799 protein-coding genes, 5 tRNA genes, 1 other RNA gene, 12 pseudogenes and 4 riboswitches (2 of these 821 cut by a window edge) are annotated in these 906682 nt (G+C 63.1%); of the genes and pseudogenes, 445 read left to right on the top strand and 372 right to left on the bottom strand.

Features of this window, described 5'->3' with window-relative positions; genetic code table 11:
- From ACYQ8E_RS12375 to ACYQ8E_RS12300, 16 genes are all read right to left on the bottom strand, one after another.
- A protein-coding gene (locus ACYQ8E_RS12375; RefSeq protein ID WP_066722547.1) for an acyl-CoA dehydrogenase family protein crosses the window boundary here: on the bottom strand, positions 1 to 328 show its 5' end (the start). It extends 830 nt beyond the left edge of the window; the window shows 328 of its 1158 coding nt (coding positions 1-328); it begins with the start codon at positions 326 to 328; its stop codon lies beyond the left edge, outside the window.
- A gap of 14 nt (positions 329 to 342) precedes the next feature.
- Positions 343 to 1125, bottom strand: a complete 783-nt coding sequence (locus ACYQ8E_RS12370; protein WP_066722543.1) for an enoyl-CoA hydratase-related protein — start codon at positions 1123 to 1125, stop codon at positions 343 to 345.
- A gap of 15 nt (positions 1126 to 1140) precedes the next feature.
- On the bottom strand, positions 1141 to 1989 hold the full coding sequence (locus ACYQ8E_RS12365) for a 3-hydroxybutyryl-CoA dehydrogenase (protein WP_066722534.1): 849 nt from the start codon (positions 1987 to 1989) through the stop codon (positions 1141 to 1143).
- 151 nt (positions 1990 to 2140) lie between these two features.
- Positions 2141 to 3316: a thiolase family protein gene (locus ACYQ8E_RS12360; RefSeq protein WP_066722530.1), complete on the bottom strand. Its 1176-nt coding sequence runs from the start codon at positions 3314 to 3316 to the stop codon at positions 2141 to 2143.
- Positions 3317 to 3434: 118 nt separating this feature from the next.
- The gene (locus ACYQ8E_RS12355; RefSeq protein WP_066722527.1) at positions 3435 to 4352 is read right to left on the bottom strand and encodes an electron transfer flavoprotein subunit alpha/FixB family protein; all 918 of its coding nucleotides are present in this window, start codon (positions 4350 to 4352) and stop codon (positions 3435 to 3437) included.
- Positions 4353 to 4389: 37 nt separating this feature from the next.
- Entirely contained in the window at positions 4390 to 5151 is a 762-nt protein-coding gene (locus tag ACYQ8E_RS12350; protein ID WP_066722526.1) for an electron transfer flavoprotein subunit beta/FixA family protein, read from the bottom strand.
- Positions 5152 to 5461: 310 nt separating this feature from the next.
- Complete coding sequence (locus ACYQ8E_RS12345; RefSeq protein ID WP_066722525.1) at positions 5462 to 6277, bottom strand: enoyl-CoA hydratase-related protein; 816 nt, start codon at positions 6275 to 6277, stop codon at positions 5462 to 5464.
- Positions 6274 to 7419, bottom strand: coding sequence for a CaiB/BaiF CoA transferase family protein (locus tag ACYQ8E_RS12340; protein WP_459861054.1), 1146 nt, complete (start codon positions 7417 to 7419; stop codon positions 6274 to 6276). The genes ACYQ8E_RS12345 and ACYQ8E_RS12340 overlap by 4 nt, the downstream gene beginning before the upstream one ends.
- Positions 7409 to 8656: a phenylacetate--CoA ligase family protein gene (locus ACYQ8E_RS12335; RefSeq protein WP_066722521.1), complete on the bottom strand. Its 1248-nt coding sequence runs from the start codon at positions 8654 to 8656 to the stop codon at positions 7409 to 7411. The genes ACYQ8E_RS12340 and ACYQ8E_RS12335 overlap by 11 nt, the downstream gene beginning before the upstream one ends.
- Positions 8657 to 8819: 163 nt before the next feature.
- Entirely contained in the window at positions 8820 to 9641 is an 822-nt protein-coding gene (locus ACYQ8E_RS12330; RefSeq protein ID WP_066722519.1) for an ABC transporter ATP-binding protein, read from the bottom strand.
- A gap of 131 nt (positions 9642 to 9772) precedes the next feature.
- Positions 9773 to 11020: an ABC transporter substrate-binding protein gene (locus tag ACYQ8E_RS12325; RefSeq protein ID WP_066722517.1), complete on the bottom strand. Its 1248-nt coding sequence runs from the start codon at positions 11018 to 11020 to the stop codon at positions 9773 to 9775.
- A 110-nt stretch (positions 11021 to 11130) separates the two neighbouring features.
- A complete protein-coding gene (locus ACYQ8E_RS12320; protein WP_066722514.1) occupies positions 11131 to 12195 on the bottom strand; it encodes a branched-chain amino acid ABC transporter permease in 1065 nt (354 codons plus the stop codon).
- 4 nt (positions 12196 to 12199) lie between these two features.
- A complete protein-coding gene (locus tag ACYQ8E_RS12315; protein ID WP_066722510.1) occupies positions 12200 to 13093 on the bottom strand; it encodes a branched-chain amino acid ABC transporter permease in 894 nt (297 codons plus the stop codon).
- A 39-nt stretch (positions 13094 to 13132) separates the two neighbouring features.
- The gene (locus ACYQ8E_RS12310; RefSeq protein WP_066722501.1) at positions 13133 to 15061 is read right to left on the bottom strand and encodes a long-chain fatty acid--CoA ligase; all 1929 of its coding nucleotides are present in this window, start codon (positions 15059 to 15061) and stop codon (positions 13133 to 13135) included.
- Positions 15061 to 15876: an ABC transporter ATP-binding protein gene (locus ACYQ8E_RS12305; protein WP_066722498.1), complete on the bottom strand. Its 816-nt coding sequence runs from the start codon at positions 15874 to 15876 to the stop codon at positions 15061 to 15063. Before ACYQ8E_RS12305 ends, ACYQ8E_RS12310 begins: the two co-directional genes overlap by 1 nt.
- A gap of 276 nt (positions 15877 to 16152) precedes the next feature.
- Positions 16153 to 17886 carry a sigma-54 interaction domain-containing protein gene (locus ACYQ8E_RS12300; RefSeq protein ID WP_066722496.1) on the bottom strand — a complete coding sequence of 578 codons (1734 nt, stop codon included), beginning with the start codon at positions 17884 to 17886 and terminating at the stop codon, positions 16153 to 16155.
- Positions 17887 to 18416: 530 nt separating this feature from the next.
- On the opposite strand from ACYQ8E_RS12300, the gene icmF reads away from it, so the two are divergent.
- Positions 18417 to 21656, top strand: coding sequence for a fused isobutyryl-CoA mutase/GTPase IcmF (gene icmF, locus ACYQ8E_RS12295; RefSeq protein WP_066722494.1), 3240 nt, complete (start codon positions 18417 to 18419; stop codon positions 21654 to 21656).
- A 22-nt stretch (positions 21657 to 21678) separates the two neighbouring features.
- Positions 21679 to 22212, top strand: coding sequence for a nitroreductase family protein (locus tag ACYQ8E_RS12290; protein ID WP_066722492.1), 534 nt, complete (start codon positions 21679 to 21681; stop codon positions 22210 to 22212).
- Positions 22213 to 22247: 35 nt separating this feature from the next.
- On the opposite strand, the gene ACYQ8E_RS12285 is transcribed toward ACYQ8E_RS12290, so the two are convergent.
- The 3 genes from ACYQ8E_RS12285 to ACYQ8E_RS12275 all read right to left on the bottom strand — a co-directional run bounded on the left by ACYQ8E_RS12285 (position 22248) and on the right by ACYQ8E_RS12275 (position 23876).
- Entirely contained in the window at positions 22248 to 23138 is an 891-nt protein-coding gene (locus ACYQ8E_RS12285; protein ID WP_066722489.1) for a DMT family transporter, read from the bottom strand.
- Between the two features lie 54 nt (positions 23139 to 23192).
- Positions 23193 to 23405, bottom strand: a complete 213-nt coding sequence (locus tag ACYQ8E_RS12280; RefSeq protein ID WP_066722486.1) for a hypothetical protein — start codon at positions 23403 to 23405, stop codon at positions 23193 to 23195.
- A 66-nt stretch (positions 23406 to 23471) separates the two neighbouring features.
- Positions 23472 to 23876: a hypothetical protein gene (locus ACYQ8E_RS12275; protein ID WP_066722484.1), complete on the bottom strand. Its 405-nt coding sequence runs from the start codon at positions 23874 to 23876 to the stop codon at positions 23472 to 23474.
- A 434-nt stretch (positions 23877 to 24310) separates the two neighbouring features.
- On the opposite strand from ACYQ8E_RS12275, the gene ACYQ8E_RS12270 reads away from it, so the two are divergent.
- Both ACYQ8E_RS12270 and ACYQ8E_RS12265 read left to right on the top strand, forming a co-directional pair.
- A complete protein-coding gene (locus tag ACYQ8E_RS12270) occupies positions 24311 to 24781 on the top strand; it encodes an RT0821/Lpp0805 family surface protein (protein ID WP_066722481.1) in 471 nt (156 codons plus the stop codon).
- Between the two features lie 113 nt (positions 24782 to 24894).
- On the top strand, positions 24895 to 26631 hold the full coding sequence (locus tag ACYQ8E_RS12265) for a cation:proton antiporter domain-containing protein (RefSeq protein ID WP_459861053.1): 1737 nt from the start codon (positions 24895 to 24897) through the stop codon (positions 26629 to 26631).
- A gap of 58 nt (positions 26632 to 26689) precedes the next feature.
- Here ACYQ8E_RS12265 and ybgF (ACYQ8E_RS12260) read toward each other — a convergent pair whose 3' ends face one another.
- The 11 genes from ybgF (ACYQ8E_RS12260) to ACYQ8E_RS12210 form a co-directional block, all read right to left on the bottom strand.
- A complete protein-coding gene (ybgF, locus tag ACYQ8E_RS12260; protein WP_066722466.1) occupies positions 26690 to 27484 on the bottom strand; it encodes a tol-pal system protein YbgF in 795 nt (264 codons plus the stop codon).
- 62 nt (positions 27485 to 27546) lie between these two features.
- Positions 27547 to 28107 (bottom strand): peptidoglycan-associated lipoprotein Pal, encoded by a 561-nt coding sequence (pal, locus tag ACYQ8E_RS12255; RefSeq protein ID WP_066722463.1) that lies wholly within the window; start codon positions 28105 to 28107, stop codon positions 27547 to 27549.
- Between the two features lie 132 nt (positions 28108 to 28239).
- Positions 28240 to 29532 (bottom strand): Tol-Pal system beta propeller repeat protein TolB, encoded by a 1293-nt coding sequence (tolB, locus tag ACYQ8E_RS12250; protein ID WP_066722460.1) that lies wholly within the window; start codon positions 29530 to 29532, stop codon positions 28240 to 28242.
- A 3-nt stretch (positions 29533 to 29535) separates the two neighbouring features.
- Positions 29536 to 30369 carry a TonB C-terminal domain-containing protein gene (locus tag ACYQ8E_RS12245; RefSeq protein WP_066722456.1) on the bottom strand — a complete coding sequence of 278 codons (834 nt, stop codon included), beginning with the start codon at positions 30367 to 30369 and terminating at the stop codon, positions 29536 to 29538.
- A gap of 19 nt (positions 30370 to 30388) precedes the next feature.
- Positions 30389 to 30808: a protein TolR gene (tolR, locus tag ACYQ8E_RS12240; protein ID WP_066722453.1), complete on the bottom strand. Its 420-nt coding sequence runs from the start codon at positions 30806 to 30808 to the stop codon at positions 30389 to 30391.
- The gene (gene tolQ, locus ACYQ8E_RS12235) at positions 30808 to 31479 is read right to left on the bottom strand and encodes a protein TolQ (RefSeq protein ID WP_066722449.1); all 672 of its coding nucleotides are present in this window, start codon (positions 31477 to 31479) and stop codon (positions 30808 to 30810) included. Before tolQ ends, tolR begins: the two co-directional genes overlap by 1 nt.
- 119 nt (positions 31480 to 31598) lie before the next feature.
- A complete protein-coding gene (locus ACYQ8E_RS12230) occupies positions 31599 to 32270 on the bottom strand; it encodes a TIGR04282 family arsenosugar biosynthesis glycosyltransferase (RefSeq protein WP_459861052.1) in 672 nt (223 codons plus the stop codon).
- A gap of 59 nt (positions 32271 to 32329) precedes the next feature.
- A complete protein-coding gene (gene folE2 / locus ACYQ8E_RS12225; protein WP_066729558.1) occupies positions 32330 to 33100 on the bottom strand; it encodes a GTP cyclohydrolase FolE2 in 771 nt (256 codons plus the stop codon).
- Between the two features lie 37 nt (positions 33101 to 33137).
- Positions 33138 to 33821, bottom strand: a complete 684-nt coding sequence (queC, locus tag ACYQ8E_RS12220; RefSeq protein WP_066722443.1) for a 7-cyano-7-deazaguanine synthase QueC — start codon at positions 33819 to 33821, stop codon at positions 33138 to 33140.
- An 88-nt stretch (positions 33822 to 33909) separates the two neighbouring features.
- Positions 33910 to 35358 (bottom strand): pyruvate kinase, encoded by a 1449-nt coding sequence (pyk, locus tag ACYQ8E_RS12215; RefSeq protein ID WP_066722440.1) that lies wholly within the window; start codon positions 35356 to 35358, stop codon positions 33910 to 33912.
- 64 nt (positions 35359 to 35422) lie between these two features.
- Complete coding sequence (locus ACYQ8E_RS12210; RefSeq protein ID WP_066722437.1) at positions 35423 to 35746, bottom strand: cytochrome C; 324 nt, start codon at positions 35744 to 35746, stop codon at positions 35423 to 35425.
- 178 nt (positions 35747 to 35924) lie between these two features.
- On the opposite strand from ACYQ8E_RS12210, the gene ACYQ8E_RS12205 reads away from it, so the two are divergent.
- Positions 35925 to 38330, top strand: coding sequence for a penicillin-binding protein 1A (locus tag ACYQ8E_RS12205; protein WP_066722433.1), 2406 nt, complete (start codon positions 35925 to 35927; stop codon positions 38328 to 38330).
- Positions 38331 to 38404: 74 nt separating this feature from the next.
- Here ACYQ8E_RS12205 and ltrA (ACYQ8E_RS12200) read toward each other — a convergent pair whose 3' ends face one another.
- The 11 genes from ltrA (ACYQ8E_RS12200) to dnaA all read right to left on the bottom strand — a co-directional run bounded on the left by ltrA (ACYQ8E_RS12200) (position 38405) and on the right by dnaA (position 53162).
- Entirely contained in the window at positions 38405 to 39808 is a 1404-nt protein-coding gene (ltrA, locus tag ACYQ8E_RS12200; RefSeq protein ID WP_066724184.1) for a group II intron reverse transcriptase/maturase, read from the bottom strand.
- A 518-nt stretch (positions 39809 to 40326) separates the two neighbouring features.
- Positions 40327 to 40980: an endonuclease III gene (gene nth, locus ACYQ8E_RS12195; RefSeq protein ID WP_066722430.1), complete on the bottom strand. Its 654-nt coding sequence runs from the start codon at positions 40978 to 40980 to the stop codon at positions 40327 to 40329.
- Between the two features lie 61 nt (positions 40981 to 41041).
- Complete coding sequence (locus tag ACYQ8E_RS12190) at positions 41042 to 41773, bottom strand: endonuclease/exonuclease/phosphatase family protein (RefSeq protein WP_066722427.1); 732 nt, start codon at positions 41771 to 41773, stop codon at positions 41042 to 41044.
- A gap of 47 nt (positions 41774 to 41820) precedes the next feature.
- Complete coding sequence (locus tag ACYQ8E_RS12185; RefSeq protein WP_066722425.1) at positions 41821 to 42384, bottom strand: peptidylprolyl isomerase; 564 nt, start codon at positions 42382 to 42384, stop codon at positions 41821 to 41823.
- A 40-nt stretch (positions 42385 to 42424) separates the two neighbouring features.
- On the bottom strand, positions 42425 to 43426 hold the full coding sequence (locus ACYQ8E_RS12180) for an NAD(P)H-dependent glycerol-3-phosphate dehydrogenase (protein WP_066729556.1): 1002 nt from the start codon (positions 43424 to 43426) through the stop codon (positions 42425 to 42427).
- 47 nt (positions 43427 to 43473) lie between these two features.
- A complete protein-coding gene (locus ACYQ8E_RS12175) occupies positions 43474 to 44355 on the bottom strand; it encodes a tol-pal system YbgF family protein (RefSeq protein WP_066722423.1) in 882 nt (293 codons plus the stop codon).
- Positions 44288 to 46792 (bottom strand): DNA gyrase subunit A, encoded by a 2505-nt coding sequence (gene gyrA / locus ACYQ8E_RS12170; protein ID WP_066722421.1) that lies wholly within the window; start codon positions 46790 to 46792, stop codon positions 44288 to 44290. Before gyrA ends, ACYQ8E_RS12175 begins: the two co-directional genes overlap by 68 nt.
- A gap of 102 nt (positions 46793 to 46894) precedes the next feature.
- A complete protein-coding gene (gene gyrB, locus ACYQ8E_RS12165) occupies positions 46895 to 49282 on the bottom strand; it encodes a DNA topoisomerase (ATP-hydrolyzing) subunit B (protein ID WP_066722418.1) in 2388 nt (795 codons plus the stop codon).
- Positions 49283 to 49298: 16 nt separating this feature from the next.
- Entirely contained in the window at positions 49299 to 50387 is a 1089-nt protein-coding gene (recF, locus tag ACYQ8E_RS12160) for a DNA replication/repair protein RecF (RefSeq protein WP_082820080.1), read from the bottom strand.
- A gap of 69 nt (positions 50388 to 50456) precedes the next feature.
- On the bottom strand, positions 50457 to 51575 hold the full coding sequence (gene dnaN / locus ACYQ8E_RS12155; protein ID WP_459861051.1) for a DNA polymerase III subunit beta: 1119 nt from the start codon (positions 51573 to 51575) through the stop codon (positions 50457 to 50459).
- 231 nt (positions 51576 to 51806) lie between these two features.
- Positions 51807 to 53162, bottom strand: a complete 1356-nt coding sequence (dnaA, locus tag ACYQ8E_RS12150) for a chromosomal replication initiator protein DnaA (RefSeq protein WP_066729553.1) — start codon at positions 53160 to 53162, stop codon at positions 51807 to 51809.
- A gap of 318 nt (positions 53163 to 53480) precedes the next feature.
- On the opposite strand from dnaA, the gene rpmH reads away from it, so the two are divergent.
- The 17 genes from rpmH to ACYQ8E_RS12065 all read left to right on the top strand — a co-directional run bounded on the left by rpmH (position 53481) and on the right by ACYQ8E_RS12065 (position 68325).
- Positions 53481 to 53633, top strand: a complete 153-nt coding sequence (gene rpmH, locus ACYQ8E_RS12145; RefSeq protein WP_066729552.1) for a 50S ribosomal protein L34 — start codon at positions 53481 to 53483, stop codon at positions 53631 to 53633.
- Between the two features lie 19 nt (positions 53634 to 53652).
- On the top strand, positions 53653 to 54021 hold the full coding sequence (rnpA, locus tag ACYQ8E_RS12140) for a ribonuclease P protein component (RefSeq protein WP_459861050.1): 369 nt from the start codon (positions 53653 to 53655) through the stop codon (positions 54019 to 54021).
- A complete protein-coding gene (yidD, locus tag ACYQ8E_RS12135) occupies positions 54018 to 54230 on the top strand; it encodes a membrane protein insertion efficiency factor YidD (protein WP_197463682.1) in 213 nt (70 codons plus the stop codon). The genes rnpA and yidD overlap by 4 nt, the downstream gene beginning before the upstream one ends.
- Before the next feature lie 35 nt (positions 54231 to 54265).
- Entirely contained in the window at positions 54266 to 55876 is a 1611-nt protein-coding gene (gene yidC / locus ACYQ8E_RS12130; protein ID WP_082820437.1) for a membrane protein insertase YidC, read from the top strand.
- 80 nt (positions 55877 to 55956) lie between these two features.
- A complete protein-coding gene (gene mnmE, locus ACYQ8E_RS12125) occupies positions 55957 to 57330 on the top strand; it encodes a tRNA uridine-5-carboxymethylaminomethyl(34) synthesis GTPase MnmE (protein ID WP_066729546.1) in 1374 nt (457 codons plus the stop codon).
- A gap of 63 nt (positions 57331 to 57393) precedes the next feature.
- Positions 57394 to 59244, top strand: a complete 1851-nt coding sequence (gene mnmG, locus ACYQ8E_RS12120; protein WP_066729910.1) for a tRNA uridine-5-carboxymethylaminomethyl(34) synthesis enzyme MnmG — start codon at positions 57394 to 57396, stop codon at positions 59242 to 59244.
- A gap of 2 nt (positions 59245 to 59246) precedes the next feature.
- On the top strand, positions 59247 to 59900 hold the full coding sequence (rsmG, locus tag ACYQ8E_RS12115) for a 16S rRNA (guanine(527)-N(7))-methyltransferase RsmG (RefSeq protein WP_082820436.1): 654 nt from the start codon (positions 59247 to 59249) through the stop codon (positions 59898 to 59900).
- Between the two features lie 246 nt (positions 59901 to 60146).
- On the top strand, positions 60147 to 60920 hold the full coding sequence (locus ACYQ8E_RS12110; protein ID WP_066729542.1) for a ParA family protein: 774 nt from the start codon (positions 60147 to 60149) through the stop codon (positions 60918 to 60920).
- A complete protein-coding gene (locus ACYQ8E_RS12105; RefSeq protein ID WP_459861049.1) occupies positions 60913 to 61767 on the top strand; it encodes a ParB/RepB/Spo0J family partition protein in 855 nt (284 codons plus the stop codon). The genes ACYQ8E_RS12110 and ACYQ8E_RS12105 overlap by 8 nt, the downstream gene beginning before the upstream one ends.
- 27 nt (positions 61768 to 61794) lie before the next feature.
- On the top strand, positions 61795 to 62214 hold the full coding sequence (locus tag ACYQ8E_RS12100) for a bactofilin family protein (protein WP_066729538.1): 420 nt from the start codon (positions 61795 to 61797) through the stop codon (positions 62212 to 62214).
- 179 nt (positions 62215 to 62393) lie between these two features.
- Positions 62394 to 62819, top strand: a complete 426-nt coding sequence (locus ACYQ8E_RS12095; RefSeq protein WP_066729537.1) for a F0F1 ATP synthase subunit B — start codon at positions 62394 to 62396, stop codon at positions 62817 to 62819.
- Complete coding sequence (atpF, locus tag ACYQ8E_RS12090) at positions 62816 to 63412, top strand: F0F1 ATP synthase subunit B (protein ID WP_231875359.1); 597 nt, start codon at positions 62816 to 62818, stop codon at positions 63410 to 63412. Before ACYQ8E_RS12095 ends, atpF begins: the two co-directional genes overlap by 4 nt.
- Positions 63409 to 63951 carry an ATP synthase F1 subunit delta gene (gene atpH, locus ACYQ8E_RS12085; protein WP_066729536.1) on the top strand — a complete coding sequence of 181 codons (543 nt, stop codon included), beginning with the start codon at positions 63409 to 63411 and terminating at the stop codon, positions 63949 to 63951. The genes atpF and atpH overlap by 4 nt, the downstream gene beginning before the upstream one ends.
- Before the next feature lie 9 nt (positions 63952 to 63960).
- Positions 63961 to 65469 carry a F0F1 ATP synthase subunit alpha gene (atpA, locus tag ACYQ8E_RS12080; RefSeq protein ID WP_066729534.1) on the top strand — a complete coding sequence of 503 codons (1509 nt, stop codon included), beginning with the start codon at positions 63961 to 63963 and terminating at the stop codon, positions 65467 to 65469.
- Positions 65470 to 65496: 27 nt separating this feature from the next.
- The gene (gene atpG, locus ACYQ8E_RS12075) at positions 65497 to 66363 is read left to right on the top strand and encodes an ATP synthase F1 subunit gamma (RefSeq protein ID WP_066729532.1); all 867 of its coding nucleotides are present in this window, start codon (positions 65497 to 65499) and stop codon (positions 66361 to 66363) included.
- A gap of 57 nt (positions 66364 to 66420) precedes the next feature.
- The gene (gene atpD, locus ACYQ8E_RS12070; RefSeq protein ID WP_066729530.1) at positions 66421 to 67827 is read left to right on the top strand and encodes a F0F1 ATP synthase subunit beta; all 1407 of its coding nucleotides are present in this window, start codon (positions 66421 to 66423) and stop codon (positions 67825 to 67827) included.
- An 84-nt stretch (positions 67828 to 67911) separates the two neighbouring features.
- Positions 67912 to 68325 (top strand): F0F1 ATP synthase subunit epsilon, encoded by a 414-nt coding sequence (locus tag ACYQ8E_RS12065; RefSeq protein ID WP_066729528.1) that lies wholly within the window; start codon positions 67912 to 67914, stop codon positions 68323 to 68325.
- Positions 68326 to 68396: 71 nt separating this feature from the next.
- Here ACYQ8E_RS12065 and ACYQ8E_RS12060 read toward each other — a convergent pair whose 3' ends face one another.
- A complete protein-coding gene (locus tag ACYQ8E_RS12060; RefSeq protein ID WP_066729524.1) occupies positions 68397 to 69125 on the bottom strand; it encodes a FadR/GntR family transcriptional regulator in 729 nt (242 codons plus the stop codon).
- Between the two features lie 93 nt (positions 69126 to 69218).
- On the opposite strand from ACYQ8E_RS12060, the gene dinB reads away from it, so the two are divergent.
- Positions 69219 to 70424, top strand: coding sequence for a DNA polymerase IV (gene dinB / locus ACYQ8E_RS12055; RefSeq protein ID WP_066729522.1), 1206 nt, complete (start codon positions 69219 to 69221; stop codon positions 70422 to 70424).
- Here dinB and ACYQ8E_RS12050 read toward each other — a convergent pair.
- Both ACYQ8E_RS12050 and ACYQ8E_RS12045 read right to left on the bottom strand, forming a co-directional pair.
- Entirely contained in the window at positions 70383 to 71156 is a 774-nt protein-coding gene (locus ACYQ8E_RS12050; protein WP_066729517.1) for a sugar phosphate isomerase/epimerase family protein, read from the bottom strand. The two genes, dinB and ACYQ8E_RS12050, sit on opposite strands and share 42 nt — an antisense overlap.
- Entirely contained in the window at positions 71149 to 72162 is a 1014-nt protein-coding gene (locus ACYQ8E_RS12045; protein ID WP_066729516.1) for a potassium channel family protein, read from the bottom strand. The genes ACYQ8E_RS12050 and ACYQ8E_RS12045 overlap by 8 nt, the downstream gene beginning before the upstream one ends.
- Before the next feature lie 159 nt (positions 72163 to 72321).
- On the opposite strand from ACYQ8E_RS12045, the gene ACYQ8E_RS12040 reads away from it, so the two are divergent.
- Positions 72322 to 73032 (top strand): GntR family transcriptional regulator, encoded by a 711-nt coding sequence (locus tag ACYQ8E_RS12040; protein WP_066729515.1) that lies wholly within the window; start codon positions 72322 to 72324, stop codon positions 73030 to 73032.
- A gap of 142 nt (positions 73033 to 73174) precedes the next feature.
- Positions 73175 to 73741 carry a YfaZ family outer membrane protein gene (locus ACYQ8E_RS12035; protein WP_066729514.1) on the top strand — a complete coding sequence of 189 codons (567 nt, stop codon included), beginning with the start codon at positions 73175 to 73177 and terminating at the stop codon, positions 73739 to 73741.
- A 110-nt stretch (positions 73742 to 73851) separates the two neighbouring features.
- Here the strand turns inward: ACYQ8E_RS12035 and ACYQ8E_RS12030 are convergent, their stop codons facing one another.
- Both ACYQ8E_RS12030 and ACYQ8E_RS12025 read right to left on the bottom strand, forming a co-directional pair.
- The gene (locus tag ACYQ8E_RS12030; RefSeq protein WP_066729513.1) at positions 73852 to 74634 is read right to left on the bottom strand and encodes an ABC transporter permease; all 783 of its coding nucleotides are present in this window, start codon (positions 74632 to 74634) and stop codon (positions 73852 to 73854) included.
- Positions 74634 to 75560, bottom strand: a complete 927-nt coding sequence (locus ACYQ8E_RS12025; RefSeq protein WP_066729512.1) for an ABC transporter ATP-binding protein — start codon at positions 75558 to 75560, stop codon at positions 74634 to 74636. Before ACYQ8E_RS12025 ends, ACYQ8E_RS12030 begins: the two co-directional genes overlap by 1 nt.
- A gap of 79 nt (positions 75561 to 75639) precedes the next feature.
- Here ACYQ8E_RS12025 and ACYQ8E_RS12020 point away from each other — a divergent pair, with 79 nt between their 5' ends.
- A complete protein-coding gene (locus ACYQ8E_RS12020; protein ID WP_066729511.1) occupies positions 75640 to 76245 on the top strand; it encodes a cob(I)yrinic acid a,c-diamide adenosyltransferase in 606 nt (201 codons plus the stop codon).
- 7 nt (positions 76246 to 76252) lie between these two features.
- Positions 76253 to 77134, top strand: a complete 882-nt coding sequence (locus ACYQ8E_RS12015) for a GGDEF domain-containing protein (protein WP_066729510.1) — start codon at positions 76253 to 76255, stop codon at positions 77132 to 77134.
- 28 nt (positions 77135 to 77162) lie between these two features.
- Here ACYQ8E_RS12015 and tatC read toward each other — a convergent pair whose 3' ends face one another.
- Together tatC and tatB are read right to left on the bottom strand one after the other, a co-directional pair.
- The gene (gene tatC, locus ACYQ8E_RS12010) at positions 77163 to 77927 is read right to left on the bottom strand and encodes a twin-arginine translocase subunit TatC (RefSeq protein WP_066729508.1); all 765 of its coding nucleotides are present in this window, start codon (positions 77925 to 77927) and stop codon (positions 77163 to 77165) included.
- Positions 77917 to 78255 (bottom strand): Sec-independent protein translocase protein TatB, encoded by a 339-nt coding sequence (gene tatB / locus ACYQ8E_RS12005; protein WP_066729506.1) that lies wholly within the window; start codon positions 78253 to 78255, stop codon positions 77917 to 77919. The genes tatC and tatB overlap by 11 nt, the downstream gene beginning before the upstream one ends.
- Positions 78256 to 78410: 155 nt before the next feature.
- On the opposite strand from tatB, the gene nadA reads away from it, so the two are divergent.
- The 7 genes from nadA to ACYQ8E_RS11970 all read left to right on the top strand — a co-directional run bounded on the left by nadA (position 78411) and on the right by ACYQ8E_RS11970 (position 89709).
- The gene (nadA, locus tag ACYQ8E_RS12000; protein WP_066729504.1) at positions 78411 to 79328 is read left to right on the top strand and encodes a quinolinate synthase NadA; all 918 of its coding nucleotides are present in this window, start codon (positions 78411 to 78413) and stop codon (positions 79326 to 79328) included.
- A 108-nt stretch (positions 79329 to 79436) separates the two neighbouring features.
- The gene (gene mfd / locus ACYQ8E_RS11995) at positions 79437 to 82928 is read left to right on the top strand and encodes a transcription-repair coupling factor (RefSeq protein ID WP_066729906.1); all 3492 of its coding nucleotides are present in this window, start codon (positions 79437 to 79439) and stop codon (positions 82926 to 82928) included.
- Positions 82929 to 83009: 81 nt separating this feature from the next.
- Complete coding sequence (locus ACYQ8E_RS11990; RefSeq protein ID WP_066729502.1) at positions 83010 to 83939, top strand: peptidylprolyl isomerase; 930 nt, start codon at positions 83010 to 83012, stop codon at positions 83937 to 83939.
- Positions 83940 to 83973: 34 nt separating this feature from the next.
- Positions 83974 to 84921: a SurA N-terminal domain-containing protein gene (locus ACYQ8E_RS11985; protein WP_066729500.1), complete on the top strand. Its 948-nt coding sequence runs from the start codon at positions 83974 to 83976 to the stop codon at positions 84919 to 84921.
- A 131-nt stretch (positions 84922 to 85052) separates the two neighbouring features.
- Entirely contained in the window at positions 85053 to 86054 is a 1002-nt protein-coding gene (gene pdxA, locus ACYQ8E_RS11980) for a 4-hydroxythreonine-4-phosphate dehydrogenase PdxA (protein ID WP_066729498.1), read from the top strand.
- 105 nt (positions 86055 to 86159) lie between these two features.
- Positions 86160 to 88973 (top strand): excinuclease ABC subunit UvrA, encoded by a 2814-nt coding sequence (gene uvrA / locus ACYQ8E_RS11975; RefSeq protein ID WP_066729496.1) that lies wholly within the window; start codon positions 86160 to 86162, stop codon positions 88971 to 88973.
- Between the two features lie 331 nt (positions 88974 to 89304).
- A complete protein-coding gene (locus ACYQ8E_RS11970; RefSeq protein ID WP_066729495.1) occupies positions 89305 to 89709 on the top strand; it encodes a PEGA domain-containing protein in 405 nt (134 codons plus the stop codon).
- Between the two features lie 65 nt (positions 89710 to 89774).
- Here the strand turns inward: ACYQ8E_RS11970 and ACYQ8E_RS11965 are convergent, their stop codons facing one another.
- Positions 89775 to 90224 carry a hypothetical protein gene (locus ACYQ8E_RS11965; RefSeq protein WP_459861048.1) on the bottom strand — a complete coding sequence of 150 codons (450 nt, stop codon included), beginning with the start codon at positions 90222 to 90224 and terminating at the stop codon, positions 89775 to 89777.
- Between the two features lie 167 nt (positions 90225 to 90391).
- Here ACYQ8E_RS11965 and ACYQ8E_RS11960 point away from each other — a divergent pair, with 167 nt between their 5' ends.
- The 3 genes from ACYQ8E_RS11960 to ACYQ8E_RS11950 all read left to right on the top strand — a co-directional run bounded on the left by ACYQ8E_RS11960 (position 90392) and on the right by ACYQ8E_RS11950 (position 92466).
- Positions 90392 to 90901 (top strand): rubrerythrin family protein, encoded by a 510-nt coding sequence (locus ACYQ8E_RS11960; protein WP_066729493.1) that lies wholly within the window; start codon positions 90392 to 90394, stop codon positions 90899 to 90901.
- A 117-nt stretch (positions 90902 to 91018) separates the two neighbouring features.
- Positions 91019 to 91348: a hypothetical protein gene (locus ACYQ8E_RS11955; RefSeq protein WP_066729491.1), complete on the top strand. Its 330-nt coding sequence runs from the start codon at positions 91019 to 91021 to the stop codon at positions 91346 to 91348.
- Between the two features lie 161 nt (positions 91349 to 91509).
- On the top strand, positions 91510 to 92466 hold the full coding sequence (locus ACYQ8E_RS11950) for an IS1595 family transposase (protein ID WP_066723323.1): 957 nt from the start codon (positions 91510 to 91512) through the stop codon (positions 92464 to 92466).
- A 242-nt stretch (positions 92467 to 92708) separates the two neighbouring features.
- Here ACYQ8E_RS11950 and ACYQ8E_RS11945 read toward each other — a convergent pair whose 3' ends face one another.
- The 5 genes from ACYQ8E_RS11945 to ACYQ8E_RS11925 all read right to left on the bottom strand — a co-directional run bounded on the left by ACYQ8E_RS11945 (position 92709) and on the right by ACYQ8E_RS11925 (position 97376).
- On the bottom strand, positions 92709 to 93134 hold the full coding sequence (locus ACYQ8E_RS11945; RefSeq protein WP_066729489.1) for a universal stress protein: 426 nt from the start codon (positions 93132 to 93134) through the stop codon (positions 92709 to 92711).
- A gap of 15 nt (positions 93135 to 93149) precedes the next feature.
- Positions 93150 to 94436, bottom strand: coding sequence for a TRAP transporter large permease (locus ACYQ8E_RS11940; RefSeq protein WP_066729485.1), 1287 nt, complete (start codon positions 94434 to 94436; stop codon positions 93150 to 93152).
- Positions 94433 to 94933 carry a TRAP transporter small permease gene (locus ACYQ8E_RS11935; RefSeq protein ID WP_066729904.1) on the bottom strand — a complete coding sequence of 167 codons (501 nt, stop codon included), beginning with the start codon at positions 94931 to 94933 and terminating at the stop codon, positions 94433 to 94435. The genes ACYQ8E_RS11940 and ACYQ8E_RS11935 overlap by 4 nt, the downstream gene beginning before the upstream one ends.
- Before the next feature lie 67 nt (positions 94934 to 95000).
- Complete coding sequence (locus ACYQ8E_RS11930) at positions 95001 to 96047, bottom strand: TRAP transporter substrate-binding protein (RefSeq protein ID WP_459861047.1); 1047 nt, start codon at positions 96045 to 96047, stop codon at positions 95001 to 95003.
- 219 nt (positions 96048 to 96266) lie between these two features.
- Positions 96267 to 97376, bottom strand: coding sequence for a TRAP transporter substrate-binding protein (locus tag ACYQ8E_RS11925; protein ID WP_066729483.1), 1110 nt, complete (start codon positions 97374 to 97376; stop codon positions 96267 to 96269).
- A gap of 287 nt (positions 97377 to 97663) precedes the next feature.
- Here ACYQ8E_RS11925 and ACYQ8E_RS11920 point away from each other — a divergent pair, with 287 nt between their 5' ends.
- The 6 genes from ACYQ8E_RS11920 (at position 97664) to ACYQ8E_RS11895 (ending at position 104332) form a co-directional block, all read left to right on the top strand.
- Positions 97664 to 99004: a TolC family protein gene (locus ACYQ8E_RS11920; protein WP_082820432.1), complete on the top strand. Its 1341-nt coding sequence runs from the start codon at positions 97664 to 97666 to the stop codon at positions 99002 to 99004.
- Positions 99001 to 100101, top strand: a complete 1101-nt coding sequence (locus ACYQ8E_RS11915; RefSeq protein WP_157471936.1) for an efflux RND transporter periplasmic adaptor subunit — start codon at positions 99001 to 99003, stop codon at positions 100099 to 100101. The genes ACYQ8E_RS11920 and ACYQ8E_RS11915 overlap by 4 nt, the downstream gene beginning before the upstream one ends.
- 1 nt (position 100102) lies before the next feature.
- Positions 100103 to 103321 carry an efflux RND transporter permease subunit gene (locus ACYQ8E_RS11910; RefSeq protein ID WP_066729473.1) on the top strand — a complete coding sequence of 1073 codons (3219 nt, stop codon included), beginning with the start codon at positions 100103 to 100105 and terminating at the stop codon, positions 103319 to 103321.
- Positions 103318 to 103509, top strand: coding sequence for a YgaP family membrane protein (locus ACYQ8E_RS11905; RefSeq protein WP_066729471.1), 192 nt, complete (start codon positions 103318 to 103320; stop codon positions 103507 to 103509). The genes ACYQ8E_RS11910 and ACYQ8E_RS11905 overlap by 4 nt, the downstream gene beginning before the upstream one ends.
- 24 nt (positions 103510 to 103533) lie before the next feature.
- Positions 103534 to 103989, top strand: coding sequence for a C-GCAxxG-C-C family protein (locus ACYQ8E_RS11900; RefSeq protein ID WP_066729468.1), 456 nt, complete (start codon positions 103534 to 103536; stop codon positions 103987 to 103989).
- A 124-nt stretch (positions 103990 to 104113) separates the two neighbouring features.
- Complete coding sequence (locus ACYQ8E_RS11895; protein WP_066729466.1) at positions 104114 to 104332, top strand: hypothetical protein; 219 nt, start codon at positions 104114 to 104116, stop codon at positions 104330 to 104332.
- Between the two features lie 78 nt (positions 104333 to 104410).
- On the opposite strand, the gene ACYQ8E_RS11890 is transcribed toward ACYQ8E_RS11895, so the two are convergent.
- Complete coding sequence (locus tag ACYQ8E_RS11890) at positions 104411 to 104665, bottom strand: TIGR03905 family TSCPD domain-containing protein (RefSeq protein WP_066729464.1); 255 nt, start codon at positions 104663 to 104665, stop codon at positions 104411 to 104413.
- Positions 104666 to 104809: 144 nt separating this feature from the next.
- Complete coding sequence (locus ACYQ8E_RS11885) at positions 104810 to 106501, bottom strand: methyl-accepting chemotaxis protein (RefSeq protein WP_459861046.1); 1692 nt, start codon at positions 106499 to 106501, stop codon at positions 104810 to 104812.
- A gap of 132 nt (positions 106502 to 106633) precedes the next feature.
- On the opposite strand from ACYQ8E_RS11885, the gene ACYQ8E_RS11880 reads away from it, so the two are divergent.
- From ACYQ8E_RS11880 to ACYQ8E_RS11860, 5 genes are all read left to right on the top strand, one after another.
- Entirely contained in the window at positions 106634 to 107422 is a 789-nt protein-coding gene (locus tag ACYQ8E_RS11880) for a TatD family hydrolase (RefSeq protein ID WP_082820431.1), read from the top strand.
- Positions 107423 to 107457: 35 nt separating this feature from the next.
- The gene (locus tag ACYQ8E_RS11875; RefSeq protein ID WP_066729456.1) at positions 107458 to 108219 is read left to right on the top strand and encodes a tRNA threonylcarbamoyladenosine dehydratase; all 762 of its coding nucleotides are present in this window, start codon (positions 107458 to 107460) and stop codon (positions 108217 to 108219) included.
- Entirely contained in the window at positions 108216 to 108968 is a 753-nt protein-coding gene (locus tag ACYQ8E_RS11870; protein ID WP_066729454.1) for a sulfite exporter TauE/SafE family protein, read from the top strand. Before ACYQ8E_RS11875 ends, ACYQ8E_RS11870 begins: the two co-directional genes overlap by 4 nt.
- 125 nt (positions 108969 to 109093) lie before the next feature.
- Positions 109094 to 109306, top strand: coding sequence for a hypothetical protein (locus ACYQ8E_RS11865; RefSeq protein WP_066729452.1), 213 nt, complete (start codon positions 109094 to 109096; stop codon positions 109304 to 109306).
- 2 nt (positions 109307 to 109308) lie between these two features.
- On the top strand, positions 109309 to 109878 hold the full coding sequence (locus ACYQ8E_RS11860) for a hypothetical protein (RefSeq protein ID WP_066729450.1): 570 nt from the start codon (positions 109309 to 109311) through the stop codon (positions 109876 to 109878).
- Between the two features lie 88 nt (positions 109879 to 109966).
- On the opposite strand, the gene ACYQ8E_RS11855 is transcribed toward ACYQ8E_RS11860, so the two are convergent.
- Positions 109967 to 110042: transfer RNA gene (locus ACYQ8E_RS11855), tRNA-Phe, on the bottom strand.
- A 437-nt stretch (positions 110043 to 110479) separates the two neighbouring features.
- Between ACYQ8E_RS11855 and aroF the strand changes: the two genes are divergently transcribed.
- From aroF to ACYQ8E_RS11830, 5 genes are all read left to right on the top strand, one after another.
- On the top strand, positions 110480 to 111499 hold the full coding sequence (gene aroF / locus ACYQ8E_RS11850; RefSeq protein ID WP_066729448.1) for a 3-deoxy-7-phosphoheptulonate synthase: 1020 nt from the start codon (positions 110480 to 110482) through the stop codon (positions 111497 to 111499).
- Between the two features lie 123 nt (positions 111500 to 111622).
- Entirely contained in the window at positions 111623 to 111874 is a 252-nt protein-coding gene (locus ACYQ8E_RS11845) for a hypothetical protein (RefSeq protein WP_066729446.1), read from the top strand.
- Positions 111875 to 112004: 130 nt separating this feature from the next.
- Positions 112005 to 113597 (top strand): phosphoglycerate dehydrogenase, encoded by a 1593-nt coding sequence (gene serA / locus ACYQ8E_RS11840; protein ID WP_066729440.1) that lies wholly within the window; start codon positions 112005 to 112007, stop codon positions 113595 to 113597.
- A 591-nt stretch (positions 113598 to 114188) separates the two neighbouring features.
- Complete coding sequence (locus ACYQ8E_RS11835) at positions 114189 to 115913, top strand: acyl-CoA carboxylase subunit beta (RefSeq protein WP_066729438.1); 1725 nt, start codon at positions 114189 to 114191, stop codon at positions 115911 to 115913.
- A gap of 64 nt (positions 115914 to 115977) precedes the next feature.
- Positions 115978 to 118857 carry an ATP-binding protein gene (locus tag ACYQ8E_RS11830; RefSeq protein ID WP_066729902.1) on the top strand — a complete coding sequence of 960 codons (2880 nt, stop codon included), beginning with the start codon at positions 115978 to 115980 and terminating at the stop codon, positions 118855 to 118857.
- A 162-nt stretch (positions 118858 to 119019) separates the two neighbouring features.
- Here the strand turns inward: ACYQ8E_RS11830 and ACYQ8E_RS11825 are convergent, their stop codons facing one another.
- The 4 genes from ACYQ8E_RS11825 to ACYQ8E_RS11810 form a co-directional block, all read right to left on the bottom strand.
- The gene (locus tag ACYQ8E_RS11825; RefSeq protein ID WP_066729436.1) at positions 119020 to 119235 is read right to left on the bottom strand and encodes a hypothetical protein; all 216 of its coding nucleotides are present in this window, start codon (positions 119233 to 119235) and stop codon (positions 119020 to 119022) included.
- A gap of 385 nt (positions 119236 to 119620) precedes the next feature.
- Positions 119621 to 120457, bottom strand: coding sequence for a 1,4-dihydroxy-6-naphtoate synthase (locus ACYQ8E_RS11820; RefSeq protein WP_066729434.1), 837 nt, complete (start codon positions 120455 to 120457; stop codon positions 119621 to 119623).
- On the bottom strand, positions 120454 to 121200 hold the full coding sequence (gene mqnB, locus ACYQ8E_RS11815; RefSeq protein ID WP_066729432.1) for a futalosine hydrolase: 747 nt from the start codon (positions 121198 to 121200) through the stop codon (positions 120454 to 120456). Before mqnB ends, ACYQ8E_RS11820 begins: the two co-directional genes overlap by 4 nt.
- A gap of 81 nt (positions 121201 to 121281) precedes the next feature.
- Positions 121282 to 122364 carry a hypothetical protein gene (locus tag ACYQ8E_RS11810; RefSeq protein ID WP_459861045.1) on the bottom strand — a complete coding sequence of 361 codons (1083 nt, stop codon included), beginning with the start codon at positions 122362 to 122364 and terminating at the stop codon, positions 121282 to 121284.
- Positions 122365 to 122660: 296 nt separating this feature from the next.
- On the opposite strand from ACYQ8E_RS11810, the gene ACYQ8E_RS11805 reads away from it, so the two are divergent.
- From ACYQ8E_RS11805 to ACYQ8E_RS11775, 7 genes are all read left to right on the top strand, one after another.
- Positions 122661 to 123221 (top strand): helix-turn-helix domain-containing protein, encoded by a 561-nt coding sequence (locus tag ACYQ8E_RS11805; RefSeq protein WP_066729426.1) that lies wholly within the window; start codon positions 122661 to 122663, stop codon positions 123219 to 123221.
- Positions 123222 to 123371: 150 nt separating this feature from the next.
- Positions 123372 to 125522, top strand: a complete 2151-nt coding sequence (gene scpA, locus ACYQ8E_RS11800) for a methylmalonyl-CoA mutase (protein WP_066729422.1) — start codon at positions 123372 to 123374, stop codon at positions 125520 to 125522.
- A 60-nt stretch (positions 125523 to 125582) separates the two neighbouring features.
- Complete coding sequence (meaB, locus tag ACYQ8E_RS11795) at positions 125583 to 126563, top strand: methylmalonyl Co-A mutase-associated GTPase MeaB (protein WP_066729420.1); 981 nt, start codon at positions 125583 to 125585, stop codon at positions 126561 to 126563.
- Between the two features lie 79 nt (positions 126564 to 126642).
- The gene (gene mce / locus ACYQ8E_RS11790) at positions 126643 to 127050 is read left to right on the top strand and encodes a methylmalonyl-CoA epimerase (protein WP_157471934.1); all 408 of its coding nucleotides are present in this window, start codon (positions 126643 to 126645) and stop codon (positions 127048 to 127050) included.
- Positions 127051 to 127274: 224 nt separating this feature from the next.
- Entirely contained in the window at positions 127275 to 127766 is a 492-nt protein-coding gene (locus tag ACYQ8E_RS11785; RefSeq protein WP_066729417.1) for a peroxiredoxin family protein, read from the top strand.
- 609 nt (positions 127767 to 128375) lie between these two features.
- The gene (locus ACYQ8E_RS11780) at positions 128376 to 129695 is read left to right on the top strand and encodes a hypothetical protein (protein ID WP_066729416.1); all 1320 of its coding nucleotides are present in this window, start codon (positions 128376 to 128378) and stop codon (positions 129693 to 129695) included.
- Positions 129696 to 129849: 154 nt separating this feature from the next.
- Positions 129850 to 131604: a hypothetical protein gene (locus tag ACYQ8E_RS11775; protein ID WP_066729415.1), complete on the top strand. Its 1755-nt coding sequence runs from the start codon at positions 129850 to 129852 to the stop codon at positions 131602 to 131604.
- 80 nt (positions 131605 to 131684) lie between these two features.
- Here the strand turns inward: ACYQ8E_RS11775 and ACYQ8E_RS11770 are convergent, their stop codons facing one another.
- Entirely contained in the window at positions 131685 to 132677 is a 993-nt protein-coding gene (locus tag ACYQ8E_RS11770) for a 4Fe-4S binding protein (protein ID WP_066729413.1), read from the bottom strand.
- A gap of 151 nt (positions 132678 to 132828) precedes the next feature.
- Here ACYQ8E_RS11770 and ACYQ8E_RS11765 point away from each other — a divergent pair, with 151 nt between their 5' ends.
- Positions 132829 to 134607 carry a M3 family oligoendopeptidase gene (locus tag ACYQ8E_RS11765; RefSeq protein WP_066729411.1) on the top strand — a complete coding sequence of 593 codons (1779 nt, stop codon included), beginning with the start codon at positions 132829 to 132831 and terminating at the stop codon, positions 134605 to 134607.
- Between the two features lie 74 nt (positions 134608 to 134681).
- On the opposite strand, the gene ccsB (ACYQ8E_RS11760) is transcribed toward ACYQ8E_RS11765, so the two are convergent.
- The 6 genes from ccsB (ACYQ8E_RS11760) to ACYQ8E_RS11735 form a co-directional block, all read right to left on the bottom strand.
- Entirely contained in the window at positions 134682 to 135539 is an 858-nt protein-coding gene (ccsB, locus tag ACYQ8E_RS11760; protein ID WP_066729409.1) for a c-type cytochrome biogenesis protein CcsB, read from the bottom strand.
- Positions 135540 to 135571: 32 nt separating this feature from the next.
- Positions 135572 to 136945 carry a cytochrome c biogenesis protein ResB gene (resB, locus tag ACYQ8E_RS11755; protein ID WP_066729407.1) on the bottom strand — a complete coding sequence of 458 codons (1374 nt, stop codon included), beginning with the start codon at positions 136943 to 136945 and terminating at the stop codon, positions 135572 to 135574.
- Between the two features lie 114 nt (positions 136946 to 137059).
- Positions 137060 to 137479 carry a hypothetical protein gene (locus tag ACYQ8E_RS11750; RefSeq protein WP_066729405.1) on the bottom strand — a complete coding sequence of 140 codons (420 nt, stop codon included), beginning with the start codon at positions 137477 to 137479 and terminating at the stop codon, positions 137060 to 137062.
- A 471-nt stretch (positions 137480 to 137950) separates the two neighbouring features.
- Positions 137951 to 139333 carry a glutamate--cysteine ligase gene (locus ACYQ8E_RS11745; RefSeq protein ID WP_066729403.1) on the bottom strand — a complete coding sequence of 461 codons (1383 nt, stop codon included), beginning with the start codon at positions 139331 to 139333 and terminating at the stop codon, positions 137951 to 137953.
- Positions 139334 to 139417: 84 nt separating this feature from the next.
- On the bottom strand, positions 139418 to 140722 hold the full coding sequence (locus tag ACYQ8E_RS11740; RefSeq protein WP_066729401.1) for a pyridoxal phosphate-dependent aminotransferase: 1305 nt from the start codon (positions 140720 to 140722) through the stop codon (positions 139418 to 139420).
- A gap of 306 nt (positions 140723 to 141028) precedes the next feature.
- Positions 141029 to 141790, bottom strand: coding sequence for an alpha/beta fold hydrolase (locus ACYQ8E_RS11735; RefSeq protein WP_066729399.1), 762 nt, complete (start codon positions 141788 to 141790; stop codon positions 141029 to 141031).
- Between the two features lie 523 nt (positions 141791 to 142313).
- Between ACYQ8E_RS11735 and ACYQ8E_RS11730 the strand changes: the two genes are divergently transcribed.
- On the top strand, positions 142314 to 142949 hold the full coding sequence (locus ACYQ8E_RS11730) for a hypothetical protein (protein ID WP_066729397.1): 636 nt from the start codon (positions 142314 to 142316) through the stop codon (positions 142947 to 142949).
- A gap of 27 nt (positions 142950 to 142976) precedes the next feature.
- On the opposite strand, the gene ACYQ8E_RS11725 is transcribed toward ACYQ8E_RS11730, so the two are convergent.
- From ACYQ8E_RS11725 to ACYQ8E_RS11715, 3 genes are all read right to left on the bottom strand, one after another.
- Positions 142977 to 143681, bottom strand: coding sequence for a TIGR04211 family SH3 domain-containing protein (locus ACYQ8E_RS11725; protein ID WP_066729395.1), 705 nt, complete (start codon positions 143679 to 143681; stop codon positions 142977 to 142979).
- A 388-nt stretch (positions 143682 to 144069) separates the two neighbouring features.
- On the bottom strand, positions 144070 to 145230 hold the full coding sequence (locus ACYQ8E_RS11720) for a phospholipase D-like domain-containing protein (RefSeq protein ID WP_066729393.1): 1161 nt from the start codon (positions 145228 to 145230) through the stop codon (positions 144070 to 144072).
- 14 nt (positions 145231 to 145244) lie between these two features.
- Positions 145245 to 145916 carry a flavodoxin family protein gene (locus tag ACYQ8E_RS11715; RefSeq protein ID WP_066729392.1) on the bottom strand — a complete coding sequence of 224 codons (672 nt, stop codon included), beginning with the start codon at positions 145914 to 145916 and terminating at the stop codon, positions 145245 to 145247.
- A 682-nt stretch (positions 145917 to 146598) separates the two neighbouring features.
- Between ACYQ8E_RS11715 and ACYQ8E_RS11710 the strand changes: the two genes are divergently transcribed.
- Genes ACYQ8E_RS11710 through ACYQ8E_RS11700 form a run of 3 tightly spaced genes read left to right on the top strand, consistent with a single transcriptional unit; the run spans position 146599 to position 150790 of the window.
- A complete protein-coding gene (locus tag ACYQ8E_RS11710; protein ID WP_066729391.1) occupies positions 146599 to 147411 on the top strand; it encodes an electron transfer flavoprotein subunit beta/FixA family protein in 813 nt (270 codons plus the stop codon).
- A 25-nt stretch (positions 147412 to 147436) separates the two neighbouring features.
- On the top strand, positions 147437 to 148780 hold the full coding sequence (locus ACYQ8E_RS11705; protein ID WP_066729390.1) for an electron transfer flavoprotein subunit alpha: 1344 nt from the start codon (positions 147437 to 147439) through the stop codon (positions 148778 to 148780).
- 21 nt (positions 148781 to 148801) lie between these two features.
- A complete protein-coding gene (locus ACYQ8E_RS11700) occupies positions 148802 to 150790 on the top strand; it encodes a (Fe-S)-binding protein (RefSeq protein WP_066729389.1) in 1989 nt (662 codons plus the stop codon).
- Between the two features lie 184 nt (positions 150791 to 150974).
- Here ACYQ8E_RS11700 and ACYQ8E_RS11695 read toward each other — a convergent pair whose 3' ends face one another.
- The 11 genes from ACYQ8E_RS11695 to ACYQ8E_RS11645 all read right to left on the bottom strand — a co-directional run bounded on the left by ACYQ8E_RS11695 (position 150975) and on the right by ACYQ8E_RS11645 (position 165746).
- Positions 150975 to 153149, bottom strand: a complete 2175-nt coding sequence (locus ACYQ8E_RS11695; protein WP_082820429.1) for a carboxy terminal-processing peptidase — start codon at positions 153147 to 153149, stop codon at positions 150975 to 150977.
- 395 nt (positions 153150 to 153544) lie between these two features.
- Positions 153545 to 154432: a hypothetical protein gene (locus tag ACYQ8E_RS11690; RefSeq protein WP_066729388.1), complete on the bottom strand. Its 888-nt coding sequence runs from the start codon at positions 154430 to 154432 to the stop codon at positions 153545 to 153547.
- Positions 154433 to 154544: 112 nt separating this feature from the next.
- A complete protein-coding gene (locus ACYQ8E_RS11685) occupies positions 154545 to 157079 on the bottom strand; it encodes a helicase C-terminal domain-containing protein (protein ID WP_066729387.1) in 2535 nt (844 codons plus the stop codon).
- Between the two features lie 310 nt (positions 157080 to 157389).
- Complete coding sequence (locus ACYQ8E_RS11680) at positions 157390 to 158841, bottom strand: DegQ family serine endoprotease (protein WP_066729385.1); 1452 nt, start codon at positions 158839 to 158841, stop codon at positions 157390 to 157392.
- Positions 158838 to 159278 carry a response regulator gene (locus ACYQ8E_RS11675; protein ID WP_066729383.1) on the bottom strand — a complete coding sequence of 147 codons (441 nt, stop codon included), beginning with the start codon at positions 159276 to 159278 and terminating at the stop codon, positions 158838 to 158840. Before ACYQ8E_RS11675 ends, ACYQ8E_RS11680 begins: the two co-directional genes overlap by 4 nt.
- 138 nt (positions 159279 to 159416) lie before the next feature.
- The gene (locus ACYQ8E_RS11670) at positions 159417 to 160790 is read right to left on the bottom strand and encodes a sigma-54-dependent transcriptional regulator (RefSeq protein WP_197463679.1); all 1374 of its coding nucleotides are present in this window, start codon (positions 160788 to 160790) and stop codon (positions 159417 to 159419) included.
- Positions 160783 to 162261 carry a sensor histidine kinase gene (locus ACYQ8E_RS11665; RefSeq protein WP_066729381.1) on the bottom strand — a complete coding sequence of 493 codons (1479 nt, stop codon included), beginning with the start codon at positions 162259 to 162261 and terminating at the stop codon, positions 160783 to 160785. Before ACYQ8E_RS11665 ends, ACYQ8E_RS11670 begins: the two co-directional genes overlap by 8 nt.
- A gap of 76 nt (positions 162262 to 162337) precedes the next feature.
- Complete coding sequence (locus tag ACYQ8E_RS11660) at positions 162338 to 163234, bottom strand: complex I NDUFA9 subunit family protein (RefSeq protein WP_066729378.1); 897 nt, start codon at positions 163232 to 163234, stop codon at positions 162338 to 162340.
- A gap of 66 nt (positions 163235 to 163300) precedes the next feature.
- Positions 163301 to 164743 (bottom strand): RtcB family protein, encoded by a 1443-nt coding sequence (locus ACYQ8E_RS11655; RefSeq protein WP_459861044.1) that lies wholly within the window; start codon positions 164741 to 164743, stop codon positions 163301 to 163303.
- A gap of 20 nt (positions 164744 to 164763) precedes the next feature.
- Complete coding sequence (locus tag ACYQ8E_RS11650) at positions 164764 to 165210, bottom strand: archease (RefSeq protein ID WP_066729374.1); 447 nt, start codon at positions 165208 to 165210, stop codon at positions 164764 to 164766.
- 11 nt (positions 165211 to 165221) lie between these two features.
- Entirely contained in the window at positions 165222 to 165746 is a 525-nt protein-coding gene (locus ACYQ8E_RS11645; protein WP_066729371.1) for a BCAM0308 family protein, read from the bottom strand.
- Positions 165747 to 166099: 353 nt separating this feature from the next.
- Between ACYQ8E_RS11645 and ACYQ8E_RS11640 the strand changes: the two genes are divergently transcribed.
- The 5 genes from ACYQ8E_RS11640 to ACYQ8E_RS11620 all read left to right on the top strand — a co-directional run bounded on the left by ACYQ8E_RS11640 (position 166100) and on the right by ACYQ8E_RS11620 (position 170571).
- Complete coding sequence (locus ACYQ8E_RS11640) at positions 166100 to 167218, top strand: hydrogenase small subunit (protein WP_082820428.1); 1119 nt, start codon at positions 166100 to 166102, stop codon at positions 167216 to 167218.
- Between the two features lie 3 nt (positions 167219 to 167221).
- Entirely contained in the window at positions 167222 to 168934 is a 1713-nt protein-coding gene (locus ACYQ8E_RS11635; protein WP_066729368.1) for a nickel-dependent hydrogenase large subunit, read from the top strand.
- Between the two features lie 12 nt (positions 168935 to 168946).
- Positions 168947 to 169603, top strand: a complete 657-nt coding sequence (cybH, locus tag ACYQ8E_RS11630) for a Ni/Fe-hydrogenase, b-type cytochrome subunit (RefSeq protein WP_066729366.1) — start codon at positions 168947 to 168949, stop codon at positions 169601 to 169603.
- The gene (locus ACYQ8E_RS11625; RefSeq protein ID WP_066729363.1) at positions 169600 to 170079 is read left to right on the top strand and encodes a HyaD/HybD family hydrogenase maturation endopeptidase; all 480 of its coding nucleotides are present in this window, start codon (positions 169600 to 169602) and stop codon (positions 170077 to 170079) included. Before cybH ends, ACYQ8E_RS11625 begins: the two co-directional genes overlap by 4 nt.
- A gap of 90 nt (positions 170080 to 170169) precedes the next feature.
- Positions 170170 to 170571 (top strand): c-type cytochrome, encoded by a 402-nt coding sequence (locus ACYQ8E_RS11620; protein ID WP_459861043.1) that lies wholly within the window; start codon positions 170170 to 170172, stop codon positions 170569 to 170571.
- Positions 170572 to 170674: 103 nt separating this feature from the next.
- On the opposite strand, the gene ACYQ8E_RS11615 is transcribed toward ACYQ8E_RS11620, so the two are convergent.
- Positions 170675 to 172528: a phosphoenolpyruvate carboxykinase (GTP) gene (locus tag ACYQ8E_RS11615; RefSeq protein ID WP_066729358.1), complete on the bottom strand. Its 1854-nt coding sequence runs from the start codon at positions 172526 to 172528 to the stop codon at positions 170675 to 170677.
- A gap of 372 nt (positions 172529 to 172900) precedes the next feature.
- Between ACYQ8E_RS11615 and pckA the strand changes: the two genes are divergently transcribed.
- The 20 genes from pckA to ACYQ8E_RS11515 all read left to right on the top strand — a co-directional run bounded on the left by pckA (position 172901) and on the right by ACYQ8E_RS11515 (position 194344).
- Positions 172901 to 174475: a phosphoenolpyruvate carboxykinase (ATP) gene (gene pckA / locus ACYQ8E_RS11610; protein WP_066729352.1), complete on the top strand. Its 1575-nt coding sequence runs from the start codon at positions 172901 to 172903 to the stop codon at positions 174473 to 174475.
- A gap of 318 nt (positions 174476 to 174793) precedes the next feature.
- Positions 174794 to 175570, top strand: a complete 777-nt coding sequence (locus tag ACYQ8E_RS11605; RefSeq protein WP_459861042.1) for an NRDE family protein — start codon at positions 174794 to 174796, stop codon at positions 175568 to 175570.
- 166 nt (positions 175571 to 175736) lie between these two features.
- On the top strand, positions 175737 to 178112 hold the full coding sequence (lon, locus tag ACYQ8E_RS11600; RefSeq protein ID WP_066729349.1) for an endopeptidase La: 2376 nt from the start codon (positions 175737 to 175739) through the stop codon (positions 178110 to 178112).
- Positions 178109 to 179104, top strand: a complete 996-nt coding sequence (thiL, locus tag ACYQ8E_RS11595; protein ID WP_066729347.1) for a thiamine-phosphate kinase — start codon at positions 178109 to 178111, stop codon at positions 179102 to 179104. Before lon ends, thiL begins: the two co-directional genes overlap by 4 nt.
- 78 nt (positions 179105 to 179182) lie before the next feature.
- Positions 179183 to 180037, top strand: a complete 855-nt coding sequence (locus ACYQ8E_RS11590) for a CheR family methyltransferase (protein WP_066729345.1) — start codon at positions 179183 to 179185, stop codon at positions 180035 to 180037.
- Positions 180038 to 180105: 68 nt separating this feature from the next.
- Entirely contained in the window at positions 180106 to 181377 is a 1272-nt protein-coding gene (locus ACYQ8E_RS11585) for a methyl-accepting chemotaxis protein (RefSeq protein ID WP_066729343.1), read from the top strand.
- Positions 181378 to 181384: 7 nt separating this feature from the next.
- Complete coding sequence (locus ACYQ8E_RS11580; RefSeq protein ID WP_066729341.1) at positions 181385 to 181801, top strand: chemotaxis protein CheW; 417 nt, start codon at positions 181385 to 181387, stop codon at positions 181799 to 181801.
- Between the two features lie 25 nt (positions 181802 to 181826).
- A complete protein-coding gene (locus tag ACYQ8E_RS11575) occupies positions 181827 to 182195 on the top strand; it encodes a response regulator (protein WP_066729339.1) in 369 nt (122 codons plus the stop codon).
- A 60-nt stretch (positions 182196 to 182255) separates the two neighbouring features.
- On the top strand, positions 182256 to 184151 hold the full coding sequence (locus ACYQ8E_RS11570; RefSeq protein WP_066729337.1) for a chemotaxis protein CheA: 1896 nt from the start codon (positions 182256 to 182258) through the stop codon (positions 184149 to 184151).
- Positions 184148 to 184762 (top strand): chemotaxis protein CheC, encoded by a 615-nt coding sequence (locus tag ACYQ8E_RS11565; RefSeq protein WP_066729335.1) that lies wholly within the window; start codon positions 184148 to 184150, stop codon positions 184760 to 184762. Before ACYQ8E_RS11570 ends, ACYQ8E_RS11565 begins: the two co-directional genes overlap by 4 nt.
- Positions 184763 to 184764: 2 nt before the next feature.
- Entirely contained in the window at positions 184765 to 185256 is a 492-nt protein-coding gene (locus ACYQ8E_RS11560) for a chemotaxis protein CheD (protein WP_066729332.1), read from the top strand.
- A 27-nt stretch (positions 185257 to 185283) separates the two neighbouring features.
- A complete protein-coding gene (locus ACYQ8E_RS11555) occupies positions 185284 to 186051 on the top strand; it encodes a LolA family protein (RefSeq protein WP_066729331.1) in 768 nt (255 codons plus the stop codon).
- A 129-nt stretch (positions 186052 to 186180) separates the two neighbouring features.
- On the top strand, positions 186181 to 186666 hold the full coding sequence (locus ACYQ8E_RS11550; protein ID WP_066729330.1) for a YajQ family cyclic di-GMP-binding protein: 486 nt from the start codon (positions 186181 to 186183) through the stop codon (positions 186664 to 186666).
- A gap of 88 nt (positions 186667 to 186754) precedes the next feature.
- On the top strand, positions 186755 to 188098 hold the full coding sequence (gene rimO, locus ACYQ8E_RS11545; protein ID WP_066729329.1) for a 30S ribosomal protein S12 methylthiotransferase RimO: 1344 nt from the start codon (positions 186755 to 186757) through the stop codon (positions 188096 to 188098).
- A 47-nt stretch (positions 188099 to 188145) separates the two neighbouring features.
- Positions 188146 to 189147 (top strand): FAD:protein FMN transferase, encoded by a 1002-nt coding sequence (locus ACYQ8E_RS11540; RefSeq protein WP_066729328.1) that lies wholly within the window; start codon positions 188146 to 188148, stop codon positions 189145 to 189147.
- Entirely contained in the window at positions 189138 to 189533 is a 396-nt protein-coding gene (locus ACYQ8E_RS11535) for a NusG domain II-containing protein (RefSeq protein WP_066729324.1), read from the top strand. Before ACYQ8E_RS11540 ends, ACYQ8E_RS11535 begins: the two co-directional genes overlap by 10 nt.
- The gene (locus ACYQ8E_RS11530) at positions 189514 to 190083 is read left to right on the top strand and encodes a Gx transporter family protein (protein ID WP_066729322.1); all 570 of its coding nucleotides are present in this window, start codon (positions 189514 to 189516) and stop codon (positions 190081 to 190083) included. The genes ACYQ8E_RS11535 and ACYQ8E_RS11530 overlap by 20 nt, the downstream gene beginning before the upstream one ends.
- Positions 190080 to 191810 (top strand): ABC transporter ATP-binding protein, encoded by a 1731-nt coding sequence (locus tag ACYQ8E_RS11525; protein ID WP_066729321.1) that lies wholly within the window; start codon positions 190080 to 190082, stop codon positions 191808 to 191810. The genes ACYQ8E_RS11530 and ACYQ8E_RS11525 overlap by 4 nt, the downstream gene beginning before the upstream one ends.
- On the top strand, positions 191807 to 193609 hold the full coding sequence (locus ACYQ8E_RS11520; RefSeq protein ID WP_066729319.1) for an ABC transporter ATP-binding protein: 1803 nt from the start codon (positions 191807 to 191809) through the stop codon (positions 193607 to 193609). The genes ACYQ8E_RS11525 and ACYQ8E_RS11520 overlap by 4 nt, the downstream gene beginning before the upstream one ends.
- A gap of 240 nt (positions 193610 to 193849) precedes the next feature.
- Complete coding sequence (locus ACYQ8E_RS11515) at positions 193850 to 194344, top strand: hypothetical protein (protein WP_066729317.1); 495 nt, start codon at positions 193850 to 193852, stop codon at positions 194342 to 194344.
- On the opposite strand, the gene hslO is transcribed toward ACYQ8E_RS11515, so the two are convergent.
- A complete protein-coding gene (hslO, locus tag ACYQ8E_RS11510; RefSeq protein ID WP_066729315.1) occupies positions 194299 to 195168 on the bottom strand; it encodes an Hsp33 family molecular chaperone HslO in 870 nt (289 codons plus the stop codon). The two genes, ACYQ8E_RS11515 and hslO, sit on opposite strands and share 46 nt — an antisense overlap.
- 122 nt (positions 195169 to 195290) lie before the next feature.
- On the opposite strand from hslO, the gene ACYQ8E_RS11505 reads away from it, so the two are divergent.
- On the top strand, positions 195291 to 196286 hold the full coding sequence (locus ACYQ8E_RS11505) for a sugar phosphate nucleotidyltransferase (protein WP_066729313.1): 996 nt from the start codon (positions 195291 to 195293) through the stop codon (positions 196284 to 196286).
- Positions 196287 to 196614: 328 nt separating this feature from the next.
- Here the strand turns inward: ACYQ8E_RS11505 and ACYQ8E_RS11500 are convergent, their stop codons facing one another.
- A complete protein-coding gene (locus ACYQ8E_RS11500) occupies positions 196615 to 197751 on the bottom strand; it encodes a M20 family metallopeptidase (RefSeq protein ID WP_066729311.1) in 1137 nt (378 codons plus the stop codon).
- Positions 197748 to 198269 (bottom strand): GNAT family N-acetyltransferase, encoded by a 522-nt coding sequence (locus tag ACYQ8E_RS11495; RefSeq protein WP_066729309.1) that lies wholly within the window; start codon positions 198267 to 198269, stop codon positions 197748 to 197750. The genes ACYQ8E_RS11500 and ACYQ8E_RS11495 overlap by 4 nt, the downstream gene beginning before the upstream one ends.
- 146 nt (positions 198270 to 198415) lie before the next feature.
- Between ACYQ8E_RS11495 and ACYQ8E_RS11490 the strand changes: the two genes are divergently transcribed.
- Positions 198416 to 200008 (top strand): DUF445 family protein, encoded by a 1593-nt coding sequence (locus tag ACYQ8E_RS11490; protein WP_066729307.1) that lies wholly within the window; start codon positions 198416 to 198418, stop codon positions 200006 to 200008.
- A 174-nt stretch (positions 200009 to 200182) separates the two neighbouring features.
- Here the strand turns inward: ACYQ8E_RS11490 and ACYQ8E_RS11485 are convergent, their stop codons facing one another.
- Together ACYQ8E_RS11485 and ACYQ8E_RS11480 are read right to left on the bottom strand one after the other, a co-directional pair.
- Positions 200183 to 200425 carry a DUF481 domain-containing protein gene (locus ACYQ8E_RS11485; RefSeq protein WP_442856870.1) on the bottom strand — a complete coding sequence of 81 codons (243 nt, stop codon included), beginning with the start codon at positions 200423 to 200425 and terminating at the stop codon, positions 200183 to 200185.
- A gap of 31 nt (positions 200426 to 200456) precedes the next feature.
- Positions 200457 to 200912, bottom strand: a pseudogene (locus tag ACYQ8E_RS11480) (DUF481 domain-containing protein); the annotation flags it as partial.
- 152 nt (positions 200913 to 201064) lie between these two features.
- Here ACYQ8E_RS11480 and ACYQ8E_RS11475 point away from each other — a divergent pair.
- From ACYQ8E_RS11475 to ACYQ8E_RS11465, 3 genes are all read left to right on the top strand, one after another.
- On the top strand, positions 201065 to 202438 hold the full coding sequence (locus tag ACYQ8E_RS11475) for an IS4 family transposase (RefSeq protein WP_066728011.1): 1374 nt from the start codon (positions 201065 to 201067) through the stop codon (positions 202436 to 202438).
- 237 nt (positions 202439 to 202675) lie between these two features.
- Positions 202676 to 203116 carry a MarR family winged helix-turn-helix transcriptional regulator gene (locus tag ACYQ8E_RS11470; protein ID WP_157471933.1) on the top strand — a complete coding sequence of 147 codons (441 nt, stop codon included), beginning with the start codon at positions 202676 to 202678 and terminating at the stop codon, positions 203114 to 203116.
- 62 nt (positions 203117 to 203178) lie between these two features.
- A complete protein-coding gene (locus ACYQ8E_RS11465) occupies positions 203179 to 203874 on the top strand; it encodes a pirin family protein (protein ID WP_066729305.1) in 696 nt (231 codons plus the stop codon).
- On the opposite strand, the gene ACYQ8E_RS11460 is transcribed toward ACYQ8E_RS11465, so the two are convergent.
- Entirely contained in the window at positions 203871 to 204752 is an 882-nt protein-coding gene (locus ACYQ8E_RS11460; protein WP_066729304.1) for an ATP-binding protein, read from the bottom strand. The genes ACYQ8E_RS11465 and ACYQ8E_RS11460 overlap by 4 nt on opposite strands.
- A gap of 89 nt (positions 204753 to 204841) precedes the next feature.
- A complete protein-coding gene (locus ACYQ8E_RS11455; RefSeq protein WP_066729303.1) occupies positions 204842 to 205150 on the bottom strand; it encodes a c-type cytochrome in 309 nt (102 codons plus the stop codon).
- Between the two features lie 168 nt (positions 205151 to 205318).
- Between ACYQ8E_RS11455 and ACYQ8E_RS11450 the strand changes: the two genes are divergently transcribed.
- Complete coding sequence (locus ACYQ8E_RS11450) at positions 205319 to 206149, top strand: ribonuclease H-like domain-containing protein (RefSeq protein ID WP_066729302.1); 831 nt, start codon at positions 205319 to 205321, stop codon at positions 206147 to 206149.
- Position 206150: 1 nt separating this feature from the next.
- Here the strand turns inward: ACYQ8E_RS11450 and ACYQ8E_RS11445 are convergent, their stop codons facing one another.
- Positions 206151 to 206648 carry a ferritin family protein gene (locus tag ACYQ8E_RS11445; protein WP_066729301.1) on the bottom strand — a complete coding sequence of 166 codons (498 nt, stop codon included), beginning with the start codon at positions 206646 to 206648 and terminating at the stop codon, positions 206151 to 206153.
- A 245-nt stretch (positions 206649 to 206893) separates the two neighbouring features.
- On the opposite strand from ACYQ8E_RS11445, the gene ACYQ8E_RS11440 reads away from it, so the two are divergent.
- Both ACYQ8E_RS11440 and ACYQ8E_RS11435 read left to right on the top strand, forming a co-directional pair.
- Positions 206894 to 207361 carry a hypothetical protein gene (locus ACYQ8E_RS11440; RefSeq protein WP_066729300.1) on the top strand — a complete coding sequence of 156 codons (468 nt, stop codon included), beginning with the start codon at positions 206894 to 206896 and terminating at the stop codon, positions 207359 to 207361.
- A gap of 167 nt (positions 207362 to 207528) precedes the next feature.
- Complete coding sequence (locus tag ACYQ8E_RS11435) at positions 207529 to 208206, top strand: YkgJ family cysteine cluster protein (protein WP_066729298.1); 678 nt, start codon at positions 207529 to 207531, stop codon at positions 208204 to 208206.
- A 77-nt stretch (positions 208207 to 208283) separates the two neighbouring features.
- Here ACYQ8E_RS11435 and ACYQ8E_RS11430 read toward each other — a convergent pair whose 3' ends face one another.
- From ACYQ8E_RS11430 to ACYQ8E_RS11400, 7 genes are all read right to left on the bottom strand, one after another.
- Positions 208284 to 208742, bottom strand: a complete 459-nt coding sequence (locus ACYQ8E_RS11430; RefSeq protein ID WP_459861041.1) for an FKBP-type peptidyl-prolyl cis-trans isomerase — start codon at positions 208740 to 208742, stop codon at positions 208284 to 208286.
- Positions 208743 to 208982: 240 nt separating this feature from the next.
- Positions 208983 to 209492, bottom strand: a complete 510-nt coding sequence (locus ACYQ8E_RS11425; protein WP_066729295.1) for a permease — start codon at positions 209490 to 209492, stop codon at positions 208983 to 208985.
- Positions 209489 to 209971: a hypothetical protein gene (locus tag ACYQ8E_RS11420; protein ID WP_066729294.1), complete on the bottom strand. Its 483-nt coding sequence runs from the start codon at positions 209969 to 209971 to the stop codon at positions 209489 to 209491. The genes ACYQ8E_RS11425 and ACYQ8E_RS11420 overlap by 4 nt, the downstream gene beginning before the upstream one ends.
- A gap of 37 nt (positions 209972 to 210008) precedes the next feature.
- Positions 210009 to 212384, bottom strand: a complete 2376-nt coding sequence (locus ACYQ8E_RS11415) for a peptidase U32 family protein (RefSeq protein WP_066729293.1) — start codon at positions 212382 to 212384, stop codon at positions 210009 to 210011.
- 132 nt (positions 212385 to 212516) lie between these two features.
- Complete coding sequence (radC, locus tag ACYQ8E_RS11410) at positions 212517 to 213203, bottom strand: RadC family protein (protein WP_066729288.1); 687 nt, start codon at positions 213201 to 213203, stop codon at positions 212517 to 212519.
- A 94-nt stretch (positions 213204 to 213297) separates the two neighbouring features.
- Positions 213298 to 213594 carry a hypothetical protein gene (locus tag ACYQ8E_RS11405; RefSeq protein ID WP_066729286.1) on the bottom strand — a complete coding sequence of 99 codons (297 nt, stop codon included), beginning with the start codon at positions 213592 to 213594 and terminating at the stop codon, positions 213298 to 213300.
- A 6-nt stretch (positions 213595 to 213600) separates the two neighbouring features.
- The gene (locus ACYQ8E_RS11400) at positions 213601 to 214098 is read right to left on the bottom strand and encodes a ferritin-like domain-containing protein (RefSeq protein WP_066729284.1); all 498 of its coding nucleotides are present in this window, start codon (positions 214096 to 214098) and stop codon (positions 213601 to 213603) included.
- Between the two features lie 213 nt (positions 214099 to 214311).
- Between ACYQ8E_RS11400 and ACYQ8E_RS11395 the strand changes: the two genes are divergently transcribed.
- A complete protein-coding gene (locus ACYQ8E_RS11395) occupies positions 214312 to 216024 on the top strand; it encodes a L,D-transpeptidase family protein (protein ID WP_197463678.1) in 1713 nt (570 codons plus the stop codon).
- Positions 216025 to 216122: 98 nt separating this feature from the next.
- Here the strand turns inward: ACYQ8E_RS11395 and mepK are convergent, their stop codons facing one another.
- The 6 genes from mepK to ACYQ8E_RS11365 form a co-directional block, all read right to left on the bottom strand.
- Positions 216123 to 216704 (bottom strand): peptidoglycan L,D-endopeptidase MepK, encoded by a 582-nt coding sequence (gene mepK, locus ACYQ8E_RS11390; RefSeq protein ID WP_066729281.1) that lies wholly within the window; start codon positions 216702 to 216704, stop codon positions 216123 to 216125.
- A 129-nt stretch (positions 216705 to 216833) separates the two neighbouring features.
- On the bottom strand, positions 216834 to 217952 hold the full coding sequence (locus tag ACYQ8E_RS11385; protein WP_459861040.1) for a hypothetical protein: 1119 nt from the start codon (positions 217950 to 217952) through the stop codon (positions 216834 to 216836).
- Positions 217953 to 218053: 101 nt separating this feature from the next.
- On the bottom strand, positions 218054 to 220336 hold the full coding sequence (locus ACYQ8E_RS11380) for a methyl-accepting chemotaxis protein (RefSeq protein WP_231875355.1): 2283 nt from the start codon (positions 220334 to 220336) through the stop codon (positions 218054 to 218056).
- A gap of 167 nt (positions 220337 to 220503) precedes the next feature.
- A complete protein-coding gene (gene ldhH / locus ACYQ8E_RS11375) occupies positions 220504 to 222660 on the bottom strand; it encodes an L-lactate dehydrogenase (quinone) large subunit LdhH (protein ID WP_066729277.1) in 2157 nt (718 codons plus the stop codon).
- 52 nt (positions 222661 to 222712) lie between these two features.
- Complete coding sequence (locus ACYQ8E_RS11370) at positions 222713 to 223273, bottom strand: lactate utilization protein (protein WP_066729276.1); 561 nt, start codon at positions 223271 to 223273, stop codon at positions 222713 to 222715.
- A gap of 139 nt (positions 223274 to 223412) precedes the next feature.
- On the bottom strand, positions 223413 to 224849 hold the full coding sequence (locus tag ACYQ8E_RS11365) for a sigma-54 interaction domain-containing protein (protein ID WP_157471932.1): 1437 nt from the start codon (positions 224847 to 224849) through the stop codon (positions 223413 to 223415).
- Between the two features lie 529 nt (positions 224850 to 225378).
- Here ACYQ8E_RS11365 and ACYQ8E_RS11360 point away from each other — a divergent pair.
- From ACYQ8E_RS11360 to ACYQ8E_RS11325, 8 genes are all read left to right on the top strand, one after another.
- The gene (locus ACYQ8E_RS11360) at positions 225379 to 226743 is read left to right on the top strand and encodes a 3-oxoacid CoA-transferase subunit B (protein WP_459861039.1); all 1365 of its coding nucleotides are present in this window, start codon (positions 225379 to 225381) and stop codon (positions 226741 to 226743) included.
- Between the two features lie 11 nt (positions 226744 to 226754).
- A complete protein-coding gene (locus ACYQ8E_RS11355) occupies positions 226755 to 227513 on the top strand; it encodes a 3-hydroxybutyrate dehydrogenase (RefSeq protein ID WP_066729272.1) in 759 nt (252 codons plus the stop codon).
- Between the two features lie 301 nt (positions 227514 to 227814).
- Positions 227815 to 228975, top strand: a complete 1161-nt coding sequence (locus ACYQ8E_RS11350; protein ID WP_459861038.1) for a TRAP transporter substrate-binding protein — start codon at positions 227815 to 227817, stop codon at positions 228973 to 228975.
- 79 nt (positions 228976 to 229054) lie between these two features.
- Positions 229055 to 229552: a TRAP transporter small permease subunit gene (locus tag ACYQ8E_RS11345; protein WP_459861037.1), complete on the top strand. Its 498-nt coding sequence runs from the start codon at positions 229055 to 229057 to the stop codon at positions 229550 to 229552.
- A 23-nt stretch (positions 229553 to 229575) separates the two neighbouring features.
- A complete protein-coding gene (locus ACYQ8E_RS11340) occupies positions 229576 to 230919 on the top strand; it encodes a TRAP transporter large permease (RefSeq protein WP_459861036.1) in 1344 nt (447 codons plus the stop codon).
- Positions 230920 to 230964: 45 nt separating this feature from the next.
- Positions 230965 to 231474, top strand: a complete 510-nt coding sequence (locus ACYQ8E_RS11335; protein WP_459861035.1) for a universal stress protein — start codon at positions 230965 to 230967, stop codon at positions 231472 to 231474.
- 40 nt (positions 231475 to 231514) lie between these two features.
- The gene (locus tag ACYQ8E_RS11330; RefSeq protein ID WP_459861034.1) at positions 231515 to 232948 is read left to right on the top strand and encodes an FAD-binding oxidoreductase; all 1434 of its coding nucleotides are present in this window, start codon (positions 231515 to 231517) and stop codon (positions 232946 to 232948) included.
- Positions 232935 to 234242: a (Fe-S)-binding protein gene (locus tag ACYQ8E_RS11325; RefSeq protein WP_459861033.1), complete on the top strand. Its 1308-nt coding sequence runs from the start codon at positions 232935 to 232937 to the stop codon at positions 234240 to 234242. Before ACYQ8E_RS11330 ends, ACYQ8E_RS11325 begins: the two co-directional genes overlap by 14 nt.
- 79 nt (positions 234243 to 234321) lie before the next feature.
- Here ACYQ8E_RS11325 and ACYQ8E_RS11320 read toward each other — a convergent pair whose 3' ends face one another.
- The 10 genes from ACYQ8E_RS11320 to ACYQ8E_RS11275 form a co-directional block, all read right to left on the bottom strand.
- Entirely contained in the window at positions 234322 to 237282 is a 2961-nt protein-coding gene (locus tag ACYQ8E_RS11320) for a response regulator (protein ID WP_459861032.1), read from the bottom strand.
- Positions 237283 to 237326: 44 nt separating this feature from the next.
- A complete protein-coding gene (locus ACYQ8E_RS11315) occupies positions 237327 to 238169 on the bottom strand; it encodes a substrate-binding domain-containing protein (RefSeq protein ID WP_459861031.1) in 843 nt (280 codons plus the stop codon).
- A gap of 314 nt (positions 238170 to 238483) precedes the next feature.
- Positions 238484 to 239590, bottom strand: coding sequence for an LbtU family siderophore porin (locus ACYQ8E_RS11310; RefSeq protein WP_459861030.1), 1107 nt, complete (start codon positions 239588 to 239590; stop codon positions 238484 to 238486).
- A 120-nt stretch (positions 239591 to 239710) separates the two neighbouring features.
- Positions 239711 to 240781 carry an energy-coupling factor ABC transporter permease gene (locus tag ACYQ8E_RS11305; protein WP_459861029.1) on the bottom strand — a complete coding sequence of 357 codons (1071 nt, stop codon included), beginning with the start codon at positions 240779 to 240781 and terminating at the stop codon, positions 239711 to 239713.
- A gap of 320 nt (positions 240782 to 241101) precedes the next feature.
- Positions 241102 to 241830, bottom strand: coding sequence for a FadR/GntR family transcriptional regulator (locus ACYQ8E_RS11300; RefSeq protein WP_459861027.1), 729 nt, complete (start codon positions 241828 to 241830; stop codon positions 241102 to 241104).
- Between the two features lie 99 nt (positions 241831 to 241929).
- Positions 241930 to 242682, bottom strand: coding sequence for a response regulator (locus ACYQ8E_RS11295; RefSeq protein WP_459861025.1), 753 nt, complete (start codon positions 242680 to 242682; stop codon positions 241930 to 241932).
- Between the two features lie 3 nt (positions 242683 to 242685).
- Positions 242686 to 244065 carry a sensor histidine kinase gene (locus tag ACYQ8E_RS11290; protein WP_459861023.1) on the bottom strand — a complete coding sequence of 460 codons (1380 nt, stop codon included), beginning with the start codon at positions 244063 to 244065 and terminating at the stop codon, positions 242686 to 242688.
- 272 nt (positions 244066 to 244337) lie between these two features.
- On the bottom strand, positions 244338 to 245780 hold the full coding sequence (locus ACYQ8E_RS11285; RefSeq protein WP_459861021.1) for a heavy metal sensor histidine kinase: 1443 nt from the start codon (positions 245778 to 245780) through the stop codon (positions 244338 to 244340).
- 45 nt (positions 245781 to 245825) lie between these two features.
- Entirely contained in the window at positions 245826 to 246500 is a 675-nt protein-coding gene (locus tag ACYQ8E_RS11280) for a response regulator (RefSeq protein WP_459861019.1), read from the bottom strand.
- 74 nt (positions 246501 to 246574) lie between these two features.
- Positions 246575 to 247381 carry a pyruvate, water dikinase regulatory protein gene (locus ACYQ8E_RS11275; RefSeq protein ID WP_459861017.1) on the bottom strand — a complete coding sequence of 269 codons (807 nt, stop codon included), beginning with the start codon at positions 247379 to 247381 and terminating at the stop codon, positions 246575 to 246577.
- A 250-nt stretch (positions 247382 to 247631) separates the two neighbouring features.
- On the opposite strand from ACYQ8E_RS11275, the gene prmA reads away from it, so the two are divergent.
- Genes prmA through ACYQ8E_RS11260 form a run of 3 tightly spaced genes read left to right on the top strand, consistent with a single transcriptional unit; the run spans position 247632 to position 250629 of the window.
- A complete protein-coding gene (gene prmA / locus ACYQ8E_RS11270) occupies positions 247632 to 248558 on the top strand; it encodes a 50S ribosomal protein L11 methyltransferase (protein ID WP_459861014.1) in 927 nt (308 codons plus the stop codon).
- On the top strand, positions 248558 to 249340 hold the full coding sequence (locus ACYQ8E_RS11265) for a 16S rRNA (uracil(1498)-N(3))-methyltransferase (RefSeq protein WP_459861011.1): 783 nt from the start codon (positions 248558 to 248560) through the stop codon (positions 249338 to 249340). The genes prmA and ACYQ8E_RS11265 overlap by 1 nt, the downstream gene beginning before the upstream one ends.
- Positions 249337 to 250629, top strand: coding sequence for an RDD family protein (locus ACYQ8E_RS11260; RefSeq protein ID WP_459861009.1), 1293 nt, complete (start codon positions 249337 to 249339; stop codon positions 250627 to 250629). The genes ACYQ8E_RS11265 and ACYQ8E_RS11260 overlap by 4 nt, the downstream gene beginning before the upstream one ends.
- Here the strand turns inward: ACYQ8E_RS11260 and ACYQ8E_RS11255 are convergent.
- Both ACYQ8E_RS11255 and ACYQ8E_RS11250 read right to left on the bottom strand, forming a co-directional pair.
- Positions 250626 to 251246 (bottom strand): hydroxyacylglutathione hydrolase family protein, encoded by a 621-nt coding sequence (locus tag ACYQ8E_RS11255; RefSeq protein ID WP_459861007.1) that lies wholly within the window; start codon positions 251244 to 251246, stop codon positions 250626 to 250628. The genes ACYQ8E_RS11260 and ACYQ8E_RS11255 overlap by 4 nt on opposite strands.
- The gene (locus ACYQ8E_RS11250) at positions 251243 to 251464 is read right to left on the bottom strand and encodes a hypothetical protein (protein WP_459861006.1); all 222 of its coding nucleotides are present in this window, start codon (positions 251462 to 251464) and stop codon (positions 251243 to 251245) included. The genes ACYQ8E_RS11255 and ACYQ8E_RS11250 overlap by 4 nt, the downstream gene beginning before the upstream one ends.
- Before the next feature lie 162 nt (positions 251465 to 251626).
- Here ACYQ8E_RS11250 and dapF point away from each other — a divergent pair, with 162 nt between their 5' ends.
- The 6 genes from dapF to yjgA all read left to right on the top strand — a co-directional run bounded on the left by dapF (position 251627) and on the right by yjgA (position 255589).
- The gene (gene dapF, locus ACYQ8E_RS11245; RefSeq protein ID WP_459861004.1) at positions 251627 to 252463 is read left to right on the top strand and encodes a diaminopimelate epimerase; all 837 of its coding nucleotides are present in this window, start codon (positions 251627 to 251629) and stop codon (positions 252461 to 252463) included.
- On the top strand, positions 252460 to 252879 hold the full coding sequence (locus tag ACYQ8E_RS11240; RefSeq protein WP_459861002.1) for an HIT family protein: 420 nt from the start codon (positions 252460 to 252462) through the stop codon (positions 252877 to 252879). Before dapF ends, ACYQ8E_RS11240 begins: the two co-directional genes overlap by 4 nt.
- Positions 252879 to 253514, top strand: coding sequence for a pyrimidine 5'-nucleotidase (locus tag ACYQ8E_RS11235; protein ID WP_459861001.1), 636 nt, complete (start codon positions 252879 to 252881; stop codon positions 253512 to 253514). The genes ACYQ8E_RS11240 and ACYQ8E_RS11235 overlap by 1 nt, the downstream gene beginning before the upstream one ends.
- A gap of 28 nt (positions 253515 to 253542) precedes the next feature.
- A complete protein-coding gene (locus tag ACYQ8E_RS11230) occupies positions 253543 to 254394 on the top strand; it encodes a deoxyribonuclease IV (RefSeq protein ID WP_459860999.1) in 852 nt (283 codons plus the stop codon).
- A gap of 219 nt (positions 254395 to 254613) precedes the next feature.
- Positions 254614 to 255063 carry a D-aminoacyl-tRNA deacylase gene (gene dtd, locus ACYQ8E_RS11225; protein ID WP_459860998.1) on the top strand — a complete coding sequence of 150 codons (450 nt, stop codon included), beginning with the start codon at positions 254614 to 254616 and terminating at the stop codon, positions 255061 to 255063.
- 28 nt (positions 255064 to 255091) lie between these two features.
- The gene (yjgA, locus tag ACYQ8E_RS11220) at positions 255092 to 255589 is read left to right on the top strand and encodes a ribosome biogenesis factor YjgA (RefSeq protein WP_066729201.1); all 498 of its coding nucleotides are present in this window, start codon (positions 255092 to 255094) and stop codon (positions 255587 to 255589) included.
- A gap of 148 nt (positions 255590 to 255737) precedes the next feature.
- On the opposite strand, the gene trxA is transcribed toward yjgA, so the two are convergent.
- On the bottom strand, positions 255738 to 256067 hold the full coding sequence (gene trxA, locus ACYQ8E_RS11215; protein ID WP_066729199.1) for a thioredoxin TrxA: 330 nt from the start codon (positions 256065 to 256067) through the stop codon (positions 255738 to 255740).
- A gap of 166 nt (positions 256068 to 256233) precedes the next feature.
- On the opposite strand from trxA, the gene ACYQ8E_RS11210 reads away from it, so the two are divergent.
- The 9 genes from ACYQ8E_RS11210 to ACYQ8E_RS11170 all read left to right on the top strand — a co-directional run bounded on the left by ACYQ8E_RS11210 (position 256234) and on the right by ACYQ8E_RS11170 (position 268405).
- Positions 256234 to 256809, top strand: coding sequence for an SIS domain-containing protein (locus tag ACYQ8E_RS11210; RefSeq protein ID WP_066729198.1), 576 nt, complete (start codon positions 256234 to 256236; stop codon positions 256807 to 256809).
- A 45-nt stretch (positions 256810 to 256854) separates the two neighbouring features.
- Positions 256855 to 257511, top strand: a complete 657-nt coding sequence (locus tag ACYQ8E_RS11205; RefSeq protein ID WP_066729195.1) for a precorrin-2 dehydrogenase/sirohydrochlorin ferrochelatase family protein — start codon at positions 256855 to 256857, stop codon at positions 257509 to 257511.
- Complete coding sequence (ccsB, locus tag ACYQ8E_RS11200) at positions 257508 to 258344, top strand: c-type cytochrome biogenesis protein CcsB (protein ID WP_066729193.1); 837 nt, start codon at positions 257508 to 257510, stop codon at positions 258342 to 258344. Before ACYQ8E_RS11205 ends, ccsB (ACYQ8E_RS11200) begins: the two co-directional genes overlap by 4 nt.
- 27 nt (positions 258345 to 258371) lie before the next feature.
- Positions 258372 to 259685: a glutamyl-tRNA reductase gene (hemA, locus tag ACYQ8E_RS11195; protein WP_066729192.1), complete on the top strand. Its 1314-nt coding sequence runs from the start codon at positions 258372 to 258374 to the stop codon at positions 259683 to 259685.
- Positions 259686 to 259747: 62 nt separating this feature from the next.
- Positions 259748 to 260710, top strand: coding sequence for a hydroxymethylbilane synthase (hemC, locus tag ACYQ8E_RS11190; RefSeq protein ID WP_066729190.1), 963 nt, complete (start codon positions 259748 to 259750; stop codon positions 260708 to 260710).
- A 76-nt stretch (positions 260711 to 260786) separates the two neighbouring features.
- Entirely contained in the window at positions 260787 to 262304 is a 1518-nt protein-coding gene (gene cobA, locus ACYQ8E_RS11185) for a uroporphyrinogen-III C-methyltransferase (RefSeq protein WP_082820421.1), read from the top strand.
- A gap of 194 nt (positions 262305 to 262498) precedes the next feature.
- Positions 262499 to 264133, top strand: a complete 1635-nt coding sequence (locus ACYQ8E_RS11180) for an ABC1 kinase family protein (RefSeq protein ID WP_066729185.1) — start codon at positions 262499 to 262501, stop codon at positions 264131 to 264133.
- 262 nt (positions 264134 to 264395) lie between these two features.
- A complete protein-coding gene (locus ACYQ8E_RS11175; RefSeq protein ID WP_231875354.1) occupies positions 264396 to 266441 on the top strand; it encodes a sensor domain-containing diguanylate cyclase in 2046 nt (681 codons plus the stop codon).
- A gap of 50 nt (positions 266442 to 266491) precedes the next feature.
- On the top strand, positions 266492 to 268405 hold the full coding sequence (locus tag ACYQ8E_RS11170) for an HD domain-containing phosphohydrolase (protein ID WP_066729179.1): 1914 nt from the start codon (positions 266492 to 266494) through the stop codon (positions 268403 to 268405).
- A gap of 169 nt (positions 268406 to 268574) precedes the next feature.
- On the opposite strand, the gene clsB is transcribed toward ACYQ8E_RS11170, so the two are convergent.
- The 27 genes from clsB to ACYQ8E_RS11035 form a co-directional block, all read right to left on the bottom strand.
- Complete coding sequence (gene clsB, locus ACYQ8E_RS11165; RefSeq protein WP_066729178.1) at positions 268575 to 269777, bottom strand: cardiolipin synthase ClsB; 1203 nt, start codon at positions 269775 to 269777, stop codon at positions 268575 to 268577.
- Between the two features lie 344 nt (positions 269778 to 270121).
- Positions 270122 to 271012: a F0F1 ATP synthase subunit gamma gene (locus ACYQ8E_RS11160; protein ID WP_066729176.1), complete on the bottom strand. Its 891-nt coding sequence runs from the start codon at positions 271010 to 271012 to the stop codon at positions 270122 to 270124.
- Positions 271009 to 272595, bottom strand: coding sequence for an alternate F1F0 ATPase, F1 subunit alpha (locus ACYQ8E_RS11155; RefSeq protein WP_066729174.1), 1587 nt, complete (start codon positions 272593 to 272595; stop codon positions 271009 to 271011). The genes ACYQ8E_RS11160 and ACYQ8E_RS11155 overlap by 4 nt, the downstream gene beginning before the upstream one ends.
- A complete protein-coding gene (locus tag ACYQ8E_RS11150; RefSeq protein ID WP_066729172.1) occupies positions 272585 to 273415 on the bottom strand; it encodes a F0F1 ATP synthase subunit B family protein in 831 nt (276 codons plus the stop codon). Before ACYQ8E_RS11150 ends, ACYQ8E_RS11155 begins: the two co-directional genes overlap by 11 nt.
- Positions 273416 to 273419: 4 nt before the next feature.
- Positions 273420 to 273701 carry a F0F1 ATP synthase subunit C gene (locus ACYQ8E_RS11145; protein WP_066729169.1) on the bottom strand — a complete coding sequence of 94 codons (282 nt, stop codon included), beginning with the start codon at positions 273699 to 273701 and terminating at the stop codon, positions 273420 to 273422.
- Between the two features lie 24 nt (positions 273702 to 273725).
- Positions 273726 to 274427 (bottom strand): F0F1 ATP synthase subunit A, encoded by a 702-nt coding sequence (locus ACYQ8E_RS11140; protein ID WP_066729168.1) that lies wholly within the window; start codon positions 274425 to 274427, stop codon positions 273726 to 273728.
- Positions 274411 to 274731, bottom strand: coding sequence for an ATP synthase subunit I (locus ACYQ8E_RS11135; RefSeq protein ID WP_066729167.1), 321 nt, complete (start codon positions 274729 to 274731; stop codon positions 274411 to 274413). The genes ACYQ8E_RS11140 and ACYQ8E_RS11135 overlap by 17 nt, the downstream gene beginning before the upstream one ends.
- Positions 274721 to 275059, bottom strand: a complete 339-nt coding sequence (locus ACYQ8E_RS11130; RefSeq protein ID WP_066729165.1) for an AtpZ/AtpI family protein — start codon at positions 275057 to 275059, stop codon at positions 274721 to 274723. Before ACYQ8E_RS11130 ends, ACYQ8E_RS11135 begins: the two co-directional genes overlap by 11 nt.
- Positions 275052 to 275456, bottom strand: a complete 405-nt coding sequence (locus tag ACYQ8E_RS11125; protein WP_066729164.1) for a F0F1 ATP synthase subunit epsilon — start codon at positions 275454 to 275456, stop codon at positions 275052 to 275054. Before ACYQ8E_RS11125 ends, ACYQ8E_RS11130 begins: the two co-directional genes overlap by 8 nt.
- Positions 275446 to 276984 carry a F0F1 ATP synthase subunit beta gene (atpD, locus tag ACYQ8E_RS11120; protein ID WP_459860987.1) on the bottom strand — a complete coding sequence of 513 codons (1539 nt, stop codon included), beginning with the start codon at positions 276982 to 276984 and terminating at the stop codon, positions 275446 to 275448. The genes ACYQ8E_RS11125 and atpD (ACYQ8E_RS11120) overlap by 11 nt, the downstream gene beginning before the upstream one ends.
- 269 nt (positions 276985 to 277253) lie before the next feature.
- Positions 277254 to 277496 carry a helix-hairpin-helix domain-containing protein gene (locus ACYQ8E_RS11115; RefSeq protein ID WP_066729163.1) on the bottom strand — a complete coding sequence of 81 codons (243 nt, stop codon included), beginning with the start codon at positions 277494 to 277496 and terminating at the stop codon, positions 277254 to 277256.
- A 78-nt stretch (positions 277497 to 277574) separates the two neighbouring features.
- Positions 277575 to 277862, bottom strand: a complete 288-nt coding sequence (locus ACYQ8E_RS11110) for a sll1863 family stress response protein (protein WP_066729162.1) — start codon at positions 277860 to 277862, stop codon at positions 277575 to 277577.
- A gap of 20 nt (positions 277863 to 277882) precedes the next feature.
- A complete protein-coding gene (locus ACYQ8E_RS11105) occupies positions 277883 to 278182 on the bottom strand; it encodes a sll1863 family stress response protein (RefSeq protein ID WP_066729161.1) in 300 nt (99 codons plus the stop codon).
- Between the two features lie 27 nt (positions 278183 to 278209).
- Positions 278210 to 279355, bottom strand: coding sequence for a sensor histidine kinase (locus ACYQ8E_RS11100; protein WP_197463676.1), 1146 nt, complete (start codon positions 279353 to 279355; stop codon positions 278210 to 278212).
- Between the two features lie 356 nt (positions 279356 to 279711).
- Positions 279712 to 280026 carry a BON domain-containing protein gene (locus ACYQ8E_RS11095; RefSeq protein ID WP_066729156.1) on the bottom strand — a complete coding sequence of 105 codons (315 nt, stop codon included), beginning with the start codon at positions 280024 to 280026 and terminating at the stop codon, positions 279712 to 279714.
- 71 nt (positions 280027 to 280097) lie between these two features.
- Positions 280098 to 280421 (bottom strand): putative quinol monooxygenase, encoded by a 324-nt coding sequence (locus tag ACYQ8E_RS11090; RefSeq protein WP_066729894.1) that lies wholly within the window; start codon positions 280419 to 280421, stop codon positions 280098 to 280100.
- A 37-nt stretch (positions 280422 to 280458) separates the two neighbouring features.
- The gene (locus ACYQ8E_RS11085) at positions 280459 to 280650 is read right to left on the bottom strand and encodes a Thivi_2564 family membrane protein (protein ID WP_066729154.1); all 192 of its coding nucleotides are present in this window, start codon (positions 280648 to 280650) and stop codon (positions 280459 to 280461) included.
- 48 nt (positions 280651 to 280698) lie between these two features.
- A complete protein-coding gene (locus tag ACYQ8E_RS11080) occupies positions 280699 to 280854 on the bottom strand; it encodes a DUF3309 family protein (RefSeq protein WP_082820417.1) in 156 nt (51 codons plus the stop codon).
- Between the two features lie 102 nt (positions 280855 to 280956).
- Entirely contained in the window at positions 280957 to 282180 is a 1224-nt protein-coding gene (locus ACYQ8E_RS11075) for an OmpA family protein (protein ID WP_066729149.1), read from the bottom strand.
- Positions 282181 to 282253: 73 nt separating this feature from the next.
- Positions 282254 to 282400: a lmo0937 family membrane protein gene (locus tag ACYQ8E_RS11070; protein ID WP_157471930.1), complete on the bottom strand. Its 147-nt coding sequence runs from the start codon at positions 282398 to 282400 to the stop codon at positions 282254 to 282256.
- A 14-nt stretch (positions 282401 to 282414) separates the two neighbouring features.
- A complete protein-coding gene (locus tag ACYQ8E_RS11065; RefSeq protein ID WP_197463675.1) occupies positions 282415 to 282690 on the bottom strand; it encodes a DUF3185 domain-containing protein in 276 nt (91 codons plus the stop codon).
- Positions 282691 to 282968: 278 nt separating this feature from the next.
- Complete coding sequence (locus ACYQ8E_RS11060) at positions 282969 to 284045, bottom strand: OmpA family protein (protein ID WP_066729147.1); 1077 nt, start codon at positions 284043 to 284045, stop codon at positions 282969 to 282971.
- A 181-nt stretch (positions 284046 to 284226) separates the two neighbouring features.
- A complete protein-coding gene (locus ACYQ8E_RS11055) occupies positions 284227 to 287445 on the bottom strand; it encodes an Ig-like domain-containing protein (protein WP_459860980.1) in 3219 nt (1072 codons plus the stop codon).
- A 368-nt stretch (positions 287446 to 287813) separates the two neighbouring features.
- Positions 287814 to 288035 carry a hypothetical protein gene (locus ACYQ8E_RS11050; protein WP_066729141.1) on the bottom strand — a complete coding sequence of 74 codons (222 nt, stop codon included), beginning with the start codon at positions 288033 to 288035 and terminating at the stop codon, positions 287814 to 287816.
- A 67-nt stretch (positions 288036 to 288102) separates the two neighbouring features.
- On the bottom strand, positions 288103 to 288342 hold the full coding sequence (locus tag ACYQ8E_RS11045) for a CsbD family protein (protein ID WP_335339847.1): 240 nt from the start codon (positions 288340 to 288342) through the stop codon (positions 288103 to 288105).
- A gap of 37 nt (positions 288343 to 288379) precedes the next feature.
- Positions 288380 to 289372 (bottom strand): OmpA family protein, encoded by a 993-nt coding sequence (locus ACYQ8E_RS11040; RefSeq protein ID WP_459860978.1) that lies wholly within the window; start codon positions 289370 to 289372, stop codon positions 288380 to 288382.
- 49 nt (positions 289373 to 289421) lie between these two features.
- The gene (locus ACYQ8E_RS11035) at positions 289422 to 289793 is read right to left on the bottom strand and encodes a DUF4398 domain-containing protein (RefSeq protein ID WP_066729135.1); all 372 of its coding nucleotides are present in this window, start codon (positions 289791 to 289793) and stop codon (positions 289422 to 289424) included.
- 492 nt (positions 289794 to 290285) lie between these two features.
- Here ACYQ8E_RS11035 and ACYQ8E_RS11030 point away from each other — a divergent pair, with 492 nt between their 5' ends.
- Positions 290286 to 290783, top strand: coding sequence for a hypothetical protein (locus ACYQ8E_RS11030; protein WP_066729892.1), 498 nt, complete (start codon positions 290286 to 290288; stop codon positions 290781 to 290783).
- An 88-nt stretch (positions 290784 to 290871) separates the two neighbouring features.
- On the opposite strand, the gene ACYQ8E_RS11025 is transcribed toward ACYQ8E_RS11030, so the two are convergent.
- The 5 genes from ACYQ8E_RS11025 to ACYQ8E_RS11005 form a co-directional block, all read right to left on the bottom strand.
- Positions 290872 to 291438: a phosphatase PAP2 family protein gene (locus ACYQ8E_RS11025; RefSeq protein WP_066729133.1), complete on the bottom strand. Its 567-nt coding sequence runs from the start codon at positions 291436 to 291438 to the stop codon at positions 290872 to 290874.
- Positions 291439 to 291458: 20 nt separating this feature from the next.
- Positions 291459 to 292976, bottom strand: coding sequence for a DUF3943 domain-containing protein (locus ACYQ8E_RS11020; protein ID WP_459860977.1), 1518 nt, complete (start codon positions 292974 to 292976; stop codon positions 291459 to 291461).
- Between the two features lie 542 nt (positions 292977 to 293518).
- Positions 293519 to 295234, bottom strand: coding sequence for a sigma 54-interacting transcriptional regulator (locus ACYQ8E_RS11015; RefSeq protein ID WP_459860975.1), 1716 nt, complete (start codon positions 295232 to 295234; stop codon positions 293519 to 293521).
- The gene (locus ACYQ8E_RS11010; RefSeq protein ID WP_459860973.1) at positions 295231 to 296916 is read right to left on the bottom strand and encodes a hybrid sensor histidine kinase/response regulator; all 1686 of its coding nucleotides are present in this window, start codon (positions 296914 to 296916) and stop codon (positions 295231 to 295233) included. The genes ACYQ8E_RS11015 and ACYQ8E_RS11010 overlap by 4 nt, the downstream gene beginning before the upstream one ends.
- Positions 296917 to 296936: 20 nt before the next feature.
- Positions 296937 to 299552, bottom strand: coding sequence for a chemotaxis protein CheB (locus ACYQ8E_RS11005; protein ID WP_066729129.1), 2616 nt, complete (start codon positions 299550 to 299552; stop codon positions 296937 to 296939).
- A gap of 144 nt (positions 299553 to 299696) precedes the next feature.
- Between ACYQ8E_RS11005 and ACYQ8E_RS11000 the strand changes: the two genes are divergently transcribed.
- The 4 genes from ACYQ8E_RS11000 (at position 299697) to ACYQ8E_RS10985 (ending at position 304279) form a co-directional block, all read left to right on the top strand.
- Positions 299697 to 301124, top strand: a complete 1428-nt coding sequence (locus tag ACYQ8E_RS11000) for an AsmA family protein (protein WP_066729128.1) — start codon at positions 299697 to 299699, stop codon at positions 301122 to 301124.
- A 125-nt stretch (positions 301125 to 301249) separates the two neighbouring features.
- The gene (gene hemB, locus ACYQ8E_RS10995) at positions 301250 to 302221 is read left to right on the top strand and encodes a porphobilinogen synthase (protein WP_066729127.1); all 972 of its coding nucleotides are present in this window, start codon (positions 301250 to 301252) and stop codon (positions 302219 to 302221) included.
- Between the two features lie 34 nt (positions 302222 to 302255).
- Entirely contained in the window at positions 302256 to 302963 is a 708-nt protein-coding gene (locus ACYQ8E_RS10990; protein WP_066729126.1) for a DUF2270 domain-containing protein, read from the top strand.
- Positions 302964 to 302989: 26 nt separating this feature from the next.
- Positions 302990 to 304279: a M16 family metallopeptidase gene (locus ACYQ8E_RS10985; protein WP_066729124.1), complete on the top strand. Its 1290-nt coding sequence runs from the start codon at positions 302990 to 302992 to the stop codon at positions 304277 to 304279.
- 89 nt (positions 304280 to 304368) lie between these two features.
- Here the strand turns inward: ACYQ8E_RS10985 and hflC are convergent, their stop codons facing one another.
- Positions 304369 to 305301, bottom strand: a complete 933-nt coding sequence (hflC, locus tag ACYQ8E_RS10980; protein ID WP_066729122.1) for a protease modulator HflC — start codon at positions 305299 to 305301, stop codon at positions 304369 to 304371.
- A complete protein-coding gene (gene hflK / locus ACYQ8E_RS10975) occupies positions 305298 to 306323 on the bottom strand; it encodes an FtsH protease activity modulator HflK (RefSeq protein ID WP_066729120.1) in 1026 nt (341 codons plus the stop codon). Before hflK ends, hflC begins: the two co-directional genes overlap by 4 nt.
- A gap of 591 nt (positions 306324 to 306914) precedes the next feature.
- Here hflK and ACYQ8E_RS10970 point away from each other — a divergent pair.
- Positions 306915 to 307328, top strand: a complete 414-nt coding sequence (locus ACYQ8E_RS10970) for a bacteriohemerythrin (RefSeq protein ID WP_066729118.1) — start codon at positions 306915 to 306917, stop codon at positions 307326 to 307328.
- 107 nt (positions 307329 to 307435) lie between these two features.
- On the opposite strand, the gene ACYQ8E_RS10965 is transcribed toward ACYQ8E_RS10970, so the two are convergent.
- Complete coding sequence (locus ACYQ8E_RS10965; RefSeq protein WP_066729117.1) at positions 307436 to 308305, bottom strand: transposase; 870 nt, start codon at positions 308303 to 308305, stop codon at positions 307436 to 307438.
- Positions 308306 to 308380: 75 nt separating this feature from the next.
- On the opposite strand from ACYQ8E_RS10965, the gene ACYQ8E_RS10960 reads away from it, so the two are divergent.
- From ACYQ8E_RS10960 to hisI, 3 genes are all read left to right on the top strand, one after another.
- Positions 308381 to 309133 (top strand): DUF2087 domain-containing protein, encoded by a 753-nt coding sequence (locus ACYQ8E_RS10960; protein ID WP_066729116.1) that lies wholly within the window; start codon positions 308381 to 308383, stop codon positions 309131 to 309133.
- A gap of 112 nt (positions 309134 to 309245) precedes the next feature.
- Positions 309246 to 310184 carry an ATP phosphoribosyltransferase gene (gene hisG / locus ACYQ8E_RS10955; RefSeq protein ID WP_066729115.1) on the top strand — a complete coding sequence of 313 codons (939 nt, stop codon included), beginning with the start codon at positions 309246 to 309248 and terminating at the stop codon, positions 310182 to 310184.
- 92 nt (positions 310185 to 310276) lie between these two features.
- Positions 310277 to 310675 carry a phosphoribosyl-AMP cyclohydrolase gene (gene hisI / locus ACYQ8E_RS10950; protein WP_066729114.1) on the top strand — a complete coding sequence of 133 codons (399 nt, stop codon included), beginning with the start codon at positions 310277 to 310279 and terminating at the stop codon, positions 310673 to 310675.
- An 88-nt stretch (positions 310676 to 310763) separates the two neighbouring features.
- On the opposite strand, the gene ACYQ8E_RS10945 is transcribed toward hisI, so the two are convergent.
- Positions 310764 to 313592, bottom strand: coding sequence for a GPMC system transcriptional regulator (locus ACYQ8E_RS10945; protein WP_066729113.1), 2829 nt, complete (start codon positions 313590 to 313592; stop codon positions 310764 to 310766).
- A gap of 103 nt (positions 313593 to 313695) precedes the next feature.
- On the opposite strand from ACYQ8E_RS10945, the gene ACYQ8E_RS10940 reads away from it, so the two are divergent.
- The 14 genes and pseudogenes from ACYQ8E_RS10940 to ACYQ8E_RS10875 form a co-directional block, all read left to right on the top strand.
- Positions 313696 to 315180 (top strand): potassium channel family protein, encoded by a 1485-nt coding sequence (locus ACYQ8E_RS10940; RefSeq protein ID WP_197463673.1) that lies wholly within the window; start codon positions 313696 to 313698, stop codon positions 315178 to 315180.
- 8 nt (positions 315181 to 315188) lie between these two features.
- Positions 315189 to 316364: a cation:proton antiporter gene (locus tag ACYQ8E_RS10935; RefSeq protein WP_066729110.1), complete on the top strand. Its 1176-nt coding sequence runs from the start codon at positions 315189 to 315191 to the stop codon at positions 316362 to 316364.
- Between the two features lie 139 nt (positions 316365 to 316503).
- Positions 316504 to 317078 (top strand): annotated as a pseudogene (locus ACYQ8E_RS10930) (TetR/AcrR family transcriptional regulator).
- Between the two features lie 82 nt (positions 317079 to 317160).
- Positions 317161 to 318342 carry an efflux RND transporter periplasmic adaptor subunit gene (locus ACYQ8E_RS10925; RefSeq protein ID WP_066729108.1) on the top strand — a complete coding sequence of 394 codons (1182 nt, stop codon included), beginning with the start codon at positions 317161 to 317163 and terminating at the stop codon, positions 318340 to 318342.
- A gap of 12 nt (positions 318343 to 318354) precedes the next feature.
- Entirely contained in the window at positions 318355 to 321501 is a 3147-nt protein-coding gene (locus tag ACYQ8E_RS10920; protein WP_066729105.1) for an efflux RND transporter permease subunit, read from the top strand.
- A gap of 1 nt (position 321502) precedes the next feature.
- On the top strand, positions 321503 to 322921 hold the full coding sequence (locus tag ACYQ8E_RS10915) for an efflux transporter outer membrane subunit (protein WP_066729103.1): 1419 nt from the start codon (positions 321503 to 321505) through the stop codon (positions 322919 to 322921).
- A gap of 160 nt (positions 322922 to 323081) precedes the next feature.
- Positions 323082 to 325322 carry an acyl-CoA dehydrogenase gene (locus tag ACYQ8E_RS10910; RefSeq protein ID WP_459860966.1) on the top strand — a complete coding sequence of 747 codons (2241 nt, stop codon included), beginning with the start codon at positions 323082 to 323084 and terminating at the stop codon, positions 325320 to 325322.
- 223 nt (positions 325323 to 325545) lie between these two features.
- On the top strand, positions 325546 to 326715 hold the full coding sequence (locus ACYQ8E_RS10905) for a helix-turn-helix transcriptional regulator (RefSeq protein WP_066729099.1): 1170 nt from the start codon (positions 325546 to 325548) through the stop codon (positions 326713 to 326715).
- 11 nt (positions 326716 to 326726) lie between these two features.
- Positions 326727 to 327530 carry an alpha/beta fold hydrolase gene (locus ACYQ8E_RS10900; RefSeq protein WP_231875352.1) on the top strand — a complete coding sequence of 268 codons (804 nt, stop codon included), beginning with the start codon at positions 326727 to 326729 and terminating at the stop codon, positions 327528 to 327530.
- Positions 327531 to 327996: 466 nt separating this feature from the next.
- Positions 327997 to 329136 carry a hybrid sensor histidine kinase/response regulator gene (locus tag ACYQ8E_RS10895; RefSeq protein ID WP_082820412.1) on the top strand — a complete coding sequence of 380 codons (1140 nt, stop codon included), beginning with the start codon at positions 327997 to 327999 and terminating at the stop codon, positions 329134 to 329136.
- Between the two features lie 8 nt (positions 329137 to 329144).
- Positions 329145 to 330326 carry a glycosyltransferase family 4 protein gene (locus ACYQ8E_RS10890; protein WP_066729095.1) on the top strand — a complete coding sequence of 394 codons (1182 nt, stop codon included), beginning with the start codon at positions 329145 to 329147 and terminating at the stop codon, positions 330324 to 330326.
- A complete protein-coding gene (locus ACYQ8E_RS10885; protein ID WP_066729094.1) occupies positions 330320 to 330901 on the top strand; it encodes a phosphatase PAP2 family protein in 582 nt (193 codons plus the stop codon). The genes ACYQ8E_RS10890 and ACYQ8E_RS10885 overlap by 7 nt, the downstream gene beginning before the upstream one ends.
- A 146-nt stretch (positions 330902 to 331047) precedes the next feature.
- A pseudogene (locus ACYQ8E_RS10880) lies at positions 331048 to 331116 on the top strand (PIN domain-containing protein); the annotation flags it as partial.
- A 140-nt stretch (positions 331117 to 331256) separates the two neighbouring features.
- Positions 331257 to 331513: pseudogene (locus ACYQ8E_RS10875) on the top strand (PhoH family protein); the annotation flags it as partial.
- 77 nt (positions 331514 to 331590) lie between these two features.
- Here the strand turns inward: ACYQ8E_RS10875 and ACYQ8E_RS10870 are convergent.
- The 30 genes from ACYQ8E_RS10870 to ACYQ8E_RS10725 all read right to left on the bottom strand — a co-directional run bounded on the left by ACYQ8E_RS10870 (position 331591) and on the right by ACYQ8E_RS10725 (position 363680).
- The gene (locus ACYQ8E_RS10870) at positions 331591 to 332571 is read right to left on the bottom strand and encodes an NAD(P)-dependent oxidoreductase (RefSeq protein ID WP_066729092.1); all 981 of its coding nucleotides are present in this window, start codon (positions 332569 to 332571) and stop codon (positions 331591 to 331593) included.
- Between the two features lies 1 nt (position 332572).
- Positions 332573 to 333532, bottom strand: a complete 960-nt coding sequence (locus ACYQ8E_RS10865; protein ID WP_066729091.1) for a sugar phosphate isomerase/epimerase family protein — start codon at positions 333530 to 333532, stop codon at positions 332573 to 332575.
- On the bottom strand, positions 333526 to 334683 hold the full coding sequence (locus ACYQ8E_RS10860; protein WP_066729089.1) for an alpha-D-ribose 1-methylphosphonate 5-triphosphate diphosphatase: 1158 nt from the start codon (positions 334681 to 334683) through the stop codon (positions 333526 to 333528). The genes ACYQ8E_RS10865 and ACYQ8E_RS10860 overlap by 7 nt, the downstream gene beginning before the upstream one ends.
- Positions 334676 to 335377, bottom strand: coding sequence for a phosphonate C-P lyase system protein PhnL (gene phnL / locus ACYQ8E_RS10855; protein WP_066729087.1), 702 nt, complete (start codon positions 335375 to 335377; stop codon positions 334676 to 334678). Before phnL ends, ACYQ8E_RS10860 begins: the two co-directional genes overlap by 8 nt.
- A 65-nt stretch (positions 335378 to 335442) precedes the next feature.
- Complete coding sequence (locus ACYQ8E_RS10850) at positions 335443 to 336315, bottom strand: ATP-binding cassette domain-containing protein (protein WP_066729888.1); 873 nt, start codon at positions 336313 to 336315, stop codon at positions 335443 to 335445.
- Positions 336315 to 337190: an alpha-D-ribose 1-methylphosphonate 5-phosphate C-P-lyase PhnJ gene (locus tag ACYQ8E_RS10845; protein ID WP_066729085.1), complete on the bottom strand. Its 876-nt coding sequence runs from the start codon at positions 337188 to 337190 to the stop codon at positions 336315 to 336317. The genes ACYQ8E_RS10850 and ACYQ8E_RS10845 overlap by 1 nt, the downstream gene beginning before the upstream one ends.
- Positions 337180 to 338292, bottom strand: coding sequence for a carbon-phosphorus lyase complex subunit PhnI (locus tag ACYQ8E_RS10840; RefSeq protein WP_066729083.1), 1113 nt, complete (start codon positions 338290 to 338292; stop codon positions 337180 to 337182). The genes ACYQ8E_RS10845 and ACYQ8E_RS10840 overlap by 11 nt, the downstream gene beginning before the upstream one ends.
- Position 338293: 1 nt before the next feature.
- Positions 338294 to 338860 carry a phosphonate C-P lyase system protein PhnH gene (gene phnH, locus ACYQ8E_RS10835; RefSeq protein WP_066729081.1) on the bottom strand — a complete coding sequence of 189 codons (567 nt, stop codon included), beginning with the start codon at positions 338858 to 338860 and terminating at the stop codon, positions 338294 to 338296.
- Between the two features lie 3 nt (positions 338861 to 338863).
- Positions 338864 to 339295, bottom strand: a complete 432-nt coding sequence (locus ACYQ8E_RS10830; protein ID WP_066729079.1) for a phosphonate C-P lyase system protein PhnG — start codon at positions 339293 to 339295, stop codon at positions 338864 to 338866.
- Positions 339279 to 339749: a GNAT family N-acetyltransferase gene (locus tag ACYQ8E_RS10825; RefSeq protein ID WP_066729077.1), complete on the bottom strand. Its 471-nt coding sequence runs from the start codon at positions 339747 to 339749 to the stop codon at positions 339279 to 339281. Before ACYQ8E_RS10825 ends, ACYQ8E_RS10830 begins: the two co-directional genes overlap by 17 nt.
- Positions 339750 to 339765: 16 nt before the next feature.
- Entirely contained in the window at positions 339766 to 340641 is an 876-nt protein-coding gene (gene phnE / locus ACYQ8E_RS10820; protein ID WP_082820409.1) for a phosphonate ABC transporter, permease protein PhnE, read from the bottom strand.
- A 64-nt stretch (positions 340642 to 340705) separates the two neighbouring features.
- Positions 340706 to 341578 carry a phosphonate ABC transporter substrate-binding protein gene (gene phnD / locus ACYQ8E_RS10815; RefSeq protein ID WP_066729075.1) on the bottom strand — a complete coding sequence of 291 codons (873 nt, stop codon included), beginning with the start codon at positions 341576 to 341578 and terminating at the stop codon, positions 340706 to 340708.
- A 43-nt stretch (positions 341579 to 341621) separates the two neighbouring features.
- Entirely contained in the window at positions 341622 to 342425 is an 804-nt protein-coding gene (gene phnC, locus ACYQ8E_RS10810) for a phosphonate ABC transporter ATP-binding protein (protein ID WP_459860960.1), read from the bottom strand.
- Positions 342426 to 342492: 67 nt separating this feature from the next.
- Entirely contained in the window at positions 342493 to 343221 is a 729-nt protein-coding gene (gene phnF, locus ACYQ8E_RS10805; protein ID WP_066729071.1) for a phosphonate metabolism transcriptional regulator PhnF, read from the bottom strand.
- Between the two features lie 167 nt (positions 343222 to 343388).
- Positions 343389 to 343850 (bottom strand): phosphate-starvation-inducible PsiE family protein, encoded by a 462-nt coding sequence (locus ACYQ8E_RS10800; protein WP_066729069.1) that lies wholly within the window; start codon positions 343848 to 343850, stop codon positions 343389 to 343391.
- Entirely contained in the window at positions 343847 to 344128 is a 282-nt protein-coding gene (locus ACYQ8E_RS10795) for a hypothetical protein (RefSeq protein ID WP_066729067.1), read from the bottom strand. Before ACYQ8E_RS10795 ends, ACYQ8E_RS10800 begins: the two co-directional genes overlap by 4 nt.
- Before the next feature lie 187 nt (positions 344129 to 344315).
- Positions 344316 to 344873, bottom strand: a complete 558-nt coding sequence (locus ACYQ8E_RS10790) for a hypothetical protein (RefSeq protein WP_459860957.1) — start codon at positions 344871 to 344873, stop codon at positions 344316 to 344318.
- An 80-nt stretch (positions 344874 to 344953) separates the two neighbouring features.
- Entirely contained in the window at positions 344954 to 345583 is a 630-nt protein-coding gene (locus ACYQ8E_RS10785; RefSeq protein WP_459860955.1) for a porin, read from the bottom strand.
- Positions 345584 to 345868: 285 nt separating this feature from the next.
- Positions 345869 to 346099, bottom strand: coding sequence for a hypothetical protein (locus tag ACYQ8E_RS10780; RefSeq protein ID WP_066729063.1), 231 nt, complete (start codon positions 346097 to 346099; stop codon positions 345869 to 345871).
- 96 nt (positions 346100 to 346195) lie between these two features.
- Complete coding sequence (locus ACYQ8E_RS10775; protein ID WP_066729061.1) at positions 346196 to 347722, bottom strand: Ppx/GppA phosphatase family protein; 1527 nt, start codon at positions 347720 to 347722, stop codon at positions 346196 to 346198.
- Between the two features lie 100 nt (positions 347723 to 347822).
- A complete protein-coding gene (locus ACYQ8E_RS10770) occupies positions 347823 to 348356 on the bottom strand; it encodes a helix-hairpin-helix domain-containing protein (RefSeq protein WP_066729060.1) in 534 nt (177 codons plus the stop codon).
- A gap of 61 nt (positions 348357 to 348417) precedes the next feature.
- Positions 348418 to 350586, bottom strand: coding sequence for a polyphosphate kinase 1 (ppk1, locus tag ACYQ8E_RS10765; protein WP_066729058.1), 2169 nt, complete (start codon positions 350584 to 350586; stop codon positions 348418 to 348420).
- Positions 350587 to 350835: 249 nt separating this feature from the next.
- On the bottom strand, positions 350836 to 353541 hold the full coding sequence (locus tag ACYQ8E_RS10760; protein ID WP_066729057.1) for a methyl-accepting chemotaxis protein: 2706 nt from the start codon (positions 353539 to 353541) through the stop codon (positions 350836 to 350838).
- 96 nt (positions 353542 to 353637) lie between these two features.
- A complete protein-coding gene (locus ACYQ8E_RS10755; RefSeq protein WP_066729055.1) occupies positions 353638 to 354594 on the bottom strand; it encodes a CHAD domain-containing protein in 957 nt (318 codons plus the stop codon).
- Positions 354594 to 355448 (bottom strand): polyphosphate kinase 2 family protein, encoded by an 855-nt coding sequence (locus ACYQ8E_RS10750; RefSeq protein WP_066729054.1) that lies wholly within the window; start codon positions 355446 to 355448, stop codon positions 354594 to 354596. The genes ACYQ8E_RS10755 and ACYQ8E_RS10750 overlap by 1 nt, the downstream gene beginning before the upstream one ends.
- A gap of 90 nt (positions 355449 to 355538) precedes the next feature.
- Positions 355539 to 356033 (bottom strand): SixA phosphatase family protein, encoded by a 495-nt coding sequence (locus ACYQ8E_RS10745; protein ID WP_066729053.1) that lies wholly within the window; start codon positions 356031 to 356033, stop codon positions 355539 to 355541.
- Positions 356034 to 356239: 206 nt separating this feature from the next.
- Complete coding sequence (locus tag ACYQ8E_RS10740) at positions 356240 to 358279, bottom strand: M3 family metallopeptidase (protein WP_066729049.1); 2040 nt, start codon at positions 358277 to 358279, stop codon at positions 356240 to 356242.
- Between the two features lie 154 nt (positions 358280 to 358433).
- Positions 358434 to 359939, bottom strand: coding sequence for a DUF4139 domain-containing protein (locus ACYQ8E_RS10735; RefSeq protein ID WP_066729048.1), 1506 nt, complete (start codon positions 359937 to 359939; stop codon positions 358434 to 358436).
- A 259-nt stretch (positions 359940 to 360198) separates the two neighbouring features.
- Positions 360199 to 361662 carry an alkaline phosphatase gene (locus ACYQ8E_RS10730; protein ID WP_066729046.1) on the bottom strand — a complete coding sequence of 488 codons (1464 nt, stop codon included), beginning with the start codon at positions 361660 to 361662 and terminating at the stop codon, positions 360199 to 360201.
- Positions 361663 to 361874: 212 nt separating this feature from the next.
- Positions 361875 to 363680 (bottom strand): bifunctional lysophospholipid acyltransferase family protein/GNAT family N-acetyltransferase, encoded by a 1806-nt coding sequence (locus tag ACYQ8E_RS10725; RefSeq protein ID WP_066729044.1) that lies wholly within the window; start codon positions 363678 to 363680, stop codon positions 361875 to 361877.
- Positions 363681 to 363943: 263 nt separating this feature from the next.
- On the opposite strand from ACYQ8E_RS10725, the gene ACYQ8E_RS10720 reads away from it, so the two are divergent.
- From ACYQ8E_RS10720 to ACYQ8E_RS10700, 5 genes are read left to right on the top strand one after another with little or no spacing between them, the layout of a single operon-like run.
- Positions 363944 to 366358, top strand: a complete 2415-nt coding sequence (locus tag ACYQ8E_RS10720; RefSeq protein ID WP_066729043.1) for a hypothetical protein — start codon at positions 363944 to 363946, stop codon at positions 366356 to 366358.
- Entirely contained in the window at positions 366324 to 367361 is a 1038-nt protein-coding gene (locus ACYQ8E_RS10715; protein WP_066729040.1) for a phosphatidylserine decarboxylase, read from the top strand. The genes ACYQ8E_RS10720 and ACYQ8E_RS10715 overlap by 35 nt, the downstream gene beginning before the upstream one ends.
- 2 nt (positions 367362 to 367363) lie before the next feature.
- Positions 367364 to 367525 carry a hypothetical protein gene (locus ACYQ8E_RS10710; protein ID WP_157471929.1) on the top strand — a complete coding sequence of 54 codons (162 nt, stop codon included), beginning with the start codon at positions 367364 to 367366 and terminating at the stop codon, positions 367523 to 367525.
- Complete coding sequence (locus ACYQ8E_RS10705) at positions 367522 to 368574, top strand: prolipoprotein diacylglyceryl transferase family protein (protein ID WP_066729038.1); 1053 nt, start codon at positions 367522 to 367524, stop codon at positions 368572 to 368574. The genes ACYQ8E_RS10710 and ACYQ8E_RS10705 overlap by 4 nt, the downstream gene beginning before the upstream one ends.
- Entirely contained in the window at positions 368552 to 369025 is a 474-nt protein-coding gene (locus ACYQ8E_RS10700) for a DUF2062 domain-containing protein (protein ID WP_066729036.1), read from the top strand. The genes ACYQ8E_RS10705 and ACYQ8E_RS10700 overlap by 23 nt, the downstream gene beginning before the upstream one ends.
- A gap of 88 nt (positions 369026 to 369113) precedes the next feature.
- Here the strand turns inward: ACYQ8E_RS10700 and ACYQ8E_RS10695 are convergent, their stop codons facing one another.
- Complete coding sequence (locus tag ACYQ8E_RS10695) at positions 369114 to 369995, bottom strand: DUF2971 domain-containing protein (protein WP_066729035.1); 882 nt, start codon at positions 369993 to 369995, stop codon at positions 369114 to 369116.
- 168 nt (positions 369996 to 370163) lie between these two features.
- Here ACYQ8E_RS10695 and ACYQ8E_RS10690 point away from each other — a divergent pair, with 168 nt between their 5' ends.
- From ACYQ8E_RS10690 to ACYQ8E_RS10675, 4 genes are all read left to right on the top strand, one after another.
- Positions 370164 to 370391 carry a TnpV protein gene (locus ACYQ8E_RS10690; RefSeq protein WP_066729033.1) on the top strand — a complete coding sequence of 76 codons (228 nt, stop codon included), beginning with the start codon at positions 370164 to 370166 and terminating at the stop codon, positions 370389 to 370391.
- A gap of 92 nt (positions 370392 to 370483) precedes the next feature.
- The gene (gene lexA / locus ACYQ8E_RS10685) at positions 370484 to 371086 is read left to right on the top strand and encodes a transcriptional repressor LexA (RefSeq protein ID WP_066729032.1); all 603 of its coding nucleotides are present in this window, start codon (positions 370484 to 370486) and stop codon (positions 371084 to 371086) included.
- Between the two features lie 12 nt (positions 371087 to 371098).
- On the top strand, positions 371099 to 372265 hold the full coding sequence (locus ACYQ8E_RS10680) for a DNA polymerase Y family protein (protein WP_066729031.1): 1167 nt from the start codon (positions 371099 to 371101) through the stop codon (positions 372263 to 372265).
- Between the two features lie 276 nt (positions 372266 to 372541).
- On the top strand, positions 372542 to 375547 hold the full coding sequence (locus ACYQ8E_RS10675) for a DNA polymerase III subunit alpha (RefSeq protein ID WP_459860947.1): 3006 nt from the start codon (positions 372542 to 372544) through the stop codon (positions 375545 to 375547).
- 332 nt (positions 375548 to 375879) lie between these two features.
- Here ACYQ8E_RS10675 and ACYQ8E_RS10670 read toward each other — a convergent pair whose 3' ends face one another.
- Complete coding sequence (locus tag ACYQ8E_RS10670) at positions 375880 to 376857, bottom strand: thiamine biosynthesis protein (RefSeq protein WP_066729028.1); 978 nt, start codon at positions 376855 to 376857, stop codon at positions 375880 to 375882.
- Positions 376858 to 377002: 145 nt separating this feature from the next.
- Positions 377003 to 377103, top strand: a riboswitch (cyclic di-GMP riboswitch).
- 100 nt (positions 377104 to 377203) lie between these two features.
- On the opposite strand from ACYQ8E_RS10670, the gene ACYQ8E_RS10665 reads away from it, so the two are divergent.
- Together ACYQ8E_RS10665 and moaA are read left to right on the top strand one after the other, a co-directional pair.
- Positions 377204 to 378277, top strand: a complete 1074-nt coding sequence (locus ACYQ8E_RS10665) for a type IV pilus twitching motility protein PilT (RefSeq protein ID WP_066729026.1) — start codon at positions 377204 to 377206, stop codon at positions 378275 to 378277.
- Between the two features lie 81 nt (positions 378278 to 378358).
- On the top strand, positions 378359 to 379339 hold the full coding sequence (gene moaA / locus ACYQ8E_RS10660; RefSeq protein WP_459860945.1) for a GTP 3',8-cyclase MoaA: 981 nt from the start codon (positions 378359 to 378361) through the stop codon (positions 379337 to 379339).
- A 94-nt stretch (positions 379340 to 379433) separates the two neighbouring features.
- On the opposite strand, the gene ACYQ8E_RS10655 is transcribed toward moaA, so the two are convergent.
- From ACYQ8E_RS10655 to ACYQ8E_RS10630, 6 genes are all read right to left on the bottom strand, one after another.
- On the bottom strand, positions 379434 to 379994 hold the full coding sequence (locus ACYQ8E_RS10655) for a CAP domain-containing protein (protein ID WP_066729022.1): 561 nt from the start codon (positions 379992 to 379994) through the stop codon (positions 379434 to 379436).
- Between the two features lie 61 nt (positions 379995 to 380055).
- Positions 380056 to 381312, bottom strand: a complete 1257-nt coding sequence (locus ACYQ8E_RS10650; RefSeq protein WP_066729020.1) for a (Fe-S)-binding protein — start codon at positions 381310 to 381312, stop codon at positions 380056 to 380058.
- Positions 381313 to 381420: 108 nt separating this feature from the next.
- Complete coding sequence (locus ACYQ8E_RS10645) at positions 381421 to 382803, bottom strand: FAD-binding oxidoreductase (protein WP_066729019.1); 1383 nt, start codon at positions 382801 to 382803, stop codon at positions 381421 to 381423.
- 44 nt (positions 382804 to 382847) lie between these two features.
- The gene (locus ACYQ8E_RS10640) at positions 382848 to 384122 is read right to left on the bottom strand and encodes a nickel-dependent lactate racemase family protein (protein WP_066729018.1); all 1275 of its coding nucleotides are present in this window, start codon (positions 384120 to 384122) and stop codon (positions 382848 to 382850) included.
- 148 nt (positions 384123 to 384270) lie between these two features.
- Complete coding sequence (locus ACYQ8E_RS10635) at positions 384271 to 386364, bottom strand: TRAP transporter permease (RefSeq protein ID WP_066729017.1); 2094 nt, start codon at positions 386362 to 386364, stop codon at positions 384271 to 384273.
- A 57-nt stretch (positions 386365 to 386421) separates the two neighbouring features.
- A complete protein-coding gene (locus tag ACYQ8E_RS10630; protein ID WP_231875350.1) occupies positions 386422 to 387441 on the bottom strand; it encodes a TAXI family TRAP transporter solute-binding subunit in 1020 nt (339 codons plus the stop codon).
- 361 nt (positions 387442 to 387802) lie between these two features.
- Between ACYQ8E_RS10630 and radA the strand changes: the two genes are divergently transcribed.
- From radA to ACYQ8E_RS10590, 8 genes and pseudogenes are all read left to right on the top strand, one after another.
- Positions 387803 to 389164 (top strand): DNA repair protein RadA, encoded by a 1362-nt coding sequence (gene radA / locus ACYQ8E_RS10625; protein WP_066729015.1) that lies wholly within the window; start codon positions 387803 to 387805, stop codon positions 389162 to 389164.
- Positions 389165 to 389177: 13 nt separating this feature from the next.
- Positions 389178 to 389678 carry a cyclic pyranopterin monophosphate synthase MoaC gene (moaC, locus tag ACYQ8E_RS10620; protein ID WP_066729014.1) on the top strand — a complete coding sequence of 167 codons (501 nt, stop codon included), beginning with the start codon at positions 389178 to 389180 and terminating at the stop codon, positions 389676 to 389678.
- A 192-nt stretch (positions 389679 to 389870) separates the two neighbouring features.
- Positions 389871 to 390971: pseudogene (locus ACYQ8E_RS10615) on the top strand (IS4 family transposase); the annotation flags it as partial.
- Positions 390972 to 391050: 79 nt separating this feature from the next.
- On the top strand, positions 391051 to 391563 hold the full coding sequence (locus ACYQ8E_RS10610; protein WP_066729013.1) for a hypothetical protein: 513 nt from the start codon (positions 391051 to 391053) through the stop codon (positions 391561 to 391563).
- Positions 391564 to 391643: 80 nt separating this feature from the next.
- Complete coding sequence (gene dksA, locus ACYQ8E_RS10605; protein WP_066729011.1) at positions 391644 to 392000, top strand: RNA polymerase-binding protein DksA; 357 nt, start codon at positions 391644 to 391646, stop codon at positions 391998 to 392000.
- Positions 392001 to 392047: 47 nt separating this feature from the next.
- Positions 392048 to 393880 carry a sensor histidine kinase gene (locus ACYQ8E_RS10600; RefSeq protein ID WP_066729009.1) on the top strand — a complete coding sequence of 611 codons (1833 nt, stop codon included), beginning with the start codon at positions 392048 to 392050 and terminating at the stop codon, positions 393878 to 393880.
- Positions 393881 to 393920: 40 nt separating this feature from the next.
- A tRNA-Ala gene (locus ACYQ8E_RS10595) sits at positions 393921 to 393996 on the top strand.
- A 323-nt stretch (positions 393997 to 394319) separates the two neighbouring features.
- A complete protein-coding gene (locus ACYQ8E_RS10590) occupies positions 394320 to 395324 on the top strand; it encodes a YhdH/YhfP family quinone oxidoreductase (protein WP_459860942.1) in 1005 nt (334 codons plus the stop codon).
- Positions 395325 to 395418: 94 nt separating this feature from the next.
- Here the strand turns inward: ACYQ8E_RS10590 and ACYQ8E_RS10585 are convergent, their stop codons facing one another.
- The gene (locus tag ACYQ8E_RS10585) at positions 395419 to 395883 is read right to left on the bottom strand and encodes a ferritin-like domain-containing protein (RefSeq protein ID WP_066729006.1); all 465 of its coding nucleotides are present in this window, start codon (positions 395881 to 395883) and stop codon (positions 395419 to 395421) included.
- Positions 395884 to 396123: 240 nt separating this feature from the next.
- Complete coding sequence (locus tag ACYQ8E_RS10580; RefSeq protein ID WP_459860940.1) at positions 396124 to 397032, bottom strand: class I SAM-dependent methyltransferase; 909 nt, start codon at positions 397030 to 397032, stop codon at positions 396124 to 396126.
- Between the two features lie 217 nt (positions 397033 to 397249).
- On the opposite strand from ACYQ8E_RS10580, the gene ACYQ8E_RS10575 reads away from it, so the two are divergent.
- The gene (locus ACYQ8E_RS10575; RefSeq protein ID WP_459860939.1) at positions 397250 to 397615 is read left to right on the top strand and encodes a hypothetical protein; all 366 of its coding nucleotides are present in this window, start codon (positions 397250 to 397252) and stop codon (positions 397613 to 397615) included.
- Between the two features lie 69 nt (positions 397616 to 397684).
- Here the strand turns inward: ACYQ8E_RS10575 and ACYQ8E_RS10570 are convergent, their stop codons facing one another.
- A complete protein-coding gene (locus ACYQ8E_RS10570; protein ID WP_459860937.1) occupies positions 397685 to 398230 on the bottom strand; it encodes a hypothetical protein in 546 nt (181 codons plus the stop codon).
- 317 nt (positions 398231 to 398547) lie between these two features.
- On the opposite strand from ACYQ8E_RS10570, the gene ACYQ8E_RS10565 reads away from it, so the two are divergent.
- Complete coding sequence (locus ACYQ8E_RS10565; RefSeq protein ID WP_459860934.1) at positions 398548 to 399396, top strand: hypothetical protein; 849 nt, start codon at positions 398548 to 398550, stop codon at positions 399394 to 399396.
- Positions 399397 to 399411: 15 nt separating this feature from the next.
- Here ACYQ8E_RS10565 and ACYQ8E_RS10560 read toward each other — a convergent pair whose 3' ends face one another.
- Entirely contained in the window at positions 399412 to 399591 is a 180-nt protein-coding gene (locus ACYQ8E_RS10560) for a hypothetical protein (protein ID WP_066728999.1), read from the bottom strand.
- Between the two features lie 163 nt (positions 399592 to 399754).
- Between ACYQ8E_RS10560 and ACYQ8E_RS10555 the strand changes: the two genes are divergently transcribed.
- The 3 genes from ACYQ8E_RS10555 (at position 399755) to ACYQ8E_RS10545 (ending at position 400529) form a co-directional block, all read left to right on the top strand.
- Positions 399755 to 399928 (top strand): hypothetical protein, encoded by a 174-nt coding sequence (locus tag ACYQ8E_RS10555; RefSeq protein ID WP_157471928.1) that lies wholly within the window; start codon positions 399755 to 399757, stop codon positions 399926 to 399928.
- Positions 399929 to 400042: 114 nt separating this feature from the next.
- Positions 400043 to 400198, top strand: coding sequence for a hypothetical protein (locus ACYQ8E_RS10550; RefSeq protein ID WP_157471927.1), 156 nt, complete (start codon positions 400043 to 400045; stop codon positions 400196 to 400198).
- A gap of 64 nt (positions 400199 to 400262) precedes the next feature.
- Positions 400263 to 400529: a hypothetical protein gene (locus ACYQ8E_RS10545; RefSeq protein ID WP_157471926.1), complete on the top strand. Its 267-nt coding sequence runs from the start codon at positions 400263 to 400265 to the stop codon at positions 400527 to 400529.
- A gap of 64 nt (positions 400530 to 400593) precedes the next feature.
- Here the strand turns inward: ACYQ8E_RS10545 and hypE are convergent, their stop codons facing one another.
- From hypE to hypA, 5 genes are all read right to left on the bottom strand, one after another.
- Positions 400594 to 401607: a hydrogenase expression/formation protein HypE gene (gene hypE, locus ACYQ8E_RS10540; protein WP_066728997.1), complete on the bottom strand. Its 1014-nt coding sequence runs from the start codon at positions 401605 to 401607 to the stop codon at positions 400594 to 400596.
- Between the two features lie 76 nt (positions 401608 to 401683).
- Positions 401684 to 402787, bottom strand: a complete 1104-nt coding sequence (gene hypD / locus ACYQ8E_RS10535) for a hydrogenase formation protein HypD (RefSeq protein ID WP_066728996.1) — start codon at positions 402785 to 402787, stop codon at positions 401684 to 401686.
- Entirely contained in the window at positions 402784 to 403014 is a 231-nt protein-coding gene (locus ACYQ8E_RS10530; RefSeq protein WP_066728991.1) for a HypC/HybG/HupF family hydrogenase formation chaperone, read from the bottom strand. Before ACYQ8E_RS10530 ends, hypD begins: the two co-directional genes overlap by 4 nt.
- A gap of 55 nt (positions 403015 to 403069) precedes the next feature.
- A complete protein-coding gene (gene hypB / locus ACYQ8E_RS10525) occupies positions 403070 to 403834 on the bottom strand; it encodes a hydrogenase nickel incorporation protein HypB (RefSeq protein WP_066728990.1) in 765 nt (254 codons plus the stop codon).
- 2 nt (positions 403835 to 403836) lie between these two features.
- On the bottom strand, positions 403837 to 404178 hold the full coding sequence (gene hypA, locus ACYQ8E_RS10520) for a hydrogenase maturation nickel metallochaperone HypA (protein ID WP_066728989.1): 342 nt from the start codon (positions 404176 to 404178) through the stop codon (positions 403837 to 403839).
- A gap of 219 nt (positions 404179 to 404397) precedes the next feature.
- On the opposite strand from hypA, the gene ACYQ8E_RS10515 reads away from it, so the two are divergent.
- The 11 genes from ACYQ8E_RS10515 to ACYQ8E_RS10465 all read left to right on the top strand — a co-directional run bounded on the left by ACYQ8E_RS10515 (position 404398) and on the right by ACYQ8E_RS10465 (position 417336).
- A complete protein-coding gene (locus ACYQ8E_RS10515; protein WP_066728987.1) occupies positions 404398 to 405759 on the top strand; it encodes a sigma-54-dependent transcriptional regulator in 1362 nt (453 codons plus the stop codon).
- Positions 405760 to 406073: 314 nt separating this feature from the next.
- Entirely contained in the window at positions 406074 to 407642 is a 1569-nt protein-coding gene (locus ACYQ8E_RS10510) for a nickel-dependent hydrogenase large subunit (RefSeq protein ID WP_066728985.1), read from the top strand.
- Positions 407639 to 408121 (top strand): hydrogenase maturation protease, encoded by a 483-nt coding sequence (locus ACYQ8E_RS10505; protein ID WP_066728983.1) that lies wholly within the window; start codon positions 407639 to 407641, stop codon positions 408119 to 408121. Before ACYQ8E_RS10510 ends, ACYQ8E_RS10505 begins: the two co-directional genes overlap by 4 nt.
- 153 nt (positions 408122 to 408274) lie before the next feature.
- Positions 408275 to 409378 (top strand): hydrogenase small subunit, encoded by a 1104-nt coding sequence (locus tag ACYQ8E_RS10500; protein WP_066728981.1) that lies wholly within the window; start codon positions 408275 to 408277, stop codon positions 409376 to 409378.
- Positions 409379 to 409381: 3 nt separating this feature from the next.
- Entirely contained in the window at positions 409382 to 410311 is a 930-nt protein-coding gene (hybA, locus tag ACYQ8E_RS10495; protein WP_066728980.1) for a hydrogenase 2 operon protein HybA, read from the top strand.
- Entirely contained in the window at positions 410301 to 411488 is a 1188-nt protein-coding gene (gene nrfD / locus ACYQ8E_RS10490) for an NrfD/PsrC family molybdoenzyme membrane anchor subunit (protein ID WP_066728979.1), read from the top strand. The genes hybA and nrfD overlap by 11 nt, the downstream gene beginning before the upstream one ends.
- 304 nt (positions 411489 to 411792) lie before the next feature.
- Positions 411793 to 413688, top strand: a complete 1896-nt coding sequence (locus ACYQ8E_RS10485) for a 4Fe-4S dicluster domain-containing protein (protein ID WP_066728977.1) — start codon at positions 411793 to 411795, stop codon at positions 413686 to 413688.
- Between the two features lie 244 nt (positions 413689 to 413932).
- Entirely contained in the window at positions 413933 to 414673 is a 741-nt protein-coding gene (locus ACYQ8E_RS10480; protein ID WP_066728975.1) for an NADH-quinone oxidoreductase subunit B family protein, read from the top strand.
- The gene (locus ACYQ8E_RS10475; protein ID WP_066728973.1) at positions 414670 to 415947 is read left to right on the top strand and encodes a Ni/Fe hydrogenase subunit alpha; all 1278 of its coding nucleotides are present in this window, start codon (positions 414670 to 414672) and stop codon (positions 415945 to 415947) included. Before ACYQ8E_RS10480 ends, ACYQ8E_RS10475 begins: the two co-directional genes overlap by 4 nt.
- Positions 415948 to 416119: 172 nt before the next feature.
- Positions 416120 to 416569 (top strand): hydrogenase maturation protease, encoded by a 450-nt coding sequence (locus ACYQ8E_RS10470; protein ID WP_197463668.1) that lies wholly within the window; start codon positions 416120 to 416122, stop codon positions 416567 to 416569.
- A 179-nt stretch (positions 416570 to 416748) separates the two neighbouring features.
- Positions 416749 to 417336: a sterol desaturase family protein gene (locus ACYQ8E_RS10465; RefSeq protein WP_066728969.1), complete on the top strand. Its 588-nt coding sequence runs from the start codon at positions 416749 to 416751 to the stop codon at positions 417334 to 417336.
- 61 nt (positions 417337 to 417397) lie between these two features.
- Here ACYQ8E_RS10465 and ACYQ8E_RS10460 read toward each other — a convergent pair whose 3' ends face one another.
- Complete coding sequence (locus tag ACYQ8E_RS10460) at positions 417398 to 417661, bottom strand: DUF1127 domain-containing protein (RefSeq protein ID WP_066728967.1); 264 nt, start codon at positions 417659 to 417661, stop codon at positions 417398 to 417400.
- 228 nt (positions 417662 to 417889) lie between these two features.
- Between ACYQ8E_RS10460 and ACYQ8E_RS10455 the strand changes: the two genes are divergently transcribed.
- The 7 genes from ACYQ8E_RS10455 to ACYQ8E_RS10425 all read left to right on the top strand — a co-directional run bounded on the left by ACYQ8E_RS10455 (position 417890) and on the right by ACYQ8E_RS10425 (position 423718).
- On the top strand, positions 417890 to 419332 hold the full coding sequence (locus ACYQ8E_RS10455) for an aminotransferase-like domain-containing protein (protein ID WP_066728965.1): 1443 nt from the start codon (positions 417890 to 417892) through the stop codon (positions 419330 to 419332).
- 98 nt (positions 419333 to 419430) lie between these two features.
- The gene (locus ACYQ8E_RS10450; RefSeq protein WP_442856869.1) at positions 419431 to 420120 is read left to right on the top strand and encodes a phosphorylase family protein; all 690 of its coding nucleotides are present in this window, start codon (positions 419431 to 419433) and stop codon (positions 420118 to 420120) included.
- A 53-nt stretch (positions 420121 to 420173) separates the two neighbouring features.
- Positions 420174 to 420611, top strand: a complete 438-nt coding sequence (locus ACYQ8E_RS10445; RefSeq protein ID WP_066728959.1) for a MarR family winged helix-turn-helix transcriptional regulator — start codon at positions 420174 to 420176, stop codon at positions 420609 to 420611.
- Between the two features lie 86 nt (positions 420612 to 420697).
- Positions 420698 to 421606 (top strand): VOC family protein, encoded by a 909-nt coding sequence (locus tag ACYQ8E_RS10440; protein WP_459860923.1) that lies wholly within the window; start codon positions 420698 to 420700, stop codon positions 421604 to 421606.
- Between the two features lie 353 nt (positions 421607 to 421959).
- On the top strand, positions 421960 to 422436 hold the full coding sequence (locus tag ACYQ8E_RS10435) for a VOC family protein (protein ID WP_066728956.1): 477 nt from the start codon (positions 421960 to 421962) through the stop codon (positions 422434 to 422436).
- A gap of 185 nt (positions 422437 to 422621) precedes the next feature.
- Positions 422622 to 423236 (top strand): dihydrofolate reductase family protein, encoded by a 615-nt coding sequence (locus ACYQ8E_RS10430; RefSeq protein WP_066728954.1) that lies wholly within the window; start codon positions 422622 to 422624, stop codon positions 423234 to 423236.
- 104 nt (positions 423237 to 423340) lie between these two features.
- Entirely contained in the window at positions 423341 to 423718 is a 378-nt protein-coding gene (locus ACYQ8E_RS10425) for a VOC family protein (RefSeq protein ID WP_066728950.1), read from the top strand.
- 219 nt (positions 423719 to 423937) lie between these two features.
- Here the strand turns inward: ACYQ8E_RS10425 and ACYQ8E_RS10420 are convergent, their stop codons facing one another.
- The 3 genes from ACYQ8E_RS10420 to ACYQ8E_RS10410 form a co-directional block, all read right to left on the bottom strand.
- A complete protein-coding gene (locus tag ACYQ8E_RS10420; protein ID WP_082820405.1) occupies positions 423938 to 427186 on the bottom strand; it encodes a type I restriction endonuclease subunit R, EcoR124 family in 3249 nt (1082 codons plus the stop codon).
- On the bottom strand, positions 427179 to 427598 hold the full coding sequence (locus ACYQ8E_RS10415) for a nucleotidyltransferase substrate binding protein (RefSeq protein WP_066728948.1): 420 nt from the start codon (positions 427596 to 427598) through the stop codon (positions 427179 to 427181). Before ACYQ8E_RS10415 ends, ACYQ8E_RS10420 begins: the two co-directional genes overlap by 8 nt.
- Positions 427599 to 427712: 114 nt before the next feature.
- A complete protein-coding gene (locus ACYQ8E_RS10410) occupies positions 427713 to 428096 on the bottom strand; it encodes an endonuclease domain-containing protein (protein WP_157471925.1) in 384 nt (127 codons plus the stop codon).
- A gap of 406 nt (positions 428097 to 428502) precedes the next feature.
- Between ACYQ8E_RS10410 and ACYQ8E_RS10405 the strand changes: the two are divergent.
- A pseudogene (locus ACYQ8E_RS10405) lies at positions 428503 to 429603 on the top strand (IS4 family transposase); the annotation flags it as partial.
- 62 nt (positions 429604 to 429665) lie between these two features.
- On the opposite strand, the gene ACYQ8E_RS10400 reads toward ACYQ8E_RS10405, so the two are convergent.
- From ACYQ8E_RS10400 to ACYQ8E_RS10365, 8 genes are all read right to left on the bottom strand, one after another.
- Complete coding sequence (locus tag ACYQ8E_RS10400) at positions 429666 to 430772, bottom strand: restriction endonuclease subunit S (RefSeq protein ID WP_459860920.1); 1107 nt, start codon at positions 430770 to 430772, stop codon at positions 429666 to 429668.
- Positions 430773 to 430925: 153 nt separating this feature from the next.
- Complete coding sequence (locus ACYQ8E_RS10395; RefSeq protein WP_066728939.1) at positions 430926 to 432485, bottom strand: type I restriction-modification system subunit M; 1560 nt, start codon at positions 432483 to 432485, stop codon at positions 430926 to 430928.
- 157 nt (positions 432486 to 432642) lie between these two features.
- Complete coding sequence (locus ACYQ8E_RS10390; RefSeq protein WP_066728937.1) at positions 432643 to 432882, bottom strand: DUF2461 family protein; 240 nt, start codon at positions 432880 to 432882, stop codon at positions 432643 to 432645.
- Positions 432883 to 432891: 9 nt separating this feature from the next.
- Positions 432892 to 433473, bottom strand: coding sequence for a lipid-binding SYLF domain-containing protein (locus ACYQ8E_RS10385; RefSeq protein ID WP_066728936.1), 582 nt, complete (start codon positions 433471 to 433473; stop codon positions 432892 to 432894).
- 93 nt (positions 433474 to 433566) lie between these two features.
- Positions 433567 to 434712, bottom strand: a complete 1146-nt coding sequence (locus ACYQ8E_RS10380) for a metallophosphoesterase (protein ID WP_066728932.1) — start codon at positions 434710 to 434712, stop codon at positions 433567 to 433569.
- 47 nt (positions 434713 to 434759) lie between these two features.
- Positions 434760 to 437300: a PAS domain S-box protein gene (locus tag ACYQ8E_RS10375; protein WP_066728931.1), complete on the bottom strand. Its 2541-nt coding sequence runs from the start codon at positions 437298 to 437300 to the stop codon at positions 434760 to 434762.
- Positions 437301 to 437397: 97 nt separating this feature from the next.
- Positions 437398 to 439656 (bottom strand): isocitrate lyase ICL2, encoded by a 2259-nt coding sequence (gene aceA, locus ACYQ8E_RS10370; RefSeq protein WP_066728928.1) that lies wholly within the window; start codon positions 439654 to 439656, stop codon positions 437398 to 437400.
- 15 nt (positions 439657 to 439671) lie between these two features.
- The gene (locus ACYQ8E_RS10365) at positions 439672 to 441597 is read right to left on the bottom strand and encodes an aldolase/citrate lyase/malate synthase family protein (RefSeq protein ID WP_066728925.1); all 1926 of its coding nucleotides are present in this window, start codon (positions 441595 to 441597) and stop codon (positions 439672 to 439674) included.
- A 407-nt stretch (positions 441598 to 442004) separates the two neighbouring features.
- Here ACYQ8E_RS10365 and ACYQ8E_RS10360 point away from each other — a divergent pair, with 407 nt between their 5' ends.
- Entirely contained in the window at positions 442005 to 443297 is a 1293-nt protein-coding gene (locus ACYQ8E_RS10360; protein WP_442856868.1) for an NAD-dependent malic enzyme, read from the top strand.
- Positions 443298 to 443398: 101 nt separating this feature from the next.
- Here ACYQ8E_RS10360 and ACYQ8E_RS10355 read toward each other — a convergent pair whose 3' ends face one another.
- From ACYQ8E_RS10355 to ACYQ8E_RS10340, 4 genes are all read right to left on the bottom strand, one after another.
- The gene (locus ACYQ8E_RS10355) at positions 443399 to 444253 is read right to left on the bottom strand and encodes an NAD(P)-dependent oxidoreductase (RefSeq protein WP_066728921.1); all 855 of its coding nucleotides are present in this window, start codon (positions 444251 to 444253) and stop codon (positions 443399 to 443401) included.
- 49 nt (positions 444254 to 444302) lie between these two features.
- Positions 444303 to 445706: a Si-specific NAD(P)(+) transhydrogenase gene (gene sthA, locus ACYQ8E_RS10350; RefSeq protein WP_066728919.1), complete on the bottom strand. Its 1404-nt coding sequence runs from the start codon at positions 445704 to 445706 to the stop codon at positions 444303 to 444305.
- A gap of 212 nt (positions 445707 to 445918) precedes the next feature.
- Complete coding sequence (locus ACYQ8E_RS10345; protein WP_066728916.1) at positions 445919 to 446779, bottom strand: transglutaminase family protein; 861 nt, start codon at positions 446777 to 446779, stop codon at positions 445919 to 445921.
- 18 nt (positions 446780 to 446797) lie between these two features.
- Positions 446798 to 448993, bottom strand: coding sequence for a putative bifunctional diguanylate cyclase/phosphodiesterase (locus tag ACYQ8E_RS10340; protein WP_197463667.1), 2196 nt, complete (start codon positions 448991 to 448993; stop codon positions 446798 to 446800).
- A gap of 176 nt (positions 448994 to 449169) precedes the next feature.
- Here ACYQ8E_RS10340 and ACYQ8E_RS10335 point away from each other — a divergent pair, with 176 nt between their 5' ends.
- The 5 genes from ACYQ8E_RS10335 to ACYQ8E_RS10315 all read left to right on the top strand — a co-directional run bounded on the left by ACYQ8E_RS10335 (position 449170) and on the right by ACYQ8E_RS10315 (position 452089).
- A complete protein-coding gene (locus ACYQ8E_RS10335; RefSeq protein WP_066728911.1) occupies positions 449170 to 449730 on the top strand; it encodes an ANTAR domain-containing response regulator in 561 nt (186 codons plus the stop codon).
- A 46-nt stretch (positions 449731 to 449776) separates the two neighbouring features.
- Entirely contained in the window at positions 449777 to 450685 is a 909-nt protein-coding gene (locus ACYQ8E_RS10330) for a CopD family protein (protein WP_066728908.1), read from the top strand.
- A gap of 29 nt (positions 450686 to 450714) precedes the next feature.
- Complete coding sequence (locus tag ACYQ8E_RS10325; protein WP_066729882.1) at positions 450715 to 451251, top strand: O-acetyl-ADP-ribose deacetylase; 537 nt, start codon at positions 450715 to 450717, stop codon at positions 451249 to 451251.
- Positions 451252 to 451255: 4 nt separating this feature from the next.
- Positions 451256 to 451435 (top strand): 4Fe-4S binding protein, encoded by a 180-nt coding sequence (locus ACYQ8E_RS10320; protein ID WP_066728906.1) that lies wholly within the window; start codon positions 451256 to 451258, stop codon positions 451433 to 451435.
- A gap of 189 nt (positions 451436 to 451624) precedes the next feature.
- A complete protein-coding gene (locus ACYQ8E_RS10315) occupies positions 451625 to 452089 on the top strand; it encodes a hypothetical protein (protein WP_066728904.1) in 465 nt (154 codons plus the stop codon).
- 81 nt (positions 452090 to 452170) lie between these two features.
- Here the strand turns inward: ACYQ8E_RS10315 and ACYQ8E_RS10310 are convergent, their stop codons facing one another.
- Positions 452171 to 452401: a hypothetical protein gene (locus tag ACYQ8E_RS10310; RefSeq protein WP_066728903.1), complete on the bottom strand. Its 231-nt coding sequence runs from the start codon at positions 452399 to 452401 to the stop codon at positions 452171 to 452173.
- Between the two features lie 319 nt (positions 452402 to 452720).
- On the opposite strand from ACYQ8E_RS10310, the gene ACYQ8E_RS10305 reads away from it, so the two are divergent.
- The 3 genes from ACYQ8E_RS10305 to ACYQ8E_RS10295 are packed head-to-tail and all read left to right on the top strand — an operon-like array spanning position 452721 to position 454442.
- Positions 452721 to 453659: a hypothetical protein gene (locus tag ACYQ8E_RS10305; protein WP_459860910.1), complete on the top strand. Its 939-nt coding sequence runs from the start codon at positions 452721 to 452723 to the stop codon at positions 453657 to 453659.
- A gap of 54 nt (positions 453660 to 453713) precedes the next feature.
- Positions 453714 to 454202, top strand: a complete 489-nt coding sequence (locus ACYQ8E_RS10300; RefSeq protein ID WP_066728901.1) for a PaaI family thioesterase — start codon at positions 453714 to 453716, stop codon at positions 454200 to 454202.
- Positions 454203 to 454232: 30 nt separating this feature from the next.
- Positions 454233 to 454442, top strand: coding sequence for an EamA family transporter (locus ACYQ8E_RS10295; protein WP_257722371.1), 210 nt, complete (start codon positions 454233 to 454235; stop codon positions 454440 to 454442).
- Positions 454443 to 454526: 84 nt separating this feature from the next.
- On the opposite strand, the gene ACYQ8E_RS10290 is transcribed toward ACYQ8E_RS10295, so the two are convergent.
- On the bottom strand, positions 454527 to 454706 hold the full coding sequence (locus ACYQ8E_RS10290) for a hypothetical protein (protein ID WP_066728900.1): 180 nt from the start codon (positions 454704 to 454706) through the stop codon (positions 454527 to 454529).
- A gap of 190 nt (positions 454707 to 454896) precedes the next feature.
- On the opposite strand from ACYQ8E_RS10290, the gene ACYQ8E_RS10285 reads away from it, so the two are divergent.
- A complete protein-coding gene (locus tag ACYQ8E_RS10285) occupies positions 454897 to 457080 on the top strand; it encodes a putative bifunctional diguanylate cyclase/phosphodiesterase (protein WP_459860908.1) in 2184 nt (727 codons plus the stop codon).
- 65 nt (positions 457081 to 457145) lie between these two features.
- Here the strand turns inward: ACYQ8E_RS10285 and ACYQ8E_RS10280 are convergent, their stop codons facing one another.
- Positions 457146 to 459056 (bottom strand): LTA synthase family protein, encoded by a 1911-nt coding sequence (locus ACYQ8E_RS10280; protein WP_459860906.1) that lies wholly within the window; start codon positions 459054 to 459056, stop codon positions 457146 to 457148.
- Positions 459057 to 459268: 212 nt separating this feature from the next.
- On the opposite strand from ACYQ8E_RS10280, the gene ACYQ8E_RS10275 reads away from it, so the two are divergent.
- Positions 459269 to 459931: a response regulator transcription factor gene (locus ACYQ8E_RS10275; RefSeq protein ID WP_066728893.1), complete on the top strand. Its 663-nt coding sequence runs from the start codon at positions 459269 to 459271 to the stop codon at positions 459929 to 459931.
- Positions 459928 to 461256: a sensor histidine kinase gene (locus tag ACYQ8E_RS10270; RefSeq protein WP_066728891.1), complete on the top strand. Its 1329-nt coding sequence runs from the start codon at positions 459928 to 459930 to the stop codon at positions 461254 to 461256. The genes ACYQ8E_RS10275 and ACYQ8E_RS10270 overlap by 4 nt, the downstream gene beginning before the upstream one ends.
- Here ACYQ8E_RS10270 and ACYQ8E_RS10265 read toward each other — a convergent pair.
- The 7 genes from ACYQ8E_RS10265 to ACYQ8E_RS10235 form a co-directional block, all read right to left on the bottom strand.
- On the bottom strand, positions 461246 to 462325 hold the full coding sequence (locus ACYQ8E_RS10265) for an HD domain-containing phosphohydrolase (RefSeq protein WP_066728890.1): 1080 nt from the start codon (positions 462323 to 462325) through the stop codon (positions 461246 to 461248). The genes ACYQ8E_RS10270 and ACYQ8E_RS10265 overlap by 11 nt on opposite strands.
- 46 nt (positions 462326 to 462371) lie before the next feature.
- A complete protein-coding gene (locus ACYQ8E_RS10260) occupies positions 462372 to 462575 on the bottom strand; it encodes an ATP-binding protein (RefSeq protein ID WP_442856867.1) in 204 nt (67 codons plus the stop codon).
- 146 nt (positions 462576 to 462721) lie between these two features.
- A complete protein-coding gene (locus ACYQ8E_RS10255) occupies positions 462722 to 464188 on the bottom strand; it encodes a hybrid sensor histidine kinase/response regulator (RefSeq protein WP_066728886.1) in 1467 nt (488 codons plus the stop codon).
- Between the two features lie 31 nt (positions 464189 to 464219).
- The gene (locus ACYQ8E_RS10250) at positions 464220 to 465041 is read right to left on the bottom strand and encodes a diguanylate cyclase domain-containing protein (protein ID WP_066728884.1); all 822 of its coding nucleotides are present in this window, start codon (positions 465039 to 465041) and stop codon (positions 464220 to 464222) included.
- Positions 465042 to 465116: 75 nt separating this feature from the next.
- Complete coding sequence (locus ACYQ8E_RS10245) at positions 465117 to 465557, bottom strand: response regulator (protein WP_066728882.1); 441 nt, start codon at positions 465555 to 465557, stop codon at positions 465117 to 465119.
- 3 nt (positions 465558 to 465560) lie between these two features.
- Positions 465561 to 467303, bottom strand: coding sequence for a sensor histidine kinase (locus tag ACYQ8E_RS10240; protein WP_066728880.1), 1743 nt, complete (start codon positions 467301 to 467303; stop codon positions 465561 to 465563).
- A 414-nt stretch (positions 467304 to 467717) separates the two neighbouring features.
- A tRNA-Met gene (locus ACYQ8E_RS10235) sits at positions 467718 to 467794 on the bottom strand.
- A 166-nt stretch (positions 467795 to 467960) separates the two neighbouring features.
- On the opposite strand from ACYQ8E_RS10235, the gene mnmH reads away from it, so the two are divergent.
- The 4 genes from mnmH (at position 467961) to ACYQ8E_RS10215 (ending at position 475972) form a co-directional block, all read left to right on the top strand.
- Complete coding sequence (gene mnmH / locus ACYQ8E_RS10230; protein ID WP_459860903.1) at positions 467961 to 469004, top strand: tRNA 2-selenouridine(34) synthase MnmH; 1044 nt, start codon at positions 467961 to 467963, stop codon at positions 469002 to 469004.
- Positions 469005 to 469092: 88 nt separating this feature from the next.
- Positions 469093 to 469260, top strand: coding sequence for a hypothetical protein (locus tag ACYQ8E_RS10225; RefSeq protein WP_197463666.1), 168 nt, complete (start codon positions 469093 to 469095; stop codon positions 469258 to 469260).
- A gap of 230 nt (positions 469261 to 469490) precedes the next feature.
- Positions 469491 to 472865, top strand: coding sequence for a winged helix-turn-helix domain-containing protein (locus ACYQ8E_RS10220; RefSeq protein WP_459860900.1), 3375 nt, complete (start codon positions 469491 to 469493; stop codon positions 472863 to 472865).
- A gap of 218 nt (positions 472866 to 473083) precedes the next feature.
- Positions 473084 to 475972, top strand: coding sequence for a BACON domain-containing protein (locus ACYQ8E_RS10215; protein WP_066728874.1), 2889 nt, complete (start codon positions 473084 to 473086; stop codon positions 475970 to 475972).
- Between the two features lie 733 nt (positions 475973 to 476705).
- Here ACYQ8E_RS10215 and ACYQ8E_RS10210 read toward each other — a convergent pair.
- From ACYQ8E_RS10210 to ACYQ8E_RS10170, 9 genes are all read right to left on the bottom strand, one after another.
- Positions 476706 to 477755 (bottom strand): IS110 family RNA-guided transposase, encoded by a 1050-nt coding sequence (locus ACYQ8E_RS10210; RefSeq protein ID WP_066723639.1) that lies wholly within the window; start codon positions 477753 to 477755, stop codon positions 476706 to 476708.
- Between the two features lie 223 nt (positions 477756 to 477978).
- A complete protein-coding gene (gene metX, locus ACYQ8E_RS10205) occupies positions 477979 to 479094 on the bottom strand; it encodes a homoserine O-acetyltransferase MetX (protein ID WP_066728871.1) in 1116 nt (371 codons plus the stop codon).
- Positions 479095 to 479188: 94 nt separating this feature from the next.
- Positions 479189 to 479297: riboswitch (SAM riboswitch) on the bottom strand.
- Between the two features lie 74 nt (positions 479298 to 479371).
- The gene (locus ACYQ8E_RS10200) at positions 479372 to 480517 is read right to left on the bottom strand and encodes a trans-sulfuration enzyme family protein (RefSeq protein ID WP_459860897.1); all 1146 of its coding nucleotides are present in this window, start codon (positions 480515 to 480517) and stop codon (positions 479372 to 479374) included.
- Between the two features lie 66 nt (positions 480518 to 480583).
- Positions 480584 to 481738, bottom strand: coding sequence for a trans-sulfuration enzyme family protein (locus tag ACYQ8E_RS10195; protein ID WP_459860895.1), 1155 nt, complete (start codon positions 481736 to 481738; stop codon positions 480584 to 480586).
- Positions 481739 to 481845: 107 nt separating this feature from the next.
- Positions 481846 to 481971: riboswitch (SAM riboswitch) on the bottom strand.
- 83 nt (positions 481972 to 482054) lie between these two features.
- Positions 482055 to 483008 carry a cysteine synthase A gene (cysK, locus tag ACYQ8E_RS10190; RefSeq protein WP_066728863.1) on the bottom strand — a complete coding sequence of 318 codons (954 nt, stop codon included), beginning with the start codon at positions 483006 to 483008 and terminating at the stop codon, positions 482055 to 482057.
- A 16-nt stretch (positions 483009 to 483024) separates the two neighbouring features.
- Positions 483025 to 484335, bottom strand: coding sequence for a nitrite/sulfite reductase (locus tag ACYQ8E_RS10185; RefSeq protein ID WP_459860893.1), 1311 nt, complete (start codon positions 484333 to 484335; stop codon positions 483025 to 483027).
- A gap of 86 nt (positions 484336 to 484421) precedes the next feature.
- Complete coding sequence (gene cysN / locus ACYQ8E_RS10180; protein ID WP_459860891.1) at positions 484422 to 486197, bottom strand: sulfate adenylyltransferase subunit CysN; 1776 nt, start codon at positions 486195 to 486197, stop codon at positions 484422 to 484424.
- Between the two features lie 85 nt (positions 486198 to 486282).
- Entirely contained in the window at positions 486283 to 487188 is a 906-nt protein-coding gene (cysD, locus tag ACYQ8E_RS10175; RefSeq protein WP_066728857.1) for a sulfate adenylyltransferase subunit CysD, read from the bottom strand.
- A gap of 50 nt (positions 487189 to 487238) precedes the next feature.
- Positions 487239 to 487937, bottom strand: coding sequence for a phosphoadenylyl-sulfate reductase (locus ACYQ8E_RS10170; protein ID WP_459860889.1), 699 nt, complete (start codon positions 487935 to 487937; stop codon positions 487239 to 487241).
- A 326-nt stretch (positions 487938 to 488263) separates the two neighbouring features.
- On the opposite strand from ACYQ8E_RS10170, the gene ACYQ8E_RS10165 reads away from it, so the two are divergent.
- Complete coding sequence (locus tag ACYQ8E_RS10165) at positions 488264 to 489478, top strand: ammonium transporter (RefSeq protein WP_066728847.1); 1215 nt, start codon at positions 488264 to 488266, stop codon at positions 489476 to 489478.
- 192 nt (positions 489479 to 489670) lie between these two features.
- Here ACYQ8E_RS10165 and ACYQ8E_RS10160 read toward each other — a convergent pair whose 3' ends face one another.
- Together ACYQ8E_RS10160 and ACYQ8E_RS10155 are read right to left on the bottom strand one after the other, a co-directional pair.
- Entirely contained in the window at positions 489671 to 490111 is a 441-nt protein-coding gene (locus ACYQ8E_RS10160; RefSeq protein WP_066728846.1) for an RrF2 family transcriptional regulator, read from the bottom strand.
- A gap of 99 nt (positions 490112 to 490210) precedes the next feature.
- Positions 490211 to 490585: a response regulator gene (locus ACYQ8E_RS10155; protein ID WP_066728845.1), complete on the bottom strand. Its 375-nt coding sequence runs from the start codon at positions 490583 to 490585 to the stop codon at positions 490211 to 490213.
- Positions 490586 to 490840: 255 nt separating this feature from the next.
- Here ACYQ8E_RS10155 and gluQRS point away from each other — a divergent pair, with 255 nt between their 5' ends.
- The 29 genes from gluQRS to ACYQ8E_RS10010 all read left to right on the top strand — a co-directional run bounded on the left by gluQRS (position 490841) and on the right by ACYQ8E_RS10010 (position 516736).
- The gene (gene gluQRS, locus ACYQ8E_RS10150; RefSeq protein ID WP_066728844.1) at positions 490841 to 491767 is read left to right on the top strand and encodes a tRNA glutamyl-Q(34) synthetase GluQRS; all 927 of its coding nucleotides are present in this window, start codon (positions 490841 to 490843) and stop codon (positions 491765 to 491767) included.
- A 136-nt stretch (positions 491768 to 491903) separates the two neighbouring features.
- Positions 491904 to 492722 carry a hypothetical protein gene (locus tag ACYQ8E_RS10145; protein ID WP_157471923.1) on the top strand — a complete coding sequence of 273 codons (819 nt, stop codon included), beginning with the start codon at positions 491904 to 491906 and terminating at the stop codon, positions 492720 to 492722.
- 415 nt (positions 492723 to 493137) lie between these two features.
- Positions 493138 to 494385 (top strand): transcription termination factor Rho, encoded by a 1248-nt coding sequence (gene rho, locus ACYQ8E_RS10140; protein WP_066728839.1) that lies wholly within the window; start codon positions 493138 to 493140, stop codon positions 494383 to 494385.
- Positions 494386 to 494494: 109 nt separating this feature from the next.
- Positions 494495 to 494698 carry a 50S ribosomal protein L31 gene (gene rpmE, locus ACYQ8E_RS10135; RefSeq protein WP_066728833.1) on the top strand — a complete coding sequence of 68 codons (204 nt, stop codon included), beginning with the start codon at positions 494495 to 494497 and terminating at the stop codon, positions 494696 to 494698.
- Between the two features lie 188 nt (positions 494699 to 494886).
- Positions 494887 to 495573: an FAD-dependent thymidylate synthase gene (thyX, locus tag ACYQ8E_RS10130; protein WP_066728831.1), complete on the top strand. Its 687-nt coding sequence runs from the start codon at positions 494887 to 494889 to the stop codon at positions 495571 to 495573.
- Between the two features lie 39 nt (positions 495574 to 495612).
- Positions 495613 to 496680 carry a peptide chain release factor 1 gene (gene prfA, locus ACYQ8E_RS10125; protein ID WP_066728829.1) on the top strand — a complete coding sequence of 356 codons (1068 nt, stop codon included), beginning with the start codon at positions 495613 to 495615 and terminating at the stop codon, positions 496678 to 496680.
- A 2-nt stretch (positions 496681 to 496682) separates the two neighbouring features.
- On the top strand, positions 496683 to 497531 hold the full coding sequence (prmC, locus tag ACYQ8E_RS10120) for a peptide chain release factor N(5)-glutamine methyltransferase (RefSeq protein ID WP_459860884.1): 849 nt from the start codon (positions 496683 to 496685) through the stop codon (positions 497529 to 497531).
- Between the two features lie 34 nt (positions 497532 to 497565).
- Positions 497566 to 498819, top strand: a complete 1254-nt coding sequence (gene murA / locus ACYQ8E_RS10115) for a UDP-N-acetylglucosamine 1-carboxyvinyltransferase (RefSeq protein ID WP_459860882.1) — start codon at positions 497566 to 497568, stop codon at positions 498817 to 498819.
- A gap of 28 nt (positions 498820 to 498847) precedes the next feature.
- Positions 498848 to 499510: an ATP phosphoribosyltransferase gene (gene hisG, locus ACYQ8E_RS10110; RefSeq protein WP_066728823.1), complete on the top strand. Its 663-nt coding sequence runs from the start codon at positions 498848 to 498850 to the stop codon at positions 499508 to 499510.
- A gap of 9 nt (positions 499511 to 499519) precedes the next feature.
- Complete coding sequence (gene hisD, locus ACYQ8E_RS10105; RefSeq protein WP_082820398.1) at positions 499520 to 500812, top strand: histidinol dehydrogenase; 1293 nt, start codon at positions 499520 to 499522, stop codon at positions 500810 to 500812.
- An 85-nt stretch (positions 500813 to 500897) separates the two neighbouring features.
- Entirely contained in the window at positions 500898 to 501488 is a 591-nt protein-coding gene (gene hisB / locus ACYQ8E_RS10100; protein WP_066728814.1) for an imidazoleglycerol-phosphate dehydratase HisB, read from the top strand.
- A gap of 1 nt (position 501489) precedes the next feature.
- On the top strand, positions 501490 to 502119 hold the full coding sequence (gene hisH, locus ACYQ8E_RS10095; RefSeq protein ID WP_066728812.1) for an imidazole glycerol phosphate synthase subunit HisH: 630 nt from the start codon (positions 501490 to 501492) through the stop codon (positions 502117 to 502119).
- A gap of 21 nt (positions 502120 to 502140) precedes the next feature.
- The gene (hisA, locus tag ACYQ8E_RS10090) at positions 502141 to 502869 is read left to right on the top strand and encodes a 1-(5-phosphoribosyl)-5-[(5-phosphoribosylamino)methylideneamino]imidazole-4-carboxamide isomerase (protein ID WP_066728809.1); all 729 of its coding nucleotides are present in this window, start codon (positions 502141 to 502143) and stop codon (positions 502867 to 502869) included.
- A 4-nt stretch (positions 502870 to 502873) separates the two neighbouring features.
- Complete coding sequence (gene hisF / locus ACYQ8E_RS10085; protein WP_066728806.1) at positions 502874 to 503641, top strand: imidazole glycerol phosphate synthase subunit HisF; 768 nt, start codon at positions 502874 to 502876, stop codon at positions 503639 to 503641.
- Positions 503642 to 503793: 152 nt separating this feature from the next.
- Positions 503794 to 504120, top strand: a complete 327-nt coding sequence (locus tag ACYQ8E_RS10080; RefSeq protein ID WP_066728804.1) for a phosphoribosyl-ATP diphosphatase — start codon at positions 503794 to 503796, stop codon at positions 504118 to 504120.
- Between the two features lie 24 nt (positions 504121 to 504144).
- The gene (locus ACYQ8E_RS10075) at positions 504145 to 504591 is read left to right on the top strand and encodes a GatB/YqeY domain-containing protein (protein ID WP_459860878.1); all 447 of its coding nucleotides are present in this window, start codon (positions 504145 to 504147) and stop codon (positions 504589 to 504591) included.
- A 32-nt stretch (positions 504592 to 504623) separates the two neighbouring features.
- On the top strand, positions 504624 to 505115 hold the full coding sequence (locus ACYQ8E_RS10070) for a CvpA family protein (RefSeq protein WP_066728800.1): 492 nt from the start codon (positions 504624 to 504626) through the stop codon (positions 505113 to 505115).
- Between the two features lie 25 nt (positions 505116 to 505140).
- Positions 505141 to 507510 (top strand): endonuclease MutS2, encoded by a 2370-nt coding sequence (locus tag ACYQ8E_RS10065; RefSeq protein WP_459860874.1) that lies wholly within the window; start codon positions 505141 to 505143, stop codon positions 507508 to 507510.
- The gene (gene dnaG, locus ACYQ8E_RS10060; protein ID WP_066728795.1) at positions 507507 to 509330 is read left to right on the top strand and encodes a DNA primase; all 1824 of its coding nucleotides are present in this window, start codon (positions 507507 to 507509) and stop codon (positions 509328 to 509330) included. Before ACYQ8E_RS10065 ends, dnaG begins: the two co-directional genes overlap by 4 nt.
- Positions 509331 to 509382: 52 nt before the next feature.
- Complete coding sequence (gene rpoD, locus ACYQ8E_RS10055; RefSeq protein ID WP_066728793.1) at positions 509383 to 511140, top strand: RNA polymerase sigma factor RpoD; 1758 nt, start codon at positions 509383 to 509385, stop codon at positions 511138 to 511140.
- A 59-nt stretch (positions 511141 to 511199) separates the two neighbouring features.
- Positions 511200 to 511275 (top strand) — tRNA-Ile (locus ACYQ8E_RS10050).
- A 106-nt stretch (positions 511276 to 511381) separates the two neighbouring features.
- Entirely contained in the window at positions 511382 to 512509 is a 1128-nt protein-coding gene (locus ACYQ8E_RS10045) for a Nif3-like dinuclear metal center hexameric protein (RefSeq protein WP_066728789.1), read from the top strand.
- A 46-nt stretch (positions 512510 to 512555) separates the two neighbouring features.
- Positions 512556 to 513266 (top strand): zinc ribbon domain-containing protein, encoded by a 711-nt coding sequence (locus ACYQ8E_RS10040; protein ID WP_066728787.1) that lies wholly within the window; start codon positions 512556 to 512558, stop codon positions 513264 to 513266.
- 15 nt (positions 513267 to 513281) lie between these two features.
- An RNA gene (gene rnpB, locus ACYQ8E_RS10035) (RNase P RNA component class A) lies at positions 513282 to 513666 on the top strand.
- A 68-nt stretch (positions 513667 to 513734) separates the two neighbouring features.
- On the top strand, positions 513735 to 514298 hold the full coding sequence (locus ACYQ8E_RS10030; RefSeq protein ID WP_066728785.1) for a hypothetical protein: 564 nt from the start codon (positions 513735 to 513737) through the stop codon (positions 514296 to 514298).
- Positions 514299 to 514346: 48 nt separating this feature from the next.
- A complete protein-coding gene (locus ACYQ8E_RS10025) occupies positions 514347 to 515375 on the top strand; it encodes an LOG family protein (protein ID WP_066728783.1) in 1029 nt (342 codons plus the stop codon).
- 6 nt (positions 515376 to 515381) lie between these two features.
- Positions 515382 to 515642 (top strand): hypothetical protein, encoded by a 261-nt coding sequence (locus ACYQ8E_RS10020; protein ID WP_066728781.1) that lies wholly within the window; start codon positions 515382 to 515384, stop codon positions 515640 to 515642.
- 60 nt (positions 515643 to 515702) lie between these two features.
- Positions 515703 to 516305 carry a Slp/YeaY family lipoprotein gene (locus ACYQ8E_RS10015; RefSeq protein WP_066728779.1) on the top strand — a complete coding sequence of 201 codons (603 nt, stop codon included), beginning with the start codon at positions 515703 to 515705 and terminating at the stop codon, positions 516303 to 516305.
- 170 nt (positions 516306 to 516475) lie between these two features.
- Entirely contained in the window at positions 516476 to 516736 is a 261-nt protein-coding gene (locus ACYQ8E_RS10010) for a hypothetical protein (protein WP_066728777.1), read from the top strand.
- Positions 516737 to 516809: 73 nt separating this feature from the next.
- Here ACYQ8E_RS10010 and sucB read toward each other — a convergent pair whose 3' ends face one another.
- Together sucB and ACYQ8E_RS10000 are read right to left on the bottom strand one after the other, a co-directional pair.
- The gene (sucB, locus tag ACYQ8E_RS10005) at positions 516810 to 517964 is read right to left on the bottom strand and encodes a dihydrolipoyllysine-residue succinyltransferase (protein ID WP_066728775.1); all 1155 of its coding nucleotides are present in this window, start codon (positions 517962 to 517964) and stop codon (positions 516810 to 516812) included.
- Between the two features lie 50 nt (positions 517965 to 518014).
- A complete protein-coding gene (locus ACYQ8E_RS10000; RefSeq protein ID WP_066728773.1) occupies positions 518015 to 520699 on the bottom strand; it encodes a 2-oxoglutarate dehydrogenase E1 component in 2685 nt (894 codons plus the stop codon).
- Positions 520700 to 520914: 215 nt separating this feature from the next.
- Between ACYQ8E_RS10000 and ACYQ8E_RS09995 the strand changes: the two genes are divergently transcribed.
- Positions 520915 to 521244 carry a hypothetical protein gene (locus ACYQ8E_RS09995; RefSeq protein WP_066728771.1) on the top strand — a complete coding sequence of 110 codons (330 nt, stop codon included), beginning with the start codon at positions 520915 to 520917 and terminating at the stop codon, positions 521242 to 521244.
- An 89-nt stretch (positions 521245 to 521333) separates the two neighbouring features.
- Here ACYQ8E_RS09995 and ACYQ8E_RS09990 read toward each other — a convergent pair whose 3' ends face one another.
- The 9 genes from ACYQ8E_RS09990 to rd form a co-directional block, all read right to left on the bottom strand.
- On the bottom strand, positions 521334 to 522260 hold the full coding sequence (locus tag ACYQ8E_RS09990) for a L,D-transpeptidase family protein (protein ID WP_066728770.1): 927 nt from the start codon (positions 522258 to 522260) through the stop codon (positions 521334 to 521336).
- A 5-nt stretch (positions 522261 to 522265) separates the two neighbouring features.
- Positions 522266 to 522460, bottom strand: a complete 195-nt coding sequence (locus ACYQ8E_RS09985) for a hypothetical protein (protein WP_066728769.1) — start codon at positions 522458 to 522460, stop codon at positions 522266 to 522268.
- A gap of 5 nt (positions 522461 to 522465) precedes the next feature.
- A complete protein-coding gene (locus ACYQ8E_RS09980; protein WP_066728768.1) occupies positions 522466 to 522954 on the bottom strand; it encodes a DUF3124 domain-containing protein in 489 nt (162 codons plus the stop codon).
- A gap of 82 nt (positions 522955 to 523036) precedes the next feature.
- On the bottom strand, positions 523037 to 523441 hold the full coding sequence (locus ACYQ8E_RS09975; protein ID WP_066728767.1) for an acyl-CoA thioesterase: 405 nt from the start codon (positions 523439 to 523441) through the stop codon (positions 523037 to 523039).
- Between the two features lie 17 nt (positions 523442 to 523458).
- On the bottom strand, positions 523459 to 524451 hold the full coding sequence (trxB, locus tag ACYQ8E_RS09970) for a thioredoxin-disulfide reductase (RefSeq protein ID WP_066728765.1): 993 nt from the start codon (positions 524449 to 524451) through the stop codon (positions 523459 to 523461).
- A complete protein-coding gene (gene lipA / locus ACYQ8E_RS09965) occupies positions 524451 to 525317 on the bottom strand; it encodes a lipoyl synthase (protein ID WP_066728763.1) in 867 nt (288 codons plus the stop codon). The genes trxB and lipA overlap by 1 nt, the downstream gene beginning before the upstream one ends.
- Entirely contained in the window at positions 525310 to 525990 is a 681-nt protein-coding gene (gene lipB / locus ACYQ8E_RS09960; protein ID WP_066729879.1) for a lipoyl(octanoyl) transferase LipB, read from the bottom strand. The genes lipA and lipB overlap by 8 nt, the downstream gene beginning before the upstream one ends.
- Before the next feature lie 5 nt (positions 525991 to 525995).
- The gene (locus ACYQ8E_RS09955; RefSeq protein WP_066728761.1) at positions 525996 to 526184 is read right to left on the bottom strand and encodes a ferredoxin; all 189 of its coding nucleotides are present in this window, start codon (positions 526182 to 526184) and stop codon (positions 525996 to 525998) included.
- 34 nt (positions 526185 to 526218) lie between these two features.
- Positions 526219 to 526377 carry a rubredoxin gene (rd, locus tag ACYQ8E_RS09950; protein WP_066728754.1) on the bottom strand — a complete coding sequence of 53 codons (159 nt, stop codon included), beginning with the start codon at positions 526375 to 526377 and terminating at the stop codon, positions 526219 to 526221.
- Between the two features lie 267 nt (positions 526378 to 526644).
- On the opposite strand from rd, the gene ACYQ8E_RS09945 reads away from it, so the two are divergent.
- A complete protein-coding gene (locus tag ACYQ8E_RS09945; protein ID WP_231875347.1) occupies positions 526645 to 527340 on the top strand; it encodes an AzlC family ABC transporter permease in 696 nt (231 codons plus the stop codon).
- Positions 527337 to 527663 carry an AzlD domain-containing protein gene (locus ACYQ8E_RS09940; protein WP_066728751.1) on the top strand — a complete coding sequence of 109 codons (327 nt, stop codon included), beginning with the start codon at positions 527337 to 527339 and terminating at the stop codon, positions 527661 to 527663. The genes ACYQ8E_RS09945 and ACYQ8E_RS09940 overlap by 4 nt, the downstream gene beginning before the upstream one ends.
- An 89-nt stretch (positions 527664 to 527752) precedes the next feature.
- Here ACYQ8E_RS09940 and elbB read toward each other — a convergent pair whose 3' ends face one another.
- Positions 527753 to 528415 (bottom strand): isoprenoid biosynthesis glyoxalase ElbB, encoded by a 663-nt coding sequence (elbB, locus tag ACYQ8E_RS09935; RefSeq protein ID WP_066728749.1) that lies wholly within the window; start codon positions 528413 to 528415, stop codon positions 527753 to 527755.
- 92 nt (positions 528416 to 528507) lie between these two features.
- Positions 528508 to 529101: a helix-turn-helix domain-containing protein gene (locus tag ACYQ8E_RS09930; protein WP_066728747.1), complete on the bottom strand. Its 594-nt coding sequence runs from the start codon at positions 529099 to 529101 to the stop codon at positions 528508 to 528510.
- Between the two features lie 143 nt (positions 529102 to 529244).
- Here ACYQ8E_RS09930 and ACYQ8E_RS09925 point away from each other — a divergent pair, with 143 nt between their 5' ends.
- The 6 genes from ACYQ8E_RS09925 (at position 529245) to ltrA (ACYQ8E_RS09900) (ending at position 537357) form a co-directional block, all read left to right on the top strand.
- The gene (locus ACYQ8E_RS09925) at positions 529245 to 529994 is read left to right on the top strand and encodes an HAD family hydrolase (RefSeq protein WP_066728745.1); all 750 of its coding nucleotides are present in this window, start codon (positions 529245 to 529247) and stop codon (positions 529992 to 529994) included.
- Positions 529995 to 530108: 114 nt separating this feature from the next.
- Complete coding sequence (locus ACYQ8E_RS09920; RefSeq protein ID WP_066728744.1) at positions 530109 to 530378, top strand: hypothetical protein; 270 nt, start codon at positions 530109 to 530111, stop codon at positions 530376 to 530378.
- Entirely contained in the window at positions 530379 to 531374 is a 996-nt protein-coding gene (locus ACYQ8E_RS09915; RefSeq protein WP_066728742.1) for an RluA family pseudouridine synthase, read from the top strand.
- A 15-nt stretch (positions 531375 to 531389) separates the two neighbouring features.
- Positions 531390 to 532193 (top strand): peptidoglycan editing factor PgeF, encoded by an 804-nt coding sequence (gene pgeF, locus ACYQ8E_RS09910; protein WP_066728740.1) that lies wholly within the window; start codon positions 531390 to 531392, stop codon positions 532191 to 532193.
- Positions 532194 to 532247: 54 nt separating this feature from the next.
- On the top strand, positions 532248 to 534917 hold the full coding sequence (locus tag ACYQ8E_RS09905; protein ID WP_459860862.1) for an AfsR/SARP family transcriptional regulator: 2670 nt from the start codon (positions 532248 to 532250) through the stop codon (positions 534915 to 534917).
- Between the two features lie 1036 nt (positions 534918 to 535953).
- Positions 535954 to 537357 (top strand): group II intron reverse transcriptase/maturase, encoded by a 1404-nt coding sequence (gene ltrA, locus ACYQ8E_RS09900; RefSeq protein WP_459860861.1) that lies wholly within the window; start codon positions 535954 to 535956, stop codon positions 537355 to 537357.
- 89 nt (positions 537358 to 537446) lie between these two features.
- On the opposite strand, the gene ACYQ8E_RS09895 is transcribed toward ltrA (ACYQ8E_RS09900), so the two are convergent.
- Both ACYQ8E_RS09895 and trkA read right to left on the bottom strand, forming a co-directional pair.
- Positions 537447 to 538889 (bottom strand): TrkH family potassium uptake protein, encoded by a 1443-nt coding sequence (locus tag ACYQ8E_RS09895; RefSeq protein WP_066728734.1) that lies wholly within the window; start codon positions 538887 to 538889, stop codon positions 537447 to 537449.
- The gene (gene trkA, locus ACYQ8E_RS09890) at positions 538886 to 540244 is read right to left on the bottom strand and encodes a Trk system potassium transporter TrkA (RefSeq protein WP_066728732.1); all 1359 of its coding nucleotides are present in this window, start codon (positions 540242 to 540244) and stop codon (positions 538886 to 538888) included. The genes ACYQ8E_RS09895 and trkA overlap by 4 nt, the downstream gene beginning before the upstream one ends.
- A gap of 157 nt (positions 540245 to 540401) precedes the next feature.
- On the opposite strand from trkA, the gene ACYQ8E_RS09885 reads away from it, so the two are divergent.
- Positions 540402 to 540698, top strand: a complete 297-nt coding sequence (locus ACYQ8E_RS09885; protein WP_066728730.1) for an HNH endonuclease — start codon at positions 540402 to 540404, stop codon at positions 540696 to 540698.
- An 18-nt stretch (positions 540699 to 540716) separates the two neighbouring features.
- Here the strand turns inward: ACYQ8E_RS09885 and ACYQ8E_RS09880 are convergent, their stop codons facing one another.
- The 6 genes from ACYQ8E_RS09880 to ACYQ8E_RS09855 form a co-directional block, all read right to left on the bottom strand.
- Complete coding sequence (locus ACYQ8E_RS09880; protein ID WP_066728728.1) at positions 540717 to 540935, bottom strand: hypothetical protein; 219 nt, start codon at positions 540933 to 540935, stop codon at positions 540717 to 540719.
- On the bottom strand, positions 540928 to 542382 hold the full coding sequence (gene glgA, locus ACYQ8E_RS09875; RefSeq protein ID WP_066728726.1) for a glycogen synthase GlgA: 1455 nt from the start codon (positions 542380 to 542382) through the stop codon (positions 540928 to 540930). Before glgA ends, ACYQ8E_RS09880 begins: the two co-directional genes overlap by 8 nt.
- Before the next feature lie 5 nt (positions 542383 to 542387).
- A complete protein-coding gene (locus ACYQ8E_RS09870; protein WP_157471922.1) occupies positions 542388 to 545744 on the bottom strand; it encodes an alpha-amylase family glycosyl hydrolase in 3357 nt (1118 codons plus the stop codon).
- Between the two features lie 191 nt (positions 545745 to 545935).
- Positions 545936 to 548443 carry a mannose-1-phosphate guanyltransferase gene (locus ACYQ8E_RS09865; protein ID WP_066728724.1) on the bottom strand — a complete coding sequence of 836 codons (2508 nt, stop codon included), beginning with the start codon at positions 548441 to 548443 and terminating at the stop codon, positions 545936 to 545938.
- Positions 548444 to 548528: 85 nt separating this feature from the next.
- On the bottom strand, positions 548529 to 548891 hold the full coding sequence (locus ACYQ8E_RS09860) for a response regulator (RefSeq protein WP_066728722.1): 363 nt from the start codon (positions 548889 to 548891) through the stop codon (positions 548529 to 548531).
- Complete coding sequence (locus tag ACYQ8E_RS09855) at positions 548888 to 550510, bottom strand: sensor histidine kinase (RefSeq protein ID WP_066728721.1); 1623 nt, start codon at positions 550508 to 550510, stop codon at positions 548888 to 548890. The genes ACYQ8E_RS09860 and ACYQ8E_RS09855 overlap by 4 nt, the downstream gene beginning before the upstream one ends.
- A gap of 150 nt (positions 550511 to 550660) precedes the next feature.
- Here ACYQ8E_RS09855 and mnmL point away from each other — a divergent pair, with 150 nt between their 5' ends.
- Positions 550661 to 551641 carry a tRNA modification radical SAM protein MnmL/YtqA gene (gene mnmL, locus ACYQ8E_RS09850; RefSeq protein ID WP_459860856.1) on the top strand — a complete coding sequence of 327 codons (981 nt, stop codon included), beginning with the start codon at positions 550661 to 550663 and terminating at the stop codon, positions 551639 to 551641.
- Here the strand turns inward: mnmL and ACYQ8E_RS09845 are convergent.
- Complete coding sequence (locus ACYQ8E_RS09845; RefSeq protein WP_257722361.1) at positions 551622 to 551750, bottom strand: hypothetical protein; 129 nt, start codon at positions 551748 to 551750, stop codon at positions 551622 to 551624. The two genes, mnmL and ACYQ8E_RS09845, sit on opposite strands and share 20 nt — an antisense overlap.
- Before the next feature lie 170 nt (positions 551751 to 551920).
- On the opposite strand from ACYQ8E_RS09845, the gene ACYQ8E_RS09840 reads away from it, so the two are divergent.
- From ACYQ8E_RS09840 to ACYQ8E_RS09810, 7 genes are all read left to right on the top strand, one after another.
- A complete protein-coding gene (locus ACYQ8E_RS09840) occupies positions 551921 to 553957 on the top strand; it encodes an ATP-dependent helicase (protein WP_459860854.1) in 2037 nt (678 codons plus the stop codon).
- A gap of 732 nt (positions 553958 to 554689) precedes the next feature.
- Entirely contained in the window at positions 554690 to 555904 is a 1215-nt protein-coding gene (locus ACYQ8E_RS09835) for a hypothetical protein (protein ID WP_459860852.1), read from the top strand.
- Between the two features lie 16 nt (positions 555905 to 555920).
- Complete coding sequence (locus ACYQ8E_RS09830) at positions 555921 to 556742, top strand: cytochrome c3 family protein (protein WP_459860850.1); 822 nt, start codon at positions 555921 to 555923, stop codon at positions 556740 to 556742.
- A gap of 32 nt (positions 556743 to 556774) precedes the next feature.
- Positions 556775 to 559864: a hypothetical protein gene (locus tag ACYQ8E_RS09825; RefSeq protein WP_459860848.1), complete on the top strand. Its 3090-nt coding sequence runs from the start codon at positions 556775 to 556777 to the stop codon at positions 559862 to 559864.
- Positions 559865 to 560064: 200 nt separating this feature from the next.
- Entirely contained in the window at positions 560065 to 562698 is a 2634-nt protein-coding gene (locus ACYQ8E_RS09820) for a DUF7151 family protein (RefSeq protein WP_459860846.1), read from the top strand.
- A 211-nt stretch (positions 562699 to 562909) separates the two neighbouring features.
- On the top strand, positions 562910 to 563722 hold the full coding sequence (gene proC / locus ACYQ8E_RS09815; RefSeq protein WP_459860842.1) for a pyrroline-5-carboxylate reductase: 813 nt from the start codon (positions 562910 to 562912) through the stop codon (positions 563720 to 563722).
- Between the two features lie 140 nt (positions 563723 to 563862).
- Positions 563863 to 564819 carry an IS1595 family transposase gene (locus tag ACYQ8E_RS09810; protein ID WP_459860839.1) on the top strand — a complete coding sequence of 319 codons (957 nt, stop codon included), beginning with the start codon at positions 563863 to 563865 and terminating at the stop codon, positions 564817 to 564819.
- A 25-nt stretch (positions 564820 to 564844) separates the two neighbouring features.
- On the opposite strand, the gene ACYQ8E_RS09805 is transcribed toward ACYQ8E_RS09810, so the two are convergent.
- From ACYQ8E_RS09805 to ybgF (ACYQ8E_RS09745), 13 genes are all read right to left on the bottom strand, one after another.
- Positions 564845 to 565132: a hypothetical protein gene (locus ACYQ8E_RS09805; RefSeq protein ID WP_066728708.1), complete on the bottom strand. Its 288-nt coding sequence runs from the start codon at positions 565130 to 565132 to the stop codon at positions 564845 to 564847.
- Positions 565133 to 565202: 70 nt separating this feature from the next.
- Entirely contained in the window at positions 565203 to 565364 is a 162-nt protein-coding gene (locus tag ACYQ8E_RS09800) for a hypothetical protein (protein ID WP_197463665.1), read from the bottom strand.
- A gap of 28 nt (positions 565365 to 565392) precedes the next feature.
- Positions 565393 to 566691, bottom strand: coding sequence for an MATE family efflux transporter (locus ACYQ8E_RS09795; protein ID WP_459860836.1), 1299 nt, complete (start codon positions 566689 to 566691; stop codon positions 565393 to 565395).
- Positions 566688 to 567329: an HAD-IA family hydrolase gene (locus ACYQ8E_RS09790; RefSeq protein ID WP_459860834.1), complete on the bottom strand. Its 642-nt coding sequence runs from the start codon at positions 567327 to 567329 to the stop codon at positions 566688 to 566690. Before ACYQ8E_RS09790 ends, ACYQ8E_RS09795 begins: the two co-directional genes overlap by 4 nt.
- Before the next feature lie 6 nt (positions 567330 to 567335).
- Entirely contained in the window at positions 567336 to 568025 is a 690-nt protein-coding gene (locus tag ACYQ8E_RS09785) for a YggS family pyridoxal phosphate-dependent enzyme (RefSeq protein ID WP_459860832.1), read from the bottom strand.
- Between the two features lie 24 nt (positions 568026 to 568049).
- On the bottom strand, positions 568050 to 568658 hold the full coding sequence (locus ACYQ8E_RS09780) for a Maf family nucleotide pyrophosphatase (RefSeq protein ID WP_066728700.1): 609 nt from the start codon (positions 568656 to 568658) through the stop codon (positions 568050 to 568052).
- A complete protein-coding gene (gene trmFO / locus ACYQ8E_RS09775; RefSeq protein ID WP_459860830.1) occupies positions 568651 to 569982 on the bottom strand; it encodes a methylenetetrahydrofolate--tRNA-(uracil(54)-C(5))-methyltransferase (FADH(2)-oxidizing) TrmFO in 1332 nt (443 codons plus the stop codon). Before trmFO ends, ACYQ8E_RS09780 begins: the two co-directional genes overlap by 8 nt.
- Before the next feature lie 106 nt (positions 569983 to 570088).
- On the bottom strand, positions 570089 to 572431 hold the full coding sequence (gene topA, locus ACYQ8E_RS09770) for a type I DNA topoisomerase (RefSeq protein ID WP_082820394.1): 2343 nt from the start codon (positions 572429 to 572431) through the stop codon (positions 570089 to 570091).
- A gap of 102 nt (positions 572432 to 572533) precedes the next feature.
- Complete coding sequence (locus tag ACYQ8E_RS09765) at positions 572534 to 573001, bottom strand: DUF494 family protein (RefSeq protein WP_066728693.1); 468 nt, start codon at positions 572999 to 573001, stop codon at positions 572534 to 572536.
- A 32-nt stretch (positions 573002 to 573033) separates the two neighbouring features.
- Complete coding sequence (gene dprA, locus ACYQ8E_RS09760) at positions 573034 to 574128, bottom strand: DNA-processing protein DprA (protein WP_082820497.1); 1095 nt, start codon at positions 574126 to 574128, stop codon at positions 573034 to 573036.
- 43 nt (positions 574129 to 574171) lie between these two features.
- The gene (locus ACYQ8E_RS09755) at positions 574172 to 575128 is read right to left on the bottom strand and encodes an IS1595 family transposase (protein WP_066723977.1); all 957 of its coding nucleotides are present in this window, start codon (positions 575126 to 575128) and stop codon (positions 574172 to 574174) included.
- A 155-nt stretch (positions 575129 to 575283) separates the two neighbouring features.
- The gene (locus ACYQ8E_RS09750; protein ID WP_066728691.1) at positions 575284 to 576327 is read right to left on the bottom strand and encodes a LysM peptidoglycan-binding domain-containing protein; all 1044 of its coding nucleotides are present in this window, start codon (positions 576325 to 576327) and stop codon (positions 575284 to 575286) included.
- A gap of 55 nt (positions 576328 to 576382) precedes the next feature.
- The gene (gene ybgF, locus ACYQ8E_RS09745) at positions 576383 to 577075 is read right to left on the bottom strand and encodes a tol-pal system protein YbgF (RefSeq protein WP_066728690.1); all 693 of its coding nucleotides are present in this window, start codon (positions 577073 to 577075) and stop codon (positions 576383 to 576385) included.
- A 227-nt stretch (positions 577076 to 577302) separates the two neighbouring features.
- Here ybgF (ACYQ8E_RS09745) and ACYQ8E_RS09740 point away from each other — a divergent pair, with 227 nt between their 5' ends.
- The gene (locus ACYQ8E_RS09740) at positions 577303 to 578520 is read left to right on the top strand and encodes a peptidase U32 family protein (protein ID WP_066728688.1); all 1218 of its coding nucleotides are present in this window, start codon (positions 577303 to 577305) and stop codon (positions 578518 to 578520) included.
- 23 nt (positions 578521 to 578543) lie between these two features.
- On the opposite strand, the gene ACYQ8E_RS09735 is transcribed toward ACYQ8E_RS09740, so the two are convergent.
- The gene (locus ACYQ8E_RS09735; protein WP_066728686.1) at positions 578544 to 579206 is read right to left on the bottom strand and encodes a metallophosphoesterase family protein; all 663 of its coding nucleotides are present in this window, start codon (positions 579204 to 579206) and stop codon (positions 578544 to 578546) included.
- 223 nt (positions 579207 to 579429) lie between these two features.
- Here ACYQ8E_RS09735 and ACYQ8E_RS09730 point away from each other — a divergent pair, with 223 nt between their 5' ends.
- The 7 genes from ACYQ8E_RS09730 to ACYQ8E_RS09700 all read left to right on the top strand — a co-directional run bounded on the left by ACYQ8E_RS09730 (position 579430) and on the right by ACYQ8E_RS09700 (position 584899).
- Complete coding sequence (locus tag ACYQ8E_RS09730; RefSeq protein ID WP_066728685.1) at positions 579430 to 580143, top strand: glycosyltransferase family 2 protein; 714 nt, start codon at positions 579430 to 579432, stop codon at positions 580141 to 580143.
- On the top strand, positions 580136 to 580423 hold the full coding sequence (locus tag ACYQ8E_RS09725) for a lipid-A-disaccharide synthase N-terminal domain-containing protein (protein ID WP_066728683.1): 288 nt from the start codon (positions 580136 to 580138) through the stop codon (positions 580421 to 580423). The genes ACYQ8E_RS09730 and ACYQ8E_RS09725 overlap by 8 nt, the downstream gene beginning before the upstream one ends.
- A complete protein-coding gene (locus ACYQ8E_RS09720) occupies positions 580416 to 582056 on the top strand; it encodes an ArnT family glycosyltransferase (protein WP_459860824.1) in 1641 nt (546 codons plus the stop codon). The genes ACYQ8E_RS09725 and ACYQ8E_RS09720 overlap by 8 nt, the downstream gene beginning before the upstream one ends.
- 7 nt (positions 582057 to 582063) lie before the next feature.
- Complete coding sequence (locus ACYQ8E_RS09715) at positions 582064 to 582957, top strand: diacylglycerol/lipid kinase family protein (RefSeq protein ID WP_459860822.1); 894 nt, start codon at positions 582064 to 582066, stop codon at positions 582955 to 582957.
- Positions 582954 to 583478, top strand: coding sequence for an NUDIX hydrolase (locus tag ACYQ8E_RS09710; RefSeq protein WP_066728679.1), 525 nt, complete (start codon positions 582954 to 582956; stop codon positions 583476 to 583478). The genes ACYQ8E_RS09715 and ACYQ8E_RS09710 overlap by 4 nt, the downstream gene beginning before the upstream one ends.
- A complete protein-coding gene (gene nudC / locus ACYQ8E_RS09705) occupies positions 583478 to 584350 on the top strand; it encodes an NAD(+) diphosphatase (protein WP_459860820.1) in 873 nt (290 codons plus the stop codon). Before ACYQ8E_RS09710 ends, nudC begins: the two co-directional genes overlap by 1 nt.
- A 312-nt stretch (positions 584351 to 584662) precedes the next feature.
- Positions 584663 to 584899 (top strand): DUF4911 domain-containing protein, encoded by a 237-nt coding sequence (locus ACYQ8E_RS09700; RefSeq protein WP_066728677.1) that lies wholly within the window; start codon positions 584663 to 584665, stop codon positions 584897 to 584899.
- 1 nt (position 584900) lies between these two features.
- On the opposite strand, the gene ACYQ8E_RS09695 is transcribed toward ACYQ8E_RS09700, so the two are convergent.
- Entirely contained in the window at positions 584901 to 585284 is a 384-nt protein-coding gene (locus ACYQ8E_RS09695) for an OsmC family protein (RefSeq protein WP_066728676.1), read from the bottom strand.
- Positions 585285 to 585483: 199 nt separating this feature from the next.
- On the opposite strand from ACYQ8E_RS09695, the gene ACYQ8E_RS09690 reads away from it, so the two are divergent.
- The 3 genes from ACYQ8E_RS09690 (at position 585484) to ACYQ8E_RS09680 (ending at position 590311) form a co-directional block, all read left to right on the top strand.
- Complete coding sequence (locus ACYQ8E_RS09690) at positions 585484 to 586755, top strand: cytochrome c biogenesis ResB family protein (RefSeq protein ID WP_459860817.1); 1272 nt, start codon at positions 585484 to 585486, stop codon at positions 586753 to 586755.
- Positions 586756 to 586882: 127 nt separating this feature from the next.
- On the top strand, positions 586883 to 588583 hold the full coding sequence (locus ACYQ8E_RS09685) for a sensor histidine kinase (protein WP_157471921.1): 1701 nt from the start codon (positions 586883 to 586885) through the stop codon (positions 588581 to 588583).
- Between the two features lie 390 nt (positions 588584 to 588973).
- Positions 588974 to 590311: a DEAD/DEAH box helicase gene (locus ACYQ8E_RS09680; RefSeq protein ID WP_066728667.1), complete on the top strand. Its 1338-nt coding sequence runs from the start codon at positions 588974 to 588976 to the stop codon at positions 590309 to 590311.
- A gap of 84 nt (positions 590312 to 590395) precedes the next feature.
- Here ACYQ8E_RS09680 and ACYQ8E_RS09675 read toward each other — a convergent pair whose 3' ends face one another.
- The 3 genes from ACYQ8E_RS09675 to ACYQ8E_RS09665 all read right to left on the bottom strand — a co-directional run bounded on the left by ACYQ8E_RS09675 (position 590396) and on the right by ACYQ8E_RS09665 (position 592863).
- Entirely contained in the window at positions 590396 to 591034 is a 639-nt protein-coding gene (locus ACYQ8E_RS09675; protein WP_082820391.1) for a transglutaminase-like domain-containing protein, read from the bottom strand.
- 164 nt (positions 591035 to 591198) lie between these two features.
- Positions 591199 to 591558 carry a cytochrome C gene (locus tag ACYQ8E_RS09670; RefSeq protein ID WP_066728663.1) on the bottom strand — a complete coding sequence of 120 codons (360 nt, stop codon included), beginning with the start codon at positions 591556 to 591558 and terminating at the stop codon, positions 591199 to 591201.
- 72 nt (positions 591559 to 591630) lie between these two features.
- The gene (locus ACYQ8E_RS09665; protein ID WP_066728662.1) at positions 591631 to 592863 is read right to left on the bottom strand and encodes a hypothetical protein; all 1233 of its coding nucleotides are present in this window, start codon (positions 592861 to 592863) and stop codon (positions 591631 to 591633) included.
- Positions 592864 to 593198: 335 nt separating this feature from the next.
- On the opposite strand from ACYQ8E_RS09665, the gene tnpA (ACYQ8E_RS09660) reads away from it, so the two are divergent.
- On the top strand, positions 593199 to 593654 hold the full coding sequence (gene tnpA, locus ACYQ8E_RS09660) for an IS200/IS605 family transposase (RefSeq protein WP_082820217.1): 456 nt from the start codon (positions 593199 to 593201) through the stop codon (positions 593652 to 593654).
- Positions 593655 to 593750: 96 nt separating this feature from the next.
- On the top strand, positions 593751 to 595928 hold the full coding sequence (locus ACYQ8E_RS09655) for a methyl-accepting chemotaxis protein (RefSeq protein WP_066728660.1): 2178 nt from the start codon (positions 593751 to 593753) through the stop codon (positions 595926 to 595928).
- Between the two features lie 113 nt (positions 595929 to 596041).
- On the opposite strand, the gene ACYQ8E_RS09650 is transcribed toward ACYQ8E_RS09655, so the two are convergent.
- The 3 genes from ACYQ8E_RS09650 to ACYQ8E_RS09640 form a co-directional block, all read right to left on the bottom strand.
- Positions 596042 to 596668, bottom strand: coding sequence for a LysE family translocator (locus ACYQ8E_RS09650; RefSeq protein WP_066728658.1), 627 nt, complete (start codon positions 596666 to 596668; stop codon positions 596042 to 596044).
- Between the two features lie 404 nt (positions 596669 to 597072).
- Positions 597073 to 597468, bottom strand: coding sequence for a hypothetical protein (locus ACYQ8E_RS09645; protein WP_459860812.1), 396 nt, complete (start codon positions 597466 to 597468; stop codon positions 597073 to 597075).
- Between the two features lie 427 nt (positions 597469 to 597895).
- On the bottom strand, positions 597896 to 598249 hold the full coding sequence (locus ACYQ8E_RS09640) for a hypothetical protein (protein ID WP_231875435.1): 354 nt from the start codon (positions 598247 to 598249) through the stop codon (positions 597896 to 597898).
- Between ACYQ8E_RS09640 and ACYQ8E_RS09635 the strand changes: the two genes are divergently transcribed.
- Genes ACYQ8E_RS09635 through ACYQ8E_RS09610 form a run of 6 tightly spaced genes read left to right on the top strand, consistent with a single transcriptional unit; the run spans position 598166 to position 605143 of the window.
- On the top strand, positions 598166 to 598531 hold the full coding sequence (locus tag ACYQ8E_RS09635) for a hypothetical protein (protein ID WP_231875427.1): 366 nt from the start codon (positions 598166 to 598168) through the stop codon (positions 598529 to 598531). The two genes, ACYQ8E_RS09640 and ACYQ8E_RS09635, sit on opposite strands and share 84 nt — an antisense overlap.
- Positions 598532 to 599509 (top strand): PilW family protein, encoded by a 978-nt coding sequence (locus ACYQ8E_RS09630; protein ID WP_066728653.1) that lies wholly within the window; start codon positions 598532 to 598534, stop codon positions 599507 to 599509.
- Positions 599510 to 599535: 26 nt separating this feature from the next.
- A complete protein-coding gene (locus tag ACYQ8E_RS09625) occupies positions 599536 to 600042 on the top strand; it encodes a pilus assembly PilX family protein (protein ID WP_066728652.1) in 507 nt (168 codons plus the stop codon).
- 3 nt (positions 600043 to 600045) lie between these two features.
- Positions 600046 to 603738 carry a pilus assembly protein gene (locus tag ACYQ8E_RS09620; protein WP_459860810.1) on the top strand — a complete coding sequence of 1231 codons (3693 nt, stop codon included), beginning with the start codon at positions 600046 to 600048 and terminating at the stop codon, positions 603736 to 603738.
- Positions 603739 to 603745: 7 nt separating this feature from the next.
- Positions 603746 to 604687, top strand: a complete 942-nt coding sequence (locus ACYQ8E_RS09615) for an Ig domain-containing protein (protein WP_066728649.1) — start codon at positions 603746 to 603748, stop codon at positions 604685 to 604687.
- Between the two features lie 3 nt (positions 604688 to 604690).
- Entirely contained in the window at positions 604691 to 605143 is a 453-nt protein-coding gene (locus tag ACYQ8E_RS09610; RefSeq protein ID WP_066728648.1) for a pilus assembly FimT family protein, read from the top strand.
- A 146-nt stretch (positions 605144 to 605289) separates the two neighbouring features.
- On the opposite strand, the gene ACYQ8E_RS09605 is transcribed toward ACYQ8E_RS09610, so the two are convergent.
- Positions 605290 to 606420: a DUF362 domain-containing protein gene (locus tag ACYQ8E_RS09605; protein WP_066728646.1), complete on the bottom strand. Its 1131-nt coding sequence runs from the start codon at positions 606418 to 606420 to the stop codon at positions 605290 to 605292.
- Between the two features lie 237 nt (positions 606421 to 606657).
- On the opposite strand from ACYQ8E_RS09605, the gene ACYQ8E_RS09600 reads away from it, so the two are divergent.
- Together ACYQ8E_RS09600 and ACYQ8E_RS09595 are read left to right on the top strand one after the other, a co-directional pair.
- Positions 606658 to 607668 (top strand): SPFH domain-containing protein, encoded by a 1011-nt coding sequence (locus ACYQ8E_RS09600; RefSeq protein ID WP_459860807.1) that lies wholly within the window; start codon positions 606658 to 606660, stop codon positions 607666 to 607668.
- Complete coding sequence (locus tag ACYQ8E_RS09595) at positions 607598 to 610948, top strand: AAA family ATPase (protein WP_459860805.1); 3351 nt, start codon at positions 607598 to 607600, stop codon at positions 610946 to 610948. Before ACYQ8E_RS09600 ends, ACYQ8E_RS09595 begins: the two co-directional genes overlap by 71 nt.
- Before the next feature lie 83 nt (positions 610949 to 611031).
- On the opposite strand, the gene ACYQ8E_RS09590 is transcribed toward ACYQ8E_RS09595, so the two are convergent.
- Positions 611032 to 612159 carry a diguanylate cyclase domain-containing protein gene (locus ACYQ8E_RS09590; RefSeq protein WP_459860803.1) on the bottom strand — a complete coding sequence of 376 codons (1128 nt, stop codon included), beginning with the start codon at positions 612157 to 612159 and terminating at the stop codon, positions 611032 to 611034.
- 327 nt (positions 612160 to 612486) lie between these two features.
- On the opposite strand from ACYQ8E_RS09590, the gene ACYQ8E_RS09585 reads away from it, so the two are divergent.
- Both ACYQ8E_RS09585 and ACYQ8E_RS09580 read left to right on the top strand, forming a co-directional pair.
- Positions 612487 to 612933: an Hsp20/alpha crystallin family protein gene (locus ACYQ8E_RS09585; protein WP_459860801.1), complete on the top strand. Its 447-nt coding sequence runs from the start codon at positions 612487 to 612489 to the stop codon at positions 612931 to 612933.
- A 173-nt stretch (positions 612934 to 613106) separates the two neighbouring features.
- Positions 613107 to 613280: a hypothetical protein gene (locus ACYQ8E_RS09580; RefSeq protein ID WP_459860799.1), complete on the top strand. Its 174-nt coding sequence runs from the start codon at positions 613107 to 613109 to the stop codon at positions 613278 to 613280.
- A gap of 20 nt (positions 613281 to 613300) precedes the next feature.
- On the opposite strand, the gene ACYQ8E_RS09575 is transcribed toward ACYQ8E_RS09580, so the two are convergent.
- Positions 613301 to 614431: a mechanosensitive ion channel family protein gene (locus ACYQ8E_RS09575; protein ID WP_459860797.1), complete on the bottom strand. Its 1131-nt coding sequence runs from the start codon at positions 614429 to 614431 to the stop codon at positions 613301 to 613303.
- A 136-nt stretch (positions 614432 to 614567) separates the two neighbouring features.
- On the opposite strand from ACYQ8E_RS09575, the gene acnA reads away from it, so the two are divergent.
- The 3 genes from acnA to ACYQ8E_RS09560 all read left to right on the top strand — a co-directional run bounded on the left by acnA (position 614568) and on the right by ACYQ8E_RS09560 (position 620003).
- The gene (gene acnA / locus ACYQ8E_RS09570) at positions 614568 to 617237 is read left to right on the top strand and encodes an aconitate hydratase AcnA (protein ID WP_459861581.1); all 2670 of its coding nucleotides are present in this window, start codon (positions 614568 to 614570) and stop codon (positions 617235 to 617237) included.
- Positions 617238 to 617435: 198 nt separating this feature from the next.
- A complete protein-coding gene (locus ACYQ8E_RS09565) occupies positions 617436 to 617996 on the top strand; it encodes a ferritin-like domain-containing protein (RefSeq protein WP_066728637.1) in 561 nt (186 codons plus the stop codon).
- A 63-nt stretch (positions 617997 to 618059) separates the two neighbouring features.
- Positions 618060 to 620003, top strand: coding sequence for an aconitate hydratase (locus ACYQ8E_RS09560; protein ID WP_066728635.1), 1944 nt, complete (start codon positions 618060 to 618062; stop codon positions 620001 to 620003).
- A gap of 23 nt (positions 620004 to 620026) precedes the next feature.
- Here ACYQ8E_RS09560 and ACYQ8E_RS09555 read toward each other — a convergent pair whose 3' ends face one another.
- From ACYQ8E_RS09555 to ACYQ8E_RS09540, 4 genes are read right to left on the bottom strand one after another with little or no spacing between them, the layout of a single operon-like run.
- The gene (locus ACYQ8E_RS09555; protein WP_066728633.1) at positions 620027 to 620542 is read right to left on the bottom strand and encodes a thermonuclease family protein; all 516 of its coding nucleotides are present in this window, start codon (positions 620540 to 620542) and stop codon (positions 620027 to 620029) included.
- Entirely contained in the window at positions 620539 to 620964 is a 426-nt protein-coding gene (locus tag ACYQ8E_RS09550) for a hypothetical protein (protein ID WP_066728631.1), read from the bottom strand. The genes ACYQ8E_RS09555 and ACYQ8E_RS09550 overlap by 4 nt, the downstream gene beginning before the upstream one ends.
- Positions 620965 to 620978: 14 nt before the next feature.
- Positions 620979 to 621788, bottom strand: a complete 810-nt coding sequence (gene larE, locus ACYQ8E_RS09545) for an ATP-dependent sacrificial sulfur transferase LarE (RefSeq protein ID WP_335339844.1) — start codon at positions 621786 to 621788, stop codon at positions 620979 to 620981.
- Positions 621789 to 621847: 59 nt separating this feature from the next.
- Positions 621848 to 622315: an RrF2 family transcriptional regulator gene (locus tag ACYQ8E_RS09540; RefSeq protein ID WP_066728629.1), complete on the bottom strand. Its 468-nt coding sequence runs from the start codon at positions 622313 to 622315 to the stop codon at positions 621848 to 621850.
- Between the two features lie 166 nt (positions 622316 to 622481).
- On the opposite strand from ACYQ8E_RS09540, the gene ACYQ8E_RS09535 reads away from it, so the two are divergent.
- The 4 genes from ACYQ8E_RS09535 to ACYQ8E_RS09520 all read left to right on the top strand — a co-directional run bounded on the left by ACYQ8E_RS09535 (position 622482) and on the right by ACYQ8E_RS09520 (position 625595).
- Positions 622482 to 623003, top strand: coding sequence for a hypothetical protein (locus tag ACYQ8E_RS09535; protein WP_157471918.1), 522 nt, complete (start codon positions 622482 to 622484; stop codon positions 623001 to 623003).
- A gap of 104 nt (positions 623004 to 623107) precedes the next feature.
- Positions 623108 to 623587 (top strand): Hsp20/alpha crystallin family protein, encoded by a 480-nt coding sequence (locus ACYQ8E_RS09530; RefSeq protein WP_066728623.1) that lies wholly within the window; start codon positions 623108 to 623110, stop codon positions 623585 to 623587.
- A gap of 139 nt (positions 623588 to 623726) precedes the next feature.
- Positions 623727 to 624383: a PAQR family membrane homeostasis protein TrhA gene (trhA, locus tag ACYQ8E_RS09525; protein ID WP_197463663.1), complete on the top strand. Its 657-nt coding sequence runs from the start codon at positions 623727 to 623729 to the stop codon at positions 624381 to 624383.
- Between the two features lie 120 nt (positions 624384 to 624503).
- On the top strand, positions 624504 to 625595 hold the full coding sequence (locus ACYQ8E_RS09520; RefSeq protein WP_066728621.1) for an AAA family ATPase: 1092 nt from the start codon (positions 624504 to 624506) through the stop codon (positions 625593 to 625595).
- An 84-nt stretch (positions 625596 to 625679) separates the two neighbouring features.
- On the opposite strand, the gene lysA is transcribed toward ACYQ8E_RS09520, so the two are convergent.
- Both lysA and ACYQ8E_RS09510 read right to left on the bottom strand, forming a co-directional pair.
- Entirely contained in the window at positions 625680 to 626948 is a 1269-nt protein-coding gene (gene lysA / locus ACYQ8E_RS09515) for a diaminopimelate decarboxylase (protein ID WP_066728620.1), read from the bottom strand.
- A gap of 71 nt (positions 626949 to 627019) precedes the next feature.
- Entirely contained in the window at positions 627020 to 627487 is a 468-nt protein-coding gene (locus tag ACYQ8E_RS09510; protein ID WP_066728618.1) for an Lrp/AsnC family transcriptional regulator, read from the bottom strand.
- Between the two features lie 211 nt (positions 627488 to 627698).
- Here ACYQ8E_RS09510 and ACYQ8E_RS09505 point away from each other — a divergent pair, with 211 nt between their 5' ends.
- A complete protein-coding gene (locus tag ACYQ8E_RS09505; RefSeq protein ID WP_066728617.1) occupies positions 627699 to 628007 on the top strand; it encodes a hypothetical protein in 309 nt (102 codons plus the stop codon).
- Positions 628008 to 628088: 81 nt separating this feature from the next.
- Here ACYQ8E_RS09505 and ACYQ8E_RS09500 read toward each other — a convergent pair whose 3' ends face one another.
- On the bottom strand, positions 628089 to 628514 hold the full coding sequence (locus ACYQ8E_RS09500) for a hypothetical protein (RefSeq protein ID WP_066728616.1): 426 nt from the start codon (positions 628512 to 628514) through the stop codon (positions 628089 to 628091).
- A 189-nt stretch (positions 628515 to 628703) separates the two neighbouring features.
- Here ACYQ8E_RS09500 and ACYQ8E_RS09495 point away from each other — a divergent pair, with 189 nt between their 5' ends.
- Positions 628704 to 629930, top strand: coding sequence for an MFS transporter (locus ACYQ8E_RS09495; RefSeq protein WP_459860790.1), 1227 nt, complete (start codon positions 628704 to 628706; stop codon positions 629928 to 629930).
- A gap of 217 nt (positions 629931 to 630147) precedes the next feature.
- Here ACYQ8E_RS09495 and ACYQ8E_RS09490 read toward each other — a convergent pair whose 3' ends face one another.
- Entirely contained in the window at positions 630148 to 630441 is a 294-nt protein-coding gene (locus ACYQ8E_RS09490) for a type II toxin-antitoxin system RelE/ParE family toxin (RefSeq protein WP_066728613.1), read from the bottom strand.
- Positions 630441 to 630680 carry a type II toxin-antitoxin system ParD family antitoxin gene (locus tag ACYQ8E_RS09485; RefSeq protein WP_459860788.1) on the bottom strand — a complete coding sequence of 80 codons (240 nt, stop codon included), beginning with the start codon at positions 630678 to 630680 and terminating at the stop codon, positions 630441 to 630443. Before ACYQ8E_RS09485 ends, ACYQ8E_RS09490 begins: the two co-directional genes overlap by 1 nt.
- A gap of 161 nt (positions 630681 to 630841) precedes the next feature.
- Between ACYQ8E_RS09485 and ACYQ8E_RS09480 the strand changes: the two genes are divergently transcribed.
- The gene (locus tag ACYQ8E_RS09480) at positions 630842 to 631021 is read left to right on the top strand and encodes a recombinase family protein (RefSeq protein WP_459860786.1); all 180 of its coding nucleotides are present in this window, start codon (positions 630842 to 630844) and stop codon (positions 631019 to 631021) included.
- A gap of 55 nt (positions 631022 to 631076) precedes the next feature.
- On the opposite strand, the gene ACYQ8E_RS09475 is transcribed toward ACYQ8E_RS09480, so the two are convergent.
- From ACYQ8E_RS09475 to ACYQ8E_RS09465, 3 genes are all read right to left on the bottom strand, one after another.
- Positions 631077 to 632366 carry a TRAP transporter large permease gene (locus ACYQ8E_RS09475; protein WP_459860785.1) on the bottom strand — a complete coding sequence of 430 codons (1290 nt, stop codon included), beginning with the start codon at positions 632364 to 632366 and terminating at the stop codon, positions 631077 to 631079.
- Positions 632367 to 632420: 54 nt separating this feature from the next.
- Entirely contained in the window at positions 632421 to 632960 is a 540-nt protein-coding gene (locus ACYQ8E_RS09470) for a TRAP transporter small permease subunit (RefSeq protein ID WP_459860783.1), read from the bottom strand.
- 69 nt (positions 632961 to 633029) lie between these two features.
- Positions 633030 to 634124, bottom strand: coding sequence for a TRAP transporter substrate-binding protein (locus tag ACYQ8E_RS09465; RefSeq protein WP_459860781.1), 1095 nt, complete (start codon positions 634122 to 634124; stop codon positions 633030 to 633032).
- 305 nt (positions 634125 to 634429) lie between these two features.
- Here ACYQ8E_RS09465 and ACYQ8E_RS09460 point away from each other — a divergent pair, with 305 nt between their 5' ends.
- Together ACYQ8E_RS09460 and ACYQ8E_RS09455 are read left to right on the top strand one after the other, a co-directional pair.
- A complete protein-coding gene (locus tag ACYQ8E_RS09460) occupies positions 634430 to 635404 on the top strand; it encodes a quinone oxidoreductase family protein (protein WP_459860779.1) in 975 nt (324 codons plus the stop codon).
- A 152-nt stretch (positions 635405 to 635556) separates the two neighbouring features.
- Positions 635557 to 636324 (top strand): hypothetical protein, encoded by a 768-nt coding sequence (locus ACYQ8E_RS09455; RefSeq protein WP_066728602.1) that lies wholly within the window; start codon positions 635557 to 635559, stop codon positions 636322 to 636324.
- 96 nt (positions 636325 to 636420) lie between these two features.
- Here ACYQ8E_RS09455 and ACYQ8E_RS09450 read toward each other — a convergent pair whose 3' ends face one another.
- The 5 genes from ACYQ8E_RS09450 to ACYQ8E_RS09430 all read right to left on the bottom strand — a co-directional run bounded on the left by ACYQ8E_RS09450 (position 636421) and on the right by ACYQ8E_RS09430 (position 643362).
- Positions 636421 to 639531 carry an efflux RND transporter permease subunit gene (locus ACYQ8E_RS09450; protein ID WP_066728601.1) on the bottom strand — a complete coding sequence of 1037 codons (3111 nt, stop codon included), beginning with the start codon at positions 639529 to 639531 and terminating at the stop codon, positions 636421 to 636423.
- Positions 639532 to 639540: 9 nt separating this feature from the next.
- Complete coding sequence (locus tag ACYQ8E_RS09445) at positions 639541 to 640920, bottom strand: efflux RND transporter periplasmic adaptor subunit (RefSeq protein WP_459860776.1); 1380 nt, start codon at positions 640918 to 640920, stop codon at positions 639541 to 639543.
- A gap of 10 nt (positions 640921 to 640930) precedes the next feature.
- Positions 640931 to 642238 carry a TolC family protein gene (locus ACYQ8E_RS09440; RefSeq protein ID WP_459860774.1) on the bottom strand — a complete coding sequence of 436 codons (1308 nt, stop codon included), beginning with the start codon at positions 642236 to 642238 and terminating at the stop codon, positions 640931 to 640933.
- Between the two features lie 98 nt (positions 642239 to 642336).
- Positions 642337 to 642774 (bottom strand): hypothetical protein, encoded by a 438-nt coding sequence (locus ACYQ8E_RS09435; protein ID WP_459860772.1) that lies wholly within the window; start codon positions 642772 to 642774, stop codon positions 642337 to 642339.
- 183 nt (positions 642775 to 642957) lie between these two features.
- Complete coding sequence (locus ACYQ8E_RS09430) at positions 642958 to 643362, bottom strand: hypothetical protein (RefSeq protein ID WP_459860770.1); 405 nt, start codon at positions 643360 to 643362, stop codon at positions 642958 to 642960.
- A gap of 828 nt (positions 643363 to 644190) precedes the next feature.
- Between ACYQ8E_RS09430 and ACYQ8E_RS09425 the strand changes: the two genes are divergently transcribed.
- From ACYQ8E_RS09425 to ACYQ8E_RS09395, 7 genes are all read left to right on the top strand, one after another.
- Positions 644191 to 644355: a hypothetical protein gene (locus tag ACYQ8E_RS09425; RefSeq protein ID WP_459860768.1), complete on the top strand. Its 165-nt coding sequence runs from the start codon at positions 644191 to 644193 to the stop codon at positions 644353 to 644355.
- 72 nt (positions 644356 to 644427) lie between these two features.
- On the top strand, positions 644428 to 645327 hold the full coding sequence (locus ACYQ8E_RS09420; protein WP_459860766.1) for an ethylbenzene dehydrogenase-related protein: 900 nt from the start codon (positions 644428 to 644430) through the stop codon (positions 645325 to 645327).
- A gap of 548 nt (positions 645328 to 645875) precedes the next feature.
- Positions 645876 to 646031, top strand: coding sequence for a hypothetical protein (locus tag ACYQ8E_RS09415; RefSeq protein ID WP_459860764.1), 156 nt, complete (start codon positions 645876 to 645878; stop codon positions 646029 to 646031).
- Between the two features lie 301 nt (positions 646032 to 646332).
- Positions 646333 to 649035: a restriction endonuclease gene (locus tag ACYQ8E_RS09410; RefSeq protein ID WP_459860762.1), complete on the top strand. Its 2703-nt coding sequence runs from the start codon at positions 646333 to 646335 to the stop codon at positions 649033 to 649035.
- On the top strand, positions 649028 to 650926 hold the full coding sequence (locus ACYQ8E_RS09405) for a site-specific DNA-methyltransferase (RefSeq protein WP_459860760.1): 1899 nt from the start codon (positions 649028 to 649030) through the stop codon (positions 650924 to 650926). The genes ACYQ8E_RS09410 and ACYQ8E_RS09405 overlap by 8 nt, the downstream gene beginning before the upstream one ends.
- A 71-nt stretch (positions 650927 to 650997) precedes the next feature.
- The gene (locus tag ACYQ8E_RS09400; protein ID WP_459860758.1) at positions 650998 to 652146 is read left to right on the top strand and encodes an ImmA/IrrE family metallo-endopeptidase; all 1149 of its coding nucleotides are present in this window, start codon (positions 650998 to 651000) and stop codon (positions 652144 to 652146) included.
- Positions 652147 to 652149: 3 nt separating this feature from the next.
- Complete coding sequence (locus ACYQ8E_RS09395; RefSeq protein WP_459860756.1) at positions 652150 to 652641, top strand: DUF4411 family protein; 492 nt, start codon at positions 652150 to 652152, stop codon at positions 652639 to 652641.
- 259 nt (positions 652642 to 652900) lie between these two features.
- Here ACYQ8E_RS09395 and ACYQ8E_RS09390 read toward each other — a convergent pair whose 3' ends face one another.
- On the bottom strand, positions 652901 to 653638 hold the full coding sequence (locus ACYQ8E_RS09390) for a DUF1847 domain-containing protein (protein WP_459860755.1): 738 nt from the start codon (positions 653636 to 653638) through the stop codon (positions 652901 to 652903).
- A 146-nt stretch (positions 653639 to 653784) separates the two neighbouring features.
- Here ACYQ8E_RS09390 and ACYQ8E_RS09385 point away from each other — a divergent pair, with 146 nt between their 5' ends.
- The gene (locus ACYQ8E_RS09385) at positions 653785 to 654708 is read left to right on the top strand and encodes a DMT family transporter (RefSeq protein WP_459860754.1); all 924 of its coding nucleotides are present in this window, start codon (positions 653785 to 653787) and stop codon (positions 654706 to 654708) included.
- Between the two features lie 174 nt (positions 654709 to 654882).
- On the opposite strand, the gene ACYQ8E_RS09380 is transcribed toward ACYQ8E_RS09385, so the two are convergent.
- From ACYQ8E_RS09380 to ACYQ8E_RS09370, 3 genes are all read right to left on the bottom strand, one after another.
- Positions 654883 to 655224 (bottom strand): DMT family protein, encoded by a 342-nt coding sequence (locus ACYQ8E_RS09380; protein WP_459860752.1) that lies wholly within the window; start codon positions 655222 to 655224, stop codon positions 654883 to 654885.
- Between the two features lie 103 nt (positions 655225 to 655327).
- Positions 655328 to 657052: a chorismate-binding protein gene (locus ACYQ8E_RS09375; RefSeq protein ID WP_459860751.1), complete on the bottom strand. Its 1725-nt coding sequence runs from the start codon at positions 657050 to 657052 to the stop codon at positions 655328 to 655330.
- Positions 657053 to 657179: 127 nt separating this feature from the next.
- On the bottom strand, positions 657180 to 657551 hold the full coding sequence (locus tag ACYQ8E_RS09370; RefSeq protein WP_459860750.1) for a response regulator transcription factor: 372 nt from the start codon (positions 657549 to 657551) through the stop codon (positions 657180 to 657182).
- Between the two features lie 195 nt (positions 657552 to 657746).
- Here ACYQ8E_RS09370 and ACYQ8E_RS09365 point away from each other — a divergent pair, with 195 nt between their 5' ends.
- Positions 657747 to 659381 carry an ABC-F family ATP-binding cassette domain-containing protein gene (locus ACYQ8E_RS09365; RefSeq protein ID WP_459860748.1) on the top strand — a complete coding sequence of 545 codons (1635 nt, stop codon included), beginning with the start codon at positions 657747 to 657749 and terminating at the stop codon, positions 659379 to 659381.
- 80 nt (positions 659382 to 659461) lie between these two features.
- Here ACYQ8E_RS09365 and ACYQ8E_RS09360 read toward each other — a convergent pair whose 3' ends face one another.
- On the bottom strand, positions 659462 to 660274 hold the full coding sequence (locus ACYQ8E_RS09360; RefSeq protein ID WP_066728577.1) for a PstS family phosphate ABC transporter substrate-binding protein: 813 nt from the start codon (positions 660272 to 660274) through the stop codon (positions 659462 to 659464).
- A 213-nt stretch (positions 660275 to 660487) separates the two neighbouring features.
- On the opposite strand from ACYQ8E_RS09360, the gene ACYQ8E_RS09355 reads away from it, so the two are divergent.
- From ACYQ8E_RS09355 to ACYQ8E_RS09340, 4 genes are all read left to right on the top strand, one after another.
- On the top strand, positions 660488 to 661741 hold the full coding sequence (locus tag ACYQ8E_RS09355; RefSeq protein WP_459860746.1) for an MFS transporter: 1254 nt from the start codon (positions 660488 to 660490) through the stop codon (positions 661739 to 661741).
- 1 nt (position 661742) lies between these two features.
- Positions 661743 to 662651, top strand: coding sequence for an AEC family transporter (locus ACYQ8E_RS09350; protein WP_066728573.1), 909 nt, complete (start codon positions 661743 to 661745; stop codon positions 662649 to 662651).
- Positions 662652 to 662768: 117 nt separating this feature from the next.
- Complete coding sequence (locus ACYQ8E_RS09345) at positions 662769 to 663596, top strand: CvfB family protein (RefSeq protein WP_066728571.1); 828 nt, start codon at positions 662769 to 662771, stop codon at positions 663594 to 663596.
- A gap of 53 nt (positions 663597 to 663649) precedes the next feature.
- Entirely contained in the window at positions 663650 to 664813 is a 1164-nt protein-coding gene (locus ACYQ8E_RS09340) for a GspE/PulE/PilB domain-containing protein (protein ID WP_066728566.1), read from the top strand.
- Between the two features lie 80 nt (positions 664814 to 664893).
- On the opposite strand, the gene ACYQ8E_RS09335 is transcribed toward ACYQ8E_RS09340, so the two are convergent.
- Genes ACYQ8E_RS09335 through ACYQ8E_RS09320 form a run of 4 tightly spaced genes read right to left on the bottom strand, consistent with a single transcriptional unit; the run spans position 664894 to position 672068 of the window.
- Positions 664894 to 665715 (bottom strand): SDR family oxidoreductase, encoded by an 822-nt coding sequence (locus tag ACYQ8E_RS09335; RefSeq protein WP_066728562.1) that lies wholly within the window; start codon positions 665713 to 665715, stop codon positions 664894 to 664896.
- Entirely contained in the window at positions 665712 to 666626 is a 915-nt protein-coding gene (locus tag ACYQ8E_RS09330) for a sensor domain-containing diguanylate cyclase (protein ID WP_066728561.1), read from the bottom strand. Before ACYQ8E_RS09330 ends, ACYQ8E_RS09335 begins: the two co-directional genes overlap by 4 nt.
- Before the next feature lie 4 nt (positions 666627 to 666630).
- Positions 666631 to 669408, bottom strand: a complete 2778-nt coding sequence (locus ACYQ8E_RS09325; protein ID WP_066728559.1) for an MASE3 domain-containing protein — start codon at positions 669406 to 669408, stop codon at positions 666631 to 666633.
- A complete protein-coding gene (locus ACYQ8E_RS09320; RefSeq protein WP_066728557.1) occupies positions 669405 to 672068 on the bottom strand; it encodes a PAS domain S-box protein in 2664 nt (887 codons plus the stop codon). The genes ACYQ8E_RS09325 and ACYQ8E_RS09320 overlap by 4 nt, the downstream gene beginning before the upstream one ends.
- A gap of 167 nt (positions 672069 to 672235) precedes the next feature.
- Between ACYQ8E_RS09320 and ACYQ8E_RS09315 the strand changes: the two genes are divergently transcribed.
- On the top strand, positions 672236 to 673273 hold the full coding sequence (locus ACYQ8E_RS09315; RefSeq protein ID WP_066729875.1) for a GMP reductase: 1038 nt from the start codon (positions 672236 to 672238) through the stop codon (positions 673271 to 673273).
- A 68-nt stretch (positions 673274 to 673341) separates the two neighbouring features.
- Positions 673342 to 675978, top strand: coding sequence for a cation-translocating P-type ATPase (locus ACYQ8E_RS09310; RefSeq protein WP_459860741.1), 2637 nt, complete (start codon positions 673342 to 673344; stop codon positions 675976 to 675978).
- Between the two features lie 106 nt (positions 675979 to 676084).
- On the opposite strand, the gene ACYQ8E_RS09305 is transcribed toward ACYQ8E_RS09310, so the two are convergent.
- Complete coding sequence (locus tag ACYQ8E_RS09305; protein WP_066728555.1) at positions 676085 to 676582, bottom strand: ferritin-like domain-containing protein; 498 nt, start codon at positions 676580 to 676582, stop codon at positions 676085 to 676087.
- A gap of 166 nt (positions 676583 to 676748) precedes the next feature.
- On the opposite strand from ACYQ8E_RS09305, the gene ACYQ8E_RS09300 reads away from it, so the two are divergent.
- The gene (locus ACYQ8E_RS09300; RefSeq protein ID WP_066728553.1) at positions 676749 to 677162 is read left to right on the top strand and encodes a thiol-disulfide oxidoreductase DCC family protein; all 414 of its coding nucleotides are present in this window, start codon (positions 676749 to 676751) and stop codon (positions 677160 to 677162) included.
- A gap of 95 nt (positions 677163 to 677257) precedes the next feature.
- Here the strand turns inward: ACYQ8E_RS09300 and ACYQ8E_RS09295 are convergent, their stop codons facing one another.
- Complete coding sequence (locus ACYQ8E_RS09295; RefSeq protein WP_066728551.1) at positions 677258 to 677779, bottom strand: ferritin; 522 nt, start codon at positions 677777 to 677779, stop codon at positions 677258 to 677260.
- A gap of 326 nt (positions 677780 to 678105) precedes the next feature.
- On the opposite strand from ACYQ8E_RS09295, the gene yihA reads away from it, so the two are divergent.
- The 28 genes from yihA to ACYQ8E_RS09155 all read left to right on the top strand — a co-directional run bounded on the left by yihA (position 678106) and on the right by ACYQ8E_RS09155 (position 708533).
- Entirely contained in the window at positions 678106 to 678702 is a 597-nt protein-coding gene (gene yihA / locus ACYQ8E_RS09290; protein ID WP_066728549.1) for a ribosome biogenesis GTP-binding protein YihA/YsxC, read from the top strand.
- Between the two features lie 56 nt (positions 678703 to 678758).
- A riboswitch (cobalamin riboswitch) is annotated at positions 678759 to 678958 on the top strand.
- 101 nt (positions 678959 to 679059) lie between these two features.
- A complete protein-coding gene (locus ACYQ8E_RS09285; RefSeq protein ID WP_066728547.1) occupies positions 679060 to 679584 on the top strand; it encodes a cob(I)yrinic acid a,c-diamide adenosyltransferase in 525 nt (174 codons plus the stop codon).
- Positions 679585 to 679588: 4 nt separating this feature from the next.
- Positions 679589 to 680110, top strand: a complete 522-nt coding sequence (gene cobU, locus ACYQ8E_RS09280) for a bifunctional adenosylcobinamide kinase/adenosylcobinamide-phosphate guanylyltransferase (RefSeq protein WP_066728545.1) — start codon at positions 679589 to 679591, stop codon at positions 680108 to 680110.
- 39 nt (positions 680111 to 680149) lie between these two features.
- Positions 680150 to 681202 (top strand): nicotinate-nucleotide--dimethylbenzimidazole phosphoribosyltransferase, encoded by a 1053-nt coding sequence (cobT, locus tag ACYQ8E_RS09275; protein WP_066728543.1) that lies wholly within the window; start codon positions 680150 to 680152, stop codon positions 681200 to 681202.
- Positions 681199 to 681951, top strand: a complete 753-nt coding sequence (gene cobS, locus ACYQ8E_RS09270) for an adenosylcobinamide-GDP ribazoletransferase (RefSeq protein ID WP_066728541.1) — start codon at positions 681199 to 681201, stop codon at positions 681949 to 681951. The genes cobT and cobS overlap by 4 nt, the downstream gene beginning before the upstream one ends.
- A gap of 25 nt (positions 681952 to 681976) precedes the next feature.
- Positions 681977 to 682576, top strand: a complete 600-nt coding sequence (gene cobC / locus ACYQ8E_RS09265) for an alpha-ribazole phosphatase (RefSeq protein WP_066728539.1) — start codon at positions 681977 to 681979, stop codon at positions 682574 to 682576.
- A 4-nt stretch (positions 682577 to 682580) separates the two neighbouring features.
- Entirely contained in the window at positions 682581 to 683963 is a 1383-nt protein-coding gene (locus tag ACYQ8E_RS09260; protein ID WP_066729873.1) for a cobyrinic acid a,c-diamide synthase CobB, read from the top strand.
- A 24-nt stretch (positions 683964 to 683987) separates the two neighbouring features.
- Positions 683988 to 685295, top strand: coding sequence for a phosphomethylpyrimidine synthase ThiC (thiC, locus tag ACYQ8E_RS09255; protein ID WP_066728537.1), 1308 nt, complete (start codon positions 683988 to 683990; stop codon positions 685293 to 685295).
- 279 nt (positions 685296 to 685574) lie between these two features.
- A complete protein-coding gene (locus tag ACYQ8E_RS09250) occupies positions 685575 to 685970 on the top strand; it encodes a sirohydrochlorin chelatase (protein WP_066728535.1) in 396 nt (131 codons plus the stop codon).
- 7 nt (positions 685971 to 685977) lie between these two features.
- Positions 685978 to 686616 (top strand): precorrin-8X methylmutase, encoded by a 639-nt coding sequence (locus tag ACYQ8E_RS09245; RefSeq protein ID WP_066728533.1) that lies wholly within the window; start codon positions 685978 to 685980, stop codon positions 686614 to 686616.
- A 1-nt stretch (position 686617) separates the two neighbouring features.
- A complete protein-coding gene (locus tag ACYQ8E_RS09240; protein ID WP_066728531.1) occupies positions 686618 to 687349 on the top strand; it encodes an energy-coupling factor ABC transporter permease in 732 nt (243 codons plus the stop codon).
- Positions 687346 to 687633 (top strand): energy-coupling factor ABC transporter substrate-binding protein, encoded by a 288-nt coding sequence (locus ACYQ8E_RS09235; protein ID WP_459860734.1) that lies wholly within the window; start codon positions 687346 to 687348, stop codon positions 687631 to 687633. The genes ACYQ8E_RS09240 and ACYQ8E_RS09235 overlap by 4 nt, the downstream gene beginning before the upstream one ends.
- Positions 687634 to 688404, top strand: a complete 771-nt coding sequence (cbiQ, locus tag ACYQ8E_RS09230) for a cobalt ECF transporter T component CbiQ (protein WP_459860732.1) — start codon at positions 687634 to 687636, stop codon at positions 688402 to 688404. It abuts the gene before it with no gap.
- Positions 688405 to 688459: 55 nt separating this feature from the next.
- Positions 688460 to 689308, top strand: a complete 849-nt coding sequence (locus ACYQ8E_RS09225) for an energy-coupling factor ABC transporter ATP-binding protein (RefSeq protein ID WP_066728525.1) — start codon at positions 688460 to 688462, stop codon at positions 689306 to 689308.
- A 1-nt stretch (position 689309) separates the two neighbouring features.
- Positions 689310 to 690425, top strand: coding sequence for a cobalt-precorrin-5B (C(1))-methyltransferase CbiD (cbiD, locus tag ACYQ8E_RS09220; protein WP_459860730.1), 1116 nt, complete (start codon positions 689310 to 689312; stop codon positions 690423 to 690425).
- Positions 690422 to 691633 carry a precorrin-6y C5,15-methyltransferase (decarboxylating) subunit CbiE gene (gene cbiE, locus ACYQ8E_RS09215; protein WP_459860728.1) on the top strand — a complete coding sequence of 404 codons (1212 nt, stop codon included), beginning with the start codon at positions 690422 to 690424 and terminating at the stop codon, positions 691631 to 691633. Before cbiD ends, cbiE begins: the two co-directional genes overlap by 4 nt.
- Positions 691634 to 691704: 71 nt before the next feature.
- Complete coding sequence (cobI, locus tag ACYQ8E_RS09210) at positions 691705 to 692421, top strand: precorrin-2 C(20)-methyltransferase (protein WP_066728519.1); 717 nt, start codon at positions 691705 to 691707, stop codon at positions 692419 to 692421.
- Between the two features lie 3 nt (positions 692422 to 692424).
- Positions 692425 to 694272, top strand: a complete 1848-nt coding sequence (locus ACYQ8E_RS09205; RefSeq protein ID WP_066728517.1) for a site-specific DNA-methyltransferase — start codon at positions 692425 to 692427, stop codon at positions 694270 to 694272.
- Between the two features lie 14 nt (positions 694273 to 694286).
- Entirely contained in the window at positions 694287 to 695819 is a 1533-nt protein-coding gene (locus tag ACYQ8E_RS09200; protein WP_082820387.1) for an ATP-dependent nuclease, read from the top strand.
- Between the two features lie 10 nt (positions 695820 to 695829).
- Entirely contained in the window at positions 695830 to 698448 is a 2619-nt protein-coding gene (locus ACYQ8E_RS09195; RefSeq protein WP_066728513.1) for a restriction endonuclease, read from the top strand.
- Between the two features lie 26 nt (positions 698449 to 698474).
- On the top strand, positions 698475 to 700145 hold the full coding sequence (locus ACYQ8E_RS09190; RefSeq protein WP_066728511.1) for a DNA glycosylase AlkZ-like family protein: 1671 nt from the start codon (positions 698475 to 698477) through the stop codon (positions 700143 to 700145).
- A 173-nt stretch (positions 700146 to 700318) separates the two neighbouring features.
- Positions 700319 to 701104: a precorrin-4 C(11)-methyltransferase gene (cobM, locus tag ACYQ8E_RS09185; protein WP_459860724.1), complete on the top strand. Its 786-nt coding sequence runs from the start codon at positions 700319 to 700321 to the stop codon at positions 701102 to 701104.
- 193 nt (positions 701105 to 701297) lie between these two features.
- Positions 701298 to 702353 carry a cobalt-precorrin 5A hydrolase gene (locus ACYQ8E_RS09180; RefSeq protein ID WP_459860723.1) on the top strand — a complete coding sequence of 352 codons (1056 nt, stop codon included), beginning with the start codon at positions 701298 to 701300 and terminating at the stop codon, positions 702351 to 702353.
- A 196-nt stretch (positions 702354 to 702549) separates the two neighbouring features.
- Positions 702550 to 704850, top strand: a complete 2301-nt coding sequence (locus tag ACYQ8E_RS09175) for a cobyric acid synthase (RefSeq protein ID WP_459860721.1) — start codon at positions 702550 to 702552, stop codon at positions 704848 to 704850.
- The gene (gene cbiB / locus ACYQ8E_RS09170; RefSeq protein WP_459860720.1) at positions 704847 to 705794 is read left to right on the top strand and encodes an adenosylcobinamide-phosphate synthase CbiB; all 948 of its coding nucleotides are present in this window, start codon (positions 704847 to 704849) and stop codon (positions 705792 to 705794) included. Before ACYQ8E_RS09175 ends, cbiB begins: the two co-directional genes overlap by 4 nt.
- An 86-nt stretch (positions 705795 to 705880) precedes the next feature.
- On the top strand, positions 705881 to 706432 hold the full coding sequence (locus ACYQ8E_RS09165; protein ID WP_459860718.1) for a hypothetical protein: 552 nt from the start codon (positions 705881 to 705883) through the stop codon (positions 706430 to 706432).
- Positions 706429 to 707541 carry a threonine-phosphate decarboxylase CobD gene (gene cobD / locus ACYQ8E_RS09160; RefSeq protein WP_459860716.1) on the top strand — a complete coding sequence of 371 codons (1113 nt, stop codon included), beginning with the start codon at positions 706429 to 706431 and terminating at the stop codon, positions 707539 to 707541. Before ACYQ8E_RS09165 ends, cobD begins: the two co-directional genes overlap by 4 nt.
- Positions 707538 to 708533, top strand: coding sequence for a tRNA dihydrouridine synthase (locus ACYQ8E_RS09155; RefSeq protein ID WP_459860715.1), 996 nt, complete (start codon positions 707538 to 707540; stop codon positions 708531 to 708533). The genes cobD and ACYQ8E_RS09155 overlap by 4 nt, the downstream gene beginning before the upstream one ends.
- On the opposite strand, the gene ACYQ8E_RS09150 is transcribed toward ACYQ8E_RS09155, so the two are convergent.
- Both ACYQ8E_RS09150 and ACYQ8E_RS09145 read right to left on the bottom strand, forming a co-directional pair.
- Complete coding sequence (locus ACYQ8E_RS09150; RefSeq protein WP_459860714.1) at positions 708527 to 709036, bottom strand: DsrE family protein; 510 nt, start codon at positions 709034 to 709036, stop codon at positions 708527 to 708529. The genes ACYQ8E_RS09155 and ACYQ8E_RS09150 overlap by 7 nt on opposite strands.
- A gap of 73 nt (positions 709037 to 709109) precedes the next feature.
- Positions 709110 to 709334: a hypothetical protein gene (locus ACYQ8E_RS09145; protein WP_459860713.1), complete on the bottom strand. Its 225-nt coding sequence runs from the start codon at positions 709332 to 709334 to the stop codon at positions 709110 to 709112.
- Between the two features lie 121 nt (positions 709335 to 709455).
- Here ACYQ8E_RS09145 and ACYQ8E_RS09140 point away from each other — a divergent pair, with 121 nt between their 5' ends.
- From ACYQ8E_RS09140 to ACYQ8E_RS09110, 7 genes are all read left to right on the top strand, one after another.
- Positions 709456 to 709857 (top strand): DUF423 domain-containing protein, encoded by a 402-nt coding sequence (locus tag ACYQ8E_RS09140; protein ID WP_459860712.1) that lies wholly within the window; start codon positions 709456 to 709458, stop codon positions 709855 to 709857.
- Positions 709854 to 710345 carry a hotdog fold thioesterase gene (locus tag ACYQ8E_RS09135; RefSeq protein ID WP_459860711.1) on the top strand — a complete coding sequence of 164 codons (492 nt, stop codon included), beginning with the start codon at positions 709854 to 709856 and terminating at the stop codon, positions 710343 to 710345. Before ACYQ8E_RS09140 ends, ACYQ8E_RS09135 begins: the two co-directional genes overlap by 4 nt.
- 143 nt (positions 710346 to 710488) lie before the next feature.
- Positions 710489 to 711613 (top strand): branched-chain amino acid ABC transporter substrate-binding protein, encoded by a 1125-nt coding sequence (locus tag ACYQ8E_RS09130; RefSeq protein ID WP_459861579.1) that lies wholly within the window; start codon positions 710489 to 710491, stop codon positions 711611 to 711613.
- A gap of 43 nt (positions 711614 to 711656) precedes the next feature.
- The gene (locus tag ACYQ8E_RS09125) at positions 711657 to 712559 is read left to right on the top strand and encodes a branched-chain amino acid ABC transporter permease (RefSeq protein ID WP_066728486.1); all 903 of its coding nucleotides are present in this window, start codon (positions 711657 to 711659) and stop codon (positions 712557 to 712559) included.
- Between the two features lie 29 nt (positions 712560 to 712588).
- Entirely contained in the window at positions 712589 to 713815 is a 1227-nt protein-coding gene (gene livM / locus ACYQ8E_RS09120) for a high-affinity branched-chain amino acid ABC transporter permease LivM (protein ID WP_066728484.1), read from the top strand.
- Positions 713808 to 714608 (top strand): ABC transporter ATP-binding protein, encoded by an 801-nt coding sequence (locus ACYQ8E_RS09115; protein WP_066728482.1) that lies wholly within the window; start codon positions 713808 to 713810, stop codon positions 714606 to 714608. The genes livM and ACYQ8E_RS09115 overlap by 8 nt, the downstream gene beginning before the upstream one ends.
- On the top strand, positions 714601 to 715305 hold the full coding sequence (locus tag ACYQ8E_RS09110) for an ABC transporter ATP-binding protein (RefSeq protein ID WP_066728480.1): 705 nt from the start codon (positions 714601 to 714603) through the stop codon (positions 715303 to 715305). Before ACYQ8E_RS09115 ends, ACYQ8E_RS09110 begins: the two co-directional genes overlap by 8 nt.
- A gap of 21 nt (positions 715306 to 715326) precedes the next feature.
- On the opposite strand, the gene ACYQ8E_RS09105 is transcribed toward ACYQ8E_RS09110, so the two are convergent.
- The 4 genes from ACYQ8E_RS09105 to nikR form a co-directional block, all read right to left on the bottom strand.
- The gene (locus ACYQ8E_RS09105) at positions 715327 to 715986 is read right to left on the bottom strand and encodes a hypothetical protein (RefSeq protein ID WP_459860710.1); all 660 of its coding nucleotides are present in this window, start codon (positions 715984 to 715986) and stop codon (positions 715327 to 715329) included.
- Positions 715987 to 716090: 104 nt separating this feature from the next.
- On the bottom strand, positions 716091 to 716858 hold the full coding sequence (locus ACYQ8E_RS09100) for an energy-coupling factor ABC transporter ATP-binding protein (RefSeq protein ID WP_066728475.1): 768 nt from the start codon (positions 716856 to 716858) through the stop codon (positions 716091 to 716093).
- Complete coding sequence (gene cbiQ, locus ACYQ8E_RS09095; protein ID WP_066728473.1) at positions 716855 to 717667, bottom strand: cobalt ECF transporter T component CbiQ; 813 nt, start codon at positions 717665 to 717667, stop codon at positions 716855 to 716857. Before cbiQ (ACYQ8E_RS09095) ends, ACYQ8E_RS09100 begins: the two co-directional genes overlap by 4 nt.
- Before the next feature lie 109 nt (positions 717668 to 717776).
- Entirely contained in the window at positions 717777 to 718196 is a 420-nt protein-coding gene (nikR, locus tag ACYQ8E_RS09090; RefSeq protein WP_066728467.1) for a nickel-responsive transcriptional regulator NikR, read from the bottom strand.
- A gap of 271 nt (positions 718197 to 718467) precedes the next feature.
- Here nikR and ACYQ8E_RS09085 point away from each other — a divergent pair.
- A pseudogene (locus ACYQ8E_RS09085) lies at positions 718468 to 720649 on the top strand (ribonucleoside triphosphate reductase).
- Positions 720650 to 720656: 7 nt separating this feature from the next.
- Positions 720657 to 721352, top strand: a complete 696-nt coding sequence (locus ACYQ8E_RS09080; protein ID WP_459860709.1) for an anaerobic ribonucleoside-triphosphate reductase activating protein — start codon at positions 720657 to 720659, stop codon at positions 721350 to 721352.
- Between the two features lie 187 nt (positions 721353 to 721539).
- Here ACYQ8E_RS09080 and ACYQ8E_RS09075 read toward each other — a convergent pair whose 3' ends face one another.
- On the bottom strand, positions 721540 to 721665 hold the full coding sequence (locus ACYQ8E_RS09075; RefSeq protein WP_257722360.1) for a hypothetical protein: 126 nt from the start codon (positions 721663 to 721665) through the stop codon (positions 721540 to 721542).
- 330 nt (positions 721666 to 721995) lie between these two features.
- Here ACYQ8E_RS09075 and ACYQ8E_RS09070 point away from each other — a divergent pair, with 330 nt between their 5' ends.
- Positions 721996 to 723021 carry an energy-coupling factor ABC transporter permease gene (locus ACYQ8E_RS09070; protein ID WP_459860707.1) on the top strand — a complete coding sequence of 342 codons (1026 nt, stop codon included), beginning with the start codon at positions 721996 to 721998 and terminating at the stop codon, positions 723019 to 723021.
- Between the two features lie 106 nt (positions 723022 to 723127).
- Here the strand turns inward: ACYQ8E_RS09070 and ACYQ8E_RS09065 are convergent, their stop codons facing one another.
- From ACYQ8E_RS09065 to ACYQ8E_RS09055, 3 genes are read right to left on the bottom strand one after another with little or no spacing between them, the layout of a single operon-like run.
- The gene (locus tag ACYQ8E_RS09065) at positions 723128 to 723736 is read right to left on the bottom strand and encodes a putative metallopeptidase (RefSeq protein ID WP_066728461.1); all 609 of its coding nucleotides are present in this window, start codon (positions 723734 to 723736) and stop codon (positions 723128 to 723130) included.
- Between the two features lie 13 nt (positions 723737 to 723749).
- Positions 723750 to 724016 (bottom strand): hypothetical protein, encoded by a 267-nt coding sequence (locus ACYQ8E_RS09060; protein ID WP_066728460.1) that lies wholly within the window; start codon positions 724014 to 724016, stop codon positions 723750 to 723752.
- A 40-nt stretch (positions 724017 to 724056) separates the two neighbouring features.
- Positions 724057 to 724389 carry a hypothetical protein gene (locus tag ACYQ8E_RS09055; RefSeq protein WP_066728458.1) on the bottom strand — a complete coding sequence of 111 codons (333 nt, stop codon included), beginning with the start codon at positions 724387 to 724389 and terminating at the stop codon, positions 724057 to 724059.
- Positions 724390 to 724590: 201 nt separating this feature from the next.
- Here ACYQ8E_RS09055 and murI point away from each other — a divergent pair, with 201 nt between their 5' ends.
- The 18 genes and pseudogenes from murI (at position 724591) to ACYQ8E_RS08965 (ending at position 758363) form a co-directional block, all read left to right on the top strand.
- Complete coding sequence (gene murI, locus ACYQ8E_RS09050; protein WP_459860706.1) at positions 724591 to 725388, top strand: glutamate racemase; 798 nt, start codon at positions 724591 to 724593, stop codon at positions 725386 to 725388.
- Between the two features lie 47 nt (positions 725389 to 725435).
- Positions 725436 to 726056: a GerMN domain-containing protein gene (locus ACYQ8E_RS09045; protein WP_459860705.1), complete on the top strand. Its 621-nt coding sequence runs from the start codon at positions 725436 to 725438 to the stop codon at positions 726054 to 726056.
- Between the two features lie 5 nt (positions 726057 to 726061).
- On the top strand, positions 726062 to 728470 hold the full coding sequence (locus tag ACYQ8E_RS09040) for a homocysteine S-methyltransferase family protein (protein WP_459860704.1): 2409 nt from the start codon (positions 726062 to 726064) through the stop codon (positions 728468 to 728470).
- A gap of 71 nt (positions 728471 to 728541) precedes the next feature.
- Complete coding sequence (locus ACYQ8E_RS09035) at positions 728542 to 729075, top strand: RomY N-terminal domain-containing regulatory protein (protein ID WP_066728450.1); 534 nt, start codon at positions 728542 to 728544, stop codon at positions 729073 to 729075.
- A gap of 99 nt (positions 729076 to 729174) precedes the next feature.
- A complete protein-coding gene (locus tag ACYQ8E_RS09030) occupies positions 729175 to 730002 on the top strand; it encodes a transketolase (RefSeq protein ID WP_066728449.1) in 828 nt (275 codons plus the stop codon).
- A 74-nt stretch (positions 730003 to 730076) separates the two neighbouring features.
- A complete protein-coding gene (locus ACYQ8E_RS09025; protein WP_066728447.1) occupies positions 730077 to 731018 on the top strand; it encodes a transketolase family protein in 942 nt (313 codons plus the stop codon).
- Positions 731018 to 731566: a type II secretion system protein gene (locus ACYQ8E_RS09020; protein ID WP_459860702.1), complete on the top strand. Its 549-nt coding sequence runs from the start codon at positions 731018 to 731020 to the stop codon at positions 731564 to 731566. The genes ACYQ8E_RS09025 and ACYQ8E_RS09020 overlap by 1 nt, the downstream gene beginning before the upstream one ends.
- Positions 731567 to 731575: 9 nt before the next feature.
- Positions 731576 to 733072: a sensor histidine kinase gene (locus ACYQ8E_RS09015; RefSeq protein WP_066728444.1), complete on the top strand. Its 1497-nt coding sequence runs from the start codon at positions 731576 to 731578 to the stop codon at positions 733070 to 733072.
- Positions 733065 to 734438 (top strand): sigma-54-dependent transcriptional regulator, encoded by a 1374-nt coding sequence (locus ACYQ8E_RS09010; RefSeq protein ID WP_459860700.1) that lies wholly within the window; start codon positions 733065 to 733067, stop codon positions 734436 to 734438. Before ACYQ8E_RS09015 ends, ACYQ8E_RS09010 begins: the two co-directional genes overlap by 8 nt.
- 145 nt (positions 734439 to 734583) lie before the next feature.
- Positions 734584 to 735684 (top strand): annotated as a pseudogene (locus ACYQ8E_RS09005) (IS4 family transposase); the annotation flags it as partial.
- A gap of 316 nt (positions 735685 to 736000) precedes the next feature.
- Positions 736001 to 739000 carry an FG-GAP-like repeat-containing protein gene (locus ACYQ8E_RS09000; RefSeq protein ID WP_459860697.1) on the top strand — a complete coding sequence of 1000 codons (3000 nt, stop codon included), beginning with the start codon at positions 736001 to 736003 and terminating at the stop codon, positions 738998 to 739000.
- Positions 739001 to 739219: 219 nt separating this feature from the next.
- A complete protein-coding gene (locus tag ACYQ8E_RS08995; protein WP_459860695.1) occupies positions 739220 to 739864 on the top strand; it encodes a cytochrome c3 family protein in 645 nt (214 codons plus the stop codon).
- Positions 739865 to 739934: 70 nt separating this feature from the next.
- Entirely contained in the window at positions 739935 to 747896 is a 7962-nt protein-coding gene (locus ACYQ8E_RS08990; protein WP_459860693.1) for a CxxxxCH/CxxCH domain c-type cytochrome, read from the top strand.
- A gap of 275 nt (positions 747897 to 748171) precedes the next feature.
- Entirely contained in the window at positions 748172 to 753397 is a 5226-nt protein-coding gene (locus ACYQ8E_RS08985; protein ID WP_459860692.1) for a beta strand repeat-containing protein, read from the top strand.
- A gap of 224 nt (positions 753398 to 753621) precedes the next feature.
- A complete protein-coding gene (locus tag ACYQ8E_RS08980) occupies positions 753622 to 754704 on the top strand; it encodes a tetratricopeptide repeat protein (RefSeq protein ID WP_459860690.1) in 1083 nt (360 codons plus the stop codon).
- A gap of 25 nt (positions 754705 to 754729) precedes the next feature.
- The gene (locus ACYQ8E_RS08975) at positions 754730 to 756130 is read left to right on the top strand and encodes a tetratricopeptide repeat protein (RefSeq protein WP_459860688.1); all 1401 of its coding nucleotides are present in this window, start codon (positions 754730 to 754732) and stop codon (positions 756128 to 756130) included.
- A 377-nt stretch (positions 756131 to 756507) separates the two neighbouring features.
- A pseudogene (gene tnpA, locus ACYQ8E_RS08970) lies at positions 756508 to 756870 on the top strand (IS200/IS605 family transposase); the annotation flags it as partial.
- A 119-nt stretch (positions 756871 to 756989) separates the two neighbouring features.
- A complete protein-coding gene (locus tag ACYQ8E_RS08965) occupies positions 756990 to 758363 on the top strand; it encodes an IS4 family transposase (RefSeq protein ID WP_066728011.1) in 1374 nt (457 codons plus the stop codon).
- A 461-nt stretch (positions 758364 to 758824) separates the two neighbouring features.
- On the opposite strand, the gene ACYQ8E_RS08960 is transcribed toward ACYQ8E_RS08965, so the two are convergent.
- Together ACYQ8E_RS08960 and ACYQ8E_RS08955 are read right to left on the bottom strand one after the other, a co-directional pair.
- Positions 758825 to 759229 carry a type II toxin-antitoxin system VapC family toxin gene (locus ACYQ8E_RS08960; protein ID WP_459860686.1) on the bottom strand — a complete coding sequence of 135 codons (405 nt, stop codon included), beginning with the start codon at positions 759227 to 759229 and terminating at the stop codon, positions 758825 to 758827.
- A complete protein-coding gene (locus tag ACYQ8E_RS08955; RefSeq protein WP_459860684.1) occupies positions 759217 to 759489 on the bottom strand; it encodes a type II toxin-antitoxin system Phd/YefM family antitoxin in 273 nt (90 codons plus the stop codon). Before ACYQ8E_RS08955 ends, ACYQ8E_RS08960 begins: the two co-directional genes overlap by 13 nt.
- Positions 759490 to 759625: 136 nt before the next feature.
- Here ACYQ8E_RS08955 and ACYQ8E_RS08950 point away from each other — a divergent pair, with 136 nt between their 5' ends.
- From ACYQ8E_RS08950 to ACYQ8E_RS08935, 4 genes are all read left to right on the top strand, one after another.
- Entirely contained in the window at positions 759626 to 760501 is an 876-nt protein-coding gene (locus ACYQ8E_RS08950) for an REP-associated tyrosine transposase (RefSeq protein ID WP_459860682.1), read from the top strand.
- A gap of 360 nt (positions 760502 to 760861) precedes the next feature.
- Positions 760862 to 762388: an IS21 family transposase gene (gene istA / locus ACYQ8E_RS08945; protein WP_066723643.1), complete on the top strand. Its 1527-nt coding sequence runs from the start codon at positions 760862 to 760864 to the stop codon at positions 762386 to 762388.
- A gap of 14 nt (positions 762389 to 762402) precedes the next feature.
- Positions 762403 to 763158 (top strand): IS21-like element helper ATPase IstB, encoded by a 756-nt coding sequence (gene istB / locus ACYQ8E_RS08940; RefSeq protein ID WP_066723645.1) that lies wholly within the window; start codon positions 762403 to 762405, stop codon positions 763156 to 763158.
- Between the two features lie 105 nt (positions 763159 to 763263).
- On the top strand, positions 763264 to 764259 hold the full coding sequence (locus tag ACYQ8E_RS08935) for an IS110 family RNA-guided transposase (protein ID WP_459861577.1): 996 nt from the start codon (positions 763264 to 763266) through the stop codon (positions 764257 to 764259).
- 537 nt (positions 764260 to 764796) lie between these two features.
- On the opposite strand, the gene vapC is transcribed toward ACYQ8E_RS08935, so the two are convergent.
- Positions 764797 to 765219 (bottom strand): type II toxin-antitoxin system tRNA(fMet)-specific endonuclease VapC, encoded by a 423-nt coding sequence (gene vapC / locus ACYQ8E_RS08930; protein WP_066728427.1) that lies wholly within the window; start codon positions 765217 to 765219, stop codon positions 764797 to 764799.
- Positions 765213 to 765455 (bottom strand): type II toxin-antitoxin system VapB family antitoxin, encoded by a 243-nt coding sequence (gene vapB / locus ACYQ8E_RS08925; protein ID WP_082820384.1) that lies wholly within the window; start codon positions 765453 to 765455, stop codon positions 765213 to 765215. The genes vapC and vapB overlap by 7 nt, the downstream gene beginning before the upstream one ends.
- Before the next feature lie 626 nt (positions 765456 to 766081).
- Between vapB and ACYQ8E_RS08920 the strand changes: the two are divergent.
- The 9 genes and pseudogenes from ACYQ8E_RS08920 to ACYQ8E_RS08880 all read left to right on the top strand — a co-directional run.
- A pseudogene (locus tag ACYQ8E_RS08920) lies at positions 766082 to 767182 on the top strand (IS4 family transposase); the annotation flags it as partial.
- A 365-nt stretch (positions 767183 to 767547) separates the two neighbouring features.
- Entirely contained in the window at positions 767548 to 769971 is a 2424-nt protein-coding gene (locus ACYQ8E_RS08915) for a PAS domain S-box protein (RefSeq protein ID WP_459860679.1), read from the top strand.
- Positions 769971 to 771404, top strand: a complete 1434-nt coding sequence (locus tag ACYQ8E_RS08910; protein WP_459860678.1) for a sigma-54-dependent transcriptional regulator — start codon at positions 769971 to 769973, stop codon at positions 771402 to 771404. Before ACYQ8E_RS08915 ends, ACYQ8E_RS08910 begins: the two co-directional genes overlap by 1 nt.
- 495 nt (positions 771405 to 771899) lie before the next feature.
- The gene (locus tag ACYQ8E_RS08905) at positions 771900 to 772316 is read left to right on the top strand and encodes a MarR family transcriptional regulator (RefSeq protein ID WP_066728420.1); all 417 of its coding nucleotides are present in this window, start codon (positions 771900 to 771902) and stop codon (positions 772314 to 772316) included.
- A 239-nt stretch (positions 772317 to 772555) separates the two neighbouring features.
- Positions 772556 to 778699 (top strand): CxxxxCH/CxxCH domain c-type cytochrome, encoded by a 6144-nt coding sequence (locus tag ACYQ8E_RS08900; RefSeq protein ID WP_459860676.1) that lies wholly within the window; start codon positions 772556 to 772558, stop codon positions 778697 to 778699.
- A gap of 143 nt (positions 778700 to 778842) precedes the next feature.
- Positions 778843 to 780915 carry an SGNH/GDSL hydrolase family protein gene (locus tag ACYQ8E_RS08895; protein WP_082820382.1) on the top strand — a complete coding sequence of 691 codons (2073 nt, stop codon included), beginning with the start codon at positions 778843 to 778845 and terminating at the stop codon, positions 780913 to 780915.
- Positions 780912 to 781112: a hypothetical protein gene (locus ACYQ8E_RS08890; RefSeq protein WP_066728416.1), complete on the top strand. Its 201-nt coding sequence runs from the start codon at positions 780912 to 780914 to the stop codon at positions 781110 to 781112. Before ACYQ8E_RS08895 ends, ACYQ8E_RS08890 begins: the two co-directional genes overlap by 4 nt.
- A 4-nt stretch (positions 781113 to 781116) precedes the next feature.
- On the top strand, positions 781117 to 782874 hold the full coding sequence (locus ACYQ8E_RS08885) for a carbamoyltransferase family protein (protein ID WP_066728414.1): 1758 nt from the start codon (positions 781117 to 781119) through the stop codon (positions 782872 to 782874).
- On the top strand, positions 782871 to 783029 hold the full coding sequence (locus tag ACYQ8E_RS08880; protein WP_157471911.1) for a DUF5989 family protein: 159 nt from the start codon (positions 782871 to 782873) through the stop codon (positions 783027 to 783029). The genes ACYQ8E_RS08885 and ACYQ8E_RS08880 overlap by 4 nt, the downstream gene beginning before the upstream one ends.
- A gap of 51 nt (positions 783030 to 783080) precedes the next feature.
- On the opposite strand, the gene ACYQ8E_RS08875 is transcribed toward ACYQ8E_RS08880, so the two are convergent.
- From ACYQ8E_RS08875 to tnpA (ACYQ8E_RS08865), 3 genes are all read right to left on the bottom strand, one after another.
- Positions 783081 to 784421 carry a tetratricopeptide repeat protein gene (locus tag ACYQ8E_RS08875; RefSeq protein ID WP_066728413.1) on the bottom strand — a complete coding sequence of 447 codons (1341 nt, stop codon included), beginning with the start codon at positions 784419 to 784421 and terminating at the stop codon, positions 783081 to 783083.
- 85 nt (positions 784422 to 784506) lie between these two features.
- Positions 784507 to 785346, bottom strand: coding sequence for a formylglycine-generating enzyme family protein (locus tag ACYQ8E_RS08870; protein ID WP_066728411.1), 840 nt, complete (start codon positions 785344 to 785346; stop codon positions 784507 to 784509).
- Positions 785347 to 785533: 187 nt separating this feature from the next.
- Positions 785534 to 785989, bottom strand: a complete 456-nt coding sequence (gene tnpA, locus ACYQ8E_RS08865) for an IS200/IS605 family transposase (protein WP_082820217.1) — start codon at positions 785987 to 785989, stop codon at positions 785534 to 785536.
- A 598-nt stretch (positions 785990 to 786587) separates the two neighbouring features.
- Here tnpA (ACYQ8E_RS08865) and ACYQ8E_RS08860 point away from each other — a divergent pair.
- Positions 786588 to 786872: pseudogene (locus tag ACYQ8E_RS08860) on the top strand (glycosyltransferase family 2 protein); the annotation flags it as partial.
- 100 nt (positions 786873 to 786972) lie between these two features.
- On the opposite strand, the gene ACYQ8E_RS08855 reads toward ACYQ8E_RS08860, so the two are convergent.
- The 4 genes from ACYQ8E_RS08855 to ACYQ8E_RS08840 form a co-directional block, all read right to left on the bottom strand.
- Positions 786973 to 787239, bottom strand: coding sequence for a type II toxin-antitoxin system RelE family toxin (locus ACYQ8E_RS08855; protein ID WP_082820381.1), 267 nt, complete (start codon positions 787237 to 787239; stop codon positions 786973 to 786975).
- A complete protein-coding gene (relB, locus tag ACYQ8E_RS08850) occupies positions 787223 to 787450 on the bottom strand; it encodes a type II toxin-antitoxin system RelB family antitoxin (RefSeq protein WP_066728409.1) in 228 nt (75 codons plus the stop codon). The genes ACYQ8E_RS08855 and relB overlap by 17 nt, the downstream gene beginning before the upstream one ends.
- A gap of 156 nt (positions 787451 to 787606) precedes the next feature.
- Positions 787607 to 788977 (bottom strand): MBL fold metallo-hydrolase RNA specificity domain-containing protein, encoded by a 1371-nt coding sequence (locus ACYQ8E_RS08845; protein ID WP_066728407.1) that lies wholly within the window; start codon positions 788975 to 788977, stop codon positions 787607 to 787609.
- A 45-nt stretch (positions 788978 to 789022) separates the two neighbouring features.
- The gene (locus ACYQ8E_RS08840) at positions 789023 to 789769 is read right to left on the bottom strand and encodes a hypothetical protein (protein ID WP_066728406.1); all 747 of its coding nucleotides are present in this window, start codon (positions 789767 to 789769) and stop codon (positions 789023 to 789025) included.
- Between the two features lie 130 nt (positions 789770 to 789899).
- On the opposite strand from ACYQ8E_RS08840, the gene ACYQ8E_RS08835 reads away from it, so the two are divergent.
- Both ACYQ8E_RS08835 and ACYQ8E_RS08830 read left to right on the top strand, forming a co-directional pair.
- Positions 789900 to 790667, top strand: a complete 768-nt coding sequence (locus ACYQ8E_RS08835) for an alpha/beta fold hydrolase (RefSeq protein ID WP_257722359.1) — start codon at positions 789900 to 789902, stop codon at positions 790665 to 790667.
- Between the two features lie 8 nt (positions 790668 to 790675).
- Positions 790676 to 791281, top strand: coding sequence for a DedA family protein (locus ACYQ8E_RS08830; protein WP_459860669.1), 606 nt, complete (start codon positions 790676 to 790678; stop codon positions 791279 to 791281).
- 131 nt (positions 791282 to 791412) lie between these two features.
- Here the strand turns inward: ACYQ8E_RS08830 and ACYQ8E_RS08825 are convergent, their stop codons facing one another.
- From ACYQ8E_RS08825 to corA, 4 genes are read right to left on the bottom strand one after another with little or no spacing between them, the layout of a single operon-like run.
- Positions 791413 to 792891 carry a cryptochrome/DNA photolyase family protein gene (locus tag ACYQ8E_RS08825; protein WP_459860667.1) on the bottom strand — a complete coding sequence of 493 codons (1479 nt, stop codon included), beginning with the start codon at positions 792889 to 792891 and terminating at the stop codon, positions 791413 to 791415.
- Positions 792892 to 792905: 14 nt separating this feature from the next.
- Positions 792906 to 793733, bottom strand: a complete 828-nt coding sequence (locus tag ACYQ8E_RS08820) for a mechanosensitive ion channel family protein (protein ID WP_066728398.1) — start codon at positions 793731 to 793733, stop codon at positions 792906 to 792908.
- A 12-nt stretch (positions 793734 to 793745) separates the two neighbouring features.
- Positions 793746 to 795971: an AAA family ATPase gene (locus ACYQ8E_RS08815; RefSeq protein WP_066728396.1), complete on the bottom strand. Its 2226-nt coding sequence runs from the start codon at positions 795969 to 795971 to the stop codon at positions 793746 to 793748.
- A 55-nt stretch (positions 795972 to 796026) separates the two neighbouring features.
- Entirely contained in the window at positions 796027 to 797100 is a 1074-nt protein-coding gene (gene corA, locus ACYQ8E_RS08810) for a magnesium/cobalt transporter CorA (protein ID WP_066728395.1), read from the bottom strand.
- Between the two features lie 120 nt (positions 797101 to 797220).
- Here corA and ACYQ8E_RS08805 point away from each other — a divergent pair.
- A pseudogene (locus ACYQ8E_RS08805) lies at positions 797221 to 797358 on the top strand (DUF1722 domain-containing protein); the annotation flags it as partial.
- A 1-nt stretch (position 797359) separates the two neighbouring features.
- Here the strand turns inward: ACYQ8E_RS08805 and ACYQ8E_RS08800 are convergent.
- Positions 797360 to 799771 (bottom strand): DUF3536 domain-containing protein, encoded by a 2412-nt coding sequence (locus tag ACYQ8E_RS08800; protein WP_066728393.1) that lies wholly within the window; start codon positions 799769 to 799771, stop codon positions 797360 to 797362.
- A 160-nt stretch (positions 799772 to 799931) separates the two neighbouring features.
- Between ACYQ8E_RS08800 and ACYQ8E_RS08795 the strand changes: the two genes are divergently transcribed.
- From ACYQ8E_RS08795 to ACYQ8E_RS08785, 3 genes are all read left to right on the top strand, one after another.
- Positions 799932 to 801068, top strand: a complete 1137-nt coding sequence (locus tag ACYQ8E_RS08795) for an MFS transporter (RefSeq protein WP_459860665.1) — start codon at positions 799932 to 799934, stop codon at positions 801066 to 801068.
- 93 nt (positions 801069 to 801161) lie between these two features.
- Positions 801162 to 801866: a BamJ family beta-barrel-assembly machinery protein gene (gene bamJ, locus ACYQ8E_RS08790; RefSeq protein ID WP_082820376.1), complete on the top strand. Its 705-nt coding sequence runs from the start codon at positions 801162 to 801164 to the stop codon at positions 801864 to 801866.
- Between the two features lie 228 nt (positions 801867 to 802094).
- Positions 802095 to 802817 (top strand): response regulator, encoded by a 723-nt coding sequence (locus tag ACYQ8E_RS08785; RefSeq protein ID WP_066728389.1) that lies wholly within the window; start codon positions 802095 to 802097, stop codon positions 802815 to 802817.
- A gap of 24 nt (positions 802818 to 802841) precedes the next feature.
- On the opposite strand, the gene ACYQ8E_RS08780 is transcribed toward ACYQ8E_RS08785, so the two are convergent.
- The 11 genes from ACYQ8E_RS08780 to ACYQ8E_RS08730 form a co-directional block, all read right to left on the bottom strand.
- Positions 802842 to 803273 (bottom strand): gamma-glutamylcyclotransferase family protein, encoded by a 432-nt coding sequence (locus tag ACYQ8E_RS08780; protein WP_066728388.1) that lies wholly within the window; start codon positions 803271 to 803273, stop codon positions 802842 to 802844.
- A gap of 19 nt (positions 803274 to 803292) precedes the next feature.
- Positions 803293 to 803718 (bottom strand): hypothetical protein, encoded by a 426-nt coding sequence (locus ACYQ8E_RS08775; protein ID WP_066728387.1) that lies wholly within the window; start codon positions 803716 to 803718, stop codon positions 803293 to 803295.
- Between the two features lie 101 nt (positions 803719 to 803819).
- Positions 803820 to 804008: a hypothetical protein gene (locus tag ACYQ8E_RS08770; RefSeq protein WP_066728386.1), complete on the bottom strand. Its 189-nt coding sequence runs from the start codon at positions 804006 to 804008 to the stop codon at positions 803820 to 803822.
- A gap of 262 nt (positions 804009 to 804270) precedes the next feature.
- Positions 804271 to 804654 (bottom strand): desulfoferrodoxin, encoded by a 384-nt coding sequence (locus tag ACYQ8E_RS08765; RefSeq protein WP_066728385.1) that lies wholly within the window; start codon positions 804652 to 804654, stop codon positions 804271 to 804273.
- A 43-nt stretch (positions 804655 to 804697) separates the two neighbouring features.
- A complete protein-coding gene (rbr, locus tag ACYQ8E_RS08760; RefSeq protein ID WP_066728384.1) occupies positions 804698 to 805270 on the bottom strand; it encodes a rubrerythrin in 573 nt (190 codons plus the stop codon).
- Positions 805271 to 805477: 207 nt separating this feature from the next.
- Positions 805478 to 806413, bottom strand: coding sequence for a UbiA family prenyltransferase (locus tag ACYQ8E_RS08755; protein ID WP_066728382.1), 936 nt, complete (start codon positions 806411 to 806413; stop codon positions 805478 to 805480).
- Complete coding sequence (coxB, locus tag ACYQ8E_RS08750; protein WP_066728380.1) at positions 806410 to 807627, bottom strand: cytochrome c oxidase subunit II; 1218 nt, start codon at positions 807625 to 807627, stop codon at positions 806410 to 806412. Before coxB ends, ACYQ8E_RS08755 begins: the two co-directional genes overlap by 4 nt.
- A gap of 10 nt (positions 807628 to 807637) precedes the next feature.
- Positions 807638 to 807922, bottom strand: a complete 285-nt coding sequence (locus tag ACYQ8E_RS08745) for a cytochrome C oxidase subunit IV family protein (protein WP_066728378.1) — start codon at positions 807920 to 807922, stop codon at positions 807638 to 807640.
- Between the two features lie 8 nt (positions 807923 to 807930).
- Complete coding sequence (locus ACYQ8E_RS08740) at positions 807931 to 808530, bottom strand: cytochrome c oxidase subunit 3 (protein ID WP_066728376.1); 600 nt, start codon at positions 808528 to 808530, stop codon at positions 807931 to 807933.
- Positions 808527 to 810164, bottom strand: a complete 1638-nt coding sequence (locus ACYQ8E_RS08735; protein WP_066728374.1) for a cytochrome c oxidase subunit I — start codon at positions 810162 to 810164, stop codon at positions 808527 to 808529. The genes ACYQ8E_RS08740 and ACYQ8E_RS08735 overlap by 4 nt, the downstream gene beginning before the upstream one ends.
- The gene (locus ACYQ8E_RS08730) at positions 810161 to 810970 is read right to left on the bottom strand and encodes an SCO family protein (RefSeq protein WP_066728371.1); all 810 of its coding nucleotides are present in this window, start codon (positions 810968 to 810970) and stop codon (positions 810161 to 810163) included. The genes ACYQ8E_RS08735 and ACYQ8E_RS08730 overlap by 4 nt, the downstream gene beginning before the upstream one ends.
- Before the next feature lie 242 nt (positions 810971 to 811212).
- Between ACYQ8E_RS08730 and ACYQ8E_RS08725 the strand changes: the two genes are divergently transcribed.
- The 7 genes from ACYQ8E_RS08725 (at position 811213) to recQ (ending at position 817477) form a co-directional block, all read left to right on the top strand.
- The gene (locus ACYQ8E_RS08725; protein WP_066728370.1) at positions 811213 to 811590 is read left to right on the top strand and encodes a desulfoferrodoxin family protein; all 378 of its coding nucleotides are present in this window, start codon (positions 811213 to 811215) and stop codon (positions 811588 to 811590) included.
- Between the two features lie 136 nt (positions 811591 to 811726).
- On the top strand, positions 811727 to 811918 hold the full coding sequence (locus tag ACYQ8E_RS08720) for a SlyX family protein (protein WP_197463652.1): 192 nt from the start codon (positions 811727 to 811729) through the stop codon (positions 811916 to 811918).
- 7 nt (positions 811919 to 811925) lie between these two features.
- Positions 811926 to 812417 (top strand): rhodanese-like domain-containing protein, encoded by a 492-nt coding sequence (locus tag ACYQ8E_RS08715; RefSeq protein WP_066728369.1) that lies wholly within the window; start codon positions 811926 to 811928, stop codon positions 812415 to 812417.
- Positions 812414 to 812833, top strand: a complete 420-nt coding sequence (locus ACYQ8E_RS08710; RefSeq protein WP_066728368.1) for a MauE/DoxX family redox-associated membrane protein — start codon at positions 812414 to 812416, stop codon at positions 812831 to 812833. Before ACYQ8E_RS08715 ends, ACYQ8E_RS08710 begins: the two co-directional genes overlap by 4 nt.
- A gap of 37 nt (positions 812834 to 812870) precedes the next feature.
- Positions 812871 to 814445, top strand: coding sequence for a B12-binding domain-containing radical SAM protein (locus ACYQ8E_RS08705; protein WP_066728366.1), 1575 nt, complete (start codon positions 812871 to 812873; stop codon positions 814443 to 814445).
- Between the two features lie 107 nt (positions 814446 to 814552).
- A complete protein-coding gene (locus ACYQ8E_RS08700; RefSeq protein ID WP_066728364.1) occupies positions 814553 to 815596 on the top strand; it encodes a KamA family radical SAM protein in 1044 nt (347 codons plus the stop codon).
- Positions 815597 to 815668: 72 nt separating this feature from the next.
- Complete coding sequence (recQ, locus tag ACYQ8E_RS08695) at positions 815669 to 817477, top strand: DNA helicase RecQ (RefSeq protein ID WP_066728362.1); 1809 nt, start codon at positions 815669 to 815671, stop codon at positions 817475 to 817477.
- 131 nt (positions 817478 to 817608) lie between these two features.
- Here the strand turns inward: recQ and ACYQ8E_RS08690 are convergent, their stop codons facing one another.
- The 3 genes from ACYQ8E_RS08690 to efp all read right to left on the bottom strand — a co-directional run bounded on the left by ACYQ8E_RS08690 (position 817609) and on the right by efp (position 819949).
- Positions 817609 to 818376 (bottom strand): J domain-containing protein, encoded by a 768-nt coding sequence (locus tag ACYQ8E_RS08690; protein WP_066728360.1) that lies wholly within the window; start codon positions 818374 to 818376, stop codon positions 817609 to 817611.
- A gap of 96 nt (positions 818377 to 818472) precedes the next feature.
- A complete protein-coding gene (epmA, locus tag ACYQ8E_RS08685) occupies positions 818473 to 819384 on the bottom strand; it encodes an EF-P lysine aminoacylase EpmA (RefSeq protein ID WP_459860659.1) in 912 nt (303 codons plus the stop codon).
- A gap of 1 nt (position 819385) precedes the next feature.
- The gene (gene efp / locus ACYQ8E_RS08680; RefSeq protein ID WP_066728356.1) at positions 819386 to 819949 is read right to left on the bottom strand and encodes an elongation factor P; all 564 of its coding nucleotides are present in this window, start codon (positions 819947 to 819949) and stop codon (positions 819386 to 819388) included.
- A gap of 182 nt (positions 819950 to 820131) precedes the next feature.
- On the opposite strand from efp, the gene ACYQ8E_RS08675 reads away from it, so the two are divergent.
- The gene (locus tag ACYQ8E_RS08675; protein WP_066728354.1) at positions 820132 to 820695 is read left to right on the top strand and encodes an elongation factor P; all 564 of its coding nucleotides are present in this window, start codon (positions 820132 to 820134) and stop codon (positions 820693 to 820695) included.
- A 412-nt stretch (positions 820696 to 821107) separates the two neighbouring features.
- Positions 821108 to 822772, top strand: a complete 1665-nt coding sequence (locus ACYQ8E_RS08670; protein WP_231875344.1) for an L-lactate MFS transporter — start codon at positions 821108 to 821110, stop codon at positions 822770 to 822772.
- A gap of 121 nt (positions 822773 to 822893) precedes the next feature.
- On the opposite strand, the gene ACYQ8E_RS08665 is transcribed toward ACYQ8E_RS08670, so the two are convergent.
- Positions 822894 to 822969 (bottom strand) — tRNA-Thr (locus ACYQ8E_RS08665).
- Positions 822970 to 823052: 83 nt separating this feature from the next.
- Complete coding sequence (locus ACYQ8E_RS08660) at positions 823053 to 824597, bottom strand: 3'-5' exonuclease (protein ID WP_459860657.1); 1545 nt, start codon at positions 824595 to 824597, stop codon at positions 823053 to 823055.
- A 215-nt stretch (positions 824598 to 824812) separates the two neighbouring features.
- Between ACYQ8E_RS08660 and aroC the strand changes: the two genes are divergently transcribed.
- The 6 genes from aroC (at position 824813) to ACYQ8E_RS08630 (ending at position 831437) form a co-directional block, all read left to right on the top strand.
- Positions 824813 to 825904, top strand: a complete 1092-nt coding sequence (aroC, locus tag ACYQ8E_RS08655) for a chorismate synthase (protein WP_066728350.1) — start codon at positions 824813 to 824815, stop codon at positions 825902 to 825904.
- Between the two features lie 24 nt (positions 825905 to 825928).
- Positions 825929 to 826801, top strand: a complete 873-nt coding sequence (locus tag ACYQ8E_RS08650; RefSeq protein ID WP_066728348.1) for an alpha/beta hydrolase — start codon at positions 825929 to 825931, stop codon at positions 826799 to 826801.
- Between the two features lie 97 nt (positions 826802 to 826898).
- On the top strand, positions 826899 to 828134 hold the full coding sequence (locus tag ACYQ8E_RS08645; RefSeq protein WP_066728346.1) for an efflux RND transporter periplasmic adaptor subunit: 1236 nt from the start codon (positions 826899 to 826901) through the stop codon (positions 828132 to 828134).
- Positions 828131 to 828814, top strand: a complete 684-nt coding sequence (locus tag ACYQ8E_RS08640) for an ABC transporter ATP-binding protein (protein WP_066728345.1) — start codon at positions 828131 to 828133, stop codon at positions 828812 to 828814. Before ACYQ8E_RS08645 ends, ACYQ8E_RS08640 begins: the two co-directional genes overlap by 4 nt.
- Positions 828789 to 830039, top strand: a complete 1251-nt coding sequence (locus ACYQ8E_RS08635) for an ABC transporter permease (RefSeq protein ID WP_066728343.1) — start codon at positions 828789 to 828791, stop codon at positions 830037 to 830039. Before ACYQ8E_RS08640 ends, ACYQ8E_RS08635 begins: the two co-directional genes overlap by 26 nt.
- Positions 830040 to 830216: 177 nt before the next feature.
- The gene (locus ACYQ8E_RS08630) at positions 830217 to 831437 is read left to right on the top strand and encodes an ABC transporter permease (RefSeq protein ID WP_066728341.1); all 1221 of its coding nucleotides are present in this window, start codon (positions 830217 to 830219) and stop codon (positions 831435 to 831437) included.
- Between the two features lie 43 nt (positions 831438 to 831480).
- Here the strand turns inward: ACYQ8E_RS08630 and ACYQ8E_RS08625 are convergent, their stop codons facing one another.
- The 3 genes from ACYQ8E_RS08625 to ACYQ8E_RS08615 form a co-directional block, all read right to left on the bottom strand.
- The gene (locus ACYQ8E_RS08625; protein ID WP_066728339.1) at positions 831481 to 832476 is read right to left on the bottom strand and encodes a glycosyltransferase; all 996 of its coding nucleotides are present in this window, start codon (positions 832474 to 832476) and stop codon (positions 831481 to 831483) included.
- Positions 832464 to 833294 (bottom strand): carbohydrate deacetylase, encoded by an 831-nt coding sequence (locus tag ACYQ8E_RS08620; protein WP_066728338.1) that lies wholly within the window; start codon positions 833292 to 833294, stop codon positions 832464 to 832466. Before ACYQ8E_RS08620 ends, ACYQ8E_RS08625 begins: the two co-directional genes overlap by 13 nt.
- 390 nt (positions 833295 to 833684) lie before the next feature.
- Positions 833685 to 834689, bottom strand: a complete 1005-nt coding sequence (locus tag ACYQ8E_RS08615) for a transglutaminase-like domain-containing protein (RefSeq protein WP_066728332.1) — start codon at positions 834687 to 834689, stop codon at positions 833685 to 833687.
- Positions 834690 to 834876: 187 nt separating this feature from the next.
- Between ACYQ8E_RS08615 and ACYQ8E_RS08610 the strand changes: the two genes are divergently transcribed.
- The 4 genes from ACYQ8E_RS08610 (at position 834877) to ACYQ8E_RS08595 (ending at position 837885) form a co-directional block, all read left to right on the top strand.
- On the top strand, positions 834877 to 835623 hold the full coding sequence (locus ACYQ8E_RS08610; protein ID WP_066728330.1) for a DUF3592 domain-containing protein: 747 nt from the start codon (positions 834877 to 834879) through the stop codon (positions 835621 to 835623).
- A complete protein-coding gene (locus ACYQ8E_RS08605; RefSeq protein ID WP_066728328.1) occupies positions 835620 to 836366 on the top strand; it encodes a tRNA pseudouridine(65) synthase TruC in 747 nt (248 codons plus the stop codon). Before ACYQ8E_RS08610 ends, ACYQ8E_RS08605 begins: the two co-directional genes overlap by 4 nt.
- Positions 836367 to 836685: 319 nt before the next feature.
- Entirely contained in the window at positions 836686 to 837273 is a 588-nt protein-coding gene (locus tag ACYQ8E_RS08600) for a hypothetical protein (protein ID WP_066728327.1), read from the top strand.
- Positions 837274 to 837426: 153 nt separating this feature from the next.
- A complete protein-coding gene (locus ACYQ8E_RS08595; protein WP_459860653.1) occupies positions 837427 to 837885 on the top strand; it encodes a hypothetical protein in 459 nt (152 codons plus the stop codon).
- Here ACYQ8E_RS08595 and ACYQ8E_RS08590 read toward each other — a convergent pair.
- Positions 837879 to 839093 carry an IS256 family transposase gene (locus ACYQ8E_RS08590; RefSeq protein WP_066725531.1) on the bottom strand — a complete coding sequence of 405 codons (1215 nt, stop codon included), beginning with the start codon at positions 839091 to 839093 and terminating at the stop codon, positions 837879 to 837881. The two genes, ACYQ8E_RS08595 and ACYQ8E_RS08590, sit on opposite strands and share 7 nt — an antisense overlap.
- A gap of 239 nt (positions 839094 to 839332) precedes the next feature.
- Between ACYQ8E_RS08590 and ACYQ8E_RS08585 the strand changes: the two genes are divergently transcribed.
- The 3 genes from ACYQ8E_RS08585 (at position 839333) to nhaA (ending at position 842119) form a co-directional block, all read left to right on the top strand.
- Positions 839333 to 839689, top strand: coding sequence for a hypothetical protein (locus ACYQ8E_RS08585; protein WP_066728324.1), 357 nt, complete (start codon positions 839333 to 839335; stop codon positions 839687 to 839689).
- A 114-nt stretch (positions 839690 to 839803) separates the two neighbouring features.
- The gene (locus ACYQ8E_RS08580) at positions 839804 to 840877 is read left to right on the top strand and encodes a carboxysome shell carbonic anhydrase domain-containg protein (protein ID WP_066728322.1); all 1074 of its coding nucleotides are present in this window, start codon (positions 839804 to 839806) and stop codon (positions 840875 to 840877) included.
- Between the two features lie 54 nt (positions 840878 to 840931).
- Positions 840932 to 842119: a Na+/H+ antiporter NhaA gene (nhaA, locus tag ACYQ8E_RS08575; protein WP_066728320.1), complete on the top strand. Its 1188-nt coding sequence runs from the start codon at positions 840932 to 840934 to the stop codon at positions 842117 to 842119.
- A 117-nt stretch (positions 842120 to 842236) separates the two neighbouring features.
- On the opposite strand, the gene ACYQ8E_RS08570 is transcribed toward nhaA, so the two are convergent.
- The 3 genes from ACYQ8E_RS08570 to ACYQ8E_RS08560 all read right to left on the bottom strand — a co-directional run bounded on the left by ACYQ8E_RS08570 (position 842237) and on the right by ACYQ8E_RS08560 (position 844941).
- Positions 842237 to 842827 (bottom strand): helix-turn-helix domain-containing protein, encoded by a 591-nt coding sequence (locus ACYQ8E_RS08570; RefSeq protein WP_066728318.1) that lies wholly within the window; start codon positions 842825 to 842827, stop codon positions 842237 to 842239.
- 44 nt (positions 842828 to 842871) lie between these two features.
- A complete protein-coding gene (locus tag ACYQ8E_RS08565) occupies positions 842872 to 843984 on the bottom strand; it encodes a TRAP transporter substrate-binding protein (RefSeq protein WP_082820373.1) in 1113 nt (370 codons plus the stop codon).
- 126 nt (positions 843985 to 844110) lie between these two features.
- A complete protein-coding gene (locus tag ACYQ8E_RS08560) occupies positions 844111 to 844941 on the bottom strand; it encodes a DUF3014 domain-containing protein (RefSeq protein WP_066728316.1) in 831 nt (276 codons plus the stop codon).
- A 180-nt stretch (positions 844942 to 845121) separates the two neighbouring features.
- Here ACYQ8E_RS08560 and ACYQ8E_RS08555 point away from each other — a divergent pair, with 180 nt between their 5' ends.
- Positions 845122 to 845895 (top strand): alpha/beta fold hydrolase, encoded by a 774-nt coding sequence (locus tag ACYQ8E_RS08555; RefSeq protein WP_459860649.1) that lies wholly within the window; start codon positions 845122 to 845124, stop codon positions 845893 to 845895.
- Positions 845896 to 845915: 20 nt separating this feature from the next.
- On the opposite strand, the gene ACYQ8E_RS08550 is transcribed toward ACYQ8E_RS08555, so the two are convergent.
- Both ACYQ8E_RS08550 and ACYQ8E_RS08545 read right to left on the bottom strand, forming a co-directional pair.
- The gene (locus ACYQ8E_RS08550; protein ID WP_066728309.1) at positions 845916 to 847265 is read right to left on the bottom strand and encodes an alpha/beta fold hydrolase; all 1350 of its coding nucleotides are present in this window, start codon (positions 847263 to 847265) and stop codon (positions 845916 to 845918) included.
- A complete protein-coding gene (locus ACYQ8E_RS08545; RefSeq protein ID WP_066728308.1) occupies positions 847262 to 848245 on the bottom strand; it encodes an extracellular catalytic domain type 1 short-chain-length polyhydroxyalkanoate depolymerase in 984 nt (327 codons plus the stop codon). Before ACYQ8E_RS08545 ends, ACYQ8E_RS08550 begins: the two co-directional genes overlap by 4 nt.
- 199 nt (positions 848246 to 848444) lie before the next feature.
- On the opposite strand from ACYQ8E_RS08545, the gene ACYQ8E_RS08540 reads away from it, so the two are divergent.
- The 6 genes from ACYQ8E_RS08540 to ACYQ8E_RS08515 all read left to right on the top strand — a co-directional run bounded on the left by ACYQ8E_RS08540 (position 848445) and on the right by ACYQ8E_RS08515 (position 854474).
- On the top strand, positions 848445 to 850436 hold the full coding sequence (locus ACYQ8E_RS08540; protein WP_066728306.1) for a SpoIIE family protein phosphatase: 1992 nt from the start codon (positions 848445 to 848447) through the stop codon (positions 850434 to 850436).
- A 26-nt stretch (positions 850437 to 850462) separates the two neighbouring features.
- Positions 850463 to 851008 carry a SiaB family protein kinase gene (locus tag ACYQ8E_RS08535; protein WP_066728305.1) on the top strand — a complete coding sequence of 182 codons (546 nt, stop codon included), beginning with the start codon at positions 850463 to 850465 and terminating at the stop codon, positions 851006 to 851008.
- Positions 851009 to 851018: 10 nt separating this feature from the next.
- The gene (gene siaC / locus ACYQ8E_RS08530; protein WP_066728303.1) at positions 851019 to 851405 is read left to right on the top strand and encodes a biofilm regulation phosphoprotein SiaC; all 387 of its coding nucleotides are present in this window, start codon (positions 851019 to 851021) and stop codon (positions 851403 to 851405) included.
- Positions 851402 to 852559 (top strand): diguanylate cyclase, encoded by a 1158-nt coding sequence (locus ACYQ8E_RS08525; protein ID WP_066728302.1) that lies wholly within the window; start codon positions 851402 to 851404, stop codon positions 852557 to 852559. The genes siaC and ACYQ8E_RS08525 overlap by 4 nt, the downstream gene beginning before the upstream one ends.
- A gap of 53 nt (positions 852560 to 852612) precedes the next feature.
- Positions 852613 to 853425, top strand: coding sequence for a hydroxyethylthiazole kinase (gene thiM, locus ACYQ8E_RS08520; protein WP_066728301.1), 813 nt, complete (start codon positions 852613 to 852615; stop codon positions 853423 to 853425).
- A gap of 104 nt (positions 853426 to 853529) precedes the next feature.
- Positions 853530 to 854474, top strand: coding sequence for a biosynthetic peptidoglycan transglycosylase (locus tag ACYQ8E_RS08515; protein WP_082820371.1), 945 nt, complete (start codon positions 853530 to 853532; stop codon positions 854472 to 854474).
- A 12-nt stretch (positions 854475 to 854486) separates the two neighbouring features.
- Here ACYQ8E_RS08515 and ACYQ8E_RS08510 read toward each other — a convergent pair whose 3' ends face one another.
- Together ACYQ8E_RS08510 and ACYQ8E_RS08505 are read right to left on the bottom strand one after the other, a co-directional pair.
- Positions 854487 to 854894, bottom strand: a complete 408-nt coding sequence (locus tag ACYQ8E_RS08510) for a hypothetical protein (protein WP_066728300.1) — start codon at positions 854892 to 854894, stop codon at positions 854487 to 854489.
- Positions 854895 to 855026: 132 nt separating this feature from the next.
- On the bottom strand, positions 855027 to 855806 hold the full coding sequence (locus ACYQ8E_RS08505; RefSeq protein WP_066728298.1) for a porin family protein: 780 nt from the start codon (positions 855804 to 855806) through the stop codon (positions 855027 to 855029).
- 200 nt (positions 855807 to 856006) lie between these two features.
- On the opposite strand from ACYQ8E_RS08505, the gene gltB reads away from it, so the two are divergent.
- Both gltB and ACYQ8E_RS08495 read left to right on the top strand, forming a co-directional pair.
- Entirely contained in the window at positions 856007 to 860602 is a 4596-nt protein-coding gene (gene gltB, locus ACYQ8E_RS08500) for a glutamate synthase large subunit (RefSeq protein ID WP_066729866.1), read from the top strand.
- Positions 860603 to 860698: 96 nt separating this feature from the next.
- A complete protein-coding gene (locus tag ACYQ8E_RS08495) occupies positions 860699 to 862171 on the top strand; it encodes a glutamate synthase subunit beta (protein WP_066728296.1) in 1473 nt (490 codons plus the stop codon).
- 98 nt (positions 862172 to 862269) lie between these two features.
- Here the strand turns inward: ACYQ8E_RS08495 and ACYQ8E_RS08490 are convergent, their stop codons facing one another.
- The 3 genes from ACYQ8E_RS08490 to rlmD form a co-directional block, all read right to left on the bottom strand.
- Positions 862270 to 862971 carry a DUF6901 family protein gene (locus ACYQ8E_RS08490; protein ID WP_066728295.1) on the bottom strand — a complete coding sequence of 234 codons (702 nt, stop codon included), beginning with the start codon at positions 862969 to 862971 and terminating at the stop codon, positions 862270 to 862272.
- Between the two features lie 34 nt (positions 862972 to 863005).
- Complete coding sequence (gene yedF / locus ACYQ8E_RS08485; protein WP_066728293.1) at positions 863006 to 863590, bottom strand: sulfurtransferase-like selenium metabolism protein YedF; 585 nt, start codon at positions 863588 to 863590, stop codon at positions 863006 to 863008.
- 109 nt (positions 863591 to 863699) lie between these two features.
- Positions 863700 to 865145, bottom strand: a complete 1446-nt coding sequence (gene rlmD / locus ACYQ8E_RS08480) for a 23S rRNA (uracil(1939)-C(5))-methyltransferase RlmD (protein ID WP_082820370.1) — start codon at positions 865143 to 865145, stop codon at positions 863700 to 863702.
- A 257-nt stretch (positions 865146 to 865402) separates the two neighbouring features.
- On the opposite strand from rlmD, the gene ispG reads away from it, so the two are divergent.
- The 11 genes from ispG to ACYQ8E_RS08425 all read left to right on the top strand — a co-directional run bounded on the left by ispG (position 865403) and on the right by ACYQ8E_RS08425 (position 879072).
- A complete protein-coding gene (ispG, locus tag ACYQ8E_RS08475) occupies positions 865403 to 866461 on the top strand; it encodes a flavodoxin-dependent (E)-4-hydroxy-3-methylbut-2-enyl-diphosphate synthase (RefSeq protein ID WP_066728291.1) in 1059 nt (352 codons plus the stop codon).
- Positions 866462 to 866713: 252 nt separating this feature from the next.
- Positions 866714 to 868423 carry a HEAT repeat domain-containing protein gene (locus tag ACYQ8E_RS08470; protein ID WP_459860644.1) on the top strand — a complete coding sequence of 570 codons (1710 nt, stop codon included), beginning with the start codon at positions 866714 to 866716 and terminating at the stop codon, positions 868421 to 868423.
- Positions 868420 to 869862 (top strand): HD-GYP domain-containing protein, encoded by a 1443-nt coding sequence (locus ACYQ8E_RS08465; RefSeq protein WP_066728287.1) that lies wholly within the window; start codon positions 868420 to 868422, stop codon positions 869860 to 869862. Before ACYQ8E_RS08470 ends, ACYQ8E_RS08465 begins: the two co-directional genes overlap by 4 nt.
- A gap of 181 nt (positions 869863 to 870043) precedes the next feature.
- Positions 870044 to 871408: a PAS domain-containing sensor histidine kinase gene (locus ACYQ8E_RS08460; protein ID WP_066728285.1), complete on the top strand. Its 1365-nt coding sequence runs from the start codon at positions 870044 to 870046 to the stop codon at positions 871406 to 871408.
- A complete protein-coding gene (locus ACYQ8E_RS08455; protein ID WP_066728284.1) occupies positions 871405 to 872073 on the top strand; it encodes a response regulator in 669 nt (222 codons plus the stop codon). Before ACYQ8E_RS08460 ends, ACYQ8E_RS08455 begins: the two co-directional genes overlap by 4 nt.
- 355 nt (positions 872074 to 872428) lie before the next feature.
- Entirely contained in the window at positions 872429 to 874849 is a 2421-nt protein-coding gene (locus ACYQ8E_RS08450; RefSeq protein ID WP_459860641.1) for a multicopper oxidase family protein, read from the top strand.
- 108 nt (positions 874850 to 874957) lie between these two features.
- Positions 874958 to 875638, top strand: a complete 681-nt coding sequence (locus ACYQ8E_RS08445) for an FKBP-type peptidyl-prolyl cis-trans isomerase N-terminal domain-containing protein (RefSeq protein ID WP_066728282.1) — start codon at positions 874958 to 874960, stop codon at positions 875636 to 875638.
- Positions 875639 to 875715: 77 nt separating this feature from the next.
- A complete protein-coding gene (locus ACYQ8E_RS08440; protein ID WP_066728280.1) occupies positions 875716 to 876192 on the top strand; it encodes a formylglycine-generating enzyme family protein in 477 nt (158 codons plus the stop codon).
- Positions 876193 to 876313: 121 nt separating this feature from the next.
- Positions 876314 to 877840, top strand: coding sequence for an IS21 family transposase (istA, locus tag ACYQ8E_RS08435; protein ID WP_066723643.1), 1527 nt, complete (start codon positions 876314 to 876316; stop codon positions 877838 to 877840).
- Between the two features lie 14 nt (positions 877841 to 877854).
- Complete coding sequence (gene istB / locus ACYQ8E_RS08430; protein ID WP_066723645.1) at positions 877855 to 878610, top strand: IS21-like element helper ATPase IstB; 756 nt, start codon at positions 877855 to 877857, stop codon at positions 878608 to 878610.
- Between the two features lie 240 nt (positions 878611 to 878850).
- Complete coding sequence (locus tag ACYQ8E_RS08425) at positions 878851 to 879072, top strand: hypothetical protein (protein WP_066728278.1); 222 nt, start codon at positions 878851 to 878853, stop codon at positions 879070 to 879072.
- A gap of 125 nt (positions 879073 to 879197) precedes the next feature.
- Here the strand turns inward: ACYQ8E_RS08425 and ACYQ8E_RS08420 are convergent, their stop codons facing one another.
- A complete protein-coding gene (locus ACYQ8E_RS08420; protein WP_066729862.1) occupies positions 879198 to 880184 on the bottom strand; it encodes an NAD(P)H-quinone oxidoreductase in 987 nt (328 codons plus the stop codon).
- A 167-nt stretch (positions 880185 to 880351) separates the two neighbouring features.
- On the opposite strand from ACYQ8E_RS08420, the gene ACYQ8E_RS08415 reads away from it, so the two are divergent.
- Both ACYQ8E_RS08415 and ACYQ8E_RS08410 read left to right on the top strand, forming a co-directional pair.
- Positions 880352 to 880921, top strand: coding sequence for a rubredoxin-like domain-containing protein (locus ACYQ8E_RS08415; RefSeq protein WP_066728276.1), 570 nt, complete (start codon positions 880352 to 880354; stop codon positions 880919 to 880921).
- 89 nt (positions 880922 to 881010) lie between these two features.
- Entirely contained in the window at positions 881011 to 881685 is a 675-nt protein-coding gene (locus ACYQ8E_RS08410; protein WP_066728274.1) for a nitrite/sulfite reductase domain-containing protein, read from the top strand.
- 59 nt (positions 881686 to 881744) lie between these two features.
- Here ACYQ8E_RS08410 and ACYQ8E_RS08405 read toward each other — a convergent pair whose 3' ends face one another.
- Positions 881745 to 882461: a response regulator transcription factor gene (locus ACYQ8E_RS08405; protein WP_066728272.1), complete on the bottom strand. Its 717-nt coding sequence runs from the start codon at positions 882459 to 882461 to the stop codon at positions 881745 to 881747.
- Positions 882458 to 883423, bottom strand: coding sequence for a sensor histidine kinase (locus tag ACYQ8E_RS08400; protein WP_066728270.1), 966 nt, complete (start codon positions 883421 to 883423; stop codon positions 882458 to 882460). The genes ACYQ8E_RS08405 and ACYQ8E_RS08400 overlap by 4 nt, the downstream gene beginning before the upstream one ends.
- 152 nt (positions 883424 to 883575) lie before the next feature.
- Between ACYQ8E_RS08400 and ACYQ8E_RS08395 the strand changes: the two genes are divergently transcribed.
- Positions 883576 to 884670 (top strand): NAD(P)H-dependent flavin oxidoreductase, encoded by a 1095-nt coding sequence (locus ACYQ8E_RS08395; protein WP_066728268.1) that lies wholly within the window; start codon positions 883576 to 883578, stop codon positions 884668 to 884670.
- 71 nt (positions 884671 to 884741) lie between these two features.
- On the opposite strand, the gene rsgA is transcribed toward ACYQ8E_RS08395, so the two are convergent.
- On the bottom strand, positions 884742 to 885809 hold the full coding sequence (rsgA, locus tag ACYQ8E_RS08390) for a ribosome small subunit-dependent GTPase A (protein WP_066728266.1): 1068 nt from the start codon (positions 885807 to 885809) through the stop codon (positions 884742 to 884744).
- Positions 885810 to 886085: 276 nt separating this feature from the next.
- Between rsgA and ACYQ8E_RS08385 the strand changes: the two genes are divergently transcribed.
- Positions 886086 to 886571 carry a ferritin family protein gene (locus ACYQ8E_RS08385; RefSeq protein ID WP_066728264.1) on the top strand — a complete coding sequence of 162 codons (486 nt, stop codon included), beginning with the start codon at positions 886086 to 886088 and terminating at the stop codon, positions 886569 to 886571.
- Positions 886572 to 886770: 199 nt separating this feature from the next.
- Positions 886771 to 887088, top strand: a complete 318-nt coding sequence (locus ACYQ8E_RS08380) for a hypothetical protein (RefSeq protein WP_066728262.1) — start codon at positions 886771 to 886773, stop codon at positions 887086 to 887088.
- Here the strand turns inward: ACYQ8E_RS08380 and glpK are convergent.
- Complete coding sequence (gene glpK, locus ACYQ8E_RS08375) at positions 887085 to 888575, bottom strand: glycerol kinase GlpK (RefSeq protein ID WP_066728260.1); 1491 nt, start codon at positions 888573 to 888575, stop codon at positions 887085 to 887087. The genes ACYQ8E_RS08380 and glpK overlap by 4 nt on opposite strands.
- 146 nt (positions 888576 to 888721) lie before the next feature.
- Between glpK and ACYQ8E_RS08370 the strand changes: the two genes are divergently transcribed.
- The 16 genes from ACYQ8E_RS08370 to ACYQ8E_RS08295 form a co-directional block, all read left to right on the top strand.
- A complete protein-coding gene (locus ACYQ8E_RS08370; RefSeq protein WP_197463649.1) occupies positions 888722 to 889603 on the top strand; it encodes an AAA family ATPase in 882 nt (293 codons plus the stop codon).
- 63 nt (positions 889604 to 889666) lie between these two features.
- The gene (locus ACYQ8E_RS08365) at positions 889667 to 890152 is read left to right on the top strand and encodes an FmdE family protein (RefSeq protein WP_066728256.1); all 486 of its coding nucleotides are present in this window, start codon (positions 889667 to 889669) and stop codon (positions 890150 to 890152) included.
- Positions 890152 to 891108 carry a permease gene (locus tag ACYQ8E_RS08360; protein WP_066728254.1) on the top strand — a complete coding sequence of 319 codons (957 nt, stop codon included), beginning with the start codon at positions 890152 to 890154 and terminating at the stop codon, positions 891106 to 891108. Before ACYQ8E_RS08365 ends, ACYQ8E_RS08360 begins: the two co-directional genes overlap by 1 nt.
- Positions 891109 to 891380: 272 nt before the next feature.
- Positions 891381 to 892886: a CRTAC1 family protein gene (locus ACYQ8E_RS08355; protein WP_082820367.1), complete on the top strand. Its 1506-nt coding sequence runs from the start codon at positions 891381 to 891383 to the stop codon at positions 892884 to 892886.
- A gap of 107 nt (positions 892887 to 892993) precedes the next feature.
- Complete coding sequence (locus tag ACYQ8E_RS08350; RefSeq protein ID WP_066728250.1) at positions 892994 to 894055, top strand: carboxypeptidase regulatory-like domain-containing protein; 1062 nt, start codon at positions 892994 to 892996, stop codon at positions 894053 to 894055.
- Positions 894049 to 895902: an outer membrane protein assembly factor BamB family protein gene (locus ACYQ8E_RS08345; protein WP_066728248.1), complete on the top strand. Its 1854-nt coding sequence runs from the start codon at positions 894049 to 894051 to the stop codon at positions 895900 to 895902. Before ACYQ8E_RS08350 ends, ACYQ8E_RS08345 begins: the two co-directional genes overlap by 7 nt.
- The gene (locus ACYQ8E_RS08340) at positions 895899 to 898346 is read left to right on the top strand and encodes a spermidine synthase family protein (RefSeq protein ID WP_066728246.1); all 2448 of its coding nucleotides are present in this window, start codon (positions 895899 to 895901) and stop codon (positions 898344 to 898346) included. Before ACYQ8E_RS08345 ends, ACYQ8E_RS08340 begins: the two co-directional genes overlap by 4 nt.
- The gene (locus ACYQ8E_RS08335) at positions 898343 to 899416 is read left to right on the top strand and encodes an MSCRAMM family protein (protein ID WP_066728244.1); all 1074 of its coding nucleotides are present in this window, start codon (positions 898343 to 898345) and stop codon (positions 899414 to 899416) included. The genes ACYQ8E_RS08340 and ACYQ8E_RS08335 overlap by 4 nt, the downstream gene beginning before the upstream one ends.
- Positions 899416 to 900603 (top strand): right-handed parallel beta-helix repeat-containing protein, encoded by a 1188-nt coding sequence (locus ACYQ8E_RS08330; protein WP_066728242.1) that lies wholly within the window; start codon positions 899416 to 899418, stop codon positions 900601 to 900603. Before ACYQ8E_RS08335 ends, ACYQ8E_RS08330 begins: the two co-directional genes overlap by 1 nt.
- Positions 900600 to 901637 (top strand): carboxypeptidase-like regulatory domain-containing protein, encoded by a 1038-nt coding sequence (locus ACYQ8E_RS08325; RefSeq protein ID WP_066728240.1) that lies wholly within the window; start codon positions 900600 to 900602, stop codon positions 901635 to 901637. The genes ACYQ8E_RS08330 and ACYQ8E_RS08325 overlap by 4 nt, the downstream gene beginning before the upstream one ends.
- Positions 901612 to 902982 (top strand): right-handed parallel beta-helix repeat-containing protein, encoded by a 1371-nt coding sequence (locus ACYQ8E_RS08320; RefSeq protein ID WP_197463647.1) that lies wholly within the window; start codon positions 901612 to 901614, stop codon positions 902980 to 902982. Before ACYQ8E_RS08325 ends, ACYQ8E_RS08320 begins: the two co-directional genes overlap by 26 nt.
- A complete protein-coding gene (locus ACYQ8E_RS08315; RefSeq protein ID WP_066728238.1) occupies positions 902979 to 904013 on the top strand; it encodes a hypothetical protein in 1035 nt (344 codons plus the stop codon). The genes ACYQ8E_RS08320 and ACYQ8E_RS08315 overlap by 4 nt, the downstream gene beginning before the upstream one ends.
- 15 nt (positions 904014 to 904028) lie before the next feature.
- Entirely contained in the window at positions 904029 to 904328 is a 300-nt protein-coding gene (locus tag ACYQ8E_RS08310) for a DUF3467 domain-containing protein (protein ID WP_066728237.1), read from the top strand.
- Positions 904312 to 905166, top strand: coding sequence for a right-handed parallel beta-helix repeat-containing protein (locus ACYQ8E_RS08305; protein WP_197463646.1), 855 nt, complete (start codon positions 904312 to 904314; stop codon positions 905164 to 905166). The genes ACYQ8E_RS08310 and ACYQ8E_RS08305 overlap by 17 nt, the downstream gene beginning before the upstream one ends.
- Before the next feature lie 23 nt (positions 905167 to 905189).
- On the top strand, positions 905190 to 905804 hold the full coding sequence (locus tag ACYQ8E_RS08300; RefSeq protein ID WP_066728234.1) for a glycine betaine ABC transporter substrate-binding protein: 615 nt from the start codon (positions 905190 to 905192) through the stop codon (positions 905802 to 905804).
- On the top strand, positions 905804 to 906682 hold the 5' portion of the coding sequence (locus ACYQ8E_RS08295) for a DUF362 domain-containing protein (RefSeq protein ID WP_066728232.1). The gene runs 69 nt beyond the window's last position; only the first 879 of its 948 coding nucleotides appear in the window; it begins with the start codon at positions 905804 to 905806; the stop codon falls past the right edge of the window. Before ACYQ8E_RS08300 ends, ACYQ8E_RS08295 begins: the two co-directional genes overlap by 1 nt.

Below are 906682 nucleotides of genomic sequence, written 5' to 3'. Positions count from 1 at the left end.
GCTGGCGCTGGGCCGCGCTGCCGACCTCCTGGATTACCTCGCAGACCATGTTGTTGACCGAGACCGTCACCGCCGTCGCGGCGCAGGCCCGCGCCAGCTCGGTGAGGGCGACGCTGAAGGCGATCACCCCGGCCTCGGCGCCGCCGTACTCACTGCGCACGTTGAGCCCCATGAAACCGAGCTCGGCGAGCTTCTGCAGGTTGGCGAAGAAGGCTTCCGGGTTTTCGCCGCGGTCGAGGGCCGCCGCCACCGGCTCGAGCTCGGCGCGGGCGAACTCGCGGGCGGTGTCGCGGATCAGGCTCTGTTCTTCCGTGAGGTCGAGATGCATCGCCGGGTCACCTTTCAGCGGCCGCTGAACTTGGCCTGGCGTTTTTCGAGGAAGGCGCTCATCCCTTCCTTCTGGTCGGCGCTGGCGAAGCAGAGGCCGAAGAGGTCCGCCTCGAAGCGGCCGGCCCGGTCCTGGTCCATCTCCAGGCCGCTGTCGATCGCCTCCTTGGCAAAACGCACCGCCAGCGGCCCCTTGGCAGCAATCTTCGCCGCCAGCTTCTTCGCCTCGGGGAGGAGCTGGTCGGCCGCCACCACCCGGTTGGCGAGACCGATGCGGCAGGCTTCGGCGGCGTCGATCATGTCGCCGGTGAAGATCAGCTCCTTGGCCCGCCCCTTGCCGACCAGCCGCGCCAGGCGCAGGGTGCCGCCGAAGCCGGGGATGACACCGAGGTTGACCTCGGGCTGGCCGAACCTGGCGTTGTCGCTGGCGAGGCGGATATCGCAGGCCATCGCCAGCTCGCAGCCGCCCCCAAGGGCGAAGCCGTTGACCGCGGCGATCACCGGCTTGGGAAATGTCTCGATGCGGTTCATCAGGGCGTGGCCGAGGCGGGCGAAGCTCGCGGCACTGACCGCGTCGAGGGGCTGCATCGCGGCGATGTCGGCGCCGGCGACGAAGGCCTTGGGTCCGGCGCCGGTGAGGATCACGCAGGCGACCTGGGGATCGTCGCGCAGCAGCCCGAAGGCGCTGTTCAGCTCTTCCAAAACCGCGGCGCTCAGGGCGTTGAGGGCGGCGGGGCGATTGACGGTGACGACGGCGACGCCGGCTTCGATTTCCAGCAGCAGGTTGCTAAACTCCATGTGCACTCTCCCGTTTCAGTAGGTGTAGAAGCCCTTGCCGCTCTTCTTGCCGAGCCAGCCGGCCTTGACCATCTTGCGCAGCAGCGGGCAGGGACGATACTTGCTGTCGGCGAACCCCTCGTAAAGGACCTCCATGATCGCCAGGCAGGTGTCGAGACCGATGAAGTCGGCCAGGGTGAGCGGACCCATCGGGTGATTCATCCCCAGCTTCATCACCGTGTCGATCGCCTCCACCGAGGCGACCCCCTCGTAGAGGCAGTAGATCGCCTCGTTGATCATCGGCATCAGCACCCGGTTGGAGATGAAGCCGGGGTAGTCGTTGACCTCCACCGGCACCTTGCCGAGCTGCCTGGCCAGCCCTTCGACACTCTGGTAAACGGCGTCGCTGGTGGCGATGCCGCGGATGATCTCGACCAGCTGCATCACCGGCACCGGGTTCATGAAATGCATGCCGATGACGCTTTCGGGACGGCCGGTGACGGCGGCGATTTCGGTGATCGGCAACGACGAGGTGTTGCTCGCCAGGATCACCCCGGGGCGGGCGACGCGATCGAGGCTGCGGAAGATCTCCGCCTTGATTGCCATCTGCTCGCTCGCCGCCTCGACCACGAAGTCGACGCCGGCGGCGTCTTCGAGGGCGGTCGAGGGGGTGATGCGGCCGAGGGTGGCCGCCTTCTGCTCGGCCGTCAGCTTCCCTTTTTCGATGTTGCGGTCGAGGAGCTTGCCCATGAAGGCGAGCCCCTTCTCGACATATTCGGCCTTAAGATCGTTGAGCACCACTTCGAACCCGGCCTGCGCCGCGACCTGGGCGATGCCGCCCCCCATCTGGCCGGCGCCGACCACCATGATCCGCTCGATTGCCATCTCATCTCCTCCTCGAATCGAAATCTTTTACCCTCACCACAGAGACACGGAGATACAGAGAAATTCATAATTCTTGTTTAGAGCTTATTCTTAAGTCAGCTTTGGATTTGAATTTCCCTCTGTGACCTCTGTGTCTCCGTGGCCAACAGCCTTAAAGTCGTTCGAAGATCGCCGCCACCGCCTCACCGCCGCCGATGCAGAGGGTGGCGAGGCCGTAGCGTTTTTGCCGCCGTTCGAGGCCGTTGAGCAGGGTGGCGACCAGCCGTCCGCCGCTGGCGCCGACCGGGTGGCCGATGGCGACGGCGCCGCCGTGGATGTTGACCCGCTCGCGATCGAGCTTCAGGCTGTCGATCGCCAGCAGGGCGACCGCAGCGAAAGCCTCGTTGATCTCGAACAGGTCGAGCTCGGCCGGTTTCAACCCGGCCTTGGCGCAGACCCGCTCGATGGCGCCGATCGGCGCCACCGGGAACTGGTCGGGATGCAGGCTGTTGGTGGCGTAGGCGACGAGACGGGCGCGGGGTTTGAAGCCGTGGCGCTTGACTGCCTCCTCCCCGGCGAGGAGGACGAAGGCGGCGCCGTCGTTGATGGTCGAGGCGTTACCGGCGGTAATACTCCCCTCCTTGCGGAAGACCGCCTTGAGACCGGCGAACTTGTCGAAATCGACCCGCGCCGGCTCCTCGTCGCTGTCGACCACCGTCTCCCCCTTGCGCCCCTGCTTGACCACCGGCACGATCTCGCGGGCGAAGACGCCGTCGCGCTGCGCCTTTTGCGCGCGGCGATAGGAGTCGAGGGCGTACTCGTCCTGGGCGGCGCGGCTGAGCCCCTTGGCGGCAATGACATCCTCGGTCACCTCCCCCATGTGGCGGCCAGTGTAAGGATCGCGCAGGGCGTCGTGGATCAGCAGGTCGACCGCCTCGCCATTCCCCATGCGCATGCCGTAACGGGCCGCCGGCAGGGCGTAGGGGGCGAGCGACATATTCTCCATGCCGCCGGCGATGACGACGCCGCTCTCGCCGAGGCGGATCGAATCGGCGGCAAGCATCATCGCTTTCAGGCCACTGCCGCAGACCTTGTTGATGGTCATCGCCGGGATGCCGTCGGGGAGGCCGGCGAAGCGCATCGCCTGGCGCGCCGGGGCCTGGCCGCAGCCGCCGGAGATCACCTGGCCGGCGATGAATTCCTGAACATCGGCGGGCTGGATACCGCAGCGCGCGACCAGCGCGGCGACCACGGCGGCACCGAGGCGCGGCGCCGGGACATCGGCAAGCACGCCACCGAAAGAGCCGAAGGGGGTGCGCAGGGCTTCAACTACGAAAACGTCTGACATGGCTTTGACCTTTCTTAATAGTCTTAAAGTTGGCCACGGAGACACAGAGTTCACAGAGAAAAATCTTGACTGAAGGTTTCTCTGTGTCTCCGTGCCTCTGTGGCAACGGCTCGTCGGTTTACTTCGCCAGTTTCGCCGTCAGCGCGGGGACGAACTGCTTGAGGTCGGCGACCACCAGCACGTCGGCGACTTCGCCGATCGGCGCCTCCTTGTCGGTGTTGATGGCGACGATGTAGTCCGATTTCTTCATCCCGGCCAGGTGCTGGATCGCTCCGCTGATGCCGCAGGCGACGTAGAGCTTGGGCGCCACCGTCTGCCCGGTGGAGCCGACCTGCCGGCTGTGGTCGGCCCAGCCGGCATCGACCACCGGCCGACTCGCCCCGTATTCACCGTGCAACGCTTTCGCCAGCGCTTCGATCAGCGCCAGGTTCTCCGGCTTGCCGATGCCGCGCCCGGCGCTGACGATCACCTCGGCCTTGCCGAGATCGACGCCCCCCTTCTCGGCGGCTTCGTAGCCGGTCAGGCGGATGCCGCTGTCGGCGCCGGCGACGCTGAGCTCTTCAAGCTGCGGACTGCCGGCGGGGGGGGCGGAGAGGCTGAAGGCGCCGGCCTGCAGGGTGACGATGGTGACCGGGCCCTTGGCGGCGACGGTGCGGCGCAGCTTGGCATTGCAGGCCGGCACCAGGTAGCCCCCCTCGACGATGTCGATCACCTCGGAGATCTGCGGCGCCGCCAGGGCGGCGGCGAGGCGCGGCGCGAGGTCCCAGCCGTAGGAGGAGTGGCAAAAGACGACCAGATCGGGCTGCTCTTTCGCGATCGCCTGCTGCAAGAGCGCCTTGTGCAGGTCGGGCTGGTAGTCGCCGGCGGCGCCGGCGTCGGCGAAGTAGAGGGGGCCATCAAACTGGGGCAGGCTCTGGCGGCTGCCGACCAGGAACATGGCGCTCTGGGCCCCGAGTTTCTGGGCAAAGGCGAGCGGTTCGTAGCTGGCGGCGAGGAGCTCTCCCTGGCGGGATTCGGCAACGAGCAAGGCTTTCATCGGGTCTCTCCCTGGTTGGCGGGTGGTGGTTTCGGCACTAGCGCAGCACGGCGGTCTTTTCTTTCAGCAGCGCCAGCAGCTGGTCGGCGAGGGCGCCGACCTCCCCTTCGAGCACCAGCCCGCCCCCCTTCTTCTCCGGATAAGCGGTCTTGAGGGTGGTGGTGCGCCCTTCCGGAACGCTCACCGGCAGGGCGGCGATCTCTTTCTTCTTCGCCTTCATGATGTTGGGCAGGGTCGGGTAGCGCGGGGTGTTCAGTCCCAGCTGGCAGGTGAAGAGGGCCGGCAGGGTTACTTCGACGACGGCCTTCACCCCCCCTTCGAGCTCGCGCTTGACGGTGGCGACGCTCCCCGCCAGGCTAAAGTCGACGATGGTGGTGACGGCGTTGAGGCCGAGGGCTGCGGCGAGCAGCACGCCGACCTGGGCGCTGCCGCGGTCCTGGGACTGCAGGCCGGTGAAGACGACGTCGAACTGCTCGTCCTTGGCGTAGGCGGCGATTGCCGCGGCAATCTGGGAGGGGTCCTTCGCGAAGCTGGCATCGTCCTGCAGGTGGACGCCGCGGTCGGCCCCCATCGCCAGCGCCTTTTTAAGCGCTTCGCGCACCCGCTCGGGGCCGAGGCTCAACACCACCAGTTCGCCGCCGCTCGCCTCCTTGAGCTGCACCGCCTGTTCGACGGCGTATTCGTCGTACTCGTTCATGCGCCAGGCGAGGTCCTGTTCGCTGTACCAGGTCCCGGCGGCGTTGAGCTTGAAGCGCGATTCCAAATCCGGAACCTGCTTGATGCAGACGAGGATCTTCATGGGTGGGGCCTCCTGTGGGGATCTCGGGCTCAGGGTTTCATAGGTCCCATTTGTCTCATAGGTCCTATGGGACTTATAGGACCACTGGGTCCTATGCAAAGCCTGGCGGCCTATAGAGCAAAGAAGATACCAAGCGGCGCCCCCTGCCGCCGCCACGGCCGTCCGTCCCGCGCAACCCCGCTCAACCGGGGGCCTGGGCCGGCGCACGGCATCTGCCTTGAAGGGAACAGGGGCGACCACATCCGATCACCCCTGTTGCGATGGTGACACTGGTATCACCGTCGTTTACAGCGCAGGACGGTCGCTCTGCCTAGCGCCCGCTGAAGCGGCCGGGACGTTTTTCGAGAAAAGCGTTGACCGCCTCGAGGTGATCGTCGCTCTGGTGCAGCATCCCCTGAAAGGCCGCCGAAAAGGCGAGGGTTGCGGGCAGATCATGGTTGCGGGCGAGGCCGAGCAGGCGCTTGGCGAGGCGCACCGCCTGCGGCGGCTTGGCGGCAATGGTCGCGGCCAGCTCCCGGGCCCGGCTCAGGAGGGCGTCAGGATCGCAGAGTTCCAGGAAGAGGCCGAGGGCGAACGCTTCCTCCGCCCCGATCATGCGGCCGGTCAGAGTCAGTTCGGCAGCACGCTGGTAACCGACCAGGCGCTGCAGGTACCAGGCACCGCCATCCCCCGGAATGATGCCGAGGTTGATGAAGGTTTCGCCGCAGACCGCGCCGTGACTGGCCAGGCGCAGATCGCACATGCAGGCGAGATCGAAGCCGGCGCCGACGGCGGCGCCGTTGACGGCGGCGATCAGCGGCACCTCCGCCGCCGCCATCGCCAGGGTCAGGCGCTGGATGCCGTGCCGGTAGTTCTCCTCGATGGCGAGGGCCGAGCCGGCGAAAATCCCCTCGCGTGCCTGCATCTGCTTGATATTGCCGCCGGCGGAAAAGGCGGCGCCGTTGCCGGTCAGGATCAGGACCGAGATCGCGGGGGAGGCATTGACCCAGGCGACGGCCTGCACGATATCCTCGACCAGGGCGGTACCGGTAAGGGCGTTGCGCACGTCATCGCGGTTAAAGCTGAGCAGGGCGACGGGCCCGCTCACTTCCAGAATGGCATCTTTTAGTGCGGGAAGATTTTTCATCGGACCTCCGGAGCGGGGACGAAAGGGGTGCGCCAGCGGGCGGCCACATCTTCGGCCGCCACCGTGACCAGCGGTCGCCGGGAGCGGGGCGGCTCGCCATCGACATGCAGCGGCAGGAGGATATCGGCCGGCAACGAATTGCCCACTGCGGGGGCCAGCAGATGGCGAGCGACCACCTGCGGCTGGCGCAGGACTTCCTCCGGTTCGAGCAGCGGCTCGAAACAGCAGTCGACCCGTGCCAGGCGCGCCACCCAGGCGTCGCGGTCGGCGCTGGCAAAGAACGCCCGCAGCTCGGCAATCAGGACGGTCTGCGGCAGCGGCTCCTGCTGCCGGTCAATCCAGTCGGGGCGTTCCACGGCGCAACAGAAGGCGTGCCAGAACTTGGCTTCGAGGGCGGCGAGGACGACAAAGCGGTCGTCGGCGGTCGGATAGATCTGGTAACAGGCGGCGCCGCCGGTGATCAGCCCGCGCCCGCGTCCGAGGTCCGGGCCGGCCTGTTGCGCCGCCGCCTGGCCAAAGGACTGCCAGGCAAGAACTGTTTCGAAGAGGCTGGTGTCAAGGAAACACCCGGCCCCGGTGCGCTGCCGCTTCAGCAGGGCAGCGAGGATCATCGCGGCCGCCTTCTCACCGCCGGCGTAATCGGAGACCGGCGGAAAGGGGATAACCGGAGTCTGCACGGTGCCGGTGGAATGGAGCATGCCGCTCAGCGCCATGTAGGTCAGATCGTGCCCGGCACGCTGACTCGCCGGGCCGTCCTGGCCGAAGCCGGAGAGGGCGCAATGTATCAGACGCGGGTTGAACTCGGCCAATCGTTCGCGGCCGAAGCCGAGGCGCTCCAGCACCCCGGGGCGGAACGACTCGAGCAGAACGTCGGCCGCGGTCACCAGCTCGGCGAAGGCGGCCTGGCCGCCGCCACTTTTTAGATCGAGAAAGACGACAATCTTGCCGGCGTTGACCTGCTTGTAGAGGGGAGAGATGCCATCGTCGTCGCGGCAGATAAAGGTCCGCATCGGGTCGCCGGCAGGGGGCTCGATCTTGACAACCTCGGCGCCGAGATCGGCGAGGAGGCGGGTGGCGTAGGGACCGGGGAGGTACTGGCTGAGATCGAGGACGCGGCAGCCGCGCAGGGCGTCATCCAGCATGGTCGACCGGGCGCCGGTCGTCGATCACCTTGCCGTCGTTGGCGAGGCTGCCGGGCGCGACCAGCTGGACCTCGCCGCGCAGGTTGCAGAGTTCACGGATGCTGGTGACGATCGCCGCCACGAGTCCCTCGGGAGCGGTGCAGGCAACTTCACAGTGCAGCACCATGACATCCTGATCGTCGCTGCGGTCGATGATCAGCCGCCCGCGGCCGACCTCGGGGTGGCGTTTAAGGACCTGGGCAACCTGGCCGGGGCGCACGAACATGCCACGCACCTTGGCGGTCTGGTCGGCGCGCCCGAGCCAGCCGCGGATGCGGCGGCCGGTGCGGCCGCAGGGGCTGGGGCCGGGAAGGATTGCCGAGAGGTCGCCGGTGGCGAAGCGCAGCAGCGGATATTCCGGGGCGAGGGTCGTCACCACCACTTCGCCGACCTCGCCATCGGGGAGTGGGTCGCCGCTCCCCGGCCGGACGATCTCGACGATCACCCCCTCGTCGAGGATCAACCCCTCGCGGGCCGGCGACTCGTAGGCGATGACGCCGAGATCGGCGGTGGCGTAGCACTGCAGTACCTGCAGCCCGCGCCCGGCGAACCGGTCGCGCAGGCTTGCCGGCAGCGCCTCGCCGGAGACGAGGGCGTGGCGCAGCGAACTGACGTCGCTGCCGGACTCGGCTCCTTTGTCGAGGATCATCTTCAGAAAGGACGGCGTGCCGACATAGCCGTCGGGGCGCAGGTCGGCGATGGTCTGCACTTGGCCTTCGAGCTGTCCCGGTCCGGCGGCGAAGACGGCGCAGCCGAGGGCGTGGGCGCCGGCCTCGACCATCGCCCCGGCCGGGGTGAAGTGGTAGGCGAAGCAGTTGTGCAGCAGCTGGCCGCGGCGAAAGCCGGCGGCGAAAAGGGCGCGGGCGAAGCGCCAGAAGTCGGGGCGGGCACTCCCCGGCTCGTAGATCGGTCCCGGCGAGGCAAAGATGCGGTTGAGCTCCGGCACCCGGGCCGCCGCCAGTCCGCCGAAGGGGGGCTCACGGCGCTGCAGTTCGACCAGCTCCTCCTTGCGGGTCAGCGGCAGCTTTGCGAGCACCGCGCGGCTGGTGACCGCCGCAGCTTCGACCCCGGCGAGGAGCCGGCCATAAGCCGGCGCCTGCCGCTGCGCATGGGCGATTTGGCGGGCGAGCAGAGCGAACTGCTGCTCTTCGCGCTGCTCCGGGTCACGGGTTTCCAGATCGTCGTAATATTCGCTCATAGTTTTTGCCTTCGAGTTTTCCACATTATCCTCCGCCGAGGCGGTCGATAAGGGTCCGGATGCAAGGCTTGCGCAGGGGGGAGGGGCGCAGGCGTAGCGGAGCTACGTCGAGCCCCGAGCTCCAAGCGTAACGCCGCAGCCGGGCCCTTAGCGGCCGCCGAAATCACATCCAGCGCTTGCGGCGTTTATACGACTTCAAGTTCTTGAACGACTTGCGTTCCTTGTCCCCCCCCGAAAGATAGAACTCCTTCATGTCCTCGTTGTTGAGCAGCTCCTCGCAGGTGCCGTCGAGGGCGATCTTCCCCGACTCCATGACGTAGCCGTAGGAGGCGCTGTGCAGCGCCATGTTGGCGTTCTGCTCAACCAGCAGCATGGTGATCCCCTGCTCCTTGTTGATGCTGCGGATGATGCCGAAGACCTCCTTGACCAGCAGCGGCGAAAGCCCCATCGACGGCTCGTCGAGGAGGATCATCTCCGGGCGGGCCATTACCGCGCGGCCGATCGCCAGCATCTGCTGCTCGCCGCCGGAAAGGTAGCCGGCGAGCCCGGTGCGCGCCTTGAGCCGGGGAAAGTAGTGAAAGACCTTGTCGATGTCGTCCTTGATCATGCGATCGCGGCGGGTGTAGGCGCCGAGGCGCAGGTTCTCGATGACGGTCATGTCCTCGACGATGCGCCGCCCCTCCATCACCTGGAAGATGCCACGGCGCACGATCGCGTCGGGATCGCGGTTACTGATCGACTCCCCCTTGAAGTGGATGGTGCCACGGGTGACTTCGCCGTCCTCGGTCTTGAGCAGCCCCGAGATCGCCTTTAAGGTCGTCGACTTGCCGGCGCCGTTGGGGCCGAGCAGAGTGACGATCTCCCCTTTCGGCACCTCCAGGCTGATGCCGCGCAGCACCAGGATGACGTCGTCGTAGACGACCTCGATGTTGTTGACCGAGAGGATCGATTCCTTCGGTGCGACTGCTGCCGCTGCTTCACCCATGGGCAGGCCTCCTCGTTGCGGGCTTGAGCTTCCCGGCGGCCGGTCGCCGGCATCGCGCCGACCGGCCGCCGCGAACCACGAGCCGGGGGATGGCCGGGGCGGCGCCGCGCGCCGCCCCGGCCCGGTTCTTTCTACCAGCCGAGCCAGTCGTCGCGCCGCGGCACTTCGACCGTCGCCTGCTTGTTGAACTTGAAATCACCCCCATTGTAGGTGGTGGTATAGACCGAGATCTCGGTCGTCCCGCGATGATCCTCGTTGGTCCAGGTCGACGGCGTACAAACCCCTTCGAGACCCGCCGGGACATGATCCTTCATCTGCTCCATCCCCTTCTTGATGTTCGGCCCGGTGATGCCGCCCGGCATCTTGTCGGCGGCGACCATGGCGTCCTTCATGAAGAAGACGGCGCAGACGCCGCGCATGTAGTGGAGGTTGCGGTAGGTTTCGCCGCTCGGATCGGACATCTTGGAGATCGCATGCACCATCGCCATGCCCGGGGCACTCGACTTCCAGTCCGGGGCACCGAGGGGAACCGCCACGCCGTCGCCCGACTCCTGGGCGGCCTTGATCGAGTTTTCGTCCCAGCCCCAGACGTTGGCGAGGAACTGGGGCTTGGCGCCGACAGTGCCGCAGGAGTTGAGGAGCGAGATGTTGGAGCCGGCGGTGTTCCCCATGTAGGCGTAGTTGGCGCCCGAGTCCTTCAGGGTCAGGCACTGGGCCTTGGCGTCGCCCGGCTTGAGGTCATAGACGATCGGGTTGAGGACTTCGAAGCCGAGCTCCTCGGCATAGGCAGCGCAGGCTTCCTTGGGCGCGTTGGGATAGGGGTGGTTGGCCCCCATGTGGATGAACTTCGGTTTCCCCTTGTTCCCCTTGGCTTTCCAGTCCTCGGCCGCCCACTGGACCAGGCCGCGGCAGGTGTCGGAGTAGGAGGGGCCGTAGAAGAAGTTGTAGGGGGCCGGCGCCTTGCTGCGCGGCGACTTGCCGCTCGGGTCGGTCAGATGCCCCGAGTAGGAGGCGGAGAAGTAGGGGATCTGGTCCTTGGCGACGAACTGCACCAGCGCCTCGGTGTCGGCGGTCCCCCACCCCTGGATGGCGACCGGCTTGAGACCGGAGATCCACCCCTTGTAGGTGGCGATCGCCTGCGGCGCCTTGTAGGAGTAGTCGACAGTCTCGAACTTGAGCTGCTTGCCATCGATGCCGCCGTTGGCATTGATGTAGGTCATGGCGTCGGCGACGCCATTGCCATAGGGGACACCGACATCCGAGGTCGGACCGGTGTAGCAGGCGAGATGACCGACGGGGATGGTCTCCGCCGCCATGGCCAGGTTTGAGAATCCGCACAGTGCCAGCAATACCGACCCACATAAGAGAGTCTTGCGCATGATCTGGTTCCTCCTTCTCTGCGTTGATGGCCCGCGACGGGCCGCTGGGGCGTCTTTACCCCGTGATGCAACGGATAACCCCGGGCACCCTTGCCCGGGATGAGCGTGTCTCAATAGGAGAACGGGTAGAGCTTCCAGTAGTTCTTGATCATCTTCCAGCGATGGGAGAGACCGTCCGGTTCGAAGATCAGAAAGAGGATGATCGCCAGGCCGATCGCCATCTCCTTGATGTAGGCCAGGGCCTGGGTCAGGGCGCTGTTGTTGCTGCCGACGAGATGGACGCCGAACTCCATCACCTCCGGCAGCAGCACCATGAAGATCGTCCCGAGCAGCGACCCCATCACCGAACCGAGGCCGCCGATGATCACCATGCCGAGGAACTGGATCGACAGCAGCAGGGTAAAGCCCTCGGCGGAGACGAAGCCGAGGTAGTGGCCGAAGAGGGCGCCGCCGATGCCGGCGTAGAAGGAGGAGATACCGAAGGAGAGGATCCGGTACTTGTTGAGGTTGATCCCCATGATCTCGGCCGAGAGGTAGTGATCACGCACGGCGACGAAGGCGCGGCCGTCACGACTGCGCAGCAGGTTGGTGCCGGCGAGGTACATGACCACCACGTAGGTGAGGACGACGTAGAAATAGGAGCGGTCGCTGTTGAACATGTAGCCGAAGAGGGTGAAGGGGCTCGCCATGGCGCCGGCCGAGCCGCCGGTGAACCAGTCGGCACGGGCGAAGAAGTCCTCGAGGATGTACTGGGAGGCGAGAGTGGCGATCGCCAGGTAGAGCCCCTTGATGCGGCCGGCGGGGATGCCGACCAGCAGGCCGACCGCCATCGTCGCCAGCCCGGCCAGTGGGATGCAGAAGAAGACCGGGATGCCGGTATTGTTGCTGAGCCAGGCCGAAGCGAAGGCGCCGAGGCCGAAGAAGGCGGCATGGCCGAGGGAGATCTGGCCGGTGAAGCCGACGACGATGTTGAGGCCGAGGGCGGCGATGCCGTAGTAACCGATCTGGATCAGCAGGTTGAGCTGGTAGGCGTTGAGCAGCAGCGGCGCGAAGAGAAGCCCGATCACCGCGACGATGGCGACCCGCCGCGCCAGGGGGGTCGGAAAGATCGTCATGTCCGACTGGTAGCTGGTGCGGAATTCGCCGCAGCGCATCCGCGAATGGGCAGAGGCCATAAGCTTAGATCCTCTCGATATCCTTGGTGCCGAAGAGGCCGTAGGGCTTGATCATCAGGATGATGACCAGGGCATAGAAGGGGGCGATGTTGTACATGTTGCCGAGATGGAGCCACTGGCTGTCGAAGAATTCGGCGAGGTTCTCCAGCACCCCGATCAGCAGGCCACCGACGATGGAACCGATGATCGAGTCGAGGCCGCCGAGGATGACGACCGGGAAGACCTTGATGCCGATGAAGGAGAGGGCCGAGGAGACGCCGTTGACCATGCCGATCACCACCCCGGCCAGGGCCGAGACGACGGCGGAGATCGCCCAGGCGGCGGCGAAGACATGCTTGACCGAGATGCCGAGGCTCTGCGCGATCTGCTGGTTGAAGGCGGTGGCGCGCATCGCCAGGCCCATGCGCGAGTATTTGAAGAAGATGTAGAAGCCGACCATGATGATCAACGAAACGACCATGCTCATGATGTAGGCGGTCTCGATCTGCAGCCCGGCGATATTGATCGACTCGGTGTCGAAGACCTTGGGAAAGGCCTTGGTGTAGCCGCCGAAGATCCAGGAGACGAGGGACTGGAAGAACATCGAGAGGCCGATGGTGACCATGATCACCGAGATGATCGGTTCGCCGATCATCGGCCGCAGCACCACCACCTGCAGGACGATGCCGAAGACCATCATGAAGGCGAGGGTCAGCGGGAAACCGACGTAGAAGGGGAGCTCGAACTTGACCAGCATCGCCCAGCAGGTCCAGGCGCCGATCAGCAGGAATTCCCCCTGGGCGAAGTTGACAACCCGGGTCGACTTGTAGATCAGGACGAAGCACATCGCCACCACCCCGTAGAGGGTGCCGACGATGAGGCCGTTGACGATCATCTGTGTCAGAAGTTCCAGATTCATGGTTGCCTTCCTTGTCTCCGCGGCAGCAGCGAGAGCCTATCAGCCGGCGCTGCGGCCGAGATCGACCACCCGCACGTCGGTCTGCACCCGCGACTTGTTGCCGTCCTGAAAGGTGATCACGGTGTCGATGTGGACCAGCTCCTGGTCCGAATAGATGGTGTCAATGATCTCGGCGTACTTCTCCTTGATCACCCCGCGCCGCACCTTGCGGGTCCGGGTCAGCTCGCCGTCGTCGGCGTCGAGCTGCTTGTAGAGGAGGAGGAACTTGCGAATCTGCTGCACCGCCGGCAGACTTGCGTTGACCGTCTCCACCTCCTTGCGGATCAGGGCGTAGACACTCTCCTGGGCCGAGAGGTTGATGTAGTTGGTAAAGGCGATGCCACGCTGCTCGGCCCACTTGGCGACGATCTCGAAGCGGATGCAGATGATCGCCGCGAGATAGTCGCGGCCGTCCCCCTGCACCACCGCCTCGGCAATGAAGGGGGAAAACTTGAGCTTGTTCTCGATGAACTGGGGGGAGAACTTGTCGCCGTGGGCGGTGGCGGCGAGGTCGCTGATGCGGTCGATCACCACCAGGTGGCCATTCTCCTTCTTGAAGTAGCCTGCGTCGCCGGTATGCATCCAGCCATCCTCCAGCGACTCCGCGGTCGCCTTCTCATTCTTGTAATACCCGCTGAACATGCCGCAGGTCTTCGCCACCACCTCGCCGACACCGTTGGCGTCGGGATGGTCGATGCGCACCTGGGCGTTGCGGAAGGGGACACCGACGCTGTCGAAGTCGACATCGTCTGCCGCGTGGATGGTGTAGGCGCCGGCGAGCTCGGTCTGGCCGTAGAGCTGGCGCAGCGGCACCCCCATGGCGAGGAAGAACTTGAAGGTGTCGGGGCCGAGGGCCGCGCCGCCGGTCGCCGCCGAGCGCAGGTAGGTGAAACCGAGGCGGTCCTTGAGCGGGCGGAAGAGCAGCCAGTAGGCGAGCTTTGAGCGCCGCCCCGGGGCGGCGGCGGCCGCTTTGGCCGCCAGTTGCATGCCGAAGCGGTACATCGCCTGCTTGAAGCGGGTCGCGTCCATCATCTTCGCCTTGACCTCGGCAGCGATCGATTCCCAGACCCGCGGCGCCAGCAAGACGAAGGTCGGCCCGATCTCGCGCAAATCCGACATCATCGTCTCCGGCTCCTCGACGAAGTTGACGACGATGCGGCTGATCAGCGCTTGGGCCACGGCATAGACCTGCTCCATGATCCAGGGGAGGGGGAGGACCGAGACGTAGTTGTCGCTCGGGAACTTGGGGTCGGCTTCGAGGTAGGCGAGGCAGTGTTCGAGCATCGGCCCGGCCTGAAGCATTGCCAGCTTCGGGTTGGAGGTCGTCCCCGAGGTCGGGCAGAGGATAGCGACGTCCGCCGCCTGCCCCGCCGCGACCAGCCGGGCGTAGAGGTCGGGCTGCTCGGCGTCGAGTTGGCGCCCCCTGGCCATCAGGTCGTGGTGGCTCAGCAGCCGCGGGTCGTCGTACTTGCGCATGCCGCGCGGGTCGCAGTAGATGATGTGCTCGACCCCGGGACACTCCTCGGTAATTTCCAGCACCTTGTCAACCTGCTCCTCGTCCTCGGCGAGGATGATGCGGGCGCCGGCATAGTTGATCAGGTAGGCGACCTCCTCGTTGAGCGAATCCTGGTAGATGCCGAAGATCATTGCCCGCAGGGCGTGGGCGGCGACTTCGCCGTAGACCCATTCCGGGCGGTTGTCGCCGATGATGCCGACCGCATCCTCGTGACCGATACCGAGCTGGTGCATTCCGAGGGCGAAGTATTTGACGCTCTCCTGGTAATCGGCCCAGGTAAAGGCGTTCCAGATGCCGAACTCCTTCTCCCGCAGCGCCACCTCCCGCGGCCAGTTGGCTGCATTGTAGGCGAGCAGCTTGGGAAAGGTGTCGAACTGCCGGATGTCCGGATAGTGCGCCGCAGCCCCTCCCATCAGGCCACCTCCCCGGGCGCTTCCGCCGGTCCCTCATCGACGCCGACACCGAGGTAGGCACTCTTGACCTGTTCGTTCTCCATCACTTCCTCCGGCAGCCCGGCGCAGATCTTCTTGCCGAAGTCGAGCACCATCACCCGGTGCGAGATATCCATGACCACCCCCATGTCATGCTCGATCATGATCACCGTCATTCCCCACTCCTCGTTGAGGTCGATGATGTAGCGTGCCATATCCTCCTTCTCCTCGAGGTTCATGCCGGCCATCGGCTCGTCGAGGAGGATCAGATCGGGGCGCAGCGCCACGGCACGGGCCAGCTCGACCCGCTTGCGCAGGCCGTAGGAGAGGGTTCCGGCGATCGCTTTGCGGATAGGGGCGATCTCGAGAAAGTCGATGATGTCCTCGACGTCGCGACGGTGGGCCAGCTCCTCCTGGCGCGCCCCGGAAAACCAGTAGAGCGCACCGGACAGGAAGTTGTTCTTCAGCAGGTGGTGGCGACCGACCATGATGTTGTCGAGGACCGACATGTGACTGAAGAGGGCGAGGTTCTGAAAGGTGCGGCCGATGCCGAGCTGGCAGCGGTCGTTGGGCTTGAGGCCGGTAATGTTGCGTTCCTTGAAGTAGATGGTGCCCTGGTTCGGCTGGTAGCGCCCGGAGATGCAGTTGAGCATCGAGGTTTTCCCGGCGCCGTTCGGCCCGATGATCGAGAAGATTTCCCCGCGGGTGACGGCGAAGGAGACATCGCGCAGGGCATGGACCCCGCCGAAGGAGAGAAAAATATTATTGACCTGCAGCAGTGGCGGGCTTTCGCTCATGACGCCTTCCTTCCGGGCTCGATCGCGCCTGATCCATAAAAAAGACCGGCTGGCGCAGAGGCTTCCAATGCGTAGCCGGTCAATTGCAAAACAGGTACCAAACAATGTTTTAAAAAACTCACAAACCCCCTTGGACCGGGGTAAGGAACCGAACTTTATGGACAAGATAAAGAAATTAAAAACCCCTCAGCGGTCGTCGCCCGGCCCATCCTGTCAACCAATGTAAACAGGCAGCAAGCGACTGTTAAAAGCCATGACAGGCCCAAGCTCCGGCGGCTAGATAAGGTTGTACTTCTGCAGCTTCTTGTAGAGGCCGGGGCGGGAGATGCCGAGCAGGCTGGCAGCGGCCAGCTTGTTGCCGCCGACCTTCTCCATGGCGCCGACAATCAGCTCCTTTTCGATCCCCTCGATGATTTCCTGCAGCGGCCGCCCGTCGATGGCACCGCTGACCACCGGGTGGCCTCCCCTGGCGCTCCCCGCGGCGGCCACCTCCCCTTGCGGATAGTCGGCCAGCTGGGGCGGGAGATCGTAGAGCCGGATAAAGGGGCCGTTGACCATGTTGAAGGCGCTCTCGATGGCGCTGCGCAGCTCGCGGACATTCCCCGGGAACGGGTAGGCACGCAGCGCCGCCCAGGCCCGCGAGCTGAGCCCCTGAACATTGAGCTCGAACTCGGCGTTGAACTGGTTGATGAAGTGACGGGTCAGGCAGAAAATGTCCTCGGGCCGCTGCCGCAGCGGCGGCACGACGATGGCGACGACATTGATCCGGTAGTAGAGGTCGGAGCGCAGCTTCCCTTCCTTGACCAGCGCCTGGGCGTCGCAGTTGGTGGCGGCAACGAAGCGGACATCGACCGAGCGCACCTCCTGGCTGCCAAGGGGGGAGATCTCCCGCTCCTGCAGGACGCGCAGCAGCTTCGCCTGCATCGAGAGGGGCATCTCGCTGATTTCATCGAGAAGGAGGGTCCCGCCGTGAGCCTGTTCGAATTTGCCGATCTGGCCGCCGCGCCGGGCTCCCGAGAAGGCCCCCTCGACATAACCGAAAAGTTCGGCCTCGAGCAGGCTTTCGGGAATGGCGGCACAGTTGACCCGGACGAAGGGGCCGTCCTTGCGGCGGCTCAGGGAGTGAATGGCGTGGGCGAAGAGTTCCTTGCCGGTGCCGCTCTCCCCGATCAGCAGGACCGTGGAGGAGCGTTCGGCAATGCGCACCAGGCGGTTCTTGAGGTCGAGCATCGGCTGCCCCTGGCAGACGATCTGTTCGATACCGTAAAGGGCGGTCGGCCGGTGCCGCGCAACCCCGCGGCGGTTCGCACTCCCTTCCACCGCGGGGAGCTTGCCGGCGAAGCGGGTGCCATCCGGACCTTCGCGGAGTTGGACCTTGCCATAGGCACCATAGACTGTGCCGTTGCGGATCAGCGGCCAGCGGCTGGCAATGATCTGGCGACCGTTGAGGCGATGAGCCTCGCCGATTTCCGCTTTGCCCGACGCCATCACCTTGGGGAGACGGGAGAGGGTCGCCACCGGGTACGATTCGTTGACATGGCGACCGAGCATGGCGACCGCCTGGAGGCCGAGGATAGCGGCGAACTCACGGTTAACCATGAGAATGACGCCGGCGCGGTCGACCAGCAGAATACCCCCCCCCGCTTCGAGGGAGAAAGGGTCGATCGCCTGGACAAAGTCATGCAGCGCCATGGCGGCCTCGCCCCCCTCCGCCAGGGCATCGAGGACCAGGGTGCCACCGGCCTCCTGGGGGAGATACTCGGCGAGGTACCAGCGCTCATCGAGCTGCACCGGCAGGGCCCGGAAACAGAACCCCTTGGCCAGGAGGGCGTGGAAATGCTTGAGGGCTTCCACCTGCTCCAGGCTGCGGCCAATATGGACCGCCAGATCCTGGCTGGCAAAGGGCCCCTGGTCACCGACCGCGACGATCTTCTGCTGTCGGTTGAGGGAGAGACTCCAGCGTTCGCCCCGCCCCTGGGGGGAGGCGCCCGCCTTGTTTCGTCCTGACATTGGCATCGCTTTCATCGGGTTTGCCCGCGTCCGAATAACCCGGTTGCTTCCGGGAGGTGAACTGGAGAGGGGAGACGACAGCCGACCTGCGATACGGCTGCGCGTCCCATCAACATCGTAACATTGTTCTACACTATTTCCGGGGAAACTTCCACCCTGTAGCGCTTCATTCCCTCGCTGGCGGGCAAGGCTGCGTCAGCCACGAGCTATCAATCGGGCCGTTTACACTCCGCTGGAAGCGCTGGCGCGCCCAGACCCTGCTGCTGCCGCAAAGGCCTGGAAACGTCAAGGACTGAAGGTCACCGGCGAACCTCCGGACCCAGCGCAACTGTAAACAAATGTAGACAGGGCGGGGCCGAAAACGTCACTATCCGACCCTTCCGTTGCCGGCGACGGCACCGCCGGACCGGCCAGGCGGCGCCAAGCGGGGAAAAACAGGGGGCCCCGGGTATGGCATGGCGCTTGCTAAATTGACATTAGATTAAAACAGTGTTCGCCAATTCCGAGCCGGAGAAGAAGGAGACCCGCCGATGGAAGTTGCCGCCTACCGCCCGAACCATCCGATCCGCTTCATCACCGCGACCAGTCTTTACGACGGCCACGACGTTTCGATCAACATCATGCGCCGGCTGCTGCAGGCGTCGGGGGTGGAGGTCGTCCATCTCGGCCACAACCGCTCGGTGGACGAGATCGTTACCGCTGCGATTCAGGAGGACGCCCAGGGGATCGCGGTCAGCTCCTACCAGGGCGGGCACATGGAGTTCTTCAAGTACATCATCGACCTCCTCCGGGAACGCCGGGCGGACCATATCCGGGTCTACGGTGGCGGCGGCGGGGTCATCCTCCCCGACGAAATCGAGGAGCTCCACCATTACGGGGTCAGCAGGATATTCTCTCCCGAGGACGGGCGTAAGCTCGGCTTGCAGGGGATGATCAATCACCAGCTCGCAGCCTGTGACTTCTCGACGCCGGTGCAACCCGAGGAGAACCTGCAGGGGGTCCTGAACAAGGATTACGCGGCAATCGCCCGGCTCATCACCTGGGCCGAGCTCGCCCTGCATGACCAGACCCCGGAAGTCGTGGCCCTGTTCGAACGGATTCGCGGCCACGCCCGCGATGTCCCGGTCCTCGGCATCACCGGTACCGGCGGCGCCGGCAAAAGCTCCCTCACCGACGAGCTGGTGCGCCGTTTTCTGCTCGACTTTCCGGACCAGGACATCGCCATCCTCTCCGTCGACCCGACCCGGCAGCGTACCGGCGGTGCGCTCCTCGGCGACCGCATCCGCATGAACGCCATCGACTCGCCACGGGTCTACATGCGCTCGCTGGCGACCCGTAAGTCGAAATCGGAACTCTCGGCAGCGATCCACGAGGCACTCGACATCCTCAAGGCTGCCGGCTTCTCCCTGATCATCGTCGAGACCAGCGGCATCGGCCAGGGGAACGCCGGCATCGTCGAGGTCTGCGACCTCTCCCTCTATGTCATGACCAGCGAGTTCGGCGCCCCGACCCAGCTCGAGAAGATCGACATGCTCGACTTCGCCGACTTCGTCGCCCTCAACAAGATGGAGAAGAAAGGGGCCGAGGATGCCCTCCTCAACATCCGCAAGCAGTACCGGCGCAACCGCAACCTCTTCGATGCCCCCGATGCGGCGATTCCGGTCTACGGCACCATCGCCAGCAAATTCAACGACCCCGGCACCAACATCCTCTACCGTGCCCTGATCGACGCCTTCAACGCCGAAAAGAAGCTTGGCTGGCATTCGACCCTGGAGTGCGGCACCGAGACCGGCCAGCGCCACCACATCATCCCACCGGAGCAGGCCGGCTACCTCGGCGAGATCGTGCGCACCATGCGCCGCTATCACCAGCAGGTCGAGGACCAGTCGCGCCTCGCCCGCCAGCTCTTCCAGCTCAGCGGCGCCCGTGACCTGGTTGGTGAAGGCCCGGCGGCCGCCGCGCTGCAGCAGGCGATCGCCGAACGCCAGCCGCAGCTCGCTCCGGCGGTGCAAGCTACCCTCGACGGCTGGCCGGCATTGAAGCAGGCCTACCGCGCCGACGAGATGGTTACCAAGGTGCGCGACAAGGAGATTCGCACCACCCTCTTCACCACCACCCTCTCCGGCACCCGCATCCCCAGGGTCTGCGTCCCCGACTACGAGGACTGGGGGGAGATCGTCAAGTGGACGATGAAGGAAAACCTCCCGGGCTGCTTCCCCTACACCGCCGGCCTCTTCCCCTTCAAGCGCACCGCCGAGGACCCGAAGCGTCAGTTTGCCGGCGAAGGCCCGCCGGAGCGGACCAACCGCCGCTTCCACTACCTGACCGAGAACGATCCGGCCAAGCGCCTCTCCACCGCCTTCGACAGCGTCACCCTCTACGGCGAGGATCCGGACGAGCGCCCCGACATCTACGGCAAGGTCGGCGAGAGCGGGGTTTCGATCTGCACCCAGGACGACATGGACAAGCTCTTCGCCGGCTTTGACCTCTGCGATCCGATGACCAGCGTCTCGATGACGGTCAACGGCCCGGCGCCGATCCTGCTGGCGATGTTCTTCAACACCGCGATCCGCCAGCAGCTCGCCCGCTTCCGCGATGCGCAGGGGCGGGAGCCCTCCGCCGCCGAAGCGGCAGAGATCCGCGCCTGCACCCTGCAGACGGTGCGCGGCACGGTCCAGGCCGATATCCTCAAGGAAGACCAGGGGCAGAACACCTGCATCTTCTCCACCGAGTTCGCCCTCAAGCTGATGGGGGACATCCAGCAGTATTTCATCGACCAGAAGGTGCGCAACTACTATTCGGTCTCGATCAGCGGCTACCACATCGCCGAGGCGGGCGCCAACCCGATCAGCCAGCTCGCCTTCACCCTCGCCAACGGCTTCACCTTCGTCGAGTACTACCTCTCGCGCGGCATGCAGATCGACGACTTCGCCCCCAACCTCTCCTTCTTCTTCTCCAACGGCCTCGACCCCGAGTACTCGGTGATCGGCCGGGTGGCGCGGCGCATCTGGGCGGTGGTGCTGCGCGACAAGTACGGCGCCAACCCGCGCAGCCAGATGCTCAAGTACCACATCCAGACCTCGGGGCGCTCGCTGCATGCCCAGGAGATGGACTTCAACGACATCCGCACCACCCTGCAGGCGCTCCTCGCCATCTATGACAACTGCAACTCACTGCACACCAACGCCTACGACGAGGCGATCACCACGCCGACCGAAGAGTCGGTGCGCCGGGCGATGGCGATCCAGATGATCATCAGCAAGGAGTTCGGCCTGGCGAAGAACGAGAACCCGCTGCAGGGAACCTTCATCATCGAAGAGCTGACCGATCTGGTCGAACAGGCCGTCCTCGCCGAGTTCGACCGCATCAACGAGCGCGGCGGCGTCCTTGGCGCCATGGAGACCCAGTACCAGCGCACCCGCATCCAGGAGGAATCGCTCCTCTACGAGCACCAGAAGCACACCGGCGAGCTGCCGATCGTCGGCGTCAACACCTACCTCAATCCCAGGGCCGATGCGGAGGGGTACCGGATTCCCGACACCCTGGCACGCGCCACCACTGCGGAGAAGGACCAGCGCCTCGCCGACCTGCGCGCCTTCCAGCAGCGCCACCGGCAGGCGGCGCCAGCGGCTCTGAAGCGCCTGCAGCAGGCGGCCGCCCAGGGAGAGAACGTCTTCGCCGCGCTGATGGAGACGGTCGAGGTCGCCTCCCTCGGCCAGATCAGCAAGGCGCTCTACGCCGTCGGCGGCCAGTACCGCCGCAATATGTAGGGGAAGAAAGGAGCTGACGGGGATGGATATCTTCGACGTCTTTCGGGATCGACGCAGCATCCGCAAGTACCGGGAGACGCCGATAGAGGCGGAGAAACTCGCCCAGGTGCTGGAGGCGGCGCGGCTCGCTCCCTCCTGGAAGAATTTGCAGTGCTGGCGCTTTCTGGTGATCGACGACCCGCAGCGCCGTGCCGCCCTGCTGCAGGCCTTCCCGGAAGATAATCCGGGCTACCGGGCCCTCGCCACGGCCCCGCTGGTGATCGTAGTCTGCGCCGACCCGGCCGAATCGGGAGTCGAGAACGGCATCGCCTACTATATCGCCGACGCCGCCATCGCCTTTGAGCACCTCTGCCTCGCCGCCCATGCCCTCGGCCTCGGCAGCTGCTGGATGGGATGGTTCGACGAAGGGGCGCTTCGCGCGGCGCTCGCGATTCCGGATACCATCCGCGTGATCGGCATCACCCCCCTCGGCTACCCGGACCAGGAGCCGCGCCCGCGGCCGCGCAAGGCGCTCGCCGAGATCGTCTTTCACAACCAGTGGGGAGCGAGCAGGTAGGTGGGTATGGAGCAGGGAGAAACCGACTGCCGGTACTAACGGGTGCGGGTCGCCAGATAAATCCCGGCCGCAATCAGGCCGATCCCCACCGCGTGATACAGGAAGAAGGTTTCGCCGAGAAACAGGATCGCCATCAGGCTGCCGAAGAGGGGAAGCAGGTGGATGAAGAGGCCGGCGCGGTTGGCGCCGATCTCTGCGACGCCGCGGTTGTAGCAGAGATAGGAGACGATGGAGGGGAAGACGGCGACGTAGCCGATGACCAGGGCGGCGCCGGCCTGCAGCCTGAGCGGACGCACCCAGAAGGTCTCCCAGAGGTAGAGGGGGAAAATCATGAGGGCGCCAAGCCAGAAGGTGACGGCAATAAAGGAGAGGGGGTGGACCGGCGGCCGCTTGCGCAGCAGCGTCGAATATCCGGCGTAACAGACCACCGCTGCGGCCACCAGCAGGTCGCCGCGATTGAACCGCAGCGCCGCCAGAAGCGCCGGGTCACCATGAGCGATAATGGTGATGGCGCCAGCGAGGGAGACGAGGATGCCGAGGGCCTGCAATGGCCTGACCCGTTCGCCGAAGAGCAGGAAGGAGAGGAGAACGATCAGCACCGGCATCAGCGACTGCATCAGCAGGGCATTGATTGCCTGGGTGTACTGCAAACCGCTGTAGACCAGGGTATTGAAGGCCGCGATCCCCAGCGCCGCGAGGAGCAGCACCATGCGCCAGTGGCGGCGCAGCAGCGGCCCGTCGCGGCGCAGGAACTTCAGCGCCGGTCCGCTGACCAGCAACGCCGCACCGACCCAGCGCCAGAAGGCCAGGGCAATGGGGGGGATGTCACTGTGAAAGGCGCGGCCGAGAATGAAATTGCCGGCCCAGAAGAGGACGGCCAGGGTCAGCAGGATGTAGGGATGGAGCTCCAGCCGCGAAGTTTTCATGACAAGGCATCAGGGGCAAATCGACGGGAGAAGAATGGCCGCAGGAGGCAGCAGCTATCCGCGCCACAAAGTCCAGGGCTGATCATTACGGTCGGTACTGTGGGTAAACTTGGCCTGACAGCTCAGGCACTGATAATCCTGCTCCTCGAACCCGCGCGGACTCCTGCCGCCGAAAATCCGGCAGGCATCGAGTTTGACCAGATCGTCATGGGGTTTGCCGTTGCGTGATTTTTTGCTCTGTTCTTCACATAACCCGCAAATCTTCATCGTTGCCTCATCTGCACCCGATCTGCCATGCGCCCTCCTCAACCTGTCGCCGGCCCCTGCTGCGAACTAGCGGCAACGCATCGTCTTTTTGCCATCCTCGAACAGAACCTCGATTTTCTGCGAGCCGACCACGCGCTGCACCAGCCCGAGCCCGAACAGGGGATGGTCGATCAGGGCCTTGACCCGGTAGGCGCCGTTCATGGAGTAGGCCGAAGCTTCCTCGCTTTTCATGCCGGGGCGCAGACCTTCCCACTCTTTGCGTTCGGCCTCCCGGTGATTGAGCGCCTGCCGGGCGGCGGGAGATTTTGTCACCGTTGGCGTCCGGTATTTGTGCTGACGGCCGCAGACCTTACATTCCACCTTGGCCGGCTCGGTTTCGGCCATGACCAGAATCAGGTGATTGGTATTCTTGCGACACTTGGTGCAGCGGCCCTCGATCGGATCGCCGACGGACAGGGGTGTGACTTGCATGACGTGACTCCCTTTCCTGGGAATGGCCAAGGGATGGCCGGTAAGTACCAGGGAGACGCTGGCAGTTACGGGTCAGACCTGACGTTGGATGGAACTGGTAACCCGGCACGACCGTCGGATCACTTCAGGCCACAGCAGGTATCTCCGAATGGCATGAAGGGGCGAGGGAGCAGGAGTGGAGGGATCCGTAGATGGGCGTACTTGCTTTACAGGATACACCCTTCCCTGCCGAAAAGATACCGATAGTACCAGGAAAGTTCAGGACGGCAGTCCCGGGCCCCGATTGGACATCCTGAGCACCGGTTCAGGGGCGACCGCGCCCACCCTGGTGCCTTGACACCTCCCTGGCCGTCGTTAAACTTGCGGGGTGGGGTAGATATATCCCTTGCCATCGAAAGCTTTCCACCTCGATCCCGTTACAGGGGAGGAATCCCATGAAACGCTTCTTCGTCATCCTTTCCATCGTCGCGCTCCTCGTTTCCGCCTGCTCTCCCGCCTCCGGGCCGAAAGAGGGCGCCGGGACCCTGCTCGGTGCCGGCACCGGGGCCCTCCTCGGCGCCCAGGTCGGGCACGGCCAGGGACGCCTGGTGGCCGTGGCCATCGGAACCCTCGCCGGCGCCCTGATGGGGCAGGAGATCGGCCGTTCCCTCGATCGTGCCGACCAGCTGGCGATGCAGCAGAATGCCCAGTATGCCCTCGAGTATACCCCGACCCGGACCACCACGACCTGGCGCAACCCCGACAGCGGCAATGCCGGGTCGATTACCCCGGTAGAGACCTATCAGAACCCCCAGGGGCAGTACTGCCGGGAGTACCAGCAAACCATCTACGTCGGCGGCGAGAAACAACAGGCCTACGGTACCGCCTGTCGCCAACCCGACGGCAGCTGGAAAATCATCCGCTGAACCGGGACTCCCCCGAACCGGCCCAATGCCCGCTGTGAAATAAGCGCCGCACCCTGCAGCTGAGGGCGGCAGCGCCAACCGTCCGCCGCCCGCCAGGGCCGCAGGGTGCGACCATGGCCCCAACCCTGATTCCCATCCTTCAGGCCCTGGCCTGTATCTTTCTCGGCGCCCTGGCCGGCGGCCGCCTCGCTGCCCTTTGCCATGTGCCGCGGGTCACCGGTTATCTCCTCGTTGGCCTTTTCCTCGGCCCCTCCTTCACCCGCATCGCCGGACTCCCACCACTGATCAGCCAGCAGGCGCTTATCGAACTGCGCCCCCTGGCCGATATCGGCCTCGCCCTGATCCTGATGAATATCGGCGGCCTCTTCCAGATGGAACAGCTGCGCCGCTGGCGGCACCGGATCCTGGTCTTCTCCGCCAGCGAAATTCTGCTTACCTTCTTCCTCGTCGCCACTTCGACCCTGATCACCAACCAGTTCTATCTCCAGCAAACCCTGCCGGGTCTCGACCTTTGGACGACCTCGCTCACCTTTGGCCTGCTCCTCGGTATTATCGCCGTCGCCACGGCGCCGGCAGCCACCCTGATGGTGATTCGTGAATACGATGCCGACGGTCCGGTGACCGGAACGGTGCTGACCCTGGTCGGCTTCAACAACCTGGTGTCGGTCCTCGGTTTTGCCCTGCTCACCCACCTCTTGATCCGTCCCGAGGAGGCGCTCGCCATCCTCGCGGCACGCATGATCGGACCGATCGTCATCGGCAGCCTGCTCGGCTTCCTCCTCTCGATCTGGGCCCAGCGCCTGGAGCTGGCCAGTGAACAGCGGGTACTCCTCCTCGGCGGGGTCATCGCCAGCTCCGCCCTGTGCCGCCAGCTCGGCATCGACCCGCTCCTCGCCAGCCTCACCTTCGGCATCACCTTCGCCAACAGTTCGCCGCGCTGGCATCAACTCATCGAGGCACTGCGCCAGGTCGACTACCTCCTCTATATCGCCTTTTTCGTTTTGGCCGGCGCCAATCTTCACATCGAAAGCCTGACCCACATCGGCCTGCTCGGCATGGTCTACGTCTTCTCCCGCACCCTCGGCAAGTGGCTCGGCGCGGTCATCGGCGCCCGGCTCGGTGCCTTCGGCCGGCGCGAACAGAGCTACGTCGGGCTGACACTGCTCGCCCAGGCCGGGGTGGCGATCGGCCTGGCCAACTCTCTGGTACAGGCCTGGCCGCTGGGGGGCCGCCTGATTGAAACCATCGTCCTCGGCTCGGTCGTCATCTTCGAACTGATCGGCCCGCTGGCGGTACGCCATGGCCTGGTCCGGGCCGGCGAGGTACCGATCCTCTCCCTGCTGCAGAAACGGGCGCCGCAGGGAGCGCTGGAAGGACTCCATTCGGTCGCCGCTCACTTTCGCTCCTCCCTCGGCCTGCCGGCCGGGCACCCGCTGCGTGACCCCGGCGACATCCTGGTGCGACATATCATGCGCCAGAACGTGGAGACGGTCAGCAACGCCACCCCCTTCAACGAGCTGTTGCGCTTCATCGCCCACAGCCGCTACGACCGCTTTCCGGTGGTCGACGCCGAGGGGCGCTTCCTCGGCATGATCAACTACACCGAGATTCGCAACCTTCTCTTCGAACCAGCGCTGGTCCCGCTGGTGGTTGCCGGGGACCTGCTCGCCCCCAACCCCCGGTCGATTCCCCCTGACGCACCGCTGCGCATCGCCCTCGAAACCCTGCGGCAGCATCGCGACCTCAGCTACTTCCCGGTCATCGACCCCGAGGAACCCGAGCGTCTCCTCGGCATCCTCAGCCAGAATGATCTGCTTGCCGCCTTTCGCCGCTTCGGCAGCGGCGCCTAAAGCAGAACGGGGCGGCCAACTGGCCGCCCCGTTCTGGTTGCAGATTCTCTGCCCGGACTCAACGGGCCGGCCACTGGGCGAGCCGCTCCCTGGCCTTGCCCGCCTCCTCGCTCTTGGGATAGCTGTCGATCACCTTCTGAAGAATGACCCGTGCGTTCTTGATATCACCCAGGGCGTGAAATGCGAGTCCCTGCTTGAGCAGGGCAGCCGGAGCCTTGGCATGGCCAGGATACTTCTGGATCACATCCTGAAATTGCAGGATGGCGTTTTCGTATTTCTTCTCGCCATAGAAGGCCTCGCCAATCCAGTATTGGGCATTGACGGCAAGTTCATGCTGCGGGTAACGCTGGAGGAAGCTTCGCAGAACCTCCATTCCCCGGGCGAATTCGCCCTGCTTCTGGATCAGCTGCAGACCTTCCTCGTAGAGGGCCTCCGGCGCCGGTACCGCGACTGCCGCTGGCGCCACTACCGGCGGCGCCGCGCTGGCGAGTTTGCCAACGCGCTCCTCCAGGGCCGCCACCTTCAAACCGAGATCGTCGCGCAACAGCGTCAGGTCATCGCGCAGACTCTGGTCCTGGTGGCTGAGCTCTTCCAGGCGCCCGTTACTCTTTTGGAGCTCGACACGCAGAGCATCCAGAGCGACCTGCAGGTCAGCCTGCTGCCGGGCCATGTTTCCCAGGCGACCTTCGAGGCCCTGGTCCTGCTGGCGCGCGGCGACGGCTCGCTCCAGGTCGGCGAGGCGCCGTTTCATCTCTTCCAGGTCCCGCTCGGCACGTTGCTGCTGGGGGGTGGCAACGCAACCGCCCAGCAGCAAAACCAGCACTCCGGCCCAAACCAGCTGACGTCCCTTCATGGTTCGATTCTCCAAAAAGAAAGGGGCCGCGCACCGCGCGGCCCCCGACAGTGCCTGACTTGTTAGCGGACGACCTTGAACTCGGCCCGCCGATTCTTGGACCAGGCTTCCTCGCCATGGCCCGGATCGAGCGGCATCTCCTCGCCATAGGAGATGGTGGAGAGGCGAACCTTGGCAACGCCGAGGGAGACCAGGTAGTTCATTGCCGCCAGGGCGCGCCGCTCTCCGAGGGCAAGGTTGTATTCGTCGGAACCACGCTCGTCGCAGTAACCTTCGATCCGCACCTGCAGCGTCGGATTGGCCTGAAGGTAAGCGGCATTGGCGGCCAGGATAGCGGTCGCCTGGGTGGTCAGGGTGTACTGGTCGAAATCAAAAAAGATTCGCTCCAGGCCGGCCGCTACCGCAGTCGGCGCCGCCATCTGCTCGCTGCCGGCCGCAGATTCGCTGATCGGCTGCTCACTGATGCCGCTGACATCCTGGGCCGGCATCTGGGTCGTTGCCGTCGCTGCGCCACTATCCGTGGCAGCCATCTCCTCGGTCGCCGGTTTCTTGGCACAACCGGCAGCCAGCAGCAGGACAAGGGTCAGGGTCACCAGCACATGGATCATGGTCAATCGTTTCATTTCTACAACTCCTTCTACAGATGACGGGGTTGATGGACTTTAGCCTTCAGCGGTGTTCAAACAACGCCGCAAAGTGTCAAATCAAGGTTGTGATTATACAGCAAAGGGCGTCAAACTCAACTATTTTGCATATTACCAGCGCGGCGACCAGGCCGGATGGGTGCTCTCACCGCCGGCGGGGGAGATGCGCCGGGCACCGCTGCCATCGGCGCGCATGACATAGATCGCCTTCTTGCCGTCCTGATCGGAGGAATAGACCAGGAAGCGGCCGTCGGCACTCCAGCGCGGGTGTTCCTTGTTACCGGCGCCAAAGGTCAGCCGGCGTTCGCCGCTGCCATCCGGGGCGATGGTGTAGATATCGAAAACCCCCTTTTCGAGGCGACTGAAGGCGATCAGGTCCCCCTTGGGACTCCAGGCCGGGGTCGCATTGTATTTCCCTTCACGGACCAGGCGGCGGACATTGCCCCCGTCGACATCGGCGACAAAGACCTGGGGATTCCCCTGCCGGTCGGAGACAAAGGCGAGGGAACGGCCATCCGGACTCCAGGAGGGGTCGACATCGATCCCCCAGCTTTGGGTGAGGCGCTTTTCGATCTTGCCGCCGGTATCGATCTGGTAGATCTCGGCGTTGCCGTCGCGGCTCATGGTCAGGGCGATCGCCTTGCCGTCGGGGCGAAAGCGGCCCGATGCGTTCAGCCCCTGCCGGGAGGAGATACGGGCCTCCTGCCCGGAATAGATCTCCTTGCGGTAGAGATCGGGGTTACCACCGCGGTAGGAGGTAAAGATCACCTCCTTGCCGAGGGGAGAGAAGTCGGGATTGAGGACCAGCGACCGATGGTCGGTAAGGCGCACCGCATTGCCGCCGTCCACATCCATCAGGTAAAGCTCCTTGTGACCGGAACGATTGTCGATGTAGGCGATGCGCGTGCTGAAGGGCCCCTCCTCGCCGGTGAGACTGGCGAGAATCTGGTCGGCAAAGGCATGGGCCATGCGCCGGGCGTCCTTGACCCGGCCGACATAGCGGCGGCCGGTCAGCAGGCGACGGCCGACAACATCGAAGAGCCGTGCCTCGAGAACCAGCTCCTCACCCCGCACCGAGTAGGCCCCCTTGACCACCGCCTCGGCCCCGAGCAGGCGCCACTGGCCAAAATCGACATCGATGCTGACCAGGCCGAGCTTGCGGGCATCGCCGAGAAAGGCGGCCGGATCGGTCAGGGCAAAGAGTCCCGACAGATCAAGATCACCGCTCAGGGCGGCGTTGAATTCGGCCGCCACCTCCGGCCGCGGCTGATCGAGGGGGAGAAAAAGAGTCACCGCCAGCGGGATCGCCTGCTGCCCCGGGGCGCGGATTTCGATTTCGGCCCGGGCCGGAAGGGCGGGGAAGGTAACCAGCACCAGGATGAAGAGCCAGAAAATTCGGCGCATGCGTTACTCCAAAAGGTCCTTCAGGTTGAAAACAATCTCTTCCTCGAATCTTTCAGGAGGCTTTTGGGGAAGTTGCTTTTCCTTGAGAACGGCCTTTTTTACCGAGTCATCGAAGGCGTTATCCCCAGAAGATTCCATGAGTCTAAAATCAACAAGATTTCCTTGTTTGTCATAAGCAACGAAAACCTTGGCCGCCAATTTTCGATTCGTCACCAGATAAGGCGAAAGGCTCCACTGTTTCTTGAAGAAGGCCCCGAGCCAAGTTCTCCATGCAAGCCCCGCTTCATCGCCGCGCCCTTCCGGCATGCCGACCGGGGCGACAACCGGCGCGGGCTCCTGGCGACTGTCCGTGGTGCTGAGCTGGGCGAGCTTCTGCTTGAGTTCTTCGAGCTCCTGGCGGCGGCGCATTTCATCGACCCGCGCCTGGACATCGTCATAGCTTGGCGCGGGGGCCGGTTTCGCCTTGGCGGGTGTCGACGTGGGCGGTGCCGGCTTGGGTTTGGGCGGCGCGGTCTTGAGGGGCGCGGCGACCTTCGGTTTGGCGGGAGGGGCAGGGGGAGCAGGTTTCGGTTCCGGCCGGACCACCTTCTTCTCCGGAGCCGGCTTGACAGGCTCGGGCCGGGCGTCGGGACGACCGGCCTGGGGACGAGCGACCGGCATGTTGAGGAGATCGACGAAGTAGACCGGCGGCTTGGGCCGACTGAAGCGGGGCAGGATCAGTCCGGAAAAGAGCAGAAAGACAAGGAGGTGGAGACCGAAGGAAACCAGGAACATCTGTCCCAGCTTCGGCTCGGAGCGCCCCGCCACTCCCTCTTTGAGTCTGCGGTTGCGATTCATGACCAGCGACCGTTCCCGCTCAATCCTGCGGCTGCTCGGAGACCATGCCGAGCTTTTCGACGCCGGCGCCGCGGATCGCCGCCATCACCTGGACCACCCGGCCGTAAGGGACGTCGCGGTCCGCTTCGAGCAGGACCTGGCGCTGCTGGTTCCCGGCCAGAATCTGTTTCAGCACCGGGGTCAGCTTCTGCGGGGTGTCGACCCGCGAGTGACCGACGCTGATATTGCCGTTGCGGGCGACGGTCACCACCAGTGGCTCGTTGCCGGCGCTCAGGCCCGGGGCGTTTTCGACCTCGGGCAGGTTGACGTCGAGGCCCTGCTCCATCATCGGCGCGGTGACCATGAAGATGATCAGCAGGACCAGCATGACGTCGACAAAGGGGGTGACGTTGATCTGCGAGAGGGTACGGCGATTGCCGTCCCGGCGACCGACTTCCATCAGCCCCTCCGCGCCATGCGCTGGACGATATTGAGGAACTCCTGGCTGAAGTTGTCCATTTCACCGGTCAAAACATTCACCTTGTTGACGAAGTGGTTGTAGCCCATGACCGCCGGGATGGCCGCGACCAGGCCGATGGCGGTCGCCACCAGCGCCTCGGAGATGCCCGGCGCCACCACCGCCAGCGAGGCGCTGCCGGTCTGGCCGATGCCGTGAAAGGCGTCCATGATCCCCCAGACCGTACCGAACAGGCCGATGAAGGGGGCGGTCGAACCGGTGGTGGCGAGGAAGGTGAGGAACTTCTCGAGGCGCTGGATTTCCTGGGTGGTGGCGCGGCGCAGGGCGCGGGAGACGTTTTCCGAGGTGCCGAGATCGGCACTGAAGCTCCCTTCCTCCTCGCCGTCGTGGCGCCGCTGCCCCTTGAGCAGCTCCTGGTACCCATCCCGGAAGAGAACCGTCAGCGGCGAGTGGGCATAATCCTTGAGACCGTGGAAGATGGCATCGAAGCGCTTCTTGGCCCAGAAGAAATCGAGAAACCGTTCCGAGTCCCGGGTGGCGCGGTGAATAGTGCGAAATTTGAAGAAGATGATGGCCCAGGAGACCACCGAAAAGTAGACCAGAACCAGCAGAACCAGTTTGACGACCGGTCCGGCTCCAAGTACCAGTTCCAAGAGGCTCCTCCTTGCGACGGGGGTTGTAGGGGGGATTATCGACCATCGTCCGCGGCAAGTCAACGCCGTTACCGGAGGCGGGACCGTCCCTCCCTCTGCGGCAATGGCTTCGGCCCGGGCTAGGAGCGGCCAGATCTCCCGGGCAGGTGATGGCCGAGCCGGGTGCGGACAAAAGCGGCGCTCGCCGATGCCGGGGAGCGGGTCAGCAGGGCGAGCAGGGAGGAAAAATCGTCGACATCCTCCCAGGCGGGAAGCTCCCGCCAGACCAGCCCGGATTCAACGGCGCGGCGCCGGGTGCAAGCGAGCACCTCGGCGCTGCTCCAGGGGATATCGACAAAGAGCTGCGGCAGCAGTCGTCGACCGCCGATCAGCACATAACCACCATCGCTGGCGGGCGCCACCACGACATCGGCGTCGGCCAGGGCCGTGAAGGCCGACGCAACCAGGGACAAGGGGAGGTCGGGACTGTCGGAGCCGACCATAATGGCCGGGATGCCGGGCTGCTGCAGGACGGAAAAGGCGAGCTGCAGTCGCCGGCCCAGGTCCCCCTCGCCCTGGGCAAGACGCGGCAACTGTGGAAAGCGGTCCCGGAAATATCCCTCATCACCAGCGAATACCAGAGTCACTTCCCAGGGCCCGGCGGCCAGGCGGGAGATGGTCTCCTCCTGGGCCACCCGGTAAAAGGCCGCCGCCTCGGCGGCCGTCAGCGGCGGCGAGAGCCGGGTTTTCACCTGCCCCGGTCGCGGTTCCTTGACAAAAATTCCGACCCGGCCGCTGGCCGATCCCGGCAAGGCCTCTCCCGCTGGCCATTTATCCACCATTTCCACAGCCTTATCCACAGGGGCTCAACCTAGCGCGCAGGGCTTTCCACCAGGGCATAGGCCGAGTGGTTGTGAATCGATTCGAAATTTTCACATTCGATGCGAAACCAGGTAATCGCCGGCACCGCGGCGAGCTTTTCGGTAACGGCGCGCACGATATCCTCGACGAACATCGGGTTGTCGTAAGCCTGCTCGGTCACCGCCTTTTCATCCTCCCGCTTGAGCAGGGCGTAGACCGGGGCGCTGGCGCACTCTTCGAGCCAGGTAACCAGCTCTTCGATCCAGACATGGCCTTGGTAGCGGACCTCGACGCTGAGGAGGCTGCGCTGGTTATGGGCGCCGCGGGCACTGATGTCGCGGGAGCAGGGACAGAGCGAGGTGACCGGAACCGTGACGCCGAGGACGAAGTCGGCCTCCGCGCCGAGGGTGCCGACCATCCGGCACTGGTATTCCATCAGGCTGCGGGCGCCGGAGACCGGGGCTGCCTTTTCGATGAAGTAGGGGAAGTCGAGCTCGAGATGGGCCCGGCTCGCCTCAAGGCGGCTCTTCATCTCCTTGAGAATGACATCCATGCTGTCGATGCTGATCTCGCCATGGTAGAGATTGAGGATCTCGATGAAGCGACTCATGTGCGTCCCCTTGAAGTGATGGGGGAGGTCGACATACATGTTGACCCGGGCCACGGTATGCTGCTGGACCCGGCTGCGGTCCGAGACCACAATCGGGTAGCGGATATTCTTGACCCCGACCTTGTCGATGGGGATGTTGCGATTGTCCCGGGTCTGCTGCAGATCGGGCATGGACATGGATTTTTCCCTTCCCCTGGCGCCTCGTTCCTTACTGGCCGACATAGTGAACCGGGTCGCTGACCCCCACCTCGGCAAAGCCCTTGAGCCGCAGCCGGCAGGAGTCGCAGCGCCCGCAGGCGAGACCCGCCGGTGTCGGATCGTAGCAGGAGTGGGTCAGGGCGTAATCGATTCCCAGATCCAGCCCTTTGCGGATGATCTCGGCCTTGGTCAGGTCGATAAGCGGGGTATGAATCCGGTAGCGCCCCTCCCCTTCCACCCCGGCCCGGGTCGCCAGGTTGGCCATCGCCTGGTAGGCGGCGATGTATTCGGGTCGACAGTCGGGATAGCCGGAATAGTCGAGGGCGTTGACACCGATAAAGATGTCGAAGGCGCCGAGGACTTCGGCCCAGCCAAGGGCAAAAGAGAGGAAGATGGTATTGCGGGCCGGCACATAGGTAACCGGAATCTCCCCGGCGACGACGCCGTCCTTGGGAACCTCCAGGTCGGCGGTGAGGGCGCTGCCACCGACCTGGCGCAGATCGAAATCGACCACGAGGTGAGCGGCGGCACCGATGCGCGGCGCGTATTCGCGCGCCTTCTGCAGTTCCACCGCATGCCGCTGGCCATAGGAAAAGCTGAGCGCATAGGGGATATACCCCCCACTGCGGGCGATCGCCATGCAGGTCGTCGAATCGAGCCCGCCGCTGTAGAGGACAACTGCCTTCTTTGTCATAACTCCAGTTCCTCGCGGAATTATGAATTTCGAATTCTTAATTTTGAATTAAATTCAAGATTTTAAATTCAAAATCCAAAATGGCCTGCTAGTGGACTTCGTAAAACTCGCCGGTGCCGAGGCGGTGGATCTTGAGCAGGTTGGTGGTTCCCGGTGCCGAGACCGGACTCCCCATGGTGATCACCACCACCTCCCCTTTTTTCAGCACCCCGGCCGCCAGCACCGCATCCTCGACGGAACGGATCTGGGTTTCGGTATCGCCGGCGATATCGACCCGGATCGAGCGGACTCCGCCAAACAGGGCCAGGCGCCGCCGCACCGCCTGCGACGGCGTCACGGCGTAGACCGGCATGTCCGGGCGGTACTTGGCGACCAGCGCCGCGGTGCTGCCGGTCTGGGTGAAGGCGAGGATGGCGGTGGCGCCGACACTCTCGGCGACCCGGCAGGCGGCCTGGCCGATCGCCTCCGGGAGCCGGCGGTAACCGCGGATTTCGGGAATCGGGTGAAAAACCTTCGCCTTCAGTTCGGGATCGGCCTCGACATCCTCGGCGACCCTGACCATCAGGGAGACCGCCTCGACCGGGTAGCGCCCGGAGGCGGTCTCGGCAGAAAGCATCACCGCGTCGGTGCCGTCGAGAATGGCGTTGGCGACATCGGAGGTTTCGGCCCGGGTCGGGCGTGGATGCTCGATCATGCTCTCTAGCATCTGCGTCGCCGTGATCACCGGCTTGCCGGCCTCGTTGCACTTGCGGATGATCCGTTTCTGGATCAGCGGCACCTTCTCCGGGCGCATCTCGACGCCCAGATCGCCACGGGCGACCATGATGCCGTCGGCGGCCTCGAGGATGGCGTCGAAGTCCGTCACCGCCTCCGGTTTTTCGATCTTGGCAATCACCTGGAGGGAGGACTTCTCCCGCAGCAACAATTCCTTGAGTTCCAGCACATCGCTCGCGCTGCGCACAAAGGAGAGGGCGAGGTAATCGATCTCCCGGCCGATGCAGAAGGCGAGATCCTCGCGGTCCTTGGCGGTCAGCGCCGGCGCCGAAACGGCAACGCCGGGGAGGTTGATCCCCTTGCGATCCTTGAGCAGGCCGCCGACCACGACCCGGCAGCGCACCTCGCTGCCGGTGCTGGCGAGGACCTCGAATTCGAGCAGGCCGTCATCGAGCAGAATCCGGTTCCCCGTGCGCACGTCCCCGGGCAGTTCCGCGTAGGTGGTCGGTATCAGGCCATCGGCGCCGAGGACGTCCCGGGTGGTGATCGTCACTTCCTGGCCGGCAACCAGCTCCATCCCTGGTCCGGCCATCTTCCCGGTACGGATCTTCGGGCCCTGCAGGTCGGCCAGGATCGCCACGGCCCGCCGGCGCCGCCGGGAGAGATCCCGGATCCGCCCGATCAGCAATTCCTTGGTCGCCAGGTCGCCATGGCTGAAATTGAGCCGAAAGACATCGGCGCCTGCTGCCATCAACGCCTCGAGTCCCGCCTCCGACTCACAGGCGGGGCCGACGGTGGCGACTATCTTGGTGCGACGGAACATGGGTCCTCCAAAAAACGGCCCTCCCGACGCGGGGGAGGGCGGAAATGGCTCGGGGGCAGCCGGCTCAGTGATGGTAGCGCCCCTGGTATTCGCTGTGGGCCTTGTCCGGCCCCTTGTGGCAGCGGAAACAGCGCTGTTCGGTAATCTTCTTTTCTTCCAGCGGCATGGTCTCGGGCCGGGCGACACTTTCCGGTCTTTGCCAGGCAAGACGGCCGCTTTCATCGTTGAGGGTGACCGGCTGGTAGGCGACCTGCCAGTCATAGCTGATCGCCACCGTGTGGCACTGCTCGCAACCGCCGGGCGGCGGAATCGCCGTCCAGGAACGAAACATGCCACACCCCCAAACCGCCAGAGAGAGGACCAGGAACAGGGCTGCACTGCGTTTCATGTATCCTCCTCGACTCTCGCTGTAGACCCCCGGCGTCAACCGGTTCACGCGCTGGCCCAGACACCCGAAGACCGGTGCAAACTATACCACAGCGCCGCCGCACCCGCCAATGGCAAACCTTGCCCCGGCGCCGGCCCCTGTGCTATAAATCGAGCTTTGCCTGCGAGGTCGGTCTCCCATGAAACTGCAACGCCTGTTGCGCCATACCCTGCTAGCCGGCGGCGTCTGCTTTCTGCTCGGCTGCAGCCTGCTCCTTGGCGCCTATCTCTACGTCTCCAGCTCCCTCCCCAAGGTCGACACCCTTGCCGACTACCGGCCGCCGATCATCACCCGCGTCTACAGCGACGACGGCACCGTCATCGCCGAGTTCTCCCGGGAACGGCGGATTGTCGTTCCGGTGGAACGGATGCCGCGCCAGTTGATCCAGGCCTTTGTTTCAGCGGAAGATTCGAACTTTTTCCACCATCAGGGGATCGATCTGATCTCCATCCTGCGCGCGGCGATCAAGAACGTCCTCGCTGGTGGCATTGTCCAGGGCGGGAGCACCATCACCCAGCAGGTGGCGAAGAGCCTTCTCCTCACTCCGGAGAAAAAGTTCTCCCGGAAGTTCAAGGAAGCGATCCTAGCCTGGCGGATGGAGAAAACCCTCTCCAAGGAGGACATCCTCTACCTCTACCTCAACCAGATTTACCTCGGCCACGGCGCCTACGGTGTCCAGGCGGCGGCCGAGAACTATTTTGACAAGAACGTCGAGGAGCTGAATCTGGCCGAGTGCGCCATGCTTGCCGGCCTCCCCCAGGCCCCGAGCCGCTATTCCCCCTACCAGCACTTCAGTCGCGCCAAGGAACGCCAGAAGTACGTACTCGGACGACTGGTCGCCGACGACTACATCACCCCACTTCAGGCACAGATGGCGGAGAGTCAGGAACTGACCATCCACGCCCGGGTCAACAGCCACATCAGCGAGGCCGCCTATTTCACCGAACAGGTGCGGCGCTACCTCGAAGGTCGTTACGGTGAAGAGGTGCTCTACAGCGCCGGGCTGGAGATCCACACCAGCATGAACCTGGCGATGCAGCAGGCGGCGCAGCGGGCGGTGCAGGATAACCTGCGCGACCACGACAAGCGCTATGGCTATCGGGGCCCGCTGCGGATTCTTACAGCGGAAAATGAATCCGCCTTTCTGCAAAGCGAGGCAGCGGACAAGGCCCGCAACCTGCCGGTGGTCGGCGACTACCGCGAAGCGCTGTTAACCGGCCAGCAGGGGAACCTGCTCCAGGTCGTCATCGCCGGCCGCCCGGGAGTGATCGACATCGACTCCTGCCGCTGGGCCGGACCGCCCCAGGTGGTCCCCCGCGGCCAGCCGGCCAGGGGGAATGTCGATGGTGGCCAAGCCCGGCTCCCCATCGGGTCCGTTCTCCAGGTCAAGCTCCTCGCCATCCCCGAGCAGGGTCCGTTGCAGCTTGCCCTCGACCAGGAACCACTGGCCCAGGGGGCGCTGGTGGCCCTCGACCCCCAATCCGGCCAGGTCAAGGCCATGGTTGGCGGCTACGACTTCGCCCAAAGCCAGTTCAACCGTGTCATCCAGGCTCGCCGGCTTCCCGGTTCGGCGATCAAGCCGATCATTTATGCTGCGGCCCTCGACAAGGGGTATACCCCGGCGACAGTTATTCTCGACACCCCGGTTATTTACAAGGAGAAGAATGAAAGCGGCGAGGAGACCGAGTGGAAACCGAAAAATTATGGTGAGGAGTTCACCGGGGCGATGACTTTCCGCTCGGCCCTGACCCACTCGGCCAACGTTATCACCATCAAAATCCTCGAAGATATCGGCGTTGGCTACGCCGCCAACTATGCCCGCAACCTCGGGATCACCTCGCCGATCGACCGCGACCTGACCCTGGCGCTCGGCTCTTCGGCGCTCACCCCTCTCGAACTGGCGACGGCCTATTCGGTCTTCGCCAGTGGCGGCATCCGTCACACTCCGACCTACATCACCCGGATTCTCGACCGCGACGGCAAGATCCTCGAATCGAACGATCCCGGCGACTTCCCCGGCGGCCCCGGTCCCGGTCAGGAGCTGATCCAGCAAAGTGCCGAGCGGGTGATCTCCCCGGAGACCGCCTACCTCGTCACCAACCTGATGGAGAGCGTCGTCCGCAACGGTACCGGCTGGCGCGCCAAGGCCCTCGGGCGGCCGGTCGCCGGCAAGACCGGCACCACCAACGACCTCAAGGATGCCTGGTTCGCCGGCTTTGTTCCCCAACTGGTGGCCGTTTCCTGGGTCGGCTACGATCAGGAGCGCCCCCTCGGTAAGCAGGAGACCGGCAGCAAGGCGGCGGCTCCGGCCTGGGTCGCCTTCATGGAAGAGGCGACCCGGCAATTTCCGGCCATCGATTTTCCGGTTCCCGACGACATCCAGTTCCGCCCCGTCGACCCCGCAACCGGCCTGCTCGCCATGGAAGACAACCCCGAAGCCACCATCGAGGCCTTCGCCCCCGGCACGGCACCGACCCGCTATGCCCTTGACGAAAAAAAGCCGAAAGCCCGGGATTTTTTCCGCCTCGACCTCGAAGATCGCTGACACATCGGGTAGGAGGCGGGGTCGCCCCCGCCGTCCTCCCACACCACCGTGCGTACGGTTCCGTACACGGCGGTTCACAAGGCGCTCTGAAAGCGGCGGTGCTGATCGGTCAAGCGGATCAGCCCCAAGTAGCGAAAGAAGGATGTCGGATACGCTTCATTCATGTGCGAGGCCCCTGAGTTCCACCAGGGGCCTCGCCCGTTCGTGGCCGATTTCCACGCCCGGGCTTCCGGCAATCCCCGCTGCATCAACCTCTTGGCCCGGGTATAGGGGCGCTTCCACTGTCGCCATAGAATGCAGCGCAGCTTCCGCCGCAGCCATTTGTCCAGTTCTTCGAAGATGCCTTTGACCTCCGCCAGGCGGAAGTAAGAGGCCCACCCCCGTAGCTTCGGGGTGATTTCTTTGATGACCTGAGCGAGACTGCGTCCCCTGCCCCGTCGGCAGACCTTCCTGAGTCCGGCCTTGAACCGCTTCACTCTCGACTCCGCCACTTTGAGGCGGGGTTTCTTGTGAAAGGTCATGCTGTAACCCAGAAAGACCCTTTTCCAAGGACGGTCGACGGCGCTTTTGGCGACGTTGACCTTGAGTGCCAGCCGCTCCTCCAGGAACCGGGTGAGACTGGCCATGACCCTTTGGCCGCTGCGCCTGGTCTGCACGTAAATGTTGCAGTCGTCGGCGTAGCGGCAGAAGGCGTGACCGCGCCTCTCCAGTTCCTTGTCGAACGCGTCGAGCAGGATGTTCGACAGAAGAGGTGAGAGGGGACCACCCTGCGGCGTCCCTTCCACCCTCTGCGACACAAGCCCGCCTTCGAGCACTCCGGCTTGCAGGTACCGCCGGATGAGCAGCAATACCCGCTTGTCTTCGACCTTACGGGCGACCCGCGACATGAGGATGTCGTGGTTCACCCGGTCGAAGAACTTCTCCAGGTCGATATCGACCACCCAGCGCTTGCCGTCGGCCACATGCCGACGGGCGGCTCTAACCGCCTGCCAGGCACTCCGTCCGGGACGATACCCGTAGGAGCTCTCGGAGAAGTCCGGATCGAATAGCGGCGTCAGCACCTGATGCAGCGCCTGCTGAATGAGCCGATCGCACACCGTGGGGATTCCCAGGGTGCGCACTCCCCCGTCGGGCTTCTCGATTTCCACCTTCCGCACCGGCTGGGGGCGATACGTCCCATTCAGCAACTCTTCCCTGATGGTCGGCCACTTCTCCTTGAGAAAACCGCGAAGCTCGCCCGTCGTCATCTCGTCGATGCCGGGGGCGCCCTTGTTGGCTTCCACCCGCTCTAAGGCCGCCATCATGTTCGGGCGGCTGACGACGTCTTCCATCAGCCCCCTTTCCGCTTTCGTCCAGGAAGGGTCTCTCGTTGCCGTGACGTTTGACGCACCGCTCCCATGCTCTGGCGGCTTCCGGCCGCTGCCCTCCGGGACGGCTCCCGGTATCTCGACCGGGACTTCTGCTGCTCTTGTCGTCATCGAAACGCGAGTCTCCTGAAACGACGCCTCGTGTTCGGCCCTTTGCCGGGTGGTTACTCCGGCTACTACGGCCTCTGCTGACTTCTGCCGGCCCGTCCCGACACCTTACGGTGACGGTAGCACGAGGCAGACCGACAGATCTCCCAGGGTAATGCGCGTGACCTTCCTCCCATCTACCCGCCGCATCTACAGCCCCACCCTCCCGGATGGCTATCGGGCTTTGAAGATATTGGCCTTCTCGCCCGGATGAGACTGCCTCATGCGGTTTCTGTTCGTCGGACCGGGATTTTGCCTGCGGCTTCCTTCAGATTCCACCTCGCGATGGACACCCTTGCCGTCCGGCTAGCGGTTCCCGCCATCAGGGTCCGCAGGGGACTTGCACCCCCAAGTCACTGATTCACCACCACAGTGAATCAGACAGCGCCAGTCAAGGCGCTACGCGCCATGCCTGGCGCACCAAAAAAGCCAGCCCGCGGTATTTTACCGCGGGCTGGCCGCCCTTCCCCTATCCTCCTCGACTAGCGCGACCTCTTCACCCCGCAACGGGGACAGCGGTCCTGCAGCGGACATTGACTGCAATGCGGCGTCGGCGCCTTGCATAGCGCGCGGCCGTGATGAATCAGCAGATGCGCGGCCTGGGTCCAGTCGGCCTCCGGCAGGAGATCCATCAACTCCCGTTCGACCTTCTCCGGTTCCGTTTGGCAGGTCCAGCCGAGCCGAAAGGCGATCCGCTTGACATGGGTATCAACCACCATGCCGGGAATTTCAAAGGCGTTGCCGAGGACAACATTGGCGGTTTTGCGCCCCACCCCCGGCAGGGCCGTCAGGGCCGCCAGGCTTTGCGGGACTTCCCCGCCATGCCTGGCGAGCAGGGCCGTCGCACAGCCTTGCAGGTTCTTCGCCTTGGTACGAAAAAATCCGCTGGAGCGGATCAGGTTCTCCACTTCCTCCGGTGCTGCCGCCGCCATGGCCGCCGGGGTCGGAAGGCGACGGAAGAGTTCCGGGGTCACCTGGTTGACCCGCACATCGGTGCACTGGGCCGAAAGGATCGTCGCTACCAGCAGCTCCCAGGGGGTGCGGTAGTTCAAGGCACAGGCGGCGTCCGGATAGGTCTGCGCCAGGATCTCCAAAATCTCAGCTGCCTGCCTTCGTCGCACCTTGCCGCCCGTCATCCGCTCTCCCGGCCGCGAGATCGTTTACCCCTCGCCCTTGTCGTATCCCCTGCCAATGCGGTCAGCCCGGGGCCGCCTCCATCCGTCCGGGCTTGAGCTTTTCGAGGCGCAGATAATGCCGGGGATCGACAATCTGCACCGTCAGCACCAGTGGCAGATGACTGGAAGCGAACCGCGCCGGTGGGTGGCACTGGACAGTCGCCTCCAGCACCCGGACCGCCCCCATCAGATAAGCCCGGTCCCGTCCGGCCAGGGGGAGTCGTGCCGGATAGGTGGCGCGCCAGAGGGGACGTCGCACCTGGCGCAGCATCATGTTCAGGTCGAAATTTCCGGCCCCCCACCAGAAGTCGCCGAAATCGCCCAGGACCAGGCAGGGGCAACCGAGGGAGTTGCTGGCGAGCAGTTCCGGGCCGAGCAGCCGGGTGATCTGCTGCCGGCGCAGCTCGGGAGCACTGGAGAGGCGCAGGTTGAAGAGGTGCAGGCGTTTGCCACCGAGGTCGACATCACCACGCAGGCAACGGCCACCACCAAGATCGTGGGCCCGCAAACCGGAGATGGGGTAGTAGGAAAGGAAAGCGTTTTCAGGCCAGGCCGGGTCGGCGTAGGCGCGCATTCCCAGGCGATCGGCAAGGAGTTTGAGCTGACCGGAATCGGCCGAGGCATCGATTTCCTGGAGAGCGACAATGTCCGGCGCGCCATCGGAAATCACGTCGATTACCCGCCCGGGATCGACCCGCCCGTCATTTCCGCGGCAGGAGCGGACATTATAGGTCATGATGCGGAAGGTAGCCATCCGCGCTCCCTTCGCCGGCTTGCTGCGGAATGGCATTCCGACCGGGTTCAGTTCTTCAGTCGTTCCAGGGTGAGGATGGTAACCGGTTCTACCGGCATGTTTTGAAACACGGCATTGACCGACCGGGTCGGCACCTTGGCAATCCGGTCCACCACGTCCATGCCGGCCACGACCCGGCCAAAGACGGCATAACCGAAACCCCGGGCATCTTCCCCCTTGTGATCGAGGAAGTCATTATCCTTGAGATTGATGAAGAACTGGTTGGTGGCTGAATCAACCATGGAGGTGCGCGCCATGGCGATGGTGCCCCGCTGGTTCTTCAGGCCGTTGCCGGCCTCGTTCTTGATCGGCGCCTCGGTAGGACGCCGCTGCCGTTCCGCATCGAACCCTCCCCCCTGGATCATGAAACCATCAATGACGCGATGAAAGATGGTGCCGTTATAGGCGCCGCTGTCGACATAGGCAAGGAAGTTTTTGACCGACACGGGGGCCTTGGCGGCGTCAAGCTCGAGGGTGATATCCCCGAGGTTGGTTTTCATCAGCACCTTGGGGCCGGCCCAGGCCGGGGCGGCCAGCAAGAGACAGGCAAGGATCAGCAAGAGGCGTTTCATGGTCATTATCTCCCTGGTGGCGGCCCTAGCGGGCCGAAGGTCAGAGTCCTTCCGGTTTCAGTTCCCGCAGCATTAACTCACTCACTGCCTGCCGCGGGCTCTTCCCCTGGTAGAGGATGCGGTACATCTGTGCGGTAATCGGCACTTCGACACCAAGTCTGACAGCCAACTGATAGGCGGAGAGCGTCGTCTTGACCCCTTCAGCGACCATCGTCATGCCGGCAAGAATATCTTCGAGGCTGCGGCCCCGGCCGAGTTCCATGCCGACGCTGCGGTTACGGGAGAGGTCGCCGGTACAGGTGAGGACGAGGTCACCCATTCCGGCCAGCCCGGCGAAGGTGGCAGGTTGGGCGCCAAGGGCAAGACCAAGCCGGGTCATCTCGGCAAGACCACGGGTAATCAGGGCGGCACGGGTGTTGTGACCGAAGCCGAGGCCATCGGAAACTCCGGCCGCCAGGGCGATGACGTTCTTCAGCGCACCGCCGAGCTCAATGCCGATCACATCGTCATTGGTATAGACACGAAATGCGGCCGTACTGAACACTTCCTGGGCCGCTCGGCAGATGGCCGGATTTTCAGCGGCGATCGCCACAGCGGTCGGCATCTCCGCCGCCACCTCCCGGGCGAAGGAAGGGCCGGAGAGAAAAGCGAGGCGCTCTGCCAGGGGTGCGGGAAGGGTCTCGGCGAGGACCTGCGACATCAATTGCAGGGTCTCGTTTTCAATCCCCTTCGCCGCCGAAACGATCAGGGTCCCGGGCGCGATATGGGTCGCGGCCTGCTCCACCACCCGCCGCATCACCTGGGAAGGGGGGACCAGCAACAGCAGGTCCCTGCCGGCGACGACCTCGGCCAGGTCGTTGGAAAAGGCGAGCCCGTCGGCCAGCGGGAACCCCGGGAGAAAGAGGTCATTCTCGCGGGTCTTCCGCATCCGCTCCACCAGGTCCGCTTCGAAGGCCCAGAGGGTGACGCTATAGTGTTTTTTGGCCAACAGGTTGGCGAGGGTCGTCCCCCAGCTGCCGGCCCCGACCACCCCGATCTTCAGAGTCCCCGGATTGGGTTCTGCACTCTTCACGGATCACTCCTCGATTTTCATATCGCCTTTTTCTTCTTGCGAATCCGTTCCTTTACCTGCTCGATCCGCTTCTGGAGAATTTCGGGATTCGGATAGACTCCACGCAGCTGCTCCAGGACCTTCAACGCATCGAGGAGCCGCTCACCATCCTCGAGAACGGCCGCCAGACCAAAGCGGGCTTCGATGGCAAAAGGGTCATCCGGCCACTCCCGGATCACCGCGCGATAATCCGCTTCGGCCTCCTTTAATTCCCCTTCCAGCGCAAAGGTGGTGGCGATCCGGAACCGGACCTGGGGAAGCAGGGGGCTCTGGGGCCAGGTCTTGAACAGGCTTTCAAATTCGATCCGCGCCTGTTCGAAATTATTCAGCCGAAAATAGGTGTCCCCCAGTTCGTACTGAACCCGGTCACCATCTTCCACGCCGCTATCGAGAAGCTTCTGGTAGGCAACGACCGCCCGCGAATAGTCCCGAAGGCGGTATTTATAGATCTCGGCGATCTTCCTGCGGGCGCTCGATGCCGACTCGCTGTCGGGAAAATCCTTTTCGACCAGCAAATAGGTCAGGAGGGCTTCCGGATAACGCTGCTGGTAGAGGTTGAGAACCTCGCCGGCTTCGAAGAGTGCCTGGGGGGCGAGATAAAAACTCGGGTGGTGCTGGTAGATACGCTGAAAAGCCGCTACCGCGGTCGCGTAGTCTCCCTCCTCGACCAGTTCCTGCGCCTGCTGGAAATCCTTTTCCAGCATCCCGTCGAGATTGTACAGGTAAAAGGCTGCCCCCGCAAACAGGAGGATCAGCAGGGCGAGGATTCCGGTTACCAGCAGCCGGTGGCGCTTAGAGTTCTTCCTCCGCCTCCTCAGCTCCTCCCGCAAAATCTTCTTCTGCAGCTTCCGGATCTCCATTTTCCTCATCCTTCTCGGCGAGCTTGGCGACGGCGACAATGCGCTCGCCCGATTCCAGAACCATCAACCGTACCCCCTGGGTATTGCGGCCGATGATCGAAAGATCGCCCACTGCAGTGCGCAGTACCTTGCCCCGGTCGGTAATGAACATCAGGTCCGAATCTTCATCGCACAGTTTGATGTCGACGACCTGGCCATTGCGTTCGGAGGTTTTGATGGTGATGATCCCCTTGCCGCCACGGCTTTGCACCCGGTATTCATCGAGCGCCGTACGCTTGCCATAACCATTTTCCGTCACCGTCACCAGGGTCGAGGCCGTGGCGTCGGTTACGGTCTCCATCCCGATCAGCTGCTCGTTCTCCTCCAACATCATGCCGCGCACCCCACGCGCCGTGCGTCCCATGGGACGGACATCGGTTTCGGGAAAGCGAATCGATTTCCCGCCGCGGCTGGCGAGGAGAATATCCATGTTGCCGTCGGTGAGGCGGGCGGCGATCAGGCGGTCCCCCTCGTCGATGGTCAGGGCGATAATGCCGCCGACCCGGGGGTTGGAATAGGCCATCAGCTCGGTCTTCTTGATGGTGCCGTTCTGGGTCGCGGTAATGATGAATTTGCCGTCGACGAACTCCTTGACCGGAAGGATCGTCATCACCTGCTCACCGGCCGCCAACTGCAACAGGTTGACGATCGCCTTGCCGCGGGAAGCGCGCCCCCCCTGGGGAATCTCGTGGACCTTGAGCCAGTACACCTTGCCCATGTCGGTGAAGATCAGGATATAGGAGTGGGTCGACGCGATGAAGAGGCGCTCGACGAAATCCTCTTCCTTGGGGCGCATTCCGGTCTTTCCCTTGCCGCCGCGCCGTTGGGCCCGGTAGAGGGAGACGGCGTTGCGCTTGATATAACCGCTGTGGCTGACCGTCACCACCATATCTTCTTCAACGATCAGGTCTTCCAGGGAGAGTTCGCCGGTCTTGGCAACGATCTCGGTACGGCGGGCGTCGCCGAATTTTTCCCGGATATCCTGTAATTCCTCGCGGATGATCCGGAAAATTTCCACCTCGCTGGCGAGGATTTCCTTGAGACGGGCAATCAAGGCGAGAATTTCATTGTACTCGGCCATGATCTTGTCACGTTCCAGCCCGGTCAGGCGGTGCAGGCGCATATCGAGGATCGCCTGGGCCTGCAGGTCGGAAAAACTGAAGCGCTGCATCAACCTCTCTTTGGCCTCGGGCGAATTGGCGCTGGTCTTGATGATCTGGATCACTTCATCGAGGTTCTCCAGTGCAATCTTGAGCCCTTCGAGAATGTGAGCCCGGGCCTCGGCCTTTTTCAGTTCGAAAATGCAGCGCCGGGTGACGATCTCCTTGCGATGGTCGAGGAAACGGTCGAGGACTTCCCGCAAGGTCAGCACCCGCGGCTGCCCGCCGACGATGGCAAGCATGATGATACCGAAGGAGGCCTGCATCTGGGTCATCTTGTAAAGCTGGTTGAGGATCACCTGGGGGATACAGTCCCGCTTCAGCTCGATGACGATGCGCATCCCCTCCCGGTCCGATTCGTCGCGCAGATCGGAAATTCCCTCGATCTTCTTCTCCTTGACCAGGTCGGCGATCTTCTCGATCAATCGCGCCTTGTTGACCTGGAAAGGGATTTCGGTGACGACGATCGCCTGGCGCTCGCTCTTCTTCTGGGTTTCGACCAGCGCCCGTGCCCGCATCTGGATGATGCCGCGCCCACTGGAATAGGCCTCGCGGATCCCTTCGCGGCCGAGGATGAAGCCGCCGGTGGGAAAGTCGGGCCCCGGCACCAGCCGCAACAGGTCATCGAAATCGAGGGTCGGGTTGTCGATGATGGCGACCAGGGCATCGATCACTTCCCCCAGATTGTGGGGCGGGATCTTGGTGGCCATGCCGACGGCGATACCTTCCGAACCATTGACCAGCAGGTTGGGAAACTTGCAGGGGAGGACCAGGGGTTCCTGCAGGGAGTCGTCATAGTTGGGGCCGAAGGCGACCGTCTCCTTGTCGATGTCGGCAAGCAGTTCGGCCGCCAGCTTGGCCATGCGCACCTCGGTGTAGCGCATTGCCGCTGCCGAATCGCCATCGATCGATCCGAAGTTCCCCTGGCCGTCGACCAGCTGGTAGCGCATCGAGAAGTCCTGGGCCATGCGGACGATGGTATCGTAGACCGCCGAATCGCCATGGGGGTGAAATTTACCGATCACATCACCAACGACGCGGGCGGACTTCTTGTAGGGCTTGTTCCATTCGTTGCCCAGTTCGCTCATGGCGTAGAGAACCCGGCGATGGACCGGCTTGAGACCGTCGCGAACGTCGGGCAGGGCCCGGCCGACGATAACGCTCATGGCATAGTCCATGTAGGACTTGCGCATCTCGTCTTCAATATTGACGCTGATCTTGTTTTGTTCAGAAAGCATTGATTTTCCTCCGGAAAATCAGTAACGCTGGGCAGGGATCAGGAACAGCGACAAAATATTCTGCCACCATCAGCCATTCGCCGTGCCGCACGTCCCGTCAGGTTAAATATCGAGGTTGGAAACGTTCAGGGCGTTGTTTTCGATAAACTCCCGGCGCGGCTCGACCTGGTCTCCCATCAGCACGGTAAAGATTTCATCGGCTTCCACGGCGTCTTCGATCTTGACCTGGAGCAGGACCCTCTTCTCCGGGTCCATGGTCGTCTCCCAGAGCTGTTCCGGATTCATCTCCCCCAGTCCCTTGTAACGCTGGATATATTGTCCTTTTTTGGCACGGTCAAGGAAAAATGAGAGCAGGTCCTGGCGATCGGTGATGACGGCCTCTTCCTTCCCTTCGCTCGAAACCAGGGCTCTCTCGTCGATACAGAGATCCTCGACCAGGCGATAGGCCTGGAGCAGCAACTTGTATTCGTGGGAGGAGAGATGTTCGAGAACGGTCTGGTCAATGCGGGCCCGGACGTTGCCAAGGGTGAAGAGGATGCGGGCCGGTTCTTCGAAAACCTGGAAACTGGCGCGGGGTTCGATCGCCTTCAATTTTTCCGCCAGGGGGTTGAGGTCCGCCATATCTGCAAAGCCGTTAAAGACTTTTCCTTGGACGAAAACCTTTAACACTTCGAGATTTACCCCCTTGTGGAGCATCTTTTCAAAATGGTTGTTGAAATCGATGATGTTGCGCAAGGTCGGAATAATCTGCTTACCGCGCATGACCTTGCCGCTCTTCTCCATCTGCAGGGTCATTCCCTCTACCCCTTCACCCAGCAGGTAATCGAGGAGGCCGGCTTCGTCCTTCAGGTAAATCTCCTTCTTGCCGCGCTTGGCCTTGTAAAGCGGAGGCTGGGCAATGTAAAGGTGGCCACGCTCGACCAATTCCACCATCTGCCGGAAGAAAAAGGTGAGGAGCAGGGTACGGATATGCGATCCGTCCACGTCGGCATCGGTCATGATGATGATGCGGTGGTAGCGCAGCTTGGACAGATCAAAATCATCCTTGCCGATACTGGTTCCCATTGCCGTGATCAGGGTCCGGATCTCGTTGGAGGTCAGCATCTTGTCGAACCGTGCTTTTTCGACATTAAGGATCTTCCCCTTCAGGGGCAGGATCGCCTGGTAGCGGCGGTCCCGTCCCTGCTTGGCGCTGCCGCCGGCGCTATCACCCTCGACCAGGTAAATTTCGCACAGGGACGGATCTTTTTCCTGGCAATCGGCGAGCTTTCCCGGCAGGGAGAGGCCATCGAGGGCACCCTTGCGGCGGGTCAGGTCCCGCGCCTTGCGCGCCGCCTCCCGGGCCCGCGCCGCCTCAATCCCTTTTTCAAGAATTTTTCGGGCAACCTGGGGGTTCTCTTCGAGGTAGGTGGCAAGTTTTTCGTTCAACAGCGACTCGACCTGCCCCTTGACCTCGGAGTTGCCGAGCTTGGTCTTGGTCTGGCCCTCGAACTGGGGGTCCTGGATTTTTACCGAGATGACGGCGGCCATCCCCTCGCGCAGGTCATCGCCGGAAATGGTCGCCTTCACGTTTTTGAAGAGATTGTTGGCGGTGGCGTAGGTGTTCATGGTCCGGGTCAGGGCCGCCTTGAAACCGATCAGGTGGGTGCCACCTTCGTGGGTGTTGATGTTGTTGGCAAAAGAGAAGATTTTTTCGTCGTAGCCGTCGTTGTACTGGATGGCAATCTCAATCTCCATCCCTTCCCGTTCCCCTTTGCAGAAAATCGGCTTGGCATGGAGCGGGGTTTTGGCGCGGTTGAGATACTCGACAAAGGAGGAGATCCCCCCTTCATAATGGAAATCGTGGCGCTTTTCGCTGCGCTCGTCGAGGATGTGAATCAGCACCCCACCGTTCAGAAAGGCGAGTTCACGCAGGCGCTGGGAGAGGGTTTCAAAGGAAAATTCCGTTGTTTCAAAAATCTGGGGATCGGGCCAGAAGGTGATCTTGGTCCCTCGCTTGATGGTTTCACCGTCCTCCAGCAGCGGTCCGGTCGGAACGCCCCGTTCGTAACTTTGGCGGTACACCAGGTTGTTGCGGCGGATTTCCAGATCGAGGCGAGCAGAGAGGGCGTTGACAACCGAGACACCGACCCCGTGCAAACCACCGGAAACCTTGTAACTGTCGCTATCGAACTTGCCACCGGCGTGGAGAACCGTCAAAACGACCTCGGCGGCGGGCTTCTTCTGGGTCGGATGCATCTCGACCGGAATTCCCCGCCCATTGTCCTCAACGGTCACCGAGCCATCCAAGTGAATCACCACCGAAACTTCATCACAATGTCCGGCCAGGGCTTCGTCGATGGAGTTGTCGACCACCTCGTAGACCAGGTGGTGCAAGCCAAGCGGGCCTGTCGATCCAATATACATGGCCGGACGCTTGCGTACCGCGGATAGTCCCTCAAGGACCTTGATGCTGTCCGCTCCATATTCTTTCTGTTTAATTTCGGTCATTTCATCCTCGATCTGGTTATGCGGGTTCCAGGGATCCGGCGTGAATTTGGAAGGTGCGGGCCTGGTTAAATCCTTCTTTCAGTAACGGTTGGAGATCGGTGGTGGTTATAAAAACCTGGCCTTTGCGGGCCAGCAAAAATCGGAAAAAAAATTCCTGGCGTTTATGATCAAGTTCTCCGGTCAGGTCATCCAGCAGCAGGATCGGCGATTCCCCGGTAAGGCCCTCAAGGTCCAGGATCTGAGCTGTTTTGAAGGCGAGCAGACAGGAGCGCTGCTGCCCCTGGGAGGCAAACTGGCGAACCGGTAAACCATCGACAATAAAGTGGGGGTCATCCCGATGGGGGCCTGCCAGGGTATTGCCAATACGACGCTCCAATTCAGCCTGCTGGTCGAATGAGAGGGTCAGTTCATGCTCCAGCTTTTCAAGGTTGGAATCCCCTTCGCGGTAAACCAGTTCAGCCACTTCCCGCTGCCCGCAAATCTGGTCATAAATTTCCTGGAAATGAGGGAGCAGGCGCTGGACAAACAAAAAACGCTGTCGTCTGATTAAAGCACCGCTACGAACCAGGCCGGCTGTCCAGGGTTCTATTTCAGTTTCGCCGCGCTGTTCTTTTAACAAACGGTTACGCTGGCGCAGAATTCGATCGAATTCCTGAGCCAGTGAGAGGTAAGCAGGGTCCGTCTGAAAAATTGCCCGGTCGATCAGGTTTCTGCGGCCGGCCGGAGCGCCTTTAACCAGGGCCACCTCTTCGGGTGCAAACAGAATGGGTCGCAGGCAACGAAAAAAGCTCTCCGGGTTGGTTACCCTTTTGCCGTTTAACTGGGCTTGTTTTCCCTTGGAATCGATGCCGATCAGTAGGGTATTGGAGACCCCCGCGGCGACGGTTTCCCCTCGGATCAACGCTCTTTCGTGCCCTTTTCTGATTAAATCCTCATTTTGGCTGCCGCGAAAACTTTTTAAAGTACCCAGCAGGTAAATCGCCTCCAGAAGATTGGTTTTACCCTGGGCGTTTTCTCCCCAGAAAATATTAAAAACAGGATCAGGGGCAAGATTGGTTAAATCAATATTTCTAAAATTAACAAGATGCAGACTTTTTAGGATCATGAACAGGTGCCCGTCATGAAAAAAGCCTTCTTAAAAGGCTTTTTCTTAAGCATCAGTGTCGCTACCTATTTACAGGCGCATTGGCATGACCACAGCCTGATAGGATTTGTCTTCTTCCGGTTGAAGCAAACCAGGAGAGAGATTATCCCGCAAATAAAGAACGATCCGTTGTTGAGTCTGAACCTGGAGGATGTCCATCAAATAACGGGCATTGAAGCCAATCGATATTTCAGGTCCTTGATAAACAACTTCCAATTCCTCCCTTGCATCACCAAGTTCTGGATTTGATGAAGAAATTTCTAAAATATCGTTTTTCAAAAGAAGTTTAACTCCTTTTGATTTTTCACTTGAAAGGACAGCCATTCGGCGCAATGCGTGAAAAAATAAATCACAGGAAATTGTAGCTGTGTAATCATTGTTTTTTGGAATAACTCGATTGTAATCAGGGAATTCCCCATCAACCAAACGCATTACAATAATGGTTTGGTCTTTTCTAATTACTGCATTGTTGTCCATAAAACCAAGATGAATATCACTTTCACCTTCTTCCGCCATTTTTCGTAGTTCCAATATTCCCTTTCGAGGGAATATTACTCCTTTTTTCAAATCAATAATTTCCTGATCTGAAACTTTTTTTTCTATTAAAGAAAGTCTATGTCCATCCGTTGCTACCAGACGAAGTAAATTTTCATTTTCGTTATTATTAATTTTAAAATAGATGCCATTTAAATTGTATTTACTTTCGTCCATTGAAATGGAGAAAGAAGTTTTTTCAATCATCTCTTTAATTATGGAACTTTTCAGAGATATAAATTGTTCTTTTTCAGGATAAGGAAAATACGGAAATTCATCTGGGGAGAGACCTACAATATTAAAAAGAGCTTTTCCGCATCTTATTTCTATCCAGCAGTTATCTTTTGCGAGAAAAGATACTTCCCGTTCCGGCAATTCTTTTACAATTTCAAATAATTTTTTCGCCGCCACCGTCACTTTTCCGACTTTGGAAACCCTGGCGGGATAGGTCGCACGAATCCCCACCTCCAGATCAGTCGCTGTGAGGAGAATACCCCCTTCATCAGCCTCAATGAGGACGTTGGCGAGAATCGGGATGGTATTTCTCTTTTCAACGATTCCCTGGATTCGAGCCAACCCCTTAAGAAAAACTTCCTTTTCGATAGTGAATTGCATATCGGCTCTCCTGTACACAGGACCTATAGACTAATAAAAATGATTTTAAAAAATAGCAGCAGTAGTATATGCCTGTGGATTTGTTGATGTCCAGTTCTTACACGCCTTGCGACTGGGTTTGTGCCTGTGGATAAGGTCCGGCTGTTAAACCGGCTTATCAAGGAAGAGGATAATAATTGAAAATAACGGTCATTTTATCCCCAGGTAACCCCGGCTGGGTCCACAGGTTATCTATTGGCTTAGGGTATTTTTAATGGCTGTCAAGGCACTTCGCAACTGGAGATCTTCAATCATGGCTTTTTCAATTTTTTTTATCGCATGGATTATCGTCGAGTGATCCTTGCCACCAAATTTTTCTCCGATATCGGGATAGGACATGGAGGTCATCTGGCGGGAAAGGTACATGGCCACCTGGCGAGGGAGGACCAGGGTTTTCAGTCTTTTTGGGGATTTCAAGTCGGCAATCTTAAGACCGTAATGACTGGCTACCGCTTTTTGAATTTCCTCGACCGTTAATTCCCTGTTTTTTTCTACCAGAATGTCTTTTAAAACCTCCCGGGCCATTTCCAGGGTCACCTTGGTTGAGGTCAGACTTGCAAAGGCGCCGATACGGATCAGAAAACCTTCCAGTTCGCGAACGTTGCTGCTCACCGAGTTTGCCAAAAATTGGGCTACATCTTCGGGTAAATCAATAAAATTGCTTTCAGCCTTCATTTTAAGAATTGCCAACTTTGTTTCAACATCGGGGGACTGAATATCTGCAATCAAACCCCATTCGAAACGTGATCTTAAGCGTTCTTCAAGGCCGGGAATCTCTTTCGGGAATTTATCGGAAGTGACTACAATCTGTTTATGGGACTCGTACAAAGAATTGAAAGTATGAAAAAACTCTTCCTGTGTTCTTTCTTTTCCAGCAATAAATTGAACATCGTCAATTAAAAGGACATCCATTGATCTGAATTTATTTCTGAATTCATCCATTTTTGCATAACGGAGTGAATTTATTAATTCATTCATAAATTTTTCAGAAGTATAGTAACAAACCTTCATTTCCGGGTTGCGGCTCAGAATTGCATTTCCTACCGCATTTATGAGGTGGGTTTTTCCCAGCCCAACCCCTCCATAGATAAACAGTGGATTATAAGTAGTTGCCGGGTTGTTGGCCACTGCCCGGGCGGCTGCATAGGCGAACTGATTTGAAGAACCGGAAACAAATTCATCAAAAACATATTTCGGGTTCAGATTATAGGAACCGTTCCACTCGCGTGGTAAGGTCTCCCTCACCGGTTCAACCGGTGAGGCGGGGTTAACCTTTTCATCCTTCGACTGGTGATTTCCTTTTTCTGGCAGGCTTGCAATCTGGAAGGTTATTTTATAGGAGACGGCACCAATCTGGGATACCGTTTCCTGAATCAGGCGGGCATAGTGGTCCCTTATCCAGTCAAAGAAGAAACGGTTGGGAACCTCGAGGATCAACAGGTCTTTTTTCAGGGATACAAATCGGACAGGTTTAATCCATGTCGAGAAATGCTGCGGATTAAGGGTCTTCTCAAGATGAGAGACTGTTTCTTGCCAGAGCTTGTTCATGGACATACCGAGGGAAAATTTAACGCCGGGGAATTGCGAAAAAAACCAAATAAAATAATCTTATCCACATACTTATAAACACTTGTGGATAAAAATATTTCTTGTTCTTCCCTGACCAGTTAAAAGGTAAAAAACAGCTGATTTCGTGGGGATTTCAAGCTAACAGAGGAACTTCCCGTTTGCAAGCAATTTTTGGCTCAGCGGGGTAGGTAGGGAGTCGCAGAAGCAAAACCATCTTGACTTAACGTCAAAATTATGGTTAGTAGTGCCCTTTGACAAAAAACACCGATAAAAAAAACAGAACGGGAGAATAATTTCATGAGTAAGCGTACTTATCAGCCGAGCCGGGTCAGCAGAAAACGGACCCACGGTTTTCGCAAGCGGATGCAGAGTAAAAATGGCCGTATTGTTATCAAGCGCCGGCGTGCCAAGGGGCGGAAAAACCTGGTCGTGACTATCCCCAGCAAATAATTCAAGCAGATCTTCTGTTTTGACGACGCCACGCACCTCTGGCTTCGGGCCAGGGTTAAGACTTCGCCACTCCCGTGATTTTTCAAGGTTACGACAGGGTGGTCGAAAAATTCACACCAGACATTTCGTCATTTATCTTCTGACCAGGCCAGACGGTTCATGCCGTCTTGGCCTGACGGTCAGTCGAAAAGTGGGTGGTGCCGTGCAGCGCAATGCCCTGAAGCGCTTCCTTCGGGAGTGGTTTCGACTGACAATTGGTGAACTGCCCCCCCATACCGATATTTCCGTTGTTGCCCGAAGTAATGCCGGAAATCTCGGCTTTTCCGATATTCGTGAGGAATTGAAATGCTTGGCCCATCCGGGAAGCTGCCACGGGGGCCAACCATGATAAGGTGGTGCATCGTTTTTGCGATTCGCTTCTACCAGCGATTTTTATCTCCCCTTACCGGACCGTCCTGTCGTTTTTATCCCAGTTGTTCCAGTTACACCCTTGATGCTGTGGTCAAGCATGGCTCGGGCCGTGGTCTGGTGCTCGGTTTCTGGCGAATCTGTCGTTGCCATCCCTTTCATCCCGGAGGTTACGACCCTGTTCCCTGATTGGGTTTTACCGTCCTTTCCGGAGATTGCTTCCCATGGAAAATAAAAACACGATAATTGCCGTCGTCCTGATGTTGGTCGTCTGGGTCGGTTTTTCCGTTCTTTTTCCCCAGCAGCCCCCCCAACCGGAGTCCAGTACCACTTCCGGGGTGAAATCGGTATCGACGGAGAGTGCTCCACCTTCATCCTCTGCCGAACCGGCACCCATTCCCCCTCAGCCACTCCCAATCGTTCCCGACAGCCATGATGCTGTCCGGAATTTCACCGTTGAAAGCCCCCTTTATCGGGCTGTTTTTTCGAGTCGTGGCGGTGAGTTGATTGAATATACCCTCAAGGGGTTTCAAGAGACTACGGATCCCAAATCAGCCAATGTCGCGCTGGTTGTTCCGGGGCCCGGGAATGGGACCCTGCTGATCGGCGGGAGGGAGGCCTTGTCCCTTCCACCCGGGATGAACTTTCACAGCGACAGCCCCCCTTCCCTCCATCTCGATGCTGAGGGTAAAGCTACCCTTCACTTTATCGGCCAGACCCCTTCAGGGGCGATCCTCGAAAAGATCTTTGTCTTCCATGGGAACAGTTACGGCATCGACCTCGATGTCAAGGTTACCAATGGCGGCTCCAATCCTCTTCGGGGTGATCTGGTGCTGACACTTTTTCACCCCTGGGATCCGGAACAAGCTGGTGGGCAATACGACTATGTTGGCCCGGTCTCACTTGTTGGTGACAAGGTTGAAACGGCCAAGATCAAAGATCTTGCCGAGAAGCCCCAGTCCTTTGGGGCCGATACAGTCTGGACCGGCTTTGAAAATAAATACTTCATGAACGTCGGGGTCCCTCTCGCCGGGACGCTGGAGAAGGTATCGGTCTCGAAGACCAGCTCGGGGATCGAAAACCAACTTCAGACCCCATATATGATTCTTGACCCCGGCACCGGGCGAACCTTCTCCTATCTGCTTTATTTCGGGCCCCGGGATCTCGATGTCCTCAAGGGGCTTGACCATCAGTTGGCCAAGGCGATTGATTTCGGGTTTTTCTCCATCATTGCCACTCCCCTGCTTCACGTACTGAAATTCTTTTACTCTTTTGTCGGCAACTACGGGATCGCCATCATCGCGCTCACCGTTATCATTAAACTTCTTTTCTGGCCCCTTACCCAGAAGAGCTACGGCTCGATGAAGGCGATGCAAAAACTTCAACCGGAAATGCAGAAAATCCGTGAGAAGTTCAAAAACGACAAAGAACGCCTTAATCGCGAGATGATGGAACTCTATAAGACACACCGGGTCAACCCTCTCGGTGGGTGTCTCCCGATGCTGGTCCAGATACCCGTATTCTTTGCTCTTTATAAGGTTTTACTCTCCTCTATCGAACTTCGGCATGCCGAATTCGGTTTTTGGCTGACCGATCTCTCCGCCAAGGATCCCTACTACATTACCCCGCTGATTATGGGGGTAACCATGTTTGTTCAGCAAAAGATGAGCCCCAGTACCATGGATCCGACCCAGGCCAAGATTTTCATGTTGATGCCGGTGGTTTTTACCTTCCTCTTTTTGAATTTCCCCTCGGGTCTGGTTATCTACTGGCTGGTAAACAACCTCCTCACCATTCTTCAGCAATACTTTATCAATCGTAAACCTGCGGCTTGAATCCCGTTTCGGTTTTCGAGGGTGTTCCTGGATTAACACCCGCAGTCTTCGGCTGAACGGAGTGATTCGGGCAGGGACCCATGCTTAAGCGCGGTGGAGATACGATTGTCGGTCCGGCCACCCCTCCTGGCGAGGGGGGGGTGGCTATTATTCGTCTTTCCGGTAGTGACGCTGAAACCCTTCTGCGCCGCTTCTTCGTTCCATCCGGCAACAACTGTCCCTTCTCTTCCCATCATCTCTATCATGGTCACATTTTCGATCTGGATGGAGAACCGGTCGACGAGGTCCTGGCCGTCCTGATGCGTGCTCCGCGCACCTTTACCCGGGAAGATGTGGCCGAGATCCACTGTCATGGTGGACCCATCCTGGTCGGACGGATCCTCGACCTGCTGGTGGACGGTGGCGCCCGCCTCGCCCAGCCTGGCGAGTTCACCTTTCGTGCCTTTCTCAACGGTCGCCTTGATCTGACGCGCGCCGAGGCCGTTATCGACCTCATCAAGGCGCAGTCAGCCGCTGCCGGGACCCTCGCCCTGCGACAACTGGATGGGGAACTTTCCCGGCAGCTTTTCAAATTTCGCCAAATCCTCCTCGGACTCCTCGCCGAAACGGAGACCTTGATCGATTTCCCGGAGGAAGACATTCCCCTCCCCTCCCTGCAGCGCCTTGAAGAAGGGGCGACCTCCGTGGCCAGGGAGATGGGTGAAATGTTAAAGGGATTTGCCGCCGGTCGAGCCTTAAAGGAGGGGCTTTCCCTGTTGATTCTCGGTCCTCCCAATGTCGGCAAGAGTTCCCTGCTGAACGCCCTCCTCGGGGAGAGCCGCGCCATTGTCACCGATATCCCCGGGACCACCCGGGATACGATCGAAGAACCCCTGGTCATCGGTGGGTTTCCGCTCCGGGTTATTGATACCGCCGGGATCCGGGAGAGTGAGGACCCGGTCGAGGTGGAGGGGGTCCGGCGCACCCTTGCCAAGATTCGCGGCGCCGACCTTGTGCTTGTCGTCGTTGACGGGAGCCAACCTCGGGGGGGGGATGATTTAAAGTCCCTTGAAGCGTGCTCCGGAAAGCCGGTTCTCCTGGTTGTCAACAAGGCTGACCTGGGGACCCTCCCCCTCGCTCCCCCCTGGCGCGAGCTCCCTGCCGTCGTTGTCTCTTCCCACACCGGGGCTGGACTTGATGAGCTGGGATCCCGTATTGTTGGAATAGTCGGCGGGCCACGAGGTATTGATGTCGAGGGGGGTGTGCTTCTATCCGACCGGCGCCACCGCGAGGCTCTGGTTCGGTGTCAGCGTGGGCTTGAGGCTTTTCTGGAGGGGGTATCCCACTCCCATGATCCTGAGCTCCTTGCGCTTGAACTTCGGGAGGCCCTCTCTGCGCTCGGCGAGATTACCGGGGAAACCACCCCGGAAGAGGTTCTGGCAGTTATCTTTTCCAGGTTTTGTGTCGGCAAGTAGGGTCGTGTTTCACGTGAAACAGGATCCTTTTGGGGAGATCGTTTTGTGCGCCTAGTATCCACCTTGGGTCAAGACTATCAGGTGATTGTCGTCGGTGCCGGTCATGCTGGTTGTGAGGCGGCGTTGGCGGCGGCACGTATGGGGTGTCGTACGCTGTTGCTGAATTTGGGGCTTGATGCGGTCGCGCAGATGTCCTGTAACCCAGCAATTGGTGGCCTCGCCAAGGGGCACCTGGTGCGTGAAATCGATGCTCTGGGTGGGGAGATGGCCCGGGTTATTGATGCGACGGGGATTCAGTTTCGAACCTTGAATACCCGGAAGGGGCCAGCGGTGCGCGCCTCCCGGGCCCAGGCGGACCGCCATCGGTATGCGGCCCAGATGAAGCGGGTGGTCGAATCCCAGGAAGGTCTCGACCTGAAGCAGGGAGCGGTGGTCCGGTTGCTGGTCGAGGCGGGCCGGGTAGTGGGAGTAGAGACGCGCGACGGGGTGGTGTTTGCCGGCCGGACCGTGGTTCTGACCACGGGAACCTTTATGCGCGGCCTGATTCATGTCGGCCTCAACCATTATCCCGGTGGACGCGCAGGGGAGCCTCCTTCGGAGGGGTTGTCCGATGACTTGCGGGTCTTGGGATTGACGGTCGGTCGTCTGAAGACCGGGACACCGGCACGCCTCGATCGTCACACTATCGACTTCGCGCGCCTTGAGGCCCAACCGGGAGATTCTCCCCCGCGCCCCTTTTCCGTCGACACGGAGCGGATTCAGCTCCCCCAGGTCCCCTGCCACGTTACCTGGACCAGTGCGCAGACCCATGACCTGATCCGCGCTGGGCTCGATCGTTCCCCCCTCTACAGTGGGGTCATCGAGGGGGTTGGTCCGCGCTATTGTCCTTCGATCGAGGACAAGGTCGTGCGTTTCCCTGAGAAGGAGCGGCATCAGATTTTCCTGGAGCCGGAAGGCCTCGACTGTGCTGAGGTCTACCCCAACGGCGTATCGACATCCCTGCCGGTCGATATCCAGCAGGCATTCCTGCGTTCGATTCCTGGTCTCGAGCAGGTCGAAATCATGCGCCCTGGCTACGCGATCGAGTATGATTTCGTTGACCCTGGCCAGTTGCAGCCGACCCTGGAAACGAAAGCGATCGAAAACCTTTACCATGCTGGCCAGATCAACGGGACATCGGGCTATGAGGAGGCAGCTGCACAGGGATTGCTCGCCGGTATCAACGCGGCCTTGCGGGCCCGGGGGGAAGCGCCACTGGTTATTGGCCGCGATGAGGGCTATCTGGGGGTGATGGTTGATGACCTGGTCACCCTGGGGACCAGGGAGCCCTACCGGATGTTCACCTCGCGGGCGGAGTATCGCCTGTTGTTGCGGGAAGATAACGCTGACCAGCGACTCACGCCGATCGGACGGCGCATCGGGCTGATCGGCGACCGCCGTTGGCAACGCTTTGTCGCGCGTCAGGATGCCTTGGCGGCAGGCCGGGTCCGTTTGAGCAGCCAGCGCTTGACACCGGGGGACCAGGCAGCGGCCGCACGCCTCGCCGTGGAAGGCCTGCATAATGCTCTCACCCTGGAAGAGTTGTTGCGCCGTCCCCATATCCATATCGAGGATCTGCTCTTTCTGGATGACGAACTGGCGGGCCTCGACCCGGGGCTTTTGGAGGCGCTCGAAATCGGAGTCAAGTATGCGGGTTATATTCGCAGGCAGGTTGACCAGGTGGAGCGTTTCCGGCGGACCGAGGATGTGCAGATTCCAGCCGGCTTCGCCTACCGCGGGGTTCCCGGGCTGTCCACGGAGATCCAGGAGAAACTCGAGGCGGTGCGTCCGTTGAGTCTGGGGCAGGCAGCACGGATTCAGGGGGTGACTCCGGCGGCAATAGCGATCTTGTCCGTACTGTTACGGCGGGGTTAGTCGTGGATTTGACGCAACTGCTGGAGCGATCCCTGTTGGGGGTCGGGGTGGTTTTGCCGCTTCCGGTACGGGCAGATCTGTTGCGCCTCCAGGAAGAACTGTTGCGCTGGACGGCACGGGTGAACCTTACGGCAATTACCGATCCGGAGGAGGCGCTGGAGAAGCACCTGGTTGATTCCCTGACCATCCTGGGGGATATCGACCAGACTGGCCGCCTTCTCGATCTGGGCTCGGGCGGGGGATTCCCGGGCCTGCCACTGCGTTTGGCCGCGCCAGGGTTGCGGGTCCTCTCGGTCGATGCCGTTCTGAAGAAGATAACTTTTCAGCGTCACCTGGTGCGGCAGTTGGGTCTCGACGGTTTTGTCGCCTGGCATGGTCGAGCCGAGGAAGTGCCGCAGCGGAGCGATCTGGGGGCGGGTTTCGATCGGGTCGTCTCCCGGGCCTTTACCTCCCTGGAGCAGTTTGTGCGCCTCGCCCTCCCCTGCCTTGCCCGGGATGGCAGAATAATTGCCATGAAGGGGGCCGAGGGTGAAGGTGAGTTGCGGCAGGCTGAACCGGTTCTGGCGGAGCTTGGCCTGGTTCCCATCGAATGTCGCATGTTGACCTTGCCGGTGAGTGGCGCTCGACGAACCGTGATCGTGCTTGGGCGCTTTTGACCACAAGATATGGCGTGCGGTTGAACTCCCACCCCAAAATCTGGAAATTCTCTAGAACTCCCCGATATTAGAATGTTTTTGGGGGCTTTTTGCTTTGCGGGCCAGGGGGTTTATGGTAATCTTGGGCCCCGCTGTCCAAGCGGTTCCGTCGCAAAGAAATCCCCAGATCTGAACCCGCCGGGACCTCCTGGTGGTATCCCGCGGCCTGCTTCCGAGAGAGGTTCGCGTCCGATAAGAGGTAGAGCGTTGGGCCAGATTCTTGCCATTGCGAATCAAAAAGGGGGGGTCGGAAAGACAACGACTTCGGTCAATCTGGCCGCCTCCCTGGCCGCCGCCGAAAAGCGGACGCTGTTGATTGACATGGATCCCCAGGCGAATGCCAGCAGTGGTCTCGGTGTCGATAAGCAGTCTCAGGAATTGACCATCTACAACGCCCTGCTCGGTGAGGCGAGTGCCCGCGATGTGCTGATCCATAGCAAATTGCCTTGCCTCGATATTCTGCCCGCCAACACCGACCTGATTGGCGCCGAAATCGAGCTGGTCAGCGCCCTGGCCCGGGAACAGAAACTCAAGAGTGTTCTCTCTGAAGTCCGTGATGACTACGACTACCTGATCATCGATTGTCCCCCTTCGCTGGGTCTCTTGACGGTCAATGCATTGACCGCGGCCGATGCGGTACTGATTCCGTTGCAATGCGAATTCTACGCGATGGAGGGTCTGAGTCAGTTGATGCAGACCATTCGCCTGATTCAGAAGGAGCTCAACCAGGGGCTCCAAATCCGCGGTATCGTACTGACCATGTTCGACAGCCGCAACAACCTCTCGCATCAGGTCAGCGAAGAAATCCGTCGGCACTTCGAGGATCAGGTTTTGAAAAGCGTTATCCCGCGCAATGTCCGTCTCTCCGAGGCGCCAAGCCACGGCCTGCCGGTCCTGCTTTACGATATCAGCTCCCGCGGCGCAACCGCCTATCTGGAGCTGGCGCGGGAAATTATCGAAACGGGGAAATCTCATGGCTAAACGACCGGCGCTCGGCAAAGGGATCGGCGCCCTGCTCAGCTCTGCTTCCCATGAAGGGGGGCGGAAGTACTTTCTCTGCCCGATCGAGGAACTCAAGCCGCACAGCAGGCAGCCCCGCAAGACCTTTGATGACGGCAAGATGGCCGAACTGGTTGCTTCGATCCGGGAAAAGGGGGTCATTCAGCCCCTTGTGGTTCGCCAGCTCGGCGACCATTACCAGATTATCGCCGGTGAACGCCGTTGGCGTGCTGCCCAGAAGGCCGGACTGCGGGAGATCCCGGTGGTCATCCAGGATGTTTCCGAAGACTGGGCGCTGGAAGTGGCCCTGATCGAAAATATCCAGCGGGAGGACCTCAACCCGATCGAGGAAGCCGAGGCCTACCGGAACCTGATTGAAAGTTTCGACCTCTCCCAGGAGGAGGTCGCCAAGCGGGTCGGCAAGGATCGCTCCACCGTCGCCAACGCCTTGCGCCTGTTGCGACTTCCCGACGTGGTGCGGGAAGATGTCCTCGCCAACCGCATGTCGATGGGACATGCCCGCGCCCTCCTCTCGCTGGAAGAGGAGGAGGATCTCCTTGAGGCCCGGCAGCAGGTGGTGCATAAGCACCTCTCGGTCAGGGAAACTGAGGCCCTGGTCAAGCGCATCAAGAGTATCGTTGCCGGCGAGCGCCCCAAAGCCAAGGAGACCTCTCCTGACCCGCAGCTGGTTCATCTTGCCGGCGAATTGAAGCGGGCCCTCGGAACCCAGGTGAAGATCATTCCGCGGGGAAAGGGCGGGAAGATCGAAATCAGCTATTTCAACCCGACCGACCTTGACCGCTTACTCGAAGTTCTGAAAATTTCCTGATCGGCCGTTACGGCGGGACATCTCTCCATGTGGACCAACAAGGGCAAGGGGATTATGCGTAAAGAATCGATAGAGAAGAGCGAAATTAAAGCGTTTCTTGGCCCTGGAAGTCAGTTTGAGGGCAAGCTGCTGTTCAACGAGATTGTTCGTCTCGACGGAACCTTCCGCGGCGAGATCAATTCGCGGGACACGTTGATTGTCGGCGAATCGGCCGATGTTCAGGCGGAAGTGACCGTCGGCACCCTGATACTGAGTGGCAGCTTCAAGGGGAACATCAAGGCCAGCCAGCGGGTCGAGCTCCGCTCTCCGGCGCGGGTCGAGGGGAATATAGAAACCCCGGTCCTGGTGGTGGAGGAGGGGGTCCTGCTCAATTCCACCCTGGTGATGAAGACCCCGGATGGGGGCGCAGATGGCGCAAAGGGGCAAGCGGTCGCACTCAAAAAGTGATCTGGAACCAGGTCCCCAATGGCCGGCCGTGACCCCGCTGTGGGCACAAAAGACCTTGACTTCACCCTGTTCGTATGTTAGCTATCTCCTGTTTTGCCCTTCTGGGGCATTTTTAACCCCCGGGACGGCTGTATACAGTATACCGAAGGCCGAAGGCCGGTTTGGCGAGAGGTGTCGTAGTGATCAATATTGACTGGACTATCTTACTGCAGTTCTTCAACTTTGTGGTGTTGATGTTTGTTCTGAACATCATCCTCTATCGGCCCCTGCGCGCCATCCTTGCCAAGCGCCGGGAGGCTATCGAGGGGAACCACGCCAAGGCCAAGGAACTTGCCGGGCAGATCGATGCAAAGATGGCGGCCTACCAGGAGCAGTTGCAGGAAGCCAAGCTGAAAGGGGCGCAGGAAAAGGCCCAGTTGAAGAAGCAGGCAGCAGGCCAGGAGGCCAAGATTCTCGGCGCCGCGCACGAAGAGGCCAATGCTCATCTGCAACAGATCAAGGGCCAGGTCGCGACCGAGGCGGCTGCAGCGCGTTCGGCCCTGAAAAAGGAAACCGATAGCCTGGCAGGCATGATTGCCGGCAAGGTTCTGGGGAGGGCACTGTGAAAAGTCTGCTGCCACGCAAGGGCATGATTGCCACACTCGCTGCCGTCCTGGTTGTGGCCGCCGCGAGCGTCGCCCTGGCCGCCGGGGGTGAAGGACACCACGTAGACGGTGGGGTATTGCTGAAGGATTTCCTCTATCGCTGTCTGAACTTCGCGATTACTCTCGGCCTGCTCCTCTATTTTGTCACCAAGCCGTTGCGCAAGGGGCTTGCCGGGCGCCGCGAGGGGATTGAAAAGGCCCTCGCCGAGGCCGAGCAGGCACGTCAGGAGGCCGAAGCACGCTTCGCCGAATACGACCAGAAGCTGGCCAAGGCCGCCGGCGAGGTTGATGCCATCTATGCCGAAATTCGCCGTGAAGGCGAGCTGGAGAGCAAGCGGATCGTCGCCAACGCCCAGGAGATGGCGGAAAAGATCAAGGCCGAAGCCAAGCGGAGTGCGGCCCACGAAGTCGCGCGGGCCCGGGTTGAGCTGCAGCGCGAAGCCGCGCAGATGGCCGTGGCGATCGCCGAGGACCTGTTGAAAAAAAGCTTCTCTGCGCAGGATCAGGACCGCCTGGTCAATGAATACATGCAAAAGGTAGGAGAACTCCATTGAGCGTCAGTGCGATTTCCCGCAGGTACGCCAAGGCGATGGTCCGGCTTGCCTCTGAGCAGAACCAGATCGAACGTTTTGGCGAGGAGCTGGGGCAGTTCAACGCCCTGTTGGCCCGGGAGGATCGGCTGCGGCTGATCCTTGAAAGCCCCTCCTTTCCCATGGACCGGAAGACGGCGATCCTCGAGGATCTGCTCGCGAGTCTGCAACCCACGGCAACCGTGAAAAACTTTCTCGGCCTGCTCCTGGAAAAAGACCGGCTGCAGTACCTGGCGTTGATTACCGGTGATTACCGTGCCCTGGCCGATGAATTGTCCGGCATCGTACGGGCCCGGGTGACGGCAGCAGCGAGCCTCAGCGCGGAGCAACGCCAGGCCATCGGCAAATCGCTGCAGCAGCAGACCGGCAAGCAGGTCGAGCTGACGGTGGCGGTCGACAGTTCCCTCCTCGGAGGCCTTCAGGCAGAAATCGGCGGCCGGCTCTTTGACGGCAGCCTCAGGACTCAGCTGAATCGAATTGAAGATACCTTAAAGAAGGGGTGAGAAGGTCTTATGGAAATCAGAGCCGAAGAAATCAGCGCAATTATCAAGAAGCAGATCGAGAATTTCGGTCGCGAAGTCGAAGTCAGCGAGACCGGAACGATCATTTCCGTCGGTGACGGTATTGCCCGTATCCATGGCCTCGACAAGGCGATGGCCGGCGAACTCCTCGAGTTTCCGGGCAACATCATGGGCATGGTCCTCAATCTTGAGGAGGACAATGTCGGTGCCGCGATCCTCGGTGAAGCTCACCACATCAAGGAGGGCGATACCGTCAAGCGCACCGAACGGATCGTCCAGGTCCCGGTCGGCGACGCCCTCGTCGGTCGCGTCGTCGACGGCATCGGTATTCCGATTGACGGGCTCGGCGATATCAAGAGCAATGATTTCCGCCAGGTTGAAATCAAGGCTCCCGGCATCGTTGCCCGTAAGTCGGTTCACGAACCGATGCAGACCGGACTGAAGGCAATCGATGCCATGGTGCCGATCGGCCGCGGCCAGCGCGAACTGATCATCGGCGACCGCCAGACCGGCAAGACCGCCGTTGCCGTCGATACCATCATCAACCAGAAGGGGAACGGCGTCGTCTGTATCTACGTCGCCATCGGTCAGAAGCGTTCGACCGTCGCCCAGGTCGTCGACAAGCTCAAGCAGCACGGCGCCATGGATTACACCATTGTCGTTGCCGCGACCGCTTCCGACCCGGCTCCGCTGCAGTTCATCGCTCCTTACACCGGCGTCACCATGGGCGAGTTCTTTCGCGACAACGGCAAGCACGCCCTGATCATCTACGATGACCTTTCCAAGCAGGCCGTCGCCTACCGCCAGCTCTCCCTGCTGCTGCGGCGTCCGCCGGGACGCGAGGCCTTCCCCGGCGACGTCTTTTACCTCCACAGCCGGCTTCTCGAGCGTGCCGCCAAGCTCAACGACGACCTTGGCGCCGGCTCCCTGACCGCGCTGCCGATCATCGAGACCCAGGCCGGTGACGTCTCGGCCTACATCCCGACCAACGTCATCTCGATCACCGACGGCCAGATCTTCCTCGAAACCGACCTCTTTTACTCGGGCGTGCGTCCGGCGATCAACGTCGGCCTCTCGGTCTCCCGCGTCGGCGGCAGCGCCCAGGTCAAGGCGATGAAGCAGGTCGCTGGCACCCTGCGGCTCGCCCTCGCCCAGTATCGCGAGATGGCCGCTTTCGCCCAGTTCGGTTCCGACCTTGACGCCGCCACCCAGCGCCAGCTCAACCGCGGCGCCCGCCTGGTCGAAATCCTCAAGCAGGGGCAGTACAAACCGCTGCCGGTGGAGCGCCAGGTCATGGTCATCTACGCCGCCAACAACGGCTTCATCGACCAGTACCCGATCAGCGCCATCGGTCGTTACGAGGCCGAACTGATGACCTTCATCGACAGTAAGCACGGTCAGTTGCTCAGCGACCTGAAGGCGAAGATGGCGATCGATGCCGACCTTGAAGGCCGTATCAAATCCGCCCTGGAGGAATTCAAGGGACAGTTCGCGGCTTAATCAAACGCACGCAAAGGGTTTGAACAGATGGCTAATCTGAAGGATATAAAAAAGCGCATCACCTCGGTCAAGAACACCCGGCAGATCACCAAGGCGATGAAGATGGTCTCCGCCGCCAAGTTGCGGCGGGCCCAGGAGGCGGTGGTCGCCGCCCGTCCCTACGCCAAAAAGATGCAGGATGTTCTTTCCAGCCTCGCCATGCGGGAGGATGCCGATGGGCACCCGCTGTTGATGGAGCGTGGCAAGGGACGGGCGCTGGTGCTGCTCTTGACCGCCGACCGCGGTCTCTGCGGCGGCTTCAACGGCAACGTCAGCAAGGCTGCCGAGCGTTTCATCAAGAGCAACGAGGCCGGATACGAAGGCTACGACCTGGTGATCGTCGGCCGCAAGGGGCGCGAGTACCTGAAGAGCCGGGCTGGTCTTACCATCACCAAGGTCCATGAAAACCTGACCGGCAGCATCTCCTACAGTACCGCCGCCCTGATCGGGCAGGAGATCATCGACCAGTACGTTGCCGGCAGCTACGATGCGGTCTTTTTTGTCTTCAACGCCTTCCGCAGCGCCATTTCCCAGGACGTGACCATCGACCAGCTCCTGCCGATCGTCCCCAAGGTGGTGGAGGCGAATGAGCAGGTGGTCGATTACATCTACGAGCCGAGCCGTGGCGAGGTTCTCGACCAGATTCTGCCCAAGCACATCGAGGTACAGATCTTCCGCGGCCTGCTCGAGTCGGTGGCGTCCGAGCACGGGGCGCGCATGAGCGCCATGGACAGCGCCAGCAAGAATGCCTCCGAGATGATCGGCAAGCTGACCCTGCAATACAACCGGGCGCGCCAGGCCGCAATCACCAAGGAGCTGATGGAAATCATTTCCGGTGCCGAATCGATTAAATAACTTCAGCAAATAAACGTTTTACACCTGACGCGGGTGGAAAAAGGAGGACGGTTCACCATGAATAAAGGCAAAATCACCCAGGTTATCGGACCCGTTATCGACGTGGAGTTCGAAGCCGGCAAGCTCCCCGAGATCTACTACGCCCTGAAGATCACCAACCCGGCCCTCGGTCCCGGGGAAGGCAACCTGGTGGTGGAAGTCGCCCAGCACCTGGGCGAGAATACCGTTCGCGCCATCGCCATGGATTCCACCGACGGCCTGGTTCGCGGCCAGGAGGTAATCGACACCGGCAAGCAGATCGTCATGCCGGTCGGTCGCAAGACCCTCGGCCGCATTCTTAACGTCATCGGCGAGCCGGTCGACGAGATGGGTCCGGTCGGCAACGAGCAGGAGTGGGAAATTCATCGTCCGACCCCCGAGTTTGTCGATCAGTCGACCAAGGTCGAGGCCTTCGAAACCGGCATCAAGGTGGTTGACCTCCTCGCCCCTTACGCCCGTGGCGGCAAGATCGGCCTGTTCGGCGGCGCCGGGGTCGGCAAGACCGTTCTGATCATGGAACTGATCCACAACATCGCCAAGCAGCACGGCGGCTTCTCGGTCTTCGCCGGCGTCGGCGAGCGGACCCGCGAGGGGAACGACCTCTGGCACGAGATGAAGGATTCGGGCGTTCTCGACAAGGCCGCCCTGATCTACGGCCAGATGAACGAGCCGCCGGGAGCCCGTGCCCGCGTCGCCCTTTCGGCCCTGACTGTCGCCGAATATTTCCGCGACGAGGAAGGCCAGGACGTGCTCCTCTTCGTCGACAACATCTTCCGTTTCACCCAGGCCGGTTCCGAGGTCTCGGCGCTGCTCGGCCGCATCCCCTCGGCGGTCGGTTACCAGCCGACCCTTTCCACCGAGATGGGCGAGCTGCAGGAGCGCATCACCACCACCAACAAGGGGTCGATCACCTCGGTCCAGGCGATCTACGTTCCGGCTGACGACCTCACCGACCCGGCCCCGGCGACGGCGTTTGCCCACCTCGACGCCACCACGGTGCTTTCCCGGCAGATCGCCGAGCTCGGCATCTACCCGGCCGTCGACCCCCTCGACTCGACCAGCCGCATCCTCGATCCCCAGGTTGTCGGCGAGGAGCACTACAAGGTCGCCCGTGACGTGCAGTACGTGCTGCAGCGCTACAAGGACCTCCAGGACATCATCGCGATTCTCGGTATGGACGAACTTTCCGAGGACGACAAGCTGGCTGTCGCCCGGGCGCGGAAGATTCAGCGTTTCCTCTCCCAGCCGTTCCATGTCGCCGAGGTCTTCACCGGCTCCCCCGGCAAGTACGTCGAACTCAAGGACACCATCCGCGGCTTCCAGGATATCGTGGCCGGCAAGTACGACGACATCCCCGAACAGGCGTTTTACATGGTCGGGCCGATCGAGGAAGCCCTCGAGAAGGCGAAGAAGCTGGCGGCATAATTTATATCGGGCAGCTGGCCAGGAGTGGACTCCCGGAGAACTCCGGATTCCACCCTTCTGGCCCTCAGCCGAAGGTATTCATACATGGCAGAGAAACTCAGATTGGAAATGGTCACCCCCTACAAGCAGGTCCTCTCCGAGGAGGTCGACGAGCTCACAGCGCCCGGCAGCATCGGTGAATTCGGCATCCTGCCGGGGCATACCCCGATGTTGACCACCCTCAAGATCGGTGAGCTCTCCTATCGCAAGGGGGACGAGCTGTTCCACGTGGCGGTGAACTGGGGTTACGTGGAAGTCGAAAATGATAGCGTTACGGTACTGGTGGAGACCGCTGAGCCGGCCGACCAGATCGACCTGGCCCGGGCGAAAGCCGCCCTTGGGCGGGCCGAGGAGGCGCTCAAGCAGCTCTCCTCCGAGGACAAGGATTTCCTGGTGATGCAGGCCGCGCTGGAGCGGGCGATGATCCGGATTCAGGTGGCCGGGAAAAAAGGTCACTGATCCTTTTCCAGGTAGAATTAAAAAGGGCGGCTCCAAATGGGGCCGCCCTTTTTTTTCTCTGAATTGGGAACTCAGCTGCCGAGGCCGGCGTTGAGGATCTTATCGATTTTGGTATCGACGGCGGAGAGGTGCTCAAGCATCATCAGCCGCGCCCGCTCCGGATCGTGGTCGGCAATGGCAGCGTAAATCGATTGGTGCTGGCGACAGAGGAGCTGGACATCCCCCTCCCGCTGGTTGAAGTCGACCAGAGAGAGGCGCAGGGAGGCATAAAAGAGGGAATGGATGCTGGTCAGAACGTGAATCTGGATGGTGTTATGGGATGCGGCGCTGATGGCGGAGTGAAAACGGGCATCGAGGTCCGAATCCCAGACCCCCTTCGCCGCCTTTTGGGTCATTTTGCCGACCAGCTCCTGCAGCAGCGCGAGGTCCTTGGCATCGGCCCGTTGCGCGGCGAGGCAGGCTGACCAGCTTTCGAGCCCCTTGCGAACCTCGACCAGGGCCGGTAGCAGGCGCGGGTCGGCTTCGACCATCTGCGAAAGGGGATCGGCCAGGCTGGTTTCGGCGAGGGAGCGGACATAGGTCCCACCGCCCTGGCGCGCCTCGACCAGCCCCATGGCGTCAAGAACCATGATCGCTTCCCGCACCGAAGGCCGGCTGACGCCAAGCATGGCCGACAGCTCCCGTTCCGAGGGGATGCGATCCCCGGGTTTAAGGTCCCCCTGGGAAATCATCTCGCGGATCTGCTCGACGATCTCCTCGGAGATCTTTTTGGGGCGAATCGGTTGAAAGACAACGGTCATGCCAGCACTCCACGGTAGAATGGTAAGACCGGTTTCTAGCACGCAGCGCGCCAAAGGTCAAGTTGAGCGCTGGCAAAAGGGTGAATTAGGCGCATGGCACGACAAATTCTGCACGCCGATATGGATGCTTTTTATGCCGCGGTGGAAGAGCTGGATGATCCGACCCTGCGCGGTCTTCCGATCATCGTCGGGGGGGATTTGCGGCGCGGGGTGGTCAGTGCCTGCTCCTATCCGGCGCGCCGGTTTGGGGTCCATTCCGCCCTGCCGATGGCAATCGCTCTGCAGCGCTGCCCGCAGGCCGTTGTTCGGCGGGTGAGAATGGCACGGTATCAGGCCGTTTCGCGCCAGGTCATGGAGATCTTTGGGCGCTTTACCGATCGCATCGAAGCAATCTCCATCGACGAGGCTTTCCTCGATGTCACCGGGTGCCAACGCCTGCTGGGGTCTGCTGCCGAGATTGCCACTCGGATCCGCGCCCAGGTCCGGAGCGAAATCGGCCTGGCGGTCAGTATCGGCATCGCACCGAACAAGTTTGTCGCCAAGCTCGCCTCCCAGAAAGCGAAACCGGACGGCCTGCTGGAGATCCTCCCGGAAAATCTGGACAGGTTTCTGGCGCCGCTGCCGATTGCAGAGCTCTGGGGCGTGGGGCGCGTGACCGCGGACCGCCTGCAGCAACTCGGGATCTTCAGCGTTGGAGACCTGCGCGATTACTCGGAAGCCCAGCTCGTGGCACAGCTTGGGCCGAGCGGAAAACAGTTGCAGCAGCTCGCCCGGGGTGTGGATTCACGCCCGGTGCAGCCCACTGAGGGTGTCAAGTCGGTAAGTCACGAGACGACCTTCAGTTACGACCGGCCGGATCTTGCTGGCATCGAGGAGGAACTGCACCTCCTCTGCCAAAAGGTCACCGAGCGGATGCGCCGCTACGGGTTGCGGGGGCGTCGGGTAACCCTCAAGCTGAAATACGGTGATTTTACCGCCATCACCCGCAGTCAAACCCTGCCGGAAGGGATCGATAACGGGGGAGACCTGTTGGCTGTTGGCCGCCAGCTGCTGGCAAAGACCGAGGCCGGAAAGCGGCCGGTGCGGTTGCTGGGGATTGGCCTCTCCGAATGGGAGGGGAGAGCAGCGCAGCAGGAACTCTTTGCCGGCGACGACAGGAGTAGCCGAAAACGGGAGCTGGACCGGGTGGTTGACCAGGTGAATCAACGCTTCGGGCGCGGGCGGGTTGGCCCAGCCAGCCTCCTCCATCGAGCCCGCTCAACGCCGGAGGAAGGGGGCGACTCCAGCGATGGAGCGTAGCAGAGCCTGCCGGTCGTGGGCTTCGAGGGTCATGGTCGGTGCCACCGGGAGGTTGGCGACCAGTGCGAAGAGACGGCGGAAATCGATAACCCCTTCGCCGACCGGAAGATGATCGTCGAGCGAACCATGATTGTCATGCAGGTGAAGATGGATCATGTGTGAGCCGAGGGCCGCGAACCAGATCTCCAGGGAGGTCTCCCCGAAGAGTTGCCAGTGGCCGATATCGAAGCAGTGCCCGAATTCAGGGCTGTCGATAGCATCGAGTAACGCGACCAGGGTCGCCGGCCGCACCTCGAAAATGTTTTCGAGAGCGATCCGCAGGTCGGCCTGACGGGCGATCTCCAGCAGCGGCGGCCAGAATTCGAGGGACTGCTCGAGCCAGAGATGTTCCTGTCCACCATATTTCCAGAACTCATACCCGGGGTGAAAGACGACGACGCGGGCGCGGAGCCGGGCAGCTGCTTCCAGAGTCTGCTGGTAGCGCTGGGCGGTGACAGCCCCGACCCGTGGCTCGAGCGCGCCGGGATTGAGGTCATGAAACGGCCCATGAACGGTGACGGCGAGCTTGGCAGCGGCCAACCGCTCACCGGCCAATTCGAGGGTTTTGGCCGGGATCCGGTCAAGGTCGGGACCGCGGAACGCGATCTCGGGCTGGAGCCGTTGTTCGAGAAGATAGTCCAGTTCAGCTTCCAGCAGCCGGGCCGGAAGGTGAACATGCAGCCGCTCAGGCATGAGAGCCCTCCCGGGTAGCGATCGATTCAAGATCCTGAATGGCTTTAGGTTCGCCGAGAGTAATCAGCACGTCCCCGGCCTGAATCAGGGTGGCTGGCGCCGGGTTGAAAAGCATCTGGCCGTCCCCCTTCTTGATGCCGACGATGATGATGCCGAGATCCTTGCGGACCCCGGAGTTAACCAGCGACTTCCCGACCAGGGCCGAGTCCGGCGCAACACGGATCTCTTCAAGCTGCAACTCAAGGTTGCGTCCCGCCGTAGCGATTTCAATAAAATCAACTACTGAAGGGCGCAGCACCGCCTGGGCCATTCGCGATGCGCCGATGGTATAGGGCGAGATGACCTTGCTGGCACCAGCGCGGCGCAATTTCTTTTCCGAGCCCTCTTCCCCCGAGCGGGCGAGGATAAACATATCCGGGTTGAGCCCGCGGGCGGTCAGGGTGATGTAGACGTTTTCCGTATCCGAGGTGACTGCGGTGATCAATCCTCTGGCCCGGAGGATGCCGGCGGCCATCAGCGTTTCGTCGTCGGTGGCATCGCCGCGCACGAAGAGGATCCCGTCGTCGCTCAGTTTTTCGCAGAGCAACGGGTCCTTCTCGACGACCACGAAGGGGATCGGTTTGGCCGCAAACTCGCGGCAGATCAGGGTTCCGATCCGGCCATATCCGCAAACAATGTAGTGACCGCTCAGTTTGTTGATCTGTTGTGCCAATTTTTTTCTCCCCAGGATGCGACGCAGCTGTCCTTCGACCATGATCTGGATCAGGCTGCCGATGGAATAGGCAATAATACCTGCTCCGAAGATGATCAGCAGGATGGTGAAGACTTTTCCGGGCGGCGAGAGTTCGTGGACTTCCTTGAACCCGACGGTCGCCAGGGTGATCACTGTCATGTAGAGGGCGTCGAAGCTGGACCATCCTTCGATGAGGACATAGCCGAGGGTGCCGAGGCCGATGACACCGATCAGAATGGAGAGGGAAAACCGTAGATTGCGGACTGGATCCATAAGCGCTCCGGGGGCCCAAAGTACCGGGATAATAGCTGCGTAAACGCTAAAAAGCAAGGAGTTCTGCTGATGTGCATCGCTGGATGGGGGTGAAAAATGCTTGACAACTTATGTATACTGTATACAATTTCCCAAATTCAGTGTTATGGAGCCCTGGCTGTGAAAAGAAAACCGATAGAGCGGCACCAGACCCTCCGCGAAAAAATCCTCGAAACCATCCGTGAGGCAATCCTCAAAGGGCAACTGAAACCGGGGGAAAAGGTCGCCGAACCCGAACTTGCCGAGCGGTTCGGTATCAGCCGCACCCCGATTCGCGAAGCCTTCCGCCAGCTCGAGTCGGAGGGATACCTGACGGTCATTCCGCGTAAGGGGGCCGTGGTAACCTCCCTTTCCGAACGAGCCGTCGAGGAGTTCTATGCGATCAAGAGTATTCTTGAGGGTTATGCGGCGCGGATGGCGACGGACAACCTGACCGCCAGGGATATCGAGAAGCTCGAAACAATTAACGAGCGGCTTTCGCAGCTGGCCGCTGAAGGGGACGTGAAGACCTTTTTCAAGGTTCACAACGAGTTTCACGAACTCTTCATCAAGGCCGCGGAGAACGAAAAGCTGCAGGAACTGATCAACCAGATGATGCTCAAGTTCAACCGCCTGCGTTTGGCCTCCCTCTCCCTGCCGGGACGCATGGAAACATCGGTCCAGGAGCATAAGAAGATCATCGAGGCCTTCAAGAACAAGGATGGGGAGCGGGCCGACAACCTGGTTCGCAAAACCGCCAGCTACGGCGGGCAGGTTCTGATCCAGAGCATGGCCCAGGCCGAGGGAAGGCGGGTAGAGAAGAATATCCTCTCCCGCGTTATCGATATCTAGGCCCCCACCTTTCCCCTCCCCGTCCGCACCCCCCCTGCCGATTTTCAGCCCCCTGGTGGCGCTTGAATCTATAGACTGAATGTGGCATATTCCCCTCCAGAGAAACAGTTCGTCATCCTGAAAGTCTAGCAAGGAGGAATTCATGCATAAGCAGCTCGCCGGCCTGGTCATCCTATTACTTTTGGCCGGAACCGCCCACGCCACTTCCATCGATCTTGGTTTCAACAACGACAGCGCCCAGGTCTCTTTCAGCCAGCCGCTGGTTACGGACGAGCTCGGCTCCTCCCAGGTTGGCGCCCGTTTTCTCTACAACGACGGCGAGGAGACCAAGCTTTTATCTGGCGGCTTCGAATTTGTCGGCGAACCCGGCAACATTCCGGGATTGAAGGTGGGAGTCGGGGTCCAGGCCTATGGTGGCAGCGCCGACCGCAACCAGGATATTCTCGCCTGCGGTATTGGCGGCATGGTACGCTATGCACCGCCGGCGCTCGGCGGGGTCGCCGTCAGCGGCAAACTCTATGTGGCGCCGAAGATTTTTTCCGGCCTCGACAGTGACGGCCTGCTCGAAACCGCGGTCCGGGCCGGATTCAACGTGACACCCAAGGTGGAGGTCTATCTCGGCTATCAGAATATTCGCAGCGATTTTGGTCGCTATGATGTCTGGACCATTGATGATGACCTGCGCCTCGGTTTTGAAGCCCGCTTCTGAACCGAACCAGAGATGGCAGTTGCCGGCGCGGTCCCTCTTCGGGGCCGCGCTTTTTTTGTGGCTGGTGAGGTGGGCAGCGCTGCCGCTCTCTTCACCAGCCGTCTTTGCATCTAGTTGCGGAGGCGGACCCCCCGGGCAATCAGCAGCGCTGCCCAGCAGAAGAGCGTCGCCGCCATCAGCGCACTGACGCCAAGGGCGGTCGCCAGGGAGAGGTCGCCACGGCCAAGAATGGCGTGACGAAAGCCGTCAATCAGGTAAAAAAGGGGGTTGAGATGGGAGAGCTGCGCCCAGGGCTGGGGAAGTATCGAAATCGGATAGAAAACCCCGCCGAGATAGATCAGCGGGAGGATGATAAAATTCGAGAACATTGACAAGGTGTCAAAGTTGTGGGCATAGATGGCGGCAATCATCCCGAATTGGGAAAAGAGCAGGCTGGCGATAACCGCCATGACCATGGCGAGGAAGGGATGAGCCCAGGGGAGGCTGGCGAAAAAGATGGAAATCAGCAAGGTTGCCAGGCCGACCAGCAGTCCACGCAGCATTGCCGCCAGGGTATAGGCAAGGATAAACTGGGCGGGGGTGAGTGGCGTGACCAGCAGGTCGACGATGTTGCCAAGATAACGGGCCATGAAGAGGCTGGAAGAGGTATTGGCAAAGGAGTTGTTGATTACTCCCATGAGAATCAGCCCGGGGATGACAAACTGGGCATAATTGAACCCGGGCAGGACACTGATCCGTTCGCCAAGGGTGGCGCCGAAGACGAAGAGGTAGAGGGAGGCGGTAATGATCGGTGTCAGAAGGGTTTGCGAAGCGACCCGCCAGAACCTGCGCACCTCCTTTTGCAGCAGGGTATAGAAGGGGAGCCAGTAAATATAGCTGCGTTGTTCCATCATTAACGCTCCCGGTTCGGCCCGCGGCCGGTCAGTTTGAGAAATACCTCCTCCAGGCCGGCACTGCGGGTCTCGATGTCGGCCACTGCCAGCCCGTGGTGGCAGAGGAGGGCCAGGGCCTCACCGGCACCCTGACCGTGCTGCAGGGGGATATCGAGGCACAGGCCGTTCTTGTCGAGACGGGCACCGAGGTCGGTGAGTTTGGGCGGCAGGGCCGCAAGGGGCTGTTGCAGTTGCACCCGGATTTCGCGGTTGCCGAGTCGACTGAGGAGGGAGGCGGTGCGGTCAAGAGCCACGATCTCGCCATGGTTCATGATAGCAATCCGGCCGCACATCTGCTCGGCCTCTTCCAGATAGTGGGTGGTGAGCAGGATCGTGGTACCGGTCTGGTTGATTTCGCGGACAAACTCCCAGAGGGTGTGGCGAAGTTCCACGTCGACGCCGGCGGTCGGTTCATCGAGGATGAGAAGCGGCGGGCGGTGGATCAGCGCCTTGGCGACCATGAAGCGGCGCTTCAGTCCCCCGGAGAGCTTGATCATCGTCTTGTGCAGATGGGGGCCGAGACCGAGGCGGTCGATCAACTCCCGCCGCCACGGCGGGTGGTCCGGGACGCCGTAATAGCCGCTGTGAAAGCGGAGCGCCTGGTCGATCGTAAAGAAATTGTCGATGACGATCTCCTGGTGCATGACCCCGATCAGGCGCCGGGCGATGCGGTACTCGGTGCGGTTGTCATGGCCGAAGACGGCGATGCTGCCGGCATCGATCCGGGTAATACCGGCGACCATGTTGATGGTCGTGCTCTTCCCTGCGCCGTTGGGACCGAGCAGCCCGAAAATCTCCCCCCGGGCGATCTGCAGGGAGATTCCGGCGACTGCAGGGGTGCCGGCAAAGCTTTTGCGCAAATCCTGGATGTTGAGTGCAGCTGGCATCGGCAATATGACCTGGGTTTCGAAGTGAAAGTCGCGGATTCCTAACCTGAAAACCTTTTACCTGAACCGGGAGGAGACGATGGTTCGACTTGATCGCATTACCACTGGTGGTGGCGACCGCGGCGAGACCAGCCTGGCGGATGGGAGCCGGGTCCCCAAGCATGCACCCCGGGTTGCCGCCTATGGGACCGTCGATGAAGTCAATTGCCTGCTTGGCCTGGTGCGCCTGGAGGTGCTGCCCGCGGGTTTGGCGGCCGAGGTACAACGCCTGCAGCAGGAACTTTTCGATCTCGGCGCCGACCTGGCGACTCCGCTCGGGGACCCGGAAAAGGAAGAGCATCTCCCCCGGATCGGCGCCGGCCACGTGCAACGCCTGGAGGGGCTGATTGCTGCGGCAACGGAACGCCTCGAGCCCTTGACCAGCTTCATTCTCCCCGGGGGGAGCCGTGCTGCGGCCACCCTGCACCTGGTGCGAACCGTCGCCCGCCGGGCCGAGCGTACCGTCATCGAAGCCCGGGTGAGCGAAGAGAGCGCTGGCAGGCAGACCTTCAATCCCCACGCTCTGACCTATCTCAACCGGCTCTCCGACCTTTGTTTCGTCTGGGCACGGCTCTGCAATGACGGCGGTCGCGAGGATATCCTCTGGACCCCTTACCGTGGCGATCACGATCCGGTGCCCGGGTGATCGTCCCATGACCCTTACCGATCGGATCAACCGCAAGCTGGAGCGGCTTTCGCGGCCATGGCTGGTCGTTGTGGCCCTTTCTGCCACCCTACTTCTTGGCCTGATCAATTACTGGACGGGCGAAGAGCTCTCCTTCTCGCTCTTCTACGTTGCACCGCTCCTGCTCCTGGCCTGGTACGCCCGGCGCGAGGAGACCTACAGCTGTGCCCTGCTCGCCGCCCTGGTCTGGATGGCGGCGGAGGTGGCAAACAGAAGTTATTATAATGCATGGGCGCCCTTTTGGAATGCCCTGGTGCGTTTCGGTTTCTTTCTCCTCGTCAGTCACCTCGTGCTGCGGGTCAGGGGCCTTTTGCGCCTCCAGCAGGCGCTGGCCGGGACCGATACCCTGACCGGCCTGGTCAACGGCCGCATCTTTTATCAGCGTCTGGGAGACGAGGCGCAGCGCGCCGCCCGCTATGGCCGGGCTTACACCCTCGCCTATTTCGACCTCGACAACTTCAAGCAGGTCAACGACTCGTTTGGTCATGGCGCCGGTGATCAGTTGCTCCAGGCCGTTGCCCGCAACCTGAAGCGGCAGCTCCGCAGTATCGATGTGGCGGCGCGTCTGGGCGGGGACGAGTTCGCACTGCTGTTGCCGGAGACCGGGTTCAGTGCGGGGGGCGAAGCTCTGCAAAAAATTCAGCGGGAGTTGCTGTCAGCGATGGGAGAGGGCGATTGGCCGGTCACCTTCAGTATCGGGGCGGTTACTTTCGACGGCTTTGAGGACGATCTCGACAGCCTGGTCCGGGCAGCTGACGACTTGATGTATCAGGCGAAGCGGGGCGGCAAAAACCGGCTGGTCCACCAGCTCAGGGCCGACATGGCGCCGTCACCGGTTGCCCCTGCTTGAAAGAAACCGGCCCTCCTCAGTTGCGCATTCAGCCTGCTTCTCCGGGGCCGGAATCTTTGGCTTCGCGCGCCCTTTTTTTACCAAAGAAGAAGGCGACCCAGATTCCGACTTCGTAGAGGATGATGAACGGCAGGGCCAGGGCGGTCTGGGAAAAGACATCGGGCGGGGTCAGGATGGCGCCGATGACAAAGGCGGCGATCAGTGCATACTTGCGGTTGCGGCGCAACCAGAGATGGTCGACAATGCCCATGCGGGCGAGGAAAAAGATGATGATCGGCAGCTCGAAGACGAGACCGAAGGCGAGCAGCAGCTTGCTCGACAGGGCGAGGTACTGCCCCATGGAGAGCATGGCGCTGATTTCGCCGCTGCTGGTACCATAATTGATGAGAAAAGTGAAGATGGTGGGAAAGACGAAGCGAAAGCCGAAATAGGCCCCGGCCCCGAAGCAGAGCGTACTGGCAAAGACGAAGGGGACGGCGAGCTTCTTTTCATGGGCATAGAGCCCGGGCGCGACAAAGCCCCAGAGCTGCCAGAAGATGACCGGCAGGGCAATGAGCAGGCCGGTCAGGGCCGCGATCTTCAGGTAAGTGAAGAAGGGTTCGGTGGCGTTGATGAAGACCAGCGAGCTTCCTGCCGGCAGGGCGGCCCGCACCGGCCCGGAAATGAACTGGAAGAGTTGTTCCGAGTAGCTGTAGCAGGCGATGAAGGCGACCAGCCAGGACCCGGCGGCGATGATCAGGCGGCGCCGCAACTCCTCCAGGTGCTTGGTAAAGGGGAGGCTTTCATCGCTCATTTCCGGCATCCTCGCTCGGGGCCGCCGCCCGCTCTTCCCGGGCGGTCCGATAGGGGTCGTCCGCGGGGCCCGCTTCTTCCGACCCGCCCTCCGCCTCTTTGCGGGCGGCGCCGGGGGGATGGATTTTGCCTTCCTCGAGCAGGCGCTTCTTGGTTTCGGCAGTTCGAACCTCCTCGTGGAAGGAGGTCTTCAACTCGTCGGTGGCGCGCCTGAATTCGGCGAAGCCGCGACCGAGGGCACGGGCGATATCGGGGAGTTTCTTCGGGCCGATGACGATCAGGGCAAGGGCCAGGATCAGCAGGAGCTCGGGCATGCCGATTCCGAACATAACGGGAAGTCCTTGAAAGAAAGAGGTTGTTTCAGGCCCGCTGAGAATAGCCCCAATCGAAGCCCCTGTCAAGGCCGGATTCGCCGATAAAGGTTTGACATATCAGGGGTTTTGAACTAGTATACGGCGCACATCGAACCTGTGGAAGGACCTTCATGAAGAGTCAGCAAGAGATCAAGGACGAGATCCGGCGCCTGGCCCGGGAGCGCAATGCCCTGCTGCTGGCGCATAACTATCAGCGCGACGAAATCCAGGAACTGGCGGACATCACCGGGGATTCCCTCGGGCTGTCCCTCGAGGCGGCGCGCACCGACCGCGCCGTAATCGTTTTTTGCGGCGTCCATTTCATGGCGGAAAGTGCAGCGATCCTGGCGCCGGACAAAATTGTCCTCCTCCCCAGGCCCGATGCCGGCTGCCCGATGGCCGACATGGTCACGGCCGAAGGCCTGCGGGCGATGAAAACCAGACATCCCGGGGCGACGGTCGTCACCTACGTCAATTCCAGCGCCGCCGTCAAAGCCGAGAGCGACATCTGCTGCACCAGCGCCAACGCGGTGCGGGTGGTCAATTCCCTCGACGCCGACGAGGTGCTCCTCGTCCCCGACCGCAACCTCGGGCGCTACATCGCCGGCCAGACGAGCAAGACCTGCTATTTCTGGGACGGCTACTGTCCGACCCATGAGCGGCTCCAGGTCGCCGACGTCGAGCGGGCTCTGGCCGAACACCCCGATGCGCTCTTTTTGGCCCATCCCGAGTGTGCGCCCGAAATCCTCCGGCGTGCCCACCACATCTGTTCGACCAGCGGCATGTATGATTACGTCAGGACCAGTCCGGCACAGAAGTTCATCGTCGGCACCGAGGCCGGCATCCTTTACCGGTTGCGGCGCGAGAACCCGGAGAAGAGCTTCATCCTGCCGACCTCACGCCTGATCTGTCCGAACATGAAGCTGACCTCCCTGGAGGATGTCCTCAGCTGCCTGCAGCATATGAGCCCGCAGATTACCGTTCCCGCCGATGTCGCCGCTCGCGCCCGGGGAAGCCTGGAGCGGATGCTCGCGGTGCCGCGGGACTAGTCACCAACCAACCGATCTTTTTCAGGGGCGTGCACTGGCACGCCCCGTCTCTTTGCCTGCCAGACCAGAGGAGTGCCGCGCTGCCCAACCGGGGCATGGCCCTTGACCATGGATTCGAATCCGATCGACCATCATCAGGTTGCCCACGCCACCCGCAAAGCCTTTGTCGAGGGGGTGCTCGCCACTCGGGGGCGCAGCGAGGTTCTCGGCCTGGTCGGCACCAGCGGCGCCTGGCTGCTGGCCGGGCTGCTGGCGGCCAGCAATGAAACCCTGCTGATTCTGACCGCCGGACAGAAGGAAGCGGCCCGGCTGGCGGCGGATCTTGCCTTCTGTCATGGCCGCAGCGGCGAAATCTTCCATTTCCCGCACTGGGAGGTCGGACCCTTCGAGCCGCTGGCGCCGCACCCGGAAGTCGAGGCGGAGCGCCTTGCCGCTCTCGCCGCCCTTCACGAAGGGCGGGCGCGGGCGTTGGTGGTGCCGGTGCGGAGCCTGCTGCAGCGGGTGATTCCCCGCCAGGCGCTGGCCGGACTTTGCGAACGGCTGGTGGTGGAGGAGGAATATCCCCGCCCTCCCCTGCTGCAACGGCTCCTTGAGCTCGGCTACCAGGCCGTCCCCCTGGTCGAGGATCGCGGCACCTTCTCGGTGCGGGGCGATCTGCTCGACATCTTCCCGCCGACCCGCTCCACCCCGGTGCGCATAGAGTTTTTCGGGGACTACATCGAGCGCATGCGCCCCTTTGACCCTTCCACCCAGCGTTCGGGCAACGAGGAACTCGAGGAGCTGATGCTCCTTCCGGCCCGGGAGCTGGTCCTCGCCGGCGACCATCTCGAAACCTTCGCCCGCAAACTCAAGGAGCGCTGCGACACCCTCGGCCTGCCGCGGACCGTCCGCGAGGCGGTCCTCGATGAGGCCCGGGAAGGAATCCTGGCGCCCGGACGGGCGTTTCTCCTCCCCTGCAACTATCCCGCGCTCGACTCCCTGACCGCCTATGCCCCCAGCGCCCGCTGGGTCGTCGTCGACCCGCCGGCCATTCTCCAGGAAGCCGACCGTTTCGCGACCGAGGTTGCCGAGGGGGAAGCCCGTGCCGCTCATCGCGGCGAGCCCTTTGTCGCCGCCGCCGATCTCTTCCTGACCCCCCGGGATCTGGAGCGGGAGCTGGCCGGCCGGCCGCGGATCGATTTTTCTCCCCTGGAGCTCTACCAGCTCGATGCGGAACACCCGGTCTACCGGGTGCGCGCCGAGGGGAATCTGGATCTGCGGCGCGGCCTCGGCGATGGCGCGGACGGCCTTGCTCCTTTGGCCGGCCAGCTGCGGGGCTGGCTGACGGAGGGGTGGCGGGTGCTGGTGGTCTGCCATCAGCGCGGCCAGGCCGAGCGCCTTGCCGATCTGCTGCAGGGGGAGCAGCTGCCGATCGATCTCGATCCGGCGGCCGGGCTGGCGCAGGTGCGTCCCGGACGGCTCCTGCTCACCGTCGGCGACCTTGGCGCCGGCTTCCGCCTCCCCGATGAGCGGCTGGTGGTGATCGCCGAGGAGGAGATCTTCGGTCCCCGGGTGCGGCGCCGCGATCGCGGCGCCGCGCGGGCCAAGGCGCTCCTCTCCACCCTCGCCGAACTGCGCGAAGGTGATTTTGCCGTGCATGCCGATCACGGCATCGCCCGCTTTCGCGGTCTCGTTCACCTCGTGACCGGCCAGACCGAAGGGGACTACCTCCTCCTCGAATATGCCGGGGACGATCGCCTCTACGTTCCGGTCGATCGCATCGAAAAGGTCTCCAAGTACGTCGGGGGGGAGGGGCACCAGCCCCACCTCGACAAGATGGGCGGCCAGGGCTGGGAGAAGGCGAAGCTCAAGGCGCGCGCGGCGGTCGAAGAGCTGGCGCGGGAGCTGCTGCGCATCTATGCCCGGCGGGCGATGAACCACCGCCCCCCCTACCCCCCTCCCGACCGCCACTTCCGGGAGTTCGAAGCGGGGTTTCCCTACGAGGAGACCGCCGACCAGCAGGCCGCGATCGACGACGTCCTCGCCGGGTTGCAGGCGGAACAGCCGATGGACCGGCTGATCTGCGGCGACGTCGGCTACGGCAAGACCGAAGTGGCGATCCGTGCCGCCTTCAAGGTCGCCATGGACGGCCGCCAGGTAGCGGTGCTGGTGCCGACCACGGTCCTCGCCAAGCAGCACTGGGAGACCTTCCGGAGCCGCTTTGCCGGGACCCCGGTCGAGGTCGAGATGGTCTCCCGGTTCCGCACCCCGGCGGAGCAGAAGCTGATTCTGGAGCGGACTGCCGCCGGCAAGGTCGATGTCCTGATCGGCACCCACCGGCTGCTGCAGCGGGATGTCAAATTCAGGGACCTCGGCCTGGTGATCGTCGACGAGGAGCAGCGCTTCGGGGTGGCCCACAAAGAGCGCCTGAAGAAACTGCGCGCCGAGGTCGACCTGTTGACGCTGACTGCGACGCCGATTCCGCGCACCCTGCACATGAGCCTGATGGGGATTCGCGACCTGTCGGTGATCGACACCCCGCCGGTCGACCGGCTGGCAGTGCGCACCTACGTCACCCGCTTCGACGAGGAGCTGATTCGCGAGGCGATCCTGCGGGAGCTGCGCCGCGGCGGCCAGGTCTTCTTCGTCCATAACCGGGTGCAGAGCATCAACGCCCAAGCCGATTTCCTGCGCGCCCTCGTTCCCGAGGCGAAGGTCGCCGTCGGCCACGGCCAGATGGGGGAGAAGGCTCTGGAGGAGGTGATGCTCGGCTTTATCGAGGGGACGAGCAACGTCCTGGTCTGCAGCACCATCATCGAGAACGGCATCGATATCCCGCGCGCCAACACCATCATCATCAACCGCGCCGACTGCTTCGGCCTGGCGCAGCTCTACCAGCTGCGCGGCCGGGTCGGTCGCTCGAGCCAGCGTGCCTATGCCTACCTGCTGATCCCCGGCGAAGGGAACCTGACCCGGGAAGCCCGGGAACGGCTCAAGGTCCTGCAGGAGCTGACCGAGCTCGGCGCCGGCTTCCGCATCGCCAGCCACGACCTGGAACTGCGGGGCGCCGGCGAACTCCTCGGTCCCCGTCAGGCCGGCCAGGTGGCGGCGATCGGCTTTGAGATGTACGCCGAACTCCTCGACGAGACGATCAACGAGCTGCGGGGCCTGGCCCGGGAGGAGCGCGTCGACCCGGAAATCCGGCTCGGTCTCTCCGCCTACCTGCCGGAGAGTTACGTCCCCGATCCCAACCAGCGGCTGGTCCTCTACAAGCAGCTGGCCAGTGCTAGCGACGAGGAGACGATCTACCTCGCCACCGATGAGCTGCGCGACCGCTTTGGCGAGATCCCGCCCCCCGGGCAGCTCCTTCTCGAGGTGATGAAACTGCGCGTCCTTCTCAAGCGGTTGATGATCGAGCTGGCGGAATACGACGGCCGCCAGCTGACCCTGGCGTTTCACGGGGCGACCCCGGTGGCGCCGGAAAAGATTCTCGGCCTGCTCACCGACCCCGCGGGGCGCTACCAGTTCAGCCCCGATTTCCGGCTCACCATCCGCACCGGGCGGCTCACCCCGGAGGCGCTGCTGGAGACGGCCAAAAAAGAATTGCGCGGTTTTCTTTGACTGTGCTAGCCTGACTCTCCGCGGCCCCTCGCCGCCGGCCTGACCTCCCCCGAGCATTCGCCCGCCGTGGATCGGAAGCTTATGTGCCTACTGCGCAGCAAAACCCTGCTGGTTCTGATTTTTCTCTGTATCCCCCTCTTTGCCTGCAAGGAAAAGGGTGAAGCTTCGTCGCCGGTCCTGGTCCGGGTCGACAACCGCACCGTGACCCTCGACCAGTTTCGCCGCGAGTTCGCCAAAACCCTCCCCGCCGGCCAGGAACTGAGTGCCGACGAGAAGAACGAGCTGGAACGGGCCTTCCTGGTCCAGGTCATCGACCAGGAATTGACCCTCGCCGAGGCCGAACGCCTGCAGATCAAGGTAACCCCCGCCGAGGTCGACCAGGCGATCCAGGAATACCGCGCCGAGTATCCCGACAGATCCTTCGACGAGGTCCTCAGGGAACGGGGGATTTCCTTTGCCGACTGGCGCCAGGAACTGGAGCGCGGACTGCTGGTGGAGAAGGTCATGCGCCAGGCGGTCGATGTCCGGATCGGGGTGAGCGAGGCCGAGATCGATAATTATTACCGGGAACACCAGGACGAGTTCAACCGCCCCGACCAGGTGCGTGCCCGCCAGATCGTCGTCGGCAGCCAGGAGGAAGGGGAGCGTGTCCTCGCCCTGTTACAGCAGGGACGTCCCTTTGCTGCCGTGGCCAAGGAATTTTCCCTCTCTCCGGACGCTGAACAGGGGGGAGATCTTGGCTTTTTCGCTCGCGGCGAAATGCCGCCGGAGTTTGACAAGGTGGTCTTCACCCTGGCGAAGGGGCGTATCAGCGATCTGGTGCGCAGCGAATATGGCTACCACATCTTCCTGGTCGAAGAACGCCGCCCGGCCCAGCGCCTGAGCCTCGACCAGGTTCGCGACAGGATCCGGGACGAGTTGCTGGCCGACCGCCAGGAACAGGCCTATCAATCCTGGTTGCAGGAATTGCGCAGCCGGGCAAAAATCGACATGAACTGGTCCCTGCTCTAGGGCGGGGATGGCAGCAACGCTAAAGGAAAATGTGATGAAGGCAGGCAGAATCATGGTGCTGGCCCTGCTGCTCGGGGTGTTCGCAGCGCCGGTGCGGGGCGAGGTGGTCGATGGTGTCGCCGCGGTGGTCAATGACCGGGTCGTGACAACCCATCAGCTCGATCTAGCGCTGGACGCCGCCCTGCAGGGGAAAGCCAGGCCCAGCGGGCTGGAACTCGCCAACCTGCGCAGCCAGCTCCTCTCCCGGCTGATCGAGGACTCGCTGGTCGAGCAGAAGATTGACGAGCTCAAGCTGAAGGTCAGCGACGACGAAGTGGAGGCTGCGATCCGGGACGTCCAGAAGCAGAATCGCCTCACCCGCGAGCAACTGGTGGCGGCGCTGGAAGCCCAGGGAATGAACTTCGATGTCTACAAGCAGAGTCTCGGCAAGCAGATCCTGCGTTTCAAGCTGATCGGTCGCGAGGTGCAGAGCAAGGTCGAGGTGACCAACCAGGACCTGCTCGACTATTTCAAGGAGCACATCGACGACTATCGCGAAGCCCCCTACATGCGCATCAGCCGGATCACTTTCCCGATCCCGGCCGGGGCAACCGCCGCGGAGCGCACAGCGGCCACAGCAGCAGCCACGGCGGCCCGCCAGCAGCTCCTCGCCGGCGCCGAGGTCGCGGCCGTGATCGAGGCGGAAAAAGGGGCCGGCGCCGAAGGTGGCGATATGGGGATATTCAAGGAGGGGGAGCTGGCCCCGGTCTTCGACCAGGCGATCCGCAACCTGCAGCAGGGGGAGGTCAGCGCTGTCGTACCGGGGCCGGACGGCAATCTCCATCTCTTTCGGGTCGATGTCCGCAAGCCGGGGACGATCCGCAACTTCGATAGTGTCAAGGGGGAGATCGAGCAGACCCTGCTGGAACAGAAACGCGAGGAGCGTTTCAAGGAGTGGGCCCAGGGGTTGAAAAAGGATGCCTACATCGATATCCGGATCTGAGACCCGTCACTATCTAATTCCGTTGCCCCCGCCCCTTCCGGCGGGGGTTTTCATTTTCCGGGTCGCTGGCAGCATTGTCCCGCTGGCGGCAATTGGGTTATGATACGAGCTTGTCCAAAGGAGAAGTACCCATGTCACGCCCCCTGATCATCACCATGGGCGACCCGACCGGAGTCGGCCCGGAAATCATCGTCAAGGCCCTCCTTGCCGGGGCCTTCGACCCGCTTGCCCGGCCGCTGCTGGTGGCCGGGGATCCGGGCTGCCTGCAGCGCGCGGCGCGGCTCTTCGGGGTAGCGGCGGAGCTGACGGTGGGCGACCTGGCCAGCCACCGGCTCCACCTCGGCTCGCGTCAGCTGGACATCGAGGCGCTCTCCACCCTGCCGGCCGAAAACCTGGTCTACGGCCAGCCCGATGCCGCCTGCGGCCGGGCGATGGTCGACTACATCGAATGGGCCTGCGACCGCTGCATTGCGGGGAGCGCCGCCGGCATGGTCACGGCACCGATCAGCAAGGCGGCGATCCATGCCGCCGGCTCCCCTTTCCCCGGCCATACCGAGCTTCTCGCCGACCGTTGCGGGGTCGACAAGGTGGTAATGATGCTCGCCGGCGCGCGCCTGAAGGTCTGCCTGGTCACCACCCATCTTGCCCTGAGCGCGGTGCCGGCAGCCCTCTCCCGCGCGGAGATCCTCGCCACCCTGCGCGTCACCGACGGCGACCTGCGCCGCTTCTTCGGTCTCGCCCAGCCACGGCTGGCGGTGCTGGCCCTCAACCCCCACGCCGGCGAGGGGGGGCTCTTCGGAGACGAGGAAGCGCGCCTGATCCGGCCGGCGATTGCCGCGGCGCAGGAGGCAGGGATTGCCGCCACCGGACCCCACAGCGCCGACACCCTGTTCCACTTCGCGGTGCAGCAGCAGGCCTGTGACGCGGTGATCTGCATGTATCACGATCAGGGTCTGATTCCGCTGAAGCTCCTGCACTTCGAGGACGCCGTCAACGTTACCCTCGGCCTTCCCATCGTCCGCACCAGCGTCGATCACGGCACTGCCTACGATCTGGCCGGCAGCGGCCGGGCGAGCAGAGCAAGCCTGGTGGCAGCGGTGAAGCTGGCGGCGGAAATGGCCAAAAATCTGTAGCAACAGAGACACGAAGGCACAGAGAAGTCCCAAGAACCCGAGGGCAGGACCGAAGATTTTCTCCGGGTCTCTGTGCCTCTGTGGCGAAGATCTGGATCTGAATTTATGACCAACAAGATCATTATCAAGGGCGCCTGCGAGCACAACCTCAAGTGCATCGACGTCGAAATCCCCCGTGACCAGCTGGTGGTGATCACCGGCGTCTCCGGCTCGGGCAAGTCGACGCTGGCCTTCGACACCATCTACGCCGAGGGGCAGCGCCGTTACGTCGAGTCTCTTTCCGCCTATGCCCGCCAGTTCCTGGAGCAGATGGACAAGCCCGACGTCGAGTCGATCGAGGGGTTGTCGCCGGCGATCTCCATCGAGCAGAAGACCACTTCGAAGAACCCGCGCTCGACCGTTGGCACCGTCACCGAGATCTACGACTACCTGCGGCTCCTCTTCGCCCGGGTCGGTCGCGTCCATTGCCACCAGTGCGGCAAGGAGATCGCCAGCCAGACCGTCGAGCAGATGGTCGACCACATCCTCGCCTGGCCGGAAAAGACCCGGCTGTTGCTCCTCGCGCCGATCGTGCGCGGGCGAAAGGGAGAATACCGCAAGGAGCTGAAGCAGCTGCAGGCGGACGGTTTCGTGCGGGTGCGTATCGACGGGGAAATCTACGAGCTCGCCGAGACGCCGGAACTCGACAAGAAGAAGCAGCATACGATCGAGGTGGTCGTCGACCGCCTGGTCCTCAAGGAGGAGGTCCGTACCCGCCTCGCCGATTCACTGGAGACAGCCCTGCGCCTCGCCGAGGGGCTGGTGCGGGTGGAGGTGGTCGGCGGCGAGTCGCTGGTCTTCTCCCAGCAGCACGCCTGCGTCGACTGCGGCATCTCCTACCCGGAGATCACGCCGCGGATGTTCTCCTTCAACAACCCCTTCGGCGCCTGTCCCGCCTGTGCGGGCTTAGGCACCCGGATGTACTTCGACCCGGAGCAGGTCGTCCCCAACCCGGCGCTTTCGCTGCGCGAAGGGGCGATTGCCCCCTGGGAGAGCCGCACCGGGTTTTACTACCAGCAACTGCTGGAAGCACTGGCCGATCATTACGGTTTCGATATCAATGTCCCCTTTGCCCAGCTCCCCGAAAAGCTGCAGACAGTCCTGCTGCACGGCTCGGGGAAGGAGGAGGTGCGCTTTTACTTCGACCAGGGGGGGCGGCGCCATTTCTACCACAAGGTCTTCGAAGGGGTGATCCCCAACCTCGAGCGGCGCTACCACGAGACTGACTCGGAGAATGTGCGCGAGAATCTCGAGCGCTTCATGAACGTCATGCCCTGCCCGACCTGCGAGGGGGCGCGACTGAAAAAGGAATCGCTCTTCGTGCGGATTGGCGGACGCAGCATCCGCGAAGTGACGGCGCTCTCCATCGTCGAGGCGGAGCGCTATTTCAGCGAACTGGAGCTGACCGCCAAGGAGCAGGAGATCGCCCGGCGGATCCTCAAGGAGGTCCGCGAACGCCTCTCCTTTCTCACCCACGTCGGTCTCGACTACCTGACCCTCGATCGCACCGCCGGTACCCTCTCCGGCGGCGAAGGGCAGCGCATCCGCCTCGCGACCCAGGTCGGTTCCTCCCTGGTCGGCGTCCTTTATATCCTCGACGAGCCCTCCATCGGCCTCCACCAGCGCGACAACCGGCGCCTTCTCGACACCCTGAAAAGGCTGCGCGACCTCGGCAACACCGTCCTGGTGGTCGAGCATGACGAGGAGACGATTCTCGAAGCCGACCATGTCATCGACATGGGGCCGGCGGCCGGGGTGCACGGCGGCGAGGTGGTCGCCCAGGGGACGCCGCAGGAGATCCTCGCCGATCCGCGCTCCCTCACCGGCCGCTATCTCTCCGGCGAGCTGTCGATCCCGGTTCCGGCCGGGCGGCGCAAGAGCGAGCGCTCGCTCACCATTCGCGGCGCACGGGAGAACAACCTGAAGGGGGTCGATGTTGCCATTCCCCTCGGGGTGATGACCTGCGTCACCGGGGTCTCCGGTTCCGGCAAGTCGACGCTGATTCTCGATACCCTCTACAAGGCCCTCGCCCAGCGCCTCTACCGGGCCAAGGAGAAGGCGGGCAAGGTCGACGACATCCTCGGGCTCGAATATCTCGACAAGGTGATCGACATCGATCAGTCGCCGATCGGGCGCACCCCGCGCAGCAACCCGGCCACCTACACCGGGGTCTTCACCGACATCCGCGACCTCTTCGCCCAGCTGCCGGAGGCGAAAATCCGCGGCTACAAGCCGGGCCGCTTCTCCTTCAACGTCAAGGGGGGGCGCTGCGAGGCGTGCCAGGGGGACGGCATCATCAAGATCGAGATGCACTTTCTCCCCGACATCTATGTCCAGTGCGAGGTCTGCAAGGGGGCACGTTACAACCGTGAGACCCTGGAGGTGCGCTACAAGGGGACGAACATCGCCGAGCTGCTCGATATGACGGCGAACCAGGCCGCGAAATTCCTGGAGAATATCCCGCGGATCAGGAACAAGCTGGAGACACTGCGCGATGTCGGGCTCGGCTACATCAAGCTCGGCCAGAGCGCCACCACCCTCTCCGGTGGCGAGGCACAGCGCGTCAAGCTCGCCAAGGAGCTCGGCAAGCGCGCTACCGGCCGCACAATCTATATCCTCGACGAACCGACCACCGGTCTCCACTTCGCCGATATCCAGAAACTGCTCGATGTCCTGCAGCGGTTGGTGGAGAGCGGCAACACGGTGGTGATCATCGAGCACAACCTCGATGTGATCAAGACCGCCGATCACCTCATCGATCTCGGTCCTGAGGGGGGGAGCCGGGGGGGCGAGGTGGTTGCGGTCGGGACCCCGGAGGAGGTCGCACGCTCTTCCCGCAGCCATACCGGTCGCTACCTGCGCGCCTATCTCGACCTCTGACCCGGTTCGGGTGTGGTGGCCCGGCCACAGTTTGCAACAAACCGTGGCAATCCTGCCCGTTAAATGCCCAGGTGTCAAAAAGTTGCCGGAATTCCGGTTTGACGACAGTTAAGAATCAAGGTGTGCCCTAGTCGCCGACACCGGCAATTGCGGGTGATAAGCTACTGAAAAGAGGGTGCTGATTCCTGGCCCCTTGACCTGTGACGGCGGTCGGGATTTTAACAAGGGTGAAAGTGTCGCAAAATCAATTGTTTGGCACGAAGGTTGCTAAAATAAGGGGCCGAACCGTATCCTGTTAGCATTTCCCTGAACGAGAGATGAGGTTGCCTTGATGCTGAAGAAACTGCTCGCCCTGATGGTCCTAACCTTTTTTACCAGTGCCTGTGCCAACCAGGCCCTGATCCTTTCGGAGCCGGTCGGCGCCGCAGTGACAGTCGATGGTCAGCGGATCGGGGTGACGCCCTGCAAGTACGAATATGCCAACAGCACCGGCAGCTCCTTCGCCGTGACCGTGGAGAAACCGGGCTACGAAGCGATCGAATACCAGATCAAGGCGGACGAGACCGATGTCTCGGCCCGCAACGGCTGGCTGGCGGCCGGCCTGGTCTGGAGCCCGCTCTGGCTCGGCGCCTTCTTCACCAAGAAGTTGAAGGACAGCTACAACTTCGTGATGCGCAAAGCGATGCCGCAGCTGACCGCCCAGGCGACCGTCCCCGGGGAGGAACGGCGTTTCTGACCGCAGCACAGCACTGACCGGGAACCAACCAGGCGGCAGCTCCTTCGGGGGCTGCCGTTTTTTATTCAGGCGGGAGCGATTTCGCAGATCAGCAGGGGGTTGACCAGGTAATGGGCGGGACCGCTGTCGAGCAGAAAGAAGCCGTGGTGGGTGTTGAGAAAATCCTGCAGCCGTCCCTTCCCCTCGGGGGCCTCGAGGGTGAGGGTCCCCTTGAGGACTTCGCCGCCGAGAAAGACCATGCGGACCTGCAAGCGATGGCCGAAAGTGGGAGGGGCGTCGGGATCGGGCGGGAAGCGCAGGTGGCAGATGGTCGCCTTGTTGACCAGGCTGAAGGAATCGTCGGCCTTGCGGAAGGCAAAGAAAGGCGCGTCGTCATTGAAGAGTTCGAGGGGGGTCTCGGGGCCGGAATGGGAGGCACTGCAGGGGCTGAGAAAGATGACCCCCTCGCGGACATGGCCGTCACAGAGAAAAAGGGTCACCGGACATTCCAGTTTTTCGACCTGATAGATGTTCATGAGCTGCCTCCCTGGCGTTGTGTGGCCATTCTAAACGGATTGGCCAGGTTCGGCAACCGCAAAGCCCCGGTCCGTTGCCTTTGCGTGGTTGACAAGTGCTGCGGGGCGGGTACAATCACAGCCAGCCTGGCCGAAAGTGGCCATGAATTTTTTCAAGGAGCGGACCGATGGTAGACATGAACGGAAGCAAGACCCAGAAGAATCTGCAGGAGGCTTTTGCCGGCGAGTCGCAGGCCAACCGCAAGTATCTTGCCTTTGCCAAAAAGGCCGAGCAGGAAGGGTATCTGCAGGTCGCCAAACTGTTTCGTGCTGCGGCAGAAGCGGAAACGGTGCATGCCCATGCCCACCTGCGCGTTCTTGGCGGGATCGGTTCGACGGCGGCCAACCTGCGCGAGGCGGTCTCCGGGGAGACCTTTGAATTCACCAAGATGTACCCCGAGATGATCCGTGAGGCGTCCAGTGAAGGGTTTGACACCGCTCTGCGCAGTTTCACCTATGCCAATGATGTGGAGAAGGTGCATGCGCAGCTCTACCAGCGGGCCCTCGATAACCTTGGCAAGAACACAGCGGTCGATTATTATGTCTGTCAGGTCTGCGGCAACACCATCGAGGGGGCTCCTGAAGGGCCCTGTGAGGTTTGCGCTTCGGCGCCGAGCGCCCTCCGCAAGATCGATTAAGCCCCCAAGTCCCGAATCATCCGGAAGCCGGGCTTTAAGGGCCCGGCTTTTTTCGTCTGACGGCAATGGGCTCCTCCAGTCCACTGTTGCAGCCATAAATGGGAGTCGTGAACCACCATGGAAAAATGTCCGGTTTGCAAAGAAGTGAAAAAGGGGAAATTCTGGTGCAAGGGATGTGGCACCATCTTCGTCTGCCCGAACCAGGCCTGCGGCGCGGAGATCCGTAAACGCGACGCCGAGGAGTGCCCGCGTTGTGGACTCCTCTTCGCCGAATATCGCGAGCATCAAAAGATGGTCCGGCTTTGCCCCAAGTGCAAGAAGAAACAGGGGCTCTCCGAACCCCAGTGCAAGTCCTGCAAATACTGGTTCAACTGCCCGACCTGCGGGCACAAGGTCCCTTCCACCAGTATGCTCACCTGCCCCCGGTGCGCGACCAGCCTGCGCTGAAGCTGAGTGGACAGAAATGAAAAAGGGCGATCCGTTATGTGGATCGCCCTTTTTCATTTCTTTTCCTGATTAGGTCTGATTCTCAGCTATGACACATTCTGTCGCACAGGGAGCATAGAGTTTGGCCATGGAACTCATGAATAACAAGGAGGTTAGCATCCATGGCCATCAATCGTATCCAGTTCCAACCGGGGCTGAGCTTGGCTGATTTTCTCAAAGACTATGGTACGGAGGCCCAATGCGAGGCGATCCTTGAGCACTCGCGCTGGCCCCAAGGATTTGTCTGTCCAGCATGCGGTGCAAGCCGCGCGGTCCAGTTTCGGCGAGGACGGTCGAACATCTTCCAGTGCTGTCGCTGCCGCAAACAGATCTCGCTGATCTCCGGAACGATTTTCCATGGGAGCAATCTGCCGCTGACCCAGTGGTTTCTGGCCCTCTACTTCATGACACAAGGCAAGTCCGGCCTGTCGATGCTGGAGTTGAGACGAATGCTGGGTTTGAGCTACAAAGCGGCTTGGCGGCTCAAGCACAAGCTCATGCAGGCGATGTTCGAGCGCGAAGAGACAACGGTTCTGGCCCAGCGGGTCGAGATCGACGACGCCTACTTGGGCGGGGAACGCTCCGGCGGTAAGGTTGGTCGCGGTTCGGAGAACAAAGTTCCCTTCATTGCGGCAGTGGAGACCAGTCACGAGGGCCATCCGCTGCGAGCTGTTTTTAGCCGGGTGACGACCTTCAGCAGCCATGACGTTGATCAATGGGCCAAGAATCACTTGGCACCGACGGCGCTGGTCGTTTCTGATGGCCTGAATTGCTTCCGCGCCGTCACCAAGACTGGGTGCTACCATCAGCGAAAGGTGGTTGGTGATCAACGCAGAAGTACCGACATGGGCTGCTTCCACTGGATCAACACCATCCTGGGCAATCTTAAGACGGCCATGGCCGGAACGTATCATGCGTTTGACTTCGACAAATATGCGCATCGCTATCTGGCCGAGTTTCAGTACCGGTTCAACCGGCGGTTCGATCTGCGCAGCATGCTGCCAAGACTGCTGTTCGCCTGTGTCTCAATCGGCAAGCGGCCCGAGGCCTGGCTTCGCCGAGCTGAGAATTGGACCTAATCAGGTTTCTTTTTCTGGGGGTCGACGCCTTCAGTTGTCGGGGTCTCTGGCTTCCGCACCGGAAGCTCACAGCTGGGGCTGATTCAGGTCGTGATGCCAAAGCGTGGGAGAATCCAGCGGTTGAGGGCGTACCAGCCAATCAGAATACCGAGCAGGCCAAGAATTTCCATCGCTTCCTCCAGGAAAGGTTTCCCTAGATATATTCGAATTTTTGAATAAATGCAAGTCGCCTGGCGCCGGTGCTAGAAGAGGAGGACCGGGCAGCGGACCTGGTGCAGGACATGGTTGGCGACGGAGCCGAAGAGGACGTCGCGGATCTCACCCATGCCGCGTCGGCCGATAATCAGCAGGTCAAAGGCTTCATCGTTGGCGATGCGGCAGATGTCGTTGCGCGGGCTGCCGGTTTCGACCCGGGAGATGGTCGCGATGCCACCCGCCTCCAGGCTCCGGCTCCACCTGGCGACGACCTGTTCCCCGGCTTTAAGCGCCCGCTCCCTGATCATCTCGACCTGGAAGTCGGGAATCATCCGGTAGGCGAGCTTGTCGATATCGACCACGTGCAGCAGGGTCAGCGGACCGGGAAAACGGTCGCGGCGGCCGATAATGCCGGCGATCGTCCGGGCACAGGCATCCGATTCGTTGACAGGGACGAGGACCTTGCGTTCCATAGGGGAATTCCTTGGTCAGCCGTAAACCAGGCGCGGCAGCAACAGCACCAAATCCGGCCAGAAGGTGAGAACCAGGAGAATGGCGATCTGGATGAGGAGAAAAGGGAGGACCGCCTTGGAGACGTACACCAAGTCGCGATCGACCACCGCCCCGGAGATGTAGAGACTGACCCCGAGGGGGGGGGTACAGTAACCGATCCCGAGGTTGATGGTCATCAGCAGGCCGAAATGCATGGTATTGATGCCGAACTTGTGCAGCAGCGGCAAAAAGATCGGCGTCAGGATCAGCGTCGCCGAGATGATGTCCATGAACATGCCGATCATGAGCAGCATGATGTTGACCGCCAGCAGAAAGACCCAGGGACTCTGGATGTTGGCAACTACGGCGTTGGCAATCTGATTGGGGATCTGTTCGAAAGTCAGGTACTCGCCGAAAACCGAAGCGCCGGCGACGATCACCAGCAGCGTCGCCGAGGTGATGGCGGAAGAGACGATCACCTTCTTGACGTCCCGCAGCTTCATGTCGCGATGGATAACGATCTCGACGAAGAAGGCGTAAAAGCAGGCGACCACCGCCGCCTCGTTGGCGGTGAACAGGCCCGAGTAGATGCCACCGAAGATGAGAACCGGCAAAAAGAGCGCCCAGGCACTCTCTTTCAGAACCGAAAGGATCTCCTTCAGGGAGGGGCGTTCCCGGGTCGGCAGGTTTTGGCGCTTGCAGTAGACATAGGCATAGAGGGACATCCCGGCGATGATGAGAAGCCCGGGGATGAAGCCGGTCAAAAAGAGCGCCTCGAGGGGATCGTTGGTCACCATGGCGTAGAGAATCATGGCGATGGAGGGGGGAATGACGATGCCGAGAATCGGCGCCGTCGTCATCACGCCGACGCTGAATTTCTCGTCGTAGTTGTTCTCGATCAGCGCCGGGATCATGAACCCGCCGATGGCGACCACGGTGGCGACCGTCGAGCCGGAAATGGCGCCGAAAAAACCGCAGGCGAGGATACCGGCCATCGCCAGGCCGCCGGGAAGAAACCCGACCAGCACATTGGCGGTCTTGATCAGCTTCTGTACGATGCTGCCGGTGGTCATGATGTTGCCGCAGAGGACGAAGAAGAGGACCACGATCAGGGCAAACTTGTCCATGCTGCGGTAGAGGACCTCAATGACGATCTGCGGGTCGATGCCGACGCCCCAGACCAGGCCGACCAGCCCGGTGAAAAAGAGGGCCATGAAGACCGGCACGGTGGCCGCCATGGTGCCGAGAAGGAGTGCCGCGATCATCAGGTAGTTGACGGTCATGACGGACTCCCTCCCCCACGCAGGTCTTCGATCATCACCAGCAGCGTGCGCACCACCATCATCACTCCCATCAGGGGGAGGATGGCGTAGAAGTACCATTCGGCAATGCCGAGGGTGGCGGTTCTGGCATAGGTGTCGAGGTACATCATCCGGGTCAGCTGCAGGCCGAGCCAGAAGACCGTGCCGGAAAAGACTAGCACCACCAGGTGGCTGAGGATGTTAAGCGGTTTCTTCAGGATCGGCAGCAGCTGCGGCAGGGCATCGATGCGGATCAGCGAGCGGTGGCGGATGGCGGCGACGCAGCCGATATAGGTGGAGATGAAGATGACCTTGCGCACCACCTCGTCGGACCAGTAGAGGTTGACGTCGTTGGTCAGCTTGCGCAGGATGACGTTCGCCATCGCCGAGACCAGGGCGGTAGCCACGGTAAGGAAGAGGGTCCAGTCCTCAATGAACGCCAGGCCCCGATCGATGGTGGAAAAGGTTTTCTTCAGCATGGTCATCCGTAAAAAGGGCCGGGGAGGAAATGCCTCCCCGGCCGGTGTTCAAGGGGTCGTCTGCGGCTCAGTTGCCGAGGGTAGTGCGTACCTGGTTGAGGTAATCGGCGCCGATCTTTTCACCCCAGGCCTGGTAGACCGGGGCCGCCTCCTTGATCAGCTGGGCGCGGTCGGCATCCGCCAGGGGGATGAACTCGACGCCGGCTTCCTTGGCCCTGGCGATCTGGTCGGCCTGCTGCTGACGGGTCGCCGTCCGGGTCTTGGCGCTCTCCTCGGTGATCGCCTGCATCAGGACCTGCTGCAGATCGGCGGGGAGCTTGTCGAACCAGCGCTTGTTCATCAGGTGAACGAAGAGCCCCTGGGCGTAGTTGACCTCGGTGAAGTACTTGGCGATGGTGAATTTCTTGGTGATGTTGCAGACGGTGGGGGTGTGGTCAAGGCCGTTGATGACCCCGGTCTGCAGCGCCTGGGGCACGTCGGGCCAGGGCATGACGGTGAACTTGAGGCCCCAGGCCTTGTAGATGTCGGCGTTGACCGGAGCTTCGGCGATGCGGAAATTGACGGTCTTGGCGTCGTTGAGGTTGCGCACCGGAGTGGTGGTGGCCCAGCCGTAGGTGCCGTAGCCGGTGATGTCGGGGACCATGATCCCCTGGGCGAGGGCCGCCTCACTGAAGGGCTGCCAGAGCTCCGGCGTGCTGCGGAATTTATCGAGCTTGTCGAAGGTGTCGATGACATAGGGGAGGTTGACGATACCGAGGCGGTCGGCGACGTTGGCGGCGGCGACCGAGGAGCTCAGCATCCCCTGGACCGCGCCGAGCTTGAGCTTGCTGATCACGTCCTTCTCGCCGCCGAGTTGGGCCAGCGGGCGGAAGTCGACATAAAGGCGCCCCTTGGAGAGTTCCCAGACCCGGTCGCGGATCCGGTAGCCGACCCCGACCCCTTCGATCGCCGGGTGGGAGACGTTGGAGAGGATGTAGGTGTACGCGGCGCCGGCGGGGTCAAACTTCGGTTTCCAGGCCGCCAGCGGGTCGGGCTTGTCCTCACCGAGGGCAGGGCCGGCCAGAACCAGGCCGAGGAGGACCGGAAACAGAAGCAGGGGAAACAGTCTTTTCATGGCAGGCCTCTCCTTCTTGAAGGGAATTCGCAAGGCTTTTCAGCCGGAGGAATGAGCCTGTTATACTAGTACAAACCCTGTTTGTAATCAAAGCTTTTTCCCTTGATTCATCCCGACCTGAACCGATTTTTCCCCGCGGTGTTGCGCCCCAGGGGGCAAAAATTTGCCGGCCTGAACTTTCTATTTGGGGAGATCAAATGGATGGCGGGAATTTCCCGCTCACTTCGATCCCCGGTCAAGGGTTTCCCGGACCTGCTGCAGGTAGTCACGACCGATCCGTTCTCCCCATTTCTCGTAGACCGGAAGCGAAAGTTTCCGCAACTCGTCCCGCGTTTCCGGTGCCGGGGCAAGGAAGGTGACGCCATTTGCGCTGGCAGCAGCTATTTCCTGCTCCTGCTGCTGGCGGGTCAAGTAGCGTGCCTGGGTGCTCTCTTCCGTGATCGTCTCCAGCAGGATCTGTTGCAGGTCGGCCGGCAGGCTGTCGAACCAGCGCCTGTTCACCAGGTGGATGTACAACCCCTGGGCATAATCGAGGCGGGTGAAATATTTGGCGACGTCGAACTTGTGGGTGATATTGCAGACAATGGGGGTGTGGTCCAGGCCATTGATCACTCCCGTCTGCAGGGCCTGGGGTACGTCGGGCCAGGGCATGACGGTAAATTTCAGACCCCAGGCCTTGTAGATATCGGTATTGACCGGGGCCTGGGCGACGCGAAAATTGATTTTTCTGGCATCGGCCATGCTGGCGACCGGTTCGGTGGTGGCCCAGCCATAGGTCCCGTAGCCGGTGAAGTCGACGACCATGATCCCCTGGCCGAGAGCGGCATCGCGGAATGGCGCCCACAGCTCGGGCGTGGTGCGAAACTGTTCCAGTTTGTCAAAGCTGTCGATCACAAAAGGGAGGCTGACGATACCGAGGCGGTCGGCGAGGTTGGCCGCGGCGACCGAAGAGCAGAGCATTCCCTGCACCGCGCCGAGTTTCAGTTTGCCGATGACGTCTTTTTCGCCACCGAGCTGGGCCAGCGGCCGGAAATCAACGTAGAGCCGCCCCTTGGAGCGTTCCCAGACCCGATCCCGGATCCGGTAACCGACGGCGATACCGGCGATCGCCGGATGGTCGATGTTGGAAAGGATATAGGTGAATTCGGCCTGGCTCGGATCGAAGGCCGGTTGCCAGTCGGCCAAAGGGTCCCTGGCCGGTTTTTCGGCGACCGGCGTGACCGGTGCTCCTGTGGTTGGTTTTGTCGGGGGCGGTGGGGTCTCCTGCTGGCACCCGGTCACGAGGAGGATCTGGCTCAGGAGGATCAGGACGAGACCGAGTCGCTTCATGGTGTCTCCTTGGCGGGGAATTAAGTTCGTTTTAATTGAATTTGGTGCGCAGGATAGCCAAGGGATAGGGGGCGGTCAAGGAGAAATTGGCCAGCTGTGCCCGTGGCAGGAAAGGAGGATCCGGCCGGCTGGGTGTCGTTGCGCTGGCGTAAAAGTAAGCTAGGTTTAATCTGTTGTGGGTGGTGGCAAGGCGGGTAGAACTGACACTCGGACGATGAAGGCCTTGACATTTAGCGAGAAATCAATATATATATCTTTCCGAATATAGCAACCCGAGGTGTGCTGCCATGCAAAACACGTTAATGTGCCTGATGCTGCTCCCGCTCCTGCTGGTTACGGGCCTGGGCCATGCCGAGAGTGTCGATCTGCAGGAGGCGCTTGCTGCGGCCGTGGCACAGCGGCCGCTGGCCGAGGTCGCGCGCCAGCAGGCAGCCGGCGCGCGGGCGGCGGTGACCGAGGCGCGGAGTGGCTACCTGCCCCACCTGAACCTGAAGGAATCGTATCAGGCGACCAACGAGCCGGGGGGGAGCCTCTTTATTTCCCTCAACCAGGAGCGCCTCGTCCTCAGCCCGACCGCTGATCCCTACAACCATCCGGAGACACGGCATGATTTTGAAACCCGCCTTACTCTCGAGCAGTCCCTCTACAACCCCGATGTCGGTTACGGTCTTGACCGGGCCGAGGCCGGCTATCGGGCGGCGACTGCCCTGGCCGGATGGACCGAGGAGCAGGTCGCTTTTGCCGCCTTTGCCGCCTACCTGGAGGTACAGCAGGCGCAGGCCGGGCTGGCGGCGGTCGAGAGTTCCCTGGCCGAGGTCCGCGAGACCGTGCGGCTGGCAAAAGAGCGGGAGGAGAACGGCCTCGGCCTGCGCTCGGATACGCTGCAGGCCCGGGTGCGCCTGGCGGAGGCCGAACGGCTCCGGATGAGCACTGCCAACGATCTGCAGCTGGCCCGGCGCCGCCTCGCCCTGGCGATCGGTCGGGACGGCGGCGAGGTCGGTATCGCCCGGCCCCTGGTCGTTGCCGACCTACCGGTCGCAGCTGATAGTGTGCCACAGCCCCGCGGCGACCTGCAGGCCGCGCTGGCCGAGGCTAAAGCCGCCGAGCTCGCCCGGCGCCAGTCCCGGGCTGGCTATTTGCCCCGCCTGGGGGTGACAGCGTCCTATGCCTGGCACGACCCGGAGATCCCCTTCGGCAGCGAGGCGCAGAGCTGGCAGGTCGGCGCCGGCCTGACCTGGGAACTCTTCGACGGGCTGCGCCGATCCGGGAGTATCGAGCGTACGGCGGCTCAGCAGCGGGCGGCCCGGCTCCAGGCGGAAGAATTGCGCCGCGCCGTCGCCCTGCAGACCCGCGAGGCGGAGCTGCGGGCCAACGAAGCACAGCTGCAGCGCGATTCGGCGCAGGCAGCGGTGGCCGCGGCGGAAGAGAGCCAGCGGTTGTTGCTGCAGCGCTATGAAAATGGCCTCTCGCCCCTTTCCGACCTGCTGGCGAGCCAGGCCGCCCTCGACCAGGCACGCTCTGTCCTGGTCAGGGCCAGCGGCCAGATGCTGCTGGCGCGGGGGAATGTGCAATTGCAGAAGGGTCTCTTCCTGAAAATGATGCTTCCGGGCAAGGAGGTTCAACGGTGAGAAGCTGGTGTGCAGTGGTGGTGATGCTCGGTTTGCTGACCGGTTGCGGCGAACAGATCGAACCCGGGCGGACGACGGCCCAGGCCCCGGTTATTACTGGCCTCGGCCTGGCGAGGGTGGCCAGCGAGCCCATCGCCCAGGGGGAAAGCTTTGTCGGCAGCGTCGAGAGTTTTGACCGCGGGGTGCTGGCGGCGCGTATCGCCGGCCGCGTTGCCGAGGTCAAGGTCAATGCCGGGGATCAGGTGCGTCGGGGCGAGCTGCTGCTGACCCTGGCCGACAACCAGGCAAGTGACCAGTTGCACCAGGCGACGGCGGCGCTGGCGGCGGCCGAGGGGAACCTCGCCGCGGCCAGCGCCGAACTGGAGCTGGCAGCGAAGACCCAGCAGCGGTACGCGAATCTGCTTGCCGCCCAGGCGGTCACCCGGCAGGAGATGGACAGCATCAATGCCCGGCTGGAACAGGCCCGCCAGGGCGTCAGGAGCGCGGAAGGGATGGTGCAGCAGGCAGCCGCCGGGCAGGCTGCGGCGGAAAAGGCGGTCGGCTGGAGTCGAATCCTTGCTCCCTATGACAGCCAGGTGATTGAACGCCAGGTTGAAGTGGGGAGTACGGTGCTGCCGGGTATGCCGCTGCTGACCCTCGATCGCCAGGGGGGGTGGCGGGTGCGGGCGGCGATCCCCGAGTCCCTGGCGGGACGCTTCCAGGTCGGCGAACGGCTGGTTGTGGAAATTCCGGCACGGCAGGAGAGGATAGCGGGCACTTTACGGGAAATCGTCGCCAGCGCCGACCCCCGGAGCCGTTCTTTTGAAATCAAGCTCGATCTCGATCCGGCGCCCGGGCTTTCCGCCGGCCTCTTTGCCAGGGTGCAGGCGCCGGGCGTGATGACGCCTGCCCTGCTGGTACCGGCCCGGGCGCTGGTGGAACGGGGCCAGCTGGTCGGAGTCTACCTCGTCACCGAAGGGCGCTTAAGCTTCCGCCTGGTGCGGCTCGGACGGCGGCTGGACGACCGGGTGGAGATCCTCTCCGGACTGCAGGGGGGTGAGCAGATCGTTGTCGACGGCGTGGAGCGGGCCAAAAACGGCGCGCGCGTGGAGGGCTAGCATGGCCAAAAAGCTCTCCCTCGCGACCCGGATCGTCGACAGGTTTCTCGATGGCAACCTCTCGGTCATCCTCATCCTGCTGGCGCTGCTGGCCGGTGCCGCGGCGCTGGCGCTGACGCCGCGGGAGGAGGAGCCGCAGATTGTCGTGCCGATGGCCGATATTTACGTGCATATGCCGGGTGCCAGTGCGGCGGAGGTCGAGCGCCAGGTCTCGACCCGGCTGGAGAAGCTGCTCTGGCAGGTCGATGGCGTTGAATATGTCTACTCCATGTCGAAGCCCGACCTGGCGGTGGTTACGGCCCGATTTTTCGTTGGCGAAGACCGGGTGGAATCGCTGGTCAAGCTGCACAACAAGGTGCAGACCAATATTGACGCAATTCCTGCCGGGATAACCGGTTGGGTGGTCAAACCGGTGGAGGTCGACGACGTCCCAATCGTCAATCTGAGCCTCTACAGCGACCAGGCCTCGGATTTCGAGCTCCGCCGCGTCGCCGAGGAGGTGGTCGATCGCCTGCAATCGGTCAAAAATACCTCGGTGACCACGGTCATCGGAGGACGGCCGCGGCAGCTGCGGGTGGCTCTCGATCCGCAGGCCCTGGCCGCCCGGGGCCTTGGCCTGCTCGACGTCCGGCAGGCCCTTGATGGCGCCAACCTGGAGTTGCCGGCTGGCGACTTCCAGAATGGCAACCAGAGCCTGCTGGTGCGCGGCGGAGAATTCCTGCGCTCGGCGCGGGATGTGGGGGACCTGGTCATCGGCGTGGTCGGCCAGCGCCCGGTGCAGTTGCGTGAAGTCGCCCGGATCGAGGATGGTCCGGCCGAGGCGGCCAGCTATACCCGCCTGCGCTTCGGACCGGCCGGCGATGCCGAAGCCGCCGCGGCCGGGCGCGAGTATCAGGCGGTCAACATCGCCGTGGCAAAAAAGAAGGGGACCAATGCGGTCGTTGTCGCCGCAGAGGTGATCCGGGCGGTCGATGACCTCAAGGGGACGATCATCCCCGATGAGATGCAGGTCCGGGTTACCCGCAACTACGGCGAAACCGCCAACCACAAGGTCAACGAGCTGATCACCCACCTGATCATCGCGGTGGTCACGGTCCTCGCCCTGGTCTTTTTCGCCCTCGGCTGGCGCGAGGCGCTGATCGTCGCGGTGTCGATCCCGATCATCTATTCGCTGACGCTGCTGGTGAATTACTGGTTCGGCTATACCATCAACCGCGTGACCCTCTTCGCCCTGGTCCTGGCCCTCGGCCTGCTGGTCGATGACCCGATCGTCGATGTCGAGAACATCTTCCGCCATTTCCAGATGAAGAAGGAACCGCCGCGGGATGCGGTGCTGTCGGCGGTGGACGAGGTGCGGCCGCCGGTGATCCTGGCGACCCTCGCCGTCATCCTCTCCTTCTTGCCGATGCTCTACATCACCGGCATGATGGGGCCCTACATGCGGCCGATGGCGTTCAACCTGCCGTTGACCATGATCATGTCGCTTTTGGTCGCTTTTACCGTGACCCCGTGGATGAGCTACCATCTCCTCAAGGGGCAGTATGGCAAGGGGGGGCATGAGTTTGTCCTCGAGGAGAGCCGCACCTACCGGATCTACCGGCGGATTCTCGAACCCTTCATCGATTCGCGGCGCAAGGCCTGGCTGCTGGTCGCGGCGGTGGTCCTCCTGCTGCTCGGCTCGATGGCGATGCCGGTGCTGAACCTGGTGCCGATGAAGATGCTCCCCTTCGACAACAAGAACGAGTTTCAGCTCGTCCTCGACCTGCCGGAAGGGACGACCCTGGAGACGACCGACGCCGCGGTCCGTGCCCTGGAGGATTACCTGGGGACGGTCAACGAGGTCACCGATTTCGAGGCCTATGTCGGCCTGGCGAGCGCCATGGATTTCAACGGCATGGTCCGCCACTACTACATGCGCCGCGGCGAGAATGTTGCCGATATTCGCGTCAACCTCGCCCCCAAGAGCCTTCGCGCCCAGCAGAGCCACCCCTTGACCCTGCGCCTGCGCGATGACCTGACCCGCATCGCCCGGGCCCACGGCGTCAATCTGAAGATCGTCGAAGTCCCCCCCGGACCACCGGTCATCTCGACCCTGGCTGCCGAGGTCTACGCCGATGCGGGAATCAGCTACGGCGACCAGATTGCCGCGGCAAAGCTGGTCCGGGCGCGGATGGAGAGCGAGGATCGGGTGGTCGATGTTGATGATATGGTCGAGGCGCCGCAACGCCGGCTGACCTTTCTCCCCGACAAGGAGAAGGCGTCCCTTTCGGGGATCAGCACCGCCGAGATCGCCCGGACCCTGGCCCTCGCCGTTGGCGGCGAGGTTGCCGGCACCGTGCATGTCGACAGCGAGCGCCAGCCGTTGCAGATCCTGCTCCGCCTTCCTGCCGCTGTGCGCTCTGCTGCTGCCGACCTCGGCGCTCTCGCCCTGCGCGGACAGGGCGGCAAGCTGGTCCACCTCTCCGAGCTCGGCCGGTTTGTCGAGGAGCGCCTGGAACCGACCATCTTTCACAAGAACCTCGAACGGGTCGTCTATGTCACCGGGGAGATGGCCGGCAAGAGCCCGGCCAATGCCATCCTCAATCTCTCCAGCCATTTCAAGGCCAATCCGTTGCCGACCGGCACCCGGGTGGTCTGGAATGGCGAAGGGGAGTGGCAGATCACCCTGGATGTCTTTCGTGACCTGGGGATCGCCTTCGGCGCCGCCCTGGTGCTGATCTTCATCCTGCTGCTGATCGAGACCGGCTCGATGGTTATGCCGCTGATCATCATGGCGGCGATCCCCTTGACCATGATCGGCATCATGCCCGGCTTCTGGTTGCTCAACCTGATCGCCAACCGCCCGGTGGGGGGGTATGACACCCCGGTCTTTTTCACCGCCACGGCGATGATCGGCATGATCGCGCTGGCCGGCATCGTGGTGCGCAACTCGATCATCCTCATCGACTTCATCCACCACGCCCTGAAGCGGGGGATGCCGCTGAAGGAGGCGATCATCGAAAGCGGCGCGGTCCGCCTGCGGCCGATCCTGCTGACCGCCGGAGCCGCGCTCCTCGGCAACTGGATCATCACCCTCGACCCGATCTTCTCCGGCCTCGCCTGGTCGATCATCTTCGGCGTCTTCGCGTCCACCGCCTTCACCCTGATCGTGATCCCCGTCGTCTATTGGCTCGTCTACGGCAAGAAAGCCGAACAACATGCAAGGAGATACCAGTCATGACCGTAAACCGTTACCTGCGTCTGATCGCCGGCTTCTTCGTGATGCTGAGTGTGCTGCTCGCTCATTTTCACAACCCGAACTGGCTCTGGTTCACCGCCTTCGTCGGTCTCAACCTCTTCCAGAGCGCCTTCACCAACTGGTGCCCGATGATCACCATCCTGCGCAAACTGGGGGTAAGGGAGGGTTGACCCTCACCATTGGATTGGAGGAAGATGGAGTTCGCCACGAGCGACGAGTGGAGAAGGAGAGAACGGGACGTGTTCTGGAGATGGCGGCAAAAAAAGGTTCCGCGGCCTGTCGTCGAGTCGGCAGGCGAGCGGGCCGGGCGTTTGTTTGATGGCGGAATGAATTGTGCTCTTGCCGTGCTGCAGGCGACGACCGGCAACGAGAATCCGCAGTTGATGGAAATCGCAGGTGCCTTTGGCGCCGGGATTGGCGGCAGCAAGTGTCTTTGCGGCGCGGTCTCGGGGGGAGTGATGGCGCTCGGATTGCGCGGCCAGCGCAAACGGGCCGGGGAGCTGGTGGCTGCCTTCAAGGCACGCAACCGGATCACCTGCTGCAAGGGGCTCTCGGCAGGGTACGCCTGGATGAGCCGGGAACACAGGCAGAACTGCCGCCGCATGACCATGGAGACCGCGGAGATCGTTGACCGGTTATTGAGGAGATAATGTTTTCAGGAAGTTACTGATTAATCCACGGAAAAATTCCGTGGAAAAGGCAAAAAAGATTGACAGATCAAGGCAGTTCACCCTAGATTGGCTCCCATTAACCGCCTTTGAAGGGAGTCCCACCATGGAATGTGAACTGCTCGCCAGCTGCGGATTTTTCCGCAAGTACCAAAACTCTCTCGACCTCGCCTGCCGCGGGTTTATCAAGGCCTACTGCAAGGGGGCCAAGATGGACGATTGTGAGCGTAAAAAGTACCGCAAGGCGAACGGTGCGCCACCCGAGGACGACATGATGCCGAGTGGCCAGATTATGCCCAAGGAATACCAGGGGGCCAAAGCTTAGCTTCCAATGGCGACGCAACAGACAAAAACGGCGCATCCTCTTAAGGGGATGCGCCGCTGCTTTTTCGGGTCTGCCCGGTCACATCGCCAGGCGCAGAGTCAAATTCTCCAGGGCCTGGGCGAGCTGGTCGGGACAACTGGTCCTGCCGCGACAGACGATACCTTTGGTGCGCGCGATGACCTCCTTGACCGGCATGCCGGCGGCCAGTGCGGCAACCCCCTTGGTGTTCCCGGCGCAGCCGCCGATAAAGTTCACTTCCTTGATGATCTCTCCGTCGAGCTCGATATCGATAAAGCGTGAGCAGGTCCCGGAGGTGGTGTGGGTGATTTTCATTCCTGATTCTCCCGCTAGCAGGCGCTGTCGTTCTTTTGCATCCAACGACGCGACCTATACCACAGCCGGCAGAAGAGGACAAGAATTAAATCCGCCTTTTCATATATATGGTTTCCGGTCCTTGCCTTGAATCAGGGCGGAACCTCACCTTGGCGATGATCCCTCGAAGTGCTCGGCCAGTTCCCGCAACCGTGTGGTGAGGACTTCCATGGCGGCAATTTCATCGGTGATCACGGCGGCCTTTTCCGAGTTGCTCCGCAGGCGCTGTTCAGAGGTATTGAAGTGCTGGAAGATGCGTTCCGCAGTCCCCGACTGGAAGCGGATGGCGGCATCGACGGTCTGAATCTGCCCTTCCCGGCCGGCCAGCCCCTTGTCGAATTCGCGATTGGCGCGTACCTGTTCTTCCATCCCCCGCGCAACCTGGTCGGCCGCCGATTTCATCTGCCCCACCCCCTGCTGGATCCGGTTGATCGCCAGCTGCTGTTCCTGGATCGCCCGGGCGACCGCCTTGACCGACCGCAGGCCCTGCCCGGCACCGTTGAGCAGCTCCCTGGCGCGTTCTTCCTGGGCGCCGGTCAGCTGCACGATTTCTTCTGAGGAGCTGGCCGCCTGGCGGGCGCTGTCGACGATCTTGGCCAGCGCCTCACCGGTTTCGCGGCTCAGTTCCTTGCCCCGGGCAATCCGCTGGCCGGTGGCGGCGATGGCTGCCGTCACCTCGCGAGTATCGCCTCCGATCGCCTTGACGATCTGCTGGATATCCTGGGCGCTGCTGGTGGTGCGGTCGGCGAGATCGCGGATCTCTTCGGCCACCACCGAAAAACCCTTGCCGTTCTCGCCGGCCTGGGCGGCAATGATCGCCGCGTTGAAAGCGAGCAGCTCGGTATCCGAGACCAGGTCGCGGATGACACCGATGATTTTTGCGACCTCCCCGGTCTGGTGGGAAAGACGGGCCATCGCTTCGGTCGCCTTGAGGCTCTCGGCTTCGATACGGACCATTTCATCGCGGGAAGTGCTGACGACCTGGAGGCCGTTCTCCGCGTCGTGCTGAACGGCGACGGTCGCCTTGGCGCTCGCCGAGGCGCCGCTGCGGATTTGCACGAATGCTTCGCCGATACTGTCAAGATCGCGTACCGTCATCTCGACGCTGCGGGCGATGGTGTTGGACTGGTCGGCCGCTTCCCGCAGGCTGGAGGCCATCTCGTCGACGCTGGTGGTCGTTTCCAGGAACTGGGCGTTGGAATGCTCCATGGCCCCGGCCATCTCCTCGAGAGAGGCGGAGAGTTCCCGGGAGAGCGCCGATTCGTCCTGGGTCCGCGCGGCGAGCAGCTCCATCTGCGCGGCGATATCCTGTTGCTTCTCGCCCATCGCTTCGACATCCTTGCGGGTGGCCTGGGCGGCGTTCAGACCATCCCGCGCCCGTTCCGACAGGTAGCTGCTGGATGCGGCGAGGGTACGATAATGGGGAACAAATTCATCAATCGCCGCGAGCAGGCTGCGGACAAAGGTCTCCACCGCGGTGACGGACTTTTGCAGGGCCTGGTTCAGTTCCTCAATGGTATTTCCTGTGTGGTGGATATCGCCCGTCAAGGGGCGCAACAACTCCAGCTGCTGCCGCAACTGGGACTTGAGGGTGACGCGCACGAACTGGAAGAGGCAGGCGCCGACGCCGAAGCCCATGGCGAGACAACTGAGAAGAAACGGGAGGGTGAGAGCGGATGGACCGATGATCGGGGCCACGATCAGGGGAAAGATGCCGCCGGCGACGAGACCGGTGGCGTGGGTTACGACCAGCATCTTATGCAAAAACGAAATTCGCTTGCTTGCAGTCTGGCTCATGTCGAAACCTTCGATTGGAATTTTTTGATGTAAAATCGACCCTTTAGCTCTTAACACAGTTTTCCCTGCAGCGCAAGCGGGAATCGTTGGAGTGCCTTTCCCTGGGCCGGTTTCCTGTGCTAGAGTCTCGCCATGACGGCCTCAGCCGGGTTATTCGATACCCATATCCACCTCGATCTTCTTGTGGCGCCAGCGTCTCGCAGGGACATGCTGCTGGCCGCCCGTTCTGGCGGTGTCACGGGATTCCTGGTTCCCGGTGTCGCTCCGAGCGATTGGCCGGAGCTTCTGCGAATCGTGAGCCAGGTGGAGGGTGCCTATGCCGCACCGGGACTTCATCCCCGGTGCGCCGCTTCCTGGGACGGCATGGCCCGGCAGCAACTGGAGTTGCTGCTGCGGGAACCGCAGGTGGTCGCCATCGGCGAAATCGGCCTCGACGGCAGCCCGGGAATGCCCGCCGTTGCTGACCAGGAGCGGGCCTTTCGCGACCAGTTGGCACTCGCCCGTGCCTTTGCCAAGCCGGTGTTGCTGCACAGCCGTCGTGCCATCGGTCGGCTGCTGGCGTTGCTGGAACAAGAGGAGCCTCTCCCGGCGGGCGGTATTTTGCACGGGTTCAATTCCAGTATCGAGGTCGCCCGGCGGTTTCTCGATCTCGGCCTGGTCCTCGGTTTTGGCGGTCCGCTCACCTACCCCAACGCGCGCCGGGGGCCGGAGGTGCTGCCGCATCTCCCGGCCGAGGCGATCGTCTTGGAGAGTGATGCGCCGGACCTCGCCCCCTGGCCCCACGTCGGTGAGCTCAACCGTCCTGAATGGCTCGGGTTGGTGGCGACCCGGGTTGCCGAGTTGCGGGGCTGGTCACGACGCGAGACCGCAATGATTACCTCCGCCAATGCCCGCCGGGTACTCCGGCTGGGTGACGAATAGATATTCCTTTCTGCTGACAATTTTCAGGGTACCTGATGAGCGACGAAGAGCGTTTTTCCCGCCTTGAACTGCTGATCGGCGCCGCCGGGCGTGAGCGTCTGAGCCGGGCCTCGGTCGCTGTTTTCGGCCTCGGCGGGGTCGGCAGTTTTGCCGTCGAGGCCCTGGTCCGCGGCGGCATTGGTCGCCTCACCCTGGTCGATTTCGACCGGGTGGCGCTCAGTAATCTCAATCGCCAGCTGCACGCCCTGGAGGAGACCGTCGGTCGCCCCAAGGCCATGGTGATGGCCGAGCGCTGCCGGGCCATCAATCCCGACGCTGATATCAGCGCCGTCCAGCAATTCTACGGACCGGAGAATGCCGCGGCACTCCTTGACCCGGGCTACGACTTTGTCCTGGACTGTATCGACAATATCACCGCCAAGCTCCACCTGATTCAAACCTGCGTCGAACGCGGCCTGCCGATCATCGCTTCGATGGGTGCCGCCAACAAGATCGACCCGACCCGTGTCACCCTTGCCGATCTCTCCCAGACCCGAATCTGCCGGTTGGCCCGGGTGCTGCGCAAGGAGTTGCGCCGGCGCGGCATTGACGGCGGCGTCCCGGTGGTCTATTCGAGTGAAGAGTTCCGGCCCCTCGCCGGCAATGGTGGAGGCCGTGCCCCGCGCGGCGCCGGTGCCGAGGAGTACCAGCAGCGCCGGGTGCCCCTCGGTAGTTCTTCGGTCGTCCCGCCCCTGTTCGGATTGATGATGGCCGGTGAAGTCTTGCGGCGCCTGCTTGGTGAAGGAGCGACCCCATGAGCGGACTGCCGTTTCAGATCGTGGCCCTGCTGGTGGTCGGCTTCATCTCCGGCTTCCTCAATATTCTGGCCGGCGGCGGTTCACTACTGACCCTGCCGCTGCTGATTTTCCTCGGCCTGCCGGCAGCGGTTGCCAACGGCACCAACCGGGTCGGGGTCTTGTGCCAGAATATTTTTGCCATCACCTCCTTTCGCCGCCAGGGGATTTTCCCCTGGCGCCTGGCCCTCTTCTGCTCCCTGCCGGCGATTGCCGGCAGTTATCTCGGGGCCCGGCTCGCCGTCGATATCGACGAGCGTCTGTTCCAGCGCCTGCTGGCGGGGATCATGCTCGGCGTCCTGGTCCTGACCCTGGTCGACCCGATGAAAAAACGCCGCGTCGAGGAACTGGTGATGACGCCCGGTCGCGGTGCGGTGCTGCTGGCCTCCTTCTTTTTTATCGGCATCTATGGTGGTTTTGTCCAGGCCGGAGTCGGGTTTCTGATCATCCCGGCGCTGGTCTTGCACGGCATCGATCTGGTGCGCACCAACGTGGTGAAAATCATCGTAGTGCTGATCTTCACCATCCCGGCGCTGGCGGTCTTCATGGCCCACGACCAGGTCAACTGGACGCTCGGTCTGGCGCTTGCCGCCGGGAATTCGGCGGGGGGCTGGGTGGCCTCCCGCATGGCGGTCAAAAAGGGGCATGACTGGATCAAGCAGGTGGTGGCCCTGACGGTTTTTGTCTTTGCCCTCAAGCTGCTGTTCAGTTGAGACCCTCGCGCCGGAATGGCCGAACCGGGACGAAATTTCTCTGACCGATTGCGATTTTCAGGGGCATTGCTATGCTACAGAACCGAGGGTCGCAGCGACCTACTTCTTTGGTGAAAGGAACATTCATGTATCGGTTGTCTTTCCTGATCCTCTTTCTGGTGCTGGTAGGGTGTGAGGCACGGGTTGCCCTCTATGCACCCCGGCGCATGCCGACTGCAGACCACCTCAAAGCGGCGACCCCCAGCGATTGTCGGGGCTGCCACGATACGGCCAACCTGTTGCGGCACAAGGCGGACGACGATTGCCTGAGCTGCCATAAACTCTGCAAGGGGTGTTGAGTATGAAGCGGATTCTGGTGGGACTGAGCTTGTTGCTGCTGGCCGGGTGCGGTCCGATTTTCGGACAGATGACGGCCATGACCGACGGCGTCAAGGAATTCAAGGTGGTGCAGGGTGACCTCGCCGACCTCAAGGGGGATGGGCCGCTCCTGGTCTTTGGCCCCTTTGCCAAGACCGCCGCCGCCTTTTACATCTGTCGCGGGGAAGATGCCGCCAACCTCTCCGACGCCCTGCGCGATGCCGGGCTCTTTCAGAGCGAGCTCTACCTGGAACGAAATTATGACCACGCCGCAAAGACGGCCCAGCAACTGCGCGGCAAAACCGCGGCTGAACTGCAAGCAGATCTGGGCCTGAGCCGGGCCCCGGGAAAAATTCTCTTCGGCACAATTCTTTACCGTCGCACCTACATCGCGCCGGCACGTGGGGTTGAGATGGAGGTCGGGTATCGGTTGGAGTTCTATGATGTTGCCAGCCGGCAATCGACGACGGTCGAAATTGGCGTCAAGTATCTGGCTGAGGAGACGGTCAAGGAGGTCGTCGCTGCGCTCAAACAAAAGATTCGCGGCGGCTAGACTTCGATTGGGAGCGGGGAAGGGAAACTCTCGGCAAATACGGTGGGACAAAAAAAGGGCCGTGGAAATCCACGGCCCTTTTGGCGTCTGGTGCCCAGAGACAGAATCGAACTGCCGACACGAGGATTTTCAGTCCTCTGCTCTACCGACTGAGCTATCTGGGCGAACGGAAGCATGTATATAACGAAATGCGGTCCCGCTGTCAAGAGAAATTCGGGTCGGCAGCAGGGTGCAACTGGTGCAATGCTGGGCCAATTGTGTTCCTCCCGGGGGAGCATTATCCGCTTGCCAAGGAGTACAGATTCTGCTAGTTACAGAACAGACATTTTTTAAGGATCGAGTTCAGATGCAACATGTCGGCGCCAACTTTAGCAGCTTTTCCTTCTGGTACGGCTTTTACTTTAGGCCGTCTGCCGTGGGGAAAGGTCCGCTATCGTAGGCAAACCGCGATAAAAGAGGATCAAAAACCATGGGCAGACCGACCGGCCTCCCATGGTTTTGCTGTCTCCGGGCCTCCGGAGCGAACTGCAGGCCGCCATGGGGTTCCCGGGCGGCCTGACCCATTCCATCACTCTCAACCGGAGGAAAGGGGTACAGACAGATGATCATCGTAATGAAGCAGGGTGCCAGCAAGGACGAACTGGCCGAGGTCAAAAAGCGAATTCGGGAGTTGGGTTACAAGCCCCACGTCATCCACGGGGAGACCCGGAACGTGGTCGGCGCGGTCGGCGACGAACGCGGCAAGTCGGTGCTCCAGGCCCTGGAATCGCTCCCCGGGGTCGAGAGCGTGGTGCCGATCCTCAAGCCCTACAAGCTGGCCAGTCGCGAGGTCAAACCCGAGCCGAGCACCATCGAAATCGTCCCCGGGTTGACTGTCGGCGGCGGCTCCTTCCTGGTGATGGCGGGGCCCTGTGCCGTGGAGAACGAAGCCCAGATCCTGGAATGCGCACGGGCGGTCAAGGCAGCCGGGGCCAAGGTGCTGCGCGGCGGGGCCTTCAAGCCCAGGACCAGCCCCTACTCCTTCCAGGGAATGGAAGAGGACGGCCTCAAGCTGCTGGTTCAGGCCCGGGAAGCGACCGGGTTGCCGATTATCACCGAGGTCGTCAATCCCCGCGACGTCGAACTGGTGGCCCGATATGCCGATATCATGCAGGTCGGTGCCCGCAACGTGCAGAATTTCGCCCTCCTCAAGATTCTCGGCCGCCTCGACAAGCCGATCCTGCTCAAGCGCGGCATGGCAACGACGATCCAGGAATTTCTGATGAGTGCCGAATACATCCTCGCCGAGGGGAACCGGCGGGTGATCCTCTGTGAGCGGGGGATCCGGACCTTCGAGACCGCGACCCGCAATACCCTCGATATCTCGGCGGTGCCGGTGCTCAAGGAGCTGACTCACCTGCCGGTGGTCATCGATCCCTCCCACGCAACCGGCCATGCCAGCCTGGTCCCCTCCATGTGCTACGCTGCAGTGGCCGCAGGGGCCGACGGTCTGATCGTCGAGGTCCATCCCACGCCGGAAACTGCAGCCAGCGACGGCCCGCAGTCGTTGCGGCCGGCCGAATTCGCCACCATGATGACCAAGCTCAAGGCGTTTGCCCAGGTTGCCGACAAGCGTTTGTAGCAGCGCCTGTATTGTTTTGCACCCCACCGGGCACGACCCCGTGGGGTGGCCTTCACTGCCGGCCGCTGGCCAGTGGGGCCCTGTTCCGGGTTTGTCCGACCGAGAAAAACGACAGGAGTTTTTATGTTTCTCGTCCCTTTGAGCCAGGCGGAGAGTGTCGAGCTGGTCATCCATGCCCTGCGCAGTGCCGGCGGTGCAGCCGACTGCAGCAGCTGTCCGGTTCGCAAGGTCTGCATGAAGCAGTGCCTGACAATTGCCGAAACGGTTGCGCAAATGTTCGCCGACGGGACCCTCCCCTATGCCGGCGCGCCGCAAAAGCCCCCGTCGGCTCCCGGCAGCGCCCCGGCGCAGCCCGGACTCAAGCTGGTCAAGTAGTCGGTTTTGCATGGGCTTTTGGTGCTGTCTACGGCGTTGACAGGGTCAGGTAAAAGGGCTAAAATTCTGGCTTTCCCAAAACCCAGGCGCGTTTTTGCCGGCGCGGAAAACGGCAATGGAAGGAGTTTGCATGCGAGTTCTGATTACCGACGAGATCTCCCAAGAGGGTCTGCAGCCCCTGGTTGGAGATACGCGCATCGAGTTTGATGTTCGCCTTGGCCTCTCCCGCAAGGAACTCTACCGGACCATCGGCGATTATGATGCCATCATTACCCGCAGCGGAACCCAGATCGATGCCGAACTGCTGGAGCACGCCCGGAACCTGAAAATAGTTGCCCGGGCCGGGGTTGGTATTGACAATGTCGATGTCGAGGCGGCCAGCAACAAGGGGATCATTGTTGTCAACGCTCCTTTCGGCAATGTGAATTCGGCGGCCGAGCACACCATGGCGCTTCTCCTCTCCCTCTGCCGTAACATAACCGTTGCCAATGCCAGCCTCAAAGGTGGTGAGTGGAAGCGGGCCCCCTTTACCGGTTATGAACTCAAAGGGAAGACAATCGGCATCATCGGCCTCGGCAAGGTTGGCGGGCGGGTGGCTCTGCGCTGCAAGGCCTTCGAGGCCGAGGTTATCGCCTATGATCCCTATATAGCGGAAAAGCGTGGGGAAGATCTCGGGGTCCGGCTGGTATCGCTCGAGGATATCGTTCGCTATGCTGACATCATCACGGTGCATACACCCCTCAACGACGAGACCCGGGGCATGATCGGCAACGAACATTTTCGCGCCATGAAGGACGGGGTGATCGTCGTTAACTGCGCCCGCGGTGGGATAATCGAGGAGACAGCGATGCTCGCCGCCCTGCAGTCGGGCAAATGTATCGGCGCCGCCTTTGATGTCTGGAGCTCGGAACCGCCCGACAGTGACGTTCTGCAGCAGCTGATCGCCCACCCGCGCATGGTGGTTACGCCGCACCTCGGCGCAAATACCTTCGAGGCCCAGAAAAATGTGGCGGTGGACGTCAGCCGCGAACTGGTCAATTACCTCGATGGACGCCCCTTGGAGAATGCCGTGAACATTCCCAAGTTCGACCCTGATCTGATGGAGCACATGAAGCCGTTCATGGCCCTGATCAGCCAGATGGGAGAGTTTATTTCCCAGCTGGCACCGCCCAACCCCAACAAGGTGATCTTTGCCTATAATGGCAAACTGGCCCGTTTTGACTGCGCGCCGATTACCGTCTGTGGTCTGGCGGCGCTGCTCAACCGGCAGACCGAACAGGACGTGAATATGGTCAATGCCCGGCTGGTGGCGAACTCGATGGGCATCATCGTCGAGGAGGTTCGCACGACCGAAACCGGCTCCTTTTCCAACCTGGTAACCCTCTGCCTGGAGAGCCCTGAAGGAAAACGCAGCGTTGCCGGGACCCTCTTCGAGGGAATCCCGAAAATCGTCAAGATGCGCGACTTTTTCACCGATTTCCAGCCCGAGGAGCACATGCTGGTGATGAGCTACGAGGACAAGCCGGGCCTGATCGGCAAGATCGGCACCATCCTCGGTGAGGCCGGAATCAATATCGGCTCGATGAACCTCGGCCGGCGCGCCAAGGCTGGTGAGGCGATGGTGGTTCTCTCTCTCGATACGCCTGCCAGCGACGAGGTGATTGCACGTCTCGCGGCGGCGGTTGGGACACGTTTCATCAAGGCCGTTCATATGAAGGGCTGAATGCCCCCCCCCTCCCCTGTAAACCATGCCCAGCGACAGGCCTCCTTCCCGGAGGCCTGTTTTTTTCTACCCCAGCCGTGTTCCTCGCGAAATCCATCGCCCTTAAATTTTTAGAAAATCAAAACGGAATTTTACCCTGACTAATATTTCGTCGTGATTGCAGGGCCAGGGGGGTAGCCTGCGAACAACACCGGCTGGCGCTGTGGTGGCTTGGAACAACGTCGGCGCACCGATGGCGATCTCTTTTATCTTTTTAGTTCAAATAGTTAAAGTATCTCAGGATAGGTTGTTCATTGGTCTGACCGGCATTTGCGCTGCAGTCCCAAGGCGCTACCGGCAGTAAAAATTTTCATTGATGTTAAAAGAATCGACGCTGGTTGGCGGGAGCATATTTTACCCAAAATAAAATTTTCCTTGACAATTCGCCGAGTTTTTTGTTTTGTAACGGGTGTCCGAGAAACGACGTTCTAAAGAAAAGTTTCCCGGTTTCCTGCATTTTCAAGACGTTATCATCGACAGGCAACCCCGCATCGGTGCCGGGCACCCTTGCAGGGAGTCTTTACCAATCCAACCAGCAGAGGGATGTGCGAAATGGCCAAGAGCGTGATCAAACCGTCACTGAAAAATCCATTGGCTCCGCCCGAGGAAGTCGAATTTACCATCCCCGGTGAAATTGCCGGCAAACAAGGGCCTTATGAAGAGGTCATGAAGGAAGGTCATGCGCTGATCGAGCGGCCGATCAAGTCGGTGCAGGTCAGCCAGGTCGAAAAACAGCACTTCAAAAAACGGATGACGGTTTGGGAAAGAATCAAGGTTCTCACCCAGGAAGAACCCAATATCCTCTTCCAGAACTGGGGCAAGAACCTCGACGGCGCTTCCCTCGTCACTGGCATTCTCAATATCGGTGGCCGCGATGTCGCGGTTTACGGCCATGACTTCACCGTGCGGGCCGGCTCCATCGATGCCACCAACGGCAGCAAGCTCGCCAAGCTCTTCAACATGGCGGGCGAAAAAGGGATTCCGGTCATCGGCATGAACGATTCGGCCGGCGCCTTCGTCCCGGCCGGGGTCGGCGGACTCGATGGCTATGCCGAGGCGTTCACCGCGCTGCGCAAGATCAGCGGCGTCGTTCCGTCGATCATGTGCATGTTCGGCTTCAACGCCGGCGGCGGCTCCTATCTCCCCCGCCAGGGGAGCTTTGTCATCCAGCCCAACGACACCTTCTTCGGGTTGACCGGTCCCGGCGTTGTCAAGTCGGTCCTTGGCGAGGATATCACCCCGGAGGAGCTTGGCGGCCCCAAGGTGCATGGCGCCTCAGGCGTGGCCGACTTGACCGTTTCGGACGAAGTGGCCGCGCTGCGCACCGCGGTGCGCCTGCTCAGTTACATTCCCGACAACAATTCGAGTTCGGCACCCTTCCAGGCGACCAGCGACCCTCTCGACCGGCGGACCTGGGAGATCAATACCCTGCTGAAAAAGGCCTTCAACTCGCCGACTGGGTTCAATACCCCCTTCGACGTCTCAATCGTGATCCAGCAGATCTGCGATCACGGTGACTACCTTGAAATCCAGCCGGAACGGGCCCGCGAAGCGGTCACCGCCTTCGGTCGTCTCGGTGGCCACGTGGTCGGTTTCGTCGCCAACAACTCGGCGGTCTCTTCGGGGCAGATCGACTGCGACTCGGCGGTAAAGATCGCCCGCTTCGTCCGCTTCTGCAACATCTACAATATCCCGCTGATCTTCATGGAAGACACCACCGGCTTCCTCCCCGGCCGGGACCAGGAAGCGCGCGGTATCGTGCAGGCAGGTCGCTCGATGCTCGATTCGATCGTCGATGTGCGCACGCCGCGGATTCTGCTGATCCTGCGCAACGCCTTTGGCGGCGCCTACGCTTCCTACAACAACTACCCGACCGGCGCCGACCTGGTGCTCGCCCTGCCGACCACCCGCCTCGCGGTCATGGGGCCGGCCGGCAAGGAGTTCGTCTACAAGGGAGATCTGCGCAAGGTGCGTTCCGAGGCTGCCGCCATGGTCAAGCAGGGAACGGCTGAGCGTATCACGGCCGGAATGGAGGGCGCCGAGGCCAAACGCGACGCCGAGAAGGAAGCCGCCGAATGGCTCAAGGCCCAGGAGGCGGCCCTCAACCTGCGCTACGAAAAAGAGCTGATGAACCCGAAAGAGGGCCTCGCTCTCGGTTCGATCTCCTCGATCGTGATGCCGACCGATCTGCGCAAGGTGCTGGGTGAGAACATCGCCTTTTTGATGCGGCATTACAAAGCCGGCCCGATGGTTGCCCCGCAGCGCGAGTTCCATTGATGGCGTGGCAGGAGCGTGATTGCGAATGAAAGCGAATCAAGGTTTCGATCTGGAGATAGCACCCATGGCTGAGAAAATCGACTATTACAGCAACAATCCGCTGATTCATCGTGACCGGCGCCTGAGCCTGTCGAGTTCCGAATGGGTCCGGTCCTTCGCCTGCGAGGACCTCAAGCCGCTGATCGTCTGCCGCGGCCCGATCCGGATGGAGGCGATGACGGTTTACGAAGAGATGGGGATTACCCATTACGGGATTCTCCTCTCGGAGAAGGACTCCATCATTTACCCCAATGCCCTCTCCCCCGAGCTGCGCAAGCTGACCGACACCAACCGGGTCCACCGGGTTCCCGACTATACCGGGGCGAGCAAGGAGGAGCGCGTCGAGCGCATCGGCCAGATCATCCAGACCGCCAAGGACAATGGCTACAACGCCGTCTTCGCCGGCTACGGTTTTATGGCCGAAGACGATGAATTCGTCGCCGCCATCGAGGAGGCCGGCCTCAAATTCATCGGCCCCTGTTCGGCGACCCAGCGCGGCGCCGGCAAGAAGGATGAGGCGAAGCGCACCGCCCTGTCGGTGGATGTTTCGGTCACCCCCGGGGTCAACAATGTCACCGCGCGCACCCTGGTCGCCAAGCACCCGAGCCGCAATGCGCTCCTGGCGGTGGTCAAGGCCGAAGGGCTGAAGGTTGCCAAGAAGATTCTCGACGACAAGACCCTCAGCCTCGAAGATCTGGCCGACGCGATCCTCTTCGCTTCCTACGAAAAGGGGATTGACCTCTTCTCCATGGCCGAGCTCGGTGCGCAGGTCGAAAAAGAGTGCGCCGCGATGTTTAAAAACTACCCCGGTGCCCGCATCCGTCTCAAGGCGATCGGCGGTGGCGGCGGCAAGGGGCAGCGTATCCTCGGCGCCTCGCTGCTGACTAAGAAAAACCCTACCGATGCCGATATCCAGAAGGCGGCAGCCGACGCCCCGGCTCTGGCCCGCGAGGTGTTGCTGGAGGTTAAGGCCAATGGCGTCGGCGACAACAAGAACGTTCTGATCGAGCTCAACATCGAGCAGACCCGGCACAACGAGATTCAGCTCCTGGGCAACGGCGAGTGGTGCATTGCCCTCGGCGGACGCGACTGCTCGCTGCAGATGCACGAACAGAAACTGCTCGAAATTTCGGTCACCCAGGAGATGCTGGCGCTGGAGATCGCCAAGGCGAAGAAGGCGGGCAACAAAAAGCAGGCGGCAGCGCTCGCCACCGACCTGGAAGTGCTCAAGCGCATGGAAGAGCAGTCGGAACGGTTCGGTAAGGCCGTCGGCCTCGACTCCGCCTCGACCTTCGAATGCATCGTCGACCGCGACCGCCACTATTTCATGGAAGTCAACACCCGTATCCAGGTCGAGCACCGGGTTACCGAACTGGTCTACCGTCTCAAGTTCACCAATCCCAAGAACAAGAAAGAGTTCTTCATCGTCGAGTCGCTGGTCGAGGCAATGGCTCTCCTCGCCATGCACAAGGAGCGGCTGCCGCGCCCCGAGCGCATGCCGCGCTTTGGCGCGAGCGCCGAGGCACGGCTCAATGCCACCGACTGTTCCCTCTCGCCGAGCGCCGGGGGGGTGATCCGCTACTGGTCGCCGCCAATCGATGGCGAGATTCGTGACGATCAGGGGATCTGCATCACCAACCCCGATACCGGTCTCTTCATGCGCTACACCCTTGCCGGCGCCTACGATTCCAACATCGCCCTGCTGTTGACCAAGGGGGACAACCGTCTCGACAGCTACCACCATCTCGCCAAGGTGTTGCGGAGCACGGTGCTGCGCGGCACCAATCTGGCGACCAACCTGGAATTCCACTACGGCCTGGTCAATTGGTTCCTGGGCCAGAACGTCATGGCCAAACCGACCACCCGTTTCGTCGTCCCGTACCTGACCCTGGTCGGTAAGTTAAAAGAGGAATCGAGCAAACTGGACGTGGTCCACGCCTTCCTCGCCACCAAGAAGCACTACGCCGCGGTCTATGCCGAAGATGCGGCGGCCGCCAAGGCGGTCTCCGAAATCCTCGACCGCAAAGGCACCTTGCTGACCCGGCCGATGGAGGTGCTGCTGTCTGACCCGCACCTCCTCTCCGGCTGGCTGAGCATCAACAAGCGCAATTTCGCCATCAAGGACGGGAAACTGGTCTGGCTTCGCAATCCGCTGGTGATTCTCGAAGAGACCTACGAATATCTCAACATGACCTTTGATCCGACCCGACCTGCGGCCGAGGTGATCTGGTCCCATGACAATCTCCTGCTGCAGACGGCGCTCAAGTTTTATGCCGACCTGCGTGCCACCTTCAAACTCGACAAGGACGATTTCCTCAAGCTCAACGACATTCTCGCCAAGGAAAAACCGCAAGGCGGCTTCGACAAGGAGACCTGGGCGCAGATCCGGGAAGCTCATGCCGGGTACGAAATTGGCAACGAGCTCTTCGGGATTCTCTTCCTGGTCGCCGATCGCACCAACTTCTTCGACTTCCGGGTCGAGGAAGATCTGGAGGTGACGATTCCCGATTATCTCAATGACCCCGACCTGCAAGCGGCGATGAAGAAGATTCTGGTGCCGCCGCCCTCGACCAAGGCCGATGAGATTGTCACCCCCGGCGGCGGCATGTATTATGCCCAGGAAGCTCCGGGCATGCCTCCCTTCGTCACCGAGGGGATGCACTTCGAAAAAGGCCAGCCCCTCTTCATTCTTGAGGTCATGAAGATGTTCAACAAGGTTCCGGCTCCCTTTGCCGGTACCATCGACAAAATCCTCATCGACGGCACGGAAGGGATTATCGTGCAGAAGGGACAGCCGATCTTCAAGGTCACTCCCGACGAGAAGTTTGTCGAGGTTGATGCCAAGGAGATTGAGAAGGAAAAACGCAGCCGTACCGCCGAATACCTCAAGGCGATTCTCGGCTAGCCTCAGCTACAAAGCTGTTGCTTCACAAAAACGGCCCCTGTCCAGTCTGGACAGGGGCCGTTTTTGGCTGAAAGCAAGGACACGTAGCGAGGGCGGCGCGGACGCCCGCGCCCGAATCCTCAAGCTCCCGATAAAGCAGGGTAAGGCAGAGAGGTCGTCGTCTCAGGCTACGAGCATGTAATCGTCAGCCTCTACGCATTCGGTAGTGGCCGAAAGGAAAGACCGAACCTGGGAATCCTTGACAACTTCGGTGACACCATGGTTGATGGACCAGATGCTGCCGCAGATGTCGCACTGGACAATTTCGGCGCTGAATCCATTGCTGTGGGCGTCAATCTCAATGTGGTTTTCCGTCTTGTTGCAGACCGGGCATTTCATGGCTGAACTCCTTCCGCGCGATAAAGTCTAAATTACCAATGCTGTTGTTTGGCGTAAGTATACTCCCTGATGATGAGCGTGCAAGGGAAAAATTTTAAAAACCACTGGCAAAACAATATGTTACGCGGCATTTTGTTTTGCCCATCATACCACTGGTTTGAAGTTGACATTAAGTTTATCCAATGCCCTTCCGGGTCCCATCTTGTAACTATCCGAAATTTCAAACATATAGCGGACGATGAAACGTAGATCAGGTTTATATATTTTTTCGAAAAGATAGCATTGGTAAACAAATGAGTTGAAAAAAAAGAATCACGGCCCAGTGGTCTTACCACTGCAAAACCGTGTCTCCCCCTCATGAAGTGAAAAAAGTGGCGGGCGGGGCTCAGTTACAGAAGAGGGATTGGGGGGAGGTGGGGATGATGCCGCGCGCTTCGGCGCGCCGCAACAGTTCGGTTACGGCGCGCTCGCCTTCAGGGCCGAGGGTGCGGGAAAAGTCGTTGACGTAGAGATCGATATGCTGGTCGATAACCGCATCGGCAAGTTCCTGGGAGTGGCGCTTGATATAGCTCCGCGGCTCCATAGGGTGGGCATAGGCGTAATCGATGCTGGCGGTCAGGGCCCCTTCCAGCTGCTGGATCAGTTCTGGTCCGAGCTCGCGTCGGGCCAGAATCCCTCCCAGGGGGATCGGCAGTCCGGTTTCAGCCTCCCACCAGGCGCCAAGGTCGAGAACCTGATGCAGGCCGAGTTGATGGAAGGTGAACCGGGATTCATGGATGATGACTCCAGCCGCGGCTTCACCGCGCAGGACCGCGGGCATCACCTGCTCGAAGGGGAGGATGAGAAGCTCCTCGAACCCCTCGCCATAAAGTTGCAGCAGCAGGTTGGCCGTCGTCAGGCGCCCCGGGATGGCGATTCTCCGTCCTTTGAGGTCGGCCATGGCGAGAGCCTGCGGCGCCACCACCAGCGGACCGCACCCGCGGCCGAGAGCGCCGCCGCTGCGCAACAGGAGATACTCATCGCGAAGATGGCCGAAGGCATGGTAGCTGACCTTGGTCAGATCGAGTACGCCAGCCAGGGCGAGCTGGTTGAGGGTTTCGACATCGGCCAGGCGTTCGGAGATCCGGATGCCCGGCAGAGCTATCCGCCCATGGGTCAGGGCATAAAAAATAAAGGTATCGTTCGGGCAGGGGGAATACCCCAAAGAAAGGGGAGAGCTCATGCCGGGTCCTTCTCCTGGTACCAGTGGCTGAGGAGGATGCGCAGGGCCTGTTGGGCAGCAGCGGCCCCGGCTCGCAGGTCCCAGCGCGACAGATCACGGTCCTCGGTCAGGTTGGAGATGCCGCGCAGTTCAAGAAAAGGGGTACCAAAGCGGATACAGGTCAGGGCGATCGCAGCTCCCTCCATGTTTTCGCAGATACCACCAGTCCGCCGGGAGAGCTCCTGGCCTGCCGCGGAGGTGCCGGAGCAGGTCGAAACGGTGACAAAGGGCCCGACGGCCAGTCGCTGTTTCGGCCCTGAAGGGTGAGTCTCGAGAATCCCCTTTGCCCGCTGCAGCAATTCCTGGTCGACGGGAAAACGGTTAAAGTAGCTCTGGCCGTTGCGCCGCAAAAGGGGAAGGCCGAGGGCTTCCATGTCGAGAAACGCTTCCGGAGTCACCACTCCTTCGTCCCCGAAAATCTCTTCACGGGCAATCGCCAGGTCGCCGATCCCGAGGTCACTGCCCGGGTAGGCCCCGCCGCAGCCGAGATTGAAGACCGCCCGCGGCCGCACGGTTTCGAGCAGGACCGCGGTGGCGGCGGCTGCGTTCGCCTTGCCGATGCCGCAGTGCAGAAGGCCCACCGGATGCCCATCGAGGGTCCCCCGCAACAGGTCGAGGCGGCCGCAGCTGCGAACCTCGCAGGGCGAGAGTGCGCGACGCAACTGGTCAGTTTCCAGGGGGACGGCAGCTATCAGCGCAATCATCGGCAACCAGGTCTGCAGTAAAGGAAAAAGGAAGAATCAACGGCTGCCCTGCCGCCGGTTGCTCTTGGTGTGTGGCCTGGATTAAGGCTTGAACCACCCCTGCCGGATCAGGTCCCGGCGCAGGGAGACTCCCTGGTTGCTGACCATCCCCTGGTACCAGAAACGGTCATCCAGATTCTGGCCGTCGCCGGGAGGATCGAGGCGCTTGCGCCGGTCAATAAGCAGCCGGCGGAATTTACTGTCCGCCTCGGCGACGATCCCGAGCAACTTGGCGCCCAGGCTGGGCGTCGTCCCCTCACAGACGGACTGGATCATGTCGCGAAGTTTCAGGCCGAGGCGATAATCCCAGAGGTCCCCCTGGAACCCTTCCTCGCACTCGCTGACAAAATCGTTCCAATCGAGTAGCAGGCTGCCAAAATCGTCTTCGGTAAAGTCTGCGAATTCGGCGTGGCGGGCAAGGCACTGCTCAATCTCGTCCTGTTCCCGTTTCGACAGGAAGAAGGAGAGGGTCTCTTCGACCGGATACATGTCGAGCAGTTCGACCAGTTCCCCGCAGAAGGAGACATAATCGAGCTCGTGATCGGCCATGGTAGAGAAGGGCGCCGGCAACGACTGGCGCTTGTGGCAGAGGAGGGAAAGGTGGTCATGCCCGAGATCGGTGGGAAAGATCAGCTCCGGAACATGAAGGATGTCGAGTGCGTGCAGCAGGTTGATGAAGCGGAGGTGATTGCCGGTGAAACAGGTCAGAATCTTCTCTTCGGAGTAGAAGAGTTCAACGCCGGCACGGTTGTTGGCCAGGCCAAAACCGACAAAGCCGTCGTGAACCAGACGGGGGAAAAACCGGTCGAGGGTTTCCAGCAACGGTTGCGGAGCAAAATAAGGGGAGTAGAAAACCGTTGGCTCGGGATGGTTTTCGGCGCCGGGATCGACCTCTTCCTCGTAATATTCGAGAATGAAGAAGCCCTCGTCGGGAAGGGTCCGGGCAAAGGCGTTGAAGATCGCCGCGACCCGTTCGGCGTTGCAGACAACCGTGAAGCGGTAGGAGTCGCACGAATTCTCCAGCAGGGAAAAGGTATATCCTTCCCGCAACGGGGTGGGGCACCCCTTGAGTTCGTTTTCCCAGATTCGGACACCATAGGGGAGGTGTAAAGTAGGTGACGGCAAGCGAGTGATCCTTAATGCGAAGTGGTTCGGCCGGACGGGACCGGGCTTCCCGCACATCTGGTACGCTAGCGGAGTGAACGAAAAAAGTCAATATTCCCCCCCGGGGGGGGAGGACGGCTGTGCGGTGCGATTTTTCATCCATTGCCGGGGTTGCCAGGTAGACCATTTTGTCGGCCCAACCCTTTAATTTCAGTAAAGATGTTTTATCGGTAATAAATTATTTTTGTTGACAATTTTCACCATTTCCGATATATCCTGCCAGAATAAAACTCCTTTTTATTTTGTATTGGTTGCGTATGGACTACAACATTGGCGCCAAGATTAAAAAGTTGCGCAAGGCGCGCAAGCTGACTCTGCAGGATGTCGCGCGGGAGACCGGTTTTTCCCCGGCGCTGATTTCCCAGATCGAGAACAATAATGTCTCGCCGCCGATCGCCACCCTCTCCAAAATCGCCCGCTTTTTTGATGTCAAGATGGGGATGTTTTTCGAGAGTGAGGAAGAGGAGCGCAAATACGAAGTCGTCAAGCGCGGCGAGCGGCGGGTGGTCAGCCGGGTCATTTCCAAGGCGGGCACCGGTCACGGCTACACCTACGAGGCGCTTTCCTTCCGCAAGCGCAACAAGAAGATGGAGCCGTTTCTTCTCACCGTGTCGGAACGGGCCAGCGAAGAGACCCTCTACAACCACGAGGGGGAGGAATTTCTCCTCATTATCAAGGGAAAGGCAGAGGTTATCCTGGAAGATGAGCGGCTCCTCCTCGAAGAGGGGGATGCAGTCTATTTCGACTCCTCGCTGCGCCATCGCCTCCTCTCCTACGACGGCCAGGAAGTTCAGGTCCTGGCGGTGGTGACCCGTTAAGCACTTTCCGTTGACTGCTGCCCCCTCGGTTATACCCCTGGCGTGGCGGTCGTTTGTTTTTCGAGGGAGATTTGCTGGTCGGACCGTACCCCCTGCCCGGCGCATTGCGGCCCCCGGTATTCTGACATCCCGTTGCCCAAGGATCTTGCCATGAGTGAAACCAAGCCCCGCACCACGGCCGATTGGGAAGCCGCGGTCAAGAAAGAGATCAAGAGTGAGGACCTCTCCCGGCTCGACTGGGAGACCCCGGAAGGGATCCGGGTCAAGCCGCTTTATACCCGGCGCGATACCGAGGGGATGGCGACCGCCGACACCCTCCCCGGCTTTCCCCCCTTTGTGCGCGGGCCGATGGCTTCGATGTATGCCGGTCGCCCCTGGACGGTCCGTCAATACGCCGGTTTCTCCACCGCCGAGGAATCGAATGCCTTCTACAAGCGCAACCTCGCCGCGGGCCAGCAGGGACTCTCCGTCGCCTTCGACCTGGCGACCCACCGCGGGTATGATTCGGACCATCCGCGGGTTGTCGGTGACGTCGGCAAGGCCGGGGTTGCCATCGATTCGATCCTCGATATGAAGATTCTCTTCGACTCCATCCCCCTCGACAAGGTCTCGGTCTCGATGACCATGAACGGCGCGGTGCTGCCGATCCTGGCGATGTACATCGTCGCCGCCGAGGAGCAGGGGGTCGCCCAGGACCAGCTGGCGGGGACGATCCAGAACGACATCCTCAAGGAGTTCATGGTCCGCAATACCTATATCTATCCGCCGGAACCGTCGATGCGGATCATCTCCGATATCATCGCCTACACCAGCGAGCAGATGCCGCGTTTCAATTCAATCTCCATCTCCGGCTATCATATCCAGGAGGCCGGCGCCAACAATGCCCTGGAGCTCGCCTTCACTCTCGCCGACGGCCTCGAGTATGTGCGGGCCGCGCTCGCCAGGGGCCTCGACATCGACGCCTTTGCGCCCCGCCTCTCCTTCTTCTTCGCCATCGGCATGAACTTCTTCATGGAGGCGGCCAAGCTGCGGGCCGCGCGCTACCTCTGGACCCGGCTGATCGAGCAGTTCAACCCGAAAAACCCCAAGTCGCTGATGCTGCGCACCCATTGCCAGACCTCCGGCTGGAGCCTGACCGAACAGGATCCCTACAACAACGTCATTCGTACCACCCTCGAAGCCCTGGCCGCGGTCCTCGGTGGCACCCAGTCGCTGCACACCAACGCCCTCGACGAAGCGATCGCGCTCCCCACCGATCACTCGGCGCGCATCGCCCGCAATACCCAGCTGATCATTCAGGAAGAGTCCGGGGTCACCAAGGTCGTCGACCCCCTCGGCGGTTCCTATTACGTCGAGTCGCTGACCAAGGCGCTGATCGATGAGGCGCAGAAAATCCTCGATGAAATCGAAGGCCTCGGCGGCATGACCAAGGCGATCGAGTCGGGAATGCCCAAGCTGCGCATCGAGGAGTCCGCCGCCAAGAAGCAGGCCGCCATCGATTCCGGGCGGGATGTCATTGTCGGCGTCAATAAATACCGGCTCGCCAAGGAAGATCCGATCGAAGTTCTCGACATCGACAATACCGCGGTGCGCGAGGCCCAGGTCGCCCGCCTTGCCCAGCTGCGTAAGGGGCGTGACGAGGCTGCCTGTCAAAAGGCGCTTGCTGCCATCACTGCCGCGTGTGAGAATAAGGAGGCCAACCTGCTTGGCCTTTGTATCGACGCCGCCCGCAAACGCGCCTCGGTCGGCGAAATTTCCGACGCCATGGAAAAGGTTTTTGGCCGCCACCGGGCGGAAATCAGGCTCGTATCGGGAGCATACGGATCGATTGTGGGTGAAGATCAGGATTTTGCCGCGCTGAAGCAGCGGGTCGAGGCCTTTGCCGCCAAGGATGGCCGCCGGCCGCGCATCCTCATCGCCAAGATGGGGCAGGACGGCCATGATCGCGGCGCCAAGGTGGTGGCAACCGCCTATGCTGATGTCGGCTTCGATGTCGATGTCGGCCCCCTCTTCCAGACCCCCGAAGAGGCGGCACGGATGGCGGTGGAGAATGACGTTCACGTGGTCGGCGTTTCCAGCCTGGCGGCGGGGCACAAGACCCTGGTCCCGCAGCTCGCCGCAGCCCTGAAAGCGCTGGGCGCCGAGGATATCGCCATCGTTTGCGGCGGGGTCATCCCGCGCCAGGATTACGAGGCGCTCTATGCCTCGGGGGCGGCGCGCATCTTCGGCCCGGGGACGCCGATCGTCACCTCGGCCGGGGAGACCCTCGATGCCATCGAGGAGAAACAGGCCCGCAAGTAACCGTGAATCAGAGGGGCAGGCCCGCGGGCCTGCCCCGGTTTTTTCCAGAGGTCGGTACGCGTGACCAAGCTTCACGACATCGTAGCCGGAGTCAAGGCGGGCCAACTGCGTGCCCTGGCCAAGGCGATCACCCTGATCGAGAGTCGCAACCTCGACCATTCCCTGGTGGCCACCACCCTGCTCGACGAACTGCTCCCCGCCTCCGGCGGCGCCATCCGTCTCGGCATCTCCGGCGTCCCCGGGGTTGGCAAGAGTACCTTCATCGAGGCCCTCGGCCTTCATCTGACCTGGGCCGGCCACAAGGTTGCGGTCCTGGCGGTCGATCCGACTTCCCAGCTTTCCGGTGGCAGCATCCTCGGCGACAAGACCCGCATGGAGGAACTTTCCCGCGATCCCCGCGCCTTTATCCGGCCGTCCCCTTCCGGCGATACCCTCGGCGGGGTGGCGCGCAAGACCCGGGAAACGATGCTCCTTTGCGAGGCCGCCGGCTATGACGTGATCATCGTTGAAACGGTGGGGGTCGGGCAGTCGGAGATTACCGTTGCCTCGATGGTCGACTTTTTCCTCTTGCTGCAGCTTCCGGGAGCAGGCGACGAGCTGCAGGGGATCAAGAAGGGGGTCATGGAGATTGCCGATGCCATCGTCATCAACAAGGCCGAGGGGGAGAACCGACCCCGGGCCGAACTTGCTGCCCGGCAATATCTGAATGCGCTTCACCTGCTCAAGCCGAAGAGCGCCAACTGGCAAATCCCGGTGCTCCTCTGCAGCGCTTTGCGGGGCGAGGGGATCGCGGAAGTCTGGCAGGCGGTGCTGGCTTGCCGCAAAGCCTGGGAGAAAAGCGGTGAACTGATCCGCAAACGCCAATTGCAGGCCACCGACTGGATGTGGACCCTGCTGATGAATGACCTCAAGGATCTTTTCCTGCGGGATCCCCAGGTCGAGTCCCTGGTCGGGCCGATCCAGGAAGCGGTCGCCAGTGGCGTCACCACCCCTTCGGCCGCATCCCGGCGCTTGCTGGAGGTTTTCAAGCGCGGTCGCTGAAAGGGCGGATGCGACGGGGAATTTTCTCAGGGCAGGCGCGGTAGCAACCTGCGCCAAAATTTATTAAATGGAGGCACCCTTGACCGGTAAGATCAATCACATCGGCATCGCCGTTAAAAGTCTCGAAGCCAGTCTCCCCTTTTACCGGGATATTCTCGGGATGAAATTCGAAGGGACTGAAGAAGTCGCCGAGCAGAAGGTACGGGTGGCGTTTCTGGCAGTGGGAGAGAGCCGCATTGAACTGCTGGAGCCGACCGCCGAGGATTCCCCGGTGGCCCGCTTTCTGGAAAAGAACGGCGAAGGGATTCACCACCTCGCCTACCAGGTGGAGGACCTCGCCGCGGCCCTCGCCCGCTTGAAAGAGCAGGGGGTGCGCTTGGTCGATGAGGTCCCGCGCCGCGGGGCTCACGGCACGCGCATTGCCTTTTTGCACCCGAAAGCGAGCGGTGGCGTGCTGACCGAACTCTGCGAGGCGGCCCCTCACTGATTTCTGACCCGCTACTCGTCCTTCCCTCACACTTCGGCTTACAATGTCGAGTGATGAAAAAAGGGGAAAGCATTAGTTTTTTTTGGCTTGACAGGGCGTTTTATTTTTATGTACCGTTGTTTTAAATTTTAGAACGTCCCTCTTTTTTGGTCGATTACAGCTGCAACAAGGGGGAACCGGCCAGCGCTTGCAGTCGGCAGGGTCCGGTTTCCCGGAGGTGGTTCATGATGAGACGTTTGGTGCCACTTCTGATGCTCGTTTTGGTCTGCTCGGCCCTGCCGGCGGTTGCCGTCGAAACGGGTGCCCTCGCCCCCGATTTTTCTCTCCAGACGCTGGACGGCCGGACCGTGCGGCTTTCCGAATTCAAGGGTAAACCGATTCTGCTCAAGCTGGCGACGACCTGGTGCCCGACCTGCCGCCAGCAGTCCCAGGAAATACTCGCGGTCGCTGATGACCTCAAGCAGTACCAGGTGGAGGTGGTCGAGGTCTTCATCCAGGATTCCCCCCAGATGGTGGAAGACTACCTCAAGGAACTGCCTTACCCGATCTCCCATGTGGCGCTGCTCGACGACGGTTCGGTCTATAAGGCCTACAGTGTCTTTGTCATCCCGCGCACGATTCTCATCGACCGTGACTTCAAGGTCCGCCGCGATGGCAACCTGATGCCGGCCAGCGAGCTGAAGGCGGCCCTGGCGGCGCTGCCAACCGGCAACTAGCGACAAAATGCTCTCCCCTCTTGACAGGACGCAGGGGTCGCCTAGACTTTCGGGGATGTGAAATTGCGTTTCGTAATTGTTCGCAGGTTGAAGTCGGAGTGAATTGACGTTCCCCGATTCTTTCCTCCCGAAAAAGCGTGGCGCAAAAGCAACAGTACGATGCAGGGGCGACACAGGGTAGCGACAGATATTGTGATTGCTCCTGGTTACAAATTAAAAGACATGTAATTTCGACCAGTTACATCTTAATAAAAGAATGCTGCCGGTCCGGAAGTTGGCACTATAGTTGTAATTATAAAAGGTCGTTTTGAAACAGACCAAAGACTCACTGGTTCAATAACCGACCCGTAATGTAAAGTCACTCAGGGAAAGGAGGTGAACGGATGAGGAAACTGGTCACTCTTGTTTTGATGACAATGCTGGCTCTCTCCCTCACTGCTTGCGCCGGTATGGGCAAAAAGGAGGCGACCCGTGTCAAGTGCCCCGCCTGTGGGTATGAGTTTGAAGTTCCTGCGACCAATTAAAGTATCCTGACTCCTCATTGTCGAGGCCAAAGGCGGCTCCAGCGGGAGCCAATCATCGTTCAACATTTTTATTCAGGAGGCAAACGTGAGCAAGTATCTGAAGAGTTTTCTCGTTGTACTGCTGGCCGTCGCCGTGGCGACTCCGGCGCTGGCCGAATTCAAGGTCGGCGGTTACTATCGTCTGCAGGGCATCGCCACCAACAGCGATGACTCCTCGGTCACCTTCAACGGCCAGGGTGCTGTTGACCCGGCGGCCCAGACCTTCATCGACCAGCGCATCCGCGCCAAGATCGACAACAAGCTCAACGACTATGTGACCCTGACCGTCTACACCGAGATCGACAGCTCCTTCGGCGACGCCGGCAAGGACGGCGGCCCCGGCGGCGACCGTGTCGCTGTTGAAGTCAAGAACGCCTACCTCGACTTCAAGGTCCCCAACAGCATCTTCAGTGTCCGCACCGGTCTGCAGGGCCTCGGTGGCCGTTACCAGGGCCTGATCCTGGCTGACGACTGGTCGGCGATCAACGTCGGCATGAAGTTCTCCGACGCCGTCAACCTCGCCCTGGTCTACTCCAAGCCGAGCGAAGGCGCCAAGAACGTCACCGACGACGTCGACCTTTACAATGCTCAGCTGGACGTCAATGCCGGTGTGGCTAAAATCGGCGCCGACTTCATTTATCTGAACAACAGCTCCGTTGGCGCCGCTGCCGCTGCTGGCGCTGGCGACAGCCATCTCCTTGATGGCACCTTTGCTGGCCCCTACCAGCTCTATATCCTCGGCGCCAAGGCTGATGCCAAGGTTGGCGAGGTCGGTATCAACGGTTTCCTCCTCTATGCCTTTGGCTCCCAGGATGGCAATAATGGAAGTGACCTTTCCGGTCTTGCCGCCACCGTTGCTGCCAAGGCCAAAGTTGGCGAATTTGGGCTCGGCGGCCGCGTCATCTACCTGAGCGGCGACAGCGATAAAAATGACAATGACAGCGAAGCCTGGATTCCCAACCTCGGCGGCAACTACGACTTTACTGGCGAGAACCTGATGATCTTCCTCACCGACGCCTACTACAACAACGGCACCGGTGGCCGCCTTGCAACGGAAGCTGCTACCCTGGATGGCGTTGGTCTCCTCGGCCTCACCGCCCAGGCGAATGCCAACATGGGCCCGGTTTACGCCAAACTCGGTCTCGGCTACTTCATGGCCAACGAGACCGCCGCTGGCCAGGACGACCAGATGGGCTTTGAAGCGGCCCTGCGCGTCGGTACCAAGGTTGCTGAAAAGGTCGACGTCAGCCTCAATGGCGCCTATGCCATGCTCGGCGACTACTGGCAGACCGCTTACGGTCGCAACCTCACCAGCACCCCGGACGACATCTGGAAAACCGTTTTCATGATCAACGTCGGCTACTAAGCTGATAACCGGCAGTACCCGGCCCCGGAGGCTTGCCTCCGGGGCTTTTTTCATGCAGAATACGTTGAGCCGAGAGTGGCCAGGAGAGGTCCTTTCCCCGAACGGGTTTCTCCTGACTACTGCCGGATCCAACCACCCTCCCCAAGGAGTTCCTATGCACCTCCTGCTCAGGAAAAGAAGCATACTTCTTGCTGTCCTCCTCGTCTTCGCCGTCGCACCGTCCCTCTTTGCCGCGGATGTCAGCCAGGTCACCAGGGATCTGGCCCCCCGGGCCGGAGTCGTGGTAATGCCGCTGGGGAGCGAATTCCTCATTGACCTCGATGCCAGCAAGGGGATCCGGGTCGGCGACCTGGTGAGTGTCATGCAGCCCGGGGAAAAGATCATTCATCCGGTTACCAAGGAAGTGATCGGCAGCCTCGACACTGTCAAGGCGGTGCTGCGCGTAACCCGGGTCAAGTCGGGTTATTCCTATGCGACGGCGCTCCCCGGTGGCGGCGCCCTGGTCAAGGGGGATCCGATCCGTTCTTATACCGGGATTCCGGCCACCTTCTGGGACTACACCGGGACGGGAGAGAGTCTCTACACCCAACTCAAGGCCGACCTGCCCGACCTCGAATGGCAGCCCTACGGTTTGGCGCAGCAGCAGAAACCGGAAACCCCGGGCCCGGTTCCGGACCTCAAGGGGGTCGTATTCATCCTCAATGCCCAGGGGCTGGGATTGCGGGACAGCCAGTATCAGCCGATCAATTTTTATCCCAACGCAGAGCTGAGCGGCCGGTCGATGGCTGCGCCCCGTCCCGTCCCTGCCAGCCCTGCACCGCCTGCTGTCACGGCTAACCCGGCGATCATCCAGGCGCCGCCGCCGGCACCCGATGCCGGGGTGATTCAGGCCCGGAAAACGGGAGAGGATGGTATCTGGTACGGCCCGGACATGCCCGGGTTGATGATCGGAGTCGCGGCGGGGAATTTTGACGGGAGTGGCAGTATCCAGGTCGCCACCGCCTTTACCGATAAGGTTCTCCTTGGCCAGTTTAGCAATGGCCAGTACCAGGGCGCTGGATTTCTCGATGTCGGAAAATACAGACTGTTGACCATCGATGCGGTCGACCTGGATAAGGATGGCCGCGACGAGCTGTACCTGACCGCAGCCGAGCGCGACCCCGGGAGTGACGCCGAGACGATCTCCTCCCTGTATGCCGAATTTGTTGATGGCGCCCTGCGCGTCAGGCAGACCGGAATTTCCTATATTCTCGGTGGCATCGACGTGCCGGGGGAGGGCCGTATTCTGGTGGGACAGCGCCCGGGAAAGGCGGATCGCACCTATTCCGGGGCCCTCTACCGTTTTGTTAAGAAGGATGGCAGAGTCGAGCGGGGAGCTGAATTCCCCGCACCGACCGACAAGGCGTCTGCCCAGGGTTTCGCGATTACGAATGCGGCAACCGGGCAGCCCGTCTATGTACTGCTCGATATCAACGAGAAGCTGCAGGTTTATGCGGCCGACGGCAGCCAGTTGTGGGAGAACAGCGATGTTGTCGGTGGCACCGAGTCCTACTACAAGCAGCGAAGCGCCAATCCGCGGGATATGGATCTGGTCTATGAGTACCTGAAGGCGCGGGTCGCGGCGACCCCCGATGGCCTGGTCATGGTCCCCTTCAACGAAGGCTCGACCCGAATCTTCAAGTACCGGGAATTTACCAGCAGTTTCCTGACCGCCTACCGCTGGAATGGCCGCAGTCTGCAGGAAGCATGGCACACGGCACCCCAGGGTGGTTCGCTGACCGGATTTTTTTACGCGGATGTCGACAATGACGGCAAGAACGAAGTGATCACCTCGGTGATTTTCAACCATGGCACGGCCCTCAACCCGGGGACGGCGCGTTCAACGCTCGTCATCTACGAGCTTCCCTGAAACCTGCAGATGGATACCCCAACAGCAAGAGCCCGGCAAACTATTGCCGGGCTCTTGCTGTTGGGGCTATTGAAGCAGAATTAACGGGATTGCAGCAGGCGCATGATCGTTTGTTCCGGGACCTGCCCCTCCCAATGGTTGGAGAGACGACCGAGGCCGCTGGTAGCGAGGAAGAGGCCGACGATCAGAAGCGCGAAAACCCAGGACGGGATCACCTGCCGCCTGGCGAGGCGAAAGGTGAGCGCGCCCCGATCGGGGCAGTTATGGACGCAGCGAAAGCAGGCATAGCACTCCGCCGAGCGGACCACCTTCTTCTCCCGCACCGGTAGCCAGGCCGGACAGCGGGCCGAACAGAGGCCGCAGCGGCTGCAGAGATCTTCCGACCGGTTGATTTTGCCGAGGGAGAGGAGGGAAACCAGACCGAGCAGGGCGCCGTAGGGGCAGAGGTAGCGGCACCAGGCCATCTGCACCAGCAGGCAGAGCAGAGCCAGAGCGAGGAGAACAATGATCAGCAGTTGGGACGGATGGCGGAAGAACTCAAGCATGCGGACATCGACAATGATGTGATAGCCGGAACCGAGAAAGGCACGCAGCTGGGGTAGCGGCATCTGCCCGAAGATCTGCACCAGGAAGAAGCCGAGAATGAGGTATTTAAGACTGCGCAGCGGCAGGTCGAGCCAGAAGGGGGGCGCAAAATTGCGGCCGAAGAGGCGCTGACCAAGGCGCCAGAGACCTTCCGAGAGGGGGAAGACCGGGCAGACCCAGGAGCAGAAGCCGCGCTTCAGTAGCAGCCCGGTCAGCAGGGCGGCGACCAGGATCAGCACCGCCGCCGGGTGGACCGGGAAGAGTTCGCCGCTTTGCAGCCAGTAGCGCAAGCCGGCGAGGCCGCTGATCGGCAGGAAGCCGTCGACCCCGGCCGGGCGCGGGTAGCCGGGACTGGCTCCGGCAGCGAGGCGATCGACCCAGCCGGCAAAGCGCCAGCCGAGCCAGAGGTAGAAGAGGAGAAAACCGGTCTGTACCAGATAGCGTGGTAGTTGCGCCGGCAAAGGACCGGGCGACACGTGACGTTTCATGAACTATCCTCCAGGGAGGGTAACTTCCAGCCAGCGAGGTTAACCCCGGGTGGCTGCTCCTGTCAATGGCCGGCCCCTCCTCCCGGAATTGACATCGGGTCGGGGCGGGGCTTATGGTAGCTGGCAAAATCGATTGCAGGGAGATGACCCGATGAGTGATACCCAATGGGACCTTGGCGCCCTTTATGCCTCAGCGACCGACCCGGCCTGGGCGGCGGACCTGGCGCGGGCAGCCGCCAGCGCCGAGCAATTTCGAAGCGATTTCCGCGGCAAGGTCGCCGGGGCTGATGGCGATTTCTTGGCGGCGGCCCTGGTACGTTACGAAGCTCTGCAACGAGCGATTCTGCAACCCTATGCCTACGCCCAGCTCCTGTTCGCCGCCGACAGCCGGGTACCGGCGCACGGCGCCCTGTTGGCGCGGGCCCGGGAAACCTATGCGACAGTGAGCGAGCGGACCCTCTTTTTTGAGCTGGAAGTCCTGCAGATTCCCGCCGAGAGATTTACTGCCCTGCTGCAGGAGCCGGCGATTGCTCCCTACGGCCACTTCCTCGAGCGGTTGCGAGTCGCCGCCCCCTACACCCTGAGCGAGGAGGTCGAGCAGGTCCTCAAGCGCAAGGATCTCTCCGGCCGCGAAGGGTTCGTGCAGCTCTTCGACGAGCTGAGTGCCAGTCTCGTCTTCCCCTTCCAGATGCCGGGCGAAGAGGGGGTGCGGGAGGTGACCGGGGAGGAGCTCCTCGGTCTCCTCTACCATCCGGAGGGCGGAATCCGCGAGGCGGCCTTTGCCACCTTTCTCGATGGCCATGCGCAGCAGAAACTGGTCCTGAACGCCTGTTTCAACAACATTTTGCTCGATCATGGGCGCGAGGCGGAGCTGCGCGGTTATCCCGACCTGATGACGCCGACTCTGCTCGCCAATGAAACGGAGCCGGAAGTGGTGGCGCGCCTCTCCGAGGTTACCGCGGCCAATTACGGCCTCGCCCGCGACTACTTTGACCTCAAGCGGCAATTGCTCGGTCTGGACCGATTGAAGAATAGTGACCTCTACGCGCCCCTTTCCCGGCAGAGCCGGACCATCCCCTTTGCAGAGGCCAGGGAGTTGGTCCTGGGGGCCTTCGCCCGATTCTCCCCGGAGATGGCCGAGGTGGCCGGACGCTTTTTCACCGAGCAGCGCATCGATGCGCTGCCACGGCCGGGAAAGGGGGGCGGCGCCTTCTGCATGGGGGTTGCGCCGGGGACGCCCGCCTATGTTCTGCTCAACTACACTGGGCGTCCCCGGGACGTCGCCACCCTGGCCCATGAGCTCGGGCACGGCGTACATTATGCGTTGGCCGCAAAGCAGAACCTCTTTCACTACCATGCGCCCCTCCCCTTCGCCGAGACCGCCAGCGTCTTCGGAGAAATGCTGCTGACCCGCCATCTGCTCGAACGGGATGGCGATCGCGACACCCGCATCGCCCTCCTCTGCGCCCAGCTCGAGGACATCATCGCCACCACCTTCCGCCAGGAGGTTCTGACCCGCTTCGAGCTGGCCGCCCACCGGCGTCGCGGCGAGGGGCAGCTGAGCAGTGAGGATTTGTGCACCCTGTGGTGGGAGGAGAATGCCAAACTGTTCGGTGACAGCGTTGAGATGATTCCCTCCTACCGCTGGGGCTGGAGCTACATCAGCCACTTTATCCACGCCCGCTTTTACTGCTACAGCTACGTTTTTGGTGAGCTGCTGGTGCTGGCCCTGTACCGGCGTTACCAGGAGGAGGGGGCGGCTTTTGTCCCCCGTTACCTCGACCTGCTGCGGGCCGGCGGCAGCGCCCCGCCGGCGGAGCTGCTGCGCCCCTTCGGTATCGACCTTGCCGGCCCCGGCTTCTGGCAGCAGGGTTACGACCTGGTCGCAGAACTCCTGGCCGAGCTGAAGGGGCTGGTGGCCGGGAGCTGAATCCGGGCGGCGGAAAATGCAACGGGCCGGTCTCCCAAGGGAGACCGGCCCGTTTGCGTTGGTAGAGGAGAGTCTCAGCCGCCGCCGTAGGAGTGGAGGCCGGAGAGGACGAGGTTGACGCCGAGGTAGCAGAAGATGGTGGCGGCAAAACCGATCACCGACAGCCAGGCGGCGCGCTTGCCGACCCAGCCGCGGGTGAAGCGGGCGTGCAAAAAGGCAGCGTAGATGAACCAGACGATCAGGCTCCAGGTCTCCTTCGGGTCCCAGCTCCAATAGGTCCCCCAGGCGTAGTTGGCCCAGGCTGCGCCGGTGATGATCCCCAGCGACAGGAGCGGAAAGCCGATCATGATCGCCTTGTAGTTGATGTCGTCGAGGACCTTGGCGCTCGGGAAGAGGGCGAGGATGCCCCCGGCCGGCGCATCGCCGCTCCCCCCTTCCTTGCCGACCTTGATCAGGTACATGATCGACACCCCGCAGGCGACCGCGAAGGCGGCGTAGCCGAGAAAGCAGGTGATGACGTGGTAGGTCAGCCAGTTGCTCTGCAGCGCCGGCACCAGCGGGTCGATGGCGTCGTTGAGGCCGAGCTGCGCCCAGGTCATGCCGAGAAAGGCGAAGGGGACGACAAAGGCGCCGATCGCCCGCTGCTTGTACTTCAGGTCGACGAGGATGTAGATCAGCAAGATGGTCCAGGTGAAGAAGACCACCGACTCGTAGAGGTTTGACAACGGTGCCCGGCCGGCGTCGCCGAGCAGGGCGTAGGACTCGTACCAGCGTAGCCCGATCGCCGCGGTCTGCACCGCAAAGCCGAGATAGGCGAGGATGTTGCCGAGCAGGGCGATGGTTTTGTTGTGGGTGACGAGGTAGAGCAGAAACAGAATCATCGCCGAGAAGTAGCCGATGGTGACAAGATTGAAGAGCATTGTACTGGTCATAGCGCTAGGTCCTCCTTAAGGACGTTTAAAAACTACTTGAGTTCGTCGCGAAACTGCTTCTTGAGGTCGTCAAAGAAGATCTCGAAGGCCGGCTGGTTGCGATGGGCGCTGCCGCCGATCTTGACCCCGACCTTGCCGCCGGCGAGGGGGAGCAGGGTGACCCAGATGCGCCGATGGGAGAGGAAGAAGGCGGTCATCGAGCCGAGCACCAGCATCGCGCAGCCGAGCCAGACTACCCACACCCCCGGGTCCTTGGCGACCTGCAGCCCGGTGTAGTAGCGCTGCTCCATGTCGAGCAGGCTGAAAATGTAGTCACCGCCGCGCTGGGCGTCGAACTCGGGAAACGCCTTGAGGACGACGAAGGAGCGGGCCTCGCCCTGGGGCGGAGTCACTTCGATGCGCGCCGCCGGGCCGAAATCCTGGAACGCCTCGGTCGAGTCGACGACCCGCACGCTGCCGCCGCCGGGCAACATCAGCCGCTGCCCCTGGCGCCCGGCGAGCTCCTTCACCTCGCCGCTGGCGCGGACCTTGACCCGCAGCTTGATGGTCGGCTCGCCGGTCGGCCCGTAGCTCGACTGGTAAAAGGTGATCCCCTTGTAGGTGAGCGGGTCGTTGACGATGATCGGCCGCTGGTCGACCACGGTCTTGCCGCCGTCGATGACCGTCAGCACGCTCTTGAACTCCTTGGGCCGGCCGCCCCCGCCGCCGCCGTAGAAGGAGACCGAAAAGTCGTCGCAGCGCACCTGGAAGCCGAGGTCGATCGGTTCGCTCGCCCCTCGCGCCCAGACCTTGTCGGTGGCGGTCCCTTCGACGATGTTGACGAAGGCCTTGTAGCCCCAGAGCGAGCCGATGATGGCGCCGACAAAGATGATGATGATCGAGAGGTGGGTGACGTAGACCCCGAAGCGGGCCCAGGGCATTTTTTGCGCAAAGAGGTGAACCTCCCCCTCTTCCCCGGCGGTGACCACCGGGGTGGCGAAAGCCTTGCCGAGCAGGGCGGCGGCGCGCTCGCGCAGCGCCTCGATCCCCTCTCCCTTGACCACCACCTCTTCGCTGTTGGGCAGGGTGCGGTAAAAGCTTTCGGCGGGGGCCAGGACCGGTTCGTGGACCGTCTTCCAGACCTTGGGAAAGCGCTTGATCGAGCAGGCGATGAGGTTGAGGGCAAAAATTTCGAGCAGGCCGAGGAACCACCAGGAGTGGTACATGTCGGTGAAGTTGAGCGCGCTCAGCACCCGGTAGGTGGTCTCGCTGTACTCCTGCAGATACTCCTGCGGCGATTTCCCCTGCTGCACCACGGTGCCGATGATCGAGGTGATGGCGAGCAGGATCAGGGTGGCGATGGTCAGCTTCAGGGAACAGAAAAAATCCCAGATGGCGTCAATGATGTTGGTTTTTTTGCTACTCAAGTGATGACACTCCCGAATCGTGGCTTAACGGAAAGAAAGCCGTCACCGAAGGAGTTTCCCGGCGAGGGCAAAACAGTTAACAGGGTCCGGCAACGGGGCCTGGTCCAGGAAAATTCAATTCAGGAGGACAACGGTTTCGAGGAGGGTGAGGGCAGGGTTTTCGATCGGCGCCGTATGGGGGACAAACCCCGGATTGCTGGCGGCAAAGAGGTAGTGACGGCGGCCGTGAAGGGTCGCGGAAAATTGACCGGGACTGTCCGGAAGTTGAGAGTCGGGGCGCGGGTAAGAGGTGAGCAGGCTCTCCGGCCCGAGCGGGAGGTCGCAGCAGGGTGCGCTGCCGGAGTGAACCTGGGGCTGGGTGCGGTCGCTGAAAGTCGCCACCACCCGGTGCAGGGGGGAGACCCGGCAACAATCGAAGGCAAAGAGGTTCGGTTCCTGCCAGGGGGCCGGCCCGGTCGTCAGGCTCGCCCCCACGGCCCAGACCGCGAGGAGCAGGAGGGTCAGGGTTGATTTTTTGAGGACACAATTCAACATGGCACGCCGAAAGGTAGATGGTTTTCTACCTTAGCCGAAGCAGGTGATGCAACGCAAGAGGGTAAATGAAACCCGGACCTGGAGTAACGGTCTCCATTAACCTGGGCAATGAGGTTTGCTACGCCCCCCGAACTGGGCCTGGAGGTCGATGGCCGGTCCTCTGCCATCGTCTGGCCCCATCCCATAAAAGGACGCTTGGCACCCTTGAGGCAGGTTGAGGGATATATCCCCGCGGAGAGGTAGTTTCACGAGAAAAGGGTCGGGCCGGTTCAGGGGGAGGCTGTCCCCGAACCGGCCCGGTGGTGGTCTTGCAGAGTGCGGTAAATCAAGGAGGTAGCAACGGCTCGCCTGCCACAACGAGCCGCAGCTGGAATTGAGTATACGAGCTGCCCTTGGACGTTGCTACGTGGCGATGCGTAAAAACTCAGGGGCGAATGGACGCCTGCCGACTGTGCGAAAGCACAGTCGGGTTTACATGACCGGTTCTCCGGAACAGCCGAAACCACAGTGCCGGCAAAGCGCCTGAAGCTTCTCCTCGCGGGAGCCGCGCCAGTCCGCAAGAAGACGCTCGGCAAGAGTCACGCCGCTGGCGGCGATCTCCTCGATGCCATCGAGAAAGTGCGCCTCATCCTGCCCGTGCCGGGCGGCGGCCGCCTGCCGCTGCAGGGAGCGGCGGGCAATGGCCAGTGCCTCGATGGCAATCTGCTGCAGGCTGCGGCCCTGGTGCTCGGCCTTGAGCCCGCGCCGCCAGGCATCGCGAGTCAGCTGGTCGCGGCCGGCAGCGTCAAGGGCCGAAAAGATGGACCAGATCTCCTCCCGTGCCGAACGGTCGTAGAAGAGCCCCTTGGCGAGGGCGGAAACAGCGAGGGTCAGGCGTGCCGGCAAGGTATCGGCAGAGCGCAGTTCGATCTGGGGACGCAGCCGCGCCTCGGGGAAAAGAGTTGACAGGTGCAGGTCCCAGTCGGCGAGGGTTGCCCGGTGCGGACCGAAGCCCTCGGCGAGGAAGCGGCGAAAGGTAAACCGTTCCCTGGTCAGGTCGAGAAAGCGCTCCTGACGCTGGATGAAATACATCGGAACGTCGAGGGCGTACTCGACATAGGTGTGGTAACCGGCCCCCTCGGTAAAGATCGCCGGTAGCAGCCCGGTCCGGTCGGGATCGGTGCGCGACCAGATTTCGCCGCGGGTGGAGAGCACCCCGCTCGGCCGACCATCGAGCAGGGGCGAATTGGCGAAGAGGGCATAGAAGAGGGGCGCTACGGCGAGGCCAATCCGTAACTTGGTGATGCAATCGGCTTCGTCCTGGTAGTCGAGGTTAACCTGGATCCCGGCGGTCTGCTTCATCATCCGCTGCCCCATGTCGCCAGTCCGGGCCATGTAGGGGGCCATGATGGCGTAGCGGGCCTTGGGAACCCAGGGGATCTGTGCGGTGGGAGTAAAGGGCTGCACGCCAAGGCCAAAAAAGCAGAGCCCGAGGGCCCGGGCCTTGTCGACGACGGCGGCAAGGTGGTTGGCAAAATCACCGTAGCTGCAATGGAGATCTTCACAGAGTCGGCCGGAAAGCTCCAGCTGGCCACCCGGTTCCAGGGTGATCGACGAATGAGGCCCGAAAAGGGCGATGAGATGGCCGTTTTCGCGGATCGGTCGCCAGCCCCCCTCGGCTTCCAGTGTCCCCAGCAACAGTTCGACCCGGCTGTAGTCGGCGGCTTCTCCGGTCTCGCGATCGAGGACCAGTTTTTCGACCTCGGTACCGATTCCCCAGTCGTGGGGAGGTCGCGCTCCCCGTGCGAGAAAAGCGACGAGATCGGCAACGGAGGCAACCGGCGTGTCGAGGTTGGCTTTGGCCAGGGTACTCATGGGCTTGCTGTCTCACGCGCCCCGGAGGCCGGTAGCGAAATGGGCCGCCGGCCCGCTGTCGGAACCGGCGGCGCGCAATGCGATTCAGGACTGCAGGTAGGCCTTGATGCTTGCGGCCAGGGTCGCAAAGATCTTGGCGAACTCCTTCTCGTCGCGTTCCAGCAGGGTTACGCGGAACCCCTGCTCCAGGGTGCAGAATGAAGAGAGCGGGACAACGCAGATGCCGGTCGCGGCGAGCAGGTAATAAACGAAGCGCTTGTCCAGGGAGCAGCCGGGCTGGGCGACCAGTCCTTCGACCAGGTCCCTCACCTCCTTGATCTCGATGGGGAGGGACTGCTTCTGGGTGAGGGCGCCCTCCTTGAAGGCGACCGACATGTAGAAGGCGCCGTTGGTGCGGTTGACCTTGATGCCGGGGACGTTTTTCAGCAGGTCGTAGGCGACGTTGGAGCAGCGCTCGTAGCGGGCCTTGCGCTCTTCGAGGTACTTCGGGTACTCGGGGTGACTGAGCAGGGCGGGGATCGCTTTCTGCGGCAGGGTAGTCGAGCAGACTTCGACCATCTTCGAGTTGAGAATGCTCTGGGTGTACTGCTTGAAGACCGGGTCCTTGTCAGCATTGTAGACCTCGATCCAGCCGCAGCGGGCACCCGGCCACGGGGCTTCCTTGCTGATCCCCTTCATGGCAATGGCCGGCACGTCCTCGATCAGGTCGGAAATCGGCTTGGTTGACTGGCCGTTATAAACGATATTGTGGTAGATCTCGTCGGCAATGATGAAGAGATCGAATTCTTTGGCGATGGCGATCATCTCCCGCAGAATCCGTTCCGGGTAGACCGCGCCGGTCGGATTGTCAGGGTTGATGATCAGGATGCCGGAAATCGCCGGGTTGTACTTGATCGAGAGGCGCAGGTCATCGAGGTCCGGAAACCAGTTGTTGTCGGGGTCAAGCCGGTAAGAGACCGGCTTTTGGCCAGCATGGGCGGCTTCCCCGGAGGAGTGGGTCGAGTAGGTTGGCGAAGGACCGATGACCCGAGCCTCGCGGCGCAGAAAGCCGTAGACCTTCTGGATGGCATCGCCGAGGCCGTTGAAAAAGAGGATGTCGTCAGGGGTGATCTGGGTTTTCCCCCGGGTATTGACAAGGTTTGCGAGGAACTGCCTGGTCTCCAGCACCCCCCGGGTTGGGCAGTAGCCGTAGGAGCAGTCCTTCATCGCCAGGTCGGCGACGATCTTCTTCATCCAGGCCGGGATCTTCTCCCCCTTGGCGACCGGGTCGCCGATGTTCTCCATGTTGGTCTTTATGCCGAGGGCCTTGAGCTTGTCAGCGATATCGACAATCGCCCTGATCTCGTAGGTTAGTTCGCCGGCGCCGATGTGTACGATGTTGTTGCGCATGAAAATTCTCCATCCCGGAATGCTCTGTTTTTTCTTGCCACCAAAGAGAAAGGCCATGGACTCTCTGCCATGGCCTTGATTACTTCATCATGAATCGGGTCAGATTCAGGTTACCAGGTGCCAGACAGGGTTGGTTCCTTGAGAAGCGGCGGCCGCCGCGCTCATAGCTCGAGCTGCATCTGCTGGCTTCGGGTCATTCCGGAAAATCATAACCACCACCTTCTGCTCTTTTGACGAGAAGTCTGGTTAACATACCGGGGCGGGGAATGTCAATCCATTTCCTTGGCAGCAGGGCGAAGGCCGCCGTCAGCTCTGGTCCAAAGCCGGGTCTTCCTCGTCGTCGAACAGGGCGTCGGCGGGGAGGAGGGCCTGCAGCAATCCCTGCAGTGGGGCACTCAGGGCCCGCCATGGTCGGGAGCGGCGGACCCCTGTTGAAAGAGGGTGCATCGCCGTCGGGTTGCGCTCTTCTTCGATTAGCAGCGGGGGGAGCCGGAGGGCGGCGAGCAGTGCGGCACAGTCTTTGTTGTGACCGTTCGGGGATGCGCTTCTCATTTCAATCAGGTGGTGAATCCAGGCTTGCAGCCGTGGCAGCCTGGAAGTGGGAGCCGCCACGATCTGGCGACGCAGAAAAACCTGTTTCAATGCGTCGCAGCGGCCGCGGCGCAGGGCCTTCAAGGCCTCCTTGCTGCAGGTTCTGCGGCGCAGGTCGGCGGCAAGTTCCGCCGAGACGACGAAGCTGGCCGCGGCAACGCGCCGCGAAAAGTTTTCGAGCAGGTCCAGGGTGGTATATCCACCGCGGCCGATGCCGATAAAAACAGCACGACCGATGCCAAGCGTATTGAGCAGGGAGAGCACCAAGGCGGTCCCTTCGGCAGCGGGCAGGGTCGCCCCCCCCTGACCGAGGCCGTCGGGGTTGATGATGATGACCCGACAGCCGCTCCCGGCCAGGGCCTCGAAGTGGGTTTGGCGCAGTTCCTGGTTGGAAGTCTGATCGTGGAGCACGACGACTGCCGGACCCTTGCCGAAGTCCTCGTAATGAAGTTCCGCGTTGGTTTTTTTATAAAGCATGGCATGACCTCGCTGGGAGAAAGGAGACGTTGGAGCGATCAATCAATGCAGTGGATCGCGCCTGGTATTTGGCTTCCTTTTATATATAGCAACGAGCATACCAATGTTTGAAAAATTAGTTATCCCGGAAAAAGAATAGAAAAAACGATAATTTTCCCGTTTGTCAATAAAGGGTCTCGGCAGGCCGACCGCAGATGTTCTTGCAATTTTGCAAAACCAAAAATCGCATTAATTACAATAAATTATTATTTTCGATCCGGGAACGATTGCTAAGTCATCGAAACTAAATATAAAATTTAATAGTCAACTTCCGGTTACCCGGTTTTGCGTAAATGCAAAACAGTTTTTGATTTTCAGGGAAACAGCGTAGAGGGCACCAGCCACCGACCGTGGGTGGGCCAGGTCGTCGGCGGCTGGTGCGCCGTTAAGTGGGGTTTGGCGGGGGGTGGAGAGAAATTACCATGACGCGGTAGAATGGTATGGAGGTGCCGGGTGGAGAAGGGACCGAACAAAGGAGGAGATCGTGAAGCGTTTCATGGCTGGCCTGATCGGTTGCGCTCTGGTACTGATTGGCGGCTGCGTGCCCGTGGGCGTCGTGCCGATCGCCGAAGTGCAGCCACTCCCCTATCGATTCATTCTTGCCTGGTCATCACAGGTCGCCGACCCCTACTATGTCCTTGCCGGACCGAGCGAGTCCTACCGGCGTTTTCCATTCAATGCCTGGGCAGAGTCAGCACTGGAAGAGCAGCTGGCCCTGCGCTCGTCGCGAGAAGGGGCGCCGTTGGTCAAGGTCGCGGTGAAATTGCGGGAGGTGACTACCGACTATCGCCAGGTCGGCGAAGCACCGGTCATGAATGGAATTCTCTTGGCCGGATTCGGTGGTGGGCTGGCGAGCGTTGCCGGTGATTTCGATCAGGACGGGGGGCGCTCCATTCCGGAAGAGATTTACAAGAGCGCACGCCTTGACGGCGAGCTGGAGCTCTACCTGGGCGATCGATTGCTGACCCGGCAACACGTGGCGAGCGCGGTTGAGCAGTTGGTGCGTTGGGAAGATTTTGACGCCTGGAGTTATGATTACGGCAGCGTCCTGCAGGCGCTGATTGCCGACCTTCGCACGCAGGTCGACCAGATCCTGTTGCAAGCCTTACCCGGCACCTGAGTTTTCCAAAAGCCGCGCCGGTGCTGATCAGAACCCGCGGCGTTTTTTGCGGGAAATCTTGCCGACGACCCAGCCGAGGAAAAAGACTCCCCCTCCGGCCAGGAACCACTGGATCATGCCGGTCCGCAGCAGGGTGTTATTCTCCTCACGCAACTGGTCGAGTTCGGCATTGAGCCGGTCCCGCTCCCCCTGCAGTTCTTCCCGTTGCGCGGCAATTGCGACTACATCGCGGGCATCCTGCTGCAGTGCCTCGAACCTGGCACTGACCGCGGTGAGTTGATTGCGGGTGGTGGCCAATTCCTGCTCGGTAGCGGTGAGCTTCGCCTGCAGGTCGGTGACCAGGGTTTCCTGTTGCCGGCGGGCCGCTTCCAGCTCGCTGCTGGTCGCACCCTGAGCTTCTTCGAGGCGTTTCAACTTGCGTTGCAACTGGTCCCGCTCGGCCTGCAGCTGTTCGAGCTGCAGGCTTTTGGGAAGGGCATCGGTCACGTACTGGCTGAGAACGTAACCCTCTTCGCCGTTGGGGCTGCGCACCTTGAGAAACCGCCCGCTTTCCGCGAGAACCTCAAGGGGGGTGTCGGTCCGCACGGTGGTGACGACGGGAGCGTCGGTACTCGGTTCGGTGCGCAGGGTGATTATCAGCTGGTCGCTGACATAGCGCGTCTCCGCCGCTGCCGGAAGGGTGAACAGCATCAGCAGGACGAAAATGAGGGAGATAACCAGGTCGCGTGCCATGAGCATCCTCCGTAGGCATTCAAAAGTAACAATCGGCCTGTCAATTCGTGACCTTAGACCGGGTTGGACGGATAATCAAGGGGAAATTTTCCTTCGTTGGCGTTGACGGCCGCTGCCGGGGTCGCTAGAATCGGTCCAAAACCACGACCGAGGGAACCCATGAATCAGTATGAAGTAACCTACCAGCAAGGGAGTGAAACCCGCTCCGCCCTGGTTGAAGCCTCCGGGCCCGTCGATGCTGAACGCAAATTTCTCGCCAGCCGACCGGCCGGGTCTGTCCAGGTCCTCTGTGTCGTCCGACAATAAGCCCCCCGTTCTTCCCCCCTCTCTCTAAGCGAAGCGACCCCTCCGGCCCCTCTTTGTGCAGAATCCTTATCCCAGCGGGAGATCAGTGCGGCGGGCCTGGAGGCCTCGGTTCGCTGATCCGGCGGACCAGCGCTTCCACCGTTGCCCAGACCTGTTCCAGTCTGCGCCGCCACCAGGGCCGCTCCAGCCAGCTCTGGAGGTCAATCTCCCTGCAGAGGGCAAAGTCGGCGGTGAAGAGCCGCACCAGTTCCCCGATAAGCTCCGGATCCTCCAGCTCCTGATTCGCTTCCAGGTTCCAGCGCAGGTTCCAACGGTCGAGATTGCTTGAGCCAATGCTTGCCCAGTTGTCGCAGAGCTGTACCTTGGCGTGGAGAAAGCGGGGCTGGAATTCGAAGATACGGACCCCGGCCCGCAGCAGGGATTCATAATGGCGGCGCCCGAGATGCCGCACACTCGGATGATCGGTGCGGGGACCGGGGAGGAGGAGGCGAACATCGATCCCGGCCCGGGCGCTGCGCTTGAGCGCCCGGCGCAGTTTCCAGGAGGGGAGAAAGTAGGCGGTGGCGAGCCAGACCCGGCCTTTGGCCCGTCTTACCCTTTTGAGCAGGGAGCGAATGATATCAGACTGCTGAAAGAAGCGGCCATGGGCAGCTACTCTGCCACTGCTGCCACCAGGCAGCGGCATCCCGGCTGTCGCTGGAATGGTCAGCGGTACACCGGTCGTCCGCTCCCAGGTGGTCCCGAAAAGGACGAACCAGTCACCGCCCAGCGGCCCGCGAATTTCCAGCATCAGTTCATGCCAGTAGTCGGTCGGGTGCAGGGCGGGGGAGAAGAGGTCAGTGATCCCGGCCCCCCCGGTGAAGGCGAGTTCACCGTCCACCAGGAGGAGCTTGCGATGGTTGCGTTGCAGGTTCCGGCGCCAACGATTGCGGCGCAGCGGATTGTAGAAGGCAAGCTGAACGCCCGCCTCCAGCAACTGCTGCCGGTGGTGGCGCAGCAGCAGGCGGCTGCCGAAGTCGTCCAGCAAAAGGTAGACCGGGATCCCCCGGGCAGCGGCTGCGGTAAGGGCGGCAATGAAACGCTCGCTGAGTTCCCCTGATTCGAAGAGATAGAATTCAGCCAGAACCGAGAGTCGGGCACGATCAATCGCCTCGAGCATGGCGGGGAAGAAGGCGTCTCCGTCGACGAGGAGGCGGAACTGGTTGCCGCTGCGGCGGGGATAGGTGAACTTGGCCGGGTTCATCGTCGTGGCGGGGGTCAGTCGCTGGCCCTTGACTGCCAGGACTGGTACTCGTAGGGCCACTCCTCCTTCATGGCGAAGACCAGTTCGCGCATCCGCTGGCTGAAGGCGCGAATTTCCTGCTCAACCCGGGGGTCCCGGGCCTGGGTCTGCCAGGCGGTCACCAATCGCTCGCCGAGGAGTCTCGCTTCGTGCTTGAGGCCGGCAGTAAATTGACCGTCGGGAAGGGCACCCATGGTGGCATGGACGGCGCCGACGGGATGAATTCCGGTGATGGTTAAAAAACGTTGCAGGTAGCTGGTGACCGGTTCATCGCCGCCCCCCCCGGAGGTAACGACCGCGGCCCCGTATTTCCCCTTGAAGTCGAGCAGATGGATGACCCCGCAGCAGCGATCGAGAAAAGCCTTGAGCTGGGCGCTGACGTTGAACAGGTAGTTGGGGCTTGCCAGGATCAGGCCATCGGCGGCTGCGATCCGGTCCCGCACCCTGGTGAAATCGTCCTGTTGAAGGCAGTGGCCGATCTTGTGGCAGGCATCGCAGCCATTGCATGGCCCGATCGTGAGCTCCGAGAGATAGATGGTTTCGGCTTTGGCGCCGGCGGCGCTGGCTCCGGCAAGGACTTCCTGCAGCAGTCGGGCGGTATTGCCCCGTGGTCCGTGCGGACTTCCAACGATGGCGACCAGTTGCATGGGACACCCCTCTTCATTTTGTTCGGGACCGGCCTTATGCGGTCGTGTTTACGATAGCCGGAAAATGTCGTCCCGGCAGGGGGGGGGAAGGTTTTGACGGTTGCATTGTAACACGGCGGAACCATTCGTCCGCGCAAACTTCATCCTGCTGCCAATTTAGGCAAATACCGTTGGGGCGTTTCGTCCCCTTGCCCCCCCGGGAGGAACCAGGTTCGCTGGCGCGTTTCCCAGGCAGGCAGGTATCCCAGAATAGCCGCAAAAGCTAGTGGTCAGGCCATTTTACCTCAATTTAACGGGGCTCCTTTTGGGTTGCCGGGCCAGGGAAAATAGTATACCTTGCGAAACGGCACCCACTGGAGGGGGTGCTGGTGGAGCGCTTAGCTCCCCTAATCGTAATTTGTTGCCCTTATGAAATTGCCTAAAATATTACCATTGACAGCTGAAAAAGACGGCATCCCTTCCCCGGAGGGGGGCGCTTGGGGTGCTTTGTGCGATGACAATCCCTTCTCTTCCGGGACCTTGGCCGTTGCAATTGGCCCTGGCACGATCTCTGCGATGGGGTTGGCTCCGTTACCGGTCGGCACGACGATGTGTCCGCCGTTTTCTGCAACGAAGCTCACCAGGCCTTAGCCCTGGCTGAGCTTTTTTCGTTTTCCGCCAGTTTTTTTTGAGGATACCTTCCATGCTCGTCATTTCCTGCGTCAAACAGGTGCCGGACACGACCCAGGTCCAGATCGATCCGGTCACCAATACCCTGGTCCGGGAGGGAATCCCGTTCATCATGAACCCCTACGACACCCATGCCCTGGAGGAGAGCCTGCGCCTCAAGGATCGCTACGGGGTCCGGGCGGTGACTCTGTCGATGGGGCCGCCCAACGCCGAGGCGACCCTGCGCAAGGCCTGCGCAGTTGGCGTCGATGAAGCGATCCTCCTCTCCGATAGGGTCTTTGGCGGTGCCGACACCCTGGCGACGAGCAGGGTGCTGGCGGCGGCGATCTCCCGCCTGGCGGAAGCCGAGGAGGTTGCCCTCGTCATCTGCGGCAAACAGACCATCGACGGCGACACCGCCCAGGTTGGCCCCGGCATCGCCAGTCGACTCGGCTACAGCCAACTGACCCTGGTCGATCGTATCGAACAGCTCGACCTCGCCAACAAGACGGTCCGGGTGCGGCGCAAGCTCGAGGGGCGGCACGAGATCGTCGAGGCGCCGCTGCCGGCGGTATTGACCGTGGTGCGGGAGCTCAACCGGCCCCGCTATCCGACCGTGCCGATGCGCCTGGCCGCCAGGGAGATGGAAATCAAGCTCTGGAGCAACGAGGTGTTGGGCCTCGATGTCAATGGGATCGGGCTCAAGGGGTCACCGACCTGGGTCAGCCGGATCTTCTCCCCCGAGCGGGAGAAGGGGGAAATTATCGGCGATGGAACCGCTGACCCGGTCGGGACGGCGCGCCTGCTGGTGGACAAGCTGCTGGACAAGGATTTGCTGGCGCTCTGAGCCGGCCTCTCCCCAAGGAACGATCATGACCGAAGTGAAAAAAATCAAAAAGCCGCGCGGCAAGGCACGCCTGCTCGACAACAGCTGTATCGCCTGCGGTGAACGCTGCCTCAGTTCCTGCCCGGTCGATGCCATCACCATGAACGAGGCGGGTGAACCGATCATTGATTACGCCAAATGCATCGGCTGCGTCAAGTGTGTCAAGGTCTGCCCGGCCCAGGCGATCGAGATGTTTTTCACTCCCGAAGAGCAGGCGATTCTGGACGAAATTGCCCGCCAGCAAGGGGATAGTCAAGAAGTGCCGGAGGAGGAACTCGATCCGGAAGCGCTGCGCATCCGGGACCTGCTTGCCACCTATCGCGGGGTCTGGGTCTTCATCGAGCAGACCGATGGCGAGCCGGCCAAGGTCTCCTGGGAGCTTCTCTTCACCGGCAAGGCGCTGGCCGATGCCCTGCAGGTCGAACTCTGTGCCGTGGTTATCGGAGATCAGGTGGAGCACCTCTGCGCCGAGGCCTTTGCCTATGGCGCCGACAGGGCTTACCTCCTCGATGCAACCGTCTATCGACATTATCGCACCGAAGCCTACACCCGGGCGCTCTGCCATCTGATCGACCGTCACCGGCCCGAAGTGATCCTGATGGGGGCGACTGGCGTCGGCCGGGATCTGGCCGGAGCGGTGGCGACGGTCGTCAAGACCGGACTCACCGCCGACTGTACCGGCCTGGCCATTGATGACAAGCGCAACCTGATGCAGACCCGTCCGGCCTTTGGCGGCAATATCATGGCGACCATCATGTGCGACAAGTACCGGCCGCAGATGGCGACGGTCCGGCCGCACGTGATGCAGATGCCGGAATACGTCGCCGGCCGCGGCGGCACGATTGTTCGCGATTCCTTTGCTCCTCCGGAGGAGGAGATTCTGGTCAAGGTCCTTGAGGTGATCGAGGATGGCGCCGGGCACGGCAAGGTCGATATCGCCGGCGCCAACATCATCGTCTCCGGCGGCCGCGGCCTGATGGGAAAGGAAAATTTCGCCATGCTGCAGGAACTGGCCGACGAACTCGGCGGTGTGGTCGGCGCCTCGCGCAGCGCCGTCGATGCCGGCTGGATGCCGGGGGACCGCCAGGTCGGCCAGACCGGCAAGACGGTACGCCCGACGGTCTATGTCGCCTGCGGTATCAGTGGCGCCATTCAGCACATGGTCGGCATGCAGGATTCGGATGTGATTATCGCCATTAACCGCGATCCCGAAGCGCCGATCTTCCAGATCGCCCATTACGGCATCGTCGGGGATATATTCCAAATCGTCCCGGCGATCACTGCCCGCATCCGCGAACTGCGCCAGTCCGCGCGCCGCCAGAGTGCCTGACCCCAACCGGAGAGCAGAGCGATGTCTTCCCAGCAAATGATCTTTATCCCGCTGTTTTTGACGGCCCTGGTCGCTTTTGCCTATAGCTGTTACCAGCGTTTTGCCATCCTCGCCATTGCCCAGCCCGAGGATCGTAGCTCCCAGCCGGGAAAGCGTTTCCAGGCAATGCTGCGTTATGCAATCGGTCAGCGGCGCGTGGTCAAACGCCCCTTCGGCATTAACCACCTGCTGATCTTCTGGTCGTTTCTGATCCTGCTGCTGGCCAACGGCGAATTTCTCCTCGCCGGAATTTTCCCGGCCGTGCGCCTTTCCCTGCTTCCCGCCGGCCTCTACCACCCGCTGGTGCTCAGCTTCGAACTGGTCTCGCTGCTGACCCTGGTCTGCGTGGCGCTGGCTGCTGCCCGCCGCCTCTTCTTCGCGCCGGCCTACCTCAGCAGCAGTTACGCCAGTGCCCGCAGCGGGGAAGCCTTTGTCATCCTCGCCTTTATCGCGGCCCTGATGCTGGCCTTCTTTTACCTGCATGCGGCAGAAATCGCCTCAGGTCAGGAGGCGGCCGCGGCCTGGATGCCGGTTTCCGGTGCCCTTGCCGCCACCCTTGGTGGCCTGTCGCCAGCGGGACTCGAAACGGTAGCGACGGTCGCCTGGTGGACGCATGCCCTGGTACTGCTCCTCTTCATGAACCTGCTGCCGCGCAGCAAGCACATGCATATCCTTACCGCTATCCCCAACTGCTTCTTCGGTGCCCTGGAGAAGCCCAATACCCAGCCCCGGGAAGTATTCACGCCGGATGGAGTTTTTGGGGTCGGCAGTGTCGAGCGCTTTACCTGGAAAGACATTCTCGATGGCTATACCTGCACCGAGTGTGGGCGCTGCCAGGATGTCTGTCCCGCCCGGGCCACCGAAAAACCCCTCAACCCGCGCCAGGTGGTCCACGACATAAAGGTCAATTTCCTGCACAATGCCACCCTGTTGCAGAGCGGGGCGAAGCCGCGCCTGCCTCTGATCGGCGATGGGGGGGAAGGGTCGACCAGTGAAGCGGCCCTCTGGTCCTGCACTACCTGCGGCGCCTGCCTGCAGGCGTGCCCGGTCCTTATCGAGCAGATGCCGAAGATCGTCAAGATGCGTCGCCACCTGGTCGAGCAGGAGGCAAAGTTTCCCGAGGAGCTTCTCAACCTCTTCGAGAACATGGAGCAGCGCAGCAACCCCTGGGGGATCGCCCCGAGCGAGCGCACCAAGTGGAGTACCCAGCTCGGCGACCGTTCTTTTGTCCCGGGGGAGACCGAATACCTCTTCTTCGTTGGCTGTGCCGGCGCTTTTGACACCCGCAACAAGCATGTCACCGTAGCCCTCGCCACCCTTCTTGACCAGGCGGGTGTTTCCTGGGGGATTCTCGGCAAGGATGAGCTCTGCTGCGGGGACAGTCTTCGTCGGCTCGGCAACGAGTATGTCTTCGAGCAGATGGCATTGAAAAATGTCGAGCTGCTCAAGGAACGCGGGATGAAAAAGATCATCACCCAGTGTCCGCACTGCTTTTCCACCCTTAAAAACGACTATCGCCAGTACGGGCTGGAACTGGAGGTGCTTCACCACAGCCAGCTTTTGGCCGACCTGGTCGCTTGCGGCCGGTTGCCGGCCGGAAAAGGGCGGTCGCAGGGGAAGCTGCTGTTCCACGATTCCTGCTACCTCGGCCGTCACAATGATGAATATGCGGCGCCGCGCGCCGTGGTCGCGGCGGCTTCCGGCAATGCTCCGGAAGAATTTTCCCGCCAGGGGGAAAACTCCTTCTGTTGCGGCGCCGGCGGTGGGCGGATGTGGATGGAGGAGCATCTCGGCACCCGGATCAACCTCGACCGGGTCCGTGAGGCTCTCGACCAGCAGCCCGAAACCATCTGCGTTGCCTGTCCCTACTGCATGACGATGTTTGAGGATGGCCTCAAGGATGAGGGTGCCGAGACGGTCAAGGTGCGGGATATTGCCGAGGTCCTGGCAGAGGCGATAGCCCCCGGGTAATCAGGTCACCGGTTCCCTGTTTTAATCTCAGGTGGGTCGAATTCCCCGAAGCTTGCTTCGATGAAAGCGATCAATCTAAACTTTTGATACCCCGTAGCTTGCTGCGGGGAGATTCATTGCAGCAGAACAAACGCCCCTCCGGCAGCTCCGGAAGGGCGTTTGTTCTGCTGCGGCAACGGGAGGGCTAGCGGGCGCTCGCCGCGGCGCTCCGTCCCGGCGTGTTGGCGAGGGGAGCCCGCGGCAGCTCCTGCATGTCGGTGAGGACCGCCAGGGCTTCACTGGCGTAGGGGTCGTCGAGGAGACCCTCGGCGAGCTGTTTTTCCTTTTCCTCTGCTGTCAGCACATGGTCCGGCTTGGCTGCCGGCTTTGCCCCGTGCATCGGGGCGACCTCGGTCAGCTTCTTGGCCTCTTCCCGCTCCTTACGGATCGTATCGAGATCGAGGGACTGCCGGGTCCGTTCGCTGCGCTCTTTCGCCAAGGCGGCTTCCCGGGCGATCTCCTGGAATTTTGGATCCTTAGCGGTGCGCTCCTGGCTGCGGACGCGGAGAGTATCGAGTCGTACCCCGGGACTGTTCCAGCGGGTATAACTCACCGGGGCAACGGTATCCCAGGGGAGGGAATATTCCGAGTATTTCTCGCCGGTTTTGAGGTACTGGAGGCGATCCGGCAGGATGATGTCGGGAATCACGCCCCGGTACTGGGTCGAGGCGCCGCTGACCCGGTAGAATTTCTGCACCGTGATCTTCAGGGCACCGAGGGGTTTATAGGCGTCCATGTTGCGCAGGGAGAGGCCCCGATCGAGATCGATCAGCGCCTGCACTGTTCCTTTGCCGTGGGTGTGCTCCCCGCCGATCACCACCGCGCGGCCATAGTCCTGGAGCATGCCGGCAAGAATTTCCGATGCGGAAGCGGAGAACTGGTTGACCAGCACGACCAGGGGGCCGGAATATTCGATGCTCGCATCATCGTCGTTGAGGGGTTCGATGGAACCGTCGCTCCCCCGGACCTGAACTACCGGACCGGTCTTGATAAAGAGGCCGGCAGTATCGACGGCATCGGCCAGGGAGCCGCCGCCGTCATTGCGCAGGTCGAGGATGATGCCGGCAACTCCGGCCGGCTTGAGCCGCTGCAGTTCGGCGCGCACGTCATCGGTGACATTGCGGCCCTTGGCACCATGGCCGGCACCCTGGAAATCCCGGTAGAAGGAAGGAATCTTGAGGTAGCCGAAATTTTCCCCTTCCACAGGACCGGGGATCACGGTCCCCTTGACGAAGGTATCCTCGATCTGGACCACGTCGCGGACAATCGGGATCACCCGCAGATTTCCATCCGGGTTGCGAACCGTCAGACGCACCTCGGTCCCCTTCGGCCCCCGGATCAGGCCGACCGCGTCACGAAGGCGCATGTCGGTAATGTCGACCGGCTCGGCCTCCCCCTCGGCTACCTTGAGGATGATATCTTCGGCCTGCAATTGCCCCTGGCGGAAGGCGGCACTGCCGGCCATGATCGCGACCACCTTGATGTAACCGTCCTCTTCACGCAGGGTGGCGCCGATCCCTTCCAGGGACCCCCGCATGCCAATATCGAAATCTTCCTTCTCGGTAGGGGGGAGATAGTCGGTATGCGGATCATAGGCCCGGGTGACCGAGCTGAAATAACGGTCGAAGTAATCCTGGGAGGTGTCCTGGTGGAGACGCGTGAAAAAGTCGCGATAATTCTTGGCGACCTTCTCACGGGCGACCTTGAGCAGTTCGGGGTCGATGCTGTCCGTCGCGGGCGTTTCCTTGCCGGCCGCCTTGGCTTCGGCAGCGCGATCCTCCACCAGTCCGAGGTAGCGGAGCACGACCTGGTAGGTCAGGGTTTGCCGCCAGCGTTCTTTGAGCGCGGCTTCATTGGCGCAGAAGTCGAGCTTCTCCGGGTCGGTTTCAATGGTCTCCCGGGAGTGCAGATCGAACCTCCCCTCCAGGAGTTCAGCGACCAGTTTTTCAACGACGGCAATGCGCCTCCCGAGGATCTCGGCGGCGAGAGCGGGCAGTACAATCCGCCCCTGCTTGAGCTCATCGTCGATGCGGGTAGCGAAATCCTGGAGTTGATCGACGTCGGACTGGAGCAGGAAGCGCTTCTGGCTGTCGAGTTGCTTCAGATAGAGCGCAAAGGCGGCGCGGGAGAGGTCGTCATCGATCGCCTTGTGACTGTAGTGGTGGAGCGGGAGCTGGTCACGCAGCAGATAGCTGAGAAGCCGCGCCCGATTGTAATTGAACTCGGCGGCGGTCGCAGGTGCCAGGCCAAGGCCGAGGGTGAGTGAAAACGTGATGAGAAGGGCCGCAATGGTTCGCCTTCCCCGGCAGGATCGGCTCATGATGTCTCGTCCGGCGGTAACTGGCGCCGCCCCTTTTGCAGATGGAATAAATACCTTCGCAGCCCGTTGCCACGAGGATACTCGGGGATTCTACCACGATCCGCCCATCCCCGGTCAAGTTTTGCTCGTCCCCTTGTTCCCCTGGTTTTAGCACCTTTACAAGTGCCGGTTTCGTGGTAAATTGGAATCAAACCCCAGCACACAGGAGGATGACAGTATGAACGTCTCTGAGCCGCCGGGCCGGGAAGGGTTAAACCGATAACCGTGAAGAACTGATACCCTGACTCACGTCAGGGCATGATTCCCACAGGGAATAGCAAAGCGTTGAAACAGCAAGCAGAAAGCGCCCCGGCAATCGCCGGGGCGCTTTCTGCTTGCTGCTAGCCGTCTGGACCTCACTCTTTCCAGTACTCTTGCAGGCAGTCGGGGCAGAGGCTGTGAGTGAACTCGGACTCGGACCGTTCGGTGATGAATTTTTCGAGGATTTCCCATTCATCGTGGTCGTTGCGAATTTTTTTGCAGGCTGAGCAGATCGGCAACAACCCGCTGAGAACCCGGATTTCCTGAGTCTTGGATGAGATGATTCGCGTTGCCTTGCGCATATAAAAGGTCAATACCCCGAAGACGACCAGCAGAACGGCGGTGACGACCAGGATTGCCGCGACCAGGACATCACGCAGCAATTGTCGATAGGCGGAAACGTCCATGTAGATTTCAAATGCCCCGGCGACAACCCCGGTCGGAGTTCGCAGGGGCATATAGGTTTCGACCATGTCGATCTCATATTTCTTTTCGTCGGCAAGGTCCCAGAGCTCTTCCTTCTTTTCGAGCTTGGAAGAGGCATCGCCGGCGAGGGCCGCCGCCAGGGTCTGGTTCTTGAGGTCGAGTTCACCGATGATGTTGCGATCGTTGCTGTAAACGATGGCCTGGTCGCGGGAAAAGATCTTGATCTTGAGGACATCGAAGTATTTCAGCTTGGCCTCGATATCCTGATCGAGGAGGTGGTAACTGCTGGCCGGGATGATCAGGGTCGGTGCGCCACCTGGTCCGCGGGCAATGTAATCCTTGAGGCTGTCGCCGATAATCGCATTGGAGATGGCAACCGCGTCCCGCTCCGCCTCGGCGATGATGTAGCGATTGAAAATCTGGTAAATGCCAAAGCCGACCAGCAGCAGGATGGCCAGCAGTGAGACCAGCGTCGCCAGGGTGAAGAGCTTGAGCAGGTCCTGGTGCCGTCCCCCTGTGTAAACACGCTCGGTGGCTATGCCGTTGCGCCGCCCCATCCTCGCCCTCCGGTAGGTTTTCCCGCTCTTCCGGGGTTTGTTTGGTTCAGAATGTTTGCGAAAACATGAAATATATCGATATCTTTGTCAACAGAAAAGCACAGCGGTTCCCTCATTGACCCTCTTCCGGAGAACGTTCTTCGCGATGGAAAAAGTCGTTGATAGCGGTGAATACCTCGGCGCTGGGAGCGGCAATCACCTGGACTTCCGGCAGGGAACGTAAAAAGACACGCCCATACCCCTTCTTGACCACCCGGGCATCGAGTATCAGCACCACCCCGCGGTCGTTGCGGTGCCGGATCAGGCGACCGAACCCCTGTTTGAACTTGATCACCGCCTGGGGGACCGTGAACTCCATGAACGGATCGCCGCCCCGGCCTTCGATCGCTTCGGCCCGGGCCTCAAGGATCGGTTCGGTGGGGACCTTGAAGGGGAGACGGGTGATGATCACCTGTTCCAGGGCACGGCCGGGGACATCGACCCCTTCCCAGAAGGAATCGGTCGCGAAGAGGACGCTGGTCGGATCGGCGACAAAGGCTTTCAGCAGGCGATGGCGGTTCTCTTGTCCCTGGCGCAGGCAGCGAAAACCACGGGCGGCAAGGATCGGCTCCAGCTCGCCATGAACCAGCCGCAACAGGGAGTAGGCGGTAAAGAGGACGAAACTGCGGCCGTCGGCGGCAACCACGGCGCGACCGGCGAGGTCCCGGACCATCTCCGGGTAGCCGGGACGGCCCGGTTCGGGAATGTCGGTGGGAACCGCCAGCAGGGCCTGGCGGGCAAAATCGAAAGGGGAGGCGAGCCGCAGCGTAGTGCGGCGGGCCGGGGGACAGCGGTCAAGGCCGACGCGTTGTTCCAGAAAGCTGAACGAATCACCGACCGCGAGGGTGGCGCTGGTCAGGACCACGGAGCGGAAGCGGTCGTAGAGTCCCCGTTGCAGGCTTGCGGCGACCTCGAGGGGGGCGGCGCACAGCCGGGTTACGGGCGTGCGTCCGCCCCGTGCCGGCAATACTTCCATCCAGACACAATGTCCCGGTCCGGCGGCGACGAAGAGTTCGAGGTCGCTGGCAATCGCCGCCAGGCGCAAAAAGGTTCCCGCGCAGTCGGTGAGAACGGAGGCGAGGCCGTCGGCGACCTTCTCCGGCAGGGCTTCGCACGCCTTGAGCAGATCCATCCCGGCACGGCTCAAAAGTGCCGTTGCCGCCGCCAGTTCGCGCACCCGTCCCACCGTTTCGCCCCAGACCGGCTGCTCCTGGTAGGTGGCAGTGACCCGCTGGCGCAGTTCCTCTTCCCCCCGGTTCGGAAAGGCAGCCGCCAGTTGAGCGCCGATAGTGTCGAGGTCGGCAAGCGCCCGCTCGTAAAGGCCCTGGCGTTCTCCCAGGAGTTGTTCGACACGGCCGTGCAATTCCCGGTAGAGTTCGTCGGCACTGTCGGGGAGTCGCTGCGAAAGCTGGGCGAGGAAGCGAGGGAGCAGTCCTTTCTCCGGCTTGCGCGGGTGGCGCAGCTTGCCGAGGACCCGGGCATAGGAAAAGCGGGTGACCTGGGCGGAAAAGTAGCTGGTGGCAACATCTTCGAGGTGGTGGGCCTCATCGAGGATCACCCGGTCGAAGGGGGGGAGAACCGCCGCCGCGCTGTAGTTGTCGGTCTGCTGGCGTAGCGCTAGGTCGGAGAGGAGCAGCGCGTGGTTGACGACCAGCAGGTCGGCCTGGGCCGCGAGCCGTCGTGCCCGATGGAAAAAACAGGTGGCGTAGTCGGCGCAGCGGACGCGGGCACACTGGTCCGCCTCGCAGCGCACCTCTTCCCAGACCACTTCGTGGGGGACGAAGGTCAGTTCGTCACGGGAGCCATCGCTGCTCTGTGCCGCCCAGTCGACCAGACTGTCGAGAAGGGCATGGTGCTCGGTGTCGAAGAGTTCCGGTTCGCGGTGGGCGGTCGCCAGGCGCCGGCGGCAGAGGTAGTTCCCACGTCCCTTGACGAGGACGGCGCGAAACTCCAGGCCGGTGGCCCGTTGCAGCAGGGGCAGATCCTTGCGGATCAGCTGCTCCTGGAGGTTGATGGTGTTGGTCGAAACGACGACCCGTTCTTCATTGGCGAGGGCCCAGAGCAGCGCCGGCACCAGGTAGGCGAGGCTTTTGCCGGTGCCGGTACCGGCCTCGATAACCGCCAGCTGGTCGTTGTTGAAGGCCTCGCCGACGGCAAAGGCCATGCGCAGTTGTTCCGGACGGTCTTCGTAGCCGGAGAGGGCGCTGGCAATCGAACCCGCAGGGCCTAGCAACTCGGCGATGCGGGCCGGGTCGAGCAGTTGTCGGTTGTGAGGGAGGAAGGCTTCGACCACACGGTAGACCCTGTCCACAGGGTTGTCCACAATGTGGAAACCGACTCCGAGGGCGCCGAGACGCCCGGCTATCTCCAGGTCCGCCCGGGAAGGTGAAAGGTCGCCCGAGGGGTGGTTGTGGATAACCACGTCTCCATGGCGACAGGCCTGCAGGATGGCGGGAACGGCCTCCCTGGAGCCGCGGGCAAGGACTTCAATGGCAATCACTTGCCGGGTTGCATCGGTGTGGCCGAGGAAAAAAACCTCGTTGCCGCCGGCCTCGCGGATCGCCTGACGAAGCTGGTCAATAACCGTGCTGGAGAATGAGTGTTGCATGGGGCTCCCGGGGAAATGGCCCCTCATTATAGGGAAGCCCCGGTGAAAAGGGAAGATGTCGGGAACGGGTTCCGCTCACTCGGCAGGCAGGGAGGAGACAAAAAAAGAGCCGGGGCGGGGCAACCTGTGGAGTGTGTCCACAATTTCCTCCCGCATTGGCCCCGGAGGGGGGGTGGGGCCAGCCCGGCGTCATGAATCTAACAGAGACGCTGGCAAACTGCAACTGGTCTCTGTCTCTTCCACGGGCGAAAAAATGCCCCCGGCCGGAGGCGGGCCGGGGGCGGAAACGTCGCCGTTGCGACGGGGTTGGCTATTCGGGCTTCAGGGCGACATAGCGGGTGCCGTCGCCATGGCGGATCAGCAGCAGTACCGGCTTGTCGCCTCCGGCCTGCAGCTGTTTATTTGCCGCCTCGGGGGAGGTGACCGGCTTGCGGTTGATTTCCAGGATCAAATCGCCCCGCTCGATACCTGCCGAATCGGCCGGCGAGCCATCTTCCACGGCGGATACCAGCACCCCGGTTTCATCCTGGTAGCCGAGGCGGGCGGCAAGCTCCGGAGTCAGTTTTTGCAGGGAGAGCCCGAAGGTAGAGATCTTCGCGACTGCCGTCTCCGCGCTCGTTCCTTCCCCTTCCCGCTTGCCGATGGTGACCGTGACCTGCCGGGGCTGGCCATTGCGCAGGATGTCGAGACGGATCACCGTCCCCGGTGCCGTCATGGCGATGGCATTGCGGAATTCATTGACCTTGCCGACCGGGCGTCCATCGGCTTTAAGGAGGATATCCCCCTGCTTGAGGTCGGCCTTGGCCGCCGGCGAGTCGTCGATGACCTTGGAGATCAGGATGCCGTCGGTCTCCTTGAGCCCGAAGGGCTGGGCCAGATCCTTGGTCAGGTCCTGAATGTAGACCCCGAGCTGGCCCCGGGTGACGGTGCCGGTTTCGACCAGCTGGTCGCGAATCTTGCGCGCCATGTTGATCGGGATGGCAAAGCCGATCCCCATATAGCCGCCGCTGCGGCTGAAAATCGCCGTGTTGATGCCGACCACCCGGCCGTCCAGGTCGACGAGGGGGCCGCCGGAATTGCCGGGGTTGATGGCGGCGTCGGTCTGGATGAAGTTTTCATAGTCGTTGATGCCGATGCCGCTACGCCCCTTGGCGCTGACGATCCCGGCGGTCAGGGTATGGGAGAGCCCAAAGGGGTTGCCGACGGCCAGCACCCAGTCCCCAACTTCCAGTCCGTCCGAATCTCCCAGCGCCAAAACCGGCAGATCCTGTGCGTCGATCTTGATCACCGCGACGTCGGTCGGGGGGTCGGCGCCGATGACCTTGGCCTTGAATTCACGGCCGTCGAGGAGGCGTACCGTGACCTTGTCGGCATCGCCAACGACGTGGTTGTTGGTCATGATCAGGCCGTCCGGGGAGATGATAAAGCCCGAGCCCTGGCCGCGCACCTGGCGCTTCGGCATCTTGCCGGGGGCATGCCCTTCCGGGGGAATGCCAAAGAAACGGCGCATGAAATCGTCGCCGAAGGGACTATTGAAAGGGGTACCGAAATTGGACATCTCCGGTTGGTCGGTGCTCTTTTCCACCTGAATAAAGACCACCGCCGGGGAGACCTGCTTGGCCACGCTGCGAAAGACCTGGCCGGTCTGGCGCAGACTCTCGCGGCCTTCTTCCTGGGCACGGGCCATGCCGGGAAGCGCCATCAGGGCGGCCAGAAAGAGGCCGATCAGAGAGGTGAGGCGTACCGTTGGTCGAGTCGTCATGATCTGCTCCTTGGTTGGGAATGTGGGCGCTGCGGCGGACAGATCAGCCGCGCCCGGTCAATCAGGGTATCGATGTCAAAAGGTTTGTCAAAGGTCGCCGCCGCCCGCATGCGCAGGGCGGCGCTATGGGTCCCGGGGTCGCCGAAGGCGGTCATGCAGATCACCGGCGGGCGCTGCGGCTGGTCGCAGAGACTTTCCAGCACCTCCAGGCCGGTGAGACCAGGCATGCGGATGTCGGTCACCACCAGGTCGATCGGGTCGTCCTGGCCTTCAAGGCTGTCATGGAGCCGTTCAAGCAGGCTGAGGCCGTCGCTGCAACAGGTGACCGCGTAGCCCTCGCGGAAGAAACAGAAGGCGAGCAGTTCGCGCAGAGCCGGGTCATCTTCGGCGATCAGAACATTGGCCGGGCGACCGGCGGGTAGGGATAGGGCACGCATCTGCAATCTCCAGTCGGGTTCAGTCTCGGTTATCGCAAGCGGCGTGCCAGGCTTGAATATTGTAATTTCAGCAGGTTGGGAAAGGCGAGGCGGGGCATTCTGCCCCGATGGGGCATTTTGCCCCGGGGCAGGGAAGGGTCAGGAGCGGTCATTCTCCTGCAGCTTGCGGTAGAGGGTTTTGCGGTCGATGCCGAGGATGGCGGCGGCAAGGGTACGGTTGCCGTCCACCCGGTCGAGAACCTGCTGGAGATAGCGCCGCTCCATCTCGGCCAGGGAGACCAGTTCGTCCGCCGGGAGGGGAGGCGCCACCGGCGCTGGCGGCGTGGAACCCTGGCGCAGGGCTTCGGGGAGGTCTTCCAGGGTCAGGCGCTCGTGGCGGGTCAGGGCGACCGCCCTTTCGATGATATTGCGCAGTTCCCGGACATTGCCCGGCCAGGCGTGTCCCAGCAGTCGGACGGCGGCCGGCTCGGTCAGCCCCTGGACCCCTTTATGAAAGCGCTCCGCGAATTCATCGACGAAGCGTTGCGCAAGGAGCAAAAGGTCGTTGCCACGGGCGCGCAGGGGCGGCAGGTCGATGGTCAATACGTTGAGGCGATAATAGAGGTCCTGGCGAAAGGTGCCGGCCGCGATAGCTTCCTCGAGATTGCGGTGGGTGGCGGCGATGATGCGCACGTCGCAGTCGATCTCGCGGTTGCCACCGACCGGCCTGATCCGGTGTTCTTCGAGGACCCGCAGCAGCTTCGGTTGCAGCGCCAGCGGCAACTCGCCGACTTCGTCGAGCAGCAGAGTACCGCCGGAGGCTTCCAGGAAAAGGCCGCGCCGGGCGTTGCGGGCATCGGTAAAGGCGCCCCGTTCATGGCCGAAAAGTTCGCTTTCGAGCAGTGTCTCCGGCAGCGCCGCGCAATTGATGGCGACGAAGGGGCCGCCTTTGCGGGGGCTCTGTTCATGCAGGGCGCGGGCGACCAGCTCCTTGCCGGTGCCGCTCTCGCCGCGGATCAGCACCGAACTGTCGAGCCCGGCAATGCGGCTGACCAGGTCCCGGACTTCGGCGATGGAGGGGCTTTCGCCGAGGAGGGCGCCGGCGCTGCGCTGGCGGTGGACTTCGTCCTGGAGACGATGCAGGGTCTGCTCCAGCTGCCGATGGCGCACCGCCCGGCGCACGGTGTGGGCGAGGAGGTCGAGATCGACCGGTTTGGTGACGAAATCGTAGGCACCGGCCCGCAAAGCGGCGATGGCCGTATCGAGGCTGCCGAAGGCGGTGAGGATGACGACCGGCAGTCCGGGGACCTGGTCCTGCAGCCGTGCGCAGAGGTCAAGGCCGCCGGTCCCGGGCATGTTGAGATCGGCGAGGACGGCGTCGACCTCGCCAGATTGGAGCAGGGCCAGAGCCTGACTGCCATCGCCGGCGGTGGTGACGGCATGGCCATGGCGGGTCAGAACCTCCCGCAGCAACTCCCGCAGTTCGAGGTCGTCGTCGACAACCAGGACCCGGCCGGTAATCGTTTCAGCCATCAGTTATCTCCGCGTCAGCGGCCGGCGCCGGGGGGAGGAAGACCCTGAAACAGCTCCCCGCACCGGCGCAGCTTTCGACCCCGATCCAGCCGCCATGTTCCTGGACGATGCCGTAAGCGATGGCCAGGCCGAGCCCGGTTCCCTGGCCGACCTCCTTGGTGGTGAAAAAAGGGTCGAAGAGGTGGGGCAGGATTTCGGCCGGAATGCCGCTGCCATCATCTTCCACCTCGATGACGGCCCAGGGCCCGCTGCCGGTGACACTCGCCGCCGCCGGCGGGGCGGCATCGTCGATGGCAAAACGCAGCTCGACCCTGCCGCCAGGGGCAATCGCCTGCAGCGCATTCATCACCAGGTTGGTCAAGACCTGCTGCAACTGCCCGGGGTCGGCGACGACGGCCAGCGGTTCCGCCGGAGGAGTCAGCGTCAACCGGGCCTGCTGCCGGGCCGCGGTCGGTTGCAGCATTTCGATGACCTTGGCGCCCAGGCCTTCGAGTCCAACCCGGACCTTGCGCGGGTTGCCGCGCCGGGCAAAATCGAGGAGCTGGCGCATGATTGCCGCCATGCGCCCGCTCTGTTCGCCAATGATGCGCGCCGAGCGGATCACCTCTTCGGCCGGGAGTTCCCGCGAGCTGATCAGTTTGGCGCGGCCGGAGATGACGTTGAGCGGGGTGCCAAGTTCGTGGGCCATGCCTGCCGAGAGCCGACCGAGGGTGGCGAGCCGTTCGGTGTGGCGAAGTTTTTCCAGGCTCTCCAGGCGGGCGCGGTCACTGTCCCGGGCGTGGGCGAGCTGGCCGCGCATGCGGTCGAGGGCGGCGGCGAGGGTGGCGATCTCGTCGTGACCGCGGACCTCGACGGGCGCTGAAAAGTCGCCGGCAGCCATGCGCTCGGCCTGGGCGGCGAGCCGTTGCACCGGGCGGGTAACCCAGAAGCTGCCGAGGAGGCCGATCAGCAGCAGGCTCGAGACCACCATGGCGGCCAGCAGCAGCGCCGAACGATTCATGCTCTCGCGCACGTAGCCGTGCAGGCCGGCCAGCGATTCGCCGATTTCAATCGCGCCGCGGCGGCCATCCGGAGCGTTCAGCGGCAGATAGGTAAAGAGAAAGTCACGACCGTCGCTGGTTTCAGCGATTACCGTGACCAGTTCACCACGGCGTGCCGCTGCCAGTTGATCCCCTTCGACCCGGGGATGGAAGCGGGTTTCCGGTGCTCCTTCGAGCCAGACCCAGCGCACCTGCTGGTCGCTGACGACGCCGCCGGCCTGTTGCAGAAATGCCTGGGCGGCGGCCTCGCCTTTACGCTGCCAGACTTCGAGGACCAGGGGGCGCAGTACCTGGCCGACCAGGCGTGCCTCGCGGCTCAGGTTGGAACGGAGGATGGCGGTCTCCCGCTGTACCGACTGGTAGCTGTGAATCGACAGCAGCAGGGCGATGCCAACCAGGATCGCGAGGGCGATTTTCAGGGTGAGACGCATGGCATGACTCCCGGAGGCCGGAGCGGCGGGACTTCATGATGCCGCTGTCGCCGGAGCTTGTCAACCGCGGCTCGCCTCAAGGGTGCAGGTAGCGCCGGATCCCTTCGGCAAAGGGGAGCGGCTGGATGGAAAAGCAGGAACTCCAGGCGGTTGGGTCGCAGACATTGCCTTCGGTGAGCATGGTCAGCTGGCTGCTGGTGATCGGGAAGCCGGGGACCCCTTCGAGCAGGGCAATGACCGGTTTCATCAGCAGCAGGGGCTGGTGCAACTTGACGACCTTTTCCTTCCCCAGGGCCGCTCCCACCAGGTCGAGGATCTCATCGTAGCTGAAATCTTCCGGGCCGCAGCAGTGGTAGATTTCACCGGCGCTCTGCGGCTGTTTTAGGGCGCCGACAAAGCCGGCAGCCACATCTTCGACCGCCACCGGCGACATCCGGTATTGACCGTTGCCGAGGACCGGTACCACCGGCAGGCGGCGAATCAGGGTGGCGAGCATGGTGACAAACTCGTCGCCGGGACCGAAGATCAGTGATGGTCGGAAGATCGTCCAGTCCAGGGTCGAGGTGCGTACCGCCTCTTCCGCCGCCCACTTGGTGCGGTGGTAGGGGGAAGAGGCGTCCGCCTGGGTACCATTGGCGCTCATCTGCAGAAACCGTTTCGTGCCAGCGGCGATGGCGGCGGCCACCATGTTGCTGGTGGCCAGATGGTGGAGTCTCTCGAAGGTCACGCCCCGGGCAGGGCTCTCCCGAATGATGCCAACCAGGTGAATCACCGCCTGGCAGCCGGCCAGCCCTCGCTCCAGCGAGGCGGGATCGAGAACGTCGCCATGGTGGATTTCGACCCCCTGGCGAATCGCCAGCTTGCCTTCCGAACCTTTCCGGACCAGGCAGCGGACGGTATGGCCGGCGGCTGCCAGCTGCCTCACAACCTCACTGCCAACAAAGCCGGTGCCACCGGTGACAAAAACTCGCATACACGCTCCTGTTTGCAGGTTCAGGAATCAGGTTTGATTTCGTCTGCTTTTTTGCCTGGCAAGGTTCTAACCCTTGATGACCGCCAGCGGCCGCAGCCGCGCGACGATATGGCCAATGCCGGCCCGGGCGACGATGTCGACCACCTCGGCGACGTCCTTGTAGGCTTCGGGGATCTCTTCGGCCACAGTCGCGCCTCCCGCGGCGCGGAGCAGTATCCCTTGGGACCCCAGTTCGGCCGGGATGTTGCGACCCCGGGCAAGGCGTTTGGCGGCATGGCGGGAGAGGAGACGGCCGGCGCCGTGGCAGGTCGAGCCGAAGGTCTCCGCCAGTGCTCCCGAGGTGCCGACGAGAACAAAGGAGTAGCGACCCATGTCCCCGGGGATCAGCACCGGCTGGCCGACGCTCCGGTAGGCCGCCGGGGTCTGGGGGTGGCCGGGCGGGAAGGCCCGGGTCGCCCCCTTGCGATGTACGCAGAGGCGTCGCGGTCTGCCGCTGACCTGGTGGGTCTCCCACTTGGCAATATTGTGGCAGACGTCATAGACCACCGAGAGGCGGAGCAGGGCGTCCCCTTTCCCAAGGACCTGGGCGAAGGATTCCCGCACCCAGGCGGTGATCAGCTGGCGGTTGGCGAAGGCGAAGTTGGCCGCGGCCGCCATCGCCGCCAGGTAGTCCCGCCCTTCCGGGCTGGTCAGGGGGGCGCAGCAAAGTTGCCGGTCGGGGAGATCGATCCCGTAGCGGCGGCTGGCGTCGAGCATGGTGCGAATCCAGTCGTCACACACCTGGTAGCCGAGCCCCCGACTGCCGGTGTGAATGGTGACCGTGACTTGGCCGCGAAAGAGGCCGAGGACCTCGGCGGCGGCCGGGTCGAAAATCTCGTCGACACGCTGGATTTCGAGAAAATGGTTGCCGCTGCCAAGGGTGCCGAGCTGAGCACGACCGCGCTCCAGGGCGCGGTCGGAGACGAGATCGGGATCGGCGTCGGGGAGCGCTCCCCCCTCTTCGATCTGCTCAAGGTCGTTTTTATTGCCGAACCCCTTGGCCACCGCCCAGCGGGCCCCCTGGGCCAGGACCCTGCGTTCTTCGGCGACCGTCAGCCGCAGGTCCCGGCGCTGGGAGCCGATACCGCTCGGGACGTTGCGAAAGAGTGCGTCCGCCAGCCCGGAAAGGTGCGGGGTGACCTCCTCGGCGGTGAGGGCGCTGCGCAGCAGGCGGACGCCGCAGTTGATGTCGTAGCCGACCCCGCCGGGAGAGACCACCCCGGAGTCGGCGTCAAAGGCGGCGACTCCGCCGATCGGAAAGCCGTAACCCCAGTGGATGTCGGGCATCGCCAGCGAGGTGCCGACGATTCCCGGCAGGGTGGCGACGTTGCGCACCTGTTCGAGCGCTTCCTCCTGCTGCAGGGCACCAATCATCGCCTCGCTGGCGAAGACGAGGCCTTCGGTCCGCATCGCACCCGTGCGGGGAATGCGCCAGCGGCAGTCATCAATCTGCTCAAGCGTCATGCCCATCGGCCCTCTCCTGCGCGGTTTCAGAGATCGAGGTAGATCCGTGCCCGCCAACCTCCCGGTTGGTTGATGACTTCGAGGCGGTGCCAGGTTGCCGCTTTCACCTCCCGGGAGGGGCGGGGGGAATCGGCGAGGAGGTTGCCGCCGATGCGGGCACGCAGGCAGGTGGCAGTGATCGTCTCGATGCGGAACTGCTCCGGAAAGAGGCCATCGACCTCGCGGTGGAAGAGGATGGCGTTCAGCCAGTTGACCAGCAGTTCTTCAAAATCCCGCCCCGCCACTGTGACCTCCTGCCAGTACTTACATGGCTCCTTTTGAAGGTCGCTTAAAACCGCCCGCAGCCCTTCCGCCGCGGCGGTGAAGAGATCGGCGGTTGTCTCGCCGGCCGCCTCGATCCCGATGTCGGCGGTATGTTCGAGGAGCCGGAAGTACCCCACATCTTCTCCATCGCTGGCTGCGCCCAGGACCATGCCGGTCGGGGCTAGTCCTGAACGGAACGCTCCCAGGTCACCCGGCAAATCGCATGGTCGTCGCTCCAGGAGACCTGCAGGTCGCCATGATGGGCCTTGTGCAGGGCGCGGCCGAGATGTTCGGCCAGCTTCTCCTCCGTCGTTTCGATGATCAAATCCTCCCCTTCCCGCTCCATCCGTATGATTCTCTGCAGCGGGTTTTTCGCCATCGCCCGCCCCTCTTCGTTGCGCAGGATATTGCGAATCTCCTCCTCGTGGTTCCAGAGGTAGGTGCCGCGCAAGGTCACCACCCCTTCCGGGTAGTGCTCGGCGATTTTCTGGCAGGCCGGACAGGTTACTTCGTGAACCTCAGCACTTGCCCGTAGCCGCTCCAGTTCCTGCGGGTCGAGATACCAGCGCTTGTTGCGATAAAATGCTGCGCAGCTCCGGCAAACCGCCGGTTCCTTGAGCCCTTCTCCGGGAAGGTAGGGGTCAGTGCTGGTCTTTACCCGGCCCCGCTTGTCGTTGATACCGAATTTGCGGACATCGCGCGTCATATTGAGCCCCCTTTCTTCAAGTTATCTGTACCGTTTCAGTATAACAGCAAAGACCCCGGTGCGGTCAGGCGAGCCGGTCAGGTCTCTTGCCAGGTGCGGGAAAGAGGTTAAGCTGTACCAATAAAAAGGCGTTGCGAGCCACCTTGAAACGTATACGGGACCCGCTTCGCTATCTGGTATAACGTATACATTATCTGATTAAAATGCCCTTGACACGGTTGGCGGGAGCCGATATTAACAGTGTTATATTTTTCTCCTGGGAATTCCCAGCTGCGGGATTTCCGGGTCCTGTCTGTTATAGTAAAAGCGTTTTAAAAAGTTTTTCTTCATCTCTTGAAAAGGAGGTCAGCTCGATGAAAAGCGAGGAACAGCCGGTCCCGGTTTCGATACCGGAAGAGATTCTGCAGCGGGTGGAGGCGAAAGGGATCAGCCGTCGCGACTTCATCAAGTTCTGCACGGCCACGACGGCCGCCCTGGCTCTGCCGATGAGCCTGCTGCCCAAGGTGGCAGAGGCGGTCGAGGACAAGCGGCTGCCGGTCATCTGGCTCGAATTCCAGAGCTGCAGCGGCGATTCGGAAGCCTTTCTACGGGCCAACCAGCCGACTGCCGGCGACATCATTCTCGATCTGATCTCCCTGGAATATTCGGAAGTGGTGATGGCGGCTGCCGGTCACCAGGCCGAAGCGGCGAAGAAGGCTGCGGTAGAGAAGTACAAGGGAAAATACGTCTGCATCGTCGAGGGGGCGATCCCCACCGCCGACGGTGGCGTCTACTGCACCGTCGGCGGCGAGAGTGCCATCGACTCCCTCAAGTATGTGGTCGGCAACGCCATGGCCACCATCTGCGTCGGCACCTGCGCCTCCAACGGCGGCATCCCCGCTGCCGCCCCCAACCCGACCGGGGCGATTTCGGTGATGGAGGCGCTCCCCGGGGCGGCCATCGTCAACCTGCCGGGCTGCCCGGTCAACGCCGAGAATCTCACCGCCACCCTGGTGCACGTCCTCACCTTCGGCAAGCTGCCGGCGGTCGACAGCCTGCGCCGTCCCAAGTTCGCCTATGGCAAGCGCATCCATGACAACTGCGAGCGCCGCGCCCATTTCGATGCCGGCCAGTACGCCGAGGCCTTCGGCGACCCCGGGCATCGCCAGGGGTGGTGCCTCTACAAGCTCGGCTGCAAGGGGCCGGAGACCTTCCACAACTGTCCGACGGTGCGCTATAACGAGGGGACGAGCTGGCCGGTCATGGCCGGGCACGGCTGCATCGGTTGCAGCGAGCCGCAGTTCTGGGACACCATGAGTCCCTTCTACCGGCGTCTGCCGCAGGTTCCGGGCTTCGGTGTCGAGGCGACCGCCGACAAGATCGGCCTCGGCCTGGCGGCGGCGACCGCCCTGGCTTTTGGTGCCCACGGGGTGGCGAGCGCCTTCCGCAAGGGAGATACCATGGAATCCGACAAGGTGAAAAAGGAGGACTAATTCATGTCGACAAAAATAGCAGTCGATCCGGTGACCCGCATTGAAGGGCACCTGCGGATAGAGGCCCAGATCGAGGGGGGGAAGATCACCAATGCCTGGAGCTCTTCCACCGCTTTCCGCGGCATCGAAACGATTCTGAAAGGGCGTGACCCGCGCGATGCCCATCACTTCACCCAGCGCTTCTGCGGGGTCTGCACCACCGTCCACTCCATGGCGAGCATCCGCTGCGTCGAGGATGCCCTGAAGATCCAGATTCCGGACAATGCCCGGCTGATCCGCAACCTGATCATGGGGATCCAGGCGGTGCAGGATCACGTCATCCACTTTTATCACCTGCACGCCCTCGACTGGGTCGACATCACAAGCGCCCTCAAGGCCGATCCGGCAGCGACCGCCAAGCTTGCCCAGTCGATCTCCAACTGGCCGCTGTCGAGCGTGACCTATTTCAAGGGGGTGCAGGACCGGATTGCCGCCTTCGTCGGCACCGGGCGCCTCGGCCCCTTTCAGAACGCCTACTGGGGGCACAGCGCCTACCGCCTCCCCGCCGAGGCTAACCTGATGGCCGTCGCCCACTACCTGGAGGCGCTGGAGTGGCAGAAGGACATCATCAAGATTCACGCCATCCTCGGCTCCAAGAATCCCCATCCGCAGACCTTCCTGGTCGGGGGCATGGCGATCCCGGTCGATCCCGACAGCCAGAATGCCATCAACGCCGACAAGGTTGCCTACATCGGCAAGCTCTTGAAGAAGGCGCGGATCTTCGTCGAGCAGGTCTACATCCCCGACTTGCTGGCGGTCGCCTCCTTCTACAAGGAATGGGCCGGTATCGGCGGTGGGGTCGGCAACTTCCTCACCTACGGCGATTTCCCCATGGACAACGCGGGGGGAACCGACAATCTCTACTTTCCGCGCGGCGTGATCATGGCCAAGGACCTGGCCAACGTCATGACCATGGACGAGCAGAAGATCACCGAGTATGTCACCCACTCCTGGTACAACTACTCCAAGGGGGACGACAAGGGACTCCATCCCTACGACGGCGAGACCAACCACAAGTACACCGGTCCCAAACCGCCTTACGATTTCCTCGACACCGAGGGGAAATACTCCTGGGTCAAGGCGCCGCGCTACCTCGACCAGCCGATGGAGGTCGGTCCGCTGGCCCGCATGGTGATCGCCTATGCCAAGGGGCACAAGGAGGTCACGGATACGGTCAACTTCGTCCTCGGCAAGCTCGGTGTCGGCCCGGCGGCCCTCTTTTCGACCCTTGGCCGCACCGCGGCCCGCGGCATCGAAACCCTGCTCCTCGCGCAGCAGAACGAAGGCTGGCTCAACCAGCTCGCCGACAACATGGGGCGCGGTATTCTCGAGGTCCACAATGGCGAGAAGTGGGACCCGGCCACCTGGCCGAAGGAGGCGCGCGGCTTCGGCTACCACGAGGCACCGCGCGGCGCCCTCGGCCACTGGATCCGCATCGAGAACGGGGCCATCGCCAATTTCCAGGCGGTTGTACCGTCCACCTGGAACGCCGGCCCCCGGGACCCGATGGGCCAGATGGGACCCTACGAGTCGGCCCTGATCGGCACGCCGATCGCCGATCCGGAGAAGCCGCTGGAGATCCTGCGGACCATCCACAGCTTCGACCCCTGCCTGGCCTGCGCCGTTCACGTCCTCGATGGCAAGGGAACGGAAATCATCCGGGTCAAGGCCCTGTAAAGGAGAACCGCCATGCTCGAAATACGCTACGTATGGGAATGGCCGGTCCGGCTGACCCACTGGGCTAACGTCCTCTCCATTGTCGTGCTGTCGGTGACCGGCTTTTATATCGGCGCCCCCTTCATCCAGGTTTCCGACCCTTCCCAGTACGTGATGGGCTGGATGCGCTTTATTCATTTCTCTTTTGCCTATCTCTTTACGGTCTCGATTCTGGCCCGGCTGATCTGGGCTTTCTTCGCCAATCACCACGCTTCCTGGCGCGCTTTCTTTCCGCTCCTTTTCAAGGAGGGGCGGAGCAACGCCTGGAAAATGTTCCGCTACTACACCTTCAGCGGCCGGCAGATCGCCTACGAGGTCGGGCACAACGCCCTGGCGGCGACGGCCTACTCGGGGGTGATGGTCCTCTTCCTGCTTCAGGTTGCCACCGGCTTCGCCCTCTACGGCCAGTTCGAACCGGGCGGGCTGTGGGCGTCGATCTTCGGCGGCATCAACGCCCTGATCGGGGTGCAATGGCTGCGGCTGATTCACCATCTCATCATGTGGCTGCTGATCGGCTTCGGCATCCATCACGTCTACAGCGCCTGGCTGATGGACGTCAAGGAGCGCAACGGCACCGTGGCGAGTATCTTTGGCGGCTACAAGTTCATCGAGCCGCGGGACCTCGAATGAGCCTGCTGATCCTCGGACTGGGAAACGCGGTGATGAGTGACGACGCCTTCGGTGGCCGGGTGATCGCGGCCCTGCAGCAGCGCTATCGCTTCTCCGAACGGGTAACGATCCTGGACGGTGGTACCCTCGGGCTCGATCTCCTCCCCCACTTCGAGGGGGTCGATAGGCTTCTGATCATCGATGCCCTGGAGATGGGCGCGGCGCCGGGGAGTATCTTCCGCCTGGTCGGCGAGGAGGTGCCGCGGGCCTTTGCCAGCAAGCTTTCGGTCCACCAGATGGGAGTACAGGACCTGCTGGCGGTCTGTGAGCTGCAGGGACATCTTCCCGCCGAGCTGGTGGTCTGGGGAGTGCAGCCCGGATCGATCGAGATGGCAATGGAGCTGACGCCGGCGGTGGCCGCAGCCGTCGAGGGGGTGGTCAGCGCAGTCGTCGGCGAACTGCAGCGCTGGGGCGAGCTGCCGCAGGCGGCAGCCTGAACCGAAACCAGGATAGAGTCGAAAGGGGGCGCCGTTGGCGCCCCCTTTCGACTCCCCCCGGGGATAAATCCCGGGTCGAGGGAGGCCGGGATGAAATTTTACTTCACTCTCGCAGCACTTGCGGCGCTGACCCTGGTTGCCTGTCAGAACAGCACGCCCACCTATCCGGCGCGCCAGCCGCCCCCGGGGCTTCTCGAAGCCCCTGACGCCATTGCCGCTGGCGCCCGGCTCTTTGCCAGCCGCTGCGCCAGCTGCCATGGCAAAACCTCGGAGGGGCGCAGTCCGCGTGCCGACTTTTTCCAGCCGCCAGCCCCCGATTTTTCCGACCCGGTCTACCAGCACAAGGATCCGGCCTATCTCTTCTGGCGGATCGAAGTCGGAAAAAATGCCGAGCCGTTTCGTTCGCAGGGCTCGGTCATGCCGGCCTGGCGCGGACTTTCCGATCGGGAGATCTGGCAACTGGTGGCTTACCTGAAAAAGCGCTCCGTTTAGCCGGAGGGTGGGGGGCGTCGATCTTCCCCCCTTGGCACAGCAGCAACAAGAAGGGCCGGAATAATCCGGCCCTTCTTGTTGCTGCTGGTGCTGGAGCGCGCGGTTATTCGTTCCACCCCTCCGGATGAACATCGCCGATCTGCTCCCAGCGTTCGGGGGAGCGCCAGAGGCTGGAGATGATCAGCTCACGCATGCGCAGGAATTCCTTGGGCAGCTTGTCGAACATCTTGAGGAAGAGTTCCTCGTGGGAGAGGACCTCGGCCTGCCAGACTGCGCGGTCGACGGAGGTCAGGGTCTTGAACTTCTCGCGGCTGATGTCGAGTCCGTCCCAGTCCATGTCCTCAAAGCGCGGCATCCACCCCAGCGGACTCTCCACGGCCCCGGTGCGCCCCTGGATACGTTCGATGATCCATTTCAGGACGCGCATGTTCTCACCGTAGCCGGGCCAGGCAAATTTGCCGTTTTCGTCCTTGAGGAACCAGTTGACGCTGAAGATGCGCGGCGGTTTCTGCACCGAACGGCCGACGTTGAGCCAGTGGCCGAAATAATCGGCCATGTGGTAGCCGCAGAAGGGGAGCATGGCAAAGGGATCGCGGCGGACGTTGCCGGTGGCGCCGACGGCGGCGGCGGTGGTCTCCGAGCCGAGGGTGGCAGCGAGGTAGACGCCGAAGTTCCAGTTGAAGGCCTGGTAGACGAGCGGGATGGTGTCCTTGCGGCGGCCGCCGAAGATCATGGCGCTCAAGGGGACCCCCTTCGGGTTCTCCCAGTCGGGGTCGATCGACGGGCACTGGCTGGCCGGAGAAGTGAAGCGGGCGTTGGGGTGGGCGGCCGGGCGGCCGCAACCGGGGGTCCAGGCATTCCCCTGCCAGTCGGTGAGTCGGGCCGGCGGCTCCTTGGTCATCCCCTCCCACCAGACGTCGCCATCCTCGGTGAGCGCCACGTTGGTGAAGATGGTGTTGGCGGCACAGGAGGCCATGGCGTTGGGGTTGGTGTCGACCGAGGTGCCGGGGGCGACGCCGAAGTAGCCGTACTCGGGGTTGATGGCGTGCAGGGTGCCGTCGGCGGCCGGCTTGATCCAGGCGATGTCGTCGCCAATGGTGGTGACCTTCCACCCCTTTTTCTGGAACGACGGCGGCGGGATCAGCATGGCGAAGTTGGTTTTGCCGCAGGCACTCGGGAAGGCGGCGCCGACGTAGGATTTCTGTCCGTCCGGTGACTCGACGCCGAGGATCAGCATGTGTTCGGCCAGCCACCCCTCATCGTAGCCGATCCGAGAGGCGATGCGCAGGGCCAGGCACTTCTTGCCGAGCAGGGCGTTGCCGCCGTAGCCGCTCCCAAAGGACCAGATCGACCGCTCCTCGGGGAAGTGGACGATATATTTCTCCGGGTTGCAGGGCCAGGGGACATCCTTCTCGCCGGCCGCCAGCGGGGCACCGATAGAGTGGAGGCAGGGGACGAAGTCGCCGTTGCCGAGGACATCGAGGACCGCTTTCCCCATCCTGGTCATGATGCGCATGTTGACGACGACGTAGGGGGAGTCGGAGATTTCCACACCGATCTTGGCGATCGGTGAACCGAGCGGGCCCATGCTGAAGGGGATGACGTACATGGTCCGTCCCTGCATGCACCCCTTGAAGAGGGCGTTGAGCTTCTCCTTCATCTCCTTCGGCGGCATCCAGTTGTTGGTCGGCCCGGCATCGTTCCTGGAGATGCTGCAGATGAAGGTCCGGTCCTCGACCCGGGCGACATCGATCGGATCGGACCAGGCGAGATAGCTGTTGGGCCGCTTTTCCGGATTCAATTTGCGGAAGGTGCCGCTCGCCACCAGTTGCTCGCAAAGGGTGTCGTACTCTTCCTGCGATCCGTCGCACCAGTGGATGCGGGCCGGTTGGCACAGGGACGCGACTTCCTCGACCCATTTGAGCAGCTTGGCATTTTGGGGAACGTCATAACTCATCGGAAGACCTCCTTCGGAAGAACGTTGATCTGACGGGATGCCGGGCGCACCCGCACAGAGTAGCACTATATCTTACTGTGTTTCCGCAGAACTAAATTGGTCTCCCCGAAAGAAGGCTGTGGTGAGAGAGAAAACTGTCCCTGCCGATTGTAAAACGGAAGCGTAAATAATTTTAGCGATATTTTTGAAATATTTTTCTTTTCTATTGAGGATAAATTTGTTAAGACCTTTCGGGGCCAAATCCGTGACCGGCTTCGAGAATTTTGGAATTTTTTCACATATCTGGACGACGCATCCTCCCGCGCCGTCCATGAACATCAACGAGCGGTTGCTCCCCGGCGACCCGACTCCACGCAAACAAGGGTGATGAAGATGATTCAGGCAAAAGACCTTGGGCTGAAGAGCGTTGGCACCATCCACCACAACCTCGGTTTCGACGACCTTTTTGCGCACGAAAAGCGCAACAACGAAGGGCGCGTCGCCGACAACGGCACCATGATGGTCGATACCGGCAAGTTTACCGGCCGTTCCCCCAAGGACAAGTACTTTGTCCACCAGCTCCCCTCCTTTGCGAATATCGCCTGGGGCAAGGTCAACGTCGCCATGGCACCGGAAATCTTCGACGAACTGCATGCCGAGGTCCTCGACTACCTGGCGGGGAAAGACCTCTACGTCACCGATGGCTTTTGTGGTTCCAACGAAAAGACCCGCAAGTCGGTCCGCTTCGTTACCGAATTCGCCTGGCAGGCCCACTTCGTCAAGAACATGTTTATTCGCCCCGGCCAGGAGGAGATGGCCGCCTTCGCCCCCAACTTCACCGTCTACAACGCCAGCAACCTGGTCAACAAGAACTGGGAGAAACACGGGCTTAATTCGGAAGTCTTCGTCGCCTTCAACATCGAAAAGAACGTCGCCATCATCGGTGGCACCTGGTACGGCGGGGAGATGAAGAAGGGGATCTTCACGATGATGAACTACTGGCTGCCGCTGCAGGGAATCCTCTCCATGCACTGCAGCGCCAACGTCGGCAAGGCCGGCGACGTCGCCCTCTTCTTCGGCCTCTCGGGAACCGGCAAGACGACCCTCTCTACCGATGCCGCCCGCAAGCTGATCGGTGATGACGAGCACGGCTGGGACGACGACGGTATCTTCAACTTTGAGGGGGGGTGCTACGCCAAGTGCATCAACCTCTCGGCGGAGAGCGAGCCGGAGATCTACGGTGCCATCCGCCGCAACGCCCTGCTCGAGAATGTCGTCGCCAATGACGACGGCATCATCGACTTCGACGACCGTTCCAAGACCGAAAACACCCGCGTCTCCTACCCGATCGAGCATATCGACAACCACGAGCCGACCCTCAAGGCCGGTCATCCGAAGAACATCATCTTCCTCACCTGCGACGCTTTCGGCGTGCTGCCGCCGGTCTCCAAGCTGACCAAGGAACAGGCGATGTACTACTTCCTCTCCGGCTACACCGCCAAGGTCGCCGGTACCGAGCGCGGCGTCACCGAGCCCCAGGCGACCTTCTCGGCCTGTTTCGGCGAGGCCTTCCTTCCGCTGCACCCGACCGTTTACGCCAAGCTCCTCGGCGAGAAGATGGAAAAGCACGGCGTCAATGCTTACCTGGTCAACACCGGCTGGGCCGGCGGTGGTTACGGGGTCGGCAAGCGCATGAGCATCAAGGCGACCCGCGCCTGCGTCAACGCCATTCTCGATGGTTCCATTGAAAACGCCGAGTTCGACCAGACCCGCTGGTTCCGCCTGAATATCCCCAAGGCTCTGCCCGGGGTTGACAGCAACCTGCTCAACCCCCGCAATGCCTGGGCCGACAAGGAAAGCTTCGATGCCACTGCCAACAAGCTCGCCGGGATGTTCATTCAGAACTTCAAAAAGTACATGAAAGATGGTGACGACTTCGATTTTACCCAGGCCGGCCCGAAGGTCTGAGCCGAGCGCATTCCAGTCACAGCAGATAAAAAGGGCGGTCCAGATGGGCCGCCCTTTTTATCTGGTCGATTTTCAGCGGCGAGGCAGTTGAATCATGCGAGTCAGAGATGGAGAGCTGCCATCACATGTTTTCCTCCCCACGGAAGTTGCGGGTGCTGCCCCCGCTATCAGGCGTCGGCAGGTCACGGAGCGGGAGCCAGGTCAGGAAAGTCCGCAGGGAGAGGGGAAATCCGTTCCATTGCCGGCCGAACCTCTGTTACCCTCAGGTTAGGTTCGTCTTTTTCCGGAGATAGTCCTGCCAGCGAAGGGCCCGTTGCCATGTGTCTGATCCTCTTGGCCTGGAACTGCCACCCCGAGTATCGGCTGGTCCTGGCCGCCAACCGCGATGAATTTCACCGTCGACCGACCGCACCGGCCACCTGGTGGAGCGATCCGCCGGAAATTCTGGCGGGTCGGGACCTGGTCGGCGGCGGGACCTGGTGCGGCGTCGATCGGCGTGGGCGCTGGGCGGCGGTGACCAACTTCCGCGATTTTCGCGACCCGGACCGGCATCGCAGTGATGCGCCTTCCCGGGGGTTGCTGGTGCGGGACTTTCTCTCCTCCGGCAGGGAGCCGAGGGACTGGATCGCGACGCAGGCGCCGATGGCGCAGGACTACCATGCCTTTAACCTCCTTGCCGGCAACCGCGACCAGGTTGCCTGGTTCAGCAGCCGTGGCGGCGCCGCCACGGTTTTAACTCCCGGCATCCACGGCCTGAGCAACGCCCTGCTCAATACCCCCTGGCCGAAGGTAACCAGCGGCAAGGCGGCCCTGGCGAAGCTCGTGCAGGAGAACCGGGTGAACCCAGAGTCGCTCTTCACCCTGCTCGCCGACCGCACCCCGGCGGCCGCTGCCGACCTGCCCGATACCGGGGTCGGTCTGGCCTGGGAACGGCTCCTTTCGTCGCGATTTATCTGCAGCAGCGACTATGGAACCCGCGCCTCGACCCTGCTACTGATCACGGATTCCGGTGCCGTCGAATTTTTCGAGCGCAGTTTCACTGCCGGCGGGGTTTGTCAGGGGGAGGTGCAGGAGCGCTTCCAGATCCGGCCCTGAGCAGCACAAAATGCCCCAAGTCCCCGAGACCAGAAGATAATTGCGGCTGGACATAAGCCGGTGCATCCGGTATCTTGTCCGAAACCCCAGTGCCTGTCGCTGCCGGTTGGCGGCCCCGGACAGGGCACGGAGGTAGCGGCCTGCCCCATTGCGTTATCGGTCCGGCATGCATGCCGGCAGAGAGGTCTTACGTTTGGCAACCAGTCCGGAAAAGAAAGATATCCAGATTCCTGATGAACTTCCCCTCCTCCCGGTGCGGGATGTCGTCATCTTCCCTTACATGATCCTCCCCCTCTTCGTCGGCCGCGAAAAGTCGGTTGCCGCCATCGATGCGGCACTGGCCAGCGATCGCCTGATCTTCCTCGCCACCCAGAAGGACCTCGGCGAGGAGGAGCCGGTTCCGGAGTCGATCTACACCACCGGTACGGTGGCGATGATCATGCGCATGCTCAAGCTCCCCGACGGCCGCCTCAAGGTCCTGATCCAGGGCCTTGCCAAGGGGCGCATCGAGCGCTTCAATGCCACCGAACCCCATTTTACCGTGCAGATCGAACAGCTGAAGGAGACCCCCCAGGACGAGCTCCCCCTCGAAGTCGAGGCGCTGATGCGCACCGTTCGTGACCAGCTCGGCCAGATCGTCAACCTTGGCAAGAACGTCGCACCGGAAGTGATCCTGGTGGTGGAGAATATCGAAGAGCCCGGCAGCCTCGCCGATCTGGTGGCGAGCAATATCGGCCTCAAGGTCGCCGAGGCCCAGGAACTGATCGAAATCCTCGACCCGGTGGAGCGGCTGCTGCGTATCAAGACCCTGCTCGCCAAGGAACTGGAGCTGATGACGGTGCAGAACCGCATCCAGAGCCAGGCCAAGGAGGAGATGGGGAAGAGCCAGCGCGAATATTTCCTGCGCGAGCAGCTGCGGGCGATCCAGGCCGAACTCGGCGAGGCCGATCCCCGTGCCGAAGATGTCGCAGAACTGCGCGGCAAGCTCGAACTGGCGAACCTGCCGGAAGAGACCCTGGTCGAAGCCGAAAAGCAGCTGCGGCGCCTGGAGACGATGCACCCCGAGGCCGCCGAATATTCCCTGGTCCGCACCTACCTCGACTGGCTGGTGGAGCTCCCCTGGAGCCACGCCACCCGGGACAACCTCGACCTGAAGAAGGCGCGCCGGGTTCTCGACGAGGATCACTATGATCTCGAAAAGGTCAAGGACCGCATCCTCGAATTCCTCGCGGTGCGCAAGCTGAAGAAGGATCTGAAAGGACCGGTCCTCTGCTTCGTCGGCCCGCCTGGGGTGGGCAAGACCAGTCTCGGCAAGTCGATCGCCCGCGCCCTGGGCCGCGAGTTCGTGCGCATCTCCCTCGGTGGGGTGCGCGATGAGGCGGAGATTCGCGGCCACCGCCGCACCTATGTCGGCGCCATGCCGGGACGGATCCTGCAGGGGATGAAACAGGCCGGCACCAACAACCCGGTCTTCATGCTCGATGAACTCGACAAAATCGGCGCCGATTTCCGCGGCGATCCCTCGGCGGCCCTCCTCGAACTCCTCGACCCGGAGCAGAACCACGCCTTTTCGGACCACTACATCAATCTTCCCTTCGACCTTTCCCGGGTGCTCTTTGTGGCGACCGCCAATGTCATGGACCCGATCCCCTCGGCCCTCAAGGACCGCCTCGAGGTGATCCGCCTCGCCGGCTACACCGCCGAAGAGAAGGTCTTCATCGCCAACCGCTACCTGGTCCCGCGCCAGCTCGAAGCCAACGGCCTGAAGAAGGGGGCGGTGGTCTTCTCCCGCAACGCCCTGCTGCGCCTGATTACCGGCTATACGGCGGAGGCCGGGCTGCGCAACCTCGAACGGGAAATCGGCAGCATCTGCCGCAAGGTGGCGCGCCGCTTCGCGGAAGGGAAGAAGCAGGCGATCCGGGTCAGCGAGAACACCATCGCCCGCTTTCTCGGCCAGCCCCGCTATCTTCCGGAGGAGGAACGCAGCGAGGACGAGGCGGGGCTCGCTACCGGCCTGGCCTGGACCGAAGTCGGCGGCGAAATCCTTTACGTCGAAGTCAACACCATGAAAGGGAAGGGGACCCTGACCCTGACCGGGCATCTCGGCGAGGTGATGAAGGAGAGCGCCCAGGCCGCCCTCTCCTATGCCCGTACCCATGCCGATGAGCTCGGTATCGATCCGGCGGTTTTCGAAACCCGGGATATCCATGTCCACGTTCCGGCCGGCGCGATTCCCAAGGATGGCCCGAGCGCCGGGGTGACCATGGCGACGGCGCTGATTTCAGCCCTCTCCGGCCGGCGGGTAAGCAAAGATGTGGCGATGACCGGCGAGATCACCCTGCGCGGCAAGGTGCTGCCGATCGGTGGCCTCAAGGAGAAGGTTCTGGCCGCCGCCCAGGCCCACATAAGTACCGTCATCATTCCGCACCGCAACCTCAAGGACCTGGAAGAGATCCCGCGCCCCCTGCGCAGCAAGCTGAACTTCGTCAGCGTGCGGACGATGGACGAGGTCCTGGCCGCGGCGCTGGTCGATCCGGCATGAAGCTGAAGGACCTCGGCGAGTTCGGTTTCATTGATCGCATCCGGAGCGGAGTACGGGACGGGCGCGGGGTGCTGCTGGGGATCGGCGACGACTGCGCGGCCTTGCAGCTCCCGGCCGGGGAGCTGCTGCTGACCAGCAAGGATCTGCTCATCGAGGAGGTGCATTTCCGCCGCGACTGGACCGGCATGGCCGATCTCGGCCGCAAGAGCGTTGCGGTCAATATCAGCGATATCGCGGCCATGGGCGGCACGCCCCACTTCCTCTTGCTTGGGTTGGGTATTCCCACGACCCTCCCCCTGGCCGACCTCGACGACCTGATGGAGGGATTTTGCGCCGCCTGTGACGAATACGGGGTGACCCTTGCCGGCGGCGATACCTGCCGGTCGCCGGGGCCGCTGCTGATCTCGGTCACCGCCGCGGGGAGCATTCCGCCGGGGGAGCTGGTGCGGCGCTCCGGGGCCGCTCCCGGGGATGGCATCTACGTCACCGGAACCCTCGGCGACAGTGCCCTGGCGCTCTTCGACCTGCAGCAGGGGCGACCTCCCGACCCGGAACTGCTGGCGCGGCACCATCGCCCCACGGCGCGCAGTGCCGCGGGGCGCAGCTTCGCCGCGGGCGGACTGGCGACGGCGATGATCGATCTCTCCGACGGTCTGCTCGCGGATCTCGGCCATATCCTGGCGGCGGCGAACGCGGGGGCCCTGCTGGACGCCGCCACTCTGCCGCTATCGGCCGCAACCGAAGCCCGGCTGCGGCAGGCGCCGGAACTTTTTGACCTGGTGCTCGCCGGCGGCGAGGATTATGAACTGCTGCTGACCGTCGCCCCGCACCACGAGGAACGGCTTGCCGAACTGGTGCGCGACTGGTCACTGCCGGTCAGCCGCATCGGCCAGGTTACGCCGCCAGATGGCGGCCTGCTGGTGAAAGACCGGGAGGGTGGCATCCGCCCGATGCAGCCGCGAGGATTCAATCACTTTTCCGGCCAGGGTTAGCAACCCCGGCGCCGGAAGGGCGGGTGCTACGGTCGTTGGACCGATGTTTGCTAGCTTTGAGATTGCCTGGGGGGCCTGTTGCGAGATCCGTCGTCAAATCATGTACCCTTTGTCGGCAGCGAATTCCCCGACGCCGAGTTTGATCGTCTGCGCGAGCTGCTGCTGGCCCGGCGCGGCTTCGACCTTGGTATGTACAAGGACCGCTGTGTCAAGCGCCGGATCGCGGCCAGGGTGCGGGCCTGCGGCTTCAGTGCGGCGCTCCCCTATCTGGCTTGGCTGGAGCATAATGAGAGTGAACTGGACCCGTTGCTGGCGGCCATTACCATCAACGTCTCCCAGTTCTTTCGCAACCCCTCCACCTTCCAGACCCTGCAGCAGGAGGTCCTGCCTGCCCTGGTGAAAAACGCCCGCGCCGCCGGCGAACGCCGGTTGCGGCTCTGGAGTGTCGGCTGTGCCAGTGGCGAAGAGCCTTACTCGCTGGCGCTGCTGGTCGAGGCGCTGCCGGTCCAGGACCTGGAGATCGAAATCTGGGGGAGCGACATCAGCGCTCCGGCCCTGGCCCAGGCGGCGGCCGGCTATTACGACGAGCAGCGCCTCGGTGAGGTGCCGGCGGCAATGCGGGAGCGTTGTTTCGTGGCCGAGGGGCGTGGGCTGCGCCTGCGTGAGGAGATCCGCAAGCGGGTGAAGTTCCAACAGCAGGATATCCTCGGCGAGGGGGCCTACCCCAGGGCCGCCCTGATCCTTTGCCGCAACGTGCTGATCTATTTCTCCCGGGGTGACCAGGAGCGAATCCTGCGGCGCTTCGCTGACGCCCTGGGTGCGGGAGGGTATTTGGTCCTGGGACGGGCGGAAACCCTGCTCGGCGAGATTCGGCAACGCTTTGCCGCCGAATACCCGGAGGAGCGGATCTACCGCTCTCTACCCGCCCCCTGAGCCCCGGCCCCGGTCAATGCCAATGAGAATTGCCTGCCAGTGAAGCTGTCTTGCGAAGGAGTGGATCGATGCGTGTAGAAATCAGCTACAAATTCATCATGGGATTTATCATCGTGGTGGGCTCTATCGTGCTGCTCAACCAGCTCGTCCCCCATCTCGGTATCCCCGAAGCCTGGCAGCAGCTGGTCAGCATCGGCTGCGCGATCCTGGTCGGCCTGCTGCTCGGGTGGGCCTTTTCCAAGGCGTTCACGGCCAACATCCGCCACCTCTCGGAGGCGGCCGAGCGCCTCAGCCTCGGTGACCTCTCCAAGGCGATCCGCCTGCGCGGCAGCGCCTTTCCGGATGAAACCGCCGATCTCGCCGGTTCCCTGAACCGTGTCGTGGAGAGCCTGCGCGACCTGGTCGGCACCATCCGCACCTCCGCCAACAAGGTTGCCGAGGCGGCCCAGGGTCTCTCCGCCACCTCGCAGGAGATGACCGCATCGAGCCATGAAGTCTCCAACACCGTCGAGCAGATCAGCCGCGGGGCGGAAACCCAGGCCGAAATGGTCGAACGTTCCTCGCGCCTGATCCGGGAGATGGCCGTCTCCGTCGAGCTGATCGCCGGGGCGGCGAAGAAGGTGGTCGCCGCCGCCAACGAAACCGCCCGAACCGCCCAGGGGGGGGGCGAGACCGCCCGGGTCACCACCGAAAAGCTGCGTCACATTCTCGTCGAGGTGGAGAACAACGGCCAGCAGATCGTCTCTTTCGGCCTCCAGGTCCAGAAGATCGGCAAGATCGTCGACGTCATCACCGGGGTCGCGCAGAAGACCAACCTGCTGGCTCTCAACGCGACCATCGAAGCGGCGCGGGCCGGCGAGTACGGCCGTGGCTTCGCCGTTGTCGCTGAGGAGATCCGCAAACTGGCCGATTCGACCAGCGAATCGGCCGGCGAGATCACCAGTCTGATCGAAGCGATCCGTGAGCAGGGAGGGCAGGTGCAGGCTTCGATGAAGCAGACCATGGTCGAGATGGACGCCGGCCGAACCGCCCTCGATTCGACGGTGACCGCCTTCGACCAGATTATCGAGACGGCGGCCAATACCCAGACCAAGGCGACCAGCATCGCCGAACTTTCCCAGAAGCAGACGCAAGGGGCCGGCAAGATGGTTGAGGCGATCGACGAGATTTCCAAGGTCGTGGCCGACAACGCTGCGGCGACCGAGGAGGTTTCGGCGGCGACCCAGCAGCAGACCGCCTCCATGGAAGAAATGGCCCACTCGGCCCAGGACCTCTCGGCCCTGGCCGACCAGCTGCTCGACGCGGTACGACGCTTCCAGCTTGGCAGCGAACGGGGCTGAGGCCGCCATGGACCTGACCCTGACCTTTCGTCTCGGTGAAGAGCTCTACGGCCTTGAGGTCGCCGATGTGCAGGAGATCGTCGAGGCCCCCGACTTCGATTACATCCCGCTGGCGCCGGCCGGCTACCTCGGCGCGATCAACTTTCACGGCACGATTTTGCCGGTGCTCGACCTCGCCGGGTATCTCGGTCTGGAAGCCTCGCAACGGGACCGGCGGGTCATCGTGTTGCCGGCCGCGACCTGTCCCCTCGGTCTCGGCGTGACCGCCGTCGGCAGAATCCTGGCGCTGGAGCGGGAAAAAATGCTTCCCTATCTGCAGGACCGGGAACGGGAGGCGTATATCCGCGAAGTCTTCAATCACCAGGGGGATATGATCAACATGCTCGACCTGGCACGCCTGCTGGCGAGCCTGGAAACGCATTGAGGGAAAACGTGGAGGAGATGAACCGATGGGTTTGAGAGTACTGATCGTCGATGATGCCCTGTTCATGCGCAACATGCTCAAGGATATCTTTCTCCGGGCCGGGCACCAGGTCGTCGGCGAAGCGGCCAACGGTGTCGAGGCCGTCGAATGCTACCGCGAGTTGCATCCCGACCTGGTCACGATGGATATCGTCATGCCGTTGAAGAGCGGAATCGAGGCGTTGCAGGAGATCACGGCGGGAGATCCTGCGGCCTGCGTCATCATGTGCAGTGCCCTGGGCCAGGATGCCCTGGTGGTCGAGGCGGTGCAATCGGGGGCGCGGGACTTCATCGTCAAGCCCTTCAAGGAGGAGCGGGTCCTCGATGTGGTTCGACGTGTGGCCGGCCAGGGGTGAAGATTTTTGCGGCGCCCTGTTTGCCGTTTGAAATGATTTCGTAATTCTGGATTCCTACCCATGGATATGTCCAAATACCGCGGAATGTTTCTCAGCGAAACCGCGGAACATCTCAAGAACATGAGCCGCCTGCTGCTCCAGCTCGAAAAGGCGCCGACGGACAAGGAGAGCATCGACTCCCTGTTTCGCGAGGCGCATTCGATCAAGGGGATGGCGGCCTCCATGGGGTACACGGTCACCGCCAGCCTCGCTCACCACCTTGAAGACCTGATGGATTCGATCCGCAAGGGGGGGGGGATCAGCGCCGAGGCGATCGATCGGATGCTGGCGGGCCTCGATCTGCTCGAAGGACTGGTCGAAGATATCACCGCCGAACGGGCGGAGCGGGAGATTGAGAGCTTTCTCGCCGGGGCCGCCGCAACACCTGCCGCTACGCCTCCCACGCCGGTCACCCCTGCTGCTGCCGCTCCTCCGCCGGCGGCAGCGGCGCTGCCGACTCCGACCGACAGTGAAGGGGAGGCCCTGCACATCACCGTTACCCTGGCCGAGGGCGCAGCCGCCCCGGCCGCCCGGGCGATCCTGCTGCTGCGGGAGCTGGCCAACTGCGGTTCCCTGCAGGCGAGTTTACCCAACGCCGATGAATTGAAACGCGGCGGCCCTGTCGGCAAGCTCTCTGCCTGGCTGGTGGCCGACCTGCCGCGCAATGAGATCGAGGCCCGGTTGCGCAGCATGCCTGATGTCGCCGGCGTCGAATTCGGCGCCGACCGGCGCCGGGAGAGCAGTTCCCGCCGGGAGGAAGGCCCGCGCACGGTCCGGGTCCGTACCGAGCTGCTCGATCGCTTCATCAACCTCACCGGCGAGCTGATTACCAATCGTTACATGCTGCAGGGGGCGGCCAGGAACAGCCAGTGGGGAGAGGTCAAGAACGGCATCGGCCAGCTCACCCGTCTCCTCACCGATCTCCACCATCATGTCCTCCAGGTCCGGATGATGCCGGTCGAGAGCATCACCGGGCGGTTGCCGCGCGTGGTTCGCGACCTGGCCCGGAAAACCGGCAAGGAGATCGTGCTGCAGGTCGAGGGGGACGAGGTCGAGCTCGACCGGGCGATCCTCGAGGAGCTCGCCGATCCCCTGGTGCACATGGTGCGCAACGCCGTTGACCATGGCATCGACCGCCAGGGCAAGGTGACGGTACGGGCCTGGCGCGAGAAGGACCTGGTGCTGATCGAGGTCGCCGACGACGGCCGCGGCATGGACCCGGCCCTGATCCGCCGCAAGATCCTGGAGAAGGGACTCCTTTCCCCGGCCCAGGTCAAGAGCTTGCGTGACCGCGACGTCCTGCAGTGGGTTTGTCACCCTGGTTTTTCCACCGCCCCGGTGGTGACCGAGACTTCGGGGCGCGGCGTCGGCATGGACGTCGTCAAGTCGGCGGTGGAGAATCTCGGCGGTCTCCTCGATATCCAGTCCCAGCCCGGCGCGGGAACGCGGATCATCCTCCAGCTGCCGCTCTCGGTCGCCATCATCCAGGTGCTGCTGGTCACCTGCGGCGGCCAGACCCTGGCAATCCCGATCACCCGCGTGGTGCGTACCCTCGAAGTCCCCCGCAACGAGGTGCGCTCTTCAGGCCGGCAACTGGTCATCCGCCTCGACGAGGATGTGGTCCCCCTCCTTTCGTTGCACAAGATCCTCGGTCTGCCGCCGGCTTCTCCCGGCGGCGGCGTGCAAATGGTGATCACCGAGCTGCGCGGGCGCCGCGTCGGCCTGGTGGTCGATCGCCTCGCCGGCCAACGGGAAGTCTTTGTCAAGGCGCTCGAATTTCCCCTCAACCAGATCGCCGGGCTCTCCGGAGCGGCAATACTCGGTGATGGCCATATCGTTTTCCTGCTCGACCCGCAGTCCCTGCTGGAAACCCGTCCCGGTGCCGGTCGCGGCCCGCACCCAGAAGAGGCCAAATGAGCTTTCCCCTGCTGAATGAAAACCAACTCGACGCCCTCCGGGAGATCAGTAATATCGGCATGGGGCATGCGGCGACGGCCCTGTCGCAGCTGATCGGCGAGACGGTTTACCTGCGGGTGCCGCGGGTGACGGTGACCGATATCGGCCAGGTTCCCGAACTCCTCGGTGGTGCGGAGAAGGTGGTTGCCGGCATCACCCTGCGGGTACTCGGGGACGCGCGCGGCAATATCCTGCTGATCTTCCCGCGCGACAGCGCCCAGCGCCTGCTGCAGCGTCTGCTCGGCAGCGAAGCGGAAGGGCTGCTCTTCGACGAACTGGGTGCCTCGACGATGAAGGAGGTCGGCAATATTCTCGCCTCGGCCTATCTCAGCGCAATGGGGAACCTGCTCCACCTGACGCTGATTCCGTCGATTCCGCTGCTCGCCTGCGACATGGCCGGTGCGGTAGTCGACCATGTCCTGATCGAACTCTCGGCGGCCGGCGACCTGGCGCTGATGGTGGAGACCGAGTTCCATGGCGCCAATCCGCAGCAGGAGCTGATCAAGGGGCACTTTTTTCTCCTCCCCGATGCCTCTTCCCTTTCGCTGATTCTCGATGCGGTCGGGGGGTGACCATGACCGAACGGCTCAGCGTCGGCATATCCGAATTCCGCATCGCCGTGCCGCCGGCAAAGCTGGTGACCTACGGGCTCGGCTCCTGCCTGGCGATCGCCCTCTACGACCCCGAGTTCCGCATCGGCGGCCTCGCCCATACCCTGCTGCCGTCGCCACGTCACGCCGCCGACAACGCCCGCCCCGCCAAGTTCGTCGATGCGGCAATCGAGCTGATGATCAACGATCTCCTCGCCCGCGGGGCCGCGCGGGAACGGCTCGGGGCAAAGATCTTCGGCGGCGCCAACATGTTCGAGCCGCTGCTGGGAGACCCGGACAACGCGGTCGGTCCGCGCAATATCCGCAGCGCCCGCGAGACCCTTGCCGTTCTCGGAATCCCGTTGCTGGCCGAGGATGTCGGCGGTAACTTCGGCCGCACCGTCGAGTTCGATATCGCCAGTGGCGAGGTTCGCGTCAAAGCGGTGCGCGGGCGCGAGGGGGAAATAATTTTCTGATTCGCCATCTGTCCAAGGAGATCCACCATGAAACGAACAGTCCTGCTCCTGCCGTTGCTGGTTGCCGTGCTCTTTATCTGTGCCGGAACTGTCCGGGCCGCCGGCCTTTCCGAGGTGATCAACACCCTGGAAAGTCCGTTCCAGGCCAGCGCTCCCGAGGCGACGGCGATCCATGATTTCCAGGGAGACTTTTTCCAGGAATCGAGAATCGCCTCTCTCGAACGGACCCAACGCGGTCGCGGCCGGGTCGCCGTGCGCTTCGTCCAGCGCCAGGGGCATCCCCCCCTGGCCCAATTCCGCTGGGAGTATTTCGAGCCGACCGACCAGGAGATCGTCTCCGATGGCAGGACGATGTGGGTCTATCTGCCGGAGAACCGCCAGGTGATCCAGTCCGACATCGATATCGTCAACCGCACCGATGCCAACGATCCGCTCACCTTCCTCACCGGGCTCGGCAACCTGAGCCGGGATTTCAGCATCGGCTGGGCGTCGGAGAATCGCGACCGGGAAGGGAACTGGGTACTGGAGATGACGCCGCGCCGCGCGTCGCCGCTGATCGCGCGGATGCTGATCGTGGTCGATCGCCGGGCGGTCGATGCCTTTACCCGCAGCGGCAGCACCGGCGGCTATCTGCCGCTCCTTTCCAGCACCGTCTTCGATCCGGGCGGCAACAGCACCCTGATCGAATTCAGCGATATCCGTATCAATCGTGGCCTCGGCGATCTCGATTTCCGCTTCATCATGCCCGCCGGGGTCGACGTGGTGCGTCCCAGCGGTCAGGGGATGGGTTTCTGAGTGACCTTTTGCCAGGCAAAATGGCAGCGCCCCGGGCAGGGACTTCCCTTCCGGGGCGCTTTCATGCTATAAGTCTTCGATTCCGCGGGCCTATCGGCTCGCCTGACGAATTTTTGCAGGAGGTGTGCGATGCCGAGCTTTGACATCGTGTCCAAGGTGGACATGCAGGAAGTGGACAATGCGGTCAACCAGGCGGTCAAGGAGATCACCCAGCGCTACGACTTCAAGGGGACCCACAACGAGGTCACCCTGGAGAAGGATGCCATCCTGATCCTCGCCGCCGACGACTACAAACTGCAGGCGATCATCGATATCCTGAAAGGAAAATTGGTGCGCCGCAACATCTCGCCCAAGAACCTCGATTACGGCAAGAAGGAGGCAGCTTCGGGGGGCGCGGTTCGCCAGCGGATCGGTATTGTCCAGGGGATCGACAAGGAGAAGGCGAAGGAGGTCATCAAGCGGATCAAGGAGACCAAGCTCAAGGTCCAGCCGCAGATCATGGATGACCAGGTGCGGGTCAGCGCCAAGCAGATCGACGACTTGCAGCAGGTGATCCAGACCCTCAAGGGCGAGGACCTCGAGATCGAACTGCAGTTCGTCAACATGAGAAGCTAGAAAACAATTTTGAATTTTGGATTTTGGATTTTGAATTGAATTCAACAGTCACAATTCAAAATCCATAATTTCCGAAATTGGGAGCACCATGAAACGAAAAGTAAGCCTGGTCAGCCTCGGCTGCCCAAAGAACCTGGTCGATGCCGAGGTGATGCTCGGGCATCTGCCGGTCGATCGTTACGAGATCGTCACCGACGAGGCCCAGGCCGACGTGATCATCGTCAACACCTGCGCCTTTATCGGTGACGCCAAGGAAGAATCGGTGGAAACGATCCTTGAGGTCGCCGATTACAAGAAAAACGGCCGCTGCAAGCTGCTGGTCGTCTCCGGCTGCCTCCCCCAGCGTTATCGCGATGAACTCTCGACGGAGTTGCCGGAAGTCGATCTCTTCATCGGCACCAGCGACGCCCCGCGCCTGGTCGAGCTGATCGAGTCGACCCTCCCCGGCGCTACGCCGCGCCAGGAGGTGGGTCTCCCCGAGTATCTCTACGATCACACCACGCCACGGGTCAAGTCCTCCCCCTTCTATTCGACCTACGTCAAGATCGCCGAAGGGTGCCACAACTTCTGCTCCTACTGCGTCATCCCCCAGCTGCGCGGGCCGCTGCGTTCGCGCAGCATCGAATCGGTCGTCGCCGAAGTCCGGCGCCTGGTCGCAGACGGGGTCCGCGAGGTCAACCTCATCGCCCAGGACGTCACCGCCTACGGCCAGGACCGCCACGATGGCGCCCGCCTCGAAACCCTGCTGCAGGAGCTGGTGAAGATCGAGGAGCTGACCTGGCTGCGCCTGCTCTATGCCTATCCCGACGGCATCAGCGACGAACTCCTCGACCTGATGGCCGCCGAAGAGAAGATCTGCAACTATCTCGACATCCCGCTGCAGCATGTCGACGACGAAATCCTCGCGCTGATGAACCGCCGCGTCGACGAGGAGGGAATCCGCCGCCTGCTGCAGCGCATCCGCAGCCGGATCCCCGATGCCACCCTGCGCACCTCCTTCATCGTCGGCTTCCCCGGCGAGAGCGACGCCCAGTTTGCCAAGCTCCTCGCCTTCGTCGAGGAGGGGCACTTCGAACGGGTCGGCGTCTTCCGCTATTCGCGCGAAGAAGGGACCGGCGCCGCCAAACTCCCCGGCCAGGTCCTCGAACGGGTCAAGAAGGCCCGCTACCAGAAGCTGATGAAAGCGCAGAGCCGGGTCTCCTTCCGCAAGAACCGGGCGCTGGTCGGGCGCATTGAGCCGGTCCTGGTCGAAGGGTACAGCGAGGAGACCGAGCTGCTGCTGCGCGGGCGCAGCCTGCGCCAGGCTCCCGACGTCGACGGCCTGGTCTACATCACTGCCGGCGAGGCGGAGATCGGCAGCATCGTGCCGCTCAAGGTAACCGACTCTTCGGAATATGACCTGATCGGCGAAATCGTCGCCGCCGAGCGCTGAACGGCCTCGCTTTCGGCCGCCCCCGGCACCATTCCCGCGAGGTGTTCGTGCCCCCCTCCCGCCTTCTCCATGGCCTACTGTTCCTCCTCTTCTGCGCCACCCTGACCGGCTGCCCGGACCGCTCCGGGCCTGCGGCCGAGGTGCGGCGCAGCCGCATCATCATGGGGACGGTGGTCGAAATAACCGCCTTCGGGGCGGCGCAGCCGGTGCTGGAGCAGGCCGTCGAGCGCGCCTTTGCCGAGATCTCCCGCATCGATGAGTTGATGTCCCCCTACCGTCCGGAGAGCGACGTCGCCCGTCTCTCCGCCGCCACCACGCCGCTGGCGGTAACGGCAGAGACGGCGGCGGTCATCGCCAGCGGCCTGCAGGTCGCAGCAGCGAGCGGCGGCGCCTTCGACATGGGGCTGGGGCGGCTCAAGGCGCTCTGGAATATCGAGGGGGAAACGCCGCGGGTACCAACGCCGGAGGAGCTGGCGGGGGCCCTGGCCGCTACCGGTCCCGGCGACCTGCAACTGGCGGGGCGAACGGTCAGCAAGAGTGCCCCGGACCTGCAAGTCGATCTCGGCGGCATCGCCAAGGGGTACGCCGTCGATCGCGCCGCGGCACTGTTGCAGGCGGCCGGTGTCAGCCACGCCTCGGTCAACGCTGGGGGCGACATGCGCCTGCTCGGCGACCACGGTGATCGCCCCTGGCGCATCGGCATCCAGCATCCGCGCAACGACGAAGCGATCCTCGCCACCCTGGCGCTGGCCGACACCGCGGTGGTCACCTCCGGCGACTATGAGCGTTTCTTCGAGCGCGACGGGGTACGCTATCATCACCTCTTCGATCCCGCCAGCGGCCAACCGGCGCGGCGCTGCCAGGCGGTGACGATTGTCGCCCCGACGGCGATGCTCGCCGATGCCCTGGCGACGGCGGTCTTCGTCCTCGGCCCGCAGCAGGGACTGGAACTCCTTATCCGCTTTCCGGGAGTTGAGGGACTGATCGTCGCCGCCGACGGCACCACCGTCACCAGCCCGGGGCTGGCGGGCAGGGTGACATGGCCCTGAGCGGCGCCTGGCGCCGCACCCGCCCCCTCGATCGCCTGGTGGTGGCGCTGCTCCTTCTCCTCTGCGCTCTGCTGCTGGTCTGGCTGCGCCCCGGTCCGCCGGGGCGACGGCTGCTGGTCGAACGCGACGGCAAGGTGATCTACACTGCCCCCCTCGACCAGGAGCGGAGGGTGGAACTGAACGGCCGCATTGGCATTACCCGGCTCGCGATTCACCAGGGGCGCGTCTGTATCGAGGATTCCCCCTGTCCGCGTAAGGTCTGCATCGGCATGGGACGCATCGAGCGCGCCGGGGAACTTCTGGCCTGCGTTCCTAACGGCCTGCTGGTGCGCATCGACGGCGGCGCTGCCGCGGCGGGGGAGGGCTATGACCTCCTCAGCCGTTGATCCGCTCGAACTCGAGCGCTGGCGGCGCCGGGTTTTTCTCGCCCTCTTCGCCGCCCTCGCCGTCGCCCTGCATACCGTGGAGGCGCTCCTCCCCTCGCCGGCCCCCTGGTTCCGCCTCGGTTTCGCCAATATCCTGACCCTGGTCGCCCTCTTCCTTTACGGCGGCCGCGCCGCCTGGGCGGTGGCGCTGACCCGCATCGGCGTTGGGTCGCTGCTGCTCGGCAATCTCTTCGCCCCCGGCTTCTTCCTCTCCCTCGCCGGCGGCATCGCCGCCACCGCCCTGATGACGGGGAGCCGGGCCCTCTGCGGCCGCCATCTCGGTCCGGTCGGGGTCAGCGCCCTCGGCGCCGCCGGCCATGCCACCGGCCAGCTGCTGGTCGCCTGGCTGCTGCTGGTGCGCACCCCGCAGCTCTGGAGCCTCTACCCCTACTTCCTACTCTTCGCCCTCGGCGCCGGAATCGCCAACGGCATCGCCGCCGATCTCCTCCTCGAAACCCTGCGTCGCCATCCGGTCTTTGGCAGCCGGCGCGACGCCGCCGAGCCGCGATGACCGTCCTGACCTTTCTCCTCCCCTACTGGCGCCACTACCGGCGGCTCCTCTTGGCCGGCCTGCTCTGGCTGGTGCTGACCAACCTGCTGGCGATGACCATCCCCTGGCTCCTCCAGCGCGGTATCGACGGCGCCGCCGCCGGCAACTGGCAGGCGGTGGCGGTCGCCGCCGGGCTGATGGCTGCCGCCGCCCTCGCCCGGGGAACGGCCCGGGTTTTGTCGCGGCTGCGGTTTCTCCACACCGCCCGCTACGTTGAAGTCGACCTGCGCCAGGATCTCCTCTCCCGGCTGCTCGACCAGGGGACCCCCTTTTTCGACCGCCACCGGACCGGCGACCTGCTGTCGCGCTTCACCAACGACCTCGCCAACCTGCGGATGATGGCCGGCTTCGGCCTGTTGACCCTCTGCGACGCGGCGCTCGTCTATCTCTTCTCGCTGGTCATGCTGCTGCGCCTGGCGCCGTGGCTGACCCTGATCGGTCTTCTCCCCTATCCGCTCCTGCTGCTGCTGGTCAAGCGGCTCAGCCGCTCGCTGTTGCAGCGCTCCAGCGAGGTCCAGGAGGGGCTCGGACTGGTCAGCGAAGCGGTGGAGGAGGCGGTCAGTGGCCAGGCGGTGGTGCGTGCCTACAATCTGCGCGATCACCTGGGGCGCGAGTTTGACCGCCGCAACGCCAGCTACCTGGAGCGCAACCTCGCCCTGAGCCGGCTGCGCGCGCTGGTGCTGCCGGTGATGACGGTGATCGGCCCCTTGAGCACCCTGCTCGCATTCTACTTCGGTGGCCGGTTGGTGGTCGGCGGTGAGCTCTCTCTCGGCGAGCTGGTCGCCTTCAACGCCTACCTGGTGCAGCTTGCCTGGCCCACTACCCTGCTCGGCTGGGTGCTGACCCTGCTGCAGCGGGCCCGAGCCAGCAGCGAACGGCTGCAGCCGATCCTCGCCGCCCCCCGCACCGAGGCGGCCGGTGGCGAGCCGCCGCTGGCGGGGGCGCCGTCCCTCAGCGCCCGCCAACTCAGCTTCGCCTATGGCGAGCGCCCGGTTCTGCAGGATCTCGCTTTCGACCTTCCGGCCGGCTCCCTGGTCGGCATTACCGGGCCGACCGGGTCCGGCAAAAGCAGCCTGCTGCGGCTTATCGCCGGGCTCTACCCGACGGCGGCTGGCACCCTCCTGATTGCGGGCCAGGACCTGGCCCGGCTCGATCTGCGCGCCCACCGCCGCCGGCTGGCGATGGTCCCCCAGGAGGGGCGCCTTTTCTCCGGCAGCCTGCGCCAGAACCTGCTCTACGCCGACCCGGCCGGGGACGAGCGGCTCCTTGCCGAGATTGCCGCAACCGTCGCCCTCGACAGCGATCTTACGGAGCTGCCGGCCGGTTTTGCCACGGCGGTCGGGGAGGGGGGGGTCAGCCTTTCCGGCGGGCAGCGGCAGCGGGTAGCCCTGGGCCGGGCACTGGCGCGCGACGGCAACCTCTGGCTCCTCGACGACCCCTTCAGCCACCTCGACGCCGTCACCGCGCGCCGGGTCTGGGCGCGGCTGCGACCAAAGCTGGCGGGGCGGACGGTGGTGCTGGTTTCGAGCCGGGTATCGCTCCTCGCCGGCGTCGAGCAGGTGCTGGTCCTCGACCGGGGGCGCCTGGTGGCGTGCGGCCGCCATGCCGAACTCCTCGCCGCCGACGGTCTCTATGCCCGCCTTTTCCGCCGCGAGCAGCTGCAGGATGCCCTGGAGGTGGCGCCATGACCCCCCACGGGTTCCCCGCCGGGGACGAAATCAGCGGCCGTCATTTCGACTGGCGCCTCTTCCGGCGCTACCTCGGGCTGATGCGACCCTGGCGCGGCAGCGCCCTGTTCGCCCTTTTGCTGCTGCCGCTGATCAGCGCCGCCAAGCTGGCGCAGCCGTGGCTGGTGATGCAGCTGATCGACGACGCCGTTGTCCCCGGCACCCTGAACCGGCTCCCCCACTGGGGCGGACTGCTGCTCGGCGCGGTCCTCCTCGAGAGCCTCCTCCTCTTTGTCCAGGGCTACCTGGTGCAGGCCCTTGGCCAGCGCATCATGGCGGCGCTGCGCGCCGAAGGGTTCCCGCGCCTGCTGCGGCTGCCGGCGGCCTGGTTCGATCACCACCCCTCGGGGCGGCTGGTGACCCGGTTGACCAGTGACGTCGAGAATGTCGGCGAGCTCTTCGGCTCGGGGGTGGTTGCCGCTCTCGGCGATTTGCTGACCCTCGCCCTGACCGTCGCCGCCATGCTCTGGCTCGACCTGCACCTCTCGCTGGTCGCCTTCGCGGTACTGCCGCCACTGCTCGGCATCCTGTTCCTGTTCCGGCGCAGCATGCGCGGCGCCATGCGCCTGGTGCGGGCGCGGCTGGCCGACCTCAACGCCTTCGTCGCCGAACGCATCGCCGGCATCGGCGAGGTGCGCCTCTTCGGCCAGGAGGAGCGCACCCTCAGGGAATTTGCCGGGCTGCAGGAGGTCTACCGCGCCAGCACCCTGCGCGTGATCAGCTGGGACGCCTTCCTCTATGCCGCCGTCGAGGTTCTCGGCGCGCTGGCGATTGCCGCCCTGCTCTGGCGCGGCGGCGGCGAAGTGATCGCCGGCGTCGCCAGTTTCGGTACCCTGGTTGCCTTTCTCGAATATGTGCAGAAATTCTTCGCGCCGTTGCGCGACCTCTCGGCCAAGTATTCGATCGTGCAGGCGAGTAACGCCTCCCTGGAGCGGATCTTCAATCTTGCCGACCAGCCGGCGGAGCTGAGCGGTAGCGCGCTTCCGGGCAATGATGGGGAAATCCGCCTTGAGCGCGTCAGTTTCAGCTACGACGGCGAGACCCCGGCGCTGCAGGAGATCGATCTGGTCATCGCTCCCGGGGAGCGGATCGCCCTGGTTGGCGCCACCGGCAGCGGCAAGACCACCCTCGGCCGTCTCCTGCTCGGTTTTTACCGGCCGCAGCAGGGGACGATCCAGGTTGGCGGGCAGCCTCTCGCCGCGCTCGACCTCGACGCCTGGCGCGAACGCTGCGCCTGGGTCTCCCAGGAACCCTTCCTCTTTGCCGGCAGCCTGCGCGACAACCTCGACCCGACGGGGAGCTGCGACGATCAGGGCCTGCTGCAACTCCTCGGCGACTGCGGCCTGGCGACAACTGTTGCCGAACTCGGTGGCCTTCGGGCCCGCCTCGGCGAGCGCGGCCGTAACCTCTCTTCCGGCGAGCGCCAGCTCCTCTGCCTGGTGCGCGCCCTGGTGCGGCGGCCCCGGCTGCTGATCCTCGACGAGGCGACCAGCCGTCTCGATGCCGGCACCGAGGGGCGGGTGACGACGGCGCTGCGCGCCCTTCCCGCGGAGTGCAGCATGCTGTTGATCGCCCACCGGCTGCGCAGCGCGCGCCAGGCCGGACGCATCGTCGTGCTGCACCGCGGCCGCATCTGCGAGAGTGGCAGTCATAGCGAGCTCCTTGCCCGGGACGGGCATTACGCCAAGCTCTGGCGCCTGCAGGATCTCGGCATCGATGAGGAAAAGGTGGGTGACCCGGTGGGGTTGGAAGGACGCTAGGAGCCTGTCGGACTATGCGGGGCGAAGCGAAAATTCGGATGTTTGAGACCAGATTTCGGCTCGTTTGCGGGCTCATAGCCAGAGCTTTGAGTCAAAAAGGAGCCGAAATCTGGGCCGAACAGCTGGATTTGCAGTCGGCGCATGGATAGTCCGACAGTCTCCTAGAGGCTGGTCCGGGGGACGGGCATCTGCTATACTCGGCGCCAGCCCGCCCGCGGAGACCATATGGAGGTTAGACCGATGCTGCTGCGATCGCTTGCCCTGTTGCTGCTGACCCTGACCCTGGTCGCCTGCGTGCCGTCGGCGCCGCAAGCCCCGCTGCCGGAGCGGCCCGACCTCGACAGCCTGCGCCTGAGTTTTGGCCAACTGCCCGGGGCGGTTCTCAGTACCACCGAGCCGCTGGTGGTGAGTTATCCCGGCGAAATTCTGTTCAGCGCCGGCGCCGTCCTGCCGCTGGCCGGCGGCACCGAACTCCTCGACCCGCTGGCGGCGCAGCTGGCTGCCTACCCGCAGCTCTATTTTTCCGCTAGGGTGCGCGCTGCCGCCGAGCCGGCCGCTTATGCCGTGCAGCTGGCGACCGCCCGGACCGAACTGCTGACTCGCTATTTCCGTCGCCGTGGCCTCGATGCCAGTCGCCTGCAGCTGACTCCGGAGGTGGGCGACGGTCCACCCCTGGAGCTGACGCTGCGCTACGAACCGGCGAGCTCGCCGACCTCCGCGGCCGAAAAACGGTAGGGTTCCTTGCAGAATTCACAGGTGACGGTTACCTCCTCCCCGGCCGCGGCCAGCTCCTGCAGCTCTTCCGGGTCGAGGGTGGCGAGCATGGCGCGCACCTGTTCCCGGCGGCAGGTACAGCGGTAGGCGAGTTCGGTGCGCAGCTGGACCGTGTAGGGAATCCCCGCGAAGAGCCGGGCGACGATCTGTTCCGGTGACTCCCCCCGGGCGAGCAGGGTGCTGACCGGCGGCAGGAGGCGAACGCGCTCCTCGACACGGGCCAGCAGCTCTTCGTCGCAGCCCGGCATCGCCTGGACCAGGAAACCGCCGGCGGCTTTCACCTCCGCTTCCGGGCCCAGGGTGACCCCGAGGCCGACCGAGGAGGGGACCTGCTCGGAATGGGTCAGGTACCAGGCAAGGTCCTCGGCGACTTCACTGGCGACCAGCTGGACCATGCCGCGATACGGTTCGCGCAGGCCGAGATCCTTTACCACCTGCAAAAAACCGGCGCGGCCGATCGCTCCGGCGACGTCAAAGCGGTCTTCTTTCGGCGGCAGACCGGCGACCGGCTCCTTGAGAGTGGCGCGCAGGTTGCCATGGGCATCCGATTCGGCGGAAAGCTGGCGCAGCGGCCCGTTCCCCTCGAGGATCAAAGCCAGGCGCTGCGCTCCCTTGAGGAGGCTGCCGAGGAGGGCGGCGGCGGTCACCACCCGGCCGATGGCGACGGTGGCGGTCGGGTCGGTCTGCTGGCGGTGGCGGGTCTCCTCGGCGAGGTTGGTGGTCAGGGCGGCGACCGCCCGCAGTGAACCGTCGCTGGTCAGGATGCGAATCAGGTGGTCGTTCATGGCTGCTCCTCGAAGGGTGGCAGGGGCGGTACTGGTAAGGTGAACAGGGGTGTGAGCCGGCGGCGTTACCCTAGCCGAAGCGCACCGTCCATTTCAAGCCTACATTTTAACGGAGGGTTCTTATGAAAGTCATTCTCCCGGTGGCCGGCAAGGGGACGCGGCTGCGCCCCCACACCATCAGCAAGGCCAAATCCCTGGTCCAGGTCGCCGGCAAGACCGTCCTCGAGCATATCGTCAGTCGCCTCAGCCAGGCGCCGGTGACCGAGTATATTTTCATCACCGACGAAAACGGCGGCCAGATCGAGGAGTTCATGAAGCGCAGCTTTCCGGCGCTCAACTGCCACTACATCGTGCAGAAGGAGCGTCTCGGTCCCGCCCACGCGGTCGCCCTGGCAGCTCCGCGGATCGCTCCCGGCGATGATGTCCTGGTGGTTTTCAACGACACCATCTTTGTCGCCGACCTCGGCCGGATCCCCCAGCTTTGCAGCGACTGTGACGGTCTGATCTACTCCAAAGAGGTCGAAGATTACCAGCGCTTCGGAGTCAACGTCGTCGCGGGGGAGTTCATCGTCGATATGGTCGAGAAACCGGACACCCCGGTTTCCCGGCTCGCTCAGGTCGGCCTCTACTATCTCAAGGATGGGGCCGGCTTCATGGGCTACCTCGAGCGGACCATCGCCGCCGGCGAGACGGTCAAGGGGGAGTATTACCTCCCCGCCGTCTTCATGCGAATGATCGCCGATGGCCTCAAGTTCCGGGCTCCGGAGATCGACGCCTGGCTCGACTGCGGCAAGCCCGAGACGCTGCTCGAAACCAATCGCTACCTCCTTGAAGGGCGCCATCACTGTCACGGCGAGGTCGTCGATTCGGTGCTGATCGAACCGGTCCATATCGGCTACGGGGTCACGGTTCGCAACAGCATCATCGGGCCTTACGTTTCGGTGGCGACCGGCAGCGTCGTCGAGAACAGCGTGATTTGCGATTCGATCATCAACGCCAACAGCACGGTGCGCTCCCTGGTCCTGGAGGGGAGCATCCTCGGCGATGCGGTGACCCTGGCCGGTTCGCCGCGCCGGATGAACATCGGCGACCACTCCCTGATCGAGATGGAGGGGTAGCGGGCAATAACGAGCGATGAGCGATGAGGCGGCCCCCAGTCACGGAGATTGACCGGGGGCTTTATTGTATGCAGTCACGGTGGAGTTGCGTGAATAAGATTCCTGGCTTTGCCTGATCCGAAGTTTATCCGACCTGATCAGATTTGCTCCGCGCGCAACCAGGCCTGAGCCTGGTCTTGCCCTGGTCTTCTCCCGGCCAGGCCAAACCAAGGCAAAAGCGTTTCTCGCGGATAGGTTCGAATAAAAGCTGATAAAAATCGGATTATGCCTGGGCTAGGAACCCCTCAGGGGATGCCCTATCGAAAAAATCCAAGACGGAGTCCGTTCTTCAGCCTGCTCCCTTGACGGCGAGCGCCAGGGCGGCGTAAATTTTTGCCGCCGCGACGACATCGGCGAAACTGGTCTGTTCGTCGGGGGTGTGGGCGGTCTCCAGTGCACCGGGGCCGAGGATCAGCGGTTTGACGCCGGCCGCAAAGAAGAGGTTGCCGTCCGAATGGGAACGGAAGGCGTCGCGGCGCAGGGTCAGACCGAGCCCCGGGTAGATGCTGGCGAGCGCGTCCCACAGCTGCGGCTGCGGCCCGAGGTCGTAGCCGCGTGAGGCGAAGTCGAAAGCAACCTCAAGGTCGAGTCCGGGGACCAGTTCGCGGGCACTATCGGCCTGGCGACGGATCGTCGCCGCGACCGCTTCCGGGTCCATCGCCGGCGGCAGGTGGAGGTCGATCCAGGCTTCGCAGCGGTCGGGGACGACGAAGCCGGCCCGAGACGAACTCAACTCGCGGATCGAGTAGACCACCCCTGATTCGGTGCGGTCGAAGAGAGGGTCGCGGGCGAGGTGGAGCAGGACCCGCAGCATCGATTCGACGGCGTTGTGCCCCAGTTCCGGCAGTGATGAGTGGATGCGCCGGCCGCTGGTAACGAAGCCCGCCTCGAGGTAGCCGTAGTGGGCCAGGCAGGCGGTGAGGCCGGTCGGCTCGCCGATCACAACCCAGGGAGGACATTCCCCGCCGAGAAAATGGCTGCTGCCGTCGCCGTTCTCCTCCTCGCCGACCACCAGCAGCAGGCCGACCGGCGGCCGCTCTTTTTCGGGGAGGGTCGCCAGCGCCAGCCAGGCCTCGACCATCGCCACGCACCCCCCCTTCATGTCGGCGCTGCCGAGGCCGCGGATGATCCCTTCCTCCGCCACCGCCCCGAACTCCTCCCAGTCCCAGGCCGGCACGGTGTCGACGTGGCCGACCAGCAGCAGCTGTGGCGGTCCGTCGCCCATGGTCGCCAGCAGGTTGAAGCGCTCCTCCTCGACCGTCTGGCGGATCAGCCGGCAGCCGGTCGCGAGCAGGCGTTCCTCGAAGAAGAGCTGGATATCCTCCTCCTTCCCCGAAGGAGAATAGATGTCGAGGGCTTCAATCAGGGTCTGGTGCAGGCGGGTCGCATCGATGGCGGCCCAGACCCGGTCCTGGCAATCGTTCAAGATTTTTTCTCCTTGGCCTTGGTCGTACGGCGCCGTTTGCGGCTCAGGTTAAGGGTCATGTAGACGTGCTCCTGGTCGTTGCCGAACCCCATCTTGCGAAAGAAGCGGATCGCCCCTTCGTTGTCGGCATCGGTGTCGATGAGGATCATCCGCACCCCCTGTTCGCGCATGCGCCGCTTGAGCTCGATGAAGAGGTTCTGGCCGACCTTCCCCTGCTGCCCCTCGCGCCGCACCCCGAGCCAGACCAGGTAGCCGTACTTCCAGGCGCTCTTGGCCTTTTCGACGGTGGTGCCCAGCGCGAAGCCGACGATCCGGTCGTCCCGCTCGGCGACCAGGCAGAGCTCGCTGTCGGAGTTGAAGAGGGTGGTGATCTCGTACTCGTCCCAGGTGCGGTAGAGACTCTGGGAGAATTCGGCAGTGAAGACCGCCTCGCCGATATGGAAGACTTCGGAGAGGTCGTCGATGGTCATCTCGCGGATGACCAGGCGGTCAGCTTCGCCTGGGCCGTCGTTCGTCATGGTTCTCCTCGTTGGGCAAGCGTTGACGTCAAGCTAAACTATATCAGATAGGAGCCCCTTGCCGAGCTTGTCCGGGCGTCGGAATGACGTTATATTGGGAAGCCCCGGCCGCCGCTACCAAAATTTTTTACAGAGGAGTCATCCCTTTGACCTACCAGCAGTTGCTGCCGATCCTGCTGCCGCCCCTGATCGGCGCCTTCATCGGCTATGTGACCAACTATATTGCCATTCGCATGCTCTTCCGGCCGCTGCGCCCCTGGCACCTGTTTGGGCTGCGCGTGCCGCTCACTCCCGGCATCATCCCCGCCAAACGCGGCGAGCTGGCGCAGAAGATGGGCGAGATGGTTGGCAGCCATCTGCTGACCGCCGACGATGTCGGCCGCACCCTGGAAAAGGAGACGTTCCGCCGCGAGCTCAAGGGGGCGGTCGCCGACAAGCTCGGCAGTTTTCTCGATCGCGACCTCGGCCCGGCGGTGGAGCTGATCCCGGCCGAATTCCGCGGCCGCTTCCGCGAGCTGGTCGAGTTGCTGCGCTGGAAGGCGGTGAAGGCGATCTTCGCCTACCTCGAGAGCGCCGAATTCGAAACCGCCCTGCGCGGCTATCTGCAACGCAAGGGGGACGAACTCCTCGCCCGCGACCTCGAGAGCTTCCTCACCCCGGAACGTTCTGCCGGCCTGCGCCGCCATCTTGACGGCAAGATCGGCGAGTTCCTCGGCTCCGAGCAGGTCAGCCGCGGCGTCGCCGCCTTCGTCGATGCCAAGAGCGAGGAGTGGTTCGCCTCGGAAAAGACGCTGCGCGAGCTCCTCCCCGGCGATCTCGTCGAGCTCCTGCTCGGGCAGCTGGAGAAGGAAGTCCCGCCGCTGCTGGAGAAGTTCGGCGGACTCCTCTACGATCCGCTCTTCCGCGAGCGGCTGGTGGTGAAGGGGAAGGAGGCGATCGAGGGATTCCTCGACTCCCTCGGCGGCCTCTCCGGGCTCCTCGCCGGCTTCATCAACCTCGACAAGATCTATGATCGCCTCCCCGAGTTTCTCGACAAGGCGGGGGAGGAGATCGCCCGCTGGCTGCGCGAGGAGCGCACCCAGGCCCAGGTGGCGGCGCTGCTGCGCGAGCGGGTCGATGGTCTCCTCGACCGGCCCCTGGCCAGCTACCTGGAAAAGGTCTCCTACGAGAAGGTCGCCGGGGTGCGGCGCTTCCTCCGTAACCGCGCCGTCGCCCTGGTACAGAGCCGTCGCGCCAGCGAGAGCGCCCTGGCGCTGCTGGAAAAAGGGATCGAACAGGTCAAGGACCGTTCCTTTGGCAGCCTGCTTGGTCGCGCTCTCCCCGACGGCCGGGTCGAGGCGTTGCGAGAGCTGATCGCCGAACGGTTGCTCGAAGCGCTGCGCGCCCCGGCCGCCCGCGAGGCGCTCGCCCGGCTGCTGGCCGAAAAGAGCGAGGAGTGGCTTTTTCGCCATCCCCTCGGCAAGCTCTCGGCGCGGGTACCGGCGGATGTGCGCGAGGAACTGGAGGTCGGCCTCTGCCGGCAGATCGGCGAGATCCTCAAGAAGGAGGTCCCGCCGCTGGTCGAAACCCTCAACGTCGCCCGCATGGTCGAGGAGAAGGTCAACTCCCTCGACATCCTCAAGGTCGAGGGGCTGCTGCTCGGCATTATGGAGGAGCAGTTCAAGTACATCAACCTCTTCGGGGCGCTGCTCGGGGGGATGATCGGCCTGGTCAACGTGCTGGCGCTGCGGTTTTTCTAGGCGGCAAGGTTCCGTGAGCAAGAGGACTGGAAGGAATTTGTTCCCGGATGGTTGTAACCTGAGGTGGTCGAAATCGACCTGCATGCCCTCGCCCCGCCAGAGGAGGCCAGGTTCAAAAAAGGGACGCGCTGCCTGTGATGAGGAGCGCGTCCCTTTTCCCTGGGCCGATACGGATTAAAAATTGGCGACCAGAGAAGCCGCCAGGATGGTATCCGTATGTTTGGTGCCTCCCGTCGTTTCATTGTCGTACTTGATGACATAGCTGGTTTTGATGGAAAACACGCTGTTGAGCGCGGCGGTGAAGGCCGTTTCGGAGTTGAGCAGGTAATTGCTCATCTGTTCCAGGTCGAGAAGGGCCTCTGCGGATTGAGTGAACTTGGTGCGGTCGTTGAAATGGTATTCGTACTGACCGAACAGGCGCCCCCCCCACGTATTGATCGTCGGAACTGTTTGTGAACTTCTCGGTGGTGTAGGTCAGGCCCGATTCGCCGACCAGGAAGTGCTTGGCGCCGGTCAGGAATTTGTAGCCACAACCGGCACCGACGACAGTTCGTGAGTCGATGTCGGCAAAGCTGTCTTTAAGCCAACTGGCATTGGCGTAGTAGTAAAGCCGTTCGGTGTAGGCGTAATCGCCCCGGAGTTCAGTAAAATACGATTCGGCATTGCGCTCGCCATCACTCTTGCCATTGAGAATTTCCACCCGCCACAGACCCGCGATCTGGTCAGTGAATTGGTAGGATACCCGGTTTTTGGCTGACAGGGTGGTGACTTCTGTGTTGCCGCTGGTATCAACGTAGGCCAGTTCTGCCTGATCCTTCCAGGTGCCGGGTGCATCGCCGGCCCAAACCGGTGCGGCGAGACAGACAAAGAGAAGGGAGCAGAGAAAACGGGGTAGTTGGTTCATGGAGTCCTCCTGCCAGGGTTGAAGATTATTAACTCAACTTTCGCAGGACAAAAAAATACGTAACAATATGAAATAATTAAACAAAAGCATCATCTCTTGCTGTAAAATAGGTAGTCGCCAAACAACCTAGACACATACAAGGAGATGATGCTTTGAGCCCGATTGTAGCAGAAACTGTTTCATGTCAGAACCAAATTTCGTCGTTCTTTGATAATCAGCGCATCGCACTCTTACTGAAGCAAAGCAACATCGTCAAACAGTGCGGGATCGCCCCGGTTGTGGTCATGCGGATGATCTTCAGCCTGGTCTTCACCGGCAAGAACCTCTTCCGCTATCTGCTGGCCGAATCCTCAGGAGCGGAGATCGGCAAGGATTCCGTGTACCGCTTTCTGAATTCTTCAAACGCCAACTGGCGGAAGTTTCTCCACCTGCTCTGCGCGACGGTGCTCAGCAAAACGATCCTGCCGCTGACGGCCGAAGAGACACCCAAGGTTTTCATCGTCGACGACTCACTCTACGACCGCAATCGGAGCAAGAAAGTCGAACTTCTGGCGCGTGTCCATGACCATAACGACAAGCGCTACTATCGCGGCTTCCGCCTGCTGACCCTGGGCTGGTCGGACGGTTCCAGCTATCTGCCGGTCTCGTTCAGTCTGCTCAGTTCCGCCAAGCAGAAAAACCGCCTGGCTCCCATGGCCGCAGTCGATAAGCGGACTAACGGATTCAAGCGTCGGGCCGAAAGTCTGCGCAAGGCTCCGGAGGTGCTCAAGGATCTGGTGCAGCAGGCCCGAGAGAGCGGCATCCGGGCCGATTATCTGCTGTTCGACAGCTGGTTCGCCTTTCCTGCGACGATCATCGGCCTGCTCGAACAGAAGCAGCAGGTCATCTGCATGCTCAAGGAGGCGAAGACCAGATACGGCTATAAAGGTTTCGATCTCACCCTCAAAGAATTGTACAAGAGTGTCCGCAAGCGGTGTGGCCGAGCAAAGATTCTGGCCTCGGTCCAGGTAGAGCTGGGGACGGATTCCCGCAACCGGGCTATTATGGCTAAGATCGTCTTTGTCCGCGCCCGCAACACCAAGAAGTGGCTGGCGCTGCTATCGACCGATGTCGATCTTGCCGATGAAGAGATCGTCAAGCTCTACAAGCGCCGCTGGGACATCGAAGTTTTTTTCAAGATCTCAAAGAGCTATCTGAAATTGGCCAAAGAATTTCAGAGCCGCAGTTACGATGCGCTGGTAGCCCATACAACGATTGTCTTCGCCCGCTACATCATGCTGGAACTCGCCAGGCGCTCGGCAAAGGATCCGAGAACGTTGGGGACTCTGTTTCATGCCGGCTGCGACGAGCTGCGGCAAGCCAGTTTCGCCGAGGCCGTGACTTTGCTGCTGAATTCATTCCGCCAGATGCTCAAGAAGTTCGCCGACGAAATCGCAGCACCGGTTGCCGCCGCCTTGGAGGAGTTCATGGCGCAGATTCCGGCGATAATTCGACGGCCGATGCTACTTCCGGCCTGTATTTTCTGAAAGATCCACGTGTTTTCGCTCTGTTGCAGTGTTTTGATCGGTGCGAAAGTTGAGTTATTAATAAAACGGGGTCCTGTTTAACCTTTTGCCCTGTCCTTGTCAAGCTGTGTCCTTGCGATGCGTCGCCGCCATAAGCAGGGTTTAAGCTGGCTTGACTAGGAAGGAGTTGACCTGTTTTTGCCGTTATGGTACTTTGATATCGAAATATTTAAAATCGAAACAATGATGGGACGCACCATGATGTCCAGGCTAAAAGAATCGCAAAAACAGGCCCTGGCAGTCTACGTCAAGCTGATGCGGGCGACCAACACGACGACGGCCCATATCCACCGCCACCTGCACCACGCCGGTCTGACCCACAGCCAGTTTGCCGTGCTGGAAGCGCTCCGTCATCTCGGGTCGCTCTGCCAGGGGGAGCTGAGCCAGAAGGTGCTCAAGAGCAACGCCAACCTCACCGCGGTCGTCGATGCGCTGGAGGCCAGGAAACTGGTGAACCGGGATCGCAGCGGCAGCGACCGGCGCAAGGTCAAGGTCGAGCTGACCGACGCCGGGAGGAGCCTGATCGAAGATCTCTTCCCGCGCCACGCTGAAGTGGTCGATGCGGAGTTCTCGGTCCTCACCGCCAAAGAACAGGACGAACTCGGGCGCCTGTTGAAGAAACTGGGGCGCAGGGCGTAAATTTTTTTACGGGATTATTTCGATATCGAAACAATCCAAGCCCAAGGAAAGGGAGAGCAACCATGATCACCATCCGTAAGTCGAACGAGCGTGGCAGTCACCAGGAGAGCTGGCTGGATACGAAATATTCCTTCTCCTTTCATAACTACCATGACCCCGAGCACATGGGCTTTCGCGCCCTGCGGGTCATCAACCAGGACCGGGTGGCAGCGGGACGCGGCTTTGGACTGCACCCGCACCAGGACATGGAAATATTCACTCTGGTCCTGAGCGGGGCGCTGGAGCACCGCGACAACCTCGGCAACCGCGAAGTGATCGGCCCCTATCAGCTGCAGAAGATCACCGCCGGCACCGGGGTGCGCCACAGCGAGGTCAACCCCTCGAACAGCGAGGAGGTCCACCTGCTGCAGATCTGGATCCTGCCTGACCGCGAAGGGCTCGAGCCCGGCTATGTCATGAAGGATTTTTCCGGCGCGGCGCAAAACGCCCTGACGCCCCTTCTCAACCCTGAGGGCAGCAACGGCGCGGCCCGCCTCCACCAGGATGCTTCAGTTTTCCTCGGTCGGCTTGACGCCGGGACGACTCTGGACTATGCACTGAAGAGCGGGCGGCACGCCTGGGTACAGGTGATCTTGGGGAGGGGTGAAGTCAACGGGACGAAGCTGAACGAAGGGGATGGCGCGGCACTCAGTAACGAGTCGCAGCTGCGGCTGGCAGCCGAGAACGACGCCGAACTGCTTCTCTTCGATCTGAGCTAATCGGCAAGCAGGTGACGGCCGACCCAGTAGCGGGCGAACTGCAACGCGGTTCGCCCGCAGCGCTTGGTCTTCTCGTGGGACCAGGCGATAGCGGCGCGCTCCAGTTCGGCATTCCAGGAAATGGAAGTGTTGTGCCGTGCCGCCAGCTGTTCGATGCACTGGGCGACCACGGTAAGGTAGTGGTCCTGGGAAAAGGCGTGGAAGGCGACCCAGAGGCCGAAGCGGTCGGAGAGGGAGATCTTCTCTTCGACCCCTTCGCCGTGATGAACCTCGTTGTTGACCATTTTTGCGCCGAGGTTGTCGGTTGGATACTCGGGGAGCAGGTAGCGCCGGTTGCTGGTGACGTAGATCAGGGTATTGGCGGGGGCGGCGTAGACCGAGCCGTCGAGGGCGCTCTTCAGCATCTTGTAGCTCTTCTCTCCGGGTTCGAAGGAAAGGTCGTCGCAGAAGAGGAGGAAACGGTAGGGGAGGCTGCGGATCTGGTGAAAGATGTCGGGCAGGCTTGGCAGGTCATCCTTGTCGACCTGGATGATGCGCAGCCCCTGCGGAGCGTAGGCGTTGAGGATGGCCCTTACCAGCGACGATTTGCCGGTGCCGCGGCTCCCCCAAAGGAGGATGTTGTTGGCTGGCAGCCCCTGCAGGAACTGGCGGGTGTTGGCGCAGACGATCGCCTTCTGCTTGTCGATGCCGAGGAGCTCGTCGAGCCGGATCGGGTCGAGCTCGCCGGCCGGCTCCAGGGTGCCGGCCAGGGAGTGACGGCGCCAGCTCGCCGCCCAGGTGGCCTGCCAGTCGAGGGCCGGTAGCGCCGCCGGCAGGATCTGTTCCACTGCGGCGAGGACCCGGCGCAGCTGGTCGGTCAGTTCGGGGTCGAGGGGCATGGTTGAGCCTCCGCAAGAAATAAAGCCCTCCCGCTGCGCGGGAGGGCTTTACCATACCGTTTTCGTCCCGGGGGAGGCAAGGGCGAATCTTACTTGGCGGTTCCCGCCAAGTACTCGACAGCGGCCTTCAGCTCGGCCATCGAGCAGCCGTTGCACATTCCCATCGGCGGCATGGCGCCGATCCCCTTTTTGGCATTTTCGAGCATGTGGTCCATGCCTTTCTCGAGGTGGGCCTTCCAGGCCGCCTGGTCGCCGAACTTGGGGGCGCCGGCGACGCCGCTGTCGTGGCACATGGCGCACTTGGCAGTATAGACCTCCTTACCGGTGCGGGCGGCGAAGGCGGAGGTGACGGCGAGGGCAAAGAGGAGGACGAAGAGGAGCGCGAGACTCTTTTTCATGGGGGTTTCCTTTCCGGAAGATGGGTTGGTCAGGGCCTGGCCGGTTTCTGCCGAAGGCAAAAGGCGGTACCTGATATCTTAGCGGTTGGCGACGGTTTGGCAAGGAACGAGGTCAAAGAGCGTTCTCAAGGATTGCCCCGCTCCCCCTCGCCAGTGTACTCTGCAGCCATGTTGCAGCGAACCTTCTGTCATCTGCCAGGCATCAGCCCGGGCCTGGAGCAGCAGCTCTGGGCCGCGGGCTTGCATTGCTGGGCCGACCTGGCCGCCGCCGCGCCGATCCCGGGTCTGCGTCGCCAGGCCGCCGTTGCCCTCGAAGAGTCCTGCTCGCGGTTCGGCGCCGGCGATGCCGGCTACTTCGGCCGCTTGCTGCCGGCGCGGGAGCAGTGGCGGCTACTGCCGGAATACCCGGAAGCCACCGCCTACCTCGACATTGAGACCACCGGGCTGGCCCGCGGTGTCGATGTTGTAACCACCATCGCCCTCTGGGATGGCAAAAAAGTGCGCACCTTCGTTCAGGGGGAGAACCTCGATGACTTCCCGGCCGCCGTCGCGCCCTACAAGCTGCTCGTCACCTACAACGGCAAGTGCTTCGATCTCCCCTTCCTCGAGGCTTCCTTCGGCATGCGCTTCGACCAGGCCCATCTCGACCTGCGCTACGTTCTGCACAGCCTCGGCCTGCGTGGCGGACTGAAAGGGTGCGAGCGCCAGCTCGGCATCGGCCGTAACGAGTTGGCCGGGATCGACGGCTATTTTGCTGTTCTGCTCTGGCAGGAGTACTGTCGCAGCGGCGACCACCAGGCACGGGAGACGCTCCTCGCCTACAACGTTGCCGATACCGTCAACCTGGCCACCCTCGCCGTCCATGCCTATAACCGCAAGCTGGCAGCGACCCCCTTCGCCGGCAGCGCCCGGCTGCCGCTGCCGGCGTTGCCGCCCCTCCCCCACCGGGTGGCGGAAGGGACGGTTCTCGCTCTGCGGCGCCGGCTCTGCGGCTGGTGAACTATTCCCGCACGTAGGTATCGATATCGGTCTCGTGGACCATCCCCATGGTGTGGGCATATTCCGACTCGATCACCGCATAGTGGCGGCGGGCGTCCTCGGCGACCTCAAGGAAGACGCCGCGGGCGGTCGGGTCGATGATGCGCGCGGCAGTGAGGCGAAAGGTTTTCTCCAGGTCGGCCTCTTCGCGCAGCGCCAGTTCCCGGGCCCGACGTTCGTGGATATCCTTGTCGAGGGCGCGGTCGAGTTCGACCAGCATCACCGAGTCGGGATGGGGCGGGGCAGCCAGAAAATCCCTGAGATCGCCGAGATCACCCCGGCGGTAATGGGAAAAAAATTTGCCGATATTCTCCTCGACCTCACTGGCGAGGCGGACGAAGACCTTGCGACCGGCCGGGTTTTCCGTGATCTCGGCCGCCTTGCGGTAGAAGTCACGCAGGTTTTTCTTGGCGTGGATGGCCTCCCAGAGCGCTTCCTGCAGGGTATATTCCTGTGGCATCGTCACCTCCCCGAAAAAGAGAACCCAAACCCTTTCCTCAAGCCCCTCGCCGAAAGTATGGCGGAAAAGTGTTCGCTGTCAAAGGGGGTAAAATGAATAACTATTAACATTAAAATTTCTCAACTATATGGAATTTAACGAAAAAATGGTGGAACTTGCAAAGCTGCTGTGGCAAAATCTCTCCAGCATTTATCCTTCCGATTGGCTGGGCCCCGACGGGGCTAAAACCAGAGGTGGAGAATCCCATGCTGCAGAGAATCAAACAGGCGGTTCGCCGCGACAACAAGTCGATCCTGCTCGCCGCCCTCTTCAGCGGCGGCCTTTTTGTCGGCAAGATCCCGGCGGTCGTCGCCGCCCCGAATCTGATCGCCCGGCAGAGTTTCCTTACCCTGCTCCTCTTCTGCGGTCTGTTCGCCACCTTCCGCCTCTTCTCGACGGCGGTCGCCAGCCACGTGAATCTGGAGATGACCGATGGCGAGGAGAGCAATCGCCAGTTGGTGCGGCTCTTCGTTATCTACAAGGAAGTGGTCAAGGTGGTGGTCGGTGTCAGTCTCTCTCTCGGCTGGCTCGCCGGACTCCTCTTTATCTCCGAACACTTCCGCGAGATGTTCCTGCTGGTGCCGGTCCTGCTCGGCGGCGGTCTCACTGCCCTCCTCTCGGCGCTCGCCTACGGCTTCACCAGCTTCGTCGATCACATCCACTACCCGCACTGAACCGTAATACCCATGCTGACTCCTGACCGGCAGCCAAAAACGGCTGCCGGTTTTTTATTCCGGCTATCCCGTCTGGCACCAAGTGACTGCGGGAGGGAGGCAACGCGAAGAGTATTCGCCGGTTTCGCACCTTGAAATGCCGACACTTGCCGACGTAGGATCAACCCATGGATGCCTTAAGGCCGATCATCGAGGACTATCGCCGGCTGCTGGCCGAGGTGGATGGCTGGTTTGCCGGTTGCCAGCAGGCGGTTCCCGGGCAGATTGCCTGCCGGGTCGGCTGCAGCGGATGCTGCCGCGGCCTCTTCGATATCACCCTGCTTGATGCCTTCCTGCTCAAGGAGGCCTTCGACCGGTTGCCCGTGAACCTGCGCCAGCCCGCCCTGACGGCGGCGCAGCGGCGCCTGGTCGAATTGCAACAGCAGTGGCCGGGACTGAATGCCCCCTATCTGCTCAACGGCCTGCCGGACGCCGAGTGGACCGAGATGCCGGAAGGGGACGAAACCCCCTGCCCGCTCCTCGGCGTCGATGGCCGTTGCCTGGTTTACGCCGCCCGGCCGCTGACCTGCCGCCTGCACGGCCTGCCCAACATCGACCTCTCCGGCGAGTCCTTTGCTGACAGCTGTTGTACCCTCAACTACGTCAACGCCGATCCCGTAGCTGATCCTCGATTGCGCTGGTCCTTCCGCGCCGCCTTCGGCCGCGAGATCGAGCTCTTCCGTCGCTTCGCCCGGCAGTTGACCGGTCGTGACTGGGTCGAACTCGACACCTTCATCCCCACCACTCTGCTCATCGATTTCGGCGCGATCGATTGGCGCCAGGTGGAACCGGAAGACCCGCGTTAGCCGGCAAGAGAAGGCAAGACGCAAAAAGGGCCTGCAGTCGCAGGCCCTTTTTGCGTTTCAACGGGAACGGCTGAAATTCAGACGATCTCGACCAGTTCCACCTCGAAGACCAGGTCTTCTCCCGCCAGTGGGTGGTTGGCGTCGAGAGTTACTGATTCGGGGGTGACCGCGGTGACGGTGACGGCAAAGTCCCCCTCGTCGTCGTCGGTCACTTCCAGCACATCGCCGACGGCGGGGTCGAGTTCTTCTGGCAGGTCGGAGCGGGGCACCACTATCACCAGCTCCTCGTCGCGCGGACCGTAGCCGAGGTCGCAGGGGATGTTGACGCTCTTCTTCTCGCCGGCCTGCATGCCGACCAGCGCCTGCTCGAGCCCGGGGATGACCTCCTCATCGCCGATGACGAATTCGAGGGGACCGCTGTCGCAGCCGCACCCTTCGTCCTCGCAAGTGTCTTCGGAACTGTCAACGATGGAGCCGTCGCTGAGACGACCGACGTAGTTGATGCGTACCCGGTCGCCCTGTTTTGCCTGTTTCATGATCGTTATCCTTTCCGAAATCAGATCCTGTCAATGGCCGGACTATACCATTTTCTCGCCGCAACGGGGGGAGAAATTGCCCTGCCGGCAAAATTGCCCCGGCGACGGGATCTTCCTTCCGACCCGCATGAACCGGCCTATGTTGGATTCAAATTCATTCGGCGGCACTTAATGATATTCATCCGTCTTTGCTGGAGTCCCCGCTGCTGGAGATCCCCAGGAGCGCCAGAGAAATCCTGATTATCGCCGCCGGTATTCCATCGCGAATTCGAGGAGCAGGCCGATGGGGAAGGCGAAGAGCAGGGTCAGCAGCGAGCGGGCGAGGGAAAAGCGCCAGCCGAGAAATTCCATCTCCAGGGGGAGCATCGGAATCTTGACCGCCCAGGCGGCGAGGACGATACCGAGAACGGCCCAGCGCGCCCCCTGTTCGCGCACCGTCTTCAATAGCGGGAAGATGACGTAGGATGGCCCGATCAGCAGGGTGCCGAAGAGGGCGGCGAGCAACAGGGCGCGGATTCCTCCCTCGCGGCCGAGAAGGCGGGCAACCCGTTCGCGATCGAGCCAGACCTGGATCAGACCGGCGAGGCCGAAAACGGCGACGATGATCATCGCTACCGAGGCAAAGAGAGCGGCGCTGACCCGGAGCGCCTGCCAGGTGCGCGCGGGATCGACGGTGAGGGCCCAGAGGTAGAGAATGCCAACCGTCATCGGCAGCCAGGGAATGCGGCGTTTGGGTGCCTCCGGCTTCACAGCAGCGCTCCGATCAGCAGGCCGATCGCCAGGGAGGCGGCAAAGCAGAGCGAGTTGCGGACCAGGGCGAAGCGGGGGCCGAAGACTGTCGCCTCAAAGGGAAGGGTGACGATGCCGACCAGCAGCCAGGAGACGATAAAGGCGGCCACCGCCGGCGCCCAGGCCCCGGCCTGGAGCAGCGAGCCGGCGAGGGGAAAGGCGGCGGCCGGCGGGCCGATGGCGATGGCGCCGAGGAGCCCGCCACTGAGGAGCGCGGTGCCGCCCGAGGCGGCGCCGAGCCACTGTTCGATCAACTCCCGGGGGAGGAAGACCTGGAACAGGCCGACCAGACCGAAGACGGCGATCAATAGCGGTACCAGGCTACGCAGCGAGCGACCGGCGGCCTGCAGGCTGCGCAGGGTCTTGTCCCGGTCCCGGCGCAGGGCGAAAAGGTAGGCGCCGCCGATCAGGAGCAGGTAGATGTAGCCGACAGGGTTCATGCGTCATCCTGCACCGGGTCGTACACCCCGGTGCCGGTCATTCGAGGGTTTTGAGGAAGTTGAAGGGGCTGGTTCCGGCCAGGTCGTGCCCCTTGCGCAGGGCATCGAGAACCTGGCGACCGCGGGGCGAAAAGGGGCCGAGGTGGCTGAGGTCGACGATCAGTCGATTGCATTCCAGCGCCTGCAGCGCCGGCAGCTGGCCGAGCAGGGAAAAGTCGGTCTCGGAACTGAGGACCGTGATGCCGGAGCGCTGTTCGACCCGGTAGTGCTCGCCGCGATCGGAAACCACCGGGCTGTCGCCGCGCACCCCCTTGATCGGAATGCGCGAGGTGATCAAGGGGACCGGTGCATAGACCGTTAATGCCAGCTCGAGACCGGTCTCGCGACGGCAAATCTCGGCCAGGTTCTCCTGGTCGTCTTCCAGGTAGAGGGTCGCTTCACAGGCCCCGAGTTCGCGCCAGGCGAGGAGCGCCTGACTGTTGAGGGCGAAGAGCCGGTAGCTCGTCATCAGGCGCAGGTCGCTGTATCCGGCAAAAAGCTCGAAATGGCTGAGGTTGTTGAGACGGAAATCATGGAATCCACGCTGCACCAGGCGCTGTACCGCGTCGCGATAGGAGGGCCACTGGGCATCGAGGATGATCAGTGGCAGATCCCAGACCACCTTGGAGGCCTGCCCGGTCAGGCGGCGGCCGCTGCGGTCGAGTTCCTGCAAGGCGGACGGGGTGAGGGGGATCAGGACCCGGTCGACATCGGGGTCGCCGAGGAGCTGGCCGTCCCGCGGCCCGGAGATGACCACGTCGAGATGGCGCTGGCGGGCGGCCCGCGCCGGGCCGGCCGGCAACAGCCCGGCCAGCGCCGCCTGCCGGGCCGCCTGGCGCAGTACCTGACGCTCCCTGGCGAGGCGCGCGGCGAGCTCTTCATAGAAGTCGCGCCGAATCTCTTTGAGACGGCTCGGCGGGATGACGACGGGCGGTAGCGGGCCGGTGGTGAATCCGTCCAGGCTGAACGGTGCCCCGGCGGTGCGGGTGAAGACCGCTTCGAGAGTGGCAGCGTCGAGGGGGCGATCAAGGGCGGGAAAACTCTCCACCGGGTAGTCGCGCTGCAGGGCAAACCCCGCGCAGTGGGCGCGGATGGCGAGGGTCTGCGGTGTGGGCATGGTGACCGCGAGGGTGACCGGCCGGGTTACCGCCGGGGCCTGTTCGAGGCGCCGCTTGCAGGCCGCTTCGCTAAGGGTGAAGGCCTGCTCGGAGGAGACCTTGAAGACCGTGTCGCCGACCTTGAAGATGTCGCGAAAGGGGGAGGGGACCGTGACCAGGCTCCCCGCGGCGGCGACCATCGCCGGGCGTTTGCCGAGGAGGAGCTCCTTGATGGTAAAAGCGCTGCCGGCGCGGTCGCTCTTCGGTTGTACCCGCAGACGATCGCCGACATGCAGGCGGTCGCGACTCTTGAAGGTCAGGCTGCTCCCCCGCACCTGGGAGACTTCGCCGAGGAAACGACCAGTGGCGCCGGTGAGCGCGGGGGTGGCGATGTCGGTCGGGAGCGTGCCGGGGAGAAAGCCCTTGGTCGGGGCGCGGCCGAAGGAGAGTTTGAGCAGCTCCTTGCCGGCGCGGATCGCCTCCTTGCGCTGGGCCGGGGCGGCGTCAAGGACCTTGCGGTAGGCGCCGACGACGCTGGCGACATACTCGGCGCTCTTCATTCGCCCCTCGATCTTGAAGCTGATGACGCCGGCGCTCGCCAGTTCCGGCAGCAGGTCGATGGCGGAGAGGTCGTTGGTCGAGAAGTAGTAGCCGTCCTGGTTGCGGTAGCGGTAGCGGCGCCGGCAGGGCTGGGCGCAGCGTCCACGGTTGCCGCTCTTGCCGCCGAGAAAGGAGGAAAAGTAGCACTGCCCCGAAAACGAGAAACAGAGCGCGCCATGGATGAAATGCTCCAGCTCCATCGTCGTCTGGCTGCGGATGGCGGCAATTTCCGCCAGGGAGAGCTCGCGGGCGAGGACGGCGCGGGAAAACCCCAACTTTTCCAGCATCCGCACCCCGGCGGCGTTGTGCACCGTCAACTGGGTCGAACTGTGCAGTTCCAACCCGGGGAAGTGCTGCCGCGCCAGGCGCCAGACCGCGAGATCCTGGAGGATCACCGCGTCGATGCCGATCGATTCGAGGGCCGCCAGGGTATCGACCAGCTGGGGCAGTTCGCGCTCCTTGACCAGGGTGTTGAGGGTCACGTAAATCTTGCGTCCCTGGCCGCGGGCGTAGCCGAGCATGCGTTCGAGTTCGTTTAAGGTGACATTCTTCGCCTTGGCACGGGCGGAGAACTCTTTCAGGCCGGTGTAGACGGCATCGGCGCCGGCTTCCATGGCAGCAAAGAAGGCTTCGAGACTGCCGGCGGGCGCCAGGAGTTCGGGTTTGGGCGGGGTCATTGGCAGGTTCGCGTCTGGCAAGGGGAACAAGGGTGACAGCCGCAGCTGTCAGGTTGGGTCAGACATAGCACGGGGCGCCGCAACGGCGCAATGCCAAACCGGCCTTCATCCTGAAGGTGTACCGGAAGGCGCTTAGCCGAGCAGGCCGCGGTCGACAAAACTGACATAACCGCCGCTGCCGATAATGATGTGGTCGAGGACCCTCACCCCCATCAGCGTGCCGGCCTCCTGCAATCGCGTGGTGATCTCGAGATCCTCGCGACTTGGTGTCGGGTCGCCGGAGGGATGGTTGTGAACGAAGAGGACGGCAGCAGCCGACTCCCGCACCACCGGCACAAAGACCTCGCGGGGGTGGACGATGCTCGCCGTCAGGCTCCCCTCGGAGATCTGGACTTCGCGCAGCACCCGGTTCTTGCTATCGAGGAGCAGGGCGAGAAAGACCTCTTTTTTGCGATCGCGCAGGCGTTCGTGATAGTGGCGGAAAACCTCTTCCGAACAGGTGAAGCGATCTCCCGGGGCGAGGGGGGCGCCGGCAAAACGACGGGCCAGCTCAAAAACGGCCACCAGCTCGGCCGCCTTGGCCGGCCCGATTCCCCGGGTCGCACAGAGTTCGACCGGAGTTGCCGAACCGAGCGCTCGCAGGGAGCCGAAACGGGTGAGCAGCTGGCGCGCCTGGTCGACCGCACTCTGGCCCGAAGCGGCATCGCCGGTACGCAGCACCAGACCGAGCAGTTCCGCGTCGGAGAGCCCTTCGGCGCCGCGCGCGAGCAGCTTTTCCCGCGGCCGCTCGGCCTGCGGCCAGTCCTTGATTCTCCGCATTCCCCCCTCCCGGATGAATATTGCGAATTGTCGGCAGCGCAGAGGGGACCGGCCTTGGCCGGTCCCCTCTGCGCTGCCCTTGCCACCGGCGCGCTTATTTCTTGAGCGGGTCACCCCAGAAGGTGCCGAGGACCGACTTGTCCCGCTCGCTGAGAACGGCGCCGCGTTCAATCATCTGCTCTTCGATCCGCTCCAGGTTCTCCCGATTGCGGATCGCCTTGTCAACCCGCTCCCGGGTATGGCAGATGCTGCACTTGCTGTCGATGATCTGCTGGAACTCGTCCATCCCCCGCAGGCGATGGGCGCCGAGGTTTTCGACCGCCCCGGTGGAGCCCCAGCAGAGTGCCGGGCTCATGAAAAGGACGGTAAACAGTAATAAAATCCGCTGCATCTTGGGCTACTCCCGGACGTAGGTGTCGATATCGGTCTCGTGCACCATCCCCATCAGGCGCGCATACTCGGACTCGATAATTTCGTAGTGATCGTGGGTCTCCTGCGCCATCCGCTCGAACACGGTGCGCACCGAAGGGTCGATGATGCGCGAGGCGGTCAGGCGCAGGTTTTTTTCCAGGTCCTGCTCTTCGCGCAGGGCGATCTCCATCGCCTTGCGTTCGCCGACCTGGTCATCGATTGCCTTGGCCAGTTCGTGCAGCATGACCGAGTCGGGTTGCGGCGGACGTGCCATGAATTCATCGAAGCTGCCAAGATCCTGCCCCTGGTAAAGATGAAAGAAATGCCCGGCGTGTTCCCGCTCTTCCTTGGAAAGGAGCTCGAAAACCTTCTTGCCGCGGGGGTTGCTGGTGATGGCCGCTGCCCGCTTGTAGAAGTCCATGACATTCTTTTCTGTCTGAATGGCCAGTTTGATTGCTTCCTGCATGTTGAATTCCTGGGGCATGATGAGCTCTCCTTCGCAATTTTGCATGCTGCCGCTGATGGTTTCAGAGGTGCAGTCCAAGTGCCAAAAGTATGACTGAGGGTGTCAGCTATGTCAAATTGGTAATTGCACGATTGAACGGGAGGGAACCCAGCAGCGGCCCCGGTTTTGCGTTATGCTTAAAGTGCAGGGAAGGCAGGAGACTGCAGGAAGCTGGGAAAGGTGATTATGAAGGTGGCTATAGCCTTGATCGGGAGGGGGTGCGTCGGTTTTTGGCTGATGGTGCTCTGCGCCGGCCCTGGCTGGGGAGGGGACCAGCCGCCGATCGTGAACCTGGAAACGATGGCTGTGCAGCAGCAGCTCACGGCAGCCGGTGGCCCGAACGACCTTGTGGCCGCTACCCCCTGGCATCCGCAGCTGCAGGACTTCTACCAGCGGCGTGGCTACCAGCCGGCATGGCTCGCTGCCGGACAGCCCGGGCGGATGATTGATGAGCTGCGCGAAGTGCTGAACAATGCCGCTGCGGATGGTCTCTGCCCGGAGGATTATCACCTCGACCAGATCGAATCCCTGCTCGCCTTACCCGCGCCCCCGGCCGGCCTGGAGGCGATGACGCGATCGATTCATGCCCGCCTTGACCTGTTGCTGAGTGATGCTTTCCTGCTCTATGCAACGGATCTGGTCGAAGGCCGCGTTGATCCCAACCTGGCCTTTGACGACTGGCATGTACGGTCACGCCGCGTCAATCCGTCCCGGCTGCTGGAGTTTGCCCTGCAACAGGGCCGGGTCAAATCGGTGCTGACCGAGCTGCTCCCCCCCCAGCCTGCCTACTTTGACCTGCGCCGGGTGTTGGCTGACTACCGGAGCCAGTGGCTGGCCGGGGATTGGCCCGTAGTTCCGGGCGGCCCGACCCTGCGTCCGGGGATGGAGGATCCGCGGTTGCCGCTGCTCCGTCAGCGCCTGCAGGCTGGCGGCGATCTCGCCGTCGGGGCCGGCAGCGATGCTTTTTATGATCCGGAGATGGTCGCGGCAGTAAAGCGTTTTCAGTCCCGCCATGGTCTGGGCGCCGACGGCGTGCTCGGAGAGCGGACCCGCGCCGAACTCAACGTGCCGCTTACCACCCGCATCCGCCAGCTCGAACTCAACCTGGAGCGTTGGCGCTGGCTCCCGCATAGCCTGGGCACAAACCACATTCTGGTCAATATCGCTGATTTCCGGTTGACCGTTGTCGAAGACGATCTGCCAGTTCTCAGCATGCCGGTGGTGGTCGGCACCGCCTATCGAAAAACCCCGGTCTTTTCCGGCCGGCTCAGCTATCTCGAACTCTCGCCCTACTGGTACGTTCCCCCCACCATCCTGCGCGAGGACCTTCTCCCCAAGGTCAAGGGAAACCCCGGCCTGCTCACCGCGCGGCATTTTGAAATTGTCGGCTGGGATGGGGTGACGATCATCGATCCGGCCACCATCGACTGGCGACAGGTCAAGGCGGAGAATTTCCCCGGCATGCTGCGCCAGCGACCGGGACCCTGGAACCCGCTGGGCCGGGTCAAGTTCATGTTTCCCAACCCCTACGCCGTCTATCTGCACGATACCGCCGACCCGGGGTTGTTCGGGCGCGAGATCCGTTCCTTCAGCTCCGGCTGCATCCGCATTCAACGGCCATTTGCCCTGGTGAGCTATCTGTTGCGAGGAGACCCGGCAGGGGCCGGCCTCAACCTGAGTCCGGGAGCGCTTCCTGCAGTGCCGCTCCGGGTCGATCTGGCCAACCCTCTCCCGGTTCATATTCTTTACTGGACGGCCTGGGTCGACGGGGAAGGCCGGATCAATTTTCGCGACGATATTTACCGGCGGGATTTCGATCTCAATCTGGCTCTGGAGTCCGCGCGCAGGGCGACCGGGGCCCTGCTGGTAGCGACCCCCGAAGCAGGCGTTGGTCGTGGCGGATGAACGGCCACCCGATCCGTCCCGCAGTGACTGCAGATGAAAAGGCTGCGCCGGTTGGCGCAGCCTTTTGTGCGAGAGGGCGGGATGAATTGGCCGGCAACCTACCAGGAACGGACGCGGCCGGTGTCGATGTGAACGAAGTCGGAATCGGGGTAGTAGCCGACGCCGCCGCGGTGAAGTGATATCGCGGCCTTGCGCAGGGTCTTGAGTTCGACCCCGGGGAGGCGCACGTCGGCGGCCTTCCCCTGCATGTGCAGGCTGTGGCGGGCGACGCCGCTACTGGTGGCCCGCAGCATGGCGTTGGTGGCGGGAGAACGGTAACCGGAGATGACGTGGAAGGGGTCGGTAGCGCCAAGCTTGCGCCGCAGAGCGAAAAAGAGATCGTAAAGTTGCGGCTCGATGCTGGTGACCTCGCCGGTGCGATAATCGCGCAACAGGAAGTTGATTTCGGCGAGTGTTTCGGGGATGAACTCCCCTTCCGCCCAGTAGACGGCCCTGGTGAGGGATTCTCCGGTGTGGATGTTGTAAAGGGAGACGGCCTTCTCCGGGACCAGCGGGGCGGCAAGGCTGGCCAGGGTCCGGCCCGGCAGCAACAGACCGGCAGTCGCCAGAAGCCCGGCCTTGAGCAGGGTGCGACGGCTGATGCCCGGTTCGGGGCATGGCTGGAAGGAGGAAGGGTTCATGCCTTCAAACGGCTCCCTGAGCTGGAATTGCGACTTTGATGGTACAGAGGAGGTCAGCGATCAAGCGATTAAGGGATGAAAAGCAAGAGCTGTACCAGAAAATAGGCTCTAAATCAAGCCATTATCCGTTCAAATCAGGTGGACTGCCGCGAATCCGCCACCGGCGGTGCGCAGATTTGTCACCTGCCCCTGGTAGAGACGCGCGGCGACGCCCAGGACCTGGCTGCGGTAAACATAGAGACGGTAATCGGTCTTCAGGGCGATGCCGCTACCGATTTCCGTCAGCGACGGCGGCACCAGTTGCTGGACCAGGGTCTCCGCGGGCGGCAATTCGTCGAAGCGGGTCCGGCTGATCTTGCGGCCGAGCAGCACACCGCGGCTGCCGAAGCGGGAGACCGGTTTGAAGACCAGTTCTTCCCGCTGCTGCCAGGCCTGGGCCGGATCGATGGCGGCGAGCAGGCGGCTCTGCGGGATCATGGCCAGCAACCGGTCCCGAGCGACGGCGGGGAGTGCAAGGTCGGCGAGAGCATCCCGATCCGACCAGAGGATCATGCGCCGTTTGTCGGCGAGCAGCCCATAGATGAAGGGGTTGGGGGTGAGGCAGACCTTGCCGGCCAGGTAAGCGTCGCGCAGTCCGCTCATGGCCGGGCTCTCCAGGTAGAAGTCGCAATGGCGGTTGTAGATCAGGTCGATGGGGCGGCCGGCACTAAAGACACCTTCGGTCCCGGCTACAAGACCGGCGGGATCGGTGATCAGCGCGGGAATCCCCCATTCCGTCTCGAACAGGCGGGCGAAGGACTGCATCTCGGTATAGAGAAACTGGTCGAGGGGGTTTTCGTCGATAATGGCAATCCCCCGCGGGCGTTCCCGCCGGCCGCCGCTGAAGGCCGAAATTTCGGCAGCGAAAGATGCCAGCAGCTGGCGCTTCAAGCGCGGTGGCAGGGTTGCCGTCGCCAGGGGAGTGGCGGGAGCGTGGGCAAGATAGGCCAGAAGACCGCCGCCCGCGTTGGTATTGACCTCGATCAGGCGCGGCCCGGCGGGGGAGAGGAGGAAATCATACCCCATCATCACCGCGTCGTGCCCGGGGTTGAAGCGCGCAGTCTCGGGGAGCTGGGGGAGCACCTGCTGGCGGTAGGCGGGCTGGCGGCTCAGCTGGTCGAGGGTCCGCACCAGCCGGATCATGGCGGCGAGATCCGGTCGTGGCAGCAGGGCAGGGGTTGGGCTAATCGCGTCCCGGTAGTCGGGCATGAGGCTCCTGTCGGCAAGGGGGATGCGCTGCCCATCTTGCCACAGGGACGGGGGCGTTGCCAAGGGGCGGCCAACAGGGGCGGACTGGAAGAGACGCAGCGCTAGATGGTGTAGCCGATGCGGAAAGCACCCCAGTGGCGTCCCGCGACTGTCACCGGCGCCGAGATGTCCCACATCTTCTCCCCGGTATCGCGATGATAGGTTTGAATCAGGATCTCGCCGTTGTTGCGGGCGGCAGCCAGGCCGACCGGGTCGTTAAAGAGCCGTTTGGTCCGGTTGTGAAGGCGGTCCTGCTGGAGGTCGCCGGTCAATGGCTGGGTATAGCGGCTGTTGTGGGTCGGGATATAGCCGTTGCGGTCGGCAAGGACCGCAAAGACGACCTGGGGATCGGCGAGGAAGCTATCCTCCTGGGCACGAATGTTCGCGTCAAGGAACCGGTCGTAACAGGTGTGGTATTTCTGCGGGTTGGTGTCGGGAATCGGCCGATAGTTTTCGTCAAAAAGCTCCTCGGGCGAAAAGAGACCGCGGCGCAGGGCGTCCTCGAGGACAGTCTCCATCATCCGTGCTCCGTTGGCCGCCTTGACCTTCCCCTTCTCTTGCAGACCGGCTTCAAGAGTGTTGCGCAGCTGCTCGGCGAGGGCGGTGAGGTCGCTGATTGCCAGGGACATCTCGTCGGCGCTGGCTGCAACCTGGGTCGCCACATCCCGTACCTCGGTGATGGTCTCGGCCATCTGGTCGCTGGCCGTGGTCTGCTGCTGGGTGGAGAGCTTGATCTCCCGGGCGGCACCAGTGGTCTCCTTGACCATGGCGAGAATCTTTGCCAGTTTTTCGGCAATGCGGGTCACCAGGCGACTCGCCTCATCGACGCTCGTGCTTCCGGCATGGCTCAGCCGGGTCGTCTCCCGGGTGGCCTGCTGGCTGGCCGTGACCAGCGCCTTGATCTGCCCCGTGGCGACGACGGTACGCTGGGCGAGGCGCTTGACTTCGTTGGCGACGATGGTGAAACGCTTGCCGGCTTCGCCGGCTCCGGCCGCCTCGATGGCGGCGTTGAGGGCGAGCAGGTTGGTCTGGTCGGAGATGTCGTCGATCAGATTGACAATGCCGCCGATTTTCTCCGAGTTCTCGGTCAGCTCGAGCATCGCCTCGGCGATCGATTGCACCTGTTCCTTGAGCTCGCGCATGCCGGCGACAGCACTCTCGACCGCTACCATCCCTTCATCGCCGGCCTGCCCCGATTGCACGGCAAACTCTTCGACCCGCAACGCGCTGTCCGCCACCTGACGGGCGGTGGTGGCGATTTCGGCGGCGGTCGTCGTCGCCTCCTGAACGGCAGAGGCCTGCTGGTTGGAGCCGGCCGCCTGCTGCGCGGAAATCGCCATCAGCTGGTTGGCGCTGGAGGAGAGCTGCTGGATCGTTTCCTTGACACCGACCACCAGGTGTCCGCTCTTTTCGACCTCCATTTCCAGGTCCTTGAAGATCACCTGGGTCATGCGGTTGAAGGCCTGGCCGAGCTGGCCGATCTCGTCCCGGGTTTCGATGACGATCTGCTGATCGAGCTGGCCGTTGGCGAGACGCTCGGCGACTTCGGTAAGACGCTTCAGTGGCCGCACAAAATAGGTCAGCACGAACCAGAGGGAAAAAAAGATTATGGCCTGGATTACCCCGACCGCCAGCAGCAGGGTGTTGCGCAGTTGGGTGACCTCCTGCTCCATCCGGGCGATGGAGAAGCCAACGCGAAACGCGCCCCAGTGTTGCCCCTGGACCGTGACCGGGGCGGCGAAGTCCCAGACCAGTTCGCCGGTGTCGCGGTGGTATTCCTGGCGCAACACCTGGTCGCCGTCAGCACCCTGGTAGCGGGCAGCGGCCAGCCCAACCGGATCGGCGAAGATCTGCTTGGTGCGGTTGCCGGCCCGGTCCTGCTCCGGGTCGCCGGTCAGGGCCCGGGAATAGCGGGAGTTGTGAGTGGGAAGGTAGCCGTTGCGATCGACCAGTACCGCAAAGAGAACCGACTCATCCTGTTCGAGGACGGTATCTTCCAGGGGCTGGATGCGTTCGTCGAGGAAGCTGTCGTAGGCGGTGTGGAACTTGGGCAGGGCGCTGCTGGCGAGGGGACCGCTGGTGATCGGCCGGTAGTCGGTGTCGAAAAGTTGTTCGGCGCTGAAGGTGCCGTCGCGCAGGGCCTGTTCCAGCACCACCGACATGCTGCGGGCGCCAAGCACGGTCATCGCCCTGGCGCGCAGGGTCATCTGCTGGCGCAGGGCCTCGCTGCGGTTGGTCACCAGCAAAAAGGTGGCGACCGCCATGATCAGGGAGAGGATGATGAACAGGGCGGTCGCGATCTTGAGCCCGACCAGGCTGGAAATCCAGCGGAATATGCGGTTCATCATTTGCCTCCCGAAGCTGGCGCGTCCCGCTGGCGCCCCGATGAAGGAGGCCTGCTGGTTCCGGAACCGAGCATGTTTTATTCACCAATATAGCGTTTTATTTGAATCACAAAAAGAAAAAAAATGCCCCGGCGATCAAGCCGGGGCAAGAACAGGGAGAGAGGGTGCTACTTCCGCTCGTGAAGGGTCTCCGCGAGCAGTTCGATGGTGTGGACGGCCCGGATCGGGGTGCCGCGCTTGTCGAGGCCACCACGGATCTGCAGCAGGCAGCCGGGGCAATCCATGGCGACGCAGGTGGCGCCGCTCTTTTCGATGTCGGCAAGCTTGTCTTCGAGGATGCGCCGGGCGATATCGGGATGGCTGGAGAAGGAGTAGGAGCCGCCAAAGCCGCAGCAGCGGTCGGCGTGGGCCATTTCCACCAGCTCGCGGCCGGAATCGGTCAGCAGCTGGCGCGGTTCCTTCCAGACACCGGCGCCCCGTTTGAGGTGGCAGGAGTCATGGTAGGTGACCTTTTCAGGGTCGGCGAGACCGCCGAGGGGAGGCCCGGCATCGAGCTTCTCGACGATGAAGCGGGAGACATCCATGGTGATGGCGGCGAGCCGCTCCGCCTTTTCCGCCCAGACCGGGTTGTCCCGGAGGTGGTCGACAAAATCGCGCTGCAGTGCCATGGTGCAGGTCGGGCAGGTGGTCAGGACGAAGTCGGGATCGTCTTCGAGCATGGCGGCGACATTCTGCCGCGCCAGTTCCACCGCGGTCTCCTTGTCCCCCGAATAGAGCGCCGGCACTCCGCAGCAGTTCTGCTTCTCCGGGAAGCTGACGGTAACGCCGAGACGGTTGAGGACGGTCACCAGGTCGCCGCCGAGTTCCGGGTAGACAAAATCATTGAGGCAGCCGGCGAAGAAGGCGACCCGGTAGCGAGGCTTGGCGACCTCCTGCGGAATCCTGGCCCAGAGGTCGCGCAACGGTTTGTCCGCCACTGCCGGCAAACTGCGCCACTCGGTCAGGCCGGAGAAGAAGAGGGGGAGGTGGCGGATGGTGCGCTCGCCGCGGGTGACCGGTTTTTGCAGCAGGCTGGCGGCGCGCAGCAGTGAGTGGAAGAGCCTGCGGTTGCGCAGCACGTTTTTGAAGACGATCGATTTGCCGGCGCCGATCCCCTCTTCCTCGCCGAGGGTCTCCCGCAGGTGGAGGATGATCCCTTCCAGGTCGATGTCGGCCGGACAGACGGCGACACAAGCGCGGCAGCCGATGCAGGCGCGCACCAGTTCGGCCGCATTGTCGAGGCCATGGAAGAAGGCGGTGAGGATGATGCCGATGGCGCTGATGTAAATGTGGCCGAAGACGTGGCCGCCGACGGTCTGGTAGACCGGGCAGACATTTGCGCAGGCGCCGCATTTGATGCAGCGCAGCGCGTCCCGGCAGTGGGGCGATTCGGCCAGAGCGCTGCGACCGTTGTCGAGCAGGACGATGTGCAGCTCCTTGTCGGTTTCGCCGCAGGGGACGGCGCCACGGATCCAGGTGATATAGGAGGTCAGCAGCTGGCCGGTGGCGTTTTTGGGCAGCACCCGGATGACGGTGGCCGCGTCCTCGAGGGTCGGCACCAGCTTTTCGATGCCGACCAGGGCGACGTGGATCTTGGGCAGGGTGGTGGCGAGCCTGGCGTTCCCCTCGTTGGTGACCAGAGCGATGCCGCCGGTCTCGGCGATCGCCACGTTGGCTCCGGAGATCCCCATGTCGGCGTCGAGGTAGCCCTGGCGCAGCTGTTTGCGGGCGACCTGGACCAGGTGCTCGATGTCGTCGGACTCTTTTTCGCCGGTCACCTTGGAAAAGAGTTCGGCGACCTCGTCGCGAAACATGTGAATCGCCGGCATCACCATGTGGCTCGGCCGCTGGCCGGCGAGCTGAATGATCCATTCGCCGAGGTCGGTTTCGAGCGCCTTCACCCCGGTTTCAGCCAGGGCCCGGTTGAGGTGGGTCTCCTCGCTGGCCATGCTCTTGCTCTTGACCGCCAGGCTCACACCGCGCTGGCGGGCGAGGTCGGCAACGTAGGCATTCGCATCGGCGGCGGTCTTGGCGAGAAAGACGGTGGCGCCGGCCGCCTCGGCGTTGCGGGTGAACTCGTCGAGGTAATGCTGGTGATTGCTGCGCACCTCGTCCTTGATCCGGGCGATCTCCTTGCGCAGGGCTTCAAAATCGAGGCCGGCAAAAGCTTTCTCCCGGGAGATGACATAGGCATCGCCGAAGCGGTGCAGCGCGTCCTGCAGTTTCGGTGTCGCCAGGGCCGCGTCGATGCGGGCCTTGTATTGTCTGCTGCGAGCCTTACTCATGTATAGGTTCTCCTCATAGGTCCTACGGGTCCGATACGACCTATCCTCTTTTCTAAAGCTCAAGAACGTCGCTCGACAAACCCGGCACCAGCAGGATGTGCAATTCCCGCGGGCCGTGCACACCGATGGTCAGCACTCGCTCGATATCGGCGGTGCGGCTCGGGCCGGTGATGTAGGCCAGGTAGTTGCGGGGTTGACGTCGATGAAGCTCACGCAGATGCGGTACGGCTGCGAAATCATCCGCGATGATCTTGGCGGGGTCGAGGAGGACGAAATGACGCTCCGGCAGGGTGGTGGCCAGGCGTACTTCCTCCGCAGTGCTTTCCAGGACGACGGTGCCGGTGGCCGCCAGCGCGAAGTTGGCGCCGGTCACGCCGGCGGCAGCGGCCTCTGCCGCCGTGCGTCCGCTTCCCGCCAGTTCCAGGCCCAGTCCCCGCAGCCGACCGGCCAACTGCATCCGCTCACCGGAGGGGAAGTCCGGTACGACGATGGTTCCGGCGGCCTGGGCCGCGATGAACTCCAGGGCCGGGTCGATGGTGTCGAATGCCAGGACCCGGGCCCCGACCGCTTCGGCCGCCGCAGTGAACGTCTTGCTGAGATTCGCCTTCGCCATGGTCTGCCTCGCAATTTGATTTAATGGTCTTACCAATTTACCTTATTACAGCCTCCCCTCCCGGTGCAAGTCAAAAATCGTCCAGGCCAGAACATTGTTTCCTCCAGATGGCAACCCAGCCGCGGGCGCCAGGGGGATTTCAGCGCGCCGGGATCCGGTACTTGGCCATCTTCTTGTAGAGGACGGTGCGGTGAATGCCGAGCAGCCTGGCCGCCTTGGCCTTGTTGTTCCCGGTCACCTCCAGGGCTCGGCGCAGAGCCTGTCGTTCCGCCTCGGCCAGGACTTCACCGAGACCCCAGGGGCCGCTGGCAGAGGGGAGGGGGACGGAACGATTGAGGAAGAAGGGGAGGTCGCAGGCATCGATACGGTCCCCTTCGGTAGTAAAAGCGGTTCGCTCCAGGACGTTGAGCAGCTCGCGGATGTTGCCGGGCCAGGGATAGCTGGTCAGAACCGCTTCGGCTTGGGTGGTCAATTGAAAGCGGGAGCCAGGATCGTTTTCGGCAATGCGGTCGAGCAGGTGGCGGGCCAGGGGGATGATGTCCTCGGGCCGTTCCCGCAGTGGCGGCACCTCGAGGGCGACGACATTGAGCCGGTAAAAGAGATCCTCCCGGAAGCGTTTCTGTTTGACCATTTCCTTCAAATCCCGGTTGGTCGCGGCGATGATCCGGAAATCGCTCTTGATGACCTGGGTGCCGCCGACCCGCTCGAACATCTTCTCCTCCAGGACCCGCAGCAGTTTGGGCTGCAGTTCCAGGGGCATTTCCCCGATTTCATCCAGGAAGAGGGTGCCGCCGTGCGCCAGTTCCAGTTTGCCCGGTTTCCCGCCCGGGTTGGCGCCGGTGAAGGCGCCTTTGGAATAACCGAACAGTTCGGCCTCGAAAAGTTCCCGGGGGATGGCGGCGCAGTTGAGGTGAATTGCCGGTTGCCGGCGCCGGGGGCTCGCCTGGTGAATCGCCTGGGCGAAGAGTTCTTTGCCGGTTCCCGATTCGCCGGTAATCAGGACCGGCAGGTCGGTGGCGGCGGCCTTGCGCGCCTCCTCCTTGAGGGCAACGAGCCGGGGGCTGGCCCCGTGGATATTTTCGAAACCATAGCGGGAGGCGCGCAGGGAGGTCAGCTCCTCTTCGTACAATTTCAACTTCGACTCGAGCATGCTGAGTTTGCTGGCGAGGCGGCCGACATCGCCCACCTGCTGAAACATCAATTGCCCGAAAACGGCGACGACCTTCCCCTCTTCGAAGATGGGGATCCGCTGCACCACCATGTCGCGCCCCTTGGAGGTAAAGAGTTCATTGACCTCGGCCTTGCCGGTTTCGGCGACGATATGCATGCGGCTGCTCTCCAGCACTTCAGTCACGTGCCGGCCGACCATCGCCTCAGGGTCGACACCGAGAAAGCGCGCATAGGGCCGGTTGAAGTAGAGGATGCGCCCCTTCGCGTCGGTGACAATGGCCCCCTTTTCAATATGATCGAAGACCAGCTCGGCCAGTTTCAGCCGCGCCCGAAGTGTCGCCAGCTCCTCCGCGGGCGGGGGGGAGGCTGGGCTCCCGGTCATCATCTTCTCCACGGATTTATTCATCGCCTGCTCCTGGATAGTCGTAGCTATTAACCTACATGTAGCCGTTTGGGGACACCTGGCTCAAACTGCTACGCTGCCGTGGCTTCATGGCGATCGCCGAACTCGCCGCCGATAGCTCTTGCCGCCCGGATTTGCCCTCTCTGGGGAGGGTGCCGCCCGAACAGAAAAAATGAACGACATTTGTTTCCAGTGAGAATACCTCATCGCTGCAGGTGTAGTCAAAGGGAGACACCTGTCGTCACCGAGCAACAAGGAAAAGCCCGGGCGGCGCCGGATGCATCCGCAAAAGCAGTCCCCAACTAATCGAAATTACAGTAATAAGTTTGCCAGTCGATTTCTCACCTGCCAAGTTTAGCAACCATGGCACACCCGTTGCTCTAGGCTGTCAGTATGAGTAAAACATCGTTTTTCAAATTTTTCCGATGTGCAACCCGCCGTTAGCACCCGTTGCAGGTGCGCAGACGCCGTCCCGGAAGACCAGGCATTGGGCGGAAAAAGCGGCATTCACCCGAAGGAGGCAGGACCGACCATGAAACCGATCTTTTCCGATGCGAGGGAAGCCCTGAAGGGGGTGGTTCGCGACAACCAGACGATTGCCGCCGGCGGTTTCGGCCTCTGCGGCATTCCCGAAAACCTTATTCTCGCCCTGCGCGATTCGGGGGTGAAGGGGCTGACCGTGGTCAGCAACAACGCCGGGGTCGACAACTTCGGCCTCGGCCTGTTGCTGCAGACCCGCCAGATCAGGAAGATGATCTCCTCCTACGTCGGCGAGAACGCCCTCTTCGAGAAGCAGTTTCTGAGCGGCGAGCTGGAGCTGGAGCTGACCCCGCAGGGGACCCTGGCCGAGAAACTGCGTGCCGGTGGTGCCGGCATCCCGGCATTTTTCACCCGCACCGGTTATGGCACCGTCCTCGCCGAGGGGAAAACGATCCAGAGCTTCGGCGGCAGGGAGTACGTGCTCGAAGAGAGCATCGTCGCCGACCTCGCGATCGTCAAGGCCTGGAAGGCCGACCGGGCGGGGAACCTGGTCTTTCGCTACACGGCGCGAAATTTCAATCCGGCCTGCGCCCGGGCCGGTCGGGTCTGTGTTGCCGAGGTCGAGGAACTGGTCGAGGTCGGCGAGCTCGACCCGCACCAGATCCACCTTCCCGGCAATTACGTCGATCGCATCCTGATCGGCGCCCGCTACGAGAAGCCGATCGAGCAACGCACCCTGGCGGGAAAAACCACAATCAAGGGGTTCACGCCGATTCGCGAGTGGCAGGCCAGGCGCATCAGCCAGGAGTTCAGCGACGGCATGTATGCCAACCTCGGTATCGGCATGCCGACGCTGGTCGCCAACTACATCCCGGAGCAGATCAATATCACCCTCCACGCCGAAAACGGGCTGCTCGGCGTCGGCCCCTTCCCGGTGGAAGGGCAGGAAGATCCCGATTTGATCAACGCCGGCAAGCAGACCGTCACCTGGCTCCCCGGCGCCGCCTTTTTCGACAGCGCCGAGTCCTTCGCCATGGTCCGTGGCGGCCACATCGATCTCTCGGTGCTGGGGGCGATGCAGGTCACCGCGACCGGTGACCTCGCCAACTGGATGATTCCCGGCGCCATGGTCAAGGGCCCGGGGGGAGCGATGGACCTCGTCTCGGGGGTGAAAAAGATCATCGTCATGATGGACCACTGCGCCAAGGATGGTTCTTCCAAGCTGATGACGACCTGCACCCTGCCGTTGACCGGCAAGCAGGTGGTCGACATGGTGGTGACCGATCTGGCGGTCTTCAGCATCGAACGCGGTCGCGGCATGACCCTGCTGGAACTTGCACCGGGAGCGACGCTGGAGATGGTCCGGGAAAAAACCGGCTGCCCCTTCGCCGTCACGAACAATCTCAAACAGTGGTAAGGAGAAGAGTCATGCCTGGAAAGATTGCCCTTGTGACCGGCGCCGCCAGCGGCATCGGCCTGGCGGTGGCCGAGTCGCTGGCCGCAGCTGACAACCTGGTCGTTCTGGCCGATATCAATGAGGAAAAAGGGGTGGCCGCGGCGGAAAAGCTCGGCGGACTCTTTGTCAGGACCGACCTTTCGCGGCGGGAGGACTGTAAAAAACTGGTCGAGGCGGCAATGGAGAGGTTCGGCCGTGTCGATATTGTGATCAGCAATGCCGGCATCCAGCACGTTTCACCGGTCGAAGATTTCCCTGAAGAGAAGTGGGATTTCATGATCGCCCTGATGCTCACCGCCCCTTTTCTGCTCACCCGCTATGCCTGGCCGTCGATGAAAAAGAACGGCTGGGGTCGGATCATCCATATCAATTCGGTGCACGGCCTGGTCGCCTCCCCCTTCAAGAGTGCCTACATTGCGGCCAAGCACGGCGTCTCGGGGCTGACCAAGACGACCGCGCTGGAGGGGGGGGCCTTTGGCATCACCGTCAATTCCATCTGCCCCGCCTACGTCCGAACTCCGCTGGTCGACAACCAGATCGCCGACCAGGCCAGGGTCCACAACCTCTCGCCGGAGCAGGTGGTCGAAACCATCATGCTGAAGAATGCCGCGATCAAGCGCCTGATCGAGCCCTCCGAAATCGGCGATCTGGTCCTATATCTCTGCTCCGAGAAGGCAGCCTGTTTCACCGGTTCGATGATCACCATGGACTGTGGCTGGACGGCGACCTAGCGATCCCCGGCCGGCAACCTCGATTTTTCCGCCGGCGGCGGGGCAAAGTCCTGAAAATAGCGGCCCGGAGGCTGATTGCCTAGGCCGCCGCAGGAAGGCGGGGGACAAAAAATTAAAAACGACGTTTGTTTTTCCTTGACGCCGAAAAGGACAGGCGGTAATTTTAACGCCATGGTCTTACCAATTTTAGGTTTGTCCTTTAGTTGAATTGGCCAGAAAGGCCGGGAACGATGCCGAAAGGGCAGGGTGGCCTTAGAGCTGCCGGTAGCCTTAACCCCAAGCACGATGAGGAGGAAAAATCATGAAAAAGATCAGGTTGTTGATCGGCTTGACGCTGGCGTTGACGCTGGCCTTCGCTCCGCAGGCGTTTTCAGCGGAAAAGCGTGAGAAGTTCGGCGCCGACAAGCGGCATGAGGAAGTGAAGAAAGAGCTGCGCACCATCAAGACGAGCAAGGAAGAGTTCCGCTGGAAAATGGTCATGCCCTGGAGCAAGGGGCTGCTTTTCTACGACATGGCCCAGCATTTTGCCGACTCGGTCAAGCTCGCCTCCGGCGGGCGCCTCGATATCAAACTCTTCTCGGCCGGGGAACTGGTAGGTGCCATGGAGAGTTTTGATGCCGTCTCCAAGGGGTCGGCCGAAATCGGTCACGACTGGCCCGGCTACTGGAAAGGGAAGAATGAGAACTTTGTCTCCTTCGCTTCCGTCCCCTTCGGCCTCGATACCGAGGGCTACAACATCTGGCTTTATGAGCGTGGCGGTCTCGAACAGATGCAGGAGCTCTACGGCCGTTACAACCTCTACGCCCTGCCGGGTGGCAACGGCGGCCAGGAAATGGGCTTCTTCTCCAACAAGAAAGCTAGCAAGATGGCTGACTTCAAGGGGATGCGCGTCCGCACCCCGGGGTGGTACATGGATATCATGAACTCTCTCGGCGCGTCGGTTACCCCGCTGCCGGGCGGTGAGGTCTACCTCGCCCTGGAGCGAGGGGTCATCGATGCCGCCGAATTCTCCACCCCGGCAATCAACTACCCGATGGGATTTGACGAGATCACCAAGTACGTCATCGAACCGGGCGTGCATCAGCCCTCGGTACAGTGCGCCTTTTTCATCAACAAGGACGCCTACAATAAGCTGCCCGATGACCTGAAGTGGATTATCGATATCGCGGCCAAGGAGACCCAGCTCTGGTCGAGCGCCTGGCAGGAGAACCTCAACATCGATGCAATCAAGCTGTTCAAGCAGAAGGTTGAATTCGTCAAGATGGATGATGCCGCCATCACTTCCTTCGCCAAGCGCACCAAGGAATACCTGGACGAGCTCAAAGGGAAGTACCCCGACGTCAAGAAAACCCTCGACTCTCAGGAGCAGTTCAAGAAGGATTTTGCCGACTGGCGCGAGATCCGCAGCGGCCTGACCCCCTGGCCGATCGAAGACTATATCAACGGAAAACGGACCCAGTAATTGCCGGCATCGGCGGGGGCCACCCGGCCCCTGCCGACTTCCCAGCGGGCTCCTCCCGCGATTCGGAAAGAGGCAGATTATGCAAAGTATTTCCCGGGCCATTGATGCCCTGAACGAAAAGGTCGGCGCCTACAGCGCCTACCTTATTTTGCCCCTGGTCGGGGTCGTCGTTTACGAAGTCTTCATGCGCTATGTCTTCGATGCGCCGACCTCCTGGGCCTTCGAGATGACGACCTTTATTTACGGCGTTCATTTCATGCTGGCGCTGGCCTATGCCCACAAGTATGACGGTCACGTCGCCATCGATGTCTTCGAGGCGCGGCTGTCCCAGCGGCCCCGCACCCTGCTGCGCATCGTTTCCAACCTGGTGATCTTTATCCCCACCATCGGCCTGCTGGCGATCTGGTCGGTCAAGTATGCAGCGACTTCCTGGAGCCAGTGGGAGAACGCTTCCTCCTCCTGGGCGCCGGCGATCTATCCCTACAAGACACTGATGGCCATCGGTTTCATCCTTTGGTTCCTGCAGGGGGTCGCGAAGCTCCTTCAGGATTTTCGTTCCCTGCGCACATCCGATTAACGGCCCCCCGGAGAATCGCTATTATGAGTCCCGAAATTCTGACCATCCTCATGTTTGGCACCCTGGTGCTGGCCATTGCGCTGGGGCATCCCCTGGCGGTGACGCTGGCCGGAGTCGCCACCCTCTACGGACTGATCGATAATGGGTTCAATGTTCCGGCCCTCTTCGACCTGTTCGTCAACAACGCCTGGGGGATTTTTCTCAATTACACCCTGGTGGCAGTCCCCCTCTTCATCTTCATGGCGCAAATTCTCGATCGATCCAAGGTCTCTGAAGGATTGTTCGATGCCCTCTATATCGTGCTCGGTGGATTGCGCGGCGGTCTCGGCCTGGCGGTGATCGTGGTGTCGACGGTCTTTGCCGCCACCACCGGCATCATCGGCGCCTCGGTGGTCGCCATGGGTCTGATGGCCGGCCCCGCCCTGCTGCGTCGCGGCTACGACCGCGGCATGTCCGCCGGCATCATCTGTTCTTCAGGGACCCTGGGAATCCTGATTCCACCGAGCATCATGCTGGTGGTCTATGGCGGCCTGACCGGTCTCAAGGAGACCTCGGTCGGCAATCTCTTCGCCGCGGCCATCATTCCCGGCCTGGTGATCTCCAGCCTTTACATGCTCTATGTCGGCGTGCGCTGCGCCATCAACCCCAAGCTCGGCCCGCCGATCCCCCTCGAAGAACGGACCCACACCGCCGCCCAGAAGTTCACCATGACCATGAAGAGCTTCGTCCCCCCCTTCAGCCTGATCCTGACCGTCATGGGGACGATCCTCGCCGGTGTCGCCACCCCGACCGAAGCCGCGGCCCTCGGTTGTGTCGGCGCCATGGTCCTGGCCTTCTTCAACCGCAAGCTGACCTGGGAGGTTCTGACCCAGGCCTCGATCTCCACGGCCCGCACCACGGCGATGATCATGGCGCTCTTTATCGGCGGCAAGCTCTTCAGCGTGGTCTTCCTCAGCATGGGCGGCGGCGACGTGGTCGCCGATGCCCTGCTCGGCATGGATGTCAGCCCCTACGTGGTCCTGGCAATCATGATGGCGGTCGTCTTCTTCCTCGGCATGTTCATCGATTGGGCGGCGATTCTGCTGGTGGTGGTGCCAATCTTCACCCCCATCGCCATGGATCTCAATTTCAACCCCCTCTGGTTCGCCATGCTCGTCTGTGTCAATCTGCAAACCTCCTTTTTGACACCTCCCTTCGGGTATGCTTTGTTTTACTTCAAAGGGGTGGCTCCACCCGAGTACACGATGAGTGATATCTACAAGGGGATCATCCCCTTCGTCGTTATCCAGCTGGTGGGCCTGGCCACCATGGTCACCTTTCCGGAGATCATCACCTGGCTCCCGTCGATCTTTTTTGGCGGTAACTGACCGGATCATCTTTGACGTCACCACTCATCTGCAAGGGAGGAGAGCATGCTGCCGAAAATTTCCACGATAGTGTACGCAACCGGCCTTGGCCCCGGGGCCCCCTACGTCTTTCGCTACGCCCTGAGCGTGGCGAGCCAGTATGGCGCAAGGATTATCGCGGTCAATGCCCTCGAGCCCCTCTCCAGCTTTGGCCAGAGCCTGGTCGAGCAGTACATCTCCCATGAGCAGGCCGAGCAGATGCACCGGCAGGCGCGCCAGTCGGTCAAGGACCGGCTCAAAGAGCGCATTGAACGCCTCTGTACCATGGAGTGTGATGCCCGACCCGAATGCCGTGACCTGGTCAAGGAGATCCTGATCCTGGAGGGTCAGCCGGCCCAGGTCGTCCTCGCTGCGGCCCGGGAGTGCAACGCCGACCTCATTATCATGGGCTCCCATCGCCATACGGTACTCGGTGACGCCATGCTCGGCACCACGACGCACAAGGTCCTGCACAGCGCGACGCGACCGGTGCTGGTGGTGCGGATTCCCGAGGGGTACCGGGAAGAGGGTTTCTGATGCCCGGCAGCGAAAATGGCCAACCAGCGACAGGTGAAAGATGATCTCCAAAACCGCCATTGAACATCTGCAGCAACGGCTGGGGACAGCTAATGTTGCCTTTGAGAAGGAGGACCTGCTGGTCCTCGGCTACGATTCCACCCCCGGGGTTCATCATCTTCCCGAGGTGGCGGTCTACCCCACCAGCAACGAAGGGGTGCTGGCGGCGATGGAGATCGCCTGCCGTGAAGGACTCCCCATCGTGCCGCGCGGCAGCGGGACGGGGCTTTCCGGCGGCAGCGTGCCGGTCAAGGGGGGGATGGTAATCTGCCTGAACCGGATGAACCGCATCCTCGAAATCGACGAGGAGAATCTCACCGCCACCTGCGAAGCCGGAGTGATCACCCTCGACCTCTTCAACGCGACCGCCGCCAAGGGACTCTTCTATCCTCCTGACCCGGGGTCGCAGAAGATTTCCACCCTCGGCGGCAACGTCATGGAGGATGCCGGCGGCCTGCGCGGCCTCAAGTACGGGGTGACCCGCGACTACGTCATGGCCCTGCAGTGCGTCCTTCCCGACGGCAGTCTGCTTACCACCGGCGGCAAGAGTGTCAAGGATGTCGCCGGTTACTCTTTCAAGGACCTGCTGATCGGCAGCGAGGGGACCCTCGGCATCATCACCGCGGTGACCGTCAAGCTGATCCCGCCACCGCAGGCCAAGCGCACCTTTCTCGCCTACTTCAACGATATCCGCACCGCCGGCGAAGCGGTATCGAAGATCATCGCCGCCAAGATCATCCCCTCGACCATGGAGATCATGGACCGGGCGACCATCGGCTGTGTCGAGGATTATGTCAAAATCGGCCTGCCCAGGCAGATGGCGGCGCTGCTCCTGATCGAGGTCGATGGCCACCCCGCCCAGGTCGAAGAGGAGGCAGCGGGCGTCGAGAAGATCCTCAAGGCGGTGAAGGCGGCAGAGATCCATGTCGCCAAGGACGCCGAGGAAGCCGCCAGCCTAGCGGCGGCGCGGCGCACCGCCCTGTCGGCCCTCGCCCGGGTCTCGCCGACGACCCTGCTCGAAGATGCCACCGTGCCGCGCTCGATGCTCGCCGAGACCTTTGCCGAGATCGAACGGTTGACCGCAAAATACCAGCTCAAGGTCGGCACCTTTGGTCATGCCGGCGACGGCAACCTCCATCCGACGGTTCTCTGTGACGAGCGCAACCAGGAGGAGATGGCGCGCGCCCACGCCTTCTACGATGACCTCTACACCCAGGTCCTCGCCTGGGGGGGGACCGTCTCCGGTGAGCACGGCATCGGCCTGGCGAAGAAGGAATATCTCGCCCGCCAGATCGGCGCCGGCGGGGTGAAGGTGATGCGGCGTATCAAGGATGCCTTCGATCCCGCGGGGATTCTCAATCCCGGCAAGATATTCGACGAACACGACCCCTGCACCCAGGCCCATATCGAGGAGGGGTTCCGTGTCGCGCACTGATGAGAAGCTCGGCAACTTCACTGCGGAGGACGCCCCGGAGTACGAGGATGTGCTGCAGTGCATGCGCTGCGGCTTCTGCCTGCCGACCTGTCCGACTTTCGCCCTCACCGGCCGCGAGCGTTCCAGCCCGCGGGGGCGCGTCGCCCTGGCCCGGGCGGTGGCGGAGCAGAAGCTCGAATTTACCGAAGCGGTCAAGGAAGAGGCGTTTTTCTGCCTCGACTGCCGCGCCTGTACCACCGCCTGCCCCTCCGGGGTGCGCGCCGGCGAGGTGATGGAGGTCTGCCGCAGCCAGTCCCACCAGCAGCTCCCGCCGCCGCATCTCGGCAAGAGCTTTCGCGCCTTTATCCTGCAGCGCATGCTCCCCGATCCCGACCTGCTGGAGAAGTCGATGCTGCCGGCCCGGCTCTACCAGCGCCTCGGCATCCAGTGGCTGGTGCGGCATTCGAAGGCCCTGAAGCTCGGCCCGGCCTGGATGGAGAAGGCCGAGGGGATGCTGCCGCAGCTGGAGGCTCCGCTGCGTTCGCAGCTGCCTGAATTGATCCCGGCCCGGGGGGAAAAACGCGGCAGGGTCGGCTTCTTCCTCGGCTGCGTCATGACCCTGATGTATCCCGGCGTTTCCCGCCAGACGGTGCGGGTGCTGGCGCACCAGGGGTTCGACGTCCTCACGCCGAAAGCGACCAAGTGCTGCGGCGCCCCCCACCTCTCCGAGGGGGACCGGCAGACCGCCCGGGAACTGGCGCTCTTCAATCTCGAGCTCTTCCTGCAGCAGGATGTCGATTACATCGTCACCGACTGCGCCGGTTGCGGCGCGTCGCTTAAGGAGTACGAGGAGCTCCTCGCAGGGCGGGCCGAACACGACCGCCTCGCGGCCTTCCGCGCCAAGATCCGTGATGTGAGCGAATTCCTCGCCGAGGTCGGGCTGCGCACCGAGGGACTTACGGCCGTCCCCAAATCCGTCACCTACCACGAGCCCTGCCACCTCTGTCATGCCCAGGGGATCTCGCGCCAGCCGCGGGAGCTGCTCCGGCAGATCCCCGGGGTCGAGCTGCGCGAGATGGCAGAGGCGAGCTGGTGCTGCGGCTCGGCCGCCACCTGGGGATTGAAGTTCTCCAGCGAAAGTCAGCAGGTGCTCGATCGCAAGCTGAACAACGTCAGCCAGACCGGCGTCGACATCCTGGTTACGGCCAACCCCGGTTGCCAGCTGCAGCTCGCCTGGGGTGTCCGGGAGGCCGGCCTCAAGCAGAAGGTCCTGCATCTGATGGAATTCCTCGGGGCGGCAACGCCCGAGTATTAGAAGGCAAAGCAAAAGCCCCGTCGATTCGACGGGGCTTTTGCTTTGCGCGAAGTAGCGTTCGAACCAGGGGCTTGTCTGCTTATCCGGGACCGACGCTACGCAGGGTTTCGCGGAGAACGGCGAGCCGAAACGGTTTTTGCAGGAACCCGGTCAGGCCCTTGCCGACGAAGCGCAGGGCGACCTCCTGCTCATTGTAGCCGCTGGTGATGATGACCTTGAGCTGCGGGTCGAGGCGGCGCAGCTCGCGAAAGGCATCCTCCCCTCCCATGTGCGGCATGGTCAGGTCCATCAGCACCAGGACGATCTCCTCCCGGTGAGCCTTGAACAGCTCCAGGGCTTCCCGGCCATCGGCGGCGGTGATGACCTCATAGCCGAGTTCCTGCAGCATCATCTTGCCGACCGCCCGCACGGTCTCTTCATCATCGACCAGCAGGACCTGCCCAGACCCCTGCCATTCCTCGACGGGAGTATCCTCCTGCCCGGTCTCCGGCGGCAGGGCGCAGGCCGGCAACAGGACCTTGAAGGTGGTCCCCTGTCCCGGTTCGCTGTAGACCTTGATCGCCCCTTTGTGCCCCCGGACAATGCCGAGAACCGCGGCCATCCCCAGTCCCCGGCCGGTGAACTTGGTGCTGAAAAAGGGATCGAAGATGCGCTGAATCGTCTCCTGGTCCATGCCGCAGCCGGTGTCGGCGATCTCGAAGAAGACATAGAGTCCGGCCGCGAGCCCTTCGTCGAGCCAGGTATCGCGCAGGTAGCTGTGGTCACAATCCATGGCGCCGGTCGATATGGCGATGACGCCACTGCGCTCCCCGATCGCCTCGGAGGCGTTGATGACCAGGTTCATGATCACCTGGCGCAACTGGGTCGCATCGCCTTCCACCGCCGGCAGCTGCTGGCTGAAATCGAAGCGAAGCACCGCCTTCTTGGTGATGGAGACCTCCAGCATGTGCATCATGGTTTCGATGAGACGATTGAGGTCGATAGACTCGATGACGAACTTGCCGCGCCCCGAATAGGCGAGCATCTGGCCGGCGAGGTCGGCCGCCTTGCCGGCTGCTTCACCGATCTGCTTAAGATTGTTGACCGCCGGAGATTCTGCGGGGAGTCGCATCAGTGCCAGGTCGGCATTGCCGATCACCGTCATCAGAATGTTGTTGAAGTCATGGGCGATGCCGCCGGCGAGAACGCCGAGGCTTTCCAGCTTCTGCACATGCAGCATCTGCTCTTCGATGCGACGGTTCTCATCGAGCAGGCGTTTCTCCTCGGAAATGTCCTGGCTGATGACCAGCAGATGGGGGTGCCCCTCCACCAGAAAACGGGAGAAAAAGTAGCGGGCGTCCATCGTCTTGCCAAAGGAGGTTGTCAAATTTGTTTCCCGCTGGCGCGGTACGCCGTCGCCGAGAACCGCCTCTGCTTCCCCGCTCAGGCCGGTCTCATGCCACGACTGGAGTTCCCGAAAATTCTGGGCAAGGAGGGCGTTCTCGGACCCGCCGGAGATGGCCGCCGCCACCGGGTTGACGCGGACGCAGGCGCCGGTCACTCCGTCGAAGACGCGGATGCCCAACGGCGACCGATTGAGGAGGGTCTCGACGAAGAGCAGCGCCTGGCGGCGTTCTTCTTCCGCCTGTTTGAGGGCGGAGATGTCCTTGAAGATGGCGACCAGGCCAATCTCCCGGTTGACGGCCGGATCGGGTGTCGAACAGGAGAGGAGCACCGGTACGGTTGTCCCGGAGGAAACACGCAGCCGGGTTTCCCGGTTTTGCAGGGTGCCGCGGCGCTGGATCTCGGCCAGCAGCAGCTCCCCTTCCGCCGTCGAGGCGCCGAGAAAGGTGGTAATCGGCACCCCCACCAAGGCACTTCGGTCCCGCCCCAGCAGGTGGCGGGCGGCCGCGTTCACTTCCAGGAGGGCGAATTGGTGATCGAGGATGACCAGGGGGTCGATGATGGTCTGCAGGATGTTCTGCCGTGAATCCCGCGCCGCCAGTGCCTGCCGGATGCTGCTTGACATCTGGTTGAGGGAGGTGGCGAGGGATTCGAGCTCGTCTCCCGAGTGAATCTCCAGGTTAAGGTCGAGGGTGCCGGCGGCGATCACGACGGTATGGTCGATGACCTTGCTCAGATTGCGGGCGAGGGGCCGGGCAATGGTGTGGGCCAGCAGCAGCCCGAGGGCGAGCGCCAGCAGCAGGGTGCCGAGGGTATAGCCCGCCAGGCTCAGCGAGGGAGAAATGAATTCAGCATAGGGGAGAACTGCTAAAACCGACCACCCGGTGCTCGGGACGCTGGCACGCGCCACCAGCGCGCCAGCGCCGGCAAGCTGCACCAGGCCAACGCCGGAGTGGGCGGGGGCATCCTCTCCCAGCAGGGCGAGGAGTGCAGCATTCCCCTGCAGCGGGCGGAACGGTTGCTGCGGATCGTGGGGAAAGAGAACCCTGCCGCGATCATCGACCAGAATGCCATGCCCGCTGCGACCCGGGGCAAGCTTGTGGAGCTCGGCGGTGAGGTCGGCAAGGGGAATTTCTCCCTTCAGGACCCCCTCGAACTCGTCGCCGAAGTAACTGAAATGGGCAATTGCGAGGGTGAGGCAGGGCTGGTTGAGCTCGGGGCTGTTTCCGATATGGCCGATGACCACCTCGTTCTTGCGTGCCAGCGCTCTAGCGAACCAGGGTTCCGTGGCAAAACTCAGCAGCTGGTCATTCTTGCGGCCGTGAACTACCTTGACCTCTTCCTCCCCCTGCTGGTTGAGATAACTCAGTACCGGCAGCGGGCGGGCGAACTTTGCCAAATGACTGGAGAGGGCCAGTTCCCGGAAGTTGTGAGCGAAGTCGAGAGTTTCCACCCGGTCCATGATCGCCATGCGATCCTGGAGCTTGGCTTCAATGCGATGGCTGAAATCGGCCGCCAGGATGACCAGCTTTTCCTGCTGGTTGCTGTCAATCGATTGCCGGATAAAGCCGTAACACATGCCGGCCAGGACCAGCAGGCTGACCAGGACCGGCAAGGCATAGGCGAGGAATATCTTCTTTCGCAGGGTCTGGCCCATGAGGGTCGGTGTCCTTGGTAGAGGGTCAGGTTTTGTGGGGCGAATCACTCTCCGGCCGCCGGGCGCCCCTTGCCGACTTTGGCGGGGGTCAGGCCCTTGCTGCGAATCAGGCGCTGCCCTTCCGGGCTGAAGAGGAAATCGACGAAGGGCCGGGCCGTGGCGGGGAGCTCCCCTTTCCACACCAGCCCCAGGGGGATGACCAGGGGATAGCTCCCGTTCTGCACGTTGACCGCCGTCGGCGCCTGGCCATCGAGCGCCAGTACTCTAAGGGATGTGTCGGCAAGCGCCGCCAACGGGGCATAGGCGATGGTGTGGGGGTAGCGTTGCAGGACTCCCACCGTTTCCGGAGTGGAATAGACCGTTTCCCCGGCCGGCTCGGTGATGGCCGCGAAGGCGGGGAGATAGGCATTGATGGCGCTGCGGGAGGAGTCGCCCGGTTCCCGGTTGGCGACATAGATGACATGGTCGGGGCAGGCGCCGAGCTGATTCCAGTTGCGGATGGCGCCTGAATAGATGCCGACGACTTGATCACTGCTCAGGTTTTCCACGCAGGGCTTTTCGAGGTGGGCCGCAAAGACGATGGGCGAGTAGGCAAAGGGGAGGTAGTCAAGGCCGGCCTGGCGCTCACTCTCCTTCAGGGGGCGGGCAGTCCGGGCGAGAACCGCATTGCCGGCGATAACGTTCTTTATTCCCCCCGAGCTGCCGATGCTCTCCGGAATTTCGATTTTGGCGCCGGGGTGGGATGCTTCGAAAGACCGGGCAAGCTCCTGCAGGAGTTCCTGGCTGTCTCCGGTGCCCGGAATGACCAGGCTCCCTCCCGCCAGGGCCGGCGATGCCACTGCCGCCACCAGCATCAAAACCAGCAGATTGGCGAGACGCCTGACCATGGATATTCCTCCCTGGCAGTTGCGAAGGTGGACGATGAGGTTTCCGGCCGCCGCGGTCGGCAACGTCGGCGCCGGGACCGGAACTAGTGGTCAGTATAACCGCACAGGTCGGGGGCGTCGAGGCTCAATGGCCATGGGTGCGGACAAAAGTCAACGGCGCCCCTCCCGCCGTTGGGGAAAGAGCGCCGTCAGGTGGCGTGATTGGTGGCAACGCTCGGCGATGGGGGTGATTGCCGTCAGCAATGGGGCCCTCCTTTCGTCTTCCTGCGACATTAGCAGATTTGGCAGGATAGATTGCAGCCGGGCCGGTGCGGTCAGAATTTCCAGGCCAATTGGGCCGTCACGGTATCGTTGTCCGGGTCGGTGTCCGGATTGGCATGCAGGTATTCCAGGGCCAGGGCGGTATCAGCGAAAAGGCCATAAGAGCCGGAAATGCTATAGCGTTTGACATTGTCCTGGAAATCGCGGGCTTGCTCGTAACGAGCAGCAAACTGCAGGTCGTCCGTTGCCTGCCAGGAGGCCTCAAGATTCCAGGCCAGCGGCCGGTTCCCGGTCAAATCGGAGAGCCCCACCAGGGCGGTGTCGAAATCGGCCAGGGCGCCGAGGATTTCGGCGTTGAGGCCCAGCGGCCCGGAGGTTGCGGAAACATAGGCTGCAGCGCCGGGCACACTGTCGCTGTAGAGCATGGGATCGGCGACCAACTGATTGTCGCTTTCGGCAAGGTCACTGATCCAGGAGACGCCGAAGGCCAGGTTCTCAAGCGGGGTTACCTCCAGCGCCGCGACCAGCGAATCGATGTGATCCTTGGCGCCGGCCGCATCGGTGCCACCGTTGAAGACGCCCAGGCTGAGGTTCAGCAACGCCCCTTCGAGGGCGAACACGGCGGCGCTATCGCTGCTTTCTCCCAATTCGAGGGTCAGAGGATCACTGACCATGGCGCTGTTGAACCTGCCAAAGGGGAGATAGAGTCTGCCTCCATAAAATGCGGGGGTCTGCCCCAGGAAGGACTTGGGGCAGTGCAGGCCGATGACCGCCTCGTCGACCCGTAGGGCGTCCTCGCCCGGCTCCTCTTCGTAGAGGAGGATGACATGGCCGCCGATCTGTTCGTTGACGAACACCTCGGTGGAGAATTGAAGGGTGGAAAGGGTCAGGTCGCTGCGGTCGTCGCCGCCGTCCTCCTTCGTGTAATTCCCTTCCAGTTCGAGCAGGCCGCTGAAAATCAGCTGCCTGCCGGCTGCCGCCAGAGAGAATGGCGGTTCCTCGGCCTGTTCCGTCTTCCGTCCGTTTTCAAGGGCCTCGATGCGCTGCTTGAGATTGTCAATCTCTGCTCGAGTGTCGGGATGGGCCGCCAGTGCCGGTGTGCCACTTGTCAGAACCATCAAAACTGCTGCCACCGCAAAGCTGGTAAAAATTGATTTCACGTTCGTCTACCTCCTGCAGATCATGTCGAACAAGCTCCGGTGTGACGAAAGACAAAAAAAATAGCACCGAAGCACCCAAAAGCGGGGCTTCTCCATGAAGCCCCGATGACGATACGAGGGCTAAGCCTTTGGGGGGCTGGCTATGGCAGGCGGTTGCCCGCGACGCTTCAGGATCAGGCCGATGATGGCCGCCAGGATGAGCGTGAGGGTGCCTCCGACCAGCCCGGAGACACTGGTCCCGGCATCGACCGCCGGCCAGGCTTCCCGCTCTGCCGGAGTGTCCGTCGTTTGCCCAGGCGTCTCCGGCGAGGATTTGAAGCCATAGCCAGGCAAAAAGGCGAGGCGCTCCTGCAGGCCGGCGAGCCAGCCATGAACGCCGTGCTCGGGAGAGTCCAGTTCTTCGCTGCCGGTCACCCCCTGGATCGCCCACTCCAGGCCGTCGGGATGGTCCGAGGCGAACCAGGAGAGGGCGCCGCCGGTGACGATGGCCGTGGCGAGCAGACCGACCAGGACCTTGCGGATCGGGAGGGCGCCAAAGGGATGGGCCTCCCCGGCGAGTTCGAGAATTTCCGGGCGGGATTTCCAGACGAAGAGGACGACGGCGGCGGTCACCAGTCCCTCGACGAGCCCGATGGCGAGATGCACCGGCTGCATCAAAAGGACGAAAGTAGTAAAGGGGAGCGCGGAGATGCCGGAAGCGACGGTCTCAAAGACGACGCTGAGGGCACCGAGTTGCAGCCCGACCAGGGCGGCCGCAACCGCTCCGAGCAAGATCCGTTTTTCACCGGGGCGATCACCGGCAATTTTCTGATAGATCAGGGGGTAGGCGACGAAGCAGGGGAAGAAGCCGAGATTGAAAATGTTGCAACCGAGCGCCAGCAGGCCGCCGTCGGCAAAGAAGAAGGCCTGGACGGTGAGGACCGAGGCCATGGTCAGAAAGGCGGCGTAGGGGCCAAGGAGGATGGCGAGGATCATGCCGCCGCCGAGGTGACCGCTTGATCCGGTGGCGGGGATGGTGAAGTTGATCATCTGGGCAGCGAAGATGAAGGCTCCCAGGACCCCCATCAGGGGTACTTTGCGGTCGTCCAGGTCCTGCTTGACCTTGCGGGAGCAATAGGCGATGGTGCCGGCCGTGGCGGCCCACAGCGTGCCGCCGACGGCAGGGGAGAGCAGGGCGTCTGCCATGTGCATCGGGTTTCCTCCTTGGGATATGCAGGTAGCAAGAAGAAAGAAATCGTAACACCTGCGGTCAAAATAAAAGTCCCGCTTGTCGAGACCTGTCGGGGAGAATCTCTAGCAGGAGGTGTGCCAGGATTTTCGAAGGGAAAAGGGCGGTTCGGTACAGGTGGTGACGAAAAGTTAACGCGGAAGCGATTGTGGCAGGAAAAAGTGCGACGGATTGTCGTCGCACTACCTTGCAATTCGTGCTATCGGTGGGTTGCTTTCCCTGTGGGGAGTGCCGGTACCCGGAGAGGCTGCGCCGTCCTGATGGAAAATCCGTGACCCCCGGCTCAGGGAGTGGGCGCTACCAGGAACTGGGCGAGCTTTTCTTCGACCATGGTCAGATGGACCAGCATCTTCTGGCGCGCCCGCTCCGGTTCGCGGGCGGCGATGGCATCGAGGATTTCCCGGTGCTGGGTGAGGAGCCGTTCGAGGTAACCGGATTTCCGGTAGAATTCGGTCAGGGCGACCTGGATGGTGGTGTGAAAGAGGGTGTGGATGGTGTCGAGGACGTGAACCTGGACGGTATTGTGGGTCGCCGCGGTGATCGCGTAGTGAAAGCGGGCGTCGACATCGGCATCCCAGCCACCGTTGGCCGCCTGCTCTTCCATGGTTCGGTAGATGCTGCGCAGCTGTTCAATCTCCCCCTCGTCGGCGCGCTGGGCAGCCAGGTAGGCCGACCAGCTTTCCAGGCCCATGCGGACCTCGGCGAGGGCGTGCAAAAGGCGGGGGTCCTTCTGCTCCATGAGGCGGGCAAGGGGGTTGGTGAGGGTCGTTTCGGTCAGAGTGCGGACAAAGGTCCCGCCCCCCTGGCGGGATTCGATGAAGCCCATGGCTTCGAGCACCATCAGCGCTTCGCGCACCGAGGGGCGGCTCACCCCCAACAGGGTCGCCAGTTCCCGCTCCGAGGGGATGCGTTCCCCGGGACCGAGGTCACCCCGGGCGATCAGTTGCTTGATCTGGTCGACAATCTCTTCGGAAATCTTTTTCGGACGGATCGGCTCAAATACAATGGTCATACCTTTGCTCCATTCCTCGGCTTGGTATGACCATTGTACAGAAGAATTTCTTCCCCGGCAAGAAATCTGATGGCTATTTTCAGGGGGGAAGGATCTTGCTCAAAGGCCGCCCTTGTTTCCCTTGAAGCGCTTGAGCCAGGTCTGGAATTCCTCCTCCTCGTGCTCCAGTTCGAAGGCGTTGATCAGGCCGCGGCGCAGGGCGACGGAAACCGCGCGGTTGCGCAGGTTGAAGGCGTCGCCGGCCTTCTCGCTGTGAAACTGCTCCTGGTCGAGGCCGAGCTTGCTGTAGAGGGAGTTGAGGCGACTTTGTACGCCCCGGCGGGAGAGGTAGCGGCGCTGGGCAATCAGGTTGTCGGTGAGCCCGAGGGAGATATCGACCAGCGCCTCGAACTCGATATCGGAGAGGGCGGTCTGGCTGTGGCCGGCAATCCCCTGGACCTTGCGCACCTCGGGGTCGATCCAGCACTGGTCGTCAAGCAGCACGGTACGAATCGCCGAGGCGATCCGTTCCCGGGTGTTCGACTTGAGAATATAGCCATAGACCGTCTCGGCGGGGACGATGCGGGCCAGGGCGCGCACGTACATCTCATCCTTGAACTGGCTCCAGAAAACGATGCGCGCTCCCGGTTTCTGCTGCCAGAGGGCCCGGGCAAACTCGATACCGTTGAGCTCCGGCAGCTGGATGTCGCTGATGATCAGAGGCTGTTCCTGCTTGACGGCGATCTCCAGTGCCACCATACCGTTGGGCGCGCGGTCGATCCGGGACGGCTCGCTCCATTCGGCCAAAAGCTGCTCAAGAAACTCGAAATCCTTGGGGTTGTCTTCTGCAATCAGGATCTTCAACGATTCCATCGCTCACCTCGATTCCGGGGCCGGGGGGGCCGGCAATGTCAATTCAAAACGGGTTCCGCTCGAAAAGCGTGACGGCTGCCAGCTGATGTTGGCGCCAATGGTCTTGGCACGTTCACGGATATTGTTAAGGCCGCGGTGCCCGGCAGCCAGGGGGGCCGCAGGGTCGAAACCGCGTCCATTGTCCTCCACCGAGAGGACCAGTACCCCGTCGCGCCGGTCGAGGCCAACCTCGTAGCGGGTCGCCCCGGCATGACGGATGACGTTGTGAATCGCTTCCAGGGCGACCCGGTAGAGGGTCAGCCGGGCGGTGCGGGAGAGTTCGGCGGAGTCGACCCGGGGCGAGATGTAGAGGTGGTATTCGGGGAGCTCGGGCCCGCCCAGGTGCCGTTCGAGGTGGGACTGCAGGGCAGCGCCCAATCCCAGGATGTCGAGGGTCTGCGGGTGGAGGTTGTCCATGACCTCGCGCAGGTTGGCGATGGCGCGTTGCAGATCCTCCTCCAGCGCCGTCACCTCGCCGGCCTCCCCTTTTCCTCCCTTCATGGCCTGAATGCCGCGCAGAACCGAGGAGAGGTCGGAAAGGGTCTGGTCGTGGATATCCATGGCAATGCGCCGTCGCTCCTCCTCCGCGCCCTCCAGCAGTTTTTCGGTGCCGACGACCCGGATCAGCCGTTCGGTCATGCGGTTGATCGAGACGGCGAGCTCGTCCAGTTCGTCGTGGGTCTCTGCCGGTGCCACGGGGGGGGTGAGGTCGCCGCGGGCGATGCGGCCGGCGCTGTCGGAGAGGAACTGGATGCGGTGTAGAATCCGCCGGGCGAGAGCCAGCGAGAGGAAGATACCGACCAGGATGGCGGTGCCGAGAACGATAATGGAAACGAAGGTGGTGCGCGCCACCATTTCATCCATGTCCTGGTTGTGGACATCGCGCAGATTGTCACGGCCGCGGCGGATCGCCTCGGAGAGCTGGGCAATCTCCGGCCGCAGGCGCGAAATGCTGCTGGTGATGCGGTCGAAATCGAAGCCCTGCTCCGGGTTGAGGTCGGCAACCGTCTGGCGCAGGGTCAAAACCTTCGACTCTTTCAGGGCTTCCTGCGTAAGGATCCGTTCGACCGCGTTCTGCAGATGGAAATAGAGTTCTTCCATCTCTTCCAGGGAATGCATGTCGATGGTCGGTTCATCGCGCAGGCGCTTGGCCATTGCCGCCATACGCTGGGTCGCCAGGTCGGCTTCGGCCAGGGCGATAAAGACGGTGGCAAGGCGACGGGCTTCCTGGCGCTTGACCGAAAGATCCCAGTAGTTGAACTGGAGAAAGCCGAGCAGCAGGGTCATCAGCAGCAGGACGCTGGCGGGAGCCAGGATGATCTGATATTTCAGGGCCAGGCGCATAGCGACATAACTACCACAGGCAAGTAGGAAATACACTGTGCTTTAGCACAGCCGGATACTGGACAGTGGGGCCCCAAATTCTGCGGATTTCGGCCTTGGATTGAAAATTCAGCGGCGTATATTCCGAGTCAGGGCGCCATCCGGTTGTGGCAGGCTGGACGCGCTCCCTTCCTACCTCCCCCGTGAAAGCAGGAACCCGCGTCCGGATTGCCTCCCCGGACGCGGGTTCCTGCTTTTGGTTCGGGCAGAGCGGAGCGTTTCGGCGGCGGCCGTCAGCCCTGGTCGGGATTCGAGCCGCTGCCGCCATCGAGCGGCAGCCGGACCCGGAAGGTGCTGCCGGCGCCGGGCGCCGAGGTTACCTCGATTTTCCCCTGGTGGGCTTCCACGACCGATTTGGCAATCGCCAGGCCAAGGCCGGAGCCGCCATCCTTGCGATTGCGGGCCTTGTCGATGCGGTAGAAGCGGTCGAAGATCAAGGGGAGATGGTCGGCGGCAATGCCGATCCCGGTATCCTTGACACTGACCACCGCCTCGTCTCCTTCGACATTGAGGATGATCTCGATCCGCCCCCCCGCCGGAGTATATTTGACCGCATTGGCGATCAGGTTGAGAAAGACCTGACGCAGGCGCAGTTCATCGCCAACCAGGTGGATTTCCTCGGTGACTTCCGGGTTGAGGAGAATCTCCACCCCGTTCGCCTCGCCGAGGACCCTGGTCTGCAGGTAGAGGTGCTGCAGGGTGTCGCTGAGGCTGAAGCGGTGCAGGTCGGGGGGGAGTTCCCCGGCATCGCTCTTGGCCAGGGTGAGCAGGTCCTCGATCATCCGTCCCATGCGGTCGATCTCTTCGAGGTTGGAGATGAGGATATCGTGGAATTCTTCGGGGGTCTTGGCCCAGCGCAGGGCCACCTCGGTCTCCCCCTTGAGGATCGTCAAGGGAGTACGCAGTTCATGGGAGGCATCGGCGGAGAATTGGCGGGTCTTGCGGAAGGCTTCCTCGAGCCGGGCGAGCATGGCGTTGAAGGTTTCAGCGAGGCGGGTGATTTCATCGCCATTCTTGTTGACCGGCAGCTGCTCGCTGAGGTTGCGGGCATGGATGTTCTGGGCCGCGCGGGTGATGCGGCTGACCGGCGCCAGGGCGCGGCTGGCGAGAAACCAGCCGCCGAAGGAAAGGGCGAGCAGGGCCAGTGGGCTGAAGGTCAGCAGCAGCAGGCGCAAATCATCCAGCGAGTGCCGCACCGGATCGAGGCTTTCCGCCACCTGGATCAGTTGCGGCGGCTCCCCCTCGCGACGACCGGGATGGGTCAACAGCCGCAGTTCCAGTGCCGGAGCCTCGGTGCGCACCGTCTCATAACTGTCCCGCCCCTGACGAAATAGGAGGAGGGCACTTTTGCTGATCGGCAGCGGGACCCCGGTGAGGTTGCCGGAGGAGCAGAGCCTGGTACCGTTGTCGTCCTGAATCTGGACAAAGCCCGCCCAGCTGTGGCGGCGGACGAACTTTTCCAGGGCCAGGCAGTCAAGCTGGTCGCTGCCAGCGGGCGTTTCCTGATTAAGAAAGCCGACCACGTCCTGGGCCACGCTGAGCAGGCGTTCGTCCACGTGCCCCAGCAGGCTGCGGGATAGATAGTAATACCAGAACAGACCGCTGGTCAGCAGGACGACGGCCAGCGACAAGGCATACCAGAGGGTAAGGCGAAAGCGGATCGTGCGTAAAAACAAGAGTTCAGTCCTGTTCGGGTAAATTTAGAACCGGTCTCCGGAGGCCTATTCCTCTTCCTTGAGAACATAGCCGACGCCGCGGACCGTATGGATCAGGCGCTTGTCGAAATCCTTGTCGATCTTCTTGCGCAGGTAATTGACGTAGACGTCGATGATGTTGGTGAAGGAGTCAAAGGTGTAGTCCCAGACATGCTCGGCGATCATGGTGCGGGTCAATACCTGATTCGGGTTGCGCATCAGGTATTCGAGCAGGGCATACTCCTTGGCGGTGAGTTCGACTTCCCGGCTGCCGCGCCAGACCTTGTGCGCCACCGGGTCGAGGCGCAGGTCGGCGAAATGGATTTCCGCGCCGCGGTCCTTGGTGCCCCGGCGCACCAGCGCCCGGACCCGGGCGAGCAGTTCGGCGAAGGCAAAGGGCTTGGTCAGGTAGTCGTCGCTCCCCGAATCGAGGCCGGAGACGATGTCGTCGACGGTATCCTTGGCGGTCAGGCAGAGGACCGGGGTGTGGATCCCCTTTTGCCGCAGTTCGCGGATGACGGTGAGGCCGTCCATCTTTGGCAGCATCAGGTCCATCAGGATCAGGTCGTAGGGCTTGGCCGTTCCCATTGCCAACCCTTCTTCGCCGTCCGCCGCCAGGTCGACGGTGTACTTCTCCTCTTCCAGCCCACGCTTGATGAAGCTGGCGACCTTCTTCTCATCTTCCACGACCAGAATGTGCATGTCCAATCTCCTTTGTCCGTTTGGTTGCAAGTGCGTGAGAGCAGAATTTCCGCCCGCCGGCGCCCGCCGCCGGGCTATATCAGGTTGAGTTTGACCAGCACTTCGTTGGCGGTCTCTTCCACCGCCTTGCCGGTGACGTCGATGACGACCCAGGGGTTGCGGCGGAAGATGCTGCGTGCATAGCGCAGTTCCTCTTCCACATGTTCGTAGTCCGCATAGGCGGTTCGCGGATCCTGGCCGAGATTGCGCAGCCGTGCGGCACGAAGTTCGACCAGCCGCTGGGGATCGAGAACCAGGCCGGCGACCCGCTTCGGGTCGACTTCGGCGAGTTCGGCCGGCGGCGCGATCCCCTTGACCAGCGGCACGTTGGCGACGCGGTAGCCGCGGTGCGCCAGGTACATCGAAAGGGGGGTCTTGCTGGTGCGGGAGATTCCGACCAGCACGATGTCCGCCTTGGGCAGGTTGCGGGTCTCCTGGCCGTCATCATGCTTGACGGTGAACTCGACAGCTTCGACCCGGCGGAAATAGGCCTCGTCGACCCCGTGCAGCAGCCCCGGGGTCTCCCCCGCCTCGCGGCCGAAAAACTCCGACAGCCGCATCAGCAGCGGTGTCAACAAATCGAGGGATGGCAGACCGAGAGAGCTGCACTCGGCATGAACCAGCTGGGCCAGTTCCCGGTTGACGATGGTGTAGATCACCAGTCCCTGCTCTTTCAGCGCCTCATCCAGGGCCTCGTAGATGTCCGTTTTGGTGCGGACATGGCTGATGCGGCGCTGGCGAACATTCTTCTGCCGAAACTGGGTCAGGGCGGCAGTGACCATTTTTTCTGCGGTTTCACCGGTGGCATCGGACAAAAGAAATATCTGCTGCTGGCCGGCCATGGTGCTCCTCATGAGAATACTGTCAGGAATAGTAGCAATTTATTCATTAAAATCAAGCCCCATTTCTGACGGCCAGCACCGTCAAGCCCATTTCCGCGACAATTTTTCCAAGTCGGGGCGGTCGGGGTGTCCTGTATGGTAAATAATATTACTCGTTAGTTGTTTCTTCATTAGAAATCTAACGCGGTTCCCCCGGGACTTGTCAAGGTTTTTGTTGCTTTTGGGCCGACGGCTCTGCTAAACAGTGGGCATGCCGGACTCCTGGTGCGAAATCCACATTCATCTTCCTGCCGCCGCCGTCGATCTGGTCTGTGCCGAACTCGGTGAACTCGGATCCTGCGGCATTACCGTCGAAGAACGGCGGCTCGATACCTTTGTCGCTCCGGATCCGGACGAGCCCCTGGTCGGACCGGTGCGTATCCGCGCCTACTTTGCCCTCTCCGGGGAAAGTGTCGAGGCGCTGCGGGAGACGGTTCGCGACCGGCTCCGCTGGCTGGCCCCTCTGGTGCCGGGGCTGGAGCCCGCTCTCCCGGAGGTTGCCGAGGTTCGTAATGAAGACTGGGCGGAGGGGTGGAAACAGCACTTCCCGGTGGTCCGGATCGGCCGCCGTCTGGTAATTCGCCCGAGCTGGGAGGCCTATGCACCGAGGGGCGACGAGGTTGTCGTTGTCCTTGACCCGGGGATGGCCTTCGGCACCGGCACCCATGGTACCACCCGGCTCTGCCTTGAAGCCCTCGCCTCCCGGTTTGCCGGCGCGGCCCCGCCCCGGCGAGTGCTGGACGTCGGCACCGGCTCCGGTATCCTGGCCATCGCCGCCGCGGCGCTTGGCGCCGACCGGGTGCTGGCCTGCGATATCGAGCCCGAGTCCTGCCGGGTGGCCACGGAAAACATTCGCAACAATCATCTGCAGAAGCGAGTGGAGGTGACCGACGCTCCCCTTGAGGTGCTGGAGGGAGAATTCGACCTGGTCCTGGCCAATATCCTTGCCGAGGAGAATGTCCGCCTTGCCCCTCAACTGGTGAGCCGCCTGCGCGCCGGGGCAACCCTCGTCCTTTCCGGCATCCTGATCGAAAAGGAGGAACTGGTCAGCCAGGCATTTGCGGCCTTCCCGCTGGTCGGACCGGAAATCTTCCGGCGCGAAGACTGGTCCTGCCTGGTCTATCGCCGGAGCGGCTGATGCACCGGTTCTTTGTCGACCCCGAGCAGCTTGCCGCCGACCGCGTCCTCCTCTCCGGAGATGTGCTCCATCATCTCGCCAAGGTGCTGCGAGTGCGCCCCGGGGATGAACTGGAACTGCTGGACGGCACAGGGGAAATCTGCCATTGCCGGGTCCTTGCTCTCGGGCGTCACCAGGGTGAAGCGCTGGTCCTGGCCCGACGGCGGGTCACAGAGCACCCCTTTCCGGTGCAATTGTTGCAAGCTCTGCCGAAGGGGGACAAGTTCGACCTGGTGCTGCAGAAGGGGACCGAGCTTGGCATCTCCCGTTTCGTCCCGGTCCTGACCGGCCGGTCGGTGCCGCGGCCCGGACCGTCACGGGAGGAAAACCGGTTGCTGCGCTGGCGCAAAATTGTGTGCGAGGCGGCGCGCCAGTGCCGCCGGCCCCTCATCCCCGAGGTTGCGCCGCCCGTTACCCTAGCGAACGCCCTGGCCGCGGTTGGCGATGGCCTGCGGCTCCTGCTCTGGGAGGAGGAGAGCCGGCCACTGGCGGGCTTGCTGGAAACGTTGCGGCCATCTGCGGCGACGATTCTGGTCGGGCCGGAAGGGGGGTTCGCCCCGGCAGAAGTGGACCGCGCCCTGGCGGCGGGGTTTGTCCCGGTAAAATTTGGTCCCCGGATTCTGCGCAGTGAAACGGCGGGATTTGCCGTTGCCGCGATACTGCAGTATGTTTACGGGGACCTGGGGCTAAGGAGCCCGGGAGAGGGATCCCGGGCGATGAACGCAGGAGGAGAAGCGCTATGAAATGTCCCAAATGCGGCTTTACCAGTTTTGATTATCTGGACAGCTGCAAAAAATGCGGGGGCGACCTGGCCGCCTTCAAGGCCAAGCACGGCTTGCGCAGTCTGCTCTTCCCCGGGCAGGGGCGCTCGGGGGGAGATACCCCGATCCTGCCCGAGGAGGCCGCGACGCCGGAAGAGGCGCTGATGACCGAGGCCTCTGATGCCACCGATTTCGGGTTTGGCTTCATGGACGAGGAGGTTCAGGCGCCGGCAGTCGCCGACACCACCAGCGAGGAAGCGCTCTTTCTGGACACCGAAGAGGAGTCGGTGGCCGGCGGGACGATTACCCCCCCGGAGGATTTCGACCTCGACTCCGCGGGAGAATCGGAGCTCTTCGCGGCGGACGAGGACCTCTCCAGCTTCGACGACCCGAGCGCGCTTGCTTTTGAGGAGGGTGACGACGCAACGGAACTGCTTGAAAGCGATCTGGACCTTCCGTCCTGGGATGAACTGGGGGAAGAGGAGCCGGCCGCCAAAAAGTCTGCCGGCGACAAGGAGCCCCCCGACCCTTTTGATGATCGGGAGCCCGCCCTGGCCAGGCAGGCTCCCGGAGAAACCAGCGGCCAACCCCTTGCCGAGCAGGCTGATTCCTGGTGGGAAGTGGGTGAACCCGTGGCGGTCCTGCCCGCCGCGGCAGAAGACTTGACCCTCCTCCAGCCGCTGACGGAGGGGGGTGAAACTGCTGATTCCTGGAGCCTCCAGGACGAAACCCCGGTGGTTCCGGCCGAGCCTGAGCCATTTTCCGAAGCAGATGAAACCCTGCCGCCAGCGCCCCTGGTCCAGAGACTGGGGGCGCTCCTCGCCGACCTGCTCCTGCTGGGAGGGATTGCCGCCATCTTCCTGTTGCTGGGCCAGCGCCTGCTCGGGCCCCAGCAAGCCGGTTTCTTCCCGGATCTGGAGCTGCTGCTGCGCTCCTCGACGCCCTACTTCCTCCTCCTGTTTCTCGCCTGTTTCGGGTACTTCACCGGTTTTCATCTCCTGCTCGGCCAGACCCCCGGCAAGATGCTCTTTGCCATCGGGGTGGAAAGCCTGGCCGGAACCGCTCTTTCCCCCTCCCAGGCCTTTTTGCGCAGTGCCGGTGGTTTGCTGGCCCTCTGCCTCGGTGGCCTCGGTTATGCTTCGATTCTTTTCGCTGGTGACAGCCGCGGCTGGAACGACCGTCTGGCGGGAACCCGGGTCGTCTCCCTGGGGAATCAGGCTCCGGAGATAAGGATAGAAAGGACGCCGCCGGAACGGTCTGAAGGGGGCTAGCCGCAGCGCAGGGTGAGAAAGCTCTGCAGGTCGGGGGCTTGCAGGTAGGGGTTGTGGGCGGTTTCAAAGCCGATGCTCGAGACCGGCCGCGGGCCGTAATCGTGTCCCGGGTAGACCAGGGTGGCGGCCGGGAAGGCGGCGAGCCGGCGCAGGCTTCGGTAGAGGGCCTCCGGATCGCTGCCGGCCAGATCGGCACGGCCGACGGCGGTGACGAAGAGGGTGTCCCCGGTGATCAGGGCGCCGGGCGGGTTCAGGGTCAGGGAGCCCGGGGTATGCCCCGGGGTATGCAGCACTGCGACCCGCCCCTGGCCGACGGTGAGTTCGCTCCCTTCCCCGAGGGCCAGTTCCGCCGCTGGCACATCGAGGGGATGGCCGGCGAGGCTGGCGCCGGTGGCGGCGAGGATGATGGCATTGCCGGCGCAGTGGTCCCGATGCCCGTGGGTGTTGACCAAAACTTCAAGGGTGATGCCCCGTTCCTGCGCCGCCTGCAGCATCACCTCCGGGGCAAAGGAGGGATCGACGCCGATGCCGCGGCGGCTCTGCGGGCAGTAGACCAGGTAGGAGAAGTTTTTCATCTCCCCCGCCGCCAGTTGCAGAATCTCGAGCCGGGCGCTCACAGCCACTCCGGGACGACCGGCGGCTGGTTGCCGATCTTGCGGATCTCCCCCTCGACGATGCGGAAGATATCCCCGGTCTGCTTCACGGTCCACTCATCCCCCTCCTCGGGCGGGTTGGGGAATTCGCGACTGCCGAGATAGACATCCTCGCCGTCGATGAAGCCCCACCAGTCGAGGGATCCGGTCTGCCAGAGTTTGGTCTTCAGGAAAAAAGCCATCCTTGCTGCTCCTCTTGTCGGAAATTTATCTCATGATACGTGAGCGCCGCAGGGGGGTCAATACGGCATACGGCGCAGGATGACGGTTGCCCGCAAGCGGCTGCCGGCCTATAATGAGTCCCGCGGTTAGGAATTCGCAGGTTCGGAAAGGGAAACGGCGAAATGAAGTTCGTCAAGATGCACGGCGCCGGCAACGATTACGTCTATGTCAACGGCTTCGAAACGACGGTGTCCGATCCCGCGGCCCTGGCCCGGGCGATCAGCGATCGCCACTTCGGGGTCGGCAGCGATGGCCTGATCCTGATTCTCCCCTCAAGCCACGCCGACCTGCGCATGCGCATGTTCAATGCCGACGGCAGCGAGGCTGAGATGTGCGGCAACGGTGTGCGCTGTGTCGCCAAGTTCGCCCGCGACCATGGCCTGGTGGCCAAGGATGCCATCAGCGTCGAAACCGGAGACGGCATCAAGCAGCTGCAGCTCTTCACCAATGCCGCCGGCAAGGTCGAGCGGGTGCGGGTGGCGATGGGCCGGCCGCGGCTGACCCGGGCCGAAATCCCGATGACCGGGTCGCCGCAGGCGCAGGTGATCGATGAGAGCCTCACCGTACTCGACCGCACCCTGCAGATGACCTGCGTCTCGATGGGGAACCCGCACTGCGTCATCTTCGTCGACCGGGTCGACGAATTCCCGGTGGCGGAGTATGGGCCGGCGATCGAAAAGCATCCCCTCTTCCCGCGGCGGACCAATGTCGAGTTCGTCGAGGTTCTCGCCCCCGGGGAGGTTCGTCAGCGCACCTGGGAGCGGGGGGCCGGCGAGACCCTCGCCTGCGGTACCGGCGCCGCGGCGGTGACCGTCGCCGGGGTCCTCACCGGGCGCACCGAACGCGTGGTGCGCAACCACCTGCGCGGCGGCGTCCTCGAACTGGAATGGCAGGGGGAGGAGGTCTTCATGACCGGCCCGGCCGTCGAGGTCTTTACCGGGGAGTATGCGCCCCAATGACGAACTGTCCGATGTGCGGCAAGTGGGCCGCGGAAGCCGAGCTGCGAATTGCCGAACTGGAACACTGCTACGTCACCCTCAACCGCGACCAGTTCTTTCCCGGCTACTGCTTCGTCTTCACCCGCGAGCATGTCACCGAACTCTTTCACCTCGAGCGGGCGGTCCGGCAGGGGGTGATGGAAGAGGTCAACCGGGTCGCGGCAGCCCTGTTCCGACTCTTTCAGCCGACCAAGATCAACTACGAACTGCTCGGCAACATGGTGCCGCACATGCACTGGCATCTGGTGCCGCGCTTTGCCGACGATCCCCTCTGGCCGCGGCCGATCTGGAGCGAACCCCACCAGGAGCGGCTCCTGAGCGGGCCCGAATGTCGGCGGCGCGTCGAGCAGCTGCGCGCCGCCCTGGCAGGTGTCTGATGGTGGCCGCGGTCCTCTTCGATCTCGACAATACCCTCTACGCCCCGGAGCGCGATCTCTTCGCCCTGATCGACCAGCGGATCAACCGGTACATGCTGGAGGTCGTCGCCATCCCTCGTGCCGAAGTCGATGGCCTGCGCCGCCATTACTGGAAAACCTACGGGGCGACCTTGCAGGGGCTGATCCGCCACTACGACGTCGATCCCGAAGATTACCTCGATTACGTTCACGATGTCGATGTCTCCACCCGGCTGCAACCGGACCCGCTGCTGTGCAGCAGTCTGCAGCGGCTGCCGCTGCGGCGTTTTGTCTTTACCAACGGCTCCCGCGGGCACGCCGAGCGGGTCCTCGCCGCCCTCGGCCTGGCGGAGAGCTTCGAGGAGATTTTCGATATCCGTATCGCCAACTACCAGCCGAAGCCCAACCCCGACCCCTATCATGGCGTCTTACGGCAGCTCGGCCTCGCTGCCGGGGACTGTGTGATGGTCGAGGACTCCCTCGCCAACCTCGCCACCGCCAAGCAGCTCGGCATGACCACGGTGCTGGTCGCGCAGCGCTCCGCCAACGCCGCCGTGGTCGATCACCAGGTCGCGACGGCCAGCCAGGCCGCACAACTGGTCACCTCCTGGCTGTAGTTAGCAAACCTTCACCGGGAGTGAAAAGATGCAACCACTGGGAGTCCACGTCTCGATCAGCGGCGGCGTCGAACATGCCTTCGCCCGCGGCGAGGCGATCGGCTGCCGGGCGATTCAGATCTTTACCAAGAATGCCAGCCAATGGCAGGGCAAACCGATCTCCGCCGAGAGCGCCGCGGCCTTCCGGGCCAACCGGGAACAGAGCCCGATCGGCCCGGTGATCGCCCACGACAGCTACCTGATCAACCTCGCCGCGTCGGACGAGGCGAAGTGGCAGCAGTCAAAGGCTGCCTTTCTCGATGAACTGGAGCGCTGCGCCCTGCTCGGCATCGAGGCGCTGGTAATGCACCCCGGCGCCGCCTTGCAGAGCGGTGAGGAGGCCGGCCTGCAGCGCATCACCACCGCCTTTCGCGACATCTTTGCCGCCGCCCCGGCCGGGGTGCAGGTGCTGCTGGAGACCACCGCCGGTATGGGGAGCCACCTCGGCTGGCGCTTCGAGCAGCTGGCGCGCATCATCGACCTGGTGCCGCAGCACCCCTTCGGCGTCTGTTTCGACACCTGTCATGTCTTTGCCGCCGGCTACGACCTCGCCAGCGAAGAGGGGTATGGCCAGGTGATGGCTGAATTCGACCGCGTCATCGGCTGCGAGCGGCTGCGCCTTTTCCATCTCAACGACAGCAAGAAACCCTGCGGTTCCCGGGTCGATCGTCACGAGCATGTCGGCCAGGGGTGCATCGGTGAGGAGGCCTTCGCCTGCCTGATGCGCGACCCGCGCTTTGCGACGGTGCCGAAAATCCTCGAGACGCCCCCCGGCGACAACAACGAATTCGATCTGCGCAACCTGGCGCTGCTGCGGCGGCTGGCAGGGGAAGAGGTTTGAGCAGTTCGGGCCGCGGGGATTTAAGGACAAAATCGAAGAGCGGGTTCGCGCGGATAACTTCGGATAAAGTCTGATCAGGTTCGGATTAAATCCAAGGCCTTGGACCAATCCGAATTTTATCCGAAGTGATCAGATTTGATCCGCGCGAACCGCCTTTAAGTTCTTCGCCCTGTTTTTGCAAAAGCTTTCGCCAGGGTGTTACCCGAAAGAGTCACCAGTATGCGAGCCGTTCTGCAGCGTGTCAGCCAGGCCCGGGTCCGGGTCGAAAACAAGATTGTCGGCGCGATCGGCCCCGGGCTGCTGATCCTGCTCGGGGTCGGCCAGGGGGACGCGGAAGCCGACGCCTGCTACCTGGCGGAGAAGAGCGCGGCGCTGCGCATCTTCGAGGACGGCGCGGGGAAGATGAACCTTGCCCTCGCCGAGTCGGGGGGCGCCGCCCTGGTCGTTTCCCAGTTCACCCTGTACGCCGACTGTCGCAAGGGACGCCGTCCCGGCTTCTCCGGCGCGGCGCCGCCGGACGAAGCCAACCGCCTCTACCTCTTTTTCGTCACCCAGCTGCGCGCCCTCGGGGTGACGGTGGCGACCGGGGTTTTCCAGGCCGACATGCAGGTGGAGCTGGTCAATGACGGGCCGGTGACGATGCTGCTCGACAGCCGCAAGGGTTTTTAGAGCCGAGACCCGCTTTTCAGGAGAAGAGATGGAATACGACGATTACAGCCGGCCGAGCAAGTCGGCCCTCAAGCGTGCCGCCAAGGAGATTGAGGCCCTGGCCGGCCAGCTCGCCGAGGTGACCGATGCCGTCATTGCCGGTCTGGAGCTGAGTGCCGAGCTGAGCGAAGAGGTGGCTCTCGCCCGCCGCACCAAGGGGCACGGCTCCCACAAGCGCCAGGTCAGGCACCTGGCCGTGCTGCTGCGCCAGCGTCCCGAGGAGGCCGCCGCCATCCAGGAGCACCTCGCCGGGCAGAGCGAACGCCACTGGCAGGAGCAGCAGGTCTTTCACCATGTCGAGGCCTGGCGCGACCGCCTCTGCGCTGCCGCCACCGCCGAGGCCGCCCTGGCGGAGTTGAAGACGCGCGCCCCCGAACTCGATCACCGCGAGCTGGGCAAGCTTTCCCGCGGCGCCTGCAATGGCGACAAGGCGGCGGCGCGGCAGATTTTTCGCCGTCTGCGGGAGGTCGCCGACGCGCTGGAGTAAGGGCTGGTCCAGCGGGGTGCGGGAACCCGGGGAGCAGCTCCGAAAGTGGGACGGGAGCTGGCAGGAATTCCCAACTGCATGCGATGTAAATAAAAATGCCCCGCTGGTGACCAGCGGGGCATTTTGAAGGACGCAAAAGAGACTCGATTCAGAGGGCTTTCTTGATCAACCCTTCGAGCTGGTTTTTGGGGACGGCGCCGACTACCTGGTCGACGATCTTGCCATCCTTGAACAGGATCAGGGTCGGGATGCCGCGGACGCCGTACTTGCCGGGCGTGGCCGGGTTCTCGTCGACGTTGAGCTTGGCGACCTTGACCTTGCCGTCATACTCGTCGGCGAGGCTGTCGATCACCGGGCCGATCGCTTTGCAGGGGGCGCACCAGGAGGCCCAGAAATCGACCAGGACCGGCGTGGAGGATTTCATCACGTCGCTTTCAAAACTGTCGTCGGTCAGCTGCACGACTTTATCGCTCGCCATGTGGTTCTCCTTTGGGATGGATTGGGGTGGATCAATTCGGTTTTGAGAGATCAATGATAAAACAGCCCCGGGAAAATGCAAGGCATAATTGCCCGGTTAACGCCTTGACAGCACCCGGGCAGCGCCCTATGATGCCGGAAATTCAGGGGGAGTAGGGAGAGATTCCATGGACCAGGAGAAAATCGAGCGGACCATTGCCGAGTTGGGGACCTGCCTTAAAGAAAGTTTCCTCACCAATCCCGCTGCGGTCGTCGGTCTGGCAGAGCGGATCGTCGCCACCTTCCACCGTAGCGGCCGCGTTTTTCTCTACGGCAGCGGCCCGCTGGCCGCGGTGACAGAACTGGTCGCTGACCGTTTTCTCCACCGGCTCGCCTTCGACCGCCCCCAGCTCCCGGTGCTCAACCTTGCCTCCAGTCCGACCCTGCTGCACTCCCTCGCCCGGGACGGCCTGCATCGTCAAGCGGGTGCGCGGCAGCTGCGCATGCTGGTCGGTGGCGACGATATCCTGCTCCTCTTCGGCGATGGGGGGCGGGACGAAGGGCTCACCGAACTGCTGCAGGCCGCCCGCCAGGCCGGCTGCGGCACCGTGGTCATTGCCCCGCGGGGCAACGCCCCCGAGGAGGAGCTGGTCGATCAGCAGGTTGTGATTGCCAGCGAGTCCCCGGCCCGGATTGCCGAAGCGGCACTCTTCTTCGGACAACTTCTCTGCGAACTGGTGGAAGCCGAACTCTTCGGCATCTGACGAAGGTTTCGACGCCCGCCGGGTAAGCCAAACCCCGATGCGGCCATGCCCGATTATCCCCTCCAGCTCAATCTCCAGCAGCGACTCTGCGTCGTTATCGGCGCCGGCCGCGTCGGCCTGCGCAAGGTCGAGGGGTTGCTCGCCGCCGGCGCCCGGGTGCGGCTGGTGGCGACGGTGCTGCCGGAGCTTCTGTCGCCGGCGCTGGAGCTGGTGGCGCGTCCCTACCGCAACGGCGATCTCGCCGGCGCCCTGCTCGCGTTTGCCGCCACCGACGACCCGCAGGTGAACGCGGCGGTCGTGGCCGAGGCCCGCGCGGCCCGGATCCTGGTCAACCGGGCCGACGACCCCGCCGAGGGGGACTTCGCCCTGCCGGCGGTGCTGCGGCGCGGCGCGCTGACGCTGACGGTGGCGACCGGCGGCGGTAGCCCGGCTCTGGCCGCGCTGCTAAGGGAGGAGCTCGCCGGCCAGTTCGGGGAAGAGTGGGCAGAGGTGCTGGAACTGTTGGGCGCCCTGCGGCGCAAGCGGTTGACAGTGCCGCCCAAGGGCGAATATAATCGGGAGATTTTGCGCCGCCTTCTGCGCGGCGGCCTGCCCGGGCTGCTGGCCGCCAACGACGCTGCCGGCGCCGATCGCCTCCTCGGTGAAATTGTCGGGGAGTCGCTGGAGACCTTGGGAATTCGTCTGCCGAAAGGGAAACCATGAGCGTCAACGTTCTGCTTTTCAAGATCACGCTGCTGCTCTATTTTGCCGCCACCGTTCTTTACCTGGTCGATGTCATCTGGCGCCGGGAAACGGCCGGTAAGATCGCCCGCTGGGTACTGACCGGGGGCTTCGTTCTCCACTGCGCGACCCTCGTCTCCCGTTTCGTTGCCACCGGCTATACCCCGGCGTCGAACCTCTACGAGGCGCTCTCCTTTTTTGCCTGGGCGGTGGTGGCGGTCTTCCTGGTTTTCGACCTGCGTTACCGCCTGACCGTCCTCGGCGCTTTTTCCTGCCCCCTGGCGCTGGCATTGATGATCGTCGGCAGCGCGGCGCCCAAGGCCGCCCGCGAGCTCAACCCGATGCTCGATTCCTGGTGGTTCCCGGTTCATGTCACCCTCGCCTTTCTCGGCGATGCGATCTTTGCCGTGGCGGCGGTGGCGGGCGTGCTCTACCTGTTGCAGGAACGGATGCTCAAGAGCAAGAAATTTTCCACCCTCTACCACCGCCTGCCGTCCCTGCAGACCCTCGACTCGATCAACTATAAGTGCCTGACCTTCGGCTTTCCGCTGATGACGATGGGGATCATCTCCGGGGCGATCTGGGCCAACTCGGCCTGGGGCGGCTACTGGCGCTGGGATCCGAAGGAGACCTGGGCGCTGATCACCTGGTTCTTCTACGCCGCCCTGCTGCACGGCCGGCTCACCGTCGGCTGGCGCGGCCGGCGGGCCGCCATCTTTGCCATTATCGGTTTTCTCTGTCTGCTCTTCTCCTTCCTGGGCGTCAACTGGTTTCTCTCCGCCGAACACAGCTTCAAGGCGTTGGAAGGCCGTTGACCTCCCGGTTCTGAACGGATTGGCAGTATGAATATCATCGTTGTCGGGCTCAGTCACAAGACCGCCCCCGTCGAAATCCGCGAGCGGGTCGCCTTCGCCCCGACCGCCATGGAAAAGCCGTTGCGGCAGGTCGCCGGGCTCCCCGGGATCAGCGAGGGGCTGATCGTTTCGACCTGCAACCGGGTGGAAATCTACGCCGTGAGCCGCGATGCCGAGGCCGGTGTCGGCCAGCTGCGCCGCTTCATGGCCGATTTTCATGGCCTGACCATGGAGCAACTGGAATCGCACCTTTACGACTACCAGGGGGAGGCGGCGATTCAGCACATCTTCCGGGTCGCCTCCAGCCTCGACTCGATGGTGATCGGCGAGCCGCAGATTCTCGGCCAGATCAAGACCGCCTACGGCTATGCCAGCGAGTTCAAAACCGCCGGCCTGATCCTCAACCGCCTGCTGCACAAAGCCTTCTCCGTCGCCAAGCGGGTGCGCACCGAGACCGAAATCGCCAGCAACGCGGTCTCGGTCTCCTTTGCCGCCGTCGAGCTGGCGCGCAAGATCTTCGACTCCCTCGCCGACAAGACCGTCCTGCTGATCGGCGCCGGCGAGATGTGCGAGCTGGCGGCCCGCCACTTCATCAACAACGGCGTCGCCAGCGTTCACGTTACCAACCGGACCTTCGAACGGGCGCAGAAACTCGCCGACGAGTTCGGCGGCAAGCCGATCCTGTTCGAGAACTTCGTCGAACATCTGCCGCAGGTCGACATCGTCCTCACCTCCACCGGAGCGCCCAACTTCATTCTCGGCCACAAGACGATCGAGGAGGTCATCAAACGGCGCCGCTACAAGCCGATGTTCTTCATCGACATCGCCGTGCCGCGGGACATCGATCCGCGCGTCAACGACATCGATAACGTCTACCTTTACGATGTCGATGACCTGCAGGGAGTGGTGCAGGCCAACCTCAAGGAGCGCCACAAGGAAGCGAAGAAGGCGGAAGGGATCATCGAGCAGGAGCTCGGCAGCTTCTTTAAGTGGCTCTCCACCCTCGACGTGGTGCCGACCATCGTCGCCCTGCGCAAGAAGCTCGAAGAGGTCCGCCGCGCCGAACTGGAGAAGACCTTCGGCAACCTCAAGGAGCTCGGCGAAAAGGAGCGCAAGTCGATCGAAGCGCTCACCGCGGCGATCGTCAACAAGGTCTTGCACCGGCCGATGATGCTGCTGAAACAATCCCAGAACGATCCCGCGGGCGACAGTTACGTCGATGCCGTGCGGGTCCTCTTCGACCTCGAGCTGCCGCCCCCGGAAGGGGAGATCGCCTGTCTCGACGACAAGGTCGGGGAATAAGACTCTCCAACCTTTGGACGAAATCCATCCTGATACCGTATGACAAGGAGTCATTGCTGACCATGGCCAAGAAACAGTTACGTATCGGTACCCGCGCCAGCCAGCTTGCCCTGTGGCAGGCTAACTGGGTCAAGAGTGAACTGGAAAAACACTACCCCGAGCTTGAGGTCACGCTGACCAAGATCAAGACCCAAGGGGACAAGATTCTCGACGTGCCGCTGGCGATGGTCGGTGGCAAGGGGCTCTTCACCAAGGAGCTGCAGGAGGCGATGTTGCGCGGCGAGACCGACATCTCGGTCCACTCGATGAAGGACGTACCGACCCTCTTCCCCGAAGGGCTGGCGCTGCGCTGCATCACCGAGCGCGAGGATGTGCGCGACATTGTCATCCTGCGCCCCGGCGTCAGCTCCTGGCGCGACCTGCCGCAGGGGGCGCGCATCGGCACCAGCGCCCTGCGCCGCAAGGCCCAGCTGCTGCACCTCCGTCCCGACCTGCAGATGGTCGACATCCGCGGCAACGTCGAGACCCGCATCCGCAAGCTCACCGAGGAGAACCTCGATGCGGTCATCCTCGCCGCCGCCGGCATGCACCGCCTCGGCTTCGACGGCCGGATCGGCGAGTACCTGCCGGTCGACGTCTCGATCCCGGCCATCGGCCAGGGCGCCCTCGGCATCGAAAGCCGCGTCGCCGACAGTGAAACCAACGCCCTGATCGATTTCTTCAACCATCCCGAGACCGACTGGGCGGTGCGCGGCGAGCGCGCTTTTCTGCGCCGCCTCGAAGGGGGCTGCCAGGTCCCCATCGCCTGCCATGGCACCGTCGCCGGCGGCATCCTGACCCTCACCGGCCTGGTCGCCGACTGCGACGGCGTCCAGTGCCTGAAGAAGAGTGTCAGCGGGCCGGTCGCGGAGTGCGAGCAGCTCGGCGCCTCCCTCGGCGACGACCTGCTGATCCTAGGGGCCGGCAAGATTCTCAACGAGGTCTACCAGCACGAAACCTTCAACGTCACGCGGGAAGACGTCTGACCCCCGCTCCAATGATCGCTGACTGCCGGGGGGACGCTGCGCCGTCCCCCTGTCGCTTCGCCCAGGATGGCGTGATTTGAAACCAGGCATCGTCTATCTCATCGGCGCCGGTCCCGGCGATCCGGGGCTGATCACCGTGCGCGGCCGCGATTGCCTGCGCCGCGCCGAGGTAGTGGTCTACGATTACCTCGCCAACCCGGCGCTTCTCGCCGAGGCGCCCGCCGCCGAGCACATCTATGTCGGCAAGAGTGCCGGCTGCCATCATCGCCCGCAGACGGAGATCAATCTTCTTCTCGCCGAGCTCGCCACTGCCGGCAAGGTCGTCGCCCGCCTCAAGGGGGGCGATCCCTACCTCTTTGGTCGCGGCGGCGAGGAAGCCCTCCACCTGCAGCAGCAGGGGATTCCCTTCGAAGTCGTCCCCGGCGTTACCGCCGCTTTCGCCGCCGCTGCCTATGCCGGCATCCCCTTGACCCACCGCGACTTCACCACCAGCCTCGGTCTGGTCACCGGCCACGAGGACCCGGCCAAGAAGTTCTCCAGCCTCGACTGGGAGAAGCTCGCCACCGGCGTCGGTACCCTGGTTTTCTACATGGGGATGGCCAACCTGGGGCTGATCGCCCGCGAGCTGGTGGCCCACGGCCGCGCGCCGCAGACCCCGGTGGCGGTGGTGCGCTGGGCGACCACGCCCCGTCAGGAGACCCTCACCGGCACCCTCGCCGATATTGCGCAGCGGGTTCAGGAACGCGGCTTCAGGCCGCCGGCGATCATCATTGTCGGCGCGGTGGTCAACCTGCGCCAATCGCTGCGCTGGTTCGACAACCGGCCGCTCTTCGGCAAGCGGGTGCTGGTCACGCGCAGTGCCGACCAGGCCGGCGAGTTCTCAGCCCAGCTCCAAGGCCAGGGCGCGCTGGTGGTCGAATGCCCCACCATTCAACTGGTGCCGCCCGCCGATTTTGCCGAGCTGGATGCCGCCATCGCACGGCTCGCCAGCTTTGACTGGCTGGTACTCACTTCCGTCAATGCGGTACAGTTTTTCTTCGCCCGCCTGCAGACGCTGAACCTCGATGCCCGTGTCCTGGGCGGCTGCCGGGTCTGCGCCGTCGGTCCGAAGACCGCGGCGTCGATTCGCGACCATGGCATTCGTCCTGATCTCATCCCGGCCGACTACAAGGCCGAAGGAGTGGTGAAAGCCTTTACCGACCAGCAGCTGCAAGGCCAGCGCATCCTCTTCCCCCGCGCCGACAAGGCCCGCGAGGTGATTCCTCAGGGCCTGACCGCCCTCGGCGCCGAAGTGGTGGCGCCGATCGCTTATTGCAACATCCTCCCCGCTGAACTCCCTCCCGCAGCGCTCGCCGCCCTCGCAGCCGGCGAAATCGACTGCGTCACCTTCACCGCCTCCTCCACCGTCGAGAACCTCGCCCGGATCCTCGGCGCCGAGGGTTTCGCCACCCTCCTCGCCGGCGTCCCCGTTGCCGCTATCGGTCCGATCACCGCCCGGAGCTGCCGCAAGCTCGGGCTGGAGGTCGCCATCGAACCCGCCGAGTACACTCTCACCGCTCTCACCGCCGCAATCGTCCGGTATTTCGCCGGGTAACAACCACCCGTCTAACTTCCCTCGTTTGCCCCCTTTGGGGGCCGGATCTCCTGGAAACCTCCAACCGAAAGGTGGTTTTGCCGGTCCCGCGCGCCATCGCGAACATCTTTGGCCGGTAGGCACCTGCCATCGGCAGCAGAAGGCAGCCTCTTAAATTCTCAAAGGGTGCTAGAGTGGAAGGGAAGGAGAAATTTATGCCAGTTTTGATTGCCCCGGTGAAAGGTCGCCGGACGCAGGTTGTATCGCGTCTTCTGCAAATTCTCCGGGTGCTGGCCAGGCACGGGTTTCTCGGGGCGCTGCGCGGCAAGCGTCATTGGCCCTCGCCCCAGGAGGTGAGGGAAACCTTCGAAGAGTTGGGCCTGACTTTCCTCAAACTCGGCCAGGTTCTCGCCATGCGGCGCGACCTGCTGCCGGATGCCTATATTCAGGAACTGGAGCGGCTGCACGACCAGTTGCCGGCGCTGGGGATGGAGGCAGTGCGCGTCACCGTCGAAGCCGAACTGGGCGCTCCCCTGGACAAACTCTTCGCATCGTTCAACGAAACAGCGCTTGCCGCCGCCACCATTGCCCAGGTCCATGAGGCGACTCTCCTCGATGGGCGGCGCGTCGCCGTCAAGGTGCAGCGTCCCGGCCTGGAAGCGATGATTGCCACGGATATCGCGGCGCTGACCTACCTGGTCACCCTGGCGGAGAACCTTTCCCCCCGCCTGCGCGCCCTCGATCTTCCGGTCCTGGTCGGTGAATTTGCCAACAGTTTGCGCCGGGAAACCGATTTCTACCACGAAGCGCGTTCCATCATCCTCTTTCGCACCGCGCTGGCCGATATGCCCGACCTCTGGATCCCGGATGTCGTGTCGCACTGTTCGAGCGAAAAGGTTCTCACCATGGAGTTTTCCGCCGGCGAGCGGGTGGACCTTTACGCCAGGCTGCATCCGGAGGCGATGCCGCAGGCGATCCAGACCCTGGTCAGGCTGACCCTGCAGACGATCTTCGAGGAAGGGCTGTTCCACGCCGACCCTCATCCCGGCAATGTCCTGGTTCTCCCCGACGGCCGGTTGTCCCTCCTCGACTTCGGCATGACCGGCGAGCTCGACGAACCGATGCGGGATTCCCTGACCCTGCTCCTCGAAGCGGTCCTCAAGGGGGATGCCCGGGCGGCCACCGATGCCTATCTCGAAATGGCCCCGCAAGGAAGCGAAAAGGTCAATCGGGCGGCGCTGGGGCTGGACATCAAAGCGGTGCTCTATGAAATCCGCCGCAGCGACCTGGCGGAAGTCTCCATCGGCGACTCCTTCGATTTGCTGCTGCGTGCCGGCAGTCGGCACGGAGTCCATAACCCGGCCGAATTTTTTTTGCTGACGCGGACCTTCGTGATCCTCGAAGCGATGATTCGTCAGCTCGACCCGGACCACGACTACCTGAAATCGTTTCGTGAACAGATTGACCGCCTCACCAGGCAAAATTTTTCCGTCGAGCGGGTCAAGGAAAAGACCGGCAAGCTGGCCCGGGAGCTGGAGCGGTTTATCAATGAGGCGCCCGGCGATACCCGTCGCGTCATGCGCCGGTTGGCGGAAGGGAATCTCGGCCGCCTGCAGGCGCCCGCGGTGGAGGCCCTGGGCGGTCGTATCAGTCGCAACCTCGAACGGCTCACCGCCGCCATCGCGGCGGCGGGACTGGCGATCGGTGGCGCCATGTTGCTGGAAGGACGGCACGGTGGCTGGTATCACAACCTCGGTGAATTCATGGTTGGCGGCGGAATTATCGCCATGATTGTCGTCTATGTCGGTATTTGGCGTGGCGATCGCGGACGCGGGCAGGGGCGGCGCTGAACCTCGCCGATTCCCCCGGAGTTGAAGCTCATGGCTCCCAGCGATTTGGAAAAGGGTCGTTACCAGACGAAAAATGGCTGAGAAAATGGATATGAAAAAAGGGGTCGTTATCCGGCAAAAATTATTTGCCCGGCTCAACAAAATACACCGCAGTGCCAGTGCGGCCGCGGGCTTGGCAGCGGACAAAGGTCCAGCAGAACCTTCGGAAGGCGATCTTCAGAGCCTCGTTCATACCCTGGAAGTTCACCAGCTGGAGCTGGAGATGCAAAACCAGGAGCTCCAACAGGCCCAGGCAGAGCTGCTGCTGTCGCGGGATAAATACGCGGAACTCTACGATTTTGCCCCCGTCGGCTATTTTACCCTCGATGCGCAGGGCCGGATCCTGGAAGTCAATCTTGCCGGGGCGAAGCTCCTGCGCAAAGATCGCCAGGCACTGACGGGGCTATCTCTTGCCGAATTTATTGCCGACGAAGAGGGGAAAAAGGTTTTTTCCAAACACCTTGAGGCGGTGTTGCAACGGCAGGAGGTGGCGAAATGCGAAATCAAATTCAAGGGGCGCTATGGAACGACCATCCATGGCCAGGTCCAGAGCGTAGCGGCGGAAAAAACCAAGGACGGAGCAGGGGTGATTCTCGCCTCCATTGTCGATGATACAACCGGCAAGCATCTGGAGCGGGAAGTCCAGGAGGGCCGGGAATACGCCGAGAATATCGTCGAAACCGTGCGTGAACCGCTGGTGGTGCTCAGCTCCGACCTGCAGATATTAACCGCCAATCACAGCTTCTATGAGACCTTCAAGGTTACTCCCGAGGAAACAATTAGCCATTTTATCTACGACATCGGCAACCGCCAGTGGGACATCCCCGGGCTGCGCGTCCTGGTCGAGGAGATCCTTCCCCTCGATACCGTCATCAACGACTATGAGGTCGAGCATGATTTCCCCGAAATCGGCCGCAAAACCATCCTGCTCAACGCCCGGCAGATCTTCCGCGAGGAGATCGGTTCGCACATTATCCTGCTGGCGATGGAAGACATTACCAAACGCAAGCAGCTGGAAAGGGAAATCCAGACCGCCCGGGAATATGCCGAGAACATCGTCGAAACGGTCCGCGAGCCGCTGGTGGTGCTCGGTTTTGACCTGAAAATCCTCACGGCCAATCACAGCTTCTACGCGACCTTCGGCGTGACCCCGGAGAAGACCGTCGGCCACTTCATCTACGATGTCGGCAACCGCCAGTGGGATATCCCCGGGCTGCGCGTCCTGGTCGAGGAGATCCTTCCCCTCGATACCGTCATCAACGACTATGAAGTCGAGCATGATTTCCCCGAAATCGGCCGCAAAACCATCCTGCTCAACGCCCGGCAGATCTTCCGCGAGGAGATCAGCTCCCGCATTATCCTGCTGGCGATGGAGGACATTACCGAGCGCAAGCTGGCCGAGAAACGGCTCGCTGATGTATTCCGTCAGCAGCAGGCGATTCTCGACAATATCCCCAATATTGCCTGGCTCAAGGATCGGGAGGGGTCCTATGTCGCGGTCAATGCGCCCTTTTCCAGGGCCTATGGCGTGGCGCCCCAGGAACTGTTCGGCAAGAACGATTTCGATATCTTCCCGCCGGAACTCGCCACCAACTACGCAAGGGACTTCAGGGAGGTCATGACGACCGGCAAACGCACTTCCTTTGAAGAGACCCTGGTCGATCCGGAGGGGAAGACCCGGCACGTGGAGAAGGTCAAGACGCCGATCTTCAATGACGCCGGCGAAGTGATCGGCATTATCGGCATCGTCTATGACATTACCGAAAGCAAGGAGACGGAAGCCTCCCTGCGCTATGAGAGTACCCACGATGCGTTGACCGGTCTCTATAATCGGGCGTTTTTCGACGAGGAGCTGGAACGGCTCGCTCGCGGGCGGAAATTTCCCTTGAGTATCGTCACGGCGGATGTAAACGGACTGAAAAAGATCAATGATACCCTCGGACATCCCGCGGGGGACAAGCTGATCCAGTTGGCTGCCCGGGTTATTCTGGAAGGGTTCCGGGCCGATGATATCGTGGCCCGCACCGGTGGCGATGAGTTTGTCGTCCTGCTGCCGGCAACCGATTGCGCCGTCGCGGAGACCGCCGTCGCCCGGATCAGGCATTCTCCTGAATTTCGCAACGGGCTGGTTGCCATCGCCTTCGGGATTGCCTGTGCGGGTAACGAGGAGCAGCTGGCCGAAGCCCTGAAGTTGAGTGACGGGCGGATGTACCAGGATAAGTCGAGCCAGAAGGAGTTGCCGGAGAAAGGCCCAGGTGAAGATTCATGAAATCTGGCGATAGAGCAAAAAAGCCGGCTCCCCGCCGCGACCAGAGAGCAATGCAGCAATCGCTCCGCAACTCCGAGCTGCGCTACCGGCGCCTGTTCGAAGCGGCCCAGGACGGAATTCTGATCGTGGATGCCAAGACGGGGCTGATCAAGGATGTCAACCCCTACCTGGTTAACCTGCTGGGCTATTCCCGGGACGAGTTTCTGGCGAAAAAACTCTGGGAAGTCGGTGCCTTCAGGGATCTCGAAGCCAACCACGCATCGTTCCTCGATCTGCAAAAAGAGAAGTTTGTCCGCTACGACGACCTGCCGCTTAAGAGCAAGGACGGTCGGCTGATCCAGGTTGAATTCGTCAGCAACATTTACCAGGTGGGTGCGGAAATGGTCATCCAGTGCAATATCCGGGATATCCGCGACCGCAAGGCCACTGAAGTCGCCCTGCAGGCCAAGGACGACGCCCATCTCTCCCTGCGGCACAACCAGCAGGCGCATGGACTGTTGATCGACAAACTTCCGGTGGGAGTCCTGATCCGGGCTGCCGATTCCCGGGTGATCCTGTGCAATCCCGAAGCTGCCCAATTGCTGGGGATCCCTGCGGATCAGCTGGTCGGCAAAAGGGTTGGCGAGCTCGACCTCCCTTTTGTGCGCAAAGATGGAACACCCTTGCCGCTGGCCGAATTTCCCTACAACCAGGTGCTTGCCTCCGGGCGGGTATTGAAGAATTTTATTCTCGGGATTGATCGCGGCAGCAACGGGGGGTTCAAGTGTGTGCTGGTCAATGCCTATCCCGAATTCGACAGCAACCGGCAGCTGCGGGAAGTGGTGGTGATCCTGACCGATATCAGCGAGATCAAGGACGCCGAGGAAAAAATCCGCCAGCACGTTGAACACCTGACCGCCCTGGTGGAAATTGACCGCGCCATCAATTTCAGCTTCGACCTGAACCTCAGCCTGGCCACCCTGCTCACCCATGTCATTGTTCAGCTCGGCGTTGACGCTGCGGACGTCCTGATCGCAAACCCCGTGACCCAGGTCCTGGATTATGTCGCCGGGTGCGGGTTCCATACCGGGCATAGCGAACAGACGCACCAACTCCTGGGTACGGGGTATGCCGGCACGGCTGCTCTGGAACGCTGCATTGTGGACATCCCCGACCTGGACAAGGAGCAGGACAGCTACCTGCGCAATAGGCGGCTCGCCGGGGAGGGCTTCACCAGCTATCACGGTGTGCCGCTGATTGCCAAAGGGAAGGTCCTGGGGGTGCTCGAGGTCTTTCACCGCAGCCGGGAGGTCCGCAACGGCGAATGGCTCGACTTTCTCCAGGCCCTGGCCTCCCAGGCCGCCATCGCCATCGACAATGTCACCCTCTTCGATAAACTGCACCGCTCCAACAGCGAGCTCCTGCAAGCCTACGACGCCACCATCGAGGGATGGGCCCGGGCGATGGAGCTGCGCGACAACGAAACCCAGGGGCACACCCTGCGGGTCGCGGAACTGACGGTCCAGCTGGCCCGGCTCTTCGGGTTGAGCGAAGAGGATTTGGTCCAGGTTCGCCGGGGTGCGCTGCTCCATGACATCGGCAAAATGGGGATCCCCGATGAGATCCTGCTGAAACGGGACACCTTGACCGCGGCGCAATGGAGGGTGATGAAAAAGCACCCGGTCTTTGCCTATGAGATGCTCTTGCCGATCCGTTTTCTGCGCCCGGCCCTGGACATCCCCTATGCCCACCATGAGAAATGGGACGGCAGCGGTTACCCGCTCGGTTTGCAAGGGGAACAGATCCCACTGGTGGCCCGCATCTTCGCCGTTGCCGACGTCTGGGATGCGTTGCGCTCCGATCGCTCCTACCGCGCCTCCTGGCCCGAGGAAAAGGTGCGCAAGCATCTGCAATTCCTGGCTGGAACGCACTTCGACCCGCATGTGGTCAGCGTCTGTCTCGATTCGGGTCGGCTGGTGGATTAAGTGCCTCTTGAAAAGGGCCTTGCGGGAGACAGGGCCGGTTCCGGCTGCAACAAGCTTGGGGCCTTACCGGCGGGAATGCTTCGGAGCTGGCCGGGTGATGGGAAGGGCGGCGGCGAGTAAATCGGCTGGAGAGTTGCGGTGGTGGTGCAGGCTTTTCGGGCCAGAGGGGTTATCGCTCCTGCCCCGATTTCCGTTTCTTGCTGGTCCGGCTGTTTTCAGGAACATAACCGCTGATCCCGATCATCAGGCGCAGCAAACCGTAACAGAGCCAACCGAAAAACCTGTGCCCGGCGGGTTGTTGCTGCCAGTGACCCGGCGGGACTCGCAGGCCATCCGTCTCCAGGGTCTGCTTCAGGCTTGCCGCCAGGGTCGCGGCAAAGGTTGTGTCGGCAACGACCAGATTCGCTTCCCGGGCCAGCAGCAGGCTGAAGGGATCGATATTAGACGACCCCACCGTCGCCCAATGGCCGTCAATCACCGCCACCTTGGCGTGGAGAAAGCTCTGGTGGTACTCGTATATTTCAATCCCCGCGGCGAGGAAATTGCCGAACAGCGCCCGCGAGGCATAATGCTGGAGCAGATGGTCGAACCTCCCCTGCAGCAACAGGATAACCCGTACCCCGCGCCCGGCCGCGGCGATCAGCGCCTGCCGAAAATCCCTCCCCGGCAAAAAATAGGCATTGGCGAGGATGATCTCGGTCTGTGCCTGTCTGATCGCATGCAGATAGGCCGCTTCAATGTCCCGCCGGTGATGGAAGTTGTCCCGGACCAGAAAGGCCGCATGCATATTCCCCCCGGTGGAGGGCGCCTCCGGCGGGCTCCCGCCACGGACCGTCCCCTGGCGTAGCGTACTCCAGGATACGGTTGCCCACAGCCGCTGGGCGGAAAGACGGATCACCTCCACCAGCGGTCCTTCCACCGTGACGGCGTAATCAAGGCGCGGCGGTCGGTCTCCTGCCGTTTCCCCGTCGGCGATAATATTGATCCCGCCGACAAAGGCAATCTCTCGATCCACCACTACCAGCTTGCGATGCATGCGGCGCAGGCGTTCGCGGCGCAAGGTCCAGGGAGATATCCTGGGCCGGAAGACGAGAAGTTGCACACCGTCGGCCCGCAGACGGTCCCGCAGGCTCCGCGGCAACTCCTTGGAGCCGTAACCGTCGATCAGGAGATGTACCTTTACGCCGCGTCGAACCGCCCGTTGCAGTGCAGCGGCGATCCGCTGTCCAGTGGCATCGTCCTGGTAAATATAGGTTTCCAGGAAAATCTCATGCTTCGCCCGATTGATCGCTGTTTCGATGGCGGGGAAATAGTCGCTCCCATTCTGCAGCAGCCGAACCTGGTTGCCGGCAACCAGGTCGGAGCCGAGCACCGAGCGGAAGATCCAACGCCTGCTCCTCCCTGGCTTACCCGGTCCCGACTGCAGGCCACGCCAGACAGGGCGCGGAGGGCGCTCGATAAAATTTTTCGCCGGAATCCCGACAGGTTGAGAACAATCCCTAAGCCAGAGCATTTTCGACCCTTGGACCAGCATCGCTTCTTCTGCCGTCGTTTCGGGGTGTTGAATCTGCCACCTATGGAACTCCGGGTTAAGCGGATACTCCAGATAGACCCGCCGGGAGTCTGGGTGGAGAAAGGCCTGGGCCACCCCTGCTCCGGTATCGCCGGCCTGCAGATCGATACTTTCGTATTGCAGGGAGGCGCCAAGGGCAGGGTTCATTCCCGGCCCAGCGTCTCGAAACCGGAGATGACGTCGAATAGTTCCGCATCAATGCCGCTCTGGCGCAACCGATGGAAATCCTGCGTCAGGACCTCCAACAACTCGCCGATGTTCTTTTCGGCGCGCTGCATGGCCGCCAGCCGACTGGCGTTTTCACTTGCCAGGGATTCAGCACAGGCCCGGAACAGCGATCCAAAAAGATATTCCCGGATCAGCGCCTGCAAGGTTGCCGCATGGCTCCCCAGCACCTCGGGCAAGCTGCCCGGCGGCCAGGGACGTTCCGTCACGCTGGCGCACCAGGCTTCGTCCAACGGCAGCAGGCGCTGGCTGACGGGAGTGTAGATTGCTCCGGAGGTAGGGCGGTTGTAAAAGAGCCGGAGTTCGCTGATCCCCCCGGTGTGGTGGCGGGTCTCGCTCTCCAGGAGAAGCTGCCCGACCAGTGGCGTGATCGCCTTGACGGAGTTGGGCACCGCGAAGATTCCCGCCAGCGGCAGGCCCGCGTCCGCCAGTCGCGCCTGCACCCGTTCACCGACGGCCCAGACTTCAATTTTAGGCGGTGTCAATGCCGCCAGGGTTTCAATTGCAAAATCGGTGACCAGCTCATTGAATTGCCCCACCAGCCCCTGATCCGAGCCGAACACCACGGCGCCGATCGTTCCGGCAACTCCTGTCCTCTGCGGTTCTGCAAACAAGGAGGGTGCGCCATTTTCCCGAAAACAGGCGCCCAGTCCAAGTTCCACGGAGCGATAGTAGTCGGCCAGGGCACGGACCGAATTTTCGTATTGACCGATACTCGAAGCGGCGACGGCCTTCATGGTGCGAACCACCGCCTGGAGTTCACTGGCACCCCTGATCTTGCGCCGCAAACTGACGGTGGTTTCGCTCATGGCGGTGCCGCGGGTGGTGGCGTGGCGGGGTCACGCTCCGTTGATTCCCCGGTATCGGGTTCGGCCTGGAAGGGGGCCAGCGCGGTGCGCGCGATCTGGAGAATCGTTTCGCGATCCTCGCTACTTAATTGATCGGCGGTCACCAGGCGTTCGGTCACCGCTGGCGGGAGTTTGGCCGCAGCTTCGCGCACGGCCATTTCGGCCTCCGGCATGACCTCAAGGGGCACCGGTTCGAACAGCTTCGCAGTCAATGCCAGCAGCACGGCGATTTGCGCCGGGACCGGGACCGGAGAAAATTCCGGCTGTTTCAGGCAGGCGCGGATGCGGCGGCCGTGAGCGATGACCTGACGGGTATGCTCATCCAGTCGGGCGCCGAAGCGGGAAAAGGTTTCGAGCTCCTCGAACTGCGCATAGGCGAGCTTGAGATCGCCTGCCACGCCCCGGTAGGCGGCGTGCTGCGCGGCACCGCCAACCCGCGACACCGATTTGCCGACGTCGATCGCGGGGAGCACACCCAGCTCAAACAGGGAGGGCGAGAGGTAGATCTGGCCATCGGTGATGGAAATCAGGTTGGTCGGGATATAGGCAGAAATATCCTGGGCGTCGGTTTCGATAATCGGCAGCGCGGTCAGCGAGCCGCCGCCGAGGTTCGGGCTCAGATGGGTCGCCCGTTCCAGCAGCCGCGAGTGGATATAAAAGATGTCCCCGGGAAAGGCCTCGCGTCCCGGGGGACGCCGCAGTAACAGGGAGAGTTCGCGATAGGCGCGGGCATGATGGGTGAGATCGTCATAGACAATCAGGACATCCCGGCCCGCTTCCATGAACGCCTCGGCGATGCTGGTTGCCGCGTAGGGGGCAATGTAGGCGAGGCCCGGCGGGTCGTTCCCCTCGGTCACCACGACCACGCAGTAGTCGAGCGCGCCCTGGTCGCGCAAGCTGGCCACGGTCTTGGCCACGGCGGAGGCGCGCTGGCCGATGGCACAATAGACGCACAGGACGTCCTGGCTGCGCTGATTGAGAATCGTGTCGATGGCAATGGCGGTCTTCCCGGTCTGGCGATCGCCGAGGATCAACTCGCGCTGCCCGCGGCCGATGGGAATGAGGGCATCGATAACCTTGAGGCCAGTCTGCAGGGGTGTTTGCACCGGCGCGCGATCCATGATGGCGGCGGCCGGGCGCTCGACGGGCAGGCGTTGGTCCCTGGCCAGCGGTCCCTTGCCATCGAGGGGGCGGCCGAGGGGATCGATGACACGACCAAGCAGTTCCGTGCCGACGGCGACGTCCATGACCCGGCCGGTGCGCCGAACTTCCGCGCCGGCCTGGAGATGCCAGTAGTCGCCCAGCAGCACCACGCCGATTTCCTCCGGGTCCAGGTTGAAGGCAATGCCGAGAAGGTCGCCGGGGAAGATCACCAATTCGTCAAATCCGACGCCAGGCAGGCCCACTACCTTGGCGATGCCGGTGGTGACACTGGCAATCGTGCCTACCTCCCGCGGTGTCAGTTGCGGGGTGAACGCTTCCCGTCCCTGGCGAATCCTGGAAAAGGTGGTGTCAAGAAGGTCCTGGAGCGGTTCAGGATCCATCGCTTTGGCCCCCTGTCCCAATAGCTTTTTCAGCGGCAGGCTTGGCCAGGGCTGCCGTCAGCTTCGGCACGTCGATCAGTTTTTCGACCTCTTTTTCCAGGAAGGTCAGATATTCGGCGATGCTCCAGGCCACTTTCTGCCCATTAACGCTGAGCTCAATGCCGCTGATCAATTCGGGCGCGGTCTCGAACCGAACCTCGATTGCTGCCGCGAAGGTTTCGTTAAGCGCCGTTTGCAGTGCCGCCCGCTGTGCCGTCGGCAGGTCAAAGGCGCTGCGAATCAGCATGGCAGACGAGGCATTGCCAAGGGCGGTGGAGAAGGCGCTTCGCGCCTCGTCGTCCAGTTCGCGCAAGCGAGCCAGCAACACCCCGGCCAGACGTTCTTCCAGACTGGTCGCAGCCAGTTCGCCCAGCGCCTTGCGCGCGATGGCAAAAACTTCCCGCTGCACCCTGCGCTGGAGGTCCTGCTGCACGCTATGAAGCTCGCTTCTCAGCGCTTCCAGGCGCTTGGCGCTCAAATCGTCGGCCGCCTGCCGCGCAGCGTCGAGCAGCCGCCGCCCTTCGACTTTCGCCGCCGCTATCTCCTGGTTCAAGAGCGCGGTGCGCTGTTGGGCGAACTCTTCGATTTTTTGCTGGTACTCTTCACGTTCCCGCCGGGCCTCGGCCTGCTGCCGGTCGGCGTTGGCAAGCTCGGCGGCAATCCGCTTTTCCCGCGCGTCGAGGGCATGGAGAATCGGCTGGTAAAGGAAGCGTTTCAGCAACCAGACCAGAAGGAGAAAATTGAGCACCTGCGCGCCGACCGTAAACCAATCGATCAACATCGGGTTACTTTCCCGGGGCCTGGGTGATAGCGTGGTTCCAGAACGGGTTGGCGAAGATCAGGATCATCGAGACCACGAAACAGTAAATGGCCGTCGATTCGATCATCGCCAGGCCGACGAAGAGGGTGCGGGTGATGGTCGCGGAGGCGTCAGGCTGCTGGGCCAGGGAGTTCAACGCGGTGGAAACCGACTTCCCTTCCGCCAGCGCCGGTCCCAGGCAGCCGAAACTGGTGGTGGCTCCGGCGGTGAAAATGGAGATCATCGCGATCCAGGTCAGGCTGTCCATGATTCCTCCTTTGCGGGTGGTTGTTCAGGCTTCAAGGCTCTCTCCTGGGGGAGTTCCCTCTTTTTGGACCCGGGTTGCGGCGGCAATGTAGACCGTGGCCAGGATGCTGAAAATGTAAGCCTGCACCATGCCGGTGAGCAGGCCGAGCAGGGTCATGAGGATCGGGAAGATGAAGGGGGTAATCGTCAGCAGGATCGCGATGATCATCGTTCCGCTCATCATGTTGCCGAACAGGCGGATGGCCAGCGCCAGGGTGCGGGAGATCTCGCTGATGAGGTTGAACGGCAGCATGATCACCGTCGGTTCCAGGTACGACCGGGTATAGTGGGCCACTCCCTGCTCTTCAATGCCGAACAGTGGTACGGCGATGAAAACAGACAGGGCCAGGGCCGCCGTGGTCGAAAGCGATCCCGTCGGTGGCTCAAAACCGGGGAAGACAGTGCAGAGGTTGGCGGCGGCGATATACAAAAAGAGCGTACCGATGAAGGCGAGATATTTCCGCGGTTGACTCAGGCCGACTTCCCCGATCTGCTTCTCGATGCCGGTGACGACGATTTCCAGCAGGTTCTGCCAGCGGGACCGTTCCAGTCCGGTAGCAAGCCGGCGAGTGACGAGGGCAGAACCGATGCCCAGCACCAGCATCAACGCCCAGGTGAAGAGAATGGTGGCATTGAGCTTGAAAAACCCCTGTTGCCAGAAAATAATCTCGTCAGGACTCAGGCGCATGCTGGGCTCCCTTTGTCAGACAAGGAGACTTTTCACCCCTGCCGGTGAGACGGGTCACGATCAGGCGCGCCAGGATGAAACCGAGCAGAGAGAGCAGCAGGCGCTGCCAATCCCCGGCGGCTACCAGGTAGAAGCCGATCAGCACCAGCCCGCTGCGCAGGATCAGACTGACACAGAACCAGAGCCACGGCCGGTCGGAGGACACCCCTTTCTGCACTGTCCACCAGAGGCCGCCGAAAAACAGTCCACCCAGAGCAATGCCTGCTACCAATACCAGTACCAGAAGCAGCGTTTCAGTTGTCATCGTCCTCCTGCTCCTCCCGCATGGCCCGCTCTTCTTTGGCCAGCCAATGCCAGGCGTTGAAACAGCCGAGAGTCAGGCCGCCCACCAGCAAGGCCAGGGTCCAGGAATGCCCGCCCGCATGCTGTTTATCCAACCAGAGACCGAGCGCCGCACCGAGCAGGGTCGGAATCGCCACCGACCAGCCGATCAGCCCCATCATGCCAAGTCCGAACCAGATCCCCGGGGTGCCCTGATTCCGGGCCTTAAGTTTACGGGCCGCCTTTTTGCCGACTTCCTGGCTGAATCCGGCCCGGTCCTTCGATTTCTGCTTTGCCGGAGTTTCAGTCATGCTGGAACTCCGCCAGGCGGCGGATGAACCCGCTCTCCATTTTCGCCATTACCGAACGTACGCTCTGCTCCCGTTGGTCCAGGTTGCGAAACTCCCGTTCCACCACCGCGTGCAACTGCCCGAGGTCGGTTCCCACCACGGCGTTGCGCACCGAAACGAGCACTTCCCGGCCGGTTTTGACCAGCACCCCCTCATCCACGGCCAGGAAGATCTCCCCTTCGGCGGCGGTTTCGAAGATCAGGATTCCCGGCGCCAGGGCAGCGACGCAGTCGCGCCGGCGGGGCAGCAGGCCAAAGGACCCCTCGCGGGTCTCCGCAACCATCCGCGTCACGCCGCTCTTTTCGACGAAAATCCGGAAAGGGAGCAGGACCTTGAGCTGCATGAGTTCAAGGTCCATCTCTGCGCTCCGGTTGCGGTTTTGCCGCGCGGGTCGGGGCAGCCACGGTTGTGGCATTCCCGCTGGTTGCAGCGGGGACCGCTTTCCCGCCCGATTTCGCTTCGACAATCGTTCCGATCATGTAGAGGGCGCTCTCGGGATAGTCCTTGAACTCATCGCCGAGGATCTGTTCACAACCGGTGAGCGCCTCTTCCAGGCTGACGAGCCTCCCCTTGAGACCGGTGAACTTTTCGGTGGTGAAAAAGGGTTGGGTGAGAAAGCGCTCCAGTCGGCGGGCGCGGGCCACCACCTGGCGGTCCTGGGGGGAAAGCTGCTCCAGGCCGAGCATGGCGATGATATCCTTGAGTTCCGCGTATTGGGCCAGCGTTCGCCGGATCTGCTGGGCGAGCCGGTAGTGGCGCTCCCCGATATTGCCGGGAGTCGCCATCTTGGAACTCGACTGGAGCGGGTCGATGGCCGGGTACAACCCTTCGCTCGCCCGCTTGCGGGAAAGGACGATCGACGCAGAGAGATGTGAAAAGGTGTGCACCGCCGCCGGATCGGTAAAATCATCCGCCGGGACATAGACCGCCTGGATGGAGGTGATGGCGCCGTTCTCGGTATTGGCGATGCGCTCCTCCAGGGACGCCAGTTCGGTGCCCATGGTCGGCTGATAGCCCAGCCGCGACGGCATCTGCCCCAGCATGCCCGAGACTTCCGCACCGGCCTGGATGAAGCGGAAAATATTGTCGATCAAGAGCAGAACGTCGCGATGCTCGTCATCCCGAAAGTATTCGGCCATGGTCAGCGCCGCATGTCCGACCCGGAACCGGCTACCCGGCGGCTCGTTCATCTGCCCGAAGAGCATCACCATGTTCGACAGTACCCCGGCGTCCTGCATCGCCCGGTACAGTTCCTCTCCTTCGCGACAGCGCTCGCCGATACCACAAAAAATGCTGACCCCCTCCTGGCGGCCAATCATGTTATGGATCATCTCGGTGAGCAACACCGTCTTGCCTACACCGGCGCCGCCGAACAGACCCGCCTTGCCGCCGCGCTCCAGGGGCATCAGTACATCGATCACCTTGATCCCGGTCTCGAAGATCTCGGTCCGGGTGGACCGTTGCGCCAGCGTCGGTGGCGCGCGATGGACGGTGCGCCACTGAATATCGGCCGGCGCCGGCAGGCGGTCGATGGCGTTGCCGAACACATCGAACATGCGCGAAAGAATTCCCTTGCCGACCGGTGCCAGCAGGGGGCCGCCCGTATCTGTCACCGCCATGCCGCGCGCGAGGCCCTGGGTGGGGGTCAAGGCAATTCCGCGCACGCAGTGCGCGTCGCGTTGGGCCAGCACTTCGATAACGATCCGCCCGTTTTCGCCAGCGCGCAGCACCGAATAGATCGGCGGCAGATGGTCAGCGAATCGGATATCCACCACGCTGCCGCGCACCGCAACCACCACGCCGGAGTTGGCCGGCGTGCCGGCGGGCCCGGGGTGCTCCGCCCGGCCCTCGTGCCCAGAAGTGGGTATCGAAACGTCAGATGTCATTCAGCCACCGTCGTGCCGCGGCGGCGGTGGGCTCGAAGCCGGGAACCGCCGCTGTCGTGAAGCGCTTGCCGAGGATCGCCCTGCCTTGTCGCACCACCCGCGCCATTTCCTTGGCGGCCGGGCGACTTTTCCGAACTTCGACATTAGGGGTTCATAATTGTCCCTCAACAGCTTAGCGCCGACATGCCCGATGAGCAACTGGCCGCCATTTCCTTTCTGGAGCTGAATCGGCAGGGGGGCGAGACTGTCGGGTGTGCGGCGGCGAGGCTTTACTTCCTGCTCCTGGCGTTCAGCCAGGTGTGATGACTTATCTCCGCTTCCCCCGTCAGCTTCCGGGCCTGGGTTACGATGGACTGAACCTTTTTTGGGTTCATTCCCGCTATTCTCGCCAAACCCTTTTCTTCTGCGGCCGCCACCTTGGCGATGGTGTCGTAGGACGCTTCGACCAGGCGTTGCCCCAAGACCTTCCCGATCCCGTCGAGTTGCTGCAGTTCCTTCATGGGGTTTTTCATGGAAGACTCCTCGGTCTGAATGTTGAAATCCATTGTTTGAAGGCCGGTGGGCAGGTTTTGCCGACCCACCGGAGCTGGTCATTGCGTCTTCACGATGGTCTCTCGGAAGAAGGTCTTGACCTCGCTCCAGATCTGTTCCGCGCCGTCCTTCATGTCCTTCCATTCGTCCTCGCTGGCCATCGCGATTCCCTGCAGCTTTTTCGCCGCCTGGTCCCGCTTCAACTGCAAGGCGTCGATGGTTTGGGCATAGTCAAACTTCTCCTCGGCACTTGAAGCCTCCGCTTTGTCGCGCAGCTGTTCGATCTGCACATCCCATTCGACCATCTGAGCCGAAAGTTTTTCGACGAACTCGGTTCGCTTATCCATGACACCTCCGTTGCCTGTCGCTACGATCTGGGTTGGTCTTGCCCCACATCGAGTGCTCCTAAAAGATCCCTGAGAACTCGCCAGAGTTCTTCCGCATCTGCCTTCAGCTGCTGCCAATGGGGGTTGCGGTGCACCGCCAGCGAGCCCAGTATTTCCGCCGCCCGCTCCCGTTTTTGCTGCAGGATTGTGGCGGCCAGTGAATATTCAGATTCCTCCGCCGGGGAAGCGTTCGCTGCCGCCTTCTGAAGACGGTCGATCTGCCAGTTACATTCGGTTATTTGTGCAGATAACTGTTCGACAAACTCGGTGCGTCTGTTCATACCGGTAACCTCCAGAACTTGACTGGGTTATCCCAGGGTGAAGAAAAAGGTCGCTCCCTTGCCCGGTTCACTTTCGGCCCACACCCGGCCACCATGACGCCGGATAATCCGCTCAACCGTGGAGAGGCCGACACCGCACCCCTCGACGGTGGTTCCGGGGAGCCGTTGGAAGGGGAGGAAGAGTTTGTCAGCATGGGCCATCTCGAACCCCGGACCGTTGTCGCGGACGAAACAGGCCGGATTCTCGTCTCCTCCCGTAACGCCAATTTCGATGACCGCCTCTTCCTGCCGCGCGGAGTGTTTCCAGGCATTGCCGATCAGGTTGATCAGGACCACGCGCAACAGCTCGGGATCGCCATTCACGATGATTCTCGTGGCAATTTGGAAAGTGATCCTGCGCTCCCCCCGCAATATTTCGAGCCCCGTGGCTATTTGCTCAGCCATGTGGCTCAGGTCAACTTGATTTCGCTCCATTTCGACGTGCGTGGCCCGTGACAATTCGAGCAGGGTTTTGAGGAGAATGTTCATGCCGATGGTGCCGGCGCTGATTTTTTCCAAAAAGCCCTTGGCCAATTCCGGGAGCTGCTCGCCGCACTGCGCGCGCAGGATTTGGGCGTAGCCATGAATAATTGTCAGCGGTGCGCGCAGGTCGTGGGAGATGGTGTAGTTGAAGGCATCCAGTTCGATGTTGGCTGCTACCAGCGCCCGGTGCTGTGCACTGATCTGTTCTTCCAACTCGCGGCGCCGGGTAATGTCGATAATGGCCATCCGACATTCCAGCCCGGACGCGGCGACCAGGGCCTCAATCTGAACAAAATGCGAGCGCCGGGAATAACTGAGCAGCGCCACCTCGCAGGACTGCTTGGTTCGACCGGAAAAGACCGTCTCGAGAAAGGTTTTGAAGGCAGGGCGGGCTGAGAAGGCGACCAATAGGCCCAGCCGCCGGCCTGGCAGGCGTCTGCGCTCGACGCCGAGCAGGCCGGCAATAAAGAGGTTTGCGGAACCGATGAGCCCCTCACGGTCGAGAGTCAGGTAGCCTACCGGGGCGAAATCGTAGAGGTCGGTATATTTGTCGAGAGCATTCTCCGCCTCGTCCCGCGCCTGGCGCAGCTCCTCGTTCTGCATCTCCAGTTCGATCTGATGAACTTCGAGTTCATGGACGAGCCGCTGCACTTCCTCCGCGTTGCGAAAAGGATGCGTGTTGACTGGGCGGGCCGCGTGTTGCGCTTCTGCACGGAGGCGCAGCTCGGGATTCGCTGGCGGATTCAACGCCGGGATGGATACCCGTGCAGGTTCGTCCTTTCCCTTGCGCATGGTGTCCCTTTCTCTCTCCGGTGCGTTTCCATCCCAAGGTACGCCTGTGCCAATCTGAGCTGCTGCTAGTCTGGACGGTAGAGGAACTGGCCGGCGGGAAGCGGTGCGGCTTGTAAAACAACGAGCGGGAAAGGGATGCCGCTACCCCTACCCCTTGCCCGCTCCTGACGGAGCGGGCTGATGGACACGGTGTTTCTCTTCAGGAAGTTGGGACGTTATTTGACGATCAGGTCGTTCTTCACCGAGACGACCCCTTCAACGCTGCGGGCCACATCGCCGGCCTTCTTAACACTGGCCGCAGAATCGACGAAGCCGCTCAACTGCACTTCCCCCTTGAAGGACTCGACGGTGATCTGCAGGCTTTTCAGGGTCGGCTCGTTGAAGATGGCGGCTTTCACCTTGGAGGTGATGACCGAGTTGTCGACATACTGGCCGGTGCTTTCATGCTTTGCGGTTGCAGCGCAGCCAGTGAAGGAGGCCGCCAGGATGAAACAGGCGAGGAAACTCAGAATGCGATTTTTTGTGAACATGGGGTTCTCCTTTTTGGTCAATGACCATTGTTGGTGCTCTATATCCAATCGCGGTGAAGCGAAGCCGGCCTTCAGCGCGTTCGTGCCTTGGTAATGGCCTCCACACCTGAGGTGGTGGCAATGCTGTTGAAACGGATCTCCGGCTCGATGGAGAGGAGCTTCATCACCCCGAGCAGGACTCCGAAATGGTCCGATTGGAGGTGGGTGGCCAGGTCCTCGTTGGTATTCCACTCCTGCCGGAAGATGAGGATGTGGTCAGCCTCCGTATCCACGGAGCAATAGCAGCTGGCACATCCGGGTTCGTTGCGGATCGGATCGAGCAGGGTCTGAATGGTCTGCAGAATTTCCCTGCGCTTGTCCAGGGGCATGGACATCTTGATGGTGGCATCGATCATGGCTTCCATCCCATATCATGAGGTGCTTGCAACGGGATCACCGGCCGAGGTGGAGGTCGGGAAAATGGCTGATGACGCCAAAAATGTTCAGCAGCCAGACAAGGACGACAATCACCACCACGAGATTCAGAATCGTCTTGATCGACCCCGCCATGGGAATGAAGCGGTTGATGAGCCAGAGTCCAAAGCCGATCACCACCAAAGCGATGACGACGTTAAGTAGCGACATGATCTATTCACCTCCCAACTTTGGCCGGTACCAGGCGGTCCCGGGCCGTTAAATCCTGCCGAACAGTATCAGGATGAGGAGAATCAACAGGATCGTCCCCAGTCCGCCGCTCGGCAGGTAGCCCCATTGGCGGCTATGGGGCCAGGTGGGCAAGGCTCCCAGCAACAGCAGCAGGATGACGACGATTAAAATGGTTCCGAGCATGTCTGTGCTCCTTGTTCAACGGGCGCCGGTACAATTACTCGCGCCAGGTTTTGTGGCATATCCCCGGCCCGGGGGAAGTCCCCGGGCCAGGATGGGTTACCGTTACGAGGGCGGAAGCACGGCGCAGCAGATGACCTCGACGCGGCGATTCTCGTAGCGGCCCGCATCGGTTTCGTTGCTGGCGACCTGACCGGTTTCGCCCCGGCCGATGGCGGCCAAACGCTTGCCGTCGATACCGAATTTCTCGATCAGGTACTGCCTGACCGCTGCGGCCCGGCGCTCGGAGAGTTTCTGGTTGTAGGCATCGTCACCGACCGCATCGGTGTAGCCGGCAATGGCAATGTAGGGAACATCCTGGTTCTTGAGGATGAAATCGGCCGCCTTCTGCAGCTCCCCGGCGAACTCCGGCTTGATGTCCGACTTGTCGAAGTCGAAGTTGATGTGCATGGTCAGTTTGAGGGTGCAGCCATTCTCGTCGACGATTTCACCTCTGGGGGTGTCGGGGCAGCGATCCCGGGAATCGACCACGCCGTCAGCGTCGCGATCGCCGTCAACCATAACCTTGGCTGCTGCCGGGGGTGCGGCCACGACCGCGGCCGACTTCATTTTCCGGTCGAGAAAAACGCTTTCAACAAAGGCCTCCAGTTGGTCGGGCGAGGTCAGGGAAGCTGCGGTCACCGAAAATCCGCAACCACCGGCCTTGGCGACTTCCTGCAGGTATTTTTCGCCGACAGGGTCGCCGCCGACAGCAATGGTATAGGTGCAGAGCTTGTCCCCCAGGGCCGCTCTGAGTTTGGCTGCGGCCGCCGGGGCGCCGCCCATGCTCGCCTCTTCCAGGCCGTCGCTGACGATGACGACCGCCGTTTTCCCGGCCGCGCCTTTCAGGTCGGTCGCTGCTGCTTCAAGGGCCTTGGGCAGAGGGCTGGTACCGCCGGTCTTGCTGACGCCGTCAAGGCCTTGCTGCAGGCCGCTCCGGGTGTATCTGGTCATTCCGTAGACCAGGTCGGTGGAAGCCTCCATCCGCGGAGAGTCCTGGCCGAAGGTGCGTAGCCCGGCGTTGTAGTCCAGGTCGGTCGGCAGGCTCTGGTTGATGGCGCCGATCAGATTTTTGGCGGTCAAAAAGTCGCGCTGACCATTGATGCCCATGGTCGACGAAGCATCGAGAACCAGAAGAAAGTTATCGACCTTCTGAGTGTAATCTCCCGCGGGAAAGGTGTGCGGGGTGAAGGTCAGCGGCGGCTGGCTCGAATTCATGCCGACGCAGCCGCTGAACAGGGCTGAAACTGCCAGCAGCAGGAATCCTCTTGCGAACTGTTTTTTCATCATGAACGTGTCCTCTCTGAAAGGTTTTCCCCAAGCTCGGGGAGTTGCTGATTGACGCAACGGTTTGACTTGGGCGTCAGCCCCGTCGTCCCTGCAGGAACCCGACGACCAGAACGATCAGGGCAACCACCAGCAGAATGTGGAGGTACCCACCCAGGGTGTAGCTGCTCACCAGCCCCAACGCCCACAGGATGAACAGGATTATCGCGATGGTCCACAACATGGTGTTTCTCCTTTTTATGCTGCTCTTTCGGTCGACGTTTCCCTTGGTACGGTGCAGCCATCCCGCCGTTCACGCAACCTGGACCAGCCTCTCCCCTTGACCAGCAGCCCAATGCCATTGGCCAGTGCCAGGATGCCCAAAACCGGGAGGAGTTGATGGGCACTCGTTGCCTGGGCCATCATTCTGAAATCCTCCAAGGTCTCCCTGGTTATCAGGGCGCGGCCCTGGTAGGCAAAGGCCGCCACTGCGGCAACGATCAGAAGGATGGCGGTTAACATGTAGGGTTTCATGACTTTTCCTTTTCCGGGAGAGTGACTTTGCCCTCAAGGCCACCCTGGTTTCCAGATTTCTTATGGTAAAGGTAAATCGCAACGAGCATGCCAGCCCGGTGTGTGCCTGGTTTGGCTGGCAAGTATTTGAAAATGAAGGGGAAGATTGTCTGGATTGGAGCATGTTGGGGGTGCGGCCGCCAGCCCCATCCGTCATATTTGACGTTTCTGCCAAATGCAGCGAATAGGGCTGGCCGGGTTGGTCTGGTGGCGGGAGCCTTTTAACTCCGGTTCGTTTGTTACCGGTCTTTCACGATGATCTCAAACAGGGCACGCATATTGGATTTTGCCGCCCGGGAATAGAGATCCTTGGGTGCGGCTTCATACGTCGTCGGCTGGGTTTCGCCATAGCCGATTTTCTCCAGGCGGTCAGGGGCCACAACCCCTTCCTGCACGAGGAAATCCTTGACCGCGTTGGCTCTTCTTTCACTCAGCTTCTGGTTGTAGGCGTCGCTGCCGGAGGCCGAGGTGTAGCCGGCAATGCGGATTTTGGCATGGGGGTTTTCCTGAAGGACCCGGAGATTCCTCTTCAGAATCGCCTGGGCTTGCGGGGTCAGGGTCGCCTTGTCGAAATCGAAATGGATATCTTCAAACGCCAGGACGACGACCTTGTCCGCGGCCACCGGTTCGGCGCAAACGACCGCCACCTTCTCCTCGGCCTTCGGCTCGGACACCAGGATCACCACCGGTTCCGCCGGTTTGGCGGCTGCCGTCGCAGCCCGCGCCGGCATCGGCTTTTGCGCGCCGCCGAACGCAACGGTGATGCCCAGGGTCGCGCCCAGGTTGTGGTAGGTCTCCTGGAAAATTTCGGTCACCATGGTGTCCTTGAGATCGGCTCTCAGGGCGACATGGTCTGCCAGCCAGAATTTCGCCCCCACGCCGGCATTAAGCACCGGCATGTCGCCATCGGAAATCTCCGGGCTGTAGTGGGCGCCGCCAACCCCGACCAGAATAAAGGGGTTGAACTTCCCGGTGGGGATCAGGTGATAGACCGCATCGAGATGGTAAAAAGTAAGATTGACATCACTCGTCGGGCTGCGGAACTGGCCTTCCTTGGCGCCGGTAATGCTCGCGTCGTCGACCTCCGTCCGCATATGCTCGACCACACCCTCAATACCGAAATGACGGGTAAAGTTGTAGCCGACCCGTCCGCCGAACAGGGGGTTGTTATTCAGGTTCTGGCTCTTTTCAAAGAGATTGTAGCCTCCGAACACGCCTACTTCGGTCGACCCGGGCCGAATTTCGGCGTTCGCCGAAAAGGGGAGTAAAAGGGCCAGGGCAATGACCGTCAGCGCGGTGCGACAGTGTCGATTCATGGTGCATCCTCCTCGAAATCAGTGGTTGGCGATTGTCTGTTAGCCCCTGACAACCCGTCTGCGTTGCAGGCGTCTGTTGCCAGGGAGCGAGGGAGCTTGCCAGGCAAAAAGGTGACCGGTCGATTGTCGAAATCCTGACTGTCCGCCTTTTTGCCTGTTTTCATGCGTTGTTCCCCATGCCTTAAGGGGCCGGAATAATAACCGTACTGTGATCGAGGGAGACCGCAGTCTGGGCCAGAAGTCTGCCGTTGATCGAGGAGCCGGTATTCATGGCAATGTTGGTTTGCGCCAGGATATTCCCTTCAAAGTGGGAACCGGTACCAAGGGTCACGGCATCGCTGACCTGCCAGAAAATGTTTTTGGGCAGGGCGCCGCCGGTCAACAGGACCTGCATATTGGGGCTGATATCGAGGGTCCCGGTGATCTGGAACAGCCAGGTATCGTTCGGCCCGCCGTTGAGGGTGAGGTCGGTGGTGATGGTCACATTGGAACCCCAGGTGTAGGTCCCCGGGGCCAGGGTCTGCCCGGCAACGGTTCCGCTGCCAAGGTTCAGGTTGGGACCGACCCCGGCGGGTCGTCCGGCGGCGTCGGTGTAGGCGGTTTCCAGGTTACTGACCGCCGTGGTCAGCATGACCGGGTCGATTATGGTGCAGGGCAAGGGACCGGCCGCGTCAACGGCGTAAATATTTCCGGTCACTTCGGCGCAGCTTACACCGATCGCCGCGCCACTGATCGGACTGACGCCAAGGTCGCCGATGATGATGGAGGCGGGAACATCGGTGATGGCCGCTTTGGAGAGTCCGGCAAAATTTTCGGCCAGGCCGAGAATGACCGGGGGCGGTCCAAGGGGCAGGGCTGCAACGGTGGTGAATTCCCAGATATAGTCGCTCGCCAGCGGGTTGCCGCCCAGATCGGTGGCGCCAGTGGTGATGGTGGCGGTATAGAGGGTGTTGGGCGCGAGATCGAGGGTCGGGTTGAAGTTCGCGGTGTTGCCGATGTAAGTGACCGCGCCCGCCACCGGATTGACTCCCTCTTTCAGGGTGAAGGTCAGGGTGGTGAGGGTCAGCGGGTCCATCGCCTCGCTGAAGGTCGCGGTGATGTTGCTGCTGATAGCGACCCCGGTGGCGAGATCGATCGGAACGGTGGAGGTCACGGTGGGGGGGGTGGTGTCTGCGGCGACGCCGGTGGTGAAACTCCAGACATGATTACTCGCCAGGGGATTGCCGGCCAGGTCCGTGGCCGCAGTGGTGACGGTGGCGGTGTAGGTGGTGCTGGCGGCGAGATCGACCAGGGGGTTAAAGACGGCGAGGACGCCGGAGTAAGTGACCGCGCCCGCGACCGGATTGACGCCGTCACTCAGGGTGAAGGTCAGGTTGGTGATGGACAACGGATCCATCGCCTCACTGAAGGTGGCGGTGATGTTGTTGCCGATGGCGACGCCGCTGGCTCCGTTGAGTGGGGCCGTGAGCGTAACGGTGGGTGCGAGGGTGTCGGGCGCCGCGCCGGTGGTAAAGCTCCAGACATGGTTACTCGCCAGCGGATTGCCGGCCAGGTCGGTAGCCGCCGTGGTGACGGTGGCGGTATAGGTGGTGTTGAAGGCGAGATCGGTGGCCGGGTTAAAAATTGCGGTGACGCCGGCGTAGGTCACACTCCCCGCAACGGCGGTTCCCCCGGAAGCCAGGGAAAAGCTGAGGTTGGTGAGGGTCAGCGGGTCCATCGCCTCGCTGAAGGTGGCGGAGAGGTTGTTGCCGATGGCGACGCCGGTGGCGCCATTGATCGGAACGGTGAGCGTCACGGTAGGAGCGGTGGTGTCAGGCGCTGCGCCGGTGGTAAAGCTCCAGACATGGTTACTCGCCAGCGGATTGCCGGCCAAATCCCTGGCGCCGGTGGTGATGGTGGCGGTATAGGTGGTGTTGAAGGCGAGATCGGTGGCCGGGTTAAAAATCGCGGTGACGCCGGCGTAGGTCACACTCCCCGCAACGGCGGTTCCCCCTGAGGCCAGGGAAAAGCTGAGGTTGGTGAGGGTCAGCGGGTCCATCGCCTCGCTGAAGGTGGCGGAGAGGTTGTTGCCGATGGCGACGCCGGTGGCGCCATTGATCGGAACGGTGAGGGTGACGGTAGGTGCGAGGGTGTCAGGCGCCGCGCCGGTGGTAAAGCTCCAGACATGGTTATTCGCCAGCGGATTGCCGGCCAAATCCCTGGCGCCGGTGGTGATGGTGGCGGTATAGGTGGTGTTGAAGGCGAGATCGGTGGCCGGGTTAAAAATCGCGGTGACGCCGGCGTAGGTCACACTCCCCGCAACGGCGGTTCCCCCGGAAGCCAGGGAAAAGCTGAGGTTGGTGAGGGTCAGCGGGTCCATCGCCTCGCTGAAGGTGGCGGAGAGGTTGTTGCCGATGGCGACGCCGGTGGCGCCATTGATCGGAACGGTGAGGGTGACGGTAGGTGCGAGGGTGTCAGGCGCCGCGCCGGTGGTAAAGCTCCAGACATGGTTATTCGCCAGCGGATTGCCGGCCAAATCCCTGGCGCCGGTGGTGATGGTGGCGGTATAGGTGGTGTTGAAGGCGAGATCGGTGGCCGGGTTAAAAATCGCGGTGACGCCGGCGTAGGTCACACTCCCCGCAACGGCGGTTCCCCCTGAGGCCAGGGAAAAGCTGAGGTTGGTGAGGGTCAGCGGGTCCATCGCCTCGCTGAAGGTGGCGGAGAGGTTGTTGCCGATGGCGACGCCGGTGGCGCCATTGATCGGAACGGTGAGAGTGACGGTAGGTGCGAGGGTGTCAGGCGCCGCGCCGGTGGTAAAGCTCCAGACATGGTTATTCGCCAGCGGATTGCCGGCCAAATCCCTGGCGCCGGTGGTGATGGTGGCGGTATAGGTGGTGTTGAAGGCGAGATCGGTGGCCGGGTTAAAAATCGCGGTGACGCCGGCGTAGGTCACACTCCCCGCAACGGCGGTTCCCCCTGAGGCCAGAGTAAAGCTGAGCGGAGTGATCGTCCCCGGCTCCATCGCTTCGCTGAATGTGGCGGCGAGGTTGTTGCCGATAGCGACTCCGGAGCCCCCGTTGGACGGGACGCTGGAGGTCACCGTAGGCGCCGTGGTGTCAGGGTTTGTGCCAGTGGTAAAGCTCCACACATGGGCTGCCGCCAACGGATTGCCGGTCAGGTCCCTGGCGCCGGTGGTGATGGTGGCGATATAGGTGGTGTTGTAAGCGAGTCCGGCGGTCGGGTTGAAGACCCCGGTGACGCCCGAATAGGTAACGGTCCCGGCAATGGGAACGCCGCCCTGCTGCAAAAGAAAAGTTGTACTGGTAATGGTCTCTGGCGCCATCGCTTCGCTGAAGGTCGCAGTGACGTTATTGCCGCTGGCGACCCCGATTTCCCCGTCGGCCGGGGAAGTTGAAGTCACCGTGGGTAGGTGATCCCCATCCCAATGACTGGTTTTTCCGTCTCCGCCGCACCCTGAAAACAGAAAAACGCTGACAATCAGGGTGAGCAATCGATAAATAGGTTGAAATCTGATTCTTCTCATGGCAATTGTGCCTCCTGTCCATTCATACATTTGGGGTTCTTTCCGGTGTGCCGAGAGCCAGGCAGAAAGCCGGCGCGCCCAGGGGCGCTGCCAAACCCGGATGGTCCCGGACTGATTCCAGTGTGCTGAGCTACAGACCCAACAGCCAGGGACGGGTCCGCATCAAACCACACCAACGAGTTCAATCGTGCCGGGGCAATAGGACCGTACCCCGTGCACCCTACCCAGGATTTCCCCGGTTTTTCTCAGCTCTTTTTCGCCCCCATGACCAGCAGCACGATGCCGCCAACCAGGGCGAATCCCCCGACGATCGGAGGGAGCGGCAGGGTTCGGGTCTTTTCGGCGGTCATGTGCAATGGGCCGAGATCGACCACTTTCTCCCGGGTGGTTATGCTGATCCCCTGGTAGACAAAGGCCGCGACCGCGATAACTATCAGGATGATGCCGGTCAAGGTGTAGGGTTTCATAGGGTTCCTTTCCAATGCTGATGAGGTAATGCCTGCTCTTTGGCCCGGGCATGCCACGGGAGGTCGATTACTCACCGAAAACCTTCTTGATAACGCCGACCTTCCCCTGGACCTTGCCGGCAATCTGCTCGGCCGTCCCCTCGGCTTCCAGTTTGGGATTGTCGCTGAGTTTTCCAGCCACTTCCTTGGCCTTGCCTTTTATTTCGTGCAGCACGCCTTCCGCTTTGTCTCTGGTACCTGATTTCATGACGTCCTCCCATCGATGTTGGTGGTTAACTTCGCTGCGGCTAAAAGGGTTGCGCTGCATGCGACCCGCCTCGTGACCTGCACTGGGTTGCGGTCGCTCAAAGTTTTCGTTCCAGAATTCGCCCGTCCTCATCCGAGATGACGACCTCGACCCGCCGGTTACGCTGTCGGCCCTCGGCCGTTTCGTTGCCGGCCACGGGAAATTCGACGCCATAGCCGCGGGTCTGGAGCCGGCGGGAATCGATCCCGCTCGCCCCGAGCAGATTCCGCACCGCTTCGGCGCGCTGTTCGGAGAGGCGCTGGTTGTAGGCCACCCCACCGGTACTGTCGGTGAACCCCTCGATCAGGACATTTCGCGTCGGGTATTCGGTCAGAAACGCGGCGACCTTGTCGATGGTGTACTGCGCTCCCGGGCGGAGTTGGCTCTTGTTGGTGTCGAACAGAACATCACCCAGGGTGATGACCAGGCCGCGTTCCGATGGGATGGCCTGCAATTCGGCGATCTCTGCTTCCAGCTTCCTCGTCTGTGCTTCGGCCGCCAGTGTCGCGGCCTTGGCTGTTTCCGCATCGGTGGTCAGCGCTTCGGCCTGGAGACGGGAGGCGTCGGCTTGCAGGCGAGCGGCGTCGGCCTGCTCACGGGCGGCATGGGCCTGCTCGCCGGCAACGGTCGCTTTCCGGGTTTGCTCCTCGGCCAGGCGCACCGCCTGATCCGCCTCCCGGGTCCGCGCTTGCAGAAGAACCGTGTTCCGTTCCTCGCTGGCCGCCTCCACCGCCTGCTCCGCCAGTTTCACGTTGCTGACCTCCCGGGCGATGGCGGTGCGTTGCCTGGCCAGATAGGCGTAGTGCTCCACTTCCGGAGCCGGGGCCCCCGCCTTCAGGGATTGGTCTGCCTGATCGAGGTCGAGTTTTGCTTTTTGCAGTTCGAGGGGGGCATTCTTCTGCACGGCTGGATCGCTCTGGGCTTCGACATAGGCCGATCGGGCCTGTTCCAGCAGGGCATTGTCTCCGACGGCCGGGCTGCACCCGGACTGCAGCATGCCAACAACGGACACCCCGAGCAGCAGCATCAAGGGCGACGAAAATAGCTTCATGGTGGTCTCCTCTGCGAAAATTAGCGGTAATGATTCAGGTACCGGACGATTAGCGGCGCATCTCTTCCCGCAAGACACGGATGCTTTCCTGCAGTTCCGCCACCACCTTCTGCGACTTGGCGGAGCGCGCCTTGGCTTCCGCCAAGTTGGCGTCGGCCATGGCTTCATCGGCGAGCCGCCCGGCCTGGAGGTTTTCTTCCCGGCCCATGGCAAGCTTGGCCTGGCTCAGCTTGTCCCGCGCCGATTTAAGTTCGACCGGGGCGAACTCTGTGGCGCCCGAAGTTTCCGCCTCGGCAATCGACTGGGTGGCCAGGGTGAACTGTTTTTCCGGGGCAGGCGCCGGGACGGCACAGCCGGCCAGAAATGCCATCACCACCGTGGCCAGACTCGCATTCCGCAACATCCTGATCTTCATCTTCATTTCCACTCCTTCGGGTTCATTTGCGTTGGGGTCCTGAACTGCTTTCCGCGATCGTTGTGTTCGCCCGTTTCGGTTCGACGGCAACCGGACAGCGCTTTTTGCACCTTCCTCGCTACGGTGCGCCGCGATCCTTTCCTGCCGCCGGCGCCCGCTGCTCTCTTTGCCGGTCGAAGGTTTGCAGCTCGGTTCCGGCAGACAGACCGCCTTCGCCCACATTGGTGTAAACTGTTAACTCGCAACGAACATGCCGCCGCCAGGCTGCCAATTCATGGTTTGCAAGGTATTGAATATAAAGAGGAAAGGGAAGTTGGCACGGAGGAGTCGAAGAAAGGGCCGCCAGCGGCGGCCATCAAGTTTGGCATAACCGTCAGATATGACGGGCCGGACAATGCGGGACAAAGCAAAAGTTCGCTGGTTCAAAACGAGGATTTGCAGCCGACCCGGGGACTGTTCGCCAGCCCCCCGGGTCCGGATCTGCGGAAGGATGCGGCCATGAATTCACCACCTGCCCGGCGGGCTTTTCCCCTGGCCTTGCTTGCACTGCTGACAGCACTCTCCCTGCCGGCATGCCTCGGCAGCCGTCCGTCCGGGTCGGCAGGGCTTGCGCCCTTTACAAGCGACGGCTGCAGTCTCTTTCCCGACGGCACCTTCACGGAGCGGGACAAGTGGTGCGACTGTTGCCAGGATCACGACCTTGCCTATTGGCAGGGGGGGAGTGCGGACGACCGCGACCGGGCCGATGCGACCTTGCGGGACTGCGTGCTGGCGCGGACCAACGATCCGCAACTGGCGGAAACCATGTACCTTGGCGCGCGGGTGGGCGGGCATCCGGCGTTTCCCACCTGGTACCGCTGGGGCTACGGCTGGTCCTATGGCCGCGGCTATCAGCCCCTTTCGGACCCAGAAAAACGGCAGGTTCAACGGGGGCTCGCGGCCTATGTGCACCAGCATCCGACGGGGTATTGCGCGGAGAAGCACCCGGACCCTTAAGGGGTAAGGGCGATGTGCGGGCTGCCGGCCAGGGCTGAGCCTGGCCGGCAGCCCGGCCGGTACCCGCAACCCTAACCCGGTGGCGGCCTTAAAAAGAGCGCTGCCAGCGCAGGCCGAGGAAATCGGGGCCGACGATGGGCGCCAGATGGGTCGCCTGTTCCGGGGTGACCGTGAGCAGGGCGACGCCATAGGCCAGGGCACCGCTGGCGATGACATCGCGCCAGCGATGATGGTCGGTGTCCACTCGAACGTAAGCGACGTAGGCCGCCGCCAGGTAGGCGGGGGTGCCCCACTTCCAGCCGTAGCGCTCGCCCAGAAAGGTGGCACCGGACATGACGAAGGCCTCATGGCCGGAGGGGAAACCGTACCCCTTGCCGTTGGGACGTTTGCCCAGGCTGGTTTCATTGAATCCGACCCGCAGCGCCGAGACGAGGACCTGGTTCACCGCGGTATTGCGCAGCCATTGTTTCTGCCCCTCGGTATCGTCGGTGAAATAGGCCACCAGCAGGCCGGTAAGCGGCACCACGCCGGTGAGGACGTCCGCCGCCAACTCGTCATTTCCGTAATCGCTCCCGGCGGTAGCCGGAGAAGCTTGCAGCCCGAGCGCCGTGAGCATCCAGCACACCACCAGGTATTTGCTGCCAGGAATCCGCATGGTTGAAATCCTCCGGAAGGTTAAGGTCCGCCAGCGCTTTGGGGCCGCCAGTCGACGGCGCCGAAGCGGGTCTGGCCAAGATAGGTGTAACCCAGACTGACAGCGGCTACGGTCTGTTGGGTGTCCTTGAGGTTGGCATACTCGGCATCCCGTTGCGAAAAGGTGTAGCGCAGGGTAATGCCGTGGAGGTTGTACACCCGCACGGTGAGGGTAGCGACGGCGCGGATCACATTCTCCGACCCGTCGCTTTCCGAAGCCGCCAGGCCGCTGACGTAGTAATCCCGAAGCTCCAGGTCGATGGCAGCCCGGTCAGCGAGGATAAGACGGGATGCCAGCAGGCCCTGCGGACTGACGCCGCTGTGATAGTCCCGTTCTCCGGCGCCGCGCACGGTACCGGCCGAGCCATAGCCGACTCCGGCGAGGGCGGTTCCCTGCAGGGCCACCCGTTCCGACAGCCACCACTGGCCCGTGGTACCGAGCCCGAGTGCCGTGGTCGAAACGCGAAAGATCTGCGGCGCGATGTAGTCGTACATGCCATAAAGGCCCCAGACGCCGCGGTAGTTATCCCCTGCGGAATAGTCGGTGCCGTAGAGCAGGCCGCGGCTGATGATGTTCTCGAAGATGTTGCTGCCGGCGGCGGTGAACTGAAAGTCAAAATAGTCGAAGGGGCGATTGTAGCTGTAGCCGGGTTTCCCCGGAAGGCCGTAGCCGATGGTGAAGTCGGCGATGGGTTCCCCTTCCCGGTAGCTCTGCGGAACCGCTTCGGCATCGGTGGCGGCGTTGCGGCTCACGTTCGATTTCACCGTAGCGGTCAGGTTCACGCCGAGTTGCAACCGGGTGAAGACGGCCGGGTTGTTGCTGCGGAAGACCCCCTTGAAACGTTTTCCGTAGGCGAAACGGTTGATGCCGGTTGGTGGTGAGAGGGCGGTCGCGCCGAGTTCGCGCCAGAATCCCGGCCGGCCATTGCCGCTTTCCAGCAACAGGCTCGCCATGCGATAGAGCGGCTCGCCCAGGATCGTCCCGCCGAAGCCGGTGGTGAATTCGTCGTTGATCGAGGGGGGACTGGTCTCTCCCGCCAGCTCCCAGAGCAGGCTTCCGCCGGCGGTATAGGCGAGGGAATCCCAGTAGTCGAGGCCGGCAGAACGGGCAAAGCCGAAATACATCGACCCGGCATAGGGATGCATGAACTGGTTGATGGAAAACTGGTCGCTGTCGGTGACCCAGCCGCCGGTCAGGTTCTCCTTGAAGGACGAAAAACTGGAATGGTAGACCTCGTCCTCCATAAAATGCCGGTCATACTGATTGAGAAGGAAGAGAAAGCCGGCAATGTCCGCGGCCGGGACCAGGTAACTCTTGCCGTCCCCTTCCCCCCAATGCAGCACCGGCCTCGGTTTTTCATCGGCAAAGGCCGTTGGCGCGGCCTGCTGCGACCTGCTGTCGAGGGTCGCATCCTCGGCAAACCCGGGGACCGGCAGCAGCAGGGCCAGCAGCAAGAGCGGATTGATAAGGGTCCGCAGGCAGGTGAGATTTGCCCGCATGCGATGCAGCGTGAAAAAATTGAGCGCTCTGCGGCCGCGCCGGTCTGGCGCCAATCCGGCGCCCCCTCGGCGCAGAGCCTGCTGCGGCGCCGGCTTTCCTCTGGGCGAAGAATTCCCGCGGCGGAGTGCATCCCCGGCAACCAGCCAGCGGCCGGTGAAGCATTTCAGGGCATGCCGCCGCCCGCCGACGGTCAGCGCCGGCTGAGTCCCCCTGTCGCACACCGATTTAAAGGTGCTGTTTTTCCATAGCAAGCGAATTTTCAAGTTTGCAACCCCCTGCGCCAAAAGGCTTCTGGACCGGCCCCAGGACAAAGGCCCCGGCGGCCGGCTCCGGTCTTTCCATGGGTGGCGATCAGGAGGGGAGTCCGCAACAAGCATGCCGGGGAAAATCTTCCCGGGTTGCGCGTGCAGGAGGCCGAAAATACAGGTGAAAGGGGGCAGGGGGGCGGAAAGAACCGCCGGCAAAAGCCGTCACATTTCCCATTGCTGTTGCATGTGACGGGTGTTGCCGACAGCTGCGCCGGGGAGAAGGCAAGGGGATCTCAGGATCGCCGGATGCCGTACTTGCGCATTCGTGCGCGCAGGGTGCTGGGGTTGAGGCCCAACAGGACGGCCGCGCCATTTTTCCCTTCAACGCGCCAGTTGGTTTTATGCAGTACCTGTAGGATATGGTCCTGTTCCAGCTCGGCGAGGCCCTTGACTTCCTTTCCCTGGTCCGGGAACTTGCGGAAGGTGTCGAACCGGTCCAGCACCTGCAGCGTGGGCCCCTGGGTGGTGATAAGCGCCCGCTCGATGACGCTCTCCAGCTCACGCACGTTTCCGGGCCAGGGGTATTCCTGGAAGATCTTCAGGGTCGCTTGCGGGACATCCCTGACCGCCTTGCCGATCTTCTTGTTGAATTTGGCGAGAAAGTGATGGAGCAGCGGCGGGATGTCCTCGGTGCGCCGCCGCAGGGGCGGAATGGTGATCGGAAAGACACTGAGCCGGTAGAAGAGGTCCTCGCGGAAACGGCCGGCACGAATCTCCTCCTCCAGGTTGCGATTGGTGGCGGCAATGATGCGGACGTTGACCTTGATGGTGCGCGGGCTGCCGAGCCGTTCGAACTCGCCGTCCTGGATCACCCGCAGCAGCTTGACCTGCAATTCCAACGGCATCTCGCCGATTTCATCGAGGAAGATGGTACCGCCGTCGGCCAGTTCGAAACGCCCCATCTGGCGGGCGTGGGCTCCGGTGAAGGCGCCCTTTTCCCGCCCGAAGAGCTCACTTTCGATAAGGTTTGCCGGCAGCGCCGTGCAGTTGACGGTGATTATCGGCCGGTCTTTGCGGGGACTGCGGCGGTGAATTTCGCGCGCCACCATCCCCTTGCCGGTGCCGGTTTCACCGAGCAGCAAAACCGTTGCATCCTGAGGCGCAACCTGTTCAATGCGATAGAAGACATAGGCCATGGCATCACTATGGCCAATAAGTTCGCCAAAGTACGTATCCTGGACCAGCACCTGCTGCAGCTCGGTATTCTCGAGTTGCAGGCGGTCGGTGAGCCTCCTGATTTCGGCAATGGCCTCCTGCAGGGAAGCTTCCGTTTTTTTGCGCTCCTCGATTTCGCGGGTGAGGTCGGCGTTGGCCCGGGTCAGCTCGGCCGTCCGTTCCCGCACGGTCTCCTCGAGCCGGTCATGGGCCTGCTGCAACTTCGCCTCCAGCTGGCGGCGCACCGTGACGTCAATGGCCGCCGTCAGGACCGAATTTTCCCGCGTCTCACTGGCGACCGCGACGCTCTGCAGCTGGGCAAAGATTTCCCTGCCGTCGCCGCAGCGGAGCTTGATCTCACAGCGCAGGGTGGCCTGCTGGCGGCGAACGGCCTGGAGGTGAAGGGGAAAGACCTCGCGCCCCTCGTTATCCCCGATAAACCGGGCGAAGGGGGTCTGGCACAGGCGGCCCCGTTCGACTGCCAGCAGGCGCGAAGCGGCGAGATTGACCTCGCAGATCAGGCCGTCCGGGTCGAAGGTGAAATAGCTGACCGGGGCAAAATCAAAAAGTTCCGCATAGTTGTTGCGCGAGAGTTCCAGCTCCTGGCGGGCCCGTTGCAACTCCTCATTCTGCATCTCCAACTCGACCTGGTGGACCGCCAGTTCATGGACGAGGCGCTGGCTCTCACTCTCGGTCCGCTGAGGTGGCAGCTCCGGTTCGCCGGCACGCAAGCGCGCCTCGGCCTGGTTGCGGAGTTGTCTCTTTTCCTTTTGCTGGTTATCCCCTTTGGTCATTCCTTCGCCCCCGAGTGGTCTGTCGTCAGCACTTCATGCAGAATCCTGCTCAAGCTTTCAATCCGGTAGGGTTTGGCGAGCGCTCCGCTGAAGCCGCTGGCGCCGAAATCGGCCAGTACCGGATCCTCCGAATAGCCGCTGGAGACGATCGCCTTCACCGCGGGATCGAGTTCCAGTAGCAGTGCGATGGTCTCCTTGCCGCCGCAGCCGCCGGGAATCGTCAGGTCGAGGATGACGGCCGCAAAGGGGGTGCCGGCCTCCTGGTTCCTGCGGTAGAGCGCGAACGCCTCCCGGCCGTCGGTCGCGCATTCGACCTGATAACCGAGGGCTTCCAGGGAGTGCCGGGCCACGTCCAGGATCAACGGGTCGTCATCCATGACCAGGATCCGTCCCTGGCCGGTGAGCAGGGCGTGGTCGAGTGCCGGTGCGGTCGGTTTTACCGTCGGCAGCGCCGGCAGGCGGAGATGGAATGAAGCCCCCTCTCCGGGGGGGGATGTGACGCTGATCGTGCCGCCATGCTTCGCCAGAATTGAATGACAGATAGCCAGGCCGAGGCCGTTCTTCTTCGCCTTGGTCGTGAAGTAGGGATCGAAAATCCGTTGCAGCAGTTGGGCGGGAATCCCGGTTCCGGTATCGGTCAGGGAAATCTCGATCAGGGGTGTGGTCTCCGCCGGTGGTGGCAGGTTGTTTGCCGTCACCCGGAGTGAGCCGCCGGCCGGCATCGCCTCAATGGCATTGAGAACCAGGTTGTGGAGGACCTGGGACAGCTGCCCTTCGTCGGCTGCCACCGGCCAGAGGTCCTCGGCGAGGGCAAAGTCGCACCGGACGGCGGAGCCGCGGGTGGCCAGGGTGACCGTTTCCCGGAGCAGGCCGGCGACGGCGATGGTTTTCTTCACGGGGACGCCGCCCCGGGCAAAGGTGAGGAGCTGCCGGGTAAGGTCGCTGGCCTTGATACAGGCGTGTTCGGCGTCCTCCAGGAACTTCCCCGCTTTCCCGGGGTTCTCCAGTTGCAGCCGCGCCAGGGAGATGCTGCCGAGAATGCCGGTGAGGAGGTTGTTGAAGTCGTGGGCGATCCCCCCGGCCAGGACCCCAAGGGATTCGAGCTTCTGGATTTTCAGGAGTTCCTGACGGTTCTGTTGCAGCTCGGTGACGTCGATCAGCGCCAGCCGACATTCCGCTTCGGGGGAGGTCTTGCGGGCTTCAATCTGCCCGATAAGGGGGCGATCACGATCCCCCTGCAAGGCCAGTTCGCAGCTGCCCACCTCTTTGCCGGCAAAGATTCCGGCGAGGAAGGCAGCGAAGGCCGGGCGCTGCTCCGGGGTAACCAGCTGCCCGAGGCGGCTGCCGGTCAGCCGGGAGCGGGGGACTCCGAGCAGGGTGGCGCCGGTCAGGTTCACGGTCAGAATCGTCCCTTCCCGGTCGAGGGTGAAGTACCCGACCGGGGCGAAATCGAAGAGGTCGGTATACTTCTCAAGCAGGGCTTCCACCTCGTCGCGGGCCTGGCGGAGTTCGGCGTTTTGGATCTCCAGCTCGGTCTGGTGGACCTGCAACTCGTGCAGCAGTTTCAGGGAATCGAGGGGATCCCCGCTCGCCGCTGACGGGTCCCGCTCCCGCAGCCGGTCTTCGGCGCGTCGGCGCAGGTTGGTATTGCCGGGTCGGTCCTTCTCCTCGTCGCTTCCCATGGCGTGGCTCCCCTCTCCGGTCAAATTCCCTTCAGTCGGGCTATCTCGTCGCGCAGTTCACGCTCCAGCGTCTTGGCCGCGGTAATCTCGGCCAGGGTGATCACCACCCCGTCGATAACGTCGCTGGCGGTGCGGTACGGCATGATGCGCACCTGAAACCAGTGGCCATCGGTGGTGGCCACCTCTTTTTCGGCGACAATCAGGGTCTGCAGCACTTCCCGGGCAGTGGCGGACAGATCGGCATGGGCGAAGTCGCTGGCGAGGTCGGAGAGGGGGCGGCCAACGTCCCCCGGGATCAGCTTGAACAGCTTGTTGGCGCCGGTGGTGTAGCGCCGCACCTCCAGCTCCTTGTTGAGAAAGATGGTGGCAATCTCGGTGCTGTTGAGGAGGTTGCGCATGTCGTCGTTGATGCCCGCCAGCTCGTCCATCTTTGCCTGCTGCTCGGCGTTGACCGTCTGCAGCTCCTCGTTGAGGGACTGCATCTCCTCCCGCGAGGTGGTCAGCTCCTCGTTGGTCGACTGCAGCTCCTCGTTGGTCGACTGCAGCTCCTCGTTGGTCGACTTGAGCTCCTCCTCGGAAGACTGCATCTCTTCACGGGTCGACTGCAGTTCCTCGCGCAGCTGCCGGACCTCCTGCTCCAGTTCGAGGACGCGGGGATGGCCAGCCGGCTTCTTCCGGGTGCGGCCAGCCGCTTTGGCGCTCGCCGGCGGGGCTACTTCGCTGAAAACGATCATCACCATACCGCGCAGCGCCACCGGTCGCTCGATGGTCTGGACCGTGATGTCCACGGTCGGGGCGTGGTCGCCCGCCTCGACCGTGAGCCCCTTGAGGGCCACCGGCTCCTTCTGCCGCAGGGCCTGCTGGAAGGCGGTGTTGAGGTCAAAGCGCAGCCCTTCCCGGGCCATGGCGAAGATATTCCAGTTCGCCTTGCCGGCCGCCGGCTCCAGATACTTGCCGGTGCGGCCGCTGATGTAGAGGATATCGCCCTGGCTGTTGACCAGGACCGCCGGCGGCGAAAACTGCTGCAGCAGCAACTGGTCGGCAAGGGATTGGAGGTTGGCGGCGGGTTCGGGCATCCTTTGCTCCTTGGTCAGGCCCGGCAGGGCGGGAACGAACGCGGGGGGGAAGGCGATCCTCGCGCTGGCCAGGAGGGATTCCTGGCGGCGGAAGAGCCGGGCCTTGGCATCGAGGGGCGCGAAGAGTTCGGTAAAGGCACCGATGCTCTCCGAGCTCCCCAGAAAGAGAATGCCATCCGGTTTCAGGATGTAGTGAAAGAGGGGCAGCAGTCTTTTCTGCAATTCCGGGGTCAGGTAGATCAGCAGGTTTCGGCAGATCACCAGATCGAGGCGGGTAAAGGGGGAATCCATGATGACGTTCTGGGTGGCAAAGGTCACCATCTCCCGGATCTCCTTGCCGACCCCGTAACTATCCCCGTCCCGGACAAAGAACCGCTGCAGGCGCTCTTCGGAAACGTCGGCGGCGATATTGGCCGGGTAGCAACCGATACGGGCCCGGTCGATGGCGTCCCGGTCGAGGTCGGTGGCGAAGATCTGCAACTTGAAACGCTTGCCGGAGGGAAGGGGATCGAGGGCTTCCCGGAAGGTCATGGCGAGGGAGTAGGCTTCTTCGCCGGTGGAGCAGCCGACCGACCAGGCCCGCAACGTTGCGCCGGCGGGGCACTTCGCCAACAGCCCGGGGATGGCGACCGTCCGCAACTTCTCCCAGGCGGCCGGGTCGCGAAAAAAACCGGTCACGCCGATGAGCAGTTCCTTGAAGAGCAGTTCCACCTCCTGGGGATTCTCCTGCAGAAACCGGACGTAGCCGGCAATGCGGTCGATCTGGTGAATCCCCATCCGCCGCGCGATCCGGCGGAAGATGGTGTTCTTTTTGTAGAGGGAAAAGTCCTGGCCGGTCCGGGACCGCAGCAGGATGACGACCTTTTCCAGGGCGCTCTGCTCTTTTTCTTCCAGCGGCGGCTCGGAGCGGGTCATGCCCCGGGCGTGGCTGAGATTGGCCAGAATCCGGCCGGGCAATTCCTTCACCGGTGCGACCAGGTCGGCGAGCCCGGCGGCGATGGCGCTGCGCGGCATGGAATCGAAGCGGGCCGTGGCCGGCTCCTGCACCAGGGTCAGCCCCGACTTCTCCTTGATCGCCCGCAGCCCCAGGGTGCCGTCCGAGCCCATGCCGGAGAGGATGACCCCGATGCTGCGCTCGACCTGGTCTTCGGCCAGGGAACGGAAGAAGAAATCGATGGGGAGGCGCAGGCCGCGGGGCTCCGCCGGGGCGAAGAGATGCAGGGTCCCGTGCAGGATCGACATGTCCTTGTTGGGCGGGATGACGTAAACGCTGTCGGGTTTGACCTTCATCCGGTCGCGGACCTGGACCACCGGCATCGCCGTCGCCCGCTGCAGCAGTTCCGGCATGATCCCCTTGTGGGTCGGGTCGAGGTGCTGAACGATGACGAAGGCGAGGCCGGACTGTACCGGCACCTGGCGCAAAAACTGCTCCAGCGCTTCCAGGCCGCCGGCGGAAGCGCCGATGCCGACGATCGGGGGCGCCGCGTGTGGCGTGGGCCCGATTGCGGTAGAATGGGTCTTGCCCCCTTTGGGCTTGGGCGGTCGCGGTGATTTTTCCATAACCTAGGTATAACAGTATTTTCGGCAAATGTCCCGGATCGTACGCCGGGAGCTGGTCAGCGCCACCTTAACCGGGCCGGGGAGGCCGGTCGCCGCGCGCTGCGGAAGATAACCCTCAGGACCCACGCAAAGAAGGAGCCGTTCATGGCGAAACCAAGCAAAATAATCCTGATGACCGGCGGCGGACTGGTTGGCCTCCTGCTCCTTGGCGCCGCGGCGCTGCTCCTGTTTGTCGATGTCAACACCTACAAGCCCCGCCTGGAACGGGCCGCTTCGGCGGCCCTGGGGATGGAGGTCGCCATCGGCGGCCGCCTGGGGCTGCGCTTTTCCCCGGGGCTGGTTGTCACCTTGCGGGAGTTGCATCTTCGGCAGGGTGGGGCGGAGATCGTCACCGCCGAGGAGGCCAGCCTGGGCATCGCCCTGCTCCCCCTGCTGCAGCGGGAGGTCCGGGTCCGGTCGATCACGGTGCGTCACCCCAGGATCACCCTGGAGCGGAACCGGACCGGCCAGTTCAATTTCACGAGCGCGGCGGCGGTCCAGCGCAAACGGCCTGCTCTGGAGTTGGCGCGACTCGCCCTTAAGGGGGCTACCCTGGTTTACGCCGATGGACTATCCGGGACGGAGCTCGAAGCCCGCGACTGCGACCTCGAGCTGCATCATTTGCGGCTTGCCGCCGGGGGCGGGGGCGGTCCCTTGCAGTCCGTAAGCTTCACCGCGAAACTTGCCTGCAAGTCCTTCGGGGACGCCGACCTCTCCGCCACCGCCCTGGGGCTCGCGGCGGCGGCGAAAACGGGGGTCATCGAACTGCAGCCGGTCGCCATGACCCTGTTCGGCGCCCGGGGGACCGGTCGCCTCCACGCCGATTTTACCGGCGAGAGTCCCCACTACAGCCTCGATTACCAACTGCCGCAGTTTCCGATCGGCGAGTTCTTCCAGACCCTGGGGACCGCACCGGTCGCCAGCGGAACCATGGATTTCACCGCGCAATTGTCCCTGCACGGGAAGAGTCGCCAGGAATTGCGCCGGAGTCTGGCCGGAGAGATCTCCCTGCGCGGCAGGAATATCATTCTCAAGAACCGCGATCTCGATGCGGAACTCGATCGCTTCGAGTCGAGCCAGAGCTTCAACCTGGTCGATGTCGGCGCCTTTTTTATCGCCGGTCCCCTCGGCGTGCTGGTCACCAAAGGCTACAACTTTGCCAGCCTCCTTACCGGGGCGGGGGGGAGCAGCGAGATCCGGACCCTGGTCTCTGACTGGCAAGTCGAGCAGGGGGTGGCGCAGGCGCGGGACGCCGCCCTGGCGACCGGGGAGCACCGCCTCGCCCTGCAGGGCGGACTCGATTTCGCCAGCGAGCGCTTCGTCGACCTGACCGTGGCGATGATCGATGCTAAGGGGTGCGCCCTGGTGGAGCAGAGAATCACCGGCAGTTTTCAGCAGCCGGTGGTGGAAAAGCCGAACTTCTTCGCCACGCTGACCGGGCCGGCGATGCAGCTGATCAGGCAGGGGCTCTCTCTCTTTCCGGGGGGGGAGTGCGAGGTTTTCTATTCCGGTTCGGTGGCGCCGCCGCCATGACGGGGTCACAAGACTGCTGCATCCCGACGGCAATTTATGCTATGGTGTCCCCCGCCCGTGGAGCCTGCGGGCCGTCAGCTGAAGATCCGTTCCAACTCGCCAGCGTTCATGCCAAGGAGCCAGCCATGTTCTTTCCCGAATACCGTGCCCGCCGCCTGCGCCGCAACGCCAACCTGCGCCGCATGGTCCGTGAAACCTTCCTGCGTGTCGACGACCTGATCTACCCGATGTTCTCCGCCTTCGGCGAGAACATCAAAAAGGAGATCCCGTCGATGCCCGGCATCTACCAGCAGTCGATCGAGCACATCGTCGCCGAGGCGAAGGAGGTGCACGCCCTCGGCATCCCGGCGGTGATCCTCTTCGGCATCCCCGAGGCGAAGGACCCCCTCGGCCAGGACGCCTACAGCGAGAGCGGCATCATCCAGGAGACGATCCGCGCCATCAAGGGAGCGGTGCCGGAGCTGACGGTGATCACCGACGTCTGCATGTGCGAGTATACCGACCACGGCCACTGCGGCGTGATCAAGGCGGGGGACGTCGACAACGACGCCACCCTGCAGCTCCTCGCCGCCGAGGCCCTCTCCCATGCCCGCGCCGGCGCCGACATCGTCGCCCCTTCCGACATGATGGACGGCCGGGTGGCGGCGATCCGCGAGATCCTCGACGCCAACGGCTTCGAGCAGATCCCGGTGATGAGTTACGCCGTCAAGTACGCCAGCGCCTACTACGGGCCGTTCCGCGACGCCGCCGACTCGACCCCCCAGTTCGGCGACCGCCGCTCCTACCAGATGGACCCGGCCAACCGCCGCGAGGCCTTCCGCGAGGCGGCCCTCGACGTCCAGGAGTGCGCCGACTTTCTGATGGTCAAGCCGGCCCTCGCCTACCTCGACATCCTGCGCGACATCAAGGAGCGTTTCGACCTGCCGCTGGTCGCCTACAACGTCTCCGGCGAGTACAGCATGATCAAGGCGGCGGCCGAAAAGGGGTGGATCGATCACGACCGGGTGATGCTGGAGACCCTGCTCGGCATGAAGCGCGCCGGCGCCGACCTGATCATCACCTATCACGCCAAGGAGGCGGCGAAGCTGCTCGCCTGAGGCGAAGCGGTCCGGCTCGGTTATACTGGTAGGCATGAGCGAGCCCGATCCCGCCGCCAACGAACTCAGCCGCAGCGAGACGATCACCGCCCTGGCCCATTACTACCGGGCCGAGGCGGCGCGCAGTCTTGCCTGGCGCGAACGCCTCGACCGCACCACCAACTGGGCGGTCGGCGGGACCGCGGCCTTTCTCGGCTTCGGTTTTTCGCACCCGGAGTTCAACCACACCTTCTTCCTCTTCGGGCTGGCGATCATTTACATCCTGCTTTTCGTTGAGGCGCGCCGCTTCCGCTTCTACGACGCCTACGAATACCGGGTACGGCTGCTTCACCAGCATTTCATCTACGGCATCCTCAACGGCCGGCTTGAGGTGCAGCCCGGCTCCTTCTGGCTCGCCGAGCTTGCCTCGGACCTGCGCTACCCGCAGTACAAGATGGCGATTACCACCGCTCTCGGGCGGCGGCTCTACGCCAACTATGTTTACCTCTTCGCCGTGCTGCTGACCGGCTGGCTGGTCAAGATCTTCATCCACCCGCTGCCGGCCCGCTCCTGGCAGCAGTTTCTCGACCAGGCCGCCGTCGGCCCCGTGAGCGGCTGGGTGATCTTCGCCCTGCTCCTGGCTTTTGCCGGCCACCTGGTCTGGCTGATCCTGCTGGCGCGCCGGCGGCACGGCGGCGGCGAGCTCTTCTGCCGCCTCGACGACCGGCCGCCACTCCCCCCGGATTCCCTGGACGAATCCTGAACTTTTCCGTGATCGGACCCGTACTGATGGATGAATTCTTTCTCGACACCCTCGCCAGCGGCCTGCGGGTGGTGATGGTCGAAATGCCCCACCTGCACAGCGCCGAGGTCGTCTGCTACGTCGGCGTCGGCAGCCGCTACGAGGAGCCGCGCTACTCGGGCATCTCCCATTTTCTGGAGCACATGGTCTTTCGCGGCACCGCCGAGTTTGCCGACAGCCTCGAGCTGGAGCGGGCCTTCGAGACGATCGGCGGCGCCGTCAACGCCGCCACCGACGCCGAAACCACCTGCTACCACTCCCGCGTCCACCCCGACCAGCTCGAACGCGGTCTCGAGATCTTCGCCTCGATGCTGCTGCGCCCCCGCCTCGAAGAACTTGAGGTCGAGCGGCGCATCATCCTCGAAGAGGCGAACGAGGATTACAACGAGCAGGGGGAGCAGGTCAGCCCCGACAATCTCACCGCAGCGCTCCTCTGGCCCGACCTGCCGCTCGGGATGCCGACCATCGGCACCCGCGCGTCGATCAGCGCCATCGACCGGGGCGCCCTGGTCGACTACCACCGCAGCTACTACACGCCGGCCAACACCGTCATCGCCGTCACCGGCCGGGTGCGGCGCAGCGCCGTGCTGGCCGCGGTGCAGCGTCATTTCGGCGCCTGGCAGGGAGGGCTGGCCCCGGTGGCGGCGGCCGGCCTCGCCACCCCCGACGCCGGCGGCGCGGCGAGCGTCTGGGTTCACGACTCCGATTCCCAGGTCGGCCTGCAGTTCGCCTTTCGCCTCCCCGGCCGCGCCAGCGAGCACGCCGTCGCGCTGCGGCTGCTGCGCCGGGTCCTCTCCTGGGGCGGGACCTCGCGGCTGATGCTGCACCTGCGCGAACGGCTCGGGCTCACCTACAACGTCGAGGCCAACCTCGCCCTTTACGACGACTGCGGCGTCCTCGCCGTCGACCTCTCGGTCGCCCCGGAGAATACCGTCACCGCCGCCCGCGAAGTGCTGGCGGTGATTGAGGAGCTCTGCCGGGAACCGGTGCCGGCGGAGGAGCTGGCGCGGATCGTCCAAGGCTACCTTTTTGATCTCGACTTCTCCCTCGATCACACCGAGGACCCGGCGGTTCGCTACGGGTGGGGGACCCTGGTTGGCTACCGCCGCACCCTCGCCGACGATCGCTGCGAATTGGCGGCGGCGACCAGCGCGGAGCTGCTGCGCACAGCCGGGGAGCTGCTGGTCCCCGGGGCGCTCAAGGTGGCGGTGGTCGGCCCCTGGAAGGAGAAGGATCGCAAGGCGGTGGAACGGTTGCTGCGGGAGTTCCGGCGTTAGCACCGGAAAGCGGGGAACAGGGATAAAACGAGAGCGGGGCACCCATCATGGGTGCCCCGCTCTCGTTGTGGCCGGTTGTTGCGGGAGGGCTACTCCCGGGACTGCTGCAGGAAGTGGTAGAAGTCGGAGTCGGTAGAAATCACCAGCCGCGAGTTGCTGCCGACCGCCTTGCGGTACGCTTCGAGGGTGCGCATAAAGCTGTAGAACTCAGGGTCGCGGCTGTAGGCCGCGGCGTAGATCCCGGCGGCCTCGGCATCGGCGCGGCCGCGGATCTGCACCGATTCGCGATAGGCGTCGGACTGGATGCGCTTGAGCTCCTTCTGCATCTGGCCGAGGATGTTGGCCTTCTCCCCTTCCCCTTCCGAGCGGAACTGGGAGGCGACCTTCTTGCGCTCCGAGACCATCCGCTCGTAGACCCGCTTGCGCACCTGCTCGACGTAGTTGATGCGCTTGATGCGCACGTCGATCAGCTCGATGCCGTACTCGGGGGTGCTCTTGCGCGCCTCGGCGAGGATGCTGTCGAGGATCTGTTCGCGGCCGGCGAGGTTTTCGACCGGGATCACCTCTCCCTCCAGCTCGATCACCTCTTCCCCGGTTCCGGGCGCCTGGTAGTTGCCGCCGCGCACCAGCTCCACCAGCAGGTGGCTGGAGACGGCGTCACGAACCACCGAGTCGAGGATGTCGTCGAGGCGGCTCATCGCCCCCTGCTCGGTGGCGACGGTGGTGTAGAAGAGGAGCGGGTCGGTGATCCGCCAGCGGGCGGTGGTGTCAACCCAGATATAGCGCTTGTCGCGGGTCGGAATCTGGTTGGGGTCACCGTCCCACTTGAGGATGCGGCGGTCGAAGCGGCGCACTTCCTGGATCAGCGGGGTCTTGAAGTGGAGCCCGGCGAGCTGGACGCCGCCGACCGGTTTGCCGAACTGGGTGACGATCGCCTGCGACCCCTCGGGGACGATGAAAAGGCTGTTGCGGGCGAGAACCAGGGCGAGAAAGAGGACGATAGGGATCAGGATCTTTTTCATTTTTCACCCCCGGTCTTCTCGCTGCGCAGCGGCAGCAGCGGCAGGGCACCGGCGCCGTTCTTGTCCATGACGTAGACCTCGTCGAGGGCGGGGAGGATCTTCTCCATGGTTTCGAGATAGAGGCGCTGGCGCGTCACCTTCGGCGCCTTCTTGTACTCGCCGAGCAGGGCGAGGAAGCGGTCGGCCTCCCCTTTCGCCTGGTTGAGGCGCTCGAGGGCATAGCCTTCGGCTTCGAGGATGGTGCTCTTCGCCACCCCGCTTGCCTTGGGGACCTCGCGGTTGTACTGCTCGCGGGCCTGGAAGATCATGCTCTCCTTCTCCTGTTCGGCCTCGTTGACCTCGTTGAAGGCCGCCTTGACCGCCTCCGGCGGGTTGACGTCCTGGAACTTGACGGTGACGATGCGCACCCCGATGTCGTAGCTGTTGAGGGTCTGCTGCAGATCCTTCTCGATCATCGTGGCGAGCGTCGCCCGCTCGGTGGTGAGGACTTCGCTGACGTTGGAATTGCCGACCACGGTGCGCACCGCCGCCTCGGCGATGTCGCGGATCGTTTCGCGCGGGTCCTCGATGCGATAGAGGAACTTGAAGGGATCGGCGATCTGGTACTGGACGATCCATTCGAGGTCGACGACGTTGAGGTCGCCGGTCAGGGTCAGCGACTCCTCATCGAACCCCTGGGTATTGTAGGAGCTGCGCACTCCGGCGCTGACGGTGCGAAAGCCGAACTCCTCTTTCAGTACCCGGCCGCTCTTGACCAGGGTGACGGTCTCGATGCCGAAGGGGAGCTTGAAGTGCAGACCCGGTTCGGCGAAGTCGGTGAAGTGGCCAAAGCGCAGCACCACCCCGGTCTCCTCGGTGCCGACTTCGTAAAAACTGCTGAAGATGCCCCAGGCCAGCAGCAGGGCGACAAAGGCGAGAGCAAAAAACTTGGCGGGCGGCCGCTTCCCCTTGAAGCGATCGACGATTTCGGTGACCTTGCGTTCGAGGTCGTCGGGGTTGACCCGATTCTGCCAGTCCTGCATGGATTCTCCTTGCTTGAGAGGGCTGGTGTTCCTGCCGGTAGAGTCCGGCATGAAAGTGTTCTCACCTTAACACGAGGGGGAGAGGGTGCCAAGGAAAAGCCCCGGCTGCCGGCAATGGCCCGCAACGCCGCAGGGCGGCCCCTGCGGACCGCCCTGCGAGATCAAGCCGATCTACCTGCCAACGGTTCCGGCCCCGGGCCGTTAGCGGGCCCGCCCCATCACCCGGTTCTCGTCGCCGAAGTCTCCACGACGCAGGACTGCTGCGGTAGGTGGCCGACGTATCGCTGCCCCGGATCGAGCCGGGTCCTGACGGCCGAAAAGGGTTACAGGTAGTGTGTTTAAATTGCCATCAGTCGATAAGCTACAACAGCGCCGGATCGTTCTTGATCAAAGATGAGAGAGGGGCATCTGGAGCAGGCCAGTCAACGAATGAACAACGTCCCTTAGGTTGTCCCGGAGTGCGACAGCACAACGCGGAGATTTGATCCGACAGTCTGCCTCGCCCGCTTTTGACATTCCATGAATCCGCGTTAAATTTCAGATATTCCCATTTGCGGGCGCGCCCTTGCACCAACCTGAAAGGAGGCAAACATGGCATTCTTCGATTGGAATCCGGAACTCGAGACCCGTTTCCCTGTCGTCGATGAACAGCACCGTTTCCTCGTCGGACTGGTAAACGAATTTTACGATGCCCTCCATTCCGGTCAGGCGCGGGAAATGGTCGGCGGGGTGCTCGGCCGTCTTGCGGAATATGCAGGAAGCCACTTCGCCTGCGAGGAACGACTGATGGTGGAAACATCCTACCCTGGTTTTGCGGCGCACAAAAGAGAGCATGAAGCTCTGACCTCACAGGTGGTGAAGCTTCTGGAGGAATTTCACCGTACCGATCAGGCGCTCTCCGTCAAAGTCGGGTTCTTTCTTCGTGACTGGCTGATGAATCATATCCTGAAAACCGACAAGGCGATGGGAGCCTATCTGGCCACCCACCACCAGCTCAGCGCCTGAACCGGCCACCAGGTTTCCGTTTCCCCGGGTGGAATTCAAGGGACGTTCATTAGTCGATTAGTGCCAACAGCGCCGGATCGTTCTTGATCCAGAAGAGAATGCAGGGGTCAAGTCTTTCCGTGCAACATTACCTCCTCACTTCTACTGATCATCCGGCTGACGGTCGAGTAATGGATGCCCCAGAACCTGGCGATATCCTTCAGGGGATAGCTCCACTCTACATGGGCGGTGCGGGCCGTAGATTTCGCTTTAGCGTCTTTCGGGCCGGGGGCTAAAAGTTGTTCCAGTGCAGGGCGGTGGGCAAGACGCTGTGGTAGTGGAATCTCCTCAATGGCTTGCATCTCGGTCAATTGCGGGTGGAACTGGGCAACGAATGACTCTCTTCCGAGTAGCGTTCCGCCACGCAGCTCCGTCCAGGGTGAGGGTTGTTCGACCCCGTTGGCGACAAACTCCCGGTAACGCTGCCGCGCAGCCTCCCGGTTTCTGGAGAATTGAGACAATAACCAGTCGACGCTCAGGAATGAAGAAAAAGGAGCGAGGCCGGCCGTGGCGGCGTAACTCGACCAGGGCCAAGCCTCCGGATTCGCAACCATGCGTGCAGCAACCGGGTTGAGGACGATGTAGCGGCAGAGGTTCAGCAGGTAGGCTTCCTTGTCGACCAGGATCGCCTTGTAACGTCCCTGGAAGAGATGACCACAACGGCCGTGGCGGCGATTGAACACCTGGGTGTAGTTGCCGTTGAGCTGTCGCATGCCGCGGGAGAGGTTGGCTTCAGGAGTTTGGATCAGAAGGTGGTAATGGTTGCCCATCAGGCAGTAGGCATGGCAGAGCCAGCGATATTTTTCGACAACCATCGCCAGAACATCAAGAAATTTGGCACGGTCGGAATCGTTCTCGAAAACCATACCCCGTGCATTTCCACGCGAGGTAAGGTGATAAATGGCATCTGGAAATTGAATACGAAGCGATCTGGCCATGGAGCCCCCTCCTTGGATTTTCGGCAGCATATCATAAAATGTGGCACAGAAAGACTTGACCCCTCACCTCCTCCTTTGCGCCAGCTCCTCGCCGCGACCCCGGTCGCCCGGGAAGAGCAGGACCAGCGCATCGGGGAATACCGGCGCAAGGTGCTGGAAACCTTCTTCCGCCACGGCCGGCTCGAGAAGCTGCCGGCGCAGCAGAAGAAGCGGCTGATCGTGCTGGAGGCGTTCGCGACGCGCTTCGAGGTCAGACGACGCTACCGTGAGGCGGAGGTGACGGAGCTGATCACGCCGCTGTTTGAGGACTACTGCACCATCCGCCGGCTGCTGGTCGACGCCGGGCTGATCCGCCGCGCCGGGGCGAGCTACTGGCGGGAAGAAGAGGGGAACCCGGCGCTGCCGGCTCCGCTGAAGAAGGAGAAGAGAATGCCCAGAAACGATCCGCGCCGGGAACTCAAGCGGGCGCTGAAACAGAGCGCCGCGCCGATGGGGATTTACCAGATCCGCTGCGCCAGCAATGGACGTATCTACGTCGCCGCCAGTCCCAACCTCGACGGCGAGCGTAACAGCCGCCTGTTCCAGCTGCGGATGGGGAAGGTGGTCTTCAGTCCCGAATTGCAAAAGGACCTCGACCAGTTCGGCGCCAGGGCCTTCACCTTCGAGGTGCTGGCGACGCTGGAACCGCCGGGACCGGGAAGTGATCCGAAGCGGGCGCTGGCGCTGCTGGAACTGGAATGGCTGGAGCGGCTGCAGCCCTTCGGCGCGCAGGGGTACAACAGTGAGCGCAAGTACCGCCGCGAGCGGGAGCGGTTCCGTCTGGATTAACCGGGCGGAATTTTCGCCAATCAGTCGTTGATGTTTGGCGGCAATCTTGGCAGAATGCGCAGATTGCATCGGCCACCCGGTTCAGCCACCAGACCAGAAAAGGATAGGGACTATGGCATATGGAAAGAAAGAGGGGCTGCTCTATTTCGGCATCCCGTCGGGGAGCCTCAACGAACAGGTGATGCGGCTGCTGGAAAAATCGGGCCGGCCACTGAAGGCAGGGCGCCAGTACGAGCTGACCACCTCCTATGACCCGGATGTCGTCTTTCGCGTCCTCGACCGCAAGGAGATGCCGCAGAAGGTGCGCGACGGCATCGTCGACTGCGGCATCACCGGCAAGGACTACGTCTTCGAGGCCGGCATGGAGCAGGAGGTGGAGGTGCTCGGCGATTTCATCTTCTCCAAGCACACCAACCAGCCCTCGCGCCTGGTCCTCGCCTCGCGCCCCGAGCTCGGCATCGCCAGTGCCGCCGACTGCCGCGGCAAGGTGATCGCCACCGAGCTCCCCAATCTGACCCGGCGCCGCATGAAGGACCTGTTCGGCGTCGAGGAGCTGCAGATCCTGCACAGCGAAGGGAAGACCGAAGCCAAGGTCAACATGGGGGAGTGCGACGCCTTCACCGACATCACCGAGACCGGCGCCACCTTAAAGGCCAACGGCAACATCATCGTCGCCGAGCTCTTCACCTCCAACCCCCAGCTGCTCGCCAACCGTGCCGCCCTTGCCGACCCCGCCAAGCTGGAGAAGATGGAGGATATCCGCATCTGCATCGACGCCGTCCTGCAGGCCGAGCGCGAGCCGGTCTACATGGTCTTCATGGACGTGCCGACCCGGGTTCTCGACCAGGTCGAGAAGATCCTCCCCTCGGTGATCTCCCCCACCGTCAGCCCGGTGGTGGACGAGGCCTGGCGCTCGGTGTCGGCGGTCATTCGCGAATCCCAGCTCAACATCCTCGCGCCCAAACTGCTGCGCCTCGGCGTCGATGGCATCGTGCCGATCCCGGCGCCCAAGGTCTTCACCCAGGACATGGTGCGTCCCCGCAAATTCTGAATGGCGGCGCCAAATTCCGTCCCACGGCCAGGTTGGACGAAATTTTTCATAGCCATTTATCCCAAGTGATTCAGATACGAAGGAGATTGATCATGGACAAGAAACAACTCGAAGAAGGGAGCGAGATCGCCATCGCTTTCGACAAGCGCGGCGGGCTGGTGCCGGCCGTGGTGCAGGACGCCAGGGACGGGCGGGTGCTGATGCTCGCCTATGTCAACGCCGAGGCCTTTGCGACGACGCTGAAGAAGGGAATGGCGACCTTCTGGTCGACCTCGCGCAACGAACTCTGGACCAAGGGGGAGACCTCGGGCGATTTTCTGAAGATCGTCGAGATCCGCACCGACTGCGACCAGGACGCCCTGGTCTACATCGTCGAACCCCAGGGGGGCGGCGCCTGCCACACCAGGAGTCCCGAGACCGGCAAGACCCGCGAGACCTGCTTCTACCGTAAGCTCGACCTTGCCAGCGGCGCCCTGGTGAGCGCCGACTGACCCCGCTTTCGCTGCCCCGTTAACGAACAAAGCCGCCCGCTGACCCCGGGCGGCTTTGTTCGTTTTTTGAGGGGGGAGAGCTGCCCGGTTACTTGATGCGGATCGTCTTGTAGAGAAAGTTCTTGAAGCGGTAAAAAATCTTCTGCTGTTCCGGATCACTGCTCTTGGGATCGCAGGCGCGCAGAAGCAGAGCGATCTTCGGCATCGAGGTGGCGCCGGCGGCGCGGGCGAGGTCGATGACGGCTGCGACGACGTCGCGGGAGATGGTGCTCTCGGTGAAGGGGATGTAGAGACCGCTCCAGAAGTCCTCGTCGCCACGGCGGATGGTGGCGAAGAGCTCGCCGGCGAGCTGGTCGCGCAGCGCCTCGGCGGTCCCTTCCGGGGCGGCGGGCGAGGCGACCAGCGCGTCGAGGATCTTGCGCACGTCTTCCTCGCTGATGGTGCGCCCCTTGCGGAAGAAGAGCGCCCGCACCAGGATCGAGCGCAGCTCGCGGATGTTGCCGGTGTAGTTGTGGGCGGCGAGGAGCGCCTGGGCGCCGCGGCTGATGCCGGGGACGGCGTCGTCGCTCTCCTCGGGGCGCTTGTAGACCTTCCAGAGCTTGCCGAGAAAGTGCACCACCAAATCGGGGATGTCCTCGCGCCGCTCGTTGAGGGAGGGAACCTCGACGGTCAGCTCGGAGAGGCGGTGGTAGAGATCCTCCCGGAAAGTGCCGGCGGCGATCAGCTGGCGCAGGTCGCGGTTGGTGGCGGCGACCAGCAGCACCCGGGCGTAGCGGGTGGTGTTCTCGCCGAGACGCATGAAACCGCCATTGTCGAGAAAGCGCAGCAGCTGCACCTGGGTCTTGGGGTCGGCGTCACCGATCTCGTCGAGAAAGACCACCCCGCCGTGGGCCTCTTCGAGGATCCCCTTGCGGTCGGTATGGGCGCCGGTGAAGGCGCCGCGCTTGTGGCCGAAGAGCTCCGAGTAGGTCAGCTCGCCGCTGTAGGCGGCGATGTTGCTCTTCTGCACCGCGAGCTCGCCGCGCGGGTTGATCTGCCCCTGGTACATCTCGTTGAGGCGCGAGTAGAGGTTGTTGAAGAAGAACTCCTTGCCGCTGCCGGTGGCGCCGGTGATCAGGATCGACGGCAGGCCGAGGGTCGCCTCGGAGAGGTCGCGCTGGGTCCACATGGCGATGCGGTTGAAGATCGGCGGGGTGACGCGCTGGATGAAGTCGACGATCTCCGTCGCCTTTTGCGAGTTGCCGATGATGTTGCCAAGCTTGTAGGAGTGGATCTTGGGATCCTTGTAGCCGACGTCGGTGCGCAGCCGGCTCACCTCGGTGGTGAGCTTCTCGATGCGCTGCAGATCGGAGAGGTGGCGCGAGATCATCTGCTCGATGATCTGCAGGATGCGCTTGTGCTCGTCGCTGAAGTACCAGGGGCGCTGCGAGTCGAGACAGATTACGGCGAGCACCTCGTCGTCGCAGATCACCGGCACCGCCAGCTCGCTCTTGATCGACTCGGTGATCTCCCGGTAGAAACCGCCGTTGCGCTTCTCCTCGCCGGTGTCGGCGACCAGCCAGGGGCGCTTGGTGTGGGCGACGTAGCCGGTAAGGCTGCGCTCCTCGGGGAGGAGTTCCATTCCGCCGATGCGGATCGGCGGGATGTTTTTCTTCAGCCACTCCTTGCTCTTCGCACCGGCGAGCCGGCCGTCGGGTTCTTCCACCACCAGCCAGCGCTCCCCCTCCTGCTCGCGCACCAGGGCGATGCTGCCGGTGTCGGCGCCGATCAGCTCCACTGCCTTGGCCAAAACCCGGGAGAGGAAGGGCTGGGTTCCCTCGAACTTCTCCTGCAGCAGGTCGTTGATCTCGGCGAGGACCTGGATCTCCATGTGCTCGTCGCCGATCTCCTGGATCACCCGCTGCGCCATCTCGGCGTGGGCCTCTAAAAGCCCCTTTTCAAAATCGCTGAAACGGTAGGCGGTGCGGGTATAGTAATTGACAAGGCAGATCACCCTGCGGGTGCGCGGCTCGTAGCGGGGGACGACGTAGAGGGACTTCATCCCCATCTGCTCGGTGAGGTAGCGCTTCTGCAGACGCTCGCTGGTGAGGTTGGGGATATAGAGGGGTTGCAGCAGGGTCTCGTCGCTGATCACGCCGCTGGCGTTGACATAGCGCGACAGCAGCGATTCCCCCGGCGCGAGGCTGATCAGGCGTTCGTCCTCGTAAAGCTGGCGCGCTTCCTTCTCCTTGGAGTAGCTGGCGAGGATGCGCAGCCCCTCCTCGCCGCTCCCGGTGGCGAGGGGCGCCGGTACCAGCACCGAGGCGAGGGAGAGCTTGTCGATCAGCCGCACCGCCGACTTGACCATGGTGAAGGCCGCCTCCTTCTTCTTCGCCTCGTCGACGCGGCGGGCGAGGACCATCTGCTGGTGGTACTTGCGGGCGGCATCGACGATCGCCGCGGTGCTGTCGAGGAAGTGGCGCAGGGCGCGGCGCTCTGCGCTGCCGGGGAGGTGCCCCTGGCGACCGCTATCGACGCAGACGACGCCGACCGCGCGCCCCTGGTGCAGCAGCGGCAGGTGACAGCTGGCGCGGATGGCGAAACGCTCGGCGAGTTCGCGGGCGAAGCGGCTCGGGAAGGTGAGGACATCCTCGACCTGGGCCTCCTCCTGGGTCAGGTAGACCTTTGATACCAGGTAGTCCCTGCTGTTGATCGGAAAGGAATGTTCGCGGATCGCCTCGGCGTGGAGGCCGGTGGCGGTGGTGCAGGCGAGGCTGCCGCTGGTGAGGTCCTCGAGGTAGACGCGGCAGCGGTTCTGGCGCGTAATCAGGTTGACGGCCTCGACCAGAACGTGCAGGATATCTTCCAGGTTTTCTTTGCCGTAGCTGGCGATCTTGGCCGCCAGCTGGGCGATCTTGGGGTCACTGATCGAATCCATGGCCACTCCCGAGTGTGTAGGAATTTTACTCAGGGAGTATAGGGCCGGGCGCCGGCAGTTGTCAAAGGGGCGGAGCCGGCCGGGACCGCTACGGGGAGGACGGATGGCAGCGGGTAAATGCATGATCATCGGCCTGGGGGATATCGGCCTGCAGCTGGTGCGCACCCTTTCGCGCCACATTAATCTGGTTTGCGTCGACGCCAGCCCGGAACTGCTGGAGGTCGCCGCGCAGCTGCGCAGCGAGGGGCTCGAAACCTTCCAGGGGGACGCCACCAGCCGCATGTTCCTGGAGAAGGCCGGCGCCGGCAAGGTCGACACCATCCTCATCACCACCACCTCCGAGGATGTCAATATCGAGGTCGCCCGGGTGCTGCGCCAGCACTTCAACGTTCCGCGCCTGGTCGCGCTGGGGATCACCCGCGGTGGCATCAAGACCCTGGAAAAGCTCGATGTCGAGGTCGAGGGGATCTTTACCGCCAGCGCCACCTTCCTGCGCAACCGGGTCGAGTTCAAAAGCAAGACGGTGCAGGGGATCGGTCTCGGCAAGAACGAGATCCTCGAGGTCGAGGTTCACGGCCACTCGCGCCTTGCCAACAAGTCGCTGGCGGCCCTCAATCCCCGCAGCTGGCGGGTCGGCATCGTCTATCGCGACGGCAACATCGTCATCCCGAGCGGTGACACGGTGCTGCGTGCCAAGGACCGGGTGGTGCTGCTCGGCGATCCCAAGGTGCTGAAGACCGTCACCGACCTGATGACCTTCCGCTTCGAGCATTTTCCCCTCGAATTCGGCGACACCCTGGTCGCCTATGTCCCGGCCGAGCCGCCCCCTTCCTACCTGGAGGAGCTCGCCTACCTGCTCAGCGTCTTCCCCCTCGAAAAGGCGCTCTTCGTCTGCGCCCGGCCGGGGGAGGCGCTGGAAGAGGAACTCCGCGGGCTGGTGACCCGCCAGCATGTCGGCGAACTGCGCTGCGAGCCGGCCGGTACCGACGAACCTTGCGCCGCGGTGCGGGACGCGGTGCGCGAACTCGGCCGCGACGCCAGCGTCGTCATCCTCCCCCGCGACGGCGCCCTCGGCCGCGGCCTGCAACTCTTCGGCGACCACCTCAGCAAGCGCTGCCTGCGCCAGCTCTCCAGCATCGTCGGTTGCCCGGTCCTCCTTGCGGCCGGCAGCTTTCCCTATGAAAAAGTGGCGGTGCCGGCGGTCGACCCGGTCGGTTTCCAGCACGCCCTGGAGACAACCCTGGAGATGTCGGCCGGGATTCGTTACCGCATCGATGCGCTCTTTGCCGTTCCTTCCGAATACATCGCCTCGGAGGAGGAGCACGGGACCGAAGCGGAGATGCGCAAGGCGGCGACCGAACTCGCCCTGGTCTACCGTGCCACGGTGGGAGCCGTCGACCTGGAAGGGAACCCGGTACGGGTCATCAGCGCGGCCCTCGGCGACTACAACCTGATGGTCGCTGATGTCGGCAGCTGGCACCCCGAAGGGCGCCTCTTTCCCCTGCTGCGTCCCGATGTTGCCTGGAGCCTGGTGCGGCGCGCCGGCATCTCCACCCTGCTGATGCCGCCGGACGAAAAGATCGCCTGAGGAGCGCCATGGGACACGAACAGCTCTCCATCTTTCTGGTGGTCCTCGGCGCCGCCGTCATCCCCTTCTTCGCGCGCCGCTTCCGCCTCCCTTCGGCGGCCCTCGAAATCGTCTACGGCGCCTTCCTCTTCAACACCCTGATCAACGGCCGACCGGAGTGGTTTCAGCTGCTGCGCGAACTCGGCTTCATCTACCTGATGTTCATCGCCGGCATGGAGCTCGACCTGCACAGCGTCCGCAAGAGCGGCAAGAGCCCCTGGTACGTGCTGATCTCGGTCGTCTCCTTCTCGGTCACTCCGCTAATTTTCGTCGCCTGCGGCCAGCCCTTTTTCCTCGGCGTGGCGGTGGCGATGATCTCCGCCGGCATCACCATCCCGGTCCTCAAGGAGCTCGGCCTCTCGCGTACCCCCCTCGGGCGCGACATCATCGGCGTTGCCTTGACCGGCGAGCTCCTCTCGATCCTGGTGCTGACCCTGATCGACGCCTACCACAAGCACGGTCTGGCCTGGGAGGCGGTCCTCGAACTCGGCAAGCTGGCGCTTCTCTTCGGCCTGGCGCTGCTGGTGCTGCGGCTGCTCTACCTGCTCGCCTGGTGGCATCCCGACCGGGTGGCGAAGGTGATGGAGAGCCAGGACCCGGTCGAGGAAGGGGTGCGGGCAGTGGTCGTGGTCGCCTTCGGCGGCGGCATTCTCGCCGCGGCCGCCGGCGCCGAGCCGATCCTCGGCTCGTTTCTCGCCGGCATGATCTTCAGCCAGGTCTTCCGCAGCATGGGGCGCTTCGAGGAGAAGCTCAATGCCCTCGGCTTCGGCTTTCTGATCCCCTTCTTCTTCATCGGCGTCGGCTCCCAGCTCGACCTGCAGACCGTCACCTCGCTGCCGATCGTCCTCACCGCCCTCGTCCTCACCGGCATGGTCCTGGTCAGCAACCTCTCGCCGCTGCTGCTGGTGCGTCCCCTGCGCCTCTCCTTTCGCGAGGCGGGTGCAATGGCGATCCTCCTCTCGGCCCCCCTGTCGATGATCGTCGTCGCCGGCACCCTCGGCAAGCGCATGGGGCTGATCTCCGACCCGCTCAGCGCCGCCCTCGTCCTCACCGCCCTCTTCGCCAGCGTCGTCTACCCGACGCTCTTCCGCTTCCTCGCCCCACGGCTGCCGGCGCCGAAACCCGCCAACGGCAAGTTGATCTGAGCAAGATCCTGCGATCCCGGTCGCCCCCTCGCCGATATCGGCGCCATCGAAATCGACTAGCGGGCCGAAAAAACACTTGCCCGTGCGGAACTCCCCGTGCTAGAAGAATGAACGTTCATTCCGCAACGAGGAGAACCGCATGACCAGAACCGACAAGCGGGAAGAGATCCTCCACGCCGCCCTCGAACTGATCGCCGAAAACGGCTTTCACGGCGCGCCGATGGCGATGATTGCCGAGCGGGCCGGGGTCGGGGCGGGGACCATCTACCGCTATTTCGAGAACAAGGATGTCCTCATCAACGTCCTCTATCAGGAGCTCGAATCCCGGATTCGTCCGGTCTTGATGGTGGGCTATGCGACCGACAAGCCGATCCGCGAGCGGTTCATTCACCTCGGCTCGGCCTGGCTCAAGTACTTTATCGACCACCCCCTCGATTTCGTTACCTGGAACAGTTTCACAACTCCCCCTACGGGGTCGAATTCCGGCGGGACAAACTGCTGGGAAAGAAGGGGAATTGCGGGGTCTATCAGCAGCTTTTTGCCGAGGCCATCGCGCAGCAGGTGATGAAGGACCTGCCGCTGGCTTCCCTGTTCGCCCTGGCTTTCGGTCCACTGCTGGCCGTCGCCCGGGACCATATTTTGGGGTTCATCGCCCTGGACGAAGACCTCATCGCCCGGATCACTGCGGCCTGCTGGGACGGAGTCCGAAGATAGTCCCGAAAGGTCACCTTGGTTGAGAACCGTTCCGGCTCGCGCCGGGACGAAGCCCTATTTCCACTTCATGCCAGAGGTTGTTATGCGAAACGTGTGCACACTCAGAAAAATCCTGTTTGCCGGGCTGCTCGTGGCCGGCTTGACGATTGCCGGCTGCGACCAGCCGTCGGTAGCCGCTCCTCCTTCCCAGGCGCCGCCGCCTGAGGTAGGAGTCGCGGTGATGAAGACGCAGCCGGTGACCCTTACCAGGGAACTTGCCGGCCGGGTTTCGGCGCGGTTGATTGCCGAGGTGCGCCCCCAGGTGGGAGGGATTATCCAGAAGCGCCTCTTCACCGAGGGGGGCGAGGTGAAGGCCGGCGATGTGCTCTACCAGATCGATCCGGCCACCTACCAGGCTGCCTATGCCAGCGCCCAGGCGGCTCTCGCCCGGGCGGAGGCGAACGTCGAACCGGCGCGCCTCAAGGCTGAGCGCTATGCCGGGCTGGTCAAGATCGACGCGGTGAGCAAGCAGGAATCGGACGACGTTACAGCCGCCATCAAGCAGGCCGAAGCCGACGTCCAAGTGGCTCAGGCAGCGGTAGATACAGCGCGCATCAACCTCGGTTACACAACCGTCAAGGCTCCGATCAGCGGCCGCATCGGCCGCTCTCTGGTTACCACCGGCGCCTTGGTGACGGCCAGTCAGGCCACCCCGCTGGCGACAATCCAGGCGCTCGATCCGGCCTACGTGGATGTCACCCAGTCGAGCGCCGAGCTGCTGCAGCTAAAGCGGGAACTGGCCAGCGGCGCCCTCAAGGGGGCGGCCGGCCAGGCCAAGGTACGGCTCGTCTTCGAGGATGGGACGGATTACGACCAGACGGGGGTCCTCAAGTTTTCCGACGTTACCGTCGACCCGAGTACCGGCTCGGTCACCCTGCGTACCCTCTTCCCCAATCCGAAACAGCTCCTGTTGCCCGGGATGTACGTGCGCGCTCTTCTCGAAGAGGGGGTCAACGAAAATGCCATCCTGGTGCCGCAGCGGGGCGTGACCCGCAATCCGGAAGGGAACGCGGTGGTGATGCTGGTCGGTGCCGACGATAAGGTCGAGCAACGGGTGATTCAGGTTGCACGCACGGTCGGTGACTACTGGCTCGTCGCGGGTGGACTAAAGCCCGGCGACCGCGTCATCCTGGAGGGGCTGCAACGGGCCCGGCCGGGGACGGTGGTCAAGCCTGTTCCTTTCGGTACCCCTGCCGCTGCAGCGCAGCCGGCCGCAGCGAAGTAGAGGAGCCCCGTCATGCCGAAATTTTTTATCAATCGCCCGATCTTTGCCTGGGTGATTGCCATTGGCGTCATGCTGGCCGGCCTGCTGGCGGTCAAGACCCTGCCGGTCTCCCAGTATCCGCCGATCGCGCCGCCGCAGATCGCCATTCGCGCCGTCTATCCAGGCGCTTCGGCACAGACCGTCCAGGACACCGTCACCCAGGTGATCGAACAGAAGCTCAACGGTATCGACAACCTGCTCTACATGTCCTCGACCAGCGACTCCTCGGGAACGGTCGCCATCACCCTGACCTTCAAGGCCGGCACCGACCCCAATATCGCCCAGGTCCAGACCCAGAACAAGCTGCAACTGGCGGTGCCGTTGTTGCCGCAGATCGTCCAGCGGCAGGGAATTCAGGTGGTCAAATCGACCCGCAACTTCCTGCTGATCGTCGGCCTGGTCTCGGAAAACGGCTCGATGGATCGCAACGCCATCACCGACTTCATGGTCTCCAACGTCCAGGACATCATCAGTCGCCTGGATGGCGTCGGCGAACTTCAGGTTTTCGGCACCCAGAACGCTATGCGGGTCTGGCTCGATCCGGCCAGGCTCTACAACTATCACCTGACCACCAGCGACGTGGTGGCGGCGTTGCAGGCCCAGAACGCCCAGGTCTCGGCCGGTCAGTTCGGCGGCCTGCCGGCCGAGCAGGGACAGCAGCTCAACGCCACCGTCACCGCCCGCACCCTGCTGCACACGCCGGAAGAGTTCGACGCCATCATCCTGCGCACTAACCCTGACGGCTCGACGGTGCGGCTGAAGGATGTGGCAACCACCAAGATCGGTACCGAAGACTACCAGATCCAGGCCTTCTACAACGGCAAGCCGCTGGGCGGGATGGCGGTCCGTCTCGCTTCGGGCGCCAACGCCCTGGAGACCGGGACCCGGATCAAGGCCAAGATGGCCGAACTGGAGAAGTACTTTCCGGCCGGGCTGAAGGTGGTCTATCCCTACGACTCCACACCCTTCGTCAAAATCTCCATCGAAGAGGTGGTTCGGACGCTGATCGAGGCGATCTGCCTGGTCTTCGTCATCATGTTCCTCTTTTTGCAGAATATCCGCGCCACCCTGATTCCGACTATCGCCGTGCCGGTGGTGCTGCTCGGGACGATGGGGGCGCTTTCGGTCGCCGGTTTCTCCATCAACACCCTGACCATGTTCGCCCTGGTCATCGTCATCGGCCTGCTGGTCGACGACGCCATCGTTGTGGTAGAGAACGTCGAGCGGATCATGTCCGAGGAGGGGCTCTCGCCCCATGACGCGACGATCAAGTCGATGGGGCAGATCACCGGAGCCCTGTGGGGGATCGCTACCGTGCTGACGGCGGTTTTCCTCCCCATGGCCTTTTTCGGCGGTTCGACCGGCGTCATCTACCGCCAGTTCTCCATCACCATCATCTCCGCCATGATCCTCTCGGTGTTGGTAGCGATGATCCTCACCCCGGCGCTGTGCGCAACCATCCTGAAGCCGATCCCCAAGGGACATCAGGCCGGTGAAAGCGGCTGGTTCCCCTGGTTCTTCCGCTATTTCAACCGGGCCTTCGAATTCTGCCGCCACAATTACGAGCGGATCGTCGGCCACTCGTTCCGCAAGCCGCTGCGCTATTTGCTGATCTACGGCTGCATCGTTGCCGTCATGGTCCACTTCTTTCTCAAGCTGCCGACCTCTTTCCTCCCGAGCGAGGACCAGGGCTTTCTCATCTGTCAGGCCCAATTGCCGGCCGGAGCGACCCAGGATCGAACGATCAAAGTTCTCCAACAGATGGAGAAACACTTTCTCGAGGACGAGAAGCAGGCCGTCGAGGGGGTCATCACCGTGGCCGGCTTCAGCTTCGCCGGCCGTGGCCAGAACATGGGACTGGCCTTCGTCAAGCTCAAGGACTGGAAGGTGCGGCAGGAACCTGCGCTGCAGGCCGACGCCATCGCCGGCCGGGCCATGCAGGCCTTCTCCCACATTCGCGACGGCCTCGCGTTCGCTTTTTCGCCGCCGGCGGTGTTGGAGCTCGGGGTCGCCAACGGGTTCGACCTGGAACTCCAGGATCGCGGTGGGCTCGGCCATGACCAGCTGATGGCAGCGCGCAACCAGCTCCTCGGTATGGCGATGCAGGATCCCAACCTGGTTGCGGTACGTCCCAACGGCCAGAACGACACCCCGGAGTTCAAGCTCGACATCGACGACGCCCGGGCTGGCGCTCAGGGGGTGGCGATCGGGGACATTAACAGCGTTCTCTCCACGGCCTGGGGGAGCAGCTACGTCAACGACTTCATCCAGAACGGCCGGGTCAAGAAGGTCTTTGTCCAGGCTGATCCCCAGTTCCGGATGCTGCCGGAGGACATTAACCGCTGGTACGTCCGCAACGACCAGGGGGCGATGGTTCCTTTCTCGGCGTTTTCCACCGCCCACTGGCAGTTCGGTTCGCCGCGCCTGGAACGCTACAATGGCATTCCCTCGGTGGAGATCATGGGACAGGCGGCGCCCGGCATCAGCACCGGGGAGGCGATGAACCGGATGGAACAGCTGGTCTCCAAGCTGCCGGCGGGGATTGGCTACGAGTGGACCGGCCTCTCCTACGAGGAGAAGAAGGCGGGCGCCCAGGCCCCGGCCCTCTACGCCATCTCGCTCTTGGTGGTCTTTCTTGCCGTGGCGGCTCTCTACGAGAGCGTGACCATCCCTTTCGTCAACCTGTTGATGCTCCCTCTGGGGTTGGTCGGTGCGGTGACGGCGGTAACCCTGCGAGGTCTGCCTGACGACATCTACCTGCAGATTGGCCTGCTCACCACGGTGGGTCTCTCGACCAAGAACGCCATCCTGATCATCCAGTTCATCAAGGACCAGCTGAATCAGGGGCACGAGCTGGTCGAAGCCACCCTGACGGCGGTAAAGATCCGGCTGCGGCCGGTCATCATGACCTCGCTCGCCTTCTTCTTTGGCACTCTCCCGCTGGCGCTGACCAACGGGGCGGGTGCGGCGGCCCAGAACGCCATCGGTACGGCGGTCACCGGCGGCCTGTTGTCGGCGACCTTTATCGACCTGATTTTCATCCCATTCTTTTTCGTCCTGATTTCGCGGCTCTTTGCCAGGAAGAAGAAGACTGTCGCCGCGCCGATGGAGGGGCACTGATATGCAACGGAAAACGCTCTTTCTGTTCTTTCTGCTCGCGCTGCTGGCCGGCTGCGCGACCTTGGCCCCCAATTACTCCCGTCCCGCCGCGCCGGTCCCCACTGACTGGCCGGGCCAGGGGGGGGAAACGCCAGCGACCGCCGGCGCGGCCGTTGCGGAGATCCCCTGGCAGGACTTCTTCCTCGATCCGCAGCTGCGCGCGGTCATTGCCACGGCACTGGAGAAGAACCGCGACCTGCGCCTCGCCCTGCTCAACATGGAGCGGGCCCAGGCCGAGTACCGGATCCGCCGTGCCGACCTGCTGCCGGCCCTGGACGGCAGCGCCGCCGGCAGCGTCCAGCGCATCCCCGCCGACCTCTCCGCCAGCGGTGACGGTGAGATCGTCCGCCAGTACAGCGTCGGTCTCGGCGTCAGCGCCTTTGAGCTCGACCTCTTCGGCCGGGTGCGCAGCCTCAAGGAGCAGGCGCTGGAGGAATATCTCGCCACCAGCGAGGCCCGGCGCAGCGTCGAGATCAGCCTGGTCGCCAGCGTTGCCCGCGCCTACCTGAACCTCGCCGCCGATCGCGAGGGGCTGCAGCTCGCCCGGGAGACCCTGGAAAACCAGCAGGCCTCCTACCATTTGATCGAGCGCCGCTTCCAGGCCGGGGTCGCCTCTGCCCTCGATCTCAACCAGGCCAGATCGAGCCTCGAGGCGGCGCGGGTCGACATCGCCCGCTACACCTCCCTGGTCGCCCAGGACGAGAATGGTCTCGATCTGCTGGTCGGCGCCCGGGTGGCAGCACCCCTGCTGCCGGCGACGCTCAGCACCGACCCGGCCCCTTTCCGTACCCTCGCCCCCGGTCTCCCCTCCACGGTGCTGCTGGCGCGGCCCGATATCCGCGCCGCCGAGCATCGGCTGCAGGGGGCCAACGCCAACATCGGCGCGGCGCGGGCCGCTTTCTTCCCGCGTATCGAGCTGGTCTCCTCCATCGGTACCGGCAGCGACCAGCTCTCCGGGCTGTTCGGCGCCGGCTCCCTCGCCTGGAACTTCGCGCCGCGCCTGACCCTGCCACTCTTCAACGCCGGCGCCAACCGCGCCAACCTCGCGGTAGCGAAGGTCGACCAGCAGCTTGCCGTAGCCCGCTACGAGCAGGCGATCCAGGTCGCTTTCCGCGAGGTGGCGGACGCCCTCGCCGTTCGGGCCACCATCGGCGAGCAGGCGGCGGCGCAGCAGGCTCTTACCGCGGCCACCGCAGAGAGCTACCGCCTCTCCCAGGCCCGTTATGCCAGGGGGATCGACAGCTACCTCAATGTTCTCGATGCCCATCGCTCCCTCTACAGCGCCCGGCAGAACCTGATCGGGGTGCGCCTCGCCCTGCTCGCCAACCAGGTCACCCTCTACCAGGTCCTCGGTGGGGGGAGCTCTGCAGCGCCACTGTAAAGGGCGGCCGCTGCGGCGCCGATCGAACTGTTGCAACAGCAAAGGCCGGGATATTTCCCGGCCTTTGCTGTTGGTGGCGCTGCCGGCAGGGGACGCCATGGTATGATTGAAAAAAGGGAAGGTTGCTTCGCCAGACGGAGCTTCAGCAAGGAGGAGAGCCATGTCGTTCAAAACCTTTCGTCGCAACTACCTGATTCGGCCGATCTTCAAGCTGGCCCGGCGCGCGCTCCCCGGCCTCTCGGCGACGGAGCGCGAGGCGCTCACCGCCGGTGACGTCTGGTGGGACAGTGATCTTTTCACCGGCAACCCGGACTGGGAAAAGCTCCTCGCCACGCCGCCGGCGACGCTGAGTGAAGAGGAGCAGTCCTTTCTCGACGGTCCGGTGCAGGAACTCTGCAGCATGCTGGACGAATGGGAGATCAACCGGAGCCGCGGCGACCTGCCGCCCGCGGTCTGGGAATTTCTCAAACGCGAAAAGTTCTTCGCCATGATCATTCCGCGCGAATACGGCGGGCTCGAATTCTCGGCCTACGCCAACTCGGAGGTGATCCGGACCATCGCCTCACGCAGCCTCGTCACCGCCGTCACGGTGATGGTTCCCAACTCCCTCGGCCCGGCAGAGTTGCTGCTGCAGTACGGCACCGACGCGCAGCGTGATTTCTGGCTGCGGCGCCTCGCCGACGGCCGCGAACTCCCCTGTTTTGCCCTGACCAGCCTCGAAGCCGGCTCCGACGCGGCGGCGATGGTCGACTGCGGCGTGGTCTGCCGGGATCAGTTCGACGGCGAGGAGGTGCTCGGCATCCGCCTCAACTGGAGCAAGCGCTACATCACCCTCGGTCCGGTCGCCACGGTCCTCGGCCTCGCCTTCAAGCTTTATGACCCTGACCATCTGCTCGGCGACCTGGAGGATATCGGCATCACCCTGGCGCTGGTGCCGACGAACCTGCCGGGAGTCGAAATCGGCCGGCGCCACCTGCCGGCGTTCCAGTTCTTCCAGAATGGCCCCAACCAGGGACACGACGTCTTCATCACTCTGGACCACGTCATCGGCGGCCGGGAGCAGGTCGGCAAGGGGTGGCGCATGCTGATGAGCGCCCTCGCCGTCGGCCGCGGCGTTTCGCTCCCCTCCCTTTCGGCGGCCGCGACGGCCCTCTGCGCCCGCACCACCGGCGCCTACGCCCGCATCCGCCACCAGTTCGGTATCCCTATCGGCCAGTTCGAGGGGATCCAGGAGCGTCTCGGCCCCCTCGCTGCGGACGCCTACCTGGTCGATGCCGCTCGTCGCCTGACCTGTGCCGGCCTTGACCAGGGGCGCAAGCTCTCGGTGATCTCGGCGATCATGAAGGTCCATGCCACCTACGCGATGCGCTCCGCCATCGACCATGCCATGGACGTCCACGGCGGCAAGACCGTGATCGACGGTCCTCTCAACTACCTTGGCGACGCCTTCCGCGCGGTGCCGGTGGGGATCACCGTCGAGGGGGCGAATATCCTCACCCGCAGCATGATCATCTTCGGCCAGGGGGCGATCCGCTGCCACCCCTGGCTCCTCAAGGAGATGCTCGCTCTCGAGGAGGAAGATCCGGACGCGGCGCTCGCCGCCTTCGATGAAAGCTTCTCGGGGCACTTCCGTCATGGCTTCAAGACCTTCTTCCGCGCCTGGGTGCGCAGCTGGTCCGGCGGCCGCATCGGCCCGGCCCCGGCCCAGGGGAAGGCGACGAAGTATTACCGGCGCCTCGATCGCTATGCCGCCAGCTTCGCCCTGCTGGCCGATGCGACCCTGCTCCTCCTCGGCGGCGGGCTCAAGCGCAAGGAGATGATCTCGGCCCGCCTCGGCGACATCCTCAGCGAGCTCTATCTCCTCTCGGCGGTCCTCAAGCGCTGGCAGGACGAGGGGCAACCGGCGGAGGACTTGCCGCTGGTCGCCTTCGCCATGGAGAGCCGCTTTGCCCTCATCGAGGAGCGGCTGCACGGCGTCCTCGCCAATCTCCCCAACCGGCCGCTGGCGGCGCTTGTCCGCTTCATCATCCTGCCGCTGGGGGTGCGCCGCCACGGACCCTCCGATCGGCTCACCCGGCGCTGCGCCGAGCTTCTCCTCGCCCCTTCGGCCACCCGCGAGCGCCTGACGGCCGGCCTCTTCCTCAAGGGAGGCGCCAACGTCGCCGTCGCCGGTCTGGAGCAGGCTTTCGACCTGGTGATCGCGAGCGCTCCGCTGCAGCAGCGCCTGCACGAGGCGCGTTGTCGCGACTTCCGGGAGGGGTTCGAAAAAGGACTGCTCAGCGCGAAGGAAGCCGACCTGCTGGAAGAGTGCGCGAAGGCGGTCGCGCAGGTATTGGCGGTCGATGATTTTGCCGCGGAGGAACTCGGCGAGAGCAACTTTTCCGCTACGGCCGGAAGCTGATGGTCAGAAGGGGCCCTGTGGGACGCACGACTCACCGAAATCATGATTTTCCACCCTTGGAGCGGCTACTGCACGCTATTTCCGTTTCTTTTGCCGCCGTTTACGTGCTAAAGTGGCCCCTTGGCGGCAGGGAAAGGATCGAAATTGATGGTCCGACAGCTGTAATATTCGCCCCCTTGCCGGTCTCCGGATCGATTTCAACTTTGCGGGTAGCTGAGATCGCATGGACGTCGCAGGCAACATTTCTCTTCCGGCCCAGTTGGCGCAGCAGCGCGAGCGCCTGCTCGAACGCATCTATGCAACCGTCGCCGAGCCCGGCGACTGGCGCGCCTTTCTCAATGACCTGATTGCCCATACCAACTCCCGTTCGGCCCGTCTGCTGGTCATGAACTCCCAGGCAACCCGGGTCATTTCGAGCATCAAGCAGAATATCGACGACGATTTTCATCACCAGTACGTTGAGCACTATGTCAACGCCTGCCCCTGGCGTCCCGAATTGCTGCAAAAACAACCGGGCCGCCTCTACTCAACCTATCTCCACTTCAGTTGCCGTCAGCCCGATTTTTTTCGCAGCGAATTCTACAACGACTGGGCGCGGCCGCAGGATATCCACCACGGAATCTGCGGCACCATTTACCAGGATACCGGGCGCACCGTACAGCTGCTGGTCCAGCGCACCCGCGGCCAGGGCCATTACACCGAGGCGGACACGGCCTACGTCAATAATTTTGTCCCGCACCTGCAGCATGCCTTTCAGCTGGCCGGCCAGGTCGGCGAGCGCCGCGCCAGGGCCGAGGCGGTGGCGATCGCGGCGGGAGAAGAGGTTCTCCCCTTTATCCTGCTCGATTTCACGCTGCGACCGGTCCACTGCAATTCCGGGGCGGAAGCTTTCATCGGCAGCGACACCCCCCTGACCCTGGCCAACGGCCAATTGCGCCTTGCCGACCGGTCACAGGACCCTTCCCTGCAGCGGTTGTTGCAGCAGTGCCTGGCGGCCGCCGATTCCCGGGGTCTCCATTTTGCCGGTGGATCCCTGGCGGTGGAGCGCGCCGACGGCTCGATCCTGCAGCTGCTGGTCAAGCCGGTCCATCCCGATGTCCCGGTCCTCGGGGGGAGGACCACCGGTTATGTGGCGGTTTATCTCCATGATCCCGAAGCGGGCCTGCCCATGGACGGCGAGCGCTTGCGCAGCCTCTATGCCCTCTCGGATGCCGAAACCCGCATCGCCCTGGCCCTGCTGGCAACCCCCGACCCGGCGGAGGTGGCCCGGCGCTGCTTTGTCAGTCTCCATACCGTCCGTTCCCACCTCAAGACGATCTTTGCCAAAACCGACACCCGCAACCAGGCGGACCTGGTGAAAAAACTGCTGGCCGGCCCCGCCCGGCGCCGCTAGAGGTCTCAACCATGGAAATGAAAATTCCCACCCCAGACATGTTCTATTCCCATGACGGGATTCCTCTCGCCTGCGATTGTGGTGGCGAAGGCGGGCCGCTCCTCCTTTTTGTCCATGGCTGGACCTGCCGGCGCAGCTACTGGCGCCCCCAGCTTGACCACTTCAGTTCCCGCTATGCGGTGGCCGCACCCGACTTGCCCGGCCACGGCGACTCGGCCAACGGCAGCCGCAGCCGCAGCCGCAGCCGCTGGAGTGTGGAGTCCTTCGGCCGGGATATTGCCGCCTGTGTTGACGCTCTTACGGCAAGAGAAGTGGTTTTGGTTGGCCATTCGATGGGCGGCGCCGTCGCGCTGGAAGCCGCCCGGCAGCTGGGTGCAAAGGTCGTCGGCGTGGTGCTGGTCGACACCTTTGTCATCGATTACGGTGGTTTGTCCGCGGAGACGGTTCAGGCCATTGCTGCGCCGTTCCAGGAGGATTTCGCCGCCGCCATGGCCGGCCTGGTCGAGCAGACCGCCACTGCGGCCACCCCGGCGGCCCTCAAAAAACAGTTGATCGAGGAGATGTCCACCGCCGACCCTGCCTGGGCCCTGCCGGCCTGGGAGGCTCTCCTCACCTGGAGCCCGCAGGCCGCCTTCAGCGAACTGCGGATGCCAATCTACGCCATCAATGGCGCGCTGATCCCGGCCTCGGCCCGCGAGCGGTGCGCACCCTTCGTCACCGAAACCCTGGTCCCCGGGGCCGGACACTTCCTGCAAATGGAGGACCCGGCGCACTTCAACAAGGTCCTGGAAGAGGTTCTGGGCCAGCTTTCCTGATACTTCACCACCCTGCCGCCGGGCCTTCTCTCATGCCCTCCCCCGATTCGGGGTGAGTTTCTGGCTGGGACGGGAGGTCGCGATCTCGTTCTTCAGCAGGTGGGCCTGGTTGTCGAGCCTGGCCACCGACTCCTGCAATTCCTTATTCCACCGATGATTTTGATAATGGCGGCGCTCTCCTGGCGAATCGCGTCGACGACCGCCTGCAGCAGCGCGGGCAGGTCCTGATTGAGCGCACCCAGCTGCCGGGCCTCGGACAGGTTGTTCAGGGCCGCGACCGCATTGTTGGTCAGATACGAGCTGACTCAATAGCCGATCCCACCCAGTAGCAGCAGACCGACCAGGCCAACCAGGCCGATCATCACCCGGCGCGTGGAAATTTCATCCTGCGCCCGGCTGTGGCACGCTAACCAACATCGAAAGGTCCTTTAATTGACCCCTAACACGCCGGCCCCAGCTTTGTCCCATGACGAAAAGCGAAAAACCGGGGACATCCATGGGGCAGGGGACGGTTCTTGTCGTCGAAGATCAGCCGGAGCTGGCGGCGGTCCTCGAGTACCAGCTGCAAAGCCAGGGCTATGATGTGCTGCTGGCTGAGGATGGCCTCAGCGCCTGTCGCCTCGTCGGTAGCGCCCGGCCCGACCTGATCCTCCTCGACATTCTCCTCCCCGACCTCGACGGCTGGGAGGTCTGCCGGCTGATCCGCTCCCGGCGCGAGGAACCGATCGGCAGCGTGCCGATCATCATGCTCACCGCCCTCGGCTCCATGGATGACCGGCTGCGCGGCCTGGAGCTCGGTGCCGACGCCTTCATCCCCAAGCCCTACTCGGTGCGGGAGGTCCTGTTGACGGCCCGGCGGCTGATCGAGCGGCGCCACCAGGAGCGCCAGTTGCATGGCGCCATCGACCGGCTCCGGGCGCAGAGCGATCGCGACGGGATGCTGCAGGATATCCTCGCCCACGAACTGCGCAACCAGTTGCTGATCCTGCGCGGCTACTCGGGGCTCCTCAGCCGTCCGGAGCTGGGGAATGGTGAAGCGTCGCGCAACTGTATTGCCGCTATCGAGCGCAGTTCGCAGACCCTCGGCAACCTCGCCGAGAGCCTGCTGCTGCTCAGCCGCTGCGCCGACGAGGGGTTGCAGCTGCCCGGCGACAATGTCGAGGTGGTGGCCCTGGCCCGCGAGCTCCTCGAACTCTACCAGCCGCAGGCCGAGCGGTGCCGGATGCCCCTCTTCCTCGACACGGCGGCGCCCGTCCTGCCGACCGGGCTCAACAGTCTCGGCTTACGCCTGATCCTCTCCAACCTCCTCGAAAACGCCCTGAAGTATGCACCGGAAGGGAGTCCGGTGATGGTGCGGTTGGCGGTTCCCGCCGGCGCCCGGCTGGAGCTGGCGGTGGAGGACAGTGGCCCGGGGATTGCCGCAGAAGAGCGGGAAAAGATCTTCCGGCGCTTCGTCCGCGGCAGCGGTGTCGGCACGGCCCCTGGCAACGGCCTCGGCCTCTATATCGTCCGGACCCTCGCCGAGGTGATGGGGGGCGAGGTCCGGGTCGAGGATCGGGACCCGGTCGGCAGTCGTTTCGTGGTCAGCTTTCCGACGCCGCAATGATCCGGCCAATGCGCATCGCCATTGTTTCCGAGACCTGGCTGCCACAGATCAACGGCGTATCCCGCACCCTCAACCAGCTTGCCAATTACCTTGTTGCCTGCGGTGACCAGCTGCTGTTGCTGACTCCCCGCTATCGGCAGGGGCTCACGCTCCCAGTCGGCAGTGAAGCAGAATGCTTCCCCGCGCTACCGCTCCCCTTTTACTCTGAGGTTCTCCTTCCCGTCGTTACCCCGCTGCGATTGCTGCACCGTCTTGCCGCCTTCGTCCCCGATCTGGTCCATATCGCCACCGAGGGGCCTTTAGGGTGGGCGGCCTTGCGGGCGGCACGCCGCCTCGGCCTGCCGGTGGTCAGCTCCTATCACACCAATTTCGCCCAGTATCTTGCCAGTTACCGGCTCGGCGCGCTCGAAACGGTCGCCTGGGACTACCTGCGCAAATTTCACAACCGTACCGACCTGACCCTCTGCCCGACCCCGTCAATCGTCGGGATGCTGGCGGAGCGCGGTTTTCGCAACCTCATCGTCTGGCCACGTGGTGTTGATGCCGCGCGCTTCCATCCGCGTCATCGCGATCCCGAACTGCGTCGCAGCCTAGGCATCGCCGGGGACGAGGTGGTCCTTCTTTTTGTCGGTCGGCTCGCTGCGGAGAAGAACCTCGCCCTGCTTTTTGCGGCTTGCCGACGCCTCTCCGGTAGAGTGCGCCAGCTGCTTGTCGGCGACGGTCCCCTGCGCGCTGAACTGGAGCACACGGCCTTGCCCGGTGCAATTTTCAGCGGATATCGCGAAGGCGAAGAGCTGGCACGTTATTACGCCTCGGCTGACATCTTCGCCTTCCCCTCCCTCTCCGAAACCTTCGGCAACGTCGTCCTCGAGGCTCTCGCCTCCGGTCTGCCGACGGTCGCCTTCAACGTCCCCGGGCCGCGGGATATCCTCCTCAGCGGCGAGTCGGGAATTCTGGTTGAGGAGCAAAGTGCAACGGCGCTTGCGGCTGCCCTGCAGTCGCTGGTCGATGATGCACAAATGCGCCAGCGCCTTGGCCGGGCCGCGCGGCTCTACGCAGAGGACCAGAACTGGGAAGAGATCAACAGTGCGGTGCGCGATCAATATCTCCGGCTGCATGCCGAGCATTCCGGGAAGCGGCTGTGTTGTACCGGGACCCTGCCCGAACCAGGGAAGGAGAGTCTATGCTGACTGAGACGCACAACCCTTTCGGCCGCCACCTGGTCGATTACTGCGCCCGCCATATCACCAGCCATGAAGTGCTGCTGATGCAGCGCCTCTGCGACCTGCGCCGCCATCGCTGGCTGACGCAGCTGCTGATCACGGCGAGCCGCCTTGGCGACGGCCCACTCTGGGGTATCAGCGGCCTGATACTGTTGACGGTCGGCGGTACTGCCGGCCGGCAGGCGGTCCTTGCCGCAGCGCTCGCTATTACCGCTTCGATCCTTCTCTTCAAGGGGCTCAAGAACCTGATCGGCCGCCCGCGCCCCTGTACCGCCTGGGCCGATCTGAGCTGCTTGCTCGCCCCACCCGACCGTTTTTCCTTTCCCTCCGGGCATACCATGACCGCTTTCGCGGCCTGCGTCGCCTATGGCGAAATCCTCCCCGTCGTTGGCCTGCTGCTCCTGCCGGTGGTAGTTCTGGTCGGCGTTTCGCGGGTCTTTCTCGGTCTGCATTACCCGACCGACGTCCTAGTCGGCGCGCTGCTCGGAATTGGTCTCGGCTGCGCTGCAGTCAGCATCCTGGCGTGGACAGGGAACTTCTGACCCCCGAGCCGCCGAATGGCTGCTCCCGGCCATGCCGCCAATGACTGCCCCCCCTCCGCTCGAAAATTCCCATTTCCGCCTATTCGTCGTTCCCGGCCCGCCCGTCTGGCATCCGGAGCATTCGCTCCGGTGACTGCCGCAACGGGTTGCCGGTAATCCTGGTAACCAAGGATGTCAACCTGCGCATCAAGGCTCACACCGTCGGCCTGGCGGTCCAGGATTATGAAACCGACAAGATCTCTTACGACACCCTCTACCCGGGCTGGGCCAGGTCCTCGTGCCGGGGGAGCAGATCAGCCACTACTACCGCCACAAGAGCCTGGCGCTGGAAGCGGTGCCGGGTGAGACGTTCCATCCCCACCAGTGCCTGGTGGTCGATGAAGCCCAGAACCTCACTCCCCACGAGGTCAAGACGATCATCACCCGGGCCGGCGAGGGGACCACGTCCTCATCGGCGACCCCGACCAGATCGACAACCCCTACGTCGATGCCGGCAGCAACGGCCTGACCTATACCGTCGAACGCTTTCGCAGCCAGCCCCTGGCGGGACATATTACCCTCTCCCGGGGGGAGCGCTCCGCATTGGCGGATCTGGCCAGCGACATCCTCTGAGCCGGCTGCGAATACTGGAAAGGACATCGTGGCTGCTTGCCGGAAGGGGGGATAATCATTGCGGGAAGGGCACAGTCTCAAGCCGGGCCGGCTACCGGCGCATCAGCAAGACCGGCGAGGATGCTGTTGGCGGCGTCCAGGGCGATGGCACGTCGTGCCATGTCGGTCGCCGAGCCGAGATGGGGGGTAAAGAGAGTCTTCTCCGGCAAAGCGAGGAGCGCCGGGTGAATGGCAGTGGGCCGGTCGGGGAGGGTCCAGTCTTCGAAGGCGAAGACATCGGCGGCAAAGCCGCCGAGTCGGCCGCTGGCCAGGGCCGCCGCCACTGCCGCCTCGTCGAATACCGAGCCGCGGCCGACGTTGACCAGATAGCAGCCCGGCTTGACCCGGGACAACAGGCCCGAATCGAACAAACGCCGGGTTTGGGGCAGCAGCGGGACACTGAGCAGCAGGTGGTCGCATTCGGCGACCAAGAGCGGCAGGTTGCGGCGCTCGACGCCGAGGACCGCGGCCTGGTGGCCGGCCAGCGGACGGGGGTCAGCGTAGAGCAAGCGCGCCTCGAACCCGGCCAGCCGCCGGGCGATCGCCTGACCGATGGCGCCCATGCCGACCAGCCCGACGGTGCTGCCGACCAGGCCGGAGCCATAGAAAATCGGCCGCCAGCCGCTGAAGCCCCCGGAACGGACCAGACTGTCGCCAGACCGCACCTGGCGGATCAGGGCCAGGAGCAGACCGACTGCGAGCTCGGCGGTCGGGGCGGTAAGGAGGTCGCTGACGATATTCAGTTTTACGCCGGCGGCCAGACAGGCGTCGGCGTCGATATTGTCGTACCCCTTGAGGGCTGCGCCGATCACCCGGAGCCGCGGACAGGCACGGAGAAATCCGGCGTCGATCTGGTCGGGCATGAACGTCATCAGTCCTTCGGCCCGGGCCGCCCGCCGCAAAATCTCCTCCCGCGGCAGGGTTTCCCGGCTCTGGTTGGGAACCACCCGGCAGCGGGACGCCAGGAAATCGATGACCTCTGGATGGACCCAGTGGGTAATGACGACGGTCGGTTGCATGTCACCTCCTGGCGGTCAACCGGTGCTCCTCCGTTTCCTGTCTCAACCTGGCGACGATGGCCGCGAGGTTCTGTACCGATTCACGGGTGTGGCGGAAATAGCGGGATCGAAGTTCGGTTATCAGCAGTCCGGCGTAATCGGGCAGGAGCGAAGCCAGGATCCCGGCGAAATCGATGCCGCCCCAGCCGACCGGCATATGCGAATCGCCGCGGCCAAAAGGGAGCTGGTGGGTCTGCAGCTTTTCGCTGGCATAGACTGGATCGCCGAAGTTGTCGTGGACATGGCAATGGGCGATCAGACCGGACAGATGGCCGGCCTCGGCGGCGGGGTCGAGGTCATAGAAGCGGGCGGCCATCTGCAGATGGCCAGTATCGAGAGCGACGCGCACGTTCTCCCTGGCGATGCGCCGAACCTGGGCCTTGAGTTCAACCGGTTTTTCCGCGTAGCAGTAGGGGGAATGGCCGCGGTAGGGACGGGCGTTCTCCATGGCGATGCAGAGCTCGGGAAATTCCGCGGCCAGATTCTGCAGGGTCGCCGCCTCCCGTTCCAGGAGGCGGCGTTTTTCATCTTCGGCGACCTGGGGCGAGCCGGGACTGACGGCAAAGGCCTCCTCGGACAGATAGCGTCCCGGGTGGTAGACCACGGCCTGGGCCCCGATTTCGGTGGCAAACTCCAGCGTTGCTCTGAAGACGGCGACATGGAGATCAAAGCGCTCCCTGGTCATCAGGTTCAAGGGGTTGGGGGCGTGGACGCTGTAGGCGAAGGGAAAGGCCTCGACGAGCTGGCGGGCGGCCAGCAGGGTCGGCCGGTGCAGTTTCCCGTTGCGGATGGCGTCGAGTCCATGTACCGGGATTTCGACCGCCTCCAGGCCGAAATCGGCAAAGGCCTCCAGATCCCGACGCAGCGCATCGAGGTCCCCGTCTACCCGCACTTCATTGATTTGACTGCCGATTTTCAGCATGACCCATACACCTCCAGGCCACCGACAAAGGTTTTGAGGACCCGGGGGAAGCCCTGGGCCAGGTCGAGCAGCTGCAGGTCGGCAGCCAGGCCCTCGACCAGGGCTCCGGTTTTGGCTCCGATCCCGACGGCCTGGGCCGGGTTGCGGCTCACCAGGTTGACCGCTTCATGCAGGGGCTTCAGGCCCAGCCGATCGAGGGTGAGCACCGCATGCAGCAGCGTCTGGGGTGCGTAGTCGGAACAGAGGATCTCGCCGCAACCCTCGGCCAGGGCCTCGCGGGCGCTGAGGTTCCCCCCCTGGGAGGAGCCGCGCAGGACATTCGGGGCCCCGAGGATTACCGTGATACCGCGATCGCGGGCCGCCCGGGCCGCGGCCAGGTTGACGGGGAACTCGCTCATTCCGACCCCCAGCTGCTGCAGCCAGTCGAGTTTGGCGGCGCAATCGTCGTCATGGGAGGCGAGCGCTACGAGGTGCTCCCGGCAACAGTCGGTGAGCCTCCCGATCCTGGTCAGGGCATCGCCGTTCTGGGCCTGCTGTTTGCGGGCGATGATCCGGTCCATCTCCTCCTCGGTCTTGGCATAGACCGGGCCATAGTAGTTCTTGAAGCTCGCCACCTCCCGGAACTGCCCTTGGCCAGGAGTATGATCCATCAGCGAAAAGAGCCCCACCTCGCCGCCACGAATCAGCTCCTGAAGGATCGGAACGGCCCCGCCGTCGGTCACCTCAAAGCGGGTATGGACACGGGTGTTGATCCGCAGGGTGGGCGCCTGGCGATTGACCTCCCGGACGATTTTCGCGGCCATCCCGTTGGAGCGCAGGCCGACCTCCAGCTCAGCGAAGGAAAGGGAGTGGAAAATGGTGGTGACCCCGCAGGCGGCCAGCTTCTTGTCGAGTTCGTGAATGGCAATATCGACCGGGAAGAAGGTGTTTGGTCGCGGCTCGATCTGCTTTTCGATGGCGTCGCAGTGCAGGTCGATAAAACCGGGGAAGAGATGTTTGCCCCGGGCGTCGAGGTGCGGGTCACTGCCGTTGAAACTCCCCCCCGGGCGCAGTTCGGCGATGCGCCCCTGTTCTACCCGCACGGAACATTCCGGGAGGACCGCTTCGGGGGTAACCACGGTGGCGGCATCGATGACGAAGGAATCAGACATGGCAGGCGGTCTCCAGGGAAGCGAGTGGATAGCAGCGGGTGGCGACCCGCTGCATGATTTCGGGGTCGTGAAAGATGCCGACCAGGGTGGTCCCCGCGCGGCGCAGCTCATCGAGCATTTCAAGGACAATGTCGATGGAGGCGGCGTCCAGCGAGGCGGTCGGCTCGTCCACCAGCAGCAGCCGCGGCCGCCAGGCGATCGCCCGGGCGATGTTGATCCGCTGCTGCTCGCCGCCGCTGAAGGTCAGCGGATAGGCGTCCCACAGCCGGCTCGGGATGCGCAGCCGTTCCAGCAGCTCTTCGGCCCGGGCCCGGGCCTCATCCCCGGTGACGCCATTGCGGGAAAGGATCGGTTCCATGATCACCTCCCGCGCCGTGACCCGCGGGATCACCTGCAGAAACTGGGAAACGTAGCCCAGCTCCCGCTGGCGGATCGCCAGCACCTGGCGTTCGCTGGCGGCGGCCAGATCGACGCTGCCGAACTGCTCGGAATCGTAGCGGATCTCCCCCCGTTCGGGGAGGTAGGTCCGGTAGAGGCATTTGAGTACCGTGCTCTTGCCGGCGCCGCTCGGTCCCGCCAGGGCGAGGAACTCGCCGCGGGCGACAGCGAAGCTGATATCGTGGATCGCCGCGATCCGCTCGCCGCCGAGGGCGTGGATGGTGAAACTCTTGGTCAGGTTGGTGACGGTCAGCATGATAGAGGCCTTTGTTTTTTATAGGTCCCATGGGTCCCATAGGATCGATGGGACCCATGAAATGCTCAAAGCTGGGAATTAACCAACAGCTGCGTATACCGGTGCTGCGGGTCCTGCAGGATCTGGTCGGTGAGACCGCTCTCCACCACCCGGCCGTACTTCATCACCAGGGTGCGCTGGCAGAGCAGCCGAATCACCCCGAGGTCGTGGGAGACCACCAGCATGGAGAGTTTCAGCTCGTCGCGCAGCTGGCGGATCAGATCGAGTACCCGCGCCTGCACCGACAGGTCGAGACCGGTGGTCACCTCGTCGAGCAGCAGCACCAGCGGACCATTGGAGAGCGCCTTGGCGATCTGCACCCGCTGCTGCATGCCGCCGCTGAAGTTGCGCGGTGGCTCATCCATGCGCGTCACCGGGATCTCGGTCTTTTCCAGCAATTCGGCGGCGCGCGCCCGCATCCGTCCGATGTGCCGCCAGCCGGCGCCGAGCAGCCGCTCGGCGACGTTGCCGCCGGCCGAGACGTTCATTTTCAGCCCCAGGTAAGGATTCTGATAGACAATCCCCATCAAGGCGTTGCGCACCAGGCGCTGCTGGAAGTGGCTGACGCGCAGCAGGTTGGCGCTGTACTCCGCCTGGTCCGCGAACAGGTTGGGCAGCCGCTCGAGTCCCGGCAACCGCTGGAGTTCGAGGGAGCCGGCGGTCGCCTCCCACTCGAAGTGCAGCAGCCGCACCAGGGTGCTCTTGCCCGAGCCGCTCTCGCCGACGACCCCGAGCACCTCATTGGGGTGGAGGTCGAGGTCGACGTCGTGGCAGGCGACCACGGTGCCGCAGTGGCGGCAGAGGTTGGTCTCGGCCGCGGGACCGGTGCTCTCGGAGCAGCGCGGGCAGCCGGGACCGAAGTGCTTGCCGAGGCCGCGGATTCTGGCGAGTGGTTGCATCATGCGCACCTCCGGTCGCAGTAGCCGGTGTCGGAACAGACGTGGCGTCGGGCGCCCGAGGCGTCATCGATGACCTCGTCGAGGAAGCTCTCGGTCGAGCCGCAGCGGTCGCAGACGTGCCCCCTGAAGTCCTCGACGCGGAAAGCGTGGTCTTCGAACTCCAGCGGCTCGACCCGGGTGTAGGGTGGAATGGCGTAGATCCGTTTTTCGCGACCGGCGCCGAACAGAAAGAGGGTGTCGGCCATATGCAGTTTTGGTACGTCCCAGCGCGGAATCGGGCTGGGATCCATGATGTAGCGGCCGTTGACGGTGACCGGGTAGCGGTAGCTGATCCGGATCTCGCCGAAATTGACGATGTTCTCGTAGAGATAGAGCCACATCCGGCTGTAGTCGGCTTCGGCGTGCATGCGCCGGGTCTCCAGCTCCGACGGCTCCACCTCGCGCAGCGCCTCCGGGTAGGGGACCTGCAGCACCAGGATCTGTTCCTCCGTCATCGGTTCCTCCGGGATGCGGTGGCGGGTCTGGATGATGGTTGCAGCTGCGGTCTCCGTCGTCGACGGTACGCCGGTCACGGCGCCGATGAACTTGCGGATGTTGACGGCGTTGACGCTGCCGTCACACCCCTGGTCGATCACCTTGAGCACGTCGGCGGGGAGGATCAGCGCCAGGGTGATCTGCAATCCGCCGGTCCCCCAGCCGCGGGCGATGGGGAGCTCGCGCGAGCCGAAGGGGACCTGGTAGCCGGGGATCGCCACCGCCTTGAGCAGGCTGCGGCGGATCTCCTTTTTCGCCCCCTGGTCGATGAACCCGTAGCTGTAGCCGGAGAGGGTCGTGTCCGGGGCGGCTTGTGCCCCGAGCCAGTCGTTAAGTTTCATCGTCTGCCTCGCTCTGCTTGCTATCGTGGGTGGCCTGCGCCTTGCGCAGCCGGTCGAGATCGGACTGGAAATCGACGTAGTGGGGGAGCTTCCAGTGATTGCAGAAGCCCATCGATTCGATGCCGTCGATATGGGAGAGGACGTACTCCTGATCCTCGGCCGGCGTCGCGGGCTCGGCGCTGCGCATGGTGCGGTCGAGCACCCCCATGGAGATCGCCTTGAGCTCGTTCTGGCCGAAACAGAGTCCGTAGCCGAGCGTGAAGCGCGGCTTCTCCCCCTCCTTCTCGAAGTGGGCGACAACCTCCGCTTCGGTCACCTTGACCTCGCCGACCTGCAGGGCCGCGCCGGTGAGCGGATGGCGGATCTCCAGCGGCACGTAGCCGACCCGCAGCTCGCCGAGGGTCGGATGGACGTTGCCGTAGCCGCGCATGCTCGAATAGGCGAGCAGCAGCAGGCCACCGGTCTCGCCGCGCGCCAGCGACTGCAGGGAGGCGCTGCGCGGGGCCGGGAAGGTCAACGACTGGCGGGTGATGTCAAGCAGCTCACCGGCCTCGCGCGCCGGGAGCTGGCGCTCGGCCAGCAGCCCCTCGCGGCGCAGGATCTCGATCACCTTGGGGAAGGAGTCGGGGAGCGCCTCGGCGGCGATGCGGTCGCCGAACAGCCGCTGCCGGTAGGCCTCGCGACGGGCCGCCGAATCCTCCAGCAGGTCGAAGTCGAGCAGCCGCAGGGTATAGTCGCTGGTCGGTCCGAGGACCTGACCGCCGGGGATCTCCTTGAAGGCCGAGGAGATGCGCCGGACGATGCGCATCCTCGCGGTGTCGGCGACCAGCGAGTAGCCGAGGCGTGGCTGGGTGGCGCGGTAGGCGCGCAGCATGAACGCTGCCTCGAAGGTGTCGCCGGCTGCCTGCTTGAGGGCCAGGGCGGCGTGGTCCGGGGCGTAGAGGGAGCCCTCCCCCATCACCCGGTCGACGCCGAGGTAGAACTGCTCGCGCACCTGGTCGACGCTTAAGGGGGCGGACTCCCCCTGCTGGCGCAGCCAGGTGAAAAGGCTGTTGGATTGTTCGATGGCTTCGGTGCCACCCTTGACGGCTACGTAACCCATGTCAGTCTCCGATTTCGGTGGAGCGGGGGATGCACAGCAGCTCGCCGCCGGGGCTGAGCAGGATCGCATCGACCCCGAGCGGGAACTCGCTGTTGACCAGGCGAAGAAGCGGCAGCTCGGCCGGATCGAGCCCGTGAATCGAAACCCGCAGCCGGTCCTTGATGCCCGGACCGGAGAGCAGCGGGGTGAGGCCGCCGGGCGCGAACGACTCGACCTGGTAGATGACCGTCGCACCCCGGTCGGGGTACTCGGGGGTTCCGCGCGACAGCCGCTCAAGCTGGCCGTAACTGCGCCCCTGGGGGGCGATAAAGAAACCGGCCGCTTCGACAGCGCATTCGGCCGCTCCCCAGCGCTGGCGGATCGCATCGCCGAGTTGCAGGTCCGGGGCGGCAAGGGAGAAACTCACCTCCGGATCGAGCAGGCAGTCGAGGAGGCTGAACAGGGGGGTGGCCTGCGGTGCGACCGGCAGCCGCTGCAGGGTTCCCGGCCGGCTGGTCGCTTGCAACAGGGCGCGAAAGACCGTGTGCTGGGTGATCTCTTCCTGGTGGAGCAGGGCCTGGCTGGTCATCTTTCAACTCCCCGGCATGAGGTCGAAGCGCACCTTGGTGCGGGCGACCAGTTCCGCCGCGTCCCGCTGCTGCTGCTCCAGCAGGTGCCGCTGCTCGGCTGCCAGCCGGTTCAGGCGCTGCCGCAGCAGCTGGTTGTCGCCGGCGATGATCACCTCGGCCACGGCCCGGGCAAGGGCGCGGCGCGGGTCGTCTCCCGGCACCATGCCGTAACCGTGCACTCCGCGGCAGCACACCTCGGCCTCGCTGACCAGCACCTCGCCGAGGTGGAAGTCGCAGTCGAAGGCGTCGCGGCAGGTCATCATCACCAGCCCGGAGCGCGGTGTGCGGATAATCTCGATCTCCTCGGTGGCGGCCAGTTCCAGCAGCAACCGGTCGATGGCGGCCGGTTCCATCTGCCCGACCAGGGTCGGGATGTCGTCAAGGTTCAGGCTCATACCCCCCCTCCCGATAATCGATGTAGAAGCTGATGCCGTGACGGCGAAAGCCGAGCGATTCGTAGAAGCGGTGCGCCGCCTTGCGGTTGCGGTTGCTGGAGAAGCTCATCTTGTAACACCCCTTGTCTAGACAAATCCGGTTGGCGAATTCCATCATCTGCTTGCCGATGCCGCGGCCGCGCAGCCGGGTGTCGACCACCACGTCCTCCAGCACCGCCGAGCGGGCGCCGAGGTGACCGAGGTTGTCCATCACCAGCAGAGCGAAGGTGCCGACCGGCTCGGCGTCCAGTTCGGCCAGGTAGAGCTGGTAGTCGGGATAGGAGCGCATGCGCCGGTAGATGTCTCGCGCCTGCTCCAGGGTCAGCACCCGGCCATCGTCTTCGCCGAGCTGGGCGTAGAGCCGCAGCACCGCCGGCAGGTCGGTCTCGTCGATTTCACGGAAAGTCAGGCTCATGGGTACCCCTTTACCTTTAAGTACATTTCTTTCGGATCACCGCACTCAGTCGGTCGACCAGGGCGACGGTGATGACGATAATGATCAGGATGGTGGTGACGTCCTGGTTTTCGTAGCTGCGCAGCTTGTCGTAGAGGTAGACGCCGATGCCGCCGGCGCCGGTGAAGCCGAGAATCGTCGCCGAGCGCACGTCCGACTCGAAGCGGTAGAGGGTCATCGAGACGAAGAACGGCTGAATCTGCGGGAAGACCGCGTAGCGGATCACCTTGACGAAGCCGGCGCCGGTGGCGGTGAGGGCGTCGATCGGCTCCTGGGCGACCGCCTCGATCCCCTCGGAGAAGAGCTTGATCAGCACGCCCGAGGTGTGGACGCCGAGCGCCAGGATCCCCGGCATCGGCCCGAGGCCGACCGCCGAGACGAAGAGCAGGGCCCAGACCAGTTCGTTGATCGAGCGCGACAGGTTGGCGAAGAAGCGCACCGCCGTATAGAGCGCCTGGCGCAGGATCTGCGACGGGAGGCGGCGCCCCGGGACGATGATCTTCAGAGTGTTGCGCGAGGCGAGAAGTGACAGCGGAAACGCGATCGCTACCGACAGCAGCAGGGCCAGGAACGCCATCTGCACCGTCTCCAACATCGAGGCGAGGTAGCGGCCGATGCGGTAGCTGCTGGCGTTGGGCGGGAAAAAACCGCTGTTCTCGATGCCGGGGTTGCCCTGGAGGTAGACCAGCATGTTCTGCCAGCCATCGAGTAGCGCCCGGAGGCTCATCTCGGTGGCATGCCAGCTCCAGCCGATGGTCACCAGAATCAGCACGGCGAGCACCAGGTTGAAGGGCTGGAACGGGTTGGTCCGGCGGCGGATCTCGTCCAGGCTCAAGGGGGTGACGGTCGACATGGCATAGCTCTCGTTCAGGTGTGACCGGCACGGACCGTGCGGTCCGTGCCGGTCGGGGCGGGTATTACTTCTTGGCCAGGCGCTTTTTGGCTTCGATCAGATCACGGATCGGGTCATAGTCGGCGTCGGCCACGTCGTCGTACTTGGAGAGCTTGAGTGCCGCCAGCCCCTGCTGGTCGTCGAAAGCGAGGAAGGCGTCCTTGAGTGCCTTCTTCAGCGACGCGGGGAGGTCCTTGCGGTAAGCCATCGGCGAGCCGGGGATCAGCTTCGAGGTCCAGATGATGTTGAAGTCCTGGTCCTTGTTCCAGAGCTTCCCTTCGCCGCGGACCATGTCGAGGTCGTTGGTCGAGGCGGCGTCGACCTTGCCCCCCTTGACGGCGAGCATCGACGCCTCGTGGCTGCCGGAGTAGATGACCTTGGAGAAGTACTCATCGGGGACAATCTTCATCTCCTGGGTGAAGAAGACCGTCGGCACCAGGGTCCCGCTGGTGGAGTTGGGGTCGGTGAAGGCCCAGACCTTCCCCTTGATGTCGGCCAGGCTGTTCAGGCCCGAGCCTTTCTTGGTGATGATCACCCCGTGATAGCCGTTGGTGCCGTCCAGGCCGACCTCGATGGCGAAGGCCTCTGCATTGGCACGGGCGGCGGCCTCACAGTAGGACTTGGGTCCGAAGTAGGCGAAATCGACGTGCTTGAACTGCATGCCGGTGATCACCCCGGCATAGTCGGTGCTGGTCTTGAACTCGATCGGCAAGCCGAGGCGCTTTTCCAGGTACTGGACCAGGATCTCGAAACGCTCGTTGGCGTTGCTCGACGACTCGGTCGGGATGACCCCGAAGGTCAGCTTGTCGGGCCAGTCGGCGTCCTTGGCCAGAACCAGGGTGGGGCAGAGCAGGGCTGCAGCGAGCAGCGCGGCGACTAGCAGCTTGATGCGTTTCATGGGTTTCTCCTTTGTTTGATGAATTTCATGGTGATTTTGACCATCAGGCTTGGGCCATGGCGGCCGCAGGGAGGTATTCCTTGATCCGCGGCATGTCGTGGGGGTGGTGCTGGGAGCCGCGGTAGATCTCGTCGATGGTCTGCCGGTCGAGTTCACTCGGCGGCCCGTCGAAAATGATCCGCCCGCCGTGCATGCCGATCACCCGGCTGCAGTACTCACGGGCGTAGTCAAGCTGGTGCAGGTTGGAGACCACAGTGATGCCGTAGCGTTGGTTGGCGCCGCGCAGGGTGTCCATCACCCGGCGGGCGCTGATCGGATCGAGGGAGGAGATCGGCTCGTCGGCAAGGATGATTTCCGGTTTCTGCGCCACTGCGCGGGCGATGGCGACCCGCTGGCGCTGGCCGCCGGAGAGCCGGTCGCAGCGTGACAGGGCTTCGTGTTCGATGCCGACCACCTTCATGTATTCGTAAATTTCCTCGTATTCCTCACGCCGGTAGAGCTTGATCAGGGCCGGCAGGAGCGCCTTGCGCTGGAGCATGCCACTGGCGATGTTGTCGAGGACGCTCATTCTGGCGACCAGGTTGTAGCTCTGAAAAATGACACCGATCCGGGCCCGCAGCTGCTTGAGAGCGGCGCTGGAGATGGTGGCGAGGTTTTCGCCGAGAACCGAGATCTGGCCGCCGAGGATCGCTGTGGTCCCGTTCAGACCCATCAGCAAGGTCGATTTGCCGACGCCGGAGGGGCCGATGATGCTGATGAATTCCCCCTTGTTGACATGGAAATCGACCTGTTTGACGACTTCCTTGCGGCCGTAACCAAGGATCAGCTGCTGGGTCTGGATCTGCATGGTGTCTCCTCTGCCAGGGAGTTCCGGAGGCAGGTTTGCCGGCCGGGACTCCCTGGTTGAAAATAGTTCACTTGCCGGCAAAATCGATGACGATGCTCCCCAGATCGCCGCGCATCCGGCTGACGCAATATTCGATCGGGCGCTGGTGCTGATCGGTGGCCAGACTGCGCGTGGTCAGCAGGGGGACGGAGCGGGGAATCTGCAGCAGGTCGCCCTCGCGCTTCTTCGCCAGGGTTACTTCGAAAATCGAGGACTTGCGGCTGGCATCGATTCCGTGCAGGTCCCGCAGCAGGGCGTACAGGGAGAAGCCTTCGCCAAGATAGTCGACCAATCCGGCGAAGGGGTCACCCGGCAGCCAGGAGAGAGCGAGGCTGAAGGGGATCCCGTTGACCGAGCGAAGAATTTCGAGAGCCAGGATGGGCGCACCCGGTTCCAGTTCCAGGCGGGCGGCCAGCCAGGGATCGGCCTGCTCCAGGCCGGCCCCGAGCAACCGCGCTCCAGGTAGCAGGCCGGCTTCCAGGATGGCGGAGCTGAAGCGGACCTTTTTGGAAACCTGGTACGGCACCTTGTCGCTGGCAACGAAAGTCCCTTTACCGCGGATGCTGTAGACGAGACCGTTGTCCTTGAGCTGGCGAAGGGCCTCCCGGGCGGTGTGACGGTTGACGCCGTAACGCAGACCCAGGTTGTGCTCGGTCGGCAGCTGATGACCGATCGGGTAACGGCCCGATTCGATCTCCTCCTCGATTCGGCGTGATATCTGGCGGTAACGTGCCAGGCCTGCAGACCTCTCGGCCATCTGCTTCTCCCTGTTTGTCTATACAAGCTGATGACAGTTTCCAACCGGCGAGTTTGGTCCGGGCAAGAATCAGGTGAAAAATTGGTTACAGCGGATTAGTGTTTGATTAGGAAAAAATCGAATTGTTAGGGGAAAATACCTTCTCGTCACAGATGCCGAATCCTGCCTCAGAGGCCGTCGCAGAGGGCTCGGCGGTTGGGTGAGAAGCGGATGGCGAGGATGCGCAGCACCATCAGGACCACCACCAGCGCCAGCAACATGGCGACCCGCGCCAGGTCGACCTCGTGGTACCAGAAGGCGAGCAGTTCGGTCAGCAGCGCCACCAGCACGGTGTCGATGATGTAGGTGACCTTGACCTTCCCTTCGACGAGGTAGGTCATGGCGGTGCGGAAAACCTCCATCATTGCCAGGACGCCAAGCACATCGATCAGCACTGCACGGTTACCAACCGGAGATGCCGGACCGGGGCCCAGGGCCAGCAGTGCCTGCTCGACGTCGATCAGGGCGCGGATAATGCCGGAGACGATACTGCCGAGTATCGCCAGGATCAGCAGACAGAGCAGAATGCGGCTGAGCTGTTCGAACCAGACCCCCGTCGCCTGGCGGTCGGGGAAATAGTGGGTGATCATAGGTGCCTCCCGGCGATCCGGTTCCAGACCGCGGGCTTCCGTTCACGGTGCCGGCGATTCCCCGCCGTCTCGGCAAGATGGCCGAGGATATCCTGAAGGACGGTGGAGAGGAGCCAACACTCGAGGAGCAGCCCCAGCGGGCCAAGGAGGAAGAAGAAGGCCAGACCGATCCGGGTCCAGGTTCCGAGGGCGAGGCGCCGGTCGATGATCAGGGCCGGCAGCAGGTGCAGCAGCACGGTAAACAGTGCGCAGAGCAACCACAGCTCAAGTATGTCCACACGGTCCTCTTCGAAGGGGAGGGGGAAGCGTTCTGATCGGGGGTGGCCGTTACCACTTAAGTAAAGCGGTTGTTGGTTCGGGCCAGGTTTTCACCAGGTAAGAGCTTTATGAAAAAAGCGACCCCACCTGAGCGGGGTCGCCATCGCATGCCAGGGAGGCGCAGTGAGCGCTGCGCCGGGCAAGAGGTCAGAAGACGTACTGGGCCTGAACGAAGAGTTCATCCTGGTCCTTGTCCTTGACCCCGTTCAGGTTGCTGCCGATGCGGTAGGTGGCCTGCAGCTTGATGTCCTGCTTTTCGAGGAACCAGTTGACACCGAAGGAGGTGCGGGTCCAGACCTCGGCGTAATTGTCGGCGTCCATCGCTTCATAACCGGCAACCAGTTCGATGGTCTTGGGTAGCACCATGTAGCCCCCTTCGAGGGCGTAGTTGCTGAGCTCGGTTTCACCATTTTTATAGATACCGCCGGTGAAGGTGCTGTCGCTGGTCTCTGCCTGGAAGAGGTTGTACTCGGCATCGACGGAGAGGCCGAAGCCGCGGAAGCCGGCGCTCACCTCAAAGCCGTTGACGTTGTCGACATCGGCCTTGCTGGTACTGGTCGAGAGCCCGGTGGTAGCATCGGTGTAACTATTGTTGTCATCGTCGTTGGCCCAGGTAAAGGCGGCCAGACTGATCGTGGTGCGGATCTCATCGCGTTTGAAGTCGCCCTGATCCATCTTCATGTAGCCGAGGGGGTGAAAGTCCACCCGGCCGCCGAAAATCCAGCCCTGGTTGAATCTCAGGTGGGTCGAATTCCCCGAAGCTTGCTTCGATGAAAGCGATCAATCTAAACTTTTGATACCCCGTAGCTTGCTGCGGGGAGATTCATGTCGGCGTTGGCATTGACCGGCGTGTCGAAGTCGAGCTTCTTGGCGTCGGGATCGATGTTGGCCTCGGCGCCGGCGAGGTGGAGTTCGAGCTTCTTGTCGAGGAGCTTGTAGTGGGCGAAGATACCGGCGTTCCGTTCCGGGGTGCCGAAGTTATGGTCGCCGACGAAGGTCCGCTCGACCAGCTGCTGCTTCTTCGATGAGGTCATGTCCTCGCGGGAGAAGGGGAACTGGGCGTTGCCGATGGTGATGCTCAGATCCTTGACCCCGCTGTAGCGCAGGTAGGCATCCTTGATCGCCACCTCGTTGTCGTTCTCGGCCTTGCCCAGGTCGAACTCGAACTTGCCGAGCCAGTTCTTGTGGATGCTCCCTTCGATATAGGGCCGCAGCCGGCGGAAGAAAATGGTGTCGGTCTTCTCGCCGCCGTCGGGGTCCGTCATGTGATACTGGAGCTGGATGCGGCCACCCAGTTCGACCCATTTTTCACCATCTTCGTAGCGAACTCCGGCCACCGCGGGGAAGGCGGTGGCGGCCAGCCCGACCAGGGCGATGGCGCCAATCAGAAACTGTTTCATGGTCGATCGGTTCATTTTTTTCCTCCTGTGTGATGGTTGATAGCCACGAATGAAATCTGGCCTCCGGGAGTGGCCACCCCCGGGACAGCCCTAGAAGACCGTCCCGGCATTAGCGTCGGGTTAAGAAAAGACGTGTATGCGGTTAAATTCCATATCGGGTAATGGGCGCGGAAGCTGGCGAGGGCAGAGGGAAGGCGGGCAGGGCCCACGGCGCAGTATGGAGGGAGGCCGAAACTAAAAATCCCCGTTTCCGACCAGGCGGCGGAACGGGGGGCAGGGGGGCGGCACGGCCGGGCGGGGCTACTTCTGGAAGAGATCGTGGCGGCTGGCGCCGCAATAGGTCGAGCGGCTGCTGCGCAGCAGCCGGGCGAGGTAGAGTGGGCAGCAGTCGTAATCATCGCTGCTGCAGCTGAGGCGGATCCGGCGGCGGTCCGGGATCAGGCCGGAGGCGGCGGCGCGGCAGCGGTTATTGCTGTCGCGATAGGGGCAGCCTGGGGTGGCGCTGTCGAGCAGGTCAAGGGCGTAGGGCATCGAATCGGCTCCTTTCTGTAAATTTGAGCACGAGAATGCCGGAGAAATGTCAGGATTGTGTTGGCGGCGGGTGAAGATCGGGTGTGGAGGCAACAGTCAGGCAACCTGCAACTCCAGGCGGCAGTTGAAGGCGGCGGCGAAGAGGTCCCCCTTGGTTTCACCACCGTAAAGCTCCACCGAAAGGTCGTCCCTCCCTTCCAGCCGCACCTGAAACGTCTTTCCCCGGAGTTGGCAGGAGAGGCCGGTGACGAGGCGGTTGCGGCGCCGGTCGAGGCCGTCGGCGAGCCGCAGGATGCCGCCGAGACGCATCACCAGCAGCCGGTCCTCGTCGCTCAGGCGGGAGAAATTGTCGTGTTTCTTCTTCGGCAGCGACTTGCGATGGTAGCGGGCGATGTTGGCGACGAGTTCGCGCTCGCGGGGAGAGAAGCCGAACAGGTCGGCGTGGCGGATCAGGTGGTAGGAGTGCTTGTGGTGCTGGTCGTAGCTGATGAAGTAGCCGACATCGTGGAGCAGGGCAGCCGCCTCGAGGAGCTGGGCGTCCCGCTCTTCCGTGCTCCAGAGGGGTGCAACCCCGGCCAGAAGGCGTTGCGCGAGCTGATTGACCTGCTGCGAATGGTCGGCGTCGAAGTGGCAGGCGCGGGCGAAGTCCTCCACCGACTGGCGCCAGTCCCGGCGCGCCGCCGGATGGGGCAGCAGGTCATGTTTCTCCAGCAACTGCAGGATCAATCCTTCGCGTATCCCTTTTTCGTTGATGCGCAGCAGGTTGGTCCGGTAGTGACGCATCAGTTCATCGACCACCAGCACCCCGGCCACGATGATGTCGGCCCGCTCCGGGTTGAGGCCGGGGACGGCCCGGCGGCTCTTCTGGTCCTTGCGCGCCAGCATCGCCAGCAGATGGACGACCTCGGATCTCAGCACTTCGTAGTGGTGCGACGAGTCGAACTGCTCCTTGCGCATCGCCATGACCATGCCGGCGATGTTGGTCATGGTGCCGCCGGAGCCGATCAGGTACTGGACCGGAACGGTGCCCCGGCTCAGGTGGCTGTGCAGGCTCTTGCGGACGTGGCGCCGCAGTCGATCCAGGTCGGCGTCACTCACCGGGTCGTGGGGGAGGAACTGCTCGGAGAGGACGACGGCGCCAAGTTCAAGGGAATGGAGCTCATCGACGTGGTCCCCGATCATTGCGACGATCTCGACGCTGCCGCCGCCGATATCGACCAGCAGGGTGCGGCCGCCGGCAAGGTCGAAGTTGTGACGGGCGCTGCGGGCGGCCAGGTAGGCCTCCTCCTCGCCGCTGATCAGACGCACCCCGACCCCGGTCGCTTCGGCCATCGCCGCCAGCAGCGCCGTGCCATTGGTCGCCTGGCGCACGGCACTGGTCGCCACCGCTTCGATGGCGGTGACGGCGAGACCGTCGATGATCTTTTTCATCCGCCGCAGCGCCGCGAGGGCCCTCTCCCAGGCCGCCGGCTGGATGGCACCGCTCGCTGCCAGCCCCTCACCGAGGCGCACGGTGGCCTTTTCGTCATCGAGGACGCGGAATTCTCCGTTGCCGTTGGTTTCGACGACGATGCAGCGGATCGAGTTGGTGCCAATATCGATGGCGGCGAGGCGTTCGGCCATGCGGGTCCATTCCTGGGGGAGCTGAAGGGGAGCGACGGCTGGCTGCTGACCGTTCCCCTTCAGTGTAACGGAAAAAGAGCGACGAGAGCTGCAGGAAATATCAGGCGAGGGCTTTCTTCAGGGTCTTGCGGGTCTTCTTCAGCCCCTTGGCGATCCGTTTCGGACTTGCCTCGCCGAGTTCGGACAGCTGCCGATCGCTCTTAACCAGGGCCTTGCTTTTCCGCTTCAACCGCCCCGGCAATCCGGCCACGATCTGTTCAAGGAGAGTGCCGACCTTGTCGATCTCCTTCTTCATGCGCGCCGCGGTCTTCTTTCCAGTCCCGCCGTCACCGCCCACTTCGAGCAGCGCGGCAAACTGGGCGACGACCTCCTGCAACCGGCCGGCGATTTCCTGGAGACGTGCCGCTTCCGCCTTTTTCCCCCCGGCGGCGGAATCGAGATTGGCCCGGGCCGCCGCGGCCTCGAGGATACCCGGGATCGAGCGCGGGTTGAGACCGCGGATGGCGCCCAGCGCCTCTTCCCCCGCCGCGGCGAGTTTGGCGTAATCGTCAATGCCGGTGGCCACCAGCTTCCGGGCGCTTGCTGCTCCGAGGCCTTTGAGCTGCATCAGGGATTTTACCGCGCTGCTCTCCATGAGATTCTCCTTTTTCGGTTAGCGATCAGCAATAAGAGATTCGCCCGCAGGGACCGGTGCGTTACAGCAGGTTGCGCTTTTTGCCGGCGCGGGCTTTCTTGCGGCGAAACCGCAGCGAGTCCTTCTGTTTTTTCTGGGTGAATTCGATCAGGCGCTGGTGGCTGCCGGCAGCCTGCTGGTCCGATTCGGGCTGGCGCTGGCGGTAGCTGCCGTCGGCCTGCATCTCCCAGGCGCTGACCGGGTCGCCGAGCTGGATCTCGAACATCTGCTCCAGTTCCCGCTGCAGTGCCGGGTCTTCCACCGGGACCATGACCTCGACGCGGTCCTCGAGGTTGCGGCGCATGGCGTCGGCCGAACCGATGAAATATTCCTCGGCACCGCCGTTGCGGAAGTAGTAGACCCGGGTGTGTTCGAGGAAGCGCCCCACGATGCTGACCACCCGGATCGTCTCCGAGACTCCCTTGACTCCGGGGCGCAGCCGGCAACTGTCGCGTACGATCAGGTCAATTAACACCCCGGCGCGGGCGGCGCGGTAGAGGGCGCGGATGATCTCGACATCGTCGAGGGCGTTCATCTTGAAGCGTAGCAGTCCCGGCGACTCCTTGCTGTGCAGTGCCGTCTCCCGCTCAATCCGGCTGAGCAGGGCTTTTTTCAGCAGCTTGGGGGCGGGCAGAAGTTTGTGATAAGGGCGCTTGGGGGTATAGCCGGTCGTCAGGTAGTTGAAGAGCTCGGTGGCGTCCTCGCCGATCAGGGGGTCACTGGTCAGAAGGCCGTAGTCGCAGTAGAGCCGGGCGGTGCCGGGGTGGTAATTGCCGGTTCCGATGTGGACGTAACGCCGGAGGCCGCTGAAGTCCTGGCGCACCACCAGGATAACCTTGCAATGAGTTTTCAGGCCGACCACCCCGTAGGTGACGTGAATGCCGACCTCCTCCATGCGGCTCGCCAGGCGGATGTTGGCCGCCTCGTCGAAACGGGCTTTGAGTTCCACCACCACCGCCACCTGTTTGCCGCCGCGGGCCGCGGCGATCAGGTGGTCGATGATACGGCTCTGGCTCGAGGTGCGGTAAAGGGTCATCTTGATCGCCCGCACCTTGGGATCATTCCCCGCTTCCTGGAGGAAACGCTCCACCGAAGAGGAGAAGGACTCGTAGGGGTGATGCAGAAGAATCGAACCGGCGTCGCGGACGATGTGAAAGATGTTGCGCTCGGTCTGCAGCCGGGGATGGTCGAGAGGAATATGGGGCGGATAGCGCAGCTCCGGCCGGTCGAGGCCGGCGAGCTCGAGCAGGTCACGCATCGCCAGCATGCCGCCGACCTCGAAGACGTCAGCCGATTCGTCGAGGGCGAGCTCGGCTGCGAGCATGCCGCGGTGCACCGGGTCCATACCGTTCTTCACCTCGAGGCGGACGATGGGGGCGAACTTGCGGTGCTGCAGCTCGGTCTCGATCATCGCCAGCAGGTCGTCGGCATGTTCCTCGTTGCGCTCGGTGTTGGCATTGCGGGTGACCCGAAAGAGCTCGCATCCCAACACTTCCATCTCCGGGAAAAGCATGTCGAGGTTGTTGCACATCACCTCTTCGAGGGGGATGTAGCGTTCCTTTTCGCCGACCTGCAAAAAGCGCGGCGCGCCGGCGCCGACCGGCACCTTGACCCGGGCCAGGGAGATTTCGGCGGCCTGGGGGGCACGCAGGGTGACAAGGAGGTTGAGGGAAAGGTTGGAGACGAAGGGGAAGGGGTGGGCCGGGTCCATCGCCTGGGGGGTGACCAGGGGGTAGATGTTACGGAAGAAGTGTTCGCGCACCAGCTTCCGTTCGCGGGCGCTCAGCTCCTGGTAGGAGACCAACGCGATCCCCTGCGCCGCGAGGAGCCGGGTCAGCTCGGGCAGGAGCTCTTCCTTCTGCCCCTCAATCTCCCGCACTCGCCCGTAACATTCGACGATCTGCTGCTTCGGGGAGCGGCCGTCCATGGTCAGGCTCTGCAGCCGGGCACCGATCTGCTGCTTGAGGCCGCCGATCCGTTTCATGAAGAATTCGTCAAGGTTGGAGCTGACGATGGCGGCGAACTTGATCCGCTCCAGCAGTGGTACCCGCTCATCGCGGACCTGGTGAAGGACCCGGCGGTTGAATTCGAGCCAGGAGAGTTCGCGGTTCAGGTAGAGCTCCGGCGTCAGCAGATCCTGCTGCTCGCGCCGGGGCGAGGTTTTCCGGACTGGGGGGTGGGCGCCCTTCATGGTGGCTTCCTCGGCGGTTAGCGCCGGGGGCGCAATTTCGCTCTGCGGTTCCGGCACTGTGGGTGGGGAATCAGGGTGCATGGGGGGCCCCGGGCTGGCGGTTGGCAGTTAGATCCATACCCTCGTGGCACCACGGCCCCGAAGGAAACTTTACCTGAAATAGCAGGGGGATGTTAGAAATCGGTTAAAAATGGGGGGCCAGTGGAAATTATTTGGCGCCGCCGCCGGGATTGTGCGGGTTGCCACGGGTCAACTGTTGGCGGCCGGCGAGGCCTGTGCCGGAGGATTCCTACGGCGGGTCCCGTCTTCGCCTCGCTCGCGGGGGTGCGGGTTTTTCTCGGCGGGCTTGCCATGGTCGGCCGGGCCTTCCGGGCGCTGGGCAGAACGCTGCCCCCCGCCGTCGGTACCGAGGAGTTCCTGGCTGGGAGAGCCCGGAAAAAGCTCGGTGCCGGGGGAACGTTCGCCGATCCGGAAGCTCCCCATTTGGGTGTTGAGGATACCGATCTGTACCTTCTGGTTGGCGACTGCCCCGGCGAGGACCGCCGACGCGGCGAGATTCGCCTCCGCCGAGTGGTGAATCTCCTCCACCGCCCGGCCGATCTGCTGGCTGCCGCGGGTCTGCTCCTCACAGGCATGACCGATCTGGCGGATCATGCCGTCAACCTCCTCGATGGCCGCGGCAAGGACCTTGCTGCCGTTGCTCTGCTCGCGGGCCAAGTTTTTGACCTGCAGGGCGTAACTGCGAAGGCGCTCGACCGCCGTGGTAATGGTGCGGGCCGCCTTGCTCTGTTCGCCGGTGGCGAGGACGGTGTGGTCGACCATCTGCGAAACTTTTTCCATGGCGGCACCGATTACCCTGGAGCTCTCCGCCTGTTCGCCGGTGGCGCGGCCGATTCGTTCCATGCGGTGGTCAATCTCGTGAATCCCTGCGACGATCTTGGTTAGCGCCGCGCCCGAAGCGAGAGCGAGTTCTTCCCCCTCGACCACGCGGCGTTCGGTACGCTGCACCGCGGCCACCACCTTTTCGGTCTCCTGCTGCAGGCTGTCGATAACCAGGGCGATTTCGCCGGTCGACTGGTTGGCCCGGTCGGAGAGCTCGCGGATCTCTTCCGCGACCACGGCGAAGCCCTGGCCATGAACCCCGGCCTGGGCGGCGATGATGGCGGCGTTGAGGGCGAGCAGGCGGGTCTGGTCGGTGACATCGTCGATCATGCAGAGAATCTTGCCGATCTCCTGGACCCTGGCGGAGAGGTTGCTGATCGCCGTGGCGGTTACCTGGGAGGCCTGGCGAATCTCGTGGCTGCCGGCGATGGCCGTGGCCATCGCCGCTTGTCCCGCCTCGACGTCACGACGCACTCCGGCGCTGACCTGGGCGGTTTCCGAAACCGCGCTCTCGACCTCGCCGAGGGCCGTGTCCAGCTCTGTTACCGATGCGACGGTGGCGTCGGCCGATTTCTTGAGGACGAGGGAGTTGTCCGCCACCTGCTGGATCGAGCTGGCGACTTCAGTGATCGAGGAGCCGACTTCGTCGGCGATCCGCGCCAGGTTTTCGGCGCTGCCGGCGAGCTCCTCACTGGTCGCGGCCATTTCCAGGACCGAGGCGGTGCCGTTGGACGAGGCGCCCGACAGCACCGTCACCCCTTCGTTTACCTGTCGCACCGACGCCGCAATCTCCTGCACCGCCGTGCGGGTCGAAAGAACTCCTAGGGACTGGGCGTTGGCCGCCTCGGTCACCTGGTGACAGGCGCCGTCGATCTGGCTGCCGACCGCAGCCAGCTCAACGGCGACGGTATGGACACCCCGGACCCGCTCCTCGAGATCCGCGGCGAAGGTATCCATCGCCCGGCTCATGGCACTGATTTCGTCTTTTCCGGCGAGTTCCAGACGTACATCGAGGTGCCCCTGTTCGAGTTCACCCAGCACCTGTACCGTGCTGCGCAGCCGTCGGGTCATGTGGCGGGCCAGCAGGATGCCGCCGCCCAGGCCGCAGAGGATGCCGACCACGGTAGCGATCAGGGCGATCGTCTGGCTGCGGTTGCCGGTCGCGGTTGCCTGGTCGCTGTCCGTGATGGCTTGGGCCGAAACTTCGGTGGTAGTCGCTTTGAGGGCGGCGACGCTGGCATCGAAGGCGCGGGCGACATCGCCGAAGACGTAGTTGATGGCAACATCGAAATTGGTCAGGCGCTCATCGACATAACTGCGGGTCGATTCGACCGCCGCCTGAAAGTCACCTAGGGCCGGCGCCCCGTCCCGGGCCAGCAGTGCGCGCGCCTCCCTGGCCCGGCCGCGCGTGAGCAGGTCGGCGATGGTGTCACTTGCCTCGTGCAGCCGTTGGTGGGGAGCACGCAAGCCGGCGAGCAGTTCCTGCAGGCCGGGGTCGTCGCTCTGGTAGGTCGGCAGCCAGCGGCCGAGGCCGCAGGCGAGGGGGCTGGTCTCTTCCCGGAACGGTTTGCCGTCGCCGACCGCCCGGCGTAGCTCGTCGAACCACTGGCGATGGTCGAGGAGATGGCCGGCGAGGATGCCCGGCAGCAGTTCGACGTTGACGATGCGGTTGGCGGCGACCAGATCGATCATACGCCGGTGCTTGGGTGCCCAGCTGTCGAGGGCGGTTTCGGTTTCGCTCCAGAGTTCCGCCTGGCGCGGCGTCATCGGCAGCGCTGCAAAGGCCGCGCGGCCTGAAGCGAGGCGGCTGCTGGCCTCCCCGAGGCTGACGAGGATCTGTTCACGGCGTTCCGGCTCGAGCCTCGAGTTGACCAGGGCGAACTCGTCAACGCGGATGGTGTTGAGGGTTTCGACCATCTGGTCGATGGCGTGAATCTGCGGGGTGCGGATCCGGATCACCATGTCGAGGCCGGCCCGGGTGGCATCGAGGCCGAACCAGCCGAGGCCGCCGATGGCGAGGGTGATGAGCATGGCGACCAGGGTCGCACCGAGGAGCTTGCCGAAGATTTGCATGAGCAGACAGCCTTCCTGTCCGGGGAATCCGGTACCTTGGAGGGGAAGCCTGCCGGGGAAATGTTGGCGCTGGATTAACGGCCGGCTACGGATTGGTTAGCGGGGGACGCGGTGGCTGGAGGAAGGTTTGTCAGGGAAGAGGCGTTCGATCCGGGAGCGGTTTTTGACCCCGGTGTGAAGGGCGAAGCGGACCAGGAAGAGCTCCCGGGTCGCTAGGCGCCGGCGCTCGAGGCGTTCGAGCAGGCGTCCCGTGGCAAGGAGGGTGGCGACGGTCGCCTGGCCGGCGGGTAGGTTTCGGGCCAGTTCCTCCAGGGCAGCCGCCTGAAAGGCGCAGTCGTGGTCGGCGCCGAGGACCTCCTGCAGACCTTTCAGGGTTTGGATCAGTTTTTCGAACGGTTTGCGCGGCGGGATAGGACGCAGCGATTCGAGGAGGTAACGGAGCTTCTTGCAGGTGATGCGCAGTCGGTGGAAGGCCTCGGCCGGTGACCCGACATCAAGCCCCTTCCCCTGGCGCAGGCTGCGCACGTAGAGCTTGCGGATGCGTCGACTGGCCAACTCCTTCGCCGACTCACGGTCTGGGACTGCGGCTGCCCCTGCCGGCGGCTCCGCCGCCAGGAAAGTCTGCCAGTGATCCAAAAGCTGCTGGCAGCGGCGGCTTTCGAGCACCTGCTGCAGCTGGAAATCGGCCGCACGGTGCCGGGCGTCGAGGAGTTCGAGCAGCGGCTGCAGGTCGCTCCGGGTGGCTGCGGCTAAATCAGTGAGGTCGGCGGCGAGGCGGAGCTGAAACACTTCCAGATCGCGGGCCGGCCCGGTCTGCGCTCCCAGCCAACGGAATTCCTTCCGCAAGTGCGCCCCCTCGGCGGTGGGGAGGAGGTGGCCAAAGGCGCCCAGCAGAGCCCGGGTGCGGCGCAGGGCGACGCGAAAGTCATGGAGGGATTCGGGCCTTCGGCCGGCGAGAAGTTCCGTCCGCTGGCCGTTCAGGGTTTCGAGCAACTGTCCCAGCAGCCGCCACAGCTCCGGCCCGTGGCCCGGATCTTTTCCCCCCTGCGTCATCACTGTCGTTCCCCTGGCGTGACCGGATCCTGTTCCGCCGCGTGGTAGCGTTGCCGGATCTCCTCGAGATCGACGCTCGGCGGCGGGTAGGCCATCTTCATCGCTTCGAGGGTTTCGATGAGAATCCGGGTGACGGCGAGGTTGCGAAACCACTTGTGATTGGCGGGGATGACGAACCAGGGGGCCGTCGCGGTGCTGGTCTTCGCCAGCGCCTCGGCGTAGGCCTGCTGGTAGTCGGGCCAGAGTTCCCGCTCGCTGTAGTCGGCGAGGCTGATCTTCCAGTGGCGCCCCGGGTCGTCGAGACGCTGCTTGAAGCGCCGCAGTTGCTCTTCGGGGCTGATGTGGAGAAAGAACTTGAGGATCTGCGTACCGGCGGCCGTCAGATTCTCTTCGAAGGCGACGATCTGCCGGTAGCGCTGCGACCAGACCTTTTTCGGCACCAGCTGGTGGACCCGGGTGACCAGGACGTCCTCGTAGTGGGAGCGGTTGAAGATGGCGATCTCCCCTCTGGCCGGCACCTGGCGATGGATGCGCCAGAGAAAATCGTGGGCGGCCTCTTCCGGCGTGGGGACCTTGAAGCTGTGCACCCGGGTCCCCTGGGGGTTGAGGGGGCCGATCACGTGGCGGATGGTGCCGTCCTTGCCGCCGGCGTCCATCGCCTGCAGGCAGATCAGCAGCGAGCGGCGATTCTCGGCATAGAGGAGTGCCTGTAGCTGCTGCAGGTGCGGCAGCAGTTGGGCAATCTCGGCGTTGGCAGATTGCTTGTCGTGGTGGCCGTCGGTGGTGTCGGGATCGAAGCGCTTGAGGTCGACCTTTTCCCCTTCCCCGATGCGAAAACGCTGGCGGTAATTCATGGAGTTTCTCCCTTCGGGCTGAGTTCGGGCGACTCTGGTGCGATCACACTTCAACTCTAGCAGGGAGCCGGTTCGCTGCCAGCGGGTGAGTCAATCCTTGGTATCGAGGGGCGAGTCGGTGAAATCCCCCTTGTAGGTCCGCCAGCGAAAGGCGGCCTTCCCTTTGTCATCAATCTCCAGGGCGACCAGGTCCCCCTTCTTCAGGGTGAAATGGACCTTGATGCCGAGCAGCGAGGTGACCAGCAGACTCAGGTCGGGTTCGTGGCCGACCAGGACCAACTCCTTGATCGCCTCGTGCTGGCTGAGCAGCCGGCGCAGCTGGCTGCGACCGAAGCCGGGGGCGAGCAGCGGTTCCACCAGCAGCGGACCGGTAAAGCCGAAGGTGCAGGCGAGAATTTCGGCGGTCTGTACCGAGCGGATCAGTGGGCTGGTCAGGATCAGATCCGGCTTCATCCCCCCCTCGCGGAAGTGGAGTGAGTTCAGGTTGAAGGTTTCCCGTCCTTCGCTGGTGAGGTAGCGCTGTTCTTCGGGAATCCCCCCCTGGCGGGGGATCGCCTTGGCATGGCGCAAGAGGTAGAGAATCATGGCGTAGCTCCCTGGTCCGGGGTGGGGGGAAATGCCTGCAAAAGCGGGTGAGCTTTTATCTTCTAGCCGAAGATTGTTAGCGCAGGATAAAGGCGGGTGTTTTTTTCGCAGGGACCGGCGTGCTTGAGACCTTCGAGACCAAAAACTTCCAGGGTCTCGGGCTGCGGGAATCGTACCTGGCCTTTTTCCCGCCGCTGTGACCTCTCTTACTTAATACCCACCCAGCGGTAGAAAGCGGCGTCAGTTGCCGGCCGGCCGAGAAAATCGGTGATCAGTTCGGAGGGATCCCGGCTCGCCCCGGACTCCAGGATGGCCTGGCGATAACGCCGGCCGACCTGCGGGTCGGCAAAGCCAGTCTGCTGGAACTCCGAGAGAAGGTCCCAGGCATAGACCTCGCCCCACAGGTAGCCGTAATAGCCGGCATCGTAGCCGCCCATCAGATGTCCGAACCCCGCCAGGTAGAGGTTTCCCGCGGGCAGGTCGATGCCGAGCAACTCCCGGTGCAGAGCATTGCAGGTCGCGGTTGGGTCGAGGGGCGTCGCGGCGGTGTGGAGAGTCATGTCCACCTCGCTCTGCCAGATCTGGCGCGTGTAATTGTACCCGAGGTTGAAGCTGGCGCTGGCGAGCGCGGCATCCAGCAGCGGATCGGGGATCTTTCGGTTCTGGTCAAGGTAATGACCGGAAATCCGCCGGAGGAGTTCCCGGTCGCGAGCAAAGAACTGCAGCAGCTGCGAGGGGATTTCGATGTAATCCATTGGGCTGTGATAGCCGCTCAGCGAGGTGTAGGGGGCCTTGCTGAGGGTCAGCTGCAAGACATGGCCGAACTCGTGAAAGAGGGTCTCCACATCGAAGGGGGTCAGCAAGGGGGGCTCGCCATTGGCGCCGCGGATGAAATTGCCGATCAACAGGGTCACCGGTTTCTGCAAACGGCCGTCGTCCAGCAGGCGTCCATCGCGCAACACCCCGGTGGCGAACCAGTCGTACTTGCCGTCGCGCGGGTAGAGGTCGAGGTAGACGTAGCCGAGCAGGGCGTCGCTCCGATCGTCGCGCAGGGCATAGAGTTGCACCGAGGGGTCCCAGACTACGGCCCCCTCGACCGCTGCGAGCCGGATGCCGAAAAGTTCCCGGCACAGATCGAGCAGGCCGGCAAACACCCCGTCCAGGGAGAAATATTCCTTGGTGGCCGCCTCATCGTAGCTGTACTGCTGCGCCTGGACTTTTTGGGCGTAATAGGGGATGTCCCAGGAGTCCAGCTGGCCGGCGCCGGGGTCCGCGCCCTGTTTCGCGGCCAGCATCGCCTGCATGTCCGTCGCGAAGCGGGGTGCAAGCTCGCCAGCAATCCGGTTCAGCAACGCCATGGCTGCTGCCGAAGTCCTCGCCATGCGGCCGTCGGTCTGATAATCCCCCCAGTTGGTGTAACCGAGCAGCCTGGCACTCTGCTGCCGCGCCGCGATCGCCGCGCTGAGCAGGTCGATGTTGGCCTGGCCGCCGATCTGACTGTAGGCGAGCATCATCCGCCGGCGGGTCTCCGGATCATGGGCATACTTCACGACCAGATCAAAATTCTGATACTCGGTGGTGACCAGGTAATCACCGCTGGTTGTGGTCGGGAGGCGGGCGAGGTCTGCCGGCGGCACGCCTAGCAGTTCCTGGGAGGTGAACTGCAGGGTGGTCTGATCGTTGGCGATATTCTGCTGGAACTGACTCTCCTTGCTGTCAATGGTCGCCAGCGCCGCGACCAGTTCCCCCTGTTGCGCCGCGTCCAGTCCAAGCCCCCCTTTGGTGAAACGCTGCCGGTGGTAAGCGAGCAGCTGCCGCTCGTTCTCATCTGCCGGAACGGTCTGGCTGATGGCCTGGAAGAGGTCGTTGCGGGTATAGACAGAGGCGAGAAAACTCTCGTAGGTGTCGCGGGCGGCAAAACTTTCCTGGCGGACGGCGGCGTCCGTGGCCACATCGCCCATGGAGGTCAGGACCAGCATCCGGCCATCCAGCGCGCCGAGAATGGCCTCGAACCGGAGCAGGGCGCCGCCGCTGCGGCTGGCAACGACAAGCCGGCTCAGGGCGTCCAGTTCTGCCGCCGCCTGGTCCATGGCGGCAGCTGCGGCGGAGGTGATCTCCCCCGGCTGGTAGACGACCTGTAGTGGTTCCCGGCTCGCCGTTTCCTGCCTGCTGCCGTTCTCCCCACAGCCGCCGAGGGTGAGCAACAGCAGAACTACGATTCCCGCCAGGTGCCGCCGTTGCATCATTGTTTCTCCTTATGTCCGCCCACTGGAGCAACCCGCGCTGCATTCGGGAGGGGCCCGTAACACCTGGCAGTTTGTCGGACTATCTTAAAGTCGGCTGCAAGTCCGGCTCCAAATCTCTGGATTTTCGCTGCTATCCGCATCGGCGGACCGGCTTCTAGCGTCCCAACTCCACCTGCATTTCGGCCGGGTACTCGATGGTGTAGCCGTAGTGGATGGTCTGCTGCGCCCCGGGCTGCAGTTCGAGTTCCCAGGTGGCCGGGCCGTCTTCCTGCGACCCGTTTGCGGTCGAGGTCGCCGTCAGTTTTATCCGTTTGTCCTCGACCTGGGGAGGGCTGTCTTCGACCCTCACCCTGACCGCGATCGGCTTGTTGTTGGTGACCGCGACCGCCCACTGCCAGGTCTGGGATTTGGTCCGGCTGAAGACGCCCCCTTCGTCGGCTTCCCGCGTCGGCGTGACCTTGACCTGAATCTGCGGATCGTTGCCGAAAGGGAGATCGAGCTTCTTCGCCAGCAGCGCGAACTCCCGGTGGCCGACGAAGACCCCTTCGACCAGGATGCTGGCCGGCCCCGACGGCATCGGGAGCAGGGTGTCGAATTCGAGTTTGGCCGAGAGAAAGGCCTGCGGCGACTCGAAGGGGCGCACCAGGTAGGCGAACTGCGCCGGCCAGACCCCGTCGCGGATCTTCAGTTGATAGCTTGCGCCGGCCAGCAGCGTCTGCTGGCCCAAATCGTAGATATCGAAGAGGGTTCCCGCCTGCCGGACGGGGGCGGGGGCGGCAGCGGCAAAATCCTGGGCCAGCGACTCGGGCATGGCTGCTTTGCTCATGAGACGCGGCGCCGGCAGCGGATAATCGTTCGCCGGTCGAATGAACCAGAGTTGGAGGGCGGGGGGCGTCAGGGTGACCACCGGTTCGGCCGTGGCCAGCAGCAGGCGGACATCCTTCCAGTCGACGGCGGTGCTTTGCCTGACCTGCGCGCGCCAGTCCCACTCTATCTGCCTGGCCCCGGGGCGGGCATCGAGGGTGTAAAGGGGTTGCCAGTCGGCATTCCGGACCCGGTAGGAATAACGCAGCACCTCGGTCGTCCCGGCTCCGGCGAGGGTGAGGTGGACCGACCAGCTGCGGTGTTGCCGGCTGGTGGCGTCGGCAAGTTTTTGTTCAAGTTCGTGCAGGTCTTTCTCGATCTTCTTCTTTTCCTTCTCCAGGCGCGAACGGTCCTGGTAGAGCTTTTCGCTGTTGGCGAGGAGCAGGTCGGCCAGTTTCTGCACCTCGCCGGCGGTCTGGAATTGTTCTCCGAGGGGCGCGTGCCACAACTCCAGGGCCCTGAGCCTGGCCTGGAGGGTATCTTCAACCGCCTGCAAGCGCTCCTGCGTCGCCGCGATCGCGTCCCGCAGCGCCTGGTAATCCCCTGCCGGCGCCAGGGTCGATTCGTAGCGCAGGGCGCTGATGGCCGCTTTGCCGCCGACGGTGGCGAGCTGCAGCGATTCGGGGTCGGCGGCTTCCGGCAGGGTCAGGGTCACCGCGCCGGCAACCACGGCTGCACTCCTTTGTTCTGTAATGGTGGCCCCCTCCGGATAGACCAGCACTTCGACCGGCCGGGCCAGCAGCGACGTGGGGCAGACCAGCAACAGGATCAGACCGATAAGGCAAAGCGGGTTCATCCATTCCTCCTGGGGCGATGCGGGGCAGTTCGTCGGGTGAAGAGCGATGGTGCGCCCTTCACAATACAACAAACCGCCCTGTGGTCAAATCGGGCCTGGCGGTTTGACTCCCCTCCCCGCGATTGGCTACGGGTCCTGAGCCGGCCGCTTCACTCTGGTCCCGTGGGGCCCCAAAAGAGACGGGGAGGGGCGCCAGCCCACTCCCCGTCTCCGGAATCCAGTCTCCCCGAGGGAGACGCCATGCTGAAATGGCAGGAATCTATTGCACCCCTGCCGCCCGCTGCATGACGCTATGAATGCGGGTGTTGTCGATGATTTGCGTTCCCGGATACCATTCCCCCGCGAAGTCGGCGAAAAGTTCGCTGCCGGCGCCGCGGGAGTAGTAGTTGACCAGCTCGTTGGTGTGGTTGCCGGTGCCATAGCTGACGATGCCGGTCAGATCGGCCGGAATCTGGCCGTTGCGCAGCGCCGCCTCATCGAGGAGGCGCAGGTAGCTGTTGCCATGGTCGGTGGTGACGATGAGCAGGGTGTTGTTCCAGTCGATGCTGTCGCCGGGCTGATCGACGAAGGCGATAATCCGGGCAACCGCCTTGTCGAGGTCATCGATGGTGCCGATCATGTCGGTGTAGTTGTTGGCATGGTTGGCCCAATCGATGTCCCCCTGCTCGACCATCAGGAAAAAGCCGTCGGGGTCGCGGGCGAGGACTTCGAGGGCGGCCTCGCTCGCCTGGGCGAGGGTCGGGTTCTCGATCGAGCCGCGATTGACGACGGCGCTGCCGTCGGTGGTCGGGACCGGGTACTCGAAATTGCCGCCGCTGCCGCCAAAGAGACCGAAGAGGCGCCCGTTGACAGGGAGGGTCGCGGCGGCGGCAAGCAGGGCGGTGCCGCCATCGACGCCGGCCGTGCGCTCGACCAGGGTGTAGCCGGCGCTGCCGTCGACCAGCGCGGCATAATCGGCGGGGTCGATATTGCCGGACTTCCAGTTTGGATGCCCGCCGCCGATCACCACCTCGGGCTTGACGGTGTTGATGATCTCGGCGGCGATCTCGCCGTAGTTGTTGCGATTGACGTTGTGGGAGACGAAGGTCGCCGGGGTGGCATGGGAGAACTGCACGGTGCTGACGACGCCGATCGCCGCACCCTTCTGGGTGCGCATCTTTTCGGCGATCGTCTCCAGGGCGCCGTCAGCCGGGTCGCCGGAGCGCCAGGCGATGTTGCCATCGTCGGTCTTGATCCCGGTCGCCATGGCGGTTCCGGCCGAAGCCGAGTCGGTGGCCGGTTCCTTGGGACCGGTCCCGCCCCAGGCATTGAGCTTGGTCAGGAAATAGTTGTCGTCCCCCCAGGCGACTTCGGGGTAGGGCATGGTGCCGCCGCGGTTGGTGTCGTAGCCGACGACCGGCTTGAAGGTGGCCGGGTCGTATTGCGCCATGCCGAGATCCCAGGCGTAGCGGTCGTAGGTGGTCACATCCCAGGTCGTGACGAAGCCCTGGACCGGCAGGGCGTGGAAGGTCAGGCCGCGGCTGGTGCCGGTCAGGTAGAGGCTGCCGGCCCGCTCGCTCTCCTCCTGCATGCCGTCGCCAATGACGAGAATGACATTCTTCGTGGTGGCTTGGGTCTGGGCGCTCGGGGTGGCTGTGGAGCTGGAATCGCTGTCGCCGCAACCGCCGAGCAGGGCGGCGGCCAGAAACCAGGGGGCCAGGAACATCATGCGCTGCAAGTTCATGCTTCTACTCCTCCATCGATAGGGTTGGGACCCGTCAGGGTCGATGGGGGGAGCTTGGCGGGGCCTGGTGAGATAAGGGTTAGCGAAAAATAATAATTGTGTTGTTTGTGTTCTGGGTGGCCGTCCGGGACCGGCAAGCAGCCAGGAATCGATGTCACGAAAAAAGGGCCGGCTCCATGGGAACCGGCCGATTGCACCCTCCTGTGAAGGACTCAGGCACAGGCGGCATGACCGCCGCCGTGGTTTTCCGGATAGTCGCGGAACGTTGCGGCCCCCTCCCGCCCGAGGTAGCGGGTAAGGGTCTTGAAGTCGGTTTGGTTGAGGTCGACCACCACCAGGGCATCGACGACGTCGGAAAATTCCTTGTCGAGGTTGAAAGCGAGGACCCGGCCGCCGAGGCCGAGGTAGTGGCGCAGCAGCACCGGGATCCCCCCCGGTCCCGGCTCGATTTCGGCGATCAGCTCCTCGACCGCGGCGAGATCCCGGCCCAAAGCCTGCAACAGGCCGCGGTCGCAACCAGCCACCGCCGGAGGTTGCAGCCGGATCGGGGTACGCGGCGCCACCAGCCGGGCCAGGTCAGGAGAGAAGCAGTTGACGCGCAGGGCATCGGTGAGGAGCTCCTTTGACAGCTGGCTGTAGTCCTGGCTGATGCTGACCGGTCCGAACAGGGCCCGGTAATGGGGGTTGCGGACGAGGAAGGCGCCGATCCCCTTCCAGAGCAGCAGCAGCGGCGCGAACTGGCGCTGGTATTCGGGACGCACGAAGGAGCGGCCCAGCTCCAGGGCCGGGCCGAGGCGTTCCAGGAATTGTGCGCCGTAGCGGAACAGGGTGTGGGTATAGAAGCGTTCGGGGGGGAGACCCCGCTGCGGGTCGACCCGGCCGATGCGGTAGGCGCCGGCCACTTCCCGGCGCCTGGCGTTCCAGAGAAAGAGATGCTGGTAGTGGTTGTCATACTCGTCGAGATCGAGTTCGCGGCCGGTTCCTTCGCCGACGGCGCGAAAAGTGACCTCGCGCAGCCGACCGATCTCCAGCAGCAGCTGCGGAATCTGACGGGCGTCGGCAAGATAGACTTCGAGCTCGCCACTGCCGGTGAGGCGCTGTTCGGCGCCGAGAGCGGCGACTTCGGCGGCCAGGGCCTCCGGGATGCGTGCCGGCACCAGCGGCGCCTGCGGCCGCGCCGCGTCCCCGCGTTCGCCGCTGCGGGGCTGGGAACGGCTGCCGAGGAGGTAGGTGCGCAGTCGCAGGTAATCGACCAGGGCGGCGTCATTGGAAAAGCCGGCAAGCTTGTCGGCGCCTATCACCCCGCCGATGCGCATCGGCAGGGTGCGGCAGCGCTTGTTGAGGAGTTGGCGCGGCAGCAGGGCGGTGCGCAGGCGCCGGTGGAGCAGGCCGGCCAGCTGGAAGGTGGCGCCGTTGCCGCCACCGAACCAGACCGGCAGCACCGGGACGCCGCTGCAGCGGACCAGTCCGGCGAGATTCTCCGCCCAGGGCGGATCGCTGACCCCGTTGCGGCCGACCTGGAGGTGCGAGACCTCGCCGGCGGGGAAGACCACCAGGACGCCGCCCTCCTTCAGCCAGCGCAGCGCCTGGCGCAGCGGCTGGCGATTGCCGGGGGCGGCACCCGGACCGCCAAAGGGGTCGACGGCGATCAGCAGGTCCTTGAGTTGCGGAATACGGTTCAATAGATGGTTGGCAAGAATCCGCACGTCGGAGCGGACCTGGAGCAACTGGTGAGCGAGCAGCAGCCCTTCGGCGGCGCCGAAGGGGTGGTTGGCGATCACCAGCAGCCCCCCCTGTGCGGGAATGCGCTCGCGGTCCGAGCGGGTGCAGTCGGCCCGCAGCGACAGGGCTCCGAGCAGGCGGCTGATGAATTCAGCGCCGCGCAGGTCGGCGGGAAGTCCGGCATAGATCTCCTGACAGCGGTCGAGAGCGAGCAGGCGCCGGGCGATGGGGGCCACCGGACGCCACTGATGGGGGAGGGTGAAGGGTGAGGACGTAAGTTCGGGGACCTGGGGCATGAATTTCCTCCACGTTAAAGACTAGCGTGGTGGCAGCGTGGCGGGAGCCGGTTAGCGGCATGTTGCGGCGGGATGAGAAATCGGTGAAGGGGGAATGATCAATGGTCCCATGGGTCGCATAGGACCTATAAGGCCTATAGGACCCATGGGACCTGTCGCTCTAACCAAAAAATCATCAAACCGTAGCGGCGGATGAACAGAGGGGAATTAGTTTCCTGGCCCATCAGGCAGCCAGAATGCATTGCTGCCCCGCAAGGAGGACCATGCCCAGCCGTCCCCAGCGACTCGTCACTTTTCCCGACTCAACCCGTCGCGCCGGGTTCGATCTCCCCCGCCTGTTACGGGGACTCGGAAGCCAGCTCCCTTTCAGCGGCGCCGATGTTACCGCCGGCGGTGAGAGCGAGCTGCAGGCGGTGGTCATCGGCCGTCGCGAATCTGTCGACCTGCCGCAGACCATCGCCGACTCCAACTACTTCGCCAATATCGTCCGCCGTACCAGGGCCGGCGACACCTCGCCGAAACTCCTCGGTGAACTGGAACGGTTCCTGGCCGAGAACCGCGAGCAGGTCTGGGAAAACAGCTGGGTCCGATTCCCGCGCCGGCTGCTCGCCCCCGCCGCCGGGGCGGTCCTGGAGCACGATCTGCTCGCCGACAAGGGGGATCCGGCAGCCGGTCAGCGCACTGACGTCGCACGCTTCGTCATCCAGCAGCAGGGCGAAGAGCAGTTGCGGATCCCCGTCAGCTACCTGCTCAAGCTCGGGTTGGCCGACGCCATCGCCGCCGACGGCGGCCTGCCGCGCCCCCTCGCTACCTGCGGCGAGCGCCTGCTGGCGCATTTTCTCAGCGACAACACCAGCCCCGAAACCTTTTCTTTTCGCGTGCTTTCCCTAGTACCCGGTCCCGGCTACGGGGCGCCACTGGCCCGCGAGACTGCCCGGCGTTATCTCCTTTCGCAACTGATCGTTGAATACGCCAATCGTCGCTTCGGCCTGACCGAAAGTGGCCAGCAGGCGCGCATTTACTTCGCGCCGCAGACTCCGGTGCGGCAGCGCGAACTCAACGGCCTGATCGCCGACGGCTTTTACCGCGAGCTCTTCATGAGCCCCTGCCTGTCGGGCTGGGACCAGGGCGAGAAGAAGCACCGCTACATGGAACTCTGTCACCAGGTGCTGAGCCGCAGCCAGCTGCAGGCGGTGGCCAAGCTGCGCGAGGCGGGGATCATCACCAACAACCTGGTGGTCCTCCCCAACGTCTCCAACACCAGCCTCGCCAACAACGGCACCCACATCAGTCTCGGCAGCCGCCTGCTCAGCGCCGCCGTGGCCGACCCGGCCTCGGGTTTCGGCGCGGCGGAGGAGAAGTATGCCGGCGACCTTGCCATCAAGTGCATCGAGCATTTTCTCCCCCTCTTCGTCGGTACCTGCAGCGCCGCCCCCTCACGCATGGGATTTTCCGATTTCCATCCGGAACTCGCCCTCGGTTTTCTTCCTCACGAGCTCGATTACACCCACCTGCGCATGCTCTGGCGGCGCTGGCGCAAGAAGGCCGACCTGGCGATCTGCGGCCGGTCGCTGACCCCGTTCGGTCCCGGGTGGCTCGATCAGTCCCTGAGCGCCGGCTTTGGCCTGCGCGGTGATTTCATCCCCGATGCCCGCCTCATCGACTATCCGGCAGCGCTCCTTTCGACCTGGGCGAGCCCGGCGCTGGACGGTCGCCTGGGCAACCACGAGCGGCTCAAGGGTGACCTGGCGGCGCTGGGCGCCTTCGATCCGCAGATGTCCCTCTATCTCCTCTGCCGCCAGCGCCAGTTCGCGGCAATGGGCTTCTCCGGTTTCGAGGGGCGTCACTACAGCCTCTTTCCCGACCTGGGAGCCGATCTCGCTGCAGCGGCGGCGCTGCAGACCCTGGTGACCACCTTCGCCTACCGGCAGATGGCGACCGGCCGCCTCCATCACCGCCTGGTTCCCGACGACCCGGTGACGGAGAGCGAGCGCCGGCAGATCTTCTTCTTCGCCGCCGCCGGCATCCCGACCTTCTACGTCCGCCGCAGCAGCCGCAACCTCTTGTTGCGGCGCATCCTGCAGCGCACCCGCAAGGTGCGACCGAGCAGCCGCTATCCGGGCTATTTCCGGGTGCCGGTACTGGAATACCAGCGGACCCTGCTCGAGATGCTGCGGGAAGAAGCCGCCGACCTGGTCGAGAGCCTCGGCGTCGGTGATGTCCTGGACGATTTTTCCCGGCGCCTTGAGGAACCGGCGCTGCACGGAGCGGCCGGCCGGCTGACGGCCGGTATTCTCGGAACCCTGGGGGCCGGCAACCCGATGCGGGTACCGGCCCGGGAATTCAACCTCGCCGCCGAGCGCTATTACCGCGAAGAGCTGCGCCGGACCCAGCTGCGTGCGGCTCTCGGTGAACTGGCCGCCGACCTGGTCCGGCTCACGCCCACCCTTGCAGAGCCCCTGCGCCGGGCTCTGGGTGAACTGCTCCCCCAGGGACCGGGGCACTCCTGGGCCGGCTTCTGCCAGGAAGTGCTCGACGGCAGCGCCTCCGCCGCGACGCTGCAGCGCCTGATCGGCCTGCTCCTTTTGACCGTCGCCGCCGACGATTCCGCGGGCGCGACCGCGAGCCACGACAAGGACGATCATGACCTTCGCTCATCACTACATCGAGCGCTCTAGCGGCGCGGTGCGTGCCGAGCGCCTCTTCGGCGACCAGCTGGTGCGCTTTCTCTACCACCCGCTGCGGGAACGGGCGCCGGCCCTCTTCAACCTGTTGACCGGGGCGCGCAGCAGCGCGCTGCTCGGCTTCTTTAACTACGACCTGGCGCTGGCGACCCGGGTCGCCGGCAATCGCCGCTTCTTGTGCGAATGCGGGGTCGACCTCGGCGAGTGCCTCGATCCGCCCGAGGCGCTCGACACCGCGCGCAAGGTCTTCGAGCGGCGCATCCGCTACTGGGAATGCCGGCCGCTGCCGGAAGATCCGGCGGCGATCGTCTCGCCGGCCGACGCCCGGGTGATCGTCGGCTCCTGCCGGGAGACCAGCCATCTCTTTCTCAAGGACAAGTTCTTCTCCTTTGCGGAATTGCTCGGCGAAACCCGGCGGGGCTGGCAGGCGGTCTTCGCCGGCGGCGACTTCGCGGTCTTTCGCCTCACCCCGGACAAGTACCATTACAACCACCTGCCGGTCTCCGGTGAGGTCTCTGAAATCTACGAGCTCGACGGCAGCTACCACTCCTGCAACCCGCAGGCGGTGGTGACCATCGCCACTCCCTACTCGAAGAACCGGCGGGTAGTGACCATTATCGACACCGACGTTGCCGGCGGTTCGCAGGTCGGCCGGGTGGCGATGATCGAGGTGGTGGCGCTGATGATCGGCGCGGTGGAGCAGCGCTACAGCACGACGCGCTACGACGACCCGCAGCCGCTGCAACCGGGGATGTTCGTCGCCAAGGGGCAGCCGAAGAGCCTCTACCGTCCGGGGAGCAGCACCGACGTGCTGCTCTTCGAGCCGGACCGGATCCAATTCGCCGGTGACCTGCTCGCCAATCAGCAGCGCCGCGACGTTGCCAGTCGCTTCACCCAAGGCTTCGGCACTCCACTGGTCGAGACCGAACTGGTGGTGCGTTCGCTTCTTGCCTGGCCGTACGAAACGATCCAACCTGTTCACGACAAGGAGAATTGACCATGAACCCGATGACCCTGCTCCTCCTCCTGCTCGGCGCCACCCTCGGGCTCTACTGGGGGCTGCGTTACCTGGCCGAAGCCTCCGAGGCCTCCCTCGGCGACCTTCTCGACTGGCCGACGGCGACCCGGCCGAGCCTGCGCAAGGAGGAGTCCCCGACATGAACCCGACCCTCTTCGTGCTGCTGCTGGCGCTCTTCTGCTATGGCCTTCTCGCCTGGGGAGTGCGTACCCTGCCCCGGGAGAACTGGCAGATCTTTGCGGCCCTGCCGCGGCGCCGGAATGCCGACGGGGCCTGGCAGGGCCTCAACCTGACCTGGTACGGCCTGCTCACCGCCAACGCCTACCTGGTGGCGACGGCCATCCTTTTCCTGCTGCTCGGAGCTTTGCACGCCCCCCTGGCGGCGGTGCTGACCGTAGCCATCCTGATGCTCGGCATCTGCGTGCCGGCCTCCAGGGTGGTCGCCTGGCTGGTGGAAGGGAAGGCCCACACCTTCACCGTCGGCGGCGCCGTCTTCGTCGGGACCCTGGTTGCTCCCTGGGTGGTCGGGCTGGCCAATCTCCTCCCCTGGGCCGAAGGTGACCGGCCGTTGCCGATCCTGGCGACGCTGGCGGCGATCGTCACCGCTTATGCCTTCGGCGAAGGGCTCGGGCGCCTCGCCTGCCTCAGCTTCGGCTGCTGCTACGGCAAGCCGCTGGAGGAATGCGGACCGTTGCTGCGGCGTCTCTTCGGGCGCCGGCCGCTGGTCTTTTCCGGGGAACTGAAGAAGATCGCCTATGCCAGCGGCCTCGCCGGAAAGCCGGTGGTGCCGGTGCAGATGCTCACCGCGACTCTTTATGTGACGACCGGGCTGCTCAATATCGGCCTTTTTCTCGCCGGCCACTTCGCCCTCGCCTTCCTCCTCGGCACCCTGGTGACACAGGGGTGGCGGGTCGCTTCCGAGCTGCTGCGCGCCGACTACCGTGGCGACCAGTCCTTCTCGGCCTACCAGTGGATGGGTCTGGCGGCCATCCCCTACGCTCTGGCCATGGCCTGGTACTTCGCCGCTCCCGCCACGCTGCGCCCCGACCTCGGCGCCGGGCTGGCTGCCCTCTGGCAGCCGGCGCTGCTCCTCGCCCTGCAGGCACTTTGGCTGGTGATCTTTCTCTATACCGGGCGCAGCGCCGTAACCGGCGCGACCCTCTCCTTCCATGTCCATCGCGAACGCATCTGAACCGGGCGCCGCCGTCCACTGCTACCGCGAATGGTTGCGGCGGCGCCTGCTCGATCCCCTGCTGAAACTCCTCGGTGACGGTCTCGGGCCCGGCCCAGCGGCCCGGGCGCTGGCGGTCGGTGCCCTCGTCGGGGTGATGCCGCTCCCCTGGGGAACGAGCCTCCTCTGCCTGGTGGTTGCGCTGCCGCTGCGACTCAACCCTTTAGCGGTGCAGGCCGGCAATTATGCCGCCTGGCCGCTGCAGTTGCTCCTCGCCTGGCCCTACCTGCGCCTCGGCGGCGCCTGGTTTCCGGCAGCCACTCCGGTCGCGGCAACCGACGATCTCCTCCACACTCTGGCGAATGCCGGTGGCGCCGCCCTTTGCGCTTGGGCGCTGACCGCTCCACTGTTGCTGCCGCTCCTCTACGCGGTCAGCCTGCGCCTGGTCGTCGCCCTTGGCGCGAGGGCGTAGCTGGGGCAAGATTTCATGGGTCCCATATGCCCTATGTGTCCCATGAGACGCATGAGACACATGGCGGGTGCAAGGCTTTCCAGGTTCGCTAACGTTGTCGGTAGGGGATCTGGCAGTAGCTGATGCCGGCAGCCGGGCGGATGCCGTGGTGGGCGAGGCAGAGTTCCAGGGAGTTCATCGAAATGCTGATGTTGGGGGAGGGGCCGAGGAAGAGGTGTTCCAGTTGCAGCGTCTCCTCCCCGGTGGTAAGGCCGAATTCGAGGTAGGGGACGAGCATCGAGGTCCCTTCGCGGAAGTGGATCGGTGCCGTGGCGAGATCGCTGAAAACCGGCGAAACCACCCGCCACTCATCCTCCTCCTGAAAGGAGGGGTGCTTAAGAATGGCAGCGATGCGCAGCAGGTCGCTTTCCACCAGTTCGAAGCTGTCGTGGTAGGACTGGTCGGGGGAACGGCGCTCCGGGTCGGTGCACTCCCCCTGTTCTTCGGCGACCGCCTCCACCGCGTCGACCACGGTGCCGATCAGCTCCTGCTGCCGCGCCGGGGCGTAGATGCAGCGCCCGACCTGAAAATCCTGGGCCCGGGCGAGGGCGACGATCTGCTCCGGATCGAAGCCGATGCTCACCCCCTTGCCGTGCGTGCTGTAGCCGCGCCACTGGCTGAGGAGGTTGCCGTTGCTGCGGAAGGAAGCGGAGAAGAGCATGTGGCCGTGGGTGACGCGGTGGCCGACCCAGTACTGGAACTGGTTCAACAACTTCGGATTGGGGTGGCCGGCGGCGATGCGGCGGGCGATCTCCCGCTTGATCAGGTCGGCAGCGTGTTTCATCTCTGCTGAGTCGTTGAGATAGCGGATATCGCTGGCCCAGAGGGTCCGGCTGCCGATAATGCCGAGCAGCCCTCTGAGGGTGGTGTAGTGGTAGAGGGTTTCGTCGGGTCGGTCGGCGTAGAGCCGGGCGGTGATATTGCGGAGCATGGTGACCCTCCTGGCGGGATTGGCGTTCAGCGTGGGCGCGAACTGTTGCGGCCGGATGAGCGTTCGGTGAGGGGCCGATTGGCGCCTCGTCCCCTTTTTATCCGCTCCTCATCGGACCCTTACTCTTGGCCGTAACAATCAGCGTCAGGCAACCACGTGAGGAGAACCATGGATCAATTGAACCGGTTCGGCCGGATGCGCCTCGATTATCTTACCACCTGCCGGCCCGACCTGTTGCTGCGTATCGAGCGCGAGGGGCGGCTGCAGGAACATTTGCTCGCCCTGCAGCGCCATATCGACTGGGAACTGGAGCAGATGATGGCGGCGGGGCTGGAGGAGGAGAAGGCGGAGTCCTACCTGCTCGGCGAATTCCTCCACAACCCCGACCTCGTCTGAAGCGCTGGCGGGCGGCAATCGCCATAATCCCCTCCCCCTTGACTTACGCATAACTTACGCATATTCTAGCATCCACCACATTGGAGGATGCCATGAGCCCGTTGACCCCCAAGCAGAAAGCCGTCCTCGACTTCATCCTCGCCCACACCGAGCGCGAGGGGTACGCCCCGTCGCAGCAGGAGATCGCCCGCGCCTTCGGGTTCAGCTCCCTCGGCACGGTGCAGAACTACCTGGTGCGCCTCGAACGCGAGGGGGCGCTTTCCCGCGACTGGAACGCCCGCCGCGGTCTGCGGGTGCTGCGGCCGCAGGGGGCGGCACTGGAACTGCCGCTGGCCGGGACGGTCGCCGCCGGCAAGCCGATCGAGGCGATCGCTACCGCCGATACCATCGAGGTGCCGCCGTCGATGGTCGGCCCAGGGGAAAACTTCGTGCTGCGGGTGCGGGGCGATTCGATGATCGGCGACGGCATTCTCGATGGTGACTACGTGGTGGTGCGCAAGCAGGCTCGCGCCGAGAGCGGTCAGACCGTGGTCGCCCTGATCAACGGCGAGGCGACGGTGAAGCGCCTGCTGCAAAAAGGGGCGGTCGTCGAACTCCACCCCGCCAATCCGGCGCTGCAGCCGATCCTCCTCGACGGCAGCGAAGAGTTCCGCATCGAGGGAGTGGTGGTCGGGGTGATCCGCCACTGTATTTAGTCCGTCTTTCCCATGCCCCGCGATATCCTCCACCTGCAGATCCCCGCCTTTGCCGTCGCCGTCGCCCGGGTCGTCGATTCATCGCTGCGCGGTCGCCCGGTCGCTGTTGCCCCCGGCCACTCGGAGCGCGCCCTGTTGCAGTGCGTCTCCGCCGAGGCGGCCGCCGACGGCGTCTTCGCCGGCATGCCGCTCTTCCAGGCCCGGCGCCGCTGCCCGGCGCTGCTCCTCCTCCCCCCCGACCCCGAACTGCTCGGTCGCGCCGGCCGCGCCCTGCTCGCGGTCAGCGCCGCCTACTCGCCGCTGATCGAGCCGGCCGCCGCCGGCCGCCTCTTCCTCGACCTGACCGGCTGCGGGCGGCTGCTCGGGCCGGGGCGCGACGCCGCCGCGCGCCTGGAGCGAGAGCTCGCCGCGCGGCTGCACCTGGCCGGCTCCGTCGGCGTCGCCGGCAACAAGCTGGTCAGCCGCATCGCCGCCGGCTACCTCGAGCGCCCCGGGGTCTGCGACGTGCTGCGCGGCGCCGAGGAAGGGTTTCTCGGGCCGCTGCCGGTGACGGTGCTGCCGGGGATCGGCGCCGCCCGCCAGCTGGCGTTGACGCAGGAGCTCAACCTGCGCCGGGTCGAGGAGCTGGCGCGGCTATCCATCGCCCAGCTGCGCCTCCCCTTCGGGCCGCTGGCGCCGCTGCTGCACCAGCGCGCCCGCGGCATCGACCCCTCGCCGGTGCTGCCGCCGCGGCAGGCACCCGGCGTGGTCGAGGAGGCCTTCCTCTCCCGCGAGGAGAATGACGACGAGCTGCTCCTCGCCGAACTCTGCCGCCTGGCGGAGAGCTGCGGGCGGCGGCTGCGCCGCCAGGGAGCGGGGACGGCGGAACTGGCGCTGACCCTCTTTTATGTCGACGGCGTACGCGAGGAGTGCCGCCAGCGCCTGCCGGCAGCGCAGAACCACGACCTGGTGCTGCTGGCGGCGGCCGAAGAGCTCTTCCGCCGTGCCTGCAGCCGGCGGCTGCGGGTCAAGGGGCTGCGCCTCGCCTGCACCCGCCTCGGTCCGGTCTCCCCCCAGGTCGATCTCTTCACCGCCGCTGGCCCGTCCCCCCACCAGCTCGCCCTGCAGCAGGCGATCGACGCGCTGCGCGACCGCTACGGCATGCAGGTGCTGCGGCGTGGCCGGGCGCTGGTGACGTAAACGGCGGCGAAAGCCGTCTCTCACAGAGATCACGGAGAAAACCTGGTTGCACGCGGATCAAATCGGATCACTTCGGATAAAAATCTGATCAGGCCTGGGACTGGTTCAATCCGACCTTAATCAGATCTGATCCGAAGTGATCCGCGCGAAACGCTTTGAGATTTTCTCCGTGTCCTCCGTGATCTCAAGTGAGCGTAGCGAACGGGTGAGAGACGCCCTTGAACAGAAAATTTCAGCTGCTGGCCCCTGTGGCACACTGCGAAACCGGTTCCCCCCATGAGCTACGTCCCCCTCCACCTCCACTCCGCCGCCTCCCCCCAGTGGGGAGTGCGCCCCGTCGCCGAGCTCTGCGCCGCCGCCCGGGCCATGGGCTTCGAGAGCCTGGCGCTGACCGACCGCAACGGCCTCTACGCCATCCCGAACTTCCTCGAAGAGGCGCGGCGCGGCGGGCTGCGGCCGATCATCGGTGCCGAGGCGCTCCACGCGGGGAAGCGCGCCGTGCTCCTCGCCCGCGACGCCGAGGGGTACGCCAACCTCTGCCGGCTCCTCTCGGAACTCCATTGCCGCGCCGACTTCGACCTCGCCGCGGCGCTGCGGCAGTATCGCCGCGGCCTGACGATCCTCGCCGACCAGGCCGAGATTCTCACCCCGTTGCGTCGCCAGGGGGACGAACATCTCTATGTCGAGCTCTCCCCCGGCCACCAGCTGCACCGGGCGCTCACCCTCGCCCGCGAGCTGGGGCTCCCCCCCGTTGCCACCAGCCGGGCGCTGCTGCTCGATCCCGGTGATTTCGAGCTGCACCGGGTGCTGCGCGCCATCGCCCTTAATACCAAGCTTTCGCGCCTTGCCCCCGCCGATACCGCCCGGGAGGGAGACCTGCTGCTGGCGCCGGGAAAGCTCGCCGCGTTTTTTCCCCACTGCCCGCAGGCGCTGGAAAACAGTCGAAGAATTGCGGTCGAGTGCCGCAGCGACTGGGAGTTTTCCGCCACCATCTTCCCGGCCTTTCGCGGTCTGGGGCAGGAGCAGGCCTACGCGCAACTGGAAAAGCGCGCCCGGCGCGGCGCCCGCTGGCGCTACGGCGCCATTGACGGGCGGGTGGAGGAGCGGCTGCGAAAGGAGCTCGCCATCATTCGCGCCAAGGGGTTCGCCGATTACTTTCTGGTGGTCGAGGAGATCGCCGCCCAGTCGCCGCGCACCTGCGGCCGGGGGAGCGCGGCGGCCTCGCTGGTCGCCTACTGCCTCGGTATCACCCACGTCGACCCGATTGCTCACAACCTCTTCTTCGAACGCTTCCTCCATGAAGGGCGCAGCGACCCGCCCGACATCGACATCGACTTCCCCTGGGACGAGCGCGACGCCATCCTCGATTTTGCCTTCGCCCGCTACGGCGCGCAGCGTGCGGCGATGGTCGCCAACCAGATCGGCTTCAAGGGGCGCTCGGCGCTGCGCGAGGTGGCCAAGGTCTTCGGTCTTCCCGATGCCGAGATCAAGCGCCTTACCGAGCGCGTCTCCGGCTACTGGAAGGCGGACCAGACCGCCGGCGCGGTCGCCAGCCATCCGCTCTTCGCCGGCGAGAGCTTCGACGCCGACTGGCAGCAAATCCTGCGCATCGCCGCCCGCCTCGGCCCTCAGCTGCGTCATCTCGCCCTGCACTGCGGCGGGCTGGTGATCGTCCCCGACGAGCTGCGCCGCTATGTGCCGGTGGAGGTGAGCGCCAAGGGGCTGCCGGTGATCCAGTGGGAGAAGGACCAGGCCGAGGCGGCCGGGCTGGTAAAGATCGACATTCTCGGCAACCGCTCGCTGGCGGTGATCCGCGACGCCCTGGCGGCGGTGGAACGCCATACCGGCACGATCATCGACTACGCCAGCTGGCGGCCGCTGGACGACGAGCCGACCCGGGAACTGCTCCGCTCAGGGGCGACCATGGGCTGCTTCTATATCGAGTCGCCGGCGACCCGCCAGCTGCTGCGGCGTATGTGGCTGCACAACCCGCGCGGTGCAGCATGCGACCTCTTCGAGCACCTGGTGATGGCCTCCTCCATCATCCGCCCCGCCGCCAACCGCTTCATCCTCGAGTTCATTGCCCGCATGCACGGCGCCCCCTGGCAGCACCTCCATCCGCTCCTGGCCGGGGTTCTCGACGAGACCTACGGCATCGCCATTTACCAGGAACAGATCACCCAGCTGGCGATGGCCCTGGCCGGCTTCTCGGCTGCGCAGGGAGACCAACTGCGCAAGATCATCAGCAAGAAGCACAAGGCGCAGACCCTGGCCGACTACCGGCAGCAGTTCAGCGCCGGCGCCCGGGAGCGGGGGGTGCCAGAAGCGGTGGTGGCGGCGATCTGGGAGCAGATCCTCTCCTTTGCCGGCTACTCCTTCTGCAAGCCGCACTCGGCCTCCTACGCCCTGGTCAGCTGCAAGGCGGCTTTTCTGAAGGCCAACCACCCGGCCGAGTTCATGGCCGCGGTGATTGCCAACCAGGGGGGCTTTTACTCCCCCTTCGCCTACCTCTCCGAGGTGCGCCGAATGGGGATCAAGGTCCTGCCGCCCGACATCAACGCCAGTGATCACCCCTGCACCGGCCGGGGCAACGAGCTGCGCCTCGGCCTGATGCAGATCCACGGACTCACCGGGTCGGCGGGCCGGGCGCTCCTCGCCGAGCGGGAGCGCGGCGGGTCCTATACCGGCTTCAGCGACTTCCTGCGACGGGTACGGCTCGATACGGAGGATGTGCGGCGCCTGATCAAGGCCGGCTGTTTCGATGCGCTGGAAGGGCGGGAGAAGCGGCCGCGACTCCTCTGGGAACTCCTCGCCCGTGCCGCCCCGGAGAGCGGGACAGCATCGCTTTTCGACGCAACCCCGGAGCTGCCGGCACCGCCGCCCTACGACCGGCGCACGGTGCTGAACCAGGAGCTCGAGACCCTGGGGATGCTGGTCTCCTGCCACCCTCTTGAGCTGCACCGGCGCGCCATCGCCCATATCCGGCCGCTGCCGGCGCGGGAGATCGGCGCCTGGAGCGGGCGTTACGTGACGATGATCGGCTGGTGGGTGACCGGCAAGCCGGTGCAGGACAAGGATGGCCGGCCGATGGAGTTCATCACCTTCGAGGACACCAGCGCCCTCTTCGACGCGACCTTCTTCCCTGCCGCCTATGCCCGCTTCTGTCGCAAGCTGACGCGGCTGCGCCCCTACCTCCTGAAAGGGAAGGTAGAGACGGTGTTCGGGGTGGCGACGCTGACAGTGGAGTGGGTCGGCTGTTTTGATGAAACGGGCGCGCCATGACCTTTGCGCCGGGCGTCCCGTAAGATTCGTGTTCTGCAGTGACGGCCGTATGCAAAGCTCGGAAGGCAACCGTACTGCTCGGTGCGACCCCTTTCGGACTCGGATAACAGGAAATAGGAGGTAATCCGAAAGCGTTTGCGGTGAGAAGGTAGAGATAGCATTTCCGGTATTTCGCCAACCCCGCCAAGTTTGTCCAGAGCGGCGATTTGGTGACGCCGGGACCGGTGCGCCATTTCAGCACGGCTCCCTGAGCCGACTTCCCGTGCCAGAACGCAGAGCACCCCGGAGGAGTGATCCCCCGGGGCGCTCTGCGCTTGTGCCGGCAATGTGTCTCAGTCGACCTGCAAGGACCGACAACCTTCACGGTCGAGGGGGGCGACGGAGAACTCCTGCTGTTCCTCTTCCTGCTGGGCCAGGATCGTCAGCTCGGCTTCCGCCTGCCCCTTGCCGTAGGCGGCGACGATAGCACCGGCAAGGTGCAGCTCCGCCTCGGCCGGCTGGCCGCTGACCAGGCCGAGGGGACCGGAGTAGTCGGCGGCGCGCAGCAGGGTGTCGACCGGCCGGGCCAGATCCTTAAGGGCCTCGTTGTCGGCGAGGTTGCGGCCCAGGGTCAGCTTGGCCCGGGGGGAGAGACGGAACTGGCGGCCGAGCTTGAGGAGTTCCACATCGACCGGGGTGGCACCGGGATGATGGCTGAGCAGGTCCTTGAGCCGACCGATGAAGGATTTTTCGGTGAGCAGGCAGCCCCCCCCCGAGGAGGGGTAGTCGGTGAGACCCCACTCCTTGGCGAGTTCGGCCTGGCGCCGGCGCGAGCGACCCTGGATGTCAAGGAGCTGTTCACGATCGACCAGCCCAGCCTCTTCCATCGGCGTGATCGGCAACAGCCGGGCGCTCAGGGGACGCAGGATCCGGTCGCGCAGTCCGGAGTGTTTGGCGACCGTCGCCAGCGCGGTCATGTTCTGGCTCATCGGGCGCTGGCCGAGGACCTCCCCGGAAAAGAGGAAGTCGAACCCCTCCCTCTCCATCCGTTCACCGGCGAGGCGAAACATCAGGGCATGACAGTCGATGCAGGGGTTGAGGTTCTTGCCGTAGCCGTAGCGGGGATCCTTCAGTACCTCGAGATGGATATCGGCGATGTCGCTGACGATCAGGGGGATATCGATGGCGGCGGCGGCCTTGCGTGCCCGCCCGGCGCCGAAGAAGGGGGTGACGAAGGCAATGGCGGTCACCTCGACACCCTGACGCTTCAGGGTGAGCGCCGCAAGGGTGCTGTCGAGGCCGCCGGAGAGAAGTCCAAGTGCTTTGCTCATGAATGTTCCTTCCGAAAAGCAGACTTTCAGGCTGTGGTATTGCCGTGGAAATGTACCACGAGGGGGGGCGTCGGTTCAAGGTCGTGGCGGCACTCTTCCGGCAATTCGCCTTGACAAGCTGACGCCCCTTTTGCCAGAATGGCCGGGATCGAAGAGGCAAATCCCGGGAGACCGGGAGACGCAAAGCCGCGGGTCCCAGGCCGGTACGCTCCAGCAGCCGCCGGCAAGGACGGCCGGGTTGCCGAAATCGCGACAGAACCCTGCCGATTGCCGCCACCTGCCCACTCCCCCGTCGGCAGGTTTTTTAATCTTCGCGGATGCCGCTGTTCGCAACGGAGAGGTGCTGATGGCCAAGATCGACAGCTTGTTCAAGCTCATGAAACAGCAAGGGGCCAGTGACCTTCACATCTCCACCGGTGCCCCGCCGATCCTGCGCCTGCATGGCGAAATGCAGCGGCTCAACTACCCGCCCCTCACCCCGGAGCAGTCCCGCGGCCTCCTCTTCGAGATCCTCTCCGAGAAGCAGCGCGCCGATTTCGAAGCGACCCGCGATCTCGACTTTGCCTACCAGCTCCCCGAGGTGGCGCGTTTTCGCGGCAATATCTTCGATTCCCATCGCGGCATCGGCGGCGTTTTTCGCATCATCCCCAGCAAGATTCTCACCGCGGACGACCTCGGGCTCCCCCACGGGGTGCGCAAGCTGACCCAGCTGAAGAAGGGGCTGGTGCTGGTGACGGGGCCGACCGGCAGCGGCAAGTCGACGACCCTGGCGGCGATGGTCGACCTGATCAACAAGACCCGCAAGGAACATATCCTGACCCTCGAGGATCCCCTCGAGTTCGTCCATGAGAACCAGCAGTCCCTGGTCAACCAGCGCCAGGTCGGGGAACACTCCCAGTCCTTTGCCAGCGCTTTGCGCGCCGCCCTGCGCGAGGACCCGGATGTCATCCTGGTCGGCGAGATGCGCGACCTGGAAACGATCTCCCTGGCGATGACCGCGGCGGAGACCGGCCACCTCGTCTTCGGCACCCTGCATACCAACTCCGCGGCAAAGACCATCGACCGGATTATCGACGCTTTCCCCAAGGATGCCCAGGAACAGGTGCGGACGATGCTCGGCGAGAGCCTGAAAGGGGTCATCTGCCAGCAGCTGCTGAAAACCGCCGATGGCAAGGGGCGGGCGGCCGCCCTCGAAATCCTCGTCGGCAACCCGGCGGTCAGCAACCTGATCCGGGAAGGAAAGACCTTCCAGATCCCCTCCATCATGCAGACCGCCCGCGGCGAGGGGATGCAGATGATGGATCAGCACATCATGGAGATGCTCAAGGCGAAGAAGATCTCTCCCGAGGAAGCCCATCGCTGTTCCGCCGACAAGCGGCCCTTCGAACCGTTCCTCCCCAAGCAGACTCCCGGAGCCTGACGCCGGCATTGCCCGAAACCGGCCGGCAGTGGTATGATGCCGCGTGGTTCAGCCTGGCAACGGACCGGGCACGGGGGTACCTTGCAAGACCTTTTCGGACGTTCCATCAATTACCTGCGGCTGTCGATCACCGACCGCTGCAACCTGCGCTGCCGCTACTGCATGCCTGCCGACGGCGTGCCGCCGCTGGGGCATGACGCCATCCTCTCCTACGAGGAGTTGCTGCGGGTCGCCCGGCTGGCGGTGCAACTCGGGGTGCGCAAGATCCGGGTGACCGGTGGCGAACCCTTGGTCCGGCGCGGTGTTGTCGATTTTGTTGCGGCCCTGTGCGCCCTGCCGGAGCGCCCCGAGGTGGTCCTGACCACCAATGGCCTGCTCCTCGCTGATTACGCCGCCGATCTCGCCCGGGTCGGTTTGGCCCGGGTCAACGTCAGTCTCGACACCTTGCGGCCCGAGCGTTTTCGCGAGATTACCCGGCGGGAGGGGCTGGAACGGGTCCTGGCCGGCCTTGCGGCCGCCGAGCAGGCCGGGCTGGCGCCGCTGAAATTGAACATTGTGCCGATCCGCGGGGTCAACGAAGACGAAATCATCGATTTTGCCCGCCTCACCCTGCGCCACCCCTGGGAGGTGCGTTTTATCGAGTTCATGCCCTTCGGCCAGGGCCTCGATTATCCTGCGGACCGCCGCCTCCCGGCCCCCCGCATTCTCGAAGAACTCTCCCGGCTCGGCCTGCTGCTGCCGGTCAGCCGAGTGGGCAACGCCGGTCCGGCGCGGCTCTACCGCTATGCCGACAGTGTCGGACAGATCGGCGTCATCCCCGCCATTTCCGGGCATATCTGCAGCGAGTGCAACCGCTTGCGGCTGACTGCCGACGGCCGCATCCGTCCCTGCCTTCTCGGTGACCAGGAGATCGACCTGCGCCAGTTGCTGCGGGCCGGTGCCGGGGACGAGGAGCTTTGCCAGGCGCTGCTGGGGGCGGTCTGTGCCAAGCCGGAGCGGCATCGGCTCGGCGACGGGGGACAGGTCCGCAACCGCCGGCCGATGACCGGCATTGGTGGCTGACGCAAAACCCGGACGGGTCTGAAATCGAAGGGACAAAGAAAAGCCCGGCAGGCGTTCAGCGCCTGCCGGGCTTTTCTCTTTGCAGCGTGGTTGGTCAGCAGAAGAGCTGGGTGATGTAGATTTTGCCGTCGGCGGCGAAGACGATGCCGATCCCTTCGCTGCCCAGGGTCGGGTCGAGCAGGTTTTCCCGGTGCCCAAGGCTCGACAACCAGCCGTTAACGGTACTCCGGGCGATTTCGTCGAGACTGTTCCAGCGATAGCTGCGCTCTTCCCGGCCGTCGTGGACGACGATACTCATGCTGCTGTAGCGGTGGTTGAGGCTGAGGTTTTCCGCGACCCCGATATCGATGAGCTGGCCGCGGCGGACGCGGCAGGCGAAACCGGCCGCGTTCGCGCGCTCGCCGGGAGTGTGCCCGGCGCGGTCGATATGGCTGAAGTAGTCGCCTTCGGCCATGTCCTGGCTGTGGCCGCGGGCGATCTTTGCCAGTTTCTGATCGAACGTCAGTGCCGGCAGCCGTTGCGCCTGGCGTTCGGCGTTGACCAGTTGATGGATGCGCAGCTCCAGGTCGCCAGCAGAAAATGCCGGCGCCGCCGCCGCGTCAACGGGCAGGAGGCAGATAATCAGCAGCCAGAGGATGCAGAGCCGTCGTTCCATGGGACTCCTCCCTGGCGGTCATTATAGCGGACGGCTGGCCTGGGACAAGGAGGCGCGACGGTCAGGGGAGGGCGTCGTTGAGCAGTTCCAGGATGTGCACCGCCTTTTGGCGGCCACCGGCATGGTTGATCGAATCCTGCAGCTGCATGATACAACCGGGGCAGTCGGTGGCGACCAGCGCCGCGCCGCTGTCGGCGATAGCGGTCGCCTTCTTGGCGCCGATCTGCTTGCTCGTCTCGTAGTGATAGACCGAGTAGGTGCCGCCGAGGCCGCAGCAGGTGCCGGCGCCGGTCATTTCGACGAATTCGACCTGGGGCAGCGCCGCAAGGATCCGCCGCGGCTCCCTGGTGATCCCCTGGGTGCGCAGGTGGCAGGGGTCGTGGTAGGTGACGCGGACCTTCTTCTCCGCCGCCGGCAGGGCGGCAAGTTTTTCCGGCAGGCCGTGGTTGGCGAGAAAGACGAAGATATCCTCGACCTTGGCGCCGAGCGCCCGGTACTCCGCGCCGAGGTCGGCGTAGACCTTGCCGAGGCCGGCATGGCAGGAGGCGCAGGCGGTGACGATAAAGTCGACCGGCCGGGCGGTCAACGCCTTCAGGTTCTGCGCTGCAAGTTCCTCCACCGCCGCGCCGGCGCCGGCGCTCACCGCCGGCAGTCCGCAGCATCCCTGGTCTTTGGGAATGACGACGCTGACGCCGAGGAACTTGAGTGCCCGCAGCAGCGCTTCGCCGACCGCCGGGTACATGTAGTTGATGCCGCAGCCGGTAAAAAAGGCGACGGTCGGTTGACCCGCCTCTCCTTCGATCCACTCCGGCACCCGCTCGCGGAAGGGCTTGGCGGTGAACTCGGGCAGAGTGCGGTCCGGGTCGAGGTAGGGGAGGGGGAACCGCAGGCGCAGGCCGCTCGATTCGGGGAGCTTTTTGAACAGCAGCTTCGCCATCGATCCACCGGTCTTCGCCAGCAGGTTGAGGAGCTTCTGTCGCCGCAATACCGTGGTCATGCCGCGGCCGAAACTGGAGAGCCCCTTCTCCCGGGCGATGCGCCGCCGCGCCGCGGCGACGATCTCCTCGGTCGGCACCTTGTTCGGACACTGGGCGGTGCAGCTGCCGCAGAGGAGGCACTGGGAGAGGTCAAAGAGGACCTTCTCCTCGAGGCCGATCTTGCCGTCGAGGAGGGCCCCGGCCAGGGCGACCTTGCCGCGGGCGACCCGCCCTTCGTGCTTTTCGGCGCCGAAGACCGGGCAGTGGGCGCGGCAGGCGCCGCACTTGACGCACTGCTCGATCTCTGCGCGGTACTGTTCGAGTTCTTTCAGCTTGGTCATGTTGATTATCTGCCACCCGTTCGCTTCGCTCACTTGAGACAGGAAGGTGCAGAGAAAAGCTATATCGGACCTATCTCTCTGTCTCTGTGCCTCTGTGGCGGAGATCGCTCAGTTGTCCAGGAAGATTTTCCCCGGATTGAGAATGTTGTTGGGGTCGAGGGCGCGCTTGATCGTCTTCATGTACTCGCTCGCCTCGGGGGAAAGCTCCAGCGGGATATAGGCCGCCTTGGCGATGCCGACGCCATGCTCGCCGCTCATGGTGCCGCCCAGTTCCAGGGCGCCGCGGAAGACCTCCTCGATCGCCTGCTCTGCCTTCTCCAGTTCGCCGGGAACCTTCTTGTCGATCATGACGTTGACGTGGATGTTGCCGTCCCCGGCGTGGCCGAAGTTGACGATCGGGATATTGTACTTGCCGGCGATGGCGTCGACCTTGCGGATCATCTCCGGCACCTTGGAGCGCGGCACGCAGATGTCCTCGTTGAACTTGTCGGGGTTGACCTTGCGTAAGGAAGCCGAGACCGAACGGCGGATCTGCCAGAGCGCCTCGCTCTCCGCCGCGGTGGTGGCGATGCGGGTCTCGACGACGCCGAGGGGCTGGATGATCTCGGCGATCTTCGCCGCCTGGCGGTCGATGACGTCGGCATCGCCGTCGACTTCGATGATCAGCACCGCCCTGGCGGCGTCGGGGACCTGCAGGCCGGTCGCCTTGCGCACGCAGTCGATGGTAGCTGCGTCCATGAATTCGAGGGTGGTGGGGATGATCTTGCCGCGGATGATCGCCGAGACCGCCTGCGCTGCGCCGTCGATGGAGTCGAAGAGGACCAGCATCGTCTTCTTCGCTTCAGGAAGCGGCAGCAGCTTGATGACGATCTTGGTGATCACGCCGAGAGTCCCTTCCGAGCCGCACATCAATTTGGTCAGGTCGTAGCCGACCACCCCCTTCATGGTCGGGCCGCCGGTGCGGATGATGTCGCCAGTCGGGGTGACGATCTCGAGGCCGAGGATGTAGTCCTTGGTCACGCCGTACTTGACGCAGCGCGGACCGCCGGCGCACTCGGCGACGTTGCCGCCGAGGGTCGAAAATTTGAGCGAGGCCGGATCGGGCGGGTAGAAGAGGCCGACCTTCTCCACCGCCTGCTGGAACTGTTCGGTGACCACCCCGGGCTGGACCGTCGCCACCAGGTTCTCCTCGTCGATCAAGAGGATCTGGTCGAGGCGCTCGGTGACCAGCACGATCCCCCCCTTGGTTGGCAACGCCCCGCCGGTGAAGCCGCTGCCGGCGCCGCGGGGAAAGACCGGAATCTTCTCGCGGTTGGCGAGCTTGATGACGGCGCTGATCTCCTCGGTGGAGCCCGGGTGGACGACGACTTCGGGGAGGAACTGCTGCTGGGTGGCGTCGTAGGAATAGCAGATCAGGTCGGCGTTTTCGGTCGAGACGTTGGCGGCGCCGACCAGGGTTTTAAGTTCGGTGATGATGTGTGATTCAAGCATGGGCAGGCCTCGTGCTTCTCTTGAAATGAAGTTGGGACGAGCGGTCAGCGGGTAATTGTCACCGGCAGCACCGTGCCGCCGTCGGGAATGACGACCGTCCGCGGCGCAGCGGGCAGCCTTTCATACGCCATTCGCAGCGCGGCGTCAAGGTCGGCGGCCTTCTCCATCCCCATGCGGCCGGTCTGCTCGCCCGTGAAGGCGCTGACCAGGATAATGCGGTAGCGGCGCGCCTTGTCGAGGGTGGCGTGGGCGGTCTGGCCATTGATCTCGTAGCGGTTGCGCAGCGCCGCCTCGAAGGCGTCCAGCTCCTGGTAGCGGAACCAGTCGAAGAAGGTCGGGTTGCCGAAGCCGTCGGCGCATTCGGCGAGGAGGATGGCGGTGCCGCCATCGCGCAGCGCCTTGACCCCGTAGTCGAGGGCCTTGTGCGCCTGGATGAAATTGAGGTCCTTGGGCCAGCCGCCGCAGGAGATCACCGCCAGGTCGGCCGGCTGCTCCACCGGGACGGTATAAAGGCGGCGGGCGAAGTCGCAGCCAGCGCGGTGGGCTTCCTCCAGCTCGCCGCAGAAGACCCCGGCAATCCGCTTGTCGGGGGTGAGGACGGTGTTGAAGAGGAAGTCGGGCTGCACCTTGCGGGCGGCGGCGAGGATCGCCGCATGGACGGGGTTGCCGGCGAGTACCGCCGGAGCGGCGAGGGGGTGCTTGCCGCCGATTTCCGGCGGGTTGAAGACCATGAAATGGGTCGCCATGCAGGTGGCGCGCGACGCCACCCCCGGCACCAGCCCCTTGCGGCCGCCACCGAAGCCGGCGAAATAGTGAACGCCGATGGTGCCGGTGACGATCACCCGGTCGGCGCTCATCACCGTGCGGTTGATCTGTACCGGCAGCCCTTCCGCGGTGGGGCCGAGGTCGACCAGCTGCGCCGGGTCGTCACAGTCGTGGTCGATGACGCGAAGCTGGCCGAAGAGGGGGCCGAGGGTCCTGGCGTGCTCGGCAGGAGTCTGCTTGCGGTGAATGCCGAGGGCAATCACCACGACGATATCCGCACGCCGAATCCCGGCGCTTTCCAGTTCCGCAACCAGCAGAGGGAGATAGAGCTCGCTGCCAGTGTAGCGGGTGATGTCCGAGGTGACAATCGCTACCGATTCCCCCGGCTGAAGGATGCGGGAGAGGGGGAGGGTGCCGATCGGCGCGGCGAGAGCGGCGCGGATCGTCGCCTCCGGCTCGGCGGTCGCGCCGCGGTCCGCGACCGTCAGCAACTGGCCGCCGGCGATCTCGGCCTGGAGCGACTGGCGGCCGTATTTGAGGAGAAAGCCGGGCATTGGTCACCTTTCAGGTTAACTTTGCCATTCTAGCTGGTTTGGCGCCGGAAAAACAAGGGCCCGCGCAACGCCTGCCTTGCACTGCAGCCGCACGCCACGAAGGGTGGGGAGGGTCGGACTGGAGTGCTGCTGATCGGCTTGCCGGTCGCTAGGCTCCCGTTTCTCCCGGTTTTGTGAGCTGGCGCCGGGAGGCGTGGAAGTTAAAAAAGAAAATTGCGGACAAAACCGCCAGCCCGGCCAGGTGCCCCCACCAGGGGAGGGGCCAGAGCAGGGCAGCGGCACAACCGAAGGTGAGCAGGCGCAGCGGCAGGCGCAACCGGGTCTCCATAAAGCCTTCGATGCTGGCGGCAAAGGCGTAGAGTCCGAAAAAGGCGAAGAAGAAGATCAGGAAATCACCGGCCCAGGAGCCGCCGATAAACTGGGTGTAGGCAAAGAGCAGCGGGATGACATAGAGCCCCTTGGCCAGTTTCCAGGCCTGCAGACCGGTCTCCATCGGCTTGGTGCCGGCGATGGCGGCGCCGGTGAAGGCGGCCAGGGCGACCGGCGGGGTGACGTTGGAATCCTGGCTCAGCCAGAAGATGATCAGGTGCGCGGAGAGCAGGGCGTAGGTGAGGGTGTGCGGGCTGAGTACCGCTTCGCGCACCATGCTCGCCATGTCGATCGGCACCGCATCGACGATCATCCGCGCGGTGGCGTGGGTCATCGGTTGGCCGATCTGCGCCAGGTGCTCGGGGGCGGCGAGCATGAAGATCGCCTTGGCGCTCTCGGGGACCTGGCCGTTCATCAGCGCATCGACCAGGAAGCCGTCGGCGATCAGGGCATGCAGTGCCGGCGCCGAGAGGGTGCCGAGGACGATGTAGGCAGCGGTGACCGGCAGGCCCATGCCGAGGACCAGCGAAGCGAGGGCGATCAGGAGAATGGCGATGACCATATTGTGCCCGGCCCACTGGTTGATCATCAGCGAAAAGGTGTTGCCGATGCCGGCGGTGGAGATGACGTTGACGATCAGGCCGACGGAGCAGAGGAGGATGGCGGTCATTACCATGTTGCGGGCGCCGAGAGCGAGCGCCTCGATGATTGCCTTCGGTCCCATCCGGTTCGGGGAGAACCAGGAGGCGACCACCACGGCGAGCATGCTGATGCCGGCGGCGTAGGTCGGGGTGAAACCGTAGATCAGCAGCCCGATGAGAACGGCAATCGGGAGGAGGAAGACGATGCCGCCGCGCTTGAAGACGGCGAGGGCCGAAACCTCCTCATGGTCGAGGGCATCGACATGGCTGCGTTTCGCCTCGATACGCACGAAAAAACCGACCGTGGCGAAGTAGAGGATCGCCGGCAGAATACTGACCAGTACGATGGTGTTGTAGGAGATCTCGGTGTAGGAGGCCATGACGAAGGCGCCGGCGCCCATGATCGGCGGCATCAGCTGGCCACCGGTGGAGGCGGCCGCTTCGACCCCGGCGGCGAACTTGGCGGGGAAACCGGCCCGTTTCATCAGCGGAATGGTGATCACCCCGGTGGAGGCGGTGTTGGCCACCGCCGAGCCGGAGATGGTCCCCATCAGCCCCGACGCCATCACGGCCACCAGTCCCGGCCCGCCGACCATGCGGCCGGCTACGGCGCGGGCGAGGTCGATGACGAACTCGCCCGCGCCGGAGCGAAGCAGGAAGGCGCCGAAGAGGATGAACATGAAGACGTAGCTTGACGAAATGCTGGCAATGGTGCCGAAGAGGGCGTCGTCACCGTAAATGCTGCGGAACAGGATCGTCTCCGGGGAGAGACCGGCGAACTTGAAGACGCCGCTGATGGCGCCCCCCCACCAGCCGATGTAGGAGAGGGCGATCAGGATCAGCACCGGGATGAACCAGCCGGCGACCCGGCGGGTCAATTCAAGGGCGCAAAGGATCAGGACGATACCGGCCAGCCATTCCGTTGGCAGCAGACGCACGCCGCGGGCGTAGATGGCGTCCTCCATGGAGATCAGGTAGATCGCAGAGCCGGCCGCCAGCAAACCGAGCAGCAGGTCGAGTCCCTGCCAGAAGCGTCCGCCATCCTTGCGCACCGGGTAGACCAGCACCGCCATCAGGGCAAATCCTGCGAAGTGCAGGGAGTTCTGCCACAGGGAGGAGAGGACGGTGACCAGGTTGAACCAGAGGTGGAGCAGGGAAACCGTCACCCCGATAAAGAGGAGGGCATGGCTGGGGATGGGGAGGGACTCGGCAGCAGAATCCGGCGCACTCATAACGACTTCACTCCAAGGAAATGCGGCCGTCCTTGCGGACGGCCGCTCCAGTCATCGTCAGTTGGCCAGCAGGCGGGCGGGGATCTTGATGCCGACCTCCTGGTAATACTTGGCGGCGCCCGGATGCAGCGGCATTGGCAGCCCGGCGATCGCCTTTTCGATCGCCATCGCCTTGGTGGCGCTGTGGATGGCATTCAGAAACGGCAGGTTTTCATAGATGGTCTTGGTGATCTGGTAGACGGCGTCTTCATCAACGTCAGCGCGGACCGAGAGGAAGTTGGGCTGGGCGATGGTGTTGATATCCTTCTCCTGCCCCGGGTAGGTGCCGGCCGGGATCACGTAGCGGGTCCAGAGATCCATGCCGCCATCGGCCTTGGCCAGTTCCGCATCGGTAAAATCGAGGATCGCCAGGTCGCTGCCCATATTGGCCATTGCCTTGGTAATCGCCCCCGCCGGTACCCCGGCCGGGATGCTCATGCCGGCAGCCTGGCCGTTCTGCATGGCGTCCGCCGAGGGACCGTAGCCGACGTAGATGAGATTGTAATAGGTTTCAACGTTCGGCACCCCGAGGTTCTCCAGCAGGACGGTATTGGAGCCGAGGGTGCCGGAGTTCTTCGAGCCGAGGGAAACGGTTTCCCCTTTCATGGCGACCATGTCGGCCACGGTGCCGGTCTTGGCAAATTTTCGGTTGACGGCGAAGTGCTCGACGTTCTGCCAGAGCATCGTCACCGAACGCAGGTTTTTCTGCGGGCCTTCGCTCGCAATCGGGCCGGTCCCCTTCCAGGCATAAACGCCGTAAAGTCCCTGCAGGATGGCAAACTGAACTTCGTTATCCCGCAGCAGTTTGATGTTCTCACCGGACCCGGCCGAACTGATTGCCGACATACCGATCTTCTGGGTAGGCTGGAGTTTGACCTTGACCAGGGTCGACAGGGCGACCCCCACGGGGTAGTAGGTGCCGCCGGTGGAGGCGGTAGCCATCAGGTAGTTGCGCTCTTCTGCGGCCTGAGCGGTGGAGAAAGAGCAGAAGAGCAGGGCGACTGCTGCAACGAATGACACCATGGGCCTGATCTGCATTTGCATTGGGTCCTCCTCGATATTCTGGTTTGTTCCCGACGGGAGCTTCGAGCTCCCTTCCTGGCGGATTAATTCTTCCGTCTCCTGGGCGTGTCCGCATTCATTCTACCGAATAAAACGCCTATTTCCGGTCGGGTGCGGCTGAATTCCCAAATTTTTTCCGCGGCCCGGTCATTTTTTCCGTAACGAGCGAATTCTTGCCGGTCCCGCACGGGGTAGATGGGAAGGTCGGCAACACCGCAATCGTTGGCGCCGGTCTGGACGGGATGCTCCGGGCCGAATCCGGATCAGCTGAAAGCGGATCAGTTGACACCTCGGCAGCCGCCACCTAGAATGCGGGTACTTTCGGGGGAGGAAACATTTGGCCCAGCAGACAAAGACCTTCTACAGCTGCCAGCAATGCGGATTGCAGAGCCCGAAGTGGCTCGGCAAATGCCCCGATTGCGGCCAGTGGAACAGCCTCGTCGAGGAGACCCGGGTGGTAACAAAGGGGGGGGCAGCCCGCGCATTGCCGCCGGCCGGCAAGCCCCAGCTCCTCAGTGAGGTGAAGATCAGCGAAGAAGACCGCATCTGCTGTGGCATCCTGGAGCTCGACCGCGTCCTCGGTGGCGGCGTTGTCCCCGGCTCGCTGACCCTGATCGGCGGTGATCCCGGCATCGGCAAGTCGACCCTGCTGTTGCAGGCGATCGACCGCCTCGCCGCCAACGGCAAGGCCCTCTATGTGACGGCAGAGGAGTCGACGCGCCAGGTGAAGCTGCGCGGTGACCGGCTCGGGGTCGCTTCCCCCAATCTCTACCTGCTCGCGGAGACCTCCCTTGAGGCGGTCTTCGAACGGGTGCGGGAGCTCCGGCCCTCCTTCCTGGTCATCGATTCGATCCAGACCATTCATACCGCCGCCCTCGAATCGGCTCCCGGCAGTGTCAGCCAGGTGCGCGAGTGTGCGGCCAGGCTGATGCAGCAGGCCAAGGGCGAGGGGGTGCCGACCTTCATCGTCGGCCACGTCACCAAGGACGGCGCCATCGCCGGGCCGCGGATGCTCGAGCACCTGGTCGATACCGTCCTCTACTTCGAGGGGGATCCCGGCCACCCCTACCGCATCCTGCGCGCGGTCAAGAACCGCTTCGGCTCGACCAACGAGATCGGCGTCTTCTCCATGGTCGAGGCCGGCCTGCAGGAAGTCGCCAACCCCTCCGAACTCTTTCTCGCCGAACGCCCGGTCGGTGTTGCCGGCAGCGCCGTCGTTCCCTCCCTCGAAGGGAGCCGCCCGATCCTGGTCGAGCTGCAGGCCCTGGTCTCCGGCTCCTCCCTCGGCAACCCGCGGCGGACCACCATGGGGATCGACCACAACCGGGTCTCGCTGCTGGTGGCGGTGCTGGAGAAGAAGATCGGCCTCTCCCTGATGGCCCAGGACATCTTCCTCAACGTCGCCGGCGGCGTGCGGCTGGTCGAGCCGGCCATCGATCTCGGCGTGATGGCGGCGCTCGCCTCCAGCCATCGCAACCGGCCGATCCCGGAACGGACCATCCTCTTTGGTGAGGTCGGCCTGGCCGGGGAGGTTCGCGCCGTCTCGCGGCCGGAGCTGCGGGTCAAGGAAGCGGCCCGGCTCGGTTTTGACCGTTGCCTGCTGCCGGCCGGCAATCTGAAAAATCTCGAGTCCCCGCCGGGCATGCGCCTGTGCGGGGTGCGCAGCGCCGAGGAAGCGCTGGACCAGTTGTTCGAGTGAGGAGCAAAAGTCGATGAGCGAGGAGAAATTCAGTCATTTTGACGCCGACGGCCGCGCGATCATGGTCGAGGTGGGCGACAAGCCGGCGACCCGGCGCACGGCGGTGGCGAGGGGCGAGGTGCGGATGCAGGAGGCCACCCTGCAGCGGATTCTCGACCGCAGCCTGGAGAAGGGCGATGTCCTGGGTGTCGCGCGGCTCGCCGGGATCATGGCGGCGAAGAAGACCGCGGAGCTGATCCCGCTCTGCCATCCCCTGGCCCTGACCTCGGTGGCGATCGACTTCGTCCCCTTCCCCGGCGCGGGGCGGCTCGGGATCGAAGCGACGGTCAGGGTGACTGGGAACACCGGGGTCGAGATGGAAGCACTCACCGCCGTATCGGTAGCGGCGCTGACCGTTTATGACATGTGCAAGGCAATTGACCGGGGGATGGAGATCGCCTCTGTGCAGCTGCTCGAAAAGCATGGCGGCAAGAGCGGATCGTTTATTCGTGATGCGGCCGGCCGGCCTGTTTGAAACAAAGAGAGGATGATTTCGTGGCCGCGACCTTGAATTACCAGTAGTGTCCGGTTAGCAAATTGCATTCACCCAAAGTTGCAGATAATTGTAAATATTTTCACAAGTTAGCGTATTTTTTGCTTGACAAATCGTCGTGAAGTCGGCGCGGTGATTTTCGTAAATACCTATTTTATATGAGGATTTACGAAAATGTCATTACTTGTTCGCTGCCACCGTACCCGGCTTAGCAGGCGCTCCATTGTCCGACTTTTTACCCCGTTCAAGGGCGCTCTCGAACATGCCCCGGTTCTTGAGGCCCGAGGCAACAGGCCACTGCAGATGACGTTTGAAGATCAGTTGAAAATCCTGACCTACTATCACCTCGAAGAGCATTCTTCGGGGCGTCATCTGCTTCAGGTTCTGACGCAGGAAGATTTTGCCGCGACTCATATTGCACCGCCCGGCGGTATCCGGAAAAGCGCCTTCTTTGAGGCGATCAATACCCGAGGGCTGGAGCAGATGATTCATGTTTACGAAGACCTGCAGAAACAGGTCTCACAAAAGATTCCTGTCGCCAAAGACATCTCCGATCTCGGCGATCTGATCGCCGTCGATGGTTCGCTGATTGACGCTACGCTGTCCATGCTCTGGGCGGACTATCGAGACGGAGCCAAAAAGGCCAAGGTTCACCTGGGGTTCGATATCGGTCGTGGTGTCCCCCAGAAAGTCACATTAACCGACGGCAAGGGCGACGAGCGTCCTCAGGCGGAACGGCTCGTGGCTCCCGGTCAGACAGGTGTCTATGACCGCTATTACCAGTGTTACAAAAACTTTGACGACTGGCAGGATCAGGGGCGCCACTTTGTCTGCCGCATCAAAGCCAGTTCTCGTAAGACGGAGTTGAGCGCCAATCCTGTTGTCCCCGGCAGTCATGTTTTCTATGACGCCAGGGTGTTGCTCGGCACCAAAGATGTCAACCAGACCGAACGAGAAGTGCGTGTGGTCGGCTACAAGGTTGACCAAAAATCCTATTGGGTCGCCACCGACCGCTTCGATCTGACCGCCGAGCAGATTGCCTTGATCTACAAGCTACGCTGGACGATCGAGTCCTTCTTCGCCTGGTGGAAGCGCCACCTCAAGGTGTATCACCTGATTGCCCGCAGTCCCTACGGCCTGCTGGTGCAGATCCTCGCAGGGTTGATTACTTATTTGCTGCTGGCCATCTACTGCCACGAAGAGCATGGCGAACGTGTCAGCATCAACAGGGTGCGTGAGCTTCGCAACAATATTCGCAACGAGGCCGCCGAGGATGCGGCCGCAGGCTTAGGGCCTCCCGATATCATTGACTTGGACTTCGGAGCCTATGCAACTTCTTAACCGGACACTACTGTTGAATTACCGTATTCGCAAGGCATTCCTGCTCCCCCTCGGGGTGCTGCTCGGCCTCTGCCTGCTGCTGCTGGTGCTCTGCTTTGTCCGCGACGAACCGCCGGCCAAGGCCCTGATCCTGGTCGCCCTGATCCTGCCGGTGCTGATTCTCTTTGTCGAGAGTATCTTTCGTCACACCGAGCTCGATGATGTCCGGCTGACGGCGCACAAACTGCTGCGCAACAAGTCGTTGCTGCTCGCCGAGGTGACCGCGGTGGAGACGGTGATGGTGCGCAAGCGGGTCTTTCTGACCATCTGCGCCGGCGATGATTTCCTGATCCTCTCCAACGCCTACGCCGATTTTCCCGGGCTGGTGCGCAATCTGCTGCAGCGGGTGCCGCCGGAGGCGATCACCGAGGAGACCCGGTCGATGGCCGCGGCGCCACCGGTCAAGAGCAGCGATATCGTCAGCTGCTGGCTGGCGGTCCTCCTGCTGCTCCTGATTCTTTACGGTCAGTTGGGGGGGAGCCTCTGAGTCGGCGGGGCTATTCGGTTGACAAAATGAGGGGTTTCATTTAATTTAGTCAAATTCTTGGGTAGCGAGGGAGTCGTCGCATGGAGAAGGCAAAAATCGAGGAATTCCGCAAGATTCTTCAGGAACAACTTGAGGATCTGGTGCGCGAGGCTGGCAAGACGGTCTCCGAAATGACCGACGAAAAGACCAACTTCCCTGATCCGACCGACCGGGCTTCGCTGGAGTCGGACCGCAATTTTGAGCTGCGCATTCGCGACCGCGAGCGCAAGCTGATCATGAAGATCCGCGAGGCCCTGGAGCGGATTGAACTCGGCGAATTCGGTATCTGTGAAAATTGCGAAGAGGAGATTGGCGAGGCACGGCTCAAGGCCCGGCCGGTGACTACGCTCTGTATCGAATGTAAAACCGAACAGGAGCGGCAGGAGAAGATCGGCTGATCATTCCGTCGCTTGCAGCCAACCGGTCACCGGGTCGGGAATGATCCATGGAGTCCCTTCCGTTTCAACTCCTCACTGCTGCTGTTCGCATTGCCAACCGGGCGGGTGGCGATCGTCCCCGCGCCCTGCAGAACACACTCCGTCTCCTTAAACGCCGGCTCTCCCTCGTGGAGAGCCGGCTTCTTATTCTCGCCCCCGACGAAAAAACCTTTCACCGGCAGATCAGCGCTGCCGGGCCCTGTCGTATACTCCCCTCCCTTCTGCGTGTCGCCGGCAGCAACGCCGGCCGTTCCCTGCATGCCGGGAGCTGCCAGGGGAGCTCCGGGGACTGGTTTCTGGCCGTTGCCAGCGACAAGGAGTCGCGCGGAGTTCTGGTGTTGCGCCCCGCTCCGGGCCAGAGTTTGACGGCAACCGAGTTGGCAGCGGCCCGGGCCGTTGCCGAATTTCTCGCCGGCCTGCTTCCTCCTTCCGCTTTGGTCCCTGCGGCCGGTCGGGATGAGGATCTCCTCCAGTGGCAAGCGCTCTCCGCCGAGAATGACCGTAAGTTTCGCGAGATGTCCCTGCTCTATCGGCTCTCGCGTGCCCTGCATGGGACCCTGCAACTCAATGAACTGATGCATCTGATCCTGTCGGCCGCCACGGTTCCCGACGGCGGCGGCTTTGAACGGGCAATGCTGCTGATGGTCAATGCCCGCAGCGGCACCCTGCAGGGGATGCTCGGTGTCACCCGGGAGACTGCGTCGATGGTCCTGCCGGTGCAGGCCGGGGTGCGCGATTGGGAGCACCCGCGGATCGCTGCTGAAATCCGTGAGGGGCAGCGGCAACACCCCTTTTGCCGCCAGGTGATGGGTTTGCGCTTTGCTCTGGAAGATGTTCACAGTCACCTGGCCGAGGTGGTGCGGAAGGGGCTGGTTCTGGTGGTAAAGGATGGGGAGGGGAGCAAAGTCTTTCCCGCAGAGCTTGGCCTTGGTACCTGTGTTTGTGCGCCGCTCATGGGCCGCAACCGGGTGCTCGCCCTGCTGGTGGTCGATAGCCCCTCCGCCACCGAGGCGACGACCCCGGCCCGGTTAAGGTTCCTGGAACTTTTTGCCAGCCAGGCCGGAACCGCCATGGAGAACTCAATGCTGGTCCATCGCCTCGAAACGGCCCACCAGGATCTGCGGGAATCCCAGGAGCGCTTGATCCAGGGGGAGAAGATGGCCGGGTTGGGGGAGCTGGCTGCCTCGGTCGCCCACGAACTGAAGAATCCGCTGGTGGCGATCGGTGGATTTGCGAGGCGCCTGGTCCGGCAGCTCGAGGGCGGCAGCCGGGAGCAGGAGTATGCCGGAATCATCACCCGGGAAGTCGAACGCATGGAGCGTCTGCTCGGCGATATCCTCGCCTTTTCCAAGAAGAACATGCTCTGCTTTAGCGACTGCCAGCTTGCCGAGGTGATCGATGAGGCCCTCGCCGTGGTCAGCGATGCGCTGGAGCAGGCCGGCATCCGGACCCTCCTCGAAATCGCCCACCCCCTGCCCCTCATCCAGGGGGATGCCAAGAAACTCTGCCAGGTGGTGATCAACCTCGTCGATAATGCGCGCCAGGCGATGGAGATGACCGGCGGCGACTTGACAGTGCGCGCCTACCCGGGGCGGCTGAGGGGGGCGGCGGCGGTGGCGCTGGAGGTGATCGATACCGGTGGCGGGGTCTCGCAGGAGGTCCTGCGCAATATTTTCAACCCCTTCTTTACGACCAAGGCGGAGGGAACCGGTCTCGGACTGTCGATCTCCCACCGGATTGTCGAGCATCACCGGGGCGAGATCGAGGTCGAGAACCGGGAGCGCGGCGCCGCCTTTATCGTCCGACTGCCGGTTGCCGCGGCGGAAAAAGCTTTCCGTTGACAAACGGCGGTGGTTTGGTTAAGGTGACGCTGCTTTTTTCGGGGCTGTAGCTCAGCTGGGAGAGCGATGCGTTCGCAACGCATAGGTCGACGGTTCGATCCCGTTCAGCTCCACCAAAAAGATGCCGGGCCGGCTGATTTTTCAGCCGGCCTGTTTTATTATGCGTCCACCCGTGCGGAAAATCCCTCCCCCCTTCCCAAACCGACGGAAGCGCAACCACTTGAGGATTAAATAGCCGGGCAAGGCGGCCTTCCACTTGCCATCGATAACTGCGAAGGTTCACCCGGGCAGCATTGGGTCGCCGGTGATGCGACAGGGGGCATAATGTATCCTTCGGCAAACGATGGTATGCTTTCGAATACTATCATTTGGATTAGGATCTGCTTGCCATCCAGCCGAATCCCTGCCCCTATCCCTCTTTCACGGAAGGAGCCAGTTCATGTCTCTCGGGACCTTCAGCGCCATGGTCGTCAGCGAAACCTCCCCCAAAAACTTCGAGCGCCGGATCGTCGAGCGTTCGATCGACGATCTTCCTCCGGGCGAGCTCCTGCTCCGGGTTCACTACTCTTCGCTGAACTACAAGGACGCCCTCTCGGCCAGCGGCCGGCCCGGGGTCACCAAGAATTATCCCCACACGCCGGGAATCGATGCGGCCGGGGTGGTGGTTGAGGATGCCTCCGGACGTTTCAAGCCCGGCGACGAGGTGATCGTGACCGGTTTCGACCTCGGCATGAACACGGCGGGCGGCTTTGGCCAGTACATCCGGATCCCCGCGGCCTGGGGCGTCCCCTTGCCGGATGGGCTGAGCCTGCGCGAGAGCATGATCTACGGCACCGCCGGGTTTACCGCCGGGCTCTCGGTCCATCGCCTGGCGGCCGCCGGCGTTGCTCCCGGAGCTGGTGATATCCTCGTCACCGGGGCGACCGGCGGCGTCGGCAGCATCGCCGTCGGCGTTCTGGCCCGCGCCGGCTACCGGGTGGTGGCGGCGACCGGCAAATTGAGTGAAGGAGAGTACCTGCGCGGACTCGGGGCGACCGAGGTGGCCGACCGCCAGAGCCTGCTCGACGGGGCCGAGCGGCCGATGATGAAAGAGCGCTGGGCGGGGGCGGTCGATGTGGTCGGCGGGAACACCCTGGCGGCGATCCTCAAGTCAACCTGTTACGGCGGGGTTGTCACCTGCTGTGGCCTGGTCGGTGCCCCCGACCTGCCGGTCAACGTCTTTCCCTTCATTCTGCGCGGGGTCAGCCTGCTTGGCATCGATTCGGTCCAGTGCCCGGCGCAGCCCCGGCTTCAGGTCTGGCAGCAGCTGGCCGGCGTCTGGAAGCCGCCGCGGCTGGAGGATACAGTTACCGAATTCTCCCTGCAGGAACTCGACCCGGCCATCAAGGGGATTCTCGCCGGCGAGTTGCGGGGCCGAACCCTGGTCAATCTGCAGCAGAGCTGATGCCTGATCGGCTGAAATGGAAAGGGCCCGGCAATAAAGTTGCCGGGCCCTCTACGTTGTTGTGAAGATGGTGTTGCTCCCACCGGAGAGAAAATTAGCCGGCCATGCCGAGCATCGCCTTGTACTCTTCCTCGATCAGTTCGAAATGGTGGTGGGTAGAACTGGCGTTGGCCAGGTAGATCGCCTTGACCTCGGGATCCTCGATCTTCGCTGCCGTGGCCCGCAGTTCCTGCTCCAGGGCATCCTCCTGCTCAATCGCCAGTTCCAGCGCCTTGCGCTCGTCGAAATCGGCGAGCATCGCCTGCTGCAAAGCCTTCCACCAGCTCGATTCGGTGTCGGGGGGGAGCTTGATAAAGTCGTCAAAGGGCGGCAGGTCACCCCCCTTGTAGACCTTGTAGAACATCTTGGCGTGCTGGAGCTCTTCCCGGGCGAGCAGCTCGAAGGTTTGCCGGGCTTTGTCCTCGGCCATCTTCTCGGCGCCGTAGCGATAAAAGTCCATGGCATCCTTTTCGGTCTGGATTGAATCCTTAAGGGCCTTCTGCAGATCGAAAATCCCCATTTTCCCATCCTCCTCGGATAAATTAATTTAGAGCCGCCAAATTAACATAAAATTTTCGTCATGTCTCATCTTTTTGTGGCAACAGCAGGGGCTCGGCCTTGGTTAAATAAGACAGTTATGGTAATATATTCCCAAGCGGTAACCACAAATACTTGCTCACAACCCGCTTACTTTGGCGCGCTGGATCTCCCTCCTGGCCAGCGCGCCTTTTTTTGCGCCCGGTTTTCGCCGCCTCGCCCTTCAGGCGCGGCGCAGGTGAAAAAGGGTGAGTCCCCGCTCCGGGTCGCTCTCCGGGAAGTCGTCCCCGGCGCGCAACTGGTTGAGCAGTTCCAACTGCGGTGCCTGGCGGGCCAGCTCGGCGCGGAGAAATCCGGGACCGGGACCCGGCGCGCTGAGGGCGGCGATGACTTCGCCGCCGGGGGCGAGGAGTTGATCGAGCCGGCCGAGCAGTTTCGGCCAGTCCCTTTGGGGCTGAAAGCTCTGGCCCTGGGGTCCGGGGGGGTCGACAATGACCAGGTCGAAGGGGCCGAGTCGGCGCAGCTTGCCAAAAGACTTGAAGAGGTCGTGGGGGAGGAAGTGCGCCTGGCGCAGGTCGAGTCCGTTCAGCTGATGATTGAGGCGTCCGATGTCGAGGGAGCGGCGGTGCATGTCCAGATTGACCACCTCGCGGGCGCCACCGGCAAGGGCAGCTACGGAAAAGCTGCAGGTATAGGCGAAGAGGTTGAGCACCCGTCGCTCCCGGGCGACCTGTCGCACCAGCTTCCGGCCGACGGCCATGTCCGGGAAGAAGCCGATGTTCTGGGCCTTGGACGGATGGATTCGGAATCGCAGGCCGGCTTCAACCGCATCGAGAGTTCCCGGTTCCTCGCCCCACAGGCAGTGGGTGGGGGTGCCGGGACGGCAGCGGTACTGCACGAGCAGGCAGCGGGCGCTTCCCGCCGTCAGCTCCTGCAATCCGCACGCGAGTGCCGCGAGCCAGCCGGGCTCCGGCTCGCGGTAGAGGACGAGCAGCAGCAGCGGCGGATACCAGTCGAGGGTGACATGCTCCAGCCCCGGATAGGTCTGCCCCCGGCCGTGGAGGATGCGCCGGGCTTCATCGGTCGATGTGGCGAGGATCGCGGCGGTGCGAGTGAGGATGGTTTCCGGCATGGTCAGGGTCCTTGCGGTGATCGAGGCAGGGCAGAATAGCCCAAATGCCACTCCGGCCTCAAGGGGCATCAGGCCTTCGCCCGCTGCGCCCGTCCTGGCTGTCCCGTTTCGGTCCGTAACCCCCTGATGGCCACGACCGCGAAATTGGTCCGGATGTATAATGGAAGCAAATCGTGGCCGACCCGACCCGGGTCAGGTCCGGAAAGGAGGTGCCAGCATGAAAGCGAGCGAAATCAAACAGGAACTCAGCAGGAAGAAGGTTGACGGAAACTCCATCATCAAGTGGTGGCGCAAGGAGAATGATTTTGTCGATTATGAACTGGTCGAAACCTTTGTCGCTACCGCCGAACCGAACCAGGAGTTTTCCGGCTACGAGATCCTCGACTCGGCCGCCATGTGGGATGCCCTGCGCCAGGTGACGCCGGATCACGTCTCCCGCGAAAAGAGGGGCGGCGACGAGGTGATTGTCTGGCGCCATCAGCTCGGGGATGGTGCCGAAAAGACCGAGGTCTGCCCCTTCTCGGCGCAGAACCTGCTGGCCATTTTCGATGCGGAAACCGGCGGCGACGTGGTCGGTTACTGAGTCGGAGCGGGGCAGGGGAGGGCGTTGCGAAAAGATGCGGCCGGGAGGAGTCCCCGGCCGCGGTCGTCTTTATTGGGGCGATGACCCCCGCCCCGCGCTCCGGCGCGGTCGGGTGCGCGCTGCCTTCACCATCTGCAGCCGGGATTCGCTGCCGGCAAAGCGACCCCGGTCGATGCCGTCGCGGCGGGAAAAGTGCAGGAAGAGCCCGAGGGAGGTCAGCAACACGCTGGCACCAACCAGGATGCCAACGGGGTAGTAGAGATTCCCGGCGAGGTCGAGCTGGCTGTACTTGATGATCATGATCAGGCTCTCGAGGACGAGGGCAATGCAGACCGTGGCGACGAAGCGCGTGATGGTCCTGCGAATGACCAGATAGGTATTTTCGTCCTCTTCCGGCTCCGAGTATTCCTTGCCGATGCCAATGCCGAGTTCAAAGATGGCCAGCGAGATGATCGCCGTGTTGATCGACTGGACAAAAATGCTGACGACTTCCTTCTGCTCTGCGAGACCGGTGTAGAACTGGTATCCGGCCAGCGCGATGAGGAGCAGGGAGAGGGAGAGGAAGAGGAGGGAAAAGATTTTCCCCATCCAGGTTTTGATCGAAATCTGCAACATGAAACTCCTTTCAGACTCTGTTTCTTTGCCGTCCCGCGCTTCCCGTTCGGGGAGGCGGGACGGGCTGCCACGGTTGTACGGCACAATCCATTGCAGCGGAAGGGGAATGACCGCACAGCTCGGGTGGCCACGGGCGGTCTCCCTTCTGTGCAATCGCGCGGTGGCCGGACGATTTTCCCCGGGATGAAGATTCTCCTTGTTTCCAGGCAGCGGCGAACTGTAAAGTAGCCCCGCCGCCTGCTGTCCGGCGGGGGCAATGGTTCGAATTTATGGAATTGGCCCGTTCCGGGGGAGGGTCGGATACTGCAGGTCTGTTGATGAAATTATTCTGGGATTTTTTCCAGGTTTGGCGCAAAAGAAAGAGTGAGCCGGAGCCCCCGCGGGATCCGGTCACACTGTCTCCGGTCGGGGAGGAGTTTCGCCCCGCGCCCTGGGTGGTCGGTGAGGCCCTGGATCAGGTGCTTGCCACCACCCGCGGCCTCGACCCGATGCGTGATATCCTGCTGAAGGACTACCTGGACCAGGCCGCGGCGCCGGTTCCGGTACGGGAGCAGTCTCTCACTGCCATCGTCGCCCGCCGTGACTGGCAATGGCCGCTGCTGGAGAGCTGGGCCGCCACCTTCGCGGCCAGCCATGAGTATCCGCGCTCCTGGCGCCGCCTCCCCTCGTTGATCCTGCCCCACCAGCCGCCGCCGCAAAGCATCGCCGAAGCCGCGCCCTATCTCAGCTACCTCGAAAAGCGGGATTTACTGCGAAGTTTCTGGCCCCATGACGGGCGGCCTCCGCTTCCGGCCGAAGAGCTTGATGCCGCCTTTATCCGGGAGGTTCCCTGGGGAGAGGTTCAGACCCTGGCACGAGAACGTTACGATGCGCGGGTTGCCGAGGCCCTGAAACTGGCGGAGGTGGAGCGTGCCGGCCTTTTCTTCCAGCACCTGGCGGCCACCGCCAACAGCCTGATGACTTTCTACCAGTGGCAGCGGATTCGCCCCAACCAGTTCCTGAGCTACCAGCTGATCGTCTCCTGCCCGGATGGAGAGATCGCCGCCCAGAGATTCCGCGATCGTTTCAACCGCGGCGAGAGTGATGCCCTCCCCCCCTACTTCCCCGGGGACCCCTGCCGCCTGCAGCTGCGCCGTCTTCCCGGTTCCGGTTCTGCCGGCGCCTGAAACCGGCAGGAGGGGTCAGAACGGTTTGGGGTTGCAGACGTTCTCCGCCCGGTTGACCCTGATGCCGCAGTTGGCGCAGACGAAATGGGGATCGGAAAAGAGTTTTTCGACTTCGGCGCTGATCTCCTTTCCCCGCAGCGAGCACAGGTGCAGGTTGCCGTGCTCCTCGGGGTTCTTGCACCCTTTTTTGGCCATAAATCAACCTCCGCTGGTTTTTGCTAACCATAATGTAATGGGCCCCGGTGGGAAGTCAACGGCGGCAGCGGGCATTGCCAACTTCGATGAATCTTAATGTTTAATTGGTTGACAGAGGTCGTTGAAGCGGCTAACTTTTTCACAGAAAAGGTGGAGGGGTACCATGATGTCAATTGGATCTTCGTCCAAAATGCTGCTGGCGGAGGGATGGAAGCAGGAGGTTGCCATCGTCCTGAAATCCCTCGGGTTGATCGATGACCGTTATACCGGCAAGATCGTTCTTAATTTCAATCACGGGGCTATTATCGACGTAGAGCGTACCGAGCGTCTGAAGTAGTCGCGCCGAAAACTGAAATACTGCGGTTAGATTTCCAACTCAATGGTGAGACCTGGAAAGACCCGCGCCAAATCCCGCAAGGATTGGTGCGGGTCTTTTCCATTGGGGGGCACCGTGAACAAGGCTGGCTGGAAAGAGGAACTACTCAAGGTGCTGCGTGCCAACGGGTTGATCAACGACGGTTACAGTGGGCGGGTGGTGATCAATCTCAACCAGGGCGGAGTCACCGAGGTCGAAAAAGTGGAGAAGCTTGAGACCAGCCTGAAATGAAATGGAAGAGATCGGGGCAGGTCGACAGGATGCTGTCGATTCTATTCCCCGTGCGGGGGCCGAAGTGAGCGACGAGACGGAAAAGCCGGGCCAAAAGCCATGCCGGCTAGAGATTTGCGAGGATTTCAGGGCGCAGGCGACCCGCTGCCGCAAAGGGAAGACCTGCCTGGAGGGGGCGCCGCACTGCCGGGTCGTCGACAGTGTCGCCGACAAGGTCTTTTTTGTCGAGGGCGAGGGGGGGCGCCTCTGCTGCTATCATCTGAGTTTTGGCGATTCAGGTTACTGCAATTGTCCGGTGCGGCAGGAGTTATATCGCAAGTACCGGGTCTGAAGTTCTTCCCCCCAGCCAATTAAACGAGGACCGGTATCCGCCGGTCCTTGTTCGTTTTTAGGAATCAGCAGATGCGGGGCAACTGTTCGCCGGCTAGCATCTCGATGGAGCGTCTCCCGCCGATGGCGGTCTGCAGGGAGAGGCGGCCGGCACCGCTGCCAGCCACTTCGCCGATAATCGCAGCATCCGCACCTTCGGAATGCCGGCGCATTGCTGTCAGGGCTGCTTCCGCCGCATCGGGAGCGACGATCGCCAGCAATTTCCCCTCGTTGGCGACGTAGAGCGGATCGAGGCCGAGGATGGCGCAGGTTCCGGCCACCGCCGGACTGATCGGCAGCGCGGTCTCCTGCAGCAGGATGTCGACCTGCGATTGCCGGGCGATCTCCTTGAGGGTCGTCGCCACGCCCCCCCGGGTCGGGTCGCGCAGGACATGCACCTTCGCGCCGAGGCTGGCCAGCAGGTCGTCCACCAGGTGGTTGAGGCTGGCGCTGTCGCTGCGAATGGGGCTTGTCAGCTCCAAGCCTTCCCGGCTCGCCAGCACCGCCATGCCGTGATCGCCGAGGGTGCCGCTGACCAGGACCTTGTCGCCCGGCCGGGCGTCGCTGCCGGTAATCTGCAGGTCGTGGGAAAAGACCCCGATGCCGGCGGTATTGATGAAAATCTTGTCCCCCTTGCCGCGAGGCACCACCTTGGTGTCGCCGGTGACGATCCTGACCCCCGCCTTGTCGGCAGCTCCCCGCATCGATTCCAGAATCCGCCGCAGGTCGCTCAGCGCCAGCCCCTCTTCGAGGATCAGGCCGACCGAGAGGGCGAAGGGGCGGGCACCGCTCATGGCGAGGTCGTTGACGGTGCCGTTGACGGCGAGGTCGCCGATGTTGCCGCCGGGGAAGAAGATCGGATCGACGACGTAGGAATCGGTGGTGAAGGCGAGCCGGCCGCCGGCATGGTCGAGCAGCGCCGCATCGTTCTGGTCGCGCGGAGTGATCCCGGAGAGGATCGGCGTGATCAGTTCGTCGAGGAGCTGGTGGCTGAGTTTGCCGCCGCTGCCGTGGCCGAGCAGGATGATGTCGGATTTCATTGCGGGAAGCGCCTTTAGGAAAATGGCTGGCAGATGGGATCCATGGGTCAGATGGGTCCTATTTGACCTATGCTTTTCAGCCGCCGCCGTATTTGTACTCGGCGGCGCAGGTCCCCTCGCTCGACACCATGCAGGCGCCGACCGGATCTTCCGGGGTGCAGACGGTGCGGAAGAGGGGGCACTGCAGCGGGGTGACCTTCCCCTTGAGGATCTCGCCGCAGAGACAACCATTCTGCTCCCGCGGTGGTTCGACCACCACCGGGAGCCGCCGGGCCGCGTCGAAGGCTGCGAACTCCTCGCGAATCGCCAGCCCCGAGCCGGGGATGACCCCGATCCCCCGCCAGCGCGCATCGGCGGGTGCGAAGACCCGCTCGAGGATCTCCCGCGCCTTGCGATTGCCGTCCGGCCTGACGATGCGGCTGTACTGGATCTCCACCCGCGCCGCCCCTTCCAGGACCTGGCGGGCGAGCATCGTCACCCCTTGCAGGACGTCGATCGGTTCGAAGCCGGTGATCACGCAGGGGAGATGATGCTGTTCGGCGAGGGGGCGATAGGCTGCGGCGCCGATGATGGCCGAGACGTGGGCCGGACAGAGGTAACCGTCAACCTGCAGCTCGGGGTCGGAGGTCAGGGCTGCCATCGGCGCCGGCATCGTCTTGTGGGCGGCAAGGACCGAGAAGTTGCCGACCCCCTGGGCCTGGGCCTGGAGGATCGCCCCGGCGATGGTCGGCGCGGTGGTTTCGAAGCCGACGCCGAGAAAGACGACCTCGGCAGCCGGATTTTTCACCGCCAGGGCGACGGCGTCGAGGGGGGAATAGACGATGCGGATCGCGGCGCCCGCCGCCTGCTCCCGCTGCAGGCTGCTGCTGGAGCCGGGGACGCGCACCATGTCGCCGAAGGTGGCCACGATCGTGCCGGGACGGCGTCCCAGGGCCACCGCGTGGTCGACATACTCGATGGGGGTGACGCAGACCGGGCAGCCGGGGCCGGAGATCAGCCGGATCGAAGCGGGGAGCAGGGAGCGGATGCCGTGCTGGTAGATCGCCATGGTATGGGTTCCGCAGACCTCCATGAAGGTCATGGCGCGCCCCTTCTCCGCGACCAGGGCATGCAGGTCGGCGAGGAGCTTTCGGGCGACGGCCGGGTCGCGGAACTCGCGGGTGTAGGTCGGGCCGCTCATTCCGGGAAGACCCCGTCGGCGATCAGCTCGCGGAAGATGCGCAGCGTCTCCCGGGCATCTTCTTCGTCGAGCTTCTCGATGGCGAAGCCGGCGTGGATCAGGACAAAATCGCCGATCGCTACCCCGTCGACCATCATCAGGCTCGCCTGGCGCTGGACGCCGTCGATTTCGCAGCAGGCGGTTTCACCGTCGATACTCATCACCCGCATGGGGACGCCAAGACACATGGGAACTCCTTCGGAGCGGAACGGGGAACGAGGAATGGGGGATGTGACCGAGCCCTTATGCGCGCCGCGTCACCCATCCCGCGTCCCGTTTTTTGCTGACATTTTCTCGCAGCCAGTCGTACCAGGCCGTCATCCCTTCCCCCGAATGGCAGGAGAGCTCGAGGATCTCGATCTGCGGGTTGACCTGGCGGGCGAAGCTCTTGCACTTCTCGACATCGAAGCGCAGGTAGGGGAGGAGGTCGACCTTGTTGATCAGCATCAGGTTGGCGGCGCGGAACATCTGCGGGTACTTGAGGGGCTTGTCCTCCCCCTCGGTGACCGAGAGGACCGCCACCTTGTGGTCTTCGCCGAGATCGAAGGAGGCAGGGCAGACGAGGTTGCCGACATTTTCGATCATCAGGATGTCGGTCAACCCGAGGTCGAAGCCGTCGACGCCGTGGCCGACCATGTGGGCGTCGAGGTGGCAGCCGGCGCCGGTGTTGATCTGCTTGACCGGCACCCCGGTGGCGGCGATGCGGTCGGCATCGTTGGCGGTCTGCTGGTCCCCTTCCAGGACCGCAAAGGCGAGCTCCCCTTTCAGGTCGGCCAGGGTCCGTTCGAGGATCGAGGTCTTGCCCGAGCCGGGGGAGCTGACCAGATTCAGGACCAGCAGCCGGAAGGCGGAAAAACGGTCGCGGTTGCGTTCCGCCAGCCGGTCGTTCTTGGCGAGGAGGCTCTCCTCGACCCGGATCGTGCGGCCTGGCACCTGCTCGTGTTCGTGGCCATGGTCGTGATCATGGTGGTGGGGGGCGGCGGTCGGGCAGCCACAGTCAATGCACATGGTCAGTCGATCTCCATTTCACGGATCTGCAGTTCCTCCCCTTGCAGCCGCTCCAGGGCAAAGGCGCCGCAGGCGGGACAGGCGAAGGTGTAGCGGTCGACGGGGGTCTCGCTGCCGCAGCTGCTGCAACGGGCCTGGCCCGGGATCGTTTCGATGATCAGCTCGGCCCCCTCCAGCAGCGTCCCCTGCCGGCACGCCTCGTAGCAGAAGGCCACCGCATCGGCGACCACGCCGGCGAGCTCACCGATCTCGACGGTGACACTGCGCACCCGCGTCGCCCCCTGCTCGCGGGCGGTGCGGACGGCGATATCGACGATGCTCTGGGTGATGCCGAGTTCGTGCATGCGCATGGCTCTCTGCGGGGGTGGGACGCTGCGGCGATTTTTCACTATAGGGGGATTCCCCGGCAAAAATCAAGGCTGCTCAGCCCGCGGTGGCGTATACGTTTGGCTCATCCCCGGCGGTGCTGATAAGTGGTGCCCGGGGGTGGAAAGGTGATTGCCGCCTGGGGAGTGGTTTGCTATCTTGAAGGGGCTCGGCCACGGGGAAGGGATGGAACCATCATGGAACAGGGACGTATCTTTATTTGTGACGACCAGCCAGAGGTGCAGCAGCTGCTGCGCAAGGCGCTGGAATCCCACGGTCACCAGGTGGAAGTCTTTGCCAGCGGCGACAAGCTGCTGCGCCTGCTCGAGGAGCACCGCGAAGACCGTCCCGATCTGATCCTGCTCGATCTCCGTCCCCCGGTTTCCGACGGGCTCGAGGTGCTGCGCCGGATCAAGGCGCTGCGGGCCGAGCAGACGGTGATCGTTATGAGCGCCTTTGCCACCGTGCGCGGGGCGGTCGAGGCGATCAAGCAGGGGGCCCACGACTACCTGCTCAAGCCCTTCCTCAACGACGAGCTTTACCCCCTGGTCGACAAGGTGGTCGAGCACAACCGGCTGCGGGAGGAGAACCGCTCCCTCAAGGCGGAGATCCGTCGCCGCTTCGATCCCGACCAGGTGATCTTCAAGAGCAGCGCCTTCCGCCGCGTCTTCGAGCTGGCGAAGAAGGTCGCTCCCTCCGACGCCAGCGTCCTGATCCAGGGGGAGAGCGGCACCGGCAAGGAGCTGATCGCCTCGACCATCCATTACAGCAGCCACCGGCGCGACCAGCGCTTTCTGACCATCAACTGCGCGGCGCTGACCGACACCCTGTTAGAGAGCCAGCTCTTCGGCCACGTCAAGGGGGCCTTTACCGGCGCGGTGACGACCCAGCGCGGCCTGGTCGAAGAGGCGCACAAGGGGACCCTCTTTCTCGACGAGATCGGCGATGTCAGCCCCAGCCTGCAGGCCAAGCTGCTGCGGGTATTGCAGGAGGGGGAGTTCATCCCGGTCGGCTCGACCAAGGTGCGCCATGCCGACGTGCGCTTTCTCGCCGCCACCAACAAGGACCTCGAGACCGAAGTCGCCGCCGGCCGCTTCCGCGAAGATCTCTTCTACCGCCTCAACGTCGTTACCCTGCAGGTGCCGCCGCTGCGCGAGCGCAAGGAGGATGTGCCGCCGCTGGCCGAATTCTTCATCGCCCGTTTCGCCACCCGCAGCGGGCAGCGCATCACCTCCGAAGCGATCAGCTTGCTGCGCGCCTATGACTGGCCCGGAAATGTGCGCGAACTGGAGAACGTCATCGAGATGGCATCGATTCTCGCCGACGGCGAGGACATCAGCGCCGAGCAGCTCCCGGTCAAGGTGATGCAGGGGACCCCGGTCGAGTTCACCGTCCCCCACGAGCAGATGACCCTCGCCGAACTCGAAGCGCTCTACATCGAACAGGTCTACCGCCAGACCCGCTATCACAAGGTCCGAACCTCTTCCATCCTCGGCATCTCCCGCAAGACCCTCGACCGCAAACTGGTGGAGTACGGCATCGGCAAGGCCGAAATTTAGCCGGGCCCTCGCTCCCGCCTTCCCACACACCGTAATCCTGTATACGCTATAGCGCAATTATTCCCATCTGTGTCGCAATGAAACATCGTGGGACATTTTGTCCGTATACGTATGCGCGCCTGAACCCCTCCCGGTATCATCCTTAACCTGCCGTTTACACTTGAAATTTATAGACTGCCCAAGCGGGTGAGCAGGGCGGGCACGCTCCTTGCGCTTATGGCCGCGCCGAAGACCCGTCCGTTTCCGATGCTGGTGGCGCTGTCGCGCGATGGCCCGCCGGAGACTGAGAATACCCCTGTGAGGAGAGAGGTTTTATGACAGCGAAAATTGTGATCGATCCGGTCTCCCGGATCGAGGGCCACCTCAAGATCGAAGCGATGGTCGAGAACGGCGTGGTCAAGGAGGCCAAGAGCTCGGGGATGATGTACCGGGGCTTCGAAAACATCCTGCTCGGTCGCGATCCCCGCGACGCCGCCCGCATCATGCAACGCATCTGCGGGGTCTGCCCGACCTCCCACGGTCTTGCCGCCACCTTCGCCCTCGACGAGGTTTACGGCGTCAACGGCAGCATCACCGACAACGGTCGCATCCTGCGCAACCTGATCCAGGGCGCCAACTTCGTCCAGTCGCACATCCTCCACTTCTACCAGCTCGCCGCCCTCGATTACGTCGACGTCACCGCCGTCGCCGACTACAGCGGCAGCGACCCGGAGCTGCAGAAGGTCAGGGACTTCATCGCCCGCGGCCACCTCGGCCCCTTCGTCCCCCGCTACGAGGGGGATTACCGCCTCACCAAGGAAGAGAACCGCCTTGCGGTCGCCCACTACGTCCAGGCCCTCAACATGCGCCGCCTCGCCCACGAGGCGGTCGCGGTCTTCGGCGGCAAGATGCCCCACAACATGTCGATCGTCGCCGGCGGCGTCACCTGTGCGCCGACCCTCGACAAGATGGCGGCCTTCCTCTGGAAGATCGAGCAGCTCGCCGACTTCATCGACCATGTCTACCTCCCCGACGTGCTGATGGTGGCGCGCCGCTACAGCGACTACTTCGGCGTCGGTGCCGGTTGCCGGCAGTTCCTCTCTTTCGGCGTCTTCGACCTCGACAGCGATCCCGACCTGACCAAGCGCCAGCGCTACCTTCCGCAGGGGATCGTCAAGGGGAGCGACCTCAAGCTGCGCCGCTTCGACCCGACCCGGGTGACAGAAGAGGTGGAGAACAGCTGGTTTGCCGCCGACGGCCCGGTACACCCCTATGACGGCCAGACCGTCGCCGACCGCGACAAGGCCGGGGCCTACAGCTGGGTCAAGTCGCCGCGCTACGCTGGCGAGGTCCTTGAGGTCGGTCCGCTGGCGCGCATGCTCGCCGCCTACGCCGCCGGCGACCGCCAGGTGCAAGGGGAGGTCAACGGTGTCCTCGGCCAGTTCAAGGCCTCCCCGGACGCCCTCTGCTCGGTCCTCGGCCGCCATGCGGCGCGCGCCATCGAGGCGAAGATCGTCGCCGAGCAACTCAAGGCCTGGGTGCTCCAGCTCAAGCCGGGCGAACCGACCTTCACCGACTTCAACCTCGATGTCACCTCCCGCGGCATGGGCCTGCACGAAGCGCCGCGCGGCGCCCTCGGCCACTGGATCGTCGCCGAAGGGGGGAAGGTCAAGAACTACCAGGCGATCGTCCCCACCACCTGGAATGCCGGCCCGATGGACGGCAAGGGCCAGCCCGGTCCGATCGAGCAGTCGCTGATCGGCACCCGGGTCAAGGACCAGCGCAACCCCTTCGAGCTGGTGCGCATCGTCCGCGCCTACGACCCCTGCCTCTCCTGCGCGGTCCACGCCGTCACCCCGAAAGGGGAGGACCTCGGCCACCTGGTAGTCGGGGGGGCGGCATGATCCCAGCCCTGATCGAGCCGGCCCGTCCGCCGATCCTGGTGATGGGGGTGGGGAATATCCTGCGCCAGGACGACGGCTTTGCCGACGCGGTGCTGCAGCGCCTCGAGGCGCTGGAACTGCCCGAGAGCATCGAGCTCTTCGACGCCGGCACCAGCGCCATCGATCTGATGGATATTTTCAACGGCCGCGAAAAGCTCGTCGTCATCGACGCAGTGCGTGGCGGCCAGCCCCCCGGCACCCTCTACCGCTTCAGCCCGGAAGAGGTCGAGGCGCAGGCGCTGCCAATGAATTCCCTGCACCAGGTCGGCCTGATCGAGACCTTGCGGGTCGGCGAGCTGGTCGACTGCAAGCCGAAAAGCACGGTGGTGATCGGCGTGCAGCCGGCAGCGACCGGGCTCGGCATTGGCCTGACCCCCGCCGTGGCGGCGGCGGTCGAGCGGGCGGTGGCGCTGGTGCTGAACGAGATCACCAATGCCTAAGGTCTTTGCCACGGAGACACAGAGGCACAGAGAAAACTTCAGATCCAGACATGATTCAGTCCTTGCCCCTCCCTCTGTGTCTCCGTGTCTCCAGTGAGCGCAGCGAACGGGTGGCTAACCGATGCTGATTCCATTTTCAGGAGAGAGACAACCATGCCCATCTCAAGACGTAACTTTCTCAAGTTCTCCGCCGGCGGCGCCGCCGCCCTCGGCATCAACCTCTTCGACAACCCGCTGCTGAAGAAGGCCTTCGCCCAGGCGATCCAGGAGACCCCGGTGGTCTGGCTCGCCGCCGGCGCCTGCAGCGGCTGCAGCGTCTCGCTGCTCAATGCCCTCGCACCGCGCATCCAGGATGTGCTGCTCGACCAGGTGATCCCGGGGCATCACATCGCCCTCAACTTCCACCCGACGGTGATGGCGGCGGCGGGGGATCTGGCAATGCAGGCGATGTACGACACCGAAGAGAAACCCTTTCTCCTCGTCGTCGAGGGGTCGATCACCACCGCCGACGGCGGCCGCCACTGCGAGGTCGGCGAAAAGAACGGTCACGGCATCACCTCCCTTGAGCACGTTACCCGCCTCGGCAAAAAGGCGAAAGCGGTGATCGCCATCGGCAGTTGCGCCTCCTTTGGCGGCGTGCCGAAGGCGAACATGAACCCGAGCGGCTCGAAGGGGGTGATGGAGGTCTTCAAGGCACAAGGGATCACCACCCCGATCATCAACCTCCCCGGCTGCGCCGCCCATCCCGACTGGTTTGTTTTCACCGTGGCGGCACTGCTGCTCGGCGGGCCGGAGTCGGTGCCGGTCGATCAGCACGGCCGGCCGCAGATGTTCTATCGCAAGCTGATCCACGACAACTGCCCGTTGCGCGGCCAGTTCGACGCCGGCAAATTCGCCCAGAAATTCGGTGGCGAAGGGTGTCTCTACAAACTCGGCTGCAAAGGGCCGGTCGCCTTCGCCAACTGCCCGGAGAAGCGCTTCAACTCCGGCACCAACTGGTGCATCGAGAATGGCCACCCCTGCAACGGCTGTGTCGAGCCGGCCTATCCCTACGAGGATTCAATGTGGACGCCGGTGCCGATTGCCGGGGTCACCCCGCCCGCCCTCTACCCGCCGATCTTTACCGACAACCGCAAACCGATCGACCTGACCCCGGGCTACACCGCCCTGGCCGGGGCGGCGGCCGGCGTGGTCGGCGTCAAGGTGCTCGGGAAGAAGGTGACCAAAAACGACCAGGACCGCGACGGGAAGGAGTAAGCGATGGACCTCAGCCGCAGAAAATTCCTCAAGCTCGGCGCGGTGGCCGGCGGCAGTGCCGTCTGTAACCTGGCCCGGCCTGCCGCCGCCCGGGAGATGCCGGACATCGATCCGGACTGGTACGGCATGCTCAACGACTCGACCCGCTGCATCGGCTGCAAGGCCTGCATGGTCGCCTGCAAAAAGGAGAACAAGCTGCCGCCCGAATCGACCCTCGGCGACGCCGCGACCTTTGGCGCTCCCCTCTACGACTCCCCGCGGGAGCTTTCCGAACAGACCTATACCCTGATCCAACTGCACCGGGATGAGAAAACGGGCGCGGCGACCTTCGTCAAGCGCCAGTGCATGCACTGCGCCGACGCCGCCTGCCAGTCGGCCTGCATCGTCGGCGCCCTGAAAAAGCAGAAGAACGGCGCCGTCAAGTACGACGCCGGGATGTGCATGGGCTGCCGCTACTGCATGGTCGCCTGTCCCTTCAATGTCCCCCAGTTCGAATGGCACGCGGCCCTTCCCTCGATCAGGAAATGCACCCTTTGCAGTGAAACCCGACTCGAAAAGGGGGAAGCGACCGCCTGCGCCAGCGCCTGCCCGGCCGGGGCGATCACCTTCGGCAAGCGCAGCGAGCTGCTGAAGATCGCGCGGGCGCGGATCGCGGCCGAACCGGAGCGTTACCTCGACCAGGTTTACGGCGAGAACGAGGTCGGCGGTACCTGCGTCCTCTATCTGACCAGGAAGGATGTCGCCTTCGCCGGCCTCGGCCTGCAGCCTTTCGGCTACAAGCCGGTCTCCGACCTCACCGAGAGCATCCAGCACCGGATCTTCCAGTACTTCATCCCGCCGATCGCCGTCTACGGTGTCCTCGGGGGGATCATGTTCTACAACCAGAACCGCAAGCGCAAGGCGGGGACCGAGGGAGGCGACGATGACTATTAAGGCCCTGCCGCTGCGGCAGAAGTTCTTCACTCCCAACGTCTTTCTCCTCCTCTTCTTCATGGGGGCCGGGGCGGTTTTTGCCTTTTTCCGCTTCTTTTACGGCTTCGGTTCGGTGACCAACCTCAGCAAGGCCTACCCCTTCGGCCTCTGGATTGCCTTCGACGTCGCCTGCGGGGTGGCGCTGGCCGCCGGCGGCTTTACCACCGCGGCGATCGTCGAAATCTTCGGCCGCCACAAGTACCACCCCCTGGTGCGGCCGGCGATCCTCACCGCCTTCATCGGCTATTTCCTGGTCGGCCTGGCGGTCTTCTTCGACCTCGGCAAGTACTACAATATCTGGCACGCACTGATCTACTGGAACGGCACCTCGGTCCTCTTCGAGGTCGCCTGGTGCGTCATGCTCTACCTCACCGTCCTCGGTATCGAGAACCTCCCCAACGTGGTGGAGCAGTTCAAGGACAACGTTCACCTCCCCGGCCGCCTGGCGCGGCTCAACCGCCCGGCCAACTGGCTGTTGCATCGCCTCGACTGGTTCTGCGGCAAGACCATGGCTTTCTTCGTCATTGCCGGGGTGGTCCTCTCCTTCGGCCACCAGTCCTCCCTCGGGACGATGATGCTGATCGCTCCCTACAAGCTCCATGAGCTCTGGTACACTCCCCTCTCGCCGCTCCTCTTTTTGACCTCGGCGGTGAGTGTCGGCATCCCGATGGTGATCTTCGAGGGGACCCTGGCCGCCAAATTCTTCGGCCGCAGGCCCGAGACCGAGCTGCTGTCGGGCATTGCCAAGTACGTGCCCCTCTTCCTCGGTACCTATCTGCTGCTGCGGCTTGGCGACCTCGCCTACCGCGGCGTGCTCGCCAGCGCTTTTGACGGCAGCCTCCAGGGGAACGCTTTCCTCCTCGAATTCGCCCTCTTCGCCGTCCCCTATTTCCTCCTCAAACGGCGCAGCATCCGCCGGGACCCGACCCTCCTCTTCCTCTGCGCCCTGTCGGTGATCCTCGCGGTGGTCCTCAACCGCTTCAACGTCTTTCTCATCGGTATGAACATGGGGCCGGGCTGGTCCTACTTCCCCTCCGTCGGCGAGTGGGGGGTCACCTTCGCCTTCCTCGCCTTCGGCGTCCTCCTCTACAAGATCGGCGTCAACTACCTGCCGATCCTGGAGGCGGAGCACGAATAGGGTAAAGGCGTCTCTCACCCGCTCCTTGCAGTCGCTAGAGCGCACGGAGAACACAGAGGAAAAGCTATCAAGCGTTTTTGGTTCAACCCAAAGCCCGGTTTTTCCTTTCTCTGTGCCCTCTGTGTTCTCAAGTGAGCGCAGCGAACGGGTGTGAGACGCCCTCTGATTTTCCCTGAAACAGCGCCCGCCGGCTTTCCCGGCGGGCACTTTTCGTACGCAGCTTGACGCCGCCAGCGGCACTCCCGTAGACTGAGGAGAATTTGCTCTGAGTCCAAAAACTTTTCAGTTCAGGGGTATCCCTTTGATGGAGCAAGCCGTCGCCCGCAGCGAGGAGGCCGCCTTCGTCACGACCTGGCGCAGCATCAGCCGGGCCGAGATCGAGTTCTTCGTGCGTTCGCTCAGCAACGCCTACGAGGTGGTCGGCGTGCAGGAGCGCCAGGGGCGCCTGACCCTGGAGCGCCTCGACGACCCGGCGGCGCTGCGCCTCGAGTTTCCCCCCCACGTCCATTCGCCGAAGAAGTTCCTCTTTCCCAACTGGGAAAAGCTGTTCCGTTTCCGCCTCGGCGGGCGGGTGCTCCTCGAACCGGAGAAGGCCGCCCTGCCAAGGGTCGTCTTCGGCATGCACCCCTGCGACATCCACGCGGTGCAGGTGCTCGACGACTGTCTCTTCGAGGGGGAGGCCGACAGCGCCTACCGCGCCAAGCGCGAGGCGACGCTGCTGGTCGGCGTCGACTGCACCCCCGACGAGCACTGCTTCTGCACCAGCATGGAGACCGATCGGGTCGCCAGCGGCTTCGACCTCTTCCTGCACCGGGTCGAGAACGGCTACCTGGTGCAGAGCGGCAGCCCTCGCGGTGAGGCGCTCCTGGCCCGCCATGCACCGCTGGTCGCCGCCCGGGCCAGCGAGTCGCCGCTGCCGCTGCAGCTCAAGGAGAACCAGGCCACCCTGCAGTTCCCGGTCGAGTCGCTGGCGCCGCTCCTCGGCGGCGTCTATGACCACCCGGTCTGGAAGGAGATCGGCGAGCGCTGTCTCGGCTGCGGCGCCTGCACCCTCCTTTGCCCTTCCTGCTACTGCTTCAACGTCCAGGACCGCCTCGACCTCAACCTCGAAGGGGGGGAACGGGTGCGCACCTGGGATTCCTGCCAGTTCGACCAGTTCACCAAGGTCGCCAGCGGCGCCGATTTCCGTGCCAACCAGGCCGATCGCCAGCGCCACCGCTTTTTCCGCAAGTACAAGTACCTCTGGGAGAAGCACCAGCGCACCGCCTGCGTCGGCTGCGGCCGCTGCAGCCGCGAGTGCCTGGCGCGCATCGAGCCGGCCGCCGTCCTCAACGACCTCTTCGCCGAGCGGGCGCTGCCGGAGATGGTCAGCGCGCCGGGAGCCGAATACCAGCCGCAGCTCGCCGAAATTCTCACTGCAAGGTCCCTGACCGCCGGCGAAAAGGTCTTCGGTCTCCACCTGCCGCAGCCGGTCGCCTTCGAGCCGGGGGCCTTCATGGAGGTCTCGGTCTTCGGCCTCGGCGAGGCGCCGATCACCATCGCTTCGGCCCCCGGGGTCGGCAGCGGCAGCGAGCTGGAACTGGTGGTGCGTGCCGCCGGCAACCTCACCCGTGCCCTGCACCGCCTCAAGCCGGGGGACATGGTCGGGGTTCGCGGCCCCTTCGGCAGCGGCTTCCCCCTCGATGCCTTTTGCGGCCGCGACGTGCTGCTGGTTGCCGGCGGCATGGGAATGATCACCCTGCGCTCGCTGCTGCTGACGATCCTCGCCCGCCGCGACCAGTTCGGCCGGGTGCTCCTCCTCTACGGCGGGCACAACCAGGAAGCGCTCCTCTTCCGCGAAGACCTGCTCGCCTGGCACCGCAGCGGCATCCTCGACTGCCGCTTTGTCGTCAACGAACCGGGCGGGGACTGGCCGCTGCCGGCGGGAGACGTTACCCAGCTCTTCTGCGACCTCGACCTGGCGCCGCAGCGGAGCAGCGCGGCTATCTCCGGACCGCCGGCGATGTACCGCTTCATCAATCCGCTGCTGCTGCGGCTCGGCTTCGACGAGGAGCGGATCTTTCTCAATCTCGAGCGCCACATGAAGTGCGGTCTCGGCAAGTGCGGCAAGTGCCAGATCAACGACATCTGCGTCTGCCAATGCGGGCCGATCTTCTCCTACAGCAAGGTCAAGCACCTGCGTGAGGCGATTGAGCACTGACGGCTCAGAGAAAAGGCTTTCCCACCGCAAGGCCGCAGGGAACGCCAAGCAAACCAAAGGGATTGTGGGCTCAAGTCGGCACACTGAACAACTTTCCGCAGGGCTCTTACGATGGTTTGATTTTCTTTGCGACCTTCGCGTCTTTGCGGTGAGGGTCAGGGGCCATTAGGCGGAAGCGCTTGCTTTTAGTTGCGGCGTGGCGTGAGAAACTGCGGCTTTCAGTTTGACTTTAATTAGGGCAACCATGACTAAACCACGCATCGGCTTTTTCGATTTCACCGGCTGCGAAGGGTGCCAGCTGACGGTGCTCAACCTCGAGGCGGAGTTCCTCGAACTCCTCGAACTGGTCGAGATCGTCGAATTCCGCGAGCTGATGAGTGAAGGGGGGGGCGAGCTCGACATCGCCTTTGTCGAGGGGTCGATCTCCCGCCCCGACCAGATCGAGAGGTTGGCGGCGATCCGCGCCCGCAGCCTCACCCTGGTGGCGCTCGGGGCCTGCGCCGACACCGCCGGGGTCAACGCCCTGGCGGCGCTGCGCACTGCGGATGACCTGCGCGCCGAGGTTTATGGCAGCGACAGCCCGCACCTCGCGACCCTGCCGCCGCAGCCCCTCGCCGCCCATGTCAGGGTCGATCACCGGGTGCCGGGCTGCCCCATCGACGGCCGCGAGTTCCTCGCCGTGCTCCAGGCGCTGCTGATGGGGCGCCCCCCCGAGCTGCCGAGCTTCTCCCTCTGCGTCGAGTGCAAGCTCGCCGAGCTCCCCTGCACCTTCGAGGCCGGGGTCGTCTGCCTCGGCCCGGTGACCCGGGCCGGCTGCGACGCCCTCTGTCTGCGCGGCGGCGACCGCTGCCGCGGTTGCCGCGGCCTGATCGACAACCCCCGCTCCGGTCCCTATCACCGCATTCTCGAGGAGAACGGCCTGACCGCCGACGACATCCTGCGCGAATTCCGCACCTTCAACGTGCCGGGGAAGGGGGGGGCATGAGAGTCGAGGTTCGCCACCTGACCCGGGTCGAGGGGCACGCCAACCTCGTCGTTGATGTCGCCAGCGGCGAGTTGCGCGAGTGCCGCCTCGAGATCGTCGAGGCGCCGCGCTTCTTCGAAAGCCTGCTGAAAGGGCGCCACTACAGCGACGTCGCGCCGATCGTCGCCCGCGTCTGCGGGGTCTGCTCCAACTCCCACACCCTGGTCTCCCTTGCCGCCACCGAGGCGGCCTTCGGCGTCGAGGTCTCGGCGCAGACCCGGCGGCTGCGCCAGCTCCTCGCCTACGGCGAGATTTTGCAGAGCCACATCCTCCATCTCTATTTCCTCGCCATCCCCGACTACCTCGGTGTCACCAGCATCCTGCCGCTGGCGAAGAGCCGGCGCGAGCTGGTGACTCGGGCGCTGCGCCTGAAGAAGCTCGCCAACGACATCTGCCTTGCCGTCGGCGGCCGGCCGGTGCACCCGGTCACCCCCTGCGTCGGCGGTTTCTCGGCGCTTCCGGCGGCGGCCGCATTGCAGGAGCTGCGGCGCCAGCTGGTGGCGGCGCTGCCGGACCTGGAGGAGACGGTTGATCTCTTCGCCACTCTGCCGATCCCCGCCTTCGAGCGGGAGACCGAGTACCTCTCCCTCAGTCCCGACGGCGGCTACCCCCTCTTCGGCAGCGAGCTTCTCTCCAGCGACGGTGCCCGCATCCCGGTGCGCGATTACCGGCTCGCCATCGAGGAATACCTGACGCCGCACTCGACGGCCAAGTTCGCCCGCCTCGGCCGGGAGAGTTACATGGTCGGGCCACTGGCGCGGGTCAAAAACGCCTTCGGCCAGCTCTCGCCGATGGCGCGCCAGGTGGCGGCGGCGTTGCAGCTCGAGCCGGGGACGATCAACCCCTATCGCAACCTGGTGGCGCGGCTGGTCGAGGTGATCCACTGCGTCGAGCAGGCGATCCATCTCGTCGACGAGACCCTGCTCCCCGGCCTGCGCCGGGAGGTGCCGGTAGTCACGGCCCGCGCCGGCGTCGGCGTCGCCGCCATCGAGGCGCCGCGCGGCACCCTCTTTCACGCCTATCACTACGATGCCGACGGCTGCATCGAGAGCGCCGACTGCGTCATCCCCACCGCCCAGAACCTCGGCAATATCGAGGCCGACCTGCGCGCCCTGGTGCCGCAACTGCTCGACCTCCCCCGCCCTGAGCTGACCCTGCGTCTGGAGAGCCTGGTGCGCGCCTATGATCCCTGCATCAGCTGTTCGACGCACCTGCTCACGGTCGATTTCGCCTGAAATCGACCGTGAGAATTTTGAATGGTGAATTAAAATGGAAATTCACTCCTCGGAAGCAAGGTCATTACTCTTTTTTCCGCATGAAATCGATTCACGCTCCCGAGGACTTGACCTGAACTCAAAATTCAAAATTCAAAATTCAAAATTTCCCGAATCGCCCCCCGCGATCCGGGTGATCGGTGTCGGCAATCCCCTCGCCGGCGATGACGGGGTCGGGATCGCGGTGATCGAGGAGCTGGAACGGGAAGGGGTGGCGCCGGGGGTCGAGGTGATCGACGGTGGTACTGGTGGCCTGACATTATTGAGCCTGATGGCGGGGGCGCGGGCGGTGCTCCTGGTCGATGCCCTGGCGATGGGGCGGGCGCCGGGGAGCGTGGCCGGTTTTCGCTACGAAGCGGGGGTCTTCCGCGCCGATGGTGCGGGGCTTTCGCTGCACCAGGCCGGGCTCGGGGAGGTGCTTGCCCTGGCCGCCGAGCTGGGGGAACTGCCGGAGCTCTTCATCGTCGGCATCGAGCCGGAATCTCTCGAGCTCGGGCAGGGTCTCTCAGAACCGGTCGCGGCGGCGTTGCCGCAGGCGGTGGCGGCGGTGCATGAGTGGCTGGCGCAGTTCCCCGGAAGGTGATGATCCGGCTACGCAGTTCGCAACAATTTTCCGGCGCCCCCGTTCCTGCAACGGGGGCGCTTTGGTTTTCTACGGAGCGGACCGTTTCGCGGTCGATTTTTCCCCGAGCGGCCGGTTGCGGTGGCTGGAAAGGTGTAAACTATAGTTGCTGCGCTATTTCGCACGGGAGATGGAAAAAGATGGGAACGAAAACAATCCGACAGTTCTTCACGCCTTTTCTCGATCGGATGGCGCGGATGTCGCAGACCCCGGCGAACTACTGGGGCGAATTCGCCCTCGATATCCCGATCGGGATCGGGCTGGTTCTGTACGGCCTGCATCGTCTCGAGACCCGGCCGGCCCTGGCTCTTTTGACCTTCCTGGTCGGGCTGTTCCTGTTCAGTTTTGTCGAATATTTCTTTCACCGCTGGCTGTTCCACGGCTCGATCCCCATCATGGTAGAGGGGCACCGGGAGCACCATCGCAATCCGCTCGGCTACTCCAGCCTCCCCTTCTTCCTCCCCGCCCTGGTGCTGTTCGGCCTGCTGGTTCTCTTCGATCTGCTGTTGCCGAGCGGTTTCGGCGCCCTGCTGATCGGGGCCGTCGCTTTCGGCTACGTTGCCTACGGCGTCGGTCACTTTCTGATTCACCACCTGCGATTCCATTATCGCCTTGCCCAGCAGTGGGCCGGCAATCATCTCACCCACCACTACCACCCCACCACCAACTTCGGGGTGACCTCGCCGCTCTGGGACCGGGTTTTTTCGACGCGCTACCAGAGGCGTTGAGCCAGCGCAGACAAAGCGGCCGGATCGTATCGACCCGGCCGCTGTTTAATCTTATCTGACGCTATGCCGTCCCGGAGAATCCGCCGCCCCGTCGCTCCGGCACCCAGCCCGGCCCCTTGCGGGCCATCTGGTCGACATCGGCCCTTGATATGCCGAGATCGGCGAGCATGCGGTCGTCCATCTCCTGCAGCTGGCTCAGCCCCCGGGCCCAGTTGCGCCGGCGCTTGAGCGCCTCCAGCAGCGCCCGGCCGGCGAGCAGCAGGGCGCCGCCCCAGCCGGTTTCGCTGCGTCTTGTTGCGATGCGTTCCAGCGAAAGGGTTTTCATCGTCTTCTCCTGATAGCCATTCCCGCCGCGGCCGATGCGGCCAGGGCGGTACGTTGGCCCCAGCATAGCGCTCCCCCGCCAGTTAAAACAGATACAGCAACCAACTTTTGTATCCATTACAATTTGTATTAAACTAAACTGTATCCATCGCTTTTGTGGCGCGCTGTGCCTGTCGGCAAAAGACCGGCCGCAGTATCGTCAGATAAACCCCAGCAGGAGGCCGCCGTCATGCCGGAAGCTTCGCTCCCCCTCTACGAACAGGTCGCCGGACGCATCGCCACCCTGGTCACCGAAGGGACTTTTCGCCCCGGCGAGCGCGTCCCCTCCCTGCGCCGGCTCAGCCGGCAGCTGCAGGTCAGCCTTAACACCGTCAAGGAGGCCTACGCCCTCCTCGAAGACCGCCGCGTCCTCGAGGCGCGCCCCCAGTCGGGCTATTACGTGCGCGGCCGGCTGCCGGAGATCCCCGCCGAACCGAAGCTCAATCCGCCGGCCCTGGCGCCGACCGAGGTCAGCACCGGCCAGCTCTTCCGCATGGTGCTGCGCGACTCCCTCGACCCTCAGCTCCTCCCCTTCGGCATCGCCATCCCCAATCCCGACCTGCTGCCGGTCGCCCGCCTTAACCGCATGCTCAGCGAGGAGACCCGGCGCCACCCGCTGCCGTCGGTCTCCTACGCCATCCCGCCGGGATACGAGCGGCTGCGGCAGCAGATCGCCCAGCGCATGCTCGCCGCCGGCTGCGCCCTCCATCCGGAGCAGATCGTCATCACCTCCGGCTGCGCCGAGGCGGTCGCCCTCGCCCTGCGCGCCCTCTGCCGCCCCGGCGACACGGTGGCGATCGAGACGCCGGTCTACTTCAACTTCCTGCAGCTGATCGAGGATCTGCAGCTCAAGACCCTGGAGATCCCGACGTCGCCGCTGACCGGCATCAGCCTCGACGCCCTCGACTACGCCCTGGAGAGCCACCCGGGACAGGTCAAGGCCTGCCTCGTCATCTCCAACTTCCACAACCCCCTCGGCGGCACCCTCGGCGACGACGACAAGGAGCGGCTGGTGGCACTGCTCGAGCGACACGGCGTGCCGCTGATTGAGGACGACATCTACGGCGATCTCTCCTTCTCCGACCAGCGTCCGTCCGTCGCCAAGGCCTGGGACAAGAGCAGCAACGTCCTGCTCTGCTCCTCCTTCTCCAAGACCCTGGCCCCCGGCTACCGGGTCGGCTGGATCGCCTCCGGGCGGTACCAGGAGCAGATCGAGCGGGCCAAGATGATCACCAACGTCGCCACCGCCACCCCGCCGCAGCTCGCCATCGCCGCCTTCCTCGCCAACGGCGGCTACGACCGCCACCTGCGCAGCATCCGCCGCGTCTACGCCCGCCAGGTGGCGCAGATGGCCGACGCCATCGGTCGCCACTTCCCGGAAGGAACCCGCGTCACCCGTCCGCAGGGGGGCTTCGTCCTCTGGGTCGAGATGCCCGCCGGCATCGACTCGCGGCGCCTCTACGAACGCGCCAAGCGCGAGCGGATCAGCATCGCGCCGGGTCCGCTCTTCTCGGCGACGGGTCGGTTCGGCAACTGTCTGCGGCTCAATGCGGCTTTCTATTCGGAAAAGGCGGAAGGGGCGGTGGAAACTTTGGGGCGGATTGCTAAGGAGTTGGTGGGCGTGGGGGGATAGTTAAAGCGGACCAGCTTTGGTGGAGCCGAAGCAAGAGCCGAGGGGGTCAAGTCTTGCTTTGCAATATTTGTGGCACGGAAAGACTTGACCCCTCGGGGATACCCATCGCCCGGGAGTCGGAGGGGGTGACCTGCCTGGCGACCCTGTCGGAAAACCGGGGGTTGCACAGCTACCTCTGCCGCAACCGGGACGGAACTCCCTTCATCGCCGCCACCAGCGGCATGGGGGCGCCGTCGCTGTCGATCGTGGTCAACGAACTGGTCGCGGTCGGCGTGCGCACCGTCATCCGCGTCGGTACCAGCGGCGGCATCGCGCCGCCGGTGCACGCCGGCGACCTGGTGATCTCCAGCGCCGCGCTCTGCCGCCAGGGGGCCGCGGCGGACATCGCCCCGGCCGAATACCCGGCGGCGGCCGATCCGTTTTTGACCGTGGCGCTGGCCGGGGCGGCGCAGCGGCTCGGCATTCGCGCCCACCTCGGCGTGACCGCCAGCGTCGACACCTTCTACGAGGGACAGGAGCGCAGCGATTCGGCCAACCCCGTCCTGTTGCGCCAGCTGCGCGGCGTCACCGAGGAATACCGCCAGCTGCGCATCCTCAATTACGAGATGGAGGCCGGCACCCTGTTCAAGATGGGCTTGGTCTACGGCTTCGCGGCCGGCTGCGTCTGCGCGGTGCTGGCCGAGCGGCTGGTGACCGAGGCGGTCGACCTGCAGGTCAAGCAGCAGGCCGAGCGGGATGCCGTGCGCGTGGCGCTGGCGGCAATGGAAACTTCCCGGGCGGGCACTTGACAGCGGCCGCCGTCCGGGACTTTAATGGAGTTGCATATACAACAGGAGCCCCGATGAAATCCCTCACCCCCCAGCAACTGGCCCGGCGTCTCGCCGACGAATGCATCGCCTTTCGCGTGCGGCTGCTGAACCGGGTCGTCACCGGCGTCTACGATGCGGTCCTTAAGCCCTTCGGCGTCACCGTCAACCAGACCACCATCCTCGCCATGCTGACGCTGGCCGGCGAGGTCGGTCCCGGCGCCATCGGCCGCGAACTGGCGATGGAGAAGTCGACGGTCAGCCGCAATCTGGAACGGATGCGGAAAAACGGCTGGATCGAGACCACCGCGGGAGGGGTCCGGGTGACGGCTGCCGGGCGCGCGCTCTTCTCGTCCCTCCATCCTGCCTGGGAACAGGCTCAGGCCGATGCCGAACGGCTGCTGGGGGAGGCGGGGGTCGGCGCGATCGAGGGGCTGCACCAGAGCCTGCGTCAAACCCGGAATGACGGGTGATGTTTTTGGGCGCGTCGTTGCATATACAACAAGATTGAAGCAGGAAGGGCTCATGCGGCGGATGGCCGCGGAAAGGAGAGGACAGCATGACCGGGCAACAGATCGTTCCCCATTTCTGGTTCAACAAACAAGCCAGGGAGGCGGCCGCCTTCCACGTTGCTGCCTTCGGCGGCGACTCGGAAGTAACCAACGTCACGACCCTCACCGACACCCCCTCGGGCGAGGTGGATGTCGTCCAGTTCCGGCTGCTCGGTTACGAATTCATGTCGATCAGCGCCGGCACCTTTTTTCAGATCAACCCGGCGCTCTCCTTCATCGTCAATTTCGACCCGGCGCAGCGTCCCGACGCCGGGGAGGCGCTGGAGGCGTTATGGGTCAAGCTGATCAGCGGCGGCAGGGCCTTGATGCCGCTCGACCGCTACCCCTTCAGCGAACGCTACGGCTGGGTCGAGGACAAATACGGCGTCTCCTGGCAGCTGATCCTCAGCAACCCCGCCGGGGAGCCGCGGCCGGCAATCATCCCCGCGCTCCTCTTCACCGGCGCGGTGTGCGGCCGGGCCGAGGCGGCGCTGAATTTTTACACCGAAGTCTTCAAGCAGACGCGCGAAGGGCTGGTGGCCCGCTACGGCCCCGGCATGGAACCGGACCGGGAAGGGACGCTGATGTTCGCCGATTTCATGCTGCAGGGTCAGTGGTTCGCGGTGATGGATTCGGCCCGCGACCACAACTTTGTCTTCAACGAGGCGGTGTCGCTGATGGTCCACTGCGACACCCAGGCGGAGATCGACTATTTCTGGGGCAAACTCTCGGCGGTGCCGCAGGCCGAACAGTGCGGCTGGCTCAAGGACAAGTTCGGTGTTTCCTGGCAGATCGTCCCGGCGAAGATGGGCGAACTGATGGGTGGCACCCTGGAACAGCGCGCCCGGGTGACGCAGGCCTTCCTCAGGATGAAGAAGTTCGACATTGCCGTGCTCGAAGCCGCCTATGCCGGATGAATGCCCGGCTGGAGGGAAAGGAAACCCTGGATAAGCAAACCGAGGAAGCCGAAAATGAATCTCCCCGCAGCAAGCTACGGGGTATCAAAAGTTTAGATTGATCGCTTTCATCGAAGCAAGCTTCGGGGAATTCGACCCACCTGAGATTAAGATCAAATTTGGAAACCAATTTTTCAGGCAGGAAAAATATGAAAGGGTTTTTCTTTAGCAGCATGAGACGCCGGGAATCAGGAGCTCACAGGAAGAACGTATATGCACTTCTGTTGGGACTCCTCACCGCCGGTTGCGCATCAATGCCGGCCCCCCCTCCAATGGAGGCCGCCCCGACGTCCGTTAGACACCGAGGAGACACCATGAAAGTCATGCGCATGGACAACGTTGGCATCGTGGTGAAAGACATTGATACCGCAATTCAGTTTTTCACGGAACTCGGCCTTGCCCTTGAAGGCCGCATGCCCATCGATGGTGAATGGGCCGGTCGCGTCACCGGAGTACACGGCCAGCGTGTCGAGATCGCCATGATGCGTACCCCTGATGGCAACAGCCGCATCGAGCTTTCGCGCTTTGACGCCCCCGCCATCGCGTCCGACCATCGCACCGCTCCCGTGAACTCGCTGGGGTACCAGCGCGTCATGTTCACCGTCGAGGACCTCGACGACACCCTCGCCCGGCTTGGCAAGCTCGGTGCGACGTTGGTCGATGAAGTTGTCGATTACGAAAACATCTACCGGCTCTGCTACATCCGGGGTCCCGAGGGAATTCTCATCGGTCTCGCCCAACAGCTCGGGCAACAGAACGCCCGGGAGAATCCCATGGAGCCTACGCGCTGAGAACTCAGGCCCTGGCTTGGTGTAAGGAGCCAAACCATGTCACGGTCAAAAACATCGTCTCTCCGGACGAAATCTGGAACGCCTGGACGCGACACAGGCCTTGCTCCAGATGAAGAGATAGGACATCACTGCGCTCGAAGCGGCGTTTGCCGGATATCCCTCCTCAAGCAAGGCAGGAGCACACCATGGCAGAACTGACCGTAACCACCTTCGTATCTCTCGACGGCGTCATGCAGGCCCCCGGCGGGTCCGAGGAGGACACCAGCGGCGATTTTACTCACGGCGGCTGGGTCTTCCCCCTGGCCGACGCGGTCATGGGGAACTGGGTCGTCGAAAACATCTCGCGCGCCGAGGCCTTTTTGCTCGGCCGCACCACCTACGACATCTTCGCCGGCTACTGGCCCCGCTTCCCCGATCCGAACGATCCGATCGCCTTCCAACTCAACCATCGGCCGAAGCATGTCGCCTCACGCACCCGCAGCACCTTCGCCTGGAACAACAGCCGGCATCTGCCGGAGGTGGTTTCAGGTGTCGCCGAACTCAAGCGTCGCTGTGTGGGTGAAATCCAGGTGCACGGCAGCGCCGGGCTGCTGCAGACCCTGATCGCGCACGATCTCGTCGACGAATACCGGATTCTGACCTTTCCGGTACTGCTCGGCCGCGGCAAGCGGCTCTTCGGCGGCGGTACGGTGCCACGCAGTCTGCAACTGGTGCGCACCGTCACCAGCAGTACGGGGGTGCTCCTCGGGGTTTACCGGCCGGCGGGGGCGCTCCAGACCGGAACGTTTGCGATCGACTGAACAAGGAGAAAAGCCGTGCGCAACCCGTCGCTCTGCTACGCGCCGGCAGCGGCGACACCCGCGGCTGGCCAGCAAGACGGCGCCATTACGAAAGGAATACGTCCATGAATACCAATCCAGTTCGTTGTTTCGAAATCTACGTCGAGGATCTACCGCGTGCCAGGGAATTCTACGAAACGGTGCTGGCGACCGAACTGAAGCCGCTCGCCTCCCCCACCCCGGGGCTCGAATTCCTGGCTTTCCCCATGGCGGAGGGGGGCTACGGCGCCGCCGGTACCCTGGTGAAGATGGTGGGCGGCCCGTGCGGCGGCAACAGCACTCTGGTCTACTTCGGCTGCGAGGACTGCGCCGTGGAAGCGGGGCGGGTCGAAAAGGCCGGCGGCAAGGTCGAGCAGGGCAAGATGTCGATCGGCGAGTACGGTTTCATCGCCCTGGTGCGCGACAGCGAAGGGAACATGATCGGGCTGCATTCGATGCGGTGAACGGATAAGGACGAGCTGTCCGCAGAGTGCACGGATTTGCGCCGATAACTCTGGGCAATCTGCGGCTTCTGCTCGGCTGGGAAAACCACCGGGATCAGGCTTTGCATGTTGCAGTTTTTGAGTCAGACCTGCAATCTTGCGATTTCAACCATTTCCATGTTTGCAGACCTGATCCGATTGCCCGCGGTTTCACCACAGGCAGTTTCGTTGCGGCGTGACCTATAAATCTCCCACATTGTCCTCGAAGGTTCTAACAATGGACAGAAGTTTTTCTACAATTCGCTCAAAAATCGGTTTACGTTCCAGCAGCTTCGGTTTGTTATCCAGCGAGGCAAAGACCGTTTCGCGCAAAGGCTCTTTTCCAGTGAACTGATAGCTATCAAGCATCTGATAAACGGCTGTAGGGGCCATGCCTTCCGTTGCACACAGGTGGTTAATCGCCACCTTCTTTTCTTCCGCCCAGAACGCGTTGAACACCTCCTTGAGATTCTGTTCCTCGGAAATGTCGGGCATGTAGTCATTGATGAATTTCTCGATCAACTCGCGCTTGCTGCGCAGCTGGGTCTCCTTTTTCAGTAGGTCGAAAACCGCCTCGCGCTGCTGCTGCGCCTTTTTGCGTTCCCTGGCGTTCGCGCTGCGCTCCTGCTGCTGGATTGCCGCGAGAAGTTCGAGGATATAAGCCACGTTGATCTCGTCGCGCTGGATCAGCTCCAGCTCGAAGTCAACCTCCTCAATGATGGAAGCCCCCGCCTCCTCCTTGAGGCTGCGCATCCGGTCGTAGATGTCCAGATATTTGCTCTTGTAATCCTCGAACGTCTGGGCATCCATGTCGAGGTCGGCAAAGTTGAACTCGGTAAAAGACTTCAGGATATTGAGCAGGCGCATCAACTGCCGAAAGGCCCGGACAAAGGCCAACTGATCCTTTTCACTGATCAGTTCTGAGACCGCGTCCGGCGTTGACGCCAGCACCATCAGTTTGATCACCCCCTCGTTGAACAGCTCGACATGCCGCTCATAGGGCTCAATAAAAATGATCTCCTTCGCCTCCGGGTTGGAGAAGAGGGCAATAGCTTCGTCGGTATTCTTCTTCAGGTTGCGGAAGCAGACGATGTTCCCCTGGGACTTCAACTCTCCCAATGTCCGATTGGTGCGCGAATAGGCCTGAATCAACCCATGGTACCTGAGGTTTTTGTCGACGTAGAGGGTGTTAAGCTTCTTCACGTCGAAACCGGTCAGATACATGTTCACCACTAACAGGATGTCGACCCGATCTTTTTCCAGGAAACTTTTCTTGTCACGTTCCTTCAAGCGCCGGGCGACATCCTTGTAGTAGTTGTAAAAACTCTTACTGTCCTTGGCGGAAAAACTGGTCTGGTATTGACGGTTGTAGTCGCCAATGAACTCTTCCAATTTGTCGCGACTGTGTTTGTTGACCGGGGTATCAGTGCCGAGGTCGAGGTTGGGGTCACCGATAAGGCCATCGGCGTCGACATCGTCCTCGTTGGCGGCATAGGTGAAAACCGTCACCACCCGCAAGTCGTGCTCCTTCTTCTCCCGCTTGCGTTTGAAGGTTTCATAATAGGCGATCAGGGCATCGACGCTGCTGACGCAGAGGATGGCCGAAAAATTTCGGTTGTGGGTCTTGCGATTGTGATTGGCGATGACCCAGTCGACCACCTTTTCGATCCGCTGCGGAGCTTCAAAAAACGCCTTGGTATCGATCGACGAAACCTGCTCATCCACCAGCGTGCCGTCCTTGCGCTTCAACTTGCCCCAATACTCGACCGAGAAGCGCAGCACGTTTTCGTCGCTGATGGCGTTGGTGATGACATACCGGTGCAGGCACTCTTCGAAAAGATCCTTGGTGGTCCGTTTGCCGTGCTGATTGCCGACGGCATTCTCGGCGAAGATCGGCGTACCGGTAAAGCCGAACAACTGGGCTTTGCCGAAATACCCGGTGATGTTCTTGTGGGTCTGGCCGAACTGGGAGCGGTGGCATTCGTCGAAGATGAAGACGATACGCTCATTGCGCAGGGCTTCGATTCGCGGCAGGAAGCGCTTGCGGGAGATGGCGTTGTTCAGCTTCTGGATGGTGGTGACAATCAGTTTGTTGTCGCCTTCGAGCTGCTTTACCAAGGCGCGGGTATTGCTGGTGGCGTCGACGCTTCCTTCGCGAAAGTAGTTGAACTCGCGGGTGGTCTGGTAATCGAGGTCGGCGCGGTCGACGACGAAGATAACTTTTTGCACCTTGGGCAGGGCGGTCAACACTTGCGCGGCCTTGAAACTGGTGAGGGTCTTGCCCGAGCCGGTGGTATGCCAGATGTAGCCGTTCTTGCGGCCGTGCTTGACCCGCTCGACGATCGCCTCCACGGCGTGGTACTGGTAGGGGCGCAGCACCATCAGCACCTTGTCCGACTCATGCAGAACGATGTACTTGCAAATCACCTTGGAGAGTGCGCACTTCTCCAGGAACCGGTCGGCAAAGGCGTCCAACTGGGTGATCGGGTTATTGTCCTTATCCGCCCAGTAGAAGGTCTGCTTGAAGTCCTGGTTGCGGTTGTTGGCGTAATACTTGGTGTTCACCCCGTTGGAGATGACGAACAACTGCACGTACTGGAACAGTCCGTTCTCCGCCCAAAAGGAATGGCGGTGATAGCGGTTGACCTGGTTGAAGGCCTCCTTCAGCTCCATGCCGCGGCGCTTGAGCTCAATCTGCACCAGCGGCAGGCCGTTGATTAATAGCGTCACGTCGTAGCGGTTTTTGTAGCTCCCCGCCAGGGTGATCTGGTTGGTCACCTGGTATTGGTTTTGGCACCAGTGCTCGGTATTGAGGAACTGCAGATAGAGGGATGAACCGTCGTCTCGGGTGAGCTGCATGCGATCGCGCAGGATCTTTGCCCGCTCGAAGACGTTTCCCTTGTCCAGATGGTTGAGAACCTTGGCGAACTCGGCATCGGTCAACAACACCTCGTTATGCTTTTCCAGCTGTCGTTTCAGGTTGGCGCGTAGCTCTGCGGAATTACCGATTGAGACAAAGTCATAGCCAAGCCCGCCCAGACGGCGGATCAGGCTCTGCTCTAACTGGGCTTCGGACTGGTAGGCCTGCTCGGCGTAGCGCCTCGCCTCGTCGCGGCGCCGCAGTTCGGCGGCGTAGCTTTCCGCGTTGAAGAACTCGGTGCCGACGCGCCGAATATGGTCGAGCAAATTGGGGTTGTCGATCTGGGCGAGAAGGGAGATGTCGAAGGAGTAGGGCAGGTCGAGATCGTCCAGGGCGATGGCGACCCGGTTCAGGAAGGAATTTTCCAACTCCCCGGTCGTGGTCAGGGTCAGGTCGATGTCCGAGCCGGGTTTGTAAGTCCCCTTGGCGCGCGAACCGTAAAGGGTGGCCAGCCGGATCGGTTCGAACCGCGCAAGGGCAGCGCGGATTTTTTCGATGACCTCCGCGGGCAGACCGAATTGCTCAGCCATGTTCTTCCTGGTAACGGCGCAAGCTCTCGCGCAGGGCGACGAAAGCGGGGTAGTAGCGGTTGACGATGTCTTCCAGGATTGCTTCCGTAACGTCCTCATTGTAGGTATGCACGGTAAGCGCCCGGCTCTTGATCATGTCCATCCAGACCTTGCCGTCGGCGATCAGCCCGCGATTGAAGGCCACCCGGATGGCGTCGCGGCTTCCATGAATTCCCAGCTCCCCCTGGTATTCGTAAAAATCCTTCAGGACGTTCCAGGCCAATTCGTAATTGTACTCGAAGGCCTGGATTACCCCCTGGCGCTCCAGTTCCGACAGGTCCCGTTCCGCCATCAGGGCCATGGCCTTGTCCAGCTGTTTCATGGAGCGTTGGAAGTTGTCGAAGCGCTGCATCCAGCGGATGTCTTCGGTCATGGTCGACTCTCCTAAAGGCAAATCTCCTGAATCAAATCCCCCTAAGTCCCCCTTTCTTAAAGGGGGACTTGGAGAACCTCTCACATTCGAAAATTGCCGCCTTTACTCCCCCCTTTATGAAAGGGGGGCTGGGGGGGATTTCCTCTTGCGCAAGATCTCCTCGCCGATCCGCTCCAGGACGGCATCGGTTTCCAGCAGCACTTCCCGGTTGTCGAAGCGCAGCACCAGCAATCCCTCTTCAGCAAGGCAACGATCGCGCTGCCGGTCGCGTTGGAGATGGCCGGGTTCCAGGTGCTGGCTGCCGTCGACCTCGACGACCAACCCGGCGGCTGGGGCGAAAAAATCGACAATGTACGGGCCGAGCGGTTTCTGCCGATAGAACTGGACCCCGTGCAACTGCTTCCGGCGCAGATGGGACCAGAGCAGCTGTTCCGCGTCGGTCATGGTTTTGCGCAACTGGCGGGACGGCGGTTTCAGGTTTCGGCTGTAGTTGCGCAAGGGCAAATCCCCCTAAATCCCCCTTTCATAAAGGGGGACTTTTAAACCATGCTCCGTCTCGGCACTCCGGCCTGAATTCCCCCCTTTAAGGAAGGGGGGCTGGGGGGGGATTTGCTTCCCGCCTTCACCTCTATACGAACATCTGTTGCAGGATGCCTTTTTTGAAGGTTTCCATCTTTTCGATCTGCGTGGAAACGGCGTCGATTTTGGCGTCGATGGCGGAGAGGAAGTAGGCGATTTTTTGTTGCTCGATCTCAGTAGTGTCCGGTTAGCAAATTGCATTCACCCAAAGTTGCAGATAATTGTAAATATTTTCACAAGTTAGCGTATTTTTTGCTTGACAAATCGTCGTGAAGTCGGCGCGGTGATTTTCGTAAATACCTATTTTATATGAGGATTTACGAAAATGTCATTACTTGTTCGCTGCCACCGTACCCGGCTTAGCAGGCGCTCCATTGTCCGACTTTTTACCCCGTTCAAGGGCGCTCTCGAACATGCCCCGGTTCTTGAGGCCCGAGGCAACAGGCCACTGCAGATGACGTTTGAAGATCAGTTGAAAATCCTGACCTACTATCACCTCGAAGAGCATTCTTCGGGGCGTCATCTGCTTCAGGTTCTGACGCAGGAAGATTTTGCCGCGACTCATATTGCACCGCCCGGCGGTATCCGGAAAAGCGCCTTCTTTGAGGCGATCAATACCCGAGGGCTGGAGCAGATGATTCATGTTTACGAAGACCTGCAGAAACAGGTCTCACAAAAGATTCCTGTCGCCAAAGACATCTCCGATCTCGGCGATCTGATCGCCGTCGATGGTTCGCTGATTGACGCTACGCTGTCCATGCTCTGGGCGGACTATCGAGACGGAGCCAAAAAGGCCAAGGTTCACCTGGGGTTCGATATCGGTCGTGGTGTCCCCCAGAAAGTCACATTAACCGACGGCAAGGGCGACGAGCGTCCTCAGGCGGAACGGCTCGTGGCTCCCGGTCAGACAGGTGTCTATGACCGCTATTACCAGTGTTACAAAAACTTTGACGACTGGCAGGATCAGGGGCGCCACTTTGTCTGCCGCATCAAAGCCAGTTCTCGTAAGACGGAGTTGAGCGCCAATCCTGTTGTCCCCGGCAGTCATGTTTTCTATGACGCCAGGGTGTTGCTCGGCACCAAAGATGTCAACCAGACCGAACGAGAAGTGCGTGTGGTCGGCTACAAGGTTGACCAAAAATCCTATTGGGTCGCCACCGACCGCTTCGATCTGACCGCCGAGCAGATTGCCTTGATCTACAAGCTACGCTGGACGATCGAGTCCTTCTTCGCCTGGTGGAAGCGCCACCTCAAGGTGTATCACCTGATTGCCCGCAGTCCCTACGGCCTGCTGGTGCAGATCCTCGCAGGGTTGATTACTTATTTGCTGCTGGCCATCTACTGCCACGAAGAGCATGGCGAACGTGTCAGCATCAACAGGGTGCGTGAGCTTCGCAACAATATTCGCAACGAGGCCGCCGAGGATGCGGCCGCAGGCTTAGGGCCTCCCGATATCATTGACTTGGACTTCGGAGCCTATGCAACTTCTTAACCGGACACTACTGGCTCGATCTCGGATTTCGGAACGACAAACGGAGTCCTTCCTATAAAATCCCAATCCGCGCGGGGCATCTTCGAGCCAGAAGATTTATTGCAGGCCCAATCAAATCGATTTGTTTGAACAAGGTAATAAAGAAATTTTTGCGTAATGCCGGTTCCTCTCAAGACCCATATTTCAGAAGAGCAAGCGCCTTGAAATGAGGGTTGATGATATTTCCTCAAATATGGTCTCAGCTTTCCAAAAAGGACATCTCCAGCCTTGAATTTTCCTTTAATACTCACCTGGGTAGAGCAATCATAGGATGTCAAAAGCCTGCCAGTCCCTGACTCCAGGCTGTCCAACTCAATGCACGGAAGTAGAACATCCGATTTGTTTATGTCAATTTTGTCGGCCACCCGAAATACTATTTGCTCAAACTCATGCTCCTCCCAATCCGGGAACCCCGACCCATCATCCGCATTAAATCGGAGTTCCTGCGAGAAGATTTTCTGCATCACACCGCGTTTGTAGGCATGCAATTGCTCGCCCTGACGGCGCAGTGCATCAAGCTTCTTTTCCACGACGGCAAGAAACGCGGCAATCTTCTTCTGCTCTGCCAGTGCCGGTAGCGTCACTTCAAGCTGTGCGAATTCGCTCTGACCTAGCGTCTTATTGCGTCCCGCTCCTCCAGGTGAAGCCAACTCAAGCAGATACTTGCCTCGCTTTCGAAGGAAGAATAACAACAGAAAATCCAAGTCGGATTTTTTTCCAATCGGAACAAACATCGGAAAGCGGTGAGAAGCAATGAACCCCTCTTCGGTAGCAGTGGTCAGCGCAACCGCCTGTTCCCAACCGAACACGATGTTGACGACAAACGCTTTGGGGTGGACCCAGAAAACCCGCTTGTTGCCCAGGCTTTTCCCGGTGACCGGTTCCTTATGAAAAATTCCCTTACCATGGGAGCGAACGCCGATTTCCCGATAGAAGGTGTTCGGTTCAACGGTAACTGGGTTACTGACCCGCTTCACAAAATTGTCAATCCTGTCCATCATCCACGGATCGGAGAACTCCGAGAATCGCAACACCGGCACATTTTTCGTCTTCACCACACCCATCTCACCACCACAGTCAAGTCCCCCTTTGAGAAAGGGGGATTTAGGGGGATTTGTCTTTAGCGGCTGAGAGGAAATCCCCCCCGGCCCCCCTTTCATAAAGGGGGGAGCAAAACCTTCCCCCGGCCCCCCTTTCGCAAAGGGGGGTGCGAAAAGTCACACCGGCGCCTCGATCCCCAACTCCGCGCAAAAGCCGCGAATCGCCTCGTCCAGATCGCCCATCTGCGCTTCCACGCTCTTCAGCTCCGCCGCCACCGCCGCCAGATCGACCGGCTCTTCCTCCTCGAAGGTGTCCACGTAGCGGGGGATGTTGAGGTTGTAGTCGTTCTCGGCGATCTCCTCCAGGGTGGCGCGGTGGCTGAACTTCTCTTCCACCCGGCGGTTGCGCCAGGTGGAGACGATTTTGTCGATGTCCTGCGGTCGCAAAACGTTCTGGTTCTTCCCCTTTTCGAAGCAGGTGCTGGCGTCGACGAAGAGGATATCCTTGGGATGCTCCCGGCACTTCTTGAAGACCAGGATGCAGGTCGGGATGCCGGTGCCGTAGAAGATGTTGGCCGGCAGGCCGATGACGGCGTCGAGCCAGTTGCGCTCCTTGATCAGGTATTTGCGAATGTGTCCTTCTGCCGCGCCGCGGAACAGTACGCCGTGGGGGAGGATCACCGCCATGGTGCCGCCGTCGTCGAGCTGGTAGAGCATGTGCTGGACGAAGGCGAAATCGGCCTTGGAGGCCGGGGCGAGGCGGCCGTACTGGCTGAAGCGGTCGTCGCTGAGGTGCAGGGGATTGGCGCTCCACTTTGCTGAGAAGGGAGGATTGGCAACCACGGCGTCGAAGCGCCTATCCTGGTGCTGGGGATGCTCCAGGGTATCTTCCTGTTTGATATCGAAATTGCGGTAGTGGACACCGTGCAGGATCATGTTCATGCGGCACAGGTTATAGGTGGTGCGGTTCATCTCCTGCCCGTAATAGTCGCCGACCGATTCCACCTCCCGCGCCACCCGCAACAGCAGCGAGCCCGAGCCGCAGGTCGGATCGTACACCGACTTGAGCCGGTCCTTGCCAGTGGTGACGATCTTGGCCAGGATGGAGGAGACGGCGGCCGGAGTGTAGAACTCGCCCGCCTTCTTCCCTGCACCGCTGGCGAACTGGCCGATCAGGTATTCGTAGGCGTCGCCGAGGACATCGCCGTCGGCGTCATCGAGGTGGAAGTCGATCTTGTTCAGGTGGGTGAGGACCTTGGCGATCAGGGTGTTTTTCGCGGTTTCGGTGCGCCCCAGCTTGCTGGAGGTGAGGTCGAGGTCCTCGAACAGGCGCTCGAAATCGTCCTCGCTCTCCGTACCCATGGTGGAGCGTTCGATGCTGCGTAGCACGCTGGTCAGATGGTCCAGAATGAATTGGTCGGGGTCCTCCCCGCGCTTGGCGAGAGATTCGAACAGCTGACTCGGTTTGATGAAGTACCCCAACTCCTCGACGGCATCTTCCTGGACGGCAGCTAGCATTTCCCGGCCGGCCTCGGAAGTCTCGTCGATCTCCAGATAATCGACGCCGTCCTCGCGCAGAATCCGGTTGGCGTGGTGGTGCATCAGCTCGGAGAGGTACTTGAAGAAGATGAATCCCAGGCAGTAGTCGCGGAATTCGTCGGCGTGCATCTTGCCGCGCAGTTGATTGGCGACATTCCAGAGTTGCTGTTCGAGTTGTTTTTTTTGGCTGTCGGTCATGGGGTCCCAGAGCTTTCTTTATCAAAACAACATTAAACCGCCCAGCCGACCCAGTCGGTCAATGACGGTTTCGAGTTTACTGAAGCAGGCAGTAATCGATCCGGTTGCCCGGTCCTCTCAATGGAGTACATTCAATAAAAGGTTTCGACAATTTAGCCTAAGCTCGAAAACAAGTCAAAGCCTCCGCGCCTTTTAACCGCACGTCGGTTGGACTGTCGATTTTCACCCCATTCCCCACAACAACCGGTAAAGCGGCGACCAGCTCCTGGAGCGGTTCCAGGAGGAGGGCCTGGTAGTCGGCGCGGTGCGCCTCGAACCAGGCCTTGTTGTTGTTTGCCGCCAGATCGGCGAAGTAGGCGAAGGCCCGGGGCGAGAACCCCGGGAAGTGGCTGCCCATCGCCGGTGTCTAATGGACTGGCTCGAAGGAGAAGCCCTGGCCGCCGATGCTTGCTTCGTACATCAGGCCGCCGAGGGTGTGGGTGAAGACTGCCATCCCCTTGACGTAGCGGCCGCCAAGCTGCTGGTCGCTGTTCGGCCCGGCGCTGACCCCGGCCGAGGAGCCGCTGCTCCCCGCCTTGGCCTGGGCGCCGGCGGTGATCGCCACGGCGGAGGCGGTGGCGTCGAACTCGAAGGAGCCGCCGGTGAACTCGTCGTAGGCGCGCTTGTCCTGGAAGAAGATGATTTCGCTCAGCGCCTGGCCGCCGGCCTGCCAGCCGATACTCACTTTCACCATGTTGCTCTTACCGGTGAGCTTGCCATGGCGGTAGACCTGCCCCTTGCCGAAGGAACCACCCAGGCCGAGGCCGCCCTTGCCGACGATGGGGAAGACGGCGTAACCGTAACTATTCTCGAAGAAGGGCTGGACGACGGGCGATTCCTTGAAGAGCGCGATGGTGCTCGCATAATCGGCGGGGTCGGCGGCGGCGGTCGAAAGCGTTGCAAACAGAAAGACGATCGTGGCGATAAGAAAAGTTGTCCGGGTTTTCATCGGGTCCTCCTCGGGTTTCGTCCCATCCCCTGGCGGTGGGCCAAGGATCCGGGACGTGGGGAGTCGGGTAATGTATCTCCCGCTGTCAGTTTATCACTTTGCCGGATCGGTTGTTCCGGTTGGCTCCGGTACGATATCGAAAACCGTCAGCTCGGGAGGCGAGAGGATGCGCATCGGCGGCCCCCAGGTGCCGGTGCCGCGGCTGGTGTAGAGGTGCCCGCCTTCCGCCAGTGGATAGAGGCCGTCCTGCAGCGGATACTCGAGGCCGGTGAGGTAGTTGAAGGGAAAGATCTGGCCGCGGTGGGCGTGGCCGGAGAGCTGCAGGTCGAAGCGCCCCCGCGCCGCCGGGTCGAGGGCGGGGCGGTGCTTGAGCAGAATAATGAAGCGGGTGCCCGGCAGCTGCGCCAGCAGGGAGGCTTCCGCCGCGGGCGGGCCGGCCGCCGGGTCATCGACTCCGACCAAGGTCAGGTATTCGGTCACCGCTGCCGTAGTGTTACGCAACACCTGGAAGCCGCTGGCGGCGAGGAATTCGAGGGCCTGTTCCATTCCGGCATAGACCTCGTGGTTGCCGGTGACGGCGAACTTCCCCAGCGGCGGATTCACCTGCTGCCAGAGCGCAGTCAACTCCTCGAGGTGATTGATCTGGGCGTCGACGACATCGCCGCTGGCAACCAGCAGATCGGGCCGCAGCTGCTGTAATTGGGCGATGATCGGCGCCAGGGTCTCTTCGCGGTGAATCAGCCCGAGGTGCAGATCCGAGAGCTGGACGATGCGAATCCCTTGGCTTCCCGCCGGCAGTTTGGCGCTGGTCAGGGTGACCCGCTCGACCCGCAGATGGGCCGCCTCGTAGAGGCCATAGAGGCCGGCCGCCAGGGTGGTAGCGACGATCAGCCCGGCACTCAGGCCGCCGTGGAGGGAGAGTTGCGCCACCAGCGGCCAGGCCCGGCCGAGCAGCCAGCAGAAGAGCTCCCAGCCGGCGAGCAGTACGCAGAGGCTGAAGGCAATGAAAAGAAAGCCCATCCAGCTGTAGCCGACCCAGGCCAGCCCCCGCGCCGCCAGCTCCTGCCCGCCCCGTTCGAGGAGCCGCACCAGCAGCGGCGCCAGGATCATCAGCCCCATCCAGATCCAGTTGAGGGTCGGCAGCAGCGGGTGGCCGGCGAGCAGCGGGTGGATCCCCCAGAAGACGAGCAGGTGCATGCCGGTGTAGATGGTGAGAAAAACCAGGACGAACCCGAGCATGGGTCTCTCCGGGAAGGTTCATGGAAGAGTTGGCGATCAGCTGCGGGCTACTCGTCCCGCGCCGCGCCGGCAGTCTGGTCGTGAGAGACCGGCGTTTCAAGCCTGCGCAGCGTATCGCGCAGGGTGGAAATCCGAAACGGTTTCTGCAGAAAGCCCGCCAGCCCCTTGCCGAGAAATTTCTGGCTGACCTCCTGTTCGCTGTAGCCGCTGGTGATGATGACTCGCACGCCGGGATCGATCTGGCGCAGCTCGCGAAAGGCCTGTTCGCCGTCCATGTGGGGCATGGTCAGATCCATCAGGACGCATTGGATCTCCCTCTGCCGTTCCCGGAACAGGGTCAGGGCTTCACGGCCGTCCTCGGCAACCAGCACCTGGTAGCCGAGCTCTTCCAGCATCTCCCGGCCGACGGTCCGGATCACCTCCTCGTCATCGACGAGCAGGATTGTCCCTTCACCGTGCCAGGGCGCCTGGTCTTCCGGGCTGGCTGCGGGCGCCGCCGCCCGGGAGGTGGCCGGCAGCAGCACCTTGAAGGTCGTCCCCTTGCCGACCTCGCTGTAAACCTGGATCGCCCCCTTGTGGCCGCGCACGATCCCCAGGGTCGCCGCCATGCCGAGGCCGCGCCCGGTGAACTTGGTACTGAAGAAGGGCTCGAAGAGGTGCGCCAGGGTATGGGCGTCCATCCCGCAGCCGGTGTCGGCCACCTCGATGCAGGCGTAGTCCCCCGCGGGGAGCTCCTCCCCCAGGGTTGCACCGCGCAGGTAGGCGTGGTCGCAGGTTTGCAGCCCGGTGGAGACGGAGATCACCCCGCTGCGATCGCCGATCGCCTCCGAGGCGTTGATCACCAGGTTCATGACGATCTGGCGCAGCTGGGTGGCGTCCCCCTCGACGCTGGGGAGCTCCGGGCTGCCGACAAAGCGCAGGACGGCCTTTTTGGAGATGCTGACCCGGAGGATATGGGTCATCTCTTCGATCAACCGGTTCAGGCCAATCGGTTCGATGACAAACCGGCCCCGGCCCGAGTAGGCGAGCATCTGCCCGGCGAGGTCGGCGGCGCGGCGGGCGGCGGTTTCGATCTGTCGCAAGTTGTCGAGGGCTGGGGATTCGGGGGAGAGGCGCGTCAGGGCGAGATCGGCATTGCCGAGAATGGCCATCAGGATGTTGTTGAAATCGTGGGCGATCCCACCGGCCAGGACGCCGAGGCTCTCGCGGCGCTGCGCCTGCTGCAGCTGGTTTTCGAGCCGGCTGCGCTCCGTCTCGGCATGCTTCATCGCCGTGATGTCGCGGCCGGTGCCGGCAAACCCGGTGATCTTCCCCCGCCGGCCGCGCTCGGCCCGGATAGACCAGGTCATGTGGTGTTCGCGGCCGTCCCGGCCGACCTGCCGGTTCTCACAGATGAAGAGATCTTCGCCGCTGCCGAGCCAGGCCGCAAAGGCCGCTTCGGTTGCCGCCCGGTCGGCGGGATGAATGAATTCGAAGGAGCTCCGGCCGAGGCACTCGGCCGGGGCGGGCCCGAAAATGCTTTCGGCGGCATGGTTGACGAAGATGAAGCGCCCCGCGGTGTCGACCCGGGTAATGAGATCGGGCGTCCCTTCGACCAGGTCGCGATACTGCTGCCGGCTCAGCCGGAGCTCCTCTTCCGCCTGCTTGCGCGCGGTGATGTCACGGAGAAAGGCGACGCACTGGCCGCCGGCGAAGGCCAGGGACTGGACGCTGACTTCGACATCGAAGAGGGTGCCGTCCTTGCGGCGGTGGCGGGACTCGAAGCGTATTTTCTCCTCCGTCATCGCCTGATCGATATGGGCGGCGACCTCGGTGGCGTTCTGGTTCGCATCGAGGTCGGGAACCGTCAGGGTCAGCAACTCCTCCTTGCGGTAGCCGCTCATCCGGCAATAGGCGTCATTGACCTCGATCAGCCGCCCCTGGCGGTCGACCCGCCAGATCCCGTCCATGGCGGTCTGCAGGATGGAGCGATGCAGCCCCTCGCTCCGGTGCAGTTCGGCTTCGATGCGCTGGCGGCGCTGCCGGCTGGCGAGGAGGTGGCCGAGCAGGGCGGTGGCGACCGGGTAGAGGATAAGGATGGGGAGCGTTAGGGTGCGGAAGGTCGTTCCGCGCAGGTTCGGCGGCAGCAGCGGCATGCAGGCGATCATGCCGAGGTGGACGACCATGCCGAACAGGTAGAGGTCCCCGACCGTGGGCTCCTGCTTCTGCCGCCAGCGCCAATGGCGCCAGGCGAGGCCGAGTCCGCCGGCGACCAGGATGGTGGCAACCCCCATGAGCATGCCGCTGCCGCCGAGACTGATGCGGTAGGCGGCGGCAATGGCCATGGCGGCGAGGGTCGGCAGCGGTCCGAAGAAGAGGCCGGTCAGGCTGAGGAGGATGGTGCGGGTGTCGAAGATGATGTCGCCGACCCAGCGGGCCGGCGTCGCCATGAGGACCAGGGCGACCAGTCCGATGAGAATTCCGAAGCCAAGCTGCTTGAAAGAGGTCGCCGCACGGCGCTGATCCTGCTGGAACAGGTCGTAGATCAGGCCGAGGGAGAGGAGGAGCGCGGCATTGCAGGTCAGGCTGTAAAAGAGTTCGGAGTTCATTCGCAGGACCCGCAAAAAAAGTTGGCGGCCAAAACCGTCCGCCCGGCTCGGCGCTGGCGTCGGTCGATAGATCACTCCCCCGGCGGCGCTGCCGGGATCAGGACTTGGTGATCAGTTTCTGCAGGGCCGGGCTCTCCGGCTTGACCAGCTCCTTCACCTTTTCGGCAGCGACCTGGGCGACGATGATCTGCCCGATCTCGGTCTGGATGCTGCTGTAAAGGCCGAGATCGCGCATCCCTTCGGCCTGGTGAAGATTGTCCTCGGTCGGCGTGACATAGTGCACGGTGACCGCCTTGTAGCGGTGGATCAGAAAGAGGGTCACCAGGGTCATCAGGCGCTTCTGGCGGAAATCCTCGCTGAAGGTGTTCTGGTCCCGGATCGACAGCATGTTGCGGTCGCGCCGGTCCTGCAGCACCGCGAAGATGATATTGGCCAGCCTGGTCTCCTGGCGGTCGACCACCGTCAGTTCGAGCAGTTCGGAGCCGGCGATGTGCGGCCGCAGGGTGACGCGAAGTTTCGCGGTCAGCTGGTAGTGCTTGCCCCAGAGCTTGAGCCAGTCCTCGAGCCGCTTCGGCGGCACCTCGGTCTCGACCAGGTGCTGGAACTGGGTCGAGCCCTTCCCCATCGCCTTGGTGGTGGCGGTGCCGCCGCTGGCGGCGAGCAGGCCGGCATCGGAACGGGGGCCGCCGACGTGGGTCTGCGGGGTTCGGTAGGGGGAGTCGAGGAGGCGCAGCTTACGCTGCAGGCGGGCGAGGGCGAGCATGCCGTCGTCCTTGAGGGCGGTGGCGAACTCCTCCGCCGCCAGGCCGTCGACCTGGTGGCCGCCGTAGGTGATGAAGTTGAAGACGAAGCCGAGCTTGCCGAGTTCCTCGGGGAACCGGCGCATCTCCTCCTCGCTCATGCCGGTGGTATCCCAGTTAAAGGAGGGGGAGAGGTTGTAGGCGAGCATCTTGTCGGGATAGACGGCGTGGATCGCTTCGGCGAAGATGCGTGCGTCGTGGAGGTCGGCGGTCTTGGTCTCCATCCAGAGGATATCGGCGAAGGGGGCCACTGCCAGCGACTTGGCGATGGCGTAGTCAATCCCCCCCTGGATCTGGTAGTACCCTTCCGGGGTGCGGGCGATGTCGCAGTTCCAGACGATATTGAATCCCATGGCGCGGGCCTTTTCCCGTGCCTCGACGAAGGAAGCGGTTTCGACGAAGGCGTGCCACTGCTCGACGCTCATCGGCAGTTCGGCCCCCTCGTCGAGGTGGAAGGTCATGACATCGGCGACGGCCTGACCGTAGGTCTTCAGGCTCGCCTCCATCTGCCAGAGGTCGAGCAGGCGGGTCGCCGCCCGGTCGAGCGCCTTGTTGACCTGAGCGGTGCTGCGCTTGGCCGGCAGCTCCTTGATCGCCGCGGCGATCTCCCGGACCAGGCCGACCCGCTCAAGCCACTCCTCGGCTTCGGCATAGGCCTGCTCGGAGATGCGATACATCAAATGGCCGTTGATCTCCGTGACCCCCTGGCTGAAGAAGCGGCGCATGATTGCCAGAAAGGCGGTCTTGTAGTTGGGAATACCGGTCGCCGTGGCGCCGAGGATGAAACGCTGGTCCCGCTCATCGCCGCGGCCGTCGAGATAGGTCGCCGCCTCGGCGTCGGTGCGCGCGACGATGATCCCCGCCACCTGCATGATGTCGAGCTGCAGGCGGGCGGCGTTGAGCCGCTTGATCTGCTCGTCGACCGGGACCAGCACCTTGCCGGCCTGGTGGCCGCACTTCTTCACCCCCGGCTTCTGGTCCTCGATGTGATAGCCGGGAACGCCGACCTCGACAAAGCGCCGGATCAGGTTGCGCACGTGGGCGTCGCCGCCGTGGCCGGTGTCGGCATCGGCGATGATGAAGGGGCGGTAGTCGATCTCCGGGGTTTCGGCCCGCTGCTCCTCGGTCATCTGCAGGCGCAGGAAATACTGGTTGCGGTCGGCGGCGAGAAGCGCCCGCACCAGCGGCGCCGCCTCGTCGGGGACCTGGCTCAAGGGGTAGCTGGCGAGATCGGGGCCGGGGTCTTCACTGGCCGAACCCTTGGCCGAGGTCGCCCAGCCGCCGAGATAGATCCCCTCGATGCCGACCCGCTTGATGGTGACCGCCTGGCCGGGAGAGTAGGGGCCGAAGGTGGTGATCGAGCGTCCGGCGGCGAAGAGCTCGCGCAGGCGCGCATGAAAGGCGGCGGCGGCATCGCGGGCGATCGGGTATTCGGTGCGGATGGTGCCGCGCTGTTCGACCACCTGGGCCGGCGAGTAGAGGCGGATGATGTCGGCAAAACGCGGCTGGCTGAACCACTCCTGCATCGCCTGCAGGTCTTCCTGGAATCTGCTCATGGTCGTCTCCACCCCCTAGCGGCCACAGGCCGGTTGAAAGTCGAGGTTTTCGGTGATGCGCCGGCCGTCCTGCTTGAAGGCCTCCAGGTATTGGCCGATGCGCTCCCGGGCGATGGCCAGATCATGGTTGTTGAGGTTGAGGTTGAGCAGGTCGATGTACCAGGGGACCTTGACCGGATCGAGCACGTAGGCCTCGACAATCGCCCGGGCGATTGGGAGCGTCGTCCCCTTCGAGTTGTCGTGGACGTCGCGGTTGCTCGCCGCCAGCAGCTTGGCGTATTCCTCTTCGAGGAGGCGGTTGAAGATCGCCACGCTGAATACATCCCCCGCTTGCAGACCGGTCTCCGGGTCGTCCTCGGTCAGCGCCGCCCCCTTGTGGATCCACTCCCAGAGGATGCTGAGCCGGATCTCCCCGGTCGCCATGTCCTCCATCAGGTAGAGGATGTCGTCGTTGCCGAAGTAGTCGGCCGGCTTCAGCGCCGCCGCCTGCATCCCCTGGCCGAAGGCGTTGCCGTACTGCAATGCCACGCTCAGCAGGTTGCGCGCGCCACGCACGGTGCGCGGCGCTGGTTCGAGCAGGGTCAGGCCGGCGGCATCTGCGGCGGTGTAGGTCAGCGGCGGAAACTTGCGGCCGAGCTGGTTCGCTTCGCCGACCTCCTCCCAGACCGGGCGGATGATGTGGGCCATCTTCCAGTGGGCGATCCACTTGCCGCTCGCTCCTTCCTGCTGCTCGCGCACCGCGCCGGCCCTGGCCTTCTTCATGCTGCTCGCGACCCCCGCGCTGGAGCCGACCGGGATGTTCGGCTCCATCCCCCCCTGCCAGAGGGCGAAGTTGCCGTTGGCGTCGGGGGTGTTGACGGCGCGCCGGACCCGGTCCTCGTAGTTGCGCATGTAGCCGTAGGTCATGACGATCGACTCGATGTTCGGGTTGATGAACTCCGGGTCCCAGCAGTTCGCCTCGGAGACGCTGTTGATGTAATCCCAGCGGCCGGTGTTGAAGCCGACGAAGTGCTTGCCGAGGGCGGCGCGGATTTCCATCAGCTGGAAGGTCGCCTCCAGCTGCTCGACCAGGACGTAGACCTTGATCGTCCCGGCACTGAGGCCGAGATGTCCTTCCAGGTTGGTCAGCAGCCGGTTCCAGAAGCCGGCCTCTTCGGCGGTCTGGATTTTGGGGAGATAGAGGACGAGGCTCGAATTGTCGGCGAGCAGGGCCCGGTAGTTGTTGACGATGTAGAGGGTCATGTCGGTGATCGAGGCCGAGAAGGATGCCCCGGCGAGGCGAATGTGGCGGTCATCGAGGTGGAGGCCGCGGGCGCGGAAGATCTTGGTGGTGAAATCGAGCTGGCGGCGCCAGTCGCTGATGATATCGTGGCCGAAAAAGTCCCGCGCCCAGGTGTTCATCTCCACCGCTACCTGTTCGGCGATCTCAAGAAAGAGGGGGTCGCGGGCGATGGCGAGCTTGAGGCTGCGCTGGTTGTCGAGGGACATGGTGGTGATCTGGCCGAGGGCGTCTTCGCCGTCGAACATCCAGCCGTCGGCCCCGGAGAGGAGCGCATAGGCGACGTTACGCAGGCTCGAAGCGGTCGATGCCCCGGGCTTGGCCGCCGGGCCGGTCCCCTGCAGCCACTGGCGCTGCAGGTCATGGGGAATCACCGCGCCGACGAACTTGCCGTCGCGGGCGTCCTGGACAGCGATGCCAGTTCCCGGGATCACCCCTTCCGGGTCGAGAAAGCCGATCTTCAGCCGGTTGCGGATCCGGCCGTTGCGGCGCGCGGTCCGTTCCGCCATCAGCCGTTTCTGCTCGGCGTTGAAGGGGGCCATGAAGGCGAGGGCGGCCAGGACTTCGGGCGTGTAGATATCGGCGTACTGCTGGGCAAGATTGTCCCGGATCTGCAGGCCGCCGGGCAGATCTGAAGGCGGGCTTTGTGGACGGTCGTTCATGATCGCTCTTCCTCCCCGGTGTGAATGATGAATCACTGCGTGCGTCGATGCTTTGCAAAAGATGACAAATTTTGTCCATTGAACCATGGAAGGCGGTTGAGTCAAGGGCCTGGCAGAAATTGTAGCGGCTCTGCGGCGATCCGCACCTGATTCCGGCGAATCGAGTGCAAAAAGCTCGGCGACGGGGTCATTTTCCGATGCCGTCAGCGCTCGCCCGCCGTCGCGATGCCCAAAAATCCCGGAGATAAGTGGTAAATAGTGGGTTGTCTGCTATTTGCCGTTGCGCACAGAGCGTAAGTCACTATAATGGTGAGAACTTTTTACTTTTTCCCGCCAGGCGGGGAGTTTTTGGGAGGGTTATGGAAATCGAACGGGGTGCGGGAAAGATTGCCAAGTGTCTGCGCCTGATGCTCTGCGACAAGCCGGGGCACCTGGCGAGCGTCGCCGCTGCCATCGCCCGGCACAACGCCAGTATCGGGGATATCCACCTGGTGCGGGTCGGGCGCACGCACAACACGCGGGAGATCGTCATCTATGTCGACTCCGACCAGCAGTTCGAAGAGGTGGTCGACGCCATCGGCAATCTGCAGGGGATCATCGTCGAGGATGTGATCGACCTCGTCCACCAGGTCCACGAAGGGGGCAAGATCGCTACCAAAAGCCGGGTGCGAATCGAGACCATCACCGATGTCCGCCAGATCTACACGCCGGGGGTGGCCGCCATCTGCAGGGATATCTTCCGCGCGCCGGAGCTCGCTTACCGCTATACCTCGATCCCGAACCAGGTCGCCATCGTCACCAACGGCACCGCGATCCTCGGCCTCGGCGACATCGGGGCCGTCGCCGGGATGCCGGTGATGGAGGGGAAGGCGGTCCTCTTCGATCACCTGGTCGGCGTCAGCGGGGTGCCGATCCTGATCCAGAACCGCGATCCGAAGGTGATCATCGAGACGGTGCGCAACATCGCGCCGACCTTCGGCGCCATCAAGCTCGAGGATATCAAGGCGCCGGAGTGTTTCGAGATCGAGGATACCCTCGACGCCGAGCTCGACATCCCGGTGATGCACGACGACCAGCACGGGACAGCCGTGGTGGTCCTCGCCGCCCTTTTCAACGCCACCCGCTTCTCCGGGCTGATGCTGAAAAAATCGACGGTCGGCATCATCGGCCTCGGGGCGGCGGGGATGGGGATCAGCAAGCTGCTCCTCGCCTACGGCGTCAAGGAGGTGGTCGGCACCGACCTGGAAGCGGCCGCCTGCGACCGACTTGCTGCCGCCGGGGGGCGGGCCGGCAGCCTCGACGACGTGATGAAGACGGCCCACGTCGTTATCGCCACCACCGGCTGCCCGGGGCTGATCAAACCGGAGATGGTGCGCCCGGGGTCGGTGATCCTCGCCCTTTCCAACCCGAATCCGGAGATTACCCCCGATCTCGCCCTCCAGGCGGGGGCTTCCTTCGCCGCCGATGGCAAGAGCGTCAACAACGCCCTCGCCTTTCCCGGCCTCTTCCGCGGCGCTCTCAACGTGCGCGCGACCCGCATCAACAACAAGATGAAGATCGCCGCCGCCCAGAGCATCGCCAAGCATGCCGAGGAGAACGAGCTCGTTCCTTCCCTGCTCAACCCCGAGGTCCACAAGGCGGTCACCGCCGCCGTCGAACGCGCCGCCCTCGAATCGGGCGCGATCAAGCACTGGGACTAAAGGCGGCACGGCAGCAAAACGCCGGGCCGATCGATAGAGATCGGCCCGGCAAAATAATCAGGTTCACCCATCCGTTTTCCGGCACTGGCTGCCACCCCGACTCACCCCTTCCGGAACAGTTTGTAAATCGCCGAAAAATCCTCCTGGTCGATCCCTGCTTCGAAGGTGCGGGCATAGAGCTCCTTGACCACCGCCCCGGTAAAGAGGGTCTTCTTCTGCGCGTAGGCGAGGTCCTGCAGGCAATGGAGGTCCTTGTAGATCAGGGCATTGGAGAAGTGGGTCGAAAAGTCCTGCGCCAGCAGCTTGGCGCGCTTGGCATTGAGGACCAGCGAATTGCCGCCGCCGACGGCGAGAATCTCCAGGATCTCTTCCCGGGCGATGCCGATATCCTCACCGAGGGCGAGGGCTTCGGCAATCGTCGCCATGAAGGAACCGAGGGTCAGGTTGTTGATCAGTTTCATCTTGGTCGCCAGGGCCGGCTCCGCGAAGTGGAAGAGGTGCTTGCCGATATTCTCCAGCAGCGGCCGCACCTTTTCGTAGGCGCCTTGGTCGCCGCTGGTCACCACCGTCAGCGCCCCCTGGGCGGCGGGAACGACACTGCCGAGGACCGGTGACTCGAGGTAGCTGGCCCCCGCCTCGTCACAGGCGGCGTAAAAAGGGAGCACCTCGCGAAAATGGTTGGTGGAGAGGTCGACAACGATCTTCCCGGCGAGTTTGGCCGCGAGGAGCCCCTGTTCCTGGCGGAGGACGGCGTTGACCGCCGCGCTGTCGAACATGCAGAGGAGGATGACGTCGGCGTTGGCGGCGACGGCCGCCGGTGAAGACGCCACCTCGACGGAGAGGCCGGCCTCCTTGCCCGGGGTGCGGTTCCAGACGGTCAGGGAATGGCCGCAATCGAGGAGGCGGCCGGCGATCGCTTTGCCGAGGTGGCCTAGTCCAATGAAGCCGAGATGCATGGTGTTCTCCTTGTCTGCAGGTTTGGGGGGGGCTGGCGACGGCCTCCGGTTAGAGGCGGTTGCAGCCATTCAGCGCTGCGACCCGGTAGGCCTCGGCCATGGTCGGGTAGTTGAAGGTAGTGTTGATGAAGTACTTGACCGAGTTGTAGGGGGCCGGCTGGGCCATGATCGCCTGGCCGATATGGAGGATTTCGGCGGCATTGTGGCCAAAACAGTGGATACCGAGGATCTCCAGGGTCTCGCGATGGAAGAGGAGCTTGAGCATGCCGGCCTTGTGCGAGGTGATCTGGCCGCGGGCGAGGTGCTTGAAGAAGGAGTGACCCACCTCGTAGGGGATCTTCTCCGCCGTCAGATCCTGCTCGGTGCGGCCGAGGGAACTGATCTCCGGGGTGGAATAGATGCCGGTCGGGATATCCCGGACCAGGCGGGCGTCGCAGTGACCGGTGGCGATATGGGTGCCGGCGAAGCGCCCCTGGTCGTAGGCGGCGCTCGCCAGGTTGGGAAAGCCGACGATGTCGCCGACCGCGTAGATATGGGGGTGGCTGGTCTGGTAGACCTCGTTGACGGCGAGGTGGCCGCGGTGGTCGGCGCGCAGGCCGATCGCCGCAAGGCCGAGGCCGGAGGAGTTGCCGGTGCGGCCGTTGGCCCAGAGGAGCATGTCCGACTTGATGACCTTGCCGGTCTTCAGGTGCAGCACCACGCCGCTTGCGGTCACCTCGACCCGTTCATATTCCTCGCTCTGCCGGATCAGGATCCCCTGCTCGTCGCGCATGTGATAGCTGAGGGCATTGCTGATCTCTTCGTCGAGGAATTCGAGCAGGCGCTGCCGGGTGTTGACCAGGTTGACCTTGACGCCGAGGTCGCGAAAGGCCGAGGCGTACTCGCAGCCGATCACTCCGGCGCCGTAGACGGTCAGGGTGGCTGGCAGCTCGCGCAATTGCAGGATCGTGTCGCTGTCGACCAGGCGCGGGGTGGAAAAGTCGACATCGTCCGGCCGGTAGGGGTGGGAGCCGGTAGCGATGACGAAATGGTCCGCGCTGAGCTGACGGGCGTTGCCGGCCTCATCCAGGACCAGAACGGTATGAGGGTCGACGAAGCGGGCCTCCCCTTCGATCACCTCGACGGCATTGCGCTCGTAGAATCCCTCGCGGTCCCGGACCTGCTGATCGACGACGCGCTGCACCGCGGCGAGGAGATCGCCGGCGGAGACCCGGGCCGGGTGATGGGCGCGGTCAAAAAAGGGACTGTTCTTCTCCTCGGCATACTTGCGGATCACATGGATGAGCGTTTTACTCGGGATCGTCCCCCAGTGGGTACAGCCGCCGCCGACCAGGGGGTACTTCTCGACCACGGCCACCGACTTGCCAGCCTTGGCCAGGGCAATCGAGGCCCCCTCGCCGCCGGGGCCGCTGCCGATGACGATAGCTTCAAAATGGTTTTTCAGTCCGTCCATGTAAAACACCTTTGTTCTGTTCTGAAACGTTGCGTGGGTGAACTCCGGTGCCGGTTCAGACCGCCTGGCGTCGCGCCCGCATCCGAACCGGCGCTTCCGGAACGGGCGGCGCCAGGGAAAGCGTACCAAAGAATTCGGTGATCTGGGGACGGAGCAGCGTTTCCGGAGCCGGAAATTGAAAAATCCGGGTTGGTCGCCGGGTCCGGACCGCTTCAGGCCGGCAGCGCCACGACGCGGACATCGACCACCAGGGTTGGCGGCGGACCGTTCGGACCGATGAAGCTCCCGGAGACCGGAGGAACGCTTTCCGGGTGCCGCGCCACTGCGACCGGGATATGGCGGCGCCCTGTCACCTCGCCGCTGGTCGGGTCGAACCCCTTCCAGCCCGGGCCGGGGAGGTAGACCTCGGCCCAGGCGTGGGTGGTGGTGGACCACTGCTCGCTGGCGGGGAGGTGGGCATAGCCGCTGACAAAACGACTGGCCAGTCCCAGAGAACGACAGGTCTCGACGAAAAGCGCGGCAAAATCCCGGCAGGAGCCCCGGCCGAGGGCGAGGGTTTGCGCCGGCGACTGGACGCCGGGCTCGTTGCGGACCGTGTAGCTGAAGCGGCCGGCGATGCTCCGGTTGAGGCGGTCAAGGAGGGCGTAGCTCTCCATGGCTGGCGCGAAGTCGAGCTGCATGACCCAGTTGCGCAAGGCCTGCTCGTCCCCTGGATAGGCCGGTTGCAGGAAGGGCAGAAGGTCGGCGCGGTCCTGGGGGACGTAATGGAAGGGGTAGTTGACGGCGTAGTCAGCGACCAGGAAATCGAGGGGGGTTTCGCCGTAATGCTGGATGATCACCTCGCTGGTGATGGTCAGCGCTTGCGCCGGCTCGAGAAACCGGACGACCGCCGCCGCATTGTCGAGCGCATCCCGGTGCCACTTGACGGTGTGAGCGGGAGCAATGGTGAGCAGGGAGGTTTCGATGTGGACTTCCGGGCCCTCGCGTGGCCGCAGCAGCAGGGTGTGGGGCTGCAGGGTGGCCGGGCTGGCGTAGCGGTATTCGGTAAGGTGGGTAATTTTAAGGCGATGCATGGGAGCTCCTGCCCGGAATCAGCTGGCGCTGGTCGATGCTTTCGCTTTGTCCGCCGGGCGGAGCGGGGCTGGGAGGGCGTCCGGGCGCCAGCTGCGCAGGAATCGGGCGAATTCCTCCGCCGGCATCGGTTTGCCGATCAGGAACCCCTGCGCGCAGTCACATCCTTCCTGGCGCAGGATGGCAAGCTGCTCCTGGTGTTCGACCCCTTCGGCAACCACTCGGAAACCGAGGCTGTGCCCCATGTTTATGATCGCTTTCACGATCAAGCCAGATTCTTTGAGCAGGTGCAGGTCGCGGATGAAGGACCGGTCGATCTTCAGGTCGTTGAGGGGGAACTGCTTGAGATGACTCAGCGAAAAAAGGCCGGTGCCGAAGTCGTCAAGGGCGATGCCGACGCCGAGCTCCTGCAGAAAGTTGAGGGTGGCGAGGGTGCCGACCCGGTTCTGCATCAGGATGTTCTCGGTCAGCTCCAGGTGCAGCCAACGTGGATCGAGCCCGGTTTCGGCGAGGACCCGGGCGACACTGGTCGCCAAGTGCTCTTTCCAGAACTGGCGGCTCGAAAGGTTGACCGCTATCTGCAGTTGCGGCAATCCCTCGTCCTGCCAGCACTGCGCTTGGTTACATGCGGCGTGCAGGGCCCATTCGCCGAGTTGGACGATGAGGCCGCTCTCTTCGGCGAGGGGGATGAACTCGCCGGGCATGATCAGGTCCTTCCCCTGCTGGTGCCAGCGCATCAAGGTCTCTGCACCACAAATGGTCCCGCTTGCCAGGTCGAGTTGCGGTTGGTAATAGAGGAGCAGTTCATTGCGTTCGAGGGCGCGATGCAGGCTGTTTTCCATCGTCAACAGGCGCCGGGCCGCCGAATTCATCGCTCCGGAGTAGAAACGGTAGGTGTCGCGTCCTTCCTGCTTGGCGTGGCGCATGGCAGTGTCGGCATTTTTCAACAGGCTCTCCACATCGTTGCCGTCGTTGGGATAGAGGGCGATACCAATGCTGGAAGAGATGAAGACTTCCTGTCCTTCGAGGGAAAAGGGACGGGCAAGGACCTGATGCACCCGGCGCAGGACCTTCATCACATCCTGAACATGGTGGATGTCGGGGAGCCAGATACTGAATTCGTCGCCGCCGAGGCGGGCGATGGCCTGGGGGAATTCGTCCCGGGCCTGGCGGGCGACGAAGTCGGTTTTGCGGGTTGCTTCCTTGAGCCGTTCGGCGACCTGGCGCAGCAGTTCATCGCCCGCGCGATGACCGAGGGACTCGTTGATGGTCTTGAAGCGGTCGAGGTCGAGGAAGAGGAGCGCCAGCTGATGCCGTTTCCGCCGGGCATAGGAGAGGATGTAGACGAGCTGCTCGTTGAAAAGGAGGCGGTTGGGGAGTCCGGTGAGGGGGTCGTAGTGGGCGAGGTAGTGGATTTTTTCTTCGGCCCGCCGCCGTTCGCTGATGTCCTGGATGGTGCCGCTGAGGGCAAACTGACCGCCGTTCCCGACCTCGCCGACTACTCCCTGGGTGTGGAGGTAGCGCAGTGTACCGTTGGCAAGCTGCACCCGGTAATCAAGGGCAAAAGGTTTTCCTTCCTGCCGGGCCTGGTCAAAAGCTTTTTCAACCCGGGGACGATCCGCCGGATCCACCTGAGCCAGCAGCGCCTCCACCGGGATCTGCTGTTTGCCAAGGTCAAGGAGCCGCGCTCCTTCGAGGCTGAGCTCGAGTCCCTCGGCGGTTGCACTCCATTCCCAACTGCCGAGGCGGGCAAGGCGCTGGGCATGGTTGAGCTGTGACTCGCTCTCGCGCAAGCGGGCGAGATTGCCGCTGGTCCGCAACAGGTTGCGCAGGCGGGGGGCGAGCAGGGCGGTGTCGAGGGGAGTGGTGACAAAATCGCTGGCGCCGGCGCCGAGTGCACCCTCGATCGCCCGGGGATCGGCACCGCTGGTCATGACAAGGATCGGGATCTGGCTGCTGGTGAGCCCCTCGCGTAACTTCCGGCAGAGATCGGTACCGTCGCTTTCGGGGAACTCGGCGGCGAGCAGGACCAGGTCGGGGTGCAGTTCCGCTGCCCTTGCCACCCCCTCTTCCCCGCTCGCTGCTTCGCACACGGCAAATCCTGTGGCGTCAAGGGCGTTGTGAATCGCCTGGCGCTGGTCGCCGGCGGCTGCCACCACCAGAACCAGCGGGTGGGCGGGTGAGCTTTTCACTGCTGGCGTAGTCGTCTCGGACATGGTCACGGGCTCCGTTGAGGGAGGGCAGGCGGTCGGCCGGCTATTGGTAACAGCCAGTTTAACACTGCGCTGAAAATTTTCCCGGGCCAATTGCCGCCAAGCGGCATCCCTTATGCAAAATGAAGACGATATCGGTGCCTTTGCGGGCGCCATTGCCTAGGGAACAGGAGTGCCGCATGAAGAGAGCGCTGGTCGTTGACGATGAACCCCTGATCCGCCGCCAGGTCGCGGAGACCCTTGAAAAATATGGCTTTGAGTCATTTCTGGAAGCGGAGAACGGCAAGCAGGCGGTCGATCTTGCCCGCGCTCACAAACCGTTGCTGATCGTTATGGATGTCACGATGCCCGTTCTCGATGGCATCAGAGCTGCCGAAAAAATAGGCATAGAGGCACCGGCGCCGATCGTCCTTTTGACCGGCATTGCAGATCACGAAACGGTAGAGCGGGCGCGCCTTGCCGGGGTGATGAGTTATGTTGTCAAACCGTTTCGGGAGGAGCAGCTCTTTCCCGCCGTCGATCTGGCCATCCACCAGTTTGTGACCTTTTCCAATCTGCGCGAGGAGGTCGCCAGCCTCAAGGAGACCCTGGAAGCGCGCAAGCTGATTGAAAAGGCCAAGGGCGCCCTGATCTCCCGGGGGATGACCGAGCCCGAGGCCTATCGCAAGATGCAGAAGATCGCCATGGATAAACGCAAGACCCTCAGGGAGGTCGCCGAAGCGATCCTGCTCATGGAATAGCGCGCAGAGAGTTGACACCCGTTGCGCCCCCGGCTATAAACGCGCTATGAGAATCCTGCTTCCCTTTTTTATCCTGCTTCTGCTCGCCCCCGGTCCGGCGCTGGCAACGGAGGAGTTCGCCCGGGAAACGGGCCAGGAATGCGCCGTCTGCCACCTCGATCCTGCCGGCGGTGGCGAACTGACCGGCGCCGGTCAGGGCTATGCCGACTACCGGCAGCAGGCGCGGCAGACCGCAGGCGTGGTCGGCCCCGGCCCCCTGGCGCGACTCCTGCGGCTGGCAGTTGGCTATCTCCACCTGGTGACCGCTGTCTTCTGGTTCGGCACCATCCTCTACGTCCACCTGATTCTCAAGCCGAGCTACGCATCGAGCGGCCTCCCTCCAGGGGAGGTGCGGGTCGGCCTGGTCTCGATGGCGGTGATGGCGGTTAGCGGCCTGGCCCTGACCTGGTACCGGCTCGACTCGCCGGCGGCGTTGCTGGAGACCCGCTTCGGGGTGCTGCTGCTGGTCAAGGTCGGCTGTTTCCTGGTCATGGTGGTGACCGCGCTGATCGCCGTCTTTGTCGTCGGGCCGCGGTTGCGACGGGCGCGGACGGAAGCAACTCCGGGCGCCGGCGGTGAATTCAGCCTGGAGCAGTTGGCTACCTGCGATGGTGCCGACGGCCATCCCAATTACTTTGCCTATGGCGGTCGCGTCTACGATGCCGGCGCAAGCCGGCTTTGGCAGGGCGGCCGGCACATGGGGCGTCATCCTGCCGGCGCTGACCTGACCGCGGCTCTGGAACAGGCCCCCCATGGCGAGGATCGGATCCTGCGCCTCCCCGAGGTCGGGCGCCTGGTCGTGGCGGCCGAGGGCGGGAACCAGCGGCCGCGCCGGTCCTTTTTTGCCATGGCCTATCTCAATCTCGGCCTGGTGCTGGCCATCCTGCTGGTGGTTGCGCTCTGGCGCTGGGGGTAACGTTGATATCCTCTCCTGCCCGGTCTTCGCTGAACCAGCCGCAGATTGAAATCATCCAGGGGGATATCACCCGCCTCGCCGTCGATGCCATCGTCAACGCTGCGAATTCCTCCCTGCTCGGGGGCGGCGGGGTCGATGGTGCCATTCACCGGGCGGCCGGACCGCAGCTTCTCGTCGAGTGCCGGACTCTCGGGGGGTGCCAGACCGGGGAGGCGAAAATGACCGATGGTTACCGGTTGCCGGCGCGCAAGGTGATTCACACGGTCGGGCCGGTCTGGCAGGGGGGGGAGCGGGGAGAGGGTGAGCTCCTCGCCCGCTGCTACCGGCGGAGCCTGGAACTGGCGGCAGCGGAAGGGCTGGCCAGCATCGCCTTTCCCTCCATCAGCACCGGCGTCTACCGCTTCCCCCTGCCGCAGGCCTGCCGGATCGCGCTGGCTACAGATCGCGATTTCCTTGCCGAGGGGAACGTGATAAAAAGAGTTTTCTTTGTCTGTTTCAGCCCCGAGGATCTTCAGGAGTACCGGCGTGCCTGGCAGGAACTGACCGCCGCCGGGAAAGGACCCTAGCGTAATGAAACTGTTGGTGGACCCGAAAAAATGTTGCGCTTCCGGCGAATGCGTCAAGGCCTGCCCGGAAGGCGCCATCGCCATTATCGACGGCCTCGCCGTGATCGACGAGAGTCGCTGCGATTTTGACGGCATCTGCATCGCCGCCTGCCCGATGCAGGCGATCGATTTCAGCGACGATTAATTCGTTCAAGTGTGCCGCGGGCGAGCCCGGGCGGACCACTCTCATTCTCGCCGGCCCGCAAGGAGCCCCCCGGCAAACACTGCACTACTTTCAACTTGGAAGCGGGTGAGGTTCCGGCATATACTGGCTGCGCCGCAGCGGTGCGGCTTCTAGTCGAAACGGACTGGATAAGAACGGGAGGAGAGGGCGATGGGACTGTTCAGGAAGGGGCGCGAAGGGCAATCCCGGGGGGTCAGCACCGACGAAGAAAAGGTGCGCGATCGCCTGGTGGGCGAATGCTATTGTCATAACGGCCACAGTCTGCTGACCGACCTGGCGACCTTTGACGGCCTGGCAGGGCTGACCATCCGCTTGGCGGGCGGTGATCGCCAGGGTTTGCTGTCGCTGAGTCCGATCATCGGGGACAAGAACCGCAGCTTCTTCGACTTCGAGCGGATCGAGGGGGAGGTGGTCGATCTCTGCTGCCCGACCTGCGCGGAGCCTTTCCCGGTCTATAACGCCTGCCCCTGCGGCGCCGATCTGGTCACCCTTTTCACCACCCCAAAGGCCGATTATGCCAATATTATCGGCATCTGCCGGCGGATCGGCTGCCTGCATGCCGAAATCATCAGTGGCCGGGACCTGCGTCTTTACAGCCGCCAGGGTTTCTTCTGAGCGATTGCTGCCGGGAAGGCAAAAACGCCGGGCCCTTGCGGGGCCCGGCGTTTTTGCGTTAGCAGGTGGCAGGATCGCCGGTCAATGGCGAATTCCGCTCAGGTGCAGGGCGCGCAGCAGTTTGCGCCGGTGGCGCCCGGAGAGTTCGATGTGAAAAGATGCCTCATTGTTGTCTGTGGGGCCATTCAGGGCCGGTGGCGTGGTCAGGCTCTGGCCGGCCCAGTTGTTCGCCAGGGTATGATTACGACGCAACAGTTGGCGGCGGAAAAGACAGTAGAGGCTTTGCAGCAGATTGAAACCAGGACTTGCCATGAAGACTCCTCATCCATAAGGCTGACGAAATATTGATCAATGGTATGACCAATCGAAAACCGTGTCAAGCCCGGGGAAAACGAATAATAGTGTTCTAAATTGGATATTTAGCAGAATTCGCGCGGAAATGAAGAGTAGCCGGGTTGCGGCTCTGTCAAAAAATAAATGGGAAATATTACCATTTAGGCTCAGCGAGACGGTGTCTCATTTTCCTGCCGCTGCTTCATCGTCCCGTGCCGCCCTTTCCGGGCATGACAGCCGCGGCATAATCTGCTACCTTGCAGCAATCCGAGAGGAACCTGAGCACGGAGTGGTTGCATTGATTCGATCGATTCTCCAGCAGCACCGATCTTTGGTTGCTCTTTGCCTCTCCGGGCTGCTCCTGGCCTGGGGTGGCGCGGCTCGGGCCGCGGAAGGACCGCCGCCAGGGGCCGAGGTGGTCTGGGAACTCGACGCCTACTATTCCAACGTCGGTCTCTTTTTGCCGCTGACCCAGGCCCCGATTCCCGACCTCGCCGAGCAGTCGGAGGCGGCAATCTACCGCCACCTCCTCCTTACCTCCTGGCCGCCGCGCTTCGCCCTGGTCGAGCTGAGTCTCAACCCGATGCCGATCCTTGGCGTCTACCTGAAAAAGCACCAGCGCTCCTTCTACGATCAGACCGATTTCGATGGTTTCAATCTTGTCGAATCGGTAACGGCCGGCTTTCAGGAGCCCTATGCGGCGACCCTCTTCTTCGGCAATGTCGCGACCTTTGTCCGGCGCGGGGAGAGCCGCCTGGAGACCAACAAGGGGTATATGGGCTACCTCTTCAGTGTCGGCAGCCAGCATATCAAGGACAATGTCATGATTGACGATCGCTGGCTGGAAGCGGAATGGAAGCTGAAGGGGGATCGCAATTTCGAAGATTTGAGCCACCACTGGAGTTTCCGTCTCGGCGCCAAGCTGCATGAGAATTCCGGGATTGCCGATTTTGCCTACATCGGCCTGCGCCGCAGCCTGCTCGATTTTCAGGGGGCGATCTTCTCCTGGCTTGAGAACAGCGAGATCAACCTGAAAACCGATTTTTCCCTGGCCGACGGGCGCTTCCTCGGCCAGGAGGTGGTGGTGGGCAAGAAATTCCCCCTGCGTGGCGCCAAGCTTGCCCTGAGCCTCGACTTCGGCTGTATCTGGCAGAGTGCCAGTCGCTACGCCGAACGTTACCGGGAGCCGGAAGACCAGTCTTTCACTGTGGTATTGCGACCGAACATCGAATTCTGATGTCTGCGGTAACGATTCCGAAAACCGCCCCCGTGGGGGGAGAGGAGAGCAGCTGTGACAAAAGAAGCAAAGAGCCTGGAAAAGGAGGCGGCACGGCCGGCCGTCGATCTCGCTGGCGAAAAGGACTGGCGCCCCTTCGATGCGCCGGCACTGGTTGGCGCTTCGCTGCGGTTTGTTTCCGGGGAACCGGAAGGGAATCGCTACCGGATTCGCTATTTCCGCGATGACGCCGGTCGGCTGCGGGCCCGCTGCTGGTTCGGCCCGGAAACCGAAGGGCCTCCCGGCCACGCCCACGGCGGCTCGATGGCTGCGGTCCTCGATGAAGTGCTCGGTCTGGCGGCCTGGACCGCAGGCCATCCGGTGGTGGTGGGAAATCTCAACGTCAGTTTCCGCAACCTGCTCCCCCTGGAACAGGTGGTGACGATCGAAAGCGACGTGATCTCCGCAGCGGGCCGCAAGGTGATGGTGCGCGGCCGCATCTGCCATGGCGAGACCGTCTTCGCCGAAGCCGACTGCCTGTGTATCACCATTCCCGGCAAATGATATTCCCGGGGGCCCCATGACTCCGCTCTAATCCCCGACAGCACCACCCTCGGCTGGTCGCTGATCTCATCGGCGATGCGTGAAACCCCGGCGACGGTGGCGAGCCTGGTGTTGCTGTTGCAGCCGGCCCTCTCCTGCAACTGGGATGTGCTCTTCTTTCAGCGGCCGACCGCCGCCCACGAAATTTTCGGCATTACCCTCATCCTTGCCGCCAAATTCCTCGGTTTCATCCGGGCCTGAACTCCACTCAACCCAAAAAAGCCGCCGCGGATGACCTTTCCCGGGTCATCCGCGGCGGCTTTCTTGGGCCAGGTCGCGCTGGTGCTAAAGCGCTTTCGGACGGCAGACGTTCTCTTCATCGTGGACCTTGACGCCACAATTGGTGCAGGAGAACCGAGGATTTTCAAACATTTTCGCTATTTCCGGCTTCATTTCCTTGTACTGCAGCTGACAGGCGTGCAACTCGCAGTGTTCTTCGGGGTTGGTGCAGTCATTCTCGGCCATGGAGAACCTCCCAGTCTGGATTTATTAGATTCTAACCGAATCGACCGGGCAGTCAACTCACCGGAACCACTCACCGGAACCGGTTGGCGGCACCCGGAACGGTTCCCTGCTCATTCGGCCCGATGCCTTGACATCTGCCATCCCGGCGCTTCAATTATAGGCAATTGCGGGTGGTTGCCGGGGGATTGCGATGTTTCGTGACGATAAAATGATTGAGGCGGGCGGGGTCCTCTCGTTGCAGGCCTTGGAGGGTGTCGACATGAGCAATCATGAAGGGCAGCTGAATCTGATCCTCGTCGTTGATGACGATGAACTGGTTCGCCGCATGATGTGTGATGCACTGGTCGCCGCGGGATTTGCCGTGGTCGAGGCCGCCAGCGGCGAAGCAGCCGTGGACCAGTTCCGTGAACGGGAGCCAGCGGGGGTGCTGCTCGACGTTCATCTGCCGGGGATCGATGGTTTTGCTACCTGTCGTGAGTTGCGGAAACTCCCCGGGGGGGATCTGACCCCGATCCTGATGGTGACTGTGACAGCCGACCCGGAGCTGATCCACCTCACCTTTGAATCCGGGGCCACCGATTTCATTGCCAAGCCGGTCGATCCGACCATTCTCGGCTACCGGGTGCGGTACATGCTGCGAGCCGCCCGCGTCGCCCAGGAATTGCGCCGAAATCAGGAACGGCTCCTCCTCTCCCAGCAGATTGCCGGTCTTGGCTACTGGGAGTGGGACCTGCAAAGCGACCAATTGACCCTCTCTTCCGAGGCGCAGATCGTGTTCGGATTCCCTGCGGAAGAGGCCGTCGATTACCGCAGCTATCTCACCCGTGTTCATCCCGAAGAGCGCCAGGTGGTCGATCTCGCCCTGAAGGAGTCGTTAGACGGCCCGCAGGATTTCAATCTCGAACATCGGATTCTCTGGCCCGACGGCCAGGTTCGCCATGTCCACGCCCAGGCCCGGGTGGTGCGCGACAGCGAGGGGAAGGCCATCCGGGTCAACGGGACGTTGCATGATGTCAGTGACCGCCTGCAGACCGAGGCGCGGCTGGTCGAGAACCAGGCGCATCTCAACTATCTTGCCTACCATGACGCCTTGACCGGGCTTCCCAACCGGCTCCTCTTCCAGGATCGTTTCAACCATGCCATCGCCCGTTCCCGGCGCCTTTCGTACCAGGTGGCGATCCTCTTTCTTGACCTCGACCAGTTCAAGAAGGTGAATGACTCCCTCGGCCATGAAGTCGGTGACCAGCTGCTGCGCGAAGTGGCCGGACGGCTGCGCGGCTGCGCCCGCGAAGCCGATACCCTGGCGCGCCTTGGCGGCGATGAATTCGTCCTGTTGCTGGAAGAGGTCGACGGGATGAACGCTGCCAGCGCCGCGGCCAAAAAGATTATCAAACGGCTACTGCCGACCTTCCGGGTCGGCGGCTTTGAACTCTATACCACTGCCAGCATCGGCATCGCCCTTTACCCCAGCAACGGCACCAGCGTCGAGGAACTGATGAAATGCGCCGATGTCGCCATGTACCGGGCCAAGGAGCGCGGCCGCAACAATTTCCAGTTCTACACCCCGGACATGAATGCCCGGGCCCAGGAGATGCTGCTGCTCGAGAGCGGCCTGCACCAGGCTCTCGAACGCGGGGAGTTGGAAATCTACTACCAGCCCCAGTTGGAGATGGAAAGCGGCGAGTTCATCGGCACCGAGGCGCTGCTGCGCTGGAACCACCCGACCCGCGGCCTGCTCCTCCCCGCCGAGTTCCTCCCGCTGGCGGAGGAGACCGGCCTGATCCTGGCGATGAGTGACTGGGTGCTGCACACCGCCTGCCGGCAAAACCGGATCTGGCAGGAGGCTGGCTATCCGCCGATGCCAGTGGCGATCAACATCACGCCGCGGATGTTCCAGCAGGCCCTGCTGCTGCGGATGGTCTCCCGGGCGCTCTCCGCATCGGGACTGGAGGCCCGCTACCTCGAGCTGGAAGTGACCGAGAGCATGATCATGGACAACGTCGAGGCGGCGATCCAGACCATGACGGAACTGAGCCGGATGGGCATTTCCCTGGCGATTGACGATTTCGGCACCGGCTACTCTTCCTTAAGCTGCCTGCGCCGGCTGCCGATCAACAAGCTCAAGATCGACCGGATCTTTGTCGGCGATCTGACCAACAACAAGAATGACGCGGCGATTGCCGCTTCGGTCATCGCCCTGGCCGAAAGCATGAATTTCGGTGTTATCGCAGAAGGGGTCGAAAACGAAGGACAACGGTGCTTTCTCCAGGAGCGGGGCTGTCGTCAGGCCCAGGGATTCTTCTTTGCCCGTCCCCTGCCGGTGGCCCAGGTGGAAAAGTTGTTCCGGCGACCGTCCCCGGTCGACCGGGGCTGAGCGCCAGCCAGCAAAAAGCCCCCGCTGGGATCCCGGCGGGGGCTTTTTGCTGGCTGGCGGCGGGATCACCAGCGGTTGAGCCGGTGGCTGATCAGGTAGTCGGCGCCCTGATAGTAAGCCTGGGTGTCCGCGATGATCGCCCGGGTGGCGGCCTCGCCTTCCCCCTCGAATTGTTCCCCGGGGCCCGGGTGATCGACCACTGTAATCTCGCGCTGGGGCGAGAGGTAGGCGAGGTGGTCGCTTTCAAGCAGGCCAAGGCGCTGGTAATTGCCGATCAGCGCCCGTTCCCGGGGGGCCGGAGCCAGCAGGTCCTGGCCGAAGAACTGACTGCGGTAATTGAAATGGAGCAGGCCAAGGAGGGTCGGTGCCACGTCGATCTGGCTGGAGAGGGTATGGTTGACCCCGGGAGCGACGTGCCCGGGCGCATAGATGAAAAGCGGGATCTGGTAGTTGGCGATGGGGAGGGCGTCCCTGCCGGCGCTCCCGGCGCAGTGGTCGGCGAGAATGACAAAGACGGTTTTGCTGAACCAGGGATGGTTGCTGGCTTCCTCGAGGAGGCGGCCGAGGGCGTAGTCGGTGTACTTCACCGCGCCGGCGCGCCCGGAGCCGGAGGGGATGTCGATGACCCCCTCCGGGTAGGTATAGGGACGATGGTTGCTGGTCGTCATCACCTGGAAGAAGAAGGGCTGGCCACTCCGATGGTCCCGGTCCGCTTCGGCGATCACCTTCTTGAACAGATCGCCATCGGCAATCCCCCAGGCATTTTCAAAGCTCACCTCGGTGGAAGCGAAGTCGGCCCGATCGATGGTGCGATAGCCGTTGCCGGCGAAGAAATCGTTCATATTGTCGAAGTAGCCGTAGCCACCGTAGAAGAAGACCGGGTCATAGCCGTGGTCCTTGAAGACCTTGCCGAGGTTGAAGACCCTGGCGTTGTCGGGGCGTTTGACCATCGACCGCCCGGGGGTGGGCGGCAGTGAAAGGGTGACCGCTTCGAGGCCGCGGACGGTACGGGTGCCAGTGGCATAAAAGTGATCGAAGACGAGGCTCTGCGCGGCCAGCCGGTCAAGGTTCGGGGTGAGGTTCTCCTGGTTGCCGAAACTGCCGAGAAACCCGGCGCTGAGGCTCTCCACGGTAATCAGGATGACGTTCAGCTCTTCCTTCGGGGCCGAGGCGCGAATGTCACGGCTGATATCGAAGGTGTCGTCGTTGGTATAGTGGCTGTTTGATCCCGCCAGCAGGCGGCGCAGCCGCTCGGATAGCTCCCGATCGGCGCCGAGGCGATAGAATTGCCGATAGTCCATGGTGTTGTTGCGGAATGCCGCCACGAACTGGTAAGGCCCGTTGGCGGCCAGCTCGTTCTGGTAGCGGTTGGTCGAAAACTCGTGCAGCTGCTGGCCGAGGAGGCCGGCGGCGAGAAGCGGCAGCAGCAGCAGCGCAAGCCCCTGGCGCAACCGCGGCCGGAAGGGCTGGCGAACCGCGAGGGCGCGGACGATGAAACGGCGCAACAGGGCCAGGACGAGCAGGCTGGCCAGCAGCATCGCGCCGACCAGGCGGAAAAAGGGGTAGGATTGCAGGATGTTGTCGGTCACTTCGCGGCGGTAGATCAGGTAGTCGACGGCAATGAAGTTAAAGCGCACCCCGAACTCATCCCAGAAGAGCCACTCGGCCGTCGCGGTGAAAAAGAGGAAGAAGCAGAACGCGAAGGTTGCCGCATAAACGACCCAGAGAAACGGCCGGCTGTGCAGGATGCGCTCAGGCAGAAAGATGAGCAGCAGCAGAAAGGGGGTGGCGAGATAGGAAAAAAAAGCGAGGTCATAAAGCAGGCCGATGCCGAAGATTGCCACCAGGTGGGTAGGGGCCAGAGCGAGGTCGGCGGCCTGGCGCACCAGCAACAGGGTGCGCAGGACCGTGCTGAGGCCGAGAAAGGCGCCAAGGTAGGGAAGAAAAAGGCGAAAACGAGATAACGATAATGACATTTAGGCCTCGTGGTCAGAATGAGCTTGGTATTAAGAATTGCAGCAGGAGAAAATATGAATCGTATACGAGCGGGGAACTATAGCCGGCCAATCTTAAGGGGGCCTTAAAAGGAGAGTTTCTTTTCGGCCTATGCTTTTCGCCGCGGGAGCCCTCGGTTAGACTCCCGAGAGCGGAGCACGGCAATGAACGGGGCCAAGAAAGAGGAGTGAGGATGCGCTTGTTGCTGGTCGAGGATGACCCGATTATCGGGGATGGAATCCGGCGGGGTTTGCGCCAGGATGGTTTTGCCCTTGATTGGGTACGGGATGGAGATGAAGGGGAACTCGCCCTCGGCACCCAGGTTTACGACCTGCTCCTGCTCGACCTCGGTCTGCCGGGGCGGCCCGGACTCGAGCTGCTTCGGGAATTGCGCCAGACCGGCAGCGATCTCCCTGTGGTGATCCTGACCGCCCTCGATGCCGTTGCCGAGCGGATCGCCGGGCTGGATGCCGGCGCTGATGACTATCTGGTCAAGCCTTTCGATCTCGATGAACTGGCCGCCCGCATCCGGGCGGTGTTGCGCCGGCGGCAGGGGCGGGCGGCGCCCCTGCTGGTCCACGGGGCCTTGCAGCTTAACCCGGCCACCCACGAAATATCCTGGCATGGCGAGCCGGTCACCCTCTCCAGTCGCGAATTCCGGCTCCTCGAGGCCCTCCTCGAACGCCCCGGCGCGGTCCTCTCCCGCGCCCGTCTCGAGGAGCGCCTCTACGGCTGGGGCGAAGAGGTGGAGAGTAACGCGGTAGAGGTTTACGTTCACAACCTGAGAAAGAAACTGGGGGCGGAGGTTATCCGTACCGTGCGCGGGGTCGGCTACCTGCTCGGGGGCGAATCATGAAATCGCTCCGTCGACGTTTGCTGACCTGGCTGCTGCTCGGCCAGCTGCTGGCGGTGGGCGCCGCCGGCATTGTCACCTACCTGCAGGTCGAGCGGGAACTGCGGGACCTGGTCGATGACCAGCTGCGCCTGGCGGCCAACGGCCTGGTGGTGGCAACGGGTTTCCGGGAGGGGGGCGGTGTTTCCTCCCGGGACAACAAGGATGAGTTGCGGCTTCAGGTCTGGGAGGGTGACCGCCTGGTCTTCTCCTCCCCATCGGACTTCGCACTCCCCCGCGGCGCGCGGCCCGGTTTCAGGACCAGTACCTGGTATGGCCTGGACTGGCGCAGCTACCTGCTGACCGACGAAGAGCGCACGATCCAGCTCTCTCAGGCCCTCGACGAGCAGTTGGAGACAACGGTGGAGGTGGCGTTTTCCAGTATCGGCCCGGTCCTCGGGCTGATCCCGGTACTGGCGCTCCTGGTCTGGTTTGGGGTCGGTTTCGGCATGCGGCCGCTGGGACAGCTGGCCGCCGCCCTGGAGCGCCGGCGCCCCGACACCCTGCAGCCCTTGCCGGTGGCTTCACAGCCCCGCGAACTCCAGCCCCTGGTGACAGCACTCAACCTCCTGTTGCGCCGCCTCGAAAGTGCCATGGAACTTCAGCGCAAGTTCATTGCCGATGCTGCGCACGAACTCCGCACCCCTTTGGCCGCCGTCCAAATCCAGGCCCAGCTGCTGGAACGGCCGCAAACGGATGCCGAACGGCAGCTCACCATCGGCCAGATCCGCGGCGGCATCTCCCGCGCTGCCCACCTGGTGCAGCAGTTGCTGATCCTGGCGCGACTCGCCCCCGAAGGACGCCGGCGTGATCTGGTCCGGGTCGATCTCGGCCGCCTGGCCAGGGAGGTCGCTGCCGAATTTGCGCCGCTGGCCCTCGCCGCCGGGATCGATCTTGGCGTCGTCTGCCATGATCCGGTCAGCGTGGACGGGGACGCCGACAGCCTGCAAACCCTGCTTGGCAATCTCATCGACAATGCGATTCGCTACTCGCCCCGGGACGGGCAGGTCGACATCGCCCTTTTCGCGGCGGACGGGAGCGTGGTCTGCGAAGTTCGGGATGCGGGGCCGGGCATCCCTCCGGCGGAGCGGGAACGCGTTTTCGACCGCTTTTACCGCTGCCTTGGCAGCGGGGTCGAGGGGAGCGGGCTCGGTCTGGCCATCGTCCGCGAGATCGTCGAACAGCATGGCGCAGCGATCGAACTGGGAGATACCGGCGCGGGGAAGGGGCTCAGGGTCAAAATTACCTTCCCCGCCGGGGGGGCGGCAGGGAAGGTGGTCAGAAGCTGACGTCGTCCTGGTGGGAGTCGAAAATTTCGGCGAAGCTCTCCTTGACCTGGATAAAGGCCTGCAGGACCTGCGGATCGAAATGTTCCGGCCGGGTCCGACCGTCCCCCTCGATGATGATCGAACAGGCCTTCGCGTGTTCGAAGGCCGGCTTGTAGGGGCGCTTGCTGCGCAGGGCATCATACTGGTCGACGAGCATGACCAGGCGGCCTTCGAGGGGAATCTCCTCCCCCTTGAGGCCGTTGGGGTAGCCGGTGCCGTCCCAGCGTTCGTGATGATTGAGGGCGATGGAGGCGGCGAGGCGAATATCCGGGTGGGAAGAACCTTCGAGAATGCCTTGGCCGATCACCGTGTGGGACTGGATGGTTTTGAACTCGTCCGCGGTCAGGCGCCCCGGTTTGAGCAGGATATTGTCGGGGATGCCGATTTTGCCGACGTCGTGCATGATGCTGGCAAAGCCAACATTCTCGACAAAATCGGTCGGCAGTCCCATCTTCTCGGCCAGAACCCGGGTGTAGAGCCCGATCCGCTTGATATGAGTGCCGGTATCGTCATCGCGGTATTCCGAGGCGATGATCAGGCGCTGGATCATCTCCTTGCTCGCCTCGGCAAGCCGCGCCAGGGCCGCGGAGAGTTCTTCGGTGCGGATTTTCACCGTTTCTTCGAGGGTCTTCTTGTAGTTCCGCTCCATCTCCCGCAGGCGCAAAAAGTCGACAGCCTTCTTCAGGGCGTGCTCAAGCTGCAGGGGCCGGTAGGGCTTGATAAGAAAGTCCGTCGCCCCCATCTTGATCGCCTCCACCGCGGTATCGAGCTCGGCATAGGCCGTCATCAGGATCACCGGCAGCTCGGGCGACTCGATGTGGATCTGCTCCAAAAGCTGAAGGCCGTTGATTTCCGGCATCTTGACGTCGGTGATGACAACGTCGATCGGCTCGCTGCGCAATCTCTCCATAGCCGTCTCGGCCCGCTCACAGCTGGTGACCTCATAGTCAAATTCGCGAATCAACATGGCGGTCGATTCGAGGGTATAGGGATCGTCATCGACGACCAGGATATGTGGCTTCGTTTCCATCAGCCCTCCTTTATGGCCGCAGGTTAATCCTGTCGGCCAGTTGCCATCAACGGAAAATGAGTGTGAAGGTGTTCCCTGCGCCGGGGGCGTTGTCACAGGTCAGGATCCCCCGGCTTTGCTGCATGATGCCGAGGGCCACGGAGAGCCCGAGGCCGGTCCCCCGGCCGACCTCTTTGGGGGTGAAGAATGGTTCAAATATACGGGAAATTATTTCTTTGTCCATCCCCGTCCCGGAATTCTTGGAGGTCAGCTGGAGGGAACGGCCGAAGGGCGGGTCGTCATGCTGATCGAAAAAGGTCCGGTCGAGGGGGGCTGGACCGAGAATACCTGCGGTGTCGCGATTCAGAATCAGTCCCCCCCAAGGCTGGTGCCCGCGGCGGTTAGCCAGCCGCGGGATTAGCCCTCTGCCGGAGACTCCAGTGGCAGGAGGACCGCAAAGGAGGTGCCGGCACCGACGGCGCTGCGGCAGATAATATAACCCCGGTGCTGTTTGACGATGCCGTAGCTGATCGCCAGACCGAGGCCGCTCCCCTCCCCGGTTTCCCGGGTGGTGAAAAAGGGCTCGAAAATGTTCTGCACCATTTCGGGGTCCATGCCGACACCGCTGTCTTGCAGGACAATCCGGGCATACTGGCCCGGTTTGCCGAAGCCATGCTGCTGACGAAAATCGTTGGTCAGCAGATAGTGTTCGAGGGTCACGGCGAGACTGCCGCCGGTGGGCATTGCCTGCCGGGCGTTGGTCGCCAGGTTGAACAGGACCTGCTCGAGTTGGGCGGGATCGCCGGTAATCCAGAGGGGTGCGGCGGGTAGGATCTGGCTCAGGCGGATTTTGCCGCCGAGCAGGGAAGGGAGGACGTGGAGGAATCGCGTCAGAAGTTCGAGCAGGTCGAGGCGGCGCATCTGCCCGGGCTGGCTGCGGCTGAAAGAGAGGAGGGCCCGCGTCAGGCCGGCGGCACGGTCGGCGGAGGCGATGATCTGCCGGACCGGCCCGAGCAGGGGTTCCTGGCCGTCAACTTTAATTTCAAGGACGCTGGCATAGCCGATGATCGCCGTCAGGATATTGTTGAAATCGTGGGCAAGGCCGCGGGTCAGGTTGCCGAGGGACTCCATCTTCTTGGCGTATCGCAACTGCCGTTCCAGCCGCTGGCGCTCGGTGATGTCCCGCAGCGAGGCGAGGACCACCTTTTCGCCGTGCCATTCGGTCCACACCCGGCGCAGTTCACAGACCCGTTCCTGATCATTGTCGAGGAGAAGGTGGATTTCATTTGTGGTGCCGGCATCGAGGGGATAACCGAAAGGTTTGCCGATGATCTCTTCCCGGCGGCGTTGCAGCAGCCTTTCCGCGGCCGGGTTGATGAAGCGTACGATCCCCTCGAGGTTGGCAATCAGGATGCCGTCCGAATTCTCCTCGATCAACTGGCGCAGGCGGTTCTCACTCGCTTGCAGATCGCGGGTAAGGGCGTGCAGCTGGCTCTTCAGACGCTGGCGTTCGATGGCGTAGTTGATCGCCCGCAGCAGCGCCGGACCGGTGACCTCTTCCTTGGCAAGATAGTCCTGGGCCCCGGCGCGTACGGCGGCGAATCCGACCTCGCTGCAGTTGAGGCCGGTGAGGACGATTACCGGCAGCTCCGGGCAGCGGCCGGTCAGGATTTCAATTCCCTTCATCCCTTGGGTATCGGGGAGGCCGAGGTCTAGCAGCACAGCATCGGGAGTCTCCCGCTCCAGTTCGGCCAGTCCTTCAGCGAGGGTGGCTGCGTGCCGAAAGTAGTGGGAGCGCCCCCCTTCGCGGAGCATCTCACGCACCAGGCGCGTATCCCCCGGGTTGTCTTCGATCAACAGCAGATTGACGTGGCTGTTCGGCATGCTTCCTTCCGGTCTGGACAGGTTGGGGAATTCAGAATTGTTGCGACCCTTGCTCGATGGTGGCAAAGAGCTCTTCGGCGCTGCGTGGTGCTTCGGGATCGAACCAGGTGGTTGTGCATTGGACCTTCAGTTGGTAGGGGCGCTTTTCGCTGCGGCCAAAGGCTCGCAGGTTTTCCGCCAGGCGGCTGGTGATGACGCTCTGGTAGATTCCCAGCGAGTTGATCGCCAGCACGGCGAATTCGTCCTGGCTGCAACGCGCCAGCAGGTCCGATTTGCGAAAGGTTCGGACCAGGACCTCCGCCAGGTCGAGCAGCGCGGCATCTGCAAGCTTGGCGCCATGGCGCTCGCCGATTTCGGCGAGGCCGAGCAGGCGCAGGCGCACCAGGACCATCTGTTTTTTCATCCGGGTGGCCAGTTCCAGTTGGTGTTCGGCGAAGCGGATAAAGGTGCGGTAGTTGTAGAGGTGGGTCAGCTCGTCCTTGAGGGCGAGGGCGCGCAGCTCCTGTTTCAGCTCCTGGTGCTCGCTCAGGTCGCGCAGGTAGACGATCCGCAGTCCCGCATCGGTGCGTGAGACCTGACTGCGAATCGTTGCCAGCCGCGGCCGGTCGTTGCCGCGGCGGTTGAGCCGTGGCGGGATAAGCTCAATCTCTCGCGGAGGCTGCGCGTCGCTCTCCACCGGCAGCGGATGGTCTAGGAGCTCGTCGGCCGGAAGCCCGAACAGCTCGGCGAGAGCCGGGTTGGCGTAAAGGACCAGGCCGGCAGCATCGGTAATGGCGACTGCCTCGGTGGCGTGATCGATCACATCGAGCAGCAGAGAATTCGAGAGGATGAGAGAGGTCTTTTTGGTGGTCATGCCTGCTCCTGCAACTGGCGGTTGACGAAGATCGGCCGCGGTCGCCAGGCTGCGCGCCGCGGTCCGCATCGCCGGCTATACCTTCGGCAGGCTGACCACCGTCAGCCAGAAGTCTTCGATGGTCTTGATCACCCGGATGAACTGCTCGAGGTCGACCGGCTTGCTGATATAGCAGTTGGCGTGGAGGTTGTAGGACTTGACGATATCCTCCTCAGCCTTGGAGGTGGTCAGCACCACCACCGGGATGCGCTTGAGGTCAGCATCCTCCTTGATCTCGGCGAGGACCTCGCGGCCGTCTTTGCGCGGCATGTTGAGGTCGAGCAGGATCAGGTCGGGTCGGGTGGCCGCGCTGAAGGCGCCGCGGCGGAAGAGGTAGTCGAGGGCCTCGACGCCATCTTTGGCTAAATTCAGCTCGTTGAGGATCTTCCCCTCCTTGAGGGCCTCGATCGTCAGCCGGATGTCGGCCGGGTTGTCTTCGACCAGTAAAATCTTGATCGGAACAGGGTTGGCTACCATGTCTTACTTCGCTCCTCTGAGGGTGAAAAAGAAAGTGGTGCCGGCGCCCGGGCTCGATTCGATCCAGATGCGGCCGCCGTGCTGCTCGATGATCTTCTTCGTCACTGCCAGGCCGATGCCGGTTCCCGGATACTCCTTCTTGCCGTGCAGCCGCTGAAAGATGATGAAAATCTTGCTGAAGTACTGCGGGTCGATGCCGATGCCATGGTCCCGTACCGAGAAAATATATTTGTCCCCTTGGCGGGTCGCCGCAATCTCGATCTGCGGCGGCTTGTCGCCATGAAACTTGAGGGCGTTGGCGATCAGGTTCTGGAAGACCTGGACAAGTTGCGAGCCGGCACCCAGCACTGTCGGCAGGGGGGCGACTTCGAGGGTGGCGCCGCTCTTCTCGATTGCCAGCTTAAGGTTCTGCCGCACTGTGGCCAGCAGCTGGTCGCAGTCGACCGGTACCAGAGCTTCATCCTGCCTGCCGGCGCGGCTGAATGTAAGCAGATCGTTGATCAGCCGCTGCATCCGCGACGCCCCTTCCACAGCAAAGCCGATGAACTCGTCGGCATCGGCGTCGAGACGACCCTGGTAGCGACGGGCGAGGAGCTGGACATAGCTGTTCACCATGCGCAGCGGCTCCTGCAGGTCGTGGGAGGCGACGTAAGCGAACTGCTCCAGCTCCCGGTTGGAGCGCTGCAGGTCGGCGACTGTCTTTTTCAAAGCCTGCTGGGCCGCCTTACGCTCGCTGATGTCCTCAATCACTTCGATGAAGCCGGACCCCCTTCCGGACTCATCCTGAAGCGGGAAGGCACGGATGCAAACCTCGACCCGCTGGCCGTCCTCCAGCTCCCCTTGCGTCTCCACCTCCTCAGGTTTGCCGGAGCGTAGGGCGCGGCTCCCCGGGCAATGGTCGCAGACCCCGTCACGCCTTTCAAATTCCTGGTAGCAGTGTTTACCGACGAAGTCGGCGGCGGGGCGCTTGAGGATCCGCCCCTGGGCGGCGTTGGTCATCCGGACGCGGTAGTCGGCATCAATCAGGGTAATGCCGAGGTCGATATTTTCCACCAGCGAACGGTAGAGCCCTTCCTTTTCGTTGATCCGTCGCACCAGGCGGTGACCGGTGCGGTTGATGGCCAAACCGGCCACCAGGGCCAGAACGAGAGAGACCCCGCTGGCAATAAAGCCGGCCCGCCAGAAGGGGGCGCGGATCTCCGCCAGGTCGACCTTCGCCACCAGCCCCCAGGCGGGGCCTGCCACCGGCTCGTAGGCCGCCAGGACCTGCTCGCCGCGGTAGTCGAGGCCGATCATGCTCCCCGCCTGGCCGGCCAGGGCGCGGCGCATCGGCGCGGCCTTGCTGTCATTCAGGGGAACCGGCTGCGGCCGGGTAAGGTCAAAATGGCGGTGGCTGAGGAGGAAGACGATCTGGCCCTGTTCGATCCGCGCCAGGGTGAATTCACCGGTTTCACCGAAGCCGGCAAACTGGGCATGGGCCTCGCGGAGCTGGTGCAGGGCGGCTTCGGCGGCATCGCCGTAGGAAGCGTTTATCGGGTTGGAAGAGTGGTGCTCATACCGGTATAACGTCTCGATCAGCCGGGCCTCGGAGCTGACCAATTCACGCAGCCGTTCGCGCTGCCCTTCCCGGGCGGCGCGGTAGGAGATGGTCAGGGCGAGGACGGTGGCAAAGAGGACCAGGCTGGTGACGGTGAAGATCAGCAGCAGGATCTGCTTGCGGTCGGTGCTGTTGCCCTGCTGGTCCATGCTGTCCCTCTTCGAGATTAAAGAGCAATGCCCATCGGTTCATTGCGATGGGCATCCAGTTCCCTTGGTTTGAAGCTGGAACCCTTGCCATCTCTTTGGCAGCCCGGTTCTTTCCTTAGAGACCCGTGGTTTTGCGGGGCCCGATTGACCTGATTTTGCTCCTGTTCAGAAGGGCGGGCTGATTGGCGTTGCTGAGCAATTAAATAACCGTACTCGTTGCGGTGGAATTGTCAAGAAATCAGGCTATTTATAACTTCAGTCGTCGTTAATGCAGGTGTTTTCATCGCGCGCCGGTATGCCGTATCGCGAACCCGGTTTGGCGTAGCAGATTCTTGCCGAAAGCCGGAACCGACCGCAAATGGGAGAGGGAAAAACAAAAGGGACCTGCTGCTGCGCAGGTCCCTTGAAAGATTTTGGTTGCGGGGGAAGGATTTGAACCTCCGACCTTCGGGTTATGAGCCCGACGAGCTACCAGACTGCTCCACCCCGCGACAACGGACCCGGACTATACGCGATGCAAAATTGGATGTCAACCACCTTGTCGGGAAATAATGGCGTCGGGACGCCGGAGCGGGCAAGCTTGTCCGGGGCGGGGAATTCCTGTATAAGGGGGGCGCAAAGCGAACGATTCCAACGGCGGCGACAGGACCTTATCCCATGGCAGTCTTGACCATCGAACTTGATGCGGCCCTCGCCCTGCGCGACCGCGGTGCCCTCTTTATCGACGTGCGCTCCCCTTCCGAGTTCGCCGAGGCGACCATCCCCGGCGCGGTCAACCTGCCGATCTTCGACGACGCCGAGCGCGCCGCCGTCGGTACCATCTACAAGCAGGAGGGGAAGGCGGCGGCCCGGCGCCTCGGGGTGAAGCTGGTGGCGCCGAAGATCCCGGCTTTCGTCGAAGAGGTCGAGACGCTGCTGGCGGGGGGACGGCCGCCGGGGATCGTCTTCTGCTGGCGCGGCGGCATGCGCAGCTACGCCATGACCAGCTTCCTTGACCTGGCCGGCCTGCCGGTGCGCCAGCTCAGCGGCGGCCACAAGGTCTTCCGCGCCAGGGTGCGGGACTTCCTCGCGGCCGGGGCCTGGGGGCGGCTGCTGGTGCTGCGCGGCCTCACCGGGGTCGGCAAGACCCGGCTGCTGCACCTGCTGCGGGAGAAGGGCTACCCGGTCCTCGACCTGGAAGGGCTGGCCAACCACCGCGGCAGCGCCTTCGGCGGCCTCGGTCTCGGCCCCCAGCCGAACCAGAAGAGTTTCGAGGCGGCCCTCTGGGACGAGCTGCGCCGGATCCCGCCGGGCGCCTGGGCCCTCGCCGAGGGGGAGAGCCCGCACATCGGCCGCCTGGTGCTGCCGAAGCCGGTCTACACCGCCCTGCAGCTTGAAACCACCCTCTGGATCAACGCCTCCCTCGCCTTTCGCAGCGCCGTCATCCTCGACGACTACCCGGCGCGCGACGAACTCAAGGCAGCATTTGTCCGGCCCCTCAAGGCGCTGCGCGAGCGGCTCGGTGCCGGGAAGGTCGAGGAACTGCTCGAGATGCTGGAACGGGGGGAGTGGGAGGCCTTGGTCGCCGAGCTGATGGTGCGTTACTACGATCCCCTCTATCGCCACACCCGCCCCGCGAATCGCATCGAGATCGACATCGAACCGCTGGCGGAAGGGATCGCCCGGGTGGAAGCGGCGATCAAAAAGGTGCTGAATGCGTAAGTGCTGAAGTGCTGAAGTGCTGAAGTGCCGGCTTTACTTTTTCCCGGGGCGGGAGGATAATCCTGGCCAGCGTCGCGGGAGGAGTACCGTGGAAAAGATCATCGGTCTGAAAGAGTGCAATTCCCTTTGCCGCAAGTGCCTGCGCGCCTGTCGGCAGCCGGCGGCGGCGCTGCTCCTCGACTGTCCCCGCTTTTTGCCCCGCCCCTTCAAAATCGACCAGCCCCGTTACGATCAGCTCGACCTGTTCGGCGAATGAACCCAGGAAGGGTTGCCTTCGTCCCCTTGTCCCGACCCTGTGCTCCCCCTGCCGCCTCTTTCCCGGAGGCAACTTCCCGCCAAGCGAAATGGTTTGATGGAATTTCTATTCCGCGAAAAGGGATTAAATTGTTGACAACCGGAGGATTAATGAATTAAGGCTGGCTGGTAGGGTTCGCTCTTCTTTGCACAACGTCGCCGATACTCGACCTCAATCGCCACGGAGGCCGGATGATATCGAGGACCAAACTCCTTCCGCCGTCATCTCCCGTCCATCTCGTCTTAAGGGGCCGCCTCTTCGACCGGCTCCGGCTGGGGGTGCGCCAAAGGCTGACGTGCCTGTTCGCCGGCGGCGGGTGGGGCAAGTCGGTGCTGCTCTCCTCCTTCCTGCAGGAACACGATTTTCCCTTCGTCTGGTACAGCCTCGATCCCACCGACAGGGACCCGATGCGCTTCCTCGCTCATATATCCGAGGGGTTCAGAAGGCGGACCGGCCAAGTCGGGCAAAGGGCCCTGGAGGAAATTGCCGCCGTCGGCGAAGGCGGGGACTGGCATTTCGTCTTCGCCACCCTGCTCAACGAAATCCTCGACGGGATTACCGAAAAACACCTGCTGATTCTGGATGATTACCAGGCTCTCGACGGGGACGAGAGGGTGGCCGAAGTGGTTGCGGCCCTGCTGCGCCTCTCCCTGCCGACCGTTCACGTCATCCTTTCGTCCCGGGAAAGACCCGATTTGCCTCTGAACCGGCATCGTGCCCATGGGGAGATCTCCGAGTTGGGGCCGGACGACCTGCGGTTCACCGGTGTGGAGATTCGGGACCTGTTTCGCACCAGCTACGGGCTCGAACTCGATGCGCAGCAGCTCGATGCCCTGCAAACCTACACGGAAGGGTGGGCCATCGGCTTGCGCTTGACGGGGGAGGCGCTGCTGGGCAAGCCGCCCGAAACGGCCGCCGCCCTTCTTGGCGACAGAGGTTTTGAGAAGCTGATCTTCCAGTATTTTGACGAGGAAGGTTTTCGGAAGATGCCGGAACCCCTGCGCGACTTCCTGAAAACGACCTCCATTCCTCATCGGTTTACCCCCGCCTTGGCCGGACAGCTGACCGACAGGGACGACCCGGACCGGATTATCGAGGACCTCCTAGGGAAGGAGCTGTTCCTGATCCGCCTGGACGAGGAAGGGCACTGGTACCGATACCACCACCTTTTCCGGGATTTTCTGCTGGGCCGACTTCAGGCCGAGGACGCGCCACGTCTGGTGGCCGATCTGCACCGGCGGGCCGCCGGCTATTTTCGGGCCGAAGACGACCTCGACGAGGTGATCTATCACGTCTTGCAAGTCTGCGATTATGCGGCGGCTGCCTCCATCATCGAGCAGCGGATCGATTTTACCTTCTCCTCCAACTTTGCCCAACGTCTCAAATACTGGCTGACCCGAATCCCCGAAAAGGAGATTGCCGCCTACGGGGGCTTGCTGTTCGGCAAAGGATGGGCGCATTACGTCGGCGGCCAGTGGCGGGTGGCCAGGGAATATCTGGTCGCGGCCTTGGAGAAGGCGGCCGGAGAGGGCGACAAGGGCCTGCTCGGCAAGGCCGTCTATTTCCTGTTGGTGATGCACATCAGTTGGGAGGAGTTCGGAGAGGTGAAGCGCCTGGTGGAGAAGACCCTGCCGATTTTGCCTCTCGATTCCCCGGAGATGGCGCAGAGCGCCATCATGTACGCCATCGCCCTCATGTTCCGCAACCGGCCTGCGGCGGCCGGGATGATCTGGAATGGCCTCATTCACCACCCCAGGGCCCGGCAGAATCCGATTGCCTTCTATACCGCCCTGGCCGGCATGGGCTACATGTACCATCTGCCCCAGGGGCGATTTACCGAAGCGGCGCGGCAGATCGAGGACGCCCTGGCCCTGACCGGACCTTGCGACCCCTCCGGAGTGCGTGGCATGTTTCTCCATTTCCTCGCCGGGGTGTGGCAGGAGATGGGGCGTTTCGAAGCGATCCCCGCCATTGCCGGCGAGGCGGCCGAGGAGATGAGGAAGAGGGGACTGATCTTCACCCTGCCTTCGGTCCTCGCCCTGACGGCGGTCAGTGCCCTCAGTTGCGGCGATGTGCCCAGGGCGCGCCAGACTCTGGGGGAGGCCGACGACATCTTGGCCCACACCGACGTCCGTCACGTCTGGCGACAGCACGACAACCTGGTGGCAAAAACCTTGTTCGCCGTCCACGACGGCGACAAGAGTGCCTTTTTCGCCCATGCCGACCTGGCGGTGGCCACGGCGGCGAAAAACGACGATCCTTTTGCCTGTTACCAGGTGGCCTGCCATCTGGCACCGCATTACGCTGCCTTTGGGGCCGCGAGGGAGGCGCGCGGCCTGCTGGAGGATGCCGCCGCCAGGATGTCGGCGTTCGGCAATCCCTATGGCGAGGCGCGCAGCCGGCTGCTATTGGCCGCGGTTGCCTATGACCAGGGCGACCTGCCCCCGGCCCGGGAACAGTTGTCCGCCGCTCTCCGACTCGGCGAGGATAACGCCTACGATTTTCTGTTTCTGAGCAAGGAACGGGCAATTGCGGCCAGGATGCTCCCCTTGGCTCTCGCCTGGGGTCTGCATCTTCCCTACGTCTCCCGTTTATTGGGCCAATTGCCCCAATGCGGCGACCAGGTGCTGTCCTTGCTGGGAAGCGCCGGGCGGGAGGCGCTGCCGATGGTGGCCGAGGTTTTGGCCGATATGGGCAGCCGGGGGGCGGAACGGGCGCTGGTGGATCTGTTCAAAGACCCTTCGCCGGAAGTAAGAAGGACGGCCCGAAAGGTCGTCGCGCGGATCCGGGCCCTCCCACCCGTCCCCTTAAGAGTGCGGATGCTCGGAGAGTTCAAGGTATCGGTCGGCGACCGGGAGGTTCCGGGTTCCGCCTGGAAAAGGCGGATGGCCCGCTCGGTTTTCAAATACCTGCTCCTGCACAAGGAGCGGGAAATCGGCAGCGATAGGCTGCTTGGGACCTTTTTCCCGGACGTCGAGGCCTCCGATGCCGCCAAGCGCCTGCACCAGGTCACCAGTGTCCTGCGCACCGTCCTGGAGCCAGGGATTTCCACGAAACGGGAATCCTCCTACCTCAAGGCCGTTGACGGCTCCTATCGTCTGATCCTTCCGGAGGGCTCCTGGATTGATGCCTTCGCCTTCGAGGCGCTATGTGGCGAAGGGAGGCAATTGCAGGACGCCGGCGACCACGGTCGGGCCATCTCCTGCTACGAATCGGCCCTCGGGCTCTTTCGGGGCGATCTTCTGGAGGAGGATCTCTTCGAGGAGTGGATCGACCCGTTCAGGGTGCGACTCACCGCGCTTTTTCTCAAGACTCTGAGAAAATTCTCCCGACTTCTGTTCGACCGGATGGACTACGAGCGCTGCCTGGAGGTCCTGGCTCTTGCCGCTGAACGGGAGCCCTGGGACGAAGTCGGCGCCTTGCTCACCATGAAATGCTATCTGGCCCTGGGCGATCGTGCCAAGGCTGTTCAAACCTACCAAAGGTGCCAATCCGCACTCAAGGAGGAACTGGATCTCGCCCCAGGGAAGGCCTTGACCGCCTTTTACCGGACCCTGACGGCTTGATCCTGCGTCTTCGACCTGTTCCTTCAGCTTGCTCGGCATAAGTTCCCCAGCGTCCCCTTGTCAGTGATTTGTCAGTGAAGGGTGGTATTAAAACCCCGTACTTCGATGGCCGTTGAGGTCGGCGCGGGGATGGTCTCGGGCTCCAAACGTCGGCCTGTGGGCAGGGCGGATATGCCGGCGCGTTGGTTCGGAATTTTTTCAGGGAAGGAGGTCGTTTTATGAAGCAGTTCAGTATCGGCAGGCTGGTTCGACTGATCCTGATGGTGGCAGTGCTTGGGCTGTTCGTCGCCGGTTGCGGCGGCGGGGGAGGCTCCTCGGCGGGGGACGGCGGCTCGGGCGGCCTCTCTCCCGTCATCCCGGCCACCACCAAGCTCCTCGATTCGGCCACCCTGGCCGAGCTCAGTGCGGCGGCGGCCGACGGCAGCACCCTGACCTTCGCCGCCGCCACGCCCCAGTTGCAGGCGCTGCAGAGCGGGGACGTGCTGGTGGTGCCGGCCACCGCTCTCACCCCCGATGGCCTGCTGCGCAAGGTAGTCTCGGTCAGCCAAGCCAGTGGCTCGGTGGTGGTGGCAACCGAACAGGCCCACCTCACCGACGCCATCGAACAGGGCCAGATCGACTTTTCCGAGCCGCTGACCATGGCGGACATCGAAGAGACCTCCTTCATCCACGACGGCATCGCCTTCGAGCCGAGCGTCGCCGCAGCGGCCGGCCCCCGCAAGGCGGCCCTCGGCGAAATGGTACTGACCGTCAACGACCAGTTGATCCAGGGGCTGCGCTTCAAGGGCAGCCTCAAGTTCTCTCTGACCCCGACCCTGGGCATCAAAATCAGCGGTGCCAGGCTCCAGGAACTGACCGCCAAGGCGACCGCCAGCGAGGAGGCGGACGTCCGCCTGATCGGCGATTACCAGCTGGAGGCGCAGAAGGAAAAAGAGATTGGCCAGGTCAAGTTCTCGCCCAAGTTGGTCATGGTCGGAATCGTGCCGGTCTATATCCGTCCGGTCCTCAAGTTCGTGATTGGCGCCAAGGCCGGTATCAATTCCTCCGTCACCACCGGGGTCCACCAGTTCCTTTCCTACACCGCCGGCATCGAGCGGAAAAACGGTGCCTGGAGCGTGATCAACGACCTGACCAAGAGTTTCACCTACACCCCGCCGACCATGGAGGCCAACCTGGAGGCCAAGGGCTACATCACCCCGCGGCTGATCTTCTTCATTTACGGCGTCGGCGGTCCCTTCCTCGGCGCCGAGGGTTATCTCAAGCTCACGGCCGACATCAACGCCGATCCCTGGTGCAACCTGTCGGCGGGGGTCGGCGGCACCGCCGGCGTCACCGGGGAGATCCTCGGCGCCTCCCTCGGCGAGGTGGAGAAGGCGCTGTTTGCCGTCGAAACCCCCCTCTTCCAGTGCAAGCGCCCCTACATGCAGGTTCTGGACACCGCCGACCGGTCCTTCTCGGGGGTGATCGGCGGTCCCTTCGACCCCGCCAGCTCCAACTACGTGATCCGCTCCAAGGACGGCAGCATCGACTGGTCGGCGGCGAGCGACGTCGACTGGCTGACCATCGCCCCGGCCAGCGGCAGCAACGTCGCCGCGCCCGGCTTCGACACCTTTGCCGTCAGCCTCAACGACAATGCCGAGGCCCTGGGCAAGGGATCCTACAAGGGGACCCTGACCTTCACCAACACCTCCAACGGCGAGGGGAACACCAAACGCTTTGTCTACCTGACCACCCGGGAACAGTCGATGACCGTCGAGCCGGGGCCGGACTCCTACCTGGTCGCCGCCCTGCCCGAAGGAGGGGACTTCTCCGGGCACAGCGTCGACTTCACCCTCGGCTCGGACCTCGGCACCATTGACTACGCGGTCGCCTCCGACGCCGACTGGCTGACGGTGACCCCGGCTTCGGGGAGCGTCGCCGCCGGGATCCCGGTGACGGTGACCCTCAGCGTCGACGACAGCAAGGCGCCGCTGCTGCCGGCCCGCACCCAGACCGCCCGGGTGACCTTCACCAACCAGACCAACCATAAGGGCGACAGCAGCCGCAGCCTCTTTCTGCAGCCGCTGATGAACGTCTCCGGCGGCTATCTTGTCTTCGACTATCCCCAGGGCGGCCCTGCCGGCGCCGACCTGTCCTTCGACATCAGCGCGGTCAACGGGCCGATTCCCTGGACTGCCACCAGCTCCGTCAATTGGCTGCTGGTCTCCGCCGCCTCCGGCGTCGCCCCGGCGGGCGGGGCCTCGACGCTGACCGTGAGCATCGACGACAACAAGGCCAAGAGCTTCGCCCCGGGGACCTATACCGGCGTCGTCACCCTGACCAACACCGGCGCCGGCGCCTTCAGCGACGTGCAGCAAAAGGCCGTGACCCTGACGGTCAAGGCGCCCCTCACCGTCACCCCGGAGGGGGCCGTCAATTTCAGCGGTCAACCTCTCGGTCCCTACCACCCGACCAGCGTCACCTACTCTCTCTCCTCGGACTTTCCCATCGATTACGCGGTGAGCGCCGACGACACCTGGCTCGACGTCACCCCGGCATCCGGGCAGATCACCCCCGGCAACCCCGTTCAGGTCCAGGTTGCGGTGGACGAGCTCTACGCCAATCTCCTGGCCCTGGGACCGCACCAGGCGACCCTGACCTTCGCCAAAACAAACGGCGTCCGCCAGGAGCTCACCCGGCAGGCGAACCTGACCCTGTCCGATAACCCGGTCTGCACCGCGGGGCCGACCAACTTCGGGCCCCTCGACCCGACCACCGGCGCCTATCTCGATCTGGTGGACAGCGACACCTCGGCCTGTTTCTTCAGTGCCGGCTATGTCGGCTCCCTGGAGTTCACTATTCAGCCGGGGACCACCCAGAATTCCGTCTTCGTCATTGACGCCTTGGGCACCGGCTGGTACATGACCAGCGTCACGCCCAACCAGAGCTTCACCCCCAATTGGTTCAACGACCGCAGCCTGGCCTATCTCCCCTTCGACACCGACGTCGCCATCGACCTGACCCGCAAGGATGGGGCCGGCAACGTGCTCGGCTACTACTCGGGGATCTTCCGGGTCAACAGCAGCCCCCTGAGCATGGAGGTCCGGGATTTCCAGAAGCTGCCCTGAAAGCCGGCGCCAGTGGCCGGGGACGGCGCTTCGGTTCGCCGGAAGCCGGGGCGCGGTCGAGCTGCCGGCGCACCGCCTCCAGGTCGATAGCTTCGCCCCAGGGAAAGGGCAGCGGCCGACGTTGCGGGCGCCGGTGCTGCCGCGGCCGAAGGTGCGAATATCCTCGCTGCAGCGCAGGCGGACCAGGTAGAAACCGGTCAGGCAGCCGCCCAACACTTATCAGGCCCCCGGCCGTCAAGGGTAAAAAAGTCCGATAACGAAAAAGGTTTTCCCTCCCGTTCTTTGACATGCGACTGATCACTTAAGAGCCAACCGGGTTCCGGCTTGGGATTCTCTTCTGGCTGCAGACGAATTCTGCTCCAAACACTTATCGAGGCTCTTGATGCAGGGGCCGGTCTTTGTCGACCTGGTTCTCCCTGCCGCCTGGAATCACGCTCGTGCCCTCATGCCGTCCCAATCAAAATAGCGAGGTCCATCTTGGTGCCGATGGCCGCAGTTAGGTGCGGGATCGGGGAAGGGGCAGAATCCGGCGCGGGCCCTTTGGACCATCGCGCAAGCTGTTGGAGCGGGGCGGACCTCCAATCAAAACAAACCGGCTGGCGGAAGTTGGCGGATGATGCGGCCCAAGTCGGGCTGTTGGCCCAGAAGTCTGCGCTTGCTTATGGCCGCCGAGCTTATCTCGCCGCTGTGGTTGCCTCCAGTTAGACGGTCTGGCTGATCCGCCCCCTCCGCGTCAGGCGGCCTTGCGCAGGAACCTGTCCTGGTCGAAGGGCACCTGATTTTTGAGCATGTAATAGACGGCACGACCGAGACGATGGGCCAGGATGGCCAGGGCTTTCCCCTTGCCGTGCTTGCTGGCCAGGCGTTGCAGCATGGTTTGAGCCGGCTTGTTCCCTTTGAGCATCAGCACCACGGCCTCGCCAAAAGCCCAGCGCAGATGGGCGTTGCCGATCTTCTTGCCCGAATGGCCATAATGCTTGCCGTTCGATTCCTTGCCCGGCTTGACCAGCCGGCAATAGGAGGCAAAGTCCTGCTCGCGGGGGAAGCGGGCGATGTCCTCGATCTCGTAGAGCATCACCATGCCGAGGATCTTGCCGACCCCGGGAATCGATTTGAGCAGCGCCAGGTTGATCGGATCATGACCGGTGGCGATGCGCTCCAGTTCCCGCTCCAGTCGATCCAGCAGCTGTTCGTAATGTTCGATGGTGAGCAGGTCGACCTCGACCATGCGACGTACCACCGAATCGGGAAACTTTTTGAGCAGATCACCGCGCTCGCTCGGTTTGGCGATACGTCCCAGCGGCTCGGGGAGGTTGTACTGGGTGGCGGTGTTCTGGATGTGGGCGAAGAGTTCGCCCCGTTTGCGGGCGAGATGATTGCGGCGGCGCAGCAAGTCCCTCGTCGCCCGCATCGGCTTGGGGTAGGTATAGGCCAGCGGAAAAGAACCGCCGCGCAGCAGTACGGCGATCTTGTGGGAATCGATGCGATCGTTCTTGGCCTTGCCGCCGTGAATTGCCTTCATGTAGAGGGCATGACCGAGGACGAAGTCAATCTCCTGCTCGGTGCACAGATCGGCCAGCCAGTACCAGGTAAACATGCACTCGCAGCCGACCACGATGCCGGAGCGGTAGGGTTTGATCAGTCGCAGGAAGTTTTTCGGTTTGGTCGGGATGTTCTGATGAACCACCACCTCGCCGGTCGCATCAAGGATGCAGACGTACATGGCGTCTGCATGCAGATCGACGCCGCAATAGAATTGGTGCTGTTTCGTGTAGAATTTCATGGTGCAGGCTCCTTTCTTTGAGAGGGTTTCTTGTTTCTCAAAGGATACCGGATGGTCCGGTATCTATGGAGGGGGCCTGCACTAGTATCAGGTAGGCCCCGCCGACGATGGGCAGGTCCGAAAGCGTGACCATCGCTTCACCGCCAAGGTTAGGGGGAACTTTAAATGGGTTTAGCAGAAAAGCAGGGGGAGGGAAGGGCGCCGGCGACGATTTCCCGCGGGGTCAGACCGCCAGCCCGTCGAGGAACTCCACCACCATCGGCGTGAACTTCTCCGGCTCGACCAGGAAGGAGTCGTGGCCGTAATCCGATTCGATCAGGTGGTAGGCGACCTCCTTGCCGAGCCCTTCGAGGACCTTGACCACTTCCTCGGTCTGCCCCGGGGGGTAGAGCCAGTCGGAGGTGAAGGCGAACCAGAGCGACGGGCAGTCAAGATGCGCCAGGGCGTCCTCGAGGCCGTCGAAGTTCCAGGCGACGTCATAGAGGTCGAGGGCCTTGGCGAGGTAGAGGAAGCTGTTGGTGTCGAAGCGATCGACGAAGTTCTGACCGTTGTACTTGAGGTAGCGCTCCACCTCGAACTGGCCGAAGAAGTCGAACTGGCCGTCGCGCACCGAATAGCGGCGGCCGAACTTGAGATGCATCGAGGCATCGGAGAGGAAGGAGATGTGCCCCACCGCCCGTGCCAGGGCGAGGCCGTCAGCAGGGGGGTGCTCGGGCTTGTAATTCCCCTTCTTCCACTGGGGGTCGTTGAAGATCGCCTGGCGGGCGAGGGCGTTGAGGGCGATCGCCATCGGCGAGGTGCGGCCGGTGCCGGCGATGGGGATGATCGAACGCACCACCTGCGGGTAGAGGATCCCCCACTCGAGGGCCTGCATTGCCCCCATGCTGCCGCCGATGACGGTGACGAGGGAGGGAATCCCGAGGCGGTCGAGGAGGAGTTTCTGGGCACGCACCATGTCGCGCACCATCAGCACCGGGAAGGTGAGGTTGTAGGGCTTGCCGGTGCGCGGGTTGAGACTGGCCGGCCCGGTGGAGCCCTTGCAGGAGCCGATGACGTTGGAGGAGAGGATGAAGTAGCGGTCGGTGTCGAGGACCTTGCCCGGGCCGATCATGTCGTCCCACCAGCCCGGTTTGCGGTCTTCATTGCTATTGCGGCCGGCGGCGTGGGCATCGCCGGTCCAGGCGTGGCAGACCAGGATCGCGTTGGAGCGGTTGGCGTTGAGGGTACCGTAGGTCTCGTAGGCAAGGGTCAGCGGTCCGAGCAGGCGGCCGCTCTCGAGGCGCAGTTCGGTGTCGAAATGGGCGTATTCAGTTGTGACAATACCGACGGAACCGGTCAAAACGCTACTCCGGAAAATGCAACGGCCCCTTCCCTGGTTCGATGGGAAGGGGCCGTTGGATGCCGGATGCCGGTGGCGAATCGTTCGGGCTCCGTCCTCATCTCGCCCGGTTGCCCGGGCAGGAATTAGCACCTGGCGCCCGCTGGTGCGGACCGGTTGCTGTGGTTTCACAGGGCCTGTCCCTCCACCACTCTTGATAAAGACGCTGCTATGCGGTTGTAAGGCCGAACTCTAGCGGAATGCCGGGACCTTGTCAATTGCCTTGACGGTGCCCCTCTCAGCCGAGAGCCTGCTGCAGGTCCTCCCAGAGATCCTCGACATCCTCGATGCCGGCGGAGATCCGTACCAGCGATTCGCGGATGCCGAGACGGCGCTTGTCGGCGGCCGGGATGGCGGCGTGGGACATGCTCCAGCAGTGGGTGAGGATCGTCTCCACGCCGCCGAGGCTGGGAGCGATGATCGGCAGCCGGAGCTTCTCCAGCAGGGGGCGGACCGCGCTGCTTTCGCGGAGCTCGAAAGCGAGGATGGCGCCGGCGCCGCTCGCCTGGGCGAAATGGGTGGCGCGCCCGGGAAAGTCGCTGCGGCCGGGATAGAGGACCCGGTCTACCGCCGGATGGGCAGCGAGGCGCTCGGCGAGGATCGCGGCGTTCTGCTGCGACGCCTCCAGGCGCAGCTTGAGGGTCTTGATCCCCCGCGCGAGGAGAAAGCAGTCGAAGGGGGAGAGGACGGCGCCGAAGGCGTTCTGGAAGAACTTGAGGCGTTTGCCCAGCTCCGGGTCGGCGACGGCGACCAGTCCGGCCATCAGGTCCGAATGCCCGCCGAGGAACTTGGTGGCGCTGTGAATCACGACATCGATGCCGAGGTCGAGGGGGCGCTGCAGCAGCGGCGTCATGAAGGTGTTGTCGAGCAGGGTCAGCAGGTTCCGCTCCTTTGCCAGCGCCACCACCCCCCGCAGGTCGGTGATCTTGAAGAGCGGGTTGGAGGGGGTCTCTAGAAAGATGCCGCGGGTCGTCGGCTGGATGGCGGCAGCGATCCTGGCGACCTCGCAGGTATCGACGAAGCTGACCTCGATCCCCTGCTGCGGCAAAACCTGGGTAAGATAGCGCCAGCTGCCGCCGTAGAGATCTTCCGGGGCGATCAGGTGGTCACCGCTTTTGAAGAGGGACAGGGCGCTGCCGATTGCCGCCATGCCGGTGGCATAGGCGAAGCCGCGGCAGCCTCCCTCAAGGAGGGCGATCGCCTCCTCGACCTGCTGGCGGCTCGGATTACCGCTGCGCGAGTAGTCAAACTCGCCCGATTTGCCACCCGGGTGGTGGTAGGTGGAGGCCGGATAGATTGGCACCACCGCCGCCCCGGTCGCCGGGTCGCGATCATGCCCCTGGTGGACCAGCAGGGTGGCAGTGCGGTAGCTTTTGTCGGTCATGGGGTCTTTCCTTTATTGGTCTTATTGGTCCTATCGGTCCCATGGGTCACACAGGACCCGTAAGCCCTACGCCAGAGCCTGTTCGAGATCCCCGATAATATCACAGGCGCTCTCGATTCCCACCGAAAGGCGCAGCAGTGAATCGCAGATGCCGAGGCGCTGACGCTCTCCTTCCGGGATGTCGCCATGGGTCTGCACCGCCGGCAGGGTCAGCAGCGACTCGACACCGCCGAGGCTCTCGGCAAAGGAGATCACCTGGATGCGCTCCAGGACCTGCCGCGCGGTCGCTGCCGTGTCGACGCGGAAGGAGAGCATGCCGCCAAAACCGGATGCCTGCCGGCGTGACAGCTGGTGGCCGGGGTGGTTCGCCAGCCCCGGGTAGTAGACCGTTCGGACCCTGGGATGCTCCTGCAGCCAATGGGCAATCTCCAGGGCGCTGGCACAGTGCCGTTCGAGGCGCAGGGGGAGGGTCTTGAGGGAGCGCAGCAGCAGCCAGCAGTCCTGAGGCGGCAGGGTGCCGCCGGTGGAGTTCTGCAGGAAGTAGAGGCGCTCTCCCAGCTCCGGGGTGCGGGCGACCAGGGCGCCGGCGAGCAGGTCGCTGTGGCCGCCGAGGTACTTGGTCGCCGAGTAGACGGTGACGTCGGCGCCGAAGTCGAAAGGGCGCTGCAGCACCGGGGTCAGGAAGGTGTTGTCGACGATGAAGAGGAGGTCGTGGCGCCGGCAGAGGGCGCCGAGCGCCGCCAGGTCGGCCACGCCGAGGAGCGGATTGCCGGGGGTTTCGACCAGCAGTGCTTTTGATTCGGGGCGGATGGCGGCGGCAACGGCTGCAGGATCGGTGGTATCGACGTAGCTCGCCGCAAGGCCGAACTTGCCAAAGACCTGGTCGAGGACCCGGTAGGTGCCGCCGTAGAGGTCCTGGGAGACGAGCAGGTGGTCGCCGGCAGAGAAGTGCAGGAAGAGGGTGGTCAGCGCCGCCATTCCCGAGGCGAAGGCAAGTCCGCGAGCGCCCCCCTCGAGGTCGGCCAGGGTTTCCTCGAGCAGCTGCCGGGTCGGGTTGCCGGAGCGGGTGTAGTCGTAGCCGGTGCTCGCACCGACGGCGGGATGGCGGTAGGTGGCACTCGGGTAGATCGGGAAGCTGATGCCGCCGGTGCGCTCGTCGCGGCCGACGCCGGTCTGGACCAGCCGGCTCTCCAGGGTGAGTTGTTTGGTTGTCGTCGTCATCGGTCATCCCCTTGCAGGTTGCGGGGCATGCAAAAAGCCCCTTCTCGTGGGGATGAGAAGGGGCTTCGCGGCACGAATCGGAAGGGAGATCGCCCGGCGAAGCTCCGTCCTCATCTTTCCCTCCGTCGCCCCTTTCGGCTCCGGTGGGCAGGAATTAGCACCTGGCATCCGCACCCTGCGGACCGGTTGCTGTGGCATCAACGGGCCTGTCCCTCCGCCACTCTCGATAAGAACGCTGCTGCGTTATGTTGACGGATATCGTAAAGAATGAACTCTCCGGTGTCAACCACCTTGATAAAGAATTCATTTTCAGTTTTCAGGCAATTCCCTCGAAAAGCACGCTGGAAAGGTAGCGCTCGCCCGAGTCGGGGAGAATGACCACGATCGTCTTCCCCTTGAATTCCGGCAGTTTCGCCAGGCGGATCGCCACCGCTGTTGCCGCGCCGCAGGAAATGCCGGAGAGAATTCCTTCCTGCAGGGCGAGGTCGCGGGCGGTTTCGATCGCTTCGTCGTTGCTGACCTGCTCGACCCGGTCGACGATGGACAGGTCAAGGGTGTCGGGGATGAAGCCGGCGCCGATTCCCTGGATCTTGTGCGGGCCGGGGCGCAATTCGGCGCCGGCAAGCTTCTGGCTGATCACCGGGCTGTCGCTTGGCTCGACCGCCACCGAGAGGATCTGCCTGCCGCGGGTCTGCTTGATGTAGCGGGAGATGCCGGTGATGGTACCGCCGGTGCCGACCCCGGAGACCACCACGTCGACCTTGCCATCGGTATCGTCCCAGATCTCGGGGCCGGTGGTCTGTTCGTGGATGGCGGGATTCGCCGGGTTCTTGAACTGGTGGAGAAGAACATAGCGGTTCGGATCACTCGCCGCCAGTTCTTCGGCGGCGGCGATCGCCCCGGCCATCCCCTTGGCCCCGGGGGTGAGGACGAGGTTGGCGCCGAAGGCCTTGAGGACCTTGCGGCGTTCCAGGCTCATCGTCTCGGGCATGGTCAGGGTGATCGGGATGCCGCGGGCGGCAGCGACGAAAGCGAGCGCAATGCCGGTGTTGCCGCTGGTCGGCTCGACCATCTCCTTGCCGGGACCGAGCAGCCCCTTCTTCTCGGCGTCCCAGACCATGGAGGCGCCGATGCGGCACTTGACCGAGTAGGCGGGGTTGCGCCCCTCGATCTTGGCGAGGATGGTGGTACCGGCCGGCGCCAGGCGTTGCAGGCGCACCAGCGGGGTGCGGCCGATGGCGAGGGAGTTGTCATTGTAAATCTGGCTCATGGTCAGGCTCCTTAGGTTACCGGGGAATGGAAAGACGGGAAATCTCCGCGGTCAGGTCAACCGCTGATAACCCGGACGCAATGCGTTTGCCAAATCCTGCAGCAGTACGCTGATAGAGGTCGAAGCGCGGCTGGCCCTGGCCATTCTGGTCCTTGCCGGCGCGGCTGGTAACAATGCCGATGTCTGCCAGTTGTGGCTGGGAACAGGAGTTGGGGCAGCCAGAAATCGCCCAGCTCAGGCTCTTGAGTTCGAGGGGGGCGCCGGCGATCAATTGGCGGGCGAGGTCGCGGGTCGGTGCCAGGCCCATGCGGCATTCGTGGCTGCCGGGGCAGACCCGGAAGCAGACCTGCTGCTCGGGAGAGCGGCCGTCAAAGCCGGCTGCGGCCAGCGCCGCGGCCAGGTTGGTGCGGGCTTCGGCCGAATCGGGCAGAAAGGCGAGGTCCTGATCGGCGCTGAGCAGAAGGGTGCCGCCCGCCCACTGCTGCGCCGCCACGGCGAGCAGACGCAGGCTCCCGGCGGCGAGTTCGCCGGCGAAGACCCGGGCGGTGAGCGGTTCGATCCGGTCGTCCCTTTCCGCGGTGAGGAGTTTGCCAAGGCCGCGGTCGAACTGCGGCCTTGGCGGCGCACCGGTCTCGGCGCGGAGCAGATCGCGGAAGTTTTCTTCACCGATCTCGGCGAGAACGAACTTGAGGCGGCGTCCGGCCGGCGCCTGGGCAGCGTAGACCCGCAGCACCGCCTCGACCAGGGGAATCACCCGTTCTTCGGGGACGCGGTTGGCGAGCAGGAAGGCGGGCCGCGGCTCGCGCCCGAGCCCCCCGGCGCACCAGACGTCCCAGAGCGGCGTCCCCTCCTTGAGGCCGGCGAAAACCAGCCCGAGATCCTGGATCAGGTGGCGCCCCCGCTCCTCATCGCCATCAACGCCGATCTTGAACTTTTTCGGCAGGCCTTCAAACCAGGGGTTGCCGACGAAGTGGCGATGAAGCCGCCGCGCCAGCGCCTGGCAGCGATCGTAGTGGATGCCGGCCGTGGTGCTGCAGGCAATCCCCCGCACCGCGCCGCCGCAGGCGCCGCGGCCGGTCAGGCCGACGGCGGCCATGCCGCGGTTGACCTCGGCAAGATCGGCGCCGGCGACGTCGTGCAGTTCGATGCTGCCGCGGGTGGTGAGATGGAGGCGACCGCCGGCATAGCGGCCGGCCAGCTCCGCGACCTTGAGGGCCTGCTCGCTGGAGAGGGCGCCAGCGGGGACCTTGATGCGCTGCATGAAGCGGTCGGGGGCGGGCTGCTGGTAGATGCCGTCGAGGCGCAGCTGCTGGGGGGGCAGTGTCATCTTTCGTTTCCTTGCCTGGGGCAGAGTGGAGCGATCATCGGAAAAGACTACCAGAAATATACCCGTGTTGATTCATTTAAGCCAACTCAGGGAAAGAGCTGCCGTACCACCTGCTCGGCCAGTTCGGCGGTAATCTCCTCCGCGACCGGAAACTGCCCCCAGGGGCCTTCCGTGGCCTCGGGCAGAGCGCCGATGCAGACTTCACGGCAGTCTGCCGGCGCAAGGGAGGAAAGGATCGCTTGGCGCCCTCCGGCCGGCGCTGCGGGGAGCGGGGCGAGGACGATCAGCCCGGCCTCGACCAGCAACCTCGCGTCGGCGCCGAGCCGGTCCGGGGAGGTCCGGTCGCCCTGTTTCTGCGACCGGCCGACGGCGTGAGAGCCGAGCAGAAAGACATGGCGGCCGCGGGCGTAAAGCCGTTTTGCGACCAGGCTCGCCAACTGCTCGGCCTTGGCCGCTTCGGCAGCGCTGAACCAGAGGACCCCGGGGACCTGGTCCTTCTGGCGGGCGAGGGCGGCGCGGTCGAGCGCCAGCGCCGACCAGTGCTCGCCAACCCCGGCGAGGAGCGGCTGATGGATCATGCCGGCGCCGACCGTGGCGTTGGTCTGCCGATCGATGAGGATGAAGTTGCCGGTGCCGCGATTCTCCCGGTAGGAGTCGAAGGCGATCAGCCGGTCGAGGGTGATGTTGCAGATGCCGACCTCGTTGAGAGCGAGGGCCTCCCCCGCTTCCTGCTGCAGGCTGTTGACATTGACCTTGAAGCGCAGCTGTCGGACCCTTGCCGGCGTGGTGGCGGCGCCGGCTTTGAGCAGGTAGCTGCGTCCGGGCACCAGGGGCTCCTCGTGCAGCCAGACCAGCTTGGCCTCGAAGCCATCCTCCTGGTAGGGGCGATCGGAGGCCGCGGCCAGGGTATCACCGCGGCTGATGTCGAGTTCGTCGGCCAGGGTCAGGGTGACCGCCTGGCCGGCCACCGCCTCGTCGAGGTCGCCGTCCAGGGTGACGATGCGCGCTATTTTGCTGGTCTGCCCGGAGGCGGCAACCACCAGTTCGTCGCCGGGGCGCACCACCCCGGAGGCGACGGTGCCGCAGTAGCCGCGGAAGTCGAGGTGGGGACGGTTGACCCATTGCACCCGCATCCGGAAGGGTTTGCGCAGCGCGGTATCCGCCACCTCAACCTGCTCTAGGAACTCGAGCAGGGGCGGCCCCTGATACCAGGGGGTGCGATCGCTGCGGGTCAGGACGTTGTCCCCCTTGAGGGCCGAAATCGGAATGGCGGCAACCTGGTCGAAGCCGAGACCGGCGGCAAAGACCTCGTAATCGCGTACGATCCCGGCAAAGCGTTCGCCGTCGTAACCGACCAGATCCATCTTGTTGATCGCCAGGACCACGTGGCGGATGCCGACCAGCGAAACCAGGTAGCTGTGGCGCCGGGTCTGGGTCAGGATTCCCTTGCGGGCATCGATGAGGATCACCGCTACCTGGGCGGTGGAGGCGCCGGTCACCATGTTGCGGGTGTACTGCTCGTGACCGGGGGTGTCGGCGACGATGAACTTGCGCCGGTCGGTGGAGAAGTAACGGTAGGCGACATCGATAGTGATCCCCTGCTCGCGCTCGGCCTGCAGGCCGTCGAGGAGCAGGGCGTAGTCGATCGCCTCCCCCTGGGTGCCGACCCGCTTGCTGTCGGCCTCCAGCGCCGCCAGCTGGTCCTCGAAGATCAGTTTCGAATCCCACAGCATCCGGCCGATCAGGGTGCTCTTGCCGTCGTCGACGCTGCCGCAGGTGATAAAGCGCAGCAGCCCCTTCTCCTCCTGGGACTTGAGATAGGCCTGGATGTCGCTGGCGATCAGTTCGGACTGGTGACTCATTTTTTGTAATCTCCGATTACGGAAATTATGAATTTTGAATTTCGAATTAAATTCAAAATCCAGAATTCAACATTCAAAATTGCCCTTAGAAATATCCTTCCTGCTTCTTCTTCTCCATGCTTCCGGCCTGGTCATGGTCGATCAGGCGCCCCTGGCGCTCGGAGGTGCGGGTCAGCAGCATCTCCTGGATGATCTCCGGCAGGGTCGCAGCGCTCGATTCCACCGCGCCGGTCAGCGGGTAACAACCGAGGGTGCGAAAGCGCACCGATTTCATCTCGACCTTTTCGCCGGGGCGCAGTTGCAGGCGCTCGTCGTCGACCATAATCAGTATGCCGTCCCGCTTCACCACCGGCCGCATGGCCGCGTAGTAGAGGGGGACGATGGGGATTTGCTCCAGGTAGATGTATTGCCAGACGTCGAGCTCGGTCCAGTTGGAGAGGGGAAAGGCGCGGATGCTCTCCCCCTTTTTTACCCGGGCGTTGTAGATGTTCCAGAGTTCGGGGCGCTGGTTCTTCGGGTCCCAGCGGTGGTTCTCGCTGCGGAAGGAGAAAATCCGCTCTTTGGCCCGCGACTTCTCCTCGTCACGCCGGGCGCCGCCGAAGGCGGCGTCGAAGCGGTACTTGTCGAGGGCCTGCTTGAGTCCTTCGGTCTTCATGATGTCGGTGTAGAGGGTGCTGCCGTGGGAAAAGGGGGAGACCCCCTCGTTGACCCCTTCCTCGTTGATGTGGACCAGCAGATCGAAGCCCGCCTCCCGCGCCATCCGATCGCGAAACTCGATCATCTCCCGGAACTTCCAGGTGGTGTCGACGTGCAGCAGCGGGAAGGGGGGGCGCGCCGGGAAGAAGGCCTTTCGCGCCAGATGCAGCATCACCGCCGAGTCCTTCCCCACCGAGTAGAGCATCACCGGGTTCTCGAACTCGGCGACGACCTCGCGCAGGATGTGGATGCTTTCCGCCTCGAGCTGGCGCAAATGGGTCATCTTGATCTTCATCGACGGTCCTCTCTTTTCCAGTTCCTGCCCTTATTCTTCGTTGTTGGCTGCTATTTCCGGTGCAGTCCGCATTCCTTGTGCTCCGGATCCTCCCACCACCAGCGCCCGGCGCGCGGGCTTTCCCCTGGCTCTATCGCCCGGGTGCAGGGGGCGCAGCCGATGGAGGGATACCCCTGGCGGTGGAGCCGATTGACCGGGAGGTGCCGTGCCTCCGCATATTCCCAGACCTCGGCGCTGCTCCAGTCGAGGAGCGGGCTGATCTTGAGCAGGCCGCCATTGGCGGCATCGACTTCGATGGCTTCCAGATCTGCGCGGGTGACGCTCTGCTCCCGGCGCAGGCCGGTGATCCAGCCGCCGAGGCCGGCCAGGGCCCGCCGCAAAGGTTCAACCTTGCGGATCTGGCAGCACTCATGGCGGTTGTCGAGGCTTTCGCGAAAGGAGAAGAGACCTTTTTCCCGTTCCAGTTGCTCCACGGCGGTCCGCTCCGGGAAGTACCAGTCGATGCTGATGCCGTAGCGCTCGACGATCGCTTCCGCCACCTCGTAGGTCTCCTCGTTAAGTCGCCCGGTGTCGAGGGCGAAGAAGCCGGTTTCGAGACCGGCGTGGCGGATCAGGTCGATCACCACCACGTCCTCGATGCTGAAGGAGCAGGCCAGGCTGACCGGTGCTGCCGCCTTGAGGCCGGCGGCCAGGATGGCTCCGGCCCGCTGCTCGGGTGCGTTTTCTGATGGTCGGCTGTGAAGAGACATTTCGGGCTCCGGACAGGAGGGGGACGATAAGGGGGCCAAGTTCTATGGATAAGCCAAAACAATTAAAATGGTCAAGAATAAAAAAATTAAAAACAATAAAAATGGTGTTATTTTTTGTTGTTGTAAAACAACGGTAACTTACGATGGTTTTGGGGGTGCTGAAATTGTGGGCAGAGGTGCCCGGACTTTTGGCAGCGGGGGTGGCCCGGCAGACCGATACCCGCGTTTTTCCGCCGTTTGCAATCGGGCACGGAGATTGAAGAAAGGACCCTGCTTGCCCGCGGCAACGGCGCTGCGGGAAACCCGGAAAAGGAGGTCTGTAGACAATGGAGTCTGCAATCGTATCGTTGCGCCATGGCGGCGATGTGTTGTTCCTGCTCCTCGGTGCGGTCATGGTCTTTGCCATGCACGCCGGCTTTGCCTTTCTCGAAGTCGGGACCGTGCGCAAGAAGAGCCAGGTCAACGCCTTTGTCAAGATCCTCTGCGACTGGTCGGTCTCGACAGTCGTCTACTTCCTGATCGGCTACCCGATCGCCTACGGCATCCACTTCTATCATCCCGCCGCCGGCCTGCTCGGCGACAACCAGGGGTTGGAACTGGTCCGGTTCTTCTTTCTCCTCTGTTTCGCCGCCTGCATCCCGGCGATCATCTCCGGCGGGATTGCCGAGCGGGCCCGCTTCTGGCCCCAGGTCGTCGCCGGGGCGATTTTCGTCGGCATCACCTATCCGCTCTTCGAATCCTTTATCTGGGGGCAGAACAGCGCCGGGCTGCAGGGGCTCTTCCAGCGCTGGTGCGGGGCGCCGTTTCACGATTTTGCCGGTAGCGTCGTGGTCCACTCGATGGGCGGTTGGCTCGCCCTCCCCGCGGTCCTGATCCTCGGTCCCCGCCTCGGGCGGTTCGTGGGACGCCGCAGTCAGCCGATCCCGATCAGCAATATCCCCTTCCTCGCCCTCGGCAGCTGGATCCTGGCGGTCGGCTGGTTCGGTTTCAATGTCATGAGCGCCCAGAGCCTGGAAGGGATCTCCGGACTGGTCGCCGTCAACTCCCTCCTCGCCATGGTTGGTGGCGTCCTCTTCGCCCTCGTCGCCAGCAAGAATGACCCGGGCTTTGTCCACAACGGCGCCCTGGCCGGGCTGATTGCCATCTGCGCCGGTTCGGACCTGGTCCATCCTCTGGCGGCCTTCTTGATGGGCGGGATCGGTTCGCTGATCTTTGTCTACGGTTTCCAGTGGGAGCAGGAGAAACTGAAGATCGACGATGTCCTCGGGGTCTGGCCGCTCCACGGCATGATCGGCACCTGGGGAGGGATCAGCGCCGGCATCTTCGGCCAGAGCCTCTTCGGCGGACTTGGTGGGGTGAGTTTCCTGGCCCAATTCGCCGGAAGTCTTCTGGCCGTGGTCTACGCTCTGGGGACCGGTGGCCTGGTCTATTTCCTGATTTCGCGCTTCTTCGGCTATCGGCTCTCGGACGAAGCCCAATACGCCGGCCCCGACCTGGCGATTCACCAGATTCACGCCTATCCGGAAGATTACGTGCGCTAGCGCCTTGACGACCGCCTGGGTCGCGCTATAGTGAAAATCAAGAATTATGATTCAACGGGAGCGGGACGCCGCTTCCCCTTCGCCCTGGATGGCCGGCCCTCCTGGTATCCAGGGTATTTTTCGGCAAGAACGACAACGGCCATGCCTCCTCGGGGGGGCATGGCCGTTGCTGGTTGCAGCTGGAACGTCCTGCTACCGGCCGCGCCGGGCCAGCTGGTCGAGGTTCTTGATCTCCTGCTCGATCAGGTAGGAAAAGCTGTAGCGGCCGAGAATATTCAAAAATTCGGTGCGGACTTCACGCCAGGCGCCATGCACCGGGCAGAAAACGTCCCGTTCGCAGGAGCCCTCACGGCTCAGGCACTGGTTCAGATAGAGGGGCCCCTCTTCGGCCTTGACAATATCGAGGAGGGTGACTTCGGCGGGATCCTTGAGCAGGTAGAAGCCCCCACCGACACCCCGCTGCGAGCCGACGATCCCGAGCTTGATCAGCGGCTGGAGAATCTTGGTGAGAAAGGCCGGGGTGATGTCCTGGGTCTGGCAGATGTCTTTTTTGAAGACAATCTCCCCGCGCGGCTGCTTGGCGAGGTAGAGGATGGCGCGGATGGCGTATTCGGTGGCACGGGTAATCAGCAAGGCAGACCTCCCTAAAGATGACTTCAGGAGTAATGTAGATAGCCGGCCGCAGCAGATTTGTCAACGGAAAAGGACGATTCGGGTCTTTTTAGCCGGGCATCAGGAGGGCAGCAGCTGCCGTACCTGCCGAACCAGCGACTTGCCGTCGAACGGTTTCTGGATGAAGGCGTCCGCCCCGGACTCACGGGCCAGATCGGCCAGTTCGTCGCGGGATTTGGTTGACATCAGGACGATGGGGATCTTGCTGCTGGCTTCCCGCTGCTTGAGCAGACGCACCTTGCGATCGCCGTTGAGCAGTGGCATCATGACGTCGATGAGAATCAGGTCCGGTCGCGGGGTGCCATAGATGAACCGGTTGGCGTCAATCCCCGAATCGGTGGTGATCACTTCATAGCCTGCGGCCTCCAGGGCGTCGGATGCGACCGCGAGGACCAGTTTGCTGTCGTCAATGACGATGATACGCTGACTTGTCACTTCTGCCTCATGCTTTCTGCAGGATGGGACCGGTCGTAAATCTAAAGATTACGTGGACCCTCTCCAAAATGTATAACGCCGTTTTTGCTTTTTGATTCTAGCGACCGGGGAGAGGAAGTCAAAGGAAAAATTTTTAACCAAAAATGAATCACAATCCTGACCCTCGCCGCGGTTTTGACCGGTTCCTCCCGGGAAATGGCGCCCGGCAAGTTTTTTTGCAGGGTGAAGAGGCGTTTTGTTGGTGAAGAGAAATTGATGGTGAAAATTCCCCCCGGCATTGTCGGTCGTTTCGCGCCGAGCCCCACCGGGCCCCTCCATTTCGGCTCGCTGGTTGCTGCTGTCGGCAGCTACTGTCTGGCGCGGCAGGCTGCGGGGCGCTGGCTGTTGCGGATCGAGGACCTCGATGCGCCGCGGGTCGTGGCCGGGGCGGCCGATGGCATCATGCGGGATCTGGAGGCCCTCGGCCTGACCTGGGACGGCGCGGTGGTGTGGCAGAGCCGTCGCACCGAGGCTTATGCCGAGGCGCTGGCCCGCCTGCAGCAGCAGGGACTGGTCTATGCCTGCGGCTGTTCGCGCCGCGAAATTCTCGCCAGCGCCCCCCATCCCGGCGAAGATGGGCCGGTCTACCCCGGCACCTGCCGCGAGGGGCTCCCGCCCGGGCGGCAACCACGGGCCGAGCGGTTGCGGGTTCCGGCCACCCTGGTCACCTTCCAGGATGGGCTCTGCGGCCACCAGGAGCAGCGCCTCGCCGACGCTGTCGGCGACTTCATCCTGCGCCGCGCTGACGGGATCTTTGCCTACCAGCTGGCCGCGGTGGTGGACGATGCCGCCGCCGGGGTCAACCAGGTGGTGCGGGGTGCCGACCTCCTCGCTTCCACGCCGCGCCAGATCTATCTGCACAGCTGCCTGGGGAACTCGTTGCCCCGCTACATCCACCTGCCGCTGGCCCTGGGGAGTGACGGCGAAAAACTGAGCAAGCGCCACGGCGCCAGTCTCGCCCCCGGTTCCGTTTCCGGGGGGGAGCTGCTGGCGCTGGTCCTCGAATTCCTCGGCCAGACGCCCCCGCCCGAACTGGCCCAGGCTCCGCCGCGGGAACTTCTCGCCTGGGGGGTGGCCAACTTCAGTCTCGACCGGGTGCCGGTTGCCGCAGGCAGTGCCAGGGGGATTCCGGGATGGTGCTGAGCAGGGCCCTTGCTGTTCGGTGCTGGCGTTACCGGAGATTTTCTGGTATGGGAGAGAGGACTGACTTGCTGAGCGGCGGAGCCGTGGCCGCCAAACCGGCAATTCCTGAACTCGTCGCAAGAATGGAGATTTGACCATGGGTCGAAAGCTGTTGTGGTTATTGGTGGTACTCCTCCCGCTCGCCGGCTGTGCCAAGGGAAGTTACAAACTGGCTCCAGAGGCTTACCGCCAGCAGGTCAAGACGCTCGGGGTGGTCCCGCTGCTGCTCGACGATCAATCGACGATCCTGCACCCGGAGCGGGAGGCGGTCCTTGACCTTCTGGCGCGCCAGAACGCGGGGAAGAGCCCGTGGCTGGTCGAAGCACTGCGGGAAGGGAAGGGCTATTTTGATGTGCGGGAAGTCCCCGGCGACCCGCGCGCGCTCTTCTCCAGCCTGGTGGTTGAGAGTACCATCGATGGCAAGGGGTCCCAGTTCCATCGCAGTTACCTCTTTGCCCCTGGTGCCGTTGGTGAGCTTTGCCGGCGTAACGCCGTTGATGGCATCCTCGTCGTAATTCTCAACGGGGTGGTGCGTAACGAGAAACGCTGGGACCGGGACCGGTCGAGTCTCAACTTCCTGCAGGCGGACTACAATATGATCCTGGCCAGCGCCGCGGTCGTACTCCCCTCCGGCGCCATCGCCTGGACCAATGGCGGGACAGACAGCGCTTTCCTCGATCTGCAATACCCCGACTTCGACGAGGCCTTTTACAACGCCAGCGAGCAGGTGCGACTGCGTTTCGTCTCGGTCGCCGGTCTCGAGCGGATCCTGGCGCGGCGCGATTCGGGCCTGCTCTTCAAAAGCACCCTGTCGCAGCGCTACAAGGAGCTCTTCGATCGCCTGACCAGCGCCCTGACCCCCGGTCTGCTCGACCAGTTCGCCCCTGCCCGGGGGACTGCGCCAGCGGCGAAGTGATGCACCTATCTATGGCCCGGACCGGAAGTTTTCTTGCCGGCCCGGGCCATAAAGGGGTTGACAATGTTTAATAAAGGGCGTAGATAGAGGACCATTGCCCGGACTTCACTCCTGATTTGATCGTTTTGTCAGACCAGCCTTTCGACGATCCCTGCGTTCTTGCCCAATAAAAAGGTTAATACCCGCAGCACCTTCCAGGACTGCGCCCTTCGGCGCGGGCGGCAATTCTCCTGAGGCAGCTGCGGTTAGTCCCTGACGGGGAAACCCCATTCGACCATTCCAGACAGCCATCTGAAAATCAACCAAGGATTTCGCAACACCGGACCCGATCCTGCCCGGTTGCCGGCCCCCGGGCTGCCAACCCCACGGGCATGCCCGGGCTGCTACCGGCTCTGAGACGAGCCGAGGAGAGAACATGAACCTCAAGGACCTGAAGGAAAAGAAGGCCACCGACCTGGCCGTTTTGGCCAAGGACCTGAAGATCGAAGGGGCTGCCGGCATGCGCAAGCAGGACCTGATCTTCGCCATTCTCGCCGCCACCGCCGAGAAGAATGGCGCGATCTTCGGCGAAGGTGTGCTGGAGATCCTCCCCGATGGCTTCGGTTTCCTGCGGGCACCCGATGCCAACTACCTGCCGGGTCCCGACGATATCTACGTTTCACCTTCCCAGATCCGCCGCTTCAACCTGAAGACCGGTGATACCGTCTCCGGCCAGATCCGGCCGCCCAAGGAAGGGGAGCGTTATTTTGCCCTGCTCAAGGTTTCCGAGGTCAACTTCGAGGATCCGGCTGTCGCCCGCGAAAAGACCCTCTTCGACAACCTCACCCCGCTCTACCCGGAAGAGCGTCTGCATCTGGAGACGACCCACGACAACCTTTCGGCCCGGGTCATCGACCTGGTCGCCCCGGTCGGCAAGGGGCAGCGGGCGCTGATCGTCGCCCCGCCGCGCACCGGCAAGACCATGCTGATCCAGAATATCGCCAACTCGATCACCGCCAACCATCCGGAGGTCTACCTGATCGTGCTGCTGATCGACGAGCGGCCGGAAGAGGTGACCGACATGCAGCGCAGCGTCAACGGCGAGGTGATCTCCTCGACCTTCGACGAGCCAGCTACCCGCCACGTCCAGGTCGCCGAGATGGTGATCGAGAAGGCGAAGCGGCTGGTCGAGCACAAGCGGGACGTCGTCATCCTCCTCGATTCGATCACCCGCTTGGCGCGCGCCTACAATACCGTGGTGCCACCGTCCGGCAAGATTCTCTCCGGCGGCGTCGATTCCAACGCCCTGCACAAGCCGAAGCGCTTTTTCGGTGCGGCCCGCAACATCGAGGAAGGGGGGAGCCTGACGATTATCGCCACCGCCCTGATCGATACCGGCAGCAAGATGGACGAAGTCATCTTCGAAGAGTTCAAGGGGACCGGCAACTCCGAGCTGCACCTCGACCGGCGCCTGGTCGAGAAGCGCACCTTCCCCGCTATCGACATCAACAAGTCGGGGACCCGCCGCGAAGAGCTGCTGATCGACAAGGTCTCCCTGCAGCGCATCTGGCTGCTGCGCAAGGTCCTCTCGTCGATGAACGTGGTCGACAGCATGGAGTTCCTCCTCGACAAGCTTGGCGAAACCAAAACCAACCAGGAGTTCCTCGACTCGATGAACCGCTGAGCAGGGTCTGGAAAAGCTGTTGCATCCCCGCGCCGTTCGTGCTAAAAAGCTTCTTTCCCGCGACACCCAATAAGGTTGCCTGTACAGAACCAGGCATAAGGAGACGACCATGAAAGAAGGAATCCACCCCAAGTACCAGGACGTGACCATCAAGTGTCACTGCGGCAACGTCATCGAAACCCGTTCGACCAAGAGCGGTGAAGTCAACACCGAGATCTGCAGTGCCTGCCATCCGTTCTTCACCGGCAAGCAGAAGCTGATGGACACCGCCGGCCGGATCGAGCGTTTCCGCAAGCGCTACGAGCAGAAATAACCAATCTGTCACTGGAGACGGCCCTCCGGGGCCGTCTTTTTTCTCTGTCATCACGACGCCATCGCCGGGACGATCCGTCGTCGTCGCGGAATCAGGAGCAGCCGGCGGGCGCCTAGGCGTCGACCGGCTCTTGCCGTTTTATCGGTCCGGTCCGCTCTTTTGCCCTTCGACAGCAGAAGGTTCCAGAAATGAACGTCCAGCTGTTGACCCATACCCCCGACCCGGAACGGGTCGTCGCCGCCGCTGCCCGGCTCTGCTATTCGGCGGCGGGGATCGACCAGTTGCTGGCCAAGGACCGCTCCGAGCAGGAAGCGCTGCTGCGGAAGATTCTCGGCCTGGGGCATCTTTCGGTCCTCGAGCACGCGGCCTTCACCTTCGGCGTCGAAGGGATCAGCCGCGCCTGCTCCCATCAACTGGTGCGCCACCGTCTCGCCTCCTACTCCCAGCAGAGCCAGCGCTACGTCTCCCACAAGGAACGCTTCGATGCGGTGACTCCGCCCTCGATCGCTGCCCACCCCGAATTGACGGCGCGTTACACCGCTCTGCTGGACGAGGTGCATGCCCTCTACCGGGAGCTGCTCGCAGCGGGTATCCCGGCGGAGGACGCCCGCTTCGTCCTTCCCAACGCGGCCACCACCAAGATCGTGGTGACCATGAATGCCCGTGAGCTGGTGCACTTTTTCGAGCTGCGCTGCTGCCGCCGCGCCCAGTGGGAAATCCGTGACCTAGCGATCCAGATGTTGCGCCTGGCCCGGCAGGCGGCACCGCTCCTCTTTGCCACGGCCGGCCCCGGCTGCCTCAACGGCCCCTGTCCGGAGGGGGCTATGACCTGTGGCGCCATCAGCGCGGTGCGCAGTGAGTTTGGCGCACTCTGAGTCTCTTTTCGCGGAGTCCCCGGGCTCCGCTGGCGGAACATGTTTCAAAAACTCGAAGAAGTCGTCGACCGTTTCCGGGAAGTGGAGGGACTCCTCTCCAGCCCCGGAGTGGTCGCCAACCAGGAAAAATTCCGGGCCCTGACCCGCGAGCACGCCGAGCTGAGCGAGGTGGTGGAAACCTACCGCGCTTACTGCAAGGTGGTCGAGGATGTGGCCGGCAACCGCGAGCTGCTGCGGGATAGTGATCCCGAAATGCGGGAGCTGGCCCGGGCCGAGCTGCCGGGTCTGGAAGCGCGCCAGGAGGAACTGGAGCGGGAGCTGACCCTGCTGCTGCTGCCGAAGGATCCCAACGACGCCAAGAATATCATTCTCGAAATCCGTGCCGGTACCGGCGGCGAGGAGGCCTCCCTCTTTGCCGCCGACCTCTTCCGCATGTATTCCCGCTATGCCGATCGCCAGGGGTGGCGCGTTGAACTGATGAGCGCCTCCGAATCGGACAGTGGCGGCTTCAAGGAGGTCATCGCGCTGATCAGCGGTGACCGGGTCTATTCACGGCTCAAGTTCGAGAGTGGCACCCATCGCGTGCAGCGGGTGCCGGCGACCGAAGCCCAGGGGCGGATTCACACCTCGGCCTGTACCGTCGCCGTCCTCCCCGAAGCCGAGGATGTCGAGCTGGAGATCGACCCGAGCGAGCTGCGCATCGACGTCTATCGCGCCTCCGGCGCCGGCGGGCAGCATGTCAACAAGACCGAGTCGGCAGTGCGCATCACCCACCTGCCGACCGGGACGGTGGTCTCCTGCCAGGACGAGAAATCCCAGCACAAGAACAAGGCGAAGGCGATGAAGGTCCTCAAGTCGCGCATCCTCGACACCATGCAGGCGGCGGCCACCGCCAAACAGGCCGCTGACCGCAAGAGTCAGGTCGGCAGCGGTGACCGCAGCGAGCGGATCCGGACCTACAATTTCCCCCAGGGACGCTGTACCGATCACCGCATCGGGCTCACCCTCTACCGTCTCGAAGCGATCATGGCGGGGGAGATCGACGAGCTGATCGAAGCCCTGGCAACCAGCGCCCAGGCGGCGGCCCTCTCCAGCCAGGAGGCTTGAGCTTGGCGGAGTCCTGGACGGTTCTCAAGATCCTCAAGTGGACCAGCGGCTACCTGGCCGAGCGCGGTATCGACAACGGCCGCCTCGACGCCGAACTGCTCCTCGCCGACCTGCTGCAGCTCGATCGGGTCGGGCTTTATCTCAACTTTGACCGGCCGCTGAATGCGGCCGAACTGACCGATTTCCGGCAGCGGGTCGGTCGCCGGGCGCGGCGCGAACCGCTGCAGTATATCCTTGGCCGCGCCGAGTTCTGGTCGCTGCCGTTTCGTGTTGGGCCGGCGGTTCTGGTTCCCCGTCCCGATACCGAAGTGCTGGTCGAAGAGGCGCTGGCCCGGGCCACGCCGGCGGCCCGTATCCTCGATGTCGGTACCGGCAGCGGTGCGATTGCCGTGGCCCTGGCCCATGAGCTCCCCGCCGCCCGGGTGGCGGCGGTCGATATCTCGAAGGAAGCGCTCCTCCTCGCGGCGGAGAACGCGCGGGTCAACGGCGTCGCCGAACGGGTGACTTTCACCCCGGGCGACCTGCACGCGCTGGCGGATGGCGAGTTCGACCTGGTGGTCGCCAACCCGCCCTATATTGCAGCGACCGACCTCGCCGGCCTGATGCCCGAGGTCAGGGACTTTGAACCGCAGCTCGCCCTGGATGGCGGCAGCGACGGCCTCGACGCCTATCGGGCCCTCGCCCGGCAGGCATCAAAGCTGCTGGTGCCGGGCGGGTGGCTGCTGGTTGAGGTCGGCGCCGGGCAGGCGCCTGCGGTGCAGGAACTGCTGGCGGCAGCCGGTCTCGGCGAGCTCTTTTGCCGAGCTGACTATGCCGGCATCCCGCGGGTGGTGGGCGGCAGGCACATTTAGAGCAGGCCTGGTTTCAGCAAACGGAGTTATCTAATTGGACAAGATCGTCATTCACGGCGGGCAGCGGCTCAAGGGTGAAGTCCTGATCAGCGGGGCCAAGAATGCCGCCCTGCCGCTATTGTTTGCTACCCTGCTGGCGCCGGGGCGGCACCGGCTCGCCAATGTGCCGCAATTGCGGGATATCGATACCGTCGCCGAGCTCTTGACCACCCTCGGAGCGACGGTGGAGCGCGCTGACGGGCTTTTCACGGTCGGCGCCGACGCCATCATGAGTATCGAGGCGCCCTATGAGCTGGTGCGGACCATGCGCGCCTCGGTCCTCGTTCTCGGCCCGCTGCTCGCCCGCCATGGCGAGGCCCGCGTCAGTCTCCCCGGCGGCTGTGCCATCGGCGCCCGGCCGATCAACCTGCACCTCAAGGGGTTCGAGGCGATGGGGGCGAAGATCGTCCTCGATCACGGCTACGTCGAGGCGCGCGCCAAACGCCTCCACGGCGCCCGGATCTATTTCGATCTCCCGACCGTCGGCGGCACCGAAAACCTGATGATGGCGGCCACCCTCGCCAAGGGGACGACCATCCTTGAAAACGCCGCCTGCGAGCCGGAGATCGTCGATCTTGCCAATGCGCTCAATGCCATGGGGGCGCGGATTAGCGGCGCCGGCAGCGACACCGTGACCATCGAGGGGGTCGAGGATTTGCGTCCCCTCGATTACGCGGTGATGCCCGACCGGATCGAGGCCGGCACCTTCATGGTCGCCGCCGCCATCACCCGCGGCGACGTCAAGGTGACCGGAGCCGTGGCCAGTGACCTTGAGGCGCTGATCGCCAAGCTGCGCGACGCCGGCGCCGAGATTGTCGAAGAGAGCGGCGGCTTGCGGGTCAAGGGACCGCGCCGGATCGAGTCGGTCAATATCAAGACCCATCCCCATCCCGGCTTCCCGACCGACATGCAGGCCCAGTTCATGGCGCTGATGACCCTCGGCCAGGGGACGAGCGTGATCAGCGAGAATGTCTTCGAAAACCGCTTCATGCACGTCTGCGAGCTGCAGCGGATGGGGGCCGATATCAGCATCGAGGGGCACAGCGCCACCGTCAAGGGGGTCAAGGGGCTGACCGGCGCCCCGGTGATGGCGACCGACCTGCGCGCCAGCGCCTCGCTGATTCTCGCCGGCCTCGCCGCGGACAACACCACCGAGGTGGCGCGCATCTACCATCTCGATCGCGGCTACGAACGGATCGAAACCAAACTCAAACAACTGGGCGCCGATATCGAGCGGGTCCGGGCCTGAACCGCCCCCCGGCGACGAGGATCAGGAGATGAGCGACTACATTACCTTCGCCCTGCCCAAAGGGCGCATCATGCAGGATTCGATGGCGCTCTTTGCCAAGATCGGCATCACCTGCCCGGAGATGGAAGGGGGGAGCCGCAAACTCGTCTTCGAGAACCGGGCGGACAAGTACCGCTTCATGGCGGTGCGCGCCACCGACGTTCCGACCTACGTCGAATACGGCTGTGCCGACATCGGCGTGGTCGGCAAGGACACCCTCCTCGAACAGGGGAAGGATCTCTACGAACCCCTCGACCTCAAGTTCGGCTACTGCCGGATGGTGGTCGCCGAGCCGAAGGCGCTCCACGACCGGCCCGACCCGGCCAACTGGTCGAACATCCGGGTGGCGACCAAGTACCCCAACGTCACCGAGCGCTTCTTCGCCGCCAAGGGGATCCAGGTGGAGCTGATCAAGCTCTACGGCTCCATCGAACTGGCGCCCCTGGTCGGGCTGGCCGAGCGGATCGTCGACCTCGTCTCCACCGGTGCGACCCTGAAGGAGAATGGCATGGTCGAGGTCGAGACCATCGCCGAGATCACCACCCGGCTGATCGTCAACCGCGCCAGTCTGAAGACCAAGCACCAGCGCATCACCCGCATCATCGAGGGGCTGGAGCAGGTGATCGACAGCGAAGTGCGGATTTCGCAATAGGGAGTTGCCATGATCCAGTTGCTGCGTTTCAGCGATGCCGGGTTCGAAGCGGCGCTGAAAAAGATCGTCGAGCGCGGGGCCGCGCCGCCGGCCGGGGTCGAACAGACCGTCCGCGACATTCTCGCCGCGGTGCGCGAGCGGGGGGACGCGGCCCTGTTCGAATACACGGCCCGCTTTGACCGCCTCGAACTCGACGCGGCCAGCATCGAGGTGACCGCCGCCGAGATCGAAGCCGCCATCGCCGCGGTCGCTGCCGACGACCTGGCGGCGCTGCGCCTCGCCGCCGAGCGCATCGCCTCCTTTCACGCCAAACAGAAGCAGGAGACCTGGCTCTCGACCGACGAAGACGACGTCCTGCTCGGCCAGATGGTGCGACCCCTCGACCGGGTCGGCATCTACGTTCCTGGCGGCAAGGCCGCCTACCCGAGCTCGGTGCTGATGAACGCGGTGCCGGCCAGGGTCGCTGGTGTTGGCGAAGTGATCATGGTGGTGCCGATGCCCGGAGGCGAGGTCAATCCCCACGTACTGGCGGCGGCCCACCTTGCCGGGGTCGACCGGATCTTCAAACTCGGTGGCGCCCAGGCGGTCGCCGCCCTCGCCTATGGCACCGAGAGTGTCCCCAAGGTCGACAAGATCACCGGTCCCGGCAATATCTACGTCGCCACCGCCAAGCAGCTCGTATTCGGTGCCGTCGACATCGACATGATCGCCGGGCCGAGCGAGATCCTGATTATCAATGACGGCAGCGGCAGTCCGGCCCACCTCGCCGCCGATCTTCTCGGCCAGGCCGAGCATGACGAGCTCGCCTCCTCGGTGCTGATTACCACCGACGCGGCGTTTGCCGAGCAGGTGCGGGCCGAGGTTGAACGGCAGCTGGCGCAGCTGCCGCGGCAGGGGATCGCCCGGCAGTCGATCGATGCCTTCGGCGCGTTGATTATCGCCCGCGACCTCGACGAGGCGATCGCCTTCTCCAACCGCATCGCCCCCGAGCACCTCGAATTGGCGGTGGCCAATCCCTTCGAGATCCTGGCGCAGATCCGTCATGCCGGGGCGATCTTCATGGGGCATCATACCCCGGAGGCCGCCGGCGACTACCTCGCCGGGCCCAACCACACTCTGCCGACGGGGGGCACCGCGCGCTTCTTCTCGCCGCTGTCGGTCGACGACTTTGTCAAGAAATCGAGCATCGTCAGCTTCTCAAGGGCGGGGCTCAAGCGGCTGGGGAACGAGATCGTGCGCATCGCCGAGCTGGAAGGGCTGTCGGCCCATGCCCGGTCGGTCTCCTTGCGGCTGAAAAGTTAAGGATAATTTTGAATTTTGAATTATAGATTTTGAATTTAATTCAGAATTCAAAATTCGAAATTCAAAATTGCCTTTTGGAGGAATTATGTCCCGCAGCGCGACCATCGAACGCAAGACCAAGGAGACCAGGATCCGCATCGAGTTGCGTCTCGACGGCAAGGGAGAGAGCGCCATCGAGACCGGCGTTCCCTTCTTCGATCACATGCTGACGCAGATCGCCCGCCACGGTTTCTTCGACCTGACCATCGCCGCCCGGGGCGACCTGGAGATCGACGCCCACCACACCGTGGAGGATGTCGGGATTTGTCTTGGCGAAGCCTTCAAGCAGGCGCTTGGTGACAAGGCGGGGATTCGCCGTTACGGTCGCGGCACGATGCCGATGCACGAGGCCCTCGCCTCGGTGGTTCTCGACTTCTCCGGCCGGCCGTTTCTGGTTTACAACGTCCCCCTGCCCAAGGCCCAGGTCGGCAACTTCGAGGTCGAACTGGTCGAGGAGTTTTTCACCGCCTTCTGCAACCACGGCGGCGTGAACATCCACGCCAACCTCGCCTATGGCGACAATCTCCACCACATCATCGAGGCGCTCTTCAAAGCCTTCGCCCGGGCCCTCGATGACGCCTGCGGGCTCGACCCGCGCATCGAGGGGGTCCTCTCCAGCAAGGGGAAACTCGAGTAGCATGGACAACATCGTCATCATCGATTACGGCATGGGCAACCTGCGCTCGGCGCAGAAATCCTTCGAGCGGGTCGGTTATGCTGCCCAGCTGAGCAGCGACCCGGCCGATATCGCCCGGGCCGACAAGCTGGTCCTCCCCGGCGTCGGCGCCTTTCGCGACTGCATCGGCAACCTGCGCGCCGGCGGTTTCGTCGCGCCGCTCAAGGCCCATGTCGCCGCCGGTAAGCCGCTGCTCGGCATCTGTGTCGGCCTGCAGCTCCTCTTCACCGAGAGCGAGGAGTTCGGCCGCCACCAGGGGCTCGGGATCATCCCCGGCAGGGTGGTGCGTTTTCCCGCCGGCATGCAGCGGGACGGCGAGGAGCTCAAGGTGCCGCACATGGGGTGGAACGATCTGCAGATCCGCCGTCCCGCGCCGATTTTTCAGGGAATCGAAGACGGAAGCTTCGTCTACTTCGTGCACTCCTACTACGCGATTCCCGACGATCCGGCCCTGGTGGCGGCGGAAGCGACCTACGGCGAGATCACTTTCTGCGCCGCGGTCTGGCAGGGGAATGTCATGGCCACCCAGTTTCATCCCGAGAAGAGCCAGGGGGTGGGGCTGGAGATCGTGCGCAACTTCGCCGCGATGTAATTTCTAGCTGAAGGATAAGCAATGCTCGTCATACCCGCCATCGACCTGAAGGAAGGCCGCTGTGTTCGACTCGAACAGGGGCTGATGGAAAAGGACACCGTCTACAGCGACGACCCCGGCGCCCAGGCCCGGAGCTGGCAGGACCAGGGGGGAGAGCTCCTCCACATCGTCGATCTCGACGGCGCTTTCGCCGGCGTGCCGAAGAACAAGGCGGCGATCGCGGCGATCGTCAAGGCGATTAGCATCCCGACCGAGCTCGGCGGCGGCATCCGCGACCTGGCAACGATCGAGGCTTATCTTGACCTCGGGATCGATCGGGTCATCCTCGGCACCGTCGCCAAGGAGAACCCGGCCCTGGTGGCGGAAGCCTGCCGGAAGTTTCCCGGTCATATCGTCGTCGGCATCGATGCCAAGGACGGCCTGGTGGCGGTGCGCGGCTGGGCCGAAGTGACGGCAAAAAAGGCCACCGACCTCGCCCGCGAGATGGAGGGGCTGGGGGTGTCGGCGATCATCTATACCGACATCGCCCGCGACGGCATGCTGCAGGGGCCGAACCTCGAGGCGACCGGGGCTCTTGCCGAGGCGATCTCCATCCCGGTCATCGCCAGCGGCGGCGTCTCCAGCCTGCAGGATATCCGCAACCTGCTGGCAATCGAAGCCAAGGGGGTCGCCGGGGTGATCACCGGCAAGGCGATCTACACCGGCAGCCTCGATCTGCGCGAGGCGGTGAGAATCGCCAAGGGGCAATAGAACCATGCTGACTAAACGCATCATCCCCTGTCTCGACGTCAAGGACGGCCGCGTTGTCAAGGGGGTCCAGTTTCTGGAGCTGCGCGACGCCGGCGACCCGGTGGAAGCGGCCGCGGCCTACGACGCCCAGGGGGCCGATGAACTGACCTTTCTTGACATTACCGCCTCGAGTGACAATCGTGGCATCATCCTCGACGTGGTGCGGCGCACCGCGGAGCGGGTCTTCATGCCGTTGACGGTCGGCGGCGGGGTGCGCAGCGTCGACGATATCCGCAACCTGCTCAACGCCGGCGCCGACAAGGTCTCGATCAATACTGCGGCGGTCCATCGCCCCGAGTTCGTGCAGGAGGCGGCGCAGCGTTTCGGCTCCCAGTGTACCGTGGTGGCGATCGACGCCCGCCGCGTTCCGGGGAGCGACCCGCAGCGCTGGGAGGTCTATACCCACGGTGGCCGCAACCCGACCGGGATTGACGCGGTGGAGTGGGCAGTACGCATGGAAGCCTATGGCAGCGGCGAGATTCTCCTCACCTCGATGGATTGCGACGGCACCAAGGACGGCTACGATCTCGGCCTGACCCGGGCGGTGAGCGATGCGGTGTCGATCCCGGTGATCGCTTCCGGCGGCGTCGGCAACCTCGAGCATATCCGCGCCGGCCTCGTCGAAGGGGGGGCTTCCGCCGCCCTGGCGGCGAGCATATTTCACTTCCGCGAATACACCATTGGCGAGTGCAAGGAGTACCTGCGTGAGCATGGTGTGCCGGTGCGGCTGTAATACTAACTAATTCACTTAAGCCACAGAGACACTGAGACACAGAGAAGTTCTAAGGCGTCTGGATTTTTCATCACGGCCATAGACTTTCTTCAATTCCTGGGTTTCCTCCGTCTCCTCTGTGCCCCTGTGGCAAGGCTTGAAGGTTATAAATCATGACGGATCAACAAGACATTCTCGCCGCCGTCTACCAGGTGATCCAGGAGCGCAAGGCGGCCTCCGCCGAAAGTTCCTACGTCGCCTCCCTCTTCGCCAAGGGGCTCGACAAGATCCTCGGCAAGATCGGCGAGGAGGCGGTGGAGACCGCCGTCGCCGCCAAGGGGGGGGATCCCGACCAGGTGATCTACGAGATGGCCGATCTCTGGTTCCACTGCCTGGTCCTGCTCGGCCACTACGATCTGCCGCCGGAGCAGGTGCTCGACGAGCTGCGGCGTCGTTTCGGTCTCTCCGGGATCGAGGAAAAAGCGAGCCGCAACAAGTAACCGCCAACCGCGAGGATAGAAGCCATGACGATCCAGGAACGCCTCACCGAGGCGATGAAAGTAGCGATGAGGGCCAAGGATTCCCTGCGCCTGAACACCATTCGCATGATGCGCACCGCGATTAAGAACCGCGAGATCGATACCCGCAGCGAGCTGAGCGAGACCGAGGCGATCAGCATCCTCTCGACGCTGGTCAAGCAGCGGCGGGAGTCGGCCGCAGCCTACCGCAACGGAGGACGCGACGACCTCGCCGCCAAGGAAGAGCAGGAACTGGCGATCGTCCAGGAATTTCTCCCTTCCCAGCTCGACGAGGCCGGGATCCGGGAATTGATCGAAAAAGCAGTGCTGGAGACGGGCGCTACCTCGCCCAAGGACATGGGGAAGGTGATGAAGGTGGTCAGCGCCCAGACTACGGGGCGGGCGGACGGCCGGCTGGTGAGTGAACTGGTCAAGGCGCGTCTCGCCGGCTGATTGAGCGCGCTCCCCCCGGGCGCGGAGCGGAAATGAACTTCTTCGATATCGCCATTCTGGTCGTCCTCGCCGCCTTCCTTCTCAAGGGGGTGCTGCGCGGACTGCTCAAGGAGATCTGCTCCCTGCTCGGGCTGGTGGTTGGCAGCCTGGTGGCGCTCCGTTTTCATGGCGAACTGGCGGAGACCATGGCCAGCTCCTTCCGCCTGCCGCCGGCGTTCTGCGCCGCTGTCACCTTCGGCCTCCTCTTCCTCGCCGCGGTGCTGGTCTTCTGGGGAATCGGCTTCCTGCTGACGCGCTTCGTCAAGCTCCTCTTTCTTGGCGGCATGAACCGGGTGGCCGGGGGGTTCTTCGGCCTCGCCGAGGGGGTGCTGCTGCTGGCGGTGATTCTCTACTCCCTCGGCAGTGGCGGGTCGCCGACCTTTTTGCAACCCTCCCTGAAGTCGTCGCAGCTGGCGCCCCCCTTCCGCACCCTGGGGGCCGATGTCTTTCGCGGCGGGCATCGCCTGCTGGAGGACTGGAAATGACCGGGCGGTCGGGGCGGGAGGCGGCATGAGCGCCACATCGCTGCGGCTGCTCGAATTCGACAAGGTGGTGACCCTCCTCGCCGGCTTCAGCGTGACCGGGCCCGGACGGGAGCGGCTGCTGGCGCTGCGCCCCTTGTCCGAGCGTTCCATGGTCGCTGCTGAATTACAGGCGGCCGGGGAGATGCAGCGCCACCTCGAACAGTCCGGCGCCCCGCCCCTCGGCGGCGCCTGCGACCTGCAGGGGCATCTCCGCCAGGTGCGGGCCGAGGGGAGCTGGCTGCCGCCGCCGGCGCTTCTCGAAGTGCGCACCAGCCTCGAGGCGGCGGCTGCCTGCCGCCGCAGCTTCCTGGCGGCGCCGGACGCCCCCCTGCTGCAGGAGCTGAGCCGCGGTCTGACCGAGTGCCGCGGCGTGGCCCGGGATTTGGGCCAGAGCATCGGTCCGCGCGGCGAGATCCTCGACGGCGCCTCTTTTGAACTCGGCGAGCTGCGCCGGGAGATCCAGCAGCTACGGGGGCGCATCCGGCGCAGCCTGGAGAACCTTCTCGCCCGGGAGTCGCTGGCCGGGGCGTTCCAGGACCGCCTCGTCACCGAGCGTGGCGGTCGCTACGTGGTGCCGGTGCGGGCCGATCACCGCGGCCAGGTCAAGGGGTTCATCCACGACGAGTCGGCGAGCGGGCAGACCCTCTACATCGAGCCGACGCTCGTCCTCGAGGCGAACAACGACCTGCAGACCGCCCTGCGCGAGGAGAAGCGCGAGGAAGAGCGGGTGCTGCGGCGACTGGCCGCGGCGGTGCGCGGTGTTGGGGCTGAGCTGGCGACCAACCAGGAACTGCTGGCCCGCCTCGACAACTACGCCGCCATCGGCCGTTTTGCCCGCCAGGCCGGGGCCTGTGCGCCGCAGCTGAGTGACGAACCGTGCCTCGAGCTGCGCGGCGCCCGTCACCCGCTGCTCCTCTTCGCCGCCGATGGCGCGCCCCGTCCCGATCAGGCGGTGCCGATCGATCTCCTGCTCGGGCGCGGCTGCGAAGTGCTGGTGATCAGCGGGCCCAACACCGGCGGCAAGACGGTGGCCCTGAAGACCGCCGGCCTGCTGCAGCTGATGGTGGCCGCCGGGGTGCCGATCCCGTGCCGGCCCGAGAGCCGGGTCCATCTCTTCGGCCGGGTCTTTGCCGATATCGGCGACGAACAGAGCATCGAGGCGGCGCTCTCGACCTTTTCCGGTCACCTGACGCGGATGCGCGCGATTCTCGCCGCCGCCGACGGCGACTCGCTGGTCCTGATCGACGAGGCGGGGACCGGGACCGATCCGGCGGAAGGGGCGGCGCTGGCGCTGGCGCTGCTCGACGAGCTGCGGCAACGGGGGGCGCGGGTGATCCTGACCACCCACCTCAACCTGATCAAGGGCTATGCCCAGCTGCAGGAGGAGGTGGAGAACGCAGCGGTCGAATTCGATCCGCAGACCCTGGCGCCGACCTACCGGCTCCACTACGGCATCCCCGGGGCGAGCAACGCCTTCACCATCGCCCGCCTCCTCGGACTGCCGGCGGCGGTCCTGGCCTGGGCCGAAGCCTACCTCGGCAGCGATGAGCGGGAAGGGCTCGACCTGATCGAGCGGCTCAACCGCCTGACCCGGGAAGTGGCGGAGGAGCGGGAAACCGCCCGCCAGCTGCGGGCCCAGGCCGATCAGGAGCGGGAAAAACGCCGCCGCCTGCTGGGCGAGCTGGAACAGGAGCGGCGCCGCATTCTCGAAAAAGCGACCCGTCGCGGCGAAGCGCTGGTGCGCCAGGCCGAAGAGCGGTTGCGCGCCCTGCTCGACGCGGCGGCGCAGGCCGGCCACGCCGCACCGCCGCTGCGGGCCGAGCTCCTCGGCCAGTTGCGGGAGGTTCGCAGCGAGGTCGCAGCGCAGCAGCCGGAAGCCGCACGCCAGGCCGAAGCACCGCGGGAGGTTGCGGTTGGCGAGCGGGTCCGGATCGTCCCCCTCGACACCGAAGCCGAGGTGCTGCGCTGCAGTGGGGAGACGGTCGAACTCTCCGCCGGTGGCAAGAAGTTGCGCCTGCCGCTGACCGCCCTGGAGGCTTACCGTCCGCGACGCTTTGCCCGGGAAGCCGGTCCGGCGCAGGTGCGCAGCAAAATCGAGCGGGACGGCTTTGAGTCGAAGCTGGTGCTGGTCGGCCAGCGCGTCGAGGCGGCGCTGGAGCGGCTCGACAGGTTTCTCGACGACGCCCTGCTGCAGGGCCTGCGCGAGGTCGAGGTGGTCCATGGCAGCGGTGAGGGGATCCTGCGGCGGGCGGTGCGCGAACACCTCGCCGCGCACCGCGAGGTCACTGCCTTCCGTGCCGCGCTCCCCGAACAGGGGGGCGAAAACGTGACGGTTGCCGAATTGAGGGGTGGATGACGGGCCGCATACCGGAAGAGAAGATCCAGGAGATCCGCGAGCGCACCGACATCGTCGAGGTCGTCTCCGGCTACCTGCCGCTCAAGCGCTCCGGGGCGAACCACCAGGGACTCTGCCCGTTCCATGGCGAGAAGACCCCCTCCTTCAATGTCAACAGCACGCGGCAGATCTTTCACTGCTTCGGCTGCGGTGTCGGCGGCAACGTCTTCGCCTTTCTGATGCAGATCGAAGGGCTCTCCTTTCCCGAAGCGGTGCGCCGCCTCGGGGAACGGGTCGGCGTCGAAATCCCCGAGGAGGCCCCCTCGCCCGCGGAGCTGCGCCGTCGCGAGGAGGAGGAGCGGCTGATCCGGATCAACGAGGTCGCCTGCGAGTTCTACCACCACATCCTCCTCGAGGCTCCGGAAGGGGCGGCGGCCCGCAGTTACCTGCGCCAGCGCGGCTACGACGGCGAGACCGCCCGGCGTTTTCGCCTCGGCTACGCCCCGGAGAGCTGGGATGCGCTGGCGCGGCACCTGGCGACAAAGGGGTTCGACGCGGAGCTGGTCCGCGACCGCCTCGGGCTGCTGCGGGCGGGCAGGGAGGGGCGCAGCGATATCGACCTGTTCCGGCGTCGGCTCCTCTTTCCGATCTTCGACCTGCGCGGCCAGGTGGTCGCCTTCGGGGGCCGGGTCCTCGATGACGCGCTGCCCAAATACATCAATTCGCCCGAGTCCCCCATATACCACAAGGGGCGGACCCTCTTCGGCCTCTACCAGGCTAGGGAGGCGATGCGGCGGGAAGGGGCCGGGATTGTCGTCGAGGGCTACTTCGACCAGCTGGCGCTGGTCCGGGCCGGGTTCGAGAATGTGGTCGCCAGCTGCGGGACGGCGCTGACCGAGGACCACGCCCGGCTCCTCAAGCGTTACTGCGACAAGCTGCTGCTCCTCTTCGACCAGGACAGCGCCGGCCAGAAGGCGACCTTTCGCGCCATGGACGTGCTGCTGGCGACGGGCCTGTCCACCGAGGTGGTCCCCCTCGCCGCCGGTGAGGACCCCGACTCCTTCCTCGCCCGCCACGGCGTCGAGAAGTTCCGGGACCGTCTCGCCGCGGCGCGGCCGGTCCTTGAGGTCTTTATCGACCACACCCTCGCCGGTGAGGCCTCCGATATCGCCGGCCAGGCGCGGGCGGTGGAGCTGATCCTCGGCAAGCTGCGGCTGCTGCCGAGCGAGATCGAGCGCAGCCTCTACCTGCAGAACCTGGCGCGCCGTACCGGCCTCGATGCCGGGCTTCTGGCGCGCAAGCTCGGCGCCGAGCCGCCCCGGCGCGCGCAGCCGGTGAGCCCGCGCCCGGTTGCGGCACCGGTCGGGACTGCGCCGCCCCGGCGCCGTCAGCTTGCGGCCGACCCCGGGGAGAAGAGCCAGGACTGGCTGCTGAACCTGATGATTGCCGAGCCGACCATCCGCAGCCAGGTCGCCAGTGAAGGGGTGGAGAGCTTCTTTGCCGACGATGACCGGCGCGCGATCGCCGAGCGGATTCTCGCCCTCGGCAGCGAGACCGATGCGATCGAGGCCTCCCGGCTCGGCGATTCCTTGACCGCCGCGCAAAATGCGTTATTGTCGGGTATTCTTGTAAAGGATGAAAAAGCCTTCGACGAGGATCCGGAAGCGATCTTCGCCGGTTGCCGCAAGGCGACCGGCCGCGAACGATTGAAGCAGCGCAGCCGGGCCGTCATGGCCGAGATCCAGGAAGCCCAGCTGCAGGGTGATTTGCAACGGCAGAACGAACTGAATCGGGAACTGATCGCTATCAACAAGCAGCTCAAGACGCTGCCCAGGGTTTGACCCATAGACATCTTCGACCACCGGATGTGTCGCGAGAGGAGAATTCGCGCAAATGGCCAAAAAGACCAGCATGGAAGAAGTCCAGCAACTGATCGATCTCGGCAAGGAGAAGGGGTACTTGACCTACGATGAAGTCAACGACCTGTTGCCGCCCGATATGGTCTCCTCCGATCAGCTCGATGATGTCATGAGCATGTTCGGGGAGATGGATATCGAGGTCGTCGACTCGGAGCAGAAGATTGCTCTGCGCAAGGACCAGGGGCTCGACGAAGAGGCGGCGGAGGACGAGGAGGACGAGGACTCCGAATTCGAAGCCGGCGTCCTCGGACGGACCTCCGACCCGGTGCGCATGTACCTGCGCGAGATGGGGCAGGTCTCGCTCCTGACCCGGGAAGGCGAGGTCGAGATCGCCAAGCGCATCGAGGAGGGGGAGGCCCTGGTGACGCGGGTGATCATGAAGACCCCGATCGCCTTCAAGGAGATCATCTCCCTGGGCGAGCGCCTCGAGAAGGAGCAGATCAGCGTCGCCGAGATCACCAAGGAGTACGAGGAGGAAGAGGGGAGCGAGGAGGAGGAGAAGCAGCGCCAGCGCATCCTCGGCTTGGTCGGGCAGATCCGCGAACTCGACGATAACTTCACCCTGCTGCGGGAAAAGCTCGCCGGCGAGATCACCAAGGAAGAGAAGAAGGCTCTCGACAAGGAGGCCAAGGACGCCAAGGCGCAGATGTCCGACCTGATGCGCCAGATCCGCCTCAAGGATTTTCAGGTGGCGAAGATCGTCGATCGCCTCAAGGAGCTGGCCCAGCAGGTCAAGAAAGGGAACGCCGAGGTGCATGCGTGCGAGGCGGAGCTCAATCTCCCCCACAAGGAGATCAAACGCCAGCTGCGGCGGATGCGCAAGAGCGACGAGGAGGCCCTCAAGGTCTCGGCCGAACTCAAGGTCCCGGTCGATGCCCTGCTGGTGGTCGAAAAGCGCCTCAAGGGGGCGCAGCGCAAGTTCAAGCGCGTCGAGGAGGAGTCGGGCTTCGCCCCCGAGGAGCTCCTCGATTCGCTGAAGGAAGTGCAGAAGGGGGAGTGGCGCGCCAAGTCGGCCAAGACCGAGCTGGTCGAGGCCAACCTGCGCCTGGTCGTCTCCATCGCCAAGAAGTACACCAACCGTGGCCTGCAGTTTCTCGACCTGATCCAGGAAGGGAACATCGGACTGATGAAGGCGGTCGACAAGTTCGAATACCAGCGCGGCTACAAGTTCTCCACCTACGCTACCTGGTGGATCCGCCAGGCGATCACCCGCGCCATCGCCGACCAGGCCCGCACCATCCGCATCCCAGTGCACATGATCGAGACGATCAACAAGCTGATCCGCACCAGTCGCCAGCTGGTCCAGGAGATCGGCCGCGAACCGATCCCCGAGGAGATCGCCGAGCGTATGGAGCTGCCGCTGGAGAAGGTGCGCCGGGTCCTCAAGATCGCCAAGGAGCCGATCTCCCTGGAGACACCGATCGGCGAGGAGGAAGACTCCTCCCTTGGCGATTTCATCGAGGACAAGGGGGTGGTTTCGCCACTCGAAGCGGTGATCAAGGGGAACCTCTCGGACCAGACGGCGCGGGTCCTCTCCACCCTGACGCCGCGGGAAGAGAAGGTGCTGCGGATGCGGTTCGGGATTGGTGAGAAGTCGGATCACACCCTGGAGGAGGTCGGCCAGGACTTCGCGGTCACCCGCGAGCGGATCCGGCAGATCGAGGCCAAGGCGCTGCGCAAGCTGCGCCATCCGAGCCGCGCCAAGCGTCTCAAGTCGTTCGTGGAAAGCTGACCGGTCGGTAAAAGGCCTTGACAGGCCCGGCCGGGAGGCCTAAACTCAACCCTTCATTCGGGCCTATAGCTCAGCTGGTAGAGCCACCGGCTCATAACCGGTCGGTCCCAGGTTCGAATCCTGGTGGGCCCACCATACAGAGCGAGATGAGTCGGAAACTCACATTGACATATACCCGGTCCTGAACCCGAAAGGAGTGCAACGACACAACAGTTGCACTCTTTTTTTTCCACCCGTCGCCATGCCCAGAGAACGCACGACCCGCATCCAGGACCTCGTCGGTCTGGTCCATTCGCTCTTCCCGCCCAGCCTCGCCGAGGAATGGGACAATTCCGGCCTGCAGATCGGAGATCCTGCCGCTCCTGTCACCCGGGTCCTGGTCGCCCTCGATCCGACCCCGGCGGCGGTCGATAGGGCTATCGAACTCGGCGCCGGACTGCTTCTGACCCACCATCCGCTGCTGCTCCGTCCCCTGCGCAGTGTTACCCCGGGGGACGAGGCCGGCCGGGTGGTGCTGGCCGCTGCCCGCCACCAGGTGGCGATTCTCAGTGCTCACACCAACCTCGACCGGGCGGCCGGCGGTCTCAACGACTGGCTGGCGTCCCGTTTGGACCTGGTCCAATGCCAGCCCCTGGCCGCGGGCGATGCCGATCTGCTCAAGCTGGTGGTCTTCGTGCCGGCGGGGCACGAGGAAGCGGTGGCCGAAGCGCTCTTTGCTGCCGGCGCCGGCCAGGTCGGCGGCTATGACCGCTGCTCCTTCCGCACTGCCGGCACCGGGACCTTTCGTCCCGGTACCGGGACCAGCCCCTTCCTCGGCCGGGTCGGTGCGACCGAGCAGACCGAGGAGTTGCGGCTGGAGACGATCCTGCCGCGGGCCCTGGTCAACAAGGCCCTGGAGCGTTTGCAGCGCGCCCATCCCTACGAAGAGGTCGCTTTCGATTTGATCCCCCTGGCCAATCGGCGTGCCGATGTCGGTCTCGGCCGCATCGGCCGGCTGGCCGAACCGGTCACCCTCGATCGTTTCGCCGCCCGCGTCAAAGAGGCCCTTGGTTGCGCCAGCCTGCGCCTGGCCGGCGCCGTCCCGGCGCAGATCGCCAAGGTCGCGGTCTGTGGTGGCAGTGGCGCCTCGCTCCTTAACGAGGCAGCAAGGCAGGGCGCGGATGTGCTGGTAACCGGGGATGTCAAATATCACGAGGCCCGTTACGCGGAAAGTCTCAACCTGACCCTGGTCGATGCCGGGCACTTTGCCACCGAACGGATTGCTGTCACCGAATTGGCCACCCTGCTTGACCGCAGGGCGCGGGAGCGGGGCCTGGCCGTTGAATTCATGGAAATGGGGGGTGAGACCGATCCGTTCCGGGTCGTCTGATCCCCCGTTCCGTTTCAGACCATACGCAGAGAATGGAGGTACACACGTGCAAGAAGAGCTGGAACTGCTCAAGGAGCTGCAGGAGCTGGACAGGACGCTGCACCAGGCCCGGGAGAAGCGGGAGGTGCTGGAGCGCGAACAGGCTACCTTGACGGCCGACCTCGACCGCATCCAGGCGATGGTCGACACCCTTGACGCCAATCTCGAGGAGTTGCGCGATCAGCGGGGCGACCTCAACCAGGCCTTGAGTGTCGAGCAGGAGAACATCAAAAAGGCGGAAGGACGTCTGCCGGCGATCAAGACCCAGAAGGAATATGTCGCGGTCCTCAAGGAGATCGACACCGCCAAGAAGCTGACCAAGGATCTCGAGGACCGGGTCCAGGCTACGGCGACGGAGGTCGCTGCCGTCGAAAAGGACCGGGAGGAGAAGGCGACGGAATGTGCCGGCCTCAGTGCCAGCGTCGAAGCCCGCCGCCAAGAGATCGCGGCGGCCCTCGCCGAGTTTGACAAGACCCTCGGCGCCGGCGATGGCCGGCGCAATGAACTGCTCGGCGGCTTGCCGACGCCGCTGCGCAAGCGCTACCAGATGCTGCTTGACCGTCGCCACGGGGTCGCTGTCGTCGAGGCGCGCAACGGCACCTGTCTCGGCTGCAACATGCACCTGCCGCCGCAGCTCTTCAACAGCCTCTTTACCTCGGCCGAGGTGCTGAGCTGTCCCCATTGCAACCGGCTGCTCTTCCTCGGAGCGACCGATTAGCAACAGATTTTGGTCGGAGAGGTCCAGATGATCGCCGGCTCCTTCGGGGGCGGGAGGAAAGTCCGGGCTCCGCAGGGCAGGATGGTCCCTAACGGGGACCGGGGGCAACCCCAGGGAAAGTGCCACAGAGAGGAGACCGCCTGCCGGCGCCTTGGGCAATGGCAGGTAAGGGTGAAAGGGTGAGGTAAGAGCTCACCAGTGCCGGCGGTGACGTCGGCAGCTCGGTAAACCCCATCCGGAGCAAGACCAAATAGGGGAGCGTTCGAGGGCGGCCCGTCCGAGGCTCCCGGGTTCGGTCGCTGGAGGCCGTCGGCAACGGCGGTCCTAGAGGAATGGTCATCGCCCCGCCGGTGGGTAACCGCCGCGGGGAACAGAACCCGGCTTACGGCCCTCTCCGGCCAAGTTCATTGCCGCCGGTATCTCTCCCGAGGTGCCGGCGGCTCCTTTTCACCTGATTGCCAGGAGACCATGACCCGTCGGAACCAAAGGGACGAGGAAGAGATCTGGTGCCGGACCCTCGCCGCCGTGCGCAGCGAACTGGCGGCCTTGCCGTTGGCCGAGCGGTCGTGGCTGGAGCGGCAGCTCGCCCGGATCGCTACCCTTCAGGAAAGGCTCCACGCCTTCTTCCTGGCGGCGGACGGACCGGAGCTGTGCCGTGCCTGCGACGGCGCCTGCTGCGGCTGCGGGCGCAATCATCTGACCCTGGGCAACCTGCTGGCGATCCTTCTTGCCGGCAGGGAACCGCCCGTCCCGGACTGGTCGGCCCCCTGTCCCTGGCTGGCGGCCGACGGCTGCCGGTTGCCGGTCGCCTGGCGGCCGTTCAACTGCGTAAGTTTCGTCTGTGAAGCGGTTGAAGAGCGCCTCGCCGATGTCGACCGGGAGAGCTTCTACCGCCTTGAGCGGGAACTGCGCGCGGGCTACGATGCCCTCGCCCGGCGTTATCCGGGGGGCGGCCGCCAGGGCCTGCTGCTGCGCGCCGAGCGCCTCGGCCTGCGGGGATTTTTATCCGACCCGGGCGCGCCCGTGGTATAGTGACAGCGGCCAACCGAATGCTCGGCTGGCCGGTGGCAAGGAGCTTTCATGGAATTGCATTTCTCCCGTTCCAACGGCGAGGTCGACGAGCGGATCGACGAATTGTTGCGGCTGGTCGGTGTCCACCACCCGGCCCTGGTGCGCGAGATGGTGATCAGCGCCCTCAAGTCCGGGCACGAGATCGACTATCTCGCCGATCTCAAGCTGCTGCGCACCACCATGAAAGAGATGCGCTACACCAGCAAGATTTTCGGCCCCTACCGGGGGCGCAAAAAGGTGACGATCTTCGGTTCGGCGCGCACCGCTCCCGAAGAGCCGATCTATCAGAAGTGCGTCGAGTTTGCCCGGCTGCTGACCAGTCACGGCTACATGACCATCACCGGCGGCGGTGGCGGCATCATGCAGGCGGGGAACGAGGGGGCCGGCGCCGAGAACTCCTTTGCCGTCAACATCCGCCTCCCCTTTGAACAGGAGACCAATCCGTTCATGGAGGCGAGCAAGAATGTCATCACCTACAAGTATTTCTTCAACCGCAAGGTCGCCTTTCTCAAGGAGGCGGCGGCCGTGGCCCTCTTCCCCGGCGGCTTCGGCACCCTCGATGAGGCGATGGAGATCATGACCCTGGTGCAGACCGGCAAGAACCCGCCGATCCCGCTGGTGATGATCGATGACGACGAAGGGGATTACTGGGAAAACTGGTTCCAGTTCGTGCGCAAGACGCTGCTCAAGAAAGGGCTGATCTCCGGCGAGGACTTCAGCCTCTTCACCATCACCCGGGATCCGGTCGAGGCGGTAAAAATCATCGATGATTTTTACCGGATCTACCACTCGATGCGGTTTGTCGGCACCACCCTGGTCATGCGCCTGAACCAGCCCCTCGATTCGGAACAGCTCGGTACCCTCGAAAGTGAGTTCAGCGAAATCCTGCAGCCCGGCAGTCATCTGCGGATTACCGGCGCCCTGCCGGAGGAGGCCGACCAGCCCGACCTGCTCCATCTGCCGCGCCTGGTCTTTGATTTCAACCGGCGCAGCTTTGGCCTGCTCAAGGCCTTTATCCGGCGTCTTAACGCCTTCTGAGTGCCGATGAACTTTACCGAACAGCAGCGCCTGCACCTCGAAAAGCTCAAGGAGATCACCCGCTGCGACAAGAAATATGTCTGCCTGGAGCTCCCCCGCGAAGAGCTCTGTGCGGCCCGTGATCTTGGCATGGAGCACTTCCTCGAATGTCTGGTCACTGCCCGCAAGAAGTGCCGCCATGCCTTCCCTTTCGGCAAGGGGCGTTTCTGCCGCTGCCCGATCCGGGTTTACCTGGAAAACAGCCATGGGGAGAGGCGCCCCGCGTGAGAAGCACCGGGAATTGACGTCGGCCGCCGGCAGGATAAACTGGGAGCAAGGGAGGTTCTCATGTCGCGACATTTCCTACTCACGCTCCTGCTGGTTGCGCTGGCTGTGCAGCTCGGCGGCTGCGCCCAGGTTCTCTCGCCGGCCGCCCTGGCCAAGGTCGACCGCGGTCTCGATTTTGCCGAGGTCAAGAACGACCCGCAGGTGCACCTCGGCCAGACCCTGCTCCTGGGCGGCCTGATCGTCGACAATCGCAGCGATGCCGACGGCACGACGCTCGAACTGCTGCGTTACTTCACCGACCGTTGGGGGCGCCCGACCGGCCCGGACGAGACGGGGGGGCGTTATCTGGTGCGTAGCGCCCGCTTCCTCGATCCCGAGCTCTACCGCAAGGGCCTGCTTGCGACCCTGACCGGTAGCGTTGCCGGGGCCCAGTCCGCCACCTTGAATGGCCGGGATTTCACCTACCCCCTCTTTACCCTGGAAGAAATCTACCTCTGGCGGACGCCTGACCCCTGGTATGACCGGCCAGGAGATCGCTTTGCCAATCCCTACGCCCCCTGGCCCTACGGTTATGATTACGGCTGGGGTTATCCCTGGCCCTACTGGTACGGTCCTGGTCCTTACTGGTATGGAGGCGGCATCTGGCTTCACTACGACGATTGAGCCGGGAGATTCCGATCCGTGGGCGGGTTTTGCGATGGTCCTTCTGGATGCCGTAACCCCATGATTTTCGGCCAGCCTGGCGATCGGGCGCAGGCGGTCCACCAGGTCGTCGTCAAGCTCCGCCGGGAGTTGCTCCTCCCCTGCCCCTTCCCCATGGCGGAGATTTTTTTGTGTCCCGACTTTTCCTCCTTGCGTTGGTCGTCGCCGGCCTTGTCAACTACCTCTGTTCCCTTCATATCCTGCGGGTGATGGCCAAGAGTGGGGCGAGGATCGGCCGCTTCGAGATTCGCTGGCAGGTCCATAAACACCTGGCCAGCTACCGGCAGCTGACCCTGGAGCGGGACGGACGGGTCGGTCTCGCCTGGTACGGTTACCGGGTCAGCCTCGGCCTGCTGGTGCTCTTTCTGGTCCTGCTGCTGCTCTCCCTTTGACGGACGGCACCAGGACGAAGGCCCCCGGCATTCACTGCCGGGGGCCTTCGTCAAAGCAGGTCGGTCGCAGCGGTTAGAGCTCGAGCAGCATCTCCTCCGGTTCCTCGACCAGTTCCTTGATCCGTTTCAGGAAGGTGACGGCCTGACGGCCATCGATGATGCGATGGTCGTAGGAGAGGGCGAGGTACATCATCGGCCGGGCCACGATTTCGTCATCGATGACCACCGGGCGCTGCTGGATGGCGTGCATGCCGAGGACCGCGCTCTGCGGCGGATTCAGGATCGGCGTCGACAGCAGGGATCCGTAGGTGCCGCCGTTGCTGATGGTGAAGGTCCCCCCCTCAAGGTCGGCCAGGGCGAGCTTGTTCTCCTTGACCTTGGTGGCGAAGGCGCTGATCTGTTGTTCGATGTCGTTGAAGTGGAGGCGATCGGTGTTGCGCAGCACCGGGACGACCAGGCCTTTTTCGCCGCCGATGGCGACGCCGATGTCATAAAAGTGCTGGTAAACGATGTCGTCGCCATCGAGACGGGCGTTGACGTCGGGGAACTGGCGCAGCGCTTCGGTCGCCGCCTTGACGAAAAAGGACATGAAGCCGAGCTTGACGCCGTGTTTCTTTTCGAAATCGGCCCCATGTTTCTTGCGCAGGGCGATGACCCGGGTCAGGTCGGCTTCGTTGAAGGTTGTCAGCATGGCGGTCTGCTGGCGGGCGGCGAGGAGCCGTTCGGCAATCCGCCGGCGCAGCGGTGACATCGTCTCGCGGGTGGTGCGTCCTGTGTCCTGCGGCGGTGCTGGGGCCGGGCCGGTCTCGCGGTTGTCGGCGGCCGCTCGCGGAGGGGCCGGCGGCGGCGACGGTTCCGGACTCGGTTTCTCCACCGGGGGCAGTTTGTCGGGCTTCTCGGTTTTCCCTGGTTTTTCCGCCTTTTCCGCCTTCTCAGGCTTCTCAGGCTTCTCCGCTTTGTCAGCTTTGCCGGCTTTGCCGGCTTTTCCCGGCTTCTCCGGTCCTTCCTCGATCTCGCCGATGACCGCGCCGATCTTGACTGTCTCGCCGGTCTGCGCCTTGATGCGCAACACCCCGTCGGCCTCGGCGTTCATTTCGAGGGAAATCTTGTCGGTCTCCAGTTCGCAAAGCAGATCGTCCTTGTGGACGGTCTCCCCATCCTTTTTGTGCCATTGACCGATTTCCGCTTCGAAGATCGATTCACCGACCTCGGGGACCTTCAACTCCATGCCATCCTCCGCGTGCTGGGGGGTTCGGGTGCTGTCCGTGAAACCTGGTGTTAGCCGTCGATCGCCTCGTTGACCAGGCGTTCCTGTTCCTGCTTGTGCAGGCGGTGCGATCCGACTTCCGGCGCGGCAAGGCGGGGGCGGCCGACGTAGCGCGGGCGGGCCCCGGTCACCTTGGCGAGCAGGTCGTGGATGAAGTTCCAGGCGCCCGCATTCTTCGGTTCCTCCTGCACCCAGGTAAAGCGGCATTTCTGCTTGATATACGGGGCCAGAATCTCTTCGAGTTCTACCTGCGGGATCGGGTAGAGCTGTTCGAGGCGGATAATGGCGACCTCCTCCCGTTCCAGCTCGCTGCGTTTGGCCTCCAGGTCGTAAAAAACCTTGCCGCTGCAGAGGAGGACTTCCTTGACCTTCTTCGGCGGTTTTCCCGGCGCGATGACTGGCTGGAAGCTGCCGTCAACCAGTTCCTCCAGGGTCGAGCGGCAGGCAGGCAGGCGAAGCAGGCTCTTCGGGGTGAAAACGATCAGCGGGCGCCGGAAGGGGAGCTTGACCTGGCGCCGCAGCAGGTGAAAGAACTGCGCCGGGGTGCTGGGATAGACGACCTGGAGGTTGTGGTCGGCGCAGAGCTGCAGGTAGCGTTCGATGCGGGCGCTCGAATGTTCCGCCCCCTGCCCCTCGTAGCCGTGGGGGAGGAAGAGGACCAGGCCGCTGGAGCGGTCCCACTTGGTCTCGCTGCTGGTCAAAAACTGGTCGATGATGACCTGGGCGCCATTGGCGAAATCGCCGAATTGCGCCTCCCAGATGGTCAGCCCGTGCGGTGTTTCCAGGGAGTAGCCGTACTCGAAGCCGAGAACTGCGGCTTCGGAAAGCATGCTGTTGTAGACCCGGAAGACCGAATCGTTGTCGGTGACGGTGACCAGGGGGACGTATTGCAGACCGTTCTCGATGTCGATAAGAACGCTATGGCGATGATTGAAGGTGCCGCGGCGCGAATCCTGCCCGGAAAGCCGCACCGAGTGACCTTCGGCGAGGAGATTGGCATAGGCGAGGGTTTCGGCATTTCCCCAGTCGAGGTCATTCCCCTGTTCCACCGCCTCGAGACGTTTTTCGAGCAGTTTGGCAATCTTCGGGTGGGGGTGGAAATTTTCAGGAATGACGGCGAGTTGCCGCGCCAGTTCCCGCAGCCTGGTGGCCTCGACTGCGGTCGCTGGCCGCGCCGGCGACCAGCTGCGCTCGATGCTGCTCCACTTGCCGCGAAAACCGTGGTCAGGGTCCTGGTTGCCCCCCTTGGCCAGGGCTTCCTCGAGCCTCGCCTCGGTCGCCTTCGCGGGCGCTTCGATCTCCTCCGGTTCGAATCCCTGGTCGAGCAACGTCTTTTCATAGAGCTCGTGAACCGGTGGCCTCGCCTTGATCTTGTCGTACATCAGCGGCTGGGTAAAGTAGGGTTCGTCCCCCTCGTTGTGCCCCTGGCGGCGAAAGCAGATGACCTCGATGACGACATCCTTGGCAAAGGTCCGGCGGTAGTCGAGGGCGAGTTCGGCCAGGTAGGTGGCGGCTTCCGGATCTTCGCCGTGGACATGGAAAATCGGCACCATCAGCATCTTGGCGATGTCGGTAGCATAAAAGGTCGAGCGGGCGTCGTGGGGTGCGGTGGTGAAGCCGATCTGGTTGTTGAGGACAACGTGGAGCGTGCCGCCGGTGCCGTACCCTTCAAGCTGCGAGAGGTTGAGGGTCTCGGCGACAACCCCCTGGCCGGCAAACGCGGCATCGCCGTGGATCAGCACCGGCAGGACCAGTTGCGGGCCGTCGGCGCCGTAATGGTCCTGGCGCGCCCGCGCCTTTCCCACCACCACCGGGTCGACCGCCTCGAGGTGGCTGGGGTTGCTGGCCATGGTCAGGTGGATCCGGTTGCCGGCAGCCGATTCGAAGTCGCTGGAGAAGCCCTTGTGGTATTTGACGTCCCCTTCGCCGACGAAGTTGTATTGCAGGTTGTCCTGGAACTCGGCAAAGATGGTGGCGAAGGGCTTGCGGAAGATGTTGGCCAGGACATTGAGGCGGCCGCGATGGGCCATGCCAAGGACCAGGTCGCGACAGCCAAGGGCCGCCGCCTTCTCGACTACCGCGTCAAGCAGCGGGATGATCGTTTCGCCCCCTTCCAGGGAGAAGCGTTTCTGCCCGAGAAAGTTGCGGTGCAGAAAGGTCTCGAAGAGGGTTGCCTCCTGCAGCTTGGCGAGGATCTTCAGCTGGCGCGGACGCTCAAAGCGCGGCCGGTTGCGGATCGGTTCCATCCGGTCCTTGAGCCACTGGCGCTCAGCGGGGTCCTGGATGTGCATGAACTCGACGCCGATGGTGCGGCAGTAGGTGTCGCGCATCACCGCCAGGATTTCACGCAGGGGCGCCCGATCCCTGAGGAAGCGCTTGACGGTGAATTCGGTATCGAGGTCCTCTTCGCTGAGGCCGAAACTCTCCAGGTCGAGCAGCGGGTGACTGGACCGGCAGGGGGAGAGGGGATCGGTGCAGGCAAGCAGGTGGCCGAGGTCGCGGTAGCGATAGAGGAGGGACTGAACCGCCGCTTCCTTGAGGGCTTTGGCACTCCCGGCCGCCGACGTCGGGGTGCCGACCAGTTCAAACCCGCTGAAAAAGGCCTGCCAGTCGGCGCTGACCACGCTGGGGTCCTGGCGCCAGCGCCGATATTGATCATCGAGCCATTGGGAGCTGATATTGTTGAGGATGTTCATCACCACTCCCGGGGTTGGCAACTGGCCATACAGAAGTCCCGGCCGGGGCCGGGACGGCATATACAGGGCTTCATTATAACAGTCCCCTTCGACTGCGCAAATCGTCCCGGGCGCATTTCTGGGGCGCTATTTTTTGTCTCGCGTTGACAGTTGCCGGAAATCTGTTTTCATTTACAGAAACCAACGCTGAAACCCATTCCAAGGAGGATTACCCAATGCCCAAGTTCATGTCGATGATCGCAGCTGGTTGTGCCGGTCTCCTGCTTCTCGCCGGATGTGCGGCCCAACTTTCCACCGAGGAGCGTGCTCTGGTTGATCAGGCGATTGCCGCCGGTCAGAGTGCCGCCGCCTCGTCCGAGAAGGCCGACGCTGCCGCCAACCGCGCCGACGCTGCCGCCAGCCGTGCCGTCAGTGCCGCCAGCAAGGCCGAGGCCGCCGCCCAGGCCGCAACTGCGGCCAAGGATCAGGCCGAGTCTGCCGTCTCGATGGCGGCACAGAGCGCCGAAAAGGCGACCAAGGCTTTTGAGATGGGCCAAAAAAAATAGCAGAAGCAATAGGTTCGCCAGCAGCAGTAAAAAAGCCGCAACCCCTTCACCCGGGGTTGCGGCTTTTTTACTGCTGGTTCCGGATGCCGTCAGCGCCCTGCATCTTGTTCGGTAACGGCCGGAACGAGCGTCACCACCCCCGTTGCTGCCTTCAGTACCTCCCTCTGGGCCGGGGTCGGGTCGGGCAGCGCCGCCGGCCAGGCGCGCTGGTCAGCTCCGCCGGGTTCGCTGAAACGCTTGAGGTAGTCGTCATGGATCTCCAGTAACAGCCCTTGTTCCGTTACGCCAACTTTGTACGGCTGGTAAAGAATGCGCACCGGGGTGCCGATGGCAACCCGCGCGGCGAGATGGGCGATGTCGTCGGCATAGAGTCGGATGCAGCCGTGGCTGACCCGACGCCCGACTCCGTAAGGCCGGTTGGTGCCGTGCAGGCCGACCCTTGGTGCGGAGAGACCGAGCCAGAAGCGGCCGAGGGGATTGTCCGGACCTGGTGGCACCCTCTTTGCCAGCTCCGGCTTCTCCTCCCGCAGGCTGTCCGGTGGGGTCCAGATCGGGTCGAGAACCTTGTTGACGATGGTGTATTCCCCTTCCGGAGTCTCCCAGTCCGGGCGCCCGAGGCCGATGGGATAGATCCGTACCCGCCAATTGTCGCCACTCGCCTCGGCCAGGTACAGACGGAACTCGGCGAGGTTGATGGTGATCCCCGGGGCAATCCCGGCCGGCAGCAGGGCGGCATAGGGGAGGATGATCTCACGGCCGACGCCCGGCAGCCAGGGATCCCGGATGCCGGGGTTGGCTGCAACCAGCGCCTGAAAGCCGAGCCTGGCGCGCAGGCCGATCTCCATCAGGGTCTCGCCGGGGCCGATGACGTAGGGGCGGTCGTGACCGATTTTCACCCCGGGACGGAGTTCGGCGACGGTGCCTTCGGCCGCCAGCCGTGGATACCAGGCGGCGGCAGGTTGGGCCGCGCAGACCAGGAACGCGAAGCACAGAAGCGGGCAGATCGAACGGAACATAGCGGTCAGCAGCGCTCGAAGAGCATCAGGTAAAGATGGTCAGCGACGGCAAGGGGCGGTTGCGGACGAAATCCCCAGGGGGCAATGAGCGTTTCGAGCTGCGCCGGGGCGAGGCGGAGGGCGGCAAAGAGCCGTGCGGGATCGATCAGGTCAAAGCTGCTCTTGCCGGCGGCAATCGGGTTCTGGTGGCGGGAGGACATGGGCGCTACTTCGAAGAGGTCTCGGCGATGACCCGTGCCGGACTGATGAAGGAGATCCCCTGGCCGGAGCGGGCGCCGATCATTACCGCTTCGACCACCGGCGGCTGCACCGGTGTCGCCGCCTGCCAGCGGACGATAAAGCTGGCGCCGAAGCCACCACTGGTATCGGTCTCCTTGATATAGATGCTGTGGCTGGCCAGGGGAGCGAGTTCCAATGGTTTGACCAGGTGCTGCTGAAGGCGCTTTCCCGCCGAGTCGTAGTAGTCGGCCGCGAGGATGCGCAGCGGTTTTTCCGGGTCACAGTTGCGCAGGCTGAGGGTCGCGGCCAGATTGAAGGGAAGACCGCGGTCGCCACTGAAGACGTGGGAATAGACCGGAACGTAAAGGGTCTGCCCCTGGCTGAGAGATTCGGCCTGGCTCGGTCCTCCCGGCAGACCGAGGCCGAGCAGTAGCAGAAGGGTCAGGAGCGCTTGGCGAAGGGGAGGAAGGTTCATGGTCACCTCGTGGCTGGCCGGTTCGGGCCCAGCGGAAACGGAGCAGCGCCACTCCGGCTGGAGTAGCGGTAAAGAGCCGGGGTCAGGACCCGCTGGTCGCGCCAGCGGGGAGGAGCGAGTGGCGTGGCGGCCCCGGGGGGAGCTCGAGCTTGTGTCCTTCGGCATTGACCCGGACAAAGGTGATACGGGTTGAAAAAACCCGGTGCTCGTGACTGGACCCGGGGGCGTCGGCCCAGACCTCGACACTGTAGTTGACCGAGGTTCGCCCCTGGCGGCAGGGAAGGATGACGAAGCGCAGGATCGAACCGTTGTCGACCGGTTCACGAAAGACGATGTCGTCCATCGCCACCGTGACGAAGGTGCAGCCCGGGAAGTCGCGCGAGGCCACCAGCCAGGCGAATTCATCGACCCACTTCAGCAGCGCCCCCCCGAACAGGAAGCCGTGGTGGTTGAGATGCTCGGGGCGAACCAGGGCAAAGGTCTCCATCCGATTACTCCTTGCCGTCAGGCGGGCGGGCGCGGTCCGAATTCGAGGGAGCAGGCCTTGCCTTCCCCCTGGTCGGCGAGACATTCGAGGTAGCGTTCGGCCTGGATTGCCGCCATGGCGCCACTGCCGGCCGCGGTGATCGCCTGGCGGAAGTGGGGGTCCTGGACATCGCCGGCGGCGAAGACCCCCGGGACGCTGGTGGCGGTGAAGTTGCGGGTGATGATGTAGCCCTGGGCATCCAGTTCGAGCTGATCGCGGAAGAGCTCGGTATTCGGCGTGTGGCCGATGGCGATGAAGATCCCGTCGCAGGGGAGGACGTACTCCTCGCCGGTGCCGACATGCCGCAAGCGGGCGCCGGTAACCCCGCTCTGCTGGTCGCCGAGAATGCCGCTGACAACGGTATCCCAGCGCCAGTGAATCTTGTCGTTTTCCATCGCCCGCTGCTGCAGCAGCGGCGTCGCGCGCAGGCTGCCGCGGCGATGAACGACCGTTACCTTGCGGGCAAAGCGGCTCAGAAAGGAGGCCTCTTCCAGGGCGGTGTCGCCGCCGCCGACCACCACAACCTCCTTGTCCCGGTAGAAGAAGGCATCGCAGGTGGCGCAGACCGAAACCCCCCGCCCCATCAGCGACCACTCGTTCTCCAGGCCGAGCATTTTGGGGGAGGCACCGGTCGAGATGATCAGCGTTTTTCCGCGGTAACAGTCCTCCCCCACCCAGACCCGGAACGGCGAAGCATCGAGTTCGACGCGGGTTACCGTCGCTGTCAGCAGGTTGCCGGTGAAGCGGCGCACCTGCTGCTCCATGCGCTGCATCAGCTCGTTGCCGTCGACCCCCTCGGGAAATCCCGGGTAGTTGTCGACCGTCGTCGTCGTGGTTAACTGTCCCCCCGGTTGGGCGCCCTGGATGAGGAGCGGACAGCAGTTGCTGCGCGCCGCGTAGAGGGCGGCGGTGAGCCCCGCCGGGCCGGAACCGAGAATGATATAGCGGTGCACATCGGTCAGGTGATCCATCAAGGAGCCTCGCTGAATTGGCGGTCGGCATGATAGGAGGAGCGGACCAGCGGGCCCGCCTCGATATGGCGGAAGCCGAGGGGGAGCAGCTCCGCGCGCAGCTCGGCGAATTCTTCCGGCGCGACGTAGCGTAGCACCGGGTGATGCTGGCGGGTCGGCGCCAGGTACTGGCCGAGGGTGAGGTAGGCGCAGCCGGCGCTACGCAGGTCCCTGGCCACCGCCAGCAGCTCCGGGCGGGTCTCCCCCAGGCCGAGCATCAGTCCCGACTTGGTCGGGATTTCCGGCGCCAGCCGGCGGGCCGCGGCCAGCAGACCCAGGGAGCGCCGGTAATCGGCCCCCTGACGCGCCGCCGGGTAGAGCCGGGGGACCGTCTCGAGATTGTGGCCGAGCAGGTCGGGTGCGGCAGCGAGAAGGGTTGCCAGGGCGGTCTCGTCGCCGGCCAGATCGGGGATCAGCAGTTCGATGCGGCAGCCTGGGGCTGCCGCGCGAATCGCCGTCGTCACCGCCGCAAAAGCGGCGGCGCCACCATCGGCGAGGTCGTCGCGGGTCACCGAGGTGATCACCGCGTGGCGCAGGCCGAGCTCGGCCACCGCCGTGGCGACTTTGGACGCTTCGGCGGGGTCGGGGGGGAGCGGCGTGCCGGCGCTGACGTTGCAGAAGGCGCAGTCGCGGGTGCAGCGTTCGCCGAGGATCATGAAGGTTGCCGTCCCCTGGCTCCAGCACTCCCCCTGGTTGGGGCAGGCGGCGCTGCGGCAGACGCTGTGCAGCCCCTGCTCGCGATGGTAGCGATCGATGCGTGCATAGTTGGCGCCGCCGGGGAAGCGGACCTTGAGCCAGTCGGGTTTGCGCAGGGGTCGCTTATTCATGGTCTCCAGCGTAATCGATTTGCAGGATGTTGGCAAAGGCGGTGATCAGGGCCTCCTCCACCGCCGCCCATTCTGGCGGCCGACCGAGCTCCCCGGCCAGGGAGGTCATCCGCACTCCATGCAGGCCGCAGGGGACGATGAGGTCGAAACCGGTGAGGTCGGCGCTGAGGTTGAGAGCGAAGCCGTGCCAGGCAATCCAGCGCCGCACCGCGATGCCGATCGAGGCGATCTTGGCGCCGCCGACCCAGACCCCGGTCTTGCCCGGCAGCCGTTCGCCGGGGACGCCGAAGCGCGCGAGGGTGACGATCAGCACTTCTTCCAGTTCACACAGGTAGCGGTGCAGGTCGCGACCGCGGCGATTCAGGTCGACGATCGGGTAGCCGACGAGCTGGCCCGGGCCATGCCAGGTGACGTCTCCACCGCGGTTGCTGGCGGCTACGGTCACGCCGCGACGGACAAGTTCGGCGACCGGTAGCAGGAGATGGTCACCGTCGCTTCCTCGTCCCAAGGTGATCACCGGGTCATGTTCGAGAAGAATCAGCAGGTCTTCCCCGCCCCGGCAACGGGCGGCGACCAGTTCCTCCTGCAACCTGAGCCCATCCTGATAGGACAGGCGTCCCGGGCGCAAGGTGCGAAAGCTGGCAGTGCTCGGGACGGCGGCGGGGCGAGCCATGCGGCCTAACGCCAATGGATGCAGGCGACCGGACAGGCGTCCATGACCTCCTGAATCTCATCCTCGCTGGCGCCGGTCGGATTGTAGACCTCGGCGAGGTCTGCCTCATTCATGCGAAAGACGCCGGGGAGGGTGTCAATGCAGAGGGCGCAGCTGATACAGACTTCCTGGTCGACATAGGAGGTGCGGGCCATGGGGGCTCCTCTTGACAGCGAAAACGCTGGGCCTTCAGACCTTTTCGAAGTTGCTCTTGTCGGCTCCACACAGGGGGCAGACCCAGTCGTCGGGGATATCTTCAAAGGCGGTTCCGGGGGCGACCCCGTTGGCCGGGTCGCCTTCGGCGGGGTCATAGATATAGTCACAGATCAGGCAGCGGTACTTGTCCATCGGGGCCTCCGTGCATGGGGGTTGGTGGTTGATTTCAGAGGCCTCTATTGTAGTCGATCTGCCAGCGCTGGCAAGCGCTGCGGTGGGGGCGACCCGACAATTCATCATTCAAGTTCCGCGGGAGATGCGATATAAAGGTATCCTTCCGGCCCGACTTCCGACCCCTGCGCCCGGGAACCCCTGGTCCGGACGGCAGGGAGTAAAAGCTTCCCTCAACCCCTTCCCCCGGTTGCCTGTTGCATGCGGTGGCCGGCAGTGAGGTCGTCGTTGCACGGTAAGGCAAATTCGATTTTGCACGACGGCCTGGCGGCGGCATGGCCGATCTGCTTCGGCTATTTCCCGATTGGCCTGGCGCTCGGCGTCCTGGGTCAGCAGGCCGGTCTCGGCCCGGCCGCGGTCGCCCTGATGTCGGCCCTGGTCTTTGCCGGCAGTGCCCAGTTCATCGCCGTTGCCATGCTCGGCAGCGGCGCCTCGGTCACAGCGATCATCCTGACGACCTTTATCGTCAACCTCCGCCACCTGCTGATGAGCTCGGCCCTTGCCGTCCCCCTGCGCGGGGTCTCCCGCCCTTTTCTGCTCCTCTTCGCCTACGGCATCACCGATGAAAGCTTCGCGGTCAACATGACCCGCTTTCGGCAGGGCGCCTGGGACCGCTGGCGGGCCCTGGTGGTGCATCATGCCGCCAACTCCAGTTGGATCGCGGCCACCCTTCTCGGTGCCCTGGTGGGGAACCTGATCCCGCAGGGGGCATTCGGCATCGATTATGCCTTGCCGGCGATGTTCATCGCCCTGCTGGTGCTGCAGCTGCGCAGTCGGATTCATCTTTTGACCGGCCTTTTCGCCGCCGCCGGCGCGGTAGGATGGAAGCTGCTGGTACCCGGCGGCACCTACATCGTCGTTGCCGCCGTCGCGGCCGCTACCGCCGGCTATCTGCTGCGCCGTCGCCGCGAGGTTCGGCGATGAGCCCGGTCGGATACCTGCTGCTCCTGCTCGGCATGGGGGCAGTGACCTACCTCCCGCGGCTGCTGCCGCTGCTCTTTCTCTCCCAGCGCACTCTGCCGCGCTGGCTGGTGGAATGGCTGGAGCTGATCCCGGTGGCGATTCTTGCCGCCCTGCTCGCGCCGGCCCTGCTGGTCGATGACGGCGCCGGGCGCATCGACCTGCTACGCCCACAGCTTTGGGTTGCCGTCCCGACCTTTTATGTCGCCTGGCGGAGTCGTTCCCTCGGTGGGACGGTCGTTGCCGGGATGGGGCTCTTCTGGCTCCTCGGCTGGTGCGCCGGTTAGCGGGGCGCCGCTGGCGTTTTCTGATGAAGAAGGGCGGCGGATCCCGGGATCCGCCGCCCTTGTGGCGCCATCGTTCTGAAAGGGGAGGCTTAGATCAGCGCGAGGAGCTCTTTGACCGTCTTTTCGATGCCGTCGGCCGCTTCGCTGATGCGGCCGGCGAGCATATAGGCGGGGGAGGTGACGATCTTGTTCTTGCGGTCGATGACGAACTCGCGAACCGGGCAGTCCTGGTGGGTGGCGCCCATCGTCTCCAGCGCCTCGGCGGTCGCGGCGTCCGTCCCGATCGTTACCGTCGGGGTGAGCTTTTCGCCGCCGAGGACCCGCGCCACCAGCGCCGGGGCGATGCAGACCGCGGCGAGGGGCTTCTTCGCCTGGATCGTCTCGCGCAGCAGCCGGGAGACCTCGGGGTTGACATCACACTCGGCCCCCTTGACGGCAAAATTGCACAGATTCTTGGCGGCGCCGAACCCGCCGGGGAGGATCAGGGCGTCGAAGTCGGTGACCCGCACCGTCTTGATGTCGCGGATCTGGCCGCGTGCGATGCGCGCTGATTCGACCAGGACATTGCGGCTCTCGCCGGCGGCGACCTCGCCGCTGAGGTGGTTGACGACATGCATCTGCGCCACGTCGGGCGCCATGCAGACCGCCTCGGCGCCGGCCCGGTCGAGAGCCAGCAGGGTGATGACCGCTTCCTGAATTTCGCTGCCGTCGTAGACGCCGCAGCCGGAGAGGATGACACCGACTTTTGCCATGACAAAAACCTCCGTGCTCGAGGGATGGGGCAGGGCAGGGGACTGGAAAAGAGTAGAAAATTGGCCGCGGATGTCAAGGGTTCCGGTTCAGTTCAGTCCCGGGAGTAGACCACCGCGACCGCCCGCGGCCGTTTGCTGCCGACGGCGACATAGCCATGGGGTTCGGTGGAGTCGTAGTAGACCGAATCGCCGGGGTGCATGGTCATGACCTGCTCGCCGTAATGGAGTTCGAGATCGCCCTCCAGCAGAAACAGGAACTCTTCGCCCTGGTGGCTGACCAGCAGTTCCTCCTGCCAGTCGCGGGCGTCAAACTCAACCAGGAACGGCTCCATGTTGCGCTGACGCTTGCCGGCAGCGAGGGAGTGGTAACGGTAGGGGGGGGCGGCGGGGTCGCTGTTGCCGCGGCGGGGCTGGGGCTGGCGATCGGCGGCGCGCACCAGGATACACTTTTCGCTGTCCCCTTCCTCCTGGAAGAAGTGGTGAAGGTTGACCCGCAATGCCTTGGCGATGCGCAGCAGGGTGGCGAGGGGCGGGATCACCTGGTCGTTCTCGACCTGCGACAGCAGCGGCTTGGAAAGACCGGTCCCGTCGGCGAGCTGCTGCAGCGTCAGGCGCTGTTCCTGGCGCAGGCGCCGGACCTTGCGGCCGATCTGCAGTTCCTTGACTTCTTCGCGAATGTTATCCATAGCCTGGCCTCGCAGGGGTTTGACAATTTACTACCTGCGGCGGGGGGTGAAGTCAAGGTCTTTGTCGCGCCTTGCGACGCCGGCTGGGTTTTCTCCTCCGGCTGTGCTATTCTCCCCGGACTCCCCGAGGAAGGCGAACAATCATGGAACCGGACCGGCACCTCTCCACCCTGCGCGGTGTACTCTTCGACCTCGACGGCACCCTGCTGCAGGTCGACATGGGCGAATTTATCCCCGCCTATATCGGCCGGCTCGGCAGCCATTTTGCGGACCAGGTGGCGCCGGATCGCTTTGCCCGGACGCTGCGCGCCGCGATCCACGCCCTGCTCGCCGGTGAGGGGGAGGGGAAGAACAATGAAGAGCGTCTGCTGGCCATTCTGGAGCAGCAGACCGGGCTCGCCGCTGCGCACTTTTTCGACCGTTTCCAGGCCTTTGTGAGCGACGGCCTTGCCGAATTGGCCCCGTTGGTAAGGGGACTGCCGCTGGCTCGGACAATCCTGCAACGGGCCTTTGACCGCGGGCTGAAGGTGGCCATTGCCACCAACCCGGTCTTCCCCCGGGCCGTCGTCGCGGCCCGGCTGGCCTGGGGCGGACTTGCCGAATTCCCCTTTGACCTGGTGACGACTATCGAAAACAGCCGCTACTGCAAGCCGCAGCCCGACTATTTTCGGGATGTCGCCGCCGAAATCGGCCTTGCGCCGGAAGAGTGCCTGATGGTCGGCAACGACACCAGTCATGACCTCGCCGCGCGCCAGGTCGGCATGCCGACCTTCCTGGTCGATACCTGGCTGGTCGATCGCAACAACGGCCATTTTGCCTGTGACTTCCGCGGTGGCCACCCGGACCTCTTCCGTTTCCTGGGCCGGCTCGGCGCAAGCCGTCGAATGAATTGACAGAATCGTGATTTTCCGCTAGTCTGCGCACTGGTTGCGACAGTGGCAGGGCCGTGGCTACCGACGGCCGGCGGACTCTTTGTAAACCGCCAACCTTCAATCAGGGGAGGATGCATGGCCAGGCTTGTGGACAATCCCGATCTCGCCTTCCGCTTGGCGCGGGCGATTGTCTCGGATATCGCCCTCTACAACCAGGAGAAGGTCCGCGACGGCATCAAGAACGACAATATTTTCGATCTGCTGGCGGAAGAACTCCAGGAAGGCCGGGAACATTTCAACGGTCGGGTCTCGCCGGAGATGAAGGAACGCGACCACCTCTTCGACCGCGCCGTGGTCGATGTCATGATCCGCCAGGCTGGAAAGATCGAAAGCTCGATCTGGTAGATGCCCGCCCATCGCCTCCTTGAGTTTCCCCCGGGGCGGGCCCCGGAGCGGCTCGACCGCTTCCTGGCCGAGGCGCTCCCCGAGCTGACCCGCTCCCAGCTTAAACGATTGATCGACGATGAGCAGGTCCTGCTCGCCGCCGCCCCGGTCAAGGCCGGATTGAAATTACGCGGCGGTGAACGGCTCAGTGTCAACCTGCCGCAGCCCCAGCCGCTTGCGGCCCAGCCGGAAGCGATTCCGCTTACCGTCCTTTACGAAGACGCCCACCTGATCGTGATTGATAAGCCGGCCGGGTTGGTGGTGCATCCGGCCCCGGGACACCAGGGCGGTACCCTGGTCAATGCCCTGCTGCACCACTGTCACGATCTGGCCGGAATCGGCGGCAGCCTGCGCCCGGGTATTGTCCACCGCCTCGACAAGGAAACCTCCGGGGTGCTGGTCGCCACCAAGGACGATGCCACCCACAACAGCCTTGCCCGCCAGTTCAAGCTGCACACCATCAACCGTCGCTATCTGGCCCTGGTTCATGGCTGCCCGGAGGCGGAGAGCGGTACCATCGATCAGGCCATCGGCCGCCATCCGGTCGAACGCAAGAAGATGAGCAGCGCCACCCGCAGCGGACGCCGCGCCGTGACGCACTGGCGCGTTCGCGAGCGTTTTTTCGGCCCGCGCCTCGCCCTGCTCGAACTGCGGCTCGAAACCGGGCGTACCCACCAGATCCGGGTCCATCTCTCGGAGCAGGGATTCCCGGTGGTCGGCGATCCGGTCTACGGTCGTCCGGGGCGCTTGCGCAACACCGCCGACCCCCAGTTGCGGACAATGCTCACGCAATTGCACCGCCAGTTTCTCCATGCCCGGTTGCTCGGCTTCGTACACCCGGTCACCGGCAGCTACATGGAGTTTGAAAGCCCGCTGCCGGAGGACCTTGCCGGCATTCTGGCCTACCTCGAAAAGATCTCCCGGAGCGCCGCCCAGGGGGCGACGCCCCCCGACTGAACGGAGTCTGCCACCATGAAACTTGCCCGTCAGGGAAAGATCAACTACCTGCAACCATCCTGGGCCGCCGGGGCGCATCCGGTTCAGGCCGGGTTTACCACCCGCAACGGCGGGGTCAGTCGGCCGCCCTTCAATTCGCTGAACCTGGGACTCAACACCGAGGATCTGCGCTCCAGCGTGGAAGGGAATCGCTCGACCCTGGCCCGCGCCTTTGGGTTGCAACCCCACATGCTCCTCACCGTGAAGCAGGTGCATGGCAGCGATATCCTGGTTATCGACCAGCCCAACCCCGATCTCTCCCATTTCCTCGGTGTCGAGTGCGACGCGATCATCACCGACCGTCCGGGGATCATGATCGGGGTTCTTGTCGCCGACTGTTTTCCGGTCCTCCTCTATGATCCGCAGCATCAGGTGGCGGCCGCCGTTCATGTCGGCTGGCGCGGTGCCGCCGCCGGCATTATCGGCCGCACGGTCGCCTCGATGAGTAACCTCTTTGGTTGCCGCCCCGAGGAGCTGCAGGGGGCCATCGGCCCCGGCATCGGCAGCCACCGCTACGAGGTCGACCGCCCGGTCCGGGAAGCGTTTCGCAGTGGCAGTGGCCATTGGGAGGCGATCGCCAAGGAGATCGGGCTTGGCAAATGGCACCTCGATCTGCGCGCCAGCTGTCAGCTGCAGTTGGAGGAAGCCGGCCTCGCCGGGCAGCGGATAACGGCGGTGGAGGAGTGTACCTGCTGCCACCGGGAGCTCTTTTTTTCCTATCGTCGGGACAACGGCCAGACCGGGCGGCAGCTCGGCTTTATCCGTTTGCAACAACGCTGACGCTTTGCACCGGCTCCGTTGCCGGCGCCAGGGCGGGGGGAGACGAGAGATTTTATGGCGGGCGAGCGAATTCTGGTCATCGATGATGCCGAGGGTGTGCGCAAGCTGCTGCGGGCCAGCCTCGCCAAGGAGGGATTTGCCGCCCGCTTTGCCGGGAGCGGCGAGGAGGGCCTGGAAGCCGTTCGGCGGGAGCTTCCCGATCTGATTCTCCTCGACCTGATGCTGCCGGCCATGGATGGGCTGGAGGTCTGCCGCCGCCTCAAAGCGGAGCCGCGCAGTCGCGCGGTGCCGGTCATCATGCTGACCGGCCGTGGCGAAGAGGCGGACATGGTTCGCGGCCTGGAACTGGGGGCGGACGACTACATCGTCAAGCCCTTCAGCCCCCGGGTCTTGATCGCCAGGCTGCGGGCGGTCCTGCGCCGTCGTAGCGAAGAACAGGGGGAGGAAGCGGCCACCCTTCGTCTGCATGATCTGGTCATCGATCCGACCCGCGGCGAGGTCAGGGCCGGGGAAGAGCTGGTCCCCCTGTCGCACCCGGAATTCCGCTTTCTGCAGTTGCTGGCAGCCTCCCTCCAGGACGCCGAATCGGGCGCCACCTTCCCCGCGCCTGCTTCCTCCGGCGCGGATCTGCTCCCCGATCCGGCCTCCCTTCTCGAGCAGGAAGGGATGACCCTCTTCGCGCTGAACCGGCTGGCGGGGATCGCCCCCCTCTTTGACCGCATCCCCGAAAGCCTGCTCCAGCAAAGTCCGTGGCTGGCCTATTATGGCGCGCTGGCGCGCTTTCAATCGAGACGGGGGGATGCGGCTGGTTGTCTCGAAGCCGCCCGCTCCGGTTTTGCCACCGCCGGCAACCGCCCCGGCGAACTTCTTGCGACCGCCCAGATCCTTCTGGTCCAGACCTTGTTCCCCGATGACTCGGGCAGTGCCGCGACCCTCGCGCTGGCTGGCGAGGAACTGGCCGCAGCGCACCTTTCGCAACTTTCCGCCTATGCCCAGATTCACGTTGCCCAGTGCCTCGCCCTGGCCGGCCTCTTCCGCTGTGGAGATGACCCCAGGGTGGCCCACTACCAGGAACTCGCCCTGACCCTTGGCGAGGAACAGGGGCTGACCGGATTCGGCGCCCTGGCCTATTTCTGCAGCGGTTATCAGCTGCTGCGGCGCGGTGACCTGCGTGGCCTGTTGCGTCTTCTGGAAGAGTTCGCGTCGTTGTTGCAGCATCCCCAGACCAGCAGTTGCGAGCGGCTGCTGCTGCGCTTGCTGCAGCTCTATGCGCTGCTGCTGCAGGGAGATGACCTGAACCGGCAACGCCTGCTGCCGCAGCTGGAACATGGGATCGACCCGCGCCTGTTGGAACGCTCCCTGGTTCGCCTCGAACTGGGCCTGCTCGACATTGCCGCTGTTCTGCAGGGGAGCGCCAATCCGCGCGATCTGGACAGCTGCCAGGCCTGGGCGGAGATGGCGCCGCGCCCCTGGGCGCACCGGTTCCTCTCCCTCGGCGCCCTGCTGGCTCTGCGGGAGGGCGACCAGGCCCGGGCTGGTGCCATGCTCGCCGAGGCCCGGTCGCTCCTGGCCTTGTGCAAAAACCCGTTTGATCTGGCCTGGTGCGGACTGTTGCTCGGCGGCGTCGGTTTGCAATTGGACGACGACGACTTCCGTGCCGACCTGATGGCAGCCAGGGCGGCGGCGGCAGGGCTCGGCAATGATTGGCTGGCGGATGCCATCGCGGGGGTTCTGCTCCTCTGCGATCTGCAGGAAGGGGAGGATATAGGGCAGGAACTGGCCGACTGGCTCGCCGCCAGCAGCCGCGCGGGCGGCCTGGCGCTGCGTTTTACCCCGCGGGAGATCCGCCAGCGCCTGCTGGAACCGGCCCTGGCTCGTGATCGACGGGCGGCGCGTCCCCTGGCCGCCAGCCTCGACCTGGTGCTAACCGATGGCAACGGGCCGGTGCCGCTCCTCGACGTCCAGACCCTCGGCGGCATTGCGATCCGTCGCGGTACCCGCACCGTAATCCCCGCCGAAGCCCTGACGCCGGCCCAGCGGGAACTCCTGGCGCTGCTGGTGTCGGTCCCGGAAATGAAGCTCAGTCAGGAGGAGGTGCAGCTCGATTTCTGGCCCGACAGCCCACCGGAAAAGGCCCGTTCCAGTTTCGATTCATTGCTGTTGCGCTTGCGCAAGACCCTCGATACCGCCCTGGCTCCCTTTTCCGCCCGGGATTGCCTGCAACTGCAGAAGGGGATCCTCTGCCTGGAAAATGTCCGTGTCGATGCCCGCATCTTTGCCGGGGAGGTCCGGCTTGGTCTCGACCTGGTCCAGCGCCGGGAATACTGGCAGGCCGGCAATGCCTTTGCCCGGGCTCATGCGCTCTGGAAAGGGCCTTTTATGCCTGGTTCGAGTGCCCGTGACCTGGCAACCGGCTACCGGGAGGAACTCGACCTCCTCTTCGTGGTCGGCATGCAGAACTGGGCGGAGCTGCTGATCGATTCCGGCCAGATCGAGGCCGCCACCGAAATTCTGCTGCAGGCGCTGCGTACCGATCGAACCAACGACAAGCTGGTCAGGACGCTCTGCCGTTGCCATTTGCGGACCAACAACCCCCTCAAGGCGCGCCAGGTGATGCAGGACTATGCGGCGACCCTGCGTCGGGAGGCCTATTCCAGCGAAGAAATCGACCAGATCCTGGCCACCTTTCCGACCCTGCTCCGGCAAAATTCTCCCCCCGCTTAACTCCTGCCAGAAAATAATTTTTAAAAAAATTCAGGTTCACCCGGCTGGCGTGAGAATTTTGTCAGAACCGGCCGCTAGAGTGATTGCCAGGGCAAGGGATCACGGTTCCAGCCAGACCTTTCCGGCCTTCACGGTTATTGCAGCAGGGGAGTCGTTTTGTTTGGTCCGATGTGAGTTTATCGACGACTGCGGGTTTTTCCGCAAATACGGGAGCAAGCGCAGCCCTGCCTGGCAGGGTCTCTTCTCTACCTACTGCTGTGGTGAGCTGGTCCGTTTCTGCGAACGCTGGAAAGCCTACCACCGAGATTTTAACCCTATCGAAGACGATATAATGCCCTGCGGTGAACCGGTGCCGGACCCCTTCACGCTGCTCCTTTGAAGGGGGTTCGCAGGTAGCTTGATCAAGAACAAAAGATGAGGTCAACGGCTGACTTCAGGCCGTTTAAACCGGGCAAAGCTCAACTGTGAGTGGGGGAGGCGGCAGTCAGGAGGGGTTGTCGCCCCGATGTAATTTTTTACTGATCTCAATGCAGTAGGAGGGGGGAGCCCCAACCGGAAACGGTTGGGGCTATTTTTTTGGTGCGCCAGGCATGGCGCGTAGCGCCTTGACTGGCGCTGTCTGATTCACTGTGGTGGTGAATCAGTGACTTGGGGGTGCAAGTCCCCTGCGGACCCTGATGGCGGGAACCGCTAGCCGGACGGCAAGGGTGTCCATCGCGAGGTGGAATCTGAAGGAAGCCGCAGGCAAAATCCCGGTCCGACGAACAGAAACCGCATGAGGCAGTCTCATCCGGGCGAGAAGGCCAATATCTTCAAAGCCCGATAGCCATCCGGGAGGGTGGGGCTGTAGATGCGGCGGGTAGATGGGAGGAAGGTCACGCGCATTACCCTGGGAGATCTGTCGGTCTGCCTCGTGCTACCGTCACCGTAAGGTGTCGGGACGGGCCGGCAGAAGTCAGCAGAGGCCGTAGTAGCCGGAGTAACCACCCGGCAAAGGGCCGAACACGAGGCGTCGTTTCAGGAGACTCGCGTTTCGATGACGACAAGAGCAGCAGAAGTCCCGGTCGAGATACCGGGAGCCGTCCCGGAGGGCAGCGGCCGGAAGCCGCCAGAGCATGGGAGCGGTGCGTCAAACGTCACGGCAACGAGAGACCCTTCCTGGACGAAAGCGGAAAGGGGGCTGATGGAAGACGTCGTCAGCCGCCCGAACATGATGGCGGCCTTAGAGCGGGTGGAAGCCAACAAGGGCGCCCCCGGCATCGACGAGATGACGACGGGCGAGCTACGCGGTTTTCTCAAGGAGAAGTGGCCGACCATCAGGGAAGAGTTGCTGAATGGGACGTATCGCCCCCAGCCGGTGCGGAAGGTGGAAATCGAGAAGCCCGACGGGGGAGTGCGCACCCTGGGAATCCCCACGGTGTGCGATCGGCTCATTCAGCAGGCGCTGCATCAGGTGCTGACGCCGCTATTCGATCCGGACTTCTCCGAGAGCTCCTACGGGTATCGTCCCGGACGGAGTGCCTGGCAGGCGGTTAGAGCCGCCCGTCGGCATGTGGCCGACGGCAAGCGCTGGGTGGTCGATATCGACCTGGAGAAGTTCTTCGACCGGGTGAACCACGACATCCTCATGTCGCGGGTCGCCCACAAGGTCGAAGACAAGCGGGTATTGCTGCTCATCCGGCGGTACCTGCAAGCCGGAGTGCTCGAAGGCGGGCTTGTGTCGCAGAGGGTGGAAGGGACGCCGCAGGGTGGTCCCCTCTCACCTCTTCTGTCGAACATCCTGCTCGACGCGTTCGACAAGGAACTGGAGAGGCGCGGTCACGCCTTCTGCCGCTACGCCGACGACTGCAACATTTACGTGCAGACCAGGCGCAGCGGCCAAAGGGTCATGGCCAGTCTCACCCGGTTCCTGGAGGAGCGGCTGGCACTCAAGGTCAACGTCGCCAAAAGCGCCGTCGACCGTCCTTGGAAAAGGGTCTTTCTGGGTTACAGCATGACCTTTCACAAGAAACCCCGCCTCAAAGTGGCGGAGTCGAGAGTGAAGCGGTTCAAGGCCGGACTCAGGAAGGTCTGCCGACGGGGGAGGGGACGCAGTCTCGCTCAGGTCATCAAAGAAATCACCCCGAAGCTACGGGGGTGGGCCTCTTACTTCCGCCTGGCGGAGGTCAAAGGCATCTTCGAAGAACTGGACAAATGGCTGCGGCGGAAGCTGCGCTGCATTCTATGGCGACAGTGGAAGCGCCCCTATACCCGGGCCAAGAGGTTGATGCAGCGGGGATTGCCGGAAGCCCGGGCGTGGAAATCGGCCACGAACGGGCGAGGCCCCTGGTGGAACTCAGGGGCCTCGCACATGAATGAAGCGTATCCGACATCCTTCTTTCGCTACTTGGGGCTGATCCGCTTGACCGATCAGCACCGCCGCTTTCAGAGCGCCTTGTGAACCGCCGTGTACGGAACCGTACGCACGGTGGTGTGGGAGGACGGCGGGGGCGACCCCGCCTCCTACCCGATGGGAGGATTTCCCGCAGTTCATTTGCGCCAGAAGGAGGGGAAGAAGAGGACGAGGACGGTAAAGAGTTCGAGCCGGCCGAGGAGCATGCAGAGGATCAGGACCGCCTTGCCGAAGGGGGCGATGTGCCCGTAGTGGGCGATCGGGCCGACACTGCCGAGACCCGGGCCGATATTGCCGAGGGTGGCAATCACCGCGGCGCCGGCCGAAACCAGGTCCATGCCGACCGCTGCCATCAGGAACGAGGCAAGGACGAAAATCGCCATGTAGAGAGCGAAAAAACCGAGGATCGACTGCATGACCTCGCGGTCGACCGGAGTATTGCCGAGCTTGACCAGGCGCACCGCGCGCGGGTGGATCAGGCGGTAAAGCTGGACCTGGGCATGCTTGAAGAGGAGCAGGATGCGGGCGACCTTGATGCCGCCGCCGGTCGATCCGGCACAGCCGCCGATGAACATCAGAAAGACCAGCAGGTACTGGGCGAGAACCGGCCAAGTCTCGTAGTTGGCGGTGCCGAAACCGGTGGTGGTGAGAATCGAGGTGGTCTGGAAGGCGCTGAAGCGCAGGTTGTCGGCCAGCGACTGGTAGCTGGTCCCCTGGTTGAGGATCACCAGCAGGCCGGTGACACCCACCGTGAGGGCCAGGTAGAAGAGAAACTCTTCGTTGCGGAAGTACTCGCGCAGGCGGCCGCGCAACGCATAGTAGTGGAGGGAGAAGTTGACCCCGGCGAGAAACATGAAGAAAGTGATGACCCAGTCGATATAGGCGCTGTCGTAGGCCCCCACCGAGGCGTTGCGGGTCGAAAAGCCGCCGGTGGCGAGGGTGGCAAAGGCGTGGCAGAGTGCCTCGTAAAAGCTCATGCCACCTGCCATCAGCAGCGCCGCCTCCGCGGCAGTGAGCAGAACGTAGACTCCCCAGAGGAGCTTGGCAGTGTCCTGGATGCGGGGCTTGAGGCGGTCGGCAGTCGGCCCCGGGACTTCGGCCTTGAAGAGCTGCATGCCGCCGACCCCGAGCATCGGCAGGATCGCCAGCGACATGACGATGATCCCCATGCCGCCGAGCCAGTGCGTCAGCGCTCGCCAAAGAAGCACGCTCTGCGGCAGGGTCTCGATCACCGGCAGGATCGTTGCGCCGGTCGTGGTGAAGCCGCTCATAGTCTCGAAGCAGGCATCGAGGGGGTTGGGGATGGCGCCGCTGAAAAGGAACGGGAGAGCGCCGAAAAAGGCGTAACAGAGCCAGCCGAAGGTGACAACGGCGAACCCTTCACGCACCGACAGCTCGCGGTCGCTGCGGCAGAATTTGAGGAGCAGCGCTCCGACCGCGCCGGCGATTGCCGCGGAGAGCAGGAACGCCCCGGCGGCGCCGTCGGCAAAAAAGAGGCCGAAGGGAATCGGCACCAAAAGGGCGGCGGCGAGAAAGAGGAGCAGAGCGCCGAGAATACGCAGGGTCAGCAGGATGTTCATGGCGCGGCGAAGAACTTCTCGACCTTGGCGACCGACCCGGAAAGGGCGAAGACGACAATGCGGTCACCGCTTCGCAGCAGGGTTTCGCCGGTGGGGATTTCGTAGCTGGCATCGTGGACAATGGCGCCGAGAATCGCTCCGGGGGGGAACTGGAGATCCTTGAGGGGGATGCCGATGACACCGCTGCCGGCCTTCACCTGCAGTTCAAGGGCTTCGGCATTGCTCCCTTCGATGGTGGCAAGGGAAATGATATCGCCGCGCCGGACGTATTTGAGGATGGCCCCCGCTGCGGCAAGGCGCGGCGAGACGCAGGCATCGATGCCGAGCGTGGGGGCGAGACCGAGCATCTCCGGGCTGTTGACCAGGGTCAGAGTGCGGCGGGCGCCGTGCTGGCGGGCGAGGAGGGAGCAAAGAATGTTGCTCTCGTCGCTTTCAGTGACGGCGATAAAGACGTCGGCCCCTTCGATCCCCTCGTCGACGAGGGTACGGATGTCGGTCCCCTCGGAATGGATGATCAGGCTGCGGCGCAGTTTGGCGGAGAGGGTCTCGCAGCGCTTTTCGTCCCGTTCCACCAGGCGCACATCAAAACGCAGCTTTTCGAGCTGGCTGGCGATGCGCAGCCCGATGCGCCCTCCGCCGAGGACGAAGGCGCGTCGTGACCGCTGTTTCGGGGCGTCTTCCAGTTGCAGCATGTATTGGATGGCCGGCAAATCGGTCTGGTGGGCCACGATAAAGATGCTGTCTCCGGCCTGAATGACATCATCGCCGCGCGGGATGATGGTTGCAGTGCCGCGGCTGATGGCGGTGACGACAAAGCGGTACATGCCGCGAATTTCACCCAGCTCCCGCAGTGTCAGGTCGACCAGCGGGCTATCGGGGCCGATACGGTAGCCGAGGAACTGGATTTGTCCCTCGACAAATTCGGCAACATCGAAGGCCCCGGAACGGCATGCGATCTTGACGATTTCGTCGGCGACGGCATCGTCGGGATTGATCAGCAGGTCGATACCGAGCTTCTCCTTGGAGAGGATCGCGCCCTGGCTGGTGTATTCAATGCTTTTAACGCGGGCGATGCGGGTCTTGACCGAGTATTCGCGCGCCAGCAGGCAGGCAAGGATGTTCACCTCGTCGAGGTCGGTGACGGCGATGAAGATTTCGGCGTCCTTGATGGCGGCCTGTTCCAGGGTTTCGGCACTGGCGCCGTTCCCCTGGATGCCGAGAACGTTGAGGCGGTCCCGGGCGCGGGAAAGGTGCTCAATCTCCCGATCGATGAGGGTGACTTCATGCCCTTCGAGGGAAAGGCGTTCGCAGAGAAAGTAGCCGACCTGGCCGGCGCCGACGATGAGAACCTTCATGCGGAGGATCCGTTGTTCAGCCCGCGGCTGGTAGTGGAAAATGGAAATTGGCCCCATTCATCGCATAGATTGCCGGGATGTGCAAGGGGCCTAACTCGGGCTTGCCCTGCTCCCGGCACCCGGTTAGAATCGTGGCGGAGCGTGAAAGGAGTCGGAGATGGAAGGCTGGGGTGATGGAGTGGACGAAGAGGTGTTGCGCCGTGAGCGCGCCAAGGCCCGTGAGCTGCGCAACAGTCAGTGGTGGAAAAACCGGATCGCTACCGGGTGTTGCCACTACTGCGGGCGGCAGGTGGCGCCCCGGGAGCTGACTCTCGATCATGTCGTCCCCCTGGTTCGCGGTGGGCGCAGCACCCGTGGCAACTGTGTGCCGGCCTGCAAGGAATGCAACAGCAAAAAACAGCACCTGCTGCCGGTGGAGTGGCAGGAATACCTGGACAAACTCGCCCGGGATTGAATGCCTTTGCGCTTCGGCCTAGAGTTCTTCCTCCGCGTCGTCGCCAGGCTCTTCCGCGTCCCCCTCCTCATCCTGGAAATCATCCTCCAGGAAGCGATCCAGGAAACGCTGGTTGTCCCTTATCCGCCGTTCGATGTCGCGTTGCAGCTCATCGAGTTCGGGAAATCGGCTGGTCCCGCTCCCCTCATCCCCCGGTTCCCCGTCCTGCTCGTGTGCAGGAACCTCCGCTTTATCCACCACGTCGCTCCTTGGCCTTGTTGTAGAGTTCCAGATAGCGTTGCGCCGCCGGGCGCCAGCTGAGGTCGGCGCGCATCCCCTGGCGGACGAGCCGCAGCCAGTCACGGCGCCCCTGAAAGCGTTGCAGGGCGCGGTCGAGGGCCGCGAGCAGGGCGACCTCGCTCAGCTTGCCGAAGCTGAAGCCGTTACCGTGGCGCGGGTCGCGGTCGATGTCGGTGACCGTATCGGCCAGCCCGCCGGTGCGGCGCACCAGCGGCACGCTGCCATAGCGCAGGGCGATCAGCTGGCCGAGACCGCAGGGCTCGTAGCGGCTCGGCATCAGGAACAGGTCGGAGCCGCCATAGATCCGGCGTGCCAGGGCGTCGTCGAATTGGAGGCGAACCGCGGCCTGGCCGGCACTGGCAGCGTCCCGGGCGGCAAAGCGTTCCATCAGCCCCCGTTCGCCGCTGCCGAGCAGCACCAACTGCAGGTTGCGGGCGAGGAGCTTGTCCCAGGCCGCCTCGACCAGGTCGAGTCCTTTCTGCGGGTCGAGGCGGCTGACAATCGCGACCAGCGGTTGCTTCGCATCGACCTCCAGACCTAATTCCTGCTGCAACAGTCGCTTGCAGCGCGCTTTGCCGCGCAGGTCGTCGGCACTGTACCCGGCCGGCAGCACCGGATCGTTCAGGGGATCCCATTGTTCCGGGTCGAGGCCATTAAGGATGCCGTAGAGGTCCCGGCGCCGCTGCCGCAGGATGCCATCAAAACCGTGCCCCTGTTCCGCCTTCTGGATCTCCCGGCAGTAGGTCGGCGAGACCGTCGTCAGGATGTCGGCGCAGAGCAGCCCCCCCTTGAGAAGAGAGACCTGGCCGTAGAATTCGACCCCGTCGAGACCGAAGAGATGTTCCGGCAGGCCGAGGGTGGCGAGCTCCCGACGCGGGAAGAGGCCCTGGTAGCCAAGATTGTGAATGGTCAGCAGGGTTCCGATCCCGGCATAGAAGGGATCGGTGGCGAGTTCGTGGCGCAGCAGCACCGGAATCAGGCCGGTCTGCCAGTCGTTGAGGTGCAGCACCTCGGGACGAAACGGCCCATGGCGGATGAAATCGAGGACTGCGCGGCAAAAGAAACCGAAACGCTCGGCGTTGTCCGGGTAGTCGCCATCGGTGGTGCCATAGAGCTGGGGGCGGTCGAAATAGTCCTCGTGTTCGATCAGGTAGACGGGGACATCATTGATCAGGGTCTCCCGCACCAGGCCGTGGCGGAGCTGACCGCCGACCACCGCCGTCACCGGCCAGCTCGCTGCTGCCAGGGGGATGCGCTGCTCCCGGGTGACGCGGTAATAGGGGAGAATAATGCGGACGTCATGACCGCGGCGGCGCAGTTCGCGGGGGAAGGAGCCGGCGACGTCGGCGAGACCGCCCGTTTTGGCGAGCGGGGCGACCTCCGGGGTGACCAGCAGGATTCTCATGACTGTCACTCCGGAGGCGTCATCAGGAAACGGTCGAGGCGATAACCGGCGCTCTCCGCCTGCTGCAGCAGAAGGGTGCGGCGATCGGTCAAGGCCGCCAGCTGGCGGCCCAGGGCTGCGGATGAGAGGGTTTCGTCGCGGCAGAGGGCAAGGGCGCCAACCAGGGTCAGCCCGTCGAGCCAGGCAATGGCCCGTTCCCGGTTGAACCAGACCACTCCGTCCGCCTGGTGGACCAGCAGATAGCGGCCAACCTCGGCAGCGGCGAAGAGTTCCGTGAGGTCAGTTGCCGCTGCGGTCCAGCTGTCGTGGTGCCGCAACAGCAGCCGGACCAGGGTTGCCGGCGCCGGTATCGTTCCTTCCGGGAAGGCCTCATCGAGAAGGAGTTCCGCCGCCCGCGATCGGTCGGGCCCGTCAGCGGCGATCCCTTCGAGGCAGAGCAGGACCACCAGCACGGCGGCGGGGAGCTGGTCCGGAAAGCAGAGTGCCCGCAGCTGGGCCAGGGCGGCGCGCACCGCGGCAGAGCGGCCGGGGAGGCCGCAGCCGTGCTGGAGAGCTGCCAGGTCTGCGAGGAGGGCCGCGGTCCGGGCGCTGCTCTCTTCAGCCAGTCCCGTCGCCCGGGCAAAGGCCAGAAAGACTTCGTCCAGCCGCTGCCGGAGACCTTCGTCCGCGGCTTCTTTTTGGGTCTTTTTACGCGTTCCGGCGCCAGCCGCGAGCGGCCACGGGGTCTCCGTGGCGAGCAGCCGGCGTAGCTGGGCGGTGACCTCCCGGGCACGCCAACGGCCCAGCTCGCGGTCGAGGTCGGCCACCCCGCGGCCGGCAAGGTGCCCGGCCAGTTCCCGCCAGTGACCCTCCGGGTCCGGTTGCGGGCGCAGGCCGGTAAAGACCCGATAATCGTAGGCTCCCAATTGCAGGAAGAGGCCGTTATTGCGCAGCTCCTCCGCCCCGAGCAGGAACTCGCTGCCCGTTCGTTCTTCGCGCCAGCGCCAGAGCGGCTCCCCCTCCGGGCCGACCCCGAGGGCCGCGGCGAGGGAGGTTTGGCGCAGGTTCGGCTCGCCACTGCCGGGAAACGCCTTGGCAACGGCGCGGCGCAGCCGGCCGGCGGTTTCGCTGCTGCGGTTGTGGTAGACGACCAGGGTGTGCTCGCCGCCACAGGCGTTGCTGTAGGCGAAGACATCCTCGTTGACGTTTCCTCCGCTCTCGAAATCGTAGAGCTCGAAGGCCGCCGCCTCACTGAAAAGCCAGCGCCGTTGCAGCAGCGGGCAGATCTGGGCTTCGTGGTGGGCGATAAAGCCGGCATCCGGCGCTTCGTCGAGGTAGGCGCGGCGGTATTCCATGCCGTACTTCTCACGCAGTCCCTCGATCTGGCCATGGCCGAACATCGGCAGGCCGGGGAGGGTGGCGAGGAGCACCGCGACGCCAAAATACTTGTCCCCCTTGCCAAACTGCTCCACCGCCGTCGCCTCGTCCGGATTGTTCATGAAGTTGACGAAGCGCTTGAGGATCTCGGGATTGAACTCGAGGATATTCTTCAATACCCCGCGGTACTTGGCGTTCTCCTCCTGTTTCAGCATGTGCATGAAAGCGCTGTTGTAGACCCGGTGCATGCCGAGGGTGCGCACGAAGTAGCCTTCCATCAGCCAGAAGGCTTCGGCAAGGAGGAGGGTGTCGGGAACCTCGGCGGCGACCCGGTCGACCACCTCGCGCCAGAACTCCAGCGGGAAAAGACTCTCGAAGGCCTCCCGGCTCATGGCGTGCTCCGCCCGGCTCGGGACGCCGGCGCCGCCGCCGGGAAGGGGGAACCAGAGGCGCTGGAAGTGACGCTTGGCCAGGGTCATGGCGGCATCGAAACGGATGATGCGAAAGCGACGTGCGACCCGGATGATGGTGGCAATCATCGCCTCGCGCACCTGCGGCAGCAGGAAGTTGAGCTGGGCGGTATCGTTCCATGGCATGTGGGTGCCGTCGTTGCCGTGGTAGAGGTAGCGGACCTCGCCGTTGCGCCGGTCCCGGCGCTGGAAGACGACGGCGGCGTCGCTGTGGTCCCAGTAGCCGTCTTCGATGCGCAGCTCGATCTCGCCGGTGGAGGAGAGGTCGGGACCGGAAAAGGAGTAACCCGGGTAGGGGGGGTGGTCGAGCTGGATATACCAGTCGGGATGCTCCCGGACCCAGCGCGAATCGATGCCGGTATGATTGGGGACGACATCGCAGGCGAGGCGGATCCCGCGCCGCCGGCATTCCGCTTCGAGGGTGGCGAGGGCTGCGTCGCCGCCGAGGTCGTCGGCGACCTGGTAATCGTCGAGGGAGTAGGCCGAGGCGACCGCCTCGGGGTTGCCCATGCGCTGCTTGATGATGCGCGAAGCGTCCGAACGGCGCCAGAGACCGATCAGCCAGAGAGCCGAGAAGCCCCAGCGCGCGAGGCGATCGAGTTCCTCGCCGGGAATCTGGTCGAGTCGGACGACCTCCCGTTGGTAGGTGCGCGAGAGCTGGTCGAGCCAGACATAGACCGACTTGGCCACCAGCACCGTGCTGCTCATCCAGTCGGCGTCGCGGGAGAAGGCTTCCGGCTCCGGCTCCGCTCCGGCTGCCGGCGAAAAGCCCGGGGCGACGAGGGGGCCGGGGCCGCCGTCACCGCGGTCACGTTCCTCCTCGGCGAGGACGGCGAAGGCGATTTCCAGTCCGGCGAGAAATTCTTCCGGCAGCAGTTCGCCCCAGGCCGCGCGTATGTAGCCGAGCTGGCCGGCCAGGGAGTCGGGGGCTGCTGCCAGGGGCTCGCGCAACAGGGCGAGGAGGGAGCCGCCGAGGCGGCCAGATTGCCGCTTGGGGGCCAGGCGCTGGTCGAGCTCGCTGACCAGGCTGCGCCAGGGACAGACGGCGTCGAGGGGGGCCGGATCGAAAAGGGGGCGATAGGGGGCGGCGGCGCGGTTTTCCGATTGAACAGCAAGAACCAGCAATTCCGTCGCGACCAGGTCGGGGAGGTCGTCAGGTGGCGCTGCCGGCTCCCAGGGGGGAGGAAAGAGCTCGCCGAAGCGGGCCATTACCTGCGGCCAGTCTGCCAGCGGCATGCTCTTCCCCTTGCTGCGCAGCCCCTGGCCGTCGAGGCGGGCGCTGTTGCGCTCCAGATAGCGCCGGGTGATCAGGCGCTGGGCGCTGCAGAGGAGGGCCAGCAGGTTGAGCTGGGCGGCGCTGCCACTCACCGACGCCTGGCGGGAATCGAAACGGTTTGCCACCTCACGCAAGGCATAGAGGCGTCGCGCCGGTGGCGGTACCCGCAGTTCCCGGGGCAAGGCGAGTTCTTGCAGCGCCCGGGCGGTGAGCGGGATACCGAGAGGGAAGTAACGATAGCCGGGGGGGAGAGCGGTCATGGATGAGTTCAAAACAGTTCCGATGCGATCAGGGATAACAGTTCAGGTCGACAGCCGGCGCGGTGGCAGGGTGCCTCGGCAAGAAGGTCAAAAGAATGTCAAGAGAGCTGGCAGCGGCTCTATGGTCTGGCGCAGGTGGCAAGCCCGGTTACCGCCTCGCCTCTTCTGTACCATGAAACTGGGGGAGCGGGCTACTCCTTTGCCAGCTCCTGCTTCCATTCTTCGACTTTGCGGCAATAGCTGTCGAACAATTCCGTGGCCCGCTTCTCATCGAGCGCTTCGACCACCACATGCACCAGCGGACGGTGCTGGTCGGGGAGAATCAGTGCCCAGGCGTCGCCGAGGTTGACCTTGACGCCATCGATAAAGGAAGCGTCGAGGTCGACCGAGTCTTCGCTCATCCGTCGCATGATCCCCCCTTTGTAATCCCAGGAGCAGGCGAGCTGGGCGCTCAGGTAGTGGCGCTGCGGCAGGTCGCGGCGCAGCTGGCCGAGGCTGCAGCCGCTGCCGGCGAGCATTTCGAGGACCTTGGCGACGGTGAACATGGCGTCAAAATTGGCCTGAAAAGCCGGGAAGGCGAAACGGCCATCCAGCGCCGCGCTGAACTTCACCTGCGGTTCGTGCCCCATCTCGACCAGGGAGCGGCCGTCACTCTTGGTCCGCTTAACCGTCATCCCGGCCTCGGTGGCCAGGTCCTCGACCGTCAGCGGCGCGGCCACCGGTACGGCCAGCGAGCCCGGCCCGGCGCAGCGGCAGACGAGGGCGGTGAGGGCGGTCAGGGCCTCGATGTCGGAAAGGACCGCCCCGGTTTCGTCGATCAGCTTGAGCCGCTCGCCGGAGGGGCCGAGCCAGAAGCCGGCGGTGGCGCCGAGGGTGGCGACGATTTTGGAAAGCTGGTCCATGGAGCGTGCGACCTGCTCCGGCGTGCTGCCGGACTTGCTGTCGAGCAGGTGCGAGTTGAGTTCGATCACCTCGCAGCCAAGCTGGTTGAGGAGTCCCGGCAGCAGGTCGCCGGCCGGCGAATGGTTGATGTCGATCACCACCTTGGTGGCGCTGCCGCGCAGCAACTCGCCATCGAGGGCGCGCAGGAAGCCCTCGCGATAATAGTCGTAGATCTTCGGAATATCGGCAATGCCGCCCGGTTCGGAAAAATGGACGCGGCGGAAGTTTTCCTTGTAATAGATGCGCTCGATCCCCTTCGCCATCGACGAGGAGATTTCGTTTCCTTCGCCGTCAAAGAAGAGAATCTCGGTCGTTGCCGGGTCGTCGGGGGACTGGCGGAAGTGAACGCCGCCGACCTCGCCAAAGGTCGCCAGCTTGTAGCGCAGCACCGGCAGCGAAATCATCTTGGCGTCGCGTACATTGATGCCGGCCGAGAGCAGGCCGCCGACAAAGGAGCGTTTGAGCATGCGCGAGGCGCGGATGGCGTCGCGGCCGGCGAGGATAAAGGCATCCTTGGGGAGGGTCGAGCCGTAGGCGGCGCCAAGCTTGGCCGAAAATTCGGGGGTCAGCTCGACATTGGTCAGGCCGCGGACCATCGCCCCTTCAAAAAGAGACTTGCGCCACTTCTCCCCCCAGATCAGGTTGGTGGTGACAATGGCGCCCCCCTCGATCACCTTGCGCGGCCAGACCTTGACATCCTTTTTGATCAGGGCCTTGTCGCCGATCTCGGTTTCGTCCCCGATGACCGCCCCCTCCTCGATGACCACCTCCTGGCCGACGCGGACCCGGTGGCAGAGGACCGCCCCGTGGATGCTGGCGCCGCGCCGCAGGTAGACGTTGTCCCAGAGAACGGCATTCTCCAGTTCGCAGCCGTCTTCGATCAGGCAGTTGCGGCCGACCACGCAGTTTTTGAGCCGGGCCCGGCCGAGGACCTGGGTATTCTCACCCAGGACCACCATCCCCTCCAGCCGTGAATGGTCGGCGCCCACTTCGGCCTCGTTGCCGAGATAGAGGTTCGGGCCGACCTGGCGTTCCTGGATGGGCACCGCCACCCGGCCGGAGGTGATGTCGCTGGTCGCTTCGAGGTAGGCGTCGGTATTGCCGATATCCGCCCAGTACCCCTGCAGGGTGCACCCGAAGAGGGCGGCCCCCTCAGCGAGCATCTGGGGAAAGACATCCTTGGACCAGTCGCGGTTTTCGCCGGCCGGGATCAGGTCGAGGACCTCCGGCTCGACGACGTAGATACCGGTGTTGATGGTGTCGGAAAAGACCTCTCCCCAGCCGGGCTTTTCGAGAAACTTGCTGATCCGCCCGTCCTTGTCGGTAATCACGACGCCGAACTGGAGCGGGTCCTTGACGCTGGTCAAAGTGACCGTCGCCAGAGCCTGATTGGCCTCATGGAAGGCCAAAACCCGGGAGAGGTCGAAGTCGGTGAGCAGGTCGCCGCTGATGATCAGAAAGCGTTCGTCGAGAAACTTGGCCGCAGCCTTGACCGCGCCGGCGGTACCGAAATCCTCCAGGGGGGTGACGTAGGTAATGTGGATACCGAACTCGCTGCCGTCGCCGAAATAATTCTTGATGATCTCCGGCTGGTGGTAGAGGAGCAGGATCAGGTCGTTGATGCCGTGCCCCTTCAGCAAATCGACGATGTGCGCCATGATCGGTCGGTTGATCAGCGGGATCATCGGTTTGGGCAGGTTGATGGTCAGTGGCTGGATGCGGGTGCCGAAGCCGCCGGCCATGAGTACAGCTTTCATCGTTCCCTCCACATCAGTAGATGGCGCCAGGCACCAGGACGCGCCGGGCCCTTTCGCGCAGATTCGTGATAACCGCCCGTTCCGCCTAGTGCTTGTGCTTGGCGAGAACTCGGCGCACTTCCGTTTTGAGTTCGGTCAGATCCGAGCTCTTGACGACATAGGCGTCGGCCAGCCAGGAGGAGAAATCATCCTTGTAGCAGTTGAAGGCGGTGCAGAGGATGACCGGCAGCCCCTTGCGGTCGCGGACCACCTTCTGCAGCAGCTGCAGTCCGCTCTCGCCACGCATCTGGATGTCGAGGAGGAGCAGGTCGTATTCCTTCTCCAGCAGCAGCTGGGAGGCTTCTGCGCCACTGCCGGCGGTGTCGACCTGGTACCCCTCATCGGTCAGCTCGGCGGCATAGAGATAGCGGATGTCCTGCTCATCATCGACGACGAGAAGACGGGTCATGGGGTTCCTCCTTGGGCGGTGGCGAGAAAAATAGTGAATACCGTTCCGGCTGCGGTGCTCTCGATGGAAAAGCGGGCACGGTGGGCGGACAGGATGCGGGCACAGAGCGACAGCCCGAGATGGCTGCCGGTGACGGCGCTGCCGGGCGTCAGGTCGCTGGCCGCCTGCAGGGTCGCTGCGTCGAGGGGAGGGCCGTTGTCGCGCAGGGCAATTTCTATCCCGTCCGCGCCGGCGCGGGTAGCGAGGGTGACTTCCCCCCCGGCGGGGAGCCGTTCGAGGAGGTTGTTGAACAGGGCCCGCAGGCAATACCCGATTTTCTTGTAGTCCAGTTTGACCTGGGGCAGTGCCGGCGCGAGGTCGAGGTGACTCTCCACCCCGGCCATTTCCAGGTCTTCCTTCAGCCCGGCGTAGACGCCGGTCACCAGCTGATTGACATCCCAGAGGTCGAGGGTCGGGTGGAGGGATTCGGAGTGGACCAGCACCTCCTGCAAGACATCCTCGAGGCGACGTGCTTCGCGGACAATCGATTCAATATGGCGCCGTTTCGGGTCATCGGCGGGGGTGTTGCGAATCAGGGTGCGGGCGAAACCGCCAATAATCGTCAACGGATTGCGGATGGAGTGGGCAATGTTGGCGGCGATATTGCCGACCAGGGCCATCTTTTCCATGCGGACGATGGTCTCCTGTTGTTCCTGCAAGCGCTGGTTGGTCTCCTGGGCGCGCACCAGTTCCCGCTGCAGGCGCTCATAGAGCGCTGCCCGCTCAATAGCAAAAGCCATCGGCAGGGCAAAGGTTTCCAGGGACTGCAGATCCTCCCCGGTAATCGGCCGGCCGTTGACGATGTTGTCGGCGAGGAGCAGACCGACCCGGCGATTCTTGCTCACCAGGGGAACCATGACCAGCTCCGCGACCCCCAGGGCCTCGCGCTGCGCCAGCGGGAGGCCCGGCTCCTGCCAGAGGTCCGGGATATGTCGGGAGAGCTGGCTGGTGAGGGTCTGGACAAAGGGATGGTCTTCGGCGGTCAGCGGGACGGAGAGGGTTTCGAGCAGATCACGGAAGCGCTCCCGCTCCGTGGCCATTTTCTGTTCGAAAAAACGCTGGGCCATTTCCCGCAGGGTCAGATCGCGGTCTTCCAGTTCCTTCCAGATCTGTGCCGCTTCTTCCCGATGGCGCGGTCCGACCGCAAAGTATCCCTTGAGGTGGAGGCGGCTGCGGTCGACCAGCAGCAGGATCGCCCGGTTCAGGCCGAAGCCCTGGCCCGCCGTGATCGCGGTGAGGGCCATGGCGATGACCTCGTCCATGTCGACAGAGGTCTGCAGCACCAGGCCGACTTCATGCAGGAACTTGATCTCCCGGCCGCGGATTTCGAGCAGGCTCTGCTGGTCCTGGAGCCGGGCCCGCAGTTGAATGATCTCTTCGATCGCGTAGGGGAATACTTCGCCCAGGTTGCCGCTCTCCTCGGGCGGGAGACTCAGGTCGTTCAAAAGGCGCGGGCACTCCAGGCAGCAACTCAAAAACCGCTGTTTGCGGTCGAAGAGGAGGTGTTCCCTCCCGGGAGGGATATAGGGGCAGTCGCCTGGGGCGATCTGCTCATGGGGCCAGCAGCATTCGGGCGGCACAAAATTTCCCTTCAGGGCGGGTGCTAATGGAGAGGCTTTCGAACCCTGGAATTATAGCAGGGGGGGGATGCGTTGCAATGGCGGGGTTTGCTCCGCTCCGGCAGGCCGTGACCCTTGCGCCCTGCGCCCAGGAAGTGGCATATTGCCTGGATGGAAAAACGCTATCGCACCTTTTCCGCCGAGCTCAAGGAGCATTTTGGCGGCCGCATTCACAAGATCTCCGTCGACGCCGGTTTCGCCTGCCCCAACCGGGGGGATTCACGGCAACGCCCCGGCTGCCTCTTCTGTGACCCAGGCGGGTCGGGGGCGGTCGGTATCGAGCGCCGGCTCGATGTTGCCAGCCAGGTTGAAGCGGGCAAGGAGGTCATGTCACGCAAGTACAAGGCAGACCGCTTCCTCGCCTACTTCCAGCCTTTTTCCAATACCTTCGCGCCTGTGGAGCGGTTGCGCTCCTGCTATGACCAGGCGCTGGCGGTGCCGGGGGTGGTCGGGCTGGCCGTCGGCACCCGCCCCGATTGTCTGCCGCCGGAGGTTCTCAAGCTGCTCGCCGCCTACCACCGGCAGACCTACTTCTGGCTCGAACTCGGGCTGCAGAGCAGCCATGACCGGACCCTCGACCGGCTGCGCCGTGGCCACGATTACGCGACCTTTCTCGCGGCCTTTGCCGCTGCCCGGCAGCGCGGGCTGCGGATCTGTGTCCACGTCATCCTCGGGCTTCCCGGGGAAGACCGGGCGGCGATGCTGGCGACCGCCGATGAACTGGCCCGGCTGCGGGTCGACGGCGTCAAGATTCACCTTTTGCATGTGCTGCGCGGGACGCCGCTGGGCGATCTGTTTCAGGCCGGTGAGGTTGCGGTGCTTGAGCAGGAGGCCTATGTCGCTCTTGCCGCCGATTTCCTGGAGCGGCTCCACCCGCAGACGGTGGTCCAGCGCCTCACCGGCGATGGCCCGCGGGAGCTGCTGCTGGCGCCGCTCTGGTCCCTCAATAAGTGGGAAGTGCTCAATGCCATCGATGCTGAACTGGAGCGCCGCGGCAGCCGGCAGGGGGATGCCTGCCGGCACCGCCAGGAGTTTCCGGGAGGGGGCTCTGGGGGGGCTGATGGTGGCGAGGTCAGGAGGCGGCGCGGGTGACGCCGACCGCCGGATCGGGATGAAGCTGCGCCTCGGAGCTGCCACCCCAGGAGATCAGGAGGAGCGAAGCCCAGGCCAGGCCAACGAGAAGGATAAGGATACGTGTCATAGCGGGCGTAAAAATACGCCCACTGCGGACAAAAATCAAGGGCTAATCCGCCTGAATTGCGCTCCCCGCGCCCCTTGCCTCGCCGGTACCGACCATGGTAACGTCCTTCCCCGGCTTCCATTGCCATTCCTGCCCGTTCCTGGTATCAAAATTTCCGGAGTCAGTCGGTCATGCATATCAACGATCTCAACCCGCCGCAGCAGGCCGCGGTACGGCATACCGAGGGGCCGCTGCTCCTCCTGGCCGGGGCCGGGTCGGGTAAAACCCGGGTCATCACCTGCCGGATCGCCTACCTGCTGGAACAGGGGGTGGCGGCGGAGGAGATTCTAGCGGTGACCTTTACCAACAAGGCGGCCCGGGAGATGCGCGAACGGGTCAAGGCGATGGTCGGCCGCAAATCGGGGCAGGGGATGGTCATTTCCACCTTCCACTCTTTGGCGCTGCGGATTCTGCGTGCCGATATCGAGCGGCTCGGTTTCAAGCAGAACTTTTCCATCTATGGCAGCGCCGACCAGGAGCGTCTGGTGCGCGACCTCACCCGCGACCTGTTGGCAGAAGGGGTGCGCTGCGATCTTGACCGGGTCCTCTGGCTGATTTCCGACGCCAAGAACCGCCTGATTACCCCGACGGAGTTCACTGCCGGCGGCAGCGACCCGGAGCGGCTCCTGGCCGCCCAGGTCTATCCCCGTTACCAGCGCGCCCTCAAGGCCTTCAATGCGGTCGATTTCGATGATATTCTGCTCCTCGCAGTACGCCTGCTGCGCGACGATCCGGCAGTGCGCAGAGCGTGGCAGGCCCGCTTCCGCTACATCATGGTCGATGAATACCAGGATACCAACGCCGCCCAGTATCACCTGCTGCGCCTCCTCTGCGAAGAACATCGCAATCTCTGCGTGGTCGGGGACGACGACCAGTCGGTTTACGGCTGGCGCGGCGCCGACCTCGGCAACATCCTCGATTTCGAAAAGGATTACCCCGGCGCCCGGGTCATCAAGCTGGAGCAGAACTACCGCTCCACCGGGAACATTCTCGCCGCCGCCAACGCGGTGATCCGGAACAACACCCGGCGCAAGGAGAAGGTGCTCTGGACCGCCGGCGATCCCGGAGAGCCGGTGCTGAGCCTCTGCTGCGAAGACGAGGAGGATGAGGCGCGCAGTGTCGTCGAGCAGATTCATGCCGAACGATTCCGTCGCAACCTGCAGTACCGGGACTTCGCCATTCTCTACCGCACCAACGTCCAGTCCCGCGCTTTCGAGGAGCAGCTGCGCTTCGAGAATATTCCCTATGTCCTGATCGGCGGCCAGCAGTTTTTCGACCGCAAGGAGGTCAAGGACGCCCTCGCCTATTTTCGGGTCCTGGTCAATCCGCGCGATGAAGTGAGCCTGCTGCGGATTCTCAACTTCCCCCGGCGCGGCATCGGCGAAACGACGGCAGACGTTTTAATCCAGGCCTCCGCCGCCCAGTCCCGTCCCCTCTGGGAGGTCATGCGGCAGGTGAGTGAGCTGGATGAGCTGGGGGAAAAGGCGCATTCCGCTGTTGCCGGCTTCGTCGAGTTGATGGAGAGATTTCGCCGGCAGTTTCGCAAGCCGCTGCGCCTGGTCGAGACGGCCCGCGAGCTCTTTGCGGAAATTGGCCTCGAAAACGAAATTTATCGTACCGCCAACGATCCCCAGCAGGGGAAACGGCGCGCGGAAAACCTCGCGGAGGTCCTCAACGCCCTGGCCGGTTATGTCGAACGGGAAGGGGAGGCGAGCCTGGCGGGATTCCTCGACAAGGTCTCCCTCCTCGATCAGGACGAGCCGGTACGCAACGACAAGGAACACAAACTGGCCAGGGACGCCGTGGTCCTGATGAGTCTGCATTCCAGCAAGGGGCTCGAATTTCCCCAGGTCTTCCTGGTCGGTCTGGAGGAAGGCTTCCTGCCGCATCGCAAGTCGATGGAGGCGGGGGCTGATCTCGACGAGGAGCGGCGTCTCTGTTATGTCGGCATCACCCGGGCCCGGCAGCGCCTGGTACTGCTCCATGCCAGGCGGCGCAAGAAGTATGGCAAGCTCGAACCGCGCACCCCCAGTCCTTTTCTGGCCGAATTGCCGGAGGGCAGTATTGAACGTGGCACCAGTGAAGGCAGGCCGCAGCTTCCCCCGGAAGAACAGGAGCAGATGGCCAGCGATTTCTTTTCCCGAATGCGCAACATGCTCGGCGAATAAACTCCTTTCCCTCTTCTCAGCAAGGCCGTTCTCCTCACCCCTCTGCCATATCTGGTCTTTTCTGCCTCCAGGTCACCCTATGGGCGCCAATTCGCCACCGCGAAGACATGGTCATCCGTGGGCTTCCGCCATTCAGAGGTGCCCCCAGCTAATTGGCGGCACCGCACCGGGATCAAGTTGGATTATTCTTGATTAATCGTGACTTTCTTTGCTTGACAGGGAAAATTTCCATGGTAGACAGGAGTGAACGTAGTTATGAAATTGTTCATGAGGAGGGGGCGTTGTTGTGGTTGTTCTCGGTTCGGTTTTTGTCGAAACTCTTCCCTTGTCCGATTGGCCTATAGTGTCGTTTTATAGTCTTTTTAGCGGGTTATCGCTGGTGCCGGCTAGCAAAGGGTAAAGATTTTTTAATTCCTAATTAGCAATTTCAAATTGTAGTCATTATGTTGGCACACAGCGTGCTTATATCCACAGGAGCCAATCCATTATTTGCGAATAAATATTTTCCCCACTCCCGGCATACGGGTAAGCCACGGTCGAGCGGTTTTTGACTGGATAATCTGGCAGCAACCGGTAGCGAAACAGGACGCTACTGGCAATATCCCGCATTAAGGGAAAATGAGTTTAACTTTGTTTTGAATGAACGTCCTTCCCCGGGTTGATTTCTGGTTTGAGCAGATCGAAACACGGGGACCGGCTTTGAATTCCCAGCCATCACGTCAAGGAGGCAACATGAGGATTTGGCAGCGATTGACAATCTGCGCAGCGGTATTTCTGCTGGCCCTGGGGGCGGCGGGTCAGGCGCTGGCGGTCTCGGTGTCGGGGCGCTCGAGCACCGAACTCGAATGGTACGACGACGCCCAGGGCGACACCGCCCTTCCCGCCTACGAGTACCTGCTGCTCAACGTCAAGGATCTCGACGGCGCCGGGCTCAATTTCCGCGGCTACGGCCGCCTCGGGGTCGATCTCAACGACGAGGTCGACGCCGACAGCCGCCTCTACTACGGCTACCTGGAGAAGAAGGGGCTGGTCAAGAACCTCGACGTCAAGCTCGGCCGCCAGTTCATCGCGACCACCGCCGGCGCCTCGCTGATGGACGGCCTCTACCTCGACTACAACAACCTCGGCCCCCTCAAGGTCAGCCTTTTTGGTGGCGGCGACGTCGCCTACTACAGCGGCTACAGCGCCAAGGACCTGATCGGCGGGCTGAAGCTGTCCGGGAGTTTCTTCGACGGCCTCCACCTCGGCGTCTCCTACCTGCAGCGCTGGAGCGACAGCGAACTCGCCAACGAGATGTTCGGTTTTGATGCCGACTACGACTGGCGCAACCTGCTCCACCTCTACACCGAGGTGCAGTTCGACTACCTGACCAACAGCGTCTCCTACTTTCTGGCCGGGGCCAACTACCATCGCAGCGAGACGTGGAACCTGCGCACCGAGTACCTCTACTCGCTGCCGGTCTTCTCTTCGGCCTCGATCTACTCGGTCTTTGCCGTCAGCGAGTACCAGGAGCTGATGGCCGAATACAACGTTCGGCTCGGCGAGGGCTTAAGGGCCTTTGGGCGCGGTACCTGGGAAATGTACCAGGATTTCGACGACGCCTACGTCTTCGAGGCCGGGGTCGAAAAGATCCGCACCGAGCGCTTTGCCGGCTACCTCTCCGGGGTCTGGCGTGAGGACGGCGACGGGCAGGACCTGCGCGGGGTGAAGCTGCACGGCTCCTACCTCTTCAACAAGTACCTGCAGGCCGGTGCCGGCGCCGAGGTTGACGTACTGCAGCGGCGGCTGGAAGAGACCAGCGACGACACCACCAGCAGCCGCTACTGGGTCGACGCCACGGCGTACCTGACCAAGAAGGTCAATGTCCAGGCAAAGCTCGAGCGGGTGGAGAGCGACCTGTACGACTACTACAACCGCGGCCGCGTCCGTCTTAACATCCTCTTCTAAGTCAAGGAGTGACGATATGATTCGAAGCCTGTTAGCCATCCTGGCCCTTGCCACCCTCTGGGCGGCGCCGGCGCTGGGCGCCCCATTCGACCACGCCACTCACCTGACCTATCTCGACGATGCCGCCTGCGCTACCTGCCACGTCGAAGGGGCCGAAGCGATCAAGCCGGCCGAGACGGTCTGCCTCGAATGCCACGAGAAAGCCTTTGTCGAAGAAGTTACCTTTCCGGGGCTGAAGACGCATGGCCCGGTCTGGGCCTTCAACCACCGTCCGGCCGCCAAGAATGGCGCCATCGACTGCAGCGCCTGCCACCAGCAGGACTTCTGCCTCGAGTGCCACAGCGACGCCGGGCGCGCCGACGAGATGGGGGCCTTTGGCAACGCCATGGTCAACGTCCATCGCAGCGACTTTCACGTCACCCACCCGATCGCCGCGCGCACCGACCCGCAGTTGTGCAGCAGCTGCCACGAGCAGAACTTCTGCCGCGAGTGCCACGAGCAGTTCGCCCCGGCCGACCTCGCCCTCGACTCGCACCGGCGCAGCTGGAGCGACCTGACCGTTTCCGGGACGCCGCACGAGACCTTTCCCGCGAACAGCTGCCAGACCTGCCACCCGAACTCGGTGCTGCCGTCGCACGAATGGTCGAGCCGGCACAGCCGCGAAGCGCGCAAGAACCTGGCGACCTGCCAGGCCTGCCACCCGGACGGGGATATCTGCCTCAAATGCCACAGCGCCAAGAGCGGGCTGATGGTCAACCCCCATCCGAAGGACTTCAGCGATTTCAGCGGCCGTCTCGACCGGGCCAGCGGCGGCAAAACCTGTCGGAAATGCCATTAATTACATCCTTAACCCACGCATAGGAGGTTTGCATGCGAACCACGAAGCTCGTCTGTTTAGCCCTGTCAGCGTTGCTGGCCCTGACCTTCTGGGGTTGCGGCAGCAACCGGGATTCCGGTGGCAATCAGACCACAGCGGAAGCCGGAACCTTTGGCAGCGACTCCACCGGCATCAAATTTGTCGGCGCCGGCACCTGTATCGGCTGCCATCAGGACTTTACCTGGAGTGCTGACGCAGTCCAGGCCTACCTCGGTAGCAAGCACGTAATGCACAGCACCCATATCACCGCTGCGTCCGGCGACACCTGCCTCGGCTGCCATGACCCGATCGGTGACAGCAAGAGCCTCGAGCCCTATTTCCAGGAATTCCTCGTTGCCAATCCCGAGTTGCTCGCTGCCTATGTGCAAGCGAATGGCGAGGGGCCGATTCCTGCCACCGGCCTCGCCGCCATCGGTTGTGAAAATTGTCATGGTGCCGGCGGCCAGCACTATGGGGTTGGCCCGATCCCTGCGGCCACGCCCGATTACAACGCCTGCGGCCAGTGCCACAATGCCAATTTCGACCACAACAGCCATCACCCCTATGCAGACAACATCGTCGAAAATTACAAGATGAGCGGCCACATCAAGTCGATTGAGACCGCTCATGGCACCCCCGCCGAGTTGCGTGCTCGCTGCGCCCGTTGCCATTCCGACGAAGGCTACCGGCTTTATGCGCCGGAGACCGTGGGTCTTGACAGTGACGGACTGAAGGCGGCACTCGATCCCAAGGCGCCGTTGACCAACATCTCCCCGGTCCAGTGCCGGACCTGTCACGATCCCCACTCAGGTGAACTGCGTGCCAGGGCAACCACAACGAATGTGGATGACGACGGCGATGCGGCGACCCCGCGGGTGACCAAGGTCTCCTTCTCGGCCTCCTTCAACCTCTGTATCAGTTGCCACATGAACTTCCTGACCGCGACCTGGGATCAACCGGCTGGAAAGTTCACCTACAAGCAGACTGCCGGCAAGGTGTTGCAGCATAGTGGCGCCGGGACCCAGGGGCATTTTGACGATCCGGCCACCCCGGTAGTTGAAGGCTTCAACATCAACGCCGCTGACGAAAACGCCTGCCTCTACTGCCACGATCCCCATGGGGCGACCAAGTTCGCTCAGCCCTTCGCTGCCGGCATTGCCGAAGAGTGGGGCCAGGCCAAAGGCTTCCATGGCGACTACAAGGGACCGGCCTTTGAACATGGCTGTACTCCTTGCCACAGCCCCCTCGGCCTGGTCGAACTGACCCAGGGCGCGGCCTATTCGGAAGTTGATACCGAAGTGGGCGTTATCGGCTGTGTCGCCTGCCACGATCTGCAACAGAAAAATGCCGCCGGTACCGCCTTTGAACTCGGCTCCCGGCGCAGTATCGAGTTTGCCTTTGACAACGCCCGCACCCTCTATGCTGCGGAAAAGGCTGCCGGCAACAATGCCGCGACCCTGGAAACCGTTCAGGGCGTGGAAGACAACGCGCTCTGCCTGACCTGCCACTCGGGTCGCGAGTCGACCGCCTCGGTCGATGCCAAGATCGCCAAGTCGGCCGGTCCCTACAGCTTTACCAACATCCACTACCTGGCAGCCGGAGCGACCCTGTTCGGTACCCAGGCAAAAGGGGCGTACGAGTACGCCGGCAAGTCCTACTCCTCCAAATTCGAGCATGTGGCGTCCAACGACCTCTGCGTCGAATGCCACAACGTCCACTCCGGGGAACTCTTCCTGACCAGCCCCGGCTTCGGACCGACCGGTTGCGATACCTGCCATAGCGGCGTTGTTTCCACCGGCGACTACGAGTCCGATGTCCTGGCGGTCCGTGCCATCCGCATGGCCGGCTCCATCGCCGACTACGACGGGGACGGCAATAGCACGGAAGGGATGTACTACGAAGTCGCCGACATGATCGCCAAGCTTGAGGCGACCCTCAATGCCGACGGCCTCCTCTATCAACCGGCCAGCTACCCCTACTTCTTCCCGGTCGGCACCACCGATTTCAGCCGACCCAATGCGGCTAAATTAACCGCCAAGCAGCTGCGTGCCGCCTACAACCTGCAGGTCGCTTCCAAAGATCCGGGCGCTTACGCCCATAACGGCACCTACATTATCGAAATTCTCTACGATTCCATCGAGGATATCGGCGGTGCCGCCGCCGTGGCCGGCCTGACCCGCGATGCATCCGGCCACTTTGATGCCGCCGGCGAGCCGTTCCGTCACTGGGACGGCGACGGGGAAATGAGCACCAGCTGCGCCAAGTGCCACTCCTCGGAAGGGGCTGCCGCTTTCTTCACCAACGGCACCGTGACCGCAGCCGATTTCACCGAGTACACCAAGGGGATCTCTGCCGGCCTCTCCTGTGAAGCCTGCCATACCGCACCCTTCGAGGGCGCCGTGGCAAGCCCTGCCCGTCGTCAACCGGCAGAAGTCACCTTCCCCTCCGGGGTAGTCCTCGACGCCACCAACGCAGCTCCCTTCTTTGCTGACGACAGCAAGCTCTGCATGACCTGTCACCAGGGGCGCGAGTCGATGAACACGGTCGACAACAAGATCGCGGCCGGCAGCTTTGGCTTTACCAACATCCACTACTTTGCCGCTGCCGCATCCTTCTTTGGCGACGAGGTCAAGGGTGGCTACCAGTATGCCGGCAAGACTTACGCCGGGCGCATGAGCTTCCCGGCACAGCATGGCACCTTCGGCTTCACCACCTGCGCCGGGTGTCACATGGCGGATGCGCCGACCCATGACTTCAAACCGGAAGTAACCAAATACTGTGCCGGTTGCCACGGCTTTGCCGGGGCTGGAACCGAAGCCAAGGACCTGGGTCTGGGCATCAACAGCAATTACAATGACATCCTCGCCCTCAAAGACCAGCTGCTGGAAGTTATTAAGGCTTCGGGTGTGAACGCTCTTCCCGGCTACCCTTATTTCAGCGGCATCACCAACGCTGCCCAGCTCAAGGCGGCGTACAACTGGCAGGTGGCCGACAAGGAGCCTTGTGGCTACATTCACAACCCCGATTACATCAAGCAGTTGCTCTATGACGCCATTGTCGATCTGAGCGCCGCTGCCACGACTCCGGTGGTGGCCCGCCCCTGACGGTCGCGCGGTTGGCCTCCTCCGGGGTTTCTGCCCCGGAGGAGGCCGTGTTTGAACGCAACATGTTCTGTCGATTGATCCAGCATGTCCACTAGCAACGACCGTGGAAGGGAGTCCCCCTTCCAGGATATCCAGGTGGTGCCGTTGCCGGTGCCAGCAAGGCTCCGGCAACCAACTGTCCCTAAACAACGGAGGTAATGATGGCCAGGTTCAGGTTGGTGAGTGCAGTTCTGCTGTTAACGAGTATGACTTTCCTATGGGGTTGTTCTAACAGCGATGACAAAAAGGCAGTGGTGCAGAATTTTGCCTCCGCTGCCGCCACCAAGGACATCGCACCAGGGTCGGTATGCGCCAATGGCGGAATCTATGTCTACACCGGGGTCGATACCAACGGCAACGGTATTCTCGACGATGCTGAAATCAAAAATTCAATCCCCGTTTGTAACGGTGTCGATGGAGCGGACGGTGCCGACGGCGCAACTGGACCGACCGGACCTGCCGGACCGACCGGACCGACCGGAGCGGATGGACTGACCTCGCTGATCCTGTTGACTGATGCGCCGCTGACGGTCTGTAGTGTCGGTGGTGTCCAGATTGATACTGGTATCGACAGCGATGGCAACGGGGTCCTTGATGCCGCCGAAATCGATCAGACCAAATTTGTCTGCAACAGCAACGAACCTGCTGTCGCCGCCGTCGAAGCTGAGTCCTGTGCGGTCTGCCATGCTACGACCGGTGCCCAGCACCAGGCGTTCTACGACCAGTTGTATCAGGATGGTGTCATTACACTGTCTAACGTAGCCTACTCCAATGATGGCACCAACGACATCGTTACCTTCAACATGACCTCGACCAAAGCGGACGCGGCTGCCGATTGCACCGCCGTATCGAATCTCAATATCTACTGGGTGCCGTTCGACGGCGCCAAGTTCCAGTTCAACCCGGCCGCCAATAGGCTCTCCATCAAGGGGACGCTGACAAACAATGCCGGCGTCTGCACCAGCACCAAGGCTCAAACTGCCGCGGGTGACCTTGGGGCCCAAAATGGCGTCGTCGTCGTTTACGGCTACGATGACCAGGTCGGTTCCTTGCCGCCCTCCCGCGTCAAACTGGTAAAATACCCCTATGCCGGTCTGGCCAAAACCGGAACCGTTGGGTACGTCTCTGCCGCCAATAACGCGGGTTGCGAGAAATGCCACAGTGTCCCCTTTCTCAAACACGGCAACATCTATGGCGAAGTCGGTCATGATCCCAGCACTGATTTCCTGACCTGCAAAGCCTGTCACCTCGACAATGGCGAGGGTGGTCATTTCGAATGGCAACTTGCCGTTGATGACCCGGCCCTGTGGGTTAAGAGGGCCAAAGGCTTAACGACGGCTGCGGAAGATGCTGCTATCGCCGCCCAGTACGCCTACCAAACCAGCCTCATGAACGATGTGCATATGTCGCACGCCATGGAATTCCCCTATCCCCAGTCCATGGCCAACTGCGTGACCTGTCATGAAGGCAAGATCAATGTCATCCTGGCGGATGCCAATTTCAAGCTCGAGACATGCAAGAGCTGTCACCCGATGAATGGTGGCACGGATACTGCCGATGCCAATGGTAATTTTAAATACGACTTTACAGGTATCGCGCTGAACACCCTCATCCCTCATGCTTTTGATGCGGCGACGGTATGTAATTCTTGCCATAGTGCCACTGGCACGGCTCCTGTCTTCAGTGCCATCCACACGGGCTTCGATACCGCTATTTACGACGCGGCCGGCGCCAAGTACGCCAAGGGGATCACCGTCTCCATCGACGCCGCTACCTTGACCGGCACGGCTCTCAAGATTGACTTCAGCGCCGCCGGAACCGTAGGTGCTGCTGTTGCCGCCAATATCGTCCCCACCGTTTACGTTGCCGGCTACGGCTACGACACCAAAGACTTCATCATTTCCAACCACGACCGCGACGCCGCTCGTAATAGGATCGGGGAATTTACCCTCGATGGGACCAGCACCAACCCCTACTTCTCAAACGTCGTGAACCCCGGGGATGGCACCTGGTCGGTGACTTTCGACACCAGTGTGTTTGATACGAACAATATGGTCACCGACGGCATCGTCAAGCGGCTGGAAATTGCCGTTGCACCCTCCTTGACGGTAAATGGCGTTAAGGTTGGTCTCGATGCTCCGTCCAAAACCTTCAACCTGGCTCTCAACGCCTTTGAAGACGACTTCTACAGTGGGGCCAACGCTCTGGTCAATGTTGAGACCGGCTGTAACAATTGCCATGATCAGCTGGCCACGACCTTCCACTCTCCTGACCGGGGTGGCAACATTATCGTCTGCCGCATGTGTCATACTACCATGTCCGGTGGCTCGCACCTGGAAATGCAGTCGCGCTCCATCGATTCCTACGTTCATGCGATCCACTCGTTCCAGGCGTTTGATCCGGGCGATGTCGACTTTAACGACCCGGTCGAAGCCCTGCACTATGAGGATCACACCGAGCTTTTCCCGTATCCCACCCACGGGATCGAGAACTGCCAGTCTTGCCATGCGGCAGGGACCTTCAATGTGCCGAACCAGGCCAATTCACTTCCCGGCCTGCATTCAGCCGCGGATACCCTGAACAAAGACAGAAATATCGGCGCGGTGCCGAGTTATGTCACGGGTCCTGCTTCCCGCGCCTGCGGTGGTTGCCACCGCGCGCAAATGATTAACGAAGATGCGGCCGGTGATCTGGCGGCATTCAACGCGCATGTGAAAACCAACGGCTATCTTGTTCAAAATGCCGCGGGCGTTCTCGATGCCGTAATCGCAAAGATCATGGCCATGTTCCAGTAAACCCTGACCAGCGGTGGACTCTGGTCCATCGCCACGCGTAAACAGAAGGCGGGCCTTTCGAGGTCCGCCTTCTGTTTTTAATTATCCTAACTTAACGTCGGAAAGTTCGGCTTGACATCCCCGGTGTGATTCTATTAACTGACCATAATCAACTGCCTGCGCGGTAGCTGGCAGTCATTGAAATAATTGGAACCGCAAAAAAGGGCCGTCTATGACTAACCTGGGAACAATCGGTTTCGTCGGCGGCGGAAACATGGCCGAGGCCCTGATCAAGGGGCTGCTCCAGGGGGCGTTTCCTGCCGAAAAAATCAGTGTCTCGGAACCTGGCTCCGATCGGCGCCAATTCCTCGAAAAGCGCTACGGAATACGATGCATTGCCGACAATTTAAGTTTGGTACGGGATTCTTCGCTGGTGGTCCTGGCGATCAAACCACAATTGCTCGCCGAGGTGGTCGGCGACTTTGCCGCCGCATTCAGCGGCGAAAAACTGATGCTGTCGATCCTGGCAGGAGTCACCACTGCAACACTGGAAGCCTGTTTCGACGGCCAGCCGCGGGTGGTGCGGGCGATGCCGAATACGCCGGCCCTGGTCGGAGAAGGGGCGACGGCGCTCTGCGCGGGACGCTTTGCATCTGTCGATGACCTGGCCGCCGCCCGCCACATCTTCGAGGCGGTTGGCAGCGTGCATCTGGTCGCCGAATTCCAGATGGATGCCGTCACCGGGCTCTCCGGTTCCGGGCCGGCCTATGTCTTCACAGTGATCGAGGCGCTGGCCGACGGCGGTGTCCGCGAAGGGCTGCCGCGGGAGACGGCCCTGCAGCTGGCGGTGCAGACGGTGCTCGGTGCCGCGCGCCTGGTCAAGGAGAGCGGCGAGCATCCGGCGCTGCTGCGCGACAAGGTCTGTTCGCCGGGCGGGACGACGATCGCCGCGGTCCAGGCCCTGGAGGATCGGGGGCTGCGCGGGACGCTGATGGCGGCGGTGGCGGCCGCCACCCGGCGCTCGCGGGAACTGGGCAAAAAATGAAAACGGGGCTGGTCGTGAGACCGGCCCCGCTTTCATTCTGGGACCTGATTAGGTCTGATTCTCAGCTATGACACATTCTGTCGCACAGGGAGCATAGAGTTTGGCCATGGAACTCATGAATAACAAGGAGGTTAGCATCCATGGCCATCAATCGTATCCAGTTCCAACCGGGGCTGAGCTTGGCTGATTTTCTCAAAGACTATGGTACGGAGGCCCAATGCGAGGCGATCCTTGAGCACTCGCGCTGGCCCCAAGGATTTGTCTGTCCAGCATGCGGTGCAAGCCGCGCGGTCCAGTTCCGGCGAGGACAGTCGAACATCTTCCAGTGCTGTCGCTGCCGCAAACAGATCTCGCTGATCTCCGGAACGATTTTTCATGGGAGCAATCTACCGCTGACCCAGTGGTTTCTGGCCCTCTACTTCATGACACAAGGCAAGTCCGGCCTGTCGATGCTGGAGTTGAGACGAATGCTGGGTTTGAGCTACAAAGCGGCTTGGCGGCTCAAGCACAAGCTCATGCAGGCGATGTTCGAGCGCGAAGAGACAACGGTTCTGGCCCAGCGGGTCGAGATCGACGACGCCTACTTGGGCGGGGAACGCTCCGGCGGTAAGGTTGGTCGCGGTTCGGAGAACAAAGTTCCCTTCATTGCGGCAGTGGAGACCAGTCACGAGGGCCATCCGCTGCGAGCTGTTTTTAGCCGGGTGACGACCTTCAGCAGCCATGACGTTGATCAATGGGCCAAGAATCACTTGGCACCGACGGCGCTGGTCGTTTCTGATGGCCTGAATTGCTTCCGCGCCGTCACCAAGACTGGGTGCTACCATCAGCGAGAGGTGGTTGGTGATCAACGCAGAAGTACCGACATGGGCTGCTTCCACTGGATCAACACCATCCTGGGCAATCTTAAGACGGCCATGGCCGGAACGTATCATGCGTTTGACTTCGACAAATATGCGCATCGCTATCTGGCCGAGTTTCAGTACCGGTTCAACCGGCGGTTCGATCTGCGCAGCATGCTGCCAAGACTGCTGTTCGCCTGTGTCTCAATCGGCAAGCGGCCCGAGGCCTGGCTTCGCCGAGCTGAGAATTGGACCTAATCAGGTTCTGGGATGAGATGGAAACTTATTCGAAGCAGCCCATGCTGCGCTGCTTGTTGATCTCAAGGTGACGTTTTTCGCACCAGACGTGGCCGAGTTGCGGCGCTTCCCCGGTCGGTTTGAGCATCTTGGCCTTTTTGCAGTCGAGGCAGTGATTGGCCCGCTGACCCGGTCTGGGAACGAAACAGGGCATCGGCCGGTTCTTCCCCATCTGGACGCTGCGCTGGCTGCACCAGACGGTTCCCGGCGAGGGTTTGCCGCCCCCCGGTTTCTGCTCGTGCCCCTGCTTGCAGCTGCCACAGAGATTGGGCATGATTGCTCTCCCTTTCTTTCACAGCATTTAACCCTGCGTCCTCTTTCCTTTCATAGATTGTGCCAGATAATCACTCCCGCTTCCTGCTGGCCGTGTTGAGCGCTTCGAAGCGGGCGATCTGCTCAGCCATGCTCAGTTTCCTGCCGCAGTTCTGGCGCAGGCAGAGACGACAACGGTCGTCACTGCACCACTGGCAGTGGGCGCAGTCCGGGCAGGGGTGTTTCTTCTCCATGGCTGACTCCTTGCCACCAGTCTAGCCGTTACCTCGAGCCTTGGGCAAGGGGGGCGAGCAGCTGCCGCCGCTGGCGCTGGAGATAGGCCACTTCGCAGAGTTCGGCGGTGAGCAGCAGAAAAATGGCGATGGCGACGCCCGGCAGGGGGAGCGGCCAGAGGGTCAGCAGTCCCCAGGCGAGGAGGAGCAAGGCACTCTTGTAGATGGTCGAGCGGCCGAGCAGGGAGGTTCGATGCTGGCCGGTGAACCAGCCGCGCAGCAGGTTGGCGGCCCCGTAGAGGAGGGGGTAGAGGGCGCAGGCGGCCAGGGGCAGGGCAATATAGGCACGCATTGCCGGATCAAGGCCCATGATCTCGCCGAGAATCGCCCGGTTCAGGGGCCAGGCGGCGATCACCAGCAGCAATGCCAGTGTCCCGCCGACCCAGCAGCTGAAACGGACCAGGGCGCGAAAGTCGCCGGCCGTTTCAACCAGGGTGAGGTAGGCCTGTTGCAGGTTGCGCATCGGCCCGGCGAGGAGAAAGAGAAAGCCACGGATGACGCCAAAGGCGGCGAGAGCCAGGGGGCCGTCGGGAAGGCGGCTGATGATGGCGTTGATCAGCAGCGGAATCGTCTGCTGCAGGCAGGAGGAGTAGGCGAGGGGAAAGGCGAAGCGCAGGATCTCCCAGGTCCCCTTTTCGTCGGCGGTCGCGTCCGGGATTTCACAGCGCCAGGCAAAAGCGCCCATGAAGAGGGTTTCGGTGGCGACACAGGCGAGCAGGGCGAAGGCCCCCAGTTCGGCGCCGGCAAACCAGCGGGCACCGCCGGCCAGGAAGATAAAGAGGCCGCCGATGCGCACCGCGGTGGCGAAGGAGACCAGGGCGGTGCGGCGAGCTTTGATCACCAGCCCCTGAAAGAAGCCGCGGAAACCGGTGATGAAGGGGAGCGCGACGAGCATGCCGAGGGCGGAGCGAGCGGCCGCGGCGATCTCGTCCGATACCCCGAGGAAGCGTTTGAGGACGAGGTCACCGATCGGGGTAAAGGCGACCAGGGCGAGCATCACCGAAACGTAGCAGGCGACCAGGACGACAAAACGAACGGTCCCGCGCAGCGAGCGACGCCCGCGCACCATGGCGATGGTGACGGTGTGGTTCTGGTAGGAGGGGGAGGCGAGAAAGAGGTGCAACACCATCGCCACCGAAAACCCGGCGAGGGCAGTAATGTAGTCGTGCTGGCGGGCGAGAAAAGCGTTGATCACCGAGTGGGAGACGCTCATCAACTGCACGTTGAGGAGGAGCGGGAAGAAGAAGAGGGCGATCTCCCGTTGGCCGAGGCGGCCGCTGTGGGTCATGATTCGATCCCGGGGAAGAGTTGCAACAGCGCCTCCGCACTGTCGACCTGAAAGTCGGCATCGATACCTCCCCGCTCCCCGAGTCCCCAGCGGCAGAAACAGGTTCGAACACCCGCCGCCTGCCCGGCGCTCAGGTCGGTATGGTGGTCGCCGATCAGGACGGCGTCGGTTGCCATGACGCCGAGTCGCTCCAGCGCCCATCGCACCGGCACGGGCGACGGCTTCTTCTCCTCGCAGCTGTCGCCGCCGACCACGACCGGGAAATAGTGGTCGAGCTCCAGTCCGCTCAGCAGCTTCCGGGTCAGGCCGTGCGGTTTGTTGGTGACGACGGCCAGGGGCTGCTGGCGATGGCGCGTCAGGAACTCAAGGATGCCGGGGTAGGGGCGGGTGGTGTCGAGGAGATGTTCGCCGTAGAGAGCGAGAAAGCGTTGCAGCTGTGCGTTGCTGAAGAGTCCCGCGGGAAGGGCGCGCTTTACCAGGGCGGTCGCGCCGTCGCCGACGTAGCTGCGCACGGCAGCCGAATCGAGAGGGGGGAGGGAGCGCTCGTGGCGCAGCAGGTTGACCGCCGTCGCCAGGTCGGCGAGGGAATCGACCAGGGTGCCGTCGAGATCGAAAAGGAAAGTGGTCGGTTGCTGCATCAGCCCTCAGCGCTGGCGCTCACCGAAGATCGCGGTACCGACCCGCACCAGGGTCGCCCCCTCCTCGATGGCGACCTCGAAGTCGTGACTCATCCCCATCGACAGTTCGGCCATCTCCAGGTTCGGCAGACCCTGGCCGGCCAGCTCGGTGGCCAGTTGCCGCAGGCGGCGAAAATAGGGGCGCACCCGCTCCGGGTCTTCTTCCCAGGGGGGGATCGCCATCAGCCCCCGGACCCGCACCCCGGGTAGCTGGGAAACCTGGCCTGCCAGCTCCATTAGTCCGGCGGCATCGCTCCCCGCCTTGCTCGCCTCGCCACCGAGGTTGACCTCGAGCAGGATGTTGGCGGGCTTTTCCAGTCGTTGCCATTGGCGGCTGATCTCCTGTGCCAGGGAGAGGCGATCGACGGAGTGGATCAGCGCCACCTTGCCGCGCAGGTATTTGACCTTGTTGCTTTGCAGCGCGCCGATGAAATGCCACTCGACCGGGGCCTGCACCACTTCGGCCTTGGCGCAGAACTCCTGCACATAGTTCTCGCCGAAAAGGAACTGGCCGGCGCGGGCCGCTTCTTCAATCATGGCGGCCGGCTTGGTCTTGGAGACGGCCAGCAGGCGCACCGACTTAGGGTCACGTCCGGCACGGCGGCAGGCGGCGTCGATGCGCTGATGAATCAGCTGAAGATTGGCGGCGATGGACATAGGAAACGATTCCGGCTTGAGAGGTCAGGGAACCGGCGCTGCGAAGAGCCGGATGGCGCCGAGGCGTTCCAAAAGGTCGACGACTTCGCAGAGGGGGAGGCCGACGACATTGCTGTAGCTCCCCTCGATGCTGCGCACCATGAAGGCCCCGATCCCCTGGATCGCGTAGGCCCCCGCCTTGTCAAAGGGTTCACCGCTGGCAATGTAGCCCGCGATCTCCTGCTCTGTCAACTTCTTGAAATAGACCGTGGTGGCCACGGCGCCGGTGCTGGTGACGCCGCTGGCGCGGTCAAGGACGGCATAGCCTGAAAGAACCCGGTGGCTGCGGCCGGAGAGGGAGCGCAGCATGGCGGCGGCTTCCGCCGCGTCCCGCGGTTTGCCAAGCAGGGTCTCGTCGCGCAGCACGATGGTGTCGCTGCCGAGGAACCAGCGCCCGCTCACCTCTTCGCGGCTGGCGACTTCCCGCGCCTTGTCGCTGGCGAGGCGCACGACGTGCTGCTCCGGGCTCTCGCCGGGAAGGAGCTCCTCCGGCGCATTCCCCGCAACCACGGCGAAGCGGATGCCGAGCTGGGCGAGGAGTTCCCGGCGCCGGGGGGAGGCCGAGGCGAGAACCAGTTGCGGGGGATTACTCATGGCGGTCCTCCGCAGTTACCTGCTGCCACCAGGGGGCGAGATCGGCCAGGGCCCGTTCGGCCATGGCGAGGCGGCGGTCACTGCGCTTGCGGTGACGCCCTTCCAGGGGCGGAAAGAGTCCGTAGTTGACGTTCATGGGCTGGAAGGCCTGGCTGTCGGCGGTCGCCAGGTGGGTGAGCAGGGCGCCGAGGGCCGTCGTCGCCGGTGGCAGCGGGATCGGCCGGTGTTGCAGAAAGCGGGCGGCGAAGATGCCGGCGAGAAAACCGCAGGCGGCCGATTCGACGTAGCCCTCGACCCCGGTGATCTGACCGGCCAGGAAGAGCTGCGGCCGCCCCTTGAACTGGAGGGTTGGCTCCAGGCAGGCCGGCGCGTTGATGAAGGTGTTGCGGTGCATGCTGCCGAGGCGGGCGAATCGGGCCTGTGCCAACCCCGGGATGGTGCGCAGGATGCGGCGCTGTTCCGGCCAGGTCAGCTTGGTCTGGAAGCCGACCAGGTTGAAGAGGCTGGCATGGGTGTCATCCTGGCGCAGCTGGACGATGGCAAAGGGCTCGCGGCCGGTGCGCGGATCGGGGAGGCCTACCGGCTTCATCGGTCCGAAGGCGAGGGTCATGTCGCCGCGCTCGGCGAGCGCCTCGATCGGCATGCACCCCTCGAAATGGACGACCTTTTCGAACTCCCGTCCCGGTACCTTTTCGGCCGCCCGGAGGGCGGCGACAAAGTCGAGGTATTCCTCCTTGGTCAGGGGGCAGTTGACATAGTCATCGCCCCCCTTGCCATAGCGCGAGGCCTTCCAGGCGATGGAGAAGTCGATGGAGTCGGCTTCGACAATCGGGGCGATGGCGTCGTAGAAATAGAGATGCTCACTGCCGGTGAGGCGGGCAATCTCGCGAGAGAGGGCTTCGGAGGTGAGCGGTCCGGAGGCGAGGATGACGATCCCCCCGGTCGGAATTTCGGTCACCTCTTCGCGCACCAGTTCAATCTGCGGGTGGTCTTCGATGCAGCGGGTCAGCTCCAGGGCGAAGGCCTCGCGATCGACGGCGAGGGCGCCGCCGGCAGGGACCGCGGTGGCGTCGGCGGCCTGCATGAAGAGGGCCTGGCAGCGGCGCAGCTCCTCCTTCAGGCAGCCGACGGCGTTGTTCATGCCGGCGCCGCGCAGGGAATTGGAACAGACCAGCTCGCCGAGGAGCGGCGAACTGTGGGCGGGAGAAAAGCGGTGCGGCTTCATTTCATAGAGACGCACCCTGGCGCCCTGCGCCGCCGCCTGCCAGGCGGCTTCACAGCCGGCGAGTCCGCCGCCGACGATGGTGATATCCGGTTCAGTCATCGATTTTCACAGCGTCCTTAACGGGAAGTTTAGGTCTTGCCGGGAAATCAAACCGCCGCTCGGTGCACAGCCGGCGGCGGTCAGGAAAGTTATTGCAAAAGGGGTACTATTTGGTCTTTTTTGCCGGTTTCTTTTTGCTGGCCGCTTTGCTTTTTGGCTTCTCCTTTGCGGCGGCAGCTGGCTTGTCCGGTGGCACCAGCACGAGCTTGTAGTCACAGCCTTCCTGGGGGCATTTGCGCACGGTGCCGTCGCGCTTGGTCGTCTTGTCGACCAGCACCGGCCAGCTGCATTTGGGGCAGGGCTCGGCGACCGGCGGGTCCCAGAGCGCGTATTTGCACTTGGGGTAACGGTTGCAGGAGTAGAAGATCTTGCCGTAACGGCTCTTCTTCTCCATCAGCTCCCCTTCCTTGCATTCAGGGCAGGCGACGCCAAGGGCCTTGGGCTTGACCAGCGGCTGGATGTTCTTGCAGGCCGGATAGGCGCTGCAGGCGAGGAACTTGCCGAAGCGGCCCTCCTTGATCAGCATCGGCGCGCCGCACTTGTCGCACTTCTCTTCGGAGAGGACCGGCTCTTCCCGCTCTTCGGCAGCGAGCGGCTCGGTATGCCGGCATTCAGGGAAACCGGAGCAGGCGAGGAACTTGCCGGAACGGCCGAGTTTGACCACCAGCGGCTTGCCGCATTCGGGGCAGTCGCGGTCGGTCTTTTCGGTGGTCAGATCTTCCTTGCGCACCTCCTGCTCTTTCTGCTTGAGCAGGGCGATGAAGGGCTCCCAGAACCCCTTGAGCAGGGGGCGCCACTGTTCCTCGCCGCGGGCGATGGCATCGAGGTCCTCTTCCAGTTGGGCGGTGAAATCGTAGTCGACGTACTTGGCAAAATGGCTGGTCAGCAAATCGTTGACGACCCGGCCGATATCTTCGGGGTAGAAGGTCCGTTTCTCGAGGCGCACGTATTTGCGGGTGACCAGGGTATTCATGATCGAGGCGTAGGTCGAGGGACGGCCGATCCCGTACTCCTCCAGGGTCTTGACCAGGCTCGCCTCGGTAAACCGTGGCGGCGGCTGGGTGAAGTGCTGCTCGGGGTTCAGTTCGCGGCAGGCGAGCTCCTCCCCGACGGTGAGCAGCGGCAGGGTGCCTTCCTGCTCTTCGACGGCATCATCGGTCCCCTCGATGTAAAGCTTCATGAAGCCGGGGAAGCGCACCACCTGGCCAGTGGCGCGGAAGGTGTAGCGGTCGCCGGCAGCAAGGTCGACGCTGGAGGCGTCGAGGATCGCCGCTGCCATCTGCGAGGCGACGGTGCGCATCCAGATCAGCTTGTAGAGGCGATACTGGTCGGAGGAGAGGAACGGCTTGACCTGGTCCGGGGTGTTGGCGATGGTCGTTGGCCGGATCGCCTCATGGGCCTCCTGGGCATTCTTCGCCTTGCTCTTGTAAACCCGCGGTTTGGCCAGCGCGTAGTCCTTGCCGTAGACCGCGGTGATGACCTGGCGGGCCTCGTCGGTGGCGTCCGTCGACAGGGTCACCGAGTCGGTTCGCATGTAGGTGATCAGGCCGACGGAGCCCTGGCCGATGTCGATCCCCTCGTAGAGTTTCTGCGCCGTGCTCATGGTCTTGCGGGCCGAGAAGCCGAGCTTGCGGCTCGCCTCCTGCTGCAGGGTGCTGGTGGTGAAGGGGGGCGCGGGGTTGCGCTTCTTTTCGCTGCGGTTGACGCTGGCAACCTGGAACGGCTGCCCGGCGAGGGCACTGACCAGTGCGTCGGCCTGGGCCTGGTTGGCGATAGCAAACTTGTCGAGTTTCTTGCCGTCGATGGCAAAGAGCCGCGCCTTGAAGAGGGTGGCGGCCTGATTGGCGAGCAGGGCGTCGAGGGTCCAGAATTCCTCGGTGACGAAGGCTTCAATCTCTTTTTCCCGGTCGCAGATCAGACGCAGCGCCACCGACTGGACGCGGCCGGCCGAGAGACCGTAGCGGATCTTCTTCCAGAGGAAGGGGGAGAGGTTGAAGCCGACCAGATAATCGAGAATCGAACGGGCCTGCTGGGCGTCGACCAGGTCGCGGGCGATCTGTCCCGGCGCCGCCATCGCCGCCTGAATCGCCTTGGCGGTAATCTCGTGGAAGGTGACCCGGCGTACCCTGGGCTTGGCGCCCTTCTCATCGATCCCCAGCGCCTGCAGCAGGTGCCAGGCGATCGCTTCTCCCTCGCGGTCGGGGTCGGTGGCGAGGATCAGCTCGTCAGCCCCCTGGAGTTCCTTGCGCAGCAGCGCGATCTGCTTGCTGCTCTCGGGCAGGATCTGGTAGTTCGGTTCGAAGCCGTTGGCGATGTCGACCATCCCCTGTTTGCTCGGCAACGCCCGGACGTGGCCGTAGGAGGCGAGCACCTTGAACCCCTTGCCGAGAAACTTTTCTATGGTCTTGGCCTTGGCCGGTGATTCGACGATGACCAGTGATTTTGCCATGAAACTCCCCAGGTTATCCAAAAAAGGTGAAAGGCGTATCTGCGATACGCCCTGCCGTGTACAGAAACCAAAAAGGCTGCAGGGTCCCCTGCAGCCTGCGTCTCAGTGGTAAAGCCGAACCCAGTCGTCGTCCAGGAAGCAGTCCACTTCCCGGCGCCATTCCTCGTGGTTGCGGGAGAAGAGGGTCAGGGCGGCGATCGCCTTCATCTCCTTGAGGGAGACCGGGTCATCCGCCACCTGCATGGCGCGGTCGATGATCTCTTCCTGGGCTTCGTCGTCGAGAATGCCGAGGGTGCGCAGGCGGATCAGCAAACCGCGGGCATCGGCGGTAATGTCCCGCTTTTCCTCGGCGGTAAAGATTCGCTGGCTGCGTACTTCGGTCAGCTCCCTGGTCTTGCCGGGCGCAGCGGAGCCGACATTCTGCATCCAGCTGAATGCCGCATCGATTTCATCGGCGTCGAAGCCAACCGCGAGCAATTCCTCGACGATATCGTTTTCGGTAACCGTGTCGCGCTCCCCCAGAACGTACTGGGTGATGATGCTGACAATGGCTAGAACCCGTTCGCGCAAATTCTCTCCTCTTCTCCGCAAGAGGGTGGAGATCACCCCCGGCGATGGCGGATATAACGCATGCCCGGGAGTTGTTCCACACAGCCCTGCAGTTCTAGGTCCAGTAAAATAGTGGAAACCTCCATGGGTGTCAAGCCACTTCTCCCGGTCAGATCGTCGATGTGCAGCGGCTCTCTGGAGAGTTCCTGAAACAGTTGCCGGGCCCGGGGCTCAAGGGTGCTGCATGGATCGTCCGCCGCTGACACCTGGTGACTCCGGTCGGGGGCGAGGATGTCGAGAATGTCGCCAGCTTCGGTAACCAGGTGGGCCCCCTCCTTGAGGAGCTGGTTGACCCCGCCGCTGGTGGCGCTGTGAACCGGGCCCGGTACGGCGAAGACTTCGCGCCCCTGTTCCAGGGCAAAGTCGACGGTGATCAGCGAGCCGCTGCCGGCGGCCGCCTCGACCACCAGCACGCCCCGGCAGAGGCCGCTGATGATGCGATTGCGCCCCGGGAAGTGTCCCGGCAGCGGCGGAGTCCCCGGCGGATATTCGGAGAGGAGCGCACCTCTTTCGAGGATTCCTTCGACAAGGGCTTCATTCTCGGGCGGATAGACCAGGTCGATACCGCAGCCGAGGACGCCGACGGTCCGCCCCCCTGCGGCGAGGGCGGCGCGGTGCGCGGCAGTGTCGATGCCGCGGGCAAGACCGCTGACGATCACCAGACCCTCGCCAGCCAGGGGGCGGCAGATTTCTCCGGTGAGTTGCCGACCGGCGGAGCTGGCGCGGCGGGCGCCAACCACGGCGACCTGGATCGCTTCATGCGTCGGCAGGGTGCCACGCAGGTAGAGCAGGGCAGGGGGGTCGTGGATCTGGCGCAACAGCGCTGGATAGGCGGGGTCCCAGAGGGAGACGATCCTTGCGCCGCACCCTTCGAGGGCAGCGACCGCCTGCTGCAGGACCGGATCGCTCGCGGATGGAATCTGCTGGGCGACCGCAGCACGGATACCGGCCCGCTCCTGCCAGGCCTCGGGGGCGGCGGCGAGCGCCGCCGCTGGTGAGCCGAAGCTTGCCATCAGGCGAATCAGGCCGCGGCGGCCAAGTCCCGGGGTCAGGTGCAGGCGGAGCCAGTGCCGGGTGCTGTCGGTCATATCCCCCTCCCAGAGAATGACGGACAAGGAAAAAGGATCCTGATTAGGTCCAATTCTCAGCTCGGCGAAGCCAGGCCTCGGGCCGCTTGCCGATTGAGACACAGGCGAACAGCAGTCTTGGCAGCATGCTGCGCAGATCGAACCGCCGGTTGAACCGGTACTGAAACTCGGCCAGATAGCGATGCGCATATTTGTCGAAGTCAAACGCATGATACGTTCCGGCCATGGCCGTCTTAAGATTGCCCAGGATGGTGTTGATCCAGTGGAAGCAGCCCATGTCGGTACTTCTGCGTTGATCACCAACCACCTCTCGCTGATGGTAGCACCCAGTCTTGGTGACGGCGCGGAAGCAATTCAGGCCATCAGAAACGACCAGCGCCGTCGGTGCCAAGTGATTCTTGGCCCATTGATCAACGTCATGGCTGCTGAAGGTCGTCACCCGGCTAAAAACAGCTCGCAGCGGATGGCCCTCGTGACTGGTCTCCACTGCCGCAATGAAGGGAACTTTGTTCTCCGAACCGCGACCAACCTTACCGCCGGAGCGTTCCCCGCCCAAGTAGGCGTCGTCGATCTCGACCCGCTGGGCCAGAACCGTTGTCTCTTCGCGCTCGAACATCGCCTGCATGAGCTTGTGCTTGAGCCGCCAAGCCGCTTTGTAGCTCAAACCCAGCATTCGTCTCAACTCCAGCATCGACAGGCCGGACTTGCCTTGTGTCATGAAGTAGAGGGCCAGAAACCACTGGGTCAGCGGCAGATTGCTCCCATGGAAAATCGTTCCGGAGATCAGCGAGATCTGTTTGCGGCAGCGACAGCACTGGAAGATGTTCGACCGTCCTCGCCGAAACTGGACCGCGCGGCTTGCACCGCATGCTGGACAGACAAATCCTTGGGGCCAGCGCGAGTGCTCAAGGATCGCCTCGCATTGGGCCTCCGTACCATAGTCTTTGAGAAAATCAGCCAAGCTCAGCCCCGGTTGGAACTGGATACGATTGATGGCCATGGATGCTAACCTCCTTGTTATTCATGAGTTCCATGGCCAAACTCTATGCTCCCTGTGCGACAGAATGTGTCATAGCTGAGAATCAGACCTAATCAGGAAAAGGATTGAAAGATTCAATCCTTTTTCCTGCTGTCAGGTTTTCACCAACGAATCGTTCAGGGGACCATGGTCGTGACCCGGTCGCCACGGAAGATCGGTGCCGCTACCTTGACGACCAGGGCGGTGGCGGTTTTCGCCTCGGTGTTGAGGACCACCGCGTTGCCGAGCAGGATCTCCGGTGCGACGAAGTCCTTCTTTTTCAGGGTCAGCGCGCTCGCTTCGCGGGGCCGGGAGATATAGACCACGTTGCCGGTCTCCAGGCCGTCGGCACTGCCGATGTTGAGATAGACCACATCGTAAAGACCGAGGGTGATCTGGTTGCCGCCGGCCGCTACCACGTAGCCGCTCAGCTGGCGGTCGGTCTGCTTGAGGACGATTTCGCGGGGTGGTTCGTGGTACGGGCGCAAGCGCGCCCCGCGCTGGATCTCCCGCTGGGCCGTGGTGACCACCCCGGTTGCAACCGAGCCGGAGGTGTCTTCAATCCGCACGACACCCAGGTTGACCACCCGGAAGCCGACCGCCTCTCCGGTGACCGGGTGGGTGACTTCTTTGCCCGGCAGGAAGAGGTCGAAAAGCATCCCGGGTTCGGTGGCTGCCAGGTCGCGCATGTCGAGGAAGACCGTATCCCCACGGGTGATCATCAGGCGGTTGTCGATGGTGTCAACCAGAGTGCCGACCCCCTGCAGCTGGTCGGGGGAGATAAAACCGATATTCCCACCCAGCGCCTTGATTCTGGTCTCTTCCGGGCTCACTACGGCCGTCTCCACCGGGGCGCTGGCTGGTATGCCGGCGGTTTCAGCCGTCGCCGGTGCCGCGACAGCTTCCGGCTGACGGGCTTCGGGCGGCGCCGGGACAATTTCGATCCGGCCGTCGTAGATCGCCAGTTTCTGCCCGGGATAGATGAAGTGCGGATTGGGCAGCTCGGGGTTGTTGGCCCACAAGTTCGGCCAATAGTAGGGGTCCTTGAGGAAGCGCTCGGAAATCCCCCACAGGGTGTCCCCCTTCTTGATGGTGTAGATGACCGGTTCCTCCCTGGCAAAGGCCGACCAGGGGAGCAGGAGGAGCAAACAGGCTATCAGGAGTGTGCGTTTGAGCGTCATTAAAGCCCCCTAGTGAAAGATCAATCGAAGATCCGCGGGTCCCTGCAACCTTCGCTCAGGGTGTCGAAAGTGATTTTCGGGCGGCGTTGCTGTTGGGGAAGCGCGAGCGCAGCAGTCGGCCGGTGGCGGCGGCCTGTTCCGTTTGGCCGAGCTGGCGTTGGGTCTCTGCCAGTTTAAGCAGCGCGTCGGGCGCCTTGGCGTTCTGCGGGTAACGCTCGGCGGTCAGTTCAAAGGCCCTGGCGGCCGCCTCGTAATTCTTTTGCGCAAGCTGGCATTCGGCCAGCCAGTACTGGGCGTTGCCTGCATAATCGCTGGCGGCGTAGGTGTCGAGAAATTGGGTGAAGCCGTTGGCCGCCTGCTGATAACGACCACCGGCATAGTCGGCGAAGGCCTGCAGGTAAAGATCGGTGGCCGCTGGCTGCTGGCGGGAAACGGGGGCCGGGGAGGTCGGCGGCGTCTGCCCCGGGAGGGGCTCGGTTGCGGTCGTAGTGCGAGCTGGCTTTTCTGCGGCGAGGTTGCGCCGAATCTCTTCGAGAATCTGCTGCTGATCGATCAACCGTGCTTCGAGCAGCATCAGGTTGTCCTGGGCGTGTTGCAAGCGCTGATCGACGTCGGCCACCGCCTGCTCCAGGCGTAGCACCCGTTCCGGCTCGATCCCGGACCCTTGCGGGGCAACCGCCGGCGCACAGGCAACGACGCCGCAGAGTGCGATCAGGGCAAGGCATAAATGGCGAAGGCGGACCCGCATTTGAACGTCCTTCCGGGGAGGTGAGCTTGACGCAAAATTTTCTAAAAATTATAGACTTTTTCACCGCTTGTCAAGCGCAATGGCACCCGTGCGGCACGTCCGGCGCCGAACCCTGACCAGGATCCAATGGACCTCTTCCGGATCACTCTGCAAAGAATCTGCCAGTCGGTAGGAAGTGCTTTGTGCTATTCTGCGGACAATTATCCTAGACGGAGAGACTGAACTGAATGGCGAAGGTTGAACTGCTGGCCCCGGCCGGTGATCTCGAGAAATTGCAGGCCGCCCTCGATTACGGCGCCGATGCCGTCTACGCCGGCGGGGAGCGTTTCGGCCTGCGGGCCCAGGCGGGGAATTTTACTCTCGACGCCCTGGCCCGCGGGCGTGAACTTTGTGCGCGCCGGGGGCGACGGCTCTACCTGACCCTCAACGCCGAATTGCGCCCCGGTGAGGAGGCTGACCTGGCGGCCTATCTTGAGGCGCTGCGTCCCCTCGATCTCGACGCCTATATCATATCCGATCCCGGGGTGCTGGCCCTGGCCCGGCGCTGTGACCCCCGGCGCCCCCTGCACCTGTCGACCCAGGCCAGTACCACCAATGCCGGTGCCCTGGCCTTCTGGCGCCAGGCCGGGGTCGGGCGGGTCAATCTGGCCCGGGAACTCTCCCTGTCGGAAATCCGGGCACTGGCCATGGCCGCCACCGGGGTCGAACTGGAGGTCTTTGTCCACGGCGCCATGTGTGTCGCCTGGTCGGGGCGCTGCCTGCTCAGCGCCGCCCTCACCGGGCGCAGCGCCAACCAGGGGGCCTGCGCCCAGCCCTGTCGCTGGCGCTATGCCCTGGTGGAAGAGACCCGGCCGGGGGAGTATTTCCCCATCGAGGAGGATGGCCGTGGCAGCTACCTCTTCAACAGCCGGGACCTCTGTCTGCTCGAAGATCTGCCGGCCCTGCTCGGCGCCGGGGTCAGCAGCCTGAAGATCGAAGGGCGCATGAAGAGTGTCTACTATGTCGCCGCGGTGACCCGGGTCTACCGGGCCGCCATCGACAGCTGGCTGAACAACCCCGACAGCTGGCGCTGCGACCCGCGCTGGCTTGAAGAGCTCGACAAGGTGAGCCACCGTCCCTACGACCGCGGGTTTCTCGCCGGCCATCGCACGGCCCTGGTCCATCCGGGGGACTCCCGCTACCGGCGCAGCTGGGATTTTGTCGGCGTGGTGCTCGCTGCCGCCGGCGGTGTCGGTGAAGTCGCGGTGCGTAACCGGTTTTTTCCCGGGGAGAGCCTGGAGCTGATCGGACCGCAGATGCGGCAAGCGGAGCTGGTGGTCGGCACGCTGCATGATGCCGCTGGCCTGCCGTTGACGGTGGCCCAGCCCAACGCCCGGGTCCGCATGCCGCTCCCCGGTGCCCGGCCCGGGGACCTGCTGCGCCGGGAAAAGCGGGAGCATGACTGATTGGAGATGGTGGTGCGACGGGGTCAGCCCACCTGCCAGCAACGGCGGCTGAGTAGATCGCAGCAGGTCAACTGCCTGCCATAGACCGCGCCGGTGTCGAGGCCGATGCGTCGTGCGGCGAGGAGCGGCCGTGGCTGCGGGGTGTGGCCGAAGACGATGGTCTGCCCCCAGTCGTAATCCGAGTCGAGAAATTCAGCGCGAATCCAGAGCAGGTCCTCCTCGCGCTGGTCCTCAGGCGCCACCCCGGGACGGAGGCCGGCATGCACGAAAAGGAACTCGCCGCAGCGGTAGCTGGTGGGCAACTGGCGCAGAAATGCCTGGTGGCTGGCTGGAATTTCATTTCGCGTAGCGGCTCCGTAGCTGTCCAGGGTCTGTTGTCCGCCGTTGGCCAGGAAGATCCAGGAAGCGCGGCCGTCGATGAAATCGAGGAACATCTGTTCATGGTTGCCGCGCAGGAAGATGGTCTGCGGCCAGCGCTCTACCAATACCAGCAGGGTGTCGATGACGCCACGGCTGTCGGGGCCGCGATCGACATAGTCGCCGAGGAAAACCAGGCGATCATCAGCGCCCGGGCCGACCTCGCGCAGCAGTTGCGCCAGCAGCTCATGGCAGCCATGAATATCGCCGACCGCCAGCAGGCGCCGGGCAGGGAGGCCGGCCAACGCGTTATCCGGTTGCTTGTTCATGTCTTTGCCTCGTCTTCACGTCTCCATTATATCTAACCGCCATAAAACGGAAAAATGGTTGCGCCACTGGGAAAATCGGCGTATTTTTGTCCGACTTGCACCCCTGTTTGCTGGTTTCAGGGTGGTCTCTTGTTCCCGGATAATCCCTCCAGGCCCCTCTCGTCCGGTCACCGGCAGCGCCGGTGACCTTTTTGCCCAGAGGTGGTCAGAAGTCACGAAGGTCATGAAAAAAATTTCTTTCGTCATCCCGGTCTTCAATGAAGAGGAGAACCTGCAGCGCCTTTTCAGCGAAATTTCCGCAGTAGCGACCCGCCTTGGCTATCCCTACCAGATCCTCTTTGTCGATGACTGCAGCACCGACCGCAGCCTGGCGGTCATCAAGGAGCTGGCGGCGCAATCGCCAACCGTCGCCTATGTTGCCTTTGCCCGCAATGCCGGGCAGTCGGCAGCGCTCTATGCCGGCTTTCAGCATGCCGACGGCGATGTCGTCATCACCATGGATGCCGATCTGCAGAACGACCCCGCCGATATCCCGGAGATGCTCAAGCACTATGGCGACTTCGAGATGATCAATGGCTGGCGCTTCAACCGCCAGGATAACCTCGGCAAGAAGATCAGCAGCCGCATCGGCAATTTCGTGCGCAACCAGCTGACCTGGGAATCGATCCATGACACCGGCTGTTCCCTCAAGGTGATGAACGCGGCGATGCTCAAACGCATCAAGATGTACAAGGGGCTGCACCGCTTTCTGCCGACCCTGATGCGCAACGAGGGGGCACGGGTGATCGAAGTCAAGGTCAATCACCGGCCCCGGTTGCACGGGATTTCCAAGTACACCAACCTGCGGCGTGGCGTCGAGGGGCTCTACGATGTCATCACCGTGCGCTGGATGATCAAGCGGCAACTGAAAATCGAGATCGGGGAAAAGCATGGCTAAAACGGAGATCGCCATCCTGGTGCTCGGCTTTGCCGGCCAGAGCCTTTTTTTCATGCGCTTTTTCGTGCAGTGGCTCTATTCGGAGAAGCATCGCCGCAGCATGATCCCCACTGCCTTCTGGTACTTCAGTATTGGCGGCAGCTCCCTGCTCCTTATCTACGCCATCATCCGCAAGGACATCGTCTTTATCGTCGGCCAGGCGACCGGCTTTTTCATCTACACCCGCAATATCTACCTGATTGCCCGGGAAAAACGGGAGCGGGAAGCCGAGAATGGTTGAATCCCGGGCACCGGCCAGCCCGCGACTCTGGCTGTGGCTGGCCGGCTATTTTCTCATTCTGCTGATTCCGACCGGGCTTCTGCCGCTGATGGAGTCGACGGAGGGGCGTTACGGCGAAATTGCCTGGGAGATGGTGGCCAGCGGCAACTACCTGGAGCCGTTCTTCAACGGCATCAAGCATTTTCACAAGCCCCCCCTGACCTACTGGGCGATCGCCGCCGGCTACAAACTCTTCGGCATCAACGATTTCGGCGCCCGTTTTTTCGGCGTAGTCGCGGCCTGCCTGGCGGTTGCCTACCTCTACCGGCTCGCCCTGGTGCTGCTCGGTGACTATCGCCAGGCCCGCGACGCCGCCCTGATCTTTGCCACCTCCCTCCTCTTTCTGGGAGTGGCGCGCATTGTCGCCACCGATATCTACCTGACCTGCTTCACGGTCATGGCCCAGTATTACCTCTTGCGCCGCATCGCCGGTCCGGCGCGGCGCAGCGATGCCCCCCTTTATGGCCTCGCCCTGGGGCTGGGGTTCCTCGCCAAGGGGCCGCTCATCTTCCTCTTCACCCTGCTGCCGTTTCTGCTCGCCAAGCTCCTTGATGCCGGCCATCGCCGCCTCTTCAGCTGGCGGGAGACCGCCCTCGCGGTGGCGACCTTTGCCCTGGTGGCGCTCCCCTGGTACATCGCGGTGATGATCGAGAACCCCGGCCTGCTCTACTACTTCCTCAAGGTCCAGACCGTCGACCGCGTCGCCAGCAACCGGTTCCGCCGCTACGAGCCGCCCTGGTATTTCTTCTATGTCTTCGCCGGGACCTTTCTCCCCTACATCTTCTTTTTTCTCAAGGGGGCGGTGCGCCTGCGCAAGTTCGACCGCTCCCGGCAGGTTCTCTTTCTCTACGTGCTGGTCCCCTTTCTGATCTTCACTCTGGCGCAGAGCAAGCAGCCGACCTACATCCTCCCCTTTTATGGCATGGCGGCGATTCTCGCTGCCGGAGCCCTTGCCCGCCTGGCGATGCCACGGCTGCGCCTGCTGGCGGTGCTGGTGCTGCTGGTGGCGGCGATTGCCCCGGCGGTGGCCGGTTTTGTCTACCCGCCGGCCCGACCGCTGCGCTCGGTTTTGCTGCTGGCAACCATTCCGGCGCTCTGGCTCTGGTGGCAGGCGTTGCGGGACCACCGCGGTGAACTGTTGATCCCGCGCTGTGCCGCTCTGCTGCTGCTGGTGACGACGGTGGCCTACGGGGTCGCCGCGGTGGCCGCTCCGCAGATGCGCGGCTACGAACAGATGGCCCAGGCGCTCAACCGCCTCGACCCCGGGCGCAAGCTCGACGTCCTGGTCTACAGGGGATTTCTCCCCTCCCTCTCCCTCTATCGCCGTCACCTGACCGCCTCCGCCTACGGCATGGAGCGCGAGGTGCAGTTCCAGGAAAACCAGGATTATCGGAACTGGTACCTGCCTACCGCTGCCGACCTCCAGCGCTACCTCGGCGACCGGAAAGAACTCTTCGTGGTGATGAACGCCGAGGCGAAGCCCTCCTTTGAAACGGAGAGCGGCTATCGCTGTGCCCCGGTCTATGAGCAGCGCAAGCATAACGCTTACCGTTGCCGGGTCGCGGCCGATGCCGCCAACCCCGGACAGGAATGAGGTCGTCGTGGCCAGGGTTACGCGCGTCAAGCTGATCGCCAACCCGGTGGCCGGCCGCCAGGCCCGGCAGCGGATTCAGCATGCAGTTGAATGGCTTCGCGCCGCCGGGGTGGAGGTCGATCTGACCCTCACCGGGGCGCGGGGCGATGCCCGCCGGGCCGCGGCCGAAGCCCGCACCCGGGGCCATGATCGGGTCATTGCGGCCGGCGGTGACGGTACCCTCAACGAAGTCGTCAATGGCCTGGTTCCCAGCGCCATCCCGCTCGCCTTTCTCCCCCTTGGAACGACCAACGTCTTTGCCCTCGAAGCCGGCATCCCCTTTGACCTGGAAGCGGCCTGCCGCATTGCCCTCGAAGGCCCGGCGGTCCCGGTCAACCTCGGGGTCGCCAACGACACCCGCTTTCTGCTCATGGCGAGCGCCGGCCTCGATGCCGAGGCGGTCTGCCAGGTGAGCCCGGGCTTGAAGCGCGCTCTGGGCAAGGGCGCCTACCTCGCCAGCGCGCTGCGCGCTCTATTCCAGGCGCCGCCCCAGCCCTTCACGGCGCGGACCGCCGCCGGGGAGGATATCCCCTGTTACGGGGCGATCATCAGTAACGGCAGGCTTTACGGCGGACGTTTCGTCATCGCGCCAGGGGCGTCCCTGACGACGGCGAGCTTCGAAGTCTGCCTGCTGCTCAAGCCGGGGCGCCGCGCCCTGCTCGGTGCGGCGCTCGCCCTTGCCGCCGGCCGCACCCTCTCCCCGGCCGCGGCCCGCCGGCTGCAGACACCGAACCTGCAACTGCTCGGCGCGGGGGTGGCGGTACAGATCGATGGCGATTTCTTCGGCCGCTTGCCGGTAACCCTGCGGATTGCCAGCGACGAGCTCTGCCTGGTGATGCCTGGCAAGGGGAGTGAAGGATGAAGCGGCGGCCGGTCTTCAACGGCAGGATCGTCGCGCTGGCGCTGGAGGAGCACCTGCTCCCCGATGGGCGGAGGGCCGATTTCGAAATCGTTCGTCACCCCGGAGGGGCGGCGGTGCTCCCCTTACTGGAGGACGGGCAGGTCCTGCTGCTGCGGCAGTTCAGGCCCGCTGCCGGGGGGAACGTGATCGAGATCCCCGCCGGACGCCTCGAGCCGGGAGAAACTCCGGAAGCCTGTGCCCGGCGCGAGCTGGCCGAGGAGGCCGGCTATGTTGCCGGCCGCCTCGATCTTCTCGGCACCACCCTGAGCTCGGTCGGGTTCTGCGACGAGCGCATCGACCTCTTTCTCGCCCGTGATTTGCAACCGGTGGCCGCAGCGCCCGAAGCGGACGAATTTATCGAACCGTTTCTGCTCTCCCTCGACGCGGCCCTTGCCGCGATCGCGGCGGGGGCGATCGTGGATGCCAAGACCCAGCTGGCGCTGCTCCTCTGCAGCCGCCTGCCTGCTGCCGGAGTAGACTGATGCCTTTTCCCGACCGCTACCCCTCCCCCCAGCATCTCCCCTTCAACCAGACCGCATTGGCGGCAGAATTCAAGCTCGAATCGCCCGACCGGGATCCGGGCGGCGCCGGGGTCTGGGTCCTGCTGCGCAGTGGCGAACTGCTGGTCACCGATACTCCCGCGGCGACCCTTCCCGAGGGGATGCTGCCGGCCGGGGATGAAGGGGCGGCCATCTATTTGGGGCGCTACCTCGGGCGTCCCTGCCGGGCCCTGAAGCTGCCGGCGGAGAGCGCCCTGCCGGCCGGGCTGCGCAGTGAAAACCTCCTCGCTACCGAACCGGGCCTCTCCCTGGCGCTGCTGTCGCTGGCCGGCACCGCCGGCGCGATCCTGCACTGGCTCGGCAACAGTCGCCACTGTTCCCGCTGCGGGGGGGCGACGGTGCCGATGCCGGGCGAGTGGGGGCGCACCTGCAGCTCCTGTGGCTATGGCCATTTTCCGCATATTCATCCCTGCGTCATTGTGCTGGTGCGGCGCGGCCGGGAACTGCTGCTGACTCGCAAGGCGGGCTGGCCCGCCGGGCGTTACAGCCTGGTGGCGGGATTTCTCGATTTCGGCGAATGCCTGGAAGAGGCGGTGGCACGCGAGGTGCTGGAAGAGACCGGAGTGACGGTCAGCAACGTCCGCTATGTCGGCAGCCAGAGCTGGCCCTTTCCCAGCCAGCTGATGGCCGGTTTCGTCGCTGACTACGTTGCCGGTGAGGTGGTGGTTGAAACTACCGAACTGGAGGATGCGCGCTGGTTTTCCATCGACGCCCTGCCGCTGCTGCCGCCGAAGCGGAGCATTGCCCGCTACCTCCTCGACCACTTCGGCAACGAGGCTTCTCCCGGAAGATAGCTTGCCGAGGGGCAGGCCCCGGGCAAAAAAAATCCCCGGGTGGGGATTCCCGGGGTTCGCAACGAATCTCCTGCTTGGTACAGCCGACTCTGGAGGAGGTTTTAATGGCTGAAACAGAGACTGCGCGATAAAAATTCTTGATCGCGACGCCCGCTGTTAGCGGGCGTTGTCGGTGCCGGGGCTGGGGGGAGCATTCGCCGTGGTCGACCGCCGCCAGGGTTTGCGCCGGGGGGGCGGACAATTTTCAGTTCCCCTAAAAAACTTTAGCCAAAATAACGACTCAGGCGACAGTCGTCAAGGGAAAAGAGAGCTATGACAGTTTGCTTCCAGCAACGGCAATTCCGCCTTCCCCGCCAGGAGATCGGCTATCTGCGCTTTCTCGTCGAGGGGTACGACGGCCTCCTCTTTTTGCGGACCCTGGACGGGCACTCCGGACTGGTGGAGATGGCCTGGCCGGTGGAGCGGACGGCCGAGGCGCTGCCGCTGCTGGCAGCCCTGGCCCGGGAAACCGGCCTGCATGAGGCCGGTGACGAAGGGCCGGAAGCCTGATTCACGCTGTCGTCACTTCGAAGTCGGGCGGGTCGAAGATGGTGCGCTTTACCGTGCACTGGTCGGTCGCCCGGATGATGGCCGCGCGGTACTTGTCGGGGAAACCCTCCGGCAGCTCGATGACGATCTGCACCCGGGCCAGGCGATGCTGTTCCGGATCCCGTTCGCTCGTCAGGGTCAGGCGCAGCCCGGCAGTCGGAAGGTCGCGCTGCTGGCAGAAACGAAGGGCGAAGTAGCCGGCGCAATTGCCGAGGGAGATCAGGAAGAGGTCGAAGGGGGATGGCGCCGAGTTTTTACCGCCGGCTGCCTCGGGCTGGTCGCAGCGGACGGTGAACCCCTTGTAGCGGGCTTCGACGGCAAGGCCGCCGGGGAAAGTAATCTCCATGGTTTATTCCTCCGTAAGGGGGTGAAGTGTGCAGAGTATAGATCAAAAGGGCGCCTGATGCAGCGGATCTGGCGGCAGGGGAGAGGCTAGCCCTTGCCGCCCTTCTTCCCGCCGTGCTAGACTCCAGGCCCTTGCAACAGGAAACTGGCCCGGTTGGCCCCGGCCTTCTGCCGCAGCCTCGGCGCGGAGTCCCCTGCCCATGCTGATCCGTTTTTTCAGTTCACTCTACCTGACCCTCGGGCTCCTGCTGGGGTTGGCCGCCGTCTCTGTTTTCGGAACCCTCCAGCCAGGGCGGGACGAGGGCCTGGGTGTAGCGCGCTACGACCTCTTTTACCAGAGCATCTGGTTTCGGTTGCTGCTGCTGCTGCTCGCTCTGAACCTGGCGGTCTGCACTCTGCGCACCATCCGGCGCAATCTCGCTGACCGCTCCCGACATCTCGACCTGCTGCGTTCGGAACGGGTCTTCAGCTCGCCGTTGCGCTACCTCCTCCCCCGGAATACGGATATGGCGCAGCTTGCTGCCGCCCTGCGCGCATCGGGCTACCGGGTTGCGGTCGCGGACGGGGCCCTGGTCGGCGAGCGTGGCCGGGTCGGTCGCTGGGGGTCGACGCTGGTTCACCTCTCGGTGCTGCTGATCATGGCCGGCGCCTTTTGCAGCCAGCTCGGCTTTGTCGGTACCCTGAATATTTACGCCGGCGACCAGAGCGATGTCTACTTCGACTGGGAGCGACAGCAGGATCTTCCTCTCGGCTTTACCTTCCGCCTCGATCAGTTCGAACCGCGTTACTACCCCATCGAGTTGCAGTTTGCCGCCCTCGACCCCGCCAGCGGCCAGCTTCTTGCGACCTATACCTGCCGCGAGGGGGAGACCGTTTCCCTGCCAAAGCCGGGTGTGACCGCCCGGGTGCTCAAATTCATCCCGGAAGAGGAGCAGCTGATTCTTGAAATCAGTCGCGACGGTCAATCCCTCGGGGAGTACCATGCCCGCAGCGGCAAGCTTCAGGGCCAACCTTCTTTTGCCAACCGGGTCGATCCGGGGGTGGTGATCAGACCGCTGGCCTGGCGGGATCCGATTTTGCGCCAGATGCACAGCGAAGTCTCTCTCCTGCGCGCGGGCACGGTTGTTGCTAAAGGGATCATCGAGGTCAACCGGCCGCTGGTCTTCGAGGGGGTGACGATTTACCAGACCGGGTTCAGTCGTGACAAGTTCGGATTCTGGGCCGGCGGATTCCAGCTGTCGCGCGATCCCGGAGAGCCTGTGGTCTGGTTCGGCTGTCTTACCATTGTGCTCGGCCTGCTGCTGGCTTTCCTGGTCCCCTACCGGGTGATTGGCGTCAGCCGGGTCGCTGACGAGGTGTTGCTGGTTGCCCTCAGCGGTTTCCGGGGGGAGGCCGGGGCCGCGCGCTTCGATCGCCTGGAGCAGGCTTTGGCCGATGCCGGCCGCGCCGTCTCAGGCAAGCCCGGTCCCTGATTCCAGGTCTCGGGTGCTGGCGTTTGGTAAAAAAAGAGATAAGTTTATTTTAATACTGTCTGACCAGGCTTATCCCGATCTGAAATTGTCATTTTATTGACTGGCTTACGTGAGTGGGAGGGTGCCCTTGGCAGAAAACAGAACGCTGGGACCCAAAATGCGCATCCTGGCCGTCGGCCTGGTGCTGATGGCAGCCTCCTGGCTGGCCGACGCCGTCATCGACTCTTTCTTCGACCAGGAATCCTTCCTCGACAGTATCTTCGCGCCGGGAATTCATGAAATCCTGATCCGTGTCGTATTTCTCGCCAACCAGCTCGGATTTTTGATCTACATCAGCCTCCTCTTCACCCGCCAGCACCGCCTGCAGGCGGAATTGAAATCCCTTTCCGCGGCCGAAGGCGCCGAGCGGCGTCGCTGCGAGAATATCCTCGAGGTTCTGGGGGACGGGGTCAGCATCCAGGACGCGGAGTTGCGCATTCTCTATCAGAATGCTCTGCATCGGCAGATGATGGGCGAGCATCTGGGGGAGTACTGCTACCGGGCCTACCGGCAGCAGGAGACGGTCTGCCCCGGCTGCCAGCTGGTGACCGCATTTAACGACGGCCGCGTCCACGTTCATGAAGGTGAGCGAGTGGAGGCGGGGGGGCGCCGTGTCTTCGAGATCATCTCCTCGCCGCTACGTGATTCCTCCGGAAAGATCGTCGCGGGGATCGAGGCGGTTCGCGATATCACCGCCCGCAAGCTGCTGGAAGAGCGCTTGCACGACCAGATGGCAGCGATGGAAAGTTCCATCGACGGCATCGGCATCCTCAATGCCGCGGCGCACTATACCTACCTGAATCAGGCCCATGCCGAGCTTTACGGTTACGAGCGGCCGGAGACTCTGCTGGGGCGGAGCTGGCGGGACCTGTACGACGCCGACGAGGTCGCCCGCATCGAGCAGGCGATCCTGCCGGAGCTCTTTGCCGCAGGGCGCTGGCGAGGCGAGGCGAGGGGACGGCGCCGCGACGGCAGCCTCTTTCCGCAGGAGCTTTCGCTGAGCGTTTTGGCCGATGGCGGCATCGTCTGTGTCGTCCGCGACATCACGCGCCGGCACCAGTCGCTGGCCGAAATCCAGCAGGTCAACCGGGACCTCGAAAACCGCACCGCCGAACTCCAGTCCGCCAATCGGGAGCTCGAAGCCTTCGGCTATTCCCTCTCCCACGATCTGCGCTCCTTCCTCACCAAGATCTCGGCCGCCGCCCAACTGTTCGAGGCCGATGCGGATTCGGCGCTCAGCGCGACCGGCAACTACTGCCTCGAGACCATTCTCACGGCAATCGACGGCATGGATGACCTGATCGAGGCGATGCTGGTCATCTCCCAGGTCAGCCGCAAGGCGTTGCATATCGAGACGGTAAATCTGAGCGAACTGGCTGGCGAGGTCGTCCTTGGGCTGCGCCTCGGCGACCCCCAGCGACTGGTCGATGTCGTTGTTTCCCCGGACCTGGTCGCCCGGGGCGACCGCCAGCTGCTGCGGGTCCTCCTCGACAATCTGCTCGGCAACGCCTGGAAGTATACCGGGGAGGCCAGTCACCCCCGGATCGAATTCGGCCAGACTGAACAAGGGGGACAGCAGGTCTTCCTGGTCCGCGACAATGGCCGCGGCTTCGACATGAGCGAAGCGTCCCGCCTCTTTCACCCCTTCCAGCGCCTTTCCAATGTCGGCGCGATTCCCGGCACCGGCATCGGGCTGGCAACGGTGGCCCGGGTCGTCCAGCGTCACGGCGGACAAATCTGGGCCGAGGGGAGTGCTGACGGAGCGGTTTTCTACTTTACCCTCCCCTGACCGGCCCTCTGCGGCCGCTGCTCGGCCGACCGGTGCGAATTCCCTTGCTTTTCGGCGGCCGATCGCCTAGAGTGCGCGGCGACTGTACAACGCCCCGGCGGTTTTTCTCCCACCCCGCCCGACGCTTCATCGCTCCGACCCCCCTGCTTCGCATCCCCATTGCAACGCAGCTGCACGACCGGTTGGCGACGATGTCTCTTGCCAGTCGGTTTCGTGTTGTTGCCGTTTCCCTCTTCAGGGCAGCTGTCTGCCCTGCGGCACACACCTTCTTTTGCTGCGACCGGTATTTTCCGGCCGTCTTTTCCGGGCAGTCGCCTGCGACGGGGAGCGTTGCCCCGCAGCTGGCCACGGAAGAAGCGGCCCGGATTACCAAAAACGCGAGGAATTTAGATGAATTTTCAGGATTTCCAGCTGGCGCCGACCATCCTCAGGGCGGTCACCGAGTGTGGTTACACGGCCCCGACCCCGATCCAGGAGCGCGCCATTCCCCTGGCTCTCGAAGGACGCGACCTGATCGCCACCGCCCAGACCGGCACCGGCAAGACCGCCGCCTTTGTCCTGCCGGCCCTGCAGCGCCTCGGCACCCCCCCGAGCGGGCGCGGCCGCGGGCCGCGGATTCTGGTGCTGACCCCGACCCGGGAGCTCGCCAACCAGGTCACCGAAGCGGTACGCAACTACGGCAAGTACCTGCGCATTCGCAGCGGCGCCATCCTCGGCGGGATGCCCTACCCGGAACAGCAGCGCCTGCTCGCCGCGCCCGTCGACCTGATCGTCGCCACCCCGGGACGGCTGATCGACCATCTGCAGCGCGGCCGTCTCGACCTTTTCCGGCTCGAGATCCTGATCCTCGACGAAGCGGACCGCATGCTCGACATGGGGTTTGCCGATGATGTCGACAAGATTGCCAAGGCGACCCCCGCCGGACGCCAGACCATGCTCTTTACCGCCACCCTCGATACGGCCATGGCGCGCCTTGCCGGCCGCCTGCTGCGCAACCCCGAGCGGATCGAGGTGGCCGGAGAGAAGGTGACCCATGCGCAGATCGAGCAGCGCCTCCATCACACCGACAACCTGGAGCACAAGGAGCGCCTCCTCAAGCACCTCGTCGCCGAAGCCGACCTGACCCGGGCGATTATCTTTGCCGCAACCAAGCGCGACGCCGACAGCCTCGCCGGGCGCCTGCGCACCCAGGGGCATGCAGCCGCCGCCCTGCACGGCGACATGAGCCAGCGGGAACGCAATCGTACCGTCACCGACCTGCGTCGCGGCAAGGTACGCCTGCTGGTGGCGACCGACGTCGCCGCCCGTGGACTCGACGTTTCCGGCATCAGCCATGTCATCAACTACGACCTGCCGAAATTTGCCGAAGATTACGTGCATCGCATCGGCCGCACCGGTCGCGCCGGCGCCTCGGGAATTGCCATCTCCTTCGCTTCCGCCCAGGATCTCGGCGCCCTCGGCCGCATCGAGCGCTATATCGGCCAGCAGGTGCCGATTCAGACCGTTCCCGGTTTGGAGCCGACCCGGCCGTTGCGGCGGCCGAGCGCTACCCCGGGACGTCGACCCGGCGGCCAGCGCCCTGGCGCCCCGCGCCGCAGCGGCCAGACCAGCTGGCAGCAGCGACCGGCCGCCGGCGGCGGACCGGGAGGCGCCACCCGCGGTGGGCGGCAGCCGATCGTCGAGGAGCGCAGTCTCCGGTCGCGCCGGCCGACCGGCTCGGCGCGCTGAGACTTCCTGAACGACCCAATAAAAAACCCCGCTGGGCGGCTGCCGGCGGGGTTTTTTATTGGGTGATATCCCTGAGACCTGGAGCTATTGTCCCGGCACCGGCCGGTTGCGAAAGCGGTTAAGCTGGGAGACCAGGGCAAAGCCGCCGTCATTGAAAGCGAAGCTCTCTTTCATGACATAGTTGTCGACGTAGGCGGTGCCGGGGAAGGCGTCAAAGGCGAAACGGCCGAGCATGCCCGAGGGGTCCTGCTGCAGACAGCGCCCCTTGTTTTCGAGGTCGATCCAGACGTGGTCCGATTCCCCCTGCGGGGTGATAACGATCCCCATCACCAGGCGCAGGTCTTCCTGCGGCATCCCCATCGCCCGATAAAGACTGGCGAGCAGGGCAGCCTTGCCGAGGCAGCTGCCGACGCCATATTGGAGCGTGGCGCTCACCGGACCGGGCGGGACGAAAGGGGCGAAGCGGATTTCGTTCTGGACGAAGTTGTAGGCCGCTTCGAAGGAAGGAAGACCGAGGGCGAGTCGGCGAATCTCCGGGTCCTCGGGGTCGATCAGGTCGACGTAGTCGCTGGCCGGATTGACCCGCATATCGTGGAAGGTCGGTGGCACTATGGCACTGCTGGCGAGATGATCCTCGGTGGGCAGGATATCGAACTGGCCAAGGAGGAAGCCGGCGAGGAGCGCCAAGGTTATTGCCGCTGGTAGCAGGAGGATGTTTTTCATGCCGTCAGTAGTAACACTGATCGCCAGAACATGAAAATGAAAAAATTAACAAAACCAAATTTTAATCTGGCGGAACTGATTCGGAATCGGCCGAAATGAGCGCGGCCCCGACCCCGAAACCGGGATGGGGGCCGCATCGGCTTGCCTTTGCAGGAAACGCCCGGTCAGCGATTCGCTTCGTCGAGCATGAAGTTAAGGAGTTCGATTACCACCTTGACGTCATCCTTGGTCATGTCCGAATCGGGTTTGCGCAGCATCTTGATGCCGTAAGCCCGGGTCGCATTGCGGTCGAAAAGGCCGCCGGTGATGGGCGCAACACCTGTTTGCAGGGCGATGGCGGTTCGCTCCTGGGAGTGGCATTTGATGCATTTAACTGCCATCAGCTTGTAGGCCTCCTGCATCCTGGGCGGGAAGCTCGAGACATCGAACTGGGTGGCATCCCCCTTGCCGAGGACCACGAGCTTTGCCTCGACGCTGGTCGCCAGCAACAGCACGGCGCAGAGCAACAGGACGACTTTTTTCATTGGGAACACCTCGTTTGATTAAGTCCCGCCCCGGAAATCGGTGCCGGACGGACATTTCGTTGCCGGTCCGGTTCAGAAAGAGAGCGCAACCTGGAAGGTCCCGGCCTTGCTGGTACCAGTAGGAGCTTCCGTATGGACGTACTCGAGGACCATGCGCAGGTTCTGCAGGTAGGCGTAGCTGATGCTCGGGATGAACCTCTGCGTGATGTCGGTCCCCTCGATATCCTGGTACTCGTAGCGGAAGGCCGGGATGAGATCCGATCCGATCAGGTACTGGGCCTGGCCGAGATAGAAGTGGAACTTGACCGAGCCGCCGGTCCCGCTCGGGTCATCGTCCTCGCCGAAGGTACCATGGAGGCGAATCTTGAGCCGCTGGTAAAGGAGCTCCCCCTCCAGGCCGAGACGGTAGAAATCGTTGGCGCCGAAGTCGGAGGAGCCGAGATAGCCGAAGGTGCCGAAGGTGAGAGTCAGAAAGTCCCAGACGCTATCCTGGTCGAGATCGACCTCGGGCTCCTGGCCGAGAAAGTCGGTACCGCCAATTCGGGCGGAGAGGTGGGCGTAATAGTTCTTCTTGTTCTCTGCCTTGTTGGTCTCGGAACCATTGGTGACGCCGGCTGCCGCGAAGAGGCGCGAACCGAGCACCGCGTTGAGTTCGACGGCGGACTGGCGGCCGGAGAGACGGAAAGGATTGTCGCCGACGCGCATGGAGTTGTGGCCGAAGCCGCTCAGAGAAGACCGGTCGTTGGACTTCCAGAGGCTCAGCTTCGGCTTGAACTTGCCGAACTTGATGTTGAGCGGCGTGCCGTAAAAATGACGGAACTGGACCGAGAGGTCGCCGATGCTGGAGCTGCCGAAGCCGTACTCTCCCCAGAATCCGACCTGATTGTGGAAGTTGCCGCCGGCGAAGAGTTCCATGCCGGTACCGCCGTCCAGATCGAAGTTCGGCTGCTTGTCCTCGTTGTAGATCATCCGGTAGGTCGCCATGATCGAGAGCGGCAAGGGATCGGGGAGACCGCTGTTGAAGAGGGCGTCAGCTCCCTTGGCGAGATGCACCAGGGGCGAATCGGCGGCCGGTGTCGGCGCCTGCTCTGGCGGTGCGGTCGCGGGGAGTTCCTTTGGCCAGACGAAGCTGTTCTTTTCAAACGCGTCGCCGAACTCGTTGCGTTCCGGAAAGATGGTGTGGCAGGTCGTGCACTCGGTCTTGTACTGGCGCGAGAAGGCGGGGATCGCCAGCGCCTGAGTCGCCAGCAGGACCGGGGCCAACAGGCCAAGGACGAGCAGGGAGAGGGAAAAACGTGCTGTCATGGGAGAGCCTCCTGCAGCTTCGAGAAAAGAGCAGTTCTGGCGGTAACCCGGGTCCGGGCCGATTGTGCCAGCAGTCGTGGTGCAAAGATTGCAGTCGGGCAAGGAATGCAGGTCCTGCGCCAATATCGACTATTTTTCGGGAGTGTAGCTGGCTTGCGGAATTGTTTTAATCCGGAGCCGATTTCACCTCCGTGGTTGCACCGGACGGGGGGCTGCTGCTCCGCAAAATGACTGGACACCACGTGGTTTTTATGTATAAGTAGGCCCATTTAATCTCAGGGGGGTCCAATTCCCCGAAGCTTGCTTCGCTATCGCCAATATGAAATATTGGCGACATGAGCGAATATGTACACAAAAGTCATAATGTTTCTGTGCTGTTATACCATCTTGTTTGCCCAGCAAAATACCGCCGGGTTGTTTTCACCCCAGAGGTTGATGGCTGTCTCAAAGAGGTCTGCCTTGAGATCGCCAAAAGATACGAGATTCAGTTCGTAGAAATTGGGACCGACAAAGACCATGTTCACTTTTTGGTGCAGTCGGTTCCAATGTACAGCCCAACGCAGATTGCACGAGTCATCAAAAGCATTACGGCCAGAGAAATATTCAAACGAGTCCCATCGGTTAAAAAGCAACTATGGGGTGGCGAATTTTGGACAAAGGGCTATTTTGTGAACACTGTAGGCCAAAAGGGTAATGAGAAAACCATTGCGACCTATGTTAGAAATCAAGGCCGAGAAAAAGAGTATCAGCAATTGCACCGCGAGCAGTTAACGCTTTTTGATACCCCGTAGCTTGCTGCGGGGTAGTTCATTCATCGGCTCCGGGCAGGGTGGCAGGCTTTTTCGGCCTATCTTCGTCGGGAGCAGGTAGGGGCAGAGGGGTGCGTCATGTTTCGAAATCTGCAGCTGAAATACAAGCTGGTTCTGCTCTTCCTGCTGATGGCGCTGATCGTGGCGGTAACCGGCTCCTTCGGGCTCTGGAGCCAGGCCCGGATTGGCGACCTGCTGGCGTTGCAGAAGAGCAGTGCCGCCCAGGAAAAACTTGCCGTGCTGATGAAGGTCACCCTCCAGGGAGGGCGGGTCAACCTGCTCGAAGCGGCGATGACCCGGAACAATGCCGATGACTTTGAAAACAGCAAGATCGACTATGAACTGAAGCGGGACAGTTTCGATAGCTATTGCACTATGCTGCGCAAGGGGCAGCCGAAGTTGCACATCCCGCCCGCAGAGCCCGGCAGCTTGCTGGAGCAGCGGATCATCAAGGTGGTCGATGTCTTTCACGACTTCGATCAGGTCGCGCTGCAGATACTTTCGGTTCAGGAAGGCCTGATGGCCGGAACGACAACCGACGACGGTAAGCTCTCCCGGCTGCTTCGGGAAGAATTGCCGCAGGTGGTGGACCGGGCAAGCGTCAGCGTCGATGACCTGCTGGTCGAGGTCGGCAGCCTCGCCGCCAAGAACGAACTCGCTGCCAGCGCCATCCAGAAACGCTCCAATATCACCTTCCTCTCGGTCATCGGGGGCGCCATTCTGCTCGCCATTCTCCTCGGCCTCTTTGCGACCCAGACCATTGTCGGTCGGGTCAACCTGCTGATGAAGTCCTTGAAGCTGGGTGCCGAGGGGGATTTGACCGCCCTGGTGAAGGTCGAGGCGGCGGATGAACTGGGCCGGCTCGGCGACGATTTCAACCAGATGCTGGAAAAGCTCTCGACGATGATGGGAAAGGTCAAGAAGTCGACCGGCGAACTCGGCCGCATCGCTACCAGCATCCAGCTCGTCTCGCGCGACGTCATCGCCACCGCCGAGGTGCAGCAGCATGGGATCGACGAGACCTCGGCAGCGATCCTGCGCATCAACGCGTCCCAACAGGGGATCAGCGCTGCCGTGGAAAATCTTTCGAGTTCCTCGGCCGAGACCTCCAGTTCGATTCTCAACATGGCCAAGAGCATCCAGGGGGTAGCGCTCAACACCGAAGCGCTTGCCGGCTCGGTGACCCAGGTCAGTTCGGCGATTGGCGAAATGGACGCCACGATCCGCCAGATCGAGCAGAATGCCAACGATCTGCGCAGCGCTTCGGTCAGCACCGCTTCGTCGATCGCCGAGATGGACTCCTCGATCCAGGAGGTCGAGCAGAATGCCCAGCAGACGGCGGAGATTTCCGCCCGGGTCCACGAAGATGCCGAATCGGGCCAGCAGGCGGTCCAGGCGACGATCCGCGGCATCCAGGAGATTCGCCAATCTTCGCGCTCGGCTGCCGAGTCGATCAACGTCCTGTCGCAGAGCGCGGACGACATCGGGATGATCCTCTCGGTTATCAATGATGTCACCGAAGAGACCCGGCTCCTCTCCCTCAATGCCTCGATCATTGCCGCCCAGTCGGGCGAGCATGGCCGGGGATTCGCCGTGGTTGCCGACGAAATCCGCAAGCTGGCCGAGAGGACCAGTGAATCGACCCGGGAGATCGACCAGCTGATCAGCCGGGTGCAGGACGAGACGCGGCGGGCGGTGGAGGCGATCCGGGGGGCCGAAATCAAGGTCGCCGAAGGGGAGGTCCTGTCGCAGAAATCGGGTGAGGCCTTGCGTGAGATCGTCGGCGGCGTCGACCAGGCGGCGACCAGGATCGGCGGCATCGCCCGGGCCACCCGGGAACAGGCCCGGGGGAGCCTGCTTATTCGCGAGACAATGGAAAAGGTTGCCGACATGGTCAGCCAGATCGCCGTCTCCACCCACCAGCAGGCCCGCGCCAGCGAACAGATCATGAGCGAGGTAGAGAAGATGGCCGAACTCACCGTCATGGTCCGCGATGCCACCAAAAAACAGAACGCCGATGGCGGCCTGATCTCTCGCCTTAGCGAAGAGATCGGAGCAATGATCGAGAAGATCCGCGAACGCTGCAGCGAACAGGCCGAGGGGGGCGAGCAGATTGTCGAGGCCCTGGCCAACATCCAGGAGTCCACGCGCCACAACCTGAGCTCGGCCAAGGTCATGGGAGACACCCTTGGCAACCTTTCCCTGCAGATCTCCACCCTCGAACAGGAAGTCGTGGAGTTCAAGGTCCTCGAATAAAGAAAAGAGGCAAACGACCGACAACAACCGCCCCCCGGCTTTTCGGGGGGCGGTTGTTGTTTGTGCCTATTCCTGGGAACGATAAGTCCCATGGGTCCTATAATGTTGCTGTTTCAGGACTTGCTGCGTGCCAGCTGCAGCGCCAGCGCCAGGAAGATGCCACCGGCCGCGCGATGGAGCCAGCGCTGGAGTCTGGGGGTGTCGGCAAGGCGGGCGGCAAGGGTCGCGGCCAGCAGGGCAATGGCGCCGAAGACGAGCAGGGTGGCGAGGATGAAGAGGGCGCCGAGAAGGAGCAGCTGGGGCGCCAGCGGTCCGCGGGCCGGATCGGCGAACTGGGGGAGAAAGGCGAGGAAGAAGAGGGAAACCTTGGGGTTGGTAAGATTCATCAGGATGCCCCGGCGGTAGAGGTGTCTTGGTCCGGGGAGCGGCCTGCTGCCGGTTTCTGCCGCGGCGTCGGGGGCGCGCCAGGCCTGCCAGGAGAGATAGAGCAGGTAGCCGACGCCCAGCAGCTTGAGGGTGGTGAAGGCGGCGGCTGAGGCCTGGACAAGGGCAGCGACGCCGCAGACCACCGCCAGGGTATGGCCGATCAGGCCGGTACAGAGGCCGAGGGTGATGGCGAACCCTGCCCCGCGGCCGCCCAGCGCCGCCTGGGTGAGGACGAAGAGATTGTCGGGCCCGGGAACGAGCGCCAGCAGCAGGGCCGCGGCAAAAAAAGTGGCGAGGACCTCAGTGGCAGGCATGATAGTGAAACCCTCTGGTACGGTGGGTTTGGGGGCTAGGTCGGGTCAGGGCGCCTTCTGAAGACGAACAGGTTGCAGCCGTGGCGGTTGGTAGTTGTCAGCTTCTCCAGGGTGTAGCGGCGGCCGGGATAAAAGGGGGAAAATGGCTCTGTTTCAGATCGTGTGGGTAACGCTACTTCGTTTTGCCAGATATTGCTCTTTCTCAACCCCAACATCTTCTGTAGGGCGATGCTGGCAGATGTGCCAGCATCGCTTCCACCAGATTTGCCGGTACCGGTGCGAGATGGTCACCCGAAGGGAGGAATGACAATTAATGGCAGCAAAAAGCCCATTTTTGTCAGCGAGGATGGGGGTACCGGGATTGCCCGGATAGGCTGGTAGATTGAGCGGTGGGACCGGCTGGTCTATTTTTTTGTGAAGTGCGGAGCCAGATTGCCCGGAGCCAGCAACATGAAGAATTCATTGTCGGAAACGTATTTAATCTTGATCTTGTCAAACTTTCCCTCCTTGATTTTCGCGGGGAGGTTGCATTTGACGACCGAATGGTAAAAGTGGCTCTTTTCGATATACCATTTCCCTTCCAGGGAGACCTCTTTCGGCCCGTCCTTGAAATAATAGACGCCATTTTCGGTCCAGCTGCCGTCCTTGTTGAAGAGGTAGACGGTACTGCCATTTTCGTCCTCGGCATACCATTCGCCAATGATCTTGTTGGTCATTTCCTCGTCGGACATGGCAAAGGCCATGGAAAAAAGACCTTGGCACAGGGTGGCTACCACGATCAGCAGCAGGATTCGACTCATGGCTATCTCCTCAGCATTTTCCATGTCCGGTCGGCGCGGCAGGTCTTCCCGGCCGCCTTAAGCACCCCGGCCCAACACAATAGCAAAATCCAACCTTCAGGCATTACCGGTCATGGGGATTTATTCAGGAAGCGTGCCCATTACTGTCTCGGGAGCCTTGCGAATTTGCGGGGCAGAAAATTTGGCGACGGTTCAGGGACCTGTGCCAGTTATGAAGGCCCGGGAATTGCCTCTCGTTCCGCGATGGAATTCCTCAGCCTTCTCCGCTGATCCTGAGCCGCTTGGCCAGCGCTGCCGAACCTTGAAAGGCTGGCCGGAGTACCCCCCCCCCCCCCCCCCCCCAAGGGCAGGAAACAGTAAAAATATTAAAAAAACCCAACATAATTCCGCTAGGCCCGGGTAACAAGATTGAAAAGGCGGCCCGTTGTTATATCCTTGAATCTAGGAGAGTTGTGCCCCGGACGCCGGCGATGGCTCTCCCTTTTTTCGGAAGGGCATCGTGAAATGCCGGTGATTTTTCCAATTGTGCAGGGAAAGAACGGACAGTCGCATTTTTGGAACGACCCTTGCTATAAATTTTAACCACCTGGGAGCCATTCCGGTTTTTGCGTTCCATTATCAGGGCTTTTTCGGCGGGTGATCCATGAAGGTTGTTTTGGACAATTACAGGGGAAACCAAGGCTTTACCCTCGTTGAGTTGCTGGTCGCCCTGACCATTTTTTCCATCGGCCTGCTGGCCCTGGCATCCATGCAGATAACCGCTATTCAGGGCAACGCCCAAGCCAATCGACTGTCCCAGGAGGCCTCCATGGCCCAGGGCGTCATGGAGCAGATCCTCGCCTGGAAATCGGACGACGCGCGCTTGAAGAGCAGTTCCTCCAACCAGACCTGGGTGTTTTCCGACGGCTCGACCACCTACAGCGAAACGGGATCCAGCAACCTCTCCGCCAGCTACACCGTGATTGCCAATTCCCCCCTTGCCAACATGGCCACCATCACCGTCAATGTCCAGGGGCCCGAAGGAGTTGCGACCTTGACCGAATACAAGAAAACTGTCAACTAGATGACCAGTAGAGGCCAAAAGGGATTTTCGCTGATCGAACTCCTCATCGTGGTAGCGATGATGGGACTTGTTGTCATGGCTGTCTACGGCCTGTATGGCAACACTCAGCGTACCGCCTATACTACCGAAGAGGTCGGGGAGGTCCAGCAAAACCTGCGTTACGCCATCAACCGGATGAGCCGGGACATCCGCCTGACCGGGTTTTTGGTGCCGGTCACCACCTCCAAGGTCGTGCTCGCGAGCGCCGACACCTTCAGTTTTCGTACGGCCTCGCTCAGCGGCGCCATCGGCAGTCTCGCTGCGGCGCCGACGGTAGATCCCGGAGACGCCTCCGGCCAGACCTACATATTCACCCTCGCGCAGCCCGGGATGGCCAGTTTCTTCGTCGGTCCGGGCAACGACGTGGCGACCCGTTGGGCACGGATCGTGCGACCCAATACTGCGACCCAACCGGTGGTGGCATTTTTCAAGGTGACCAACGTGGATCCAGACCCCACCAACCCAAGCCTGACCCTCACGGGGATCCCGGCGGGAACGGGGTTTTCAGCGGGGGACATCATTCTCCCTTACACCGACGCCGCCCTCGACGACACCAACGATATCTCCACCGGGGTGGCGGTGGCGCCGGCAAAACCCGGATACGACGCACCCGCTCCGGTACCGAATCTGGTGCAGCAGGTCACTTACACCCTGGTCGATGATACGGACAGCGCCGACCCGGCCATGAAGGTGCTTCTGCGAAGCTCCAGCAATGAAGGGTCGATCGAAATCGCGGCCAATATCACTGCCCTCACCTTCAGCTACCTCCTCGAGGACGGTTCGGAAGTCGCGACGGTCACAGATCCCTCCGCCATCGGCGACATCGTCGGGGTGAGGATCGTCCTGACCGGGAGTACCGACGCTACCAAGACTGGAAAGGACACCTTTTCCGGGGTCAAAATCCGCAGCCTCACGACCCTTGTCAAGTTTCGCAACTGATCATCCTGGGACCCAGGGAGGACAACATGCACCCCTATCCGGCGGAGAATCTCAAGGGCGAACAAGGATTTGCCCTGATCCTGGTTCTGGTGATGCTGGGCATTCTGAGCCTGCTCGGCATCCTGGCGCTCAATACCTCCCACAGTGAATTGACCATCACCAGCAACTTCAAAACCTCCCAGCGCGCTTTTTCGGCGGCTGAACGGGCGGTGGAATACGCTCTCGCCAACCCGGCCATCGTCGGCGCCACGGCCAGCGCGACAAACCTGAACCCCTATGCCGCGAGCATTACTATCGACAATTCCGGGCTGGACACCTCTGCAACCAACGTGCTGCGCAATCTCGGCGTCGGCGAGCTGCCCGACTTTCTGGCGCAGAGCTACAGCCAGGAGAAGTTCGGCGGAAATTTTTACAACATTTCGGTGCAGACCCGGGGACCCGGAGGCCGCTCGAAGGCCCGTGTGGAGACCCAGCAGATCCGGATTTTCCAGAAAGACGACGAAGGTCAGCTGATCACGACCTCGGGAGGCTAATTAATGAAGTTCGGGATGATGTCTCGGGGAATTCTGTTGCTGGCCCTGGTTTGGGCCGGCATCGCCCATGCCGGCCTGCCGGACCGCTATATCGGGGACACTTCGATTTACAGCGGCACCTCGGTCAAGCTCAAGCCCAACGTCATGATTCTGGTCGACACCAGCAAGAACATGAGCCAGGGCGGCGGAACCGATCCCTACGATAAAAACACCGTCTATCCAGGCACCTATGCCACCAATATGATCTACAGCCAACTGAACGCCGGCAACTACCAGGCCTACGTCGCCGACGTCAACGCCGCCGGAGTCTGCGCCGAGGCCAAGACCGCGCTGCTGGAATATGGCTTCTACAACAAGGGCCTGAAAAAGACCTCCGGGGACTGCTCCAGCAAGAGCAGCGATATCGGCAACTACTACCTGGGTAACCTACTCAACAAGACCCAGGCAGTGCCGGCGCCGACGGCCACCTGGCAGCCCAGTACAGCCTATGCGGTCGGCGATGTGGTCCGCCCCACCGATGCCAGCAACACCAACACCTACCGCTGTACCAATACCGGCACGTCAGGCCTGACCGAACCGACCTGGCCGACCGCCGCCGGCGGTACCGTCACCGACAATGGGGTCGGCTGGGAAATCACCGCCACCCTCATGGAGGTGGTCAAGGCGGTCCTCAAGCAGGCGGCGGGCGCCCTCGCCCAGGACATCAAGATCGGTATCGCCACCGTCGGACCGAACAACGCCGGGGGGTACGTGCGGGCCGAGGTCAAGGATGTGTCCCCCGTGATGTTTGATCCCGGCACCGGCACCATGGTCCCCAACCCGACGGGCATCGCCAACTTCGATGCCCTGACCACCGTCATCAACAACCTCGGCTTCATCTCCAGCAATACCTCCATGCCGATGAACGAGGCGTTGTACGACATGCTTCATTACTACCAGGGGAACAACGACAGCACCCAGAAGCTGGCCTCCGGCGCCGCGGTTTTTTCGGCCCCCGCCCCCATCGACTACGCCTGCCAGAAGAACTATGTTCTGGTGCTGACCACCGGCAGCTCCACCGCCAGCCCGCAGGCCGAAGGTGCCGTCGGCGACCAGGACGGCAACGGCCTGGCCGGCCGGGTGGACGATGCCGCCAAGCTCCTCTATGAAACTGACATGCTCCCCGACGTCCACGGAGCCGATAAGACCGAGGGTTACCAGCGGGTCCAGACCAGCGTCATCCAGCTGATGACCTCCTACGTCCAGGAACTCGACCAGACCACCGATGGCAGCCACGGCCGGGGCGACTACTTCCTGGCCAACAACACCGAAGAGCTGACCGACGCCCTGTTGAACCTGATGAACAATATCGTTCGGGAAGCGGAGACCGCCTTTGTCGCGCCGGTCGTTCCGGCCAGCCCGGAAAACCGTACCTACAGCGGCAAAAGAATCTATATCGGCTTTTTCAAGCCCATCTCCCAGAAGCCCTGGTACGGCAACCTGAAAAAATTCGGTATCAACAGCGATCTCGAAATAGTCAGTGCCAACGGCGTGGACCTGGCCACCAACAATGACGGCACCTTCAACGCCGGTGCCACTTCCTTCTGGAGCGATAACAACAATCAATATACGGTCACCGGCGATTCCGGCGACGTTCAGCGGGGCGGGGTTGGCGGACAGCTCATGGCCCGAAACCTGGCCACCGCCCCGCGCAAGATCTGGACCTGGACCGGTAATGCCGCCAAGATGAATATGACCGATACGGAAAACCTTGTCGCGCTGGGCAACGCGAACCTGACCAGCGCCATGCTCGATGTCGCCGACGCCACCGAACGTAGCAAGCTCATCAAGTACCTGCAGGGATACGACGGTTACAACGACGGCGGCAACGGCGACACGGAGAAGCGGGAATGGCTGCTCGGCGACATCCTCCACTCCAAGCCCCTGGTGGTGAATTACAAGCGTTATGTCCTGACTGAGGCCAACGAGAGTGATCCGGCCATCAACAAGACCTTTATCTTCCAGGGGGCCAACGACGGTATGCTCCACTGTTTCCGGGATGCCGACGGGGGTGAGGAATGGGCGTTCATCCCCCCGGACCTCCTGCCACGGCTGAAGAACCTCAGGGATACCGCCCACAGTTACTTCGTCGACGGCACCCCGTCCGTCTACATCCACGATGCCAACAATGACGGTCAGGTCGTCCCCGCGGACGGCGATTTCGCCATCCTGATTTTCGGCCTCCGCCGTGGCGGCGGGCTGCAATCCCTCTCGGAGGCCGGCTTCCGTGGCGGCTTCTACGCCCTCGACGTAAGCAACCCGGCGGCGCCCAAATATATCGGCAAGATCTCCAATCTGAGCGCGAATTTCGGCGAGATGGCCGAAACTTGGGCACAGCCCCGCCTGGCGCGGGTACAAGTCGGCAGTCAGCGCAAAATCGTGGCCTTCGTCGGCGCCGGGTACGACACGGTGGAGGACCTCCGTTTTGGCAACACCCAGACCTATCCCAGCGGTGCCACGGAAGTCCCGCTCCCATCGGGGGCGCCGGACAGTTTCATCATCGCCAAAAGCGATGATGGCGCGGCTCCACAGCACCCGCGCGGGCGGGGAATTTATGCCATCCAGGTAGCCGACCTGGTTCCGACGGCAGTGGGCGCAACCACCCTGAAGCCGGACTTCAGCGGCACGGGGAACCTTGTCTGGGGATATGTTTACGGGGCGAGCGACAACTACAGTAACGGGGTTCGTACCTCCCCTGCCATGACCTACTCCATTGCCTCGGATATCGCAGCCATGGATTTCAATGCTGATGGTCTCAACGACCGGCTCTACGTAGGCGATCTCGGCGGCAATCTGTGGCGATTCAACGTCGGTTCTTTCGACGTGGCCAACTGGAGCGCGAAAAAGGTCTTCTCCGCCAATCCCGGCAACGATGTCGATTCAAACGGCACCTCCTTCCAAACGGAGGGTCGAAAGATCTTTTACAAACCTGATATGACCGTACACAACGGCGCAGTCATCCTCTACTTCGGCTCGGGCGACCGTGCCCATCCGATGAATTACCTGAATCCCGGCCCCGACGGCGCGGTGATCGACCGGTTGTACGCCGTCAAGGACATCGACAGCGTATCGGGCACCATCACCGAAGACGACCTGTACGATGCCACGGAAAACAAGCTCCAGCAGGATCTGACTCCCGCGCAGATCCAGGCCGAGCGGGACGCCCTGGCTGCCGCCAAAGGCTGGTATATCCGATTGGATGTCAATGCCGGCGAAAAGGCTTTGGCACCGGTCAGCATCTTCAACAAGGTGGCATTTTATTCCACTTACCAGCCCGACTCCCTGGCCAACATCGATGCGGCAAACAATCCCTGTGATCCGGGCAACCTCGGATTTTCCAGGCTCTATGCTCTCGATGCGGAAACCGGCGAAGCAGTCCTGAACTTCGTCACAGGGACCGGGACCGATGCCTTCGGCGAGGATCAGGCCACCGCAGACAACAAGCGGTCCCAGGGCAAGGACGAGGAGGGGACCCCCTATATCCTCAGGCGGGCCGACCGCGAAGTCAGCCTGGGCGGCGGCATCCCCTCGGGGATGGTGTTCGTGATCGGCGCCGACGGCAGCGTTTCGGCGATCATTGCCGCCAACATCTCCTTCCCGGTGATCTCCCTGCCCGGGGACGGAACCGTCTTTCCGGTTTTCTGGACCCAATGGTAACCGGCTGATGCGAACCCTGCCTCATTCCCTCCTGATCGGGAGCCTGGTCCTTGTCGCCCTCCAGGTTGGCTGTGAGCGCCAGGCGCCACCAGTGCCGCAGGACCGACCGCAAAAAGCCGCCCAGGAGCAGGTGGAACCGGGGGCTCCCCGGGCAGCCCAGGACAAGGCGGAGCTCCAGGTCAGCCTTCTGCCAGCGGAAGCGACCAAAAAAAATGATCTACGCGCAGTTGTCTCCGGCGCCGCCGGGGCACTTTCCTTCCGCTGGGAGATCAATGGCCAGGAGATCGAGGGGAATGCCGGGGCGCTGTTGTCCAATGACCTTTTCCATGCGGGGGATCAGGTTTCAGTTATGGTCCGGGCCAATGGCCAAAAGGCCAGTAGCGAGGTGCTTATCGGAAACTCGCCGCCGGAAATCCTCGAGGTGAATTATGGCCCTTCCCGGGTCTACCGAGGGGTCGCCATCGTTGCCCGGCCGGAAGCGGTGGACCTTGATGGCGATGCCGTCACCTTCGAGTACCGCTGGCTGGTCAACGGCGAAGAAAATTTCTTTCCAGCAGGAGATACTCTTCCCGGCGACCAGTTTCATAAGGGGGACCGAATAGCCGTCGAGGTCCTCCCCGTGGATAGCGAGGGGGAGGGGCAACCCTACCTGACTGGTGAGATCGTCGTGGGAAACGCCCCACCCGTCTTCACCAGCACGCCCCCGGAGTCGTTTCGGGCAGCGCTCTACTCCTACCCGGCCCGGGCAGAGGATGGTGACGGGGACCCCCTGAACTATTTCCTGGTAACCGGTCCGGCTGGAATGACCATCGATCAGAAGAGCGGCCTGGTTCAATGGCCCATCGCTCGAGATCAGGGCGGAGAAAATCTGGTCAAAATCGGTGTACGCGATGGGGATGGGCTGGAGGCGATTCAGGAGTTCCGCCTTGACATTGCCCTCCAGGAATAATTCATGATGGATCTCAACGACACAAATGGGTTTTCCTTTCTGGAACTGACGGTCGCCATATTGATCATGGCGGTCCTGGCTGGCTTATCCTACCCGTCAGTCAAGACCTGGCTCGACAACGCTGCCTACCGTGAGGCGAGCAACGACGTGGTCACCCAGCTACGCATTGCCAGGGACAGAGCCATAGGGAACAGCAGTACCACTACCGAATCCCTGGCCATGGGAGCATTGAGCAACGGCGTGGTTCTCAAAACTGGAGCCAACTGTGACGTGACTTCAACCCTGGCGGTGACCTTCTCCCCCGACGGTTCCGTCACCTGGAGCCCGAATGGAAATGACGCCGACGCGGGCAAGGTCTGCATCATCGACCGGTCGGGAACCACCAGGTACAAGGTAAAACTGGTGTCGAAAACGACCGGCAGAATCGTGGTTTATCCTGGAAATTCGCCCGAGTAAAAGAGTGGCCGGAAGTTTTTGCGTTCCGGGATGACCCGGGAAGCTCCGGTTTTTTTCCATGAAAAAACGAAACACCCACCCGGGACTTGCTTTTCCCAGGTGGGTGTTTCGTTTTCAATGAGTCAGACCAGCGAAGGAAGTTCGCTCTACCACCCCTTCGGACTTTTCGGTTCCAGCCGATGCAGCTGGTAACTGCGGCTGCCAAGACCGAGCTTCTCGGCATGGGCCAGCTGGATCTCCCAGTCGATCGCCGGGTGGACGCCGCGGAATTTGTCGCCGCCCGGCTCGCTGCCGCTGGCCAGCGCGGTGCCGGGGAGCCCCGGGGCGGCGTTGACGAGATCGGCACAGGCCTGGTCGAGGGCGACCGGGTCGGTGCTGACCAGGATCCCCTGGTCGGCGACGATCGGCGCATCCGAGTGGCCATAGCAGTCGCAGGCCGGCGAGACCTGGGTGACGAAGTTGACAAAGAGGGTCTTGCCGGCCTTGCCGTGGAGTGCGCCGGTGGCGTATTCCGCCATCTTTTTCATCACCAGCGCCGCCTCCTCGTTCCACTGGATCTGGATCGCCTTCTCGGCGCAGACGGTGATGCAGCGCCCGCAGCCGACGCAGCGCTCGGGGTCGATCTGCGCTTTCCCCTCGATCATGGCAATCGCCTCGTGGACGCAGGCCTTGAAGCAGGCGGCGCAGGCGGTGCAGAATTTTTCGGCGACCCGGGGGGCGACGTTGGAGTGCTGTTCGAGTTTCCCTTCCCGGCTCGAGCAGCCCATGCCGAGGTTCTTGAGAGCGCCGCCGAAGCCGGTCAGCTCATGGCACTTGAAGTGAGAGACGGCGATCAGGGCGTCGGCCTCAAGGATGCCGGTGGCGATGTCGACCGTCTGCAGGATCTCGCCGGGAACCGGAACGCGGCGCGCGTCGTGACCGCGCAGGCCGTCGCACATCACCAGCGGCGCGCCGACCACCGCATAGGCAAAGCCGTTCTCGATGCCGCAACCGAGGGCCGAGACCGCCTCCTTGCGTTCCCCGGGGTAGAGGGTGCAGGAATCGGTGAGGAAGGGTTTGCCCCCAAGCTGTTTGACCCGATCGGCGATGCGGCGCAGGAAGGTCGGCCGGATATAGGCATGACCTCCCTTCTCGCCGAAATGGACCTTGAGGGCGACGAGGTCACCGCGCCTGATCACACCATAGAGGCCAGCGTCATCGAGCAGACGGGAGAGCTTGGCAAAGAGATTTTCGCGATTGCCGGCGCGGATGTCGGCGAAGTAGACAGGAATCGGCATCGGGAACTCCGGGGCGGGATTTAATGGCTGGGCAGGATTCGTTGGGAAGATAACACAGGGGCAGGAACAGGGCAATGGCCGGATGATGGCCGGATGAAGGCCGGGAGGGAGAAAACAATTTTGTAAAACACAGTTTCTTTGCTAGTCTTTTCAGGAGAAGAGATTCTTCCGAAGAAGTTTTCGGAGTCGTTAAAAAAACGTTATGAAGTGCCGGGGTGTGCCCCGGGGAGGATTGCCATGGAGCCTGAAGTGCGGTTTGCCCTGCTCCAACGGGCGCGGTTGAAGCGGCTGGTCAAGCGGGGGCTCCTCCTGCTGCTGGTGCTGTCCGGCCTCTACTACCTCACGGCCCTGGTCTATGCCACCAAGACGATCTACAAGGTTCGTTACAATTACGCCGTGATCCTCGAAGATCTCGGTGGCCAACGGCGGGTGGTCTCAACGGTCGGCTGGCATGCGCGGCTCCCCTTCTTTACCCGCCTCGAGCTCGAGGTGCCGTTGATGAACCAGGAACTCTACCTCGGCAGTTCACCGGAACCGCAGCGCATCATGTCGCAGCAGAACGTGGCCCTCTGGACCAGTGCCATGCTCACCTTCCGCATCCTCGACCTGGAGCGCTGGGGGATCGAGAACAAGGCGCCGCAATCGTTGCTGCAGAACGATTTCGATGGTCTGGTCAAGGATGTCATGCAGGCCAGCAGTGTCGATGAACTGGTCTCCGAGCGCGAGCGCATCAAGGAGCAGATCTTTGCCGACCTCAAGAACCGGCCGATCAACCTTGGCGGCCCGACCCTGGAAGCGAAGTACGGGATCGAGGTCGTCTCCTTCGTGCTGCGCGATACCCGCTTTTCCGACAAGCTCGCCGAGGCGAGTGAGGAGAAGAAACGCCGGGAATTGATCGCCGAGGCGGAGAATTACGCTGCTGACCAGGAGGCGAGCCGAACCCGCAAGCTCTATGCCGCCTACAGCGATGCTATCCGCGATTTCCGTAGCACCGTAGGCCTGGGCCCCGGGAGCGAACGGGCGCTCTTCGAATTTCTTAACCAGCAGAAGTGGGCAGCAGCCTACGAGAAGAACCAGCAGGGGCAGAACACCTTCGTCCTCAACAACGCCGGCGGCAGCCTTCCCGTGGTGCTGCCGGCCCCCGCAGGCAGCGACCGAAAGGATGAGGCGGCCACCCATGGCTCCAATGCGCAAAACCCGCAGTCCGGTTTACGTCCGCCTCTCCGAGGGGCGAATCCGGCAAATTGACAGCCTGGTCGCCGGCTGGAGCTTTGAAACCCGGCTCTTCGTGCTGCGGCGCCTGCACCAGTACCAGCCGAGCCGCACCCCGGTCGATTTTCTGCGCGCCTGGTGGCGGCGCTTGCGCCGTCCGGGCGAGCGCAGCTTTCAGATCCTGCGCGATCCGGAGCAGCTCTCCGACTGGCGGCGCCGCTTCGAGGTCTCCGGTTCCCAGTCGGCCGGCGCGGCCTGGAACAAAATCCTCGAAAAAGAGCTCGACTGGCACGATTACCAGTACCTGATTTTCCTGCTCGAGCGCAAGACGGCCGACTCCTTCGTTCCCCCCACTTTTCACGATATTTTTCGCAAGCTTTACCATGCCCACGTCCTCAAGGAATATACCGAGGATCCGACCGTGCCCCGGGCGCCCCTGGTACTGGTGATCGGCCACAGCGGCAGCGGCAAGAGCGCCACCGTCAAGCAGGCGATCGAGGAGGCGATCTTCGCCCGCGAGGTGCGTCCGCGCATCGACCTGGAGGCGAAGAAGGATGAGGTAATGGCCGAACAGCCCTTCTGGCGCAGCCTCGAAGATGTTGACCCGGAACTGGCGGTGCGCCTCGAACGGCGGCGCAAGGCGGAGCGGTTGCGCTTCTGGTCGCGGTTACCGGTGATCCGCTATCTCTTTCGCGAACGGCTCGGCCGGGCCCTCTCCTCCCTTGAGGAAGAGGGGGTATGGGTCGATTATGCCATGGTCACTCCCAACGACTACCAGACCGCCTGGGCCGGCGAGCCCGGCAATTACCTGCGCAAGGCGATGGGGGACCCGCGCCAGACCAGCATTCGCCATCTGGAGGAGGCGCACTCGGCCTGCGGCCGCCCGGACCAGCTGAGCAGCGTCAAGGGACAGCAGGCCTCCCTGGTCGACGCCATGAACATCATCCTTGACGAGATCGCCCTCGGGCGCCGTGACTGCCTGCTGATCGCCACCACCGACCAGCCCGAACAGTTCGACCCGGCGATCTATCGCCGCTTTGTCGAGCGTGGCCTGGTGATCGATATCGGCGAACTCTGGGCCAAGCCGGAGAACCTGCGCGAGGTGGTGCGCATGGAGTTGCGGCGCAAGAACTTCACCTTCAACCCCACTGCCGCCAACCACGCCCAGCTTCTGGCCGAAGCGGTCCTTGACGAGACGGTGCGCCGGCTCTACCCGATCTTCCGTGAGCGCAGCCTGCGTTTTACCCCCGCCTATACCCGGCGCCTGATCGATTCGCTGATCGCGTTGCGCGGCCGCTTCGATCCCCTCGACCTCGACGACCAGTTTTTGGTGCGCGACGCCCTCAAGGCGGTTGCCCGCAACGTCCACGGCTCCCTCTACAATAAGGTCGTCGGCCACATGGACCGCGGCGTGCGCTGGGAGGAGTACATCGGGGTGATCAAGAACGAGTTCTCGGAGATGGCCAACAACGCCCTTTACTACAATGTCAGCGAGGAGAAGGGGGTGGTCCTGACCGGGCCGCCAGGCTCGGGGAAGACCTACATGGTGCGCGCCTGGCTTGGCGACAACCACGAGGTGCAGGATCTCGGCGTCAACCTCGGCGACCTCGCCGACCCAGTCCATCCTCTTGAGGGGATGGTGGAGAACCTTGAGCGGGTCTATGACATCGCCAAGATGATTTCACCGTCGATGGTCTTTTTCGACGAGGGGGACGCCGTCGCACCGCGGCGCAGTCCCCAGGGGGGAAGCCCCTACGACAAGGTGACCAACAAGTTCCTCTCCATCATCGACGGCGAGTCTCCCCTCTCCCGGGTCTTCACGGTCCTGACCACCAATCGCCTCGACATCCTCGACCCGGCGCTGATTCGTTCCAAGCGCCTCAAGGTCCTCACCGTGACCGGTCATATGCGCGACGAGGATGCGCTGCGGATCATTCGCAAGGAGCTTGGCCAGCTCCCCCTGGCCGAGGGGCTCGGTCACGAAGAGATTGTTCGCGCCGCCCGCGGCCTGTGTGAGACGCCGGCCGATTTCACCGCCTTTGCCGAAAAAGTCCGGGCGCTGCGCTCGACGGAGGTCGAGGTGCTCGGCAAACTGATGGAGGCGGTCGCCGGCAGCATTGAAGAACGGGCGCGTTTTGTGCGCTTCAACTACAAGACCCTGGTCGGCCTTCTTGAAGGGGCCGGCGGCGATCCGGAGCTGGCCTTTCAGGCCCGCCACGGCGAAGATCACCTCCTCGACTGTCTCGACGCGGTTGCCGCCCGGTTGCGGCTGATTCATGATGCCGGGATCTATCCGGTCAGCCACTGGCATCTCGCCAGCGCACGCCAGCAGCTCGCTGCCAGCCCGACCCGCAAGGGGAAGCAGCAGCTCGACGAATTTCTCGAGACCGAACTTTCCCGCGAGCCGCAGGTCGGCTTCGTGGTCGGGGTCGGCGCCAACGACACCAGCGGGGTGCTGCTGCCGATCGCCTCGTCGCTGGTCTATCGCATCTTCCAGGACAAGATCGTCGTCACCGGAGCGGTCTCCTCGGCCGCCCCGGGCACGGCCGAACTCGACCTGGCGGTGCAGATGACCCGGCAGAGCGCCCAGGAAGCGATGACCCTGGTGGAGAATTACCTGCAGTCCCTCTGCCCGGGCTTCAATGTTTCCCGGCTGCTCGGGGAGTATCTCGAGGGCTACTCCCTGCACCACCAGCTGCTCTCCGCCTCCTACAGTGTCGGCGGCCCCTCGGCCGGCTTTGCCCTGGCGATCAACACCCTCTCGGTCCTTCTCCATCTGCCGGTCCTCAACGATTTCGGCATCACCGGCGCGCCCTGGATCAAGGGGGCCCAGGCCGGCGAGGTCGGCGCCTCGGTGATTATCGGCGGCCATCGCAAGAAGACCGAGAAGGTCCTCCAGTACCTCCCCCGCATGTTCATGCCGCTGCAGAACTACCATGACCTGGAGCCCGAGGTTCTCGAGGCTTACCGCCTCGAAGGGAGGGATATCCGCGGGGTGCGCAGCTTCTCGGCGCTGGTCGCCGAGGTCTTTTTCTTCGGCGCCGAATATAACCGGCAGCTGCAGGTCTATCTGCAGCGGCGGCGTGAAGCCGACCTTGGCCTGGCCCCCGAAGATGGCGGGCCCCGGCAGCGCGAGGCGCTGGCGGCGATGGAGCAGGAGCTGCGGCGCCGGGCTGAGGGGGTGATTCGGGAGCGGCTGCAAGCCTTGCGTCGGCACGTCGAGACGGGGGAGGGACACTACCGGAGCCACGCCGAGATCTTCGCCCCGGCAGCGGTCGTGGAGGGAGCCGAAATGGTCGAGGGGGCCGGGCGCTAGTTCGAACCGCCGCGGCTGGCAGGAGGAAGAGCAAGACACGGGCCAGCCGTGATGCGGCTGGCCCGTGTCTGGAAGGAGCCGAACTAGCCCGGGAGGAGGGCGCCCCAGGAATCGCCAGCCGGGCTGGCGAGGGGATGGAGAAATTCGAGCCCGATCCGCACCATACCGTTGTCGTTCTCTTCCCGGACATGGCGCACGGTTGCTTCGACCTGGCGTTCATCGGGCCAGAACGGGCGGCGGAAACGGAGCTGGACGGTGGCCCCGGGGCGGAGCGGGCGGTCACAGCCGAGGGCCAGCCCGGAAGTGCTGATGTCGTAGGAGATGGCCGGCTGATAGTCGTCCGCTCCCGGGCCGGCGAATTCGATCACCGACTGCAGCGAACGCCGGGAAGCCCGGCGGTTGCTGGTGTGGTCGGGGCAGACCGCGTTGCGGGTCTTTTTGGCGCGGTAGAGTTCCTGGTCGGCGCGTTCGACCAGGGTGGTGACACTGTCGGTTTCGCGGGAGAGGGCAAAGCCGCAGCTGATGGTGAGGTTGCCGGTACTGAGGCGATCCTGATGGGCAAAATCGAGAGCTGCAATGGCGCGGCGGATGCGGTCGGCGACAATCCAGGTCTGGATCGCGTCGATGCGGTGCAGCACCAGGGCAAATTCTTCTCCACCGTAGCGGGCGGCGAGGTCGCCCTGGCGGATATTGAAGCGGATGGTTTCGGCAACCAGGGCAAGGGCGCGGTCGCCGGCGAGGTGACCGCAACAGTCGTTGTATTCCTTGAAGCGGTCGAGGTCGAGCAACACCACAGCGAAACGGGAGCCGCGACCACCGCCTTGGGCCTGGGTGAGGAGGCGCTCGAGGCAGAGCTTGAAGTGGGTCTGGTTGAAGAGGCCGGTGAGTCCGTCGCTGACCGAGGCCTGACGCAAATCCTGCAGCAGGCTCCCTTCGAGGACACGGGGGTCGCGGATGGCGCCGGTTTCGTAATGCAGGTAGTGGAGCAGGGCGGGACGCAGGCCGAGGTCGGGGCAGAGCTGGTGGCGCCGGTTGATGGCAGCGTCCCAGGTGCGGCGGGCCGTTTTGGAGTCGAAGGCTTTGCCCATCAGCTGCCAGAGGGCTTCGCGGTAGACTTCATCACCGTAGCGGCTGGCCAGATCGGTGAGCCCGGCGAGGAATTTTTCATCGCTCTCGCCGGCAGCAAACAGCTCAAGAATCTCCTGAGTCATGACATCTCCACGGGAACAGGGTGGCGCGGGGCAATTCCCGCATTCCAGGGCGGCGATAGCCGCATCAGAAGAGCCAAATGCATACAGCCTGCCAAAGTTTGGGGACTCCTTTCCCGGCGCCGCACGGTGCTTTATTGCGCAAAAAATGCGTGGCCGGTGATATCGCGCAATGGTTGACGGTTTTTAACCTTTCCAGGGCATTACCGGCATTCCCGGGGTTGAAAAGAGCGTCCGGCAGTGCCAGAATTGGACGCTGACTGCAGAGCGGTGTGGAATCGGTTGAAACAGGTGCGCCGTCATGGGCGGCCCGAAAGAAGGAGGCAGGTCATGGGTATCGTCAAGTGGGATCCCTTGCGCGAACTGCGCAGGATGCAGGAACAGATGAACCGCCTCTTTGAGCAGAGCCGGGCGCGCAACGCCGGTGAACCTTTCGAGGAGGGGGTATGGCTACCGCCTGTCGATATCTACGAAGATGGAGCGCAGGTGGTGGTGAAGATGGAGGTCCCGGAGGTCGACCAGGAGGATATTGCCGTTCAGATCGAGGGGAACAGCCTGCTGATCAGCGGTGAACGGCGGCTCGAATGCACCGACGAGAGGCCGAACTACCATCGCCTCGAACGCAGCTATGGAAGGTTCCGGCGCAGTTTTGTCCTTCCCGCGGGGGTCGATGCGGAGGGGTGCCGGGCGAGCTGTGACCGCGGCGTTCTCAAGGTGGTGCTGCCGAAACTGGCCGATTCCGCCCAGCGCCGGATCACCGTGAAGGTCGAAGAATAACTTTCCGCTAGCGGCCGCTGGCGGCGCCGAAAATTAATTTTTCACCACGATTGAAAATTTTCGCAAGGCGGTTAGATTTGACCCAGGCGCAATCATTAGCGAAGACCAACATTCCTCACTGCTGCTGATTGGATAGCTTTGAATCCCTGGACCGATTCCGGGAGGGTTTGCCGATGAAGGAACTGCGCTGCCGCCCGATACGATTCTCCGCCGACCGCCTGAACCATTGGTCCGCGCTCTCCTACGAGGAAAAACGGGCCGAATTCCTGGAATTGACGGCGAGTCCCTACTGGCCCCTCCTCCCCAGCGAAATCCAGTCACGCATCCGAGTTCTGCTGAACGCCTGACGCCAGTCCCTGGCGTGGCCTTACCCGGGCAGCTCCTCCTTGTTGAAAGCTGCGCCTGGCAGCATGTCCCCCTCCTTCCCCTTGAGATAGAGCGTCCGGGTCGGGAAGGCGATCTCCAGTCCCATTCCCTCCAGAATCTCCATGATGCGCAGGCAGAGATCCTCGCGGGCGTCGAGGTATTCGCCCCAGACCGTGGTAGTGGTGAAACAGTAGACCATGATGTCAAGGGACGAGGCGCCGAAGTCGGTGAAGTTGACGAGGTAAAATTCCTGGTCGATGGCCGGATGCGAGCCGAGCAGTTCGCGGATCGCCGTCACTGCCCGGCGCATCTGCTCCGGTGTGGTCTGGTAGGTGACGCCGACGGTGAGCTTGATGCGCCGCTTCGGCATGCGGCTGAAATTGTCGACCGCCATGTTGGTGATAACGCTGTTGGGGACCGAGATCAGGGTCTTGGCAAAGGTGCGCACCTTGGTCGAGCGGAAGCCGACTTCTTCCACCGTCCCCTCAAGGTCGCCGGCCTTGATCCAGTCCCCGATATGAAAGGGGCGATCCATGATGATCATCAGCGAGCCGAAGACATTGGAGAGGGTGTCCTTGGCGGCGAGGGCCACGGCGAGGCCGCCGATGCCGAGGGAGGCGAGCAGGCCCGAGATCGAGTAGCCGAGGTTCTGGATCGTCATCAGGGCGGCGATGCCGATGATGAAAATACGCAGGCTCTTGCGGACGAAGGGGAGGAGGTGGTCATCGAGGGTCGATTCGGTCCGCGAGACCCACTTCTCCAGGTAGACTTCCACCAGGCTGACGAGGTTGAAAAAGATCCAGGCGCCGTCGAAGGTGACCAGGACCTTGAGCAGGGCGTGGGCGAAGCGGCGCAGGTTGACCGGGTCGCTGGGAAGTTGCAGAACCTGGACCCCGACAAAGAGCCCGGCAATGATCACCAAAAACTCGACCGGTTTCTGCAGTGCCCCCAGCAGCAGGTCGTCGTACTGGCTCCTGGTGCGTGCGGCCAGGGGGAAGATGACCCGGGCAAAGAATTGGGCCAAAATTTTCTTCAGGAAGAGGGCGAAAAGGAGAATGGCAAAGGCCGCGGCGAAGCGCCCCAGCGTGATGCCGAGAAAGGTCTCTTTCAGGATTTCGGTCAGGGTTTCCATGCTTCACCTTTCGATTGAAAATCGATCCAAGTCATAACAAAAGTGGCCGGTCAAGGCAAGGAAAAGACTACCTTTACGAGAATCTTGGCCCGGGTCTGGTAAACTTCTCCAATTCCCGATCAGGAGGTCAACGATGATGGCAAAGTTCAGCCTCGACAGCTTTCGCTCCCGCCGCAGCCTGGAGGCTGGTGGGGTCCGCTATGATTACTACAGCCTCGCCGCAGCATCCGAAGCCGGTCTCGGGGAGGTCGCCCGGCTCCCCTTCACCCTCAAGGTCCTGCTCGAGAACCTGCTGCGCACCGAGGATGGCGCAGCGGTGACGGCGGATGACATCCGTGCCCTCGCCGGCTGGCTGCAGAGTCGCCGTTCCGAGCATGAGATTGCCTTCTCCCCGGCCCGGGTCCTGATGCAGGACTTTACCGGGGTGCCGGCGGTGGTCGACCTGGCGGCGATGCGCGACGCGGTAGTGCGCGCCGGCGGCGATCCGCAGCGCATCAATCCGCAGATCCCGGTCGATCTGGTCATTGACCACTCGGTGATGGTCGACAAGTATGCCATGCCCGAGGCGTTCCAGTTCAATGTCGAGATGGAGATGGAGCGCAACCGCGAGCGCTACGCGTTCCTGCGCTGGGGCCAGCTCGCCTTCGACAACTTCCGGGTGGTGCCGCCCGGGACCGGAATTTGCCATCAGGTCAACCTCGAGTACCTGGCCCGGACCGTCTGGAGTGAGGAACGGGACGGCACCCGGATTGCCTACCCGGACACCCTGGTCGGCACCGACAGTCACACGACGATGATCAATGGCCTCGCCGTCCTCGGCTGGGGGGTTGGCGGCATCGAGGCGGAGGCGGCGATGCTTGGCCAGCCGATCTCGATGATCATCCCCGAGGTGGTCGGTTTCCGTTTCCTCGGCAAGTTGCGCGAGGGGGTGACTGCCACCGACCTCGTTCTGACCGTCACCGAACAGCTGCGCAAGTTTGGCGTAGTCGGCAAGTTCGTCGAGTTCTTCGGCCCCGGCCTGTCGCAGCTCTCCCTCGCCGACCGCGCCACCATCGGTAACATGTCCCCCGAATACGGGGCGACCTGCGGCTTCTTCCCCATCGACCAGGAGACCCTGAACTACCTCGCCCTGACCGGGCGCGATGACGCCACGGTGGCCCTGGTGGAAAAGTATGCCAAGGTCCAGGGGCTGTGGCGCACCGATGATATGCCCGACCCGCACTTCACCGACGTCCTGGAACTCGATCTCGACAGCGTCAAGCCGAGCCTGGCCGGCCCGAAGCGGCCCCAGGACCGGGTCGATCTCGACCGCCTGCGGCAGGCGACCGAGGCGGCCTTCCCGGCCGGTGAGGAAGGGAAGTCGGCACCGGTGCCGGGAACCGATTTTGCCGTTCGCCAGGGGGACGTGGTGATCGCCGCCATCACCTCCTGCACCAATACCTCCAACCCGGCGGTGATGATGGGCGCCGGCCTGCTCGCCAAAAAAGCGGTCGAGCTCGGCCTGAGCCAGAAGCCCTGGGTGAAGACCTCCCTCGCCCCCGGCTCCAAGGTGGTCACTGACTACCTGGCGAAGAGCGGGCTGCAGAAGTATCTGGACCAGATCGGCTTCAACCTGGTCGGTTACGGCTGCACCACCTGTATCGGCAACTCGGGGCCCCTGACCGGGCCGATCGCCGAAGCGGTCGATGCCGGCAAGCTCTCGGTCAGCGCCGTCCTCTCCGGCAACCGCAATTTCGAGGGGCGGATCCACCCCCAGGTCAAGCTCTCCTGGCTCGCCTCGCCGCCGCTGGTAGTCGCCTATGCCCTGGCCGGCACCACCCGCATCGACCTCTCCAGCGAACCCCTCGGCACCGGCAAGAAGGGTCAGCCGGTCTACCTGAAGGATATCTGGCCGACGAACGCCGAGATCGCCGAACTGGTCAAGAGCGTCTCCGCCGCGATGTTCCGCGCCAAGTACGCCGATGTTTTCCATGGCGAGCCGAGCTGGCGCGAGCTGCCGGTACCGGAGGGGGAGACCTACGCCTGGGACGACGATTCGACCTACGTCAAGGAGCCCTCCTTTTTCGAGTTGAGCGAGTCTGCCCCGGCGCGGGTGCCGACGATCCGGCAGGCGCGCATCCTGGCCCTGCTCGGGGACTCGATCACCACTGACCATATCTCGCCAGCCGGCTCGATCCGGCCGGACAGCCCCGCCGGCAAATACCTGCAGGAGCGCAAAATCAGCCCCGCCGATTTCAACTCCTACGGGTCACGGCGTGGCAACCACGAGGTGATGATGCGCGGCACCTTTGCCAATATCCGGCTGAAGAACGAGATGGCGAAGGGGAAGGAGGGGGGCTTCACCCGCCACCTCCCGGATGGCGCAGAGACCACCATCTTCGATGCCGCCATGCGCTACGCCGAGGAGGAGGTGCCGCTGGTGATCGTCGCCGGCAAGGAATATGGTACCGGTTCGAGCCGCGACTGGGCCGCCAAGGGGACCCTGCTGCTCGGGGTGAAGGCGGTGATTGCCGAGAGCTACGAGCGCATCCATCGTTCCAACCTGGTCGGCATGGGGGTGCTGCCGTTGCAGTTCACCAAAGGTGTCAACCGCCAGAGCCTCAAGCTCGACGGCAGTGAATTGGTCGACCTGCTCGGTGGCGGCGGAGAGCTGCGGCCCGGCCAGACCTTGATGGCCCGCATCCAGCGCGGCGACGGCAGCCAGGAAGAGGTCGAGCTCCTGGTACGGATCGATACCGCCAATGAAATCAGCTACTATGTCAACGGCGGCATTCTCAATTACGTCCTGCAGAAGCTGATGAAATAAATCGGCTGCGGTCGGGCTTCTCCGGGCCGCCCCGCGATTGCGGGGCGGCCCGTTTGTCGATCCGTACCGGTCTTGCTGAAAAGATGACCAACCGGGTTATAATACAAGGAGACCGCCATGGCGGTGGTCTGAAGCGCCGGGCCGGTTACGGGGTGCCGGCGGATCGAACTGGCAGCATAACCCGAACAGGAGAGCATCATGACCGTACTCGATTTTGCCCGCCACCTGGAGCAGAGCGGGCGCGACTTCTATACCGAAATGGCTGCCAGGACCAGCCAGGACGGCGTGCGCAAGATTTTCCAGCTCCTCGCCGGGGATCAGCAGCGGCTCCTCGACCGTCTGCGTCGCATGCAGGAACGTCCCGGCACCCTGAGCAAGGCCGAAAGTCTCCTTCTCAACCGGGCGGTCAACATTTTTGAAAAAATGCGGCAGCGGGAGGCGCAACTGGCGGTCAACAATGATCTGGACGCCTACCTGCTCGCCATCAATGCCGAGCGACAGATCGTGGACCAATACCTGAAGGTGCTAAATAGGACTGACAATGCCGATCTGCGTCAGGCGCTGTTGCGGGTTTTGTCCCTCGATCGGCAGGAACTCGAAGAGCTGGAACAGCTCTACGACTTTGTCAACGCGCCGACCGATTCCCTCGAATGGGGCGAGTTCAGCAACCTCGACGAGTTTCACAACTTCGGGCGCTATGATGACCTGCGCCAGGGCGAACTCGGTGATCCGGTGATTCCAGAGCCGGTCAAACACTAACGGGACTGCACCCACGAAGAAAGCGCAAGGAGGGCGGGGGTGCGGCCGGAAGGAGAAATCCGCATGGCCAGCAACCTGACCCGAAAAATTCTAAAGGCGCACCTGGTGGAAGGGGAACTGGTGCCCGGCAAAGAGATCGCGATCAACATCGACCATACCCTGTTGCAGGACGCCACCGGGACCATGGCGATGCTCGAATTCGAGGCCCTCGGTCTCGATCGGGTCAAGGTCGACCTCGCCGCCCAGTACGTCGACCACAACCTGCTGCAGACCGACTTCAAGAACGCCGATGACCACAAGTATCTGCGCACCTCCTGCGCCCATTACGGCCTTTACTATTCCCAGCCGGGGAACGGCATCTCCCATATCGTCCACATGGAGCGTTTCGGCCGGCCCGGCCTGACCATGATCGGCGCCGACAGCCATACCCCCGGCGCCGCCGGGGTGTCGATGCTGGCGATCGGCGCCGGCGGCATGGATGTCGCCCTGGCAATGGCGGGGCGACCCTATTCCTTTCCCTGTCCGCAGGTCCTTGGCGTCAGGCTGACCGGGGCCCTTCCCGACTGGGTCAGCGCCAAGGATGTGATACTCGAAATGCTGCGCCGCTACGACGTCAAGGGGTGCGTCGGCAAGGTCGTCGAGTATTTCGGACCGGGGGTGAAGAGTCTCTCCGCCACCGATCGCATGACCATCGGCAACATGGGGACCGAGCTCGGCGCCACCTCGACCGTCTTCCCCGCGGACGAGCGCACCCGGCAGTGGCTGGAAGCCCAGGGACGGGGGGAAGACTGGCAGGAGCTGACCGCCGATCCCGGCTGCAGCTACGACGAGGAGGATGAAATCGATCTTGCTACCCTCGAGCCGCTGATCGCCTGCCCGACCTCGCCGGGGAATATCAAGCGGGTCAGCGAAGTCGCCGGCACCCCGGTCGACCAGGTGATTGTCGGTTCCAGCGTCAATGGCAGCTTTCGCGACATTCTGGTGACCGCGCGCATCATGGCGGACCGGCATGCCGCCGCCGATCTCTCCTTCCACGTCAATCCGGGGAGCCGTCAGGTACTCGAAAACGTCGCCGAGCAAGGGGGCGTAATGCCGCTCCTGCTTGCCGGTACCCGGATCCACCAGTCGGGCTGCCTCGGCTGCATCGGCATGGGACAGGCGCCGGGGACCGGCCAGGTCAGCCTGCGGACCTTCCCGCGCAACTTTCCGGGGCGCTCCGGCACCAAGGACGACCAGGTCTACCTCTGCTCGCCGGAGACCGCCGCGGTTTCAGCCCTGCGCGGCGTGATCACCGATCCCCGGGATCTGGGGAAGGAGATGGCCTACCCGCGCGTCAGCGACCCGGAGCGGTTCATCGTCGATACCTCGTCCTTGACCGCACCGACTCCAGAGCGGCGGCGCACCGCGGTGGTACGCGGGCCGAACATCAAGCCTTTTCCCGATTTCGAGGCGCTGCCGGCGACGCTGGAGGCGAGCGTCGTCCTCAAGGTCGGCGATAATATCTCCACCGACGGCATCATGCCCGCCGGCAGCAAGGTCCTGCCGCTGCGCTCCAACATCGAAGCGATCAGCGAATACGTCTTCTACCAGATCGATCCCGAATTCCATCGCCGGTGCCGGGAGCTTGGCAACGCGGTGGTGATCGGCGGCGAGAATTACGGCCAGGGATCGAGCCGCGAACATGCCGCGCTGGCGCCGCGTTACCTCGGGGTTCGGGCCAAGATCGTCAAGAGTTTCGCCCGGATTCACCATGCCAATCTCTGTAACTTCGGCATTCTGCCGTTGACCTTCAAGGACCCGGCGGATTATGCCGCGATCGAACCGGGCGCGAAGGTTCTCTTCACGGGGATTCAAAAACTGCTGGCGGAGGGGGCAGAGGAAATCCCGGTGCGGGTCGGCGACCGGGACATCACCACCCTGCTGCAGGTTTCACCGCGCCAACGGCGCAACCTGCTGGCCGGCGGCACCCTCAATCAGGTCCGGGAGACCCTGGCGGAAGCGGGGTGACGGCCCGGCGCCCGTTGCGGGGATCAGGGCTGGCGCCAGAGGCCGACGCCGGCTTTTCTGGCCCGTTCTTCACTGCGCAGAAAATCGTTTTTGCGGGAAAAGTCGAATTTGCGAAAGACGCTGGCGTAGCCCCGCTCCAGCAGCACCTGGTTGAGGAGCCGGCCATCGGGGAGTTCAAGGTAGACGAGGAGCCGGTCGTACTTGTCGCGGGAAACCTGGTCGAAGGTCAGGGTGACCTGCTTCCCTTTGACCTCCCGAAGCAGAAACTGGCGGGCCTCTGCGGCGATCGCCCGCAGCCTGGAGGGCGGGATCTTCCAGCGCTGATAATAACGGTCCCGCAGGGAATCCTCGTGTTCGGGCGCGTCGATCCCGAGTAACCGCACCTTGCCGACCTTCTGGATTTTCAGGGTGTCGCCATCGTAGATCCAGGTCACTTTTCCGGCGAGCGGCAGAGTGCCAGCCCGAGCCGGCAGGCTGCCGGCCAGAAACGCCAGGACCAGCAGGAAGAGACAGAAGACGGCAAGGCGGCGGGAAATCACCCCCGGCCCCAGAGGGCGCGGGTGAAGAGCCCGGTAAAGAATCCCCAGACAAAGTTGGCGAGCAGGACGAAGAGGGGGGTCAGGGTGCCGAGGCCGATCCCCAGCGGTCCGTAGGGGGTCTGGTAGGGGAAGACGAAGAAGAGCTGGGCCAGGGTTGGCAGCAGGCTGAGCCAGAGCCCCTTGCGCACCCAGTGGCGCCGAAAGCGGGGGCGCGCTACGCTGAAGTAAAAGAGGAGTCCCCAGAGCCCGCCCCAGACCAGGCGCGGGTAGAGCCAGTCGACGCTCAGCTGGGGCAGGATCTGTACCCCGGCCAGCGCGGTCAGTCCCCAGCGCCCGGCCAGCCAGAGAGCCAGGCTGTTGGCGAGGCCGCCAAGCAGCCCGGCGCAGAAACAGACGGCGAGCAGGGCGCTGTTGCGTTGCATGGAGCCTCCGGGGGTCAGGGGGTGATTTCGTTCATACTGCCGGTGCGGTATCCCTCAAGGTCGAGGGCGACGTAGGTAAAGCCCGCGGCCTTGAATTCATCGACCAGCGCTTCGCGCAGCTCCCATTCGAGCAGGCGGGAAATCTCTTCCGCGGCGACTTCGATCCGTGCCGTATCGCCGTGGTAACGAACCCGGTAGTTGCGGAACTTGTGGTGGCGCAGGAAGGTTTCGCAGCGATCGACCTGGGCCAGGCGCTCGGGGGTGATCGCCGTGCCGTAGGGAAAACGGGAGGAGAGGCAGGCGAAGGGCTGCTTGTACCAGGTCGTCAGGCCGAGTTCGCGGCTGAGGTAGCGGATTTCGTTTTTGTCGAGGCCGGCTTCGAGGAGGGGAGAACGCACCTGCAGCTCTTCCACCGCCTTGCGTCCGGGGCGGAAATCGTGGAGGTCGTCACTGTTGGAACCATCCAGGATTTCCTGGTACCCGAGTTCGACGGCCTTTGCCCGGCAGACGCTGAACAGCTCCCGTTTGCAGTAGTAGCAGCGCTGCCGGTCATTCTCGGCAAAGCCGGGGATTTCCAGCTCGTTGCTTTCGACCAGCAGCTGGCGCACCCCCAGCGATTGGGCCAGGGCCTTGCTCTCTTCCAGTTCGCTCTGGGGGTAGGTCGGCGAAGTGGCGGTCAGGGCGAGGACCTTTTCCGGGCCGAGGGTGTCGCGGGCGACGCGCAACAGGAAGGTCGAGTCGACCCCGCCGGAAAAGGCGATCAGGGCGGAATCCATGGTGGCAAGGATCTCTTTCAGACGATTGAACTTCTGGTCCAGTGGCAATGACAGCTCCGTGGCAAAGGGTTCCCGGGGGACTTCCGCTCCGGCCCGGCAGGAGGGGCTCAGATATAGTACATGAAGCGGTGGTCGACCTCCTTCTCGATGCCCATCTCCCGGGCGTCCTTGCAGAGGTCCTCGAGGGTGACGGCGGCAAAATAGTCGAGCAGGCGCCTGGTCGCTTCCTGCCAGATCTTCTGGGTGACGCAATGGTTGTCGAACTCGCAGCGGGGCTGGCATCCGTCGCGATTTTCCGTGCAGTCGACCAGGACCACCTTGTCCTCGGCCGCGAGGACGATATCCTTGACGGTAATCTCGGCGGCTTTCCGGGCCAGGGTGTAGCCGCCCTGGGGACCACGGCGGCTCTTGAGCAGGCCGGCCTTTTTCAGATCCTGGAAAATCTGTTCGAGATAGCGCGGCGAGATCGCCTGGCGCCGGGAAATGTCCTTGATCTGCGCCGGCAGGTCGCCCGCGTGGTAGGCCATGTCAAATAAAGCCCGCAACCCATAGCGGCTTTTGGTGGAAAGTTTCATGCAGGCACTCCTTGGGAATGGTGAGCTTCAATCATTGACGAACCTTATCCCGCCTGTCAAGAATTAATGCCGACCGCAGCAGTGGTCCGCGACTCTTCTTGCCCGGCGACCACTGCCTGGGTTAACGTGGACAAAAGTCCCAAAATTCCGCAGGGAGGCCAGACTGTTGCAGCGACCCTCAAGCGAGCCTCTTGATACGGCGTTACCCTTCTCCGTGCCGCTACTTACCATCCCCGGCGCAAGTGACAGTGTCCGGGTCTGGAGCAGCGAATGGGTTGGCCTGGTCTGCTCCTCCCACCCCTCCCTCACCCTTGGATTCAGCGCCAGCACTGCCGGTCGCCTTGGCCCTGGTTCGCTGCTGCTGCTCGGGGTCAGTCTGCCGCCGGCAGGACTGCTCGTCCCCCCCTGGCTGCCGGCCCTGCTGACCGGTGCCGACAGCCAGATCCTGGCCGAGGCGGGGCTGGAGGTCGGGCCCGGTCCGGTTGCCGGCGCGCCGCTGGTGAGCGGTTGTCCGCTCCGCTTCGAGTGCCGTAACGGCGTCCTGAGTGCCCGTTCCGGAACGGTGCTGCTCAGCGCCGAGATTGCCGCCGTTCATCTCCCGGATGAGACCATCGGGCCCGAGCGCTGGGCGGAATTGGCGCGCCTGCGTCCCCTGGAGAGGGTCTTCCCCCGGGGGAACGAGAGTTGATCCGGCAGCTACTTGACAACGCTGGCGGAGGGGATAGAAATTAACAGAGGAAGACTTTTTTCTGGCTTACCGGGACGGTTCAGACAACGAAGGAGGTGACAACCATGTTGCCAATACGTTGGGATCCTTTCCGCGACTTGAGTTCGTTGCACAAGGAGATCGATTCCCTGTTCCGCCGGAGTTTCGGTGCCATCGAGGAACCCGAATCCGGGACCGGAATGATGGCGTCGCCGCGGCTCAACGCCTTTGTGAAGGACAAGGTTTATCATGTCGAAGTGGAACTTCCGGGCATCGACCGCGAGGATCTGGATGTCCACATCGACGGGAATATCCTGACCCTTAGCGGCGAGCGCAAGCGGAGCAAAGAGACGAAGGAACAGGATTTCCTGATTCGGGAATCGAGTTATGGCTCCTTCCTGCGGCGGCTGACTCTGCCCGATGGGGCCGACGCGGAGAAGGTGCAGGCCCGTTTCGATAACGGGGTACTGATGATTACCATGCCGATGACGCAAAAAAGCGTCACCGGGCGCAAGGTTCTCATCGAAGGGGGCGCTGGCAAGCCCGGCGCCAAGCAGGTTCACTGAGGAGTATTCGCGCCAGCCCTGCCGCCCAGGGTGGCAGGCGAACCGGTCTCGGCCGCCAGCTTCCAGGAATTCTTCGGACGCCCATCATGAGCGTCCTTTTTCTTGCGGGGCCGATGCAACGACAAGGGAGAAGAGTTGGGTGTCGGATGATTTTGATCAGGATCGTTTGCCCTGGGAGGCTTGCCTCAATACCGGTTCCTCCGCCCTCGGGCTCCTGCTCTCCCTGGCCGGGCTCCCCCTGGTGGTCGTTCATGCCAGCCACCACGGCAGTGTTTGGCAGGTGGTCAGCGTTTCGATCTATGGCGCTACCCTGGTCCTCTCCTATCTCGCCTTTACCCTCTATCACCAGTTCAAAACGAGCCGCTTCCACACCCTGTTCAAGATTCTCGACCATGCCACGATCTATCTGCTGATCGCCGGCAGCTACACCCCTTTTATTCTGGTCAATTTGCGGGAGCATGGCGGCTGGTGGCTCTTCGGTGTGGTCTGGGGCGTAGCTCTGGGCGGGATTGTCTTCAAGGTATTCTTTGTTTACCGCTTTCGCGTCGTTGCGCCGCTGCTTTATGTCGCAATGGGCTGGCTGCTCGTCTTCGCCGTGAAGCCGGCGCTGCTCTATATCGCAAAGCCGGTGCTCTGGCTGTTGCTGATCGGGGGATTGCTCTATACGGGTGGCCTGCTCTTTTATGCTTTCAAACGAATCCCCTACCACCATGCCATCTGGCACCTCTTTGTCGTTGGCGGCAGCCTGTGTCATTTTTTTGCGGTGTTTCAAAACGTGACTCTGCTGCCAGGATAAAAGAGCTATGTCAAGTGTTTACGGTATTTTGACGTTGCCGGAAGCTCGGTTTTGTGCGAAGGTGACGACGGGCCGGGATCCCCTGATGTCATCCCGAAACTTTGACCTGCGAGGATAGCGATGGCACGCAAGGTTTTTATTGCCGCAACCGGCCAGAACAGTGGCAAGACCACCACCAGCCTGTCGCTGGTGCACCTGGCGCGCAAGGTTTACGGCCGGGTGGGATTCATCAAGCCGCTCGGGCCGAAACCGGTCGCCTATGGTGACCTGGTGGTTGACAAGGACGCCGCGGTGATGGCCGAGGTCTTCGGCCTGCAGGAGGATATCGGCTCGATGTCGCCGCTGGTGCTCCATCCCGGCATGACCAAAAAGGTCCTCGACGGCGAGATCTCGCGGCAGGAGCTGGAGGACCGTATCGTCAAAGCCGGTCGTATTCTCGATGAAAAATATGATTTCCTGGTCATCGAGGGATCGGGTCACAGCGGCGTCGGCTCGGTGATCGGGCTTTCCAATGCCCGCATCGCCCAGCTGCTCGATGCGCCGGTGATGATCATCTGCGGCGGCGGCGTCGGTAATGCCATCGACGCGGTGAGCCTCAACCTCGCCATGTTCCGGCAGCAGGGGGTGGCGGTCAAGCTGGTGATGGCCAACAAGATCATTCCGGAGAAGCGTATCGCCACGCTCCATTACCTCAACCAGGCCTTTGCCGGCGCCGAGTTCCCGATCTTCGGCGGCTTCAACTACTCGCCGATCCTGGCCAATCCGACCCTCGGCCGGATTGCCAAGATTCTCGATCGACCCTTGCGCGGGGATTACGGTGACGGCACCCGGATCATCCACCACGTGCAGCTCGCCACCGCCTCTTCCCAACGGGTCATCGACCTGCTCGACGACTCTGCGCTGCTGCTCGTCAACAGCACCCGCGACGAGCTGCTGGTGACCCTCTCTTCCCTTTACCACCTGCCCGAATACTATGCGCGGATTGCCGGCCTGGTCGTTCCCGGTCTGCAGCCGGTGTCGAAGATTACCCAGAAAATTCTCGACGACAGCCGCATCCCCTACATCCGCACCGAAATCACCAACGCCGCCGCCTTCACCATCATCAAGGACGACGTCTCCAAGATCACCGCCGAAGACACCGAAAAGATCGAACTGATCGAGTCTCTGGCCGAATCGGAACTCGACTTCGCCGCCATCGACGCCCTGCTTTAGCCGGCGTTTTTGTGCTGGAAACAGAACGAGACCGCAAGGCATTGCCTGCGGTCTCGTTCTGTTCAGGTTCGGGCCAGGAATGTCTCAGGCGCCGGGACGGAAGGCATCGGGCGCGAAGTTGTAGGTGGCAAAATAGTCTTCCAGGGTTTCGGCGCGGCGGATCAGCTCGACGCTGCCGTTGGCGCGCAACAGCAGTTCCTTGGGCCGCAGCCGGCCGTTGTACTGGAAACCCATGGCGTGGCCATGGGCGCCGGTGTCGTGGATCACCAGCAGATCCCCCTCTTCAATCTTCGGCAACTGGCGCTCGATGGCGAACTTGTCGTTGTTCTCGCAGAGGGAGCCGACCACGTCGTAAGTCTCGGTCTTGGACGCCTCTTCTTTGCCGATGACGTCGATGTGGTGGTAAGAACCGTAGAGGGCCGGACGCATCAGGGCCGACATGCAGGCATCGACACCGACATAGTCGCGATAGATCTGCTTGTGGTTGATGGCGGTGACCACCAGGGCGCCATGAGGGCCGGTCATGTAGCGGCCGCTCTCCATGTACATCTTCGGCACGTAGCCGTGTTTGTTGGCAAAGGAGGTGAACATGGCGGTGATTTCCCCGGCCATGGTCCGGATGTCGAGGGGGTTGTCCTCGGGCTTGTAGGGGATGCCAAAGCCGCCACCGATGTTGACGAACTCGAAGCGGATACCGAGGGCGGTCTCGACTTCCTCGGCGATGGTCAGGACCATGCGCGCCGTCTCCACCATGTAGGTGTAGTCGCGCTCATTGGAGGCGACCATGGTGTGCAGGCCGAAGCGCTTCGCGCCGCGGGCCTTGGCGAGGCGGTAGGCCTCCACCACCTGCTCGTGGGTGACACCGTATTTCGCTTCCACCGGGTTGCCGATGATGATGTTACCGGTGCGCCGCGGCCCCGGGTTGTAGCGGAAGCAGATCAGCTCCGGGAAGGGGGCCGGGACCTTGTCGATCAGGCTGATGTCGTCGAGGTTGAGGATACAGCCGCCATCCTTGGCGGCAAAGGCGAACTCCTCCTGGCTGGTGTTGTTGGAGGTGAACATGATCTGCTCGCCGGTGGCGCCGAGTTCGCGGGCGAGGATCAGTTCCGGGATCGACGAGCAGTCGAAGCCGAAGCCCATCTCCGCCATCAGCTTGAGGATCTGCCGGTTGGGGAGCGCCTTGACAGCGTAAAACTCCTGGAAGCCGGCGATGCCGGAGAAAGCCTGTTTCAGCTCTTCTCCGGTAGCGCGGATGCCGGCCTCGTCGTAGATGTGGAAGGGGGTGCCGTAGTGCGCGGCGATCTCTTTTGCCACCGGAAAGAGGCGGGACTTGAAGGACGGGGACATGGGCATGGTGGTTCTCCTTGAAATTTGGTCCGTTGTTAGCGCTGCATCGGTTCAGGATAGGTTTTGACAGCTCGGGATTATCGGCTGCCCGTTGAATTTTCCAAGTCAATGCGCCGGGTTTCCTTCACGGTGTTGAGGACGATCTGGGTGCGGGTACTGCGCACACCCTCGATAGCCGCCAGTTCGTCGCGCAGGATGCGCCCCAGGGCAGTGGTTCCGGCGACCCGCAGTTTGACCAGGTAGCCATCCTCCCCGGCAACCTGGTGAACCTCCTGTACACCAGTGATGGACGCCAGTTCGCCGGCCAATCGGCCGTTGCCGGCACGGGTGGCGGCAACGGTGATGAAGGCGGTCAAGCCCTGGCCAAAGGGTTCGGGATTGAGCCGCACCTCGTACCCCTCGATAATGCCGCGCTCTTCCAGCTTGCGGATCCGCTCCAGCACGGCCGACGGCGCCATGCCGACCTGGCGGGCGACCTCGGCGTTGGGGATGCGCGCCTTCTCCTGAAGGATGTTCAGAATTTGTATGTCAATATCATCAATCATTCTCTAAAACCTAATTTTTAGAGAATTATATTCTTGTGTGGGTTGGTTGTCAAGAACCAGTCCCGATTCGCCGGGAGCTGTGCCGAACCACAGGGCACCGCTGCCGCTCCCTTCGCCAAAGCGTGCGAGTCTCCCCCTTTTCCCATCCCGGCCGCTGGCGTAGAGTGGCGCCGAGCTGAACCAATCCTTTCATCTCAAGGAGTTGTCGATCATGCTTCGTAAGAGTCTGGGCCTTGCCGCGCTTCCCCTCTTGACCGAGGCCGGGAGCGCCTTCGCCGCAGGGGAGTCGGCGTTCCGCCCCGACCAGTTCATCCTGCTGGTCTTCCTCAATCTCGTCGTCGGCTTATGCCTGCTGATCCTGGTCGGTGGGGTGGTCGTCGCCCTCGTCGACCGCCTGCGCCGGTCGCGGAAAGCGCAACTGCGGTTCGCCCCGGCGTCCCGAAAATTGGGCCGGACCGGGTCGCTGGTGCCCATCGAAACTCGGACCGCCGCCGTCCGTCACCCAGGGGTGGGCGGTTAGCTGAACCCCCGGGGCCGATCACGCAAAAGGGCCTGCCGTAATGGCAGGCCCTTTTGCGTTAGCAGGGAGCAGCCGCCGAACTCAATGCATGCTGGCGAGGATCTGGCGGACTTCCTGTTCAAGAGGTTCACTCGGGGTGACGACAATGGCCCGATCGGCGACTGTGGTGCGGAAACGGGCTTCCTCCTGGTGGCGCTGGTAGGCCTCGCGCAGCTCATCCGAAACCCGGTTGAGGGTCTGGACCGTGACGTTGTGCTCGGCCATCATCGACTTGAAGCTTTTCACTTCATCCCCCTCGATCCAGGCGATGCCGAATTTTTTCGGCGGCTTGCCGATGAAGACGTAGGCCCCGCCATCCCCCGGAATCACCTCCAGCGGGTCGGAGATGTCTTTCGCCAACTCCTCGAGGTTACCGCGGATCGCTTCCAGCCGGCCGGCCGCTTCGGTATCGGGTCCCAGCTCCGGAAACTGGGGTTCGCTACCGAACATTTTCGAGAACAGTCCCATGACTTCCTCCTTTCCAAAACGGTGGTTTATAAGTAATACCCTAGCGGAACAGTGGGAGAATTGCAAACCACTCGTTGAAAATTGTTAACGATTTTGCCGGCCCGAAGATGCGGCGGACAGATTTTCGCTGGTCAAACCGGGATCATTAAGGGAGAATAAAATCACTTTTCATCCTGAGGAGTGTTTGCCGTGCCCCTGACTGCCGCCACCCTGCTGCGCGTCTTCATCCCCTTTGCCCTCGGCTATTTCCTCTCCTACGTCTTTCGCACCGTCAACGCGGTCATCGCTCCCGACCTGGTGGCGGAGATCGGCCTGGCGCCGGCCAGCCTCGGTCTGTTGACCTCTGCCTATTTCCTGACCTTTGCCGCCTTTCAGCTCCCCCTCGGCCTGCTCCTCGACCGCTTCGGTTCGCGCCGGGTCGAGGCGGCGCTGCTCCTCTTTGCCGCCGCCGGGGCCCTCCTCTTCGCGCGGGCAGAGAGTCTGACCGGCCTGGTGCTCGGGCGGGCGCTGATCGGCCTCGGGGTTTCCGCCTGCCTGATGGCGGCCTTCAAGGCCTTTTCCACCTGGTTCCCCCCGGAACGACTGTCGCTGGCCAACGGTGTGCAGATGGTCTCGGGCGGCATCGGCGCCCTGACCGCGACGGCACCGGTGGAGGCCGCCCTGGCGTTCACCGACTGGCGTGGCATCTTTCTGCTGTTGGCCGGGTTGACCCTGGCGGCTGCGATTGCCATCTTTCTCATCGTCCCGGAAGGGAGCGCTCATCATTCCCGGGAGAGTCTGCGCCAGCAGCTGCAGGGGTTGCGGACGATCTTCACCAGTCGGGCCTACTGGCGCCTGGCGCCCTGGGCGATTCTCGCCCAGGCGGCCTACCTGTCGATTCAGGGGCTCTGGTCCGGCCCCTGGCTGCGCGACGTGGCCGGCCTCGAGCGCGCCGCTGCCGCCGATGTCCTCTTCCTGATCGCGCTGGCGATGATTGCCGGTTATCTGGGATTCGGAGCCCTGACCGATCGGCTCAGTCGCCGCGGGGTGGCGCCGCGCACGGTGGCCACGGCCGGCATGGGAAGTTTTCTGCTGGTGCAGCTGCTGCTGCTCGGCCAGTGGTCTTTTGCCACCGTTCCGCTCTGGTTCCTGTTCGGTCTCTGCGGCACCGCCTCGATCCTCCCCTATGCCGTCATCGCCCAGGCCTTCCCCCGCACTCTCGCCGGCCGCGCCAATACCGCCCTCAACCTGCCGGTCTTCGTGGCGGCCTTTGCCGGCCAGTGGGCGATCGGCGCGATAATCGGGCTCTGGCCGGAAGTCGCCGGCCACTACCATCCCGACGGCTATCGGGCCGGGTTCGGTCTGCTGCTGCTGTTGCAGGGAGGAGCGGCGCTCTGGTACTGGTGGGGTGGCAGGAGGGAGGCTGAAGGCAAATAGGAGGGACTTTAAGTTCAAGGTGATCCAGGACCGATTTGCAGAACAGAATATAGGACGGCCCAACCTGATGATTTCAGGCTGGGCCGTTTTCCATCCTGGAACTCGTGCAAGGCGAGCAAAGCCTGCCAAATTCCTCTGGCGGGCTTTGCATGTTACAGGAGCACTGGGTTACCGGAAAAATGGGTTTTGGGGCAAGAGACAACGACCGGCTGGGATCCTAAAGATGCGTCTCGATGTCCATTCGCTCATGCAAGACGCGCACGATTTCGATCATGCCGGGGCTCTGCGTGCGATAATAGATGACGTGGCGGCCGGTGGGATATTTGCGGTAGCCGGGACGAACCCGGTCTAAGCGTTCACCCTGGTTTGGGTTTTCGGCAAGAGCACGAAAACAGCGATCGAGTTGAACCAGATATGTGCGCCGCTGCTCGCGCCCCCATCGTCCTTGAGTGTAGCGGCCGATCTCCCGGAGGTCTTCGAGGGCGCGCTTTGTCAGCGTAAATAGCGGCATTAGCCGAGTTCCTTGTCAAGTTCGCGGTTTAAGGCGTCCAAGGAGTAATCCGCCATACCGCTTTGCTCGCCCTCGACCAGTGCCCGGCGCAGCACCTCCAACCGCGTCTCACGCTCCTCTAGCAGGCGTAGACCGGCGCGGATTGCCTCGCTGGTCGAGCCATAGCGGCCTTCTTTGATCGCGTGGGAAATAAATCTCTCGTAGTGTTCGCCCAAGGTGACGCTGGTGTTTTTGCCCATGATCTCCTCCTTTGTCTTCTTGACATTACCATATAATATTTATTGGTAGTTTTCCAGGTTTCAGCGCAAATTTTTCGAGCAAACCATATCATCAGCGGATCCTTTTTTATGACGACTCCCACCGCGGCGGAATTCAACCCCAAAGGGAAAAGGAGCACGTCATGGCAACAGGAATGCGAATAGGTTATGCAAGGGTAAGTTCATCGGGGCAAAGACCCGATGTCCAACTGGATCGACTGGCGGATTGCGACAGAGTTTTTCGCGAGAAGGTCTCCGGAAAATCCACCAAAGGCCGACCCCAGAAAGACACTGGAACTAGAGACACCTTTCGGGTGAACTGACAGTCAAAAGGGCGTCCCTGCTGGGACGCCCTTTTTGTCATGAAATCGACTGGGGTCAATGCATGCTGAGGCCGAAGGTGTGCGGGAAGAGGACCAGGATCACGAGGACGATCACCTGCAGGGCAATAAAGGGAGTTACCCCGCGGTAGATGTCCATGGTGCTCACTTCCGGCGGCGCCACCCCCTTGAGGTAAAAGAGGCTGAAGCCGAAGGGGGGAGTCAAAAAGGAGGTTTGCAGGTTCATGGCGACCAGGATCGCATACCAGAGCGGATCGATGCCGAGGCGGTCGGCGATCGGCGCCAGGATCGGCACGATGATGTAGGCGATCTCGACGAAGTCGATGAAAAAGCCGAGGGCCATAATGGCGGCCATGGAGAAGATCAAAAACCCCCATTTCTCGCCGGGGAGGGCGAGCATGAAGTCTTCGACGATATAGTCGGCGCCAGTGTAGGTGAAGACCATCGAGAAGGCGGTGGCCCCGATCAGGATGGCGAAGACCATGGCGCTGATTTTCACGGTCTCGGTGGCGGCGTCCCAGACCATGCGCGCCGATAGTTGCCGATAGAGGCCAGCGAGCAGGATCGCGCCGACGCCGCCGACGGCGGAAGATTCGGTCGGGGTGGCGACCCCGATCAGAATTGAGCCGAGGACCAGGATAATCAGCACCAGCGGCGGAACGATCGCTTTAAGGGCGGAAAAGACCTGATGCCGCTTGCTTCCCTGTTCGAGGCGGACCGGTGGTGCCAGCTTCGGATTGAAGACCGTGATGGCGACGATGTAGATGACGTAGACCAGCACCAGCGTCATCCCGGGCCAGAAGGCGGCCTTGAAGAGGTCGCCGACCGGCTGCTGGAAGACGTCGCCGAGGATGATCAGGATGATTGACGGCGGAATGATCTGGCCAAGGGTGCCGGCGGCGCAGATGGTGCCGGTCGCCAAACGCTTGTCGTAGTTGTACTTGAGCATCACCGGCAGGGAGATGACCCCCATGGCGACGACGCTGGCGCCGACCACGCCGGTCGAAGCGGCGAGCAGGGCCCCGACCAGGACCGTCGAAATGGCTATGCCGCCGCGGATTTCGCCAAAGAGGGAGCCCATCGATTCGAGCAGGCGCTCGGCGAGCTTCGACTTCTGCAGGATGATCCCCATGAAGATGAAGAGCGGAATCGCCATCAGGATCGTGTTGTTCATGATGGAGAAGATGCGGTGCGGCATCAGGCTGAAGATCCTTGGACCCTCGGAGAGCAGGCCGAAGAAGACCGCGGTGCCGCCAAAGGTGAAGGCGACCGGGAAGCCGACCAGCAGCAGCAGCAGGGCGGTCAAAAACATGAAAATACCGATCATAACAGGGTAATCCTATCAAGCAGTGAGGGGAAGTTCGGGGGCGCAGGTAGCGTGTCAGAGAATCTCATCTTCCAGTCGGTGCTCCCTGGGGGCTTCGATGCCTCGGTAGATGTTGATATTGCGGATGATGAAACCGAGCGAGGAGATGATCAGAAAGACGAAGGAGGTCGGGATCACCGCCTTGATCAGCCAGCGGTACTTGAGCCCCCCGGGGTCGCCGCTGATCTCGCCCGATTGCCAGGCCTCGTGGACGATCCAGATCGACCCCTCGATAATCAGGCCGCTCAGGGGAATCAGCAGCAGCAGGGTCCCGCCGATGTTGATAGCCGCCTTTGTCCGCGCAGATAGTTTGTCGTAGAGGATGTCGACCCGGACATGCCCGTCCTCCTTGAGGGTGTAGGCGATGCCAAACATGAAGACGACGGAGAAGAGGTGCCACTCCATCTCCTGCAGGGCAATGGAACCGGAGTTGAAGAAGTAGCGCATGATGGCGTCGTAGAAGACATTCAGCAGCATCAAAAACATCGCCACCGTGGCGATGCCGCCGATGACGTCGGTAAAGCGGTCAATCCATTTTTGGATGGTGAACAGCATGTCGGGTCACGCTCTCGGCAAGAGGGAGTGCCCCGGGCCCGTTTCGGGCCCGGGGCGGGTTGGCAACCATCAGTCCTCCAGGTTGTCCTTGAGATAGGCATAGTCGGAGATGGCCGTCCACTTGCGGCTCATTTTCATGTAGGCGCGCTGCGAGTCCATGATCGTCTTGAACTCCGGATCCTTCGCCTCGTATTCGGCGATCAGTTCGTTGTTCGCTTTCTTCATGGCGGCGATAATCGGCGCCGGGAAGGTGCGGATCTTGACGTTGGGAAACTCCTTGCCGATGGAGGCCAACCCGACCGCGCTCTCGTGGTAGGAGCGGGCATACATGTCGTAGGCGGCGAATTCCATCGCCACGGTCAGGATTTTCTGCAGGTGGGGCGGCAGCTCGTCGAACTTTTTCTTGTTCACCAGGAACTGCAGTTCGGTGGCCGGCTCATGCCAGCCGGTGTAGTAGTAGGGGGCGATCTTCTGGAAGCCCATTTTCAGGTCGAGGGAGGGGCCGACCCACTCCAGGGCGTCAATGGTGCCGCGGTCGAGGGAGGTGTAGAGTTCGCCCGGCGGGATGTTGGTGACGACAACGCCGAGTTTGGCCAGCACCTCACCGGCGAAGCCGGGGATGCGCATCTTCAGCCCCTTGAGGTCATCGAGGGTGTTGATCTCCTTGCGGAACCAGCCCCCCATCTGGTTGCCGGTGTTGCCACCGGGGAAGGAGTAGACGCCGTGCTTTTCATAGGTCTTCTTCATCAGTTCCATGCCGCCGCCATAATAGAACCAGGCGTACTGCTCGGGGGCGATCATGCCGAAGGGCATGGTGGTGAAGGTCATGGTGCTGATGTCTTTCCCTTTCCAGTAGTAGGAGGCCGAATGCCCCATCTCGTACTGGCCTTCCTTGACCATGTCGAGAATACCGAAGGCCGACTTGTGCTTGTTGGCTGAGTCGACGCGGATCTCCATCTCGCCGTTCGACATCTGGTTGACCAGCTCGGCCATCTTGTCGACGGCGTCGCCGAAGATCGGGAATCCGGTGCCCCAGGTCATCGCCAGGCGCCAGCGGTATTTGGGCGCCGCCTCGGCCTTGCTCAGGAACCCGCTGCCGAGCAACAGGCCGCCGGCCACCAGCAGGCCGACGAAAAGTTTGAACATTTTTGTCGTGTTCTGCATCGCTTTGCCCCTTTCTTGGATCGTTGCCGTTAAGTTGAGGACCCTTCAGGACGCCGCAGTGCGAACTGAATGGCCCAAACATAGTTTTAGAGTATATGGCGCGAGGCGATTGCGCAACTGCTCGTATTAAAATTGAGAGCAGCAATATGCAATGACAACTAACGGGAATTCTTCGTGAGAGGAGGTTCCGGCGGGGAAATTTTTCCGCCGGGGACCTTGACGCCCCCCTGTGCTGGTGATAATCGTCCCTAGGTGTTGCTGTTCCCCGGCGCGGTCAAAGGCCGGTACTTCCAAAGGAGATTTATATGTCCCATGCAATCCGCATGCATGAAACGGGTGGCCCCCAGGTCCTGCGCTGGGAAGAGGTGGCCACGCCGCATCCCGGCGCGGGCGAAGTCCATCTGCGCCACACCGCCGTCGGCTTGAACTTCATCGATATCTACCACCGGACCGGCCTCTATCCGCTGACGCTCCCTGTCACCCCGGGACTGGAAGGGGCCGGCGTGGTGCTGGCGGTCGGAGACGGGGTCGGCGACCTCGCTCCCGGCGACCGTGTCGCCTACGCCGGCGGCCCCCCGGGGGCCTATGCCGAAGAACGCCTGATCCCGGCCCACCGCCTGGTCAAGCTCCCCGACTGGCTCGACGACCAGCGCGCCGCGGCGATGATGCTGCAGGGGATGACCGCCCAGTACCTGCTGCGACGCACCTTTCGCGTCGGCCCCGGCGACCCGATCCTGGTCCACGCCGCCGCCGGCGGCGTCGGGCTGATCGTCTGTCAGTGGGCCCGCTATCTCGGCGCCACGGTGATCGGTACCGTCGGCAGTCCCGAAAAGGCCGAGCTTGCCCGGGACCACGGCTGTCATTATCCGATACTTTATCGGGAGGAAGATTTTGTCGCCCGCACTCGCGAGCTCACCGGCGGCGAAGGGGTGGCAGTGGTTTACGATTCGATCGGCCGCGACACCTTCCTCAAATCCCTCGACTGTCTGCGCCCCCTCGGCATGCTGGTCAGCTTCGGCCAGGCTTCCGGACCGGTCGAATCGTTCAACCCGGGTCTCCTCGCCGCCAAGGGCTCGCTCTTTCTGACGCGGCCGTCGCTGATGGCCTACACCGCCAAACGGGAGGACCTCCTCGCCAGCGCCGCCGAGCTTTTTAACGTGGTGGAAAATGGAGCCGTCAGGATCGAGGTCAACCAGACCTACCCGTTGCGCGAAGCCGCCCGGGCCCAGCGCGATCTCGAAGAACGCAAGACCACTGGTTCGACGGTGCTGCTCCCCTGATCCCGGGGTTCCCTTGATTTTGTGTTGACCTCGAGTAGTATGAAGTCCTGATCCCGGCTGGTATCCCTGGCGTTGACGGCCTTCTGCCGCCGCGGTGGCGCGGCGGTTCGACCGTCCCGGCCGGATGTGGTGTTTCAGAGGAGGATTGCCTTATGGTTGCCCTGATACGCTTTTTTATGCCGCTGCTCCTGCTGCTACTCCCCCTCGACGGGGCCATTGCCGCTGATCAGCCCCTCAACCGGGCGGAGGTCACAACCGTCAAGCGCAAGCTGGTCGCGGTCATCGAGGCCATCGGCGCTCCCCAGGGCTATGTCAGGGCCGAGGAGAACTTCAGCTTGCCGACCAGTATCTCGACCATGACGTCGGGGGCCTTCCATGCCGTCAGCGCCGGGGCCGACCTGCGCTTCGACGGCGGCGCCGAAAAGCAGTCGAAACGTTCGGAGAAGGAAATAGAGGAGGAATACCGCCGCAAGATCCTCGAAGCGCAGGCGTCCGGCGATTACCAGGCGCTGGCGACCCTGACCCAGGAAATGATGCAGAAGGCCGGCCAGGCCCAGCTCGCCGCCGAGGACGCCCGCCGTGAGCCGGTTGCTGTCAATATCGAGTTCAACCAGGCGACCGGCGCCACCATCGACCCCGACGGGGTGGTCTTCGAACGCCCGGGAGTGATCGCCCTCAAGGAGCGCTCCGGGCGCGACGAGGAGAAGCTGAGGGTACGCATCTTCTGCGATCCGGTCCATCTCAAGCAGACCGAGACCCTCTCGGAGATTCGCCTTTACGACGATCCCGATCCGGGGGTGGAGGGGAAGACCACCGTTCGCAACCTGGTGATCGAGTTCAATGGCCCGGCAGCAGTCGTCGAAGCCTGGGCCAAGCAGGTCGACATCGCCAAGGCAATGGCGCAGATCGGGGGAAAGTAGCTCGTCCCCCGGTCGGCAGAAAAAAGAACGGCAAGCGGGCGCCTTTCCGAAGAGTGGCGCCCGCTTGCCGTTTAAGGTTGCTTCTGGGGCGGCCTGTTATGGCGCCCCCGTCCCCCCCTTCCGGGCGCTTCGCCCTGCCGCCACCACATACAAGGTCGGCAGGACCAGCAGCGTCAGGAGTGTCGAGGTCAGCACCCCGCCGATGACCACCGTGGCGAGTGGACGCTGCACCTCGGCGCCGACCCCGCTCGAGAGCGCCATCGGCAAAAAACCGGCGGCGTCGACGACGGCGGTTGCCACCACCGGCAGCAACCGTTGCCGGGCGCCGGCGCTGACGGCCTCGACCAGGGAGGAACCGTTCTCCAGGAAGGTGCGGATGGCGGCGATCATGACCTGGCCGTTGAGGACGGCGATGCCGGCGAGGGCGATGAAGCCAACGGCGGCGCTGACGCTGAAGGGGATGCCGCGCAGCCAGAGGGCGCAGACGCCGCCGACCGCCGCCAGCGGAATGCCGGTGTAGATGATCAGCACGTCCCGCAGCCGCTTGAGACTGAACCAGAGAAGCACGAAGATTAGCAGCAGCGTCAGCGGCACCACCAGGGCGAGGCGCTGTTGCGACCGCTCCAGGTTCTCGAACTGCCCCCCCCACTCGACAAAATAGCCGGGCGGCAGCTTGAGGTCGCGCTCGACCAGCGTGCGCGCCTCGTCGACAAAGGAGGCGACGTCGCGGCCGGTAACGCTGATCGAGACCTTGAGCAGGCGCCGTCCCCATTCGCGGTTGATGGTCGAGGGGCGCTCTTCTTCGCTGACCTCGGCCAGCGCCTGCAGCGGCAGGATCGCGCCGCCGCGGGTCGGCACCAGGGTCGCGGCGAGTGCGGCGGGATCCCGCCGCTGGGCCTCGGGAAGCCGCAGCACCAGCGGGAAGGAGCGCTCCCCCTCGTAGATCGTGCCGACCCGGGGGGTGCCGACCGCCTCGACCATGCTCAGCACCTCGCGGACGGTGACCCCGTTGCGGGCGAGCCGCTCCTGGTCGACCTTGACCTGCAGGGTCGGTTGCCCGGTGATCTGTTCCGCCGACACCTCGCCGACCCCCGGAACCCCATGCAGCAGCTGTTCGACCTGTTCACCGAGCCGGACCAGCTCGGTGAAATCTTCGCCGTAAATCTTGATGCCGACATCGCCGCGAATCCCCGACAGCATCTCGTTGACCCGCAGTTCGATCGGTTGCGTCAAAACCACCCGGATTCCCGGCAGCCCTGCCATCTCCTGCTGCACGGCGGCGGCCAGTTCCCCCTGGGTGGAGGCGCGGGTCCACTGTTCGCGCGGGTAGAGGGTCATGAAGATGTCGGTCAGCTCGGTCCCCATCGGGTCGGTGGCGACCTCGGCGCTGCCGAGCCGGCTCCAGACGTGGTGTACCTCGTCCGGGAACTTTTCGCGAATCATCGCCTCGAGCCGGGTGTTGTAGGCGACCGATTCCTCGACCGAGACGCCGGCGAGCCGGACGATGCTCGCCACCAAAGCCCCTTCCCCCATGCGCGGCAGGAACTCGCCGCCGAGGCGCGGGGCGAGGGCCCCGGTCGCCAGCACCAGGGCGAGGGCGACGCCGAGGGTCAGCAGGCGACGACGCAGGACCCAGCGCAGGGCCGGCAGGTAGAGGCGCCCGAGCCAGTTTTCGGCCCGCCCCTCCTTTTCGCTGAGCCGCTGCGGCAGGAACTGGTAGGAGAGGATCGGGGCGAGGAAGATCGCCACCAGCAGCGCGCCGAGCAGGGCAAAGATAAAGGTCCAGGCCATCGGCCGGAACATCTTCCCCTCGATCCCCTGCAGGGTCAGCACCGGCAGAAAGACCAGCACGATGATCCCCATACCGAAGGCGATCGGTCGCGCCACCTCGCGACTGGAGGCGAGGATGCAGCTCATGCGCTCGGCGGCAGTCAGCTCGCGGCCGAGCTGCAATTGCCGTTCGGTAAGGCGGCGCAGATTGGCCTCGGTCATGACCACCGAGCCATCGACCAGGATGCCGAAGTCCATGGCGCCGAGGGAGAGGAGGCTGGCGGCGATGCCGAGCTGCCACATCCCGAGGCCGGCGAAGAGCATCGAAATCGGGATGGCCGTCGCCACCAGCAGCCCGGCGCGGACGTTGCCGAGGAGCAGAAAGAGGATGACGATGACGAGGATCGCCCCGGCGATCAGGTTGTGCTCGACGGTGGCGATGACCTGGTCGATCAGCTCGGTGCGGTCGTAGACCGTCTCCAGCACCACATCCGCCGGCAGCGCCTTGCGCACCGTGTCGAGGCGGGCCTTCAGCGCCGTCGTCACCTCGCGACTGTTCTCCCCCATCAGCATGAAGCCGAGGCCCATGACCACCTCGCCCTCCCCCTGGTAGGAGACGGCGCCGCGGCGCAGCTCGTGGCCGATGCGCACCTCGGCGAGGTCGCGAACCCGCACCGGAATCCCGTCATGGGTGGCGACGACGATATTGCCGAGCTGGTCGAGGCTGCTGACCCGGCCGATGCCGTGAACCAGCAGCGCCTGGCCGGCGGTGATCACCTGGCCGCCGCCGACGTTGGCGTTGTTCTCCTCCAGCGCCTGGCGCAGATCGCCCAGCACCAGCCCGTACTTGATCAGCCGCTCGGGAACGACGATGACGTGGTACTGGCGTTCGAGGCCCCCCCAGGAGTTGATCTCGGCGACCCCGGCGACCTTGCGCAGCTCCGGCTTGACCACCCAGTCGTGCAGGGTGCGCAGCTCGGCGAGGGTTCGTTTCGGATCGCTGGAGCGCAGCACGTAGTGAAAGACCTCCCCCAGTCCGGTGGAGATCGGTCCCAGCTCGGGGCGGTCGATGCCGTCGGGGAGGCCGACGTTGGCGAGGCGTTCCATCACCAGCTGGCGCGAGTCGTAGATCGGCATGTCGTCGCTGAAGGTGACGACGACCTGGGAGAGGCCGAACTTGGAGATCGAGCGGACGCTGGTCAGGTGCGGCAGGCCGGAGACGGCCAGTTCCACCGGCATGGTGAGCTGCCGTTCGATCTCCTCCGGACCGAGGGCCGGGGCGATGGTGTTGATCTGCACCTGCACCGGGGTGGTGTCCGGGAAGGCGTCGACCGGCAGCCGTGCCAGGGTCCAGGCGCCGACAGCACCGGTGATGACGAAGAGGAGAACCACCAGCAGGCGGTTCTTCAGGGTGAATTCGATCAGACGTTCAAACATGGCAGCTCCCTAGTGGTCCGCGCAGGATGCGCCGAGGCGCGATTTGAGCAATTCCGACTTGAGGGCGAACCCCTGGCTGGCCGCGACCCGCTCGCCGGCCTGGACGCCGGCGGCGAGCAGGACGTCGTCGCCGCGCCGCGGCCCGGCCGCCACCCGGCGCACTTCGAAGAGGTCCTTCTCCCGGGCGACGAAAACATAGGCCTTGCCGTCGATCGACTGCACTGCGGCGGCCGGAACTGCCACCATCGCAGGGCCACCAGCCACCGTTTCCGCGCCGGCCAAAAAGGCCTGGCCGAAGAGGCCATCCTTGAGGGTGCCATCGGGATTGGCGACCTCGGCGACCACCCGCAACAGACGGGTCTGCGGGTCGAGGCCGCTCGCCACCTGGGTGATTCTCGCGGCAAAGCGCCGGCCGGGGAGATCATCGAATTCGGCCTCGATCGCCGCGCCGACGCGGGCGAGCTGCAGCTGGGCCGGACTGAGCTGCAACTCCAGCCAGAGGGTGGAGAGGTCGGCGACGGTGAAGAGCAGGGTCTCCGGCGCCAGGGTCTGGCCGAGGACGACGTGACGGGCGACCACGGTGCCGGTCAGCGGCGAACGCAGCGCCAGGCGCGAGCCGGCATCGGCATCGGCCGCAGCGTCGAAGGCCTGCAGCTGCTCGCGCAGCTGTTCGGCCGCGGCCCGGCTCGCCTGTTCCTCGGCCTGCGCCTGCTCCAGTTCGCGGCGGGCGCTGACGCCGCGCTCGACAAGTTCCTGCTCGCGGCGGACGTTGGCCGCGGCCAGCTCCAGCCGCCCGAGCGCGGCCCGGTAGTCGGCCCGGGCCGTCGCCACCGCCGGCGAGTCGATCTCCGCCAGCAGCCCGCCGCGGGTAACGCGCTGCCCGGGCTCGACGGCGAGGCGGCGCACCACACCGCCGGAGAGGGCCATCACCTCGGCGAGCCGCGAGCGGTTGTAGAGTACCCGCGCCGGGACCGCCTGGCCGGCCGCCAGCTGCGCCGGCTCTGCCGCAGCAATCAGGATGCCGGCGCGCTCTGCCGCCTCCGGGGTGGCGAGGCGCATCAGCACCCCCTCGCCGGGAAGGAGGCTGGCCAGCAGCGGCGGGTTGCAGAGGACATCCACCGCCTCCGGCATTTGGTGCTCGACGCAGTACTCGCCCGCGTCGGGCGCGGCGCCATGGTCGTGCCCGGCATGCTCGTCAGCTGCCGGTGCATGGCCATGGCCGGCATGCTCGTCCTGCGCTTCTGCTGTTGCCGGGGATCGATCCTGATGGGCCTCTTCGCCGTGCGCTTCGGCTGCGGCGTGCAGGTCCGGGGCATGGGCGCCGACACCCCAGCCGAGACCGGCGGCGAGCAGGATGAGTGCGGCGATAATGAGATGACTCTTTTTCATGATGTGAACCTCACTGGACAGGTGATGGGTTGATGGTCGCGGCCGGGTCGGCGCCGAGCAGGCGCTGCAGCTCACTGGCGGCGAGCTGGCAGGTGTAGACCGCTTCAAGCTGCCGCCGGCGCGCCTCGAACAGGGTACGTTGGGCGTCGAGCAGTTCGATCAGGTTGAACTTGCCGGCGCGATAGCCGAAATCTGCGGCGGCGAAGCTCTCGGCGGCAGCGGGGACGATCTGCTGTGCAAAGAGCTCGGCCGCGGCCCGGGCATCGGCGAGGCCCTGCCAGGCGCTGCGCAGCTCCTGGCGCGCCTGGTTGCGGGCACTCTGCGCCCGGGCCAGCTCCCCCTGCAGCCGGCTGCCGGCGGCGGCCACGGCATCCCGGCCGGAGTTGAAGAGGGGAAGGGGGAGCGCCACCCCGAAAACCAGGGCCTGGTCGTCACTCTCCTGGAAGTGCCGCCAGCCGAGGGTCAGGCTCGGGTCGGGAATGCGCTCGGCCCGGGTCTGGGCGAGCTGGTTCCGGCTCCGGGCGCTGGCGAGCCGGGCGCGCGCTGCCGCCGGGGTCTGCTCCAGCAGTCCTTCCACCGTCGCCAGTTCGGGAAGATCGGGGAGGGGCGTGAGCTCCCCGGCGAGGCGCTCGAAGTCGACCGCGGTGGCACCCCAGGCCGCCGCCAGGGCCTGCCGCGCGAGCTCCAGGGCCCGTTCGGCTCGCGTGCGTTCGAGGGCGGCGATGCTCGCTTCACCCTGCAGGCGCAGGCGGTCGACGCGCGGGGCCTTGCCGGTGCTGATCCGCTCTTCGGCCGCCTGCAGCGAGCGGTTGGCTGCCGCCACCTCTTCCTGCGCCAGCTGCAGCTGCTCCTGGGCTGCCAGCACCGCGAGGTAGCGCTGCCGGGTTGTCGTCAAAGCCTCGATGCGGGCGCTGGCCTGCGCGGTGGCGGCGAGCTCGAGGGCGAGGTCGGCCGCTTCCCGGCGCAGCCGACGTTTGCCGCCGAGTTCGACCGGCAGGCTCAGTTCGAGGGTCAGCTCGGCGCCGTCGCTCCCCTGGTAGGCGCCGCTGCCGAGGGCATTTTCCAGCGAAACCCCCAGTTCGGGGTTGGGGCGACGCCCGGCCTGGCGGCGCTCGGCGGCCGCGGCCTGCTGTTCGGCGCCGGCCGCGGCGAGGTCGGGATTGGCGGCGAGGGTGCGCTGCAGCGCCTCCTGCAAAGTCAGGATCTGCACCGGCGCGGCGCCGCTTTGGGCTTCAGCCGAGGCGCCCAGGGGCAGGACAAAGGGGCCGAGCCCGAGCAGGACCACGAAGGTCCCGAACAGGAAGGGTCGGGTGGACATGGTGATATCTCCAGATGTACTGCGCCCACAGGACGCAGTGAGAGGGTCTTTAGGGCGGTTGGGCACCCGGGGTGGTGAGGGGCAATACAGAGGGTGGCTTAAATCAGCAGGACGATGGTGCGGTGCTGGCGGATCTGAGCGGAGAGACGTGGCGGGACGTGCGGGGTGTGGCTCGCAACGCGGGCGGCCCCGGTCGGACTGGCGCTAAAGGCCGCTGGCACGATCGCCGGCAGGGCCGGAAGGTCGAAGTGAGCAGTCAGGTCGCGGACCCGGGGCGAGCCCCATTCAAAGGAGGAGGAGATGTCGAGGTAGTGGTCACAGTCCTCGTCCCCGGCTTCGAGGGCGACGTGAGGAGGCGCGCCCGACCGCGCGGCGGCCCCGCTCATGCTGCAATCGTTGGCCAGCGCTGCTTCGAGGGTTGCCTGGCCGTCGGTGCTCAGGCACCAGACATGGCCGGAGACGCGCGCTCCGCTGGTGACCAGGGAGAGGAGGAGCAGGCAGAGGATTGGAAGATGAAAACGGCGGCATCTGAGCATAGTGGGCGAAATATAACCCGAATCCGGTTTCGAACGCAAGCCCCGGCCATTCGGAGTGGCGGACTCTGACGTCCGCTCCGGCAAATCCACCCGCGCAGAACCTGTCCCGGGGCGAGCCCGGAAGAAAAAGGGATAATACCGGTGGCCGGCCTCCTCCCGGATTTTTCCTGCGGTCGGCAATGGCTAACGAACGCGCATCCGTTTCTGGTAGGACCTGTTGATGTTGGCCAGCCAGCGCCGCAGCAGCAGCTCCTCGTCCTGGCTCAGCTCGGTCCCGGGGCTGCGCAGGAGCTCGACGCTGCCGTCCCCCTGCACCGTCGCCAGGACTTCGGCGCAGAGTTCGCCGCCCCGGCAGGCCTGGGCGGTGACGGTGTGGTTCTCCCGGTCGAGGCCACGAACCTCCCAGCGGTATTCGGCAAAGGCGTCGAGCAGCGCTTTCATCGCCCGCTCCTGGACCGCCGCGCCGCTCTCGCCGGCCGCGGGCTCGGCATGAAGGATGTAGGGCTTGTCAAGCAGGTAGCGGGAAGTGGAGCAGCCGGCGGCAACCAGGCACAGGGCGAGCAGTGAAATCCAGATCCATCTTTTCATGGTCTCTTCCTTATTTTGGTGGGGGATGGCGCTTTCGGACCGACGGGGTCGGCGATCCGGACAAGTATGAGGTATCGGGGGCTCTTTGCAACCGGGAAGATGCGGTGAAATTGTTGTTTCTGACAGGACAGGCAAGGAAAGGACGGGCCGGTTTCCAACCAAAGCGTCCCTCATCTTTCGACCACTTTGATGGAAATGGCCAAGGCGGCGCCAAACCGAGGCCTGGCTTCGCCAAGCTTAGAATTGGACCTAATCAGGAAATAAGAAAACAACCGATGTCTGCCATTGGGCCTGCAATCGTGTAATTCTAACTATTTCCATATTTGCAGGCCTGGCACGATTGCTTTGCACAAATGCCCTGTAGGAGCGGCTTTAGCCGCTATGAATCGATCGCCCCTCAAGGGGCTCCTACAGGAAGTCCTCAATGTAGGAGCGGCTTCAGCCGCGATAACCGTATCTGGCAGAAAGGTTTTCACGATCACGCCCTGCACCGGGATGAAGATATTCGAGTTGTTGCTCGCTACACGGTCATGAATCCGGTACGTGCCGGGATTGCTGCGCGAATTTGGGATTACCCCTTATGGGATGCTGTATGGGTGGAGAGTTCAAAATTCGATCCGTCGTAAGGATTGAAAGCGGCCGATTATACCCGGCCCTGTAGGAAGGGCCTTAGCCGCGATGAATCGATCGCCCCTCAAGGGGGCTCCTACTAAAATAAGAAAACAACCAATGTCTGACATCGGGCCTGCAATCGTGGAATTACCACCTATGTCCATTTTTGCAGGCCTGGCAAGGATGCCCCTTTGCGGGGGGGCTAGGATACCTGCCATGCAGATTGCGCCGAGCGAAAATATGCCGGGGCCATTTTCGGACGTCATCGGGGTGCTGCTGGCCGGCGGCAAGAGTCGGCGGATGGGGCAGGGCAAGGAGAAGTTCATGATCCCACCGGCAGCAATCTCCGGCACGCTGCGGGGAATCCGACCAAAAGAGTAGACATTCAGCAAAAATATGGGGAAAATGAGTAGCGTCGCATCGAATGAAATTTCCCTGCCTCCGGAGGAGATAATGAAAAAGAGCTTGTGTGCCTTTTCGGTTGCCGCCCTGATCAGCCTTTCCCTGTCGCCGCTCACCACCTTAGCCGCCCAGGCGGAAAATACCATTACCGCCTACAAGAGCAGCACAGCGCCGGTACTTGACGGCGACTGCAGTGAACCGGCCTGGAAGGAGATCAAGCCGACAACTGTCATGGATCGAACAGCCAATACGCCCCTTTTTTTGAAAGCGATACAGGCCGACGGCCAGCTCTTTTTCTGCGTTCAGTATGTCGATGCCGCTGAGAACGCATTTCATAGCCCATGGCTCTGGGACAAGGATTTGAACAAATATCTTTCCGGCCCGCACCGCGAAGACACCTTCGTGTTCAAGTGGAACATGATGGACAAACCGGTCAACCTTTCCAACTTCTCCGAGGACCTCTACACCGCCGATGTCTGGTACTGGAAAGCCAACCGGACCAATCCGGCCGGATTTGCGGATGACAAATATCATATTCTTTCCGACAAGCCAGGGGAGGATGCGACGGAAACCGTCAGCGCCAGTGGCAAGAAGCGTTACCTCTTCCGCAAGAGCGATTCCGGCAAGCCGGCCTACAAAGAGGTCAAGAAGGCCCCGGCCGAATTCACCACCCCGCTGGTTAACCGTTTCGAGGTGGTGGCACCCGAAGGTAGCCGTAGTGATGTCAAGGCCAGGGGTGTCTGGAGCGCCGGCTACTGGACCATCGAGTTTTCCCGCATATTCAACACTGGGCACCAGGATGATGTGCAGTTTGATCCGAAAAGCGACAAGACCTATCTCTTTGGGGTTTCGATCTACAGCCTTTACGGCCAGCCGCTGGTGATGGATCAACCGAACCGCTACGGCATGGGACGGATCTCCGATCCGCTGGAGCTGGTGTTTGAAAAATAGCTTTCCGTGGTAGCGGTTTGCGCGATCAGCGGAAAAACCGAAGCGGGGTTCGGAAGCTTGGCCACTTGGAGGTCTGCCCTCGGGGACCCGCATCGTTAAATGGCAGGCTGGCAAGTAACGCCCCGCCAGCCTCTGTACGTAGGGGACGAGCAGAAACTCCGTACCGCCATGTGAACTCCACCTCGCCACGCACCCGGGACCCCAGACGGATGGGTCCCGGCGCCATTGGGTGCGGGTCGGAATACAGATGGAGGCCCACCGCCCTACCTGACCAGCACTCCGCTGCGCCACCGCATGGCCCCACGCCGAGTGGCGTTTTCTTTGGTGACTTTCTTTGGGCCGGCAAAGAAAGCCACCCGGCTGCCGGTCGGGACCGGCGGTCCTGTTTCCATGTTTGCAGGCCTGGCACCAATGCCCTTGAATAATTGGATTCGGTCTCGGTAAGCAGTTTCGACAGAAGAGAAACAAACCGTTCCCGGTCCCGATCATCCAGAAAGACAGGGCGTTGTTCGACCCCGCGGGCGATCACGTGTTGCAGCAGACCGGGCATGTCTATTCTCGCGGCACCGGGCATGGCAGTAGCCTGTCGGGAATTTTCAATTATTCAAGGACGTCCCTGGGGTCTTCGCTGGCACGATTGTCCCGGGGAAAAGAAGGAAAAGAAGGAAAAATTCCTTTTTGTGGCACCGACCGCCGATGAGTAATGTGCCGGACGTGTCCCGGCAGAAAATAACGTAAGAAGCTTTTTGGGCCGGATTTTGATGTATTCCATCTTAGTTTCGATGGTTTAAGTAGTCTGACCCCAGTCATCCACAACTTGTCGAGGTCAGTCTTCTCGAGGTCGTTTTGGCGTAGTTAACCAGCCTTTTTCCTTCTGGGTTTTTCAAAAATTTGCTAGTCTGTCGGGCATTAACCAGGGTTCAAATTTCAACGCATGTGCGCCCTTCGGGTTCATTAAGGGAGCTTGGCAGAATTTGCCATTTATAGTTCATAGGGATCATTTCCATGCAACTTAGGCTCGAAGAACTCTTTTATCAGCAGCAGGCCATTGCTTCGGTCGTCCGTTTGTTCGAGGGACAGGAGCGTAACACCTTCGACAATGCCACCGACGAGGGGATTCGCTTCAACTACCTTCGCCTATCTCCCGAGCACTTGGTCGACAATACCGGTATCGTTGCAGAATCCAACGGTATTTCCGGCGAAAATCTCAAAGCCCATGCTGAACCTGAATTCTGCATCGAGATGGAGACTGGCACCGGCAAGACCCTGGTTTACCTGAAGACCATTTTCGAGCTGTACAAGGAATTCGGCTTCGCCAAGTTCATCATCCTTGTACCCTCGGTCGCCATCCGCGAAGGCGTGCTGACCTCCTTCGCCACCTTCGCCGACCAGCTCGAAGCGCTCTATGGCTTTCGCCCCGACTGCTTCGAGTACGACAGCGCCCGGCTGCACAAGGTATCCACCTTCATCGAATCGCAACATCCGCAGATCATGGTGATGACGCTGCAGTCCTTCAACAGCGAGGACCGCATTCTCAACCAGACCCAGCGCGAGGACCTGTTCGCCAACCTGCCGTTTATCGAAGCCCTCGGGCGGACCCGCCCGATTATCGTCATGGACGAACCGCAGGAAGGGATGGATACCCCCAACGCCGTCGCCCGTATCGCCCGACTCAATCCGCTGTGCAAGCTGCGCTACTCGGCAACCCACAAGGTGCTGCGCAATCTCATCTACCGGCTGACTCCTTTCGACAGCTATCGGCAAGGGCTGGTGAAAAAGATCGAGGTGCTCTCGGTGGCGGAAAAGAACGACGAGGCGACCCTCAAGATCGAAGTCGATGAGGTGCGCACTTTCAAGGACGGCCGCGATCCGCAGGTCAAGCTGCTCGCCTGGCGCTACTCTTCAAGCAAGAACGCCTACGAATACAAGGCCACCCCCTGGCTCAAGGTCGGCGACGATCTGGAGGAGAAGACCGGCAACGTCAGCTACCGGGGCTTCCGCATCTCCCGTATCGGCAAGGGGCTGCGCGACCGCAGCTTCAAAGTTCACTTCTCCAACGGAACCGAGCTGGCTGAAAAGGAACGCTCGCGGGATTTCGCCGGGATCTTCGGCGAACAGCTGCACTGGCTGATCGACACCCATTTCCGCAAGCGGGAAAGGCTGCGGACAAGAGGAATCAAGTGCCTGTCGCTGATCTTCATCGACCGGGTCGACAACTACGTGCGCGAGGACGGCCTGATCCGCAGCTTGTTTGTCGAAAAGTACCGTCAGCTGCATCAGGAGCATTGTGGCCGTCTGCCAAGCGACGAAGAGATCACCGCCGCGCAGGGGTACTATTTCGCCCAGACCGGCAAGGGGGAGTACACCGACAACGAGCGTTCCATGATCGGCAACAAGGAGTTGTTCGATCTGATCCTGCGCGACAAGGAAAAGCTGCTGGCCCTCGACAACCCGGTGGAATTCATCTTTTCCCACTCGGCCCTCGGTGTCGGTTGGGATAACCCCAACATCTTCAACATCGCCACTCTCAACAATTCCTACAGCGAGATCAAAAAACGCCAGGAGATCGGCCGGGGGCTGCGCATCTGCGTCAACCAGCACGGCGAGCGGGTCTACGATCCGGCCGAGGTTGACGAAGAGGATGAGGTTAACCTGCTGACCGTCATCCCCAACGAAAGCTACGAAACCTTCGTCACCCAGTACCAGCAGGAGATCGTCGATATCTACGGCACTGCAGCGGCCGGGGCCGAAACCCGTCACAGGCATAAGGGGGAGAATCGTTCGCGCAAGACCCTCAAGCGTAACGAAGAGCATTTCAACAGCCCGGCCTTCCGCGAATTCTGGCGGCGGCTGAGCAAGCGCACTGATTACACCGTGGCTTTTGATGAAGAGGCACTGGTGACACGGTCGGCTGAAGCACTCAACGCCATCACCACCCGCGAATACGAAGCCGAAATCACCCTCGACCGGATCACCGGGATGGAGCAGGACGGCGTGCAACGTGAACGTATCGGTAGTGAAACCACCCGACTCAAGGCGCGCTTTGCACCCCTCGATCTGGTGGAGGAGCTGAGCGAAAATACCGCCCTCGCCTACCCGACGGTATTCAAGATTGTCTCCCGTCTGACCAACTTCGACGCCCTGGTGCGCAACCCTCCGCTTTTCCTGCAGGAGGCGACCATCGCCATCCGTCGCATCGAGCTTGACGAGATGCTGCGCCAGCTCACCTACATGCCCAACGGCGAAAGCTTCCCCATTGCCGAGTTCGAAGCGCAACTGGTGCGCCACAGCGACCGCATCCAGCCGACGCCCCAGCGCGGGCTTTATGACGGCATCGTCTTTGACAGCGACATCGAAAAAGCCTTTGCCGCCACCGCCGACGGCGACCCGGAAGTAGTCTGCTTTCTCAAGCTGCCGGCCTTCTACAGCATTGCCACGCCCATCGGGCCGTACAACCCCGACTTCGGCGTGGTGCTGAAGAAAGGCGGAATACGTGGCGGGAGGGACGACTATTATTTTGTCATCGAAACCAAGGGGACCAACGATCTCGGCGATACCAAGGCGCTGACCGACAGCGAGATCTACAAGATCAAGTGCGCCATTCAGCATTTTGCCGCCCTCGGCGTTGAAGCGCGGGTCAACTACCATGCACCGATCAAGGAGTACCGGATTTTCAAGCAGCAAGCAGAGGAAACAACCAATGCCTGACATCAACGACCTGATGCCCAATACCCCCGATCTCAACCGCGAGCGCCTCGAACAGCTCAAGCGGCTGATGCCCGATCTGTTCACCGCCGACGGGCGACTCGACCCCGACGAACTGAAGCATCTGGTTGATTCGGAGTGGATCGCAGGCAGCGAGAAGTTCGAATTTCGCTGGTTTGGCAAGGCCGACGCCAAGCGCCGCGCCTTTACCCCGACCACCGCCGCCTTGCAATACGATGCCGCCCGCTCGGTTAACCCGGATGTGGCCGACGGCAACATGATCATCGAGGGGGAAAACCTCGAAGTGCTCAAATGCCTGCTGTCGGCCTACCGCGAAAAGATCAAGTGCATCTATATCGACCCGCCCTACAACACCGGCAACGATTTCGTCTACAGCGACAATTACAGCGAGCAGCGCAGGGCCTACTGGGAGCAGACCGGGGTCACCGAAGACGGTGTCAAGGTCGATACCAACAGCGAAAGCGCCGGACGCTATCATTCCAACTGGCTGAACATGATGTACCCCCGGCTGCTGGCTGCGCGGCAGTTGTTGCGCGAGGACGGGGTGATTTTTATCTCGATTGATGACCATGAGGTGCATCATCTGCGGAAGTTGTGTGATGAGGTGTTTGGTGGGGAGAATTTTTTGGGGCAACTTATTTGGCACCGTAGACAAAATGCCGACAACAGAAATCAAAACAACATATCGGCTGATCACGAGTACGTAATTGCTTATGGGAAATCTCAAAGTTCAGCACTCTCTGGCGTTGAAATAGATATCACCAAATATACGAATCCTGATAACGACCCAAGAGGGCCGTGGGCGAGTATTGATCTGTCTGGGCTTGCAACAAAGGATCAAAGACCGAATTTGCATTTTGATATTATTGACCCCGCCACAGGTTTGGCATATCCACCGAATCCTTCGAGAGGATGGTCGAAGTCTAAGGAAAATGTTCAAAAACTAATTGCCACCGGGGAAATTCTATTTCCTCGGAGCCCAACAGGTCGACCAAGGCAGAAGAAATTCCTCAAAGACCTAAAAACAACGCAAACTGGTTTTTCGACAATGCTTAAAGCCGCTTTGGTCGGATTCACAACGAATGGCACACGCGAATTAACTGAAATATTTGAGGCTAAACACTTCGATTTTCCAAAGCCTACTCGACTTATAAAGTTACTCGTGGGACAAATACTCGCTGGAAACGATGTAGCTCTCGATTTTTTCGCCGGCTCCGGCACCACCGGCCAAGCTGTCATGGAGCTGAACAAAGAAGATGGTGGAAACCGCAAGTTCATCCTCGTCCAGATCCCCGAACTGACCGACGAAAAATCCGAGGCGTTCAAAGCCGGTTACAAAAAAATCTCCGATATCACTATCGAGCGCAACAAACGGGTCATCGGCCGCATCGAACAAGAGCAGGCCGAAAAGCAGCAACAGGGCTTGTTCGAGCAGGGGCAAGAAGCCTATCAACCCGGCTTTAAAACCTACCGCCTGGTCAAGAGCCACTTCCCCCGCGTCGAGTTCCAGCCCGACCCGGAACAGACCGCCGAGGAGAACATCGCCCTGCTCAGGCAATACATCGTCGACAAGGAGGCGACCCTTTACTCCCTGTTCAACGAAGCTGACATCTTCGACGAAGTGATGCTGAAAAACGGCTTCCAGCTCAACTTCAACCGAGAGCTGCTGGCTGAGTTTGCCAACAACGCGGTTTACCGCGTCAGCGACGGCCACAAGACCGCGCTGGTCTGCCTCGATCCCGAACTGAACGACGCCACCGTCGCCGCTCTGGGCGGCCGCGACGAAATCTTCATCTGCCTGGAACGCGCGGTTGATACCACCAAGAAGTGGAATCTCAAGCATCAGTTGGGTGAGAAGCTGGTGGCGTTTTGAAGTGAGAGTTCTGACTTAATCAGTCACATTGTTGATATAGTGTTATCGAGGTGTAATGAGGACATGCTGAGATGAATCGAGTATTTGTCAATCCTGAAATTTTGCACTGGGCCGGTCAAAGAGCCGGGCTGGATGTGGGTGACTTATTGCCCAAATTCCCAAAACTTAAGGACTGGTTTGAAGGCCGCCTTGCGCCGACCCTGAAGCAACTCGAAGCTTTTGCCCGCGCCACCCATACGCCTATCGGTTTCTTCTTTCTACCTAAACCACCTGAAATTTCGCTCCCGATTCCCGACTTCCGCACCATGGGAGGCGACGCGCGCCCCGTTCCCAGCCCTGACCTGCTCGACACCATTTACCTCTGTCAGCAGCGGCAGGACTGGTATCGCGATTATGCCCGCCTCTATGGCGAGGAACCCATCACCTGGATTGGACAGGGAACGATCGATGCCGATATTGTCACCACGGCCGCGACGCTGCGTAACCTGATAGGTCTCGACCTTCTCCAGCGGCAGGGTGTTCCGACCTGGACCGAGGCGCTGCGGCAGCTGATTTCTTTACTGGAAGATGCGGGCGTTCTGGTGATGATCAGTGGCATTGTCGGCAGCAACAGTCATCGCAAGCTCTCGCCGGAGGAGTTCCGTGGCTTCGCGCTGGTTGATACACTGGCACCGGTTATTTTCGTCAATGGCGCAGACAGTAAATCGGCGCAGATGTTCACCCTGGTCCATGAGCTGGCGCATCTGTGGATTGGGGAAAGCGGCGTTTCCGACAGTCAGGTGGCGCAGTGGCCCGAGATTCATGTCGAACGCTGGTGCAATGCAGTTGCGTCGGAAATACTGGTCCCCCTCGATGACATACGCGCCCGCTATCGTCCGGATGAGTTGCTGACGGATGCCATGCAAAGGCTGGCGCGACACTTCAAGGTCAGCACCCTGGTTGTCTTGAGGCGCATTTACGATCTCGGAGCAATTGATCGGGAAACTCTGTGGCAAACCTACCGGGAGGAACTTGACCGGTTGCGGCAACTGGATACGCGCGGTTCGGGCGGTGGTGACTTTTATCGGACTTTGGGCGCTCGGACAAGCAAGCGCCTGGTAAAGGCCGTGATCGGCAGCACCCTGGAAGGGCAGACCTTGTTCCGTGACGCCTTCCGTCTGCTCGGAATCAAAAAGTCGGAGACCTTTTATCGTGCGGTGAGTGAATTCGGAGGGGGATAAACAGTGTATCTGCTCGACGCGAATGTTTTCATGCAGGCGAAAAACCTGCATTACGGCTTTGACTTTTGTCCAGCGTTCTGGGAATGGCTGATAGCGCAGAATGCTGTTGGCAGCGTTTTCAGTATCGAAAAGGTCGAAGATGAAATCCTCGCCGGGGATGATGATCTCTCACAGTGGAGCAAAGAACGGGGCTCCGGTTTTTTTCTGCGCCCGGATGACCAGGTTGTCGCCTGCTTTCCTGCCGTTAGCGCCTGGGTTTCAAGCCAAAATTACCAGCCTGCCGCCGTCAATACCTTCCTCCAGGTTGCCGACTATTACCTGATCAGCCAGGCCAAAGCTATGAGCGCAGTCGTTGTCAGCCATGAAATCCCGTCCGATTCCATCAAGCGAGTAAAAATCCCCAATGTTTGCATCGGAATGGACATTAAATGTATCACGCCTTATGAGATGCTGCGTCGTGAGAAAGCTAGGTTTATCCTGGGGCCTCGGGGCTGAACTTTTTGCGCTGGCCTGACACTCCTAACCCCAGTTGAAAGGCTCTTGCTGCTCTGTTTCCCATCCTCCCCCCCACAGGAGCAACAAAAAACCCGCCCGGCCTTTGCGGCCGAACGGGCTGTCTGGTTACCAGAAGTTCTTTCTCACGGCGCCCCTCCCGAACTGCCAATGAAAAACAGGTGCCTCTTTGATACCGGCATCGCTGCCGGTTGTCAATCATTTTGGCTCGTTAGCAGCGGGGCCGGAGCCTGCCGGGAGTTCAGTCGTCCAGCTTCGGCACCTGCACCTGCTGCTTCTGCAGCCGCTTGTAGTAGAAGTTCTGACCGTAGAGGACCGCCGCCGGGTTGTGGCCGGTGACGCGGTCCTTGACGACGAGGGTGGTGACGGGAGCGTCGGAGTGCTTGGCGAAGAGCATGTCGTGGCCGACGCAGAGGCCGATGATGACGTTCATGTCGGTGCCGGCCTGGTTGAGGAGCTGGGCCTGGGCGATCGGGTTGCAGGCCGGTTCGAAGGTGCCTGGGCGGACCTTGTGCTCCTCGCCGATGCCGAGTTCGAGCTTGTCGATGCTGCCGGCCTTGCAGCAGACCGAGAGGGGTTCGAAGCCCTGGGCCTTGAGGATCTCGGCAAGGCGGTTGGACTCCTCCAAAAGGCCGATGCAGGTGCCGATGCCGATCTTCTTCCAGCCCATCAGCTTGGCCAGGGCGATGGTGTCCTCGACCCGGGTCCAGCGGGCGTTGACGGCGTCGGAGCCGGGGACCGGCTGGTAGCAAAGCCCTTCGACGATGGCCGCTACCCGCGCCAGCCTGGCGTCGGCGTCGCTGCCGGTGTAGCGGGCGAAGGCGTCATTGATGATCTGTTCCTCCCGCTCCGAGGGGCAGTAGACCGGGGCGGCGCCGCGGCTCTTGGGATCGCTCCAGCAGTTGGTCGTCCCCTGTTTCTGGAAGACGGCACTGCAGCTGGTGCAGCTCAAGGGACTCTCTTCTCCGGACTCTTTCATGGGACGGCCTCCGTTATATGCGAATTCTGGAATGGTTGGCCTATTCTGCGGGGAAGTGGCCGCCGGCGCAAGGGATAATTTGCCCCCGGGGCGAAATCAACTCTGATAAACTGACGCCTGCTGCTACCGCACCCGAATGGACGCCGATGCTGGTCTACCTCAAACTCCTCGCCACCATGCTCTTCTGGGGCGGCACCTTCATCGCCGGCCGCCTCCTCGCCGGAGTGGTGCCGCCGCTGCCGGCGGCTTTTCTGCGTTTTGCCATCGCCTCGCTCCTGCTGCTGCTCCTCCTCTATCGCCTGGAGGGGGGGCTGCCGCGCCTCGACCGCCGCCAGCTCGGGGCAGTGACCCTGCTCGGCCTGACCGGGGTCTTCGGCTACAACGTCTTCTTCTTCACCGGATTGCAGACGGTGAGCGCCAGCCGCGCCGCCCTGATCATCGCCCTCAACCCGGTTGGCATCGCCCTCCTCTCGGCCCTCTTCGGCGGCGAACGCCTCACCCCGCGCCGCGCCCTCGGCATCGCCATCTCGGTGAGCGGGGCGCTGCTGGTGATCAGCAACGGCCACCTCGCCGGACTTTTCGCCGGCGCCCTCGGCCGCGGCGAGCTGGCGCTCCTCGGCTGCGTCCTCTGCTGGGCCCTCTACTCGGTCCTCGGTCGCCGCGCAATGCGCGGCCTCTCGCCCCTGGCGGCGGTGACCTGCTCGTCGGTCGCCGGCACCCTGCTGCTGGCGCCCCTGGCTGTCGCCAAGGGGGTGGTGACCGGCGCCGCCGGCTACGGCCTCCACGCCTGGCTCAGCCTCGCCTACCTCGCCCTCTTCGGCACCGTCCTCGGTTTTCTCTGGTACTACCAGGCGATCCACCGGCTCGGCGCGGTGCGCAGCGGCGTCTTCATCAACTTCGTGCCGGTCTGCGCCGTCGTCCTCGGCTATCTCCTCCTCGACGAGGCCCTCAGCGCCACCCTGCTGCAGGGGGGGGCGCTGGTCATCGTCGGCGCCTGGCTCACCAACCGCAGCGGCCGGCCGCCGGCGCTGGCCGCCGTCGTCACCCCCGAGCGCAACGACCCCGCCTGAAGATTTTTCCTAGGAGCCTGTCGGACAATGCGGGACGAAGCGAAAATTCGGATGTTGGAGACCAGATTTTGGCTCGTTTGCGGGCTCATAGCCAGAGCTATGGGCCAAAAAGGAGCCGAAATATGGGCCGAACAGCCGGATTTGCAGCCGGCGCATGGATAGTCCGACAGTCTCCTAGCTGCGAAAAATAAAGAAGACCGCGCCGACCAGGCAGAGCCCGGCCCAGAGGTAGTCGAGCTTGAGGGGCTGCTGCATGTAGTAGAGGGCGAAGGGGATGAAGATCGAGAGGGTGATCACCTCCTGCAGGATCTTGAGCTGGGCGAGGCTCAGCTCGCCGTAGCCGATGCGGTTGGCCGGCACCTGCAGCAGGTACTCGAAGAGGGCGACCCCCCAGCTGACCAGGGCGGCGAAGTACCAGGCGCGGTGGCCGAGGTGCTTGAGGTGGCCGTACCAGGCAAAGGTCATGAAGAGGTTGGAGAGGACGAGGAGCAGGGTGGTCTGCAGGACGACGGGCATGGCGAGCCTCGCAGCGGGGGGCCGGGAGATCCGGCGCCGAAATCTTACGGCCGCTGGCGGGAGGAAATCAAGAGCTGTTGCGCGGGGCTTGCCGGCGAGCGTTTCAGGCGGGGAGAAGCCGGGCCGGGCGCCAGCCGCGTACCCCGTTGATAAGCCAGAGACGCTCAGCCTGGCGCAGCTCCGCCAGCGTCACCACCCGCTCGCGAATCTCGCCCCGTTCGAGCAGCTGCCGGCGCAGGGTGCCGGCGAGCAGCCCGCAGGCAAGAGGCGGGGTGACGCGCTCGCCGTTAAGCTCCAGCACCAGGTTGGCGCTGCAGGCCTCGGTCACTTCGCCGTGCTGGTTCCAGAGCAGCACCTCGTCGGCGGCGGGCGCATCTTGGCGTGCATCCTCGTAGGTGGCGCGCCAGGTTGTCTTGTGGAAGAGGAAGGGGTCGTCGGCATCGACGGGGCGGGCGGCGATGGCCAGGCGCAACGGCTCGTCGCCCGGCGCTGCCAGCAGCTCGGCAGTAGTTTCGAGACGGCCGTTGGCGTGCAGCAGCAGCCGCACCTTGTGCGGACGCTGGGGGAGGTTCTCCACCGCCGTCGCGAGGGCGGCGCGCCAGGCCGCGGGGTGGCAGGGATAGTCAAAATAGTCGGCCGAATCGCCGAGCCGTTCGAGGTGTTCCGTGAGGAGCCAGAAACCCTCGTCTGGGGTCCAGCGCAGCGATTCGAGGAGGGCGAAGGCGCGCCGCGGTGCGCTGAGAATGCGCGCCTTGTCGAGGCACTCGCGGTACTCGGCGGCGCTGCGCGAGTCCCAGGTGATGCCGGCGCCGACCCGGTACTCGACACTGGCGGCGGCGCGGTCGATCAGGGCGGTGCGGATGGCGACGCCGAAGCGGATGGCGCCGTCGGGGGCGAGGTGGCCGATCGCCCCGGTGTAGACCCGCCGCGGTTCCCCCTCGAGGTCGGCGATGATCCGCATGGTGTTCAGCTTGGGCGCGCCGGTGATCGAGGCGCAGGGGAAGAGGGCGCGAAAAAGTTCCGCCAGCGCGGCGGTGCTGCGGGTGGTGGCGCTGCTGGTCAGTTGCCAGAGGGTCGGGTAGCGCTCCAGGCGGAAGAGCTCGGGGACCGTCACCGCCCCGCCGAGGCGGGCGAGGTCGTTGCGCAGCATGTCGAGGATCATCAGGTTCTCCGCCCGGTCCTTGACCGAGTTCTGCAGGGCGGCGCCCGCTTCCCGATCCTCCGCCGCGCTGCGGCCGCGGCGGGCGGTCCCCTTCATCGGCCGGGTGAGGATGGTGTCGCCGTCGCGGCTGAAGAAGAGCTCGGGGGAGCCCGAGCAGACGACGAAGCGGCCGAGATCGAGATAGGCGGCCTGGCCGGCCTGCTGCCCCTCGACCAGGGCGCGAAAGAACTCCCAGGGGTCGCCGGCGAAGGCGGCGCGCAGCGGGAAGCTGAAGTTGACCTGGTAGCTGGCGCCGCGGGCGATCGCCTCATGAATCGTCGCCACGGCGGCGGCGAAGCCAGCCTCGTCGAGGCCGGGCTGCCAGGTGTTGGGAAGGAGCGCCGGGGCGGCTGGTTCCAGTGTGATCGGTTGCGGCGCGGTATAAAGGCCGAACCAGAGGAGCGGAAAGTCGGCGTCGGGATGGACCGTGCAGGCCGGGTCGAGCCCGCCTGCCGCCTCGTAGGCGACCATGCCGACGGCATGCAGTCCCTCGCCGACGGCCGCGGCGACAGCGTCGAGGGCGGGCAGGACCTGATTGGGTTGGTCGGCGCTGATCACCCGCAATGGGGCGGAAAAGCCGAGCCAGGTATTTTGCGCGGGGTCGAAGATGACGGCGGAGTAGGCCATGGCGGTCCGGTTCCGGCACGGGCGGCAAGGGTTGGGAACAGCCCGTTGTTCCTACCACAAACGGCAGGACAAGACCAGTCCAAAGGGGGGGCGGCAGAGACGGATCGCTGTCGTCGGGGCGAGGGGATCAGGCGGGGAGAAGGCTGCGGATGGTCCGGACCAGGCTGGTGGCGGAGAAGGGTTTGGGGAGGTAGCCGTCGGCGCCGGACATGGCGGTCAGGGTGCGCAACTCGATTTCCTCCTTGGAGGACATTAGCAGGATCGGGATGTCGCGGCTCCGTTCGCGGCTCTTCAGGGCCTTGGCCTTCTTGGTTCCGGACATCAGCGGCAGCATCACGTCGAGGAGGATCAAATCGGGCGGCTGTTTGGCGTAGATGAGGTGGTTGGAATAGACCGCACAGTCGCAGGTGGAAACCCGGAAACCGGCCGCCGCCAGGTAATCCTTGACCATCTCCAGGGTAACGGGACAGTCGTCGATGACGACAATATGCAGGGACATGCAACTTCTCCTATATGAAACAGTGTTTTGGAATATACGGTATACGCCACGGAGAGTCCAGTTAGAAATAATAAATCAGGCTCGCCGATTTTCTCCCCCTTTTTCATGCACTTCCGGCGCTTTCCGCCAGTTTGCCCTTGCCGCGGGTGGCCGGAGCATGGTAACTGTGCGGGACTTTTTCCCCTGGAGTTTTGCATGATCCATCTCACCAACATTACGCGCCAGCATGGCGCCCGCATTCTCTTCAAGAACGCCAGCTTCCAGATCACCCCCGGCAGCCGCAGCGGCCTGGTCGGCCCCAACGGCGCCGGCAAGACCACCGTCTTTCGCCTGATCACCGGCGAGGAGCCCCTCGACGGCGGCGAGATCAGCTGCAGCAAGAAGACGGTGATCGGCTACTTCTCGCAGGATGTCGGCGAGATGGCTGGCCGCAGCGCCCTCGCCGAGGTAATGGCAGCCTCCGCGCGCACCATGGAGTTGGGGGAAGAGATCCGGGCGATGGAAGCACAGATGTGCGAACCGCTGGAGGAGGAGGCCCTGGCGGCGCTGCTCGAAAAGTACGGCGACGCCCAGGAGGAGTTCGAGCACCGTGGCGGCTACGATCTCGAAAACCGTGCCCAGGCGGTGCTGACCGGTCTCGGCATCGGCCCCGACGACTACGTCCGGCCGGTGGAGAGTTTCAGCGGCGGCTGGAAGATGCGCATCGCCCTCGCCAAAATCCTGACCATCAACCCCGATGTCCTGCTCCTCGACGAGCCGACCAACCACCTCGATGTCGAGTCGATCGTCTGGCTCGAGAACTGGCTGGCGACGGAGTTCAAGGGGGCGCTGGTGATGACCAGCCACGACCGCGACTTCATGAACCGGCTGGTGATGCGGATCATCGAGGTCGCCGCCGGCACCATCACCACTTATGGCGGCAACTACGATTTCTACCTGCGCGAACGGGAGGTGCGCCGCGAACAGCTGCTCGCCAGCCACCGCCGCCAGCAGGAGATGCTCGCCAAGGAGGAGGAGTTCATCAGCCGCTTCGCCGCCCGCGCCAGCCACGCCGCCCAGGTGCAGTCGCGGGTCAAGAAGCTCGACAAGATCGAGCGCATCGAAATCCCGGCGGAGCAGAGGACGATCAAGTTCGAGTTCGCCGAGGCGCCGCGCTCCGGCGACGACGTCGTCAAAATCGAGAACCTGGCCAAGGTCTGGGCGCTGCCAGACGGGGAGGAAAAGCCGGTCTTCTCCGGAGTCTCCGGGCTGGTGCGGCGCGGCGAGAAGATCGCCGTGGTCGGCGTCAACGGCGCCGGCAAATCGACCTTTCTCAAGTGCCTCGCCGGCCAGACCGAGCCGACCGGAGGCAGCGTGACGATCGGCGCCAGCGTCAACCTCGGTTACTTCAGCCAGCACTCGATGGACCTGCTCGACCCGAAACGGACCGTCTTCGAAACGGTGCAGGAGGCGATGCCGATGGTCTCCATCGGCGTGGTGCGCAACCTCTGCGCCGCCTTCCTCTTCTCCGGCGACGACGTCGACAAGCGCATCGACAAGCTCTCCGGCGGCGAGAAGAGCCGGGTGGTGCTGGCGCTGCTGCTGGCGCGCCCCTTGAACCTGCTGATCCTCGACGAACCGACCAACCACCTCGACATCCAGTCGCGCGAGGTTCTGCTCGAAGCGCTGCAGGGTTATACTGGGACGGTGCTGCTGGTCAGCCACGATCGCCACTTCCTGCGTTCGCTGGTCGGCCGGGTCTTCGAGATCGATCATGGCCGCATGCTCTCCTATGAGGGGGATTACGACTATTACCTGCACAAGAGCGGTCGCGACGCCTGGGCGGTCTGAGCCAAAACGGCCCGAGGCCGGAACCGTGGGTTATCGGTTCCGGCCTCGGGCCAGGTTGATCGGTGCGGGCGGCGGGTCGTTCAGCGACCGAGGGGAACTCCGCCGGCGGCGCTGATGATCGGCGCTGCGGCCGGCGCACTGACAAATTCGACAAAGGACTGCAAGGTCCCCTTGCGGTTGGCCTCCTTGAAGACCAGGGCGAGGGTGTTGACGACCGGGTAGTCCGGGAAGGTGGCGAGCCGGCCATCGAGACTCAGTACCTTGACATTCTGGTTGCGGGCGACATCCAGGGGACCGAAGCCGATGGCGAGGGGCGTCGTCTCGACCGCCTCGAACATCAGGGGGGTTTTCTCGGTGAGTATCGCCCGCTCGGTGATGGCGAGATCCTTGAAGGCGGGGAGGCTCTTCTTCAGAGTACTTAAGGAACTGTCGCCCTCTTCGCGGCGGACCACGGCAATCGGCGCATCGGGTCCGCCTACGGTTTTCCAGTTGTCGATCGCCCCGCGATAGATGGCCGCGGCCTGGTCACTGCTGAGGTTCTGCACCGGCAGGACGGGGTTGACGAAAAAGACCACCGGAATCCGTGCAAACGGGAGATAGGTGAGACCGTACCCCTGCTCCTTCTCCTTGATGGTCCGGGCGACGCGGCCGAGGGCCGCCTCGCCTTCACCGACCGCCTTGATACCACCGCTGGAACCGATGCTCTCGGGGATGGTGATGGTGGTACCCGGGTGAAGCCGCTCGAAGGCCGCGCCGAGGGCTTTAAGAATTTTGACCCCGTCACCGGTGCCGACGATAGCCAGCTCTTCCGCCAAAGCGCGGCTGCCTCCGCCAAACAGAGTCAGGGCGAGGACCAGAAGGACCAGGTTCAAACCACGCGCAGTACGTTTCATGCAAGATGCTCCTGTAAAGGTTTTCGCCGGCGAATCACGATATTGGGAAGCGCAGGCGATCGTTTCAGGCAACCCCTTGTCGGGGCCGCGCCCGCTATTTCGTGGGCAAATGAGCAGGAATCGTACCGTTGGCACCGCCATGAGTGAAACCGTTTTTTCAATCTGAATGACCGCACGGCTTACTCCCTGAAGAACGCCGTGCCCCGAGATCCCATGTCCGCAAACCGCCGCCACCCGCTTCTTCCCTGCCATTACGGCTGGGTCATCGTTCTCACCGGGGCGTTGACTCTCTTTGCCTGCCTCGGCCTGGCCCGTTTTGCCTTTGGCATGCTGCTGCCGGCGCTGCGCAGCGGTCTCGGTCTCGGTTTCGACGAGATGGGTTTCATCAGCACCGGCAACTTCGCCGGCTACCTGCTGTCGGTTGCCGTCACCCCCTGGCTGCTGCGGCGCAGCGGGCCGCGGCTGTTGATCACCTGCGGGCTGCTGCTGATCGCCCTCTGCATGGTCGGCATCGGCCGCAGTGAGGGGCTGGTCACCGTCGTCCTCCTCTATGCCCTGATCGGCGTCGGCAGCGGCTTTGCCAACATTCCGGTGATGGTGCTGGTCTCCCACTGGTTTCGCCGCCAGCAACGGGGACGGGCCGCCGGGCTGATGACGATGGGGAACGGCGTCGCCATCGTCGCTTCGGGGCTGGTCATCCCCCTCCTCAACGGCGGGTTCGGCATCGACGGCTGGCGGATCAGCTGGTATTTGATCGGCGGCCTCACCCTCGGTGTGGCCCTGCTCGCCGCCCTGCTTTTGCGCAATGACCCCGCCGCCCTCGGGCTGGAACCGGTGGGAGAAAAGCGTGACCTGCCGGAGAGTCTGGTTGCCGGCAGCGAACCGCCCCATCCCGGACGCCTGCTCGGTCTGCTCGGGCTCCTCTACCTGGTCTTCGGCATCACCTACATGGTCTACGGCACCTTCATCGTCACCACCATGGTCGTCGAGTACGGTTTTGCCGAGGCCAGGGCCGGCCTCTTCTGGTCCTGGGTCGGGGCCTTCAGCCTCGTCTCGGGGGTCGGTTTCGGCATCCTTTCCGACCGCATCGGCCGCCGGCGCGGGCTGGCGACGGTCTTCATCATCCAGACCGCCGCCTACCTGCTCGCCGGGTCGCATCTCGGCACCGCCGCGCTGCTGCTGTCGGTGCTCCTCTACGGCATTGCCGCTTTCGCCATCCCGACCATCATGGCGGCGGCGGTGAGCGATTATTTCGGGCTCTCGCGGGCGGCGAGCGCCTTTTCGACCGTCACCCTCTTCTTTGCCGTCGGCCAGGTCTTCGGCCCGGGCGCAGCCGGCCTTCTGGCCGAGGCCTGCGGGACCTTCACCGTCAGTTTCCTCCTCTGTGGCCTTCTTACCGGTAGCGCCGCGCTGCTCGCCATGCGCCTCCCCGGGGTCGGCGCCAACGGCGGGGAAGGGGGGCGCTAGGATGGAAAACTTTATCCTGATCGGGCTCTTTGTCGGTCTCGGCATGCTCTTCCGGCGGCTCCCCGCCTTCCCCAAGGAGTCGAGCCAGGTCCTCAACATGTTCGCCCTCTATGTTTCGCTGCCGGCGGTGATCCTGCTGCAGGTGCCGAAGCTGACCTTCTCCGGCGAGGTCCTGGTGGCTGCGGTGGCTCCCTGGGGGATGCTCCTGGTCTCGGCGGCGCTGGTGCTGCTGGCGGCGCGCAGTTTCGGCTGGCCGCGGCCGGCGACCGGGGTGCTGCTGCTGGTGGTGCCGATCGGCAATACCTCCTTCATGGGGGTGCCGATGGTGAGTGCCTTTTTCGGCGCCGCCGGGCTCCCCTACCTGATCGTCTACGACCAGTTCGGTACCATGGCGATCTTCGCCACCTACGGGGCGGTGATCCTCGCCCTTTACGGCGGCGAGGGGGCGGTCAGCCTTGCCACCGTCGCCCGGCGGGCGCTCTTCTTCCCGCCGACCCTGGCGCTCCTGGCCGGCCTGGCCCATCGCCCCTGGCCCTATCCGGCGCCGCTGGTCAGCATCCTCCAGGGGATCGCCGCGACCCTGACCCCCCTGGTCATGACTGCGGTCGGTTTCCAGTTGCGGCTGCGGTTGCGGCCGACCCTGGTCGCCCCCCTCGGCTTCGGTCTCGCGGTGAAGCTGCTGCTGGCGCCGCTGATGGCCCTCTTCGTCTGCCGGCTGCTCGGCATGCACGGTATGGCGGTCGACGTCTCGGTTTTCGAGGCGGGGATGCCGCCGATGGTCACCGCCGGCGCCCTGGCGGTCGCCGCCGGCCTCGAACCGGACCTCGCGGCCGCCCTGGTCGGTCTCGGCATCCTCGCTTCCTTCGCCACCCTGCCGCTTCTTTACGGGGTGCTGCAGCTTTTTGCCTGAGCGATTGCAGCAAAGCGCTTTGGCATCCGGCCGCTCCTGTGGCAAACTGGGCAAAGACTCCGGCGTCTCCGCGCTGACTCCATCCTTCAGCTACTGGCCCCGGCCAGGAGGAAACCTATGCTTCACCTCGGCAAGACCCAGACCCTGACCATCTCCCACCTCGACCAGCGCGGCGCCTGGCTGGCGGCAGGTCCGGTGCTGGTGCTGCTGCCGAAAAACGAACTGCCGGCCGCTGCCCGTCCCGGGGATAAACTGAGTGTCTTCGTCTTTGGCGAAATCGCCGGGCAGGCGATGGCAACCCTGCGCCGGCCACGGGCCGAGGTCGGCGAATTCGCCCTCTTTCCGGTCAGCCAGGTCAATCCCCACGGGGTCTTTCTTGACTGGGGGATCGGCAAGGAACTGCTGGTGCCGCGCAGCAAACAACCGAAGCAGCTCGGCTCCGGCGACAGCTGCATCGCCCGGGTCGAACTCGACCGCGCGGGGCGTCCCTTCGCCAACGGCCGCATCGAGCAGCTTCTGGAACCGGCCGGCCCCGAGCTGAAGCCCGGCCGCAAGGTCAAGCTGCTGCTCTGGGCCTTCACCGACCTCGGCGCCAAGGTGATCGTCGAGCATCGCTATTCCGGGCTCCTCTACCGCGCGGAACTCCTCCCCGGGATGGTGCCGGGCGCGCTCTTCGACGGCTTCGTCAAGACCGTGCGCGCCGACGGCAAGCTCGACGTCACCCTGCGACGCGGCGGCAGGGAAGAGCTGGAGGAGGCACGCAAGGCGCTGCTGGCGGCCCTCGCCGGGTGCGACCTGCTGCCGCTGCATGACAACAGCCCGCCGGAGGCGATCCGGGCCCGGCTGGGGATGAGCAAAAAGCTGTTCAAGAAGGCCCTCGGCGGGCTATACAAGGCCGGCCTGGTCGAGCTGGTCGAGGGGGGCATCCGGCGCAAGAGGTGCTGAAGCGCCGGCCGGTGACGCTGCGTCCGGGCATTTCGGGAAAGGATTGGGAAGAGATGGCGATTCGGCTCGGCGATCTGCTACTGCAGGAAAAGCTGATTACTACGGCGCAACTGGAGGAGGCCCTCAAGTACCAGGTCATCTTCGGCGGCAAGCTCGGCACCAACCTGATCGAGATGGGCGCCATCGACGAGGCAACCATTACCCGGGTTCTGAGTCGCAAGTTCGGGGTGCCGGCGGTCGATCCGGACGAACTGCTGCAGATTCCGCCGCAGGCGCTGCAGGTCCTGCCGCGGGAGCTGGCGGAGAAGTACCGGGTTGTGCCGCTGCGGCTCAACAACCGGCGCCTGGCGCTGGTGATGACCGACCCCTCCGACCTCAAGGTTCTCGACGAGATCGCCTTTCGCACCGGCTGCATCATCCAGCCGCTGGTCGCGACCGAGTTGCGCATCGTCCATGTCCTGGAGCAGGCCTACGGCATTCCCCGGGAGCGCCGTTATATCAACGTGCTGCCGGAAATGGGGGGCGGCAACCGACCTTTCGGCGCCAAGCCCGTCGCCCCACCCGCACCGCAACCCAAGCCGCAACCCGCAGCGGTTCCGGTGGTCGAAATCCCCGATCTCGAAGCCCCTGTCGAGGAGGAGATCGTCGAGCTTGCCGCCGCCGACGAACTGATCGAAGTCCCGCCGGTCCCGCCGGTCCCGCCGGCCCCGGTGCCGCCCCCGGAAGTGCCGCCGGCGCCGGTTACCCTGGGCGAGGAGCTGATCGCGGCGCGCAACCGCGACGATATCCTCGACGCCATGGCCCGCTTTCTCGGCGGAGAGTTTCTTTACTCGGCCATCCTCCTGGTGCGCGGTGAGGTCGCCTTGGGGTGGAAGGCGACGGCCAGCGCCCGGGAGGTCCCCGGCTTCGGCGATCTCGAAATCCCCCTCGACGAAGCGTCGGTCCTCAAGACTGTGGCGGAGACCCGCGGCTACCATCTCGGCCCGCTGCCACGCACCCCCTTCAACTCGATGTTTCTGCAGGGGATGGGGGGGAGAGTGCCGGAGCGGGCGCTGCTGGTTCCGCTGTTGATGATGGGCAGGGTGGTGGCGATCCTCTACGTCGATGCCCCCGGGATCGAGCTCGGGCCGTTGCTCCCCGAGTTGCAGAAGCTGACCGCCAAGGCGGCGATGGCCTTCGAAATTCTCGTGTTGCAGAACAAGATTCTCAGTCTTTAGGCCGGGGCTTGCGCTGGGCAGATGCAAAAAGGGGACAACCGCCGGTTGTCCCCTTTTTGCGTCTCGTGGACCGGATGGGGTCAGTCGAGAAAGAGGTCGGGGATGAGCGGCGTTCCCGGGGCAACGGCGTAGCGCTCGAAGTCGGTCCTGCCGGCCGCGGCAAGCACCTCTTCGTCGATGAAGAAATTACCGCTGCACTCCCGGCTGTTGCGGGTGAGGATCTGGTGGGCGGCGTCGGCAAGAATCTCCGGGGTGCGGCAGGCGGCGGGTGGCACCCGGCCGCCGAGCATCGCCAGCGCCGCGGTGGCGATCACGGTGCGCGGCCAGAGGGCGTTGACGGCGATGCCGATTTTGGAGAACTCTGCGGCCAGGCCGAGGACGCAGAGGCTCATGCCGTACTTGCTGAGGGTGTAGGCGACGTGGTCCTTGAACCAGCGCGGGTTGAGATTGAGCGGCGGCGACATCGTCAGGATATGGGGATTCTCGGCCTGGCGCAGATGAGGCAGGCAGGCCTGGCTGCAGAGGAAGGTGCCGCGGGTGTTGACCTGGTGCATCAGGTCGAAGCGCTTCATCGGTACCGCATCGGTGCGGGCGAGGTAGATGGCGCTGGCATTGTTGACGAGAATGTCGATGCCGCCAAAGTGCTGCGCCGCCTGCGCCACCGCCGTCACGACCTGCTCCTCCTCGCGGATGTCGACCTGCAGCGGCAGGGCCTGGCCCCCCGCCGTCTCAATCTCTTCGGCCGCCGAGTAGATGGTGCCAGGGAGCTTGTCGCGCGAACGCACTGACTTGGCGGCGATGACGATATTGGCGCCGTCGGCGGCGGCGCGCAGGGCGATCGCCTTGCCGATGCCGCGGCTGGCGCCGGTGATGAAGAGGGTTTTGCCGGCGAGACTTTTCATGGGGAGACTCCTTCCAGCGTGACCCGGTTGCGGCCATTCTGCTTGCTCTGGTACATGAGGGCGTCGGCGCGCTCCAGCACGCTCTCCACCGTATCGCCGGGGACGGCGAGGGCGGCGCCGACGGACACTGTGACCCGCAGCACCTCCATCGCCGTCGGCAGTCCCGACTGCTCGATCATCGAACGGTAGCGTTCCGCAATGCGTTGCAGGGAGGTGCGATCGACGTTGGCGAGGACGGCGACGAACTCCTCTCCCCCCCAACGGCCGACCACATCGAAAGAACGCGCACAGCCGGCCAGGGTCTTGGCGGTCATCTTCAGGACCGCGTCACCGGTCTCGTGGCCATAGCTGTCGTTGAAGCTCTTGAAGTGATCGATGTCGAAGAAGAGGACGCCGAAGGGCCAGCCGTAGCGGCGCTGCTCCTCCAGGCGGGAGTGGAGAGTGATCTCAAGAAAACGCCGGTTGGCCAGGGCCGTCAGCGGATCGAGAAAGGCGAGTTCCTGCAACTCCTCGATCTGCTGCCGGGCGGCGTTCTGGCTGCTGTTGTCGCTGAAGATCTCCACCGCCCCGACGATCGCTCCCGCTTCGTCGTGAATCGGCGACACCCGCACCAGGACCGGCACCCGCTGGCCGTCGGCGTGGTGCATGAAAACCTCCGCCTGCCGTTCGTTGCCGTCCGCCATCGTCGCCGCCAGCGGGCAGCCGTCGAGGCAGAGGAGCTTGCCGTTGTCGTCCATGTGGACCAGGAGGTTGTCCCGGCAGCTCTTCCCCAGTACCAGGTCGGCCGAATAGCCGCTCAGCCGCTCGGCGCCGCGGTTCCAGTAGGTGATGATCCGGTCCCGGTCGACGAAATAGACCCCGTCGTAGAGGTTGTCGAGGAGTTGGCGGAAGAAGGGGTGATGATCCTGCATAGTGTCACCTTTCCAGGCGGTCGGGCAAAGGACGATCGAGCGCCTGCCGCACCTTCAGCAGCAGATCCTTGGGAGCGATCGGTTTGGCGATGAAGCCGGCGCCGGCCGCCGCCAGCTCGGCCTGGCGGGTGCCTTCCGGCGGATAGCCGCTCATGAAGAGTGCCTTCATCTCCGGCTGGAGGCGGCGGATCGCCTGGAACGTCTCCCAGCCGTTCTGTTTGGGGAGGACCATGTCAAGGAGACAGAGCCCGATCCTGGCGCCATGTTGGCGGCAGAGGTCGATGGCCGCGACGCCGTCCGCGGCCGCCAGGACCGTGTAGCCGGACTCTTCGAGGATGATCGTCAGCAGCTGCCGCATCACGGCCTCGTCATCCATCACCAGGACGGTTTCCTGCCCCCGCGGAGGCGCAGCGTCCGGCAGCGCTGCCGGCGCTTCGGTCGCCGGGTCGAGCAGCGGGAAGTAGAGGCGGAAGATGGTGCCGCGCCCCGCTTCGGAGTAGCAGTTGATATAGCCCTGATGCTGTTTGATGATGCCGTAACTGACCGCCAGGCCCAGACCGGTCCCCTTGCCGACCTCCTTGGTGGTAAAGAACGGCTCGAAGATGTGCTGCCGGACCGTCTCCTCCATCCCTGCGCCGGTATCGGCGACGGTCAGCAGGGCGTAGCGTCCCGGCGAGCCGAAGCCGTGGAGCCGGGTGAAGTCGGCGTCGAGGTGGATGCTGGCGGTCGTCACGCTGAGGGTGCCGCCGTCGGGCATGGCGTCGCGGGCGTTGGTCGTCAGGTTGAGAAGGACCTGCTCGATCTGGCCGGCATCGGCCCGGATCGTCAGCTGCTCCTGCGTCAGATCGAACTGGAAGGCGATCTCCACCCGGATCAGCCGGCGCAGCATCTTCTCCAGGCCGCGAATAATGCCGTTGAGGTCGACCGGCCGCATATCGATGGGACCCTTGCGGCTGAAAGTGAGCAGAGAGCGGGTCAGGACGGCGCCGCGCTCCGCCGCCGCCAGAATCTGCACGGCGTGGCCGTGCAGGGGGTGGTCCGTCTCCAGGTGTCTCTCCAGCAGGCTGGCGAAGCCGATGACCGCCGTCAGGATGTTGTTGAAGTCGTGGGCGATGCCGCCGGTGAGAGTGCCGACGGCCTCCAGCTTCTGTGCATGGCGCAGCTGGTTCTCGAGGTTTTTGCGGTCGGTGATGTCCTTGGCGATCGCCGAGGCGCCGGCGATCGCGCCGGCCGCGTTGCGGATCGGTGATACCGTCAGGGCCACGTCGAGGCGCCGCCCATCCTTGGCGATGCGCACGGTCTCGACATTCTCTATCCGCTCACCCCGCTCGACCCGGGCCAGAATCGCCGGCATCTCGTCGGCGGCGTCCGGGGGCGCCAGCAGACTGACGGAGCGGCCGAGAACTTCGTCGGCGGTATAGCCATAAAGGTTTTCCGCTCCCCGGTTCCAGCTGACGATCGTCCCCGCCAGGGTCTTGCCGATGATGGCGTCGTGGGACGATTCGACGATCGCCGCCAGAAAGGCCCGCTCCGCCTCCGCCTCCTTGCGCGCGGTGATGTCTGTCACCATCCCCTCGAAATAGGGATCCTTGACGCCGTTGCGTGCCAGGCGGAGGTTGAGGGAGACCGTGATCGGCGCGCCATCTCGGCGCCGGAAACGGGTTTCGAAACCGCGCACCACCCCAGCGGCGTCGAGGCTGGCAAGCAAGCGCCGCCGGTCGGCGGGGTCGAAGTAGAGCTGTCCGCCGATATCCTCGATCTCCCGGATCAGTTCCTCGGGGCTGCCATAGCCGAGCATCGTCGCCAGGGCCGGATTTGCCGCCAGGAAGCGCCCCTCCCGGGTAGTCTGGAGGATCCCTTCGATCGCCTGGTCGAAAATGGTCCGGTATTTCGCCTCGGCCCGGGTCAGCTCCCGGGTTCGCTCTGCCACCCGCAGCTCAAGCTCGGCATTGGCGGCGGCGAGGGCCGCTTCGCTCTGCTTCAGGCTGCGGAAGATCAGATCAAAGGGGCGTACCAGCCCGGTCTGGATAATCGCCCGGTAGACGAGATAGAAGGAGGCGATCTTGAAGATATGGCCGACCAGGTTGGAGAGGCCGTAGACGCTCACATAGAAGGTGAAGGCGAGTTCCGCGCCGATGGTCAGCAGGATGGAACCGGCCAGCAGCTGAAAGACATCCCGGGTGAATTCCTGCCGGCGCCGCCAGAGCAGGACCAACCCGCCGGCCAGCAGCAGGCTGATCAGGTATTCGCTGCCGATCTTGAAGGGGGTGAGACCGCGGCCCACGACAAAGCAGTCGGGGAAGAGCCCGGGGCGGCTGAGCGCCCAGAAGAGCAGGGCGGTGAGCAGGGCGTAAACCGCCAGGACCTGCCGCTGCGGCAGGCGTCTGCCGATGAAAAAGGCCGCGGCGACCAGGGATGCGCTTTGCAGGTAACGGGCCGCGATCCAGAGCTGGGTCGGCAGGTTGGGGTCGCCGCCGGAAAAGACCCCCATCCCCTGGTAGGCGAGGGTGTGGACGAGATCGATGGCGCCGATGAAGAGGTAGGCGATGCCGATCAGGAGGAGGTAGCCGTTGGTCAAAAAGCGCCGGGTATGCCAGGCGATGGTAAAGGTGCCAAAGGCGACCAGAATGCTGAAGAGCTCGGCGAGGCTGTGAAACAGGAGGTAGTTGAAGCGGCTTGTCAGGTAGAGACCGGCGCTGGCCGCAAGGGCGATAAGCAGGGGGGCGGCTTCAAGACGCAGGCCGGAGCCGGCGATGGCCAGTTCTTCCGTTGCGGCATTCATCGGTCGAGAACCTCACGGACCTTCCGTAGCAGGTCGTGGGGGCGCATCGGTTTCTGGATGAAATCGAGCTCCGGGTCGACGACGCCGTGACGGTGGATGATGTCGGCGGTATAGCCGCTGATGAAGAGGACCCGCAGGTCGGGGACCAGCCGGAGCATCTCGTCGCGGACTGCCTTGCCGTTGAGTTTCGGCATCACCACGTCGAGGATCGCCAGGTCGATCTCCTGCCGGTGCGAGCGGAAGAGCTCCAAAGCCTCTTCGCCATCGGTGGCAGCGAGGACCCGGTAGCCGAACTGGGTCAGGACCTCCGTCGCCAAGGAGCGCAGCAGGGTATCGTCGTCGGCGACCAGGATCGTCTCGCTCCCACCGGGAAGCGTCGCTTCCAGAACCTCATGCGCAGGCGCAAGGGGTTCTTCACTGGTGCAGGGGAGGTAGATATTGAAGGTGGTTCCGGCCCCCGGCTCGCTGTAGACGTTGAGATAGCCCCCGTGCTGTTTGACGGTGCCGTAGACCATCGCCAGGCCGAGACCGGTCCCCTTGCCGACCTCCTTGGTGGTGAAAAAGGGCTGGAATATCCGGCGCTGGGTCTCCTCGTCCATGCCGATGCCGGTATCGGAAAAGGAGATCAGGGCGTAGGCGCCGGGTTCGCCGAAGCCGTGGGAGTGCCGGAAGGCTTCATCCAGGGTTGCCTGCCGGGTTTCGATGGAGATCACCCCGCCGGTCGGCATCGCATCCCGGGCATTGGTCGCCAGGTTCATCAGCAGGTGTTCGAACTGGCCGCGGTCGGCGCGGACCACCAGGGGTTCCGGAGCCAGGATGGTGCGCAGCTCGATGTTTTCGCTGATCACCCGGCGCAGGAACCCTTCGATCTTGCGGATGGCTGCGTTGAGTTCTATCGGCTCCAGGTCGATGACCTGCTTGCGGCTGAAGGCGAGCAGGCTCTGGGTCAGCTCAGCGGCGCGATTGGCGGCGGCGAGGATCTGGCTGGCGTTGTGGCGGAGGGGGTGCTTTGCCTCCAGCTTCATCTCGAGGAGGGAAGCATAACCGATGATGGCGGTGAGAATGTTGTTGAAGTCGTGGGCCACCCCGCCGGCGAGCTGTCCCACCGCCTCCAGCTTCTGCGCCTGCTGCAGCTGTCGCTCCAGGTCCTTGCGCTCGGTGATCTCCTCCTTGATGGCGATGTAATGGGTAATGGCGCCCTGCGCATCCTTGACCGGGGCGATAGTGGTCGCATCCCAGAAGAGGGTGCCGTCCTTGGCGCGGTTGAGAAATTCCCCCTGCCAGACCTGGCCGGCGGTGATGGTTTCCCACAGCCGCTGATAGTCCCGCTCCGGGGTGCGCCCCGACTTGAGAAGGCGCGGGGTCTGTCCGCGCGCCTCGGCGGCGCTGTAGCCGGTAATCTCGCTGAACCTGGGATTGACGAACTCGATGCGACCCTGGGCATCGGTGATGAGGATGGCGACCGGGCTCTGGTTGATGGCAGTGGAGAGCTTGCGCAGCTCCATCTCGGCCGCCCGGCTGGCGGTGATATCCCGGGAGGTGATGGAGATCCCGCTGAGGGCCCCGGCCAGGTCGGGAAGGGGGGAGAGGGTGAGGGCGACCCAGATCGGGCGCCCCTCCTTGTGCCGGCGTTCCGCGATGTAGTTGTCGATCACCTCGCCGGCCTCGATGCGCGCGATCAGCGCGGCGTATTCATCGCCGCTCGCCGGCGGGAGGAGGAGGGAGACGGGCTGACCGAGCACCTCGGCGGCTTTGTAGCCGTAGATTTTTTCCGCGCCGGGATTCCAGCTGAGAATGGTCTGGTTCAGGTCGATGGCGAAGATGGCGTCGTTGGAGGCGCGGATGATGGCGGCGAGGAATTTCTCCCGCTCCGCCGCCTGCGCCCATTCCTGGACCTGGCGGCGGCCGCGGAGCCAGAAGCCGCCGAGCAGGGCCATGCCGAGCAGCCAGATCAGGCCGAAGGAGAGACTGAAGCTGGTCAGTCCCTCCCGTTCGATGGCGAGGTACGGGGCGAGGGGGATGGAGACCGACAGACCGCCGCGGATATCGCCGACCCGGTAGCCCTGCCGGGCATGGCACTTCAGACACCCTTGCTGGGTGATCATCGGTTTCATAAGCCGCAGGAAGGGCTGCCCCTCGATCTCGCTGACCCGGGTTACCTCGGTGGCGCCGTTGGCAAAGGCCGCAAGCGCCTGGCGTTCCCAGGGGTCGGGAGCATTGATCGGGTTGAGCGGGTCGAGGCTGGTCAGATGGCCGCGCACGCCGTACAGCTCCTGGTACTGGCTCATCGCCTGGCGCATGATGTAGGCGGGGTTCATCAGGGTGAGCCGGCGTCCGTCGGGGAGGTCGATGTCCCGGTGGGGGAGGTGGCTCAGGTAGGGGTTGGGGGGGGTCTCCTCGGTAACCGGAACGTAGACCCCGCCGTGGCCGGTCGCCCAGAAACGGAAGGACTGGTCCTTGTTGAAGGTGGCCAGGGCTTCGAGGCGGGCATGGTCCAGGGTGTTCGCTTTTTCAATGTGGATGCTCCAGGCCAAGAAGCCGGCGCAGAGGAGGGAGAAGACGAGGCCGAAGAGGAGGCAGCGCCGGCCGTGCCGGCGCAGGGCCCGCAGGCGGAGCGATTTACTCTTCGGGGTCGTTCCGGCCGCCGGCGCAACGGGCATGCACTCCTCCTTGGAACGGAATTGTACCAGCCCCCCAGCGGAAAGCTTAGCCGGCAGCCGGGGAGAGTCAAGCGCCTCGCCGGGAGTGCTGCCGGGAGCTGTCCTGTCATCCCTTTCCTGTTAGACTTCTCCTGACCTTTCCCCTTTTCCCCCAGGAGATGATCGCGATGCGTGTCGAAAGCGATGTCAAGCTCGGTTTCAAGGATGTCCTGATCCGTCCCAAGCGCTCGACCCTGGCCAGCCGGGCCGCGGTCGATCTCGAGCGCAGCTTCACCTTTCTGCACAGCCGCCGCGAATGGCGCGGGGTGCCGCTGATTGCCGCCAATATGGATACCGTCGGCACCTTCGAGGCGGCGGCGGTCCTCGCCCGTCACGGCCTGCTCACCGCCATTCACAAACACTACCCGGTCGCCGCCTGGGACGATTTCCTCGCCGGGCAACCGGCCTCGATCTTTCAGCGGGTGATGGTCAGCACCGGCTCCGCCGAGGCCGATTTCGCCCGGCTGCAGGAGATCCTGGGGCGCCACCCGCAGCTCGAATTCATCTGCATCGATGTCGCCAACGGTTACGCCGAGAGCTTCGTCGCCTTTGTCCAGAAGGTTCGCAGCACCTTTCCGGAGCAGACGATCGTCGCCGGCAATGTCGTCACCGGCGAGATGGTCGAGGAACTCCTCCTCTCCGGTGCCGATATCGTCAAGGTCGGCATCGGCCCCGGCTCGGTCTGTACCACCCGGCTCAAGACCGGGGTCGGCTACCCGCAACTGTCGGCGGTGATCGAGTGCGCCGACGCCGCCCACGGCCTCGGCGGGCGCATCATCGCCGACGGTGGCTGCACCTGTCCCGGTGACGTCGCCAAGGCTTTCGGCGGCGGCGCCGATTTTGTCATGCTCGGTGGCATGTTCGCCGGCCACGATGAAAGCGGCGGCCAGGTCATCGAACGGGGGGGGCAGACCTTCAAGCTCTTCTACGGCATGAGCAGCGCCACCGCCATGGAGAAGCACGCCGGCGGTATCGCCGAGTACCGCTCTTCCGAGGGGAAGACGGTGGAGGTCCCCTATCGCGGCCCGATCGAGGAGACGGTCCGGGATATTCTCGGTGGCCTGCGCTCGGCCTGCACCTATGTCGGCGCCGGCGCGCTGCGCGAGCTCTCCAAGCGCACCACCTTCATCCGCGTCGTCGAGCAGGAGAATCGCAGCTTTTCCTGATCGCCGCCGCGTCAATCGTTCCGGGAGGTGCCTGGCCCGCCCGCGAAAAAAGGAGCACGAGGGAAACGATGGACTATTACCGGCAGTCGGTCGATGAAGTGGTGGCGCAGTTGCAGACCACGGCGGCAGGGCTCACCACGGAAGAAGCCCGGCGGCGGCTCCAGCATTGCGGTCCCAACCGCCTGGAGACGACCTCGACACTTCGCCCCTTGATTCTCTTTCTCAACCAGTTCAAGAGTTTCATCATCTATATCCTGCTCTTTGCGATGCTCTTCGCGCTGGTGATCGGCGAGTATGTCGATACCGCGATCATTTTCGCCATCCTGCTGGCGAACGCCCTGATCGGCTTTTTCCAGGAACTGAGCGCCCATCGCTCCCTCGACGCACTGAAGAAGATCAGTACCCTTCAGGCAACCGTATTGCGCGACGGCCAACTGCGCCGTATCAACGCCGCCGACCTGGTTCCCGGCGATATCGTCGAACTGGCTGCCGGGGACAAGGTCCCGGCCGACCTGCGGATCGTGACCGCAACCCGGCTGCAGGTGGAAGAGTCGACCCTGACCGGCGAAAGTGTACCGGTCGAAAAAAATAGTCAAGCCCTTGAGCAGGAAGCGCCACTCGGCGACCGCCATAACCTCCTCTTCTCGGCGACCACGATCGCGGCCGGTCATGCCCGGGCGGTGGTGATCGCCACCGGCATGGCGACCGAGCTGGGCCGGATTGCGACCCTGGTCCGCGAGTCGGGGGAGGAGCAGACCCCGTTGCAGCGGCGCCTCGACCAGTTCGGGCGCAAGTTGGGTTTCGCCATTATCGGCATCTGTCTCCTCGTCTTCTTCCTCTCCTTCTTCAAGGCCTATCTAGCCGGTGCGTTGAGCGCGGAGGTGAGTGTCGCCTTTATCTTCGTCGCCATCAGCCTGGCGGTGGCGGCGGTACCGACGGCCCTGCCGGCGGTGGTGACCATCGCGCTCAGCATCGGCGTCAAGCGCCTGCTGGCGAAAAAAGCGCTGGTGCGCAACCTCGCCGCGGTTGAGACCCTGGGGAGCTGCGACGTCATCTGCACCGACAAAACCGGGACCCTGACCGAAAACCAGATGACCGTCCGCCATGCCTGGACCCTGGCCGGCGAGGTGACTTTTGCCGGCTCGGGGTATACGCCGGAAGGGGAGGTGACCGGGCCGGTGGCTGAGCGTCTGCTGCGCTGCGGCCAGCTCTGCAACAATGCCAGCCTCTTTGTGGAGGAGGGGCGCTGGCTGATCAGCGGTGACCCGACCGAGGCCGCGCTCCTGACCAGCGCCGCCAAGGCCGGTGTCGCCGTCGATGCCCGGCGCCGCGATGAGCTCCCCTTCGATTCGGATCGCAAGCGGATGAGCGTGCGCGTTCTTCTGGCGGCGGAGGGGACGGAGCTGGTCCTCACCAAGGGCGCCCTCGACAGCGTTCTCGCCCGCTGCAGCACGATTCTCGTTGGCGACGAGACGGTGCCGCTGACACCCGAGCATGTGGCGGCGATCGAGGCGCAAAATGAGCACTATGCCGCCAGCTCCCTGCGGGTGCTCGCTTTTGCCGAAGGGCGCCTCGCCGCCGATGACCCGCTTTCGGAAGAAGGCCTCACCTTTCTCGGCCTGCAGGCGATGATCGATCCGCCCCGTCCCGACGTGATCGAGGCGATCACCCGCACCCGGCAGGCGGGGATCCGGGTGATCATGATTACCGGCGACTATGGCGAGACGGCGCGGGCCATCGGTCGGGAGATCGGTATCGAAGGCGATTTGCTGCGCGGGAACGAGGTCGAATCCCTCGACGAGGCAGGTCTGAGAGCGGCGTTGCAGGGGGGAGTGAACCTCTTCTCGCGGGTCAGTGCCGAGCACAAGCAGCGGATCGTCGCCGCCCTGCAGGCGCTGGGGCACACCGTCGCCATGACCGGCGACGGTGTCAATGACGCCCCGGCCCTGAAAAAGGCGAATATCGGTGTCGCGGTGGGTAGTGGCACCGAGGTGGCCAAGGAAGCGGCCGACTTCGTACTCCTCGATGACAGCTTCACTCACATCGTCAACGCCATCGAGGAGGGGCGCGGCATCTACGACAACATCCAGAAATCGATCATGTTGCTCTTGTCGGGCAATCTCGGCGAGGTGCTGATCATCTTCCTGGCGACCCTCTTCGGCATGAACCTCCCCCTGACCGCGATCCTGCTATTGTGGATCAACCTGGTGACCGATGGCGCCCCGGCCCTCGCCTACAGCGTCGATCCCTACGGCAGGGAGATCATGCGGCGGCCGCCGAAATCCCGCAACGAGGGGATCCTGCCACTTCCCCGCCTCGCCCTGCTTGGTCTCCTCGGTCTCATCGGCACCGCCATCGCGCTCGTCCTTTTCGCCCATTTCGGGGGGAATTCTGCCGATCCCCAGGCCCTGGTGCATGCCCAGACCGTGGTCTTCAATTTCGTTGTCCTCTACGAGGTGATCCTGACTTTTGTCATTCGCGCCGGGTACCAGGTCCCCTTCTGGACCAACCGCTGGATCTGGGCCGCCGTTCTCCTCTCCGTGGTCCTGCAGGGGCTGCTGATGTACACCCCGCTGGCGGCCGTTTTTCGGATCGTCCCCCTCACCGGGGCCGAACTTGCCGAGCTTCTGACCGGGGGGATCCTCTTCGCGATGATGGCCTTTCTTTGTCAGGCGGGGGTGCGCCGGTGGCTGGGCGCGGCGTGAGGAGGACTTTACGTTGCCGATGGGGCAGGCGGGGGGGGGAGGGACTGCAAAGGAAAAGAGAGGTCCGCCTTTCCGGTGACTGCGAAAGGCGGACCGATGTTGGGAACTATTCGCGGACGAAGGTGTCGATATCGGTTTCGTGTACCATTCCCATCAGCCGGGCGTACTCGGACTCGATGAGGAGGTAGTGGTTGTGGGTCGACTTGGCGTTGGCCTCGTAGACCGCCCGCACTTCGGGGTCGGCAATCTTTTCTGCCATGCTGCGCAGATGTTTTTCGAGCTGCTGTTCCTTTTCCATGGCGAGCTCCATCGCCTTGCGCTCGTCGAGGGTCGGCAGCAACTGGCGCTCCTTGGCGCCGAGCCAGTCCGAATCGTCGCTCACATCCGTTTTGATGAATTCCTCGAAGCTGCCGAGGCCGGCCCCCTTGTAGACCTTGAAGAACCAGTCGGCGTGCTCGCGCTCCTCCCGGGCCAGCAGTTCGAAGGTCTTGACCGCTTCCGGGTCCTTCATGTGGCGCGCACAGTGGGTGTAAAAGTCCATGGCGTTCTTTTCGGTCTGGATCGAGCGGCGCACCGCCTCCTGTACATCAATTTTGTCCGACATCCAAAATTCTCCTTTGTTGGATTGAACCGTCATGGTTGGCCTGAGGAAAGTTCAGAAAAGGTAGCCGATTCAGCGGCTGGTTGTCAACCTGCCAGAGCCGTTCCGGCGGTTGCTGCTAGAATGAAATGGAAACCGGCAAGTCGGTTCCCCGAGGAGATGGAGCACAATGAAAGCGAGGCCGGAATTCCCCTTGAGCGTTTTTTATGATGGCTCCTGCCGCGTCTGTTCCCGGGAAATTGATCACTACCGGAACCTGGAGCACGGCGGCAAGCTGATCTTTGTCGATATCAGCGCCCCTGATTTCGAGCCGGCCCTTTACGGCCGGAGCCGCCGGGAGTTCATGGTGCAGATGCATGTCCGTGACGCGGGCGGACGCTACTTTCTGGGCGTCGACTCCTTCCCGGCGATCTGGGAGGCGTTGCCCGGCCCCGGCTACCATCGGCTCGCGAAATTGATCCGCCTGCCGGGGATTCACCTGCTGGCGACCCTCGGCTACAGGCTCTTCGCGCGACTGCGGGTTTACCTGCCCCGTCGCCGTGATTGTGGCCAGGGGCATTGCGACATCGGTCATTCGCGCTGAGGAACCCGGATCGGGGCCGGAACAGGCTGCCTCCCCTGAATACGAGAGGGGCGACCTGTCGAGGTCGCCCCTCCCGTTTTCGTTCTTGGCCCCGGTCAGGCGCCAGCGCCGGCCGCAGCCGGCGGGACGAAAACCCGCTGGCCCAGTTCCTGGTCGAGGAGCAACAGGCCGCGTCCGTCCCCTTCGACACGTTTCAGCTTGCGGATGATCAGGGAGAAGTTGGACTCCTCCTCGACCTGCTCGGTGACGAACCATTGCAGCATGATCTGCGCCGCATGGTTGCTCTCGGCCTTGGCCAGGTCCATGAGTTTGTTGATGCTGTCGGTGACGAACCGCTCATGTTCCAGGCCGTATTCAAAGGCTTCGAGGGGCGACTTGAAGTCATTGCGCGGGCCGGCGATCGGCAGCAGGTTGGTGCGGCTGTTGACATCACAGATGAAATTGAAAAAACGTTCGCCGTGGGTCATTTCCTCCAGGGCCTGAACCCGCATCCAGGTGGCGAACCCGGGCAGATCCTCGGCCTGGAAATAGCCCGCCATCGCCATGTAGAGATAGGCCGAGAAGAATTCGTTCTTCATCTGTTCGTTCATCGCATCCTGTAGCTTGGTACTAAGCATTTATGCCTCCATGATGAGCGTTACGGCTGGTGAAGTGGCTGCCCGATTTATATCACGGTGCGCCGTTTTGTCCAGTTGCCGACTTCTCTTGGCGAGGGATGGAACGGGCTCCGATGAGGAGCAGCGGGCAAACGCTGATTGGCGTTGATCTGGAAAAAATAACGGAATGACCCTTGAGTTTGGTTGCAGATGCCCTGGAATCTTACCCGAGGTCACCCGTTTCAACGCTTCCCTCGCGTCGGGCTCCATGCTAGCATAGCGGCGAGAGATACTAAAGTTCGGAATCCCCGCCGCCCACCTTTTCCTTTTCCCAGCCAGGACCTCGCGTGCAGATTAAATCGACCGAATTCTTGAAAAGCTGTACCGCTCCCGGCCATTATCCCGAGGCGCTCTGGCCGGAGATCGCTTTCGCCGGGCGCAGCAATGTCGGCAAGAGCAGCCTGATCAACACCCTCCTCAACCGGCGCGCGCTGGTCCGTACCTCCTCCACGCCGGGGCGCACCCAGTTGCTCAACTTCTTTCTCGTCAACGGCGAGCTCGGCCTGGTCGACCTCCCCGGCTACGGCTTTGCCAAGGTGCCGATGGCGGTGCGCAAGGATTGGGGGCCGATGGTGCGGACCTACCTTGAGACCCGTTCCTGCCTGCGGGCGGTCGTTCTGCTCTTCGATGTGCGCCGGGTCCCCTATGGGGAAGACCTGCAGCTTCTCGACTGGCTCGAGGAGTTCGGCGTGCCGACTATCCCGGTGATCACCAAGGTGGACAAGATCAGCCGCGGCCAGCGCGCCCGCCAGCTCGCGCCGATCTTCGCGGCGACCGGTCTGCCGGCCGACGCCTTCACCCTCTTCTCAGCCAAGACCCGCGAAGGTCGGGATGAGATCTGGCAACGCCTCGGCGTCGCCCTGGAAGAGGCCGGCAAGGAGTAGCCAGCTCGTCTTTGGTATTCCCGTTGACAGGCTCTGCGCGCCTCTGCTACAAAAGAGCGACAATCAACCATTCGGGTGCCTGCCCGCGTCGCGAGATGCCGGCGGGAGAATAGGGAAGAGGGTGAGACTCCCTCGCTGCCCCGCAACTGTAAGTGGTGATGACCGCCGATCGAGCCACTGTCCCTTCCCGGGACGGGAAGGCACGGCCAGTAAATCGACCCACGAGCCAGGAGACCTGCCCGGATGTCGCAGTAACGAACCCTTCGCGGGAACGGTTCGGGTCTTCATGGTGCATTGTGCCAGCCGGCCCCGATTTCTCGCGAAATCGGGGCTTTTCTGTAGGCCGGGGGAGTGAATATGCCACAGCCGGGACTGGTCCAGGTCTATACCGGAGCCGGAAAGGGGAAGACGACCGCCGCCACCGGGCTGGCGCTGCGTGCCCTCGGCCAGGGGCTGCGGGTGCTGCTGGTCCGGTTTCTGAAGTCGGCGGATTCGATCAGTGGTGAGGTCGCCATTCTGGAAACCCTGCCCGGTATCGAAATCATCACCGCCGGGATCGGCATTATCGGCCAGCGGCCGCCGCCAGCGCTGGTCACCGAGTCGGTGCGTCAGGCCTTCGCACGGGGCCGGGCGCGGGTTCTGTCCGGGGAAATCGATCTGGCGATCTTCGATGAAGGGAACAATGCCCTGCACCGGGGCGATCTCGCTCTTCAGGAGGTGCTGCAGCTGATCGCGGAGCGTCCGGCCCATGTCGAACTCCTCTTCACCGGCCGCCATGCCCCGGACGAACTGGCCGCCCGGGCCGACCTGGTGACGCGGATGGAGGCGGTGCGTCACCCCTACTCCGAGGGGATTCCGGCCCGCGCCGGAATCGAATACTGAACCCATGGCCGAGTTGATCTTCATTACCGGGGGGACCCGTTCCGGCAAGAGCGCTTACGCCCAGCGCCGCGCCGAAGGGCACCCCGGGTCGCTCCTTTTTGTAGCGACCGGGAGGGGCGGCGATGACGAGATGCGGGAGCGTATCGCCCGCCACCAGGCGGCCCGCGGCCCGCGCTGGGACACCCTGGAGGAACCTCTGGAGTTGACCTTGCGTCTGCCGGCCGCGGCCGTGGGGCGAGGGGCCGTCCTGATCGACTGCCTGACCCTGTGGCTCTCCAACGCGTTCTTTCACCATGGCGAAGCCGCCGGGCCGGTCCTTGCCGCGGTGGAGCAGCTGGTGGCTCAGTTGCGGCAGCTAGCCGCCCCGGTCTACCTGGTCAATAACGAACTCGGGGCCGGCATCGTGCCGGATAACCCGATGGCCCGCCAGTTCCGCGATCTCGCCGGTGAGGCCGGCCAATTGCTGGCCGCAGCCGCCAGCGAGGCCTGGCTGGTCGTCGCCGGGTTGCCGCTGCGGCTGAAATAGACGACCCGATCTTTTGAAATTGCCAGGGAGTGAATTTCGATGACTTTGCAGGAGACCCTCGACCGGATTGAGCCGGTCTCGACCGCCAGGCTGGCGGCCGTGCAGGCCCGCCTCGATCAGCAGACCAAGCCCTGCGGCTCCCTCGGCCGCCTCGAAGAGTTCGCCCGGCGCTTTGTCGCCATCAGCGGCCGGGAGACGGTGCGCGCCAAGACCATCTTTACCTTTGCCGGCGATCACGGCGTCTGCGCCGAGGGGGTCAGCGCCTTCCCCCGCGCGGTGACGCCGCAGATGGTTCTCAACTTCCTCGCCGGCGGCGCTGCGGTGAACGCCCTGGCGCGTCAGGTCGGTGCCGGGGTGACGGTGGTCGACATGGGGGTCGATTACGACTTTCCTCCCCACGCGGGGTTACTCGACCGGAAGATCGCCCGCGGCACCGCCAACCTCGCCCTTGGCCCCGCCATGAGCCGCGCGCAGGCGGTGCAGGCCCTCGAGACCGGCATCGCCGTTGCCGAGGAGTGCGTCGCCCGGGGGATCGACCTGGTCGGTACCGGTGACATGGGGATCGGCAATACCACCCCCTCGGCGGCCATTGCCGCCGTCTTCACCGGACTGCCGGTGGAAGCGGTGACCCACCGCGGCACCGGCATCGACGATGCCGGCCTGGTGCGCAAACTCTCGGCCATATCCCGGGCGTTGCAGGTCAACCGTCCCGACCCCAAGGACCCGGTCGATGTCCTCGCAAAGGTCGGCGGCTTCGAAATCGGCGGTATCGCCGGGCTGGTCCTCGGCTGCGCAGCGCTCAAGCTGCCGGTCGTTGTCGACGGCTTTATCTCCACCGCCGGCGCCCTGATCGCAGTGCAGCTCCACCCCGAGGTCAGGGACTATATCTTCGCTGCCCACCAGTCGGTGGAGGTTGGCCATACCGCCATGCTCGAACGGATTGGCCAGAAGCCGATTCTCGATCTGCAGATGCGCCTGGGCGAAGGGACCGGGGGGGCGCTGGCGATGGGGCTGATCGAGGCGGCGTTGCGCGGCCTGCGCGAAATTGCCACCTTTGACGATGCCGGGGTCAGCCGCGGGAGCGATGCATGAAAGAGCAGTGGGACGATTTCCGGGCCGCCATCGCCTTCCTGACGGTCTTCCCGGTGGCTCGCAACCTGGCGCTGGAGCCGCCGCGGCTCGCCCGCAGCATGGCCTTCTTCCCGGCGGTCGGCCTCACCCTCGGCCTGCTGCTGGTGGTGGCCGACTGGTTCCTCGGGCTGCTGCTGCCGCGGGCGGTGCTCGACGCGCTCCTGCTGCTGCTGCTGATCGGCGCCACCGGCGCCCTGCACCTCGACGGCATCGCCGACCTGATTGACGGTCTCGCCGGCGGGCGCGACCGGGAGGGAATCCTCCGTATCATGAAGGACAGCCGGGTTGGCGCCATCGGCGCCGTCGGCCTGGTCATGACCCTGCTCCTCAAGTACCTGAGCCTGACCAACATTCCGCTCCCCGCCAAGGCGGCGGCGCTGGTGCTGATGCCGGCGGCCGGGCGCTGGATCCAGGTGGTGCTGGCGGTCAACTGCCGCTACCTGCGGGCCGAGGGCGGCACCGGCAGGATCTTTGTCGAGCAGGTCGGCGAGCGGGAAATGCTGATCGCCACGGCGACGCTGCTGGCCGCCGTCCTTGTCCTGTTCCATCTCCAGGGGATCCTCCTCTTCTTCCTGCTGGCGGTGGTGGCAGCCCTGCTGATCCGCTACTTCAACCGCCGTCTCGGTGGTGTGACCGGCGATGTCCTCGGCGGCGCCACCGAGGTCGTTGAGATCGTGGTCCTGCTGCTGGTGCTGGCAGTGAGCCACTGATGGTCGCCCCGGAAAGGAAGCTGTCATGACCCGGACCCGCATCTACCTCGTGCGCCATGGCCAGGTGGTCGGCCACGAGGAAAAACGCTACAACGGCCAGGGCGATGTCCCCCTCACCCCCCGGGGGGAGGCCCAGTTCGGCATGCTGCAGCTGCGCCTCGCCGGCAAGCCGATCAAGGCGGTCTATTGCAGCGACCTGCAGCGCACCCTGCTGGGGGCCCGGGTGTTGGCGCAACCCTTTGCCCTGCAGCCGGCGGCGCTCGCCGACCTGCGGGAACTGCACATCGGCGCCTGGGAGGGGATGACCTGGCAGGAGCTGAAAAGCCGCTATCCGCAGCAGTGGCAGGCGCGGTTGGACGACGTTGTTCACTACCGGGTTCCGGGAGGGGAAAACCTGATCGATCTCGCCGGCCGGGTGCTGCCGGCGATACGGGGAATCGTCGCCCGTCATCAGGGCGAGGAGGTGGTCGTGGTGGCCCACGGCGGCGTCAACCGGGTAATTCTGCTCGATGCTATCGGCGCCCCCCTCCAATCGCTCTTCAGTGTCGAGCAGGATTACGGCTGCCTCAATATCATCGACTATTTCGCCGACGGGAATTCGGTCGTGCGCCTGCTCAATGGCTGATGTCATGCGTCCGCTGCTGATCGCCGCCCCGGCCAGCGGTTGCGGCAAGACCACCGTCACCCTCGGCCTGCTCGCCGCAATGCGCCGGCGCGGCCTGGTGGTGGCGCCATTCAAGGTCGGCCCCGACTTTATCGACCCCGGCCACCACGCCGCCGCCTGCGGGGGCAGCAGTCGCAATCTCGACGGCTGGATGTGCGGCGAGGCCTGGGTCCGGGAAAGCTTTGCGCGGAGCAGCGCCGGTGCCGATCTGGCGGTCATCGAGGGGGTCATGGGCCTCTTCGACGGCGCGGCGGGTGGCAGTGACACCGGGTCCAGCGCCGAGATCGCCCGCTGGCTCGGCGCCCGGGTGCTGCTGGTGATCGATGCCCGCGCCCAGGCGCGCAGCGCTGCGGCGCTGGTGCAGGGCTTCGTCAACTTCGAGCCACGGCTCGAGTTTGCCGGCGTCCTCTGCAACCGGGTCGGCAGTGACAACCACCGCGCCCTGCTCACCGAAGCCCTCGCCGCGGTCCCCGGCCTCCCCCCCCTTCTGGGTTGCCTGCCGCGGGCGGCGGAGCTGGCCCTGCCGGAGCGCCACCTCGGGCTCGTCACCGCTGGCGATTGCGGCCGCGACGAAGAGTTTTTCGCCCGTCTGGCCGACGCGATCGAGCGTCATGTCGATCTCGACCGGCTGCTGGGCGGAAGGGGTCGGCTGGACGGAAGGGGTCAGGTCTTGACATGGGACACTCGTGTCCCATGTCAAGACCTGACCCCAAGGATTCGGCCCCCAAAGGTTCGCATCGGCGTCGCCCGCGACGCGGCTTTCTGTTTCTACTACCCGGAAAACCTCGAACTGCTGGCGGCGGCGGGGGCGGAACTGGTCGAATTCTCGCCGCTCTCCGACGGGCGGTTGCCCGAGGGCCTCGACGGTCTCTACCTCGGCGGCGGCTATCCCGAGCTGCATGCCGACCAGCTGGCGGGCAATCGCTCTCTGCTCGATGGGTTAAAGCAGGCGGCCGCCGCCGGCCTGCCGATCTACGCCGAATGCGGCGGGCTGATGCTCCTTGCCGAATCGATCGACGGGCGAGCGATGACCGGCATTTTCCCCGGCGCGGCGCGCCTCCTGCCGCGCCGCAAGGCCCTTGGCTATCGCGCGGTCACCCTGCGCAAAGATACGCTGCTTGGCCCGGCCGGCACCGTGGTGCGCGGGCACGAGTTCCACTACTCGGAGTTCGAGCCCGGCGCCGTTGTCGATCGCGTCTACCGGGTCAGCCGTCGCGACGGGGCCGCCCTGGCCGACGAAGGTTTTCGCCGCGGCAATCTGCTCGCATCCTATATTCACCTGCATTTCGGCAGCAACCCGCAGGTGGCGGAGCACTTCGTCACTTGTTGCCGCAATCACCGTCCCTGACCGGACCGAGAAGGGAAATAAGTAATGCTGACTCAGATTGAACAGGCCCGGAAAGGGATCATCACTCCCCAGATGGAGGCCGTCGCCCGCTCCGAGGAGATGGCTTCCGAATATGTCAGGCAGATGGTCGGTGAAGGAAAGATCGTCATCCCCTGGAACCACAACCGCCAACCGCAGGCGGTCGGCATCGGCCTGGGCCTGCGGACCAAAGTCAATGCCTCCATCGGCACCTCTTCGGATATCATCGATTACGCCGCCGAGGTACGCAAGGCACAGGCGGCGCAGGCGGCCGGCGCCGATACCCTGATGGAGCTTTCCGTCGGCGGCGACCTCGACCGGGTGCGCCGCGAGGTGATCGCCGCCGTCGACCTGCCGGTCGGCAACGTCCCTCTCTACCAGGCCTTTTGCGAGGCGGCGCGGCGTTACGGCGACCCCAACAAGCTCGATGCCGAACTCCTCTTCGACCTGATCGAGCAGCAGTGCGCCGACGGCATGGCCTTCATGGCGGTCCATTGCGGCATCAACCTCTACACCATCGAACGCCTGCGCAAGCAGGGGTACCGCTACGGCGGGCTGGTTTCCAAGGGGGGGGTGTCGATGGTCGCCTGGATGCTCGCCAACGGCCGTGAGAACCCTCTCTACGAGCAGTTCGACCGGGTGGTCGGCATCCTCAAGAAGTACGATACCGTCCTCTCCCTTGGCAACGGCCTGCGCGCCGGAGCGATCCACGACTCCTCGGACCGGGCGCAGATCCAGGAGCTGCTGATCAACTGCGAACTCGCCGAACTGGGGCGGGAGATGGGGTGCCAGATGCTGGTCGAGGGACCAGGCCACGTACCGCTCGACGAGGTCAAAGGGAACATCCAGTTGCAAAAAAGGATGAGCGGCGGCGCTCCCTACTACATGCTCGGTCCTATCGCCACCGATGTCGCTCCCGGCTACGACCACATCACCGCGGCGATCGGCGCCGCCCAGTCGAGCCGCTTCGGCGCCGACCTGATCTGCTACATTACCCCCGCCGAGCATCTTGCCCTCCCCAACGAAGCGGACGTGGTGGCCGGGGTCAAGGCGGCGAAGATCGCCGCCTACATCGGTGACATGAACAAGTACCCGGAAAAAGGGCGCCAGCGCGACAAGGCGATGAGCAAGGCGCGCCGCGACCTCGACTGGCCGCGGCAGTTCGACCTCGCCCTCTTTCCCGACGACGCCCGGGCGATCCGCGCCAGCCGTACCCCGGAAGACGAAGCGACCTGCACCATGTGCGGCGACTTCTGCGCCAGCCGCGGCGCCGGGGCGCTGTTCAAGGGGGATCTGCGGGGGGATAAGATCTGAGGCAATTCACACCGGGGTAAACGAAAATGAGAGCGTAGAAAGTTTCCAGAAGGGAGCAATTATGTTTCAGATCAAGGAAGGTTTACTGGGACGCGGAGGCGTAGCGGCAGCTACGCCGCACAAGGCCCAGGAAACCTGACGCGGAGCTGGGACAAAAGGGCCGCTTCCATAGATAAGAGTGTTTCGACCGCCGATGGCAAACGAGGTCGGAGGACCTCGTTTGCCCGAGCCTCCGGTCGCTGTTGCCAGAGGCTCATTTTGTTGCCGGGAGATTGTATAATGAAGACTGCTATTCTGCTGATGGGCCATGGTTCGCGGGTCGCCGATGCCAACGACGCGCTCCATGCCATCGCCGCCATGGTCCGCGAAAACTCGGGATTCGAGATCGTCGAGGTCTCCTTCCGCGAGATGCACGCTCCGAACATCCAGGCCGGCATCGACCGCTGCGTGGCCCAGGGCGCCGGGCGCATCCTCCTCTACCCTTATTTCCTCTTCGCCGGGGCCCACGTGCTTGAGGATCTGCCGGCGGAGATGGCCGCTGCAGCGGCCCGCTACCCGGGCCTGGAGATGACCCTCGGCAAGCCCCTCGGCGTCCATCCCAAGCTCGCGGAAATCGTCTGCGAGCGGGTCGCCGAATCACTGGAGGAAGCCGGCTGGCTGCCGGTTGGCTCCTGAGGAACTCATGAACAGGCTCTCCCCCGGGGTGATCGTCGACCCCGCCGCCATCGAGGCACACAGTTTCGACATCATCGACGACGAAGTCGGCCCCCATGGCTACGACCGCCAGCAATGGCCGGTGGTGCGGCGCATCATCCACACCACCGCCGACTTCGAGTTCGCTACCAGCACCTTCTTTGCCCCAGGCGCCGTCGCCGCCGGTCTGGAAGCGTTGCGCTCCGGCGCCGGCATCTGCTGTGACACCAACATGGTTCTGGCCGGTGTCAACAAACCGCGGCTCGCCCGTTTCGGCTCTTCCATCGCCTGCCATGTCGCCGACCCGGAGGTTGCCGCGCAGGCGCGCGCGGCCGGAATTACCCGCTCCATCCTGGCACTGCGCAAGGGGGTTGCGGCCGGCTGCGCCATCTACCTGATCGGTAACGCGCCGACCGCCCTCTTCGAACTGCTGCGGCTCGCCGCCGCCGGGGCGGTGGCACCGGCGCTGGTGGTCGGGGTCCCGGTCGGTTTCGTCGGCGCCGCCGAATCGAAGGAGGCGCTGCTCGCTTCCAACCTGCCGTTTATCACCTGTCGCGGCCGCAAGGGGGGGTCGGCGATCGCCGCCGCCATTCTCAATGCGCTGACCCTGCTCGCCGAGGAGAGCTGAAATGCTTCGCTTCCTGTGTTTCGCCATCCTGCTGCTGGCGCTCCCGGCGCGCGCCTTTGCCATGCATATCTCCGAGGGGATCCTCCCCCCCGCCTGGTGCGTCTTCTGGTTCGCTACCGCGGCGCCTTTCGTCGCCTGGGGAGTGCGCCAGGTCAGCAGGCGCAAGGCGCTCGATCCCTCCTACATCCCGTTGCTCGGCATCTTCGGCGCCGCGGTCTTTGTCTTCTCCTGCTTCCCGATCCCGGTGCCGGTCGCCGGCAGCACCGCGCATCCCGCCGGGACCGGCATGAGCGCCATCTTTCTCGGTCCCTTCGCCAGCGTCGTTGTTGCCTTCATCTCGCTGCTGCTGCAGGCGCTCTTTCTCGCCCACGGCGGCCTGACCACCCTCGGCGGCAACACCATGTCGATGGGGGTGGTCGGCTCCTTCGCCGGCTACGGTGCCTTCCGCCTCGGGCGGCTGCTGCGGCTCAATCTCTTCTGGTGCGGCTTCTTCGCCGGGGTCGCTGCCGACCTGCTGACCTACCTCTCGACCTCCTTCGAGATGGCGATCGCCCTGCACGGGGATCACCCCTTCCTCGCGGTTCTCGGCCAGATCTACCTCGCCTTCATGCCGACCCAGATCCCGCTTTCGATCCTCGAAGGGGTGGTGACCGGCGGCATTATCGTCTACGTCCAGAAACACCGGCCTGATATTCTGCGCAAGCTTAAGGTCTTCGGGGAGGTGCCGAAATGAAACGGTTGCTGACCGGGCTGGTCCTGGCAATGACGCTTCTGCTGACGGCTCCCCTCGGGGCCGAAGAGACGAAGCCGAAATGGCCGGGGGTCGACGAGGCGGTGGTCGAAAAATACGCCAAGGAACTCGGCCGCGAGGCGCGCGACCCTTATATCAACACCGACCAGGGGGACCTGCTCCTCTTCCTCTTTGCCCTGGCCGGCGCGGTGGGCGGCTTCATCATCGGCTACTACTGGCACAAGGTGTTTGTCGCCGGCAGGAAAGAGCGGGACGCGGACGACTGAATGGGCGGCCATCATCACTTCATCGATGCCCGGGGCGAGGACCGGCGTTTATTGGTCGCCCTCGACGGCCGCGTCAAGCTGATCCTGCTGGTGGCGGCCCTCGGCGTCAACCTGACCGCCGGCGGCCTGCGCACCCCGGCCGCTCTGGCCATCACGGCTTTCCTGCTGGTCCTCCTTGCCGGGGTGCGTCCGACGCTCTTTTTGCGGCGAATGGTGGTGCCGGCGACCCTCGCCCTGGTGGCGATGATCACCCAGTTTTTCTGGGTCGAGAGCGGCGAGGTATTGGTGCGACTCCCCTTCTTCGCCTGGTCGCTGACGATCACCAGCGGCGCCCTGCTGCGCGGGCTGGAACTGGCGGCGCGGATTCTCGGCGGCATGGGGGTGCTCCTCTTCTTCTCCCTGACCACGCCGCTGCCGGAGCTGATGCGGGCCGCCCGCTTCTTCCGCTGTCCGCCGGTGCTGGTCGAGCTGGCGTTGATCATGTATCGTTACATCTTCCTCCTTCTCGAAGAGGGGGAGCGGATTCGCGGCGCCCAGCGGGCCCGCCTCGGTTTCGTCGATTTTCGCACCGGGTTGCGCTCCTCGGGTACCCTTGGCGGCATGCTGGTGCTGCGTACCTATGACCGCGCCGAGCGCTCCTTTGCCGCCATGCGCTGCCGCGGCTATAACGGGGCGCTGACCGGCTATCCCCCCGGGCCGCTGCAGTCCCGCGACTGGCTGCTGCTGGTGGCAGGGATGGTGTTGCTGGCGGGGCTGTTTGCGTTGCGGTAGTTTTTATAAGTCCCATGAGACCTATGGGACCGATGAGACCTATAAAAGGCCCTTTATGCTGAAGATCGAAAACCTCCACTACACCTACGAAGACGGCACCCCGGCGCTGAACGGCATCGACCTGGAGATCGCCAAGGGGGAGTTCCTCGCCATGCTCGGCAGCAACGGCAGCGGCAAGACGACCCTGATCAAGCATCTCAACGGGCTGCTGCGACCGACCCTCGGGCGCGTCCTTCTCGACGGCAAGCCGATCGAGAGCGTCGAGGACCGGGAGGTCTTCAGCCGCATCGGTATCGTCTTCCAGGATCCCAACGATCAGCTCTTCGCTGCCACGGTGGAGGAGGATGTCGCCTTCGGCCCGACCAACATGGGGCTGCCGCCGGAGCAGATCAAGGAACGGGTTCACAGCGCCCTGCACCAGGTGCACATGCAGGACTTTGCCCGCAAGTCGATCCATGCCCTCTCCCACGGCCAGAAGAAGCGGGTCTGCGTCGCCGGCATCCTGGCGATGCAGCCGCAGGTGATCATCCTCGACGAGCCGACCGCCGGCCTCGACCCGATGGGGGTTCACTCGCTGATGCACCTGCTCGAGGATCTCAACAAGAAGCAGGGGATCACCATGATCATGGCGACCCACGTCGTCGACCTGGTCCCCCTCTTCATGAGCCGCATCGCCATCCTCAGCAAGGGGCAACTCCTCCGCTACGGGTCGCCGGAAGAGGTCTTCGGCGATCCGAAGGCGCTGGAACGGGCCAAGCTCAACCTGCCGCTGGTGGCGGAGCTGATGAACATCCTCAAGACCCGGGATCACGTCAAGCTGCACCATATCCCCCTCACCGTCGGCGAGGCCCGTCGCGAGATCCTGCGCCTGCTCTCGGTGCAGGACATGATCGAGCGGGTCTGAGATGGCTACCCGCCCCCTGCGCAGCGGCTTCACCACCGGCGCCTGCGCCGCTGCTGCCGCCAAGGGTGCGGCGCTGCTGCTGCGCGACCGTGAAGCGGTGCCGCGCGTCGTGATCGACCTGCCAGCCGGATTTGCCGCGCCCTTCGAGCTCCACGGCCAGCAGCTGCTCGACGACGCGGCCTGCTGCTTCGTTGTCAAGGATGCCGGCGATGACCCGGATGTCACCCACGGGGTCGAGGTGCATGCGACGGTGCGCCTGCTCCCGGCGGCCGCCGGCGAGGACGGAGTGGTGCTGCGCGGCGGTCCCGGGATCGGCCGGGTCACCAAGCCGGGGCTGGCGGTGGCGGTCGGCGAATGGGCGATCAATCCGGTGCCGCGGCAGATGATCCTGGCAGCGGTTCGCAGCGTCTTCCCCCCTCCGCAGGGGGTGGAGGTGACCCTCACTATTCCCGACGGCGTCGAGCGCGCCAGGCGCACGCTCAATGCCCGGCTCGGCATTCTCGGCGGCCTCTCGATCCTCGGTACCAGCGGCGTGGTGCGGCCGATCTCGCACCAGGCCTGGACCGACACCCTCGATGTCGCCCTCGACGTCGCCCGCGCCGCCGGCTGCGAGAGTGTGGTCTTGAGCACCGGGCGCAGCAGCGAAGCGGCGGCGCAGGCCCTGCTGCAGGATCACGACGGTTTCCCCGAGGAAGCCTTCGTGATGATGGGGGATCACGTCGGTTTCGCCTTGAAGGCCTGCCACCGCAAGGGGGTGCCCGGAGTAATCCTCGCGGTGCAGTTCGCCAAGCTGCTGAAGATTGCCTGCGGCCATCCCCAGACCCACGTCAGCGCCTCGCGCCTCGACCTCGCGCAACTGGCCCGCTGGGCCCGGCAGAGCGGCCTTGACGATGCCGTTGCCGCCGGGCTAGAGTGTGCCAACACCGCCCGGGAAATCTATCTCGGGCTGGGCCGGGACCACCCCCTGATCGCCACGGTTGCCACCCATGCGCTTGAGCAACTGCGCCAGTGGGGAGCCGGGGTGACGGTCGGGGTGCTGCTGGCCGACTATGCCGGCGGCCGACCGCGTTCTTTTGGCCAGCTGCCTATTGCTGTCACGGAGGAGAAGAGACCATGAAGCGGATTTACGTCATCGGAGCCGGAGTCGAGGGGCAGGAGGGGTTCAGCCGCCGCGCCCTGGAACTGGTCGAGCAGGCCGAGCTTCTCTGTGGCGGGGAACGCCAGCTCGCCCTTTTCCCCGAATTTTCCGGCGAGAAGGTGGCGATCGGCAGCGACCTGACCGGGCTTTCCGAGCGGTTGAAGGATTCTTCCCGGCGCACCGTGGTCCTCGCCTCCGGCGATCCGCTCTTCTTCGGCATCGGCCGCCACCTGCTGCGCAACCTGAGTGCCGACGAGCTGGAATTCGTCCCCAATGTCAGCTCGGTGCAGTATGCCTTTGCCAAGATCAAGGAGCCCTGGGACGACGCCGTCTTCATCTCCGCCCACGGCCGGGGGCTGCAAGGGGCGGTCGACCGCATCGTCGCCAACGACAAGGCGGCGGTCCTCACCGACCAGCTCAACACGCCGGCGGCCATTGCCGCCGAACTGATCGAGCGCGGCCGCGATGGCTACGCCGCCTGGCTCTGCGAGAACCTCGGCACCGCCGAAGAGCAGATTACCGCCACCGACGTCAAGGGCCTGCTGCAGATCAAGGCGGCCCCGCTCAATGTCCTGATTCTGATCAAGGAATACGAGGCCGGCGGCGAAGAGTACGTGCCGACTCTCGGCATCCCCGACGAGGAGTTTGCCACCGTCAAGAAGCTGATCACCAAGGAGGAAGTGCGGGTGGTGACCCTGGCCAAACTCAAGCTGCGCCACGACATGACCCTCTGGGATGTCGGCGCCGGCTCCGGTTCGGTCAGCATCGAAGCCGACCACCTCCTCCCCAATGGCCGCATCTTCGCCGTCGAGCGCAATCCCCAGTGCCGGGAGTTCATCAAGGCCAACCTGCGCAAGTTCAGCGCCCGCCACGTCACCCTGGTCGAGGGGGACGCGCCGGCCTGCCTGGAAGCCCTGCCCGATCCCGACCGGGTCTTCGTCGGCGGCTCGGGCGGGAATCTCTACGCCATCCTCGATGCCGTCGACGGCCGCCTCCCCGCCGGGGGCCGGGTTGTCATCAACGCTGTGACCCTCGACACCCTCACCGCCGCCAACGAATATTTCGACAACGCCGGCTACCAGGTCGAGGTGACGACCATCAACATCGCCCGCACTCGCCCCTTAACCGACTACAAGATGTTCGAGGCCTACAACCCGGTCTACATCATCACCGCCGTAAAGGATTAACGGCCGTTTTGAGTGCCAGGTTTTGAGTTCCAGGTTGCAACTCAAAACCCAAAACTGATTTGGATTTAAATATGTCTGGACGTTTGATCGCTGTCGGCATCGGACCCGGTGACCCGGAGCTGATCACCCTCAAAGGCGCCCGCCTGATCCGCGAAGCGGATGTCGTCGTCTGCCCGGTCGGCGACCGCTCGGACAGCTCTATCGCCCGCGCCATCGTCGATGGCCTGGTCGATCCGCAGCGCCAGCAGCTTGTCACCCAGGTCTTCCCGATGCAGCGGAACCAGGCCGGCCTCGAGGTCTACTGGCACCAGGCCGCGGTCGAGGTGGCCGGCTTCGTCGCCGCTGGAAAGAGGGTGGTTTTCGTCACCCTCGGCGACCCCTTTCTCTACAGCACTTTCCTCTACCTCTGGCAGGAGCTGCGCGCCGATTTTCCCGACCTGCCGGTGGAGGTCGTCTCCGGCGTCTCCTCGATCCATGCCGCCGCCGCCCTGGCCGGGCTGCCGCTGGGGCGCTCGGACGAACGCCTGGCGGTCTTGCCGGCAACCTACGAAGAGGGGCGCCTCGCCGAAACTCTCGAACACTTCGACACCGTGGTGCTGATGAAGGTGCATCGGGTCTTCGATCGCATCCGCGAACTCCTCACCGATCTCGGCCTCAAGGAGCGCGCCGTCTACATCAAGCGCGTCGGCCTCCCCGGCGAGGCGGTGATCCGCGATCTGGATGCAGTACGAGCGGAGGATCTCGACTACCTGTCGCTGGTGATTGTGCGGAAAACGGAAGGGGAATGATTTATGCCCGAAAAAATTGATATTCGAATGTCCCTAGCATCCCCAAATTTGAAAGCAAAGTTGCTTGCGGAATTGGCTGATGCAGTTCCGCAGGTTTTCAGTGAGGGGAAAATCGACTTTGAAAAGCTCAAGGCTGCCTTGGGTGAGCAGATCGAGCAAGGCGTCGAACGCTATGGCCTTTCCTGGGCGGGTAAATCAGAAGCCTTTCGTAACGTCCAGATTTCGAGTGTCGGCACCCTGCGGCCGATGGTGGAGGAGAGTGTAAATTGGGATGACACGGAAAATCTGATCATCGAGGGGGATAATCTCGAAGTTCTCAAGCTACTGCAGAAGCCCTATCACGGCAAGGTCAAGATGATCTATATCGACCCGCCGTACAATACCGGCAACGAGTTCATCTATCCCGACAACTACCGGGAAGGGTTGCAGGATTATTTGCGCTATTCGGGGCAGGTGGATGAGGCCGGGGTCAAGCAGAGCACCAACACCGAGACTAGTGGCCGTTTTCACTCCAACTGGTTGAACATGATGTATCCACGGCTCTTTCTGGCGCGGAATCTGTTGCGTGAGGATGGGGTGATTTTTGTCAGTATCGATGATCATGAGGTGAACAATCTTCGGCTACTGATGGATGAGGTATTCGGGGAGGAGAATTTTGTCGTTCAATTAACCTGGAAGAGCAGAAAATATCCGGATTCACGTGCAAAAACCGGAGTATCTACAGACCATGAGTACGTGTTGGTTTACTGTAGAGCAGAAGCGAAACTTCTTGGTGTTGAAAGGGATGAATCCAAGTTTTCTAACAATGATAACGACCCACGAGGGTTATGGATGAGCAGGAGTTTGCTTGGTCTAGCGAACAAAAAGCAAAGACCAAATTTACATTTCCCTATGGAAGATCCTGAAACAGGAAATATTTTTGAACCACCAGCGGATACAGGTTGGCGCTATTCAAAAGATAGAATGCAACAACTAATAGATAGTAAGAGTATTTTGTTTCCTAATAAACCAGGCGGTAGGCCAAGAGAGAAGAAATTCAGGGAGGACATGCAGGCAGATTTGATCGCGTTTCCTTCAATCATTGATGACACGTATACCGCTGATGGTACGGCCGACATAAGATCTCTTTTTGATTTTCAAATTTTCGATTTTTCTAAGCCTGCGAATTTAATAAAGAAGCTAATTAAACAAGGGGCTAGTGAAGACTCGTTGATTCTCGATTTTTTTGCGGGCTCAGGTACGACCGCACAAGCGGCTCTGGAACTAAACAAAGAAGACGGTGGAAACCGTAAATTTATTCTTGTACAACTCCCCGAAAAGACTGAGAACAAGGAGTACCCCACCATTGCTCACATCACCCGCGAGCGCGTGCGGAGGGTGATCTCGAATCTGAATAAGGAAAACGAAGAACAGCTTGACTTTCAGGGGCAACAAGATCGTGGCTTTCGATCTTTCAAGCTAGATTCGTCCAACTTTAAAATCTGGGACGCTACCCAAATGCCTAGCACTCCAGAAGCCTTATCCGACCAACTTAAACTTTACGCGGATAACGTCGAGCGCTTGCGGGACCAGCAGGACATTCTGTATGAGCTGATCCTCAAAAGCGGTCTGCCGCTCTCCAGCCAGATTGAAGGTATCGAAATTGGCGCCTCAACCGTCTGGTCGGTCAATGGCGGTCAGTTGCTCGTTTGTCTGGAGCGGCCTGTCACCCAGGACGTATTGCGCGAAATGATCGCGTTGAAACCGGAAAAACTGCTTTGTCTTGATGTGGCTTTCGATGGGGAGGACAAGCTCAAGACCAACATCGTGCTGGAAGCGCAATCTTATGGAGTTGTCTTTAGGACGGTTTAACGGAGGGGGCAAGGGTGGTTGCAAGAACACATTACCCGGTGAGTCAGCAGCGGCTAAAGGCTCTACGCATAACAAGGCTCAAGAATCTTGAAAATGTGACCATCACTTTTGATGAAGAGCGCCCACTGACGGCCATAATGGGGCCAAATGGGTCCGGTAAATCCACGGTATTGCATGCATTGGCTGCCACTTTCAAGCCATCCTCATTCGGCGAAGAGGGGGACTGTCGTTTTACGGACTTTTTCCCCAATACTCCACATGGTGTTTGGTCGGGGACCGAGTTTACAGTGTCACATAGTTTTCGCTTGGGTCCCGCAACTCATACGATTGCCACTCAGGGTACTAAAATGACAGGGCAATGGTTGCCCATCCAAAAATATAAGCCGGCACGTGAGACTTTTTTTATCGGAGTGCATTCCGCTGTCCCGAAAGTCGAAATACAGGGGACCCGACGCAAGGTTAATTACACGACCCATGATCTGATCGATGAGAAGTCTATCGAGCTTAAGGAGAAGGTTGGGATTATTTTCAACCGCCAATACACCAAATATCACTCAAATGATATGCCGTCGCGGAGGAAATTGATCGGTGTTGAATTCAGAGGGGTTAACTTTTCTGCTTTGGCAATGGGGGCCGGCGAACAAAGAGTCTTTGAAATTTTAAAGACGGTCATTAAAGCAAGAAATTATGCCTTGATACTGATCGACGAAATTGACCTTTTATTGCATGGTGATGCTTTAAAGAAGTTTTTAAAAATTCTCCATGAATATGCGGTAGACAAAAAACTACAAATTGTTTTCACGACCCACCGCGAAAGCATCCTTGAGTTTGAAAAATTTATTTCTGTCAGGCATCTGTACCAGACAAATATGCCACCTCATAAGACTTTTTGTTTCATTGAGACGAAGCCTGATGCCATTTCACGATTGACCGGTGAGCCTCATCGGACCCTCTCGGTTGCCTGTGAAGATGACGTATCAACTGCAATAATTGAAAAGGTGGCAACAGAATCAGGAGTCAGAAAATACACAGAAATTTCAAAATTCGGCGCAGCCGATAATGGCTTTACTTTAATTGCCGCATTAATGCTGAATGGTAGGGACCTTTCCAATTCAATTTTTGTGATTGATGGCGACAGGTACATAACTGATGAAGAAAAAGTAGGGCGAATTAATAGAGTATTAACCGGGGATCATCCCACAGATCAGGCCCGGCGAGCCCAAGCACCGACATATGTCCGGCAATTTGCCCCACCTACGGTAGAACCCCCTGAAAAGCGGTTGCATGCTCTAATCCGCACCGTGGCAATTACCGGTGAGGCCGAAATTGACGACGTTATCACTGCATCTCAAGCGATTAACGTCGTTGCAAACGATCATGAATATGTTGACAAGATTATCGAGGCCCTTGGTAGCTCCAGACCGGTTGGGTTGACAAGGATCGTCAACGTCGCAGCAAAGGCCGATGGCTGGAACGCTTATGTTGCGGCAGTGAGGGCATGGTTCGATGAAAAACGTCCAAATGTCATTGAATTAATGGCCAACTAATTAGAATCCTATGAAAATTAAATTCGATAGCAACCAGCCCTACCAACTCGACGCCATCAATGCAGTGGTCGATCTCTTCGACGGTCACCCCTTGGCAAACGGGGATTTCGAATTCAATTTGGCGAGCGAAGGCGAACTGTTTACCGACAAGGGGATCGGCAACGCCTTTGTGCTGGCTGGAGAACAGTTGCTGGAGAATCTGCGGATCGTTCAAAAGAGGAATGGGATTCCTGAAAGCAGTGAATTGGATGGCCTGCATTTCTCGGTCGAGATGGAGACCGGCACCGGCAAGACCTATGTTTATCTTCGTTCGATTTTTGAACTGCATCAGCGCTACGGGTTTAAAAAATTCATTATCGTCGTGCCGAGTGTGGCCATTCGCGAGGGGGTGCTGGCCAGCCTGCGGCTGATGAAGGAGCATTTCTCCTCTCTTTTCGACAACGTCCCGTTTGATAGCTGGGTTTATGATTCCCGGCAGGTCTCGAAGCTGCGCCAGTTTGCCCAGTCAAATTCGTTGCAGGTGCTGGTCATCAATATCGATGCCTTCAACAAGCAGGCGAACAACGTCATTCACAAGGAAAACGACCGGCTCAGCGGCTATCGACCGGTCGAATTCATCCAGGCGGCCCGGCCCATCGTCATCATGGATGAGCCTCAAAACATGGAGAGCAATCAGGCCAAGGCCGCGATTGCTACCCTCAACCCTCTCTGCACCCTGCGTTATTCGGCAACCCACCGGAACCTCTACAATCTGCTTTACCGGCTCGATCCGGTGCGGGCTTATGACTTGAAGCTGGTGAAACGGATCGAGGTCGATTCGGTGCTCGATGATGCCGATTTCAACCAGCCGTATATCCATGTCAAGTCCATCAGTGCAACCAGTTCGAAAATAACCGCCAAGCTGGAGATGGATGTTAACGACAAGGGCGCCCCGAAACGGAAGCAGGTGACATTCAGCAGCAGCGGGGTCGATCTGCATGACAAATCCAACGGGCGGGAGAGCTATCGCGAGTACATCATTGATGAGATTAACGCTGGGGAAGGGTATGTGAGTTTTACCAACGGCCTGCAGCTTTACGTTGGCCAAACCCACGGCGGACGCATGGATGATGTCATGCGGGTGCAGATTCGCGAGACGATCCGGGAGCATTTTGACAAAGAACTACGGATTCATAAAACCATGCCCGAGGGTGGCCGACTAAAGGTCCTTTCCCTCTTTTTCATCGACCGGGTAGCGAACTATTGGCCTGACGATGGGAAAATCCGTTACTGGTTTGTTGAGGCGTACAAAGAAATAGCTGCTCTGCCCAAATATGCAGAGTTAAACCCGCTGCCAGTGGAGCGGGTGCATAACGGATATTTTTCGGTTTACAAGAATATTCCGAAGGATACCCGGGGCAACACGGCTGCAGATGACGAGGCGTATGAACTGATCATGCGCGATAAGGAACGACTGCTGTCGTTGGATGAGCCGTTGCGTTTCATCTTCAGTCACTCGGCGCTGCGCGAGGGGTGGGACAATCCGAACGTGTTTCAGATCTGCACCCTCAACGAGACGAAATCGGAGATCAAAAAGCGCCAGGAGATCGGGCGGGGGATGCGGCTGCCGGTGCTGGAGACGGGCGAGCGCTGCTTTGATCCGAACATCAATCGCCTGACGGTGATTGCCAACGAAAGTTACGACGAATTCGCCCGCCAGCTGCAAACCGAGATCGAAGAGGAGTGCGGCGTCAACTTCGAGGGGCGGATTGCCAATAAGAAGAAACGACGGACGGCCACCCTTAAACCTGGCTGGCGGTTGAATGAGGACTTCAAAGCACTTTGGCAGCGGATCAAACACCGGACGCGCTACGCCGTTGATTATCAGACTTCGGAATTGATCGAAAACGCTGCGAAACGCTTGCAGAGGCTGGAACCGATTGTCGCGCCGAGAATCAAGGTGCAAAAAGCGGGAATGGACTTCGATTGCAAGAAGGGCGTGGACCCCAGGTTGCTGGTCGTGCGGGAGCATGATACCGACTTCGGCGCGGTGAAAGTACCCGACCTGATCGGCTATTTGCAGGGGAAGACAGAGTTGACCCGCTCGACTTTGGTTCAGATTCTGATTCAATCCGGCCGGCTGGGTGAAGTGCATACCAATCCTCAGCAATTTCTCGACCAGGCGCTGGCCGCGATTCAGACCGAACTGCACGAGCTGATGATTGACGGGATCAAGTATGAGCGGATCAATGGTCAGGAATACGAGATGTTGCTCTTTGAAGAGCAGGAAATCGCCGGCTACCTGACCGATATGATCGAGGTCGATAACTCGATTTACGATGCAGTGCTCTGCGAGTCGGAAATTGAACGGCAGTTCGCCGAAGCGATGAGCTCGCGCGAGGATATCAAGCTGTTCATCAAGCTTCCGGCCTGGTTCAAGGTGACGACCCCGGTGGGAACCTATAATCCGGACTGGGCCATCGTCAAAGAGAATGACGAAAAAGTTTATCTCGTGCGCGAAACCAAAGGCACGAAGGATGAGTTGAAACTACGGAGCGCTGAGTGGGCGAAGATCCGCTGTGGCAAGGCCCATTTTGACGAGTTGGGCGTCGATTTCGCTCATGTAGTTGGCGCCAAGGAAGTTCATTGAGTACGTTGTGAGTTGGACATACGGATATGGGAATGGATAGCCGCCGTCTGAAGGACCTCATTGCCGGTGGAGAGACTCTGCAGGTCGAATTCAAAAGCGATCTGAAATGCCTTTCCGATCGTGATCTTATTGCTGCAGTTGTGGCGTTGGCCAATACCGAGGGTGGGGAATTGCTGCTGGGGGTGGAGGACGACGGGACCGTTTCAGGATTGCATCGGAACCATCAGGTTACAACAGGATTGGCGGCACTGATCGCCAACCGAACAAGCCCGTCGCTTTCCGTCTGTGTGCAAATCTGTTCTGTCGGGCGCCAGAGCATCGCCCATATCCAAGTTCCGAAGTCCAGACAGTTGGTTGCAACATCGGAGGGCCTTCTCCAACGGCGGCGGCTTAAACCAGACGGATTGCCGGAGGCAGTTCCCTTCTATCCACATGAATTTACTCAACGCCAATCGGATTTGGGACTTACCGATCCGTCGGCGTTACCGTTATTTGATCTTACAGCCGAGGATTTGAACCCTTTGGAGCGTCAGCGCATTCGCGAGGCTATTCGGCGCTACGGTGGAGACTCGACGCTCATCCCCTTGGCAGACGAAGAGCTAGACGGGGCCTTGGGTTTGGCTGCGACTGTTGAGGGTATCCGACGTCCAACCCTGGCGGGGCTTTTGTTCCTTGGCCGTGAGGAGCAACTGCGGCGGCATATTCCTTCGTCCGAAGTCGCCTTTCAGGTGTTGGAAGGTACTGACGTAAGGGTCAATGAGTTTTTCCGCAAACCATTGCTTCAGTCTTTCGAGGAGATTGAGAGGCTGTTTGCGGCTAGGGTAACAGAGAAGGAAGTGCAGGTCGGCTTGTTTCGAGTTCCGATCCCTAATTTCGAGCGACGGGCCTTCCGAGAGGCATTTGTAAATGCACTTGTTCATCGTGATTATGCTCGACTGGGTGCAGTTCATGTTCGTATCGATGACGATGGCATGGCCATTTCAAATCCCGGTGGTTTTGTTGAAGGGGTCACATTACAGAACCTGTTGGTTACTGAGCCGCGCCCACGTAATCCGCTGCTGGCTGACATCGCCAAACGAATTGGGCTTGCCGAGCGTACCGGGCGCGGTATTGATCGTATTTTTGAGGGTTTACTTCGCTATGGCCGCCCAGCGCCGGATTATTCCCGCTCGGACTCGACTTCCGTTATTTTGCGGATGAGTAATGCGGAATCAGACCATGATTTCCTTGAATTGGTACTGCGACATGAAGAGCGTACCGGGCGTGCGATGCCTTTGGATAGCTTGATCATCCTTTCCCGTTTGCGCCAGGAGCGGAGGTTAACGACGAATGATCTCGCTCCCTCTATCCAGAAAACCGAGCAGGAAGCTCGTTCTGCGCTTGAAAAGCTGGCGGAAGCCGGGCTCGTCGAAGCACACGGCGGTGGTCGCGCCCGTGCTTACACCCTAAGCGCAAAGATCTACAGAAAATCCGGACAAAAGGCGGCTTATATCCGCCAGGCGGGATTTGATCCAATCCAGCACGAACAGATGGTCCTCAGTTATATCTCTAAACACGGGTCCATTAAGCGGGCAGATGTCGCTGAGCTTTGCCGGCTCAGTTTGCCGCAGGCTTATCATCTTCTCAAACGGTTAAAGGAGGAGGGGAAAATTGTGCAACATGGGGTGAAGCGTCATGCCTACTATGCGCGCCCTTAATCCAAACCACGGATTTTCAGTTTCTATGCACACGTGTATAGAAATGTGCATTGGCCTGGAATCAAAATCAGCCAAGGAACCCAACTCACATCAATGATTTGCTCGTAGAGCCAAAGATTGACGTTTGAATGCGCCTGGCGCTTTTGCGGTGGGATTCGAAAGCTATTTAATTTATGCAAATAACCGCTCCCCCCGTCCTCTTTGTCGGCGCCGGCCCCGGCGACCCCGAGCTGATCACCGTCAAGGGGCTGAAGGCCCTGCAAACGGCGGACGTCGTCATCTACGCCGGCTCCCTCGTCAATCCGGACCTGCTCGCCGAACTCAAACCCGGGGCGATCGCCCACGACAGTGCGCCCCTGACGCTGGAGCAGGTTATCGAACTGATGCGCGCGGCGGTGGCGACCGGTCAGCAGGTGGTGCGCCTGCATACCGGCGACCCCGGCCTCTACGGGGCGATCCAGGAGCAGATGGAACAGCTCGACCGCCTCGGTATCGACTATCGGGTGATTCCTGGCGTGACCGCGGCCTTTGCCGCCGCCGCCAGCCTCGGCCAGGAGCTGACCCTGCCGGAGGTCTCCCAGACCCTGGTTCTGACCCGCATCGCCGGGCGTACCCCGGTCCCCGAGCGGGAGGCGCTGCGGCGCCTCGCCGCCAACGGCGGTACCTTGTGCCTTTACCTCTCTGTCGGGATGATCGACCAGGTGGTCGCCGAGCTGCTGGCCGGCGGCGCCTTTCACGCCGCCACGCCGGCGGCCGTGGTCTACCGCGCCAGCTGGCCGGACGAAAAGGTGGTCGAAGGGACCCTCGCCGATATCGCCGACAAGGTAGCGAAGGCCGGCATCGGCCGCCAGGCGCTGATCCTGGTCGGCGAGGTCCTCGCCGCGCGGCGGCGGGGAGTGCCGGAGCGCTCGAAGCTGTATGACCCGGGGTTTGGGCATGGCTTTCGGGAAAAATCCTGAGGGCGGCTCGCACTCGTTCGCTGCGCTCACTGGAGATCACAGTGAACACGGAGAAGACCAATAAGGCTAGGGGCAAGGAAAAAGGTTGGGGCTAATTTTCCTCGGTGTTCTCCGTGCGCTCTAGCGACGGCAAGGAGCGGGTGAGAGATGCTTTTTGGGGGAGGTCTCCCCGAGCAATTCCGACTGAGTGTCTATGAACATCGCCATCGTCGCCATCACCGCTAGAGGAGCCGAGCTGGCCCGTCGCATCGGCCGCGAGGCCGGCGGTGGCGAGATCTGGCTGCCGGAGCGCCTGCGCGGTGACGACGGCTGCAATTATTTCTCCGAGCCGGTGACGGCGCTGCTGCCGCGCCTCTTTGCTACCGTCGATGGCCTGGTCTGCATCATGGCCACCGGTATCGTGGTGCGCACGCTCGCTGCGCACCTGCGCGGCAAGGAGGTCGACCCGGCGGTGGTGGTACTCGACGAGGCCGGCCAGTTCGCCATCAGTCTCCTCTCCGGGCATCTCGGCGGCGCCAACGACCTCGCCCGGGAGCTGGCGGCGCTGACCGGCGGCACCCCCGTGATCACCACCGCCACCGATGTCAATGGCCTGCCGGCCTGGGACGATGTGGCGCGTCGCCTCGGCTACGGCGTCGAGCCTTTGGGGCAGGTTAAGACGCTTAACCGCCTGCTTCTTGAAGGGCGACCGATCCACCTCGTCGATCGCCTCGGCCTGGTTGCCGACGTCTTTGCGGCGGTTCCGGCGGTCAGCCTTTGCGCTACCTTCAGCGAGGCGCTGCAGCCCGGCGCCGCCGGGGCGGTGCTGGTCAGCAACCGGCATCTGCCGCAGCTTACGACCAGCACCAATCTGCTGGCGCTGCGGCCGAGGAACCTGGTGGTCGGAATCGGCTGCAACCGCGGCACCGGCGCCGACGAAATCGAGGCGGCGGTGCGTCAGGCGTTGCAGCGGGCGTTTCTCGCCTTCGCCAGCATCGGAGAGCTGGCGAGCATCGACGCCAAGGCCGATGAACCGGGATTGCTGGAGTTCGCCGCCCGGCATGGCCTGCCGCTGCAATTCCACCCGGCCGCCGCCCTGAACGAGATCGCGGTACCGAGCCCCCCCTCCGCCCACGCCCTGGCCGCGGTCGGCGCCAGCGGCGTCTGCGAACCGGCGGCGCTCCGGTCCGCCCGAGGGGGCAGCCTGCTGGTGCGCAAGCAGAAACTCGGCAACGTCACCGTGGCGGTGGCGGAGATCGGCAAAGGCTGAAGATCGTCCCGCACCCGCTCCTTGCCGTTGCTTGAGCTCACAGAGAACACAGAGGATATGCTGAACCTTTCAAGGCCGATGTCTCCCAAGGTCGTTAAAGATTAAACCCATGGATTTTCTCTGTCCCCTCTGTGATCTCTAGGGAGAGCAGCGAACGGGTGAGAGCCGCTTCAACCGAATTTTGCGAAAGAATTTTATGACCGGCAAACTCTACGTCGTCGGTATTGGCCCCGGCGCCGCCGACCATCTGACCCCCGCTGCCCGTGAAGCTATCCTGGAATCGGCGGCAGTGGTCGGCTACCAGACCTACCTCGAACTGATTCCCGAGCTGCTGGTCGGCAAGGAAGTCGTCTCCTCGGGGATGATGAAGGAGGTCGAGCGCTGCCGCGCGGCGCTGCGGCTGGCCGCGGCCGGGCAGGTGGTGGCCCTGGTCTCCTCCGGCGACGCCGGCATTTACGGCATGGCCGGGCTCGCCCTCGAGCTGCAGCCGCAACAGGCCCCCGACGTGGTCGTGATTATCGTCCCCGGGGTCTCGGCGGTGCAGGCCGCCGCCGCCCGGCTCGGCGCACCGCTGATGCATGACTTCGCCGTGATCTCCCTCTCCGACCTGCTCACCCCCTGGCCGCTGATCCGCCGGCGCCTGGAGGCGGCCGCCGCCGCCGACTTCGTCGTCGCACTCTACAATCCCAGGAGCCGCGGGCGCACCACCCAGTTGGGGGAGGCGGCGCAGATCCTGCTTCGCCATCGCCCCGGCACCACCCCGGTCGGCATCGTCCGCAACGCCTGCCGGGAAGGGGAGTCGGTGGTGGTCACCGACCTCGCCGGGCTGCCCGATGCCGAGGTCGACATGTTGTCGTTGGTGATCGTCGGCAACTCGCAGACCGTCGTCGACGCCGCGGGGCGGATGGTGACGCCGCGCGGTTACGGGAAAAAACTGGCGGCTCCGGCCGGGGGTGAGGACGCCGAAATCGGCAAGGCCCGGGCGCTCTTCATCGGCGGCACCGGTTCGGACGTTGGCAAGAGCATCATCGCTGCCGGGCTCTGCCGTTTGCTGCACCAGCGCGGCTATCGCGTTGCCCCCTTCAAGGCGCAAAATATGGCCCTCAATTCGGCGGTGACCGCGGAAGGGGGGGAGATCGGCCGCGCGCAGGCGCTGCAGGCGGTCGCCTGCGGCATCCCGGCTCATACCGACATGAATCCGGTTCTCCTCAAGCCGAACTCCGAGCTCGGTTCCCAGGTCATTGTCCAGGGGCGGCCGGTTGGCAACATGACAGTGCGGGAGTATCACCGTTACAAGGAGAGCGCCTGGCAGGCGGTCGAGGAATCGTACCGGCGCCTCGCCGGCAACTACGAGGTGGTGGTTCTCGAGGGGGCCGGCAGCATCGCCGAGGTTAATCTGCGCGATCATGACATTGTCAACCTGCGCGCCGCGGTCCTGGCTGACGCGCCGGTAGTGTTGGTCGCCGACATCGAGCGGGGCGGGGTCTTTGCCAGCATCCTCGGTACTCTGGAGCTGCTGCGGCCTGAGGAGCGGGCACGGGTGGCCGGGGTGATCATCAACCGCTTCCGCGGTGACGCCCAGCTGCTGGCCTCCGGCATCGAGCTTATTGAGGATCGCAGCGGTGTGCCGGTCCTCGGCGTCGTCCCCTGGCTCGACCTGCAGCTGCCGGAGGAGGATTCTCTGGGGCTGACCCGCAAGAGGCGACCCGCGCAATTGGAAGAGCTGCGCATCGGCGTGATGCGCCTGCCGCGCATCTCCAACTTCAGTGATTTTGACGCGCTGGAGCGGGAACCGGGGGTCTCCCTGCATTATCTTGAGCGGCCGGAAGAGGTGGCGGGACTCGATTTGCTGATCCTCCCCGGCACCAAGAGCACCATCCCCGACCTCCAGTTCCTGCAACGCAGCGGGCTGGCGCGGGCGATCCATGACTTTCATGCCGCCGGCGGCCGGATTGTCGGCATCTGCGGCGGGTTTCAGATGCTCGGGCGGCACCTCGCCGATCCGGAGGGGGTCGAGTCGGAAACCCTGGCCGCCGAAGGGCTCGGCCTGCTCGATGTGGAAACGGTGCTGCTTGGATTGAAACAGACCCATCAGGTCGAAGCGGTCGTGTCAACCGAGGGGGGGCTCGGCGGTCTTCCGGCCGGGAGTCCTCTGCAGGGCTACGAGATTCACGTCGGCGAGACCAGCCGCGGCGCCCTGGCCCAGCCGCTGCTGCAGATCGTCCGGCGTTCCGGACGCACGACCAGCCTCGAGGAGGGGGCGGCCAGCGCCGACGGCCGGGTCTGGGGGAGCTACCTGCATGGGCTCTTCGACAACCAGGAGCTGCGCGCGGCCCTGCTCTCCGGGTTGCGGCAGCGGCGGGGGCTGGCACCCGCGCCGCCAACTCCGGATCACGACCTCGAACGGGAGCTCGACCGCCTCGCCGCTCATCTCGAAACGCATCTGCAGCTGGAGCCGCTCTTCGGCCGGTTGCCGGCCGCCGGAGGTGGCGCATGAACGCCTGGCTGGTGGCCGCCGCCTTCGGCCTCGATCTCCTGCTCGGCGATCCCAGCCACCTGCCGCACCCGGTGGTCTGGATCGGCGGCCTGATCAACCGCCTGGAGGTGGTGCTGGTCGGGCTCTTTGATCGTCGCCGCGTCACCGGCATCCTGCTGGTCACGCTGACCCTGACTCTCACCGGGGTGACGGCCTGGAGCGTCCTCTGGCTGGCGACCGCCCTCCATCCCTGGCTCGGGCTGGCGCTCGCCCTCTGGCTCGCCTACACCGCCATCGCCCTGCACTCGCTGCACCGGGAAAGCCGGCGGGTGGTCGCCTGGGTCGAAGCCGGCAACCTGGTCGAAGCCCGGCGCAGCCTCGCCCTCATCGTCGGCCGCGAAACCGCTGAGCTCGATGAAGAAGGGATTCTGCGCGCCTGCATCGAGACGGTGGCGGAGAATACCTCGGACGGCGTAATCGCGCCGCTGTTTTACCTCTTCGTCGGCGGTCCGATCCTCGGTCTCCTCTACAAGGGGATCAATACCCTCGACTCGATGATCGGCTACCGTGATGACCGTTATCGGGAGCTCGGCTGGGCGGCGGCGCGCCTCGATGATCTCGCCAACCTGCTGCCGGCGCGACTGACCGGGCTGCTGATGGTGCTGGCCGCCATTCCCCTCGGCCTCAACAGCTGGAATGCGCTGAAAATCCTGCTGCGTGACGCGCGCAAACCTTCCAGCCCCAATGCGGGGTTCCCTGAAGCGGCGGTAGCCGGCGCCCTCTGCCTGCAGTTGGGCGGCCCGGCAACCTACTTTGGCCAGCGGGTGGAAAAACCGACCCTTGGCGACCCGGACCGCCCGCCGACGGTGGCGGCGTTCCAGGCCACCATCCGGCTGATGTACCTGACCTCATTCGCCGGTCTGGCGCTGGGGTTGCTGATTTGCGGTTGGCCGGCCATCGGCTGAATTCCGGGCTGGTCAAGAATTTGCATGCCTGTCGGCAAATACTCGTCCGACCCTGAAACCTTTCTCTCGAATGGAGCGCCCCAACTATGTGTTCCCGGATCCTGGTACCCCTCCTCTGTATCACCCTGCTGGCTGCCGTCGGCGGCTGCAGCAGGTCGGAACAGCCTGCGGAAAAGACCGAACAGACCGCTGCCGCCGCCAGCCCGGCCCCGGCCGAATCCGCAGCCCAGGCCAGAGCCCTGGCAAAGGAAAAGGCCGATGCCGAGGCCAGGGTTGCCAAGCTGCTGGAGCGCGTGGTCTCCGTCCTGGACGGTTACCAGGCCTTCACGGGACATTATCCGCAGCAGTTCGAAGACTTGAACCAGGGCGGATATTTTTTTGACCTGGCCTACCTTGCCGACCTCGTCGCCCCACCTTTCAAGGCGTATATCCTGCTCGGGGGAAGTGCCCAGCCCTACCGGGTCTGGGTGGTCGACGGCAAAAACCAGGTCGCCATGGAACAGGTGGCCGGAGGCGCTCCGCAGTCTGTGGCTGCCGCCCCCCTCGGCGGCTTGGTGAAGGAATTCCAGCCGCGTTCGCTGGCGGCGAACGTCATCGGTCTCGCCCCCCGGGCGGCGGCCAAGGGGGGGGCGGGTTGACCCTTCCCCCGGCGCAGATGGCCGCAGCGGACCATGGTGGCGGAGTTGCCCGAGCGGCCCGGGAACTCGGGCTCCCGCCGGAGGCGGTCCTCGACTTTTCCGCGAGCATTAACCCGCTGGGGATGCCGCCCACCGTCCTTGCCGCCGCGCAGGCCTCGCTCCCGCGGGCAGTTCATTACCCCGAGATCGATGCTGCCGCCCTCCGCGAGGCGCTGGCGGATCATCATGGCCTGCGTCCTTCCCATCTCCTCCCGGCAGCCGGTTCCACCGAGCTGATCTACCTGCTACCGCGGGTGCTGCGCCCCCGGCGGGCCCTGCTGGTGCGCCCCGCTTTCAGCGAATACGCGCGAAGCCTGGCGGCCGCTGACATCCCCTGGGATGGCTTTGACCTGCACCCCGAGGACGGGTTTGTCCTCGAACCGAAGCGGCTCCTCGCCGCACTGCGCCCGGAGACCGAACTGGTGCTGGTGGCCAACCCGGGTAACCCCCACGGCACCGGCATCGACCTGCAACGCCTCGAAACGGTTGCCGCGGCGCTGCGCGGCCAGGCGCTGCTGGTGGTCGATGAGGCGTTCATCGACTTCTGCCCCGATCGTTCGTTGCTGCCGCGGGTCGCGGCCCACGACAACCTCTACCTGTTGCGTTCCCTGACCAAGTTTTACGCCATCCCCGGATTGCGCGCCGGCTTTCTCGCCGGCCCGGAGAAGGGGGTCGCCCGGCTGGCAGCGGCCCGCGAGCCCTGGACCCTCTCCACCCCGGCGCTGGCGGCGGCGGAAGCCTGCCTCGCCGCGGCCGACTTCCGCCGGGCGACCGCCAGGTTCCTCCCGCCGCTGCGCCAGGCGCTCGCCGCCGGTCTCGAGGCGCTGGGACTGAAGGTCTTTCCCGGCGCGGCCAATTTTCTGCTGGCGCGGCTGCCGGCGACAGCGCCCACGGCGACGGCGGTGGCGGCCAGCCTCTACCGACAGGGTATCCTGGTGCGCCCCTGCGCCAACTTCCCGCCCCTCGATGATCGTTACCTGCGTTTTGCGGTTCGGCCCGATGAGGAACAGCAGCGGCTGGTCGCGGCCCTGACCCCTGTTCTGGCCGCTCCGGGCGGCGGTGACCCGTGAGCCCGGCTGCGTTCCCCCCTTCGCCCCTCCCCTGGTCGCCCGGGACCCGACCGCTGATGCTGGCACCGCTGCAGGGGGTGACCAACCGCGCCTTGCGCGCCTGGTTCTGCACCCACGTTCGGCCCGATGTCGTCTTTACCGAGTTCCTGCGGGTGAAAGGGGGGGCGCGCGGCCAGCTGGCGGCGGCCGACCTGCGCGAGATCGTGCCGCCGCCCGCCGGGGTGCCGCTGGTGGTGCAGTTGGTCGGCCACGACCGGGACGGACTGGTAGCTGCCGCCCGGGCCGCCCGTAGCGCCGGGGCGACCCATCTCAACCTCAACATGGGCTGTCCCTACGGCCGTATGAGTTCGGCGCTGACCGGCGGTGGCATGCTGCGGCGGCCCGATCTCCTCCCCGAGCTGCTGGCGGCGCTGCGGGCGGCGGTCGATTGCAGCCTGTCGGTCAAGCTGCGCGCCGGTTACGACGATCCGCGGCAGATCTTCGACCTATTGCCGATGCTGGAGCGGGCACGGATCGATTTTCTCGTCCTCCACCCGCGCACCGTCGTGCAGCAGTACGCGGGTGCGGCCGACCACCAGTTGACCGCCGCCGTGGTCGCGGCGACCCCCCTGCCGGTCATCGCCAACGGCGACATCATCGATGCCAGTCAGGGGCAGGCGATTCTGGACGCCACCGGGGCGGCGGGGTTGATGCTCGGGCGCGGCGCCATCGGCGACCCGCAGCTTTTCACCCGGCTGCGCCAGGCGGTGCCCGAGGAACCGGCTGCTACGCTGCGACGGGCTGACCTGCATGATTATCTGCGGGATCTGGCGGCGGACTACCGGGAGCTCTTTTGCGGGGAGACCCAGGTTCTGGCCAAACTCAAGGAGGTTCTGGCCTTTATTGCCGAACCGGAGCTGGCGGGGGTGGTTCAAGGGCTGCGACGCAGCAAATCGCGGCAGGAATTTGAGCTGGTGCTGGCGACCTTGATCGAGGCGAAGCCCGGTCAGTAGAGGGGGACCAGGGCGTAGCCCTTCTGCTGCAGGGCCATCAAGGAAATCAGGACGTTGCCGACCGGCTCCAGGCCAGGCAGCAGGTGCTGGTTATCGACCTTGAAAATCCGCGTGGCGATGGAACAGACACTGAACCGGACTCCGTCCTTCTGCAGGCTGAGAATCAGTTGGCCGACCGCTTCCAGCTGCTTTCTTTCGTCACTCTCCAGGTCCTTGTTATCGGTGGTGAGAAGGGTGACGGCCGGGCCGCGGAAGAGGACGACCAGGTCGGGCTTGACCCCCTGGTGCAGCAACCCCTCCCGGGTTTCGGCGACCAGTTTCAGGGCGCCGAGCAGTGTGTCGGGGCGGGAGCGGCTAATGTCGAAGACGCCGCGGGCTGCACTGATTCCCTGCAATGCCTGGGCATCGTCCGGTGCCGGTTCGGCGGCCTGAAGGGGCAAGACCGTCAGGCAGCAGGCGAGAAGGACAGTGCCCAAAGCGAGGAGAAATGCGGGTCGGTTCATGCGGGGCTCCTGCTCGGCGGTGGCGGGAGGGAGATGGCTCTCTCTTCGACTTCGTGTTCCCCGGCGCCGGCAGTTAATGGTGTTGAGGGCTGTCGGATGCGGGGGGCTGCAGCGCCTCCGGTGTTGCCCGGACCCGGTCTCCCGGGTGCAGTTTGCCGCGGATGGTTCGGGTGATTTCAACCTCGTAGGTTTCGCCGAAGAAGTGAAAGTCGGTCACCACGCCGCGGTAGTGGGTTCGAGGGGTCAGGATTTCGCACTCTTCGCCAATGTGGCTTTTATAATCGTGCCAGAAGCTCATCTTCACTCCTCCCTGCGAGGTTTGTGATTAAATGTAGCAACATATCCTCCTCCGTCAACGCCGGTGGCGGCGTTCAACGTCGCCATCCTCGCGAAGCCGGAATTATTATCAGGAGCCCACCATGTCCGTCTTTATAGCCCTGGGCAGTCTCATCGCCCTGCTGGGGGTCGCTCTCGGCGCCTTCGGCGCCCATATTCTCAAGACCCGGATCGGTCCGGAACTCTTTACCGTCTACCAGACCGCTGTCCTCTATCACCTGGTGCATGCCCTCGGCCTGATCCTGATCGGCCTGCTCTGCCAGGCGTATCCCGGCAACCGTTTGCTCCACCGGGCCGGCTGGACGCTGCTGGCAGGGACCGCACTTTTTTCCGGAAGTCTCTACCTGCTGGCCGTGACCGGCGTGCGCTGGCTCGGGGCAATCACCCCGCTGGGCGGGGTCGCCTTTCTCGCCGGCTGGGGGCTCGTCGCCGCGGCAGTCCTGGTCACCAGGGCTGCTCCGCAGCCCCCGGGAGGGAAATCATGACCCAGGAAACGCCGATCTGGTTCCGCGAGGTCACGGTGGCGGACCTGAACCGCCTGGCCGGCAACAACATGGTCGCCCATCTCGGCATCGAATTTACCGCCATCGATGCCTCCTCGTTGACAGCGCGCATGCCGGTCGACCGCCGCACCCGCCAGCCCGCCGGGCTGCTGCATGGCGGAGCCTCGGTCGCGCTGGCGGAAACCCTCGGGAGCTTTGCCGCCTACCTCACCGTCGATGAATCCCGTTTCAGCTGCGTCGGTCTGGAGATCAACGCCAACCACGTCCGCGCGGTGACCGATGGTTGGGTTTTTGGCACCACCCGCCCGCTGCACCTCGGCGGACGGACCCAGATCTGGGAGACCCGGATCGTCGATGAGCGGAAAAGCCTGGTCTGCGTTTCGCGGCTGACGATTGCCGTTCTTGCCACCCCGCGACCCTTGGGGCAGCCAGCGCCAACGGGAACTGGCGATAGCGCAGGCAGGAAATAAAGTCTTAACAAATCCAAATGGTTGAATCGTGGATTATGGATATGTCCGGTTGACCGGGCGGGCCGCTTCCTTTATATATGGAGGGGTGGCTCGAACCCGCTGATTTTATTTCTTACCCGTCAAGGAGTGTCGCCATGTCATCGATGCGCTGCGCAAGAGCTTTGCTGCTGGTTCTCCTCCCCGTCTTCGCCGGTCTGCTGTCCCCTGCCACGGTGCCTGCCGCCGATACCATCAAAATCGGTGTCGCCGGTCCCCACACCGGTGACCTCGCTCCCTACGGCATCCCGACCAAGGAAGCGGCCGAGATGATCGCCGCGGCGGTCAATGCCAAGGGGGGGCTTCTCGGCCGGCAGATCGAACTGCTCCCCCTCGACGACCAGTGCAAGCCGGAGATCGCGACCAATGTTGCCACCAAGCTCGTCTCCGACGGTGCCCGGGTGGTCATCGGCCATGTCTGCTCCGGGGCCACCAAGGCGGCGCTCGGGATTTACAAGGAAGCCGGGGTGATCGCGATTTCCCCTTCGGCAACCAACCCGCCCCTGACCGAGAGTGGCGACTACCCCAACTTCTTCCGCACCATCGCGCCGGATGATGAGCAGGGGAAGCTGGCGGCCACTTTCGCCACCGACAAGCTCGGCGTCAAAAAGATCGCCATCATCCACGACAAGGGGGATTACGGCAAAGGCTTTGCCGACTTCGCCAAGTCTTTCGTCGAGGCTGGTGGCAAGGCAAAGATCGTGATGTATGAAGGAATCACCCCGGGAGCGATGGACTACTCGGCGGTGGTGCAGAAAATCCGCCGCGAAGGGGCGGATGCGGTGATCTTCGGCGGGTACCATCCGGAGGCATCGAAGCTGGTCGGCCAGATGAACAAGAAACGCGTCAAGATCCCCTTCATCGGCCCGGATGGCATCAAGGGCGTCGGTTTCCTGGAGATTGCCGGCAAGGATGCCGAGGGGGTCTACGCGACCGGCCCGATGGATGTCAGCAGGTTCCCCGAGAACCAGGCGGCGCGCCAGGCGTACCAGGCCCGCTACGGCAAGGAGCCCGGAACCTTTTTCGACCAGGGGTACGCGGCGATGCAGGCGCTTCTGGCCGCCATCCAGGCATCTGGCGGCACCGATTCCGCCGGTCTCGAAAAGGCTCTGCACAACAATTACGTCGATACCGCGGTCGGCCGCATCAGGTTTGACGCCAAGGGGGATGCCGAAGGGGTCGGCTTCTCGGTCTACCAGGTGAAGAACGGGGTTTTCGAGGAAGTGAAATAAGAGGAGCTGCCACAGGTCTTTATGGGGCCTGTGATTTACTGCCATGGACTATTTCCTCGAACTCTTCTGCAGCGGCCTGACCCGTGGCAGTATCTATGCCCTGATTGCGCTGGGCTACACCATGGTCTACGGGATCATCCAGCTGATCAATTTCGCCCACGGCGAAATCTATATGATCGGGGCCTTCGTCGCCCTGATCGTCTCCGGAGTCTTGACTATCTACGGCTTTTCCGGGGTCTCGATCCTGGTGCTGGCTGCCGTGATTGCCATGATTTACGCCGCTGCCTACGGCTACACCCTGGAGAAGATCGCCTACCGTCCCCTGCGCAACGCGCCGCGCCTTTCACCGCTGATCAGCGCCATCGGCGCTTCCCTCTTCCTGCAGAATTATGTCCTGCTCGCCCAGACCCCGGATTTCCTCCCCTTTCCCGAACTGGTGCCGGAATTTGCCTTCATGGAGCCGGTCGCCCATATCGTCGGCAGTGCCGAACTGCTGATCCTCGTCGTCTCCGCCGTCACCATGATCGGGCTGACCGTGCTGATCAAGTACACCCGGATCGGCAAGGCGATGCGGGCGACCCAGCAGGATATGACGATGGCCCGGCTCGCCGGGGTCAATGTCGACCGGGTGATCTCCATCACCTTTGTCATCGGCTCGGTGCTGGCGGCGATCGGCGGCGTGCTGGTCGGGTCCTATATCGGCCAGATCAACTTCTACATCGGCTTCATGGCCGGGGTGAAGGCCTTCACCGCCGCCGTTCTCGGCGGCATCGGCAATGTCCCCGGCGCGGTCCTCGGCGGCCTGGTCCTCGGCCTGACCGAATCCTTTGCCGCCGGTTATATCTCGAGCGCCTACGAGGATGTTTTTGCCTTTGGCGTCCTCGTCCTGATCCTGGTCCTGCGCCCGGCCGGGCTTCTGGGCAAGGCGGTCAGGCAGAAGGTCTGATCCTTAGCGCGGTGCAGCCGCACGGTTGAATGATGCTGAGTTACTGCAAAAAATCGTTGGGCATCGCCCTCTGGTTCGTCTTTTTGACCTTCCCCTTCATGGTGGTCAGGGTCAATACCCTCAAGGATATCGTCGAGTGGCGCTGGCTCAACATGCTCTGGGTCGCCATCGGCGCCTTCCTCCTCGCGCTCGCCTGGCAGTTGGCCCGTTCCCGCCAGGCCGGCGGCGACCGCAGCGAAGCTTCGGGAGCGGCGGAAACAACCCGGGGACTTGGTCGGCGCCTCCTCGCCGATCCGCAGCTCTATCGGCCCCTGCTCGGGCTGCTGGCCGCGGCGGCGCTGTCCTTCCCCTGGTTGGTCGACACCTACCAGGCCAACATCATGGTGCTGGCGCTGATCTTCGTCGTCCTCGGCCTCGGCCTCAACATTACCGTCGGCCTGGCCGGCCTGCTCGACCTCGGTTATGTCGCCTTTTTTGCCGTTGGCGCCTACACCTATGCCCTGGTCAACCAGCAGACCGGTCTCGGCTTCTGGGCCTGCCTCCCCCTCGGCGGCCTGGCGGGCTGCTTTTTCGGGGTGCTGCTCGGCTTTCCGATCCTGCGCCTGCGCGGAGATTACCTGGCGATCGTCACCCTCGGTTTCGGCTCGATTGCCAAGATCGTCATCGAGAACTGGGAAGCGGTGACCGGCGGCGCCCAGGGGATTGCCAATATCCCCCGTCCCGGGCTCTTCGGCCTGGAGATGAGCATCGACGCGGTGACCACCTACACCTATTACCTGATGATCGGGATGGTCCTTTTCACCATCTTCGTCACCAACCGGCTCAAGGATTCGCGCATCGGCCGGGCCTGGATGGCGCTGCGCGAGGATGAGATCGCCTGCGTCGCCATGGGGATCGACATGGCACGCACCAAGCTCTCGGCCTACGCCCTCGGCGCCTTCTGGGCCGGTCTGGTCGGGGTGATCTTCGCCGCCCGCAACACCTACATCAACCCGAACAGCTTTACCTTCATGGAATCGGCAATCGTCCTGTCGATCGTGGTCCTTGGCGGCATGGGGTCGATTGTCGGCGTGATCATCGCCGCCCTGGTCCTGATCCTGCTCCCCGAGTACCTGCGCGCCTTTTCTGAGTACCGCATGCTGATCTTCGGCGCCGTCATGGTCCTGATGATGATCTTCCGCCCCCAGGGCCTGATCAGCAACCAGCGCCGCAGCTACCAGCGGCCCGCCGCGGCCGGGGAGGGGGGAAATGACTGACCGCGCCACGCCACTGCTGGAGGTAAAGGAGCTGACCATGGACTTCGGCGGTCTGCGCGCCGTCGACCATGTCAACCTGCAGGTTTGTCGCGGCGAGATCGTCGCCCTGATCGGCCCCAACGGCGCCGGCAAAACCACCTTCTTCAATTGTGTCACCGGCATCTACACCTCGACCTCCGGGGCGATCCTGGTGCATCCGCCGGGGGGACGAACCCAGAAGATCAACGGCTTGAAGCCGAACCGGGTCACCACCATCGGCATGGCCCGCACCTTCCAGAATATCCGCCTCTTCCCGGCGATGACGGTGCTGGAGAATGTCATGATCGGCTGCCATTGCCGCACGACGACCAACATCCTCGGCGCCATCCTGCGCGGCGCCGCCACCCGGCGCCAGGAGCGGGAGACGGTGGAGAGGAGCTACCAGCTGCTGGAAAAGGTTGGCCTCAAGCCGTTTGCCGACGATTTTGCCCGCAACCTTCCCTACGGCGCCCAGCGCCGCCTGGAGATCGCCCGGGCGATGGCGACCGATCCTTTTCTGCTCCTCCTCGACGAACCGGCTGCCGGCATGAACCCCCAGGAGACCCGTGAACTCGATGCCCTGATCGTGCGCATCCGCGACGAGGGGAAGATGGCGATCCTGCTGATCGAGCACGACATGAAGCTGGTGATGAATATTTCCGACCGGATCTACGTGATGGAGTACGGCAAGGAGATTGCCGCGGGGACGCCGCAGCAGGTCCGTCACGACCCGAAGGTGATCGAGGCGTATCTCGGGGAGGATGTGGATGCTTAGGCTGGAAAAGGTCTCGACCTGCTACGGGCAGATCCAGGCGCTGCGCGAGGTCACCATCGATGTCGCCGAGGGAGAGATCGTCACCCTGATCGGCGCCAACGGCGCCGGCAAGTCGACCACCCTGATGTCGATCTGCGGCATTACGCCTCCCCGCAGTGGCGAGGTCGTCTTTCGCGGCACTTCCCTGCGCGGGTTGCCTGCCGACCAGATCGTGGCCCTGGGGATCAGCCAGGTCCCGGAAGGACGCCGCATCTTTGCCAATATGTCGGTACTGGAGAATCTGGAGATGGGGGCATTCCTGCGCCGGGACCCGGCGGGTGTCCGCCAGGACCTGGCCTACGTCTTCGACCTCTTCCCGATTCTAGCCCGTCGCCGCCACCAGGCGGGGGGAACCCTCTCCGGCGGCGAACAGCAGATGCTGGCGATCAGCCGGGCGCTGATGGCGCGGCCGCGCCTGCTGCTGCTGGACGAGCCGTCGCTGGGCCTGGCGCCGCTGGTGATCAAGCAGATTTTCGAAATTATCGCCAAGATCAACCGCGACGGAACCACGGTCTTCCTGGTCGAGCAGAACGCCATGCAGGCCCTCAAGCTCGCCGACCGCGGCTATGTCATGGAGAACGGTCGCATCACCTTGATGGACCGGGCCGATAATCTGCTCAACAACGACCAGGTCCGCAAAGCCTACCTCGGGCTCTGATCCCCTCTTGCCCCGGTTTTTTCAGTCTTCACCGCCCCTCCCGATCTGATCGGCCAGTAACGACTCCAATTCATCCAGTAACGAGAGCAACTGCGGCGTTCTTCCTTCGGTCAGGGCATCCCTGGCCCGGGCGATCTTGACCAGGGCGTCGGCGGTCTGCTGCTGGCTCAGCCCCAGCTCAACCAGTTTCGGCAGGGCGCTGCGGTAGTTGAACTCCAGTTCGTTGAGCTCGTGGCTCACTTCCTGCCAATTCTCCCTGCTCACCGCCAGGCGCGCGATTTTCAGGTCGTGGCGGACGACCAGCAGGGTCGGCGGGGTCGGGTAGCCGGTGCTGGTGAGAAGTTCAAGCAGGTCCTTGCGCAGCCCGAAGTAGGCGCGATAGCTGGTGGCGGTTTGCCGACGCGCCAGTTCTTGACGCAGTTTGGCGAGGCGCTGCCGGGCCTCTGCCAGGCCGGTCGCGGCCGATTGCGGGGCAGCCGCCGCGTAGCTTTCCAGGTGGCGGCCGATAGCGGCGCTCTGTTTTTCGGCCAAAAGCCAGTCCCCGGCCTCGATCTGCTCCTCGATGGCCAGGGTTTCCTGCAGGGCCCTGACGAGGGGGGCGGGGCCAGATTCGGCCCGGCCGGGACGCGGTGAAACCAGCAGCAGCCCGGCCAGGACGATGGTGAAAAGGGCGCGATACATCAGGACTCCGCGAAGGGGGCAGGGGGAGGCGGCAGCCTTTCCGGCGGATTTCTGCTGCCGATACGCTGCCAGTTTAATCCAGATTGGATGCGGGGGCAATCCGCTCAGGGGCGCGGGGTCTCCTGGCGGTTGCAGACCGGACAGCCCTGCAGGCGCAGCGGCTTTTCCAGGTGGCTGGCGGCGAGGAGGGGCGCGTCGCCGAAGATCGTCTCGGTGGGGCCATCGGCGGTCACCCGGCCGTCATGAATGACGATGGTGCGCCGGCAGAGATCGAGGACCATGTCGAGGTCGTGGGTGGCGATGATCTTGGTGTGCCGGAAGGAGGCGAGACGTTCGATCAGCAGGCGCCGTGCCCGTGGATCGAGCCCGGTGGTCGGCTCGTCCATGACCAGGATGTCCGGGCTCATGGAGAGGACCGAGGCAATCGCCACCGCCCGCTTCTCACCGCCGGAAAGGCGATGGGGAGGGCGCTCCCGCAGATGGAGGGCGTCGACCTGCTGCAACGCGGCACAGACGCGCTCCTCCACCTCCTCCGGAGGGAAGCCGAGGTTGAGGGGGCCGAAGGCGACATCCTCCTGAACGGTCGGCATGAAGAGCTGGTCGTCGGGGTCCTGGAAGACCATGCCGACGGTGCGGCGGATATCCTGCACCGTCCCCTTGTTGAGGGGGAAGTCGCCGATGCGGACCTCCCCCTGCTGCGGGGTGAGGTAGCCGTTGAGGTGCAGCAGCAGGGTCGATTTTCCGGCGCCGTTGGCGCCGACAATGGCGACCGATTCACCATGGTGGATGCTGAAGGAGACCCCGCGCAGCGCCTCGGTGCCATCGGCATAGCGGTAGCGCAGATCGTCGACGGCGACAATGTGATGACTCATCGGAACAGCTCCGTAACCCAGCTCCCGAGGAACTGCGGCAGGTTGACCAGGCGCAGCAGGACGAAGAGGGCCGTCCAGCCACCGGTAAAGAGAAGTTCGGCGCGGCCGATGTGAAGCCGGCGCAGGGAGCGGATTTCGCCGTTGAAACCACGGCAGAGCATCGCCAGGTGGACGCGCTGGGCGCGGTCGAGGGTGCGCAGCAGCAATTGCCCGACCATCTGGCTGAAAATCTTCATGCCGAGTCCGCGGCCGTGAAAGGAGCGCAGCGCCCGGGCGCGGACCATGCGCATCGCCTCGTTGATGAGGACGAAGAGGTAGCGATAGAGAAGGAGGAGTTGCACGGCAAAGACCCGTGGCGCGCCAATCCCCTCCAGCGCCATGCAGACCCCGGGAAAGCTGGTGGTAGCGACCAGGATCAGGGCGATGCCTATGGTCAGGACAAAGCGCAGCAGGATCGAGGCGAAGGAGACCCAGCCGCCGCTGATCGCCAGGGGCCCGAGCTGCAGGAGGATCTCGCGGTCGAAAAGGGGGTTGAAGATGCCGATGAAGATCGCGAAAGGGGCCACCACCAGCAGGCGCTTGGCCAGGAAACCGAGGGGCAGCCCGGCGCGTCCCGCCAGCGCCAGCGGAAAAATCAGGAAGGGGAGGAGGGCGGAAATCGTGTACTTGTCGAAGGAGGCAACGCAGACGATGAAGACCAGGCAGGTCACCAGCTTGGCGCGGGGGTCGAGGCGGTGCACGGCGGAATCGCCCTGGGCGAGGGTGTCGAGGGCGCCAATGTCGAAAATGGTGGAGTCGATGCCGGCCATGGTTGCCTGTCGGGACGAAGTTGGTGGTTGCCGGGTGGTTACGAATGCATGTTTCGTGCTACCCGGCGGCATCCGGACGCCGGGGTCGGGCGGTGGTGCCGGGAGAGTGTCAGGAGAGATCCGTGCCGGTGGTGCTGGTCACCAGTTTGCCGTGCTTGACCCCCTTGGTGCCGATCAGTTCATCGGCGAGCCGCTTGACGTCGGAGGCCCGGCCGCGGACCACGACCACTTCGAGACAGTGGTGGGCGTCGAGGTGGACATGGAGGGCGGAGACGATAGCGTCGTGGTGGGAGTGCTGCTGCTCGGTCAGCTTGTCGGCGAGATCCCGGGTGTGGTGATCGTAGACCAGGGTCACCGTGCCCACCATCTCCTTGTCGTCCCGCGCCCAGTCCTCCTCGACCAGCGCCGCACGGATCAGGTCGCGGATCGCCTCCGAGCGGTTGACGTAGCCCTTGGTGGTCAGCAGGCTATCGAAGCGGTCGAGGAGCCGCTGGTCGATGGAGATGCCAAAGCGGGTCAGGTCGGCCATATCGCCTCCTTGCGGCGGGGGACTGGGTGAAACCACCGACTGTTTAGCATGGGGTCCTGGCGAGGGTCAAGGATATTGCGGGGTTGGCCGGCCCGTCCACCGCCTGTCCACAGGTTTTTTCACAACATCTAGTGGGTTAATCCTGGCTGACTATCCAGATATAGTGTTTTTTTGCCTTGACACCACCCGCCGCTGTGCTAGATTCGCACCTGTGTGATGTTTTTGGCAACAATTCCTGCCGCCAGGCGGGTTGCTCCGGGAGGGTGGAACCATGATTGACTTTATCCGCAAACGTGACGGCCGGCTGGTCCCCTTCGAGGCCGGCAAGGTGACCGAGGCGATCTCCAAGGCGGTGCGCGCCGTCGGCGGCAGCGACATGGACAAGGCCGCCGGGATCACCCGCCAGGTCCAGGGGATTCTCGAAGTCCTCTACAAGGACGGGCGGGTGCCGACCGTCGAGAACGTCCAGGACCTGGTCGAGAAGATCCTGATCGAGAACGGCCACGCCAAGGTGGCCAAGGCCTACATCCTCTACCGCCAGCAGCACGAAAGCCTGCGCAAGACCAAACAGTTCATGAAGGAGTCGATCGAGGCGATCGATTCCTACCTCACCCAGGAGGACTGGCGGGTCAACGAAAACGCCAACATGGGCTACTCGCTGCAGGGGCTCAACAACCACATCGCCGCCAACATCACCAGCAACTACTGGCTCAACAAGATCTACCCCAGCTACATTGCCGATGCTCACCGCGAGGGGGATTTTCATCTCCACGATCTCGGCATGCTCAGCGTCTACTGCTGCGGCTGGGACCTCAAGGATCTCCTCCTCAAGGGCTTCACCGGTGCCTACGGCAAGGTGCAGAGCGCCCCGGCCAAACACTTCCGCACCGCCCTCGGGCAGACCGTCAACTTCTTTTATACCCTGCAGGGCGAGGCTGCCGGCGCCCAGGCCTTTGCCAGCTTCGACACCCTGCTCGCCCCCTTCATCCGCTACGACGGCCTCTGTTACGCCGAGGTCAAACAGTCGCTGCAGGAATTCATCTTCAACATGAACGTGCCGACCCGGGTCGGTTTCCAGACGCCCTTCACCAACATCACCCTCGACATGACGCCGCCGAAGAGCATGGCAAGCGAGGCGGTGGTGATCGGCGGTGAGCTGATGGATGCCACCTACGGCGAGTTCCAGGCGGAAATGGACCTTTTCAATCGCGCCTTCTGCGAGGTGATGATGGAAGGGGATGCCTCGGGGCGGATCTTCTCTTTTCCGATTCCGACCTACAACATCGTCCAGGGGTTCGACTGGGAGAGCGAACGCTTCCAGCCGATCTGGGAGATGACCGCCAAGTACGGTATCCCCTACTTCTCCAACTTCATCAATTCCGATATGGATCCCGAGGATGCCCGCTCCATGTGTTGCCGCCTGCGCCTCGATAACCGCGAGCTGCGGCGCCGCGGCGGCGGCCTGTTCGGCTCCAACCCGTTGACCGGCTCCATCGGCGTGGTTACCCTCAACCTGCCGCGCGCCGCTTATCTGGCCGATTCCAAGGAAGCTTTCTTCACTCGCATTGCCGAGTTGATGCGCCTCGCCTACGAGTCGCTGGAGATCAAACGCAAGCAGCTGGAGCGTTTAACCGAGGAAGGGCTCTACCCCTACAGCCGCTTCTACCTGGCGGGCATTCGCGAGCGCAGCGGCCACTTCTGGAACAATCATTTCTCGACCATCGGCCTGCTCGGCATGAACGAGGCGGCGCTGAATTTGATCGGGGTCGGCATCGACACCCCGCCCGGCAAGGCCCTCGCGGAGGAGACCCTCGGCTTCATGCGCCGCCAGCTCAAGGTCTTCCAGGAGGAGACCGGCCACCTCTACAACCTCGAAGCGACCCCCGCGGAGGGGACCAGCTTCCGGCTCGCCCAGCGCGACCGCAAACGCTTCCCGGAGATCATCACCGCCGGCCAGGAGGAGCCCTACTATACCAACTCGACGCAACTTCCGGTCGGTTCCACCGAAGACATCTTTTCCGCGCTGAGTCACCAGGACGGTCTGCAGACCCTCTATACCGGTGGCACGGTCTTCCACGGCTTCCTCGGTGAACGTCTCGACGACTGGCGCAGCGCCCGACTCCTGGTGCGGCGGATTGCCGAGAATTTCCATCTCCCCTACTTCACCCTCAGCCCCACCTTTACCATCTGCCCGGTGCACGGCTACATTACCGGTGAACACTTCTCCTGTCCCCATCACCAGGCCGCCTGAGCCGGCGTGGCCGGGACACCCCAATCAATCGTAAAACTTCTTAGACGGAGGGAACATGGCAACCAAGTGCGACGCGAAGACCGAGGTCTATTCCCGGGTCTGCGGCTTCTTCCGGCCGGTGCAGCAATGGAATCGCGGCAAGAAGGAGGAATTCCGGGACCGCGCCGAATATGTCCTTGGCGCGTCCAAGAAGGACTGCTGACCCGCCCATGTCGATCAAAGGCTTTCAGGGGACGAGCCTCCTCGACTTTCCGGGGAGGATCGCTTCCCTGATTTTTTTCGGCCGCTGCAACCTGAGCTGCGGCTTCTGCCATAATCCGGCCCTGGTCCTTGCCCCGGATGATTTCCCCGATATCCCCGCCGCGGAGCTGCTGGCCGAGCTCGCCGCCCGCCGGAACTTCATCGACGGCGTGGTCATCTCCGGCGGCGAACCGACCCTCGACCCCGATCTCCCCCGGCTGCTGGGAGAGATCAAGGCCCTTGGCCTTCTGGTGAAGCTCGACACCAACGGCCTGCTGCCGGGGGTACTGGAACGGTTGCTCAGCGATCGCCTCGTCGATTATGTGGCCCTCGATTTGAAGACCGCCCCGGCCCGTTACGACGAACTGCACTCTGCTCCGGTAGCCAGCGCCAACCTGCTGGCCAGCCTTCGCCTGCTCCTCGCGGCACCGATTGATTACGAGCTGCGCACCACCTGCGTTCCCGGCCTGGTGGAAGCCGCCGACCTGCACGCCCTGGGTGAGCAGGCACGTGGTGCCCGCCGCTGGTTTTTACAGCAGTTTGTTCCCCACCATGCCCTCGCCCCCGAACTGCAGGCGCTCTCCCCCCATGCCCCCGCAACGCTCCAGGAGTTCGCCCGGATCATCAGCGCCTATGCCGTTGCAACCGGCATCCGCGGGCTCTGAATCATACCGTCCTTCCTCTCCGGCAAGCCAGATTCTAGCCACAATTCTCCAGCAGGAGGTGCACTGATGGCCGTCGCAAGCAGGGCTTGGCGGTATCGGTCGAAGATGGAGCTGAGCGGGGGGCGGACGGTTGCTGGCGTTCAAAAAGAATTCTATCGGTGCCAGCAGGGCAGGTCCCGGGACGGAGTCAGTAACGCAGCCAGAGCAGGAAGGAGAAGCTGATTGCAGCGATGACCCCGGCGGCCAGGGTATAGAGGAGGTAATCGAGGAAATTGCGGTCTTTTCGATGGTTCTGGGTGGTGGTGTGGTGCACGGGGAACTCCTTGGCGACGTAGTAGGGTCGTGGGGATATGCAATAGCAACATCGGTACCAATTTGTCCGGCCGATTGACAAGTTACCGGAAAAGCACAAAAAGAAAAAAACGGAAGGTCCCTTGCCGGCGGGGCTGGGAGGGGCCTGATGCCGTCTCTTGCGGCACCAGGTGGTTTTTTCACGGAGAATCGGGTGGTGTTACGAATTCAAAGTTTGGTAGCAAAAATGCCTTGACAGCGCCAGACCGGTGGCGTAAGAAACCAGGGTGTCCTGATTTCCAGCCACGGCGGAGCGCACACTGAGCACCGCCCGGGCAAGGAGAAACATCCCATGCACATGGCCGATGCCCTGCTCTCTCCGGCGGTTGGCGGCACCTTGTGGGCCGCCACTGCCGGAACCATTGCCTGGTGTTCCCGCCGTCTCAAGCAGGAACTCGACGACAGCAGGATTCCGCTGATGGGGGTGCTGGCAGCCTTTATCTTTGCTGCCCAGATGATCAACTTCACCATCCCCGGCACCGGATCGAGCGGACATCTCGGCGGCGGCATGATCCTCGCCATCCTCCTCGGTCCCTATGCCGGATTTCTGGCGATGGCCTCAGTCCTCACGGTCCAGGCCCTCTTCTTTGCCGATGGCGGCCTGCTGGCGCTCGGCTGCAATATCTTCAATCTGGGATTTTTCCCCTGTTTTGTCGCCTATCCCTTCATCTATCGTCCCTTGGTCGGCAAGGCTCCGACGCCGCGGCGGGTTCTTGCCGGCGCCTGTGTCGCCGCCGTCGCCGGCTTGCAGCTGGGCGCCTTCAGTGTCGTCCTGGAGACTCTCCTCTCCGGCGTTTCGGCCCTTCCCTTTGGCACCTTTGCCCTGTTGATGCAGCCGATCCACCTGGCGATCGGTCTCGTTGAAGGGGCGGTGACGGCGGCGGTCATTACTTTTATCGGCAAGGCGCGCCCGGAACTGCTGGCCGCCGCGACCGTTACTGCCGCCGCTGGCGCCGGGTCGATACGACGCATCGTGCTCGGAGTGCTGCTGGCCACCCTGGTAACCGGCGGCATGCTCTCCTGGTTTGCCTCTTCCCACCCCGACGGCCTCGAATGGGCGCTGGCAAAGAGTGCCGGACCGGAAGCGCCGCTGGCGCCGCCCGCGCCGACGCGCCAGCTTCTCGACCGGGTGCAGGAGAAGACGGCGCTGCTGCCGGGATACCAATTTCGCGCTAGCGCGGATGTTCCGGGGAGAGAAGAAAAGAGCAGGGCGGCAACGAGTGTCGCCGGAATGGTTGGCGGTGGTCTGACCCTGCTGCTGGCCGTGGGGCTGGGGTGGCTGCTGCGCCGCCGCCGGGCGGTGGCGCCAAAATCGTAACCGGGAACGGTCGCATTCGCCTCCTTGCCCGGAGCTGTTAAGAAAATGAAGCGCCGCGGGCCGCCGGATTACCGGCGGCCCGCGGCGCTTGGCGTTTTCCCTTGATTCAGAGCCGTTCGCGGCGAACGAGCCGGGCGCGGGGGAGCGGCACCCGCAGACCGGAGACAGCGACCCGGCCCGATCGCCAGTCCTCTTCGGTAAGATCGAAGGGAGCGAGAAGGGCCGCCGGCGGGTCGGCGGTCAGGTAGCGGTCGAGGAGGTGGTCGACTCGCTGTTGAAAGGCCTTGCGCGAATGGCCGTGGGCATAGTTGCGCCCCGGGAAGCGGCGCAGGTCGCCGTCGCAGGCCGGTGAGATATGGTAGAGCTCGTGGAAGAGGGTGGCCAGTTTTTCACGACGGCAGAGGCGGAAAAAGCGCGGCACCAGGACCTGGATCAGGTAGAGAATCTCTTCGCCCCGGTAGTGCAGGGGGGGCAGGCGCCAGGTCTCCTGGTAGCGGCCACGGCGGCGTTGCCATTCTGCCGATCCGCCGGCAAAGCGCAGCGGCAGAATCCTGGCGTAGAGGCCATGGCTCCCCTCGGCCCGGGACCGGCTCAGGGCGAACAGAATCCGTTCCGGGACGAGGTGGCCCAGTTCCGGGACACGCTTTGCGGCGTCCCGGCAGAGATCGGCAAAGATCAGGCTGAGATCCTGGCAGGGGCGGGGTAAGGCTTCCACCGGAACCGGACGTTCAGCGTTCGGCCAGTTTGTGACAGAAGAGGCAACGGAATTTGGGCGGGTGGTTGGCCGGGAAGGGGACCCCCTGCTCGTTGTGGCACTCCCCGCAGAACTTTTCCGCTGCCTTTTTGCCGTCGCGGGGGACGATTTCGAAAAATCGCTCGTGATTGGCATCAAAAGGAATGTGCGCGGTCTTGATGCTGCCGGAAATCGAAAAAAAGATGGCCAGAACGACAACGACCAGGCCGACAAACCACAGGTCACGCTTGTTGAAACTCATTTAAACCTCGATGGAAGAGATGGATTGCGGAAGGGCTCCGTCATTCCGACTTGATGAAGAGCAGGTAGATGACAATAACGATCAGCAGTGCGCCGCCGCCGACGAAGATCAGCAGGGTCTGGTTGCCGAGACTGTCGAGCCGGGTGCCACGCTCCAGGGTGTAGGAGATAAGACCGGCGAGGCCGGTGACGCCGAGGATCGCCACCAGCAGGACCCGCCATTTCATCAGCAGGGCGAGGAGGGCGAGGCCACCCATGGCCCCAAGGAACCAGGGGTTGTGAATCAGCTCCCCGACCTTCATCTCCTGGAGGAACTGCACCACCTTGGCTGTCTCGAAGTTTTTCAACAGGTCCAGGACGGCGTTTACAGTCATCAGCGTCACCCCCCTCAAGAATCAGAACGTTTGCACCGGCAAATTCAACGACAGAGAATAACCTAGCAGGTTTTGCCGGCGCGGCCAAGAGGGAAAAGGGTATGGTTCTTGACTTTGCCCCGGGCGTTCTCCTAAGATGACGACCTGCTTGAACCCGGTCTCTGTTTCCAGCACGCACCCTTCCAGCATGGGATACCACAGGTGTCAGAACGCGCCATCGGCATATTCGATTCCGGGGTCGGCGGACTCACCGTTCTCAAGGAGATCGGTCGCCAGCTTCCCGGTGAGGCCCTGGTCTACCTCGGGGACACCGCCCGGGTTCCCTACGGGACCAAGAGCCCGGCCACCGTGCTGCGCTATGCCCTGGAGGCGGCGGCGTTCCTGGTCCGGCAGCAGGTCAAGATGCTGGTGGTGGCCTGCAATACCGCCTCTTCGGTTGCCCTGGAGGAGCTGGAGCAGCGCTTCAGCCTGCCGGTCGTCGGTGTCATCGAGCCGGGGGCAGAACGGGCCGTAGCCCTGACCCGGAGCCGCCGGGTTGGCGTGATCGGCACCGAAGGAACGGTCAAGAGTGGTGCCTACAGCCGCGCCATCCAGGCCCGTGACCCGCAGATCGCGGTCACCTCGGTGGCCTGCCCGCTCTTTGTCCCCCTGGCCGAAGAGGGCTGGGCCGGTCACCCCGTCGCCCGGGAGATCGCTTCCGAGTACCTGGCGTCCCTGATCGACCACCGGGTCGACACCCTGGTCCTTGGTTGTACCCATTACCCCTTGCTCAAGCCGGTCCTGCACCAGGTGCTCGGCCCCGCAGTGGAGCTGGTCGATTCGGCCGAGGAGACGGCGCGCCTGGTCGCGACCCTGCTCGACTCCCTCCACCTGCGCCGCCAGGGGCCGCCGCTCCCTTCCCGCTACTTCGTCACCGATGTGCCGACCCGCTTCGAACGGGTCGGGGGGGAGTTTCTCGGCGCCCCCCTGGCCGGAGTCGAACAGGTCATGATCGACTAGGAGTCTTTCCGGCCGTTGTCCCGACTGCCATGCCCCGGAGTCTGTTGATGAACCTTTCCAGCACGAGCACGCGTTGGTTGCTGATCGCGGGCATTGCCCTGCTGCTGGTAAGTAGCAGCGCGCTGTTCCTTCTGTTCCGGACGCCGGAGAGCCCGGAGCTGCCGGCGCCGTCGCCGGTGACCACCCCTGCCCCAGCAGGGCGGGAGGTGATTCTCTACTTTGGCGCCGCCGACGGTACCCACCTGGTGGCCGAGCAACGGGAACTTGCGGGGTGCCGGGATGACCAGGCCTGCCTGCGGGCGACTCTCGAAGCCCTCCTTGCAGGCCCGGTGGGAGACGGCGTCCCCATTCTCCCTGAACAGACGGTAGTGCGCGATTTGACCCTCGCCGACCAGGGGCTGGCATCGGTCAATTTCAGTTCCGAATTGATCGCCGGGCACCCCGGCGGCAGCATGACCGAACTGCTCACGGTCTACGGCATCGTCGATACCCTGGCTGTCAATTTTCCCTATCTGCGCCAGGTGCGGTTCCTGGTCGAAGGGGAGCCTGTGGCCACCCTCAAGGGGCATGTCGATCTGCGGCAGCCGCTGGCCCCCGATTTCAGCCTGACCCGCCCGCCGCTGGCAGGAAATGCCGCCACCCCGGCCTCGGCCAGGAAGGAACCATAAAGCCAATGCGGGATTTTCGCAGGGTATTGCAGGAGCGGGTGCTGGTCCTTGACGGCGCCATGGGCACCATGCTGCAGGAACGGGGACTGGCTCCCGGCGGCTGCCCGGAGGAGATGAACCTGGTCGCCCCCGCGGTGGTTGCCGGGGTACATGCGGAATATGCCGCGGCGGGCGCCGACATCATCGTCACCAACAGCTTCGGCGGCAGTCGCACCAAGCTCGCCCATTACGGTCTCGAAGGAAAGGTCGGCGAGATCAACGCCCGGGCGGTGGAGCTGGCCCGCCGGGGGGGCGGTCCGGACTGCTTCGTCGCGGCTTCCATCGGTCCGACCGGGCGGTTTCTCGAACCGGTTGGCGATGCCGGTTTTGAAGAGATGGTGGCGGTCTTTGCCGAACAGGCCGCCGCTTTTGCCGCCGCCGGGGCCGACCTGATCACCCTGGAGACCTTTCTCGATATCCGCGAACTGCGCGCGGCGGTCATCGCCTGCCGCGAAGTGGCCAAGCTGCCGATCCTCGCCCTGATGACCTTCGACGACGGCGGCCGTTCGGTCCTCGGCACCCCCCCGGAGGCGGCGGCGGTAACCCTCGACGCCCTCGGCGTCGATGTCGTCGGCTCCAACTGCGGGCTTGGCATCGATGGCATCTACCAGATCCTGGAGAAGATGCGTAGCGTCACCAGCCTGCCGCTGATTGCCCAGGCCAACGCCGGGCTGCCGCTGCTGCGGGACGGAGTAACGGTCTTCCCCGGGACCCCCGCGGAAATGACCGCCTACCACCAGCGCCTGATCGAGCTCGGGGTGCGCATCATTGGTGGCTGTTGCGGCACCACCCCGGCCCACATCCGGGCGATCCGCGCCGCCCTCGACGGCCGCAGCCAGGCCTGGACGCCCCCCGCCCGGCGCTGTTTCCTCTCCAGCCGCACTGCGGTGGTGCCCCTCGGCGGCGGCGCTCCCTGTGCCATCATCGGCGAGCGCATCAATCCGACCGGGAAGAAGCTTTACAGCCAGGAGCTGCGGGAGGGCAAGACTGCCTATATCCGGCGCGAAGCCCAGGAACAGGTGGCGGCCGGCGCGAGTCTGCTCGATCTCAATTGCGGCCTGCCGGGGATCGACGAGCCGGCGGCCCTGGAGCGGGCGGTGTATGCCGTCTCCGGCATTTCCGGCGCACCGCTGGTCCTCGATTCCTCCGACCCGGTGGCCCTCGAACGGGGGCTGCAGGCGGCGGACGGCAAGGTCCTGATCAACTCGGTCTCCGGCGAGGCGAAGAGCCTGGCGGCGATTCTCCCCCTCGCCCGGCGCTACGGCGCCGCCGTCATCGGTCTTGCCCTCGACGCCGCCGGCATCCCGGAGAGTGCCGCCGGCCGGGTGGCGGTAGCACAGCGGATTCTCGCTGCGGCCCTCGCCGCCGGTCTGCCGCGGGAGGACGTGGTGATCGACTGCCTGACCCTGACCGTCTCGGCCGAGCAGAAACGGGCCGGCGAAACCCTGGCCGCCCTGCGCCAGGTGCGGGACGAGCTCGGTCTCGCCACGGTTCTCGGGGTGAGCAACATCTCCTTCGGCCTGCCGGCGCGGCCGGTCCTCTCCGCCGCCTTCTTCACCATGGCCCTGGAAGCGGGTCTTGGCGCCGCCATTATCAATCCCAAGGACGGGCCGATGATGGACGCCTACCGCGCGGCCATGGTCCTGCTCGGTCACGACCTGCGCGCCGAAGAGTACATCGCCCATTACGGCGCCGCCCAGCTCGTTCCCCGGGCGCCGCTGGTATCCGGCTCCGTGGCGAGCGTCCGCGAGCGTCTGGCGACAGCGGTTATCGAAGGGGACCTGGAAGGGGTGACGACCCTGGTCGAGGAGGCTCTGGCCGAGGGGCTGTCGCCGCTGGAGGTGAGCAACGAAGGGCTCCTCCCCGGCCTGGAGGAGGTCGGCCGCCGTTTTGGCAAGAACCAGGTTTTCCTCCCCCAGGTGATGCTCTCGGCGGAGACGATGCAGGCGGCCTTTGCCCGTCTCAAGCAGGAGCTGCAGGGGGAGCAGGCCCGCTCCCTGGGGCGCATCCTGATGGCGACGGTCGAGGGGGATATTCATGACATCGGCAAGAACATCGTCTGCACCCTGCTCGAAAACCACGGCTTCGAGGTGATCGATCTCGGCAAGAACGTCCCCGCCCAGCGCATTCTCGACGAGGCCGTCGCCCGCGAGGTCGATGCGGTCGGGCTTTCGGCGCTGATGACCACCACGCTGCAGCAGATGGAAAAGACCATAGCCCGTTTGCGCGAAGCGGGGGTGAGGGTCTTCACCATGGTCGGCGGCGCCGTGGTCACTCCGGAATATGCCGCGGCGATCGGCGCCGATCTCTATGCCGCCGACGCCCTCGAAGCGGTGGCCCGGGTCAAGGAGTTGTTCCGCCAAAAGGCCGAATAGATTTCTTGCGTCATTTCGCGGACTGTGCTAACAATAAGCTGCTTTTTCCGGCGTTTCTATCAGGGGTTGGCATGGTTGTCGGGTTCAATCACAATTTTCGCTACCAGGGTGAGGTTTACCACGTCCAGACCGAGGACAGTGGGATCAAGAATCCCCACATCATCACCCTCCTCTACCGGGGGGGGACGATTCTCGCCTCGAAAAAAACCTCCTACGCCGATATCGCCAAGGTCGACAACCTCGACCAGGTCGTTGAAGACCTGATGAAAGAGCAGCACAAGGAGATGCTGCGCCGCCTCAAGGACGGGGAGTTCGACGATGTCATCAAGGGGAAGCGTCCGGCGGCCCGGGCGACAACCGCGCCGGCGGCGGAACCGGTGCCGGCCGCCGCCGTGACTGCGCCATCACCGCCCCCGGCCGCTCCCGTCCCTGCGCGCCCGGTAGCGGCGCCGGTCGCTGCGGCGCCGCCGCCCCCCCGGCCCGCGACGGCTCCTCCGACCCCGCCCACCCCGAAAGCCCCTCCGGTCCAGAAACCGGCAGAGAAGGCCCCGGAGCTCAGTCTCGACGACGTCATCCTCTCCTACCTGGTCGGGGACGACAAATAAGACTCCCGCTGCTGCGGCGCCGTCATCGACGGACTGCAGCTTTTTGTTTGCAGCGGCCGGCCGCCGAGACGGTCCGGCAAGAAAGGAAGACCCTGTCCCATGCTGACTGACCAGACTCTCCGCGACCTCGCCGCAACGGCCCGGCACCTGCGCGTGGAAATTCTCAAGATGCTCAACACGGCCCGCTCCGGCCACACCGGCGGCAGTCTGTCGGCCATCGATGTGATGACGGTCCTCTACTTCCACTCGATGCGTCATGATCCGAGCAACCCGAGCTGGGAGGATCGCGACCGCTTCGTCCTTTCCAAGGGGCACGCCGCCCCGGCCCTCTATGCCTGCCTCGCCGAGGCCGGCTATTTCTCCCGCGACGACCTCAAGACCCTGCGCCGCCTCGGCAGCCACCTGCAGGGGCATCCCGACATGAACAAGACCCCGGGGGTCGAGGTCTGCACCGGCTCCCTCGGCCAGGGGATTTCGCAGGCGGTCGGCCTCGCCCTGGCCGCCCGCCTGGAGCAGCGTTCGACTCGCGTCTATACTCTGCTCGGGGACGGCGAACTGCAGGAAGGGCAGGTCTGGGAAGCAGCGATGGCGGCGGCCCATTTCGGCCTCGACAACCTCTGTGCGATCATCGACGCCAACGCCCTGCAGATCGACGGCGAGGTGGCCAAGGTCATGAACGTGGCGCCGATCGGCCCCAAGTTCCTCGCCTTCAACTGGCATGTCCTCGAAGTCGACGGCCACGATATCCAGGCGATCTGCCGGGCTCTCGATGATGCCGAAAAGACCCCCGGCCGGCCGACCCTGATCATTGCCCGTACCGTCAAGGGAAAAGGGGTCCCCTTCTTCGAACACAAAGCGAGCTACCATGGGGTGCCGCCGAGTGACGAGGAGCTGGGCCAGGCGCTGGAGCACCTCGGGCATTCGTAGCGGCGGGGGCGAATCATCTGCCGTGACCTTTACCAAATTCCAAACCCGAATCACCAATGACGGATTTCAATACCATGAGTGAAATGATTGCAACGCGCGACGCTTACGGCAAGGTGCTGGTCGAACTCGGACGGGAAGACAGCCGGATTGTCGCTCTCGACGCCGACCTCTCCGGATCGACCAAGACCGGCCTCTTTGCCAAAGAATTTCCCGAGCGTTTTTTCAACGCCGGGATTGCCGAGGCCAACATGGTCGGCATGGCGGCCGGTCTCGCCGCCGGCGGAATGATCCCCTTCGCCTCGACCTTTGCGGTCTTTGCCGCCGGCCGTGCCTTCGAACAGGTGCGCCAGTCGCTCGCCTATCCCAAAATGAACGTCAAGCTGGTCGCAACCCACGGCGGGATTACCGTTGGCGAGGATGGCGGCTCCCACCAGTCGGTGGAGGACCTCGCCATCATGCGGGTGCTGCCGAACATGACCGTCCTCTGCCCGGCTGACGGCCCCGAGACCGCTGCGGCGATCCGGGCGGTCGCCGCCTGGCGCGGTCCGGTCTACGTCCGCCTCGGCCGTTCCAAGGTGCCGACCGTCTTCACCGGCGGCTGCGATTTCGTCATCGGCAAGGGGGCCACCCTGCGCCCGGGGAGCGATCTGACCTTCGTCACCACCGGGCTGATGACGGCGCAGGCCCTCGACGCGGCGCGGATTCTGGCCGAGGAGAAGATTTCGGCGCGGGTGCTGCATCTTGGCACCATCAAGCCCCTCGATGTCGACCTCCTCCTCACCGCGGCCCGCGAGACCGGCGCCATCGTCACCGCCGAAGAACATTCGGTGATCGGCGGCCTCGGTGGTGCCGTCTGCGAAACCCTCGCCGAAGGCTATCCGGTACCGGTGGAGCGGGTCGGCTTGCGCGATCTCTTCGGCCAGTCGGGGACCGCCGAAGAGCTCCTGGTCCATTACGGCTTGACCCCGGCCCACCTGGTCGAAGCGGCGGAACGGGTTCTGCAGCGCAAGCGGTGATGACGCCCCGGGGAGGGATAAGGGACGAGCGCGGCTTTGCGCTACTCACCGTCCTGGTCCTGGTGGTCGTCCTCGGTCTGGCGCTCGGCCTCGCCGGCAGCTCCTGGACCGATATCATGCAGCGCGCCCGGGAGGAAGAGCTCTTCTGGCGTGGTGACCAGTACCGCAAGGCGATCGAGGCCTTCTACGGGGTCAGACACGGCGGCGGCCTGCAGATGCTGCCGGCAAAACTGGAGGACCTGGTGCGGGACCCGCGCAACCCCGGGGTGGTTCGCTACCTGCGGCGCCTCTACACCGATCCGATGACCGGTGGCGAGTGGGAGCTGATCAAGGACCCTTCCGGGCGGATTCGGGGGGTGCGCAGCAGCAGTCCATTGCGGCCCTTCCGCCAGGACGGATTTCCAGACGGTTACGAAAATTTCGAAGGCCGCCAGAAATATTCCGAGTGGGAATTCGTCTTTACCCCGGGCAAGCCGGTGCCGGGCACCGGCCCGGCCACTCCCGTCCCGGGCCGCAAGCCGCCCGGTCCCGGACCGGTCAATCCCTAAGGTGATGCGTTGTTCATCAAGAGCCTGATTACCCGCGTCATCATCCTGAGCATCCTGCTGCTGGCAACCGGCATCGGCATCCTCACTCTCTTCCATATCCAGCGGGAGCAGGACCACCTCGTCAACTCGACCCGGGAGAGCGCCGAACTGCTCCTGTCGACGGTCGAGAAGTCGATCTTCAACTCGATGCGCATCGGCAACAGCGAGGATGTCCAGGCGATTCTGGAGATGGTCGGGCGCAATCACCGCCTGACCCAGGTGCGGATCTTTCACCCCGACGGGACCATCCTCAAGTCGGCACATCCCGAGGAGATCGGCACCCGGGTCGACAATTTCGACCTCGCCCTCTTCGCCAACAACCGGCGCCAGGGGGTTTTCCGGGTTGGCGGCGAGGAGGTCCTCGGCATGGTGAAGCCGATCGTCTCCGACGAGCGCTGCTATCTCTGCCATGGCGTTGGCCGCAAGGTGATCGGGGTCCTCAATCTCAATTTCTCCCTCGCCGACACTGCCCAGCGGCTGCGGGAATCGTCCCGTTTCTTCCTGCTGTCGACGGCGGTCATCGTGATCCTGCTTTCGGCGGGGATCTCCTTTATCCTGGTCCGCCTGGTCAAGCGGCCGATGCAGGAGATGGCAGCCAGGATGGCCCAGGTCGAGCAGGGCGATCTGTCGGTGCGCATGGAGAGCAAGGCCGCGGACGAGATGGGGAGCCTGATGCGCAGCTTCACCTCCATGGTGGTCAATCTCGACAAGGCGAAGCGGGAACTGGAACAGTTCCATTTCCAGCAGATGGAACGCGCTGACCGGCTCGCCTCGGTTGGCGAGATGGCGACCGGCATCGCCCACGAAATCAAGAATCCCCTCGCCGGCATCAGCAGCGCGATTTCGGTCCTGGCCGAAGACCTGGAGGAGGACGATGCCCGGCGGGAGGTCTTTCGCCAGGTCCTGGAGCAGATTGGCCGGCTCGACAAGACCGCGACCGACCTCCTCTATTTCGGTCGTCCCGGCACGCCCGAATTCAGCTTTGTCGACATCAATGGCCTGATCAAGAAAACGCTCTTCTTCGTCTCCCAGCACCCGGAAGCGCGCAATATTCACCGCATCAAGGAGCTGTCCCGGGATCTGCCGCCGGTCTGGGTCGACGAAAAGCAGATTCAGCAGGTCCTGTTCAACGTGATCATCAATGCCATCCAGGCGATGACCAGTGGTGGAACCCTCACGATTCAGACCGACGCGGCCCAGGTGGACGGCGAGCCGCGGGTCCGGGTACTGGTCATGGATACCGGCAAGGGGATTCCCGAGGACGAGCTGGAGCGGATTTTCGTCCCCTTCCACACCACCAAGAATCAGGGGACCGGCCTCGGGCTGGCGATCTGCCGGCAGCTGATCTCCCAGCACGGCGGCGCGATCCGGGTCAGCAGCCGTCTCGGCGAAGGGACGACATTTATCATCGAACTGCCGGTGGCAGTCCTGCCATCGGTCGACGAAAGCGAGGAACCGCGTGCGTAAACAGAAGATCCTGGTTGTCGATGACGAGCACTTGATTCGCTGGTCGCTGGAACAGAGCCTGAAAAAGCAGGGGTACGAGGTCTGCAGCGCCGGTACCGGCGAGGACGCCCTGCGGCTGGTGCGGGAGGAGTCCCCCGACCTGGTCCTGCTCGACATCCAGCTGCCGGGGATCAATGGCCTCGAGGTGCTGGAGAAGGTCAAGGAGTACGACGAGGAGACCATCGTCATCATGGTCACCGCCCTGGGCGTTCTCGAGACGGCGGTCAAGGCGATGCGCATGGGCGCCCACGACTACATCAACAAGCCGTTCAACCTCGACGAGCTGGCGATTGTCATCAAAAAGGCGCTCGAAACCGGGGAGCTCAAGCGCGAGGTCGCCCATCTGCGTTCGGAACAGACCCGCAAGTACGGCATCGCCCATATCATCGGTGAAAGCCGGCATATGAAGAATGTCCTGGCGATGGTGGAGAAGATCGCCCGCAGCGACGCCAGCACCGTCCTGATCCAGGGGGAGAGTGGTACCGGCAAGGAACTGATCGCCAAGGCGATCCACTGGGAGAGTGCCCGCGCCGAGAAACCGTTCATGGCGATCAACTGTGCCGCGATGCCGGAGACCCTGCTCGAAAGTGAGCTGATGGGGCATGAGAAGGGGGCCTTCACCGATGCCAAGGCGCAGAAAAAGGGCCTCTTTGAAACCGCCGATGGCGGCACCATCTTTCTCGACGAAATCGGCGACATGGATTCGGGGATGCAGGCCAAGCTGCTGCGGGTTCTGGAGGAGCGCACCTTCCGGCGGGTCGGCGGGACCAAGGAGATTCCCGTCGATGTCCGCATCGTCTCCGCCACCAACAAGGACCTGATCAAGGCGATGGAGGAGAAGACCTTCCGCAACGATCTCTACTACCGGATCCAGGTCATCCCGATCTTCCTGCCGCCACTGCGGGAGCGCAAGGAGGACATCATGCCCCTTGCCACCCACTTCATCAATCACTTCAACCGCGAATTCCACAAGAACGTGCGCGGTATTTCGAAAATGGCCGAGAAGTTCCTCGTCGACTATCCCTGGCCGGGGAATATCCGCGAACTGAAGAATGTTATCGAACGCGCCATCATCCTCGAGAATGAGGAGACGCTGCTGCTGGAGCACCTTCCCCAGGAGATCGTCGCCAGAACCTCCGGCGCCGGGGCCGGTCCGGTCAGCTTCCGGCTGCCGCCCGAGGGGATCGATATCGAGGACGTGGAGCGGGAGCTGATTCGCCAGTCGCTGGAGGTCTGTGAGGGGAACCAGTCGAAGGCCGCTCGCAAACTCAACCTGGGTATCGACGCTTTCCGTTACCGGATGAAAAAGTTAAGTTCCAGGCAGTAGTGTCCGGTTAGCAAATTGCATTCACCCAAAGTTGCAGATAATTGTAAATATTTTCACAAGTTAGCGTATTTTTTGCTTGACAAATCGTCGTGAAGTCGGCGCGGTGATTTTCGTAAATACCTATTTTATATGAGGATTTACGAAAATGTCATTACTTGTTCGCTGCCACCGTACCCGGCTTAGCAGGCGCTCCATTGTCCGACTTTTTACCCCGTTCAAGGGCGCTCTCGAACATGCCCCGGTTCTTGAGGCCCGAGGCAACAGGCCACTGCAGATGACGTTTGAAGATCAGTTGAAAATCCTGACCTACTATCACCTCGAAGAGCATTCTTCGGGGCGTCATCTGCTTCAGGTTCTGACGCAGGAAGATTTTGCCGCGACTCATATTGCACCGCCCGGCGGTATCCGGAAAAGCGCCTTCTTTGAGGCGATCAATACCCGAGGGCTGGAGCAGATGATTCATGTTTACGAAGACCTGCAGAAACAGGTCTCACAAAAGATTCCTGTCGCCAAAGACATCTCCGATCTCGGCGATCTGATCGCCGTCGATGGTTCGCTGATTGACGCTACGCTGTCCATGCTCTGGGCGGACTATCGAGACGGAGCCAAAAAGGCCAAGGTTCACCTGGGGTTCGATATCGGTCGTGGTGTCCCCCAGAAAGTCACATTAACCGACGGCAAGGGCGACGAGCGTCCTCAGGCGGAACGGCTCGTGGCTCCCGGTCAGACAGGTGTCTATGACCGCTATTACCAGTGTTACAAAAACTTTGACGACTGGCAGGATCAGGGGCGCCACTTTGTCTGCCGCATCAAAGCCAGTTCTCGTAAGACGGAGTTGAGCGCCAATCCTGTTGTCCCCGGCAGTCATGTTTTCTATGACGCCAGGGTGTTGCTCGGCACCAAAGATGTCAACCAGACCGAACGAGAAGTGCGTGTGGTCGGCTACAAGGTTGACCAAAAATCCTATTGGGTCGCCACCGACCGCTTCGATCTGACCGCCGAGCAGATTGCCTTGATCTACAAGCTACGCTGGACGATCGAGTCCTTCTTCGCCTGGTGGAAGCGCCACCTCAAGGTGTATCACCTGATTGCCCGCAGTCCCTACGGCCTGCTGGTGCAGATCCTCGCAGGGTTGATTACTTATTTGCTGCTGGCCATCTACTGCCACGAAGAGCATGGCGAACGTGTCAGCATCAACAGGGTGCGTGAGCTTCGCAACAATATTCGCAACGAGGCCGCCGAGGATGCGGCCGCAGGCTTAGGGCCTCCCGATATCATTGACTTGGACTTCGGAGCCTATGCAACTTCTTAACCGGACACTACTGAGTTCCAGGCTTCACCCCAGAAAGGGTCGGGCATTCGTCCGGCCCTTTCTGTATGGTGCAGGCAGGAAGCGGGGTCAAAAGGACGACCAGGTGTGATCGCCAGGAACGGGCGGGGAGTTTAATGGCGCAGGAATAGCTGGCATGTCGGTTGCATACATTCCCTGCGACGAAACAAGCCAGCCCGCGTTTTGAACTACCAGGACATGCGTAATCTGTTCTTGTCAGGAGGCAACCAATATGAAGCGGTCCAGAACGATCCTGTCCCTGCTTGCGGTGATATCACTGTCGGTAAGTGTCATTTGGCATAGTCCGGCCTTCGCGGCGAGTGCGCCGGCGCTGGCGTCCCTGGGGCAGATTAGCCAGGGGCAGGTGGTTCCTTCGACCCTTGATGTGGACGGGCAGGGTAATATCTATGTGGCTGATCCGCTGCTCAAGGCGGTTGTCAAGCTTGACCAGTACGGCACGATTCGGGGGCAGTTCGCGGCAGGACAGGTCACCGGTCGAGGTGTTGCCGTATCTGCTGATGGCTCCAGGGTTTATGCATCGACGGCGACGGAGGTGTTGATCATCGACCCGATTTCGGGGGCGACACTCGGTTCCCTGGCGGGATCGGCCCCCGCAGGCGAGACGGAATTCCATATCCCTGGAGAAGTTGACGTTGATGGCTCCGGTTTCGTTTTTGTGGCCGATACTGGTCGGATGCTGGTCAAGGTTTATGATCAAAGCGGTCTCTTTCAATATAAGTTCGGTGGTGTTGGTGCTGGCGCCGGCCAGTTCAGTTCGATGGTCGCCCTGACAGTCAATCCTGTCGCGGGAGAAGTTCTGGTTGCGGATAACGCTCTCGAACGCGTTCAGGTATTCGGTCTGGATGGTGTCCTCAAGCGGACGCTTTCCCGGGCAACATCCTTTGGCTCCCCAGCCCCTTTTATCTTTGCCGGCTCTGCTGTTGACGCTCTTGGGCGTAGCTATTTCCTTGATTTCGGTGCACCGCAATTCCGGGTCCTGGATGCCGCATACTCCTATGTGGCCAAATCCGCCTCGCCAATGCCGTCCTTGCGTGATGTTGCTTTTGATGCTGCCAACAGTCGCCTGCTGGTGGCCAGCGATATTGGCATCATCGCTTCCTATGGGGTGGACGGCGGGGCGAACCCGGTAAAGCAGAATAGCCCTCCCTCTGTTCCGCAGCCATTCACGCCGCAAGGAGGGAGCGTCCTTTCTACGGCAACCCCCGACCTGCAGTTTACCGCGGCAACAGATGCGGACGGCGATGCTCTGAGCTATGAGGTGCAGGTTTTTGGCGGCGGTCTCATGGTTGCGGAGTTGACCGCAGTGACCGGGACCTCCGCCGTTGTTCCTGCTGCGCTTGCAGAAAATGGTGCCTTCAGCTGGAAGGTCCGCGCCTTCGATGGTACGGATTACTCGCCGTGGAGTTCCGCTGCCGAGTTTATGGTGAATGCCGCGCCGGAGGCGCCGACCGCACCGGTCCTTGCCGCGCCGCTTGCTGGTGAGGTTCGCGATGGTGCCGGGCTCTTGACCTGGTTGGCAGCAACCGATGCCGACCCGGGTGACGCCGCTGGCTTGACCTACCGGGTTGCGGTAGCCGGCGTTGCCGGGTTCGCCGAGCCGGTCCTTGCGGCCGAGCTCACGGCCCAGGAACTTTCTCTGGCTGATTTTGCGGACTACGCGCAGCTGGAGCCAGGGACAGTCTATGCCTGGCAGGTGACGGCTGTCGATTCCTCCGGGCTGGCCACGACGTCAGTTGCGGACGGTTCCTTTACCTATCTGCCGACCATGCTCTCCATTGACGCCAATATGCCAGGAGCGCGCGTATTCCTTGGCGGTAATCCTGGCTATAGCGGGCAGTATGTCGGCGAAGTACCAGTGAGTCTGCGTGATCTTGCTCCGGGGAGCTACTCGGTGGTGGTTGAAACTGCCGGTTTCGAACCCTTCTTTACGGTGGTGACCCTTCCCGAGCAGGGTGCGGTAGCTGTCAATGCCCAGTTGCTTCCTGCCTGGACCGTTTCCTCAATGCAGCTCAGCTCGTTGTCCGCTGCCGGGCTCCCGGCCGGGGTCGCCGGCAGTGCCAGCCCCACCATTGTCGATTTTGACAACGATGGCAACCTTGATCTGCTGGTAGGTGACGAGTCCGGGTCGCTGCAGCTCTTCGCTGGCTCAGCGGATGGCTTCTCTGCCGGAACCGACCTTGGGCTGATTCTCGCTCCCGGTGCAACTCCCGCGGTTGTCGATTGGAATAACGATAACGCTAAGGACCTCCTGATCGGTTCCTTTGACGGTACGGTAAAACTCCTCCTCAATGTCGGCACTGAAAACGCCCCGCGTTTTGCCGCCGGAGTCACCCTTGCAATCGTTGGTGGAAGCACGCTTGCCGTCGATGGCCCGTCGGTCCCGGCAGTCGTCGACTTTGACGGTGACCTGGCCAAGGATCTGTTGGTCGGTTCCGGTGCCGGACAGTTGGTCCTGTTCCGCAATCTCGGTTCCGATGCCGTCCCGGAGCTGGCTGCTGGCCAGTTGCTCGGCAGCTTTTCCGGCGCCGTCGTCCCATTCGTCATCGACTGGAATGGGGATGGGGAGCGGGAACTCCTCGCCAATATTGGCGGTGACCTGGTCCTGCTGGGTGTTCAAACCGACGGAACCTGGGCGGTGCGAGATCTCCTCCCGATCCAGACACCAGGTTTGTTTGGCCTCGCCGGCTGCAACCTTGATGGCGGGCCTGGAATTGACCTGGTTATTGGTCTCAGCTCCGGAAGCCTTCAGCTTGCGGCTGGCCGATCAGATGAACTTGTCCCTGCGTTTGCCGGCGCTCTGGCGCGGAAGGTGACCCAGGTTGCTAATGGCCTTGCATCCGCAGCCGATGCAACGGCTCTGGCCGGCATTGCGGCCGGTCTTGAGAGTGGCCAGCTCAGTGTGGAAGGTGCCGATCGCGCCATTCGGACTGTTTTGGCAACTGTTGCAACCAGCACCGAAACAACCGAACTGCTTAATATTCTCGATCTGGCCGGTGGCCAGTTTAAGGGCGAGAATAAGGACAAGGATAAGGATAAGGACAAGGATAAGGACAAGGACAAGGACAAGGACAAGGACAAGGACAAGGACAAGGACAAGGACAAGGACAAGGACAAGGACAAGGACAAGGACAAGGACAAGGACAAGGACAAGGACAAGGACAAGGACAAGGACAAGGACAAGGACAAGGACAAGGACAAGGACCACGATTAATTATAGGGCCGGCAGGTATTGGGACGTGCCAGCAACTAAATTTCAAGGCTTTAATTTATTAACTTATGGTCAGGGAATAAATAAATGAAAAAACTGGTATCAGGACTTGTCGTTTCGGGTTGTTTGCTGTTGCTGTGTTCCGGGCTGGCGTTTGCCAAGGGAACGGCCGGTGTGGCTAATACCTGGCACAATCTGTCGACTACCGGGCCCGTGGCTGGGATGGCATCCTACGCGACCAACGAGGATGAGGTCTGCATTTTCTGTCATACGCCGCACGGCGGCAACACCACCGGGCCGCTCTGGAACCGCAGCCTGCCAGGCGCCTCGACCTACACCCAGTACAACAGCGTGACCCTCTCCAGTTATTTGCAGGGACTCTCGGCGAGCCGACGGGTTAACGACGAGTCGCTGCTCTGTCTCTCCTGTCACGATGGCACCATTTCCGTCAATCACCTGCTCAATACCAGCAACGATATCGGAATCCCGGAGACTACCTTTGTCATGATGGGCGATCCTACCGATACTCACATCATCAACCTCGGTGCAGGTGGTCCCAATCTTGGCACGGACCTCAGCGACGATCATCCCATTTCCTTCAGTTACGATTCAGTGCTGGGGGACGCCATTTATAAGCCTGGCGGGGCCCGGGACGGCCAGTTGCGGTCGGTTGGAACCACCGTGGACAGCACCAGCGCCCTGGGCTGGCAGGGTGAAGGAGTGCGGTTTTTCGGTGCTGATCACCGGGTCGAATGTTCCTCCTGCCACGACCCGCACGTCGATTACATCACCAACACTGCTTACCGGCCGTTTTTGATTCGGCCGAATACCGGCAGCGCCCTGTGCCTGGCCTGCCATAACAAGTAAAGACGACTTTCATTAAATATGACTGTAGTTTACGGGTTTAATGATTCTTGGTCCTGTTAGGAGTGTGCCCATGAGATCGAAGATACTGGCAGCCTGCTTCGTATTGGCGGTGTTGGTCCTTTTGCCAAGAACTTCCCAGGCGGTGGCTGTCCATGCGTTTGAGTGTAAGACCTGTCATATTGCCGGGGTCTCCTTTACGGACCTGACGGCACAGGTCTGTCGCCAGTGCCATAATAGCCCCACTCAAACCCATGTCTTCAGCACCGGCCAGACGATTACGCCGAACAAAGGCATGCTCCCCCAGGAGGCGAGTAACCTTTATGGGCATGGTGTCGCCGGGTTCCCTGGCAGTTCCCATAACTGGGCGGCACCGACCGATGTGGTTCCCCAGGCCGGGGCCCAGGCGCCCTCTTCGGCCACCTATCCTGGTTTCTACTCGCGTTATGGCACTTCGACCGGCAAGGTGACCTGTACCCGTTGTCACAACCCGCATGGTGACAGCGCTACCAATCCCAAGCTCTACCCGGTGGGGATCACTTCGACCGACCAGCTGTGCAAGGCCTGCCATGTCGGCTTTGACAAAACCCCTGCTCACGGCCTCATGACCCATCCGGTTAACGTTGCCTATAATCCGGCTGCTCCCGGATTTCAGCCGATCACTAATATCTATAATTCCGCCATTCTCCTCGATGCCAATGGCAAGGTCTCCTGTTCCACCTGCCACGGGGTTCACTATGTCGATTCCGATGCTACGACCGTCGACAGCTTTGGCAGTGGCGGCGCCGGCGACGGTCGTCTCCTCAAGGGGAACGGTCCCGACAATGGGAGCCCGGCTCTCGGTGACAGCCTCTGCCAGGCCTGCCATACCTACAAGGGACATGGCATGGCTACGACACCTCTGGGTTGTATGGTCTGCCATGGTGGCCATGAGTACACAGCCACCGGCAGCGCCAACTATTTCATGCTGAAAAAGAAGATCCGTCTCCCGACTTCCCCGATGGCTGATGTCAATGGCGATGTTTTTCTTGATTACACTGCCGACCCGACGACCATGACCAACTATGACAATGGTACCGGTGTCAACGGTGCTATCTGTCTCTCCTGTCACGACCTTGCGGCGGTTCCCGCCCATGACACCAGCCTCGCCTGCGCCAGCTGCCACAGCCATGACCAGGCCAGTGGCTCCTTCGGTCCCGGTTGCGGTTCCTGCCACGGTTACGCCCCTTATCTTGATGCCGATGGCAGTGTCACCTCCGGCGGGTATGCACACAGCACCCAGAACACCGGCAACAACTACTCCACTTCCGGAGTGTTCAAGGCCGAGAACACCACGCCTCACGCCGCTCACGCCAATGGCGGACCCAACCAGTACAAATATGGCTGCCAGGTCTGCCACGGTGTCGATTCCGGCAAACTGACCGACCTTCCTGGCGCCGGCAACCACGACGGCGGCACCTTCCAGCAGGTCCTCAATAACGCGATTGGTTTGCTCCCCGCGCCGACCAATATCAGTTCCCCGAACCCGATTTACAATACGGCTGGCTCCGGTTCCTGTTCGGCCGTCTATTGCCACAGTAACGGTGCTCCGCGGGTCGGTTCCATTGCCTACGCCGCTGCACCGGTTTGGGCCGGAGGGGCCGGGGCTATCATCGGCACCGTGACCGAGTGCCAGGCGTGCCACGGCAACGACGCCACCTCCATGAACAATGCCGGCAACTCGGCCGCTCACCAGAAACATCTTGGTGGCGCCACCGCCAATGCCATCCTCGATCGAACCTATTCCTGCGCGGTCTGCCACAATTCCACCGCTACCAGCGCTACCGCCCTGGTGACCACGGCGATCGGCGGCATCCACGTTGATGGTAACAAGGATGTGGTCGGCGACCTCACCGCGGCCGGTCTCACCGGGTCGATTACCTACGCTACCGATGGCACCTGCCAGACCGCCTACTGCCACTCGGATGGTAAAAGCAACTACATCACTCCGGACTGGGATAACGGCAACAACGCGGCGATGACCACCTGTACCCTCTGTCATAACGATGGCGGGACCAGCCCTGCTCCGGCCACCGGTGCCCATGCCAAACACGTCACCGATGCTGACGGGCCGAAGCTCTCCTGCGATGTCTGCCATACCCATGCCGGTACCAACAGCGCTGACCATATCGATGGCGCTATCAGCATGGTTGCCAATCTCCAGGTCTCGGTATGCGACAGCTGCCACGGTGTCGATGGCAGCGAGCCCGAGCCCAACTGGAACATTCCCACTTCCGTGGATTGCGCGACCTGTCACACTGGTACCCTCTCCACCATGGCCGGAGTTGTTGACAAGTCGACTGCTCTCAGCGGTGGCCACAACAAAGCGACGGGCACCTACAACGTCAGCGGCAACCCTGCCGCTGCCCTCGACTGCCTCGCTTGTCACGACAAGACCCAGGGTGGCCACCTCACCGGTGGTACCGGCGATAAGCGTCTCCAGCCCGCCTTCTCCTGCGGCTCCTGCCACGGCGCCCTTGTCAGCCACCAGGGCAGTACCTGCGTGACCTGCCACGATCCCCACGGTAGCAGCAACATCTACATGGTCAAGGCGACTTCGACTGCCTTCAGCGGCACGGTGGTCTTCTCCGCCACCACCGGTGCCAATTCCTACGACGAAATCGACGCCGCCAACGGCGACGACATCTGCGCCACATGCCACACGGCAGCCAACCAGACCAACCAGCACAACAACAAGACCAATAGCGGCATCGCCCACAACGAAGGGGCCGACTGCTTCAGCTGCCACCTCTCGCACACCAACCCGGTTAACGCCTTTGCCGTCGGTGGCGGCGACTCCTGCGACAGCTGCCATGGCTTCCCGCCCAATACCGCCGCCCATGCCCTGCATGCGCCCGACTCTTTCCTCGCCGATGCCGGCGGCAAGATTTTTGACACCGCCGATCGCAGCGCCTGTGAGTTCTGCCACACCGGCGCCGCCAGCTATACCTACAACACCACCACCGACCAGGGGAACAGCCTCAACCACAGCAACGCCTCCGGTCGGGCCACCATCCTTGCGACCACCGTCGGTTACAACGGCTCCACCTGCGCCAGCGCCTGTCACAACGGCACCAGCGGATTGAGCGCCGCCTGGACCGACACTGCCCTTGGCTGCGACGCCTGCCATTACGGGTCGGCCACCCCGACCCTGGCCGGCAACAATGCTGACGCCAACGCCCTGAGCGGCAGCCACAGCACCCACTTCGCCGCCAACGCCGTCTGTACTGACTGCCACGGGACGCTGCCGACCGACACCACCCACATCACCGATCGGACCGGGGCCACTGAGCTCGCCAAGGTCCAGGGGATGGCTGCCGCCATTGCTTACGAGGCGACCCTCGACGCAACCGCCCTTGGCTCTACCGGCGTCGATCCGACCAGTGCCGGCACTAACGCCACCTGTAATAATATCGCCTGCCACAACCCCTCGGCCAGCACCTACAGCGCCGAGTGGACCGTGGCCAACGCGGTCGGCTGCGCCTTCTGTCACAGCGAAACCGACCCGGCCACCGGCAGCCACACCTCGCACCTCGCTGCCACTGTCCCGACCACCTTCGGCAAGACCGTCGGTTGCGCCGATTGCCACGATACGCTGCCGGCCTCCAATGCCCATCGCAATGGCGCGGTTGACTTTGCCGCAGCGATTGATTTCAACAACCTCGTGGCCAACGGCTGCTCGACCACCCTTTGCCATACGGATGGTCTTGGCGCCGCCGTCGCCACCCCGGTCTGGGGTCGCGCTGCCAGCAGTGCTGACGACTGCACCATCTGCCACGGCTACGCGCCGGCGACCGGTCGCCATGACGTCCATATTGCCAACACCGTCTTTGTCGCCAACGCGTGCGCCGAATGCCACACCGCCGAAACTGCAACAACCCATATTGACGGGGCCGTTGATGATACTGTCGTTTATGATGGCGCCTCCGGCGGTTGCGCCAATAACTGCCATTTGGTCAACGCAGCCGCGGCTGGCGACTGGAAGGACAGCGCCAAGCTTGACTGCGCCAACTGCCATAACGCCACCGGCAAGACCCTCTTCACCGGCTTCCCGCCGGCCGTCGGGGCCCACCAGGCCCATACCGACAACACCGCTTATGTCACCGGCGCCAACTGTACCGACTGCCATAACAACAACAGTACGACCCACAGCGCTATCGACGGTGCCGTGACCGCGCCGACCCTTGGCGCCAAGATCACGACCTACAACGCCGGTACCGGCACCTGCGCCAACAGCTGCCACGGTGGCAGCGCCAATTTTACCACTTCGACTCCGGCGCCTGGCTGCACTGACTGCCACAGCGGCAGCTACATCGGCGGCGGCGCCAATCTGCCGACCTCCGGTCTCCACAACGTGACGCCAACCGTCTCCGGTCAGCGGCACAACGAAAGCCTCTCCGGCGGCTGCGCCGCCTGCCATACCACGGTTGCCGCCCAGGCGACCCACATTAACGGCACCTTCACCGGTGGTGTCGGCCAGACCACCCAGATGGGTCTTGCCGCCTTCTATACCCAGTCTGCCGATAACACCGGTACCTGCGCCACCACTACCTGCCACACCACGCTGAGCGACGACTGGGCTCACAAGTGGAACAGCAGTGCCAATTTCTACACCACCGCCACCACCGCCTGCGCCGGTTGCCACGGCGACTGGAGCCAGACCTGGAACGGCGGCGTTATTCACCGCACCAGTGCCGGGACTCAGTCGATGCACGGAACCGGCACCACCTACCAGTGCAAGGATTGCCATGGTCTCGAAGCGACCAGCGGCAACTACACCTTCGCCTTCGGCAGCAACGACTGGGGTGGGACCAGCAAGCACGGTAACGCCACCATCGAGGTCAACAACGCCGGGTCCTACAACGAGACCAGCGGTCTGTGCCAAACCTGCCATGCCACCGCCGACGGGACCCACAACTTCGCCGACACCGCCTGGACCATCGCTGCGGTGGCCGGGGATTCGATCAACGCGACCTGCGGCTCCTGTCATAGCGGCGGGAAATCGACCACCGGCTCCAGCGGCGCCCATGATCAGCACGGCGCCAGCCTCGCTGATGAAACCACCTGTTATCCCTGCCACGGCGATAACGCCGGGGCCGGCTACTCGGTTTACACCGGCAACCACAACACCGGCAACGTTGACCTGGTTGGCGTCACCTACTCGACGGCGACCCGTAATGACGTGACCGGTACTTGCCTCACCTCGGGGTGCCACAACAAGTCCACCGGTACCGATCCGTCGACGGCCTGGAATACCAACGCCCTGGCCTGTGACGACTGCCATTACTATGCGACCGGCACTACGCCGACCGCCGCCGGTAACACGGCTGCCACCACCGCGCTTTCGGCGGACCACGGCAATCACTTCGGCACCGGCGGCATCTTCGCCTGCGCCACCTGCCACGGCACCGATCCGACTGACACCACCCACATCACTGGGACCACTCTGCTCGAGCGGACCAACCCGGTCCAGAATAATGCGACCGTAACCATCACCGGCTGGAATGGCACCGATAGCTGCAATAACGCGGCCTGCCATAACCCGAGCGGCACCACCTACAGCGCAACCTGGATGGTCTCCACCGCTTCCTGTACCCTCTGCCACAGCGCCACCGACCCGGGTACCGGCAGCCATGACGAGCACATGGGAGCAACGACCACCTTCGGTCTCGCCGTTTCCTGCGCCAGCTGCCACGGCACCCTGCCGGTCAGCAACGCGCACCTTAACAACACGGTCAACCTCCTGGCGGGTATGAATTACACACCTGCAGCGACGGATGTTCTTGGTACCCTCGGCAAGTGCTCGACCAGCACCTGCCATAACAACGGCACCGCAGCGGCGACTCCGGTTCAGACTCCGACCTGGAACACCGCATCGGCCAACTGCTCCATCTGTCACGAGGGGACTCCGACCAGCAACAAGCACGGGGTCCATCTCGCCTCCACCAACTATGTCACCGGCAGCTGCGGCGACTGCCACACCGCCGCCAATACCGCCACTCACATCAACGGCACCCGCAATCTGGCGAACAAGGTCACCAGTGCGACCCTCGCCGCCAACGGTACCTGTGCCACCACCTGCCACGCTGTCGTTGACGGCCGTGACTGGACCGCCGGGCCGACCCTCGACTGCGCCGACTGCCATAACGCCAGCGGCAAGACCCTCTACACTGCCTCCGGTGCCGGCGGCTGGCCGAATACCAGCAACAAGCACTCCGCACACACCGGAAGCAATTCCCTGCCGCAGACCGGCGCCAATGACTGCTTCGCCTGCCATAACGGCACGGTTGACAATGCCGGTGCGATCATCGGCGGCGGCAGCCATCTGAATGGCAGCTTTGACGTGGCCTTCAATACCACCTATGCCTACGAGAACCTCGCCGCCGGCAAGTCCGGTACTGGGGCCTCGACCACCTGCTCAAATATCCGCTGCCACAGCGGCGTGACCACCCCGACCTGGGCGGCCGCCAGCACCATCAGCTGCGGCAAGTGTCACAATACCGGCGGCACCGGCCCGCTCCCCTCGGGCAGCGTCGCCGGCAGCCACGCCAAGCACGCCAACAACGATGGCGACTTCGCCGACTGCGCATCCTGCCATACCGGGGCCAACAGCTACTCGGCCACCGGCGGGGCGGCTAACCACCAAAACCTGACCGTAAACATTGGTGTCGGCTTCACCTACACCGATGGCAACGGCGCCGCCGGCGTCAACTACAGCGGCGACGGTGTCGACAACGGCACCTGCGCCACTTCCTGCCACGGTGCTTCCAGCCCGAACTGGGGCAGTGCCGGTTCGGTCACCTGTACCTCCTGCCATAACAATGGCACGGATGACGGCGTTCTCGCCAATGCGGTTCCGGCAGCGACGGCGACCATCCACACCACCCATAACAACGCGAACAATGCGTATGTCCCGAGCGACTGCGACGCCTGCCACGGGGCAGGGGCGCAGACTGCGACCCATAGCGGCCATATCAACGGCAGCGCAACGGTGGCCAACAAGATCGCCAGCTACACCAGCGCCACCGGCACCTGTTCCAACAACTGCCACAACGTCACCGACGGCCGCGACTGGACTTCCGGGACCAGCCTCGCCTGCAGCGACTGCCATATCGGTGGCGGCGTTAAGGATCTTGACTTCAGCGCCTCGCCACCCACTAGCGCCAATCACCCGGCGCACGTGGCGACCATGGACAGCAGCTACGGGTCCGTAACACGTAAGGCGGACGGCACTGGCTACGACTTCGCCTGCGGCCAATGCCACCAGGGGACGCACCTGAACAACGTGGTCGGCGAGATCGCCGCCGGAGTCAACTACAGCGGGGGTTCCTGCTCCACCAATGCCTGCCATAACAACGGTCAAGGCGCCGCCCCAGCCGAGAACCCGAGCTGGACGCTTGGATTCAGTGCCGGTGACATCTGCAGCAAGTGCCATGGCAACACCCCGACCACCGCGGCGCATACGGTCCACGCTGTCGGTATCCATGCCAGCGACCTCTACACCGGTACCACCGGGCTGCAGAGCGCCAGCGCCACGGCACCGAGCGCCCACGGCGATGGCGCGACCTCGACGGTCATCAGTTGCAACAGCTGCCACAACAGCACCGTCAACGACTGGTTCAACGCCAACAACCCGGCATGCGCCAGCTGCCATACCACCGGCGGTACCGGTGGCGACCAGGCACTGGTAATTACCGGCTACAACAGCCACGTCAATGGCAACAATGATGTGGTCTTCCAGAACATCGCGGTCAAGTCCCGGGCCCAGGTTCGTGACGACATCACCAGCGTCACCGACCTGAGTGCTTCCTGGACCCGTCCCAACGGCTACAAGGCCAACAACTCCTACGATCTGGCCAAGGTCAATCTGACCTCTGCCAGCTACGTCAGCGGTAGCGGCACCTGCTCCAACGTCGCCTGCCACAACGGCAACGCAGCCACCTGGGCGACGCCGCAGAACAACTGCCAGGCCTGCCACACCGGCCTGCCGAAGTAATTCGATCGCTGAACAGCCGGGGGGCGGAACCCGCCCCCCGGCCCTGACATGGAACTTACGACTTCCCTGTAGGAGGTTTGGAGATGAAAAATTTGAACGCTGGCAGGGAAGTTTTTTTTGCCAAAAAAAATTCACAAGTGAATTATCGACATATGAATCGACCGAGTGATAACGAGGTGAGGACGGCTATGAAGGATGGAATCCGGAGAAGTGCAGGGATGTTGAGAATTGCACAGCTGGCCTTGGTGGCCGTTATGACGATGATGTTTGGACTTATGACGAACGTCGAGGCCGCAGTGGTAGTTGATACGGCGCTGTCCAATGTTATCAACGTCGCCGCGACCACCGGCAACGGCACGGTGAGCGCAGGGAACGGCACCAACCGCCTGATGGTGCTCGGCTGTACCACCGAGTACGGCACCGCCGGTCCCAGCACCTACACCATTAATGCTAACTACGGCGGCCAGACCTTCACCACCATCGCCAGCAACGGCTCACAGCGCCAGACCGCCTGGATCGGCTATATCAATGAGACGAAGATTGCCGCGGCCAGCAACACCACCCTGACGGCGACGATCAGCCAGACCACCAACGCCCGCGACCTGATGTGCGGCGTGGTGGTTTACGAGAACGTCGATCAAGGTACACCGATTGCCGGCTCCAACGCCCAGGCCAGTGGCGGCGCGACCAGCCTCACCTTCACCAACATCCCGTCGACGGCCGATGGCTACGCCGTCTACATCGCCGGTCATAACGGTGGTACGGCCACCGCACCGGGCGGCTTCACCGAGGCGTTTGATGTTGCCTCCGGACAGAGTAACGGGTCCGGCGGCGACGGCGCCACCGCGGCGTCCACCGTCACCGGCACCGTTACATTCTCCGCCAATAGCCGTTGTGCCCTGGCGATGGCGACGGTTAATCCTTACGTGCCTACCGACAGCACGCCGCCAACCGTCGGCACCGTGACCATCACCAGCCCTGCGGCGAACACGGCGACCTATGTCCCGGCGAATGTCACCTTCAGCGCGGCGATCACCGAGTCGCAGTCGACTCCGACCTGTCAGTACACCACCAACGGTTCGACCTGGAGTGCCGGCGTCATCTCCGGTGCCTCTTCACCTTACACCTGCACCGCAACGGTGACCGGCCTGACCGGCGCGGTAACGCTGAACATTCGCGCCAGTTCTCTTGGTGGCGGCCCCACCACCGGCACTGCTCTATCACGTACCGTCGACGCGACTGCTCCGACTACCACCGCGGCGCCGGCGGCCGGCACTTACACCAGCGATCAGAACGTCACCCTGACCCCTTCCGATGCCGGCGTCGGCGTTGCCAGTACCGTTTACTGTGTTGACACCACCAACAGCTGCGTCCCGGCGACCGCCTATACAGTGGCCGTAGCCGTGACCGGGACCGTCGACACCAGTGTCGTCAAGTACCTGCGCTACGCCTCGACCGACAATTTTGGCAACGCCGAGACGGTCAAAAGTGAAACCTATACCCTTAATCGTGCAGTCGCGCCGACGATCACAGCCTTTACTGTCCCGGCGACGGTGATCGATACCGCCGCACCGCTCGATATCCCGATCACGACCTTCACGGCAACGGACAACGTCGCCGTCACCGGCTACATGATCACCGAAAGCGCCACCGCGCCGTTGGCCGGCGCTGCCGGCTGGAGCGCCACCGCGCCGACCAGCTACACGGTTGCCGTCTATGGCTCCTACACCCTCTATGCCTGGGCCAAGGACGCGGCCGGCAATGTGTCGCTCAGCGCCAGCGCCACCGTCAATGTCATCAACTGCACCCCCGGCACTATTACCGTGACCGGTCTTCCCGCGGCAATCAGTGGTGATATCAACTTTAGTACCTATGTGACTTTAAACAGCACCGCCGACAGCACGGTGTCCAATGGCCAGTTCTCCGTTGATGGGGGCGCCCTTGCTGCGCTGGGGATTTACTCCCCGCCAGCCAATAGTAAGGGGACCCTCAGCGTGGCCTTCCAGGCCGTCGACAGCTGTTCCGGGGCTCCGGTTTTTGCCAGTGGAAATCCCTATGCGATCAGCTACGACACCCGTACCAACGGGACGGTCGCTGGCACCGCATCGGCCAGCCAGAGCGGCTTGACAGCCATCACCGTTACCATGCCCTACCAGGGGGACAAGGACAGCAATGCGACCTTCCAGGTCGACTACATGTGGGACGGCGACAGCGTCTGGCACAATGGCACAGCGCAGACCGATACCGACAACACCAGCCCCTACACCCAGGTGTTGAGTGGCCTGAACAGCACCGGCACTTATCAAATCCGGGTCACCTACGCCGACTCTCCGCTCAGCGGCACTGCCGTTCAGACCAAGAACGTCACCATGGTCGCCTGGACCGACAGCCAGCTGCTGCACAACTCGCTGCGATTTGCCTGTAGCGTGCTCGCCGCCGACGGCAGTACCATCACTACCGCCGGTGCCTGTACCACCGCCGGTGGCACCTGGAACGAAGACCGCCGCCACGCCGGCGGTTGGGGAACCGGCAGTTCCAGCGCCTATGGCGCGATCCTCTGCTCAACCTGTCATGCCAAAAACAGCGGCAACATCAAGCGTGTCACCAAGCAGGTTGGCCTCGCCGGCATTCCCGGGGCACTTGAGACCACTATCACCTACAGCTCGGCCGAAGAAGGGACCTCCGATCTCGGCAGCACCAGCACCGACAACCTCAGCCACACCACCTCGAACCGCATCTGCGAGGTCTGCCACACCTATAGCGCCACCGACCCCGGTGTGACCACCCCGACCAATGGGGTGCGCTTCCACGCCTACAACATGAGCGCGACGACGGAAAACCACGCCGTGGACGGCGACTGCATCCAGTGCCACGAGCACAAGGTCGGCTTCCGCGCCTCCTGCGCCAGCTGCCACGGCAACCCGCCGGAGACCGGCAAGCTGGTCAGCAAGGCCAGCAGCGGTCCGTTGACCACCGGCTCCACCACCGCCGGGGCGCACCTGACGCACGTCAATGTCCAGAAGATCGACTGCGCCCTGTGCCACGCCGGCAGCGTCGGTGGCGGTGCCACGCATAACACCAACGGCACCGTGACCCTGACCTTCGCCAACCTGCCCACCGGCACCGGCGGGGTGAACGGCGGCAGTTACGACGGCCAGACCACGGTCACCTACGACACCACCGATGCCGTCAATACCACCCTGACCAAGACCGGCACCAAGACCTGCGCCAACTACTGCCACGGCAGCACCATCGCCGGGACCAGCCCGGCATGGGACGGCGCGGTGGTCTGTGGCACCTGCCATGCCGTCACCGCGGCGACGGTGAACACCCTGCCGTCCGGCACCAGCCATGCCACCCATGTGGGTCAGGGCAAAGATTGCAGCTTCTGCCACGGTACGGGCTACACCAACGTCAGCGGATCCGAGGCGGCACCCGCCGGACATGTCGACGGCGCGATTGAATACAACGTCAGCGCAATCGGAGCCTCGACTACCTATAGCGGTGCTGCCAGTGGCACCATCGCCAATACCGCACCCTCAGGCACCTACGGCAATTGCGCCAATGTCTCCTGTCACGGCAATGCTGTGCCGGGGCCACAGTGGAACAATGCCGCAAGCGTCGTCTGCGGCTCCTGCCACGGCACCGCTGGAACCTACAACGACGCCCGCGACGGCGCGCCGACCAGTGCTCAAACCAACGAGGGCAAGCACGCCGCCCACCTGGCGGTCAGCAACAGCCTGACCGGTAATTACTGCAACCTGTGCCACAACGGCGCTGGCAGCGGCACGGCAAAACATGCCGACAGCACTGTTGACTTCGCTTTCGACACCACCGTTGCCGGTGCTGGTGCAACCTACACCGGAGGTGCAACACCAAGCTGTTCGGGGCTGAATGCCGCCAACTGCCATGCGGGCACCGCCAGCTGGAGTCCGACGGCGACCATCGCCTGTACGCAGTGCCATACCGGCACCGGCACCGGCGCGAGAGCGGTTGGTTCGACCAGCTCGCACACCCTTGTCACCACCGGAGGAACCTTCGGCGACTGCAAAAATTGCCACGGCGGCCACTACGGGACCGCCGGCGGAGTGGATATTCCAAATAACACGACGGTTGGCATTAACTACGGTCACGGCGGTATCAAACTGGGCGGCACCGGTACGGCGACCAACATTAACGGCGTGGCCACGGCCGATCTCGACACCCAGACCACCGAGGCGCAAATGTGCTGGACCTGCCATGATGCGCAGACGGTCAAGGTCTCTGAATGGGGGACCAACAACGCCCAGACCGGTAGCCCGGTCGCAACCCAGTACAACTACGGAACCCTGAGCACCTCCAACTGGACCACGGCGACCTGGACCAGCGCCAAGACGGCCTTCGCCTACAAGACCGGCGCCATCCAGTCGACCCACTCGGTCAACAGTGCCGGTACCAGCGCGGTTAGCGGCCCCAATTATGCCAAGACCGAGACCAAGGATGCGGTTGCCAATATCCGCTGCAGCTACTGTCATGACGTTCATGACACAGCCACGGCGATTGCCGGGGATGTCTCGGGCAAGCCTTACCTGCGTGGCACCTGGTACTCCAACCCCTACGAGGAGGATGGCGCCCCGCAAAATGGGACCGCCTATAACAACATTTCCGAGTACGGTGCGGTGCCGCGTGGTGGTCAGAATGCCACCACCCAGCAGCGGACTCTCGGCGGCTTCTGGATCGACGCCAACAACGTCCGCCCGGGCACGGCAACGACCACGGCGCTCAGTGGTACCGCCTACGCCAACCCGACTACCGGCTGGACGCTCAGTGCTTCGGCGGGACTCTGTACCCTGTGTCACGGAACCGATGTCGACAACATGGACCAGACCACCGGCGAGAGCCTGTGGCTCGGCACCAATGGTCACAGCAATGCGGTCATCGGCGGTACCGGCAGCGCGGCGGCTAATATCTTCAACTTGCGCGGGGGCAACACCGGGACCGGCACGAACATGGCCAACCCGGCGATGCACTTCTCCGGTGCCAGCGCGCCTGGAGATAACGGCAACTATGGCTGGCGGAACGGTGGTACGAGCCGGGCGGCGAACTATACGCCCTGTATCAATCCCTGTGCCAGTGAGAGCACGCGTCCCTACTCGGTCAACCTCTGGGGCACTTTGACCATTGACGCCAACACGGTCAACACGCAGTACCACAAGTTCAGCTGCAGCAAGTGTCATAACCCGCACGCTTCGCGCCTGCCGAAGCTGATGATCACCAACTGTCTCGACACCAAGCACAACACCTGGGATGACAGCTATCAGCTCAATACTGCGACGGGAGCGACCGCGAGTGTCAATATGTCCATGTCCAACTGGACGTCATCTCAGAACTGTCACCGGGTGGGTGGTATTGCTGATGGCACCGGGCCTGAGCCGGTTGATCCAGGTGCTGCTGCCGCGCCGATGGGGACGGGAACGGATTATAAGAACCGGGGCTGGAACGTTGTCACCCCTTGGAAATAATGGAGCACTGCTCTGATAAAGGAGATAGAGATATGAAGCGCTATAGCAAACCGAAAGTGGTGGGGAACTGCAGCGTTCACCCTTGCTGAACCCCACTGAGATAGACGCGAAAGGGCCGGAGAATTCCGGCCCTTTCTTCTATCTCTTTCTGTTAAAAAAACAGGCGGCGGTTGCCGGCCAAGGTTCGAACATAGCGCGGAACGCTTGAAAAATGGAGATTCTTAATGGTTCAAATCCGTAAATTAGATTTTGCCAGGAATGCTGTTTTTTTATTATTGCTCACTTTTCTTAGCCTCTGCGGTCTCCCGCGAACTGTATCCGCTGGCCCTCTTGAAGAAGGCCTGGATGCCATGGATCGCAAGGATTTTACCCGGGCAGAAGAGCTTTTTCTGCAAGCGAGCAAAGAGGGGGATCCCGAAGCGCAGTATCGTTTGGGGATGCTGTTGGCATCCGGGGATAGCGGTCCCCTGAATACGGATTCAATGAATTGGTTGCAGCGCTCCGCCGAGGGGGGGTATGTCGAGGCGCAAAAATTTTTGGGAGCTTACTATGCCGCCGACAGTGATGGATATGAGCAATCACAGGAACAGGCCTTTTATTGGTATCTTGAAGCGGCAAAATTAGGAGACCCGCTGGCGCAGCAAATTGTCGCCGGTCTTTATAATATAGGGCGCGGAGTCGAAATGGACGAAACCAAGGCGGATTTCTGGTTTGCTCGTGCGGCTGAAAACGAAATGCCCTGGTCTCAATATTATCTGGCGCAAAAGCTGCTTGAGCATCCTTCCATTGAGAATAACGTGTCTGATGCCCTTGACCTCCTGGCAAGGGCCTCAGAAAATGGCTTTATCGATGCGGATTTATTGCTGGGGCAGTTGTATTCTGAGGCAAAGGTCATGCCGTCAGTTCCGACGGAGGCCTATCGTTGGTACTCTCGCGCGGCACAAACCGGGCTTCCTTTGGCCCGGCTCAGGCAGGCAGAGATGCTGATTCATGGCAGAGGCACGCCGTTGGACTGTAATGCAGGGCTCGATCTTTTAAAGATGTCTGCCGAGTCAGGATTCCCCGAGGCACAATTTTACCTCGGCTCCTTGTTTGCCAACGCCGAATGTGTTGAACGGGATTTAACTAAAACCTACTTCTGGTGGACTCTTGCTGCGCGTGGTGATTTGCAGGAAGCCGTTGAACAGCTCAAGAAACTCGAAGCGGGTATGGCCCCTGAAGAGTTTGCCCTTTTGCAAAAAGCATTGGAGGAAAGCCCTTTGGAGCCAGAAAGCCTTTCCAACCTAGGTGGTATTAGTACTCAATGAATTTAATAGTTTGCGCGGAGGTATTATGCAAATAAGGCCCTATAGGAATATTCTAAAAGTACTCCTCTGGCTGTTGACGCTCGTTTTGATCAGTAACTGCACTCGCACGGAAGAAGAACCGGTTAAAAAGACTTCAGGTGCTAAGGAGGAGCAGGTAGTTACTCCGCGGGCGAGAGTTTTTCTCAACGATGCGCTTCTCCTGCAGCAGGTCGAAACATCTAATGAAGTACTGGCCATCTGGCGGCAATATTCTCAGCAGAAACCGACGCTTCTGCTTTTTTCAAGCAATCCGATGTTGATGCCGGTACCCGAGGAGTTGCAGGCAGAGGTCTCCGAATTTATTAACGTTAAATCTCGCGAAGAAATAGCCGACCGGAGTACCTTGACTCGGCCTGATCCGCTGCTACTTCCGGTAATGACCGTCGATGCAGCTTTGAGAAATGACTGGTTTGGTCAGTTGTCCTGGGCGTTGCCGATTCGTGAGGCTGGTTTGCAGCTTTCTCCGAAAATATTAGGGCAGCTGAATCTCGCTGATGCAGTTTCAGAGGCAGAACTGAATTCTATTTTCATCATAGATAATCATTTTTCCGGCATTCTACGTGAAAAACCTTTTGTGGCTGGTGCCGTTGAAAATTTGCCGCAGATTGCGGGACCAGTTGTGATTCATTTCGACCAAAGTTATTTTCAAAATATCTATAAAAATGAAATAGCAACTCCAATTTTCCCTCTGGTATTTGATGTCTGTAAAGCACTGCGTGATCGTAAGATCCCTGTTCTCGCGGCGACATTTACCTACGGAAACCTGGAGGGGAGGATCTCTCTCGATGTGCGTTTCGTGGGAGAGGTGTTGCAGAAGATTGTTGAGCAACCGGAATTGCTTGATAAACCGCTACCCAAAAGCTGGGAGTTGCTCAGTAAAACGCTTTATTTAAGAAATTTCTTTAAAAAAGAAGAGGTATTGAAATTAGCTTTGGAGTTGCAGAAAGAAGCACCAGAGTCAGCGTGGGCAAAATTCAGGCTTTATCGGGAGTTGGCTGAGAACAAGCAGGGATCCGCCGCACTTAAGGCTCTCAATGAGGCGGTGGCGATTGACAGGGTTTATGCTCTTGAATATCTGGCGCTGTCAGATCTGGCGGTTGCAAAGAACCTCCCTGACGAGGCAATAAAAATGTTGAAGTTGGCCAGTGAGGCCTTGCCGAATAATTTCCAGATCCGATTGTATCTGGCAAAAATATTAGCCGAGTACGGCGAATCTGACATGGCACTGCATTTGGTCCAGGAGTTAAGGAAGCTCCCTTGGTCGTTTGTTTATTATGCCGATATGCCAGAGGAGTTGCGGATCTTTAGTGAGGATTTGAAGTCAAATGGTGCAACTGATTTTGCTGACAAAAAGACAGATCAGCTTCAGTTAAAAAAACCTGATTAGGTCTGATTCTCAGCTATGACAAATTCTGTCGCACAGGGAGCATAGGGTTTGGCCATGGAACTCATGAATAACAAGGAGGTTAGCATCCATGGCCATCAATCGTATCCAGTTCCAACCGGGGCTGAGCTTGGGATAACGTAAAATATTTTTCGCTTTTTTCATGAGGCACGGCAGTGTACATCTTGGGGGTCAAGTCTTGCAAGAGTCTGTAAATTGAACTGTGTATCTGCTCTATGTGGCAGTTTTGGGGTCAAGTCTTGCAATCACATATTCCCGTGTTACAGTAGGTTCATGTCACGACAACTGCTTATTGAATCTCAGGGGGGTCCAATTCCCCGAAGCTTGCTTCGCTATCGCCAATATGAAATATTGGCGACATGAGCGAATATGTACACAAAAGTCATAATGTTTCTGTGCTGTTATACCATCTTGTTTGCCCAGCAAAATACCGCCGGGTTGTTTTCACCCCAGAGGTTGATGGCTGTCTCAAAGAGGTCTGCCTTGAGATCGCCAAAAGATACGAGATTCAGTTCGTAGAAATTGGGACCGACAAAGACCATGTTCACTTTTTGGTGCAGTCGGTTCCAATGTACAGCCCAACGCAGATTGCACGAGTCATCAAAAGCATTACGGCCAGAGAAATATTCAAACGAGTCCCATCGGTTAAAAAGCAACTATGGGGTGGCGAATTTTGGACAAAGGGCTATTTTGTGAACACTGTAGGCCAAAAGGGTAATGACTCAACTTTCGCAGGACAAAAAAATACGTAACAATATGAAATAATTAAACAAAAGCATCATCTCTTGCTGTAAAATAGGTAGTCGCCAAACAACCTAGACACATACAAGGAGATGATGCTTTGAGCCCGATTGTAGCAGAAACTGTTTCATGTCAGAACCAAATTTCGTCGTTCTTTGATAATCAGCGCATCGCACTCTTACTGAAGCAAAGCAACATCGTCAAACAGTGCGGGATCGCCCCGGTTGTGGTCATGCGGATGATCTTCAGCCTGGTCTTCACCGGCAAGAACCTCTTCCGCTATCTGCTGGCCGAATCCTCAGGAGCGGAGATCGGCAAGGATTCCGTGTACCGCTTTCTGAATTCTTCAAACGCCAACTGGCGGAAGTTTCTCCACCTGCTCTGCGCGACGGTGCTCAGCAAAACGATCCTGCCGCTGACGGCCGAAGAGACACCCAAGGTTTTCATCGTCGACGACTCACTCTACGACCGCAATCGGAGCAAGAAAGTCGAACTTCTGGCGCGTGTCCATGACCATAACGACAAGCGCTACTATCGCGGCTTCCGCCTGCTGACCCTGGGCTGGTCGGACGGTTCCAGCTATCTGCCGGTCTCGTTCAGTCTGCTCAGTTCCGCCAAGCAGAAAAACCGCCTGGCTCCCATGGCCGCAGTCGATAAGCGGACTAACGGATTCAAGCGTCGGGCCGAAAGTCTGCGCAAGGCTCCGGAGGTGCTCAAGGATCTGGTGCAGCAGGCCCGAGAGAGCGGCATCCGGGCCGATTATCTGCTGTTCGACAGCTGGTTCGCCTTTCCTGCGACGATCATCGGCCTGCTCGAACAGAAGCAGCAGGTCATCTGCATGCTCAAGGAGGCGAAGACCAGATACGGCTATAAAGGTTTCGATCTCACCCTCAAAGAATTGTACAAGAGTGTCCGCAAGCGGTGTGGCCGAGCAAAGATTCTGGCCTCGGTCCAGGTAGAGCTGGGGACGGATTCCCGCAACCGGGCTATTATGGCTAAGATCGTCTTTGTCCGCGCCCGCAACACCAAGAAGTGGCTGGCGCTGCTATCGACCGATGTCGATCTTGCCGATGAAGAGATCGTCAAGCTCTACAAGCGCCGCTGGGACATCGAAGTTTTTTTCAAGATCTCAAAGAGCTATCTGAAATTGGCCAAAGAATTTCAGAGCCGCAGTTACGATGCGCTGGTAGCCCATACAACGATTGTCTTCGCCCGCTACATCATGCTGGAACTCGCCAGGCGCTCGGCAAAGGATCCGAGAACGTTGGGGACTCTGTTTCATGCCGGCTGCGACGAGCTGCGGCAAGCCAGTTTCGCCGAGGCCGTGACTTTGCTGCTGAATTCATTCCGCCAGATGCTCAAGAAGTTCGCCGACGAAATCGCAGCACCGGTTGCCGCCGCCTTGGAGGAGTTCATGGCGCAGATTCCGGCGATAATTCGACGGCCGATGCTACTTCCGGCCTGTATTTTCTGAAAGATCCACGTGTTTTCGCTCTGTTGCAGTGTTTTGATCGGTGCGAAAGTTGAGGTAATGAGAAAACCATTGCGACCTATGTTAGAAATCAAGGCCGAGAAAAAGAGTATCAGCAATTGCACCGCGAGCAGTTAACGCTTTTTGATACCCCGTAGCTTGCTGCGGGGTAGTTCATTATCCTGGTGCCGTTTTATCATGTCACCTCGCGCGGTAATGCCCGGTAGGCGATTTTTATCGAAGATGACGACCGTAAGGGTTTTCAGGCCGGCAGGAGCAGGATGCCGCAGTCTATCGTGCCTATGTGGATTATGGATATGCGATGAAGGAATCGCCGACGTTCTTGGAGTCCATTACGCAACGGTAAGCCGGGCGGTGAAGAGGGTTGAACGTGGAATGTTCGAATGCAAGACTTGACCCCGTCCTTCTTTCGTCCTTCTTTCGTCCTTCTTTGGCCTTTCGGTTCAGATACTGGCCAGATCAAGTCCTGGGATGTCCTCAAAATCGCGTTTGTTGCGAGTTAACAGGGTGTGGCCTTGTTGAATGGCTTGGCTGGCCAACCAGAGATCCTGGATTCGACCGCGCGGTTTTTTGCCCTGGAGTTGGATCGTCGCAGCCAGGCTGCCGAAGGTTATTGCGGTGCCGGCGTCTATAGTCAGCAGGGGTTTGCGTTGCAGGCGACGCAACGCAGCGAGACGCTTTTGGCGGACGCCGGGATCGGAGGCGATTTCAGCGCCGAATGTCAATTCTGCGATGGTGACAGGGGAGAGGTAGACCGGCGCGTTGCCGGTGAGGTTGGCGATGTCCGCGGGGGTCAGGGTGCCCTGCTCAACATCAATCCAGATGCAGGTATCGATCAGGAACCCCATGGGTCGCGAACCTCCGCGGCCAGAGATCCCTCATTGTCGACCCGGCGGCTGTCGGCCAGCCAGCCTTTACCGGCATCAGGGGGCAGGGTGGCGTATATATCTGCCATGGCTTCCAGGGCAGTCATTTCACCGGGCCCAGGTACCAGTCGTCCGATTTGGCGTTGGTTTCGCTCAATAATGATTTCTTCCGGTTCACTGACCAACCGGTCAAGCACCTGACGCAGGTTCCGAGCCAGGTCTGTTGCGGTAATCGTGCGCATAATTGATTCCCTTTGCCTTTAAGTATGATGTAATCATACTTTACATACTCTGGGCAGTTTTGACAAGGCAAGAAGACGAGAAAAAGATCCCGGGGTCAAGTCTTGCAAACACCCCTTTTCGTGTTAGGGTAACTTCATGTCACGACAACTACGTATCGAATATCCCGGGGCGGTTTATCATGTCACCTCGCGCGGTAATGCCCGGCAGGCGATTTTTATCGATGATGACGACCGGGAAGCTTTTCTCCGGGTTCTTGAGGCCGCCATTGGTCGTTATCACTGGCGCTGTCATGCGTACTGCCTGATGGGCAACCATTACCATCTGCTGATTGAAACGCCCGAGGCCAACCTGTCGAGGGGGATGCGTCAGCTTAATGGTGTCTATACCCAGACCTTCAACCGGCGCCACGGTTCGGTCGGGCATCTTTTCCAGGGGCGCTACAAATCAATCCTGGTCGACAAGGACACTTACCTTCTCAACTTATGCCGCTACATTGTGCAGAATCCGGTGGCCGCCGGTCTCACGTCAACGCCCTCCGACTGGCCGTGGAGCAGTTATCTCGCGACGGCCGGGCTTGTCCCTGTACCGGAATGGCTGAGCGTCATCTGGTTGCGAGCTCAATTTTCTGAGAACGATGATCAGGCGCGCGTTCGTTATCGGGAATTTGTTGAGCAAAATCAGATTACATTCAATCCCTGGGATTCTCTGTCCTGCCGCACGATTCTCGGTGACGAAGAGTTTGCCCAAACCCTTGAACCACTGTTGCGCGACAAGGAGTCGCAACCAGAAATCCCGAAACCGCAACGTCTCGCCATGCGTCCAGCGCTGAGTGAGGTGCTCAACCCGGAAACTAATTCAAACCGGCAGGCCCAGGATGCTGCTGTCTATCGTGCCTATGTCGATTATGGGTATGCGATGAAGGAGATCGCCGAGGTTCTTGGGGTCCATTACGCAACGGTAAGCCGGGCAGTGAAAAGGGCTGAAAGTGAAATAGTTGATTGCAAGACCTGATAATCCTCTAAAAGGCACCTCCTACGCTACCAGGCCGATCCTGGTACGCTAGGAACAACAAACAACTCCCTATTTTAGGAGGTGCCTTATGAAACTCTACTCTGGTTTCGACCTGCTGCGTATTCCGAGCCAAACTTTCCACCGATTCCGATGCAAACTTGCCACTGATTCCGATCCAAACTTGCCAGTCATTCCGACGCAAGGTTTCCACCCGTTCCGATCCAAACTTTCCAGTTTGAGCGGAAGAGGTCGGTGAATCTGTCAGACTGATCAAAGTTCTCGCGACGCTGGGTAACCGCGGGGTACAACCTTCTGGACTTTTTCCAGGAGGTGGTCCCATTGGCACACACGAGGTTATCCATGCGCAAGATCAAGGACGTTCTGCGTCTGCATTACGAAGCCGGCCTGACACAGCGGGCCATCGCCCGCTCCGTCGGCACGTCACACACCACGGTGGGCGAATTTCTGAGACGCGCCGCTCACGCCGGGTTGTCTTGGCCGCTGCCAGAGAATCTGGACGAAACCCGACTTGAACAGTTGCTCTTTCCGCCAGCGCCAGTCATTCCCGCCGACCAGCGCCCCATGCCCGACTGGGCGACCATCCATCAGGAACTCAAGCGCAAGGGCGTCACCCTGGGGCTGCTCTGGGAGGAATACCAGAACAGCCATCCCGAGGGGTATCGCTACAGCCGTTTCTGCGATCTGTACCGTGAGTGGTCCGGCAAACTGCGTCTGTCGATGCGTCAGGTGCACAAAGCCGGCGAGAAGCTGTTTGTCGACTACACCGGCCAGACCCTGCCGATCGTCGACCGCCGCACCGGCGAGATCCGCGAAGCGCAACTGTTCGTCGCGGCCCTGGGGGCGAGTTCCCAGACGTTTGCCGAAGCCACCTGGACCCAAGGGCTGCCGGACTGGATCGGCTCGCATGTCCGGGCCTTCTCCTTCTACGGCGGAGTGCCCGAGATCGTTGTTCCGGACAACCTGAAAAGCGCCGTCTCCAAACCCTGCCGCTACGAACCGGACATCAACCCCACCTATGCGGAGCTGGCCGCTCACTATGGCTGCGCGGTGATTCCGGCGCGGGTGCGCAAACCCAAAGACAAGGCCAAGGTCGAGGCGGCGGTTCTGGTCGCCGAGCGCTTCATCCTGGCGCGGCTGCGCAACCGTACCTTCTTCAGTCTGGCCGAGGCCAACGCCGCCATTCGGGAGCTGGTGGAGCACCTCAACCGGCGCCCCTTCAAGAAGCTTCCCGGCTGCCGCCAGCAGCTCTTCGACACCCTGGAACGTCCGGCTCTGAATCCTCTGCCGGCGACCCCCTATACGTTCGCCGAATGGCGCCATGCGCGGGTCAACATCGATTACCATGCCGAAGTCGACCACCACTACTACTCGGTCCCGTATGTGCTGGTGAAGCAGCAGCTCGACGTGCGCCTGACGGCGACCACCGTCGAATTTCTGCACAAAGGGCAACGGGTGGCCTCCCATGTCCGCTCCTCTGAGCGCGGTCGCCACACCACTCTCGGCGAGCACATGCCCAAAAGCCACAGGGAGTATGCCGAATGGACGCCGCAGCGCCTGGTTTCCTGGGCGGCCAAAACCGGACCGCACACCGCCGCCTTGGCAGAGAAGATCCTGGCCTCACGGGCCCATCCCCAGCAGGGCTACCGCAGCGTCCTGGGGCTGATCCGGCTGGCCAAGACCTACACGCCCGAGCGCCTGGAAGCGGCCTGCCAGCGGGCCCTGGCAACAAACGCCTGTCGCCTCAAGAGCGTCGCCTCGATCCTCAAAACCGGACTGGACCGCCAGTCGCTCCCCGAGTCCACCGAATCCCAACTCTCATTGCTGCCGAGTCACGACAACATCCGCGGCGCCGGCTACTACCACTGACCAAGGAGACCACCATGCTCAGCCACCCCACCGACGACAAACTGCGCGCCCTCAAGCTGACCGGCATGCTCAAGGCCCTTCAGGAACAGCGCCTTAGCGAGACCGCCGATGCCTTGAGCTTCGAGGAGCGCCTCGGCCTGCTGGTCGACCGCGAGCAGACCGAGCGCGACAGCCGCCGGCTCACCACTCGCCTGCGCACGGCCCGGCTGCGTCAGAGCGCCTGCATCGAGGACCTCGACTGGAGGGCACCCCGGGGACTCGACCGCGACCTCGTGCTGGCGCTGGCCGGCGGTCGCTACCTCGCCAAGGGCCACAACATTCTCATCACCGGCCCCACCGGCGTCGGCAAGAGCTACCTCGCCTGCGCCTTGGCTCACAAGGCCTGCCGCCTCGGCTGCAAGACCCTCTACCTGCGCCTGCCCCGCTTCCTGGAGGAACTGGCCCTCGCGCGGGCCGACGGCCGCTACCCCAAGATGATGGATAGAGTCGCCAAGACTCAACTGCTCGTCCTCGACGATTGGGGGCTCGCCCCCATGACCGCCGCCGGTTGCCGCGATCTGCTCGAAATCCTCGAGGACCGCCACAATCTGCGTTCGACCCTGATCACCAGCCAGCTTCCGGTCGAAGCCTGGCACGACTACCTCGGGGATCCGACGGTCGCCGACGCCATCCTCGACCGCCTCATCCACAACGCCTACCGGCTCACCTTGAAAGGAGAATCGATGCGCAAACGGCGATCCCAGCTTGACCCGATCGGCAACTTGGCGTAAGACAAAAACTCCAGCGTCGCTACGCTCCGATCACTGGCAACTTTGCCTTGGAACGAGTGGCAACTTTGCGCTGGAACGGCTGGCAACTTTCATCGGAATCCGCACCTGCACTCAAATAACAACTATCTTGGAATCATTGACCAGAACGGAAAGAGGATTTTCAAAAAGAAGCTGGACAACGACCCGAAGCAGATTTTACAAACCCTCCAGCCGTTTCGGCCCGACTTGATGGGCGCCGTTGTTGAATCGACCTACAACTGGTACTGGCTGGTGGATCTGTTGATGGACGAAGGATATCGAGTTCATTTGGCCAATCCTGCGGCCATTCAAACCTACAAGGGGTTGAAGCATGTCGACGATGTCCACGATTCTTTTTGGTTGGCCGAGATGCTGCGCTTGAACATTCTGCCGGAAGGCTACATCTATCCGAAGGAAATGCGTCCGGTACGCGACCTGTTGCGAAAACGCGGACATCTGATACGCCTTCGGACTTCGCTGATCATCAGCTTGCAGAACATCGTCACCCGCAATTGCGGCGTTCGACTCAAGGCGAACGAGATCAAACGATTCCGAGGTGACCGTATCGGTCCCCTGCTCGCCGAAAACGAGGATTTGGCCCTGGCCGGAGCGGTCAGCAAGGAGAGTATCGACTTTCTTACCCGGCAGATTCGGCAGATCGAGGCGGTTGTCGAAGGTAAAATCGATCTCGACGGCCCCTATCGCTATCTTCTGTCCCTTCCCGGCGTCGGCAAGATTCTGGGCTTGACCATCCGGCTGGAAACCGGGTGCATCGAACGCTTTGCCAAGGTCGGAAATTACGCCTCGTATTGCCGCAAGGTCTCCAGTCGCTGGACCAGCAACGGCAAGGCCAAAGGACGGGGCAACGAAAAGAACGGCAATAAATACCTGGCCTGGGCCTTTTCCGAAGCGGCCGAACTCGCCCGTCGTTTTGATCCGAAAGCGCGGGCGTTCTATCAACGCAAGCTCGCAAAGTGTCCGGTCATGGTGGCCCACGGCGCCCTGGCCCACAAGCTGACCCGGGCGGCGTTCTTCGTTATGCGCGACCAAGTGCCGTTTATGCCGGAAAAACTGTTTCCCTGATAGAACTGGCTGGGGCGGGGAACCAGCTATGGGGTTGGCCCAACCAAAAGGCCTGATTGGTCAACCGCCCCACCCAGACAGATAAGGTTATCCGCATCTTGACTGCCCATGCCGCGAGCCACAACGGGGCTGGTTCACAACCAAAAGACCTGTCAACATCCATTGGACACGGCATGGAACCGAAAATTTTCTGGACCGCGAAAAGCGGCAGGGGCCATCGGCGAACGGAACATCTGCCGATCGAGCCTTAAACCTGATGGGTGACTGTTGCAGCCAAGAGCTGACACGGAAACGGAACGAAATACCGGCATACGTCGAGAAGCAGACAACCTTCGTGGCCGAAGGCCACGAGTAAAGGCGAGAAAATCAAAAATCTTGCGCGGGAGTTTTTTACCCTATTGACCGGCGCCTTTTAATGGGTGACCCCGGTATGTTGGGGTCCATTACGCAACGGTAAGCCGGGCAATGAAAAGGGCTGAGAGAAAAATGTGTGAGTGCAAGACCTGACCCCGGCATGATCACTCAAAGTCCCCCGATTTATGTTGCCGAATCCGGGGTTGCTGTTGCCCAGTTTTCAAGGATAAGGCCTGGTATCCTGGAAAATTCTTTTACATTATTGGACACCAGTTGTAACCCGCAAGCTCTCGCGTGACCGGCAATCATCATATCGTAGGGTCCGATGGGTTGCCCTTTGCGGTAGAGGTCGGCTCGTATCTGCCCAAAATGCTGTGCGGCTTTGTTGTCAAACGGAAGGACTTCGAGGCGGGATATCATTGACTCTATGTCTGCCAGGTTTCGTTCTATCTGCTGAGAATTTTCCGCGCCGAAAACCAATTCCCCCAAGGTTACAGTCGAAATACACATTTGGCCTTCATGCTGCTTGAACATAGTTCTGACCTGTGCGGGACGATTTTTGAGCGTGTAGATAATGATATTTGTGTCAAGCATATACTTCAGCATGGCCACTTTTCTCGCAATTGATCGTCGGGCTGTTGGCGCTCTGCCATGAAATCTGCCGATACTCCCGGGGAATCAAACCAATCATCCCAGGATTGACCAACCGGTGAAATAATTCGTGTATTTCCAATGGCAGTAATTTCAACGTCTTGAATTGAATCAGGAAAAGCGATCGCTTTGGGCAACCTTACGGCCTGACTTTTGTTGCTTTTGAAGACGCGAGTTCGCACGCTTGGCATAATAGATCCCTCCGGCCTCTTTGAAACGTTCGTTTTTGCTGTTTCATTTTAAAGAAGGTAAGTGGGATATGTCAAGGGGATATGCTTGGCCGCCGGTCTCAGGTCAACGCCCTCCGACTGGCCGTGGAGCAGTTATCTCGCGACGGCCGGGCTTGTCCCTTACCGGAATGGCTCTCAACCCGGAAAATATTTCAAACCGGCAGGCCCAGGATGCCGCTGTCTATCGTGCCTATGTCGATTATGGGTATGCGATGAAGGAGATCGCCGAGGTTCTTGGGGCCCATTACGCAACGGTAAGCCGGGCAGTGAAGAGGGCTGAGGGAAAAATGTGTGAGTGCAAGACTTGACCCCGGCGCCTACTTTAATCAAAAGTTGGGTTCAATTCCCCGCAGCTTGCTGCGCGATTTTTACTAAGGGTGTAGGCTGTTGATACCCCGTAGCTTGCTGCGGGGTAGTTCATTTGCCTATAAAGTGTCAGTAGTGTCCGGTTAGCAAATTGCATTCACCCAAAGTTGCAGATAATTGTAAATATTTTCACAAGTTAGCGTATTTTTTGCTTGACAAATCGTCGTGAAGTCGGCGCGGTGATTTTCGTAAATACCTATTTTATATGAGGATTTACGAAAATGTCATTACTTGTTCGCTGCCACCGTACCCGGCTTAGCAGGCGCTCCATTGTCCGACTTTTTACCCCGTTCAAGGGCGCTCTCGAACATGCCCCGGTTCTTGAGGCCCGAGGCAACAGGCCACTGCAGATGACGTTTGAAGATCAGTTGAAAATCCTGACCTACTATCACCTCGAAGAGCATTCTTCGGGGCGTCATCTGCTTCAGGTTCTGACGCAGGAAGATTTTGCCGCGACTCATATTGCACCGCCCGGCGGTATCCGGAAAAGCGCCTTCTTTGAGGCGATCAATACCCGAGGGCTGGAGCAGATGATTCATGTTTACGAAGACCTGCAGAAACAGGTCTCACAAAAGATTCCTGTCGCCAAAGACATCTCCGATCTCGGCGATCTGATCGCCGTCGATGGTTCGCTGATTGACGCTACGCTGTCCATGCTCTGGGCGGACTATCGAGACGGAGCCAAAAAGGCCAAGGTTCACCTGGGGTTCGATATCGGTCGTGGTGTCCCCCAGAAAGTCACATTAACCGACGGCAAGGGCGACGAGCGTCCTCAGGCGGAACGGCTCGTGGCTCCCGGTCAGACAGGTGTCTATGACCGCTATTACCAGTGTTACAAAAACTTTGACGACTGGCAGGATCAGGGGCGCCACTTTGTCTGCCGCATCAAAGCCAGTTCTCGTAAGACGGAGTTGAGCGCCAATCCTGTTGTCCCCGGCAGTCATGTTTTCTATGACGCCAGGGTGTTGCTCGGCACCAAAGATGTCAACCAGACCGAACGAGAAGTGCGTGTGGTCGGCTACAAGGTTGACCAAAAATCCTATTGGGTCGCCACCGACCGCTTCGATCTGACCGCCGAGCAGATTGCCTTGATCTACAAGCTACGCTGGACGATCGAGTCCTTCTTCGCCTGGTGGAAGCGCCACCTCAAGGTGTATCACCTGATTGCCCGCAGTCCCTACGGCCTGCTGGTGCAGATCCTCGCAGGGTTGATTACTTATTTGCTGCTGGCCATCTACTGCCACGAAGAGCATGGCGAACGTGTCAGCATCAACAGGGTGCGTGAGCTTCGCAACAATATTCGCAACGAGGCCGCCGAGGATGCGGCCGCAGGCTTAGGGCCTCCCGATATCATTGACTTGGACTTCGGAGCCTATGCAACTTCTTAACCGGACACTACTGATAAAGTGTGAAACACCAGTGCTGAAAAATCACTTGTTGTAACAGCTCACTCCTGACTTCCTATCTTCCCCGGGTTCCCTGGATCGAGCACTTTCCGTGGGGACCGCCCGTATTAGGCTCCAGTCGAGCAGGCTCCTGATCCTTCCATACATCGAAACAGTTGACCCCCACCCTTCGCGACTGTTAGAAAGGGATGGAAATAGTTCTCCAAGATCTGCGCCTGGCAAGCAAGGGAACTTGTTTGATGAAAGATGGTTTGAAAAAAAAACGGTCAGGAAAATTCAGCTTGGTCAGCGATCGGCGGTTCCGTCTTCTGTGGGTTGTCGGGGTGGTGGTCGCCCTTAACCTGATCGCCTGGATTCTCGCCGACCGCTTCATCCTCGCCAACTTCCGCCAACTGGAAGAAGAACGGATTCGCGAGCAGACTGTTCGGGCCCTCAATATCCTCGGCCAGGACCAGGAATACCTGCGTCGGATGCTGGTCGATGAAGCCTACTGGGACGAAACCTATGCCTTTGCCGCCGCCCCTGGTTCGACGGTGATGGCTGACAACTTCACTGGCGACACCTTTGAGTCGAACCGCTTGTCCGCGGTGGTCGTCATCGCCCCCGACGGGAAACTCCTTTTTTCCCGGGGCTATGACCTCGAGGCCCGCAGGCTGGCAGCGCTCCCTGCCGGTTTGGCTGAAAGACTACCAGCTCTGCAGTCCCTGCTCGGCAACGGACAGGCAGATTCGGCCCGTGCCGGGCTCCTGTTCGGAGGGGGGGGAAACCCGCTGATGGTGGCCGTCGCACCGATTCTCACCACGGCGGCAACGGGACCCAGTCGGGGTGCCATGATTTTTGCCCGCACCCTGACCCCCGGCAAGATAGAAAAGCTGAAATCGCTGGCCCTGCTTGACCTGAAAATTCACCTGGCATCGCAGTCGGGAGGCCCACCCGGAGTGATCACTTTGGTTCGGGCTGGAGATGAGACCATCTCCGGCCATGTCGACCTGCCGGGAATCCTGGGCCGCCACCGGGGGAGCCTGGAAGTAACGACAGCCCGTACCATCTATGCCAGCGGCCGGGCCAGCGTCGAATATTTTCTCGGCTGGGTTCTGGCGACCAGCCTCATGTTTGGCTGCCTTTTCTACTGGCTTCTCGACCACATGGCCCGCCAGTCGGAAAAGGGGATCAGCCGCTACCGGCTGCTCTTCAACGGCAACCCGATCCCGATGTGGGTCTACGATGCGCAAACCCTGCAGTTTGCCGATATCAACGACGCCGCCATCGCCCAGTACGGCTATTCACGGGACGAATTCAAGAGCCTGACCATCCTCGACCTGCGTCCGGACTCGGACGCCGAGGTGGTGCGGGAAGGGGTCTCCCGGCTGATCGCCGACGGGCGGGAGGGGCAGGTGATTCCGCGGGCGGTGGGGGTCTGGTCCCATCGCCGCAAGGACGGCAGTCCCCTTGAAGCCGAGGTCAGTGTCGTACCCTTCCGGCTCAACGGCCGCTGGTCGGTCCTCGCCTCCGCCCTCGATGTGACGGAAAAACTTGCCGCCGAGAAGGCGCTGCGCTCCTCCGAGGATCGTTATCGCCAGCTGTTCCAGAACGCACCCCTTCCCATGTGGGTGGTCGACATGGAGAGTCTGCGTTATCGGGACGTCAACCAGACCGCCATCGACAAGTACGGCTATTCCCGCGAGGAATTCCTGGCGATGACGATCATGGATATCCGCCCGCCGGAAGAGATCGAACGCCTGCGGGAATCGGTCTCCCGGGCCAAGAGTGGCCAGGAGGAGGTTGGCAACTGGCGTCATCGCTGCAAGGACGGACGGATCCTGGAGGTGGAGATCGTGCAGCGGGATATCCCCTTTGCCGGGCGTTCGGCGCGGCTGGTGATGGCCAACGACGTCACTGAAAAGGAGAACCTGCGCCGCGAGGCGGACCAGGCGTCACGGCTGGCGGCGCTCGGCGAACTGGCGGCCGGCGTCGCCCATGAAATCAACAATCCCAACGGCATGATCCTGATGAATCTCGGCCTGCTTGGCGACTTCTTTCGCGACGCCGAACCCCTGCTGGAAGAGGTCTGGCGCCGGGAGGGGCGTTTGTCGCTGGCCGGCCTCGACTTCAGCCTCCTGCGCCGGGAGCTGCCGGAAGCGATCGCGGAGATGCAGAAGGGGGCGCGCAAGGTGCGTTCAATCGTCGAAGACCTGAAAAATTTCGCCCGCCCGGCCCAGTCGGACCAGTTCGAGCCGGTTTCCATCGGGGAGATAATCGAAGCGTCGTTGCGGCTCACCGCCAGCGCCGTGAAAAAAGCAGGCGCGTTGCTGGTGACTGAAATCGACAAGGAGCTGCCGCCGGTGCTGGGAAGTTTTCAGCGGCTGGAGCAGGTCGTGATCAACCTGCTGCTCAACGGCTGCGAAGCGCTGCCGGAGCCGGGTCGGGAACTTACCGTTGCGGGGCGTGCGCTAAAGGATAAGGGCCTGGTGCAGATCGTTGTCCGGGACCAGGGCGTCGGTATCCGCAAGGAGGAGCTGCCGCAGATCTTCGCCCCCTTCTTCACCACCAAGCGGGACGCGGGGGGGACCGGCCTCGGCCTGTCGGTTTCGGACCGGATCGTTCGTGAACATGGCGGAAAACTTAAATATGATTCGGTGCCGGGCCAGGGGACTACGGTCACCCTGACCCTGCCCGTTCTGCCGCGACCCAAGGAGAAAGACTGATGCGTGGAACCGACTACCCGGCGCTGCCGGTGCTGATGGTGGACGACGAGGAGGCCTGGCTGCGCAGCATGGCGCTGATGCTGGCCCGCAACGGCGGCATCACCAACGTCCTCAAGTGCAACGACAGCCGCCAAGTGATGGAGATCCTCGCCCGGCAGGCGGTGAGCCTGGTGCTCCTCGATTTGACGATGCCACATCTCTCCGGCAAGGACCTGCTCAAGGAGATCGGGGAGAGCTACCCGGAGGTGCCGGTCATCATCCTCACCGGCCGCGACCGGGTCGAGACGGCGGTCTGCTGCATCAAGCTCGGCGCCTTCGACTACTTCGTCAAGACGGCGGAGGACGACCGGCTTCTGGCCGGCGTCCAGCGGGCGCTGCGCATGTTCGAACTGGAGCGGGAGAATCGCAAGTTGACGGTCAGCTTCCAGAAGGAGCAGCTCGACTATCCCGAGGCCTTCAGCGCCATTGTCACCGCTTCCGACAAGCTCCACGGCCTTTTCCAGTATGTCGAGGCGGTGGCCAGGAGCGTTCAGCCTGTGCTTATTACCGGCGAGAGCGGCGTCGGCAAGGAGCTGATCGCCCGGGCGATTCACCAGATCAGCCGCCCGGACGGCCCCTGGGTGGCGGTCAATGTTGCCGGGCTCGATGATGACGTCTTCTCCGACACCCTCTTCGGCCATGTGCGCGGCGCCTTTACCGGCGCCGAGCAGGCGCGCAAGGGTCTGGTCGAGGAAGCCGATGGCGGCACCCTCTTTCTCGATGAAATCGGCGCCCTGGAGCCGAAAGCGCAGCTCAAGCTGCTGCGCCTGCTGCAGGACGGCGAGTACTTCCCGGTCGGCAGCGACCGGCCGCGCCGGGTCAACACCCGGATTCTCGCCGCCAGCAACCAGGACCTGGAGGCGCTGCAGGCCGCCGGCAGCTTCCGCCGCGACCTCTTCTACCGTATCCGCACCCACTACGTGCATATCCCGCCGCTGCGCCAGCGCCCCGAGGATATCCCGCTGCTGCTCGACCACTTTCTCGACGAGGCGGCGCGGGAATTTGGCAAGCGCAAGCCGACGCCGCCGGCGGAACTCGCCAAGCTGCTCGCTACCTACCATTTCCCCGGCAATGTCCGGGAACTGCGCGCCATGGTCTTCGACGCCGTTGGTCTCCACCAGTCGCGAAAGCTTTCCATGGAGCCCTTCAAGCGGCTGATGGGCCGGGCGGATGCAGGTGACGCCGCGGCCGGCCATTTTCCGGAGAGCGAAGAGGATGACGGCCTGGAACCCGCGGTGATCTTCGGTACCCGTCTGCCGACGCTCAAGGAAGTCGTCGATCAGCTGATCGAAGAGGCCGGACGCCGCGCTGACGGCAACCAGACGATCATGGCCGGCATGCTCGGCATTTCCCGCCCCGCACTCAATAAACGCCTGAAAAAACAGACGGATTGACCTTTTTCTCCGTCTGGCCGTCCCCTTCCCGCCAATCCCCGCATCCCCCCGGCATATGCCCGAGGTGGGACCGCCCCTAGACGGCGTCGCCCCGCCTCCCGCCGGGCGCTCCCATCGATTTCCGCTCCCCCTCCCCAGCAAAAAACCATGTGAAAAAAGTTTTCCTGTTGCCTGTTCGCACATCAGCTGTAGCGCTAGAAAAAACTGGCCATTATGGTTAAAACAGGAATCAGCACGAAACTAAATTGAAAAAAGTTACACCCTTTGCTATTTGCTTGCATCTTGTAAAGCGCCATATTCTTTTAAATTATTTAAAAAGGAAAAATTTGGCATCGAAATTTATTTTTTCATGCGACGCCGGCAGTGAATGAGTGAATTTCTGCTGGAATAAATATTGCTAAAAACCGGCATGTCAATATTTTGTCAATACGCCAGAAGACTATTTAGCTCATGCCGGAGCAATGGGCAGAGAATGAAGGGAAGCAGGAGTCGGGAATGAGGGAAGTATCCAACATGCTGGAGGCGATGGAGTTGCTGCGCAGGCGGGTACATCGGGAGATGCCGATCCAGCATATCGTCCTGTTGCTGACCGTTGCCGAGAACCCCGGCATCACCATGCCCGAGCTGGTCACCCGGCTCGACATGCCGCAGGGGACGGTCAGCCGCAACGTCAAGATTCTCTCCAGTTACGTGGAGTGGGAGAATGGCGTCGCCCGCACCCGGGGACGCAACCTGTTGCGCACCCTGCCCGATGCCGATAACCGCCACGTCCTTGCGGTATTTTTGACCGGGCGCGGAGAAGCTCTGGTGCAGGAGTTGGGACGTACCGTCGGTGGCAGCCGCTCCGACGGGCTGGCCCCGAAACCGGTGCACCGCAGCGATTACGCGGCCGGCGGGCTCGGGCTGCACTGAATTAGGGTTACGAAAGTTTGGGTGGGCTTAGGGAGCCCCTGACGCCAGGCAGTCAATTCCATCGGTTGGAGTGATTTTATATGAAACCAAGCGTTTGCTCGATGAACGAAAGCGTTAATCCGTTGCCAATGGCATCCGAGGCGAGGACGGCTATGAAAGATGAAATCCAGAGGAGATCAGGGATGTTGAAATTTGCTCATCTGGCCTTGGTGGCCGTGTTTGCGCTGGTGTTTGGGGTTGTGACGAATGCCCAGGCCGCAGTGGTAGTTGATACGCCACTGGCCAATGTGATCAACGTCGCCGCGACCACCGGCAACGGCACGGTGAGCGCAGGGAACGGCACCAACCGCCTGATGGTGCTCGGCTGTACCACCGAGTACGGCACCGCCGGTCCCGGCACCTACACCATTAATGCTAACTACGGCGGCCAGACCTTCACCACCATCGCCAGCAACGGCTCGCAGCGCCAGACCGCCTGGATCGGCTATATCAATGAGACGAAGATTGCAGCGGCCAGCAACACCACCCTGACGGCGACGATCAGCCAGACCACCAACGCCCGCGACCTGATGTGCGGCGTGGTGGTTTACGAAAACGTCGATCAAGGAACACCGATTGCCGGCTCCAACGCCCAGGCCAGTGCCGGCGCGACCAGCTTCACTTTCACCAATATCCCGTCGGCGGTCGATGGCTACGCCGTCTATATTGCCGGCAACAACGGTCAAACTGCGACCGTATCGGCCGGCTTCACCGAGGCGTTTGATGTCGCCACCACGCAGAGCAACGGTGCCGGCGGCGACGGCGCCACCACGGCGACCACCGTCACCGGCACCGTCACTTTTGCTGCCAGTTCCCGCAGTGCCCTGGCAATGGCGACGGTCAATCCCTTGCTTTGTTCCGACACCAACGGCTCCGCCGTCACCCTGACAAACCCAACCAACGGTGCCACGGTCAGCGGTTCGATTGCGATCACCACCAACTTGACCAATGCCTCGAACGTCGAATACAGCATCGACGGCGGCGCCTGGACCTCCGATCTGACTTTGTGGAATTCCGCCAATACCCACCCGGCCAGCAACACCGCCCCGGTGACTGGCGTCACCGTCGACGTGCGCGCCATCGAGGACGAGTGCGGCGGTTATGTCACCGACAGTATCACCGTCACCGTCGATAATACTTGTAGCGAATCGATCCAGTCGTCGATTATCTGGAATGGCACAAACACGGCCGCCGGTGATTTCAGCGGGGCATCGTTCGTGACATTGACCGATGTTAACACCATGGAATACCAGGTGACGGAAGGTGCCATGAACCCGCCGTTCACCGCTGTGACCGATGACTTCTCCGCCGTGAACGCCAACGATATCCGTGCCACCGCCCAGCCGACCTGGTCGACGTGGACGCCGCTCGCAAGTTCCGCGGCCACCAACAACTGGTGTTACGGCAACAGTGCCACCGGCACCCCCTCGGGTGGCACCGGGACCACCCCGGGCAATCCGATTCCCTACATGTATCTGGAGGCGTCGGCCGCCGGTACCAGCAACTGCGGCGATGGCGAAACTGGCGGGACATCGCATTACCTCGAGAGCCCGGTCTACGATGCCAGCGCCTATGCCCTGAACTTCACCTTCGACTACTACATGGAAGTCGCGACCAATACCGACGCTTCCCTTCACCTTGACGCCTGGAACGGCACGGCATGGGATACAGATGTCACCGGCGCCGCCATCCGCACCGGCGACGGCGGCACCACCTGGTACTCGGTTGGCCCGGTCGACCTGAGCGCCTACACCAATGCCGATTTCAAACTGCGCATCCGCTATATTGCCGGTACCATATCGACCTACCAGAACGACCTGATGATCGACAATCTGGCATTCATCGGAACGCCGCGCAGTTCCGAAACCACCGTCATCCCCTGGACCACTGATCCGATCGCGGCCTCCGGGGTGTTGACCAACGGCAACAGTTACAACCTCTATGCCCGCGGCCTCGACACCGAGTGCGGCGTCGCCTACTACGGCGACAGCGTCGCCCAGTCCGTATCGCCGGGCACCTCGCAGACCTTCACCTGGAGCGCCTGCACCGAAACCGCGACCCTGACCCTGAACCCGATTGCCGACCCGATCACCGGCAACGTCACCGTCACCGCCAGCGGTACCGCTACCGGCATTACCGTCGGCACCACTCCGGCGGCCGGCAATGCCAACGGCTGGGTCTATACCCCGGCCCAGGACGACAACACCACAACCGTCAGTTTCTACGCCACCGGCACCGGCATCTGCGGCACTTTGACCGATTCACAGCTTAACGTCAGTACCAACACCATGGCCGCGCCGACCATCGACAGCTTTAGTGTAAATGCTGTTGTTACCGACACCGCGGCTCCGCTAGAGATTCCGATCAACAGCTTCACGGCATCGGACAATGTGGCCGTGACCGGATACATGATCACCGTCGATAACGCAACGGCTCCGCTTGCGACCGATGCTGGCTGGAGCCCCACTGCTCCGACCAGCGTTACCGTTGGTGCTTACGCAACCTACACTCTGCGTGCCTATGCCAAAGATGCCGCCGGTAACGTTTCGGCTGCCTCGACAGCCAGTGTCACGGTTCAGAACTGCGTCGAATCCGGCACGGTCAGCGTTTCCATCAGCCCCGATCCGGGTGCGGGCAATATCGGAATTTCCGGTGTGACCGTCACCGCCAATCTCGGCGGTGGTGCGACCAACGGTCTGGTGCGCTGGCGCGAGAACGGCACGGCATGGTCCAGTTGGGTTGCCAGCGGAGCCACCTACACCCCGACCAACAAATATTTTGGTACGGTAGATTTTGAAGCCATGGCCGATGGCAATTGTGGCGCGACCAGCCCGGTCTATTCGACCACTCTCAACCGCACTTTCGAAACCCGCGTCGATGCCCTGGAGCCGACTGTGCAGTCAATTATTCAATCTGGCCTGACCTCCTTCCGGGTCACCATGGTGTACTGCAACGACAAGAACGGCACGGGGACCTATCAGGTTGAGTACAAACTGTCCACCGACCCGGACATCCCGGCCAGCTGGACCACGGTCACCAACACGCCGACCGCCGATGGTGGTGCAGGTGATGCGGATGGCACCCTGAACGAGGATGTTATCGTCCTGCAGGGGGGCTTGACCAGTGGTGCAATTTACGATGTTCGCCTCACCTACATCGATGCTACCGACGGTATCGTCGGCGCACCGGCAGTCTACAACCTGCAGGTGGAGCTGGTGGCCTGGGTCGATGACCCGATGCTGCACAACGCTCTGCGCTTTGCCTGTGACAAGCCAGGCTTCTCAGATCAGACCAGCTGCGAAGCCAACGGCGGCACCTGGACCCTCGATCGCAAGTGGGCCACCGGCTGGGGGACCCCGACCGGGGAATACGGCGCCATCGTCTGCGCCACGTGCCACACCAAGAACGCCACCAACGTCAAGAAGGTGACCAGCACCGTGCTCGCATCAAGCGGCAGCTTCCCGGGCAGTGCTGTGACCCTGACGACGGTTGAAGACACCACCTCCGACTTCGGCAACGACGCCGGCGGCCACGCCACCTCCAGCAACATCTGCGAGGTCTGCCACAGCGTCACCGCCTACCACCGCTATGACACGACCAGCGACCCCGATGGTGCCGGCCCTCTGACGGCCCAGGTGGAATTGAACCACTACAACCAGGCCGACTGTATCAAGTGCCACGAGCACAAGCTGGGTTTCCGCGCCGGGTGTAATGCCTGCCACGGCAATCCGCCGCTGGCCGTCGGTGAACTGACCGGTACCCTCGACCCGGCCAACGATACCCTGTCGACCACCCCGGGTGAGCACGATGTACACGTCAACACCCTCGGCTACACCGACTGCAACACCTGCCACAACGGCTGGCAGACCAACGGTGAGATGCCCAAGGGCGGCGACGTCAACCTTGGCTTCGTCACCCCCGGCACCAACGGTGGTACTTATGATGGCCGCACCACCAACAGCGGCTACACCTCTGATGTCAACACCACCGTCACCACCGGTAACGGCATGACCTGTGCGGTCTACTGCCACGGCTACCAGACGCCGCAGTGGAACCCGACGGCCACCGCGGCCTGCGGTGCCTGTCACGGTGAGGCCGGCTCTTTTGCTGACGACCGCGCCGGTGCCCCGACCGGCGGCACCAGCCTCGATCTCTCCGGGGCCGGCAGCGGCTTCAAGGTCGGCAAGCACGCCAACCACCTCGACAACAGTATCGCCGAAACCGGCGATCCCTGCGCCCTGTGCCACTTCGGTACCCTGTATGCCGATGCCACCCATGTCGATGGCACGGTGAACGTCACCTTGCGCCAGGCCGCCCAGAGTGGCGATGGCTCCACCGGCGGTGCCGGGACCAGCGCTCTGTTCACTTCTGGTGGTGCGGGCGCCGGTACCTGCTCGAGCATGGACTGCCACGGTGATGCCCAGTGGGATTCCAACGCCGCTGGAGGCTGTACCCTCTGTCACGGCTATCCGCCGGTAGCTGCCAGCTCGCACGCCAGCGGCGTCAACCCGGTCAACCACGACATGTTCTCGGCCACCGGGGTCAAGGATAACCACGACGATTGCCGCTACTGCCACGGCTACAAGGATAATGGCAGCGGTGTCCTGTTACCGTTGACCGGTGCCGAAATTACGGCTCTGAAAGGTGACGCGACCCAGGCGGCATCGCTGGCCGGTTACCACATGGACGGCAAGGTCACCATCAACGGTGATTTCAACACCACCGCCGGCGACGATGCCGGCTACAACAGCGGCAACGGCGGTTGTGACAGCGCCGCCTGCCACGCCAACGACACCAGCCACCGCTTCACCTCGGCCAATGGCGCCAATCTGCAGCTGGCCGACATCGGACCGGGCGCTTGCACGACCTGCCACAGTGGCGGCGATCCCAATGCGCCGGTGGTTACCGTTGGTACAAGCTCACATACCAACATCACCATCGGTGGGGCTGCCAGCGACTGTACCGAGTGCCACAGCGGCCATTACACCAGCGGCAGCGGCGTACAGATTCCGAATAATGCGAACGTCGGCATCGAATACCTACGTTCCGGTCACGGCGGCATCATGCTCGGTGGCGACAACACCTCGACGGTCCATACCTCGATTCGCGGCTTGACAACCGAGGCCGAGATCTGCTGGGGCTGCCACACCGCTGCTGGTGTTGATGGCGAATTTGGCACCAACAACAACGCCGATGGCATTACTTATAACTACGGTAGTCTCAACCAGGCCAACTGGGTTGGCGCCACCTGGACCAGCGCTGTCTTCAGCTACAAAACCGGCGCTATTCAGTCGACTCATACGGCCAACTCGGCCGGTACCTCGGCGGTCAGCGGCGCCAATTACGCCAAGACCGAAACCCTGGATGTCGTCGGTAATATTCGCTGCTCCTACTGCCACGATGTCCATGACCTGAACCAGTTGGCCAGCGATGGCAGCTCCGGCAAGCCGTGGTTGCGTGGCACCTGGAAAGGTAATCCTTATAATGAAGACGGCGCACCGCGCAACGGTGCGGCCGGGACCTGGCTCAGCGTTTCTTATGGCGGCGCCACCAACACGGTGCCACGGGCCAACGCCGGGGCCAACAACAGCACCACCAAGGGTGGTTACTGGATCGACCAGAACAGCAACGATCCGAATAACGGCGAAACCTTGGCCACCACTGCCGGTCTCTGTACCCTCTGTCACGGTACCAACGTTGACACCATGGACGAGACCACCGGTGAGAACCTCTGGGTCTCCGGCGGCAACGGCCACCAGAACGCCGTCATCGGCGGCAGTGGCACCACCGCCACCGCTAACAACATCTTCTCGATCCGCAAGCGCGGCAGCAACCAGGTGTGGGATGATAACGGCAGCAGCAACTACTACATGTCCATGGGGGGCTGGACACCGCAGATGGCCCGCCGTGCCTACGGTTATCGTGGTGATGCGGGCAACATCGCCATTACTCCGAACCTGTCTGGTGAGCACCGTTATTTCTCTGGTTTCCAGTGGGATAACCCGCCGGCCGGTATGGCGCTGCAGGTTGATGACTACACAATGGCCGGCAACAGCACGACAACAGTCGGTGCGATTACCCAGAGTCAATACCACACCTTCAACTGCGGCAAGTGCCACAACCCGCACGCCAGCCGCCTGCCGAAGCTGATGATCACCAACTGTCTCGACACCAAGCAGAACACCTGGGACAATACGTTTAACACTGGAGCCCCCGGCGCACCATCACCCTGGACCGGCACCTATGTCTCCCAGTGGCCGACGGCGCAGAACTGTCACCGCCTGGCGGATGACCACAGCACCACCTCGCGCGGCGCGGGTTGGAACACGGTCACGCCTTGGTAATGATGTATGGGGCACTGCTTCGGTGGTGTCCCCGCCTAACCATTTTTCTAGGAGTCAATCATGAAAAAATATATGAAACCTGGCATCGTCGGCAGCAGCAACGTGCACCCCTGCTAGAATCATCGTTAATATCACTGTAACAAATGGCCGCCCCCGACACGGGCGGCCATTTGTTTTGCTCTGCTGTTGAGTATTTCTTGAAAAGGCCGTTACTGAACAGCGATAATGACGTCATGATTTCAAGCACGCTGAGTAAAAACCTTCTGGCTGTTTGTGCCGGCATTCTCCTCTTTTTGGTTCTGGAGGGAATCCTTGCCCTGGCCGGTGTTCCCAGGCTTGCCGATGAAGACCGCTTTGTCGGTTTTGCCGGCAGTACGCCCCTGTTTATCAGGACCGAACCGGATGCAACCGGAGCCAACATCAAGCTGAATCCGGCAAAGGGCGACTACTTTAATCGGCAAAGCTTTCAGATGCCGAAACCCGAGGGAACTTTCCGGGTGATTTCGCTGGGCGGTTCGACAACCTACGGTCGACCATACACGGGTGAGACCGCCTTCCCGCGCTGGCTTGAGCTGCTCGGTAACGAATATGCGGGAGCTGGCCGATTCGAAGTGATTAATGCCGGCGGCATCTCTTATGCCAGTTATCGGGTTGCCCGTCTGCAGCAGGAGTTGATCGATTATGACCCGAATCTCTTAGTGGTCTATTCCGGGCATAACGAATTTCTCGAAGCCCGGACTTTTGATCACCTGAAACACGAAAATCTCTGGCTCAACAGGACACGGCAGCTTTTGCACCAGTCGCGGCTGTATTCGCTTCTGGTAAGCCTGCTTGAGGGCTTGTCGTCAAAAGAGAGCAGCCGGACAATTCTGCCGGATGAAGTGAGCGTGGAGCTGGAAGGAGTGGTCGGCCCCGATTTTTATCACCGCGATGAGGATTTCCGGCGTGGCGTGCTGCAGCAGTACCGGCAATCTCTTCAGGACATGATCGATCTGGCCAGGGAAAAGCAGGTGCTGCTGGTCCTGTGTACGCTGCCGTCGAACCTTTCCGGAGTTTCTCCTTTCAAGTCGGAACATAGGGCGGGTTTGACAGGATCGGAGCTGGAAGAATTCGATCGGCTTTTTTCTCAGGGGAGCCAGGCGCTTCAGCAGAACGAGCCGGCGCGGGCGATGATGGCTTATCGCGCGGCGCTTGAGTTTGACGATCAGTTCGCCCTGCTGCATTATCGGCTCGGGCAGGCCTTGCTGATGAGCGGACTCTATGATCAGGCCTATGCGTCGTTTGTGCGCGCCAAACAGGAGGATATTATTCCCCTGCGGGCTCTTGAGGAGATGAACGGCATCGTGCGCGAACTGGCCGAACTGAACGATGTGCCGCTCGCTGACGTTGAAGCCACCTTCCGCCGGGTTGCGCCCAACGGAATACCCGGTGCAGACCTGTTTGACGATCACGTTCACCCGAATATTCGCGGTCAACAGCTGGTCGCCTGGGTGGTGTTCGATACCCTGGTGAAGGCTCAATCCTTTCCATTGCAGATCGGGGCGTGGCAGCGGATGAGCAGCACTGCCCGGCAGCTACTCCTGAAGTATGAAAACGCAATTCCAGAGCGCTATCGGGCATTGGGACTGTGGGGGGTTGGCCGCCTCTATTTCTGGGCCGGTAAATACCCGGAGGCCCACGTGGCGCTGAAACAGGCCTGGGCAGAGCTCAAGGATATCCCTGAAATTCCGTACAAGCTCGGCACGTTGGAAGTTTTTCGTGGCAACGGCGCCGCAGCCCTGCCTTACTTGAACGCGGCAAGGCAAATGGAACCCGATGACCTCAATACGTCGGTCATGCTCGCCAATGCCTATCTGCTGCAGAAACAGGCAGAAAAAGCTCTCGACGTGCTTTCCGGGCTGCCCGCCGGGGGCGATAACAGCGTCGGCTACCTCTCGGTGCTGGGGCGTGCCCGCCTGCAGCTTGGTGAGCTCAAATCAGGTCTGGATGCACTAAAACGTGCCTATGACCTGAATCAAAATGTCCCGCGTTCGACCAGGGAATATGCCGAGGGGCTTGCCATCGCCGGTCAACTGCCGGCCGCAGAGAAAATGTTTGGGCGGTATCTGCAATTGATACAGTTCCCTGACCCGAGCAAGGCATTGCAGCGATGGGTTAAGGAAAAAGGTTGGCTGACACCACGAGAATGGTTGTCCAGAGAGTTGGGGGAAAAGTGAAACAGAAAATCCTCGTTCTGCTGCAACGTCTCGGCCATTTCCAGGCGCAGCTCTTTCTGACGCTGTTGTTCTGGCTGGTTCTGACGCCCTATGCGCTCCTCCTGCGGCTGGTGACCAGGGACATGCTCCCCGGCGGGCATTGGGTGGCCATGGAGAAACAGCCTGTCACACTCGAAGATCTGCGCCGGTCGTTCTGAAACCATGAATATTCTCGGCATCTCAGCTTATTACCACGATAGTGCCGCGGCGTTGCTACAGGATGGGCAACTGGTCGCCGCGGCCCAGGAGGAGCGCTTCAGCCGGATTAAAAACGATGCGGCCTTCCCGCGCCAGGCGGTCAACTTCTGCCTGGATACGACCGGTCTGGCAGCGGAAGATCTTGATGCCGTTATTTTTTACGATAAGCCGATCGTCAAGTTCGAGCGTATCCTGAAAACCGCTCTGGCCGTTGCGCCACGCGGCTACGGGATGTTCCGCCAGGCATTGCCTGCCTGGATGAAAGAAAAACTCTGGTTGCCGCGAATTTTACGAAATGAGTTGCCCGGCGCCGGTGAATATCTCTTTTCGAGCCATCACCTCTCGCATGCTGCCGCCGCCTTTTACCCGTCTCCATTCGCGCAGGCAGCGATCCTGACGGTGGATGGGGTCGGCGAGTGGTCGACCTGTTCCTACGGGGTGGGTGAGGGCGCCACGATCGACCTGCAGAAAGAACTGTATTTTCCGCACTCGCTCGGTCTGCTCTATTCGGCTTTCACCGCTTACCTCGGATTCAAGGTCAACGAGGGGGAGTACAAGGTGATGGGACTTGCTCCTTATGGGCAGCCGGTTTTTACCGAGCTGATTTATGAGCATCTGGTTGAACGCCATGGTGACGGCGCCTTTTCTCTGAATATGTCTTATTTCGAGTACTGCTCACGCCTGGCGATGACCGGCGACCGCTTTGCAGATTTGTTCGGTGGCCCGCCAAGAGAGGCTGAAGGCCCATTGGTACAGCGCCATCTCGACATCGCAGCTTCGGTTCAGAGGGTGACCGAGGAGCTGATGCTCGATCTGGTCGCCCAGGTCCAGCGTGATACCGGAGAGAAAAACCTCTGTCTCGCTGGTGGGGTCGCTCTGAACTGCGTTGCGAATGGTCGTATTCTGCGGGAAGGGCCCTTCGACAACATCTGGGTTCAACCCGCCGCCGGGGATGCCGGGGGTGCGCTCGGTGCGGCTTATGTGGCGCATTTGGCCATGGGGGGTGAGCTGCCGCAAAAGTCTGGCGGCGATCTGATGAACGGCGCCCTGCTCGGCCCCTCTTTTGCCAACGTGGATATCGAGCCGACTCTTCTCGGCGCCGGGGTACACTTCGTCAAGTTGAATCAGCAGGAGCTTATCGAGAAAACTGTTCAATCTTTGGCTACCGGAAAGATCGGTGGTTGGTTTCAGGGGCGTATGGAGTTTGGCCCGCGAGCCTTGGGGAATCGCAGTATTTTGGCCGATCCGCGGGTTGTCGATATGCAGCGGCAGCTGAATATGAAGATCAAGTTTCGTGAAGGCTTTCGGCCCTTTGCTCCGGCGGTGCTCGCAGAAAGAGCCTGTGAGTATTTTGAGCTTTCCGGAGTGAGCCCTTACATGCTGCTGGTGTGTAAGGTCGCCAAGGAGCAGTTGCTGGCGGTAGAGCAGGCAGGTGAGGGCCTGGAAAAATTGAACATCCCCCGGTCAACCATTCCGGCAGTAACCCACGTCGACAATACCGCCCGGGTGCAGACGGTTGCCGAAGAGACCAATCCACTTTTTTATCGACTTCTGGAACGTTTCAACGTCGTGACCGGGTGCCCGGTCCTGGTCAACACCAGCTTCAACGTCAAGGACGAACCGATTGTCTGTAGACCGCACGATGCGCTAGAATGTTTCCTGAAGACTGACCTCGATTTCCTGGCGATCGGGGATTACTGGGTAGAAAAGGCAGAGACATGAGCTGGTGGCTGACAATTCGTGATTTGGGTAGTTTTATCCGGCAACGCAAAAAATATGTTCTGGCGCCGCTGGTCATCATCCTGGTCTTGATGTCGATATTTATCCTATTGGCGGAGATTCCTGTGTTGACGCCGTTTATTTACGCACTGTTCTAAACTGACGGGCAACGCAAAGCTTAGGGCCGTCTCCTTGCCAAGGGGGCGGTTTTACTTTTCAGGTGTTTTCGGCTGAGGCTTGGAAGCCTCTTCCGCAAGCGTGGCAAGAAAGTCTGGCATGCCCGGATCATAGGTTTTGGACCAGTTAAGCTGCTGGAGTTTTTCAATCAGTGGTGCGGCAAGAGTGATTCCGCCGGTTTCCCTGTACAGGCCAATCTTCTTCAATGTGATAAAAGGGTTGTCAGGAAAAATCTCCGCAGCCTTGTTCAGCATATCCATGGAGGCCTGGATCTGGCCTTGGTTAAATGCGCGTTCGGAAAGGGTGAGATATTCGAGGCCATAGATTGGGTCGAGGGCAACGGCTTCGCTCAGATATTGTAAGGCCTTGTCCGAATTTTTCAGCTGGCCGGAAATTTCGAATAGTCCGTATTTTACTGAAGCAGACTCAGGAAAATGTTTTTCCAGCTCTAGGTAAATATCGAGAATCTTCTCAGGCTGAAAGAGGTTGTCCAGGTAGAGTGCTTTGCTTCTTTGATTCCAGAGCTCCGGCATGGCCTCGGCGTCGAGAAGCTCTGGGTTGGCCAACATGCTGGCGATGTCCTTGCCGAGAAAACGGGATTTTAGGGCAATGTCGCCGCTGAGGTTTGATAAGGAAACCGTGGCTCCAAGAGTCGGCCAGCGACTCTCCCGCAGTTGCCGGGCGACGTCTGCCACGATCAAATAAAGTGGGGTGGTAATCTCATTTTTGTAAACTGCTCTGAAATAAGACAGGTCGACATGGAGTAAAACCGGCTCGTCAATCCGCGGTAGGGACTTGATCCGGCAAATTGTCCAGGCAGTGTTGCGAATTTGACCCGAAATTGAATCGCCTTCTTGTTTCAACGTCTTTGCTTCCGCTTCGGAAATATCTCCGGCCGTAAATAGTTGAGCCTTGATAGTCTCGGGTGTTGGCATGGGTGCTTCTGGTGAAAGAGGTAGGACCCAGAGAACCTTGCCAAACAGGTTTGCACGAAGAGCCGCTGAAACGGCCATTGAGGGCATCAAAACTGGGTCTGCAGATTGAAAAACCGCCTTTTTCTCAAACTCAATCTGGTCAGCGGACAAAACCAGCCGTTGCGCTTCTTTTTGCAATGGAGTCGGGATCGATTGCAAAAAGGGGTTATTCGAAAGTAGTACTAATGTCGGCCGCTCCTGGCGGGTTTCGCGCCAGATCGGTAACGCCGCTGTTGCTGTTTCAACCAAAGACGCCTCAATTGGTTCAGTGAGTAGTTGTGCCGTTACCAGACGAACTTGCGCTTTAGTCTCCGGGGCAACAACGGGATCCTCTGTTTTTGACTCACAACCCGCGGCCATCAGCAGGATTAATGCATACTTAAAAAGACGTCTGAACATGGAATCTTCCTAAAGTTTTGGAGAAAAGGGGCAGTACATTTAAGCTTTTTGGCATCCCCCCTGGGAAGCAAATTGTTTGTAATCTCTATCTACCTTGCCGGATGATCGGCAGGTGTGCTGAGGGTTCCAGTACCAGGCGGAATCCTGCATCGAGTGTGTGGCTGTTGGCTTTTCGATAGTCACGGGCCGTCGACCTCAAATCGTTGGCTTGATAATTCCAGGCTCCGCCGCGTTGCACCTTGCGCGATTCCGTATTGATGATGACCGCAGCGCCGTCTGTGGGTGCATTCGTATAGTTGGTTTTATAGCTGTCCGTTACCCATTCAATGACGTTCCCCATTGTATCGTAGATATTCCAGGGGTTCGGCCTGAAAGAACCCACCGGGGCTGTTGATTTGTTGTCCCATTTGCTGCCGCAGTTCGCGCAATTCGCAAGTCCACTGGACAAGGTTGCACCGCTCCAGTAAGGGGTGCTTGTTCCGGCACGGGCGAAATATTCCCATTCTGCTTCGGTTGGTAGCCGGAACCTGTGCCCGGTCTGTTTGCTGAGCCAATCGGCATAGGCATTGGCATCCTGCCAGGAGACATTAATCACCGGTCGACTTCCCCTTCCCCAATTTTGGTCGTCAGGTGGCTCGCACTCTCGTGGAATCATTTTACAGTACTGATCAAACTGTGTGAAGGTTACCTCATACATGCCGACGAATAGGTCGTCAACCTTGACATCATGCACCGGTTGCTCATCGGGCTTCTGGTCGCTGCCCATCTGAAAAGAGCCACCCTTAACGAAGACAAAGTCCATGTCGGCAACCTCAACTGTGTAATCGGCTTTCGCCTTTGGAAGAATTGAGGCACACCCTGAGACCAAAAATATGGAGAGGGTTAAGGTCAGGACGCTCAAGGTTGATAATTTCGAATGTGGCATAAAAACCTTCCTTACTTTTGCGGCAGAAAATATGTAGTAAAAATAGGCGTTTTTTGGTTAGGCCTCTGCATGGTTTTTCGAGAATCCAGAAAGCTCAGGAAACAGCATGAAAATGCATTTTTCCTGCCATGAAGGAAACCTCGGCCGGGTAGTTTCGTAACTACAAAATGAACTACCCCGCAGCAAGCTACGGGGTATCAAAAAGCGTTAACTGCTCGCGGTGCAATTGCTGATACTCTTTTTCTCGGCCTTGATTTCTAACATAGGTCGCAATGGTTTTCTCATTACCCTTTTGGCCTACAGTGTTCACAAAATAGCCCTTTGTCCAAAATTCGCCACCCCATAGTTGCTTTTTAACCGATGGGACTCGTTTGAATATTTCTCTGGCCGTAATGCTTTTGATGACTCGTGCAATCTGCGTTGGGCTGTACATTGGAACCGACTGCACCAAAAAGTGAACATGGTCTTTGTCGGTCCCAATTTCTACGAACTGAATCTCGTATCTTTTGGCGATCTCAAGGCAGACCTCTTTGAGACAGCCATCAACCTCTGGGGTGAAAACAACCCGGCGGTATTTTGCTGGGCAAACAAGATGGTATAACAGCACAGAAACATTATGACTTTTGTGTACATATTCGCTCATGTCGCCAATATTTCATATTGGCGATAGCGAAGCAAGCTTCGGGGAATTGGACCCCCCTGAGATTAAAGGAGTTACGCCGATAAAAAGGAGGCCTGCATATTGCATGATCTCCCCTCACCCAGACCTGAGATTTTGCGGACGGCCTTCCTGGTGAGTCTTTTGGCCAGAAACTGGACCCGGGAACCACCTGTCGCATCGTGATATCACAAGTTCGCTATGAGTCAATTCGGCTATTTGGCCAGAAGTGGATATTACGGAGTACCACCAACATCAGAGAAGGAGGCTACCATGAAAAAGTACTTGAAACCTGGTGTCGTGGGGAGCAGCAACGTTCACCCCTGCTGATTGGCATCGGAAACGGAAAGAGAGCAAAGGCCGGATTGAATTGTCCGGCCTTTCTCTGTGGAGCGCAATTCCCCGTGGGGCAGGGCATCCTGATGAAGCCATGTGTTAGCCGGTGCCCCGGACTTTTGCGGGGCGATCTTTCGCGACGCCGGGAGGGCCACTCTTTCCAATGCCTGCAAAGGGATCTGCCTTGAAGCTCTCCATCGTCATCCCGGTATATAATGAAAAGGCCACCATCCGGGAAATTCTTGCCCGGGTCTTGACTCTGTGCAGCACCGCCCTGACCAACCTCAACCTCACCGACATGGAATGCTGCTATAAACTCTTCCGCCGTGAGATCCTGCGCCAGATTGTCATCGAGGAAGATCGCTTCGGGGTCGAGCCGGAACTGACCGCCAAGGTCGCCCGGTTGAATTGCCGGATTTTTGAGGTCGGCGTCAGTTATGCCGGCCGGACCTACGCCGAAGGAAAGAAGATCGGCTGGCGCGACGGCTTCCGGGCCCTCTGGTGCATTCTCAAATACAACCTGCGCCGCTAGATGCGGCTCTATTGTTGTAATCAGACAAATGGAATGTCCCCTAAATACAAACAATTTCGATAAGTTGTGAAGCTTTAAGGAAGCCCTGAATACACAAGGTTTATCTGTAGACCTCGCGGCGATTGCCGATCTTAACTACGAGGATGCTTACACTGGTGCCTTGTATCTCGCAGATGACCCGGCAGTCACCAACACGGTAACGCCAGAGTCCTCCCAGATTGCCGGACAGGGCCTTTCCCAACGTGCGCGGATCATCCAGAATGGCGACACGCTGATCCATGTAGTCGAGAATACGTGCAGCAACCGGTCTGTCGAGTTTGCGCAACTGGACTTTTGCAGTGCTGGTGTATTTAATCGTCCAGGTCAAGGGATTCTCTTACCTCGGCAGCAGAATAAATCTCTTCCTCGCCTTTGCGTACCCGCTCCAGAACATCGGCGGCAAGGTAATAATCTTCCAAATCCTCCAGTCCGCGTTCGATCAGTTCCCGCAGGTAAAAAGCTTTGGTGCGCCCTGTCTGACTGGCGAGAAAGTCAAGTCGTTTTTCCGTCTCAGGGGCGATGCGTATCGATGTGGCCATTCCGAACCTCCATGGTGAATATTTGTATTCAACGTATCATGGTGCGTGCAAATATTCAAGGAGCAGCATGGATCTTTGGGTGCCACCCCTGTCCTTTGCATCATCCGGCTGCGCCGTTAGCGCCTTCCCCCCTTCAGTTCTATTTATCCCTTCCCCTCAGTCCGCTGAAACCCCCAGCTTTTGCAACTCGACCGTTAGCGCCTTTCGTGCGTCATCTTCACCGTGTACCAGCCGCACCCGGGCCGGTTTGACCCGCATCCGTTTGATGAAGTTCACCAGGTTCTGCTGATCGGCGTGGGCCGAGTAGCCCGACAGGGTGTGGACCCGGGCGCGGATATCGAAGCGTGCTCCGTCCAGGGTCACGTAGCCCCCCTGCGGTCCGTACTGCTGAATGGCCCGTCCCGGCGTGCCGGCGGCCTGGTAGCCGCAGAAGAGGATATCGGTACGCGGATCACCGATCAGACCCCTGAGGTAGTTGACGATGCGGCCGCCGCTGCACATGCCGCTGGCGGCAATCACAATGCAGGGGTGGTCCCTGCGGCGCAGAATATCGACGGCATTGAGGTGGTCCTGGTGACTATCGATGGTGGTGAGCTGTGCGAAGTCCAGCGGGTGGCGCCCCTGGCGCAGCTTGCGCCGCGCCTCGGCATCCCAGTAGGGACGCAGCTGCCGGTAGAGGGTGGTGAAACGATTGGCGAGGGGAGAATCGACGATGATCTCCAGTTCGGACCAGGGGAGGCCGGGGGCGGCGAGGCGCTGCCGGTTGTGGTGAATAATCTCTTCCAGGTCGTAGAGGAGTTCCTGGGTGCGGCCGATGGAGAAGGCCGGAACCAGGATCGTGCCGCGATCGGCCAGGGACTGCTCGACAATCTGCTGCAGATGGCGTTTGCGCTCCCTGCGGCCTTCGTGAAGACGGTCGCCGTAGGTGCTTTCCAGTACCAGCAGGTCGGCACGGTAGGGAGAGGCTGGCGCCGGCAGCAGCGGGGTCCAGGGGGCGCCGAGGTCGCCTGAGCAGACGATGCGCCGCTTGCCTTTGGTCGTCTCGGCGTCGCATTCGACCCAGGCCGAGCCGAGGATGTGGCCGGCGGGGTGGAGGCGAAGGCGTAACCCGGCCGGGCCGGGGATGGTCCACCAATGCCGGTAGGGGAGCGGTTGGAGCTGCTGCTTGACCTGCTGTTGCAAGGCGGCGATCAGACGGGCATTGCGGGTGACGCCGACCTTGAGCGCGTCCTCGAGGACGGCGGGGAGGAGCAGGGCGGAGGGCGCGCTGCAGTAGATCGGCCCCTTGAAGCCAGCTGCCAGCAGATAGGGGAGGCGGCCGCAGTGGTCGAGATGGACGTGGGTCAGCACCAGGGCGCGCAGCTGGATGACCGGGAAGTCAATCTCCGGGGCGGTCGCGTCACCTCCCTGGGTAAGGCCGCAGTCGATCAGCAAGCCGCTGCCGTCGGCGAGCCGCAATTCGTGGCAGGAGCCGGTGACAGTGGTGCGGCCACCATGGTGAATGAGAATATCATCCGCGCTGTTCATGGAGTCCCCCTCCGTTATCGCGAGTTGAATTGAGGTCTTGCGGTATCAGCTCGCCGGTTCGACCTCGATATCGTCAAAGAATACCTGGTTCTTGCCATTCGCCCCATCCAGGTAGAGGACGAGGTGAATCATGCGGGTCTCGGGACCCGTCAGAAAACTGAATTGATACTGCTGCATCGCCTTGGAGCTCTGCACCTGGGCGCCTTCCTGTCTCCCAACCAGGTATTTCTCGTTCTCGCTGCGGGTGAACTGTTCACCGATCCAGAGAAATTCCCGGTATTCCAGGACCCCGATCCCGGCCTTTACTCCTTCGGCCAGATCTCCTCTACAGTCGAAGCTAATCGTGTAACGAGTCGCCGGAGTAACCGCAAGTGGTGCGAAGAATCCGAGGGATTCAACCCCTTGGAATCCCTTGAATGTCAGCGCCCGGTCCTTGCTCCCTTCCGCCTCCGGGACGATCGCACTGGTGCGCAGCAGGTGGTCAATATAGGCAGCCCAGATGCCGGCCTGCTGGCCGTCGGCAGGGTCGGGACGGACCTCACCGACGCGGGGGAAAATTGATAGCTGGGGCTCGCCGTCAAAGGTTTCCGCAAGGGGAGGAGCCGGGGGCCTGGGTGTCGCCGTCGTTCCGTCGGGCGAGGTGACGCCCGCCTCCCCAGCAACCGGCGTTGCCTGGTTGCCACGACCGGGCCCCGTCGAATTCGGGGACTGGGGAGGGGCGTCACAGGCGCAGAGCAGAAGCAGGAAGGCGCAGAGCAGGAGCAGGAAGGGGCTGATGGTAAATCGCGTCACCTTGGGTATCCTTTTGGGGGTGGAGTTCACCCCGGAAGTAGGGTTAGAGGCGCAGGAAGAAGCCAATTATAACCGGGAACGGGCTGCTATAACCAGCATAAACCGTTTCCAGGCGTGGGAGGCAAGGGAGATGACGATTGCGAAGAACCAAAGAAACGTCCTATTGATTCATGGATTTCCTCTGGCGGGTGAGATGTGGCGACCCCAGCTGGAGTTCCTGGCCGCTCATGGCTGGAACGGAATCGCCCCCGACCTGCCGGGCTTTGGCCGGAACTCGAGCCATTCGTTGCCAGCGGCCACCATCGATGCCTACGCCGATGCCGTGATGGCCCTTCTCGATCAACAGCAGCTGGAACGGGCCGTGGTTGCCGGCATGTCGATGGGGGGCTACATCCTGCTCAACCTGCTGGCCCGGTTCCGGGAGCGGTTTTCCGCGGCGGTCTTTGTCGCAACCCGGGCCGAGGCCGATGACCTTGCGGGCAAGGAGCGTCGCACCGCTTTGGCGGCGGCCGCCCGCGCCGGAGGGAGCGCGGAGGTGATTGGCGGTTTTGACGAACTCCTGGTCGCTCCCGGGACCGTCCAAACTAATCCGGAACTGCTGGAGCGGGTGCGGCGCTGGATGAAACAGGCGAGCGCCGAAGGGCTGGCGACAGCCCTGCTGGCCATGCGCGATCGGCCCGACTACAGGGAGCGACTCGCAGAATTCGACCTGCCCGCGCTGGTCGCCGGCGGCGGCGCCGACCAGTTGCTCGGACCAGCTCCTTACCAGGTATTACTCGCGGGACTGCCACGGGCCGAGGGGTGTCTGCTCAACGGTGCCGGGCACCTGCTCAACCAGGAGCAGCCGCAGGCATTCAACCGTTGCCTGCTGAAATTCCTTGACCGCCTGGAGCTTTAAGAAGAGCGATGCCGTCCGTTGATCTTGTCATCCCCTGGATTCACCACTACGGCTACGGAGCGATCTTCGGTCTGCTGTTGCTCGGCATTGTCGGTCTGCCGGTCCCCGATGAATGGTTGCTGCTGTTTGCCGGTTACCTGGTCGAACGCCAGGAGTTGCAACTGCTGCCGACTCTTCTGGCGGCCTTTGCCGGGGCGTCGACGGGGATCAGCGTCAGTTATCTGCTGGGGCGGGGTCCGGCCCGGCTCCTGGTCGGGCGCTGGGGCTTCCTGCTGCACCTGGACCCGGAGCGCCTCGACCGGGTACGCGCCTGGTTTGACCGGCGCGGTCGCTGGCTATTGACCTTCGGGTTCTTTCTCCCGGGAGTTCGCCACCTGACGGCGATCGTGGCTGGTACCTCGTTCATGCGTTGGCCCGAGTTCGCCCTTTTCGCCTTTGCCGGCGCCTTTTTCTGGACGTTGCTGTTCGTGCTTGCCGGCTACTGGCTTGGAGAGAAGTGGCGATGGTTGGCGGAGGGGCTGCAGCACCATCATCTGCTCCTCGCGATGTTGTCGATGGCTGCGTTGCTGATCTGGGGTGCCTATCGTGCCTGGTCTGCCAGGAAGCAGGGATGAGTTTGCCGGTATAGCCGCGGAGGCTCCTGATGGGTGCAAGCGGGGCGACCAATCGGTCGCCCCGCTTGCGTCAAAAAATAGCCAGATGGTACTGGTCCGGTGATTCGCCGCTGTCGGCAGCTGCCGAACATTCAGTCGGTCCCATAGTCCTTCAGGTAGGTCCCAAGCCGGAACTTGCGTGCGGTATTGGCAGATGACATGTAGCGGATCTTGCCGAAGATCGGCCGCTCAGGGCCCCAGGGGCGATCATAGCGGCCGAGGCACCAGCCAATGCCGCTCGCCGAATTGGGGTCGCGGCCATCGAGGGCATAACGGTCGTTGAGTTGGAACATGATTGCCATCGCCTGCTGCGGAGAGGCCGACCACTCGAGAATCTTCTTCCCCCAGAGCATGCGCAGATAGTTGTGGATGGTCCCTTCCTGCACCAGCTGGCGCTGGGCGGCATTCCAGAGCGGATCATGAGTCAGGGCGGCACCAAGTTCTTCCCGGTTGTAACGGACGGGGCGCGGGTCGCCGGCATGGTGGTCGAGGGTCTGGCGGGCCCACTCCGGCAGGCTGGTATAGTCGATGCCGTCGCTGCGGATGCTCGCGAAGTTGTAGCCGAGTTCGCGCCAGGTGACCAGCTGGTCGAGAAACGCCTCCGCGGGGGGACTCATTCCCCACCACCCCTGGCGCTGTCCCCGGCGTTCCGGGCCGAGATCTCCCACCGACCACTCTTCCCGGGCGGCGATAGCCGCGAAAATCTGCTGGCTGGCAATATGGCCGAAGTGAAGATAGGGAGAGAGCCCGCTGCTAAGGGTCTCGGCCGGTTCGCTCCGTTCCAGGTAGCGGTGAAGGCGCAGGCGCAGGAAGGTGTCGAGCTGATCTTTGCCGGCGCAGGTTCCGCCGCGGATACTGGTGGCGTCGACGCTGTGGTCAATGGGGAGATAGGTGAGACTGGCGCCGGGGGCGGTCAGTGCCGCATCCGCTTGCGGCCAGCGTTCGGCAAGGGGCGCGGCGAGGCGGACCGGCGGGAGATTCAGCCCCTGCAGCGGATCGGCCAGCGGCAGGCTGAGGAGGTGCGCCGGCAGCTCCCGTTGCAGAAAACGGCGAAAGGCGTAGGCGCTCGGATAGTCGTGGTCGGCGGCGCGCAGGGGGAGCAGCCCGTTGCTGTCGACCGCCTCCAGCGCCACCGGCAGCCGGGCCGCGGCCGCTGCCAGCATCCGTGGCAGAAAGAGGATGGGGGCGTCGTCGGCGACGACCAGGCAGGCCCGCTGCGCCAGGGCGGCGAGCAGCCCCTTGCCGCCCCCCTGCTTTGGTTCCACATAGGGGTAATAACGGGCGGGGCCGTTGGCAAAGGCGGCGGCATTGTCCGCCATGCCGTCGAGGACGAAGCGGTGCAGACGGTCGCTGGCATAGGGGTAGTCGCAGCGCAGCGCCTCCAGTACCAGCAACCCCTTGCCGAGTTGTTCCGCCATCTGCGCCGCGCGCTGCAGGGCAAAGTTCCAGCCGCTGCGGCGAAAGGCGCTCATCCAGTAGAGGACATAGTCGCCGACGGGATTCAGGGGGGCACTGTTCGCCAGCCGGATGCGATTGGGCGGAACCTGGCGGGAATTTTCAGCTCCGGACATCGCGGGGGATCCCTTCAGGACGCGGCAAGCGACCCCTGCAGGGGGCCAAGGACCATCGCCTCGGTCATCAGCCCGTGCCGGATCAACTCCTGCTTGAACCGTTCGCTGATGTCACTCGCCAGCTGCCGTTCCAGGCGGATGTCGAGAACATAAGCCTTGATCTTCAGGTGGGTCAGGAAGGTGCGCTGGAATTCGTCCTCGATGGTGATAATGATCGGTTTTTTCAAATAGACATAGGGGGAACAGGCGGCCGCTTCCCGGGCCAGTTCCCGCAGCAGAACCACGTCCAGGGTGGCCGGCAGGCGAAATTCGACGACCACCATTTCATCGAGGGCGCCGCTGTTGGAATTGGCCACCGCCTGGCCGAGGACAAGGGCGTTGGGGATCGTCACCGCACTGTCGTCGAAGGTGTGCAGGGTAATGGCACGCAGGCCGATGTTGGTGACTTCGCCGTAGTGTTCACCGACCTTGACCATGTCGCCGACCCGGAAGGGACGGTCCATCAGGATCAGAATTCCGGCGATGACGTTGCGGATCAGATCCTGGGCGCCAAGGCCGATGGCGAGACCGGCCGAGGCGATGATGGTGAGCAGGGTGTTGACCGGTGGGTTGATGATCACCAGGATGATGATGGCGAGGGCGCTGATCCAGATCAGCAGGCGCAGGACCGGGAAGGCACTGGAGATCCAGAGGCGATAGCGGGAAAACTTTCCGGCGAGGAGCTCGGCGGCGAAGCGGAGGATGCGCACCATTAGCCAGGTCGCGGCAAAAAAGATCAGGACGGCGAGGATCCGGGTGAAGGAGAAGTTGTCGATCAGCGATTTGAGGGTTTCGTCCTGCATCTTGCACCCCTGTTAGTGGAGGATGTTCATCGATTCCAGGGTGGCGCTCACCGGACCGAAAAAGACCGGATTGAGCTGATAAGTCGGCTGGCCTTCCGTGCTTTTCTCGATTCGCAGGATATTGAAATGCACCAGGGAATCGAGCAGGTTGGCGGCATCTGCCACGGAACGCCGGAAAATCTGCGCATACTCGTCGGCCGCGAGGGCGCCGTGGTTGAGGACTTCGGCCAGGGCGAAGAGGTTTTCCCTCCCCAGCGCGCGCAGGAAGTTGAATTCGAATCGCTTCAGGGGGCTGGCCTGAACGCTGCTGCTGGCTGCATCCCAGCTGACATGGAGAAGCCAGTGGTAAATCGCCGCGTCGATATTTCCCGAGGTCATCTCGAACAGGTCGCGGAAGAAACGTTGCCGCAACTGGTCCTGGGTCGCTGCGGGGCGCTGGTCCGACCCCTGATTCTCGGGTGGCACAAAAGTCAATTCGATCCCGGATGTTCGCTGGCGCAGCAGCAGAGCCTCCTGCAGATTCTCCTGGTCGTGGAAGAGGGTGCGAATCTGGTGGGTGAAAAATTGTCCGAGCCCGAGTTGATGATCGAGCAGTACCCAGGGATATTTGCGAAAGGAGATGATCCAGAGCCAGTGCCGGCGGGTCGCCATGACCAGCTGCATAAAGGCCCGCGCCATGCGGTAGCCGCCGACGGTGCGCAGGCCGAGGTTATGCCCCCCTTCGACGATCACCACGCGGCGCGGTTCCTGTAAAATTCGCTCCGGCAGCTCCTGGATCGAGGCGAGGGGTTCCTCGTCATCGAGCCAGCGGGCAAAGATCCGCAGCAGGTCCTCGTCCTGTTGCAGGCGCAAATCGAGGTTCAGTTCCAGGAGCTCGCCGCGGGCGCCGAATTCGCTGGCGAAGCTGTTGAGGAGCGAGGTCTTGCCGCTCCCTTCGGGGCCGATCACCGCGACACTGCAGGCTTTCTTCTCCTGCCAGCGGACGAAGACCTCTTCGAAGTCTTCAAGTTCTTCTTCCCGGGCGACCAGGAACTCGCGATTGCGCAGCGGACCGAGGGTGAAGAGCCGCTGGTAGAGGCGCGGCAGACTCGCGGATTTCTCCAGCAGGGTCTCCTTGCCGGGGAGGTCGGTGAGAGCGAGGAAGGTTTCCTGGACGCGTCCTCCCTTGCCGAGCAGGGTCTGGACGTTGCGCAGCAGGTTGGTGTTCTGGCTGAGGCCGGCGGCGGAGCGGCTGACCTCTTCCTTCCCCTGGTCGATAAGGCTCATGGCCTTCCCCTGCCAGTCGGCGGCAAGGGTGCGGGCCTGGCGCTGGTAGTGCCGTCTCAGGTTGCCCCAGCGGCGGGTTTCCAGGAACTCCTCCCGGATCCTGTCGATAAAGTTCCGGTTGCTCTCTTCGAGAGCGCCGGGAAGGGCGAGCAGCGCTTCCAGCAGCCGGTTGCGACCGGCGATCAGCTTGGTTTCGGCATCGTTACAGGTTTCGACCAGCAGGGTATGACAGTCAGCGAGGACCGCGGCAGTATCCACCGGTTCCTCCCGGGGGGCCTCTGCTTCCGTCAGCGCGAAAATCTCTTCACTGGCGAGGTCGAAGTGGAAACGCAGTCCGCGCCAGATATCGGCCAGTTGGGTCACGGCCTTTTCGTGGGCAGCGGCGTAGTTGCGCACCAGGGGGTGCTCGGTGAGACTTTCCCGGTTCGGCAGGCTTTCGATATAGAGCTGGCGCGGCGAAACCTCGAGCAGGTCGAGGAAGAGCCTGGCCCCGGGAATCCGCCCCAGGCGTTTTTCCAGGGTCGGGCTGGGCGGCTGAGGTTCCTCGGGAAGGAAGCGGGCGCACTCGGCGTAGCCCCGGGACGCCAGTTCGAGGGCGGCGAGGGCGGGCCCCCGGCGCGGGGCCACGGTCTTCAGCCGCCGGTCCATGGCCGGGCGGATTTTGCGGAAGACCAGGTTGCTCTGGCTGTCGACAACCTCGGCCAGGCGGGAAATATGCTGGGGATCGGTCTGCGTGGTTTCCCCTTCAAGGGAAAAGGCTCGCTCCAGGGTGGCGAGCACGCCGTGCAATTGCCCGATGACCTGGGCCGATTCTTCCTCGATCGCCTGGTGCAGGGCGTTGACCCGCTCCCCGGTTTTCCCCAGCGCTTGCCGGGCGGCTTCCTCCAGAGCGTGGAAGAAGGGGGAGAGATAGTCCGCCGCCGGGGTGTCGGTGGCAGGGGGCTGGCTCGGCTGGTCGCTCATTTCGTCCATTGATCAATCCGCTCGCGGGGTGCCGGGGTGCCGGCGCTGAAAAAGGAACTGCCGGTCAAAGCCATTTCTTGCGCCGGAAAAAGGCGAGCAGCCCGGCGGCCACCAGCAGCATGACTCCCCACAGCCCAAAGTAGCCCCAGCGCCATTTCAGCTCCGGCATGTACTCGAAGTTCATACCGTAGATGCCGGCGAGGAAGGTCAGGGGGATGAAGATAGTGGCGATGATCGTCAATACCTTCATCACCTCGTTCATGCGGTTGCTGATGCTGGAGAGATAGAGGTCGAGCATGCCGGCGATGATGTCACGGAAGGTCTCCACCGTGTCGACCACCTGGATGGTGTGGTCGTAGATGTCGCGCAGGTAGATAGCAGTGGTTTCGCTGATCAGCTCCGACTCGCCCCGCTGCAGTGCCGCGATCAGCTCGCGCAGGGGCCAGACCGACTTGCGCAGCAGGATCATCTCGCGCTTGAAATGATGGATGCGGTTGAGAGTCTGTGGGGACGGGTCGACCACCAGTTCCTGCTCCATCTCCTCGAGTTCGTCGCCGATCGTCTCGAGGATCGAAAAATAGCTGTCGACCACGGCATCCATCAGGGCATAGGCGAGGTAGTCGGCTCCCTGCCTGCGAATGCGTCCCTTCCCCCCGCGCAGGCGCTCCCGCACCCCGTCAAAGACGTCGCCGACCTGTTCCTGGAAAGAAAGGACGTAATTGGGGCCGAGCACAAAGCTGACCTGCTCGGTGCGGATGCCGCTCTCATGGTCGTAAAAGAGCATCTTCAGAACCAGGAAGAGATAGTCGTCGTAGTCCTCCAGTTTCGGCCGGTGATCGGTGTTGAGGATATCCTCAAGGACCAGCGGGTGGAGGTTGAAGCAGTTTCCCAGGGTCTCGATGTGGCCGATTTCGTGGACGCCGTTGACGTTGATCCAGGAGACGGTCGGGCTCGCCTTGAGCTGGCAGCTACGCTGTACTTCGCCAAAGGGAAGGAGCTCCTCGCTGAACCGGTCGGCATCGTAGTCGATGCGGTTGATGGTGATCTGTTCCTGGCGCGCCTCGCCGACATGCACCAGGGTGCCGGGCGGGGCGCCGATCTTCTTTTTCGAGCGTTTCTTGAGGAGCTTTTTCGCCATCGGCCGGACCTTTCGCAGAAAAATTCCCCTGCCGGGGAAGTCTGCTAAACTATAGCAGAATTGGGCGGAAATAAATCCTGCCCGAGCTGAAAGAGGTCGCGATAATGGAAAAATCCGGGTCGGAATCAGCAGCTGCCGTTGATCGTCCCGGTGACCCTCCTCAACCATTTCGTGCGCAAGTACCGGCAGCCCTATCTGGCCGAGCAGTATTATCTCAACCCCCACCCCGTTGAACTGCAGTTGCGCAACCACGTCTGATCTAATCGACTCCCATCTCCAGGGCGTAGCCGAGATGGCGGAAGGCCGTCCGCCACTCTTCCGTCTGCTGCTCCGGAACGACCTCGTGGCGGATTGCCCAGTAGAGGTTCTGGGCCTGCCAGAGGTCGGGGCGCAGCGGCAGCTCGCCGAGGACCTCCAGGGTTTCGATTATGGTCAACAGCAGGGCCAGATTCTGCGGGCTGCGCGCGATCCGCTCCAGCTGGCGTTCGAGCTGACGGCCGGCGGCGAGGCCGAGGAGCGGTTCGTCGAGGTTGATGTCGAGGCGCGCCACCTCCGCGGTGAGGGTGCGCAGTTCGCTCGGATGGAGCTGGTGGTCGGCCAGCAGGGCATGGAGTCGGGAGGTCAGCACCAGTTCCACCGGCGCGGCAAGCTGGCGCGGGACCGGCATGTGGATGTCGTGCAGAAAGCGCAACAGCGGGGCATGGTCCTGGTAGATTTCCCGGAAGGTCGCTTCGACCTCCTGCAGGGTCTGGGTCATGATCTGCTGCACGATGCGGCGCTGCTCGTCGCGAAAGAGATGCCAGAGGTTGTAGGTCCCGGCGCCGAAGTGGTGATCGAGCTGGCGGATCACCCCGGGGACATCACTGCGTTCGAAGGCGCTGACCAGGTCCGCCGCCATCCGCTCCCTGGCCTGGCGGTCACGGCCGGGGCGGACGCCGGCGGTCAGGTTGTGTCCCCCGAGGTCGAGGACGGCGAAGCAGAAGTCGTCACTGTTCCAGGTGATGGTCGAGCGCACCCGGCTGCGGCCGACGGCGAGCCGCAGCCGGCCGTTGACGAACTCCTGGCGTTCCAGATGTTCGGTAGCATAACAGTGGATATCGTGACAGTTTGGGTTGTCGATCGGGCAGGGGGCGGCAAAGCCGGATGCGATGGCATGGTGGGCGGCGACCCGGGGGAGGTCGATGCGCGCCGTGGCAATCTCTTCGCGATAGATCCGGGCTGCATCACCGCGGCGGCGCAGGTTGCTTTTTGCTGCTGCCAGCCGCTGCAGGAATTCCTCCTCAAGGTCGGCAGCGCAGGTTTCGTTCGCCAGTTGAATGGCGCGGCCGGCATAGGCGAGGAGCTGCACGGTTTCGATGCCGGAGACTTCGTCGAAGAACCAGCCGCAGCTGGTGTACATGAGGAGGGCATGCCGTTGCATCTCGAGCAGGCGCAAGGCCCGGGTCGCCTCGGTCGCAGAGAGTTCCCGGCCGGCCTGGCGCCGCAGGAAGGCGGCCACCGCCGCCTCGTCGCGGTCGAGGATGACCTCGATGTAGCGGTCGCGGGTTGCCCAGGGGTCGCAGCCGAGCTTTGTCATGCCGGTGACATAGAGGGGGATGAGAGTGTCCCGCAACCAGTCGAGGGCGTCCCGCAGCGGCGCCCGCCAGCCCTGGGTCCAGCCCGCCTCGCCGCCGATCCGGCAGCCGCAGTCGCTGCGCCAGCGCTCGACGCCGTGGGCGCAACTCCAGGAGGTCTGCTCGATGATTTCGACCTCGTGGTTAGGCGGAAATTTTTCCAGGAATTCACCGTAGACGGTGAGGGTCGCCTGGCCCCGTACCTCGATCCGGTCGAGGGCATAGGCGAGAGCCATTTCGCCGAACTGGTGGTGGTGGCCGTAGGTCTCGCCATCGGTGGCGACGTGCATCAGCTGGGGACCATCCTCAGGCCCGAAGGCGGAAACCAGTCGCGATGCCAGCCGTTCGCCATCATCGAGCAGGTTGCGAAAGGCGATCTCGTTGGCAATCGGCCCGGAATAGAAGAAGAGGGCGATGCTGCGTCCCGAAGGCAGCCGGCAGAGGTAGGGGCGGCGGGTGTCGATGCCGGCGGCCGGCAGCGGTTGCCAGCGCTCGCTGCCGAGGGGGCGCATGCGCGCGGCCTGGTGCGGCGCGAGGATGGTAAAGGTCACCCCCTGCTCGGCCAGCGCTTCGAGGGAGGCGATGTCGACGGCGGTTTCCGGGAGCCACATCCCTTCCGGGGCACGGCCGAAGCGGTGCCTGAAGTCGGCAATCCCCCACACGACCTGGGTCCGCTTGTCCCGTTCGTTGGCCAAAGGGAGGATGAGGTGGTTGTAGGCCTGGGCCAGGGCGGCGCCGTGTCCGGAAAAGCGCTGGCGGCTCTCGGTGTCGGCCGCCAGGATGCTGCGGTAGCCGCCGCTGTCGTGCTGCTCCAGCCAGGAGAGGAGGGTCGGGCCGAAGTTGAAGCTGGTGCGGCTGTAATTGTTGACAATGCGGGCAATGTGCCGCTGCTCGTCGAGAATCCGGGCGGCGCCGTTGGGCCGGTAGCATTCGGAGGCGATGCGCTCGTTCCAGTCGTGAAAAGGGTAGGCCGAGTCCTGCTGCTCGATCGCTTCGAGCCAGGGATTTTCCCGGGGGGGCTGGTAAAAATGGCCGTGGATGCAAAGATATCGATTCATGGTAGGTCCGCTTCGGGAGGGGGAGAAGAATCTCCCCGCCCACTTTATCCAAGCTGGGCCCTGCTGGCAAGGGGGGTGCGGCAGCGGGAGAAAGTTGGTCGTCTCCGGAAACGCCGATGCTATACTTCCCGGATCTTGTCTGCCCTTACCCGGACCCGGCATGCCGATCCTCCTTTTTACCACCATCCTCACCCTGTCGGCGCTCTATGCGCCGCAGCCACTGCTGCCGGTTCTCGCCCGCGAGTTCGGTGTCAGTCGCGATCTGGTGGCGACCCTGACGACCATCGTCTTTGTGCCGCTGAGCCTGGCGCCCCTCGTTTATGGCTATCTCCTCGAAGCGATTCCGCTGCGGAAGTTGCTGCGGAGCGCACTGTTGCTGCTCGCTCTTTCCCAGCTGCTCTTCGCCCTTGCCGGCAGCTTTTCGCTCCTCTTCCTGCTGCGCCTCGGTGAGGGACTGCTGGTGCCGGCGCTCCTTACCGCCCTGATGACCTCCGTGGCGTCGACGACTCCCCGCCCCCTCCTCCCGCGGGCGATGTCGGTCTACATTGCCAGCACCATCCTCGGCGGTTTCCTCGGCCGGGCCTGCTCCGGCGCCATTGCGACCTGGTTCGGCTGGCGCTACAGTTTTTTTGCCCTTGCCGCCAGCCTCCTCTTCGCCTGGTTTCTCCTCGCCCGGTTGCCGGCCATGCCCGAGGAGCGCCTGACCCGACCGCGGGCCGACCTGTTGCCAGTGGTGCTGCGCAACCGCCAGCTACTCCGTATCTACCTGGCGGTCGCATGTCTCTTCTTCGTCTTTGCTGCGGTGATGAACTTTATCCCCTTCCGCTTGACCGAACTGAGCCCCCTGGCCAACGAACTGCGGATCGGCCTGATCTACAGCGGCTACCTGCTCGGTATTGTCACTTCACTGGGGGCGGTCCGCGCCGCGCGCTGGTTCGGCGGTCCGCTGCCGGCCATGGCGGCGGGTTTTGCCACTTTCGGCCTCGCCCTCGCCGGGTTGGCCAGTGGCCGGGTGGAAGTGCTGTTCGCTGTCATGTTTCTCTTTTGCGGGGCGATGTTCCTGGTCCACGCCACCGCCACCGGATATGTCAACGGCTTGAGCAGCGAGCACCGGCCGATGGTGAATGGCCTTTACGTTGCCTTCTATTACGGCGGCGGGGCCCTCGGTTCCTGGCTGCCGGGGGTGGCCTACCGGGCCTTCGGCTGGGGGGCGCTCCTTGCCCTGCTCGGCATCGTCGCCGCTATCGGCCTTGCCACCATCCTGGCCGCATGGCGCGGTTCGGCTCGCGGCTATTGACAGGGCGCGCCGCGGGGGGTATTCATAAGACTTCATCCGGAAGCTTCCAACTGGAGCTTCGTCTTTGCCAACCTGTGACGAAAGGAAATATGAATGAAGCGCGGATTGACTTTAGCGGCAGGAGCTCTGGGCGTTCTGTTGCTGACAGGGGTTGCAAGCCAGGCGGCCGACAAGAAACTTGAACTCAAGACGGATAAGGATCGTGCCAGTTACGGCATCGGCATGAGTATCGCGCAGGATTTCAAACGGCAGGGCGTGGATGTGGATATCGACATCATGGCTCAGGCGTTTCGCGACGTCCTCAACGGCAAAAACCCGCAGATGTCCCAGCAGGAAGTCCAGGAGACGATGGTCAAGTTCAAGCAGGAGATGATCGCCAAACAGGAGGCGACGCGCAAGGAACAGGGCGCCAAGAATCTTGCCGAAGGTGAGGCCTTCCTCACGGCCAACGCCAAGAAGGAGGGGGTCGTGACCCTGCCGAGCGGCCTGCAGTACCTGGTGCTGGAAAAGGGGACCGGCAAGAAACCGACCAAGGAGAACAGCGTAACCGTCGATTACAAGGGAACCCTGATTGACGGGACCGTCTTCGACAGCTCCTACGACCGCGGTCAGCCGGCAACCTTCGGCGTTGGCGATGTCATCGCCGGCTGGACCGAAGCGCTGCAACTGATGGCGGAAGGGGCAAAGTATCGGCTCTTCATCCCGGCCAACCTTGCCTACGGTGACCGCGGCGCCGGCCCCATGATCGGCCCCAACGCGACCCTTATTTTCGATGTGGAACTGAAAAAGGTCAACTGACCGCTTCGGGCCAGGAGATTAGCGGCCGCCTTCCGCACCACGGGAAGGCGGCCGTTTTTGTCGCAGCGGCGACCGGCTGCGTCAGTGTCGTGGCGCTAAAGGACCAGGGTTTACTGGCCGACGGGAATTCCGGGCCGAAATGTCACCCGGCAAGGCTTGGCGTGCTGATTGCACACCAGGGTTGAAGAGGTGGATTCAATTCTGTAAAATCTGACCTGGAGGCCCGCCGTGCTCGCCAAACGTATCCTGCTTACCAATCTTCCGGAAATTCTGCACCCGATGGAGAACTCCCTCTTTCGTCGGGAGGGCTTTTCGCTGCTGATCGCCAGTGACGGCCGCCAGGCCTTCGAAATCATCGAGGACCACGACCCGGCACTGGCGATTCTCGACCTGGAAATGATGAACGAGGGAGGGGATCAGTGCTGCCGCCGCGTCAAGAACGACCCGATCCTGCGCCGGACCCCGGTCATTCTGGTCGCGCGGCGGGACCGGGAAGAGGATGTGCTGCGTTGCCGGCAGGCGGGCTGTAACGAGATTCTTTTCAAGCCGGTCGACCCGCAGGAATTGCTGCACGCGGCTTGCCGGATACTGGGCATTGTCGAACGCCGGGCTCCCCGCCTGGGTCTCACCCTGCCCGCCCGGGTTGGACGCGATCCCCGGCACTTGCGGCCGGCGACGATTCACAACCTGAATGCCGGCGGCGCTTTTGTCGAAACGCACAAGCTCTTCCCGGTTGACAGCGAGATAAGGATAGAATTCACCCTCCCCGATGGCTCTGCCCAGATTCAGGCCCGCTGCCGGGTTGCCTGGGTCAATCACCCCGAATGGTTGAAGGCGATGCGGTTGCCGATCGGAATGGGCCTGCATTTTATCGCACTGGACGATGCAGCCACCCTGGCGCTGGAGCGGTTTGCTTTCGACTCCGGGTCCCCCCCAAGGGGCGACGGATAGCCCGCTTGGGGACGCCGCAAATCCCTATTCCTCTCCCCCTTTCCTCCAGCCCCGCTGCAAAAGGCCGGCATAGTCATTCCCCGGCACCGGTCGACCTGTCCTGCCGCCATTCCAGTAGTAGACCCACACCTTGACTTCCTCACCATCCTCCCGGTATGCCAGGGCTTCCCGTCGCAGGTAGAGGCTCGCCGTTTCCTTGTCGGGGAGGTACTCCTCCAGGCGGTCGATGCGCGCCAGGGTGCTGGCGGCTGTCGCCGGCTCAAGCTGGTAGATTTCTCCCCGTGCCATCCCGGATCCCGGCAGCAGGCAGGGATACTCTTCCCGGGGTTCGTAAAAAAGCCGCCCGGAGAGGGTGGCCGGTTGCCAGGAGAGAAAACGGCCGGCGAGATAAGGCTGGTGATACCTGCCGCCCTGCCGCAGGGTGCCGTAGACGAAGAGGGGGAGGAGAGGGGGCATGGCGGATTCGTGGGAAGATTCAGTGGGTGCGGATATCGATCCCCCGGGCGCGCAGAATCGGGCTGTCGCCGCCGTGCAGGACCTTGAGCAGTTCGCCGCGCGCTGTTGCGGCTGCCATGCCATCGGCGATGAGCATGGTCATCAGCCTGCCGAAATTCTCCCGGCGTTCGATCCCCGCGGGGGACATGTCGCGGCGGTCGCTGAAAATTTCCATGAGGGTCGAACCGCAGGGGCAGTTGCGGAAGAGTTCGACCAGGGTTTGTTCCTGGTCGTCGGCGGTCGCCTTGAGGCCGGTCGAATTTTCCAGACCCTCGGTTTGCAGCAGGAAATCCTCGACGCTCCGGAATTCCCGACCGCAGCGCCGGCAGCGCTTGGGGAAAGCACTGCTCGAAAGGCTCTGCAGGCCGGCGTAGAGTTCGGCAATAAGCTGTTTCTTGTCGGCCATGACGACGCGATCCCGGAAGGCTGGAGACCCCGGGACTTTACCCCATTCGTCCCCCGGGGGTCAAGGGGCGGGTTGGTCGGTTGGCTGGCCGTCGTCGGAACTCAATCCCGTTGCCGGCGCAGCCGTCCCGGGAGGTGAACCACCCAGCTGGCCAAAACCAGGAGCAGATAGCCGAGGAACGGCATCAGCACGTAATCGAGAGCGTTGTCGGCGAGACGGGGCAGGGCAGCCTGGGCCGGAGCGGCCCCGGCCAGTAGCAGCAGGAGGCTGATTGAGGAAGGGGACTTCATCTTGGACTCCTTGGCGCGAGGGGACAAGAAGAAACGATTGGTAAAATTTAACATAAGCATCACCCGTGCCAACGCCAAGGGTGTCGTTTGGCCAGATTAACATGCTGAAAATATTGTATTTAATTGGATATGGGAGAGGTGATTACGGTCACAAGGAAACAAGATGTGCCATTTTGCGCCAGATCTGGTGATCCGGCGGCGGGGAAGGTTTGCTGCCGCGTCCCGGGAGGCGATAGTGCGGCTCCCGGGACGCTTTGGCGGATCAGGCTTCGGCCTTCCAGTGGCCGTGGAGGTTGCAGTATTCGCGGGCGGTCACCTTGGTCGCGCTGACCGGGAAGACCGCTTCCGGCTTGTCGCCCGGTTGCAGGAACTGCAGGTAGGCCTTGCCGTCGGCGATCAGTTCCACCCACTGGATGTAATGCTTCTCCTCCATCGGATGGGCGACGCTGCCGACCTTGACCGTCACCTGGCCTTTGCCGATTTCGATGACCGGCACATGTTTCTCCTTGGCGGCGTCAACGGTGTTCTCCGTCTGCAGGGCCATCTTTTCGTTGCAGCAGACCAGCGGCGGGCCGCCGGCATGCAGGACTTCGACGATATTGCCACAGACGTTGCACTTGTAGAGTTCGAGGCGTTTCAGGGACATCGGTTTCCTCCTTGGCTGGGGTTGGTTGGGACGGGCGTATCAATCAGTAATTTTCACCGAGCAGTTCGAAGTGGGCGCGGGCGTGGTCACAGGCCGGGCATTTGTCGGGGGCCGCCGGGCCATGATGGAGGTAACCGCAGTTGCGGCAGCGCCAGGTGATCGGCTCCTCGCGCTGGAAGACCCGGTTCTGCTCGATATTGGCGAGCAGGTCGAGGTAGCGTTTCTCGTGCTGTTTTTCGGCGACGGCAATCGCCATGAAGATGTCGGCGATCTGGGGAAAGCCTTCCTGGCGCGCCTTGGCGGCGAACTCGGGATACATCTCGGTATGCTCGTAGTTCTCTCCGGCGGCCGCCTCCTGCAGGTTTTCCGCGGTGGTGCCGATGACGCCGGCAGGAAAGCTGGCCGTGACCGCCACTTCGCCCCCTTCAAGCAGCTTGAAGAGGCGCTTGGCGTGCTCCCTCTCCTGGTTCGCCGTCTCTTCGAAAATGTCGGCCATCTGCACGTACCCGTCGCTCCTGGCCTTGGCGGAGAAGTAGGTATAGCGATTACGGGCCTGGCTCTCGCCGGCGAAGGCGGTCAGGATGTTCCTCTCGGTTTCGGTCCCTTGCAGCGACATGACAACTCCTCCTGGATAGGTCCTAAGAAAAAAGTCTTCAAAGATTACCATCGCTCTTCGCCATTGCAACCCCCCGTCGCGCCGGTCATTTCCGGCCGGGATGCCGACGCTCGCCGGGCCGGATGAATTGCTGCAGGGGGAGCGACAGCAGGGAAAGGGGGATGGATTCGGCTGCCGGGAGATGGGATGCGTCTGTGGCGAGCCGCTTCAGCCGGCGCCCGCGAGACAGAGCAAGGAGTTCTGCAACAGGGCCGGCGCCGTCGCGAACCGGTCGCCGATCAGCAGCAGGAAGAGGAGCAGGATGGCGAGGTCGGCCCAGGCCGGTCCGGCGCTCCCCGCCGGCCGGCGCAGCCAGGCGGAGAGCGCGAGAAGAAGGGCGATAAAGATCAGGGCAACCCTGGCCCAGGGCGCCTGCAGCAGGCCGAACAGGGGGAGCAGCAGGGCGACGCTGGCCGCGGCCAGAGACCAGCTCTGTCGGGCGAGACGCGCCAGTTGCGGATCGAGCCGGTCCTGCAGCAAGGGGAGACCGGCACGGCGGTAATCGGCGGCGTGCTTCTCCGCCAGCCGCCAGAAATGGGGGAGCTGCCAGAGATAGAGGAGGGCGATCAGGAGCAGGATCCGGAAATCGGTGAGGGCGCCGCCGGCGGCACTCCAGCCGATCAGGGGTGGCAGGGCACCGCAGCCGGCGCCGGCCAGCAGTGCCAGGGGCGTGCGGCGCTTGAGCGGGGTATAGAGGCCGTTGTAGCAGCAGAGGGCGGCCAGTCCGAGCAGTAACGGCAGCGGTCCGGTGGTGGCCAGCAGCGCCAGGCCACAGAGGGCAATCGCCGCAGCCAGGGCGAGGGCGCCGCCGGGGGTGATCTGGCCGGCGGGCAGGGGGCGCTGGCAGGTCCGCAGCATCCGGGCGTCGAGATCCCGTTCCTGGACCTGGTTCAGGGCCGAACCCGCCGCTGCCAGCAGGCCGGTGCCGGCAAAGGCAAGCAGGAGGAGCGGCAGCTGCGGCGGCGTCGGCGCCAGGAGGGCCCCGGCGCCAGTGGAGGCCGCGACCGCGAGAGAGAGGCGGTACCGGGTCAGTCGCCCCAGGCGGGTCGGCCAGAGCGGTGCCGGCAGGGCTTTGTACCGAGGGTTGACGGGGTCAGCATTCATTGCAGGCTGCGCAGGTAGTCGACCAGGGCCTGCAGCTCTTCCTCGCTGAGGTTGGGGAAGGGCGGCATCACCGGCGGGTAGTCATCGACCAGGTCCGCCTGGGGATCCTTGATCGATCGCTTCAGGTAGGCCGCGTCGGCGGTGACGGTTCGTTCCTCGCCGGCGGTCTTGACCTCGACCGGCCGACCGAAGATCCCCTTGAAGGTCGGCCCGACCCGGCGGCTGCCGTCGGTCGAGTGGCAACCGGCGCAGCCGAGCTTGGCGGCCAGCTTTCTGCCCGTCTCGACACTGCCGGCCGCAGCGCCGGAACTCCCTTTGAAATAGTTGATGATGGTTTCGAGATCATGGTCGCTGAGTCGCCCCTGGTAGCTCGGCATCGCCGCCGGGTAGCCCTTGACCAGGTCGGCATTCGGCTCCAGGATGGCGCGCCGCAGGTAATCCTCGTCAACGCTCAGGGTCCGTTCCTTGCCGTCGGTCACGACCGTGACCTGGCGGCCGAAGAGATCCTTGAAGGTCGGCCCGACCATCACCTTACCATCGAGGGAGTGACAGCCGGTGCAGCCGTTGCTGGCGAGGAGCTGGCGCCCCTCGGCGTTCTCCTCGCGAGGACTCTCGCTGGCGTACCATTCCTCGAACTGGTGCTCGGGGAGCGCCTCGACGGTGGTGATCATCGCCGAATGGCCGGTGCCGCAGTATTCGGCGCAAAAGGCATCGTAGCTGCCGGCGACCGGAGCGCGGAACCAGAGGTGGGTGGTCATGCCGGGAACGGTGTCGCGCTTGACGCGAAAGGCCGGCAGGTAAAAGCTGTGCAGGACGTCTTCCGAGGTCATGTCGAGGGCGATCGCCCGGCCGACCGGGACCACCAGCTTTTCGCTGCTGCGCCCGTTGGGGTAGCGGAATTCCCAGGCCCATTTACGGCCGATCACCTCAACCTTGAAGGCATCCTTCGGGACGTTGCTGAGGGTGGTGTACCCTTCCCAGCCGTACCAGAACATCGAAATCACGATGAGGGTCGGCAGGATCGTCCAGACTGACTCGAGCCAGTAGTTGTGGGTCGGTGTCGCTTCCGGGTGAGGATGAACACTGCGCCGGTAGCGGACGATGAAGACCAGCATGACGATGGTGATGCCGATCAGCATCACCGCGGAGATGCCGAAGATATAGAAAAAGACCGGATCGACGGCGCCGGTGGTGGTCAGGGTGGAAGGGTTCACGGCAGGTCCTTTAGCGATAGAGCGTGTCGAAAAAGGTGAGGCCGATGAAGATCGCCAGGATGAGCAGCGCCACCAGCAGGAAGAGCTTGAAGATCCAGTTCTCGTACTTCAGGTGCATGAAGATCAGCACTACCAGGGCCGACTTGAGCACCGCAATGCCAAGGGCCGCCCAGATATGCAACGCGCCGAGGGGCAACCGCGAAACGTAGACCGTGGTCCCGGTCAGCGCCAGCAGGGCGAGCCAGATCAGGGTGAAGGTCGAATAGGGGACGATATGCCCGTTGCTGTCGCTCATCACGCCTCCTAGAGGAGCAGGTAGTAGAGGGGGAAGATGAAGATCCAGACCAGGTCGACCAGGTGCCAGTAGAGGCCGCCGTTCTCGAGGGCGACGAAGCGCTCGCTGTTTACCTTGCCGGTGTGCACCCACCAGGCGAGGATCCCCAGCAGGGTCGAGCCGATCAGGACATGCAGGCCGTGCAGGCCGAGGGTGACGTAGTAGAGACCGTAGAAGACCGCCTCGCCCCGCTCCAGGTCGAGCAGTTTGGGGGAGCCGGGGTAGATGCCGTTGTGGATTTCGTGGGACCACTCCAGGTACTTGTTGAAAAGGAATACGCCACCGGTTCCGACCCCGCCGAGCAGCAGGCCGACCGCCAGCCTGGTCCGGTTGCGCCGTACCGCACTCACCGCCATCGCAACGAAGTAGCTGCCGGTCAGCAGGATCACCGTGTTGATGGTCCCCAGTGTCAGGTTGAGGTGGTGGGCGGCGTTGGCGAAGGGCTCTTCAAACTGGTGCAGGTAGATGGCGTAGAGGATAAAGAGGCCGCCGAAGAGGAGGACCTCGGTGTAGAGGAAGAGCCACATGCCGAGGCGGGCGCCGACGTCATCGCGGTGTTCGCTGCTCATCGCCGTGCCTCCGGGGCCAGGACTTCGTCACTGTAGTCGTAGGGGCCGGTGGTGACCACCGGAATCTCTGCGAAGTTTTCCGTGGGGGGCGGGGACGGGATGGTCCATTCGAGGGTCTTGCCCCCCCAGGGGTTCATGCCGGCGTCGGGGCCGCTGATCATGCCACGGATCAGGTTGATAAACATCACCACCAGGCCGAAGGCGAGAATCCAGGAGCCGACCGTCGCCAGGACGTTGAGGTTGGTGAATTCCGGCACATAGTCATAGTAGCGCCGCGGCATGCCGCGCAGGCCGAGGACCATCATCGAGAAGTAGAGGAGGTTGAAGCCGACGAAGATGATCCCCCAGGCCCAGGTCGCCACCCGCTTGTCGTACATCCGGCCATAGACCTTGGGAAGCCAGTAGTGGAGCGCACCGAAAAAGGCCATGCCGGTGCCGCCGAACATCACGTAATGGAAATGGCCGACGACGAAATCGGTGTCGGTGACATGGATGTCGGTGGCTGCGGCGCCGAGGATCAGGCCGGTGAGGCCGCCGATGGAGAAGAGGAAGATGAAGGAGAGGGCATAGAGAAGCGGCGGCTCCAGAGAGATCGACCCCTTGTAAAGGGTCGCCACCCAGTTGAAGACCTTGATCGCCGAGGGGATGGCGACGATGAAGGTGAGGAAGGAGAAGACCAGGATTGCCGTGTCGCTCATGCCGCTGACGAACATGTGGTGGGCCCAGACCAGGGAGCCGGCAAAGGCGATCGCCAGGCCCGAGAGGGCCATCGCCCAGTAGCCGAAGATATGCTTGCGGGCAAAGACCGGAATGATCTCGGAGATTACCCCCATCCCCGGCAGGATCATGATGTAGACCGCCGGATGGGAATAGATCCAGAAGAGATGCTGGTACATGATCGGGTCGCCGCCGCGGGCCGGGTCGAAGAGGCCGACGTCGAGTACCCGCTCCAGGAAGATCAGGGCGACGGTGATGCCGAGGATCGGTGTCGCCAGCACCTGCACCCAGGCGGTGGCGTAGAGGGTCCAGACGAAGAGGGTCAGCCGTCCCCAGCCGATCCCCGGGGCGCGCAGGCGGTGGGTGGTGACGATGAAGTTGAGGCCGGTGAGGATCGACGAGAAGCCGAGGATGAAGACCGCCACCACCGCCAGGGTGACGTTGGTGGTGGTCTGCACCGAAAAGGGGACATAGAAGGTCCAGCCGGTGTCGGGCGGGCCGCCGCCGGTGAAGAGCGAAGTGACGGCGAGGATCGCGCCGGTCAGGTAGAGCCACCAGGAGAAGAGGTTGAGACGCGGAAAGGAGACGTCCCGGGCACCGAGATGGATCGGCAGGAAGAGGTTGCCGAAGGCCGCGGGAATGCCGGGGATGATGAAGAGGAAGATCATGATCACCCCGTGCAGGGTGAAGAGGGCATTGTAGGTGTCGGCGGAGACGATCGTCTTCCCCGGCGCGATCAGCTCCAGGCGCACCAGGAGGCCGAGAATCACCCCAATGATGAACATGGTCATGGTCGAGTAGAGGTAGAGCAGGCCGATGCGCTTGTGATCGGTGGACAGAATCCAGCCGAAGATGCCGGGGTATTTCCCGTCGCCGAGAAAGCCGCGGTCGCTGGCAGTGACAGATGGTGTGCTCATGGCTTCGATTCCGGCTCCCGTGGTTTGCGCCCGGTCCAGGCCAGGAAGGCGAAGAGCATGCCTGCCGTCAGCAGGATGACCGTGGCCGAGACGCGGAAGATGTTGAAGACGTACTTGCTGTTTTGCGGGTCATAGCTGAAGCAGAACTGGACGACCTTGCGGATCGCCGGGCTGACCCGTCCCTCCGCCGCTTCGACCAGCGCCAGGGTCAGGTCCATCGGCAGAATGCTGGTGCCGTAGAGGTAGCGGCTGATGGTGCCGTCGCTGCTGACGACGAAGATCGCCACCGGATGCTGGAAATCATTCCCCTCGCGGCGAAAATGGTAGCCGGCCGCGTCGGTGAGCTTGCGGATCGCCGGCAGCTCGCCGGTAAGAAACCGCCAGGCGCCGGTTGGGAACTTCTGCTGCATCGCCTGGTAATAGATCGCCCGGGACTGGCGGGCGTCGGCCAGGCCCTCGGTCTCGTCGAAACTGATCGAGATGACCTGGAAGTCCTTGCCGGGGGTGCGCCGCACCTGGGGGAGGGCTCGCGCCAGGGCCCCCTGCAGGAAGTTGCAGACGTTGGGGCAGCGGTAGTAGATCGGCACGATGACCGTCGGCAGTGTCACCAGATCGCCGAGCCGGACTGGGGCGCCGTTTTCGTCGCTGAAGGTCAAATCGAGCGGGATTTTGCTGCCGAGGTGTTCGCTGACGCCGACTTCGCGCGGCGGCACCTGGTCGGTCGGCAGCGAAAAGGGGACAGCACCGGCGCCGCCGGAGAATGCCAGCAGCCCGCACAGAAGCAGGAGGGATAAGCGTCGGGTCATGCCGGAACCATTGGTTGCGATCGCTGTTGGCAGGAAGAGCGGCGCAGGCCGGGAGGACCCTTACCCGCATCGGCAAATAATGAGTCATGATACCCGTTTCGGCCAATAATGCAAACAGCTCGTCCGGGAAAAAGACAAAAAAGGTCATGAATAGCTTGCATCCCCTGGGGAAGGTGGTTAACATGCTACCCGATTGTCCGCAGCCGAAATAACAATCGCTTTCCAGAAAGGATACCCAGCCAATGAGTCTTGAATCGAGTTTCTTCTGCCAGGTCAACCACCCCAAGGATCCCGCCAGCCTGACCGACCTGGAAAAAAAGCATACCCCCGTCATCACCGCACCGGAGCAGCTCAAGGCCGGTGAGGCGGCCACCGTCACCGTCGAGATCGGCAAGCTCCTCGCCCATCCCAACGAGCCGGGGCACTTCATCGAGTGGATCGACCTCTATGCCAACTATGTCTTCCTGGCGCGCCTCAGCCTCACCGCGGTGACCACCCGGCCGATCCTCAAGGCCGAAGTCGTCATCCCCCACGGGCTCCCCAAGGTAACCCTGCGCGCCTTCGCCCGCTGCAACCTGCATGGGGTCTGGGAGGCGGTCAAGGAGGTCAGCGTCAGCTGATCGCACTGCTCCCCTGTTAGCGAAAGGCCCGCCTGGTGCGGGCTTTTTTTGTGGCCGGTCCCAATCCGGGGCGCGGCAGCGATTGCGTCCGCCGCCGGCTTCTGCTAGTGTTGCCCCGTTGCCAAAGGAGCCGGCCGTGACTGATAAGGACAGACGTTTGACCGAACTGGAAATCCGCTTTTCCCATATCTCCCTGCAACTCGAAGAGTTGAGTGGCGAACTGCTGGGGTGCTACCGGCGTATCGAGGCACTGGAGCGGGAGGGGCGGCGGTTACGCGACACGCTGCGCAACATGGGTCCGGACCTGATCGAATCGCCCGACGAGTGACGTCCTCATGTATGAACGACTGAATCGTGACCTGCTCGAGAGCCTGGTGATTTTCGCCGTCGGCGTCCTGATCGGTCTCTCGGTCAATTATCGGCTGATCCTCGATGCCTTTGCCGGTCGCCTGCAGGCGGCGCCGACCGCGGTCGAGGCGGTGGTCCGCTACCCGGCCCCCGTCGACCTCGCCGGGGTGCAGGAGGCGCTGCGCGACGGGGCGCTGGCGATCGATGCCCGCATCCCCGAGCTCTTCGCCGCCGGCCATATTTCCGGAGCGCGCTCGCTTCCCCTTGCCGATATCGACCAGGCGCTGCCGGCTTTCCAGGTTGCCGTTCCGGTGACGACGCGGCTGGTGGTCTATTGCAGCGGCTACGGCTGCCCCGACTCCTACGATCTGGCCGTGCGGCTGCTGGAGGCAGGGTACCGCAACGTGCTGGTCTTCGAGGGCGGTTTCCCCGCCTGGCAGGACGCGGGGCTGCCGGTGACGACGGGAGGGGCGCCATGAATCTCCGCCGCCTCGCTTATCACGGTTGCCGCCTCCTCCTCGGTGGCCTCTTTCTCTATGCCGGGCTCGTCAAGGGGCAGGATGTCACCGCCTTCGCCCGCGACCTGGCCGCCTACCAGCTCCTCCCCTACGCCTTCAACTACCTGGTTGCGGCGACCCTCCCCTATGTCGAAGTCCTCGCCGGCGCCCTCCTCCTGCTCGGGCGCAATGTGCGCGGCGCCGCCCTGCTCCTCGCCCTGCTGACACTGGTCTTCATCGGCGCCATCCTTTCCGCGATGCTGCGCGGCCTGGAGATCGACTGCGGCTGCTTCGGCGGCGGTGCCGCCACGCCGCTGTGGCTGGCGCTGCTGCGCGATCTCGGCATTCTCGCCCTGGCCCACTTCAGCTATCACCTGCGGCCCGCGCCCGGGCGCTGAAGGTTGCCTGCTGTCTGCTGCGGATTTTCCGACACCTATGGACATCCTTCTGCTCCATCCGCCTGCCGCCAAACCGGCCGAGCCGCCCCTGGCGACGGCGATCCTGCTCGGTCACCTGCGTAGCGCGGGCATCACTGCAGCGGCGATCGACGCCAACCTCGATGCCTGCCTCTGGCTGCTGACCCCGGAGCGGCTCGCTCTTGCTGCCGGCGCGGCGCCCGCGACCGCCCTGCGTCGCGCTATCGCCCATCTCCCCCGCGCTCTGGCCCTGCTCCGCTCCCCCCGGGCGGGCGACTCTTTGGCCCGCTATCGCAGCGCCGTCGAGGACCTCAATCGCGCCCTCGGCGCTGCCGGCGGGGCCGAGGAACGGCTCAGCCTCGGCGATTATGTCCACCAGCGCCTCTCCCCCTTTCGGCCCGCCGACCTGGAGCGGCTGGCAGCGGGGGCCGAATCTACCCTGTTCCGCGCCTACTTCGAACAGGAGCTCCTGCCGCGGGTGCTTGCCCTGCAGCCGCGGATCATCGCCGTCACCATCAACTACCGCCACCAGGCGCTCCCCGCCTTCGAGCTTGCCGGCCTGCTGCGGCGGGCGCTGCCGCAGGTGCAGCTGGTCGCCGGCGGCGGCCTGATCTCGAGTTGGGCGCAGCCGCTGCGCCAGCGGGGACAGGGGCTTTTCCCCTTCGATCATCTCGTAACCGGTCCCGGCGAAGCGAGCCTGGTCGCCCTGGCTGGCAATCCCGCCGGTGCCCCGCTCCCCACCCCGGCGCCGGTCAATCATTTTGTCCCCGACTATTCCTTTGCCGACCCGGCCGCCTACCTGGCGCCGGAACCGGTGCTTCAGCTGACCGCCAGCCGCGGCTGTTACTGGGCGCGCTGCCGCTTCTGCCCCGAGGCGACCACCCCGACCCAGCCTTATCGGGCCTTCCCCCCCGGGGAGGTGCCGAAGCTGCTGGTGCAACTGGCGGCGGCCTATCGGGTGCGGCGTTTCCACTTTACCGACAACGCCCTGCCGCCAGCGACGCTGCGTGCCCTCGCCGCAGCGGCGGAGCCGCTGGCCGGCCTCTCCTGGCATGGCTTCGCCCGTTTCGAGGGCGTGCTCGATGACCCGGACCTGGTTGCCGGTCTCGCGCGAGCGGGGTGCCGCATGCTGCAGCTCGGGCTCGAAAGTGGTGCCCAGCCGGTTCTCGAGCGCCTGCACAAGGGGACCGATCTCGCTGTTGCATCCCGCATCCTGCACCATCTGCACGCCGCCGGCATCGCCACCTACGTCTACATCCTGCTCGGGACTCCCGAGGAGACCGCGGCCGAGGCCGAATCGACCCTCGTCTTTCTCGAAGAACACGCGGACTGTATCGACTTTCTCAACCTGGCGATCATGAACCTGCCGCGGGCTGCCGACTTCGGCGGTGAGTTTCCCGGCGCCGAGTGGCAGGAGGAACCGCTCGGTCTCTACCGGCCGCTCAGCGATGGCGGCTGGGGCCGGGCCGCCGCCCGCCGCTTCCTCGCCAAGCGCCTCCTTGCCGCACCGGCGATCCGCGCCATCGCCGCCCGCACCCCCCCCTGGTTCACCTCCAACCATGCCCCCTTCTTCATCGGGGCGGGTCGACACTGAACGGCCGCTTGTGGTAGAGTCGGGCCTTTCCGGCACCTTGGTGCCGGCATGGGTCCCATGGGACCTATGGGTCGTATAGGACCTATAAAAAGCACTTAAGGCCTTTCATGGAACTTTGGCAGCAACAACTGCAGCAGAGCCTCACCGACCCCGCTCTTCTCGCCACCCGCTTCGGTCTCGACCCGGCGCCCCTGGCGCGGGTGGCGGCGCGCTACCCGCTGCGCATCACCCCCCATTACCTGGCGCTGCTGCAGGGGCCGGATGATCCCCTCTGGCGCCAATGCGTCCCTGACCTGCGCGAGCTTGACGCCATGGGGCTGGTCGACGACCCTCTCGCCGAGGAGGCGCAGGCGCCGGTTCCGGCGGTGGTCCATCGCTATCCCGACCGGGCGCTGCTGCTGGCCGGGAATAGCTGCGCCCTCTACTGCCGCTTCTGCACCCGCAAGCGCAAGGTTGGCTGCGCCGCGGCCCTGCTCTCCTTCGGGGCGCTCCTCGACGGCATCGCCTACATCGAACGGACCCCTGCGATCCGCGATGTCCTCCTCTCCGGTGGCGACCCGCTCCTCCTTTCAGACGGTCTGCTCGGCGAAGTGCTCGGCCGCCTGCAGAAGATTCCCCATGTCGAGATGATCCGTATCGGCAGCCGGGTGCCGGTGACCCTCCCCGAGCGGGTCACCGACAATCTCTGCAACCTGCTGCGCCGCCATCATCCCCTCTACCTCAACACCCACTTCAACCATCCGCGGGAACTGACCCCGGCGGCTGCCGAGGCCTGCCGGAAGCTCGCCGCTGCCGGCGTTCCTCTCGGCAACCAGACCGTGCTGCTCAAGGGGGTCAACGACGATGCGCAGACGATGCTCGAACTGCTGCGCGGGCTGTTGCAGATCCGGGTCCGCCCCTACTACCTGCACCAGATGGACCTGGTCGCCGGCACCGGGCACTTCCGCACCCGGGTCGAGACCGGTCTGGAGATCATGCGCGCCCTGCGCGGCCAGGTGACCGGGCTGGCGATCCCCCACTACGTCATCGACCTCCCCGGCGGCAAGGGGAAGGTGCCGCTGCTGCCGGAGACGATCAAGGCCATGGGGGAGACTTTGCTGCTGCGGACTGCCAGCGGCGGGACGGTAGAGTATCCCAATGAGGTCGATTAGGGTGTTATCTGTCCCATGGGACCCATGGGTCCTATAGGACCTATGCCACTGCCTGAAACCATTGGAGGGGAAATGAACCAACCGCAAGCTGCCGAGGTGCTGCAGTCGATCTTCGGCTACGGCACCTTCCGCCCCTACCAGGAAGAGATCATCCGCACCCTGATCGCCGGTGAGGATGCTTTCGTCCTGATGCCGACCGGCGGCGGCAAGTCCCTTTGCTACCAGATTCCGGCGCTCTGTCGGCCGGGGGTGGGGATTGTCGTCTCGCCGCTGATCTCACTGATGAAGGACCAGGTCGACGCCCTGCTCGCCAACGGCGTGCGCGCCGCCTTTTACAACTCCTCGCTGAAGAGCGCCGAGGCGAAGCAGGTCCTCGCCAAGCTCCATGCCGGTCAGCTCGACCTTCTCTATCTCGCCCCCGAGCGACTGCTGAGCGAAGAGTTCCTGGCGCGACTGCAGGAGGTGCCGATCGCCCTCTTCGCCATCGACGAGGCCCACTGCGTCTCCCAGTGGGGGCACGACTTCCGCCCCGAGTATATCCAGCTCGGCCGTTTGCGCCGGGACTTTCCCGGCATTCCGCTCCTCGCCCTCACCGCCACCGCCGACCCCCAGACCCGCGGCGATATCCTCGACCGGCTGCAGCTGCGCCAGGCCCGGATCTTCATCGCCGGTTTCGACCGCCCCAACATCCGCTACCACGTTGTCGACAAGCAGAAACCCTTCGCCCAGCTGCAGGCCTTTCTGAAAGGGCGGCGCGGGGAGGCCGGCATCGTCTACGCCCTCTCCCGCAAGCGGGTCGAGGAAGTCGCCAGCAAGCTGGCGGCGGCAGGGATCAGGGCGGCCGCCTACCATGCCGGACTCCCGGATGCGGAACGGCGGCGGGTGCAGGAGGCCTTTCTGCGCGACGATTTGCAGATCGTCGTGGCGACGGTCGCTTTCGGCATGGGGATCGACAAGCCGAACGTGCGTTTTGTCGTCCACTACGACCTGCCGAAGAATATCGAAAGCTACTACCAGGAGACCGGTCGTGCCGGCCGCGACGGGCTGCCGAGCGAGGCGCTGCTCCTCTTTGGCTACGGCGATGTCGCCATCGCCCGCGGTCTGATCGAGCGGGGAGGGAACCCGGAGCAGAAGCGGGTCGAGCTCCACAAGTTGAACGCCATGGTCGGTTTTGCCGAAGCGCAGAACTGCCGGCGTCGGGTGCTGCTCGGCTATTTTGGCGAGCACCTCGCCGAGGACTGCGGCAACTGCGATGTCTGCGACTCTCCTCCGGAGAGCTACGACGCCACCATCGATGCCCAGAAGGCCCTCTCCTGCGTCTACCGGGTCGGCCAGCGCTTCGGCGTCGGTCACGTCGTCGAGGTGCTGCGCGGCGCCGCCTCCCAGCGGATCCAGGAGCTCGGGCACGACCGGCTCTCCACCTACGGCCTCGGCGCCGATCAGCCGGCCGAAGCCTGGAGCGGGCTGATCCTCCAGCTGATCCATCTAGGCTACCTGCGCCAGGACGTCGCCAACTACTCAGTGCTGAAACTGACCGAGGCGGCGCGGCCGCTGCTGCGCGGCGAGGCGCGCCTGACCCTGGCCAAGCCGCGCCTGAAGGTGGCTGCGCAGAAAAAACCGGCCCGCAAGGTCGCTTCGGACCTTACTTACGACGAGGCCCTCTTCGACAATCTGCGGGCGCTGCGCAAGCGTCTGGCCGACGATGCCGGGGTGCCGCCCTACGTCATCTTCAGCGATGTGACCCTGGTCGAAATGGCGGCCTACCTGCCAGAGAGTCCGCAGGCGCTCCTCGGCGTCACCGGCGTCGGCAAGCTCAAGTTGCAGAAATTCGGCGGGGAGTTTCTGGAGGAGATTCGCAGCTACCTGGCGGGACGGGGGTGAAAAGAGCGATGAGCGATGAGTGATGAGTGATGAGTGATGAGTGATGAGTGATGAGTGATGAGTGATGAGGGATGAGGGATGAGGGATGAGGGATGAGGGATGAGGGATGAGGGATGTCCGGTTGGCAGCTCTCAGCGGGTGGCGGAGGCGCGCCAGCGCTGCTGGCGCGCCCGGCCGGCGACGCGCAGGTTGTGCTCCTTGAGCTCCGCGGCCAACTGCTCCACCTCTTCCGTTTCGAGCAGGCCCCGTTCGACAAAATACTGGCCGAGACGCTGCTGCAGGGTCTGCTGGTAACGAAGCAGCACCTGGACCTGGGTCGGGTTGAGATAGCCGAGCTGGATGGCGCGGTTGCCGAAGCGACGGCCGGGGCTGCGGTCCTGGAGGACGCGCTCGATGCGGGCCGCGTCGAGCCACCCCCAGCGCCGGGCAATGCTGCCGATGTCGGGGCGTTGACGGCGCTGCCAGAGGAGGGCGGCAATCAGCTCCTGGTAGGTGATCTTGCCGCGGTGGAAGAGAAAGAGTCCGAATTCGAGATGGGTGTCCGGTACCCGGGGGTGGGGGTAGCAACTGCTCCGCACCGGGTTGGGAGGGGCCGGTGGACGGTAGCTGCCGCCGTGACGGTGGCCGGGAGCGCCACTGCTGCTCTCCCGCTGCAGGAAATAGCTGCGCAGCAGCTGGTAGGCGCGGGTCAGTTCCTGGAAACGTTCGGTCTGGCGGCGGCGGATCGCCGCCGGCTGGCCGGCGAACCGGTCCGGATGCTGTTCCTTGGCCCGGGCCCGGTAGGCCGAGCGGGCGCCGTCGGGCTGGAGGTAGGCGAGGAATTCGCCGCACAGGTCGACCTCGTCGCCGAAGAGGAGGCGACAGGCGTTCAGCAGGTTCGCTTCAGGGGGAAGCTGCATAAAAAAGGGACCGTCAATCGCTCGGGGGAAGGGAAACCTTTCCCCGTTTTTTTACACCAGGCGGGGGGAAGAAGACAACCGCTAACCGACCGCCGCCTAGAGATCCTCCGGGGTGAAGGCAACCACCGCGTCGATGGTGGCCGCGTCGGTCAGCAGCATCACCAGCCGGTCGACCCCCAGGGCGATGCCGGCGGCGCTGTCGAGGGCGCCGAGTTCGGCAAGGAATTTCTCCGGCAGGGGAACCGGAGCCTTGCCCATCCGGCGCCGCGCATCCTCCTCGCGCACAAAGCGCTGGCGCTGCTCGTCCGGGTCGGTCAGCTCGGAGAAGGCGTTGGCGAGCTCGAGACCGGCGATGTAGAGCTCGAAGCGTTCGGCGAGTTGCGGGGCGCCGGACTTTTTTCGTGCCAGGGCGGCGCAGGCGGCGGGGTATTCATAGAGGAAGGTCGGTCGCCTGCGACCGAGGTGCGGTTCGATCTCCAGCGCCATCACTTCGTCGAAGCGGCCCTCGGCCAGGGCCCGGTCGAGGGAGCCGGCGGCGTGGCGGGCGAAGGCCTCCCGCACCGTCAGCCGCTCAAAGGGCGCCGCCAGGTCGATCTCTTCCCCCTGCCAGCGCAAGGATCCGCTCGGCACCAGGAAGGCGAGGAGTTCTTCGCAGTCGCCCATCAGGGTGTGGTAGTCGCAGCCGCTGCGGTACCATTCGAGCATGGTGTATTCGGGGAGGTGGCGGGCGCCCCGTTCCCCCCGGCGCCAGCAGCGGCAGAGCTGGAAAATCTGCCGGTAGCCGGCCGCCAGCAGCCGCTTCATGCAGAGTTCGGGCGAGGTGTGCAAAAAGCCGTCGCCGGCGGCGACCGGATCGATGTGCAGCTCCGGGGCGTTGCCGGGGAGGAGGTGCGGGGTCTCGACCTCGAGAAAACCGGCGGCGACAAAGAAGGCCCGGATCGCTTGAACGATCCGGGCCCGCTGTTCGAGGTGCTGCCGCTTGCGGGCCAGGCCCCAGTTCGGCTCCATCCTATTCCTTGACGCGGGTGACGTACTGGCCGTTGCGGGTGTCGATCTGGATCAGGTCCCCCTCTTCGACGAAGGAGGGTACCGCCAGGGTGTAGCCGGTTTCCACGGTGGCCGGCTTGTTGTTGCCGGCGGCGGTATCCCCCTTGACCCAGGGGTCGGCCTGGGTGACGCGCAGGTTGACGAAGTTGGGGAGGGTGATGCCGATGCCGGCGCCGTTGAACATGAGGATGTCGACCTCCATGTTCTCCTTGATCAGCAGCCGGTCGTCGCCGAGGGTCTCTTCGCTCAGGGTCACCTGCTCGTAGTTCTTGGTGTCCATGAAGACGTAGCCCGACTCGTCCTGGTAGAGGAACTGCATGTCGCGGTCCTCCAGCGCCGCCGGCTCGAAGGTCTCGCCGGAGCGGTAGGTGCGGTCGAAGAGGCTGCCGGTGATCATGTTGCGCAGCTTGCACTTGTAGAGGGCCTGGCCCTTGCCGGGCTTGGTGAAGTCGTACTGGACGATGACGTGAGGTTCGCCTTCGACCATCAGCTTGAGGCCCTTTTTCAGATCGGAACAGGTGTACATGGACGATTCTCCTTGAGCGTGCGCCGCGGCGCCGGAAGTCTGGAAAAGCGAAACGTGGCATTTAACCATAGGGGCGGGACTCTTGTCACCGAAAAATTCACTGCAGGGCGATTGTCTCGCGACCACTTTCTGTGCTAGAGTCGCGCGGTTGCAGCATCAGCCCGATCCCCAAGGAGCCGTTCATGATCACCACCGCCGATTTCAAACGGGGCCTCGTCATCAAGCTCGATGGCGCTCCCTGCCTGATCCTCGATCATACCACCCAGTCCCCCTCCGCCCGCGGCGGCAATACCCTGGTCAAGGTCAAATACCGCAACCTGCTCACCGCGCAGGTGCTGGAGAAGACCTTCAAGGCCGGCGACAAGGCCGACGAGGCCGATTTCGAGCGCCGCAAGGGGCAGTACCTCTATCCGTCCGGCGACGGCGGGGTTTTCATGGATCTGGAGAACTACGAACAGTACGAGCTCGGCCCCGAGCTCTTCGAACCGATCCAGGGCTTTCTCCTTGAGGGAGCCGACGTCCAGCTCGGCGTCTTCCAGGGGCAGGTGGTCAGCGTCGATCCGCCGATGACCGTCGAGCTGACCGTTACTGAAACCGCCCCGGCGATCAAGAACGCCACCGCCACCGCCCAGACCAAGGAGGCGGTGCTCGAGACCGGCCTGCGCCTGCAGGTCCCCGGCTACCTCGAGTCGGGGGAGACGATCAAGGTCGATACCCGCGAGTGCCGCTTCGTCTCCCGCGCCTGACCCGCTAACAGTTCGCTACCGTAGATTTTCGGGCCGCCGTTCGGGCGGCCCGATTTTTTTGCATTTCTGCAAAAAGCCGCCAACCCCTCATCGCAGCATTGCGAAGCAGCCGCATCCGCAGCCGTGATGCCAGCGTAAAGTCCCACTCCCGGCACCTTCGCGGGCTTTTCGCCTACTTCGCCCCCCCCCGAAAAACCGTTCTGTCCTCCCCGTTTCGATTTGCACGAATGCAAAAACCGCCCCTTGCCGGGGACTGCGAACCTGCCCTGGGAAAATCTCTCAAGTATCCGTTTTTAAACGATAAAAAAATCATTTAAAAAAAATTCAAAACGTTGGTATGGCGGTTGCTCTTAGTCCCGGCAGAGGATTTGCCAACCCGGAATGGTCCGGGGGCGCCGCGGGGGCTACCAGCATGATCTGCCCATTTTTTCGCAAGAACGAGGATTACTGTGATGTCGGCTGCGGGTACATCTCGCCGCACGACGTCAAGATGATCGTCGCCTTCTGCCAGTGCCGGTTTGGGGACTGTTCCAAGTTCCAGGAGCTGGCCAGCCGCTTTCCGCAGGTCGCTGCGGAAGGGGGGAAAGAGGAGGCGCCGCGGGAGCTGCCGATTGCCGCCTCCCAGGGCCACCCGCCAGCCGCTCCGCACCGCGCTGATCGTCCGGTCGCCATCACCTTCCGCAAGAAATGGCCGCTTCCCTACCGGCTTCGCTATGTCACTGCCCATTATCACGAGAACTTTCAGCAACCCAAGGAGGCAACAATGAGCGCAGAACCGATCAAGAACCGTGGCTGGACCGTCACCCTGGCAGGTACCGGGATCAATCTCGCCCTCGGCATTCTCTATGCCTGGAGCATCTTCAAGTCGGCGATCAGCGATTCGATCAAGGCAGGCGGCCCCGGCGCCTTCAACTGGGATCCGGCTTCGATCAACGACCCCTATGCGGTCTGCTGCCTGATCTTCGCCGCGGCGATGATCCTCGCCGGCAAGGTGCAGGACAAGTTCGGTCCCAAGATCACCTGCATCATCGGCGGTCTGCTGGTCGGCACCGGCTTTGTCTGGATTTCCCAGACCACCAGCTACTGGGCCTGGGTCGCCGGTTTCGGCGTCCTCGCCGGTGGCGGCATGGGGTTCGGCTACTCGGCGGCGACCCCGCCTGCGCTCAAGTGGTTCTCTCCGGCCAAGACCGGCCTCATCGCCGGGATCGTCGTCTCCGGTTTCGGTCTTGCCTCGGTCTACATCGCCCCCCTCGCCACTTACCTGCTCACCGCCTACGGCATGCAGAAAGCGATGCTCGTCTTCGGCATCGCCTTCACCGTCATCGTCTGCAGCCTGGCGCTGCTGATCTCCAACCCGCCGGCCGGTTTCTCGGTTGACGCCGCCACCACCTCCACCAACAAGGCCCCGGCCAAAAAAGTTGTCGACGTCCCGCCGTCGAAACTCTTTGCCGACGTCAAGTTCTACACCCTCTGGCTCTGCTACTTCATCGGCGCCGGCGCCGGCCTGATGGTCATCGGTAGCGCCAAGGGCCTCGCCAAGGCGAGCATGGGCGAGATGGCCTTCCTGGTCGTCGCCATCATGGCGGTCGGCAACGCCGCCGGGCGCCTCGTCGCCGGGGTCGTCTCCGACAAGGTCGGCCGCGCCAACACCCTGACCTTCATGCTGGTTTTCCAGGCAATCCTGATGTTCCTCGCCATCCCCGGGCTGGCCGGCAAGGGGAACCCGCTGCTCGTCGGTCTGCTGGTGACCTTCATGGTCTTCAACTACGGCACCAATCTCGCCCTCTTCCCCTCCTTCGCCAAGGACTACTGGGGGATGAAGAACTTCGGCATGAACTACGGCATCCTCTTCTCCGCCTGGGGGATGGGCGGCCTGCTGCTGGTTCGGATCGCCGAGATGCTCAAGGTCAAGACCGGCAGCGTCAACACCACCTTCGCCGTCGCCGGCGTCCTGCTCCTGGTCGGCGCGATGATGTCCCTCTCGCTGCGCACCAAGAAGGTCGCGGTTACCGCCGAAGAGCCGAGCGCTATCGGTGTCGAGGAAGAGGACATGGTGCTGCAGAAGGTCAGCCAGTAATCCTGACCGGCACCCTGTAACAAGCAAAGGCCCCGCGGCAACGCGGGGCCTTTCTGCTTGGGCCGAATTCGTCAAAACCAAAGAAGGGCTGCACCTTTTTGTGCAGCCCTTCTTTGGTTACTGGAGCCGCCCATCGGATTTGAACCGACGACCTACTGATTACGAATCAGTTGCTCTACCAGCTGAGCTAGGGCGGCAATCAGATTTTTGGTGGGGCGTGAGGCTCCTGTTTTTATCGTAAAGCCCCCGCCTTGTCAACTCGATTCCGGGGCCTCCCCTCTCAGGTCTGGATGCGGGCATAGGGGGAGCGGGCCTCGGCGGCGAGGGCCTCTTCAAGGGTGCGGATGCCGATCGCTTCGAGGAGGGGGATCAGCTTGAGCAGGACCTCGGCGGTGACGATGGCATCGCCCAGCGCAGTGTGGCGGCCGACGATGGGAATGTCGAAGCGCTCGGCAATGGCGTCGAGGGAGTGGCTCCCCAGGGTCGGGTGGACAATGGAGGAGAGGAGCAGGGTGTCGAGGACCGGCTGCCTAAAGACGATGCCGGTGCGGGTCTGATGGAGGTTGAGGAAGCGCATGTCAAAGGCGGCGTTGTGGGCGACCAGGACCGCCCCCTCGGCAAAGGTCTTGAAGAGGGGCAGGATCTCCTCGATGGTCGGCTGGCCGATCAGCAGTTCCGGGGCGATGCCGTGGATCGCTACCGAGCTGGCCGGCACCGAGCGCTGGGGATCGATGAGCTGGTCGATGGTCTCGTCGAGGAGGAGCCGTCCCTTGACGACCCGGATGGCGCCGAGCTGGATCACTTCGTCCCCGGCGCTCGGATCAAGGCCGGTCGTCTCGGTGTCGAAGACAACATAGGTCACATCCCGCAGCGACTGCTGCCCGACTTCCTCTCCGGGCGGCTGACGAAAGAGGTCGAATTCATAGAAGACCGGGCGGGCTTCGACATTGGCTTGCAGCGCCGGTGCCGGGCTGCTGGCAGGCAGGACCGGCGGCGGCGCTGCGAGGTCATCGGCCGCTCTGTTGCGGTCCAGCTCTTCCAGGGTGAGGACAAAGCTGTCGAGTTTGGTTCGTGCTGCGCCGGGATGGAAGACCGGCGCCAGTTTGACGCGCAGCGCGGTGCCGTCGGGGAGGGTGGTCGGAAAGGTCGTGGCCGGCAGCTGGTGGCCTTCCCGCGCGGCGAGCTGATGGGCTTCGAGGCCGGCGGCAATCGGTCCGCGCTCGAGAGCACCGAAAATGGAGCGACCGAGGCCGATCCAGGCGCCGGCGAGGTTTCCCATCCCCGATTTGCGCTGCAGCAGGTTCTGCGCCTGCTGGTTGTAGAGGAGAATCTGGCCGGCGCTGTTGCAGACCAGCACCCCGCTCGGCAGCTCGGACATCAGGGCGGCGAGGCGGTTATGTTCCTCCTGCAGCGCGGCCTGGGCAGCCGCAATCCGCCCGTCGACTTCCTGCTGCAGGCGCTGGAAGGCGTCGGCCGAATCGTTGAGGACCGAACTCAAGTAACGGATTTCGCGGGCGCCTTCCGGCGGAATGCGGTAGCTGAGGTTGACGGTGGTGATCAGCCGGGCCTGCTCGGCGAGTTGCAGGATCGGAATAATGTAGTAGCTGAAGAGGAGGCTGATCAGGGTGCCGATGATGACGACGAGGAGGATGGCGCCGAGAAAGGGGAAGGGGAGCAGTTTGCCGGCGAGTTCCTGGACCAGGGCTTTCTCGGCGTTGTCGAGACTGTACCAGGAGACGGTGAAGCTGCCGAGGATCACGGTGAAGATGGCGGCGACGATGCCGGCGAGGAAGATCCAGTATTTCAGGGCCGGGTTCAGGGTCATGGGAGGTATCACCAGCAGGAAGAGGTTGCGATCAGATTCTTTCCTATAAGCATAGGGGAATCCATTATTTTGTCCACGCCTTTGAGGACTGCCGACCGGTCATGGGGGGTGGCGGGTGAAAAATCAGGTGACCCGCGTGCCAATCTCCACTAAGATAGCCCTTTCCCGGGTGCGACCCGGTGCCGTGCCCCCAGCGGTTTTCAGGAGGATGCATCATGTCGAGCAGTTTCGGTACCCTGTTCAAAATCGCCACCTTCGGCGAATCCCATTGCCCGGCGGTCGGAGTGGTGGTCGATGGCTGCCCGCCCGGCATGGAGCTGCGCCGGGAGGATATCCAGGTCCAGCTCGACCGGCGCCGGCCGGGGCAGAGCAAGCTCTCCACCGATCGCAGCGAGGCGGATCAGGTCAAGATCCTCTCCGGCGTCGAGTTCGATCGCACCCTCGGCACGCCGATCGGCATGCTGGTCCCCAATCTCGACCAGCGCCCCGGCGACTACGGCGAGACGCTGCAGGTGCCGCGCCCGTCCCATGCCGACTATACCTACCAGATGAAATATGGCATCCGTGCCGCCAGTGGGGGCGGCCGGGCGAGCGCCCGGGAGACGATCGGCCGCGTCGCCGCTGGCGCCATTGCCGAAAAATACCTGCGCGAAACCCACGGCATCGAAATCGTCGCCTGGGTCAGCGCCGTCGGTGCCGTCGAGGCTCCCGCCGCCGACCCCTTCCTTCTGACCCGCAGCCAGGTCGATGCGAACCCGGTGCGCTGTCCCGATGCGGCCACGGCCGCGGCGATGGAAGAGGAGATTGTCGCCGTGCGGGCGGCGCAGGATTCGATCGGCGGGGTGGTCTCCTGCGTCTGTCGCCATGTCCCGGCCGGTCTCGGCGAGCCGGTCTTCGGCAAGCTGGAGGCGCTCCTCGCCCAGTCGATGCTGTCGCTGCCGGCGAGCAAGGGGTTCGAGTTCGGCTCCGGCTTTGCCGGCACCCGCCTGCGCGGCTCCCAGCACAACGACCCCTTCGTGGTGCGCAGCGGCGGCCGTCTTGGCACCCTCACCAACCACAGCGGCGGGGTCCAGGGGGGAATCAGCAACGGCGAGCCGATCTCTTTCCGCGTCGCCTTCAAGCCGGTGGCGACCATTGGCCTGGCCCAGCAGACCGTCGATCTCGACGGCAACGAGGTCACCCTCGAAGCGAAGGGACGCCACGATCCCTGCGTCGTGCCGCGGGCGGTGCCGATCGTCGAAGCGATGGCCGCGCTGACCCTGATCGACCTGCTGCTGATCCAGCGGGCCCGGGCCGGTCACTTCTGAGCGGCCGGAAACAGGGGGAGGACCATGTACCAGCGATTGCCAGCGACCCTGCTCCTTATCCTCCTCCTCTTCGCCCCCCTGACCGGCTGCAGCAACGGGGTCCGCTATATCTTCAACGCCAGCAGCGACAGTCGCGGGCTCCCCACCGAGGTCGGGCTCGCCTTTGAAGAGGTCTGGTTCCCGACCAGCGACGGGCTGTCGCTCCATGGCTGGTATCTCCCGGGGCGCCGCCCGGGGCCGCTCCTCTTCTACTGCCACGGTAACGCCGCCAACATCTCCTACCGGCTCGATATCCTCGACTACTTTCATGCCCGGCTCGGGCTGCCGGTATTCATCTTCGACTACCGGGGTTACGGTAACAGCGCTGGCGCGGCCATGGCCGAGAGCGACCTCTATGTCGATGCCCGCGGCGCCCTCGCCTACCTCGAAGGGCGCGGCTGGCAGCCGGCGCAGATGGTCTATTTCGGCCGCTCCCTCGGCGCCGCCATCGCCCTGCAGATGGCCCTGGAGCAGCCGCCGGCGGGGCTGGTGCTGGAGAGCGCCTTCACCTCGCTGCGCGATATCGCCCGCCGGCTGCGCCCGGTCTCCTACACCCTCTTCGGCTCCTGGCTCCTGGGGAGCGCCTACGACAACCTGGCCAAAATCGAGCAGTTGCGGGTGCCGCTGCTGATCATCCAGGGGTCAAAGGATCCGATCGTGCCGGCGGAGATGTCGGCGCGCCTCTATGCACGGGCGCCGCAGCCGAAACAGCGGGTGCTGATGCCCGGCGCCGGCCACAGCGATTCCTTCCGCGTCGCTGAACGCGCCTATGGCGAGGCCTGGGACGGTTTCCTGGCGACCCTGCCGGTCGCCGCCAACCCGGCCCCTCCTTCCCAATCCGATCTCAGCCGGCTATAATGACTCCGGCCTTCGCCCGGCGCTGACCTCCTGGCCTTTCCGGCCCGGGGTCTCGCCGTTTTTCCACCTCTGCTGCTGAGTCAGGACGGTTCAAACAATGAAAAAATGGATAATCGCGGTTCTGATCCTCGCGGTCGCTGGCGGCCTCTTCTGGTGGCGCAGCGCCGGCCGGGAAAAGCCGTTGAAAATTCTCAAGACCGAAGTCGTGACCCGCGGCACGGTGCGCAAGGTCCTCGAGGAGACCGGGATCATCAAGTCCCAGGTCGGCGCCATCGTCAAGATCGGCGCCCGCGCCACCGGTACCGTCGAAAAGATGCTGGTCAAGGTCGGCGACCCGGTCGCCAAGGGCCAGCTGGTCGCCCGCATCGATAACCGTGAGCTGCGCGCCCAGCTCGCCGAAGCCGAAGCTGGCCTCGCCACCGCCCGCGCCGAACTGGCCCGGGTGGAGAAGGTCTATCCGCTGCAGATCGCCGAGGCGGAGGCGAACCGGGCCGCGGCGGTCAGCCAGGCCAACTACCTCGCCGCCAACGCCCGTCGCCTCGAGTCGCTCCTCGCCGAGGGGTTCGTCTCCCGCGACGAGGTCGACAACGCCGCCCAGAAGGCGACCGCCCAGGCCGCCCAGGTGCGGGCGGCGGCGGCGACCGTCGAGCGCCTGCAGGGGGAGTTCGCCGAGGTGCGTACCAAGGCGGCGCGCAGCGTCGACCAGGCGGCGGCCAATGCCGACTCGCTGCGCATCCGCATCTCCTACACCACCATCTACAGCCCCATCGCCGGGGTGGTCAGCCAGGTTACCGCCCAGGAGGGGGAGACGATCGTCGCCGGGCTCCAGGTCGCCAACCTGATCACCGTCCTCGACACCGCGCGGCTGGAAATGTGGGTCTATGTCGACGAGACTGACGTCGGCCAGGTCCACCCGGAGCAGCCGGTGGAATTTCGCGTCGACGCCTACCCCGGCGAGATCTTCCACGGCACAATCAAGACCATCTACCCGCAACCGGAGATCCGCGACAACATCGTCTACTATCAGGCGCTGGTCGCCATCGACGCCGAGCAGGCGGCAAAACTGCGCCCGGAGATGACGACCCAGGTGCAGATCGTGGTGGCGCAGAAGGAGGATGTCCTGCTCGTCCCCAACACCGCGCTGAAATGGGTCGACGACCGCCAGCTGATCTTCGTCGAGGGGGCGGACGGCACGGTGCGCCAGGTACCGCCCCAGCTCGGTCTCGCCGGTCTTACCCACAGCGAAATGACCGCGGGACTTCAGGCCGGGGAGAAGGTGGCGACGGAGATCTCGCTCCCCGGGCAGAAGCCGGCCAGGGCCAAGAATCCATGAGTGACGCCGCGCCGCTGATCCTCCTCGACCAGATCGTCCGCAGCTACCGCCAGGGGGAGCAGGAGATCGCCGTTCTCAAGGGGATCAGCCTCAACATCGACCCGGGCGAATTCGTCGCCCTGCAGGGACCCTCCGGCTCCGGCAAGTCGACCCTGCTGCACATCCTCGGTCTCCTCGACCGCCCCAGCGGCGGCCGCTACCTGCTGCAGGGGGAGGATGTCGCCGGGCTCCCCGACGACCGCCTCAGCGAGCTGCGCAACCGCACCCTCGGCTTCCTCTTCCAGAGTTTCTACCTCGTCCCCTACGTCTCGGCGCTGGAGAATGTCATCCTCCCCGGCCTCTACGGACCGACCCCGGGACGGCAGTTGCGCCAGCGCGCCGAAGAGCTGCTGGTCCAGGTCGGACTCGGCGACCGCCTCCACTTCAAGCCGAGCCAGCTCTCCGGCGGCCAGCAGCAGCGGGTGGCCCTGGCCCGGGCGCTGGTCAACGATCCCCAGCTCCTCCTCGCCGACGAGCCGACCGGCCAGCTCGACTCGACCACCAGCGTCGAAATCCTCGAGCTCCTCGACACCATCCACGCCCAGGGACGGACCCTGATCCTCGTCACCCACGACGAGGAGACCGCCGCCCGGGCGCAGCGGAGGATCGTGCTGCATGACGGCCTGGTCGCGAATTCCTGAGGCGCTGCGCCTGCCCGGGCGCCTGCTGCGCATGGCGGGCGAGGCGCTCTGGGCCTACAAGCTGCGCAGCGCCTTCGTCATCTGCGGCGTCGCCCTCGGCATCGCCTCGCTGACGATCATCGTCGCCGCCGTCGATGGCGCCGAGCGCAAGGCGCTGGAGATAGTCAAGTTCTTCGGTCCCGACGCCGCCTTCGTCATCGGCGGCAACATCGAGAGCCGGGCCGTCGGCCAACGCACCCTGACCCTCTCCTGGGAAGATGCCCGGGCGATCCGCACCTCGCTCCCCGGTGCTTACCTGGTGGTGCCGATGCGCGCCAAGGGCGGGCTGTCGATCCGGACCGGGGAGACCAGCAGCGACCTCGGCATCGCCGTCGGCGCCACCGCCGGCTACGCCGAGGTCTGGAACTGGCCGCTGGCGGAAGGGCGCGATTTCGACAACGAGGATGTCGAGCGTGGCGCCAAGGTCTGCCTGATCGGTGACACGCCGGCGCGGGCCCTCTTCGGCGACAGTTCACCGGTCGGGCGCACCCTCTACCTCGACCGGTTGCCGCTGCAGATCATCGGCCGCCTCTCCTACCGCGGCCTCTCGGGGGGGCGCGGTTCGATCGACGACCGCATCATCCTGCCGATCACCACCCTGACCCAGCGCTTCAACCTCGATCGCAAGTACTTCCGGGCCCTGCGCGTCAAGTTCCGCGATACCGACAACATGACGGCCAACGTCGCCAACCTGCGCAGCCTGCTGCGCCACCTGCACAAGCTCGAAGGGACAGACAAGGACGATTTCACCATCCTCACCGCCGACGAGATCCTCAAGTTCCTGTCGATGTTCAAGGGGGGGCTGGTCGTCTTTCTCGGCGTCACCGCGCTGGTGGCGATCGTGGTCGGCGGCTTCGTCCTCGCCAACCTCTTCTACCTCAGTGTTTCCGAGCGGACCATGGAGATCGGGCTGAAGAAGGCGCTCGGGGCGAAAAAGAGCGCCATCCTCTGGCAGATCCTGGTCGAGGCGGTGGTCCTGACCCTGATCGGCGCCCTGCTCGGCATGGCGATCGGCATGGGAATGGGGCAGTTGCTGGCGCGGCTTGAGATCCTGGAGATCCTCTTCTCCTGGAAGGTCTTCTTCATGGCGCTCGCCGCGGCGGTGGCGATCGGCGTCCTCTTCGGCCTCAAGCCGGCGCGCCAGGCCGCCAACCTCGACCCGATCGCGGCGCTCAAGGGGCTGTAAGGTGGGGCAATTTTGAATTTTGAATTTTGAATCTCAGGTGGGTCGAATTCCCCGAAGCTTGCTTCGATGAAAGCGATCAATCTAAACTTTTGATACCCCGTAGCTTGCTGCGGGGAGATTCATTCACGAATCACGAATCACGAATCACGAATCACGAATCACGAATCACGGACCCTTATGTTCTTCAGCCTGAAAATCGCCCTCTCCTCCCTCAAGACCCATCGGTTGCGCACGGCGCTGGCGGTGATGGGGGTGCTGCTCGGCGCGCTGGCGCTGACCGGGGTGCAGTCGATCTCCCAGGCGATGTACGCCAAGGCCGAGGCCGAGACCGCCAAGCTCGGCACCAACCTCCTGATGGCCCGCTCCGGCCAGGTGCGCTTCGGCCGCGACGGCGGCGGCCGGGTGCGGGGGGAAGCGAAGACCTTTACCCTCGGTGACGCCCGGGCGCTGATCGGTGGCCTGCCGGCGGCGCGCCTTGGCGCCCCCTTCGTCAACGCGACGATGCCGGTGCGTTACGGCAACACCAAGGTGCCAAGCCAGCTCATCGCCAGCACTCCCGAGTACGCGGATATCCGCAACCTGCAACTCGCCGCCGGGCGCTTCTTCAGCGCCGCCGAAGAAGCATCCCAGGAGCGGGTGGTGGTCCTCGGCGCCAAGATTGCCAGCCGTCTCTTCCCCCGCCCCGAGGCGGCGCTCGGGGAAACGGTCCTGATGTTTAGGGCGCCGGTCCGGGTGATCGGCGTACTGGCCACCATGGGGGCCGACATCGTCGGCAGCGACCAGGACGAGCAGGTCCTGGTCCCCCTCTCCACCTACCAGCGGCGCTTTGCCAACCAGGAGACCCTTAGCGGCGTTTACATCCAGCTCGCCACGCCGCAGGACGAGGCGGAGAGCAAGCTCGCCGCCACCGAGATCCTGCGCCGCCGCCACCAGATCGGTCCCGGCCAGCGCGAGGACTTTTCCGTCGTCACCGCCCGCGACACCATCCAGCTCCAGGAACAGGCCCTCGACCTGGTGCAGACCCTCGGCCTGATCAGCTCCTCCATCTCCTTCGCCGTCGGGGGGCTGGGCATCCTCTCGATCATGGTGCTGCTGGTGCGCACCCGCCGTCTCGAAATCGGCATTCGCCGCGCCGTCGGCGCCAAACGTTTCGACATCATCCGCCAGTTCATCCTCGAAGCGGCGCTGATGGCGGGGATCGGCGGTCTCCTCGGCGTTCTCTGTGCCGAGGGGTTGGTGGTCGTGGTGACCCGTTTCGCCAAGATGCCCCTGGTCTTTGACCCCCTGCTGATGGCCGGCACCTTCCTCGGCTCCCTCCTCCTTGGCCTCGCCGCCGGCGCCTATCCGGCCTGGCAGGCGGCCCACATCGAAGTGCTCGAAGTTCTGCGAAACGAGTAAAAGGCTTTTATAGGTCCGATGGGACCCATGGGTCGTATGCGACCTATGAAATGCTTTGTCGGCAGAGGGTGTCGAGCTGCGCTGCTTCCTGCGCGGGGTCGTAGTCCGTGGTCGGGCGGGAGAGGGTGTTGCGGTAGGCGGGGTCTTCCAGGAGGCGGCGCAGCTGGGCGGCGAATTCGGCACCGTCGCGGTAAAGCAGGCCGTTGATGCCGGGGGTGACGACGGCGGCGTTGCCGGGGATGGCGCGGGCGAGGATCGGCACGCCGAGGGTGGCCGCTTCGAGCAGGGCGTTGGGGAGCCCCTCGCTGCGGGAGTGATTGAGGACAAGGTCCGATTGGCGCAGCGCTGCCGCCATCGCCGCGGGCGGGATGATGCCGATGTAGTCCGCCCAGGGAGCGGCCGCGAGATCGGTGAGGAGGCTGCGGCCATAGTCGGCATCAAGGAGCGGGCCGCAGCAGGCGAGGTGGAAGGGGGGGAGGTCCGCGGCCAGGGGGGCGAGCAGCGCCAACAGTTCGCGCTGCCCCTTGACCGGGCGGATTCCGGCCGGGAAGAGGAGGAGCGGCCGGTCTTCGGGGAGCTGGTGACGTTCGCGCAGCGGGTAGGAGAGGGTCCCCGGTTCGACCGCCGCCGGCAAGAGTTGCAAACGCGCGGTGAGCTCGGGCAGCTCTGCCTGAAAACGGGCGACGAGGAGCGGGTTCTGCAGCAGGATCGTCGCCGCGGCGCCGAGGACCCGGCGTATCGTGTCGCTCTGCCCCTGATCGGAAAGCCCCTGGTTGAGATCGGTGCCGGTGAGCAGGACCAGGAACGGGCAGGCACCGCCCGCCTCGCGCCACGGCCGGCCACTGCGGTAGGCGTGCAGCAGCAGCGCCAGCTCGGGACGAAAGGCGGCGAGGGAAGTGCGCAGCGGGGCCGGGTCGAGGGGGGTGGCGCAGAGCTCCACCTGGTGATCGCCGGCGCGCAGGCCGCGGGCGAAGCGCTCGGCCGTGACCCAGTTGCCGGTGGCGCGGTCCTGTTCGGGGAGGACGATCAGGATGCGCATGCGCAGGCTCCGAAGCTGGTCAGTTCTATCCCGCGGCTCGCGATCAGCGGGCGCAGCTCGGGGGCGCAGAGGGCGGCCAGTTCCGCGAGCCGCTGCGGCCCGGAGAAGGGGTGGCCGGGGTCGGGCTCGCCGGGGTGAACCATCAGCTCCCAGTTCCCGGCGGGCAGCTCCGTGAGCAGCCGCGTCAGGGCAGCGAGGTCGAGGCGGTCGAGGAGCGGCATCCCCCACAGCCCGTCGGGGATGAAGAGGCCGGCGGCACGGATGCTGGCGCAGGCCGCCGGGGCGAGCTGCCGGTAGAGGGCGAGTTCGGCGCCGAGCTCGCCGGCCGGGTCGGCGGCAGCCGGTTCCGCCGGCAGCGGCAGGCGCAACGCCGGGATCCGGTACTCGCTGGCCAGCTCGATCAGCAGTCGGCAGATCGCCGGAAAGAGGCCGCAGTGCTGGTGACTGTCGAGATGGTCGGGCCGCAGCCCGGTTGCCAGGGTGCGTTCGAGCTGGGCGCGCAGTTCCCGACGCAGTTCCGGCAGTGGCAGGGTGCCGGCGGCGAGGCGCCGGCGCAGCTCGATCTTGCCGGGGAAGGCGCCGCGGGGGTCGGTGAGGCCGGCGATCGGCCCGGCCAGGGGCTCGCCTTCGGAGCAGTTGAGGTGCACCCCGACCGGCAGCCCGCCCTCGAGTGCGGCGCGGGCGGCACTCTCAAAGCTCGGGCCGTTGGCGAGGAGCGAGGCGCTGGTCACCACCCCGTCGCGAAAGGCGCGCAGGATGCCGCGGTCCCGTCCTGGGCCGCTGCCGAGGTCGTCGGCGTTGATGATGAGGCGAATCATGGCCGCCATTCTATGCCGGGGCGGCGGGCAAGCCAAGGGGGATTTTGGGGCAAGGGCCGGGGCGGTTCGCGCGGATCAGGTCTGATCACTTCGGATAAAGTTCGGATCAATCGAAGGCAACCGGAACCAGTGCAGTCTCACGCGACGCCGCAACGAACGCGACGAAACCCGGGAAAGGAACCGGAAATTAACAAGCCTTGTTGAATTCTAGACCCGTTTTTCCCGTTGCGTCGTCGCGGCGTTGCGTTAGGTGATTTGGGTTGGTGCCTGAATCCGAATCGAATCAGACCCGATCCGAAGTGATCCGCGCGAAACGCCCTGGACCTGAAAAGAAACGGCGCGAGCCCCCTGCGGGACCCGCGCCGTTGGTCGTTCGACCTGCGCCGGAGACTACTGGCGGTAGGTGATGCTGTACTTGAAGGTCGCCGGGTCGAGCCAGTCGACGACCTGGCCGCCGACCTCGGCGTAGGGATACATCAGGTAGTTGACCGGCGCGCCGGCCTGGGGCGGGGCGAGGAGCAGGTCGCGTCCTTCGCTGAGGCGCACCCGGTAGGGGTCGATGCCGCCCCAGAAGTAGCTGCGCAGCTCGGCGACCTTGGGATCTTTCAGCTCCAGCTTCTGCACCAGCATCGCCTTGCGGACGTCGGCGGGGTCGACCGGCACCCAGCCGGTGCCGGGGAGGTAGAACTCGGCCCAGCAATGCTGCCAGCCGGTGATGTCAACCAGCGGCGCCTTGCCGAGGCGGATGCCGAAGACTTCGCGGCAGGGGACGCCGGCGGCGCGGGCGAGGGCGATGAAGACCGAGGAGATGTCGGCGCACTTGCCGCCGGGGCGGATCAGCAGCGCGCAGACATCGCCGGTGCCGCAGCCGCGTGTCTCGGGGTCGCGGTACATGTTGTCGACGATCCAGTTGTAGACTGCATGGGTCTTGCCGAGGACGGTCGTCTCCCCCTTGGTGATTTCGTCGGCGATCTTCTTGATCTGGCCGTCGGTCGGCCCGAGCATGGTCGGCGCCAGATAGCGCGCATAGTCGCTAGGGTCCCAGGGCGTCTCCGGGGTGGCAAGGTCGCGCACCTGCACCTCGTCACGGACCACGTCGAAGCTGAAGGTCAGCACCCGGCTCTTGGCGTCGGCGTTCCAGCGGGCGTAGAGCATCGGCGTGCCATAGGTGCGGTCGGTGTAGACAGCGGCCTCGGCATAGTCGCCGCCGATGCGGACGTTGCTGATCGCCTGGTCGGCGTCGGAGACCGGGTAGGGGAGCCAGAGTTTGACCTCCTGGCCGGCCGCCTGGCCGGAGAGGTCGAAGTTGGCGGTCAGGGTGCCGGCGGCGGTGGTCGCCAGGGCCGGGGTGGCGAAGAGGAGCAGGGCGAGGAAGATTAAACCGAGTCTTTGCATCAAAAACCTCCGCATTTTGGATGGCGCATAGTCTAGGCTTTCCCTTGGTGAAATGCCAAGCGGAAAGTGTAAACTCGACCGGAACGGCACTTCCTGCTCGCAGGCGGCAACGCATCGCCGTTGACAGCCTTGTTGCTTCCGTGGCAAAACCGAATGGGCCTTTAATCTTATCCCGGAAGGGTTGCCTGTGACCGAGATTTTTCAGAATGGCATGTTCGTTTTTCTCGGCGCTGCCGGTCTGCTGATCCTGCTGATCGGGGCGCTGCTGATCGGGGTCGGTCTCTTTTCCCTGCAGCGGCGCAGTGCTTCCCGCCATTGGCCGCAGGTGCCGGCGACGATCGAGGTCAGCGAGGTCCGTCCGGAGACATTTAGTGAAACGCAAATGTACAAGCCGGTGGTCAGCTACCGCTACACGACCCCCGCTGGCACCTTCACCAGTCACAACCTGGCGACCACCGGTCGCCTCTACGCCAAACCGGCCAAAGCGCAAAAGATTGCCGATCGCTATCTGGTTGGCACCACGGTGATGGCGCGCTACAACCCCGACGATCCTGGTGAGGCGATGGTCGAGCCGGAGGGTCTGGGCGGCGGACTGATGTTCATCGTTTTCGGCCTGCTCTGTATGATCCCTCCGGCAGTGGGTGGCTACCAGGCCGGCCTCTCGCCCAGAGCGATCGGCCTGATCCTCGCCATTCCCGCCCTGGTCATCACGGTTCTGCTGCTGCGCAGCCGTTCCGGCACCGCTGCCGCCCGCGCCAAGGGGCTGCTGCCGCCGGCGGGAGAGGGAAGCGATGCCGATGTCGCTGCGCTGATGGCGCGCGGCGAAAAACTGCTCGCCATCCGTCTCTACCGCGAGCTTCATGGCAGCGGGCTCAAGGAGGCGAAGGAGGCGGTCGAGACCCTGGATCGGGACGCCAGGAACGCCGCGCCATGACCGACCCGGTCCTGCTCTACCGCGACGCCGACTACGTCATCGTCCACAAGCCTGCCGGCCTTTTGGTCCACCGCAGCCCCATTGACAGCCGCGAGACCCGCTTCGCTCTGCAGCTGGTGCGCGACCTCGTCGGCATGCGCGTCTACCCGGTGCACCGCCTCGACAAGCCGACCTCCGGCATCCTCGCCTTCGGCACCTCCGGTGAAGCCGCCCGCCGCCTTGCCGAACTCTTCGCCGCCGGCCAGGTCGAAAAAACCTACCTCGCCGTCGCCCGCGGCGTCGTCCCCGACTGCGGTGTCATCGACCATCCCCTGGTCGAGGAGCTCGACCGCTACGGCGATCCCCTCGCCGAGCCCGACAAGGGGCCGCAGCAGGCGGTCACCGCCTACCGCCGCCTCGCCAGCGTCGAGCTCCCCTTTGCCGTCGGCCGCTACCCGACCAGCCGCTACAGCCTGGTCGAAGCCCGCCCCAAGACCGGCCGCCGCCACCAGCTGCGTCGTCACTTCAAGCACCTGCTCCATCCCCTGATCGGCGACACCAAGTACGGCGAAGGGCGCCACAACCGCTTCTTCCGCGAGGAGTTCGGCTGCAACCGTCTGCTCCTCGCTGCCGTCGAGCTCGCTTTTGTCCACCCGTCGACCGGTGAGGCGTTGCATATCGTCGCGCCGTTGGAGGCGGACTTCCTTGGGATCGTCAACCGGCTCGGCTGGGGTGGGGCGCTGGATGCGGGGTGGCGTGGCTAAGGCGTCAAAATGATTGACAACCGGCAAGGATTGCCGGTATGAAGGAGAGGTCTTTTTTCGCTTGGAATTTTGGAGGGGTGATGCCGGGCAAGGGGACCAGCCTCAAGGGATTCAAACAAGGCCGCTTAACCGGTGGGTATTCCGGTGGGCGGTTTTTTGTGTGGTCGGGTGCAAAGTCTGCGAGCGTGGCTCATTAAGAAATGTAAAAACTTAACCTTCCGTAATTATAAGGATTTTGACCCGATATAACAGTTGCTGTTATATCGGATATAACAGCAACTTCCTATTCCCTGTTGTATGGCAATAAAATGGAGAGGGCATGAGGAGAAACCTAAAGTGGTACTTTGCTGGGCTCCTTACAGCAATTATTGTTTTTGGCGCTTGGGGTTGGGTGAATAACCGACCATCAAATACCGTCAGGGAATTCCCTAAAGAAACCCAAGAGTTCATGGTGCAATTAATGCCTTGGCTCAAGTCTGCAAGAGGTGCCAATTTAGGCCCCTTCACTATTGTCGTACCAGGCAATAATTCAGAAAATTCTGAAGCGATTTTTTGGCCCCAAGGCAAAGGGTTCCCGCAGGTATTTGTCTCCGAGGACAAGATCTCGCTCATTGATTCAAAAAATAAAATGATGTCGATTAAACTTAGGGAGAAATCCGGAGAGTTCAAATCCTACGATATGACCCCGGACATGTTGAGCAATGTGAGTTATTTCGACAACAATTTCGACGGACAATATGATGTCAAATTGAATGTTGCTGAACCTGGAAAGCGTCCAGAAATAAGTATCTACTATGAATCAAAGTGGCTACCTGTTGTGTTCAAAGAAAAAAAGAAATACATAAATACAAATGGTGATTTAAGGGAAATAAGTTTGGATAATTTTTCTTGGCATTTTGTTAAATAATCAAATGCCATACAACCATATAATCAACCGGACTGGTGATACAGGCGCGATTCTCGAAAAGGTTTCTACTGGATTGAGCCGTCCCTTCGCAGCCGGTTATCACTCCCGTTATAAAACACATCGAATTTAAACGAATATCTGGAGGTAACGGCTTTGCTGAAATTTATCCTCTCCCTTCTGTTTTTGGTTGTTTGTTCCCATCCCTCAGTGGCCTCCGACCAGGTCCAGGATGTCAGGGTCGTAAACCTTCCCGAGACGCAGAATGTGGACGGGTCTGTCGGCATCAAAGGGCTTATCAAGCACAGCTTCCTGGATCGGCGCGAGCAGATTCTGGTGCCGACGGTGCAGCGAGACAATACCGACAACCTGATTTATGCCGGGACGATCCAGGCCGATGGTTTTACTTCCATCGTTCTTAGCCTTCAAGGGGAAGTGCAGGGTGAAACCTTTTCCTCGGGCAAGGTCGGCGCGTTATTGATTCCGAACGAGAAGCCAATTCTTCGTGCATTTCGGAATGACAAGAAAATTCTATTTCCCATGGAGGTCACTGCCGATGTGGTTTCCGGGGTAAGTGGGTCTGTCAAACGAACTGTGTATCCGCTCTTTCAATAGACCAGATTCAACGGCACCCGGTCTTCGCCGAACATCACTTGGAATGTCTGCAGCGCTGGCTTCCAGTTGTGGATCATCTTCCAGTTGCGTGACGCCTGCCGGATTGCCAGATAGAGCGCCTTGATCGCCGATTCGTCGTTGGGGAATATCCTCCGGTTGCGGGTCAGCTTGCGCAGGCTCATGTTTAGCGATTCGATCGCGTTGGTCGTGTAAATGACCTTGCGAATTTCCGGCGGAAACTGGAAAAACGGGATGATGTTGTCCCAGTTGCTCCGCCACAAGCGGATTACCGAACGATAGGACTTGCCCCAATCGGCGTCCAGTTGTTCCAACTCCGCCGCCGCTTCTTCGGCGGTCGCCGACTGGTAGATACGCTTGAGGGCCGCGACCACGGCCTTGCTGTCCTTGACCGTGACGTAACGCAGGCTCGCCCGCACCAGATGGACGATGCAGAGTTGGGTCAGGGTCTTGGGGAAAATGGCGTTGACCGCTTCCGGCAGCCCTTTCAGCCCGTCCATGCAGGCGATGTAAACATCCTGCACGCCGCGATGGCGCAGTTCGGTGAGGACCGAGAGCCAGAACTTGGCCCCTTCGGTCTCGGCGATCCACAGGCCGAGAACTTCCTTCTCGCCGCGCAGGTTGACGCCGAGAACCACATGGGCCGACTTGTTGACCACCTGCTTGCCGTGATGAATCTTGACCGTCAGGCCATCGAGCCACAGGATCGGGTAGACGGCTTCCAGTGGGCGATTCTGCCAGGCCCGGACCTCGTCCAGAACCGATTCGGTCACCTGGGAGATGACGGCATGGGAAATCTCCACGCCGTAGAGATCCTTCAGGGCGTCCTCGATGTCGCGGGTCGTCATCCCTTTGGCATAGAGGGTCAGGATCTTTCCTTCCATCCCGGCCAGGCGAATCTGGCGTTTGCGAACCAGTTGCGGCTCGAAAGACCCCGCCCGGTCGCGGGGCGTTTCGATCTCCAGTTCGCCGAAGGTGCCCTTGACGGTTTTACTGCTCTTGCCGTTGCGGGTGTTGGCGCGTTTCGCCGGCCCGGCTTCGCCGGCTCCGTAACCCAGATGCGCGGTCATTTCGGCGTCCAGGCTGCGGTTGATCATGCGCTGTAGCAACCGCGAATAGAGTTTGTCGACGTCCTCGGGGGTTTTGCAGTCGACCAAAAGCTCGTCCAATTTGTCTGATTTAATCGCCATCGTTTCTGCTCCTCGGTGGGGGAATTGCCCCACTCTCTCATGGAGCAGATACACAGTTCAATTTACAGGCTCGGGTAAGTCACTATTTCACAACCGAGTCTGCCAAGCATGTGGTCGGATTTCCCGAATACTCGGTTTATCTCTACAATTCGACGAACAAGAACGTCGAGGTCAACCTTTACCTCTATCTGACCAACTAAATCCATATCGTCCTGGCATGCCTTCATTGAGGTGGATCGATGCGCACTCTTCTCCTCGCTCTCCTGATTCTCCTCTCGACCAACCTGAGCTGCGCCGCCACCGACTCCTTCACCCTCGATTATTCCGTCAGCGGTAACACGGTCACCATCCTTGCCGCCGTCACCCCCTACGACCCCACGCCGAAAGTACGCGACGCCTTCCTGCACTGGTTCCAGCGCGGCTTCGAGACTGCTCTGAGAAATGAGGCGCCGCTGCTGGTCGAATGGCAGAACACTCCGCAGGGGCAGGCGGGGCAGGATGGCTACGAGCTGGGGCTGGAGAAGGGGGAGCGCTTCCGGGCGCGGCGCTCGGGGACGGAGCGGCAGACGGTGCCGATTCCGGTCCCGGTCCGCTGAATCTGCCTTCCGCCACACCGCAATCGATTGACTTTGCCGGCTCCCCCCGCTACTGTAACCGTGCGTTGATGTTGAAGGATTCCCCCGTCCCACCCCCAATCGAGAGGTGCCGTCATGCGGGAAATTCACACCAGGCCGATCGCCGAGCGGATCGAGTGGCTCTTCGACCTCGCCGACCGTCACGGACGCACCTTTCGCAGTCCCGAGGCGTGGCTGGCGCGGGAGCGCTACCTTGCCGAACACCCGACGGCGATCGCCGTCCTCAAGTGCATGGACGGGCGCATCAACATCCCCGTCGCCACCAACACCCCGGCTGGCATCCTGATGCCGATCCGCAACCTCGGCGGCATGTTCGATCTCGGCTGGCCGCACCTCGGCGAGGTCCTCGCCCACCACGTGCTGCGCATGACCAGCGCCGGCCGCCGCGTCCTCTTTTTGATCACCTACCACTGGTCGAAAGGGGATGCCAAGCGCGGCTGCGCCGGCTTCCACTACGACACCAATCTGGCGATCGAGCATACCCGGGAAATCCGCCGCCAGGTCGAGCACATCTTCGGCCAGGGGCACGGCACCGTCTACCCGCTGGTCTGCGGCTTCGAAACCGACGAGGAGGCGCTGATGATCCACGGCGCCGACGGCGCGCTCCTCGACCTCGCCGGCCTCTCCGCCAGGGATGCCGCGACCCTGGAGCCGCGCCTCGCCGGGCTCCTCCCCGACATGCCGGTGCAGATGCGCGCCGACCTGCTGCCACTGTTGCACGGCAACCTCGAACACATCGCCGAAGTACGTGCCCAGGCCAGGCGCCAGGAGCGCAGCCTCGATGTCGAGCACCGCGAGTGGATGATCTGCCTCGGGCGCGGGTTCGACTTTCTCCATACCCCCAACCTGGCGCTGATCATCGGCCCCTACAGCCCCGACCTCGCCGACCCGCTGCGCAAGGCGGCCGGCATCATCGAGAGCAACATGCAGGCCGGCCGCATCCCCGGCGACGGTTTTCTCCTCCTCGCCTCGGTCCCCTACGACGAAATCGGCGTCGACCGGGCGCGGGCGGAACTGAAGGCCGGGTTTCTCTCGCGCTTTGCCGCCGGGGTTCTTAAGGAAGAATTCCCGGCCCTGGCCGGTAAAATGTTCAAACGGACGGCGGTCCTCGACTGGCGTTCGCGTAACCTCGAACTGATCGGCGACTGAGCCGCAGTCAGCGGCCGCCTTCGCAGGCGACTCGGGACAACGAAAGGAGCCTTTTTGCAACGGATCAAGGATTTTCTGCACCAGCCCTCGGCGGTCGGCATCCTGCTGATGATGGCCACCGCGCTGGCGATGATATGTGCCAACAGCGGCCTCGAGGGGCTCTATAATCACTTTCTCGACACCCCCCTCGAGGTGCGCCTCGGTCGCCATATCCACATCGCCAAGCCGTTCCTGCTCTGGATCAACGACGGCCTGATGGCGGTCTTCTTCCTCCTCATCGGTCTCGAGGTGAAGCGGGAGATTTTCGAGGGGCAGCTCTCGAGCCCGGCGCGGATCATCCTGCCGGGGGTCGCCGCCCTCGGCGGCATGATCTTCCCCGCCCTTTGCTACGTGCTCGTCAATTGGGGCGACCCCGTCGCCATGAACGGCTGGGCCATCCCCGCCGCCACCGACATTGCCTTCGCCCTCGGCGTCCTCGCCCTGCTCGGTAGTCGCGTGCCGCCGTCGCTGAAGATCTTCCTGCTCGCCCTGGCGATCATGGACGACCTCGGGGCCATCGTCATCATCGCCCTCTTCTACTCGGGCGATCTCTCCCACGGCATGCTCCTCCTTGCCGCCGCCTGCCTGGTGGTCCTCTTTCTGCAGAACCGCTTCGGTGTCCTCCATCTCGCTCCCTACCTCTTCGTCGGTGCGCTCCTCTGGATCTTCGTCCTCAAATCGGGGGTCCACGCGACCCTGGCCGGGGTCGCCCTTGCCTTCGCCATCCCGCTGCGCAGCCGCGACAACCGGGAGATTACGCCGGGGATGGCGCTGGAAGAAGATCTCCACGGCTGGGTCAACTTCGCCATCCTCCCCCTCTTCGCTTTCGCCAATGCCGGCGTGCCCCTGCATGGCCTCGGCTGGGGCGACCTCTTCGAGCCGGTCCCCCTCGGCATTCTCCTCGGCCTGGTGCTGGGAAAACTACTCGGGGTTTTCGGCGCCGCCTGGGGGGCGATCCGCCTTGGCTGGGCACCACTGCCGGAGGGGTCGAGCTTTCGCCAGCTCTTCGGCGTGGCGGCGCTGTGCGGTATTGGTTTCACCATGAGCCTCTTCATCGGCGGGCTCTCCTTCGAACACACCGGCGGCGAGGTCAACTACCTGCTGACCCACCGCATCGGCATCCTCGCCGGATCGCTCATCGCCGGAGTGCTCGGCTACCTGCTACTGCGCAATTCGGCGCGGGCGGCGCTGCCGGAGCGGTAACCGCGGCGCCGGGGACGGCCCGGGAAATTCGCCAACAAAAGAAGAGCGGGCATCCGGTAATAGCCGGATGCCCGCTTTCGTCGCGCGCGTTTGTCCTGTCCCTGGCGCTGAAACGATCTAGAGGATGATCATCTCCTTCTTGGCGTAAATCACCGCCAGCAGCGTCGCCGGCTCGTCCCCATGGCAGGAGACGACATGGGGCAGGCTCGAATCGTAATAGATCGAATCCCCCGGATAGAGGAGGTCGGCATGCTCGGCGAGGCGCACCTCGACCTCCCCCTCCAGCACGAAGAGGATCTCTTCGCCGATGTGCTGGTTGGCCGCGACGCTGCGGGCGCCGCCCGGCGTCAGGGTCACCAGGAACGGCTCCATGTGCCGGTTCTGCATGCGGTGGCCGAGGGACTCGTAGCGGTAGCCGCCCCCCTTGCCGTCGGCGGAGCCGAAACGGGAGACGGTCTTGCGGTTGCCGCCGCGAACGATGCAGAAGGCGGAGTCGGCGTCGTCGCCGAGGAGCTCGCCGACCGTGACCTGGAAGGCGTCGGCGAGGCTGACGATGTTGCCGAGGGGGGGATCGACCGTCCCCGCCTCGATGGCGGCGATCGTCGCGCCGTCCAGTCCGGTTTTTTCTGCCAGCTCCTGCTGCGATAGCTTCTTCCTGGCGCGCAGGCTCTGGACTTTCTCGCCAATCCTGATCGGTTCTTCCGACATCTGCTGCCTCCTTCCAGAAATTGAATGCAAGCGAAATGCTGCGGCTACTGGTTGTCCTTCATATAGGCGTAGTCCGAGACGATCGACCAGGCCCGGGCCTTGGCGAGGTAGGCGCGCTGGGAGTCGAGGACCTCCTTGAAGAGCGGATCCTTGGCGGCGTACTCATCGAGCAGGCGGGTGTTGGCGGCCTTGAGGGCGTCGAGAATCGCCGGCGGGAAGGTTTTTACCTTGACCTCCGGGAACTCGGTCTTCAGCGACGCCAGGCCGACGGCGTTGTCGTTGAACATGTGGGCATAGGCATCGAGAGTCTCGGCCTTCATCGCGGTGACGACGATCTCCTGCAGGTGCTTCGGCAGCGCGTCGAAGGCCTTGCGGTTGATCATGAACTGCAGCTCGGAGGCCGGTTCGTGCCAGCCGGTGTAGTAGTAGGGGGCGATCTTCTGGAACCCCATCTTCAGATCGAGGGCCGGGCCGACCCACTCCAGGGCGTCGATGTTGCCCCGCTCCAGCGAGGTGTAAAGTTCCCCCGGGGCGATATTGGTGACGACGACGCCGAGCTGGGCGAGGACCTCGCCGGCAAAGCCGGGGACGCGCATCTTCAGCCCCTTGAGGTCGGCCAGGCTCTTGATCTCCTTGCGGAACCAGCCTCCCATCTGCACCCCGGTGTTGCCGCCGGGGTAGGAGTAGACGCCGTGCTTTTCATAGACCTTCTGCATCAGCTCCATGCCGCCGCCGTAGTAGAACCAGGCGTACTGCTCGGGGGCGGTCATGCCGAAGGGCATGGTGGTGAAGAACATGGTGCTCGGTTCGGTCCCCTTCCAGTAGTAGGAGGCGGTGTGCCCCATCTGGTACTGCCCGGCGTTGACCATGTCGAGGACTCCGAAGGGGGACTTGGTCTTGTTGGCCGAGTCGATCTGGATCACCAGCTCGCCGTCGGACATGGTGGCGACGCTCGCTGCGAAGTGATGGACGGCATCGCTGAAGATCGGCGCGTTGGTCGGCCAGGTCATCGCCAGCTTCCAGGTAATGACCTTTTTCGCCGGGGCAGCAGCCTGCGGCGCGGCGGTCGGCTGCTGTTCGCTGCAGCCGGTGAAGAGCAGGGCGCAGAGGAACAGGATTGCCGGGACCAGGGTGCGATAGAGGGGGTGGCGCTGCATCGGGCCTCCTTGTTTGCCGGTTTTAAGGGTGGGCGTTTTCTTCGTGGCGCGGGCGGTCACGCAACCACGATATTGGTTTCGGGGCGATCACGGCAACAAAAATCTGCGTTTGCCCCGGCCGGGTGTTCAGGGGCGCTGCCGGTCGCTCGCCGCTACGCCCTCCCGGCTGACGGCGCGAAGCTCCTGGCGGTAGCTGCGCAGCAGTGCCTTGACCCGGGCCGCATGATCCGGGCCGATGCGCAGCAGTAGCTTCTGGCCGGCGGAGCGCGCTTCGAGCTCGGGGTCGGCGAAGAGGTAGAAGACCTTGGGCCGCACCAGGTGCACGGGAGCGCTCACTTCGGGGGTGGCGAGCAAATGATCGATGACCGCGATGAGGCGGTCATTGAAATAGCCGCCCGGGTAGCCGAGTTCCTCGTAGGCCTGCTGGAAGAGTGGGTAGAGGTGGACGTAGACCGTCACCACCTGCCGCGGCGCGGCGGCTTCGGCGAGAGCGATCCAGGGGGCGTAGCGGTGGGCATTGGCGGCGGCGATGACCGGCGCCTCTTCGTCGCCGGAGGTGAGGAAGGTTCCCGCCACCGGCCGGGTCGGCAGGCGGCTGGCCGGCAGCTCGGCCCGCGGCAGGTTGTCGATCAGCAGGACGAGGCGCTGGATGAAGTGGTCGAGGATGAAAAACCGCTCCAGCGGCTCGCCGGGGAAGAGCCGCCCGAGCAGCTGCTGCAGCCGCCCGTCACTTTCCGCCAGGGAGGGGAGGGGCTGGTCAAGACCGAAATCCGGTGTGGCCGGCGGCGCCTGGGCGACCAGGGGATGCTCGGCGCCGCTCGTGGCGTCATGCGCGGGAACGGCAATTCGTTCAGGCGGGGATGGCGGCAGCGGCGCTTCGGGCTGCCCGGCTGGCCAGAGGAGGAAGATCGCCGCGGCGACCAGGAGAACCAGCGACAGGATCAGGAAACTCTTCATGGTGGTTACCTTCTGCCAAATTCGGCGGCGGAGATTGAAGCTTGTCCCTCAAGGGTAAATGGAAAGAGCCCGCTTGCCAACTTCCCGGCGACAAAAGGGGAGGATGCCGCGCGAAACTTGACGCGCACCCCGGTCGCAGGTAGATTCTGCTGACACCTCCTGCTACCGACGAGTCTCCCGATGCCCCAAGCCTTCCCTTTCCCCCGCTGTTGCCGGCGGCTGTCACAACTGGCGCTGCTGTGCGCGCTGCTGCTGCCGGCCGGTTGCCAGACCCCGGTGGCGCCGATCCCGACCCGGGTCTACTTCAACCCCGCGCCGCAGGGGGCGGAGAAGCTGATGATCATGCTGCGCGGCATCGGTGGTGACGAGGAAATCTTCGACCGGGAAGGGCTGATCCGGGAGCTCTTCGTCCGCGGCTACCCCTTCGACGTCGTCGCCCCGGCCGCCCACTTCGGCTACTACCGGGAGGAGAGCCTCGGGCAGCGTCTCGAAGCGGACATCATCGCTCCGGCGCGGGCCAGGGGCTACCGGGAGATCTGGCTGGTCGGAACCTCCATGGGCGGGCTCGGCGCCCTGATGTACCTGACCGCGCATCCCGGGGAGATCGCCGGGGTGATCCTGCTCGGCCCCTTCCTCGGCTGGGGAGCGGTGCCGGAGGAGATTGCCGCCGCCGGTGGTATCGCGAACTGGCAGCCGGGCGCGGTCGACGTGAAGGAAGACTGGGAACGTTTTCTCTGGGCCTGGCTCAAGGAGTACGCCGCGCGCCCCGATCCGGTCCCGCCGATCTACCTCGGCTACGGCAGCTCCGACTTCTTCTTTTCCCAGCAAGAGGTGCTGGCGCGGCTCCTTCCCGCCGAGCGGGTGCTGGTGGTACCCGGCGGCCATACCTACCTCACCCTGCGCCTCCTCTGGACGGCCGAACTCGATCGCCTCGACGCCACCCTGCGGCGCTGACCCCGCTCCGCCTCCCCTGGCTAGAGCGTTTCCCCCGGCGCCAGCACCACCACCTCGTGCAACGGCCGGCGCCGCCCCTTGCTGCTCAATTCCGACACCGAGAAGACCAGAGTCGACTTCTCCCGCTGGCAGCGAATCGCCGCCTCCCGGCCGGTCAGCCTTGCCCCGGCGAGATCGAGGCGGCTCTGGTCGGTCACCAGGGCGGTCGCCCCGGAGATCTCCACCGCCGTGGCGATCAGGGTCGAGGCGCGGATGAAGAGACCGACCTCCGCGCCGGCGATGACGCTGTTGCGCATGCTGACCAGGGAGCGGTCGATGACCGCCTCACCGATGTAGGCGTCCTCGATGGTCACCTCACGGCAGTTGTTGATTTCCAACCGCTGGTAGTTGCCGCTGAAGGTGACCCCACTCTGATCCTGGCAGCGCCCGATCCGCTCGCTGGCCGGCGGTTGGGGGCGCGGTGGCGGTTGCGGTGCCACGGTAAGGGCGTCATGCAGCGCCCGGGAAAAGGCGGCCGGATTTTCCCGCATCGGCGTATGGCCAAGGCCGGGCAGAAGTTTCAGCTCGGCCACCGGCAGAACCCCCTGCAGCAGCTGCGCAATGCGGCGCGGGGCGACCGCATCCTGCTCGCCCCAGAGCAGCCAGGTCGGGGTCGTGACTCCAGCCAGGATCGGGGTGAAATCGGTCTCGACCAGGGCGAGAGCGGCGATTTTCGCCGGTTCGCTGCCGAGCACCCGCTCCCGCCCGGTGGCGCTGGTCAGGATTTCCCCGAGGTTGGCCGGCAGGCGGGAGAACTTCTCCACCACCCGCCCGGCAAGGCGGTCGAAGAACCCCTCGGTGCTGGCCGGGAAGAAGGGGGGACGGAAATTCAGCTGGTCCTGGAGGAAGGTCTTGCTGACCGTCACCCGGTTGAGGAGGCCGACCGTGTCGACCAGGACCAGCCGCTCCAGGTCCTGCCCGTAGCGGCCGGCATAGGCGAGAGCGATGGCGCCGCCGAGGGAATGGCCGACGATGGTGACCGGCCGGCCCGGGTAGCGGTGCAGCAGCCAGTCGATGAAGGCGGCATAGTTCTCCGGGGAGTAGAGCCGGTTCTCCTTGCTGGAACGGCCGAAGCCGGGGAGGTCGGGGACAAGGACGTGGTAGCGATCAGCCAGCCCGGGGAGGCTGTCGTCCCAGCAACGCCCCGCCTCGTCGCCGAGACCATGGATCAGCAGCAGCAGTTCCGGGTTCTCCTGGCCGACCTCGGTCAGGTGAAAGAAGCCGCCGAAGATCGGCTCGGCGAGGCGCCTGCCGGTCTCGGCCGTGGCCGGCGCCGGGCTCAGCCAGCAGCAGAGGACGAGGAGCCCGGAGAGGAGTGCCCGCCAGCTCATGGTTCTGTCCCGAGGCCGGGTCGGCGGAACTGGCTCAGGAAGCTCCAGCAGGCCAGGCCGTAGTCAAAGCGGCGCAGCGGGTCCCCGGCCGGCAGCGCGGCGATCGCCGTCGGGCCGGGCCAGACATGGCCCCAGTCGGTCAGGGCGACGGCCCGCACCTGGCTCCACGCGCGGCAGTCGGTCCAGGTCCTGGTTTCGATGGCGCCGGCGTTCCAGCTGATCTGGTCCGGTCCTTCGTTGCAGCCATCGGCGGCGCGCCAGAAGGCGATGGCGTCGTCGAAGGAACGGTAGCTGCGCTCCCCCCCCTTGAGCGGGCTGGGCCCCCCGGCAAAGGGGATATGGCGGTCGGCGCGGCCATGGGCGATGAGGAAGGGGACCGGCAGCGCCGGCGTCGGCAGCGTCCAGGAGGTGACCCCCTCGACGCTGCTGCCGATGGCGCCGGACATTACTGCCGCGGCGGCGAAAACTTCGGGGTGTTCGGCGGCGAGGCGGTAGACCAGCATCCCCCCGTTCGACATGCCGGCGAGGTAGACCCGGGAGCGGTCGATCGGCAGGCGCTGGTCGAGGGTGGCGAGCAGGCGCAGAACGGTGCCGACGTCGTCCCAGTCCTCCGCTACGGCTTTGGCGCAGCAGTGCCCAGCATTCCAGTGCGCCAGGTAGCCGAAGAGGCCGATTCCCTCGGGGTAGGCGACGACAAACCCTTCGTCATCGGCGAGAGCGCTGAAGCCGGTCTCCTGTTCCATCGCCGCGGCGGTGCTGAAGGCGCCGTGGATCACCACCAGCAGTGGCGCCCGGTCGCTGCCGAGGCCGGGCGGAATATGGACCCGGGCCGAGCGCGACCAGCCCCGGGCGTCGGTGCCGAGGTCGAGGTGGTAGGTTGCTGGCGGAATCGCTTCGGTCGCCGGTAACAGCGGGGTACAGGCGGTCAGCAGGCAGAAGAGCAACAGGGTCATTCTCCTGGCGCAGGTGCGGAAGGTCATCAAGCAGGCATTCCTTTCCCCTTCGGTGTTGGTGCCGTCGGCTCTCAGTATACCTGTTATGGGGCGGTCGGCAGCCCTGTCTCCGGTCCGGTCCGTTAGTTATCCCCGATCCGATTGAAAATCCAACAGACTGTGGGAGAATTAGGCGCAGGTATCTCCTGCATCGCGCTGCGCCCATTTTTCCATGAGGTCGATTGGAATGAAACGAGGAGGGCTCAAGGCCCGCTTCACTCTGGCCGTTACCGTCGCCTACCTGCTCTTCGGCGCGCTGACCTACCTCGCTTTCAATTTTGTCACCGGCGAGGTCGTCAAGGCCCTTGGCATTCGTTTTGCGGCCAAGCAGGCGCTCCTCGAAAAGTCGAAGCTGCTGGCGACGATTCAGGGCGACCTCGCGCTGTCGCTGAAAATGAGCGATTCGCCACTCCTGAAGCGCTGGCTGCAGGATGAGAAAAATCCGAGCTGGAAGGAGCTGGCGCTGGAAGAGCTGGAAAATTACCGCCGCCATTTTCTCGGCAGGAGTCTTTTCCTCGCCTTCGACCACTCCCGCCACTATTACTTCCTCGACGGCAGCGGCGATGCTGCCGAGGCCAATCCCCGCTATCTGCTGAACCCTGAAAATATAAACGATGCATGGTACTTCCGTACCATGCAGGATGTGAATGACTTCGAGCTGAACATCGACTACGACAACCACCTGAACCTGACCAAGCTCTGGTTCAACGTGATCATCAAGGACGATGCCGGCCGTAAGCTCGGCCTCGGCGGGGGCGCCATCGACATCAGCGCCTTCGTCGATGATATCGTCAACTCCGGGGAGCCCGGCGTCGAGACCATCTTCCTCGCCCGGGACGGCGTCATCGTCGGCCATCACGACCAGCACTACGTCCTCCATAACAGCAAGGTCCGGGGGGCGGAGCGGATGACCACCATCTACGACCTGATCGACGGCGACCGCACGGAACTGGCGGCGGCACTGAAAGGCCTGCTGGCGGGTGGTCCCGAGGTACGGACCCTCTACCTGAGCATGGAGGGACGGACCTACCTCGCCGCTCTCTCCGAGCTGAAGGAGATCAAGTGGTTCAACCTGGTCCTGGTCGATGTCAACCAGTTCGTCAGCCCCCGCGATTTCCTGCCGGTCCTGGTTATCCTGATCCTGTCGACCCTGGCCGTGATCCTGGTGATCGGCCTGCTCCTCAATCGCCTGGTCCTCTCCCCCCTGGCCGCCCTGGCGGAAACCTCCCAGGAACTCGCCCAGGGGAATTTCGCGGTGACGATGCCGCCGGCCTCCGGCAACGAGATCGGTTCCCTGACCCGCTCCTTCGGCGAGATGACGCGGATGGTAAGGGACTATACCGAAAACCTGGAACAGAAGGTGAGCGCGCGAACTGCGGCGCTGAATGACTCGCACCGGGAGCTGGCGGAAGCCAACCGCCAGGTGATGGCCAGTATCCGCTACGCCCAGCTGATCCAGGCCTCCCTCCTCCCCGATGGGGCGGCCCTGCAGCGGGGGCTGGGCGAAGTTTTCGTTCTCTACCGCCCCCGGGATATCGTCGGCGGGGACCTTTATTACTTCCGCGAGGAGGCGGAAGGGTGCCTGCTCGCGGTCATCGACTGCACCGGTCACGGTGTCCCCGGCGCTTTCATGACGATGACCGCCAAGGCGGTTCTCGACAATCTCCTCGAGGTGACCGACCAGAGTGATCCGGCGGCGATCCTGCAGCAGTTCAACCGCCGCATCCGCCAGGCGCTGCATGCGGCCCAGGGGGATGTGACGATCGACAACGGGCTCGAGATGGGGCTCTGCCGGATCTTTCCGGGGCGGCGCCAGCTGATCTTTGCCGGCGCCCGCATCAACCTGCTGGCGGTGACGGCAGGTGAGCTCGTCTGCTACTGCGGTGATCGGCAGGCGATCGGCTACCGCCGCTCTGACGATGATTTTGCCTACACCAGCCACCACCTGGAGCTGGCGCCGGGAACCGCACTCTATCTGGCCAGCGATGGTATCCTCGACCAGGCCGGCGGCCCGAAGGGCTGGGGCTTCGGCAACCGGCGTTACCGCGCACTGCTGACGCGGATCGCCCCGCTTCCGGCGGCGGAGCAGCGCGCCGCCATCGAAGCAGAACTGGCCGCCTACCAGGGCGATTACCCGCAACGGGACGATATCACCGTTGTCGGATTCAAACTTCAGTAACCTGTCCGGAAAGGGGAAGACCTGCTTTGGCAACCATCGATCTTTACGACCTCAGGGCGAGGCTCAACTGTGACGAGATCCTGATCTGTTTTGCCGGACCCTTCTCCCACAGTATCATCGAAGAACTCGGGACCGCGGTCCGCCACTACCTGGAAGAAGAGCAGGTCGCCAGGACTTCGCTGATGAATGTCTTTGCGGTCTTCGTCGAGCAGGCGCAGAACGTCAAGAACTACACCGCGCGCAAGGTGGCGCAGAGTCCCGGCACGAGTCAATACAACAGCTCGATCGTGGTGATCGGCAGGAGCGGCGACAGCTACCTCGTCGCATCGGGGAATGTCGTCGAGTGTGCCGACATTGCGCCGGTGATGGCCCGTATCGAACAGCTCAATGGTCTCGACCGGCAAGAGCTGAAGGCGCTCTACAAGGAGCAGCTGCGGCGCAGCCCGGCCCCGGGGCGAGGCGCCGGACTCGGCCTGATCGACATGGCCCGCAACGTCTCCGCGCCGCTGGAGGCCTCGCTGCGCGAAATCGACGACAAGACCTGTTTCTTCAGTCTTAAAGCCCTGATCTAGGAGATCCTGCATGGAAAAGCTTCATGTCGCGGCGACCAAGTCGACTCCCGAGGTCCTGTTCGATCCGGAAACTGGCGAGTTGCAGATCAGTGGCGAGTCCTTTCCGGAAAATTCTTTCGAATTCTACAAGCCGATCCTCTCCTGGATCTCCCGGTTTCTCGCCGTCGAGAGGCGGCCGGTCGTCCTGACGGTGCACTTCATCTATCTCAACACCGGCAGCACCAAGTGCATCATGGATATCCTCGATCTCTTCGAGGAGGCCCACGTCGCCGGGCGGTCGGTCGAAATCCGCTGGCAGTACGACGCGGAAAACGATCGGGCCCTCGAGACTGCCGAAGAGTTTCGCGAGGAAGTGACCCTGCCGTTTCGCATCCTTGCCATCGATACGGCGTCATGACCCGGCCCGAGCTCGGCAACGGGGTGGAGAACCCCCTGATCCAGCGTTTCCGGCCCCGTATCGAAGGGGCGGCCGGTGCCAGCGGGCTGACCGGAACGGAGGCGGCTGAGCTCTTCGAGGGCTACCGGAAGCTTGACCGGCGGCTTGCCCGCATTGCCCGCATCAGCGACCGCTACCAGGCCGAGATCCGGCAGCTGGTGGAGCAGCTGCAGGAGGCTCTGCACAAGATCAGCGTCCTCAAGGGGTGTATCCCGATCTGCGGATCCTGCAAGAAGGTGCGCAGCGACGAAGGGTACTGGCGCCAGCTCGAGCAGTATCTCACCGACCATTCGGAACTCCTTTTCTCCCACGGCCTCTGCCCCGATTGCGCTGCCAGTTACATGGCCCAGGCGCGGGGGGGGAAGCCGGGGAGTGGCGGCGTCTCTCTTGCCGTCGAAGACCAGGCGCTCAATGAAGACGATTTTGACGATCCGGTGGTCGCCGAATTCCTGCCCCTGGTCAACCACCCGCACTTCGCCGACAGCCCGCTCTCCGGAGCCTTCTCGGCGCTCTTTCGCAAGTACGTCCGGCTCTCCCGACGCATGGGACGGATTGCCCGGATCAGCGACAGTTACCAGACCAATCTGCAGGAGATGAAGCGCCGCCTCGATCTCTCATCGCGGACCGATTATCTGACCGGCCTTGCCAACCGCCGGGAGATGTATGAGCGCCTCGCGGTGGAACTGAGCCGAGCCCGCCGCCACGGCGGAGTATTTGCCGTTCTCATGTTCGATTTTGACCATTTCAAGGAGTTCAACGACCGCTACGGGCATGCGGTGGGGGACCGGGTTTTGACCGTGGTGGCCGAACTGGTGACCCGGAACCTGCGCCGGGAGGATAGCTGCTGCCGCTGGGGCGGGGAAGAGTTCCTGGTTCTGCTCCCCGAGACTTCCGCCAGCCAGGCGCTGGTCGTCGCCGAAAAGATCCGCCGGCTGATCGACAACCACCCGATCGAGGCCGATAGCGTGACCGTGCACGCCACCGTCAGCCTCGGAGCGACGGTCTTCCTTGCCGAGGAGTCGGTCGATGCCTGCATCGCCCGCGCCGACGCCGCCCTCTACCAGGCCAAGGAGGCGGGACGCAACCGCACCATTCTGATCGACGCCAGGGACTGAGCGGAGACCGCTCCCGTCCGCGCCGCCCACTTTTTCCGATCCGGAGTCTGCCGATGCCCGACATGATCCGTGTTACCTCCGACCTTCTCCACCGGGTCCGTTCAACCGCGCCGCTGGTTCACAACATCACCAATTTCGTGGTGATGAACTCCTCGGCCAACACCCTGCTCGCGGTGGGGGCGGCGCCGGTCATGGCCCACTGCATCGACGAGGTGGAGGAGATGGTGCAGCTCGCCGGCGCGCTGGTTCTCAATATCGGCACCATCGAGCCGGCCTGGCTGGCGGCAATGCTGCGGGCCGGTCAGGCTGCCAACCAGAAGGGGATCCCGGTCGTGCTCGACCCGGTCGGGGCCGGCGCGACGCGCCTGCGCACGGCGGCGGTGGAACGGATTCTGGCCGAGGTCGAGGTGGCCGTGCTGCGCGGCAATGCCTCGGAAATCTTCTCCCTGGGGCGGGACGAAATCCGCACCCGGGGGGTCGACTCGAGCCTGGGACTCGGCGCCGAGGTCGTCGCGGCGGCCCGGGCCCTGGCGCTTGGGCAGGGGTGTGTCGTCGCCATCTCCGGCGAGCGGGACCTGGTAACCGATGGCAGCCGCGTTTTCCGCATCGCCAACGGCCAGCCGCTGATGACCCGGGTGACCGGCATGGGCTGCGGCCTCTCGGCCCTGACCGGCGCCTTCTGCGCCGTAGCCGATGGCGAGCTGCTGGCGGCGACCGCCGCGGCTTTCGGTCTTTACGGGCTCTGCGGCGACCTGGCGATCGAAGTGAGTGACCGCCCGGGGAGCTTCGCCGTCGCGTTTCTCGACGCCCTCTTCAGCGTCGGGCGGGAGGAGATCGGTCGCCGGCTGCTGATTGCAGAAGAGTAGTCCCGGGGGCGGGAAAATTGTTGGTGTGTTGTTTGTCCAATGCCGCAGGGTGTTCCGTGGTAGAATCCAACCCGGTCGCCAACTCCTTGCCCCGGACTTATACGATGATCCTCAGCTCCCGGTTGCGCCTGCTGCGCTTCCTTTTGTTGTTCGCCCTCGCCCTGACCCTCCTGCTTTCCCTCTGGCTCGGTTACCGGACCTTCGTCCTCCCCGATGTCGCCGCCCTCAAGGACCGCAAAGCCACCCTGACCCTCACCGTCCGCGACTGGCAGGGCGATGAACACCCCTTCCTGCTCGGCCCGAAAAACCCGCACTGGACACCGCTGGCGACGTTCCCCGAGGCGATGAAATGGGCGGTGATCGTCGCCGAAGATGCCAATTTTTACGAACATCGCGGGATCGACCTGGTCGCGCTCAAGGAAGCCCTCAAGTACGATCTGGAGCAGAAACGCCTCGCCCGGGGCGCCTCGACCATTACCCAGCAGCTGGCGAAGAATATCTTCCTGTCGCGGGACAAGAGCCTGCTGCGCAAGGTGGAGGAGCTGATCCTGGCGAAGCGGCTGGAGGCGGAGCTGAGCAAGGGGCGGATTCTCGAGCTCTATCTCAATCTGGTCGAGCTCGGACCGCTCGTCTACGGGGTGGGGGAGGGGGCGCGTTTTCACTTCCACAAGCCGGCGTCCGAACTGACTCCGGCCCAATGTGCCTTTCTCGCCGCGATTCTGCCCGGGCCGCGGCTGGCCTACAACCCGGCGCTGAAGCCGGTCAAGGTGCGGCTGCGCGCCGCCCGCATCCTGCGCCTGCTCGCCGGCCGCGGCATTCTGGCCGAGCCGGACTATCGCGCGGCCCTGGCGGAACTGGAAGGACGGCAGGCGCCGTTGCCGGCCCGGGAGCTCCCGGTCTGGTCGCTGGAGGAGTTCTGGCCGGAGGAGGCGGACGTGTCGGAAGAGGAGGGCGTCACCCCGGATCCGGCGCTCCGCTCCCAGCCGGAGGGGATGGCTGAGGGCCCCCCCGACGGTGTAGTGGTCCCCGTCCCGAATCCGCAGGAGTAGTTTCCGCCAGGGTCAGGCCAGCAGCTGGCGAACCGCAGTGCTGTGACCCTGCTCCTTTGTCTGCACCGCCAGAACCTCGGTAAAGCGCACCAGCGTTCGCCGGCATCCCGCCGGATCGCAGCCTTTGGCGGCGAGTTCATCGAGGGTCCGGCGCACATTGGCGAGTGCGGCCAGAAGCTCGTCCGCGGTTGCCTGTGCATAGTGCTGGCAGAAGTATGCGAAGAATTTGTGCAGGTTGCTCTTCAGCCCGTCGACCAGGGTGAGGCTCAAAGGATCGTCCCCCTGCAACCCTTCTTCCAGGGCGCGCAGCAGTTGCCATTCGCCCCGGGGGCCCGTGTGCAGGGGGATTTCACTGAGCAGAGCGTAGATCAGCAGGGGGCTGAGGCAGAGCCGGATCGACTGGTTTTCGTCAAGTTCCACGGGGCACCTCCCACTGGGGAAAGAGTCTCCCCCGGGGAATTGCAAGGGGCGCGCCGGTTACGGCACAGAGAGAGGGGGCGGCCCGGCGGCCGCCCCCTCTCTCTTGGGTTGGCAAAGGATTGTTCCGGGACCTTAAAAACGTACGAAGGCGCCGACGTAAGGGCCGGAGAACTGGGCATCGATGAGGATGTCACTGTCGTCGACCTGGAGATCGAAGTAGCGGTAGCCGCCATAGAGCCCGACCATCGGGATCGGCGAGAACTCGACCTGGGCGTCGGCATCGAGGAAGGAGTTGTCGTTGTACTCCATGTAACCGACGCGGCCGATCACGGCGAGGAAGTCGGCGAGGCCGATGCGGGTGCGCACGCCGAGGGTGGGGATCGGCGCGGTGACCGAATCTTCCTCGTGAATTGGAGTGAGCGTGATATTTTCCTGCCCATCCATGCTGAGAGCGGCGTCAACGACTTTGACCGAAAGCTCCGGGGTGAGCTGGAAGCGTACCGGGGTGTCATCGAAATTGAAGAGGTGGTAACCGAGGCTGACGTCGTAGAGCTTGATATCGACGTCGCTGGCGGTCTGAACCCCGCCCGAATAGGTCTTCCCGTTAAAGTTGACGGTTCCAGTCAGCTGGCCGTTGCCAGAGAACTGGATCGGCAGGTAGCCGACGGCGAGGCGGAAGTCGCCGAGTTGCAGGGCGACCTCGGCGGTAACATCCTTGCTGTCGTCGAAGCCGAGGTCCTTTTCCAAATCAACGGGAGTCCCTGCCAGGCTGCTGCTGCCGACGGCGAAGGTCCCTTCGGGGGTGAGCAACTGGTAGCCGGCCTTGATCGAGACCATTTCGTCGGCCAGGGCCGGAGTGGCCGCGAGGCCGAACAGGGCGAGCAGAACAAGAGTGTGACGGATACTGGGCATGGGAAACCTCCTGAAGTCAGGGTCAATGATAGTCAACCTCCTGCAGTTTATGCACCAGCGAAAAAAAATCAACCAGGAAAGATACCCGGCCGGCCAGGTTCACAAGTTTGCTGCCGATTGTGTTATAATCCGATCTCTTTATTCACCGCCGGGAGTGCCCTTTGGCGGCCCCGTTCACCGTGACTTCGCGAGGTTTTGCCATGACCCGATTTGATCGCCCTACCGCCCAGGGGCTCTACGACCCCGCCCTGGAACACGACTCCTGCGGGGTCGGATTTGTCGTCAACCTCAAGGGGACGCGCAGCCACCAGCTGGTGCAGCAGGCCCTGGAGGTGCTGCGCAATCTCGAACACCGTGGCGCGGTCGGCTGCGACCCGGACACCGGGGACGGCGCCGGCATCCTGCTGCAGATTCCCCACGACTTTTTCGTCAGCGAATGTGGCGAGGACCTCGCCCGCCTGCCGGCGGCCGGGAATTATGCGGTGGCGATGCTCTACCTCCCCCGCGATCGCAATGACCGCCACCGCTGTGAGCGCCTCGCCGAGCAGATCGTCGCCGACCACGGCCTGACCTTCCTCGGCTGGCGCCGGGTGCCGACCGACAACAGCCGTCTCGGTGAAGGGGCGCGCTACCTCGAGCCGGTGATCCGCCAGCTCTTCGTCGCCCGGCCGCCGGAGCTGACCGACGAGATCGAGTTCGAGCGGCGTCTCTACGTCTGCCGGCGCCATCTCACCAACACCGTGCGTCTGCTCGGTCCCTCCTTCGAGGAGAGTTTCTACGTCTGCAGCTTTTCGGGGCGGGTCATCGTCTACAAGGGGATGCTGACCCCGCCGCAGCTCCCGCAGTACTTTCTCGACCTGCGCAACCCCGAGATCAAGAGCGGCCTGGCGCTGGTGCATTCGCGCTTCTCCACCAATACCTTTCCCAACTGGACCCGTGCCCATCCCTACCGCTACCTCGCCCACAACGGCGAGATCAACACCCTGCGTGGCAACGTCAACTGGATGGCGGCGCGCCAGGCGCTGCTGGTCGGCCGCCGGCTCGGCGACGACTGGGCGAAGATCCTGCCGGTCATCGATGAGGCCGGCAGCGACTCGGCCATGTTCGACAACTGCCTCGAATTTCTCCACCTTTCGGGGCGCTCCCTTCCCCATGCGGTGATGATGATGGTCCCCGAACCCTGGAGCTACCATAGCGGGATGTCCGCCGAGAAGCGCGCCTTCTACGAGTACCATTCCTGCCTGATGGAACCCTGGGACGGGCCGGCGGCGATCGCCTTTACCGACGGGGTGCAGATCGGCGCGGTGCTCGACCGCAACGGCCTGCGGCCGTCGCGCTACTGGGTGACCCGGGACGATCTGGTGATTCTCGCTTCCGAGACCGGGGTGCTCGAACTCCCCGCCAATCGTATCCTGCGCAAGGGGCGGCTGCAGCCCGGCAAGATGTTCCTGGTCGATACCGCCCAGGGGCGCATCATCCCCGACGAGGAGATCAAGGCCGGCATCGTCTCCGCCAAGCCTTACCAGGAGTGGCTCGACTCCCACCTGGTGCGCCTGGCGGATCTCCCCGCCGCCGCCCCGCCCCCCCCGGAGAAAGCGACCCTGCTGCAGCGCCAGCAGGCCTTCGGCTACAGCTTCGAGGACCTGCGCGGGATGCTGGCGCCGATGGCGCGCACTGGCGTCGAGGCGATCGGCTCGATGGGCGCCGACGAACCGCTGGCGGTCCTCTCCGAGCGCCCCCAGCTCCTGCCGAGCTACTTCAAGCAGCTCTTTGCCCAGGTCACCAATCCGCCGATCGACAGTATCCGCGAGGAGATCATCACCGCCAGCGGAACCACCCTCGGTGCTGAACGCAACCTGCTCAAGGCCGAGCCGGAGTCGTGCCGCCATGTCGAAATCGACCAGCCTCTCCTCGACGACGGCCAGCTCGCCCGGCTCAAGGCCCTCGATCGCCCGGGGCTCAAGGCAGTGACCCTGCCGATCCTCTTTGCTGCCGCCGCCGGGCGCACGGGGGTGGAGGAAGCCCTCGATCAGCTCTTTGCCGCGGCCGATGCCGCCATCGCCGACGGCGCCACCCTGCTGATCCTTTCCGACCGCGGTGTCGACAACGAAAGGGCGCCGCTGCCGGCACTGCTCGCCGTCGCCGGCCTTCATCACCACCTGATCCGCAAGGGAACCCGGACCCTGGCGGGGATCGTGCTGGAGTCGGGTGAGCCCCGCGAGGTCCATCAGTTCGCGGTCCTGATCGGCTACGGCGCCGGAGCGATCAACCCCTACCTGGCGCTGGAAAGCCTCGGCCAGGTGATCGCCGAGGGGATCCTGACCGACATCGATCACGACAAGGCGATTTACAATTACCTCAAGGCCGCCACCAAGGGGGTGGTGAAGACGATGGCGAAGATGGGGATCTCGACCATCCAGTCGTACCGCGGCGCGCAGATCTTCGAGGCGGTCGGTCTCGGCCAGGACCTGATCAACCGTTACTTCACCCGCACCGCGTCGCGCATTGGCGGGATCGGCCTGGAACAGATCACCCGCGACATCCTGATTCGACACCAGCATGCCTTCGCGGCCCGGCGCGATCCGGACGAAGGCCTCACCCCCGGTGGCAAGCACCAGTGGCGGCAGGGGGGTGAGACGCACCAGCTCGGGCCGATGGCGGTGCACCTGGTCCAGGAAGCGACCCGCAAGGGGGATTACAAGCTCTTCAAGGAGTTCACCACCCGCGCCGACGACCAGGCGCGCCAGGCGCGCACCCTGCGCGGCCTGCTCGATTTCCACTTCCCGGCCGAAGGGATTCCTCTCGAACAGGTCGAGCCGGTGGAAGCGATCGTCAAGCGCTTCAAGACCGGCGCCATGTCCTACGGCTCGATCAGCCGCGAAGCCCATGAGGCCCTGGCGATCGCCATGAACCGCCTCGGCGGCAAGTCGAACACCGGCGAGGGGGGGGAAGATCCGGCCCGCTACCAGCCCGACGAGAACGGCGACAGCCGCAACAGCGCCATCAAACAGGTCGCCTCCGGCCGTTTTGGCGTCACCAGCGAATACCTGGTCAATGCCCGGGAATTGCAGATCAAGATGGCCCAGGGGGCGAAGCCCGGCGAGGGGGGGCAGCTTCCGGGCCACAAGGTCTACCCGGAGATCGCCAAAACCCGGCACTCGACGCCGGGGGTCGGCCTGATCTCGCCGCCGCCCCACCATGACATCTACTCGATCGAGGATCTCGCCGAGCTGATCCATGATTTGAAGAACGCCAACCACGAGGCGCGCGTCAGCGTCAAACTGGTCTCCGAGGTCGGCGTCGGCACCATCGCCGCCGGCGTCGCCAAGGCCAAGGCCGACGTGGTGCTGATCTCCGGCCATGACGGCGGCACCGGCGCCTCACCCCTCTCCAGTATCCACCACTCGGGGCTCCCCTGGGAGCTGGGACTGGCGGAGACGCACCAGACGCTGCTCCTCAACGGGCTGCGCGACCGCATCACGGTGGAGACCGACGGTCAGCTCAAGAGCGGCCGCGACGTGGTGATTGCCGCCATGCTCGGTGCCGAGGAGTTTGGTTTCGCCACCACGCCCCTGGTGGTCCTCGGCTGCATCATGATGCGGGCCTGCCACCTCAATACCTGCCCGGTCGGGGTCGCCACCCAGGATCCGCGGCTGCGCTCCCGCTTTGCCGGCTCTCCCGACCACGTCGTCAACTTTTTCACCTTCGTCGCCCGCGAGGTGCGGGAACTGCTGGCGCGCCTCGGTGTTCGCACCCTCGAAGAGCTGGTCGGCCGCAGTGACCTGCTGCAAGGACACCCCCACAGTCCGGTGATTGCCGAGCGTGGCCTCGATTTCGGCGCCATTCTCCACCGTCCGCAGCTGGGGCCGGAGGTCGGGCAGACCTGCAGGATCGCCCAGGACCATGGTCTCGACCACGCCCTCGACCGCACCGTCCTGCTGCGCCTGTGCGAACCGGCCCTGGAGGAAGGGACCCCGGTCCAGGCCTCGCTGCCGATCCACAACGTCAACCGGGTCGTCGGCACCCTGCTCGGCAGCGAAGTGACCCGGCGTTACGGCGCCAAGGGGCTTCCCGAGGACACCATCCGCCTCAAGTTCAATGGCAGCGCCGGCCAGTCCTTCGGTGCCTTTGTCCCGGCGGGGCTGACCCTGACCATCGAGGGGGACGCCAACGACTACTGCGGCAAGGGGCTTTCCGGTGGCCGCATCGTCATTTTCCCGCCCCGCAGCGCGACCTTTGATCCGGCCGACAACATCATCGTCGGCAATGTCGCCTTTTACGGTGCCACCGCCGGCGAGGCCTTCATCCGCGGCATGGCCGGGGAACGCTTCTGCGTTCGCAACTCGGGATTGACCGCGGTGGTCGAAGCGGTGGGCGATCATGGCTGCGAATACATGACCGGCGGTACGGTGGTTATTCTTGGTCCCACCGGCCGCAACTTCGCCGCCGGCATGTCGGGGGGGATTGCCTATGTCTTCGACGCCGACGGCAGGTTTCCCGCCCAATGCAACCGGGCGATGGTCGATCTCGAGCCCCTCGCCGCTGCGGCGGAGATCGATCGGGTCAGGACGCTGATCGAACGCCACTCGGCCCTGACCGGCTCCAACCGCGCCGACGAGATTCTTGCCGACTGGAACCGCAGCGTCCGGCGCTTCGTCAAGGTCTACCCCACCGATTACCGGCGCATGCAGGAGGCGATCGCGCGCGCCGAGGCTGCCGGCCACAGCGGCGAGGAGGCCCTGCGCGCCGCCTTTTCCGAGAATGCCGGCGATCTGGCAAGGGTCGGGGGGAATTAGGGAGAGTATTTTATCGGTCCCAGGGGTCCCATAGAATGGGACCTGTGAAAAACTGAGCAACAAGCGACCAGGTCGCTTTCCACGGAGCATACAACTATGGGCAAGCAAGGCGGATTTCTCGAATATTACCGCGAGCTGCCGGCCGACCGGCCGGTGGCGGAGCGGCTCAAGGACTGGCAGGAGTTTCATCTCCACTACCCGGCGGGAAAATGCCGGGAGCAGGGGGCGCGTTGCATGGAATGCGGCACCCCCTTCTGCCACACCGGCCTGACCATCGCCGGTGCGGCCTCGGGGTGCCCGGTCTACAACCTGATCCCGGAATGGAACGACCTCGTCTACCGCGGCCTCTGGCAGAAGGCGCTGGAGCGGTTGCACATGACCAACAACTTCCCCGAATTTACCGGCCGGGTCTGCCCCGCCCCCTGCGAGGGGGCCTGCGTCCTCGGCATCATCGAGCCGCCGGTGACGATCAAGGCGATCGAGCAGGCGATCGCCGACCGGGGTTTCGAAGAGGGGTGGATCCTGCCCCGGCCACCGGCCGGGCGCAGCGGCAAGAAGGTCGCGGTGGTCGGTTCCGGGCCGGCCGGGCTCGCCTGCGCCGCCCAGCTCAACAAGGCCTGGCACCAGGTGACGGTCTTTGAGCGCGCCGACCGTGTCGGCGGCCTGCTGATGTACGGCATCCCCAACATGAAGCTCGACAAGGCCTTCGTGCAGCGGCGCGCCGATCTCCTCGCCGCCGAAGGGGTCGAGTTTGTCACCGGGGTCGAGGTCGGGCGCGACCGTTCCCTGGCGCAACTGCAGGCCGATTTCGATGCCGTGGTCCTCTGCTGCGGGGCCACCGCGCCGCGGGATCTGCCGATCCCCGGCCGCCAGTTGCAGGGGGTTCACTTTGCCATGGACTACTTGACCCACAACACGCGCCGGCTCCTCGACGGCACCCCCCTCGAAATCGACGCCGCCGGCAAGCAGGTGGTGGTGATCGGCGGCGGTGACACCGGCACCGACTGTGTCGCCACCGCGCTGCGCCAGGGGTGCCAGAGTGTCGTTCAGCTCGAAATCATGCCGCGTCCGCCGCAGAAGCGCGCCGTCAACAACCCCTGGCCGCAGTGGCCGCGGGTTTACCGCCTCGACTATGGCCAGGAGGAGGCCAAGGCGACCTGCGGCGCCGATCCGCGCCAGTACCTGGTGACCGCCGACGAGTTCCTCGGCGACGACCAGGGACGGGTGAAGCAGCTGCGGGTCCACGACATCGAGTGGCTGGAAGAGGGGGGGCGGCTGCAGGCGAAAAAGGTGCACGGCACCGAGCGGGTGATCGGCGCCGAGCTGGTGCTGCTGGCGATGGGCTTCCTCGGTCCGGAAGCGACGGTGACGACCGGGGTCGAGGTCGATCGCGACGGCCGCAGCAACCTGCTGGCCGACTATGGGTCCTTCGCCACCAGCGTCCCCGGGCTCTTCGCCGCCGGCGACGCCCGCCGTGGCCAGAGCCTGGTGGTCTGGGCGATCAACGAAGGGCGCGCCGCGGCGCGGGAGGTCGATCGCTACCTGATGGGGAGGAGCGATCTGCCTTAGGGATAGGCCTTACAGGACCCATCGGTCCTATGGGACGTATGGTTTAAATTCAAACCGAGAGGGCGGGAGGCCGAGAGGCTCCCCGCTCTCTCGGTTTTTCAGTTCGATTTGGTGAGGAAGGGGGCGAAGAGGTAGCGGATCTCCTCCAGGGAGTCCTCGATGACGAAGGGAATGTTCTTGGCGAAAAGGTCGAGCAGGATCAGGGCGTTGATCGTCGAGTCCTCCTCGATGGCATGGCGCAGACGGTCAGCGAGGGTGCGGTTGACGATATGGAGGTCGGCGTAGATTCTCTTCAGCCCCTCCAGGTCGAGGTCCGCCATTGCCCCGTCCTTGCGCAGGAAGTACTGGGCGAGCAGGTACATGGAGGCGGCCCGGTAGATCGTCTCTTCCTCGCTTGCCAGCGGCAGGTGGAAGCGGGCCATCGGCTTGAAGAAGGCGGTGCGCGGGCAGCCGCTGGTGGCGAGGATCAGCCCCATCAGGGAGCTGACGCCGCGCTGGGCCGGAATGTCGTTGGAAATGACCCGTTCCGGGGTGACGATCTCCACTTCGAGGCGATCGTAGGAGACCAGGCGGGCACAGGAGGCGACCAGGCGCACCAGGGCGACAGCGGCCGGGCAATGGCTCTGCCGCGCCGGTTCGAGGGGGCAGTTGGGGCATTGGTGAAAGTCGAGGCTTGTCCAGGGCGGGGTGGTGATCTGGTCCTGCTGCAGCTCCAGGGTGGCGGCGTCAATGCGCAGATCGTAGCGCTCGCGGCGGCCGTCGGGAAAGCGGAAGCGGTACTCGATGGCGAAGGTCTTCACGGCTCGTCCTGTCCTCTCCCCTCCCGGCAACGGCTCAGGGGCGCACCACCCGTCCCGCCCCGGTCAGGGTCCGGGCGATGTCGAACATGTTGGTGACCCGTCCTACCGCCACCTCCTCCTTGAGGGCATAGAAGTCGAGGCAGAGGCCGCAGGCGGCGATATCGGTCCCGCGGCAGGCGAGCTGTTCGAGGGCTTCGCGCACCTCGGCGCCCTGGCAGACGAGTTTCACCCCGCAGTTGACGAAGAGGATGGCGTCGGGGGCGCTGTCGAGATCGAGAAGGGTGATCAGGAAGTTCTTCAACAGCAGGCGGCCGAGCTCGTCGCTGCCGCTCCCCATCGTCTCGGCGCCGATGAAGATCACGGTCGGCCCGGTCGCCGCGGCCGGCGTTACCTCGCTCGCCGGGCCCGTCCCCGGTTGCAGCTGCAGGGCGAAGCCGCCCTCGGTCGCTGCAACTTCGACCGCAAAGCCGAGGCTTGCTGCCATCCGGCCGACGTTCTCCCGCGCGGTATCGTCGCCGACCAGGACGGTCAGCGCCTCGTCCGGCGCGGCGAGGATTGCCTTGCGGGTTTCGACCACGGGGTGGGGACACTGGTGGGCGCGGCAGTCGAGGGTTTTCATGGGGTAGGGCCTCCGGAAAATTGGGGACTGTAGTTTTTCATAGGTCCCATTTGTCGCATAGGTCCTATGGGACTACTGGGACTACTGGGACCTATGAAAAACCAGGAGTTCAACTTCGCCGCGCCTTCGGCCTTTTCCCGCGCGGGTCGGGGACGAGCCGTGCCACCGACTCGATGTGGCCGGTCTGCGGAAACATGTCGACCGGCTGCACCTCCTCGGTGCGATAGCCGTGGCCGGCCAGCAGGGCGAGGTCGCGCGCCAGCGTCTCCGGGTTGCAGGAGACGTAGACCAGCAGCCGTGGCTTGAGCCCGGCCAGCGCTTCGAGGACCGCGGCCTCGCAGCCGCCGCGGGGGGGATTGACGACGGCAACGCTGCCGGGAGGAATTTCGAGAGTCAGGTCGTGAACCAGCTCCTCGGCTTCCCCGGCGCGGAAGGTGCAGTTGCCAAGGCCGCCCAGGCGGGCGTTCTCACGGGCGTTGCGCACCGCCTCTTCGACCACCTCGATGCCGATTACCCGGCCGGCATCCCGGGCGAGATGGAGGGCGATGCCGCCGATACCGCAGTAGAGATCGACGGCGCTCTCCTCCGGTTTGAGCGCCGCCCACTGCCGTACCAGGGCGTAGATGCGCGCCGCCTGCTCGTGGTTGACCTGGAAAAAGGCGGTCGGGGCGATGCGCAGCCGCACCTCGCCGAGCTGGTCGAGGAGGTCGGGAGCGCCGATCATGCGCAGCGTCTCGCGACCGAAGATGACATTGCCGGCGGTCGGGTTGATATTCTGCTGGACCGAGATGATCTCCGGAAGTTTTGCCTTGAGCGCCTTGGCCAGCCGGGTGAGCTGGGTGAAATCCTTTTCGGTGGTGACGAAAGTGACCATCGCCTTGCCCGACCCCGGGCTGACCCGCACCAGCAGGTAACGGAGCAGGCCGCGCTGGCGTTTCGGGTCCCAGACCCAGATCTGCTGCCGTTCGATCTCGCTGCGTACCGTGGCGACGATGCGGTTGATCAGCGGATGGTGCAGGGGGCAGTTGCCGATATCGACCACCTGGTGGCTGCCGCGGCGGTAGAGACCGACGCTCACCTTCCCCCGTTCCTTGGCCAGGACCAGCTTGGCATTGGTCCGGTAGCCAAAGGGGTGCTCGGCGCCCCAGGGGGCCCGCACCGGTACCGCGGTGAGCCCTTCCCGGGCGGCGAGGGCCGCGCGTACCCGCTCCGCCTTGACCTGGAGCTGGGCCGGATAGGCGAGATTGATCAGCGGGCAGCCGAGGCAGTCGCCGGCACAGCGACAGGGGCCGTTGATGCGGTCGGGATGGCGAACCAGGACCTCGCGCAGCAGGCCGACACTGCGGCGCTGCCCTTCGTGTTCGAGGGCGGCACGGATCTTCTCCCCGGGAAAGGCGCCCGGGACCAGCAGTTCCTTGCCGGCGTAGGGGCCGATGCCGACGCCGTCGTCGTCGAGGCGTTCGATGGTCGTCTCCACCGTCGGCAGGGCCGGGCGCTGATTTTTGCGGGGCGGGCGGGTGGTGGCGACTTTTTTCGGACGGGGCGGCTGGGCCATGGGGATCCTTAGTCAAGTGGGTACTTCTGAGGCGGAACCATACTCTTTCCGGGGCGCTGCTGTCAATTGCGGTGGTGCTTGACGGCCGGCCGCGGCGCCTTGTAGACTCGGCGGGGATGGTGCAGTTTTGAGTTTTGGGTTTTGCGGTTTAGGTTGCAAACCCCGGCGCGCCGAGGAGATCCCTTTTTCACCTGGAGTCGGCGTCTCCCAAGGGCGCTATGCAAACTTGAAACGCAAACCTCAAACCGGAGATTTTTATGCCCCGCATCACCCGCCAGATCTTCGTCGGTCCCGTCGCCATCGGTGGCGGCGCGCCGGTCTCGGTCCAGTCGATGACCAACACCGACACCCGCGATGCGGTTGCCACCCTGGCCCAGATCGGTCGCCTCGCCGCGGCCGGCTGCGAAATCGTGCGCTGCGCGGTCCCCGATGCTGACGCCGCGACGGCTCTCGCAGCGATCTGCAGCGCCAGCCCGCTGCCGGTGATCGCAGATATCCACTTCGACTACCAGCTGGCCCTCGCCTCCCTGCGGGCCGGGGTCGCCGGACTGCGGCTCAACCCCGGCAACATCGGGGCGCGCTGGAAGGTCGAAGAGGTGGTCAGAGCCTGCGCCGAACGCCGCATCCCGATCCGTATCGGCGTCAACGGCGGCAGCCTCGAGAAGGAGCTGCTGGAGAAGTACGGGCACCCTACCGCCCAGGCGATGGCCGAGAGCGCTCTCGGCCACATCCGCATTCTCGAAGATCTCGGCTACCGCGAGATCAAGGTCAGCCTCAAGGTCTCCGATATCCGCCGCACCGTGGCGGCCTACCGCCTTCTCGCCGCCGCGGTCGACTACCCGTTGCACATCGGCATCACCGAGGCCGGCACCACCTGGAGCGGCACCATCAAGAGCGCCGTCGGCATCGGCACCCTCCTTGAGGGCGGTCTCGGCGATACCCTGCGCGTCTCCCTCACCGGCGACCCGGTTGAAGAGGTCCGCGTCGGCTGGGAAATTCTCAAGAGCCTCGAACTGCGTGAACACGGCCCGGTCTTCGTCAGCTGCCCGACCTGCGGCCGCTGCCAGGTCGACCTGATCCCGGTCGCCGAAGAGGTCGAGCGACGCCTCCACGACCTGCCCAAAAAGATCACCGTGGCGGTGATGGGGTGCGTCGTCAACGGACCGGGCGAGGCCCGTGAAGCCGATGTCGGTATCGCCGGCGGCAAGGGGCAGGGGCTCCTCTTCCGCAAGGGAGTGGTGGTGCGCAAGGTTCCCGAGGCCGAGATGGTCGAGGCGCTGGTCGCCGAAGCACGCAGGCTGGCAGAACAGGAATAGCCCGCCAGAAACTCCCGGTTGCGGCAACAGCTCTCCGCCCGCGCCGCGCTTCCATCTCGCCGGCAGGTTGGTTAAGGCAACGGCGAGGTTGACAAGGCGCGGGTCCGAAGGTAGAAGGAACTATCGGGCCAAATGGAGTGGCATGATCATCGGGAGGGAAAGTTTCGGGCGCCGGCGGCGCCATCCGGGGAGGTTGCCTGACCTGCCGAACCCGGGGCGAAACGGGGAAGCGTTGCGCAAAGGTTGCATGTAATGTCGATGAATGATGGCAGACCGATGAAAGGCCCGGCGGACGAAATCCGCCTCAAGGAGGAGCTCGCCTCGGCGACCGAAGTCCTCTGGTCCCTGCTCAAAGCCGCCAAGGCGTTTCGGATGTATCTGCCCAACAACCCCCTGCGGCAAAAATTCATCCAGGACTCGATCACCAAGACGACCGGTCACCTCGAACGCTACGGCCAGTGCCAGTTCGATGTCGACCAGTACACCACCTCCTACCTCGGGACCAGGATTCACGAGAGTCGGGATCCGCGGGAGAGTATCGGCTTTCGTCTCTACGCGGACGGTATCCGTTCCCTGATTTTCAGCGCGGGGCTCCAGCCTGCAGAAATCTGTGATTTTCTCGATATTGTCGGGCAGAACCGCGCCGCCGATACCGACGATGATATCGTCACCCTGCTCTGGATGAAAGACCTCCCCAATATCACCTACGTTCTCGCCGACGACTTCAACGAAGTGAACGCGCAGCAGGCCTCCTTCCCGGCGGATGCTTCCCAACAGCCCGGGATACAAAGGGTTTACCAGACCCCGGTGGAGCCAGTGGTCCAGCCGGTGGCGCAACCGATCCAGCCGCTCACTGCCGCGGAGGCGGCGGCCCTCAAGCAGGAGACGACGGCCGAGGAGAGCCAGGACCCGCTGCCCGAGGTCATGCGGATCCTCGCCGCGATCCTGGCCGGGGAGATGGGGCGCGGGCTGTTCGGTGACTTCCTCGAAATAACCGACAACCTCATCGGCAGCCTCCTGCAGGAGGGAAGACTCGGTGATGCCCTGCAGCTGATTCGCTTTCTGCAGAAGATGGCGGCGAGCGACAAGGTTCCGCCCGGCAAGCGGGAGATGATCCGGGCCGGCAGCGGCTCCGGGGTCACCGCGGAGGTCGTCCTCTCCCTGCAGCAGCCTTTCGATACCCTGGAGGACCTTTCTCTCGACGACCTTGTCGACCTCTTCCGCTACCTTGGCTCCCGGCATACCGCGTCGATCTGTGAAGTCCTCGGCAAGGTCCAGAAGCGGAAGATGCGCAAGAACATCATCACTGCGCTGGCTGAATGTGGCAAGGATTCCCCGCGAAGCTTCTACCCCTTTCTGCGGGATAAGCGCTGGTTTCTGGTGCGCAACATCCTCACCATCCTTACCCTTATCGGCGACCAGAAGTGCCTCGGCTCGGTCATCGCGCTGGTCGACCACCCCGATCCGCAGGTCCGCAAAGAGGTGCTCGGTTACCTGCTGAAGCATCCCGATCCCCGCGCCCGTAAAGAGATGCTGCGATTCCTGGACGATGAATCGGAGCCGTTGCGTATCCGGGCGCTGGGAGCTCTCGCCGCGGCCCACTGGACGCCGGCGCTGCCGGCGATCGAAGCGATCATTGACGAGAAGGAATTCGCCCACAGAAGTATCGCGGAGAAATGTGCCTTTTTCGAGGCGCTGGGACTGTTGGCCGGCGACAGCGTGGTGCCGAAGCTGCGGCGGATGGCGATCAAGACGGGGTGGCTCAACCGTTCGAAACAGAGCGAGGAGGTCATCTGTGCCATTGCCGGGCTGAAGAAGGTTCGCACCCCGGCGGCCCTCGAGGCGCTGGGAAAAGCCCAGGGCAAATGGCAGGGGAGCGCGCTGGAGGAGCTGATCTTCCAGGCCCTGAAGGAGTATGAGCAGGCGGACGCGCCGCCCCGCGACGCCGGGGAGGCGCAATGACTCTCCAGGGGAATTCCCAGTCCCTCGATCGGGATCTCGTTCGGCTCGGCAAGAGCCTGAGCGTCCAGTTCTTTGTCCTGCTGAAGACGGCCCAGAACTACCCCGAGGGGCATGCGGCCCTCGCCACCCCGGTCAGCCAGCTCCAGGAGACGGTGCGCCAGATTCACCGGCACAACGAGGAGCCCTCCATCCGCACCCAGGGGAGCTACCTTCTGCTCGGTGACGTCCGCCTGAAACCCGATGCCGCCGGAGCGGAGGCGATCTTTTACGTCCTTACCCTGATGAAGCGGCTGGGGATCGGCGGAATTCAATTCGACCCGGCGGTGGCGACCCAGCAGCTCTCCCGCTTCGCCACCCTCCTCAACGAGATCGAGCCCGGGGAGGCTGAAGAGGATATCTATTACCGGGTGGTCACCCAGTTGCACGGGCGCGGGATCACCGGCATTGAACTGGAGCCGTTGGCCGAAGAGAGTGAAACAGCGCCACCAGCGGCGCGGCCCGGACTCGAAGACGGTCGGGCCCGCTCCCAGCAGATCTACCTGCAGACGGTCAGCGCCACCGCCGAGGTCATGGAAAACGCCAAGATGGGGCAGACCCTGCGGCTGCGCAAATCGAAACGGGTCGTCCAGACCATGATCGACCAGCTGCTGGACAATGAAACCAACCTGCTCGGGCTTACCACCATCCGCTGCCATGACGAGTACACCTACAACCACTCGGTGAACGTCTGCATCCTTTCTCTCGCCATCGGCCAGCGGATCGGTCTCAGCCGCGGGCGGCTCTGCGAGCTGGGGATGGCAGCGCTCTTTCATGACATCGGCAAATCCGATATTCCCACGGAACTGCTCAACAAGCCCCAGGAGTTTGAGCCGGAGGAGTGGCGGATCATCCAGAAACATCCCGTGCTCGGGGTCAAGCTCCTGATGAAGCTCAAGGGGCTCGATCTCTTGAACGCCCGTATTATCGTCGGCTCTTTCGAGCATCATCTGAATTTCGATCTTTCGGGCTATCCCAAGTATCCCTACCGCCGGCTCAGTCTCTTTGGCCGCATCATCAGTATTGCCGACTGCTACGACGCCATGACCTCCTCCCGGGTTTATACCCGGACCCCGATTGCGCCCGAAAAAGCCCTGCGCTTGATGCTCGACAAGGCAGGGAAAACCTACGACCCTGTTCTCCTCAAGGTTTTCGTCAACTGCATCGGCACCTATCCCCTCGGTACCCTGCTGCGGCTGAATACCGGCGAACTCGCCGTCGTCGTCGGCAACCCCGAGGAACTCTTCCTCTGGGACCGGCCGCTGGTGCAGATCATCGCCGACCCGGCGGGGAACGAAATCGATGGCGCCACGGTCGATCTCTCTGCCGACGGCTCCCGCAATATTGCCAAGACCCTCGATGCCCGCCAATTCGGGATCGATACCAGCCGCTACTTTCTCTGAACGGCAGATGTATGCCGGTCTACCCAGCCTTCACCTGGTCTCCCCTGGTCTATTCTCCCCCGGTTTTTTGGACTTTCCGGCTGCGCTGCTATACTTGGCCGGAGGTGTTTCCTGTTTTTTCAAGACCGAGGTGCGAATGAAATGGCTGATTCCCTGGTGATTTCATGAGGTGATGGGTGGTATGGCGACCGAGGAGTTCAGGCAGCCCGGCAAAAACTGGTTCCGGCTCGACCAGCTAATCCTGGGCGGGTCGCCGCTTCGTATCCTCCCCCTGATGGTCCTGTCGATTTTCCTGGCCGAGTTTTCGGTCATGCTGATTCTTGACAGCGTCGGGGAGCTGGATACCTATGCCGGTGCCCTGCTCGACGCCGTAATGCTTCTCCTGTTCCTCTCCCCCACCTTCTACCTGTTCCACTATCGCCCCCTGATGAATCAGTACCAGGCCCGCAAGGCGGCGCTGGAAAGGCTGCTGGAGAGCGAAGAGCGGCTCAATACCACCTTGGACGCCGTCAATGACGGCGTCTGGGACTGGGACCTGGTGGGAGGCTCGGCCTACTTCAGTCCGCGCTGTCGGGAGCTTGTCGGGTGTGGCCCGGACGAGCCGGTTCCCGCCCTTGCGGTTTGGCAGACTCGCATTCATCCGGACGACCGGCGGGCGGCTCTGGTCGCCTGGAATGATCATCTCGCCGGCAGGATTGCGAATTTTGAAGCCGAGTTGCGACTGCCCGGAGAAGCAAAGGCGTGGTCCTGGATCCTGGTTCGGGGCAGGGTCGTAAAACGGGATGAGGACGGGACGCCGCTGCGGGCGGTCGGGACGATTGCCGATATCGGTCTGCGTAAAGAGGCCGAGGCGGCGCTACGGCAGCAGAAGGCAGATATCCGCCAGCTTTCTCACCAGCTCATGCATAGCGTCGAGATGGAGAAAAAACATCTGGCGCGCGACCTGCACGATGAATTCGGCCAGGTTCTGGCCGTGGTTCAACTCGGGGTCGAGATGCTGAAGGAGGGGCACTGGCGGAACCAGGAGGAGTTCCAGTTTCACTGTGATCGGCTTCTCGCCAGCGTCGCCCGCTTGCGCACCGAAATTCGCCAAACCTGTGACCGGCTGTTGCCGGCCATGCTGGAGGAGCTTGGCCTGGCGGCCACCCTGGAGTGGTTGACGGGAGAGTTCTCCATGCAGAAGACCGGCTTCAGGATTGATTTTGCGGCCGAGCCCCTGGAAGAGACGCCCGGCGGGGACGGTGCCATTGCCCTCTACCGCATCTGCCAGGAAGCCCTGAATAATGTCCTCAAGCACGCCGCTGCCAGCGCGGTCAGGGTTCGCCTGCGTTCGCAGGCGGGAGGGGTGGAACTGGAAATCGTCGACGATGGTCGGGGGTTCGTGCCGGGCCCCGAACTGGTCTCCGTGGACGGCCACTGGGGGATCGGGCTTTTCGGCATGCACGAACGGGCCCTGGCGGTTGGCGGTAAAGTTCAAGTCACTTCAGAACCGGGGCAAGGGACCCGGGTCTGTGCCTGGGTTCCTCTACTGACGGAGGAGGAGTGAATCCGATTCGAATCCTGATAGCTGATGATCATGCCCTGATGCGGGAGGGCCTGCGCCTGTTGCTGGCGGCCCAGGCCGATATGGTGGTGATCGGCGAGGCCGGCGATGGCGTGGAGGCCGTCGATTTGACTCGCCGGTTGCGCCCGGAAGTGCTGCTGCTCGACGTCGCCCTCCCGCGCATGAATGGTCTGGAGGCCCTCAAGCTGGTGCGTGATGCCGTTCCCGAAACGCGGGTGCTGATCCTCTCCTCCCATGAAAAGGAGGTTTATACCCACGAAGCCCTCAGGTTGGGAGCGAGCGGTTACGTGGTCAAGGGCGCGCCTGGCAGGGAGCTTCTCGCCGCCATTCGCGCCGTTCGTGACGGCCGCATTTACCTGAGCGGCCAGATTCAGCAACAGGTTATTGAGGGCTACCTGAGCGGTCACGAGGAAAAACCGGCCAGGGGAAGCTTTGATGAGCTCTCCGAGCGGGAACAGCAGGTCTTTCGCCTGGTAGTCGCCGGGAACAGTACTGCGGAAATTGCCGACCTGCTTTGCATCAGCTCCAAGACTGTCGATAAACATCGGGCCAGCATCGCCCGGAAAATCGGTATCGACAATCCCGTCAAGATGGTGCAGTACGCCATTCGTATCGGTCTGATCGATCCCCGGCTCTGGGAAGAATAGCCGTCCCAACTCCCTCCCTTGTCTAATCCCACCCTGAAAATGCGCCTTTTGCTACCGCGCTTTGCGCCATTGACGCATTGTGCGGTGGTGTCGAATAGATTACTAATGTAGTCACTAACCATTGCTGAAGGCCGCGGATGCCGATTGTGCTTTCCCACAGAACTGAATAACGGTCAGCAACAGCGGCAACTGCCGGATTATTTCATAGCTTCACTTTAGGGCCGCACGCCAAACTTTGCAGGGCGTCTCCGGCCGGGGCAACCAGGGAAATGCAATGCCAGCACTGATAATTTTCAACGCAGGAATGGCGATGCCTGGTGAGAATTGAATCTCGCGCTTCAAGGAGAACCGACCTATGAAAACCGTGACACAGAGAAGCAATTACCTGATAGCACTGATCCTCAGTTGCAGTCTGCTGCTGGTCGGTGCTGTCACTGTTGTGCAAAGCCCGGCGGCCCCTCTGCCGGGCGGAACCCTCGACCCGCTGACGATCCCCAAATACGTTACCCCGCTGGTCATTCCTCCGGTCATGAAGAACAACGGCAGCGGCGCGGACAACTACGACATCGCCGTTCGCCAGTTCCAGCAACAGATACTCCCCGGTGGTATCTGGAACACCATCAACGGCCGGGCCGATGCGTTCCCGGCAACCACCCTCTGGGGTTACGGCCCGGCAATCGATCCAACGCCGGTCATCGCTCCGGATTCCGCATCCCAGTTCAACTATCCGGCCTATACCCTCGAGACCACATCGGGAAAGCCAGTCAACGTGCGCTGGATCAATGACCTGGTCGATCCGGCCACCGGCAACTACCTGCCGCACCTGCTGCCCGTGGATCAGACCCTGCACTGGGCCAACCCGCCAGCGACTGGCTGCCGCCACGGCGTCGCCAACCGTACCGACTGTGCCACCAGCAACCCGGCCCTCTACACCGGACCGGTGCCGATCGTCACCCATGTTCACGGCGCCCATGTCGACCCGCACAGCGACGGTTATCCCGAGGCCTGGTGGCTACCGGCGGCCAACAACATACCCACCGGCTACATCACTTCAGGCACCCTCTTCGATGATGCATCCGGGGTAAACTTCGGGAACCTCGGCTATGCCGATTATTCTTATCGCAACGACCAGCCGGCGACCACCCTCTGGTACCACGACCATACCCTCGGGATGACCCGCCTCAACGTCTATGCCGGCCCGGCAGGTTTCTATCTGATTCGTAACGGCGCCAATGACCTGCCGCCCGGGGTCCTTCCCGGTCCGGCCCCTGTCGCCGGCCAGGGGGTGCTGGATCTCAACGCGCCGAAGAGTGTTGTGCCGACCTCCGTCCGCGACACTATTCGCGAAATCCCCATCGTCATTCAGGATCGCTCCTTCAACCTCGACGGTAGCCTCTTCTACCCGGCCAGTCGCACCTTCTTCGATGGCTATCCCGGCCCTTATACCGGGAGTGCGCCGATCTCCACCGACATCGCGCCAACCTGGAACCCGGAAGCCTTCTTCAACGTCATGGTGGTCAACGGCGTCTCCTGGCCGAGCCTCGAGGTGGCCCCGGCCCTCTACCGTTTGCGTTTACTTAACGGCTGCAACTCACGTTTCCTGAACCTGTCGATGTTTGAAGTCATCACCCCGGGGGGCAAACTGCAGGGGAAGAAAAAGGTCAAAGCCGACAAGCTCGGGGTCGAGATCCCCTTCTACCAGATCGGCGCCGAGCAGGGCTTCCTCCCCAACGTGGTCAAGGTGCAAAGCGGCATGACCACCACCTATGTCGGCGGCGTGGCCCAGGCCCCGGTCGCGGCTCCCGATCCTCAGCAGGCGCTGCTGATGGGGCTGGCCGAGCGGGCTGACGTGATCGTCGATTTCCGCGGGCTCCCCACCGGGACCATCATCCGCATGTACAATACCGCGCCGGATGCTCCCTTCGGCGGCTTCCCGGATGTTCCGGCCGATCCGAGCACCACCGGCCAGGTGCTCCAGTTCGTGGTCAACGGGACCCCGGCCAATGCCGGCGGACCCTTGGGCGCCAGTCCCACCGACCCGGTCCTGGCCGATGGCGTGACCGTCAATCCCGCCGCTGCCACCGATCCGACCTTGCTGGCACTCCCCGCTGAGCAGGTCTCCACGCTCGGCGCTCCGAGCAACCAGCGGGACGTTTCCCTCAACGAAGAAGAGTCGGGCCAGGTGTGTGTCACCGTCAGTCCGGTGGGGGCGATTTCCGTTGTCGCCGTCTCCCCGACCCCGCTCCCTCCCGGGGTGGGACCGGGCACCATCGGCGCCTTCTGCGCAGCGACCAGGCCGGCTTCCATTCCGATGGCGCCGATCGCCGCCAAGGTCGGTATCGTCGACCAGACCAACCCGGCACTGCCGCTCGGCATCGCCCTTAACTGGACCGACATGACCAAGGCCGGTACCGACAAGGTCATCACCCTGGCCAATGGGGGAACCGTGACGGTCAATGTCACCGAAAATCCGGCGACCGGTGCGGTCGAGGACTGGAACATCTACAACTTCACCGTCGATGCCCACCCGATCCACCTGCACCTGGTGCGCTTCGCGGTGATCAACCGGACGCCGATCCCGGGGGTGGTTCCCGCCCCGGTGCCGGTGCCGCAGCAACCCTGGGAAACCGGGTTCAAGGATACCGTGATCGCCTATCCGGGCGAGATTACCACGGTCCGGGCACGTTTCGACGTTGCGGGGCTGTATGTCTGGCACTGCCATATCGTCGAGCATGAGGACAACGAGATGATGCGTCCTTACGTCGTTGGTCCCTAGCCCGGTCGCCGCAGTGCGGCGCTGAACGCTCCCGGCAGGGTCGCCCTTCGCGGCGACCCTGCTCGGGTGTTGCCCTACAAAGAACGTATCTCCCCAAAGGAGAGACTTATGAAAGTAGCAATCTTCACCGGCGGGCTCTTGATGTTTCTCGTCCCCCTGGCCCTGGCCGCCGAGCCGGCAACGCAACCGGACGAGATGGACCGGATCAACTACAGCCTCGGCTATCAGATCGGCGGCGACCTGAAACAGCAGCAGGTTGATATCCGTGAGCAGATGCTGCTGCAGGGGATGCGGGATGCCATGCAGGGAGAACCGACGCTGTTGACCCAGGACGAAATGAAGCAAGTCCTGGTAGCCCTGAAAAAGAAGGTCCTCAAACAACAGGGGGTGCAGCGGGAACAGACCCTGCGTGAGGGGCGGGATTTCCTCGTCGCCAATGCCAAACGGGAAGGGGTAGTTGCGCTGCCGAGCGGGCTTCAGTACCAGGTTCTTGTCCCCGGTCAGGGAAAACAACCCGGACCGGACGATCGGGTTAGAGTGGAATACCGCGGCATGCGCCTCGACGGGCAGGAATTTGACCGCTCTGCAGAAGGGGCGCCGGTGGAGTTTTCCCTGAGCCAGGTCATTCCCGGTTGGCGCGAAGCCTTACCGCTAATGGCCGAAGGGGCGAAGTGGAAGCTGTTCGTGCCGCCCGATCTGGCCTTTGGCGAACGCGGACCCCTGGCCGATCAGACGGTGATTTTCGAAGTCAAACTGGTAAAAGTTCTCGGTCAGACAGCCAAGCCGTAGCTTTTGTGGGAATGCGGATCACTTATTCGGTTTAGCGGAATGGAAAAGGGAGATGCTAAAAGGAGCTGACAGGGGAGATGGTTGCAGTCAAGGGTGGTTGTTTTCAGATGGGGGACACCTTTGGTGACGGCGATAGCGACGAGAAGCCGGTGCACAAGGTTTGCGTCGATGATTTTTGGATCGGCAAGACCGAGGTAACGCAAGGGCAGTGGCATCGGCTGATGGGGAATAATCCATCGTACTTTTCGGGTTGCGGTGACGACTGCCCGGTGGAGCGGGTGAGCTGGTGCGACGTGCAGGAGTTTTTGTACAAGCTGAATCAACAGACGGGGAAAAACTTCTGGCTGCCGACCGAGGCCGAATGGCGCCGGACGCAGACCGGAGCGCGATTGACTGTGCATCGGGGCTGTGAAAAGGGGGCTGGGCACTCTTCTGAAAGTGTCAGGAGTTATTATGCGTATTCCGAGCCAAACTTTCCACCGATTCCGATGCAAACTTGCCAGTCATTCCGACGCAAGGTTTCCACCCGTTCCGATCCAAACTTTCCAGTTTGAGCGGAAGAGGTCGGTGAATCTGTCAGACTGATCAAAGTTCTCGCGACGCTGGGTAACCGCGGGGTACAACCTTCTGGACTTTTTCCAGGAGGTGGTCCCATTGGCACACACGAGGTTATCCATGCGCAAGATCAAGGACGTTCTGCGTCTGCATTACGAAGCCGGCCTGACACAGCGGGCCATCGCCCGCTCCGTCGGCACGTCACACACCACGGTGGGCGAATTTCTGAGACGCGCCGCTCACGCCGGGTTGTCTTGGCCGCTGCCAGAGAATCTGGACGAAACCCGACTTGAACAGTTGCTCTTTCCGCCAGCGCCAGTCATTCCCGCCGACCAGCGCCCCATGCCCGACTGGGCGACCATCCATCAGGAACTCAAGCGCAAGGGCGTCACCCTGGGGCTGCTCTGGGAGGAATACCAGAACAGCCATCCCGAGGGGTATCGCTACAGCCGTTTCTGCGATCTGTACCGTGAGTGGTCCGGCAAACTGCGTCTGTCGATGCGTCAGGTGCACAAAGCCGGCGAGAAGCTGTTTGTCGACTACACCGGCCAGACCCTGCCGATCGTCGACCGCCGCACCGGCGAGATCCGCGAAGCGCAACTGTTCGTCGCGGCCCTGGGGGCGAGTTCCCAGACGTTTGCCGAAGCCACCTGGACCCAAGGGCTGCCGGACTGGATCGGCTCGCATGTCCGGGCCTTCTCCTTCTACGGCGGAGTGCCCGAGATCGTTGTTCCGGACAACCTGAAAAGCGCCGTCTCCAAACCCTGCCGCTACGAACCGGACATCAACCCCACCTATGCGGAGCTGGCCGCTCACTATGGCTGCGCGGTGATTCCGGCGCGGGTGCGCAAACCCAAAGACAAGGCCAAGGTCGAGGCGGCGGTTCTGGTCGCCGAGCGCTTCATCCTGGCGCGGCTGCGCAACCGTACCTTCTTCAGTCTGGCCGAGGCCAACGCCGCCATTCGGGAGCTGGTGGAGCACCTCAACCGGCGCCCCTTCAAGAAGCTTCCCGGCTGCCGCCAGCAGCTCTTCGACACCCTGGAACGTCCGGCTCTGAATCCTCTGCCGGCGACCCCCTATACGTTCGCCGAATGGCGCCATGCGCGGGTCAACATCGATTACCATGCCGAAGTCGACCACCACTACTACTCGGTCCCGTATGTGCTGGTGAAGCAGCAGCTCGACGTGCGCCTGACGGCGACCACCGTCGAATTTCTGCACAAAGGGCAACGGGTGGCCTCCCATGTCCGCTCCTCTGAGCGCGGTCGCCACACCACTCTCGGCGAGCACATGCCCAAAAGCCACAGGGAGTATGCCGAATGGACGCCGCAGCGCCTGGTTTCCTGGGCGGCCAAAACCGGACCGCACACCGCCGCCTTGGCAGAGAAGATCCTGGCCTCACGGGCCCATCCCCAGCAGGGCTACCGCAGCGTCCTGGGGCTGATCCGGCTGGCCAAGACCTACACGCCCGAGCGCCTGGAAGCGGCCTGCCAGCGGGCCCTGGCAACAAACGCCTGTCGCCTCAAGAGCGTCGCCTCGATCCTCAAAACCGGACTGGACCGCCAGTCGCTCCCCGAGTCCACCGAATCCCAACTCTCATTGCTGCCGAGTCACGACAACATCCGCGGCGCCGGCTACTACCACTGACCAAGGAGACCACCATGCTCAGCCACCCCACCGACGACAAACTGCGCGCCCTCAAGCTGACCGGCATGCTCAAGGCCCTTCAGGAACAGCGCCTTAGCGAGACCGCCGATGCCTTGAGCTTCGAGGAGCGCCTCGGCCTGCTGGTCGACCGCGAGCAGACCGAGCGCGACAGCCGCCGGCTCACCACTCGCCTGCGCACGGCCCGGCTGCGTCAGAGCGCCTGCATCGAGGACCTCGACTGGAGGGCACCCCGGGGACTCGACCGCGACCTCGTGCTGGCGCTGGCCGGCGGTCGCTACCTCGCCAAGGGCCACAACATTCTCATCACCGGCCCCACCGGCGTCGGCAAGAGCTACCTCGCCTGCGCCTTGGCTCACAAGGCCTGCCGCCTCGGCTGCAAGACCCTCTACCTGCGCCTGCCCCGCTTCCTGGAGGAACTGGCCCTCGCGCGGGCCGACGGCCGCTACCCCAAGATGATGGATAGAGTCGCCAAGACTCAACTGCTCGTCCTCGACGATTGGGGGCTCGCCCCCATGACCGCCGCCGGTTGCCGCGATCTGCTCGAAATCCTCGAGGACCGCCACAATCTGCGTTCGACCCTGATCACCAGCCAGCTTCCGGTCGAAGCCTGGCACGACTACCTCGGGGATCCGACGGTCGCCGACGCCATCCTCGACCGCCTCATCCACAACGCCTACCGGCTCACCTTGAAAGGAGAATCGATGCGCAAACGGCGATCCCAGCTTGACCCGATCGGCAACTTGGCGTAAGACAAAAACTCCAGCGTCGCTACGCTCCGATCACTGGCAACTTTGCCTTGGAACGAGTGGCAACTTTGCGCTGGAACGGCTGGCAACTTTCATCGGAATCCGCAGTTATTAGGCATTCCCGAAGACCAGACCTGAAAAATAGTCGTCCCTGCCTGGTGGAGCGACCCCTTTTGCATTGACCTCGTTCCCTGACTCACCTATCCTTTGGGTGCCATTCTTATCATGGAAGGAGGGGGATGCATGGAGAAGGAACACGTGGAAATATTGCTGGAAGACATCCGTGGAAAATTCGAGCTTGTGCTTGAGGGGCACTCCGCCTTGCGGGCCGAGTTGCACGAATTCCGGGAGGAGTCGAACGAGAAGCATGACCAGACTGCCTATTTACTCAGGAAGGTAGCCGCAGAACTGTCAGCCCACCGCGCCGATACCGAGGCCCACCCCGTCTACAAGGTGCGTGATTAGATAGGCCGGAAGGGGACAAGGCTGACTTCGCAGAAAAGTAGCCCCCTGTTCAGGACTGTCACAATTGAACGCAAGAAGCCGCCCCTCGCGAGGCGGCTTCTTGCGTTGCGGATTTTCTATTCCCTTTAACGGATCTTCAGTACGATCTTGCCGAAGTGGGAGTCCTCTTCCATCATCCGGTGCGCTTCGACCACCTCGTCGATGGTAAAGACCCGCTCGATGATCGGGACGATGGAGCGGTCGGCGAACTTGGGGAGGGCGCGCCTGGTGAACTCGGCGACGATCTCGGCCTTTTCCGGTACCGGGCGGGAGCGCAGCACCGAGCCGATGATCTGCTGGCGCTTGACCATCATCAGGGCGAGGTTGAGTTCGGCCTTGATGCCGGAGATGACGCCGATGATCACCAGTTTCCCTTTGTAGCCCAGCGAGTTCATGTTCGGCGCGAGATACTTGGCGCCGACGTGGTCGAGGATCAGGTCGACCCCCTTCTTGCTGGTGAACTCCTTCACCGCCTCGGTGAAGTCGGGGGTGGTGGTGTAGTCGATCACCAGGTCGGCGCCGAGGTTTTTGACCCGTTCCATCTTGCCCGGGTTGGCGGTGACGATCTTCTTCACGCTCGGGGTGAGGGCCCTGGCGAGCTGCAGCGCGGCGGTGTTGACGCCGCCGCCGCCGCCGTGGAAGATCGCGGTCTGGCCGTCTTTCAATTCGCCGATCATGAAGACGTTCAAGAAGGCGGTGATGTACGATTCGCAGACGCAGGCCGCCTCCTCGAAGGACATACTTTCGGGGATGCGCATCAGGTGGCTGGCGTAGGCGACGGCGTATTCGGCGTAGCCGCCGCCACCGACCAGGGTCATCACCTTGTCGCCAACCTTCCAGCCGTTGACGCCGGCGCCGAGCTCGGCGATGATGCCGGCGACCTCGAGGCCGAGGATCTCCGAATCGCCCGGCGGCGGCGGGTATTTCCCTTCGCGCTGCACCAGGTCGGGACGGTTGATGGAGGTGGCGACGACCTCGATCAGGACTTCGCCCTCTTTCGGTTTCGGGGTAGCGACCTCGCCGACCTTGAGGACATCCAGGCCGCCGAAGCCGTCGAGCAGAACTGCTTTCATCATGATCTCTCCTAAACAGGGAATGACAGCTTGCGTTGGCAAACGGTGGTGTCGATTATAGGACATTCGCCGCCTGATTCAACCGCTTTCTCGGTTTCCATGCTTGCCGCGGCGGGGCATGGCGGCTAGAATGGGCCGATATTCACTCTTCCCGCTCTGGAGGATTCATGCCCCGTCAATGGAAATGCACCGTCTGCGGCTACCTGCACGAAGGGCCGGAACCCCCGGAAAGCTGCCCGCGCTGCGGCGCTGACCGCAGCGAGTTCATCCCCCTCGAACAGGAGAAATTCAACCTGCTGCGCGATCTCTGGGAGACGCTGGTGGTGCATGCCGTGGCCGCCCACTTCCCGAACGGGTTGATGCCGGTGGCCCTCCTCTTTTTCCTCCTCTCCCTGGTCAGCGTCAATCCCCATTTCGGACCGGCGAGCGGCTACCTGGTCCTGCTCGTGGTCGCCGTGGCGCCGATCTCCCTCGCCTCGGGAATCTACGACTGGCGCAAGCGTTTCAAGGGGACGCCGGCGCTGATCTTCTACAAGAAGATCGGGCTCGCGATACTCCTCTTCCTGCTCGGTCTCGGCGCGATCCAGCTGCGCCGCAGCCATCCCGAATTCGCCGACGCCAGCGTGCTGATCCAGCTCCTCTACGGAGTGGTTCTCTTCGCCATGCTCGGCTGCGTGACGCTGCTCGGCCACTACGGCGGCAAGCTCGCCTTCAAGTGGAAGGACAATCAGCTCTAACGCCGGTCGCTTGACATTGGTGGCGGGGTGCGGGTACAAAGACCCGGGCGCCGACCATGGCGGCCCCAACCGTAAGCGGAGGCCGCAGCATGAAACAGGACATCCCCGAAAAGGGCGCCATCATCCAGCGCGACCGCGAACACTACGGCGTCGCTCCGCACATTCCCGCCGGCTTGACCGACGCCGCCACCCTGCGCCGCATCGCCGCTGTCGCCGAGCGCTACCAGGTCGCCCAGATCAAGCTGACCAGTGCTCAGCGCATCGCCCTGCTCGGCTTTGCCGAAAGTGATCTCGATGCGATCCTCGCCGACCTCGGGGAGGCGCCGGGTGCCACCATCGGCCTTTGTGTCCGTTCGGTCAAGGTCTGCCCCGGTACCGACCATTGCAAGCGCGGCCAGCAGGATTCGACCAGGGTCGGGCTGGAGATCGACCGGCGCTACCACGGCATGCAGCTCCCCTGGAAGTTCAAGATGGCGGTCTCGGGGTGCATGAATGACTGTGGCGAGGCCTGCATCAAGGACGTCGGCCTGATCGGCACGCCCAAGGGGTGGCACCTGATGGTCGGTGGCAACGGCGGCAGCCAGCCACGTCTCGCCCACCGCCTGCTCGAACACCTCCCCGACGATGCAACCGCTCTTGCCGCCGTTGACCACGTCGTCAACTGGTTTCGGGTCCAGCAGCGCAAGTGCCGGCTCGGCAAGTTTATCGACGAGATGGGGTTTGCGGCATTTCGGGAGGAGGTGCTGCAGGGGTGGGAGGAATAAGGCCGACCACAGGAAAAGGTGAAATTGGGGCGCAGCCGGCAGGCCGCGCCCCAATTTGTTTAGCGGTCGCCAGCGGTGTCGGGATTGCGGATGAAGCGGTAGCCGCGGCCGCGCACGGTGATGAAGTGGCGGGGGGTGCCGGGATCGGCTTCGAAGTAGCGGCGCAGGCGGACGATGAAGTTGTCGAGGGTGCGGGTCTCGGTGTCGGGGGCGATCCCCCAGACCCCTTCGAGGAGCTCGGCCCGGGAGAGGATTTCCCCCTCGCGGCGAAAGAAGAGGCGCAGCATCCGCACCTCGAGGTCGGTCAGCCCCAGCTCGCCGCTGGCGGTCAGCGCCCTCCCCTCTTCAAGATCGATCTGGTTGCCGCCAAAGGTATAGTGGGTGGCCTGGCTCGCCTGGTGATACCAGGCGGAGCGGCGCAGCATCCCCTTGACCCGGAGCAGGAACTCGTCGAGGGAAAAGGGCTTGGTCAGGTAGTCGTCGGCCCCGGCCGCCAGGCCGGTGATACGGTCCTTCTCCTCGCTGCGGGCGGTCAGCATCAGCACCGGCAGGCGCGGGTCAATGCGGCGCAGGCGCCGACAGACCTGAATGCCGTCGATCCCGGGGAGCATCAGGTCGAGGACCACCAGGGCAAAATCCTCCCGCACCAGGCTCTCGATCGCCGCCTCGCCGGTGGTGACATGCACCACCTTGAAGCCTTCCTCTTCGAGGTTGAAGATCAGCCCCCGGGCGATACTCGGTTCGTCCTCAACCAGCAGCACGCTCGGTTTCTTCATGCGGTCTCCTCCTGCGGGATCTTCCCGGTGAAGAGGGGGAGGCGGATATGAACTGTCGCCCCGGTGCCGGGGCCGGCGCTTTCGATCCAGACCTTGCCGCGGTGGAGGCGGACCACGGTGCGGACGATGAAAAGACCGAGCCCGGAGCCGCGGATCGATTCGTTGCTGGCGCGGATCCGGTAGAACATTTGGAATGCCTTTTTCAGGTGACGCCGGTCAAAGCCCTTGCCGGCGTCCCTGAATTCGAGGTGCGCCCACTGCTTGTCGCGGTAGAGGGCGACGTTCAGTTGCGGTGGCCCGGAGGAATAGAGGAGGGCATTCTCCAGCAGGTTGCGCAGCACTGTTTCGAGGCTCTCGGGTTCGATATTTGCCTTGAGGTCCGGCTCGATGTCGAGCTCCATGGTGCCGGCTCGGGGGAGCGCGTATTTGTGGGGGCGCAGGTAGTTGCCGATGAATTTCGACAGATCGACTGGCCGCAGGTCGAGGCGCAGGTCGCGCTGCTCCAGGCGATTGGCGGAGAGGAGGTTGTCGATCAGGGTACCGAGCCGGGCGGTATCGCCGAGCATGGTGTCGACGAAGGTCTGCAGCTTCTGTGGCGGCGGCTGGCGGCGGCGGATCGTTTCGAGGTGCAGTTGCAGCGAGGCGAGGGGGGACTTGAGCTCGTGGGTGACCTGGGCGATGAAGTGGCGTTGGGCGCGGTAGAGGGAGGCCTGGCGTCGCCAGAAGAGGAAGATGACGTAGACACCGGCGAGGATTGCCGCCAGCAGCGCGATCCCCTCGACGAGGATGAACCAGTCGATGCCGCCCTGCAGCAGCTCGGGGCTGTACTTGGCGGCGAGGTCGCGGATCTTCTGGTGGCTCTCGACGAACCAGACGATCCAGAGAATCAGCAGCACCAGCCAGATCAGCTGGATGGCAATAAAGGCAAAAAGCGGATTGATCAGGCGTCCGAGGCGTCGCATGTCCCTTCCTTACCACGGGCCGACAGGACCGAACAAGAGGAATTTCGGTAACTTTTACACAACTATTACAATCCGTCCAGCGTCCTTTTGCTACAATGGCACTCGTTGGTCGACCGGCGTAGCAAAACGCCCGGCCCCCCAAGGAGCAGTCAATGATCAAGTCCCTCACCATCGGCAAATACACTTCCCGCTTCCCGCTGATCCAGGGTGGCATGGGCGTGCGCGTCTCCGCCGGCAACCTCGCCGGACATGTCGCCCGCTGCGGCGGCATCGGCCTGGTGGCGACCGCCGGCATCGGCCTCAACAGTGCCCATTACGATGGCAGCAATTTTTTCACCGCGGACCCGGCAGCACTCAGGGATGAGATCGCCAAGGCCTACCAGATTGCCCCGGACGGTATTGTCGGCACCAATTGCATGGTCGCCGTCACCAATTATGAGGCGATGGTGCGTGCTTCCTGTGAAGGGGGCGCCAAGCTGATCGTCTCCGGCGCCGGTCTCCCCCTCAACCTCCCCGAAATTACCGCCGACTTTCCCGAAGTCGCCCTGGTGCCGATTGTCTCTTCGGTCAAGGCGGCCGAACTGATCGCCCGCAAATGGGCCAAGTTCAACCGTCTCCCCGACGCCGTCGTGGTCGAGGACCCGGATACCGCGGGGGGGCATCTCGGCGAAAAGCTGGAGAAAATCGGCAGCGGCGAGTACGACCAGTACGCGACGGTACGTGGCGTCAAGGCCTACTTTCGCGAGGCCTGGAACGTCGAGGTCCCGGTGATCGCCGCCGGCGGTATCTGGGATCGCGCCGACCTGCTCCATGCCCTGGCAGAGGGGGCGGACGGGGTACAGATGGCAAGCCGCTTTGTCTGCACCGAGGAGTGTGATGCTTCCGATGCCTTCAAACAGATGTATCTCGATTGCCGGGCCGAGGATATCGGCCTGGTGATGAGCCCGGCGGGGCTGCCTGGCCGCGCCATCGTTGCCAATGTCGATGCGATCCGCCAGCGTGATCTTGACTTCGACCTGGTCTGCCCCAGCGGCTGCCTGCGCAAATGTACTTACAAGGCCGGGCAGGAGCGGTTCTGCATCGTCCACGCCCTCGACCGGGCGCAGCGCGGCGATGTCGAAACCGGCCTGGTCTTCTGCGGCACCAATGCCTGGAAGGCTGATCGCATTACCACCGTGCAGGCGATTTTTGACGAACTCTTCGATCTCGCCGATGGCGTTTTGGAAGAGCAGGCGGTGAACGGCTGAGACTCTATTGCTCTGCGACGAACAAAAGGCAGGCCCGCGGGCCTGCCTTTTGTTCGTCGGGGGGAGGGCGATCAGTCGTCGCGGCGTTTCTGAAAACGGCGGACCTCCTTGTGAATCGCCCGCCATTTCTGCCGCTGCACCGCCTCCGCCGAGGAGGTGGCACGCCGGTTGAGATATTCCAGCTCCTGCTGTTGGCGCTGAAAGCTGGCCAGGCGCTGCGGGGCCAGTTCGCCGGCGGCAGCCGCCGCCAGGACCGCGCACCCCGGTTCCTGCTGGTGCCGGCAGTCGGCGAAGCGACAGCCGGCCGCCAGGCTGTGGATCTCCTCGAAGGTATCGGCGAGAACCGTCTCCTCGCCAAACAGCTGGAGTTCGCGCATCCCCGGGTTGTCGATCAGCAGCCCGCCGCCGGGGAGCAGGAAGAGTTCCCGGTGGGTGGTGGTATGCCGCCCCTTGCCGTCACTGGCGCTGATGGCGCCGGTCGGCTGCAACGCATGACCGGCGAGGCGATTGAGCAGGGTCGACTTGCCGACCCCGGATGAGCCGAGCAGGGCGACCGTCTTGCCAGGCGCGAGGTAGGGGTCGAGGGCCGCGAGGCCGCTGCCGGTGGCGGCGCTCAGCAGGTGGACCGGCACCTCGCCGGCGATGGCAGCGACCTGGTCGCGGAACGATTCCGGAATGGCGCAGAGGTCGGCCTTGTTAAGGACGATGGCCGGCCTGGCGCCGCTCTCCCAGGCCAGGGTCAGGTAACGTTCGAGGCGGCGCAGGTTGAAGTCCCCGTCGAGGCCGGTGATGATCAATGCCGTATCGATGTTGGCGGCGAGAACCTGCAACTCGGCCCCCCCGCGACTCTGGCGGCGGCCGGCGGCGACCCGGGCGAAGCAGCTGCGCCGCGGCAGCAGGGCGCGGATGACTCCCGACTGTCCGGGGGCCGGCAGCGTGCAGGCGACCCAGTCGCCGACCACCGGTGGTTCGCGCCGCAGCTTGCCGGGGAGCCGGGCGTCGATCTCACCGCAATGGCCGAGCAGGGTGTAGAAATCGCGGCTGGCACGGGCGACCCGTGCGGGAACGAGCAGGGGGTCCGCGAGGCGTGCCAGGTCAGCGGCAAAAGTCTGGTCCCAACCGAGTTGTTCGAGTTCCATCAATTCTCCCAAAGCTCCGGATCTATCCGCCTGCTGTTCCCTGGCGGCGAGTCTAGCAGAATTCTGCGCCGGCGACCAGTTCCACCGTTGCGCGACCGGTATGCTATTATAATTTCCATTCGCTGCCGATTTCATCGTGCCCATCCGGCAAAGTCAGGCCGGCGGCGCTGGGGTTGGACAGGATTGGGGCAGAAATCCAATCGCAGGTCCTGATAGTCTTCCATTGTCGAACTGGTGCGGCGCCGGTTTCCGGTGGTCCGCCAAAGGAGGGTTCTGATGTGGCGCAAGGAAGGGGTTCTCCCCGAAACGGAACTGAAGGCAGCATTGCGCGAGGCGATCCAGACCGAAAAGGACGCCATGGATTACTATCGCTACGCCGCCGAGCAGATGCACAACGAGAAGGCCCGCCTGACCTTCAAGGTCCTGGCGGGGGAGGAGAGGGAGCATGCCCGGACTTTTTATCAGGCCTATGCCTGGCCCGACCTGGAGCCTTTTGAGACCATCATCGAGGCCCCGCCGAACACCGCTTCCTCCTGGTGGCAGGCCCTGCAGCAGGCGATCCTCGGCGGTTTTGACGAACGGCTGGCCCTCGCCCTGGCGATTGAGCAGGAACGGGCCCTGGAGGACCGTTTGCGGGCCATGGCGGAACGGGTCGGCAATCCGCAGGTGCAGGCGGTCTATCTGGCCAACGCCAACATGACCCACCATCACCTCGAGGTGATTCGGGAGGACTACGCCACCCTGCGGGAAATTTACCACTGAGGCAGGCGATGGGGTGGGGGGCTTTCCGGGGGCTTGCAGTCGGCGGCGATTTGCCGGAGCATGGTTTTTCGTTTGAGTTAAGCCGCCTGATTGGCTAGGATGGAAACCCTTCTGGACCCGACACCCCTCCCGGCCAGCTCCTCTGCCGGAAACCGGGACCGAAGTTCATTGCAGGCCTGCCAGGCGGAAGGATCGGGAGATGAGCATTTCGGAGCGCTATCGCGACATCGTTGTCAACGTTGGGCTTTTCCTCGACCAGTCGCGCGAAGGGGCGATCGGGACCGGCAAAGAGAGCGTCCACGTGGAGAAGGCCCTGGTCACGCTGCGGGAGCTGGCGGAAAGCGTCGGCGAAATCCCCCGCATCCGCCTCGAAAATGATCTGACCCCGGTCCTGCTCAAGGCGCACGGGCAACTCGATCGCGCGCGCTTGCTGCTGGAAGAGGGGGGCGCCGAGGACGCCGGGGCGGCGGTCTGGGAGCTGGAACAGCAGATTTATCGGCTCCTCAACGATCTCTAGCTTCCCGTTCCGGTCAGGGCAATCGCCCGTTTCCAGCGTTCGAGAAGTTCCTGCCGCGGCCCTTCGTCCAGTTTGGGCAAAAACCGGCGCTCTTCCTGCCAGCAGGCCGCCAGTTCCTCCTCTCCCGACCAGATCCCGACCGCCAGACCGGCCAGCATGGCTGAACCGAGGGCCGTCGTCTCGAGCATCCGGGGGCGGATGACCGGCACCTGCAGCAGGTCGGCCTGCACTTGCAGCAGCAGGTTGTTGGCGGCGGCGCCGCCATCCACCTTGAGGGCGACCAGCGGCTCGCCGCGATCGCTCGCCATGGCGGTGACGAGGTCATGAATCTGCAGGGCGATTCCCTCCAGGGTGGCCCGGGCCAGGTGGGCGCGGCTGGTGCCGCGAGTGATGCCGGTTATCTGGCCGCGCGCCTCGCTCTTCCAGTGGGGGGCTCCGAGACCGGCCAGGGCCGGGACGAAGACCACGCCGCCGCTGTCCGGAACCGAAGCGGCGAGGGCCTCCACCTCTTCCGCCTGCTGGATGATGCCGAGGCCGTCGCGCAGCCACTGGACCGCGGCGCCGGCAATAAAGGCGCTCCCTTCGAGGGCATAGCAGCTGCGGTCGCCAATCTGCCAGGCGACGGTGGTCAACAGGCCGCTGTGGCTGGTCACCGGGCTGGCTCCGGTATTGGCGAGGATAAAGGCGCCGGTACCGTAGGTGCACTTGACCTCGCCGGGGGCAAAGCCGGCCTGGCCGAAGAGCGCGGCCTGCTGATCCCCGGCCATGCCGGCGACCGGGATGCCGTCGGGGAGAAAGTCGAGGCCGCGGGTGGTGCCGTAGACCTGGGAGGAAGGGCGGATTTCCGGTAGCAGAGCGGGGGGGATTTCGAGCAGCTCGGTGAGCTCCCGGTCCCAGGCGAGGCTTTTCAGATTCATCAGCAGGGTGCGCGAGGCGTTGCTGACGTCGGTGACGTGGACTTGGCCGCCGGTCAGGCGCCAGACCAGGAAACTGTCGACGGTGCCGAAGGCGAGCTTTCCGGACTCGGCGCGCTGGCGCAGGCCGGTCTCCTCCCGCAACCGCCAGGTCAGCTTGGTGCCGGCGAAGTAGGGATCGAAGACCAGGCCGGTCTTCTCGCGCAACAGCGGGCTCAGCCCACGGGCATCGAATTCCCGGCAGATCGCCGCGCTGCGCCGGTCCTGCCAGACGATCGCCGGCCCCACCGGGCGACCGTCGCTGCGTTCCCAGAGCAGGGTCGTTTCCCGCTGGTTGGTGATGCTGATGGCGGCGATCGATGCCAGCGCAACCCCGGTCTGTTCGAGCAGTCGGCGCACCGCCTGGCGCACCGAAAACCAGATCTCCTCCGGGTCGTGCTCGACCCAGCCGGGGCGGGGGAAGTGCTGCGGGAACTCGACATTGACCCGGCCGCCGACGGCGAGGTCCGGGCCGACCAGCAATGCGGTGGTGCCGGTGGTTCCCTGGTCGATGGCGAGAATCCAGGTGGGCATGCAAACCTCTGATATTAGAGAACGGGGGCACTTTGGCCCCATTATAAGGCCCCTGTCCGCGAGGTCAAGGTGGCATGGTTGTTGCTGGTTTTCGAGCCGGCCGCGCTGTCGCTCAGAAGCCGCCGGGAAAGGATGAAAAGATCGCCATGCACAAGAAACTTCGCAATATTTTTTATGAGGCCCGGGACCCGCAACTCTCCTGGGACGATATCGGTGGCTATGCCGATGTCAAGGAAACCCTCAAGGAGATGGTCTGCCTGCCGATCCGCAAGCCGGAACTGATCCTCAGCCACAACCTCGGCCTGCCTGCCGGGGTGATGCTCTGGGGACCTCTGGGAACCGGCATCACCATGCTGGCGGAGGCCTGCGCCCGGGAGGCCGGCGTCTCCTTTGTCTATATCTCCGGTCAGGAGATGCTCGGCAAGCACGAGGAGCTGGTCGAGGCCTTCGACACGGCGATCCACGAAGCCCCTTGCGTTCTCTTTATCTCCGATTGTGAATGGCTGGCGCCGCGGGCCGGCTGCGATTACCAGTGGAGCCCGGGCAACCTGCGGGCGGTGCCGCCGACCTTTGCCGACCGCGACCTGACCCGCCTCTTTATCGAGCAGGTCGACCGGATCAATCAGGTCAAGGGGGTGGCGCTGCTCGGTTCCTGCTACCGGATCGATACCGTCGACCAGGCGCTGATCAAGGAGAAAAAGCGCTTTAACCGCAAGGTCTTCGTGCATCCGCCCAACGCTGCCGATCGACGCGGCATGCTCGATATCTACCTCGACCGGATGCCGAACCTCGCCGCCGATATCGACCGCCAGGAACTTGCCGAGGCGAGCGAGGGCTTCGTCGGTTGGGACATCGAAAGCCTGACCAAGCGGGCGACGATCAACGCCATCAAGGAAGACGGCACGGTGGTGACCATGGCCCATTTCCGTAAGGCGCTCAAGGAAGTGCGGCCCTTTTTGACCCCGGACATGACGGCAAAGTACTGGGAAATCCGCAACACGGACTGCCCCCACCACTACGAATTCTGACGCCTCAGCGCAGCTCATTCAGGAGCTGTGCTGATCCCGGCCCTCTCCCGGACTGGTCGAATAATGGGAACTCTGCCTTCCGCCGAATGGTTTAACGAGATCTACCGGCGCCATGGCCATCGCTGCCCGATGAGTACCCTCGGTGGCCGCTTGGGCTGGGCCGCCATGCAGCGCTGCGTCGACCCGCACAGCAGCGGGTTGCGGGGGGTCTTTTTCCACGCCACCTGTGCGGTCGACGGCATCGCCGTGGCGACGGGCCTGAGCGTGGCGACCGGGACCCTGACCGTCCGTGATGTCGGTCGCCATACCCTGGTCCTGCGCGATCGCAGCCGCGACTGGGAGCTCGAACTCTCGCTGCGGCCCGCGGCCCTCGCCATTGCCGGCCGCTACCGCCGCCTGGATGCCGAGCTGGAGCGGCGCGCCGGGGCCTTGAGTGAAGCGGAGCGGCGCCAGCTGGAGGATGAACGTGCCCAGGTGCTGCAGGAGGTGCTGGAGGAGCTCTGGACGCTTCCTGACAGGGCGCTGCTGAAGATCGGAGGGGAAGGTTGATGGGCGGCTCGCTCCTCTCCCAGATCCTGCAGGTCGTGGCCGATGAAGTCGCCCGGATGTGGTGGTTTTTCCTCCTGGCAATTCTTCTCGTCGGCCTGATCAAGGGGTACCGTCTCGACCTGCGGATTCGTGACTCGATCCGGCGGGCCGGATCCTGGGGCGTGGTGTTCGCCGTTGCCGTCGGCATGGTCTCCCCGCTCTGCGCCTGCGGGATCCTGCCGGTGGTGATCTCGCTGGCGATGTTGCAGACTCCCCTGGCCCCGCTGATTGCCCTGCTGGTCACCTCGCCGGTGATGGGTCCGGATGCGCTGCTCCTGACCTGGCGCGGGCTGGGCAGCGAGTTCGCGCTGCTGAAACTGGGAGGGGCCGCGGTGCTCGGCCTCAGTGCCGGCTTCCTTGTGCAGTGGCTGGTCGGCAGCGGCTTTCTCGGTGGGGACCAGCTGCGCCTGCGCCCGGTCTACCGGCCCGACGGCAGCCTGGCGAGCGCTGCCGAAATTGGTGCCGCCGCTGGGGTCGCGGTCAAGACCATGACCATCGTGTCGCGCGCCAGCCGCCTGCGCTTTGTCCTCGATCGCACCCTGGACGCCGGGCTCTTCGTCGGCAAATATTTGCTCCTGGCAATCTTTCTCGAGGCGATCCTGGTTACGGTGGTGCCGGTCTCCTGGATCACCGTCCTCGCCGGGCAGCGCAGCTTCACCTCGGTGCTGGCGGCGGCGCTGGTCGGTCTTCCCCTGCCGACCAACCAGATCCCGATTATTCCGATCCTGGCCGGCCTGCTGGAGCGGGGGATGGATCGCGGTGCCGCCTTTACGTTGATGCTGGCCGGACCGGTCTCCAGCCTGCCGGCCATCATCGCCCTGTGGGCCATTTTCCGGCGCCGGGTGGTGCTGACCTACCTGGCGGTCAGCCTTACGGTGTCGCTGCTGCTTGGCTGGCTTTACCAACTGCTCAGCTGATGGACATCTGTCGTCTGCCGGGAGCGGAGGTGACGGAACTTCGCCAGGGCGGGGTGGGCGCGCTTTTTGCAGCCCCTTTCACTGATACTGGTCTCTGCCCGACAAGGGCGGTAGTTGTTGCGGAGAGTCCCAGGTCCGGCAATCCGGCCTGTTGACTTGCTCCGGCAGGTTGTTATAAATGAGAAGCCCGGTGGTGGTCGTGGCCACCCCGGCCCATATCCAGGAATCGTACAGTGGTCGTTTGACCGAGGTTACCGGTGAAAAGGAGAGGAATGATGGGTAAATTGACGTTGCGTGCCGTTTTGGTCGCCGCTGTTCTGGCTCTGGCTGTCAGCCCGGCCGTCGCCAAGGAGTTCTCCGATGTTTCGAACGCCGCCGGCGTGGCCGATGACGGGCTGGGCAAGGGGGTGGCGTTTGCCGACATCAACAACGACGGTTACGTCGATCTTTATGTCTCCAACAAGGGGGGCGCCAACAAGCTCTACCTGAACAACGCTGACGGCACCTTCAAGGATATTACCGCCAGCGCCGGCAAGGGGATCGATTACCCCGGCTTCGCCATGGGGAGCGTCTTCGGCGACTATGACAACGACGGCTGCCAGGACCTTTACCTCGCCACCGGCGGCCAGTACGAAATCGACGCCAACCGCCTCTTCAAGGGGAACTGCGACGGCACCTTCAGTGACGTCACCGACAAGGCCGGCGTTGGCCTCAAGGAGTTCACCTACGGGGCTTCCTTCGTCGACTACGACAACGACGGCTACCTCGACATCTACTGCGCCAACTACGGCGTCGGTGCCAAGAATATCCTCTTCCGCAACAACGGCGACGGCACCTTCAGCGACGTCACCGACGTCGCCGGCGTCGGCGACCGTTCCTGGAGCTGGATGGGCGTCTGGGCCGATGTCAACAACGACAACTTTCCCGACCTCTACGTCGTCAACGGCCGCTACCCGGTCGGCGAGCCGAATCGCCTCTATCTCAACAATGGCAACGGCACCTTCACCGAAATCTCCAAAAAGGCCGGGGTGGACGATGCCAACTGGGGCCTCGGCGCCAGCTTCGCCGACATCGACAACAACGGCACCCTCGATCTCTTCGTCTCCAACTATGTCGGTCCCAACAACCTCTATCTGAACGACGGCAAGGGGAACTTCACCAAGGCGAGCAGCCAGGTCAAAACCGACCACGAAGGCTGGGGCAAGGGCCCGACCTTTGGCGATATCGATCATGACGGCGATCTCGATCTCTACGAAGGGGACTGCAAGCTCGCCAACCAGCTCTACCTGAATGACGGCAAGGGGTACTTCACCAATGTTGCCGACCAGCAGCCGGTGCTCAAGTGTGAAACGGTCCGTACCAAGGGAACCGCCTTTGCTGATATCGACAACGACGGCGACCTCGATCTCTATGTCATCAACTGGGGGGCGCCCAACAAGCTCTATAAAAACAGCCAGGACGACAAGAACTTCCTCAAGGTCAAGCTGACCGGGACCCTCTCCAACCGCGATGCCTACGGTTCCAAGGTCAAGGTCTTCCCCGCCGGCAAGGAAAACCTTCTCGCCCTGCGCGAACTGCGCAGCGCCAACGGCTTCTGCGCCCAGGAGCCCCAGGTCCTCCATTTCGGCCTCGACGCGGCCAAAACCTACGATGTGGTCGCGGTCTTTCCGAGCGGCCAGGAGAGTCGTGTGACCGGGGTCAAGACCGGTCAGACCCTCGAAATCGTCGAGCCGTCCCTGACCAAGCCGAATATGCTCAGCCAGGCCGTCAAAAAGTAAGCGCAAACCTTTGCCTGCTCACCGGAGAGGGCTGCCTGGCAGCCCTCTCTTTTTTTGTCGCGGCTGCGGACCGGCGCTTGGAATACATCGTGCTAAGGGGTTCTGCCATGGGAAATCGAATTCTGCTCCTGTTGATTCCGCTCCTGCTCCTCTTCCCCGGTTGCCTTCCTGGCAAGCCGGCCGCCCCCCTGTCGTCGCCTCCAGCGGTCGTCACCGGCAAGGTCAGTGATCATCGCCAGCCGATAGCGGGGATCGAGGTGGCGGCCTATCCCGCCGCCGGCGGAACCCTGTCCGGCCCCGCCCCCTATGCTGCCGCACCCTCTTCCGAGGATGGCCGCTTCCAACTGGAGCTGCCGGCCGGGACCTACTACCTCCTGGCGCGCGGAGAGGGGTGGTTCTCCTATTACGGGCGCAACCCGGTCACCGTTCCCGAGCAGGGGCTTGCCGATCTCAATATCGGCCTGGTGGCGACCGCCTCGCCGCCAGCTCTCGCCGCCCCCTTTATCGACAGCGGGATCGCCGGCCAGGTCCTCTGGGACGGTCGCCCCCTGGCGGGCGCGATCATCTATGTCTATACCGATCTGACCAGCGACCTGAAGGGGATGGGGTACGTCATGGGTGGACCGACCGATGCGGACGGCTACTTCGAGGTCGCGGTGCCGGCCGGGACCTATTACGTGCTGGCGCGCAAGCGCAGCGGTGCCGCCAGCGTCGGCCCGCTGCGGGCCGGCGATTTTGCCGGCTACTTCCCGGGTAACCCGGTCCGGGTCGGGGCTGCCACCGTGGTCCCGCTGAGCGTGCCGATGCTGGTCGTCCCGGACAAGGTGAACGACCTGCAGGGGAGCCTCTTCGGCCAGACCAGCCTTAGTGGCCGGATTATCGACCGCCAGGGAGCGCCCGTCGCCGGCGTCCGCGCGGTCCTGTACAGCGACCCGCAGATGTTCAATCGCCCCCTCTACGTCTCCGCGCCGACCACCGCGGACGGCACCTACGTCCTCTCCTTTCCGAGTGGCGGGAGCTATTACCTGGCCGCGCGCAATACCCTCGGCGGAGCACCGGGACCCGGCGATCTTTATGGCACCTGGGACGGCAACCCGGACCACCTCCTCGAAGTGGCCGAAGGGGCCGCCTTGACCGGGCTCGATATCGTGGTGGAGGAGATGTGGTAGCGACCCGGCTCGGCGTTGGACTGCTGCTGTTCCTGCTCCCCTGGGGCTGCGCCTTGAAGGGCGCCCAGTCTCCCCGGCTGCTCCGCGACGTGGAGATCCGCAAGGATGCCGTCTGGGACGGCCGGGTAGTGATCGACGGCAGCGTCAAGGTCGACAAGGGGGTGACCCTGACGATCCGTCCCGGGACCGATATTGCCTTCGTGCGCCGCGATGCCGACGGTGATGGTCTCGGTGACGGGACCCTGGTGGTGGAGGGAGAACTGCTCGCCGTCGGCACCCGCGAGGAACCGATTCGTTTTCACAGCGCCGCCGCCAATCCCCGTCCCGGCGACTGGCTCGAAATCCGCAGCGACTTCTCCCGCAACCTGCAACTGCGCTATTGCGAGATCAGGGATTCGGCCTATACCCTGCACGCCCATTTCACCCGCGGCGTGATCGAGGACTGCACCATCCATGACAATATCGACGGCTGCCGCCTCGGCCAGGGGACTTTTGCCATTCGCAACTGCCTGATCGAGAAGAACTCCGGCAAGGGGATCAATTTCCGCAACTCCGATGTGGAGGTGTCCGGCAACATCATCCGCGACAACGGTTCGGGGATCTTCCTCTTCGAAACCGACCGGCCGGTGAGGATTCAGCGCAATAACCTCTATCGCAACCTCGAGAATTTCCGTCTCGGCGACTTTTTCAGCGGCGACGTAGCGCTTGCCGGCAACTGGTGGGGAACCGCGGATCCGCAAGCGGCGGCGGCGACCGTCTACGACCGGAAGCGCGATCCCGGCCTTGGCGTCGTCACGATCGATCCGGCGGCCGCGTGGATCACCGGCACCGGGCCGCGGGACGATTTGGCCGGCCTGACGCCGGCCTGGTCCTTTGCGACCAATGGCTTTGTCGACGCCGGCCCGGCCGTCGCCGGTGACCTGGTGCTGACCGCTTCCTGGGACGGATCGCTCCGGGCTTTCGACCAGCAGGGTGAGGTGCGCTGGGAAGTGGCGGTCGGCGACGTCGTTGACGCAACACCGGCGGGGGCCGGCGGACAGGTCTATTTTCAGAGCTGGGGGCGCCAGGTCTACGCCCTCTCTGCCGGGGACGGCGCCCTGGTCTGGCGCTTCGGCTACCCCCCCTCGCCGGCGGACGATCACCGCCAGGGCGGTATCCTGCCCCTCGGTGACCTCGTCCTGGTGCCGGCCTGGAACGGCAATCTCTATGCGCTCAACGCCGGGAACGGAGAGTTGCAGTGGAGCTTTTTTGCCGGTCTGCCACTGCGCGCGACCCCGGCCAGCGATGGCAGCCGGATTTTCCAGACCAGCGGCAGCGGTCGTCTCAGTGTTCTCGACCTCGCCGGTAACCTGCTCTGGCAACAGCAATTGCCGGCGCCGCTGCTCGCCGCTCCGGCGCTGACCCCGGAAGGCCCCGTTGTTCTTGACAAGGCCGGCCTTCTGGTCGCCTTTGCCGCCGATGGGAGCAAGCGCTGGCAGCGCGATCTTGGCGCCCCTTGCTACTACGGGGCGCCGGTCTACGCCGCCGGGGCCCTCTTCGTGCCGACCGCCGCCGGCGAGCTCTGGAAGCTCGACGCGGCCACCGGGGCCACCATCTGGCGCCTCTTTGGGGCGGGACCGATATACGCCACGCCGAAACTCTGGGATGGTCGCGTCTTCTTCGGGGACAATAACGGCCTGCTGCATGTGGTCGGAGCCGACAGCGGTGAACGTCTGGCGACCTATGCCGTCGGTGGCGAAATCCAGGGGACGCCCCTGCCGGTCGGGGGGCGGCTGATCTTCGGGTCCCGCGACCACCAGGTTCACGCCCTCTCCCTGCGGGGACGGGGTGAGGAGCAGTTGCGATGACGGTCCTTTCGCCACCGACCCGGCGCATCTACGCCGGGGTCTTTGTGTTGTGCCTGGCAACCCTGATGTATGAACTGGTCCTGACCCGGATCTTTTCCGTCCTCATGTGGTACCATTTTGCCTCCATGGCGATCTCCCTGGCCCTCTTCGGCATGGGGGTTTCGGCCCTGGTCGTCTATCTGCGTCCCGGCTGGTTCCCGCCGGAGCGAACCGGGCTTCTGACCGCCCGCTGGGCCGGCCTCTTTGCCCTCAGCGTCGCCCTCTTTTTTGCCCTTTTCGTCCTCTTCCGGCTGCAACCCCAGTTCGGCTTTCGCGTCCTGGCCTTCTTTCATCAACCCTTCTACCAGCCCTTCCAGCAAGGCTTTTATGATCGCGGCATTCCCGGCAGCCTCCTCGCCGTTCTCGCTGTTCTTTACCTGCTCACCGCCCTGCCGTTCTTCTGCAGCGGGCTGACTTTGACCCTGCTCCTTTCCCGGCATCTCCCCCAGATCAATCGCCTTTACTTCTGGGATCTGCTCGGCGCCGGCAGCGGGTGCCTGCTCATCATCCTGCTGCTCAAACTCCTCGGCGGGATTACCGCCATTCTCGCCATCGCCCTGTTCGGACTGCTCGCCGCCTGGCTGCTGCTGCCGCCGCAAGCCCCCCCGGTGCAGCGCTGGGGCGTGCTGGTCATCGGGGTGATCCTGGCCCTGGCCGGGGTCGGCAATGTCGTCAACGGTTACGCGGACATCCGCTTCGCCCGTGGCCGCTATGAACCGAACCTGCTCTGGAGTGCCTGGAACTCCTTCTCCCGGGTGGCGGTCTATCCCTCCCAGAGCCAGGAGATGGACCAGGCCTGGGGATTGTCGCGCACCTACCGCGGAAAGATTCCCGAGCAACTCGGCATGGTGGTCGACGATACCGGCTACACCACCATGTACCGCTGGGAAGGGGAGCGCACCCTCGACTTTTTCCGCGCCAACGTCATCGCTCTCCCCTATGCGCTCAAAAAAGCGCCGAGCGCTCTTGTTATCGGCCCTGGTGGCGGCAAGGACGTCCTCACCGCCCTGGCCATGGGCTCGCCCCAGGTCACCGCGGTGGAGGTGAACCCGCTGATCGTCCGCGCCGTCAACGAGGAATTCGCCCCCTTCACCGGGGCCCTTTACCGACGGCCGGAAGTTACCCTGGCGGTCGACGAAGGACGGAGCTTCGTCCGTCGCTCCCGGCAGCGTTACGACATTATCCAGGCCTCGGCGGTCTTCGGTCGCATGGCGCCGGCGGCCGGGGCCTTTACCCTGTCGGAAAACAATCTTTATACGGCCGAGGCTTTTCGTGATTACTGGGAGCATCTGCGCCCTGACGGGATTCTGACAATTTCCCGCTTCATTTTCGAACGGGAGACCCTGCGGCTGGTCTCCCTCGGGCTCAACCAGCTCAAGGCGGCAGGGGTGGCGGACCCGGGGGCGCATATCGCCGTGATCAAGGAGCGGGGCCTGGCCAATTTCATGCTCAAGCGCACCCCCTTCAGCCCCGCCGAGATCGCCCGGCTCCGGACCCTGGCTGCGGACCTGGAGTTCAGCGTGGTCTATCTCCCCGACCAGCGCGAGGGTAGTGGACCCTTTCCGCGCCTGATCGCCTCCGGCGGCAGTGAGGCCTTTTATCTGGAGTTCCCCTTCGATATCCGCCCGACCAGTGATGATCGCCCCTTTTTTTATTACATGTTCAAACCCATAGATTTCTTAAGGTTATTCACTTTTCCGCAGGAGAGTCAGTTCGAGGATCGTGCGGTTCTCACCCTGCGCAATCTGCTTTTGGTGGTGAGCGGCTTCGTCGCCCTCTTCCTGCTCCTCCCGCTCCTGGTATGGCGGCGCAGCCAGCTGCGGATGCCCGGGGCGTCGCGACGACTCTTCTATTTTGCCGCCCTCGGCCTCGGTTTCATGCTGGTGGAGATCGGGTTGATGCGGCGCTTTATTCTCTTCCTTGGCCCGCCGATTTATTCCCTGGCGGTAATCCTCTGCGCCCTCCTCTTTTTCTCGGGCATCGGCAGCCTGCTCGCCGACCGGGTAGTGCCGGGTCGTGAGCGCCGGGCGTTGAAGATAGTATTGTTGGCACTGGTTTTGCTGCTCAATATCTACATATTCGTTCTGCCGTCCCTTCTCGAGCCGCTGATGGGGCTCCCGGTCCTGGGGCGTTGCCTGCTCGCCGGGGTGCTTCTCATTCCCCTCGGCCTTTTGCTTGGCATGCCGCTCCCCCTCGGGATGCGGCACTTTCATCAGGATGGTTCAGCCGTCCCCTGGGCCTGGGGGGTGAACAGTGCCACCAGTGTTCTCGGAGCGCTGCTCGCGGTCGTGGCGGCCATGAACTTCGGCTTTACTCTGACCCTGCTTGGCGGAGAACTGATCTACCTGGCAGCGCTGGCGACGGTGCTGAGCGAGGGCAGGATCCGCCGAGGAATTTCTCGATGAAGCGATTCTGTTTTGCGGCCATCGGCCTGCTCCTGATTCTGTCTCTTAGCGGCTGCCCCAGGGGAGGCGAGAGCGGGCTGGAAGGGACCATCCTGTTCGGTGACCGGCCTCTGGCCGGTGCCCAGGTCGAGGTCTACCTCAAAGCGGAAAAAGATCGTGCCACTCTCCCCTTCAGCGTGGCCAGCACCGATGACGCAGGGCGTTATCGGCTCTCACTCCCCACCGGCCGCTACTTTGTGATCGCCAAGAAACGGGAGGAGGGGGGTGGGCACCCGCAGATGCTGATGGCCGAATGCCCGGCCAATCCCCTCGAGGTCGAAAACCAGATGCGCCAGGTGCCGGCTTTCAGCCTGCGCGAAATGGGCCGCGATGGTGCGCTGGTTGCTGATCCGGGGACCGTCCTGCGCGGCCGGGTTACGGCTGCCGGTTTGCCCCTCGCCCGCGCTTACGTCTATCTCTATACCGAATCTGCGGCGGGGCTGATGGGCCCCTCCTATGGTGAGGCGGTGCAGACGGAGGCCGATGGCCGGTTTCAGATCAAGGTACCGGCCGGCCGTTATTATCTGGCAGCGCGCAAGCGGGCCGACGGTTCCCGGCTCGGCGAGCCGAGTCCCGGCGATCTCAATGGCAGTTTCGCCGGCAATCCGGTCAGTGTGGCACACGGCCAGGAACTTGACCTCGGCGATTTCCCCCTCACCCCGGTCGATGCGGAACAGTTCCGGCAGCGTCACGCCGCCGGGAAATTCGCTGCCACTGCTACCGCTCTCAGCGGTCAAGCCGTTGACCAGGATGGCCATCCCCTTAAAGGGATCTATGTCTTCGCCTACCTCGACAGTCGCATGATCGGCAAACCGACCTATATCAGCGATCCGACCGGCAGCGACGGCCGCTTTAACCTCTACCTCGGCAGCGGTGGCAGTTATTTTGTCGGCGCCCGCAGCACTTTCGGCGGCCCCCTCGAGCCCGGGGAGTGGGTCGGGACCTTCGACGGTCGTCCCGACCACGGGGTCGACGTCGTTGCCGACCGGGAGCAGGATCTCGGTGCTCTGGTCCTGCGCGAGGTCTGGTGATGGGCCGGATTCTGTTGATTGCCCTGGCCTTGCTGATGCTTCCGACAGTCGGCCGTGCCGGCAGCCTCGTCGGCACGGTGCACTGGAGCGGTAGCGTGCAAATCGACGAAACGGTCCGGGTCGAGCCTGGTGCCGAACTGATCCTGGCCCCCGGCACCCGGGTGAATTTCCGTGGCGGACGGCTGGAAGTCGCCGGCCGGCTGGTTGCGGAGCAGGCCGTATTCGACGGGGACTGGGAGGGGGTCATGCTCAAGGGGTGCGACGGGACCACAATCCTGCGCAACTGCCGGATCAGTGGTGCCAGAACCGGGATCATGGCGATCGGTGGCAGTCCGCGCCTTGAAGAGCTGGAGCTGCGCGACAACGAGGTCGGCATGGAGCTGCGCCAGAAATGCGCGGCACGGGTGAGCGGCTGTCGCTTCGAGGGGAACCGCAAGGTCGGTCTTTTCATCAAGGACGAGGCGGTGCCGGAAGTCGAGGAGAACCTGTTTCGCAGCAACGGAAAATTCGGTGCCTATATCTTCCGCGCCAACCCTGCCGCCTTTCGCAAGAACCGTTTCGAGATGAATGCGACCGGCCTGATGGTGGCCAATTTCGGCAGCGATCCGCGGGTGGAAGGGAACCGCTTCGAGGGAAATACCATCGGGATCCTGGTGGACCGTGCCGCCCGGCCGCAGCTGGTCAGCAACGTCCTGACCGGCAACGATACCGGCATCCGCCTCTACCGGCGCTCCGACCCGGAGGTGGTCGGTAATCGACTGAAGGGGAACCGCATCGCGGTCTCTCTCGCTTATTCCTGCTATCCGCAGTTGCATGACAACGATTTTTCCGCCAATGCCACTGCCCTGCTTCTCGAATACCAATCGTCCCGCTGGGAGGCAGAAAAGGGGAGTGCAGCCCGGGCCGCCGAGGTGGCCGGGCGCGGCGCTTTCGGGCAGGCGCCGCGGGGAGAGGTGAGCGAGGAGCAGCGGCGCGCCCGGACTCTCGACGGCGTGGTCGATGCCAGGAACAACTGGTGGGGAGTGGCCGGAACCGCCGAACTGCAGCGGCTCGCTAGTGACGGCAATCCCACCTTCATTCAGGATGGCCGGGACACCCCGACCTTTACGGAAGGGGGGAAAGACTACCCCCTCGACCTGGTCCGCTTTGCCCCCTGGCGCAGCGCACCGGCGACGGAGCAACCATGATCCGGCTTTGGACACTACTGCTGCTGGTCGCCATTGTAACCCCGGTCTGGGCCGGATCCGGAATCCAGGGGCGGGTCGCCTGGCGCACCGAACTGGTCCCGGGGATCACGATTCGTGCCTACCGCAGCCTGAACGAGATGGCGGCCGACCGGCCGGTGGCGCAGGCGGCGGCAACGGCGCTCGACGGCACTTACCGCCTCGACCTCCCCCCCGGCAGTTACTTCCTTACTGCCCGGGATTTCACCGGCAAACCCCATCCCGGTGACCATTTCTGCTATTACAGCGGCAGCCCGGTCCAGGTGCGCGCCGAGGGCTATACCAATGTCGGCTTCAACCTGATCAAAATCCCGAGGGAGGCACCGCCCAAAAACGCCCCCTATACCGGCATCGAGGGGGATATCAGCTACCAGGGGGAGCCTCTGGAGCGGGTCTATCTCTATGTCTACAAGGACCCCGAGGATGGCTTCAAGGGACCCGGCTACACCATCCTGCCTGTCGAAAAGGGACATTTCCGCCTGCGCCTCCCGCCCGGGGACTATTGGCTGCTGGCCCGCAAGCGTGCCAAAGGGGGGCGCTTCGGCCCGATTGAGACCGGCGACTTTTTCAACGCCTACTACGGCAACCCGGTGCGTGTCGAGGCCGGTCAGGTCCGCGACATCCAGCTCGAAACCATCACCCGCCTCTCCATGCTCGAAGAGGGGCCGAAACTCCCCTTTCGTGGAGCTCGCGGAATAATTCTCGGGCCGGACGGCAAGCCTGCTGCCGGACTGCATGTCTTTGCCTACACCACGCCGGAGATGACCGGAACCCCCGATTATTTTTCCTCCCCGAGCGGGCCGGACGGTCGGTTCGAGCTCGCGCTGCCGGGAACCGGTCCCTACTACCTGCTTGCCCGGGAAGCCTTCGGTGGACCGGCGAGCGACGGCGAACTTTATGGGAAATACCAACAGCGCCCTGACCATTCGTTGACTCTGGATGGAGAAAAGGGCGCAGAGGAGATCATCATTCATGTGGAAAATGCTCTGCCTCGCTAGCCTGGTCTTCCTGCTGGCCCTGCTGCCGGCAATCCCGGCGGATGCCGCGACCCAGGTGCTGACAGGCGTCGTTCGCTGGCACGGCGAGGTCACCCTCGACGACCCGGTACGGGTGGAGCCGGGGGCGACTCTGGTTATTGCCGCCGGGACCGTCGTCCGCCCCGCCAACCCCGCGATTTGGATTTCGGTGGCGGGACAGCTTCAGGTGGCCGGCACCCGGCAGCAACCGGTGGTCTTTGCCTCCCCTCCCGGATGGCAGGGGATCGATCTGGCTGAACCGACCGGGCCGAGCAGCTTCGACTATGCCGAGTTCAGCGGTGCCGAGGCCGCCATCAAGAGCATCGCCGCCCACTTTAGCGTACGCAATTGCACCTTCCGCAATTGTGAAACGGCGATCCAATTGGTACGTGAATCGGATCCGCTGATTGAAAACTGCACCTTCGAAGGGAACGGGCTGGCAGTTGCCAACGAAATGAAATCGAACGCCACTATCCGCGGCAATCTCTTCCGCGGCCAGACCAAGTCCGCGATCATGGCCTCCCACAACAGCCGGGGGACCATCCAGAACAACCGATTTGAGCGGAATGTTCAGGGGATTGCCCTGCTGCAGCGCTACAACGACAGCGTGCTGGACAATACCTTTACCGACAACAAGCTGGCCATTTACTGCAACCAGACCCAGAATTCCCCGCAAATTTCCGGCAATACCTTTGCCCGCAATGAAATCGCGCTGGTCGATTTTTCCTTTGCCTATCCGGCGGTGGAGAACAATCTCTTCACCGACAACAAAACGGCAATTCACAACGACCAGTTCGGATCCCCGCTGGTTTCACATAACCTGTTTCAGGGAAACGATACGGCGATCTACAACAATCGCAAGTCGAACCCGGTGATCCGCAATAATCGGATCGAGAAGAGCGAACTCGCCATCTTCTGCGACTATTCCTCCTACCCGGAAGTCCGGAACAATAATTTTCTCGGTAATCGGGTAGCCGTAAAGCTCGGGATTTACCAGAGTGCCGACTGGGAAAAACGCTCCGGCTCCAAGAGCCTGATGGCCAAGCAGTCCGCCCAGGCCAAGAGTCAGAATCCCCTGCTGGCGAAAGCTCCGACCACCTTCCCGGATACGGTGGATGTCAGCGAAAACTGGTGGGGGGAAGATACCGCCCGCATGGAGCGGGACGGGACGGAGGCCAACCTGAAGATCTTTTACGACCGCAACGACCTGCCGACCGTGACCTACGAAGATTTTGGACCGGAAAGCTACACCCTCGACATTATCCGCTATGCGCCCTGGCTCACGGCGCCGGTGGTCGGAGTCGGGCCAGTCGAGGCAGGGCGGTGAAATACCTCCTGTTGGGTATCTTCTTGCTCTGGCCCGGGCTCGGCTGGGGGACGGCGGTTGACGGCCGGGTGGTTCTGGACGATCAGCCCCTGGCCGGGATGACGGTTACGGCCTATCGGGATCTCGACCCGAGCCTCACCCCGCTGGCGGTGAGCCCGCCTACCGCTGACGACGGCCTTTTCCACCTGGAGCTTCCTCCCGGCGATTATGCCCTCTTTGCGCGCAGCAGCGCCGGGGACTACTTCGCCTTCTGCGGACGCAACCCGCTGGCCGTTGGTAGCGAGCCGGTGTGGGCGGGCCTGCAGGCGGTGGCGGTGAGCCCGCCCACGACTACCCCCTACGACGATCCGTACAGCGCCGCGATCGTCGGCCAGGTACTGTATCGGGGCGAACCACTGGCGGATGCCTATGTCTCACTCTACCTGGACCCTGCCGAAGATCTCAAGGGGCAGGGTTACCGGATGGCGCCGCCGACCGGGAAAGACGGCGGGTTCGCATTCGATGGCCTGCCGGAGAGCAGTTATTACCTGGTGGTGCGCAAGCGCGCCAGTGGCGGCCGGGTCGGGCCGATCCTTGAGGGGGATTTCCTCGGCGTTTTTGCGGGCAATCCGATCGAGGCCCGGGCCGGCCGGACGCTGCGGGTTGTACTGCCGGTGATCATGAAGGTCAAGGGGAACAGCGCCAATGAGACCTTCGGCCACAGCGGCGGACCGCTGCTGAGTGGCAGGGTCCTCGATCGGGAAGGCCGGCCGGTGGCTGGCGTCCACGTCTTTGCCTATACCGACCGGGTGATCGGGCACCAGCGGCCGGCGGCGGTTTCTCCTCCCACCGCGGCGGATGGCGCCTACGCGCTCCAACTCGCCGGCGCCGGCACCTATTATGTCGGAGCGCGCCAGGAATACGGCGACTCTCCCGCCCCCGGTGAGCTCTTCGGCATGTATGAAGGCCGTGCCGACCACGGGATCGAGGTCACAGCGGGGGAGACCCGCGAAGGGCTAAATATCCGGGTCGAACCGATTGCCCTGCAATAATCCAAGGAGGTTCCTGTGGCAGACAAAAAAGCAGCTGCGGTAAAACTGGAAATCCAGCTCGATGACGAGACGGCCCAGGGGGTCTACTCCAACCTGGCGCTGGTCAACCACACCGAAACCGAGTTCACCATCGATTTCATTTATGTCCAGCCGCAGCTGCCCAAAGCCAAGGTGCGCAGCCGGATTATTACCTCACCGCGCCACCTAAGGCGGCTGATCGGTGCGCTGCAGGAAAATCTGCGGCGCTATGAAGAGCAGCATGGACCGGTGGCAACCGAGGCGCCGCCGGCAGTCGATGATGCCCACTATCATTAGCCGACTCGGGATCCCCTTTCTCCTTCTGATGTTTTTGACAGGGTGTCTCGGGCCGCGCCCGGTCCTGGAATTGGGGGACGCCGTCATCAGCGGGACGGAGCGCTGGAGTGGTGAAGTTCGCATCCGTGGCGTGGTCACCGTCCGCAAGGAAGGCGCTCTGGAAATTACCCCGGGAACGCGAGTGGTATTCCTCCCCTACGATATGGACCAGGATGGGATCGGGGACAGCGAGCTGCGGGTCGAGGGGGCTCTCAGTGCGGTCGGCACCGCGCGGCACCCGATCCTCTTCACCAGCGGTGCGGCCCGGCCGGCGCCGGCCGACTGGAAATTCATCTATTGCGACTTTGCCCGCAGCGCCGAGCTGGAGCATATCATTTCGGAATATGCCTACAGCGGTGTTCAGGTCCATTTTTGCAAGGCCCGCATCGTAAACTCGGAGTTCCGTTACAATGTCGACGGCGTGCGTTTCTCCACGGTCAACATCGAAGTGGCCGGCAATGATATTCACCACAATACCTACGGGATTCGCTATGAAGAACGGCGTTCGACCGGCACGGTCCACCACAACCGGATCGATGCCAACGATGTCGGTATTTTTGCCGTCACCCGCTGTGCCAACGGGGTGCAGTTCCGTGACAACGACCTTGCCGGCAATCGCAGTTATCATGTTAAACTGGGCGCCGAGCAGCGCCAGGATCTGAGTTTCCCCCGCAACTGGTGGGGAGCAACCGACCCGGCGGCTATCGCCGCCCGCTTCTTCGATCGTCGTTACGATGCTACACTGGGCGCGGTGACGGCTCCCGACCCATTGGCCGCCCCGGCCGGTCTTTCCTGGTAAATTTCTGCAACAAGGAGTTATCCATGCCGCAAAAGATTCTTCGTTCCCTGCTTCTGTTTCTGACCCTCGCCCTGGCGGTCTCTTTGACGGTCCCGGTCCCGTCGGCCCAAGGCTGTGTCGGCAAGACCCTGGTGATCGCTTCAACGGGGACGGTTCAGCAGGACCTTCTCGCCGAAATCATCGCCCTGCTGATCGGCGAGCGGACCGGCACCACCGTCAAGGTGATCCGCGTCGCCTCCCCGCAGGCCGCGCACGAGGCCTTACTCAAGGCCGAACTCGACATCTCGGTCGAATATACCGGCGCTGGACAGCTGAACGTCCTCCACGGAGAGGCGATCGCCGATCCGAAAGCCTTGTTCGAGGTGGTCAAGACCCGTTACAACCAGGATCTCAACCTGATCTGGCTGCAGCCCTTCGGTTTTGACGAGCCGGGCGCCGTGACGACCGCCATCCCCGCCGAAGCGGCGCCGGTGGTGCGCAAGGATACCCTGAAAAAGTTTCCGGCCCTGACCCGACTGATCAACAAGCTGGGGGGGACCATTGACGGTGCCACCATGAAGCGGCTTGAGGCACAGGCCGCCTCCGGCAAGGTCCGCGAGGTGGCGCGCAGTTTCCTCAAGGATAATCGGCTGATCTGATGCACAGTCTCTCCAGCAACCGTCCTGTCGACCGGGACCGGCGGCGCTTCATTCGCGCCCTGCTGCAGACGACGGCCTGCGGCCTGGCCGCCGGCGCCGTGCCGATTCTGACCCTGCGCCCGGTCAACGCCCTGGCCGGCTCTCCGGCGCCTGAACTGGCGGTGCGGCGCGGCAGCGATATCCCGACCCTGGTGCGGGAAACGCTGGGGGCCCTTGGCGGAATCGGCCACTTTGTCAAGGCGGGGGAGACGGTGGTCCTCAAGCCGAATATCGGCTGGGATCGCACTGTCGAACTGGCTGCCAATACCCACCCCCTGGTGGTGAAGACCGTCGCCGAGCTTTGCCTGGAAGCCGGCGCCCGGCAGGTCACGGTGTTCGATCGCACCTGCAATGATCCACGTCGCTGCTATGTGGAGAGCGGCATCCAGACCGCCATCGAGAGCCTCGCTTCCGACCGGGTGCGGATCGAACATATCGATCGCCGCGCCTTTCAGGAGATCGACATCGAGAAGGGGGTACACCTCTCTCGCTGGTCCTTTTACCGACCAGCGCTGGAAGCTGATCGTCTCATCAACCTGCCGATTGCCAAGCACCATTCGATCTCCACCGTGACCCTGGGGATGAAGAACCTGATGGGGGTACTGGGCGGCAATCGCGGCCAATTGCATCGCGATATTGCCGAAGCCCTGGTCGACATCAACTGCGTGGTGCATGCCGATCTGACCCTGATCGATGCCACCCGGGTTCTGGTTGCCAATGGTCCCCAGGGGGGGCGGCTGGAGGATGTCAGGGTTCTTGACACCCTGGTCGCTTCGGCGGATATCGTCGCCGCCGACGCCTTTGGTGCCACTCTGCTCGGCCGGCGCCCGGAGGAGATT

This window comes from Desulfuromonas carbonis, from assembly GCF_054658035.1.
Note: the sequence above shows the minus strand (reverse complement) of the source record. Positions and strands in the feature narration are given on the sequence as shown.

Bases quoted from the DNA above. Each gene is read 5' to 3' on its own strand.
- pyk (WP_066722440.1), bottom strand. From the start codon at position 35,358: ATGTTCCGTCGCACCAAGATAGTCGCCACCGTCGGCCCCGCCTGTGAG.
- ACYQ8E_RS09895 (WP_066728734.1), bottom strand. From the start codon at position 538,889: ATGAACATCCTGCTGACCCTGCGTATTCTCGGCGCTCTGCTCCTCTTT.
- ACYQ8E_RS09475 (WP_459860785.1), bottom strand. From the start codon at position 632,366: ATGATCGGTATTTTCATGTTTTTGACCGCCCTGCTGCTGCTGCTGGTC.
- ACYQ8E_RS08540 (WP_066728306.1), top strand. From the start codon at position 848,445: ATGAAACGAGGAGGGCTCAAGGCCCGCTTCACTCTGGCCGTTACCGTC.
- ACYQ8E_RS11955 (WP_066729491.1), top strand. From the start codon at position 91,019: ATGGAAAAATGTCCGGTTTGCAAAGAAGTGAAAAAGGGGAAATTCTGG.
- lipB (WP_066729879.1), bottom strand. From the start codon at position 525,990: ATGGCTCGCCCCGCCGCCGTCCCGAGCACTGCCAGCTTTCGCACCTTG.
- ACYQ8E_RS10675 (WP_459860947.1), top strand. From the start codon at position 372,542: ATGAGCTACGTCCCCCTCCACCTCCACTCCGCCGCCTCCCCCCAGTGG.
- ACYQ8E_RS11345 (WP_459861037.1), top strand. From the start codon at position 229,055: ATGCAAAGTATTTCCCGGGCCATTGATGCCCTGAACGAAAAGGTCGGC.
- ACYQ8E_RS09710 (WP_066728679.1), top strand. From the start codon at position 582,954: ATGAAGCGGCGGCCGGTCTTCAACGGCAGGATCGTCGCGCTGGCGCTG.
- ACYQ8E_RS09595 (WP_459860805.1), top strand. From the start codon at position 607,598: ATGGCTCCAATGCGCAAAACCCGCAGTCCGGTTTACGTCCGCCTCTCC.
- ACYQ8E_RS11520 (WP_066729319.1), top strand. From the start codon at position 191,807: ATGACCCCCCACGGGTTCCCCGCCGGGGACGAAATCAGCGGCCGTCAT.
- ACYQ8E_RS10945 (WP_066729113.1), bottom strand. From the start codon at position 313,592: ATGGATTCGATCAGTGACCCCAAGATCGCCCAGCTGGCGGCCAAGATC.
- trkA (WP_066728732.1), bottom strand. From the start codon at position 540,244: ATGAAGGTTCTCATCGTCGGCGCCGGCCAGGTCGGCTACTTTCTCTGC.
- ACYQ8E_RS11160 (WP_066729176.1), bottom strand. From the start codon at position 271,012: ATGAGCGAAACCACCGTCAGTTTGCGGCGCAAGATCAGGGGTGCCAGT.
- ACYQ8E_RS09425 (WP_459860768.1), top strand. From the start codon at position 644,191: ATGCAGATTGCGCCGAGCGAAAATATGCCGGGGCCATTTTCGGACGTC.
- ACYQ8E_RS11015 (WP_459860975.1), bottom strand. From the start codon at position 295,234: ATGACCAAAGGGGATAACCAGCAAAAGGAAAAGAGACAACTCCGCAAC.
- ACYQ8E_RS12365 (WP_066722534.1), bottom strand. From the start codon at position 1,989: ATGGCAATCGAGCGGATCATGGTGGTCGGCGCCGGCCAGATGGGGGGC.
- ACYQ8E_RS08350 (WP_066728250.1), top strand. From the start codon at position 892,994: ATGGGAAATCGAATTCTGCTCCTGTTGATTCCGCTCCTGCTCCTCTTC.
- ACYQ8E_RS11450 (WP_066729302.1), top strand. From the start codon at position 205,319: ATGTTGCAGCGAACCTTCTGTCATCTGCCAGGCATCAGCCCGGGCCTG.
- pal (WP_066722463.1), bottom strand. From the start codon at position 28,107: ATGAAACGATTGACCATGATCCATGTGCTGGTGACCCTGACCCTTGTC.
- yjgA (WP_066729201.1), top strand. From the start codon at position 255,092: ATGGAATACGACGATTACAGCCGGCCGAGCAAGTCGGCCCTCAAGCGT.
- ACYQ8E_RS09335 (WP_066728562.1), bottom strand. From the start codon at position 665,715: ATGAAAAGTCTCGCCGGCAAAACCCTCTTCATCACCGGCGCCAGCCGC.
- ACYQ8E_RS08630 (WP_066728341.1), top strand. From the start codon at position 830,217: ATGTTCTTCAGCCTGAAAATCGCCCTCTCCTCCCTCAAGACCCATCGG.
- ACYQ8E_RS08875 (WP_066728413.1), bottom strand. From the start codon at position 784,421: ATGTTCAGACGTCTTTTTAAGTATGCATTAATCCTGCTGATGGCCGCG.
- ACYQ8E_RS08660 (WP_459860657.1), bottom strand. From the start codon at position 824,597: ATGACCCTGAACCCGGCCCTGAAATACTGGATCTTCCTCGCCGGCATC.
- ACYQ8E_RS10285 (WP_459860908.1), top strand. From the start codon at position 454,897: ATGTTTCGTGACGATAAAATGATTGAGGCGGGCGGGGTCCTCTCGTTG.
- ACYQ8E_RS08465 (WP_066728287.1), top strand. From the start codon at position 868,420: ATGACTCTCCAGGGGAATTCCCAGTCCCTCGATCGGGATCTCGTTCGG.
- ACYQ8E_RS10640 (WP_066729018.1), bottom strand. From the start codon at position 384,122: ATGCCCGGCTTTCTCCTCAAATACGGCCGCCAGTCGCTCCAGGCCGAG.
- ACYQ8E_RS11305 (WP_459861029.1), bottom strand. From the start codon at position 240,781: ATGCACATGGCAGACGCCCTGCTCTCCCCTGCCGTCGGCGGCACGCTG.
- ACYQ8E_RS08995 (WP_459860695.1), top strand. From the start codon at position 739,220: ATGGCATCCTACGCGACCAACGAGGATGAGGTCTGCATTTTCTGTCAT.
- rsgA (WP_066728266.1), bottom strand. From the start codon at position 885,809: ATGGAACTCGAACAACTCGGTTGGGACCAGACTTTTGCCGCTGACCTG.
- ACYQ8E_RS10145 (WP_157471923.1), top strand. From the start codon at position 491,904: ATGGGTCGAAAGCTGTTGTGGTTATTGGTGGTACTCCTCCCGCTCGCC.
- ACYQ8E_RS11415 (WP_066729293.1), bottom strand. From the start codon at position 212,384: ATGACCCCGCCCAAACCCGAACTCCTGGCGCCCGCCGGCAGTCTCGAA.
- ACYQ8E_RS08765 (WP_066728385.1), bottom strand. From the start codon at position 804,654: ATGTCCCTGAAACGCCTCGAACTCTACAAGTGCAACGTCTGTGGCAAT.
- trxA (WP_066729199.1), bottom strand. From the start codon at position 256,067: ATGGCGAGCGATAAAGTCGTGCAGCTGACCGACGACAGTTTTGAAAGC.
- ACYQ8E_RS09990 (WP_066728770.1), bottom strand. From the start codon at position 522,260: ATGTTCCGTTCGATCTGCCCGCTTCTGTGCTTCGCGTTCCTGGTCTGC.
- ACYQ8E_RS08440 (WP_066728280.1), top strand. From the start codon at position 875,716: ATGGTTGCAGTCAAGGGTGGTTGTTTTCAGATGGGGGACACCTTTGGT.
- ACYQ8E_RS09560 (WP_066728635.1), top strand. From the start codon at position 618,060: ATGGCCAGCAACCTGACCCGAAAAATTCTAAAGGCGCACCTGGTGGAA.
- ACYQ8E_RS11765 (WP_066729411.1), top strand. From the start codon at position 132,829: ATGAGTGATACCCAATGGGACCTTGGCGCCCTTTATGCCTCAGCGACC.
- prmA (WP_459861014.1), top strand. From the start codon at position 247,632: ATGCCGGACTCCTGGTGCGAAATCCACATTCATCTTCCTGCCGCCGCC.
- ACYQ8E_RS08635 (WP_066728343.1), top strand. From the start codon at position 828,789: ATGACGGCCTGGTCGCGAATTCCTGAGGCGCTGCGCCTGCCCGGGCGC.
- ACYQ8E_RS09810 (WP_459860839.1), top strand. From the start codon at position 563,863: ATGGCCATCAATCGTATCCAGTTCCAACCGGGGCTGAGCTTGGCTGAT.
- ACYQ8E_RS12100 (WP_066729538.1), top strand. From the start codon at position 61,795: ATGTGGACCAACAAGGGCAAGGGGATTATGCGTAAAGAATCGATAGAG.
- ACYQ8E_RS10365 (WP_066728925.1), bottom strand. From the start codon at position 441,597: ATGAACGACCGTCCACAAAGCCCGCCTTCAGATCTGCCCGGCGGCCTG.
- ACYQ8E_RS08570 (WP_066728318.1), bottom strand. From the start codon at position 842,827: ATGTCGGAAGAACCGATCAGGATTGGCGAGAAAGTCCAGAGCCTGCGC.
- ACYQ8E_RS11040 (WP_459860978.1), bottom strand. From the start codon at position 289,372: ATGAAGCTATTTTCGTCGCCCTTGATGCTGCTGCTCGGGGTGTCCGTT.
- ACYQ8E_RS11945 (WP_066729489.1), bottom strand. From the start codon at position 93,134: ATGGAACGCAAGGTCCTCGTCCCTGTCAACGAATCGGATGCCTGTGCC.
- ACYQ8E_RS12245 (WP_066722456.1), bottom strand. From the start codon at position 30,369: ATGAATCGCAACCGCAGACTCAAAGAGGGAGTGGCGGGGCGCTCCGAG.
- ACYQ8E_RS09035 (WP_066728450.1), top strand. From the start codon at position 728,542: ATGGTTGTCGGGTTCAATCACAATTTTCGCTACCAGGGTGAGGTTTAC.
- ACYQ8E_RS09180 (WP_459860723.1), top strand. From the start codon at position 701,298: ATGAACATCGCCATCGTCGCCATCACCGCTAGAGGAGCCGAGCTGGCC.
- ACYQ8E_RS11960 (WP_066729493.1), top strand. From the start codon at position 90,392: ATGGTAGACATGAACGGAAGCAAGACCCAGAAGAATCTGCAGGAGGCT.
- ACYQ8E_RS08410 (WP_066728274.1), top strand. From the start codon at position 881,011: ATGAAACAGGACATCCCCGAAAAGGGCGCCATCATCCAGCGCGACCGC.
- icmF (WP_066722494.1), top strand. From the start codon at position 18,417: ATGGAAGTTGCCGCCTACCGCCCGAACCATCCGATCCGCTTCATCACC.
- ACYQ8E_RS11350 (WP_459861038.1), top strand. From the start codon at position 227,815: ATGAAAAAGATCAGGTTGTTGATCGGCTTGACGCTGGCGTTGACGCTG.
- ACYQ8E_RS09500 (WP_066728616.1), bottom strand. From the start codon at position 628,514: ATGGGACTGTTCTCGAAAATGTTCGGTAGCGAACCCCAGTTTCCGGAG.
- ACYQ8E_RS10380 (WP_066728932.1), bottom strand. From the start codon at position 434,712: ATGCTCGGGTTCGTCCTGGTTTTTCTCACCATCTACACCGGCATGCAC.
- dtd (WP_459860998.1), top strand. From the start codon at position 254,614: ATGCGAGCCGTTCTGCAGCGTGTCAGCCAGGCCCGGGTCCGGGTCGAA.
- ACYQ8E_RS11000 (WP_066729128.1), top strand. From the start codon at position 299,697: ATGGCGAAACCAAGCAAAATAATCCTGATGACCGGCGGCGGACTGGTT.
- ACYQ8E_RS11860 (WP_066729450.1), top strand. From the start codon at position 109,309: ATGAAGCGGATTCTGGTGGGACTGAGCTTGTTGCTGCTGGCCGGGTGC.
- ACYQ8E_RS11670 (WP_197463679.1), bottom strand. From the start codon at position 160,790: ATGGCTGAAACGATTACCGGCCGGGTCCTGGTTGTCGACGACGACCTC.
- ACYQ8E_RS10940 (WP_197463673.1), top strand. From the start codon at position 313,696: ATGGCAGCGGGTAAATGCATGATCATCGGCCTGGGGGATATCGGCCTG.
- sucB (WP_066728775.1), bottom strand. From the start codon at position 517,964: ATGGAGTTGAAGGTCCCCGAGGTCGGTGAATCGATCTTCGAAGCGGAA.
- mfd (WP_066729906.1), top strand. From the start codon at position 79,437: ATGGATTCGAATCCGATCGACCATCATCAGGTTGCCCACGCCACCCGC.
- cobU (WP_066728545.1), top strand. From the start codon at position 679,589: ATGGCCGAGTTGATCTTCATTACCGGGGGGACCCGTTCCGGCAAGAGC.
- ACYQ8E_RS11940 (WP_066729485.1), bottom strand. From the start codon at position 94,436: ATGACCGTCAACTACCTGATGATCGCGGCACTCCTTCTCGGCACCATG.
- ltrA (WP_066724184.1), bottom strand. From the start codon at position 39,808: ATGACGACAAGAGCAGCAGAAGTCCCGGTCGAGATACCGGGAGCCGTC.
- ACYQ8E_RS10645 (WP_066729019.1), bottom strand. From the start codon at position 382,803: ATGCTTGAATCACACATCATCACCGAACTTAAAACCCTGGTCGGCGCC.
- ACYQ8E_RS11070 (WP_157471930.1), bottom strand. From the start codon at position 282,400: ATGTTGTGGACCATCGCGATAATCCTGTTCATCCTGTGGGCGTTGGGG.
- tatC (WP_066729508.1), bottom strand. From the start codon at position 77,927: ATGAGCGATGAAAGCCTCCCCTTTACCAAGCACCTGGAGGAGTTGCGG.
- ACYQ8E_RS09835 (WP_459860852.1), top strand. From the start codon at position 554,690: ATGAGGATTTGGCAGCGATTGACAATCTGCGCAGCGGTATTTCTGCTG.
- gyrB (WP_066722418.1), bottom strand. From the start codon at position 49,282: ATGACCGAAATTAAACAGAAAGAATATGGAGCGGACAGCATCAAGGTC.
- rpoD (WP_066728793.1), top strand. From the start codon at position 509,383: ATGGCCAAAAAGACCAGCATGGAAGAAGTCCAGCAACTGATCGATCTC.
- ACYQ8E_RS09735 (WP_066728686.1), bottom strand. From the start codon at position 579,206: ATGAACAAGCAACCGGATAACGCGTTGGCCGGCCTCCCTGCCCGGCGC.
- sthA (WP_066728919.1), bottom strand. From the start codon at position 445,706: ATGGACGGACTGAAAAACCATTTTGAAGCTATCGTCATCGGCAGCGGC.
- gluQRS (WP_066728844.1), top strand. From the start codon at position 490,841: ATGGTGAAAATTCCCCCCGGCATTGTCGGTCGTTTCGCGCCGAGCCCC.
- ACYQ8E_RS08975 (WP_459860688.1), top strand. From the start codon at position 754,730: ATGCAAATAAGGCCCTATAGGAATATTCTAAAAGTACTCCTCTGGCTG.
- ACYQ8E_RS11235 (WP_459861001.1), top strand. From the start codon at position 252,879: ATGGTGGCCGCGGTCCTCTTCGATCTCGACAATACCCTCTACGCCCCG.
- ACYQ8E_RS10440 (WP_459860923.1), top strand. From the start codon at position 420,698: ATGACCGGGCAACAGATCGTTCCCCATTTCTGGTTCAACAAACAAGCC.
- ACYQ8E_RS11295 (WP_459861025.1), bottom strand. From the start codon at position 242,682: ATGGAATCGTTGAAGATCCTGATTGCAGAAGACAACCCCAAGGATTTC.
- ACYQ8E_RS10670 (WP_066729028.1), bottom strand. From the start codon at position 376,857: ATGAGCAAAGCACTTGGACTTCTCTCCGGCGGCCTCGACAGCACCCTT.
- ACYQ8E_RS09055 (WP_066728458.1), bottom strand. From the start codon at position 724,389: ATGACTGTAAACGCCGTCCTGGACCTGTTGAAAAACTTCGAGACAGCC.
- tatB (WP_066729506.1), bottom strand. From the start codon at position 78,255: ATGTTCGGAATCGGCATGCCCGAGCTCCTGCTGATCCTGGCCCTTGCC.
- ACYQ8E_RS11025 (WP_066729133.1), bottom strand. From the start codon at position 291,438: ATGCGGATTCCTGGCAGCAAATACCTGGTGGTGTGCTGGATGCTCACG.
- phnF (WP_066729071.1), bottom strand. From the start codon at position 343,221: ATGGCCGAGAGGTCTGCAGGCCTGGCACGTTACCGCCAGATATCACGC.
- acnA (WP_459861581.1), top strand. From the start codon at position 614,568: ATGGCAAAGTTCAGCCTCGACAGCTTTCGCTCCCGCCGCAGCCTGGAG.
- ACYQ8E_RS08385 (WP_066728264.1), top strand. From the start codon at position 886,086: ATGTGGCGCAAGGAAGGGGTTCTCCCCGAAACGGAACTGAAGGCAGCA.
- ACYQ8E_RS09870 (WP_157471922.1), bottom strand. From the start codon at position 545,744: ATGACCGCTCTCCCCCCCGGCTATCGTTACTTCCCTCTCGGTATCCCG.
- ACYQ8E_RS09105 (WP_459860710.1), bottom strand. From the start codon at position 715,986: ATGTATCGCGCCCTTTTCACCATCGTCCTGGCCGGGCTGCTGCTGGTT.
- ACYQ8E_RS10705 (WP_066729038.1), top strand. From the start codon at position 367,522: ATGAACCCGACCCTCTTCGTGCTGCTGCTGGCGCTCTTCTGCTATGGC.
- istA (WP_066723643.1), top strand. From the start codon at position 760,862: ATGCGCAAGATCAAGGACGTTCTGCGTCTGCATTACGAAGCCGGCCTG.
- ACYQ8E_RS11685 (WP_066729387.1), bottom strand. From the start codon at position 157,079: ATGCAACACTCATTCTCCAGCACGGTTATTGACCAGCTTCGTCAGGCG.
- uvrA (WP_066729496.1), top strand. From the start codon at position 86,160: ATGACCAACAAGATCATTATCAAGGGCGCCTGCGAGCACAACCTCAAG.
- ACYQ8E_RS08815 (WP_066728396.1), bottom strand. From the start codon at position 795,971: ATGGACGAAATGAGCGACCAGCCGAGCCAGCCCCCTGCCACCGACACC.
- ACYQ8E_RS08835 (WP_257722359.1), top strand. From the start codon at position 789,900: ATGACGATTGCGAAGAACCAAAGAAACGTCCTATTGATTCATGGATTT.
- ACYQ8E_RS10555 (WP_157471928.1), top strand. From the start codon at position 399,755: ATGATGTCAATTGGATCTTCGTCCAAAATGCTGCTGGCGGAGGGATGG.
- scpA (WP_066729422.1), top strand. From the start codon at position 123,372: ATGAGTGAAACCAAGCCCCGCACCACGGCCGATTGGGAAGCCGCGGTC.
- ACYQ8E_RS10360 (WP_442856868.1), top strand. From the start codon at position 442,005: ATGCTCTGCGACAAGCCGGGGCACCTGGCGAGCGTCGCCGCTGCCATC.
- ACYQ8E_RS12270 (WP_066722481.1), top strand. From the start codon at position 24,311: ATGAAACGCTTCTTCGTCATCCTTTCCATCGTCGCGCTCCTCGTTTCC.
- ACYQ8E_RS09695 (WP_066728676.1), bottom strand. From the start codon at position 585,284: ATGGAGATTACTTTCCCCGGCGGCCTTGCCGTCGAAGCCCGCTACAAG.
- ACYQ8E_RS09405 (WP_459860760.1), top strand. From the start codon at position 649,028: ATGCCTGACATCAACGACCTGATGCCCAATACCCCCGATCTCAACCGC.
- ACYQ8E_RS11825 (WP_066729436.1), bottom strand. From the start codon at position 119,235: ATGAAATGCCCGGTCTGCAACAAGACGGAAAACCACATTGAGATTGAC.
- ACYQ8E_RS11935 (WP_066729904.1), bottom strand. From the start codon at position 94,933: ATGCTGAAGAAAACCTTTTCCACCATCGATCGGGGCCTGGCGTTCATT.
- proC (WP_459860842.1), top strand. From the start codon at position 562,910: ATGACTAACCTGGGAACAATCGGTTTCGTCGGCGGCGGAAACATGGCC.
- thiC (WP_066728537.1), top strand. From the start codon at position 683,988: ATGCTGACTCAGATTGAACAGGCCCGGAAAGGGATCATCACTCCCCAG.
- lysA (WP_066728620.1), bottom strand. From the start codon at position 626,948: ATGCCCATGTCCCCGTCCTTCAAGTCCCGCCTCTTTCCGGTGGCAAAA.
- ACYQ8E_RS12350 (WP_066722526.1), bottom strand. From the start codon at position 5,151: ATGAAGATCCTCGTCTGCATCAAGCAGGTTCCGGATTTGGAATCGCGC.
- ACYQ8E_RS11115 (WP_066729163.1), bottom strand. From the start codon at position 277,496: ATGAAAAACCCCATGAAGGAACTGCAGCAACTCGACGGGATCGGGAAG.
- ACYQ8E_RS11260 (WP_459861009.1), top strand. From the start codon at position 249,337: ATGAAATGTCCCAAATGCGGCTTTACCAGTTTTGATTATCTGGACAGC.
- livM (WP_066728484.1), top strand. From the start codon at position 712,589: ATGATGCTGAGTTACTGCAAAAAATCGTTGGGCATCGCCCTCTGGTTC.
- ACYQ8E_RS12030 (WP_066729513.1), bottom strand. From the start codon at position 74,634: ATGATGGAACAACGCAGCTATATTTACTGGCTCCCCTTCTATACCCTG.
- ACYQ8E_RS11135 (WP_066729167.1), bottom strand. From the start codon at position 274,731: ATGACAACTGAAACGCTGCTTCTGGTACTGGTATTGGTAGCAGGCATT.
- ACYQ8E_RS09175 (WP_459860721.1), top strand. From the start codon at position 702,550: ATGACCGGCAAACTCTACGTCGTCGGTATTGGCCCCGGCGCCGCCGAC.
- ACYQ8E_RS11435 (WP_066729298.1), top strand. From the start codon at position 207,529: ATGGATGCCTTAAGGCCGATCATCGAGGACTATCGCCGGCTGCTGGCC.
- ACYQ8E_RS11330 (WP_459861034.1), top strand. From the start codon at position 231,515: ATGATCTCCAAAACCGCCATTGAACATCTGCAGCAACGGCTGGGGACA.
- ACYQ8E_RS10240 (WP_066728880.1), bottom strand. From the start codon at position 467,303: ATGGACCAGCAGGGCAACAGCACCGACCGCAAGCAGATCCTGCTGCTG.
- ACYQ8E_RS08445 (WP_066728282.1), top strand. From the start codon at position 874,958: ATGAAAGTAGCAATCTTCACCGGCGGGCTCTTGATGTTTCTCGTCCCC.
- istB (WP_066723645.1), top strand. From the start codon at position 877,855: ATGCTCAGCCACCCCACCGACGACAAACTGCGCGCCCTCAAGCTGACC.
- ACYQ8E_RS11535 (WP_066729324.1), top strand. From the start codon at position 189,138: ATGGCCCTGAGCGGCGCCTGGCGCCGCACCCGCCCCCTCGATCGCCTG.
- ACYQ8E_RS08580 (WP_066728322.1), top strand. From the start codon at position 839,804: ATGCGGGAAATTCACACCAGGCCGATCGCCGAGCGGATCGAGTGGCTC.
- ACYQ8E_RS09410 (WP_459860762.1), top strand. From the start codon at position 646,333: ATGCAACTTAGGCTCGAAGAACTCTTTTATCAGCAGCAGGCCATTGCT.
- ACYQ8E_RS11420 (WP_066729294.1), bottom strand. From the start codon at position 209,971: ATGAACCCTGTCGGCTACATCTACCTGCTCCTGATCGGCGGCGCCTAC.
- ACYQ8E_RS08395 (WP_066728268.1), top strand. From the start codon at position 883,576: ATGATCAAGTCCCTCACCATCGGCAAATACACTTCCCGCTTCCCGCTG.
- ACYQ8E_RS11725 (WP_066729395.1), bottom strand. From the start codon at position 143,681: ATGGCACGCGACCTGGTTATCTCCCTCATTTTCGTCCTGCTGATGCTG.
- phnL (WP_066729087.1), bottom strand. From the start codon at position 335,377: ATGCTGACCGTCACCAACCTGACCAAGAGTTTCACCATCCACGCCCTC.
- elbB (WP_066728749.1), bottom strand. From the start codon at position 528,415: ATGGCAAAAGTCGGTGTCATCCTCTCCGGCTGCGGCGTCTACGACGGC.
- phnE (WP_082820409.1), bottom strand. From the start codon at position 340,641: ATGTCGACCGTCACCCCCTTGAGCCTGGACGAGATCCGCCGCCGGACC.
- ACYQ8E_RS09390 (WP_459860755.1), bottom strand. From the start codon at position 653,638: ATGAAAGAGTCCGGAGAAGAGAGTCCCTTGAGCTGCACCAGCTGCAGT.
- ACYQ8E_RS10860 (WP_066729089.1), bottom strand. From the start codon at position 334,683: ATGTCTGATTCCTTCGTCATCGATGCCGCCACCGTGGTTACCCCCGAA.
- ACYQ8E_RS10335 (WP_066728911.1), top strand. From the start codon at position 449,170: ATGAAGAGAGCGCTGGTCGTTGACGATGAACCCCTGATCCGCCGCCAG.
- ACYQ8E_RS08955 (WP_459860684.1), bottom strand. From the start codon at position 759,489: ATGCGCACGATTACCGCAACAGACCTGGCTCGGAACCTGCGTCAGGTG.
- ACYQ8E_RS11615 (WP_066729358.1), bottom strand. From the start codon at position 172,528: ATGAGTTATGACGTTCCCCAAAATGCCAAGCTGCTCAAATGGGTCGAG.
- ACYQ8E_RS09665 (WP_066728662.1), bottom strand. From the start codon at position 592,863: ATGACAGCACGTTTTTCCCTCTCCCTGCTCGTCCTTGGCCTGTTGGCC.
- ACYQ8E_RS10500 (WP_066728981.1), top strand. From the start codon at position 408,275: ATGCCCATCTCAAGACGTAACTTTCTCAAGTTCTCCGCCGGCGGCGCC.
- ACYQ8E_RS09360 (WP_066728577.1), bottom strand. From the start codon at position 660,274: ATGAAACGTACTGCGCGTGGTTTGAACCTGGTCCTTCTGGTCCTCGCC.
- ACYQ8E_RS11870 (WP_066729454.1), top strand. From the start codon at position 108,216: ATGAGCGGACTGCCGTTTCAGATCGTGGCCCTGCTGGTGGTCGGCTTC.
- ACYQ8E_RS10390 (WP_066728937.1), bottom strand. From the start codon at position 432,882: ATGGGCAGCCACTTCCCGGGGTTCTCGCCCCGGGCCTTCGCCTACTTC.
- ACYQ8E_RS09030 (WP_066728449.1), top strand. From the start codon at position 729,175: ATGCTGACTGACCAGACTCTCCGCGACCTCGCCGCAACGGCCCGGCAC.
- ACYQ8E_RS11355 (WP_066729272.1), top strand. From the start codon at position 226,755: ATGCCTGGAAAGATTGCCCTTGTGACCGGCGCCGCCAGCGGCATCGGC.
- cysD (WP_066728857.1), bottom strand. From the start codon at position 487,188: ATGAAGATCAAGATGACCCATTTGCGCCAGCTCGAGGCGGAAAGCATC.
- ACYQ8E_RS11105 (WP_066729161.1), bottom strand. From the start codon at position 278,182: ATGAACAGACGCACCGAGTTTGTCGAACAGTTATCTGCACAAATAACC.
- ACYQ8E_RS10970 (WP_066729118.1), top strand. From the start codon at position 306,915: ATGGCATTCTTCGATTGGAATCCGGAACTCGAGACCCGTTTCCCTGTC.
- hslO (WP_066729315.1), bottom strand. From the start codon at position 195,168: ATGAACGACCACCTGATTCGCATCCTGACCAGCGACGGTTCACTGCGG.
- ACYQ8E_RS10070 (WP_066728800.1), top strand. From the start codon at position 504,624: ATGAACTTCTTCGATATCGCCATTCTGGTCGTCCTCGCCGCCTTCCTT.
- ACYQ8E_RS08415 (WP_066728276.1), top strand. From the start codon at position 880,352: ATGCCCCGTCAATGGAAATGCACCGTCTGCGGCTACCTGCACGAAGGG.
- ACYQ8E_RS11150 (WP_066729172.1), bottom strand. From the start codon at position 273,415: ATGTTGATCGATTGGTTTACGGTCGGCGCGCAGGTGCTCAATTTTCTC.
- ACYQ8E_RS11125 (WP_066729164.1), bottom strand. From the start codon at position 275,456: ATGGACCTTGAACTCATGCAGCTCAAGGTCCTGCTCCCTTTCCGGATT.
- ACYQ8E_RS10870 (WP_066729092.1), bottom strand. From the start codon at position 332,571: ATGCAACCGACCGTCGTCATTACCCACTGGGTCCATCCAGAGGTCATC.
- ACYQ8E_RS09675 (WP_082820391.1), bottom strand. From the start codon at position 591,034: ATGAAAAACATCCTCCTGCTACCAGCGGCAATAACCTTGGCGCTCCTC.
- ACYQ8E_RS11090 (WP_066729894.1), bottom strand. From the start codon at position 280,421: ATGATCGATGCCACCATCAAGATGTCCATGCCCCTGGACAAGCGCAGG.
- mnmL (WP_459860856.1), top strand. From the start codon at position 550,661: ATGGAAAAACGCTATCGCACCTTTTCCGCCGAGCTCAAGGAGCATTTT.
- ACYQ8E_RS10515 (WP_066728987.1), top strand. From the start codon at position 404,398: ATGGAACAGGGACGTATCTTTATTTGTGACGACCAGCCAGAGGTGCAG.
- ACYQ8E_RS09320 (WP_066728557.1), bottom strand. From the start codon at position 672,068: ATGCCCGTTGCGCCGGCGGCCGGAACGACCCCGAAGAGTAAATCGCTC.
- ACYQ8E_RS09585 (WP_459860801.1), top strand. From the start codon at position 612,487: ATGGGTATCGTCAAGTGGGATCCCTTGCGCGAACTGCGCAGGATGCAG.
- ACYQ8E_RS09540 (WP_066728629.1), bottom strand. From the start codon at position 622,315: ATGAAACTTTCCACCAAAAGCCGCTATGGGTTGCGGGCTTTATTTGAC.
- ACYQ8E_RS10760 (WP_066729057.1), bottom strand. From the start codon at position 353,541: ATGCAAATCTTCGGCAAGCTCCTCGGTGCGACCCTGGTCGCCATGCTC.
- hisG (WP_066728823.1), top strand. From the start codon at position 498,848: ATGAGCGACTACATTACCTTCGCCCTGCCCAAAGGGCGCATCATGCAG.
- ACYQ8E_RS10655 (WP_066729022.1), bottom strand. From the start codon at position 379,994: ATGGAACGACGGCTCTGCATCCTCTGGCTGCTGATTATCTGCCTCCTG.
- ACYQ8E_RS09250 (WP_066728535.1), top strand. From the start codon at position 685,575: ATGAAGACTGCTATTCTGCTGATGGGCCATGGTTCGCGGGTCGCCGAT.
- pdxA (WP_066729498.1), top strand. From the start codon at position 85,053: ATGTCACGCCCCCTGATCATCACCATGGGCGACCCGACCGGAGTCGGC.
- ACYQ8E_RS11660 (WP_066729378.1), bottom strand. From the start codon at position 163,234: ATGCGAGTTTTTGTCACCGGTGGCACCGGCTTTGTTGGCAGTGAGGTT.
- ACYQ8E_RS11625 (WP_066729363.1), top strand. From the start codon at position 169,600: ATGAGCCTGCTGATCCTCGGACTGGGAAACGCGGTGATGAGTGACGAC.
- ACYQ8E_RS08400 (WP_066728270.1), bottom strand. From the start codon at position 883,423: ATGCGACGCCTCGGACGCCTGATCAATCCGCTTTTTGCCTTTATTGCC.
- ACYQ8E_RS08495 (WP_066728296.1), top strand. From the start codon at position 860,699: ATGGGCAAGCAAGGCGGATTTCTCGAATATTACCGCGAGCTGCCGGCC.
- ACYQ8E_RS11560 (WP_066729332.1), top strand. From the start codon at position 184,765: ATGACCGAACGGCTCAGCGTCGGCATATCCGAATTCCGCATCGCCGTG.
- ACYQ8E_RS11925 (WP_066729483.1), bottom strand. From the start codon at position 97,376: ATGAAGCGACTCGGTCTCGTCCTGATCCTCCTGAGCCAGATCCTCCTC.
- ACYQ8E_RS10780 (WP_066729063.1), bottom strand. From the start codon at position 346,099: ATGCCCTACGCCCTTGACCTGCTCGACAGCGCCACCCCAGGCTGCCCC.
- vapC (WP_066728427.1), bottom strand. From the start codon at position 765,219: ATGCTGAAGTATATGCTTGACACAAATATCATTATCTACACGCTCAAA.
- ACYQ8E_RS09485 (WP_459860788.1), bottom strand. From the start codon at position 630,680: ATGGGCAAAAACACCAGCGTCACCTTGGGCGAACACTACGAGAGATTT.
- atpG (WP_066729532.1), top strand. From the start codon at position 65,497: ATGGCTAATCTGAAGGATATAAAAAAGCGCATCACCTCGGTCAAGAAC.
- ACYQ8E_RS10030 (WP_066728785.1), top strand. From the start codon at position 513,735: ATGACCCGTCGGAACCAAAGGGACGAGGAAGAGATCTGGTGCCGGACC.
- ACYQ8E_RS10935 (WP_066729110.1), top strand. From the start codon at position 315,189: ATGGGACACGAACAGCTCTCCATCTTTCTGGTGGTCCTCGGCGCCGCC.
- ACYQ8E_RS08300 (WP_066728234.1), top strand. From the start codon at position 905,190: ATGCCGCAAAAGATTCTTCGTTCCCTGCTTCTGTTTCTGACCCTCGCC.
- ACYQ8E_RS08555 (WP_459860649.1), top strand. From the start codon at position 845,122: ATGCCCCAAGCCTTCCCTTTCCCCCGCTGTTGCCGGCGGCTGTCACAA.
- ACYQ8E_RS10565 (WP_459860934.1), top strand. From the start codon at position 398,548: ATGAAATTATTCTGGGATTTTTTCCAGGTTTGGCGCAAAAGAAAGAGT.
- glgA (WP_066728726.1), bottom strand. From the start codon at position 542,382: ATGAGAATCCTGCTGGTCACCCCGGAGGTCGCCCCGCTCGCCAAAACG.
- ACYQ8E_RS09575 (WP_459860797.1), bottom strand. From the start codon at position 614,431: ATGGAAACCCTGACCGAAATCCTGAAAGAGACCTTTCTCGGCATCACG.
- ACYQ8E_RS08525 (WP_066728302.1), top strand. From the start codon at position 851,402: ATGACCCGGCCCGAGCTCGGCAACGGGGTGGAGAACCCCCTGATCCAG.
- ACYQ8E_RS11895 (WP_066729466.1), top strand. From the start codon at position 104,114: ATGGAATGTGAACTGCTCGCCAGCTGCGGATTTTTCCGCAAGTACCAA.
- ACYQ8E_RS11005 (WP_066729129.1), bottom strand. From the start codon at position 299,552: ATGGAAAAATCACCGCGACCGCCCAAGCCCAAAGGGGGCAAGACCCAT.
- ACYQ8E_RS10270 (WP_066728891.1), top strand. From the start codon at position 459,928: ATGAAATCGCTCCGTCGACGTTTGCTGACCTGGCTGCTGCTCGGCCAG.
- ACYQ8E_RS08950 (WP_459860682.1), top strand. From the start codon at position 759,626: ATGTCACGACAACTACGTATCGAATATCCCGGGGCGGTTTATCATGTC.
- ACYQ8E_RS08340 (WP_066728246.1), top strand. From the start codon at position 895,899: ATGACGGTCCTTTCGCCACCGACCCGGCGCATCTACGCCGGGGTCTTT.
- ACYQ8E_RS08780 (WP_066728388.1), bottom strand. From the start codon at position 803,273: ATGCCCCCTCTCCTCCCCCTCTTCGTCTACGGCACCCTGCGGCAGGGC.
- ACYQ8E_RS12105 (WP_459861049.1), top strand. From the start codon at position 60,913: ATGGCTAAACGACCGGCGCTCGGCAAAGGGATCGGCGCCCTGCTCAGC.
- ACYQ8E_RS09610 (WP_066728648.1), top strand. From the start codon at position 604,691: ATGATGGATCTCAACGACACAAATGGGTTTTCCTTTCTGGAACTGACG.
- ACYQ8E_RS09510 (WP_066728618.1), bottom strand. From the start codon at position 627,487: ATGATTGATGATATTGACATACAAATTCTGAACATCCTTCAGGAGAAG.
- ACYQ8E_RS11340 (WP_459861036.1), top strand. From the start codon at position 229,576: ATGAGTCCCGAAATTCTGACCATCCTCATGTTTGGCACCCTGGTGCTG.
- ACYQ8E_RS11830 (WP_066729902.1), top strand. From the start codon at position 115,978: ATGGCTGAGAAAATCGACTATTACAGCAACAATCCGCTGATTCATCGT.
- ACYQ8E_RS09415 (WP_459860764.1), top strand. From the start codon at position 645,876: ATGTCTATTCTCGCGGCACCGGGCATGGCAGTAGCCTGTCGGGAATTT.
- ACYQ8E_RS10840 (WP_066729083.1), bottom strand. From the start codon at position 338,292: ATGGGTTACGTAGCCGTCAAGGGTGGCACCGAAGCCATCGAACAATCC.
- ACYQ8E_RS09340 (WP_066728566.1), top strand. From the start codon at position 663,650: ATGGCGATTCGGCTCGGCGATCTGCTACTGCAGGAAAAGCTGATTACT.
- ACYQ8E_RS10920 (WP_066729105.1), top strand. From the start codon at position 318,355: ATGCCGAAATTTTTTATCAATCGCCCGATCTTTGCCTGGGTGATTGCC.
- ACYQ8E_RS12205 (WP_066722433.1), top strand. From the start codon at position 35,925: ATGAAACTGCAACGCCTGTTGCGCCATACCCTGCTAGCCGGCGGCGTC.
- ACYQ8E_RS09840 (WP_459860854.1), top strand. From the start codon at position 551,921: ATGCATATCAACGATCTCAACCCGCCGCAGCAGGCCGCGGTACGGCAT.
- ACYQ8E_RS08740 (WP_066728376.1), bottom strand. From the start codon at position 808,530: ATGAGCAGCGAACACCGCGATGACGTCGGCGCCCGCCTCGGCATGTGG.
- ACYQ8E_RS11530 (WP_066729322.1), top strand. From the start codon at position 189,514: ATGACCTCCTCAGCCGTTGATCCGCTCGAACTCGAGCGCTGGCGGCGC.
- ACYQ8E_RS11985 (WP_066729500.1), top strand. From the start codon at position 83,974: ATGAAGGCAGGCAGAATCATGGTGCTGGCCCTGCTGCTCGGGGTGTTC.
- ACYQ8E_RS09300 (WP_066728553.1), top strand. From the start codon at position 676,749: ATGAAAGCGAGGCCGGAATTCCCCTTGAGCGTTTTTTATGATGGCTCC.
- ACYQ8E_RS10045 (WP_066728789.1), top strand. From the start codon at position 511,382: ATGCCCAGAGAACGCACGACCCGCATCCAGGACCTCGTCGGTCTGGTC.
- ACYQ8E_RS09460 (WP_459860779.1), top strand. From the start codon at position 634,430: ATGTCCCATGCAATCCGCATGCATGAAACGGGTGGCCCCCAGGTCCTG.
- ACYQ8E_RS11880 (WP_082820431.1), top strand. From the start codon at position 106,634: ATGACGGCCTCAGCCGGGTTATTCGATACCCATATCCACCTCGATCTT.
- ACYQ8E_RS11020 (WP_459860977.1), bottom strand. From the start codon at position 292,976: ATGCGGGCAAATCTCACCTGCCTGCGGACCCTTATCAATCCGCTCTTG.
- ACYQ8E_RS10465 (WP_066728969.1), top strand. From the start codon at position 416,749: ATGGGAACGAAAACAATCCGACAGTTCTTCACGCCTTTTCTCGATCGG.
- ACYQ8E_RS11750 (WP_066729405.1), bottom strand. From the start codon at position 137,479: ATGTTGAATTGTGTCCTCAAAAAATCAACCCTGACCCTCCTGCTCCTC.
- ACYQ8E_RS09070 (WP_459860707.1), top strand. From the start codon at position 721,996: ATGCACATGGCCGATGCCCTGCTCTCTCCGGCGGTTGGCGGCACCTTG.
- trxB (WP_066728765.1), bottom strand. From the start codon at position 524,451: ATGGATCACCTGACCGATGTGCACCGCTATATCATTCTCGGTTCCGGC.
- ACYQ8E_RS10290 (WP_066728900.1), bottom strand. From the start codon at position 454,706: ATGGCCGAGAATGACTGCACCAACCCCGAAGAACACTGCGAGTTGCAC.
- ACYQ8E_RS09720 (WP_459860824.1), top strand. From the start codon at position 580,416: ATGGTTGAATCCCGGGCACCGGCCAGCCCGCGACTCTGGCTGTGGCTG.
- ACYQ8E_RS10770 (WP_066729060.1), bottom strand. From the start codon at position 348,356: ATGGAGAGCAGCGCGGTAAAATCCCTGATGCAGCTCAAAGGCCTCGGA.
- ACYQ8E_RS09325 (WP_066728559.1), bottom strand. From the start codon at position 669,408: ATGAATGCCGCAACGGAAGAACTGGCCATCGCCGGCTCCGGCCTGCGT.
- ACYQ8E_RS12340 (WP_459861054.1), bottom strand. From the start codon at position 7,419: ATGCTGGATGACGCCCTGCGCGGCTGCCGCGTCCTCGATCTCAGCCAG.
- cobI (WP_066728519.1), top strand. From the start codon at position 691,705: ATGTCTGGACGTTTGATCGCTGTCGGCATCGGACCCGGTGACCCGGAG.
- ACYQ8E_RS09955 (WP_066728761.1), bottom strand. From the start codon at position 526,184: ATGGCCCGCACCTCCTATGTCGACCAGGAAGTCTGTATCAGCTGCGCC.
- ACYQ8E_RS10745 (WP_066729053.1), bottom strand. From the start codon at position 356,033: ATGATTCTCTACCTCTTGCGCCATGCCAAGGCGATCCCCCGCCAGGGG.
- ACYQ8E_RS08770 (WP_066728386.1), bottom strand. From the start codon at position 804,008: ATGAAGTCCCCTTCCTCAATCAGCCTCCTGCTGCTACTGGCCGGGGCC.
- tnpA (WP_082820217.1), bottom strand. From the start codon at position 785,989: ATGAGCGAATATGTACACAAAAGTCATAATGTTTCTGTGCTGTTATAC.
- ACYQ8E_RS10330 (WP_066728908.1), top strand. From the start codon at position 449,777: ATGAGAATCCTGCTTCCCTTTTTTATCCTGCTTCTGCTCGCCCCCGGT.
- ACYQ8E_RS10965 (WP_066729117.1), bottom strand. From the start codon at position 308,305: ATGGCCAGATCGCTTCGTATTCAATTTCCAGATGCCATTTATCACCTT.
- hisD (WP_082820398.1), top strand. From the start codon at position 499,520: ATGATCCAGTTGCTGCGTTTCAGCGATGCCGGGTTCGAAGCGGCGCTG.
- ACYQ8E_RS11735 (WP_066729399.1), bottom strand. From the start codon at position 141,790: ATGCTTTATAAAAAAACCAACGCGGAACTTCATTACGAGGACTTCGGC.
- lon (WP_066729349.1), top strand. From the start codon at position 175,737: ATGCATGCCGGCAGAGAGGTCTTACGTTTGGCAACCAGTCCGGAAAAG.
- ACYQ8E_RS08305 (WP_197463646.1), top strand. From the start codon at position 904,312: ATGCCCACTATCATTAGCCGACTCGGGATCCCCTTTCTCCTTCTGATG.
- ACYQ8E_RS11455 (WP_066729303.1), bottom strand. From the start codon at position 205,150: ATGAAAAAGAGTCTCGCGCTCCTCTTCGTCCTCCTCTTTGCCCTCGCC.
- ACYQ8E_RS11030 (WP_066729892.1), top strand. From the start codon at position 290,286: ATGAATTCACCACCTGCCCGGCGGGCTTTTCCCCTGGCCTTGCTTGCA.
- ACYQ8E_RS11695 (WP_082820429.1), bottom strand. From the start codon at position 153,149: ATGAGCCGATCCTGCCGGGGAAGGCGAACCATTGCGGCCCTTCTCATC.
- ACYQ8E_RS09820 (WP_459860846.1), top strand. From the start codon at position 560,065: ATGGCCAGGTTCAGGTTGGTGAGTGCAGTTCTGCTGTTAACGAGTATG.
- ACYQ8E_RS11645 (WP_066729371.1), bottom strand. From the start codon at position 165,746: ATGACGCGCGATGTCCGCAAATTCGGTATCAACGACAAGCGGGGCCGG.
- ACYQ8E_RS10200 (WP_459860897.1), bottom strand. From the start codon at position 480,517: ATGACCGACAAAAGCTACCGCACTGCCACCCTGCTGGTCCACCAGGGG.
- ACYQ8E_RS09435 (WP_459860772.1), bottom strand. From the start codon at position 642,774: ATGCTCAGATGCCGCCGTTTTCATCTTCCAATCCTCTGCCTGCTCCTC.
- ACYQ8E_RS12335 (WP_066722521.1), bottom strand. From the start codon at position 8,656: ATGAGCGAATATTACGACGATCTGGAAACCCGTGACCCGGAGCAGCGC.
- recF (WP_082820080.1), bottom strand. From the start codon at position 50,387: ATGATCCTAAAAAGTCTGCATCTTGTTAATTTTAGAAATATTGATTTA.
- ACYQ8E_RS08755 (WP_066728382.1), bottom strand. From the start codon at position 806,413: ATGAATGCTGACCCCGTCAACCCTCGGTACAAAGCCCTGCCGGCACCG.
- ACYQ8E_RS11110 (WP_066729162.1), bottom strand. From the start codon at position 277,862: ATGGATAAGCGAACCGAGTTCGTCGAAAAACTTTCGGCTCAGATGGTC.
- ACYQ8E_RS11060 (WP_066729147.1), bottom strand. From the start codon at position 284,045: ATGAATCGACACTGTCGCACCGCGCTGACGGTCATTGCCCTGGCCCTT.
- ACYQ8E_RS08845 (WP_066728407.1), bottom strand. From the start codon at position 788,977: ATGAACAGCGCGGATGATATTCTCATTCACCATGGTGGCCGCACCACT.
- ACYQ8E_RS10075 (WP_459860878.1), top strand. From the start codon at position 504,145: ATGACGATCCAGGAACGCCTCACCGAGGCGATGAAAGTAGCGATGAGG.
- ACYQ8E_RS11290 (WP_459861023.1), bottom strand. From the start codon at position 244,065: ATGCGCCTGGCCCTGAAATATCAGATCATCCTGGCTCCCGCCAGCGTC.
- ACYQ8E_RS09330 (WP_066728561.1), bottom strand. From the start codon at position 666,626: ATGCAGGATCATCACCCCTTCTTCCGCCAACTCCTCGACAACCTCTAC.
- ACYQ8E_RS09235 (WP_459860734.1), top strand. From the start codon at position 687,346: ATGAAACGGTTGCTGACCGGGCTGGTCCTGGCAATGACGCTTCTGCTG.
- bamJ (WP_082820376.1), top strand. From the start codon at position 801,162: ATGAAGCGCGGATTGACTTTAGCGGCAGGAGCTCTGGGCGTTCTGTTG.
- istB (WP_066723645.1), top strand. From the start codon at position 762,403: ATGCTCAGCCACCCCACCGACGACAAACTGCGCGCCCTCAAGCTGACC.
- ACYQ8E_RS08370 (WP_197463649.1), top strand. From the start codon at position 888,722: ATGCACAAGAAACTTCGCAATATTTTTTATGAGGCCCGGGACCCGCAA.
- ACYQ8E_RS10530 (WP_066728991.1), bottom strand. From the start codon at position 403,014: ATGTGTCTTGGCGTCCCCATGCGGGTGATGAGTATCGACGGTGAAACC.
- ACYQ8E_RS09655 (WP_066728660.1), top strand. From the start codon at position 593,751: ATGTTTCGAAATCTGCAGCTGAAATACAAGCTGGTTCTGCTCTTCCTG.
- ACYQ8E_RS11380 (WP_231875355.1), bottom strand. From the start codon at position 220,336: ATGAACCGCATATTCCGCTGGATTTCCAGCCTGGTCGGGCTCAAGATC.
- ACYQ8E_RS08745 (WP_066728378.1), bottom strand. From the start codon at position 807,922: ATGAGCGACAGCAACGGGCATATCGTCCCCTATTCGACCTTCACCCTG.
- ACYQ8E_RS09355 (WP_459860746.1), top strand. From the start codon at position 660,488: ATGTCCGCAAACCGCCGCCACCCGCTTCTTCCCTGCCATTACGGCTGG.
- ACYQ8E_RS08560 (WP_066728316.1), bottom strand. From the start codon at position 844,941: ATGAAGAGTTTCCTGATCCTGTCGCTGGTTCTCCTGGTCGCCGCGGCG.
- gltB (WP_066729866.1), top strand. From the start codon at position 856,007: ATGACCCGATTTGATCGCCCTACCGCCCAGGGGCTCTACGACCCCGCC.
- tolR (WP_066722453.1), bottom strand. From the start codon at position 30,808: ATGGAAGTCGGTCGCCGGGACGGCAATCGCCGTACCCTCTCGCAGATC.
- ACYQ8E_RS09045 (WP_459860705.1), top strand. From the start codon at position 725,436: ATGAACCTTTCCAGCACGAGCACGCGTTGGTTGCTGATCGCGGGCATT.
- lipA (WP_066728763.1), bottom strand. From the start codon at position 525,317: ATGAATAAGCGACCCCTGCGCAAACCCGACTGGCTCAAGGTCCGCTTC.
- ACYQ8E_RS11300 (WP_459861027.1), bottom strand. From the start codon at position 241,830: ATGACCATTGTATTTGAGCCGATCCGTCCGAAAAAGATTTCCGAAGAG.
- ACYQ8E_RS09315 (WP_066729875.1), top strand. From the start codon at position 672,236: ATGCGTGTCGAAAGCGATGTCAAGCTCGGTTTCAAGGATGTCCTGATC.
- efp (WP_066728356.1), bottom strand. From the start codon at position 819,949: ATGTACACCTGTTCCGATCTGAAAAAGGGCCTCAAGCTGATGGTCGAA.
- ACYQ8E_RS10510 (WP_066728985.1), top strand. From the start codon at position 406,074: ATGACAGCGAAAATTGTGATCGATCCGGTCTCCCGGATCGAGGGCCAC.
- ccsB (WP_066729409.1), bottom strand. From the start codon at position 135,539: ATGACCAGTACAATGCTCTTCAATCTTGTCACCATCGGCTACTTCTCG.
- ACYQ8E_RS11550 (WP_066729330.1), top strand. From the start codon at position 186,181: ATGCCGAGCTTTGACATCGTGTCCAAGGTGGACATGCAGGAAGTGGAC.
- ACYQ8E_RS08910 (WP_459860678.1), top strand. From the start codon at position 769,971: ATGCGTGGAACCGACTACCCGGCGCTGCCGGTGCTGATGGTGGACGAC.
- ACYQ8E_RS12190 (WP_066722427.1), bottom strand. From the start codon at position 41,773: ATGGCTACCTTCCGCATCATGACCTATAATGTCCGCTCCTGCCGCGGA.
- ACYQ8E_RS11775 (WP_066729415.1), top strand. From the start codon at position 129,850: ATGCACCTCCTGCTCAGGAAAAGAAGCATACTTCTTGCTGTCCTCCTC.
- ACYQ8E_RS09190 (WP_066728511.1), top strand. From the start codon at position 698,475: ATGGGAATGGATAGCCGCCGTCTGAAGGACCTCATTGCCGGTGGAGAG.
- ACYQ8E_RS11965 (WP_459861048.1), bottom strand. From the start codon at position 90,224: ATGAACATCTATCAGGTCGAAAAACTGGAATGTCCGGTGACCCTTTTT.
- ACYQ8E_RS10170 (WP_459860889.1), bottom strand. From the start codon at position 487,937: ATGTCTCTTCACAGCCGACCATCAGAAAACGCACCCGAGCAGCGGGCC.
- ACYQ8E_RS08705 (WP_066728366.1), top strand. From the start codon at position 812,871: ATGGACATCCTTCTGCTCCATCCGCCTGCCGCCAAACCGGCCGAGCCG.
- thiL (WP_066729347.1), top strand. From the start codon at position 178,109: ATGAAGCTGAAGGACCTCGGCGAGTTCGGTTTCATTGATCGCATCCGG.
- ACYQ8E_RS12345 (WP_066722525.1), bottom strand. From the start codon at position 6,277: ATGAAAAATCTTCCCGCACTAAAAGATGCCATTCTGGAAGTGAGCGGG.
- ACYQ8E_RS10185 (WP_459860893.1), bottom strand. From the start codon at position 484,335: ATGACACTGCCCCCCCAGCAGCTGCGCCTCGACGGCATCTACCAGCAG.
- ACYQ8E_RS08470 (WP_459860644.1), top strand. From the start codon at position 866,714: ATGTCGATGAATGATGGCAGACCGATGAAAGGCCCGGCGGACGAAATC.
- queC (WP_066722443.1), bottom strand. From the start codon at position 33,821: ATGACAAAGAAGGCAGTTGTCCTCTACAGCGGCGGGCTCGATTCGACG.
- ACYQ8E_RS09420 (WP_459860766.1), top strand. From the start codon at position 644,428: ATGAAAAAGAGCTTGTGTGCCTTTTCGGTTGCCGCCCTGATCAGCCTT.
- ACYQ8E_RS09440 (WP_459860774.1), bottom strand. From the start codon at position 642,238: ATGTCCACCCGACCCTTCCTGTTCGGGACCTTCGTGGTCCTGCTCGGG.
- nadA (WP_066729504.1), top strand. From the start codon at position 78,411: ATGAAGAGTCAGCAAGAGATCAAGGACGAGATCCGGCGCCTGGCCCGG.
- ACYQ8E_RS10785 (WP_459860955.1), bottom strand. From the start codon at position 345,583: ATGAACCGATCGACCATGAAACAGTTTCTGATTGGCGCCATCGCCCTG.
- ACYQ8E_RS11565 (WP_066729335.1), top strand. From the start codon at position 184,148: ATGAGCTTTCCCCTGCTGAATGAAAACCAACTCGACGCCCTCCGGGAG.
- ACYQ8E_RS11745 (WP_066729403.1), bottom strand. From the start codon at position 139,333: ATGAGTACCCTGGCCAAAGCCAACCTCGACACGCCGGTTGCCTCCGTT.
- ACYQ8E_RS10905 (WP_066729099.1), top strand. From the start codon at position 325,546: ATGGACGTCGCAGGCAACATTTCTCTTCCGGCCCAGTTGGCGCAGCAG.
- ACYQ8E_RS10635 (WP_066729017.1), bottom strand. From the start codon at position 386,364: ATGAGTGCGCCGGATTCTGCTGCCGAGTCCCTCCCCATCCCCAGCCAT.
- hisA (WP_066728809.1), top strand. From the start codon at position 502,141: ATGCTCGTCATACCCGCCATCGACCTGAAGGAAGGCCGCTGTGTTCGA.
- ACYQ8E_RS10690 (WP_066729033.1), top strand. From the start codon at position 370,164: ATGGATCAATTGAACCGGTTCGGCCGGATGCGCCTCGATTATCTTACC.
- ACYQ8E_RS09115 (WP_066728482.1), top strand. From the start codon at position 713,808: ATGACTGACCGCGCCACGCCACTGCTGGAGGTAAAGGAGCTGACCATG.
- ACYQ8E_RS10505 (WP_066728983.1), top strand. From the start codon at position 407,639: ATGATCCCAGCCCTGATCGAGCCGGCCCGTCCGCCGATCCTGGTGATG.
- ACYQ8E_RS10345 (WP_066728916.1), bottom strand. From the start codon at position 446,779: ATGCATCGCCTTAAAATTACCCACCTTACCGAATACCGCTACGCCAGC.
- ACYQ8E_RS12370 (WP_066722543.1), bottom strand. From the start codon at position 1,125: ATGGAGTTTAGCAACCTGCTGCTGGAAATCGAAGCCGGCGTCGCCGTC.
- nudC (WP_459860820.1), top strand. From the start codon at position 583,478: ATGCCTTTTCCCGACCGCTACCCCTCCCCCCAGCATCTCCCCTTCAAC.
- ACYQ8E_RS09385 (WP_459860754.1), top strand. From the start codon at position 653,785: ATGCTGGTCTACCTCAAACTCCTCGCCACCATGCTCTTCTGGGGCGGC.
- ACYQ8E_RS11680 (WP_066729385.1), bottom strand. From the start codon at position 158,841: ATGACGACTCGACCAACGGTACGCCTCACCTCTCTGATCGGCCTCTTT.
- ACYQ8E_RS10985 (WP_066729124.1), top strand. From the start codon at position 302,990: ATGGATGAATTCTTTCTCGACACCCTCGCCAGCGGCCTGCGGGTGGTG.
- ACYQ8E_RS08645 (WP_066728346.1), top strand. From the start codon at position 826,899: ATGAAAAAATGGATAATCGCGGTTCTGATCCTCGCGGTCGCTGGCGGC.
- ACYQ8E_RS09025 (WP_066728447.1), top strand. From the start codon at position 730,077: ATGAGTGAAATGATTGCAACGCGCGACGCTTACGGCAAGGTGCTGGTC.
- ACYQ8E_RS10725 (WP_066729044.1), bottom strand. From the start codon at position 363,680: ATGCCCCAGGTCCCCGAACTTACGTCCTCACCCTTCACCCTCCCCCAT.
- ACYQ8E_RS09690 (WP_459860817.1), top strand. From the start codon at position 585,484: ATGCTGATCCGTTTTTTCAGTTCACTCTACCTGACCCTCGGGCTCCTG.
- ACYQ8E_RS10430 (WP_066728954.1), top strand. From the start codon at position 422,622: ATGGCAGAACTGACCGTAACCACCTTCGTATCTCTCGACGGCGTCATG.
- ACYQ8E_RS11010 (WP_459860973.1), bottom strand. From the start codon at position 296,916: ATGGGAAGCGACGAGGAGAAGGACCGACCCGGCAATACCAACCTGCGC.
- ACYQ8E_RS09590 (WP_459860803.1), bottom strand. From the start codon at position 612,159: ATGACTCAGGAGATTCTTGAGCTGTTTGCTGCCGGCGAGAGCGATGAA.
- ACYQ8E_RS10475 (WP_066728973.1), top strand. From the start codon at position 414,670: ATGAGAGTCGAGGTTCGCCACCTGACCCGGGTCGAGGGGCACGCCAAC.
- ACYQ8E_RS09980 (WP_066728768.1), bottom strand. From the start codon at position 522,954: ATGAACCTTCCTCCCCTTCGCCAAGCGCTCCTGACCCTTCTGCTACTG.
- ACYQ8E_RS09645 (WP_459860812.1), bottom strand. From the start codon at position 597,468: ATGAGTCGAATCCTGCTGCTGATCGTGGTAGCCACCCTGTGCCAAGGT.
- phnH (WP_066729081.1), bottom strand. From the start codon at position 338,860: ATGACCAGCCAGGCCCTGCTCCACCAGGAAGAGATCACCCAGCACACG.
- ACYQ8E_RS11095 (WP_066729156.1), bottom strand. From the start codon at position 280,026: ATGTTCACAAAAAATCGCATTCTGAGTTTCCTCGCCTGTTTCATCCTG.
- ACYQ8E_RS11720 (WP_066729393.1), bottom strand. From the start codon at position 145,230: ATGAACCCGGCCAAGTTCACCTATCCCCGCCGCAGCGGCAACCAGTTC.
- ACYQ8E_RS09490 (WP_066728613.1), bottom strand. From the start codon at position 630,441: ATGCCGCTATTTACGCTGACAAAGCGCGCCCTCGAAGACCTCCGGGAG.
- ACYQ8E_RS09865 (WP_066728724.1), bottom strand. From the start codon at position 548,443: ATGAAAGCTGTACTCATGGCCGGCGGCTTCGGCACCCGCATCCAGCCA.
- ACYQ8E_RS12285 (WP_066722489.1), bottom strand. From the start codon at position 23,138: ATGAAAACTTCGCGGCTGGAGCTCCATCCCTACATCCTGCTGACCCTG.
- rpmH (WP_066729552.1), top strand. From the start codon at position 53,481: ATGAGTAAGCGTACTTATCAGCCGAGCCGGGTCAGCAGAAAACGGACC.
- ACYQ8E_RS08365 (WP_066728256.1), top strand. From the start codon at position 889,667: ATGGGAACTCTGCCTTCCGCCGAATGGTTTAACGAGATCTACCGGCGC.
- ACYQ8E_RS09795 (WP_459860836.1), bottom strand. From the start codon at position 566,691: ATGACCCACAGCGGCCGCCTCGGCCAACGGGAGATCGCCCTCTTCTTC.
- ACYQ8E_RS08330 (WP_066728242.1), top strand. From the start codon at position 899,416: ATGGGCCGGATTCTGTTGATTGCCCTGGCCTTGCTGATGCTTCCGACA.
- ACYQ8E_RS09400 (WP_459860758.1), top strand. From the start codon at position 650,998: ATGAATCGAGTATTTGTCAATCCTGAAATTTTGCACTGGGCCGGTCAA.
- phnC (WP_459860960.1), bottom strand. From the start codon at position 342,425: ATGCAGATCCAGACCCAGCAGCTGATCCTTGGTTACGGCCGCAAGGAA.
- ACYQ8E_RS11370 (WP_066729276.1), bottom strand. From the start codon at position 223,273: ATGGCGAAGGCGAATCTCAGCAAGACGTTCACTGCGGCGGCCGAAGCG.
- cobT (WP_066728543.1), top strand. From the start codon at position 680,150: ATGACTTTGCAGGAGACCCTCGACCGGATTGAGCCGGTCTCGACCGCC.
- ACYQ8E_RS08405 (WP_066728272.1), bottom strand. From the start codon at position 882,461: ATGAAGAAACCGAGCGTGCTGCTGGTTGAGGACGAACCGAGTATCGCC.
- ACYQ8E_RS12265 (WP_459861053.1), top strand. From the start codon at position 24,895: ATGGCCCCAACCCTGATTCCCATCCTTCAGGCCCTGGCCTGTATCTTT.
- rd (WP_066728754.1), bottom strand. From the start codon at position 526,377: ATGGACAAGTACCGCTGCCTGATCTGTGACTATATCTATGACCCCGCC.
- ACYQ8E_RS12050 (WP_066729517.1), bottom strand. From the start codon at position 71,156: ATGCCTGAGCGGCTGCATGTTCACCTTCCGGCCCGGCTGCTGGAAGCT.
- ACYQ8E_RS08650 (WP_066728348.1), top strand. From the start codon at position 825,929: ATGTACCAGCGATTGCCAGCGACCCTGCTCCTTATCCTCCTCCTCTTC.
- ACYQ8E_RS12175 (WP_066722423.1), bottom strand. From the start codon at position 44,355: ATGGAGATCCGGAAGCTGCAGAAGAAGATTTTGCGGGAGGAGCTGAGG.
- ACYQ8E_RS09700 (WP_066728677.1), top strand. From the start codon at position 584,663: ATGACAGTTTGCTTCCAGCAACGGCAATTCCGCCTTCCCCGCCAGGAG.
- cbiB (WP_459860720.1), top strand. From the start codon at position 704,847: ATGAACGCCTGGCTGGTGGCCGCCGCCTTCGGCCTCGATCTCCTGCTC.
- mnmH (WP_459860903.1), top strand. From the start codon at position 467,961: ATGGCAGTCTTGACCATCGAACTTGATGCGGCCCTCGCCCTGCGCGAC.
- ACYQ8E_RS09995 (WP_066728771.1), top strand. From the start codon at position 520,915: ATGCCCAAGTTCATGTCGATGATCGCAGCTGGTTGTGCCGGTCTCCTG.
- ACYQ8E_RS09370 (WP_459860750.1), bottom strand. From the start codon at position 657,551: ATGTCCCTGCATATTGTCGTCATCGACGACTGTCCCGTTACCCTGGAG.
- glpK (WP_066728260.1), bottom strand. From the start codon at position 888,575: ATGCCCACCTGGATTCTCGCCATCGACCAGGGAACCACCGGCACCACC.
- ACYQ8E_RS08550 (WP_066728309.1), bottom strand. From the start codon at position 847,265: ATGAGCTGGCGGGCACTCCTCTCCGGGCTCCTCGTCCTCTGCTGCTGG.
- rpmE (WP_066728833.1), top strand. From the start codon at position 494,495: ATGAAAGAAGGAATCCACCCCAAGTACCAGGACGTGACCATCAAGTGT.
- ACYQ8E_RS09615 (WP_066728649.1), top strand. From the start codon at position 603,746: ATGCGAACCCTGCCTCATTCCCTCCTGATCGGGAGCCTGGTCCTTGTC.
- ACYQ8E_RS09310 (WP_459860741.1), top strand. From the start codon at position 673,342: ATGGACTATTACCGGCAGTCGGTCGATGAAGTGGTGGCGCAGTTGCAG.
- ACYQ8E_RS09740 (WP_066728688.1), top strand. From the start codon at position 577,303: ATGGCGAAGGTTGAACTGCTGGCCCCGGCCGGTGATCTCGAGAAATTG.
- ACYQ8E_RS08420 (WP_066729862.1), bottom strand. From the start codon at position 880,184: ATGAAAGCAGTTCTGCTCGACGGCTTCGGCGGCCTGGATGTCCTCAAG.
- ACYQ8E_RS11145 (WP_066729169.1), bottom strand. From the start codon at position 273,701: ATGGACAGCCTGACCTGGATCGCGATGATCTCCATTTTCACCGCCGGA.
- ACYQ8E_RS10755 (WP_066729055.1), bottom strand. From the start codon at position 354,594: ATGACGCAGGGGGGAAAAGATCCGGGCCACGGGCCGGAGCTGTGGCGG.
- ACYQ8E_RS09565 (WP_066728637.1), top strand. From the start codon at position 617,436: ATGACCGTACTCGATTTTGCCCGCCACCTGGAGCAGAGCGGGCGCGAC.
- ACYQ8E_RS08320 (WP_197463647.1), top strand. From the start codon at position 901,612: ATGTGGAAAATGCTCTGCCTCGCTAGCCTGGTCTTCCTGCTGGCCCTG.
- dnaN (WP_459861051.1), bottom strand. From the start codon at position 51,575: ATGCAATTCACTATCGAAAAGGAAGTTTTTCTTAAGGGGTTGGCTCGA.
- ACYQ8E_RS10890 (WP_066729095.1), top strand. From the start codon at position 329,145: ATGCGCATCGCCATTGTTTCCGAGACCTGGCTGCCACAGATCAACGGC.
- ACYQ8E_RS10415 (WP_066728948.1), bottom strand. From the start codon at position 427,598: ATGACCGAAGACATCCGCTGGATGCAGCGCTTCGACAACTTCCAACGC.
- hemC (WP_066729190.1), top strand. From the start codon at position 259,748: ATGGCCAAGAAACAGTTACGTATCGGTACCCGCGCCAGCCAGCTTGCC.
- istA (WP_066723643.1), top strand. From the start codon at position 876,314: ATGCGCAAGATCAAGGACGTTCTGCGTCTGCATTACGAAGCCGGCCTG.
- ACYQ8E_RS09125 (WP_066728486.1), top strand. From the start codon at position 711,657: ATGGACTATTTCCTCGAACTCTTCTGCAGCGGCCTGACCCGTGGCAGT.
- ybgF (WP_066728690.1), bottom strand. From the start codon at position 577,075: ATGCGGGTCCGCCTTCGCCATTTATGCCTTGCCCTGATCGCACTCTGC.
- ACYQ8E_RS09785 (WP_459860832.1), bottom strand. From the start codon at position 568,025: ATGTCCATCGCCGCCAATCTTCAGCTGATTCATCAGCGCATCGACGCC.
- ACYQ8E_RS11210 (WP_066729198.1), top strand. From the start codon at position 256,234: ATGGACCAGGAGAAAATCGAGCGGACCATTGCCGAGTTGGGGACCTGC.
- ACYQ8E_RS11890 (WP_066729464.1), bottom strand. From the start codon at position 104,665: ATGAAAATCACCCACACCACCTCCGGGACCTGCTCACGCTTTATCGAT.
- ACYQ8E_RS11140 (WP_066729168.1), bottom strand. From the start codon at position 274,427: ATGCGCCTGAGTCCTGACGAGATTATTTTCTGGCAACAGGGGTTTTTC.
- ACYQ8E_RS08960 (WP_459860686.1), bottom strand. From the start codon at position 759,229: ATGGGGTTCCTGATCGATACCTGCATCTGGATTGATGTTGAGCAGGGC.
- hisG (WP_066729115.1), top strand. From the start codon at position 309,246: ATGGCATATGGAAAGAAAGAGGGGCTGCTCTATTTCGGCATCCCGTCG.
- ACYQ8E_RS11655 (WP_459861044.1), bottom strand. From the start codon at position 164,743: ATGGGCATGACGCTTGAGCAGATTGATGACTGCCGCTGGCGCATTCCC.
- ACYQ8E_RS11555 (WP_066729331.1), top strand. From the start codon at position 185,284: ATGAAACGAACAGTCCTGCTCCTGCCGTTGCTGGTTGCCGTGCTCTTT.
- ACYQ8E_RS09905 (WP_459860862.1), top strand. From the start codon at position 532,248: ATGGCGGGCGAGCGAATTCTGGTCATCGATGATGCCGAGGGTGTGCGC.
- ACYQ8E_RS11385 (WP_459861040.1), bottom strand. From the start codon at position 217,952: ATGCCCGACTACCGGGACGCGATTAGCCCAACCCCTGCCCTGCTGCCA.
- atpD (WP_459860987.1), bottom strand. From the start codon at position 276,984: ATGACATCTGACGTTTCGATACCCACTTCTGGGCACGAGGGCCGGGCG.
- rho (WP_066728839.1), top strand. From the start codon at position 493,138: ATGAACCTCAAGGACCTGAAGGAAAAGAAGGCCACCGACCTGGCCGTT.
- thiM (WP_066728301.1), top strand. From the start codon at position 852,613: ATGCCCGACATGATCCGTGTTACCTCCGACCTTCTCCACCGGGTCCGT.
- ACYQ8E_RS10320 (WP_066728906.1), top strand. From the start codon at position 451,256: ATGAAACTGTTGGTGGACCCGAAAAAATGTTGCGCTTCCGGCGAATGC.
- cbiQ (WP_066728473.1), bottom strand. From the start codon at position 717,667: ATGGCCGGCATCGACTCCACCATTTTCGACATTGGCGCCCTCGACACC.
- ACYQ8E_RS11710 (WP_066729391.1), top strand. From the start codon at position 146,599: ATGCTCGTCATTTCCTGCGTCAAACAGGTGCCGGACACGACCCAGGTC.
- ACYQ8E_RS08585 (WP_066728324.1), top strand. From the start codon at position 839,333: ATGCGCACTCTTCTCCTCGCTCTCCTGATTCTCCTCTCGACCAACCTG.
- ACYQ8E_RS11365 (WP_157471932.1), bottom strand. From the start codon at position 224,849: ATGAATAAATCCGTGGAGAAGATGATGACCGGGAGCCCAGCCTCCCCC.
- ACYQ8E_RS10750 (WP_066729054.1), bottom strand. From the start codon at position 355,448: ATGAATTACCGCCAGCGTTTTCGCATCGGGGAAGGGGAAAAGGTCGAC.
- ACYQ8E_RS10580 (WP_459860940.1), bottom strand. From the start codon at position 397,032: ATGCCGGAAACCATCCTCACTCGCACCGCCGCGATCCTCGCCACATCG.
- ACYQ8E_RS08985 (WP_459860692.1), top strand. From the start codon at position 748,172: ATGACGAACGTCGAGGCCGCAGTGGTAGTTGATACGGCGCTGTCCAAT.
- ACYQ8E_RS08880 (WP_157471911.1), top strand. From the start codon at position 782,871: ATGAGCTGGTGGCTGACAATTCGTGATTTGGGTAGTTTTATCCGGCAA.
- ispG (WP_066728291.1), top strand. From the start codon at position 865,403: ATGCCCCGCATCACCCGCCAGATCTTCGTCGGTCCCGTCGCCATCGGT.
- ACYQ8E_RS11990 (WP_066729502.1), top strand. From the start codon at position 83,010: ATGTGCCTACTGCGCAGCAAAACCCTGCTGGTTCTGATTTTTCTCTGT.
- ACYQ8E_RS10165 (WP_066728847.1), top strand. From the start codon at position 488,264: ATGGAGTCTGCAATCGTATCGTTGCGCCATGGCGGCGATGTGTTGTTC.
- ACYQ8E_RS11275 (WP_459861017.1), bottom strand. From the start codon at position 247,381: ATGGCCGGCCAGCAGCAGATATTTCTTTTGTCCGATGCCACCGGTGAA.
- ACYQ8E_RS11320 (WP_459861032.1), bottom strand. From the start codon at position 237,282: ATGGGCCAGACCCTGCGAAAGAAGATATTCCTCGCCTATGCCTTGCCG.
- mqnB (WP_066729432.1), bottom strand. From the start codon at position 121,200: ATGATTGCGCTGATAGCTGCCGTCCCCCTGGAAACTGACCAGTTGCGT.
- ACYQ8E_RS09920 (WP_066728744.1), top strand. From the start codon at position 530,109: ATGGCCAGGCTTGTGGACAATCCCGATCTCGCCTTCCGCTTGGCGCGG.
- ACYQ8E_RS11445 (WP_066729301.1), bottom strand. From the start codon at position 206,648: ATGCCACAGGAATATACCCTGCAGGAAGCGCTCTGGGAGGCCATCCAC.
- ACYQ8E_RS11405 (WP_066729286.1), bottom strand. From the start codon at position 213,594: ATGCAGCGGATTTTATTACTGTTTACCGTCCTTTTCATGAGCCCGGCA.
- ACYQ8E_RS11495 (WP_066729309.1), bottom strand. From the start codon at position 198,269: ATGACGAACGACGGCCCAGGCGAAGCTGACCGCCTGGTCATCCGCGAG.
- ACYQ8E_RS08895 (WP_082820382.1), top strand. From the start codon at position 778,843: ATGGCCGCCCCCGACACGGGCGGCCATTTGTTTTGCTCTGCTGTTGAG.
- ACYQ8E_RS11900 (WP_066729468.1), top strand. From the start codon at position 103,534: ATGGAGTTCGCCACGAGCGACGAGTGGAGAAGGAGAGAACGGGACGTG.
- ACYQ8E_RS10775 (WP_066729061.1), bottom strand. From the start codon at position 347,722: ATGGCCGAACGCCTCGCCGCCATCGATATTGGCACCAACTCGATCCGC.
- ACYQ8E_RS08700 (WP_066728364.1), top strand. From the start codon at position 814,553: ATGGAACTTTGGCAGCAACAACTGCAGCAGAGCCTCACCGACCCCGCT.
- ACYQ8E_RS11740 (WP_066729401.1), bottom strand. From the start codon at position 140,722: ATGCGCAACAACATCGTACACATCGGCGCCGGCGAACTAACCTACGAG.
- ACYQ8E_RS10700 (WP_066729036.1), top strand. From the start codon at position 368,552: ATGTCCATCGCGAACGCATCTGAACCGGGCGCCGCCGTCCACTGCTAC.
- pgeF (WP_066728740.1), top strand. From the start codon at position 531,390: ATGAAACTTGCCCGTCAGGGAAAGATCAACTACCTGCAACCATCCTGG.
- dnaA (WP_066729553.1), bottom strand. From the start codon at position 53,162: ATGAACAAGCTCTGGCAAGAAACAGTCTCTCATCTTGAGAAGACCCTT.
- ACYQ8E_RS11050 (WP_066729141.1), bottom strand. From the start codon at position 288,035: ATGAAACCCTACACCTTGACCGGCATCATCCTGATAGTTATCGCGGTC.
- ACYQ8E_RS12325 (WP_066722517.1), bottom strand. From the start codon at position 11,020: ATGCGCAAGACTCTCTTATGTGGGTCGGTATTGCTGGCACTGTGCGGA.
- ACYQ8E_RS10310 (WP_066728903.1), bottom strand. From the start codon at position 452,401: ATGGCAAGTCCTGGTTTCAATCTGCTGCAAAGCCTCTACTGTCTTTTC.
- ACYQ8E_RS08515 (WP_082820371.1), top strand. From the start codon at position 853,530: ATGATCCTCAGCTCCCGGTTGCGCCTGCTGCGCTTCCTTTTGTTGTTC.
- ACYQ8E_RS09020 (WP_459860702.1), top strand. From the start codon at position 731,018: ATGACGCCCCGGGGAGGGATAAGGGACGAGCGCGGCTTTGCGCTACTC.
- ACYQ8E_RS10575 (WP_459860939.1), top strand. From the start codon at position 397,250: ATGAAAGCGAGCGAAATCAAACAGGAACTCAGCAGGAAGAAGGTTGAC.
- ACYQ8E_RS11085 (WP_066729154.1), bottom strand. From the start codon at position 280,650: ATGTCGCTACTTAACGTCGTCATCGCTTTGGTGGTGATCGGCTTTGGA.
- ACYQ8E_RS09825 (WP_459860848.1), top strand. From the start codon at position 556,775: ATGCGAACCACGAAGCTCGTCTGTTTAGCCCTGTCAGCGTTGCTGGCC.
- hisH (WP_066728812.1), top strand. From the start codon at position 501,490: ATGGACAACATCGTCATCATCGATTACGGCATGGGCAACCTGCGCTCG.
- ACYQ8E_RS11690 (WP_066729388.1), bottom strand. From the start codon at position 154,432: ATGGGGCGGCGCAACGGCATAGCCACCGAGCGTGTTTACACAGGGGGA.
- ACYQ8E_RS10265 (WP_066728890.1), bottom strand. From the start codon at position 462,325: ATGGAAACGAAGCCACATATCCTGGTCGTCGATGACGATCCCTATACC.
- nrfD (WP_066728979.1), top strand. From the start codon at position 410,301: ATGACTATTAAGGCCCTGCCGCTGCGGCAGAAGTTCTTCACTCCCAAC.
- ACYQ8E_RS10245 (WP_066728882.1), bottom strand. From the start codon at position 465,557: ATGGTAGCCAACCCTGTTCCGATCAAGATTTTACTGGTCGAAGACAAC.
- ACYQ8E_RS10895 (WP_082820412.1), top strand. From the start codon at position 327,997: ATGACGAAAAGCGAAAAACCGGGGACATCCATGGGGCAGGGGACGGTT.
- ACYQ8E_RS09630 (WP_066728653.1), top strand. From the start codon at position 598,532: ATGACCAGTAGAGGCCAAAAGGGATTTTCGCTGATCGAACTCCTCATC.
- ACYQ8E_RS10715 (WP_066729040.1), top strand. From the start codon at position 366,324: ATGACCTTCGCTCATCACTACATCGAGCGCTCTAGCGGCGCGGTGCGT.
- ACYQ8E_RS11785 (WP_066729417.1), top strand. From the start codon at position 127,275: ATGATGAGACGTTTGGTGCCACTTCTGATGCTCGTTTTGGTCTGCTCG.
- ACYQ8E_RS09285 (WP_066728547.1), top strand. From the start codon at position 679,060: ATGCCACAGCCGGGACTGGTCCAGGTCTATACCGGAGCCGGAAAGGGG.
- ACYQ8E_RS10395 (WP_066728939.1), bottom strand. From the start codon at position 432,485: ATGACCGACAGCCAAAAAAAACAACTCGAACAGCAACTCTGGAATGTC.
- ACYQ8E_RS08505 (WP_066728298.1), bottom strand. From the start codon at position 855,806: ATGCCCAGTATCCGTCACACTCTTGTTCTGCTCGCCCTGTTCGGCCTC.
- ACYQ8E_RS09295 (WP_066728551.1), bottom strand. From the start codon at position 677,779: ATGCTTAGTACCAAGCTACAGGATGCGATGAACGAACAGATGAAGAAC.
- ACYQ8E_RS10850 (WP_066729888.1), bottom strand. From the start codon at position 336,315: ATGCAACCACTCGCCAGAATCCGCGGCCTCGGCAAGCACTTCGGTCCC.
- ACYQ8E_RS09260 (WP_066729873.1), top strand. From the start codon at position 682,581: ATGCGTCCGCTGCTGATCGCCGCCCCGGCCAGCGGTTGCGGCAAGACC.
- ACYQ8E_RS10460 (WP_066728967.1), bottom strand. From the start codon at position 417,661: ATGAAAACCCTTTCGCTGGAACGCATCGCAACAAGACGCAGCGAAACC.
- ACYQ8E_RS11675 (WP_066729383.1), bottom strand. From the start codon at position 159,278: ATGCGTGCCCTATCCCTACCCGCCGGTCGCCCGGCCAATGTTCTGATC.
- ACYQ8E_RS09145 (WP_459860713.1), bottom strand. From the start codon at position 709,334: ATGAGCTTCTGGCACGATTATAAAAGCCACATTGGCGAAGAGTGCGAA.
- ACYQ8E_RS10590 (WP_459860942.1), top strand. From the start codon at position 394,320: ATGTCTCTCGGGACCTTCAGCGCCATGGTCGTCAGCGAAACCTCCCCC.
- dinB (WP_066729522.1), top strand. From the start codon at position 69,219: ATGGCACGACAAATTCTGCACGCCGATATGGATGCTTTTTATGCCGCG.
- ACYQ8E_RS08725 (WP_066728370.1), top strand. From the start codon at position 811,213: ATGAGTCTTGAATCGAGTTTCTTCTGCCAGGTCAACCACCCCAAGGAT.
- ACYQ8E_RS11635 (WP_066729368.1), top strand. From the start codon at position 167,222: ATGTCGACAAAAATAGCAGTCGATCCGGTGACCCGCATTGAAGGGCAC.
- atpA (WP_066729534.1), top strand. From the start codon at position 63,961: ATGGAAATCAGAGCCGAAGAAATCAGCGCAATTATCAAGAAGCAGATC.
- ACYQ8E_RS10025 (WP_066728783.1), top strand. From the start codon at position 514,347: ATGGAATTGCATTTCTCCCGTTCCAACGGCGAGGTCGACGAGCGGATC.
- ACYQ8E_RS10735 (WP_066729048.1), bottom strand. From the start codon at position 359,939: ATGAACCCGCTTTGCCTTATCGGTCTGATCCTGTTGCTGGTCTGCCCC.
- ACYQ8E_RS10600 (WP_066729009.1), top strand. From the start codon at position 392,048: ATGGAGTCCCTTCCGTTTCAACTCCTCACTGCTGCTGTTCGCATTGCC.
- ACYQ8E_RS09470 (WP_459860783.1), bottom strand. From the start codon at position 632,960: ATGCTGTTCACCATCCAAAAATGGATTGACCGCTTTACCGACGTCATC.
- ACYQ8E_RS08885 (WP_066728414.1), top strand. From the start codon at position 781,117: ATGAATATTCTCGGCATCTCAGCTTATTACCACGATAGTGCCGCGGCG.
- ACYQ8E_RS10215 (WP_066728874.1), top strand. From the start codon at position 473,084: ATGAAGCAGTTCAGTATCGGCAGGCTGGTTCGACTGATCCTGATGGTG.
- ACYQ8E_RS09040 (WP_459860704.1), top strand. From the start codon at position 726,062: ATGCGGGATTTTCGCAGGGTATTGCAGGAGCGGGTGCTGGTCCTTGAC.
- gyrA (WP_066722421.1), bottom strand. From the start codon at position 46,792: ATGCTTTCTGAACAAAACAAGATCAGCGTCAATATTGAAGACGAGATG.
- yedF (WP_066728293.1), bottom strand. From the start codon at position 863,590: ATGAAAACCCTCGACTGCCGCGCCCACCAGTGTCCCCACCCCGTGGTC.
- ACYQ8E_RS10080 (WP_066728804.1), top strand. From the start codon at position 503,794: ATGACGGATCAACAAGACATTCTCGCCGCCGTCTACCAGGTGATCCAG.
- ACYQ8E_RS09605 (WP_066728646.1), bottom strand. From the start codon at position 606,420: ATGCCGATTCCTGTCTACTTCGCCGACATCCGCGCCGGCAATCGCGAA.
- ACYQ8E_RS08605 (WP_066728328.1), top strand. From the start codon at position 835,620: ATGACCGACCCGGTCCTGCTCTACCGCGACGCCGACTACGTCATCGTC.
- ACYQ8E_RS12360 (WP_066722530.1), bottom strand. From the start codon at position 3,316: ATGTCAGACGTTTTCGTAGTTGAAGCCCTGCGCACCCCCTTCGGCTCT.
- ACYQ8E_RS12300 (WP_066722496.1), bottom strand. From the start codon at position 17,886: ATGTCAGGACGAAACAAGGCGGGCGCCTCCCCCCAGGGGCGGGGCGAA.
- yidC (WP_082820437.1), top strand. From the start codon at position 54,266: ATGGAAAATAAAAACACGATAATTGCCGTCGTCCTGATGTTGGTCGTC.
- ACYQ8E_RS10570 (WP_459860937.1), bottom strand. From the start codon at position 398,230: ATGTTGCAGATTTCGATCAAAACCTGGATGGGGAAAATCTTTTCCCTC.
- hypA (WP_066728989.1), bottom strand. From the start codon at position 404,178: ATGCACGAACTCGGCATCACCCAGAGCATCGTCGATATCGCCGTCCGC.
- ACYQ8E_RS09670 (WP_066728663.1), bottom strand. From the start codon at position 591,558: ATGAAAAAAGTCGTCCTGTTGCTCTGCGCCGTGCTGTTGCTGGCGACC.
- ACYQ8E_RS11280 (WP_459861019.1), bottom strand. From the start codon at position 246,500: ATGCACATTCTGGTCGTGGAAGATGAGAAGAAGGTCGCCAGCTTCATC.
- ACYQ8E_RS10730 (WP_066729046.1), bottom strand. From the start codon at position 361,662: ATGAACTTGCAGCGCATGATGTTCCTGGCCCCCTGGTTTCTGGCCGCC.
- ACYQ8E_RS11910 (WP_066729473.1), top strand. From the start codon at position 100,103: ATGGCCAAAAAGCTCTCCCTCGCGACCCGGATCGTCGACAGGTTTCTC.
- ACYQ8E_RS09080 (WP_459860709.1), top strand. From the start codon at position 720,657: ATGTCGATCAAAGGCTTTCAGGGGACGAGCCTCCTCGACTTTCCGGGG.
- ACYQ8E_RS10280 (WP_459860906.1), bottom strand. From the start codon at position 459,056: ATGTCATTATCGTTATCTCGTTTTCGCCTTTTTCTTCCCTACCTTGGC.
- hybA (WP_066728980.1), top strand. From the start codon at position 409,382: ATGGACCTCAGCCGCAGAAAATTCCTCAAGCTCGGCGCGGTGGCCGGC.
- ACYQ8E_RS10695 (WP_066729035.1), bottom strand. From the start codon at position 369,995: ATGCTCCGCAATATCACCGCCCGGCTCTACGCCGACCGACCCGACGAA.
- ACYQ8E_RS10400 (WP_459860920.1), bottom strand. From the start codon at position 430,772: ATGGGTGTGGTGAAGACGAAAAATGTGCCGGTGTTGCGATTCTCGGAG.
- ACYQ8E_RS09580 (WP_459860799.1), top strand. From the start codon at position 613,107: ATGAAGGAACTGCGCTGCCGCCCGATACGATTCTCCGCCGACCGCCTG.
- ACYQ8E_RS11845 (WP_066729446.1), top strand. From the start codon at position 111,623: ATGTTTCTCGTCCCTTTGAGCCAGGCGGAGAGTGTCGAGCTGGTCATC.
- ACYQ8E_RS09060 (WP_066728460.1), bottom strand. From the start codon at position 724,016: ATGAGTTTCAACAAGCGTGACCTGTGGTTTGTCGGCCTGGTCGTTGTC.
- ACYQ8E_RS11650 (WP_066729374.1), bottom strand. From the start codon at position 165,210: ATGGTCCTGGGCGCAGCCAGCGATGGAGAAGATGTGGGGTACTTCCGG.
- dprA (WP_082820497.1), bottom strand. From the start codon at position 574,128: ATGACCGACAGCACCCGGCACTGGCTCCGCCTGCACCTGACCCCGGGA.
- ltrA (WP_459860861.1), top strand. From the start codon at position 535,954: ATGACGACAAGAGCAGCAGAAGTCCCGGTCGAGATACCGGGAGCCGTC.
- hemA (WP_066729192.1), top strand. From the start codon at position 258,372: ATGAATATCATCGTTGTCGGGCTCAGTCACAAGACCGCCCCCGTCGAA.
- ACYQ8E_RS09790 (WP_459860834.1), bottom strand. From the start codon at position 567,329: ATGCAGCAACCGACCACTTTCCTTTTCGATCTCGACGGCACCCTGGTC.
- ACYQ8E_RS11875 (WP_066729456.1), top strand. From the start codon at position 107,458: ATGAGCGACGAAGAGCGTTTTTCCCGCCTTGAACTGCTGATCGGCGCC.
- ACYQ8E_RS09195 (WP_066728513.1), top strand. From the start codon at position 695,830: ATGAAAATTAAATTCGATAGCAACCAGCCCTACCAACTCGACGCCATC.
- cobM (WP_459860724.1), top strand. From the start codon at position 700,319: ATGCAAATAACCGCTCCCCCCGTCCTCTTTGTCGGCGCCGGCCCCGGC.
- ACYQ8E_RS11360 (WP_459861039.1), top strand. From the start codon at position 225,379: ATGAAACCGATCTTTTCCGATGCGAGGGAAGCCCTGAAGGGGGTGGTT.
- ACYQ8E_RS09450 (WP_066728601.1), bottom strand. From the start codon at position 639,531: ATGTTTGAACGTCTGATCGAATTCACCCTGAAGAACCGCCTGCTGGTG.
- ACYQ8E_RS10665 (WP_066729026.1), top strand. From the start codon at position 377,204: ATGGCCAAGATCGACAGCTTGTTCAAGCTCATGAAACAGCAAGGGGCC.
- ACYQ8E_RS11805 (WP_066729426.1), top strand. From the start codon at position 122,661: ATGGACTACAACATTGGCGCCAAGATTAAAAAGTTGCGCAAGGCGCGC.
- ACYQ8E_RS09930 (WP_066728747.1), bottom strand. From the start codon at position 529,101: ATGGATAACATTCGCGAAGAAGTCAAGGAACTGCAGATCGGCCGCAAG.
- ACYQ8E_RS10560 (WP_066728999.1), bottom strand. From the start codon at position 399,591: ATGGCCAAAAAAGGGTGCAAGAACCCCGAGGAGCACGGCAACCTGCAC.
- ACYQ8E_RS09140 (WP_459860712.1), top strand. From the start codon at position 709,456: ATGTCCGTCTTTATAGCCCTGGGCAGTCTCATCGCCCTGCTGGGGGTC.
- ACYQ8E_RS09915 (WP_066728742.1), top strand. From the start codon at position 530,379: ATGCCCGCCCATCGCCTCCTTGAGTTTCCCCCGGGGCGGGCCCCGGAG.
- ACYQ8E_RS10480 (WP_066728975.1), top strand. From the start codon at position 413,933: ATGACTAAACCACGCATCGGCTTTTTCGATTTCACCGGCTGCGAAGGG.
- ACYQ8E_RS09150 (WP_459860714.1), bottom strand. From the start codon at position 709,036: ATGAACCGACCCGCATTTCTCCTCGCTTTGGGCACTGTCCTTCTCGCC.
- ACYQ8E_RS11820 (WP_066729434.1), bottom strand. From the start codon at position 120,457: ATGAGCTCTCCCCTTTCTTTGGGGTATTCCCCCTGCCCGAACGATACC.
- ACYQ8E_RS11205 (WP_066729195.1), top strand. From the start codon at position 256,855: ATGCCCGATTATCCCCTCCAGCTCAATCTCCAGCAGCGACTCTGCGTC.
- ACYQ8E_RS10825 (WP_066729077.1), bottom strand. From the start codon at position 339,749: ATGAGCCTGACTTTCCGTGAAATCGACGAGACCGACCTGCCGGCGGTG.
- ACYQ8E_RS11865 (WP_066729452.1), top strand. From the start codon at position 109,094: ATGTATCGGTTGTCTTTCCTGATCCTCTTTCTGGTGCTGGTAGGGTGT.
- ACYQ8E_RS08565 (WP_082820373.1), bottom strand. From the start codon at position 843,984: ATGCAGCGCCACCCCCTCTATCGCACCCTGGTCCCGGCAATCCTGTTC.
- ACYQ8E_RS09350 (WP_066728573.1), top strand. From the start codon at position 661,743: ATGGAAAACTTTATCCTGATCGGGCTCTTTGTCGGTCTCGGCATGCTC.
- ACYQ8E_RS08690 (WP_066728360.1), bottom strand. From the start codon at position 818,376: ATGCAGCTTCCCCCTGAAGCGAACCTGCTGAACGCCTGTCGCCTCCTC.
- ACYQ8E_RS10220 (WP_459860900.1), top strand. From the start codon at position 469,491: ATGATATCGAGGACCAAACTCCTTCCGCCGTCATCTCCCGTCCATCTC.
- ACYQ8E_RS12310 (WP_066722501.1), bottom strand. From the start codon at position 15,061: ATGGGAGGGGCTGCGGCGCACTATCCGGACATCCGGCAGTTCGACACC.
- ACYQ8E_RS10445 (WP_066728959.1), top strand. From the start codon at position 420,174: ATGAAATCCCTCACCCCCCAGCAACTGGCCCGGCGTCTCGCCGACGAA.
- ACYQ8E_RS12355 (WP_066722527.1), bottom strand. From the start codon at position 4,352: ATGAAAGCCTTGCTCGTTGCCGAATCCCGCCAGGGAGAGCTCCTCGCC.
- ACYQ8E_RS08615 (WP_066728332.1), bottom strand. From the start codon at position 834,689: ATGCAAAGACTCGGTTTAATCTTCCTCGCCCTGCTCCTCTTCGCCACC.
- ACYQ8E_RS10315 (WP_066728904.1), top strand. From the start codon at position 451,625: ATGGGACTGTTCAGGAAGGGGCGCGAAGGGCAATCCCGGGGGGTCAGC.
- ACYQ8E_RS12275 (WP_066722484.1), bottom strand. From the start codon at position 23,876: ATGCAAGTCACACCCCTGTCCGTCGGCGATCCGATCGAGGGCCGCTGC.
- ACYQ8E_RS08870 (WP_066728411.1), bottom strand. From the start codon at position 785,346: ATGCCACATTCGAAATTATCAACCTTGAGCGTCCTGACCTTAACCCTC.
- ACYQ8E_RS08990 (WP_459860693.1), top strand. From the start codon at position 739,935: ATGAGATCGAAGATACTGGCAGCCTGCTTCGTATTGGCGGTGTTGGTC.
- hypD (WP_066728996.1), bottom strand. From the start codon at position 402,787: ATGAGCGGCCCGACCTACACCCGCGAGTTCCGCGACCCGGCCGTCGCC.
- ACYQ8E_RS10455 (WP_066728965.1), top strand. From the start codon at position 417,890: ATGCCGGAAGCTTCGCTCCCCCTCTACGAACAGGTCGCCGGACGCATC.
- cybH (WP_066729366.1), top strand. From the start codon at position 168,947: ATGCTCGAAATACGCTACGTATGGGAATGGCCGGTCCGGCTGACCCAC.
- ACYQ8E_RS09365 (WP_459860748.1), top strand. From the start codon at position 657,747: ATGATCCATCTCACCAACATTACGCGCCAGCATGGCGCCCGCATTCTC.
- ACYQ8E_RS12320 (WP_066722514.1), bottom strand. From the start codon at position 12,195: ATGGCCTCTGCCCATTCGCGGATGCGCTGCGGCGAATTCCGCACCAGC.
- ACYQ8E_RS09305 (WP_066728555.1), bottom strand. From the start codon at position 676,582: ATGTCGGACAAAATTGATGTACAGGAGGCGGTGCGCCGCTCGATCCAG.
- ACYQ8E_RS08335 (WP_066728244.1), top strand. From the start codon at position 898,343: ATGAAGCGATTCTGTTTTGCGGCCATCGGCCTGCTCCTGATTCTGTCT.
- topA (WP_082820394.1), bottom strand. From the start codon at position 572,431: ATGGCAAAATCACTGGTCATCGTCGAATCACCGGCCAAGGCCAAGACC.
- ACYQ8E_RS11265 (WP_459861011.1), top strand. From the start codon at position 248,558: ATGCACCGGTTCTTTGTCGACCCCGAGCAGCTTGCCGCCGACCGCGTC.
- moaC (WP_066729014.1), top strand. From the start codon at position 389,178: ATGAGCGAGGAGAAATTCAGTCATTTTGACGCCGACGGCCGCGCGATC.
- ACYQ8E_RS11170 (WP_066729179.1), top strand. From the start codon at position 266,492: ATGCAGCAATCGCTCCGCAACTCCGAGCTGCGCTACCGGCGCCTGTTC.
- ACYQ8E_RS11640 (WP_082820428.1), top strand. From the start codon at position 166,100: ATGAAAAGCGAGGAACAGCCGGTCCCGGTTTCGATACCGGAAGAGATT.
- ACYQ8E_RS09755 (WP_066723977.1), bottom strand. From the start codon at position 575,128: ATGGCCATCAATCGTATCCAGTTCCAACCGGGGCTGAGCTTGGCTGAT.
- cysN (WP_459860891.1), bottom strand. From the start codon at position 486,197: ATGAGTCACCAGTCCGAACTGATCGCCAGCGACATCCAGGCCTATCTC.
- ACYQ8E_RS12020 (WP_066729511.1), top strand. From the start codon at position 75,640: ATGGTTCGACTTGATCGCATTACCACTGGTGGTGGCGACCGCGGCGAG.
- ACYQ8E_RS09730 (WP_066728685.1), top strand. From the start codon at position 579,430: ATGAAAAAAATTTCTTTCGTCATCCCGGTCTTCAATGAAGAGGAGAAC.
- ACYQ8E_RS08730 (WP_066728371.1), bottom strand. From the start codon at position 810,970: ATGACCCGACGCTTATCCCTCCTGCTTCTGTGCGGGCTGCTGGCATTC.
- dksA (WP_066729011.1), top strand. From the start codon at position 391,644: ATGGAGAAGGCAAAAATCGAGGAATTCCGCAAGATTCTTCAGGAACAA.
- nth (WP_066722430.1), bottom strand. From the start codon at position 40,980: ATGACGGGCGGCAAGGTGCGACGAAGGCAGGCAGCTGAGATTTTGGAG.
- ACYQ8E_RS10340 (WP_197463667.1), bottom strand. From the start codon at position 448,993: ATGTCCGAGACGACTACGCCAGCAGTGAAAAGCTCACCCGCCCACCCG.
- ACYQ8E_RS08775 (WP_066728387.1), bottom strand. From the start codon at position 803,718: ATGGCCGACAAGAAACAGCTTATTGCCGAACTCTACGCCGGCCTGCAG.
- siaC (WP_066728303.1), top strand. From the start codon at position 851,019: ATGGAAAAGCTTCATGTCGCGGCGACCAAGTCGACTCCCGAGGTCCTG.
- ACYQ8E_RS08545 (WP_066728308.1), bottom strand. From the start codon at position 848,245: ATGACCTTCCGCACCTGCGCCAGGAGAATGACCCTGTTGCTCTTCTGC.
- ACYQ8E_RS11665 (WP_066729381.1), bottom strand. From the start codon at position 162,261: ATGCGTCTCACCCTGAAAATCGCCCTCGCGATCCTGGTTGGCATCGCC.
- ACYQ8E_RS09845 (WP_257722361.1), bottom strand. From the start codon at position 551,750: ATGACACGTATCCTTATCCTTCTCGTTGGCCTGGCCTGGGCTTCGCTC.
- cbiE (WP_459860728.1), top strand. From the start codon at position 690,422: ATGAAGCGGATTTACGTCATCGGAGCCGGAGTCGAGGGGCAGGAGGGG.
- ACYQ8E_RS10845 (WP_066729085.1), bottom strand. From the start codon at position 337,190: ATGAAACTTAACGACTGGCTCGGGGCACAAGCCGCCCCGGACACGACC.
- ACYQ8E_RS11605 (WP_459861042.1), top strand. From the start codon at position 174,794: ATGTGTCTGATCCTCTTGGCCTGGAACTGCCACCCCGAGTATCGGCTG.
- serA (WP_066729440.1), top strand. From the start codon at position 112,005: ATGCGAGTTCTGATTACCGACGAGATCTCCCAAGAGGGTCTGCAGCCC.
- ACYQ8E_RS09520 (WP_066728621.1), top strand. From the start codon at position 624,504: ATGGCACGCAAGGTTTTTATTGCCGCAACCGGCCAGAACAGTGGCAAG.
- ACYQ8E_RS11430 (WP_459861041.1), bottom strand. From the start codon at position 208,742: ATGAAACAGGCAAAACAGGGCGACCGGGTACGCATCAACTACGTCGGT.
- ACYQ8E_RS08600 (WP_066728327.1), top strand. From the start codon at position 836,686: ATGAGGAGAAACCTAAAGTGGTACTTTGCTGGGCTCCTTACAGCAATT.
- hisI (WP_066729114.1), top strand. From the start codon at position 310,277: ATGGACAAGAAACAACTCGAAGAAGGGAGCGAGATCGCCATCGCTTTC.
- ACYQ8E_RS12290 (WP_066722492.1), top strand. From the start codon at position 21,679: ATGGATATCTTCGACGTCTTTCGGGATCGACGCAGCATCCGCAAGTAC.
- cobC (WP_066728539.1), top strand. From the start codon at position 681,977: ATGACCCGGACCCGCATCTACCTCGTGCGCCATGGCCAGGTGGTCGGC.
- ACYQ8E_RS10865 (WP_066729091.1), bottom strand. From the start codon at position 333,532: ATGCTGAAAATCGGCAGTCAAATCAATGAAGTGCGGGTAGACGGGGAC.
- ACYQ8E_RS08325 (WP_066728240.1), top strand. From the start codon at position 900,600: ATGATCCGGCTTTGGACACTACTGCTGCTGGTCGCCATTGTAACCCCG.
- ACYQ8E_RS12035 (WP_066729514.1), top strand. From the start codon at position 73,175: ATGCATAAGCAGCTCGCCGGCCTGGTCATCCTATTACTTTTGGCCGGA.
- ACYQ8E_RS09805 (WP_066728708.1), bottom strand. From the start codon at position 565,132: ATGCCCAATCTCTGTGGCAGCTGCAAGCAGGGGCACGAGCAGAAACCG.
- pckA (WP_066729352.1), top strand. From the start codon at position 172,901: ATGATTCAGGCAAAAGACCTTGGGCTGAAGAGCGTTGGCACCATCCAC.
- ACYQ8E_RS11585 (WP_066729343.1), top strand. From the start codon at position 180,106: ATGCGTGTAGAAATCAGCTACAAATTCATCATGGGATTTATCATCGTG.
- dnaG (WP_066728795.1), top strand. From the start codon at position 507,507: ATGACGGGCCGCATACCGGAAGAGAAGATCCAGGAGATCCGCGAGCGC.
- ACYQ8E_RS12025 (WP_066729512.1), bottom strand. From the start codon at position 75,560: ATGCCAGCTGCACTCAACATCCAGGATTTGCGCAAAAGCTTTGCCGGC.
- ACYQ8E_RS09225 (WP_066728525.1), top strand. From the start codon at position 688,460: ATGCTGAAGATCGAAAACCTCCACTACACCTACGAAGACGGCACCCCG.
- ACYQ8E_RS11950 (WP_066723323.1), top strand. From the start codon at position 91,510: ATGGCCATCAATCGTATCCAGTTCCAACCGGGGCTGAGCTTGGCTGAT.
- ACYQ8E_RS08820 (WP_066728398.1), bottom strand. From the start codon at position 793,733: ATGCAGGACGAAACCCTCAAATCGCTGATCGACAACTTCTCCTTCACC.
- ACYQ8E_RS11920 (WP_082820432.1), top strand. From the start codon at position 97,664: ATGCAAAACACGTTAATGTGCCTGATGCTGCTCCCGCTCCTGCTGGTT.
- ACYQ8E_RS11700 (WP_066729389.1), top strand. From the start codon at position 148,802: ATGTCTTCCCAGCAAATGATCTTTATCCCGCTGTTTTTGACGGCCCTG.
- ACYQ8E_RS11035 (WP_066729135.1), bottom strand. From the start codon at position 289,793: ATGAAGATGAAGATCAGGATGTTGCGGAATGCGAGTCTGGCCACGGTG.
- ACYQ8E_RS08450 (WP_459860641.1), top strand. From the start codon at position 872,429: ATGAAAACCGTGACACAGAGAAGCAATTACCTGATAGCACTGATCCTC.
- folE2 (WP_066729558.1), bottom strand. From the start codon at position 33,100: ATGCCCGATCTGCAGCAGACCCGGGACAATCGCAACATCCCCATCGAC.
- ACYQ8E_RS09550 (WP_066728631.1), bottom strand. From the start codon at position 620,964: ATGCAACGCAACAGCGCCCTGCTCGCCGTCTGTTTCTGCGCCGGGCTG.
- ACYQ8E_RS10385 (WP_066728936.1), bottom strand. From the start codon at position 433,473: ATGAAAACCCGGACAACTTTTCTTATCGCCACGATCGTCTTTCTGTTT.
- ACYQ8E_RS11315 (WP_459861031.1), bottom strand. From the start codon at position 238,169: ATGGTCAGGCGTCTCGCCAATCTGCTGGTTTTGATGCTGGTGGCGGCA.
- ACYQ8E_RS12280 (WP_066722486.1), bottom strand. From the start codon at position 23,405: ATGAAGATTTGCGGGTTATGTGAAGAACAGAGCAAAAAATCACGCAAC.
- ACYQ8E_RS10000 (WP_066728773.1), bottom strand. From the start codon at position 520,699: ATGAACATCCTCAACAATATCAGCTCCCAATGGCTCGATGATCAATAT.
- epmA (WP_459860659.1), bottom strand. From the start codon at position 819,384: ATGGAGCCGAACTGGGGCCTGGCCCGCAAGCGGCAGCACCTCGAACAG.
- ACYQ8E_RS09985 (WP_066728769.1), bottom strand. From the start codon at position 522,460: ATGTCCTCCCGCCACCAGAACCCGATTGCCGCCGGCAAGAGCAGCTTT.
- ACYQ8E_RS08670 (WP_231875344.1), top strand. From the start codon at position 821,108: ATGATCTGCCCATTTTTTCGCAAGAACGAGGATTACTGTGATGTCGGC.
- ACYQ8E_RS09430 (WP_459860770.1), bottom strand. From the start codon at position 643,362: ATGAAAAGATGGATCTGGATTTCACTGCTCGCCCTGTGCCTGGTTGCC.
- lexA (WP_066729032.1), top strand. From the start codon at position 370,484: ATGAGCCCGTTGACCCCCAAGCAGAAAGCCGTCCTCGACTTCATCCTC.
- hypB (WP_066728990.1), bottom strand. From the start codon at position 403,834: ATGTGCATTGACTGTGGCTGCCCGACCGCCGCCCCCCACCACCATGAT.
- aroC (WP_066728350.1), top strand. From the start codon at position 824,813: ATGTCGAGCAGTTTCGGTACCCTGTTCAAAATCGCCACCTTCGGCGAA.
- ACYQ8E_RS10355 (WP_066728921.1), bottom strand. From the start codon at position 444,253: ATGCATCTCGGCTTCATTGGACTAGGCCACCTCGGCAAAGCGATCGCC.
- ACYQ8E_RS09650 (WP_066728658.1), bottom strand. From the start codon at position 596,668: ATGCCTGCCACTGAGGTCCTCGCCACTTTTTTTGCCGCGGCCCTGCTG.
- ACYQ8E_RS10885 (WP_066729094.1), top strand. From the start codon at position 330,320: ATGCTGACTGAGACGCACAACCCTTTCGGCCGCCACCTGGTCGATTAC.
- ACYQ8E_RS10710 (WP_157471929.1), top strand. From the start codon at position 367,364: ATGAACCCGATGACCCTGCTCCTCCTCCTGCTCGGCGCCACCCTCGGG.
- ACYQ8E_RS10485 (WP_066728977.1), top strand. From the start codon at position 411,793: ATGGAGCAAGCCGTCGCCCGCAGCGAGGAGGCCGCCTTCGTCACGACC.
- ACYQ8E_RS09860 (WP_066728722.1), bottom strand. From the start codon at position 548,891: ATGACCCGTCTTCTCGTCGTCGATGATGAGCAGGACATCCGCTATCTC.
- ACYQ8E_RS08360 (WP_066728254.1), top strand. From the start codon at position 890,152: ATGGGCGGCTCGCTCCTCTCCCAGATCCTGCAGGTCGTGGCCGATGAA.
- ACYQ8E_RS08735 (WP_066728374.1), bottom strand. From the start codon at position 810,164: ATGAGCACACCATCTGTCACTGCCAGCGACCGCGGCTTTCTCGGCGAC.
- ACYQ8E_RS11230 (WP_459860999.1), top strand. From the start codon at position 253,543: ATGCAACCACTGGGAGTCCACGTCTCGATCAGCGGCGGCGTCGAACAT.
- ACYQ8E_RS09245 (WP_066728533.1), top strand. From the start codon at position 685,978: ATGAACAGGCTCTCCCCCGGGGTGATCGTCGACCCCGCCGCCATCGAG.
- ACYQ8E_RS11570 (WP_066729337.1), top strand. From the start codon at position 182,256: ATGGATATGTCCAAATACCGCGGAATGTTTCTCAGCGAAACCGCGGAA.
- vapB (WP_082820384.1), bottom strand. From the start codon at position 765,455: ATGCCAAGCGTGCGAACTCGCGTCTTCAAAAGCAACAAAAGTCAGGCC.
- ACYQ8E_RS10250 (WP_066728884.1), bottom strand. From the start codon at position 465,041: ATGACCACCAAAAAGACCTCTCTCATCCTCTCGAATTCTCTGCTGCTC.
- ACYQ8E_RS09800 (WP_197463665.1), bottom strand. From the start codon at position 565,364: ATGGAGAAGAAACACCCCTGCCCGGACTGCGCCCACTGCCAGTGGTGC.
- tolB (WP_066722460.1), bottom strand. From the start codon at position 29,532: ATGCGCCGAATTTTCTGGCTCTTCATCCTGGTGCTGGTTACCTTCCCC.
- ACYQ8E_RS10020 (WP_066728781.1), top strand. From the start codon at position 515,382: ATGAACTTTACCGAACAGCAGCGCCTGCACCTCGAAAAGCTCAAGGAG.
- ACYQ8E_RS11175 (WP_231875354.1), top strand. From the start codon at position 264,396: ATGCAAAACCAGGAGCTCCAACAGGCCCAGGCAGAGCTGCTGCTGTCG.
- ACYQ8E_RS09505 (WP_066728617.1), top strand. From the start codon at position 627,699: ATGCTTCGTAAGAGTCTGGGCCTTGCCGCGCTTCCCCTCTTGACCGAG.
- mnmE (WP_066729546.1), top strand. From the start codon at position 55,957: ATGCTTAAGCGCGGTGGAGATACGATTGTCGGTCCGGCCACCCCTCCT.
- ACYQ8E_RS10065 (WP_459860874.1), top strand. From the start codon at position 505,141: ATGAGCGCCACATCGCTGCGGCTGCTCGAATTCGACAAGGTGGTGACC.
- ACYQ8E_RS11075 (WP_066729149.1), bottom strand. From the start codon at position 282,180: ATGATGAAAAAACAGTTCGCAAGAGGATTCCTGCTGCTGGCAGTTTCA.
- ACYQ8E_RS11250 (WP_459861006.1), bottom strand. From the start codon at position 251,464: ATGGCTTTTTTCCTGAAGACCAAACTCTGGCAGACCGGATCCCTCGAC.
- ACYQ8E_RS09000 (WP_459860697.1), top strand. From the start codon at position 736,001: ATGAAGCGGTCCAGAACGATCCTGTCCCTGCTTGCGGTGATATCACTG.
- ACYQ8E_RS10910 (WP_459860966.1), top strand. From the start codon at position 323,082: ATGTCGTTCAAAACCTTTCGTCGCAACTACCTGATTCGGCCGATCTTC.
- ACYQ8E_RS12045 (WP_066729516.1), bottom strand. From the start codon at position 72,162: ATGGATCCAGTCCGCAATCTACGGTTTTCCCTCTCCATTCTGATCGGT.
- ACYQ8E_RS10925 (WP_066729108.1), top strand. From the start codon at position 317,161: ATGCGAAACGTGTGCACACTCAGAAAAATCCTGTTTGCCGGGCTGCTC.
- ACYQ8E_RS09100 (WP_066728475.1), bottom strand. From the start codon at position 716,858: ATGAGTCATCACATTGTCGCCGTCGACGATCTGCGCTACCGCTATGCC.
- prfA (WP_066728829.1), top strand. From the start codon at position 495,613: ATGTTTCAAAAACTCGAAGAAGTCGTCGACCGTTTCCGGGAAGTGGAG.
- ACYQ8E_RS11505 (WP_066729313.1), top strand. From the start codon at position 195,291: ATGAAAGTCATTCTCCCGGTGGCCGGCAAGGGGACGCGGCTGCGCCCC.
- ACYQ8E_RS11525 (WP_066729321.1), top strand. From the start codon at position 190,080: ATGACCGTCCTGACCTTTCTCCTCCCCTACTGGCGCCACTACCGGCGG.
- ACYQ8E_RS10435 (WP_066728956.1), top strand. From the start codon at position 421,960: ATGAAAGTCATGCGCATGGACAACGTTGGCATCGTGGTGAAAGACATT.
- ACYQ8E_RS11065 (WP_197463675.1), bottom strand. From the start codon at position 282,690: ATGAAACCCTACATGTTAACCGCCATCCTTCTGATCGTTGCCGCAGTG.
- ACYQ8E_RS08710 (WP_066728368.1), top strand. From the start codon at position 812,414: ATGAATCTCCGCCGCCTCGCTTATCACGGTTGCCGCCTCCTCCTCGGT.
- ACYQ8E_RS11835 (WP_066729438.1), top strand. From the start codon at position 114,189: ATGGCCAAGAGCGTGATCAAACCGTCACTGAAAAATCCATTGGCTCCG.
- ACYQ8E_RS10015 (WP_066728779.1), top strand. From the start codon at position 515,703: ATGTCGCGACATTTCCTACTCACGCTCCTGCTGGTTGCGCTGGCTGTG.
- ccsB (WP_066729193.1), top strand. From the start codon at position 257,508: ATGAGCGTCAACGTTCTGCTTTTCAAGATCACGCTGCTGCTCTATTTT.
- ACYQ8E_RS08905 (WP_066728420.1), top strand. From the start codon at position 771,900: ATGAGGGAAGTATCCAACATGCTGGAGGCGATGGAGTTGCTGCGCAGG.
- ACYQ8E_RS08590 (WP_066725531.1), bottom strand. From the start codon at position 839,093: ATGGCGATTAAATCAGACAAATTGGACGAGCTTTTGGTCGACTGCAAA.
- ACYQ8E_RS09725 (WP_066728683.1), top strand. From the start codon at position 580,136: ATGGCTAAAACGGAGATCGCCATCCTGGTGCTCGGCTTTGCCGGCCAG.
- trmFO (WP_459860830.1), bottom strand. From the start codon at position 569,982: ATGACTGAACCGGATATCACCATCGTCGGCGGCGGACTCGCCGGCTGT.
- ACYQ8E_RS10195 (WP_459860895.1), bottom strand. From the start codon at position 481,738: ATGACGACGACAACCAAACAACTCACCCTGGAGAGCCGGCTGGTCCAG.
- ACYQ8E_RS09885 (WP_066728730.1), top strand. From the start codon at position 540,402: ATGGAAGGCTGGGGTGATGGAGTGGACGAAGAGGTGTTGCGCCGTGAG.
- ACYQ8E_RS10900 (WP_231875352.1), top strand. From the start codon at position 326,727: ATGGAAATGAAAATTCCCACCCCAGACATGTTCTATTCCCATGACGGG.
- atpD (WP_066729530.1), top strand. From the start codon at position 66,421: ATGAATAAAGGCAAAATCACCCAGGTTATCGGACCCGTTATCGACGTG.
- cbiQ (WP_459860732.1), top strand. From the start codon at position 687,634: ATGGGCGGCCATCATCACTTCATCGATGCCCGGGGCGAGGACCGGCGT.
- ACYQ8E_RS10990 (WP_066729126.1), top strand. From the start codon at position 302,256: ATGAGCGAGCCCGATCCCGCCGCCAACGAACTCAGCCGCAGCGAGACG.
- ACYQ8E_RS12065 (WP_066729528.1), top strand. From the start codon at position 67,912: ATGGCAGAGAAACTCAGATTGGAAATGGTCACCCCCTACAAGCAGGTC.
- relB (WP_066728409.1), bottom strand. From the start codon at position 787,450: ATGGCCACATCGATACGCATCGCCCCTGAGACGGAAAAACGACTTGAC.
- ACYQ8E_RS08380 (WP_066728262.1), top strand. From the start codon at position 886,771: ATGAGCATTTCGGAGCGCTATCGCGACATCGTTGTCAACGTTGGGCTT.
- aroF (WP_066729448.1), top strand. From the start codon at position 110,480: ATGATCATCGTAATGAAGCAGGGTGCCAGCAAGGACGAACTGGCCGAG.
- ACYQ8E_RS11045 (WP_335339847.1), bottom strand. From the start codon at position 288,342: ATGCAGCGCAACCCTTTTAGCCGCAGCGAAGTTAACCACCAACATCGA.
- ACYQ8E_RS08640 (WP_066728345.1), top strand. From the start codon at position 828,131: ATGAGTGACGCCGCGCCGCTGATCCTCCTCGACCAGATCGTCCGCAGC.
- cbiD (WP_459860730.1), top strand. From the start codon at position 689,310: ATGGCTACCCGCCCCCTGCGCAGCGGCTTCACCACCGGCGCCTGCGCC.
- recQ (WP_066728362.1), top strand. From the start codon at position 815,669: ATGAACCAACCGCAAGCTGCCGAGGTGCTGCAGTCGATCTTCGGCTAC.
- mepK (WP_066729281.1), bottom strand. From the start codon at position 216,704: ATGAACCCTTCCTCCTTCCAGCCATGCCCCGAACCGGGCATCAGCCGT.
- ACYQ8E_RS08625 (WP_066728339.1), bottom strand. From the start codon at position 832,476: ATGCGCATCCTGATCGTCCTCCCCGAACAGGACCGCGCCACCGGCAAC.
- hflK (WP_066729120.1), bottom strand. From the start codon at position 306,323: ATGCAGGACTGGCAGAATCGGGTCAACCCCGACGACCTCGAACGCAAG.
- corA (WP_066728395.1), bottom strand. From the start codon at position 797,100: ATGGCGAAAAAGCTCCTCAAGAAACGCTCGAAAAAGAAGATCGGCGCC.
- ldhH (WP_066729277.1), bottom strand. From the start codon at position 222,660: ATGAGTAAGGCTCGCAGCAGACAATACAAGGCCCGCATCGACGCGGCC.
- ACYQ8E_RS12210 (WP_066722437.1), bottom strand. From the start codon at position 35,746: ATGAAACGCAGTGCAGCCCTGTTCCTGGTCCTCTCTCTGGCGGTTTGG.
- ACYQ8E_RS11715 (WP_066729392.1), bottom strand. From the start codon at position 145,916: ATGCAACTGGTCGCCATCGTTGGAAGTCCGCACGGACCACGGGGCAAT.
- ACYQ8E_RS09780 (WP_066728700.1), bottom strand. From the start codon at position 568,658: ATGAGTAATCCCCCGCAACTGGTTCTCGCCTCGGCCTCCCCCCGGCGC.
- ACYQ8E_RS11155 (WP_066729174.1), bottom strand. From the start codon at position 272,595: ATGGATCCTGAACCGCTCCAGGACCTTCTTGACACCACCTTTTCCAGG.
- ACYQ8E_RS08980 (WP_459860690.1), top strand. From the start codon at position 753,622: ATGGTTCAAATCCGTAAATTAGATTTTGCCAGGAATGCTGTTTTTTTA.
- ACYQ8E_RS08460 (WP_066728285.1), top strand. From the start codon at position 870,044: ATGGCGACCGAGGAGTTCAGGCAGCCCGGCAAAAACTGGTTCCGGCTC.
- cysK (WP_066728863.1), bottom strand. From the start codon at position 483,008: ATGAGCCAGATTTACAATGACAACTCCCTCGCCATCGGCCGCACCCCG.
- ACYQ8E_RS08800 (WP_066728393.1), bottom strand. From the start codon at position 799,771: ATGAATCGATATCTTTGCATCCACGGCCATTTTTACCAGCCCCCCCGG.
- hisB (WP_066728814.1), top strand. From the start codon at position 500,898: ATGTCCCGCAGCGCGACCATCGAACGCAAGACCAAGGAGACCAGGATC.
- ACYQ8E_RS11705 (WP_066729390.1), top strand. From the start codon at position 147,437: ATGACCGAAGTGAAAAAAATCAAAAAGCCGCGCGGCAAGGCACGCCTG.
- ACYQ8E_RS10800 (WP_066729069.1), bottom strand. From the start codon at position 343,850: ATGATCACCCACTATTTCCCCGACCGCCAGGCGACGGGGGTCTGGTTC.
- hflC (WP_066729122.1), bottom strand. From the start codon at position 305,301: ATGAAAAAGATCCTGATCCCTATCGTCCTCTTTCTCGCCCTGGTTCTC.
- rlmD (WP_082820370.1), bottom strand. From the start codon at position 865,145: ATGGCCCAGCCGCCCCGTCCGAAAAAAGTCGCCACCACCCGCCCGCCC.
- hisF (WP_066728806.1), top strand. From the start codon at position 502,874: ATGCTGACTAAACGCATCATCCCCTGTCTCGACGTCAAGGACGGCCGC.
- ACYQ8E_RS08620 (WP_066728338.1), bottom strand. From the start codon at position 833,294: ATGATTCGCCTCATCATCAACGCCGACGACCTCGGCAGCGGCCCAGGA.
- ACYQ8E_RS09940 (WP_066728751.1), top strand. From the start codon at position 527,337: ATGAGCCCGGTCGGATACCTGCTGCTCCTGCTCGGCATGGGGGCAGTG.
- ACYQ8E_RS09130 (WP_459861579.1), top strand. From the start codon at position 710,489: ATGCGCTGCGCAAGAGCTTTGCTGCTGGTTCTCCTCCCCGTCTTCGCC.
- thyX (WP_066728831.1), top strand. From the start codon at position 494,887: ATGAACGTCCAGCTGTTGACCCATACCCCCGACCCGGAACGGGTCGTC.
- ACYQ8E_RS10740 (WP_066729049.1), bottom strand. From the start codon at position 358,279: ATGATGCAACGGCGGCACCTGGCGGGAATCGTAGTTCTGCTGTTGCTC.
- ACYQ8E_RS10680 (WP_066729031.1), top strand. From the start codon at position 371,099: ATGCCCCGCGATATCCTCCACCTGCAGATCCCCGCCTTTGCCGTCGCC.
- ACYQ8E_RS10630 (WP_231875350.1), bottom strand. From the start codon at position 387,441: ATGCAGATCAGGCCCATGGTGTCATTCGTTGCAGCAGTCGCCCTGCTC.
- ACYQ8E_RS10650 (WP_066729020.1), bottom strand. From the start codon at position 381,312: ATGACCAAGCTGAAAGAACTCGAACAGTACCGCGCAGAGATCGAGCAG.
- ACYQ8E_RS09830 (WP_459860850.1), top strand. From the start codon at position 555,921: ATGATTCGAAGCCTGTTAGCCATCCTGGCCCTTGCCACCCTCTGGGCG.
- ACYQ8E_RS09620 (WP_459860810.1), top strand. From the start codon at position 600,046: ATGAAGTTCGGGATGATGTCTCGGGGAATTCTGTTGCTGGCCCTGGTT.
- ACYQ8E_RS09975 (WP_066728767.1), bottom strand. From the start codon at position 523,441: ATGGAGACCTTTGCCCTGGTTCGCCCCGAGCATCTCAACCACCACGGC.
- ACYQ8E_RS11460 (WP_066729304.1), bottom strand. From the start codon at position 204,752: ATGCCCCTCGACCCCGAACTGACCGACCAGCTGCGCCGGGTCCTCGCC.
- ACYQ8E_RS09165 (WP_459860718.1), top strand. From the start codon at position 705,881: ATGTGTTCCCGGATCCTGGTACCCCTCCTCTGTATCACCCTGCTGGCT.
- cobS (WP_066728541.1), top strand. From the start codon at position 681,199: ATGAAAGAGCAGTGGGACGATTTCCGGGCCGCCATCGCCTTCCTGACG.
- ACYQ8E_RS08355 (WP_082820367.1), top strand. From the start codon at position 891,381: ATGATGGGTAAATTGACGTTGCGTGCCGTTTTGGTCGCCGCTGTTCTG.
- hemB (WP_066729127.1), top strand. From the start codon at position 301,250: ATGTTCTTTCCCGAATACCGTGCCCGCCGCCTGCGCCGCAACGCCAAC.
- ACYQ8E_RS09240 (WP_066728531.1), top strand. From the start codon at position 686,618: ATGCTTCGCTTCCTGTGTTTCGCCATCCTGCTGCTGGCGCTCCCGGCG.
- ACYQ8E_RS12315 (WP_066722510.1), bottom strand. From the start codon at position 13,093: ATGAATCTGGAACTTCTGACACAGATGATCGTCAACGGCCTCATCGTC.
- ACYQ8E_RS11620 (WP_459861043.1), top strand. From the start codon at position 170,170: ATGAAATTTTACTTCACTCTCGCAGCACTTGCGGCGCTGACCCTGGTT.
- ACYQ8E_RS11930 (WP_459861047.1), bottom strand. From the start codon at position 96,047: ATGAAAAGACTGTTTCCCCTGCTTCTGTTTCCGGTCCTCCTCGGCCTG.
- ACYQ8E_RS11400 (WP_066729284.1), bottom strand. From the start codon at position 214,098: ATGCCCCAGGAATTCAACATGCAGGAAGCAATCAAACTGGCCATTCAG.
- ACYQ8E_RS09455 (WP_066728602.1), top strand. From the start codon at position 635,557: ATGGTTGCCCTGATACGCTTTTTTATGCCGCTGCTCCTGCTGCTACTC.
- hypE (WP_066728997.1), bottom strand. From the start codon at position 401,607: ATGAAATCCGACATCATCCTGCTCGGCCACGGCAGCGGCGGCAAACTC.
- ACYQ8E_RS10425 (WP_066728950.1), top strand. From the start codon at position 423,341: ATGAATACCAATCCAGTTCGTTGTTTCGAAATCTACGTCGAGGATCTA.
- ACYQ8E_RS09345 (WP_066728571.1), top strand. From the start codon at position 662,769: ATGCTTCACCTCGGCAAGACCCAGACCCTGACCATCTCCCACCTCGAC.
- dapF (WP_459861004.1), top strand. From the start codon at position 251,627: ATGAAGTTCGTCAAGATGCACGGCGCCGGCAACGATTACGTCTATGTC.
- ACYQ8E_RS08715 (WP_066728369.1), top strand. From the start codon at position 811,926: ATGTATGAACGACTGAATCGTGACCTGCTCGAGAGCCTGGTGATTTTC.
- ACYQ8E_RS09110 (WP_066728480.1), top strand. From the start codon at position 714,601: ATGCTTAGGCTGGAAAAGGTCTCGACCTGCTACGGGCAGATCCAGGCG.
- ACYQ8E_RS11770 (WP_066729413.1), bottom strand. From the start codon at position 132,677: ATGAAACGTCACGTGTCGCCCGGTCCTTTGCCGGCGCAACTACCACGC.
- ACYQ8E_RS10585 (WP_066729006.1), bottom strand. From the start codon at position 395,883: ATGGGGATTTTCGATCTGCAGAAGGCCCTTAAGGATTCAATCCAGACC.
- yidD (WP_197463682.1), top strand. From the start codon at position 54,018: ATGATAAGGTGGTGCATCGTTTTTGCGATTCGCTTCTACCAGCGATTT.
- ACYQ8E_RS08830 (WP_459860669.1), top strand. From the start codon at position 790,676: ATGCCGTCCGTTGATCTTGTCATCCCCTGGATTCACCACTACGGCTAC.
- ACYQ8E_RS11905 (WP_066729471.1), top strand. From the start codon at position 103,318: ATGACCGTAAACCGTTACCTGCGTCTGATCGCCGGCTTCTTCGTGATG.
- ACYQ8E_RS09750 (WP_066728691.1), bottom strand. From the start codon at position 576,327: ATGACGCTCAAACGCACACTCCTGATAGCCTGTTTGCTCCTCCTGCTC.
- ACYQ8E_RS10210 (WP_066723639.1), bottom strand. From the start codon at position 477,755: ATGAAATTCTACACGAAACAGCACCAATTCTATTGCGGCGTCGATCTG.
- ACYQ8E_RS09445 (WP_459860776.1), bottom strand. From the start codon at position 640,920: ATGAAAAAGAGTCATCTCATTATCGCCGCACTCATCCTGCTCGCCGCC.
- ACYQ8E_RS11515 (WP_066729317.1), top strand. From the start codon at position 193,850: ATGCTGCTGCGATCGCTTGCCCTGTTGCTGCTGACCCTGACCCTGGTC.
- ACYQ8E_RS09375 (WP_459860751.1), bottom strand. From the start codon at position 657,052: ATGGCCTACTCCGCCGTCATCTTCGACCCCGCGCAAAATACCTGGCTC.
- ACYQ8E_RS08675 (WP_066728354.1), top strand. From the start codon at position 820,132: ATGATCACCACCGCCGATTTCAAACGGGGCCTCGTCATCAAGCTCGAT.
- ACYQ8E_RS09465 (WP_459860781.1), bottom strand. From the start codon at position 634,124: ATGCAGAACACGACAAAAATGTTCAAACTTTTCGTCGGCCTGCTGGTG.
- ppk1 (WP_066729058.1), bottom strand. From the start codon at position 350,586: ATGAAGGGCGCCCACCCCCCAGTCCGGAAAACCTCGCCCCGGCGCGAG.
- ACYQ8E_RS09480 (WP_459860786.1), top strand. From the start codon at position 630,842: ATGGCAACAGGAATGCGAATAGGTTATGCAAGGGTAAGTTCATCGGGG.
- ACYQ8E_RS10275 (WP_066728893.1), top strand. From the start codon at position 459,269: ATGCGCTTGTTGCTGGTCGAGGATGACCCGATTATCGGGGATGGAATC.
- ACYQ8E_RS09205 (WP_066728517.1), top strand. From the start codon at position 692,425: ATGCCCGAAAAAATTGATATTCGAATGTCCCTAGCATCCCCAAATTTG.
- ACYQ8E_RS11130 (WP_066729165.1), bottom strand. From the start codon at position 275,059: ATGACTGAAACTCCGGCAAAGCAGAAATCGAAGGACCGGGCCGGATTC.
- ACYQ8E_RS09530 (WP_066728623.1), top strand. From the start codon at position 623,108: ATGTTGCCAATACGTTGGGATCCTTTCCGCGACTTGAGTTCGTTGCAC.
- ACYQ8E_RS10255 (WP_066728886.1), bottom strand. From the start codon at position 464,188: ATGCCGAACAGCCACGTCAATCTGCTGTTGATCGAAGACAACCCGGGG.
- ACYQ8E_RS08825 (WP_459860667.1), bottom strand. From the start codon at position 792,891: ATGTCCGGAGCTGAAAATTCCCGCCAGGTTCCGCCCAATCGCATCCGG.
- ACYQ8E_RS09380 (WP_459860752.1), bottom strand. From the start codon at position 655,224: ATGCCCGTCGTCCTGCAGACCACCCTGCTCCTCGTCCTCTCCAACCTC.
- ACYQ8E_RS08795 (WP_459860665.1), top strand. From the start codon at position 799,932: ATGCCGATCCTCCTTTTTACCACCATCCTCACCCTGTCGGCGCTCTAT.
- ACYQ8E_RS09625 (WP_066728652.1), top strand. From the start codon at position 599,536: ATGCACCCCTATCCGGCGGAGAATCTCAAGGGCGAACAAGGATTTGCC.
- phnD (WP_066729075.1), bottom strand. From the start codon at position 341,578: ATGAAACGCATCAAGCTGCTAGTCGCCGCGCTGCTCGCTGCAGCCCTG.
- ACYQ8E_RS09925 (WP_066728745.1), top strand. From the start codon at position 529,245: ATGGAACCGGACCGGCACCTCTCCACCCTGCGCGGTGTACTCTTCGAC.
- ACYQ8E_RS08425 (WP_066728278.1), top strand. From the start codon at position 878,851: ATGGAGAAGGAACACGTGGAAATATTGCTGGAAGACATCCGTGGAAAA.
- ACYQ8E_RS12305 (WP_066722498.1), bottom strand. From the start codon at position 15,876: ATGAGCGAAAGCCCGCCACTGCTGCAGGTCAATAATATTTTTCTCTCC.
- ACYQ8E_RS11240 (WP_459861002.1), top strand. From the start codon at position 252,460: ATGACGAACTGTCCGATGTGCGGCAAGTGGGCCGCGGAAGCCGAGCTG.
- ACYQ8E_RS10915 (WP_066729103.1), top strand. From the start codon at position 321,503: ATGCAACGGAAAACGCTCTTTCTGTTCTTTCTGCTCGCGCTGCTGGCC.
- ACYQ8E_RS11885 (WP_459861046.1), bottom strand. From the start codon at position 106,501: ATGAGCCAGACTGCAAGCAAGCGAATTTCGTTTTTGCATAAGATGCTG.
- tnpA (WP_082820217.1), top strand. From the start codon at position 593,199: ATGAGCGAATATGTACACAAAAGTCATAATGTTTCTGTGCTGTTATAC.
- rbr (WP_066728384.1), bottom strand. From the start codon at position 805,270: ATGTCGCTGCAAGGGACCGAAACCGAGAGGAACATCCTGACCGCCTTC.
- ACYQ8E_RS11080 (WP_082820417.1), bottom strand. From the start codon at position 280,854: ATGCTCGGAACCATTTTAATCGTCGTCATCCTGCTGCTGTTGCTGGGA.
- ACYQ8E_RS12060 (WP_066729524.1), bottom strand. From the start codon at position 69,125: ATGACCGTTGTCTTTCAACCGATTCGCCCCAAAAAGATCTCCGAGGAG.
- ACYQ8E_RS10420 (WP_082820405.1), bottom strand. From the start codon at position 427,186: ATGGCTGAGCAATTCGGTCTGCCCGCGGAGGTCATCGAAAAAATCCGC.
- nikR (WP_066728467.1), bottom strand. From the start codon at position 718,196: ATGGCCGACCTGACCCGCTTTGGCATCTCCATCGACCAGCGGCTCCTC.
- ACYQ8E_RS11970 (WP_066729495.1), top strand. From the start codon at position 89,305: ATGCTGAAGAAACTGCTCGCCCTGATGGTCCTAACCTTTTTTACCAGT.
- ACYQ8E_RS09680 (WP_066728667.1), top strand. From the start codon at position 588,974: ATGAATTTTCAGGATTTCCAGCTGGCGCCGACCATCCTCAGGGCGGTC.
- ACYQ8E_RS10375 (WP_066728931.1), bottom strand. From the start codon at position 437,300: ATGAACTCCGAACTCTTTTACAGCCTGACCTGCAATGCCGCGCTCCTC.
- ACYQ8E_RS09600 (WP_459860807.1), top strand. From the start codon at position 606,658: ATGGAGCCTGAAGTGCGGTTTGCCCTGCTCCAACGGGCGCGGTTGAAG.
- aceA (WP_066728928.1), bottom strand. From the start codon at position 439,656: ATGAGCAGATTCCAGGAAGACCTGCAGGCGATGCAGGAGTGGTTCAGC.
- ACYQ8E_RS10720 (WP_066729043.1), top strand. From the start codon at position 363,944: ATGCCCAGCCGTCCCCAGCGACTCGTCACTTTTCCCGACTCAACCCGT.
- ACYQ8E_RS11465 (WP_066729305.1), top strand. From the start codon at position 203,179: ATGATCACCATCCGTAAGTCGAACGAGCGTGGCAGTCACCAGGAGAGC.
- ACYQ8E_RS10830 (WP_066729079.1), bottom strand. From the start codon at position 339,295: ATGAGCCTGAACCTTGACGACATCCCGACCCTGGTCGGGCAGATGGAA.
- ACYQ8E_RS12330 (WP_066722519.1), bottom strand. From the start codon at position 9,641: ATGGGTGAAGCAGCGGCAGCAGTCGCACCGAAGGAATCGATCCTCTCG.
- ACYQ8E_RS11580 (WP_066729341.1), top strand. From the start codon at position 181,385: ATGGACCTGACCCTGACCTTTCGTCTCGGTGAAGAGCTCTACGGCCTT.
- ACYQ8E_RS12185 (WP_066722425.1), bottom strand. From the start codon at position 42,384: ATGAAACGCCTCTTGCTGATCCTTGCCTGTCTCTTGCTGGCCGCCCCG.
- rimO (WP_066729329.1), top strand. From the start codon at position 186,755: ATGAAACGAAAAGTAAGCCTGGTCAGCCTCGGCTGCCCAAAGAACCTG.
- ACYQ8E_RS11180 (WP_066729185.1), top strand. From the start codon at position 262,499: ATGCCAGTTTTGATTGCCCCGGTGAAAGGTCGCCGGACGCAGGTTGTA.
- radC (WP_066729288.1), bottom strand. From the start codon at position 213,203: ATGCGGAGAATCAAGGACTGGCCGCAGGCCGAGCGGCCGCGGGAAAAG.
- ACYQ8E_RS11440 (WP_066729300.1), top strand. From the start codon at position 206,894: ATGCTGCAGAGAATCAAACAGGCGGTTCGCCGCGACAACAAGTCGATC.
- ACYQ8E_RS09135 (WP_459860711.1), top strand. From the start codon at position 709,854: ATGACCCAGGAAACGCCGATCTGGTTCCGCGAGGTCACGGTGGCGGAC.
- ACYQ8E_RS11335 (WP_459861035.1), top strand. From the start codon at position 230,965: ATGCTGCCGAAAATTTCCACGATAGTGTACGCAACCGGCCTTGGCCCC.
- ACYQ8E_RS12015 (WP_066729510.1), top strand. From the start codon at position 76,253: ATGACCCTTACCGATCGGATCAACCGCAAGCTGGAGCGGCTTTCGCGG.
- ACYQ8E_RS11470 (WP_157471933.1), top strand. From the start codon at position 202,676: ATGATGTCCAGGCTAAAAGAATCGCAAAAACAGGCCCTGGCAGTCTAC.
- ACYQ8E_RS11575 (WP_066729339.1), top strand. From the start codon at position 181,827: ATGGGTTTGAGAGTACTGATCGTCGATGATGCCCTGTTCATGCGCAAC.
- ybgF (WP_066722466.1), bottom strand. From the start codon at position 27,484: ATGAAGGGACGTCAGCTGGTTTGGGCCGGAGTGCTGGTTTTGCTGCTG.